Source organism: Mycolicibacterium sp. Y3 (assembly GCF_051188035.1).
In the GTDB taxonomy this organism is placed as follows: Bacteria; Actinomycetota; Actinomycetes; order Mycobacteriales; family Mycobacteriaceae; genus Mycobacterium; species Mycobacterium fluoranthenivorans.
Genome location: NZ_JAVQLT010000001.1, coordinates 3,493,850 through 4,414,389, shown reverse-complemented (window position 1 = coordinate 4,414,389; position 920,540 = coordinate 3,493,850). Strand labels below are relative to the sequence as shown.

Sequence of the window (920,540 nt, the reverse complement as noted above, 5' to 3'; positions counted from 1 at the left end):
GCCGCGTCGATCTTGGCGAAGGCGTCATCGGTCGGCGCGAACACGGTGAGACCGGGGTTGCTGTTCAGCGTGTCGACCAGGTTCACGTTCGGATTGAGCTTGCCCGACAACGCAGAGGTCAGCGTCTTGAGCATGGGGTTGTTCGAGGCGGCCACGGCAACCGGGTCCTGTGCCATACCGGCGACCGAACCGGGCCCGCTGGGTACCTGCTGCGCGTAGGCGGCGCAACCGTTGCCGACCAGACCGGCGGCGGGATCGGCCATCGCCGAGGTCGCCGCAGGCGATGTCATCGGGGCCATGCTCGCCGAGGTGCTGGTTTCCGGTGCGGTACTGGCGTTCGTGGACGAATCCTTCGAACACGCAATACCTCCGAAGAGGGTGACCGCCGAAAGACCGATCACCGCGAGTGTTTTCGATTGAGCTTTGTTCATCACTGTTGTCACTCGAATCTGTTCCGGAGCGGTCTTTTGGGCCGCCCTCACCGATGTATTCGGTGCGGTGTGCGGACCGGATGGGTGACCTGTCGAGCCGGCGTGACACGACGCATCCGGCGTCGATTCCGCCGAGGGTGATCCCACGCGGCACAATGGGACGGTGACGAACGTCGGAGGGCAGGAACGCGTGCGGGTGCTGCTGCTGGGCAGCACCGGTTCCATCGGTACCCAGGCGCTCGAGGTCATCGCGGCCAACCCGGATCGCTTCGAGGTCGTGGGTCTGGCCGCCGGCGGCGGCAACGCCGAGCTGCTGGCCCGGCAGGCCGCCGAGACGGGGGTGCGCAATGTGGCCGTCGCCGACCCCGACGCCACCATCGAGGCCGCCTACCGCGGGCCCGACGCGGCCACCCGCATCGTCGAGGACACCGAGGCCGACGTGGTGCTCAACGCCCTGGTCGGTGCGCTCGGACTGAAGCCGACCCTGGCCGCCCTGCACAGTGGGGCCCGGCTGGCACTGGCGAACAAGGAGTCACTGGTGGCCGGTGGCCCCCTGGTGCTGGCGGCCGCCGCGCCCGGACAGATCGTGCCGGTGGACTCCGAACATTCGGCGCTCGCGCAGTGCCTGCGCGGCGGTAGCGCCGACGAGGTCGCCGCCCTGGTGCTGACCGCTTCGGGCGGGCCGTTCCGCGGCTGGTCGGCGGAGGCGCTGACCAGCGTCACCCCCGAACAGGCCGGTGCGCACCCGACCTGGTCGATGGGACCGATGAACACCCTGAACTCGGCGTCACTGGTCAACAAGGGCCTGGAGCTGATCGAGACGCATCTGCTGTTCGGCATCGATTACGACCGCATCGAGGTCGTGGTGCATCCCCAGTCGATCGTGCACTCGATGGTGACGTTCACCGACGGCTCGACGCTGGCGCAGGCCAGCCCGCCCGATATGAAACTGCCCATCGCGCTGGCTCTGGGCTGGCCGGACCGGGTGGCCGGGGCCGCGCAGCCCTGCGACTGGAGCACCGCGTCGACGTGGACGTTCGAACCGCTGGACGCGCAGGTGTTCCCCGCGGTGGAGCTGGCCAGGGAAGCCGGCCGGCGGGGCGGCTGCCTCACCGCGGTCTACAACGCGGCCAACGAGGAGGCCGCCGAGGCCTTCCTCGCTGGGCGTATCGCTTTCCCCTCGATTGTGCGAACTGTTGCCGACGTGCTGCACGCCGCAGACCAGTGGGCCGCCGCACCCGCTACCGTGGAAGAAGTACTCGACGCGCAGGACTGGGCCAAGGCCGAGGCCAGGCGCCTGATCCGCACCGAATCGACGCAGGAGGTCACCGCAGCCCGATGATGTTCGCTATCGGCATCGCGCTGTTCGCGCTGGCCATCCTGGTCTCGGTGGCCCTGCATGAATGCGGGCACATGTGGGTGGCCCGCGCCACCGGCATGAAGGTGCGTCGCTATTTCGTCGGCTTCGGTCCCACCCTGTGGTCGACCATGCGGCCGAACAAGCTCGGCTACACCGAGTACGGCGTCAAGGCCGTCCCGCTGGGCGGCTTCTGCGATATCGCCGGCATGACCTCGGTCGAAGAGCTCGCCCCCGACGAGCAACGCCACGCGATGTACAAGCAGAAGGTGTGGAAGCGCGTCGCCGTGCTGTTCGCGGGCCCGGGGATGAACTTCGCCATCGGCCTGGCGCTCATCTACGCCATCGCCGTCATCTGGGGCCTGCCCAACCTGCACCCGCCGACCACCGCGATCGTCGGTCAAACCGCTTGTGTGGCACCGCAGATCAGCAAAGGCGGGGACAACCCGTTCGGGCCGTGCCCGGAACCGGGCCCCGGCCCGGCCGCGCTGGCGGGCATCGAGGCCGGCGACACCATCGTCAAGGTCAACGGCACCGATGTGGCGACCTTCGCGGATATGGCCGCCGCCATCCGTAAGCTCTCCGGCCCGGTGCCGATCGTCTACGAACGCGACGGTGAGCGGATCGCGACCGTCGTCGACGTCACCCAGACCCAGCGCTTCGCCGACAAGGATGCCGACAAGACGATCGCCGTCGGCGCCATCGGGGTGAGTGCGGCGCAGCCGCCGGGCCCCACCCGGTACAACCCGCTGACCGCCGTCCCGGCCACCTTCTCCTTCACCGGTGACCTCGCCGTCGAACTCGGCAAGTCGCTGGCCAAGATCCCCACCAAGGTCGGCGCGCTGGTGCACGCCATCGGCGGCGGCGAGCGCGACCCCGAGACCCCGATCAGCGTGGTGGGCGCCAGCATCATCGGCGGCGACACCGTCGACCACGGCCTGTGGGTGGCTTTCTGGTTCTTCCTGGCCCAGATGAACTTCGTGCTCGGCGCGGTGAACCTGATCCCGCTGCTGCCCTTCGATGGCGGTCATATCGCGATCGCGGTGTTCGAGAAGGTCCGCAACATGATCCGCACGGCGCGCGGCAAGGTGGCCGCCGCGCCGGTCAACTACCTCAAACTCATGCCCGCCACCTATGTGGTGCTGGTCTTCGTCGTCGGATACATGTTGTTGACCGTCACCGCCGACCTGGTCAATCCCATCAGACTGTTCCAGTAGTCGGACCCCGAAGTTTGGAGATGAAGTGACTTCCATCGGCTTGGGTATCCCAGCCCCGCCGCCGCCCGTTCTGGCGCCGCGTCGCAAGACCCGCCAGCTCAAGGTGGGCGATGTGGGGGTGGGTAGCGACTCGCCGATCTCGGTGCAGTCGATGTGCACCACCAAGACCCATGACATCAACGCGACGCTGCAGCAGATCGCCGAGCTGACCGCGTCGGGCTGCGATATCGTCCGGGTCGCCTGCCCCCGGCAGGAGGACGCCGACGCGCTGCCGATCATCGCGAAGAAGGCGAACATCCCCGTCATCGCCGATATCCATTTCCAGCCGAAGTACATCTTCGCCGCCATCGACGCGGGCTGCGCGGCGGTGCGGGTGAACCCCGGCAACATCAAAGAGTTCGACGGCCGGGTCAAAGAGGTGGCCAAGGCCGCGGGGGCGGCGGGCATCCCGATCCGGATCGGGGTCAATGCCGGGTCGTTGGACAAGCGGATGCTGGAGAAGTACGGGAAGGCCACCCCGGAGGCTCTCGTCGAATCCGCGCTGTGGGAGGCCTCGCTGTTCGAGGAGCACGGCTTCGGCGATATCAAGATCAGCGTCAAGCACAACGACCCGGTGATCATGGTGGCCGCCTACGAACAGTTGGCCGCCCGGTGCGACTATCCGCTGCACCTGGGTGTCACCGAGGCCGGCCCCGCCTTCCAGGGCACCATCAAGTCCGCCGTCGCCTTCGGTGCGCTGCTGTCGCGCGGTATCGGCGACACGATCCGGGTGTCGCTGTCGGCGCCGCCGGCCGAGGAGATCAAGGTCGGCAACCAGATCCTGGAATCGCTGAACCTGCGTCCGCGCGGCCTGGAGATCGTGTCCTGTCCGTCCTGCGGGCGCGCCCAGGTCGACGTGTACACGTTGGCCAATGCGGTGTCGGCGGGACTGGACGGGCTCGATGTGCCGTTGCGCGTGGCGGTGATGGGTTGTGTGGTGAACGGCCCGGGCGAAGCCCGCGAAGCGGACCTCGGTGTCGCGTCGGGCAACGGCAAGGGTCAGATCTTCGTCAAGGGTGAAGTGGTCAAGACGGTGCCTGAGGCGATGATCGTGGAGACCTTGATCGAAGAGGCCATGCGCATCGCGGCCGAATTGGACCCGGGGGCAAGTGCCAGCGGTTCGCCCGTTGTCACCGTAAGCTGAATCAGGCCCCTGTGAGCGGGGTCACCCTCCGGCTCCGGTAGCTCAGAAAGAACCTTCATGTCGGCTCCGCCCCTCTACCGCCTCACCGATGAGCGCCGTGTCTCGGTGGTGCGTGACCTGGATTCGGTACGTGTGGTTCTGGACGATGACCCGGTCGGCGCCTGTATGGTCGCGTGCCGGGTCCTCGAGTACGGTGTCGACCCGAATGCCATCGGGGGAGAGTTGTGGACGCGGCGCCGCGTCACCGAATCACTGTGTTACGCGGGGGCCAATCTCATTCCGCTGCGCGGCGGTCCGGACGATATTGCCGCGTTCGCCGACAAAGCGCTCAGCGCGCCGCGGCGATGTTCGTCGCTCGTCGGACGGGCCGAAATGGTGTTGCCGCTGTGGCGGCGGCTCGAAGCGGGCTGGGGAGCGGCCCGCGATGTGCGTGACGAGCAACCGCTGATGGCGCTGTCGGCTGCGCCACTGTGCGCCGTCGACACCGCGGTGCGGCCCGTCCGGATGGAGGAGCTCGACGCCTACCTGGTGGCCGCCATCGAGATGTTCATCGGCGAAGTGGGGATCGATCCGCGGACGGGTGACGGCGGACGCGGCTACCGGCGTCGAGTGGCCGGTCTGATCGCGGCGGGCCGGGCGTGGGCCCGTTTCGAGGACGGTCAGGTGGTCTTCAAGGCCGAGATCGGTTCGCAGTCGCCGACGGTGGGCCAGATCCAGGGTGTCTGGGTGCATCCGCAGTGGCGGGGGCGGGGACTGGGCGCCGCGGGCACCGCCACCCTGGCCGATGCGGTGTTGCGCAGCGGCCGCATCGCCAGCCTCTACGTCAACGGTTACAACCACGTCGCCCGCGGCGCGTACGCCAAGATCGGCTTCACCCAGGTGGGCACCTTCGCGACCGTGCTCTTGGACTGACAGATCCGCAGCGCGCGCCTCCATCTCGAACCCATCACGGTCCGGTCTCGGTGCGCCTCCGCCTCCGGCGGTCGCCACAGTTTTAACATTTGCCTCAATGGCAACTATCACCACACCGGTCTCGCGCATTGCGGCGGCCGTCATGGCCGTCGTCGCGACGGCGACGACGCTGAGTGCCTGCACCCCCAAGCCGAATGGTCCCGAGCCCACCGCCGAAGCGTTCTTCGCGGCACTGGCCACCGGGAACACCACCGCCGCGGCAGATCTGGCCGATCACCCGGCGCAAGCCCAGGCCGCGCTGAATGAGGCGTGGTCGGGGCTGCAGGCCAGCCGGCTGGACACCCAGATCCTGGGCTCCAAGTACGCCGAGGACACCGGCACCATCAAATATCGCTACAGCTGGCACCTGCCCAAGGACCGGGTGTGGACCTACGACGGCGAACTGAACATGATCCGCGAAGAGGGGCACTGGCAGGTGCGCTGGAGCGCCACCGGGCTGCATCCCCAACTGGGCGAGAATCAGACCCTGGCGCTGCGGGCCGACCCGCCCCGGCGGGCCTCGGTCAACGAGCGCGGGGGCACCGATGTCCTGGTTCCCGGCTACCTGTACCACTACGCGCTCGATGCCCGGGTGGCCGGCGCCGCGCTGATGCCGACGGCCCGGGCCGTGGTCGATGCGCTGCGACCGTTCGACAACACCTTGGACCCGCAGCGGCTGGCCGAAGAGGCCAGCTCGTCGACCTCCCCGCTGGACCTCATCACGCTGCGCACGGATGACAACGACCGGGTGTCGGCGGCGATCGCCCGGCGCCCAGGGGTGGTCATCACCCCGCAGCCCGAGATGATGCCCACGGATGCGAAGTTCGCACCGGCCATCGTCTCGGAGGTCAAGAAGGCGGTGTCCACCGATCTGGTGGGCCAGGCCGGGTGGCGGGTGGTCAGCGTCAACCAGAACGGCGTCGATGTCGACGTCCTCAACGAAGTGCCCGGCACTCCGGCGCCTTCGGTGACGATCAGCCTGGACCGCGCGGTGCAGAACTCGGCGCAGGACGCGGTGAACATGGTCGGCAAGAAGGCGATGATCGTGGCGATCAAGCCGTCGACGGGCGAGATCCTGGCCGTCGCCCAGAACGCCGCCGCCGACGCCGACGGGCCGACCGCCACCATGGGCCTGTACCCGCCGGGATCAACCTTCAAGATCATCACCGCCGGCGCCGTCGTCGACCGGGATATGGCAACGCCGAACACCTTGCTGGGCTGCCCGGGGTCACTGGATATCGGACACCGGACCATCAACAACTACAACACCTTCGACCTGGGCACGGTGCCCATGTCGCGGGCGTTCGCCAACTCGTGCAACACCACGTTCGCCGAGCTGGCCAGTACGCTGCCACCGCGTGGCCTGAACCAGGCCGCCGCCCAGTACGGCCTCGGTTCGGACTATGTGGTGGACGGCATCCCCACGGTGACCGGTTCGGTGCCCCCGACGGTGGATCTGACCGAGCGCACCGAGGACGGCTTCGGCCAGGGCAAGGTGTTGGCCAGCCCGTTCGGGATGGCCTTGGTCGCGGCCACCGTCGCGGCCGGGAAAACACCTGTGCCACAACTGATCCTGGGGCGCCAGACGCAGGTCAACGGGACGGCGGCGGCGATCTCGCCGAAGATGCTCGACGCGCTGCGGCCGATGATGCGGCTGGTGGTGACCAACGGCACCGCCAAGGAGCTCAACGGGCTGGGCGATGTCCGCGGCAAGACCGGTGAGGCCGAGTTCAACGGCGGGTCGCATGCCTGGTTCGCCGGCTATCGCGGGGATATGGCCTTCGCCGCGCTGATCGTCGGTGGTGGCAGCTCGGAATACGCGGTCCGGATGTGCCGGGACATGCTCAAGGGTCTGCCGCCGGACTACCTGGCCTGATCTCGCGCCGCCCGCGCAGTAGCCTGACTGCTGGAGGATGCAGGGGCGATGACAGGTATTGACGATTACGCGACCATGCGGGTGTCCGATGCGGACCGCAACGGCACGCTGCGGCGGCTGCACAATGCGGTGGCGCTCGGGCTGATCGACATCGGCGAATTCGAGGAGCGCTCGGCGCTGGTCTCCCAGGCCCGCCTGCACACGGATCTGGACGCCCTGGTCGGTGACCTGCCCGGGCCCGGCGCCATCGTCACCTCGGCCGCCGACCGGGTGGAACTGCGCGGTGTGATGGGCTCGCTGAAGCGGCAGGGGGAATGGGTGGTGCCCACCCGGCTGGCCCTGCACCGGCGGATGGGTTCGGTGGACCTGGACCTCACCCGGGCGCGCTTCGCCGGTCCGATGATCGTGGTCGAACTCGACCTCAAGTTCGGCGGACTCGACATCCGGCTGCCCGACGGCGCCAGCGCCTCGATCGACGATGTGGAGGTGGTGGTGGGCAGCGCCAACGACCACCGCCGGGACGCGCCGGCCGAAGGCACGCCGCATATCGTCTTCACCGGCAAGGTGGTCTGCGGTTCGGTGGATATCCGCGGACCGCGGCGCTCGTGGTCGCCGCCGCGGTTGCGGCGCCGCACCTAGCGCGGCTCGAGCACCGCGAACGTCAGGGTGGCCCTGGCCGCCAGCCGGTTCCGGTCGAGATCGGTGACATCCACGGCGGTGACGATGAGCCGTCGGCCCGCCCGCACGATCGTCGCCTCCGCACGCGCCCGGCCCATGACCGGCGCCAGGAAGTGGATGTTCAGGTCGGCGGTGGTGACGTCGTGGCCGACTCCGGTGTGCCGCCCGGCGAGGATGCCCGCGGCGATGTCGATGAGGGTGGCCACCAGGCCGCCCTGCAGCGCGCCGCGCACATTCGCCAGATCGGGACGGTTGTCCATCTCCATCACGAGCCGGTCCCCGGTCGACTCGACCTCGACGTAGTCGAGCCGGTGCAGGATGTGCTCGTCGTTCACCGCCGTACGGTAACACCATTACCGCAGATGGAGAGTCGGGTTCTACCCGGGGTGTCCGGCCTGACCCCGGTGCCGGCCGCGATCTCGGTAGGCTGACCGCCATGCCTGTTCGCGCGCCCCTTCGGTCCGGCGAGTTGTCCCCGACCCTTCCGGTGCCCAAGTCGATCCCGCGCCCGGAGTACGCGTGGAAGCCGACCGCCGTCGAGGGCCACGAACCCTGGGTGCAGACGCCCGAGGTGATCGAGAAGATGCGGGTGGCCGGCCGGATCGCCGCGGGCGCACTCGCCGAGGCAGGGAAGGCGGTCGCCCCCGGCGTCACCACCGATCACCTGGACCGGGTGGCCCACGAGTACATGATCGACCACGGCGCCTATCCGTCCACGCTGGGCTACAAGGGATTCCCGAAGTCCTGCTGCACCTCCCTGAACGAGGTGATCTGCCATGGCATCCCGGATTCCACCGTCATCGAGGACGGTGACATCGTCAATATCGACGTCACCGCCTATATCGACGGGGTGCACGGGGACACCAACGCCACCTTCCTGGCGGGAGAGGTGTCCGAGGAACACCGGCTGCTGGTGGAGCGCACGCACGAGGCGACCATGCGGGCCATCAAGGCGGTCAAACCCGGCCGCCAGCTCTCGGTGGTCGGCCGCGTCATCGAGGCCTACGCGAACCGCTTCGGCTACAACGTCGTTCGCGATTTCACCGGGCACGGTATCGGCACCACATTCCACAACGGTCTGGTGGTGCTGCACTATGACCAGCCCGCCGTCGACACGGTGATCGAACCGGGCATGACGTTCACCATCGAGCCGATGATCAACCTCGGTGCGCTGGACTACGAGATCTGGGATGACGGCTGGACGGTGGCCACCCGGGACCGCAAGTGGACCGCGCAGTTCGAGCACACCCTGGTGGTCACCGCGGACGGCGCCGACATTCTCACCCTGGTGTGAGTGCACTGCTGGTCGCCGGGACCACCTCCGACGCCGGTAAATCGATGGTCGTCGCCGGGCTGTGCCGACTGCTGACCCGCCACGGGATGCGGGTGGCCCCGTTCAAGGCGCAGAACATGAGCAACAACTCCGCCGTCACGATCGAGGGCGGCGAGATCGGCCGGGCTCAGGCGATGCAGGCCCGCGCCGCAGGCCTGGCGCCCAGCATCCGGTTCAACCCGATCCTGCTCAAGCCCGGCAGTGACCGGACCTCGCAACTGGTGGTGCGCGGCCAGGTCGCCGGCACCATGGCCGCCGGCGACTACTTCACCCGCCGCAGCGAGCTCGCCGGTGTGGTCGCCGACGAATTGGCCGCACTGCGAGCCGAATTCGATGCCGTGATCTGCGAGGGTGCGGGTTCGCCCGCCGAGATCAACCTGCGCGCCAGTGATCTGGCGAATATGGGCCTGGCGCGTGCGGCCGGGCTTGCGGTGCTGCTGGTCGGCGATATCGATCGCGGGGGCCTGCTGGCGCACCTGTTCGGTACGGTGGCGGTGCTCGAACCCGAGGACCAGAAACTGATCAGCGGATTCCTGGTCAACAAGTTCCGCGGCGACCCCGCGTTGCTGGCTCCCGGACTGGACCAGCTCGAGGCGCTGACCGGACGGCCCACCTACGGCGTGATCCCGCACCTCGACTCGCTCTGGATGGACACCGAGGATTCGCTGTCGGTGACCGCCGGTGCGACCCTCGGCGAGCCGGCGGCACCGCGCGGGTCCGAATGGCTGCGGGTGGCCGCGGTCCGGTTACCGCGCATCTCCAACTCGACCGATGTCGAAGCGCTGGCCTGTGAACCCGGTGTGCTGGTGCGCTGGGTCGCCGACCCCGGCGATATCGGCGACGCCGACGTGGTGGTCCTGCCGGGCAGCAAGGCCACGGTCTCGGACCTGGCGTGGCTGCGGGAGCGTGGATTGGCGGCCGCGGTGGTGGCGCATGCCGCGGCCGGCCGGCCGGTGCTGGGGGTGTGCGGCGGATTCCAGATGCTGTGCCGCCGGATCGACGACCCCGTCGAGTCGCGGTCCGGGACGGTCGAAGGCCTCGGACTGCTGGACGCCGATATCGTGTTCGACCCTGCGAAGACGTTGCGGCACTGGGAGACTCCGCTACACGGGTACGAGATTCACCACGGTCAGGTGCGCCGGTCCGGTGAACAGGACTGGCTCGGGGTGGGGATCCGCCGCGGCGCCGTGTTCGGTACCCACTGGCATGGCCTGCTGGACAACGACGATGAGCGCCGGGCCTGGCTCACCGAAGCCGCCGCCGCGGCGGGCCGCACCGGATTCGTCGTGGCCGAGGACACCGACGTGCGGGCCCGGCGCGACGCCCAGCTGGACGTGATGGCAGATGCGCTGGCCGCGCATCTCGACCTGCAGGCCGTTCTGGGTCTGCTCGGTGGGCCACCGCGGCGGGCGGTCATCGCCAGCGCGCTCACCAGTGGTTAATGTGGGCCGATGATCGCACGCCTGCTGGTCCCGGCGATGCTGATCGCGCTCATGCAGAGTGGATGCGCCCACGTCGTGGCGGGGAGCGCTACCTGGCCGGGCGCACGGCTGGAGTCGGTACTGCTCACGTCGGCGGACTTCGCGCCCGGAGTGCGCTATGACCGGATCGTCGAACGACCCGGCGAACCTGACGGCACTGGCGGACCGCCGGCGATGCTGTCCACCCCGCAAGGGTGCAGTGACGGTTTCACCCGGGTGATCGCCGCGACGGCCGAACGCGGCCCGGGTAGCGCGGCCAAATACACCGTCAGCTACGACGGTGTCCGCATGCTCGTCACCGTGCTGAGCCGGCAACTGGATCTGGACGCGATCGCGGCGACGGCGCAGCGATGCGCGCACTACGAAACCTTCTTCGACCGGTCGTCCCCGGGAATACCGATGACCACCACCGGTCTGCCCACCGAGCGGCCGGGCGCGCTCGTCTTCGAACAGACCATGCAGCTCGGCGGCGAGCGCACCAGCGTGTACTCCTCGTTCGAAAACGTGGACGGGATGGCGGTTTTCGCGGTCGGCTTTCCGACGCCCGACCCAGCCATCACGGCCAAGGGCACCTTGCCGCAGACCTTCCTGCAGGTGACCGGCAAACAGGCCGCCCGCATCGGGCAACGCTGACAGCCGGTGCCAGACCGGCCAAAACGGCCGCGCCGGACCGGGACATGTCCTAGCGTGACGCAATGCCCTCGACCATGGTGACCGTCGACGGGGTGCCTGTCGCTGTCGAGGTGGCGGGGCCCGACAAGGGCGGGGTGGTGGTGCTGCTCGGCGCCGCTGCGCCCGGTGCCCGCGCCTACGACGCCGTATGCCAGCGCCTGCACACCGCCTCGCTTCGCACGATCGTGATCTATCCCGACCCCCAGTTGACGGCCAAAGCGGTGGTGGGGGTGCTCGATGCCCTCGGGGTGCGCTGGGGTCTGCTGGTGGGCGACCGGTTCGGTGGCGAACTGGCCTGGGAGCTGGCGGCGACGCGGCTGGATCGGTTCATCGGGCTGGTGGTGATCGACCGGGGACATCCACGGGTCGCCGACCAGTCCGGCGTCGTCCGTGACGAACAGTGTCCGCCGGTGGAACTGAACACCACTGTGCTGGTGAGCAATCCGGCCGCGCGTGCGGTGGCACAGGCCAGCCAGCGATACGTCTACGGTGAGTACCGGCAGGTGGAACTGGTCAGCCGGCGCAACGCGGGTGAGTCCACCGCCCAGGTGGCCGCGGAGATCGTGATGCGCACCAGCACGTGGTAGGCGAGCGCAGCGACGGGGCCGGTCAGGCCCCGTCCTCGACCAGCGCATCGCCGCTGAGGTCGACCTGCTTGACCGGTCCGGTGAACCAATGCCGCACCGACAGTTGCCAATAGATCGCGAGCAGCAGCAGGACGACGCCCACCAGAATCGGGGTGTAGTTGACGAACTTCAACTCGAAACTGGGATCCCAGGGTGCGCCGCCGATCGAGGTCGGGAACATCGCGATGATCGAGGTGACGACGATCTCGGCCAGCGCCAGCGGCGCCATCCACTTGTGGTGGCCGCGCAGGTTCCATTTGCCCAGCGGGAAGTCGTCGCCGGCCTTCCAGCGGTAGTAGATCGGCACCGCGAAGCACAGGTAGAGCCCGACCACACCGATGGACACCACGGCGAAGAACGCGACCGGGACCGGTGCGCCGTTGATGTCGACCTTGACCAGCGCGGGCAGCGTGATGATCGCGGCGATCACGGCGGTGACGATGACGGCGTTGGCCGGCACCCGCTTGGCGTTGACCTTGGACCACAGCTGGTGGCCGGGCACCGCACGGTCGCGGCTGAACGCGAACAGCATTCTTGAGCTGCTGGTCTGGCAGGCGGTGGTACAGAACAGCTGGCCCGCCGTCGAGATCAGCAGCACGATGCCGACCCACTTCGAGTCCATGGCCTGGGTGAAGATGGTGGCGACCGCGCCGCCGCCCGCCGTCACCCCGTCGACATCCTGGACCGCGAACAGGAAGGTCAGCAGCAGGATCCAGCCGCCGATGGCGGAGTAGAAGATGGATCGCCAGATGCCTTTGGCGGCACCGTCGGCCGCGCTCTTGGTCTCCTCGGACAGGTGGGCCGACGCGTCGTATCCGGTGATCGTGTACTGCGTGAGGATCGCCGACATCGGCAGCACGAAGAACAGGAACCCCAGCCCCGAGGTCGACCCGCCGAAGAAGCCGGTGTTGTTGACCGTGGTGGCGAACACGGTCGAGAGGCTGGCGTGGCGGGTGGGGATCAGCCACAGGATCGCGATGACGATCACCGCGCCCGCGACATGCCACCACACCGAGATGTTGTTGATCACGGCCAGCAGGTGCGAGGAGAAGATGTTGATGGTCGCGACGATCACCAGGATCACCAGGAACATGACGAAGACCCTGGTCAGGCTGTATCCGGAGGCCCATGTCTCGCTGAAGGTGCTCAAGGTCAGGTCGAGGAAGGTGGCGCTGCCGTACGCCACCGACGCCAGGATGGCGATCAGGCCGACGAGATTGAGCCAGCCGGTGTAGTAACCGGCCTTGGGGCCACCGAGTTTGGCTGCCCACCAATAGATTCCACCGGAGGTCGGGAATGCCGAGACCAACTCGGACATACACAGCCCGATCATCAGGATGAAGACCGAGATGATCGGCCAGCCCCAGGCGATGGCGGCCGGACCGCCGTTGTTCCAGCCGAGCCCGAACGAGGTGAAGCAGCCGGCCAGGATGGAGATGATCGAGAACGAGATGGCGAAGTTGGAGAACCCCGACCAAGACCGGTGCAGTTCCTGGGCGTAACCCAGGCTGGCGAGATGCCTCTCGTCCTCATCGAGTAGTTCGTGGCCTTCTGGCACGGTGTTCTCCTCAACGTCGTCTATCGGGGCAGGCCCCTTGATCTAGGGGGAGAATAGGCCGCTATTGGTCTGCTGTCCTACCTTTGGCGTGACAGATGTGTAAATCTGTAGGTGAATGATGCTGCCCTGCGCTACTCACATGGCGGCAATGGTTGACTTCTCGTCGTAGAGAGGACGTCATGCTGACGCAGATCGAACTCGAACGTCTCGTCGCCGACGGTGAGGTCGACACCGTCATCGTCGCGTTCACCGATATGCAGGGCCGTCTCACCGGCAAACGAGTGTCGGCCCGGTTGTTCGTCGAGGACGTCGCCGCCCACGGCGCCGAATGCTGCAACTACCTGCTGGCCGTCGACGTGGACATGAACACCGTCGACGGGTACGCCATCTCCAGCTGGGAAACCGGCTACGGCGATATGGTCATGACGGCCGATTTCAGCACCCTGCGACTGCTGCCCTGGCTGCCCGGTACCGCCCTGGTGATGGCCGATCTGTCGTGGGGTTCTGGTGGGTCCGACGGTCGTCCCGTGGTCCAGGCGCCGCGCACCATCCTGCGCAGGCAGCTCGACCGGCTCGCCGACCGGGAGCTGGCCGCTTTCGTCGGCACCGAACTGGAATTCATGGTGTTCGACGACAGCTACCGGGCCGCCTGGGCGGCCGACTACCGCGGGCTGACGCCGGCGACTGACTACAACGTCGACTACGCGATGTTGGCCTCGACCCGGATGGAGCCGCTGCTGCGCGATATCCGGCGCGGTATGGAAGGCGCCGGGATGTACTGCGAGGGGGTGAAGGGGGAATGCAATCTCGGCCAGCAGGAGATCGCGTTCCGTTACGCCGACGCGCTGGTCACCTGCGACAACCACACGATCTACAAGAACGGTGCCAAGGAGATCGCCGACCAACATGGCAAGTCGCTGACGTTCATGGCGAAATACGATGAGCGCGAAGGCAACAGCTGCCACATCCACCTGTCGTTCCGGGGTACCGACGGCACCGCGGTATTCGCCGATGACGCCGACGGTGACGGCATGTCGGCGATGTTCCGCAGCTTCGTGGCCGGCCAGCTGGCGACCCTGCGTGAGCTGACGTTGTTCTACGCGCCGAACATCAACTCCTACAAGCGTTTCGTCGACGGCAGCTTCGCGCCCACCGCGGTGGCCTGGGGTATGGACAATCGCACCTGCGCGCTGCGGGTGGTCGGGCACGGCCACGGCATGCGGATGGAATGCCGCGCGCCCGGCGGCGACGTGAATCAATATCTGGCCGTCGCCGCCCTCATCGCGGGCGGCCTGCACGGTATCGAACATGGGCTGGAACTGGAGCCGGCATGTACCGGTAATGCCTACAGCGGTGGGGCCCTTCGCCTGCCCACCACCTTGGCCGAGGCGGCCGATCTGTTCGCGGGATCGGCGGTGGCCCGGTCGGCCTTCGGCGACGACGTCGTCGACCACTACCTCAACAATGCGCGTGTCGAACTGACGGCCTTCAACGGTGCCGTCACGGATTGGGAAAGGAGACGCGGCTTTGAGCGGCTCTGACGCCGGAACGAGACCCGTCATCGGGTTGACCACCTATCTGCAGCAGGCGCAGACCGGGGTGTGGGATGTGCAGGCCAGTTTCCTGCCGGCCATCTACATCGAGGGTGTCAACCTCGGCGGCGGGACGGCGATGCTGCTGCCGCCGCAGCCGGCCGGCACCGCAGTGGCCGAGCGGGTGCTCGACGGTGTCGATGGACTGATCATCACCGGCGGCCGCGACGTCGACCCGCAAAGCTATGGCCAGCAACGGCATCCGGCCACCGACGAGCCGGCCGGCCCGCGCGACGACTGGGAGTTCGCGCTGCTGGCGGTTGCCCTGCGCCGCGGTATGCCGGTGCTCGGCATCTGCCGCGGCGCCCAGGTGCTCAATGTGGCTCTCGGCGGCACCCTGCACCAGCACCTGCCCGATGTGCTCGGCCACAGCCGCCACCAGCAGGGCAACGCGGTGTTCTCCACCTCCGCCGTGCACACCGTTCCCGGAACCCGGCTGGCCGCCCTCATCGGCGAGTCCTCGCACGCCCAGTGCTATCACCACCAGGCCATCGACCGGCTCGGTGACGGATTGATCATCAGCGCCCAGGAGACCGCCGACGGGGTGATCGAAGCGGTCGAGCTGCCGGGCGAGCAGTTCGTCCTCGCGGTGCAGTGGCATCCCGAGGAACGGCTCGATGACCTGCGCCTGTTCGCCGGCCTGGTGCAGGCCGCCACCAGCTATGCGTCGGAAAGGGTTTCATGAGCGTCACCGAGGTCGTCAATCCGGCCACCGAGGAGGTGCTGCGCACCGTCGATCTGCTCGACGGCGCCGCGGTCGATGACGCGGTGGCGCGCGCGGTGTCGGCTCAGCGGCGCTGGGCCCGGCTGGCGCCCGCGGACCGGGCCGCGGGATTGCGCGCTTTCGCCGCGACCGTGGACGCCCATATCGACGAACTCGCGGCGCTGGAGGTGTCCAACTCCGGGCATCCGATCGGCCAGGCCGAGTGGGAGGCCGGCCATGTGCGCGATGTGCTGACCTACTACGCGGCCAGTCCGGAACGCTTGTCCGGCAAGCAGATTCCGGTCGCCGGTGGCCTGGACGTGACCTTCCACGAGCCCCTCGGTGTGGTCGGGGTGATCACCCCGTGGAACTTCCCGATGACCATCGCGGCCTGGGGGTTCGCCCCGGCGCTGGCCGCCGGGAACGCGGTCGTGCTCAAACCGGCCGAATGGACGCCGCTCACCTCGATCCGGCTCGGTCAGCTGGCCCTAGAGTCAGGGCTGGACCCCGACCTGTTCCAGGTGCTGCCCGGGGCGGGCACGGTGGTGGGGGAGCGGTTCGTCACCCACCCCGAGGTGCGCAAGGTGGTGTTCACCGGTTCCACCCGGGTCGGCACCCGGGTGATGGCGGGGGCGGCCGCACAGGTCAAACGCGTCACGCTGGAGCTGGGCGGCAAGAGCGCCAACATCATCTTCGACGACTGCGATCTGGAGCGCGCCGCCGCCACGGCGCCCTACGGGGTGTTCGACAACGCCGGCCAGGACTGCTGCGCCCGCAGCCGGATCCTGGTGCAGCGCAACGTCTACGACCGGTTCATGGAACTCCTCGAACCGGCCGTCAAGGGCGTGGTGGTCGGTGACCCGACCGTCCGCGCCACCGAGATGGGACCGTTGGTGTCCAAACCGCACTGGGAGTCGGTGTCCTCCTACGTCCCCGACGATGCGCCGGTGGCCTTCCGCGGATCGGCCCCTGCGGGCGCCGGGTACTGGTTCGCGCCCACGGTGCTCACCCCGGAGCGCACCCACCGCACGGTGACCGAGGAGATCTTCGGGCCGGTGGTGACGGTGCTGCCGTTCGAGGACGAGGCCGATGCGATCGCCCTCGCCAACGCCACCTCCTACGGGCTTTCCGGGTCGATCTGGACCGACAACGTGTCGCGGGCCCTGCGGGTGTCACGCGCGGTGGAGGCGGGCAACCTCAGCGTCAACTCGCACTCGTCGGTGCGCTACACCACCCCGTTCGGCGGCTTCAAACAGTCCGGCCTGGGCCGCGAGCTGGGCCCCGACGCGCCGCTGTCTTTCACCGAAACCAAGAATGTCTTCTTCGCCGTGAGCGAAGCGGACAGCTGAGCCAGCAGAGGAGTGCCAGATGGATCTGACCCAGCGACTGAAGGACAAGGTCGCCGTCATCACCGGGGGTGCGAGCGGTATCGGATTGGCGACGGCCAAGCGTATGCAGGCCGAAGGCGCCGTCGTCGTCATCGGCGATATCGACCCGGTCACCGGGCAGGCCGTCGCCGATGAACTGAACGTCACGTTCGTGCAGGTCGACGTCTCGGACGAAGCCGCGGTGGATCGACTCTTCGACACTGCCTTCGAGGTGCACGGGGGAGTCGACATCGCCTTCAACAACGCCGGGATCAGCCCACCCGACGACGATCTGATCGAGAACACCGAGCTGCCGGCCTGGCAGCGGGTGCAGGACATCAACCTCAAGAGCGTGTATCTGTGCTGCCGGGCGGCCCTGCGCCATATGGTGCCCGCGCAGAAGGGCTCGATCATCAACACCGCGTCGTTCGTCGCGGTGATGGGTTCGGCCACCTCGCAGATCTCCTACACCGCGTCCAAGGGCGGGGTGCTGGCCATGTCACGCGAGCTCGGGGTGCAGTTCGCCCGCCAGGGCATCCGGGTCAACGCCCTGTGCCCGGGACCGGTGAACACGCCGCTGCTGCAGGAGCTGTTCGCCAAGGATCCCGAGCGTGCCGCGCGCCGGCTGGTGCACGTGCCGGTGGGCAGGTTCGCCGAGCCCGAGGAGCTGGCGGCCGCGGTCGCGTTCCTCGCCAGCGATGACGCATCGTTCATCACCGGATCGACCTTCCTGGTCGACGGTGGCATCAGTGGCCACTACGTCACTCCGCTCTGAGCCGGCACAGTAAGTTTCGACAGATGTCCGAGCCCGATCCGCTGCCCGCCAGTGAGGCCCTCCTGCGCCCGGTCCGGCTGGGCAACGCCTTCGAGGACACCGTCGGGCGGCTCCTGGAGACCATCCGGCTCGGTGTGCTGGCGCCGGGGGAATCCCTGCCGCCGGAACGGGAACTGGCAGCGCGGCTCGGGGTCAGCAGGGACACCGTCCGCGAGGCCATCAAGTCCCTGGCCGACGCCGGCTATCTGGTCTCCAAGCGCGGGCGCTATGGCGGCACCTTCCTGGCCACCGAAATGCCCGTCCTGCCCACCGGCGCCGAGCGGCCGGGGATCACCCGGGAGGAGATCGACGACGCGGTGCGGCTGCGGGAGATCCTGGAGGTCGGCGCGGCGCGGATGGCGGCGGGGCGCAGCCTGACCGCCGTCGACAGGGAGGGACTATGGTCGCGGCTGCGCGACGTGCGCGGCGCCGACCCCGACGACTACCGCAGGCTGGACTCCCGACTGCACCTGGCCATCGCCGAGGCCGCGGGATCACCGTCGCTGGTACCGCTGGTGGCCCAGAACCGGATGCGGATCAATGCCCTGCTGGACCAGATCCCACTGTTGTCGCGCAATATCGCGCACTCCGACGAACAACACGAGTCCATCGTGATGGCGATCCTGGCCGGGGACGCCGAGGGTGCCGCGGCCGCGATGGCGGCCCATATCGCCGGCTCGACCGCGCTGCTGCACGGTTTCCTGGACTGACGTTCACTACGATTCATCGGGTGACCGATACCGGGGACCCCGCCGTCGTGCAGCGCGCATCCGCCGCGCTGTCCGATGTCGACACCGGTGGCTGGGCCCGGCGCTTCGATCTGCTCTCCGATCAGCATCGCCTCGAGATCCTGCTGTCGCTGCACCGGGCTCCCGGCATCTGCGTCAGCGATCTCGCCGCCGCACTGGGGCGTTCGGAGAATGCGGTGTCGCAAGCGCTTCGGGTGTTGCGCGATCAGGGCTGGGTCACCAGCACCCGGGTCGGCCGGATGGTGACCTACCGGCTCGACGACGATGTGGTGCACGACCTGCTGCACTGGATCGGCGCCCGGCACTCCTGATCATCTGTTCATCTGGACAGGTGTCACCGGGCGTCCTACGCTCCGTTGATGGCCTCGCGCTTCGATCGCTCCGACGTGATCTCGATCGCCACCATCGGCGGTGTGGTCCTCGCGCTCCACGTATTCGGCTGGGGCGTGCTCATTTTCGGGGTGGCCCCCCAGCACATCACGTTGGGCTCGGCCGGTGTGTTCGGGGTGGGGCTCGGACTGACGGCGTACCTGCTCGGCGTTCGGCACGCCTTCGACGCCGACCACATCGCGGTGATCGACAACACCACGCGCAAGCTGGTGGGTGAGGGAACCCGGACCTTGTCGTCCGGGTTCTGGTTCTCGCTCGGGCATTCCAGCGTGGTGTTCGGCCTGGCGTTTCTGCTGGCGCTCGGCGTGCGCGCCGTCATCGGCCCGGTACAGGACGAGGGCTCGGCGATGCTGCAGACCTTGGGCCTGATCGGCTCGGTGGTCGCGGGCACCTTCCTCATCCTGATCGGCCTGACCAACCTGGCGGCGGTGGTCGGTATCACCAAGGTGTTCCGGGCCATGCGCAACGGTGAGCTGGACGAGACCGAACTCGAGCGGCAGTTGCACCGCCGCGGCTTCCTGGCGCGGTTGCTCGGCAGGGTGATGGACCGGGTCAGCAAGCCGTGGCACCTGTACCCGGTCGGCCTGTTGATGGGTCTGGGATTCGACACGGCCACCCAGGTGGCGCTGCTGGTGCTGGCGGCCGGGGCGGCAGCGTTCACCCTGCCCTGGTACGCCGTCCTGGTGCTGCCGGTGCTGTTCGCCGCGGGGATGAGTCTGTTCGACAGCCTGGACGGGATCTTCATGGCCCGCGCCTACGGCTGGGCGCTGCTCAAGCCGATCCGCAAGGTGTACTACAACCTCACCGTCACGGTGCTCTCGGTGTTCGTCGCCCTGGTCATCGGCGTGATCGTGCTGACCGGTCTGCTCGTCGACCGGCTGGGCATCACGTCGGGCCCGCTGGCCGTCGTCGGTTCGGCCGACCTGGAATTCGTCGGCTTCGTCATCGTCGGGCTGTTCGTGGTGACCTGGCTGGTCTCCCTGGCGATCTGGCGTTTCGGCCGGATCGAGGAACGCTGGGAGGCCGTGCCGGGAGCCTGACCACTCCGGTCCGGGTCAGAGCAGGCCCAGCAGCGCGTTCTCGATCACCTCCGGCAGGGCCGGATGGATCCAATACTGCTTGGTGGCAACCTCTTCGGCGGTCTGGCCCAGGCTCATCGCCTGGATCAAGGGCTGGATGATCGAGGAGGCCTGGTACCCCAGGATGTGCGCACCCAGGATTCGGCCGGTGCCACGCTCGCCGATCAGTTTGGCGACACCGACGGTGTCCTCCATTGCCCAGCCGTACGCGGTGTCCCCGTAGTTCTGCACCTTGACCACGATGTCCAGACCGGCGTCTCGCGCCTCGGATTCGGTGAGGCCGACCATCGCCATCTGCGGCTCGGTGAACACCGCCGAGGGCACGAACCGGTGATCGCTGGCCACCATCGCGGCGGTGTCATCCCAGTCCTGGAGCAGGTTGTGCCGAGTCACGCGCATTTCGTGATTGGCCACATGTTTGAGCTGAAACGGCGAGGACACGTCGCCCAGCGCGAAAACGCCGCGCGCCGTGGTGCGCTGGTACTCGTCGACCACCACGCTGCCGTCCTCGACGGCCACCCCGGCCGTCTGCGCGTCCAGTAGGTCCCCGTTCGGGATCCGGCCGGTGGCGACCAGCAGCACATCGGTGTCGATCTCGGACCCGTCGTCGAGTTCGAGCACCGTGCGTCCCGCCTCGGTCCGCGCGCCGGTCACGTTGACGTGGGTGCGCAGATCCCACTTCTGCTTCGCCAGCTCGGTGAAGCGATGGCAGATCGTCTCATCGCAGTGGGTGAGCATCCCCGGCCCGCGCACCACGACGGTCACCCGCACCCCGAGCGCGGAGAACACGTGCGCGAACTCCGCGGCCACGAAACCACCGCCCACGATCACCAGATGCTCGGGCAGTTCCTCGATCCGCATGATGGTGTCGCTGGTGTGGTACGCCACGCCGCAGTCGTGGATCGCCGGCGGCACCGTGGCGCGCGAACCCGCCGCGATGACCACCCGATCCGAGCTGAACTCGTCACCGGCCTCGGTGCGCAACAGATAGCGGCCGTCCCGCACGCCGGTGAACCGGGTGTGGCTGCCGTACACGTCGATATTGGACAGCCCGCGTTTGTAGGCCTCGCCGCCGGCCGCGATCGGGTCGATACGGCCGAAGACCCGGTCGACGATATCGGGCCAGCGGACCCCGTCGATATGCGCATCGATGCCGTAACGTGCCGACGTCCGCACCGTGTGGGCGACCTCGGCCGCGTAGACGAACATCTTCGTCGGAATGCAGCCGACATTGAGGCAGGTGCCACCGAAGGTGCCCTGCTCGCAGAGGGCGATGCGCATATCGCCGTAGCGGGCGTCGAAGCCGGGGTCGGGGATGCTGTTGCCCGAGCCGGTACCGATGATGGTCAGGTCGTAATGCTGCACGCGGTTGCGCCCTATCCGGATTGTGTTGTGAATGAACGATTCTGGTTACTCAAGTACCAATCCAACCAGGCGTCGAGCTCCCGGTAGGCGGCGGCCCGCGGCCCGGCCAGGGACAGGAACACGTCGTGCTTGGCGTCGGTGATCGGCACCACGGTGACGCGGTTGCCGACACAGCCGGCCCACCGCGCGATCTGGGCGACATCGAGCACCGCGTCCCCGCGCTGGATGAGGTCCGGGTCGGAGGACTCCGCGACGCTGTGCCCCGACCGCAGGATCAGCGAGGGCACCCCGACATCCAGGCCGCGGTGCAAGCGCGCCTGCGCACGCCGGATGGCGTTGATCCAGCCGAACGTCACCGGGAACCCGCCCAGCGGTTTCCATTCCAGGTCGTAGTCGAATTCCCCCGCGTGGTCGCGGTGCAGGGTACTGCCGTAGCCGCCTTCGGCGACGGGCCTGCGGATCACCTGCATCTTGCGCAGCCGGGCCAGGGCGATCAGTGCCGCCGAGGTCGGCGCGCTGCGCAGGATCGCCGGTCCGTGCAGATCGAACCACGGGCTGTTGAGCACCAGACCCGTGATGCGCCCGGCCGCGCCGCGGCGGCGCAGCCGGTCCAGCCACAGCGTCACGATGAGCCCACCGGCCGAATGGCCGTACACCAGCACCTCGGCGGCATCGATATGCCCCAGCGCGGCCTGCAACGCGGAGTCGTAGCGGGCCAGGTCGGTGGTGAAGTGCGGGGTCTGCCCCTCCAGCCGGGACCGGCCGCACTTGGGCAGATCCAGGGCGTAGACGTCGAACCCGCGGGCGGCGAAGCGGTCGGCGAGCTCGGTGTGGAAGAAGTAGTCGGTGAACCCGTGCACTACCAGCACGGCCCGGGCGCGCGGGTTGTCCCGCTCCCGGTGCACCAGGGTGGCCACCAGGTCGCCCTCGCCATCCGGGTCGGCTCCCAGCGCCAGGGTGAGTGCCCGGTAGCCGGGCAGGACGTCGGGCTTCCATTGCGCATGCGAATGGCCCTGCGATGCCGTCACGGCTTCACCCTATCCGCACGCCTATCCGCACAGGTGACCGAAAGCACCCGACACGGCCCGTTACCCGGTGGACCCGTCGCGATAACCTGAGAACCAGAAGAACCGTCGCGTACCACCTGCGGCGGGCCATGCGACACGAAGGACCAGCCAACGGTGTCTGACCCCAAGGTAGCCAAGACCGACGTCGTGCTCGTCGGTGCGGGAATCATGAGCGCCACCCTCGGCGCGCTGCTGCGACTGGTCGAGCCCAGTTGGTCGATCACGCTGATCGAACGCCTCGACGGCGCCGCTGCCGAGAGCAGCGACCCGTGGAACAACGCCGGCACCGGGCATTCGGCGCTCTGCGAGCTGAACTACACGCCGCAGAAGGCCGACGGCACCATCGATATCGCCAAGGCCGTCACCGTCAACGAGCAGTTCCAGGTCTCCCGCCAGTTCTGGGCCTACGCCGTGGAGAACGGCATGCTGCCCGACGTGCGCAACTTCCTCAACCCGATCCCGCATGTCAGCTTCGTGCACGGCGCGGCCAACGTCGCCTACCTCAAGGCCCGCCGCGAGGCCCTGGTCGGCAACCCGCTGTTCGCCTCCATGGAGTTCATCGACGACGCCGACGAGTTCGCCCGCCGGTTGCCGTTGATGGCGGCCAAGCGGGACTTCTCCGAACCGGTCGCGCTGAACTGGACCCAGTCCGGCACCGACGTCGATTTCGGCTCGCTCTCGCGCCAGCTCATCGGGTACGGCGCCGCCCAGGGCATGACGACGCTGTTCGGCCACCAGGTGCGCAACCTGCGCAAGGAGTCCGACGGCACCTGGACCATCAGCTATGTCAACCGGCGTACCCGCGAGAAGTACAAGATCAACGCCAAGTTCGTCTTCGTCGGCGCCGGTGGCGGCGCGCTGCCCCTGCTGCAGAAGGCCGGTATCCCGGAGGCCAAGGGGTTCGGCGGGTTCCCCGTCGGCGGCCAGTGGCTGCGCACCGACAATCCCGAGCTCGCGGCGGCGCACCAGGCCAAGGTGTACGGCGCGCCCCCGCTCGGCGCACCGCCCATGTCGGTGCCGCACCTGGACACCCGGGTGATCAACGGCCGGTCCTATCTGTTGTTCGGTCCGTTCGCGGGCTGGTCGCCGAAGTTCCTCAAGCAGGGCAAGGTCACCGATCTGCCGCTGTCGGTCAAGCCGAACAACCTGACCTCGATGCTCGGCGTCGGCTTGACCGAGACGAGTCTGCTCAAGTACCTGATCGGCCAGCTGCTCTTGAGCGAGGCCGACCGGGTCGAGACATTGCGCGAATTCGCGCCCAGCGCACGCGATTCCGACTGGGAACTCGATATCGCGGGCCAGCGTGTGCAGGTGATCAGGCGCCAGGGTGCCGGTGGGGTGCTGGAGTTCGGCACCACCGTGCTCTCGGCGGCGGACGGCTCCATCGCCGGTCTGCTCGGGGCCTCGCCCGGAGCGTCGACCGCGGTGCCCGCCATGCTGGAAGTGCTGGAGCGCTGCTTCGGGGACCGGTACCCGTCCTGGCAGCCCAAACTCAAGGAGATGGTGCCGTCGCTGGGAACCAAGCTGTCCGGCGAACCCGGCCTGTACCGCGAGGTATGGGATTGGGGCACCAAGGTGCTGCAGCTCGACACTCCGGCAGCCGTGTGACGACGGTGCGCCGATGACGGTCGCGCTGCGCCGGAGCTGGGCGCAGGATCTCGACGCCGCCACCCTCTATGAGCTTCTCAAGCTGCGCGTCGAGGTGTTCGTGGTCGAGCAGGCCTGCCCCTACCCGGAGCTCGACGGCCGTGATCTGCTCGCCGAGACCCGGCACTTCTGGCTGGAAAGCCCTGACGGACAGGTGATTTCGACGTTGCGGTTGATGGAGGAGCACCCCCGCGGGGAGAAGGTGTTCCGAATCGGGCGGGTGTGCACCAAACGCAGCGAACGCGGGAACGGGCACACCGCCCGGCTGATGCAGGCCGCCATCGCGGAGGTCGGCGACTATCCGTGCCGGATCGACGCGCAGACCTACCTGCAGGAGATGTACAGCGCGCACGGTTTCGTCCGCGACGGTGACGAATTCCTGGAGGACGGCATTCCCCACGTGCCGATGATCCGGCCGGGCTTGGGAGCGGGACAGCAATAGTGACCTCGACAGTGAGCTCTACGATGGCGAACTACCCGTTCAGCGCGCTGGTGGGCCACGACCGGCTCCGTCTTGCGCTCATCTTGTGCGCGGTGCGCCCCGATATCGGTGGGGTGCTGATCCGCGGCGAGAAGGGCACCGCCAAATCGACCGCGGTACGCGGCCTGGCGACCGTGCTGTCCCAGGTCGACGACGAGGCGCGGTTGGTGGAGCTGCCGATCGGTGCCACCGAGGACCGGGTGGTCGGATCGCTGGATCTGCAACGGGTGCTGCGTGACGGCGAGCAGGCCTTCCAACCGGGTCTGCTGGCCCGGGCCCACGGCGGGGTGCTCTACGTCGACGAGGTCAATCTGCTGCACGACCATCTTGTCGACGTACTGCTGGACGCCGCCGCGATGGGCCGCGTGCACATCGAGCGGGACGGTATCTCGCACAGCCACGACGCCCGGTTCGTCCTGGTGGGCACCATGAATCCCGAGGAGGGGGAGCTGCGCCCGCAGCTGCTGGACCGGTTCGGGCTCACCGTCGACGTGGCCGCCTCGCGTGACGTCGATGTGCGCGTCGAGGTGATCCGGCAGCGGCTGGCCTATGAAGCCGACCCGCGGGGGTTCGCCGACCGCTACGCCGACGAGGACGCCGCACTGGCGGCCCGGATCACCGCCGCCCGGGCAGCGCTGGTCGATGTCGTGTTGCCGGACAACGAGTTACGGCGGATCGCCGCCCTGTGCGCGGCCTTCGACGTGGACGGGATGCGCGCGGATCTGGTGGTGGCCCGCACGGCGGTGGCACACGCGGCCTGGCGGGGGAATGTGACCGTGGCCGAAGAAGACATCCGGATCGCCGCGGAACTGGCGCTGCCGCACCGCCGCCGCCGTGACCCGTTCGACGATCCGGGACTGGATCAGGACCGCCTCGACGAGGCGTTGGCCGCGGCCGATCAATCGGAGCCGGAACCGGATCCCGACCCGCCGGGTGGCGGAGGGGCCGAGGCATCCGATGGCGCCGAGGCGTCCGATGGCGCCCAGAGTCCTGCGCCGCAGAAGAATTCGGGCAACGGTGCGAGCCGTCCCAGCGCGCCGCCCGCGGCGACCTTTCGGACCAAGGCGCTGCTCGTCCCGGGTGTCGGTGAGGGCGCCCCGGGCCGCCGTTCGCGGGCGCGCAACCGCACCGGCGCCACCGTGGCGGCCACCGACGTGCCGGGCGACGGTCACGGGGTGCATGTCTTCGCCTCGGTGCTGGCGGCCGCGGGCAATCAGCGCCGGGCCGGCCGGCCGCGCATCGGGCCCGAGGACGTCCGGCGCGCGGTGCGTGAAGGCCGGGAGGCCAACTTGGTGATCTTCGTGGTCGACGCCTCCGGGTCGATGGCCGCGAGGGACCGGATGTCGGCGGTCAGCGGTGCCACGCTGTCGCTGCTGCGGGACGCTTACCAGCGTCGCGACAAGGTTGCGGTGGTGACCTTCCGTCAGGACCGGGCGCAGGTGCTGCTGCCCCCGACCTCCTCGGTATACATCGCCGGACGACGACTGGCGCGCTTCGACACCGGGGGCAAAACCCCGTTGGCGCAGGGCCTGCTGGCCGCACGCGACGTCGTGCTGCGGGAGAAGGCCCGGGACCGGTCCCGGCGCCCGCTGGTGGTCGTGCTCACCGACGGGCGGGCCACCGGCGGTGCCGATCCGCTGGGCCGCACCGAGACGGCCGCCCGGTTACTGGTGGCCGAGGGTGTCGCCGCCGTGGTGGTGGACTGCGAGACGTCCTACGTGCGACTGGGGTTGGCCACCCGGCTGGCTCAGCAGCTCGATGCCCCCGCGGTCCGTCTGAGTCAGTTGCAGGCCGGCGAGCTGACCTCGCTGGTCAAATCAGCAGCCTAGGAGATGTCTCATGCCACAAGGGCAACCGCTCACGGTTCCGAATGACGGGCTGACCACCAAGGCGCGCCGCAATGCTCCCTTGCTCGCGGTGCACACCGGTCCCGGCAAGGGGAAGTCGACCGCAGCCTTCGGTATGGCGCTGCGCGCCTGGAACCAGGGTTTCGATATCGCGGTGTTCCAATTCGTCAAGAGTGCCAAGTGGAAAGTGGGCGAGGAGAGCGCCTTCACCGCCCTGGGCCGGATGCACGACGAGCACGGTGTCGGCGGGCCGGTGCAGTGGCACAAGATGGGGTCGGGCTGGTCGTGGACGCGTAAGCACGGGTCCGAGGTGGACCACGCCGAGGCGGCCCGGGACGGCTGGGCCGAGATCCGCAGCCGGCTCGCGGATGCGCGCCACGACTTCTACGTCCTCGACGAGTTCACCTATCCGCTCAAGTGGGGCTGGATCTCCGTGGAAGAGGTAGTCGAAGTGATCCGTTCGCGCCCCGGTAACCAGCACGTGGTGATCACCGGCCGCGACGCTCCGCAGCGACTGCTGGAGGCCGCCGATCTGGTGACCGAGATGACCAAGATCAAGCACCCGATGGACGCCGGCCGCAAGGGCCAGCGGGGTATTGAATGGTAGGCGTGGTGGGCGTTCCCGCCGTCATCATCGCCGCCCCCGCCTCGGGCAGCGGTAAGACCACGGTGGCGACGGGCCTGATGGGCGCGCTGCGCCGCGCCGGACACCGGGTCGCCCCGTTCAAGGTGGGCCCCGACTTCATCGACCCGGGCTATCACGCCCTGGCCACCGGGCTGCCGGGCCGGAATCTGGATCCCGTGCTCGTCGGGGAGGACCTGATCGGCCCGCTGTACCGGCATGGCAGCGCGCACGCCGATATCGCGGTCGTCGAGGGCGTGATGGGCCTGTTCGACGGCCGTATTGCACCCGACCCCGGGCCGGCCCGCGGATCCACCGCCCAGGTCGCGGGCCTGCTCGGTGCGCCGGTGGTGCTGGTGGTCGACGCGCGGGGCCAGAGTCAGAGCATCGCCGCACTGCTGCACGGCTTCTCGACCTTCGACAGCGGCCTGCGCTTCGCCGGGGTGATCCTCAACCGGGTCGGCTCGCCGCGCCATGAGCAGGTGCTGCGGCAGGCCTGCGAACAGGTCGGCGTACCGGTGCTGGGCGCCATCCCGCGCGCGGGTGAACTCGAGGTGCCGTCCCGCCATCTCGGCCTGGTGACCGCCGTCGAGTACGGCCGGCACGCCGAACGGGCCGTGGCGGCGATGGCCGATCTGGTGGCCCGCCACGTCGACCTGGCCGCCGTGGTCGCCGCCGCCGGGTCCGGGGTCACCGCCGCGCCGTGGAGTCCCGCGGTGGCCGAACCGGCGCGCGGGGTGACCGTCGCCCTGGCCGCCGGGCGGGCCTTCAGCTTCGGCTACGCCGAACACCGGGAACTGCTCGTGGCGGCCGGCGCCGATGTCGTCGACTTCGACCCGCTGGCCGACGAACTGCCTGCCGCGGCGACCGCCGTCGTCATCCCGGGCGGTTTCCCGGAGCAGTTCACCGCCGAACTCTCGGCCAACGAGACGGTACGGGCCCAGATCCGGGAGCTGGCCGCCGCGGGCGCCCCGGTGCACGCCGAGTGCGCCGGGCTGACCTATCTGGTCGACGATCTCGACGGGGTACCGATGTGCGGTGTGCTGGCGGGCACGGCGCGGTTCACCGAACGCCTCACCCTGGGTTACCGGGACGCGGTGGCGGTCACCGACTCGTCGCTGCACCGGGTCGGCGAGCGGGTCTCCGGGCACGAATTCCATCGCACCGCAGTCACTTTCGCCACCGACTATGAGCAGGCCTGGGCCTATCGGGGCGGGCTGGGCCGCGACGGCGCCGTGCACCGCGGCATCCATGCCGGCTACCTGCACACCCACCCGGCCGCACACCCGCAGGCCATCACCCGGTTCGTGGCCGCCGGTGCAACCTTTAAGCTCGCCGGGTGAGTTCAGAGAACGCCTACCTCGTCGGTCTGCGCCTGCAAGGGCGCAAAGTTGTCGTCGTGGGCGGTGGCAGCGTGGCCCAGCGCCGGTTACCGCTGCTGATCTCGGTCGGGGCGGATGTGCATGTCGTCACCCGATCCGCCACCCCGGCGGTCGAGGCCATGCACCCGATCACCCTGACCCTGCGCGACTTCCGCGATGAGGATCTGGACGGCGCCTGGTACGTGCTGGCCGCCACCGACGATCCGGACGTCAACGCCGCCATCGTCGACGGGGCCGAGCGGCGCCGCATCTTCTGCGTGCGCGCCGACGCCGCGCGGGACGGCACCGCGGTCACCCCGGCCTCCTTCGAGTTCGACGGCCTGTCGGTCGGCGTGCTCGCCGGCGGGCAGCACCGGCGGTCGGCGGCCATCCGCACCGCGATCCACGAAGCGCTGCTGCGCGGCCTGATCTCCGGGCAGGCGCCCGACACCGTGCACGAGGGGGTCGCGCTGGTCGGCGGGGGACCGGGTGACCCCGAACTCATCACCGTGCGGGGACGGCGGCTGCTGGCCCACGCCGATGTCGTCGTCGCCGACCGGTTGGCCCCGCCGGAACTTCTCGCCGAACTGGCCCCGCACGTCGAGGTGATCGATGCCGCCAAGATCCCGTACGGGCGGGCCATGGCACAGGAGGCCATCAACGAGGTCCTCATCGACCGCGCCAAGGCCGGCAAGTTCGTGGTGCGGCTCAAGGGCGGTGACCCGTTCGTCTTCGCCCGCGGCTACGAAGAGGTGCTCGCGTGCGCCGAGGCCGGAATCCCGGTCACCGTGGTACCGGGTGTGACCAGTGCCATAGCGGTTCCCGCGCTGGCCGGTACGCCGGTCACGCACCGCGCCGTCAACCACGAGTTCGTGGTGGTCAGCGGCCATGTTGCGCCCGAGCATCCCGAATCGTTAGTGAATTGGAATGCGCTGGCCCAGATGACGGGGACCATCGTGTTGCTGATGGCCGTCGAACGCATCGAACTGTTCGCCGATGTCCTGCTGGCGGGCGGCCGACCTGCGGATACGCCGGTCCTGGTGGTGCAGCACGGATCGACGGCCGCCCAGCGGACGGTGCGCGCCCGGCTTTCCGACGTTGCCGAAACGGTCCGCAGCGAGGGAATCAGGCCGCCGGCGATCATCGTGATCGGGCCTGTGGCCGGTTTCGGGAGTTAAAGGATTCTTAAGATTACTGTAAGGTAACCCGTATGACGGCTCTCAACGACGCAGAGCGAGCGCGCGGGAACAACCGCGCGCTGCCTGTTCGCATCGAGCATGACGGGGCGCAGCGCGGCGGTCGGCTTCCGGCCTGGTTGCCGTCCTGGAACTTCATCGCCGCGGTCATCGCCATCGGCGGCATGCAGCTGCTGGCCACGATGGACAGCACCGTCGCGATCGTCGCTCTGCCCAAGATCCAGGACGAACTCGGGCTCTCGGATGCCGGCCGCAGCTGGGTGATCACCGCCTATGTGCTGACCTTCGGTGGACTGATGCTCCTCGGCGGCCGCCTCGGCGACACCATCGGGCGCAAGCGCACCTTCATCGTCGGTGTCGCGCTGTTCACCATCGCCTCGGTGCTGTGCGGTGTGGCCTGGGACGAGGCCACCCTGGTCATCGCCCGCCTGCTGCAGGGTGTCGGCTCGGCCATCGCCTCACCGACCGGGCTCGCGCTGGTCGCCACCACGTTCCCCAAGGGCCCGGCCCGCAACGCCGCGACCGCGGTGTTCGCCGCCATGACGGGCGTCGGCTCGGTGATGGGTCTGGTGGTCGGCGGAGCACTCACCGAGGTGTCCTGGCGGCTGGCGTTCCTGGTCAACATCCCCATCGGCCTGGTGATGCTCTACCTGGCGCACACCACCCTCAAGGAGACCGACCGCGCCCGGATGAAGCTCGATGCTGCCGGTGCGATCCTGGCCACCCTGGCGTGCACCGCCGCGGTCTTCGGCTTCTCGATGGGCCCGGAGCAGGGCTGGCTGTCGCCGCTCACTCTGGCCTCCGGCGCCGGCGCGGTGCTGTTCGGGTCCGCCTTCTTCTACGTGGAGCGCTCCGCGGAGAACCCCGTCGTGCCGTTCTCGCTGTTCCGGGACCGCAACCGTGTCGCGACCCTGGCCGCGGTGTTCCTGGCCGGCGGTGTGATGTTCACGCTGACCGTGCTGATCGGCCTGTATGTGCAGGACATCATGGGCTACAGCGCGCTCAAGGCGGGTATCGGTTTCATCCCGTTCGTCATCGCCCTCGGTATCGGACTCGGCGTCTCCTCGGTGCTGGTGTCCAAGTTCGCGCCGCGCTGGCTGGTCATCTCCGGTGGTGTGCTGGTGCTCGGTGCCATGATCTACGGCTCGACGCTCAATGCCGGTATCCCGTACTTCCCGAACCTGGTGCTGCCCATCACGGTCGGCGGTTTCGGGATCGGCATGATCGTCGTCCCGCTGACCGTCTCGGCCATCGCCGGTGTCGGTTTCGACGAGATCGGTCCGGTCTCGGCCATCGCCCTGATGCTGCAGAACCTCGGCGGGCCGGTCGTGCTCGCGATCATCCAGGCCGTGATCACCTCGCGTACCCTCTACCTGGGCGGTACCACCGGCCCGGTCAAGAACATGGATGCCGCCCAACACCACGCGCTGGACCAGGGTTACACCTACGGCCTGTTGTGGGTGGCCGCGGTGGCCGTCCTGGTGGGCGCCGTCGCGCTGTTCATCCGCTACACGGCCGAAGAGGTCGCGCACGCGCAGGAAGTCAAGGACGCGCTGGACGCCGGAGAGCTTCAGCTCGACAATTGAGCACCGGAGAGCTCGACGGTTGAGCGGTCAGTTGCCTCACAGGCAGCCGTTCTAGCCTGACGCCGTGACCCGTATGCCCGCGCCCGCCGTCTGACGGTGTGGCACTTCCTCGGCACCGTCTCGCTGACACACGGTTTTCTGCCCCCTCTGATCGAGATCGCCACGCTGGCCCTGGTGGTGCCGGCCGCGGTGCGTCGGGGACGTCGGCGCGTGCTCGCGCTCGCCGCGGTCTGTGGGGTGGCGCTGGCGGGCGGTGCGCACTCCTATATCGCGGCCATCGGCATCGCCGGTGATCCAGCGCCACGGCCGTTGTGGCTGTGGATCGCGCTGACCGGATTCTGTGCTGTCGTCGCCGTGCTCGGCTGGGTTCGGAGCCGGTGGTGGCGGCGCATGGTGTCGGTTGCCGCGGTGCCGGCCTGCGGGCTGTGCGCGGTGCTGATGATCAATGTCTGGGTGGGGTACTTCCCGACGGTGAACAGTGCGTGGACCAGGCTGGCAGCCCCCGCGGTACCGGATCAAGCCGACCGGATGACGGTCACCGAACTGCAGTTGGCGCACGCACATCCAGCGCACGGGGTGGTCCTGCCGGTGACGATCAGCGCGGCAGCCTCCCGTTTCGCCCATCGTGACGAGTTGGTCTACCTGCCGCCCGCCTGGTTTGCCAGCAATCCGCCGCCCAAGCTGCCGACGGTCATGATGATCGGCGCGCAGTTGAACACCCCGGCGGACTGGCTGCGGGCCGGCGACGCGGCCGCCACGATCGATGCCTTCGCGGCCGCCCACGGCGGGACCGCACCGGTGTTCGTCTTCGTCGACCCCACCGGAAGCTTCGACAACGACACCGAATGCGTCAACGGGACGCGGGGAAACGCTTCGCTGCATCTGACCAAAGACGTGGTGCCCTACATGATCTCGAACTTCGGGGTGAGCCCCGACCGGAGCAGGTGGGGCATCATGGGCTGGTCGATGGGCGGTACCTGCGCGGTCGAGCTGAGTGTGCGGCGCCCCGAGATGTTCAGCGCTTTCGTCGATATCGCCGGTGACCTCGGCCCCAACTCGGGCACCAAGGAGCAATCCATCGACCGCCTGTTCGGTGGCGACTCCACCGCGTGGGCCGAATTCGATCCGGCGACGGTGATGGCCCGCCACGGTCGGTACACCAACCTGTCGGCACTGTTCGTGGTGCCCAGCGGGGGACCGGGGCATGACCCGTTGGCCAACCCCGAGGGGCAGGATGTCGCGGCGAACACGCTGAACGCCCTCGCCCACACCCACGGGATCGACGGCGCCGTGCAGACCTGGCCGGGCCGGCATGACTGGGCGTTCGCATCGCGGGCATTCGCGGCGACGTTGCCGTGGCTGGCGGACCGGCTCGGCATCCCCGGGACGCCCAATCCCGCCACCCACGCCGCCTGACCATCGTCCCGGTAGCCGGTGCGCGCCGAAGGTAGGGTCGGGTGGCATGTCAGCGTCAGACCGTGGCATCGCGCGCCTGTCGGACAAGGTGATGGGTGTCGCCATCGTCGCCATCACCGGCATGCAGCTGATGTCGACCCTGGACGGCACCATCGTCATCGTCGCGCTGCCCCACATGCAGGCCGAACTCGGCATGACCGATGCGGCCAAGAGCTGGGTCATCACCGCCTATGTGCTCACCTTCGGTGGTCTGCTGCTGCTCGGCGGACGGGTCGGCGACGCGATCGGGCACAAGCGGGCGTTCATCTCCGGCGTGGGGGTCTTCACCATCGCGTCGCTGGTCTGCGGGCTGGCCACCGAGCCGTACACCCTGATCGCCGCCCGCGCGGTGCAGGGTGTGGGTGCCGCCGTCGCGGCGCCGACCGGACTGGCGCTGATCGCCACCACCTTCGCCGTCGGCCATGCCCGCAATCAGGCGCTGGCGGTGTCGGCGGCCATGCAGGGCCTCGGTTCGGTGCTGGGGCTGGTGCTCGGCGGTGCCTTGACCGGGTTGTCGTGGCGGCTGGCCTTCCTGGTCAACGTGCCGATCGGCATCGTCATCGTCTGGATCGCGGTGACCAGGCTCGCCGAGACCAGGCAGGAGCGGCTCAAACTGGACGTCACCGGCGCCCTGCTGGCGACCATGGCCTGCACCTGCGCCGTGCTGGTGTTCACCCAGGGGCCGCCGCTGGGCTGGACCGACCCCTGGGTGATCGGCGCCGGGGTGGCGGCCGCGGTGTTCTTCCTGGCATTCCTGATCGACGAGCGGGGTGCCGACAATCCGCTGGTACCGCTGTCGATGTTCGACGACCGGAACCGGGTGGCCTCCTTCGCCGCCTATTTCCTGGCCGGCGGCGTGATGCTGACGCTGAGCGTGATGATCGGCCTGCTGGTCCAGGACGTGCTCGGCTACTCGCCGCTGCGGGCCGGGATCTGCTTCATGCCGTTCGCCCTCGCGTTCGTGGCCGGGAATGTCGTCGCGACCCGGCTGGCGCCCCGGGTGGCGCCGCGGTGGGTCATCGTCGGCGGCGGCCTGCTGGTGCTGGCCGCGATGCTCTTCGGCTCCACCTTGGACAGGTCGATCCCGTACTTCCCGGACCTGTTCGTCCCGGTGGTGGTCGGTGGCGCCGGGATCGGCGTCATCTCGGTGATACTGCCGCTGTGCACGCTGGCCAAGGTCGGACCGCGCGATATCGGGCCGGTGTCCTCGGTGACGTTGATGGTCTACAACCTGGGCGGCCCGCTGGTCCTGGTGGTCATCCAGGCGGTGCAGACCTCGCGCACCCTCTATCTCGGCGGCACCACCGGGCCGGTCGGGGCCATGACACCGGCCCAGCTGGACGCGCTCGGCCACGGTTACACGTACTCGTTGCTGTGGGTGGCGGCCATCGCCGTACTGGTCGGGGTGGCCGCCCTGTTCATCGGATTCTCGGCCCGCGATATCGCCCAGGCACAGCACACCAAGGAAGCCGTGGACGCGGGGGAGCTATGACCGACGCAGCACTGCCCAGCCGTCAGCAGATCTCCGATGCGGTCGGCGCGCTGGGCTGGCGATTGGTACTCGGGGCCCTCCACACCGAGGTGCGGGTGCCCTCGCTGACGGATGCCGCCGCCGTCGCGGTGACCGCGGCGTCGGCCGACGGCGCACAGGACCGCCTCGGCGTCGACATCAGGGCCGACCGGGCGGTGCTCCGCGTGCGCTCGGCGCGCGGGGTCACCACCGAGGACATCCGGCTGGTACAGGCGATCTCGGCCGCCGTGGCCGCGGGTGGCCGGGCCACGACGGTGGGTGCGGTGTCGATTCAGGCCCTGGAGATCGCCATCGACGCGCTGGACATCCCGGCGGTGCGGCCGTTCTGGAAGGCGGTCACCGGGTACATCGACGAGTCCGGTGCGTCCGACCTGACCGCCGGGCTGGTCGACCCCGCCGGTCGCGGTCCGGCGATCTGGTTCCAGCAGATGGACGCGCCGCGGGTGCCGGGCGGGCAGCAGCCGCGGAATCGCCTCCACCTCGATGTGGACGTCCCGCACGACGAGGCGCCGGCCCGTATCGGGGCGGCGCTGGCGGCGGGCGGCGTGCTGCTCAGCGACCGCAGCGCGCCGGCGTTCACGGTGCTCGCAGACGCCGAAGGCAACGAGGTGTGTGTCTGCACGTGGCAGGGCCGCGATTAAGCTGGCCCGCTGTGATCACCCGGATGTCCGAACTGTTCCTGCGAACCCTGCGCGAAGACCCCGCCGATGCCGAGGTGCCCAGCCACAAGCTGCTCATCCGCGCCGGCTATGTCCGCCCGATCGGGCCCGGGCTGTACAGCTGGCTGCCGCTGGGCCTGCGCGTGCTGCGCAAGATCGAGGGCATCGTCCGTGAGGAGATGAACGCGATCGGCGGCCAGGAGATCCTGTTCCCGGCGCTGTTGCCGCGCGCCCCGTACGAGGCCACGAATCGGTGGACGGAGTACGGCGACAACCTCTTTCGCCTGCAGGACCGTCGTGGCAACGACTATCTGCTCGGCCCCACCCACGAGGAACTGTTCACCTTGACGGTCAAGGGCGAGTACTCGTCCTACAAGGATTTCCCGTTGCGGCTCTACCAGATTCAGACCAAGTACCGGGATGAGGCCCGCCCCCGGGCGGGCATCCTGCGTGGCCGCGAATTCGTCATGAAGGACTCGTACTCCTTCGATGTCGACGACGAGGGACTCAAGAACGCCTACCACGCGCACCGCGAGGCCTATCAGCGCATCTTCGGCCGCCTCGACATCAAGTACGTGATCGTGTCGGCGGTGTCGGGGGCGATGGGCGGCAGCGCCTCGGAGGAATTCCTGGCCGAGAGCCCGATCGGCGAGGACACCTTTGTGCGCTGCCTGGAATCGGGGTACGCCGCCAACGTGGAGGCGGTGATCACCGCGGTCCCTGAATCCCGGCCGATCGACGGGCAGCCCGAGCCCGTCGTGCACGAGACCCCGGACACCGCGACCATTGCCGCGCTCGTGGACTGGGCCAACCAGGCGCTGCCCGGTGCGACCACCGCGGCCGACACGCTCAAGAACGTGCTGCTCAAGGTTCGTGAGCCCGGCGGTGACTGGGAACTGCTGGCCATCGGCATCCCCGGTGACCGGGAGATCGACGACAAGCGCCTCGGCGCGGCGCTGGAGCCCGCCGAGTACGCGCTGCTCGACGATGCCGACTTCGCCAAGAACCCGTTCCTGGTGAAGGGCTACATCGGGCCAAAATCGCTGCAGGCCAACGGTGTTCGCTATCTGGTGGACCCGCGGGTGGTGGACGGCACGGCCTGGATCACCGGTGCCGACGAACAGGGCAAGCATGTGGTGGGTCTGGTCGCCGGCCGCGATTTCGTCGCCGACGGCACCATCGAGGCCGCCGATGTGCGCGACGGTGACCCGTCGCCGGATGGCGCCGGCCTGCTGACCTCGGCGCGCGGCATCGAGATCGGCCACATCTTCCAGCTCGGCCGCAAGTACACCGACGCGTTCGCCGCGGACGTGCTCGGCGAGAACGGCAAGCCGGTACGGCTGACCATGGGCTCCTACGGTGTCGGGGTGTCGCGACTGGTGGCGGTGATCGCCGAGCAGAACCACGACGAGATCGGTCTGCGCTGGCCGGCCTCGGTGTCGCCGTTCGACGCCCACGTGGTGATCGCCAACAAGGATGCCGCCGCCCGGACCGGTGCGATCGAGCTGGCCGGCGAGCTCGATCGCCTCGGTGTCGAGATTCTGCTCGATGACCGCACCGCCTCGCCCGGGGTGAAGTTCAAGGACGCCGAACTGCTCGGCGTCCCGTGGATCGTGGTGGTGGGCCGCGGTTGGTCCGACGGCGTGGTCGAGCTGCGCAACCGCTTCACCGGCGAGACCCGGGAGATCGCGGTGGACGGCGCGACGGCCGAGATCGCGGCCGCGCTCACCGGATAGGCCCTACTCGGTGCCGCCCGGGAACGCGAGCGTGACCGGGGCGGTGCCGAGCACCTGGCTCCAGCGTGCGGCCAGCACCGCGCATTGGGTCAGGGCGGTCACCGCGAACGTGCGGTCCGCACCGGTGGTGGCCTGTTCGAGCACCGCTCGCCAGGCCACCGCCGCGTCCTCTTCCATCCGGACGGCGAGCTGGGCGGCCTGGGTGGGATCGGAGACCTCCAGCGGTAGCTGATAGCCCACGGCGGGCTGCGGCGCCGGCACCGACCGCGCGGCGAGCAGGGCGATCGCCTGCTCGCGCCGCTCCCGGTGCTGGGCCATGGACTCGGCCACCAGGTCGTTGTCGTCGGGGGTGGAGTGCGCGGATACCACGCCGTAGCCGTAGATCACGCCGTGCTCGGTGGCGACCGCGTCGAACAACGCGCCCTGGGCCGCGTCGGTGGGCCGATTCGGGTCCGGGGTGGGTGTCGAGCTGCTCCGGGCCGTGGTGGTGGTGGCCGGTGTGGTGGTGCTGGGCGGCGGCGGCGTCGGTTGCGGGGAGGTCATCGGGCCTGTCCTGGGTCGGCGAGGGCCACCTGGTAGGACGCCGTGCACGCCGCGGCGATCGAGCCGAGGAGTCCGGCGCGGTAGCCGGAGAGCTTCACCGCCAAGCGTGCGGCGTCCTCGGCCGAGGCCTGCAGGGCTGCGGTGACGTCGGCCACCGTGGGCGCCGGGACGGCTCCGGATGCGGTGGACGTCGGGGCCGCCGATGTCGGTGCCGACTGCGTGGTGGGGGTCTGGCCGCCGGTGAGCCGGGTGATCTCGTCGCCGAGTGCCCTGGCGTGTGCGGCGCGCTCGGAGGCGACGGTGGTCAGGATGGGGGCGATCCGGGGTCGTGCGGTGGTGGCGGCCAGCCCCGCGAGCCGGCTGTCGGCGTGCGCGCGTTCGAATTGCCCTACCAGATCGGCGAGTTCGGGTGGCGGCGGCGGGGGCGCGCACGCGGCTGCCGAACCGAGCACGGTCAGGGCCATCCCTGCGGGCAGTGCCGTGGCCAACAGCCGCCGGCGGGTGATCGTGGGCAAGGCGCTCGGCACGCCCACATCCTGCCATGGTGGGTGGGGCGGTTCGCTGCACTGCGGTTCGTTTGGCCAAAGCGCAGCCGCGCCTGGCGTATCGTTTGGTAACCGATTACTCGGTCACACCCAGCCTGGAATGTGTCCGCACAACTCAAGATGAGGAGCTCGCCGTGGCACCGGACGTCCCGCTGCTGCCGACGCAGAAGCAAGTGCTCGAGCTACTCGACGGTGAGTTCGCGCGCGCGGGTTACGAAATCGAGGACGTCGTGGTCAACTCGTCGACCCGGCCGCCGCGCATCACGGTGATCGCCGACAGCGATGACGGTCTGGACCTGGAAGCCATCGCCGCCCTGTCGCGGATCGCTTCGCCGCTGCTGGACGCACTCGACAGTGCCGACACCGCACCCTACGTGCTGGAGATCACATCGCGCGGCGTCGATCGTCCGCTGACCGAGGAAAAACACTTCCGGCGGGCCCGCACGCGCAAGGTCGAGGTGGTGCTCGAGGACGGGTCCGCCGTCACCGGGCGAATCGGCCCTGTCGGCGATGGCGCCGTACGCCTCGTGATCGCCGATCGGGGCAAGCTCTCGGTCCGGGAATTGAAATTGTCTGAGATCGCCAAAGCTGTTGTACAAGTTGAATTTTCGCCACCCAATCAACGTGAATTGGATCTGGTGGAGCAGTCTGGAAAGGGGGGCGACGCGTGAATATCGACATGGCGGCGCTGCATGCCATCGAAGCCGACAAGGGCATCTCGGTAGATGTGGTCGTCGAGACCATCAAGTCGGCTTTGTTGACGGCCTATCGGCATACCGAGGGCCACGAGGCGGACGCACGGATCGACGTCGACCGAAAATCCGGTGTGGTCAAGGTGATGGCCCGGGAGACCGACGATGACGGCAATCTCATCAACGAATGGGACGACACCCCAGAGGGATTCGGGCGTATCGCGGCGACCACCGCGCGTCAGGTGATCCTGCAGCGGTTGCGCGACGCCGAGAACGAGCAGATGTACGGCGAGTTCGCCGCGCACGAAGGCGATATCGTCGCCGGCGTCGTACAGCGCGACGCCCGGGAGAACGCCCGCGGCAACGTGGTGGTGCGCGTGGGCACCGAGGCCAAGGGATCCGACGGCATGATCCGTCCGGCCGAGCAGGTGCCGGGGGAGCGCTACGAGCACGGCGACCGCTTGCGCTGCTATGTCATCGGCGTCAGCCGCGGCGTGCGCGAACCCAAGATCGAGCTGTCCCGTACCCACCCGAATCTGGTGCGTAAACTCTTCGCGCTCGAGGTTCCCGAGATCGCCGACGGATCGGTGGAGATCGTCGCGGTGGCCCGGGAAGCCGGCCACCGCTCCAAGATCGCCGTGGCGTCGAAGGTGTCCGGGCTGAACGCCAAGGGGGCGTGTATCGGCCCCATGGGGCAGCGGGTGCGCAATGTGATGAGCGAGCTGTCCGGCGAGAAGATCGACATCATCGATTTCGACCCCGACCCGGCACGGTTCGTGGCCCATGCACTGTCCCCGGCCAAGGTGGTGTCGGTGAGCGTCATCGACGAGGCCACCCGCGCCGCCCGGGTGGTGGTGCCGGACTTCCAGCTGTCGCTGGCGATCGGTAAGGAAGGGCAGAACGCCCGGCTCGCGGCGCGGCTGACCGGCTGGCGGATCGATATCCGCAGCGACGCCGCCGAGCCCGGAACGGGCTGAGCGCGAGCCACCCCGACACGCGATTCTGTCTGGGCGAACGGTGACGGTAGACTGAGCCGTGATCCAGCGCGAGACTCCGACTTCCCAGCCTCGTGCGCACCGAAGCCCTGATGGGCCGGTGCGAACGTGTGTGGGGTGCCGGAAGCGAGAGTTGGCCGTCGATCTGCTTCGGCTGGCCGCTGTCCTCGACGGGACCGGTCATTGCGCCGTAACCGTCGACTCAGCGGGTAGCCTGCCGGGGCGGGGTGCATGGTTGCATCCCGACCGGCAATGCCTCGAAGCGGCGATCCGGCGGCGGGCATTCGTCCGAGCGTTACGGATCACCGGTTCACCGGAAGTTTCCGGGGTGGTCGAGTATGTCGAAGGAATTCGGCCGCCCGATCATCACGGTCAAGAGAACAGGTAGCGAAGAACATGAGCACACCGTGAAGTCCCGATGACCATGCGTCATAGCTAAACCCGAGGCGCGGCCCCACCACCGCTGTCGCCTCCAGATGAGGAGATGTAGTGGCAGCCCCAGGTAAGGCCCGTGTACACGAGTTGGCTAAGGAACTCGGTGTTACCAGCAAGGAAGTGCTCGCCCGACTGAGCGATCAGGGCGAATTCGTCAAATCGGCATCATCGACGGTCGAGGCCCCCGTGGCCCGCCGTCTGCGGGAATCGTTCGGCGGCGGCAAACCCGCCAAGTCCGCGAGCCCCGCCGCTCGGCCGTCGTCGCCCACCGGTGGCACGCCGACCCCCGGACCCCGTCCCGGCCCCAAACCGCCGGTCCCGGCCGCCCCGGCCCCGGCAGCTCCGCCGCCGGCACCCGCGGCTCCGCCCGCAGCTCCCGTCGAGGCCCCAGTGGCCGACGCGGCGCCTGCCCAGCGTCCGGGCCCCCGGCCCGGCCCTGCACCGGCCGCCCCCGAGGCGCCGGCCGCACCGGCCCCCGCTGCCCCGGCGGCGGCTGCCGCCTCGGCCGCCCCGTCTGATGCCCGTCCGGGTCCGCGTCCCGGTCCCAAGCCGGCTCCGCGGGCACCCCGCGTCGGCAACAACCCCTTCTCGTCCCAGCAGCCGGTCGAGCGTCCGGCCCCGCGTCCGCAGGCCGGCCCGGGCGGTCCGCGCCCCGGCCCCGGTGCCGGTGGCCCGCGTCCCGGCGCACCTCGTCCGGGCGGTGCCTCGCCCGGCAACATGCCCCCTCGCCCGCCCGGCGCCCGACCCGGCGCAACGGGTCGCCCCGGCGGTCCCCGTCCCGGTCCCGGCGGCGGTCCCCGCCCCGGTCAGGGCGCGCGTCCCGGTGGTGGCGGCGGCGGTAACTACCGCGGCGGCGGCGCCGGCGGTGGTGCCGGCGCGGGTGCCGGTGCGGCCGGTGGATTCCGCGGTCGTCCCGGTGGTGGCGGTGCGCCCGGTGCCGGTGGTGGCGGCGGCGGTGGCCGTCCCGGTCAGCGCGGCGGTGCCGCGGGTGCCTTCGGCCGTCCCGGTGGTGCGCCCCGTCGTGGCCGCAAGTCGAAGCGCGCAAAACGCGCCGAGTACGAGAACATGCAGGCCCCGGTCGTCGGTGGGGTGCGGTTGCCGCACGGCAACGGCGAGACCATCCGGCTGGCCCGCGGCGCGTCGCTCTCCGATTTCGCCGACAAGATCAACGCCAACCCGGCCTCGCTGGTGCAGGCGCTGTTCAACCTCGGTGAGATGGTCACCGCGACGCAGTCGGTGGGTGACGAGACCCTGGAACTGCTCGGCAGCGAGATGAACTACGTCGTGCAGGTCGTGTCCCCGGAGGACGAGGACCGCGAACTGCTCGAATCCTTCGACCTCACCTACGGCGAGGACGAGGGCGGCGAAGAGGACCTCGAACAGCGTCCGCCGGTGGTCACCGTCATGGGTCACGTCGACCACGGCAAGACCCGCCTGCTCGACACCATCCGTAAGGCCAACGTCCGTGAGGGCGAGGCCGGTGGCATCACCCAGCACATCGGCGCCTACCAGGTCGCCGTCGAGCATGACGGTGCCGAGCGGCTCATCACCTTCATCGACACCCCCGGTCACGAGGCGTTCACCGCCATGCGTGCCCGTGGTGCCAAGGCCACCGATATCGCGATCCTGGTGGTCGCCGCCGACGACGGTGTCATGCCGCAGACGGTGGAGGCCATCAACCACGCGCAGGCCGCCGATGTGCCGATCGTGGTCGCGGTCAACAAGATCGACAAGGAGGGTGCGGATCCGCAGAAGATCCGGGCCCAGCTGACCGAGTACGGGCTGGTCGCCGAGGACTTCGGTGGCGACACCATGTTCGTCGACATCTCGGCCAAGAACGGCACCAATATCCAGGCGCTGGAGGAAGCGGTGCTGTTGACCGCCGACGCGGCGCTGGATCTGCGGGCCAACCCCGATATGGAAGCCCAGGGTGTGGCCATCGAAGCGCACCTGGACCGCGGTCGCGGCCCGGTCGCCACGGTGCTCATCCAGCGCGGCACCCTGCGGGTCGGTGACTCGGTCGTGGCCGGCGACGCCTACGGACGTGTCCGCCGCATGGTCGACGAGCACGGCGAGGACGTCGTGGAGGCGCTGCCGTCGCGGCCGGTCCAGGTGATCGGTTTCACCTCGGTGCCGGGTGCCGGCGACAACCTGCTCGTCGTCGACGAGGACCGGATCGCCCGGCAGATCGCCGATCGGCGCAGTGCGCGCAAGCGCAATGCGCTGGCCGCCCGTAGCCGCAAGCGCATCAGCCTCGACGATCTCGATGCCGCGCTGAAGGAGACCAGCCAGCTGAACCTGATCCTCAAGGGCGACAACTCCGGCACCGTGGAGGCGCTGGAGGAAGCCCTGCTGGGGATCGACATCGGCGACGAGGTCGAGCTGCGCGTTATCGACCGTGGTGTCGGTGGCGTCACGGAGACCAACGTCAACCTGGCGTCGGCCTCGAATGCGATCATCATCGGCTTCAACGTCCGGGCGGAGGGCAAGGCCACTGAGCTGGCCAACCGTGAGGGCGTCGACATCCGGTACTACTCGGTGATCTACCAGGCCATCGACGAGATCCAGGCCGCGCTCAAGGGCATGCTCAAGCCGGTCTACGAGGAGAAGGAGCTCGGCCGCGCCGAGATCCGGGCGATCTTCCGGTCGTCGAAGGTCGGCAATATCGCCGGCTGCCTCGTCACCTCGGGCATCATGCGGCGCAACGCCAAGGCGCGCCTCATCCGCGACAACGTCGTGGTGGCCGAGACGGTCACCATCTCGTCGCTGAAGCGGGAGAAGGACGATGCCACCGAGGTCCGCGACGGTTACGAGTGCGGTCTGACGCTGACGTACAGCGACATCAAAGAAGGCGATGTCATCGAGGCGTACGAACTGGTCGAAAAAGCGCGCGTCTGATGAGCGGAGCGAAGAAGACAGATAAGGCGGACGTCTAGTGGCTGATCCCGCACGCGCCAAACGGCTCGCCAAGCGGATCTCCACGATCGTCGCCTCGGCCATCGAGTACGAGATCAAGGATCCGCGACTGGCGGGTGTGACGATCACCGACGCCAAGGTGACCGCGGACCTGCACGACGCCACGCTGTACTACACGGTGCTGGGGTCGACACTGGAGGACGAGCCGGATTATGCCGGCGCGGCCGCGGCGCTGGAGAGCGCCAAAGGTGTGCTCCGGTCCAAGGTGGGCGCCGGCACCGGGGTGCGATTCACCCCGACGCTGGCGTTCGCCCGGGACACCGTGCCCGATGCCGCCAACCGGATGGCGGAGCTGCTGTCGCGGGTCCGGGAGGCAGACGCCGACTTGGCCCGGGCCAGGGAGGGTGCCGTGCCGGCAGGTGACCCCGACCCGTACCGTGTGACTGGGGTGGAGGGTGACCGTACGACCAGCACGGCTGAGGACACCAGTGACGACGACCGATCCGAGGGCTGAGGTAGCGCTCACCGGTGCGCGGGTCGACGCGCACGGCGCGGCAGAGCTGTGCGCTGCAGCCCGCTCCATCGTGGTGGTCTGTCACGTCTATCCCGATGCCGACACGATCGGCGCCGGGCTGGCGCTGGCTCAGGTCGCGGCCGGGTCGGGGATCGACGTCCAGGTCGTCTTCGCGACCCCGGCCGAGCTCCCGCAATCGTTGCGCAGCCTGCCCGGCGTGGACCTGCTGGTCGCGCCGGACCGGGTGCGCCGCGATGCCGATCTCGTCGTCACGGTCGACATCCCCAGCGTGAACCGGCTCGGCAGCCTGTCCGAACTCGTCGACGGTGAGCGCGGTGTGCTGGTGATCGATCACCACGCATCCAACGCGCTGTTCGGCACCGCCAACTACGTCGATTCGTCGGCCGATTCGACCACCATGATGGTGGCCGAGCTGTTGGACGCCTGGGGTAAACCGATCGACGGTGCGGTCGCGCACTGCCTGTACGCCGGGCTGACCACCGATACCGGCTCGTTCCGGTGGGCCACCGGGAGGGCGCATCGGCTGGCCGAGCGGCTGCTGGACCTGGGCGTCGACAATGCCGGGATCAGCCGCACCCTGATGGACACCCATCCCTTCGCGTGGCTGCCGATGCTCTCGCGTGTGCTCGGTTCGGCTCAGCTGATCGCCGACGCCGCCGACGGCAGCGGACTCGTGTATGTCGTGGTGTCACACGACGAATGGTCCAAGGCGCAGTCGGAGGAAGTGGAGAGCATCGTCGATATCGTGCGCACCACCGCCGAGGCCGAGGTGGCTGCGGTGTTCAAGGAGATCGAGCCCGGGACGTGGTCGGTGTCGATGCGCTCGAAATCGCTCGACATCTCCCTGGTGGCCAGTGAGTTCGGCGGCGGCGGCCATCGTCGCGCGGCCGGCTACACGGCCACCGGCACCGCCGACGAAGTGGCCGCGGGGCTGCGCCGCGTCCTCGGCTGAGCGATTTGTCCGACCAGCCGGTCACCGCACGGCGCATCGCCGGTCTGGCGCTGCCCGCCCTCGGGGTGCTCGCCGCCGAACCGGTCTACCTGCTCTTCGATATCGCCGTGGTCGGGCGGCTCGGTGCGCTGAGCCTGGCCGGCCTCGCGATCGGCGGTCTGGTGCTCTCGCTGGTCAGCTCCCAGCTGACCTTCCTGTCATACGGCACCACGGCACGCTCGGCCCGCTTCTTCGGTGCCGCCGACCGCCGCGCCGCGGTGGGTGAGGGCGTACAGGCCACCTGGCTGGCGCTGGGGCTGGGGCTGCTGGTGGTGCTCATCGTGCAGATCTTCGCCGTGCCGCTGTGCAATGCCATCTCCGGCGGCGGCGAGATCGCCGCCGCGGCGCTGCCCTGGTTGCGGATCGCGATCCTGGGCGCCCCCGCGATCATGGTGTCGATGGCCGGTAACGGCTGGCTGCGCGGTGTGCAGGACACCGCCCGCCCGCTGCGCTATGTGCTTGTCGGCTTTGGTGTTTCAGCGCTGCTGTGCCCGACCTTGGTGTACGGCCTCCTCGGGGCTCCGCGGCTCGGGCTGGCCGGATCGGCGGTGGCCAACCTGGTGGGGCAGTGGCTGGCCGCCTGCTTGTTCGTGCGGGCCCTGCTGGTGGAGCGGGTACCGCTGGGCATCCGGCCACCGCTGCTCAAGGCCCAGCTGGTGATGGGCCGCGATCTGGCGCTGCGGACGCTGGCGTTCCAGGCTTGTTTCGTCTCGGCGGGGGCGGTCGCGGCTCGCTTCGGCGCGGCCGCGGTGGCTGCCCATCAGGTGGTCCTGCAGTTGTGGAACTTCCTTGCGCTGGTACTGGATTCGCTGGCCATCGCGGCGCAGTCGTTGGTGGGTGCGGCGCTGGGGGCGGGCCGGCTGGGCCACGCCAAAGGGGTGGCGTGGCGGGTGACGGTGTACTCGACGGTGGCCGCCGCGGTGCTGGCGCTGGTGTTCGCGCTCGGGGCGCCGATGCTGCCCGGGTTGTTCACCTCCGATGCGGCGGTGCTCGACGAGATCGTCGCACCCTGGTGGTTCATGGTGGGGCAGTTGACGGTTGCCGGGGTGGTGTTCGCCCTCGACGGTGTGCTGCTCGGCGCCGGGGACGCGAAGTTCATGCGCAACGCCACCCTGATCAGTGCGCTGGTCGGGTTTCTGCCGCTGATCTGGTTGTCGCTGGCGTTCGGTTGGGGTTTGGTGGGGATCTGGTCCGGGCTGAGCACGTTCATGGTGCTGCGCCTGGTTTTCGTCGGCTGGCGCGCGTTCTCGGGACGCTGGCTGGTGGCGGGCACCGGCTAGGGGCGTCAGTACGTGGTGTCCCCGCTGCCGGCGCTGGTCAGCAGCGCACGCGAGCCGGACACCCCCAGCCGGGTGGCCCCGGCGGCCATCATCGCCACCGCCTGTTCCATGGTGCGCACCCCGCCCGAAGCCTTCACCTGCAACCCGGCGTCGCGCACGGTGCGGTGCATCAACTCCACCGCGTGCACGCTCGCCCCGCCGGCGGGATGAAAACCGGTGGAGGTCTTGACGAAATCGGCGTCGGTGGCCACCGCGGCGCGGCACACCTCGACGATCTCGTGGTCGGTCAACGCCGCGGATTCGATGATCACCTTCAGGACGGTCGGTGCCGGAGCGGCCGCGCGCACGGCGGCGATATCGGCCTGCACCCGGTCGAATGCCCCCTCCTTGGCGGCGCCGACGTCGATGACCATGTCGATCTCGTCAGCCCCGTTGCGCACGGCCTCGGCCGCTTCGGCAGCCTTGACGGCCGAGGTGTGCTTCCCGCTGGGAAACCCGCATACCGCGGCCACTTTCAGGCGTGCGGGCACCGTGATCGGGAGCATCGACGGTGACACGCACACGGAGTAGGTGCCCAGTTCCTCGGCTTCGGCGACCAGTGCGGCGACGTCGGCGGCCGTGGCTTCCGGCTTGAGCAGGGTGTGGTCGATGACGGCCGCGACGGCGGGGGCGGTGGGCGTAGGGGAGATGCTCATCGGGTTCCTTCGGGGTGTGGTCGTGAGGTGCGGTCAGGCCGCGCTCTTGGACTGGCGGTCGAGCAGGTAGTTCATGATCAGTGCCGCGATCAGGATCAGGCCGGTGACCAGCATCTGGAAGAACGAGCTGAGCCCCAGCAGATTGAACAGGTTACGCAGCACCGACAGCAACAACACGGCGATGAAAGTGCCCATCACCCCGCCTTTTCCGCCGAACAGGCTGGTGCCGCCGAGAACCACCGCGGCGATCGCGTCGAGTTCCAGGCCGGTGTTCGCGGTGGGCTGGCCGATGGTCAGGCGTGCGGTGAGCAGCACGCCGGTCAGCGCCGCCAGGCCACCGGAGATGACATAGGCCGAGGTGGTGATGCGTTGCACGGGCAATCCGGACAGGCGGGCCGCCTGCGGATTGCTGCCGACGGCGTAGAGGTGTTCACCGAAGGTGGTCCGCCGCAGCACGAGCCCGACGATCACCGTGGTGAGCACGAAGATCACCCCGACCACCGGGATGCCGGCAATGGACCCCGCGCCCAGGAACCGCAGCCCCATCGGGATCTCTGCGGTGGTGGGGGTGCCGTTGGTGGTCAGGTAGGTCAGGCCACGGATGCTCTGCATGCCGGCCAGGGTCACCATGAATGCCGGGAGTGCCAGGTAGGCGCTCAGGCCGCCCATCACGCCGCCGAGCACGAGCCCGGCGCCGATCGCGAGCGCCATGGCCACCGGCCACGGGATACCCGCGCCGATGAAGATCGCCACCAGCATGCCCGACAGCGCGGCGACACTGCCGACCGACAAATCGATACCGGAGGTCAGGATCACCACCGTCATCCCGATCGCGACGATGCCGGTGAGGCTGGACTGCTGGAGCAGGTTGGCCATGTTCTGGCTGGTGAGGAACTGCGGCGCGGACACCGAGGCCACCACGAACAGTGCGATGAAGATGAACAGCAGGTTGAACCGCATGATGATGTTGCGGCGCTGAGCTTTTGCGACGGCGAGGGGGCCGGGGGTTCCGGATCGATCCATCAGGTCAGTCATGGGTGGGCTTCGTTCCTGTGACGATGCAGCGGGCGATATCCGCTGCCGGGGTGGTCGCTGGTTGGTACTGGGCGATGTTGCGGCCTTCGTGCATGACCCAGATCCGATTGCAGTTCTCGGTCAGCTCACTGAGCTCACTGGATGCCATCACGACACCGACACCGGTATCGGCGAGCGCGTGAACCTGTTCGAAGAGGTCGTCTTTCGCTCCGATGTCCAGGCCGCGGGTGGGTTCGTCGAGCAGCAGCATGTCCACCCCGCGGGCCATCCACTTCGCGAGCACCACCTTCTGCTGATTGCCGCCGGAGAGCTGGCCGACCGGTTGGCCGATATCGGCGAACTTGACGCCGAGACGCTGCAAAGGCGGTACGCACACCTGGCGGGCATGCGCCAGCGGATTGAGCCGCAGCGGGTGCAAGGTGGCGATCGCCGCATTGCGCAGGATCGACTGCTCCAGGAAGAGGCCTTGGCGTTTGCGGTCTTCGGGCACCAGGCCCATGCCCATGCCGACGGCGCCCCGCGGGGTGAGTGCGGTGACGTGCCGGCCCGCGAAGGTCATGTCGAGATCGGCTCGCCGATCGCCGAACAGGGCGGCGAGCAGGGTGGACCGGCCAGATCCGCCGAGACCGGCCAGGCCGACGATCTCGCCACGGCCGACGGTGATGTCGCGGACGTCGATGAGGTTCGGCACCACCGCGCGGCGCACGCGCAACAACGGATCTGCCACGGTGTCGTGAACGCGGCGCGGAGGCCGCACCGCCACCGCGCGGCCGATCATCGCCTCCACGAGTTGCTCTTTGGACACCGAGGCGACGTCGAACACGCCGACGGTGGCGCCGTCACGCATGACGGTCGCCCGGTCGCCGATCTCCTTGACCTCGTCCAGTCGGTGCGAGATGTAGATGACCGATTTCCCGGCCGCCGTGAGTTCGCGGATCACCCGGAACACCGCGGCCAGGTCGTGTTCGGTGAGGGTCGCGCTGGGTTCGTCCATCACCACGATGCGGGCATCGGTGGTCAGCGCCTTGGCGATCGCCGTGAGCTGTTGGTCGGACACCGAGAGCTGACCGACGATGCTCGACGGGGCGAACGTGCCCCCGACCCGGGCAATCGCCTTGGTGGCCAGCCGGTCTCGCTGTCTGCGGGCGACGAAGGGTCCGCGCCGGGGCTCGTGGCACAGGAACAGGTTCTGCGCCACGGTCATATCCGGTACCAGATCGAGTTCCTGGTAGATCGTGTTGATGCCGGCGCGCACCCCGTCCAGCGGTGAGCCGAACACCATCGTCCGGTCGCCGAGTGTGATGGTTCCGGCATCGGGTGTGTACGAGCCGGACAGGATTTTCATCAGGGTGCTCTTGCCTGCGCCGTTCTCGCCGAGCAGACAGTGCACCTCACCCTCGGTGACCTCCAGATCGGCACCCTTGCAGGCCCTGGTGCCCGGGAAGGTCTTGACGATGCCCGTCATCTTCAGGGCGGTCGGGCGTACCGCCGAGACGACCGGCGGCCTGGGATGCAGCGATGTCATGTCATGCCTCCAACACCGCGCTCTGTTCGAGAACGGTGGTCGCGGTGGGTTCGTCGGTGATCAGCACGGTGCACAGCCCGTTGCGTAGCGCGGCGCGGACCACGGGCACCTTGTCCGGGCCCGCCGCCACGGCGATCGCGCAGTGGGCGTTCTTGACGTCGTCGAGGCCGAGCCCGACTGTCCTGCGGTCGATCCCGGGATGAGCGATCTCGCCCGCGGCGGTGATGTAGTGGGCCAGCACGTCCCCGCACGCGCCGAGGGACTCCAGCTCACGCAGCTCGCCGGCGGTCACCGCGCCGGATTCGACGAGTACCGAGCTGGGCCCCAGCGCTCCGAGGGAGAACAGCAGCGCGTCGGCCCGGCGGGCGACGCTGAGCACGTCGACGACGAATCCCTCGGTGTAGAGCGCGTCGCGCGTCTCGATCCGCTCGACGATGGCCGGCACCGGTAGCAGGGTGGCCCGGCCGTTGCCGCTGTGCGCGATGCTCGTGGCGATATTGGCTGCGGTGGTGGGCCGTACCGAACGGCTGACCCCGCCGTTGGCCTGGATCACCTCGATCCCGCTGGTCCAGCCGGCCGGCAGCACGGCAGCGATGTGCTGCAGGGTGTTACCCCATGAGACGGCCAACGTGGTGATCCACGATGCGTTGGCCTTGAGGTAGCCGACCGCCGCGGCGGCGATATGCCCGTCGGAGCCCGGCGTTTCGGGGCCGGGCACCACGATGCATTCCCGAAGCCCGAACTCGCTGCGCAGTGCCACCTCGAGGTGGGCGCGGCGGGCCTGCGGATGCACGATCTTGATCTGGACGATGCCGACCTCACGCGCCTCGTCCAACAGGCGACCCACCTTCCAGCGGGTCAGGTGCAGTTCGTGCCCGATGTCCTCCTGGGTGCGCCCGTGCTCGTAGTAGCACTGGGCGACGTGCAGGAGCAGTTCGATGTGGCTGCGGTCGGCCGGATGGACCATCAGCGGATCAGCTCGATGGGCCGTGCCGGCGTGGCAGCGCCGGGAGCCGGCCGATGGGCGCCGTCCCTCGTGAACTGCGCGACCATGGCGGTCAGGCGCTGATAGTCCCGGTAAGTGTCCTGGTAGACGGGAATTCGTTGCGAATCCGGTTCGAGGGTCCGCACCTGAGGCGCGAACAGCCGGGATCCTTCCATGAGGGAGGCGGTCACCCCGGCGCCGGTGGCGGCGATCGCCGCGCACGCCCGCAGCGTCAGGTTCGCGCCGACGACGAATTCGGCCGGTCGGCCCAGTACATCGACGGTGACCTGCTGCCACAATGGGTTTCGTTCGATACCGCCGGAGAACACCAGGCGCCGGCAGGACACCCCGGCGCGTTCGAACGAGTCGATGACCGCGCGGGTGCCGCAGGCGACCGCCTCGACCATGGCTCGGTAGAGCTCCGCCTTGGTGGTGCCCAGCGACAGGCCGAGGACGGCGCCGCGCAGCGTCGGGTCACGATGCGGTGTGCGGTTGCCCATGAAGTAGTCCAGTGCGCGCAGGCCGTGCTGTGCGGGATCGACCGCGGTGGCTTGCGCGATCAGTCCCGGCAGGTCGGCCCTGGGCACTCCCATGATCGACTCGCCGGTCCACTTGAGGACGGAGCCGCTGGTGACCTGACCACCCTCGACCAGCCACTTGCCCTGGCGCAGGGCGTGCGGGTACGGGCCCCAGATCTCGTGGGTGTCGGTGGGCACGTCGACCTCGGCGATGATCGCCGAGGAGGTGCCCGACACCAGGGAGACCAGCCCGTCGAGGTCATCGCCACAGGACAGCAACGACACGTGCGCGTCGATACCACCGACCGCCACGACGGGACTGCCGGAGATGCCGAGATCGGCTGCGGCGGTGGGGGACAACGTACCGGCGACCCCGCCCACCTCGACGATCCGATCGGGCAGTTTGGCGGCCAGATCCTCGACTCCGAGCGCGGCGTACAACTCGGTGGGGAACCGCCCGGCGATGGTGTCGTAGTTGTACTTGCACACCGCGTTCATCTGCGAGCCGACCCACTGGCCGGTGAGGCGGAACGTGAGGTAGTCCACCGCCTCCACGATCCGGTCCGCCCGGCGATAGTTCTCCGCGTCGTGTGAACGTAACCACATCGCTTTGGGTACAAGCCATTCCGCGGCATCGGAGCCCCCGGACCAGTCCAGGATCGGGAACTCGGCAGAGATCTTCGCGGTGCGTTCGGATTCCGCGCTGCTACGGCAGTCCATCCACAGGATGGCCGGTCGCAGTGGCACGCCCGCGGCGTCGACCACGGCCACGGTGGACGCCGTGGTGGCCGCCGCGATCGCCACCACGTCACCCGAAGCCCGGCACTCGGCGGTGCTCAGCAGTTCGCGCGTGGCTCCGGTGAGGGCTTCCCACCAGTCCCGCGGATCCTGTTCCGCCCAGCCCGGTTTGGGGAACTGGGTCGGATAGGTCCGGTGCGCCTCACCCAGCGCGCGTCCGTCCTCGGTGAACGCTCCCACCCGGGCGCCTTCGGTGCCCAGGTCGATCGACAGCAGGATTCCCATGATCAGTCCTCGTTGGGCAAGAACAGAACCTTCGACGAGAAGATCGATCGTTCGCCGAGTTGGTGCATGGTCTGCGGCAGGGCCGACAACGGCAGCTCGTGGGTGATCATGAAATCCCATCTCAGTTGCCCGGTGGACATCAACTCGGCCGAGGTGCGCCATTCATCGCCGGGGAACGGCGCGGAGAACGAGTTCCACGATCCGTGCAGGCTGGCTTCCAGACGCATGAACCGGTTGAAGGTGTCCTTACCCAGCGGCACCGGGGCGTGCGGGATGCCGATGAACACCGCGTGCCCGTGCGGCCCGGTCAGGTTGGCCGCCATATCGGCCGTCACGGGCACGCCCGCGGATTCCAGCACGATGTCGAATCCGCGCCCGCCCAGGGCGCGGGCTTCCTCGGCGCTCTGCACCGCCGCCGTGGCGCCGGCTTCCCGTGCCATGGCGGCCTTCTCCTCGCTCAGGTCGACGGTGACGACTTCGGTCGCGCCGTGCAGTCGGGCCCACTGGACGGCGAACAGGCCGATCGGGCCCGCGCCGATGACCAGCACGCGGTGCCCGGCGCGCAGCCCCGTCTTCCACAACCCGTGCAACGCGATCGCTGCGGGATCGATCATGGCTGCGGCCCGCGGGTCGATACCCGCGGGCATCTTGAGCAGATTGCCCACCGGCGACACCACGTACTGGGCGTAGGCGCCGTCGCAGCGGCTACCGAAGTAGTCGTAGTTCTCGCACAGCCCGAACGCGCCCTTGAGGCAGAAATCGCAACTGCGGCAGGGGATCAGCGGCGGCACCGAGACGAGTTCGCCGAGTTCGAAACCGGTGACGTCCTCGCCCAATTCGACGACCCAGCCGGAGAATTCGTGGCCACAGATGATCGGCATGATGTAGCCGCCGTTGTGCAGCATCCGCGGGATGTCCGAGCCGCAGACGCCGCAGGCGGCGACTTTGAGCAGGACCTGCCCGCGCCCCGGCCTGGGCACCGCGACATCCTCCACCCTGATATCGCCCGGAGCGTGCATGACGGCGGCGGTCATGGTCTGCGGGATGACGTCATCGTCGGCCAGATCACGGGTGGGTGCTTCGGTGGTCATCGGTGTGAATCTCCTGGAGTCGAGGTGGCAGTGTCGGTGCGGATCAGGCCGGTGGCGCCGGCGCCTTGGCGAAGGTGGTGTCGCCGACCAGCGATGCGGCGTTCGTCTTGTCGACCAAACCCGTACCGGCGTCGATGAATTCGGGGACCGATTCACCCCTGGCCACCTTGACGGCGGTCTCGACGGCGAGCTGCCCTTCGATATTGGGGTCGTTGAGCGCGGTGGCCACGTATTGCTTGCCGTCGGCGATGGCGCGGACGGCTTCCATGAGCCCGTCGACGCCGAACACCAAGACGTCACGGCGGTTGTTCTCGGCGAGCACCTGCATCGCCCCGAGCGCCATGTCGTCGTTCTGGGCGTAGACGGCCTTGACGTCCGGGTGCGCCTGCAGCAGGTCCTGCATGGCGGTGACGGCCTTGGACCGGATGTAGTCGCTGTACGGTCCGTCGACCACGGTGACGTTGGGGTGGCCGTTGACCGCGGCGGCGAACCCGTCGTGGCGGTCGCGGGCGACCGCGCCGCCGGCGTCGCCCTGGATCTCGATGATGGTCCCGCCGGCGGGTCCGAGTGCGGTCACGGCCGCCTCGCCGACGGTCTGACCCATGGCCTTGTTGTCCCGCCCGACGAAGGCGGCCGCGCCGCTCTGGACGGGGCGGTCGACGGTGACGACCTTGATGCCCGCCGCCGATGCGGCGGCGATCGACGGAGCGACGCCCTTGGGGTCGACGGGGTTGATCACCAGGACGTTGATCCCGCGGGTGATGAGATCTTGGACGTCGTTGTTCTGCTTGGTGACGTCACCGTTGGCATCGGCGAAGAAGAGCTCGTTGCCATCCCGCTGGGCGGTCTGCTTGGCGGCGTCGGTCAGGGCGACGTAGAACGGGCTCTGTTGGGTCGCCTGGCTGAACCCGATCTTGACCGCGCCGTCGCCGGCCGTGTTGCCGCCGGTGGCGCCCTTGTCCCCGGGCATGGTGCAGGCGGTGGAACCGATGGCCACCGTGGCCGAGATTGCCAACCCCGCCGCAACTCTTGCCAGTCTCATCGCTACTCCTAACTTGTGCCTCGGCGTCGAGGCGCGTGACGGCCATCACGTTAGGAAGGGCAAAGAGACCGCGTCAACACATGCGCATATTTTTGCTCATATGAGCAACGGCTAGGGGCGCACCTGCTCGCGGCCGCGCTCGAACACCGAGGCCCGGCTGGCGGCGATATCGTCACCGGAGGTGTCCGCCATCCAGGCCCGCGCCGACTCGGCCTCGATCCACAGACCGGCCTGGGTCTGCTCGGCATCGATTCGGTGATACGAATCCAGAAGGGCGCGAACGGCTTTCTGGTTGTTGCCGACGATCGAGGCGGCGACCTTGCGCGCCGCGGGCAGCAACTCGTCGTGGGCGACGACCTCGGTGACCAGCCCGGCGCGTAGCGCGTCGGCGGCGGACAGGTAGTCCCCGGTCAGGCTCATCCGCCGGGCCAGCCCGACGCCGACCTTCTGCGGCAGCCGCACCGACAGGCCCCAGGTGGGCAGCAATCCGACCCGGGCGTGGGTGTCGGCGAAGCGGGCCTGTTCGGAGGCGATGAGGATGTCGCAGTACAGCGCGAGCTCGAGTCCGCCGGTGACCGCGGCACCGTTGATCGCGCCGATGACCGGTTTCGTCATCGGCGGCCACTTGGGGGAGATATCGGGCAACTCGGTGGTGTCGCCGAGCTCCTTGAGGTCCAACCCTGCGCAGAACACCGGGTCGGCGCCGGTGAGGATCACCACGTCGACAGCGTCATCGGCATGGGCGGCGCGCAGCGCTGCGTAGAACGCGGTGCGCAGCTGCGCCGAGAGCGCGTTGCGCGCCTGCGGCCGGTTCAACGTCAGCGTGCGGACACGGTCGGTCGTCTCGATGAGAAGGACGTCAGCAGAGGTCATCGCATGAACATATCGTGGGGGTATGTGCCGAAACATCACCGAGTTGCGCGGTCTGGAACCGGCCGCCACCGCTGAGGAGATCGAAGCCGCCTCCCGGCAGTTCATCCGCAAGGTCAGCGGTATCATCCGACCCACCGCCGCCAACGAAGCGGCATTCGAGACGGCGGTCGCCGAGGTCACCGAGATCACCACCAGGCTGCTGCGGCAACTGCCGCCCCGCCGTCAACCGCCCAAGACGGTGCCGCCGCTGCGCCGTCCCGAGGTGCGGGCTCGCCTGGCGGCCAAGTGAATTCACCTGCTCTCAAGGAGTGGAGCGCCGCGGTGCGAGCCCTGCTCGACGGCCGCCAGACGGTGCTGCTGCGCAAGGGCGGTATCCACGAGAAACGCTTCTCCCTCGATCCGGCGGCGGCCGCGGCACCGTTTCTGCTGTTTCCCACGGTGGCGCACAGCCATGCGCAGCGGGTACGCCCGGAGCATCGGGACCTGCTGGCCCCCGGCGGTCAAGAGGCCGACAGCACCGAGGAGGCGGTGGTGCTGCGGGCCGGGGCGAAGGTGGTGGCCGCGGTGCAGGTGAATCGGCCCGAGGCCATCGAAGAGATTGCCGACCTGCACATCTGGACCGCCGGGTCGGTGCGGGCCGATCGGCTGGATTTCCGCCCCAGACATCGCCTGACGGTGCTGGTGGTGCAGGCCCACCCGCTGGCGGTGCCGATCCGGCTGCCCCGCACACCCGAATACGCAGGCTGCGCCAGTTGGGTACAACTCGCCGTATCGCAGGATTTCGGCGCGCCGGTGCACGATGCGCAGACCCTGGCGGCGATCGCCGGACGGGTCCGCGATTCAGTCGGCTGACGGGGTCGGGCGACCCGCCGGCAGGATCAGCCGCGACCGGTCGTCGTGGGTGATGGTGTGGGTCGCCGGGCGCAGAGTCTGACCGGTCTCGGTGGGCTCGCCGGTGCCCAGATTGCGGGCGAACCGCGGATGCGAACCGCCCGCCACCACGACCCGGATGCGGGTACCGGCGGCGAAGCGGTGGGCGATCGCGTCGAGTTCGATCCGTACGACGTCCTCGGAGCGGCCGGTGTACCGCCGGAATCCATCGGTGACGTTTCGCGACCGCCCCCGTGCATCGACCTCGCTGACCCGGATGGACAGGTCGTGATGCGGATTGTCGGTGTGGTGGGCCAGTTCGATCGCCGGAACTCCCACCGCGTACAGATCCGCCGGCAGCGGGGCTCCGGTGAAGGTCAGGACGTCGGCGCGGGTGCCCAGCGCGGTGTCGTCACGGTAGCCGCCCTTGGCGGAGAGCAGCCGTCCGCCGATGGTGGGGGTGGGGTCGGCGGGATGGTAGGTGAAGCTCGAGGTGAGACCACCCCGTCCGGGTCCGTCCGAGAGCCCGCCCGCGGCCTGCAGATAGAGCGTGTGGTCCGTCGAGGCAGGCGGCCAGTCCGGCAGATCGACCCAGCCGTCCCCAGGGGCACCGCCGTTGATGTGTATCCGCACCGGACTGCGAGGGGTGCTGGGCCGGCCCGCCAGATGGGTGCCCAGCCAGTCCAGCGTCTCGCGCAGGACAACCGAGGCGCCCCGCTGCATCAACTGGGTGTGCGTCCAGGACCCGACGGTCAGCGCGGTGTCGACGCCGCGCTCGCGCAGACGCCGGTACTGCGCCAGGGTCTGGTCCAGAAACAGATCCTGCCAGCCGCTGATCAACAACACCGGGACGGCCACCCGGTCCAGCGCCTCGGTCACCGCCAGGCGGGCCCACAGCTCGGGGTCTTCGTCCGGCGGCTGCAGCCAGGACTCGTACCAGGGTGCACCGTCGCCCAGGAGCCGCCGCCCGGCCGCGCCCACCGGCAGATCCATCGTCGCGGCGCCGACGCGCTGGCCGGCCTGGGCCTGCCGCATGACCGCCCGCACCAGGTTCGGGTCCTCCTGGTGGGACATCATGTGGCTCCAGCCGAGGAAGTCGTTGAGCGAGAACGATCCGGTGCCCCAGGAGGATTGCGCGAAGTCATGCGGACCGACGCTGATCACCGCGGTGACCAGTTCCGGTGGGGGATCGGTGAGCAGCGCCCACTGGGTGAAGCCCAGGTAGGACAACCCGATGGTGGCGAATGTCCCCGTGAACCAGGGCTGTTCGCGCAACCAGGCGGCGGTGTCGATCCCGTCGGAGACCTCGTTGACCATCGGCGTGAACGTGCCACCGGACCCGAACGTTCCACGCACGCTTTGGAATACGACGTGGTAGCCGCGGGCGGCGTAGATGCTGCCGAAAAAGATGGTGAACGGGAATCGGCGTCCGTACGGGGCCCGAACCAGCAGGGTGCCCGCGGGGGTGGGGGTCAGCGGACGGTAATGGTCGGCCAGCAGCTCCACCCCGTCGCGCATCGGTACCGGCAGCGCCCGGTGCACGGCGTAGTCACAGATCGGAGGAGGGAGGTGAAGGGCGCGGCCGAGGGCGTGCCGGGACAGCTGCGAGAGTCTGGAGCTCACCTAACGAACATTACCCACGCCCGCCGGCTCAGAACTTGTAGTACGGAACCAGTTCGTTGGCGCGCTGCAGGTTGGTCTGCAGGCAGTCCGGGCGATCCGGTGAATCGACCGGCGAGTAGAACACCGATTGCTGCAGGACGCCGTAACTGGTCTTGAAGGCGATCATGCAGGTGATCCACCAGCGGTCGTTCCAGTCGGTGGGCTTCATGATCCAGAACTGCGCCGCGCGGTGGCCGCCGATGTTCAGTTCGACCGCATCGGCGGGCAGGGACTGCTCATAGGTCCGCCAGACGAAGGCTTCGATGGCCATCTGGTAGTTGCCGGCGTCGTAGTGGCAGCGCAGTCCGTCCTCCGGGGTGGGCGGGGTGAAGGCCAGCCCGATGCGCTGCACCACATCCAGCGGAATGTCCCGGCAGGGGTCGAACGGGGACGGATCGGTGGTCTCGATGACCGGCCACTTGATGGTCGTGGAGACGTTGGTCAGCGGCAGGTCTGCGGCGCGGACCTGCACGGGAGCGCCGGCCGGGTTGGCCTGCCACACCACGATCACCGCGGCCACCAGCGCGCACAGCGCCGACAGCAGACGCAGTTTGGCAGCCATCACACCCCCTCGAACTTCGCAGTGCGTCCCAATCGAGCACTGCGGGGGAGTGTACAAGGGTGGATCGGGCGTCCGGACGGGAAATGAGAACAGGTTCTAGTTGCTCGGCGCGTGCTCGCCCGGAGGGCCGCGGGTGGCGCAAGTAGGCTGATCCGTTGTGTCCGCGACGTCACGAGATCAGCGCCGGCCGGTGCTGTGGGCCATCAGCGACCTGCACACCGGTCACACGGGGAACAAGCCCGTCACCGAATCGCTCTACCCGTCCTCGCCCGAGGACTGGCTGATCGTTGCCGGTGACGTCGGTGAGCGCACCGACGAGATCCGCTGGGCGCTGGATCTGCTGCGCCGGCGGTTTGCCAAGGTGATCTGGGTGCCGGGCAACCACGAGTTGTGGACCACCAACAAGGACCCCATGCAGATCTTCGGGCAGTCCCGGTACGACTACCTCGTCACCATGTGCGACGAGATGGGCATCGTGACCCCGGAGCACCCGTTCCCGGTGTGGAACGAGGAGGGCGGTCCGGCCACCATCGTGCCGATGTTCCTGCTCTACGACTACTCGTTCCTGCCCGAGGGCACGGCGACCAAGGCCGAGGGACTGGCGGTGGCCCGGGAACGCAACGTGGTGGGTACCGACGAGTTCCTGCTGTCCGCCGAACCGTTCGCCACCCGCGATGCCTGGTGCCGGGACCGGGTGGCCCAGACCCGCAAGCGCCTGGAGGATCTGGACTGGATGAACCCGACGGTGCTGGTCAACCATTTCCCGCTGGTGCGCGAACCCTGCGACGCCATGTTCTACCCCGAGTTCGCGCTGTGGTGTGGCACCACGGCGACCAAGGACTGGCATACCCGATACAACGCCATCTGTTCGGTGTACGGGCATCTGCACATCCCGCGCACCACGTGGTACGACGGCGTGCGGTTCGAGGAGGTCTCGGTCGGCTATCCGCGGGAATGGCGGCGCCGCAAGCCATATCGCTGGTTGCGACAGATCCTGCCGGATCCGAATTACGCGCCCGGCTACCTGAACGAATTCGGCGGGCACTTCGAGATCACCACCGAGATGCGCGAGAACGCCCAGAAGATGCAGGATCGCATCAAGACCCGGCGGGGGTACTGACCGTGAGTTTATTGCGTGCGGTGGTACCGGAGGTCGTGGTGTCCGCCGAAATCTATGACGATCCCCCCGGCCTGGCACCGTTACCGGAAGAGGAGCCGTTGGTGGCGCGTTCGGTGGCCAAGCGGCGCAACGAATTCGTCACGGTGCGGCACTGTGCCCGTCAAGCCCTCGGTGAACTCGGGCTGGCGCCCGTGCCGATCCTCAAGGGAGACAAGGGTGAACCGTGCTGGCCCGACGGGGTGGTCGGGAGTTTGACGCACTGCGACGGGTTCCGTGGCGCGGTGGTGGGCCGCAGCGCCGAGGTGCGCGCGCTGGGGATCGACGCCGAACCGCACGACACGCTGCCCAAGGGTGTGCTCGACGCGATCAGTCTGCCCGTGGAACGCCTCGAACTCGGCGGCCTGCCGGGGGGACTGCACTGGGACCGGATCCTGTTCTGCGCCAAGGAAGCCACCTACAAGGCGTGGTTTCCCCTGACACATCGCTGGCTGGGATTCGAGGATGCGCACATCAGGTTCAGCACCGACTCCTCGGGTTCGGCCGGCACCTTCGAGTCGAGGATCCTCATCGATCCCGCCGCCGAGTCCGGGCCGCCGCTGAACGTGCTGGCCGGGCGGTGGACTGTGCGAGACGGTTTGGCGCTGACGGCGATCACACTGTGACCGGCGCAGCGGGCCGCAGCGTGATCCCGCCGGGCCTGGTGATCGTCGACAAGCCGGCCGGGCTGACGAGCCATGACGTGGTGGGCCGCTGCCGAAGACTCTTCGGTACCCGCAAAGTGGGACATGCGGGGACACTGGATCCGATGGCCACCGGCGTGCTGGTGGTCGGCATCGAACGGGCCACCAAGATCCTCGGGCTGCTCACCGCCACCGACAAGTCCTATGCCGCGACCATTCGGCTCGGCCGGACGACATCCACCGAGGACGCTGAAGGCGAAGTGCTCCAAGACATCTCCGCGACGCATATCACCGATGAGCAGATCGAGTCGGCGGTCGCGGTCCTGCGCGGAGACATCTCCCAGGTGCCCTCGTCGGTCAGCGCCATCAAGGTCGACGGCCAGCGGGCCTACAAGCTGGCCCGGGAAGGGCAGACGGTCGAACTGCCCGCGCGGCCGGTGCGCATCGACCGGTTCGAGGTGCTCGCCGTGCGCAGATCGGACGCTCAGGCCGCGGGGCCGGCGGCCGGCGAATTCGTCGATGTCGACGTCGAGGTGGACTGCTCGTCGGGTACCTATATCCGGGCGCTGGCCCGCGATGTCGGCGCCACCCTGGGGGTCGGCGGGCACCTGACCGCGCTGCGGCGCACCAGGGTCGGACGCTACGGCCTGGACGAGGCCCGCACGCTCGACGAGTTGGCCGACGCCGCGCGGTTGTCCTACGGGCTGGACGAGGCCTGCCTGCTCGGGTTCCCGAGACGTGATCTCACCGACGCCGAGACCGAGGACGCCCGGCACGGCCGGGCGCTCGCGCCCGCGGGTATCGACGGGGTGTACGCGGCCACCGCGCCGGACGGCCGGGTGATCGCGCTGCTGCAGGACGGTTCCGTTCGTACCAAATCGGTCGTCGTGCTGCGGCCGGCCACGCTGTAGCGCGCCGCGCCAGGCCTCCACAGCCCCAGGAGCCACATCCGAAACACGTGTCCAGCGTGTTGTGGTTCATCCCGGGGTCGTGACCAATTCGAGATCAGCACCACAAGAATTCACGGGAACCGCGGTCGTTCGGCTTGCGTTGTTACAGATATGACGATGCAGCTGCCCGCTCATCCCTCCGAGTGGTTCGGATACGCCGCAGACCACACCGACGGACGGCGCCTTGTGTCGCGACGAGACCGCGCACGGATCTTCCCGCACCGCGAACGTGAAGCGCCCGTCGGCTATATCGATGCTTCGCAACATCTGTCCGCTTCCCCTGCAGCGGTGTGGCAGGTACTCACGGACCCCCGCACCTGGGGGCAGTGGTTCACCGTCCACGACAGCTGGGTCACCCAGCCGCCCTCCAGCGTAGCCGCGGGTACCCGGCTCAGCGCCAAGCTGCGCATGCTGGGCGTCACCAACACCCTGGACTGGGTTGTCGAGTCGGTCGACGAGGGCACCCGAATCGAATTGGCCGCCACCGGCGCTGAAGGTCTGTCGGTGCGGTTGATGTTCCGCGTGTCGCCCGCGGGCTCGGGATCGTGGATCACCGCCAGCGGACAGTTCAGCGGCGCGTTGCTGAGTCCGGCGCTGCTGGAGGCCGTCGAGGCCGACGGCGTCTGCCGGCTGGTGGACAGCCTGGCCGGGCTGGATATGCGCGCCCGCGAAGTGCAGGCCCGCGAGGCGTCGGCACGCCCGCAGTTGCGCCTGGTGCGTTAGCCGGCCGGGTCACCGAAATCGCTAGGGAACAACCCAAATTGCCTGTGCCGCAGGGCTTCCCAGATCCACCGTAGCCTGACTGCCGTCCTCGGTGCCGTCGCCTTCGATACCCACCGAGATCATGCCGGCGAAGTCGCGCCGGGCCAGTACGCGTAACCGCGAGTCCAGGCTGATGCCCACACTGTCGAAGTAGCGCAGCATCTCCGGGTCGGCATCGGAGATTCGTGCCACGGTCCCCGTATCGCCGTCGTTGCATGCCGACAACTGGCGGGCCGGCGGCGTGGGCACCCTGCCGTCGGCGGCCGGGATCGGATCTCCGTGTGGATCACGAGTGGGGAAGCCCAGCTTCGCGTCGATGCGGTCCAGCATGCGGTCGGATACCGCGTGCTCGAGGATCTCGGCCTCGTCGTGCACCTCGTCCCAGCCGTAGCCGAGCTCGCGCACCAAGAACGTCTCCATCAATCGGTGTCGGCGCACCATCGCCAGCGCGGCACGCCGGCCGGCGTCGGTCAGTGTCACCGCGCCGTACTTCTCGTGATCGACGAGGCCCTGATCGGCGAGCTTGCGGATCGATTCGGACGCCGTGCTCGCCGACACACCGATCCGTTCGGCGAGCAGCTTGGTGCTCACCTTTTCCCTGGACCACTCCTGCGCGGTCCAGATGACTTTCAGGTAGTCCTGAGCAACCGTCGTCAGGTCGTGCGGGTTGCCGTTGGGACTCACGTGGACCTCACACCGAGAAAGTTTAGGCAATCATCACCTGATCCGGGGATCCGGAGCAGACGGCGAGGCGTGCGCGCCGTAGGCTTGCGTTGTGCAACGGTGGCGGGGCCGGGAAGACATCCCCACAGACTGGGGACGATGTGTCGTGACCATCGGGGTGTTCGACGGTGTTCACCGCGGACACGCCGAATTGATCAATCATGCGGTGAAATCCGGCCGCTCGCGCGGTGTGCCGACCGTGCTCATGACCTTCGACCCGCATCCGATGGAAGTGGTCTTTCCCGGTAGCCATCCGGCGCAGCTGACCACGTTGACCCGGCGCGCCGAACTGGTCGAGGAGACCGGAATCGACGTCTTCCTGGTGATGCCGTTCACCGCGGATTTCATGAAACTGACCCCGGAGCGCTACATCCACGAACTGCTCGTGGAAAGCCTGCATGCCGTCGAGGTGGTGGTGGGGGAGAACTTCACCTTCGGCAAGAAGGCGGCGGGCAATGTGAACCTGCTGCGCAAGGCGGGTGAGCGGTTCGGCTTCGCCGTCGAAGGGATGACCCTGGTGTCCGAAGTGGCCGAACCCGGTCTGGGTGAGCGCAGCGACGGGGTGTTGCTCCGGGACGAGACCGTGACGTTCTCGTCGACCTACATTCGGTCCTGCGTCGACGCCGGTGACGTGGTCGCCGCCGCCGAGGCGCTGGGCCGGCCGCACCGGGTGGAAGGTGTGGTGGTGCGCGGTGACGGGCGCGGCCGCGTGCTCGGCTTTCCGACCGCCAATGTCGCCCCACCCATGCATTCGGCCATCCCCGCCGACGGGGTCTACGCGGCGTGGTTCACCGTGCTCGGGCACGGCCCGGTGGTCGGCACCGTCACACCCGGACAGCGCTACCAGGCGGCGGTGTCGGTGGGCACCAACCCAACCTTCTCCGGGCGCACCCGCACGGTCGAGGCCTTCGTGCTGGACACCGAGGCAGACCTGTACGGCCAGCACGTCGCCGTCGATTTCGTGGCGCGCATCCGTGGCCAGGAGAAGTTCGACTCGGTCGACGACCTGGTGGTCGCCATGCAGGGCGATACCGCCAAGGCGCGCACGATTCTCGCTGCGCAGTGAGGTGCTGCTAGACTTCGCGGCGACCCAGCGCGTGCTGCAGTTCGCGGCGGCCGTGCCTCAGATAATCCTCGCGGACCTTTTTGATGGAGTTGTTTCGTGGCGCTCACTGCCGAACAGAAGAAGGAAATCCTCGGCCAGTACGGCCTGCATGACACCGACACCGGTTCGCCGGAGGCTCAGGTGGCCCTGCTGACCAAGCGGATCTCCGATCTGACCGAACACCTGAAGATGCACAAGCACGACCACCACTCGCGGCGGGGGCTGCTGCTGCTGGTGGGTCGTCGGCGCCGGTTGCTCAAGTACGTCGCACAGGTCGACGTCGAGCGCTACCGGTCGCTGATCGAGCGCCTCGGTCTGCGTCGCTGACGCGGCGGGCCGCGGCCGTGCTGGCCGCGTTCTGTTTTCTCGCGGGGGGACTCACCACCGGTTGTTCGTCGGCTGCGGCCGCGGATCTGGAGCCCGGGGACTGCCTGAAAGTGGGCGGTCCGCCGGACCGCCCGGAGGCCATCAAGGCGCAGTGCGGAAGCCCCGAGTCGAACTACAAGGTCATCGCCACCGTCGCCACCGGCGACGAGTGTCCGACCGATGCCGACTCGTACTACTCCATGCACAGCACCTTCGGTGATGGTGGCGGCACCACCTGCATGGATATCGACTGGGTGCCCGGCGGTTGCATGAGCATCGATCCGGAGCACGGCCGCGACCCCATCCGGGTGGATTGTGGTGATATCACCCAGCCGCATCGCCAGCGCGCCACGCAGATCCTGCAAGGGGTGGCCAACGTCGATCAGTGCGGGAGTGGCCTGGGCTACCCGTACGACCAGCGCAAGTTCACCGTGTGCGTCGAGGACGTCTCGTGACACTGCTTGCCAGTGGCAGTTTCGTCCCGGTGTAACATGGGGGTGTTTTAGGCCACTGGGCCCTGACACTTGGTGCGGTTCGCGTGTTTCCGCGCGCACCGTTCCTGTGCGTCACCGCACCGTTCGAGGTATCGGGCGGTCTTCGGTAGTGGCTGCCGGGAGTTCATCCCGGCCGCTTCGATCGACGGCCGTAGCCGTATCCGGGACGGGTCTCACGTTCGCTGACGCGCGAAACAGTTGAATACCCGATCAAGAGAGGCTGTACGGACACCTATGTCTGCAGTTGAAACCGACGAAGGCGTGTTTGAATCCACCGCCGTCATCGACAACGGGAGCTTCGGCACCCGCACCATCCGCTTCGAGACCGGCCGGCTGGCCCGTCAGGCCGCCGGCTCCGTCGTCGCCTACCTCGACGACGACACGATGCTGCTGAGCGCGACCACCGCCAGCAAGTCCCCGAAGGACCATTTCGACTTCTTCCCGCTGACCATCGACGTCGAAGAGCGGATGTACGCCGCGGGCCGCATCCCCGGGTCGTTCTTCCGTCGTGAGGGCCGCCCGTCGACCGACGCGATCCTGACCTGTCGCCTGATCGACCGCCCGCTGCGCCCGACGTTCGTGTCCGGCCTGCGCAACGAGATCCAGGTCGTCGTCACCATCCTGAGCCTGGATCCCAAGGATCTGTACGACGTGCTCGCCATCAATGCCGCCTCGGCGTCCACCCAGATCTCCGGCCTGCCGTTCGCCGGCCCGGTCGGCGGCGTCCGCGTGGCGTTGATCGACGGCCAGTGGGTCGCTTTCCCGACCGTCGAGCAGCTCGAGGGTGCGGTGTTCGACATGGTCGTCGCGGGCCGTAAGGCCGGCGACGATGTCGCGATCATGATGGTCGAGGCCGAGGCCACCGACCGGGTCATCGAGCTGGTCGCCGGTGGCGCGGGTGCGCCGACCGAGGCCGTGGTGGCCGAGGGCCTGGAGGCCGCCAAGCCGTTCATCGCCGCGCTGTGCACCGCGCAGGAGGAACTGCACGCGGCCGCCGGCAAGGAAACCGCGGAGTACCCGCTGTTCCCCGAATACCAGGAGGACGTCTACGGCCAGGTCGCCGCGGTGGCCACCGAGGCGCTGTCGCAGGCACTGACCATCGCCGGCAAGGCCGAGCGCGATGAGCGCACCGATGAGATCAAGGGTGAGGTGCTCGAGCGCCTGGCCGGCCAGTTCGAGGGCCGCGAGAAGGAGATCGGTGCCGCCTACCGATCGCTGACGAAGAAGCTTGTCCGCCAGCGCATCCTGACCGATCACTTCCGCATCGACGGTCGCGGTGTCACCGATATCCGCGCCCTGAGCGCCGAGGTCGCCATCATCCCGCGGGCGCACGGCAGCGCGTTGTTCGAGCGCGGCGAGACCCAGATCATGGGTGTGACCACACTCGATATGGTCAAGATGGCCCAGCAGATCGACTCGCTGGGACCGGAGACCTCCAAGCGCTACATGCACCACTACAACTTCCCGCCGTATTCGACCGGTGAGACCGGTCGCGTCGGTTCGCCCAAGCGCCGCGAGATCGGCCACGGCGCGCTGGCCGAGCGGGCCCTGATGCCCGTGCTGCCCTCGGTCGAGGAGTTCCCCTACGCCATCCGCCAGGTGTCAGAAGCCTTGGGCTCCAACGGTTCCACCTCGATGGGCTCGGTGTGTGCCTCGACCATGTCGCTGCTCAACGCCGGTGTGCCGCTGAAAGCGCCGGTAGCAGGCATTGCTATGGGTCTGGTCTCTGACGACGTGGAGAATGAGGCCGGGGAGTCCGAACGTCGTTACGTCACCCTCACCGATATCCTCGGCGCCGAAGATGCGTTCGGCGACATGGACTTCAAGTGCGCAGGCACCAAGGACTTCGTCACCGCGCTGCAGCTCGACACCAAGCTCGACGGCATCCCGTCCAAGGTGCTGGCCGGTGCGCTGGCCCAGGCCAAGGACGCGCGCCTGACCATCCTCGACGTGATGGCCGAGGCCATCGACGAGCCCGATGAGATGAGCCCGTACGCACCGCGGATCACCACGATCAAGGTGCCGGTCGACAAGATCGGCGAGGTCATCGGGCCCAAGGGCAAGATGATCAACTCGATCACCGAGCAGACGGGTGCGTCGATCTCCATCGAGGACGACGGCACCGTGTTCGTCGGCGCCTCCAACGGCGAGGCGGCCCAGGCCGCGATCGACATGATCAACGCGATCGCCAACCCGCAGCTGCCCAAGACCGGCGAGCGCTTCCTCGGCACGGTCGTCAAGACCACCGATTTCGGTGCGTTCGTGTCGCTGCTGCCGGGTCGCGACGGGCTGGTGCACATCAGCAAGCTGGGCCGCGGCAAGCGCATCGCCAAAGTCGAGGATGTCGTCAAGGTCGGTGACAAGCTCCGGGTGGAGATCGCCGATATCGACAACCGCGGCAAGATCTCGCTGGTGCTGGTCGCCGAAGAGGGCGAGGCCACCGGAGATGATTCGGCGGAGCCCGCAGTCACAGATGCCGCGACCGCTGACGCCTAAACCCGCATTACGCCGCGGAACTCGCGGCGAAGACACCTCCGAGGCAGTGCGGGTCACCGCACTGCCCGGAGGGTTGCGGGTGGTCACCGAGTACATCCCGTCGGTGCATTCCGCGTCGGTGGGGGTGTGGGTCAACGTCGGATCGCGTGACGAAGGCCCGTCGGTGGCCGGCGCCGCGCATTTCCTCGAACATCTGTTGTTCAAGTCGACACCCACGCGCTCGGCGGTCCATATCGCCCAGTCGATGGACGCGGTGGGCGGCGAGCTCAACGCGTTCACCGCGCGCGAGCACACCTGCTACTACGCGCACGTGCTGGACGCCGATCTGGAACTCGCCGTCGACCTGGTTGCCGACGTCGTGCTGCGCGGCCGTTGTGCCGCCGAGGATGTCGAAGTCGAACGCGATGTCGTGCTCGAAGAGATCGCCATGCGCGACGACGACCCCGAGGACACCCTCGGTGACGTGTTCCTGACCGCGATGTTCGGTGATCACCCCGTCGGGCGCCCGGTGATCGGCAGCGCGGAGTCCATCGAGGCGATGACCCGCGCGCAGCTGCACTCGTTCCATGTGCGCCGCTACACCCCGGAGCGCATGGTGCTCGCGGTGGCCGGCAATGTCGACCACAAGCGGGTCGTCGCCCTGGCGCGCGAGTATTTCGGCCCGCATCTGGTCCGTGGGCGCACCGCGCTCCCGCCCCGCAAGGGTGCCGGGCGGGTGCCCGGACGGCCGGGTCTGCTGGTGGTCAACCGCGACGGTGAACAGAGCCACGTGCTTGCCGGTGTGCGTACCCCCGGCCGGTACTGGGAACACCGCTGGGCGATGTCGGTACTCAACACCGCACTCGGTGGTGGTCTGAGTTCCCGTCTGTTCCAGCAGATCCGGGAGTCCCGGGGACTGGCCTACTCGGTGTATTCGACCATCGACATGTTCTCCGACGCCGGTGCGCTGTCGGTGTACGCGGCCTGCCTGCCGGAGCGCTTCGATGAGGTGGTGCGGCTGGCCACCGATGTGCTCGACGAGGTGGCCCGCGACGGTCTCACCGAAGCCGAGTGCCGGATCGCCAAGGGCTCGTTGCGTGGTGGCCTGGTGCTGGGCCTGGAGGACTCGGGGTCGCGGATGCACCGGATGGGCCGCAGCGAGCTCAACTACGGCGCACACCGCACCATCGCCCAGACCCTGGAACAGATCGATGCCGTCACCCTCGACGAGGTGAACGCGGTGGCACGCAAACTGCTGAGCAAACCGCTCGGCGCCGCGGTCTTGGGGCCTTACAAATCGAAACGCTCACTACCGCAACGTCTTCGTCATATCGCGGGCTGATGGGTACAGTCGGAACATGCGGTTGTCCCGGCGAACTGTCCTGATCGGCGGCTTCACCTTCGCGGTGGCCGCGTGCAGTGCCGAACGCGTGCACGCCGACCCCGCCGAACCGCTGCCGCCGCTCGACCAGCAGATCGGTGCGTTGGAGCGCAGGCACAATGCCGTGGTCGGTCTGTCGGCTGTGAACCTGAATTCCGCGGGGGCGGTGGCGCATCGGGCCGACCAGATGTTCGCGATGTGCTCGACCTTCAAGGCCTATGCCGCGGGTCGGGTGCTTGAGCAGGTCGGCAGCGGCGAATTGGCGCTGGAGGCAACGGAGTTCGTCGACCCGAGCGCGGTGGTCGCGAACTCGCCGGTGACCGGACCCAGGGCGGGCAGCCAGATGACGCTGGCCGAGTTGTGTCAGGCGGCGTTGCAGCGCAGCGACAATACGGCCGCCAACCTGTTGCTGAGGCGCCTCGGCGGCCCGCCCGCGATCACGGCGTTCGCCCGCAGCATCGGCGACGACCGCACCCGGCTGGACCGTTGGGAGACGGAGCTGAATTCGGCGATCCCGGGCGACCCCCGTGATACCAGCACGCCGGCGGCCCTGGCCGGCGGGTATCGCGCACTGCTGACCGGGGATGTGCTGGCTCCACCGCAACGGCTGCTGCTGGAGCAGTGGATGCGGGCCAATCAGACATCCAGCATGCGGGCCGGTCTGCCGGCGGGCTGGGCGACGGCGGACAAGACGGGCAGCGGCGACTACGGCAGCACCAACGACGTCGGTATCGCGTTCGGACCCGAGGGGCAGCGCGTGCTGTTGGCGATCATGACGCGCTCAGCGGTCGACGATCCCAAGGCCGACGCCCTGCGGCCGCTGATCGGTGAGCTCGCCACCCTGGTGTTGCCCTACCTGCTGGATCCGAATCACCCGTGACATACACATCGCCCGGCCGGAGAATTCCAGCCGGGCGACGGTGGGGGTGAGGTATCAGATCAGGACGGTCGACGGGTCGGTGAACGGCAGGTCGAGGTCGTTGGCGACGTGCTCGTTGAGCAGCGCGCCCTCGTGCGTCGAGAGTCCCTTGGCCAGTGCGGCATCCGCGGCGCACGCGGCCTGCCAACCCTTGTCGGCGAGCTTGAGCACGTACGGCATGGTGGCGTTGGTCAGCGCGTAGGTCGACGTCCGCGGCACCGCACCCGGCATGTTGGCCACGCAGTAGAACACCGTGTCGTGCACCGCGAAGGTCGGGTCGTCGTGGGTGGTGGGCCGGGAATCCTCGAAGCAGCCACCCTGGTCGATCGCGATGTCGACCAGGACCGCACCGGACTTCATCTGGGCGACAGTCGAGTTGGTGACCAGCTTGGGCGCCTTCGCGCCGGGCACCAGGACCGCGCCGATCACCAGATCGGCCTGCTTGACCGCATCTTCGAGATCGAGGCTCGAGGAGTAGCGGGTCTCGATGGCGCCGCCGTACTCGGCATCGATCTTGCGCAGGGTGTTGACGTTGAGGTCGAACACGGTGACGTGCGCGCCCATACCCCAGGCGACGGCGGCCGCGTTGTCACCGGCCATACCGCCGCCGATGACGACGACCTTGGCGGGGGCGACACCGGGGACGCCGCCCATCAGGACACCGCGGCCGCCCTGGGTGCGCATCAGGTGGTAGGCGCCGACCTGGGCGGACAGCCGGCCCGCGACCTCGCTCATGGGGGCCAGCAGGGGCAGCGCGTTGTCGGCAGTCTGCACGGTCTCGTACGCGATCGAGGTGGTACCCGAGGCCAGCAGGGCATCGGTGCACGGCCTGGACGCGGCCAGGTGCAGGTAGGTGAACAGGGTCTGGCCCTTGCGCAGGCGCGAGTATTCCGCCTCGATGGGCTCCTTGACCTTCAGCAGCAGGTCGGCCTCGGCCCACACCTCATCGGCGGTGGCGACGATCTGGGCGCCGACGGCCTTGTAGTCGCTGTCGGACAGTGCCGAACCCTCACCCGCGCCGGCCTGGATGAGGACCTCGTGGCCACGGCGGGTCAGTTCGGCCACGCCGGCCGGGGTGATGGCGACGCGGAACTCGTTGTTCTTGATCTCAGTCGGGATGCCGACGCGCATTTCATGCTCCTGTGTGAACCGGTAGATACGGTGGATGCTGCGTCCAATTGTGAAGAACCTTCGACCCAACAGCAATCACTATGATGTTAATTCGCTAAGATGCCGTCATGCGTGAACAATCGACGTCACCGCGAGCGCGTCTGGCGCCCGCGCCGAAGGATGTTCGGCCGGCGGAGCTCGATGATATCGACCGGCGCATGCTGCTGGCCCTGCACGCCGACGCCCGCATCTCCAACAGCGCGCTGGCCGATATCGTCGGCATCGCCCCGTCGACCTGTCACGGCCGCTTACGCCGCCTGCAGGACATCGGGGTGATCCGCGGGTTCTATACCGATATCGATCCGGCGGCAGTGGGGTTGACGATGCAGGCCATGATCTCGGTGAGCCTGCAGTCCAACGCGCGTGGGCGAATCCGGGACTTCATCGCCAACATCCGCAAGCGCCCTCAGGTGATGGACGTGTACTTCCTCGCCGGTGGGGACGATTTCATCCTGCACGTGGCCGCGCGTGACACCGATGACCTGCGCGCGTTCGTGGTGGAGAACCTCAATGCCGATGCCGATGTGGCCGGTACGCAGACCTCGTTGATCTTCGAGCATCTGCGGGGCGCGTCACCGCTGTAGGTGGACCGGGGGCGCGAGGGTGGGTTCGGCGGCGTGGCAGGCGAATTCGCGCAGCCAGTCGAACCACGCCGACATGCCCGCCCCGGTGCGCGCGCTCAGCGGAAGCACCAATGCGTGCGGGTTCACCTGATGCACGTGGTCGACGTAGGTCGCGACATCGGCATCCAGATGCGGTTCGAGGTCGATCTTGTTGAGCAGTACCACGTCCACCGAGCGGAACATGACCGGGTACTTCAGCGGCTTGTCCTCACCTTCGGTGAGCGAGTACACCATCACCTTGGCATGCTCGCCGACGTCGAATTCGGCCGGGCAGACCAGGTTTCCGACATTCTCGACGATCACGAGGTCGAGGGCGGCCAGATCGAGTCCGGCCAACGCCCGGTTCACCATGGGCGCATCCAGATGGCATTCGCCGCCAAAACCGTTGCTGGTGTTCAGAAGTGACACCTGTGCTCCGCGGCCTGCAAGTTTGGCGGCGTCGAGGTCGGTGGCGATATCGCCCTCGATCACACCGACTGAGATATCGCCGCGGAGCTCGTCGAGCGTGGCGGCGAGCACCGTGGTCTTGCCCGAGCCCGGTGAACTCATCAGGTTGAGCGCGCGGACGCCGTTGGTCTCGAAGGCGGCCCGATTGATGTCGGCCCGCACATCGTTCTCGGCGAAGATCGACTCCAGCACGTCGATACGCTGCGACCCGGTGTCGTACCCGCTGTGGTCACCGTGGTCGTGGCCGGCCTCGTGGCTGTGCACCGTGCCGTCGTCGTGACGGTGGAATCTACCCATTTTGAACACCTTCCGTTGATCTGACCGCAGGCAGATCGCCGATCTCGATCGATGTGACCAGAAACTCGTGGCCGTGCACGACGTCGACGTCGGCGCTGCCGCACTGCGGGCATGCGACAGAGAACCGTGATTCGATCTGCGAACCCGCCCCACACGCTCGGCACGACACCTCGGCGACCACCAGATCCAGTTCGAGCTCGGCCTCGGCCAGGTCCTCGAAGTCGCGCAGCAGCGTCCAGCAGAACGCCAGCGCATCGGGTACGACTTGGCGGAGGGCACCGACTTGAACCCGCACGACGCTCACGCGCCGCCCGGCGGCGTGGGAGTTCACGACACCGGCTATTGCTTGGCACAGCGACAGCTCATGCACAGCGAGGCGCTATCGGTCTGGGTTCGTCGTTGATACTGCGCACTTTAATCCTCATGCGGATGGACCGATAGCCGAACCGGCATCAGGAAACGGGTCTAGCCTTGGGAGGCCGGTGCGCGCCGACAGCCCAATGGCGCGATCGGCGTGCTCTGTTCGGGAGGCCCATGAAGCGTGTTCTACCGTCGCCTGGCACGACGGTGCGGACGAGGGTCGACATCACCGGCGTAGTCCAAGGTGTCGGGTTCCGTCCCGCTGTGGCGCGGATCGCCGACGCGCGCGGTGTGACCGGATTCGTGTACAACGACTCCGGCTCGGTGCACTGCGAATTCGAGGGTGTCGACGTCGACGTCGACGGCGCCGTGGAGGATATCCGCCGCGCGCCGCCACCGATGGCGCGCATCGACAGCTTCGTGCTGACAGTCCTCGCGCCGACCGGTGCCGGTGACTTCCGCATCATCGACAGCACTCCGACGGGGTCGGGCCGCACCCTCGTGCCCCCCGATATCGCCAGCTGCGCCGATTGTCTGCGCGAGATGCGCGACCCCACCGACCGGCGCTACCGGCACCCCTTCATCACCTGCACCAACTGCGGCCCGCGCTACACCGTCATCACCGACCTGCCCTACGACCGGCCCGCCACCACGATGGCGCAGTTCGCGATGTGCGCCCAGTGTGCCGCTGAGTACCGAGATCCCAGGGATCGCCGATTCCATGCTCAGACCATCGCATGTCCCGACTGCGGCCCGGTATTGCAGTGGTCGGGGCCGGGTGGCGATGCGGACCCCATCGGCGCGGCCGCCGCGATGATCGAGACCGGCGGGATCGTCGCGGTGAAGGGGATCGGCGGCTACCACCTGGCGTGCCGGGCCGACTCGACTACGGCCATCGCCGAGCTGCGACGGCGAAAATCGCGGCCGGCCAAGCCGTTCGCGGTGATGGCACCCGATCTCCAAGCCGCCCGTGGCATCGCGGAGATCTCCGATGCCTCGGCGCGGCTGTTGTCGTCCGCTGCGGCGCCGATCGTGCTGGTGCCCCGATCCGGTGCCGGCGTCTGTTCGCTGGTGGCGCCCGGCCTGCGCGATATCGGGGTGATGCTGGCCTACTCGCCGATCCATCACCTGCTCTTCGAGCGATTGGGCACGACCGCACTGGTGATGACCTCTGCCAACGCGGGTGGGTCACCGATCGTCTTCCGGGACGGCGACCTGAGTTGGATCGCGGGGCTTGCCGACGCCGTGCTGTCCCACGACCGGCCCATCCACGTTGCGTGTGAGGACTCGGTGCTGACCGTCGACGATCGGGGCGCCACGCTGCCCTTGCGCCGGTCCCGGGGATACGCGCCATTGCCGGTGTCCGTTCCGGTTGCCGACGGACCCGTCCTCCTGGCGACGGGCGGTGATCTCAAGACGACCTTCTGTCTGCTGGGGTCCGACGGACATGCGCACCTGTCATCTCACCTGGGGGATATGGCGGACCCGCGCACGCAGTCCTGCTTCTCCGCGACGCTCGAGCATCTGGCGCGCATGACGGACCGGCGCTACGGGCGCATCGTCTGCGATATGCACCCCGGATATGCGACCACTCGCTGGGCGCAACGCCGGGGTGGACCCATCAGCTATGTGCAGCATCATCATGCCCACGCGATGTCGCTGCTGGCCGAGCACGCCCGCCTCGGCAGCCCGTTGCTTGCGGTCACCTACGACGGAACCGGCTACGGCCCCGACGGCACCATCTGGGGCGGTGAAGTTCTGTTGCTCTCGGGTGCATGCGGATTCACCCGGGTGGGACATCTGGCACCCTTCGCGTTGCCCGGCGGTGACGGTGCCGTACACCAGCCCGCCCGGATCGCACTCGACCTCCTGCACCGGGCGGGTGTCCGGTGGGATACGGACCTGCCTCCGGTCTCGGCCGTGGGCGAGACCGGCCGACACGTACTGGCCCAGCAGATTCCGCGCGGGATCGGGTGCGTCGCGACGACCAGTATGGGGCGGCTGTTCGACGGCGTGGCCAGCCTGCTGGGCGTCTGCCAGCAGGTCACCTACGAAGGCCAGGCCGCCATCGAGCTGGAGCAATTGGCGCGCGCGGGCGGGCCGGGAGCGCGGGCCGTGGATTTCGAGATCGGCGACGGTGTCATGGACCCGACGCCGGCGATCATCGGATTGGTCGACGGTTTACGTGCGGGTGCGGCTGTGCCGGAGCTGGCGTGGGCGTTCCATCAGGCCGTGATCAGGGCCACCGTCGGAGTGGCCGCTGAGAGTGCGCTGGCCGCCGCGATCCCCACCATCGGGCTGACGGGTGGGGTCTTCGCCAATCGTCTTTTGCTCGAAGGCATTCGAAACGATCTGGCCGATCGTGGCTTCGAAGTGCTCACCCACAGTGTCGTGCCGTGTAATGACGGCGGCCTGGCCCTGGGCCAGGCCGCCGTCGCGGCCGCAGACAGGCGATCCTCGACAGAAGGAAGTGGCATATGTGCCTCGGAATCCCCGGCAAGATAGTCGACATCTGGGAGGAGTCGGGTACCAGGATGGCCACGGTGGATTTCGGTGGTACCACCAAGAAGGTCTGCCTCGCTTACCTGCCCGACCTGCAGATCGGGGAGTACACCATCGTGCACGCCGGATTCGCCCTGAACCGGCTCGATGAGGAATCCGCCAACAACACCCTGAACATGTTCGCCGAACTCGGCATCCTCGAAGAAGAACTCGCGGGTGTCCAGCCGTCGGCGCACACCGGAGAACGTCGGGAGCCGGCGTGAAGTACCTCGATGAATTCCGTGACCCCGTTGCGGCCCGGGCGCTCGTCGACCACATCAAGCGGCGAGCCAGCCGTACCTGGACGATCATGGAAGTCTGCGGTGGACAGACTCATTCGATCATCCGTAACGGTATCGACCAACTACTGGGCGACGCCGTCGAGTTCATCCACGGCCCGGGTTGCCCGGTGTGCGTGACGCCGCTGGAATTGATCGACAGGGCCCTCGAGATCGCCGGGCGCGAGAACGTCATCTTCTGCTCATTCGGCGATATGTTGCGCGTACCGGGCAGTCACGAGGACCTGTTCAGCGTGCGTGCCCGCGGCGGGGATGTGCGGATCGTGTACTCGCCGTTGGACGCCACGCAGATCGCGGCGGAGAACCCGGATAAGGATGTGGTGTTCTTCGGGGTGGGCTTCGAGACCACCGCCCCGGCCAACGCCATGTCGGTGGTGCATGCCCAACGGCTGGGCCTGAAGAACTTCTCTCTGCTGGTATCGCATGTGCTGGTGCCGCCGGCGATGACGGCCATCTTGTCCTCGCCGACCAATCGGGTCCAGGGTTTCCTCGGCGCGGGCCACGTGTGCACCGTGATGGGCACCTCCGAGTACGGGCCGCTCGTTGCGAAGTTCGGCATCCCCATCGTGGTGTCGGGTTTCGAGCCGCTCGACCTGCTCGAAGGAGTCCGCCAGCTCGTCGAACTGCTCGAAGACGGTAAGGCCGAACTGCGTAACGCCTACCCCCGGGCGGTCACCGCGGCCGGGAATCTGGTGGCCCAGCAGACGTTGAACGACGTCTTTGTGGTCACCGACCGATCGTGGCGGGGTATCGGCATGATCGAAAAATCGGGCTGGACGCTGTCACCGCGCTACGCGGAGTTCGACGCCGAGAAGAAGTTCGGGGTCGGCCACCTACAGGTCGCAGAATCCGCCGAATGCCACAGTGGTGAGGTGTTGCAGGGCCTCCTGAAACCCAATGAGTGCCCGGCTTTCGGGAAATCCTGCACTCCTCGCACGCCGCTGGGCGCGACGATGGTGTCCAGTGAAGGGGCGTGCGCGGCGTACTACCAGTTCCGCAGGCTGGATCTTGCCCATGTCTGAGGTGACCGCGATCGATCCGGCGGACTGGGTGTGCCCACTTCCCCTGCGGGAGACCAAACGCATCGTGATGGGCCACGGTGGCGGCGGCATTTTGTCCGAGGAGCTGATCGAGAACCTCTTCCTGCGCGCGTTCGGCGCCCGGGGACCGTCGCGCGATTCGGCGGTGCTGACCGTGCCCGCCGGCCGGATCGCGGTCTCCACGGACTCATATGTGGTGCAGCCGTTGTTCTTTCCCGGAGGCAACATCGGCGACCTGGCCGTCAACGGAACCATCAACGACCTCGCCATGAGCGGTGCCCAGCCGCTGGGTCTGACGGCCGGCTTCATCCTCGAAGAGGGTCTCGAACTCGAAGTGCTCGGCCGGATCGCCCAGTCGATGGGCAAGGCGGCCGACCATGCCGGGGTCGGGATCGTCACGGGCGACACCAAGGTGGTCGGCAAGGGCAGCGCGGACCAGCTCTTCGTGAACACGGCCGGAGTGGGGGTGATCCCGGCCGGGGTGGACATCGGACCCGAGCGGGCATGCGTCGGTGACGACATCATTGTTTCCGGCGCCGTCGGTGAGCACGGCGTGGCGATCATGAGTGTGCGCGCGGGTATTGATTTCGGCACCGTCGTCACCACTGACAGCGCACCGCTGCACCGGTTGGTCGCCGCAATGCTGGCCGCGGATGCGCCCACCGGCGGTATCCATGCCCTGCGGGATCCGACCCGCGGCGGCCTGGTGGCCGCGGTGGTCGAGATCGCCAAGGCGGCGGGGGTCGGGATCGCGCTCGACGAAGCAGCGATCCCGGTGCCGGAGGCGGTGGCGTCGGCATGCGGATTCTTGGGCCTGGATCCGCTTCAGGTGGCCAATGAGGGCAAGTTGGTGGCGTTCGTGGACCCGGCGGTCACCGAGGCAGTGTTGGCGGCGATGAGAGCCCGGCCGGACGGGGTCGGCGCCGCTGTCATCGGCCGGGTCGTCGCCGAACATCCGGGCATGGCGGTTGGGCGCACGTCGTTCGGCACCACCCGGGTCATCGAACGTGAACTGGGCGAACAACTACCGCGCATCTGCTGACCCGACGCAGTCAGCGTCGCAGGGTTTGCGATGGTGACTCGCCCCAGCGCTTGCGGTACTCGACACCGAAACTGCCGAGGTGGTGAAACCCCCATCGTTCGGCGACCGATGTCACCGTGATGCCGTCGGCCGGTGTGGCATCCATGAGTTCCTCATGGACCCGCTCCAGGCGTCGCTCTCGCAGATAGGTCATCGGCGTCATACCGAGCTGCTCGTGGAAACCCTGTTGGACTGCCCGCACACTCATGTGCACGGCTTCGGCGACCGAATTCATCGTGACGTGCTCGGCGAGATGGTCGTCCAGGTACTCGACAGCTGCCTGAACCACCGCTTTGCGTTTGGCCGTGCGCCCCGGTGACGTGAATTCGGTGTGGTAGTTCGACGGTTGCAGGTGCAGCAGACTGCTCATCACCAGATCCTCGACGGCGCCGATACCCTGCCCACGCCCGACCAGCGAACCAGGGTGGAACACCTCGGTGTGAATAAGCTGTACGGCAGCATGCCAACGCATCGCGGCCTCGCTGGTGAGGTCGAATTGGGGTTCAAAAGCCAGGGGCTGTGCAAGGCTGCGTCCGATGATCCGGGTCAGGTAGGCCGTCATCGCCGGCTCCTCGATCCGGATGACCAGCTGTGGGGAGTCCAGATCGAGGCGCATGGTCAGCGGGTCGCCTGGGCTGCATACCGCCGAGCAGATGCTGTTCGCCTCGAAGGTGTTGCCGCGGTGGCTGACCAGTGCGCTGCCGTTCATCGGCATGTGCACGGCGACATAGTTGCCCAGTCTCGGGATGTCGATCGTGGCGGGCACGTGCAGGTCGAAGTACAGCATGCTGACATTGCGCAGGCGTACCCCGTGCATGCCTGCGGCGAATCCGTCGGTGTGCTCGTCGGCAACGTGCAGTGCCAACGGCGACAACGCCTGGCCCAGCAACGTGGTGGCCTCGTGGATGTTCTCGGTGTAGAAGATCTCGTTGCCGGTCAAGGCGGGAGGCACGCCGCGCGACCGGACTTTTCGCCGAACCGGGTCTTCGGTGTGGCGGACGTCGATGAATCCGAGGCGCTTCAGGCGTGACATCGTGGCCACCCGGCAGGCGTTGACTGCATAAGCAGAGGCTCACCTAAACGATCGACGGCTTCACGCAAGTGTGCACCAATCCCGCTGCGCACCAGCGTATTGAAGTGTGCGCAATCCTGACAATAACTGCGCGATAGCGATAGGCGCAGCCCGTTCGGAGAGCTAGCTTGTGAACGAGGCCATATCTTCAGGCACGGAGGCACACATGACAGCGAACGGCCAGGTTCTGTACGTGTCGCCCGCCGATCAAGTCCGCGCCAAGCTGGACGATCCCCGGGTGGCCGCAGCGCTCAACGATCTCCTCGAACACGCCGATCTCCTGGCAATTCTGGTGTCCGGCCTCGACGGACTGGTGCGCCGCAGCGATGAGATCAGCGATTCCGTGACTTCGGCGATCGGTGAGTTCAAGGGTGAGGTGAACACGCCGCTGAAATCGGTGGACCTGGCGGGCTTGGCGGGTACTTTCGCGACGCTCTCGGGAAAGGTGATCGAGGCGACGCCCGCGCTGAATTCTCTTCTCGGGTCAAGCCTGGTCGATCCGCGGGCGGCCGAGGTGCTCGGGCAACTCGGTGCGGCACTTGTCGAGGCGAAGTCTGCCACCGCGCGCAATCCCCAGGGCCCGAAGGGATTCTTCGGAATCCTCAAATCGGCCAAGGACCCCGATGCGGTCCGCGGCCTCGGCTTCCTGCTGCAGGTGGCCAAGGCATTCGGCAGACAACTGGCCACCAGATGACACCCGCATGACCAGACCCCGGTGCGCCGGGGGCCATCAGGAGAGGAGTGTGCATGGCTTCGGTGCTGTGGTTTCAAGGAGGTGCGTGCAGTGGTAACACCATGTCGTTCCTCAACGCCGACGAGCCCAATGTCGTCGACCTGATCGTGGATTTCGGGCTCGATCTGCTCTGGCATCCATCGCTGGGTCTTGAATTGGGTAAGAACGCGCAGAAGGTCTTCAACGACTGCGCGAGCGGCGAACGCCCACTTGACATCTTCGTCTTCGAGGGCAGCGTCATCGAAGCGCATGGCGGACGGATGGACATGTTCGCCGACCGGCCGATGAAGGACTGGGTCACCGACCTCGCCGGCGCTGCACAGATCGTCGTCGCGATCGGTGACTGCGCCTGCTGGGGTGGTATACCCGCGATGGAGCCCAACCCGTCACAGTCCACCGGACTGCAATTCCACAAGCGCGGCAAGGGCGGCTTTCTCGGCCCGGACTTCAAGTCGAAGATGGGTTTGCCCGTCATCAACATTCCCGGTTGTCCGGCCCATCCGGACTGGATCACCCAGATCCTTGTCGCCTTGGCCACCGGCCGTGCCGGCGACCTGACGCTGGACGAACTGCACCGGCCCGAGACGTTCTTCAAGACCTTCACCCAAACCGGTTGCACCCGTGTGCAATTCTTCGAGTACAAGCAGTCGACGATGTCGTTCGGCGAAGGAACCCGCACCGGGTGCCTGTTCTACGAGTTCGGCTGCCGCGGGCCGATGACTCATTCGCCGTGCAACCGGATCCTGTGGAACCGCCAGTCCTCCAAGACGCGGGCCGGGATGCCGTGCCTGGGCTGCACCGAGCCGGAGTTCCCGCACTTCGATCTGGCGCCGGGCACCGTGTTCAAGACGCAGAAGGTCAGCGGGGTCATTCCCAAGGAGGTGCCCGAGGGCACCGATCACCTGACGTACATGGCGCACGCCGCGGCGGCCCGCATCGCCGCACCGCAGTGGTCCAAGGAAGACATGTTCGTGGTCTAGCGGCGGCGCAAGGCCGCGCAGTCCATCACCACCGGAGTTCATGGAAGGACCACAGCAAAAAATGACCGCACTCGACCTCTACGTCAGCCCACTCGGGAGAGTCGAGGGTGACCTCGACGTCCGGGTCACCGTCGAAGACGGCGTCGTCACCTCCGCCTGGACCGAAGCCGCGATGTTCCGTGGCTTCGAGATCATCCTGCGCGGCAAGGACCCTCAGGCCGGGCTCGTTGTCTGCCCGCGCATCTGCGGGATCTGCGGTGGCAGCCATCTGTACAAATCGGCGTATGCACTCGACACGGCGTGGAAGACGCACATGCCGAACAATGCGACCCTGGTGCGCAATATCTGTCAGGCCGCCGAGACGCTGCAGTCGATCCCGCGGTACTTCTATGCGCTGTTCGCGATCGACCTGACCAACAAGAACTATGCGAAATCGCCGCTGTACGCCGAGGCGGTGCGGCGCTTCGCCCCCTACGTGGGGACGAGCTATCAACCGGGCGTTGTGCTTTCGGGTAAGCCGGTCGAGGTTTACGCGATATTCGGTGGGCAGTGGCCGCATTCGAGCTTCATGGTGCCCGGTGGCGTGATGTGCGCGCCGACACTATCGGACGTGACCCGCTCGATCGCGATCCTCGAACACTGGAAAGACGCGTGGCTCGAAGGACAGTGGCTGGGCTGCAGCGTCGACCGCTGGCTGGAGATCAAGACCTGGGAGGACATGCTCGCCTGGGTCGACGAGAACGAGTCCCAGCACAACAGCGACTGCGGGTTCTTCATCCGGTACTGCCTCGACGTCGGCCTCGACAAGTACGGGCAAGGAGTGGGCAACTACCTCGCCACGGGGACCTACTTCGATCCGGTGCGCTATGAGAACCCGACGATCGAGGGGCGCAATGACGCCCTCATCGGCCGTTCCGGCATCTATGCAGGAGGTGACTGGCACCAATTCGATCAGGCCAAGGTCCGGGAGGATGTGACGCATTCCTTCTACGAGGGCAGTCGGCCCTTGCATCCGTTCGAGGGAGAGACCATCCCGATCGATCCCGAGGCAGGCCGAGGTCTTGGCAAGTACAGCTGGGCCAAGTCGCCGCGCTACGACATCGGCGGCGGACTTGGCAACATCCCGTTGGAGGCGGGCCCACTGGCCCGTCGGATGGCCGCGGGCGGTCCGAATGCGCTGCCGCACCAGGACAACGACCCGCTGTTCCCCAACCTGTACAACTCGATCGGCCCTAGCGTGTTCGTCCGCCAGATGGCGCGCATGCATGAAGCACCCAAGTACTACAAGTGGGCTCGTCAGTGGCTCGACGATATCGATCTGAAGGAGAGTTTCTACACCAAGCCCACCGAGTACGCCGAGGGTAAAGGCTTCGGCGCCACCGAGGCGGCTCGGGGAGCGCTGGCGGACTGGATCGTCATCGAGGACTCCAAGATCAAGAACTATCAGGTGGTGACTCCGACAGCGTGGAATATCGGCCCTCGAGACGGTGCAGATGTCCTTGGCCCGATCGAGCAGGCGTTGGTCGGTTCACCGATCGTGGATGTCGAAGACCCGGTTGAACTCGGGCACGTGGCCCGCAGTTTCGACTCGTGTCTGGTGTGTACCGTGCACGCCTACGACGGTAAGACGGGCAAAGAGATGTCGAAGTTCGTGATCAACGGGATGGTGTGATCCTGACGGCGAATGAACCGGACACCGGGGTCATCGATCTCGAGCCGCCGGGCTGCGAGGTGCTCGTGGTCGGCTGTGGCAACCTGTTGCGCGGTGACGATGGCGTGGGCCCCGTGCTGGTGCGCCATCTCTGGGAATTCGGCGTGCCCGACGGCGCACAGATGGTCGATGGCGGAACCGCCGGCATGGATACCGCATTCCGGATGCGGGGCGCGCAGCGGGTTGTCATCGTCGATGCCGCGGCCACCGGAGCGAAGCCCGGCACGGTGTATCGGGTGCCTGGCGAGGAGTTCGCCGAACTGCCGCCGCTGCAAGGGTTGCACACCCATTCGTTCCGGTGGGATCATGCCATCGCCTTTGCCCGCTGGGCGTTGGGAGATGCGTGCCCGGCCGATATCACGGTGTTCCTCATCGAGGTGGCCGGCGTCGAGTACGGGGCCGACCTGTCCGAGCCGGTGCGGGCCGGGATGCAGACCGTCATGGACATCATCGAGCGGGAGTTCCTTTCCGCGCTGCGGCCGGCGACGGCCGCCGAGGTGACCGTCGAGTTCACCGAGGACGGGTATATCCGGCTCGATGCGGCACTGGCCGCGAGTAGGTTCGCCTCCGACGCGGTCGCGGCCGTCGTGCGCGATGACGACTTCTGGCTGATTCCGTTGCGCGGCCCGCGCAGCGGCGGCCTGCTGCTCAAGCAGCGCAACCCGGCGGGGGACCGCAGTGCACTCATTCACGAAGTGCTCCACGGTCGCATTCCGATCGGCACTCGCTGTGCCTTCTGGGATGACGAGCGCGGCGCGCTGCGGGTTCCCCTCGAACCGGCCACGTGATGGTGGTCATGAGTTCCGCTGAGGAGGCGCACGCCGTCTACACCCTGGTGGTCGAGGAGCGCGGGCAGTTCGCCGTCGACATCGCGGTGGTATTCGCCGACGGCGTGGTACGCAAGCGCATCAACACCTACCGCACCCGCCGGCGGGCCGAACTGGCGGCCGGGCTGATCAAGCGTGCCGCCGAGCGTGACCTCAACGAGCCCAGAAGAGGGTGATATCGATGGGAGGGCCGTGACCGATACTGCGATCGCCGAGACTTCGGCGAAGCTCGCCGTCCGTCCACAACCGCTCGGTGCGTTCGGCCTTCCCCTGGGCTATCTGTTGATCCCCGCCGGTGCGGACACCGAACCGGCCCGCGAGGCGCTGCTGGCGGGTTGTGTGCCCGAGGATTGGCCGTCCCGTCTCGCCGCGCACCGGCACGCGTTGGCCGGCGACCGCGACGCTGCCTTGGCCGCGCTGGACGGAACCGATCCGGTGACCCGGTACAACCGTTTCGTGCTCGACCCAGACCTCGAGGACGTCGACAGCCTGCGGTCGGTGCTCGGCGAGTTCGCACCACTTGTCGACGTGGTCTCGTTCGCGCTGGGCCGTGTCGACGAACCGCCCGACGTCGGTGCCGCTGATGGCGAGTTGGCCGCCGTCGTTCTCGCGGCCCGCGCCAGCCACCTGTTGACAGACGATCCGCCGGCGGCCATCGCCACCCTCGACTCGGCCATCGAGATCGCGCGCAGCGTCTCCCGGCCGCTGACAGGGATCCTGCTTGGTGCGTCGGCTTCGGTCTGCATGACAACCGATGACCCGGGCGAGGCGCATGAGCGCATGGAGAAGGCCCTGCGGCTGCTCGACGATGCTGACGGCCTGCGCGTCGAACGCGCCGAGTTGCATCTCACCGCCGCGGGTCTGCTGCACGAGCAGGCCCAGGAGAATCCGGGCCTGATCGCGCAGGCCGTGCCGCACTACCACGCGGCTCTGCAACTGGTACGGCGCGAGGACGCACCGTTGCTGTGGGCGTCGGCACATGCCAATCTTGCGACCGCCTACCTCACCATGCCGATGGTCGAGGCTTCCAGCCGGCTGCGACTCGGTGTGGCATCGCAGTCGCTGCGGTCGGCGCTGACGGTGTACACCCGCGAGGAATATCCGGAGCAGTGGGCGAGTGTCCAACTCAACCTTGCCAATTCGTTGGTCTACTCACCGTCGAAGCATCAGGCCGACAACCTCGTCGAGGCTGTGGAGCTCTACGAGGCGGTCCTCGAGGCCAGGGACCGCCATACCGACCCACTCGGCAGGGCGCGGGTCCTGGCCAACCAGGGCAATGTGCTCGCTCATCTCGGTGCGTTCACGGAGGCCAAAGCCAAGTTGTACGAGGCGCGGTCGCTGTTCGAGGAGTTGGGTGACGGGGAATCGGTGCGTGCGGTGCGCGGTGTCCTCGACGAGGTGGCCCGCCAGATCACGCTGAATCGAACCGAGGTACCGCCCAGATGACCACCGTGGCCGAACAATCCACTGCAGGCGGTGTCGACGAGCCGGAATTCGAGAAGCTCGCCAAGCGTGTGGACGATGCGATGCGTGCGCTGGCGGGGCTGGACCCGATGGCGCGGGCCATCGCCGAGGAGGTCAAGGCGTCCGTCGAGGCGATTCACCGGGCCGGACTGGTCAGCATCGTACGCAGGCTCAAGGCCGACGAGGCGACTCGTGCGGCATTGTTCGAACTGGTCGACGACCCGGTGGTGCACCTGCTGCTGTCGATTCATGAGATTGTCCGGCCCGATCCGATGACGCTGGCCAATCGTGTGCTGGCGCAGGTGCGGCCGCAGTTGCAAAGTCATGGCGGCGATGTCGCCTTGGTGCGCATCGAGGACGGCACCGCGTTCGTCCGGCTCGAGGGCGCGTGCAATGGCTGCTCGATGTCGTCGGTGACGCTGCGCACCCTGGTCGAGGGTGCGCTCACCGAAGGCGTCCCCGGCGTGCACGTGGTCGAAGTGCTGCCTAACGAACCGTCGCCGACCCTGATATCGGTGGAGTCGTTGACCATCGGGCTGAAACCGGCCAACGAAGGTTGGGTGCGGGTAGGCCCAGTCGCCGATGTGACCGACGGGAACATCACCGCGATGAGCCTGACGGCCGACTCCGGTGCCTACGCAGAGGTCGTGATCGTCAACGTCGGAAACAGAATCACCGCGTACCGAAATGAATGTGCCCATGAGGCACTGCCTTTGGACAATGCGGTGCTTGATGTCAGCAACGGGACACTCACCTGTCCCTGGCACGGTTTCTGTTACGACGCGACATCGGGTGAGTGCCTGACCGCACCGGGTGCCCAGTTGGAGCAGCTGCCGCTACGGGTCGACGACGCCGACGTCTGGGTTCGAGTCGGGCGGGGATGAGCTGACAACATGAGCCGCTACACCGTCCGCATGAATGTCAGCGGACGACCCGACCGGCGCGATATTGCCCCCGAGGTTGATCTGCGTGGCGGCTGGTCACCAGAGGTGTGGCTGGGCGCGCCCGCCCCCGGTGGCCTGGCGCTGCCGTCGGCGACCCCGACGATGGCCTGGATGTACTCGCCTCGGGGAGTTTTCCTCGGCGAGAACCTGGTCGTGGTAGCAGATTCCGGCAACCATCGGGTGCTGATCTGGCACGGCATACCCACCGATGATGAGCAACCTGCCGATGTGGTGCTCGGTCAGCCCGACGGTACGACCGAGGGCCGGGCGGCCAACGGGCGTGGGCCCGAACGCGGGATGAATCTACCGACCGGGGTGCTGGTGCACCGGGGGCGGTTGATCGTCGCGGACGCCTGGCACCACCGCATCCTGGTGTGGGATGAGGTTCCCATGCTCAGCGATAAGGCCCCGGATCACGTTCTCGGGCAGCCTGATTCGTCCAGCGTTGCCCCGAATCGTGCCGGTGAGTGTTCGGCGTCGACATTCTACTGGCCGTTCGGCATCGCCATCGTCGGTACCCGCTTCTGGGTTGCGGATACCGGTAACCGGCGGGTGCTCGGCTGGCATGGGGGCATCCCCGATCCTGGATGTCCGGCCGATATTGTGCTCGGGCAGCCTGACGGCACCCACCGCGAGGAGAACCGCGGTGGCGCGGCGGGCCCGGCCAGTTTCCGCTGGCCGCACGACATCGCCGGCGACGATGACCAGATGCTGGTCGCCGATGCCGGCGACCATCGGATACTCGGCTGGTCCCCACATCCCGAGGCCGATCGCCCGGCGGATATCGTCGTCGGCCAGCCGGACTTCACCAGCGCGGTCGAATGGCCGTACGGACCGCACACCGGCGACCGGTTCCGGTTCCCCTATGCGATCGGCCTGGACGGCGGGCGCCTGGCGATCGCCGACACGGCGAACAACCGGATTCTGTTGTGGGATGACGTGCCAACCGACGGCCGTGCGGCGGATCACGTTCTGGCGCAACCGGACTTCGCGTCCAACGGCGAGAACCGGTGGACGTCAGTACAACCGGACACGTTGTGCTGGCCGTATGGGATCTCGTTGCGGGGCGACCGGTTGGCGGTCGCGGACTCAGGCAACAATCGCGTGATGATCTGGCGCCGCTCGTGAGGCCCCGGATCGTCCAGGACGACGGTCAGTTGGGCTTCTTCTGGGTGACGGCGCGCGGCGCGCCGATATCGCTGCCAGCCCTGGTCGCCGCTGATGACGAGCCGGACCGGCTGGTTGCCACGCACCTCGAGGCGATCGATGACGCGCTGATCATCGCCGCCGGGCGATTCGGTGAGATACTCGGCGGCGGCCGGCGCCCGACCCGCGACGAACGCGATGACCTGCGTAGCCTGCATCGCGCCCTCGATCGGCTGTGCCACGAGTATGCGACTGCACTGCAGGCGACTGTGTGCACCGCCGATCTTCGGGCGGGCAAGATCATCGGCACCGCGGCGCTGTTCTCCATCCTGGCCCGCGAGCCGCTCGGACTGCTCGGGCCCGCACCGTTCGACGGCGAGCTCGACGATCCGGCGGTCGGTGTCGTCGGCGGGTTCGGTGAGTTGGTGCAGGTCGACCCGGACCGGCCGTGGCTGGGAGCTCGTTGGGTTGTGAGAACTGAAGCAGGACAACGCTATCCGTTGACATTATCGATGCTCTTGTTCGACAGCTCGGGGGTGAACAAGGAAGCGTCGCGCAAGGAACACCTGGAAGCGCTGCGGACCGTGGTCAGCGCGGCCACGGCCGCCGGTGCCGAACCGATGACAGTCACCTGTGCGCTGGACTGGCTGCTGTACGACTGGCTGATGGCGCACCGCGACGGCCCGGACAGTGCCGAGATTGTGTTCCCCAAGGGTTACGAGTCGGATGCGGTCCTCATCGTCGCGGCGGCGGCGGCCTCGGCCGCGGCCAGGGCGACATTCGATCCCGGGTTGCTCGGCCTCTAGTTCCCGACCAGCTCGGGGTGGAACTTCGCGACCATTCGGCGGATACCGTCACGCCAGTCCACCGCCGTGCCGCCGACGAGTTCGTGCATCCGCGTCGTGTCGGTCGGACCGCCACGCAAGGCCTGCTCGCTCTCTTCGAACACCGGCTCGCTGCCGACGAGTTCGCCGATGTAGGTGCACCATTCCTGCAGGCTGACCGTCTGATCACCGCACCAGTTGACCGTGGTCGCGGGTACCGACGCCGCGGCGAGCATCTTCGGTAGCGTCGCGATGATGTCGTCCTCGTGAATGGGGTTGTAGCGCGCGGGACCGCCGGGCGGGACGGGGATCGGCATCCCGGCGCGCATCATCTCCATCTGATAGAACGGCCAGCCGCCGTTGTCGCCATAGGGCACGTTGAGTCGGGCGATCACCGTCGGCACACCGAGCGCGCGGGCCATCGTGCGGGCGACCACCTCGCCGGCGATCTTGGAGATCGAGTACGTCGGAAGCAGTGACTTGTGATTGTCGCCGAGTGCTGCCGACTCGGTGCGCGGCTCGTCATCGGGCGGGTCGTACACCGTGGCCGACGAACAGTGCAGGAACGCCTTCGCGTCGGCGCAGTGCGCCATCAGCAGACCCACCGATTCGGCATTGGCCCCCAGGTCCTTGTCCCAGCGTCCGCTCTTGGCGACCGCGAGGTTGAGGACGTAGTCGAAATCGGACGGGATGCCGCTGAAGTCGCCCGCGGCGAGGTTGACCTTCTCGCAGCGAATCCCCGCGCTTTCCAGACTCTCTCGGGCCGCGGTGTCGGTGAATCGGGCGATACCCCACACCTCGTTCTCGGCTGCCAGCGATAACGCCAGGGGTGCCGCGACCTGTCCGGTCGGACCTGTGATGAGGATCTTCGAGCCGCGCATGGCCAGATGCTACTCGGCGCGCAGCACCAATCCGGTGCCTTCGGCGCCGGTCAGTGTCAGGCGATCGCCGTCGATCGACGCCTGGACCGGGCCGTGGAGCACGCGCAGGATCGACCGTTCGAGATCGCCGAGCTCACCGTCGCATACCGGCCCGCTGGTGTTGAGCGGGCCGAACGTGACCGTATCGCCGACGATCTCGGCGCGACCGTAGAAGGTGTGGCAACCCGTCCACCCGGTGACGGTCCGATCGGGGCGGAAGGTCAATCCGGGCTTGGCCTGCTCCAGCGCCATCGACGTCATGGCGGCCTGCCCGGTCACCAGCGTGTCCACCCGCCAACCGGTGCCGACGAGCGGACGGTCGGGGTCCAGGACCGACTTGTCACGCAGCGTGACGGTCGCGGTGGCGGTGCTCAACGTCAGCGTGTCCGCTGAGATCGGCCGGGCCGGACCCGCGGTTGCAGCCGGCGAACGCCGAGAGCCGACCGTCGGCGAAACCCAGCGTCAACGGCCCGTTGCCGGGGATCTGCTCGCCCGTGACCGCCACCGACACGAAGGTGCGGCCTTCGGGTGTGGGGGCCTCATCAGCCGTCGAGGTACAGGCGCTGCCGGCCACGGCCAGCACGGCGACAAGGAACGGGACAAGGCGCATGGCTCCACGGTACGGACCTCGCAGTAGGCTTCCTCCATGCGAGTTGCGGTGCTGGGTGCCAAGGGCAAAGTCGGTGCGACCATGGTCGCCGCCGTGCGGGATGCTGCCGATCTGGAGTTGTCGGCCGAGGTCGATGCGGGTGACGCGCTGTCGACGCTGACCGACAGCGGTACCGAGGTGGTCATCGACTTCACCCATCCCGATGTGGTGATGGACAACCTGAAGTTCCTGATCGACAACGGGATTCATGCCGTCGTCGGGACCACGGGCTTCACCGAGGAACGCATCGCCCAGGTCCGGGCCTGGCTCGATGCCACGCCCGGGTCGTCGGTGCTGATCGCCCCGAACTTCGCCATCGGTGCCGTGCTGAGCATGCACTTCGCCAAGCAGGCCGCGCGGCACTTCGAGTCCGTCGAGGTCATCGAACTGCATCACCCGTACAAGGCCGACGCGCCGTCGGGCACGGCCACGCGCACCGCCAAGCTCATCGCAGAAGCACGAAAAGGTCTGCCGCCCAACCCCGATGCCACCAGTACGGGCCTCGACGGTGCACGCGGTGCCGATGTCGACGGGATCCCGGTGCACTCGATCCGGCTGGCCGGATTGATCGCGCACCAGGAGGTGCTGTTCGGCACCACGGGGGAGACGCTGACCATCCGCCACGACAGCATGGATCGGACGTCGTTCGTCCCGGGGGTACTGCTCGGGGTGCGCAAGGTGGCCCAGCGCCCCGGCCTGACCATCGGCATCGAACCGCTCCTCGACCTGTAATGGCCGGCTCGGACAGACAGTCAGGCGTGCGCAGCCTGCGCATCCAGCTCCTGATCGGCCTGATGTGCGTCGCGATGGTCGTCTACTTCGTCATCCTCGGCAGGATCGCCGTGGCGTTCATCGTCTCCGGCAAGGCTGCGGCCATCGGGCTGGGGGTGGCGTTGCTCTTGCTGCCCATCGTCGGACTGTGGGCGATGGTGAGCACTCTGCGGGCCGGATTCGCACACCAGCGACTGGCCCGCCTGGCCCGCGAGGCAGGGATGGAGCTGGACGTCAGTTCACTGCCGAGGATGCCGTCGGGCCGGATCGACCGCGATGCGGCCGACGGGCTCTTCGAGACGGTCCGAGAGGAACTGGAAACCGACCGGGACAACTGGGTGCGGTGGTACCGGCTGGCCCGGGCCTATGACTACGCCGGCGACCGGAGCCGGGCCCGCGAGACGATGCGCACGGCGGTCGATATGGAACGGGCCGTGGAACGCGCGTGAAGCTGCTGGTCGTGCACCACACCCCGTCGCCGCACTGCCAGGAGATGTTCGAGGCGGTGCTTTCGGGTGCGACGGATCCGGAGATCGAAGGCGTTGAGGTGGTGCGCCGTCCGGCGCTGACGGTGTCGCCGGTGGACATGCTGGAAGCCGATGGGTATCTGCTCGGCAGCCCGGTCAACCTGGGATATCTGAGCGGGGCGCTCAAACATGCCTTCGACGAGTCGTACTACCAGATCCTCGATTCCACCCGGGGCAGGCCGTTCGGACTATGGCTGCACGGCAATGAGGGCACCGAGGGTGCCGAGCGTGCCATCACCGGGATCACTGCGGGACTGGGCTGGGTGAAAGCGGCCGAGTATGTCGTGGTTTCGGGGAAACCCACCAAATCCGACCTCGAGGCGTGCTGGAATCTGGGCGCGACGGTCGCGGCTCAGCTGATCGATGGGAGAACCTGATATGGCGGTGTTGGTCAACGCCGACAACTTTGTTCGTGCCGAGACGCACAGGATGTTCGCCGATATCCAGCGCGACGCGGGCGGGGTCAATGTGTTCCGGCACAACCGCCTACCGGCGTCGATCGACGAGCAGACCGTCATCCGCCTGAACCGGGACACCTTGTACAGCTTTGCCATCCTCGACCTTGCGGAACCGGCCTGGCTCTCCCTACCCGACTCCGGCGGGCGGTACATGTCCGCGATGGTGGTGAACGAGGACCACTACATCAACGTCATCCTGCACGAGCCGGGCCGCCACCTTCTGACACAGGAGCTGAGTGGATCGCGGTACGTCATGGTCGGTGTCCGCACCCTGGTCGATCCGCTCGACCCTGACGATGTCGCTGTGGTAAGCGCCCTGCAGGATCGTATGAAGCTGGAAACGAGCTCTTCGGAAGCTTTCATCGCGCCGGATTACGACCGCGCAAGTCTGGACAAGACACGCGAAGCCCTGCTGAGCCTGGCCAGTGGTCTGACCGCATTCGATCGGACATTCGGACGTCCGGACGAGGTGGATCCGGTCCACCATCTCATCGGCACCGCCGCAGGATGGGGCGGGTTGCCGACGTCGGAGGCTTCCTATGTCGGTGTCGACCCGGCGTTGCCACCGGGCGAGTACGAGCTGACCTTCAAAGATGTTCCGGTGGAGGCATTCTGGTCGGTCTCGGTGTACAACGCTGCGGGTTTCTTCGAGCCGAATCCACGAAACCTATACTCGGTCAACAGTATTACCGGAGTGCCGAACGAGGACGGCTCGATCACCGTGCGCCTGCGGGCCGAGGTCGGCGACGACGCTCCGCCCAATTGCATCGTCACACCGATTGGCTGGAACTACCTGATTCGGCTGTACCGCCCGCGCAGCGAGTTCTTCACCGGCGCCTGGACAGTACCTGCGCTCACCGGCGGATGAATCAGCCGCCGAACACCATCGGCACGACGAGCGGCCCCCGGATGGCCGGCGTGTTCCGCCACCGCACCGCCCCGTGCAGAACGGGTTGGCGGGCAAGGATCTTCGGCAGGGCGATCGAGATCTCGAGGACCGCCAGCGCGCCGCCCAGGCAGTAGTGGGCGCCGTATCCGAAGGACAGGGGCGCCGGTGCCGTTCTGTCCAGCCGGAAGCGGTCGGGTTGCTCGAACACGGCGGGGTCGCGATTGGCGGCAGCGATCACGACCAGGGTGCTCTCGCCGGCCGCGATCTCGACACCGTCGAGTTCGTGGGGCTCGGTGGCGGTGCGGACGGTGGATTGCACCGGCGCGTCGAGGCGGAGCAGTTCGGTGACCATCGCCGGGTCCGCAGCGTCGATGCGGTCGGCGATGCGGGTGCCGTCACCGTCCGGGGTGAGCAGCGTGACCATTGCCGCGCCCAGGAGATTGGCGGTGGTCTCGTGTCCGGCCACGGCGATGAGGATGGCTGTCATGACGACTTCGTCGAGCGACAGGTCGGGATCGCCGGCGAGGAAACTCAACAGATCGTCACCCGGGTGCACCCGTCGGTCGGCCGCGGTGGGCAGGAATCGGGCCATCAGCCTCGCCGAGGCGGTGGCAACCGCGGCCATCTCGGCCGGGTCGGCCAGGGTCCCGAGCATGCGGATGATGACGGGGGAGACCTCGCGCAGCAGTTGGGCGGCCTCGGCATCGAGGTTCAGCCACGCGCTGACCACCGCGATGGGCAGCGGGAGGGCGATATCGGCCATGAAGTCGAATTCGCGTCCGGTGGGCGGATGGCCGATCAGATCGTCGGCGAGGGCCTCCACGCCCGAGTCGAGGTTCTCGATGAAGCTGCGGGTGAAGACGTCCCGGACCGACCCGCGTAGTCGGCGATGGTCGGCGCCGTCGGCGAAAAGCATGGATCTGCGCGAGAACTCACGGCTGACGGCATCCGAGGACGCCTGGGCCAGCGCGTTGGCGAACGGATCGCTGGTCCAGCCGGTGCCACCGAGCACCTGACGGGCCGCGTCATAACTCAGGATCAGCCAGGCTTGGGCGGCCTCGTCCCACACCACACTGCCCTCGGCGCGGCGCGCCTCGTAGAACTCGTACGGATCGGCGGCATCCCACGGCAGGCGGGCACCGGTGATATCAGCGCTGGTCATGGCGATCCAGTCCGAACGGGAGGCCGCGCTCTTTGACCCAGGCGACATGCCTTCGCCCAAGATCGCTCATGGGTTCGGCTATCCCGTCCATATCGTCGACCGAGGCGCGGGCGTGGAAGGTGGCGTGCAAGACGGTGAAGATGGCGTTCATCGACAGGTTGAGCCGGGAGAAGAACACGAAGTCGGGCGGTACCGACATCCGGCGCATCGGGTGATCGGCGGACCGCACGTCGATGAGGTACTCGATGGCGCGTGCGGAGGCCGCTTCGGTGTACGCGGCCGGCTGCGGGCCGAGCAACTCGTGGATGATGCCCGCGTACCACTGGAAGGCGTCGTCGGCGGTGAGCGTGGAATCTTCTGCGAAGAAACCACTTTCGATCATGGAGGCGCGCAGCTCGTCCTTCCTGCACGTCATCGCGGCCTGCAGCATCGTGACGATCATCTGGCGGGTGCGCTCGGTGAGCACCTTCACGCAGCCGAAGTCGAGGAATCCGACGGTGCCGTCGGAGCCGAACCGGTAGTTGCCGGGGTGGGGGTCGGCGTGGAACAGATTGCCGTGTCGGTACGAACCGGTGAGGAACCGGCTGATCACCTCGGCCCAGGTGTTCTTGAGATCCTGGTCGGCCTGTTGGGCTGCGGCCCAATCCAGTCCATCGAGATACGTCATGGTCAGCACACGGTCGGCCGAGGCCTCGGGAATCACCTCGGGCACCCGGATGAACGGATGGCCGCGATACAGCTCACCGAAGGCATCGATGTGGGCGGCTTCCTGCCGGTAGTCGAGTTCTTCGGAGATGCGCGCCGAGATCTCGGCGGCGGCCTCCCCGATATCGGGCATCGCAGCTCCCAGCGTTCCCGCCGCGCCGGCAGCGAACCGGAAGACGGTGGAGAGCAACTCGGTATTGGACAGGTCATCGCGGATGGCCTGCGCCACGCCCGGGTACTGGATCTTGACGGCCACCCGACGGCCGTCATGCAGGACGGCACGGTGTACCTGGCCGATGGAGGCCGCCGCGACCGGCTCGGCGTCGAACTCGGCGAACACGGCATCGACCGGCCTGCCCAGCTCATTCTCCAGTGTGCGCAGCGCCAGCGTGCTGTCCATGGGCGGGGCATCGGCCTGCAGGCTGGTCAGGGCTTTCTGATACGGCGTGAGCTCACCCGCACCTATCGCGCCGGCGTCCACCATCGACACCAACTGGCCGGCCTTCATCAGGACACCTTTGGAGCGGCCGAGCAGTTCCACGTACCGCTCGGCGGTGCGCTCGTGGAACCGTTCCACGGCGCCGGTGTTGCCCGCCTTCTCCCGCAATGTGGCCACCACCCGGCCGCCGGCGGCCCGAGCGGTGAACCCGGCCACCGGCATCGTGCGACGGACCCGGCCGCGCGGGACTGCGCGATCGTCACCGGACATCAGGGTCCTCCTCGGGCGGGCCGCTTGCTATAGTGCAGTCATACCAAATATATGTACTCACTTATGGACGGTCAAGGGTGGACGTATCGACCAAGGAACGACTGGTCAATGAGGGCATGCGGCTGTTCGGCGAGCAGGGTTACCGGGCGACCAGCATCAACCAGATCGAGAAAGCGGCCGGCCTTGTCCCGGGGTGCGGCGCGCTCTACAACCACTTCAAATCCAAGGAAGCCCTGCTCACGGCCGGCATCGACCGCCAGCTCGACAGGCGCCGGGCGATGCGCGACATCAGTGCACTGTTCGCAGGTCTGGGTGATCTGCGCACGGAGCTCACCCTGCTGTGCCGCTACCTGCTGAGCGTCCTGGACCAGGAGAGTGAATTCCTCCAGGTGGCGGCGCGGACCCCCGCCGCAGACTCCGCCCGCGTGCACGATGCCTATGCCGCGCTCGTCGACGGACTGTGCACCGAACTCGCGGACTGGCTCACCGCCTGCGCGCCCAACCTGGCACCGGCCGATGCCCGCCGGATCGCGACCTTCGGTGTGAACGCCCTACTGGGAAAACGGGTCAGCAGCATCGTGTTCCGCACACCGCAGCCCGGTATCGCGGACGAGGACTATGTCGCGGAGTGGACCGTCATGCTGGCCGACCGCATCGAGTCCCTGCGTCAAAACTGACGCGGGCGGTAGGCTCCCCGCTATGCCTGGGATCGCTGAACTCGCACTTGGCGCCGCCCCGATCGCCGGTGGGGCCATGTTGGGCGTGATCGCGGGGAACCTCAAACCGCCGGACATGCGTGGCCTCATCGCCAAGGATCTCGACCTGCTCGAGCGTATTCCGCCGGATCAGGTCGAGCGCAAAGCACGGCTGCAAGCCAGCATCGACATGCGCATCGACGAACTGATCAGCGCGGGTGAGCGCAGCCGTGAGATCCGCGAGGCGGCGTTGTCCTACCGGGGTAACTGGCGCGACATCGTGGTGTTTCTCTGTGCCGTGCTGTTCACCATCGTGTGGTGGAACGTCAGCCATAGTCGCGCCAACTGGCTGGTGATGTTCATCGCGATGATCATCGTGTCGGTGGCCGCCGGCATCTACGCCGGCCGAGGTGTGCTGCGGGCGGTGCGGACCTTCCTGCACCGCGACGACACTCAGTAGTGGAAGGTGTCCGACGGCGCGGGAATGTGATCGGGATCGTCGCCGAAGTCGGACTCGTGGATGCCATAGGCCTTGGCCAGATCCAAGATCTTGTTGGCGCGCGCGATACGCGGCAGATCCGAGCCGTTGCGGATTTCGCCGCCGTCCCGCTGGAACTCGGTGAAAAACTCTCGGGCCCAGCTGATTTCCTCTTGTGAGGGGGACAGCCCCTCGTTCACGGTGGGGCACTGCTCGGGGGTCAGGCAGATCTTGCCCGTCATCCCGAACTCCGCCGACACGGCGGTCGCCTCGCTGAGCTTGCGGGCGCTCGACCCGACCGTGGGCCCGTCGATGGCACTGGGCAGCTGTGCGGCCTTGGCGGCGATGGTGAACCGCGACCTGGCGTAGGCCAGCGTGGCCGGGTTGTCCCCGAATCCGGTGTCGCGGCGGAAGTCGCCGATGCCGAAAGCCAGCCGGAACGTACCCTTGGCCGCCGCGATCTCGGTGATGCGTTCCAGCCCGCGGGCCGTCTCCACCAGTGCCACGATCGGCACGTCGGGCAGGCGCCGCGCGGTCTCGGTGACATGGTCGACGGACTCGACCATGGCCAGCATGACACCGCCGACCGAGGTGCCGCTCAGCATCTCCAGATCGTCGGCCCACCACGGTGTGCCGAATCCGTTGATCCGGACCCAGTCGGTGTTGCCGTCGCCCAGCCAGCGCACCACGTTGCCGCGGGCGTGATCCTTGTCCTTCGGGGCCACCGCGTCTTCGATGTCGAGGATCACGATGTCCGCGCGGGACTGGGCGGCCGCCGCGAAACGGTCGTACTGGGCGCCGTTGACCAGCAGCCAGCTGCGCGCGAGTACCGGGTCGATCCGGAATCCGGGCTCGGCGGGGTCAGGTTCGAAGGTGCTGGGCTGGTCGTACACGCCGTCAATCGTCGCTTACCGGCTACGCCGAGGCGAAAGCGGCCCCGAATACTCGCTCGGTGTTCGCCCAGTGCCGCTGGGCGGCCGCCTCGTCGTACACCGCCGCGTTGTCGGGCACCGCGAAACCGTGCGCGGCGGAATAGAACTCGATGGTGTGTTCGACGGCGGCGCCGGACAGGGCGTCCTCGAGCCGCTTGGCGTCGTCGGTGGTGAAGGAGGCGTCGTTCTCGGCGGCGCCGACATAGACGACCGCGGTGATCTTGTCGGCCAGCAGATGCGGGCTGTCTGGATCGTCCTCAACCGCCAGCCGGCCGCCGTGAAACGACAGCGCCGCCGCGACGCGCTCGGGTACCCGGGTGGCCACGATCAGGGAGGCCCGCCCGCCCATGCAGTAGCCGGTGGTCCCGAACTTGTCGCCGGCGACATCGGGCCGGGCCGCCAGATAGTCGAAGAACGCCTCGGCATCTGCCGCGAACTTCTCGGGGGTGAGCGTGCCCATCAGCTCGAAGAGCTGCTTGCGCTGCTCCTGGTCGGTGAACACGGTGTTGAGGTCGAAGGGGCCCCAGCCCGGGGTGCGGTAGTAGACATCGGGTACCAGCACCACATAGCCGAAGCCGGCCAGTTGGGCCGCCATCTGGTCAAACGTGGGACGCAGGCCGCCGGCGTCGGGGAACATCACGACAGCGGGCCAGGGGCCGGTCCCGTCGGGGGTGGCCACGGTGACGGTGCAGGTGCCGTCGGCAGTGGTGATGGTGTCTTGGGTGATCGGCATGGTGTCCGTTCTACCTCAGGTGTTCGGACGTAAACTGTGCGCGTGCCGATTGCCACCCCGTACGAGGATCTGCTGCGTCTGGTGCTGGAGCGGGGCACGCCGAAGTCCGACCGCACCGGTACCGGAACGCGCAGCCTGTTCGGCCACCAGATGCGTTATGACCTCAACGCGGGCTTCCCGCTGATCACCACCAAGAAGGTGCACACCAAGTCGATCGTCTACGAATTGTTGTGGTTCCTGCGGGGTGACTCCAATGTGCGCTGGCTGCAGGAGCACGGCGTCACCATCTGGGACGAATGGGCTTCCGAAACCGGTGATCTGGGCCCGGTCTACGGCGTGCAGTGGCGGTCCTGGCCGACGCCGTCCGGCGAGCACATCGACCAGATCAGCCAAGCTCTGGAACTGCTCAAGCGCGATCCCGACAGTCGCCGCAACATCGTCTCGGCCTGGAACGTCGGCGAGATCCCGCAGATGGCCCTGCCGCCGTGCCACGCGTTCTTCCAGTTCTATGTCGCGGACGGGCGGCTGAGCTGCCAGCTCTACCAGCGCAGCGCCGACCTGTTCCTCGGCGTGCCGTTCAACATCGCCAGCTACGCGCTGCTCACCCACATGATGGCGGCCCAGGCCGGCTTGGGGGTGGGGGAGTTCGTATGGACGGGCGGGGACTGCCACATCTACGACAACCACGTCGATCAGGTCGCCCTGCAGCTGTCGCGGGATCCGCGACCCTACCCGGAACTCGTTCTGGCCCATCGTGATTCGATCTTCGATTACACCTATGACGATATCGAGATCAAGAACTACGACCCGCACCCGGGGATCAAGGCCCCCGTGGCGGTATGACGACAGCGCTGATCTGGGCGCAGTCCACCTCGGGGGTGATCGGCCGGGACAACGGAATCCCCTGGCGGCTGCCCGAAGACCAGGCCCGATTCAAAGAGTTGACCATCGGTCAGACCGTGATCATGGGCAGGCTGACCTGGGAGTCGCTGCCCGCCAAGGTGCGCCCACTGCCCGGGCGCCGCAACGTGGTGGTGACCCGCGACGCGAGCTATGTGGCCGACGGGGCCGAGGTGGTCACCGCGCTGCCCGATGACCTCGACGGTTGGGTGATCGGCGGGGCCCAGCTGTATGCGCTGGCGTTGCCGTTGGCCGACCGCGTGGAGGTCACCGAGATCGAGGTCGACGTCGACGGTGATGCGTTCGCCCCGGTGCTCGACGACTCCTGGTCGGTGAGCCATGGCCCGTGGTTGACGAGCGGCTCCGGGCTGCGCTACCGGTTCAACGGTTACCGCCGCTTGTCGGTGGCATAGGGCACGATGACCCGGTGCCCTCTCTGACCGTTGCGCAGGCCCGTCGTATCGCCATCGCCGCGCAGGGCTTCCACGAGCCTCGTCCCGCGGGCGCCGTCACCCGTGCGCATCTGAAGCGATTGATCTCCAGAATTCAGGTGCTGCAGCTGGATTCGATATCGGTCGCGGTGCGTGCCCACTATGCGCCGGTGTTCAGCCGGCTCGGCGGCTACGACCGCGATGTGCTGGACCGGGCCGCCTGGAGCCACAGTGCGAAAAGTCCGCGGTTGCTGGTCGAGTACTGGGCGCACGAGGCAGCGCTGATGGCGGTCGAGGACTGGCCGCTGCTGCGCTGGCGCATGCGGGAATACACGCACGGCCGGTGGGGTACCGAGATCGTCCGCAAGAACCAGCAGCTGGTCGAGGACGTCCTCGCCGCCGTGGACGTGCTCGGGCCGTCCACCGCCGGTCAGATCGAGGCGCACCTGGAGTCCGAACCGCGCGGCCGCAAAGGTCCCGCCAAGAAGGAGATGTGGGATCGCAGCGATACCAAGTGGGTGGCTGAGGCGCTGTTCGCCTCCGGCAGGCTGACCACGGCGACCCGGGTGGGTTTTGCGCGGCACTACGACCTGGCTGAGAAGGTGCTGCCGCCGGACGTGGTGGCCCGTGAGGTCGATGATCAGGAAGCCTTGCGGGAGTTGATCTTGCGTGCCGCCGGTGCCCTCGGGGTGGCGACCGAGACGGATCTACGGGACTACTTCCGGCTGAATCCCAAACAGAGCAAGCCCACCGTGGCGGCGCTGGTGGCCGAAGGCGAACTCGAGCCGGTCGAGATCGACGGAACGCCCGCCTACCTGCGGGCCGGGCAGAAGGTGCCGCGCCTCGACCGGGGCACGGCGCTACTGTGCCCGTTCGATCCGCTGATCTTCTTCCGGCCCCGGGTGGAGCGCCTGTTCGGCTTCCACTACCGCATCGAGATCTATGTACCCGCACCGAAGCGCCAATTCGGTTACTACGTATGGCCTTTCCTTCTCGACGGTGAGCTGGTGGGCCGGGTGGACCTCAAACGCACCGACAACGCGCTGCATGTGGTCGGGGCGTTCGCCGAGGACGGTCAGGACCGGTCCCGGGTGGCCGCCGCCCTTTCCGTCGAGCTGCAGGCGATGGCCGGCTGGCTGGGCGTGGGCGGGGTGACCGTGGGGGATCGCGGGGACCTGGCCGTGCCGCTGCGCCGCGTGGTCGGGAGCTAGAGCGTGCATGATGAATGGGGTAGCCGGGGGATGATGGTGCGCAAGTCCGCTGCGGCGCAACGACGAACCCGGAGGCTACCTAGTCGATCCGGAGCCTGTGAATGGCGAGTTGACGAACCAGAGATTATCTTCGCGGAGATCGCTGCTTCGCCATCCCGAGCGGGTTCGGATGAGGGTGTGATGGTAATAGCCGCCGCAGTAGCTCATATCCGGGATCCCGGGGAACTGCATGGGGTTGTAGAACTGCGCGCGCGCATATGCGGTGTCGCCCTTGATCTCGGTGTACACATTTGTGACGTAGTGCATCGTCATCGGTATGACCGACAGCGACTCGCGCAGCCACTCCACGATCTCGTCGCGTGATCCCGCGATTCCGAAAGGGGCCGACGTGTAGTCCAACCGGGCGTCCTCGGTGAACAGCGAGCGATACAGCTCCCAGTTCCTGGTGTCGACAGCGTACGCGTAGCTGGACAGCAGCCTTTCAATCTCGAGGGTGTCGCCAGTATGGCTATCGTCCATCGAAGTTCCTTGTCTCGTAGGGTAATAGAGTCAATTCTGGTGCGTACAGCGTGCTTACGCGTCTGCGGTGAGCACCGCAGACAGGGTTGCCACCAGCTCCTCAGTGGCCCGCTTGCGGCCGCGGGGTGAACCGAGCTCGCCGCGCCGTTCGTAGTCGGCCATCAGCGCGAACATCGTGGTCACCATCATGCGGATTCGGCGTGTCTGTCCTGAGCGATCGATACCGGCCATCCGCGTGTTGAGGCGCTTGGTCAGCGTCATCACCGCAGGCCATCTCTCACCGGTTGGCACGGCCTGGGAGATCACTGGGTGGGTGCGGATCTGCTCGACAAACCGCGCATAGTGTGTGGCGCCCTCGATATACGGAATCTCCAGGGCCGGTTCGACAATGGCGCGCAGCACATCGGTCAAGGTGAAGTCGGAGCGCGAATCGAGTTCCGCCAGCAGGTCTCGCCTGCGCTGTTCCAATCCAACCATGCGCCTTTCCAGGGTTGCCTTGATCAGGCCGTCGTAGTTTCCGAAGTGGTAGATCACCGCCGAGTTATTGCGTTGCCCAGCGGCTGCCGCGATCTCGCGCAAGCTGACCGTCATCCCACGCTCGGCAATGAGGCGCTCAGTGGTGTCCATGAGCAGTTCGCGCGCTGGCGTTGCGGTCAACATCGACCTCGACCTTCCGTTTGTCGATGGCTACCCGGCAATTAAAGCACATGGTATGTTCCCATGGGTAAAGCATGTGCTTTAGGAGGCCGGCGGCATCGGCATCGTCGACAGACCATGAATCGGAGTATTGTCTTGCAGTGCAATGAAATTCCCCTCGATCCAGATGAGTTCGACCCGGCGTTGATGCAGCGACTGATCAACAGCAAGTATCCCGAGGTCACTGTCGACACGATCCGGATCGTCGATGCTGCACTCTCCAGTGAGGGCGAGGAGAAGGTCTCGACGGCACGTCGGATCGGGGTCGAGGTCGGATACGGCACTGATGCCGGATTCGACCTTCCCAGACGTGTGATCGTCAAGGTCGCCCGGCCCGGAATGGGCGCCTTGCCGCTGTACGACAACGAGGTCAACGTCTACTCCAGGCTCGGTGACGAGCTGCCGATCAACACCCCCCGTTGCTTCGGCGCCGTGCGCGATATTCCGAGCACCTCGTTCGGACTCGTCCTGGAGGACCTGCGGCCCCGGGGAATCGAGTTTCCCTCCGTGCTCACACCGACGACACCCGGCGATCTGAAGAAGCTCCTCGACCAGTTCGCCGCACTGCACGCCGCCTATTGGGAATCGCCGCGTTTCGATGAGGACATGTCCTGGGTGCACCCCCATGTCAGCGGGCCCATTCATGAGCTGTTCAACCACGAGGGCGGGGTGCCCATGCTCGTGAACTGGGAGGTACAGACCCAGCAGTTCAAACGGGAGCTGATCCAGTCGGTCGAAGAATCCACCGGCTCACTGTTTGAGAAAGTTGCCGTCGCACAAAGGCATCAGGCCACATTGCCGCGCACGCTGGTCCACGGTGACGCCCACATCGGCAACACCTACCGCATGCCCGACGGCAGTCATGGCCTTCTCGACTACCAGTTGACCGCGCACGGTTTCTGCATGCACGACGTCGCCTACATCATCATCACCGGCCTGTCGGTAACGGACCGTCGCGCTCACGAACACGAACTCATCGCCTACTACCGTGATCGACTGATCCAAGCCGGCGTCACCGACGCTCCTTCGCTTGCTGATCTGGAGCAGGAGTATCGGTATGCGGCCGCCTGGTGCTTCTACATCGGCTGGCTGACGACACCTTTGGAGAACTACGGCTGGGAAATCAACGTCGCCAACCATATTCGTCTGGCTACCGCGTACCGCGACCTTGACAGCAACAAGGCCCTGTCCGGCTTGCGCGGATAGCCCGTCCGCCACGGCCCGCCCGTCACGCAGGCGGAGTCGATGGCGCCAGACCCGGCGTCAAGAATTGTCCAACGAACTGGCTGAGTTCGTCTCGGTTATCAGGGCTGATGTACTGGCTTGGCACAGTGCTCAGGGATAGGACGATTCGCGCTACCCACTCTCCCGCCCAATCCAGCGGCACATCTGATCGCACTTCACCGCGGAGCTGTGCCTCATGTACGTAACGACGCCAGGTGGCATCCAGCCACGGAATGAAGTGCTGCATCCCGATCTCACTGACCGCGGCGAATGCTTCGGGTTCGGTCTCGCGAAGATGGACAAGCAACGGACGTTTCTGCATGGTCCGTGCCAGCAGCACAGACTCCACGACCGTGTCGACGAGGGTGTTCGCCGCTCGCACACGCGCGCCTTCGGCCTCCCAGTGAGCGTTGTCGATGCGCACCATCACTGCACCCAGCAGTCTGGTTTTGTCCTGGTAGAGCCTGTAGAGCCAGGCCCGCGATACCCCGGCCGCCGTTGCGACATCAGACATCGTCGTATTGCGGATGCCGCGGTCGCGTAGACAGACCTCGGCGGCGTCGAGAATGCGGTCGCGGTCGTCGCTGGTGGCCGACCGCGCCGCATCCCGTTTCGTCTTCATTCAGCCATTGTGCCGAGGGGCTCAGGGCTTGACGTACCCGGTCACCGGTGGCAGCTCGGCCAGTGTGACAATCCCAGGACGTGCGGCGACAACGGCGGGCACGGCGTTGGTCACGGGTAAGGCGGTGTAGATCATGCCCATCTCCATCCACTCTTCGGGCTTGTCGTAGCCGCGCGGCGGCAGGCAGTGGATGACGGTGCGCATGTTGGGCATGCCGAACACCTGAATGACATGGCCGTCGGCCAGTGGCTTGGGCGGCACGACGTGGCCCATGGTCCAGTTGAACCCGACGCTGACCACGTTCCGATCACCGACCCAGCCGCGGTGGTAACCGAACACGCTGGCCACACTGCCCTTGGGAATCTTGATGAACCCCAGGTCAGCGTCCTCGGTGGCCGGCGTGAATGTCACGTCGAAGGTGAACCTGTCCAAGGTGACCCCCAGCGCATCGGCCATCATCGCCGCAGACTCAGCGAACACCTCGGATTCGCGCCGGGCCATCTCGGCCAGACCCGGTTCGTCGGGATCGTGAGCGAAGCCCATCGCGGCCATCGTGCCGCCCGACTTGTACGTGGAGCAGTCCACCGACTCGGTGATTCGTATTTCGTCCACACTCTCACAGGCGGCACTGAGCACCATGCCGACGGTGTTGGTGATGCCGGGGTGCGCGCCGCTCCCAAACATCGTCGAATTGCCCTTTTCGCAAGCCTTTTCGATGCGTGCGCGATCGGTGTCGGAGAGCTTGCCGCCGGTGATCCACGCCGCTGTCGACGCCACGTTGACCCCGGCTGACAACAAAGCCTCGAGCTCATCGACGTTCGGCCACAGCGGGTTGTAACAACACGCGTCGGGCTTCAACGCTAACAGTTCACTGATGGTGTTGGTGGCCCGGACGCCGGTGGGTTCGGACCGTCCACACAAATCGGCGGCGTCCACACCGACCTTGTCCGCACCATGCGCGTAGACCCCGACCAGCTCCATGTCCTCACGCTCGATGATCGCGTGCAGCGAACGACGCCCGATGTTGCCGGTCGTCCACTGGATCACCCGAAGCGGGCTCGAACCATTCCACCTCATGCGCTGTTGCTCCCATCTCTCCGCCGCGTCACTGTAGACATCTGGCGGTTATTGTCTACAGTGGAATGGCGTACGTTTCAAGCCCGGGCACTCCCGGTACGCCGGACTGGGCAACGGAAAGGACTCGATGTGACAGCCAATCAGCGCCTCTTCGGATTCATCACAACGAGCTTCGGCACCCGCGTGGAGCACGCGGCCGTCCGCTGGCTGGGCTACTCACCGATGACCCACCTGTACGCCCGCACGAACGGCGTTGCCTACAACCATCCACTGCTATTGACGACGACGGGACGCAAGTCGGGCCGCAAGTTCTCCGTCGTCCTGCCTTGGTTCGGCTTCAACGGCAACATCGTCATCGTGGGTTCTCGCGGCGGCACCTCCCGAGATCCCGACTGGGCCTTAAACCTTCGCTCAAACCATCTGGCCGAAGCCATCATTCGATGCAGGTCGCACATCGTCTCGGCCCGAGAACTCCAGGGGCCGGAGCGTGCCGAATGCTGGGATCAACTGATAACGCGGGTCCCGGACTATGCCACCTACCAGAAGCGAGCAAGTCGACACCGAACGATCCCCGTGTTCGTCCTCACCATGATGGGCGGCAACTCCGGCGTGAAACCGTAGTCGCCACGGAGCCGCCGTCTCGTGCCGCCGGGCGGCGGCGCCGGCCACCCTCCTTGGCTTACATCTGCTCCGTCGCAGTTCGCGGCTTCTGCAGAACGGCGATGAGCTGGCGTGGCGTCTGATTGGTGTGCACGCTCTTCCCGTTTCAAGCCGGATATGTGGACGAACGAGATTATTTGTCTACGGGCGTTGCCTGACAGCACTCCAGGACGACGTCAACGAGCCCTAGTCGGCACTCTCGTGCGAGGTGCTCGTCGACTCGGAGCTGCGGGCCTCGGACGCCTCAGGCTGACGGTGGGTTGCGGCGCCCTGCTCGGTTGACGGTCCGGTGCGCCGCGGCGACGTGGTGGACGCTGTCGAGGATGTCGACTCATCGGCGGTCGCCTTGGTGGGCTTGGTCCGCTTGGTCTTCTTCGGCGGCTTGGGGGTCTTCGTGGGCGTCGACGCCGTCGTGGTGTCGGACGCCGCATCGGTATCGCCCGCCTTGGTGGTCGATGAGGTGTCCGTCGACCCCGAGGTGCCGGAATCCTTCGCGGTATCCGTGGTGGCGGCGGTGTCCGTCGTAGTGTCGGCGGTCGGGGGCGTCTCCGCCGTGGTGGCTGCCTTCTCCTCCGTGGTGGTAGCCGTGACGGTGTCGGTCGACGCCGTCTGAGTCGCCGCGGATGCCGCGACCGTCGCCGAGGTTTCGGATACCGCCGATGTTGCTGATGTCGTGGAGGTTTCGGATATCGCCGTCGTCTCTGCGGCGGTGGTATCCGCCTCGGCGGTGACTGTCGAGGCCACCGTGGCCGATTTTGCCGTCGCCGCCAGGGCGGTGGTGCCGGTGGTCGTCGATGTGGTCGATGCCTTGGCGGCCGACAGTGCCGTCGTGACCGCACTAACCACGCTGTTCAGTGCCGTGGCAACGCTGGTCTGTACGTTGCCCACCGCCGTCGAAAGACTGTTGGCCACCGCGGTGGCGATCACCTTGATGCTCGTCAGCTGCGCCCACGCGGCGCCGAACGTGGTGCCGATCGTGGCTTTGATCGAGACGATGAACTGCTGCAGGTTCTTCACGAATCGGGTGTACGCGTTGCCGCCGTCGGTCTCGGTGGGGAAGACGGGCGTGTACCCGGCTTCGGCCAGGGTGGGGTTGGCTGCCAGCCAGGCGGCCAAGACAGCCGCCGCATCCTTGGCGGTCCAGTCGTCGGTGTACAGGCCCCAGTTGTCCTCGATGTTGCCGTCGCCGGTGTTCTGGTCCACCAGTGAGTAGACGAACATCGGTCCCACGCCGGACAGCGTCGACCACGCCTCGAGGAAATCCTGGAGAAACTCCGATTGCATTGCCTCGGTGTACGAGCCGGAGGTGGGCATGCCGTACTCGGTGGCCCAGATCAGCTTGTCCGTATCGCCATTGGCATCCATCAGGGCGCGGATCGCCTTTACCTGCTCGATGGCCGAATCGACCGTGCCGGTGCCGGCGCTGAATTCACTCGCCAAGCCGTAGGGGTGGATTGACAGCGCGTCGAAGTAGTCGGCCGCACCGGCGGCGTACATCTGCTCGATGAAGTCGACGGCATTGATCGTGTCCGTACCCAGCGAAACTCCGGAGCCCACCACCCCGCCGATAACGGTGGCATCGGGGTCGGCTTTCTTGATGGCGGTGTAGGCCGCTTTGAGAAGTTCGGTGTAGTCCTGCGCCGACGGCGTCGGTGACCATCCCAGATATCCGTTGGGCTCGTTCCAGATCTCGTACGCCGAGATCAGCTGGTTTCCGTCATTGGCACTGGCGCCGTACCGGGTGGCCAGTGCACTGACGAACGACGCATAGTCCGTGTAATCGGACGGTTCCCCGTTGGCGACGGTGTAGCCGTAGTCCGAGGCCCAGGTCGGGGTACTGGTGACACAGGCGGTGACGGCGATCCCGCGTTCGGCGGCAGCGGCGATGACGGTGTCGAGACTCGACCAGTCGTACTCGCCCTCGGTAGCTTCGATGTTGCGCCAGGGCACCAGGATGCGAATCTGAGTGACACCCAGCGAGTCCAGGCTGTCCATGGCGGAGGCGAGGTCGTCAGCGGACATGTAGTAGAAGTCGGATTCGGCGATGCCCGCCGCGGTCGAACTGGTGTCGACCGTGGCGGTCAACACGTAGGGCGACGAGGCTTGCCGGATGGCAGGGGGTTCCGGCGGCGTAGACAGATGCGCGCCTGCGGTCACCACGATCGCGGCCAACAGTGGGGCGCCGAATTTGACCGAATCAGTGCCACAGCGGCCAAGGATCTTCTTCATTGCCATGACTCCAGTCACTCTCTACTAAAAGTGCTCCAGCGAATGCTGCAGACCTTAAGCAGGTTGACAGGAATTGTCAGTATTTCCCAGCGAATTGTGTGCGCAACTATTAACACAGTGCGCACATATATTCCTCATAGGAGGAAACAATTATTCGAATTCCGGCAAACTGTCCGCGCATGCCATTCGCCAATTGAACCGACGGGACCAATGTGCAAGACTGGTATCAATTCACCTGTGATTGAACAGTTTCGGCGATAGATGTCGATACCCTGACTCCTGTATGCGGCAAAGCAAACTTGCGGTTGCAAACGTAGTAAATATCCGCCAGTCATTCGGTACGACCGAACCAGTCCGATTGGCCCGGGTTGCCAGCCCATTTGCTGAGGAATTTCACAGCTGAAGAGGTGAGCGGGGTCGAATGCGGCGGTGCGGCTATGTCTTTCCCGGGTAGCGGCGCGGCGCCGGGCCCGAGCGCTCGAGAGTGGAAAGCGATACCGCCAGCGATCGCCGGCGGTATCACTTTGCGCGGTTGACTGGCGGCGGTTACGCGTCGTGGACGGGGACCGATGCGCGCCGGCCGCGTACGACGTTGACGCCGAAGACGATGGCGCCGATCGCCAGCCACACCAGGCCGCCGATCTTCGCCAGCGGATCGGCATTGAACAGGACGTAGGCGATGATCGTGAAGCCCACCGCGGGCACCACCAGGTGCAGCAGGTAGTTCTTCGACTTCTGGCGCACCAGGTAGTACCAGGCCACTGAGATGTGCAGCAGGCAGAACCCGAACAGGGCGCCGAAGTTCACCAGTGAGGAGATCAGCCCGATCTGGCCCACGAAGAACAGCACCAGCACCAGGCTCAGCGCACTGACCACCAGGATGGCGGCGAACGGCACCCGACGTGAGCTGATGATGGACAGGAATGCCGGCAGCTGACGGTCCCGGCTCATCGAGAACAGCAGCCGGCTGGTCGCGGCTTGAGCCGCCATGGCGTTCGCGAATCCCACGGCCAGCACGTTGACCACGAAGAACGCGTTCATCCAACCGGTGTTCGAGGCGGCCTGCACCAACAGGAAGAAGGCGTTACCGACCTCGTCGTCGCTGAAGGATTCGCGGCCGCCGGCGAGCAGGCTGGCAAGCCAGGTCTGGGCGATGAACAGGCCGGCGACGACGAACAACGCGATGATCATCGCGCGGCCCGCGGGATTGCGCTTGCCCGTGGATTCCTCGGCCAGCGTGGAGATCCCGTCGAAGCCGAGGAAGCTCAGCACGGCGATGGACAGGGCGCCCGCGATCAGCGGGGCGCTGATGGCGCCCGAGTTCCAGATCGGTGTCGTGCTCCACATGACATGGGGCAGGGTCTGGCCGTTGATGGCGCGCACCGCGATGACCACGAACACCACCAGGAACACCAGCTCGATGGCCAAGAACAGTCGGTTCACGATCTTCAGCGACCCGACGCCCAGCAGGTTGATGACGGTGTTGACGACCACGAAGACGACGGCCCACACCCAGCGCGGGGTACCCGGGAAGATGCCGATCATGGATTCTGCCGCGAACACGTACAGCAAGGTGGGGATCAGTAGATAGTCCAGCAGGATGGCCCAGCCTGCGAAGAACCCGAGTCCGGGGTGGATGCCGCGGCCCACGTAGGCGAACACCGAGCCGGCCAGCGGAAAGGACTTGGCCATCTGTGCGTACGCCAGTGCGGTGAACACCATGGCGACCAGGCCGATGAGATAGACCAGCGGCACCATGCCGGAGGCGCTGTTGTACACGGTGCCGAAGATGGTCCACGGCGCGATGGGCACCATGAACACGAGCCCGTAGACGATGAGGTCGACGGTCGACATCGACCGGTTGAGTTCCTGTTTGTACCCGAATGATTCGAGGCTGCGTTGCCCCTCACCGGTGGTGAGGTGGGCAGAGGTGGTGGCCATGGGTGTGTCCTGTCGGATTGGTGGTGGGGATCAGACCCGGGCGTCGGCGGCCAGATCGTGCAGGGCCAAGAAATCCGCGATCACCGCGCGGAATTCCTCGGGTTTCTCCAGGTGCGTGCAGTGACTGCTGTCGGGGAAGACGTGACTGCGGGCGTCGGGGATGTGGTCGACGTAGGGCTGCCACGTCGCCGGGGTGGCTTCGTCGAATTCGCCGGCGACGACGAGCACGGGTGCGGTGATCGAGGGCAGGCGCTCGATCACCGTCCAGTGGCGCATCGTGCCGATGACGTGAAACTCGTTGGGGCCGTTCATGGTGTGGTAGACGGTGGGCTCGTCCAACATCTGTGCCTCGCTGTCGGCGAAGTCCTTGGGCATCGGCACCACCCGGCAGACGTGGCGGCGGTAGAACTCTTCGGTGGCGGCCAGGTATTCGGGATCGGTGACGGTGCCGTCGGCCTCGTGGCGGTGCAGGGCGGCTTGCGTGTCGGCGGGGAGCTGCGCCCGCAGTTCGGCTGCGCCCTCGACCCACAGTTGCATCGACGCCGGGGAGTTGCAGATGGACAGCGACGCCAGCCCGTCGGGTCGCAGGACGGCGATCTCGGCGCCGAGCATGCCGCCCCAGGACTGTCCCAGCACGTGGTAGGACTCGATGCCCAGCGCGGTCCGGACGGCGTGGAATTCCTCGACGAACAGTTCTGGGGTCCAGAAGTCGGTCGGCGCGTCGGGCAGATGGGTGCTGCGGCCGCAGCCGATCTGGTCGTAGTGCACCACGGTGCGGCCGGTCTCGTCGGCGAGCGCGGCGATGTTGGCGACGTAGTCGTGCGCCATCCCGGGTCCGCCGTGCAGGACGATCAGGGGCAGCGCCGCGGGGCGCGGGTTGTCGGGGGTCGTGATCTGGACCCAGGTCTCGTGCTCGCGGAACGGGACCATGCGGGTGAAACGTGGCATGAGGCTCATGCATGGGACGTTAAAGGTCTCGCTGCAAGACCATTAATCAGCTTTTAACATTCGGTATCGATACTGTGGGCAATGAGTGTGGAAGGGAGTGCCGCGATGACCCGGTCGGTCGGCGTGGGCATGCCCGGACTCTTGGAGAGCCGACTTCAGTCGCCTTCGCGGGTGGACGAGATCACCGATCGGCTGGTCACGGCCATTGCCATCGGGGAGTACCTGCCCGGGGCGCGGCTACCGTCCGAACGAGATCTCGCCGCGGCCCTGTGTGTCGGCCGGATGACGGTACGTGCGGCGCTGGCCCGGCTGGTCGAGCGGGGACTGGTCGAAACCAGGCGGGGTCGCGGTGGCGGAAGTTACGTGCTGTTGCAATGGCCGGAATCCTCCACCGACTCGGTGGGGCGCACGCTGACCATCCGGGTCGGGGAGCTAAGTGACCGGTGCGACGCCATCTGCCGGCTGCACGGCGCGGTCTGCCGGGCGGCGGCCGAATCCCGTTCGGAAGGCGATATCGCCATGCTGCGGGACCGGCTGGCCGCGTACGGCGATGCCGAGAGCGGACTGGCGGCACAACAGGCCGACAGTGCGCTGCACCTGGCCATCATGGACGTGGCGCACAACGCCGTCCTCAAACAGGTGCTGCTGGAACTGGAGGCCTCGGTGAGCATCGGCGCGCCCGCGCACGTGTGGGGTGAACCCGAGACCATGCGGCAGATGGAGATTCGGGCCTTGCGTGAGCACGAGCAGCTCATCGACGCCATCGCGGACGGTCGCGGTGACGATGCCGAGGCGCTGGCGCGTGCGCACGTGGCCATCGACTTCGAGAACATCTCCACGGCGATGCGCCGCGCCGGCGTGCTCGTGGAGTGAGTCGGGTCGGGCCGTTCTCGGCCGGGCCCGCTCGCCGCTAACTCAGCGGAATCTCGTTACCGCCTTTAGATTCCTGGTACTGCACCGACAGCACGGCATATCGGTCCTCGATCAACTGGCGCCGGGCCAGCAGCTCGGTTCGCAGCGGTTCCTCTTCGGCGGACACCAAATCGGGGATGGAGTACGCCGTCCAGAACGCATTGGTGCGTCGATAACCGCCGGGCTCCAGACCGAAGACCTCTTTCAGGATCAACAGGTCGTGGGGGATGGCGAAAGCATCCCGGGAGTCCTCGTGGCTGAAGAAGTAATAGAAGTTGTCGAAACCAGCCCAGGTGATCGCCGACATGCACATCGTGCACGGTTCATGGGTGGACACAAAGAGCAGTTCTGCCGTCGGTGGATGCTGGGGGAGCTCGTAGAACTGCTTGAGAGTGTGCACCTCGCCATGCCACAGCGGATTACTTGTCTCGTCATTGGTCCCCGCGATCACGAGGGACAGGTCGTCCTTGCGCAGGATCGCCGCGCCGAACACCTTGTTCCCGGCGCTCACACCTCGCTCGGTGAGCGGAAGCACATCGAGATCGATCACGTCGAGCAGACGGCGGGCAAGGCTCATGCGCGACCCTAACGCCGCGTCGGCGGGCCCGCAGGGCCGGCGTCCGGCTCTGACCACCCCCGGGATGCATAAATGGGACCTACCACCGGGTAATCTTGCCCCCGTGAGCACCACCGGAATCGACGTCAGCGCGCGTTTGGGCACCCTGCTGACTGCCATGGTGACGCCGTTCGGCCCGGACGGCTCGCTTGATCTGGCCGGTGCGAAGAAGGTGGCCAAACATCTGGTCGACTCCGGGTGTGACGGCCTGGTGATCTCCGGAACCACCGGGGAGTCGCCGACCACCACCGACGACGAGAAGGTCGCCCTGCTTGAGGCCGTGCTGGAGGAAGTCGGGGACCGCGCGCGGATCATCGCGGGTGCCGGCACCTACGACACCGCCCACAGCGTTCATCTGGCCCAGGCCAGCGCCGCCGCAGGCGCGCACGGTCTGCTGGTGGTGACGCCGTACTACTCGCGGCCGACCCAGCGCGGTCTGGTGGCGCACTTCACCGCGGTCGCCGACGCCACCGACCTGCCGGTCATTCTCTACGACATCCCGCCGCGCTCGGTGGTCCCCATCGAGTGGGACACCATCCGTACCCTGGCGGCGCACCCGAACATCGTCGCGGTCAAGGACGCCAAGGGCGATCTGCACGGCGGCGGTCAGATCATCGCCGAGACGGGTATCACCTACTATTCCGGCGACGACGCGCTCAACCTGCCGTGGCTGGCGATGGGTGCCACCGGCTTCATCAGCGTCTGGGGCCATGTGGCTGCCGGGCAGCTGCGAGAGTTGCTGTCCGCCTTCAACTCCGGCGATATCGCCACCGCGCGCAAGATCAATGCAGGATTGGGGCCGCTCTGCGAAGCGCAGGCCCGGTTGGGTGGGGTGACGATGTCGAAGGAAGCGTTGCGTCTGCAAGGCATCGAGGTCGGCAATCCACGGCTGCCGCAGGTGCCCGCCGAACCGGCCGAGGTCGAGAAGTTGGCCGCTGATCTGCGCGCCGCCGGCGTGTTGGCATGATGGCTGATCTTGCTCCGCCGGGGCCGTTGGCTCCGGGTGGTCTGCGAGTGACCGCGCTGGGTGGTATCGGCGAAATCGGTCGCAATATGACGGTTTTCGAACATCTCGGCCGGTTGCTGATCATCGACTGCGGGGTGCTGTTCCCCAACCACGACGAACCTGGGGTGGACCTGATCCTGCCGGATATCCGGCACGTCGAGAGCCGTCTCGACGAGATCGATGCCGTCGTGATCACGCATGCACATGAGGATCACATCGGGGCCATCCCGCACCTGTTGAAATTGCGGCGCGACATCCCGATCGTGGGTTCGAAGTTCACGTTGGCGTTGATCGCCGAGAAGTGCCGTGAGCATCGCATCAAACCAGTGTTCATCGAGGTCGCGGAGGGACAGCGCACCACGCACGGGGTCTTCGAATGTCAGTACTTTGCGGTGAATCACTCGATTCCCGGTTGCCTGGCCGTCGCGCTGCACACTGGTGCGGGAACCGTGTTGGCCACCGGTGATATCAAACTCGACCAGATGCCCCTGGACGGGCGTCCCACCGACCTGCCCGGCATGTCACGGCTCGGCGACGCCGGCGTCGACTTGTTCCTGTGTGACTCGACGAATTCCGAGCATCCCGGCGTCAGCCCGTCGGAGAGCGAGATCGGACCGACGCTGCACCGGCTGATCCGCGGCGCCGACGGCCGGGTGATCGTGGCGTGCTTCGCCTCCAACGTGGACCGGGTGCAACAGATCATCGATGCCGCGGTCGCGTTGGGCCGCAGTGTGTCCTTCGTCGGCCGGTCCATGGTGCGCAACATGGGCATCGCCCGTGATCTCGGATTCCTGAAGGTCGACGACTCCAAGGTCATCGACATCGGCGCGGCCGAACTGTTGCCCGCAGATCGGGTCGTGCTGATCACCACCGGTACCCAGGGCGAGCCGATGGCCGCACTGTCGCGGATGTCGCGCGGCGAGCACCGCAGCATCACGCTGACCGCGGGGGACCTGATCATCCTGTCGTCGTCACTGATCCCCGGCAACGAGGAGGCGGTGTACGGCGTGATCGACTCGCTGTCCAAGATCGGTGCCCGCGTCATCACCAATGCTCAAGCGCGCGTGCATGTCACGGGTCACGCCTACGCCGGTGAGCTGATGTTCCTCTACAACGGGGTGCGGCCGCGCAATGTGATGCCGGTGCACGGCACGTGGCGCCACCTTCGCGCGAACTCCAAGCTGGCAGTGCTCAGTGGGGTGCCGGAGGAGAACATCATGCTGGCCGAGAACGGTGTCAGCGTGGACCTGGTCAACGGCGTGGCATCGATCGCCGGTGCCGTGCCGGTGGGCAAGATGTTTGTCGACGGTCTGATCACCGGCGACGTCGGCGAATCTGTTGTCGGCGAACGGCTCACCCTCGCTTCCGGTTTCATCGCCGTAACGGTGGTCGTGCATCGGGGCACCGGCAAGCCGGCAGGCCCCGCCCATCTGCACTCACGCGGCTTCTCCGAGGATCCCAAGGCGCTGGAGCCCGCCGCGTTGAAGGTGCAGCAGGAACTGGAACGCCTTGCCGGCGAGCAGGTTACCGATACCGGGCGCATCGCCCAGGCGGCGCGGCGAGCCGTCGGCAAGTGGGTCGGTGAGGTGTACCGCCGCCAGCCGATGATCGTGCCGACGGTGATCGAGGTCTGATCAGACCCGCACCGCCACCGCGGCCCACTCGATGGGCGAGGCGGCCAGTTTCCGTCCGGTCGGACGGATGTAGGTGTCGCGGTAGTAGCTCGGCCCGGCCTGCTCGATCAACCGCCACCCGTAGCCGGCCAGGATCTCCTCGACCCGTTCCGGCACGAAACCAGATTTCCACACCTGGCGGCGTTCGCGGAACCGGCGGTGCAACGATCGCGCGCCGTACAGGTTGGCGCCGTCGAGGAAGTCCTGCCGGATGTAGGTGAAGATCATCCGGCTGCCGGGTACGACGGCACGCAGCTGCTCGAAGGTCGCGTGCAGGGCTCCCGGAGTGAGGTACTGGGTGACCCCCTCCCAGATGAACAAGGTGTGGCCGGTGTCGTGGAAACCTGCGGCGGCCAGCGCGGCGACCACGTCATCCCGCTCGAAATCGACGCTCACCAGGCGTACCGACGCCGGTACCGAGCCGAGAACCCGTTGTACCGTGGCGGTTTTGCGGTCGATGTTGAGCTGCTGATCGACCTCGAACACCGGGAGATCGCTGTAGCGGGCAATTCGGTAGGGGCGGGTGTCCAGGCCCGCACCGAGGATGACGACGGTGTCGAACTCGGTGACCGGATCGGAGACGCGTTCGTCGATATAGCGTTTGCGGCAGGCGATGCTGGCCCACAGGCCGGGACCGGACCGCTCAGATGCGGCGATCACCGCCCGGCGCAGCACGCCGAGGCGCAGCAACCGGACCACCGTGCGCATGCCACCGGGCAGAAAAGATTGCGCCAGATCGTCGTCGACCAACCGGCGTTGCGGCGCCTCATGGTGCTCGATCGCCGCGAGCACCATGGGCCCGAAAGCCGTCTGCGCCTCCGGATTCCCTGCCATCGGCCGCCCCCCTTTATTTGTGCTCAGCGTTTGTTGACGTACCCCGCATCCACCGGGAGCGCCACCCCCGTCACATAGCGCGCCGCGTCGGACACCAACCAGTACACCGCATTGGCAATGTCCTCGGGTTCCAGCGTCTGCACCGGCAGGGCATTGGTCATATCCGGTCCGCGAAAGGACTGCTGCGCCATACCCTCAAGCCAGGACCGAGTGAACTCGTTGTCGATCATCGGGGTGTTCACCCCCGCGGGATGCACCGAATTCACCCGGATATTGAACTGCGCCAGGAAATTCGCGTAAACCCGCATCAGGCCGACGACACCGTGTTTGGCCGCGGCGTAGCCCACCGACCCGCCGACCGGCGAGCCCAGACCGACCAGTCCGGCCACCGAGCTGGTGAGCACGATCGCCCCGCCGTTGCCGAACTTGATCATCGGCTTCATCGCGACGTCGACGGTGTGGTAGACGCCGGTGAGGTTCACGTCGAGCACATCCTGCCAGGCGTTCTCGTCGGCCATCGGCGCGATACCCGCGTTGGCGATCACGATATCGAGTCGATCGCCGAGCGCCTCGGTACCTGCCCGCAGCGCGGTCTTGAGGGAATCTCGGTCGCGGACATCGGCTTCGGTGGCGAAGATGCGCGCGCCGGACTCTTCGACGAGCTTGACGGTGGCCGCCATGTCGTCACGGGTGGCCAGCGGGTAGGGGACCGACGCGATCTGATCACACAGATCGACGGCGATGATATCGGCGCCTTCGGACGCCAGTTTCAGCGCGTGCGCGCGACCCTGGCCTCGCGCGGCGCCGGTGATGAAGGCGACTTTGCCGGTCAGGGCGGCCACGGGTGCCCTACCGCAACTTGCCCTTGGCGGGATCGCCGGCGACCACCGGCGCCAGCATCTTGATATCCGGTGCGCCGTCGAGGTGCTCACCGATGGTGCCGAACAACGCGCCGATCGCGGGCGCGGTGCTGTGCGTCTTGAGCGCCTCCTCATCGGCCCACTGCTCGACGAAGACGAAGGTGCCATTGGCCTCATGAAGCGAGTACAGCTCGCAGCCGGGCTCGGAATGGACGGCCTCGATCGCCGTCTTGGCGGCGTCACGAACGAGGTCGATGGACTCAGGCTTGGCGGTCAGGGTGGCGACGACGACAACAGGCATGACTAGGCGGCTCCTCGATGAGTGTGACCAGACAGCTGTCCAGTCTACGTTCATAGCTCACGAGCGCAGCGACCCGGGACATTTCCGCATGTGATGACGCATCGGTAGGCAATCGAGACCCATTTGTGACAGGTGTGGCAGATGTTGAATCTGAGGCTATTGCGACTAGGCTTGAGGCCATGGCCAACAAGACCGCAGCCAGGTCCTCGACCCGTTCGACCAGGTCAAAGGCTGGTTCGGCGAGCAGCACCCGCGGCGCCGCCAAGCCCGCGCGTCCCGCTGCCCCTCGCAGAAAGCCCGCGAAGTCGGGCCGGCCCGCGCCGCGCCGGAACTCGTCGCCGCTGGCGACCGCGGGTGCCGCCGTCGGCCGGGGCACCCGGGCGGGCTGGCTGATGCTGGCCAAGGGCGCCGGCTCGACCGCCCGCTCGGTGGGACGTGCCCGCGAGCTCGAGCCGGGGCATCGCCGGGACGGCATCGCGCTGGCCCTGCTCGGTGTCGCGGTGATCGTCGCGGCGAGCTCGTGGTTCGACGCGGCCCGTCCCGTCGGCGGCTGGGTCGATATCGCGGTACGCACGGTGATCGGTGGGGCCGTGGTGCTGGTGCCGCTCATCCTCGGTGTTGTCGCGGTGGTGCTGATGCGCACCGAACCCGATCTCGATGCCCGCCCGCGCCTGATTCTGGGCTCGGTGATGATCGCGTTGCCGGTGCTGGGTCTGTGGCACATCTGGTCGGGCGGACCCCAGGATCCCGACGCCCGCCGGCATGCCGCGGGTTTCATCGGCTTCGCGATCGGTGGCCCGCTGTCCGACGGGCTCACCGTGTGGATCGCCACCCCGCTGCTGGTCATCGGGGTGCTGTTCGGTCTGCTGTTGGTGACCGGCACGACGATCAGAGAACTGCCCGACACCTTGCGGGATATGTTCCGCACCAGGGCTTTTGACGATGAGTACGACGAATACGACGACGAGTACGACGACAATCGCGCAGCGTCGGACGAGTACGCCGACGACTTCTCCGACGGTTACTACGACGATCCCGCCACCTACGGTGACGGCGATATCCAGACCTGGCCGACCGCCGAGCTGACTCGCCCGGCTGGTACGCCGATGGACAATTACCCGCTGCCGGAACCGATCTCGGATGACGACGGGGCGAGCGCAGCGACGGGATATGGCGGGGCGAGCGCAGCGCCGACCCTGCCGGAGCCACGCGCGATCGAAGCGTCCAAACCGGTCCGCAAGAAGCTGGAGACGCCCAAGAAGAAGCAGGACGACACCCTGGTCGTGGACCGGGTCGTCGAGGGGCCGTACGTGCTGCCGGCGTTGGACCTGCTGATCGCCGGCGAACCGCCCAAGAAGCTCACCGCCGCCAACGAGCACATGACCGATGCGATCACCTCGGTGCTGCAGCAGTTCAAGGTCGATGCCGCGGTCACCGGTTGCACCCGTGGGCCGACGGTCACCCGCTACGAGGTCGAGCTGGGCCCCGGCGTGAAGGTGGAGAAGATCACCGCGCTGCACCGCAACATCGCCTACGCGGTGGCCACCGAGAGTGTGCGCATGCTGGCGCCGATCCCGGGCAAGTCCGCCGTCGGTATCGAGGTGCCCAACACCGACCGGGAAATGGTGCGCCTGGCCGACGTGCTCACCGCGCCGAGCACCCGCCGCGACCATCACCCGCTGGTGATCGGGCTGGGCAAGGACATCGAGGGCGACTTCATCTCGTGCAACCTGGCCAAGATGCCGCACCTGCTGGTGGCCGGGTCGACCGGCTCGGGTAAGTCCAGTTTCGTCAACTCGATGCTGGTGTCGCTGCTGGCCCGGGCCACCCCGGAAGAGGTCAGGATGATCCTGATCGACCCGAAGATGGTGGAGCTCACGCCGTACGAGGGCATCCCGCACCTGATCACGCCGATCATCACCCAACCGAAGAAGGCCGCCGCGGCGCTGGCCTGGCTGGTCGAGGAGATGGAACAGCGCTACCAGGACATGCAGGCGTCCCGCGTGCGCCACATCGACGTCTTCAACGAGAAGGTGCGTTCGGGGGAGATCAGCGCACCCCTGGGCAGCGAGCGGGTGTACAAGCCCTATCCCTACATCCTGGCCATCGTCGATGAGCTCGCCGACCTGATGATGACCGCGCCGCGTGATGTCGAAGAGGCGATCGTGCGGATCACCCAGAAGGCGCGCGCGGCCGGTATCCACCTGGTGCTGGCCACCCAGCGTCCCTCGGTGGACGTGGTGACGGGCCTGATCAAGACGAACGTGCCGTCCCGGCTGGCGTTCGCCACCTCCTCGCTGACCGACTCGCGCGTCATCCTGGACCAGCCCGGAGCAGAGAAGCTGATCGGCATGGGTGACGGGCTGTTCCTGCCGATGGGTGCCAACAAGCCGACCCGTATGCAGGGTGCGTTCATCACCGACGAGGAGATCCACGCCGTCGTCGAGGCCACCAAGGCCCAAGCCGAACCCGAATTCATCGACGGCGTCACCAAGGCCAAGCCGACCGGTGAGCGCACCGATGTCGACCCCGATATCGGCGACGATATGGACGTCTTCCTGCAGGCCGTCGAGCTGGTGGTGTCCTCGCAGTTCGGCTCCACCTCGATGCTGCAGCGCAAGCTGCGGGTCGGCTTCGCCAAGGCGGGCCGGCTGATGGACCTGATGGAGACCCGTCAGATCGTCGGGCCGTCCGAGGGATCCAAAGCCCGCGAGGTGCTGGTCAAGCCCGACGAATTGGCCGGGACGCTGGCACTGATCCGCGGTGGGGCCGACGCCAACGGCGCCGATGCCGACGACGAGGACTTCTAGAGCGGCGGGCTCTCAGAGCGTGAGCAACATCCGGGTGTTGCCCAGGATATTCGGTTTCACGTAGGACAGGTCGAGGAACTCGGCGACACCGGTGTCGTAGGAGCGGCACATCTCCTCGTACACCTCGGCGGTCACCGGGGTGCCCTCGATCTCGGTGAACCCGTGGCGGCCGAAGAAATCGGTCTCGAAGGTCAGCACGAAGATGCGCTGTAGGTGCAGTTCGCGCGCGACATCGAGCAGCTGCGCCACCACCCGGTGCCCGACGCCCGCGCCGCGCACCTTCGGGTGCACCGCGACCGTGCGCACCTCACCCAGATCGGCCCACAGGACGTGCAGGGCACCGCAGCCGACGATCTGGCCATCGAGCTCGCCGACCCAGAACTCCTGGACGGCCTCATAGAGGTTGACCAGGTTCTTCTCCAGCAGGATCTTCCCTGCGTAGATGTCGACGAGCGCTTTGATGGCCGGTACATCGGACGTCCGGGCCCTGCGCACAATCAGGGGATCGACCAGCTGATCAGGCGCCTCATTCACAGCAGCGAGAGTATCGGCATGCGCAACCGATATTCTGATGCCCGTGCCGGGCCAACCAGATATCGATCCAGCGGTACCCCGCGCGTCCGTCGCCAATATCGCCAACCTGCTGACGGGCGTGCGCCTGGTCCTCGTGCCGGTGTTCGTCTACACCCTGTTCATCGGTGACGGCCATGAAACGTTCTGGCGGACAATCGCATTCGTGATCTTCGCGGTGGCGGTCATCACCGATCACTTCGACGGCGCGCTGGCCCGCAGCTACGGCATGGTCACCGAGTTCGGCAAATTGGCCGATCCGATCGCGGACAAGCTGCTGATCGGCGCGGCCCTGGTCGGTCTGTCGATGCTCGGCGATCTGCCCTGGTGGATCACCGTCGTGATCCTGGTCCGCGAGATCGGTGTGACGGTGTTGCGGCTGGCGGTGCTGCGGCACGGGGTCATCCCGGCCAGCCGCGGTGGCAAGCTGAAGACGCTGGTCCAGGCGGTGGCGATCGGCCTTCTGATCCTGCCGTTAACGGCGTGGCCGCCCATCTGGTTCTCGACGGCGACCGTGATCATGTGGGTCGCGGTGGTGCTGACGGTGCTGACGGGCATCGACTATGTGATCTCGGCCATCAAGGATTCCCGGACACGTTCCTGACTTCGGGAACCGACGGCGCACCGGTCGCGTTGATCCGAGTAGGTCAACCCGCCCGACGTTGAAGGAGACCGCGATGACGACGACATTGCTGCGCCAGGTGATCGGCGAGGTGCTGCGGCATGCGCGGACCGCCCAGGGCCGGACCCTGCGCGACGTGTCCGACGCCGCCCGGGTCAGCCTGGGCTACCTGTCCGAGGTGGAGCGTGGCCGCAAGGAGCCGTCCAGCGAGCTGCTCGCCTCGATCTGCGAAGCGCTCGACGTGCCGTTGTCCAGCGTGCTGTTCGACGCCGGTGAACAGATGGCGCGTCAGGAGGCGGGTGCGGGCTACGGCGTCGGACGTATCGACGAGACCACGAAGGTCGTCATTCCTCAGGTTGTGTCCATGGCGGTGGCCTGACGCCCTGGTTAACCGATAGGTTGGCACCAAGCAAAAGCGCAATCTCGACAGATACGAAGGCGGAAACGTTCCCATGGCCAATCCGTTCGTCAAGGCGTGGAAATACCTCACGGCGCTGTTCAACTCCAAGATCGACGAGCACGCCGACCCGAAGATCCAGATCCAGCAGGCCATCGAAGAGGCGCAGCGTCAGCACCAGGCGCTCACCCAGCAGGCTGCCCAGGTCATCGGCAACCAGCGGCAGCTGGAGATGCGCCTGAACCGTCAACTCGCCGATATCGAGAAGCTGCAGGCCAACGTCCGCCAAGCCCTGACGCTGGCCGACCAGGCCACCGCCGCCGGGGACGCCGCCAAGGCCACCGAGTACACCAACGCCGCGGAAGCGTTCGCGGCGCAGCTGGTGACGGGCGAGCAGAGCGTCGAGGACCTCAAGGCCCTGCACGACCAGTCCTTGCAGGCCGCCGGCCAGGCCAAGAAGGCGGTCGAGCAGAACGCGATGGTGCTGCAGCAGAAGATCGCCGAGCGCACCAAGCTGCTCAGCCAGCTCGAGCAGGCCAAGATGCAGGAGCAGGTCAGCAAGTCGCTGCAGTCGATGAGCGAGATCGCCGCGCCCGGCACCACCCCGAACCTCGACGAAGTGCGGGAGAAGATCGAGCGCCGCTACGCCAACGCGATGGGCGCCACCGAGCTGGCCCAGAACTCGGTGCAGGGCCGCATGATGGAAGTGCAGCAGGCCAGCGTGCAGATGGCCGGGCATTCCCGGCTGGAGCAGATCAGGGCGTCGATGCGCGGTGAGGCACTCCCGTCCGGCGGCGCTGCTGCCGCGCCGGCCGGGCCGGCCGTCAACCCGCCGGCGGCTGCTCCCGAAGACCGGCTCTCCCAGTAGGTTTCGCACATGATGGGGAGTTCGCAGTCGGGCCGCCGGGAGACCATCTCGGGCCTGATGCAGCGCGGTATCGACACCGCTGCCGAGTTCTCCGATGTGCTTGCCCAGAAGCTGGCCGCCGCCGCCGACCCGCGCGCCAAACTGCTGCGTAAGCGGCGCTGGGCGCGGCGGCTGGCGTGGTTCTTCGCGGCCACCACCGGATTCTGGATCCTGGTGACCGGCGTGCTGGCGTCCTGGAGCACCCCGGTGTGGGCGCTCATCGTCACCGGTGCGATCGCTGCTGCTGCCGCTTTCCCGACCACTCTGCTGTTCCTGCGGTATCGCTGGTTGCGGCGTGAACCGCTGCCGGAGACCGCCGCGCCGCGACGGCTGCCGCCCCGCGGGTCGGTGTCCCGCGCACCGATGGCGGCGCTGGCTTCCTCCGAACGCGGACTGCTGTCGCTGCTGGGCGTGCTGTCGCGATCGCGGCTGCTACCCGACGGCGAACTGCGCGAGATTTCCATGGTGGCGGCTCAGACGGCGTCGACCATGACCGCGACGGCAACCGAGGTGGTGGCGATGGAGCGGGCCGCCGCCGTGTCACCGCAATCGAGGACCCATCTGGCGCCCACCATCGACGCGTTCACCGTCCAGTTGCACGCCGGCGCTCGACAGTATGGCGAAATGGTCACCGCTGCAGCGCAATTGGTGTCGGCGGTCAACGCGCCGACGACGGCCGCGCGCTACCGCGACGAGCTGACCGGGGCCACCGACCGGCTGCAGGGCTGGGCGCAGGCGTACCACGAGCTGGGCCAGTTGCGCGGCGCCTAGATCGCCTAGATGTCGTGCGTGCCCGTCTCGGCACCGTCCGGGCGTGGCCCGAACCGCTCGATGTAGGACCGGTGCTTGTCGGCGTCTTTTTCCCGCTGGATCTTGTCGATCAGATGCGGGTCCAGACCGTGCACCCGAAGCATGTGCTTGCGCCAGATCTTGTTCAGCGCGTGCGAGAAATAGATGAACGGGATGAGGATCGGGATCGTCATGCTCGCCCGTGTGACCAAGTCTGTGGGGACGAACCAGAACGGGATGAGGATCAGCACCGCCGGAACCAGCACGCGCACCATCACACGCCGGGTCGCGCCCGGTCCGGTCAGGTCGTTGCGGACCCAGTCCAGCATCGAATCGGGCAGTCGCCGGTTGCAGCAGTAGCCGATCAGCTGGAACAGATTGGGTGTGGTGCGTTCGCTCATGTCAGCTGGGGACGCAGGGCGGGGATCACCGCGCCGAGCACGCCGCGCACGATGGCCTTGGCGAAGTCGAACTGGTCGAAGTAGTCGCGCCACAGGGTGATGCGGCCGTCGTGCACCTCGAACACCCCGCACACCCAGAACTGCAGCCGCACGGGGCCGAAGATCAGCACATCGGTGCGTTCGTTGAGCACGGACGCACCGTCGGCGGCCGAGCGGTGGATCGACACGTCGAAGCCGAGGCTGGGCCGTTCCATGGCGCGGAACAGCTTGATGGCACGGCGGCGGCCGTAGACGGTCGGGAAGCCGACATTCTGGTAGACGAGATTCTCGTCGAGAAGTTCGGCGGCGGCATCCAGGTCGGGTGCGCGCAGTGCGTTCAGGAATGCCTCGACGGTGGCGATGTTGTCGGCCCCCGCCCGGTGCTCGGCGGCCACCTGCTGCTCGGTCATGTCTCTCAGGGTAGAGGGTGGCGCGTGTGGCAGGGTGGGCGCGTGCGCGTCGCGGTGGTCGCCGGGCCTGATCCCGGACATGCATTCCCGGCGATCGCACTGTGCCTGCGCTTCCTGGCTGCCGGCGATGCACCGACGCTGCTGACGGGCGCGCAGTGGCTGGAGACCGCCCGGGTCGCCGGAGTCGATGCGGTGCTGCTGGCCGGGCTGGATCCGCAGGACGGCGAGGACGACGGCGACGCCGGCGCGAAGATCCACCACCGTGCGGCCAGGATGGCGCAGCTCAATATGGTGGGATTGCGTTCGCTGGCGCCGGACCTGGTGGTCTCCGATGTCATCACCGTGTGCGGGGGGATGGCGGCCGAACTGCTCGGGCTGCCGTGGGTCGAACTCAACCCACATCCGCTGTACCTGCCGTCGAAAGGCCTGCCGCCGTTGGGCAGCGGCCTCGCCCCGGGTGTGGGATTGCGCGGACGGGCCCGGGACGGGCTGATGCGGGCCCTGACGGCACGGTCGGTCCGAGACGGGGACCGGCAGCGGTCCCTGGCGCGCGCCGGAATCGGGCTGCCGGCAGCAGATCCGGGTCCGTTGCGCCGGCTCATCGCCACCCTTCCGGCCCTGGAGGTGCCCCGCCCGGATTGGCCGGCGGAGGCCGTGGTGGTCGGGCCGCTGCATTTCGAGCCGACCTCGCACGTGCTGCACCCTCCGGCGGGTGACGGGCCACTGGTGGTGGTCGCACCGTCGACGGCGACGACCGGGACCGCCGGCCTGGCGGAGGTCGCGCTGTCGGCGTTGAGGCCCGGGCAGAATCTGCCCGGGGGCACGCGGGTGGCGGTTTCCCGGCTGGCCGGCGCCGATATGGAGATCCCGCCGTGGGCGGTGGTGGGGCTGGGCCGCCAAGACGAACTCCTGGCCCAGGCCGATGTGATGGTGTGTGGTGGTGGGCACGGGATCGTGTCCAAGACCTTGTTGCACGGCGTGCCGCTGGTGACGGTACCCGGCGGCGGCGACCAGTGGGAGATTGCCAATCGTGTTGTGCGGCAAGGTAGCGGGCCGCTGATCCGGCCGTTGTCGGCGGAAGCGTTGGTGACGGCGGTGTCCGGGGTGCTGTCGGGCCCGTCCCATCGCACCGCGGCGCAACGGGCTGCGGCGAGTGCCGGCACGGTGGCGGATCCGGTACGGGTGTGCCATGACGCGCTGTCGGCTGCTGGGTAGGTTGGTGGCGTGCGGCTCACCGAATTCAACGAACGTGTCACCGGGCAGTTCGGCGCGGCCTATGGCGCCTCGGTGCTGGTGGACCACGTGTTGAGTGGGATCGGGCGTACCGCTGCGGAGGCCATCGAGGCCGGCGTCGATCCGCGCGACGTGTGGCGGGCACTCTGTGCGGACTTCGAGGTGCCGCGCGACGTGTGGTGAGCCCGCGCCGCCGCGACCAGTTCCAGTGTCGTGGCGGTGGCGGTGTCCAGTGCGGCGCATTCGGTGTCATCGAGGATCCCGCACACCCAGTCCCAATGCGCGGAGACGGCCTCACCCGGTACCGGCCGGGCCACCAGCGCCACACCGTCGCGGCGCCACCGGACGTGTTCGGGGACAGGCGCTCCCAGCCGGAGATCGCCGTCGGTGAACGTCAGCGGCCGCGACAGCATCAGTACGTGTTCGTCGGTGACCGATACGACCGTTCCCCAGCGGATACGGCAGTTCTGCAAGACGCGCAGCGGTGTCGCCGGGTCGCGATCGAGCAACCGGATCCAGGGATAGACCGCGAACACGTGGAAGCTGTGGTGGGCGAGCACCCCGGCCGGATCCAGCGGGGCCGTCAACATCCCGCTGGCCTGTCGGTGAAACGCGGTGCGCAGCCGCTGCAGCAGCTCCCGGGGGTCGACGTCAGCCAGCAGGGCGCCGCCCACCCAGTAGGCGCGGACCACCTCGGCGTCGAGCGGATCGTCGAGGCCGGCCGCGTCCGCGAGGGCTCGCAGGTACGGCCAGGCGCCGTCGAATTCGACGGCGTGGCCGGCGAGTCCTGAAGGGCCGCGGGCATCCGGATTCACCGGCCCGCAGTAACCCAGCTCGTTGGGCGGATAGGCGTACCGGGCGAACAGCGCGTGGCCCGGCGGTATGTCGTCGTGCGCGGTATCCGGGCCCATTCAGCAGATCCGCGGTAGCTGTTCACCGATGGGCAGGTCCACCACCCGGGTACCGCCGAGTGCGGTCCGTGCCACCACCATGCCCGGATGGTCGGGAACGCAGTGACCGATCACGGCGGCGTGCGCACCCAGCGGATGGGCGCGCATGGCGGCCAGCACCCGGTCGGCGTCGGCAGGGCGCACGAATGCCAGCAGTTTGCCCTCGTTGGCCACCTGCAGCGGGTCCAAGCCGAGCAGTCCGCACGCGTCGCGCACTTCGCCGGGGATGGGGAAGTTGCGTTCGTCCAGCGCCACCCCGACGCCTGCGGCCGTGGCGATCTCGTTCAAGGTGGCGGCCACGCCGCCGCGGGTGGGGTCGCGCAGCACGTGCAGATCGGCACCGGTGTCGAGCATCGCGGACACCAGACCGTGCAGCGGCGCGGTGTCACTGGCGATGGTGGTCGCGAACTCCAGGCCCTCGCGGCAACTGAGCACCGCCACCCCGTGTACCCCGATATCGCCGCTGACGATCACCACATCGTCCGGGACCGCCCGCTGTGGACGGATATCGGCCCGGTCGTCGACGACGCCGATACCGGCGGTGTTGATGAAGACGCCGTCGCCGTGGCCGGCGTCGACCACCTTGGTGTCTCCGGTGACCAGCCGGACCCCGGCGGCCAGCGCGGCGGTGCCCAGGGCGCTCGCCACGTGGGCGATGTCCTGCAGCGCGGTGCCTTCCTCCAGGATGAACGCGGTGGACAAGGCCAGCGGTTGCGCGCCCATCATCGCCAGGTCGTTGACCGTTCCGTTCACCGCGAGATCGCCGATCGTGCCGCCGGGAAAGACCAACGGCCGCACCACGAACGTGTCGGTGGAGAACGCCAGCCGCACACCGCCCAGCCCGATGACCGCGGCATCGCCGAGCTCCGCGTCGGCCGCCGTGCCGTAGGCGGGCAGGAAGAGATGTTCGATCAACTCCGCCGACATCGCACCACCTCCGCCGTGCCCCATCACGATGTTGGGCGCATCGCGCAGCGGTGCGGGGCACACCCACGATTCGAGGTCGATCGATACGTCAGACATGGGTCACCTCCAGTCGTCGGTAGAGGTAGTAGGCGGCGCAGGCGCCCTCCGAGGAGACCATCGTCGCGCCCAGCGGATTGCGGGGGGTGCATTCGCGGCCGAACGCCGCGCACTCATGTGGTGTGATCAGGCCCTGCAACACCTCACCGGACCGGCAGATCGCCGACTCGGCGGTGTGGATGCCGCTCACCGAGAACCGGTGTTCGGCATCGAAGTCGCGGTAGGCGCGCGACAATCGCCAACCGCTGCGCGGGATCATGCCGATGCCACGCCAGGTGCGGTCGGTGACGTCGAAGACGTCGGCCAGCATCGCCTTTGCGGCGACATTGCCCTGTTCCTGCACCGCGCGCGGATAGGCGTTCTCCAGTTCGTGACGGCCGGATTCCAGCTGGATCACTGTGCGCCGGATGCCTTCCAGGATGTCCAGCGGCTCGAACCCGGTGACCACGATCGGGATCCGGTACTTCTCGGTCAGCGGCGGGTACTCGCCGGTGCCCATCACACAGCACACGTGCCCGGCGGCAAGGAAGGCCTGCACCCGGCACGTCGGCGACTCCATGATCGCCGCGATCGCCGGCGGCACCAGCACATGGGACACCAGAAGCGAGAAGTTGCCGATACCTTGGCGTTTGGCCTGGTACACGGTCATGGCGTTGGCGGGTGCGGTCGTCTCGAAGCCGATGCCGAAGAACACCACCTGCCGATCCGGGTTCTCGCGCGCAATGGTCAGCGCATCCAGCGGCGAGTACACCACCCGGACATCGGCGCCCTCGCTCTTGACCCGGAACAGATCCTTCGCGCTGCCCGGTACCCGCAGCATGTCGCCGAACGAGCAGAAGATCACCTCGGGTCGGGCGGCGATGTCCAGGGCCTTGTCGATCATCTCCAGCGGTGTGACGCAGACCGGGCAGCCGGGACCGTGGATCATCTCTATCTCATCGGGCAGCAGCTGGTCGATGCCATGCCGGATGATCGAATGTGTCTGTCCACCGCAGACTTCCATGATCGACCAGCGTCTGCTGGTGGCCACGCGGATTTGTTCGACCAGCTTGCCGGCCAGTGCGGGATCGCTGAACTCATCCAGATATTTCATGGTGTCACCTCGGTGGTTGCCGTGCGCTCCGGCGGGGTCAGCCCCGCCTGTCTTGCCGCGATCTCGAATCCGTCCCCGAATTCCTCGTCGAGCACCCCGAGGTGCTCGAACTCCGCCAACGTCCGCTTGGCCGATTCCTCGTCGAGGCGCTGGATCGCAAATCCCACATGAACCACGACGTAGTCGCCGACCGCCGCGTCGGGGATGTACTGCAGGCAGACTTCTTTCTGGATGCCGCCGAAGTCGACCAGCGACATCAGGGTGCCGTCCCGGTCGGCAAGGTTGAGGATCTTTCCCGGAACTGCCAAACACATGGCTCCTCCTTCTTTCAGCCGACATCTCTCACGACGAGTTCCCCACCAGCAACTGGCCGAGCGCGATACCGCCGTCGTTCGGCGGCACCCGGTGGTGGGTGAGGACCTCGAAACCTCGGGCGTCCAGGCCGTCCACGGCGAGGCCGAGCAGCAGCGCATTCTGGAACACCCCGCCGGACAACGCGATGACCGGTGCAGTGCGGGCGGCGGTCCGGGCGAGTTCGATGATCAGGTCGGCGACCGCCCGGTGAAAGCGCGCCCCGATCACGCCGGTCGGCACACCGAGTCGCGCGTCGGTGAGCACGGCGGCCAACACCGGGCCGGGGTCGATGACCGCCGGGTCGCCCGCTTCGATGGGGAAGACGTACGCCGTTGAGCCGCAGGACCTGTCGCGTGAGTAGCCTTCCAGTTCGATCGCGGCCTGGGCCTCATAGGCGACCACCTGGCGTACTCCGGCCAGTGCCGACACCGCATCGAACAGCCGGCCCATACTGGACGTCGGAACGCATCCGAGTCCGGTCTGCAGCTGGTGGGCCAGTACGCGGCGTTCATCGTCCGGGCAGGCGCGCACGGGGGCCAGGTCGTCATCCCAGGGCAGGCCGGCCGCCCACAGGTGTGCCAGTGCCATCCGGTACGGACGCAGCACGCTGATATCCCCGCCGGGCAGCGGCACGTACTTCAGCTGAGCCAGCCGCCGGTAGCCCTTGTAGTCGGCGAGCAACACCTCACCGCCCCAGATCGCGCCGTCGGGGCCGTAACCCGTTCCATCGAAGGCGAACCCGAGAACCGGCTGCGCACCGTCCAGACCGTGCTCGGCCATCACCGCGGCGATATGGGCATGGTGGTGCTGCACGGACCGGACCGGCCGGCCCGCGGCGTTGCGGCGCGCCCAGGCCGTCGACCGGTAGCCGGGGTGCGCGTCGGCGACGAGGATCTCCGGCGTCACACCGGTCAGCGCCTGCAGATGGTGTCGGGCCGAGTCGAACGCCGACAGGGTGGCCAGATCGTCCATATCGCCGATGTGCTGGCTCAGCCAGGCGTACTTCCCCGCGGCCACGGCCATGGTGTTCTTCAGGTCGGTCCCCACCGCCAAAGTCGGCGGTACCGGTGCCGGGAGCGCGACCGGCAGCGGTGCATATCCGCGGGAGCGGCGGATGGGTATCTGACGCCGCGCACACACCCGGACCACCGAATCGTCGCACGGTGCCAGGATCGCTCGGTCGTGCATCAGCCAGCCGTCGGCGAGTGGCCCGAGCCGGTCCACCGCATCGTCATCGGTGAAGCAGATCGGTTCGCCGCCGAGGTTTCCCGACGTCATCACCAGTGCGGTCGGGCCGGGTTCGTCACCGGGCAGCCCGAACAACAGGAGGTGCAGCGGTGTGTACGCCAGCATGACACCGAGGTCGGGGAGGTGCGGCGCCACGGCGCCGGCCACCGGGCCACCGGGCCGGCGGGGTAGCAGCACAATCGGGCGTTGCGGGCCCGTCAGCACCCGCTCGGCGGGGAGGTTCACCTCGGCGATGGTGTGCGCAGTCGCCAGGTCGGCGACCATCACCGCGAACGGCTTGTCGCCGCGGCGTTTTCGGATCCGCAGTTCGGTGACCGCTGCGCTGTCGGCGGCATCACAGGCCAGGTGATAGCCGCCGATACCCTTGACGGCCAGGATCCCGCCGCGGCGCAACAGGTTTCGCGCCCGCCGCAGCCCGTCCTCGCCGAGGGTGCGGTGCCCGTCGTGATCCTGGAAGGCCGGCGTCGGTCCACAGTCGGGGCAGCAGATGGGTTGTGCGTGGAAGCGCCGGTCGGCGGGGTCGGCGTACTCCCGGGCGCATGCGCCACACATCGGGAAGGCCGCCATGGTGGTGGCGGCGCGGTCATAGGGCAGGGACGCCGTGATGGTGAAACGTGGACCGCAATTGGTGCAGTTGACGAAAGCGTGCCGGTATCGCCGGTCGGTGGGATCGCGCTGTTCGGCGACGCAGTCATCGCAGATCGCCACGTCAGGGGAGGCCAGCGTGCGGCCCGCACCGGAGTGGGTGGTGTCGCCGATGGCGAAACCAGTGCCACCTCGCGGTGGAACATCCTGTGTCTGAACGGCTTCGATCACCGCCAGGGGTGGCGGCCGATCCTGCAACATGGTCAGGAAACCGGCCACGTCGGCGGCGTCGCCTTCGATCTCGATGATCGCGCCGGAGCTGTCGTTGCGCACCGATCCGGCCAGGCCCAGCGCGGCCGCGGTGGTGTACACGAACGGCCGGAAGCCGACGCCCTGGACCACGCCGTGCACCCGGATGTTCAGCCGGCGGCGCCGATCGGTGGCCGTCACGGCCCGGGCCCGTCGGTGCCGCTGCCCATCAGCTTCAACCCGTCCAGTGCGGCGTGCGCACCCGCGGAGTCGGTCTTCTCGACCACGAAGCCCATGTGGATGATCACCCAGTCACCGGGGCCGAACGTCTCCTCGGGCAGCATGCCGACGTTCACCTTGCGCGGTTCGCCCGCCACCTCGACGAGCGCGAGCTGATCGCCGTAGCCGTCGAGCGTCCGGATCACCCGGCCCGGTATCCCCAGACACATGATTCAGCCCTCCCGCGCCGGGATGCGGGCCAGCAGGTCTGCGATGACACGGTCGACGGCACCGACCGCACCCGGGATGGCGGCCGCCACCGGGCCGGACAGGCCGATGCCGTCCTCGACGCTGTCGGCTTCGCAGCCGATGACGACGGTGTGCGGTGGCGTTCCACCGAGTGCTTCCAGGCTGGCGAACACCGCGGCGGGATCCATCGCGTGCGCGTCCAGACCGGTGGTGGTCAAACGTGATTCGTGATCGGCCTCGAAGATGTGCACGGTGCCCGGTTCGCCCCGGCAGGGCAGGGCGTCGACGAGCACCAGCGCGTCCCATTCATCGAGCAGGTCGTAGGCCAGGTGCATACCTCGGATGCCGTAGTCGACCAGGCGCACGCCCGGTTGCGCCGGGTGGGCCTGGCGCAGTACCTCGGGGCCGAACCCGTCGTCTCCGAGGAAGATGTTGCCGATCCCGGCTACCAGAATTCGTGGCGTGATCGCCGCCTCCGTCACATCCGGCGCATGCGCAGGTAGCGCCGCGCATCCGGGATGGAGCGCAATCCGAGGACGACTCCGGCCACCACCACCACCACGGCGACCGTCACGGCCACCCAACCCACTACTTCCATTTCGGTTTCCCTTCGATCATCGGTTCGACACTCGGCGGTTCGACATTCAGTGGTTCGACCTCATCGGGTGCGAAGTAGAGATGGCGGCCGTACCAGTCGTGCAGGTCGGCGCCCGGGTCATCCTCGATGACGACGCCGATCTGCCGGTCACCGTCGACGGTCTCGTGCACGGAGGTGACCCGCGCGATCTTGCCGGCGAAGAAGATGTCCTGTGCGTCGGCCCGCCGTGCGGGCCGCAGCCGGACTCGGCTGTCGCGGCTCACCCGCACCCCGCCGACCAGGACTGCATCGATCTCGGGGTCGACGGCGTTGTCCGCCAGCGGATCCCACCAGTCGACGCCGTCCGGGATCTCCGGTATGAGCGCTGGTGCCGCGCCGGCACCGCGCGGATCGCGCAGTACGCCGTGCAGGTTGAGCAGCGCCTCCGGTGACATCGCGTCGCAGCGGTCGATGATCTGCGCGGCCAGCGGATCGGTGGCCCGGGCCTGTGCCTTCTCGTCATCGGTCATCGTCATCACCCGCAGCGTCAGGATCTCGTCGATCTCGGTCGAGTCGTAGAGTGCTCCTTCGCTCTGTTCGGCGATCTCGGGGTGGTCGTAGAGGATGATCGGCGAGACCAGCATCACGGAGGTGTCGCCGGGCGGGCCCGCCAGCACGGGAAAACACCGGTACTGCCGGCAGCGGCCGGCTGCGTCGACAGCCGATGCCGGCGGCTCCAGCAGTGACACGAAATCGCCGCCGCTCACCCGGGCGATGAGGTGCGTACCGATCAACGAGGCCGCGATCGCGGTGTCCTTGTCCGCCGGTGGCGGCCCGATATTGCGCAGGGACAGACTGATTCGTTGCAGCCCGCCATCGGTTTCGGTACGCACGGTCAGCTCTGCGTGCAGCTCCGTGCGGGTGCGCACCAACCGGCCGCCGTCGATCTGTTCGGTGTCACAGCCGGCGGGGACGACCACCGGGAGGGTCTGCGGGACGGCCAGTGCGGATCGGTCCAACGGCCCGAACGACCGTTCGCATTCGACCGCTTCATCCCAGGTCAGCCACGATCGAGCGGCCGCGGTGAGTTCGGCGACGGGTTCGAATCCGTCGCCGGCTCGACGTTGCACCGCACGGTGCTGCAACTGCAGGAACCGCACGGTGACCGTGAGCGCGACATCGGGTCCGGGTGCCAGGAGCAACTGGGCCGACAACGTGTCGTCCTCGCCGATGCTCCGTTCGGCCGCCCGCGCCGGGCCGAGCACGCCGAACTGCCAGCGGGACTGGTTCTTACCCGAGGTCGCCCGGTAGGGGTAGAGCAGGTAGCCCTCGTAGAGCACTGCATCGGCGACGGTTCTGACCCGATCTGCCGCGGTGCTCATCGGGCGTCCTGCACGGCGGTCTCCAGCAGCGCGGTGATGGCGGCGTCCAGTCCCAGCATGCCGTGCGCGGATTTGTAGGTGACCAGTGCCTTGATGGTGTCATGGTCCAACCGCACCCAGCCGGTGTTCGGGAAGTGCAGATCGATGAGCTCACGCCACACCGAGACCGGCATATCGTAGTGGTCCTCGCGGTCCCACGGGATCTGTTGGACGGCGAAGTTGTGGTGGCCCTTGGTGAATACCGTGCCGCTGAACAGGAATTGCAAAGGGATGACGTCGTCCCGCAGGGCATGGAGGTACTTGGCCGCGGTGACCTCAAGATCGTAGGTGCACACCAGGGGGAGTTCGATCTGCGTGGTGCCGGAGAACCCCGGCACCATCGCGGTGGTGTGTTGCCACAGGAAGCTGTGTTGGGTGGAACTCCACCGGTCTCGGGTGCCGAACAGGTCGAGCAGGCCGGCCGCCTCGTCGTCGGTATAGCCACGGCGCAGCGGTTCGATACGCACCTGACAGCGCAGCGCGATGGCGTGCACGGGTTCATCACCGCCGGCGGCGATCCCGATTCGCGCGGTGAGCAACGGGGTCACCGCGTACGGCTCGGGAGCCACCGCCAGCACCGCGAACGTCACATCGCTCACCGCAGGACCACCTTGCTGCGTGCGGCGACGTGAGCGAAGAACTCGTCGACGAACCGGCGTACCTGTTGGCCGCCGTCGAAGCCGTGCCACAGCATGCGCAGCCGGCCCACGAACTCGTAGCAGGCATCGATGGGCACCAGATAGCTCTCCAGCGGCATCACGGATTCGTCGGGTACCCGCAGGATGAGCGCCTCGGTGTCCTCGGCAAGCAGGTCGACCCGCGGGTCCGCGGTGCGGATCTGATCCCAGATCGTCAGGTCCAGCTCGGACTCGGTCGCTCCCGCCGGGCCCGGATAGAACGCCACCGTGCGCTCCAGCGCGGAATTGTCGAAGAAGAACGCCAATCCCACCGGGATCTGGAGCAGTTCCCACTCGCGGCGTCCGAGCGCGAAGTCGGGGAAGGCCAGATACCGGTCCGGCACCGCGCGGTAGCGCAGCGCCGCGGTGGTGTCGGTGAACAGCAGATAGCAGCCCCGGCAGACGCACATCAGTTGCCGGCCTTCGATATTGACCACGTGCTGGTGTTCGCCGGTGATCTGCTCGGAGCACATCTCGCAGCGTTCACCCGCCGGGACGGGCTCGGCACGGTTGGACCGGATCCGCGCCAGCACATCGTAGGCGCCGGTCATGAGACACCCGCGGCGATGGACAGCACGCCGTCGCGCACCAGTACCGGCATCGGTTCGAGATGAATGGTGGCGCTGTCGGTCCCGTCGATACACGCCCCGGCACGGACGACGTCGAAATGCGCGTGGCAACGCGGACAGCGCAACACCGGGTCGGTGGACGCCATCCGGCGGTGCAGTGCCGCACCGGCCAGGGAACCGCCGCAGTTCGCGCACCGGTCCCGGTAGGCGAACACCTCGTCGCGGACCCGACAGGCCAGCACCGTGGCGTCGGACACCCGGAATCCACCCACCTCGCCGTCGCCGAGGTCGGCGAGTTCCGGCACGGGATACCAGACGGCCTGGGTGCGCGCACTGCGGTGGACCCGGCTCAGCAGCGATTGCGCCGGGATGACACCGGTGGTCGCTGCGCCATCGGCGGGCGCCATCTCGATCGCCGTGACCTCCGGAGCCGCGGCATGGATGGCGTCCTCGACGGCGAGCTCCAGCGTCACCGCCGAGGATGGGCAGCTCTTGCAACTGCCCGCGAACTGTAAGCGGACCACGGCGCCGCCGGGTGTGTCGGTGACGCCGAGCAGGGTGACATCGCCGCCGTGCGAGCCGAGGTAGGGCCGGACCTTGTCGAGGGCGTCCTCGATGCGCCGAGTCATATCGTGGGGATGAAGACCATGGACCAGCAGCAGGCTGGCGATCAGATCGTCGGCGGCGAATTCTTCGGTGAGTGCGGAATGCGCGGCGCCGGTCAGCCGCATGATCCGTTGCAGCGCAGCCCCGTACAGGTCGGTGATCTCACCTGCCAGCTGCTCGGCGCGTTCGCGCGCCAGGGGACCGCCCGTCGCGCTGGCGTCGAGCAGGGTCTGTATCCGATCGCCCGCTGTGCGCCAATAGGCGTCGTCCTGGGTTTCCTCGGGCGCTGACAATCCAGGCGGGCCCATAGGCTATTCCCCGGTGACGGACTGGGTGGGCGAGTGCAGCTTGTCCAGCGTCTTCCCGTCACCCAGATACATGTGCACCCCGCAGGGCAGGCAGGGATCGAAACTCCGGACCGTGCGCATGATGTCGATGCCCTTGAAATTCTCCCGGTCGTTCTCCTCGAAGATCGGTTGTCCCTGCACCGCATCCTCGTAGGGCCCCGGGGTGCCGTAACTGTCCCGGGGGTTGGCGTTCCATGGGGTCGGCGGGTACGGGTGGTAGTTGGCGATCTTGCCGTCCCGGATCACCATGTGGTGGCTCAGCACACCCCGGACGGCCTCGGTGAACCCACAGCCGATCGCCTCGTCGGGAACGTCGAAGCGCTCCCAGGTCTTGGTGCGGCCGGCGCGGATCTCGACGAGTGCCTTCTCCGCGAAATGCAGTGCGCACGCCGCCGCATAGGCCTGGAAGTAGGTGCGGGCACGGTTGCGTTCGATGGTGTTGCTGCCGTGTACGGGGATCTTCCACTCCAGCTCGACCGGCCCCTTCAGGATGGTCTTGGGCAGGTTGATCTGCACGCTGCGCCCGGTCGACTTCACATAGCCGATATCGACGAGCCCGGCCAGTGCGGTGGACCAGAGCCGGGCCAGTGGACCACCGCCGGTGTCCAGTGCGAGGTGGTCTTTGCCGTCGAACCAGCGCGGTGACATCACCCAGCTGTACTTGTCGTCCATATCCCGCTTCTGCGGGTGCGGGTTGGTGTGCTGGTTCCACGGGTGCCGCCGGTCCACCGGATTACCCAGGGGATCGTTGCGTACGAAGGTCTCCTGGTCGGTCCAGTCGTCGTAGTACGAACTGCCCAACAGGATCCGGATCCCGAGATTGATGTCCACCAGCGAGTGCGTGACCAGCTTGCCGTCCACCACCACACCGGGGGTCACGAACATCGCGTCGCCCCAGCGCTCCATGTCCTTGTACGCGAAGTTGCACACCTCGGGATCCTGGAAGGAGCCCCAGCAGCCGAGCAGCGTGCGGCGCAGCCCGACCCGTTCGTAGCCGGGTAGCGCTTCGTAGAAGAAGTCGAACAGGTCGTCGTGCATGGGGACGACTTTCTTCATGAACTCGACATAGCGCATCAGCCGGGTCATGTAGTCGGTCATCAGCTGGATGGTGGCAACGGTGCCGACGCCGCCGGGGTACAGCGTGGACGGATGCACGTGCCGGCCTTCCATCAGGCAGAACATCTCCCGCGTCCAGCGACTGACCTGCAGGGCCTCCCGGTAGAACTCGCCGGTGAACGGATTGAGCGAGCGCATGATGTCGGCGATGGTCCGGTACCCATGGGCCTCGGAGCGCGGCGCCAGGGTGTTCTCGGCCTTGGCCAGCACACTCGGATTGGTCTCGGCGACCATCTTCTCGCAGTAGTCGACGCCGACCAGGTTCTCCTGAAAGATGTTGTGGTCGAACATGTACTCGGCGGCCTCGCCGAGATTGACGATCCACTCGCCCAGATGCGGCGGTTTCACGCCATAGGCCATGTTCTGCGCATAGCAGGAGCAGGTGGCGTGGTTGTCACCGCAGATCCCGCAGATGCGGCTGGTGATGAAGTGCGCGTCGCGCGGATCTTTGCCCTTCATGAAGATCGAGTAGCCGCGGAAGATCGACGACGTGCTGTGGCATTCCACCACCTCGCGGTTCTCGAAGTCGATCTTGGTGTAGATGCCGAGGCTGCCGACGATCCGGGTGATCGGATCCCAGGCCATCTCCACCAGCTGGCCAGGCTCGCGCTTCACCTCTGAGGGCTCCGGAATGATCGTTGTCATGGACTTCGCTCCCTCGATGAACCTCTTCGCAGTGACGGATGCCGAGCCGCAGCCGTCCGCAGTCACCAGGTGCGGGTGGCACCCGATTCGAGCGTGGTGCCCCGGTGCCGCCAGCGTGGTTCCTGGTCCACGGTGTGTCCGGTGATGTGCCGCAGGCTGCGGATGACGGAGCCGTACAGGCCCGACGCCGCGGTGGACACCTTGCCGCCCGGCGGCTCGTCCATGAAGGGCATGAACTTGTCCGGGAACCCCGGCATGGTGCAGCCGATACAGATACCGCCCACATTCGGGCAGCCACCGATCCCGTTGATCCAGCCCCGTTTCGGCACGTTGCATTTCACGACCGGACCCCAACAGCCAAGTTTGACAATGCATTTGGGTGAACCGTACTCACGGGCGAAATCGCCCTGTTCGTAGTATCCGGCCCGATCACAACCCTCGTGCACAGTCGCCCCGAACAGCCACGTCGGCCGCAACGCCTCGTCCAGCGGGATCATCGGTGCTTGGTCGGTCGCCATGTACAACAGGTACGTGAGCGTCTCGGACAGGTTGTCGGGATGGATCGGGCAGCCCGGGACGCAGACGATGGGGATACCCGCCTTGCTCTTCCAGTCCCAGCCGAGGTAGTCGGGCACACCCATCGCGCCGGTCGGGTTTCCGGCCATCGCATGGATGCCGCCGTAGGTCGCACAGGTACCCACGGCCACCACCGCGGTTGCCTTGGGAGTCAACCGATCCAGCCATTCGCTGGTCGTCATCGGTTGTCCGGTGGCGGGGTCGTTGCCGAACCCGCACCAGTAGCCGTCGTCGTGCAGCTGCTCGTTGGGTATCGATCCCTCGACGACCAGCACGAACGGCTCCAATTCGCCGCGGTCGGCTCGGAAGAACCACTCGAGGAAGTCGTCGGCGCCGCCGGCCGGGCCGCATTCGAAGTCGATCAGCGGCCAGTGCACGGCAATCTTGGGCAGGCCGGGAAGGGCGCCGAGCGCGATCTCCTCGATGCTGGGCTGGGTGGCGGCAGTCAACGCCACGGAATCGCCATCGCAACTCAGGCCGGCGTTGATCCAGAGCACGTGGATCAACGTCTCTTCTGCTTTGACTGCTGCCGAAGTGGGCATAGCGCAGTTCTTTCCGGGACGGGCTGGGCCCCTGCGTCGATCTTCCCGGGGATGAGCTGGATCCCCGCCACCGCAGGAGTCGACGTACGGCCCGTTGTGCGGTGCTGTTACTCGGTTTACTCCGAGGGGTTTGCCTTGTCAATGGATCGGGTGGACCCGGACCTCCGCTCGCCCAAAACGTCAGGGCCGGAGTCGATCCAGTCGTACCAGGCTCTCATGCCCTGGCCCGTCGCCGCCGACAGCAGCAGGACGTCCGCAGTCGGGTTCACCGAGCGCACCGCATGCCCGAAGGCGTCGAGATCGAAGTCCACGTAGGGGTGCAGATCGACCTTGTTGACGATGATCAATCCCGCCGCCGCGAACATGTGCGGATACTTCAGCGGCTTGTCCGCGCCTTCGGTGACCGAGATGACGACCACCATCGCGCGCTCGCCCAGGTCGAACAGCGCCGGGCAGACCAGATTGCCCACGTTCTCGATGAACAGCAGTGAATTCGGCTCAGGGGCAAGGGTATTCAATGCACTCTCGATCATCTGCGCATCGAGATGACAGCCCGCCCCGGTATTCACCTGCACGGCCCGCGCACCGGTGGCCCGGATGCGTTCGGCATCGAGCAGGGTTTCCTGATCGCCTTCGATGACGGCGATGGTGCGATGCGGGGTCAGCCCGCTGATGGTGCGTTCGAGAAGGGTGGTCTTGCCGGCCCCCGGTGAACTGGTGATGTTGAGGGCCAGGATATTTCTCTCCGCCAGCCGGGCCCGATTCAGGTGGGCGATGTGGTCGTTCTTCGCGAGAACCTTCTGTTCCAGCGAAATGGTCTCGGTATGGGAGTGGCTGTGTGGGTGGTCGTGGGAATGTGGATGGTCGTGCGAGTGGTGCCCGGGCAGGGTGATGGTCGCCGCGTCCTCGCCGCAGCCACAGGTGGCGCACATCTCAGCTCACTTCCATCGAGAGGATCTTGAGTTCTCGGCCGGTGAGTACCTCGACGTCGGCGCTGCCGCAGCGGCACAGCAGGATCGGGTCGGTCACCGCGAAGCGTGCGCCGCATCCTCGGCAGTGGGCCAAGCCGGGTGGGATGTCCAGGTCCAGCCGTGCGCCGTCGGCGACGGTCCCCGCGGCGGCCAGGTCGAAACAGAACCGCATCGCATCGGGTACCACCGCGCACAGTGCGCCGACCTCGACGCTGACGCTGTGCACCCGGCGGCCCGCGGCATGCTCGCATACCGCATCGACGACGCTCTGGGTGATGGACAACTCGTGCACATGTGCCCCGATTCGGGCTGGATCAATCCACGATAGGTCCAGATCGGCGCAGGCACAACGGAGCCGTCCGCGCCGGGCGGTCACGGGTCCTCCCGCCACGGGTGCGGCGTGTCACCTTGCCTTCGAACACCTGTTCGCTAATGTGGTGGGCAATCGACTGAGCGGACTTGTCGGTGGTTTGTCTTAGTGTCACGCCCAACCGACCGGAACACCGGTCAACCGCACGACTACCGGAGAGGTATCACCATGGCGCCACAGGCACCGGATCGCGAAAAGGCACTCGAACTGGCGATGGCCCAGATCGAGAAGAATTACGGCAAGGGCTCGGTGATGCGCCTCGGTGAGGAGGTGCGTCAGCCCATCTCGGTCATCCCCACCGGGTCGATCGCGCTGGACGTGGCGCTGGGTATCGGTGGCCTGCCGCGAGGCCGGGTCGTCGAGATCTACGGCCCGGAATCCTCGGGTAAGACCACCGTCGCACTGCACGCGGTGGCCAATGCCCAGGCCGCCGGCGGTATCGCCGCCTTCATCGACGCCGAGCACGCGCTGGACCCCGAATACGCCCAGAAGCTCGGCGTGGACACCGACGCACTGCTGGTGTCCCAGCCCGACACCGGTGAGCAGGCCCTGGAGATCGCCGACATGCTGGTGCGTTCCGGCGCGCTGGACATCCTGGTCATCGACTCGGTGGCCGCCCTGGTGCCGCGCGCCGAGATCGAGGGCGAGATGGGCGACAGCCACGTCGGCTTGCAGGCCCGCCTGATGAGCCAGGCGCTGCGGAAGATGACTGGTGCGCTGAACAATTCGAACACCACCGCGATCTTCATCAACCAGCTGCGCGAGAAGATCGGCGTGATGTTCGGTTCGCCCGAGACCACGACCGGCGGTAAAGCGCTCAAGTTCTACGCCTCCGTGCGTCTGGACGTCCGCCGGATCGAGACGCTCAAGGACGGCACCGACGCCGTGGGTAACCGCACCCGGGTCAAGGTCGTCAAGAACAAGGTGTCCCCGCCGTTCAAGCAGGCTGAATTCGACATTCTGTACGGGCACGGCATCAGCCGGGAGGGCTCGCTCATCGACATGGGTGTCGAGCACGGCTTCATCCGCAAGTCCGGCTCATGGTTCACCTATGAGGGCGAACAGCTCGGGCAGGGTAAAGAGAACGCCCGGAAGTTCCTGCTGGAGAATCCTGATGTCGGCAACGAGGTCGAGAAGAAGATCAAGGAAAAGCTCGGCATCGGTGCCGTGGTGACCAGTGATGACGTTCTGCCCGCCCCAGTCGACTTCTGAGACCGGGCCGGCCGAGGGACCCAAGCGCGAGGAGCAGGCGCGGGATGTGTGCCTGCGTCTGCTCACCGTGCGAGCCCGCACCCGGGCCGAACTCGAAGCGCAGCTGACCAAGCGGGGCTACCCGGACGATATCAGCGCCCGGGTGCTGGACCGGCTCACCCAGGTCGGGCTCATCGACGACACCGCCTTCGCGCAGGAGTGGGTGCGCTCCCGGCGCGCCAACTCCGGAAAAGGCAAGCGCGCGTTGGCCGCTGAGCTTCGCACCAAAGGAGTGGACGCCGAGGTGATCGCCGAGACGCTCGACAGTGTCGACGCGGGGGAGTGGCGGGTGCAGGCCGAGCAGCTGGTGGCCGCCAGACTGCGCCGGGAGAATCTCGACGACGAAGCCAAGGTCACCCGCCGGCTGGTCGGCATGCTGGCCCGCCGCGGCTACCACCAGACCATGGCTTTCGATGTGGTCAAGACGCAGCTGGCGCAGGAGCGGGCCCGGCGGGTCGTCTAGCGGACGTCCGTCGTCTAGACCGCGGAGCCGTCCTGTACCAGCGGTCGGGCGGCCAGCGGTTCCGGCCCCTTCTTGGACCGGCGTAAGCGGGCTTCCAGGCGGGTGGCCAGCGCCGACAGGGCGAAGTTGAGGCTGATCATCAGCGCTGCAATCACCATCAGCGCCGGGATCAAGTTGCCGTACGACGTCCCGACGCTGGTGCCCTGGCGGACCATCTCGACAAAGGTGATCTGGTAGCCGATCGCGGTGTCCTTGAGGACCACCACCATCTGCGATACCAGCACCGGCAACATCGAGGTGATGGCCTGCGGCAACAGAATCGAGCGCATGGTCTGCCCCCACGTCAGACCCAGGGCCGAGGCGGCTTCGCCCTGCCCGCGGGGAAGGGCGTGCACACCGGTCCGGACGATCTCGGCGATCACCGCACTGTTGTACAGCGTCAGCCCGGTGACCACGCCCGCCAGTGCCAGCTGTTTCGAGGGGAACACGTCGTACGCCGCGAACAACGCATACGCGAACAGCATCATGATGAGCACCGGCACCGCGCGGAAGAACTCCACGAACGTCGCGCACGCCCAGCTCACCACGGGCACCGGGGATAACCGGCCCACGCCCAGTACACAACCGAGCGCCAGCGCCAGCACGATGGACAGCGCCGCAGCGGTCAAGGTGCCCTGCACACCCTCCAACACGTAGTTCTTCCAGAGGTTTGCGGTCAGGAACGGCTCCCACTTGGCCGCCGTGAACTGTCCCGCGGCGGCGAACTTCCAGATCAGCCAGCCGAAGATCAGGGCGAACACCGCCACCGTCGCCACGGCGAGAATCGCGTGCCGCACCCGGGCCCGGGGGCCGGGGGCGTCATAGAGAACGGACCCGCTCATCGCAGCACCGCCCAGCGTTTGCCGAGCCAGCCGAAGAGCAACCCCATGGGCAAGGTCAGGATCACGAATCCGGCCGCGAAGATCCCACCGACGACCAGCAGCGCCGAGGAGTTCTCGATCATCTCCTTCATCAGCAGCGCGGCCTCGGCCACGCCGATCGCCGAGGCGATGGTGGTGTTCTTGGTCAGCGCGATCAACACCGAGCCCAACGGGATGATGACCGCACGAAACGCCTGCGGCAGCAGGATGATCCGCAGATTCTGGCTGAACGTCAGACCGAGTGATCGGGCCGCTTCGGCCTGCCCGATGGGCACGGTGTTCACCCCGGACCGGATCGCCTCACACACGAACGACGCCGTATAGACCGTCAAACCGAGCACCGCCAGCCGGAAGTTGCTGTCGACGATCGACGTCGGCGACTTCGGATCGGTCAGGGTGATGTGCAGGGTATTCGCCAGCCCCAATGAGCAGAACACCAGGATCAGCGTCAGCGGGGTGTTGCGCACCACGTTGACATAGGTGGTGCCCATCGCGCGCATGATGGGCACCGGCGACAGCCGCATCGCCGCGAGCAGGGTGCCCAGGATCACGGCACCGACCGCGGCGTAGGCGGTCAGTTCGACCGTCGTCGCGAACGCGCCGAGGATGTTGTAGTCGCGCCCGCCGAAATGCAGCACCGGCTGCCCGCCTACTTGTCGACGGTCGGCGGCGTCGGTGTGGCGATACCGGCCGGACCGAGATTCTTGTCGAAGGCCGCCTTCCAGGCGCCGTCGGCTTCCATCTTGGTGATGGCGTCGTTGATCTTGGTGCGCAGTTCGGTATCGCCCTTCTTCAGGCCGATGCCGTAGCGCTCCTCGGAGAATGGCTTGCCCACGATCTTGAAGGTGCCCGGGCTCTGGGCGGCGTAGCCGGCCAGGATCACCTCATCGGTGGTCACCGCGTCGATCGCACCGGTCTTGAGCGCCTCGACGCAGGCCGAGTAGGTGTCGTACTGCTGCAACTGCACGCCGGGGTACTTGTCCTTGATGCGCTGCGCGGGGGTGGAGCCGCTGACCGAGCAGAGCTTCTTGTTGTTCTGCAGCGACTCGGGGCCGGTGATATCGGAGTTGTCGGCCTTGACCAGCAGACTCTGCCCGGTGATCAGGTAGGGCCCGGCGAAATCGACCTTCTCCTTGCGGGCATCGGTGATCGAATAGGTGGCCACGATGTAATCGACCTGATCGTTCTGGATCAGCGTCTCGCGCTGCCCCGACGGGGACTCCTTGAATTCGATGTCCTCCGGCTTGTATCCGAGTTGGCCGGCGACATACGTCGCGACGTCCACGTCGAAACCGCTGTAGGTGCCGTCCGGATTCTTCAGGCCCAGGCCGGGCTGGTCGAACTTGATGCCGACGGTCACCTTCTTGCTGTCGTTGCCCCCGCCACCGCAGGCGGCCAGCGACAACGGCAGGGCGGCGGCCACCAAGAGGGCGGCGGCTACCCGGATTCGCGATGACATGAGCGCTCCTTACTGATTCAGTGGTTCAGGATCTTGCCGAGGAAGTCTTTGGCGCGGTCCGACTGCGGATTGGTGAAGAACTGCTCGGGTTCGGCATCCTCGACCACCGCGCCGTCGGCCATGAACACCACGCGCTGCGACGCCCGCCGGGCGAATCCCATCTCATGGGTGACCACCAGCATGGTCATCCCCTCGGTGGCGAGGTCGGTCATCACGGCCAGCACCTCTTTGATCATCTCCGGATCGAGGGCACTGGTCGGTTCGTCGAACAACATCACCTTGGGGTGCATCGCCAGCGACCGCGCGATGGCCACGCGCTGCTGCTGGCCGCCGGACAACTGCGCCGGATACTTGTCGGCCTGGCTGGCGATCCCGACTCGCTCCAGGAGCGCCTGCGCCTCGGTGCGGGCCTTGTCCTTGTCGGTCTTACGCACCTTGACCGGCGCCAGCATGACGTTTTCCAGAATTGTCTTGTGCGCGAACAGATTGAACGACTGGAACACCATGCCGACGTCGGAACGCAGCTGCGCCAGTTTGCGTCCCTCCTCGGGGAGTACGCTGCCGTCGATCGCAATGGTGCCCGAGTCGATGGGTTCGAGCCGATTGATCGTCCGGCACAGCGTCGACTTGCCAGAACCCGATGGTCCGAGGATCACCACGACCTGCCCGCGCGGCACGTCGAGGTTGATGTCCTTGAGGACATGCAGGGAGCCGAAGTGTTTGTCGACCCCCTGTATCGAGATCATCGGGACCGAGGTCGCGGTGGTCATGGGTTCTGACCCTACCCAGGGAACGCTCAGCTTGGGGCGTATCGACACCCCCGTAACATGATTGTCGTGACTTCCATGGTGGCGCGCGAGGGCAAGGCGTCCGTAGGCGCTGATTCGACCCCACGCACCTACCAGGTGCGCACGTACGGCTGTCAGATGAACGTGCACGATTCCGAACGGCTTGCCGGGCTGCTCGACGCCGCCGGCTATGTTGCGGCCGAGGAGGGCGCCGACGCCGACATCGTGGTGTTCAACACGTGCGCGGTGCGCGAGAACGCCGACAACAAGCTCTACGGCAACCTCAGCCACCTCGCGCCCCGGCGCAGCGCCGACCCCAACATGCAGATCGCTGTCGGTGGCTGCCTGGCGCAGAAGGACCGCGACGCGGTGCTCACCAAGGCCCCGTGGGTCGACGTGGTGTTCGGCACCCACAACATCGGGTCACTGCCGGTGCTGCTGGAACGGGCCAGGCATCAGCGTGCGGCGCAGGTGGAAATCGCGGAGGTGCTGCAGGAATTCCCCTCGGCGCTGCCGGCCTCGCGTGAATCCGCTTATGCGGCATGGGTTTCCATCTCGGTGGGGTGCAACAACACGTGCACGTTCTGCATCGTCCCGTCGTTGCGCGGCAAAGAGGTCGACCGCAGGCCCGGCGATATCCTGGCCGAAGTGCAGACGCTGGTCGACCAGGGAGTGCTCGAGATCACCCTGCTGGGGCAGAACGTCAACGCCTACGGTGTGTCGTTTGCCGACCCAGACGTTCCGCGCAACCGCGGCGCGTTCGCCGATCTGCTGCGCGCGTGCGGGCGTATCGAGGGCCTGGAACGGGTCCGGTTCACCTCCCCGCACCCGGCCGAATTCACCGATGACGTGATCGAGGCCATGGCCACCACCCCGAATGTCTGCCCGACCCTGCACATGCCGTTGCAGTCCGGTTCGGACCGGGTGCTCAAGGCGATGCGCCGGTCCTACCGGGCCGAGCGCTACCTCGGCATCATCGACCGGGTGCGTTCGGCGATCCCGAACGCGGCGATCACCACCGACATCATCGTCGGCTTCCCCGGCGAAACCGAGGAGGACTTCCAGGCGACCCTGGATGTGGTGCGCCAGGCGCGATTCGCCGGCGCGTACACCTTCCAGTACTCCAAGCGGCCCGGCACGCCGGCCGCCGAACTGCCCGATCAGCTGCCCAAAGCCGTTGTCACGGAACGCTATCAGCGCCTGATCGCGCTGCAGGAGGACATCTCCTGGCAGGAGAACAAGGCACAGATCGGCAGCACGGTCGAACTACTGGTCGCGGCCGGCGAAGGGCGTAAGGATGCGGCCACGTCCCGAATGTCCGGCCGGGCCCGCGACGGTCGCCTGGTGCACTTCGCCCCCGGTGCGGCGCAGATCCGGCCGGGTGACATCGTGACGACGGAGATCACCCGGGCAGCGCCCCATCACCTGGTGGCCGACGGTGCCGTCCTGAGTCATCGCCGCACCAGGGCCGGGGACGCGCATGCCGCGGGACAGCGCCCGGTGACCGGGGTCGGCCTCGGTATGCCCGGTATCGGCGAGCCGGCGCAGGCGCCGGCACAAGCGGGGTGCTCGCGATGAGCGACAAGAATTTCGACGCCTACAAGGACGATATCGAGGCCGCCGAGCGCCGCGTGGCCTCCGAGATCGACCCCGGTGCACGAGCTGTCGTGGTCGCCGTGCTGGTGTTCGTGGTGGCACTGTCGTTCGTGCTGCCGCACATGGGCGGCACCCGCGGACTCGATGTGCTGACCGGCGACCAGACGGCCATCAACGACGGCGTGGCACTGCCGTCGCGGGTGTTCGTCTGGCTGGCCCTGGTGTTCGGTGTGGGCTTCTCCATCGCGGCACTGCTGACCCGGCGCTGGACGCTGTCCTGGATCGCGCTGGCCGGCACGGCGGTCGCATGCCCGGCCGGCATGCTGGCCGTGTGGTCGCGCCAGACCGCCACGCACGGACATCCGGGACCGGGTATCGGGCTGATCATCGGCTGGATCGCGATCATCCTGCTGACCTACAACTGGGCGCGGGTGGTTTGGGCGCGCACCGCCGTTCAGCTGGCCGCCGAGGAGCAGCGCCGCCGCGCGGTCGCGCAGCGGCAAAGCAAGGGCCTGCTCGACGATTTCGGCGGCGACGATCCGCCGGCGACGGAATCGGACTGAGTCGACCGCCTAGCGCTTCTTGTGCACGGCCTCGGCGGCGGTCCCCGCCCATTCGCGCCACTGCGCGGCGCTGGCTCGGGCCTGCTCGGCGTCCTTGGTGCGGCCGGCAGCCTCCGCCTTCTCGGCCTGCTTCTCGAACTGTTCGGCGCGCTCGCGGAACTGGTCGGCGCGGGCCTGCGCCTCGGCGTCGACATGGTTCACCGCACTGGCGTCGCGGACCTTCTTCTCGGCCGCCCGCATCCGGCGTTCGAGTTCGGCCGAACGTTCGCGCGGCACCTTGCCGATGGCGTCCCACTTGTCGCCGATCGCGCGAAATGCCGCCCGCGCAGCATCGGGATCGCTGACGTCGAGCGCCTCGGCCTCGACCAGTAGTGCCTCCTTGGCCGCCGCATTCGCCCCGAACTCGGCGTCGCGCTCGGCATTGATGGCGTTACGGGCCGCGAAGAACGTGTCCTGGGCGGCCTTGAACCGGGCCCAGAGCGCGTCGTCGACATCCTTGGCAGCCCGGCCGGCGGCCTTCCACTGGGCCAGCAGATCGCGGAAGGTCGACGCGGTGGCGGCCCAGTCGGTCGAATCGCTGAGTCGCTCGGCCTGCTCGCACAGGGCTTCCTTGGCCTGCCGGACACCGACACGTTCCCGGTCGAGTTCGGCGAAATGCGAACCTCGGCGCCGGTTGAACGCCTCGCGGGCGGCCGAGTACCGCTTCCACAGGGCGTCGTCGGTCTTACGGTCCAGCCCGGTGATGGTGCGCCACTCGTCGAGGATCTCGCGCAGCCGGTCCCCGGCGGCCTTCCACTGGGTGGAGGTGGCGGCAAGCTCCTCGGCTTCGGCGGCCAGCGCCTCCTTGCGGGCGGTTTGCGTGGCGCGGTGTTCGTCGCGCCGCGCGCGTTCGGCGGCCGCGGCGTCGCCGGCATGCTCGACGATGGCGGTCAGCCTGGCGTGCACGGCATCGACGTCGCCGAGCACGGCGGCGTTCGGCAGCCCCTCCAGCAGGCCGGCCGCGGCCGTCTTGATCTTGCGGGCGTCACCGCTGCCCGAGGCAAGTCGCGTCTCGAGCAGGGCGACCTCGGTGTGCAGATCGTCGTAGCGGCGTCCGAAGTGGACGAAAGCGGCCTCGGCATCACCGGCTTGCCAGGAGCCGATGACCCGCTCACCGTCGGAGGTGATCAACACCACGGTGCCGTCGGGGTCGACGCGCCCGAACCGGTGCGGATCGACGGCACTGGTGGCCGGGGCCGGGGCGACCGGGACCGCGGCGGGTGCGGCGCTCGGATGGGGGCCCGGACGTGGGCCCGGCCTCGGCCCGGGGCGCGGCGCCGGCTTGGGAGTATTCGAATCGCTGGTCGTCATCACTGTTCCTCACACCTCCGCGCGGTGTGATCCGCGCACCTGCCGCGCGACGCGGCGCCCAATAGCTTCCGCACGCTATTGAAGCAGGTCACCGGCGGACATGCGCACGCCTTCGCGATGCGTGCCCGTTGTCGGGTTCCCGGACCGCCCGATTCGGCGGAGGCGCGACGCCGATATCGCCGCTCCGCCGGCACTCGCCGCGCTGGTCGTCGCGGTGCCGGCCCGCGGTGGGGCGGGTTGGGCGGCGGAGCCCACCCGCCGCTCGCGCTAACGTGGCTGGCGTGTTGGCCGCCATCGCAGTGATCCCGTCGGCTCCTGTGCTGGTGCCGGAGCTTGCCGGCGCGGCCGCCGCCGAACTGGCCGATATGCGCACGGCTGTCATGACGGCGGCCTCGGCCCTGCCGTCGCGCTGGATCGTGGTCGGGACGGGCCGCGACACCGGGCTGATCGGGCCCGGTGAGCTGGGCACCTTCGCCGGTTACGGGGTCGATCTGCGGGTGCGTCTGTCGCCCGACGCGGCCGGCCCGGTGACCGAGCTGCCGCTGTGCGCGCTGATCGCCGGGTGGGTGCGGGCGCAGGTGGCAGCGCAGGCATGCGCCGAGGTGAGGGTGTACCGCGACGATCTGGATACGCCCGCGGCACTGGCCGCCGGGCGTGAGCTGCGCGCCGCGATCGACCAGACCGGCGACGCCATCGGCGTGCTCGTCGTCGCCGACGGTATGCACACCCTGACCCCGTCGGCCCCCGGTGGGCACGACCCGGATTCGCCTGCCGTCCAGCAGGCGCTCGACGATGCCCTGGCCACGGGTGACACCGCAGCGCTGGCCCGGCTGGACCCGAATGTGGTGGGCCGGGCGGCCTATCAGGTGCTGGCCGGGCTGGGGAAACCCGCCGTCGCCCAGGAGCTCTACCGCGGGGCGCCCTACGGGGTGGGGTACTTCGTGGGGGTGTGGCGTCCATGACCCGACCGGTCGCCGTCATCGGACCTACCGGCACCGGCAAGTCGGCGCTGGCGCTGGACCTGGCCGAACGGCTCGGCGGGGAGATCGTGAACGCCGACGCGATGCAGCTCTACCGGGGCATGGACATCGGCACCGCCAAACTTCCCGTGGCGCAGCGCCGCGGCATCCCGCATCACCAACTCGACGTCATCGACGTCACCGTGAACGCCTCGGTCGCGCGCTACCAGGAGAGCGCCGCCGCCGATATCGAGGCGATCATGAACCGCGGCGCGGTACCGGTGATCGTCGGCGGATCGATGCTCTACATCCAGTCGCTGTTGGATCAGTGGTCGTTCCCGGCCACCGACCCGGTGGTGCGGGCCCGCTGGGAGGCGCGGCTGGCCGAGGTGGGTGTCGCTGCCCTGCACGCCGAACTCACCCGGGTCGATCCGCAGGCCGGTGCTTCCATCCTGGACAGTGACGGCAGGCGCATCGTGCGCGCGCTGGAGGTGGTGGAACTCACCGGCCAGCCGTTCGCCGCCTCGGCGCCCCGGATCGGCACACCGCGCTGGGACACCGCGATCATCGGATTGGACTGGGACACCGCTGTTTTGGACGAGCGGCTACAGGAACGCACCGAGACGATGTTCGATGACGGGCTGGTCGCCGAAGTGACGGGACTGATCGCCGAGGGGCTGCGCACGGGCGTGACGGCGTCGCGGGCGCTGGGTTACGCCCAGGTGCTGGCCGACTTGGACGCCGGCGGCGACGGATCGTCCGCGCGGGAACCCACCTTCGTGGGTACCCGCCGCTATGTGCGCCGGCAACGGTCCTGGTTCCGCCGCGACCACCGGGTGCACTGGCTCGACGGTTCGGCGGCGGACCTGGCCAAGGCCGCAGTGGCTATCCTGGACAAATGAAGTTCGCGAAGGGGCACGGTACGCAGAACGATTTCGTGCTGCTGCCCGACCTCAACGCCGCCCTGGATCTGACACCGGCCGCGGTGTCCGCATTGTGCGACCGGCGCCGCGGACTGGGGGCAGACGGCGTGCTGCGTGTCACCACCGCCGGCGCGGCATTGCGCGCCGGGGTCTTCGATGCGCTGCCCGAAGGGGTGGCCGCGCAGGACTGGTACATGGACTACCGCAATGCCGACGGTTCGATAGCCCAGATGTGCGGGAACGGGGTCCGGGTGTTCACCCACTACCTGCGGGCCTCCGGGCTGGAGCGACGCGACGAGTTCGTCGTGGGATCGCTGGCCGGGCCGCGCCCGGTGGTGGTGCACCACGGCGATGGCGTCAACGCCGAGGTGACCGTCGATATGGGCAAGGCGAACGTGGTGGGAAGCGGATCGGCCGTCGTCGCCGGGCGCAGCTTCGACGGGCTGGCCGTCGACGTCGGCAACCCGCACCTGGCGTGCGTGACCGACCTCAGCACGACGGCGCTGGCGGTGCTCGATGTCGCGGCTCCGGTGTCCTTCGATGCGGCGCAGTTCCCCGAAGGCGTCAACGTCGAGGTGCTGACCGCGCCCCAGAAACTCCCCGAGTCGCGGCGCTCCGGCCCGCCGGTCGACGGGTTCGTCTCGATGCGCGTACACGAACGTGGTGTCGGCGAAACCCGTTCCTGTGGAACGGGAACGGTGGCCGCAGTGGTCGCAGCCCTGCAGCACACCGGGGCGAGCACCGGTTCTCTGCTGGTGCGGATCCCCGGCGGCGAGGTCACCGTCACCGTCACCGAGGCCACCAGCTACCTGCGCGGCCCATCGGTGCTCGTCGCCCACGGCGAGCTCGCCGACACCTGGTGGGATGCACAGATTTGAACCGGGCCCGATCTTCGGCATCGCCGAAAACGGTTCGCCAATCGGCAGCCGGGCGTGCCACCATCGGTATCACTCATGACTGAATCTCCGCATCGCGACCCGACCGTCGGCGAACTCGCCCTCGAAGACCGCGCCGCGCTGCGCCGCGTGGCCGGCCTGTCGACCGAACTGGCCGATGTCACCGAGGTCGAATACCGCCAGTTGCGCCTCGAGCGGGTGGTGCTGGTGGGGGTGTGGACCGAGGGCAGCGCCGCGGATGCCGATGCCAGCCTGGCCGAATTGGCCGCCCTGGCCGAGACCGCCGGCTCGGAAGTGCTCGAAGGGCTGGTCCAGCGCCGCGACAAGCCGGATCCGTCGACCTACATCGGATCGGGCAAGGCACAGGAACTGCGCGAGATGGTGCTGGCCACCGGTGCCGACACCGTCATCTGCGATGGTGAGCTGTCCCCGGCCCAGCTGAACTCGCTGGAAAAGATCGTCAAGGTCAAGGTCATCGACCGCACCGCGTTGATCCTGGACATCTTCGCCCAGCACGCGACCTCCGCCGAGGGCAAGGCTCAGGTGGCCTTCGCGCAGATGGAGTACATGCTGCCCAGGCTGCGGGGCTGGGGCGAGTCGATGTCGCGGCAGGGCGGCGGCGCCGGCGGCAGCAGCGGTGGGGTAGGCACCCGCGGTCCCGGTGAGACGAAGATCGAGACCGACCGGCGCCGCATCCGCGAGCGAATGAGCAAGCTGCGCCGTGAGATTCGCGATATGAAGAAGATTCGCGATACCCAGCGGGGCAAGCGGCGCTCGGCCGACATCCCCGCGGTGGCGATCGTCGGCTACACCAACGCGGGTAAGTCCAGTCTGCTCAACGCGCTGACGGGTGCCGGGGTGCTGGTGGAGAACGCGCTGTTCGCCACCCTGGAACCCACCACGCGGCGTGGGCAACTGGCGGACGGTCGCCCGTTCGTGCTCACCGATACCGTCGGATTCGTGCGGCACCTGCCCACTCAGCTGGTCGAGGCGTTCCGCTCGACGCTGGAGGAGGTCGTCGATGCCGATCTGCTGGTGCACGTGGTCGACGGCTCCGATGTGAATCCGATGGCTCAGATCAGTGCCGTGCGCCAGGTGGTGCGCGATGTGTACGCCGAGCATGACCGGCCCGTGGCGCCCGAACTCGTGGTGGTCAACAAGATCGACGCCGCCGGGGATCTGGCCCTGGCACAACTGCGCCGTGCGCTACCCGACGCGGTGTTCGTGTCCGCACGCACCGGCGAGGGACTCGACCTGCTGCAGCAGAGGTTGACCGCCCTGGTCGAACCGACCGACGCGTTCGTCGACGTGACCATCCCGTACGACCGCGGTGACCTGGTGGCCCGGGTGCACGCCGACGGGCGTATCGACACGACCGAGCACACCGCGGACGGCACCAGAATCACCGCGCGGGTGCCGGTTTCGCTGGCCGCGAGCCTGCGCGAGTACAGCAGCGGATAAACGCGGACGGGTCAGGCCGCCGCCGCGGCGGTCGAGTTGCTGTCCTTGGCGGCCGCCGGTGTGCTGGATTCTGCGGTGGTGCTCGGGGTTTCGGGCTTCGATTCAGGTGTGGTGTCCGGTTTGGTCGCAGGCTGGGTCTGCGCGTCGGTGCCGGTCTTGGTGGTGCCGGAGGTGGTGCCGTGCTTACCGGTCACGGTGTCGTGGAACTGACGTACGAGCTGGGCCAGCGGCCCGGAGCCGATCGGCCCACGCACCTTGGGCCGGGGTGTGACGGGCGTGCTCGGCGGCTCGGTCTTGGTGTCGGTGGCCTCCGGGCTTTCGGTCTTCTTGTTGTCGCCGGGATCGGTGGCCTCGGTCTTGTTGTCCACCATGGTTTTCGGGGCTTGTTGAGCATCCTTCTTGGCGGTCGCCAGGTTGTTTGAGGTGGCATTCGCCGCAGCCAGGTTGGTCGAGGTGACAGGTGCGGGCTTCGGCGGTGCTTTGACGCCGATATCGGCGAGCGCGGCCTTGACGCCTTCGCCGAGGGCCTTGACGACATCGCCGGTGAGCTTGACGGGGTTGATGTTGAGCGGGATCAGCCGGAAGGGGGCCGGCACGCCGGGGCTGAGGCTGCGGTCGTACCCGGTGTCGATGAGCACGCGCAGGACCGGTTCGAGCAGGTCCACGATCGGTTTGACGATGAAGCTGGTGTGGGTGAACCCGCCGAATTCCAGGAACGGCCGCACCAGCGGCAGCGTCTTGGTGGGGATGGTGATGTAGCGGGTGTCGCCGTAGTCGCTCCAGTTGGCCTGGTTGTCGAGTTCAGCTTTCAGCTCGGCTTCGGTGTATCCGTCGGGTAGTTCGTTCGGATCGGTGCGGCCATTGGGTGCCAGGTAGCTGCCGTGGACGTACCAGAAGCCGGCCAGGGCGTTGAGGGTGGCCAGTGCGTTGAGCGGATAGAGCGGGAAGTCGGATACGCCGTCGTACTCGAACGCGATATCGGTGGCGCAGCGCTCGTCACAGGTGTTGGTCGGCGCGGGCAGGCCGAAGGTGGCGTCCAGGATCGGTACGTGCCCCAGGAGGGCGAGCCGTTCGAACAGTCCGCCGTTGGGCCGGTTGGTGTTCCCGATCATCACGAATGAGATGGCGTCCGGATTGGCGCCCAGGTCACCGAGATTGCGCTTCTCGCGGCTGACGATATTGCCGCCTTGCGAGTACCCGAAGATGACGATCGGGGTGTTCGGTGTTCCGGGTGGCGTCGGATGCAGTGTCCCGTCGAGTGTGGATTCGAGAGTGGCCAGGCCCTTACCCGTCGACACATCCCACTTGGCGCCGCTGAGGCCGCCCCACCCGGCCAGCGGGATGGGCCAGAACTGTGCCGGGTAGTCGATGGGTTTCACCGTGCAGTCGGTCGACGTGCTCGAGCACGACGGTGTGTAGGGCGCGACGTAGTAGTCCAGCGCGTGGGCGATGTAGTTGTCCACCTTGGTCGCATCCGGGACACCGGTGCCGGGCACCAGGAGCACGGTCGCGGCCAGGGCGACGGCCATGCTCATCGTCGCACCGATGGCGACGAACACCGCCGTCAGCAGCGCCAGCACGGTCAGTACGGATCGTTTTGCGATATCCATCTGCTCACCTTGTCGTCCGACGGCAGCGTCCCGCACGAATCGTCGCACCGGGGCGCGGTAACGGAGACGTTAATAGCGAAGTTGCCGCGGCGACCCGCGATCCAGGCGGCTTCCTTTGCGGAGGAATTGAAAGTAGAATCTTATTCTACTAATGTCGCCTGGGCTGGAGAAGGGAGCGTCGCATGGGATTGCGGGGCGAGGCCGCCATCGTCGGCTTCCACGAGTTGCCGGCCACCCGGAGGCCGACCGGTGCACCGGAGTTCATCCTCGAACAGTGGGCCCGGTTGGCCGCGGCGGCGATCGCCGACGCGGGACTGTCGGCCGATCAGGTCGACGGCCTGGTGACCTGCGGAGTGATGGAATCGCAGCTGTTCGTTCCGTCGACCGTCGCCGAATATCTGGGGCTGGCGGTGAACTTCGCCGAAATCGTCGACCTGGGCGGCGCCTCCGGTGCGGCGATGGTCTGGCGCGCCGCGGCGGCCATCGAATTGGGGATCTGCCAGGCGGTGCTCTGCGCGATCCCCGCCAACTACCTCACCCCGATGTCGGCGCAGCGGCCGTATGACCCGGGGGACGCCCTGTACTTCGGTGCGTCCAGCTTCCGCTATGGGTCCCCGCAGGCCGAATTCGAGATTCCCTACGGCTACCTGGGGCAGAACGGCCCCTACGCGCAGGTCGCCCAGATGTACGCCGCCGCATACGGTTACGACGAGACGGCGATGGCCAAGATCGTCGTCGACCAACGGGTCAACGCCAACCACACCCCGGGGGCGGTGTTCGAGGACAAACCGCTGACCGTCGCCGATGTGCTCGACAGTCCCATCATCGCGTCCCCGCTGCACATGCTCGAGATCGTGATGCCGTGTATGGGCGGTTCGGCGGTGCTGGTCACCAGCGCGGAACTGGCCCGTAAGAGCCGTCACCGGCCGGTGTGGGTGAAGGGCTTCGGCGAGCGGGTGCCCTACAAGTCACCCGTCTACGCGGCAGACCCGTTGCAGACGCCGATGGTCAAGGTCGCCGGGTCGGCCTTCGGCATGGCGGGACTGACTCCCGCCGATATGGACATGGTGTCGATCTATGACTGCTACACCATCACCGCGCTGCTCACCCTCGAAGACGCCGGCTTCTGCGAGAAGGGCAAGGGGATGCAATTCGTCACCGACCACGACCTCACGTTCCGCGGCGACTTCCCGATGAACACCGCGGGCGGCCAGTTGGGCTACGGCCAGCCGGGCAATGCCGGTGGGATGCACCATATCTGCGATGCCACCCGGCAGTTGATGGGTCGCGCCGGCCAGACCCAGGTGTCCGACTGTCACCGCGCCTTCGTCTCGGGCAACGGCGGTGTGCTGAGCGAACAGGAAGCGCTCGTCTTGGAGGGCGACTAGATGACCATTCCGTTGGGCAGGCCGCTTCCGCTGGCCACGCCGACCTCCGCGCCGTTCTGGGGTGGGTTGCGGCGCCACGAGATCTGGATCCAGTACTCGCCGTCGTCGGACGCGTACGTGTTCTACCCCCGGGTCCTGGCACCCGGCACCCTGGCCGATGACCTGGAATGGCGCCAGATCTCGGGCGCGGGAACGGTCGTCAGCTTCGCTGTCGCGCAGCGGCCCGTCGCGCCGCAGTTCGCCGACGCCGTGCCGCACCTGCTCGGGGTCGTGCAGTGGCGGGAAGGGCCGCGGGTGGCCACCGAGTTCGTCGGCATCGATGCCGACGCCCTGCGGGTGGGGATGCCGGTCACCCCGGTGTTCACCGACATCCCCGGCGACGAACCCGACGCCGGGGTGACACTCTTGCACTACACCGCAGGTTAGGGAGGGCCCACACTGTGGCATTGGCGCTGACCGACGAACAGGTGCAGATCACCGACGCGATGGCAGGTTTCGCGGCCAGGCACGGCGGCCTGGAGCTGACCCGGTCGCAGTTCGACGAGCTCGCGGCCGGCGGGCGGCCGGGGTTCTGGGCTGCGCTGGTGGATCAGGGCCTGCACGCGGTACACCTGCCCGAACACATCGGGGGACAGGGTGGCGGCCTGGCAGAGGCCGCCTGCGTCATCGACGCCGCCGGCTACGGCCTGCTTCCCGGACCGCTGCTACCGACCGTGATCGCCGGGGCGGTGGCTGCGACCGCGGAGCCGGGAACCGCCGCCGAGCGGCTGCTCGGCGATATCGTGGCCGGCCACCCGGCGACGCTGGTCCTGCCGCAGGCCGGGCAGCTGCGTGCGGCGGCCACCGACGGCGGCTGGTTGTTGTCAGGTGCCGTCGGCCCGGAGATCGGCCTGTGCGGGGCCGAACGGGTCATCGTCAGTGCGGGCACCGATTCCGGTGCGCTGCACTGGTTCGTCCTCGACACCGGCACGGCCGGGGTGCACGTGGCGGCGCAGACCCCCACCGACCTGACCCGTGATGTGGGCATGCTGCAGATCGACGGTGTACGCGTCGGCGTCGACGATGTGCTCACCGGTATCGATGCGGTGCGTGCCCGGTGTGTCGCCGTGAGCCTGCTGGCGGCCGAAGCCGCCGGTATCGCCCGCTGGTGCGTGGACAACGTGGTGGCCTACCTGAAGGTCCGGGAACAGTTCGGCCGACCCATCGGGTCGTTTCAGGCCCTCCAGCACAAAGCGGCGATGCTGTTCATCAACAGTGAGCTGGCCGCCGCGTCGGCGTGGGACGCGGTCCGCGCCGCGGACCAGTCCGTACCCCAGCACCACATCGCCGCCGCCGGCGCCGCCATCGTGGCCGTCTGCCGGCTGCCCGAGCTGGTGGTCGACGCGCTGACCATGTTCGGCGCCATCGGCTACACCTGGGAGCACGATCTGCATCTGTACTGGAAGCGCGCGATCAGCCTGGCCGCCGCCGTGGGATCGCGCACCGAATGGGCGCACGTCTTGGGCGATCCGAGCTGGCCCGGACGCGATTTCAGCATCGAGATCGAGGACGTGGAACCGGATTTCCGGGCCATCGTCGCCTCGACGCTGGATCGTGCGGCGCAGTTGAGCAATGACACCCCGGGCCGGCAGAACCCGGAATACGCGGAGTTCTGGACCGGGCCGCAGCGGACCGCCCTGGCGGCCGCGGGCCTGGTCGCGCCGTACCTGTCCGCGCCGTGGGGACTGGATGCCAGCCCCGTCCAACAGTTGATCATCGACGAGGAGTTCGAGAAGCGGCCGAATCTGGTCCGCCCGTCACTGGGCATCGCGCAGTGGATCCTGCCTACCGTGCTGGCCGCCGGATCCGATGCGCAGCGGGCGCAGTTCGCCGATCCGACACTGCGCGGCGAGATCGGCTGGTGCCAGCTGTTCTCCGAGCCCGGCGCGGGTTCCGATCTGGCGTCGCTGTCGACGCGGGCCACCAAGACCGACGGTGGCTGGCTGGTGAACGGGCAGAAGGTCTGGACCTCGTCGGCGCAGCGTGCCGACTGGGGTGCACTGCTGGCCCGCACCGATCCGGATGCCAAGAAGCACAAGGGAATCGGGTACTTCCTGGTGGACATGACGACACCGGGCATCCGGGTGCGGCCGTTGCGCACGGCAAGCGGTGAAGAACACTTCAACGAGGTGTTCTTCGACGACGTCTTCGTGCCCGACGCCATGCTGGTGGGGGAGCCGACCGCCGGCTGGTCGCATGCGCTGGCGACGATGGCCAACGAGCGGGTCGCCATCGGGGCCTATATCAAGCTGGACAAGGAGAGCGAACTGCGCACGTTGGCGAGCAGGTCCGGTGCAGATGCGGTCCGGCAGGCTCTCGGCGAGGTCAGGGCCGGGTCGAATGCCATTGGCGCGCTTGCCGTCCGGGACACCCTCAATCGCCTGGCGGGACACGGCCCGGGGCCGGCCTCCAGCGTCGGCAAGGTGGCGACCGCGCAGATCGTGCGGCGGGTCACCGCCGATGCGCTGGCCTTCAGCGGGCGTGCGGCGATGGTGGGCGGTGGCGAGCACTCGGCTGTGGCGCAGAGTCTGATGATGCCCGCCGAGGTGATCGGAGGTGGCACCGTCGAGATCCAGCTGAATATCATCGCGACGATGATCCTGGGACTGCCGAAGAATTGAGGCCCGATGACCACGAGCACGGACTTGCCGGGCTACAAGCAGGCGCGCCGGTCGCAGATCGTGGCGGCGGCGCTGGCGGCGCTCAAGGTGCACGACTATGAGCAGATCCAGATGCGTGACGTCGCCGTTGCGGCCGATGTCGCGCTGGGCACGCTCTACCGCTACTTCAGTTCCAAGGAGCACGTCTACGCCGCCGTGCTGATGGAGTGGGCGCAGCCGGTGTTCGACGACAATGCCCGGGACAACCGCCCGGCCGAGCGCCGGGTGCGGCAGAAGGTGCGCGACATCATCACCAGCTTCGAGCGCTGGCCCGCCTTCTTCAAGGTGTGCATGCTGTTGCAGAACACCACCGATGCCAACGCCCAGCCGTTGATGCAGCAGTTCGCCGAGACCGCTCAGCGCACCCTGGCCGCGGACTTCGCCGCGCTGGGGCACCAGGAGTCGTTCGACACCGCAATGATGTTGTGGGGCATCATCAGCACCATGCTGTCCGGGGCGATCCACAACGGCTACCCGATCGGGGACGCCTACCGGGTGGCCGACGCGTTCATCGACCTGGTGGCCCCTCGGCTGCCCGCCGATCAGCGCTCGGCGACCACCGGAGGCTGATGAGCCCGCACCGGTGGTAGGGGCCCGGCGAATTTCTCCACCTGCACCAGCACATGCGCGCCGGTGCAGCCCCGCGCCAGGGCGGATGTGCCGACGTCGTCGGTGAGCACGTTCGGGTTGCCGTGCACGCACAGCGCATCCGGGTCCGCCGGGTCCAGCGGGTCGTACCAGGCGCCCGTCGACAGCTGGACCACGCGGGGGCGCACACCGGCGTCGGTCACCACCCCGGCCAGACATGCGCCCCGGTCGTTGTACACCCGCACCACGTCGCCGTCGGCCAACCCGCGTTCGTCGGCATCCTCGGGGTGCATCCGGATCGGTTCGCGCCCAGATACTTTCGATCCCTGGCTGAGGGCGCCGGTATCGAGCTGGCTGTGTAGGCGGGATGCGGGCTGGTTGGCCAGCAGATGCAGGGGGAAGGTGGCGGCCCGCCTGCCGCCGAGCCATTCGGTGGGTTCGAACCAGGCCGGATGGCCCACGCAGTCGGCATAACCGAAACCATCGATATCGGCCGAGAAGATCTCGATGCGCCCGCTCGGGGTGTGCAACCGGTGGGTGTGCGGATCGGCGCGGAAGTCCGACAGCAGGGTCAGCCCGGGCTCGGTGGGCAGCCGGAGCTGACCGTCGGCCCAGAACTGGTCGAAGGTCGGTGCCGCGAAATCGAGCCCGGCCGACCACTTTTCGTACATGTGCTGCAGCCATTGCCGCGCGGTGCGGCCCTGGGTGAATTGGTCGCCCACACCGAGGCGCTCGGCCAGGGCGGCGAAGGTGTCGTAGTCGTCCCGGGACTCGGCGTAGGGCTCGGTCAGCGCGCGCATCGCGACCAGCAGTGGGTCGTTACGCGACCCCGAATAGTCTTCGCGCTCATAGGCGGTGGTCGAGGGCACGACGATATCGGCGTGTTTGGCCATCGCCGTCCAGTACGGGTCGTGCACGACGACGGTGTCCGGCCGGGCCAGGGCCCGCCGCAGCCGCGGGATGTTCTGGTGGTGGTGGAACGGGTTCCCGCCCGCCCAGTAGACCAGCCGGATATCGGGGTAGGTCAGCCGCAGCCCGTTGTAGTCGTACTCTTCCCCCGGGTGCAGCAGCATATCGCTGATCGCGGCGACCGGGATGAACGTCGACACCGGGTTGGGGCCCTGGGGCAGCACGGGCAGCCGGTATCGCAGCGGGGCCAGGCCCGGTTCGTTCATCGACCCGTAGCCGTGCCCGAATCCGCCACCGGGCAAGCCGATCTGGCCGAGCATCGCGGCCAGCGTCAGGCCCATCCACGGGGCCTGTTCGCCGTGCCGGATGCGTTGTAGCGACCAGCTGACGGTGACCAGGGTGCGGGCGGCAGCCATCCGGCGGGCCAGCGCGGTGATGGTCTCGGCGGGCAGTCCGCTGAGGGCCGACGCCCAGGCCGGTGACTTCGGGACGCCGTCGTCGCTGCCGAGCAGGTAGCGCTCGAACCGGTCGTACCCGGTGCAGTAGCTGGCCAGGAACTCCCGGTCCGCGAGATTCTCGGTGGCCAGCACATGGGCCAGCGCCAGCATGATCGCCACATCGGTACCGGGTACCGGCGCGTGCCACTCGTATTCGCCCTCGACATCGTCGTGCAGCGGGGAGAAGGACACGATCTGCCCGCCGCGGTCGCGGAACCGGCGCAGTGCCGCACGGGCCGGATGTGCCGTGGTGCCACCGTGATTGATGCCGGTGTTCTTCAGTGCGATACCGCCGAAGCAGACCAGCAGCTCGGTGTGCTCGACGATGACATCCCATCCGGTGGAACGTTTGAACAGGTCGTCGTGGGTGCCGACCACCCGCGGCATGATGACCCCAGTGGCGCCCAGGCTGTACGAGTGGCGCGACGAGGTGTAGCCGCCGAGCAGTTTGAGGAACCGGTGCACCTGGCTCTGGGCGTGATGGAAGCGCCCGGCGCTGGCCCAGCCGTAGGACCCGCCGTAGATGGCCTCGTTGCCGTGGATGTCGATGACGCGGCGCAGTTCGTCGGCGAGGAGTTCGGTGAGTTCGTCCCACGTGACCGCGACGAACTCGTCGGCACCGCGGGCACCGCTGGGCCCGGGCCCGTCGTCCAGCCAGCCGCGGCGCACGGCCGGCCCCGCCACCCGGGCCCGGTGTCGCAGCGAACCGGGGAGGTTCGCCAACAGTGGTGAGGGGTCGATGTCGGTGGCCATCGGAGTCACGGCCGAGATGTCACCGGCGCTCAGTTCGGCGGTGAAGGCACCCCAATGCGAGTGGCTGGCACGTGACACGCACCAATCCTAGGGTGGTGGGCCCGCCGTCCGACCAACCATCTGGTTGGTATGTTGGGCGCCACACACCCGAAATCCAGTACCGGAGGTCACACCATGGGCGTCGTCAAGTTCGAGCGCACCCTGTTCGAACCGGAGCATGACCTGTTCCGCGAGTCCTACCGCGCATTCCTCGACCGGCATGCCGCACCGTTCCAGGAAGAATGGGAGAAGGCCAAGATCGTCGACCGCGAGGTCTGGCGCGAGGCCGGTAAGCAGGGCTTTCTCGGTATGGCCGTACCCGAGGAGTACGGCGGCGGTGGCAACCCGGACTTCCGCTACAACGTCGTCGTCACCGAGGAGACCAGTGCGGGGCGGCACAGCGGTCTGGGCTTCACCCTGCAGAACGACGTCATCGCGCCCTATTTCCTGGAGCTCGCCGATGAGGAACAGAAGAAGCGCTGGCTGCCCGGGTTCTGCAGCGGCGAATTGATCGCGGCGATCGCAATGACCGAACCGGGCACCGGAAGTGACCTGCAGGGCATCAAGACCCGGGCGGTCAAGCACGGCGACCACTACGTGCTCAACGGTTCGAAGACCTTCATCACCAACGGTATCCACGCCGACCTCGTCATCGTGGTGGCCTGCACGGACCCGGACAAGGGGGCTCAGGGTTTCAGCCTGCTGGTCGTCGAACGGGGGATGGCGGGTTTCGAACGGGGCCGTCATCTCGACAAGATCGGGCTCGACGCGCAGGACACCGCGGAGCTGTCGTTCACCGATGTGAAGGTGCCCGTCGAGAACCTGCTCGGGCAGGAAGGGCTCGGCTTCATCTATCTGATGCAGAACCTGCCGCAGGAGCGGATCAGCATCGCCGTCATGGCGGCCGCCGCGATGGAGGCGACGTTGGAGGCGACACTGCAGTACACCAAGGAGCGCAAGGCGTTCGGCAAGCCGATCGGCAGCTTCCAGAACAACCGATTCGTGCTCGCCGAGCTGGCCACCGAGGCCACCGCGGTGCGGATCATGGTCGACGAGTTCATCCGCCTGCACCTGGACCACAAGCTCACCGTCGACCAGGCGGCGATGGCCAAGTGGTATTCCACCGAGGCTCAGGTCCGGCTGGTCGATCGCTGTCTGCAACTGCACGGTGGCTACGGCTATATGCGTGAGTACCCGATTGCCAAGGCCTTCCTGGACTCCAGGATCCAGACCATCTACGGCGGTACCACCGAAATCATGAAGGAGATCATCGGCCGCGGCCTGGGCGTCTGAGGTCCGATGCCGACGCTCCGCCGGCCCGACACGCGTTCTCTACAGGTCGCGATATCCCACGAGATGGCGCCCGGCTGACGCAAAGTTGACGAAAGCGATACTTTTCTCATGCTTTGCACGAGTTGGGGAGGACTGATGACCAGGCAGCGAACCCGGCTGCGTACCGCCGCCGGGCGAGCGTTGCTAGGGCTGGCGGCGCCGATGATGGTGGCGGCCGGCGTGATGGCAACGGTGCTCGCGGCACCGGCTTTGGCCACGCCCGAGAGCGACGCCGACGCGGCGATCAGCGCCGCGTGGGACGGTGCCGGTGGCGACACCGGACCCCTCGGTGGCAAGGACGGCGACGTGTACACCGTCGGTGCGGGCTTCGGACAGAACTTCGCCGGAGGCAAGATCTTCTTCACTCCGCAGACCGGTGCGCACATCATGGCCGGTGCGATCCTGGACAAATATCAGTCCCTGGGCGGTCCCGCGGACAGCGATCTGGGTTTCCCGACGATCGATGAGGGACCGGGCCGGGCGCCCGGCAGTCGCAACACCACCTTCAGTGCAGCGGACAACCCCGTCATCTTCTGGACACCGGACAACGGCGCCAGGGTGGTACGCGGGGCGATCAACGCCGCGTGGGACAAGCTCGGTGGATCCGCCGCGGTGCTCGGCGTGCCCACCGGGGACGAGACTTCGCGCGGGGATGTGATCTCCCAGCAGTTCACCGGCGGTGAGGTGTCGTGGAACCGTAAGACCAAGGCCTTCACCACGACACCGCCCGAACTCGCCGATCAACTCGCCGGCCTGGAGGTCCCGTCCGACGCCACCTCGGAGATCGCGGCGGCCCGCCGCGCTGCCGGTGGGGCGCTGGGTCCGCTCGGTGCCCCGGACGGCGGTCAGTACGCCATCGGTACCGACGGTGTCGGCGAGAACTACGCCGGCGGCAAGATCTTCTACAGCCCGGCCACCGGCGCCGACGTCGTCACCGGTCAGGTGCTGGCCAAGTACGAGAGCGTCGGTGGACCCACTGGCGATCTCGGCTTCCCGACTGCCAGCGAATCCGACGGCGGGCTGGCCCCGGCCAGCCGGTTCGTGCCCTTCGCCGCCGCGGACAAGCCCGTCATCTTCTGGACTCCCGACTTCGGCGCCGTGATCGTCCGTGGTGCCATGAACGCGGCGTGGGACAAACTCGGCGGTGCGACCGGGGATCTGGGTGCACCGAAGAGTGATCAGACCCAGAACGGTGATGTCATCACCCAGCAGTTCAACGGCGGCAGCATCTCGTGGGACCAGTCGACCCATAAGTTCACGACGGAGCCCGCGAATCTGCAGTCGCAACTGGCCGGTCTCGAGGTGCCCGGTGCCGATGCGCCCAAGGCCCCCGCCGCAGAGCCGAGCAGTGCCGCCGGCAAGAAGTGGTACGCGTGGAGTTGGTGGTGGCTGCTGGGCCTGATCCCGATGCTCGCACTGGTCGGCCTCATCATCACGGCGGTGCTGCGCAACCGGCGGTCACGGGATGACCATTTCGGCGAGCACTACGGTGAGGACGAGTACGCGGCCGGCTACCGGAGCCCACACGATTCGGGCTACGACGGCCGCGCCGACTCACACGAGCCCGACGAGTACGAGAGTGGGCCCGCCGCGTTCGGCCAGGAGCCCGGCGGATACTCGCCGCAGAGTCCCTGGGCGCTGTCGGGGCTCGGCGCCGAAGAGCACGACGAAGCCGGCGAACCGGCCGAACCCGATGCCCACGAATCGCTGGAATTCGACTCCGATGCCGACTCTGTCGACACGGCCCCCACCCGCATCCAGTCCGATGTCCCCGAGGATGACGACGCGCGCGGGGACGACGACGGCCTCGGTGATCACAATGACGTCGGCGATCACGACGAGGTGGACCACGAGGGCGAGGTGGACCATGACGACGAGCCCGAACCGGAGACTGCCGCCGTACCCCTGGTGGCGGGCCTACCGCCGATTCCGCGCTCGACCTACGAACCCGACTTCCCCAGCGGACGCCATGCGGCGATCCATATCGAGGAGCCGGATCCCGCAAATACCTCGATGCGCCTGGCGGGTAGCGACCCGTACCGCGCACCCGAGGGCTACCTGATCAAGGCGCACACCGGTACGGGCCAGTATTGGACGCCCGGCACGCCCGGCTATGACCAGACACCGGCTGAGATCTGGTTCGTCAATGAGGAATTCGCGGTGACGAACGGATTCGTTCGCGCCAACTGATCTCCGTCAGATCTTGCGGATGACGGTGACGACCTTGCCCAGCACCACTGCGTCGTTGCCGGGGATCGGATCGAACACCGGGTTGTGCGGCATCAGCCACACCTGACCCCGGGTGCGCTTGAACGTCTTGACCGTGGCTTCGCCGTCGATCATCGCCGCGACGATATCGCCGTTCTCGGCGACGTTCTGCTGGCGGATGACCACCCAGTCGCCGTCGCAGATCGCTGCGTCGATCATGGATTCGCCGACCACCTTCAACAGGAACAGCGACCCTTCGCCGACGAGTTCGCGGGGCAACGGGAACACGTCCTCCACGGCCTCCTCGGCCAGGATCGGGCCACCGGCGGCGATCCGGCCCAGCACCGGCACGAACGTCGGCTCGGGAAGCGCGTCGGATCCGGCGACGTCGGTGGCGACGATCGGCGTCACCGTATCGTCGGAACCCCGGACGTCCACCGCGCGAGGACGATTGGGATCGCGACGGAGATAGCCCTTCTTCTCCAATGTCCGGAGTTGGTGTGCGACAGACGAGGTCGACGTCAGACCGACCGCGTCGCCGATCTCCCGAATGCTCGGCGGGTAGCCACGGCTGGTCACCGACGCGCGGATGACCTCCAGAATGGTGCGCTGCCGCTCGGTGAGTCCTGAACGCGCCTCAGGGGTGTCGGTGTGCTCGCTCATGGCGCCGAATCTAGTCGCCCCGGCACCATTAATCAAACATGTGTTCGAGGCGTGTCGGCGTGCACCGCCACTTGTCGGTGGGTGCCTTTATCGTTTGCAACAGTTCGATCACATGTTCTATCCATCGAACACATGATCGACTATCTTCGAACACACAAGCGAACGATCGGCAGGCCCACTCGGCGAAAGGCGGAGAAATGACCATTCTGGAGACTCGATTCGACACCCAGTTCGACCGCGAGTTCGATCGCGAGTTCGAATCTCACTTCGACGCGCGCCCCGTGGGCCGCGGCCAGGTCGAGGTCCGGCGGCGCGCCGCCGCCGAGGTATGGCCGTTGCCGCGGGATGTGGTCGTGCGCCGCCGTCGCCCGCAGGTGCGCCGGCCCTCGGGTGCCCCGCTCGGGCACCGCGGCACCGGCGTCCTGATGTCACGGGCCTCGCACCGCCGCCGCCCGATCACCCCGGTCACCACCGTCGTGCTGGCGCTGATCGCCGCCGCGATCACGGTGTGGCTGGGTCTGGTCGCCCAGGTGGGCGGCGACGTCGGCCAGGCTGCGGTGCAGGTACCCACCCGGCTGTCGGTGGTGCAGGTCGAAGCGGGGGAGACGCTGCAACATGTGGCGCAGCGGGTCGCTCCCGACGCACCCGTCGACTCGGTGGTCGACCGGATCAAGGAACTCAACAAGCTCGACTCCGCTGCGGTGGCCGCCGGGCGGACCCTCATCGCGCCGATCGGCTGACTCGTGAGTGGCCAAACGCGCTGCCGCCCAATGTCGGCGGTGCCCGGCCGGCCGCCCGTCCAGCGCCCAATCAGGACAGACGAGCGACGCCTGCGGGTGGTGCAGGTAGGCTCGGAGTCGTTCGAAGTGGTCGACATTCGGTGCGGCGAAGGAGCGGTGATGCACTGTCCGTTCTGCCGTCACCCTGATTCACGGGTCGTCGACTCGCGCGAGACCGATGAGGGGCAGGCCATCAGGCGCCGCCGCTCCTGTCCCGAGTGCGGGCGCCGGTTCACCACCGTGGAGACCGCGGTGCTCGCCGTGGTGAAGCGCAGCGGCGTCACCGAACCGTTCAGTCGTGAGAAGGTCATCAAGGGTGTCCGTCGCGCCTGCCAGGGACGGCAGGTGGACGACGATGCGCTCAACCTGTTGGCCCAGCAGGTCGAGGATGCGGTGCGGGCCGCGGGCTCGCCCGAGATTCCCAGCCACGAGGTCGGGCTCGCCATCCTCGGGCCGCTTCGCGACCTGGACGAGGTCGCCTACCTCAGATTCGCGTCCGTGTACCGGTCGTTCAGCTCGGCCGCCGATTTCGAGCGCGAGATCGAGGCGTTGCGCGCCCATCGCCGCGTGACGAGCACCGGCTGAGCCCGCTCATTCGACCACGGTGTCGCTGTCGCGGGTCACGCGCCCGGCGATCTTGACCCAGCCCTGCGGATCCCACCAGGTGTGTATCTCCGAGCCCTTGCCCTGGGTGATGTGCAGATCCCGGCTGAGATAGTCGGTCATCCGCACCGCGGCAGCGCCGGTCGCCTCGTCCTCGACGATTCCCACGTGTGGGGCGAACACCCTCGACCGCAGCGCCCCGTCTGCGGCGCTGGTCCAGGCCCACACGTAGTGCCCGGTGTCGCCGGGGTAGTCCGACGGGTCGGCGTCGCGCACCTCGGCCACCGAATCCAGCTCGTAGATCGCGAATTCCGGTGCCCACTCGGCACGGGCGCTGACGGCGGTGAGACCGTCCTCGGTGTATTCGACCTGCACCAGGCCGGCGGGTACCGACAGGGTCCGCACCGGGGTGCCGCGGTCACGCAACCACCAGGCCGCACCCACGGTGGGATGCCCGGCGAACGGCAGCTCGGTGGTGGGAGTGAAGATATGGGCGCGTGCAGTCGTCGCACCCGGTTCCGGAATGTCGATGAAAATGGTTTCGCTGTAACCCAATTCGGTAGCCAACCGTTGCCGGTCGGCCGGATCCACGGCTGCGGCGTCCACCACGCCGAGCGGATTGCCGAACTCGCCTTCGGGACTGGTGAACACTCGCAGCACGCTGACCTCGACCGCCATGACGTCGATGGTAGTCAGGTGGCGCTTCGCTCGTCCCCGCCGATCGCATCGAGCACGGCGACTCGGGTGTCAAGTGGCCCGGTGATCGCCTTTTCGCTGATGCCGGCCCGCAACAGGTCCCGGAGGAGTTCCTGGTCGTAGGGGGCCGGCTGGGTGGAGTCGATGAAGCGCTCGACGATCTCGACGAAGCGGTCGGGATCGTCGTGGAACGGGAAATGCCCGGAACCGTCGAAGATCTCCAACTTCGATCCGGGCATCGCGGAGTGTGCAAGGTGGGCGTGACTGACCGGGATGACGGAATCCTTCTTGCCCCAAACGAGCTGAACGGGAACCGATTCCGTCAAATAACATCGGTCCAGCATGGTGACCACCTGGCCGCGCCAGTCGACGACCGCCCGCAGGGTGCGCGCGAACGCCGAGGACGCCGTCGGCTCGGGCAGGTCGTTGAGCACCCGCAGCATATCGGGCAGATCACGCCCGACTCCCGTCGAACCGAACAGTGCGCCGCCGACCCGCCCGGCCATCTGAAGGGCGGGCAGCACCAACGGCAGTCGCAGCAGCGCCAGCGCCTCGCTGCCCATCGGCATCGAGGCGATCCGCAGGGCGACGTTGACATCCTTGGTGACGCCGCCGGAACCGACCAGCACCAGCCGGTCGACCAGCTGGGGGAATTGGTAGGCGAACTGCATGGCCACCCCACCGCCGAGCGAATGGCCGACAACCGTCACATGGTCGATGTCCAGCACGGACAACAGATCGCGCATGCCGTTGGCGTATGCGGCCACCGAGTAATCGGCGCGCGGCTTATCGGACTGGCCGTGACCGAGGAGGTCGGGGGCGATGACGGTGAACCGCTGCGCCAACGCGGTCTGCACGGTGTGCCACGTCGTGGAGTTGTCACCGATCCCGTGGATCAACAGGATCGCCGGCCCCGACCCGCAGATGCGGAAGGCACGCCGGTACCCGTGGATGGTGCGGAACTGCAGGGACGGCGTACTTTCCCGCACCGAGTGCAGCTTGGGTTTCCGTTCGGTCATCTCCGCCACATCCTCCCAAGCCTCGTCATCGAAGCTGTATCGGCTAGCTGTCGCCCTCGTCTTTGTCGTCAGCTTGCTGTGCCAGGAACCGCTCGAATTCTGCGCCCAGTTCCTCGCCGCTGGGCAGGTTCTCGTCATGGGCCAGCAACGAGCGGTTTTCCTGTGCGGCGACGAATGCATCGTACTGTCGCTCGAGTGCCGTCACCACCTGAGCGACTTCGGCGCTCGCCGTCACCTGCTCGTTGATCTTGGTGTGCACCTCTGCCGCGGCTTCGCCCAGCGCGGTGAGCGGGATCTGCAGTGTTGCGGCCCGGGCCACCTCCGCCAGCAACGTCTCGGCCGCCGGTGGGAAGGGCGTTTGCGCGAGGTAGTGCGGGACATGCACGGTGAAGCCCATCGCGTCGTGACCGTGTTGTCCCATCCGGAACTCCAGCAGGTTCGACACACTGGCCGGAACCTGCACCTCGCCGACCCACGGCGTGTACTCCTTGATGAGGTCCTTGTTCGTCGAGTGCGCGGTGAGCGTCACGGGCCGAGTGTGCGGCACAGCCATCGGGATGGTGCCGAGTCCGATCACCTGACGGACCCCGAGCCGCTCCGCCAGCAGGCGCACCGCGGTGATGAACCGCTCCCAGCGCAGATCCGGCTCAAGACCGGCGAGCAGCAGGAACGGAGTGCCCGCGGTGTCACGCAGCGCGTACAGGTTGAGTTCCGGCTGCTCGTAGCTGGTGAAATGGTCGGTCTTGAAGGTCATCAACGGACGCCGGGATCGGTAGTCCAGCAGTTCGTCGACCGCAAACGACGCGACCAACTCGGTGTCCAGGGTGTCCTTCAAGTGTTGCGCGGCCAGCTTGACCGCGTGTCCCGCGTCCGAGAACCCCTCGAGCGCGTGGATGAGCACCGGTCCCCGCCCATCCGACGAGGACAGCTGGGGGGCCGGAAACTCCAGCTCGTACATGCCGGTCTGTTCGGGCTGGTAGCGCGGATCCGGATGACCTGTCTGATCGTCCATGTGCGTCACCTCCTCTTCACCTAGTGTCTCGCATTTTGTCGCCCGGCCGGCGCGGGGCCCCGGCCTACACGCTCCCAGCACTTTCAACAGGTTTCTCGGGCAGGATCATCTCGTGCGCATGACGGTGAGGGTAGTGGTGGTGGCAGTGACGGGTGCGCTGCTCGCCGCGTGCGCCGCCGCGCCCCAGATAGTGCACAGTTCGGCCGTCGCGACCGGCACCCCGGAGGCGGCCCCGGTCGCGCCCGACCGGCGCATCGGCGCGCTGTTCGTCGGCGGGGGCGACCTGCACGCGTGCACCGCGGCGGTGCTGGATTCACCCGCCGGGGACCTGATCCTGACCGCGGCACATTGTCTGGACGGGGGCGCGGACGCGAACTTCGCGGCCGGATTCGCCGGGGTGGCCTCGGCCGACGACCTGTGGCATGTCGACGCCGTCTACCTGGACCCGCGGTGGAGCGCGAACCAGAACCCCCGCGCCGATTTCGCCATCGCGAGGGTCAGCCGGGCCGGTGGCGGATCGTTGGCCGCGTCGGTCGGGGGCGGGCTGCGGCTGGGTACGGCGCCGGCGTCCGGCACTGATGTCGCGGTCACCGGCTATCCGATGGGGGTGGGGGGCGGTCCGATCGGCTGCCGCGGCACCACGACCACCACCAAGGCCGGATTCCCGCTCCTGCGCTGCGGCGGCCTGGTCGACGGCACCAGTGGTTCACCGTGGCTGGTCGGCTCCACCATCACCGGGCTGACGGGTGGGCTCGATGGCGGTGGATGTGCCGAAAACCTCTCGTACTCACCACCTTTCGACGAGGCGCCGGAAGATCTGCTGATCCGTGCCGAGGAGCGTGGGCCGGGGGATCAGACCCCGGCTTCCCCGGAGGTGGACTGCTAGCGCTTGAACTGGCTCAGCGCACGCAGCTTGTTCATCACGTCCAGCGCCGCGACCTTGTAGGCCTCGGAGAAGGTGGGGTAGTTGAAGACCGCATCGACGAGATACTCGACGGTGCCCCCGCAACCCATCACCGCTTGGCCGATATGCACCAATTCGGTGGCCGCACTGCCGAAGATGTGGACGCCGAGGATCTTGAGATCCTCGGTGGACACCAGCAGCTTGAGCATGCCGTAGGAGTCACCGGCGATCTGGCCGCGGGCCAGTTCCCGGTAGCGGGAGACGCCGACCTCATACGGGATCGAGTCCTTGGTCAGGTCGACCTCGGTGAGGCCGACATAGGACACCTCGGGAATCGAGTAGATCCCGATCGGCTGCAGGTCCATCATGCCCTTGGTAGGCTCGCCGAACGCGTGGTAGGCGGCCAGCCGCCCTTGTTCCATCGACGTCGCGGCCAGCGCGGGGAAGCCGATGACATCGCCGACGGCGTAGATGTGGTCGACCTTGGTGGCGAAGTTGTCGTCGACGAAGATCCGGCCACGGGCGTCGGCCTCCAGGCCGGCGTTGGCCAGGTCGAGGTGATCGGTCTGGCCCTGGCGGCCCGCGGAGTACATCACCGTCTCGGCCGGGATCTGCTTACCGCTGGCCAGGGTGGTCACGGTGCCGGCCGCACCGACGTCGACGGCGGTGACCTCCTCGCCGAACCGGAACGTCACGGCCAGATCGCGGAGATGGAACCGCAGCGCCTCGACGATCTCCGGGTCACAGAACTCCAGCATCGCGTCGCGTTTCTCGACGACGGTCACCTTGGTGCCCAGGGCGGCGAACATCGAGGCGTACTCGATGCCGATCACCCCGGCGCCCACCACCACCATGGAGGTCGGGATGGCCTTGAGGTCAAGGATTCCGTCGGAGTCCAGTACCCGGTTCTCGTCGAACTCGACGCCGCTCGGGCGGGCGGGTTTGGTGCCGGTGGCGATGACGAAATACCGGCCGCGCACCGTGATCCGTTCCGCGCGGCCGGGATCGTCGATCGCCACGGTGTGGTCGTCGACGAACCGGCCGTGCCCGACATAGAGCTCGACCCGGTTGCGCATCAGCTGCGAGCGCACCACGTCGATCTCCTTGCCGATCACGTGCTGGGTCCGGGCCAGCAGATCGGCGGGGGTGATCTTCTCCTTGACGCGATAGCTGGCGCCGTACAGTTCGCGCTGGCTCATCCCGGTCAGGTAGACAACGGCTTCGCGCAACGTCTTCGACGGAATGGTGCCGGTGTTGACGCATACGCCACCCAGCATCGCGCCCCGCTCGATGACCGCCACCGACTTGCCGAGCTTGGCGGCGGCGATGGCCGCCCGCTGGCCGCCTGGGCCGGAACCGATGACGACGAGGTCGTACTCCTGCATGGAACCCATGTGTGAAGTCCTACGCCGGTTCCGGCGATCTCGCACGCCGACGGCGGGTAATGGCGTGTGAACAACAGTCGATCAATCCACAGTTACCGATTCATCCACAACCGGTGCCGCCGGGGCCCGTTTAGCGCCTCGGGTGACGGTGTGGCCTGTGACGGTCTGGATATGACCACACAACCTCGCTTCACAGATCTCGACCGCCCTGCCGCCCTGATCGCCGCGCTACCCGCGGTCCTCGGTTTCGTCCCCGTCCACTCGCTGGTCCTGGTCACCCTCGACCGTGGTGACATCGGCCCCGTTCTGCGGGTGGACCTGCGCGCCGCTCTCACCGCGGGCACCGAGCATTTCGCGTCGGTGGTGGCGTCGTCGTGTCCGGACGCGGCGATCGCCGTCATCGTCGACGAGAACATGCCGGACTGCAGCGCCTGCGCCGGTGATCACCTCGACCTCGCCGACCGGCTGGCGGAGTCGCTGGACGGGCACGCGATTACGCTGCTGGCCGCGCTCGTGGTGGACCGGGTCACCCCGGGCGGACGATGGCGCTGCGCCGACGGGTGCGGTGCCGGCGGCGTGATCGACGATCCCGCATCGTCGCCGATGGCGGCGGCAGCGGTGCTCGAGGGACGCAGGCTCTACGGCCGGCGTGAGGAGCTGGAACAGGTCGTCGATATCGTCGACCTGGACCGCTGCGACCGGCTGACCGAGCAGATAGCGCGTCGCGCCACAGGTGACCCGACCCCTGCCGCGGAGGCGGTGCGGTTGGCACTGCGGATGGCCGCACAGATCGGTGCCGGGACCGATCCCGACGATGCCGAGGTGGCGGCGCTGGCGTGCGCGCTCACCAACCCCCTGGTCCGGGACACGCTCTATGCGCTGGCGGTCGGTGAGCGGGCCGCCGAGGCCGAATCGCTGTGGACGCGGCTGGCACGCATCCTGCCGCAACCGTGGCGGACGGAGGCCCTGGTGCTGGTGGCCTTCTCGGCCTACGTGCGCGGCGACGGCCCACTCGCCGGGATATCCCTGGAAGCGGCGCTGAAATGCCAGGCGACCCATCGGATGGCCGGCATGCTGGACCAGGCCCTTCAGTCGGGGATGCACCCTCGGCAGATACGCGAACTGGCGCTCACCGGTTATCGGACCGCAGCGCAACTCGGCGTGCAACTACCCCCGCGGCGCGCGTTCGGTCAGCGCGCCCGATGACCTGGTCAGGCCTTCTCCACCTTGACGGCGTGGGCCATATGGTGCGGTAGCTCGACTTCCTGATGCCCGGGAATCAGGATCAGCACGCCGCCCTGGCCGCCCGGTTCGTCACTCACCTGCACGGTGACCCTGGCGTTGGGGACGACGCCGGCGTCCTTGAGTCGGCCGATCAGCTCGACATCACCCTGCACGTGTTCGGTGAGCTGGCGCACCACCACCGCGACCGGCGATCCGGCCGGCAATTCGGTGAGGCGCACCAGGTTTGCGTCCTCGGGTATGCCCGATTCGCCGTAGCCCAGCTCGGACAGCCCGGGGATGGGGTTGCCGAACGGGGACGTGGTGGGGTTCTTGAGGACCTGCAGGAGGCGGCGCTCCACGTCCTCGCTCATCACGTGTTCCCAGCGGCAGGCCTCGGCGTGCACTTCCTCCCAGGGCAGGCCGATCACGTCGACCAACAGGCGCTCGGCGAGGCGATGCTTGCGCATCACCGAGACGGCCAGGTAGCGGCCCTTCTCGGTGAGTTCCAGATGGCGGTCGCCCGCGACATGCAACAGGCCGTCGCGCTCCATCCTGGACACGGTCTGACTGACGGTCGGCCCGCTCTGCTCAAGGCGTTCGGCGATACGGGCACGCAACGGCACCACGCCCTCTTCCTCGAGGTCGTAGATGGTCCGCAGATACATCTCCGTGGTGTCGATCAGATCATTCATGCGCTACCTTCCAGGCCCTCCGTCAGCTGCCGAGTCTACCGGTCTGGCCGCCTGAACAGGGCTCCAACATCCCCCTTGCGAACAGTGTGATGCCCGCCGCGCGAACGCGACGGGCATCACCTGAGGAGGAAACCTAGCTGGCGTAGGAGCGCAACCGCTCGGCACGCTCGCCATTGCGGAGCTTGGCCATCACTTCACGTTCGATCTGGCGCACCCGCTCACGGGACAGCCCGAACAGCTTGCCGATCTGGTCCAGCGTGCGCGGCTGCCCGTCGTCCAAGCCGAAGCGCAGCCGGATGACCTGCTGTTCGCGCTCGTCCAGCGTCGCGAGCACGTACCGGATATCGGTGTGCAGCAGCTCGGCGATGACCGCGTTCTCCGCCGACATGGCCTCGGCGTCCTCGATGAAGTCGCCCAGCGGGGCCTCTTCGTCGGTTCCGACCGGCATGTCCAGGCTCACCGGGTCGCGGCTGTGCTCCAGCAGGTCGTTGATCTTCTCCACCGGGATGCCCGACTCTTCGGCGAGCTCCTCGTCGGTGGCCTCGCGGCCCAGGTTCTGGTGCATCTCGCGCTTGATCCGGGCCAGCTTGTTCACCTGCTCCACCAGGTGCACGGGCAGCCGGATGGTGCGGCTCTGGTCGGCCATGCCGCGCGTGATGGCCTGACGGATCCACCACGTCGCGTAGGTGGAGAACTTGAACCCCTTGGTGTAGTCGAACTTCTCCATGGCGCGGATGAGCCCGAGGTTGCCTTCCTGGATCAGGTCCAGCAGCGGCATACCGCGACCGGTGTAGCGCTTGGCCAGCGACACCACGAGGCGCAGGTTGGCCTCCAGCAGATGGCGGCGGGCGGCATCGCCGTCACGCACCACCGCGGCCAGATCCTTCTTGCGGGCATCTCCGAGACGTTTGCGGGTGTCGAGTACATGCTGGGCGTACAGGCCCGCCTCGATGCGCTTGGCCAACTCGACCTCGTCTGCGGCGGTCAACAGCGCGGTCTTACCGATGCCGTTGAGATACACCCGGACGAGATCGGCGGCTGGGCTCTGAGCGTCCAGATCGCTGTCGACACGACTGATGCTGGCGATCGCCATTTACAGGCCTCCTGATCGGCTGGAACTTTCACTGCGTTCAACGTCCGTACAGTGCCCAGAGTTCCCGCTGGTTCCCGATGTCACACCTATTGACCTGCGGTTTTTTCGCGGTGACCTGAGAATGTCCTGAGAAGTGCGCAAGAAGGGCGCTCAGGTGGGAACGCAGCGATCAGGAGGGTTCGGTGTCGGGGTCCCGTTCGGTGCGCGGCGCGTGTTCCAGTGCGGGACGCTCGGCGGTGGGGAACAGGGGAGTGCGGCGTGGGCCCCCGGCCGCGTAGCGGCGCGGCTCCGTCGCCTTGCGCGGCGGGCGGTCGTTGGCGATCAGCACGGCCATCCACGGCAAGGGGACGGACAACACGATGATGCCCAGTGAGATGAGCCCGTTGTGCCAGATTCCGTAGGCGGCGGCGGCCAGCACCAGGGCCGGGATCCGGAACGCCATCAGGGTGAAATACTTGCGCATCCTGGCGCGATGCTGCTCTTCATAGGGTAGGGCGGCGCGGGTGATCAGGATCGGTCGACCGTCGTCGTCGAAACCCAGCTCCGGGCCGTGTTTCATAACTTCCACTCTCCCACATCTTCGCAACGCCGGACCCGGCCAGGCACAATGTACGGATGCAGACCCAGACGATCGAACGCCCGGATACCGACGAACGTGTCGATGACGGAACCGACGACGACGCCCCCAAGGTCTTCCATTACGTGAAGAAGGAAAAGATCGCCGAAAGTGCGGTCATGGGTACGCATGTCGTCGCGCTGTGCGGTGAGGTGTTCCCGGTGACCAAGGCCGCCAAACCGGGCTCGCCGGTCTGCCCGGACTGCAAGCGGATCTACGAACAGCTCAAGAAGTAGCCGCGTCGTCGCCGCTGCGGCTGTCGGCCTTCTCCTCGATCCACTCCCGCAGCCGGCGCGCATGGGTGTCCGGGGCCGGCCACTCCTCCTGGATCGCCGCGTTCAGCTCGGCGCCGATCATGATGGCGAACCCCAGCAGGAACGCGAACAGCAGGAACGCGATCGGTGTAGCCAGGGCGCCATACGTATAGCCGGTCGCCGTGATCCAAGTCAGATAGATCCGCAGGCCCACCGTCGCGATCAGGAAGACGGCCGTGGCCAGCACCGCGCCCACCACCAGCCGGTGTGTCGGCAGCGGCGCAGGCAGTGAGACCCGGTACAGGATCGTCACCGCCACGATCAGCACGACCACCAGCACCGGGTAGTAGCCGTACTGCAGCACGTTGTCCCAGCTCTCCGGGATGGACTGGGAGATCTTGCGCGGGCCGAGCGCGATGAACGGCGCGGTCAGCACCGCAGACATCAGCATCACCACGTAAAGGCCCAGGGCGAAGAAACGCTGCCGCACCGGGTGGCGAAGCTCGGTCTGGTCGTGGGCCTCGACCACCGAGTCGACGAACGCGGAGATCGCCGACGACCCGGCCCACAACGAGATGACGAAACCCAGGGACACCACCTCGCCGCGGGCGCCTCGCACGATGTCGTAGATCGTCGGCGCGATGATCTCGCTGACGACGTTCTGCGAGAAGAACCGGCCCGACGTACTGATCAGCTGGTTCTCGATGGTCGGCAAGGTGTCCGGACCGAACAGCGGTGCCAAGTAGGCCAGGCTGCCCAGCATCCCCAGCAGCAACGGCGGCAGCGATAACGCACACCAGAAAGCGGCTTGGGCGGCCTCGGAGAAGATCGAATCGTCCCAGGCCTTGGACAGGGTGCGCCGGGTGATCGGCCAGATGTGGTGGCGCGTCGGTTTTGCGGGGGGCTGGTCGCTCATGACCAGTCCAGCATTCCCTATGCGTCGACCGACTTGACCTCCAGCACCGCGGCCAGCTCGATCAGCTTGGCTTCGTGCTCATTGGCGTGGTGTTGGCAGAACAGAAGTTCGGCGCCCGACGGAAGCGTTGCGCGCACTTGCGCAGCCGCACCGCAGCGGTCGCAGCGATCGGCCCGGGTCAGCTCCGGACTGGTCAGGATTGCGTTCACGGCACGTCCTCCGTTCTGCTTGTTGCGTTGTTCTACTGTGTCAGACGTATGGGGTTCCGGCCTTGTTCCCTTGGGGTTTACCGGTGTGTCGTGTCTCACTGGCCACTCGGATTGCAGGGCGGGCAGGCTGGGCGCATGATTCGCGACCCTGAGGCGTTCGTCCATCTGTGTGCAGCGCAGGAGTGGGAAACCGCGCAGCGGGCGGGTGAACATCGCCCGTCTTCGTTGGCGGAAGTCGGCTTCGTTCATCTTTCCGCACCTGAACAGGTGCATCTGCCCGCCAATCGGCTGTACGCCGGACGCACCGATTTGGTGTTGCTGAGCATCGACCCGGCTAAGTTGGCCGATCCGGTGCGCTGGGAACCGGGCGTACCGACCGATCCGGAATCGATGCTCTTCCCGCATTTGTACGGGCCGCTCCCGGTGACCGCTGTGACGAGTGTCACCCGATACCTGCCCGCTGCCGACGGGCGGTTTGCTGAGTGGCCCGCGCGATGACGGGCGGGCCAGTCGCGGTGGTGACCGGTGCCAGCAGGGGTGCCGGCCGCGGTATCGCGGCGGCGTTGAGCCGCCATGGCTGGCGGGTGTACGCCACCGGCCGGACCATCTCGCAAGCCCCGCCCGGCGGTGTCGCGGTGCGGGTGGACCACGCCGACGACGATGCTGTCGCCGAGTTGTTCGCGCGCGTCGATTCGGCCGAGGGCGGCCTCGATCTGCTGGTGAACAACGCCGCCGTCGTCCACGATGAGCTCACCGGTTCGAAACCCTTCTGGGAGAAGCCCATCGGCTTGGGTGATGTCCTCGATGTGGGCCTGCGGTCGGCGTATGTCGCCTCCTGGCATGCGGCGCCACTGTTGGTGCGCCGTGAGCGTGGGCTGATCGCGTTCACCTCGTCGCCGGGTGCGGTCTGTTACATGCACGGCCCCGCGTACGGCGCACAGAAGGCCGGCATCGACAAGATGGCCGCCGATATGGCCGTGGACTTCCGCGGTACCGGGGTTGCCTGTGTGTCGATCTGGATGGGCATCTTGTTGACCGAGCGATTTCGCGCCGCGTTCGACGGTCATCCCGACGCCCTGGCGAAGACCGCCGCGCACGCGGAGACCCCAGAGTTCACGGGCCACCTGATCGACGCGCTCTACCGCGATCCGGACCTGGCCGATCTCAGCGGGCACACCCTGATCGGTGCCGAGCTCGCGCAGCGCTACGGCCTCACCGACGAGGACGGCAGAAGGCCGCCGTCGCACCGCGAAATGCTCGGTGAGCCGCGAGAACCCAGTGAGGTGGTGATCCGCTGAGGTACCCCGGCGGCCCAGGCACAGGGTGACAAATGCACCCCATTTCGTAAACTGACCCACCGTGGCCATACTGTCGGGTTTCGCGCCGTGGATCGTCTACTGGGTTCTGGTCGGGAATGTCCCGTTCGGGGTCGCCGCACTGGCCGCACTCGCGGTCGCGGTGGCGTCGTCGACGGTGAGCTGGATCAGGGGAGTCGCCTGGCGCACCCTCGAGGTCGGTGCCCTCGCGACGTTCGTGGTTCTGGCGGTGCTGACGTTCACCCTGGACGAGGTATTTCTGGAGCGCTGGATCCAGCCGCTGAGTACCGCCGCCATCCTGGTCGTGGCGCTTGCCGGGCTGCTGGCCGGCCGACCGTTCGTGCGGGAACTCGCCGAGGCCGATCAGGCGCCCGATGTGCGCAAGAGCGATCTGTTCGGGCCGATCACCACCAGGATCACCTGGATCTGGGTCGGTGCCTTCGCCGCCATGACGGTGTCGGCGGCCGTCCCGCCGATCGTGTCAGGCACCGCCGGCATCCTGGACGCCGGGACACCGTTGTCCTACCTCTGCTCCTGGGTGGTGCCGTTCGTCGTGTTCGGTGGCGCCGTGGTGGCCTCGCGTGCCCTGACAGAACAGCTGATCGCCGAGGCGACCAGCCCGCACACCGTGCGCAAGACCACGTTCGTGGCATTCAAGGAATTGGAGATCGATCAGCTGTACTACCTGGCCAGGGAGAAGGCCGATCGTGAGGCGGGCGCCGAGATGGAGGCCTACGACGTGAAGCTGGGTTCCCAGGGTGTGCCACTGACCGGGGACGAGTCCCGCGAGTCGTGGCCCGCCTCATACAAATTGCGGCCACGTAGACACTGACGCGGCACCGCTCCTGTCAGTTTGCTGGGAGTCGGTACGGATGGGCTACCCGCCGACGCCACCGATCTCTGATAATTCAGCGTCAGCACCGTCGATTTGGGTCCTCCCAATTCGTTCTACCGAGTAGAGGATCCATGGCGCGTCGAGCACGGCACCGGTCCCCGCGTCAACGATCCGGCGGGCGCCGGGAACCCTTTGCCTGGCTCGGCGCCGGGGCCGTGACGTTGGGGGTGGGTGCGGCACTGGCCGCCGGCCCGGTCGTCGCGCGCGCCGATGACACGAGTTCCTCGTCGGCCACGTCATCGCCAGCCACGTCAGCCACGTCGGCCGCTTCGACCACGCCGGCGACGTCCGGTGCCACCGAAACGAGCCGGCCCACCTCCGTTCATGTGTGGCACCTGCCCACCCTGAGCGTGCCGAGGAAGCCGCACCATTCCGCGTACTCCGGCAATCCGTCTGCTGGCGCGGCGACTCCGAAGACGTCGACAGGGTCCACCGCCGCGGCGGATACCCCTTCGGCACCACCCGCCCGGCATGGCGAGGCCGCCGCCGAGCAGGACGCGCTCACACCGGCGCGCCCGGTTCCGGCCGCCGCGCCCGCGGAAGTGGCCGCGGTGCGGGTGAATTCGGTGACGCCACACGTCGTCCCGGGGCTGACCCAGACGTTCCGCGCCGTGGTGCGCGCCTTGACGGCGCCGTGGACGGTGAGCGGGTCGGGCCGCGGTACGCCGGCGGAGTCGCCCGCGGTATGGGTGCTCGCCGCTGCCGCTCGCCGCCAGGTCGGGGCGACCGAGGACACCGTCGTCACACCGGTCGCGGCCACCGCGACCTTCAGCGCGCTGGCCGTGGCGACCGCCAATGCCGATCCGGTGTTCGGCACGGCGACGGTGGGCACGCCCAACAGCAGCACCGGGGTGGTGACCGGGAAGGTCGTCGCCACCGACGCCGACAAGGACACGGTGACCTATACCGCCGCCGCGCAGAGCATCGCGGGCGGCACCGTGGTGCTCAACTCGTCCACCGGGACCTTCACCTACACCCCGACCACCGCTGCCCGGCACGCGGCCGCGGCCATCGGTGCGACGACGGCGACCTCCGACACCTTCACCGTCGACGCGTCGGACGGCAACGGCGGCACCGCAACCCAGACGGTGACCGTGAAGGTCGCGCCGCTCAACACCGCGCCGGTGCTCGCCGCGACACAGGTGGCCGGCGCGGTCACCGCCACCGATGCCGACGGTGACACGTTGACCTACAGCGCGACACCGACGAAAGGCAGCATCGCCTTCTCGTCGACGGGTGCGTTCACCTACACCCCGACCGCGGCAGCCCAGCACGCCGCGGCAGCCACCGGAGCGTCGTCCTCGGTGAAGACCGACACCTTCACCGTCACCGTGGCCGACGGCCACGGTGGCACGGTGGCGACCAAGGTGACGGTGACGGTCACCCCGGCCGATACGGCCCCGGTCATCAGCACCGTCCCGACCGCGAGTGCACCGAACGCCGCCACCGGTGTCGTGACCGGCACAGTCGCCGCCACCGACGCCGACAACGACAAGCTGACCTATGCGGCCACCGCGGCCAAAGGCAACGTCAGCATCAACACCGGCACGGGCGCGTTCACCTACACCCCGACCGCCGCCGCCCGGCACGCAGCGGCCTCCGATACCGCCACCGACGCCGACAAGTCCGACACCGTGACGATCACCGTGTCCGACGGCCACGGCGGCACCGTCACCAGCGCCGTCGACGTGACCGTTGCCCCGACGGACAGTGCGCCGAAAGTCTCGACCACCGTGGGCAGTCCGAACTCGGCGACCGGAGTGGTGACCGGCACGATCAAGGCCACCGACGCCGAGAAGGACACCGTCGTCTACAGCGTGACCGCTGCCACCGCAAAAGGCACCCTCACGCTGGACGTGAGTTCCGGGGCGTACACCTACACCCCGACCACCGACGCGCGCCTGGCCGCCGCGGCCAAGGGTGCCAGCACCGCCGCCACGCACGACACCTTCACCGTCGCGGTCGACGACGGCCACGGCGCCACGGTCACCAAGACCGTCACGGTGTCGGTGTCCCCGTTGGGGGATAAGCCGGTCGCGGGCACGCCGAGTGTCGGCTCGGCAGACTCGACCGGAACCGTCACCGGCGCAGTCGAATTCACCGAGCCCTACACACAGCTGCCGCTGACCTACGCGGTCACCACAGCGACCACCAAGGGCACGATCACCCTGGATGCGGCCACCGGTGAATTCACCTACACCCCGAACACGGTCGCCCGCCTGGCCGCGGGAGTCTCGACCACACCGGTCACCGACAAATTCACCGTGAGCGCCGCGAATTCGATCACCTCGACCACCGAGACCGTCACCGTGACGGTCGCCCCCGCCGTGCTCGGGGTCACCGACAGCACCGGCACGGGTGGTACCCCGTTCGTACGGACCGGCACGCTCAGCCCCGACGGTAAGACCGCCTACGTCGCGAACGCGAGCGCGGGCACGGTGTCGGTCACCGATATCGCGAGCAACGCCGTCACCGGAACCATCACGGTCGGAAAGAATCCCGGCGCCATCGCAGTCAGTGCCGACGGTGCCACCGTCTATGTCGCCAATGCGGGTTCGGGCACGGTGTCGGTGATCAACACGGCCACCGACACCGTCATCAAGACCATCAGGGTGGGCAGCACGCCCTCGGGGCTGGCGCTGCGGCTCAACGGCAGCAGGCTCTATGTCGCCAACGCGGGTTCGGGCACGGTGACGGTGATCAACACCGCGACCAGGATCGTCACCAAGACCATCAGGGTGGGCAGTGAACCGGTCGGGCTGGCGATCAGTGCCGACGGCAGCGCGCTGTATGTCACCAACACCGGCGCCGACTCGGTGTCGGTGATCAACGCGGCCACCAACAGGCTGGCCGTCACCACCGGACTCGGTGTCGCGGTGGACACGCTGCTCAGCGGCTCCGGTGCCACCCTCTCCGTCACCAACGGTGTCGACACACCGGTCGCGGGAACCATCACGGTCGGCACGCCCAGAACCACCACCGGTGCGGTCACCGGCACCGTCTCCTATACCGACCCGTCCGGAAAGACGTTGACGTACAAGGTGATCACCGCGCCGGCCGACGGCACGGTGAAGGTGACGTCGACCGGTGCGTTCACCTACACCCCGACCGTCGCCGCCCGCCTGGCCGCCGCATTGACCAGTGGCAGCACCGACACCTTCACCGTGGTGGCCACCAACGGCCTGGCGACGACCGCCCAGACGGTCACCGTGCCGGTCTCGGGTGAGGTCAACGCGTCCGTCGCGCTGAAGATGGTCTACGGCACCGAGCCGGTGATCCACATCTCGGTCAACGGTGGGCCGAGCGTGCCGGTGCTGGTCGACACCGGATCGGTGGGTCTGGTGATCACCTCCAAGTACGTGGGGACACAACAGGACCTGGGTACCTCGACGGGATCAGGAGCCAGCGGATACTCCGGTGGACTGAGTTACACCTTCGACACCTACACGACCACAGTGGATTTCGGCAACGGGATTGTCTCCGGGCCCACCTCGGTCGATATCGTCAGTGCGGCCTCGCAGTCGGCGTTCGCCTCGTTCGCCGCCCGCGACGGGGTGGTCGGCATCCTGGGGATCGGGCCGAATTCGTATGGGCCGGGTCCCAGTTCGGTGATCTCCGCGCTACCCGGTGACCTGAACTACGGCGTGCTGATCGACGAGCAGGACGGTCTGCTGGAATTCGGGCCCAACCCGCGCTCGGCTCTGGTGACGCTCAGTGGGGCACCCTGGACGACGCTGGAGGTGCAGGTCGGCACGGGGGTCGTCACGCAGGTGTTCACGGTGATCGATTCCGGCGGCGTCTACGGCACCATCCCGTCGTCGTTGGTCGGGGGAGGGTCGAGCGTGCCCGTCGGCACGGTCATCAAGGTCTACACGAGCGACGGCACGACGTTGCTGTACTCGTACACGACGACGTCCGGGAACCGTCCGACCGTCACGTCGGATACCTATATGAACTCCGGTACGGCGCCGTTCGCGCTGGGGCCGATTTACATCTCCTACACGGGTTCCAGCGCGGGCCAGACGATCTTCGACGTCTAGACCGACGGTGGCCGGCAAACGGTGTGCGGCGAAGGCCGGTTAGCCCCGCGGCGACCGGCGAATGTTTGCGTGTACATCGAGCGACGGGAGGCTTACATTCGATATGGCGCGTGAAGGGTCTGACTGATCCGAGAGCCGACTTCGCGTGACTTCCCTGAGCGGCTCAGCCCGTCACAGCCGAATATCGGATCGGCGGAAGGAACGGCAATGTCAGAGGAACAGGACAACATCGAACTCGTCACACGGGGCTACCAGGCCTTCGCCAGCGGCGACATGGACACCGTGATGGCGTTGTTCGACGACAACATCGAGTGGGTGCAGCCCGGCAACAGCACGATCAGCGGCACCTACCACGGCAAGGGTGAACTGGGTCAGTACCTGGCCAGGCTGGGCGAGAAGAGCCCGACGGTGACGATGAACAAACTGCTCGCCGACGGAGACACGGTGGTGGCGCTCACCGAGGTCGCCGCCGCAGGTGAAAAGGCGCGCGACGCCGAAGTTTTCACCATTCGCAACGGGAAGACGATCCGGGTGGTGGTACATACCGATACCGCGATGATGGAGCGCGTCTACGGGTCCAAACAGCACGCGGCCCACTAGAACGGCGAATGGCCGCCACCCCAGATGGGTGGCGACCATGTCGTCGTTCTCGCGAACCTAGTCCAGGTAGTCCCGCAGCACCTGCGAGCGGCTCGGGTGCCGCAGCTTCGACATGGTCTTGGACTCGATCTGGCGGATGCGCTCGCGGGTCACCCCGTACACCTGCCCGATCTCGTCGAGGGTCCGCGGCTGACCGTCGGTCAGGCCGAACCGCAGCCGCACCACACCGGCTTCGCGCTCCGAGAGCGTCTCGAGAACCGACTGCAGCTGATCCTGCAGCAGAGTGAACGACACCGCGTCCACCGCCACCACGGCTTCGGAGTCCTCGATGAAGTCACCGAGCTGCGAATCGCCCTCGTCGCCGATGGTCTGGTCCAGGGAGATCGGCTCACGCGCGTACTGCTGGATCTCCAGCACCTTCTCCGGCGTGATGTCCATTTCCTTGGCCAGCTCTTCGGGCGTGGGTTCGCGACCCAGGTCCTGCAGCAGCTCACGCTGGATGCGGCCGAGCTTGTTGATGACCTCGACCATGTGCACCGGGATACGGATGGTGCGGGCCTGGTCGGCCATCGCGCGGGTGATGGCCTGGCGGATCCACCAGGTGGCGTACGTGGAGAACTTGTAGCCCTTGGTGTAGTCGAACTTCTCGACCGCGCGGATCAGACCCAGGTTGCCTTCCTGGATCAGGTCCAGGAATGCCATACCGCGGCCGGTGTAGCGCTTGGCCAGCGACACCACCAGACGCAGGTTGGCCTCCAGCAGGTGGTTCTTGGCGCGGTCACCGTCGCGGCAGATCCACTGGTAGTCGCGGCGCTGCGCGGTGGTGAGCTTCTCGCCCTTCTCGGCGAACTCGACCATCAACTGGGTGCAGTACAGGCCGGCCTCGATACGCTTGGCGAGCTCGACCTCTTCCTCGGCGTTGAGCAGCGCGACCTTGCCGATCTGCTTCAGGTACGCGCGGACCGAGTCGGCCGATGCCGTGAGTTCGGCGTCCTTGCGGGCCTGGCGCAGGGCCTCGGATTCCTCCTCGTCCCAGACGAAGTCACCGGAGGCCTTGTCCTTCTCCGTCGGTTCCGGATGCTCCTCGTCGGCGGCCTTCGCAGCCGGCTTGGCGCCCGGCACGACCACCGCGACGATCTCGACCTCGCCGTCGACCTCGGCGTCTTCACCGTCCTCGTCGCCGTCGGTGCTCTCGTCCGCGTCGTCGGTGTCGAGGTCGTCGTCGATCTCGACCTCCTCGACCTCGAGATCGTCGCCCGGCTCCGCCTCGAGATCGTCGGTCTCCAGATCCTCGGCGAGGTCTACGACGTCGGTATCGGGGTCGGGTGCACCCGCAGCCTTGGCTGCGGCCTTCTTGGCGGGAGCCTTGGTTGCGCGTTTCGCGGGGGCCTTGGCAGCTGCGGCCTTGGCGGGAGCCTTTTTGGCAGGAGTCTTGGCGGCGGTGCGCTTCACCGGCTCGTCGGTTGCCGGGCTTGCTTTTGTCGCTGCCACGTACACCCTTTCGGTCTTGCGGATTCCGGCGCGCACGCATGCGTCACCGGAAAGCGTCGGCTGTGTCGAATATCGGCGATGATCTCTGCTCGGAAACCCGCCGCTATTTCGGTAGGCGGCCGCCGTTGACCATTGTAACGACAGTGTGAGATACGGCTGTGCCGTGCGGCAAATTGGCCGTCTCGCGCGCGTCGCGTCAGGCGGTGCCGTGCGCCGTGTCGGCGGCCAGCGCGGCACCGACGATGCCGGCCTCGTTGAGCAGGGTCGCGGCCACCACCGGGGTGCGGTTCTTCAGCAGCGGGATCCACTTGTCGGCCTTGCGGCTGATGCCTCCACCTGCGATGAACAGGTCCGGCCAGATCGCATTCTCGATGGCCACCAGCACCTTGGTGACCTCTTCGGTCCAGCGCTCGTAGCTCCATTCCTTGCGTTCCTTCACCGAGGACGCGGCCCGGTGCTCGGCCTCCTTGCCGCCGACTTCCAGGTGGCCGAACTCGGTGTTGGGCAGCAGCACGCCGTTGTGAATCACCGCCGAACCGATCCCGGTCCCGAAGGTCAGCAGCACGATCACCCCGGTTTTGTCCTTGCCGGCGCCGAACCGGGCCTCGGCGATTCCGGCCGCGTCGGCGTCGTTGAGCACCGTCACGACCTGCCCGCCCAACTCGTTGCCGATGATCTCGGCGGCGTTGGCGCCGATCCAGCCCTTGTCCACGTTGGCCGCGGTGCGCACGATCCCGTCGGTCACCACACCCGGGTAGGTGACACCGAGCGGGCCGGTCCAGCCGAATTCGCGGACCACGGCGGCCACCGTCTTGGCGACGGCCTCCGGGGTGGAGGGCTGCGGGGTCAGGACCTTCACCCGATCGCCGATGAGGGCGCCGGTGTCGAGGTCGACGATGCCGCCCTTGATCCCGCTGCCGCCCACGTCGACGCCGAATCCGCGGCGGGGGGTGCTGCTACCGGCTTCGGCGGCGGGCGGTTCGGTGGCGGTCATAGAACGCTCCTCGTACAAGGTCCGGCAGGTGCGACGCGCCACACACATTAGTGCCCCGAGACGTGCTGTGTTGCGATGGTCGAGTGGAAACCAACAACTGTGATCCGCTGACTTTGCGCGCCGTGGCCGAGCAATTGGCCACCGAGGCCGCTGCTTTCGTGGTGCGCCGCCGCGATGAGGTGTTCGGCGACGACGCCGGCGCCCCCGGCCCCGACGGTCCGGTCCGTACCAAGAGCACGCCGACCGATCCGGTCACCGTGGTGGATACCGAGACCGAACGGCTGATCCGCGACCGGCTCGCGGTGCTGCGGCCGGGCGATCAGATCCTCGGTGAGGAGGAGGGCGGGTCCACGGACGTCGAACCGGGCCGTCCGGTCTGGGTGATCGACCCCATCGACGGCACGGTGAACTTCGTCTACGGGATCGCCGATTACGCCGTGTCGGTCGGGGTCCAGGTCGACGGCCGGTCCGTCGCGGGCGCGGTCGCCAATGTGGCGACCGGAGAGCTGTACTCGGCAGCACTCGGGCACGGCGCCACCGTGACACGCCACGGTCGGTCAACGGCGTTGCGCTGCAACGCTATCGACGACCTGTCGCTCGCGCTGGTCGGTACCGGTTTCTCCTACGAATCGCAGCGGAGGGCCCGGCAGGCGCAGGTGCTTGCCGGGTTGCTGCCGGATGTACGTGACATCCGCAGGATCGGCTCGTGTGCGCTGGATCTGTGCATGGTGGCGGCCGGCCAGTTGGACGCCTACTACGAGGACGACGTGCACGTCTGGGACTGGGCGGCCGGGGTGCTCATCGCGACCGAAGCCGGTGCCGTCGTCGACTTGCCTGACCCGGACCTGCTGTGCGCGGCCGCCCCTGGGGTGGCCGCCGCGCTCGGCGACGCACTGCGGATCCTGGGCGCCCGCTAGGTCAGCAGGCGGCGCCGTGGATGGTGCGCAGCAGCGCCGGATCGGGCGGCTGGGTGGCGTCCGGGCGCAAGCTGGCCAGCATCGCGTCGATATCGTCGTTGTGGCTCAACTCGCCGAACTCGGTGCCGATCGCCAGGTCGACGGAGTCGTCGGTGCGCTGGTCCTGGAACAGCTCCGTGCACGGCGCCACCAGCCAGACCGCCGCGGCGGCCGCGCGGCCGGCCGGGCCGAACCGGATCTGGCCCTGGCACTCCAGCCGGGTGCCGGCGTAGATGGGGTCGTTGGACGCGGTCGGCTGGGCGAAGCCCAGATCACGCAGGGCGCTGGACACCTCGGCGGCCTGACCGCCCTGGCCGCTGGCGTTGAGCACCTTGGTCTTGGTGTCGGCGAGCTTGGCCGGCACCACCTCGGTCATGGTCTCGCGCGACACCTGCTGGCCGAGTTTCGGCTGATTCGGGTCGGTGGCCGCCGGGGGAGCGTTGCAGACGACGGCTTCGTGGACAGCGGTCGGCCGGTTCAGGGCGATCACCCACACCACGCCGGTCGCTATTGCCAGCGCCAGGAACAGACACAGGACGGGAATATGGTTCCGTTTGCGGAACGGGCGACCGTGTTTGTCGAACGCCGTGCCGTCGGTGATGAGAGCGACCACCCCTGCACCTTAAGGGCACATACCGGCACCGTCCCCTACCTGGGGATTTGGTATGTGATATAAATCACACCCGTTCTGAGGGGATTCGGGGCACGAATCATTTGGTGTAGGCGTTCGACGCTGGTACAAAGCTCTGCTGCAAGGTAACGGAGGGGATGAGATGGCTACCGACTACGACGCTCCGCGGCGTTCAGAGACCGATGACGTGTCCGAGGATTCGCTTGAGGAGCTCAAAGCGCGGCGTAACGAGGCTCAATCGGCGGTCGTTGACGTCGATGAATCCGAGTCCGCGGAATCGTTCGAACTGCCCGGCGCGGATCTGTCGGGTGAAGAGTTGTCGGTGCGTGTCGTGCCGAAGCAGGCCGACGAGTTCACGTGCTCGAGCTGTTTTCTGGTGCATCACCGCAGCCGACTCGCGAGCGAGAAGAACGGCGTGATGATCTGCACCGATTGCGCGGCCTGAACTACGAGCGAAGGGCTGCCAGCACCCGGTCCGGGTGCCGGCAGCTCACCAACCAGTACGGGGTGGGGTCGTCCGGATCATCCAGGACGACCAGAACCATGGGCCCTACCCAGGCCCGGTGTAGGACGTAGGCGGCGGGGTCGAGCTGGCGACCAAGGGCCGCCGATTTCGCCGACTTCGGCACCTCCGCCGACCGGGAGATGACACCCACCGGCAAGTGCGCCTGTCCGGCCCACAATTCGGCTTCGGCCCGGCCGTCGGCGCCGTCGACGACCCGGACCTCCCAGCGGCTCATCCAGAGCAGCGTGGCGGCGGCCACCGGCAGCAGGACCGCGAACGGCACCCAGTCGGGGAGGGCGGCGACGCCCATGTTGACCTCGGTCGCGATCAGGGCCGCCAGGCCCAGGGCCGGCGGCCAGAACCACCACGGCACCCGAAGCCGTTCCCGATAACGGACCGATTGGGTGGCTGCGCGCGTGTCCGACACGTGCCCAAGAGTAATCGCCGCGGTTGTAGAGTAAGCCGTCGTGTCAGCCACTTTGGCGGTCGTGCGTCTGGACCGCGAGCTACCGATGCCCAGCCGGGCCCACGACGGCGACGCAGGCGTGGACCTGTTCAGCGCTGTCGACGTGGATCTGGCACCCGGCCACCGCGCCCTCGTGCCGACCGGGATCGCCGTCGCCATTCCGCACGGGATGGTCGGGTTGGTGCATCCGCGTTCGGGTTTGGCTACGCGCGTGGGGCTTTCGATCGTGAACAGTCCCGGCACCGTCGACGCCGGGTACCGTGGCGAGATCAAGGTGGCGCTGATCAATCTCGACCCGGACCAGCCGATAGCGATCAAGCGCGGTGACCGCATCGCCCAACTGCTGGTGCAACGGGTCGAACTTCCCGAGCTGGTCGAGGTGTCGTCATTCGACGAGGCCGGGCTGGCTGACACTTCCCGTGGCGCTGGTGGCCACGGTTCCTCCGGCGGACATGCGAGTTTGTGATGGCAGATAACGACGAAGATTCCCAAGACGACTTCGAGGGCCCGTTCGATATCGAGGACTTCGACGATCCCGAGGCGGCCACGGTGGCCCGCCTGGACCTCGGCTCCGTGCTGATCCCGATGCCCGAGGCCGGGCAGGTACAGGTCGAGCTGACCGAGCAGGGGGTACCCAGCTCGGTGTGGGTGGTCACCCCCAGCGGCCGGTTCACCATCGCGGCGTACGCGGCGCCGAAGTCGGCCGGGCTCTGGCGTGAGGTCGCCGGCGAGCTGGCCGATTCGCTGCGCAAGGACGGCGCGAAGGTGCGGATCGAGGACGGACGCTGGGGCCGTGAGGTCGTCGGCGTCACCGCGGCTCCACAAGGTCAGGGCACCGGCGTGGTGCGCTTCATCGGCATCGACGGCTACCGGTGGATGATCCGGTGCGTGGTCAACGGCTCACCCGAGACCATCGACGCGCTTGCGGTCGAGGCCCGGGAAGCGTTGGCGGATACCGTGGTTCGGCGCGGCGACACGCCGCTGCCGGTGCGCACCCCGCTGACCGTGCAGCTGCCGGACCCGATGGCCGAACAGCTGCGCGCGGCCCAGGCACAGGCGCAGGCTCAGGCCGGGGAACCGGCAGAGCCGGCGCCGGATGCCCGGCGCACCGCGATGTCGGCGATGCAGCAGCTGCGCAGCACCATCACCGGCGGCTAGAGATCCAGGAGGGCGCCGACACACGCCGCGCCCAGTACGCCCGGGTCGGTGCCCATCTCGTGCAGGGTGACCGTGCGCAGCGCGGCGTGCGGTGCCGCGGCCACCCACTCCAGGGCCACGTCGACCGGGTGGATGGGATCGTCGGTCGCCGCGGCCACGCCCATCGGGACCGTCAAGGTGGCCAGTTCCGCGCTGGTGGGCGAGACATGCCCGGCCGCCGCATCCATCGCATCGGGCAGTGCCGGCCACTGCGCCAGCCAGGACCGGGTGAGTTCCTCGGCCAGCCAGGAGGGGCTGGAGGCGCGCATCGTGGCCACCGTTGCGGCTAGCCCGTCGGTGCGCAGCAGTTGCGCGGTGTGCCGGGCCGACAACGCCGCCGGCGCGTTGTCGGGCGGTCCGGTCCACGCCGGCAGGGCGGCGAGCACCGCGACCGTGTGTGCCGGATGGGCGAGGGCCCAGGACGTCGCGACGGCTGCACCGATCGACACGCCACCGACGGCGATAATGTTGCGTTCGTCACCACGCACCGCCTCGTCCAACGCGGCCAGGTATCCCGCGATGAGCTGTTCGGGTTGCGGCGGCGGGGTCACCAGCACTGCGCCGACCTCGTGCAATGCACCCGAAAACGCCCGGTACACATAGTCGTCGTCGGACCCGGTACCGGCCAGCAGGACCGTCGTCACCCCGCGCAAATTCACTGCCACCACATGATGGTGCACCCATCGGTGCGACGCGCCCGACGCGACGTGGCGATTCGGACCCAAGAGGTCTACCGTGGCGACAGTCAGGAAGTAAATCCACGACGGATTTACGGCAAGGGAGAGGCCATGGCTACGGCCGAAGGGTATCTGCGCCGGCTCACTCGGCGGCTCACAGAAGACCCGGAGCAGCTCGACGTCGAAGAGCTCAGTGGCGAGGCGGCGAGCACCGGCGCGCAGCGCGCAATCGACTGTCGTCGCGGTCAAGAAGTCACGATGGTCGGCACCCTGCGTTGTGTCGAGACCAACGCGAAGGGTTGTGGCAGCGGTGTCCGCGCCGAACTTTTCGACGGCACCGATTCGGTGATGCTGGTCTGGCTGGGGCAGCGCCGTATCCCCGGTATCGAATCCGGCCTCACCCTGCGGGTGCACGGCCGCCTCGGCACGCTGGAGAACGGCGCCAAGGCGATCTATAACCCGCACTACGAGATTCAGAAGTGACCCACCCCGAACAGGGGACAGAACAGAACAACGCACGCGCGGTTCTCGACCAAATGGGCGGCATCAGCGGCCTGATCTACTCGTCGCTGCCGGTGGTCGTCTTCGTCCCGGTATCGACCACAGCGGGCCTCATGCCCGCCATCTTCGCCGCACTCGGCGTGGCGGCCCTCGTTCTCATCTGGCGGCTTGTCCGTCGGGAATCGCTGCAGCCCGCGGTGTCCGGTTTCATGGGCGTCGGAATCAGCGCGCTGATCGCCTACCTGGTGGGCGCCTCGAAAGGCTATTTCCTGCTGGGAATCTGGTCTTCGCTGGTGTGGGCCGCGGTGTTCGCCCTGTCGGTGCTGATCCGGCGGCCCATCGTCGGTTACGTGTGGGGCTGGATCAACGACCACGGGCGGGGTTGGCGCGAAGTGCGCCGCGCCGTACTCGCTTTCGACATCGCCACCCTGGTGTGGGTGGCGGTGTTCGCGTCACGCTTCGTGGTGCAGCACCACCTGTACGACTCGGATCAGACCGGCTGGCTCGGCGTGGCCCGCATCGCGATGGGATGGCCGCTGACGGGAGTCGCCGCGGTGGTCACCTACTTCGCCATCCGGTTCGCCCAGCGTGCCGTGCACGCGCATCACGCCGCACTGAGCGAGTCGGCGGAAAGCTAAGCCCGCTCGGGGCGCAGCAGCAGTTCGCGCAACTCGGTCTCGACTTCGGCGACCGCCACGAAGATCAGCTCATCGCCGCCCTCAAGCGGTTCGTCGCTCTCCGGGACGATCACCCGCGACCCGCGCAGAATCGTCACCAGCGAGGCGTCACGCGGCAACTGGAGGCGTTTGACGGCCTTGCCGCCCCACGGGGTGTCGTCGGGCAGGGTGATCTCGACCAGATTCGCCTGTCCCGTGCGGAAACTCATCAGCCGCACCAGATCACCCACGGCGACCGCCTCTTCGACCAGTGAGGCGAGCATCCGCGGCGTGGACACCGCGACGTCGACGCCCCAGTTGTCGTCGAACAGCCACTCGTTGCGGGGGTCGTTGACCCGGGCCACCACCCGCGGTACCGCGAACTCGGTCTTGGCCAGCAGGCTGAGCACGACGTTGGCCTTGTCGTCGCCGGTCGCGGCGATCACCACGTCGAACTCCTCGAGCTTCACCGATTCCAGCAGGCTCAGTTCGCAGGCGTCGCCGAGCCGCCACTGCGCGGCGGGGATGGCGTCGACGTCGATGTGTTGAGGATCACGTTCCAGCAGGGTGACGTCGTGGCTCTCGACGAGCTCGCGGGCGATGGAGCGGCCGACGGCGCCGGCACCGGCGATGGCTACCTTCATCAGTTCTCGTCCTCGCTCGGCGGCAGTGCGGAGATCGCCATGGCTTCGGCGATATGGCCGGAGATCGCGGCCAAGAACACGTGGTCGCCGGCCTGGATGACGGTCTTGGCGTCCGGGAGCAGTCCCGTCCCCAGGCGGAGCAGGAAGGCGACCCGGCCGCCGGTGGCGGTCTCCAGCGCGGTGATCGGCCGGCCCGCCCACTCCTCGTGCAGCGGCAGTTCTGCCACGCCGACGTTGCCGGACGGGTCGCGCCACTTGGTGGTCTCGGTTTCGCGGGTCAGCACGTTGAGCAGCCGGTCGGTGGTCCACGGCACGGTCGCCACCGTGGGGATGCCGAGGCGCTCGTAGACCGCGGCGCGCTTGGCGTCGTAGATGCGGGCCACCACGCGCTCCACCCGGAACGTCTCCCTGGCCACCCGCGCCGAGATGATGTTGGAGTTGTCGCCCGAGGACACCGCGGCGAACGCGCCGGCCTCCTCGATACCGGCTCGCAGCAGCACGTCCCGGTCGAAACCCATTCCGAGCACGCGCTCCCCGGTGAACTCGGGGCTGAGCCGGTTGAAGGCCGTGCTGTCACGGTCGATCACAGCTACCTCATGGCCGATCCGGGACAACCCGTCGGCCAACGATGCGCCCACTCGGCCGCATCCCATCACCACTACCCGCACCCTGGGTCCTCTCGGCCGTCTGCCAGGAACAGCGTTTCATCCACAGTCCATTCAACCCTGCGCACCCGGAACGCTACAGCCAATCGCCGGTGGGCTTAGTCTTGGCACTCGTGTCCAAGCTCTCGACCGCCGCGCGACGGCTGGTCCTCGGAAGGCCGTTCCGTAGCGACAAGCTCGCGCACACGCTACTGCCGAAGCGGATCGCGCTGCCCGTGTTCGCCTCCGATGCGCTGTCGTCGGTCGCTTACGCACCTGAGGAGATCTTCCTGGTGCTGTCAGTGGCCGGGCTGAGCGCTTACACCATGGCGCCGTGGATCGGGTTGGCCGTCGCCGCCGTGATGCTGGTCGTGATCGCCAGTTACCGGCAGAACGTGCATGCCTACCCGTCCGGCGGTGGTGACTACGAGGTGGTCACCACCAACCTGGGCGGCACCGCGGGCCTGACGGTGGCCAGCGCGCTGCTGGTCGACTACGTGCTCACGGTGGCGGTGTCGATGGCCTCGGCGATGTCGAACATCGGGTCGGCGGTGCCGTTCATCGCCCAGCACAAGGTGCTGTTCGCGGTGGCCGCCATCTTGATATTGGCCTCGCTCAACCTGCGCGGTATCCGCGAATCCGGTACCGCCTTCGCCATTCCCACCTACGCGTTCATGATCGGCATGTATCTCATGCTGGCCTGGGGGTTCATCCAGATCTTCGTGTTGGGCCATGAACTGCGCGCCGAGTCGGCCGGTTTCGATGTGCACTCCGAGCACGGCGACGTGCTCGGGCTGGCGATGGTGTTCCTGGTGGCCCGCGCGTTCTCCTCGGGATGTGCGGCGCTGACCGGCGTGGAGGCCATCAGCAACGGCGTGCCCGCATTCCAGAAACCCAAGTCGCGCAACGCGGCGACCACGCTGCTGCTGCTCGGCGGCATCGCCACGACGCTGTTCCTCGGCATCATCGTGCTGGCCAAGGAGACCGGCGTGAAGATGGCCGAGACCTCCGATCAGCTCATCGGGGCACCGTCGGGGTATCACCAGAAGACGTTGGTGGCGCAGCTGGCCGACGCCGTGTTCCACGATTTCCCGATCGGCCTGTACGCCATCGCCGGTGTCACGGCGCTGATCTTGGTGCTGGCCGCCAATACCGCCTTCAACGGGTTCCCGGTGCTGGGCTCGATCCTGGCCCAGGACCGCTATCTCCCGCGGCAGCTGCACACCCGCGGTGACCGGCTGGCGTTCTCCAACGGCATCCTGTTCCTGGCGTTCGCGGCCATCGCCTTCGTCATCGCGTTCCGCGCCGAAGTGACCGCGCTGATCCAGCTCTACATCGTCGGCGTGTTCGTCTCGTTCACCCTCAGCCAGATCGGCATGGTCAAGCACTGGACCAGACTGCTGCGCATCGAGACCGATTCGGCGGTGCGCAGGCACATGATGCGGTCCCGGGTGATCAACGCCATCGGTCTGGTGTGCACGGGCACCGTTCTGGTCATCGTCGTCATCACGAAATTCCTTGCCGGCGCCTGGATCGCGATCCTGGCGATGTCCTCGCTGTTCGTCATCATGAAGCTCATCCACAAGCACTACGACACGGTGGCCCGTGAACTGGTGGCTCAGGAGGAGTCCGAGGGCGACATCGTGCTGCCCAGCCGCAACCACGCCGTCGTGCTGGTGTCCAAGCTGCATCTGCCGACCCGGCGTGCACTGGCATACGCGCGAGCCACCCGCCCGGACGTGCTGGAAGCCATCACCGTCAGCGTGGACGACGCCGAGACACGGCAGCTGGTGCACGAATGGGAGGACAGCGATGTCACCGTCCCGCTGAAGGTGATCGCGTCGCCCTACCGGGAAATCACCAGGCCGGTACTCGATTACGTCAAGCGGGTCACCAAGGAGTCGCCACGGACGGTGGTGACGGTGTTCATCCCAGAATATGTGGTGGGGCATTGGTGGGAGCAGGTGCTGCACAACCAGAGCGCCCTGCGGCTGAAGGGCCGGCTGTTGTTCGAACCCAACGTGATGGTGACCTCGGTGCCGTGGCAGCTGAGCTCGTCGGAACGGCTCAAGAAGCTGGCTCCGCAGTCGGCGCCCGGTGACGCGCGCAGAGGGTTCCTCGATTGAGCGAGTCGACAACCGAGCTGACCCTGACCACGGGGCCCGCGGCCAACGGTGGTAGCTGCGTGGCGCGCCACGACGGCCGAGTGGTGTTCGTGCGGTACGCGCTGCCCGGTGAAACCGTCCGGGTACGGGTCCGTGCCGAACGCGGATCCTATTGGCACGCAGATGTTGTCGAGGTGCTGGAAGCATCACCCGACCGTGTCGAGGAACTGTGCCCGATCGCCGGGGTGGATGGTGCGGGGTGCTGTGACCTGGCCTTCGCCGCACCGGCGGCCGCTCGCCGGATCAAGGGTGAGGTGGTGGCCAACCAGTTGGGCCGCCTGGGCGGCTACGAATGGTCGGGGGCGGCCGAGCAGGTCGGCGCGGTGGGATCCACCGGTTGGCGCACCCGGGTCCGTCTCGACGTCTCCGCATCCGGGCACGCCGGGTTTCACCGCTACCACAGCACCGAGCTGTATCCCGAACTGAACTGCGGTCAGCTTGCGCCGGGGCTGGTGGACGGTGTGGACGGATCGCGCTGGCCACCCGGTGCGCAGCTGCACATCGCGGTCGACGACGACGGTGTGCGCCACATCGTTCAGACGGGACCAGCCAAGCAGACTCAGGTGGTCGAGGGACAGTACGAGGCGCTGCAGCGGATCGGGGACCGCGAGTGGCATGTGCCGGTGACGGCGTTCTGGCAGGCGCATCGCGATGCGCCTGAGGTCTACAGCGCGTTGATCCGTGATGCCGCGCGGCTGGAGCCCGGCATGACGGCGTGGGATCTGTATGGCGGCGCAGGGGTTTTCGCGGCGGCGCTGGCGACCGAAGTGGGTGAGACCGGGCAGGTGCTGACGGTCGACACCTCGCGCGGCTCGGCACGTGCGGCCCGGACCGCGCTGGCCGATATGCCGTGGGTGTCAGTGGTGACCGACTCCGTGCGCCGGGCGTTGACCGGGCGGCGTGACAGCGCGGATGTCGCGGTGCTCGACCCACCCCGGACTGGTGCCGGCCGGGAGATCATCGACCTGATCGCCGGGGTGCCACGGGTGATCCACATCGGTTGTGAGGCAGCATCATTCGCCCGCGATGTGGGGGAGTACCTGCGGCACGGCTACACCGTGGAGCAGCTGCGGGTGTTCGACGCGTTTCCGTTGACGCATCACGTGGAGTGCGTGGCGGTACTGACCCGCTGAGTCATGCCGCCCTGCGTGGCATGACGATATGGATGTCGCGGGTGAGTACCCGCATACCGCCGGCGATCGGTGGCGCGGTGGACCGGTAGACCGCACCGGTGGGGGTGGTGTATTCGGCGGTATGCCGGCCGGATTCGCCGGGAACCACGCGGACCGCCCAGCCGGACTGTTCTTTGACGTAATTGCACCGTTCGCACAGGCCCTGCCCGTTGACGGCAGTGGTCGGTCCGTCCCGATGGGCTGGGTGAGCGTGGTCGATGTGCCGGATGGGGGTGTTGCAGTACGGGGTGCGGCACGTGTCGTCGCGGAACCGGATGAACTGGGCCAACGCTTTCGGGAACGTGCGCGACTTCGACTCCATGGCGACCAGGGCGCCCCCGGCCGGGCTGGCGTACAGGCGACGCAGGGCGACCTCGCCGTCGTTGTCGAGGCCGTCGGTGATCAGCGAGCGCGCCACATCGGCCGGGACCGGTCCGTAACCCTCCACGGTGGCTGCGTCGTCGCCGCCGTCGACCAGGGTGTCGTCGGAGAGCACCACATTCACCGTCACAGGGACGGGTTCTTCGGCGGGCCGCCCGGTGACGCGTTCGACCAAGGTGTCGGCCATGACCTGCCCGCGGGTGCGGTCATCGGCGTTGGTCTTGACGGCCTTGTCGAGGGTGGCGTACACGGCGACGCCTTGTGGCATCGGCACACACGCCGTCACGTAGGTCATGCCCTCCGGCGCGGGACGGACGGAGACGTACCGATCATTGGGGGCTTTGGCGGCGCGGTCGACCACGGCCTGCGGGTCGAGTCGGTAGGCGATCTTCTTGGCTTCGGCGGTGATTCGAGCGTCCCCGAACCCCTCCAGGGCGTTCGGGTCGGCGCACAGTTCGTTGTCCAGCCGGCGGCGGTCTTCGACGGTCAGGCAGGCCGATTCCCGCACGATCAGAGTGGCGCGCCACTCCGAGAGCAGCCCCGCCGTCAACAGCGCCAAGGTGTGGGGCATCTCGTGGACCAACGCCTTGGCCAACCCGAGCAGTTTGGATCCCTGGTTCGGGGACTCACGGCGGGCGAGCGCGATCTCGCTGCCGAGGCCGCGACCGCGTTTGGACACGGGCACGCCGGCCGTGGCTTCGGCGGTCCGGCGCAGTTTCTCCCACTCCACGCTCAGGCGGGCCTGCTCGGCCGCCGCGGCCGACTTCTGTCGTTCGAGCTCGGCGATGCGGTCCCGCAAGGCTGCCTCGCGGGTGCCTTGATCCACCAATCGATCGAACATACGTTCGATATTACTCGTGATTCTGGTGCGTGTCGAGTAGGCGGTTTAGGCTCGGCCAGCCGCTGACCACCCGTGACCGCGGCTTCAGGCTCTATAGGGAGGACGTCGTCACTCGCCTGCGACTCCGCTCGTGCTTGCCAGTAACTCATCGATGCGCGCGGAATCGAGCCAGTGGGATGCCCAGGTGGCGTATGCCATCAGGGCAGCGACGATGCACCCGTTCCCTTGCCAGCCTTTTGACCGACGCATCACGGTGTCGATGCGCAAGGCCAGCAGGATCGCGATGATTACGGCCAACGCACCCGGGATCGCGCTCCATCGTGGGCTTTTCACCACGTCACCCGAGGTTGCACGATCTGAATGATCTGCGGTCCGATCGGCGGGCTCTCACAGGCTAATCAAGGTTGAATGATTGCTGTCGGAGTCGCTCAAGAGCCCGACCGTCGGCGAGTTCGACCCTGTCGTGTGGGTTCTGCCAGTAGTGGCGCATCATCCAGAACAGTGCCGTCCCGCCGGGCGTATACAGGTCGGCGCTCTCGATGACATCCTCGCCGCCATCGCGAAGCTTCAGCACCAACGCCTTCCGTGTGTGCCTCTTATTGGAAGTAGCCGCTACGCCACCGATGTCATCCCAACTATGGGTTGTTGTAAAAGCGATGTTGGCGTTCACGATCCCGGTCGGCGTCAATTTCAGGTACCCGATGCCGCCGCGCCGCACTGCGCTGAGCACACCCGTGATGGCAGCTATTACGCCGAAACCCATTCCGATAGGGGAGAAGATCTGCCAACCGCGCGACATCGGGATGTCCACCTGGCCTGTCGGTGTGAAGATTACGAAGAGGATCCCAGCTGGAATGAAGAGAGCGATGCCGACAAAGAACAGCGCAGTGGATCGTCGATCGGGACGGATGGTGAATCCTGTCGCGTCACTGGTCACGTTCAGCCTTGTGTGGCCGAACGACACGAGAAGCAACGCGATGACGACGGCTGACGGAAAGGCCATGACGCCAAAGATGATCGCTGAAGTCAGGTAGTGCCCCCGGGTAAAGGTGATGCAGCCCCACGCCAGCGAAAGCCCGACAATGAGGCTAAAGCCGAACAAAACCCATCTCACGGTCCGTTTGCCTTCTCGCCACTCCGCTGGTTCGTGAAGTCCTAGTACGGACAAATGACACCTCCGACGAACTTTCCGAGATCGGCCGCGCCGAAACCCCCGGCAATTCCGCCGATGACGGCGAGGGCTGGTATCGCGATCGGGGCGGCGGGGCCGGTGTAGGCCCCGATGAAGGCACCCAATTCGACGCCTCCCCACCCGCCGGCAAATCCTCCTGCTCCCGAAACTGCTGCGATGCAGGCTTCCTGGCCTGAATCTGCCATTGCCATGTCGAACACGGTCGTCGCGACGCTGAGAGCGGGACCGCCGAACTTGGTTGCCCTATGGACATCTTCAATGGATTCCGCGGTGAGCATCGGCAGCCCGCCACCATTCACGATGTGCTTCTCGAGACCCGAGATTGCGCCACCTGTGTACTGAGAAATATCGTCGATGAGGTCCACGGGAACTGCCTGATGTCTGCCGGAAGGTGTGGTGAACCCCGCGGACCTGAGTCCAGTCGGGTCCCTGGACATGGTGAAGTTCGAACCATCCGGCCAAGTGATTGACGTGTAATCACAGTCCGACCCGAGGTCGTGCCACGAACTCGACTCGGAAACTTCGTTTCCGTTCTTGTCGAATTGTTCGACCGTGATGAAGTTCTGCTTGGTGGGAAAGTCGATCCAGTTGCGCTTAGTGATGACCTGCTTGCTGCCATCTTGCATGGTGACGGCGGTGACTTCCTCCCCGTGTTGGTTCACCGACTCGGCAACCTCGCGTATCGACACCGACTGGTCACCTGCCCGGATTGCCTCTTGGCCAAGCATTCCGACGGTGGTGTGCGGGTTCGGGACCTGATCACCCGGTCTCTGTAACGGTGGCACCAGCAATGAACCAAGGTCAGAAGTCATCGGTCCAGGTTCGACGAACCCGAATTCATGGCCAGCGGCGATCAATGCGTTCGCCGTCGCGTCATCGGCGTCGCCGACTGCACCGAGCATGCCGTTGATTGCTGCCTGCTCCTGCGCTGCCAGCGCCTGAAGCTGAGCGAACTTGTCGGCGGACATCCGGACAGGATCGATGAGGACCACCCATTGGTCGGTGACGGTGAGCTCGCCGCTGTCCACTTGTTCGGCTTTGTTGAGCAAAGCGGATCGGGCGGGACCGATGGTCGCGGCTCCTTCGGTCAAAGCCGTCGATACCGCGTTGGTGTAGCCCGCGAACCTCGTTGCGGTGATGTTCGCGCGCTGAAACATGGCCGCGGCAGCGGCGTGGGATCGCCCCGACCAGGCCTTTGTTTCTGGCATGCGTTGACACGCCGTGTCGATACCCAGGACAGCGCTCGCGACAGAGGTACCACCGGCTCTTATCGACGACGCGGACCCGGCGAGAGCATCCGGGTTCCAGCTCTTCAGGGTTGGTCGGGAAGGGAGCACGAGCTAGAACAGCCCGTCGAAGGAGCCGGCCAAGGATTCGTCCTCGACTTCGAAGCTGTCAGCAGCACCTCGGACGGCTGTGCCCAACTTGGAAACGTCGCCGGCAAGTTGATCCGCAGTCTTTGCAAGATGTTCTCCCACGGCGCGAGTGGCCCATTGGGTGGTCGAGCCGGGTAGTGAGTCGGCGCCGCACACGCACTCTGAACCGATCTTCGTGCCGGTGATAGCTCCAGATGCAGACGCGACCTGCTGTGCAAGGGCGCGAAGGACGTCGGGATCAACGAGCATGGTCAGAACACCCCCGGACCGTGAACAAGGCTCGTCTGAGTCTATGGCGTCGATTGCGGCGGCTTGCGCACCATTTTCGAGAAGCGGCCCGGGCGCATGGTTGACTAAAAAGTGGTCGGAGCGGCTGACGCGCGTCGTCGCTTGCGGTCGAGACACGGCGAGCTGGAGGTGCGCACGATAGCCTTGGGCGCGGGTGTGCCGGGAAGTCTGGTCGGCGTCGCTGACTGCTGACCGAGGAACGAGATGATCACGCGCCGACTGTTCACCCGCAGCTCCTGGCCGGAGACCAAGCGGCTCACCGAAACCCTGCGCAGCGAAACCGTCGGTGGCGTCCTGCTGCTCATCGCGGCGGGAGCGGCGCTCATCTGGGCCAACTCGCCATGGGCGGCGAACTACAAAGAACTGTCGGACTTCGTCCTCGGCCCAGAGAAGCTCCATCTGAATCTGTCCGTCAGCGCGTGGGCGGCCGACGGCCTGCTGGCCATCTTCTTCTTCGTCGTGGGGGTGGAGCTCAAACGGGAGTTCGTGGCCGGCGACCTCCGCGACCCCGCCCGCGCCGCTCTGCCCATCGCGGCCGCCATCGGCGGCATGATCGTTCCGGCCGGCATTTTCCTCGCCGTCAACGCGCATCACCGGGAGAACCTCGGCGGCTGGGCGGTGCCCATCGCCACCGACATCGCGTTCGCACTCGCGGTGCTGGCGGTGCTATCCACCCACCTGCCGACAGCCCTGCGAACCTTCCTGCTCACCTTGGCCGTCGTCGACGATCTTCTGGCGATCACCGTGATCGCCGCCTTCTACACCGACCACCTGGCGCCCGGGCCGCTGCTCGCAGCCTTGATACCCATTGCGCTCTTCGGGCTGGCCGTGCAAAAAGGCATCCGGCATCCGGCACTGCTCGTCCCGCTCGCCGTGACGGCGTGGGCGCTGGTGCACGCCAGTGGTGTGCACGCGACGGTGGCCGGCGTGCTGCTCGGGTTCACGGTGCCTGCACTGGGCCGCCACGCCGCGGCCGAGACAATCGAGCACACGATCAGGCCGCTGTCGGCGGGGGTGGCGGTGCCGGTGTTCGCGTTCTTCGCCGCAGGTGTCACCGTCGGCGGATTTCACGGCTTCGCCGATGCCCTGACGCATCCTGTGACGCTCGGTGTCATCGCGGGTTTGGTGGTGGGTAAGCCGATAGGTGTGTTCGGCACCACATGGTTGTTGGCCCGATTCACCAAGGCGAGCCTCGACGACGAGCTGGCCTGGCGTGATGTGCTCGGCGTCGCGCTACTGGCGGGGATTGGGTTCACCGTGTCGCTGCTCATCGGTGAGCTGGCCTTCGAAGACGGCAGCTTGGCCGATGTCGATGTGAAGATCGCGGTGCTGTCCGGATCTGTGCTGGCCGGGGCGTTGGCGGCCGTCGTGCTGGCCAGCCGCAACGCCGCATACCGGCGGATCCATGTGCTGGAAACCACCGATGCGGACCACGATGGCGTGCCCGACATCTATCAGGCTCGACGGGACTGACACGTGTTGCGTGCGTAAACTGGCGGGATGCTTGAACAGATCCGCGGCCCCGCAGATCTGCAGCACCTTTCCCAGTCGCAGCTCGACGACCTGGCCGGTGAAATCCGTGAATTCCTGATTCACAAGGTTGCTGCAACCGGCGGTCATCTCGGCCCGAACCTGGGCGTGGTCGAACTGACCCTTGCGCTGCACCGGGTCTTCGACTCCCCGCACGATCCCATCATCTTTGACACCGGCCATCAGGCCTACGTGCACAAGATGCTCACCGGACGTTGCGCGGACTTCGTGAATCTGCGGATGAAGGGTGGCCTGTCGGGCTACCCGTCCCGCGCCGAGAGTGAGCACGACTGGGTCGAATCCAGCCACGCCAGCACCGCACTGTCCTACGCCGACGGGCTGGCCAAGGCCTTCGAGCTGTCCGGCCACCGCAATCGCCACGTGGTCGCGGTCGTCGGCGACGGCGCCCTCACCGGCGGTATGTGCTGGGAGGCGCTCAACAACATCGCCGCTGCCAACCGGCCCATCGTGATCGTCGTCAACGACAACGGACGCAGCTACGCGCCGACCATCGGTGGGCTCGCCGACCACCTGGCCACCCTGCGGCTGCAGCCGGGCTACGAGAAACTGCTGGAGAAGGGCCGCGACACCGTGCGCGGTGTGCCGTTGATCGGCGAGCTCTGCTACCAGTGCATGCACAGCGTCAAGGCGGGTATCAAGGATGCGCTGTCGCCGCAGGTGATGTTCACCGACCTCGGCGTGAAGTACGTCGGCCCGATCGACGGGCATGACGAGCGTGCGGTCGAGGCGGCGCTGCGCAGCGCGCGCGGGTTCAACGCCCCGGTGATCGTGCATGTCGTCACCCGCAAGGGCAACGGGTATTCGCACGCCGAGAACGACGAAGCCGAACAGATGCACGCCACCGGCGTCATCGATCCGCACACCGGTCGGCCCACGTCGGTGGCGGCGCCCGGCTGGACGGCGGTGTTCTCCGACGAGCTCATCAAGAAGGCCGCCCGGCGCCGCGATATCGTCGCGATCACCGCGGCCATGCCGGGCCCGACGGGGCTGAGCGCGTTCCGCCAGGAGTACCCGGACCGCTTCTTCGACGTCGGGATCGCCGAACAGCACGCGATGACATCGGCGGCCGGGCTGGCGATGGGTGGTATGCACCCGGTGGTGGCCATCTACTCGACATTCCTGAACCGGGCGTTCGACCAGTTGATGATGGACGTCGCGCTGCACAAGCTGCCGGTCACCATGGTGCTCGACCGCGCCGGTGTCACGGGCAACGACGGTGCCAGCCACAACGGCATGTGGGACCTCTCGATGCTGGGCATCGTGCCCGGTATCCGGGTCGCCGCGCCGCGTGACGCGGCCCGACTGCGCGAGGAGTTCGGCGAGGCGCTGGACGTCAAGGACGGCCCGACCGCCATCAGATTCCCCAAAGGCGCAGTGGGCGAAGACATTCCGGCGCTGGAGCGGCGCGCCGGGGTCGACGTGCTGGCGGTACCGGCCGACGGTCTGTCCACCGACGTGCTGCTCGTCGCGGTCGGTTCGTTCGCGGTGATGGGACTCGCCGTCGCCGAGCGTCTGCAGCGGCAGGGCATCGGTGTCACGGTCGTGGACCCGCGCTGGGTGATCCCGGTTCCCAAAGCGCTGCACGCGCTGGCCTCCGCGCACAAACTCGTGGTCACCCTGGAGGACAACGGCGTCAACGGCGGGATCGGTTCGCTGATCTCGGCTGCGTTGCGCCGCAACGAGATCGACGTTCCATGTCGCGATGTCGGGGTTCCGCAGGAGTTCCTGGAGCACGCGTCGCGTTCAGAGATCCTCACCGAGATCGGACTCACCGATCAGCATCTCGCCCGGCAGATCACCGGCTGGGTGGCGGCGCTGGGCAGCCCGGTGGGCGACCACGTCAGCGAACAGGTCGACTGAGCGACAGTCCCGCGCGCTCAGCTCACGTCGATGGTGAGCGCTGCCGTCAGCGCCGGCCCGGTGAGTTCGCGCTGCCATGGTCGTGCCCCGGCCTGGGCCAGGAACTCGTCGACGGCGGTTGCCACGTCGGGGACCGGCTGCCAGTCCCAGCACAACCGGCGCAGCGTGTCCGGAGTCAACAGGTTCTCGGCGGGAACCGAAACCCGTTGGGACAGTTCGGCCAGTCCGGCGCGCGCCTTCTCCAACCGCTCGGCGGCCTCGGGCTTGCGCCGCGACCACCGCGACGTCGGCGGCGGGCCGTTGACGGGTTCGGTGCCGGTCGGCGGATCGGGATCCTGACGGGCCCGGGCCAGCGCATCCAGCCAGACCTGTGCACTGCGCCGCTGTCGACTTCCGCCGAAAATCGGTAGTGCGGTGAGCTTTTCGATGGTGTCCGGATCGGCGGTGGCGGCGCTGATGATCGCCGAGTCGGGCAGGATCCGGCCGGGCGCGATATCCCGGCGAGCGGCGATGTGATCGCGCGTGGTCCACAATTCCCGCACCGCGGCCAGGGCCCGCGGGTTGCGGACCTTGTGGATACCGGAGGTGCGGCGCCACCGGTCCCGCCGGGTCGGCGTCGACTCGACATTGCGCAGGTACTCGAATTCCTGTGCAGCCCAGTCGGATTTGCCCTGTTCCTCAAGCACCGCGGCGACTGCGTGGCGCAGTTCCACCAGCACCTCGACGTCCAGTGCGGCGTAGTTCAGCCATTCCTGGGGGAGTGGCCGTTTGGACCAGTCGGCCGCGCCGTGCCCCTTCACCAGGCCCAGCCCCAGTAGCCGACGGACTTCCTCGGCAAGGTTCACCCGCTCGAAGCCGGCTAGCCGGCCGCCCAGTTCGGTGTCGTACAGCCGTGGTGGCGTCATCCCGAGCTCGGCCAGGCACGGCAGATCCTGATCGGCGGCGTGCAGTATCCACTCGTCGGTGCCGAGTACCTGGGCGACCGGTGCCATCACGTGCAGGGGGTCCCCGCCGTGGTTGACCGGATCGATCAGCACGGTGCCGGCTCCGGCGCGCCGGATCTGCACCAGGTATGCCCGGTTGGAGTAGCGGAAACCCGACGCCCGTTCGGCGTCGATGGCGAACGGGCCGGTACCGCCGGCCAGCCGTTCGGCAGCACGGGCGATATCGCTCGGATAGATCGACAGCGGTGGCACGCCCTCGGCGGGGGCCAGGAGGGGAATCGCCTCTGGCTCGACGCTGTCAGCGACTGCGCCGTCAGGCTCGGGGTCGGTCTCGGTCATCAGGCGCGGGTGCGGGAGCCCAGGCTGGTGACTCCCGCCGGCGGAAGGCCGGCCGCATGCTCGAGAACCTCACAGAACGCCTGCACATGTGGACCGAGCTCGAGGTTGGTGGCAGTCCACGACGCGCGCAGCTCCAGCTGGTGGGCCCGCGGCGGGCCGGAGATGTCGCCGTAGCGCACCGACGTGGTGGCGGTGACGGTGCCACCCAGCGCGGTGACGGCCTCGGCGTGCGACTCCAGGGCGTCCACCAGCCAGCTCCAGGCCACTTCGGGCAACAGCGGATCGACGGCCTCGGTGGAGTCCAGGTCGGCCTGGATATAGGCGACCAGGCGCATGGTGCCGTCCCAGGCCTCGGCGCCCTCGGGATCGTGCAGCAGGATCAGCCTGCCGAAGGCGTCACCCTCGGAACGCTCGGGGACGATCGTCGTCTCAGGGTGGCGAACCTCGGCGCCCAGCGCGTAGCTGAAGGGGGCCAGCCGTTGCGGCGGCCTGATCGGGCCCAGCTCGATTTCCGGCCGCACCGTCGCAGCATTCATTGCTGCGACCGCGGTACGGAACTGGGCCGGTTCGGCGGACGTCACACCAAATCACGCTAGACCCAACCGGCCCCGGGGGTGCGCAGGCGCGCCGGATTTCTGCGTCGAGGCACGCCAGAGTCCGGTGCAGACCCCCGCGGCTAACATGGGGGTCGATGAATACCCGCCGTGACCTGCCCGAGTCTCCTTTTCTCGCCGCTGCCGCCGGACGTACGCCCTCGCGTATACCCGTGTGGTTCATGCGCCAGGCGGGTCGTTCGCTGCCCGAGTACCGGGAGTTGCGCGCCCACCACAAGATGCTCGATGCGTGTTTCGACCCGGAGTTGGTTGCCGAGATCACCCTGCAGCCGGTGCGACGCCACGGCGTCGACGCGGCCATCCTGTTCTCCGACATCGTGGTGCCACTGCGAGCCGCCGGCGTCGGGCTGGACATCGTGCCCGACGTCGGTCCGGTCATCGATCACCCGATACGCACCCGCGCCGACGTCGACGCCTTGAAACCCCTTGAGCCGCACCAGGTCGCGCCCGTCTCCGACGCGGTCAAGCTGTTGGTGTCCGCCCTGGGCGAGGTGCCGCTGATCGGTTTCGCGGGCGCCCCGTTCACCCTGGCGTCTTATCTGGTGGAGGGCGGGCCCAGCCGCAACCACGAGAAGACCAAGGCCATGATGCTCGGTGACCCGGACACCTGGCATGCGCTGATGACGGCGCTCACCGACCTGACCATCGCCTTCCTGACCGCGCAGCTCGCCGCCGGCGTGGACGCCATCCAGGTGTTCGACTCCTGGGCGGGCACCTTGTCGCTGGCCGATTACCGGGCCTCGGTGCTGCCGCACAGCTCACGGGTGTTCGACGCGCTCAAGGGCGAAGGCGTGCCGATGACGCACTTCGGGGTGGGAACGGCCGAACTGCTCGGCGCCATGGGCGAGGCCGGGGCCACCGTGGTCGGCGTGGACTGGCGGACCTCGCTGGCCGACGCCGCGACGCGGGTGCGACCGGGCACCGTCCTGCAGGGCAACCTGGATCCGGTCGTGCTGCTCGCGGGCTGGCCGGTGGTGGAACGTGCGGCACGCGCCGTCGTGGCCGACGGCCGCCGCGCCCAGGAGGCCGGCGCGGGTGGGCATATCTTCAATCTCGGTCACGGCGTGCTGCCGGCCACCGAGCCCGGGGTGGTGACCGATCTGGTGGAGCTGGTGCATTCATTGTGAAATCGGCGTACTGCGTTGTCGGCGGCGGCATTTCGGGCTTGACCGCCGCGTATCGACTGCGCGTTGCCGCCGGGCCGGATGCGTCGATCACCCTGTTCGACCCGGCCGACCGCCTCGGCGGGGTGTTGCGCACCGAACAGGTCGGCGGTGTGCCGGTGGACCTGGGCGCCGAGGCGTTCATCGCGCGGCGGCCCGAGGTGCCCGCGCTACTCGACGAACTCGGCCTGGCCGGCCGGCAGGTCGCCAGCACCGGGGCGCGGCCGCTGCTGTTCACCCAGGGCCGGTTGCACCCGGTCCCCACCGGAACCTTGCAGGGCATCCCGGCGCAGGCCGCGTCGGTGGCGGGTCTGGTCGACGACGCGACGGTGGCGCGTATCGAGGCCGAACCCGGGCGGCCGTTGCACTGGCGTACCGGCGCGGATCCGTCCGTCGCCGAGCTGATCGGGGACCGATTCGGCGAGCAGGTGGTGACGCGTTCGGTGGAGCCGCTGCTCACCGGGGTGTACGCCGGCTCGGCCGAGACCATCGGGATCCGCTCGGCGGTTCCCACCCTGGCCGCCGCACTGGATCGGGGCGCCCGCAACCTCAGCGACGCGGTGCGCGATGCCTTGCCGCCGCCGCGGGACGGCGCGTTGTTCGGCGCCATCGCGGGCGGCTACGGATTGCTGGTCGACGAACTGGCCCGGCGGGCCGGTGTGCGCTGGGTACAGGTCGGCATCGAACGGGTGATGCGGTCGGCGCGCGGCTGGGATCTGGTGGACGACGAAGGCGGCCACTGGAGTGCGGACGCGGTGGTGCTTGCGGTACCGGCGCCGCGGCTGAGCAGACTGATCGAGCACGTCGCGCCGCGCAGCGCCGCGGCGGCACGGCGGGTGACGGTGGCCTCGTCGGCCGTGGTCGCCCTGGCCCTGCCCGGCGGCACCCCGCTGCCCCCACAGTCCGGTGTGCTGGTCGCCGGCGGAGAAGCCTTGCACACCAAGGCGATCACGCTCACCTCGCAGAAGTGGGGACGGCGCGGCAATATCGAACTGGTGCGGCTGTCGTTCGGCCGCTACGGTGATCAGCTGGCCCGCAGCGTGGGCGACGACCGACTGCTGAGCTGGTCCCTGGAGGACCTGGACCGGCTCTTCGGGATCGTCGCCGACCCGGTTGACTGCCGGGTGCAGCGGTGGATCGACGCGATGCCGCAGTACGGTCCGGGACACGCCGATCTGGTGGCCGAAGTACGGGCCGGGCTGCCGCCGACACTGGCGGTCGCGGGCGCCTACCTGGACGGGATCGGGGTGCCCGCGTGTGTCGCTGCCGCCACCCGGGCGGCCGGGAAACTGGCGGGCCCCGGCGTGGCACGATAGCCCCATGGCCAAGCTCGATTACGACGCGCTCAACTCGATGACCCGATACATGATGATCTCGGTTTTCGCCGTGCAGCCCGACTCGCTGGACGCGGACCGGTCCGCGCTCGTCGATGAGACCGCGACGTTCCTCAAACAGCAGGAGGAGCGGGGTGTCGTGGTGCGCGGGCTCTACGACGTCGCCGGCTTCCGCGCCGACGCCGATTTCATGATCTGGACCCATGCCGAGCGGGTCGAGGACCTGCAGACCACCTACCGGGACTTCCGGCGCACCACCCTGGGACAGGCCAGTGATCCGGTCTGGAGCGTGGTCGCGCTGCACCGCCCGGCCGAGTTCAACAAGAGCCACGTCCCGGCCTTCATCGCGGGCGAAGACCCGGGCGATTACGTCTGCGTCTACCCGTTCGTGCGGTCCCTGGAGTGGTACCTGCTGCCCGACGACGAGCGCCGCAAGATGCTCGTCGAGCACGGGATGGCGGGCCGGGAGTACCCGGATGTGCGGGCCAACACGGTGCCCGCGTTCGCGCTCGGCGACTACGAGTGGATCCTGGCCTTCGAAGGCCCGGATCTGGGGCGCATCGTCGAGCTGATGTGGAAGCTGCGCTACACCGACGCCCGTCGCCATGTCCGGGAGGAAACCCCGTTCTTCACCGGCCCCCGGGTGGCGGTCGAGGATCTGCTGGCCCGTCTGCCCTGATCCCACGCCCAACCTCGGGCGCTGGCGACCACAATTTTGCTAGCCTCACGTCCGATGCCACGGTTCGCATGGGTAGCGAGTGCGGCGACGGTCACCACCGCCGCGTGGTGTGCATGGCTGATGGCGGGCTGGGGCGGACCCGACGTGGTGTCGGCGGCCGATGATCTCGGTTTCGTGGCGGTGTCCGGATTTGCGACGAGCTGCGCCGGTTACACCGCGTGGCGTGCTCTCGGTCGGCAACGGCTGGCGTGGATTTTCATCACGATCGGACTGTTCGGCTGGACCGTGGGGTCGGCCGTATGGGCCTACTACGAATGGTGGTTGGGGACCGCGCCGTTTCCTTCCCTCGCCGACGCCGGCTACCTCATGTTTCCGGTCTTCGTATGTGCCGGGCTGCTGGTCCTGCCCGTGGGTGCGTCGGGGTACACCTATACCCGCCTCGTCCTGGACGGCGTGATCGTCGCGGGCTCACTTTTCGTCGTCGCCTGGTTCGCCGTGGTGCGGCAGATGTTCGCGAACGGCGGGGCAACGACATTCGAAGTCGGGCTGTCGCTGGCCTATCCGCTCACCGATCTGGTGGTGGTGACGGTGGCACTGCTGGTGCTTGCGCGCGCCCGGCCCGGCAACCGTGCCCCGCTGGTGCTGTTGACCGCTGGTGTCGTGCTGATGGCCCTGGCCGACTGCGGCTGGGCGTATCTGATCTCCCACGACGACTACCGCACGGTCAGCGTCGTCGATCTCGGCTGGGCATGGGGGCTGCTGCTGATCGGGGTCGGCGCACTGCTGTCGTCGCACCTTCCGCGCTCCCATGTCGACGGGGCGAGCGCGCCGACAGCCGCTGCACTGTGGGTGCCGTATGTGCCGTTGGCCGTCGCGATGGTGATCGGCGTGGCCAATGTGGTGTGGGTACCGGAGCTGGCGCCGGCGCTGGTGGCCTTCGTCCTGTTGGTGAGTGCCGTGGTGTTCCGGCAGGTCATCGTGGTGGGGGAGAACCGCCGGCTGCTGGCAAATGCCGAGGCGCAGGCCATGCGCGACCCGCTGACCGGGCTGGCCAACCGGGCCCTGTTCCAGGACCGGTTGACTCACGCGTTGTTGCTGCACCGTCGTGACAAGCAGCCGGTCGCGGTGTTGTCGCTCGACCTCGACGATTTCAAGCTCGTCAACGACGGTCTGGGCCATCCGACCGGCGATATCCTGCTGACCAGCGTCGCCGAACGCATCGTGGGTGCCGCACGCAGCAGCGATACGGTCGCCCGGCTGGGCGGTGACGAATTCGCCGTACTGCTCGAAGGTGATGCCGAGCAGTCCATCCAGGTCGCGCAGCGCATCGCGGCCGGTTTCGGCGACCCGTTCGCCATAGAGGGCCACTACCTACCGCTGCGGCCCAGCGCGGGTCTGGCCATCGCGGCGCCTGAGGGTCCGGAACTGTCCGCGGAGGCACTGATGGAGCGTGCCGACGTGGCGATGTACTCGGCGAAGCGGGCCCGAGCGCGCGAGGTGCGGGTGTTCTCGGCGGAGATGCAGCGTGCGGAGGGGTGGTCGGCGACCCGGACTCCCGTGGACGGTGCCGCGACCCTGCAGATGCTCGGCGAGTTGCGCTCGGCGATCGACAACGACGATCTCATCCTGATGTATCAACCGAAGTTCGACCTGCGCGACGAATCCATCGTCGGTGTCGAGGCACTGCTGCGCTGGCCGCACCCCTCGCGCGGGCTGCTCGCACCGGACGAGTTCCTGGCCCTGGTCCGTGAGCACGGGTTGATACGTTCGGTGACCGAACTGGTGGTGACCCAAGCCCTGGATCAAGCGGCGCTGTGGCGCGATCACGGGTTCACGGTGCCAATTGCGGTGAACCTGTTCGCGCCATCGCTGGCCGATCTGACCATGTCCGACCGCATCGTGCGGGCACTCGACGAGCGTGGCCTGGCGTGCGAGACGCTCACGGTCGAGGTCACCGAGGATCTGTTGCTGGACAACGTCGACCGGACCCGCGCGGTGATCGAGACGCTGCGCGGGTCCGGTGTGCGGGTGGCCCTCGACGACTTCGGCAGTGGCTATTCGACGCTGGCCTACCTGCGCGATCTCCCGATCGACGAGATCAAACTGGACCGCGATTTCGTCAGCGCAGTGCGCGGTGATCGGCGGGCCGGGGTGATCGTGCGCACGGTCGTCGCGCTGGCGCACGAACTGGGCATGACAACGGTCGCGGAGGGGATAGAGAACGCCGAAACCGTTGCGCTGCTTCACGAATACGGCTGCCGCTACGCGCAGGGGTACTTCTACAGCGAGCCGCTTTCGGCCGCCGCGATGCTGGAACTGCTCACTGCGCGCCGGCGGGCACGAGGCGCAGTGATATCGAGTTGATGCAGTACCGCTGATCGGTGGGGGTCGGGTAGCCCTCGCCCTCGAAGACATGGCCCAGGTGGCTGTGGCAGTTGGCGCACAGCACCTCGACGCGTGTCATCCCCAAGGTGTCGTCCCTGCGCAGGATCACCGCCTCGGAGTCTTTCGGGTCGAAGAAAGACGGCCAGCCGCAATGGGATTCGAACTTCTCGGTGCTGCGGAACAGTTCTGCCCCGCAGGCCCGGCACTCGTAGACACCGGGGGTCTTGGTGTCGGTGTACTCGCCGGTGAACGGCCGCTCGGTGCCGGCACGGCGGAGCACCGCGAACTCGGCCGCGCTGAGCTTCTCGCGCCACTCGTCGTCGGTGAGCTGGATCTTCGGCTCGGTCATGACGCCACGCTAGCGCGTGGCCGGTCTTCCGTCATCCAGGGTGGATCGATACCGGAATCCAGCCGGCCTTCGGCCTTGGCGTCCAGGTAGCGGTAATACAGCACGCAGAACACCACCACCAGCAGCAGTGACCAGCCGTAGGTGATCTTCATGTACTCCAGGAACCGTCCGGTGGTCGGCCAGCGCCACATCAGCCAGCGGTCCATCGTGAGGAACCCGTACACACCGAGCCAGGCCGGCCAGTTGCGCACCACCGAGTTCGGCAGCACCACCGTCATCAGGAACGGGAACAACATCATCGAGTAGTAGCCCTGCGCCAGGGACAGCACCAGCCACGAGGTGATCAGCAGGACACCGGAGGAGGTCAGCATCCAGAACAGTGGATCGCGCACCCGGTAGTACCGGTACAGCAGCCACAGGCTGGCCGCGGCCAACACCAGCGCGATCACCCGCAACAACAGGATCAGCCACATCGGCAGCCCGTAGTAGATGCCGTTGCCCAGGATCGACGAATTGAAGTAGTCCCGGGTGGACAGGATGTACGGGACGGTGTTGCGGAGGAAACCCATCGGGTCGGCGGACAGGGGCCAGGCGACTGCGTTGAACACCAGCGGCACCGCGAAGGCTGTCACCAGGGCACGCCATTGCCGGTTGAGCAGCGGCAGCAACAACAGCACGGCCAGTAGGGGTTTGAGTACCAGCGTCAGTCCGATGGCCGCACCCGCCCACCACTGATGGCCCACCTTGCCGGACAGCAACCAGTAGAAGAACAGCACCTCGGCCAGCAGCAGGCAGCCGTTGATATTGGTGAAAACCAAGGTGTTGGTCACCGATTCGGTGCAGTACACGGCCAGCAACAGGGCGGGAAATGCCACCGAGGTCAGCGAGAACTTGAACAGCCGTACCAGGATGCCGCACGCGATGATGATCGCGATCGAGTTGAACGCGACGAACCAGAAGCGCGACGCGAACTCCGGCAGGAACCCGAACGGGGCCAACAGCAGGGTGCCGCCCGGGGGGTACAGGTAGTGCGGGTCGACGTAGTTGAAGTGCTCGTTGTAGATGTCCCAGTGCCGGCGGAAATTCGAGACCGCCCGGTACACCGCACCGAAGTCGTCGGTGATGTAGCCGTTGGTGGTGAGCACGTAACTGCGGTGGATGATCGACATGATGGCGATCGGCCACAGCGCGGACCGCACCACATTGGCGGTGGTGGGAGCGGACGTGCGAGGTCGAAAGACGCTCAGGATGGTATCGGTTGGCGCCACCAGCGCACCGTACACCGGAGTGTGGCGGGCTCCGTTCAGGCGGGGCAGAACGTGTCGTTGCCCGGCAGCTTCCCACTGTCCAGATAGCCCAGCACCGGCGCGAGGGCACACGGTGAGTAGATGCTGGCGCCATGGCCGATGCCCTGCCAGATCACCCGCTTGCTGGTGGCGCCGGCGTTGATCATGGTGGCGGCCACCGCGGCCACCCCTTCATTGCCGATGATCGGATCGTTCTGCACGCCGAGCAGCAGCACCGGGATCTTGAGATCCTTGGGGTCCTTCGGTGCGGTGCCGCTCGGCCAGCTCAGGCAGTTGACCATGCGCAGCGCGCCGACAGAACCGAACTGCGGGTACAACTTCGGCCAGGCGACGACGAGTTCCCGGACCCGGTCGGGGGTGGGCCGGTTGAGCGCGTCGCTGCAGCCGTTGACGAACTGACCATCGGTCTGACGCGTGGCGTCGGCCTGGCTGATCAGAGTGTTCAGTGCAGTTGCGTCGCCGCCGCGGGCCGAGGCGAGTGCCCCCGCAAGCGCATTGGTGGCCGCGACGCGGTCGCCGCGCGGAAAGGCCAGCGCGGTGCTGATCGCGTCGGAGACGGCGGCGACCGAGGCACCGCCGGGACCGTTGCCGGCTCGGGCGGAGGACAGGATCGCGTCGATGGCCCCCTTCGGATCCGGGCCGAGCGGGCAGTTCACGGCGGCGCATTGGGCGGCGAACGCATCCAGTGCGGCCTGCTGGCCCTTCACCTTCTGCTCGGCGGTGGCTTCGGCGTTGATCGCCAGCGGCAGCGGTGAATCCAGGACCAGGCGGGACACCTTGTTCGGATGGGATCCGGCGTAGGCGAGCGCCACCTGCGCGCCGTTGCCGACGCCCAGCAGTGCGATGGTGTCGGCGTCCCAGGTGCTGCGCAGCCGCTCGATGTCCTCGGCGGCGTGTGCGTTGTCGTAGGCGGAGTCGCCGGGGGCGATGGTGTCGGTGCAGCTGGTGGTGGCGGTCTGGGCGATGGCGCTCAGGTTGGCCACCGGGTCGTCACCGGACTCGAACTGGGCCTGGTCGATCATCTCCTGGCGGTCGAAGCCGTCGCGGCAGTTGATGGCCGCCGACAGGCCGATACCGCGGCGGTCGATGGCGACGACGGGATGTGTCTTGAGCACATCGGTGCCGCCGCGGGTCAGCCAGACCGGCAGCTGACTGGACGACGGCAGGTCGCTACCGGTGGTCATCACCAGCGGGCCGGCGTCGGCGGGGGTGTCGGCCGTGCTGGCCCGGACCACGCCGATGTCGATGCTGCCGTTGGCGCCGCTGATCGGGTCCAGATCGGCGTTGAAGGTGGCGCAGTCCAGTTTGACCCCGGGTACCGGGGCGGTCGACGCGGCGGTGAACGTCTGAGTCGTGCAATCCCGCCACTGCAGAGCCTGATCGTTCTTGGGCGCGGCGATCGGTGGCGGCCCGGCGACCGTGCTGGTGGTTGCGGGCTGGCCCTGTGGGCCGGCGCCGGAGTCGGTGGCATAGCGCGGGTTTGCGGCCAGCAACGGGGCACACGATGTCAGCAGCAACACCGCAGCCGAGATACTCGCGGCCCGAACCAGATGACGCATGCCGACCACAGTAGCGATGGTCACGCAGAGGACTCGTGCGCCGCACGGCTGTAGCGCGTGTAGAGGTAGCCCTCCGAATCGGTGAGCACATGCCGGCGCTGCATCCGGTGCAGCGCCTCGACCGGGCTGTCGGTGACCCGTTTGGCTTTACCGCCGACGACGAATGGCGCGATGGTCAGACACAGCTCGTCGAGCAGGTCGGCGGCGATGAAGGTGCCGAGCAGGCTGGGACCACCCTCGGTGAGCACCCGGGTCAACCCGAGCCCGGCCAGGGTGGCGACCATGGCGTGCGGGTCCACCTCATCGGGGTCACCGGCCGAACAGTCGTGCACCGCGGCCAGCCCGGACAGCCGGGTTCGGGCGTCGATGGCCGCGTTATGCGAGGTCAGCACGAGCGGTGGGATCTCGGTGTGGGTGAACACGAGCAGGTCGTGGTTCAGCTGCGCCGACCGGGTGACGATCGCGATGGGTGGCACCTCGGCCTGGCCACGGTCTTGGCGCGCGGCACGCTCGCCGGCGCCCAGCTGTGCGCCCGAATAGTTCTCGGTGCGGACCGTCCCGGCACCGACCACCACGACATCGGCGAGTTCGCGCATCAGTCCGAACAGTGCCCGGTCCCCGGCGCCCCCGAGCCCGCCCGAGCGTCCGCCGGTGGTGGCCGCGCCGTCCAGGCTGGTGACGAAGTTGGCCCGAACCCAGCAGGTGCTCAGGGCCCTAGAATCGGGCGAGGGGTAGGCATACTGCCTGGCCAGCCCGCCGTCGGTGGCGCCGTCGGCGGGTTGCAGTGTTGTGAGTTCCGTCCCAGCAGCGGCATCCGACATGGGGATCATTGCAGCACGTCGATAGGGTGCACGACATGCAAAGCGGCGCAGGCGTCGAAGCTCTGGTGGATCGGCATCCCAAGGTCACACCGGAACAGCTGGTCGCACGGTTGGTACCGCCGCCGACGTTCGCCGATGTCAGTTTCGACACCTACCGTCCAGATCCGGCCGAGCCGTCGCAGGCCGCCGCGGTGGTCAAGTGCCGCACGTTTACCGAGCAGGCGCTGGAGCGGCGCGCGGGCAAGAAGAAGCTGTTCGGCAAACGGGAGGTGCTACCCGGCGTCGGGGTCTACCTCGACGGTGGGTTCGGTGTCGGCAAGACGCACCTGCTGGCCTCCACCTACTACGCGCTGTCGAACGCCGAGGTGGCGCCGACGGCGTTCGCCACCTTCGGCGAGCTGACCCAGTTGGCCGGGGTGTTCGGTTTCACCGAGTGCATCGATCTGCTCGCCGAGTACGTGGTGGTGTGTATCGACGAGTTCGAACTCGACGACCCGGGCAACACCACGCTGATCTCCCGGTTGCTCTCGGCTCTGGTGGAGCGCGGGGTGTCGATCGCGGCCACCTCCAACACGCTGCCCGAGCAACTCGGTGAGGGCCGGTTCGCCGCGCAGGATTTCCTGCGCGAGATCAACACGCTGGCCTCGATCTTCACCACTGTGCGGGTCGAGGGCCCGGATTACCGGCACCGCGGGCTGCCGCCCGCTCCGGAACCGCTGTCCGACGAGGATGTGCGCGCCCGGGCGGTCGGGGTGTCGGGGGCGACGCTGGACGATTTCGACGCGCTGTGTGCCCACCTGGCGACCATGCACCCGTCCCGGTATCACGCCTTGATCGACGGGGTCGACGAGGTGTTCATCACCGGGGTGCACCCGATCACCGATCAGAGTGTGGCGCTGCGGTTGGTGGCGCTGACCGACCGGCTCTACGACGCGGGCGTGCCGATTCTGGCGTCGGGCACCAAGCTGGACACCATCTTCAGCGAGGAGATGCTGGCCGGTGGGTTCCGCAAGAAGTATCTGCGTGCCACGTCGCGCCTGCTGGCGCTGACCGCGGCCGCCCAGGTTTCGTAGCGGAGGGCAGGAGCGCAGCGACCCGGGAATGTTGCGGAGGGCAGGAGCGCAGCGACCCGGGAATCGTTACAGCGGGCGCACCATCACGTAGTCGTTCTCGACGTGGCCGCCCAGCCGGAACGTCTTGGTGCCGCTGACGGTGAATCCCGACTTGGCGTAGAAGCGTTGGGCCCGTTGGTTTTCCTGGTTGACGCCCAGCCACACGCACGCTGCCCCGAGCGCCGCGCTGCGGGCCAGCACCTCGACCATCAGCGCCGTGGAGACCCCGGCGCCGTGCACATCGGGCAGGGCGTACATCTTGGACAGTTCCACCGCCGGCCGCAGCGTGACCGCGCCGGCCACCTCGGGATCGTCGGGTACGCCCCGAATCAGCATGGCGTAGCCCAGGATTCGGGTGTCATCGCGTGCGACCAGCACCACCCGGGTGGGGTCGTCGAGATATTTCGCGAAGTGCTGCACCGCGAGGTGGTCCGCGACGAAGGCCGCGACATTGTCGGGGGACACCGCGGGTGGGCAGGCCAGCGGGAAGGTGGTCGCGGCAACCTCGGCCAGTTGGGGAAGATCCGCAGGGGTGGCCGACTCGACGCGCATGCGCCTTACGGTAGCGGGGTGCCGGGCTGCCAGATGTTCCACTGCGCCAGGTGCGTTCCCGTCTGCGGATTGAGCATCACCACGTTGGTCACCAGGCCGCGGTACACATCCCAGTAGATCGCGCCGTTGACGGTCGACCCCGGAGCGGCGTTGAGCAGCGCGGTCTCCAGTGAGTCCGGTGCGTCGGTGTGCTTGGCGGTGTAGGCGTCGGCGTAGGGGGTGACTCCGCTGAACGTGGTGGCGATCGCCAGCTTGTACGGGTTGGGCGCCGAGAGGACGTGCACGGTGATCGGTGCCTTCCACGGTCCGCCGGTGGCCCGCCAGCGCGGCGAGCCGTTCCAGGTCCAGCCCGGCGGCACATCCGTGGGGATGACGTCGTGCACGGTGACGTCGGCGGCGAAATCGTCGAACTGCACGTGCAGGGTGTCACCCAGATTGCCGATCGGGGTGATGGGAGCGGCGGCCGGCGGTGCGGCCGGGGCTGCAGGAGCCAGCCCCACGGCCATCACCGCCGTCAAACCAGCAAGCACCACCGACATCATCCGAAGCATGTCTGGCATCTTGGCACATGGTTTGCCGCCCGTCGGAGCTTTACTCCACCCAGGGGCCGTGGCCGCCGATCGAGTCGATGCGGATCCGGGTCAGGAAACCTTCGGGGGCGTTGGGCGGGGGGAAGTGTTCGTCGGAGCCCAGCAGCGCGATGGCCAGGTCCTTGAGCAGTTCCGGCGCCCCGCCCTCGACGATCCGGGCGGTTCCGTTCACCGACAGGTACTCGCGCTGCTGCCCGGGCTTGGGCGAGCCCAGGATGGTCACCGCGACGTTCGGCTCCCGGCGCACGTTACGCACCTTCTTGTAGCTGTCGGACAGGTGCGCGGCCACCAGTTCGTCACCGTCGGCGGTGGACTGAAGGGCCACCCAGACCACCGATACCTGCGGACTGCCGTCGGGGTTGATGGTGACGAGCGTGGCGTCGGCGCCCGCTCCGATCAGGGCACGTGCCGCGTCGTTGAGTGTCATGGCATCTTCTACTCCGTGGTGGCCTGATTCATTCCCGGTAGTGCGGAAAGCAACGCGACCACATCGGTCTCGGTGCGGACCTTGTCGATGCCGACGCTGTGCAGGGGACCGGTGCCGTCTTCGGATTCCAGCAATGCCAACAGCAGGTGCTCGGTCCCGATGTAGTTGTGGCCCAGCCGAAGTGCCTCGCGGAAGGTCAGTTCAAGGACTTTCTTGGCGGGACCGTTGAACGGGACCAGATGGAGTCTCTCGCCGGTGTCGGAAGGCAACTGCACCGCATCGCGGATCGTGGCGGTGTCGATGCCCTGGGCTTTGACGGCGGCGACACCCAGCGATCCCTCATCGGCGAGCAGTCCGAGGATGAGGTGCTCGGGGGTGATCTCGGTGTTGCCGGCGTCGCGGGCGGCATCCTGGGCGGCGACGACGGCAGCGCGGGCCCGCGGGGTGAATCGGGCGAAGCCCTCATTGGGGTCGATGGTGTCGCCCTTGGGTACGAAGCGCTTCTGTGCGGCCTGTTTGGTGACGCCCATCCGGGCGCCGATGTCGGTCCAGGAGGCGCCGGAGCGCCGGGCCTGATCGACGAAGTGGCCGATGAGGTGATCGGCCACGTCGCTGAGGTGTTCGGCGGCCAGCATGGCGTCGGCGAGTTGGTCGAGGGCGTCGCCGTGGACCGACTTGATGGCGCGGATGAGGGTGTCGAGGCTGACGGATGAGGTGGTGTCGCTCATGCGTCAACCGTAGGTTGACTCCCGCGGATCGTCAACTGGTGGTTGACGATTTCGGGTAGCCGCGTCGGACGGCGCGCTCCAGGATCCCCAGGGTGGCGCGTAGCGCGCTCTCCGAGATCACCGGAAAGATGCCGGCCTCACGCCATTTCGGGTCGATCTGTGACCAGTCGTAGAACGACGTGACGACCGTGCCGTCGGCGCCGGGCTCCAGACGGTAGCCGTAGACATGGCCGATCTGCGGTTTGAGCTGGCCCAGAATGGTCCAGGCGATCAGTCGGTCCTGCTCGAATTCGGTGATGCGGACGGTGACGTCGTAGCGGCCCAAGGGGAAATCGTTGAGTGACTCGCGATCCATGTGCACAGTGAAGGTGTCGTCGACCGCCATTACCCGCGGGCCATCGGCGTCCTGCAGCATCCCGGACGAGTCGATCGCCACGTGACCCTGCGGATCGGTCAGCACCGCGAAGATCGCGGCAGCGGGTTCGGCGATGGTGCGACTCACTTCGATGCGTTCTGTCATCGCTGCAGTCTGGCACCCGGCCCTCTCTTTTCGGGCCTACTGTGGAGGCGTGCGTTATCTGGTGATCGGTATCGGCGTGGTGCTGGCGTTCTTCGGAACGGTGTGGGCACTGCAGGGCTTCGGCGCGTTGCAGGGCAGTCCGATGAGCAACACGACCACGTGGTCGATCATCGGTCCCATCACGGCTCTGATCGGGGTGGGCATCGCGGTCTACGCGTTCCGATTGCGTCGTTAGCGTCGCGCCAGCGCGCTCTCGATTTCGCGCACCCGGGTGGCGTCCACGCCCCACGGGTGCGCTACACCGACGCGGCGATCCAGGTCCCACAGCACGCATTGCTCGCCCGGTTCGGCGACCAGCGACCACGCAATGACGGTGCGGCGCAGTTGTTCTGACATCGAGTCGCCGCCGGCGGGTGCGTCCCCGTCCGGGTGATGGTGCAGGAAGCGGCCGTAGGCCCGGTCGCAGAACGTCGCGTAGCGGGCGGTGCAGAGGATGAGCCCGTGCCAGGCCTCGTCGACCGCGTGTGACGGCATGCCGATCACCTGGCCGTCGCGCAGCGCGGCGCCACAACACCTGAGCCATTGCCGCAGACCGGTCTCGACCAGTTCCCGCGGCTGCCACGGACACGTTTTGAAGACGGCGTCGGGCAGGGACAACTCGGCCACCGCCGCACTGGTGTGCCCGAGGTGGGGTGGGCGCCGCTTTCGCACCGTCTCACGATAGTGCTCACACGGTGCCTCGGGCCGCCGTGAAGAAATGGTGACACCGTGGTGAATCGATTGCTGCGTCTGGGCAATATCGGGCTGAGACTGTGCACGGATGCTGAACACCGCCGCGCATGCCCTGCAGCCGGTTGCCGCCCACCGCGGTGACGTGCGCCAGGCCGAGTATTACGTGGATTTGCTCGATGAGCTGCGGGCGGCGGTCACCGAGGATCTCGCGCATCAGCGGGCCTCGCTGGCCAAACGGGAACTCAACCGCGTCGAGTTCGGCGTGAGCCGGCTACAGCGGGCCATCAAGATGAAGGAGGCCGAGCTCGCAACACTCAATCGGCTGGCCGACGCGATCGGTTCGAGGTTTCCGATGGTCTAGAGACCGTCGGAATTCATGCGTTCAGCGGGTAGGCCGACGGAACATCCGCGCGTAGCGTTCGTCCATGGGCGTCATTCTGGTGAGCGTCGTGCTGCTGGTGTGTGTGGCGGCAGCAGTGATGACGGTTCGGCGTCGACGTGCCGACCAACGGGCTCGGGAGACGCCGTTGGAGCGGTACCGCCGTGAGGCCCGCAATCTGCGGAGCACATCCCGTTATGGACGTGGTGCGGCCGGTGGCGCTGCCGGGTTCTGGGGCGCCGGTGGCGCGGGCGGGTCCGACAATGGGCATGGGCATGGGCACGGGCACGGGCACGGCGGATGCGGGGGTCACGGCGGGTGCGGTGGGGGTGGATGCGGTGGTGGCGGAGGTTGCGGTGGCGGCGGAAACTGAAGGCGCGCACAGCTGGTGACCATCGGGAAACGGGTCAGCGCGTTCGACTTCTGAGCTCAGGCGATGGCGCGGTCGTCGGCGCGTGCATGTCGCACGGTCCAGCCGGCTGAACGCAGGCGGTGGCTCAGGCGTTTCGATTCTCGCCGAACATCGCCTGCGTGGCCGAGGCTGGTGGGTTGGACGCTGATGGTGAACGGCCAGTACTCGAGGGCGTCGAAATGCGCCACCGCAAAGACTGTCCGGTGCTCGAGCCACAGGCTTGCAATGTGGCCTAACGGGCGCGGTTGGCCGGGGGCGAGGGCAGACACCAGCGCAGCCAGCGACGAGGGGCCGCTCACCTCGAGGAGATCTGTCATGGGCTCATTTTCTCGTGAAGACGCATGCGGACTCAACCGGTTTTCACTCTGCAATGCGCTGAGCCGCGCTGGAACCCTGGTCGGTGATCAGGAATGCACCTGCCCGGGCATGTAGGTGGGCTTTTCCGGGGGCTTGACGTGCCGACTTTGCGTCGGGTGCGGGGTTGTCGTCGACGGGGTGGTCGTCGCTGGCTCCTGGGAGGTCGGCGTCCACGGAGCCTCTGATGTCCAGGGCTCTTCGGTTGCCGGCGGTGCGGTCGTCGTCGGTGCAACCGTGGTGGCGGGTTCAACGGTGGTCACGGGTGCTTCGGTAGTCGATGGCGAGAGTGTGGTGGATGTCGGCTCCGTTGATTTCGGAACGTACGGAGGGGCGCTGGGTGAATGGAGGAGGACCAGCGCCACACCTCCCGCGACGACCGCGGCCGCTGCCGCGACCATCAGCCCACGAGCAGATACACGCCGTTTCAGCCAGTGACTCACGTTCCGAAGCACGGGCCTGAACTCTACTTCGTTGCGGTGATAATTGACTGGGTAGATGATTGCGACTCGGCCACCCTTTTTGGGCTTCAGCGGCCATCTGTGTGAGTGGTTTATCTATCTGATCAGCACGCGAATGAGGGCACCCACCAGGCCGGCGATCATGACCGCCCCGCTTGCCAGCCAGATGAGAAACGCGGCGAATCCGACTATTTCGCGAACGGGGTTTTCTCGATCAAAGAAGAACTGCATGGTCAGGAAGGAGAGCGCTCGGGCCTGCTGCGCCCCTCGGCATTCCGGGCCATCGACCTGACTCCATACCCCGGTGTTCGGTGATGATCGCGAGTACTGACATGTGTGGTCTCGGAGTGCGCGCGGCGGATGAACATCACGCCGGCCAAGGTGCGCGAGCTGGTACGCCGTCGTGTCCTGAGAGCCGTCGACACCGGGGTGGGTATCTGGGTTGAACCGGCGATCGTCACCGGCTCGGTGTAGTCCTCCCATGATGTCCGGACCGGGTTTGGGAGTCCGGTCCGGACACCTGCCGCGCCCCCGGCTGGCCTGTGCCCACCGCCCACTCCGCGATGTGGATGGCGGCGGGGGAGTCCCATCCGGTTTCTACGAGGCGGATGAATTTGTGACCGACATGGGCCGAGGATTCTGCATGTGACTGGCCACCTCTGGTAGCGCCATCAGTTCCTCGCAAATATCTGTCAGATGCGTCGCGACGCCATAGCAGTAGCTCAAGGCATCGGGTCCCTCGCCCCGAATGTTGTCGAACTTGGCGTGGCTCTTAGCCTCTGGGTTGGTCGGTAGGGGGACTCGCACCCCCCATCGACCGTCGAACCGATTCAGGTAGCACCCCCCACCGCCGTCAGCGAATGGGTCGTAGTGCATCACGCAGTCGCGGTAGTCCGTGAGTTTGGTTCCATGCTCCCTCCAACTTTGTTGCAGTGAGGCGGCGTAGTCGGCGGGCACGGAGTCCGACGTGAGCGCGGACTTTATCGATCGCCATCGACCCGTGTCTCCGCGCGGGGCTGCGTAGTGCTTCCAGAGCACTTTGCGGATCGATTCGTAGATCCGTCTCGCCGCGCCAAGGAACGCATCTAGCTCGTAGTAGATGCGTAACTCGGTGGTTGAACCGCTAATCGCGTCAGAACTGTGGTGCTCCTCAAACCGCGCTCGCACATTCACATACAGCTCTATCAGGCGGTTGAGATGGTAAAGCGCGGTCCGTAGGCAATAGGCCACGTCCTTCTCTTCGTAGAAGTGCCAGGCGCAATGGGACCCGTTCACCATGGACAGTTTCATTGCCCGGTAGTTGGGAAACGTGCCGGCCTGGTCGACAACCTCAAAGACGAAACCCGTATGCACTTTGCGCTGATTCGTCGCCAGCCGCAACAGACCGACAGGCGGCTCTGCGAGACCCTTCTGGGCCTCGATCCCGTGCTCGAATAGATCTGTGTACCGCACGATCCAATTGTGACCTCCTATGAACCGTCCCGGGTTCGATGCCGGCTTCATATTTGAGACATCGCCGGCTGGGACGTCGGTAGGTGAGCGTAGTAGACGCTCTCGAATTCCTCGGGTGGGACGTAGTCCAGGATGCTGTGCAGGCGGCGGTTGTTGTACCAGTCGACCCATTCCATCGTCGCGTACTCGACGTCGTCGAGGGTCCGCAACGGCCCGGACCGGAACGGGCTTCCTGCGCTAATGGCCTCGGTCTTGAACAACCCGATGGTGGTCTCGGCCAGCGCATTGTCGTAGGCATCACCGATACTGCCGATCGAGGCGGCAATTCCCTCCAGGACAAGGGTTCCGCGAATGCGATCGATGTGTACTGCGACCCGGCATCGCTGTGGTGGATCAAACCGTCCGCGACTTGGCGACCGTGATGGTCACGGCGCCACAGGGCCATCTTCAGCGCGGTGGTGACCATCGCGGTGTCCTTGACCTTGGACACCTGCCAGCCCACGATCGCCCGAGAGAAACAGTCGATCACCAACGCGACGTAGACGAACCCCACCCAGGTCGGCACGTAGGTGAAGTCGGTGACCCATTTGCGGTTCGGTGCGGTGGCGCTGAAGTCGCGATCCAGCAGATCGACCGGCCGAGCCGCGCCCTTGTCGGCGACGGTGGTGCGGTGTTTGCGGCCGCGGGTGATCCCCGACAGGCCTTCATCGCCCATCAGCCGTTCTACCGTGCATCGGGCGACCTGGTGGCCCTCTCGGCGCAGGTGGGCGGTCATCTTGCGCCGCCCGTACATCCCCTCGGGCGTGCCGACGGTAGCCAGCAGCGCGTCAGTGAGCTGCGCGTCAGAACGTGTCCGGGCCGAGGGGCCGGCGGTCTTCCAGTTGCGGTAGGTCCGTGGGGCAACCTGCACACCCTGCTCACACAGGATTGCGCAGATCCACTCGACCCGGTATCCAGCCGCCCGCATCTGGTCGATGAAACCGCAGATCAGCTGTGGCGCGGGTCGAGCTCCCGCGCGAAGAAAATCGAGGCCGATTTCAGAATCTCATTGGCCTCCTTGAGATCCCGGACTTCCCGCTCGAGCTCCCGGATGCGCTGCGCCTCAGCCGTCGTGACACCGGGCCGCTCGGCGGCATCAACCTGGGCCTGCAACACCCACCGGCGCAGCGATTCAACACCCACACCAACCTTCGGGCCGATCACCTGGCAGGCGGCATACACAGACCGATACTCACCGAGATGGTCGAGCACCATCCTCACCGCACGCTCACGCTGCTCGACCGGGTAATGCTTGGCCATACTCGCCATCCTTCTCACAGAAGGAAGCGGCATCAAACCCGGGACGGTTCAAACTTGGTCGGGGATCTGTTCAAGGTGACGATTATTTGCAAACGCACCACCGCGTAGCACGCTCAGTAGATTGGATCGTCATCCAAATTGGATTGATTCACACGCCAATGCCGCTGATATCGTTTCAGGATTTGACGGACCAAATCGCCGAACCAGGCCGGAGCTTGCGGGCTTACATAGACCGCTTCGATAAGAGTATTTAGGTCTACAGAGATTTTTATACCAGGCGGGTAGTCATACGTTTCAAAGTCGTTTCCACCGGCACCCGCATTGGTGCAGACGGCCCGTAGCTCCCTCTCGTGCTCAAAGCTCTTCCTCTTGCACATCACAGGATCGAATAGATTCGAGTTCGGGACGATGTCTGTTTCATAGTTGATGTAGGACACGGTACCCACAAATATCGAGGTCTCAGCCTTAAAACACTGGGTGAGGCGTTTGTACGTAGATTTGATTGCAAGGCCTTGTGGTTGGCCGCTTTGATACAGGGACCACATCGCCGCCGACTCATGTTCGTTCATGTGCCAACAGTTGAGGTATGTCCATCTGCGCCACAATGTTCGAACTTGCAACCTCTGGTCCCGCGACTGCTTTAGAAGGTGCTCCCGTATCTCGTCGGTAATATCGGGAATCTGGTGCATGGACGCCTGTAGGATGAGTTCATTCAACGTGTGTGTTGGCTTTGATATTGATCCCTCAAACTTGTCGGACATTTGAGTTACGGCCGAGAAATAGAGGGCTTCCGACTCAAGAAGCGAAAGAAACTTAGGTAGATCCATATATCGCCAAATTGCGATGTCGGGGTTGGTCGGAGCGTGAAATGACTCATGCGACTCGTGCACAAGTGCGAATTCTACAACTGGCCTCTGTCATATCGTGGCGATGACTTGCCGACCCCGACCGCCCTAGCCGCACGGAGCGCCGGCCGCCGAGGGAATTGAACCCCCCCCTAGTGGCCGGCACCCGCGTTCGGCTAAGCCTGACCCTCAAGTTTCTTGCGGAGCGGCTCTAGCTGCTCCCGCATCTGTTCATTGGTGAAACCAAGATGTCCGCCGTCGGTGACGCTGCCGTCAACGAACCCGGACTGCTCGTCGGTGACCTTGTAGACCCCGGGCTTGCGCTGGGGCCATGTAGGTCGGTTGAACGCCTGAATCGTCTTGTCGGCCTTGATGGCGCGCAACTCGGGGTGCATCAACTCCTGCTGCGCTGGTGACAGCAGTGCTGCGCCCCGCTGTGCGCGTATCCCAAGCTTTTTCGCCGCATCTTGCGCATCTGCGGTCTTCAGACCATGTATCCCGGCGATCTTCGCCATTGATATCCACCCTTGTGGCATGAACCACAACCTCTCAGTAAACGACGGAAAGCGCAGTTCACTGAGGGTGCGGACCATCCGCAGGCGTCACCGGATCACCGGAACCGCTGCGCGGCCCCGGTGAGGGTGTCTAAGCTCTTGGTGGTATCGCCAAATACACGCAGAGCCCTGACGGAGGAACCGCTCCGGCCAGGGCTTTCGCGTTTCCGAGCTGGCAATTTGCCAGCCAAGACAAGCGTAGAGCACACACCGACATTGGACGTGTCAGGTTTGAATTACAATTTTTATCCACAGGTATGTTTCACGGTGTGTTGTCGCAGGTCATAGGCCAAAAATGAGCCTCTGTGAAACATTTTGGCGAAAAGTCGATGTCGGGCACTGGGTGTATAGTGCGCGATTTTGTCGCAAATGCCAAGCATATCCGGCATTTTTAGCCAGCGCTTAGTTTCATCGCTGGTGGGTGCGCTTCTCCGATTTTCAGAGCGCCGGCCGCACGGCATTCCGTGGGCACCACCACGGTCGAGCGGCCGGCAGCTAGCTCAGGCGCCGGTACAGCTCGCGACTGACCTCCGCGATACGGTCAGCCGCCTCATCGAGTAAGCGCTCGCACTCCTCGGGGCTGAGCGTGTCCTTGTCGTCGTCGGTCACGGCTCGAAAGTATCAATGACGTGTCGCCGCGGTCGATGCATTTTGGGACGCAAACAGAACCACCCCCGGCCGTAAGGGCTGCCGGGGGTGGTCTGATCGGTGTTGGCTATGGGAGTTCTGGGTCCAGGCCCGCAAGGTGACGTCTCGCCGCTCTGATTGCGTCCGCTTCGGTGTCTCGACATTGAAGGGGTACCTCGACCCAGTTGTCGGATTGGGTGGGTGGTTCCCGCAAAACCCAACCGCCAAGGATTTCATGCGACGTGGTGGCTTTAAACAGCTCCTGGCGTTGCACCACAGGCGCCCCAGTTGGGTTGTTGGCCTTGGTGTTCCATCCGTCGAAATCGTTGCCGAAACAGACGCGGATCTCGACGTCGCTCACGTCCGCACTCATGCCCAAACCTCCACCGCTGGCGTTTCCAAAATCTGCTGGAAGTATGGCACGAGGCTGACCGCCGCCGGTGCGACAAACACCGACATTGCCCTCACTGGTCTGCCGCCGCGATCAGGGCCTCACCCAACCGTCGTGCGGTCTCCCGGGTGATCACCTCGCCGTTGTGGGTGACGCCCTTGAATGTGGTGCCGTCGTCCCGTGTCCACCCGCAGGTACCGACTGTGGCCGACCAGGACCACGGTTCGGTCTGCTCGATCGTGGTGACCGGACCGTCCCATTCGCAGTCGCGGGTAGTGGAGTCGACGGGATACGCCGTCCATGAGGCGTCGGTGTCGATCAGGGGAGTGGTCAAAGGTGGCCCTCTCGTTAGGGGCTACCCGAACCGCTGTTGCATGAATGTTGCATGCGATCTAGTGAGAAACTCTAACTAGTGCCGCTGACCTGCAAGGATCGTGGTGCGCGATACTGGGATTGAACCAGTGAAATTGCTTTGCTACCGTAGAGTGATTACCAGCGAAAACAGAGGATCTGCCTGCGCCATTGCTGGTCAGTGTAGCGGCAGTGTTCGGAAAGTTGTAGAGGGGTTGTTACAGTTTCTTAGCCCAAGTGTGGCCCACGCTGGCCCACGGCGCACTCGGATCTGTCCCTTCCATGAACGGGGTAGTACGTGACAACTCGCAAGAAGCGTCAGCCCGGCACCTTCGGCGCGGTCGAGACTCTTCCGTCCGGGAGAATCCGAGCGCGTTACCGTGGACCCGACGGACGCCGCTACACGGCCCCCACCCTGTTCCTGTCTGCGAAGGACGCACGCTCCTGGCTTGCCCTGCGCCAAGCCGACATCATCAAAGGCAAGTGGCTGCCACCGGGCGCGGCGGACAGGCCGCAGAAGATGATGACGTTCAGCGCCTACGCCGAGTCGTGGCTAGAGCACCGGGATCTTAAGCAGCGGACGTATGAGCACTACTCGTCGCTGCTCGACAAGCACATCCTCCCGACGTTCGAAGACATGCCGCTGGTGTCGATCACCCCCGACGACGTACGGGCATGGCACTCAGCGTTTGGCACCGCAACACCAACTCTTCGCAGCCACAGTTACGGGCTCTTGCGAACAATCCTTAATTCGGCGGCCAGTGACGGGAAGATCGCCACTAACCCGTGCACCATCCGCGGCGCCTCCAGCGCGAAGCGCGCGCACAAGATCAGGCCGGCCACCCTAGACGAACTTGCGATCATTACGCGGGAGATGCCCGAACACCTCCGCTGCATGGTTCTCCTCGCAGGATGGGGAGCGCTTCGCTTCGGCGAGTTGACAGAGTTGAGGCGCCAAGACTGCATCATCGTGGAGCCGACCGAAAGCGAAGTCGCGGACGCGAAAGCGAAGGGCGAAGATGCTCCCGAGCCCTACGGCATCATCCGCGTGGAACGTGCAGTAGTCCGGACGGAGAACGGTTTTGAGGTCACCACTCCAAAATCCGACGCGGGAATCCGCGACATAGAGCTACCGCCGCACCTCATCCCGGCGCTGAAGGACCACCTCGAACGGCTTACCGCACCTGGGCACGACTCCCTGCTGTTTCCCGCGCAGGGCGGACAACACCTTGCCCCCGCCAGCCTGTATCGACATTTCTATCCAGCACGTGAAGCTGCTGGGCGAAAAGACCTACGCTGGCACGATTTACGTCATTCAGGAGCCGTTCTGGCCGCAGTCGCCGGGGCCACCCTAGCGGAGCTGATGCAACGCCTCGGGCATAGCACCCCAGCAGCAGCGCTGCGGTATCAACATGTTTCAGCCGGACGCGACCGGCAGATTGCCAAGCTGTTGTCGGGGATGGCGGGCAACCCGAAGCAGTAGGCCGTTCGCGGTCAGGCTGCACATTTGTGCACCCTCCACTCGCACCGGCGACACGCTAGGAAACAAAGTGCGGTTTACTACGAACATTCGGCAGATTCTCGTGCTTTACTGAGAGCACGCCAACGTGGAGCGGTCAATCTACGGGCTAGCTCTATCGGGTTCACACCTGGTGCTAGCCATACGCCAACGCGAGCGGTCAATCGTCGGGGAGTGAGGAAAGCTAACCCGCTTTCCAAGCTCAGGGACACGCACCCCATGCGGTAGCTATACCCCCCCAATTGACCTTCTCACCCGTTGGAGTACACGTTTCATGGCAACATCGCCGACCCTAAACCGTCATACCCGACGACACCCGAAACAGCACGAAGACGCTGTCACTCAACGGCGTTGGGCATCTATGCAGCAGTGCGCCGAATACATGGGTGTCACCCTGCGCACAGTCCGCGAATGGATCACCCAGGGCAAAATCCAGGGATACCGAATCAACGCCCGCGTCATACGCGTTGACCTGAACGAAGTTGACGCAGCCTTCCAGCCGTTCGGCGGTGGCATCTGACATGTCCCTAGAGAACAGAAACGGCCTCGCTCCCAACGAGGCCGCCTCCACCGCACACCAGTACCCCAATCCTACGGCACCCGTGCGTTGCCGCCGCTGCAAGCGCGTCCTTCGCTCTGATGTGTCGGTAACCCGCGGATGCGGTTGGCGCTGCGCTGCGCATCTGCGCCACCAGCAGGGCGTGGCAGCATGACGCGCCACTTCGTCCGGCGCTTCGTCGGGTGCGGGATGACTCCGCAAGCACCCCAGGATCGCCTTAGCCAGTCCAAGCGGCGGCAGGAAGCCGCGCGGCGTTTGCCATCGCTCGACTGCGGCTGCGGACCGGACCCATGGCTCTGCCGCTGCACCGAACCCCCGCTGTCCGAACGCGCGATCAATGGATGGCGCGATGCAGCGCAATACGTCCTAGCGCAGGGCAAGACGCCCCTCGTACCGCTTGAGGCGTTGCGCGCGTTACATCGACGTGGCGGCCAGGACCGTGAGCTAGCAGTCCAGCTGTGGGATCTCACCAATGGGGAGGTCGCGTGAACGCGCCCGCAGAAGTAGAGACCTTGCTCTCGGGCTTACTCAATGCGGCGACGCTCGACCGCATGACATTCCCCGCACTCACTGAGCATGTGCCGGGCATCATCGTGGAGGGCTTCACGCTATTCGGTGGTCCACCCAAGGTGGGCAAGAGCTGGATGGTGGGCGCGATCGCGTGCGGGATAGCCAGCGGCGGTGTCGTTCTCGGGAAAATCCCAGTAGAGGGGAGGCCCGTCCTCCTCGCGTCGCTGGAGGATAGCCCACGGCGTTTGCAGTCGAGGTTGCGGAAAATAATGCGGGGCCAACCTCTTCCGGAGCGGCTGGACATACTCACCGATGTCAACCCGCTGGTCCTCCTAGCCACCATCACCGAGTGGTTGCAGCGGTGGGGACATCTGTCTCCGACGGTCATCCTGGACACCCTCGGGAAGGCCCGGCGTGCATCCTCCCCGAACGGAAACCAGTACCAAGAGGACTATGGGTTCGCGGGCAGTATCAAACATGCCATTGACGCCTTCCCTGGGTCCGCGCTCATCGCTGTGCATCACACGAGGAAGCAAGGCGCAGATGACTTCCTGGACACCGTGAGTGGTACGCAAGGCATAGCGGGTGCCGCCGACTCCGTTGTGGTGCTCTCCCGGAAGCGTAAGAGTGACGAAGGCATCTTGTCGGTGACCGGCCGTGACATTGAAGAGAATGAATACGCTGTCCGCACTGAAGCGGGGTTGTGGTCTCTTGATGGTGACGACATCGCAGCCGCGGCAGCGACGATCACGACCCGCAGGGAACAGGCCGCCCAAAACCGTATGGGGGATCGATCGTTTGATGCCTTGAAGTTCGTGAACAGTCGAGTGACTACGAAGCCGGCCGAGCTAGCCGAGCATCTCGGCATAGACAACAAGATCGCCGGGAATCTCTTGGCGAAGCTGTTCGACCGCGAGCAGATCACGAAAACGTCGTGGGGCACCTACGCGCCGATAAGTGGTGAAACGGGTGAAAGCAATGAAACCCCTGCTCGGGGCCTATTTGCCGATTCCAGCAATGTGGTGAAACTCGGAATTCACCACAGCGGTGGTGAAAACGAATCTGCCGATCGACCTGGGGATTCACCACATTCACCCGTTTCACCACCCACCTGTTCTTGCGGCGCAGCTCTCGTCCTAGAAGACTCACTGAAGTCCGGGCAGTGCATGGAGTGCTACATGTCCGGAGGTGCCCAATGAGCGAGCTGCATTACTGGCGAGAGCTCTCATCGGAGGCGCAGGAACAACTACGCCAGATCACCCCGAGGTTCGTTGGACTCGTCCCCGGTATCGGCCCGGACGGCACCGTCAACGACGGTGTAACCGTTGCCGCCCTAGTGGAGTTCCTCAACATGGAGGCCGCCCTCAACGAGGAGTACACCTACTGGCAGAGGCTCTACAACGAGGTGCTGGAGGCATTCGCCGACTGGCAGAGTCGCACCCGCCGCACGTATGTGCGGAATGGATGGCCCTGGACGACGGACGAACTGAATCGACGTTCCCGGCTCTGGGGGCACGAATGAGCAGCGCAGACTGCCCCCGCACACCGGCGGCTTCCGGCATATCCCCGTCACCGAAGTGCACGCGCGAAGGGACATCCCGTGACCACACCTGACCGGCCGCATATGACCGACTACGCACGAGCTGCCCGAATCTGCCTGTGCCTCATGGACCAAGACATCGACCGCTTTAACCGCATCATCACCGAAATCAACACCGAAGGCACCGGAAATCTACTGATCGCAACCTTCGCCGAGCTTCTCTACTCCAACATGCGACAGCCCGCGAAGACCATCGCCGAGATCCGCGCAGCGTGGGAAGGGGTTGTTGCGCTGGAACAGTTGGAGTCCGGTCATGACGGTTGACGGCAAAGAGCCGTGCCAAAACGGCAATCCGGGCGCCCGGTCGCTGGAATCGCGGATCACGCAGCGCATCACCCCCGACGGATCGGCCATCATCTCGCCGCGAATAGCGCGATGGCTTGAGCAGCGCGCCGGCATGACCGAGGACCGACGTATCCGACTGCGCGACACGGACCCGGAGGCATACGTCGCGTTCGCAGCGCTCCACCTCGCCGCCTGCCATTCCGACTGCGGAACAAATCAAGTTGCGGGACAACAGAACGCGGCAGAATCGGAGATGTGGTTAAGCACCAGACAAGCAGCCAAAGCACTGCACGTCACCGACCGTTGCGTCCGCAACTGGTGCAAAACCGGCCGGCTCCATGCCCAATTCGTCGGAGCCCGTTGGCTCGTCAACCGCAACAGCATCGCCCTAATCGCCTGAAAGAGAACACACCATGAGCCTCGAAGACCTCGATACCGAAGTCGCGGGATACCGCGCCCAAGCCGAACAACTCACCGACGAGTTCAAACTCGCACACGCCGAGATCGAATCAGACCCCCGCCTGTCGGCCGACGGCAAGCGGGAACAACTCGAACCGTTACACGCAGATGTCGTCGAACAAATCAACGCCCTCCGCGACCGTGAAAAAGCCGCTATCAGAGGCAAGAAAGCAAACCTAGAACGGCGACTCTTCGGCCTATCATCCACGGCCAGCAACGATCCCGCCAAGCTCGTCAGCTTCCGCGACGCACAATCCCGCGCCCGCCAACTCGAAGACGCCGACGACGCCGCCGAACTGTACGAATCGGCGAAACGCTCCGGCGACACCATCCTCGCCACGGCCGTACTAGAAAAGGCACTCGTACGCGGCTGGTCCAACATCAAAGAGGACTACTTAGCCACCAACACGACGGCGCGTAAAGACCTCGATGACCTCGCCGCCCTCGCCAAGTACACCGACAACAGCCTCATGAATCTGGTCCACTACGTCCCGCCCGCATTGGATCTCCCACACTCCGCGGGCTTCCCCAACGTCCCGGTCTTGCACGCCAGCCGGGCACCACAAGGACCACGCCCACTGCGCCCCGGGTTCGGGACTCGCTAACCCCGTCTCACCCAGACATCCAACGAACCAACGAAAGGTGACACACACATGACCGAGACAACCCGCCCAGACACTCGCCCGCACCGCGGCGGACCGCCACCCTACGACGGCCCCATGGTCCGGCTCCACAACCCACAGACCGGCGTCCAGATCCTCACCAGCGAAGACAAAGCCGCCCGGCTTATCTCCCAAGGAGACTATCGAGAAGGGGCACTACCGACTCTCAAAGCCCCGATCGAACAGCAAGCAGCGCGGTAAACCAAATGAACTACAGCGGCGCGGGCGTCAACCCAGTCAACCTTTCCCGGGAAGGCCGACCAAGACGGATGCGCGCACTAGGAATCCAGAGCCGGACCTGCGCCCCGCCGCTGCACTCACCACCACGCAAGCCTCTGACCTGCGGAAACACCTGGGGGAGGCCCCCTCACCGCCCGACCTGCGCGACCTCTCGGTGGGGTCGCGGTGTGTGTGTGACCCCCCCTACCCCCTACGGACTGAGAGGGCGGCTGAATGCCGAAATATGAGTCTTTGAATGAGGCGATGGCCGCCAGGGACGAGTTGGCGGAGGCTGAGATCCGCTACAGGCTGCTTGCTGAGACGTTCGAGGCGAAGCCGCAGTTGCGGGCGAATTTGAATCCTGCGTTGGAGCGGGCGAAGGCGGAGATTGTTCGGTTGCGGGCTGCTGTGCCGGCAACTGCGGGTGACCCGGATTCCGGCAAGGTTGTTGCGTTCGATGCCAACCGCTTCCGTAAGTCGGATGTGAAGGGAAAGGCGAACAATGGCTGAAGAACTGGGCTACTACACTTTACCGGTCATAGCCAGCTTCGATGGCATCGACAAGCAGGTCAACTCGAAGCTGTCGAAGGCTTTCGGGGTGGCTGGGAAGCAGGCTGGCGCCGAGATGGCCAAGGGTGCCGGCGAGGGCCTGAAGGTGCTTGAGGTTGAGGTTGAGAACGCGACGAAGTCGTATCAGAAGCTGCGCGATAAGGCTGCTGATGCACTGGGCAAGATCACTGTCGAGGAGGCGAAGCTCGCCAAGGCCCGTGATGCCGGTAAGGCCGATCAGATCACCGCGGCTGAGGAGCGGTTGGCGAAGGCTCGCCGTGATTCGGCCCGTGCTACCCGTGATGCTGAGGATGGGCACAAGTCCCTCATAGATGCCCAGAAACGACTCGGTGCAGGTACGGATGATCTGGGTGGCAAGTTCGGGAAGCTATCCGGGTTGGCGGGTGGTGCAGGCACGGCGATGGCCAGTGCTGGCGCTCTCGCTGGTGGTGCCGCCCTGGCTGGGATCGCCGCTCTTGGTGCTGGTGTGCTCACGGCCGGTAACCGCCTGTATGAGTTGGGCGCCCAGTTCGATGACCTGTCGGACACGTTGCAGACCAAGACGGGGTTGTCGGGGAAGGCTCTGGATGATCTGAAGGGGTCGGTCGAGAAGCTCGGCACGACGGATGTGCCGTCTTCGTTCGCGCAGATCGGCGATGTTGCCGCGGAGGTGACCCGGAACCTGCATTTGACGGGTAAGCCGTTGGAGGACATCACGTCCCGGCTGGCGAACTTGCAGCGGATGGGTAAGGACGTTGACATTCGCTCGTTTAGCAAGGCTGTCAAGGGTTTCGGGCTGGATGCGCAGGGGCAGGTGGGTGCGATCAATGCCCTGAACGAGATCAGCGGTAAGACTGGTTTGTCGATCGATGACATGACCGGGTCACTCGTGACTAACGGTGCAGCCCTTCGGACGTTGGGGTTGGATTTCGCGGATGGTGCCGCGCTGGTAACCACTTTCGAGGATGCTGGTCTAGACGCGGACACGATGCTGAAGGGCCTGAAGAAGGGTTCCGTCGAGTTCGCGAAGGACGGCAAGACCGCTTCCCAGGGGATCCACGACACCATCACCGAGTTGCAGAATCTGATTGCGGCTGGCGATGAGGTGGGGGCCCAGAACCTCGCGAACAAGGTGTTTGGGGCGAAGAACGGCCAGAACTTTTTCGACGCCATCAAGAACGGAAAGCTTGACCTTCAGTCGCTTTCGTCATCTTTGAGCCTGACCGGCTTGGATATCAACGATGTCTCGGCCAATACTGCGGATTGGTCGGAGCGTTGGCAGCTTCTGAAGAGTGACGTTGAGCTTGCGTTGGAGCCGTTGGCCGGTGAGGTTTTCGATGGTGTGAACGAGCAACTTACCCAACTGGCGGATTGGGTGAAGGGTCATAAGTCGGAGGTTATCGACTTCTTCACCGGCATTGGTGACGCGGCGATCACTGGTGCTGATTTCGCGCTGGACGCTGTCGGGCAACTGGCTCAGGGGGTCGGGCAGTTCATCGAACCGTTCGGTGACATCGAGGGCGCGATGCTGGACTTCCAGGCTTTCCAGGCGAAGATCCGCGGCGACTTTGACACTGAGCGTGAGTTGAAGGCGCAGGCGCAGGAGGCGTACGGGTGGGGTGAGAGCCTCGATAAGGCCGGGCAGTCGATGCGTGACTTCGATCCGCAGGCGTTGCGCGACAAGTTGCATGACGTTGCCGGTGATGCGAAGGCCGCCGCGGGTGAGAACGACAAGCTGAGTACGTCGATCGGTGGTGTCGGCGATTCGATCAACAAGCTCCCGAAGGAGTTGCCGACCTGGTTCGGGCCATTGGCGACGGGCACCGGTCCGGGGCAGACGACAAACCCGTTGGACGTCATCGGCGGCGGCCCTGGCAGCAGTGTCCTTCCTGGCGGCCCGCTGCTCGCGCCAAACGGAACACCTCTGCGGCCTTCTGGCAGCGGCAATGGCGTCGGACTGAACCTACAACTCGCCGCCGCGAACGCCGCCAACAACGAAGCGCTGTGGGACCGGATCGCAGTGCCCGAGTCGAGCGGCAACTGGCAGGACAACAACAGCGGCAACCATTCAACGAGTTCCGGTGCCCCCCGCGGCGGCCTGCAGATCACCGACGGCACATGGAATGCCTACGGCGGGCCGGAGTTCGCACCTACCGCGAATCAGGCGACCAAGGAACAGCAGATGGAGGTCGCCAACCGGATCGCCTTCACAGGCTACAAGGGGACCAAGCCGCAGGGGTTGGGTGCGTGGGAGACGGTTGCGAAAGGCATGGTGCCCGGGGTCTCGGTGGACACCAAACCTGACCCCGCGACGTCGCTGTCTGCTGCTCTGCCGCCCACCGGGAATCTGCCTGATGTACGTGGTGCGCATGAACAGCTCGCGGACGTCCTCGCCTTAGCGCAGGCACAGTTCCCGGGATTGCAACTGACGGCAGGCCGTGACGATCACTCGAAGGACGGTGGCTACCACCCCCGCGGTGAGGCCATTGACATCGGCGGTGACCCGGCATCAATGAATGCCCTGTCGAACTACCTGACGCAGAACTTCGCACCGTACCTCGCTGAGGTGATCCACAAGGGTGCCGGTGTCACCCAGAACGTTAAGGACGGGAAGCTCACCCCTGCCATCGACATGCCTGGGTCCATCTACTCGACCGCCCAAGCAGGCAACCACGACGACCACGTCCACATCGCAATCAAAGACGATATGGCCGCCGCTTTCGAACAGGCACTCGGTCTGGCCCCGGGCGGATCGACGACGCCGTTAACCCTCGGTTCGGGCAGCGCCTCGGGAGTGAGTCTGCTGAGCGCGGGGACGCCCGGATTCAATGAGTACGGGGAACCTGGCACGTATGTGACTGACCCGAAGGCGATCCGTCAGGCTCAGCAGGCGATCGATGATGCGAATGAGCGGGTTAAGCGCGCCGATCAAGCTGTAGCGGAAGCTGAGGCACGTAAAGCGGAGTTGGATGCCGACGCTTCGGAGTCGCAGAAATTGTCCGCCGAGAACGCGTTGGAGAACGCGAAAGCGGATGCAGCGAGGGCGCGTCGTGAAGCTGAGGACGCGAAGACTGACGCCGCGACGACCGCTCAGGGCAAGTTCACCGCAGCGAAGGAAGCCAAAAAGTCCAGTAGCGGTAAGGGTGGTTTCGATCAATTTGGTGGGCTCGGATCGATCTTCGGGTCCGCGCTGAAGGAGACCCTCGGCATCGACGGCTCATTCTTCCCGGACATCTCGAATTCCATGCCGATGCAGATGCTCAACGCCGGCCTCAACGCCTTCCAAGGCCCCCTGCAGGGCTTGGTGGATGGGCAGTTGGGGATTCAGCAGCCCGGATGGCAGCCGGGAATGCCCGTCAATGGTGTCGCTAACGACACCGGGATCGGCACGTCCAATGCGGCCTTCGGGATGCCTGATGTCGCGGTGCCCCCGATGCCGCCGGGTGACCAGCACATCGGCCCCGGCGGACCCGCCGCGCCAGGACCGGTGCAGAACATCACCGTCGACCAGTCGGTCCACGGGAACGTCGGATCCTCCCCTGAGGAACTGTTCAAGACGCGCGATCAGGGCCTCGCTAGGGCCATGCCGAGAATGCCGAACATCCGATGAGTGATTAGGGCGGATTTGATGTCATATCGAAGCCATTTCGGACTTGCGGGTGGGCGCTTGATGGATAAATTGTCCGGATGGGCGACGGGCAAAGTGAATCATGACCGCGTTCGTAGTCTATGGTCCGCTGATTCCCAGCCCCGGCCGCACAAGAATGACACTGGACGAACTTCGGGGGCTTGCGGGGCTCGACGCGGGCCGAATCGCCTTGCTGGACGAACTCGATCGGTTCACGAATCTCGTCTCAAAAGTGGTGCCCATATGTGCGATATGGGTATCGGGCAGTCTGCTCACAGACAAGCCGAACCCCAGTGATGTTGACGTACTCCTAGTGTTCAATGAAGACCATGTAGCGGCTCTGGCGGGCGTTTCCTCAAAACGCCTGGTCACAACACAGGGCCTGCAGGAATTGGCAACGCGCCGAGGTTTGAACGTGGATGCCTACGCCCTGGTTTGGAGAGCAAGGCCCGAGGTCAGCCCTGGACGAGCTGACGAGCAATACTTGAAGTACCGGGGGTATTGGGATGACTTTTGGATGAGACTGCGCACAGTCCCGAAGACCGAAAATCCAACTAGAGCGTGCGCACTTCCCCGGCGGGGGTATGTGGAGGTGATCCTAAATGGCTACGCCTGACGATGACTCTGCCTGGATGGACAGCTTCATGGAAGATCTCGCCGCGGCGCCGGCTGATCAGTTTCCTGACTGGGAGGATGGTAGCGACCTTGCACGGTTGCACGTGCAGGCATTTGTCCGTGACCACGCGGGAGGCTTTGAGCTTGGCAGTTCGCGAGGGGCCTTACGCCTTAGCGGCGGTGGGGTGCAGGGTCACACGGTCAGCATCAGTGATGCTGGTGTGATCCTGGCTAGTTTTCAGACGTTGGTCACATCTGCGGGAGCCTCGAGCGAGGGGGTAACCCATCCACGCGGCAGGGTGCCAGATGAAGTGCTGGCTCGGACGAAGCTGTTGTTGAACGCCTCTCCGGGGCCGGGATCTGTTGTCCTTGACTTCGAACCAGCGGTGGACGAGGCGGCGGAACGGTACCCCGATGGACAGGCCGCGGTCGAAGAGATCACCCCGTTGATCGAAACGAGCATGGACATCGCTTTCCAAGTATTGGAATTGGCGGGTAACGCAAATGTGGGAGAACTGGCAGACGAGAAGTTCAGGCAATGGGGTCCACGGGTGGCGTCAGCAGCACGCGAATTGGCAGATGCTGCGGCGAAGGCCGATATCGACATCAACGCTGCGTGGGAGAAACCGTCTGTTGGCCGTAGGCGGGTAAATGCAACTGCCGTTCAATTGGCGGCACTCAAAGCCATACTCAAAAGCCGTGGACTCGACAGCCCCGAGGAAGTGCTGGAAGGTGTGCTGCGGACCGTAAGCGATCGGCGGAAGATCGAGTTAGAGGTGCGGAGTTGGGCCGAATCCGACGACGAATCGGAGTCGGATTCGGCTGTAGATTCGACAGTCGACGATCAGGTGCGCGTCGTGCCAATTAAAAGGGGCACAGTGTCTTTCACTGGATTCAGCCTCGGCGACCGTGTGTCGATAAGGGTGAAAGTTAGAGTTTTGCACCGTCCCGGCAGCGCAGATATGAACGAGTACACCGCTGTGGGCGTACAGAGGGTCGGCAAGCCGACACTCCCCAAGTGACACGGTCGAACGTATGATCGAACGGTGGGTGAGCTGCAAGCCATCGGGTACAGCGGCCAACCCGTCCGCCCGGTGTTCCGGAAGGTCGACCCGCCCCACACGGTCCTGATCGACCTGGGTCGACTGTTCCCGCGGGAGCCGCACAGCACGGGTCGGTATCACCCGTTTGGGCTCCAGATGCACGGCATCGTGGAGGGTGAGTTGACGTGCTGGGGTGCCTGCGAGCAGGGCGCCTGGTGGGGCCTGGTGACCTACCCGATCAAGTTCGGGCCCACCTCTCGGCCCGTCACGCATTGGGTGCCGGCCTGGACGCTGAAGCTGAAGCCCTGACAACTAGATTGGCAAATCAATGTCGTTCGTTCGGTGGAATTCTGCGAAGTCTGCGCACAGTAATTAAGGGTTCTGGATAGCCTCCCCGGCTATGACTGCCGCGACATCACCAGGCTGGTATCCCGACCCCACCACAGGCCAGCAGCGCTACTGGGACGGCGCAGCATGGGGACCACCAGCACCACCAGCACGACCAGCAGAACGCCGATTCACCATCCACTACGGTTTCGCGCTACTAGCAATCTTCTCCCTCCTTGGCACCCTGCTATTTGGCCTCCCACTGCTGGCGCAGGCCGGGGACAAGGACACCGGCGGAGTCGCGTCAGGAATGGGCATTCTGTGGATGCTGTGGGGTGGGATGTGGACGGTGATATGGACGGCGTTTGCTATTCAGCACACGCTCCGCGGCCGACGCGGATAGCGCGCCGCTCAGGGGAGGCACTGTTAGTAACTTCGTGTCCGAGAAGTGCGAGCCGTGGCACTTTGTCGGTTGAGTGCAGGGGGCCCGATTTGAAATCGGGGAACCCACCGCGGAAGGGTGAGATTTCGGGATCGGACACCCTTGGGGGCGCACCCCATCCCGGACAGTGGTTGAGGATCGCATCTCAAATGCGACCAAAGTTCGGGGGGGCGCATTTGCGACCCCTACTGAACGACTCGGGCAGGACGGCAAGACCTATAGGGGACCGGGCCCAGGGGGTTGCTGAAAGGCGTTGACCAGTAGTTATGTTTGTTGCTGTTCGATCCTTTCTAGAACTTCGCGTATCGCCCGCAGCTCGGCGATCACGGCGGCGATATCGGCGCGGGTGGCGGGCATAGACTCCGAGCGCGGAATTTCCGCCATCGGTCCCGGTGGCTTGGGCCGAGGTGGTGGGGGTGCCGCTTGCATGTTGTATGGAAACTCGCTCATGCCGTCCAGCGTCGCACCGTCCGCAGTTCGCCCGCAGTGTGTTCGAGAAGTTCGAACCCTGTACCTGCCAACGCTGGTCAAGACTATTTTGTCGACGTCAGCAAGATTGCTTCTTTCCCAGAGCCGGGGAAGTTGTGTTCTATAGAACATATGCTTCGGGTTCTGTAGACACCCAAGCAAGTGACGACTTGTCACTGACCCCGCTTCCTGGGTCGCGTTTGAAACGCGACCCTTGCTCGGATCTGAATTCCGACCAAAATCCCTGGCCGGAACCATTTTGTCGACGTCAGCAAAATGATCCATCAGGGGTCGGGTTTGAGATCGGACCCTTTTTATCTGAACCAGTAAAAAGCCTGGCCAGCCAAAGTTGTCGGCGTCGGCAACTTGGTCCCCGGGCATCCGTGGTCAACCTGACCACGGATGAAGGGTGTCCGTTGTTTCGGACACCCCCGGCGGTCGAGCAGGCTCACGGTCTTGGTCGCGTTTGAAATGCGACCAAGCTGAACAAAGGGTGTCGGCGGCCATGGACACCCTTTGGGGGGTTAGCGGATTAAGACGCAAACAGAAAGCGGGGGCACTCAGTGAATACCCCCGCTACTGTCCGCTACTCCGATCTAGTCCTCTGGCTCCTTTGTCTGTTCGTACAGCTTCGATAGATGCTCCACCAACTCGCCGACGTCCAGGTCGGGAATCGCGCCGGTATTGAGGGCAAAGTGGGTGAGGAACCACTTGAGCCGCTCACGCTCCGCGTCCCAGTGGAGGCGGTTGGACACCCGGCAGCAGTCGACACAGGCCATGTCGAGCCACCACAGGCCGGTCTCCGCGTCCTCGTATTCGGTGTCGCTGAGCTGCTTGGCGACGACGTGTCCCTTCTTCTCGTTCTGGCTCCAGTTCTTGGGCTGATGCGGGTCGAAATCGATCGTGACTTCGGCACCGCACAGGGCAGTGACTTTCTTGTGCCCTTCGTCCCACGCTGTTTTCGCTTCGCTGGGGTAGTACCGGTGACGCAGGTACGGGTTTTGCGGGTGCAGCTGTCGGTACTTCCGTCGAAGCTCTTGAAGGTATTCCCCGGTGTACGGGTACTTGCTCTTGTCTTCGTCCCCCAGGGCGATGCGCTGGCGCTCCTCATCCCAGTCACGGAACTTGTCCTCATCGGCTCGCAGTACCGCATGGCGAGTGCGCTCTCCACACGCAGCGCACTTCAACGACTTCGTTTCACGCCACCCCTCAACCTTCCCCTGCTCGCTGTAAGCGCCGTTGGGATCCTGAGTTGAGGCGTAGTAATTCGCGCTGACCGTCCGCAGGTTGCCGCACGTGCAGCAGAGCGCTTGGACCTGAACGGGCCGGCGGCGATCCTTGGAGGGCTCGCTGCGAGCGATACGACGGGAGTGCGAATAGTCCAGCTCCCGGCCCTGTCCGCGGTTCGCCCGGCACAACTGGCCGGGGTCGGAGCGGCAGAACGGGCAGCGGTACTTGAGTGCCTGTTCTTGGGTTCGTCGCGCCTCCGTGATGTGGGGGGCTTCATACGTGGTCATCGCTGCACCCACCCGTCCAGCTCGGCGACGCAGGCCAATAACGCGGCAGCGAGTTCGCGCGCCTGGTCGATATTCAGCTTCGGTAGGCAATCACGGTCACCCTGGCGGACGTAGATCCCGGGCGACTCCAACGGGGTGTCTTCGATAGTGCCATCTGCCAGTTGAGTGACCGTCGCGTAGACGGTGGCCTCGTGATCGGTGATGTGACGGTCATAGCCGCAGATCAAGCGATAGGGCTGGTGATCCTCGATGTGGTTTTCCCAGTCGCCGATCATTTCGGCGCCGGGCGGGGGAGTGATGGACGGAAGTGTTGCGCCGTTTTCGCGCATAGCGGTACTCTCCTATTGGTTTCAGAGCGAATCCCCCGGCAAGGGGATGAAGTTCCAGAAGGCGGTTCCCCGGCAAGGGATCCGCCTTCAGTCATTTGAGGGGCAGCGGCAACCACCCCGGTCAAACGCGCAGACGACAAAGAGCAGTCAGTGACGAGGTGTCACTGACTGCCGAGGTTGGTGGTGCGCGAGCCCAGGGGAGTGGTGGCCGGGACATCGGGGGCTACCTTCCGCGTCGCCGGTAGCTCCGCAATCGGTTAGCCCATATCTGGCCCATTCGGCTTGTTCTCGTCCGGGGTTATGCGGTCTGAACTGTGCCTATTGTGGTGCGCGATACTGGGATTGAACCAGTGACCTCTTCCGTGTCAGGGAAGCGCTCTCCCGCTGAGCTAATCGCGCCGGGTCCAACTTGGAGGTGGAGACGGGAATCGAACCCGTGTGCACGGCTTTGCAGGCCGTTGCCTCACCACTCGGCCACTCCACCGCTGGGGTTGATGCCATTCGCACCTTCGAGCGGATGACGGGATTCGAACCCGCGACCCTCACCTTGGCAAGGTGATGCGCTACCAACTGCGCTACATCCGCGTGCCTCGGGTGAGATCGTCACCCGGTGCGGGATGGAACATTAGTCCAACCACACGACGAACTACAAATCACTTGGAACGGAACGGCAATCGGCCCTAAAACAGCTGGTAAACCTGGCGTGCGAGGGAGAAGCCATGGCCGGTGCGCGCGTCGCGGCAGGAGATGCCGTTCTCGGAGCTGTCGCAACTGAGTCGCCCGCGGGTGAGTGAGTCGCCGTAGGCAAGCACGTTCTCGCCACCGAGGGTGGTGTCGCCGGCACAGGCGAACGCGGGCCGCTCACCGGGGGCGATGCCGATGCCCTGGCCGTAGTCGAGTTCGCAGTCGGCGGGCCGTGGCGGAGGATTCCAGTCCCGGTCGATGATGTCGCAGCGCGCGTAATCGGTATCCAGGATGCAACCGACGTTGCCGCTCGGTGAGATGAAGGTCACCAGGTCGCCTGGTTCGGCGGCCGCTGTGGGCGCCGTCAGGGTCAGTAGCGACCACGATGCGATGAGGGCGACGGTCCGGCGCTTCATCGGCCAGACGCTACCGGCGGGGCGCCGTCCGGGCTGGGTAACGGCTGTGAAGGTGGGTCGGCCGGTGCGATTCGGTCGCGGCGGGGACCCGTGCTAATGTTCGACGTCGTTCCCCGGTCTCGTAGCTCAGGGGGAGAGCGTCCGCCTCACACGCGGAAGGTCACTGGTTCGATCCCAGTCGGGACCACCACAGAAACCCCAGACTAGCTGGGGTTTTTTTGGTTTCTGGCCGAAGTGTTCGGCACGTCTATCCGGCTTCTGGCGTCCCCGTGGGCCGCCGCCTAATTTCCGCGCTGACCTCGTGAGCGCTCGTAGGCTCGGGACCAGGGTCCAGACCAGCCCCTGGCGACGCATATTCCGAAAAGTGTCGCCATCGTCAGAGCGCGGCGACATTTCCCGGTCAATGTCGGGCGGCTCAAGTGTCGTCGTCCGTGCAAGATAGCGACACTTACTGTATAAAGTGTCGCTATAGTGGGTGCATGGCGACGTTTCCTCCACTCAGCTACGAGACGCTGCAATGGACTCCGATCCTTGACGGCAGCTACTCCAGGTCGTCTCGCCGGAGTGGGCCATACCGGGCGGCGATTCCGCCGACGATCGCCGACCTGCATCTGTCGCTGCCGTCGGATGTGTACGCCGCAGCCGAGGACGCCAGCCTCGCCATCACCCGATTCGATGCTGAACTCGGAGGCGAGATCGCCCCGTTCTCGGCCGTGCTCCTGCGCAGCGAGTCCGCGGCCAGTTCCCGCATCGAGAACCTGACTGCGTCCGCGCGCTCCATCGCCGAGGCCGAACTGCCCGGCGGCAGAGGAAAGGCCAACGCCGAGCAGATAGTCGCCAACACCGCAGCGATGACCGCCGCCGTCGAACTGTCAGATCGCGTCGACGCCGATGCAGTCTTGGCCATGCACGCCGCGCTGATGGCCGGCCAGTCGCGTCACACGCCGGGGCGGTGGCGTACCGAACAGGTGTGGATCGGCGGTGGGAACAGCCCGCACACCGCGATGTTCGTTCCGCCCCGTCACGAGCGCGTCCCCGCTGCGGTCGACGACTTGATCGCCTTCGCCGCCCGCGACGACGTCGCGCTGCTCGCCCAGATCGCCGTGGCCCACGCCCAATTCGAGACCATTCACCCGTTCACCGACGGCAACGGTCGCACGGGGCGGGCTCTGGTGCAGTCGATGTTGCGCAACAAAGGCTTGACCCGGCAGGTGACGGTCCCCGTGTCCGCCGGGTTGCTCTCAGATACCGACGGCTACTTCGCCGCACTCACCGCCTACCGTGCTGGAGATCTCGCGCAGATCGTCGAGCGGTTCGCCGACGCCAGCGAGCGCGCGGTTGTCAACGGACGCCAGCTGGTCGGCCAGTTGCGTGAGATCCGGGCGAGCTGGAATGACCGGATCTCCGCGCGGTCGGATTCGGCTGTATGGCGAGTCGCCGACCTGTTGACCCGCCGGCCCGTCATCAACGGCGTGCTCCTGCGCGAGGAACTAGGCATCTCCACCGACCACCCCCGCCGCTCCATCGGTCCTCTCGTCGAGGCGGGCATCGTCGTCGAGTTCACCGATCGAGCGCGCAACCGTGCGTGGCGCGCACCTGAAATCCTCGATGCACTGGACGATTTCGCCGAGCGGGCCGGACGACGCGGGTGATCGCGCGCGGCTCGATACACCCGCACCCGCCGGCAGTGACCGCAAGCGCGACAACGTCATCGGCGAGAACGACGTGGGCTGTCAGCTGGGCCGACGGCTGCACGATCGCCAGGGCAAGGACGACGCATCGCCGCGGCGCTGACTTGTCGGTGCAAAGTGGCAGATTCGCCACCGGTGTGGTGTGGGCGTGGGGTCTGCTGCACAAATAGGTGACATCTGTGAGTTGCCCTGGGCGGGTGAGCTGGAAGGATGCCCTTGTGCCCAGGCCTCACCCTTGTGAGGTCCGTGACGATGTCGTGCGGGTCGCCCGCAACCGCGACGATGGTGTGACGATCGAGCAGAAGATCGCCACGGATTTCGGTGTGCGCCCGACGGCGTCATCGAAACCCAGGTTGATGCGCGCGTGCGTCGTTTCCTTGGCGGACCGCGGCCGGAACATGATGGTGCTTAACCGGCGTGAACCGGAGATGCCAGGTCATCTTGACGATGGTGGAAACGAGTTGCTCGTAGTTTCTCAAAGCCCGGCCCCGGAAGAGCGCATCGGAACAACCGCCCCAATCACTTTGTCCTTCGCCAATCCTGGCTAAGGTGATGGCCTTTCGACATCTGCGTCATCGAGGACTGGCCGCTTCCCGATCCGGATGAGGACGAGGTGCTGAGCATGTTGTCGCCGCCAGGTGAGATACTGACCCTCTTACCTGAGCAGCCGGGCGAACAGGTCGACGGTGCTGCGGGGTGCGTCAGGACCGAAGAACCGCTGCAGGTTCTCTGCACTGCGCCGGGCGACCTCGGCGCTACGCGGGAAGAGCGCCTTCTCGTAAGCGGTCAATGCCCCCTCGATATCGGCGGGGTGCGTGGCGATCTGAAGGGCCAGCGCAGCCGCGTCGCACATCGCGAGATTGGCGCCCTCGCCTGCGAACGGCGACATGAGGTGGGCAGCATCGCCGATCAGCGTCACACCGGGCACCCGTTTCCAGCGATGTGTCGTGGGTAGGGCGTAGATCGGGCGCAGTAGGGGATCGCTCATATTGTCCAAGACCAGCGTGGTCAGCGCAGGGGCCCAGTGCTCGAAGCGCCGGGCCACCAGTGCCCGCATCGCGGCCGGGCCGGCGGTGTCGACGGAGGCGACCAGTTCGAGTGGGGCGTTGATGGCGACGTACCCGCTGAGTGTGTCGTCGGCGTTGTGGTGGGCCAAGATACCCTGCCCGGGGGCCACCGCCATAAGCGTGCCACGGCCGATGACCTCAGCGCTCTCGAGGGAGAGCAGTTGTCCACCGGCAGAGCCGATCTCGATAAAGCAGGTGCCCGTATAGGCAGGCTCAGCGGTGGAGATGCTGCGGCGCACTCTCGACCAGGCGCCATCAGCGCCTACGACGATCTCCGCCGTGATTGATGAGCCGTCGGCGAAGTGCACCGCAGGGCGGCAGCCGGGGGCGGTGAGTACGCCGACCGCCTTGCGTCCCCAGTGGATGGTGCCTTCAGGAAGCGACGCGATCAGCATGGTGCGCAGCTCGCCGCGGTCCACCTCGGGCCTGGTGCCGAGGTTGCTGCCGGCCCAGTCGAACAGGACGGTGCCGCTGCGGTCGGTGATGCGTTTGGCGTCGTGGCCTGGGCGGATGAGGCTGTGAAACGGCTCGAAAAGACCGGCCTCGCGTAGGGCCGCCTGCCCGGTGGGTGAGTGAATGTCCAGCAGGCCGCCCTGGGCGCGCACCTCGGCCGAGGCTTCGGCATCGTAAATTGCGGCGGGTATGCCATGGCGATGCAGTGTGCGGGCCAGTAATAGGCCTCCCAGTCCGGCCCCAATGATGGCTATCGATAACGACATTCAGCGCTCCTCGGTGACGGCGCGACGGGTGTCGGGCTGTTCGGTCAAAGGGCGCTGGGTTGTCGAGACTGTGGGACTCGGCGACCGTGTCGACGACCGGATGAGCGGTCGCTTTTCGCGTTGACCGCCAAGCTACACGCAGCCGATCGACCCGACAACTCGCGAATGCCTCGTGATGGCGATCCTGCTGTGCGTCGGCACATGCCGTGGCGCACCTATCCGCTGATCGGCCCGGCCAGCGCGGCGATCCTCCAGGCAGCCCACAGTGTGGTTCCCTGTGCGAGGACGCCGATCAGTGGTAGCCAGAACGCGATTCTGTTGCGCCCCAACTGAATGAGGCCAATACCGGAGAACAGACCGGCCGGTGCCATCGATGCGAGCGCGATCCACATGGCGTAGTTGATCCACTTCTCGTCGCCGCACTCTTGGTACGCGCAGTTGTCGATGCTCATCGGTATGGCCATGAAGCTCATGAACGCAAGCAGGGCCCCGCCAATCTGGACCGCGATCAACAGCAGACAGGCGGTGACATCAGCGATCCGGACGCCACGGGAGGGTGCGCGAGCGCGCTCCCTGGCAGCGATCGCGGCGGCGATCTCATCCCACACTTTCCTTGGTTGCTCGCCGTCGGCGCTCATCGCGTCTCATAATATTCGGAGTAGGCGACTGATCGGGCGGCAATCTCGGCGAGGTTCACTCTGTAGATGCGACAAGCAACGGCAACAGTCGGTAGTGCCCTGTTCTTCGTCGGGGTACCGGGCAGTGTTGCGGTCTTGGTGTCATGGTTGATCACCGGCTGGCGCATCGGCGATTCGTCGACAGTGCTCCGCATGGTCGCGGCAGCGATGATCTTCGTCGGTCTCGTGCCTCTGGTCTCGGCGTTCGTTGAATTCGTGAAAGCCGGTGGCACCCCATCGCCTAGCGCTGCGCCGGATCAGTTGGTGGTCAGCGGCTTCAATCGATACGTGCGAAACCCTATGTATGTAGGGGTCCTGCTGATCATCCTCGGTCAGTCTGTGCTGTTCAGCAGTTTGGGGCTGGTGGTGTATGCGGCGGTGTTCTGGGCTGCTGTTGCCGCGTTCGTCCGCTGGTATGAAGAACCCACCCTGAGCCGGCGGTTCGGCGATGCATACGACAGCTATCGGCGAGCGGTGCCGGCCTGGCGTCCCCGACTATGCCCGTGGTTCCCGGCGGCGTAGCCGTCATCAGGGTAGTGCCGCTGCCACTGGTGGCCGGCGTCAGCGGGCAGCCGCCAACGCCGGAACGGGAGCCGTCAGCATCGCGGCGAGCATTTCGATGACCTCGTCCAGACTTCCGGCGCAGGTCGACGGACTGCCTGCCGTTCGTTCGAGTTCCGCGAGCAGCGCGAACATCGCGGTTCCCAGTGCTGCGACCCGACGCCGGCGCGCCGAAGAGTCGGTCGTCGGGATCATGCGGGCCAGGCGGTCGAGAACCTCACTCCACGCCGAATCCTCGGCGCTGTCGGTATCGGTCGGCAAGTAGACCGCAGCCGCCCTGAGAAACTGTGCATAGCAGTCACTTTCGACCGTCGTCAGCGGCAGGACCAGCACTCTCAACAGGGCGTGCACGTCATGGCCGACGGCGGGCCCCAGCGCGTCGAGCATGAGCCGTCGTTCGCGTTCCATCGGCTGGAGTCGACGTTGCACCACGGCATCGATCAGCTCCTGGCGATTGCGGAAGTAGTAGTTGACCGCGGAGTTGTTGCGCTGGCCGGCGGCCTGTGCGATATCGCGCAACGGCACCTGGGCGCCGCGCTCTGCGATCAGCCGTTCGGCTGCGTCCAAGATTGCCGTTCGGGCCTGCTGACCTCGCCTCATGGGCAGAATTATAATCGCACCTGACAAAATAAGCATTTGTGCTTAAAGTGTGAGTTGCGGAAAGAGGAGGCGCCATCGTGGCTGCAGGCAACAACGACATCCGGGATGACGTCCGGGAGATCGACACGGGCGCGCCCATGGAACGCTTCGCGCGGGGCTGGCACTGCGTCGGATTGGCCGACGACTTCCGGGACGGAAACCCTCATGCCGTCAATGCATTCGGGACGCGTCTGGTGGTCTTCGCCGATTCGCGCGGCGACCTCCAGGTGCTGGATGCCTACTGCCGGCACATGGGTGGCGATCTCTCGCGGGGTTCGGTGAAGGGCGACTCGGTGGCGTGCCCGTTCCATGATTGGCGCTGGCAAGGCTCGACCGGCAAGTGCTCCCTGGTGCCGTACGCCAAGCGCACACCGCGGCTGGCCCGCACCCGGCGATGGCCCACCGGCGAGGTCAACGGCCAGTTGTTGGTGTGGCACGATCCCGAAGGTGCCGCGCCGCCGCCCGAATTGTTCCCCCCGACCATCGAGGGATACGACGAGGGGCAGTGGTCGCCGTGGTCGTGGAACTCGATCCTGATCGAGGGCTCGCACTGCCGCGAGATCGTCGACAACAACGTCGACATGGCGCACTTCTTCTACATTCACCACGCGTACCCGACGTACTTCAAGAACGTTATCGAGGGGCACACCGCCTCGCAGTTCATGGAGTCCAAGGCCCGTCCGGACACCACCAAGAATTACGAGAAGCTCTGGGAGGGAACGAAGCTGCGCTCGGAGGCCACCTACTTCGGCCCCGCCTACATGATCAACTGGCTGCACAACGATGTCGCCCCCGATTTCACGATCGAGGTCGCCCTGATCAACTGCCACTACCCGGTGTCGCACGATTCATTCGTGCTGCAGTGGGGCGTCGCGGTGCAACTCATCCCGGGCATGCCCGCCGAGAACGCCGCGAAGCTCGCTACGGCGATGAACAAATCGTTCGGCGAGGGCTTCCTGGAGGATGTCGAGATCTGGAAACACAAGAGCCGCATCGAGAATCCGTTGCTCACCGAAGAGGACGGTGCGGTGTATCAGCACCGGCGCTGGTATGAGCAGTTCTACGTCGACGCCGCCGACGTCACCAGCGATATGACCGACCGCTTCGAGTTGGAAGTGGACACCCAGCACGCCAACGAATTCTGGCACCAGGAGGTCGCGGAGAACCTGCAACAGGCAGAGGGCGTGAAGGCGGATGCCCACTGATGCCGGCGCTGAAAGACAAGGTCGCCTTCGTGACGGGCGCCTCGTCAGGTCTTGGGGCCGAGACCGCCCGCCTGTTGTCACGCCAGGGGGCAACGGTTTTCGGGATCGCGCGCGATGCCGCGCGGCTGGTGGAGGTCTTCGCGGACGTGGAGCGCGGCTCGCACGCGGTGGTCGACGTGACATCCGCTCAGGCCTGTCGCGACGCCATCGAGCAGTGCGTCACGCAATGGGGCGGTCTGGACATCTTGGTCAACGTCGCGGGGCGTCACCAGATGCGCCGAACGGAAACGCTCACCGACGAGGACTGGGCCGACGACCTCGCCGTCAATCTCAGTGGACCGTCCTATCTGTGTCGGGCGGCGTTGCCGCACCTGCTCGCTCGCGGCGGCAACATCGTCAACGTCGCCTCCATCGCCGGTGTCGAAGGCCAGGCGTACTCGGCCGGCTACTGTGCGGCCAAGCACGGACTGATCGGGCTCACCCGTGCGCTGGCAGTGGAGTACACCGCGGAACGCCTGCGGGTCAATGCCGTATGCCCAGGTGGCATGCTGACCCCGCAGATCGAGCAGTTCAGTCCGCCCGAGGATCCCAACTACGACCTGATCATGCGTACGGCGGCCCCGCGCGGCATGATGGCACCACTCGACGTGGCCAACGTGATCGCCTTCCTCGCCAGCGACGCCGCCGCTGCCGTCCATGGCGCGGTCTACCGCGTCGACAACGGCAAGGGCGCCGGATAGTCGGCACCGGCTGATGCGCTACTGAGGGTGCGCCGTGAGGTATTCGCCCACCGGGATCGGCGCGTCGGCGGCGTAGCCGATCGGTAGCAGTACGTCACCGGCGGTCGTCACGTAGTAGACGTCCCAACGGTAGAAGGTGGGGAACGCCGCCGGGTCGGCCGCCATGGCCGTGGCGTAGTCGTCGACCGCGCGGACGTACTCGTCGGCGTGGTTGTAGCGGAACAGCGCGCGAGCACGGTCGTCGGCAAAACCATTGGCGGCCAGGTATCGACCTGCCGCCATGATGCTGTCGCGCGGGGACCGGATATCACCGTCGCCGTAGGAGGCGAAGGTGGACGGCATGAACTGCATCGGTCCCTGCGCGCCCGCCACACTGTCCCCGGCGATGCTGCCGAACCGGGTCTCCACTAGGTTGATCGCGGCCAGGTAGTTCCACCCGACGCCGGAGGCGGCCTCGGATTCGCGGTAGTAATTCATCAGCTCGTCGGCCGGGGCGGGCGGGACGATGCGCCACGCGGGCACGGTGTCCTTGGGATGCGCCATCGCGGCGAGTTGCCGGCGGGCATCGATATTGCGGTCGTAGTCCTCCAGAAGGTCGGCCGGGATCCGCGGCCGGATGATCCCGTCCCATTCGGGGTGGCGGCCGATGGCCCGGTAGGCCACCTGCTGGCGCCGGGCGGCTTGCCTTAGCGCCGGTTCGGCCGTGGCCGGGTTGCGCAGCGCCCGTTCATCGGTGACCAGGTCGTCGGCCAGCTGCGCGGGATCGGCAGCCAACGGTGGTTGGGCCCCGGGTGCCGTCGTCGTCTCGTCCAGCATGGCGGCGCGTGGTGGGGAAGCCGCCGGCGTGGCCGGCGTCGGGACGGATTGCTGTGCGGGAGAAGCGCATCCGACGAAAGTGAAGGTGGCGAGCAGCAGCGGCGCAATGACTACCTGGCAGCGGCGCACAGCAGCAGTCTAGGTGCCGCCGAGAGACTTGAGCGCCGATTCCAGCAGCGCCACGGTCTGCGGTGGTGTCGAGGCGTGTGGCGAAAGCCTGACGTGTTCGCGCCGGATGGTCGCCGCGATGCCCGCCGCCGAGAGCGCGGCACCGACGTCGGGCGCCGAATGGCCGGGCATCGTGAACGCGAGGATTCCGGCGCGCCGCTGCGTCTCGGAGACGATCTGTGCGCCCAGGGACCGCAGCATCTGCTCCAATGCGGTCACTCGTTCGGCGATGCGCGCGGCGATCGCGGACACGCCGGTCCGCTCGACGAGTTCGAGGGCGGCCGCGAACGCACCGGAGGTCACCGGGCTGAGGTGGGTGATCGCCCACCCGGCTGCGGTGGGTTCCGGTGGGTGGACCGTGTCGTCGAAGACATCGGCGTCACGGGCACCCGTCCATCCCGACAGGATGGGTTCCATGATGTCGAGGGCACGATCGGAGAGCACCGCGAACCCGGTGCCCCATCCGGCGCGCAGCCACTTCTGGCCGCCGACGACGAGCACATCGGCCACTTCCCACGGCTCGTCGGTGATGCCGAAGCCCTGAATCCCGTCGATGACGAGCAGGCGGTCGCCGACGACATCGCGCAGCGCGGCGAGATCTGCCCGATAGCCGGTCCGGAAGTCCACGGCGCTCAGCGCGACGAGCGAGGTGCTCGGTGTCAGTGACCCGGCCACCAGCTCGGGGGTCGCAGGCCCGGAGTCCATCTGCCGTATCGCGAGTCGGCCTGCCTGTTCGGCTCGGCGCCACGGGTAGGTGTTGGCGGGGAACTCGCTCGGCGAGATGAGCACCTCGCTGCCCGCCGGTGCGTGAAACGCGGTCTGGAACAAGCCGAGGCTGGTGTTCGGCACCAGCACGACGTGGCCGACGTCGGTCCCGGTCAGCCGGGCGACGGCTGCTTTGGCCCGATTCTCCTGCCGCATCAGGTCATCGACGGTGTCCACGCCTGCGGTGGCCGCCCGCTGCAGCAGCTCTGTGGTGGTCTCCCTTACCGCGCGCGAGGGTGGCCCGACCCGCGCGAAGTCGAGGTAGCCGGCGGGTTCGTCGAACTGGCGCAGGTAGTCGTCGAGGATGCCGTCACTCTTCCACACGCTGGGGTGCAAGCTTCGGTAGCCGCCGTTTCAGGCCGGCGCTCTTGAGCATCCGGATGCCCAGATTGGTCGAGGTGAACATCGGGATGACGCCGAGGAACGTGCGTTCGGAAGGCCGTAGGCCGTGCAGATGTTCGAGGCTGCCGAACACGTAGAAGCAGCCGATGCTGAAGATGGTCAGGGGGATGCACAGCGCCAGGAACGACCCGCGATCGGTCACCGCCTGTCGTGCCAGCGTCACCTCCTCATCGGTCATCGGCTCACGTTTGCGCAGTTTGCGCAGCACCTCGGCGACCCCTCCGACGTCCTCGCTCAGCGGCAGGGTGGGCCGTCGCACCAGACGCGCCACGAAGATCGACGCCAGGATGGCGAAGACCATCAAGGCCCCGAAGGAGACGATCGTCAGGGTCGCCCATACGCTCATCGCCGCACCCCCGCGAAATCGGACGGGGCTCGCAGTGGCCGTGTGCGTACCAGCGTCGGCCACCAGAACCAGGGGCCCAGAATCCGGATCATGCACGGCACGATGAAGGACCGCACGATCAAGGTGTCCAGCAGCAGGCCGATGCACACCGTCGTACCGACCTGCCCGATGGTGCGCAGATCGCTGGTGAGCATCGCCAGCATGGTGAAGGCGAACACCAGCCCCGCCGAGGTCACCACGCCGCCGGTGCTGCCGAGCGCCCGGATGAGTCCGGTGTGCAACCCCGCGTGCACCTCCTCTTTGACGCGGGCGATCAGCAGCAGGTTGTAGTCGGATCCGACCGCGACCAGGATGATGAACGTGATCGGCAGCACCAGCCAGTGCAGGTGCAGCCCGATCAGGTGTTGCCACACCAGCACCGAGAGCCCGAATGCGCCGGCGAACGAGAAGGCCACCGTGCCGGGAATCACCAAGGCGGCGATCAGACTTCGCGTGATGAACAACATGATCAAGAAGATCAGGATGAATGCGGCGATCGCCACGATCAGCAGATCTGACGCGCCGTACTGCTTGATGTCCTTGTTGTTCGATCCCGCGCCACCGATATAGATGCGCGACCCGGCCAGCGACGTCTCCTTCAGCGCCGCCTTGATGGCGTCGGGGAACTGTTCGACGTGCTCGACACCCTCGGGCCCCATGGCGTTGCCCTCATGCGTGACGATGAACCGCGCGGCCTTGCCGTCGGGTGAGATCATCAGCTTCATCCCGGTCTTGACGTCTTCGTTGTCGAAGGCCTCCCTGGGCATGTAGAAGAAGTCGTCGCTGCGGGATGCGTCGAAATCGTTGCCCACGTTGATCATGTCGTCGAAGGTCTGATCGGTCTGGGTGGACTGCAGGTGTGAGGGGCCGTAGGAGTTCACGATGACGGCCTGCAGGGCCTGGGTCTGGTCTCGCTGGATTTTCAGCTGGGTGATCATCTGCGGCATCAGTGCATCGATGGCCTGGAAGTCGGCGGTCGCGTTGGCGATCTGGGCGTTGAGTGCGTCGATGCCGTCGAGCCCGTCGAACAGCGACTTGAAGGCGTAGCACACCGGAATGTCGAAACAGTGTGGCTCCCAGTAGAAGTAGTTCTTCAGCGGTCGCATGAAATCGTCGAGGTTGGCAACATCGGAGTTGACCTCGTCGGTGACCTGCTGCAGATTCTCGAAGGTGAGCACGGTGCTGTGCAGATCGTCGGCCATCTTCTGGGTGAGGTCGATCGTCTTGCCCAGCGTCGCGACGGTGTCCGCCTGGATCTGAGCCTGTTTATCGGTATCGCCGTTGGCCTGCTGGTTGAACGGCAACTGCTGGCCACTGCCGCTGCCCTGGGTGGTGAACAGGTACGGGATGCTGGCATGGTCCAGCGGCCGGCCCAGGGGCCGGGTGATGCTCTGCACCATCGCCACACCGGGCAGCCGGATCAGCGCCTTGGCCACCCGGTCCAGCGAGATGAAATCGGCGGAGTTGCGCAGGTCGTGGTCGGACTCGACCATCAGCATCTCGGTGAACAGCTTGCTCGGGGCGAAGTGCCGGTCGGAGGCGGCGAACCCCTGGTTGGCGGGTGCGTCGGCGGGTTGGTACGTGCGGTCGTCATAGCTGACCCGATAGGTCGGCACGAAGACCGCTCCCAGCATGACGACGGCGCAACTTGCGGCCAGAATCGGCACCGGCCAGCGCACGACACTGGCCGCGATCCGGCGGTAAAGATGGCCTCGGACAACCCGTTTCGGGTCGAACAAGCCGAAGAGGCTGCCGACGGTCAGGATGGCCGGGCCGAGAGTCAGCGCCGCCGAGATCGTCAGCAACATGGCGATGGCGACCGCCGGGCCCATGGTGTGGAAGTAGTCCAGTCGCGCGAAGCTCAGACAGAAGCCGGCGCCGGCGATGGTCAGGCCCGAACCGATGATGATGGGGGACACGCCCTTGTATGCGGTGTAGTACGCCTGCTCACGGGTCTCGCCGGCCTGGCGGGCCTCGTGATAGCGGCCCAACAGGAAGATGCCGTAGTCCGTTCCGGCGCCGAGCGTCAGCGATACCACCATGTTCACCGCGAAGGAGGACAACGGGATGACACCGAAGTGCCCGAGCGTGGACACCACGCCCTTGGCGATCAGCATCTCGAACAGCACGCTGGCCAGCGGCACCAACACGGTGCTCGGGGAGCGGTAGACGATCAGCAGCATCGCGATGATCAGGAAGATCGTCACGATGGTGATGTTGTTGAGGCTGGAGTTGGCGATCGACAAGGTGTCCGAGGCCAAGGGTGCCGCGCCGCTGACGTAGACCTTGAGCCCCGGCGGCGGGGTGTCCTCGGCGACGATGTGCCGCACGGCGTCCACCGATTGGTTCGCCTGGATCTGGCCGATATCGCCGGCCAGTCGCAGCAGCACATACGTCGCTTTACCGTCGACGCTCTGAGCGCCGGCCGCGGTGATCGGCTTGCCCCACAGGTCCATGACGTACTGCACGTGCCGGGTGTCGTGCTGCAGGCGCTGCACCAAGTCGTCGTAGTACCGGTGATCCTGCTCGCCCAACGGATGGTCAGCCTCCAACACCACCATGGTCAGGCTGGTGGACGTGGATTCCTGGAACTTCTCGCCGATGTGCAACATCGCCACCTGCGACGGTGCGTAGGTCGGGATCATCGGACCGGCCAGTTCGGCGGCCACATCCTCCACCTTGGGGATGAAGGTGTTGGTGGTGACCGCGACCAGTCCCCAGAAGACGATGATCGGGATGGCCAGCAGGCGGACCGTCCGCGCGAAGAACGGGCGCTTGGCCTGATGTGCACTCACGCGGACTTCACCCGGCAGGTGACATCCGCGTTCTCCCGGGTGGCCGACTGCTCATCACGGACCACACCGTTCACCAGCATGCGGCAGCCGACCTGGCCGCCCTTCACCTGAGCCGAGATGCTGCCGGACACGACGGTCAGCGTCGTGGTCTCGGTGTGTGACCATGGCAGTTCGGCGATGTCGACCCGGTGTGGGTGGGCGTCCAGGTCGACGTAGACCAGCATGCCGCCGCTGCCGAGGTCCCCGAACAACTCATAGGTGAGTTGTTTGGGGGTGAACTCCTCAGGAGCCTGCGGACCGTTGACCGCGATCACCGGTCCGGGGGCGGAGCTCTGGTGCACCTTCCACATGCAGACGGCGCCGACACTGACGGCGATGACGGCGACCAACGGTAACCAGGCCCGCTCCAAGACAACCCTGCCGACCGAACGCTGGCTCACTCGCACACCCCGATCCATGCCGCGGCCTATCCGCGCGCATCGAAATCTACATCGCATATGGGATCTAAAATTGTTCCGTGGGGCAACGCGTGCGGCGGGATTCACAGGCCATTGCCAGGAAAATTGGGATGTCTGCGTTTCCGTACCGTAAATTAAATCCCCATCATGATATAAATGCCAGGTGGCGGCCACTCCGATCGGCGATGACGCGGCAGCAGTGTCGGCGATGATCGAGACGAGTACCGACCTGATGTGGCGGTACCTGGTGGACCGCGACAGTCTGAGCGCCAGTGCGACCCTGGTACTCAACCGGCTGGACCGCGAGGGCCCGATGCGGCTCACGGCACTGGCCGAGGCCGAGGGATCCAGCCAATCGGGAATGACCCAGCTGGTGCAACGCATGGAGCGTCAGGGTCTGGTGGAACGCTGGAGTGATCCCGAGGACGGCCGAGTCTCGTTGGTGATGGTCGGCGCCGCCGGCCGGGAATTATGGGCCGGGCGCAAGGAGGTGCGCCTTGAGCGAATCGCCGATCTGCTGGACGGCCTGTCCGAGGACGACCGGGCGGCGTTGTGGCTGGCCGCCCGGGTCGCGTCACGGCTGCTGGGGGAGATGCGTGAGCTCGCCGACATCCGGTTGGAGCGCCACGCGGGCGGGCGCTAAGCCCGCTGCGCTATTCGGCAGCCCACTGCTTGGCCTGGTCTAATTCGTCCAACCCGAAGATCGGAAGCTCACCGGGGATCATCCACGCCAGGGCGTGCAGGGTGTGTTTGACCCACTCCTTGTCGGACACCACCGCGATCCGCTTGAACGCCGAATGATGCTGCAGCAGCGTGCCGAAACCCAACTTCAGATCCGCGGCCAGGCCACCCGGGCCGAACCCCGCATAGTCCGCTGCGATGACCTCGACAATCCGGATCTCGCCGGCGTTGCCGAGTTGTGCCATGGTCGGCTGGAAGGCGCGTAAATCGTCTCCGCTGATCCGGCCGGATACCCGGATCCCCGTCACGCCGTCGGGCATATCCTGCAATACCTCAATCATGTGAACTCCCTATGTATTTCACCGTGTGTTTCACCGTGCCAGATCCCACTGACCGAAATCGGGCGCCAGCACCTGGTCCTCGTCGACGTGCGTGCCGTAGCAGACCGCCCCGGGATCGGAACCGGCGAAGATGACCGACTGATACAACACCGCCGCCGGGACCCGTTCGCCGCGCGACCAGGCTCGGGTCTGCCAGGCCCAGCGATGGCCGACGGTGCTGGAGTACCCGATCACGCCGTCGGCAATCGCCCATGTGCATGCCCGGGCGTGACCATAGATGCCGGTGCGGGCCACGCCCAGCACCGCGTTGATACCGTGGAACCATTGCAGTGCAGTGCATTTCCAGGTAGCCGCGTCGATGTCCTCGTCGACACTGAAGAAGATCGGCGCCGAGTCGGGGCCGCCGGCGGCCGCATGCAGGCGTAACGCGGTCTGGGCGTCGGCCACGCCACCGTCGTAGCCGCGGGTGTAGTCCGACGGGTCGGGCCAACCAGGCTTGCCGTACTGAAAATTGCTCACGACGTGTAGACCGGCCGCGCGGAGGGAATCGGCATAGGGTCGCGTGACGGGCTTGAAATCGAAGTTCGCGCCCGGCCGGGACTCGGACACGAAGACCACGGCGCCGGCGTATCCGGCGGCGGCGATCTGGTCGGCCGGGACCAAGCGCTGTGCAAAGTCTATGAGCGTGGCGGCATCTGCCTGTGCGAGCGCGGCGGGCGTAACAGCGAGGGCCGGCGCAGCGAGTAAGTACCGGAGGATTTCACGGCGAGCGGGGTACCGCACGCCTCGCATCTTACGGACGCCTCCGGGGGCGGGCGTCCGGTTATAACGATTCCCACGCCCATTGGTTGCTATTCGGTAAGCGAGGCGGATTACAGAGTGTTGGCAAACTATGGTCGCCAAGTGGATCGTCGTACCGCCCTCAAATTGCCCCTGTTCCTGGCTGCCGGCGCTGCGCTGACCCAAATACCCCTTGCCTCGGCAGATTCCGCGCGGTGGACCGCTGATCGCGCCAATGCCTGGTACAAAGCTCAAGATTGGCTGGTAGGCGCCAACTACATCCCGGCAAACGCGATCAACCAGATCGAGATGTGGCAGTCAGGCACGTACGACCCGCGCCGCATCGACGGCGAACTTCGCGTCGCCCAGCAGATCGGCTTCAACACCATGCGGGTGTTCCTGCACGATCAGCTGTGGGTGCAGGACCGTCCCGGCTTCGCGCGCAAGCTCGCGCAGTTCGTCAGCATCGCGGCCAGCCACGGCATCAAACCGCTGTTCGTGTTGTTCGATTCCTGCTGGGACCCGCACCCCAAGCTGGGACCCCAGCACGCGCCCGTTGTCGGCGTGCACAATTCCGGCTGGGTGCAGAGCCCGGGTGCAGCGCTGCTGGGGGATCAGCAATACCGGAAAGTGTTGGTGGACTATGTCACCGGCGTGATCGGCCTGTTCCGCAACGACACCAGGGTCTTGGGCTGGGACCTGTGGAACGAGCCCGACAATCCGGCCAAGGTCTACCGCACATCGGAGCGGTCCGACAAGGTCGCGCTGGTGACGGCGCTGCTGCCGCAGGTGTTTCAATGGGCGCGGGCGGCCAACCCGGTCCAGCCCTTGACAAGTGGTGTCTGGCAGGGGAGTTGGGCGCCGGGCAAGCTCAGCGATATGGCACGCGTCCAGCTGGACAACTCCGATGTCATCAGCTTCCACTCGTATGGAAAGCCGGCAGACTTCGAGGATCGCGTCAACGAGCTGGTACCGCTGGGGCGTCCCCTACTGTGCACCGAGTACCTGGCCCGACCGGAGGGCAGCACCATCGAGGCCATCCTGCCGATCGCCAAAAGCCGCAATATCGGCATGTACAACTGGGGCCTGGTGGCGGGAAAGACGCAGACCTACTTCCCGTGGGATTCCTGGGACCGCCCGGACGCGGCCGAGCCCAAGCTGTGGTTCCACGACCTGCTGTACCCCGATGGCCGCGCCTACCGAGCCAGCGAGATCCAGACCATCCAGTCACTCACCGGGCGGGTCGGCCAGGCCTAGCTGGGCCAGGTAGTCCAGGATCGCCGCCGTCACGGCTTCGGGCTTGTCCACCTGCAGGAAATGTCCTGCGCCCGGGATGATCTGGACCTTGCTGCCGTTCGGTAGTTGCTTCTGCGCGTGCTCCAGATAACCGACCTGCATGCACCCGTCCTGGTCGCCGTGGAGCAATAACATCCCTACGCGGGGCAGGTCCAGTCGGTAACGGTGCAGGTGCCGGTAGGGTGCCGTGGCGGGCGTAAAGCGGGCGTTCGCCCGGTAGTACGCGACGGCGGCCCGGCGGTGCGCGGGCGTGGGCAGCGCGGCCAGCGTCGTGGCCACATCGCCGGCGACATCGGCGTGCCGCGGCGACCAGTCCCTCCACAACCGCGGGATCACCCGGCCCAGCACCCGCTCCGGCAGGAACGGAAGCTGGAAGAACAGGATGTACCAGCTGTTGCGCAGCTGGATCGCTGCCATCTTCGCCGTCCGGGCCAGGCCGAACGAGGAGCTGGCGATGACGCGGATCGGCGGCAGCGCCATCGAGATATGCGCGGCGAACGGCGAGTCGGGGTACGCGGCCAGCGCGTTGGCGGTCCAGCCTCCCCAGTCGTGGCCGATCAGCACGGCGTCCGGGGGAGCCCCGAGCGCGGTGTGCAGATCGATCAGGTCGGACATGAGTGCGCCCAAGTGATAGTCCCCGTCGGGCGCAGGGCCGGTCGGGGCGTAACCCCGAGCGAACGGTGCGATGACGTGAAACCCCTTGTCGGCCAGTGTCGGTGCCACAAGGCGCCAGCTGTGCGCGCTATCGGGGAAGCCGTGCACACACAAGACCAGCCTGCCGTCTGACGGGCCCCACTCCAATGCCGTCATGCGCAGGTGCGGCAGGTCGAGTTCCAGGACACGAGGGTCGGCCATTTGCTGACCATACAAGATCTGTGATGTGTGTTGTCGCGGTCTTGCTGCACAGTAGTGGCGCGCCGATCGGCATCGTCGTCGGTGCCGCGACGCGGCTCAGCCCTGACGTGTCGTCGCGATGAATATCGGCCCCTCCTAGCTGGGGTGATGTCCGTGCGTTGGCCGTAGGCCTGCCGTTGCGGTGGGTTGATGCGCCACGCGATCCACGTGCCGTTGTTCGACGCGTTGGCGATCGCGGGCATCGCTGCTGCAGCCGAGCAGTCTGGATCGACGGGCTGTTCGTGTGGGATCACGTGTTGAGCGCGGTCGAGGGCCGGTGGGAGATCGCTGATCCGTGGATCGCGCTGGCAGCGGCGGGATGCTCGATGACGGTACCGCTGTGGTTTGGCGCCGCATGCGCCGCCGGTAGACCGATCGACCGGGCCGCCCGCAACGACGGAATCTTCCCGTTCGGTGCAGATGCTGCGAAAGTCGCCCGTATTGCGGAGTCCGTCGGGCAGGCGCTGCATGCCTTTTGGCCCGGTCATCGACCGGATCAGGTGCTGCGGGTCATTGGCAGGGGGGCGCCGGGCTGAGGTGGCGTTTGCGCTCGGCGGCGAATTGCGGGTCGAGTTCTGAGGTGGTCTGCGGTGCGGGCACAATCCGGGCGCAGGCGGGGCAGGTGCCATCGAGGGCGAGTTCAGTGCCGCACTCGGTGTGGCGTAGGTGGATCGCAACAGGCTCATCGGCATCCTTACACCAGGTTTCGCCCCATGCGCGCAGTGCCAGCATGACCGGCAGAAAGTCTCGACCTTTCTCGGTGAGCCTGTAGTCGTAGCGTCGGGGCCGTTCACTATAGGCGTGACGGTCGACGATGCCGTCTGTCTGTAGTTGCTTCAGCCGTGCCGTCAACAGCTGGGCGGTGGCGCCGCTAAGGCGCTGAAGATCGTCAAAGCGCGTTGTGCCCAAGGTGAGTTCGCGCAGAATCAGCAGTGTCCAACGGTCACCTATCTCCGGAACGGAGCGCGCGACCGGGCACAACGTGTAAGGCATGGATCTGACCTTCGGCATCGCACCTCACATTCCTATCGACGGAGCATTCATACTATGATAATCATATCTGCGCTGGTGGTTGTTGGAACTCGCCACATCGCCCCGAGGAGGCTCCATGTCCGTTCTCCAGGTCGACCCTGCGCACACGGCGCTGCTGGTCGTGGATCCCTACAACGACTGGCTGGCCCTCGAAGGCAAGCTATGGCCCCGTATCAGTGAGATTGCGCAACAGATTGATTTGCTGAAAAATCTTTCGGCGTTGATAGGCGCGGCCAGATCCGTCGGCGCCCCGGTCGTGTACGTTCCGCATCGTCGTTGGGAGCCAGGCGATTACGAGGACTGGGTCTATCCCAACCCGACGCAGAATCTGATGCGGGCTGTACAGGCGTTCACCCGGGGAAGCTGGGGCGGACAGTGGCACCCTGATCTCGCCCCGTGCGACGGTGAGGTGGTTGCCAAGGAGCACTGGGCGCAAAACGGTTTCGCCAATACCGATTTGGACTTCCAGCTGCGCCAGCGCAGCATCGGCCGGGTCCTTGTGACGGGACTGTTGGCCAACACCTGTGTGGAGGCCACCGCGCGGGCAGCCATGGAACTCGGTTACCACGTCACCCTGATCACCGATGCCACCGCGACCTTCGCGGTAGAGATGATGGACGCGGCGCACGCCCTCAACGGCCCTACGTACGCCCATCAGATCACCACCACGGCCGACGCGCTCGCCGGAGCGGCCGCGCCCGTGCAGGCGCGGTAGGCATCCTCATCCGGCACGAGTGCGCGAGGCCGACAAACTGATGGTGAATTCACGTCAACGGTGTCTTAAGTGTGGCGGCTTTTCTTTACGGACGACGGTCACCGCGTTCGCTGCATGTGGCAGCATTGAGTGTATTGCCCACATCGGTATGCATGAGGACTCTGACGTTGGCCGACTCGCGACACGTGCCGATGATTCGCTACGACCAGACCGGAACAACGTACTCGGCAACTCGTCGCCCTGATCCGCGCATCGTCGAAGTCATCGACCGGACCCTGTGTGGCATGGTCTCGGTGGCGAATATCGGCGCGGGCACCGGTTCTTACGAGCCTCCGCAAACCCTGTTGGCAGTGGAACCCAGTCGCGTGATGATCGACCAACGGCCCACCGTGGCCGCCCCCGCAGTTCAAGCCGCCGCCGAACGCCTGCCGATCCGCAGCGACGCCGTCGACGCCGCGCTGGCGGTCCTGACGGTTCACCACTGGACCGACATCAGGGCGGGCGTGTCCGAGTTGCTACGTATCGCCCGCCGGCGAGTGGCCATCTTTACGTGGGATCACAGTGTCATCCGAGAATTCTGGTTGCTGCGTGACTATGTCCCGGCCGCTGCGGAAACTGATGCGCGGCTTGCTGTCCCGATAGGCACTCTGATCTCGCTGCTCGGTCAGGAGCGCGTGTCCGTGGTGAGGGTCCCCGTGCCGCACGACTGTCTTGATGGCTTTGGCGGAGCATACTGGCGCCGCCCGCACGCCTACCTCGATGACACAGTTCGAAACGGCATGTCGTTGTTCGCAATGACGCCGATGAATCAGGTCGAGGAGGGGCTCTCGCGCCTGAGCTCAGATTTGCAGACAGGAGTCTGGCAGCGTCGGCACTCCCACCTTCTCCAAATGCCGGAACTAGACCTCGGGTACCGATTGCTGATAGCCGAACTGAGTTGACGGCTCACGAGACCGTTGGTGGTGGCCCAGGTTCGGCGTTCGCCTGTCGGGATTTCATGCCGGGCCAGTGCCTTCTCCCCGGTCAGGACTAGGTCGCTGGCGACGTGAGGAGAGTTCGGATGAGGATCGCCGAATGCGGCGCCGCCCTCATCAGCGGGATTCAGAAAGCCTCTTGGACCGGTAACGACTGCCGCCCTCATCGACCAGTCGCGGAAAAAGAGGTGCTCCCCGCAGTGGGCGGTAGTCGGCGGCGGCGAAGGCTGCAGCGGCTGCCGATATCAACGCCAGGATGAGGGCCGGCTGGCGGCTGGCGTCGGCAGGGAAGTCGTAGAACAGCAGCCAGGCCAGTGTCACTGTCGTGATTACGCCAAGACCATCAGTCGCGCCGATGATCGAAACATCCGGCCTGTTCAGGCCGATCTGTCCGCCGGTGATCGCGGTGGTCAACGCACACCCGGCCAGGACCACGCAGAGCGGAAAAGTGAGCTTCCATAACCCCCACGCGACGCGATCGGCGTCCTGAACCTGGGCCCACGGCAGGAATAATGCGACGACCATCAAGGCGCCAGCTACGCCGCAGACCACCCGTCGAAGCAATGTAGTCATTTCGTCCTCCTCACGGTTCCTTCAGTGATCGTTGAGATCAAAGGTCGTGCTGTCGATTACCTAGACGTAATGGAGCCGCGAACCCGATGCGGCTACAGTCAGTGCGAATGGCAACGTTTGGCTCCGCTCCGCAGGTGGGGCCGCTACTGCGGGAGTGGCGGCAACGGCGTCGGCTGACTCAGCTAGAGCTTGCCCTCGATGCGGGCGTGTCGGCGCGGCATCTGAGTTTCATCGAGACCGGCCGCTCCAAGCCCGGGCGAGACATGCTGCTGCGCCTTGGAGAGCGGCTCGAAGTCCCGTTCCGTGAACGTAACCTGCTACTGCTCGCCGCTGGGCATGCTCCAGCATTCCCCGAGCATCCGTTCGGTGCACCCGAACTCGCTCCAATCCGCGAAGCGCTGGAGCGGATTCTGAAAAGTCACGAGCCCTATCCGGCTGTCGTTTTCGACCGTCACTGGAATCTGGTCGCCGCGAACGCGGCCATACAACCGCTCATAGCGACTATCGATCCTGCGTTGCTCAACCCGCCTGTCAACGTACTTCGCGTCGGTCTGGAGTTGATTCCGCAGATCATCAACGCCCACGATGTCATGACCTACTTTCGTGATCGCATTGAGCGCCAGCTTGCCGCCACCGCCGACAAGCAGCTCGCACAGCTTCTGGACGAGTTTGACAACTACCTGTCCGGCGAAGGCCGTGGTGCAGCAGGTGAATCCGACTTCGCGCAGAATCTAGGTCCGGTCAGAGTCCGGGCCCCTGGCGGCGGCGAGTGGTCGTTCTTCGGCGTATTCGGCACATTCGACATGCCGTTCGAAGTCACGATTTCCGAGTTGGCCATCGAGTTGCTCTTTCCCGCCGATCGTGCGACTGCCGATGCGTTTGAATCGCTTTTTCGAGATCGCGACGGAAGCTAGACGGACCCCGCTCGTGCGCCGGTCTGTTGAAATGGTTGCGGATAGCTTCGAGGCCTGTTCAGACTGCCGACCGAAGGTCTCGGAAGACTTCGCCGAGTCTGGTGAGAGCATCGCCAACGGTGGCCTCCGCGGCGGACCCGTAGCCGATGATCAGTGCGGGTGGGGCGACCGCCGGGCTGTGGAAGTGCCAACTGGCCCCTTCGATCACGATGCCACGCTCGCGTGCTGCGGTGAGCAGAGCAGCTTCGTCGCACCACTGCGGTAACTCCACGTAGAGGTGCAGTCCGGCGTCGATTCCCTTCACCGCGGCACCGGGCAATGCGGTCGCGGTCGCCTGAACGGCTGCGTCGCGCCGGTGGCGGTAGATGGGTCGCACTCGTCGCAGATGGCGTGTGAGGCCGCCGGTTTCGATGAACCGTGCGAGCGCACGCTGTTCCAAGACGCTGTTGCCGGTGTCGTCGAGCAGTTTCTGATGGACCACCGCGCCGGTCAACCATCGTGGTAGCACCATCCACCCGAGCCGAAGCGCAGGGCTGAGGGTCTTGCTCACGCAGCCGGTGTAGACGACGTGTTCGGGTGCGAGTCCCTGTAAGGCCCCCAGGGGCGCACTGTCGTAACGGAATTCGGCGTCATAGTCGTCTTCGATGATCACCATGTTGCGCTGTCGCGCCCAGCGAAGTAGTGCGGTGCGCCGCGGTGTGCTCAATACCGCACCAGTGGGGTAGGAGTGGGCCGGCGCGGTGAGGAGTGCGCCGACGTCGAGACTATCAAGGGCGTTCACGTGGAGTCCGTCATCGTCGACCGGCACGCCGGCGACGTTCAATCCGGCGTTGATGATGGCCTGGCGGTGTAGTCCGAAGCCAGGATCTTCCATGGCGATCGTTCGGACGCCGCGTGCGTGTAGTGCCCGGCAGATGAGAGTGATCGCCTGCGTGATCCCACTGCAGACGAGGATGTTCTCTGGTGCAGCGGCGACGCCGCGGATGCGGGACAGATAGTCGGCAAGTGCGTCACGCAGTTCTTGTACGCCGGCGGGCCCGGGATAGCCGAGGCGACCGTCGGGAAGCGCCTGGAGGGCGGTGCGGTAGTGGCGCAGCCACTCGGCGCGGGGGAATAGTCCTGGATCGGGAAGTCCGGCGAAAAGACTTATGGCAGAGGTGACTTCAGCTGATCGGGAGTCCACAGCGGGGCGGTCTAAGGATACGGGAAGCACACGAGTGCCGGATCCTTGGCGAGCGGAGAGGTATCCGTCGGCGATGAGCTGTTGGTAGGCGTCGACGACGACACTGCGGGCCACGTCGAGGTCGCGGGCCATGACGCGGGTCGGCGGAAGACGCGCACCGGCCGGTAGTCGACCGTCGCGGATCATGGCGCGCAGTTGTTGAGCGAGTTGTTCGCGCACGACACGCTGGGAGCGGTTCAGATGAATGAGTAGTTCGGGCGAGAAACCAGCCGATAAATTGGTCCGTTGGGATACATCCTGATTGGACCGTGACATAGACCAATTGTAGGCGTGATGCTATAGCGGTGGAAGAACCGAACATCGCAGCACGGCTGCTTGCGACACCGGTGATCGTGCCGTGGATACCGGGACCGAGCGCATCGACAACAGGCCCGGTAGTGTTAAGCGTCACCGAGTTTCGTGCAGCACACCGTCGCGATGTGCCGGGTGTCGCTGCCAGAGGTTGCCGGATGAGGATGGGCTGGTACGGCATGTCCGGCGCCGTGGGTCTATGGCTGTGGTCCCTTCCTGCCGCGTTGCGTGGCGGCTCGATATCGGTCTGGGAGGACGAGCAGAGCCTGCAGCGGTTCATCGACTTGCCTCATCACGTCGACATCATGAACAGCTACCGCACGCGCGGAACGGTTCGCGCCGACAGCTGGCCGGCTGAGTGCTTCGAGTCCGGTGCTGTTCTGGAGAGGGCGCGCGAGTGGATCGTCGAGGTGGCCCCGTGCGCGGGGTGACGGCTTATGCCTGTGCCCGGATTGGGTTCGGGATGGCCGCCCTCGTGGCGCCGGCAATCGTCGGAAAATCGATGACGGGCCTCAGCGGCGCAACCCCGGCGGCCGGCGTGTTTGTGCGTGGAATGGGCGCCCGCGAAGTCGGTATCGGGCTGAGTGTGCTTGGTGCCGAGCGCAATCGTGCGTCGATCAGACCGAACCTGCTTGCGGGCCTGATCACTGATGGCTGTGACTTGGCGGCGATCGTCATCGCGTGGCGTCAGCTACCGCCTGTCGAAAGGGCGTTGGGCCTGGCGCTTGCCGTCGGCGCCGGAACTGTCGGCGTCGCGCTGCTGGCCGTCACACCTGGATCGGAACATCGCCAGTAAGGCGCCACCTGGGCTGTTGCGGTGGCCGACCGGTGTGCGAAAGTACCCGTTCAATGGACATGTTGATTCGACGCGGAGCCGCAGTCGCCGCCGTGCTCGTCACGGTCGGCTGTTCAGCGGAGCCTGCTCATCACGCGTCCATCATGGACGTGCTCGCCAATCCGAGTTCGAGCGCCAAACCCACACCGACGGCTGCGGCGCCGGTGGCCGCACCTCTGGGCACCGCCGAATCCGCGCGGGGGATGACCGTGACACCGCGAGCGGACAATCTCGCGTTGACCCACCAAAGTCAAAGTGGCGACCTGGAACTCGGCATCGAGATCTCGATCCGGGGAGCTACCGCACCACTGGAGACCACCGGTTTCAACGCCGGGCTGCGTCTGGACACCAGCAACGGCGAGGAACTGCGCCCTGTGCCGCCGACCGTGCTGACGATGCCACCGTTGCCATCCCCGGTCAGCGGTGACGCTGACGGTTGGGTGTTCTTCCACGTCAAGCCCGACGCGCAGCCGACGCAGCTGCGGTTGATGGCCGCCGCGGCGGCCAGCTACTACGGCCCGTCCGGACAGCCGATCGGCATCTGGACCATGCCGGCCACGCTACCGAGCGCGGCGCCGGCGCCCGAGCCGGTTGCGCCCGAGCCTGCCGCCACCGACCCGGGCAACGCGCCCAGAACTGGCCCCCACCCGCGCCACAATTCCCCGTTCTGTCGCCTCACACACCTGTGCTGACCGATCAGTCGTGAGACACGCTGTCAGGTAAAGGGTTTGAGGACCTCTGAGCACAGGTGCGGCAGTCGGCCGATAGGAATCCAGGACACCAGAAGCCGACATGTGCTCACTGCCTGCGCCACCGGCCCACCGCACACCGGCCACGCCCCGATGCCTTGGGTTTGCAGCACATTTCGGGCCACTCTGATCTGTTCGCCCCGGCTTGCCGCAGACGGCGAACCGACACCGCCGTTCGACGCCCACGTGGACGGCGTGAACTGCAGACCGCCGTAGAAGCCGTTTCCGGTATTGGCGGACCAGTTACCGCCCGATTCGCACTGCGCCATGGCATCCCAATTGGGTTCTGCATCGGCGACCGGTACGGCCACGTTCAACGGAACGACACCGATCGCACCACCCACTGCGCCCGCCACGAGGGCCGTTCGCACGCTCATCCGAGTCTTCCCCTTAGACCTTCTGATCGATAACGGTGTGGTCGAGAAATATTCATTACTGCTCGCGTGTGTGGAGTTTACGGATGAGGCGAAAGATAAACAGACTGGCGGCTGATACTTAGTGTGCTCTATGGGTTGTATTACTTCTTGTGGGGCTGGTGAGTATGGAACTCGGGGTCGGGTGGTCCCGTCCACGCGCCGCGATCAGCCCAGTTCGGCGGGGTGATCACCCGTGCGGTGGCAGCTCTTCGTTCCGCCGAGACGGTCCGCGCGCAGAATCAATTTCCTCATGATTGGCCGCTTCGGCGAAATTGTGATGAATGAGGCTCGTGTGATTAATCGTGCCTGTGTGATCAATGTGGCCAATGTGGTTTGGACTGATTTCGGTTCGGCAACTCACCGATCACGATCGCGAATGCAGCACGGCCCCAGCGTCGTCACAGGGCTGCTCGGTACCGTCGGCCACATGCCGCCGTCCACCCGCCTGTTCACCGATCGTCGACGCGCCAATTCGTTCGGCGGGGCCGCGCAGCGTTACGACGCGCACCGGCCCGGCTACCCCGCACCGTTGGTCGACGATCTACTCGCCACCGGCGCGAAGACTGCACTCGACGCCGGTGCCGGCACCGGCAGGGTCGCGCGCCAACTGGCCGACCAGGGGCTGCAGGTCCTCGCCGTCGAACCCGACGAGCGGATGGCCGAACTCGCCCGGGCCAAGGGAATCGAGACCGAGATCGCGACCTTCGAGAGCTGGGAGCCGGCCGGCCGGCGATTCGATCTGGTCACCTTCGCGGCGTCGTTTCACTGGGTGGACCCGGCCGTCGCCCTACCGAAGGTGACCGAGATCCTCGGCGAGCGAGGCAGATTGGCGCTGCTGTGGAACCGGCTGCGCGCCGAGCGCCCCGTCGGCATCGAGATGGACGACATCTACCGGGACTACCTGGAGGTCTCCGCCTACTCCCGCACGAACGACACCGACGGTGTCACCGGCGCACTCAAGGCGGCCGGCTTCGCCGTCGCGCTCACGGAGTATCCGCGCACCTTGGCGTTCTCCGGTGAACAGTGGATCGAGCTGCTGTTCACCTACTCGAGCTTCCTGACCCTCGAGGAGGAAGCGGGCGTGGAACTGCGTCGCCGACTGGCCGAGCGGATCGGCTCGCGCGAACTGACCGTTGTCGGTGATTCGCTGGCGATCGTCGCGACGCCGCTCGGTCTCAGGTAGCGATTCCGGTGATCCGGTCGATGACCGCAAGGAGTTCGTCGTCGCCGGCGGACGGGTCCGGACGCCCGTCGACCGAGCGGTACAGCGCGTTGTAGTACAGGCCGTCGCCGATCAGTTTGACGGCCCGGGCCATGGCGAGATCGCCCAGTGTGACGTGCAGCAGGGCCAACCAGTTGTTCGATGCCTCTTCGATCGCGGCGCGGGCACGCGGATTGCCCGCCTGCTGTAGTCGCGAGACGGCGACGAGCACCCGATCCAGGGCGGTTCCCTCATAGCGTGACGTGCGCACGTAGTAGCGCGCCGGCCCCTCGGCCGCGCTGCGCATCTCATCGAGGTCCTCGGCGGCCAGCGCGACCAGCCGTTCGCACAATGCGTTGCTGAGTTCGTCCTTCGCCGGAAAGTGGTAGAGCAGGCCGCCTTTGGACACGTTCGCCTTGGCCGCGACGGCATCGAGCGTCGCGTAACGCTCACCCTCGAGTGCCAGTAACTCCTCATACGCGTCGAGGATGCGGTCACGTGCCGAACTCATCGCCAGAGCCTAACGGTAAATCGATTCCGTACTGTACCGTCTGGACGGTACAGTGCCGCAGGTGAAGGTGTACGCAGGTCTGTTCCGGACGCCGGCCGTGCTGGCCGTGGTGGCATCGCAGACGTTCGCGCGGTTGCCCATGGGCATGCTGTCGCTGGCGGTGCTGCTGCACATCCAGGCGAAGACCGGGTCGTATGCCCTGGCCGGAGGCGTGGTGGCCACCGTGAGTGTCGCCGAGGCGATCGCCATGCCGCTGATCGCGCGACTCGCCGGCAAGGCGAGCAGAACGGCGACCTTGATGATTGCGGCCGCGGTGAACGGTGTCTCGCTGGTCGCCCTCGCGGTGGCGGGGACGTCACCGGTGGCGCTCGTGGTGCTGGGGATGCTGATCGGCGCGTCGGTACCCCCGCTGGCGCCGGTCGTCCGGTCGCTGTACCCGTACATGGTGTCCGGGCCCGGCCTGCGCGCATTGTTCGCACTGGACACCACCGCCCAGGAAGTGTGTTGGGTCGTGGGGCCGCTTGCCGTGACGGTCCTGGCCTCGACGCTCTCGACCGCGCTGCCGCTGGTCGTGGCGGCGGTCATCACGGTGGTCGGGACGGTGTGGTTTCTGTTCAGCGCCCGCCGGGTGGGATCGGTTGCCGGAGGTGGCGGCACGCGCTTCGGCGCGATCCTGCGAAATCGGGCGGTCGTGCTCGCCATCGCCGCCAGCCTGCCGTTGATCGCGTCGTTCACCGCGCTCGAAGTGGGTGTCGTCGCCCGCTACGGCGTCGGGAGCCCCATGACCGGCGCGGCGATCGCGGTGGCCAGCTTCGGCTCGCTGGTGGGTGGTATCACGTTGGGGCACCGCACAATCGGCCTACGCGGCCTGTCCGCGGCACTCGCCACGGTCGCCGTCGGGACCGCACTGTTCGGTGTCATCGAGCAGCACGGGCTCGCGCTCGCGGTGCTGTTCGCGTCGGGTCTCGGATTCGCGCCCGCGCTCTCGGCGCTCTATCTCATGGTGTCGCGCGGGGTCGTTGAGCACGCGACGACGGAGGCCTTCGGGTGGCTCAACAGCGGAACGCTGATCGGCGGCGCGGTCGGTACAGCCAGCGCGGGCCTGGCCGCCGATGCGCATGGTTTCGTCGGGGCCATCGTGGTGTCGGTGGCACTGGCGGCGCTGGCCGCACTCAGTCCGGTGATCGCCCGCGTGGGTGGCCCGTTGGTGGGGTTGGGCGAGGAGCCCGCGGCCGACCTCGTGCAGTCCTCGATATGATCGCCGCGAGCCGCCGGTAGCGGCTCGCAGGCTGGGGGACTGTTGAACACTGAGCTCGACCCGGATGAGGCAGGCTCGGGCGTCGAACCGCCCGTCGAGCCGAGAGTGCGCCGGGCATTCGGGCTGCTGGAACGGTTCGCGCCGGGCTGGGGCGCCCGATGGGCGATCGAGCTGTGGTGCACTCCGCCGGAGGTCGACCTGAGCCAGCGCATGCCCCCCGGGGTGCCGCCGAGTCGGCCGATCGAAGCCGAGTGGGACGGCCACCGGATCGCCGGGGAGGCGTGGGGTGACGGTCCGCCGGTGTACCTGGTGCACGGCTGGGGCGGTTGCCGGGCGCATATGGGTGTCTTCGTCAAACCGCTTGTCGCGGCCGGATATCGCGTCATCGCCTTCGACCTGCCCAGCCACAACGACTCCGAACCCGGAGCGCTCGCAGCGGGTCGGACCACCATCCTGGAGTGCGCCGAGGCCGTCGGCGCCGTGGTGCGCGAACACGGTGCCGCCCGCGCGATCGTCGCCCACTCCCTGGGCGCCAAGGCCGCCGCACTGGCCGTAGCCCGGGGGACATCGGCCGAACGCCTGGTGTTCCTGGCGCCGATGGGGACTTCTCGCTCTACCTCGACCTGTTCGCCGACCGGCACGGCTTCGGCCCACGCATCCGCAGCCGGCTGCACCGTGGTCTGGACCGCCGTCTCGGCATGCCGCTGTTCGACACCGACATCTCGGCGATGGCGGCCCGGGCGGACAACCCGCCGCTGCTCCTGGTGCACGACCCGGACGACCGCGACAGCCCCTACGACACAAGCCGCCACATCGCAGCGATATGGCCGTCGGCGAACCTGATCACCACGCGGGGACTCGGGCGCCTGGCGCATTACCGCATCCTGCGCCACCGCCCCGCGCTGAACGCCGCAGTCGAGTTCCTCACCGAGGGGTGAGGGCTGGGGTGAGACTCAGTCCTCCTTGCGGATCAACCTGCCCAGCGCCACCCCGTCGGAGTTCAGCAGTTCGTCGATGCGGGACTGATTGACATCGGCGACGATGATCTCGCCGACCTCCTGATAGACGTTGCTGAAGATGCCGTGCTTCTTCATCTTCTCGGTCTGATAGATGTTGTCCTCGGTGGGCGTCACGTAGTAGACGATCTCCGGCTTGAACCGGTGGACGAGCCACAGGTGGATGACATCCATCAGGCGCTTCTTGCGCAGCTTCTCGGCGTAGGTGTTCTGGTCCCGCACGGTCAGGATGTTGCGGCCGTGCCGGTCCTTGATCGGGTCGACGACGACATCGGCCAGCTTCTCCTCACCGTCGCCGTAGATGCCGAGCTCCAGCACATCCGAACCGGCGCGGCGCGGGCGCAGTTGCACACGGAGTTTCTCGCCGAGCTGGTAGTGCTCGCTCCACACCGCCAGCCAGTCCTCCAGCAGCTTCTTGGGCACCTCGGTCTGCACCAGATGCTGATGCTGGGTGGAGCCCTTGCCCATGGACTTGGTGGTGGCGGTACGCCCCGACGACGCGGCCAGCGCGGCATCGCTGCGCGGCCCGCCGACCAGGGTTTGCGGTGTGCGGTAAGGAGATTCGACCAAACGCATCTTGCGTTGCAGCCGGGCCAGCGCCAGCATGCCGTCCTGGCGCAATGCCGTCGCGAACTCCTCGGCGGCCACGCCGTCGATCTGGTGACCGCCGTAGGTCATGAAGTTGAAGACGAACCCGAGCTTGCCGATCTCCTCGGGGAAGGCCCGCATTTCGTCATCGCTCATCCCGGTGGTATCCCAGTTGAACGACGGCGACAGGTTGTAGGCCAGCATCTTGTCCGGATACACCGCGTGGATGGCGGTGGCGAACTCACGGGCATCGGCCAGGTCGGCGGTCTTGGTCTCCATCCACAGGATGTCGGCGAATGGCGCGGCGGCCAACGACTTGGCGATCGCGTACGGGATGCCGCCACGGATCTGGTAGTAGCCCTCCGGCGTCTTCACCCGCTCCGGATCCCACGCCACATCGGCGCCGATTTCCTTGGCCTTCTCCTTGGCCACATACAACGGAGCGGTCTTGGCGAACTTGCGCCATTCCTTGGCGCTCATGGCGGGCTGATCGCCTTCGCGTTCCCGGAACTCCAGCAGGTCGGCGACCGCGTCGCCGTAGGTCTGCAGCCCGGCATCGTCCTGCCAGGCATCGACGAACGCCGACTCGACCTTGTCGAACAGCTTGTCCAGGGATTGGCGCGGGTTGTCCTTCCACGACGCGGCAGCGTCGGCGACTAGGCGCAGGATGCCCCGCTGGTCCAGCCAGGCCTCGGCGGTGGCGTACTCACCGTCGGGCAGCGCGTACAGCTTGTGCCCGTTGATCTCGGTGACACCCAGGTCGTAGAAGCGCCGCGTCAGCGCCAGGAAGCAGGACTTGTACGACGGGATCTTGACGTTGGTGACGCCCAGCAGGAACGGCTGATCACGCTCATCGGAACGGCCGTCGATGAGGTTGGCTGCCTCGGCATCGGTGCGGGCCACGATGATGCCGGGCACCCGCATGATGTCGAGCTGGAAGCGGGCGGTGTTGAGTCGCTTGATCTGCTCGTCGGACGGCACCAGCACCTTGCCGCCCTGATGGCCGCACTTCTTGGTGCCGGGACGCTGGTCCTCGATGTGGTAGCCCGGTACGCCCGATTCGACGAAGCGGCGAATGAGGTTGCGCACGTGGGGATCACCACCGTGGCCGGTGTCCGCGTCGGCGATGATGAATGGCCGGTAGTCCACCGGCGGCGGCGCTGCCGCAAGCTGTTCGGGGGTCATCTGCAGCCGCAGGTAGTGCTGGTTGCGGTCGGCGGTCAGCAGGGCGCGCACCAGTCCGGCGGCTTCGTCGGGCACCTGGCTGAGGGGATAGCTGGCGAGGTCGGGCCCCGGGTCCTCGCTGATCGACCCCTTCGCCGAGGTGGCCCAGCCACCGAGGTAGATGCCCTTGATGCCCATCCGTTTCATCACCACGGCCTGGCCGGGCGAGTAGGGGCCGAAGGTGGTGATGCTCTTCTTCTGGGCGAACAGTTCACGCAGGTACGGGAAGAAGGCCGTGGCGGCCTCCCGCGCGACCGGGTAGTCCGACGGGATGGTGCCGCGTTGCTCGACGACTTGGCGCGCCGAGTAGAGCCGGGTGATGCCCTCGAAGCGCTCGCTGTCGAAATAGGCCTGGGTGGCTGCGACGTCATCGTCGAATGCCGAGGTGAAAGTCACGTTGTTTTCGATCGCGGTCATATCAAGCGCTCCTCGTCGAGCTCGGGTCTGGATCCATCATTGCCGCCCGCGCGGGCCGTCGGACCCAGTTCGCTGAATTCATCTGCTCAGCCGACACGCAACACCGCCGCACCGGCGATCCGCCCTGCACTCAGATCGTCCAGTGCGGCGTCGGCCCGATCCAGCGGATACTCCGGACCGCTCACCTCGATGCGGTGCCGGCCGGCGAACGCCAGGAACTCGCGTGCGTCGGTGCGGGTATTCGACGTCACCGAACGTACCTGGCGTTCCTGGAAAAGATGCCGCTCGTAGTTCAACACCGGGATGTCGGTGAGGTGGATCCCGGCGATGGACAGCGTGCCGCCCCGGTCGAGCGCCTCCAGCGCCGGCAACACCAATTCACCCACCGGCGCAAAGAGAATCGCCGAATCCAGGGGCACGGGCGGGCGGTCCGCGGGGCCTTGTGCCGACGCGGCACCCAGTGCCATCGCGAGTTCCTGGGCTTGGTCACCCCGGGTCATCACATGCACCTCGGCGCCCTGGGCCAGGGCCACCTGGGCGGTGATATGCGCGCTGCCGCCGAACCCATAGATACCCAGACGTCCGCCCGGTGGCAGGTCGGCGCGCAGCAGTGACCGGTAGCCGATGATGCCCGCGCACAGCAGCGGGGCGAGCTCGGCGTCGGTGTAGCCCGACGGCAATTGGTGCACATATGGCGCTGGTGCGGTGACGAATTCGGCGTACCCACCGTCGGCATCCCAGCCGGTGTAGCGGGATTGCGTGCACAGGTTCTCCCGGTCTGCCAGGCAGTACCGGCAGGAACCGCAGGTGTGCCGCAGCCAGGCCACGCCCACCCGGTCGCCGACGCCGAGGTCGGTGACCGCAGGTCCGATGGCCACCACCTCACCTACCACTTCGTGCCCGGGGGTGACCCGGGGCCGGTGCACCGGCAGGTCACCCTCGGTGACGTGCAGGTCGGTGCGGCAGACGCCGCAGGTGCGCACGGCGATCAGAACCTCATCACCCGCCGGCTCGGTGACGGGGGTGGTGACGAATTCCAGAGGTCGGGTGCTCAGCGGTCCGGGCTTGCGGACCTGCCAGGCCTGCATGGTCTGTACAGCCATGGTGTCAAGCATGCCCCGGACCGCGGGCGAAGCGCCACAGGTAGCCCGGCAGCCGGCGCAGCGGCAGCGTCCGCGGCCAATCGTCGGTGCGGAAGAAGGCATCCGTGCCACCGTCGACGAAAATGATGCTGCCGCAGAGGAAATCGGCGGAATCCGACAGCATGAAGCAGATCCAGTCGGCCAGCTGGCCGGGGTCGCCGAAGCCACCGACGGGAATCGGGAACCTGCGCACCGCCGCACCTTCCCTGGGCGAGGCGAGCTGCGTTTCCAACAGCGGGGTCATGATCGCGCCCGGCGCCAGCGCGTTGAGCCGAATCCCCGCACCGGCCCATGCCGGTGTCACCGCCTGCCGGCGCACCCACCGGCTGACGGCGGTCTTGCTGGCCGAGTACATCAGCGCCGAACCGCTGCTGCCGAGCAGCCGGATGCTGCGCACCGCTTTGTCGGTGTCGTGCGCGAGCAGTGCATCGACGGTGCGACGGGGCACCGCAGGCACCGTGGTGGTCGAGTTGCTGGCCAGCACCACGACTTTGGCGCGGTCCGCCGCGGCCAACGCCGGACGCCAGGCGGTGAGCGGCTCGACCACGCCCAGGAAGTTCACCTCGGCGATCAGCCGGTTGCCGGCGCCCGGGCCCAGTCCGGCGGCCAACACGGCACCGTCCAACACGCCGCCGGCCGCGGCCAGCACCTCGGCGGCCGCGGCTTGCCGGCCTTGCGGTGTGGACAGGTCGGCGATCACCTCGGCGTCGTGTAGATCGACGCCGATCACGGTGTGCCCGCGGGCCCTGAGCTTCTGGGCGGTGTGATATCCCATCCCGGATGCCGACCCGGTGATCGCGTAGGTACCCATCACCGGGCCAGGAACGCCAGCACGGTGCTCTCGAATGCGGCCTTGGCTTCGATCATCGCCCAGTGCCCGCAGTGCGGGAAGACGTGTAGTTCGGCGTGCGGGATGGTGCGCATGGGGAGCAGAGCCATGTCCAGGGGGCTGACCCGGTCGTCACGGCCCCAGGTCAGCAAGGTCGGCGCGGAGACTTTGTGCATCTGTGCCCACGGCATCGGCGCGTCGGCGGCCCGCATGGCCGCCATCATCCCGGCGAAGGCGGCCTTGCCGTACATCCGCCGTGCCGCGGCAAGGGTGTCGGGATCGGTGGCCAATTGCCAGCGCTCCTCGATCAACTCCTCGGTCACCAGCCGCTCGTCGTACACCATCGAGCGCAGCCAATCGACCAGCCGCTGGCGGGTCGGATCCTCGGTGAACTCTTGCAGCAGGCGGATACCCTCGCTGGGGCCTGGGGAGAAGATATTGGTGCCGATACCGCCGATGGTCACCAACTTGCCGACCCGCTCCGGGTGGTGGATGGCGAAGTTGATGCCGACGCCGCCGCCCATCGAGTTGCCGATGATGTCGGCCCGATCCACCCCGAGCGCATCGAGGAACGGGGCCACCGCCGCCTGCGCCGTCACCATCGGGTGCCCGCGCACGTCGGGGCTCACACCGAAGCCGGGAAACTCCAGGATCAGGCAACGATGGTGCGCCGCGAACGCCGGGAGGACCCCACGAAAGTTGCGCCAGCCGGTGACGCCCGGGCCGGAACCGTGCAGAAACAGCAGTGCTGGCCCGCTGCCGCTGTCGTAGTAGCGCAGCACACCCTGCGGTGTCTGAATCTCCCGTAGCTCGGTCATACCCCCAACATAGGAGGTGGCTAGCTGGCCCGGGACTGCCGGGCGGGTTCGGCCAGACCCAGGTGATCGCGCAGCGTGGTGCCCGTGTAGTCGGCGCGGAACACGCCGCGCTCCTGAAGCAACGGCACCACCGTGTCGACGAACGGGTCGAGTCCGCCCGGGGTCACGTGTGGGACGAGGATGAACCCGTCGCTCGCGTCGGACTGCACCAGGTGGTTGATCGACTCGGCTACAGTGGCAGGCGATCCGATGAAGCTCTGTCGCCCGGTCACCTCGACGATGAGCTCACGGGTGGTGAGGTTCTCGGCTTCGGCCTTGGCGCGCCATTCGTTGGCGACGGCGACGGGGTCCCGGTGCATCCGCACACTGGCCCGGCCCTTGGCGATGGTGTTCTCGCCGACGAGCGGGTCCACCGAGGGCAGCGGGCCGTCCGGGTCGTGGTCGGACAGATCGCGATTCCACAGCTGCTCAAGGAACTTGATGGCCGTGGCGGGGCTGACCTGGGCCAGCCGCACCTCGTGGGCGATCTCGGCGGCCTCGGCATCGGTATCGCCGAGGATGAACGTGGCCGCGGGCAGGATGAGCAGCTGTTCGTGGCTGCGGCCGTATTTCGCCAGCCGGCCCTTCACATCGGTGTAGAACGCCTGACCGTCCTCCAAGGTGCCGTGGCGCGAGAAGATGGCATCCGCCGACGACGCGGCGAACTCGCGGCCGTGATCGGAGTCGCCGGCCTGGAAGATGACCGGCCTGCCCTGCGGGCTGCGCGGCACGTTGAACCGGCCGCTGATATCGAAATGCTGGTCGGCGTAGGAGAATGCGCCGGCCTGCGGATCGGCGAGGAATACCCCGCGCTCCTTGTCGGCGACCACCTCGCCGCCGTGCCAGGAGTCGAACAGGGTGTGCGCCGCGCGCAGGAAGCTCTCGGCCCGGGAGTACCGTTGATCCTCGGCGAGATAGCCGCCGCGGCGGAAGTTCTCCCCGGTGAAGGCGTCCCAGGATGTCACGACGTTCCAGGCGGCGCGGCCGTCGGACAGGTGGTCCAACGACGCGAATTGCCGCGCCACCTCATAGGGTTCGTTGAACGTCGAGTTGATGGTGCCGGTCAGGCCGAGCCGGTCGGTCACCGCGGCGAGCGCGGCCAGCACCGTGAAGGTGTCCGGCCGGCCCACCACGTCGAGGTCGTAGATCAACCCGTTCTGTTCGCGCAGCCGCAGCCCCTCGGCCAGGAACAGGAAGTCGAACTTGCCGCGCTCGGCGGTCTGGGCGAAATGCACGAATGAGCTGAACTCGATGTGGCTGCCGGAGGCGGGGTCGCTCCAGACGGTGGTGTTGTTGACACCGGGGAAGTGGGCGGCCAGGTGAATCTGCTTGACGGGCTTGCTCATCTAGACTCCTGCGTACCGGTTGGCGGGGCGGGACAAGCCGAGCAGGTCGCGCAGCGTGGAACCCTGGTAGTGGTCCCGGAACAGGCCACGGCGGCGCAGTTCTGGGACCAGAGTGTCGGTGATCTGCGTCAGGTCGTGCGGCAGGGTGGCCGGCCGCAGCCGGAATCCGGCCGCGCCGGCGGCATGCCACTGCTGCAGAAGATCTGCCAATTCGGCTGCAGTGCCGACGAATATCTCGGCTTCACTGCGGTATTCGGCACCGAGCCGCTCATCGAGGCGCGCTTTGCGGGCGTGGGCCGCTGCGGAGGTGTCGGCGAGGAACACCACCAGATCGGCGAACACCCGGACGGGGGCAAGCCCGGCGGGTCGCTGCGCGGCGATGGTGTCCACCAGGGCGGCGGTCTCATCGGTGCTGTGCGGGGTGACGAACCCCAGATCGGTACCGCCGGCGATCAACTGATACACGGGGTCGACATGCCCCAGCGCGGCCACGATCGGTTGACCCTGCGGTGGGCGGGGGGTGATGGACGGCCCCTTGACCGAGAAGTGCGCGCCTTCGAAATCGATGTAGTGCAGCTTGTTCCGGTCGATGAACCGTCCGGTGCGGACATCGCGGATCTCGGCGTCGTCCTCCCAGCTGTCCCAGAGCCGGCGTAGCACCTCGATGTAGTCGGCGGCCTCGCCGATCAGATCGTCGGTGAGGGCGGGGGAGCGTTCACCTATCTCGCGCCGCCCGAAATGCCCGGCGGCCTCGGGGCTCGCCGAGATCTGCACCCGGACACCGGCCCGGCCGGAACTCACGTAGTCCAGCGTGGCGATGGCCTTGGACAGGTGGAACGGCTCGGTGTGGGTGGTGATCGCGGTGGGGATCAGGCCGATATGCCGGGTGGTGGGCGCCACCCGGGAGGCGATCAGGACCGCGTCGAGTCGGCCGCGCACCCGGTCGGTGCGTTCGTCGGACCGCCAGGGATGGTCGGACTGCAGGGCCAGACCGTCCTCGAAGGTGACCAGGTCCAGCAGCCCCTGTTCGGCAGTGCCGACCAGATCGGCCCAGTACCCGGCGGTAAGCAGGTCATGGGGGCGGGCGTCGGGCTCACGCCAGGCCGCCGGATGCCATCCCGTGCCGTCCAGGGCGACGGCGAGATGGATGAGGTCTGGATCGGGCACAGTGTCTCGCTTTCCTATCCGGTTCTCACCGACAACGCGCACACCGGGAAGGCCATTCCACGCCGCTGTTGTCAGCCCGTCCAGTCTCCGGCGCTGTCCTGGGGGTTCAAGGGATCGGCGCACGCTGATGCCAATGGCCCGGAGGTGGTGCTGAGCCGGCCGGACGGTGCCGCGAGCGATGCGATCGCCGCGCACCACCTGCGCGACGTCAGTGCGCCAGCATCAGGATCAGCTGAGACTGGATCTCACCGCAGATGAAGCCGAGCGCAGCGCCCAGGACGACGATGATCCACTCGTCGTCCTTGAACGCCGGGCGCAGCAGGTTCTCATATGACTGGGAGTCCAGCACCATCATCTTCTCGACCATGACGTTCTCCAGGTCGAGTCGTTCGGCCGCGTATTGCTCGATATACGAGGAGGTTTCGGGAAGCTTCTCGATGATGGAGCCGGCGATCTGCAGCTTCATGTCCTGATACTGGCGACCGCCCACGGCGCTGATCACCCGGCCGGCGAAGCCCATCTGGCTGTCGATGGTGCGGCCGATCTCGGTTTGGATGATGTCGAAGAACTTGTCCGACATCGGGCCGGTGAGAAGGCTCTCCATGATGGCCTTCGGGGTGAAGATCTCGCGGGCCATCAGCGCCGCATAGCCGTGGATGACCTGTTCGCGTTCGGCCTGAAACACGCCCTGCCACTTGATCCCGGGGAACACGGTCCTGCGCTCCAGCGGCCGGAAGATCATCTGCAACGCGACGTAGTCGGTCAGACCACCAGTGAGCAGACCGAACAGCGGCAACGCCAGGTGCCAGCCGGTGACACCGAACACCAGCATCTGCACCAGGCCGATGATGAACCCGAAGTACAGACCCGACTTGATCAGGAACTTGAACGCCGGCTTGCCGATGTCCTGGAAGACGTTGTTGAGCGTGGCCTTGTCCCGTACCAGATTGGTGATGACCATGTGCTTGATATCGAAGATCTGGTCGACCTGACCGCGGAACTCGCCGAACATGCCGCGGGCGGCCGACGGGATGCGACTCTCCACGTTCTTGACGATGATGTCTTTGACCTGGTCGGGCATCGCGCGCCACACCTGCGGCTGGAACGACATCATCATGGTGTCGACGAGTTCCCTGGCGGCGTCGCGCAACGGCTCGCCCAGCTCGGCGACCAGTTCGTCGGGATCGATCTTGTCGAACAGTTCCTCAGGTTTGAGGATGCCCGAGGTGAGCGAATCCACCGCCACGGCAGCCATTTTCGGTGCACGCTTGGGAATCTGGCCCTGCCAGCCGAAATACGGCTTGATGCCGACGAACTCGACCTGATAGAACATCATCTTCAGCGCCAGGATCTTGGTGACCCAACCGACGAAGGCCGCCCCTAGCGGAATGGTGACGTACACCCACCACGGGTAGGTGAAGGCGTGCTCGAACCAGTCGCTCATTTGGCTGCCTCCCAGAGTTCCTGGCCCAGATCGCTGATGAATATGGTTCTGCGGATCACCCGGGCGGCCCGCATCCCGCGACGGGCCCGGCCCAGCGCGGTGGCCACCGTGTGGTCGGTCTGCAGCATCTCGTACTCGTCATACATCGATGACGCCTCCGGACCCAGACGCACCAGACCGAGGGCGAGCATCCGGGTCAGATACAGCGGGGTGTGCATGGGCAGCGACACACCTGACTGCCGGCCGACGGTCGACGCGTTCTTCAACACGAACGACGGGGTGTTGCCGACCCCGGGTTCGGCGATGTGGATCACCGGGTAGGCGGAGCCGTCGGACAATGCGGCGAGTATGCGCGCCTCGTCCGGAACCAGCGCCTGCAGCAAATTCAGATATAGCACGTCTCGGCTGCTGTCGGGGCTGGTGTACATGGACCGGTCGAGCAACGAGCGCAGCAGCAGCGTGGGTGTGGTGGGTGCCTCGTCCTCGGTCTGCTCGGTGAGGGCGGCGGCGGGCGGATCGAGTTCCTCCAGATGTTGACGGACCGCCCGCACCACCGACCGCTCGACGTCCGCGAGCAGCGGTAACACCTCGTCCGCCCGCGGCATCTGGTTCACGGTGCGTCCGACGAGCTGCAGGCCGCCGCCGATGAACTGCAGCCCGTCGCCGACGAGCTGTCGGCCGCCTGAGAACAGGCCTCCCAGGCTCATGCTGCGCACCCCTCCCACGTTTGCCGCGCCTCGCGCCCGGCCCGCGTGGGCGCAACTTTGCCAGCAGCCACGCGCGAAAGCCTAATTGGCCGCAGGTGCCCGAGCGGGCGAATACGCGCAGTAAGCACTGTGCTCAGCCGCAGGTCAGCGGCTCAAGGTGTGCGCGTGCTTGGATTGGGTATGGGTTACCGATGCGGGTAGGCACTTTCAACATCCTGCACGGGCGAAGACCCGGCGGCGGGGTGGACGTGGATACCTTTGCCGATTGCATCCGAGCCCTGGATGTCGACCTGCTGGCGCTGCAAGAGGTCGACGTCGACCAGGCCCGCTCGGGCCGGGCCGATCTGACGGCGGTGGCCGCCGACGCGATGGGGGCGGTGGCGCATCGGTTCGCGGCCACGATCTCCGGTACTCCCGGGGCCGTGTGGGCGGCGGCGACCGGGGCCGAGCAACCCGGCGCGAGCGCCTACGGCGTCGCTCTGCTGTCGCGCTATCCGGTGCGGGACTGGCATGTCGTGTACCCGCCCCGGATCCCGTTCCGCTTTCCCGCGTACCTGCCGGGCACGCGCCGGGTGATGCTGATGGATGAGGAGCCGCGGGTCGCCATCGCCGGATGTTTTGACACCCCGCTGGGGGAGGTCACCGCGGCCAGCACCCATCTCAGCTTCGTCCCGGGCTGGAATCGCTTTCAGCTGCGCCGGCTGTGCCGTGAGCTGTCCGCGTTACCGGGCCCGCGCCTGCTGCTCGGCGATCTGAATCAGCCCGTGGCGGCGGCCGCCCGATGGTCCGGCATGCGGTCACTGGCCGCGGCTCGCACCTTCCCGGCGCATCGGCCCACCCGCCAGCTTGATCATCTGCTGACCGACCATCCGCGGCTGCGAGCGCGACGGTGCAGCACACCGGAGTTGCCGATCTCCGATCACCGGCCGATGGTGGTCGAACTGGAGCTCGCGGAGAACGTGCCGGCGCAGAGTCAAGCGCTGGTAAACGAAGGAGAATGAGATGGCCAAGCACCGGGCGGACGCGAAATCCGAAGAAGACGTGACCGCCGATCCGCATGTGGCATCGAGCCGGGCGAGCGAGGGCGGCGACGGCGCCTACGTGGGTCGCACGACGCCCGAGGACGCGCTCGACGCCGAGGAGTCTGGAGCCGAGGCGCGCGGCGCGCAATCCGACTGAGCACCAACGAAATTCATCGCAGCGGTCAGTGCGGGAAGGTGAAGACCAACACGATGACGGCGACCACGATGACCATCCAGGCCGCCAGCGGTACCAGCACGCCGCCGCGCCGGCGCGCGGTGACGAACGACGCCACCACGGCCAGTCCGGCGACGGCCGGTACCCCGTACTGAATGAGGCTGAACCCGAGGGTGTTCAGCCGCGAGCAGTCGGGCTCACTGCAGCCCGCGGTGCCGAGTACCTGCATGTAGGCGAACCCGACCACCGCGGCCGCAGCGGGGATGGTGGCCAGGGCGAGCACCCAGTTGAGCACAGGTGACCTATCGGTCGACTTCGTCGATGAACTGGGTGACGCCATGATTCCTCCGGTGATAGCCCGAAATTACTTCCAGATCAACAGGTCCTGGCCACCATTGCTGTAGACCACGCTCTCTGGCGCCGGACCGGTGACGTCGAAGTAGATCTTGCCGGTATTGCTGGTACCGGCCTGCAGCGGAGCCGGGCTGACACCCGTTGCCGTCGGCGCGGGCACGGCGTGGTAGCTGGCACCGGTGGCGGTGCGTGCGTTGAAGTCGGTCACCACGGGTGTCGCGGTGCCCTCGACGGCCTGCACGGTCGCGGTGGCCTCATACAGGGTTCCGTTCACCGGCACCGGCAGGGTGTCGGTGCTCGGGTGCAGCTCATCGACCGTCCAGGCGGTCACGGTGCCGCCGGCGTCATCGAGTTTCTGCTGGTTGCCGTAACTTTCGCTGACCGGCGCGGCACCTGCCGCCGCTGCTGTCAGTACTGCGAGCGACAGGGTGGCGAAGGTGGTACCGGCGGCACCGGCGATCGTTTTGGCATGCATGACTTTTCCTCTCCTTGGGGGTTCGGACTCCCGAGGACTACCCGGGTCCGTGGAGAGGGAAACGTCAGATCTTGCGCTGCCAGGTCCAGCCGGTGATCGCGGGGTCGTCCTCGCCGTGTTCGCGGGTGTAGTGCTTGGCGGCCAGACGTGCGTCGACCATCTCCTGGCGCAGACCGGCGGCTGCGCTGCCCAATCCGGGTACCCGGTCGATGACATCCATCACGAGATGAAACCGGTCGAGGTCGTTGAGCATCACCATGTCGAACGGCGTCGTGGTGGTACCGCGCTCCTTGAACCCGCGCACATGCAGCTGAGCATGGTTGGTGTGCCGGTAGGTCAGCCGGTGAATCAACCACGGATAGCCGTGGTAGGCGAAGATGATCGGCTTGTCGGTGGTGAACAGAGCGTCGAACTCGTGATCGGGCAGCCCGTGCGGATGCTCGGACTCGGGTTGCAGCCGCATGATGTCGACGACGTTGACCACCCGCACGCCGAGGTCGGGCAGCCGGCGGCGCAGGATGTCGGCGGCCGCCAGGGTCTCCAGGGTGGGGACGTCACCCGCGCACGCCAGCACCACATCGGGCTCGCCCAAGCCATTCCCCGGGGTGGAGGAACTGGCCCACTCCCAGATCCCCGCGCCGCGGGTGCAATGCGCGACAGCCTCATCCATCGTCAGGTAGGTCAAGGCGGGCTGTTTGCCCGCCACGATGACGTTCACGTACTGGCGGCTGCGCAGGCAGTGGTCCCCGACCGCGAGCAGGGTGTTGGCGTCCGGCGGCAGGTACACCCGGACCACCTCGGGGCGTTTGTTGGCGACATGGTCGATGAAACCGGGATCCTGGTGTGAGGCACCGTTGTGGTCCTGGCGCCAGACATGAGATGTCAGAAGGTAATTCAGCGATGCCACCGGGCGCCGCCAGTCCAGATGTGCGCTGCTGGTCAGCCATTTGGCGTGCTGGTTGACCATGGAATCGACGATGTGGACGAAAGCCTCGTAGCAGTTGAACAATCCATGCCGCCCGGTGAGCAGGTAGCCCTCCAGCCAACCCTGGCACAGGTGTTCGGACAGCACCTCCATCACCCGTCCGCTCGACGCGAGATGCTCGTCGTCTTCGGAGATATCCGCCAGCCAGACCTTGTCGGTGGTCTCGAACACCGCCGACAGCCGGTTGGACGCGGTCTCGTCGGGTCCCATCAGGCGGAAGTTGTCCGGGTTACGCGCGATCACATCGCGCAGGAAGGTGCCCAGTACCCGGGTGGCCTCCGCCGACCCGTTGGCGGGCGAGCTCACCTCGACCGCGTAGTCGTGCATCGGCGGCAGGTCGAGATCGCGCAGCAGCACACCGCCGTTGGCATGCGGGTTGGCCCCCATCCGGCGGGTGCCCACCGGCGCCAGCGCCCGCAGTTCGGGCAGCAGCGCACCGGTGTCGTCGAACAGTTCTTCGGGACGGTAACTGCGCAACCACGTTTCCAGCGCCGCCCGGTGCGCGGGATTGGTGCGGGTTTCGGCCAGCGGCACCTGATGGGATCGCCAGGTGCCCTCCACCTTCACGCCGTCGACCTCGGCCGGGCCGGTCCAGCCCTTCGGTGTGCGCAGGATGATCATCGGCCACAGCGGCCGGCCCACCTCACCGTCTTCGCGCGACGCCCGCTGAATGGCGCCGATCTGGTCGAAGGCCTCGTCCAGCGCCGCCGCCAACTGCTGGTGCACGTCTGCGGGATCATCACCGGCCACGGTGATCGGGATGTAGCCGTAGCCGGTGAACAACGATTCCAGCTCTTGCTGCGGAATCCGCGACAGCACTGTGGGATTGGCGATCTTGTAGCCGTTGAGATGCAGGATCGGCAGCACCGCCCCGTCGCGGACCGGGTCGAGGAACTTGTTGGAATGCCAACTCGCCGCCAGCGGTCCGGTCTCGGCCTCGCCGTCGCCCACGACGGCCGCCACCACCAGGTCGGGATTGTCGAAAGCGGCGCCGAAGGCATGTACGAGCGCATAGCCGAGCTCGCCGCCCTCGTGGATGGATCCGGGCGTCTCTGCCGCGACGTGACTGGGGATGCCACCGGGAAACGAGAACTGCCGGAACAGCTTCCGCAACCCCTCGGCGTCCTGGCCGATGCCGGTGTACACCTCGCTGTAGGTGCCCTCGAGGTAGGTGTTGGCCACCAGCCCCGGGCCGCCGTGCCCGGGACCGGTGACGAACACCACATCGGAGTCGCGGTGCCGGATCACCCGGTTCAGGTGCGCGTAGAGCAGGTTGAGCCCGGGGGTGGTGCCCCAGTGCCCCAGCAGCCGAGGTTTGACGTGCTCGGGCTGCAGTGGTTCGCGCAGCAGCGGATTGTCCAGCAGGTAGATCTGACCCACCGACAGATAGTTGGCAGCCCGCCAGTACGCATCCAGCTGGGTGAGCTCGGCATCAGAGAGCGGTGCAGTGGTGGTGGTCATAACTACCGGCTTACCAGTTGTCTACGAGTGCTCGACAGGGGATTAGGTCCCGATGTTGACCGGCCCGACCCCCCAGATGTCGTCGCAGTACTCCTCGATCGCCCGGTCGGAAGAGAACTTGCCGCTGCGGGCCGTGTTCAGGATCGACATGCGCGACCACGCATCGCGGTCCTGCCACGCGGCACTCACGCGGTCCTGGCACTCGACATAGGAGGCGTAGTCCGCGAGCACGAGGAAGGGGTCGTCGTAGCGCAGGTTGTCGATCAGTGGGCGGAACACCTCGGTGTCACCGTGCGAGAAGTGGCCGCCGGCAATGAGATCGAGGACGGCCGCCAGTTCGGGGTTGGCCGCGACATAATCCGACGGCCGGTAGCCGTCGCGCTTGAGTGCCTCGACCTCGTCCACGGTGAGCCCGAACAGGAAGAAGTTCTCGGCACCGGCCTCTTCGCGGATCTCGACGTTGGCACCGTCGAGAGTGCCGATGGTCAGTGCCCCGTTCATCATGAACTTCATGTTGCCGGTGCCCGAGGCTTCCTTACCTGCGGTCGAGATCTGCTCGGACAGGTTGGCGGCCGGGTAGATCAGGTGAGCGTTCTGCACGTTGAAGTTGGGCAGGAACACCACTTTCATGAAGCGGTTGACCTCGGGATCGAAGTTGACCATGTCGCCGACGGCGGTGATCAGCTTGATGATGCGCTTGGCCAGGAAGTAGCCGGGGGCGGCCTTGCCGCCGAAGATGTAGGCCCGGGGCGCCATCTCGATGCCGGGGTTCTTCTTGATCCGCAGGTACTGGGTGACGATGTTCAGCACGTTGAGGTGCTGACGCTTGTACTCATGGATGCGCTTGACCTGGATGTCGAACAGCCAGGACGGATCCAGTTCGACGCCCGTCTCGGCGAGCACCAGTTCCGCGAGCCGTGACTTGTTGGCCCGCTTCACATCTCGCCATTCCGCCCGGAACCCGTCGTCCTCGATGAACGGTTCCAGCCCGCGCAACCGGTCCAGATGTGTCAGCCACCCGTCACCGATGGTGCGATCCAGCAGCTGGCGCAGTCCTGGGTTCGACAGCGCCACGAAACGACGTGGTGTCACACCGTTGGTCTTGTTCGAGAAGCGTTCCGGCCACAGCTCGTAGAAGTCCTTGAGGACGCTTTCCTTGAGCAGTTCGGAGTGCAGCGCGGCGACACCGTTGATCGCGTGGCTGCCGACGGTGGCCAGGTAGGCCATCCGCACGGTCTTGCCGCCCTCTTCGCCGATCAGCGACATCCGGCGCACCCGGTCCTCGTCACCGGGGAACTTGGCGCGCACCTCGTCCAGGAACCGGCTGTTGATCTCGTAGATGATCTCCAGGTGCCGGGGCAGGCTCTCACCGAAGATCTCCAGCGACCACTTCTCCAGGGCCTCGGGCAGCAGCGTGTGGTTGGTGTACCCGAAGGTGGCCACGGTGATGTCCCAGGCCGTGTTCCAGTCCAGCCGGCGTTCGTCGACCAGCAGGCGCATGAGCTCGGCGACACCGATCGAGGGGTGAGTGTCGTTGAGCTGGATGGCAAAACGCTCGGGCAGCTCCAAAATCGACAGATCAGCCAGATCATCGACGATGTGCAGAACGTGCTGCAGTGAGCAGGACACGAAGAAGTACTGCTGCAGCAGCCGCAGTCGCTTGCCCGCCTCGGGTTCGTCGTTCGGATAGAGCACCTTGGTGACGGTCTCGGAGGTGACCTCCTCCTCGACGGCCTTGTAGTAGTCGCCGGTGTTGAACGCCTCCAGCGCGAACTCGTGCACCGCCCGCGCGCTCCACAGGGTGAGCACATTGCACGTCTTGACCCCGTAGCCCTGGATCGGGGTGTCGTAGGCGACACCCTTGATGACTCGGGCGGGCACCCAGCGGATCCGGGACACGCCGGCGTCGTCGGTGTAGTGCTCGGTGTGGCCTTCCCAGTTGACCAGGTAGTTCACATCGGGCTTGGCGATCTCCCAGGGATTTCCGTTGTCCAGCCAATTGTCGGTCTTCTCGACCTGCCAGCCGTCCTGGATCTCCTGGTCGAAGATGCCGAACTCATAGCGGATGCCGTACCCGATCGCGGGGCGTGCCAGCGTCGCCAGTGAATCCAGATAGCAGGCCGCCAGTCGGCCGAGGCCGCCGTTGCCCAGGCCGGGTTCCTCCTCGCACGCCAGCACCTCGTCGAGGTCCTGGCCGAGTTCGCTCAGTGCGGCCCGGGCGGCCTGCTCGATGCCGAGGTTGAGCAGGTTGGCACCCAGCTGCGGCCCCATCAGGAATTCCGCGGACAGGTAGCAGGTGAGCTTGCTGCCGAGGTCCAGTGATGTCTGGGTGGAAGCGACGCGGTTGTCCTGCATGCGGTCCCGGACGGCCAGCGCCAGCGCCCGGTAGTAGTGCTCGGGGCGCAGGGCGGCGGCGGGACGACCGATCGAGTACCGCACGTGGTCGATGATGGCGCGGCGCAGGGCGTCGGAGGACAGGCCGGTGCGGGCACGCTCGGCGTTCGGGGAAGGCACATCGAGATCGGTCATGGGGAAAGTCTGGCAGGGGTGCGTGCACATCGCGCGCGCAATGAGCGTCGGACGGGTGAACGGATATGAGACGCTGCGGGCATGTCCGGTGTACCCGAGCTGGTCGACGTGTTGCCGCAGCACCGCATCGATGAGGCCGCACTGGGCCGGTACCTGCGTGGACACGGGATCGACGGGCCGCTGGAAATCCGCCAGTTCCAGGGCGGTCAGAGTAATCCCACCTTCCATTTGCGCACGGGCGCAGGAGAATTCGTGCTTCGTAAGAAGCCGCCTGGGGTGCTGTTGCCGCGTGCCCACGACGTCGGCCGTGAGCATCGGGTGATGGCGGCACTGGCCGGCTCCGGCGTGCCGGTACCGGTGATGCGGCTGATGTGTGAGGACGCAGAGGTCATCGGCACGCCGTTCTTCGTGATGGACCACGTGCCCGGTCGGGTGTTCCCGGACCGGGTGTTGCGCGACGGCACCCCGGCCGAACGGGCCGCGGTCTACGAGGACCTGGCCCGCGTGCTGGCTCGGTTGCACAGCGTGGACTGGCGCGAGGCGGGACTGGGAGACTTCGGCAGACCCGACGGCTACCTGGCGCGTCAGGTGGCGCTGTGGACGCGGTCGTGGGCGGCGGTCAAGGTCGAGGAATGCCAGGACATGGAGCGGCTGGCGGGCTGGCTGCCCGAGCATCTGCCGGCCGACGACCGGGCCACCATCGCGCACGGGGATTACCGGCTGGGCAATGTGCTGATCCATCCGAGCGAGCCGCGCATCGTGGCGGTGCTGGACTGGGAGCTGGCCACCATCGGCCACCCGCTGGCCGATCTGGGCTATGCCGCCATGACCTATCACCTGCCCGGTGACGCCGACCCGTTGATGGGGGTGGCCGGCGAGGACCTCGCCGGGACCGGTATCCCCACCCAGGACGAGTTCGTGGCGAGCTACTGCCGGCACGCCGGTGTGGAGGTGCCCGCGGACCTGGACAGCTATGTCGTCTTCTCGATGTTCCGGCTGGCGTCGATCGTGGCCGGAGTGTGGAAACGCGGGCTGGACGGTAACGCGTCCGACTCCCGGGCCGGTACCGACCTGTTTCGGGACCGGTATCGGGGCCTGGCCCGACGAGCGTGGGCGCTGGCCGGCGGACTGTGAAATCGACCCGTCGGGTAGTAAAGTTCTGGCCGGATGAGAATTGCATTCTTCAAAACGGATAGGGTCCTCTCATGGATGTTCGGCTCACCGGTGAGCAGCAACAGCTCCGGGACGCGGCCGCCAAACTCGCCGACGATCTCGGTCCGGGTGCGGTCGGCGAGTTGGATGACACCGAGCGGGTGGCGCGGTTGGAGAAGACCGTCGCCGCCACCGGGTGGCGCTCGCTGCGCTCCGACGGCGCCTCGGGTGTGGAGGTCGCGCTGGTCGCCGAGGAGTTCGGCCGCCGGCTGGTCGATGTGCCTTTTCTCGGGCCGCTGCTCGCCGACGATCTCGGGCAGGACGCGGCGACGATCGTCTTCGGTGCGCATGCGCCCGATGCGCGCGGCCTGAACCGCGGTGTGGTGCTCGACGGTGTCGCGCTCGGCGCCGTCACGCTGGGCGAACCCGCCCCCGGGGTGGACCTGACCCGTTGGCAGGCGCCGGCCGGCGAGGTCACCCCGGCCGGTGCCCTCGATACCGCGTCGGCGCAGCGCGCCCAAGCGCTGGCGCTGGTGGTGACCGCGGCGGACATCCTCGGCGCGGCGCGCGGTGCCTTCGACCTCGCTTGCGACTACGCCAAGGTGCGCGAGCAGTACGGCAAGGCCATCGGCTCCTATCAGGCCGTTGCGCACCTGCTCGCCGAAAGCCTGGTCCTCATCGAGGGCTCGACCAGCATCCTGCGCTACGCGGCCTGGGCGGTCGACGAGGAGGATCCGGACGTCGCGCTGCAGGCCGCCCGGGTGGCCAAGGTGTACTGCGCGAAATCCGCACACACCGTGTGCGAAACCGCCATCCAGGTCCACGGCGGTATCGGCAACACCTGGGAATGCCTGGCGCACGTGTACCTGCGCCGGGTGCTGGTGTCCACCGGTCTGTGGCCGGTGTCGTTGAAGGAGATCTCCGTTGGACTTTCGTGACTCCGAATCCGAAGCCGCCTTCCGTGGGCGTCTGCGGGCCTGGCTCGCCGAACAGGCCCCGACCTTCCCCAAATCGACCGAGGAGTACTGGGCCCGGCAGGGGGAGTGGCACCAATCCCTGCACGCCGCAGGGTTTTTCGGGGCAACCTGGCCCAAGGAGTTCGGCGGCCTGGAACTACCCCCGGTGTACGACGTCATCGTGGACGAAGAACTGGCCCGGGCGGGGGCCCCGCCCCGGCCCAGTCTCGGCTACCTGGTGACCGGGTTGGGCCGGCATGCGAGTAAGGAAGTGCAGCAGCGTTTCCTGCCCGGCATGATCGACGGCACGCAGCGTTGGTGCCAGGGCTTCTCCGAGCCCGGCGCCGGTTCCGACCTCGCCTCGCTGACCACCGCGGCCACCCTGGACGGCGATGAGTACGTCATCAACGGGCACAAGATCTGGACCAGCTACTCCGACGTCGCAGACTGGTGCCTGCTGCTGGCCCGGACCGACAAGTCCGTGCCGCGGCACAAAGGCATCTCGGCGTTCCTGGTCTCCATGCACCAACCCGGTATCGAGCAACGGCCGCTGAAGATGATCAACGGGGTCAGCAACGAATTCGGCCAGGTGCTGTTCGACGGTGCGCGGGTGCCCGCCAGTCAGATGGTCGGCAACCCGGGTGACGGCTGGGCTTTGGCGATGACCGTCGTCGGCCACGAGCGTGAGCCGTCCACGCTGGGTTACGCCGCGCGCTACGAGAAGACGGTGAACCAGCTGGCCCGCCGCGGCGCGCCGAGTGACGAATTGGCTTGGGCCACAGTGCAGGTGCAGGTGCTGCGGCAGCACGTGCGCCGGCGACTGTCCGAGCAGCTCGACGGGATCTCGCACGGTCCCGAAGGATCCATCGACAAACTGTTGATGACATGGGTCGAGCAGTCCGTCGGGCATGCGGTGCTGGCCCAGACCGGCACCGCCGACCCCGACCTGTTCAGCACCTACCTCTACAGCCGGTCCCAGAGCGTCATGGGCGGCACCTCACAGATCCAGAAGAACATCATCGCTGGCCGAATCCTGAGAATGGCGGTTTGACATGTACGACATGCCCGAGGAGATCCAGGTCGAGGCCGACGGCCCACTGCGCATCATCACGCTGAACCGGCCCGAGGAGCTCAACGCCGTCAACGACGATCTGCACGTCGGCCTGGCGCGGATCTGGAATCGGCTGAGTCTGGACCCCACCGCTCGAGTCGCCGTGATCACCGGTGCGGGCAAGGCGTTCTCCGCCGGTGGTGACTTCGCCTATATCAAAGAGCTCAGCGAGGATGTCGAGCTGCGCACCAAGACCATCATCGACGGCCGCGAGATCGTGATGGGCATGGTGCGCTGCCGCATCCCGGTGATCGCTGCCGTGAACGGCCCGGCCGTCGGCCTGGGCTGCAGCGTGGTGGCGTTGAGCGACATCGTCTACATGGGGGAGAAGGCGTTCCTGGCCGACCCGCACGTGCAGGTGGGTCTGGTGGCCGCCGACGGCGGACCGCTCGTGTGGCCGATGCAGATGAGCATTCTGCAGGCCAAGGAGTACGCGTTGACCGGTGCCCGGATCCCGGCGCAGAAGGCGGTCGAGCTCGGTCTGGCCAACCATGTGGTCGTCGATCCGCTGGCCGAGGCGCTGGGTGCGGCCAAGCGCATCCTGGAATTGCCGCAGAAGGCGGTGGAGAGCACCAAGCGCATCCTGAACATGCAGCTGGAACATCAGGTCCAGATCACCCTGGACTATGCGACCACGGCCGAGGAACTCACCTTCGACACCCCGGAGCTCAAGGCGAATATCGAGCGACTGCTGCAAAGCAAGTAGCAGATCACGGCTTTCACGCGCTCTATACTCACGCGATGAGCATCAGGGCGTGGCTGGCGGTCGCCGCCGGTGTCGTGGGGTTGACCGTCGCTCCGATGGTGGTGGCGATACCGGCGCACGCCGACGTCTGTGGCAGCGTCGGTGGCCGGCGCGGACACGTCAGCGTCGGCGGCTGCACCGATATCGCCGGCGTCATCGCGGACTGGGCGCCGCCACCGTCGATGTATGCGCCGCTGCCGGAGGACTTCGAGACGGCCCCGCCGCCTCCGCCTCCGCCACCGCCGATCGGGTCGAATGTCAGCGTGTGCGGCAATGTCGGCGGGCCCCGTGGACACGTCAGCGTGAGCGGCTGTACCTAGAGCTCACACCGCCGACAGGTACCGCTTGGTGATGATCCGTTGCGCCACAGCGGTGATCGGTGCGCCGAGCCGGCTCCACCAGGTGCCGTGCCGCGAGAACGCGATGACCTCCGCGAACACGGTGTCGGTGGTGGGGTCATAGCGCACGGTGAACAGTTCCTCGCCGGATTCCGGATGCCCGGGCAGGGTGCCGTAGGCGAACCCGCGGCGGTGGTCTTCCGCCAGCACGTACACCACCCGGCACGATGCGCGCAGCGGGCCGAATCCGACCACCACCTCGCTGCCCACCGCCGCGATATCGCCGTCGGCCCGCACCAGCACCCCGGCGCCGCGCTGCATACCCCAGTGCATGACCGCGTCGGCGGCGGCCTCGAAGCGCGCGCGCCCGTTCCCGATCGGCGCCACCGCGTGCACATGGTGATACCCGGCGGGCAGCGGGCCGTTGGTCGCGCCGACTTCGGGATAGGTCAGGTCCACCGGTTCACTATCGCAGTCAGGACGGCTGGTCGGGGGAAACCTGAGCCGTGCGGAACCTGTCGCGATATGCCTTCGGGGACAACCCCAACTGGGTGACGAACACCCGGCGCAGCGTTTCGGCGCTGCCGAAGCCGGCGATCTGCGCCGCGTCGGCCACGCTGTGCCCCGCGTCGAGCGCGCCCCGCGCGGTGTCGATGCGGACCTTCTCCACGTACCGGGCCGGCGTGGTGCCCAGCTCGGTGTGAAACAGCCGGGTCAGCTGGCGGGTGCTCAACGCCGCCACCGCGGCAAGGCGTTTCACGCTGTGGTCGGCACCCGGATCGGCGGCGATGGCGGCGGTGACCGCCCGCAACGCCGATTCCTGCGGCGGGTCGGCCTCCACCAGTGCGGAGAACTGCGACTGGCCGCCCGCGCGTTTGAGGTACACCACCAGGGAGCGCGCCACCGAACGCACCAGCTCGGCACCGTGGTCCTGCTCGACAAGCGCCAGCGCCAGATCGATACCCGCCGTGACACCTGCCGACGTGTAGACGTCCCCGTCGCGTACGAAGATCGCATCCGGTTCCACGCCGATCTGCGGGAACGCGTGGGCGAGCAGGGTGACGTGGCGCCAGTGTGTGGTGGCTCGCCGGCCGTCCAGCAGTCCCGCGGTGGCCAGGATGAACGCGCCGGTGCAGATGGACGCCAGCCGGCCGGTGCGTGGCGGCACCTCGCGCACCGCGTCGACGAGCGCGGGATCGATCGCGTGGGCGGTGAGGTTGTCGCCACCGGCGACCAGCACCGTGTCGGCGGATTCGATGTCCGCGAGCCGGTCGGTGACGGCGAACGGGGTCCCGATGGACGTGGTGACATCACGCCCGTCGGGTGAGGCGATCCGGAGCCGATACCGCGCCCCGAACCTGTTGGCTTCGGCGAAGACCTCGGCCGGGCCCGCGACGTCGAGCAGTTTCACGCCGTCGAAGACGACGATGACCATCTCCCGCGTTGTCACCTGCCCATTGTGTCGCATTCTGTGGGAAAGACGGCCGCTGCGCCATACGCGGTGCCCGGCTCCCGGATCGAGACTGGTGTCAGCAAGCCAAAAGGAGCTGCAGAACAAGGAGATTCGATCGTGAGCACTTCCACCGCCGAGACCATCGCGGACATCGTCATCCCGGACACCGCCTTGGTGCGCGATGTCACCGCCTATATCCGCGACACCGAGGACGACCTGCTGTACCACCACTCACGCCGGGTGTATCTGTTCGGCGCTCTGCATGCGCGCCGCCGTGGGTTGCGGCCCGACCTGGAACTGCTCTACACCGGCGCCATGTTCCACGACATCGGGCTGACCGACGGCTACCGCGACTCACAGCTGCGCTTCGAGGTCGACGGTGCGAATGCCGCCCGGGATTTCCTGCTGCAGCGGGGCATCGACGAGAACTCGGCCAAACTGGTGTGGTTGGGCATCGCGCTGCACACCACGCCCGGTGTGCCCGAATTCCTGGACCCGGAGGTGGCCTCGGTCATCGCGGGTGTCGAGACCGATGTGGTGGGCATCGGCCGTGACCTGCTGTCGGAGGAGCAGATCGCCGCCGTGACCGCGGCGCATCCGCGGCCGGATTTCAAGAACCGCATCCTGCAGGCCTTCGCCGACGGCAACGTGCACCGGCCGGCGAGCACATTCGGGAACATGAACGCCGATGTGCTGGCGCACTACGACCCGTCTTACGTGCGGGCCGATTTCGTCGAGATCATCCGGAACAACAGCTGGCCCGAGTAGGGCTCTTGACGTGAGAGCGGCCACAGACGTACTGTTGCCGCCATCACAAATTGAAACGTTTCAAAACGGGATGGGTGATGACGGAGCGAGTGTGCTTCCTGCTGAAACTGCGCCAAGACCGGGTGACCGAGTATCTGGACGCCCATCAGGTGGTGTGGCCCGAGATGCTGGCAGCGCTCAGCACGGCGGGCTGGCGTAACTACTCGCTGTTCGTCCGTCCCGAGGACGGTCTGGTGGTCGGATACCTCGAGACGGATGACTTCGACGCGGCCCAGGAACGGATGGCCCGCACCGATATCAACACACGCTGGCAGGCCGGCATGGCCGAGTACTTCGAGGCCGGCGCACCTGACGCCGGTATTCGCCCGCTCACGCACTACTTTCATCTCGTCTGACCCAGGAGCACTGCATGAAAATCGGAGCACGGTCCACCACCGGCTGGCGGGCGACCATCGCGGTCGCCATGTCCAACTACATCGAAGCCGGGTCGATCATCGCCATCGCGACGAGTCTGGGCTTCTGGCAGACCGCCTTCGGGATCAGCAATTTCGCCGTCGGCCTGCTGGCGGCGTTGAGCGCCAACGCTTTCGGCGCGGCCATCGGCGCCATCCTGGGCGGACCGCTGTGCGACCGATTCGGTCGCAAGGCGATCTACACCTATGACCTGCTGGTGTACATGGCCGGTGTACTGCTGGCAGCTTTCGCGGTGAACTTCGCGATGCTGCTGACCGCCTTCATCATCACCGGTATCGCGGTGGGCGCCGGTGTGCCGGCGTCGTGGACCTATATCGCCGAACAGGCGCCCTCAGCCGACCGTGCCAAACACGTCGGCACTGCGCAGCTCGCGTGGTCGGTGGGTCCGCTCATCGGCTTCGCGCTGGCGGCGGCGCTCGCACCAATGGGGCTGCTCGGTTCGCGGCTGATCTTCGTGCATCTGTTCGTGGTCGCCGCGGTGGTGTGGTGGGTACGCCAAGGCCTGGCCGAATCGCAGATCTGGACGGACGAGGGCCGCAACGAATCCGCTTCGCTGGCAACAACTGTCGGCAACCGTGGGCTGCGCGGCCTGTTCTCCCGCAAGGTCAACATCGCCGCGCTGTTGTTCCTCGGTGGCATCTACCTGTTCTGGAACACCGTGGCCGGACAGGCCGGTATCTTCATGCCCCGCGTCTACGACACCGCCGGCCTGCACAGCCCGGTCGCGCAGAACCTGTTGCAGGTGCTGGTCTGGGGCTGCACCGTGGCCGCGACGTACTTCGGTTTCATGCGCTACGCCGACCGGATGAGCCAGCGTCTGCTGTATGTGATCGGCGCAGCCCTGGGCATCATCGGCTGGATCGTACTGGTGGCGTTCACCGATGGCGGCGTGCCGACGATGCTCGTGTTCGCCGTGCTGTGGGGTGTCTCGGCCGGTATCGGTGCGCAGGCCTTCTACAGTTTGTGGGCCAGTGAACTGTTCGCCACCCCGTACCGGGCCAGCGCCCAGGGCGTGATGTTCTTCGTGGTGCGAACCGCCACCGGGCTGTTGAGCTACTTCTTCCCGACCCTGCTGGCCGCCACCGGTCTGACCACCGTCGGCATCCTGCTGGTCGCCCTGCTCACCGTCGCCCTGGTGATCGGCGCCGTCTGGGCGCCCGCCACCCGCGGAAAGACGTTGCAGGAGATCGAGGTCGAACGCTACGGCGCTTGCGTCTCCCCGTCCACCCCTGTCGAGAGGACCGCGGCATGATCCTGCACCCGCTGCTGGACAACCTGGCCATCGAACTGCCGTCCTGGGCATTCGGCAATTCCGGCACCCGCTTCAAGGTGTTCGGCACCCCGGGCACCCCGCGCACCATCGAAGAGAAGATCGCCGACGCCGCCACCGTGCACCGGCTCACCGGCCTGGCACCCGCGGTGGCCCTGCACATTCCGTGGGACACCGTCGACGACTACGCCGCGCTGGGTGCCTACGCCGCCGCGCAGGGCGTGCGGCTGGGGACCGTCAACTCCAACACCTTCCAGGACGACGACTACAAGTTCGGCAGCCTCACCCACATCGACAAGACGGTGCGGCAGAAGGCCATCGACCACCACCTGGCATGCATCGAGATCATGAACGCCACCGGGTCGCGCGATCTGAAGATCTGGCTGGCCGACGGCACCAACTACCCGGGCCAGGGCGATATCCGGGGCAGGCAGGACCGGTTGGCCGAATCGCTGGCGACGATCTACCAGCACATCGGCGAAAGTCAGCGAATGGTGTTGGAGTACAAGTTCTTCGAACCGGCCATGTACATGACCGACGTGCCGGACTGGGGTACCTCCTACGCCCAGGTCAGCGCACTGGGGGAGCGGGCGATGGTCTGCCTGGATACCGGCCACCACGCCCCGGGCACCAATATCGAGTTCATCGTCGCCCAGCTGCTGCGGCTGGGGAAGCTCGGCTCCTTTGATTTCAACTCCCGCTTCTACGCCGACGACGACCTGATCGTCGGCGCGGCCGACCCGTTCCAGTTGTTCCGCATCATGTTCGAGGTGATCCGCGGTGGCGGGCTGGATGCCGGAGGGACGGGGGAAAATGGTGGGTCGCCGGTGGCGCTCATGCTCGACCAGTGCCACAACGTGGAGGCCAAGATCCCCGGCCAGCTCCGGTCGGTGCTCAACGTGCAGGAGATGACCGCCCGGGCCCTGTTGGTCGATACCGAGGCGCTCACCGTCGCCCAGGAGGACGGCGATGTGCTGGGCGCCAATGCGATCGTCATGGACGCCTTCTACACCGATGTGCGTCCCGCGCTGGCACAGTGGCGGGTCGACCGCGGGCTGCCCGGCGACCCGATGGCCGCCTTCGCCGCCTCCGGCTACCAGGACACCATCAACGCCGCTCGCATCGGCGGAACCCAATCCTCGTGGGGAGCATGAGAGATGACAGACTCATCACAGAACAACACCGTTGCCGAGCTGATCGCCCGGTCCAACCGGCTCGGATCCGATCCGAAGAACACCAACTACGCCGGCGGTAACACCTCGGCCAAAGGCACCGATATCGACCCCGTCACCGGCGCCCCGGTGGACCTGTTGTGGGTCAAGGGTTCTGGCGGCGACCTCGGCACCCTCACCGAGAACGGGCTCGCCGTGCTGCGGCTGGACAGGATGCGGGCGCTGGTGGACGTCTACCCCGGTGTCGACCGCGAGGACGAGATGGTCGCGGCATTCGACTACTGCCTGCACGGGCGCGGCGGGGCCGCGCCGTCCATCGACACCGCCATGCATGGCCTCGTCGAGGCCGACCACGTCGACCACCTGCACCCCGACTCCGGGATCGCCCTGGCCACTGCCGCCGAAGGGGAGGCCCTGACCAAGCAGATCTTCGGTGACCGGGTGGTGTGGGTGCCATGGCGCCGTCCCGGGTTCCAGCTCGGCCTGGACATCGCCGAGATCAAGAAGCGCAACCCGCAGGCGATCGGCACCATCCTGGGCGGGCACGGCATCACCGCCTGGGGTGCGACATCGGCGCAGGCGCAGGCGCATTCGCTGGAGATCATCGAGACCGCAGAACGGTACATCGCAGAGAACGGCCGGTCCGCGCCGTTCGGCCGGGAGTTGCCGGGCTTCGGTGCCCTGCCCTGCGACGAGCGTCGGGCCAGGGCGGTCGCCTTGGCCCCGTTCCTGCGCGGGCTGGCGTCCACCGATCGAGCCCAGGTCGGGCACTTCACCGATGACCCGCGGGTGCTGGAATTCCTTGCCGGTGACGAACATCCGCGGCTGGCCGCGCTGGGCACCAGCTGTCCGGACCACTTCCTGCGCACCAAGGTCAGGCCGATGCTGCTGGACCTGCCCACCGATGCGCCTCTGCAGGATTGCAGGTCCCGGCTGGCCGAGTTGCACGAAACCTACCGCGCCGACTACCGGGCCTACTACGAGCGGCACGCCGGCCCGGACAGCCCGGCGATGCGAGGTGCCGATCCGGCCATCGTGCTGATCCCCGGGGTGGGCATGTTCAGCTACGGCAAGGACAAGCAGACCGCCCGAGTGGGCGGCGAGTTCTATCTCAACGCCATCAACGTGATGCGCGGCGCCGAGGCGATCTCCAGCTATGCGCCGATCGACGAGTCGGAGAAGTTCCGCATCGAATACTGGGCGCTGGAAGAGGCCAAACTGGCCCGGATGCCGAAGCCCAAGCCCCTGGCCACCCGCATCGCGCTGGTCACCGGAGCGGCCTCGGGTATCGGGAAGGCCATCGCCACCCGGCTCGCGGCCGAAGGGGCCTGCGTGGTGATCGCCGATCTGGACGCGGAAAAGGCCGAGGCCGCCGCGGCAGAGCTCGGTGGTACCGACGTGGCGATCGGGATCGCGGCCGATGTCACCGACGAGGCCGCCGTGCAGGCGGCCGTCGACGCCACGGTACTGGCGTTCGGCGGTATCGACCTCGTCGTCAACAACGCCGGACTGTCGCTGTCCAAATCGCTGTTGGACACCACCGTCGCCGACTGGGACCTGCAACACAACGTGATGGCCCGCGGGTCGTTCCTGGTGTCGCGCGCCGCGGCGCGCGCCCTGATCGAGCAGAAGCTCGGCGGCGACATCATCTACATCTCGTCGAAGAACTCGGTGTTCGCCGGGCCCAACAACATCGCGTACTCGGCGACCAAGGCCGACCAGGCGCACCAAGTGCGCCTGCTGGCCGCCGAACTCGGCGAGCACGGTGTCAAGGTCAACGGCATCAACCCCGACGGTGTGGTGCGCGGGTCGGGCATCTTCGCCGGCGGCTGGGGCGCCAAACGCGCCGCGGTGTACGGGGTGGCCGAGGAGGACCTGGGCCAGTTCTACGCGCAGCGCACCCTACTCAAACGGGAAGTGTTGCCGGAGAACATCGCCAATGCGGCGTTCGCGCTGTGCACCTCGGACTTCTCGCACACCACCGGCCTGCATGTGCCCGTCGACGCCGGTGTGGCCGCGGCGTTTCTACGATGAGCGTGCAGGTCGCCGCGGTCGATCTCGGCGCCACCAGCGGCCGGGTGATCGTCGCCGACCTGGACCGGTTTCAGATGCGCACCGTGGCCCGGTTCGCCAACGAACCGGTGACCATCTGGAACGGTGAGCGCCACGCCTTGCACTGGGATCTACCCGGAATCTACGGTCACGTGCTGGGCGGTTTGGCCCGCGCTGGGCACGAATGCGACCGGCTGGCCGGCATCGGGGTGGACTCGTGGGCGGTGGACTACGGACTACTGCGCGACGGCCGACTGCTGTCGGTACCGCACCACTACCGCGATACCCGCACGGAGCGGGGTGTGGCGCTGGTGCATGCGCAGATCGAGCATTCGGAGTTGTACGCCCGCAACGGTTTACAGTTCCTGCCCTTCAACACGGTGTATCAGTTGGCGGTAGAGTCGCTGCTGAACCAGGCCGACACCGTGCTGCTGATCCCCGACCTGGTGACGTACTGGCTCACCGGGCAACGGGTGGCCGAACGCACCAACGCGTCGACCACCGGGCTGCTCGGCCTCGATGGCCGCTGGGACACCGGCCTGATGACCCGGCTCGGGTTGTCGCCCAGCCTGTTCCCGGATGTCGTCGACGCGGGGTCATCCCGCGGCCGGGTGCTACCGGGACTCGGTTTCGACGCCGACGTGGTGTCGGTGGCCTCCCATGACACCGCATCGGCGGTCGCCGCGATCCCGATGGATGCGTCGGAGTCCGCGTACATCTCCTGTGGCACCTGGGGTCTGGTCGGGCTGGAGCTGTCGGGGCCCGTGGTCACCGAGGCCGGCCGGGCCGCCAACTTCACCAACGAGGCAGGTGCGGACGGCAGGAACCGGTTCCTGCACAACGTGATGGGACTGTGGCTGCTGACCGAGACGGTGCGACAGTACGAACGCGACGGCCAGAGTGCCGACCTGGCCACGCTGTTGGCCGCCGCCGCGCAGGCGCCAGCGCCCACGCAGGTGTTCGACACCAACGATCCGCGGTTCCTGCCGCCGGGCGATATGCCGGCCCGCATCGCCGACTGGTACCGCGAGCGTGGTCTGCGGGTGCCGGACGGCCCCGCCGGCACGGTGCGCGCGATTCTCGAAAGCCTGGCGGCTGCCTTCGCTTCCGCGGTGCGCGCGGCAGGGCAGCTGGCCGGCGTCGACGTGCGCACCGTGCATATCGTCGGTGGCGGGTCGCAGAACGACCTGCTGTGCCAGCTCACCGCCGACCGGTTGGGCCTGCCGCTGCTGGCCGGGCCGGTCGAGGCGACCGCACTCGGGAACATTCTGCTCACCGCGCGGTCGCAGGGGCTGGTCAGCGGCGATCTCGACGAGTTGCGGCGGCGGGTCGCGGAGTGGCTTCCGCCGCGCCGGTATGTCCCGCGCACCGATCGGGCCGCCGTGATGGTGTGATGTCCTGGTGGTGAGCATGCGGGAAGTCGCTGCCGCGGCCTCGGTGTCGGTCGGCACGGTCTCCAACGTGCTCAATGCCCCGGACAAGGTGGCCCCCGCGACCGTGGCGCGCGTGCAGGCGGCGATCGACTACCTAGGATTCGTGCGTAACGACGCGGCGCGGCAACTCAAGGCCGGCCGGTCCCGCAGCATCGGGTTGGTGGTGCTCGACATCGGCAACCCGTTCTTCACCGATATCGCCAGAGCGGCTGAACGCCGCGCCGGTGAACACAATCTCACCGTGCTCCTGGGCACCTCCGACGACGATGACGGCCGGGAACGCGCCTATATCGATGCCTTCGACGAACAGCGGGTGTACGGACTGTTGGTGTCGCCGGTCGGTGAGGACCTGCGCCGCTTGACTGCACTGCACGAGCGGGGCACCCCGGTGGTGCTCGTCGACCGTGACGGCAGCGGAACGCCTTTCGATTCGGTCGCGGTCGACGATGTGGCCGGCGCTGCGCTGGCGGTGGCCCACCTGTGCGCGACGGGCCGGCGCCGGATCGCCTTTGTGGGTGGCCCGGCCACGCTGCGCCAGATCCGAGACCGTCGGCTGGGGGCGGCCAAGGCGGTGGCGGAAACCCCTGGGGCGCAACTGGAGAGCATCGACACCCCGGCCCTGAGTGTGCTGGCCGGGCGGGCGGTGGGGGAGCAGCTGCGGGACCGGCCGGCGGCCCAGCGTCCCGATGCGGTGTTCTGTGCCAACGATCTGGTGGCCATCGGGGTGCTGCAGGCGCTCACCCTGATGGGTGATCTCCGGGTGCCCGACGACATCGCGCTCGTCGGCTACGACGACATCGATTTCGCTGCCTCGGCAGTGGTGCCGCTGAGTTCCGTGCGGCAGCCCACCGCCGACATCGGCGCCACGGCGGTGGACCTGTTGGTCGCCGCATCCGAGGGGAGTAGCAGTCGGGAGCCCAAACATGTGGTTTTCCAACCAGAGTTGGTGATTCGGGCCTCTACCGGTTAGGGCGTCACCGCGGGCAGAACGGCCCGAGAATCTGCGCGCAGTTCTCGCGGGTGATAAGCCCCGGTGGCGGTGGCGTATCGCCCTCGAAGATGTTCTGCGCGACATTACCCTGCCCGTGGTACAGGTACCAGTAGGTCTGCCAGATCTTGGCGTCCCAGACCACCGGAGCAGCGGGCCGGGCCTCGGCGCTACCCGCGGTCAAGCCCAGATCGGCCGCGGCCATGCCGCCGGCGATCAAAGCAGTCGTCGCAATCCGGATCAGGTTCATGGCACGACAATGCGGCGAACCCCTTGGGGAAGTCTCGGAACGCTAGGACACGATCAGAACGTCCAGCGTGCGTGGTCCGTGCACACCTTCGACCCGCTGCAACTCGATATCGCTGGTGGCGCTCGGTCCCGAGATGAACGTCAACGGCCGGGTGGGGTCCAGCGCCGCGAACCCCTGCGGCACCGTGTCCACGATCTGGTCGGCTCGCACCACACAGATGTGGTGGTCGGGCACCAGTGTCAGCGCGCGCCGGCCCTGGGCGAACCCGGCGTCCAGCACGATGGTTCCGGTGGCGGCGATGCCCACCGCGCAGCCGGTCAGTACCGCATCGGCGCGGTCGAGGGTGTCGATACCGAGTGCAGGTGCGTCACCGACGGTCCGCACACCCACCACCCATTCGGCGGGCAGATCGGCCGGGATCACCACGGTGGCGTCCGGCCCGACGAGTTCGGCCACGGTGGCCGAAATCTCGGAGACATCGGACACCAGGTGCACCCTGGCCCGGTACTCGGCCACCGCCTCGGCGAAGCGCTGTACATCGGCCGGACCGGTGAGCGGCTCGCGCGCGTAATCACGTGGCACCACGACGGGTTCCGGCGGGGCTGCGGCCAGCGCCGACCGGATCCGGCCCAGCACCGCCGATCTGGCATCACTCACTTCGCACCCCCGCGGGTCCGTTCCCACCATTGCCGGAAGGTCTCCTTCGGCGGCTCCGGAATATCGCGGCTGCTGGTCCATTTCGATGCCGGCCAGGGTAGCGCGCCGATGCGGTGATCCTTGCCCGCGATCAGCCGGCCCACCCCGAGTGCCTTCTCGGCCAGTGCGAAACGGTCAGGGGACGACATGGCCCAGCCCGCGGCCTTCATGGCCAGATCCTGCCCCGAAGGAAGGACACCTCTTACCCGCCCTTCTGCATCCACCTGTTCGGCCCGCAGATGCACCAGGATGGACGGGATGTCGATCTTCACCGGGCAGGCCTCGAAGCAGGCGCCGCACAGTGAGGACGCGTACGGCAGGCTGGCGTTCGGGTCGTCGTGTCCGGTGGTCCCCGTCAGCTGCGGGGACAGGATGGCCCCGATCGGACCGGGATACACCGATCCGTAGGCGTGCCCGCCGGTGCGCTCGTAGACGGGGCACACATTGAGGCAGGCGCTACACCGGATGCAGTGCAGCGCAGCACGTCCCACCTCGTCGGCGAGCACCCGGGTGCGGCCGTTGTCCAGCAGTACCAGATGGAACTGCTGCGGGCCGTCCCCGGGATGCACGCCGGTCCACATGGACGTGTAGGGGTTCATCCGCTCCGCGGTCGAGGACCGGGGGAGCAGTTGCATGAACACTTCCAGGTCCGCGAAAGTGGGGATGATCTTCTCGATCCCCATCACGGTGATCAAGGTTTCGGGCAGGGTCAGGCACATCCGGCCGTTGCCCTCGGATTCCACCACCGCAAGCGTGCCCGTCTCGGCCACACCGAAATTCGCGCCACTGACGGCCACGCGGGCGGTGAGGAACTTGCGGCGCAGATGTGAGCGGGCGGCCATCGCGAGCACCCGGGGCTCGTCGGTCAGCTCGCCGGCGTCGGGCATCTCCCGGCTGAAGATCTCGCGGATCTCGGCCCGGTTGCGGTGGATGGCGGGCACCAGGATGTGGCTGGGCTTGTCGTGGCCGAGCTGAACGATGAGTTCGGCCAGGTCGGTCTCGAATGCGGCTATGCCCTCGGCCTCGAGGTGTTCGTTGAGTCCGATCTCCTGAGTGGCCATCGATTTGACCTTGACCACTTCGTCGGAGCCGGTAGCCCGGATCAGTGCCGTGACGATCCGGTTGGCCTCGTCACCGTCGCGCGCCCAGTGCACCACTCCACCGCGTTCGGTGACGTTGCGCTCCAACTGTTCCAGCAGCTCGGGAAGGCGGGCCATGACGTCCTGTTTGAGGGCGCTGCCCGCGGCGCGCAACTGCTCCCAGTCTTCGCATTCGGCCACTGCGGCAAGGCGTTTGGCGCGGATGGTGTGTGTCGCGTGGCCGATGTTGCGGCGCAGCTGTGCATTGCCCAGGGCCTCGCGGGCGGCGTGCGGGAACGACACCTCGCCGCGCAGATTGCCCACCCCGGGCGTGCCGAGGAAGGTCATCCGTGGGCCGCCAGGATCTCGGCCAGGTGCACGGTGCGCACACCGACCCGCAACCGGCTCAGCCCGCCGCCGATGTGCATGAGACACGACGAATCTCCGGCGCTGCACACCTCGGCGCCGGTGTCGAGGATGTTGGTCATCTTGTCGGCCAGCATCGCGGTGGAGGTGTCGGAATTCTTCAGGGCGAAGGTGCCGCCGAAACCGCAACACGAGTCGGCGGATGGCAGTTCCACCAGGGTGAGGCCACGGACATTGCGCAGCAGACGCAATGGCTTGTCCCCGACGCCGAGCATGCGCAGTGAGTGGCACGTCGGGTGGTAGGTGACGTGGTGCGGGTAGTACGCGCCGACGTCATCCACCCCGAGGACGTCGACGAGGAACTCGGACAGCTCGTAGGTGTGGGCCGCGACGGCCTCGGCGCGGGCGGCCAGGGCGTCATCGCCGGCGCGGCGGGCCACCATGGCGTGCTGATGGCGCACCGAGCCCACGCATGACCCCGACGGGGCGACGATGGCGTCGCAACCGGCCGCCTCGAACACCTCGACATGATGACGCACCACGGCGGTGGCTTCCTTGAGATAACCGGTGTTGATATGCATTTGGCCGCAACAGGTCTGGCCGGCAGGAAACGTCACTTCGTGGCCGAGCCGCTCCAGCAGCGCGACAGTGGCGATCGCAGCGGGCGGGAACAGGGCGTCCGCCAAGCAGGTCGCGAACAGGGCGATTCGCATAGGTTCCTCAGGTTACCGCCGGCGCTGCCGCGGTGGCGGGGATCGTGCATTCAATAATTGAAACGTTTCAATAAACCGTAGTGTGACGGCAGTCATAAGTCAACGTGTACCGGCCTGGCAGCCAATTTCTGTGCACGGGAACCCGTTTGGCTGTCTGGGTTGTCAGCGGAGGGTGGTGTCGGGCCGACGAGCGCAACAGTGGTGCAGCAACCGGCGCATCCGACCGGCGCGCCCTGGGAACCTCCTGTGCAATAACGTGGCCGGTGTGGCCGACCCAGCAGCGCACTCCGGCGGTGGTTTCAACCCGCCCGAACCCACCGACAAGGGTGGGCCGGACTATGGCCGGTTCATCGAAGCGGTGCGCACGCTGCAGGACCACGCCCGCGCCGCCGACGCTCCCGACGAGGTGATCGCCGAGGCGGCTGACCTCGTCGAAAAGGTGTCCACGCTGCTGGCCCCCTACGAGGCCGACGAATGGCATTCCCCGTCCGGCCGGCGGATGGATCTGCCCAACCGGGGCAACATCATGTCGGTGCCGGTGGACCTGGTCGTCACCGAGGAGGGGCGGATCGGCGGGACCGCCCGGTTCCGGCGCTACCACCTCGGCCGCAACGGAGCCGTGCACGGCGGCGTCCTCGGGCTGCTCTTCGACTCGCTGCTCGGCTTCACCACCGCCAAACTGACCAAGAGCCCCTACCAGCGCACCGCGCACCTGGGCATCGACTACCGCAAGATCGTGCCGATCGGGAGGGAACTGCAGGTGGACGCCGGGATCGACCGGATCGACGGACGCAAGCTCTTCGTCAGCGGCCGGCTGCTCGACGGTGATGAGGTACTCACCGAGGGCGACGCCCTGTTCGTCAGGCTCAAGCCGGGGCAGCCGTGAGGTTCTCCGATATCAAGCGGCGCTGGGCACGCGGGCGCGACCGCCTGCGGGAACGTCCCGTCGCGGACTTCGTCTACCGGGTCGTGGTCGCGGTGGTCGGGACCGTGGTGCTGGCCGTCGGGATCGTCGCCATCCCGTACCCCGGTCCGGGTTGGGCGATCGTCTTCCTCGGCCTGGCGATCCTGGCCACCGAGTTCCGGGCGGCGCAGGTGGCGCTGCACTGGGTGAAGTTGCGTTACGAGGCGGTGATGGCGTGGTTCGCCCGTCAGCACATCGCCGTGAAGGCTCTCAGCGCGGCCTTCACCGGCCTGGTGGTGGTGGCCAGTCTGTGGGGTCTGGGCGCGCTTTACTGGGCCGGTGGTCTGATCGGCTTCGAACCGGCCTGGCTGCAGAGCCCGATCGGTATCGGATCGTAGGAACCCGCCCCGATAGCATGGTCGCGACCGCACTCGACCAGTAGGAGAAGTCCCGATGACTGCCGCCGCCAGCACCGCCCCCGCAGCCCCGATCCGGGTCGCTGCCGGGACCACCGCTGGGGCGGCCGTCCGCGCCGCCGGTCTTCCCGAACGCGGCGCCTCCGACGCCATCGTGGTCGTACGCGATGCCGACGGCCGGTTGCGCGACCTGTCCTGGACGCCGGACACCGATGTCGAGGTGGTGCCGGTGGCCGCCGATACCGAGGACGGCCGCAGCGTCATCCGGCACTCGGCGGCGCATGTGCTCGCACAAGCCGTGCAGGAGCTCTTCCCGCAGGCCAAGCTGGGTATCGGCCCGCCGATCACCGACGGCTTCTACTACGACTTCGACGTCGCCGAGCCCTTCACCCCGGAGGATCTGGCGAAGCTGGAGAAGCGGATGGCCAAGATCGTCAAGGACGGTCAGCTGTTCTCCCGCCGGGTGTACGAATCCAAGGACCAAGCCCGCGAGGAACTCGCGAATGAGCCGTACAAGCTGGAACTCGTCGACGACAAATCCGGTGACCCCGATGTGATGGAAGTCGGTGGTGACGAGCTGACCGCCTACGACAATCTCAACGCCCGCACCAAGGAACGCATCTGGGGTGACCTGTGCCGCGGCCCGCACATCCCCACCACGAAGTACATCCCGGCCTTCAAGCTGACCCGAAGCAGCGCCGCCTACTGGCGCGGCAACCAGAACAACGCCAGCCTGCAGCGCGTGTACGGCACCGCATGGGAGTCGCAGGAGGCGCTCGACCGGCACCTCGAGTTGATCGAGGAGGCTCAGCGCCGCGACCACCGCAAGCTCGGGGTGGAGCTCGACCTGTTCAGCTTCCCCGACGAGCTCGGGTCCGGGCTGCCGGTGTTCCACCCCAAGGGCGGGATCATCCGCAAGGAGTTGGAGGACTACTCGCGGCGCAAGCACGAGCAGGCCGGGTACCAGTTCGTCAACACTCCGCACATCACCAAGGAGAACCTGTACATCACGTCGGGTCACCTGGAGTGGTACGCCGACGGCATGTTCCCGCCGATGCAGATCGATGCCGAGTTCAACGAAGACGGCACCGTGCGCAAGCCCGGCCAGGACTACTACCTGAAGCCGATGAACTGCCCGATGCACCACCTGATCTACCGCTCGCGTGGCCGGTCCTATCGCGAATTGCCCTTGCGGCTCTTCGAATTCGGCTCGGTGTATCGGTACGAGAAGTCCGGTGTCATCCACGGCCTGACCCGGGTGCGCGGTATGACGCAGGACGACGCGCACATCTACACCACCCGCGAGCAGATGCGCGATGAACTGACCTCGCTGCTGGGTTTCGTGCTCGACCTGCTGTCGGACTACGGCCTCGACGATTTCTATCTGGAGCTGTCCACCCGCGACCCGGAGAAGTCCGTCGGCTCCGACGAGCTCTGGGAGGAGGCGACCGCCACGCTGCGTGAGGTGGCCGAGGCGTCCGGGCTGGATCTGGTGCCCGATCCCGGTGGCGCCGCGTTTTACGGCCCGAAGATCTCGGTGCAGGTCAAGGACGCGCTGGGCCGGCACTGGCAGATGTCGACCATCCAGCTCGACTTCAACATGCCCGACCGCTTCGAGTTGGAGTACACCTCCGCGGACGGCAGCCGGCAGCGGCCGGTGCTGATCCACCGGGCCCTGTTCGGGTCGATCGAGCGGTTCTTCGGGGTGCTCACCGAGCACTACGCGGGCGCGTTCCCGGTCTGGCTCGCGCCGGTACAGGCGGTCGGGGTGCCCGTCGCGGACAAGCACATCCCGTACCTGGAAGCGCTTGCGGCAGAACTCAAATCGCACGGCGTCCGGGTCGAGGTGGATGCCAGCGACGACCGGATGGCCAAGAAGATCGTCAACCACACCAACCAGCGGGTGCCGTTCATGCTGCTGGCCGGGGACACCGACGTGGAGGCGGACGCGGTGTCCTTCAGGTTCGGCGACCGCAGCCAGCTCAACGGGGTACCCCGGAAGGCGGCAGTGGCGGCGATCGTGGACTGGATCGCCCGGCGGGAGAACGCGACTCCCGATGCCGATCTGTTCAAGGTGGACTCGTGACCGACGGCATCGTCGACCGGGGTGTCGGCGATCCCGACCATCTGCAGCGGCTGTGGACCCCGCACCGGATGAGCTACATCGCCGAATCCCCGTTGAAGAAGGGGGCCGGTTCGGCGCTGTCGACGGAACCGTTCACCGATATCCCGCAGATGTCCGACGAGGACGGCCTGATGGTCGCGCGCGGCAAGTTGGTGTACGCCGTGCTCAACCTGTACCCGTACAACCCCGGCCACCTCATGGTGGTGCCCTACCGGCGGGTGTCCGAACTGGAGGACCTCACCGCGGAGGAGAGCGCCGAGCTGATGGCGTTCACGCAGAACGCGATTCGGGTCATCAAGGCGGTCTCCCGCCCGCACGGGTTCAACGTGGGACTCAACCTCGGGACATCGGCGGGCGGATCGCTCGCCGAGCATCTGCACATGCACGTCGTGCCGCGGTGGGGTGGTGATGCCAACTTCATCACGATCATCGGCGACTCCAAGGTGATCCCACAGTTGCTGCGCGACACGCGCCAGTTGCTGGCCGCGGAATGGGCCGCGCAGGACGGGGCGAGCGGAGCGACGGGGGATCAGACGGGGGCGAGCGGAGCGACGGGGGATCAGACGGGGGCGAGCGGAGCGACGGGGGATCAGGCCGGGGCGGGAGCTACGACGGGGCAGCCGGGCACATGAGCGACTTCTACCTGATGACCCGGGCGGCTTACACCAAGCTGTCCCAACCGGTCGCCAGGGCGGCGCTGCGCGTCGGCTTCACCCCGGACACCATCACCGTTCTCGGCACCGCCGGATCGGTGCTGGCGGCGTTGATCCTGTACCCGGTCGGCCAGCTGTGGTGGGGCTCGGTGGCGGTCTTCTTCTTCGTACTGGCCGATATGCTCGACGGCGCCATGGCCAGGGAGCGCGGTGGCGGTACCCGGTTCGGTGCGGTGCTCGATGCCACGTGTGACCGGATCGCCGACGGCGCGGTGTTCTGCGGCCTGGCCTGGTGGATCGCGTTCGGGATGCACAACGCTCAGCTGTTGGTGGCCACGCTGGTCTGCCTGGTCACCTCGCAGGTCATCTCGTACATCAAGGCCCGCGCCGAAGCCAGTGGTCTGCGGGGTGACGGTGGCATCATCGAACGGCCCGAGCGGCTGGTCATCGTGCTGGCCGGCGCCGGGCTGTCGGGGCTGTTCGGCCTCCCGCTGATCCTGGACGTCGCGATGTGGGGGCTGGCGGTGGCCAGCGTGGTGACCGTCGCCCAGCGGCTGCACGCGGTGCGGACCTCGCCCGGGGCCATGGACGCCATGCCGGCCGCCGATACCGCGCCGCCGGTGGGAGATGAGCAGTGAGCACACCGTCGGCAGGTCTGCCGCGGGTCCGCGGATTGCGCGTGCCACTGGGCGGCGAGCTGACCGATCTGGGCTACGCGGCGGGCTGGCGGCTGGTGCGCGCGATGCCGGAGTTCGCCGCCCGCAACATGTTCGACGCGGGTGCGCGGTACGCCGCCCGCGGTGGCGGGCCCGAGCAGTTGCGCAAGAATCTGGCCCGGGTCCTGGGCGTGCCGCCGGCGGCGGTGCCCGCCGACCTGATCCGGGCGTCGCTGGCGTCCTATGCGCGGTACTGGCGGGAGGCCTTCCGGCTACCGTCGATGGATCACGAGAAGCTCGCGGACCGGTTGCGGGCATTGGCCTTTGGCGAAGAGAACGTCGTCGACGCGCTGGCCGCCGGCCGCGGTGCGATCCTGGCGCTGCCGCACAGCGGCAACTGGGATATGGCGGGGGTGTGGCTGACCAACACCCACGGCAAGTTCGCCACGGTGGCCGAACGGCTCAAGCCGGAGTCGTTGTACCAGCGGTTCGTCGACTACCGCGAGAGCCTCGGCTTCGAGGTGCTGCCCCTGACCGGCGGGGCCCGCCCGCCTTCAGAGGTGCTCGCCGACCGGCTGCGCGGCAACGGTCTGGTGTGCCTGATGTCGGATCGCGATCTGACCCGCTCCGGGGTGCAGGTGGATCTGTTCGGTGAGCCCACCCGGCTGCCCGGCGGTCCGGCGCGACTGGCGCTGGAGACCGGGGCGGCGTTGCTGCCCACCTACTGCTGGTACGAAGGTGACAGCGCGGCCATCCGTATCCACCCGCCCCTGGACACGTCCTCCGGTGACGTGCAGGTGATCACCCAGGCACTGGCCGACCAGTTCACCGTCGATATCGCCACCCATCCCGCAGACTGGCACATGCTGCAGCCGCAGTGGCTGGCCGACCTGTCGGACGAGCGTCGCGCGCGGCTCGGCGGGCTGGAGCGCAGCGACCCGGGGTCTGAGCTCGGCGGGCTGGAGCGCAGCGACCCGGGGTCTGAGCTCGGCGGGCTGGAGCGCAGCGACCCGGGGTCAGACGTGGGGCAATGATGCGCATCGGGATGGTGTGCCCGTACTCCTTCGACGTACCCGGCGGGGTGCAGGCCCATGTCCTGCAACTGGCCGAGGTGTACCAGGCGCAGGGCCATCACGTGAGCGTGTTGGCGCCGTCAAGCCCACACGTCGCGATGCCGGACTACGTGGTGTCGGGCGGCAAGGCCGTGCCGATCCCGTACAACGGCTCGGTGGCCCGGCTGCGGTTCGGTCCGGCCACCCACCGCACCGTCAAGAAATGGCTCGGCCAGGGTGATTTCGACGTGTTGCATCTGCACGAGCCCAACGCACCCAGCCTGTCGATGCTGGCGCTGATGATCGCCGAGGGGCCGATCGTCGCGACGTTCCACACCTCGACGACGAAATCGTTGACGCTCAGTGTGTTTCAGGGACTTCTGCGGCCGTGGCACGAGAAGATCGTCGGCCGCATCGCCGTGTCCGATCTGGCCCGCCGCTGGCAGATGGAGGCGCTCGGTTCGGACGCCGTCGAAATCCCCAACGGGGTGACCGTGTCGGCGTTCGCGGACGCACCGCTGCTGGAGGGTTACCCGCGGCCGGGTCGCTGCGTACTGTTCCTCGGCCGCTTCGACGAACCGCGAAAGGGTATGGCGGTGCTGCTGGCGGCGCTGCCCCGGCTGGTGGCGGCCTTTCCCGATGTCGAGGTGCTGGTGGTGGGCCGCGGCGACGAGCAGGCACTGGCCGCCGAAGCCGGCGAACTGGCCTCTCATCTGCGATTCCTGGGCCAGGTCGACGATGCCACCAAAGCCTCGGCACTGCGCAGCGCCGACGTGTACTGCGCACCCAACACCGGCGGCGAGAGCTTCGGGATCGTGCTGGTGGAGGCGATGGCCGCGGGCACGGCGGTGGTCGCCAGCGATCTGGATGCGTTCCGCCGCGTGCTCGACAACGGCGCGGCCGGGCGGCTGGTGGCCCTCGACGACGCCGCCGCGCTGGGGGATGCACTGGTCGAGGTGCTCGGGGATGACGCGCTGCGCCGGCGTTACGTCGACACCGCCACCGTCGCGGTGCAGCGGTACGACTGGTCGGTGGTGGCCGCCGACATCATGAGGGTCTACGAGACCGTGGCGATGGCGGGGGTCAAGGTCCGGGTGACCGACTAGTGCTTGCTCTGTTGATCATCCTCGCGGTGCTGATCGGCGCCGCCATCCTGTTGACCGGGTCGTGGGCCTATCTGACCGCCAACCGGCTTGATCGCCTGCACGTGCGGTACGACCTGTCCTGGCAGGCGCTCGATGCCGCGCTGGCCCGCCGCGCGGTGGTGGCCAGAGCTGTCGCCGTCGACGCGTACGGAGGGGCGCCCGAGGGGCAGCGGCTCGCCGCGTTGGCCGATGCCGCCGAACGCGCGCCCCGCACGTCCCGCGAGGCCGCCGAGAACGAACTGTCGGCGGCGTTGGAGGCTGTCGCCCCGTCGGCGCTGCCGGTGGCGCTGGTCGCCGAGCTCGCCGATGCCGAGGCGCGCGTATTGCTCGCCCGCCGGTTCCACAACGATGCCGTCCGCGACACCCTGGCGCTGCGGGATCGCCCGATGGTGCGGTTGCTGCATCTCGGGGGGACGGCGGCGCTGCCCAACTACTTCGAGATCGCCGAGCGCGCAGGGCCGGCGGCGCGCGATGTCGGGTTGGTCAGCCGGCGGATCTCGGCCCGTGTCGTGCTGCTCGACGAGGCCGGCCGGGTACTGCTTTTCCGCGGATCGGACCCGGCGCGTGACGGCGAGGTTGTGCGGTTCTGGTGGTTCACCATCGGTGGCGCGGTGGAGCCCGGCGAAGAGCTCGCCGAGACGGCGGTGCGCGAGCTGGCCGAGGAGACCGGTCTGCAGGTGACCGCCGCCGAGCTGGTCGGCCCGGTGTGGCGCCGCGACGCCATCATCGACTTCAACGGGGCCGTGGTGCGCAGCGAAGAGCTGTATTTCCTGCACCGAACCCGCAGCTTCGAACCGGGCGCGAGCGGTCGCACACCGCTGGAACGGCGCTACATTCACGGCCACTCCTGGTGCGATGAGACAATGATCGCCGAGCTGGTCGCCGAGGGGGAGTCCGTGTATCCGCTGCAGCTCGGTGAGCTTCTGGCCCAGGCCGGTGAGCTCGTGGATGTGCGCGGCGCGGGACCGGGTACGCAGCCTCAACAGATTCGTTGAGCCTGCGGATCCAATTGATTTGGCACCACCTTTAGACTGAATCAGTAGTGAACTGGAGGAGATAGCGATGAATACCGCAGCGAATGGCAACCAGACCGGCACAGCCCGGGTGAAGCGCGGTATGGCCGAGATGCTCAAGGGTGGCGTCATCATGGACGTGGTCACCCCTGAGCAGGCCCGGATCGCCGAGGCTGCCGGTGCGGTCGCGGTGATGGCGCTGGAGCGCGTCCCGGCCGATATCCGCGCCCAGGGCGGAGTGTCGCGGATGAGCGACCCCGACATGATCGAGGGCATCATCGATGCGGTCACCATCCCGGTGATGGCCAAGGCACGGATCGGGCATTTCGTGGAGGCCCAGATCCTGCAGGCCCTCGGAGTGGACTACATCGACGAGTCCGAGGTGCTCACCCCGGCCGACTACGCCAACCACATCGACAAGTGGCGCTTCACCGTGCCCTTCGTGTGTGGCGCCACCAATCTGGGCGAGGCCCTGCGCCGGATCACCGAAGGCGCGGCGATGATCCGCTCCAAGGGCGAAGCCGGCACCGGTGACGTGTCGAATGCCACCACGCACATGCGCACCATCGGTGCCGAGATCCGCCGGTTGACCTCGCTGAGCGAGGACGAGTTGTTCGTCGCGGCAAAGGAACTGCAGGCGCCGTATGACCTGGTAGTCGAGGTGGCCCGGGCCGGCAAGCTGCCGGTGACGATGTTCACCGCCGGCGGTATCGCCACCCCGGCCGATGCCGCGATGATGATGCAGCTCGGTGCCGAGGGTGTGTTCGTGGGCTCGGGCATCTTCAAGTCCGGCGACCCCGCCGCCCGCGCCGCGGCCATCGTGAAGGCCACCACCTTCTACGACGATCCCGATGTGCTGGCCAAGGTGTCGCGCGGGCTCGGCGAGGCGATGGTCGGCATCAACGTCGATGACATCCCGGTGCCGCACCGGCTCGCCGAACGCGGCTGGTAAACACAACCTGTGGCGATTGAAGAGATCCTCGACCTGGAACAGCTCGAGGTCAACATCTATCGCGGTGGGGTGTTCAGTCCGGAGTCGGGCTTCCTGCAGCGCACGTTCGGGGGGCATGTCGCCGGCCAGTCGCTGGTGTCCGCCGTCCGCACCGTGGATCCGAAATTCCAGGTGCACTCGCTGCACGGGTACTTCCTGCGGCCCGGTGACGCCCGCGCGCCGTCGGTGTACCTGGTGGAGCGGTTGCGCGACGGCGGATCGTTCTGCACCCGGCGGGTGAGCGCCATCCAGCACGGTCAGACCATCTTCAGCATGTCCGCGTCGTTCCAGGCCGACCAGAGCGGTATCGAGCATCAGGATGAGATGCCCGCCGCACCCGGTCCCGAGGACCTGCCCGGATTCCGGTCCGGGGGAGCCTTCGACGACGCGGGGTTCGCCCAGTTCGCCGAGTGGGATGTGCGCATCGTGCCGCGCTCGCAGGTGGTGAAGGTGCCGGGCAAGGCCTCCCAGCAGCAGGTGTGGTTCCGCCACCGCGATCCGTTGCCCGACGACTCGGTGCTGCACATCTGCGCGTTGGCCTATCTGAGCGATCTGACGCTGCTCGGTTCGGCGCAGGTGAACCACCCGGACGAGCGTAAGCACCTGAACATCGCGTCACTGGATCACGCGATGTGGTTCATGCGGCCGTTCCGCGCCGACGAATGGTTGCTCTACGACCAGTCCTCGCCGTCGGCGTGCGGTGGCCGGGCGCTGACCCAGGGCAAGCTGTTCAACCAGTACGGGGAGATGGTCGCCGCCGTCATGCAAGAGGGGCTGACCCGCTACCAGCGGGACTTCACCCCGCCCGCCAAGTGAGTGTCCGGGTCGGGGTGCTCGCCCTGCAGGGCGACACCCGTGAGCATCTGGGCGCGCTGCGCGAAGCGGGTGCCGAAGCGCTGACGGTGCGTCGGCTGGCGGAGCTGGAATCCGTGGACGCGCTGGTGATCCCGGGTGGTGAGTCCACCGCGATCAGCCATCTGCTGCGCGAATTCGACCTGCTGGAGCCGTTGCGCTCGCGGCTTGCCGACGGGATGCCCGCGTACGGGTCGTGCGCCGGAATGATCCTGCTGGCCACCGAGATCCTGGATGCCGGCGTCGAAGGGCGGCGGGCCGAGCCGCTACGAGGCATCGATATGTCGGTGCGGCGCAATGCTTTCGGACGTCAAGTGGACTCCTTCGAGGAGGACATCGCATTCGAGGGTCTGGACACCGGCGTGCACGCGGTGTTCATCCGCGCGCCGTGGGTGGAGCGAGTGGGCCCCGGTGTCGAGGTGCTGGCACGCGCCGGCGGGCATCCCGTGGCGGTACGGCAGGGCCGAATGCTGGCGACGGCGTTCCACCCCGAGGTGACCGGTGACCGCCGGGTGCACAAGCTCTTCGTCGACTCGCTTGGGTGAACGTTCGCCCAACGCCGGCATGGAGTTTGCTGTCACAGCGGAGCCCGGTGGCACGCACAGCTTGTTCACATGTCACGCGTCCTCAATGGCTATGTGACAGCGACGACCCATGAGACGGCGACGACCCACAAGACGGCGACGTTCTTCGTACCGCCGACCCACACCGGACCGCAGCTGCCGCAGCCGGGCGATCTGCAACGCTGGGCGCTGCCGCTGCTGCTGATCGGCACCGCCGTGCTCTATATGTGGAATATCACCGTCAACGGGATGGGCAATCAGTTCTATGCTGCGGCCGCGCAGGCTGGGTCGGTGAACTGGGAGGCGTTGTTGTTCGGGTCGTTGGATCCGCACAACTTCATCACGGTGGACAAGCCGCCGGTGTCGCAGTGGGTGATGGGTCTGTCGGGTCAGCTGTTCGGGTTCAGCAGTGCGAGCATGCTGGTGCCCGAGGCGCTGATGGCGGTCGGCTCGGTGTGGCTGCTCTATGGGGCGGTGCGCCGGATCGGTGGGCGGTGGGCCGGGCTGCTGGCCGGTGCGGGGTTGGCGTTGACGCCGGTGGCGGCGTTGATGTTCCGGTTCAACAATCCCGATGCGGTGATGGTGTTGTTGATGACCGCGGCGGCGTATTGCACGGTGCGGGCCTTGGAGCGGAATGGCTTGCGGTGGATGGCCTTGGCCGGTGTCGCGCTGGGCTTCGCGTTCCTGGCCAAGATGCTCGAAGGGCTCATGTCGATGCCCGCGGTGGGGCTGGTCTACCTGATCGCGGCTCCGGTGGCAATGCGGTCGCGGTTGGTGCACCTGCTCGGGGCGCTGACCGCGTTCCTGGTCTCGGCGGGCTGGTACGTGCTGCTGACGCTGGCGTGGCCGGCGTCGTCGCGGCCGTATCTCGCCGGTTCCACCGATGACAACTTCATGAACCTGGTGCTGGGCTACAACGGGTTCGGCCGGTTGCTCGGGCACAACAACTACGGATTCCAGAACGAGGCACAGATCGGCGCCTCGGCCGGTCAGGCCGTGGCACAACCGCATCGCGGTATGGGCGGCTGGGGTGACCAAAAGCAGGGGCTGCCGCGGCTGTTCACCGGCGAGTTCGGTTATGAGATCGGCTGGCTGCTGGTGGGTGCGCTGCTGGCGACGGTGCTGGTGCTCGTGTCCCGTGGGCGTGCACCGCGCACCGACGTGGTGCGGGCCGGCACCATCCTGTTCGGCGGCTGGCTGCTGATCGACGGCCTGGTACTGAGCTTCATGAAAACCAATGTGCACCCGTACTACTGCATGTCCCTGGCACCAGCGGTGGCTGCGATGTTCGCCATCGGGCTGCAGGAGATGTGGCGGCGCCGCGCCGGCTGGTTCGGTCGCATCGGCCTGGCCGTGCTGCTGCTGAGCACCGGTGGCTGGAGTTGGTGGATCCTGGGCCGCAACGCGAGCTGGCTGCCACCCCTGCGCTGGGTCATCCTCGGGGTGAGCGTTCTCGCCACGGCCGCCCTGCTGTGGGCGCTGGCGTCGTCGCGGCGCGGACGGGTCGCGACGGTCGCGGTGACGGTGGCCGTGCTGGGCGGGCTCGCGGGTTCGGCGGCCTACTCGGTGGCCACCATCGGCCAACCGCACACCGGCGGGGGACCGTTGGTGGGTCCGGCTCAGGCCGGTGACCGGCACGGCGGCTGGGGCCAGGACATCGACAGCCCGCAACTGGATGCCATGCTCAAGGGCACCACGACGACGTGGTCGGCGGCGATCAACCGATCTTCGGCCGCGTCTTCGCTCGAATTGTCCAGCGGCACAGCGGTCATGGCGATCGGCGGATTCATCGGCAGCGACCCGGTGCCCACCCTGAGTCAGTTCAAGGACGATGTGGCGGGCCGCCAGATCACCTATTACATCCTGCCGGCCGCCAACGGTCACGGCGCCTTCGGTCGCAACGTGCACACCGATATCTCCGACTGGGTCCAGGCGCATTTCACGCCGGTCAAGGTGGGCACCGACACGGTCTATGACCTCACCGCACCGAAGGCCGGCGAGCGCTCAGACCACGGGCAGTAGCAGTCGTGACGACGAGGCGACGGTGTTCAGACTGCTGGTGCCCACACTCGCGTGCCGGAAGTTCATGATCGCGGGCACGTCCGGATCCTGATCGTCGCCGGCCAGCACCAGCTGGATACGGTGCCCCTTGCCGAAGCGCCGGGCGTTGGGTACCAACGGAATTCGATATTCGACGGGCTCGCCGATCGGGACCGCGATGGGTCGGCGGCAGGGTAGCACCGGGGCTCCGGGCGCACTCGCGGCCGGGTCCACCTCGCGCAGGCCGGCCCGTAACCAGCCGGCCGTCACATCGGTCACCTCGCCGTCGGGTGCCACATCCTGCAGGGTGGCCAGCCACGCCGTGTCGGCGGCGGTGGCCGACGCGGTGAGCCGCAGCTCGATCTCCCCGACGACATCCAGGTCGGCCGGCAGCTCCGGCGATGTCCAGGTGAGCAACGCCGGCGGGTCGAGCTCGCCGGCCTTGACCCGACCGGTCCCGGCGCCCAAGGTCATGTACTCCCTTGTGCCGGGCTGCCCTTCGTCCGCGCCGAGAACGCCGTCGGCGCGCAGCGCGAATTCGGTGGCCGTCGCTGCCGGCGGCCAGGACGTGCTGGTGTGCCATTCCGCAGGCTCGCCACCGGGAAGGGCGTACCGGACGCGGTCGCCGTCGAGGATCCCGGTGTCGCGACCTTTGAGCCAGTGGTCGTACCAGGCCAGCGCCTCGGTGTGCATGCTTTCCCACGGCCATGTCAAGCCGTACCGGTCGAGCATGCCCAGTTGCACATTCGGGTTGTGCGCCAGCGCTTTCCACGTGATGAACGTCGAGGGTAGGTGCAGCGGTACGTTCTCCCAGTCGCAGCCCAGATAGACGGGGATGTCGATATTGCCCAGCAGCGGTGTGAGATCCCGGTCGTCCCACCATTCGTCGCGCACGGGGTGGGTGACGAACACATCAAGCCAGAGGTCATCCCACGGGTGCGGGTCGTGCGGCAGCTTGAGCAGTTGGTGCATCAGCGTCACCGCGGCCTCGCCGTTCATGGTGCCGAACTTGCGGTGCAGCGGCGGCAGATTGAGCACCTTGCGGGCGATCTGGAGTGGCAGGCTGCGCCAGAAGTCGTCGCTGCGGGCGGCGGTCAACCCCATCATCGACAGGAACGGCGTGATGAAGGCCGAACTCACCAGGCCGTGGTGCGAGGCCGCCTCGAACAGGTCCGAGGTGACGGCCAGCGGGAAGATGGCCTTGAGGTGCGGAGGTCGCTCGACCGCGGCTTCCAGTTGGGTCATCGCGAAGTAGCTGATGCCGATCATCCCCACGTTGCCGTCACACCACGGTTGGGCCGCGGCCCATTCGACGAGGTCGTGCATATCGCGACGTTCCTGCCCGTCGAAGAAACCGAATTCGCCACCCGATCCGCCCGTCCCGCGGACGTTGGCGATCACGTGTACGTAGCCGCGCGATACCCAGAACGGGGTGTTGCCGGCCTCGATGAAGCCCATCGGTGCGCCGAGGTCCTGGATCTGACGCGGGTAGGGCGACGCGGCGATCAGGGCGGGGAAGCGGCCGTCGGCGTCGGGCCGGTGTACGTCGGCCATCAAGGAGGTGCCGCCGCGGACCGGCACGCCGACGTTGATGTCGTGCCGGATGCCGTACTGCGGCTCGCTGAGATTGCGGAACGTGCGGCCGGTGGTCTGCGGCCCGTTCAATGGAGCTTTAGTCATAGTCTCACGGTACGTTGAAATTAGTCTCAACGCAACGTGAAAATATTGATAGGGTGTCGCCATGGCGAAGAAGGCGGTGCCCCCGGGGCCGCGAGACGAACGTGGCGTCCTGCAGGCGCGCATCCTCGCCGCTGCCCGCGATGCGTTCGCGGACACCGGATACGCCGGGACGACGATCCGGTCGGTGGCGCGGGCGGCCGATGTCGATCCGGCGCTGGTCTACCACTACTTCGGGTCCAAGGATCGGCTGCTGGATGCGGCGACGACACCGCCCCCGCGCTGGTTGGAGAACGTCGCCAAGACCTGGGCGACACCGCTGCCCGAGCTCGGTGCCGCACTGCTACGGCTGATGCTCGGCGCGTGGGCCGATGACGAGATCGGGCCCGTACTGCGCTCGGTGCTGCAGACCGCGGCCCACGAGCAGAGCACCCGGGAGAAGTTGCGTCGCGTGGTCGAAGGTCAGCTGATGGGGGTGGCGCAGCTGGGTGCCGACGAGCGCGATCGCAAGGTGCGCAGCGGCCTGGTGTCCTCGCAGATCATGGGCTTGGCGATGATGCGCTACATCTGGCAGATCGAGCCGGTGGCGACCATGACCGAGGAGGAACTGGTCGCCGCCGTCGCGCCGAACCTCCAGCGCTATATCGAAGGGGACCTGTCCAAGTAGAGTGGACAGCCGGAGTTAGACCAGAAAGAGGGCGTACCTGCATGAGCGGCCATTCCAAGTGGGCCACCACAAAGCACAAGAAGGCGATCATCGACGCCCGTCGAGGCAAGAACTTCGCCAAACTGATCAAGAACATCGAGGTCGCCGCGCGGACCGGTGGTGGTGATCCGGGTGGCAACCCGACCCTCTACGACGCCATCCAGAAGGCCAAGAAGTCCTCGGTCCCCAATGACAACATCGAGCGGGCCCGCAAGCGGGGCGCCGGCGAAGAGGCCGGCGGCGCCGACTGGCAGACCATCACCTACGAGGGCTACGGACCCAACGGAGTCGCGGTCCTGGTGGAGTGCCTGACCGACAACAAGAACCGGGCGGCCGGCGAGGTCCGGGTGGCGATGACCCGCAACGGCGGCAATATGGCCGATCCGGGTTCGGTGTCCTACCTGTTCTCCCGTAAAGGCGTGGTGACGCTGGAGAAGAACGGGCTGTCCGAGGATGACGTGCTGGCCGCGGTCCTGGAGGCCGGCGCCGAGGAGATCAACGACCTGGGCGAGAGCTTCGAGATCATCTCCGAGCCCACCGACCTGGTCGCGGTGCGCACCGCGCTGCAGGACGCCGGGATCGACTACGACTCGGCCGAGTCCGGCTTCCAGCCGTCGGTGAGCGTCCAGGTCGACCTGGAGGCCGCCCGCAAGGTGCTCAAGCTCGTCGACGCGCTGGAGGACAGCGACGATGTGCAAGAGGTCTACACCAACGTCGACATCCCCGAGGATGTCGCGGCCGCGCTCGACGAGGACTAGAGCGCCTCGCTGATCGGGGTGCTGCCGCCGATCAGCTCGAACGTGCGCCCGGCAGTGCCCGGTGTGTCCAGCACCGCCAGCAGCACGGCGGCCACGTCGTCGCGGGGGACCGCGCCCCGCCCGGTCGACTCGGCGATGTGCACCAGGCCGGTGCCGGGTTCGTCGGTGAGCCGGCCGGGCCGCACGATCGTGGTCTGCAACCCGGCGCGGGCCCGCACGTTCGCATCCGCCTCGGACTTGGCCCGGATGTAAGCGCGGAACACCTCGTCATAGCCGGCGTCGAGGCTGCGGTCATCGGCGGACATCGCCGACACCATCACGTACCGCGCCACCCCCGCCGCTTCCGCGGCATCGGCGAGCAGCGCCGCGGCATCACGATCGACGGTCTCCTTGCGCGCGGCCCCGCTGCCCGGCCCGGCGCCGGCGGCGAACACCACCGCGTCGGCGCCGCGGACCACCTCGGCGACCTGATCGACCGACGCCTGCTCCAGATCGAGCACGACCGGCACGGCGCCGGCGGCCTCCAGATCGGCGGCCTGGCCCGGATTGCGGATGATGCCGGTGACCGCGTCACCGCGTTCGGCCAGCAGGCGTTCCAGGATGAGGGCGATCTTGCCGTGTCCACCGGCGATGACGACGCGCATGCCCTCCACTGTGCCATTCGCTGACACGACGGCCGACGCACAGCAAGATGTCTCCATGGCAGTGGTCACGGACCCCAATGGGGCGCAGTGGTCGGTGCATCGACGGTGGTGGCCGTTCCCGGACATGTCCGATGTACTGGATCTGGACTGGTTCACCTGGTTGCTGGCCGCGCCGTTCGTGCTGCTGTGGCCGTTCTGGTTGTTGTCCAAGGGGTTGGGTGCGCGATGGCGCATCGTCATCGAACGCAGTGGGCACGAAGTGGAGACCGAACTGGTGCGCGGCTGGCGACGGTCCGGCGCGCGCATCGACGAACGTGCCCGGGAACTGGCGCAGGGCTGGCGGTCCGGGCACTACACGATCTGATCCGTGCGTGTCCCTGCCCGGCGGTGACGGACCGGGCCGCTACGCTAATCGAACACGTGTTCTGTTCGGAGAAGGGGTTGGCGTGCGGGTAATGGGAGTTGATCCCGGGCTGACGCGCTGCGGTCTGTCGGTCATCGAGACCGGGCGGGGCAGGCATGTCATCGCCCTCGATGTCGATGTGGTGCGCACGCCTGCCGACAGTCCGCTGCACAAGCGACTGCTCACCATCAGCGACACCGTCGAGTACTGGATGGACACCCATCGCCCCGATGTCATCGCCATCGAGCGGGTGTTCGCCAACCAGAACGCCAACACCGCGATGGGCACCGCCCAGGCCGGCGGGGTCATCGCACTGGCCGCGGCCAAACGCGATATCGACGTGCACTTCCACACGCCCAGCGAGGTCAAAGCCGCCGTCACCGGAAACGGCCGGGCGGATAAGGCGCAGGTCACCACGATGGTCACCAAAATCCTTGCCCTGCAGCAGAAACCGACCCCCGCCGACGCCGCAGATGCCCTCGCGCTGGCCATCTGCCACTGCTGGCGGGCGCCGATGATCGCCCGGATGGCCGAAGCCGAGGCCAAGGCCGCCGAAGCCCGGCGTACCTACCAGGCCCGACTGAAGGCGGCCCGCGCATGATCGCATCGGTGCGTGGCGAGGTGGTCGACATCGCCCTGGATCACGCGGTGATCGAGGCGGCGGGGGTGGGCTACAAGGTGATGGCCACCCCGTCCACACTGGCGACTCTGCGCCGTGGCGACGAGACCAGACTGATCACCGCGATGATCGTGCGCGAGGATTCGATGACGCTGTACGGGTTCGTCGACGGCGAGGCCCGGGACCTGTTCGCCACGCTACTCGGGGTATCCGGAGTGGGTCCCAAGATCGCGCTGGCGACCCTTGCGGTCTACGACGCCCATGCGCTGCGCCAGGCGCTCGCCGACGGTGATGTCACCGCGCTCACCCGGGTCCCCGGTATCGGAAAGCGGGGCGCCGAACGCCTGGTCCTCGAACTGCGCGACAAGATCGGCGCGGTCGCCGGGGCGGGCCCGGCCGCGGTGGGCGGGTTCGGTGTTCGCGGCCCCGTCGTGGAAGCCCTTGTCGGGCTTGGCTTTGCGGCCAAGCAGGCCGAGGAGGCCACCGACAAGGTGCTCGCCGGTGACCCGGAGGCCACCACCTCCAGCGCGCTGCGCGCCGCATTGTCCATGCTCGGTAAGAAGTAGACATGGGTCGGTTCGGTGAAGACGCCGAGGATCCCGACGAGCGGGAGGTCTCACCCGCGCTGACGGTCGGCGAGGGCGATGTCGACGCGAGCCTGCGGCCGCGCTCGCTGGCGGAGTTCATCGGCCAGCATCGGGTCCGCGAACAGCTTCAGCTCGTCCTCGAGGGCGCCAAGAACCGCGGCGGCACACCGGATCACATCCTGCTGTCGGGGCCGCCTGGCCTGGGCAAGACCTCGCTGGCGATGATCATCGCCGCCGAGCTCGGTGCGGCGCTTCGGGTCACGTCCGGGCCCGCCCTGGAACGCGCGGGCGACCTGGCGGCGATGCTGTCCAATCTGGTCGAAGGCGATGTGCTCTTCATAGACGAGATCCACCGGATCGCCCGGCCCGCCGAGGAGATGCTCTATCTCGCGATGGAGGACTTCCGGGTGGATGTCGTCGTGGGCAAAGGTCCTGGCGCCACCTCGATTCCGCTCGACGTCGCGCCCTTCACCCTGGTCGGTGCCACCACCCGGTCCGGCGCACTGACCGGTCCGCTACGTGACCGGTTCGGCTTCACCGCCCACATGGACTTCTACGAGCCCGCGGACTTGGAACGGGTGCTGGCCCGCTCCGCCGGAATCCTCGGCATCGAACTCGGCGCCGAGGCCGGTGCCGAGGTGGCCCGGCGCTCCCGCGGCACACCCCGGATCGCCAACCGGCTGTTGCGCCGGGTGCGTGACTACGCCGAGGTCCGGGCCGACGGCGTCATCACCCGCGATATCGCCAAGGCGGCGCTGGAGGTCTACGACGTCGACGAGCTGGGTCTGGACCGGCTGGACCGTGCGGTGCTGTCCGCACTGACCCGCAGTTTCGGCGGTGGGCCGGTCGGGGTGTCGACGCTGGCCGTCGCGGTCGGGGAGGAACCCACCACCGTGGAGGAGGTCTGCGAGCCGTTCCTGGTGCGAGCCGGGATGATCGCCCGCACCCCGCGCGGCCGGGTGGCGACCCCGCAAGCCTGGACACACCTCGGTCTCCAACCGCCAGTCACCGGTCTGGGCGGGGTCGGACTGTTTGAATAGGCGACATGCTGACTGCCGGTGTGATCGTCGCGGGCCTCGCCGCGTTACTGCACGTCTACATCTTCGTGATGGAGTCGCTGACCTGGACCTCGGTCCGCACCAGGGCGACCTTCGGTCTCACGGCCGAAGAAGCCGCCGCCACCAAGGAACTCGCGTTCAACCAGGGGTTCTACAACCTGTTCCTGGCCATCGTGTCCGGCATCGGGATCGGCGCACTGCTGACGGGACACACCGCCGTCGGTGCGGCGCTGATCTTCGCCGGCGTCGGATCGATGTTGGCCGCCGCGCTGGTGCTGCTGTTGTCGTCGCCCGAGAAGGCGCGTGCCGCGGTCACCCAGGGTGTGTTCCCGCTGATCGCGGTGGTGTTGCTGGCGGCGGGGCTGGTTTAGGCGGCGGCGGGGCGTCCAGTTCGCGATATTCGATCCGGTTGCCACCGGCCCGTTTCGCGGTGTACATCGCCTCGTCGGCCAATTCGACGAGCTGATCCAGCAGTGATCGGATGTCACCGTCGGTGGCCGACGGGGTGCACGCTGCGCCGACGCTGATGGTGACGCGGTGCGGGAGGTGGTCCACCTCGGCGCGGACCCGCTCGGCCAGTGCCCGCAGACCGCCGCCGCCGACTGCCGTGGCGATCAGGAATTCCTCGCCGCCCACCCTGGCGGTGACGGCCGACTTACCCGCGACCCGGCGAAGAGTGGCAGCCACCGCGATCAGCACCCGGTCACCGGCCGCGTGCCCCTCGGTGTCGTTGATCCGCTTGAAGTCGTCGATGTCGACGAGCACGACACCGACACGAGAGGCGCGGTAATTGCGCGCACGGGTGATCTGCTCTGCGGCGCTCCGGTAGAAACCGCGCCGGTTGTGCAGGCCGGTCAGCGCGTCGACATCGGACTGCACCGCGCCCGTGCCCAGCATCTGCACCATGATCTGTCCTACCCCGGGCACGGTGACGATGCCCACCAGCACGATGATCGCCTTGCTCATTCCGCCCAGCGGGTCACCGAGCATGGCGATTTTGGCTGCGCAACCGGTGACGGTCGCCAGCGCGATCCCGCAGATGAGCGCCAGGTAGGGACTGGTGTGGGTGAAGGCGACCAGACCGGCGATGGCCGCGAAGATGCTGCACCCGATCAGACCGGCTTGGGGATCGGGCTCACCCAGACAGGCGGCGCCGACGCAGAGCGCCGAGCCGATCGCGAACACCCGGGACTGGGTGCGGGTGGGCCATCGGCGTAGCCACATCGCCGCCATGGCGAGACACAGCCCGGTCGCGGTGATCGTCACGATGACGGCGAGTACGCCCGACGGTCCAGGGCGACCGAGCTGTATCAATACCGGGATGGCACTGAGCACCGCGAGCGTCACGGCGAGGAAGATGCGAATCGGCCGTTGCTGGCCCTGTGACTCCAGATAGTCCGACAGCCAGTCGTAGTGGTCGGGTTGCCGCCACCACCTGCGTATCCAGTCCACCGTTAGCTCTTCGTTTGCGATTGGGGCATTCGGATTCGATAGTACGCAGCCGTTTGGGAGTTTGCTGCGACTTGCCCGATTGAGTGGCGCCAAGGGTGGGTATCCCGGTTCTGGACCGAGGAGGAGACATGACCGAAACGGTGGTGGCAGCCCGTCGCGGACGGCTGGCGATTCCGCGCAGCCGCGGCGCGGCGAGCGGATTTCTGGTGGTGCTGCTGGGGGCCTGGGGCGCGCTGGCGCCGTTCGTCGGTCCTTATCTGGATTTTGCGTACACCCCGGCCCAGGCCTGGACCTGGACCGCGGCCCGCGGCTGGCTGGAGGTGCTCCCGGGGGTGGTCGCGGTGGTGGGTGGCCTGCTGCTGCTGATGTCGGGTAACCGGGCGACGGCCATGCTCGGGGGGTGGCTGGGCGTGGCAGCCGGGGTCTGGTTCGTGGTGGGCAGGTCGTTCACCGCCACGCTGGCGATCGGTGACCTCGGCACCCCGACAGCCACGCTCAATGCCCAGGGCGTGCTGCTGCTGGAATTGGCGTTCTTCACGGGGCTGGGAACGCTGATCGCGGTGCTGGCGGCGATGGCGGTGGGCCGGCTGTCGGTACGCAGCGTTCGCGACGCCAGTTACGCGCGGCGGCCGGTCGCGACCGATGTCGACGAACCGCAGGACATGCGGGAGCCGCGGCCCCGTCGCCACTTCTGGCATCGGCGCACGCCGGTGCCGCACTGATCCGCGCTACCGAGGCATGTGGACCCGGTTGCCACCGGCTCGTTTGGCGCTGTACATGGCGTCTCAGAGTGCGGCGAGCGCCGCGGCCAACACGTCGAGTCCTTCGTGGAGCAGGTCATCCGAGATGGCCAGCGGGGGCAGGAAACGCAGCACATTTCCGTATGTCCCACAAGACAATACGATGACGCCCTGGGCGTGCGCGGCGGCGCACAGCGACTTGGTGAGCTCCGCGTCGGGCTCTGTCGTGCCGGCCTTGACCAGTTCGACGGCGATCATCGCGCCGCGGCCACGGACATCGCCGATGCGGTCGTCGTCGGCCTGGATCCGCCCCAGCCGCTCCTTCATCAGCGTCTCGATCTCGGCGGCGCGGGCCACCAATCCGTCGGCCTCGATGGTCGTGATGGTCGCCAGGGCCGCTGCGCATGCCACCGGATTACCGCCGTAGGTGCCGCCCAGCCCGGATACGTGCGGGGCATCCATGATCTCTGCGCGGCCGGTGACCGCCGACAGCGGCAGGCCGTCGGCGATGCCCTTGGCGGTGACGATCAGGTCGGGGTCGATGCCCTCGTGCTCGCAGGCGAACATCTTGCCGGTGCGGGCGAACCCGGTCTGCACCTCGTCGGCGATGAAGACGACATCGTTCTTGCGGCACCAGTCCAGCAGGGTGGGCAGGAAACCCTCGGCGGGCACGATGAAGCCACCCTCGCCCTGGATCGGCTCGATGATCAGCGCGGCCAGGTTGTCCGCGCCCACCTGCTTGTCGATCACACTGAGGGCACGCTTGGCGGCGAGCTCGCCGTCGGTGGCCAGTTCCTTGCCGAACTCCGCGTCGCGGAACGGGTAGGACAGGGGAGCGCGGTACACCTCGGGGGCGAACGGGCCGAAGCCGTGCTTGTAGGGCATCGACTTCGCCGTCAGCGCCATCGTCAGGTTGGTGCGACCGTGATAGGCGTGGTCGAACGAGACGACCGCCTGCTTACGGGTGTAGGACCGGGCGATCTTGATCGCGTTCTCGACCGCTTCGGAACCGGAGTTGAACAATGCCGAGCGCTTGTCCCCGGCCACCGGTGTCAGCCGGTTGAGCTGCTCGCAGACGGCCACATACTCCTCGTACGGGGTGACCATGAAGCAGGTGTGGGTGAACCGCGCGGCCTGGGCCGCCACCGCGTCGACCACGCGCGGTGACGCGTTGCCGATGGTCGTGACGGCGATGCCGGAGCCGAGGTCGATGAGCCTGTTGCCGTCGATGTCCTCGACGATGCCGCCGGCGGCGCGCGCGGCGTAGACCGGCATGGTGGTGCCGATTCCGCGGGACACCGCAGCATTCTTGCGGTCGGCCAGGGCAGATGACTTCGGCCCGGGGATGGTGGTGGCGAGATGGCGGGTCTGCTCGACGGCAGTCACGGTTGACTCCTGCTCGGTGTGCACGGCGGGGATGACACGCAATCGGAAGCCTAATCCGCCAACCGCTCACGCGGGTGAAAACAGAAGTTGAACAGCTGTGTGACTTCGGATCGAGTGTTGCGTGGTCTATCTTGCCACGATTTCCGTCGTGTTGAACGCATCCGGCAGTCGGTTTGCCGCGTCGGGCGGCCGCGGTGGCGCAGGCAGGGCGTCGCGGTTCCCGTCGGCGATGATGGCACACTGGGTGCGACGAGGCGCCGCGACCGAGCTCGCACAGCCATGCCCGCGCAACAATCACGAAAGACAGCCGTTTCATGGACTTGGTCGTATTCCTGCCGCTCATCCTCATCATGGGCGCCTTCATGTTCTTCGCTTCGCGTAAGCAGAAGAAAGCCATGCAGGCCACCATCGACCTGCACGAATCGCTGAGTGTCGGCGACCGGATCCACACCACGTCGGGCCTGCAGGGCACCATCACCGGCATCTCCGACGACAACATCGAGCTGGAGATCGCGCCCGGTGTGATCACCACGTGGATGAAGCTCGCGGTGCGTGACCGCATCGAGGACTCCGCCGATGACGAGGAGTTCGACCATGTCGACGAGGAGTCAGGTGCCGTGGAGCTCACGGACCGTCCGGCTCCCAAGGCCGACGGCAACTGACCGCAACCGGCTCAGGCTCACCGCGTACCCTCCCCGTAACACTCGCCCCGCGTAGACCGCATTCCAAGGAGACCCAACAACCGTGGCATCGACTTCGGCGCCGGTGCATCCTGCCCGCTATCTGGCGCTCTTTCTGATCCTCCTGGTCGGCGTCTACCTACTCGTCTTTCTCACCGGCGACAAGCAGGCCGAGCCCAAGTTGGGCATCGACCTGCAGGGCGGCACCCGCGTCACCCTGACTGCGCGTACCCCGGACGGCTCCGAGCCGTCCCGGGAATCCCTGATGCAGGCGCAGGAGATCATCAGCTCGCGTGTGAACGGTCTCGGTGTGTCGGGCTCAGAGGTCGTCATCGACGGCAACAACCTCGTCATCACCGTCCCGGGTAACGACGGCAGCGAGGCTCGCAACCTGGGGCAGACCGCACGGCTCTACATCCGCCCGGTGATCCACGCGATCCCGGCCCAGGGCAAGGGACAGCAGCCGCCCCAGGGCGCTCCGGGTGCTCCGCCGGGAGTGCCGCCCGGTATGCCGCCCGGTGGTGGCTTGCCGGCGTTGGCACCGGCCGAGCCTGAAGCCCCGGTCACCGCGCCCGGCCAGGCGGGTACGCCGGCCCCGGCCTCCCCACCGGCTCAGCCGCGCCCGTATCCGCAGGAACCCGCGCCGACGCCGGCGCCACCCGCACCCGGTACGCCCGCACCCGGCGCACCAGCGCCGGGTGCGCCGCCCGCGCCGGGCGCACCGGCCCCCGCGCCGCCGGGATCCAAAGCCGATCTGGCCCAACGCATCTCCGATGAGAAGCAGCTGCGACAGAGCACCGACCAGAGCATCCAGTTGCTGGCCCTGCAGTTTCAGGCCACCCGCTGCAATGACGAGGACGTGCTGGCGGGTAACGACGATCCGAACCTGCCGCTGGTGACCTGTTCCTCGGACCACACCACGGTGTACCTGCTCGACAAGTCGATCATGAGCGGCGAGCAGATCGAGAGCGCCAGCTCGGGGCTGGATCAGCAGCGCGGCGACTATGTGGTCGACGTGCAGTTCAAGCCGGAGGGCGCCAAGATCTGGGCGGACTTCACCGCCGCCAACGTCGGCACCCAGACCGCGTTCACGCTCGACTCCCAGGTGGTCAGCGCGCCGGAGATCCAGGAGGCGATCCCCGGTGGGCGCACCCAGATCACCGGCCGGTTCACCCAGGACTCGGCCCGGGAGCTGGCCAACGTGCTGAAGTACGGCTCACTGCCGCTGTCGTTCGAGTCGTCGGAGGCCGAAACCGTCTCCGCCACACTCGGTTTGACGTCACTGCGGGCCGGTCTCATCGCCGGCGCCGTGGGTCTGGCGCTGGTTCTGGTGTACGCGTTGCTGTACTACCGGGTACTCGGTCTGCTGACAGCTCTGTCCTTGGTCGCCTCCGGGGCCATGGTTTTCGCACTACTGGTGCTGCTGGGCAGATATATCAACTACACCCTTGATCTGGCCGGCATCGCCGGTTTGATCATCGGTATCGGTACCACCGCCGACTCGTTCGTGGTGTTCTTCGAACGCATCAAGGACGAGATCCGGGAGGGCCGCTCCTACCGGTCGGCGGTGCCGCGCGGTTGGGCCCGCGCCCGCAAGACGATCCTGTCGGGTAACGCGGTCACCTTCCTGGCCGCGGCCGTGCTCTACGTGCTGGCGGTCGGCCAGGTCAAGGGATTCGCGTTCACCCTCGGCCTGACGACCATCCTGGACGTGCTCGTGGTCTTCCTGGTCACGTGGCCGCTGGTGTACCTGACGACCAAATCGGCGACGCTGTCCAAGCCCGCATTCAACGGTCTCGGCGCGGTGCAGCAGATCGCTCGCGAGCGGCGTGCCGCGCACACCACGGGACGGGGATGACACATGTCGGCCAAGCACAGCACTGACAGCACCGACCTGGAAGACTCCGGCGCCGTCGAGGCACCGGCTCTGGATTCGGCCGAGTCGTCGAACCTGCCGCAGCACGGTTTCTTCGTCCGGCTCTACACCGGCACGGGTGCGTTCGAGGTCATCGGCAAGCGCAAGATGTGGTTCATCATCAGCGGTGTCATCGTGGCGGTGGCGATCGCCGCGATGCTGCTGCGCGGCTTCACCTTCGGTATCGACTTCGAGGGCGGCACCAAGGTGTCCATGCCCGTCGACGGGGTCAAGGCCCAGGCCACCTCGGAGCAGGTCGAGACCGTCTTCAGCAAGGCCCTCGGTACCGCACCGGAGTCGGTGGTGATCGTCGGCAACGGCGCCTCGGCCACGGTGCAGATCCGCACCGAGACGCTGAGCAATGCCGATACCGAGAAACTGCGCGTGGCACTGTTCGACGCGTTCGAGCCCAAGGGCTCGGACGGCAAGCCCAGCAAGCAGGCCATCAGCGACTCGGCGGTGTCGTCGACCTGGGGTGGCCAGATCACCAAGAAGGCGCTCATCGCGCTGGTGGTGTTCCTGGTGATCGTCTCGATCTACATCACCGTGCGCTACGAGCGGTACATGGCCATCGCGGCGCTGGCGGCCATGTTCTTCGACATCATCGTGACCGCCGGGGTGTACGCGCTGGTCGGATTCGAGGTCACCCCCGCCACCGTCATCGGTCTGCTCACGATTCTCGGCTTCTCCATCTATGACACCGTCATCGTGTTCGACAAGGTGGAGGAGAACACCCACGGGTTCGAGCACACCACGCGGCGCACCTTCGCCGAACAGGCCAACCTCGCGGTGAACCAGACGTTCATGCGGTCGATCAACACCAGCCTCATCTCGCTGCTGCCGATCCTCGCGCTCATCGTGGTGGCGGTCTGGCTGCTCGGCGTCGGCACGCTCAAGGACCTCGCGCTGGTGCAGCTGGTCGGCATCATCGTGGGTACCTACTCGTCCATCTACTTCGCGACCCCGCTGCTGGTCACGATGCGGGAGCGCACCGAGCTGGTGAGCGCACACACCAAGCGGGTGCTGCGCCGGCGCAACGCGGCGGCCAAGGCCGGCGCGGTCGCCGACGGCGCGACCGCCACGGAGATCGAGGATGCCGTCGCGGCGGATGTCGTCACCACGCCGGCCCCGGACAAGCCGGTTCCCGGTGCGCGCCCGGTCCGGCCGACCCGACCGTCGGGCAAGCGGCGTCGCTAGTGCGCGGACGGTCGATCGCACGAATCGGTGCGGCGGTTGCCGCGCTGACGTTGGTGGTCGGTACCTCGGTTGCCTGTTCGTCGGCCGACGACCACGTCATCGACTACGCCGTCGACGGCACGCTGATCACCTACAACACCAACACGGTGGTGGGTGCCGCATCGGGCGGGCCGCAGGCGTTCGCGCGCGTGCAGACCGGATTCACCTACCGCGGCCCCGACGGCCAGATCATCGGTGACCGCGACTACGGCAGTGTCGCGGTGGTCGGCCGCTCGCCGCTGATCCTGGACTACGAGATCAACTCCAACGCCGTGTATTCCGACGGGAAACCGATCACCTGCGACGACATGGTGCTGGCCTGGGCCGCGCAGTCGGGGCGTAACCCGGGCTTCGACGCGGCCAGCACCGCCGGGTACCGCGATGTCGCCACCGTCGACTGCGCCCCGGGTGCGAAGAAGGCCAGGGTCACGTTCGCCCCGGACCGTGGCGTCGTGGACTACGGCCAACTGTTCGGGGCCACCTCGCTGATGCCGTCCCATGTGATCGCCGACGAGCTCGGCCTCGGCGATGGCGCGGTGACCACGGCCCTGCAGAGCGGTGACGCCCCGGCCATCGACCGCATCGCCAAAGCCTGGAACACGCTGTGGAACCTCGGCCCCGATATCGACCTCAAGAAGTTCCCGTCATCGGGTCCCTACAAGATCGCGTCGGTGGCCAAGGATGGCGCGGTGGTCCTGACCGCGAACGACAAATGGTGGGGCGCCAAGCCCGTCGCCCAGCGGGTCACGGTGTGGCCCAGGGGAGCTGATATCCAGGACCGGGTGAACCGCGGCGCGTTCGACGTGGTGGACATCGCCACCGGTTCGTCGGGCACGCTGAACCTGCCCGCGGGTTACACCCGTACCGATACCCCGTCGGCCGGGATCGAGCAGCTGATCTTCTCCGCACAGGGTCCACTGGCGGCGCCGCCGGCCCGGCGTGCGCTGGCGTTGTGCACGCCGCGCGACACCATCGCCCGCAACGCCGGGGTCCCGATCGCCAACGTGCGGCTCAGCCCGACCGTCGACGACGCGCTGGCGGCCGCCGAAAGTGCGGGCGAGGCAGGACAGTTCAGCGTGGCCAACCCGGATGCCGCCCGCGCGGCCCTGAACAATCAGCCGCTGACGGTGCGCATCGGTTACCAGACCCCCAACGCCCGGATCGCCGCGACGGTCGGGGCGATCGCGCAGTCGTGCGCGCCGGCGGGGATCACCGTCACCGACGAGTCCGGTGACTCCGTCGGCCCGCAGAGCTTGCGCGACAACAGCATCGACGTCCTCATCGGCAGCACGGGTGGCGCGGTCGGCAGCGGATCCACGGGATCCTCCGCGCTGGACGCCTACGATCTGCGATACGGCAACGGCAACAATCTGTCCGGGTACGCCAACGAGCGTATCGACGGCATCATCGACGCGCTCGCGGCGACCGCGGACCCCAAGGAGCTGAGCAGGCTGCTCGGCGAGGCCGGGCCGATCCTGTGGGGCGATATTCCGACCCTGCCGCTGTACCGTCAGCAGCGCACCCTGCTCACCTCGAAGCGGGTGTCGGCGGTGCAGGCCAACCCGACCCGCTGGGGTGCGGGATGGAATATGGACCGATGGGTCTTGGAATAGTGAGCAGGTTGAGTCATGTCTAGTGCCGCCGCCGTGATCGCCGAACTGACCCGCAACGTCGCCGATTTCCCACAGCCGGGTGTCCAGTTCAAGGACCTCACCCCGGTGCTGGCCGACGCCCGCGGGCTGGCCATCGTCACCGACGCGCTGGCCGAGGCGGCCGACGGTGCCGATCTGATCGCCGGGATCGACGCCCGGGGTTTCCTGCTGGGCGCGGCCGTCGCCCTGAAGCTGGGCACCGGGGTGCTGGCCGTGCGCAAGGGCGGCAAGCTGCCGCCGCCCGTGCACGCCGAGCGGTATGAGCTCGAGTACGGGTCGGCGACGCTGGAGATCCCGGCCGACGGTATCGACATGGTCGGCCGGCGCGTTCTGGTGATCGATGATGTGCTGGCCACCGGAGGAACGCTGGCGGCGGCGGCCCGGCTGTTGGAACGCAGCGGTGCGCACGTCACCGGAGCGGCGGTGGTCCTCGAACTGACCGCCCTGCCCGGGCGTGCGGCGGTGCAGCCGTTGCGCGTCACCAGCCTGACCACGGTGTGAACGGCGTGGGGGATATCCTTTAATTTCAGGAGGTGATCATGCCCGACGAACCCGTCACAGGGCAGGCCGTCGCGGTCCCGCCACAGCCGGGGGATACCGCCGCGCTGGACACCTCCAAGACCAGCGCCTCGCGCCGGGTGCGGGCCCGGCTGGCCCGCCGGATGACGGCGCAGCGCAGCCTGGTCAACCCGGTGCTCGAGCCGCTGGTCGCGGTGCATCGCGAGTTCCATCCGAAGGCCGATCTGGCGATTCTGCAGCGGGCCTACGATGTGGCCGAGGAGCGGCATGCCGATCAGCTGCGCCGCTCCGGTGACCCGTACATCACCCACCCGCTGGCGGTGGCGAACATCCTGGCCGAGCTCGGTATGGACACCACCACCCTGGTGGCCGCGCTGCTGCACGACACCGTCGAGGACACCGGCTACTCGCTGGAGGCGCTGACCACCGACTTCGGCAGCGAGGTGGGACATCTGGTCGACGGGGTGACCAAGCTGGACAAGGTGGCACTGGGCACCGCCGCCGAGGGCGAGACCATCCGCAAGATGATCATCGCCATGGCCCGGGATCCCCGGGTCCTGGTCATCAAGGTCGCCGACCGGCTGCACAACATGCGCACGATGCGCTTCCTGCCGCCGGAGAAGCAGGCCCGCAAGGCCCGTGAGACGCTGGAAGTCATTGCCCCCCTTGCTCATCGACTCGGTATGGCGACGGTGAAGTGGGAGTTGGAGGATCTGTCCTTCGCGATCCTGCACCCGAAGCGCTACGAGGAGATCGTGCGCCTGGTGGCCGACCGGGCCCCGTCCCGGGACACGTACCTGGCCAAGGTGCGGGCCGAGATCGGTACGGCGCTGTCGGCGATGAAGATCAGCGCGAAGGTGGAGGGCCGGCCCAAGCACTACTGGTCGATCTATCAGAAGATGATCGTCAAGGGCCGCGATTTCGACGATATCCACGACCTGGTCGGCGTCCGCATCCTGTGTGACGACATGCGCGACTGCTACGCCGCGGTGGGCGTGGTGCATTCGCTCTGGCAGCCGATGGCGGGCCGGTTCAAGGACTACATCGCGCAGCCGCGCTACGGCGTGTATCAGTCCCTGCACACCACGGTGGTCGGGCCGGAAGGCAAGCCGCTGGAGGTGCAGATCCGCACCAACGAGATGCACAACACCGCCGAGTTCGGCATCGCCGCGCACTGGCGCTACAAGGAAGCCAAGGGCCGCAACGGTTTACCCGCCGGTCACACGGCCAACGAGATCGACGAGATGGCCTGGATGCGCCAGCTCCTGGACTGGCAGCGGGAAGCCGCCGACCCGGGGGAGTTCCTGGAGTCGCTGCGTTACGACCTTGCCGTGCAGGAGATCTTCGTGTTCACCCCGAAGGGCGACGTCGTCACGCTGCCCACCGGGTCGACACCGGTGGACTTCGCGTACGCGGTGCACACCGAGGTCGGGCACCGCTGTATCGGCGCACGGGTCAACGGCCGACTGGTGGCGTTGGAGCGCAAGCTCGAAAACGGGGACCAGGTCGAGGTTTTCACCTCCAAGGCCACCACGGCGGGACCGTCGCGGGACTGGCAGACGTTCGTGGTGTCACCGCGGGCCAAGGCCAAGATCCGGCAGTGGTTCGCCAAGGAGCGTCGCGAAGAGGCGCTGGAGGCCGGCAAAGACGGGATCGCCCGTGAGGTGAGGCGCAGCGGACTTCCGTTGCAGCGCTTGCTCAATGCCGAGTCGATGTCGTCGCTGGCCCGGGAGCTGCACTACGCCGACGTCTCGGCGCTGTACACCGCCGTCGGTGAGGGGCACATCTCGGCACGGCATGTGGTGCAGCGCTTGGTGGCCCAACTCGGTGGTGACGAAGAGGCCGAGGACGAGATCGCCGAGCGCGCCACACCGACCACCATGCAGGTGCGGCAACGCACCAGCGATGACGTCGGGGTGTCGGTGCCCGGGGCGGTCGGTGTGCTGACCAAGCTCGCGAAATGCTGTACTCCGGTGCCCGGCGACAACATCCTCGGCTTCGTCACCCGTGGCGGTGGGGTCAGCGTGCACCGCACCGACTGCACCAACGCGACGTCCCTGCAACAGCAGTCCGAACGCATCATCGAGGTGCACTGGGCGCCGTCGCCGTCCTCGGTGTTCCTGGTGGCGATCCAGGTGGAGGCCCTGGACCGGCACCGGTTGCTCTCCGATGTCACCCGGGTGCTGGCCGACGAGAAGGTGAACATCCTGTCGGCGTCGGTGACGACGTCCAATGACCGGGTGGCGATCAGCCGGTTCACCTTCGAGATGGGCGATCCCAAGCATCTGGGCCACGTGCTCAACGTGGTGCGCAATGTCGAGGGTGTGTACGACGTCTACCGGGTGACTTCCGCGGCGTGAGCCGCAGTTAGACCTGAGCGGCGTGAGCCGCGCGGCGGGTGGTCAGCGCGCCGACGCCCGCCGCGCCCAGGCAGGCGAGCGCCACCGCACCGGCGAACCACGGGAACACCGCGTGTAACTGCCACTGCGTGGCTGCCCAGCCGGCGACGATGGTGGGCACCGCCATCGCGGTGTAGGCCAGCAGATAGAACGCCGACATGGTCTCGCCGCGACGGTCGGCGGGCACCACCTCGGACAGGTGGCGCAGTGAACCGCCGAACCCGAGCCCGAAGGTGGCGCCCAGCAGCGCGGCCGCGGCGAAGACCAGCCACTGATTCCCGGTGGCGAGCACCGGAATGGTGATGACCAGCGCCACCGCCATCCCGATATCGCCGTAGATCGCGGCCCTGTGGGCCGGCACCCGGGCAGAGCATAACTGGGCCAAGGCGGCCGCGAAGGCGGTGGTACCCACCACGACGCCGCCGAACACCACGTTGTGCACGTGGGTCTGCTGGGCGGCCAGGGAGGGATACAACGACAGCAGCACGCCGAGCACCGACCAGGAGGCGGCCGCCCCCAGCGCGGCGAACCAGAAGTCGCTGCGGATGTGCGCGGGCACGGACGGGCGGGCGAGCCGGATGGGCCCACGGGTGCGGGCCAGGTGTGGTTCGCGCAGGGCGATCACCCCGATACCGACGAGGGCGACGACCGCCGCCACCACCGCGTACGGCGTGCGCATCGGGTGCGGTGCGTATTGCGCGAGGACCGACGACCCGACGATGGCGACGGTCATCCCGATGTTGAACGCGACACCGGACAACTGGCCCGAGCGCACCCGGTGGTGTGGTCGCAGATCCAGCAGAGCGGCGGCACCGGCGACCACGATGGAACCGACGGCGGCGCCGTGGATGACACGGGCAAGTAGGAGCATCGCCATGTTGTCGGCGATCAGGAACACGACGAGCCCGACGATCATCGCCACCAGCGCGCCCAGCAGCACCGGTTTGCGTCCGATCGCGTCGGAGATGCGGCCCGACACCAGCACCGCGCCCAGTGCGGCCACCGCGTAGACGGCGAAGATGACCGTGGTGGCCAGCGGGGTGAGGTGCCAGACCTCTTCGTACATCCCGTACAACGGGGCGGGCACCCCGGACACGCCCAGCGCCACGCCGCTGAGTACCAGCAGCAGGGTGTAGGCACCCCGCTGCACTTCGACGGGTGTGGCCGCGTCCGCCGTCACGATGTCTCCTCGGGGTGGGGGTCGACACAAGTTTCTCGTGCAACACGCGTGCCGCCGAACATCATCTCAACCAGCCGGGTGACACGGATCTCACAGGCTGCGATACTGCGACGATGCGCGCAGCCATGGCCGTACTCCTTGCTTCGCTGGCCCTCTTGGCGGCCGGCTGTGGTTCCACCATCAAGCCCGAGGGTGCCGCCGAACAGGTCGTCAAGGTGGTGTCCAAGACCGGGTTCAAGCCGACCGACGTGACATGCCCGTCGGGAGTGAAGGCCGAGGTCGGCACCCAGTTCGACTGCCACTTCACCGGCCCGGACGGCAACTACACCGCGCATATGAAGATCACCAAGGTCAGCGGCGACGATGTCGAGTTCTACATCCAGTCCAAGCGGGATTGAGCCCGCGGCTCAGATGAGCTCGATGGCCTCGGCGATCGACGGCAGCACGAGGCCCGGCCGGAACGGGTAGCGGGTGATATCGGCCTCGGTGGTCGAGCCGGTGAGCACCAGGATGGTCTCCAGGCCCGCTTCGATACCGGCAACCACGTCGGTGTCCATCCGATCGCCGACCATGACGGTGGTCTCCGAATGCGCGGCGATGCGATTGAGTGCGCTGCGGAACATCATCGGGTTCGGCTTGCCGACGAAGTACGGTTCGCGTCCGGTGGCCTTGGTGATCATGGCCGCCACCGAACCGGTCGCCGGGAGCGGCCCCTGCGCGGAGGGGCCGGTCACATCCGGATTTGTGGCGATGAACCGGGCGCCGTCCCCGATCAGCCGGACTGCTTTGGTGATGGCCTCGAACGAATACGTCCGTGTCTCGCCGAGGACGACGAAATCGGGGTCGGTGTCGGTCAGGGTGTAGCCGACTTCGTGCAGCGCGGTGGTGAGGCCGGCTTCGCCGATGACATACGCCGACCCGCCGGCGAGCTGATCATCGAGGAAGGTGGCGGTGGCCAGCGCCGAGGTCCAGATCGACTCCTCGGGCACGGTCAGCCCCGACCGGCTCAGCCGCGCAGCCAGATCGCGGGGGGTGAAGATCGAATTGTTCGTGAGGACCAGGAAGGGGCGCTCCTTCTCGGTCAGCCGCGCCAGGAACTCGGCGGCACCGGGAAGGGCGTGCTCTTCCCGTACCAGGACGCCGTCCATGTCGGTCAGCCAACACTGCGCCGGTACGCGCATTCGTGCCGTGGAGTCCCCAACGCCGGCAACGGCAGCCGTGCTGCGCATGAATTTCGTTCTCCTGGTTGATATTTCCCATGCCGCCAGCTGGCGGTACAGGTATCTTCACCCCAGCCTAGCCGTCGGTCGGCTACTGCACCCGCACCGTCGTGATGTTCACCGGATCGGCCGGCTTCCCGTCGTCACCTCCGCCGGCGACACCGCTCGCGGCGATCCGGTCGAGCACCGCCAGCCCGGGGGCCGCGATGGTCCCGAACGCGGTGTACGTCGGCGGCAGTTCGGAGTCCTTGTAGACCAGGAAGAACTGGCTGCCGTTGGTGCCCGGCCCGGCATTGGCCATGGCCAGGGTGCCGCGCGGATAGACCACCGGAGTCTTGGCGGCCGGATCGGTCAGCCGGTACTGGTTGGTCGGGTACTCGTTGGGGAACTGGTAGCCGGGTCCGCCCTTGCCGGTTCCGGACGGGTCACCGCACTGCAGCACGCCGAGGTCTGCGCCGACGGTCAGCCGATGGCAGGGTGTGCCGTTGAAATAGGCCTGTGCGGCCAGGCTGGCGAAGTTGTTGACCGTGCACGGCGCCTTGGCGTTGTCGAGCACCAGCGGGATCACCCCGCGGTCGGTGGTGATGACCGCGTCGACCGTCGCCGGGGTGGTCGGCACCTTGCCGACGCGGGGCGGGCGCACCGGCCGCACGGCAGCCTCGGTGGTGGCCGGATACTGGCAGTTGGCGCCGAGGTTGACCGGCGGCTGGAACGGGGGCAGCGGCTGACCGGCGGCGGGGGCGGCGGTGATGGTCGGATTCCACTCGTACCGGTCGAGCCCGTTGCGGAAATCCTGGAGCAGCAGCCGGGTCACCAGGATGGTGAAGACCAGCACCAGCGTGCCGAGCACGGTCACCACATACCCGATCACCAGGCCGGCGATCGCCATGCCGCGGCCCTCTTCGCCGCTGCGCTTGATCTGCGACAGCGAGATGTGGCCGAACACGATGCCCAGCGGCGCGATCAGGAACGCACAGATCAGCGAGGCGACCGCGAGGGCGTTGGTCGGGCGCGGCGGCGGTGGATAGCCGGGCGGCGGTGGTGGCGGTGCGTACCCGTACGGCGGGGGATAGCCGCCGTACAGCGGGGGGACCGTCACCGACTCAGTCCAGCTGAATGGACTTCACCGTGACTTCTTGCGCGGGCTTGCCGTCTTGGCCTCCGCCCGCCACGCCGGCCTTGGCGATCTTGTCCAGCGTCTCCAGGCCGGTCTGATCGATGGTGCCGAACACGGTGTAGTTCGGCGGCAGCTGAGAGTCCTGGTACACCAGGAAGAACTGGCTGCCGTTGGTGCCCGGACCGGCGTTGGCCATGGCCAGGGTGCCGCGCGGGTACAGCACGGGCTGCTGCAGCGCCGGGTTGTCCGGCTGGTACTGGTTGGTCGGGTACTCGTTGGCGAACTGGTAGCCGGGGCCGCCGGTGCCCTGACCGGTCGGGTCGCCGCACTGCAGGACCGCCAGCCCGCCGGTGGTCAGCCGGTGGCACGGGGTGTCGTTGAAGTACCCCTGCTGGGCCAGGCTGGCGAAGCTGTTCACCGTGCACGGGGCCTTGGCATTGTCCAGCTGCAGGCCGATATTGCCCTGATTGGTAGCCATGCTCGTGCTGATCTGCGCCGGGTCCGTCGGCACCTTGCCGGTACGCGGCGGGTTCACCTTCTTGGCGGCCGCCTCGGTGGTGGCGGGGTACTGGCAGTTGGCGCCCAGGTCCGCGGGGGCCACGAAGGCGGGCAGCTTGCCGTCGGCGGCCGGCTGCGGCGCGGTGGTGGCACTGGGTGAGGCCGACGCCGTCGCGCTCCCGGAGTCCTTGTTGGTGTAGATGACGGTGAACACCGCGGCGGCCACGACCGCGATGACGCCCGCCACCGAGGCGATGATCGTCAACAGACGCCGCCGGCGGGCCTGCGCGGCCCGGCGTTCGAGCTGCCTGTCGAGCTTGCGCTGGGCCGTTTCGCGTCGCTGTTTGTTCGTCGGCACCGCCGCTGTCCTCCTACGTCTGGGTCACACTCGGCAACGAGTCTGCCAGGCGTAACTGAGTGCGTGTGGCGCGACCCGCGGTCGCGTAACCCCGCATGGGAAAATGGGGGCATGTTCATCACCGGGTTCCCGACCGGAGCGCTGGCGTGCAATTGCTACGTCATCGCTCCGCACGAAGGTGCCGATGCGGTGATCATCGACCCCGGACAGCGGGCCTCGCGGTCTCTACAGCAGATTCTGGACCGGCACCGGCTCACCCCGGCGGCGGTGCTGCTCACCCACGGCCACATCGATCACATGTGGTCGGCGCAGAAGGTGGCCGACACCTACGGTTGCCCGGTCTACATCCATCCGGACGACCGCGCGATGCTCACCGATCCGATCATGGATCTGGGCGTGGCGGGCAAGGCGCAATCGCTGCTGTTGGGCTTCGGCAAGCGGGCGGTGGCCGCGTTCTTCACCGAGCCCCGGCAGGTCGTCGAACTCACCGGCGACGGCGAGCTGCTGGATCTCGGTGGTATCCCGGTCACGGTGGACCACACCCCGGGGCACACCCCGGGATCGGTCGTCTTCCGTGTCGGCGCCCACGAGCGTGGCGACGGGGGGATCAGCCCGGCCAGTGCCTTCACCGGTGACACCCTGTTCAAAGGTGCGATCGGCCGTAGCGACCTGCTCGGCAGCAGCGGACGTCAACTGCTCACCTCGATCGTGACAAAACTGTTGGTGCTCGACGATGACACCGTGGTACTACCGGGACACGGTGAGAAGTCCACGATCGGGCTCGAGCGCCGCACCAACCCGTTCCTCGAAGGTTTGCGATTGTGACTGATTACTGTGACTGATTACTGTGGCTGACTACTGTGGCTGATTTCAGAGCGCCCAAGGGCGTACCGGACTACCTTCCTCCCGACTCCGCGCAGTTCGTGGCGGTGCGTGACGGCCTGCTCGGGGCCGCCCGGCGGGCCGGGTACGGCGATATCGAGTTGCCGATCTTCGAGGACACCGCGTTGTTCGCCCGCGGTGTCGGCGAGTCCACCGATGTGGTGAGCAAGGAGATGTACACCTTCGCCGACCGCGGAGAGCGTTCGGTGACCCTGCGTCCCGAGGGCACCGCCGGGGTGATGCGGGCGGTCATCGAACACGGTCTGGATCGTGGCCAGCTACCCGTCAAGCTCTGCTACGCCGGACCGTTCTTCCGCTACGAGCGTCCGCAGGCCGGCCGCTACCGGCAGTTGCAGCAAGTGGGTGTCGAGGCCATCGGTGTGGACGATCCCGCCCTGGATGCCGAGGTGATCGCCATCGCCGACGGCGGTTTCCGGTCCCTCGGACTGGAGGGGTTCCGCCTCGAGATCACCTCGCTGGGTGATGACAGCTGCCGCCCGCAGTACCGGGAGTTGCTGCAGGAGTTCCTGTTCCGGCTCGACCTCGACGAAGAGACCCGCCGCCGCGCGGAGATCAACCCGCTGCGCGTGCTCGACGACAAGCGCCCGGCGGTGCGTGAGATGACCGCCAGCGCGCCGCTGATGCTCGATCACCTCTCCGATGTCGCCAAGGCGCATTTCGAGACGGTGCTGGGGCACCTGGACGCCCTCGGCGTGCCCTATGTGGTCAACCCGCGGATGGTGCGCGGGCTGGACTACTACACCAAGACGACGTTCGAGTTCGTGCACGACGGCCTGGGCGCCCAGTCCGGTATCGGTGGCGGCGGCCGCTACGACGGGCTGATGCGTCAGCTCGGTGGCCAGGACTTGTCCGGAATCGGGTTCGGCCTCGGGGTGGATCGCACCATGCTGGCTCTGAAGGCGGAAGGCAAGTCCGTCGGTGCGGTGGGACGCGTCGATGTCTACGGGGTCCCGCTCGGTGAGACGGCCAAACTGGAACTGGCCAAGATCGCGGCGGCGCTGCGGAACGCGGGGGCGCGCGTCGACCTGGCCTACGGTGACCGCAGCCTCAAGGGCGCGATGAAGGGCGCCGACCGTTCCGGGGCGCGCATCGCCCTGGTGGCCGGTGACCGCGATATCGAGGCCGGCACCATCGGCGTGAAGGATCTGTCCAACGGTGAGCAGACCGATATCGCCGCCGGTGACGTGGTGGCCGAGGTGCTGTCCCGGTTGGGCTAGGTGTGAGCGCTAGGGCCCGAACACCGCCGCGGTGAGCACGCGGTCCAGGTTACCGACGCTGCCGCCGAATGGGTTGCCGCGCTTGAGAATCCGCGTTCCCGTGGGGGTGACCGCCACCAGCATCGCCGAGCTGGAGGTGAGTTGTGCCCGGCACTCGAACCGCACCTGGTCCAACGGTGCCACCGGCCGGCCCGCACCGTCGCGGTAGACGCGGCGGGCTCGGTCGAACACCGCGACCGGGGTGAAGGCGCTGACCGGGGCCCGTCTGCGTCTGCGGATCGCCCCGGCCGTGCCGAGCGCTCCCACGCCGGCGGTCAGGCCCACGATCAGCAGCACTGCGCTGACGGCGAGCGGGACCTCCGTGGTGAACAGTGCGATCAACCCGAAGCCGCCACACACCAGAGTCAGGATCGCCAGGACGAACGTCGCGATCTGCCACCCGCCGCCACCGCGGTCGATCACCAGGATGTCGGGTCCGTTCTGCGCGATCACCAGCCCGCCCCGGTCGGCCAGGATGTGCGGCTGCGATGGTGCGCTCACCTCCACACCATAAGGTCAGGGCATGCGAGTTCTGGTGCAACGGGTGACCTCGGCCCGCGTGGTGGTCGAAGGCGAGATCGTCGGACGGATCGACCCGGAGGGGCAGGGACTGCTGGCACTGGTCGGCGTCACACATACCGACGACGCCGCACTCGCCGCGAAGATGGCCGAAAAGCTGTGGCGATTAAGGATTCTCGATGGGGAACAGGCTGCCGCCGACATCGCCGCGCCGATCCTGGTCGTCAGTCAGTTCACCCTGTACGCCAACACCGTGAAGGGGCGCCGGCCGTCCTGGAACGCCGCGGCACCCCGGCCCGTCGCCGAACCGCTGATCCACGCGTTCGCGGATGCGTTGCGGGGCCTGGGCGCCGAGGTGAGCACCGGGGTGTTCGGTGCGGATATGGCGGTCGAGTTGGTCAACGACGGTCCGGTGACGGTGCTGCTGGAGTTGTAGCCCCGCCTGCCGGGTAGTCGGTGCCGTCAGATGGCCATCGCGGCGCGGACCTCTGCTTCGGAGGCCGAGCCGCCGGTGCCCGACGAGGTGACCCGCCCGGACTCCAGGATGTAGTACTGCTGTGCGGATTCCAGCGCGAACCCGATGTGCTGCTCGACCAGCAGCACGCCGAGGTCACCGCGCGCGGTGAGTGCGGTGATCGCGGCCTCGATCTCCGCCACCACCGAGGGCTGGATGCCTTCGGTGGGCTCGTCGAGAATCAGGCACTTGGGGCCGGTGATCAGCGCGCGCGCGATGGCCAGCTGCTGGCGCTGCCCGCCGGAGAGCAGCCCGGCCCGCCGGGTGAGCAGTTCCTTGAGCGCGGGAAACAGATCGAGCTGCTCATCGATGAGTGCCTTGCCGTTCTTCCGGCCGTCGGCCACGACCTGCAGGTTCTCCGCGGTGGTGAGTTGGCCGAAGGACTGCTGGCCCTGCGGCACATAGGCCAGGCCTTTGGTGACGCGGGCACTGGGCCTCAGTTTGGTGATATCGGCGCCGTCGAAGCGCACCTTGCCCGCCGTGCATTTCAGCAGTCCGACCGCGGCCCGCAACAGGGTGGTCTTGCCCGCGCCGTTGTGCCCCATCACCGCGGCCACCCCGGCCGACGGCACCTCGATGCTGACCCCGTGGATGACCTCGGAACGGCCGTAACCGCTATGTACGTCGATCAATTCGAGCATCAGGCGTCCTCCTCGGAGAGGCCGGCCGCGGCGGTACCGAGGTAGACCTCCTGCACCTTCGGATTGGCCTGCACCTCGGCGACCGAGCCTTCGGCGATCACCTGGCCGCGGGCCAGCACGGTCACCGACGTGGCGAAGGCACGCATGAAATCCATATCGTGTTCGACGACCACCACGGTGCGTTCACTGCCGATGCGGCGCAAGAGATTTCCGGTCTCTTCCCGTTCCTCATGGCTCATGCCCGCCACCGGCTCGTCGAGCAACAGCACATCGGCGTTCTGCACCAGCAGCATGCCGATCTCCAGCCACTGTTTCTGTCCGTGTGCCAGCACCCCGGCCGGCTTGTCGGCCAGGGCCGTGAGGCCCGTCGTCTCCAGGGCCTCCTCGATCGAGGGCAGGATGCCCGACCGGCGCCGCAGCAACGTCCACGGGGACCGGCCCGCCCCGGCGGCGATATCGAGGTTCTGCAGCACGGTGAGCTGCTCGAAGACCGTGGCGGTCTGGAACGTGCGTCCCACCCCGAGCCGGGCGATCTGATGGACCTTGCGGCCCAGCAGTTCCTTCCCGGACTTGCTGACTGAACCGGTGGCGGCGACGAGGCCGGTGATGGCGTCGATCACCGTGGTCTTGCCGGCGCCGTTGGGCCCGATCAGGAAACGCAGGTCACCTTGGAACAGGGTCAGATCGACATCGCTGACGGCCTTGAATCCGTCGAAATCGACGGTCAGGCCCCGTACCTCAAGGTACTGCGTGCCCATGCCCACGTTGCCGCCGGCCACCGGCTCGGTGGCGGTCTCGGCCTTGGTGTCGGTCATGTGGCGGCACCCACCTTCTCGGGTTCTGGATCCGGGCTGGGATCGGGTGTCGGTGCGGCGCGCCGGCGCTTGAGGAACACCCCGAGCCCGGCCAGACCGGCCGGGAAGAATCCGACGACGACGATGAACAGCAGCCCCTGGGCGTAGGTCCAGGCCGACGGAAACTGTTCGGAGAACGCGGTTTGCGCCCAGGCGACGCCGATGGCGCCGAGCACCGGGCCCAACAGCGTGGTGCGTCCGCCGATCGCGACACCGATCAGGAACGCGATGGAGGGCACGATGCCGACCTGCGCCGGGGTGATGAATCCGATGATCGGTGCGAAGAGGGCGCCGGCGATGCCGGCGAACAGTGCCGCCGTGGTGTACGCCACCACCTTGATATTGGCTGGGTCATAGCCCAGGAACCGGACCCGCTCCTCGCCGTCGCGGACCGCGACCAGCAGTTCGCCGTAGCGGCTCTGCATCAGCTGGCGTACCACGGCGACGACGATCAGCAGTACCGCCGCGGCGATGAAGTACAGCATTTGCCGGTTCACCGGATCGGACAGCCGGAAGCCGAAGAAGGTCCGGAAGCCGTTGAGCCCGTTGCTGCCCCCGAGGGTGGCTTGTCCGACGAGCAGGATCGCCAGGGCGGCGGCCAGGGCCTGCGAGAGGATCGCGAAGTAGGCACCCTTGACCCGGCGCTTGAACACGCCCAGACCGAGCAGTGCGGCGATGGCCGTGGGCACGATGAGGATCGCCAGCATCGTGAATGCGGGGGAGGCGAACGGTTCCCAGTAGGCGGGCAGCGTGGGGATACCGGCGATCTGCATGAAGTCCGGCACCGTCTGCTTGCGGATCTCGGCGTCGGCGATCTTGAGATGCATACCCATCATGTAGGCGCCGAGACCGAAGAAGACACCCTGTCCCAGGGTCAGCATTCCGCCACGGCCCCAGGCCAATCCGCTACCGGCAGCAACGATCGCATAGCACAGGTACTGGCCGAGCAGGCCCAGCCGGAAGCTGGACAGCACCGCCGGTGCGACGCCGAACAGCAGTGCCGCGGCCACGGCGAACCCGGCCCAGGTCTGCCAGCGGCCGATCAGTGTCCTCATACGAGACTCCTTGTCCGCACGGTGAACAGACCCTGGGGCCTGGCCTGCAGGAAGATCACGATCACCACGAACACGATGACCTTGGCCAGCGACGCGGTGGTGCTGTACTCGATGAACGAATTCAGCAGACCGAGGCTGAAGGCCGCGATGACGGTGCCCTTGATCTGGCCGAGTCCGCCGACGACCACCACCAGGAACGCATCGATCAGGTAGCTCTGCCCGGTGGTGGGACTGGTGGACCCGATCAGGGTCAGTGCCACACCGGCCACCCCGGCCAGACCGGAGCCGATGAAGAAGGTGGTGATATCGGTTCTGCGCGAGGAGATTCCACTGGTCTCGGCGAGGTCGCGGTTCTGCACGACGGCGCGGATACGCCGTCCCATCGGGCTGGCCTTGAGCACCACGGCCAGCACGGTCACGCACAGGACGGCCAGCACCAGGATGAAGATCCGGGTTCTGGGCACCACGGCGCCGAGGATCTCGACGCCGCCGGACAGCCAGGTGGGTGCGCCGACGTTGACCGCGGGTGCACCGAAGATGTCGCGCGCCACCTGCTGCAGGATCAGGCCCACGCCGAAGGTCACCAACAAGGTGTCCAGCGGACGGTGATACATCCGCTGGATCAGGGTGGTCTCCAACAGGACTCCGAGCAGGCCGCCGACGACGAACCCGACCAAGAGCGAGATGAGCAGTGAGGCACCGGCATTGGAAACCAGTTGCTGTACCAGATAGGCGGTGTAGCAGCCGGCCATGATGAACTCGCCGTGCGCCATATTGATGACGCCCATCTGCCCGAAGGTGAGTGACAGGCCCAGTGCAGCCAGCAACAGGATCGAGCCGAGGCTCAATCCCGTTGCCAGCTGTCCGATCAGGACATCCACGGGTTTATCCGGACAGACCGGCAGCCCAGGGGTAGGACTTGAGGTAAGGATCCGGCTTGATCGGACCCTTGGATTCCCAGATGGTGTAGATCAGGCCGTCGGGGTGGATCTCGCCGATCCGGGCGGTCTTGGTGATGTGGTGGTTCTCGCCGTCGATGGTGACCAGCCCTTCGGGGGCGTCGAAGGTCACGCCACCCGCATTGTCCTGAATGGCCTTGGTGTCGAAGGCCTTCGCCTTCTCCACCGTGTTCTTCCACAGATACACCGAGACGTAGGCCGCCTCCATGGGGTCCGACGTCGGCTTGTTCTCGCCGTAGGCCTTCTTGTAGGCCGCGACGAACGCCTTGTTCACCGGGGTGTCGATGGTCTGGTAGTAGTTCCAGGCGGTGAGCTGTCCCTCGATGTTCTTGGCGCCGATTCCGGTGACCTCTTCCTCGGCGATGGACACCGACACCACGGGCATCTTCTGCGGGGTCAATCCGGCGTTGGTGTACTCCTTGAAGAAGGCCACGTTGGAGTCACCGTTGAGGGTGTTGAACACCGCACCGGCATTGGACGCCCGCACCTTGTTGACGATCGTGGAGAAGTCGGTCGAGCCCAGGGGGGTGTAGTCCTCGCCCTTGATCTCGATCCCGTTGGCGCCGGCGTAGGCCTTGATGATCCGGTTAGCGGTCTGCGGGAAGACGTAGTCGCTGCCCACCAGGTAGAGCGACTTGACGCCCTTCTCCTTGAGGTAGTCCAGCGCCGGCACGATCTGCTGATTGGTGGTGGCGCCCGTATAGAAGATGTTCTTGCTGGATTCCAGACCCTCGTACTGCACCGGGTAGTACAGCAGCGAGTTGTTGCTCTCGAAGACCGGCAGCATGGCCTTGCGGCTCGACGACGTCCAACCGCCGAAGACGGCCGCGACACAGTCGTCCTTGATCAGCTTCTCGGCCTTCTGGGCGAAGACCGCGGGATCGGAGGCGCCGTCCTCGCCGACGATCTGGATCTGCTTGCCCTGCACGCCGCCCTTGGCATTGATCTCCTCGACGGCCAGTTTGATGGCGTCGCGCACCGTCACCTCGGAGATGGCCATGGTGCCCGACAGCGAGTTCAGTGAGCCGACCTTGATGGTCGAACCGGAGGTGTCCACGCAGGACGCGGCCGCTGCGGTGCTGTCGCTCTCGCTGGCCTTGCTGCCACATCCCGACAGCACGAGGGCGGCCGCTGCGACCACACTTCCGGCTGCCAGGACCGACCTGTTGAGTCGCATCTATTGCCTTTCCATCGATTTCGCGTATCGCGAGGGAATCGCGGGCTCACGTGCACACGCAGGAGGCGTGTCGAATCGGGACGTTAGAGCTGGCAGGTTTCTGTGGAATTTCTGTATGTGACGAACAAATTAACCTGTTGGTCGATCGGTATTGGTCCGTCGTTAGCCGGGGGCGCCGAGGTGCTGATGTGGCAGTTGTAACGATCGGGTAGCGTCCGGCGATGTGACGGACATGCGAAAAGGTATGAGCAAGGTCGGAGCGGTGTTGATCTCGGGCGCGGCCCTCGTGGCGACCACCGGCGTGGCACACGCCGAGCCGGCGGCGGGGCACCAAGTGCGCTACACCCTCACCTCAACTGCCCCGTATGACTTCCAGGTGCTGTATCTGACGGCCCAGCCGGCCGACAAGGCCGCCTACAACGCCGATGCCTACTCCTATGTGAAGCGCGAGACCATCAACGTCGCGCCGGACCGGCCGTTCGTTTTCGAGACCACGCTGGCCGATCCGCAGTGGGCGATCTTGCAGGTGAGTAGCACCACCAAGGGTGGGGTCGGTGCGCCGAACCCGCATTGCGATGTCGCCGTCGACGGTCAGGTCATCGTGGCCCAGGATGCGCCGTACAGCGTGGTGTGCCAGGGCACGCAGTGGTGACTGCGCGCTGATCGGATCTTTGCTCGAACGGTTCCGTCGGGGTACGGACGCGAGTAGCTTCGACGTCGTCCATACCTATGGGCGAAGGAGCCCGCGATGGCCATCGACGAAGACAAGCTCCAGGCGTTTCTCGGTCGCGCAATAGGCGATCTCGGCGCGGCGATGAGCGCCATGCTGGTGCTGATCGGCGATGAGCTCGGGCTGTACTCGGCACTTGCCGAGGGGGCCTGGTCCTCTGCCGGACTGGCCGAACGGACCGGTACCGACGAACGCTACGTACGGGAGTGGCTGGCCAATCAGGCCGCGGGTGGGTACGTCGAGTACGACAGCGCGGCGGACACCTACCACCTCACCGAGGAACAGGCGCTGTGCCTGGCGAATCCGGACGGGCCGGTGGATCTGCCGGGCGGTTATGCGGTGGTGGAGGACCTGTTTCATGTCAAGGCGCGCGCCGTCGAGAACTTCCGCACCGGTGCGGGCATGGAGTGGGGTGAACACCATCCGTGTCTGTTCCGCGGGACTGAGCGGTTCTTCCGGGCGGGCTACCACGCCCACCTGCTGTCCTCCTGGCTGCCCGCGCTCGACGGTGTTGTGGAGAAGCTCAGGGCCGGCGCCCGGGTGGCCGATATCGGCTGCGGGCACGGCGTGACGACGATCCTGATGGCGCAGGCGTTTCCGGACTCCCGGTTCGTCGGTGTCGACTACCACGAGGCGTCGATCGCGACGGCGCGCGAGCATGCGGCGCAGGCGGGTGTCCCCAACGCGACGTTCGAGGTGGCCGACGCGACCACCTACGGTGGCGGGGAGTTCGACCTGATCGCGTTCTTCGACTGCCTGCACGATATGGCCGACCCCTCCGGCGTTGCCCGTCACGCACGGCGGTTGCTCAAGCCCGACGGCCACTGTCTGCTGGTCGAACCCTTCGCGGGGGATGTCCTGTCGGACAACCTGAATCCCGTCGGCCGGGTGTTCTACGGCGCGTCCACGCTGATCTGCGTGCCCGTCTCACTGGCGCAGCGGGGCCCGGCGCTGGGCGCCCAGGCGGGGGAGCGCCGACTGGCCGAGGTGATGGTCCGCGACGGAGGATTCACCCGGTTCCGTCGCGCCGCCGAGACGCCGTTCAACCTGGTGTTCGAGGCGCGCCCTTGACAACTGCCATCGAACAATTGTTCGATATACCGCATGCGGTGGGACGGACAGAGCGTACGCGTCGATGACGGTGCCCTGCCCGGCCTGCAGCGTATGGGCCTGGTCCGTAGCGTGTGCACCCCGCAGTTCGACGGGATCACCTTCCACGAGGTGTTGTGCAAGTCGGCGCTGAACAAGGTGCCCGGCGCATCCATGCTTCCCTTCCGGTACACCGTCAACGGCTACCGAGGTTGCTCCCACGCCTGCCGGTACTGCTTCGCCCGGCCCACTCACGAATACCTGGAGTTCGACTCCGGAGCCGACTTCGACACCCAGGTCGTCGTCAAGACCAACGTGGTCGCCGTGCTGCAACGTGAGCTGTCCCGGCCGTCCTGGACCCGGGAGACGGTGGCACTGGGCACCAATACCGATCCGTATCAGCGGGCCGAGGGCCGGTACGCCCTGATGCCGGGCATCCTGCGAGCGCTCGCCACCTCCGGCACCCCGTTCTCGATCCTGACCAAAGGCACCCTGCTGCGCCGCGATCTGCCGTTGATCGCCGAAGCCGCCCAACTGGTTTCGGTCAACGTGTCCCTCTCGCTGGCCATCGGGGACCCCGAGTTGCACCGGGCAGTCGAGCCGGGCACCCCGTCGCCGCAGGCGCGGCTGGGCTTGATCTCCGCGGTGCGCGAGGCCGGGCTGGACTGTCATGTGATGGTGGCGCCGGTGTTGCCGCGGCTGACCGATTCACCCGAGCAACTGGACGATCTGCTGCGCCGGATCGCCGAGGCCGGCGCCACCGGGGTGACGGTCTTCGGCCTGCATCTGCGCGGTTCGACACGGGGCTGGTTCATGCAGTGGCTGCAACGCAGCCACCCGGAGCTGGTGTCCGATTACCGCCAGCTCTACCGTCGCGGCGCGTACCTCCCGCAGGACTATCGCGACATGCTTCGTACCCGGGTCGCACCGTTGGTGGCCCGGTACGGGTTGACTGGGCGAGCGCCCATGGCGAGCGCCGGTGCCGTTTCCTCCGAAGTCGCGGCACCGGCGCACCCCACCCTGTTCTAGGTGCGCCCGCGTTTGACCTGATTGAACGGCACCCCGCGGTCGGCGGCGGCCTCGCGCGGGAAGCCGAGCACCCGTTCACCGATGACGTTGCGCGCCATCTCCGAACTGCCCCCGCCCAGTGAGCCGGTCTGCCGGGACAAGTAGCGCACCCCGATATCCAGCAGGCCCGATCCCTCATCCACGACACCGGCCGTCCCGGAGATCGCCAGCGCGGTATCGATCTCGAGTTCGGTGGTCTCCGCGTGGAACAGCCGGATCAGCGTGCCCGCGTTCGGGGGCAGCGAGCCGTTGGCGATGGACGCCGAAACATGATCGATCAGTTGACTTTTCACGGTGCGTCGGACCAATGCCCGGCCCGCGAGGTTCTGCACCATCGGGTCGTCGAGCTGTCCGGTGGCCGCCGCCAGGCCCACATGGTCGGGCGGCATCTCGTTGGCGTTCTCGGCGCCGGTGCCACTGGCGAACTCGGATCCGCCGCCGACCGCCCGGCGCTCGTGATGCAACTGGCGCGTTGCCACGGTCCAGCCGTCGTTGACCGCACCCACCACGGCGTCGTCGCCGAGCTCCAGACCGTCGAAGAATTCCTCGCAGAACTCCTCGTTGCCGTTGACCTCGGTGATCCGGCGCATCGTGATACCCGGTGCATTCAGTGGGACCAGGAACATGGTGAGGCCCTCATGCTTGGGCACCGTCCAGTCGGTGCGGGCCAGCATCAGTCCGTAGTCGGCGGCGAACGCGCTGGTGCTCCAGGTCTTGGCGCCGTTGATGATCCACTTGTCGCCGACGCGGTCGGCCCGGGTGAGGACCCCGGCCAGATCGGATCCGCCGCTGGGCTCGGAGAGCAACTGGCACAGCACCTCGTCGCCGCGGATGGCGGCCGAGATGCGCGCGCGCTTCTGCTCCTCGCTGCCCATGTCGAGAATGGTGGCGCCGCAGATGGTGAACGAGGGGGTGTTCAGGATCAGCGGCATCTCGTAGCAGCGGCACTCGGCGTTGAAGGCCTTCTGATAGGCGTCGTCCAGACCGAGGCCGCCGTACGCGCGCGGGAAGCAGATGCCGGCGAAACCGCCCTCATAGAGCCGCTTCTGCAGGTGCCGGGCGCGTTCCCAGGACTTCTCCTCGGCGCGTACGGAGAACGGCGGGTTGTCGGGATCGATGCGCGGCATGTTCTCGGCCAGCCATGCCCTGGCGCGCATGGTGAAGTCCGCCACCGACTCGTCGGTGCCCGTCGAGATCGCCGTGTCTGTCATGCGAACGCCTCCTCGGGCTGTGTGCGGCTGAGTTCGAACACGGCGCGGTGATGGTCTTCGGGGGAGCCGTACATTGCCCGGTTCAGCACCGTGCGCCGCAGATACAGATGCAGGTCGTGTTCCCAGGTCACCCCGATACCGCCGTGTAGCTGCACGCAGTCCTGCAACATCATCGGCGCGCGATCGGCGACATAGGCTTTCGCGACACTCACCAACATCGGTGCCTCCGGTGAGCGCGCGCCGACGGCTTCCACCGCGCCCGCGGTGGTGGCCCGGCACGCTTCGAACCACATCTTCATATCGGCGAAGCGGTGTTTGAGCGCCTGGTAGGAAGCCAGCGGCCGACCGAAACTGTGCCGGTCCAACAACCACTGATTGGTCATCGCCAGAACGGCATCCAGGATGCCGACGATCTCGGCGCACTGCAGTATCAGGGCCACCTGGCGCTGCCGCTCGATCACCGCGCCGGTCTGCTCGGCGCTGCCGAGCACCGCGGATGCGTCGATGTCGACGCCGTCGAATTGCACTCTGGCATAGGTCTTCACCAGGTCGACGGACTTCTGCGTCGTGACGCTCACCCCGGGTGCGTCGGCGGGAACCACGAATTGGCGCAGCGCACCGTCGGATTCGGCGACGACCAGGAACATGTCGGCCTGCGTCCCGGCCTCGACGCGGTCCTTGACGCCGTCGATGCGATACCCGCTCTCGGTGCGGCTTGCGGTGGTGTGCGCGGACGCCGGTTCGAACGGGCGGTGCGGCTCATAGACGGCCCAGGAGGCGACCGTTTCCCCGGACACCAGCGCCTCGATGAGGTCGGTATGGCCGTCCGGTGCCTCGACCAGGCCGCTGAGCACCACGCTGACCGGGTGCAGCGGACCGGGTGCGACGGTGCGTCCGGCTTGTTCGGCGACCAGGGCAAGGTCGGCCACCCCGGCGCCGGACACACTTCCGCCACCGAGTTCTTCGGGTACCAGCAGGCTGGTCCAGCCGAGCTCCGCGGCTCGCTGCCACCAGCCGGGTTCGAAGGAGACGCCCCGCGCATGCAGATCGCGGACCGTGCCAAGGGATGCCTCTTTGTCCAGGAATGCCCGCGCCGTCGAGGCGAACAGCAGCTGTTCGGGGTTCGTCATCAGCCGGCGCGGAAGACCGGGTAGTCGAGGATGCGTGAGGGCATGTCCGCCTCCGGGAAGTCTAGTTATCCTATATTGGTAATGAAGTTACCATTTGGGTGTGGCGAGAGACACCAGCGTGGGCGCCATTGCTGAACCGGGACGCGACGGTGTCGAGGATGGCCAGCACCGACTTCGTGAACCGTATTGTGCGATCAGCGAGAATGGCGTTACCGTTTTTGTAGAGCGAGTATGCGGGCCTGCCGCTGCCAGGAAGGACACATGACGAACTCGGACACCACAGCGGAGCGGGCGACCGACGAGGTGCAGTGGACCCTGGAAGGTCTGCTCGACCTCTTCGAGCCGGCCGCCGACGGGCCGAACCGGTTCCTGGCCCAGACCGGTCTGGCCGGCGCCGACGACCGCCAGGTCGTGGAGGGCACCCAGGTGCTGGCACAGGCGATCGTTGCGGCGGCCGCACGCTTTCCCGACAAGTCGGTGCGCTCGGTGCACGCGGTGTTCGCCCGGGTGGTGCTGGTCGGGCCGCCGGTGGAACTCGATATCGACGTGGTGGCGGAAGGGCGCTCGACGGCGACGGCGGTGATCTCCGCCTCCCAGCACGGAAAACGGTGTATCACCGTCACCGTGCTGCTGGATGTGCCGTCCGGCGACGTCATCCGGCACCACCTGCCCAAACCGGACGTGGCGGCCCCGGCCGACGCCCACGTCGGGCATATGCCGATGACCGGCCGGGAACTGCGGCTGGTCGATATCGTCGACGTCAACAGCCCCGACGAGGTCGGACCGCCGGAGCTGTATGCCTGGCTGCGCTACGATCCGGTTCCGCCGCGGGCCGACCTGGCCAAGGCGCTCATCGCGTATTTCACCGGACACCTGGGGATTTCGACAACCATGCGGGCACATGAGGGGATCGGCACGGCCCAGGCGCACCTGACGGTGTCCACCGCGCCGATGACCGTCTCGGTCAGCTTCCACGAACCCGTGGAGTGGAAGGGCTGGTTGTTGTACGGCCACGAGAGCACCCAGGTCGGCGCCGGGATGTCCTATGTGCGCGGCACCGTGCACACCGAGGAGGGGGAGCTGCTGGCCTCCTTCACCCAGGACGCGCTGATCCGGCCACTGCGCACCACAGATACCGACATCACCCACCAGTCGCGGTTGTAGCTCCGATCTTGCGGTGGCCCTGTGATCAGTCACCCGACTGATGGCAAAGGCCGTGCCGGCTTGAAGACTGCCACCATGACCCGATCCGCCAAACGCAGCGCCGACCGGGTGGTCGACGTCCTGACCGACCACGGTGTCCAGTACGTCTTCGGCGTCCCGGGCGCCAAGATCGACGCCGTGTTCGATGCCCTGCTGGACGGCGGACCCGAGGTGGTGGTGTGCCGGCACGAGCAGAACGCGGTCTTCATGGCCGGTGCGATCGGCCGGCTCACCGGACGCCCCGGGGTGGTGCTGGTGACCTCCGGTCCAGGCACCGCGAACCTCGCGACCGGACTGCTGACCGCGAACACCGAGCAGGATCCGGTGGTGGCGCTGTGCGGCGCCGTCAGCCGCGGCGCCCGGCTCAAGCGCACCCATCAGTCGATGAACGCCGCCGCCATGCTGCGGACCGTGACCAAGTACACCGGCGAGGTCGATGATCCCGACGATGTCGTCGAGGCGGTCGTCACCGCATTCCGCGCCGCCACGACCGAGCCCTACGGGGCGGCCGCGGTGGTACTTCCGTCGGACGTGCTCGCGGCCGTGACGGCGTCCACGCTCGCCGGAGCCCGCCCGGTACCGGAGCTGGGCAGCGCACCCGACGGCGCGACGGGCGCTGCGGCCGAACTCATTCGCCGGGCTCGGCGCCCGGTGGTGCTGGTGGGTATCCGCGCCGCCGACCCCGGCAGTTGTGCGGCGGTACGCGCCCTGATCTCGGCCACCGGACTTCCCGTCGTCGAGACCTTCCAGGCGGCCGGGGTGATGTCGCGGGACCTCGAGGAGCACTACTTCGGAAGGGTCGGCCTGTTCCGCAATCAGCCGGGGGACGTTCTGCTCGCGCACGCCGATCTCGTCCTCGCCATCGGCTACGACGCCGTCGAGTACGACCCGGCACTGTGGAACTCCGATCCCGGCCGCGCGATCATCCACATCGACACGGTCGGCGCAGAGATCGACGAGCACTACGAACCCGTCGCCGAGCTGCGCGGATCGGTGGCCGCCACCCTGGGTCGGTTGGTACCGAAGTTGTCCGGAGTGGCGCCGTCGGAGGAGTTCACCGCCGAGTTGGCCGGGTACCGCGCCGATCTCGGGGCAGCCGACGACGCCGCCCGCGCGACACCGGCGACCCCGGCGGGGATCGATCCCGCCAGGCTCGTCCTCGCGCTGCGCGACGGACTGGACGACGACGCCACCGTCGCATGCGATATCGGCTCGGTCTACATCCACATGGCCCGGCACTTCCGCGTCTACCAACCGCGGCACCTGCTGTTCTCCAACGGTCAGCAGACCCTCGGCGTCGGCCTGCCGTGGGCCATGGCCGCCAGCCTGGTTCGGCCCGGCACCCAGGTGGTCTCGATCTCCGGGGACGGCGGCTTCCTGTTCTCGGCCCAGGAGCTGGAGACCGCCAAGCGCCTCGGCCTGACGTTCACCCATGTGGTGATGCGCGACAACTCCTACGACATGGTGGGCTTCCAGGAGGTGCTGAAGTACGGGCGCAGGTCAGGGGTTCAGCTGGCCGATTACGATATCGTGGCCTACGCCAAGGCATTCGGTGCTCGGGGTTACCGCGTGCACACGCTAGAGGAGTTCACCGCCGTGCTCGCCGACGCCCTGAACCAGGACGGACCTACGCTGATAGACGTGCCCGTCGACTACAGCCGCAACATCGAACTGGCCGCCCACCTGCACGACGACGTCTTCGAATGACCGACGCCCGTTCCGGATTCTGGGACTGGGCCCGGTCGGTGGTCGAGCACCGCCGCGCCCAGTCGCCGGCGGCCCTACCCGGGCAGCTGTATCAGACCTCGACGATGGACGCCCTGCTCGCCGGCGTCTACGACGGCGATGTCACGGTCGCAGAACTGTTGCGCCACGGCGATTTCGGCCTCGGCACGTTCAACGGGCTCGATGGTGAGATGGTCGTCCTCGACGGGACGTGCCATCACCTGCGCGCCGACGGGACCGCGGTGTCGGCCGCGCCCGACGAGCGCACACCCTTTGCCGCCGTCACCCGTTTCGTACCCGGCCGCACCGTCTCGCTCACCGAGCCCGCGAACTGGGCCGAGGTCACCGCGCGGATCGACGATCTGGTCGGCAGCGACAACGTGATGTGCGCGGTCCGGATCCGCGGCGACTTCGCGGCACTGGAAACCCGCACCGTGGCCGCCCAGCACCACCCCTACCCGCCGCTGGTGGAGGCCACCGCGAGCCAGGCGAAAGCGCGGTTCACCGATGTCTCCGGCACGCTGGCCGGGTTCCGGATGCCCGAGTTCGAGGAGGGTATCTCGGTGGCCGGGTATCACCTGCATTTCCTGACCGCCGACCAGTGCCGGGGCGGGCACTGCCTGGACTTCCAGATGTCCCGCGGGACCATCGAGGTCGCTCAGCTCAGCGAGTTGCACCTGTCCGTGCCGCAGACCGAGGCGTTTCGCGGCGCGGCGCTCAACGCCGCGGACACCTCCGACCAGATCCGCCGCACCGAGGGCGGCCATTGACGCCGGCGGCGATCAGGGTCAGAAGAGTTCGCCGGTGACGTCCCAGGCGTGGTGCGCGATATCGTGCAGGTGATAGAGGGCGATGGTGGCGATGGTGAATTCGCTTCCGTTGCTGCGTAACCCGCGCCGCGACCAGGCATCGTCGGGGACGGAGCGATAGGTATCCGACACCGTGCTGGCGGCATCGAACAGCTCGAGCGCGACCACCGCGGGATCCTGGGCGCCGTAGTCGTCGGCCAGCGCGGTGGCATCCTGATCCCAGTTCGGGAATCGGGGTACGTCCTCGGTGAGCATCAGCCGGACCCGGTGGGCGAAGATGCGGTGCACGTCGCGGATGTGGCAGCCGTATTCCAGGATCGACCACACACCGGGCGCCTGGCGCTGCCGCACACCGGAGCGGGTCAACCGGTCGACCCAGTGGGTGGCATCGGTGGCGATGCGCTCGGCTACTTCGGTGGGGGCCACCCGCGCCGGGTCGAATCCGCAGTCCGGACAACGGCGGTCCAGCACCCAGGTCCAGTCTTTGGTGTCCGGTGTGATCGGATCGGTGCTCATCCCAGGTCGCGGGCGGCGAAGGTGTCGCACTTCTTCGGATCGCCGGTCTGATAGCCGGTGGTGAACCACTTCTGTCGTTCGGCAGAGGATCCGTGCGTCCACTGTTCGGGGTTGATCTGGCCCGTCGACGCCTTCTGGATGCGGTCGTCGCCGACGGACGACGCCGCCGACAGTGCGTCGGCAATATCCTTGTCGCTCAACGGCTCCAGGAACGGAACGCCGGTGCTCTCCTGTTTGGTGACCGACGCGTAGTGCGCCCAGATGCCGGCGTAGCAGTCGGCCTGCAGCTCGGTGCGCACCCCATTGCCCTCGGCACCGCCCGGGCCCTGCTGGGCGCGGCCCAGGTTGCCGAGCAGGTCCTGCACGTGGTGGCCGAATTCGTGGGCCACCACATACTCCTGGGCCAGCGGGCCGCCGCTGGAACCGAATTGGTCGACCAGCACCTGGAAGAAGTCGGTGTCGAAATAGGCAGTCTTGTCCGCCGGGCAGTAGAACGGGCCGACGTCGGTGGTGGCCGGCCCGCAACCGGTGTCCACGCTGCCGGTGAACAACCGGACGTGGGGCCGGGTGTAGCCCTTCAGCAGTTGTGACCAGACCCCGTCCACCGAGTTACCGGTGGCGATGATGCGGCAGCCCAGGATGTCGTTCGCGTCGGCGCCGGTCTTGCACTGGGACACGTCGAACCCGGGGGTGACCGACTGCTGGTTCTGGGTGACCTCGTTCTGCCCGAGCACGCTGTTGGGGTCGACTCCCAGGAACATCGCCACCACCACGATCAGCAGACCGCCCAGGCCGCCGCCGATCGCGATGCCGCGGCCCGGACCGCGGCCGCCACCGCTGCTGGAGGTGGTGCTCGTATCGATCTGCATGCCTTCGTTGAAGGTCATTTCCCCCACCAACTCCCTCTGCATCGTCGGCAACCGGCTGGGCTCAGCTTCCCACACTACGATTGCGGTGTGTCTCTCGTCGCTGAACTCCCGACGATCGTGGCGACCTCGCACGGCAAGCTGCGCGGCAGCACCGAAGGCGGTGTCGGGGTGTGGCGCGGGGTCGGCTACGCCGAACAGCCGTTGGGGGAGCTGCGTTTCCGGGGGCCTGCGCCCCTGCAGCCGTGGTCGGGGGTGCGCGACGCTCTCGAGCACGGTCCGCTGCCGCCGCAGGGCCGGTCCTTCGTGGGGGGTGGCCGGGACGACCCCAAGATGCGGGACGAGGCCTGTCTCACGGTGACCGTGTGGTCGCCGGACGTGTCGGGCTCGTTGCCGGTGATGGTGTGGATCCCCGGTGGCGCGTTCGTCTACGGTGCCGGGCAGCTGCAGTTGTACAACGGGTCCAGGCTGGCCCGTAACGGCGATGTGGTGGTGGTCAACGTCACCTACCGGCTCGGGGTGTTCGGTGGCTTCGAGCTGGGCGACCTGGGCGACGGCTTCGACGACAACCTGTGCCTGCGTGACCAGATCGCTGCGCTGCAGTGGGTGCGCGACAATATCGCGGCGTTCGGCGGTGACCCGCAGCGTGTCACCGTTTTCGGCGAATCTGCCGGTGCCACATCGGTATTGGCGCTGCTGGCCAGTCCGGCCGCCGAGGGATTGTTCACCAGGGCGATCGCGCAGAGTCCCGCGCTGCCGCTGATCGCCGACCGGCAGACCAGGGCGCGGCAGGCGCAGACCTTTCTCGAGGAGCTCGGCGCCGACGTCGACCATCTCAAACAGCTGCCGCAGCGCCGGTTGCGCCGCGCCGCCGGTGTGGTGCAGGCGGCCAGCGCCGCCGACACGCCGACGCTGGCCTTCGGGCTCACCCACGGTGTCGACCTGCTGCCACGGCATCCCATCGAGGCGGCCCGGGCCGGCGCGGTGCACGCCATCCCGCTGATCATCGGCACCAACAGTCATGAGGCGTCGATGTTCGCGTGGGGCAAACCCCCGATGCTGCCGACCACGCTGGAGTCGATCGACGGATTCTTCGCGCGCAGGGCGCCGCAGGCACGCAATCGGGTGCTCGGCGCGTACCCGGCCTATCCGCGCCGCCGGGCACTGGTGGATTTCGGGTCCGATGCCATGTTCGGCGCCCCGACCTGGGCGTTCGCCGACGCCTACAGTGCCCATGCGCCGGTGCACATGTACCGGTTCGACCACACCACCTGGACGTTGCGTGCCCTGGGCCTGGGCGCCACGCACGGCAGCGAGATCGTGCACATTCAGCACAGCTACGGCTCCTATCTGGGCCGTAAGCTGCACCCACTGGGCCGGCGGGTGCAGCCCGCGGTCGGCCGGCGGATGCAGCGTTCGTGGCTGGAGTTCGCCAGGGGCGGGCTGGACGAGTGGCCGTTCTACGACGCGCAGCGCCGGGCCACCCGGCTGATCGGCAGCGCACGGGACGTGACGGTGGAGGACCCCGACGAACGCCGGCGTGCGGCCTGGGCCGGCGTGTACTAGCGGGCGTAACGCCGGTCGGTGTACCGGCGCAGGTTGTGCAGGAATCGCTGGAACAGCCAACCCATCACCGGGCGGCCCGCGGTCATGCCGAGACGGGCAGCGGTGCCGTTGGGCTTCATCGCCATCACCCAGGTCAGGTTGCAGCCGCCTTCGGTGGGCACCACCCAGTAGTCCTCGGCGAACGCCGCGATGCTGTTGGTCGAGGCCTGATTGAACCGGAAAGCCATATGGCTGTGCGGTTCCCAGGACAGGAACTCCTCATCGCCGATGATGCCGCCACGCATGTGGACGGTGCGGGTGGTGCCGACGCCGTACGGCTGCGGGCTGGTCCAGGTCACCTTGGTGATCACGGAGGCCCAGTGCGGCCAGGATTCGGCGTCGGAGAGCACCTCGAACACCTGCTCCGGTGTGATGGCGAGGTCGACGGTGCTGACGAAACGGAACGGTGCCTCGGAGATGAAGTCCAGATCCACGGGTTCGCACGGATACATTTTCGGCACCCGTCGACCCTATCCGGGGTGGTCCGGGGAATGCTCATCGTGTAGCGGTGTCGGGACGAGCCGATCGCACTCTCTAGACTGGCTCAGTCGTCCCACCCGTCTTCATGAGGAGTTTTAGTGCTGCGCAGCCATGCCGCCGGTTCGTTGCGGTCCACCGATGCCGGTCAGACGGTGACGCTGGCGGGCTGGGTGGCGCGCCGACGCGACCACGGCGGCGTCATCTTCATCGACCTGCGTGACGCATCCGGGGTGTCCCAGGTGGTCTTCCGTGATGCGGCGGTGCTGGAGCAGGCGCACCGGCTGCGCGCCGAATACTGCGTCGCGGTGACCGGCACCGTCGAGGTGCGGCCCGAAGGTAATGCCAACACCGAGATCCCCACCGGCGAGATCGAGGTCAACACCACCTCGCTGACCGTGCTCGGCGAAAGCGCACCGCTGCCGTTCCAGCTGGACGAGACCGCCGGCGAGGAAGCCCGGCTGAAGTACCGGTACCTGGACCTGCGCCGGGAGGGCCCCGGCAACGCAATCCGGTTGCGCTCCAAGGTCAATGCCGCAGCCCGCAATGTGCTGGCCGAGCACGATTTCGTCGAGATCGAGACCCCGACGCTGACCCGGTCCACCCCGGAGGGCGCGCGCGATTTCCTGGTGCCGGCCCGGCTGCAGCCGGGTTCCTTCTACGCGCTGCCGCAGAGCCCGCAGCTGTTCAAGCAGTTGCTCATGGTCGCCGGGATGGAGCGTTACTACCAGATCGCCCGGTGTTACCGCGATGAGGATTTCCGCGCCGACCGTCAGCCGGAGTTCACCCAGCTGGACATGGAGCTCAGCTTCGTCGAGGCCGACGATGTGATCGCGGTCTCCGAGCAGGTGCTCAAGGCGATCTGGGCGCTGATCGGCTACGACCTGCCGTTGCCGCTGCCGCGGATCGGCTACGACGAGGCGATGCGCCGCTTCGGCTCCGACAAGCCCGACCTGCGGTTCGCCGTCGAACTCGTCGAGTGCACCGACTATTTCAAGGAGACGCCGTTCCGGGTGTTCCAGGCGCCCTACGTGGGTGCGGTGGTCATGCCGGGCGGGGCGTCGCAGCCGCGGCGCACGCTGGACGGCTGGCAGGAGTTCGCCAAGCAGCGTGGCCACAAGGGCCTGGCCTATGTGCTGATCGGCGAGGACGGCACGCTGAGCGGCCCGGTGGCCAAGAACCTGACCGACGCCGAGCGTGCGGGACTGGCCGCGCACGTCGGGGCGAAGCCGGGGGACTGCGTCTTCTTCGCCGCCGGCACCCCCAAGGCGGGACGCGCCCTGCTCGGTGCCACCCGGATCGAGATCGCCAAGCGGCTGGACCTGATCGACCCGACGGCGTGGGCGTTCACCTGGGTGGTGGACTGGCCGCTGTTCGAGCCCGCCGACGATGCCACCGCCTCCGGTGACGTGGCGGTCGGTTCCGGTGCCTGGACGGCGGTGCACCACGCCTTCACCGCACCGCAGGCCCAGTCGGTGGACACCTTCGACACCGATCCCGGTACCGCGCTGGCCGACGCCTACGACATCGTGTGCAACGGCAACGAGATCGGTGGCGGCTCGATCCGTATCCACCGCCGCGACGTCCAGGAGCGGGTGTTCGCGATGATGGGCATCGATCACGCCGAGGCCCAGGACAAGTTCGGATTCCTGTTGGACGCCTTCACTTTCGGCGCGCCGCCGCACGGCGGTATCGCGTTCGGCTGGGACCGCATCACCGCGCTGCTGGCCGGGGTGGACTCCATCCGCGAGGTCATTGCGTTCCCGAAGTCCGGCGGCGGCGTGGACCCGTTGACCGATGCGCCGGCCCCGATCACCGCGGCCCAGCGCAAGGAGTCGGGAATAGATGCCAAGCCCAAGACGGCTGACTCCACACATGAGTGACATCGACAAGGAAAAGCTCGTCGCCGACCCCGCGGCCCTCGGCGAGTTCAACCGCAACATCATCGAAGAATTCCGCGCGAACGCCGGCAAGGTGGCCGCGTTCGAGGGTGGCAACCTGTTGCTGCTGCACAGCATCGGCGCCAGGACCGGCCATCCCCGGGTGACGCCACTGGCCTACCTGACCATCGACGGCCGGATGTACATCGTGGGTTCGTATGCGGGTGCGCCGAAGGATCCCGCGTGGGTGCACAACCTGCGGGCCGATCCGCACGCCAGGATCGAGGTCGGCACCGACGCGTATGACGTGGCGGTGCGCGAGCTGCCGCTGCCCGAGCGTGACGAGATCTATCCGAAGATCGCCGCCGCGGCGCCCGCGTTCGCCGAGTATCAGGCCAACACCAGCCGGGTCATCCCGCTGTTCGAGCTGCAGCGGGTCTGACTCCACGCCCGAGCAGGGGCGATGGTCGCGAACGTGATTGCGACGGTCACCGCATCACCCCGAAATCAAAGTTCGGGGCTCGAAACCGGCAATTGTCACGTTTGCCGTTTCCGTTCGCGCATTCCCAGTTTTCCCTTAGGGTGGCAGTAACAGTGCTGCATACGACGCCGACGAAGTAGTTGGCGGCCGACTCCCGGAATGTCCTGCTGGGTCGCTGACTACCGGGCTCGACTCACCACTTCCCATGGGGGGATTTTGGAGACTCTGTCAGAACGCGTTTTCTCTGATCGTGCGCCACGGCGCGCCGACAACACGGTGGCCTATATCGACCAGGCGTCCTACGTGGGCCTGCGCGCACTGGGTCGCGGCCCGGTCATCCAGTTCACCTGGATCTACGAGCGCGGTGTCGATCTCGACGGGTTGCGCCGGCTCTGCCGCAATCTCGGGCAGACGATCCTCGGTCGCCGGTTGGAGCGGTCCCCGCTGCCGTTCGGCAGGCACCGCTGGGTGGCGGCGCCGCCTCCCGGCGATATCGAGGTGATGGCCGTCGAACGCACCCGTGAGTCCATCTGGGAATGGGTGAGCGCGCGTGCCGACAAACCGGTGGACCCGGAGACGGGACCCGCATGGCATCTCGCGGTGCAACCACTGACCGGTGGTGGCGATGCGGTGTCGCTTGCGGTGTCACACACCGTGTCCGATGCCGGCGGGATCATCATGTCGATTGCGGAGGCACTCGACGGCACCGCGCGCGATCTCGGCTATCCGCTGCCGCGGTCGCGCTCGTTGCCCACCGCGCTGCGTCAGGATCTCGGCACGACGCTGAGCACGCTGCGCCGAGTCCCGTCGGCGGTGATCGGCGCGGCGCGGATAGCCCGCGAACAGAAAGACGAGCTGGCCGATTCGGCGAAGGCGGCTCAGCCGGTGCGCCCCCACGTCGCAGACTCGGTCACCGTGCCGACGCTTGCGGTCAATGTCGACCTCGCCGAATTCGATGCGGTGGCCTCGGCGCTCGGTGGCACCCGCAACGTCCTGTTCGCCGCGGTGGCCGCGCGGCTGGGCCAGCTCATCGGACGGGTGGACGGTGCGGGCCGGGCGATGTTGTCCTTCCCGGTGAGTGAGCGCTCCGAGGGTGACACCACGGGTAACGCTCTGAACACCATCACGGTGCTCGTCGACCCGGCCACCGTCCTCGACGATCTCCGCGGGCTGCGTGCCGAGATGAAGCGGGCGTTGGTCACGATGGGCGAGCGGCGCGACGCCCTGATGGCCCCGCTGCCGTTGACGCCGTTCATCCCGAAGTTCGCGGTGCGGCGCCTGGAGAAGATGGTGCTCAAGGTCGGGGGACCGATCGGCTGCTCGAATCTCGGCGATCTGCCGGATCAGCTGAACCGCCCGGACGGCAACCACGCGGACTACTTCGATGCCAGGCTGGTCGAACCCGGTGTCACCGCAGCCGATTTCGCGGGTCGTGGCGGCCTGCTCTGGCTTGCGGTGGCCTTCCTGCACGGCAGGATGTCGCTGAACATCAGGTCGTGGTCGGTCGACGGCCCGAATTCCGTTGCGGGACTGTCCGAAGCGGTGATCGGAGCGTTCGCGGAATTCGGGCTGTCGGCCGTGATCGAGCACTGAGGGCGGCCGAGTACTAGAGCCGTTCGATGATGGTGGCGTTGGCCATGCCCCCACCCTCACACATCGTCTGCAGCCCGTAGCGGCCGCCGCGTTGCTGCAGGGCATTGACCAGGGTGGTCATGATCCGCGCGCCACTGGCGCCCAGCGGGTGGCCGAGGGCGATGGCGCCGCCGTTGACGTTGACCTTGGAAAGAAGATCGACGCCGGTGCCTGATCCGACCTCCGAAGCCCAGCTCAGCACGACCGGCGCGAAGGCTTCGTTCACCTCGAACAGGTCGATGTCCGACAGTGCCAGTCCGGCCTTGCGCAGCACCTTTTCGGTGGCCGGGATGACGCCGGTCAGCATGTACAGCGGATCGGAACCCACGACGGTGGTGGTGTGGATCCGGGCCAGCGGTGTCAACCCCAGCCGCGCGGCGGTCGCACCGCTGGTGATCATCACCGCGGCACTGCCGTCGGACAGCGGTGACGAGTTGCCGGGGGTGATCTCCCAGGCGATCTGCGGGAAGCGCGCGGCGTAGGCCTCGTTGTAGAACGCGGGCCGCAGACCGGCCAGGGTTTCCACGGTGGTGCCCGGCCGGACGATCTCGTCGGTGCTCAGCCCGGCGAGTGGGGCCAACTCGTTGTCGAACAGGCCGGCCTTCGTCGCGGCCGCCGCCTTCTCATGGCTGCCCGCCGAGAACTCGTCCAGCTGGGCGCGCGAGAGCTGCCACTTCGCCGCGATCAGCTCCGCGCTGATGCCCTGCGGGACAAGGCCGTCCGGGTAGCGGGCCGCCATATCGAGGCCGAAGGGGTCGCTTCCGGGTAGCACCGACGAGCCCATCGGCACCCGCGACATGGACTCCACGCCCGCGGCGATGACGATGTCGTAGGCGCCTGCCAGCACGCCCTGGGCGGCGAAGCTGATGGCCTGCTGGCTGCTGCCGCACTGGCGGTCCACCGTGGTACCGGGCACCGTCTCCGGGAACCCCGCGCCCAGCAGGGCGTTGCGGGCGATGTTCACCGCCTGGTCCCCGACCTGGGTGACCGCGCCGGCGATGACGTCGTCGACCTGAGCCGGGTCGACGCCGGTGCGGGCGATCAGCTCGCGCAGGCTGTGCGCCAGCAGATCGGCGGGCAGCACGTCGTGCAAGGCGCCGTTGGCCTTGCCCTTGCCGATCGGGGTGCGTACCGCACCGACGATCACCGCATCGCGACCTGAGTATCCGGACATGTTCGCTCTCCTCGCCACTGAGTATTGCTTTCTATACTCAGATGTAACACCTGGGTATATCTACATCAACCCAGCGGTAGAGTGATGTGCATGACAGTTCTGCAGGGAGTGCTCGCAGACCGCGATGCCTGGTCGGCGGTGGGGCATTGCCCCATCGAGAAGGCGATGGGGCTGATCGGCACCAAGTCGGCGATGTTGATCATGCGTGAGGCCTTCTACGGCACGACCCGGTTCGACGACTTCGCCCGCCGGGTCGGGATCACCAAGGCCGCCGCGTCGGCGCGGCTGTCCGAACTGGTCGACGCCGGGCTGCTGACCAAGCAGCCCTATCAGGAACCCGGTCAGCGCAGCCGGGACGAATACGTGCTCACCGAGGCGGGCACCGACCTGATGCCCGTGGTGTGGGCGATGTTCGAGTGGGGTCGAAAACACCTCAAGGACAGCGGCCTGCGGCTCACCCATCTGGACTGCGGGGCCGACGCGGGGGTGGAGGTGCGGTGCGCGGAGGGGCACCCGGTGCCGCCGGGCGAACTCGGTATGCGGCTGGCCAGAAGGGGCACAAGCCGCACATAGCAAACGCTCACGCCATCCACCGGGATGTCATATGCTCCTCGCGGAATTCGAGATCACGTGAGCCAGGGGGGCCCAGCCGCGTGCCGATCGAGCAGCCACGGCGAGAAAGGCCCCCACACCGGTATGACGCTCCCGCCTGACAACACGCTGGCCTATATGGACCAGGGCTCCTATCTCGCCCTGCGGGCGCTGGGGCGCGCGCCGGTCATCCAATACGTCTGGATCTACGACCGCGGTGTCGACCTGGCAGGCCTGCGGACCTTCCACGCCAACCTGCACGACGGTTTGCTGGGCCGCCGGCTGGAGCGGTCGGTGGTCCCGTTCGGCAGGCATCACTGGGTCCGGTCGGACAACCCGGAGAGCCTCGACATCGCAACCGTCGAGCGCAGCCGCGAAGAGGTCTGGGACTACGTCGAGGAACGGGTGAACGTGCCCGTCGACCCCGAACACGGGCCGCCCTGGCATCTCGGGGTGCAACCGCTGATCGGGGGCGGCGCGGTCGTCACGCTGGTGGTGTCGCACACCGTGGCCGACGCCGGTGCGCTGATCGACTCGATCGTCGGCGCGGTCTCGGGCACCAGCCGGAACCTGAACTATCCGGCGCCGGGCGCGCGGACGCGTCGGCAGGCGTTCGGGGCCGACCTGCGCACCGCGTGTCGCGCGCTCCGGGAGGTTTCCGGCGCCCTGGCCGGGGCCGCACGGCTGGCCCGCGAGCAGTCGGGTGAGCTGTCGGCCTCGGCGCGTTCGGCGCCGACGGTCCGGACCCGGCGGTCGGACCGCCCGATCGGGCTGCCCATGGTGGCGGCGGCGGTCGACCAGACCACCTGGGACGAGCGGGCCAAAGCGCTTGGCGGAACCAGCAACGTGCTGCTGACCGGTCTGGGTATCCGGGTCGGGGTGCTGATGGGGCGCGTCGCCGCCGACGGGCAGGCGATGTTGTCGTTGCCGGTCAGCGAGCGGGTCGAGGGGGATACCCGGGGAAACGCCCTCAACTCGATCACCGTCCACACCGGCGCCGCCGCGGTCACCTCCGATCTCGGGGAGGTGCGGCGCGGGATCAAGACCGAACTCACCGAGTTGGCCGGGAAGCGGGAGTTGTTGCTGGCGCCCCTGCCGCTGGTGCCCTACACCCCGAAATTCCTGCTGCGCCGCCTGGAGATGGTGGCGCTCAAGGTCGGTAAGCCCATCGGGGTGTCGAACATGGCCGACCTGCCCAAGGAGGTCAACCGTCCGGACGGCTCGGAGGCGGACTTCTTCACCTCGCGGTTGGCCGAGCCCGGTCTGACCGAGGCCGATCTGGACCGGATGGGTGGCCGCATGATGCTCGCCTCGGGCAACGTGGCGGGCAAGGTGTGCCTTTCCGTGGTGGCGTGGGAGCCCGGTGCCGCGAATACCAAAGCGGCACTCGTGGAATCGGTGCGGCAGGCGCTGACGGACTTGGGTCTGAGCGCCGACGTGGAGTAGCGCCGGCGGGCGCCGGATAGCCTTCAGGCGTGCTGCAGATACGGGTGATCGCGCCGGCGGAACTGACCGAGTCGGTGCTTGAGCTCTGCCGGCACACTCCGGGCGTCGCGCATGTCGTCGTGCACCGCGGTGCCGCCGTCGAACCGGCCGGCGACCTCGTCGCCGTCGACGTGGCGCGGGAGTCGGCCGACAGGATGGTCGGCCGGCTCAAGGCGCTCGGCTTGACCGACGACGGCGCCATCACCCTGGAGGCCCTCGGCACGGTGCTGTCCAAGGCCGGGTTCAGGGCCGACGACGAGGCCGAGGGCGACGGGGCCGACGCGGTGTTGTGGGACGAGTTGCTGGCGCGCACCCGCGAGGAGTCCAGTCTGTCGGTGACCTTCCTAGCTTTTCTGTGCATCGCCTGCTTGCTGGCCGCGGTGGGTGTGCTGACAGATTCGGCCGTCACGGTCGTCGGCGCCATGGTGGTGGGTCCGGAATTCGGTCCGCTGGCCGCGTTGGCGGTGGCGCTGGTGCGGCGCCGCGCAGCCCTGGCGCGGCGGGCGGCCGCGGCGCTGTTGATCGGCTTTCCGCTGGCGATGGTCCTGACGGGTGTCGCCACCCTCGGTTTCGAGGCGCTCGGCTGGGTGGCACTGACCAGCACCCGGAACCTCGAGCAGGTCGACTTCATCTTCCAGGTGGGCCCGTTCTCCTTCGTGGTGGCGCTGCTGGCTGGAGCTGCCGGAATGCTGTCGCTGGTGTCTGCCAAATCGGCTGCCCTGGTAGGGGTTTTCATCTCGGTCACCACGGTGCCCGCCGCGGGCTTCGCGGTGGTTGCTGCCACCGTCGGCGATTGGGACATCGCGGCGTACTCGGTCTTGCAGCTGATGGTCAATCTGATCGGCATCGTGGCGGCCGGCGTCGTGGTGCTGGCAGCACACCGGAGGCTGCACGACGCGTAACCGTGCTGCGCGGGTCCCTGTGGTGTGGTGGGATTCCCGTCATGGGAATCAAGGTGGCGCTGGAGCACCGCACCAGCTACACGTTCGACAGACTCGTGGAGTTGTATCCGCATGTGGTGCGGCTGCGCCCCGCCCCGCACTCCCGCACCCCGATCGAGGCCTACTCGTTACAGGTCGAGCCGGCCGACCACTTCATCAACTGGCAGCAGGACGCCTTCGGAAACTTCCTGGCCAGGCTGGTGTTCCCGAACCGGGCCAGCAGCCTCACCATCACCGTCGGCCTGATCGCCGACCTGAAGGTGATCAACCCCTTCGACTTCTTCATCGAGGAATGGGCCGAAACGGTCCCGTTCACCTACTCGCGGGCGCTGGCCGAGGATCTCAAGCCCTACCTGCGCCCGGTCGACGAGGCCGGCGCCGGCACCGGCCCCGGTGAGCTGGTCGAAGCCTGGGTGAAGAACTTCCACGTCCCCGACGGCACGCGCACCATCGATTTTCTGGTGGCGCTCAACCGCGCCGTGAACGCCGACGTCGGCTACAGCGTCCGGATGGAACCGGGTGTGCAGACCCCGGACCACACGCTGCGCACCGCGATCGGTTCCTGCCGCGATTCGGCGTGGCTGCTGGTGTCGATCCTGCGCCAGTTGGGCTACGCCGCGCGGTTCGTCTCCGGCTACCTGGTCCAGCTGACCTCCGATGTCGAGGCGCTCGACGGTCCGTCCGGCCCGGCCGCCGACTTCACCGATCTGCACGCCTGGACCGAGGTGTACGTGCCCGGCGCCGGGTGGATCGGCCTGGATCCCACCTCGGGTCTGTTCGCCGGGGAAGGTCACATCCCGCTGTCGGCCACCCCGCACCCGGAGTCCGCCGCGCCGATCACCGGCTCGACCGGGAAGTGCGAGACCACGCTGGAATTCTCCAACGTCGTCACCCGGGTACACGAGGATCCGCGCGTCACGCTGCCCTACACCCCGGCCGCCTGGGCCTCGATCATCGATTTGGGGGAGAAGGTGGACGCCCGGCTGTCGGCGGGCGATGTCCGCCTGACCGTGGGCGGCGAACCGACCTTCGTCTCCATCGACAACCAGACCGATCCCGAATGGACCACCGAGGCCGACGGCCCGCACAAACGCCAGCGGGCCTCGGCGCTGGCTGCCCGGCTGAAGAAGGTGTGGGCACCGCAGGGACTGGTGCAGCGCAGCCAGGGCAAGTGGTATCCGGGAGAACCGTTGCCGCGCTGGCAGATCGGGTTGTTCTGGCGGGTCGACGGTGCGCCGCTGTGGAGCGACCCGTCGCTGCTCGCCGACCCCTGGGGCCAGACCAATCCCGAGCCGGCCCCCGACGGGGCCGACGCCGCGTTGCTGGGAGCGGTCGCCGACGGGCTGACGCTGCCGGCCAGCCAGGTCCGGCCGGCCTTCGAGGATGCGCTGAGCCGGTTGGCGGGTGCGGTGCGGCTGCCCGCCGGTGACCCGGTCGACACGGCCGACGACCTGAGTGCCGACGATGCGGCGTCCCGCGCCGCGTTGCTGGCCCGCCTCGACGAATCCGTCGTCGAACCCGCCGCGCACGTGCTGCCGCTGCACCGCCGCGACGACGACTCGGGCTGGGCCAGTGCGGACTGGCAGCTGCGGCGCGGCCGCATCGTCCTGCTCGAGGGGGATTCACCCGCCGGTCTGCGCCTGCCGCTGAACGCCATCAGCTGGCATGCGCCGCGACGGACCTTCGAGGCCGACCCGCTGACCCAGGACGGCACCCTGCTACGGGGCCCGGCCCAGCAGGCCGAGGCACCCGTCGAGCCGACCGAGGATGCACCCCCCACCGCACTGGTGGCCGAGATCCGGGACGGTTTCCTCTACGTCTTCCTGCCGCCCACCGACACCCTGGAGGACTTCGTCGACCTGGTGTCACGGGTGGAAGCCGCGGCGGCGGCGATCGCGTGCCCCGTGGTCATCGAGGGGTACGGGCCACCCCACGACGGCCGGCTGACGTCCATGACGATCACCCCGGACCCGGGCGTCATCGAGGTCAACGTGGCGCCCACGGCCAGCTTCGCCGACCAGCGAGCACAGCTGGAGACGTTGTACGAAGAGGCCCGGCTGGCGCGCCTTTCCACCGAGTCGTTCGACGTGGACGGCACCCACGGCGGCACCGGCGGTGGCAACCACATCACCCTGGGCGGCATCACCCCGGCGGACTCGCCGCTGCTGCGCCGTCCCGATCTGCTGGTGTCGCTGTTGACCTATTGGCAGCGCCACCCCGCGTTGTCCTACCTGTTCGCGGGGCGCTTCATCGGCACCACCTCGCAGGCGCCGCGGGTCGACGAGGGCCGCTCGGAATCCCTGTACGAATTGGAGATCGCGTTCGCCGAGATCGCCCGGCTGGCCGAGATCGGTGCCGCCAAACCGTGGGTGACCGACCGCGCGCTGCGGCATCTGCTCACCGATATCACCGGCAACACGCACCGGGCCGAGTTCTGCATCGACAAGCTCTACAGCCCCGACAGCCCGCGTGGCCGGCTCGGCCTGCTGGAGCTGCGCGGGTTCGAGATGCCACCGCACCACCAGATGGCCATGGTGCAGTCGCTGCTGGTGCGCTCGTTGGTGGCGTGGTTCTGGGATGAGCCGCTGCGCGCCCCGTTGATCCGGCACGGGGAGAATCTGCACGGCCGATACCTGTTGCCGCACTTCCTGATTCAGGATATCGCCGATGTCGCCGGTGATCTGCGCGCGCACGGGGTCGACTTCGACACCAGCTGGCTGGACCCGTTCACCGAGTTCCGCTTCCCGCGGATCGGCACCGCGGTGTTCGACGGCGTCGAGATCGAACTGCGGGGCGCCATCGAGCCGTGGAACGTGCTGGGGGAGGAGTCCACCGCCGGGGGCACCGCACGGTATGTCGACTCGTCGGTGGAGCGCGTGCAGGTGCGCCTGATCGGCGCGGACCGGCACAGGTACATCGTCACCGTCAACGACCAGCCGATCCCGCTGCTGGCCACCGACAAGGCCGACGTCCAGGTCGGGGGTGTGCGGTTCCGCGCCTGGCAGCCGCCCAGCGCGCTGCACCCGACCATCACCGTCGACGGCCCGCTCCGCTTCGAGCTCATCGACACCCTCACCGGTTCGTCGAAGGGTGGCTGCACCTACCACGTGGCCCATCCCGGCGGCCGCGCCTACGACAGCCCGCCGGTGAACGCCGTCGAGGCCGAATCGCGCCGCGGACGCCGGTTCGAGGTGGCCGGATTCACTCCGGGCCGGCTGGATCTGTCCGATCTCCGGGAGAAGCAGGCGCGCCAGTCCACCGATATGGGTGCGCCGGGGATTCTTGACTTGCGCCGGGTGCGTACCGTTCTGCGGTAATGGTCCTTCGCGCAAACGGCTCACCGGAGCCGAATATCGGTGTGTCCGGCACCACCTCGGTTTCGACCGACGATGTGCTGGTGGGGTACCGCGCTGCCCGCGCCCAGCAGGCGTTGTTCGATGTCCGGGGCATGGCGGGCAGCGGATACGACGAGTTCGTCGACCCCGCGGGCGGCGTTCGGCCCACCTGGCGTGAACTGGCCGAGTGCGTCGGCGAGCGCGGTCGCGACGGGCTGGATCAGCTGCGCGGTATCGTCCGCGGGCTGGTCGACGACGACGGCATCACCTACGTGCACGTGGATCCGTCCTCGCCGGCGAGTGACGGCGTCTCGGTGCCGTGGCACCTGGACGCGCTGCCCCTGCTGGTGTCGGCCGCGGACTGGAACCTGCTGGAGGCGGGCCTGGTGCAGCGCTCCCGGCTGCTGGACGCCGTACTGACCGATCTGTACGGCGAACGCCGGTCCATCACCAGCGGCGTGCTGCCGCCCCAGTTGCTGTTCGCCCACCCCGGCTATGTGCGTGCGGCACACGGTATCGAGGTGCCGGGCCGCCACCAGTTGTTCCTGCACGGCTGTGATGTCAGCCGCGCCGCCGACGGCAGCTTCCGGGTGAACGCCGACTGGACCCAGGCGCCCTCGGGCGCCGGATACGCGATGGCCGGGCGGCGCGTCATCGCGCACGCCGTTCCCGATCTGTACGAGCGGGTCGGTCCGCGCCCCGCATCGCCCTGGGCGCAGGCGTTGCGACTGGCACTGATCGACGCGGCTCCCGAGACCGCCGAAGAACCGGTCGTGGTGGTGCTCAGTCCGGGTGCGCATTCCGAGACCGCCTTCGACCAGGCGTACCTGGCCACCGTGCTCGGTTTCCCGCTGGTCGAGAGTGCCGACCTGGTGGTGCGCGACGGCCGGTTGTGGATGCGTTCACTGGGCACCCTCAAACGGGTCGACGTGGTGTTGCGCCGGGTCGACGCCGAGTACGTCGACCCACTCGACCTGCGTGCCGACTCGCGCCTGGGGGTGGTCGGTCTCGTCGAGGTGCTGCGCCGCGGGGCCGTGACGGTGGTCAACACGCTGGGCAGCGGTATCCTGGAAAGCCCTGCGCTGCTTCGCTTTCTGCCCGAGCTGGCCGAACTGCTGGTCGGCGAGGTGCCCCAGTTGCACAGCGGTGGGGTGTATTGGGCCGGCTATGCCAACGAGCTCTCACACATCCGGGCGAACCTGGCCACGCTGCTGATCAAACCGGTCGACGGCGGTCGCACCATCGTCGGCCCGACCCTGCCGCCGGCTCGTCGCGACGAGCTCGCTGACCGGATCGCCGCCACGCCGTGGCGATGGGTGGCGCAGGAACTGCCCGAGTTCTCGTCCGCGCCCACCGATTACTACAAGGGTGGGCTGTCGGCGGCCAGTGTGGGTATGCGGCTGTTCACCGTGGCCCAGCGCGGCGGCTATGCACCGATGATCGGTGGACTGGGATTCCTTCCGGCGCAGGGAAGTTCGGCGTACACGATGAACACCGTGGCCGCCAAGGACATCTGGGTGCGCACCCCGGACCGGGTCAGGGCGGTGCCGGCGCCGTCGATCGAGCTGGCTCCGGCGTATGTCGCCGCCGGAGCGGCTCCGGTGATGACACCGAGCCCGACCCGCGCGGTGAGTTCGCCGCGCGTGCTGTCGGATCTGTTCTGGATGGGTCGCTACGCCGAGCGCGCGGAGAACATGGCGCGTCTGCTGACGGTCACGCGCGAGCGGTATCACGAATACCGCTACCGCCAGGACATGGACGGCAGCCAGTGTGTGCCGGTGTTGCTGTCCGCGATCGGTGCCATCACCGGAACCGATATCGGCGCGGGCAGTGACGATCACGAGATGATCGCCATCGCGCCGAGCACGCTGTGGGCGGTGACCGCCGACCGGCGGCGCTCCGGGTCGCTGGCGCAGGCGGTGGAACGGCTGGGCCTGGCCGCCCGCGGTGTGCGCGACCAGATGTCCAACGACACCTGGATGGTGCTGGCCTCGGTGGAGCGGGCCGTGGGACACCGGGCGGCCACCCCGCCCGAATCACAGACCGAGGGTGACGCCTACCTGGCCGCCGCGCACAGCAAGACCCTGGCCGGCATGCTGGCGCTCTCCGGGATGGCCGCCGAGTCGATGGTGCAGGACATCGGCTGGACGATGATGGACATCGGTAAGCGCATCGAGCGCGGCCTGGGCCTCACCGCGTTGCTGCGGGCCACCCTCACCGAGGTGCGCAGCCGGGACGCCGAGCAGACGGTCACCGAATCCACGCTGGTGGCCTGCGAATCGTCGGTGATCTACCGGCGCCGGATGCTGGGCCAGGTCAGCCTTGCCGCGCTGACCGAACTGGTGCTCTTCGACGGCGAGAACCCGCGGTCGTTGGCCTATCAGTTCGAGCGGTTGCGCGCCGGCCTGAAACGGTTGCCGTCCGCGTCGGGTGCCTCGCGACCGGAACGGCTGGTCGAGGAGATCGCCACCCGGTTGCGTCGTATCGACCCCCTGGATCTGGAGGTGGTCGCTGCCGACGGTACCCGCGCCGAACTGGCCGAACTGCTCGACGGGATACACGCCAGCCTGCGTGATCTGTCCAACCTGATCACCGCGTCGCATCTGTCCCTGCCCGGCGGTATGCAACCGCTGTGGGGACCCGACGAGAGGCGGGAATTACCGTGAGCTCCAGGGGCTACGAGATCACCCACCGCACCACCTATCGGTACTCCGACGTGGTGACCAGCTCCTACGGCCGGGGTTTCCTCATCCCGCGCAGTTCGTCACGGCAGCGCTGCCTGGCCCACGAACTGCTCATCGACCCGGATCCCGCCGACAGCTCCACCAGCCGGGACGCCTACGGCAATATCAGCTCCTACTTCCACGTCACCGAACGCCATCGCACGTTGACGGTGACCAGTCGCGCGGTCGTCGAGGTCGACGCGCCACCGCCGGACTATTACACCGATGCCGACCTACGGGTGCCGTGGGAGCAGGCGCGCCCGGTCGGGTTGGCCTGCGAATTCGCCATGGATCTGGTGCCGCCGGAGATCACCGATGAGATACGTGCTTATGCGGCACCGAGTTTCACGCCGGAGCGGCCGCTCATCGAGGTGGTGCGGGAGCTCACTTCGCGGATCTACCACGATTTCACCTACCTGCCCGGGTCCACCACGGTGTCCACCGGTGTCGCCGAGGTGCTCGCCGAGCGCGAGGGCGTGTGCCAGGATTTCGCCCGGTTGGCCATCGCCTGCCTGCGCGCCAACGGGTTGGCGGCGAGTTACGTCTCGGGCTATCTGGCCACCGACCCGCCGCCGGGCAAGGAGCGGATGGTCGGGGTCGACGCCACCCACGCCTGGGCCTCGGTGTGGACACCGGGGGATCGGTGGGTCGCCTTCGATCCCACGAACAACCAATTGATCGACGAACGCTACGTCGTCGTCGGCTTCGGCCGCGATTACGCCGATGTTCCCCCGTTGCGCGGCATCATCTACACCGACTCGGAGAGTAGCGTGATAGACGTCGCGGTCGACGTCGCGCCGTACTAGGGGGAGGGTTCATGCGGGATTTCACGTGCCCGAACTGTGGTCAGCACCTGGCTTTCGAAAACTCGGTCTGTTTGTCCTGCGGTGCCGCGCTGGGATTTTCGCTCGAGGACAAGGCGCTGCTGGTGATCGCGTCCGCCGAACACAGCGGGCACGCCGGCGCGGTGGCCAGCAGCGAGTATCAGCTGTGCGCCAATCTCCATGTGGCCGAATGTAACTGGTTGGTCCGAACGGCCGGGCCGCCGCAGCTCTGTGCCTCGTGCATGCTCACCCGGACCCGGCCCAGTGACGGCGACGAAAAGGCGTTGGCGTCGTTCGCGGGCGCGGAACGGGCCAAACGCCGACTGTTCGTCGAACTGTACGAGTTGCACCTGCCGGTGGTCGGGCGCGATGCCGACCCGCAGTACGGCTTGGCGTTCGATCTGCTCTCCAGCGAGCAGGAGAAGGTGCTCACCGGTCACGTCAACGGCGTCATCACCCTGGACCTGGCCGAGGGCGACGATGTGCACCGCGAGCAGTTGCGTATCGAGATGTCCGAGCCGTACCGCACCCTGCTCGGGCACTTCCGCCACGAGATCGGGCACTACTACTTCTACCGGTTGGTGGGACCGTCACCCGACTACCGGACGCGGTTCGAGGCGCTGTTCGGCGATCCCGACGCCGACTATCAGGCCGCGCTGAACCGGCATTACACCAACGGAGCGCCGCAGGGCTGGGAGGAGACCTACGTGTCCTCCTATGCCACCATGCACCCGGCCGAGGACTGGGCCGAGACCTTCGCCCACTATCTGCACATCCGCGACACCCTGGACACCTCTGCGGCGTTCGGGTTCGCTCCGGCCAGCGCCACCTTCGATCGTAAGATGTTGGGCCCCAGTGGCTTCGACACCATCATCGAGATGTGGCTGCCGCTGGCCTGGGCGCTGAACATGGAGAACCGGTCGATGGGCAAGGACGATCTGTATCCGTTCGTGCTGCCCCCGGCCGTGCTGGAGAAGATGCGGTTCATCCACACCGTGGTCGACGAGTCGACCTCGGCCAAGCCGGCCGAGCTCAGCGCCTCGACGCGCTGAGCTCGAGCAGACTCTGGGCAGTCGCGGTGACCGCATCGGCCGCCGAACGTGGCTGCCAGCCCAGCATTTCGGTGGCCTTGGCGTGCGACACCTGTTTCGGCTCGCCGAGCAGACCGGCGAAGAGCGCCAGCTCCGGGCGGGTGGCGGCGACGGCACGGAAGTCGGCATCGTCGACGACGAGTTCGGGCACCTGCGCCGCGCGATCACCCAGCCGGGAGCGCAGCGTCGCGGCGATCTCGGGCAGCGTCACCGCGGCACCGGCACTGGCCAGGTAGCGCTGTCCGGCCGCCACCGGGCTGGTCATGGCCCGCAGGTGCAGGTCGGCCACGTCGCGGACGTCGACCACGGCGAAGGATGCCCGCGGCAGCGGTGCCGGTCGACCGCTCAGCAGCATGGCGATGATGCCGACCGAACTGGACAGCTTCGACCCGAGAACCGGCCCGAACACGCCCACCGGATTGATCACCGTCAGCTCGGGTGCCCCCGGCGTGGCCGCGACGAAGTCCCACGCGGCCCGTTCGGCGAGGGTCTTCGACAGCACATACGGGCTGTTGTCGTCGGACGGGTCGGTCCAGTCGGATTCGTCGTAGACCCATCCCGCCGGTCGGGGGCTGTACCCGACGGCGGCGAAGGATGAGGTCAGCACCACGCGCCGGACACCGCCCGCCGTCGCGGCGCGCAGCACCCGCAGGGTTCCTTCCCGGGCCGGCACGATGAGATCGTCGGGATCGTCGGGCTGCTGCGGGGGAAAGGGCGACGCCATGTGCAGCACATGGCCGGCACCGGCCACCGCCTCGGCCCAGCCGGTGTCCTCGGTGAGGTCGGCCGCGACGAAGCTCAGCTCGGTGGTGTCCGCGCCCGCCCTGGTCAGGGTGTCGCGCACCTCGGCTTCGCGGGCGGCCGATCGCGCCGTGGTGCGCACCCGGTGTCCGGCCGCGAGCAGTTGCGCAATGGTGTGTCCGGCAAGGAATCCCGATCCGCCGGTGACCAGGGTCAGCGCCGTGGGTTCAGTCATGGTGTGTCGCCTCTTCCTCAAGTAGCCGGTTGCCCAGCGCGATGATCTCCGGGATCAGGCGTTGTTCGGCGTCGTCGTCACCGCGTTGGCGGGCCGCCCACATATCGGCCTTGGCCGCGACATAGCGCCGGCGCACCTGCAGTCGGCTGATCTCGTCGCCCAGGCGCTGTGCGTGTGCGGCGAACAGCCGCTGCTGGTCGGCCGCCGAGTCGGGGCCGCCGCGCATGTTGTCGACGTAGTTCCGCATATCCCGCACCGACATCCCGGTGCCGCGCAGGCAGGCCAGTGATTCGATCGCCGTGACCAGCTCCGGCGGGTACCGGCGGTGCCCGCTGCTCGGGTCGCGGGGAACCGGGTCGAGCAGCCCGATGCGCTCGTAGTAACGCAGCGCCGACTCACTCAACCCGGTGCGCCGGGCCACCTGTTGGATGGTCAGGTCGGCGAGGACGGTGACGGACAGGTCGATGGGCATGCCTGCACTCTGCCGAACTTGAACCGCTTCAAGTCAAGTGTGGTTCGCCTCACTGGTCACGGTCCGGTGACGCGGGCATGTCGCAGCGGCGCTGCGGTGCCCGCCGTTCCTAGCATCGCGCGGGTGAGTGATCGTTACGGTTCCGACATCCTGGCCCGAAACCCGCACACCCCGAAGCGGGTTCGCTCGGTGGAACATCCCGCGGACAAGGGCCTGGTGGTCGAGGAACCGACCAGTGGGTTCGTCGGCGCGGTGGTGCGGGTCGGGAACAACCGGGTGGAGCTGGAGGACCGCAACGGCCGGGTCCGGTCCTTTCCGATGGGCCCGGGATTCCTGGTCGAGGGCAAACCCGTCATCCTGACGGTGCCGAAGGTGGTCAAGGCCCCGGTGCGCACGGCATCCGGCTCGGTCGCGGTGTCCGGGGCGAAAGCCAAGGTGGCGCTGGCCAGCCGGATCTACGTCGAGGGCCGCCACGATGCCGAGCTCGTCGAGCAGGTGTGGGGCGCGGACCTGCGGATCGAGGGTGTGGTCGTCGAGTATCTGGGTGGTGTGGACGATCTGGCCGGGATCGTGGCGGAGTTCCGGCCCGGGCCCGGCCGCAAGCTCGGGGTGTTGGTCGACCACCTGGTGCAGGGATCCAAGGAGTCCAGGATCGCCGACGCCGTGCGCCGTGGGGCCTGGGCGAGCGAAGCGACGGGGAAAGGTTCCGCTGGTGAGCATGCCCTGGTGGTCGGGCATCCGTTCATCGACATCTGGCAGGCCGTCAAACCCGAACGACTGGGCATGACGCAGTGGCCGGTGATCCCCCGGGGCACCGACTGGAAGCACGGGATCTGCGAGGCGCTGGGCTGGCCGCACGCGACGCAGGCCGATATCGCCGGGGCCTGGCAGCGCATCCGCGGCCGCGTGCGGGACTGGAACGACCTGGAACCTGCACTGATCGGCCGGGTGGAGGAACTCATCGACTTCGTCACAGTGCAGCCCTGAGCTGCGGTCGGTGCGGCGTGGTAAGCAGAAGGCGTGTCTGACAGCCTGTTCGACGTACCGGGTGGGGAGCAGTCGTCCTCGGCCGGCATCGACGCGCCGTCGGCCGCCAGCCCGCTCGCGGTGCGGATGCGTCCCGCCACTCTCGACGATGTCGTCGGCCAGCAGCACCTGCTCAAACCGGGTTCACCGCTGCGCCGCCTGGTCGAGGGCTCCGGTGCCGCGTCGGTCATCCTGTACGGGCCGCCCGGCACCGGCAAGACCACGCTGGCGTCCCTGATCTCCGGTGCCACCGGCCGCCGGTTCGAGGCGCTCTCGGCGCTGTCGGCCGGCGTCAAAGAGGTCCGCGCCGTCATCGACAAGGCGCGCCACGCCCTCATCAGGGGCGAGCAGACGGTGTTGTTCATCGACGAGGTGCACCGGTTCTCCAAGACCCAGCAGGACGCGCTGCTGGCGGCCGTCGAGAACCGGGTGGTGCTGCTGGTCGCCGCCACCACCGAGAATCCGTCGTTCTCCGTCGTCGCGCCGTTGTTGAGCCGGTCGCTGATCCTGCAGTTGCAGCCGCTGGGCGCGGCGGACATCCGCACCGTGATCCGCCGGGCCGTCGCCGACCCGCGCGGCCTAGGCGGCGCGGTCGGGATCGACGACGACGCGGTGGAACTGCTGGTGAAGCTGTCGGCCGGCGACGCGCGCCGGGCGCTGACCGCCCTCGAGGTGGCGTCCGAGGCGGGCGAACAGATCACCGTCGCGGTGGTCGAGCAGTCGCTGGACCAGGCCGCGGTGCGCTACGACCGCGACGGGGACCAGCACTACGACGTCATCAGCGCCTTCATCAAATCGGTGCGCGGCTCCGATGTGGATGCCGCGCTGCACTACCTGGCCCGGATGCTGACGGCCGGAGAGGATCCGCGGTTCATCGCACGCCGGCTGATGATCCTGGCCAGCGAGGACATCGGGATGGCCGATCCGACCGCCCTACCGACCGCGGTGGCCGCGGCGCAGACCGTGGCGCTGATCGGGCTGCCCGAGGCTCAGCTGACGCTCGCACACGCCACCGTGCACCTGGCCACCGCGCCGAAATCGAACGCCGTCACCACCGCGCTCGGGCAGGCGATGGGCGATATCCGGGCGGGCAAGGCCGGCCTGGTGCCGCCGCACCTGCGTGACGGGCACTACTCCGGGGCGTCGAAGCTGGGCAATGCGGTCGGCTACAAGTACGCCCATGACGCGCCGGGTGGTGTTGCGGCCCAACAGTATCCACCGGATGAACTGGTGGGAACCGACTACTACCGGCCCACCACGCACGGCGCCGAGCGCGAGATCACCACCCGGCTGGACAAGTTGCGCGCCATCGTGCGGCGCACCCGCTGACGGGCCGGTCAGACCAGTTCGGGCACCCTCAGGTGGGCGACGGCCAGTTCGAACTCGGCCTCGTCGACCTCGGACGCCCCGGCCGCGCGCATCGACGCCATCTTCAGCGCGGTGGCCTGGTCGCGGTTGTCCACCATGGCGTCGTGGCTGCTGAACGACACCGACGAGACCCCGCGCCCGGTGGCCCGGTCGATCATCAGGCTGGCACTACAGAACCCGGGCAGATGCTCCACCTGCGGCAGGACCGCGCCGCGGAAATAGTCGATCCCGGCGTCGATCAGATCCAACGGCACCGACACCCAGGTGGCCCGCACACATGCCCGCCGGCTGTCGGAACTGTGCGTGCGGTGCAGGACGGCGATCTCCCAGTTCTCCGTCCACGCGGTGCCGCCGAACTCGTTGGCAACCTGGTTCCGCATCTGCGCCGTCTCCTCGAAACTGGAGCGCATCGCCTCCTCGGATTCCCAGGCGGTGGTGACGATGCACCGGCCGGACTCGCGGTCGACCATCAGAGACAATCCGACCCAGCCGGGCAGTTCCGGCAATGCGGTCATGACCTCGTCTCGGACGTGAGCGATGCCGGCGTCGATCTTGTCCAGGCGCGCCATCACCGTGGTAGAACGTGCGAACACGGTCCACCCCCTCTTGGTTCGGGGCAGCGCCCCGGCGGCGCCACCGGTCACCCACCACTGTCCTCCCGCGCTGCGCCACGCACAATAGTCATTGGCTGCGCACCGCGCAGGCGGTCAACACGGTTCCCGGTAGTGTTATGCGGTCGACCACCGGCCCAGCGAATGAAGGACAGCAGCACGTGCAAACACACGAGATCAGGAAACGTTTCCTCGATCATTTCGTGAAGGCGGGACACACGGAGGTGCCCAGCGCCTCGGTGATCCTCGATGACCCCAACCTGCTGTTCGTCAACGCCGGCATGGTCCAGTTCGTCCCGTACTTCCTGGGTGCCCGCACCCCGCCGTACGAGACCGCCACCAGCGTGCAGAAATGCATCCGGACCCCCGATATCGAAGAAGTCGGTATCACCACCCGGCACAACACCTTCTTCCAGATGGCGGGCAACTTCTCGTTCGGCGCCTACTTCAAGAGGGGTGCCATCGAGTTGGCCTGGTCGCTGCTGACCAACCCGGTGTCCGAAGGCGGCTACGGGTTCGACCCCGAAAAGCTTTGGGCGACAGTTTATCTCGATGACGACGAGGCGATCGGCCTGTGGCAGGAGGTCGCCGGCCTGCCGGCCGAGCGTATCCAGCGCCGCGGGATGGCCGACAACTACTGGTCGATGGGCATCCCCGGGCCGTGCGGACCCTGTTCGGAGATCTACTACGACCGTGGGCCCGAGTACGGCATCGACGGCGGTCCCGAGGCCAACGAGGACCGCTATATCGAGATCTGGAATCTCGTGTTCATGCAGAACGAGCGGGGTGAGGGCACCTCGAAGGAGAACTTCGAGATCCTCGGGCCGCTGCCGCGCAAGAACATCGACACCGGTATGGGTATCGAGCGCATCGCCTGCCTGCTGCAGAACGTGGACAACGTCTACGAGACCGACCTGGTCCGTCCCGTCATCGACGTCGTCGCCGATATCGCGCCCCGCGGATACGGGCAGGGCAACCACGACGACGATGTGCGCTACCGGATCATCGGCGACCACAGCCGCACCGCGGCCATCATCATCGGCGACGGGGTCACCCCCGGTAACGAGGGCCGCGGCTACGTGCTGCGCCGGCTGCTGCGCCGCATCATCCGGGCGGCCAAACTGCTCGGCGTGGAACGCCCGATCATGGCCGAGCTGATGGCCACGGTGCGCGACGAGATGGGGCCGTCCTACCCGGAACTGGTGACCGATTTCGAGCGCATCAACCGCATCGCGGTGGCTGAGGAGACGGCGTTCAACCGCACCCTGGCCGCTGGGTCCCGACTGTTCGACGACGCCGCGGCGGCCACCCGGGCCGCCGGGAAGTCCACGCTGTCCGGTGATGACGCCTTCACCCTGCACGACACCTACGGCTTCCCGATCGACCTCACCCTCGAGATGGCCGCCGAGGCCGGCCTGACCGTCGACGAGGAGGGTTTCCGCGGCCTGATGGCACAGCAGCGCCAACGCGCCAAGGCCGACGCCGCTTCGCGCAAACAGGCCCATGCCGATCTGTCCGCCTACCGCGAGCTGGTGGACGCCGGTCCCACCGAGTTCACCGGATTTGACGAATTGTCCTCGCAGGCAAAGATTCTCGGCATCTTTGTGGAGGGTAAGCGGGTTCCCGTGGTGGATCACGAGAGCGCGCGGGGCCATCGGGTCGAGCTGATCCTGGACCGCACCCCGTTCTACGCCGAATCCGGCGGGCAGATCGCCGACGAGGGCGCCATCAGCGGAACCGGCTCCTCGAGCACCGCCAAAGCGGCCGTCACCGATGTGCAGAAGATCGCCAAGACCCTGTGGGCGCACCGGGTCACGGTGGAGTCCGGCGAGTTCGTCGAGGGCGACACCGTCACCGCCGAGGTCGACCCGCAGTGGCGCCACGGCGCCACCCAGGGCCACTCGGGCACGCATATGGTGCATGCCGCACTGCGGCAGATCCTGGGGCCCAACGCCGTTCAGGCCGGCTCGCTGAATCGGCCGGGCTACCTGCGGTTCGACTTCAACTGGCAGGGTGCGCTCTCCGAGGACCAGCGCACCGAGATCGAGACGGTGGCCAATGAGGCGGTGCAGGCCGACTTCGCGGTGAACACCTTCAACACCGGACTCGAGCAGGCCAAGGCCATGGGCGCGATGGCGTTGTTCGGCGAGAACTACCCCGACGAGGTGCGGGTGGTCGAGATCGGTGGACCGTTCTCGCTGGAACTGTGCGGCGGCACCCATGTGCGCAGCTCCGCCCAGATCGGTCCGGTCACGCTGCTCGGCGAATCCTCCGTCGGGTCGGGTGTGCGCCGCGTCGAGGCCTATGTGGGGCTGGAATCGTTCCGGCACCTGTCCAAGGAACGCGCCCTGATGGCCGGGCTGGCGTCCTCGCTGAAGGTGCCGTCGGAGGAGGTGCCGGCCCGCGTCGCCAATCTGGTGGAGCGGCTCAAGGTGGCCGAGAAGGAACTCGACCGGGTCCGGCTGGCCAATGCCAGGGCGGCCGCGGTGAACGCGGCCGCGGGCGCCGAGACCGTCGGCAGGGTGCGCTTGGTGGCCCAGCGGATGGCCGGCGGGATCTCCGCCGGTGACCTGCGCAGCCTGGTCGGCGATATCAAGGGCAAGCTGGGCACCGAACCCGGTGTCGTCGCCCTGATTGCCGAGGGCGAGGACGACACGGTGCCGTTCGTGGTGGCGGTCAACGCGGGTGCTCAGGACCTCGGGTTGAGCGCCAACGACCTGGTGAAGCAGTTGAGTGCGGCGGTCAACGGCCGTGGGGGCGGCAAGGCCGATCTGGCACAGGGTTCCGGCAAGGGGGCGGCGGGTATCGACGCGGCATTGGCCGCGCTACGCGCAGAGATCGCCCGGAGCTGAGCCGGGTGGGAGAAGGTACCGAGCGTCTGCCGGACCGGCCGGGTCCCGATGATCCCGGCCGCGGTCGCCGGCTCGGTATCGATGTCGGCACCGTCCGCATCGGTGTCGCCGTCTGTGATCCCGACGGCATCCTGGCCACTCCGCTGGAGACCGTCCGCCGCGAGCGCGACGGACGTCACCTGCGCCGGCTGGTCAAACTCGCCACCGAACACGAGGCCGTCGAGGTCGTGGTCGGACTGCCGCGTACGCTCGCCGACCGGGCCGGCTCCTCGGCGCACGACGCCGTCGAGCTGGCCGACACCATCGCCGCACGAATCGCCCCGACACCGGTGCGCCTCGTCGATGAGCGACTGACTACGGTGAGCGCACAACGTTCACTGCGGGATGCAGGTATCCGAGCCAAGAACCAGCGGACCATGGTCGATCAGGTTGCCGCAGTAGCAATTCTGCAGACCTGGTTGGACCAGCGCCGGTCCGGACTAGGGGTTGCCGATGACTGACGACTGGGGTACCGACCGTCACGAGCCCGTCGCCGTGGGACCGCCGCGACGGCGGATGAGCCGCGCCTCGCGGGCCCGCGCGCGCCGCATGCAGCGGCGCCGGCGGTTCTACAGCGGTATGGCGGTGGTGGTGCTCGTCGCCGTCGTGCTCGTCGTGGTGTTCCTGGGCTCACGGATGTGGCACGGCATGTTCGGTTCGAGCAGCGATTTCGCGGGTGACGGCACCGCCGACGTCGTCGTCGAGGTGCACAGCGGGGACTCGACCACCGCGATCGGCCAGACGCTGCAGCAGCAGAACGTGGTGTCCTCGGCCAAGGCGTTCGTCGAGGCCGCGTCGGGTAATCAGGCCATCGCGGCGATTCAGCCCGGCTTCTACAAGCTCCGCACCGAGATTCCCGCATCCGGGGCGGTCACCCGGCTGGCGGACCCGAAGAACCGGGTGGGTCAGCTGGTGATCCCCGAGGGCCGGCAGCTCGACGATGTCGCCGATGTGAAGACCAATGCGGTCACCGACGGCATCTTCACGCTGATCTCGAAAGCCTCCTGCGTGGATATCGACGGTGACCACAAGTGTGTGCCGGCCGCGGATCTCAAGAACGTCGCCGCCACCGGGAATCTGGCGGCGCTGGCGGTGCCGAACTGGGCCACCGCCCCGGTGACGGCGATGGGAGCCGACCACCGCCGGCTGGAGGGACTGATCGCGCCGGGCAGTTGGAACGTCAACCCCTCCGGCACGCCGCAGGACATCCTCACCAGCCTGATCAAGGCGAGTACCGCGCAGTACGAGGCCAACGGCCTGCTCGACGCCGCGGCCGCCACCCATCTGACGCCGTACCAGATCCTGGTGGTCGCGTCGCTGGTGCAGCGCGAGGCCAAACCGCAGGACTTCGCCAAGGTGGCCCGGGTGATCTACAACCGGCTGGCCGAACACCGCAAGCTGGAGTTCGACTCCACGGTCAACTACTCGCTGGACCGCCAGGAGGTGGCCACCACCGACGCCGATCGCGAACGCGTCACACCGTGGAACACCTATGCCTCCGAGGGGCTTCCAGCCACTCCGATCTGCTCGCCGGGACAACCCGCCCTGGCCGCGGCCGAGAACCCGGCACCGGGGGACTGGCTGTACTTCGTGACCATCGATATGCAGGGCACCACGCTGTTCACCCGCGACTACGAGCAGCACCTGGCGAATATCGAGCTGGCCAAGCACAACGGTGTCCTCGACAGTGCACGGTAGCCGGGCCGGCCGAAAAGCAGCGGTTCTCGGCTCACCCATCTCGCATTCGCGTTCGCCAGATCTGCACCTGGCGGCCTACCGTGCGCTGGGGCTGACCGACTGGACCTACGAGCGCATCGAGTGCACCGCCGAGCAGCTGCCCGCCCTGGTCGCCGGTCTGGGCCCGGAGTGGGTCGGGCTGTCGGTCACCATGCCCGGCAAGTTCGCGGCGCTGCGGTTCGCCGCCGAACACACCGCGCGCGCCGCGCTCGTCGGCTCGGCCAACACCCTGGTGCGCACACCCTCGGGATGGCGGGCCGACAACACCGATATCGACGGGGTGGTCGGCGCGCTCGAGGGTGTGGGCGAGCGAAGCGACGGGGGATATGCCCTGCCCGGCGCGCGTGCGGCGGTGCTCGGCTCCGGTGGCACGGCCCCGGCCGCGGTGGTGGGCCTGGCCTCCCTCGGGGTCCGCGATATCGCCGTCGTCGCCCGCAACGCGGACAAGGCGGCGCCGCTGGTGGCGCTGTCCGAACCCCTCGGTGTGACCGTGCACTGGGTCGAACTGGGCACGCCGATCAGGGCAGATGTGGTGGTCAATACGCTGCCGGCAGAGGTCGCCGCCGCCTACGCGCCCAGCGTCGCGGGGGTACCCGTGCTGCTGGACGCGATCTACGATCCGTGGCCCACCCCGCTGGCCGGCGCGGTGTCGGCAGCAGGCGGCCGGGTGATCAGCGGGCTGCACATGCTGCTGAACCAGGCTTTCGCCCAGGTGGAGCAGTTCACCGGGCAGCCGGCCCCGAAAGAGGTGATGAGGCAGGCGCTGGCCGGCCTTTAGCCTCGAGAGGTGGCGGCGCTGGTGGCGGGGTGGCTGATCGCCTTGAGCGCCTTCGATATCCGGCAGCGCCGGTTGCCCAATGTGCTGACACTGCCCGGGGCCGTCGTGGTGCTGGGTGGCGCTGCCACGGCGGGCCGGGGCTGGCCTGCACTCGCCGGTGCGGCGGCGCTGACGGCGGTGTACCTGCTGGTGCACCTCGCCGCGCCGGCCGGCCTGGGCGCCGGCGACGTCAAGCTGGCGATCGGGGTGGGCGGGTTGACGGGGGCGTTCGGCCCCGACGTGTGGATGCTGGCCGCCGCGGGGGCCCCGATGCTGACCGGACTCGTGGCGCTGACCGCTCTGGCCACGGGCCGGCGTGATCCGGTGCCCCACGGGCCGTCGATGTGCGCGGCCACCGCAGCATCGGTCGCCCTGGTGTGGGTGTAGCCCTGGAGGCGCGCCTGTGCCGGCCGGGTTAACGGATTGGGTCGCGCGGATACCCGCATGGGAGAATGACACCTGTGTTGCGTTGGACTACCGCTGGTGAATCCCATGGCCGTGCCCTGGTCGCGATGGTTGAAGGCATGGTTGCGGGACTGTCCGTCACCTCCGACGATATCGGGACCCAACTGCAGCGCCGCCGCCTCGGCTACGGCCGCGGCGCGCGGATGAAGTTCGAGAAGGACCAGGTGACGGTGCTCGCCGGGGTCCGACACGGGGTCACGCTCGGCGGTCCCATCGCCATCGAGATCGGCAACACCGAATGGCCCAAATGGGAGACGGTGATGGCCGCCGACCCCGTCGACGCGGACCGGTTGGACGGTGACGCGGCGCGCAACGCCCCGCTGACCCGCCCCCGCCCCGGCCACGCGGATTACGCGGGCATGCTCAAGTACGGCTTCGACGACGCCCGCCCGGTGCTGGAACGGGCCAGCGCCCGCGAGACCGCCGCCCGGGTGGCGGCGGGCACCGTGGCCCGCGCGTTCCTGCGCCAGGCCCTCGGCGTCGAGGTCATCTCCCATGTCATCGCCATCGGCGCCGCCAAGCCGTACGACGGCCCCTCGCCGTTGCCGCAGGATCTGGATCGGATCGACGCGAGCCCGGTCCGCGCCTTCGACGAGCAGTCCGAAGCGCTCATGATCGCCGAGATCGAGGCGGCCAAGAAGGACGGCGACACCCTCGGCGGTGTGGTCGAGGTGGTGGTCACCGGTCTGCCGATCGGGCTGGGTTCGTTCACCAGCGGCGACAACCGCCTCGACAGCCAGTTGGCTGCCGCGGTGATGGGTATCCAGGCCATCAAGGGCGTCGAGATCGGCGACGGTTTCGAGACCGCGCGCCGGCGCGGCAGTGTCGCCCATGACGAGATGTACCCCGGTCCCGACGGCGTGCTGCGGTCCACCAACCGCGCGGGCGGTCTGGAGGGTGGCATGACCAACGGTCAGCCGCTGCGGGTACGCGCCGCGATGAAACCGATCTCGACGGTGCCGCGCGCGCTGGCCACCGTCGATATGGCCACCGGCCAGGAGGCGGTGGCCATCCACCAGCGCTCCGATGTGTGCGCGGTGCCCGCCGCGGGTGTCGTGGTGGAGACCATGGTCGCGCTGGTGCTGGCCCGGGCCGCGCTGGAGAAGTTCGGCGGCGACTCGCTGGACGAGACGAAGGCCAATATCGAGAGCTACCTGGCGGCGGTCCGCGAACGCGAACCTCAGGCGGGATAGCCCATGGCGCCCAAGGCTGTGTTGGTGGGGATGCCGGGTTCCGGCAAGTCCACCATCGGGCGGCGGCTGGCCAAGGCACTGCAGGTGCCGCTGCTGGACACCGATGCCAAGATCGTGGAGACCACGGGCCGCAGCATCGCCGAGATCTTCACCGAGGGCGAGCAGGAGTTCCGCCGGATCGAAGCCGACGTGGTGCGTGCGGCACTGGCCGAACACGAGGGTGTGGTCTCGCTCGGCGGTGGCGCCATCACCACCCCGGCGGTCCGCGAAGCGCTGGCCGGGCACACCGTCATCTATCTGGAAATCAGTGCGGCAGAAGGCATTCGCCGCACCAGCGGCAGCGGGCGACCGCTGTTGGCCGGTGATGATCCGGGGGAGCGGTACCGCACGCTGATCGCTGAGCGGGTCCCGCTGTATCGCGAGGTGGCCACCATGCGGGTCAACACCAATCGGCGCAACCCCGGTGCCGTGGTCCGCCACATCGTCACCAGGCTGGACGGCTGCGGCCAGAATCACCGTTCACGCCGGCGCCGGCGCCCCGCGTGGCGGCGGCCCACCATCCTCAACCCGGCACCCACCACAGATGCGCCGCCCACCCCCGCGGCGCTGGCCAAACGAGCAGAGGCGCGCAATGAGTGAATCCGTGACAGACCCGGTGACCGTGGATGTCCTCGTGGACCGGCCGTACCCGGTGATCATCGGCACCGGCCTGCTCGAGGATCTGGGCCGGGTGCTGGCGGGTCGGCACAAGGTGGCGATACTGCACCAGCCCACGCTCACCCAGACCGCCGAAGCGATTCGTAAGCACCTGGAAGACAAGGGAATCGATGCGCACCGCGTCGAGATCCCGGATGCCGAAGCCGGTAAGGAACTGCCCGTCGTCGGCTATATCTGGGAGGTGCTCGGCCGCATCGGGGTGGGCCGCAAGGACGCCCTGGTGAGCCTCGGCGGCGGGGCGGCCACCGATGTCGCGGGCTTCGCGGCGGCCACCTGGCTGCGTGGGGTGGACATCGTGCACGTGCCCACCACGCTGCTCGGCATGGTCGACGCGGCCGTCGGTGGCAAGACCGGTATCAACACCGACGCGGGCAAGAACCTCGTCGGCGCCTTCCACCAGCCGCTGGCGGTGTTGGTGGATCTGGCGACCCTGCAGACGTTGCCCCGCAACGAGATCGTCGCCGGTATGGCGGAGATCGTGAAGGCCGGGTTCATCGCCGACCCGGTCATCCTGGACCTCATCGAGGCCGACCCCGAAGCCGCGATCGATCCGTCCGGATCCGTGCTGCCCGAGTTGATCCGGCGCGCGATCGCGGTCAAGGCCGAGGTGGTCGCCGCCGACGAGAAGGAATCGGCGCTACGCGAGATCCTCAACTACGGACACACCTTGGCACACGCCATCGAACGCCGCGAGCGCTACAAGTGGCGTCACGGTGCCGCGGTGTCGGTGGGACTGATCTTCGCCGCCGAACTCGGCCGGCTCGCGGGGCGTCTCGACGACGACACCGCCGACCGTCATCGCCGGGTGCTCACCGCCCTCGGGCTCCCGGTGAGCTACGACCCCGACGCGCTGCCTCAACTGCTGGAGTACATGGCGGGGGACAAGAAGAACCGGTCCGGCATCCTGCGGTTCGTCGTGCTCGACGGCCTGGCCAAGCCGGGACGTCTGGAAGGACCCGATCCCAGCCTGCTGGTCGCGGCGTACTCGGTGGTCGGAAGCTAGTTCTTCTCGATGGCGGTGGTGGGCTCTTCGCCCGTCTCGGATAGTCTTCCCGTCGCTTCGCTCGCCCCGACGGGCGCGGGTGCCACCGCGGCGAACACGTCGGTGTCCGCGCGGTCATCACCTTCGCGGCGGCGCTCGTACGGCGGCGCCTTGCGGTCGACGTTCCACCGGCCGATGGTCACCGCGACGACACCGGCCAGGAAGACCAGCAGGGCGGTGAACGCGGCGAACGAGGTCAACTCACTGATCAGATTGCCCGTGTAGACCGCCGGGTAGATCAGCCCGATGAACCAGGTGACCAGGTCGCCCAGCAGGCCGGCCACCAGACCGGCCAGCAACCAGACCATCGCCAGATCGGCGCGGCGGTCCGGGTCGGACTGCGCGTTCGCGTCGGCGCGGCCGTCGAAATATGCCCAGACCAGAGCGGGGACCGCCAGGAACAAACCGAGCGCGGGGCTGATCAGACCGGCGTGCGTCGGGAAGGCGTCGACCAGCGCACCCTGGATCAATCGCAGGACAACCACCAACGCCGCGAACACGAGTCCACGCAGCAACCACTTACTCATGAGGGCACAGCGTAGCGAGTACCGTCAGCGGTCGTGACGATTTCGCAGCGCAGGGATCGGTTGAGGCAGCGGCTGGCCATCGCGAAGCTGGACGCGATACTGGTAACAGACCTGGTCAACGTGCGCTATCTGTCGGGTTTCACCGGTTCCAACGCCGCGCTGCTGATCCGTGCCGACGACGACACGCCGCTGCTGGCCACCGATGGCCGCTACGTCACGCAGGCCGCGGCGCAGGCTCCCGACGCGGAATTGGTGATCGAACGCGCCTGCGGACCGCATCTGGCCGGCCGCGCCGCCGCCACCGGTATCCGCCGCCTCGGTTTCGAAAGCCATGTGGTGACCGTCGACGGGTTCGGTCTGCTGGAACGGGCCGCCGAGGGCATCGAGTTCGTCCGGGCGGCCGGCATGGTGGAACGGCTGCGCGAGATCAAGGACGCGGGGGAGATCGCGATGCTGCGGCTCGCGTGCGAGGCCGCCGACGCCGCGCTGCGCGAGCTCGTCGAGGACGGCGGGCTGCGCGCCGGGCGCACCGAGAAGGAGGTGGGCCGTGAGCTGGAGTCGCTGATGCTCGACCACGGCGCCGACGGGGTGTCCTTCGAGACGATCGTGGCCGCAGGGGCGAATTCGGCGATCCCGCACCACCGCCCGACCGATACGGTGCTGGCGCCGGGTGACTTCGTGAAGATCGACTTCGGCGCGCTGGTGGCCGGCTACCACTCGGATATGACGCGCACCTTCGTGCTGGCCCCCCTGGCCACCTGGCAGCGCGAGATCTACGACCTGGTCGCCACCGCCCAACGGGCCGGCCGCGAGGCACTGGTGCCCGGCGCCGCACTCAAGGATGTCGACACGGCATCGCGGCAGGTCATCGCAGATGCCGGGTACGCGGAGAACTTCGGGCACGGGCTCGGACACGGGGTCGGGCTGCAGATCCACGAAGCGCCGGGAATCAGCGCGTCATCCGTCGGTACACTGCTTGCTGGCGCTGCGGTGACCGTGGAGCCCGGCGTCTACCTGCCCGGCCGGGGCGGTGTCCGCATCGAGGACACCCTGGTCGTGGGCAGCCAGGACGCACCCACACCCGAGTTGCTCACCCGGTTCCCCAAGGAACTGGTCGTCGTTAACTGATCTAGGAGCTGTACAGACCGTGGCATCAACCGCCGACTTCAAGAATGGACTCGTCCTCAACCTCGAGGGCCAGTTGTGGCAGATCACCGAGTTCCAGCACGTCAAGCCAGGTAAGGGCCCGGCCTTCGTGCGTACCAAGCTCAAGAACGTGCTGACCGGCAAGGTCGTCGACAAGACGTTCAACGCCGGGGTGAAGGTCGAGACCGCGACCGTCGACCGCCGCGATGCCACCTACCTGTACCGCGACGGTGCCGACTTCGTCTTCATGGATTCGGAAGACTACGAGCAGCACCCGCTGCCCGAGGCGCTGGTCGGTCGGCTGGCCGGCTTCCTGCTCGAGGGCATGGTGGTGCAGATCGCCTTCCACGAGGGCGTACCGCTGTACCTGGAACTGCCGGTCACCGTCGAACTGATCGTCACCCACACCGAGCCCGGTCTGCAGGGTGACCGGTCCAGCGCCGGCACCAAGCCCGCCACCGTCGAGACCGGCGCCGAACTTCAGGTTCCGCTGTTCATCAACACCGGCGACAAGCTGAAGGTCGATTCGCGTGACGGCAGCTACCTGGGAAGGGTCAATGCCTGACGTCCTGGGAACGGGTGTCCTGGGCGGGCGGAGCGACGGGAATGTCTGACCGCAAGGGCGACCGCGGTCGGCATCAGGCCCGCAAGCGCGCCGTCGACCTGCTCTTCGAAGCCGAGGCCCGTCACCTGACGGCCGCCGAGGTGGCCGACGGGCGCAACGCCTTGTCCCACTCTCAGGCCGATATGAATCCGCTGAACCCGTACACGGTCACGGTGGCGCGTGGCGTCACCGACAACGCCGAGCACGTCGACGAACTCATCTCGGCCCACCTGCAGGGCTGGACGCTGGACCGGCTGCCCGCCGTGGACCGCGCCATCCTGCGGGTGGCGGTGTGGGAGCTGTTGCATGCGCAGGATGTGCCGGAGCCGGTCGCGGTGGATGAGGCCGTCGAGCTGGCCAAGGAGCTGTCCACCGACGACTCACCCGGATTCGTCAACGGGGTGCTGGGCCAGGTGATGCTGGTGACGCCGCAGATCCGGGCCGCAGCCGCGGCGCTGCGCGGGCCCCAGGAGCACTAGACGCGATGAATGCACCTCAGGACTGGGCGCCCTATATGAGCGTGCAGGACGCTGCGATGGTGTATCTGCGAGACCCCGAGCTGGCCCTGGAACAGCTGAAGTCAGTCGTCGAATTCCCCGGTATCGCGTCGTTCATCATGTCGCGCGGCGAGAGCGAGGAGTCCTGGGGCAGCGCCCTGTGGCAGGAAGTGGTCGCCACCGACGGCCGTCGGCTGATCATGTGGCGCGCCGATGACGAGTACCGCGACGATCGCCGGCAGCTGGCGTCCTCGGTGCGGACCATCCTGTTGTCGACGATCACCGACCACATCCTGAGCACCGAGTTCGACGTGCTCGACGACGGGACCCGCAGGCTCTCGGAGGTCCGGCTGCGGATGTACACCCAACTGGTCACCCGGGCCCGCCAGACGTCGGCGACCGAGAGCGATCTGTACTGCGAGTCGTTCCGCTATACCAAGTCGGTCGGAAACGGCGGGCTGGCGCAGATGGAGCGGCTGCTGCAATTCGGCCGGGTGCTGTCGCGGTCGATGTGAGCGCCCAGCGTTAGGCTCAGCACGATCCGAACTGCCGGTGGCGCCGCGCAGGTGGCGCAATAGCACCATCGCCGAGATTTAGGGCTGGTACGTGGCAGGTATCCGTCCCGGTACAGGCGGCGCAATCGGTTCTCGCGCGCATCGCAGCCGCTCAGCGCCCCGAAACCGGCCCCGCGGCACCCTTACGGTGGGTGGGTGCCACCAGCCCCCGAGCCCACTCCGATCCGCCGGTCCCGCGCCGACCAGGCCCGGTTGGTCGCCGATGTGCTCCGCCACCACATCCACGCCGGCGGCTATCCGGACGGATTGCCCGCCGAGGGCGAACTCGCCGCGGATTTCTCGGTGTCGCGCAACGCCATCCGCGAAGCGCTCACCGTGCTCAAAGACGAGGGGCTGATCGACCGCGGCACCAAGGTCGGCACCCACGTCGCGGTGCGCAAATACGACCACGGACTGGACGCACTGGTCGGGCTCAAGGAGACCTTCAAGGACTACGGCGAGGTGCGCAACGAGGTACGCGCCGTGCTGCGGATGGCCGCACCGCCGGCGGTGGCGCGCAAGCTCGCCCTGGCGCCGGGCACCCAGGTGGTCTACATCGAGCGGTTGCGCTACCTCGGCGATCTGCCACTGTCCCTGGACCTGACCTATCTGGTGCCCGATATCGGCGATCTGGTGGTCGAACACCCCCTGGAAAGCAACGACGTCTTCACGCTCATCGAGCAGGTCAGCGGCCAGCGATTGGGCTCGGCAACCCTTGCCCTGGAGGCGATTTCGGCTGACCCGCATTCCGCGGCGACCCTGGCGGTACCCGACGGCGCGGCGCTGCTGATGCTGGAGCGGCTCACCAGCCTGAGTGACGGGCGTCCCGTCGACCTCGAGTACATCCGCATGCGTGGTGACCGGATCACCATGCGCGGCAATCTTTTCCGAAACTAGCCGATCAGGAGCTGACATGGCTTTGGTGAACACCCGCGTCGATGTGCCGGTGACCATCGATGAATCCCTCTGCATCGAGGGCTGCACGCTGTGCGTCGAGATCTGTCCGATGGATTCGCTGGCGATCAACCCGGACAACGGTAAGGCCTACATGCACGTCGACGAGTGCTGGTACTGCGGGCCGTGTGCGGCCCGCTGTCCCACCGGTGCCGTCACCGTCAACATGCCCTACCTCATCCGTTAGCCGCCAAAGGACCTGCCATGAAGAAATCTCTCGCGGTGCTGCTTGCTGCCCTGACGTTGTCGGGGTGCTCGCTCGACTCGACCGCCAAATCCGATGATGTCGTCGACGTCGTCATCGGCTACCAGTCCAAGACCATCAACACCGTCACCGCCGGGACGCTGCTCAAGGCGCAGGGCTACCTGGAGCACCGGCTGGCCGACATCACCACCCGCACCGGCACCAAGTACCAGGTGACCTGGCAGGATTACGACACCGGAGCGCCGATCACCGCGCAGATGGTCGCCGAGAAGATCGATATCGGATCAATGGGCGACTACCCGATGCTGATCAACGGGTCCAAGACCCAGGCCAACGAGCGCGCCCGCACCGAAATCGTCTCGGTCACCGGATACAACCCCAAGGGTGCGCTGAACATGGTTGTGGTGCCACCTGATTCGACCGCCCGCACCCTGACCGATCTGGCCGGGAAGAAGGTCTCCGCCAGCGTCGGCTCGGCCGGGCACGGCACGCTGGTGCGGGCACTCGCGCAGGCCGGTCTGGACCCCAAGACCGGTGTCGAGGTGCTCAACCAGCAGCCACAGGTCGGGGCCTCGGCGTTGGAATCCGGTCAAGTTCAGGGACTTTCACAGTTCGTGGCGTGGCCGGGCCTGTTGGTGTTCCAGAACAAGGCCAGGTTGCTCTACGACGGCGCACAGCTGAACTACCCGACGCTGCACGGAGTGGTGGTCCGGCGGGACTACGCGGGCAAGCACCCCGAGGTGCTCGACGCCTTCCTGCAGGCCCAGCTCGACGCCACCGACTTCCTCAACACCAAACCGCTGGAGGCGGCGCGGATCGTCGCCGAGGGCAGCGGATTGCCGCAGGAGGTGGTGTACCTCTACAACGGTCCGGGCGGCACCTCCTTCGACACCACGCTGAAGCCGTCCCTGATCGAGGCGCTCAAAGGTGATGTGCCGTATCTGAAATCGATCGGCGACTTCGCCGAACTCGATGTCCCCGGATTCGTCGAGGACGGACCGTTGCGGGCCGCGTTCGCCGAACGCAAGCTCGACTACGACACGGCGATCAAGGCGACGAGTACCCCGGCGACCGGCGAACTCTGGCTGCAGGGCGCCGACACGACCCAGTCCGTGGCCGGCCCGACACAGCTATTGCGCGCGGTGCGTGAGGCGCAGGCACGTGGGGCCACGGTGCGGGCCGCCTATGTGCCCGACACCGAATTGGGCACCCGCTGGTTCGCGGACAGGTCCACCTGGGTGCGCGACGGGCAGAACTACCTGCCCTTCGACACCCCGGCCGGTGCCGAGCGCTACACCGCGGCCCACCCCGGCAGCAGCACCGTGGACTACCAGCAGGCGCTCGCAGGGGCGATATGACAGACCTGCTGACGCGGCCGAAGGCACCCGTCGCGGCGCCGCGCGGCACCGGTGGAGGTCGGGTCTGGCGGCACCGGGTGATCCAGGCGCTGTCCGTGCTGGCTGCGATCGGCCTCTGGCAGGTGTTGACCGCCAACGGGGTTCGGCTCTGGCTGCGCTTCGACACGCTGCCGACCGTCACCGAGATCGGGTCGGCGCTGGCGCACCGACTCGGCACCGGTGAGTACTGGCTGGATCTGGGGCAGTCGCTGATCCGCATCCTCACGGGGTTCGGGCTGGCCGCGGTGGCCGGTGTCATCACCGGAATCCTGCTCGGCCGTTCGGCGCTGTTCGCCGATGTCTTCGGCCCGATCACCGAACTGCTGCGCCCGATCCCGGCGATCGCCATCGTGCCGGTGGCGATCCTGCTCTTCCCGAGCGACGAGACAGGCATCGTGGCCATCACCTTCCTGGCCGCCTACTTCCCGATCATGGTCAGCACCCGGCACGCCGTACGGGCCTTGTCGACCATCTGGGAGGACTCGGTGCGCACGTTGGGCGGCGGTCGCTGGGACGTGCTGCGCCAGGTGGTGCTGCCCGGCATCCTGCCCGGACTGTTCGGCGGCCTCTCGGTCGGGATCGGGGTGGCGTGGATCTGCGTCATCTCCGCGGAGATGATCTCCGGCAGGCTCGGTGTGGGCTACCGCACCTGGCAGGCCTATACCGTGCTGGACTACCCGGGCGTGTTCGTCGGGATCATCACCATCGGTGCACTGGGTTTCGGCACGGCGGCGGCGATCGAGCTGATCGGGCGCCGCGCCACCCGCTGGCTGCCGCGCGGTGAGGAGAGTTCGCGATGACCACCGCCTCGGCCACCGGCCTGCTGCTCGAGCTGGACGAGGTCACGTTGTCCTACACCGGGGCGCCGGTGCTGAGTGGACTGACGCTCGCCGTGCGGCCGGGGGAGATCCTGGTGCTGACGGGCTCGTCGGGCTGCGGTAAGTCCACGGTGCTGCGGGCGCTGGCCGGCCTGCTGGTGCCGGACGCCGGCCGGGTGCGTGCCGATGGCGCGCAGATCACCGGGACGTCACGTGACCGCGGCATGGTGTTCCAGGACAGCGCCCTGCTGCCGTGGCGCAGTGTGCGCTCGAATATCGAACTGGCCCTTCAACTCCGGGGCGAGCCCCGGTCGACGCGGCGGGCCCGGGCCGAGCGCTGGATCGACGAGGTCGGACTGACCGGTTTCGCCGACTACCTGCCCAAGAGCCTGTCCGGCGGCATGCGACAGCGGGTGCAACTGGCCCGCGGGTTGGCCGGCGCGCCGCGCGCGGTGATGATGGACGAACCGTTCGGGGCACTCGACGCCCAGACCCGCGCCGCCATGCAGCGGCTGCTGATCGCCACCTGGCGGGCGCATCCGACCACCATCGTGTTCGTCACCCACGATGTCGACGAGGCGCTGATCCTCGGCGACCGGGTGGCGGTGTTGGGTGGCGGCGGCCTGCGTGTGCTGCAGGACATCCCCCAGCCCCGCACCGAGAACGTCGACCGCAGCGCGTTGCGCACCGAGATCATTGAGGCATTGGACAATTCATGACCGAGATTCCCGACCTTGCTGTGCCCGATTTATCTGCCACCGTGCGTCTGAATTGCGATGTACTGGTGATCGGTGGTGGCACCGCGGGCACCATGGCCGCGCTGACCGCCGCCGAGAACGGAGCCCGGGTCCTGTTGCTGGAGAAGGCGCACGTGCGCCATTCGGGCGCGCTGGCGATGGGCATGGACGGGGTGAACAACGCCGTCATCCCGGGCAAGGCGGAGCCGGAGGACTACGTCGCCGAGATCACCAGGGCCAACGACGGAATCGTCAACCAGCGCACCATCTATCAGACGGCGACCCGTGGTTTCGCGATGGTGCAGCGGCTGGAACGCTACGGCGTCAAGTTCGAGAAGGACGAACACGGCGAATACGCCGTGCGCCGGGTGCATCGGTCGGGGTCCTACGTGCTGCCGATGCCGGAGGGCAAGGACGTCAAGAAGGCGCTCTACCGGGTGTTGCGGCAACGCTCGATGCGGGAGAAGATCCAGATCGAGAACAGGCTGATGCCGGTGCGGGTGCTGGTTTCGGAGGGGAGAGCAGTCGGGGCGGCCGCCCTGAATACCCGCACCGGCGAGTTCGTCGCCGTTGCAGCCAAAGCCGTCATCCTGGCCACCGGTGCCTGCGGGCGGCTCGGCCTGCCCGCCTCGGGCTATCTGTATGGCACCTACGAGAATCCGACCAACGCAGGCGACGGATACGCGATGGCGTATCACGCCGGGGCAGAGCTGTCCGGTATCGAATGCTTCCAGGTGAACCCGCTGATCAAGGATTACAACGGGCCGGCGTGCGCGTATGTGGCCAACCCGTTCGGCGGCTATCAGGTCAACGCGGCGGGCGAGCGGTTCGTGGATTCGGACTACTGGTCCGGGCAGATGATGAGCGAGGTCCGCAGCGAGATCGAATCTGCCCGCGGTCCCATCTATCTCAAGGTGACGCACCTGCCGGACGAGACGCTGTCCGCGCTGGAGAACATCCTGCACACCACAGAGCGGCCGACCCGCGGCACCTTCCACGCCAACCGTGGGCACGACTACCGTACCCACGACATCGAGATGCACATCTCCGAAATCGGCTTGTGCAGTGGGCATTCCGCGTCCGGGGTCTGGGTCGACGAGCATGCCCGCACCACCGTGCCCGGCCTGTACGCCGCCGGCGACCTGGCGTGCGTGCCGCACAACTACATGATCGGTGCGTTCGTCTACGGCGATCTGGCCGGTGAGCACGCCGCGTCGACCCTGGCCGACACCGACGCGCCCGCCGAGCTGCCTGCCGATCAGCTGGCCGATGCCCACGAATTGATCTACCGCCCGCTGCGACAGCCCGACGGCCCACCGCAACCGCAGGTCGAGTACAAGTTGCGGCGCTTCGTCAACGACTATGTGGCACCACCGAAGACGGCCCCCAAACTGTCCATCGCGGTGCAGACCTTCGACCGGATGCGCGATGAGGTGGCCGGGATCGGTGCGCGCACCCCGCACGAGCTGATGCGCGCGGCGGAGGTCTCGTTCATCCGGGACTGCGCGGAGATGGCGGCCCGGTCCTCGCTGACCCGTACCGAATCGCGCTGGGGGCTCTATCACGAGCGCTCGGATGTGCCGGAGCGTGACGACCAGCAGTGGAACTACCACCTGAACCTGCGTAAGGGTGCCTCCGGGGAGATGGAGTTCCTCAAACGCCCGGTCGCCGAATACTTCGTTCCGGTGCCCGGTCTGGAGCATGTGCCGTCGGACAAGCCCGTCGTACCCGTCGAACAACCCCCGTTGTTCGGTGGGAGGGCGCCGGCATCGGTGGTGTCCCGGGTGGCGGCGGCTCCCGCGCCACCACCGTCGCCACGGATCGCTGCGGTGCTGGCCCTGCAGGAGCCGACGGTCGCGGATCTGGCCGAGTTCCTCTCGGACACCGACGCCGGGGTGCGGCGTACCGCGGTCGCGACACTGGTCGAGAACCTGCCCGAAGGCTACGGTGGTGCTTTGCTGACGGCGCTGGCCGACTCCGACGCCGGCGTGCGCCACGAGGCGGCCGATGCGGCCAGGGAACTGGTGGAGGTGCTGCCTTCACCGGAAGCCATTGCCGGACAGCTTAATTCGCCGGATGCGGTGGTACGGGCAGTGGCGTTGTATGTGACCAGCTCACGCCGGGTGCCGGCGGACTTCCGGGCCGCACTGGGCGATGGCGACCATAGGGTGCGGATCGAAGCGGTGCGGGCCCTGGTGTCCGTCGATGACGCCGACGGGGTGGCACTGGCGGCCGCCGACGACAACCGCGAGGTCCGGATCACCGCGCTGAAGGGGCTCGCCACCCTCGGTGCCGGTGTCGAGACGGTGCGGGCCGGCCTGATGGATGACGATCCGCTGGTCCGTGCCGCCGCCCTGAGCGCGTTGGGCAGTCTCGGCGGAGACGCCGGTGACGTCGCGTTGATCGAGCGGGCGCTGGGGGAGTCGGCCTGGCAGGTCCGCGAGGGCGCGGCGCGGGCGCTGTCCGGGGTGACGCCCGATATCGCCGTGCCGTCGCTGTCACGCACCCTGGCCGATTCGCATCTGGATGTGCGCAAGGCCGCGGTGCTCAGCCTCACCCGGTGGGCGACCTCGGAGTCTGCGGCCCGGGAGGCACTGGGGTTGGCGCTGGCGGATGCCGACGCCGATGTCCGGGCCTATGCGCGCCGGGCGCTGGATGCGGTGGGTGTCTGAGAGTGGATCGCGGCCATCCAATGGTGTTGCGGGCGTGGGGTTGTGGATAGTTTCGAGCCTGTGGATAACTTCCGTCTGGTGTCGGCGGGTCGTTGTAGTGTGAACATATGTTCGATCTGGCCGGTGCGGATGACGCGGCACTGATCGAGGCGCTACGAGCAGCGACCCGGGCTGAGGCGGTGGCCGCGGCGCAGCGGTGGGCGATCATCGCCGCCCTGGTCGACTGGCACTGCAAGGACGAAGACCAGGCGCAGGCCTCTGCCGCGCTGGATGGGTGGGAGTACGCCGCCGCCGAAGTGTCGGCGGCCTGTGGGTTGTCCCGGGAGAGCGCGGCCGGGCAGATGCGCATCGCCCTCGCGTTGCGGGATCGGCTCCCGAAAGTGGGGGCGCTACTGGAGCACGGGGAGATTTCGGCCAAAACCGCGGCCGCGATCACCTGGCGGACCCGGCTGGTCACCGACCTCGAGGCGTTGGCGTTGATCGACGCCGCCCTGGCTGGGGTCGCCCCGACGTTGGGGGTGCTCTCCCAGAAGAACACCGAGGCTGCCATCGATGTGTGGATCGAGAAGTTCGATCCGGTCGCGGTGCACTGCGCCCGCACCGCGGCCCGGTCCCGGTGTATCGAATTCGGTTCCCAGGAGGATCCCGCCGGCACCGTCGCGGTGTGGGGGCGGCTGTTGGCCACCGACGCCGCGGTGTTGCGGGCCCGGCTCACCGCCCTCGCCGACACGGTGTGCGACGCCGATCCGCGGACTGTGGGGCAACGCCGCGCCGATGCCATGGGGTTACTGGCCGTCGATCCGAACGCCGACCGGCTGGCGTGTTTGTGCGGGGAGCCTGACTGCCCGGCCGCCGGGGTGGATCCCCGCTCGGCCGCGGTGACGGTCTATGTCCTCACGGAGACTGTGCCTCACTCCACCGACGAGGGCACACCAGCTGCCCCTGATCCTGAACCCGGGCCGCCGCCGCGGGACCCCGGTGTGCACGGTGACGACCTGCAGGGCCTGCGCGCCCCGGCCGCGGTGACCGGTTCACCGGCGGTCATTGCCGGTGGCGGTGTCCTGCCCGCCCCGCTGGTCGCCGAACTCGTCGCCACCGGCGCCCGCGTCAACACCCTCACCGACACCGCGGCACTGACCGCTGAGCCGCGGTACCGGCCCTCAGCGAAGCTGGCCGCCTGGGTCCGCACCCGCGACTTGACCTGTATCTTCCCCGGCTGCCACCGCGGCGCCCAGCACTGCGACCTCGACCACAGCGTGCCGTGGCCGGGCGGGGCCACCCACCCCGGAAACCTCTGCGCGCTGAGGGTGTCGCACGAATTGGTGGTGTGAGTCGGTGGTGGCGTGCGGCTGCGGGTCCGCTGTGCGGTTTGTACTCAGGCGGGGATTGCGCGCTGAAGTTTGAGCATGTTGTGGACCGTGCAGATCAGGCGCCACTCACTGTGCACTCCGGCGTGTCCGCGGAGGGAGAACCTGCGGAATCCGAGGTTGGCTTTTATGTTGCCGAAGACGGGTTCGATGCTGACGCCGCGCCTGCGGTAAAGCGCGGCGTTATCAGGATGGGATAGCTTGTCGTTCATCATGTTTCGAGCAATCGTTGGGTCGATGCCTTCGCCTCGGACATGTGCGAGCATCGATTTGACACGCGTGACCGAGACGTCGAGTTGGTCACGGGCGGCGCGCATCGAGATCTCGCCGGCTGCGACGCGTTCGATGACCGGAATCCACTGCGCGGGTTCGGGTTCGGCGCTGCGCGTGATGCGCTGTCCATCACGGCCGAAGTAGCGCTTGGTCATGTCCCGCACCCAGGTGTAGGAGACGCCGAGAATCGCACCGGCCTGACGTTGAGACAGCTCACCGCGATTGACCCTTGCCAGCACCGCCAACTTGTCATCGCCGGGTTTGTCGGCCTTGCGCCACGAGGGCTTTCGCGTCGCGATCAGCACGTCGGCACCGACGTCGGTGGTGCCGTTGGCACTGGTCCAGTAACCCGCATCGGCCACGATGGTGCCCGCACCATCGCGGTGCCCGGCCTTGATGAGATTATCGATCGCCGCAGTGGCCATCGGCACGAAGTGAGGCTGATCGTTGGTGGTGTTGCTGATCTCGGCGGCCACCACAATGTGTCCCGTCGTCGCAGCTGCTTGCGCGTTATAGCCCTGCAGCACGCCTCTGGAGGCGTGCGGGATGATCCGCGAATCCGGATCAGTCGTGTTCGCCCGCCGCGGGCGCGATCGCCGCGCCGCTTCAGCGCTGGGTTTGGGCCCGGTCAGCGAGCGGCCCAGCTCGGCTTCCTTGCGCGAACGATCAGCCATCCGAGCCTCGAAATCCCGCGCCTTCTGCGATTGGAGTTCCTCAAGAGCAGCCCGGATCCGCGAACGTCGATCCCGACCGCCAGCCCATCCCGCCGGCATCCGCCTGAGCTGGTCATTATCGCCGCGCTCGTCTTCGGCGGCATCGACCTGCTCGGCTTCGGCCAAGATTTGTTCGGCCACACGACCAGCCGCCACGGCAGCGTCCTGCGCCACAGATCCGCCAAGTTCGGCGGTGAGAGCGTCCTGATCACGATTGGCGAAGAACGAGGCATTGGCAGCGATCTTCGTCCCGTCGATCGCCACCACGCCGGCATCGACGAGACCAGCGTTCACGCACAGGCCCAGGACCTGCCCGAACAGAGCCGCTATAGCGTCCTGGTGGCGCCGGCGGAACCGCGCCAACGTGGCGTGATCAGGCCGCTGATTGGCCGCGACAACCCGCACAGCGACATCCTCGACCAGTCGGCGCTCAATCCGACGCGAAGACCGTTCCCCGGTGCAATAGGCATACAACAGGACCGACAGCATCATCGCCGGGTCATACACCGACCCGCCCCTACCATCGACGCGATACGCCGCATAAAACGCGCTCAGATCCAGCTCAGCGACGACGTCGAGGACGAAAAACGCCAGATGATCCTCAGGAAGCCACTCCCGCACCGAGGGCGGCATCATCAACAACTGATCGACATCGCCGGCACGCACATTGACAGACACCTCGAATCATCGCACGCAGCAGTAACTTTCACCCGAAATGACACGAACAAAAGCGCCTCACACCACCAATTCGTGCGACACCCTCCGCTGTGCCGCACCCATCACCTACTCAAAACCTTCGGCGGGTGGACCACCCTCCAGCACCCCGACGGGACACACACCTGGACCAACCCCACCGGGCACACCTACACCACCGTGCCGCTGACCCGGATCCTGTTCCCCGACAAACGCCTTCACACCCCGCCACCACCACCGACACCAGTCCCCACCGGCATCGGGGATCGAGGGCTGGCCATGCCCCGACGCCGGCGCACCCGCGCCCACACCCAAGCCGCCCGCATCAACGCCGAACGCCGCCTCAACCAACACACCCTCGAACAGAACGCGAAACCACCACCGTTCTGAACGGCGCTCAGTATTCCGGCAGCGCAATCGAATCGGCGGTGGTGAACCACTTCCGCTCGGCGATGGGTCGCAGCGGCCAGCGTTGCATCCACTTCATCACCGCGGCGGTCACCGCGATATCGCTGTTCGATTTCGGCAGGTAGCCGTCGATACCGTTGGCCAGTGTCTGGCAGCGGTCGATATACGGACGCATCACCGTCTCGTAGCGTGCCAACGCCGCCGGAAGTGTCTCAGCGGCAAACAGATCCGCCGGACCCAGCTCGCCGGCCAGCACATACGCACCGACCAGGGCCAAGCTGGTACCCATCCCGGACAGGGGTGAGGCGCAATACCCGGCGTCGCCGACCAGTGCGACGCGCCCCCGGGTGAACGAGTCCATGTGAACCTGCAGGAACGCGTCGAAGTGGAAGTCATCGGCTTCGGCCGCGGCCGCCAGCAGTTGCGGACAATGCCATCGCGCCTCCGCGAAATGGCTTCGCAGCAGGTCGATCTGGGCTTCGGTATCGCGGCGGTCGTAGTCGAGTGGACCGGACCGGAAGGCCAGCCCGGCCTTGGCCACCGCGGGATCGTGGGAGGGTCGCATCGAGGCGTTCAGGCCGGGCTCCTGGTACAGCAGGTACCAGCCATCGAGCCCCACCGTATCCGGGGCGCTGAACCATGCGTTGTAGCCACCGAGCGGCGTGGTGAACCGGTCTTCGGGACCGAATACCAGGCGGCGCACGGCCGAATGCGGTCCGTCGGCCCCGACGATCACATCCGCGGTGACGGTGCTGCCGTCACTGAGTGTGGCGGTGGTGTCGTCGATCTCGGTGATGCGGGTGCCGAACCGGTAGTCGGTGCGCGCCCTGGTGGCCTGGTAGAGCACGTCCACCAGGTCCCCGCGCAGGATCTCCAGCTTGGAGACCAGGCCGTTGCCGTGAAAGGCCGTCACCGGCATCTCGGCGCGGCGGGAGCCGTCGGTGCGGACCCAGGCGGCCCCGCGCTGTTCCAGCGCCTTCGCCGATACCGCCTCGAGCAATCCCATCCGCTCGGCGACATCGTGACCGGCGCCGCGCAGGTCGACGGTCTGCCCGCCGGAACGTACCTCGGGCGCGACCTCCACCACCACGACGCGGTAGCCGGCGCCGGTCAACCAATGCGCGAGCGCAGGACCGGCGATCCCGGCGCCACTGATCAACACGGTGGGCATGGGCGGCTACAGGCCCAGTCCCTGGTACGTCCGGCGCACGAACTTCGGTTGTGCCGACTGAAGTTTCGCCATCGAGGTGTTGCCGCGCACCGCCGCGACGTCCGCGCTCAGGTCGGGGAAATTCTGGATCAGATACAGCAGGACGACATCGTTCGCCGGGTCGGCCTGCCACCAGGTTCCGTAGGCGCCCGGCCAGCCGAAGGTGCCCAGCCCGCCGGGCCCGAAGAATTGCCGGGACTGATCGGGGTCGGTCACCACGGACATGCTCAAGCCGAAACCGCGGCCGATCCAGAACGGGCCGCCGAGGAAGTTCTGCTGTTTCTGCTCATCGGTCAACCGGTCCGTGCGCATCAGGCGCACCGACTCCGGTGAGAGCACCCGCACGCCGTCGACGGAGCCGTCGCCCAACAGCATCCGGGCGAACTGCAGATAGTCATCGGCGGTCGACATCAGCCCGGCGCCGCCGGCGCAGAAGTCCGGCGGGGTCAGCGGGGGCGGACCCATCACATCATCGCGCAGCCGAGCACCCTCACCGAGGGCGTACATGGTGGCCAACCGGCGCCGCTGCACCAGCGTGAGCGCAAAACCGGTGTCCGCCATGCCCAATGGTGCGAAGACCCGCTCGGCGAGCAGCTCGTGCAGCGGTTTGCCCGCGATCCGTGCCAGCGCGATACCCAGCACGTCGGTGCCGTGACTGTAGGTGACCCGTTCGCCGGGCTGGTGCGCCAGCGGCAGCTGCGCCAGCTCGGCCAGCCACCGGTCCTCGTTCTGCCGGTACGACAGCCGTGCATACGACCGCGCCAGCGGGCCGGTCACCGAGAACGGGTAGGCCAGCCCGGACCGGTGGGTCATCAGGTCCTCGAACGTGATCGGCCGGCGCAGCGGCACTGTGGCCTCCACCGGCCCGTGGGGCTGGGCCAGCACCCGCACCCCGGCGAGCTCAGGCACCCAGTGCGCGATCTCGTCGCGAAGGGCGAAACGGCCCTCTTCGACCAAGGTCATCGCCGCGGCCACCGTCACCGGTTTGGTCATCGACGCGATCCGGAACACCGTGTCGCGTTGCATGGGTAACCCGGCCGCGATGTCCCGATGGCCCAGTTCGTTGACCTGGACCACCTCGCCGGCGTGCCACACCAGGGTGACCGCACCGGCCAGCAGCCCGGCCTCGATCGCCTCGGTGATGGAGGCGCCGTTCGCGTCGAGATTCATCCGCGTCACGATACTGGGCGGACCCGGTGGGTTTGCTGTGCGGGCGATTCGAGTAGCCCGATACTTATCACTGTGCGGCGTGCCGCCGACACAGTGGAGGCATGACCGGTCATATGAGCCTCCGGGAGCGTGCCCTGCGCACCCTGTCAGCGCCGTACTCACTGGGTTTGCGTTTGCGTGAGGCAGGGGTGGCCCCAGAGGTGATCTGCGACTACCTGGACGTGGAGCTGGACAACCTGGATGCTTTCTACCGGCTGGCCGACGCCAAACTCGCTGCGGCGGAGAGCCGGATCGCCGTCCCGAAGTCGGCGAAGACCCCACTGTCCGATCGCACCAACCGGTGATCAGTCGGCGGCGTTGGCAGCCGCCGCGGCCCGGGCCAGTTCGGCCAGCAGCGGCGGCACGTCATCGCGATCGACGACCACTTCGATGACGGCCATCCGGTCTCGGTGCTGCGCGGCCGCCGCCAGGGCGGCCTCCAGTTCGCCCACGGTGTGGGCGCGCACCGCCAGCGCGTCGGGTACACCGAGCGCGGCGGGCAGCTCCTGCCAGCGCCAGCCCACGATGTCGTTGTAGTACGCCTGCGGGCCGTGAATGGCCCGCTCCACGGTGTAGCCGTCGTTGTTCACGACGATGATCACCGGCGCGATGCCCTCACGGGCCATCACCCCGATCTCCTGCACCGTCAGCTGGGCCGCCCCGTCGCCGATCAGCAGCACGATCCGGCGCTCGGGGTGCGCCAACGCCGCTCCGAGCGCGGCCGGCAGGGTGTAGCCGATCGATCCCCACAACGGCTGTCCGATGAACGTCACCCCGGCCGGCAGCCGGTGCCCGGCCATCCCGTAGAACGAGGTGCCCTGGTCTGCCAGCACCACATTGCCCGGGGTCAGGGCCTCACACACCTTGTCCCACAGCACCTTCTGCGTGAGTGCGGTGTCTGGCGGCGGGGCCGCGGTGGGCGCTGGTACGACGGCGGCCGGTACGGCAGGCGAGGTGATACCCCGGTCGGTGAGGATGCCCGTCAGGGCCTTCAACGCGGCGTCAATATCGATCGGGGCGTACACCTGCCCGGCGACCGTCGACTGCACCGCGCCCACGTCGATGGTGCGGGCCGAATCGATCTGCTGGGAGAAGAAGCCGCTGACCATATCGGTGAACTGCACGCCGGCGGTCACCAGCACGGGCGCGTCCTCGACGGCGCGGCGCACCGGTTCGGCGCTGGCCGCTCCCGCGTAGATGCCCAGATAGCTGGGGGAGCTCTCGTCGAGCAGGCTCTTACCCCACATCAGCGTCGCGTACGGCACGGTGTCGGCGGCCAGCAGGCCGTCGAGCGCGTCGACCGCATTGAGCCGGTGCACCAGCAGATCGGCCAGCACCGTCACCTGATGGGTGCCGATGAGCCGGCGCGCCGCCTCGGTGAACAGCGCCAGGGCCCGCGGGCTGGTGCCGTTGCCGTAATGCGCCAGCGGTGCCGACGGCGGGTCGACGGGGAAGCGGGCCACATCGGTGGCCAGCAGCAGGTACCCGGGGCGCTTGTGTTCGCGGACCTCCAGCAGCACCCGGTCGATCTCCCTGGTGGCCGTGGCCGGAATGAGATTGGCCTGGGCGCAGGTGATCTCGCGAGCCATCCGCAAGAAGTGCTCGAAATCGCCGTCGCCGAGCGAGTGATGCACCACGCGGCGGGCCCCCTGCGCGTCCTTGGAGGGCGCACCCACGATGTGCACCACCGGTACATGTTCGGCGTAGCTGCCGGCGACGGCGTTGGCCGCCGACAGCTCACCGACACCGAAGGTGGTGACCAGAGCCGAGATTCCGCGCAGTCGCCCGTACCCGTCGGCGGTGTAGCCGGCGTTGAGTTCATTGGCCCCGCCCACCCAGCGCACGGTGTCGTGCGCGAGCACGTGGTCGAGGAACTCAAGGTTGAAATCGCCTGGCACACCGAATACCTCGGTCACTCCGAGCTCAGCCAGCCGGTCCAGGAGATAGTCGCCCACGGTGTACTCGGTATCGGCCATCACCCGAGCCTACGCAGGAGGGCATACTGCCCGGGTGACGACTGCACACCAGGAGCCGGTGGCCGCCCCGATGAAGAAGGTGGCCTTCGCCAGCTTCGTCGGGACCGCCATCGAGTTCTACGATTTCTACCTCTACGGCACCGCCGCGGCGCTGGTGTTCCCGAAGATCTTCTTTCCCAACCTCAGTCCGACGATGGGCACCGTGTCCTCGCTGGCCACCTTCGCCGCGGCGTTCCTCTCCCGCCCGGTGGGTGCGGCGGTGTTCGGGCACTTCGGGGATCGGCTGGGCCGCAAGAAGACCCTGATCGCCACCCTGCTGATCATGGGGATCTCCACCTTCGCCGTCGGGCTGGTACCCGCGGCGGCCTCCATCGGTGTGCTGGCCCCGATCCTCCTGCTCACGCTGCGGCTCTGTCAGGGTTTCGCCGTCGGCGGGGAATGGGCCGGATCGGCGCTGCTGTCCGCGGAATACGCCCCGGCCGACCAGCGCGGCAAGTACGGCATGTTCACCCAGCTCGGCGCGGGCGCCGGGCTGGCGGTGAGCAATCTGGTGTTCCTGCTCGCCAACGTCACCATCGGTGAGAAGAGCCCGGTGTTCCTGGAGTGGGGCTGGCGGGTGCCGTTCCTGTTCAGCGGGCTCCTGGTGATCGTCGCGCTCTACGTCCGGCTGAGCATCGACGAGACGCCGGTGTTCGCCGCCGAGAAAGAGAAACAGCGCGGCGGCGTCGTGCAGGCGCCGCTGAAAGAGCTGCTGCGGACCCAGAGCGCGCAGGTGCTGCTGGCGGCGGGCTGCATGGTCGGCATCTTCACCATGAGTTTCCTGGGCGGCACCTATCTGCTGAACTACGCCGCCACCAAGATCGGGCATCCGCGCAGTCTGGTGCTGACCGTCGGGGTGCTGGCCGGGGTGGCGTTGATGACCTTCACCGCCATCTCGGCCGTGCTGTGCGACCGGTACGGCCGGCGACGGATCATCCTGGCCGGCTTCCTCGTCGCGCTGCCGTGGGCATTCCTGGTGATGCCGATGATCGACACCGGCTCACCGTGGCTGTTCGCGCTGGCGATCGGCGGCATGTTCGCCATCTTCGGGACGTCCTACGGTCCCATCGCCTCGTTCCTGCCCGAGATCTTCGCCACACGGTACCGCTACACGGGCGCCGGGCTGGCCTTCAACCTGGCCGGCATCGTCGGTGGCGCGGTGCCGCCGCTGATCGCCGGGTTGCTGGTCAGCGCCTTCGGTCCCTGGTCGGTGGGAGCGCTGATGGCGGTCTTCGTGGTGGTCAGCATCGCCTCGACGGTGCTGTTGCCGGAGACGAAAGGCGCGGCGCTCATCGACGACGCGGCCTGCTAAGCTCTCCGGCAGTTCGACGTCCTTTAACGATCCGTCCCGAGAGGCGGAGAAGGAGGTCCAGGTTAACTGTGGGCAATCCTGATGCCGCACACGCAGACCGGGAATTGATGTCCGCCGCTGATGTGAGCCGGACCATATCCCGCATCGCGCACCAGATCATCGAGAAGACCGCGCTGGACGCGGCGGACGCCCCGCGCGTCATCCTGCTCGGCATCCCCACCCGCGGGGTCATCCTGGCCCGCCGGATCGCCGAGAAGGTCAACGAGTTCGCCGGCGTGGAACTGGCCCACGGCGCGCTGGACATCACGCTCTATCGGGACGACCTGAACTCCAAACCGCCGCGCCCGCTGGAGGTCACCTCCATCCCGGTCGGCGGTATCGACGGCGCCCTGGTGATCCTGGTCGACGACGTGCTCTACTCCGGGCGCTCGGTCCGCTCCGCGCTGGATGCGCTGCGCGATATCGGCCGTCCGCGGGCGGTGCAGCTGGCCGTGCTGGTCGACCGTGGCCATCGGGAACTGCCCGTCCGGGCCGACTACGTCGGAAAGAACGTCCCGACCTCCCGCAGCGAGAACGTCAAGGTTCGCCTGCAGGAGAACGACGGCTACGACGGTGTCAAGATCGCCCCCTACGGAGGACCGGCTCGGTAATGAAACACCTTCTCTCCGCCTCCGATCTGTCCCGGGACGAGGCGACCGCCATCCTCGACGACGCCGACCGGTTCCGCGAGGCGCTGCTGGGCCGTGAGGTGAAGAAGCTGCCGACGTTGCGCGGACGCACCGTCATCACCATGTTCTACGAGAACTCCACCCGCACCCGGGTGTCGTTCGAGGTGGCCGGTAAGTGGATGAGTGCCGATGTCATCAACGTCAGCGCCTCGGGCTCCTCGGTGTCCAAAGGTGAGTCGTTGCGCGACACCGCGCTGACGCTACGCGCCGCCGGTGCCGATGCGCTGATCATCCGCCATCCGGCTTCAGGTGCGGCACAACAACTCTCGAAGTGGACAGTGGAACCCGACGGGACCGGTCCGAGCGTCATCAACGCCGGCGACGGCACCCACCAGCACCCCACCCAGGCGTTGTTGGACGCACTGACCATCCGGCAGCGGCTCGGTTCCATCGAGGGCAAGCGCGTGGTGATCGTCGGCGACATCCTGCACAGCCGGGTCGCCCGGTCCAATGTCGAACTGCTGGCCACCCTCGGTGCCGAGGTGGTGCTGGTCGCCCCGCCGACGCTGCTTCCGGTGGGCGTGACGGGCTGGCCGGTCAGCATCTCCCACGAACTGGACGCCGAACTGCCCGCCGCCGACGCGGTGCTGATGCTGCGGGTACAGGCCGAACGGATGAACGGCGGGTTCTTCCCGTCCACCCGGGAGTACTCGGTGCGTTACGGGCTGTCGGAGAAGCGGCTGGCCACGCTTGCCTCCGACGTCGTGGTGCTGCACCCCGGCCCGATGCTGCGCGGTATGGAGATCGCGCACTCGGTGGCCGACGCCCCGCAATCGGCGGTGCTGCAACAGGTTTCCAACGGTGTGCATGTCCGGATGGCGGTGCTGTTCCACCTGCTGGTGGGGGCGGAATCCGACGAGGCGGGGGTGGTTTCATGACGGTTCTGATCAAGGGTGTGCGGCTTTACGGTGAGGGTGAGCCGGTCGACGTGCTGGTGGCCGACGGTCAGATCGCGCAGATCGGCGCAGGCCTGACGGCGGACGGTGCCGAGATCGTCGACGCCACCGGACAGATCCTGCTGCCCGGTTTCGTGGACCTGCACACCCATCTGCGTGAACCGGGTCGCGAATACGCCGAGGACATCGAAACCGGTTCGGCCGCAGCTGCACTGGGTGGCTACACCGCAGTCTTCGCGATGGCCAACACCGATCCGGTCGCCGACAGCGCGGTGGTCACCGACCACGTGTGGCACCGTGGCCAGCAGGTCGGCCTGGTCGACGTGCACCCCGTCGGCGCGATCACCGTCGGGCTGGCGGGCAAGCAGCTCACCGAGATGGGCCTGATGGCCGCCGGTGCCGGGCAGGTACGGATGTTCTCCGATGACGGCATCTGCGTGGATGATCCGCTGGTGATGCGCCGGGCCCTGGAATACGCCAGCGGACTGGGCGTGCTGATCGCCCAGCACGCCGAGGAACCGCGGCTGACGGTGGGCGCTGTCGCCCATGAAGGTCCCCACGCCGCCAAGCTGGGTCTGGCAGGCTGGCCGCGCTCGGCCGAGGAGGCGATCGTCGCCCGCGACGCCATCCTGGCCCGCGACGCCGGCGCCCGGGTGCACATCTGCCACGCATCCACCGCCGGCACTGTCGAACTGCTGAAATGGGCCAAACAGCAAGGTATCTCGATCACCGCCGAGGTGACCCCGCATCACCTGCTGCTCGATGACGGGGTGCTGGCCGACTATGACGGCCGTAACCGGGTGAACCCGCCGCTGCGCGAGGCCAGCGATGTGGCCGCGCTGCGGCAGGCGCTGGCCGACGGCGTCATCGACTGTGTGGCCACCGATCACGCACCGCACGCCGAACACGAGAAGTGCTGTGAGTTCTCGCACGCCCGCCCGGGCATGCTCGGGCTGCAGACCGCGCTGTCGGTCGTGGCGCAGACCATGGTCGAGCCGGGCCTGCTGACCTGGCGCGATGTCGCCCGGGTGATGAGCGAGGCGCCCGCGGCGATCGTCGGCTTGCCCGATCAGGGCCGCCCGCTGGAGGTCGGCGAGCCCGCCAACCTCACCGTCGTCGACCCCGACGCCACGTGGACGGTCAGCGGACCCGCGCTGGCCAGCCGCTCGGACAACACGCCGTACGAGTCGATGACGCTGCCCGCCACGGTGACGCTGACCCTGCTGCGCGGCAAGATCACCGCGCGGGATGGGGCTGTCTCTTGAACACTCCCACACTGATCGCGTCACTGATCATGGCCGCGCTGCTCGCGGTGCTGATCGGTTTCCTGATCCGGCAGATGCTGCGCGGCTGGCTGCACCGCGCCCAACGCCAGGCCGACCTGATCGGGGTGCTGCCGTCGCTGCCGGACACCGTGGGACCGGCGCTGATCGGGCCCACCAAGGGGCTCTATGTCGGCAGCACCCTGGTGCCGGACTGGAACGACCGGATCGCGGCAGGCATGCTCGGCTTCCGTGCCAAGGGTGCGCTGACCCGCTATCCGGAGGGAATCATGGTGCAGCGCAGCGGCACCGGACCCATCTGGATCCCCGACGAGTCCATCGTGGCCATCCGCACGGAGCGGGCCATCACGGGCAAGGCGCTCACCCACGACGGGATCCTGGCGATCCGCTGGCGGCTGCCGTCGGGTACCGAGATCGACACCGGCTTCCGGGCCGACGACCGCAACGAGAACCTGAAATGGGTCAAGGAGGAAGCAGCGTGAGCAAAGCTCTGCTGGTACTGGAGGACGGCCGGGTGTTCACCGGCACGCCGTTCGGCGCGATCGGCGAGACGCTCGGCGAGGCGGTGTTCTCCACCGGGATGTCCGGCTATCAGGAGACGCTGACCGACCCGAGCTACCACCGACAGATCGTGGTGGCCACCGCCCCCCAGATCGGCAACACCGGCTGGAACGGCGAGGACGGCGAGAGCCGCGGCGACAAGATCTGGGTGGCCGGGTACGCCGTGCGCGACCCCTCGCCGCGGGCCTCCAACTGGCGCGCCACCGGCACCCTCGACGAGGAACTGGTGCGCCAGGGCATCGTCGGCATCGCCGGTATCGACACCCGCGCGGTGGTCCGGCATCTGCGCACCGCTGGTTCGATGAAGGCGGGCGTGTTCAGCGGAGCCGCTTTGGCGGCGACATCAGGCTTGAGTGAGGCGTCCGTCGAGTCCCTCGTGGACCGGGTGCGCAGCCAGCCCTCCATGCTGGGCGCCGACCTGGCCGGCGAGGTCAGCACCCAAAGCCGTTATACGGTCGAACCCGTCGGGCAGCACCGCTTCACGGTCGCGGCCATCGATCTGGGTATCAAGACCAACACCCCGCGCAACTTCGCCCGCCGCGGAGTGCGCAGCCACGTGCTGCCGTCTGCGGTCAGCTTCGACGAGATCGCCGACCTGCGCCCGGACGGGGTGTTCCTGTCCAACGGGCCCGGCGACCCGGCCACCGCCGATCACATCGTCGAGGTCACCCGGGCCGTGCTCGGCGCCGGTATCCCGTTGTTCGGCATCTGCTTCGGCAACCAGATCCTGGGCCGGGCGCTGGGCCGCTCCACCTACAAGATGACCTTCGGACACCGCGGCATCAACATCCCGGTGATGGATCACGCGACCGGCCGGGTCGCGGTCACCGCCCAGAATCACGGGTTCGCGCTGGAGGGTGAAGCGGGCGAGGAGTTCGACACGCCGTTCGGCCGCGGCATCGTCAGCCACACCTGCGCCAACGACGGTGTCGTCGAAGGCATCAAACTCGTTGACGGCCGGGCGTTCTCGGTGCAGTACCACCCGGAGGCCGCCGCCGGGCCGCATGACGCGGAATACCTGTTCGACCAGTTCATCGACTTGATGGCTTCGGGGGAGAAGTAATGCCACGCCGTTCCGACCTCAACCACGTCCTGGTGATCGGGTCCGGCCCGATCGTCATCGGCCAGGCCTGTGAATTCGACTATTCGGGCACTCAGGCCTGCCGCGTGCTGCGCGCCGAAGGCCTGCAGGTCAGCCTCATCAACTCCAACCCGGCCACCATCATGACCGACCCGGAGTACGCGGATCACACCTATGTCGAGCCCATCACGGCGGCATTCGTGGAGAAGATCTTCGCCCAGCAGGCCGAGCGCGGTAACAAGATCGACGCCGTGCTGGCCACCCTGGGCGGGCAGACCGCGCTGAACACCGCCGTGGCGCTGTACAACGAGGGCATCCTGGAGAAGTACGGCGTCGAGATGATCGGTGCCGACTTCGACGCCATCCAGCGTGGCGAGGACCGCCAGAAGTTCAAGGACATCGTCGCCAAGGTGGGCGGGGAGTCGGCGAAGTCCAAAGTGTGTTTCACCATGGACGAGGTCCGCGAGACCGTCGCCGAGCTGGGTCTGCCCGTCGTCGTGCGGCCGTCCTTCACCATGGGTGGGCTGGGCTCCGGTATGGCGTATTCGGCCGAGGACGTCGAGCGGATGGCCGGCGACGGCCTGGCCGCCTCGCCGAGCGCGAACGTGCTCATCGAGGAATCCATCTACGGCTGGAAGGAATTCGAGCTCGAGCTGATGCGCGACCACCACGACAACGTGGTGGTGGTGTGCTCGATCGAGAACTTCGACCCGATGGGCGTGCACACCGGTGACTCGGTGACCGTCGCCCCGGCGATGACGCTGACCGACCGCGAATACCAGGTCATGCGTGACCTGGGAATCGCGATCCTGCGCGAGGTCGGCGTGGACACCGGCGGCTGCAACATCCAGTTCGCGATCAACCCGAAAGACGGCCGGCTCATCGTCATCGAGATGAACCCCCGGGTGTCGCGGTCGAGCGCGCTGGCGTCGAAGGCCACCGGATTCCCGATCGCCAAGATCGCCGCCAAGCTGGCCATCGGCTACACCCTGGACGAGATCGTCAACGACATCACCAAGGAAACCCCGGCCTGTTTCGAGCCGACCCTGGACTACGTCGTGGTGAAGGCCCCGCGGTTCGCGTTCGAGAAGTTCCCGGGCGCCGACCCGACGCTGACCACCACGATGAAGTCCGTGGGTGAGGCGATGTCGCTGGGCCGCAACTTCATCGAGGCGCTCGGCAAGGTGATGCGCTCGCTGGAGACCAAGCGCGCCGGCTTCTGGACCGCACCCGACCGCGACGCCACCCTGGACGAGCTTCTGACCGACCTGCGTGTCGCGACCGACGGCCGGATCTACGTCATCGAACAGGCCCTGCGCCTGGGTGGCAGCGTCGAGCAGGTCGCCGAGGCCTCCGGGGTGGACCCCTGGTTCGTCGACCAGATCGCCACCCTGGTGGCGCTGCGCGCCGAACTGGTCGATGCGCCCGTGCTGGACGAGACGCTGCTGCGCCGGGCCAAGCACAGCGGCCTGTCCGACGGCCAGATCGCCGCGCTGCGGCCGGAACTGGCCGGCGAGACCGGGGTGCGCTCACTGCGTGAACGCCTGCGCATCCACCCGGTGTACAAGACCGTCGACACCTGTGCCGCGGAGTTCGAGGCCCGCACGCCGTACCACTACAGCAGTTATGAGCTGGACCCCGCGGCCGAGACCGAGGTGGCCCCGCAGACGGAGAAGCCCAAGGTGCTGATCCTGGGCTCCGGGCCCAACCGGATCGGCCAGGGCATCGAATTCGACTACAGCTGTGTGCATGCGGCCACCACGCTGAGTGCGGCCGGTTTCGAGACCGTCATGGTCAACTGCAACCCCGAGACGGTGTCCACCGACTACGACACCGCCGACCGGCTGTACTTCGAACCGTTGACCTTCGAGGACGTCCTGGAGGTCTACTACGCCGAACAGGCCTCCGGCGCAGGTGGTCCCGGTGTGGTCGGCGTGATCGTGCAGCTCGGCGGGCAGACCCCGCTGGGGCTGGCCGAACGGCTGGAGCGCGCCGGGGTGCCGATCGTGGGCACCAGCCCCAAGGCCATCGACCTGGCCGAGGACCGCGGCGAATTCGGCGAGGTGCTCACCAAGGCCGGGCTGCCCGCACCGCGCTTCGGCACCGCCACCAGCTTCGACCAGGCCCGCCGGATCGCCGCCGATATCGGCTACCCGGTGCTGGTGCGACCGTCCTACGTCCTCGGCGGCCGCGGGATGGAGATCGTCTACGACGAGGAGACCCTGCAGGGTTACATCGCTCGGGCCACCGAGCTGTCGCCCGAGCACCCGGTCCTGGTGGACCGATTCCTGGAGGACGCCATCGAGATCGACGTCGACGCCCTGTGCGACGGTGCCGAGGTCTACATCGGTGGCGTAATGGAGCACATCGAGGAGGCCGGTATCCACTCCGGTGACTCGGCGTGCGCGCTGCCCCCGGTGACGCTGGGCCGCCAGGACATCGAGTCGGTGCGCCGCGCCACCGAGGCGATCGCGCACGGTATCGGCGTCGTCGGGCTGCTCAACGTGCAGTACGCCCTCAAGGACGATGTGCTCTACGTCCTGGAAGCCAATCCGAGGGCGAGCCGTACCGTTCCCTTCGTCTCCAAGGCCACCGCGGTCCCGCTGGCCAAGGCGTGCGCGCGGATCATGCTCGGTGCCACCATCGCCCAGCTGCGGGAGGAAGGGGTGCTGGCCGCCACCGGTGACGGTGCCACCGTGTCCCCGCATGCGCCGATCGCGGTGAAGGAGGCCGTGCTGCCGTTCCACCGGTTCCGCAAGGCCGACGGTTCGCAGGTGGACTCCCTGCTCGGGCCGGAGATGAAGTCCACCGGCGAGGTGATGGGTATCGACCGCGATTTCGGCACCGCGTTCGCCAAGAGCCAGACCGCCGCCTACGGCTCGCTGCCCGCCACCGGCACGGTGTTCGTCTCGGTGGCCAACCGGGACAAGCGCTCGCTGGTGTTCCCGGTGAAGCGACTGGCCGACCTCGGCTTCCGGGTGCTGGCCACCGAGGGCACCGCGGAGATGTTGCGCCGCAACGGGATTCCCTGCGAAGTGGTCCGCAAGAACTTCGAGGAGCCGGGGGAGGGCCGGCCCGCCCTGTCCGCGGTCGACGCGATCCGCGCCGGCCAGGTGGACATGGTGATCAACACCCCCTACGGCAATTCGGGGCCGCGTATCGACGGCTACGAGATCCGGTCGGCGGCGGTATCGGTCAACATCCCGTGCGTCACGACGGTGCAGGGCGCCTCGGCCGCCGTGCAGGGCATCGAGGCCGGCATCCGCGGTGATATCGGGGTGCGGTCGCTGCAGGAGCTGCACAGCCAGCTGGCCGAGAAATGAGGCCCTTCGGGGTGCGGCTGGCCGAGGCCGTCGCGGCGCGGGGCCCACTGTGCCCGGGCATCGACCCGCATCCCGAACTGCTCACCGCGTGGGGCCTACCCGTGAACGTGAGCGGCATCCGGGCGTTCAGTGACATCTGTGTCGAGGCGTTCGCGGGATTCGCCATCGTCAAACCACAGGTCGCGTTCTTCGAGGCCTACGGCGCGGCGGGGTTCTCGGTGCTGGAGGACACCATCGCCGGCCTGCGGGCCGCGGGAGTGCTGGTGCTCGCCGATGCCAAACGCGGTGACATCGGCTCCACCATGGCCGCCTACGCGCAGGCCTGGGCCGGCGACTCGCCGCTGGCGGCGGACGCGGTGACGGCATCGCCGTATCTCGGGTTCGAGTCGCTGCGTCCCCTGCTGGACACCGCCGCGGCCCATGGCCGGGGCGTGTTCGTGCTCGCCGCGACCTCCAACCCGGAGGGGGCCGGCGTGCAGCGCGCGACCGTGGCCGGGCGCACCGTCGCCCAGTCCATCGTCGACGCGGCCGGCGCCGAGAATCGGGCGACGGGCACCGGTTCGGTCGGGGTGGTGATCGGCGCAACACTGACCGAGCTGCCCGACCTGACCGGGCTCGACGGTCCGGTGCTGGCGCCCGGGCTGGGGGCTCAGGGCGGCCGTCCGGAGGATCTCGGCAGGCTGGGTGCCAAGGTGCTGCCCGCGGTGTCGCGTGAGGTCCTGCGTGCGGGCCCGGGCGTGGCGGCGGTGCGTGCGAGCGCGGAGCGGCTGCGCGACAGCGTGGCCCATCTGCGCTACTTGGCCTGACGGCGGCGCCGGCGGACCGCCGGTAACGGTTCGCGCACCGGCCGATCGCGGCACGGTCACGGCGGCTGGAATCCCGTCGGACCGCTCCGACACGCCGACACGCCATGACCAGCAAGAATTTCTTATCTGACCGCCAGAAACGCCGGACCGGCGACGGCGTCGCCCGCCCCTGGTGAACAGGAAAAGGCCCACCCGTAACGCAATAAGCCCTGGATATGCAGGTAGATCGCGTGCAGTGACGGTGGTCGCACCGTTGCGGGAGGCAGCTGCGGCGAACGCCGGGATCAGCCCGCGCGCGCCCTACACGCTGGTCTTTTGGCCCCATCAGCCGGGGGTGGGGTTAGCTTTCGTCAGGATGCGTGGGTACGGTCGTCGTCGCTGGCTGGTTACGTAATCCAGCCGTGATGAAACAACAGATGGCGAGAGACGGAGGAACCCCGTGGCCCTTCCCCAGTTGACCGACGAACAGCGCGCGGCAGCGTTGGAGAAGGCTGCTGCCGCACGTCGAGCGCGAGCCGAGTTGAAAGACCGGCTCAAGCGCGGCGGCACCAACCTCAAGCAGGTGCTTACCGACGCCGAGACCGATGAGGTCTTGGGCAAGATGAAGGTCTCCGCGTTGCTGGAGGCTTTGCCGAAGGTGGGCAAGGTCAAGGCTCAGGAGATCATGACCGAACTGGAGATCGCCCCGACGCGCCGCCTGCGCGGCCTCGGCGATCGTCAGCGCAAGGCCCTTCTGGAGAAGTTCGACTTCTCCTGAACACGGACCTGACGAACAAATGAAGAATGGTGGGGGGTCGGGCAGCGCCGCTGTCGTGGTGCTGTCCGGCCCATCCGCCGTCGGGAAGTCCACGGTGGTGCGCTGTCTGCGCGACCGGATTCCCGACCTGTATTTCAGTGTGTCGGTCACGACACGCGCGCCGCGACCCGGTGAGGTCGACGGCGTTGACTACCGCTTTGTCTCGACCGAGCAATTCCAGAATCTGATCGACGACGGCGAGCTGCTTGAGTGGGCCGAAATCCACGGCGGATTGCACCGCTCGGGGACACCCGCAGCACCCGTGCGTGAGGCGACCAGGGCTGGTGTGCCGGTGCTGATCGAGGTCGATCTGGCCGGTGCCCGCGCCGTGAAGGCCGCGATGCCCGAGGTCACCACCGTGTTCCTCGCGCCGCCCAGCTGGGAGGCGCTGGAGGAACGGCTGATCGGCCGGGGCACCGAGAGTCCCGAGGTGCAAGCCAGGCGGTTGGCCACGGCACGAGCCGAACTGGCCGCCCAGAAGGACTTCGATGTGGTGGTCGTCAACAGTCAATTGGAGTCGGCCTGCGCGGAATTGGTATCCTTGCTGGTGGCCCACTAACCGGACCGTGCCCAGACACGTTCCCAGGTCGTCACACAGACACCAACTGCATCTTCTCTAGCACTTAAATCTCAGGACTCCGTCCTGAAAACACTCCGGGAGAACCTTCGTGAGCACGCCTGTCGAGAACATCGACGCCGCCAATGCCTATGACACACCGCTGGGCATCACCAACCCGCCCATCGACGAGCTGCTCGACCGCGCGTCGAGCAAGTACGCCCTGGTGATCTACGCCGCCAAGCGGGCCCGCCAGATCAACGACTACTACAACCAGCTCGGCGACGGCATCCTGGAGTACGTCGGCCCGCTGGTGGAGCCGGGTCTGCAGGAGAAGCCGCTGTCGATCGCCATGCGTGAGATCCACGGCGACCTGCTCGAGCACACCGAGGGCGGCGAGTAACTCACGGCGGCGGCGCGAGACATGACCGACCGCAAGCGCATCGTCGTCGGCGTCGCCGGCGGTATCGCCGCCTATAAGGCGTGCACGGTCGTCCGCCAGCTGACCGAGGCCGGGCACTCCGTCCGCGTCGTCCCCACCGAGTCGGCTCTCAAATTCGTCGGCGCCGCCACCTTCGAGGCACTGTCGGGCAACCCGGTGCACACCGGCGTGTTCGAGAACGTCGACGAGGTGCCGCACGTCCGGATCGGCCAGGAGGCCGATCTGGTGGTGGTGGCCCCGGCCACCGCCGACCTGCTGGCTCGCGCGGTCGCCGGCCGCGCGGATGACCTGCTCACCGCGACCCTGCTGACCGCGCGCTGTCCGGTGCTGTTCGCCCCGGCCATGCACACCGAGATGTGGTTCCACCCCGCCACCGTGGACAACGTGGCCACGCTGCGCAGGCGGGGCAACGTCGTGCTCGAGCCCGCCTCCGGCCGGCTCACCGGCGCCGACACCGGTCCGGGCCGGCTGCCCGAGGCCGAAGAGATCACCACCCTGGCCGGCCTGCTGCTGGAGCGCGCGGATGCCCTGCCCTACGACCTGGCCGGGGTCAAGGCACTGGTGACTGCCGGCGGCACCCGTGAACCGCTGGACCCGGTCCGGTTCATCGGCAACCGCAGCTCCGGGAAACAGGGTTATGCGATGGCCCGGGTGTTGGCCCAGCGGGGCGCCGAGGTGACCCTCATCGCCGGTAACACCACGGGCCTCATCGATCCGGCCGGTGTGCACGTGGTGCACATCGGCTCGGCCAGTCAACTGCGTGACGCAGTGTCCAAACACGCCCCGGACGCCGGTGTGCTGGTGATGGCTGCGGCCGTCGCGGATTTCCGGCCGGCGCAGGTGGCGACCGCCAAGATCAAGAAGGGTGGCGCCGGCGAGCCCAGCTCCATCGACCTGGTGCGCAACGATGACGTCCTGGCCGGTGCGGTGGCGGCCCGCACCGAAGGCCAATTGCCGAATATGCGGGCCATCGTCGGGTTCGCGGCCGAGACCGGCGATGCCAACGGCGACGTGCTGTTCCATGCGCGTACCAAACTGAAGCGCAAGGGCTGCGATCTGCTCGTGGTCAACGCCGTCGGCGACGGTAAGGCCTTCGAGGTGGACGACAACACCGGCTGGCTGCTGGCCGCCGACGGCACCGAGTCGGCTCTGCCACACGGGTCGAAGACTTTGATGGCCAGCCGTATCGTGGACGCGATCGGTGCGTTCCTGAGGACGGAGTGATCCCGCTGGCATCAACCTGCGGGTAAGGCTTGCGTCGGCCCGGGGGGTGCGGGTTGGCTGCCAGTGAGCGTGTATACGATTCGACTACCTAACTACTTGGAGGATGACACTGTGAGCGCAGGTCGGCTGTTTACCAGCGAGTCGGTCACCGAAGGACACCCCGACAAGATCTGTGACGCCATCAGCGATTCGATCCTCGACGCGTTGCTGGCCGTCGATCCCAAGTCGCGCGTGGCGGTCGAGACAGCCGTCACCACCGGCCAGGTGCATGTCATCGGTGAGGTGACCACCTCGGCCAAAGAGGCGTTCGCCGATATCAACAACATCGTGCGCGAACGCATCCTGGAGATCGGCTACGACTCCTCGGAGAAGGGCTTCGACGGCGCGACCGCCGGCGTCAACATCGGTATCGGCCGCCAGTCGCCCGATATCGCCCAGGGCGTCGACACCGCACACGAGACCCGCGTCGAGGGTGCCGGCGATCCGTTGGACCTGCAGGGTGCCGGCGATCAGGGCCTGATGTTCGGCTACGCCATCAAGGACACCCCGGAGCTCATGCCGCTGCCCATCGCGCTGGCGCACCGGTTGGCCCGCCGGCTCACCGAGGTCCGCAAGAGCGGAGTGCTGGACTACCTGCGCCCGGACGGCAAGACCCAGGTCACCGTGCAGTACGACGGCACCACCCCGGTGCGACTGGACACGGTCGTACTGTCCACCCAGCACGCCGCCGGTATCGACCTGGACAGCACCCTGGCCCCCGATATCCTGGAAAAGGTCGTCAACACCGTGCTGGCAGACCTCGATCACGCCACGCTGGACACCTCCGATTTCCGGCTGCTGGTCAACCCGACCGGCAAGTTCGTGCTCGGCGGCCCGATGGGCGACGCCGGCCTGACCGGCCGCAAGATCATCGTCGACACCTACGGCGGCTGGGCCCGTCACGGCGGTGGCGCGTTCTCGGGCAAGGATCCGTCGAAGGTGGACCGCTCGGCCGCGTACGCGATGCGCTGGGTGGCCAAGAACGTCGTCGCGGCCGGCCTCGCCGAGCGCGTCGAGGTGCAGGTCGCCTATGCGATCGGCAAGGCGGCCCCGGTCGGTCTGTTCGTCGAGACGTTCGGGTCCGAGACCGTCGACCCGGCCCGGATCGAGAAGGCCATCACCGCGGTGTTCGACCTGCGGCCCGGTGCCATCGTCCGCGACCTGGATCTGCTGCGTCCCATCTACGCACCGACCGCCGCGTACGGCCACTTCGGCCGCACCGATATCGAGCTGCCGTGGGAGCAACTCAACAAGGTCGAGGAACTGCAGGCTTCCGTCTAGCCGTCACAGCGCTCGGGCCGCCACGAGTGCAGGGACGGCAACAGGGCCGTCTTCTTGTAGTGATGGTCCGCCATGCGTTTGAGGATGTCGTCGAGGACGCCGACGGCGTCCTCGATGTGCGGTCCCTTGTTCAACATCACGCACTCCGCGCGTTCGCTCATCGCGGCGTCGCTGATCTCGGCTCGTGACGGATTGCCGGTCCTGGCGAGTTGTTCGAGTACCTGGGTCGCCCAGATCACGGGCAGGTGCGCCGCTTCGCACAGCCACATGATCTCCTCCTGCAATTCGGCGAGGCGTTCGTAGCCACACTCCACGGCCAGATCGCCCCGCGCGATCATCACTCCGACGCGTGGGTGCCGCATGAGGGTGAGCAGCAGTTGCGGAAGGTGCTCGAACGCCTGGCGCGTCTCGACCTTGAGCACCACTCCCAGTGATCGGCCACCGAGGCGCGCCAGCTCATCGAGTAGCCGTGCGATATCGGAAGGTTCACGCACGAAGGACATCTCGACCAGATCGGCCAGCTCCACCACGGCCGCCAGGTCCGCGACATCCTTGTCGGTCAGTGCGGGGATTGCGAGTTCGATGCCGGGTACGTTCACCCCCTTGCCGGCGCGCAGACGCGACCCGCCGTCGGCGGCGTGCTCGATATGCAGACGCAGTACCGCAGGCCCGGCGCCGACGATCGTGCCCCGTATCCGGCCGTCGTCGAGGTGCACCGTGTGTCCGACGCGCGCGCGGTCGAACAGTTCGGGCAGGGTGCAGCCGATCCGGGGAACCCCGCCGTCCAGGACGGGCGCGGGCGAGCAATCCTTGGTCAGTTCGAGGATGTCACCGCGATGCAGGACCAGGCTCTGCTCGATAGGGGGGATATCAGCCAGCGGCGCGGCATCCTGGTCACCCTCGACCTGCAGCATCGTCGCGGCGCCGAGGTAGGTGGTCCGCTCGAAGGTGGCGACGAATCCCTCAGGTGCGCTTGGCGATCGGCCCGCGGAGCTCAGCACCATCCGGCGCTTGGCGCCGCGGGTGTCAATCAGATGCACGACGTCCCCGTCGTGGCGGCGGGTGAGCCACTGTTCGCTCACCGGTAGTGACACCATGCCCGGTTCCGTTGGTGCGGTGGGGGATTCGGCTGCGGTCAACCATGCCCTCGCTACGCCGACGACCTGACCGAGGGCGTTCTTGGGGGGTTTCAGCTTCACCACCCGCGGTCCCGGCTCAAGCGGGCCGGTCCGCAACTTGGGGCCACCCAGGTCCATGGCGATCATGCATGTCCGGCCGGTACTCGCGGCCGCCTGAGCGACGTGCTGCGCCATGGCACGCCACGCCGTCGCCTCGTCGTGCGCGCAGTTGATGCGTGCCACATTCATGCCCTGCTCGACCAACCTGCGCACCAGGGGGGCGTCGGTCGCCGCCGCCGGCGGCAGCGTGACCATGATGCGGGTTGCGCGATCGGCTGGGTCGGGTCCGAGCAACTCCCGCGTTCGCTGCTGCAACAGTTCCGGGCCCTGGTTGACCGGCACTCCAGCCACGATCGGCTGATGCCACACGTCGTCGAGCGTGGCGCAGATCGCCGCCCTGACCAAGTGCAGGGTGGCCTCGACATGTGGTTCGCTACGGCCCAGCGACGACAGTCCGAACGCCGACAGCCGGGCCTGCAGGTCGCGCAGATCGCATTGCCGTATCGCCCAGTAATGCACCATGTTTCGAGCGCTGGACTGGTACTGCGGCGCCACGTCCGCGAGCCAGTGCGACCATGTCGACTCGGCCTCCGGTAATCGTCGCAGCAGGGCGTCCACGTCGTCGCGGATCTCAAGCAACTGCAGCCGGACGTTCTCGCCGTCGCTCCGCGTCTGCGGCACGGGGTCATCACCGACCATGGTGGCCACTACCGGCTGCCTGGTACGTGTGCGGGGTGTGGCGGTAGGCATGCTTCGGCGTCATTCTTGATCTGCTGCAGCGTGGCCCGCAGGATGTGGGCCACGAATGGCCGGATGAACCACCAGTACCGCAAGAATCGGCGGCGCGAGCCGGGGTCGGTGGTCGACGTGCGGCACTCGTAACTCAACAACGAGGCCGACTCGCCGTACGGGCGCACCGACAGGTTCGCCGCGATCTTCCCCCAACCCGATTCGGCGAAGCTGCGGAACTCCTCCGGGGCAACCGGATGCCATTCGATGACGGGTTGCCAGAATCTTCCCACCGCACCGAAGGCAAACTCGCGGTCCGGCTGCACGCCGAGCACCGTCCATCCCGGTAGCGCCATGTCCTCAAGTACCAAGCGGGGCAAGGGCGCAGGGCTGCGCCCCGTCAATCGGGCGGGCAGCCCGCGAATCCAGAACGACAGTGTGAGCAGCGGCGTGCGCACGGTGAGCAGGTCCAACTTCCGAACGGCGGTGAAGGTGGTTCCCGGATCCGCCTCGACCACCGTGTGTTCGGCGATCACGACGTCATAGGTGGGCATCGCCGATTCGATCAACATTCGATGGATGTCGGCAGCGGCCACGCCCTAATCATCGACCGAGCCTGCGGGGCGTACCTAGGGTCCAAAGTCCCGATGTCGGGTGTTCTGCGTCACGTATCGGAGCCCTGCGCTTTGCTGATTCCGGGTCCCCGGGAAGCGGGCTATCTATTGGCGAAAAATGTTCAGGGACAGGTTGTTTGCCGTTCATCTGTAGTTCGGGTAAGGGTGTGGGAGAACGGCCGCATTAGGGACTTTGGACCATAGACCCGGCGAAACCGCTCACGCATGCTGGGCACATGAATGACACCTTGTCTCGGTTACGGCTGACGGGAAGACGAGCTCCGTCCGAGCACATCGACGGCGCGTGGTGGCCGACGTCGAAACGATTGGCAGACGAACTTCCCGCCCTGATGGCCGCGGTGAGTGACGCCATGCCGCACATCGCCATGGTGGGTTACCGTCGCGATGGCTGGATCGCCCCGCCGAGTCTCACGCTCGACGGCGCACACCCGGTGGAGCTGTTGGAGTTCGTCAGCAGCGAGCCGCCCACGCTGATCCTGATCGGCGAGGACGGCCACCACCTGACTTTGCGCGTCATCGATCCCGACACCGACGAGGGCCAGGCGCAGCGGTCGCTGGCCGAGATCCCCCGACGGACCGCGGATATCGCGTCGGCGGGCGGAGTACATGCCCGCTCGGTCCACGAGGTGGCGAAGAAACTAGCCGAACACGAGGGCCGCAACGACCCCGCACGCGACGCCCAGATCCTGCAATGGTGCGAGGATGCCGCCGTCCAGTTCGACGAGGCCCGCATCCAGACGTTCGTGCCCATTCTGGTCGAGCACATCGTCAACAATCGGATCCACGAGGAACATCACTCAGCGGTACCCCACCCGTCTGCCGAGGTGGACAAGACCCCGTCGATGTCGGGCGGCGCGGGTGATCCGCCTACCTGTGCAGCGCCGCCCGCAGGGCGGTGAGCCCGCGCTCGGTGGCCTCGGTCGCCGCGGGGGAGGCCAACGCCAGGCTGACGTACCCGTGCACCATCGTCGGTTCATTGCTGTACTGCACGGGAACCCCAGCGGCGGTGAGCAGTTCGGCGTATCTGCCGCCGTCGTCGCGCAGCGGGTCATGCCCGGCGGTGCCGATGAACGCCGGTGCCAGGCCGGCCAGCGATGCGGCGTTGGCCGGCGCCACATCGGTGGGCAGCGCGGCCGGATCGTCGAGATCGACCCCCGGCAGATACCAACTCAGGAACGCGTCGCTGACCGCCTGGTTGAGGATGTAGGCGTCGGCGTTCTCATGGAAGGACGGGGCGTTGCGGTCACCGACGGCGACCGGGTACCACAGCAGCTGGAACACCAGAGCCGGCCCGCCGGCGTCGCGGGCCCGCAGCGCCATCACGGCCGAGAAGTTGCCACCCGCGGAGTCGCCGGCCACCGCGATGCGCGCCGGGTCGCCGCCCAGCTCGGCGGCATGCTCGCTCACCCACCGCAGCGCCGCCCAGGCATCCTCGACACCCGCCGGGAACGGATGCTCCGGTGCCAGCCGGTAGTCGACCGAGACGACGATGGCCTCGGCACCGACCGCATGGGCCCTGGCCACGTGGTCGTGGGTATCCAGGTCGCCGATCGCCCAGCCGCCGCCGTGGTAGTACACGACCACCGGCAGATCGTCGTGCTGCTCCACCGGCGGCCAGTAGATCCGCACCGGGATATCGGTGAGCTCCCCGTATCCGACGGTGCGTTCCTCGATCCGCAGCTGCGGGAGCAGTGCCGACGGCGGTTTCACCGCCCGCAGTCGCTCGCGGGCCAGCTCCACCCCGTCCTCCTGGGTGAACTCCAGGGGCACGGCATCGAGCAGGGCCTTCAGGTTCGGATCGACATCGGGCCTCGTCGTGGACGTCATACGTCAGGCTAACGCGGCCCGCAGCGCGGCCAACCCGCGGTCGACGGCGTCGGTCGCGGCCGGCACCACCCCGTGATAGCCGAGGTAACCGTGCACCAGGGTCTGGGCGAGGTGGACCTCGGCGGGCACACCCGCGGACTCCAGCAACTCGCCGTAGCGCACACCGTCGTCGCGCAGCGGGTCGTAGCCCGCGACCGCGATATAGGCGGGTGCCACCCCGGTCAGGGATTCGGCGCGGGCCGGGACCAGCGTGGCCGGTGGGTTGCGCAGGTCGGTGTCGCCGGCGTACAGCAGGGAGAACCCGCCGATATCCCCCCGGCCCAGGATCGGGGCGTTTGCGTTCTCGCGGAACGAGGGGAGTGAGGTGTCCCAGGTGGTGGCCGGGTACCACAGCAGCTGCAACCGCAACGGGATGCCGGCATCGCGGGCCAGCAGCGCCACCACGGCCGCCAGGTTGCCGCCGGCCGAATCACCGGCCACGGCAAGGCGTTCCGGATCGGCCCCGAGCTCACCGGCGTGGGCGGCCACCCATTGCGTCACCGCCCAGACATCGTCGACGGCGGCCGGATACGGATGCTCGGGGGCCAGCCGGTAGTCCACCGACACCACCACCGCGCCGGTGGCGACGGCGTGTTCGCGTGCGGTGCCGTCATAGCTGTCCAGGTCGCCGACCACCCAGCCGCCGCCGTGGAAGAAGAGGGTCACCGGCGGGCGGGAGCGGAGCGACTCGGACTCTGGTGTGTCGGGCCAGTAGATCCGGACCGGCACGTCCGCGATGGTGCGGTCCTCGGTCTGCAGGTCCGGGTGCACCGGGCGGCGCGGCAACGCGCGGAACCGTTCCCGGGCCGCCTCCGGACCACCGTCCATGGTCAATTGGAACGGCACCGCTTCCAGTACCTTTTCCAGAATGGCGTCCAGGGCGGGTCTGTCGGTACCGGATTCAGGCATGGCAACACCGTACGCAGCGCGCGCGACCCGGCTGCTGTGGGTGCTGGCGCTGGTCGCGGGTGCGGGCTACGGCGTCTTTCTGGTGACGGTGGCGGCCCGGGTCCCCGCCGGCGCCGAACTGACCGGGCAGTTCGCGCTGCAACCCGCGGTCAAGGCCAGTGCGGCCGTGCTGCTCGCGGCGGCGGCACTGTGGCACCCGGTCGCCCGGGAGCGGCGCTGGCTGGTGCCGGCGCTGGGCTTCTCCGCGGCCGGGGACTTCCTGTTGGCCCTGCCGTGGTGGCCGCCGTCGTTCGTGCTGGGCCTGGCGGCCTTCCTGCTGGCCCACCTGTGCTTCCTGACCGCGTTGTACCCCTTGGCGCGGCGCAGTCCGGCGCGCCTGGCGGCCGCCGCGGCGGTGCTCGTCGCATGCGTGGCGCTGCTGGTGTGGTTCTGGCCGAGTCTGCTCGCGCAGGGGATGGCGGTACCCGTGGTGGTCTATATCGGTGTGCTGGGCGCGATGGTGTGTGCCGCGCTGCTGGCCCGGCTGCCGACGCCGTGGACGGCGCTGGGGGCGGTGTGCTTCGCGGTGTCCGACGGGATGATCGGCATCAGCAAGTTCGTGCTGGGGTCCGAAAAACTGGCGGTGCCGATCTGGTGGGCCTACTGCGCGTCGCTGTTGTTGATCACCGCCGGCTTCTTCTTCGGCCGCGAGCGGTGATACCCGCCGAGCACGAGCCGATCGCCCGGGTGCTGCCGATGCTGTCGGTACCGCACCTGGATCGCGAATTCGACTATCTGGTGTCCGCCGACCAGTCCGATGACGCCCAGCCCGGGGTCCGGGTCCGGGTCCGTTTCCATGGTCGGCTGGTGGACGCCTTCGTTCTCGAAAGACGTTCCGACACCGATCATTCCGGGAAACTCGGTTGGCTGGACCGGGTGGTCTCGGCCGAACCTGTGCTGACCCCTGAGGTGCGGCGGCTGGTCGACGCGGTGGCCGCCCGCTACGCGGGCACCCGGGCCGATGTGCTGCGGCTGGCCGTGCCGCCGCGGCACGCCCGGGCCGAGAAGCAGGTGACCGCCGAGCTGCCGCCGTTGGCCGAGCGGGTCATCGACGAATCCGCCTGGGAGGCGTACGGGCGCGGCGGCCAGTTCCTGGCCGCGATCCGGGAGGGCCGCGCCGCGCGTGCGGTGTGGCAGGCGCTGCCGGGGGAGAAGTGGGCGCAGCGGCTCGCCGAGGCGGCCGCGGCGGCTGTGCAGGGCGGGCGCGGTGCGCTCATCGTGGTACCGGATCAGCGCGATGTCGACGCGGTGCACACCGCTGCCCTCGAACTGCTGGCAGAACCCGAGGTGGTCGCGCTGTCCGCGGGGCTCGGCCCGTCGCAACGGTACCGTCGCTGGCTTTCGGTGCTGCGCGGTCAGGCCCGGCTGGTGATCGGCACCCGCAGTGCGGTGTTCGCCCCGGTCGCCGACCTCGGCCTGGTGGCCATCTGGGACGACGGTGACGACACCCTGTCCGAACCGCGGGCCCCGTACCCGCATGCCCGTGAGGTCGCCATGCTGCGCGCCCATCAACTGCGCTGCGCGGCACTGCTCGGCGGTTACGCCAGAACGGCCGAGGCGCACGCCCTGGTACGCAGCCGCTGGGCCCATGACCTGGTGGCCACCCGGGCGGTGGTGCGGGCCCGGGCCCCGCGGGTGGTCGCGGTCGACGACAGTGCATTCGACCAGGAGCGCGACCCCGCGGCGCGCACCGCGCGGGTCCCGTCGATGGCACTGCGGGCGGCCCGCACGGCGCTTGCGGCCGGGCATCCGGTACTGGTGCAGGTGCCGCGCCGCGGGTACATCCCGGCACTCGCGTGCGCCCGGTGCCGCACCGTGGCCCGCTGCCGGCACTGCACCGGGCCGATGTCACTGCCCGACCGCGACGCCCACGGTGCGGTGTGTCGCTGGTGTGCCCGCACCGAACTGTCGCTGCGGTGCGTCAGTTGCGGATCGGATGCGGTGCGCGCCGTCGTGGTCGGGGCTCGCCGCACCGCCGAGGAACTGGGCCGTGCGTTGCCCGGGTCGGTGGTCGTCACCTCAGGTGGCGATTCGGTGCTGTCCACGGTGCGCGAGGGCCCGGCCGTCGTCGTCGCCACACCGGGTGCCGAGCCCATCGCCCCGGGTGGTTACGGGGCCGCGCTGCTGCTGGACGGCTGGGCGCTGCTGGGCCGCCAGGATCTGCGCGCGGCCGAGGACGCCCTGCGCCGCTGGATGGCCGCGTCCGCCCTGGTGCGCAGCCGCGCCGACGGCGGCATGGTGGCCGTCATCGCCGAGTCGGTGATTCCCACTGTGCAATCACTGATCCGCTGGGATCCCTTGGGCCATGCCGAAACCGAGCTCGAGGCCCGCACCGAGGTGGGGCTGCCGCCGGCCGTGCACCTCGCGGTGCTCGACGGGACCCCCGACGCCGTCGCCGCCCTGCTGGACGCCACCACGCTGCCCGCCGGCGCCGAACCGCTCGGACCGGTGGACCTGCCGCCGGGCGCCCGTCGGCCGCCCGGTGTCGCGGTGGACAGTCCGATCAGCCGGATGCTGGTGCGGGTGCCCCGTGACACCGGCCTGGAACTCGCCGCCGCCCTGCGCAAGGCGATCAACACGATGTCCGCCCGCCACGATCAGCAGCCGGTACGTGTGCAAATCGACCCTTTGCACATAGGGTAGGGCACAGCCAATGCACAGGAGGTGGGTATGGGGCGACTGTTCCGATGGTCGATCCTGTTGGTGCTCATCATGTTTGGCTTCCTGTGGCCGGTGATCTTCAGCGGCGGCGCTGGCTCCGCGAGCACTGTCGACGACCCGGTGGAGATCGCCGACTACACCGCCTCTTACACGGTGGATGCTGCCGGCCGGCTCGAAGCGGTGGAGACCATCACCGGCGAGTTCCCCAGTGGCCGGCATGGCATCTTCCGCTACTGGGACGTCGCCAACCCCAACAGCCCCCGGGTACGCCAGGTGCCGCAGATCGAGTCGATCCTGATGGACGGCGAGCCCGCGCCGTACCGGATGCTGTGGGAGGACGGCGAGCGGTTCCGGGTGGCCAAGATCGGCTCGCCGGACGTCACCCTGGACTGGGGCAGGCATGTCTTCGAGATCCGCTACCACATCGACGGGGTACTGGACCCGGGAAAGGTGGGCGCGGACAAGCATTTCGCGTCGACGACCGGCCGGCCGCCGGCCGAGACCGCCTTCTACTGGAACGTGATCGCGCCGTCCTGGAACAACATCATCCACCGGGTGAACATCACGGTGACGCTGCCGGCGAAGGTCGTCGGTGCCCAGTGCTCGGTGGGTTACGGCACCGGGCGCGAGTGCACCGATCTGACGGTGCGCGGTGACACGGTCACGCTGCGGGCCACCGGATTGCAGCCCCGCACCCCGGTCACCCTGCGTGCCGGTATCGACATGCCCACCCCGGCGCGCACCGAACTGCTGTGGCCCTACCAGTACGACCGGGTGCTCGGGCAGTCGCCGGTCCGCGTGGTCGTGCTGATCGGGTTGGCGGTGCTCGCCGGTGCGGCCGCGGTGTGGGCCCACCGCACCACGGTGGAGCCCGCGCCGGGATTTCCGCTGCAGTACGCGCCCCCGCCCGGCCTGGGGCCGGTGCAGTGCGAATACATCCGCACCGAGGCCGTCCCGAAAGACGGTCTGACGGCGACGCTGTTCTATCTGGCCGAGCGCAAGCTGGTGGATCTGCGCCAGGTCAACCAGAAGCAGTGGAACGTGACCGGTATCGCCAAACCCGCCGACTGGGCGGACGTGGACCAGGTGAGCGTGGCGGTCGGTTCGGCGCTCAAAGTCATCGGGCAGGGCACCGAGTTCCAGGCCAAGAAGACGGCCACGGCGGGTAAGAAGCTCAGCAAGGCCAAGACCGATATGACCGAGGCTGTCCGCGAATGGGCGACCGACGACGGTCTGGTGGTCAAACGCCGGAAGGAACTGTGGGTGCGCGCGGCCAACGCGGTCGCGGCGATCCTGATGGTGTGCGGTTTCTTCCGGTGGGGTTTCCCGATCACGCTGTGGGCGTTGCCGTTCGTGGTGTTCTTCCTGCTGTCGGTGCGTTCGTGGGCCGCCGGTGTCGGCAGCCGGCGCACCGAGGCCGGGCGTCAACTGTGGTCGCAGGCCGGTGGTTTTCACCGCTTGCTGGCCACGGACTCGGCCGAGACGCGTTTCGACTTCGCGGCCCGCAAGGACCTCTACACCGCCTATGTGCCGTTCGCGGTGGCCGCCGGAGTCGCGGCGCTGTGGGCGCAGAAGTATCAGACGGCGACGGGAGTGGTTGCCCCGCAGCCGGATTGGTATCACTCGTCCTCGGATTCGTCGCGTGACTCGGCATCATTCTCCGGCTCGTCGGGACCGAATTTCGACAGTTTCGAATCGGCGTTGTCCTCGTCGATCGGTGCATACACCGCATCGCAGTCATCGTCCTCCTCGAGTGGCAGCAGTAGCAGCAGCTCCAGCGGGGGTGGCGGCGGCGGTGGCGGCGGCGGTGGCGGAGGTTCGTGGTGAGGAAAACATGGTGAGATTCCTGCTGATCTTGGTGCTGCTGCTCGCGGTGGCGGTGCTGATCGGATTCGTGGCGGGTTACAACAAGTTGCGCGGCGCGGATATCCGGGTGGCCGAGGCACTGTCCGGTATCGATGTCGAGTTGACCCGGCGGGCCGCCCTGATCCCCAGCCTGGTGCACACCGTCGGGTCGTTCGCCGCCCATGAGAAGGCGATCCTCGACCACGTGACGGATGCGCGCGCCGAACTGACCGCGGCCACCACCGGAACGTCGGTGACCCAGCGCAGCGCCGCCGAGCGGCACCTGGACGATGCGGTCGGTCAGGTGCTTGCGCTGGGGCAGAGCTACCCGCAGCTCAACTCGTCGAGCAACTTCCTGGATCTGCAGCGCAATCTCACCGACACCGAGAACAAGCTGGCCTTCGCCCGGCAGTACTACAACGATGCGGTGGCCACCGTGAATCGGCTGATCGCCACCATGCCGTGGATGTTCGTCGCGCCGCTGGCCGGGGTGAGCGAGCGGGAGTTCTATCAGGCGCCGCGCTAGCGGGCCCTAGACTGTCTCGGTGCGTCTCGTCTTCGCCGGTACTCCGGAACCCGCGCTACCGTCGCTGCGGAAGCTCATCGACTCACCTCGTCACCAGGTGGTCGCCGTGCTCACCCGCCCGGACGCCGCGGCCGGACGGCGCGGCACCCCGGCGCCGTCGCCGGTGGCGCAGCTGGCGGCCGAACACGGTATTCCCGTCCTCAAACCGGCCAAGCCCAACAGCGGTGAATTCGTATCGGAGCTGGCCGAATTCGGGCCGGAGGCGTGTGCGGTCGTGGCCTACGGTGCCCTGCTGCGCGACGAACTGCTCGCGGTGCCCACCCACGGCTGGATCAATCTGCACTTCTCCCTGCTGCCGGCCTGGCGCGGCGCGGCGCCGGTGCAGGCCGCGATCGCCGCCGGCGACACGGTGACCGGGGCGACCACGTTCCTGATCGAACCGGCACTGGATTCCGGACCCGTGTACGGGGTGGTGACCGAAACCATCCGGCCGACCGATACGGCGGGCGACCTGCTCGACCGTCTCGCCGTCTCCGGCGCCGGTCTGCTGGAAGCCACCATGGACGGGATCGCCGACGCCACGCTGGTGCCCAAGCCGCAGCCGGCTGACGGAATCACCGTGGCGCCCAAGATCACCGTCGAAGAGGCCCGGGTGCGCTGGGAGCTGCCGGCCCACGTCGTGGACCGCCGGATCCGCGCCGTGACACCCAACCCAGGCGCCTGGACCACGATCGGTGACACCCGCCTCAAGGTCGGGCCGGTGACCGTGGACCAGGACCGACAGGGCGAGCCCCTGGCCCCCGGACAGTTCGAGGTGGGCCGCCGCGATGTGTGGGTTGGCAGCGGATCACAGGCGTTGCGGCTCAGCTGGATTCAGCCGCCCGGAAAGAAACCGATGAAGGCTGCGGACTGGGCACGCGGTGCCCGGCTCGACGAGGAGACGCGCGCACAATGAGCCGGTACCACGACCAGAACAAGCCCAAGCAACGCAAGGGGCCGCCGCGCAAGCCGCTGGACCCGGCCCGGCGGGCTGCCTTCGATGTGCTGCGCGCGGTCAGCGAGCGCGACGCGTATGCCAACCTCGCCCTGCCGGCCCTGCTGCGTGAGCGCGGGCTTTCCGGCCGGGACGCGGCGTTCGCCACCGAACTCACCTACGGCACGTGCCGGACCCGCGGTCTGCTCGACGCCGTGATCGCCGCCGCGGCGGGCCGGCCGGTCGACCAGATCGACCCGGTGCTGCTGGATCTGCTGCGCCTGGGTACCTATCAGCTGCTGCGCACCCGGGTTGACGCGCATGCTGCGCTGGACACCACCGTCGATCAGGCCGGCATCGAATTCGACACGGCGCGAGCCGGTTTCGTCAACGGTGTGCTGCGCACCATCTCCGAACGCGATGAGCAGTCCTGGTTGGCCGAGATCGCCCCGCCGGCGGCGTCGGATCCGGTGGGCCACGCCGCCCTGGTGCATGCCCATCCCCGCTGGGTGGCCCAGGCGTTCGTCGATGCGCTCGGCGCCGACGCCGGGGAATTGGACGAGCTGCTGGCCAGTGACGATGCGCGACCCGTCGTGCACCTGGCGGCCCGGCCCGGGGTACTCACCGCCGCCGAGTTGGCGGCTCAGGTGGACGGCACCGTGGGCCGGTACTCGCCGTACGCGGTGTATCTGACCGGCGGCGACCCAGGTGAGCTGACGGCGCTGCGCGACCGCGCCGCCCAGGTCCAGGACGAGGGCTCACAGCTGGTGGCCCGCGCGCTGACCCTGGCCCCGCTGGAGGGCGAGGACGGCGGCCGCTGGCTGGATCTGTGTTCCGGGCCCGGCGGTAAGACGGCACTGCTCGCGGCACTCGCGGGCGACCATGCCACGGTGACGGCGGTCGAACCCACGCCGCACCGGGCCGAGCTGGTCGAGCACAACACCGTCGGCCTGGGCGTGCGCGTGCTGCGCGTCGACGGTCGCGAATCCGGGCTGGAACCGGGCAGCTTCGACCGCGTGCTGGTGGACGCACCGTGCACCGGGCTGGGTGCACTGCGGCGCCGGCCCGAGGCGCGGTGGCGCCGTCAACCCGGGGATGTGCCTGCGTTGGGCAAACTGCAGAAGGAACTGCTGGCCGCGGCGATCACCTTGACCCGTCCGGGCGGGGTGGTGCTGTACGCCACCTGCTCACCGCACCTGGCCGAAACAGTGGGCGTGGTCGCCGACGCACTGCGCCGCCGGCCCGTGCAGGCGCTGGACACCCGCGAACTGTTCGAAGGGGTGGACCGCCTCGGCGACGGGCCGTACGTACAGCTGTGGCCGCACCGGCACGGCACCGACGCGATGTTCGCGGCTGCCTTGCGGGTGAACGAAGCCTGACCAGTACGCTAACCGGCATGGCAGGCCCCTCTCCCGTCGCTTCGCTCGCCCCAGCCCCGCTCATCGCGCCGTCCATTCTGTCCGCCGATTTCGCCCGGCTGGCCGACGAAGTCGCCGCGGTGGCCGGGGCGGACTGGCTGCACGTCGATGTGATGGACAACCATTTCGTCCCGAACCTGACGCTGGGCCTTCCGGTGGTGGAGAGCCTGCTCAAGGTGACCGATATCCCGATGGACTGCCATCTGATGATCGAGAACCCCGAGCGCTGGGCCCCGCCCTACGCCGAGGCGGGTGCCTACAACGTCACCTTCCACGCCGAGGCGACCGACAATCCGGTGGCGGTGGCCCGGGATATCCGCGCGGCGGGCGCCAAGGCCGGACTGAGCGTGAAGCCGGGCACCCCGATCGACCCCTATCTGGAGATCCTGCGCGATTTCGACACGCTGCTGGTGATGTCGGTCGAGCCGGGCTTCGGTGGACAGAGCTTCATCCCCGAGGTACTGGCCAAGGTCGGCATTGTGCGCCGTCTCGTGGATGCCGGGGAGCTGCGGATCGTGGTGGAGATCGACGGCGGGATCAACGCCGACACCATCGAGGCCGCCGCCGAGGCGGGTGTGGACTGTTTCGTGGCCGGTTCGGCGGTGTACAACGCCGACGATCCCGCGGAGGCGGTGCGGCGGTTGCGCGCCCAGGCGGCAGCGGCGTCGGGCCATCTGACCCTATGACGTTCGAGGCCGCCATGCGCCAGGCCATCGAGTGCTCCGAGCAGGTGAAGGGGACCACGTACCCGAATCCTCCTGTGGGCGCGGTGATCCTGGACGCCGACGGGCAGGTGGCCGGTATCGGTGCCACCGAACCGCCAGGCGGTGCGCACGCGGAGGTGGTGGCGCTGCGGGGGGCGGGGGAGCGCGCCCGCGGCGGTACCGCGGTGGTCACCCTCGAGCCGTGCAACCACCACGGGCGAACCCCGCCGTGTGTGGACGCCCTGCTGGCCTCCGGTGTGGCCCGGGTGGTCTATGCGGTCGGCGATCCCAACCCCGAGGCGGCCGGTGGTGCCCAGCGCCTCGGTGCGGCCGGTGTCGAGGTCGTCGGCGGTGTGCTCGAGGCCGAGGTCGCCGCCGGCCCGCTGCGTGAGTGGCTGCACAAGCAGCGCACCGGAATGCCGCACGTCACATGGAAATTCGCGACGAGCGTGGACGGGCGCAGTGCGGCGGCCGACGGCAGCAGCCAATGGATCACCAGTGCTGCTGCGCGACTGGATGTGCACCGGCACCGCGCGGCGGTGGATGCCGTCGTGGTGGGCACCGGCACCGTGTACATCGACGATCCGACCCTCACCGCACGGCTGCCCGACGGCACCCTGGCCGAGAACCAGCCGCTGCGCGTGGTGGTCGGCGAGCGTGAGATCTCACCGGAATCCAATGTGCTCAACGATGATTCGCGCACGATGGTGATCCGGACCCGTGATCCCCACGAGGTCATGCGGGCGCTATCGGACCGGACCGCGGTGCTGGTGGAGGGCGGACCGACGCTGGCCGGGGCGTTCCTGCGGGCCGGGGTGATCGACCGGATCCTGGCCTATGTGGCGCCGATCCTGCTGGGTGGACCGATCACCGCCGTCGACGATGTCGGCGTGCTCAGTATTGCGGGGGCCCAGCGCTGGCGGTTCGACGGCGTCGACACGATCGGCCCCGACGTACGACTGAGCCTGGTTCCCCAGGTTTCCTGACGTTCCCCTTGTGAGCGACGGCACAGTTGCCCGGTCGGGGCCCCCGTGAAAATCGGCACGCCGGTACAATTTTGGCAAAGCACTGTCATCGCCGAGACACGCAGCGTGAACAAGGACGGAGACCATGACTGCCCTGCAGGACTGGCTCGGTATCGCCCCGCTGGCCCAGCGCACCGTGCGGTCATTCGTTTCGGGCGCGCTCCGTGCCACCACGCCGGCAGCACCGCCGCGCCGCGAGCCCAAGGCCATGCGGCGCGGCGTCGAGCGCTGCTGACCTACTTGGCGTGCCGCGGCGTGTCGGCCACGGGTTCGCTTGCTTCCGAATCGGTTTCGTCCTGATCGGCATGCTCGTTGCGGCCACTGACGAACAGTGCGAACGCCGCACCCACCACACACACCACCGCGGTGATCAGGAAAATGCTGGCGTACTGCATGGTGTAGGCCTCTTTGGTCGCCTGTCCCAGGCGCGCGCCCTGCGCGATGAGGATGCCGCCGGGCGTGTCGGCCTTCGGCGCGGGCAACGCGGCCAGTCGCTCCTGCAGATACTGGTTGAACTTGTAGAGGCCCCAGGCGCTCAGCGCGGCGATGCCGATGAGCATGCCGATCATCCGGGCGACAACCACTGCAGCCGAGGCGATCCCGTGTTCGGCGGCGGGCACCACGCGCAGGGTTGCCGAGGTCAGTGGACCGATCACCAGGCCCAGTCCGAGGCCGGCGATGGCCAGGTCGGTGCCGAATGTCGGGAGCGCGACGAAGCCCAGATCGTGATGTGCGGACAGCACATTGGTGTCCCAGTGTGACACCAGCCAATAGGCGAACGCGGCGATCAGCAGACCGACGAACGCCACCGAGCGGTCGCCGATCCGGGTGGCCACCCAGCCGCCTATCAGGGCGCCGATGGGCAGGGCGCCGAGGAACCACAGCAGCAGGAACACCGCTTCGTCCTGGCTCTTGCCCAGCACACCCTGGCCGAACAGTTCGACGTTGACCAGCGTGACCATCAGGGCGGCGCCGGCGCACAACGAGGCGCCGAGGGCGGCCAGGAATGGGCGGAAGTGCACTCCCGCCGGTTCGATCAGCCGGGTCTTGGCGAACTTCTCCCAGACGAAGAAGCCGACGGCCACCACCAGGGCGGCGATCAGGACGGGCGGCCCGTAGCTGGGCAGCACCTGCTTGCCGTCGGGGGACTGGTTGTACATGCCGACGACGGCGAGACCCAGCGCGACGGCCAGCAGCACGCCGCCGACCACGTCGATCTTCTCGGGCTCTTTGCTGCGGTCCCGCGACGGCAGGCTGAACTGGATCAGCACCATTGCGATGAGGACCAGCGGCACGTTGATCCAGAACACGTCGCGCCACGTGCTCAGCGCCCACACCACGGCCAGGCCGTAGAGCGGTCCGAGCACGCTGCCCAGTTCCTGGGCGGCGCCGATTCCGCCGAGCACGGTGGCCCGGTTACGGGCCGACCACAGATCGGCGGCCAGGGCGAGGGTCACCGGCAACAGCGCGCCGCTGGCGGTGCCCTGGATGACACGGCCGATGACCAGCATGGTCAGGTCGGTGGACAGCGCGGTCACCACCGACCCGACGGCGAAGCCGATCAGACTGGCCTGTAGCAGCAGCTTGCGGCCGAACCGGTCCGAGGCCCGGCCCAACAGCGGCATCGCGGCGATATAGCCCAGCAGGTACCCGGTGATGATCGGGGTGACCTGCTGAATCTGGTTCAGCGGGATGCCGATACCCGCGGGTGGGGCCGCCATGATGTCGCGGATCACCGCGATGACGACGTAGGTGTCGAGCGCTCCGAGCAGAACCGCCAGGCCGCCCGCGCCGATCGCGAGGCTGCGGTTGGTGCGGGCCGGCATCAGGCGGCGGGTTTGTCGACGGTGACGGTCTTACCCCAGTCCGACAGCGTCATCTGAATGCTCTTGCCCTCGGCGATGTCGAACTTGACCTGCTGCAGCTGGTGGTCGCCGTCCTCGCGGATCCAGGCGGTGCCGGGGATCGGTCCGGTGACCTTCAGTGCCGGAGCGATCTTGTTCATGGCGTCCGCGGGCACGGTCCCGGTGATCTTCACGGCGTCGGCGCCGTTGACCGACTCGCGGCCCTCGGCCTTGGCATCGGTGAAGCTGCTCAGGATGTTGGCCAGCCCGTTCTCCGGGCTCAGGATCGTCGAGATGTCGTAGATGTCGGCGGCGGGCCCGAAGTTCTCCATCGCGCCACCGGCGGTGATGGCCCCGTACAGGTTTCCGTCGGACACCACGAACTTGACGTCGGACAGCTTCTGGCCGAGGAACATGATGTCGGCCTTGCCCTGCGCGGCGACCGCGGGCTTGAGGGTCATGTCACCGGTGAGGATCGTGATCGGGAGCGACTTGATGTCCCCGGTCGTCGTCAGCACCACGTGCGCGCTCGTCTGGGCGCGGGTGGTGTCGGCGGACTGCTTCAGCAGCGTCGTGGCGTCGGGGAGTGGCGCGTTGTTGGCCTTCGGTGAGGACGAGCACCCGACGAGTCCCAGCGCGGCCAGGAATACGGCCAGGAAGGGGATCAGGAAACGGAAATGGCTGGCACGGCGTTGGCGCGTCTGCATAACCAGCATCGTATAGGTGCGGCCGGGATGGCCTGGTTCTACACCGATCACATCCCACTAACCTGGTAACCATGTTCACCGGAATCGTCGAGGAACTCGGCGAGATCATCGATATCGACAATCTCACCGATTCGGCTCGTCTGGTCATCAAAGGGCCGGTGGTGACCTCCGACGCCGGTCACGGTGACTCGATCGCCGTCAACGGGGTGTGCCTGACGGTGGTGGAGGTGCGGCCCGACGGCGCGTTCACCGCCGATGTGATGGCCGAGACCCTCAACCGGTCGAGCCTGGGCGCCATCGGTGTGGGGAGTCGGGTGAACCTGGAGCGGGCCGCCGCCGTCAACAGCCGCCTCGGTGGCCATATCGTGCAGGGCCATGTCGACGGCACCGGCCGGGTGATCTCGCGGTCGCCGTCGCAACATTGGGAGGTGGTGCGCATCGCACTGCCGTCCGAACTGTCCCGGTATGTGGTGGAGAAGGGTTCCATCACGGTCGACGGAATCTCGCTGACGGTGTCGGGTCTCGCGGGGGACTGGTTCGAGGTGTCGCTCATCCCCACCACGTTGGCATTGACCACGCTCGGCAGAGCGGCAGTGGGCACCCCGGTGAATCTCGAAGTCGACGTCATCGCGAAATATGTTGAACGACTACTCTCTCGGTAAACCGTTCTGAACAGTAGTTTTACTGGCTTGAGTCAAAGATAACAGATAGCACAGAGTTGCAAGTCTAAGTAACCGCTACGCTGTGCTGATGGCGGACTCGTTGCTGGCTGATCTGCTGCCGTCATGGCAGCTACACCTGAAGGCCGAGCGCAAGAGTGCTTCGACAGTGAGCGGCTACACGTGGAGTGTCCGCGTGTTTCTGAAATGGTGTGACGAGACCGGGACTGATGCAGTCCTGGATAAGGTCACCGTGCAGACGTTCCTCGTCTCGCTGGTGGATGGCGGCGCACAGGCAGCGACCGCCCGCACCCGCTATGCGGCGCTGCGGCGTTTCGCCGCGTGGCTTGCCGACGAGGGCGAGATCCCCAATAACCCGCTGGCCGACATGAAGCCCCCGAAACTCGATTCGAAGGTCACCCGGGCGCTCTCCGATGACGAATACGCCGCCCTCGTCAAGGCATGCCAGGGTAAGGACTTCCTCGATCGCCGCGACGAGGCAATCGTGCGGATGATGATGGCGACCGCTGTACGGGCCGGCGAACTGATCGCGATGCAAGTGTCTGACGTCGACCTCGTCAACGGGCTCGCAGTAATCCGCAAGGGCAAGGGAGGCAAGGGGAGGGTGGTGCAGTTCGGCCCGAAGTGCGCGGCTGCCATCGACCGGTACCTACGGTTGCGCCGCGGGCATCGACTAGCGGATAGCGGTGCGCTCTGGTTGGGCGGCGGCGGGCGGGGGTTTGCCTATCACGGCTTGAACATTGCGCTCAAGGGTCGCGCCGCTCAGGCTGGGATCGAAGGGTTCCACCTCCATCTCATGCGCTCAACGGCCGCGACCGCGTGGCTTCGAGGGGGCGGGAGCGAGCAGGGCCTTATGACGGTGGCCGGATGGTCTACCCGATCGATGCTTGACAGGTATACGCAGGCGTCTGCCGCCGAGCGCGCTACCCAGGAGGCCCGAGGATTGGGCATCGGCGAAGTATGACAAAAACTGTGATGACAATCACAAGCAAACCTGGGGGAGAAACGCGGACTAGCACAGAGTAGAGTTGCCGTCAATCCCGGGGAAAAATCCCGGCAGCGTCAACACCTACATCGTGCCGACCGCGCGCGCCCAATCCCCAAGGGGAGGGCGCGTTTTCTATTGCCCAACTACCCCCGAAGGCATTCATGACCATGACCGCAACCGAGCGCACGCTGCGCTCAAGTGAAGCCGCCCACACGTCGTGGGCGCGCACCGAAGACCGCACCGCCCGCACAGCGCCCGCGCGCCGTGGCCTTGATGCGAAGTTCCTACGCGAGGCCGGTGGCGACCGTGCCCGCGCCGAGTCGCTCCGGAAAGCCCACTACGCGCGCATGACTCGACTGTCCATCGCCGCTCGTCGCCGCCGCGCTACCAATGGCGCGAACACGCGACCGGCCGCGTGATGGACACAACCCGAGTAGAGACCAGCTACGGCCACGTGGTGCGGGTGTACGAGTCCACCGGCCCGATCGGGGTGTGCTGGCTGGGGATCTTGAAGGACTCCGACAAGATCGCAGCCCAATTGACCCTTGAGCAGGCCATTGCGGTGCGGGATAAGTTGTCCGCCTTCATCGAAGCGGCGCCGCAGCATGAGTTTAAGCCAACGGATTTGTACCCCTACGCCGGGGGTGGGTGATAAGTTTTTCCCGGTTGGGATTTTCTTATAGATCACCCGAAGTGGGTCGCGATTATGCGGCCCCATTTCAAACCTATGATCTGCAATAGCACGCACTTAGGAAGCGTGTTGTTGCAGGTTATACGTTTATCGTAATCCAATATGTCTGTTTTGATATTCTTATAGTAGAAGGAACTGAATGCCCCCGCCTCGTGTGTGGCATCCCTTTGTGCACGTTTTACCCGGCCGAGAATGGACCGAGCATGGACGTATCAGGGACCGTAGCCGCAATGAACTAGTCGACAGTCATCGGATGTTCCGATGGTTCTCTCGTGCCGATTTTCTGGCCTTTGAATGGTTCGGCGATCCGCCCGTGCATGCCTGCATTTATTGTGGTCACGGGCCAGCCTTTCGGCTTGTCCACCTCAACGGTGATAACCGTGATTGTTCACGCGCCAACTTGCAGTACGAACCCGATCTTATCGGGCTGGCCCACCATGAGACTGAGCACGCCGAAACCATGATTCGGCAAGTGCCGCCCCGACGCCGGCCGCTGTCTACTGACCGAGATATCGACGGGCGTTGGAAGCCACGGCCAGCCGACTATGTGATTGAAGCGCCGCCATCTATTTCCTTCGCCGGCAGCGACGGACCGTGCCATCACGTGCCGAAATGCAGCACTGATTGGTGTTTCCTGTCCGAGCGCGGGAACCCGTTTAAGCGCCGGCACGAGGCCACCATTCCCGAGCAATCACGGGCATCGAGGTTTCTGTCGATGCCGCTCGATAACGAATACTTTGTAAGAGGCGAACAATGAATATCTGCAAGAGCGGTCATCGGATTAATGGGCCGGCCGACCGGCTTACCAATGGACAATGCCGCCATTGTCACCGCGAAGCCTTGTCGCGTCACAGCGCTGCCAAGGTCAAGGGCCTGAAACTCTTGCGCGATATTGAGGGGCGCGCTAACCACATGCTTAGGAGCATCACATGAAAGTTATCCCGCGGGATTTCGATATCCGAATCGATCGGCGCGGCGGTCCGGCCGTCATCCTGACTATCACCGACATCGGCGGCACCGACTATTTCGTTCCGATCGGCCCAGACTATGCGGACGAGTTAGGCCGGCAATTGCTGGCCGGCGCCCTGGCGCTGAATGGCCGGCTGGCGTGACTCGATGGGTTACATGCGGCCTACCACGGTCAAGTTGCTCGGCGAACGACCGAAGCATCACACTCGGCTACCTCACGCGCTGATTCGCGATACCGAGGTCTCGGCCAATGGGTTCCGTGTCGCCGCCTATCTGCTCTCACTGGCGGATGGGTGGGAGGCCAGCCAGCGCCGCATCTGCGCCGCAACCGGCATGACCCGGGATGCGGTCAGCGGCGGAATCAAGAACCTAACCACAACCGGCTGGCTTACGCGGAACGAGTACCGCAATGAGAACGGCTATGTGTACAAGCACGAGTACGTGATGAACCGCTCTCACCGTATGGCCGGGAATCCGGACCACACACCCGACGAGGCTGACCAAGGTCGCCCAGCCGATCTATGGTCCTGAATTCCACCGTCATATGGCGGGAAATCCGGTCCATCTCTAAGAGAAATAGAGAATGAGGCTCCGTCAGGCAAGCCGTCGTGCGGTCTGATGGACGACGGGCCGGTGGACGCTTGGAGCGCATGACAGGTTGCGGTTGGCGTGGGGTGGAGTTCTGGGGGATCTCTGGTTGGCCTCGTGGTCGGCCTACCGCAACAGTTCCGCGGTCGTTAGCACCGCTAATAAATACTTCTAGGGGAACCATGAAACCAACCATTGCCTTCGGCACGGACGTCGTAGAACTGACCGAGGACGCTACGGGCTACATCGCCCGCGTCGACATCGCCGGCCAACCCCACCTCATCCACGTGACAGCAACACCCTGCGGGCCGCGCGTCGTCACGCCGGCCAAGTGGTGTGCCGGATGTTGATTGCAACTATCCCGGCCACCGGCGGTGAGCCGTACGAAATCCACGCGATGGGAAAGCTGCTGCGCCTTGAGCGGCTTTGCCGCCGTGGGCGCGCACGGATGGTGTTCGCGCCGGCCGACGTATACGCCGTGTGCAACGCCCTGACCGATCTTGCCGAAGAACTCAACACCAGATAACAAACTTCCGCTGCCCCGGCACCTCCTTCCCGCCCCGGGCAGCGGACCCCGGGCACCGGGTTGAGCGTCGGCCGCGCTCCCCGGTGCCCTCTGATCCTGCGGCAGCCATGGCACGCGAGAACGCCATCCACCCCGCAGAAAGCCCACTGGGTGCCACCGGTGGGTCCGTGAGCTGGTAGGCGCGCTGAGCCAGCTCACCCCAACTTGAATCTCCGCGCCCACCCAGTCACGCCACCTCAAGCCTTTTCGCCCGCCTATGCCTTGCTGCATCGGCGGCAATTGGCATGCCCGAAAGGGGAACCCATTGGCAAAAACGCCCACAGTCGGTGTTGCCGTCACCGCCAAGGTTGACGAGCGCGCCCTACAGAAGTCCGAACAGCAGGTACTTGCAAGTTCGCAGAAGACCGGTGCCAAGGCCGCGACCTCCCTACAGAAGGCGTTCGACGCCGTGCGGGTGGACCCGGCCAAGATGATGCCGACGCAGGACTACGCGCGTCAGGGCGCCAAGGCTGGCAAGGCCAGCGGCGACAGCGCGGCGGCGGCGATCGGTAAGGGTGATTTCGCAGGCGCGGCCACCACTGCCGCCCGCGAGTTCAGCATGACATTCGAGAAGCGCGCCCGCCCCAAGATCAACGTGGGCGACACACGGCGGACTGGACAGTCCGCGGGCGATGAGTTCGCCGATGGCTTCAGCGGTGCGGCTGGCATCTTGCGTCTGGCGGGCAAGGGCGGGCCTATCGCCACCGCGTTGATCGGCGGTGCGACTGCGGCGATTGCGGTAATCCGACCGATGATCCAGGACGCGATGCAGCTCCAAGCTGACATCAAGTTGAATCAAGCCAAGCTCGGCATCAGCGACGCCCAGATGGCAAGTACTGCAAAGGCAGCCGGTGATGCGTGGTCGGCCAACTTCGGCGAGAGCATCGCCGCGAACATGGACACCGCAACCACCGCGATCCAATCGGGCCTACTCAAGGCGACCGACGGCAGCGGTAAGCAAACCGAGGTCATCGAAGGTCTGCAAACGATCAAATCGATTCTCGGGGAGGATATTCCCGAGGTGTCGCGATCGGCCAGTCAGTTGCTTAGGACCGGCTTAGCGAGCGATGCTAAGCAGGCGTTCGACATCATCACCGCCGGTCAGCGTGAAGGGCTGAATGTCTCGGGCGACTGGCTCGACACCATCGATGAATACAGCACGCAGCTCCGCAAGCTGGGGTTGACCGGTGCTGATGCTATCGGCCTGCTTAGGCAAGGTCTGGAGGGCGGCGCGCGGGATACCGACATCGTCGCGGACTCGATCAAAGAATTCAGTATCCGTGCCGTGGACGGTTCGAAGACCACGCAACAGGCTTTCGAGGCGTTGGGACTCAACGCAACCGACACCGCCGGCAAGCTCGCACAGGGCGGTAGCGTCGCACGTGACGCGTTCGCCGAAGTGCTGGACAGAATCCGCGGAATTCAAGATCCGCTCGTCCAGAGCAAGATTGCGGTAGCACTGATGGGCACGCAAGCCGAGGATCTGGGCGCGGCGTTCAAAAAGATCGATCTGCACACCATCACCCAGTCAATTAAGGACGTTCAAGGCGCTACCCAGGACGCGGCGAACACCGCACTGAAGACTAGCCAGAACGAGTGGGCAACGGCCGGTCGCAACATTGAGTCAATGTGGAACGGCCTTAAGCAGAAGTTGAACCTTGACGGTCTGTTCAGCGGTATTCCCAAGGCGTTCAACGATTTACTTGCAGACACACCGAAGCTCACCCCCGGCGCCCCTGGCATTCCGGCCACGGGTCCGAGGCTACAAGGCCCTGGACTGCCGGGGTCGATCACGTTGCCGATTAACGGCGCGCCCGGGGTGGCCAGCGGCAACCCGTTGGACGCCATCACGGGCGGCGTGACCGGAACGAACTTTTACAAAAGCTGGTATGCGCCTGCGCCAACGCCCCCGCCGCCTACGCAGATCACGCCGAACGCACTCACGGACCCCTCGCTGGCAGACAGCGGCGGTGGTGCGAGCGACAAACTCAAGCTGCCGACCCTGCCCAACACCGGCCCGTCACCACAGGACTTCCTACAGCAGAACGGAATCCCGGTAACTTCGGGAACGTTCAGTGCTGCTCAAACAGTCCTGGAATCTCAGCAGCACATTGCGCAGCTCCAGTCCGACGTGAACACGCTGGAGAAGGCGAACGTTGACGATCAGGGCGACCTAATTTCCAAGCGAAACGAACTGCTGAAAGCAAGTCAGGATCAGACTAAAGCGCTTATGTCACTGCAGGATTCAGCGAAGTCGGCAACGGATTCACTGACCAAGACCGTAGGCGACGCGGCCGGCAACCTCTCCGACATTGGTGCCAGCCTAGACAAAGACCTCGGGCTGTCAAAGGGTCTCCCGGGGCTCGCCGACAACCTAGTCAAGTTCATTGCCTCGCTGGCGGCAGCACCAGTTATGGGCGCGCTTGCTCCCATTGCCGCCCGGGGCGATGGTTCGTACGGATTGCTGGGCATGGCCTTCGGTGGCTCCAGCCAGACGGCCAGCGCCGCAGCGCAGGGGATGAACGTCACCGCGAACGGCATACGGAGCGGATACCCGGGCGATCAAGCGCTGCTGTCCCAGATCCGCCCGGGTGACTACATCTCCCAGCCTGGCGTCGGTGACCTCACTAAGGGGATCGGGGACTGCACCAGCTCGATTGAAGATCTCGTCAACATCTTGGATGGCCGGTCGACCGCCGGCCGTTCAATGTCGACGGGCAATGCGGCTGAGTGGCTGACCGGACGCGGATTCGTCCCCGGCGCGGGTGGCCCTGGCGATTTCCGTGTCGCCTACAGCCCGTCACATATGCAGGCCACCCTCCCGGGCGGCACGCCATGGAACTGGGGCAGCCAGTCGGCTGCAGAAGCCGGCGGCGTGGGTGGTCTGGGTGCTGACGATCCGTCGTTGCCGACGCACTACTACCGGCCCGTGGCGCCGGCAGTGCCGTCTATTCCGCAGACAGGGCCGGCGCCCAGCCCCGTAGACATTTACGGACCGGCAAACACCGACCCGGCGCTGAATAACCCACTGCCGCCGCTGGGATCGCTCCCAGGTGGAGGTGGCCGCGGACCCGGCAACATGCCGCAGGCACTGCCCTTCGGAACCCCATACCAGTCCCAGGGGATCGACTACCAGGACCCGAGTTGGCAACCCAAGGGTGGCGGTGGCCTCGGCATCGGTGGTGGCCTCCTCGGAGGCGCCATTCAGGGTGCTATCGGCGCCGCTGGTTCTGGCGGAAGCATGTTCGGTGGACAGGCCGCTGCGGCGGCTGCGCAGATGGCCATGCAGGCGATCAACCGGACCATCAAGTTCGGTGGCCAGGCTGCGGGCATCTTGACCGAGGGCGCGTTGGACACGTTCTTCCCCACGAATCCGGATACGGGCAAAAACCCGATGAAGGACTCGTGGTTCTGGCGTGCCGCGGGTTCTCTCGCTGGTGCAACTCCTGCTATCGGCAGCGGCGGTGCCGGCCTGATGGACAAGGCCAGCAATAAGAAAGCCGCTGAGAACCAAGGCAACGCGCTGCAGCAGAACGGGCAGCAGTCACCGCAGCAGAGTGGTCCGCTACTGCACATCGAGAATTTCCACGGCGGCGACCAGAGCGCAAAAGCCAATGCCGTTGACCTTGCTGCGAACCTGCAAGCCCAGACCAACGAAGCGCAATTGGCGCGCGCATAACAGTCAAATACGAAGGGCGAGCACTCATCACGGGTGCTCGCCCTTCGCCATTCAAGGAGAACTACCTATGTCTGAGTATAAGCGTGCCCACTGGAAGCGGATAGGCCCTGTTGTTGAAGTCGATTGGCGCAGTCTTTTCGTGGATAGCATCCAACGGCAGTTCGGACGCGAGATCAATTGGCGAATATTCAATTTCGAGCTGGAGAAGGAATGTACGGCGCGACCGGCGGACGTTGTCCGACTTAGCGCATCCGCCGCACGTGACTTCGCCGCTGAGTTGACAGAAATCGCGGACGATTTGGATAGCGATGAAGCGGCCGAGGGTGTCGAGGGCCTTGCGCGCAGGCTCGTCGATGGGTTCGCGAGGCGATCGGATGGCCAATAAGCCATGTCTGCAGCCAGGCTGCCCCAACTGGGCGATGCATGGCCGTCCCCGCTGCGTTGCCCATGATCGGCAATGGCGTAGAGCCCGCTACGAGAATTCTGCATTCCGCGCGTGGGGCGACCCTGCAGGTGTATGTGCGCTACGCATCAAATGCAATGGTGCACTGGCCGATACGTGGGATCACATTGACGGCGATTCCACCAACAATGCGCTCTCGAATCGTCAGCCGGCATGCCGGTCGTGCAACAGTTCCAAGGGAGGCAACCCGTGAGCGACAAAGAGTTGCTGAACGATCTGCGTGCAGCGCTGGCCGAAAACCCAGACCTGCGCGCCAATCTATACGAGATCGCCGACGACGTAGCGCAGTGGGCTAAAGAAATTTCACCGCGCGATGAGGGCACGTTCATTGACTCGATCGAGGCGCGGCGCGTCAATTACAAGAAACTCGGCAAGACGACCCGTGTCGCCAAGATCGTCAGCACCGATGACGCGGCGAAAGTCGCGACCCTAATCCATGGCAGGTCTGCGGATGATCCTCACGGTGCAACGCCCAAGTACGACATCTGGAATCGGGTGGCCGACATGTTCAACTCGCCGCCCGATGACGAGTAGGTGGCAGCGCTTAAAGCCGGCCCGAAGACACGGAACCTCGCACCGCTACCGCCCAAACGCGCTGTGGTGCCGTGGATCGAACACGCCACTGGTCAGAAGCTCTACCCATGGCAGCGTGAGGTTCTCCGCGACCTCACCGGGCCGAAGCGTCCCCGTGTCGCCTACGTGCAGGTGCCACGCAAGAACGGCAAGACTCGGTTAGCGGCTGCGCTCGCAATAGTCGAGATCTGCCTCAAGACAGGTCGGCATGTCTATGCCATCGCAGACAGCGAGCGCAATCTCAACTCGGTCTTGATGCTTGAAATTCGCGAACTGATCCTCGGCAGCGAACACCTGCGGGATTCGATCCACATCTTTAAGGACAGGATCGAAGTACCGGAGACCGGCTCGTTCATCCAGACTCGCGCGTCGAACTTCAAAGCATCGCAGGGCATTAACCCGCATCTGGTCCTGTTCGATGAGGTCCACCTGCAGACGTCAGATTCCATCTGGTCTGGAATGCAGATGGCCGGCGCCGCTCGCACCGATGCCCTACTACTCGGGATCACCACACCAGGCTATGACTTGACGTCAATGGCGCACGGGCTGTACCAGGCCGTTAAGGCCGGCGATCCTACTGTCTACGGCAAGATCTACGAAGGCGAAGCGTCTGCTGCCCTGGACGATCGGGACAACTGGAACCGAGCGAACCCCTGCTATAGCCGGGGTGGCTTCGCCGACACGCTGGCCTTTGATGTCCAACGGCTACCAGCTCATGAGTTCCGCCGTTATCGCTTGGGGGAGTGGACTGCCACAGCATCGGCATGGCTGCCGTACGGGGTATGGGAGAACCTGACCCATCGTCGGGAGCTGCCACCCGCAGGCACCCGCGTGTGGCTCGGCTTTGACGGTTCGTACTCGGGTGACTCAACAGCGCTGGTGGGTTGCACGCATGAGGGTCACATCTTTGTGGTGGGCGCGTGGGAAAAGCCCGGTGCCAAAGAGTGGCGCGTCCCGCGCGACGATGTGATGCAGACCGTAGAGCAGGCGTTCGAGTACTGGGATGTAAGGGAATTGGCATGCGATCCGCCTTATTGGCAGGCGGAGATCGCGCAGTGGTCTGCACGATGGCGTGAGCGTGTTGTTGAGATACCCACCTATAGCCGTGCACGCATGGCGCCAGCCTGCACCGGGTTCTACGCCGCAGTGATGGATGGCGCGCTCACCCACGACGGTGACCCACGGCTGGCGCGCCACCTCGCCAACTGCCACGTCGTGAACAGCCCGCAGGGCGACGTGATCACCAAGGCCGATAAGGATTCGCCGGCCAAGATCGACCTCGCCGTTGCCGCAGTGCTGGCACACTCGCGCGCCAGCATCGACGTAGCAAAGCCGAAGGCAAAGCCCTTCGTCCTCTGGACATAGGCCATTCCCGCAGGTCAGCGACATGACAACGCTCGCAGGGCTCTGACCTGCGAAAAGTCTGCAGCCTGAACGCCCTGGTCGACCCCGGGAGGCGTTTTTTCTCTCTCTCACCCCGCCGGCAACCCCGGCTCAGCAAACAAAGGAAATCGATTGAACCTAATTCCCCGGATGTTCCGCGCGCCCGTTCCGCCGCACGAATCACCTGAGACCCGCAACTGGTCGGCCCCCGACCCAGAGATATTCCATCTGTTGGGTGCGGCACCCAGTCTGGCTGGCGTATCAGTCTCCGAGACGTCAGTGATGGGATTGGCGGCGGTCTACCGAAGCGTGCAGATCATTGCCGGCGGTATCGCCACCTTGCCGTTACGTGCTTTGCATGAGTCGGACGGCATTACCCAGCGGGTGCCCTCGTGGTTGGACAATCCCGGTTTCGGCCTGACCAGGTTCGAACTGATCGAAACGACGCTTGCGCACCTACTGTTGCACGGCAACGCCTACCTGGCGCACGTGTACAACGGTGCGGGACTGTTGCATTCGGTCAGCCCGATTCACCCGCTGTCGGTCGCTGTCGAGGTGGACAGGCAGGGCGTCAAGTCCTACCGGGTGAGTCTTAACGACGGCACGCAGCGGACGTTCACCGACGCGACGCTCACCCACATCAAGAACACCTCCCTGGACGGCATCCATGGACTGTCACCGCTGCAGTTGGCTCGACACGGCGCGTTCGGCACGGCGATCGCTGCCGACAAATCGGCGGCAAGCCTGTTCGGTAGAGGCCCCACAGTATCGGCTATCGCCACTGTGGATGACGATCTGGCCGAAGAGGACGCACCGGCGTTCCTTGAGGGGCTTAACCGTGGACTAACGGGGGAGGCCAACGCCGGGGCTATCGGCCTGATCAACCGCAAGGCCACCATTCACCCGCTGTCGATCAGCAATGAGGACAGTCAGTGGATACAGGCGCGCCAGTTCCAGAAGGCCGAGATTGCAACGATCTTCGGTGTGCCGGATTCGCTCGTTGGGCTAAATGACAAGGATTCGTCGTGGGGTACTGGTATCGCCGAGATGCACCGTGCCATGGTCGCGCACACCTTCAACCACTGGACATCACGTATCGCGGAACGGCTGTCGCTGCTACTCCCCAGCGGTCGCAAGGCCGAGTTCGATTACAAGGGCCTGCTCGCTCCCGATCCGAAAACCGAGATTGAGTTGCTGATCGCGCAGGTTGATGCCGGCCTGCTCTCGCACGCGGAGGCACGCCAGATCCTCAACCGCCCACCGCTTCCCGAAGCGGAACCGCCAGAGGAACCGGTGGCAGCGTGACGCTAGAAACACGATCTATCGAGATCCGTTCAGAGATCAGCGGCAACCGAATCACCGGCTACGCGTCGGTATTCAACGAGCCTGCGCTAATCCGCGGATCGTTCTGGGAGATCATTGCGCCTACGGCTTTCGATGCAGTTCTCAATGATCGGGCCACTGATGTGCGCGCGTTCCTCAACCACGATTCGGCGCAGCTGTTGGGTCGCCAGTCGTCGGGAACGTTGAGGCTCGCCACCGATACCCGGGGATTACATTTCGAGGTCGACCTCCCAGACACGAGCGCAGGCCGAGACGCACGGGAGCTGATCAGCCGGGGAGATCTCACTGGCGCATCGTTCCAGTTCTGGCCGGGTCAGATTCGTTCTGGTTCTCGCGATGGCCGAGAACTGCGTACGCAACTTAGCGTTTCGCGTCTGGTTGAAATCTCGCCGGTGTCATTGCCGGCATACGAGGGCACAACGGTCGCCCTTCGCAGTACCACCACCCCTGCGGAAGATGTCCGCACCCAAGTAGCGCGTATCCGCGCATACCGAAAGGTTAAGTAATTGAAGACCATTGAAGAGATTCAGGCAGAACTGCGCACGATCACCGACGCCGCGAAGGCAGAAAGTCGGGCCATGAGCGACGACGAGGTGGCCCGGTACGCTTCGTTGGAAGATGAGCAGGAGTCGGTGCGGCGTACCGAAGAGATCTTTAAGCGTCAGGCTGCCTACGAGGCTCCCAACGCGTCCCTGGCCGCTGCGGTGAACGTCGGCGCCGCGAGGCAGGAGGATGGCCTGGACGTCGCGTTCCGTTCGTTCCTGCGCACTGGTACGCCGAACGCAGACATCACCGAGCTGCGCGCGCAGAGCGCCGGCACCGATTCGGCCGGCGGCTACCTCGTTCCGCAGGGATTCCGAAACAAACTGGTGGAAGTCCAGAAGTCGTTTGGTGGCTTGGCGTCCCAGGTTGATCAGTACCCGACGGAGACCGGCAACACCGTCGAATACCCGTCGAACGATGACACCGCCAGCAGTGGCCAGATCACCGCAGAAGGCGCGAACTTCGCGGGCGGATCTGACTTCACGCTCGGCACCGTCAATCTTGGCGCATTCAAGTACACCTCTGCCGGCGCATCGAACGCCCCTCTGAAGGTATCGGTAGAGCTGCTGCAGGACAGCGCGTTTCCCCTTGAAGACTTCATTGCTCGCAAGCTGGGTGAGCGCATCGCGCGTAAGCAGGCGGTCGACTGGGTTACCGGTGTCGGCACTACCGCACCGTTTGGTATCGCACGTGCCGGCCTGACCGCGAACGCAACCCTTGCCGCTGGCAACGCGATTACGTATGCGAAGCTGCTGGAAATCGAGGCAGCGCTTGATCCTGCGTATGAGCAGAACGCTAAGTGGGTTATGTCCAAGGCGACTTGGACGGCTATCCGTGCCGTGGTCGACGGTGAGAACCGGCCCCTCATCCAAGAGGCGGCACAGGCTGGCATCGGCGCCGCGCCGGCCCGCAGCTTGCTTGGCTACGAGGTGATCATTGATCAGGCGTTCCCGTCGAACAGCACCCTCTCGGCGAAGTTCGCGGTGCTCGGTGATCTGCGCGAGGCGTATGTGATCCGCAAGGTTGGTTCGCCGGTGATCAGCGTCAACCCGTACAGCTCTGCCGCCAACGGTCAGGTGGAGTTCGTTGTTTGGGAGCGTGCTGACGGCACCGTGCAGAATCGCAGCGCGTACAGCCTCGCGGCAGCGAACGCGGCGTAGTCGTGGGTTGGCAGCCTGCTTACGCGAGCGCTGCCGACCTGGCCGGCTGGTTGGGGGTCCCAATCGACCCCCAACTGGCCATGGCCACAGAGGCAGCCAGTCGCGCCATCGATAAGGCAACCGGCCGGCAGTTCGGTCAGCTTTCCAGTTCCGAATTCCGTTGGTACAAAACCAAGTTCTACAACGGTCGACATGTAGTCGATATCGATGACCTGATGACCACCGCATCATTGAAGGTCGAAACGGTCGATGAGATGGGGATACCCGTCTCTGAAATCACTACCTACCTGCTGACCCCGCGCAACGCGGTGTCGGTCGGCCGGCCGTACACCCGCATCGAGATCCTGCCTAGCAGCTCTGTGAAGCCTGATCAGCATGGCGTGCAGGTGACCGCCCGGTGGGGCTGGTCGGCGGTACCGGAGACGATCAAGATCGCGACGTTGATCCAGGCCGGCCGATTCTGGGAGCGGCGCACCAACCCCGGCGGCGCGTTGGCGTCGGAAAGAGTTGACGATATCCAGCGCGATTGGTCAACAGCGGCCAGCCAAGACCTGGACCCCGAAGTCCTGGCGATGGTGAAGCCGTACCGGAAACCTCCGTGGGCGGCGGCGTGAGACCGTTCGGCCGGCAGACGATCACGTTCGTCAGCGTCACCGAAGACGTGACCGTGTTGGACAGGCTCAAGAAACCGGCCCAGGTGCGCGTCAGTATGGATGTGGCCGGCTGTCACTGGCGACCCCTGGCGGCCACCGACACGATCAGCGAGACCGGCGACGTGGTCACCGACCCATGGAAAGCCACCTGCCCACCGCTGCCTGCGGTACTCGCCGCGAAGGCCAAAGACGAGGTTGTCGTTGGCGGCGTGACCTACCAGATCGTCGGCGGACCAAGGGTGTTCGACAATGCGAACGGACCGTTCAAGTGCACGGTGATCTGCGAGCGGAAGGACGTGTGATTAGTTAATTAGTGCTTTGAAGCGGTGATCTAATAAGCCGTCTAAACCTGTCGCTGTGCCTTTCAACTTCATTTCATTCACCAATTCCTTTAGGTCACCGTCGTCCAGCGCGGTGACGAACCCACGATCATCTTTTGCCGTATCGCGTAGCGATTCAAGAATCTTACTCTTATCCGAGAATGCGCGATATACTAGTAACCCGTATTTACCGCGCGATGGTGAAAACCGCCCTGCGATCTGGTCGAATTCAGGATTCGCTAAGGGGCGGGAATAGTTTTTGCATTCGACAAAGATGTGCCCGCTGGGATGATGATTTGCCAGCCACCTAAAGAAGCCATCAACCGCCATGTTGGTATATGCGATGTCGATCCGCTTTCGGCCCTCATGGATTACAAATTGACGCTTTGGATTCACTAAGCTCGGGTAAAGGAGGGCGTTGAGGAGTGCTTCGACAGCTCGTTCGTACTGGTCAGCAGTGTCTTTGCCGGTCTCAATTGAGAGCACATCCTCGAGTAGGGCGTCGTAGTTCGGTTGCGGAGTTCCGGTTGTATTAGCAATTTCCTCGTGACTTAAGGCGGCAGGAGGGTGAGCGGCTTTGTCTCGCTTGAATTTGTCCAGGAGTTCGGCATTTTGGTCCGTAGCATCGAGGTTTATTCGCTTTAGCACCCCGAGTGCGTCACTTTCGTGCTTTGCCTTATACTTGGCTTCCACGTCTTTCTTGAGAACTCGTGGCTCGCCAGATTTGAGAAGCTGGACCAAAGGCGATCTTTTCCTAATTTCCTCATTTTGAAAAAAGGGCAATACGTAGTATCGATAGTATTCGTCTGGATTGTTATAGAGCCTACGTCGAACGATGCTCTTGGGAACGAGGAGTATTGGTTCGCCCCCCGCAATCGGTAGATCGTAGTACCGAGGCACATCCCACCGACGCTCCTGATTGTTCCAGCAGCTGCGGGTTGCGACATTAGGGGCAAGCGGAATTCTGTAGTAGTCCGCGGCGGATTGAGTGTACTCAATAAGTTGCCGGCGAATGATATTGGTTACGACATCGGATACACGGTCCTCCCGAACGCCTTCAATGAACAGCGCAGTGTCTTCTATATCGCGGATATACCCGGATTCTAGCGCTTGGCTACTTGATAGATCTTTGTAGAATTCTTCCGCCAGTTCGGCCCCGACGCCGCTTCCCTTGTTGCGGCTTGAATAGCCTAACCTAGTCGAATTGTCTTCCCCGAGATGGCTTAAGAGTGCCTTCGCCTTAATTTCGTCGCCGGCCAGAATGAGGTCGATTATGGCCTGGAAAAAGCCCTGTATCGAGCTTGTGCAATCGTCGGCCCATTCGGAGTTGACTGATGCGAGAACGCTCGGGTCGATGAACAGCGGGATGTCTCCGTCCACGTAGACATCTACGAAGTCCAGAGTGCCTTGCGTCTCGCCTAAGTCGAAGTACTCGGACACCCGTTGCGAATCGGCCACAAGGGGAACGATAGGGGAGACAAACCTGGCACGTGGGCATCTAGTTGACGCGTCTCGTGAAAGTCCGCCGAACGTGCGACAGGACCGTCGTACGTGAAGATCCGCGCCGGGCAGCTAGCGAAGCCGCTCAAACAGTTCGCGGCTGACCTCAGCGATACGGTCCGCCGCCTCGTTGAGCAGGCGCTCGCGCTCCTCGGGGCTGAGTGTGTCCTTCTCGTCGTCGGTCACCACTCGAACCTACCCGGCGCCATGCGCCGTGGTCGACGTATTTTGGGGAGCTACCGCACCGGCCGAACCAGCGCGGGAAGTAATACGCTAATGCGGTGTCACATCCCCATCACGAGTGGCTGGCGGATCTAAATCGGAGAGTGGTTGAGCAGTACAACCGCGACGTGGATTTGGCCAGGGAGCGCGGTCGAGCGCAACAGACCGGCCACCGGGTTGAGGGTAGGTGGGCGGCGGTACTGCACGAATGGCTGCCGCGCGGATATCAGGTGGTAACGCGTAAGTACATCTTGCTTGAGCAGCCCGTTGGCGGAAAGACGGTCACCGCAGAGACCGACCTCGTAGTCCTTCATCCGGCGTATCCGGACTCATTGCGAGATAAAGAGGAAGTGCTGGCAGGCGGCGTGGCGGCGGCGTTCAGTGTCAAGCGCACAGTCGCAAGATCTGAGATCGTTGAGGCGTGTGAGGCTGCAACTGAGCTGCACAGCGGCATGAAGATCCGCGGTAACACGGTCCGCGAAGAGCTTGTTCCACCGATCATTTACGGGCTGTTGGGAGAATCTCACGATTGGACATCGCCGGGTTCTGAGCCGTTGGAGAACGTTACGCGCACCTTGTCTGAGTACGACAACACCGTGCTCCGAACCCCACGTGAGGCACTCGATCTCGTCTGCATTGCAGATCTCGGCTGCTGGTCAAGGATGCGAGCCGGCGCCACCGTAGGCACCTATGTCGGGGTCGGCAACCCGGTCAGGCCAGTCAAGGTGCCAGGGGCGATCATGTCGATAATGTCCCAAGTCACGGCCAAAGACTTTGCACCTCTAACGGTTTTCATCACATCGCTGTGGCAGAAACTTGCGCTCAACGACCCGGCATTGAAGCCAATCGCTCAAGGCTTGAACGTGACTCTCGACTCCAGCGCCATGGCGGCGCCTAAGGTCTGGGCGTCAACTGACGTGCTTTCGGCGCAGACGATCCGACGTATTGAAAGAGGCGGACTTTACGGAGACGACTGGCAGAACATCTACGCCTGATTCGTCGATGGGAGAAGTCAGAACCGCCCCGGCCGAAGGGCGACCGAGGCGGTTCTCTGATTGCAAGCCTATCTGCCGAGCGGGTCGGCCTTGAGCGGCTTTTGGGACGTTGGGCGTTACGAGCGGTCGCGCTCCCATTGTTCCGCGCGCTCGGCGGCGTCGGCCTCGGATGCGAACCCGGAGGCTAGCGTTCTGAGCTGGCCATCGGCATCGGCGGAGACTGCGCACCATTTACCGTCAGTGCCTGGACCCGCGTTCACTATCCCGGTCAGGTACACGCGCTCGCCGGGGGCATCGGCTCGTTGGCGGAACGTGATGTTGAGATACCAGCCATGGGGCTTGTCTATCAACAGAGTTTGGTTTTCGTCGCTGGGGACATCTGTCCACCTCAGTTGGCTGCCATCGCTCATACCCATACCCCCATCGTTGACGTTGACGTCAGTAACCATAGTGCGGCGACATCCGCAGCAAGCAGCAGCCCGAACACGGTCCTCACTGTTCTGCCGCCGCGATCAGGGCCTCACCCAACCGTCGCGCGGTCTCCCGGGTGATCACCTCACCGTTGATGGTGACGCCCCTAAATGTGGTGCCGTCGTCCCGTGTCCAGCCACAGGTGCCGACCGTGGCCGACCAGGACCACGGTTGCGTCTGTTCGATCGTGGTGACCGGACCGTCCCATTCGCAGTCGCGGGTGTGGGTGCCGATCCCACCGCAGCATGCGCGGGTGGTGGAGTCGACGGGATACGGGTTGTCATGCTCGATGGGGGTGGCAGTCGTCATGGTTTTGCCTCTCATGCGAGGTTCGCCGAGAGGGTAGGGAAGTCAAACATAATTCGCACAACAAGGGTTCTCACCTGACCTCGTATCCGCTGCAATAGCACAAAGCAAGTGCTAACGCAATCGCGAAGTACGTCGAAAGGCTGATGTCGGCCCGATAGCGGCGGGCACGTCCCATTGCTGGTTTACACACAGTCGTCACTTCAGCAACAAGAACGTGTTGCAGGACGGGGTGTCGCGACGCGGCACATGTTTTTCTCAGGAAAAGCTGTTTTTGTATTGACGCTCGTGTTAACTTTCCCGGCAGTCAATTAAGAACCCGCTGGGTATGCCGCTGTCGAAGCGACCTCACGGTGGGCGGCCGGAAGGAACACGGGTGGCGACACATCGCAAGCGTTCAGCGAAGACGAGGAAGCGTGCTAGCGAGTTCGCAGTCGCTGCATTTCTCGGACTTTCCGTCGCAGCCGCTGCTCCCGCGATCGCCTCGGCCGACGCCGGCGACGCCAAGGCCCCCAGCGGGGATTCCCCGTCGGGCACGACCGGCGCGTCGACCGGCACCGGCTCGACGACCGGCACCACCGGCACAGGTTCGACGACCAGCACCGGCACGGGTTCCGCGACGGAGGAGACCACCGGAAGTACGGGCACCACCGGTGGCAGCACGGGTGGCAGCACGACCACCGGCTCGACCACCACCGGCACCACCAAAGAGGAGACGACCACCAGCGGGTCGACCGGCTCCTCGACCACGACGTCCACCAACGGTGGGCCGACCACCACGGTGAGCAGCTCCGGCGGTGCCCACACCTCGACGTCGGGGACCTCGACCTCCTCGACGTCCACCTCGACCCCCAGCACGGGCACCTCGACCCCCAGCACGGGCACCTCGACCCCCAGCACGGGCACCACCGAGACCCCTGAGGTCCCCGCGACCACGGGAACGACGGGGACGGGGACGGGGACGAGCACGACGGAAACCTCCACCGTCGAGACACCGGTCGTCACCACCCCCGTCGTCGAGACGCCCACCGTTCCCAAGTCGGACACCACACCAGGGGTGGCCGCGCCGGTGGTGGCCGCGACCGAATCCAGCTCCGGCACCTCGGCCGCCAAGACCTCGTTGTTCAGCGCCGCCGCCACGCCGGTCTCGGGTGCGGTGGCCGCCACGTCGCTGGCCGACCTCGTGCCGGCGCCGCCGGACATCCCAGCGTTCCGGCCGTTCGCCGCCTTCATCGAGCAGTTCGCGAAGGCCGTCGACAAGTTCTTCCCGGCCTACCCGGACAACCCGATCCTGGCCCCCTCGCAGGTCGCCGCCGGATATGTGGTCACGCTGCAAACCCTGCTGCAGGCGACCCTGTTCAACGGCGCGCCCACACCGTTGACCGTGCCGGTCTACCTGTTCCTGGCCGCGGCCTACACGCGCTACGAGCGGCTGGCCACCAACCACCTGCCCGGTACCCCGATCATCTCCGCCGGTCCGCTACCGGGCACGTACAAGCTCACCAGCACTGACCCCGACGGCGATCCGCTGATCTACACAGTCGGCCTCAACCAGCAGCCCAGCGAGGGACTCATCGTGATGGGTCTGGACGGCACCTTCACCTACGTGCCGTCACCGAGCGGTCTGGTCAACGGCGCGGACGTCACGTTCAAGGTGACCATCAACGACGGCCTCGGCGCGCTCGCACATCCGATCGCGCCCGACGGTAACGACGTCGAGTACGAAGTGAGTTTCCACTACGACGGCAGCCCGATCCTCGGCAACCAGGCCCCGGTCTTCGACACCGCGCCGAGCATCACCAACACCAACCACACCACCGGTGTGCTCACCGGCACGTTCCAGGCGCACGACCCCGACGGGGACGCGCTCAGCTTCACCGGACTCGGGGTGCTGGGCACCGTCGACGTCGCCGAGACGCCGGACGAGAACGGCTGGTACACGTTCACCTACACGCCGTACCTCCCGCACGCCGCGGCCGGCCTGAACCTCACCGACCTGGTGACCATCACGGCCTGGGACCCGGGTCTGCTCTCGGCGTCGAATACCTTCACGGTCAACCTGGCCAACGATGTGAACCAAGTGCCGGTGGCCAGCTACCAGAACACCGGCAGCAGCACCATTCTGGGCACGGTAACCGGCAAGATCAACGTGGACTCCGACGACGACATCGTGCATGCCTACTCGCCGATAGCGATCACCACGAGCAAGGGCACCGTCGTCGTGAGCGCACTGACCGGTGACTACACCTACTTCGCGAATGCGGACGCGCGCGCCGCGGCCAGCGTGGTGGGCGCCTCGGATGCCGCGAAGACCGATTCCTTCACCATCACCGTCGACGATCTGCACGGCGGGACCACCGACGTGCTGGTCACCGTCACCATCCCGACCACGAACCTGGCCCCGGTGTTCGACAGCACCCCGACCATCACCAACTCCAACACCGACACCGGAGTACTCACCGGCACGTTCAAGGCGCATGATCCCAACGGTGACTCACTGACCTTCACCGGCGTCGGACTTCTCGGTTCGGTGCACGTCGACACGACGCCGGCCGCCGACGGCACCTACACGTTCACCTACACGCCGTACACCCCGCGTCTGTCGTCCGGGTTGACCGATCTGGTCACGCTCACGGCGTCGGATGGCAACGTGCTCTCCTTTGACACCACCACCTTCCAGGTTCACCTGGCAACGGTGGTGAACCATGCGCCGTTCGGTGGGGTGGCGTCCAACATCATCGCCGACAGCAATGGCATCGTCCGCGGAAAGATCACCGGAGTCATCGACGTCGACGGCGACTCGTTCACCTACTCGATCAAGGGTGCGACGGGTGCCGACACGTCCACCTCGTACACCGGCGCGGGCGGCATCGCGCATGTGGACTCCGATGGCAGCTACACCTACATCCCGAAACTCGGTGGGGCGCTGGGCTATTACGACTCGTTCAGCGTCACGGTCAGTGACGGTAACGGTGGCACCACCGATGTGCTGGTGGGCCTGGGCGCGGTCATCGCTCCCACCCCGTCACTGGACAACGTGAACATCACCAAGACCAACGGGGCACCCGGAGTCACCACCGGCACCGTCAGCACAGGGTCGGCGGCCAATGACGCACTGTTCTCCGGCTACAGCGCGACGGGTGCCGGCTACGGCACCGTCACCTTCAACGGCACCGGTTACACCTACACGCGTACCGCGCCCGGACATGTCGGTGGCACCGACGACACCTTCGACGTGATGGGCACCGCCTACGGTCTGCAGATCAAGGTCGGGACCGTCACGGTCACCCCGATCATCGGCAACGCCGCACCCACCGCGGGCACCACCACCATCACCAGCTCCTCGGTGACCAATGTGCTCGGCGTGTACTGGCAGTCCTCCAACGGCAAGGTGACCCCCGCCGACGCCGACGGCGACGCCGTCTCGGTCCTGGGTGGAGTGCTGGGCAGCCAGTTGATCGGCACGAGTAACGGTGGCACGGTGACGTTCCGGGACGACGGCACCTTCACCTACACGATCGGCAAGACCTACGGCTACTACCACGGCGCATCGGCTGACGGGGCGACGGGGAACGCACTCAACGACACCTTCAACGTCACCGTCACCGACAGCTTTGGCGCCCACAGCACCCTCACCATCTCGATCCCGATCGAGCAGCTCAACAGCGCCCCGTCGGCGAGTGTGCCGACCAAGAACAACTCGACCGATGCCCTGGGCGTGGTGCGCGGCACCCTGAACGGTTCCGATGATGACGACGACTCACTGACCTACACCCTGGTCGGTGCGACCAACGGGTCGGTGAAGGGCAGCAACGGCGGCATCATCACCGTGTCGGGCAGCTCCTACACCTACATTCCGACGGCGGGCAAGACGACCGATACGTTCCAGGTGCTCGTCGACGACGGGCACGGCGGGACGTCGACCGCCACGGTCAGCCTCAGTGGCCTGTCCACCCCATCGCCGGTCACCCTCACCAACCCGTCCTCAGGCGTGCAGAACGTCACGCTGAACGTGCCGGGGGCCGACGCCGGCCTGCTGACCTTCAGTGTCGGAAGCCAGGGCACCAAGGGCACCGTGGTCCGCAATGCCGACGGCACCTACACCTACACCCGTACCGCGGGGCTGGGTCATACCGTCACCCCTGCGGACTCGTTCACCATCGTCGGCACCACCGCCGACGGTAAGACGGTGACGATCGCGACCGTCAATGTGGCACCGTCGATTCCGAACAGCGCGCCGGCGGCCAACGGCGTGACGGTCAGCACGTCCTCGCTGAACACGGTGGACATCGGTATCAACCGGCAGCAGACCACCACGGGAACCATCAACGCGACGGATGCCGACGGCGATGCCGTCACCTTCGCGGCGGGCACCTACGGCACCGCCAACGGTGGATCGGTGACCGTCTCCTCCGACGGCACGTTCACCTACACCTCGCCGAAGAAGCTCAAGAACACGATCTTCGGTGGCGAGGACTCCTACTGGCACAACGCGGCGGTGCCGGGTGCCCCCGGTGACACCTTCACGATCGCGGCCAGCGATCAGTTCGGCGGCACGAACACGTTGAGCTTCTCCATCCCGATCGAGAAGCTCAACACCACCCCGGATTCGAGTGTGTCGGTAGGCGGCAAGAGCACCGACGCGCTGGGCGTGGTCCGTGGCACCATCAGCGGTTCCGATGACGACAGCGACTCGCTGACCTACTCGCTGGTCGGTGCGACCAACGGGTCGGTGAAGGGCAGCAACGGCGGCATCGTCCAGATCAACGGCAGCTCGTTCACCTACGTCCCGACGGCGGGTAAGACGACGGATACGTTCCAGGTGCTCGTCGATGACGGCCACGGCGGAACGTCGACGGCGACCGTCAGCCTCAGCGGGCTCAGCACGCCATCGCCGGTGACGGTGACCAACGGTTCGACCGGTGTCACCAACGTGACGCTGAACGTTCCGGCCAACGACGCGTCTCTGCTGACGTTCACGGTCGGCAGCCAGGGCGCGAAGGGGTCGGTGGTCAAGAACGCCGACGGTACGTTCACCTACACCCGTACGGTGACCGGTCATACCCAGACCCCGGATGACTCGTTCACCATCACGGCCACCGACGCGTCGGGCAAGTCGGTGACCATCGCGACGGTCAGCGTCGCGCCGACGGTGTCCAACGCCAACCCGGCGGCCAGCACCACGACCATCACCAGCACGAGCCTCGATGACAACCGGGTGCTGGGGATCGGCACCTTGAAGCAGACCACCACGGGCACGCTGACGGCGACCGACGCCGACAGCGACGCGGTCACCTACACGTCAGGGTCGTACTCGACGACTAACGGTGGCACCGTGGTGATCAACTCCAACGGCACGTTCTCCTACACGATCGACAAGTCGTACTCGTACTACCACGGTGCGGCCAAGATCGGTGCCACGGGCACTGCCGTCGCGGACTCCTTCTCGGCGACGGTCACCGACGCGTTCGGGGGCAGCACCACGTACTCGGTGTCGGTGTCGATCTATGCGGTGAACAGCGCCCCGTCCCAGCCCAGCAGCGGTGTGTTCTGGGGGCTGGGGGCCAATGACTGGACTTCGGTCTCGTCCTCCGACGGTGACAGCGATTCGCTCACCTACACCATCACCAAGGCGCCCCAGCACGGCTCGGCCTCCTACGACAAGAGCTTCTCGACCCTGAACACCACGGGCACGCAATCGGGCGACACCATCACGCTCACCGTGACCGATGGTTACTACGTCGTCGGTGCCAACGGCGTGGTGACCTCCACGCCGGCGAGTAACTCCAGGACGTACACCGTCTGACGTTTCCGCAGGGACGTTTAATGCCCGCCGGTCCCTACGGACCGGCGGGCATTAAACGTCCTAGGGCGGTGGTTCATACTGAGGTGGAAATGCGAACGCTAGAAGGTGGCACCAGATGACGAGGCTCGATTCGATCGAGCGGGCAGTGGCCGACATCGCGGCGGGCAAGGCCGTCGTGGTCATCGACGACGAGGACCGCGAAAACGAGGGCGATCTGATCTTCGCCGCCGAGAAGGCCACCCCGGAGCTGGTGGCGTTCATGGTGCGCTATACCTCGGGTTACCTGTGTGTGCCGCTGGACGGCGCGGTCTGTGACCGCCTCGGCCTGCTGCCGATGTACGCGGTGAACCAGGACAAGCACGGCACGGCCTACACCGTCACCGTGGACGCCAAGCTGGGCGTCGGCACCGGTATCTCGGCATCGGACCGGGCCACCACCATGCGCGCGCTGGCCGACCCGGCCGCCGTCGCCGACGATTTCACCAAACCCGGTCACGTGGTGCCGCTGCGGGCCAAGGACGGTGGCGTGCTGCGCCGCCCCGGACACACCGAGGCCGCCGTGGATCTGGCCCGGTTGGCCGGTCTGCAGCCGGCCGGCGCGATCTGCGAGATCGTCAGCCAGAAGGACGAGGGCGAGATGGCCCAGACCGACGAGCTGCGTATCTTCGCCGACGAACACAACCTGGCCCTGATCTCCATCGCGGACCTCATCGAGTGGCGCCGTAAGCACGAGAAGCACATCGAGCGGATCGCCGAGGCCCGCATCCCGACCCGGCACGGCGAGTTCCGTGCCGTCGGGTACACCAGCATCTACGAGGACGTCGAGCACGTCGCGCTGGTGCTCGGCGATATCGCCGGACCGGAATCCGACGGCCACGACGTGCTGGTCCGGGTGCACTCGGAGTGCCTGACCGGTGACGTGTTCGGCTCCCGGCGCTGCGATTGCGGCCCGCAGCTGGATGCCGCCATGGCGACGGTGGCCCGAGAGGGCCGCGGCATCGTGCTCTACATGCGGGGCCACGAGGGCCGCGGTATCGGCCTGCTGCACAAACTGCAGGCCTACCAGCTGCAGGATGCCGGTGCCGACACCGTGGACGCGAACCTGGAACTCGGCCTGCCCGCCGATTCCCGCGACTACGGCATCGGCGCGCAGATCCTCGTCGACCTCGGGGTGCGCTCCATGCGGCTGCTCACCAACAACCCGGCCAAGCGGGTGGGCCTGGACGGCTACGGCCTGCACATCATCGAGCGGGTGCCGCTTCCGGTGCGCGCCAACGCGGAGAACATCCGCTACCTGATGACCAAACGCGACCGGATGGGCCACGACCTGGTGGGCCTGGAGGACTACGACGAAGTGTCGCCCCCCGGCGAATTCGGTGGCGCCCTGTGAGCGGTCACGGCGTCCCCGATCTGCCCGATATCGACGCCTCGGACATCTCGCTGGCCATCGTGGCCAGCACCTGGCACACCACCATCTGCGATGCGTTGCTGGACGGCGCGGTGCGCGCCGCCGCGCAACTGGGCGCCGTGGATCCCACGATCGTGCGGGTGCTCGGCGCGATCGAGATCCCGGTGGTGGCACAGGCGCTCGCCGCCAAGTACGACGCCGTGGTCGCCCTCGGTGTGGTGATCCGTGGTGAGACACCGCATTTCGACTATGTGTGTGACGCGGTCACCCAGGGCCTGACCCGGGTGTCGCTGGACGAGTCCACCCCGGTGGCCAACGGCGTGCTCACCACCAACACCGAGGCGCAGGCACTGGACCGGGCCGGTCTGCCGAATTCCAGTGAGGACAAGGGTGCGCAGGCCGTGGCCGCCGCGCTGTCGACCGCATTGGTGTTGCGCGACATCCGGTCATGACCGCCGCCAGCGAGCGGCCGGAGGCGGATGGGGCCTGGGACCTGGTCGTCACACCGCACCTGACCCCGTATTTCGTCTACCTGGCCGCATTTCTGATCGCCGCGGCGCACATCACGGTGGGCTTCCTGCTCAAGATCGGCTCCAGCGGGGTGCTGTTCCGCACCTCCGACCAGGTCGCGATGGGCGTGCTCGGCATCCTGCTCGGTGGTGTGGTGCTGTTGTTCGCGCGGCCCCGGCTGCGTGCCGGGGCGTGCGGGATCTCGGTGCGAAACCTGCTCGGGTACAAGCTGATTCCGTGGAGTGACGTGGCGGGAGTCTCGTTCCCGTCCGGGGCCAGGTGGGCCCGGGTGGATCTGGCCGACGACGAGTACACCCCGCTGATGGCGATCCAGGCGGTGGACAAGGAACGTGCCGTGGATGCGATGGATCGGCTGCGGGCACTGCTGGAGCACTACCGGCCCGATCTCAGCTCACGTCCAGCGACATCGTGACCTCGTCGAGCTCCCCGGCACCGCTCACGACGAAGCCCAGACTGTCGTAGACGGCGCGCGCCCGGGCATTGTCGACGTTGACGCGCAGCGTGACGTGGCGCACCCGCTGGGTGCGGGCCCAGCGCACCGCCTCGGCGACCAGGGTCCGGCCCAGGCCCCGGCCGCGCGCCGCCGGGTCCAGCCACAGCGAGTAGAGGTAGACGGCCTCGGAGCCCTGCCGCTGGGCGCCGATGAGACCGACCGGGTGGTGGTCCACCACCACGGCGAACTGGGCGTGTGCGCGCAGGCGCCGCCGCCACTGGGCGGCGGTGAACGTCGACTCCCGGCGGAACTGGGGATCGTCGGAGCCCAGCGAGTCGGTGAGCGCGCGCAGGCGCACACCCGCGAAGGCGCGCCAATCGGTCTCGGTCAACCGGGCCACCCGTGCCTCACCCATGCGTGTGCCTGTCCCGCCGTCGCGCCTCACACCGTCCAGTATCGCCGCTGATCGCTGCGGTAGTATCGGCATGTCGATGACTACTCTGGAGTTCGTATCAACCTCGGCTGACGGCCTATCCGAAAGCGCCACCCCGCTCGTCTCGGCAGCCGCGCTCCTCACGGGTCCGGGAACCCACCCCACGGTCACCCTTCCGGTGGTGCCCGGCCGCGCGCCCGACACCGAAGCCGTCTGGCGCTGGCTCGCCGAACCCGCGGACTTCTTCGGTATCGAGATGCCCACCATCGCGCACTTGCGGCGCGCCCTCACCGATTTCACCGACGAACTGCAGCGCCGGCACGGTCCGCGGACCGCCGTCGTCACCGTAGTGGTCGTGGACGCACACGTCGTCGTCAGTGGCGTGCCCATCAGGCCGGTACGCACCGAGCCCGTGCACCTGGCGCGGTGCGCGATGGCGCCCCCCATGCCCTCCTGGCGACAGATGGCCGCCCGCACCACCAGCCGCGCCGCGCAGCTGCGCACCGAGCGTGAGCTCGCCGACTCCGGTCACGCCGACGCGGTACCCACCGATTCCGGTCACCTCGGAGTGCCGCTGTTGGGCGCGCTGGTGTGCGATACACAGGGCGGTCGCGTAGGTCTCGGCGCCGCCCGGCTGGGCCGACTGCGCGCCGCCGGACTGCTCGGCGCGTCGACGACACTCACCGACGCGCCGCTGGAGCCGGCCGCGGTGACGCGGGCGTGGTGGGTGTCCCCGCGATACGAGACCCACCCTGTCGCCTCGATCGGGGAGCGTCGATGGTGAGCACATTCCGCCCGGAATCCTTCGACGCCCTGGTGATCGAGGGCTACGACGTCGTCGGCGGTGCCGACAATCCGGGCATCGTCGGCGGCGTGCTGAATCTGCACTACACCCTGCGCGGCCCGGATCCGGTCCGCTTCACCGAGGTGATCGACTTCGGCGCCGGTCTGGCGGGCGCGGCACCACATCCGAAGCTGACCGGGCTGCTCGCCTTGACCTGTGCGCTGAGCTATTACAAGGCCGCCGCCCCACCCAGGATCGAGATCGCTTTTCCGACAAGCGAATTCGAGAAGCGCTATCTTCGGACCCTGGTCGAGGGCGGGCTGGGTGAATTCGCCTATCGCAACGAGTTGCCGGGAGCGCTGAGTCCGGAGATCACCGGGCCGGATATCGCGCACACCGGGGACGTGGCGGACGCCTGGGATCCGGCGGGCACACCACTGGTACCGGTGGGCGGCGGCAAGGACTCGGTGGTCAGTATCGAGGCGTTCCGGCGCCACGGGGTGAAGCCGGTCCTGTTCAGCGTCAACAGGTATGACCCCATCGACCGCTGTATCGAGGTCAGCGGGCTGGACAGCGTGCACGTCCGGCGCAGAATCGACCGTGCGCTGATCGAGGCCAACGCCAACGGCGCCCACAACGGCCACGTACCCGTCACGGCCATCAACAGTGTGATCGGTCTGATCGTGGCCGACGCCAACGGTTTCGGGCCGGTGGTGCTGTCCAATGAGCGGTCCTCCAATGTGGGCAACATCGAGTGGCTGGGCCGCGATATCAACCACCAGTGGTCCAAGAGCCTCGCCTACGAGAGGCTGCTGCGGGACACGCTGTCGCATTACGGGCTGAACCCGGACAGGTACTTCTCGCTGCTGCGTGGGCTCTCCGAGTCCGAGATCGCCGACCGGTTCGCCACCTGTACCGAGTATTTCGATGTCTTCACCAGTTGCAACCGGCTGTTCGCCCTCGATCCGGCGCGCCGGGCCACCTCGTGGTGCGGGCACTGCCCGAAATGTCAGTTCGTCTTCGTGCTGCTGGCCCCCCGGCTGGGGCGGGCCCGCCTGGAGGAGATCTTCGGCGCCGACCTGTTCGACGACCCCGCCCAGTACGACGGGTTCGCCGATATCCTCGGTCTCGGCGTGCACAAGCCGTTCGAATGCGTGGGGGAGTACTACGAGGCCGCCGAATCGATGCTGGCCGTGCTCGACGACGACACCTGGGGCGGGTTGACCCTTGTCGACCGGTTCGCCTCGCGCCGTACCGAATTGGAGACCGTCGCGGCCGCCGAGACGGACCCGGCGCCCGTCGAACACCATGTGCCGGCGCGCTATGCGAAGCTGCTCGATGACTGATCTGACGGGTCGCGTCGTCGGTATCTGGGGGCTCGGCAAAGAAGGCCTGTCGATGGCCCGCACCGCCGCCGTGCACGGGGCCGCCCGCATCGTCGCGGTGGACGACCGCGCCGGTGAGCCGGTCGACACCGGTATCGCCGGGCTGTCCGTGCACTACGGTGCGGAGTCCGTACCGCTGCTGGGCGAGACCGATATCGTGTTCGTCAGCCCCGGTGTGCCCTGGCGGAATCCGTTGTTCGAAGAGCTGCGGCGCAGCGGTCCGCCGGTGTCGAGTGCGGCCGACTGGTACCTGGCCGCGCACGGTGCGCGCACCATCGGCGTCACCGGGACCAAGGGCAAGAGCACCACGGCGGCGTTCCTGGCGCATCTGCTCGCCGGACTCGGAGTGCCGGCCGTGGCGGCGGGCAATATCGGCACCCCGCTATCGGATCTGACGGCGCCGGACCGGGCACCGCACGACGGGCAGTGGGTGGTTGCCGAACTGTCCAGCCAGCAGTGCGCGCTGCTGCGCACGTCGCCCGCGGTGGCGGTGATCACCAACCTGTACCAGGACCACCTGGATTTTCACGGCGACATCCCGCGCTATTACGCCGCCAAGGCGCGCATCTTCGAGCACGGGGCCCGGGTGCTGATCACCACACCGGAGGTGGTGGCGGCGCTGGACCGGATCGGGATCACCGACCTGCCGCCGGTGCGGTTGGTAGACCCCAGCGAGGCGCGGGTTCCGCTGTCCGGCGGCGTGATGTCCTATGAACACAATGTCGCCAATGCGGCACTGGCCGCGCTGGCCGCCGCCGAGGTGCTCGGGCGACCGGTCACCGACGCCGAGATCGATCACGCCGCGGGCACCTTCGCCGGCCTTCCGCACCGGCTGCAGACGGTGCGCACCACCGGAGGGATCCGGTGGGTGGACGACACGCTGGCGACCACCGGTGAAAGCGTGGTCGCCGCACTGCGCGCGATGCCGGCCGGGGCGGCGGTGGCCCTCATCGTCGGCGGGATGAACCGCGGGCTCGACTACCAGGGCCTCGATGACTACCTGTGCAGCGGCGCCCGCCGGGTGACGCTGATCCAGGGGCCGTCCAACGGCGCGCTGATCGGGACCCGGTTCGCGCAGGAGCATGCCGATCGCACGCATCGGGTGGACAGCCTGGAGGCGGCCGTCGCCGCTGCCGCCGGGCTCGCCGATATCGACGTCGTGCTGCTGTCACCCGGCGCGGCCAGCTACGACACCTACCGCAACTACGAAGCCAAGGCCGCAGCGTTCTGCGGCTACATCGACACGCTCTAACCTGGACCCGTGCCCGATCCAGCGACGTACCGGCCTGCGCCGGGTTCCATTCCGGTGGAACCCGGTGTCTACCGATTCCGGGATCCGCACGGCCGGGTGATCTACGTCGGCAAGGCCAAGAGCCTGCGCAGCCGGCTGAACTCGTATTTCGCCGATATCGCCGGGCTGGCGCCACGCACCCGGCAGATGGTGATGACGGCGGGCAGCGTCGAGTGGACCGTGGTGTCCACCGAGGTCGAAGCGCTGCAGCTGGAATACAACTGGATCAAGGAGTTCGACCCGCGGTTCAACATCCGCTACCGGGACGACAAGTCCTACCCGGTGCTGGCGGTGACCCTCAACGAGGAGTATCCGCGGTTGTTCGTCTACCGCGGCCCGCGCCGCAAGGGCGTGCGTTACTTCGGCCCGTACTCACATGCGTGGGCCATCCGCGAGACCGTCGATCTGCTCACCCGGGTTTTTCCGGCCCGCACGTGTTCGGCGGGAGTGTTCAAGCGGCACAACCAGATCGACCGGCCGTGCCTGCTGGGCTACATCGACAAATGCTCGGCGCCGTGCGTCGGGCGGGTCAGCGCCGAACAGCACCGGCAGATCGTGCTGGACTTCTGCGACTTCCTGTCCGGTAAGACCGACCGGCTGGTGCGCGATATGGAGCGGCAGATGACCGCCGCGGCAGAGGATCTCGATTTCGAGCGGGCGGCGCGGCTGCGCGATGACATCGGTGCGCTCAAACGGGCGCTGGAGAAGCAGACGGTCGTGTTCGGTGACGGTACCGACGCCGACGTGGTGGCCTTCGCCGCCGACGACCTGGAAGCGGCGGTGCAGGTGTTCCATGTGCGCGGTGGCCGGGTCCGCGGCCAGCGCGGTTGGGTGGTCGAGAAGACGGGTGAACCCGGGCAGTCCGGTGAGGGATACCTCGTCGAGCAGTTCCTCACCCAGTTCTACGGCGATCAGGCCGAGCTCAGCGGTGACGGATCCGGCACTCAGGACGAGACCACCAACCCGGTGCCCAAACAGGTTCTGGTGCCGGTGCTTCCGGACAACGCCGACGAACTCGCCGACTGGCTCTCGGGTCTGCGTGGATCACGGGTGGCGCTGCGGGTCCCGGTGCGCGGTGCCAAGTTGGCGCTCGCGGAGACCGTGGGCCGCAATGCGAGAGAGGCGCTGACCCAACACAAGCTCAAACGTGCCGGCGACTTCAATGCGAGATCGGAAGCCCTGCAGAGCATTCAGGATGCGCTGGAGCTGTCCGACGCGCCGCTGCGCATCGAGTGCGTGGATATCAGCCACGTCCAGGGCACCGATGTGGTGGCCTCGCTGGTGGTGTTCGAAGACGGGCTGCCGCGCAAATCGGATTACCGGCACTACTCGATCCGGGAGGCGGCGGGCGGGGGCCGTTCCGATGATGTGGCCTCCATCGCCGAGGTGACCCGGCGCCGGTTCGCCCGGCACGTCGCCGACGCCGACCGGCCGATGGTGGCCGAGGGCAAGTCGCGCAAATTCGCCTACCCGCCCAACCTCTACGTCGTCGACGGTGGCGCACCCCAGGTCAACGCCGCCGCCACGGTGCTCGACGAGCTCGGTATCACCGATGTCGCCGTAATCGGGCTGGCCAAACGGCTCGAAGAGGTGTGGGTGCCGTTCCAGGACGACCCGGTGATCTTCCCGCGCAGCAGCGAAGGGCTGTATCTGTTGCAGCGCATCCGTGATGAGGCCCACAGGTTCGCCATCACGTTCCACCGCAGCAAACGGTCCAAGCGGATGACGGCGTCGGCACTGGACTCGGTGCCCGGCCTGGGTGAGCACCGGCGCAAAGCACTGGTCACCCACTTCGGGTCCGTGTCGCGGCTGTCGGCGGCCAGCATCGAGGACATCACCGCGGTGCCCGGAATCGGACTGGCCACCGCGCGCGCCGTCCTCGACGCCCTCGGCGAGGGTGCCGCCGGGTCGGGCGAAGCCGATTCCGACGCGCCAGCGGCAGTTTTCGACAATGATCGAACAGACCAAGATCAACAGGCATCGGGGTGACTGAGCAATATATGAGTGACGACCGGCGGGCAGGAGCGCAGCGACCCGGGGAATCAGACGGTCGGCGGGCAGGAGCGCAGCGACCCGGGGAATCAGACGGTCGGCGGGCAGGAGCGCAGCGACCCGGGGAATCAGATACTGGTATCGAGGTCGTCCTCGTCACCGGGCTCTCCGGTGCGGGACGCGGTACCACCGCCAAGGTGCTCGAGGACCTCGGTTGGTATGTGGCCGACAACGTGCCGCCGGAACTGATCGCCAGAATGGTCGATCTGGGGCTGGACGCCGGATCGCGGATCACCCGGCTGGCCGTCGTGATGGATGTCCGGTCGAAGGGTTTCACCGGCGATCTGGACTCGGTGCGTACCGAACTGGGCACCCGGGGTATCGCACCGCGGGTGTTGTTCATGGATGCCTCCGACGAGACGCTGGTGCGCCGCTACGAACAGAACCGGCGCAGTCACCCGCTTCAGGGAAACCAGACCCTGGCCGAGGGCATCACCGCCGAGCGGACGATGCTGGCGTCGGTACGGGCGGTCGCCGACCTGGTGATCGACACCTCGACACTGGCGGTGCCGGCCCTGCGCGAGAGCATCGAACGCGCCTTCGGTGAGGAGACCGTCGCCCACACCAGCATCACCGTGGAGTCGTTCGGCTACAAGTACGGCCTGCCCATGGATGCCGATACCGTGATGGACGTCCGGTTCATCCCGAACCCGCACTGGGTGGACGAATTGCGCCCGCACACCGGCCAGCACCCGGCGGTACGGGACTACGTGCTGGGCCAAGAAGGCGCCGCGGAGTTCCTGGACACCTACCATCGGCTGCTGGGAGTGGTGATCGACGGTTATCGCCGGGAGGGAAAGCGCTATATGACGGTGGCCATCGGCTGTACCGGCGGCAAGCACCGAAGCGTGGCGATCGCCGAGGCCCTGGCCGGCCGGCTGCAGGGCGGTGAGCAGTTGACGGTGCGGGTGCTGCACCGCGATCTGGGGCGCGAATGACGGCGCGCAGGCGAGCGTGCGCGCGGATCGCAGCGAGGAACGAGCGAGGACCGGAACGCGTGGGAGTCACGCGATGACGGCTCGTGTGGTGGCTCTCGGTGGCGGGCACGGTCTGTATGCCACCCTGTCCGCGGCCCGTCGGCTGACCCCGCATGTCACCGCGGTGGTCACCGTCGCCGACGACGGTGGATCCTCGGGCCGGCTGCGCAGCGAGCTGGATGTCGTGCCGCCCGGTGATCTGCGAATGGCGTTGGCGGCGTTGGCTTCTGACAGCCCGCATGGCCGGCTGTGGGCGACCATCCTGCAGCACCGGTTCGGTGGCAGCGGTGCGCTGGCGGGTCATCCGATCGGCAATCTGATGCTGGCGGGCCTCAACGAGGTGCTCACCGATCCGGTGGCCGCCCTCGACGAACTCGGCAAGATCCTCGGCCTCAAGGGCCGGGTCCTGCCGATGTGCCCGATCGCCCTGCAGATCGAGGCCGATGTCGCCGGACTGGAGACCGATCCACGGATGTTCCGGGTGATCAGGGGCCAGGTGGCCGTCGCCACCACGGTGGGCAAGGTGCGCCGGGTGCGGCTGTTGCCGGGTGACCCGCCGGCCACCCATCAGGCGGTGGACGCGATCATGGCCGCCGACCTTGTCGTGCTCGGCCCCGGGTCGTGGTTCACGAGTGTGATCCCGCACGTTCTGGTACCGCAGCTGGTCGCCGCATTGCAGGCCACCACGGCCCGGCGGGCCCTGGTGCTCAACCTGGCGGCCGAACCGGGGGAGACGGCCGGATTCTCGGCCGAGCGGCACATCCATGTGCTGGCCCAGCACGCGCCCGGATTCACCGTGGACGAGATCATCGTCGACGCGGCGAGGGTGCCCAGCGACCGGGAGCGCGAGCAGTTGGTGCGCACGGCGGCCCTGCTCGGTGCGGACGTGGAGTTTGCCGACGTGTCCCGGCCTGGTACACAGTTACATGACCCATCGATGCTGGCCGCCGCATTGGAGCGGGTCCGGCTGCGCGGCAGGGCATCACGTCCTGATGACAGCGATTCCACCGCTCCGCACCTGGCCCGGCCGGTTGGGGGAGCAGAGGGGCAATCGACGGTGAATGTATCGAGGGGTGACGATTCGTGGCGATGACCGCTGAGGTGAAGGACGAACTGAGCCGGCTGGTCGTGAATTCGGTGAGTGCACGCCGGGCTGAGGTCTCGTCGCTGCTGCGGTTCGCCGGTGGGCTGCACATCGTAGCCGGCCGGGTGGTGGTCGAAGCCGAGGTGGATCTGGGCATCATCGCGCGCCGGCTGCGCAAGGACATCTACGACCTGTACGGCTACAACGCGGTGGTGCATGTGTTGTCGGCCAGCGGGATCCGCAAGAGCACCCGTTACGTGGTGCGGGTCGCCAAGGACGGCGAAGCCCTGGCCAGGCAGACCGGTCTGCTCGACCTCCGGGGCCGACCGGTGCGCGGGCTGCCCGCCCAGGTGGTCGGCGGCAGCGTCAACGACGCCGAAGCCGCCTGGCGCGGTGCGTTTCTGGCGCACGGTTCGCTCACCGAGCCGGGCCGGTCCTCGGCGCTGGAGGTCAGCTGCCCGGGTCCGGAGGCTGCGCTGGCGCTCGTCGGTGCGGCGCGGCGACTCGGGGTCAGTGCGAAGGCCCGCGAGGTCCGCGGCAGCGACCGGGTGGTGGTCCGCGACGGCGAGGCGATCGGGGCCCTGCTGACCCGGATGGGCGCCCAGGACACCCGGCTGACGTGGGAGGAGCGCCGGATGCGGCGCGAAGTCCGCGCCACCGCCAACCGGCTGGCCAATTTCGACGATGCCAACCTGCGCCGCTCGGCGCGCGCGGCGGTCGCCGCGGCCGCCAGGGTCGAGCGCGCCCTGCACATCCTGGGCGACACGGTGCCTGATCATCTGGCACAGGCCGGCCGGTTGCGGGTCGAGCACCGGCAGGCGTCGCTGGAAGAGTTGGGCCGGCTGGCCGAGCCGCCGATGACCAAGGATGCGGTCGCGGGCCGGATCCGGCGACTGCTCTCGATGGCCGACCGTAAGGCCAAGCAGGACGGTATCCCCGACACGGAGTCGGCGGTGACGCCGGACCTGCTCGACGACGCCTAGCGGCTAGCTCGACGCTTTCACCGCGGCATGCTTGCCGCGGATGTGCTTGGTGCTCGGCTTCGGCTTGGCTGTCTTGGTCGCCGAGGTGTGAGCTTGGGTGGTGTCCGCCGCCGCCGTGGTGGTGGTGGTGTTCGTGGACTCGGCCGTCTTCGTCGACGATTCCTGGGAGACAGCGTTTTTCGTCGATGTCGATGCCGATGTCGATGCCGTGGATGCCGTCGATGTCGTGGTTGACGCCGGGGCCGATGTGACGGCGGTGGCGGTCGCCGACTTGGCCGTGGTGGTATTGGGTTTGGTGGCGGCCGCGGCATGCGGTGTGAGCATCTTCTTGATGCGTGCGGCCAGAGCCGTGATGGCCTTGTGCAGGGCGCCGGCCAAGGTGGTGACGGTCCGACCGGGCGCGGTGAGGACGGGGGCGGTGATCGGGTGCGCGGCGATCCAGGACTTGATGGTCGCGACGGCGGCCCGCGGTGTCCAGTTGCTGCCGAAGATTCCGTAGTTCCCGCCGGAGTAGGAGGAGTCGATGAGCGAGAAGAGGAACGACGGACCGACGCCGGTCAGGGTGGACCAGGTGGTCAGGAAATCCTGGATCAGCGTCGCCTGATTGGTCTGGCTGGCGGCGCTGCCGGAGGTGGCCGTGCTGCTGGTGGTCACCGGTGCCCCGTATTCGGTCGCCCAGATCAGCTTGAGCGCATCGCCGTTGGAGTTCATCAGTTTGCGCAGAGCTTCCAGTTCCTGCAGCGGCGAGTTCGCGACCGATGCGCCCGCGGAGAACAGGCTGTCGGCGTACGGGTGGAACGCCAGGGCATCGAAGTACCCTGCGGCGCCCGCGGCGTACATCTGCTTGAGGAACGTCACCGGGTTCTCGGTCAGTGATCCGATCGTGACGCCCGCTCCCAGAACGCCTCCCAGGACCGTCGCGGTCGGGTCGACGGACTTGATGGCGGTGTAGGCGGCTTTCAGCAGCGCGGTGTAGGCCGTGGCGTCGGGCTTCGGCGACCACCCGGCGAACCAGTTCGGCTCGTTCCAGACCTCGTAGGCCGAGATCTTGGCGTTCCCGTTGTTGGCGGTGGCGCCGTAGCGACTGGCCAGCGCCTTGACGAAGGTGGCGTAGTCGGCGTCCGAGGTGGGTGCGCCGTTGGGGATGAGGCCACCGTTGGTGGTGGCCCACGGTGGTGTGCTGGTGACGGAAGCGTCCACGGCGATGCCGTAGGACGCCGCCGTGTTGAGGAGCTGGTCGGCCGACGACCAGTTGTAGCTGCCTTTCGCAGGCTCCATCTGACGCCAGGGCAGGTATACCCGGATCTGGGTGACACCGAGCGATTGGAGTTGCTGCATCGCGGTGCCCAGTTGGTCCTTGGACATGAAGTACAGGTCGGATTCGGCGATACCCGTCGTGGTCGAGGACGAGTCGATGGTGGCGGAGAGCTCGACCGCCGCGGCCGCAAGCCTCGGTGCGGTCGGTTGCGGCGCGGGGTGCAGACTCACCGACGCGCCGAGGATGGCGGTCGCGAGCAACGGAACCGAAACTGCGTGGAACCTGGAAACGACGCGGCAGTGATGGTGTGACATGACCGACCCCCGATGTTGGGCGAACAAGGCTGGCCGAGTGGACCGAAATGGACTGTAACGCCGTGTTTTCGCGTCATATCGGTGTCCGTTGCCGCCAGGGGCCAGCGAACTCCTTCTGGTATCACTGACGGTCTCGACAATTGGTGGTCAGGCGTCGTCCTAGCGAATATCAGAAGCGTCCCACAGTATTAATTTATATTTCAAGATCTGTGCGTGAAATCCAGTTCACGACCATTGGTGTGGCCGGAAAGAGATTTGCGGGATATGAGATAAATGTGATGGCAGGCAATCTGATATTGATGGCACGATGGCGCCACCAGAATTTTCTCAGAAATCCGGACAGCGATCATGAAAACTACTCGCAGTTCCGCTATGACGGAAAATCGTGAGCCACCCTTAGGGTGGGTCACGAGCAGCACTTTGTGGACCGTGGTGGCAGTCGTAGCAATGGCGGAGTCGCTGCGCCCAGGTGTCAAGTGACGATGCGATACCGACAGCAGATTATGTGTGAATTCACAGGTGAAGGACAGCAATGACGGTCGCGGCGGCCGCCGCGGCTTGGCGGGTTTCGTGGCCCGCCGCAACGGTGTCGGCGTTGTACTGTGTGGCGACAAACTGGACGTCCACACCATGAAGAGGCGACGGTCGCGATGAGACTGATCCTTGAGCTGATCCGCCCCTACCGGTGGCTGGTGGCCGGCATCTTCGGTGTGCTGCTGATTCAGATCGTGATGGGTCTGGCCGCGCCCTGGCCGCTGAAGGTGGTGCTCGACAGTGTGGTCGGCGACCACCCGCTGCCGGGCTGGCTGCACGGGCTGCTGCAGCCGCTGCTCGGTGGCGAGGGCCGGATGCACATCGCCGGCCTGGCGGCCATCATGGTCATCGTCATCGCGGTCATCGCCGCCCTGGCCACCTACGCCGCGAACTACCTGACCGAGACGGTCGGCCAGCGCATCGGCAACGATCTGCGTACCCGGGCTTACCACCATCTGCAGCAGCTGTCGCTGAACTACTTCGACACCCACCGCGTCGGGCCGATCCTGAGCACGCTCACCGATGACGTCGACACGATCCAGGATTTCGCGTCGGCCTCCACACTCGGTATCGCGACCGATCTGCTGACCATCTTCGGCATGCTGGTCGTGATGCTGTGGCTGCAGTGGGATTTCACCCTCGTCGCGCTCGCGGTGGCGCCACTGCTGCTGCTGTTCGTCTCCCGGATTCGCAAGGCGGTGAAGGCGGCCACCCACGAGGTGCGTCGGCGGGAATCCGACATCGTCGCGGTCGCCGAGGAAGGCCTGCAGTCCATCCGCGTGGTCAAGGCGTTCGACCGGGAGGACCTCCAGGAGCGCCAGCTCGCCCTGGCCGGCCAACAGGCGGTGGACGCGGCCCTGAACGCGCGGCGGGTGAAATCGGTGGTGTCACCGATCGTCGCCGTCGTCGTGTCCGCCTGCACCGCGCTGGTGTTGTGGCGCGGCTCGGCACTCATCCTCGCCGGGGCGATGACGGCGGGCACCCTGACCGTCTTCATCTCCTATCTGGTGTCGTTCTTCAAACCGGTTCAGGATCTCGCCAAACTCACCAACACCATCGCGATGGCCTCGGTCGGGGTCGACCGGGTCAATGAATTGCTGACCGCCGAGACCACGGTCGAGGAGAAGCCGGACGCCGTCGAACCGTCCCGTATCAAGGGCGCCATCGCCTTCGAGCGGGTGGCGTTCAGCTACAACGCCGAAACCCCGGTGCTGCGCGATGTGACCTTCGAGGTGGCGCCGGGCCAGCTGGTGGGCGTTGTCGGACACACCGGCAGCGGGAAGTCCAGTCTGGTCAGCCTGATTCCGCGGTTCTACGACCCGAGCGTGGGTACCGTCCGGATCGACGGGGTGGACCTGCGCGACTACAAACTTCACGAACTGCGCCGCCAGATCGCCTACGTGCTACAGGACACGGTGTTGTTCCGCGGGACGATCCGCGACAACATCGCCTTCGGCCGGCCCGACGCCGATCATGACGAGATCGTCGAGATGGCCAAACTGGCCAATGCCCACGAATTCATCTCCGAGATGCCGCAGGGCTATGACAGTGCGGTGGGGGACCGGGGACTGACCCTGTCCGGTGGTCAACGTCAGCGCATCGGCATCGCCCGCGCGCTGATCCGCGACAGTCCGATCCTCATCCTCGACGAACCGACGGCGGCGCTGGACGCCGAGTCCGAGCATCTGGTGATGTCGGCGCTGCAGCGTTTGATGAAGGATCGTACGGTGATCACGATCGCTCACCGGCTCAGCACCATTCGCGACGCGGACAAGATCGTCGTGCTGGAAGAAGGTCGTGTGGTCGAAGAGGGCACGCACAATGACCTGCTCACCGCCGGTGGCAGATACGCCGACTTGCACCGCATCCAATACGAGGACGACACACCGTGACGCGTTCGCTGATCATCCTGCCCGACGACTCCGCGAAGCCGGTGCTCGACGCGATCCATGCGGCCACCAAGTCGGTGCGCATCAAGATGTTCGCCTTCAGCCACCGGCCGCTGCTGGAGGCGGTGGTGGCCGCGCACCGGCGCGGTGTGGACGTGAAGGTGATGCTCAATCCCGAACGACGCGACGGCGAAACCGATAACGACGCCGCCCGGGAGACGTTGCAGCAGTTCGGGATCGAGGTACGCGAGAGCAATCCCGCCTTCGACCTGACGCACGAGAAGTCGATGGTCGTCGACGATGAGCACGCCTTCGTCGAGTCGCTGAACTGGACCGAGGAGAACTTCACCCTCACCCGCGACTACGCCGTCGTCACGCCCAGCGCCTATGAGGTCGCCGAGATCATCGACTGCTTCGAAGCCGACTGGGCACGCGAGGATTTCGACCCCGGCGCCGGCGCCCACCTGATCTGGTGCCCGTCCAACGGCAGGCACCGGATCGCCGACTTCATCGACCAGGCCAAGCACACCCTGTTCCTGCAGAACGAGCGCTACCAGGACCCGGTGATCATCGAGCGTCTGGTCCGGGCCGCGCACCGCGGGGTGAAGGTGCACGTCATGGCGCGGGCGGCACATCATCTCAAGGACGGCAAGCTCGTCGAGGGGGTCAGCGGTATGCGCATCCTCGACGATGTCGGCATCAAGATCCACCGGCTCAAGCACATGAAACTGCACGCCAAGATGATTCTCGCCGACCACGAGCGGGCTGTCGTCGGCTCGATCAACTTCTCACCGGGCAGCTTCGACCACCGTCGCGAGCTGGCGATCGAGGTGACCGATCACGAGATCACCAAACGGTTGAACGAAGTGGCCCATCACGATTGGAAGCACTCCGAGCGGATGGACCTCTCCGATGCCGGATTGATCGCCGACCTCACCGGCCGGGGCCGGGACCCGCGCGACATCAACCAGCTCGCCCTGCACGACCCGGACACCTGACCGTTCAGGTCAACAGCAACCAACCGACGCCGAAGGCGGCGGCCAGCGACACCACCGTCAGCGGGATGCCGAACCGCACGAACGTCGCCGTCGTGTACCCGCCCGGGCGCATCACCATCAGATTCGACTGGTGGCTGAACGGGTTCAGGAACGTGAACGAGATACAGGTGCCGACCAGGATCAGCAACAGTGCAGGGTCCAGGCCGGTGCTGGCCGCGATCGTCAGCACGACGGGGGTCAGGATCGCCGCGGCGGCGGCATTGGTGACGATATTCGTCACACACGTGGTGCCCAGCGCGACCACCAGCACCACCAGCGCCGTATTGGATCCCGACAGGGCGATGATCGCCGATGAAATATGTTCGCCCAGACCGCTTCTCACCACGATCGTGCCCAGCCCGATGGAGCCGGCGATGATGGCCAGGATGTTCCAGTTGAGCGCACGCACCGCGGAGTGCGGGGTGAGCACCCCGGTGAGCACCATCATCGCCGCGCCCGCGACGGCGGCGATCTCGATGGGTGCCAACCCGAAGGAACCGGACACGATCACCGCGACCAGGATCGCCAGGGCGATCCATGTCTTGCCGGTCTGCGGTGCTTTGTCGGTGGCCTTCTGCCACAGCGCCACCAGTGGATGACGGTCCAGGGTGTGCACCGATGCCGCGGTCACCAGGCACAGTCCGCCCGGCTGCGCGGCGGCCCGGCTGAGCCGCTCGTCGGTCTGGGCGGCGATCACCACGATGGCGCTGCCCTCGCCGACCTCGTCGACATCCTCCTCGAGGTCGCGCACCGTCTTGTGCTCTTCGTTGGTGGCCACCGCGACCCGGTACAGCGGTTGCGGTGACTGGTTGAAGCGCGGGCTGCCCCACAGCATCCGAACCCCGGCCTCGGTGGCCCGATAGAGCATGATGTCGTCGGTCTCCAGGACGGCATCGCCGTCGATGCGCTGCCCCTGGCGCCGGATACCGAGCAGTGCGTACTCCGCCGTGGTGTGGATCCCGAGCGCGGCGGCGGTGCGGCCGACGGCGTTGGCCCCGGCGGCCAGCGGGATCTCGGCGCGCCAGGACAGGTCCGGCGTCTCGGCGGGCGCCTCGCCGCGCAGCATCAGCGGTGCGGTCACCAGCAGGACCGCCCAACCCACCAGCGCCACCGGTACCGCGATCGGCGCGAACGAGAACATCGTCAGGTGCACCCCCGCCGGCTCGGCCAGTGCGGCGATCAGCAGGTTCGAACTGGTGCCGATCAGCGTGGCCGAACCTGCCAGCGTGGTGGCGTGCGCGATCGGCAGCAGTACCCCGCGGGCAGGGACTCCGGATCGCTGCTGCAGTTCGGCGGCGGCCGGGATGAGCATTGCGACGATCGGCGTGGTGTTGATCAGAGCGGAGACGAACCCGACCGGGGGAATGAGCCGGCGTAGCGCCTGACCGGCCGTGCGTACGCCGTCGAGCAGCCGATACGTCACCCGTGACACCACCCCGGTGTGCAGCACACCCTTGGCGATCACCAGCATCGCGGCCACGGTGATGACACCGGCGTTGCTCAGCCCGGCGAACAGCTCAGCGGGAGTGGCGATCCCGATCAGGCCCGCGGCGACCAGCGCGCAGATGAGCGCCAGCACCGCCGGGGCGCGTCCGGTCGTCATCGCCACCAGGGTGAGAACGACGATGACCGCCGCGACGAGTGCCATGTAGGGCATTATCGGGACCAGTCCCGGCCGTGTCCTGACCAGCCCGCACGCGGGCGAAGCAGCACTACTAGGCTGACGTGCGAGCAGTTCACCGCGATTTCCCTCGACGATCTAGGAGAGACACTGTGACCATTCGGGTAGGCGTCAACGGCTTCGGCCGCATCGGGCGCAATTTCTTCCGCGCACTGGACGCGCAGAAGACTGCGGGCAAGAACACCGACATCGAGATCATCGCGGTCAACGACCTGACCTCGAACGCCACCCTGGCGCATCTGCTCAAGTTCGACTCGATCCTGGGCCGACTGCCCTACGACGTCACCCTCGAGGGTGAGGACACCATCGTCGTCGGCGACACCAAGATCAAGGCGCTCGAGGTCAAGGAAGGCCCGGCGGCCCTGCCCTGGGGCGACCTGGGCGTCGACATCGTCGTGGAGTCCACCGGCATCTTCACCAAGCGCGACAAGGCCCAGGGTCACCTGGATGCCGGCGCCAAGAAGGTCATCATCTCCGCGCCCGCCACCGATGAGGACATCACCATCGTGCTCGGCGTCAACGACGACAAGTACGACGGCAGCCAGAACATCATCTCCAACGCCTCGTGCACCACGAACTGCCTGGGCCCGCTGGCCAAGGTGCTCAACGACGAGTTCGGCATCGTCAAGGGCCTGATGACCACCATCCACGCGTACACCCAGGATCAGAACCTGCAGGACGGCCCGCACAGCGATCTGCGCCGCGCCCGTGCCGCCGCGATCAACATCGTGCCGACCTCGACCGGTGCGGCCAAGGCCATCGGCCTGGTGCTCCCGGAGCTCAAGGGCAAGCTGGACGGCTACGCGCTGCGGGTGCCGATCCCCACCGGTTCGGTCACCGACCTCACCGCCGAGCTGGCCAAGCCCGGCACCGTCGCCGAGATCAACGCCGCCATGAAGGCTGCCGCCGACGGCCCGCTCAAGGGCATCCTCAAGTACTACGACGCACCGATCGTCTCCAGTGACATCGTCACCGATCCGCACAGCTCGCTGTTCGACTCGGGTCTGACCAAAGTCATCGACAACCAGGCCAAGGTCGTTTCCTGGTACGACAACGAGTGGGGCTACTCCAACCGCCTCGTGGATCTCGTTGCGCTGGTCGGTAAGTCGCTCTAACGATGGTGGCGACACTCGACGACCTGTTGGCCGAGGGTGTGGAGGGTCGGGGCGTCCTGGTGCGCTCCGACCTGAACGTCCCCCTCGACGACAACGGCGTCATCACCGATCCGGGGCGCATCATCGCCTCGGTGCCGACGCTGAAGGCACTGGCCGACGCCGGCGCCAAGGTCGTCGTGACCGCGCACCTGGGCCGCCCGAAGGGTGCGCCGGAGGCGAAGTTCTCGCTGGCCCCGGTGGCCGCGGCGCTGGGGGAGCGGCTGGGCCGCCACGTCCAGCTCGCCGGTGACGTGGTCGGTTCTGACGCGCTGGCGCGTGCCGAAGGTTTGACCGACGGTGACGTGCTGCTGCTGGAGAACATCCGCTTCGACGCGCGGGAGACCAGCAAGGACGACGCCGAGCGCCTCGCGCTGGCCAAGGCCCTGGCCGGCCTGGTCGAGGGGGCCGACGGCACGCCGGGGGCGTTCGTCTCCGACGGTTTCGGTGTGGTGCACCGCAAGCAGGCCTCGGTGTACGACGTCGCGACCCTGCTGCCGCATTACGCGGGCACGCTGGTGGCCACCGAGGTCAAGGTGCTGCAGCAGCTGACCAGTTCGACCGAGCGGCCGTACGCGGTGGTGCTCGGTGGCTCCAAGGTGTCCGACAAGCTCGCGGTCATCGAGAACCTCGCCACCAAGGCCGACAGCATCGTCATCGGTGGCGGGATGTGCTACACCTTCCTTGCCGCGCAAGGGCTTTCGGTGGGTAACTCGCTGTGCCAGGTCGAGATGATCGACACCTGTAAGAAGCTGCTGGAGACCTACGGTGATGTGATCCACCTGCCGGTGGACATCGAGGTCGCCGACGGGTTCGCCGCGGATTCGCCGCACGAGACGGTGGCGGCCGACCAGATCCCGGACGGCAAGATGGGCCTGGACATCGGCCCGGAGTCGGTGAAGCGGTTCACCGCGCTGCTGTCGAACGCCAAGACGGTGTTCTGGAACGGCCCGATGGGTGTGTTCGAGTTCCCGGAGTTCGCCGCGGGCACCAAGGGGGTCGCCGAGGCGATCATCGGTGCCACCGCCAAGGGCGCGTTCAGCGTCGTCGGCGGCGGTGACTCGGCGGCCGCGGTGCGTCAGCTCGGCCTGCCCGAGGACGGTTTCTCGCACATCTCGACCGGCGGCGGCGCGTCGCTGGAATACCTCGAGGGCAAAACCCTGCCCGGCATCGATATCCTGAAATAGACGTACTGGAGTCGTAGAAATATGGCACGTAAGCCGCTGATCGCCGGCAACTGGAAGATGAACCTCAATCATTTCGAGGCCATCGCGCTGGTGCAGAAGATCGCATTCGCCTTGCCGGACAAGTACTTCGACAAGGTGGATGTGACCGTCATCCCGCCGTTCACGGATCTGCGCAGTGTGCAGACCCTGGTCGACGGGGACAAGCTGCGGCTCACCTACGGTGCCCAAGACGTGTCCCAGCACGATTCCGGTGCCTACACCGGCGAGATCAGCGGTGCGTTCCTAGCCAAGCTGGGGGTCACCTTCGCCGTCGTCGGGCATTCGGAGCGGCGCACCTACCATGCCGAGTCCGACGAGGTGGTGGCCGCCAAGGCCAAGGCCGCACTCAAGCACGGGCTCACCCCGATCGTGTGTATCGGGGAACAGCTCGATGTGCGCGAGGCGGGCAACCACGTCGAATTCAACGTGAACTCATTGCGTGGCTCGCTGTCGGGGCTGTCGGCCGAGCAGATCAGCCAGGTGGTGATCGCCTACGAGCCGGTGTGGGCGATCGGCACCGGGCGGGTCGCCAGTGCCGCCGACGCGCAGGAAGTGTGCAAGGCCATCCGCGACGAGCTGGTGACGCTGGCCTCACCGGAGATCGCCGCCGGGGTGCGGGTGCTCTACGGCGGTTCGGTCAACGCCAAGAACGTCGGTGAGATCGTCGGCCAGCCCGATGTGGACGGTGCGCTGGTCGGTGGTGCGTCGCTGGACGGCGAGCAGTTCGCCACGCTGTCCGCGATTGCGGCGGGCGGGCCCCTGCCGTGATTTCGGGCCCGGTAGGCTGACCGCCATGGAACTCGCTCTGCAGATCACCCTCGTCGTCACCAGCGTTCTGGTGGTGCTGTTGGTGCTCCTGCATCGCGCCAAGGGTGGCGGCCTGTCGACCCTGTTCGGTGGCGGCGTGCAGTCGAGCCTCTCCGGCTCGACGGTGGTGGAGAAGAACCTCGACCGGCTGACCTACTTCATCGTCGGTATCTGGGTGGTGTCCATCATCGGGATGGCGCTGCGCATCAAGTACAACGTCTGACGGCTAGCTCTCCCGGCGTCTAGCTCGCCCCGTCGTCTAGCTCCCAGTCGCCAGGCGCACGCCGAAGCCCACCAGGACCAATCCGGTCAGGGTGTCCAGCCGGCGGCGAATCCGCGGGGTCTGCATCCAATTCGCGATGGTGCCCGACGCGGCCACCAATCCCGCGCAGTAGCAGGCGGTCAGCACGATGAAGAGGCCGCCGAGAGCGAGCGTCGTCCAGCCGACCGGGTAGCCGGCCGGTACGAAGCCGGGCAGGAAGCTCACGAAGAACACCCCGACCTTCGGGTTGAGGATGTCGGTGAGAAATCCGGACATGAATCCGGGCTGCAGCAGGCCGAGCCTGGTGGTGTCCGGCCCGGTCGGCGGGCCCGCAAGCTCCGAGGCGCTCCGCCGCAGCGAGCGCAACGACTGCACGCCCAGCCACACCAGGTAGCAGGCGCCGGCGATCTTGAGCGCTTCGTAACCGACCTCGCTGGCCCGCAGCAGCGCCGCCAGCCCGAACGCCGCCGCGGCGACCCACACCGTGAGGCCGCACAGCACGCCCAGTGCCGTCAGCACCCCGCCCTTGGTGCCCCCGCGCACCATGCCGCGGACCACGACCAGGGTGTCCGGGCCGGGCAACAGCACCACGATCACCGCCGCAGCGGCGAAGGACATCACACTCATCAGCACCGGGTCAGCGTAGAGGAGCGGTACCGCCAGTCTCGTCATGCACAGGCACACGCTGCCGTCGATAATCGAGCACATGGCTGACAACGGACGTGTGGAAACGGTGCTGGAACCGATCGGATCGGTGCGGCGGACCCACGTGGGCCGTGAGGCCACCGAACCGATGCGCGAGGATATTCGACTGCTGGGTGCGATCCTCGGTGACACCGTCCGCGAGCAGCACGGCGATGTGGTGTTCGACCTGGTGGAGCGTGCCCGGGTCGGCGCGTTCCAGGTGCGCCGCTCCGAACTCGACCGGGCCGATCTGGCCGACCTGTTCGCCGGTGTCGACATCCATCTGGCGATTCCCGTCATCCGGGCATTCACCCATTTCGCCCTGCTGGCCAATGTCGCCGAGGACATTCACCGCGAACGGCGCCGGGCCGTGCACGTCGCGGCGGGTGAGCCACCGCAGGACAGCAGTCTGGCCGCCACCTACCTCAAACTGGACGCCGCCGGCCTGGATCCGGAGCACGTCGCCGAGGCGCTGCGCGGTGCGCTGGTCTCCCCGGTGATCACCGCACACCCCACCGAGACACGGCGCAGGACGGTGTTCGACACCCAGCACCGAATCACCGAGCTGATGCGGCTGCGGGCGCAGGGACACACCGCCACCGCGGACGGCCGCGATATCGAGACCGAACTGCGCCGGCATATCCTCACGCTCTGGCAGACCGCGCTGATCCGTCTGTCACGGTTGAAGATCTCCGATGAGATCGAGACGGGTCTGCGCTACTACCAATCGGCGTTCTTCGAGGTCATCCCGCAGGTCAACGCCGAGGTGCGGACCGCGCTGGAAACCCTGTTCCCCGGGGCCGACCTGCCGGCCGACCCCATCCTGCGGCCGGGCTCGTGGATCGGCGGCGACCGCGACGGCAACCCGAACGTCAACGCCGATATCGTGCGGCTGGCGACCGGGCGGGCCGCCTACACCGCGATCGCGCACTATTTCGACGAGCTCACCGCGCTGGAACAGGAACTGTCCATGTCGGCGCGGCTGGTGCACGTCACCGACGGCCTGCTGGGGCTGATCTCGATGTGCACCGAACCGGCCCGCGCGGACGAGCCGTATCGCAGGGCGCTGCGGGTCATTCACGCCCGGCTCACCGCGACCGCGGCGGCCATCCTGGACGAACAGCCGGAGGCGGTGCTCGATCTGGGTCTGGAACCGTATGTGACCCCGGCCGAACTGCTGGCCGATCTGGATATCGTCGACGCGTCGCTGCGGGCCAACGGAAGCGCGGTGCTGGCCGATGACCGATTGAGCCGGTTGCGGGAAGCCGTGCGGGTCTTCGGTTTTCACCTGTCCGGGCTGGACATGCGGCAGAACTCCGAGGTGCACGAGGAGGTCGTCGCCGAACTGCTGGCGTGGGCGGGTGTGCATCCCGATTACGCCTCGCTGCCGGAGGAGGAGCGGGTGGCGTTGCTGGCCGCCGAGATCGCCACGCGCCGGCCACTGATCGGCGAGGGCGCCGAACTGTCCGAGCTGGCACGCAAGGAACTCGGGATCGTCGCGGCCGCGGCGCGGGCGGTCAAGGTGTTCGGGCCGCAGGCGGTCCCCAACTACATCATCTCCATGTGCCAGTCCGTCTCCGATATGCTGGAGGCCGCGGTCCTGCTCAAAGAGGCTGGGCTGCTTGATGTTTCCGGTGATCAGCCGTACGCCCCGGTGGGTGTCGTGCCGCTGTTCGAGACCATCGACGACCTTCAGCGCGGGTCGGCCATCCTGGAGTCGGTGCTCGATCTGCCGGTATACCGCGCCATGGTGGCCGCGCGCGACGAGCATCAGGAGATCATGCTCGGCTACTCGGACTCGAACAAGGACGGCGGTTATCTGGCGGCCAACTGGGCGCTGTACCGGGCCGAACTCGATCTGGTCGAATCGGCCCGTAAGACCGGAATCCGGTTGCGGCTCTTCCATGGTCGTGGCGGCACCGTCGGCCGCGGCGGTGGACCCAGCTACGACGCGATCCTGGCCCAGCCGCCCGGGGCGGTGAAGGGTTCGTTGCGGCTCACCGAGCAGGGCGAGATCATCGCCGCCAAGTACGCCGAGCCCCGCATCGCCCACCGCAACCTGGAGACGCTGCTGGCTGCAACCCTCGAGTCGACACTGCTCGACACCGAAGGGTTGGGCGGCCTGGCCGAAGACGCCTATGCGGTACTCGACGACCTGGCTGCCCGCGCTCAGCGCGCCTACTCCGAATTGGTGCACGAGACACCAGGTTTCGTCGAGTACTTCAAAGCCTCCACACCGGTCAGCGAAATCGGGTCGCTCAACATCGGCAGCAGGCCCACCTCACGCAAGCCCACAACGGCCATCTCCGACCTGCGCGCCATCCCGTGGGTGCTGGCCTGGAGCCAGTCCAGGGTCATGCTGCCCGGCTGGTACGGCACCGGCACGGCGTTCGAGGACTTCATCTCGGCCAACGGCCCGCAGGACGAAGCCGCCCGCCTCGAGGTGCTGCAGGACCTCTACGAGCGGTGGCCGTTCTTCCGGACCGTGCTGTCGAACATGGCACAGGTGCTGGCCAAATCGGATATGGGCCTGGCGGCGCGGTATTCGGAGCTCGTCGGCGACGAGGAGCTGCGGGCCCGGGTGTTCGACAAGATCCTCGCCGAGCACGACCGGACCATCCGGATGCACCGGCTCATCACCGGCCAGGACGACCTGCTGGCCGACAACGCCGCGCTGGCCCGCTCGGTGTTCAACAGGTTCCCCTACCTGGAACCGCTGAATCACCTGCAGGTGGAACTATTGCGGCGCCACCGTGCCGGCGATACCGAGGAACTGGTGCAGCGCGGCATCCTGCTCACCATGAGCGGGCTGGCCACCGCGCTGCGCAACTCCGGGTAGGCCCGGTGGGCCGGGCCCGCGGCTCAGAGCTTGGCGGCGGCCGCCGCATCGAGCAGCCACACGGTCTTCTCCGTACCGATGGCGCCGGCGGCCGGGACGTCCACGGCAGCCGCGCCGCCGAGAGCGGCGGCCACGGCATCGGCCTTCTCGGCACCCGCGACCACCAGCCACACCTCACGGGCCCGGGCGACGGCGGGCAGCGTCAAGGTGATCCGCCGCGGTGGGGGCTTGGGGGAGTCGGTCACCGCGACCACGAGGCGGGTGGTCTCGCGCACCGCGTCGGTATGGGGGAACAACGAGTTGATATGTCCCTCACCGCCCATGCCCAACAGGTGCACGTCGAATTCGGCGGGCAGCAGGGCCTCATAGGCGGCCGCCGCATCCTCGATGGCGTCGCCGAATTCGCCGTCGCTGGCGGCGATCGCATGCACGTTGGCCGACGGGATGTCGATGCTCTCCAGCAACGCCTCGCGGGCCTGCTTGGAATTCCGGTCCTCGTCGGCGGCCGGCACGAAGCGTTCGTCACCCCAGTACAGCGTCACCTTGGACCAGTCGATATCGGTGCCGAACCCGACGACGTGGCGCAGCAGCTTGATCCCGACGGTCCCGCCGGTCAGCACGATCGAGGCCTCGCCGCGGTTGGCGATCGCCGAGGTGATGGCGCCCACCAGCCGGGCGCCGGCCGCCGCGGCCAGCTCGTCCGGGTCGAGGTAGGTCTCGATCACGCGCTCAGACATAGTCCACCTTGTCGATTCCCTGAAGTGCTTCGAAGTAGATCTCATCGGCGTCCAGCCGGCGCATATCCTCGGCCAGGCAGTCGCGGGTCTCCCTGCGGGCCAACGGGATCTGTGCGTCCGGCCGCCCGGTACGGGTCAGGGTCGCGGTGATGCCCTCCTGCGGGCGGCTCAGCACGATGGTCTCGCTCGCCCGGGTCAGTTCGACCTTGAGCTCGCCGACCGCGCGCGATACCGGGCAGTCCAGCCGGCCGGCCAGCCAGCCGGCCAGGATGTCCAGGGCGGGTTCGTCCTTCAGCCCCGACACCAACACCGAGGTGATGGGATCGTACGGCGCCTGATCCAGCGTCGCGGCCAACAGCGCCCGCCAGTAGGTGATGCGGCTCCACGCCAGATCGGTGTCACCCGGGGAGTATCCGGCCAGCCGGCTCTTGATACAGGCCAGCGGATCGGCGCCGTTGGTGGCATCGGTGATCCGGCGGATCGCCAGCTTGCCCAGCGGATCCTCGGCGGGTTTCGCCGGCGCCAGGTCCGGCCACCAGGTCACCACGGGGGTGTCAGGCAGCAGGAACGGCATCACCACGCTGCTGGCGTGATTGGCCAGCGGACCCGAAAGGTGCAGCACGACAACCTCGTTGGCGCCGGCGTCGCGGCCCACTCGCAGCTGGGCGTCCAGCCGGGCCTCGGTGGTCAGCCGGTCGCCGGGGATGACGACGATGACCCGGCAGGGGTGTTCGCGGCTGGCGGCGTTGGCGGCCTCGATCGACTCCTCCAGCAGCGATTCGCTGTCGGGCGCGACCACCAGCGTCAGCACCCGGCCGAGGGTGATCGCGCCACCCTCTTCGCGCAGTTCGACGATCTTCTTGTTGATGGCACCGGTATCGGTGTCCGGCAGATCCAGTATCACGCTAGGGACGCCTCCATTCGCGCCCGGTTCGGCGCAACATCTCGAACGCCGAATCGGGGCCCCACGTTCCGGACTCGTACGGATCCGGTTTGCCGTGGGTGGCCCAGTACTCCAGCGCGGGATCCAATATCTTCCAGGCCAATTCGACCTCGGCATTCACCGGGAACAGCGACGGCTCACCCAGCAGCACGTCCAGGATCAGCCGTTCGTAGGCCTCCGGGGACTCCTCGGCGAAGGCCGAACCGTAGGAGAAGTCCATGCTGACATCGCGGACCTCCATCAGGTGGCCGGGAACCTTGGACCCGAACCGCAGGGTGATGCCCTCGTCGGGCTGGACCCGGATCACCAGGGCGTTCTGGCCCAGCTCATCGGTCATGGTGTTGTCGAACGGCAGATGCGGTGCCCGTTTGAACACCAGCGCGATCTCGGTGACCCTGCGGCCCAACCGCTTTCCGGTGCGCAGATAGAAGGGCACACCGGCCCAGCGCCGGGTGTCGACCTCCAGCGTGATGGCCGCGAACGTCTCGGTGGTGGAGGTCTTCGAGAAACCCTCCTCGTCCAGCAGGCCGACCACCTTCTGGCCACCCTGCCAGCCTGCGGCGTACTGCCCCCGGGAGGTGGTCTCCTCCAACGGTTCCACCAACTTGGTCGCCGAGAGCACCTTGATCTTCTCGGCCTGCAGTTCGGCGGGGGAGAAGCTCACCGGCTCCTCCAGCGCCGTCAGCGCCAGCAACTGCAGCAGGTGGTTCTGGATCACGTCACGGGCCGCGCCGACCCCGTCGTAGTACCCGCCGCGCCCACCGAGGCCGATGTCCTCGGCCATGGTGATCTGCACGCTGTCGACGTAGTGCGAATTCCACACCGGTTCGAACAACTCATTCGCGAAACGCAGCGCCAGGATGTTCTGGACGGTCTCCTTGCCCAGGTAGTGGTCGATGCGGAACACCGACGACTCCGGGAACACGCTGTTGACCACGCCGTTGAGTTCCTCGGCGCTCTTGAGGTCATGCCCGAACGGTTTCTCGATGACGACCCGGCTCCAACTGCCCTCCGGTTTGTCGGCCAACCCGGACTTCGACAGCTGCTCGCAGACCTGGGGGAACGCCTTCGGTGGGATCGACAGATAGAAGGCGTGATTACCGCTGGTACCGCGTTCGACGTCGAGTTGGTGCAGGGTGTCCTTCAGCCGCTCGAAGGAGGCCTCGTCATCGAAGGTGCCCTGGACGAACCGGAAGCCTTCGGCGAGGCGGTCCCACACCTCCTGACGGAACGGGGTGCGGGCGTGTTGTTTGACCGCGTCGTAGACGATCTTGCCGAAATCCTCGTCCGCCCAGTCGCGCCGGGCGAACCCGACCAGCGCGAAACTGGGTGGCAGCAGGCCGCGGTTGGCCAGGTCGTAGATGGCCGGCATCAGCTTTTTGCGGGCCAGGTCGCCCGTGACGCCGAAGATCACCACCGCACACGGCCCCGCGATGCGGGGCATGCGCTTGTCGCGCTTGTCCCGCAACGGGTTACGCCATGCGGCAGCTGTGTCGGTGGCCACCGTCATTTCTTCGCAGCGTCCAGCTGTCCCTGGGTGGCCTCGAGCAACTCGCCCCAGGCCTTCTCGAACTTGTCGACGCCCTCGTCCTCCAGCACCTTGAACACGTCGGCCAGGTCGATGCCGATGGCCGAGAGCTTGTCGAAGACCTCCTGCGCCGCCGCAGCGGTGCCCGAGACGGTGTCCCCGGTGACGACGCCGTGATCGGCGACGGCCTCCAGGGTCTTCTCCGGCATGGTGTTGACGGTGTTGGCGGCCACCAGCTCGGTGACGTAGAGGGTGTCGGAGTAATCCGGGTTCTTCACGCCGGTCGACGCCCATAGCGGACGCTGCACCCGCGCACCGGATTCCTTGAGCGCGGCGAACCGCTCGCCGCCGAACACCTCTTCGTAGGCGGCGTACGCCAACCGGGCGTTGGCCACCCCGGCCTGTCCGCGCAGTGCCAGCGCCTCCTCGGTGCCGATCTTCTCCAGCCGGGCGTCGATCTCGGTGTCCACCCGCGACACGAAGAACGAGGCCACCGAGTGGATCTTGGACAGGTCATGGCCCGCTTCGGCGGCGGCCTCCAGGCCGGCCAGATACGCGTCGATGACCGCCCGGTGGCGCTCCACCGAGAAGATCAAGGTGACGTTGACCGAGATGCCCTCGGCGATCACCGCGGTGATCGCGGGCAGGCCGGCCAACGTCGCGGGGATCTTGATCAGCAGGTTGGGCCGGTCGACGATCTTCCACAGTTCGATGGCCTGCAGGATCGTCTTGTCGGTGTCGTGCGCGAGCCGCGGGTCGACCTCGATCGAGACACGGCCGTCGACGCCGCCGGAGGCCTCGTAGGCCTTGGCCAGCACGTCGCAGGCGTTGCGCACGTCATCGGTGGTCACGGTGCGGATGGTGGCATCCACATCGGCGCCACGCTCGGCGAGTTCTTTGACCTGCGCGTCGTAGGCGGTGCCCTTGGACAGCGCGGCCTGGAAGATCGACGGGTTGGTGGTGACGCCCACAACGCTGCGGGTGTCGATCAGCTGCTGCAGGTTGCCGGTCTGCAGTCGCTCGCGGGACAGGTCGTCGAGCCACACGGAGACGCCTGCGGCGCTCAGCGCCGCGAGATTCGGGTTCTGAGTCATGATTTCGCTCTTTTCTGGATTGTTGTCGGGCGACCGCGGTGCGGTCAGTTGTCCAACGAGCGTTCCGCGGCGGCGACGACGGCCTCTGCGGTGAAGCCGAACTCACGGAACAGCGTCTTGTCGTCTGCGGACTCGCCGTAGTGTTCGATCGAGATGATCTCGCCGGTGTCGCCGACGAGCTTGTGCCATGGCTGGGCGATCCCCGCCTCCACCGCGACACGTGCCGACACGTCCGGTGGGAGCACCGAATCGCGGTACTCCTTGGGCTGCGACTCGAACCATTCCACGCACGGCATCGACACCACGTAGGCGACGATGTCCTTGGCTGCCAACTGTTTCTGCGCCTCCACCGCGAGCTGCAACTCCGAACCCGTCGCGATCAGGAGCACGTCGGCATCGTCGGCGGGGTTGCCACCGCCCAACACATAGCCACCCCTGGCCACACCGTCGGAGTCGGTGCCTTCCAACACTGGGATGCCCTGTCGGGTCAGGATGAAACCCACCGGGCCGCTGCCGTTGCCGCGGGCGATGATGCTGCGCCACGCGTAGGCGGTCTCGTTCGGGTCGCCGGGGCGCACCACCGACAGATTCGGGATGGCGCGCAGGGCGGCCAGGTGCTCGATCGGCTGATGGGTGGGGCCGTCCTCACCGAGACCGATGGAGTCGTGCGTCCAGATGTAGATGGTGTCGATATCCATCAGGGACGCCAGCCGCACCGCGGGCCGCATGTAGTCCGAGAACTGCAGGAACGTGCCGCCGAAGGCGCGGGTCGGCCCGTGCAGCACGATGCCGGACAGGATCGAGCCCATCGCGTGCTCACGGATACCGAAGTGCAGCACCCGGCCGTAGGGGTCCGCGGTGTAGTCCGACGTCGAGATCGACGGCGGCCCGAACGACTTCACCCCGTTGATCGTGGTGTTGTTGGAACCTGCGAGATCGGCTGAGCCACCCCATAATTCGGGGAGCTTGGGGGCGACGTCGTTGAGCACCTTGCCGAATGCGGCGCGGGTGGCGACGGCCTTGGAGCCGGGCTCCCAGTAGGTCAGGTCGGCGTCCCAGCCCTCGGGCAGTTCGTTGGCCAGCAGCCGGTCAAGCAGCTTCTTGCGCTCGGGCTCACGCTGCGCCCAGGCGTCGAAACCGACCTGCCACTTCTCGTGGGCTTCCCGGCCGCGGTCGACCAGCTTGCGGGTGTGCTCGATGACCTCCGGGCGCACCTCGAAGGTCTTGTCCGGGTCGAAGCCCAGCACCTTCTTGGTGGCGGCCACCTCGTCGGCGCCGAGTGCCGAACCGTGCACGCCACCGGTGTTCATCTTGGTGGGGGCGGGGTAGCCGATGATGGTGCGCACCGAGATGAACGACGGCTTGTCGGTGACCTTTTTCGCGGCGGCCACCGCTTCTTCTATGCCGGTGACGTTCTCGCCGCCCTCGACCTCCTGGACATGCCACCCGTACGCGCGGTAGCGGGCCGCGACGTCCTCGCTCAGCGCGATATCGGTGTCGTGCTCGATGGAGATGTGGTTCTTGTCGTAGAAGACGATCAGGTTCCCCAACTGCTGGGTGCCCGCCAACGAGGAGGCCTCGCTGGTGACGCCTTCTTCGATATCGCCGTCGGAGGCGATCACATAGATGAAGTGGTCGAACGGGCTGGTGCCCGGCGCGGCGTCGGGGTCGAACAGGCCGCGTTCGTAGCGGGCGGCCATCGCCATGCCGACCGAGCTGGCCAGCCCCTGGCCCAGCGGGCCGGTGGTGATCTCCACACCCTTGGTGTGGCGGAACTCCGGGTGTCCGGGGGTCTTGGACTTCCAGGTGCGCAGCGCCTCGATGTCCTCCAGTTCCAGGCCGAAGCCGCCCAAGTACAGCTGCAGATACAGCGTCAGGCTGGAGTGTCCGCACGACAGGATGAACCGGTCGCGGCCCAACCAGTGCACATCGCTGGGGTCGTGCCGGAGTTGGCGCTGGAACAGGGTGTAGGCCAGCGGGGCCAGGCTCATCGCGGTGCCAGGATGGCCGTTGCCGACCTTCTGCACCGCGTCAGCCGCCAGAACGCGCACGGTGTCGACGGCGACCGAGTCGAGGTCCGTCCAGTCGTCCGGGTGGTTGGGGCGGGTGAGGGCGGAAATCTCCTCGGTGGTGGTCACTACGCGTGCTCCTAGCGTCTGCGAGATCAGCTCTTCTTTCCTCTAAAACACCCTAGTGGGACGGACTCGTCCGTGGCAGACCGGTTGGCGCACGTTTACTTGTCTGTTCACCCGAATTGACCCTGCGGTGTCGGGCTCACAGACCCGCGGTCTACCATCGTCTGTAGTACAAGCCCGCGTGACGCTGCCCGAGGAGTTATTTGCGTGAGCATTCGCGAGCGCCGGTCAGCTAGCGAAGCGCCCAGTCGGATCCGTACGACGTTTCTGGCATATCTGGCGCTGACCAAACCGCGCGTGATCGAGCTGTTGCTGGTCACGGCGATTCCGGCCATGCTGTTGGCCGACCGTGGCACGGTTGACCCGTTGCTGATCCTGAACACCTTGATCGGCGGCATGATGGCCGCGGCCGGCGCCAACACCCTGAACTGTGTTGCCGACGCCGATATCGACAAGGTCATGAAGCGCACGGCGCTGCGGCCGCTGGCCCGTGCGTCGGTGCCCACCCGGCATGCGCTGATCTTCGGGCTGGTGCTCTCGGCCGGCTCGTTCGCCTGGTTGTGGTGGACCACCAACCTGCTCTCGGGCGTGCTCGGATTGGTGACGATCGCGTTCTACGTGTTCGTCTACACGCTGCTGCTCAAGCGGCGCACCTCCCAGAACGTGGTGTGGGGCGGCGCGGCCGGATGTATGCCGGTGATGATCGGTTGGTCGGCGGTCACCGGGACGGTGCAATGGCCCGCTCTGGTGATGTTCTTGATCATCTTCTTCTGGACGCCCCCGCACACCTGGGCGCTGGCCATGCGGTACAAGGACGACTACAAGGCCGCCGGGGTGCCGATGTTGCCCGCGGTGGCCACCGAGCAGCAGGTCACCCGCCAGATCGTGATCTACACCTGGGCGACGGTGCTCACCACGCTGGCGCTGACCCTGGCCACCGGCTGGTTGTACGCGGCGGTGGCACTGCTGGCCGGGGTCTGGTTCCTGGTGATGGCGCACCAGCTCTACGCCGGGGTGAAGCGCGGCGAACCGGTGAAGCCGCTGCGGTTGTTCCTGCAGTCGAACAACTATCTGGCCGTGGTGTTCTGCGCGCTGGCCATCGACTCCGCCCTGGCTCTGCCGAGGGTGCTGGGCGGCTAGATTTGTCGGTATGAGCCGACTGGTCAGCCCGGACAATTTCGCGCGCGCCGAATCAGATGTCTACTTCTCCGGTATCGCCAAGAGCGGCGGGTTCGGCGAGCTCCTGCATTTCCGCGAGCTGACGCCGATGGACCACCAGGTGGTCATCCGGCAGAATCGCGACACCCTGTACTCGGCGGGCATTTTCGACCTGGACGCGGGAGACGTCACGCTCACCCTGCCCGACAGTGCCGGTCGGTTCATGTCGGTGCAGATCATCAACGAGGACCACTACACCGTCGAAGTGGCCTACGCGCCGGCCACGGTGATCTTGTCCCGCGACATCGTCGGCACCCGGTATGTGCTGGCTGCCGTCCGCACCCTGATCGACCCGAACGATCCGGCCGACCTGACCGCCGTGCACGCCCTGCAGGACGCCATCGAGGTGACCCAGCCGGAGCCGGGCAGCTTCGAGATCCCGGATTGGGATCCCGTCAGCCAGAAGACGGTGCGTGATGCGCTGATCACGCTGTCGACGACATTGACCGACTCGGCCCGGACCTTCGGCGCCGCGGACGAGGTCGATCCGGTGCGTCACCTGATCGGTTCGGCCTTCGCCTGGGGCGGCAACCCGGAGCGCGACGCGCTCTATCTCACCGTGGTGCCGCCGGCCAACGACGGTGCGACGGTGCACCGGCTGGTGGTGAAAGATGTTCCGGTGGATGGTTTCTGGTCCATCACGGTGTACAACAAGGACGGCTATTTCGAGCCGAACCCGCAGAACGCGTATTCGGTGAACAACATCACAGCAGTGCCGGATGCCGACGGCGCGACGACCGTCCAGTTCGGCGGTGCGGGTGCGGCCAATCTGCTGCCGATCACCGAGGGCTGGAACTACATCGTGCGCCTGTACCGTCCGCGGGCCGAGATCCTGAACGGGTCCTGGACGTTTCCGCCGGCGCAGCCGGTCTGACCTCGTCAGTCGACGCCGCTGAGATCCTCGGCCGACCAGCGCACGGCAGTGACGGGCCCCGCGGTGATGACATTGGCCAGCGCGGTCTCGATGGCATGGTCATCGCGTTCTTCGGCGACCACGATCGCGGTGATCCGCACCTCGCCACCGCCCCTCTCTGAGTCGACGTCGACCGCGGAGATGGACTGGATGGTGAAGTGCGGTTGGGTGATCGCCCCGACCACCAGGGCGCGCACCTCTCCTTCGGCTTCGACCTGACAGCGCACCTCGAAGCGGTACTCGGTGGGGCCGGGTTCGGTGCCCAGTGCGCGATGCCGGTCCAGGGCCCGGCTGACCGGACGCAACAGGACGTTGGCGGCGATGACCGCCGCGGTCCCGATTCCGGCCGCGCCGTACATCCCCGCGCCGACCAGCGTGCCCACCGCTGCCGATGCCCACAAGGTCGCGGCGGTGTTCAGCCCGGAAATGCTCGCACCCTGTTTGATGATCACGCCGGCGCCGAGAAACCCGATTCCGGAGGCCACCTGCGCGGCCACCCGGGTCGGATCACCGGCTCCGAACGCGTAGGCGCCCATCAGGACGAACAGCGCCGAACCCAGGCTGACCAGTGCATTGGTCCGCAGGCCCGCCATCTTCGAACGCCACTGCCGTTCCAGGCCGATGGCCGCGCCGAGGCCGGCCCCTGCGGCGATCCGCAGCGCGATATCGAGGGTGTCGATCACGTGAGGTTGGTACCACCCACGGGTGAACGGACCGCGGCGCGGGGGTGAACCGATCGATTCAGGGCACCAGCACGATCGACCCGACCGTCTTGCGGCCCTGCAGGTCGATATGGGCGCGGGCGGCTTCGGCCAGCGGATAACGCTCGCTGACCGTCACGGCGATCGACCCGTCGGCGATGGCGCTGAGCAGTTCACCTGCCCGCCAAGAGAATTCATCGGGTGTGCGGGTGAAGTCGCCCAGTTTGGGCCGGGTCAGGAACACCGATCCGGCCGCGTTGAGCCGCTGCGGATCCACCGGCGGCACCGGACCGCTGGCGGCGCCGAACAGCGCCAGGGTGCCACGCACCGCGAGGCTGGCCAGGCTGGCGTCGAAGGTGGTGGCTCCCACCCCGTCGTATACCGCGGCGACGCCCGCCCCGTTGGTGAGATCGCGGATCGCGGTGCCGAACTCGGTGGGATCGTCGGGATAGTCGAGCACCTCCACCGCGCCGGCCTGCCTGGACAGCGCGGCCTTCTCCGGAGTGGATGCCGTGGTGATCACCCGGGTGCCGATACTGGTCGCCCATTGGGTGAGGATCAGCCCCACCCCGCCCGCGCCGGCGTGTACCAGGATCGTGTCGTTGGGCTGTACCGGATAGACGGACTTGATCAGGTAGTGCGCCGTCATCCCTTTCAGCAGGGCCGAGGCCACCGACTCGGGCGCCACGCCGTCGGGCACATAGGCCACCCGGTCGCTCTGGGCGACGCAGAATTCGGCGTAGGCGCCGTCGGCGTCGGCGGTCACGACGCGGTCACCGACGGCCAGGGCCGCGACATCGTCACCGACGGCCGCCACCGTGCCGCACACCTCGGTTCCCACCACGAACGGGACGTCCCGCTTGTAGAGCCCGGACCTGAAGTAGGTGTCGATGAAGTTGACACCGATGGCCTCGGCCTTGATCAGGACCTGACCCGGCCCCGCAATCGGTTCGGGCTTCTCGACGTAGGTGAGGACCTCGGGCCCTCCGGTCTGGGCGACTTCGATGGCATGCATGACGCCTATCATCCTCTGGTGAAGCTGGCCCGCCCCGACGTGTTCCATCCGCGCCTCGTGTTCGCGAGCTGCCCGGCCCTGCCGGAAGGCGACAGTGACGACGACGGGCTGGTCGCGGCCCTGCGTAACCGGGGTCTGCACGTGCAGTGGAAATCCTGGGACGACCCGGCCACGCTGCAGGCCGATCTCGTGATCCTGCGCGCCACATGGGATTACGCAGACCGCCTCGACGAGTTCCTGACGTGGACCCGGCGGGTGCGGCATCTGCTCAACCCGCCCGAGTTGGTGGCGTGGAGCACCGACAAGCACTACCTGCTGGACCTGCACGCCGACGGCGTGCCGATCGTGCCCACCCGCTACTTCGGTGTGCACGACCCGGTGGCCGTGCCCGCCGGTGAGGTGGTGGTGAAACCCGCGGTCGGCGCCGGCTCGGCCGGGGCCCAGCGGTTCGCCGACGTGCCGGCGGCGCGGGCGCACGCGGCGGCGCTGCAGGCGCAGGGCCGGGCCGTGCTGGTTCAGCCCTACGACCCGCGGGTGGCCGCGGGGGAGACCGCGCTGGTGTTTCTGAACGGCGAACCGTCGCACGCGTTCACCAAGGGCCCGCTGCTGCCGCCGCCGGGCGGTGCGCCGGTCTTCGAGGAGACCGGCACCTTCGCGGCGGAGACGCTGTCCCCGGCCGACCCCGACGAGGAACTCTGGGATGTCGGGCACGCCGCTGTGGTGTCGGTGGCCCGCCGATTCGGGATCGCGCGCACGGACCTGCTCTACGCCCGTGTCGACATCCTCGGCGCCGACGATCCGCGGCTGCTGGAACTGGAACTGGTCGAGCCGTCACTGGGGTTCCGGCAGTTGACCGCCGAGGAGAAGGCGCGGGCCGAACGGGATTTCGCGCTGGGGGTCGAATCAGCCCTGGAGCGGCTGGGTCTCGGGCCCCTGTCGCATCGTGGTATGTCGCATGGAAGCCCATAGCGCCGCGGTGGCCGCGGTGCACGCCGCCGCGAATGCCACGTGCACGGCGACCAGCGCCGCGGGCACACCCGTGTAGAACTGCACGGCGCCGATCATGCCCTGGACGGCGACCAGTACCACCAGGACGACCCACCGGGTGCGCACCACCCGCGGTGCCCGCACCGCCAACAGGCCGAACCCCAGCCCGATCAGCAGCGCCAGGTAGGTCACCAGCAGCGACGAATGCACATGCACCAGGGTGGTGATCTCCACCTGCAGGCGGGGCACCACCCGGTCCAGGCTCTTGTCACCCGCGTGCGGGCCCGCGCCGGTCACCAGCGTGCCCGTCACCAGGACCAGCGACAGTACGACGGCGGACAGAAAAGTCAGCTGGCGCAACGGCTGCACGACCTGCTCGGTGACCCCGCCGGTATCGGGCTCGCCGATCTTGACGTAGAGCAGCACCGCCAGCCACACCATGATCATCGATGCCAGCAGGTGGATCGCCACGGTCCACCAGAGCAGGCCGGTGAGCACGGTGATGCCGCCCATCACGGCCTGCGCGACGGTCGAGGCCGGCATCAGCCAGGCGTACACCAGCACCTCACGCCGGCGCCGGGCCCGGGTGACGGCCAGCACCGCCAGCGCCGCGGTCGCCACCACGCCGAAGGTGAACATCCGGTTGGTGAACTCGACCGCCTGGTGCACCACCGCGACCTCGGCGTGCGGAACCGGGACGAAGCTGCCGGGGAAACACTGCGGCCAGGTGGGGCAGCCCAGCCCCGACGCGGTGACCCGGACGATCGCCCCGGTCACCGAGATGCCGCCCTGGGTGAGGATCACCAGGAAGGCGATCAGCCGCTGCGTACGCAGACCGGGCACGGGCAGCAGGTCGACGACTCTGAGAAACCACCGTCGGAGTGCCACGGCCTGATCGTAGAGCAGCGCTAACTACACGCCGTAGTAGGGGCTGGTCAGCACCAGATCGCGATCCGCCGGCCACGCTCGTCGACCTGCGGCGGGTCGGGCACGCTGTACGCCCGGCCCGCGGCGATCCGGGCGGCGCTCCACGATGCCGCCGCGGCGTCCAGCACGTCGTCGGCCGGCACATGCGCTGCCGCGCCGAGATCCTCCGGCAGCTCGATTCCGTTGTCGGCCAGCACCCGCAGCCGCGCCCGCTGCCCACGCCAGGACTTCTTGGTCCCGTCCTCGAATCCCAGGCCCATCTGCTGGAACGACAACTCCGGGTGCACCTCCCACAGTGGTGCGGCGCCTTCGTCGTACACCGTGTTGGCGTCGAGCAGTTTGGCCCGCAACCCCCAGGACTGGATGCTCATGCCCTTGCCCATCAACTGCCGGCTCAGGGCGCTGGCCGCGGCGTGGTCCGGCTGCTCCCAGCACGGCCCGGGGGCGATCTCGAACACGGTGGAACGCCGGCGACCGAGCAGGGCCCGGGCGGCGGTATCGGTGCCGCGCGTCCCGGCGGCCATCAACCCCAGCGGAATGTCCACCCCGATCGCCGCGGCATCGCCGATATCGCGGACCAGGTCGGCAAGTCGGCCGGCGACGACGATGCCGGCGTAGGCGCCGTCGCGCAACGTCACGCCGACCCAGCCACCGCGGTAGGCGTCGACGCCGGCGACCGTTGTCACGTCAGAGTTGTCACGTCAGGGCCCGGCGCGGCTCAGGTGAAGCGGAACCAGCGCAGCGCGCACAGGGCGGCCACGCCACCCCAGACCGCCAGCACGATCACGCCGAACCAGTCGACCGACAGGGTCATCGCCTGGGCCAGCGCCTCGGTGAGCGCACCCGAGGGGGTGAGGCGGGCGATCCAGGCCACCGCGTGCGGTACCAGCCCGCCCTCCAAGGTCAGCGCGCCGAGTCCGGCGAAGACGAACCACATCAGATTGCCGACGGCCAGCACGATCTCGGCCTTGCACGTCCCGCCCAGCAGCAGGCCCAGCGCGGCGAACGACGCGGTGCCCAGCGCGATGACGACGGCGCCGAGCAACAGTCCCGGCACCGCCGGGCGCCAGCCCAGTGCCACACCGATGGCGCCCAGCAGGATCGACTGCAGGAACACCACCGTCACGACCGCCAGCGATTTGCCCGCGATGATGCCCCACACCGGAAGGGCCGTCGCGCCAAGGCGTTTCAACGCGCCGTACCGGCGGTCGAAGGCCACCGCGATGGCCTGGCCGGTGAACGCGGTCGAGATGACGGCCAGTGCCATGATGGCGGGCGCGAACGTCCCAGCCCGGTCCGGGCCGAACGAGCCCAGCGGCATCAGGGTCAGCCCGACCAGCAGCGTGATGGGGATGAACATGGTCAGCAGCAGCTGTTCGCCATTGCGCAACAGCAACTTCAGCTCCAGCCCGTACTGCGCCGTCAGCATCTGGCGCACACCCGCCGGCCGCGGGTCCGGTGTGAAAGTGCCCGCGGCGAACCGGTTATCGGTCATGACCTCAGCTCCCGGCCGGTCAGATCGAGGAACACGTCCTCCAGGCTGCGTTGTTCGACGCGCATATCGGTGGTCAATACGTTGACCCGGGCGCACCACGCGGTCACGGTGGCCAGCACCTGCGGATCGATATGGCCCTCCACCAGATACTCGCCGGGCGCGGTTTCGGAGCTGCGGTACGTCTCGGGCAGCGCCGCCACCAGCAGCGACAGATCCAGTTTCGGCGGCGCGCTGAACCGCAGCTGGTTCTCGGCGCCGTTGCGGGTCAGTTCGGCGGGCGTGCCCGCGGCCACCGTGGTGCCGTGATCGATGATGACCAACCTGTCGGCCAGTTCCTCGGCCTCGGACAGGTGGTGGGTGGTCAGCACCACGGTCACCCCGTCGCGGCGCAGCGCGTCGATCAACTCCCACACCACGATCCGGGCGTGCGCGTCCATCCCGGCGGTGGGTTCGTCGAGGAAGACCAGCTCGGGGCGGCCGACCACGGCGCAGGCCAGCGCGAGGCGCTGTTGCTGGCCGCCGGAGAGCCTGCGGTAGGTGGTGCGGGCGGCCTCGGTGAGTCCGAGGGTGTCCATCAGCCACCGCGGGTCCAGCGGGTTGGCGGCGTAGGAGGCGACCAGGTTGAGCATCTCGCCGGCCCGCGCGGCCGGATAGCCGCCGCCGCCCTGCAGCATCACCCCGATGCGTTCGCGCACCCGGCTGTTCTCGGCGGCCGGGTCCAGGCCGAGGATCTCGATACTGCCCTCGTCGGGGCGCAGAAAGCCCTCGCACATTTCCACGGTCGTGGTCTTTCCCGCGCCGTTGGGTCCCAGCAGGGCCAGCACCTCTGCGCGCTGGACGTCGAGGTCGAGCCCGGAAACCGCGGTCGTCGACCCAAACCGTTTGGTCACCCCGCGCAGGCGCACGGGCACGGGCAATCCGGTGGTCACGGGGATTCAGCGTAAGCGCCCGCCCTGAGGACTCCGTCGTCGGGCGTTACCCGCCACGGCAGACGCCGCCAGGTCAGCGCGATGAGCAGCACCACGATGACGGCGCTGGCCAGGACGGCGTCCACGATCTGGAACAGGGCGAAGCGATCCCCGTTGGCCGTCGGGCCGAAGATGCCCACCACCAACGTGATCGCGATGGTGGACCCGCGGAATCCCGGCCGGGTGGCCCAGGTGGCCAGCGGGATGATGGCCCACAGCAGGTACCACGGCTGCACCACCGGGAAGAGCAGCACGGTGGCGCCGAGCGCCACGCCGAGGCCGCCCACGGGATGCAGCCGGCCACGGAACACGGCGAGCAGGAGCCACGTCACCAGGATTCCGATGATGATCACACCGATGCCACGGGTGAGCCCCAGCACCGCGGTGGTGTGGTCGCCCAGTCCGAGCAGGATGCCGACCTGTCCGGTGCCCAGGGCGATCAGCGTCGGCGGTGACATCCACGACCGCACCACGTTGGCGGTGCCCAGGGTGGACAACCAGCCGAAGCCCAGGCCGCTGGCCCAGCCGATCACGGCCATCACGAGCAGCGAGAGGGCGCCGAGGGAGAAGGCGGCGGCCAGGAAGGACTTGACGGTGCCGCCCCACCGCCACGCCAGTGCCATCGCGACGAAGCCGATGGCCAGCAGTGAGGGCAGTTTCACCTGGGAGGACAACGCGATGAGCACGGTGCCGAAGATCAGCATGCCCAGTGGTCGCGGCGCCAACCGCCAGCTGCCGTCGCGCACCCCGTCGATACCGCGCAGGGCGAATTCGGTGCCGGCGAGCATCAGCCCCAGCATCGGTGCTTCGTTGTGGATACCGGCGACCAGGTGCATGAACAACAGCGGGTTGCACGGTCCCAGCCACAGGGCGCCGACCTCGGTGACACCGCAGCGCCGGGCCAGCCGGGGGGTGGCCCAGACGATCAGGCCGACGCCGAGCAGCACCACCAGCCGGTGGCACAGCACCGCGGCGACGATGTTCTCGCCGGTCACGGTCGAGATTCCGCGCCCGATCCACAAGAACAGCGGACCGTAGGGCGCCGGGGTCTCGCGCCAGATGGTGGGCACCGACAGGGTGAATACGTGGTCCAGCCCGAGGCCCGGGGCGGGGCCGACCTTGTACGGGTCCAGCCCGATGCGGGCGATCTGGCTCTGCGCGAGGTAGGAGTAGACGTCCCGGCTGTACATCGGTGGGGCGATGAGCAGCGGCAGGGCCCACAGCAGCAGGGTGCGGTCCAGCTGGCTGCGCGACATCCGGTGCGGTCCCAGTGCGAAGCGTCCCAGCATCAGCCAGGCCAGCGTCATCATCACCGCGCCGGTGGTGGTCATGGTCAACGAGACGGTCTGGATGCGGGAGGGCAGATTGAGCAGACGCACCCCGAACGTCGGGTCCTGTACGACGGGGCGGGCACCGGCACCGAGGGCGCCGATCGCCATGAGTACGGTGCCGGTCGCGCCGAATACCCTGGTACGACGGAGCGAGGCGACCTCGGCGTCGTTGAGCGGGGAACCGACCGTTCTCTCGTCGGCATGCCATCGGGCGACCGCCGAGCTGAAGGACCCGAGCGCGGTCATCCCAGCAGCGTAGACGGTGGCCCGGTGAGCCTTTGCACAGTTAGGGTGCCCTTGCTGGAACCGCAGGTCGAATTCCGTCACAATAGTGTTGTGAAATTAAACCCGGAGGTAGGCGGCGCCGTTGCGGCTGCACCTGCGTCCACCGGGTTGGCAAGTCTGTCAGAAGGTCACACCCGGTCGGCCATCGTGCAGTTGCTGCTCGAAGGTCCGGTCACCGCGGGCGATATCGGCGAACGGCTGGGTATCTCGGCCGCCGGTGTCCGTCGTCATCTCGACGCGCTGATCGACGCGGGGGACGCGCAGGCCAGTGCCGCAGAGGCCTGGCAGCACACCGGTCGCGGCCGCCCCGCCAAGCGGTACCGCATCACCGCTGCCGGACGGGCCAAGCTGGCGCACTCCTACGACGACCTGGCCGCCGCCGCCATGCGGCAGCTGCGCGAGATCGGCGGTGACGAGGCGGTGCAGACCTTCGCCCGCCGGCGCATCGACGGCATCCTGGCCGACGTGGTCAACGCGCCGGCCGCCGCCGATGTGGCCGAAACGGCCGACCGGGTGGCCTCCGCACTCACCAAGGCGGGTTATCGGACCACCACCACACCGGTGGCCGGGCCGCTGTCGGGTGTGCAGATATGCCAGCATCATTGCCCGGTCTCACATGTCGCCGAGGAGTTCCCGGAACTCTGCGATGCCGAGCGGCAGGCGTTCGCCGAGATCCTCGGCACCCATGTTCAGCGGCTGGCCACCATCGTCAACGGTGACTGCGCCTGTACCACCCACGTTCCGTTGGGGCCTGACAAGCCCGCACCAGTTCGGCCCGCAGCCCGCGCCGAATCCACCACCACACAAGGAGTGTCGCGATGACCCTCACCCCGGAACAGCTGACTCAGGAGGAGACCATTGCCTCCCTGGGTACTTACGGCTACGGCTGGTCGGACTCCGACGCCGCCGGTGCCAGCGCCCAGCGCGGACTGTCCGAGGCTGTCGTCCGCGACATCTCGGCCAAGAAGAGCGAGCCCGAGTGGATGCTCGAGATGCGGCTGAAGGCGCTGCGCACCTTCGAGAAGAAGCCCATGCCGAACTGGGGCTCCGATCTCGAGGGCATCTTCTTCGACAACATCAAGTACTTCGTGCGCTCCAGCGAGAAGCAGGCCGCGACGTGGGATGACCTGCCCGCCGACATCAAGAACACCTACGACCGGCTCGGCATCCCCGAAGCGGAGAAGCAGCGCCTGGTCTCCGGTGTCGCCGCGCAGTACGAGTCCGAGGTGGTCTACCACTCGATCCGTGAGGATCTGGAGGCCCAGGGCGTCATCTTCCTGGACACCGACACCGCGCTGAAGCAGCACCCGGAGCTGTTCAAGCAGTACTTCGGCACCGTGATCCCGGCCGGTGACAACAAGTTCTCCGCGCTGAACACCGCGGTGTGGTCCGGTGGATCGTTCATCTACGTGCCCAAGGGCGTGCACGTCGACATCCCGCTGCAGGCCTACTTCCGGATCAACACCGAGAACATGGGCCAGTTCGAGCGGACGCTGATCATCGTCGACGAGGACGCCTACGTGCACTACGTCGAGGGCTGCACCGCGCCGATCTACAAGAGCGACTCGCTGCACAGCGCCGTCGTCGAGATCATCGTCAAGCCGGGTGGCCGCTGCCGCTACACCACCATCCAGAACTGGTCGAACAACGTCTACAACCTGGTCACCAAGCGGGCCCGGGCCGAGGCCGGCGCCACCATGGAGTGGGTCGACGGCAACATCGGCTCCAAGGTCACCATGAAGTACCCGGCGGTCTGGATGACCGGTGAACACGCCAAGGGCGAAGTGCTCTCGGTGGCGTTCGCCGGCCCGGGACAGCACCAGGACACCGGCGCCAAGATGCTGCATCTGGCGCCCAACACGTCGTCCAACATCGTGTCCAAGTCGGTCGCCCGCGGCGGTGGCCGCGCGTCCTACCGGGGCCTGGTTCAGGTCAACAAGGGAGCGCACGGGTCGCGCTCATCGGTGAAATGCGATGCGCTGCTGGTTGATTCGATCAGCCGCTCGGACACGTATCCGTATGTCGACATCCGCGAGGACGATGTCACGATGGGTCACGAGGCCACCGTGTCGAAAGTCAGCGAGGATCAGCTGTTCTACCTGATGAGCCGCGGCATGACCGAGGACGAGGCGATGGCCATGGTGGTGCGCGGCTTCGTCGAGCCCATCGCCAAGGAACTGCCGATGGAGTACGCCCTGGAATTGAACCGGCTCATCGAGCTGCAGATGGAAGGCGCGGTGGGATGACCGAGCCCACAATCGCGTTGGCCGACGCCAACAAGGGACAGGCGTTCACCTCGTTCGATGTCGACGCCTTCGAGGTGCCCGCCGGCCGTGACGAGATCTGGCGGTTCACCCCGCTCAAGCGGCTGCGCGGCCTGCACAACGGCACCGCCGGGGTGGACGGGAAGGCCACCGGCAGCGCGCTGATCGAGGTGTCCGAACGTCCCGGCGTCACCGTCGAGACGGTGCAGCGCGGCGACGAGCGGCTCGGCCAGGGTGGCGTGCCCGCCGACCGCGTTGCCGCACAGGCGTTCTCGGGTTTCGGTAACGCCACCGTCGTGACGGTCGGGCGCAACGCGCACGTCGACGAGCCGATCGAGATCACGGTGACCGGGCCCGGCGAGGGCGCCACCGCATACGGCCATCTGCAGATCCGGGTGGAAGAACTCGGCGAAGCGGTGGTGGTCATCGATCATCGCGGCAGCGGAACCTACGCCGACAACGTCGAATTCGTGCTCGGTGACGCCGCCCACCTCAAGGTGGTGTCCATCGCCGACTGGGCCGACGACGCCGTGCACGTCAGCATGCATCACGCCTCCCTCGGCAAGGACGCGGTGTTCCGGCATTTCGCCGTCACCCTCGGCGCCGAGGTGGCTCGCCTGACCGGACGGGTGCAGTACCGCGGCCCGGGCGGCGACGCCGAACTGCTGGGCCTGTACTTCGCCGACGACGGCCAGCACCTGGAGTCCCGGCTGCTGGTCGACCACTCCCAGCCCAACTGTCGCTCGCACGTGACGTACAAGGGTGCGCTGCAGGGGGATCCGTCCTCCGACCGGCCCGACACCCACACCGTCTGGATCGGCGATGTGCTGATCCGTGCCGAGGCCACCGGTACCGACACCTACGAGGTGAACCGCAATCTGGTGCTCACCGACGGCGCCCGCGCCGACTCGGTGCCCAACCTGGAGATCGAGACCGGCGAGATCGTCGGCGCCGGACACGCCAGTGCCACCGGACGTTTCGACGACGAGCAGCTGTTCTATCTGCGCGCCCGCGGTATCCCGGAAGACCAGGCCCGCCGGCTGGTGGTGCGCGGTTTCTTCGGCGAACTCATCGGCAAGATCTCGGTGCCCGCCGTCCGCGACCGTCTCACCGCCGCCATCGAACACGAACTTGAACTGACCGAAGGACATATCCACTCATGACCACACTGGAAATCAAGGACCTGCACGTCAGCGTCGTCTCCAAGGAGGACGGGACGGACATCCCGATCCTCAAGGGTGTCAACCTCACCGTGAGCTCGGGCGAGACACATGCGGTGATGGGCCCCAACGGATCCGGCAAGTCGACGCTGTCCTACGCCATCGCCGGCCACCCCAAGTACACCGTCACGTCGGGGTCGATCACCCTGGACGGCCAGGATGTGTTGGAGATGTCCATCGACGAGCGTGCGCGGGCCGGGCTGTTCCTGGCCATGCAGTACCCGGTCGAGGTGCCCGGCGTGTCGATGTCGAACTTCCTGCGCACTGCGGCCACCGCCGTGCGCGGTGAGGCACCCAAGCTGCGGCACTGGGTCAAAGAGGTCAAGGCCGCGATGACCGACCTCGACATCGACCCCGCGTTCGGCGAGCGCAGCGTCAACGAAGGTTTCTCCGGCGGCGAGAAGAAGCGCCACGAGATCCTGCAGCTCGGCCTGCTCAAGCCCAAGATCGCCATCCTCGACGAGACCGATTCCGGCCTGGACGTCGATGCGCTGCGCATCGTCAGCGAGGGCGTGAACCGCTACAAGGAGACCGAGCACGGCGGCGTGCTGCTGATCACGCACTACACCCGCATCCTGCGCTACATCCAGCCGCAGTTCGTGCACGTGTTCTTCGACGGGCGCATCGTCACCTCGGGCGGTCCGGAACTGGCCGACGAGCTCGAAGAGAACGGTTACGAGCGCTTCACTGCGGCCTCCGATCAGGCACACGCCGGAGCTTAGCGATGACCGCGTCAGTCGATCTGGATGTGACCAGGATCAGATCTGACTTTCCGATCCTGAGCCGGGTGATGCGCGGCGGAAACCAGTTGGCCTATCTGGATTCCGGCGCCACCTCGCAGAAGCCGTTGCAGGTGCTCGACGCCGAACGCGAGTTCCTGACCACCTCGAACGGTGCGGTGCACCGCGGTGCGCATCAGCTGATGGAGGAGTCGACCGACGCCTACGAGCAGGGCCGCGCCGATATCGCGGCGTTCGTCGGCGCCGACGATGACGAGCTGGTGTTCACCAAGAACGCCACCGAGTCGATCAACCTGGTGTCCTACGCGCTGGGTGATCGCCGGTTCGAGAACGCCGTCGGTCCGGGCGATGTCATCGTCACCACCGAGCTGGAACACCACGCCAACCTGATCCCGTGGCAGGAGCTGGCCCAGCGCACCGGGGCGACCCTGCGCTGGTACGGGGTCACCGATGACGGACGTATCGACCTGGACTCGCTGGAACTCGACGAGCGGGTCAAAGTGGTGGCCTTCAGCCATCATTCGAACGTGACGGGCGCCGTGGCCCCGGTTGCCGAGCTGGTCTCGCGGGCCAGGGCCGTCGGTGCGCTGACCGTGCTGGACGCCTGCCAGTCCGTGCCACACCAGCCGGTGGACTTCCACGCGCTCGACGTCGACTACGCGGCGTTTTCCGGGCACAAGATGCTGGGGCCCACCGGTATCGGTGTCCTCTACGGCCGGCGTGAGCTGCTCGGCGCCATGCCCCCGTTTCTCACCGGCGGTTCCATGATCGAGACCGTCACGATGGCGGCCACCACCTATGCCCCGGCCCCGCAGCGGTTCGAGGCCGGCACGCCGATGACCTCGCAGGTCGTCGGATTGGCCGCCGCCGCACGGTATCTCGGCGCGCTGGGGATGTCCGCGGTGGCCGCGCACGAGAACGAACTGGTCGCCGCGGCGCTCGAGGGTCTGGCCACCATCGCAGGGGTGCGCATCATCGGGCCGGCCACCCTGGAACACCGGGGTTCGCCGGTGAGCTTCGTCGTCGACGGTGTGCATGCCCACGATGTCGGGCAGGTGCTCGACGACGAGGGTGTGGCCGTCCGCGTCGGACACCACTGCGCCTGGCCGCTGCACCGGCGGTTCGGCATCGCCGCCACCGCGCGGGCCTCGTTCGCGGTGTACAACACCCACGACGAGGTCGATCGGCTGGTGGCGGGCGTCAAACGGGCGGTGGAGTTCTTCGGGTGAGGCTCGAGCAGATGTACCAGGAAGTGATCCTGGACCACTACAAGCACCCGCACCATCGTGGGCTGCGTGAGCCGTTCGGTGCGCAGGTCCACCACGTCAACCCGACGTGCGGTGACGAGGTGACCCTGCGGGTGGCGCTGTCGCAGGACGGCGAGACCGTCGAGGACATCTCCTACGACGGCCAGGGCTGTTCGATCAGCCAGGCCGCGACGTCGGTGCTCACGGATCAGGTGATCGGCCAGACCGTCGGCGACGCCCTCAAGACGGTCGCCGCGTTCACCGAGATGATCTCGTCCCGCGGCAATATCGAGGGCGATGAGGATGTGCTCGGCGACGGTATCGCGTTCGCGGGCGTGTCCAAGTACCCGGCCCGGGTGAAATGCGCCCTGCTGGGCTGGATGGCTTTCAAGGCGGCGCTGGCGGAGGCCAGGCCAGGGGTTGACGCTCTGGCATTCGATGAGGTGGAGGACAAACGATGAGTGAAGCCCAGAGCGAAGAGCTGTTGCTGGCCGACGTCGAGGAGGCCATGCGCGATGTGGTCGACCCCGAGCTGGGTATCAACGTCGTGGACCTCGGCCTGGTCTACGGGCTGAACCTGGAAGAGGGGGAGACCGGCAAGGTCGCGCTCATCGACATGACGCTGACCTCTGCGGCCTGTCCGCTCACCGACGTGATCGAGGATCAGACCCGCACCGCACTGATCGGCGCCGGACTGGTCAACGACATCAAGCTGAACTGGGTGTGGAACCCGCCGTGGGGCCCGGACAAGATCACCGACGACGGCCGCGAGCAACTGCGGGCGCTCGGCTTCACCGTCTGACGGACCCCGGTCCCGCAGGTCCTCCACCGGATCCGAACCGTTGTTTGCTGGCGCTCGATGAGCGCGTAGCGCACCGTCTTGCGCGGCGTGGTGCCCGACACGGATGGGGTGGGGAATGCGGTCCGAGCGGCCGGTGCCGGCCAGGGGCGCGTACGGGGCCGGCGCGGCAGGTGTTCACGTTGTCGAAACAATCACGTTGAACGACACCACGATTCGGCATTTTCGCGCGATCGGTCGGTGGTGGTGGCGGCGCCGTCTCGGCGTGCGCATTGTCGGTGACGTCAATTTGTCCGCCGACCGGATGACACGCGCTGTCCGCTGAAGATACAACAAACCAATTATTTGCCACTTTTGTCATGCCGCGGCACACCGGCTCGGCTTAACATCCGACCACGCCCCGGCCTGCCCGGTAGCGGTTCCGGCCCGAAGGCGGTCGGAGCAGGATCGGCCGGAGAGGAACCCGGGTGGTCGTCGAACCGAAGGACTTCGGCCGGTCGGTGGCCGCGCCTGCTCGGGACACGGCAACGCCACGCCTGGCGCCGCAGATCGGTACCAAGGTGCCGAGTGGTTTCCGTCCCGACATCGAGGGACTGCGCGCCGTTGCCGTGCTGGCCGTCGTCCTGTTCCATGCGGGCATCCCCGGATTCCGGGGCGGCTTCGTCGGGGTCGACGTCTTCTTCGTCATCTCGGGATTCCTGATCTCCGGGATGCTGTGGCGCGAGGTCGGCACGTCGGGCAGGGTCAGCCTGCGCCGATTCTGGGGTGCCCGCGCTCGCCGGCTGCTGCCGGCCTCCGCCTTGGTGGGCGTCGTCACCATCGCCGCGTCGGCGTTCATCCTGTCGCCCCTGCAGGTGAAGACCGTCGCCGTCGATGCCATCACCAGCGCGCTCTATGTGAGCAACTACTGGTTCATCTTCTCGGGGGTCAACTACTTCGGCAAAGACAGCCTGACCACCCCGACACCGTTTCAGCACTACTGGTCGCTGGGCGTGGAGGAGCAGTTCTACCTGGTGTGGCCGGTACTGATCATCGCGACGGCCTGGTTCCTGCGACGGGTACGACGGCGCGGTGGCCGCGACGCGTCCACGCCCGCACCGGGCCCGTACGTCACGGTGCTCGCCCTGGTCGCGGTGATGTCGTTCGCGATATCGCTGGTGCTGACCTACATCATGCCGCCGGCCGCCTATCTGTCGCTGCCCACCCGCGCCTGGCAATTGGCCACCGGCGGACTGGTGGCGCTGACCGTGGTGCACTGGCAGCGACTCGGGCGCGTGCCGGCCGCGGTGATCGGCTGGGCCGGACTGGGGACACTGTTGTTCGCCTGCGTCTGGGTGAAAGGCTCCTCCTCCGACTATCCCGGTGTGCTGGCGCTCCTTCCCACCCTGGGCACGGCGCTGGTCATCGGCGCCGGGTGCGCGAACGCCGAGCGGGGCTGCGGTCGCCTGCTGGGGCTGGCCCCGATGCGCTCGATCGGCCGTATCTCGTATTCGTGGTATCTGTGGCACTGGCCGGTGCTGGTGCTGATCCCGGCGCTGCTCGGGCACCCGGTGGGTCTGGTCATGAGACTGGCCGCGATGGCCTTCTCGGCAGTTCTGGCCGTGCTGACGTGGAAGTTCATCGAGAATCCGCTGCGGTTCTCCGCGCGCTTCCGCGGCTCTCCGCGCAACAGCCTCGTCCTGGGCGCCGCGGTCACCGCCATAGCGGTGGCTGCGGGAGCGATCACCTTGGTGGGGGCACCCGCGCCGGTCGGTCCCGGACCGGCCGCGCGGCCGCTGGTCATCGCCGCGGAGCCGACGCCGCCCGGCCTGCCGTTGCAGGTGTACGACACCGCGGTGCGCAACGTGTTCGCCCAAGTGAACGAGCAGGTCACCGCCTCGGTGGGGATGACCGCCGTGCCGTCGAATCTGAGTCCGCCGCTCACCGGCACCGCCGCCGAGGTCAAGTCGATCGTCGCCAACGGGTGCCTGCGCTCGCTGCCGTTCGACGGCAGCCAGCCCGAGTGCCTCAGCGGAAACCGGTCGTCGGAGACGACGATCGCCCTGATCGGCGACTCCCACGCCGCGATGTGGAACCCGGCATTCCGGCGGGCGGTCGATGACCGGAACTGGCGGATGCTTCTGATGGCGAAGGCCTCCTGTCCGATTGTCGACCTGCCGCTGACGGATCACCTCAACGAGATGTCGGAGGGGTTGCAACGCTGTGCGCAGTGGCGTTCCGGAATCATGGCCAGGCTGCGCGCCGACCCTCCGCAACTGGTGGTCGTGTCCGCGGTGCGAAGCTACGGCGCGGACGGCACCGCGGTGTGGGGTAAACCCGGATTCGACCCGTTCAACCCGGCCTGGATCGACGGATTGGGCGACCTGGTGCACGAGCTCCGCAGTTACGGCTCGAAGGTGCTGGTGCTGGGGCCCGAGCCGAAGCTCTCGTCCGTGGCAACCAACTGCCTGTCGGCGCACCTGGAGGACGCGAAGGCCTGCGAGGTCCCGTGGCGTGCCACCAACAACGCAGGTATCGAGGCCGAATCCTCGATGGTCCGCGGCAACGGGGGAGACTACGCGAACACCGTCGACTTGTTCTGCTCCGGCGACCGCTGCCCTCCCGTGGTCGGCAACACCATGGTGTTCTACGACGCGAGCCATCTGACGAAGGAATACTCCCAGGCCCTGGGGCCGGCCGTCGGGGCCTTGATCGACCGGTCGCTGGCCCACGATTGATCTGGGTGCGACCTCGCCCTCGGATCAATACCGGGCGCAGCTGCCCGCGATCTGCAGGATCAGCGACGTCTCCTGCTGCACCTCCGGGATGCCCTGCACGGACGCGATCATCTGCCGCCGCTTGGCCGGTGAGGCGGCGACCAGCTGCCGGATGAATCCGGTCGCCGGGGTGCCCGCGATGTCCTTGGCGACATCGGGCGCCTGGGCGTTGAGCGCCGCCATCACCTGTTCGTAGCTGCACGTCGAGTTGATGATCGCGCTGAGGTCCGGGGCTGCCGTTGCTGATGCCGCGGTGCCCACGCCCACCGTGAGCAATGCCGCCGCGAAGACGGCCGATCGACTGAGACGACGCATCCAGATGTTTTCCTTTCGGTGCCCGACCCGGTCCCCGACCACTGTCGCAGGGTACGGACGCCCGCTGAGAGGTTGCTGTTGCGGCGGCAGCTTTTGTCGGGGACCCGGAATCTGCCGGCCGCCGGTGCTGTTGGATCACGGCATGGCCGACCTCTTCAGTCCGCTGCGCATCCAGAACCTGACGCTGCGCAACCGTTTCGCCATGGCTCCGATGACCCGCCGGGCCTCGCCCGGCGGCGTCCCCGGCGCCGATGTGGCCGACTACTACGCACGCCGGGCCGCCGGCGGGGTGGGGCTGATCATCACCGAGGGCGTGCGCATCCCGCACCCGACGGCGGGCTATCCGTCGAGCATCCCCACCCTCGACGGCGCGGACAGCCTGGCCGGCTGGCAGGCGGTCACCGGCGCGGTGCGTGCGCAGGGCGCGGCGATCGCCGCGCAGCTGTGGCATCAGGGCGCCGAGCGTGATGACAGCGACGGTGTCGTCCCGGTCAGCCCGTCCGGTCTCAACAGCGTGGGGCAGGCCAGGGGTGTCGCGCTGGATGACGACGGACTGGACGCCATCCGGCAGGCCTACGCCGCGGCCGCACGCAGCGCACGTGCGGTGGGCTTCGACGCGGTGGAACTCCACGGCGCACACGGCTACCTGCTCGACGAATTCCTCTGGGACAAGACGAATATCCGCGCGGACGCCTACGGGGCGGACCGCACCCGGTTCCCGGCCGAGGTGATCGCCGCGGTGCGTGACGCCGTCGGTCCGGACTTCCCGATCATCCTGCGGTTCTCGCAGTGGAAGGCCAACGCGTACGGCGCCAGCCTGGCCGACAGCCCCGCCGAGTTGGAGCGGATCCTGGCCCCGTTGGTCGATGCCGGCGTCGATGTCCTGCATCCGTCCACCCGCCGCCACTACCTTCCGGCGTTCGAAGGGGAGTCACCGACCCTGGCCGGCTGGACCAAGAAACTCACCGGCCTGCCCGTGATCGGCGTCGGATCGGTTGGCCTGGCCACCGAATTCAAACCCGGATCGACGAGCAGGGCCCGCATCGAACCGGCCCCGGTGGACCGCCTGCGCGAACTGTTCGACGCCGGCGAGTTCGACGTGATCGCCATCGGGCGCGCCCTGCTGGCCGACCCCGGGTGGGTGAACCGGTTGCGTGACAACACCCTTGGCGAATTCACCGGATACGACGCCGAGAGCGCACTGGCCCGGTTGCACTAGCACGCCGCGCACCAGGCGGCAAAGATGGTCGTGAGAAGTCGAGAACGGAACAACCGGACTCAGGAAAACGTTAGGACAAACGTGGGTACACGAGACATCACCGCAGCCGAATTCAAGGGCATCCTCGACGAGAACGAGATCGTCATCGTCGACTTCTGGGCATCGTGGTGTGGTCCGTGCCGCGCCTTCGCTCCGACGTACGGCGCCTCCGCCGACAAACATCCCGATGTGGTGCACGCCAAGGTCGACACCGAAGCCGAGCCTGAACTGGCCCAGGCCGCCGAGATCCAGGCGATCCCGACGCTGATGGCGTTCAAGAAGGGCCACCAGGTGTTCCGCCAGTCCGGTGCGCTGGGCCCGGCCCAACTCGACGAGCTGATCACCAAGATCAAAGAGTTCGACATCGACGAGGCCATCGCGTCGCAGTAGCACCGACGAGGCGATCAGCCGCCAGGGGTGAGCCGGGCACGCGCTAGCGTGCACGTGTGACCGAGCCCACCGATTTCGTCCTCGTCGACCGACCGCAGCCCGGGGTGGCCGTGGTCACCCTGAACCGGCCCGAGCGGATGAACTCGATGGCCTTCGACGTGATGGTGCCGTTGCGCGCCGTCCTGGAGGAGCTCCGCCACGACAACGATGTCCGAGTGGTGGTGCTCACCGGCGCCGGACGCGGCTTCTCCTCCGGTGCGGACCACAAATCGGCCGGCTCGGTGCCGCATGTGCAGGGCCTGACCCGGCCGACGTTCGCGCTGCGGTCCATGGAGGTACTCGACGAGGTGATCCTGGCGCTGCGGCGGCTGCACCAGCCGGTGATCGCCGCCGTCAACGGCGCCGCGATCGGCGGGGGCCTGTGCCTGGCCCTGGCCTGCGATATCCGGGTGGCCGCGTCCGGGGCCTACTTCCGGGCCGCCGGGATCAACAACGGGCTGACTGCCAGCGAGCTGGGGCTGTCTTATCTGTTACCGCGGGCCATCGGTGCGTCGCGCGCCTTCGAGATCATGCTCACCGGGCGTGACGTCGACGCCGCCGAAGCCGAGCGGATCGGCCTGGTCTCGCAAGTGGTGGCCGAGGACGAGTTGCTGGCATACTGCTACGGCATCGCCCAGCGCATCGCGGCGTTTTCCCGGCCCGGAACCGAGTTGACCAAGCGAACGCTGTGGAGTGGACTGGACGCCGGCAGCCTCGAGGGGCACATGCAGGCCGAAGGGCTGGGCCAGTTGTTCGTGCGCCTGCTCACCGCCAACTTCGAGGAAGCGGTCACCGCGCGCGCCGAAAAGCGGCCGGCCGTGTTCACCGACGACAAGTAAGAACCGACGACAAGTAAGACAAGTACGAGGAGGCAGCAGCGTGATCACCGCAACGGACCTGGAGGTCCGCGCCGGGGCGCGCACGCTGCTGTCCATCGAGGGCGCGGCCCTGCGGATCCAGCCCGGCGACCGGATCGGTCTGGTGGGGCGCAACGGTGCGGGCAAGACCACCACCATGCGCATCCTGGCCGGCGAGGGTGAGCCCTACGCGGGCAAGATCGAATCCACCGGTGAGATCGGCTACCTCCCGCAGGATCCGCGCGAGGGCGACCTGGACGTGCTGGCCCGCGACCGGGTGCTCTCGGCCCGCGGCCTGGACACCCTGCTGTCGGATCTGGAGAAGCAGCAGACGTTGATGGCCGAGGTGGCCGACGACGACGCCCGGGACAAGGCCGTGCGCCGCTACGGTCAGCTCGAGGAGCGGTTCGCCGCGCTCGGCGGATACGCCGCCGAGAGCGAAGCCGGCCGCATCTGCGCCAGCCTCGGCCTGCCCGACCGCGTGCTGACCCAGCCGCTGCGCACCCTGTCCGGCGGCCAGCGCCGCCGGGTGGAGCTGGCCCGCATCCTGTTCGCCGCTTCGGAAGGAGGGGCCACCGGTGCGAATTCGTCCATGACCCTGCTACTCGACGAGCCCACCAACCACCTCGACGCCGACTCGATCGGCTGGTTGCGCACCTTCCTGCAGAACCACACCGGCGGCCTGGTGGTGATCAGCCACGATGTGGACCTGCTCGCCGATGTGGTGAACCGGGTGTGGTTCCTGGACGCCGTACGCGGTGAGGCCGATGTCTACAACATGGGCTGGCAGAAGTACCTCGATGCCCGCTCCACCGACGAGCAGCGTCGCCGCCGCGAACGTGCCAATGCCGAGAAGAAGGCCGGCGCCTTGCGGGTCCAGGCCGCGAAGATGGGCGCCAAGGCCACCAAAGCCGTTGCCGCGCAGAATATGTTGCGCCGCGCCGAGCGGATGATCGCCGAGCTCGATGCCGAGCGGGTGGCCGACAAGGTGGCCCGCATCAAATTCCCCACCCCCGCACCGTGCGGTAAGACACCGCTGGTAGCCAAGGGGCTGACCAAGACCTACGGTTCGCTGGAGATCTTTACCGGTGTCGACCTGGCCATCGATCGTGGTTCCCGCGTCGTGGTTCTGGGCCTCAACGGTGCCGGGAAGACGACGCTGTTGCGTTTGCTGGCGGGCACCGAGTCCGCCGACGCCGGCGCCCTGGAACCGGGACACGGTCTCAAGATCGGCTACTTCGCCCAGGAGCACGACACCCTGGACAACGAGGCGACGGTCTGGGAGAACATCCGGCATGCCGCCCCGGACACCGGGGACCAGGACCTGCGAGGTCTGTTGGGCGCCTTCATGTTCACCGGGCCGCAGCTCGAACAACCGGCGGGCACGCTGTCCGGTGGCGAGAAGACCCGGCTGGCACTGGCCGGGCTGGTCGCCTCCACCGCCAATGTGCTGCTGCTCGACGAGCCCACCAACAACCTCGATCCCGCCTCCCGCGAGCAGGTGCTCGACGCACTGCGCAGCTACCAGGGTGCGGTGGTGCTGGTGACGCACGACCCGGGTGCCGCCGAGGCGCTGGACCCCCAGCGGGTGGTGCTGCTGCCCGACGGCACCGAGGACTTCTGGTCCACCGAATACCGGGATCTCATCGAACTCGCCTGAGTTCGCTTCGGCTCCGAACTCGCCTGATATCGCGGCACTTTGCCCGAAATTCATACATCAGGTTTCACCGGTTCCTAGGCTGTGTACCCGCGGGATGCATTCGCTTAAGTGGGGAGACATCTGATGAACGAAAGCAGTAAGTCCCGAGACCAGGTACTCGACGACCTGCGCACCGCCTACGAGCGGGGTGCGAGTATCCGCTCACTGGTGGCGATCACCGGCCGCTCGTACGGGTCCGTACACAGCATGTTGCGGGAGTCCGGCACCACCATGCGCAGTCGTGGCGGGCCGAACCACCGGCGTGCCATGGGCTGACCGGATCAGCCGCGCTGGCGCACCGACTCCTCGACGAGGTCCAGTACCGCGCTGAGGTTTTCGGTGGTGTCGCCGGATGCCAGCCGGGCCACCAGCCCGTCGAGCACCAGATCCAGGTAGTTCTGCAGCACCGAACCCGGCACGTCGTCGCGCAGCCGACCCGCCTTCTTCTGCTGCCGCAACCGCTCCGAGGTCGCGGCGGACAACTCCGCCGACCGTTCCGCCCAGCCGGCATGGAAAGCCGGGTCGTTGCGCAACTTACGGGCGATCTCCAACCGGGTGGCCAGCCAATCGAACTGCTCCGGCGCGGCGATCAACTCACGCATCACCTGGATGAGACCCTCGCGGGAGGCCACCTCGGCCATCCGCTCGGCGTCCTCCCGGGCCAGCTCGAAGAACAGGGTGTCCTTGTCGCGGAAGTGGTGGAAGATGGCGCCGCGCGACAGCCCGATGGTGTGTTCGAGCCGCCGCACGGTCGCCTTCTCGTACCCGTATTCCGCGAAGCACCTGCGGGCACCGTCGAGTATCTGGCGCCGGCGTGCCGTCAGATGGTCGTCGGTGACCCGCGGCATGGTGTGCGCCGCTACCTAGTTCGACTTGAGCATGTTGCGCAGCACGTACTGCAGGATGCCGCCGTTGCGGTAGTAGTCGGCCTCACCGGGGGTGTCGATCCGGACCACCGCGTCGAATTCGACCGTCTCCCCGTTTTCCTTGGTGGCCGTGACCTTGACGGTCTTCGGGGTCTTGCCCTCGTTGAGCGCGGTGATACCCGTGATGTCGAAGGTCTCGGTGCCGTCCAGCTTCAGGCTCGCCGCCGACTCACCCGCCGGGAACTGCAGCGGGATGACGCCCATGCCGATCAGGTTCGACCGGTGGATGCGCTCGAAGGACTCGGTGATCACCGCGCGCACACCCAGCAGCGTGGTGCCCTTGGCCGCCCAGTCCCGCGAGGAACCCGATCCGTACTCCTTGCCGCCCAGCACCACCAGCGGGATGCCGGCCGCCTGGTAGTTCACCGAGGCGTCGTAGATGAACGCCTGCGGACCGCCTGGCTGGGTGAAGTCGCGGGTGTAGCCACCGGAGACGTCATCGAGCAGCTGGTTCTTGAGCCGGATGTTGGCGAAGGTGCCGCGGATCATCACCTCGTGGTTGCCGCGGCGGCTCCCCAGCGAGTTGTAGTCCTTGCGGTCCACACCGTGCGCGTCCAGGTACTGCGCGGCCGGGGTGCCCGGCTTGATCGCGCCGGCCGGGCTGATGTGGTCGGTGGTCACCGAATCACCCAGCAGGGCAAGAACTCTCGCACCGGTGATGTCCTTCACCGGCACCGGCTCGGCGGGCATGCCATCGAAGTACGGCGCCTTGCGCACGTAGGTGGAGCTGTCGACCCACTCGAAGGTGCTGCCCTCCGGCGTCGGCAGTGCGCGCCAGCGCTCGTCGCCCTTGAACACGTCGGCGTAGGAGTCGGTGAACATATCCCGGTTGATCGAGCTGGCGATGGTCTCCTGGATCTCGGCGGCCGTCGGCCAGATGTCCTTCAAGAAGACGTCGTTGCCGTCGTGGTCCTGGCCCAGCGGATCGGTCTCGAAGTCGAAGTCCATGGTGCCCGCGATGCCGTAGGCGATCACCAGCGGCGGTGAGGCCAGGTAGTTCATCTTCACGTCGGGGGAGATGCGGCCCTCGAAGTTGCGGTTGCCCGAGAGCACCGCCGTCACCGACAGGTCGTTGTCGTTGATGGCCTTGGAGATCTCGTCGGGCAGCGGCCCGGTGTTGCCGATACACGTGGTGCAGCCGTAGCCGCCCAGGTAGTAGCCCAGCTTCTCCAGGTACGGCCACAGGCCGGCCTTGTTGTAGTAGTCGGTGACGACCTGCGAGCCCGGCGCCATGTTGGTCTTGACCCACGGCTTGGAGGTCAGGCCCTTCTCGACGGCCTTCTTGGCCAGCAGGGCGGCACCGAGCATGACCGACGGGTTGGAGGTGTTGGTGCAGGAGGTGATGCCCGCGACCACGACCGCGCCGTGATCGAGCACGAACTCGCCGCGCTCCTCGGAGCGCACCGTGACCGGCTTGGACGGGCGGCCCGAGGCGCCGTTGGCCGCCGACGGGCGCGCGTCGACCGCCCCGTCGTCGGCGAAGGACAGCGATACGGAATCGCTGGCCGGGAAGGACTCCTCGACCGCCTCGTCCAGCTTGGTCTCCGGAGTCGGGTGGTTCTCCTCGACGTAGTTGTGGATGTCCTTGCGGAAGGCGTTCTTGGCGTCGGTCAGTTCGATACGGTCCTGCGGGCGCTTGGGGCCCGAGATGGACGGCACCACGGTCGACAGGTCCAACTCGATGTACTCGGAGAAGGCGGGCTCGTGATCGGGGTCGTGCCACATGCCCTGTGTCTTGGCGTAGGCCTCCACCAGGGCCAGCTGCTCCTCGGTGCGCCCGGTCAGGCGCAGGTAGTTGATCGTCTCTTCGTCGATCGGGAAAATCGCTGCGGTGGAACCGAATTCGGGGCTCATATTGCCCAGGGTGGCGCGGTTGGCCAGTGGCACCTCGGCCACACCCTTGCCGTAGAACTCGACGAACTTGCCGACCACGCCGTGCTTGCGCAGCATGTCGGTGGCGGTCAGCACCACGTCGGTGGCGGTCACGCCGGGCTTGATCTCACCGGTCAGCTTGAAACCGACGACGCGCGGGATGAGCATCGACACGGGCTGGCCCAGCATGGCCGCCTCGGCCTCGATGCCGCCGACGCCCCAGCCCAGCACGCCCAGGCCGTTCTCCATCGTGGTGTGGCTGTCGGTGCCCACACAGGTGTCGGGGTAGGCCACCCCGTCGCGAACCATGGTCACGCGGGCGAGGTACTCGATGTTGACCTGGTGCACGATGCCGGTGCCCGGGGGGACGACCTTGAAGTCGTCGAACGCGCCCTGGCCCCAGCGCAGGAACTGGTAGCGCTCGCCGTTGCGTTCGTATTCGAGTTCGACGTTGCGCTCGAAGGCGCCGGCGTTGCCGAAGACGTCGAGGATGACGGAATGGTCGATGACCATCTCGGCGGGGGAGAGTGGGTTGACCTTGTTCGGGTCGCCACCGAGGGTCGCGACGGCCTCACGCATGGTGGCCAGGTCGACGATGCAGGGCACCCCGGTGAAGTCCTGCATCAGCACGCGGGCGGGGGTGAACTGGATCTCGATGCTGGGCTCGGCCGACGGATCCCAGTTCGCGATGGCCTCGATGTGTTCCTTGGTGATGTTGGCGCCGTCTTCGGTGCGCAGCAGGTTCTCGGCAAGCACCTTGAGGCTGTAGGGAAGTTTCTCGGTCCCGGGTACCGCGTCCAGGCGGTAGATCTCGTAACTGTTGTCGCCCACGGTGAGGGTGTCGCGGGCCCCGAAAGAGTTCAAAGATGAATTGGCCGACGAATTGGCCGTATTTTCGTTACTCACATCAACTCCCGGCTAGTCTCGCCGCGACGGGCTGTGTCGACGGCGCCGATAATCCTAACAGTACGCTTGTCCTGGTAATCGACCCAGGGGCCCTCCCAGTCTTGTCTTCTCGCGCGCGTGCTGCCAGTCGGTTGGGTGAATTTCGCGTACCGTCTGGCACGTGACATCACCGCTCGTGCCTGCCTACATCCCGCCCGACGTCTGTTCCACCGTCGGTCTCGGCTTGGCGACCCCGGTCGACCAGTGCATGACGCAGGTGCTGACCGATGTGCGCGAGGACGGGGTGAGCGCACCCGCGTCGGCGGATCCCGCGGCACTGGCACAGGTGGTGGCCGACGCCAAGGCGCAGGGCATCGACCTCAAGCTGGTGGTGCTGCCGACCAGTCCGCCGATCGATACGCCGCTGCGCGATATCGCCACCCAGGTGGGTAAGGCCTACCCGGGATCGACGGTGCTCGCGATCAGTCCGGGGTTCGCCGGTACCTACAGTCCTGTTTATGACCGGGTCACCTTGGAAGCCGGTCAGGATCTGGCGAAAACCGGGGATGCTGTCCAATCTTCAAAGAATTTCGTGACGCAGTTGTCGACACCGGACTTTCCCTGGACACCGTTTACCGTCGCGCTGGTGCTGGGAGTAGCTGTGGCGGCGGTTGGCGTTCGTGTCCTGCAGGTTCGCAGCCGTCGCGGCGTTGCTGACGAGAAGGTCGCCGGTACCTCGCAGTAATGGCGCCTTTGACCTCGGTGAATTCGAATATCACCGTTCGGTCACGGCGCATTCAATTACATTCATGTAATTTGTTACTAAAGTTTCTTTAGCGTGAGCTGTGACGTACGGTGCAAACAGTGCTGCTGTTGCAACTGTGGTCCAAGTGGCAAATGTGACTACTGAGGTGACCGCAGAAGCGAGTGCACGCACTGCGTGATGTGCCGTGACGTTCGCGTCGAGCCCTAGGAGACTTGAGTCCAATGAGACGCACCCCTGGCGCCTCCCGACTGTGCGGGCGAGCGTGCGCCATTCCCCTTACCCTGGGCGTGCTGCTGGCCGGGACGATGCCCCACGGGGCCATCGCCGGCGCCGAGCCGAGCAGCCCGGAAGGGACCGCCGCGCTGGTTGCCGCGGTCGCCGACGCCGACCAGAAGTTGCAGGATCTCGGTGCGGCCGTGCAGACCCAACAGGAGAGCGTCAACAAGGCCCTCGTCGACGTCGCGAACGCGCGGGACAACGTCACCCTCGCCCAGCAGAAGCTCGACGAGACCCGCCGCGGTGTCACCGACGCCGACGCGCGAATCGCCGACGCCCAGAAGCGGTTCGACACATTCGCCGCGGCGACCTACGTGAACGGGCCATCCGCGTCCTACCTGACCGCCGCCGACCCGGCGGAGGCGCTGCGCACCGCCGCGGCCGGCCAGGCGCTGGCCGTCAGCTCCGAGCAGGTGATGGCGGATCTGCAGCGGGCCCGCACCGAGCAGATCAACCGCGAGTCGGCCGCCAGGTTGGCGAAGGAGGCCGCCGACAAGGCCGCGGCCGACGCGCAATCCAGCCAGGACGCCGCGGTCGCGAGCCTGACCCAGGCCAAGCAGACCTTCGGCACCCAGCAGCAGGAACTGGACAAGCTGACCGCCGAACGCGCTGCGGCGCAAGCGAAGCTGGCTGCGGCACGACCCCAGGCGGTATCCGCCGTGCCGTCCGCCGTCGCCTCGGGCCCGCCGGCGCCGTCGGCCGGTTCCTCGCCGGACTGGGACCGGGCACCGGGCAAGACCCCCGCCGTCGCGGATAGCAGCCAGTGGGACACCACGCTGCCGATGATCCCCAGCGCGTTCGTCAGTGGTGATCCGATCCAGATCATCAACGCGGTCCTCGGCATCATGAACTCCTCGGCCCAGATGACCGCGAACATGGGCCGCACGTTCCTGCAGAAGCTGGGCCTGATCCCGACGCCCAGCGGCTACACCAACAACGGCGCCATCCCGCGGGTGTACGGCCGGCAGGCCTCCGAATACGTGATCAAACGGGCCATGTCCCAGATGGGCGTGCCCTACTCGTGGGGTGGCGGGACCGCCGCCGGGCCGAGCCGCGGTATCGACTCCGGGGCCGGCACCACCGGATTCGACTGCTCCGGCCTGATCCTCTACGCCTTCGCCGGCGTGGGCATCAAGCTGCCGCACTACTCGGGTTCGCAGTACGACATGGGCCGCAAGATCCCGTCGGCGGAGATGCGGCGCGGCGATGTCATCTTCTACGGTCCCGGTGGCAGCCAGCACGTCACCCTCTACCTCGGCAACGGGCAGATGCTCGAGGCCCCCTACACCGGCTCCACCGTCAAGGTCTCGCCGGTGCGAACCGGCGGTATGACCCCGTACGTCATCCGCTACATCGAATACTGATCTAGGGATCTCTGTGATCTTCAAGCGCTCCAAAGCAATTCGACTCAAGCTGGCCGTCGCCTCGGTACTCGCCGGGACGGCGCTGGCGGTCGGCAGCGTGCTCTCCGGGGCGTCTGCGACGGCCGCGCCCGACGACGGCGGATGGGATCCCACCCTGCCCAAGATCGTCAGTTCCGGCGCCCCCGGTGACCCGGTGGCCATGGCCAACGCCGGCTTCCAGGTCAGCAAGATCGCGTTGGAGACCACCTCCAATCTGGGCCAGCAGTTCCTCCAGACGATCGGGCTGGCACCCAAATCCGCGGCGGCCCTGCCGGGCGGCCGGGTGCGCGGCCCCGCCGCCATCGAATACGTCATCCGCCGCGGTGGCTCCCAGATGGGCGTGCCGTACTCCTGGGGTGGTGGCACCCTGACCGGTCCCGGCCCGGGTGTCGACTACGACGCCGGCAAGATGGGTTTCGACTGCTCGGGATTCACCCGGTACGCGTTCGCCGGGGTCGGGGTACAGATCCCCAAGTACTCCGGCGACCAGTACAACTTCGGCCGGCCCATCGCACCGTCGCAGGCCAAGCGCGGCGACCTGATCTTCTACGGGCCCGGCGGCAGCCAGCATGTGACGATCTACCTGGGCGGCGGCAAGATGCTCGAAGCCTCCGGCAGTGCCGGCCGGGTGACCGTCAGCCCGGTCCGGATGGCCGGTATGTCACCGCACCTGGTGCGCATCATCGAATCCTGATCGCGGCCCACCCAACCTGAGGACAGCCTGAGCAGGGCACCCGGGGCGTCGACGGATCAGGAAGTGCCTGGAATAGTTGACGGCGGGCGTGTCGCCATACCGGCGGCCGCCCTCGTAGTCCAGGGTTAACCAGCATGACAACGACTGTGGGAGGAAGCTAGATGACGTCACCGAGTGGGCCGCCGCAGGGCGCCGGAGGCTACCCAGGCCCGGCCCCGACGCAGGGCTACCCGCCCGGAGCGCCAGCCCAAACGGCCCCGCAGGCTTCCGCGAACGCCTCGAACAATCCGGGGCTGCAGAGCGAGGTGCACACGCTCGAGCGCGCCATCTTCGAGGTCAAGCGCATCATCGTCGGCCAGGACCAGCTGGTCGAGCGCATGCTCGTCGGGTTGCTGGCCAAGGGCCACGTGCTGCTCGAAGGTGTGCCCGGTGTCGCCAAGACGCTGGCCGTCGAGACGTTCGCCAAGGTGGTCGGCGGCACCTTCGCCCGTATCCAGTTCACCCCCGACCTGGTGCCCACCGATATCGTCGGTACCCGGATCTACCGCCAGGGCAAGGAAGAGTTCGATATCGAGCTCGGCCCGGTCGTGGTCAACTTCCTGCTCGCCGACGAGATCAACCGCGCGCCGGCCAAGGTGCAGTCGGCCCTGCTCGAGGTGATGGCCGAGCGCAAGATCTCCGTCGGCGGCAAGACCTTCCCGCTGCCCAACCCGTTCCTCGTGATGGCCACCCAGAACCCGATCGAGCAGGAGGGCGTCTACCAGCTGCCCGAGGCGCAGCGCGACCGTTTCCTGTTCAAGCTCAACGTCGACTACCCGTCGCCGGAGGAAGAGCGCGAGATCATCTACCGGATGGGCGTGAAGCCCCCGGAGCCCAAGCAGATCCTCAACACCGGCGACCTGCTGCGCCTGCAGGAGGTGGCGGCCAACAACTTCGTGCACCACGCGCTGGTCGATTATGTGGTGCGCATCGTCACCGCCACCCGCGAGCCGGAGAAGTTCGGCATGCCGGATGCCAAGGCGTGGATCGCCTACGGCGCCTCCCCGCGTGCCTCGCTGGGCATCATCGCGGCCTCCCGGGCCCTGGCGCTGGTGCGTGGCCGTGATTACGTCGTCCCGCAGGATGTCGTCGAGGTCATCCCGGATGTGCTGCGCCACCGTCTGGTGCTCACCTACGACGCGCTCGCCGACGAGGTCTCGGCGGAGACGGTGATCAACCGCATCATGCAGACCGTCGGGCTGCCGCAGGTGAATGCGCTTCCGCAGCAAGGGCATTCGGCACCTCCCGGAGTTCCTGCCGCGGCGGCGGCCAGCGGTCGGTGACCGACACAGTGCCGGATCGTTCGGCTCAGCCGAAGGCTGGCCACAACGTCGATCTGCCGTCGCTGCGACGCGGCGAGATCCGTGACCCGCAGCTCTCGGCCGCGCTGCGCAAACTCGAGCTCACGGTGCGCCGCAAGCTCGACGGGGTGCTGCACGGGGACCATCTCGGGTTGATCCCCGGCCCCGGCTCGGAAGCCGGTGAGTCACGGATGTACCAACCCGGTGACGACGTGCGCCGGATGGACTGGTCGGTGACCGCCCGCACCACCCATCCGCACGTCCGGCAGATGATCGCCGACCGAGAGCTGGAGACCTGGCTGGTGGTCGACGTCTCGGCCAGCCTGGACTTCGGCACCGCGGGCTGCGAGAAGCGCGATCTCGCGGTGGCCGCGGCCGCCGCGATCGCCTTCCTCAACAGTGGCGGCGGCAACCGGCTCGGCGCGCTGATCTCCAACGGTGACACGCTGCGGCGCGTCCCGGCCCTGTCCGGGCGGCTGCACGAACAGGAACTGCTGCGGGCCATCGCGACCACACCCCAGGCGCCGCCCGGGGTGCGCGGTGACCTGGCCGCCACCATCGACGCGTTGCGCCGTCCGGAACGCCGGCGCGGGATGGCGGTCATCATCAGCGATTTCCTCGGACCCATCGACTGGATGCGGCCACTGCGGGCCATCGCCGGCCGGCACGAGGTGCTGGGGATCGAGATCATCGATCCCCGCGACGTCGAGCTGCCCGATATCGGCGATGTGATCCTGCAGGACACCGAAACCGGGGTGACCCGCGAATTCACCATCGACGCCAAGCTGCGCGACGACTTCGCCGCGGCGGCGGCCGCACACCGCGCCGAGGTGGCCCGCACCCTGCGCCGTTGTGACGCTCCGCTGCTGACCCTGCGCACCGACCGGGACTGGATCGCCGATGTGGTCCGGTTCGTCGCCAATCGACGCCGCGGCGCACTGGCTGCGCGATGAGCGCCCGCGCTAGATAGAAGGAAATGGCAAGCCGCACATGAATTTACCGCTGCTCGGACCGATGTCGCTGACAGGTTTCGAACACAAGTGGTTCTTCCTGTTCCTGCTGGTGATCGCGGGCCTGGTCGGGCTGTACATCGTGGTGCAGAGGGCCCGCAAGAAGCGCATCCTGCGCTTCGCCAACATGGAACTGCTGGAGAAGGTGGCGCCCAAGCAGCCCACCCGCTGGCGTCATCTGCCCGCGCTGCTGCTGGTGGCGTCGCTGCTGCTGTTCACCGTCGCGATGGCCGGGCCCACCCACGACGTCCGGATCCCGCGCAACCGCGCGGTGGTGATGCTGGTGATCGACGTCTCGCAGTCGATGCGCGCCACCGATGTGGCCCCCAGCCGGCTGGTCGCCGCACAGGAGGCGGCCAAGCAGTTCGCCGATCAGCTGACACCCGGTATCAACCTCGGGTTGATCGCCTACGCCGGTACCGCCACCGTGCTGGTCTCGCCGACCACCAATCGGGACGCCACCAAGAACGGCATCGACAAACTGCAGCTGGCCGACCGCACCGCCACCGGTGAGGGCATCTTCACCGCGTTGCAGGCCATCGCCACGGTCGGGGCCGTCATCGGCGGCGGTGACGAGCCGCCGCCGGCGCGCATCGTGCTGATGTCCGACGGCAAGGAGACGGTGCCGTCGAACCCGGACAACCCGAAGGGCGCCTACACCGCGGCGCGCACGGCCAAGGACCAGGGTGTGCCGATCTCGACGGTGTCGTTCGGCACGCCGTACGGCTACGTCGAGATCAACGACCAGCGCCAGCCGGTGCCGGTGGACGACGAGATGCTCAAGAAGATCGCCGACCTGTCCGGGGGAGAGGCGTTCACCGCGTCCAGCCTGGAACAGCTCAAGGCGGTGTTCACCTCGCTGCAGCAGCAGATCGGCTACGAGACCATCAAGGGTGAGGCCAGCATGGGCTGGTTGCGCCTCGGTGCGCTGGTGCTGGCGCTGTCCGCGCTGGCGGCGCTGTTGATCAACCGCAGGTTGCCCGGCTGAGCGCGAGCACCGCGATTTCTACGAACAACCGGCAGGACGATAGGTTTGTCGCCATGAGTGACGCCGTGATTTCAGAAGCCGCCACCCACCGCCCGGCTTTCGTGTCCCGTTCCGTGCTGGTCACCGGAGGAAACCGGGGTATCGGCCTGGCGATCGCCCAGCGGCTCGCCGAGGACGGTCACAAGGTCGCCGTCACCCACCGTGGATCCGGTGCACCGGAGGGGTTGTTCGGCGTGGTGTGCGATGTCACCGACAGCGACGCCGTCGACCGTGCCTTCAAGGAGGTCGAGGAGCACCAGGGTCCGGTAGAGGTGCTGGTGTCCAACGCCGGCATCTCCCAGGATGCCTTCCTCATGCGGATGACCGAGGAGCGCTTCGAGAACGTCATCAACGCGAACCTCACCGGGGCGTTCCGGGTGGCCCAGCGGGCCTCGCGCAGCATGCAGCGCAAACGCTTCGGCCGGATCATCTTCATCGGATCGGTCTCGGGCATGTGGGGTATCGGCAATCAGGCCAACTACGCGGCCGCCAAAGCCGGCCTGATCGGGATGGCCCGATCGATCTCGCGTGAGCTCGCCAAGGCCGGTGTCACCGCGAACGTCGTCGCCCCCGGCTATATCGACACCGAGATGACCCGGGCGCTGGACGAGCGGATCCAGGCCGGTGCCCTGGAGTTCATCCCGGCCAAGCGGGTCGGCACCGCCGAAGAGGTCGCCGGTGCGGTCAGCTTCCTGGCGTCGGAGGATGCGAGCTACATCGCCGGTGCGGTGATCCCCGTCGACGGCGGCATGGGCATGGGCCACTAGTAAGGCCACCGGAACTTCTCGAATTCGCGCGAACAGTAAGGACTTTCACATGTCAGGCATTCTCGAAGGCAAGCGGATCCTCGTCACGGGGATCATCACCGACAGCTCGATCGCGTTCCACATCGCCAAGGTCGCCCAGGAGGCCGGCGCCGAACTGGTGTTGACCGGGTTCGACCGGCTGAAGCTGATCCAGCGCATCGCGGACCGGTTGCCGAACCCGGCGCCACTGCTGGAGCTGGACGTGCAGAACCAAGAGCACCTGGACTCGCTGGCCGGGCGGATCACCGAGGTCATCGGCGAGGGCAACAAGCTCGACGGTGTGGTGCACTCGATCGGCTTCATGCCGCAGACCGGTATGGGCATCAACCCGTTCTTCGATGCCCCCTACGAGGATGTCGCCAAGGGCATCCACATCTCGGCCTACTCGTACGCCTCGCTGGCCAAGGCCACCCTGCCGGTCATCAATTCCGGCGGTTCCATCGTCGGTATGGACTTCGACCCGACCCGCGCCATGCCGGCCTACAACTGGATGACGGTCGCCAAGAGTGCACTCGAATCGGTCAACCGGTTCGTCGCGCGGGAGGCCGGCCCGTTCGGGGTGCGGTCCAATCTCGTTGCGGCCGGACCGATCCGGACCCTGGCGATGGCCGCCATCGTCGGCGGCGCGCTGGGCGCCGAGGCCGGTGACCAGATGCGGCTGCTCGAAGAGGGCTGGGATCAGCGCGCGCCGATCGGCTGGAACATGAAGGACCCGACGCCGGTGGCCAAGACGGTCGTCGCGCTGCTGTCGGACTGGCTGCCCGCCACCACCGGCAGCATCATCTACGCCGACGGCGGCGCCAGCACCCAGCTGCTGTAAGAACAGAATGGACTGCTCCCTTGTTTGACGCGCTGCTGCTGCTCTCCTTCGGCGGACCCGAAGGACCGGAGCAGGTCATGCCGTTCCTGGAGAACGTCACCCGAGGGCGCGGAATCCCGCGTGAGCGGCTGGCGTCGGTCGCCGAGCACTACCTGCATTTCGGGGGAGTGTCGCCGATCAACGGCATCAACCGCGCGCTGATCGAACAGCTGCGGCTCCAATTACCGGGCCTGCCCGTGTATTTCGGCAACCGCAACTGGGAGCCCTACGTCGAGGACACGGTCGCGGCCATGCGCGATGACGGGGTGAGCCGGGCCGCGGTGTTCACCACCTCGGCCTGGGGCGGCTACTCCAGCTGCCGGCAGTATGTCGAGGACATCGCCCGGGGTCGGGCCGCGGCGGGGGAGCGCGCGCCGGAACTGGTGAAGCTGCGGCAGTACTTCGACCACCCGCTGTTCATCGAGATGTACGCCGAATACGTCGGGGCGGCACTGGCATCCGCGTCGCCGGGGTCGCGGCTGGTCTTCACCGCGCACTCGATTCCGATCGCCGCCGACGAACGGTACGGCCCGCTGCTCTACAGCCGTCAGGTCGCCTATGCGGCGGGCCTGGTGGCGGCCGCGGCCGGCGTCGCCGACTACGACCTGGTGTGGCAGTCGCGGTCCGGGCCGCCGCAGGTGCCGTGGTTGGAACCCGATGTCGCCGACCATGTCCGGGCGCTGGCTCAGCGTGGGGTCACCGCGGTCACGGTATGCCCGATCGGCTTCGTCGCCGACCATATCGAGGTGGTGTGGGATCTGGACTCCGAGCTGCGCGAGGTGACCGACGAGCTGGGCGTCGAACTGACCAGGGCGGCCACCCCCAACGCCGATCCCCGGTACGCCCGGCTGGCCGTCGAGCTGATGGCAGAGCTGCGCGACGGCCGCGAGCCGGTGCGCGTCGTGGGCCCGGATCCGGCCCCGGGCCACGGATTCAGCGTCAACGGGATCCCGTGTGCGCTGACCTGCCCGCGGGATCTCTGAGTCTCAGCCCTGCCAGGCCGAGTCCAGGATCGTGCGTACGGCTGACAGCCGTGCCGTGCGCACCACCGAGGCCAGCGGCCGCAGGGTGTCACTGGCGATCTGCATCTCCGAGGACGTCTGCAGCCCGATGGGCATCAGCCCGGAGCTGACGGTGATGATGGCGTCGACATGCGCGGCGTTCTCCAGCACGCGCAGAGCACGTTCGGGGGCGTGTGCGGGTGCGCGGTGCAGACGGGTGGCCTCGAGCAGTTGTTCCACCATGCCCCTCGGGTCGTCCACATCGGCGGCGGTCGCGCCGGCGCGCAACGCACCGAGCGCATCGGCGGCCGAGCGCACCGCCGAGCGCAGGGAGTACTCGGCCTCGCCCAGGTCGGCGTGGTCGCTCTGGGCGGCCGCGGGCACCGAGTACACCGTCCAGGCAAGGGAAATGGGATCGGGTTCGAAGTCCGGGTCGTCGAGGTCCTCGTAGTCGAACTCGGGCACCAGCCCGACTCCGTTGGCCGGATCGCGGCCGACGATGATCGCCTCCCCGACGGTGATGGCGTCGCGCTGGAACTGGGTGCCCGCGGGCAGCCCGCGGACATCACCGGGGACGGGCAGCACCAGCGTCAGCGCCGGACTTCCGGCCGGCGGGCCGGCCGCGGTGCGCATCGTCTGCAGCAGCGACATGGTGCCGGAGTGGAACAGGTCCGGCCAGGGCAGGCCGGTGGACCCGGCGGCGACCGAGTCGTATGCGGTCACCGAATGCTTTGGCGCCCACTGGGATAACGCATCCAAGACGTCATCGGGCGCGGCGACCCCGGCAAGCCAGGAGTTCACCCAGACGGACAGCGAAGCACTCGGACACCACATGATGCTCGCAGTGTAATTGCCCATCGGGCATACGGTCGGATTGCCCGCGCCCGGGTCGGAAAACGCTAGGCTTCGGGGCATGCCCGCATTGATCTGGCTGGTCGCGGCACTGGCCCTTGCCGGCGCGGAAGCGTTGACGGGTGACTTCTTCCTGCTCATGCTCAGCGGCGGTGCGCTGGCCGCGACGGGTACCAGCTATCTCTTCGATTGGCCCATCTGGGCCGATGGTGCGGTCTTCCTGGTGGTGTCGGTGCTGCTGGTCGTGCTGGTGCGGCCCGCTCTTCGGCGCCGGTTCACCGCGGGGACCGGGCTGCCCGAGCCGGTGAAGGCGCTCGAAGGCAAGAGCGCACTCGTACTCGACACGGTGGCTCGTCACGAAGGCCAGATCAAACTCGACGGCGAGGTCTGGACGGCCAGGCCGCTGAACGACAACGATGTCTTCGAACCCGGCGAGCACGTCACCGTCATGCACATCGACGGCGCGACCGCCGTCGTCTACAAGTCCATCTGAGCTCGGGAAGGGATCTGCCATGGAGGGTGCTGTTGCCGGCCTCGTGCTGTTGGCCGTGCTGGTGCTGTTCGCCATCGTCGTGGTGGCCAAATCGGTGGCGTTGATACCGCAGGCCGAGGCCGCGGTGATCGAGCGACTGGGCCGTTACAGCAAGACGGTGTCCGGTCAGCTGACCCTGCTGCTGCCGTTCGTCGACAAGATCCGGGCCAGGGTGGACCTGCGTGAGCGGGTGGTGTCCTTCCCGCCGCAGCCGGTGATCACCGAGGACAACCTCACGGTGAACATCGACACCGTCGTGTACTTCCAGGTGACCAATCCGCAGGCCGCGGTCTACCAGATCAGCAACTACATCGTCGGTGTCGAGCAGCTCACCACCACCACACTGCGCAACGTGGTCGGCGGTATGACGCTGGAGCAGACCCTGACGTCGCGCGACTCCATCAACGGGCAGCTGCGCGGGGTGCTCGACGAGGCCACCGGCCGCTGGGGTCTGCGGGTCGCCCGCGTCGAACTGCGCAGCATCGATCCGCCGCCGTCGATCCAGGAGTCGATGGAAAAGCAGATGCGCGCCGACCGCGAGAAGCGCGCCATGATCCTGATGGCCGAAGGCAGCCGGGAATCGGCGATCAAGGCGGCCGAGGGTCAGAAGCAGGCCCAGATCCTGTCGGCCGAAGGTGCCAAACAGGCCGCGATCCTGGCGGCCGAGGCGGACCGGCAGTCCCGGATGCTGCGGGCCCAAGGTGAGCGTGCCGCGGCCTACCTGCAAGCGCAGGGCCAGGCCAAGGCCATCGAGAAGACGTTCGCGGCGATCAAGAACGGCCGTCCCACCCCGGAGATGCTGGCCTACCAGTACCTGCAGACCCTGCCGCAGATGGCCAAGGGCGAAGCGAACAAGGTGTGGCTGGTGCCCAGCGACTTCGGTGCGGCGCTGCAGGGATTCACCAAACTGCTGGGCGCCCCGGGCGAGGACGGCGTGTTCCGCTACACGCCATCGCCGGTGGACGACCGCCCGGCCAAGTCGGACGAGGACGATGCGGCCGAGGTGGCCGACTGGTTCGACACCCAGACCGATCCGGAGATCGCCCGGGCCGTCGCCAAGGCTGAGGCCGAGGCCCGGTCGAGCACCCCGCCGCTGGGCAGCAACCCGGCTCCGGCGTCGTTGCCGCCCACCCCGCCGGCCGCCGCGGTCGACGGTCCCACCCAGCAGTTCCCCGACCAGTTCCCCGGCGGGTCACACCGCGCGTAGCGGCGTACCCGGATCGGCTGGGCGGCCGGGCAAAGGCCACGCACGGCGGTTCGGTGGTCGGAGCTGGGGCTCGCGCGGCCGGTCCCGGCCGGGTCACGGAGGGGTGACCGATCTATGTGGGTTCACCGAGATTTTGCTGAACGCATCGATAATTTGCCCGCGGTGACATATCTTATGATTGCTGTTTAGGGTCAAGCAGATAGTGGCCGGTATTCGGCGACCGGCGAAACAGGGGTGGCATGTCATGACGCGTGTGCGCGGTGTTGTGGGCGTGTGTGCGGTGTCGGCCACTCTTTTTCTCAACGGTGCGGCACTGGCGGTCGCCGATACCGGCAGTGACGGCGGCACGTCCTCGCAGACCGGCACGAGCACCGGTGCCGCGCAGACCGGCGCCGGTGCCGGTTCGACGAACTCGACCACCAAGACCCCGCGGCCGGTCGGCGGTATTGCCGGCGCCCTGCAGGACAGGGTGCGGACCACGGTCCGTGACTTCACTGGCGCCCTGGGCGGGGCGGGCGGTATGCAGCCGGGTCCGAAGGTCACCATCTTCCCGAAGCCGCGCTCGCCACAGCAGTCCAGCGAATCCGGTACGGCTGGTTCGACGGTGAGCACGGCGACACCGTCAACGGCACCCACCGCGGCGGCCGAGCCTGCCCCGACCACGTCGGAGCCGACCGCGGCCACCACGCCCGCCGCCTCCGACACCACCGTGTCGCCGTCCGCCACGTCGTCGTCCACCACGTCGACGACCACCCCGACGACCGCGGCATCCACGGCGGCGGCTCTGGCCATCCCGAAACTTAAGCCGCCGCCGGTGATCCCGATCGCGGAGTCGGTATCCGGATCCGTGTACTCCGCGGCCAACTCGGTCAAGGACGCCGTCGATGCGCTGCCCGCGCTGCTCGCCGCGCTTCCCAAGTCCACCGACCCGGTCGGCGAGGTGTTGAAGACGGTGCAGTCCGTGTTGACGTCATTGGGGAATTCGGTCACCACCATCACCGAGATCCCCAGCGATCTCACGACGCTGCTCGGCTTCCCGACCCCGACGGACCCGGTCACCACCACTGTCGCCGGCGGCGTCCGGCTGCCCGCGGTCACCGCACCTGCCGCGGTCTCGCCCATCGACCTGCTGCCCGCCCTGCTGGCACCGGCGCCCGCCGATGCCACGGTCGCGGCCCCCGCCGGACCCGCCGCACCGGCGCCCACTTTCGCGGGTACCGTCTCGGCCGGGCTCAGCCAGGACCTGGCTCCGGCCACGCCGGTGTCGCTGCAAGGCGCCACCTCGGCCGGCTCGATGGCCTCGGTCCTGGAGCGTGCCGTCAGCAAGCTGCTCGTGCCGGTGTCCATCGCCGCACTCGCCGCGCTGGCGCTACCCGGTGTGGGTGGTCTGCTGGTGGTGAGCGTGCTCGGCGTACGGATCGGCTACCGGCAGGCTAAGGCGAACTTCGTGCTTCAGACCTCGGGGATCTCGCGGTTCGCGGGTCCGGGCCCGCTCGGGGTCGTCCGTTCGGGCTCGTTCATCGCCCTGCACACGCGCACCGCGCGTACCCGCACGGCCGCGGCCGTGCCGCTGCGGTCGGTTTCGACCGCCTTCGACCGCGCCGCCTAGTTCTGCTGCGCCTCGGCCGGATGGCTGTCGGGATCCTGTGATCGGTGGTGGTGCCGATGCGCCCGGATCTCGTAGACCAGGCCGCCGATACCGAGGCTCGCGGTACACAGTGACACCAGGAACAGCAGCGGGCTGATGTTTCCGGTCAAGGCGTCACCGAGGATCACGATGGCGGCGGTTCCGGGCGCCAGCCCGACGATGGTGGCCAGCGTGTACGGCACCAGTCGCACGGCGGAGACGCCGGCTGCGTAGTTGAGCACCGAGAACGGCACGGCCGGGATCATCCGCATCGACAGCACCGACACCCAGCCGCGTTCGCGCAACCTGGCGTCCAGGGTGGCCACCCGGGGATGCGCGACCAACCGGTTCAGCTGCCATCCCACCGCGCGTACCAGCACCACGGCCAGCACCGCGCTCAGCGTGCTCGCCACCACGGCGATGGCCACGCCCAGCCACGGGCCGAAGAGCAGGCCGGCCGCGAGCGTGAACGCGGTGCGCGGAAAGGGGAACACCGTCACCACCACATGTGCGGCGAAGAACGCCAACGGGAACCACGGACCGGCCGAGGTCGCCCAGTCGCGGAGCTGAACGGCAGTCGGCAGCGGGACCAGCACGGCCAGTGCGACGAGAATCACAATCGCGGCCGCGATGACCAGCACCCGCCGGCGGGGTAGCTGCGTCGCTGCCGACGTCACTGCGGCCCAGACCGTACGGAACGGGCTGCCTGCGGGTTTCACGTCTGCCAAGCCTACGGGGCGCCGCCCGGTGCTGCCGATGACGCTACTGATCAGTAGCCTTTGCCCGCCGTACCCTCCCGTGATACCGATCATTTAGCCTCAGGTGAAAGCGGCCCGTCACAGCTGGCTAGTCTCACTAAGTCAGACAGGCTGCCCCGAGCTTCATCCCAACCCGCGATAACCCCAGGAGCCGCGAGTGTCCTCGAGCGTCATTGAATCGGATCGCGCGCGCTGGCGCTCCGGAGTGGCCGGTGTGCTGGCGAAGAGCAGCCGCAAGGATCCTGCGGAGCTGCCCGCCGAGCCCGAACGTCTGCTCGACTCACCCACCTACGAGGGATTCCCGGTCCGTCCGCTCTACACCAGCCTGGACGGCCGTGCCGAGGCTCCGCTGCCGGGCCGGTGGCCGTTCACCCGGGGCGGCGACGCGCTGCGCGATGTGCGGGCCGGCTGGAAGGTCGCCGAGGTGTTCCCGCTGCCCGGACAGGCCACCGCGGCCGAAGGTAACGGTGCGGTACTGGGAGCGCTCACCGACGGCGTGAGCGCGCTGGTGCTGCGGGTCGGTGCCGCCGAACTGGATCGCCTGCTCGAAGGCGTGTTCCTGGATCTGGTGCCGGTGATCCTGGACGCCGGTGCTGAGTACGTCGCCGCCGGCGACGCGGTGCTGGCCCTCGTATCGGGCTTCGACGACGAGCAGCGCGCCAGATTGTCGATCGACTTCGGCGCCGACCCGTTGACTGCAGCATTGACCGGTGCCCCGTCGGCCACCCTCGACGAGGTCATCGCGACGGCGGCCAAGGCCGCCGAGTACCGGGGCGGGGTCCGGGCGATCACCGTCGACGGACCGGCCCAGCACAACCTGGGCGCCAGCGCGTCCTTGGAGCTGGCCGGCGCCATCGCGGCCGGTGTGGCCTACCTGCGCGCCCTCACCGAGGCCGGGATGCCGGCGACCGAGGCCGTCGCGCAGCTCAGTTTCCGGTTCGCCGCGGACGACGACCAGTTCCTGACGATCGCGAAACTGCGGGCCGCGCGGACCCTGTGGGCCCGCGTCGCCGAGGTGGTCGGGGCGGCCGACTCCGGTGATGCCACGATCCACGCGGTCACCTCGTCGCCGATGATGTCCCAGCGCGACCCGTGGACGAATATGCTGCGCACCACGGTCGCCGCGTTCGCCGCCGGTGTCGGAGGTGCGGACACCGTGCTGGTGCAGACGTTCGACTCCGCGATCCCCGGCGGACTCGCCGGCACCAAGACCAGCTTCTCCCGCCGGATGGCGCGCAACACCCAGCTGCTGCTGCTGGAGGAGTCGCACCTGGGCCGGGTGCTCGATCCCGCCGGTGGGTCCTGGTTCGTCGAAGACCTCACCGCGAGCCTGGCCGAACAGGCCTGGGCGCATTTCCAGGACATCGAGAGCCGGGGCGGATTCGTCGCGGCCCGGGATCACCTGGTCGGCCAGATCGCCGACGTCCGGGACCGCAGGGCCGCCGACATCGCGCACCGCCGCAAGGCCCTCACCGGCGTCAACGAATTCCCGAATCTCGCGGAAGCTCCTCTGCCCGAACATGATCCGGATGATTCGGTGGTGCGCTACGCCGCCGGCTTCGAGGCGCTGCGCGATCGCTCGGATGCCTACCTGCGTGCGCACGGCGCCCGCCCACAGGTGCTGCTCCTCCCGCTGGGCCCACTGGCCGAGCACAACATCCGCACCACCTTCGCCGCCAACCTGCTGGCCTCCGGTGGCATCGAGGCGGTCAACCCCGGCACCGTCGACGCCGCCGGAGTGGCTGCCGTGGCAGCCGGACTCACCACCGCCGTGCTCTGCGGTACCGATGCCCGGTACGGCACCGATGCCTCCGACGTGGTGGCGGCCGCACGCGCGGCCGGTCTGACCCGGATCTATCTCGCCGGGCCGGAGAAGGCGGTCGCCGAGGCGGCGGCCAAGCCGGACGATTATCTGACCGCGAAAATCGATGCGGTCGAAGCCCTTTCGAACCTGCTCACCGGATTGGGGGCCTGACATGACTGCCACGACAGGAATCGGGAGTTTCGCCGACGTACCGCTGCACAGCACGAACACGCCGGCCGCGCCCACCGCGGAAGCGGTCTCCGAGCTCACAGCGAACGCGGCCGCCGCACATGGTTACACCGCTGAGCAGCTCGTCTGGGCGACACCGGAGGGTATCGAGGTCAAGCCGGTGTACACCGCCGAGGACCGGGCCGCGGCGACCGCCGCCGGCTACCCGCTGGACAGTTTCCCGGGTGAGCCGCCGTTCATCCGTGGCCCGTACCCGACCATGTACGTCAACCAGCCGTGGACCGTCCGGCAGTACGCGGGATTCTCCACCGCCGCCGAATCCAACGCGTTCTACCGCCGCAACCTGGCCGCCGGCCAGAAGGGCCTGTCGGTGGCCTTCGACCTGGCCACGCACCGCGGGTACGACTCCGACCATCCCCGGGTTGCCGGCGATGTCGGTATGGCCGGGGTGGCGATCGACTCGATCCTGGACATGCGCCAGCTCTTCGACGGCATCGATCTGGGCACCGTGTCGGTGTCGATGACGATGAATGGTGCCGTGCTGCCGATCCTGGCGCTGTACGTGGTGGCGGCCGAGGAACAGGGGGTGCCGCCGGAGAAGCTGGCCGGGACCATCCAGAACGACATCCTCAAAGAGTTCATGGTCCGCAACACCTACATCTATCCGCCCAAGCCGTCCATGCGGATCATCTCCGACATCTTCGGCTACACCAGCGCCAAGATGCCGAAGTTCAACAGCATCTCGATCTCGGGCTATCACATCCAGGAGGCTGGGGCGACGGCCGACCTGGAGCTGGCCTACACGCTGGCCGACGGTGTGGAGTACCTCAAGGCGGGCCTGGACGCCGGCCTGGACATCGACAAGTTCGCGCCCCGGCTGTCGTTCTTCTGGGGTATCGGGATGAACTTCTTCATGGAGGTCGCCAAGCTGCGCGCGGGCCGGCTGCTGTGGAGCGAGCTGGTCTCGGAATTCGGATCGAAAGCCGCAAAATCCAGGTCCCTGCGCACCCATTCGCAGACCTCGGGTTGGTCGTTGACGGCGCAGGACGCGTTCAACAACGTCGCCCGCACGTGTATCGAGGCGATGGCCGCGACCCAGGGGCACACGCAGTCGCTGCACACCAACGCCCTCGACGAGGCGCTGGCATTGCCGACGGACTTCTCGGCCCGCATCGCCCGCAACACCCAGCTGCTGCTGCAGCAGGAATCCGGCACCACCCGGCCGATCGACCCGTGGGGCGGCTCGTACTACGTCGAGTGGCTCACCCACCAGCTGGCTGAGAAGGCGCGCGCGCATATCGCCGAGGTCGCCGAGCACGGCGGCATGGCGCAGGCGATCGGTGAGGGCATCCCGAAGCTGCGCATCGAGGAGGCCGCCGCGCGCACCCAGGCCCGGATCGACTCCGGCGCACAGCCCCTGATCGGGGTGAACAAGTACCAGGTCGCCGAGGATCAGGAGATCGAGGTCCTCAAGGTGGAGAACAGCCGGGTGCGGGCCGAGCAGCTGGCCAAATTGGAGCGACTCCGCGCGGAAAGAGATGAGCGCGCGACACAATCCGCACTGGCCGAACTGACCCGTGCGGCTTCGGCTCAGGGGCCGGCCGGCGAGGACGGGCTGGGCAACAACCTGCTGGCCCTGGCCATCAACGCGGCCCGGGCGCAGGCCACTCTCGGCGAGATCTCCGATGCGCTGGAGCAGGTGTACGGCCGGCACCAGGCCGAGATCCGGACCATCGCCGGGGTGTACCGCGATGAGGTGGGAAACGGTGGCAACGTGAGCACGGCAACGGAATTGGTCGAGAAGTTCGCCGAGGCCGATGGCCGCCGGCCGCGCATTCTGGTCGCCAAGATGGGCCAGGACGGTCACGACCGCGGCCAGAAGGTGATCGCCACCGCGTTCGCCGACATCGGCTTCGACGTGGACGTCGGCTCGTTGTTCTCCACCCCGGAGGAGGTGGCCCAGCAGGCCGCCGACAACGACGTGCACGTCGTCGGGGTGTCGTCGCTGGCGGCCGGGCATCTGACGCTGGTGCCTGCGCTGCGCGACGCGCTGGCCGCGGTGGGCCGGCCCGACATCATGATCGTGGTCGGTGGAGTCATCCCGCCCGGGGACTTCGACGAGCTCTACGCCGCGGGCGCGACGGCCATCTTCCCGCCCGGCACCGTCATCGCCGAGGCGGCGATCGGGCTGCTCGGCAAGCTCGCCGAGCGGTTGGGTTACCAGCTGAGCTAGTGGTAGCCGACACCGAAGCACTCGCAGCGGCCATCCGCAGGGGCGATCGCGCCGCCCTCGCGCGGGCGATCACCCTGGTCGAATCGACCCGTACCGATCACCGCGAACAGGCCCAGCAGCTGTTGCTGGAGCTGATGCCGGAGGCCGGTAAGGCGTTGCACGTGGGCATCACCGGTGTGCCCGGGGTGGGGAAGTCGACCACCATCGAGGCGCTGGGCATGCACCTCATCGAGCGCGGGCACCGGGTCGCCGTGCTGGCCGTAGACCCGTCGTCCACCCGCACCGGCGGATCGATTCTCGGGGACAAGACGCGGATGGCCCGGCTGGCCGTGCACCCCGATGCCTATATCCGGCCTTCGCCGACATCGGGCACGCTGGGCGGGGTGGCCCGGGCCACCCGGGAGACCATCGTGCTGCTGGAGGCGGCCGGGTTCGACGTGATCCTGGTCGAGACGGTCGGGGTGGGCCAGTCCGAGGTGACGGTGGCCAATATGGTCGACACCTTCGTCTTCCTCACGCTGGCGCGCACCGGCGATCAGCTGCAGGGCATCAAGAAGGGCGTCCTTGAGCTCGCCGACGTGGTGGTGGTGAACAAGGCGGACGGCAAGCACGCCGTGGAGGCCGCCGCGGCCGCGCGCGAGCTGACCGCCGCGCTGCGCCTCATCTATCCGCGCGAAACGCTCTGGCGCCCGCCGGTTCTCACCATGAGTGCGCTGACCGGGGACGGCCTGGCGCAGCTGTGGGACACCGTGGAGGCACACGGCAGAGCGCTCAGGCAGGCGGGGGAGTTCGAGGCCCGCCGCCGCGCCCAGCAGGTCGACTGGACCTGGGCGATGGTGCGCGACGCCGTCCTGGACCGCGTGCTGTCCCACCCGGCGGTCCGCCGATCGCGTGCCGAGATCGAGCGCCGGGTACGCGACGGCGAGCTGACACCGACGCTGGCGGCGCAGGAGATCCTGGACGCGGCCGACGGGCCGCGGGCCTGATTCGGGTTCGCCGCCAAGGCTTCTCGGTCGGCGCCATCGGCTACTGCGGGTATAGGATTCGGTTGCCGGTGATGAGGAATTTGTGCCTGTCCCGGCAAATGAGCCATCAGGTGCAGGGATAGCAAACTGAGAGCCGCCGAGATCCACGTCCCCACACCGCCAGAACTACCGACGCCAGCAACGATTTCTTTCTTTGGCTAAGCGCATGCGAATGTTTGACGTCCACGGCAATATGGTGACCCGCAGCTGTCCACGGTCGTTATCCCTCGGAGGTTCCAGGCGTTGACCCAAATCTTCCTTTCCACCTGGGGACAGAACGACAACATCGGGGATTCCATCCTGCGGCGCGGTCTGTTGCGCAGTTTTCAGGAGATGGACGGGGTTGAGCTGCACGTCCACGTGGGGCGGCGCGAACCCGGCGAGTCGAATGACGAGGGATATCTGAGCGCACTGGGCCTGCGCGGGGACGAGGTCCTCTACGACCGGACGATCGACTGGCTCAGGGGGGCCTCGACCCGGGTCTTCGCCAAACGCACCATCATCGTGCTGCCGGCCGGCGAGATCGTCTATCCCAAGTTCGGTAAGCGCATGGTGGCGGCGGGCAATCTGTTGATGGCGCTGGCACCGCGAGTCCGGGGTGGCACCGCGCTGCAGGTCGGTGCCGGGGTGCGGATGTCCTCGGTGGGTGAGCAGGCGAAAGCCGGTACTCGGCGGGTCAGCGATGTGGTGGCCGTCCCGATGCTGGAACGGGTTTCGCGCCGTGCGATGGCCATGGTGGCGTGGCGGGACTCCGCCACCCGACGTTCCTTCGGAGTCGGTGACGTGCTGCCGGACTGGGCGTTCGGGGAGGGCGCCGATCCGCGACTCGGCGGCCTCGGGCCCGCCCCGGCGCAGCGCAAACTCCTGGCCGTCACCACCCGGTGGGACCGGGGGGAGTTGACCGGCGACAAGATCGCGCAGTTGCACCGCTTGGCGGATCGTCACGATCTCACGCTCCAGGTGTACAGCCAGGTGCGCCGCGATCGCGAGCACACGGTGCGGCTGGCCCAGATGCTGCACCCGGGTACCGAACCCGTGCTGTTCGAGGCCCAGAGCCACGCCGAGTGGGAGCATCAGGTGCGCGCGCTGCATCGCCAGTCCGCCATCGTCGCCAGTGATCGTGCGCACGCGCTGATCATCGGCGCCACCGAGGGCGCCGTCCCGGTGGCGATCTCGAATTGGACCACGGAAAAGCCGGTGCGCACCGTGCGGGCAGGCGGTATCTCGGTGCCGCTGGATTCGGATTCCTCTGTCGAATCGGTCGAGACATATGTGGCTGCTCAGCTAGCGGAGCAGACCTCGATCGAGCGCCCGATCGTCAATGCGCGCGAGCAAATCGCGGAAGCCCGTATCCGAATGCGGGCGATTGTGAACAAGGCCGAATCCGCGTTGTGAGTTCGCCCGTCACCGGTGTTCGCCGTCGGCGGGCCGGGGGCGTGGCCGACCTTCGGTGCGGCCACGGGTGTTCGCTTGGGAAATGAAAGATGTTGTGCCCAAATTCTTTTCGCGCCATACGAGATGTCGCGACGGGGCGACCCGGCCCGGGCCGGGACTGGCCCGAAACCGCAGGCGGGTGCGGAATCTGCACGACCTCACGGATAGGTAACACCTCTCGATAGTTAGCTATGCATGCGAGTAAATTAGTTAGCTGTGACGTATGCAACAGACAGCGGGCGCAGTGTGGCGCCCCTGCGCGATGGCGATGGCGCCCTGCTGCCGGACCGGGTGCACGGGGCCGCCGACCCCAGCTTCGCCTGCGTGGTGCGGGCCTTCGGCCAATTGTTCGGACACCGCCACTTCGGTGGTGGCGCACTGTCGGTCTACCTGGACGGGGTCCCGGTCGTCGATGTGTGGACCGGCTGGTCCGACCGTCGGGGTCACCACGCCTGGACGGCCGACACCGGTGCGATGGTGTTCTCGGCCACCAAAGGCCTGGCCTCGACCGTCATCCACCGGCTCGTCGATCGCGGTCTCATCGACTACGACGCACCCGTCGCCGAATACTGGCCGGAGTTCGCGGCCAACGGTAAGGCGGCGATCACCGTCCGGGACGTCATGCGGCACCGGGCCGGGCTGTCCCAGCTGGGCTCCGTCACCAAGGCTGAACTTCTCGACCACGAACTGATGGAGGCGCGCGTCGCGGCCGCACGGCCGGGCCTGTTCCACGGGCGACCGGCCTATCACGCGCTCACCTACGGCTGGCTGCTGGCCGGTTTGGCCCGCGGGGTCACCGGCAGCGGCCTGCGTGAGCTGTTCCGCTCCGAGCTGGCCGCCCCGCTGGGCGTCGACGGTGTGTATCTGGGCCGTCCGCCCGCCGCGGCGCCGACGCAGCCGGCGCGGATCATCGGGCCCCAGGGTGTGTGGGAGAACCCGATCTTCAATGCGGTGGCGCCACATATCGCCGCTCTGCCCCTGTCCGGTGGCTTCGGCGCCATGTACTTCCCCGGGATGCGGTCGATGGTTCAGGGGGACATGCCACTGCTGGACAGTGAGATGGCGTCGGCCAACGGGGTGGTCACCGCACGTGCGCTCGCCCGCGTGTACGGAGCCATCGCCAATGGCGGTGAGCTCGACGGGACGCGGTTTCTGTCGCCCGCGTTGGTGGAGTGCCTCACCGGGCCGCCCAGCCTGCATCCCGACGGCGCCATGCTCATGCCGATGTCCTTTCATCTGGGCTACCACGGCCTGCCCTTTCCCGGAGTGCTCCCCGGATTCGGCCATGTCGGTCTGGGCGGCTCACTGGGCTGGGCCGATCCCACTTCCGGGCTCGCCATCGGGTACGTCCACAACCGCCTGCTGACACCGATGCTGGTCGCCGATCAGGCCGGATTCGTGGCTACCGCTGCGTTGATCCGGCGGGCGGCCGCGCAGGCACGCAAACGGGGTTTTGCCGCGATTCCGCAGTTCGGCACGCCTTTCGCGTGGCCCGCCTCGGCGGTCGGCTAGACCGTCTGCACAGCCGCTTCAAATTTTGCCTGGGCGTGAAACTAACTGTTCAGTAAGATCGCGGCCGAGTATTGCTGGGGCCCTGCGGGGCACCTGGTGGCGCATGTGTGCCGAGGCATCGGTGGCCGACGTCACTTCCGGACCTCACGAGGTTTCCTGGGCGTCGTCACCCTTCGATATTCGTTACCTACTGGTGAGTTGCCATCGACCGTGATCGAGGTAACCATGAGGCCGGCACGGTCCGCGGCGTGACGCGCACTTGGGGCGGATGTTACTCGTGTTTCTGCTGCTAGGTGCCATCTGCGGCAGCGTTTCGCGATGGGTGAACACTCGTTCGTGGCCGGCCCGTAATGTTGCGGCAAATAATTTACGTTAGCTGTTATTATTAGCTATAGTATGTCGTGGCTAATGTCGATCCCAGCTAAGTGACGTGCGCCACATTTACTGAAACGTCAATTTCTGCGTCTCCGCGCAGGTTACGGGCGTATCCGGAAGTAGCTAGGCGATCTTGATATTGCTCGTGTAGCCTGCGCGTCGCGGCGTTTGAAACTGTAGAGTCCTTAGAGGATTTGCTCGGTTTTTAACGTCATCGTCAACGGAGACGGCTACGCTACCGACTCACCGACACGTTTCGGCACTGGGGCGGAGAAAGGATCTGGGCAGCGCAGTGCGGCGCACATGAGGCACACATGGGTCCAAGAGCCGTATCTGATGCTCGCTCGTCTTTGAGAATTACCGTCCGAAAGAGGTTGTAACCACGTGGTTGAGACACCTGTCACAGCTGTCGCCGTCATCGGTATGGCGGTCCGGTTGCCTGGCGGAATCGACTCACCCGAGCAGATGTGGCAGGCGCTGCTGCGCGGCGACGATTACGTCACCACTGTTCCGCTCGAACGCTGGGATGCCGAAGAGCACTACGACCCCGAGGTCGGGGTCCCCGGGCGCTCGGTTTCCAAGTGGGGCGCGTTCCTCGACGATGTCGCGGGCTTCGATGCCGACTTCTTCGGCATCGGCGACCGGGAAGCAACCGCAGCCGATCCGCAGCATCGCCTCCTGCTGGAAACCGCATGGGAGGCGGTGGAACACGCCGGTATCGATCCCACGACCCTGGACGGATCGCTGACCGGTGTGTTCATGGGTCTGACGACCAACGACTACCAACTGATCGCCGCCGATGCGCACGCCATCGAGGGGCCGTACGGCTTCACCCACAACAACTACTCCATGGCCTCCGGCCGGGTGGCCTACCACATGGGGTTGCGCGGACCGGCGTTCACCGTCGACTCGGCATGCTCATCGGGTCTGCTGGCATTGCACATGGCCACTCGCAGTCTGCACTTCGGCGAGAGCGACCTGGTGCTGGCCGGCGGCGCCCACATCATCCTCGACCCGCGCAAGTACGCCTCGGCGTCCGCGCAGGGCATGCTGTCCGGTACCGGGCAGTGCCGGGCCTTCGACGAGAACGCCGACGGCTTCGTCTTCGCCGAAGCGAGCGCCGTCCTGCTGCTGAAGCGGCTGTCGGACGCCGAACGCGACGGGGACCGCATCCTGGCCGTCGTCCGGGGCACCGCCGCCAATCAGGACGGTCACACCGTCAACATCATGACGCCCTCCAACGAATCCCAGACGGCCGTGTACCGGGCGGCACTGGACTCGGGCGCGATCGACCCGGGCACCGTGGGCTTCGTCGAGGCACACGGCACCGGGACGCCGGTGGGCGACCCGATCGAGTTCAAGAGCCTGGCCGACGTCTACGGCGGCACCGGACCCATCGCGATCGGCTCGTTGAAGACGAACTTCGGCCACAGCCAGTCCGCGTCGGGCGTGGTGGGTGTGATCAAGAGCGTGCTGGCGCTGCAGCACGGCGTCATTCCGCCCAACCTGCACTTCACCCGCATGCCCGAGGAGATGGAACGCCTCGGCACCGAATTCTTCGTCCCCACCGAGACCACCCCGTTCCCTGACAAGGGCGGCCGTCCGCGCCGGGCGGCGGTGTCGGCGTACGGGATCTCCGGATCCAACGCGCACGCCGTGCTGGAGCAGGCGCCGCAGGCCGCCGACGTGCCCGCCGCCGACGGCGAACCGCGTTCCCTTCTCTTCGCGCTGTCGTCCACCTCTGCCGACGAACTGCGGCGAACCGCGGGCCGGCTGGCCGACTGGGTCGCCGCCCACCCGGATGTGGATCTGCACGATCTCGGCTACACCCTGGCCCGTCGGCGCTCGCACCGGTCGGTGCGCGCGACGGTGGTGGCCGATTCCACCGAATCGCTGATCACGGCGCTGCGCGAGGTCGCCGAAGGCGGAGCGCCCTACGAGGCCGCCGTCGGGGCCGATGACCGCGGCCCGGTCTGGGTGTTCTCCGGACAGGGTTCGCAGTGGGCCGGCATGGGCGCCGGCCTGCTGGCCACCGAACCGGTGTTCGCGGCCACCATCGCCGCTTTGGAGCCCTTGATCGCCGAAGAGTCCGGCTTCTCGGTCACCGAGGCGATGTCCGCGCCCGAGACCGTCACCGGGATCGGCAAGGTCCAGCCCACCGTCTTCGCGGTACAGGTCGCCCTGGTGGCCACCCTGAAGGCCTACGGGGTGACCCCCGGTGCGGTGATCGGGCACTCGATGGGTGAGATCGCCGCCGCGGTCGCGGCCGACGTGCTGTCCCTGGAAGACGCCGTCAAGGTCATCTGCCGCCGCTCGCAGCTGATGAGCCGGGTGGCCGGCACCGGGGCGATGGCTTCGGTGGAGCTGCCCGCCAAGCAGGTGCTCTCCGAACTGCAGGCCCGCGGTGTCAACGATGTCGTCCTGGCCGTGGTGGCCTCGCCGACGTCGACCGTCGTCGGCGGTGCCAAGGAGTCCGTCCTCGAGCTGGTGGCCGAGTGGGAACGCCGCGAGATCATGGCACGTGAGGTGGCCGTGGACGTCGCCTCGCACACCCCGCAGGTGGACCCGATCCTCGACGACCTCGCCGATGCCCTCGCGGACCTGGACCCGGGTGACCCGAGCGTCCCGTACTACTCGGCAACCATGTACGACCCGCGCGACCTGGTGGACTGGGATGCCGACTACTGGGTGGACAACCTGCGCCACACCGTGCGCTTCGCCGCGGCGGTGCAGGCCGCGCTGGAGGACGGCTACCGGGTGTTCAACGAGCTGTCCCCGCATCCGCTGCTGACCCACGCGGTCGAGCAGACGGCCCGTTCGCTGGACATCACCTTTGCGGCCCTGGCCAGCGTCCGCCGTCAACAGGAGCTCCCGCACGGGTTGCTGGGTGTGGTGGCCGATCTGCACAACGCCGGGGCCGAGGTCGACTTCTCGGTGCTGTACCCGACCGGTCGCCTCGTCGATGCTCCGCTACCGACGTGGACCCGGCGTCCGCTGATGCTGGTGCGCGATCCGAACGAGCTGCCCCCGGGTGGTGCCACGCTGTCGGTGCACCCCCTGCTGGGCGCCCACGTGCGGCTGCCGGAAGAGCCGGAGCGGCACGCCTGGCAGTCCGATGTGGGCACCGACACCCAGCCGTGGTTGGGCGACCACCAGGTGCACAACGTCGCCGCACTCCCGGGTGCCGCCTACTGCGAGATGGCCCTGGCAGCCGCCGCGACGGTGCTCGGCGACGGCGCCGAGGTGCACGACATCAGCTTCGACGAAATGCTGCTGCTGGAAGATCACACCGTGGTGTCGGCGGCTTCCACCGTCTCCGCGCCGGGTGCGGCCGACTTCCAGGTCGAGACCTACCACCAGGGTGAGAAGGTGCAGCGGGCGGCCGCCGTGCTGCGCGCCGGTGACGCCGAGGTGCCTGCCGGCCGTGATATCGACGCGCTGCTGGCCGCTCACCCGAAGCGTCTGGACGGGGCCGAGCTGCGGGTCTGGTACAGCCAGCGCGGTATCCAGTACGGACCTGCGTTCGCGGGCCTGGTGGCGGTCAACGTCAACGACGGGGAGAGCGGGCCGGACGACTCGGTGCTCGCGGAGGTGTCGCTGCCCGGGTCGATCCGGTCCCAGCAGGCCGCCTACGGTGTGCATCCCGCGCTGCTGGACGCCTGCTTCCAGGCGGTCGGCGCCCATCCCGCCATCTTCGGTGACGCCTTCGGTTCGCTGCTGCTGCCGATGGGTGTGGCCAAGCTCCGAAGCTACGGTTCGACGCGCAATGTGCACTACTGCCATGCCCGGCTGACCAGTGTCACGGCCGCGACGGTCGAGGTGGATCTGGATCTGCTCGACGAAGACGGCAACGTCCTGCTCGCGGTCACCGGACTGCGGCTGGGTAGCGGTGTGTCGGACACAGGTCGGCTGGAGCGCACCTTCAACGACCGCCTGCTGACCATCGAGTGGGGTCAGCAGGAGCTGCCCGAGGTGGAATACGCGAATCCGGGCAGCTGGCTGCTGATCAGCACCTCGGATGCCGCGGACCTGCTGGCCACCAAACTGGCGGACGCCATCAAGGCGCACGGTGTGGACGTCACCACGATGGTGTGGCCGCAGCATTCCGACCATGACGCCCAGGCCGGGCGACTGCGTGAACTGCTGGCCTCCAACGTCTTCGGCGATGTGCTGGTGGTGACCCCGCCGCGGCGGGGCGTCACCGATCAGCAGTCCGGGGTACGCGGCGGGGACACCGTCCGGCACCTGGTGCACATCGCCAGGGAGCTGCCCGAGGTGCCTGGTCAGGCGCCGCGCCTGCACGTCGTCACGCGTAACGCGCAGACGGTGCTGCCCGACGACTCCGCCAACCTGGACGAGGCCGGGCTGCGTGGCCTGGTGCGGGTGATCGGTACCGAGCACCCGCAGCTGCGGGTCACCCAGATCGACGTCGACGACTACACCGATGCCACCCCGGTGGCGGCGCAGCTGGTGTCGGGCTCGGACGAGGACGAGACGGCGTGGCGCGGCGGAAAGTGGTTCGTGGCCCGTCTGGTGTCGGGGCCGCTGCGTCCCGAGGAGCGTCGCACCACGGTGGTGAACCCGGCCCGCGACGGACTCCGGCTGCAGATCCGGACCCCCGGCGATATCGAGACCCTCGAGTTGGCCGCCTTCGAGCGCGTCGCTCCCGGGCCCGGTCAGATCGAGGTCGCGGTGACGGCGTCGAACCTGAACTTCGCCGACGTGCTGATCGCCTTCGGCCGGTACCCGAGCTTCGAGGGCCGCCAGCCCAAGCTCGGCGGTGACTTCGCGGGTGTCGTCACCGCGGTCGGCCCGGGCGTGGTCGGTCACAAGGTGGGCGACCGGGTCGGTGGCGTCTCCGCCGTCGGCACATGGGCGACCTTTGTCACCTGCGACGCCAACCTGGCCGTGACACTGCCGCCCGGCCTGCCGACGAATCGGGCCGCGGCGGTGCCGAGTGCACACGCGACCGCCTGGTACGGCCTGCACGACCTGGCCCGGATCGCCGCCGGTGACAAGGTGCTGATCCACTCCGGCACCGGTGGTGTCGGCCAGGCCGCCATCGCCATCGCGCGCGCCGCCGGTGCGGAGATCTATGCCACCGCGGGCAGCGAGGCGCGTCGGGAACTGTTGCGCGGCATGGGAATCGAGCATGTCTACGACTCGCGCAGCACGGAATTCGCCGCACAGATCCGCCGCGACACCGATGGCTACGGCGTGGATATCGTGCTGAACTCGCTGACCGGCGCGGCTCAGCGGGCCGGGCTGGAGCTGCTGTCGTTCGGCGGCCGGTTCGTCGAGATCGGCAAGCGCGACATTTACGGCGACACCCGGTTGGGTCTCTTCCCGTTCCGGCGCAACCTGTCGTTCTACGCCGTCGACCTCGCGTTGCTGTCGCTGACCAACCCGGACACGGTGCATCGCCTGCTCGAGGTCTGCTATCAGCAGATCGCCGACGGTGTCCTGCCGCTGCCGGAGACCACGCACTACCCGCTGGAGGACGGCGCCACCGCGATCCGCGTCATGGGTGCGGCCGAGCACACCGGCAAGCTCGTGCTCGACATGCCCCATGGCGGGCAGATCCAGGCGGTGGTCCCGCCGGAGGAGGCTCAGGTCCTGCGCGGCGACGGCGCCTACATCGTGACCGGCGGTCTGGGCGGGCTCGGCCTGTTCCTGGCCGAGAAGCTGGGTGCCGCGGGAGCGGGGAGGATCGTGCTCAACGGCCGGTCCGCGCCGTCGCAGCACGCCCAGGAGGTCATCGACCGGATCCGGCGCGGCGGTACCGAGGTGGAGGTGTCACTCGGTGACATCGCCGAGCAGGAGACCGCCGACCGTCTGGTGGTGGCGGCCTGCGCCACCGGCCTGCCGCTGCGCGGGGTGCTGCACGGCGCGGCGGTCGTCGAGGACGCCGCTCTGCTGAACATCTCCGACGAGCTCGTCGAACGCGACTGGGCGCCGAAGGTGTACGGCGCGTGGAATCTGCACACCGCGACGGCCAAGCAGCAACTCGACTGGTTCTGCATGTTCTCGTCGGCTGCGGCACTGGTCGGGTCACCCGGTCAGGGCGCGTACGCGGCGGCCAACAGCTGGCTGGACGCTTTCGCACACTGGCGGCGCAGCGAAGGCCTGCCCGCCACGGCCATCGCGTGGGGGCCGTGGGCGGAGATCGGCGCCGGCACCGGCCTGGCATCCGAGAGCGGCGAGGCCGCCATCGGGCCCGACGAAGGTGCGTACGCCTTTGACCGGCTGCTGCGGCACGACCGGGCCTACACCGGCTACGCTTCGTTGTCAGGGACGTCGTGGATCACCGCGTTTGCACAGAACACGCGGTTCGCCGAGGCGTTCCGGTCCACCGGGCCGCGAAGCGGCGGTACCAGCAGTGCGTTCCTGGCAGAGCTGCACGATCTGCCGCGCGAAGAGTGGCCGACCAGGATGCGCAAGATGGTCGTCGAGCAGGTCAGTTTGATTCTGCGGCGTGCGGTGGATCCCGACCGCCCGCTGACTGAATATGGTCTCGATTCCCTGGGGACTCTCGAGGTACGCACCCGCATCGAGGCGGAAACAGGTATTCGTATTGGTTCAGCAGATATCAGCACCGTTCGGGCGCTGACGGAGCGTCTCGTCGGCGCTTTGGCGCCCGACTCGCCAGTATCGGTCCCGTCGTGAGGACGGAGAGCGCATCGATGCGCACCCCGTCCGACGACGTCGTCCAGGTAGGAGACCAATAAGTGGTTGCGATGAAGCCGATACAAGAGTGGATCGGTGAACCAGGTGTGGTGATCTCTTGGCATCCGTCGCGCGCGTCGCTGGCGAAGGTGCGAGAGGCACCGGTCAGTGATGTGCCCACCAGCTATCAGCAGGAACAGCATCTGCTTGCCTATCGCAAGCATCTGGCCGAGGGCACCGATATGGCCCGGCTCATCATCCCGGGCTGGGATGTGCCCGGGCAGTGCGATGTGCGCGCGATGACGCATGTGATCAACGCCTATCTGCGCAGGCATGACACGTTCCACAGCTGGTTCGAGTTCGCCGGCGAGGGCGAGACCGGCGAGATCATCCGGCACACCGTGACCAACCCGCGCGATATCAAGTTCGTGGCGACCGAGCACGGCGAGATGGCGGCCGCGGAATGGCGCGACCACGTGATGTCGACCCCGGACCCCTGGCAGTGGGACTGCTTCCACTTCGGTGTCATCCAGCGGGCCGACCATTTCACCATCTACATCAGCGTCGACCACGTGCACACCGATGCGATGTTCATCGGGTTGGCGTTCGTCGAGATCCACATGATGTACGACGCGCTGGTGCGCGGCGAGGCGCCGTTGCAGCTTCCCGAGGCGGGCAGCTACGCCGAGTACTGCATCGCGCAGCGCCAGTACACCGCCGATCTGACCACCGATTCCGACGAGGTACGCGGCTGGATCGACTTCCTCGAACTCAACGGCGGCACGCTGCCCGGGTTCTCGCTGCCGCTGGGCGACGCGTCGGTCACGCACTCCGGTGACGTCATCACCCTGCAGCTGCTCGATCAGGACCAGACCGACAAGTTCGAGAAGGCGTGCACCGCGGCCGGTGCGCGGTTCAGCGGCGGCGTCTTCGCCTGCGGTGCCCTGGCACACGCGGCCCTGACCGGTGAGGACACCTACTCGGTGATCACACCGACCACGACGCGGCGCACCCAGCTCGACTTCATGACCACGGGCTGGTTCACCGGCCTGGTGCCGATCGCGGTCCCGGTGGACATCACCTCGTTCGCGGATACCGCGCTGGCGGCCCAGGCATCGTTCGACGGCGGGATGGACCTGGCGCACGTTCCGTTCGAACGCGTCCTGGAACTGGCGGCCGACGAGGGGGTTCGTCCGCCGGATCCCGGTACCCCGATGTTGTCGTTCATCGACGTCGGCATGCTGCTGCCGGGCGTCATCGAGCACTTCCAGAGCCTGGGCGGCCGGATCTACAGTGATCCCCGGTCCGCGTACCAGGTCGGCATGTGGGTGAACCGGGGGGGAGAAGGAGACGACGGTGACGGTCGCCTTCCCGAACAACTCGATCGCCCGGGAGTCGGTGCTGCGCTACGTCGAGTCGATGCGCGAGGTCTACCTGCGGGTGATCGACGGACTGGTTCCGGTGGAATCCTTCACCGACACCGATGCGGCCGACCTCGATCTCAAGACCGCCTGACCGCATTTCTTCATGGAGGTGACGGTGCGATGACGCGTGCCACCACAACGCCGGGCGCCACGAGCAATCCGGACGCCGCACGACAAGACGATGTGCTCTCGTTCACCGATCAGGTGATGTTCCTGGCCCTGCGCGCCACCGGCGCGGAGTCGGTGGTCCAGGCCAACTGGATCTACGAGCATCCCATCGACTACGACGGCCTGCGTAAGTTCTTCGACGGCATGGGCTACGGCCTGATGGGCCGATGCATCGAGCCGTCCCCGCTGCCGTTCGGGCGGCACCGCTGGGTGACGGTGCACGGACCTCAGCAGGAGCTGGAGATCGCCGAGCCACGTCCGCGTTCCGAACTCAGCGACTGGGTCGACGAGCGGACGGCGAGGCCGCTGGATCCCGAGCACGGTCCGAGTTGGCATATCGGCGTGCTGCCGATGACCGACGGTTCCACCGCGGTATCGCTGACCGCCTCGCACTGCACCGGTGACGGCAGCGCCGGGGTGCTGGCCCTGCTGGAGGCGGCGCACCAGGCCCGGCTGCATCACGGCTGGAACCCGCCGAAGAGCCGGACCCGGCGACAGGCCGTCATCGAGGATCTGCGCGTCACGGTGCGTGGACTGCCCGAACTGGGCCGCACCCTGGTCGCGGCCGTCAAACTCGCCTACGCCCGGCGCCACGAGATCTCCCGCTCCGGCGCGGTGCGGGTCGCGAAGCCGACAGGTCCCGATCACCTGGTGAAGGTGCCTGCGCTTTCGGTGTTCATCCCGACTGCGGAGTGGGACGCGCGCGCGGAAAGCCTTGGTGGAAACAGCTATTCGCTGGTGGCCGGGTTCGCCGCCAAGTTGTCCGAACGCCTGGGCCGGCACCGCGCCGAGGACGGTCTGGTGACGCTCAACGTGCCGCAGGCCGACCGGCAGTTCGGCGACACCCGCGCCAACGCGGTGAAACTGGCCGATATCGTCGTCGACCCGACCAAGGTGACCACCGACCTGTCCCACGCCCGTGCGGCACTGAAGGCGGGCATCACCGCGGCCCGCGAGGTGCCGGACGAGACGTTGCAGCTGCTGCCGCTGGTCCCGTGGGTGCCCAAACGCGCCGTGCACGCGGTGGCCGATGTGGTGTTCGGGTTCTCCGCGGATATGCCGGTGTCGTGCTCGAACATGGGCGAACTGCCCCCCGACGTCGCCCTGGCCGACGGTACCCCGGCCGAATACCTGTTCTTCCGCGGCGTGGACCGCACCATCACCCGGCACTCGCTGGAAAAGCGCGGTGGCCTGCTCACCGTGGTGGCCCTGCGACTCAACGGCACGATCGCGCTCAGCGTCGTCGCCTACAAACCCGGCGCGGAGAACTCCAAGCCGTGGTTGCGTGAGGTGATCCTCAGCACGCTCGCGGAATTCGGCCTGTCCGGCCCGGTCGAGTAACGGCAGATCTCAGGAGTGCAGATGGACAACCGCCTGGCCCTGTTCGACGAGGGCATGGTCCGGTCGTTGAACGCCACCGGCCGGATGCAGACGATCCAGTGTGTCTGGGTCTACGAGCGCCCTATCGACATGGAAGGCGTGCGGCGCTTCCACCGCAATTTCGGTTATGGCATGGCCGGCCGGCGCATCGAGCGTTCGCCGCTGCCGTTCGGCCGGTATCGATGGGTGGCCACACCGGGACCGGCGTCCCCGCTGGAGGTCAACGAGACGCCGATCCCGCGCGAAGACCTCAACGACTGGATCGATTTCCGGTCCCAGATTCACGTCGACGCCGAAGAGGGCCCGGGTTGGCATATTGCCGTCCAGCCGCTCGACGACGGCTCGACGGCGGTCTGTGTGGTGGGCACGCACTGCCTGGGTGACGGCGTCGGCGCCGCACTCGCGGTGTGGGCGGCCGTGATCGGCAACAAGATCGACATCGGTTATCCCGCGCCGTATTCCCGCCGCACCGGGCGCGCCATCGTGGCGGACCTGCGCGATACCGTGCGCGAGTTGCCGCAGGCGGCGCGGGCGGCGGCCAAACTGGTCAAGCTCGTCCGCGAAGGTGCCAAGAACGCCCCCGCGAATGTGGACGGGAGCGCCCCCGCGCCGAGGAAGAAGCCCACCGGCCCGGACGAGCCCGTCCTGGTGCCGTGGACGTCGGTCTGGATCGACCCCGCGCTTTGGGAGGAGCGGGCCCGCGCCCTGGGCGGTAACACCTACGCGCTGCTGGCCGGTTTCGCGGCCCGGCTGGGCGAGCGGCTGGACCGCCGCGGCCCCGACGGCAATGTGACGTTGATGATCGCCAAGGCCGACCGCGGTGACAAGGACTATCGCGCCAACGCGATGTCGCTGACCAACGTGAAGGTCGACCCGACCCCGGTGACCAAGGATCTGAGCGCCGTGCGGGCTGCCGTACGTGAGGCGCTCAAGACCAACGAGGAGACGCCCAATCCGCTCCTGGACGTGCTGCCGCTGGTGCCTCTGCTGCCGCGCAAGGCCGTCCGACTGTTGGCCGACAGCATCGTGGGTGCCAATGACCTGCCCGTGACCTGCTCGAATATCGGTATCATGCCCGAGGAGCTGGGATCGGTGGACGGCACGCCGGCGGATTGGTCCGTGTTCCGCGGCGTCGATCAGGGACTCACCCGGCACTTTCTCGAACTCAGCGGCGGCCAGTTGGTTGTGGTTTCCGTGCTGGTAGGTGGCAAAATCAACATCGGCGTCGAGGCGTACAAGCCCGGTGCCGAAAACTCCAAGGCGCTCCTTCGGGAGCTGGTCGCCGACACCCTGGCCGAATTCGAACTCACCGGCGAGATTCGATAGCACCGCGGCCGTGCTGACTGATAGAGCGTGATGACTGATAGAGGTTTATGCCCATGACACAGAGTTCTCTCGTCGGTGTGCTGCGCGAACGCGCGAGTCTGCAGCCCGATGACCTGGCATATACCTACCTGAACTACGAGATCGATCCCGACGGTGTCGCCGTCAGCCTCACCTGGGCGCAGCTCTACCGTCGCGTGCACAGCCTGGCCTGGGAGCTTCGACAGATTGCCGAGATCGGCGAACGTGCTGTCATCGTCGCGCCCCAAGGCCTCGAATACGTCATCGCCTTCCTGTCCACCCTGCAAGCCGGCTTGATCGGCGTTCCGCTATCGGTGCCGCAGGCAGGTAAGGGTGGCCGACACGACGAGCGCATCGCCGCCGTCATCGAGGACTCCGCACCGGCCATCCTGCTCACCACGTCGGCGGTCACCGAATCGCTGACCGAATACGCGGTCGCCAGCGAGGACCGCCCGGCACCGGTGATCGTCGAGGTCGACAAGCTGGACCTGGACGAGCGGCGCAAGAACCTCAAGTCCCGGGAGGAGTTCCCGGAGACGGCATACCTCCAGTACACCTCCGGCTCCACCCGCACGCCGGCCGGTGTGATGGTCACCAACGCCAACGTATCGGCGAACTTCGAGCAGTTCGTGCACGACCAGTTCGGGGCGTTCGGCCACATTGCGCCCGCGGGCACGACCGTGGCGATCTGGCTGCCCTTCTACCACGATATGGGCCTGCTCTTCGGGATCGGCTATCCCATCCTGGGCGGCTGGCACACCGTGTTCACCACCCCGATGGCGTTCACGGCCAAGCCGGCCCGGTGGGTGCAGATGATGGCGAGCTACCCGAATGTGCTGACCGCCGGCCCCAACTTCGCCTTCGAGCTGGCCGCGGGCCGCACCACCGACGAGGATATGGCCGGGCTCGACCTCGGCAGGGTGGCCGCCCTGGTCAGCGGTGCCGAGCGCGTGCACGAGGCCACGCTGCGCCGCTTCGCAAAGCGGTTCGCCAAGTTCAACTTCCATCCTGAGGTGCTCAAGCCGTCCTACGGCCTGGCCGAGGCCACCCTTTATGTCGCCACCCGTGCGGCCGGCAGTCCGCCGAACGTCGCCGCTTTCGACGCGGACAAGCTGGCCGCTGGGCACGCCGAGCGCTGTGCGCTGGAAGACGGCACCGCGCTGGTCAGCTACGGCACGGAGACCTCACCGCTGGTGCGCATCGTCGATCCGGAGACCGGCGTGGAATGCCCGGCCGGGATCATCGGTGAGATCTGGACCTACGGCGAGAACAACTGCCTCGGCTACTGGCGCAAGCCGGAGCAGACCGAGCGGGTCTTCAAGGCCGAGATCGTCGGCCCGACCGCGGGTACGCCCGCAGGTCCGTGGCTGCGCACCGGCGACCTCGGCGTCATCTCCGAGGGCGAGCTGTTCATCGTCGGCCGGATCAAGGATCTGCTGATCGTGCGGGGCCGCAACCACTACCCGGACGACATCGAGTCCACCATCACCGAGATCACCGGGGGCCGGGTGGCCGCCTTCGGGGTCGAGGAGGACAACACCGAGCAGCTGGTCGCGATCATCGAGATCAAGAAGCGCGAACAGATCGCCGAGGACGAGCTGGCGTCGATCAAACGCGATGTGGCGACCGCGGTGTCGGAGACACACGGGATCAGCGCCGCCGATCTGGTCTTCGTGCCGAGCGGTTCGATCCCGCTGACCACCAGCGGTAAGGTGCGTCGGTCGTCGTCGGCGGAGTTGTACCGTAATCGCCAGTTCGACCGGCTGGACGACAAAGTGCAGTCGGCCTGAGACCGTCGGGTTTCGTGACAGGGACAGACAACACCCTCGCCTATATCGATCAGACGTCGTTCCACGGACTGCAGGCCCTCGGCCGCGGACCCATCATGCAGTACACGTGGATCTACCGGCGGCCGATCGACATGGCCGGCGTGCAGCGTTTCCACCGCAATCTGGTGGGCACGCTGCTGGGCCGGCGCATCGAGTGCTCGCCACTGCCGATCGGCAGGCATCGCTGGGTGGCCCAACCGGAACCGCCCGGGATCGACACCTACGCCGAGCCGCGGACCCGCGAGCACGTGTGGGACTTCGCCGATGAGCACGTGGCCCTGCCGATCGACCCGGCGAGCGGGCCGGGGTGGCGACTCGGGGTCCAACCCCTGACCGACGGCGGCGCCGCGCTGAGCCTGACGGCGTCGCATTCGGTGGCCGACGGTCAGGGCTTCTCGATGGCTGTCGCGGACGCCGTCAAGGGGGTCGTACTGGATCTCGGGTATCCGCCCCCGGGGTCGCGCCCGCGCGGCAAGGCGCTGCGTGAGGACGGCGTGCAGGTGTTACGGGCGGTGCCGTCGATGGGACGTGCGATCGCGGCCGCCGTCGCGGTCGCACGCAGTGAGCGCGCGGACCTGGCGACCTCGTTCCGGACCGCGGCGCAGCCACCGCGCGACGGTGACGACCGCCCGGTGGTGGCGCCGAACGTCACGGCCTTCGTCGATATCGATGACTGGGATCGGACCGCGAAAGCCCTTGGCGGAACCAGTAATTCACTGTTCGCCGGGCTCGCGGCGCGGCTCGGTGCCCGGCGCGGCCGGGTGGCCGCCGACGGGCTGGTCAAACTCTCCTGGCCGGTCAGTGAGCGGCAGCCGGGGGATACCCGCGCCAACGCGCTCATCGCCACACATATGACCGCCGATCCGGCCGTGGTCACCGCCGAGCTCGCGGGCGTCCGCGCGGCCATGAAACAGGCGCTGTCGGAATCCGCCGAGATGTCGGCCCGGCTGATGGGGCCGCTGCCGCTGACGCCGCTCACCCCGAAGGCGTTGGTGCGCCGCCTCGAAGCCATGGTGGTGTCGGTGAACAGCCCGATCGGCTGCTCGAACATGGGGGAGCTCGACCCCGCGGTGAACCGGCCCGACGGCACCGACGCGGACTACGTCTCGCTGCGGCTGCTGGAACCGCGGATCACCTCACGCGACCTCAATCAGATGAACGGATACCTGGGGCTGGTGTCGGGCCGGCTGCACGGCCGGGTCTTCGTCGCGGCGGGCGGCTGGACCGTCGGCGGCGACAACTCGCGCGCCGCGATCCGGGCCGCCCTGGCCGGCGCCTTGGACGATTTCGGGCTCGCGGCGACCTTCTAGCTCTAGCCGGTCCGGACGGGGCGTGCCGCGTGCTCGATCAGATCGGCTGCCGAGGCCACGCTCTGCGCCGGCGTCGCCAGACCGGCGGCGAACTCCTGGGCCCGCCGGGCGACGGCCGGATCCAGCACGGTCCGCAGCGCGGCGGTGAGCGACTTCTTGTTCATCGAGGTGAACCGTTGTGAGGTACCGATTTTCAGCTTGCGCACGGCCCTCGCCCACACCGGCTGATCGGCGGACACCCACAACACCAGGGTGGGCACACCGGCTCGGGCGCCTGCGGCGGTGGTTCCGGCGCCACCGTGGTGCACGACGGCCCGGCAGGCCGGGAACACCGCGGAGTGGTTCACCGCGCCGACCAGCTTGACGTGCTCGGCGGCCGCGATATCGTCGAGATCCCAGACGCCGGCGCTGATCAGCGCGCGTTCACCCAGTTCGGCGCAGACCTGGGTGATCATGGCGACCGCGTCGGCGGGGGATTCCACCGGCATACTGCCGAAGCCGAAGTAGATCGGCGGGGTGCCGGCGTTGATCCAGGAGGTCACCTCCTCGTCGATGGCCGTCTCCAATCCGAGGGTGATCGCGCCGACCAGGGGACGCGTGCCGCCCCACTCCTGCGCCAGGCCGGGGAAGAAGGTCGGGTCGTAGGCCTGGATCTCCAGCGCCCCCGCCTCGACGATGCGCCGCGCCGACCGGATGTTGGTGGCCGGTAAGCCCAGGGTGCGGCGCTGGGCGTCCTCGGCGGACTTGCCGAGTCGCCACAGGGCCCACTCGCCGACCGCGAAGCTGGGTTTGATGGCCCACGACGGTAGCGGTACTGCCAGCAGGTGGCTGTTGGGCCGGGCCGGGAAGTAGTGCAGGGCCGCCATCGGGATGTCGTAGCGCTCGGCGACGTTGGCGGCCACCTCCTGATAGGTGGTCCCGGTCAGGATGAGGTCGGCGTCGGCGGCCAGCTCGGTGAGGGTGGCGTTCATATCCGCCCACCCGTCGGTGTAGTAGGCGATGCCCTCCTTGATGGCGGCCACCGGGTTCTTCAGCTTCCAATAGTTCTGGAACGCGTCGCTTTCCACCTGCTTCTGGGAGTCGACACCGTAGGCGACGGCGGGTCCCAGGCCGACCGACTCCACGAAGCCGATGAGATTGGGCGGCACGGCGATCCTGACCTCGTGACCCCGGTTGCGCAGTTCGCGCGCCACCGCGGCGCAGGGTTCGACGTCGCCGCGCGTGCCGTGGACTGCCACAACGATTCTCATGAGCGGGAAGTCTATTCGGTACCGGCGTAGGCCGGGTGGGCCGATCGGGCGGTCAGCGACTGGCTCTGCTGAACCACTTCGTCTTGATCCGCCAGGAGTGCGCCGAGGTCAGGGCGAAGCCGGCGGCGCACCCACAGGCGAAGATCCAGACCAGCGTGCCGCCGTCCCAGATCTGCAAGGGGACGACGTAGGCGGTGACGATCCGGATGGCACAGGCCAGGATGCCGCTCGCCGAGGCGACCAGATAGACATTGGCGATGGCCCGTGACTTGGGGTCTTTGCGCAGCACCAGCAGGGCGCGCACCCCATAGCCGAGCAGGTAGATCAGCATGCCGCAGACCATCAGCCAGTACAGGCTGAGCCAGAAGTCGGTGGGCACCTCGAAGAAGTCGGCGCGGTACACCGTGGCGCCGTTGCTCAGCGAGAAGGCGGCCAGCATCAGCGGGATGCACAGCGTGGCCGGACGCTCGATGTACTGCTTGAACGAGCTCTGCATGGCGTGGTCGTCCTGCAACCTGCCGACGGCGTTGTAGACGATGGCCGACGCCGCGACGATGTAACAGTCGTGGCCGATGTAGTCCTCGAGGTTCCACATACCGGTCATCGCGTGCAGCAGTTTGCCCAGGGTTTCCGAGGCCAGCGGCGACATCAGCAGAACAGCCAGGCCCTGTAACGCGATGTTGAGGGTCGCGGCAACTTCCCAGCGGCACGACCAGGTGACGCGACGGATCCACAGGCTCCACGCGATACACGCCAAGGTGATCGCGATGAGGATGGTCAGTTGCATCTGTGTCGCCTTCGAGCTGAATTATTGTCAGCAAATACTACTGGTTAGAGCGGGGGCGCGTCGCTACGCGGTGAGAGTTGGGACAGTCGTGGCGGGCGGGTCTGCCGCCGGGTGCCGACCTCCTCACGGACCGCTTCCTTCACCGCGGTGACAGTGAACGGCGTCGACTCGATGTAATTCCACACCTCTTGGCGGCTCATGAGGCCGAAACGCACCTGAAGGTCGGGATAACTCAAGGTGAAGCGATCGGCGACGCGGCGAAGTTCCTCGGCGTCGGGGTAGCTGGCCTCTTTGATCCGCCGGTAGTACGTGCTGCTGGAGATACCGAGGGCGTCGTAGATGTCCTTGGCCTCGACATCACCGTCGAGCAGGTAATCGAGCAGCGCTTTGAGTTGTCGACCGTTCTCATCGGTACGTGGCACCCACCCACAATAACGGCATCCCGCTATTGGGCGCCAGCAACCAAAAAACGGACATGAATTCCTTAATTGACACTGGCGTCACAGTTTCGGGAGTTGTGTCCCAATTTTGGGACACGGGCCGTAATGTGGTGCCCATGGTTGCTCCGCTATTCCGGAACAGAGTCGAAACCGGCGAATTTTCTCCCTCCGGCGTCGGGCGTGCACCCGATGACGTTGCCGCCGATCTGGGTGCCACCGTCATGATCACCGACTACGACGTCGACGACGCGCCGAAGCCCGATGATCTGCAGCGGGTGCAGGCGCCGTTGTCGGAGGTGCTCAGCGAAGAGCTCGAAGGCGCCGGCCGGCACCTGCGCGTGCCGGCCGAGCAGATCCTGCTGGCCGCGCTGGCCCGCACCGTCCACCGCACGATCGGCAGCGGCGTGGTTGCCGTCGACCTCGTGCGCCAGTCGACGGTCGAGACCACCGTGCACGCCGTCGGGCTGAGCTGCGCGTCGCCTTCCGAGGTCGACGCGACCGAGATGCTGACCGAGGTCCGAGCCGCGATCGAGGGCGCGACCGCCCGCCACGGCGCACACCCCGAGGCCGAGGTGGCGTTCAGTTACGCCGATCCGGCACCGGCGTGTGAGGTCATCCCCGGCCTCGGCCACGCGCTGAAGCTGCGGGCGTACCGCAGCGGCGACGTGCTCAACCTGGACTGGTGGTATGACACCCGCCGGTTCGAGGAGTACACCATCGTCGAGCTCACCGAGCAGTTCCCGCTGGCGCTCATCGAGATCGCGTCGGAGGCCGTGCCGACGGCGGTCGACGCCGCCTGACGTAAACTTCTCCCATCGGCATCGATCCGGCCATCACCGGGGAGCCTTCGGAAGAAAAGCCGGTAAGCGGCTCGGTAGAACCGAACGGGTGGGCCCGTCATCGCCCGCAACTGAGCGGCACATGTGTGTGGTGTGCAAGCGGGGTGGTACCGCGGCGCTCGCGCACCGGCGCGACGTTCGTCCCCGTGCCTGACACGCCTGGCACAGGAGACGACACCATATGTCCGCCAACGTGGACACCTACCCGAAGCTCACGGGCGGATCGCCGAACTTCCCGGCACTGGAAACCGATGTGCTGGCGTACTGGGCTGCCGACGGCACCTTCCGCGCCAGCCTGGACGGGCGCGCCGACGCACCCGAATACGTCTTTTATGACGGCCCGCCGTTCGCCAACGGCCTGCCGCACTACGGCCACCTGCTCACCGGCTACGTCAAGGACATCGTCCCGCGCTACCGGACCATGCGCGGGTACAAGGTGGAACGCCGCTTCGGCTGGGACACCCACGGTCTGCCCGCCGAGCTCGAGGTGCAGCGCCAACTCGGCATCGCCGACAAGGCCCAGATCGAGGCCATGGGTATCGGCGCCTTCAACGACGCCTGCCGCGCTTCGGTGCTCAAGTACACCGACGAGTGGCGGGCCTACGTCACCCGCCAGGCCCGCTGGGTCGACTTCGACAACGATTACAAGACCCTCGATCCCGGCTTCATGGAGTCGGTGATCTGGGCGTTCAAACAGCTGTGGGACAACGGCCTGGCCTACGAGGGCAACCGGGTGTTGCCGTACTGCTGGAACGACGAGACCCCGCTGTCCAACCACGAGCTGCGGATGGACGATGACGTCTACCAGAGCAGGCAGGACCCGGCGCTGACGGTCGGGTTCCGGATCGACGACAGCGCCGGGCCCGATCTGGGCGGGTGCTACCTGCTGATCTGGACCACGACACCGTGGACACTGCCGTCCAACCAGGCCGTCGCCGTCAACCCCGAGGTCACCTACGTCGTCGTCGAGGGACCCGACGGACACCGGTACGTACTGGCCGAGGCGCGGTTGGGCGCCTACGCGCGCGAACTCGGCGAGGAGCCGGTGGTGGTGGCGACCTACACCGGTGAACAGCTGCTGGGCCTGCGTTACGCGCCGCCGTTCCCGTACTTCCCCGATGCGGTCAATTCGTTCCAGGTACTCGGGGCGGACTTCGTCAGCACCGAGGACGGCACCGGCCTGGTGCACATGGCGCCCGCCTACGGTGAGGACGACAAGGCCACCGCCGACACCGCCGATATCGTCGCCGTCACCCCGGTGGATTCCAAAGGCCGATTCGACACGACGGTGCCCGACTACGCGGGCCTGCACGTCTTCGAGGCCAACGCGCAGATCATCCGCGACCTCAAGAACGGCACCGGCGCGGCAGCGGTCAACGGCGCGGTGCTGCTGCGCCAGGAGACCTACGACCACTCCTACCCGCACTGCTGGCGCTGCCGCAATCCGCTGATCTACCGGGCGGTGTCGTCCTGGTTCATCAAGGTGACCGAGTTCCGCGACCGCATGGTCGAGCTCAACCAGCAGATCACCTGGTATCCCGAACACGTCAAGGACGGCCAGTTCGGCAAGTGGCTCTCGAACGCCAGGGACTGGTCGGTCTCGCGGAACCGGTACTGGGGCAGCCCGATTCCGGTGTGGAAGTCCGACGATCCGGCGTATCCGCGTATCGATGTGTACGGCAGCCTGGACGAGCTGGAGCGTGATTTCGGAGTGCGGCCCGACAATCTGCACCGGCCCTTCATCGATGAGCTGACCCGGCCCAACCCCGACGATCCGACCGGCCGCTCGACGATGCGCCGCATCGAGGATGTCTTCGACGTGTGGTTCGACTCCGGATCGATGCCGTACGCCCAGGTGCACTACCCGTTCGAGAACGAAGAGTGGTTCAGCACGCATTTCCCCGGCGATTTCATCGTCGAGTACATCGGTCAGACCCGCGGCTGGTTCTACACGATGCACGTGCTGGCCACCGCGCTGTTCGACAAGCCGGCGTTCAAAACCTGTGTGGCACACGGCATCGTGCTGGGCAATGACGGCCAGAAGATGAGCAAGTCGCTGCGCAACTACCCGGACGTGTCCGAGGTGTTCGACCGCGACGGTTCCGATGCCATGCGCTGGTTCCTGATGGCCTCGCCGATCCTGCGCGGTGGCAACCTGATCGTCACCGAACAGGGCATCCGCGAAGGGGTGCGTCAGGTGCAGCTGCCGTTCTGGAACGCCTACTCGTTCCTGACGTTGTACGCACCGCGCCGCGGCACCTGGCGCACGGATTCCACCCATGTGCTGGACCGCTACATCCTGGCCAAGCTGGCCGCACTGCGCGATGACCTCACCGCGTCGTTGGATGGCTGCGATATCTCGGGTGCGTGCGAGCAGCTGCGCCAGTTCACCGAGGCGCTGACGAACTGGTATGTGCGGCGGTCACGTCAGAGGTTCTGGGCGGAAGATCCCGCCGCGATCGACACTCTGCACACCGTCCTCGAAGTGACGGGGCGGCTGGCGGCGCCGCTGCTGCCGCTGGTGTCCGAGGTCATCTGGCGGGGCTTGACGGGGGAGCGGTCGGTGCACCTGACCGACTGGCCCGAGGAAGGGCTGCTGCCCGCCGATCCGGAACTGGTGGCCGCCATGGATCAGGTCCGCGAGGTGTGTTCGACGGGATCCTCGCTGCGCAAGGCCAAGAAGTTGCGGGTGCGGCTGCCGCTGACGAAACTGACTGTGGCAGTGGAGAATCCGTCTGCTCTGGAGCCCTTCAAAGATCTGATCGCCGATGAGCTGAATGTGAAGGCGGTCGAGCTCACCGACGATATCGACGCTTACGGCCGGTTCGAGCTCGCGGTCAACGCGCGGGTGGCCGGACCGCGGATCGGCAAGGACGTGCAGGCCGCCATCAAGGCCGTCAAGGCAGGTCAGGGTGTGGTCAACGCCGACGGCACGCTCAGCGCCGGCCCCACCACGCTGCTGGAAGGCGAGTACACCGCCAAACTGGTTGCCGCCGAACCGGAATGGACCGCGGCGCTGCCCGACGGTGCGGGACTGGTGGTGCTCGACGGCACCGTCACCCCCGAGCTGGAGGCCGAGGGCTGGGCCAAGGACCGGATCCGGGAGCTGCAGGAGCTGCGCAAGTCCACCGGCCTGGAGGTATCCGACCGGATCGTGGTGGTGATGGCCGTGCCCGAGCAGTTCGCCGACTGGGCGGCCACCCATCGCGATCTGATCGCCGGGGAGATCCTGGCCACCAGCTTCGAGTTCGGTACGCCGGTCGACGGTACCGAGATCGGCGACGGCGTCACGGTCGCCCTCACCAAGGCCTGATCAGTACCGCTCGGTTCAGGGCTGGGCCACGCGGGCGCTGTGCCCGGCGAAACTCACCACATCGCCGGGCCGCAGTTGCCTGCCGCGGCGGGTGTCGACCTCGTCGTTGACGGTGACGAGCCCGTCGGCGATGACCGATTTGGCGTCGGCGCCGGTGTCGATCAGTCCGGAGAGTTTGAGGAACTGCCCCAGGCGAATCGTCTCGTCGCGGATGGGCACGTCGTTCATGGGTTGTCAGCGTAACGACGTCGGAGGCTGCACCTAGCATCGACAACTGTGGAGCGCTGGGTCCTGCATCTGGACATGGACGCGTTCTTCGCGTCCGTCGAGCAGCTGACCCGGCCCACCCTGCGTGGGCGCCCGGTACTGGTGGGCGGGCTGGGTGGGCGCGGTGTGGTGGCCGGCGCGAGTTATGAGGCCCGGGTGTTCGGCGCGCGCTCGGCGATGCCGATGCACCAGGCGCGCCGGCTGGTCGGCGCGCCGGCGGTGGTGCTGCCGCCGCGTGGTGCGGTGTACGGAGTCGCCAGCGGCCGGGTGTTCGACACCGTGCGGTCGGTGGTGCCGGTGCTGGAACAGCTGTCCTTCGACGAGGCGTTCGGTGAACCGGCCGAACTGGTCGGCGCGGCGGCGAGCGAGGTCGAACGATTCTGCGAAGCACTGCGCGCCAAGGTGTTGGACCAGACCGGGCTGGTCGCCTCGGTCGGCGCGGGCTCGGGTAAGCAGGTCGCCAAGATCGCCTCCGGTCTGGCCAAACCGGACGGTATCCGGGTCGTCGACCGCAGTGCCGAGCGGCTGCTGCTGGACGGCCTGCCGGTGCGCCGGCTGTGGGGTATCGGCCCGGTCGCCGAGGAGCGGCTCAACCGGCTCGGCATCGAGACCATCGGTGCCTTCGCCGCTCTCAGCGATGGGGAGGTCGCCGACATCCTGGGCGGTACGGTCGGCCCGGCGCTGCACCGGCTGGCCCGCGGGATCGACGATCGCCCCGTCGCCGAACGGGCCGAGGCCAAACAGATCAGCGCCGAGTCGACGTTCGCCGAGGACCTGCGGACGCTGGAGCAGTTACGCGATGCGACGGTGCCGATCGGTGAACACGCGCATCGGCGGCTGACCAAGGACGGCAGGGGTGCGCGCACCGTCACCGTGAAGCTCAAGAAGTCGGATATGAGCACCTTGACCCGCTCGGCGACGCTGCCGTACGCCACCACCGACGCGGCCACCCTGATCTCGACCGCCCGCCGGCTGCTGCTCGATCCGGTGGAGGTCGGTCCCATTCGGCTGGTCGGGGTGGGCTTTTCCGGGCTGTCCCTGGTGCAGCAGGAATCGTTGTTCCCGGACCTCGACCAGGTTCGCGACGAGGTCGCCGAACACCCGGCAACCCCGGCCACCGTCGCCGCGGCGCCGACCCCCTGGCGGATCGGCGACGATGTGTCGCACCGCCGGTACGGGCACGGCTGGTTGCAGGGGGCGGGCCACGGTGTGATGACGGTCCGGTTCGAGACGCGGGCCAGCGGCCCCGGCGTCGCCCGCACCTTCGCCGAGGATGACGACGAGATCACCCGGGCCGACCCGATCGACAGCCTGGACTGGCAGCCCTACCTGACGAGCCTGCAACAGAGCGCCGAATAGGCGGCCTGGCCGCATTGGACGGGCGCGTTCCCCGCCTCCGCGGCGCCGTTTGGGATGATGGACACGTGACTGACGAAAAAGCGGCTGCACCGGTGGCCCCAGACGGCGGGGCCGGCGCCGACGACACCGCCGGACCGCGCCCACGGCGGCGTCTGCGTCTGCTGTTCGTGGTCGCCGGCGTGGTGCTGGCACTGGACATCGTCAGCAAGGTGCTCGCCGTGCACCTGCTGACGCCGGGACAGCCGGTGTCCATCATCGGGGACACCGTGACGTGGACCCTGGTGCGCAACTCCGGTGCGGCGTTCTCCATGGCCACCGGCTACACCTGGGTGCTGACCCTCGTCGCGACGGGTGTGGTGATCGGCATCGTCTGGATGGGCCGCCGGCTGGTCTCGCCCTGGTGGGCCCTGGGCCTGGGGATGATCCTCGGCGGGGCCCTGGGCAATCTGATGGACCGGTTCTTCCGCTCGCCCGGTCCGCTGCGCGGGCACGTCGTGGATTTCCTGTCCATCGGTTGGTGGCCGGTGTTCAATGTCGCCGATCCCGCGGTGGTGGGTGGGGCGATCCTGCTGGTGGTGCTGTCGCTGTTCGGCTTCGACTTCGATACCGACGGCCGGCGCCAGCCGGACGGCGCCTCCGATACCGACGGCCGGCGCCGGCCGGAGGAACCTGCGAAGGAGTCGGCGCCCGTTGCGGGCGACGACGCGGACTCGCCGGAGTGACGACCCGATCAATGCCGGTGCCCGAGGGCTTGGCGGGAATGCGGGTCGACGCCGGACTGGCGCGGCTGCTCGGGCTGTCCCGCACGGCGGCCGCCGCGATCGCCGAAGAGGGCGGTGTCGAACTCGACGGGGTCGCCGCGGGGAAGTCGGACAAACTGACCGCCGGTGCCTGGCTGGAGGTGCACATACCGGATGCGCCCGCGCCGATCGAGAACACGCCCGTCGACATCGAGGGCATGACCATTCTGTACTCCGACGCCGACATCGTCGCCGTCGACAAGCCCGCGGGGGTGGCCGCGCACGCGTCGGTGGGCTGGACCGGACCGACGGTGCTCGGTGGGCTGGCGGCGGCGGGTTACCGGATCACCACCTCGGGTGTGCACGAACGCCAGGGCATCGTGCACCGGCTGGACGCCGGTACCTCCGGCGTCATGGTGGTGGCCATCTCGGAGCGGGCGTACACCCTGCTCAAACGTGCATTCAAGGAACGCACCGTGGACAAGCGCTACCACGCCCTGGTCCAGGGACATCCAGATCCGTCCAGCGGAACCATCGACGCGCCGATCGGCAGGCACCGCGGCCACGACTGGAAGTTCGCGGTCACCGAACAGGGACGGCACAGCGTCACCCATTACGACACGGTGGAGGCTCATGTCGCGGCGAGCCTGCTGGATGTCCACCTGGAGACCGGCCGCACGCACCAGATCCGGGTGCATTTCTCGGCGCTGCACCATCCGTGCTGCGGCGACCTGACCTATGGGGCCGACCCGAAGCTGGCCAAGAAACTGGGCCTGGAGCGTCAGTGGCTGCACGCGCGGTCGCTGGCCTTCGCCCACCCCGCCGACGGCAGGTGGATAGAGATCACCAGCCCTTATCCGGCTGATCTGCAGCACGCACTGGACGTGTTGCGTCATCACGAGCACTGAGGTGGCCGGGAGGCGATCCGGAGGGCAGGAGCGAAGCGACCCGGGGAATCGATCCGGAGGGCAGGAGCGAAGCGACCCGGGGAATCGATCCGGGTTGTTGTTCGGCGCGGGGGCTTACGGAATGTGGGGACTGTTCCCCGCCTTCTTCCCGCTGCTCAAGCCCGCGGGCGCGGGTGAGATCCTTGCGCATCGCATCGTGTGGAGCCTCATCCTGCTGGCCGTGGTGATCGTGCTGGTCGGGCGACTCGGCGAGTTGCGCACGATGTCCCGACGCACCTGGTTGTTACTGACCTGCGCGTCGGCGCTGATCGCGGCGAACTGGGCCATCTACGTGTACGCGGTGAACAACGGTCACGTCGTCGACGCGGCCCTGGGTTACTTCATCAACCCGCTGGTGACGGTGGCGCTCGGAGTGCTGATCTTTCGGGAACGGCTCAACCGCGCGCAGCTGGTGGCTCTGGCGATCACGGTGGTCGCGGTCGTGGTGCTCACCATGGAGATCGGATCCCTGCCCTATATCGGGCTGGGTCTGGCGCTGTCCTTCGCGTTGTACGGTGCGGTGAAGAAGACGGTCGACGTCGATCCCAGGATCAGCGTCGGTGTGGAGGCGGGGTTGGCCGCCCCGTTTGCTGTGGGCTATCTGCTGATGCTTCAGTCGGCCGGTACGAGCACCTTCCTCGGGCACGGAGCGACGCACGTCGCGCTGTTGATGTGCTCCGGTGCCCTCACCGCAATCCCACTGCTGTTGTTCGCTGCTGCCGCCCAGCGCCTGCCGATGGTGACGATGGGACTGCTGTTCTACCTGACGCCCGTCATGCAAATGTCGTGGGGTGTGCTGGTCGGACACGAGGCGATGCCGCCGGCACGCTGGCTCGGATTTGCACTCATCTGGGTCGCGCTGGCGGTGTTCAGCGTCGATGCTGTACTCCGTACGCGGTCAGCGCGTCGGTCGCTTGCTTCGGAGGGCAATGTATAAACAACCTGAGAAGATTGCTAGACGGCGCTCGGATTCGTACCGGCGTCGTCGACTCAGCTGCGGAAACCTGTAGCCTGGTCCGCAATGTTCAAACGTCCCAAGGTGAGCGCGCACGCCTTTTTGGCGGCTAGTGGCCGGCTGATCGTCCGTCACCCGCTGCTCGTGATCGCCACGTGGGTGGTCATCGCCGGCGCGTTGTTCGCTGCGCTGCCCCCTCTGGCGACCGTTGCCGCTCAGCATCCGCCGGATTTCTGGCCCAAGGATGCCCCCGTCCTGGTCGCCGGCAAACAGATGAAGGACGCGTTCAACGAGGCCGGCGCGAGCAACATGGTGGCCGTCGTGCTCGTCGACGAGAACGGGTTGTCCGCCGAGGACGAGGCCACCTACCGCCAGCTGGTCGAGAGACTGCGGGCGAAGACCGACATCGTGATCGGCACCCAGGATTTCGTCCACATCCCCGAGCTGAAGCCGGCGATGACCAGTAAGGACGGCAAGGCGTGGAACCTGCCGGTCAGCCTGAACGGCACCATGGGTACCGGCAAGGGGCAGCAGGCGTACCGGGACGCCATGAAGATCGTCAACGAGACCACGGCGGGCACCACGCTGACCCCGAGTGTCGTCGGCGCCGCGGCGACCATGCAGGACGTCACCGGGATCGCGATACGCGACCAGCACATCATCGAGCTGTCCACCGTCATCACGGTGCTGCTCATCCTGATCATCGTCTACCGCAACATCGTCGCGATGATCATCCCGCTGCTGACCATCGGCATCTCGCTGGCCACCGCGCAGCAGGTGGTCGCCGGGCTGGGTTTGATCGGCCTCGGCCTGGGCCCGCAGACCATCATGCTCATCACCGGCATGATGATCGGTGCCGGTATCGACTATGCCGTCTTCCTGTTCAGTCGCTATCAGGAGTATCTGCGCGGGGGAATGGAGTCGGACAAGGCGGTCGTCGCCGCGCTGGTGTCCATCGGGGAGGTGATCGCCGGCTCGGCGGGCACGGTCGCGCTCACCTTCATGTCGCTGATGTTCACCCAGCTGGCCGTCTTCTCGACGATCGGGCCGGCGCTCGCGGTGACCATCTTCGTCGGGTTCCTGGCGTCGGTGACGTTGCTACCGGCGTTCATCGTGCTGGCGGGCCGGCGTGGCTGGGTCAACCCGCGCAAGGACATCACCGGCCGTTTCTGGCGGCTGTCCGGCGTGAACATCGTGCGGCGACCCTGGCTCAACCTGATCTGCAGCCTCACCGTGCTGTTCGCGTTGGCCAGCTGTGCGCTGCTGGTCAACTTCAACTTCGACGACCGCAAGAACCTGCCGGTGAAGTCGGCGAGCAACGACGCCTACGAGACGATGAACGCGCACTTCCCGGTCAGCAACTCGATGCAGCAGTTCATCGTCATCCACTCCGATACACAGGATCTGCGGTCACCACGCGCGCTGGCCGATATGGAACAGATGGCTGCGCGGGTGGCTCAGCTGCCGAATATCGCGGCCGTCCGCGGGATCACCCGGCCCAACGGCGAGATGCTGACCGAGGCGCGGGCCACCCATCAGGCCGGCGAGGTCGGCGAGAAGATGGAAGAGGCCACCAATCTCATCTCGCAGAACGACAGCAATCTGACCGCCCTGACCGATGGCTCGCGTCAGCTCGCCGACGCGCTCGCCAAGCTCAGGGACCAGGTGCTGCAGTCGGCCGGCCCGCTGACCACGCTGTTGAACGCGCTGGTCGAGATCGACAAGAACTACGGTGGCACCGGGACGATCAAGCGGGCCAGCGCCAGCGCCCAGGTGGTGGACGGGCTGCACAACCTCGGCAAGACGCTCGGCGTCGGCATGGAGGGCGTGATCACCAACGTGGTCTGGCTGCAGCCGACCTTGCAGGTGCTCAACTCGGTGCCGTGGTGCTCGATCGACCCGGCCTGCCGCGCCGTGCGCACCGACCTGACCAGCCTGCTCAACTCGTACCAAGACGGCACCATGGACCAGATCAGGCTGGCGGCCAGGCAGCTGGAGACCACGGACGAAGCCTCCCTGCACGATCAGTTGGCCGGTATCGATTCCAGTCTGAACACCGCGCTGACCGCGGCCGACGAGTTGAAGGCCAGCGATCCGGCGGCGCTGAAGGTCCAGCTGGAGACGCTGGTCAAGGGCGCGAACCTGCTCGCCGAGTCCAGCGACAAGCTGGCCCAGGGCGTGAAGGTGCTGGTGGATCAGACCCGGCAGATGGGCGGCGGTCTGGGACAGGCGTCGGACTTCCTGCTGGCGATGAAGCGCGACGCGGCGGACCCGTCGATGTCGGGCTTCTACATCCCGCCGCAGATCCTCACCCGGCCGGAGTTCGAGAAGGCCGCGAAGCTGTTCATCTCACCGGACGGACACACGGCGCGCTACCTGGTGCAGACCGCGCTCGACCCGTTCGGCACGCAGGCCATGGATCAGATCGAGGACATCATCGGGGCGGCCGAAAGTGCTCGCCCCAACACGACTTTGGCCGATGCGAAAGTCACGATGGTCGGGTTCACCCGGGGCCAGAACGATATCCGCAATTACTACAACTCCGATATCCGCTACATCGTCCTGGTGACGCTGATCGTGGTGTTCTTCATCCTGGTGGTACTGCTGCGGGCCATCCTGGCGCCGCTCTACCTGGTCGTCACCGTGGTGTTGTCGTACATGTCGGCCCTGGGCATCACCGTCATCGTCTTCCAATTCATCTTGAAACAGCCGATTTTCTGGAACACCCCCGGCGTGACGTTCTTGGTGCTGGTGGCGGTGGGTGCCGACTACAACCTGTTGTTGATCTCCCGGATCCGGGAGGAGGCGCATCGAGGAATCCGGGCGGCTGTCATCCGTACGGTCGGTGCCACCGGCGGTGTCATCACCTCGGCGGGCCTGATCTTCGCGGCATCGATGCTGGCGCTGACCGTCAGCAGTATCGCGGCCATCGTGCAGACCGGTTTCATCATCGGTATCGGCCTGTTGCTCGACACCTTCCTGGTGCGCACCATCACCGTGCCCGCGATCGCGGTCCTCTTGGGTGACAAGAACTGGTGGCCGTCGGCGCCGCCCACCAAGAAGGTTTCGCTGAAGCGGAGGGCAGCCGCACCGGTGCCCGCCTACGCGGGCGCGGGCGGTCCGGGCAGTCGCGATGGGGATTGGCTCGACGACTTCGACGGGGATGACGCCGACACCGACTTCGGTCAGGCCACCGCCAATGCCTCGATGGTGACCAGGGCCTGGCGTATCCAGTAATTCTGGTAATTCACAGGTTCGGCAGTTTCGCTTGCAGAGGTGCTGAGTGCATGAGATTGTGGTGCCGTCGGTCGCCGACGAGCTGTCATATCTCGTAGCGGAGCGCTGTGATTGCCGTCTGCATGAGGGGACGGGGACGGTGACATTCTCGCTTCTGTGGATCGGCGCCGCCGTGCTCTGGGGACGGAATTACATTTCCGATTTCTCCAGATCTCCACGCACCGTGGTGTTTTCGTCGCTTTAGGGGTCGGGGTCGGTGCGATCTTGGCCGTCCGCGGCCTGCACTCGAGTTTCCTGTCCCACGACGACGGCATCACCATGCTCGGCGTCACGTGCAATCAGGGTCGCTATGCCGGTGGCACTCCCGCCCAGCAATGGGGGCCGGCCGGGGTGTGGCAGGACTACTGGCGACTCCGATTTCCGGGTTGCTTTGACCAGATCCGTTCGGACATGGCCAATTTCGACATCCATCCGCCGCTCTACTTCTGGGCGTTGCACGTTTGGTTCATCGCGTTCGGTGTCTCGCTTTCCAGCGCGCTGACGCTGAACCTGGTGTTCATCGGGGTGACGGCCGTCCTCATCATCGCCACCTGCCGCGTGCTGTCGGTGCCGGCGCCGGTGATCTACGCCGTGGTGCTGACTTGGGCGCTGACCATGGCGACCCGTGCGGCGGACGTGGCCGTCCGCCAGTACGCGCTGCTCGGGCTGTTCACCGCGCTGCTGTTGTTTCTGACGGTACTGTGGTTGCAGCACAATCGATTTGGCTACCTGGCTGCGATGGCGCCGGTGGTGGCGGCGGGCATCCTGACGCAGTTCTTGTTCGTGGTGCCCGCCGGGATGGTGTTCCTGGCGATCGGCACCACGGTGGTCACCGGTCGCAGGTACGGGGAACTGGCAGCGCTGGTCGCGTCCTATGCGGCGGCCGGGGCCGCGTTCATGGCCGCCGCCCCGGACTTCATCGAGTCGGTGCACCGAGGTGGTGCGCAGGCCCAGCCGTTCAGCTGGGGCGCCCTGCCGCTGCGCGCTGCCGCATCGGTAGCCGCCCTCGTCGAGACGTTCCTGCCGCTGGATCCGACGTATCACGCCGATGCGATGTCGGTGGCCGGATGGTTGATGACGGCCGCGGTGGTGATCCCGATCCTGGTCATGGTCGCGCGGTGGTGGTGGCGAAACCGGCACGACCACCACAGCATCGCGCTCACCAGCGGGTCTGTTCCGCTCCTCGTGTTCCTCGGTTCCTGGCTCACGATGGTCGCCTTGTTCCTGACCTTCATCGACCCGCAGCACACCATGCGTCCCCTCTATCTGTACTTCCTCACCCCGTTCCTGGCCGTCGGCCTGGCCGTCGCTGCGCAGCGGTCCGACGCCGCCATCCGCACGATCTCGGCATTGTTCGTCTTTCAGCTCGTCGGAGTGACGATCGCCACCGCAGCGTTCGTCTATCTGCAGAACCGTGGCGAGCGTCTGGTCCCGGGCGCCAATGCCGCGATCGTCCTCGACTCGGACCGGCGCGGGGTCGTTCCGGCCACCCTCTGGCCGGTGGCGTCGACGGCGCAGATCTACGCGGCGAGCCAGGACCAGTTGCTCGCCCGCTTCCCGGACCTGTCCGGTGCCGCGACACGCGAGCTCTACTACGTCAGCAAAGTGATGCTCGGCGATACGTACGGCAATACCGTGGGCAAGCGCAAGACCCTCCTGAAGGAATTCGCCGATCGTGGCTACGTCGTCCACTTCCTGGGGACCAGTGCCGCCATGGGCGACACGGAGGTGTACCGGCTCACCCGAGGCTGACCGGTCGGTCGCCTACCCCGACCGGGCGAACACGAAGAAGTCGCAGAAGCTCGTGTTGTCCGGGTCGTCCTCGGAGTACGGATAGGGATTCTGCACCCGTTCGACGAAGTCGAAATCGGGCTGATGTTCCTTGACCCATTGGGTGAAGTTGCGGTGTCGAACATGGGGTGACGACCAGGCCCGGTCTTCGTCGCTCGCGTACACCACGACGAAACGTGTTGCTGCACTGAAAAGCCGAGACATGTAGGTGTCGAAGACGGCGTCTTCGACCAAGTGGTAGATGACGTCCAGGGACAACGACAGTTCGGCCCGGTCCCGGTCGGTGACTTCACTGGTGTGCAGGAAACGGATCGACGGGTTGTCGGCGAACCTGCGTCTGGTGGCCGCCAGTGCCGTCTCGGACACATCGACACCGACGTATTCGGGATACGTCGCCAGGGCCAGTTGTGAGCCGTCTCCGGAGCCGAACTCGATCACCGACGAAATGTGGTTGACGGCTACGAAATCGTTCAGGAATGTCGCCTTGAAGCGGGCGAGCCGGTCGTATGACCCCGCGCCTGAATTTCCGCCGTGGCGATAACGCATCTCCCAGTAGTCCTGTGAGGTGCGGAAGTGCCGCGCTCCCCATAGATTCCATTTCAGTTGATCGATTCGCTGAGCGATTCCGGGCATGCCGTGCTCCTCACTGGTGTCTGGACATTCGGTGCGTCATTGCCCACCCGTGGTGATCAATCTCACTGACGATGCGCGGACCCTAGCAACCAAAAGTTGGTTCTACCAGGAGGTTCTTGGCTCAGCGGGGGTCTGATCGCCGTCCAGCCAACGCGTGCGGCTTTGCCGTGCAGACGCCGCTACGGCAATGCCCGGCGGTGAGCGTGCGTAATGTGGCTGATGTCACATTTGCGGTAATTACCTCCGCATCGGGAGATATCCGCACGCGGTGTGCGGTGCCGTCGTGTGATGTACTGAGCGGCGAACCAGCGCGCTGCGCGTGCTGCGAAATAGTCGACCGATGGCCCCTTCTAGAGCCTGGAGTTCAGCAAATGAGAATGAGCGTGATTGGGACGGGCTACCTGGGCGCCGTTCACGCCGCGTGCATGGCACAAATCGGACATGAGGTCGTCGCCTACGACACCGATGCGTCGAAGATCGCTGCGCTGGCGACCGGCAAGTCGCCGTTCTACGAACCCGGATTCGACGAGCTGCTCACGGAAGTGCTCGGCACCGGCCGGTTGCGGTTCAGTCAATCGGTGCAGGAAGCGGTCTCGGGCGCTTCGGTGCACTTCGTCTGTGTCGGGACTCCGCAGCTGGCCGGCTCTGACGCGGCCAACATCGCCTACGTCGACAGCGCTTTCCGGTCCGTCGCCGCCAGCGCCGACTGCGATGGCCTGATCGTCGGCAAGTCGACCGTCCCGGTGGGCACGGCCCAGCGCCTTGCTGCCGAGGTGGCCGATGCAGCGTCGGCCCACCACCTCGAAGTTGCGTGGAACCCGGAGTTCCTCCGGGAAGGAAAGGCGATCGAGGACACCCTGGCGCCGGATCGCCTGGTCTTCGGCGTCACGTCCGAATATGCGGAGAAGACCCTGCAGGAGGTGTACGCCTCCATCATCGAAGCGGGCACGCCGCACCTGACCGCAGACCTCCCGACCTCGGAATTGGTGAAGGTGGCCGCCAATGCCTTTCTTGCCACCAAGATCTCGTTCATCAACGCGATGGCCGAGGTGTGCGAGATCGTCGACGCCGATGTGGTGATGCTCAGTCGCGCGCTCGGGTACGACGACCGGATCGGTAAACGTTTCCTCAACGCGGGGTTGGGCTTCGGCGGCGGATGCCTGCCCAAGGACATCCGCGCGTTCAGCGCCCGGGCCGGTGAGCTCGGCGCCTCGGACGCGCTGCGATTCCTGCACGAGGTCGACAAGATCAACCTGCGCCGCCGCGAGAAGGCCGTCTCGGTGGCGCGCGCGGTCGTCGGTGGGGAGTTCCTCGGTAAGAGCATCGCCGTGCTGGGTGCCGCGTTCAAGCCGAACAGCGATGACGTCCGCGATTCGCCGGCACTGAACGTGGCGGCCGCGATGCACCTCAAGGGCGCCGACGTGCGCGTCCACGACCCGAAGGCCATCGCGAACGCCAAGGCGCGGTTCCCGACGCTGGGCTACTTCGACAGCGCCGAGGATGCTTGCCGCAACGCGGATCTGATCGTGCTGGCAACCGAGTGGGACGAATACTGCAATATCGATCCCGTCTCCTTCCGGTCGGTCGTCAAAGAACCGCGCCTGCTCGACACGCGGAACGCGATCGACCGCGAGTACTGGTCCAGCGCCGGGTGGCAGGTGTACTCGCTAGGCCGCGGCGGGTTGAACGGCTGATCCATGGCGGGGCAGACCATCGAGGTGATCATCCCTGTCCGGGATATGGCCGACCATCTACCGAAGCTGCTTCGGCCGCTGCTCGATCAGCTCGCCGAAGGTGATCGGGTCACCGTCGTCAACGACGCCTCGACCGATGACACCGAGGCGGTGGCACGTTCGCTGGGCGCCCACGTCGTGACGGTGACCGACAGTCGCGGCCCGTACTACGCGCGGCAGCTGGCCGCGAGCAGATCGGTCGCCGACATCCTGCTGTTCATCGACGGGCGCTGCCGTCCGCTGCCCGGTCTGCTCGACGCGCACCGCGAACTCCAGAGCCGGCCGGGAGTCGTGTTGTCGTGCACCAATGTGCGCACCGTGTCCGGGCCCACGCTGGCCGCCCGCATGGCGGCCAAGATGCAACCCTTCATGCTTCCTCGCGGCGGCGGTGCGATGAAAGCCACCATCGGGATGGTGCCGCCCAAACCCGACTACTACCCGACCGCCAATCTCGGTATCGACAGGATCGCGTTCACGAAGGTGGGCGGCTTCAGGGCGATGCGCGGCGGTGGCGACCTCGATATCTGCTGGCGGATCCAGGAACAGCCGCTGGGCACGATAGCGACCGACACCAGGGTCCTGATGGAGTGGGAACCGCGCACCGCGATGCGGGATCTGGGGAGCCAGTGGAAGCGCTACGGGCACAGCAACGCCTACCTGCGTTGGGTGCACCACAACGAACGCGGGCGCCACGGCGAGCACCCGGCGCCGCAGCACTCGGCGACCGAGGCGTGGACGACGCTGCGCGCGGAGTTGCGCCGGCCGTTCGGCGAACTCGCGGCCAACGCAGTGGTCGGCCTGGCGTTCCAGTACGGCTTCGTCTCGGCGTGGCTCAAACGGTCGGAGTTCGAGATGCCGGCCACCTTCGAGGTCACGCCCTGACGGCGGTTCAGCCGTTGACTTTGCCGCCCTCGACCGCGGCTTTGTACCCGCGCACGGTGGCGGGCACGAACAGCGCCGCGATCACCACGGCCCACAGCACGGTGAACAGCATCGGCTGCCACACGTTGCCGCCGGAGGACAGCGCGCGCATCGCCGCCGCCGCCGGTGCCACCGGCTGATACTGCGCCAGGGGGCGCAGCAGTGCCGGAAGCCGGTCGAGTGGGACGATCGTCGCGAAGGCCAGGCCCGTGCACAGCGTCTGCGTCCAGGTGAGGATGACCCGGCCCTGTGGCCGCAGGGCCAGCGTGATGACGATGGTGGCGAAGACGACCACGACGATGACCGGGACCAACAGGTAGACGATCAACTCCAGCCAGCCGCCGGAGAACCGGAAGCCCATCACGTATCCGGTGGCCACCACGACCGCCGACCCGGCGAAGGTGCGCACCGCCTCGGCCAGCAGCGCGCCGGTCAACGGCGCCGTCCGGTGCACCGGCATGATCCACAGCCGGGTCAGCAGACCGCTGTCGCGGTCATAGGGCACCACCAGTCCGGCGCCGATGGCGCCGGACATGGCGCCGGCCAGCGTGCAGACCGGGATCAGGACGTCCAGCCCACTGTTGCCGGTGAGGCGCACCATCGACTTGCCGACGAGTGCCCCGTAGATGATGAGCAGCAGGGTGGGGAACAGCAGCGCCTGCAGCGGCACCATCGGGTAGCGGCGCCACTGGATGAAGAGCCGACCGGCGAAGACCCAACTCTCCGTGAGCAGGGAATGCCGGTGCGCTGAATCGGAAGTCATGATGTTCGCCCCTGAAGTCGCACGGCAATGGGCCCGAAGACGACCAGCAGGCCGATGCACCAGGCCAGGCTGGTGGCGAGATTGCCGGTCGTGACGTGGCCGCTGGTGAAGCCGCGCAGGGTCTCGGTGATCTGCGAGATGGGCTGGTACCGCACGAAAGTCTGCAGCCATGACGGAAAGGCGTCGACCGGTGCGAGCCCGGTCGACAGCATCACCAAGAGCAACTGCGGGACCAGCAACAGCTGGCTGGCCACCTCGGTGCGGCCGGCCTTGCTGCCGGTCGCGTCCGCGCCCAGGGACAGCGCCAGGGTCAACGTCAGCGACATCAGCACAAAGGCTGCGGCGTAACCGAATCCGCTGTTCAGCCGAAACCCGAACAGATACGCGCCCAGGAGCGCGGCGGTCAGGGCCAGCACCCCGCGGATCAGGCAGTAGGCCATCCGGGCCAACAACGGCGCATAGGGCGAGATGGGCAGCGTGCGCATGCGGGAGCTGAGCCCGCTGGCCTTCTCCGAGGCGGCCCGGTCGGTCGTGGTGAGCGCACCGAACAGCATCGCCTGCACGACCACCGCGGGCAGGATGTACTGCGCGTAGCTCATCTGGCCGGTGGCGATGACATCACGGAGCAGGAACGTCAGGCCGATCAGCCCGGACATCGGCACCAGAACGGCGAAGACGAGATCCATCCGGCTCTTCCCGAGGATGCGGGCCGTCAGGAGTGCGAACGGCGTCACTTCGAGGTGACCGGGGAGGTGAGGTGCAGGAACACCTCGTCGAGGGAGGGCCTGCGCAGGGAGATGTCGATGAGCTCGACGCCGATCTCGTCCATCCGCCGGAACACCTCGGTCAGCGTGGCCACACCCTTGGGCGCCGGGACCGCCACCGTGGTCGCATCGGTGTCGACCTCGACCTCGTCGAAGTCGGCGAGCGCCGTGGCGATCCGCGACAGGTCGTCGGGATTGAGCGGGGTCATCTCGCAGTAGCTGGAACCGGTCTGGCGCTTGAGCTCGTCGGCGGTGCCGCTGGCGACGATCTGTCCGGCGTTGAGGATGACGATGGAGTCACTGAGGATATCGGCCTCTTCGAGGTACTGGGTGGTCAGCAGGACGGTGATGTCCTGCGCCTTCATCGAGGCCACCAGGTTCCACACATCGCGCCGACTCCGGGGGTCCAGGCCGGTGGTCGGCTCGTCGAGAAAGAGCACCTTGGGCAGGATCACGAGTGACACCGCGATGTCGATGCGCCGCCGCATACCTCCGGAGTAGCCGCTGACCTGACGGTCGGCCGCATGGCCCATGTCGAACTGGGTGATGAGCTCTTCGGCCCGGGCGCGGGCCTCGGCGCGGCGCAGGCCGCGCAGACGCCCGAACAAGATCAGGTTCTCCCGGCCGGTCAGCCGCGGATCGAGGGCGGCGTCCTGACCGGTGACCCCGATGCTGCGGCGCACCTGGGCGGGCTCGGTGGCCACGTCGTAGCCCGCGACGATGGCCCGGCCCGAACTCGGCTTGAGCAAGGTGGAGAGGATCTTGACGGTGGTCGTCTTGCCGGCGCCGTTGTGGCCCAGCAACGCGCACACGGACCCGGTGGGGACCGAAAAGCTCACGTCGCGCAGGGCGGGAACGCCACCGCCGAAAGTCTTGGCGACATTATTGAGCTCGATCACGGAGTCATACGATACAGCGGACCCGCGGTCCGCGAGTTCCGTGCCTGTGGGCCGAGCCGGGGCCCGGGAATCGGGTGAACCGACACCCGCGAAGACACGGATGCCGACACGCCGAGAAGTGTCGGTCGGCACCAATAGACTGGCGTCCCTATGAGCTCCTCCTTCGTGCACCTGCACAACCACACCGAATACTCGATGCTCGACGGTGCGGCGAAGGTCAAACCGATGATCGCCGAGGCGCAGCGCCTCGAGATGCCCGCGATCGGGATGACCGACCACGGAAACATGTTCGGTGCCAGTGAGTTCTACAACAAGGCCACCGACGCGGGTATCAAGCCGATCATCGGCATCGAGGCGTACATCGCTCCCGGGTCCCGGTTCAACACCAAGCGCATCACCTGGGGCGACCCGGGACAGAAGGGTGACGACGTCTCGGGTAGCGGTTCCTACACCCATATGACGATGGTCGCCGAGAACGCGACCGGGCTGCGCAACCTGTTCAAGCTGTCGTCGTTGGCCTCCTTCGAGGGGCAGCTCGGCAAATGGTCGCGGATGGACGCCGAGCTGATCGCCGAGAATGCCGAGGGCATCATCGCGACCACCGGTTGCCCGTCCGGCGAGGTGCAGACCCGGCTGCGGCTCGGCCACCAGAAAGAGGCGGTCGAAGCGGCGGCCAAGTGGCAGGACATCTTCGGCAAGGACAACTTCTTCCTGGAGCTGATGGACCACGGCATCGAGATCGAGCGCCGGGTCCGCGAAGGGCTGCTCGAGATCGGCCGCAAGCTGGGTATCCCGCCGCTGGCCACCAACGACTGCCACTACGTGACGCGCGAGGCCTCGCACAACCACGAGGCCCTGCTGTGCATCCAGACCGGCAAGACGCTCTCGGATCCGGCCCGGTTCAAGTTCGACGGCGACGGTTACTACCTGAAGTCCGCCGCCGATATGCGGGCGTTATGGGACCCGCAGGTCCCGGGAGCCTGTGATTCCACCCTGCTCATCGCCGAGCGGGTGCAGTCCTACGCCGATGTATGGACCCCCCGCGACCGTATGCCGGTGTTCCCGGTGCCGGACGGTCACGACCAGGCCAGCTGGCTGCGCCACGAGGTTCTGGCCGGTCTGAACCGCAGGTTCCCCGACGGCGTGCCGCCGGAGTACCTCGAGCGGGCCGACTACGAGATCAAGGTCATCTGCGACAAGGGCTTCCCGTCCTACTTCCTGATCGTGGCCGACCTCATCAGCTACGCCCAGTCGGTCAACATCCGGGTCGGGCCGGGCCGTGGTTCGGCGGCCGGGTCGCTGGTGGCCTACGCCATGGGCATCACCAATATCGACCCGATACCGCACGGTCTGCTGTTCGAGCGCTTCCTGAACCCGGAACGCCCGTCGGCCCCCGATATCGATATCGACTTCGACGACCGCCGCCGCGGTGAGATGGTGCGCTACGCCTCGGAGCGGTGGGGCAGCGACCGGGTGGCCCAGGTCATCACCTTCGGTACCATCAAAACCAAAGCGGCACTGAAGGACTCGGCTCGTGTGCACTATGGGCAGCCCGGGTTCGCGATCGCCGACCGGATCACCAAGGCGCTGCCCCCGCCGATCATGGCCAAGGACATCTCGGTGGCCGGGATCACCGATCCCACCCATGAGCGCTACAAAGAGGCCGCCGAGGTCCGCGCCCTGATCGACACCGATCCGGACGTCCGCACCATCTACGAGACGGCGCGCGGACTTGAAGGGCTGGTCCGCAACGCCGGCGTGCACGCCTGCGCCGTCGTCATGAGTTCCGAGCCGCTCGTCGACGCCATCCCGATGTGGAAGCGGGCGCAGGACGGCGCGATCATCACCGGGTGGGACTACCCGTCGTGTGAGGCCATCGGCCTGCTGAAGATGGACTTCCTGGGCTTGCGCAACCTCACCGTCATCGGTGATGCCCTGGAGAACATCAAGGCCAACCGCGGGATCGATCTGGACATGGATCACCTTCCGCTCGATGATCCGGCCACCTACGAATTGCTTTCCCGCGGAGACACTCTGGGTGTGTTCCAGCTCGACGGCGGACCCATGCGGGACCTGCTGCGCCGGATGCAGCCCACCGGGTTCAACGATATCGTCGCGGTGCTGGCGCTCTACCGGCCCGGCCCGATGGGCATGAATGCGCACAACGACTATGCCGACCGTAAGAACGGCCGTCAGCCGATCAAGCCCATCCATCCCGAATTGGAGGAGCCGCTCAAGGAGATCCTGGCCGAGACCTACGGCCTGATCGTCTACCAGGAGCAGATCATGTTCATCGCCCAGAAGGTGGCCTCGTACACCATGGGCAAGGCCGATGCGCTGCGGAAGGCCATGGGCAAGAAGAAGCTTGAGGTGCTCGAGGCCGAGTACAAGGGTTTCAAGGAGGGGATGACGGCCAACGGCTTCTCCGAGGCCGCGGTGAAGGCGTTGTGGGACACCATCCTTCCCTTCGCCGGCTACGCGTTCAACAAGTCGCACGCCGCGGGCTACGGGCTGGTGTCGTTCTGGACGGCCTACCTGAAGGCGAATTTCCAGGCCGAGTACATGGCCGGCCTGCTGACCTCCGTCGGCGATGACAAGGACAAGGCCGCGGTATACCTGTCGGATTGCCGCCGGCTCGGGATCACGGTGCTACCACCGGACGTCAACGAATCGGTGCACAACTTCGCCTCGGTCGGCCAGGACATCCGTTACGGCCTCGGGGGTGTGCGCAACGTCGGCGGCAACGTGGTGCAGTCGATCATCAACGGGCGCAAGGAGAAGGGGAAGTACACCGACTTCTCCGACTACCTGAACAAGATCGACATCACCGCGTGCAACAAGAAGGTGACGGAATCCCTGATCAAGGCGGGGGCGTTCGACTCACTCGGTCATCCGCGCAAGGGCCTGTTCCTGGTACATGCCGATGCCGTGGACTCGGTGCTGGGCACCAAGAAGGCCGAGGCGATCGGCCAGTTCGATCTGTTCGGCGGCGGCGACGCCGACACCGGGATCGAGTCGGTGTTCGCCATCCCGGTGCCCGACGGCGAGTGGGAGGACAAGCACAAGCTCGCCCTGGAGCGCGAGATGCTGGGTCTCTACGTGTCCGGTCATCCGCTCGACGGGGTGGCGCATCTGCTGAGCGCCCAGGTGGACACCCAGATCCCGGCGATCCTGGAAGGCGATATCGCCAACGACACCCAGGTGCGCATCGGTGGCATCCTGGCCTCGGTCAACCGTCGGGTCAACAAGAACGGATTGCCCTGGGCCTCGGCGCAATTGGAAGATCTCACCGGCGGTATCGAGGTGCTGTTCTTCCCGCAGACCTATTCGGCGTTCGGTGCCGATATCGCCGACGACGCCGTGGTGCTGGTCGGTGCCAAGGTGGCCATTCGCGATGACCGGATCTCGTTGATCGCCAATGACCTTGTGGTGCCGGACTTCTCGAATGCGCAGGCCGACCGGCCGCTGGCGCTCAGCTTGCCGACCCGGCAGTGCACGGTGGACAAGGTGACCGCGCTCAAGCAGGTGCTGGCTCGCCATCCCGGTGTGGCACAGGTTCATCTGCGCCTGATCAGCGGGGAACGCATCACCACTCTGGAGCTGGACCAATCGCTGCGGGTGACACCCTCCTCGGCATTGATGGGGGATCTGAAGGCCCTGCTCGGACCGGGCTGCCTGGGCGGCTGACGGCTTCCTGGGGGAGCCGGTCTTTGCGGTGCGAAAAATTAGACGGCGTAATGTTTGCTGTCGCAAGCAATATGCAGATATTGCCGTGGTGTCGGGGTACTGCTAAGTTCACTCGCCATAGCTGGTGTCACTGACTGGGGAGAGTCAGGGGCGGCATGCGCCTATCGGCACGGGGGGAGCTGCAATGTCCGTACGCACCGTGCGCATCATTTTCGTTGTCACCGTGCTGTGGGTTGTGATGCTGCAGTACGTCCTGTTCGGGCTCTGGTGCGGGGAAATATATCCCGCGCTGGCTTTGCCCGGCTTTCCGGCGAAATGCCCGGGCTGTCCGCTCGAAACCGGGGAGCCGACCGGCAAAGAACCCACACTGCGGGTTCTGTTCGCGGACGGGCACACTCAAGAGGTTCCGGTGCAGAATCTCATGCCGCCCGGACCGAAAGTGCGCCTCATGGTCGTCTTCTCCGCCTTCGAGGATGATTCGGTGCGGAAAGATCCGAACGCGGTGAACTGGTTCCGGTCGAGAATTGCCGAGCTGTTCCCCGGCGAACCGGCGGTCGGCGCGGATATCCTGTGGCGCAAGGCAACCTATAAAGCGGCCGACCCCTCGAAAACCGAATACCAACCGCTACACACGACGCGGATCGTGTTCGGGCCTTCGACATGAGAATCGCCGAGAGATTCGATCGATGGGTCGAGACCGGTCCGTTCACCTCGGCAGACCTGGGCATCTATCGCATCGTCTATGCGCTGTGCGCATTGTTCACCGCACCCGATATCACCTGGCTCGGCCGGCAGCCGGACTTCCTGTTCCACGCACCGCCCGGCCCGCTGCGCCTCCTTTCCGGATTTCCCTCACCCACCGCGCTTCTCGCCCTGGAAGTGCTCCGCTCGGCTGCGCTGATCCTGCTGGGGCTGGGTCTGTGGACGAAATTCGCCTCGATCTTCACGTGGCTGATGCTCTCCATCACGTACGGATTGACCTACTGCATGGGCAATATCGACCACAACATCTTGGTGGTCATCGCCCCGCTGGTGCTCGTGTTCGCCCATTGGGGAGATCGTTTCTCCCTCGATGCCCTGCGGTGTCGTAGAGAGCCTCTGCCGCAACGGCAATGGCCGCTGCGGCTACTGGCGATCCTGGTGGGGTGGGCCTGGTTCGCGGCCGCGGCCACCAAACTCCTGACGGGGTGGCTGTCCCTGTCGAGCGAAGCGGCGCGGGGTTATTTCGTCATCAAGTACCTGACCGTCGGCCGGCAGGTCGGATTGTCGGACTGGGTCGCCGTCCACGATTCGCGTGTCGCTTGGGAACTTCTCGACTGGGTGACGGTGATCTTCGAGTTCTCGATCCTGCTGGCGGTGCCGTGGTGGCGTGCGTTTCGCATCACCCTGGCCATCGCGACGATCTTTCATCTGAGCGTCCTGCTGATCATGAACATCGATTTCAATGCCGCCGTGGTGGCCTACGGCGCCTTCGTGTCGTGGACCGCGGTGGCGCGCAGGACGGGCGCGACCCGGCTGTTCGCCTCGGCGTGGGCGAGGGAGCTGGGCCGCGTGCTGGGTTCCGGCCGGCGCGCGTACCCGGTGCTGGCCCTGGCCGGGGTCACCGTCGGTGCGGTGGCGTGGTTTCTCATGGTCGACCCGGTGGGCAGCATCTCGACCGGGCTCATCGGCGGCACCGTGGTCATCGTGCTCGGAGCGGTGATCGGCGCGTCCTATCTGGCGATCGAGGTGAAATCGATGCTCGGCATCGGGGCGCGGGAACTCACTTCAGCACATTGACCGCGCGGGCGATGACCAGGGCGATCGTCGACATCGCGACCGAGGCCTGCACGGTCATCATCAACTTGGCCCAACGCGCCAGCGGCATGGTGTCGGTGGGGGAGAAGGCCACCACGTTGGTGAAGCTGACGTACATATAGTCGACGAAGGTCGGGCGCCAGTCGGGTTTGGCCTTGTCGGGGTCCGTCATCTGCGGGAACAGGAAATCCGGGTAGGGCTGCTCGACGGCGTGCCGGGCGAACGGCCCACCGCGGTCCAGCTCCCAGTACCACAACGCGAAGGCCAGGATGTTGGTGACGAAGATGGCCCCGCCACTGCCCAGCAGGACGGCCGCGTCGTTGCTGACGTCGCCCCGCAGGATCCAGTAGTCCAGCATCACGGCGGAGGCCGTGTTGTCGACGGTGATGGCGGCGGTCAGGGCAAGGCTGCCCCAGCGGGCGGCGGTGGTGCGCCGGGACAGCCGCAGCGGGTTGATCGCCACCAGGAGGACCACCAGCATCAGTTCCATCGCCAGCAGCGGCCAGCGCGGCACCACGGTGTAGCGGTCGGGCACGGCGCGCTGCAGCACGACGGCCAGCAGGATCGCCACGAGCACCGGCAGCCGGCTCTCCGGCTCACCGGGGCGCAACCACGACGGCACATGGTGCTCGGCGCCCGAGGCGATGCGCTCCGCCCGCTTGACGAACGCTTCGGCCGGCGTCGGCGGTGTCGGTTCCATCGGATCAGTGTGGCGGCTGATCCTGGGGATCAGTGCGTAACGGCGCCGAGCACGATCCAGGTGAACGCGGCGACGGCCGCCGCGGTCAGCACCGCGGGAGCCGCGCTCGCCGAGAGTGCGCCGACGACCACCAGTGCCAGCACGCCCAGCAGCAGCGCGATCAGCTTGTACGTGGGCCAGGGCACCCCGGCGATACGTACTTCGGGTGGTGCGGTCATACGTCAACGATAGCTCGCAACCCAGAGTTCGGGCAACCGAAACCTTGGATCGGGGGCCTCGTGTCGCGTGCCGTCCTGGCGCGACCCTGCGCAAACCGGTCCCGGTGGGTGATTTCCGCTGTCCGAGCTGCAGTGGCACCATGAAGCGGTGTCTGCCGAACTGAGCCAGGATTCCCGTCGAACGCCGCTGACCGTGTCAGCGGCGGATATCGATGACGCGGCTCAGCGAATTTCCGGCGTGGTCACCAAGAGCCCGCTGCAATTCAGCGATCGGCTGTCGGGCATCACCGGCGCGCAGGTGTATCTCAAACGCGAAGATCTGCAGGCCGTGCGCTCCTACAAGCTGCGCGGTGCCTACAACCTGCTGATGCAGCTGACCCCCGAAGAACTGGCCGCCGGCGTGGTCTGCGCATCGGCGGGCAATCATGCCCAAGGTTTCGCCCTGGCCTGCCGGTCCATGGGCGTACATGGCCGGGTGTACGTGCCGGCCAAGACCCCGAAGCAGAAGCGCGACCGGATCCGCTATCACGGCGGTGAGTTCATCGAACTGATCGTCGGCGGCAAGACCTTCGATCTGGCGGCAGCGGCGGCGGCCGACGACGTGGCTCGCACCGGGGCCACCCTCGTCCCGCCGTATGACGACCCGCGCACCATCGCCGGGCAGGGCACCATCGGCGCGGAGATACTGGCCCAGCTGCCCGACGAACCCGACCTGGTCATCGTGCCGGTCGGCGGTGGCGGCTGTATCTCCGGCATCACCACCTACCTGTCCGAGCGGACCACCGCCACGGCGGTGCTCGGCGCGGAGCCGGCCGGCGCCGCGTCGATGATGGCGGCGCTGGCGGCGGGTGAACCGGTGACGCTCGAGGATGTGGACCAGTTCGTCGACGGTGCGGCCGTGGCGCGCGCCGGCACCCATACCTATGCCGCGCTGGCCGCGGCGGGGGACATGGTGTCGATCACCTCGGTGGATGAGGGCGCGGTGTGTACCGCGATGCTGGATCTCTATCAGAACGAGGGCATCATCGCCGAGCCGGCGGGCGCCCTGTCGGTCGCGGCGCTGCTGGAGGCGGGCATCGAGCCGGGGTCGACGGTGGTGTGCATCATCTCCGGCGGCAACAACGACGTGTCCCGTTACGGCGAGATCCTGGAGCGTTCGCTCGTGCATCTCGGCCTGAAGCACTACTTCCTGGTCGACTTCCCACAGGAGCCCGGGGCGCTGCGCAACTTCCTCGACGGCGTCCTCGGTCCCAATGACGACATCACGTTGTTCGAGTACGTCAAGCGCAACAACCGGGAGACGGGTGAGGCGCTGGTGGGCATCGAGATGGGGTCGGCCACCGATCTCGACGGCCTGCTGCTGCGAATGCGCGAATCAGACTGCCACATCGAGCGTCTGGAGCCCGGTTCGCCGACCTACCGCTACCTGACCTAGTCGGTGCTGCGCAGCACCGCGAACGACTGTCCCGGCAGGCGGGTGCCGGTGCCGTCCGGCGTGGGATCCTCGGATGCCAGCACGGTGGCGCCGGCCACCGGAACCGTCACCGCGTCGGTGCCGAGGTTGCAGGCCACCGCCAGCGCGCCGCGGTACATGACGATCCAGCGGGCATCCTCGTCGTAGTCGACGCGCAGATGGGTCAGCCACGGGTCGGCGAAGTCGGGTTCGTGGTGCCGCAAGGCGATCAGGCCGCGGTAGAGCTCCAGCAGGCGGGCGTGCTCGCCGGTGGTCAGCTCGTCCCAGTTCAGCTTGGACCGCTCGAAGGTGGCCGGGTCCTGGGGGTCGGGGATCTCGTCGGCATCCCACCCGTGCGCGGCGAACTCGGCCTTGCGGCCCTCGGCGGTGGCCCGGCCCAACTCGGGCTCCGGGTGCGAGCTGAAGAACTGGAACGGGCTCGTCGATCCCCATTCCTCACCCATGAACAGCATCGCCGTGTAGGGCGAGCCAAGTGCCAGAGCAGCTTTCACCGCGAGCTGGCCGAAGGTCAGATTCTGCGACGGCCGGTCCCCGACGGCCCGGTTGCCCACCTGGTCATGGGTGAGGGTGTAGGCCAGCAGCCGGGTGGCGGGGATCGTGGTGACATCCAGCGGCCGGCCGTGCCGACGATGCCGGAACGACGAGTAGGTGCCGGCGTGGAAGTAGCCGTGCGTCAGGGTCTGGGCCAGGGTCTGCAGGGAGCCGAAATCGCCGTAGTAGCCTTGCCGTTCACCCGAGACCGCGGTGTGGATGGCGTGGTGGATATCGTCGTCCCACTGCGCGGTCATCCCGAGCCCGCCCCGGTCGCGGGGGGTGATCAGCCGCGGATCGTTGCGGTCGCTCTCGGCGATCAGCGACAGCGGACGGCCCAGTTCTTTTGCCAGCGCCTCGGTTTCGCCGGCCAGCTCTTCGAGGATGTGGATCGCGGTGGTGTCCACCAGTGCGTGCACCGCGTCCAGCCGCAGGCCGTCCGCACCGAAGACACGCATCCAGCGCAGCGCGCAGTCCAGGATGTAGCGGCGCACCTCGTCGGCGTCGGCGTCGGCGATGTTGATCGATTCGCCCCACGGGTTGCTGCCCGTCGACAGGTAGGGCCCGAACCGCGGCAGGTAGTTGCCGGACGGTCCGAGATGGTTGAACACGGCGTCGATCAGCACGCCGAGGCCGCGGGCGTGGCAGGCATCCACGAAGCGCAGCAGTCCATCCGGCCCGCCGTAGGGTTCGTGCACGGCGTACCACAGCACACCGTCGTAACCCCAGCCGTGGGTGCCGCCGAAGGCGTTGACCGGCATCACCTCGACGAAGTCGACGCCGAGCCGGACCAGATGGTCCAGCTTCTCGATGGCCGCGTCGAACGTGCCCGCGGGGGTGAACGTGCCCAGATGCAGTTCGTAGATCACCGCACCTTCGACGGACCGGCCGGCCCACGGGGCTGGAGCGGCCTGCGGTTCCCACCGGGCCGACGGCGCATGCACGCCGTCGGGTTGGCGTGCCGAGCGCGGATCCGGCAGCACCGTCTCGTCGTCGTCGAGGACGAAACCGTACCGGCTTGTGGGCCGGGCCGGCACGTCCGCACGCCACCAGCCGTCCGCACCGCGGGTCATCGGGTGCACTACCCCGTCGACATCGAGGCGGACCAGTTCGGGGCGCGGCGCCCACACGGCGAAGGCGGTCATGCGGCCCGCTCCAGCAGCGACACCGGCAGTTCGCCGAACAGTTCGGCCGCCGGCACCGTGCCGGTGAACGTCCGGCCACCGATCCGGTCGGTCCAGGTCCCCGGCGGCAGCGTGAGAGTGGTCTCACCCCAACCGGTTTCGCCAAGCCGGAGGGTCCACCTGGTCACCGCCACCAGGACATCGTCACCGCGCAGGTAGGCCACCACGTGATCGGCGGCCGTTCCCTGCGCCTGGAGCGGATGGTGGCCACCGGCCAGGAAGGTGTCCGGTTTGTCGCGGCGCAGCCGCAACGCGGCGTGCACCACCCGGATCTTGGGATCGCTCCCGTCGGCCAGTGCGGCCCGGCGGGCTTCGTAATCGACGGGGCGCCGGTTGTCCGGGTCGACCAGGCTGTCATCGGGCAGTTCGGTGCCCTGGTAGACATCGGGGATACCGGGCACCGTCAGGGCCAGCAGCTTCTGACCGATCGCGTCGCTGATTCCGTGTGGGCCCAGCTGCCCGACCAGCGCGGTCAACTCGGTGGCGACGGGGCCGTCGATGATCGAGTCCAGCCAGGCGTGCACCGCCGATTCGAACTCGGCGTCGGGGTCGTTCCACGTGGTGTGCGTGCCTGCCTCGCGGATCGCCTTTTCGGCGTAGGCGTGCAGCCGGTTGCGCAGCGCGTCGGTGACGTCTCCGTCGGCCGGCCACACCCCGAAGATGTTCTGCCACAGGAATACCGCAGTCTGCTCATCGGGTGCGAGTACCACGTGCGACCACCGCCGGATCCGCTCGGACCACACCTCGGCCGCCTGGGACAGTACGCCGATGCGGGCCCTGACGTCCTCGCTGCGCTTGGTGTCGTGCGTGGAGGTGGTGACCATGGCACGCGGCCACAGCCGGGCCCGGGTGGCGGACCGCAGATGGAATTCGGCTGCGCTCACCCCGAAGTCCTCGGGCTCACCACCGACCTCGTTCAGCGATACCAAGCGGGCGTCCCGGTAGAACAGGCAGTCCTCGACGGCTTTTGCGGTCACGGCGCCACACAGCTGCTGGATCCGTTTGTCCGCCTCGGCGCCTGCCGCCAGGGCTGCGGCGATGATCTGTAGTGGCTCCGCGAGTTCGGTTCGGGTGGCGGCGGTTTCGGCGATCGCGACCGGGCCGACCGCGGCCAGGCTCGGATAGTCGAACCGATACACCCCGATGTGGGTGAGCAGCGCGGTGATCGCCTCGGCCAGCAGCGGGTGATCGCTGCCCACCTCGGCGACGATCACCCGGCGCAATCGGGCCAGTTCGCTGGCCAGGGTGGTGGTGGCGGCCGACGTCTTGAGCAGTCGGGTCTGTGCGGCGTTGTCGGCCGCGTACAACGCGGTCAGTGCCGGTTCGCCCGTGGGATCGATGAACACCCCACCCACCTCGCGCAGGGCGTCGTACCCGGTGCCCCCGTCGACCGGCAGCGCGGTGTCCAGGGGTTCGTCGGGCGCCAGGATCTTCTCGATGACGATCCACGCCCGCGGGCCGACCAGCTCGCGCAACCGCACCAGATAGCCGGCCGGGTCGGTGAGGCCGTCCGGATGATCGATGCGCAGCCCGTCGACCAGCTCATCGGTGAACCAGCGCCGTACCTCGGCATGCGAGGCGGCGAACACCTGCGCATCTTCCTGCCGCAACCCGGCCAGTGAGGTGATCGAGAAGAACCGTCGGTAGCCGCAGAGGTTGTTGCGCCAGCCGATCAGCTTGTAGTGCTGCCGCGCATACACTTCGGCGGGGCTGCCCTCGGCGGTGCCCGGCGCGATCGGCCACACCCGCTCGCCCAGTCGCAGCAGCCCGCCGTCGATCTGCAGGCCGTCGACATCGTCATCGGAGCCCAGCACCGGCAGCACGACGCGGCCATCGGCCAGGTCCCAGTCGATATCGAAGTAGGATGCGAACGCCGACTTCCGGCCGTGCGTCAGTACATCCCACCACCACGGATTGTCCCGCGGTGACTCCACCCCGACGTGGTTGGGCACGATATCGACGACGAGGCCGAGCCCACGCGCCCGGGCCGCCGCCGAAAGTCGTTGCAGGCCTTCGCCTCCGCCCAGCTCAGCGGACACGGTGGTCGGGTCGGTGACATCATAGCCGTGCGTCGAACCGGCGTTGGCGGTCAGGATGGGGGACAGGTACAGGTGTGAGACCCCGAGCTCGGCAAGGTAGTCCAGCAGGTTCTCGGCGTCGGCGAAGGTGAACGAATCGCCGCGCAGCTGAAGGCGATACGTCGAAAGGACGGCTGCCACGGGCCCGCTCAGCTCGTCTTCTGCAGTACCAACAGGGACCGCGGCCGGAGCGAGATCTTCTCACCCGCGGCCGCGACGAGATCGTTGTGACCGCCGGGATCGGCGGTGTCCAGTGCGGTGGCCCACTGTTCGGCATATCCCTCGGCGGGCAGCACGAAGTCGAGCTCCTCGTCGTGGGCGTTGAAGCACAACAGGAATGAGTCGTCGGTGACGCGTTCGCCGCGGGAGTTCGGTTCGGGGATGGCGTCGCCGTTGAGGAACACCGCGATGCTCTTGCCGAAGCCCGAACCCCAGTCCTCCGGCGTCATCTCGGTACCGGCCGGCGTCAGCCAGGCGATATCGCGTTCCTGCTCGGCGGTGCGGATCGGCGTCCCGTCGAAGAACCGGCGCCGGCGGAACACCGGGTGGTTCTTGCGTAGTGCGACCACCTTGCGGGTGAAGTTGAGCAGGTCGGCGTTGGTCTCGCACATCGACCAGTCGATCCAGGCGATCTCGGAGTCCTGGCAGTACGCGTTGTTGTTACCGCCCTGGGTGCGGCCGATCTCGTCGCCGTGACTGATCATCGGTGTGCCCTGCGACAGCATCAGGGTGCCCAGGATGTTGCGCATCTGACGGTGCCGCAGGTCGAGGATGTCGGGGTCGTCGGTGGGACCTTCCACACCGCAGTTCCACGACCGGTTGTGGCTCTCGCCGTCGCGGTTGTCCTCGCCGTTGGCGTCGTTGTGCTTCTCGTTGTAGGACACCAGGTCGTTCAGCGTGAAGCCGTCATGGCACGTGACGAAGTTGATACTCGCACTCGGACGGCGGCCGGTCGCCTCGTAGAGATCCGAGGAACCGGTCAGCCGCGAGGCGAACTCACCGAGGGTTGCGGGTTCGCCCCGCCAGTAATCGCGCACAGTGTCCCGGTATTTCCCGTTCCACTCGGTCCACAAACCTGGGAAGTTCCCGACCTGGTAGCCGCCCTCGCCGACATCCCATGGTTCGGCGATCAGCTTGACCTGACTGATCACCGGGTCCTGCTGGACCAGGTCGAAGAACGCGCTCAATCGGTCGACGTCGTAGAACTCGCGGGCCAGCGTGGACGCCAGATCGAACCGGAAGCCGTCCACGTGCATGTCCAGTACCCAGTACCGCAGGGAATCCATGATGAGCTGCAGGGTGTGCGGGTGCCGGGCGTTGAGGCTGTTCCCGGTACCCGTGAAATCCTTGTAGAACTGCGGCTGTCCGTCGAGCAGGCGGTAGTACGCCGCGTTGTCGATACCGCGGAAATTGATGGTCGGACCGAGGTGGTTGCCTTCGGCGGTGTGGTTGTAGACGACATCGAGGATGACCTCGATGCCGGCGTCGTGGAATGACCGCACCATCGCCTTGAACTCGGCCACGGCACCGCCGGCGTGTTGGTTGGCGGCGTACTGGTAGTGCGGCGCCAGGAAACCGAAAGTGTTGTAACCCCAGTAGTTTCGCAGTCCGAGGTCGAGCAGCCGGTGATCGTGCAGGAACTGGTGCACGGGCATGAGCTCGATGGCGGTGACGTTCAGCGATTTGAGGTGGTCGATGATCACCGGGTGGGCTAGGCCGGCGTAGGTGCCGCGCTGCTCCTCGGGGATGCCCGGATGCAACTCGGTCATGCCCTTCACGTGGGCCTCGTAGATGACGGTCTCATGGTAGGGCGTGTGGGGTGCGCGGTCGGATCCCCAGTTGAAGAACGGGTTGATCACCACGCTGGTCATGGTGTGGCCCAGCGAGTCGACTCCCGGCGGGTGCCCGGGGATCTCCGGGTCCTCGGCGTTCAGGTCATAGGAGAACAACGCCTGGCTGAAATCGAAGTCGCCGTGAAATGACTTGCCGTAGGGGTCGAGCAGCAGCTTGCTCGGATCGCAGCGGTGCCCGGACGCCGGGTCCCACGGCCCGTGCACCCGGAATCCGTATCGCTGGCCCGGGGTGACAGTGGGCAGATAGGCGTGCCACACATATCCGTCGACCTCGTCGAGCGTGATGCGTTCCTCACTGCCGTCCTTGGCGATCAGGCAGAGTTCCACCTTCTCGGCGACTTCGGAGAATAGCGAGAAGTTGGTACCCGCACCGTCGTACGTCGCTCCGAGGGGGTAGGCGGTTCCCGGCCACACTGCGTTGACCATGTCACCACCAACCGGTCGCGGCGGCCATCTGACGCCCCAGCTCGTTGGTCATGGTGCGCATATAGGTCGTCGATATGTGGTGAGAATCGTGGTACATCAACACATTTCCCTCCACAACTCGGCAGATGTCTGGTCGGCACACCGCGTCACTCATGTCGAGTGGTTTGAGGTTCGGAAACTGCTGGACGAAATCGAGGGTCGGGTTGTGGTCGGACAGTACCTCAGAGCGCTTCATGCCGCACGAGATGGAATCGCCCCCGTCGGCGAGGCAATCCGCGGCGAAATAGGGCTTTCCGTCGCGCACCAACCACGGGGTGTCGCGCATCGCGAGCACGTTGATCCCGGCGTCGGCGAAGGCCTTCCAGATGCCGATATAGAAGCCCGGCATCACGTCACCGTCCTTGATGTTCCACGGGCGCGTCGAGGTGGTGAACACATAGTCGGGATGGTCGGCGAGCAGCTTGGGCATCACCTTCTCGTTCCACTCCCGGCAGTTCGGGTACGCCCGGTTGTCGCCCATGACAAGAGGATGCTCCTCTGTGGTCAACGGGCAACCCATCTTGAGATAGGTGACGATCTTGAAGTGGTGGATCCGGCCGAGCAGATCGAGCGCGGTGATCCAATGTTCGGCATGTGAGCCCCCCGCCAGGGCGATGGTCCGCGACGCATCCTTGTCGCCGTAGGTGCAGTTGAGAATGTCGACACTGTCGAAATCGCTGATACAGCCGTCATCGGTGGTTTCGGGCAGATCGTTCTTGGCTTCCAGCACGGTGGGGCGCATCGGCAACTTGGGCACTTTGGCGTTGTTGATCAGCGCCCGCGCGCCGGGATAGTCGCGCGACGAGAGCCCGGAAAGCTCCTTACCGTTGGCCCGCTGCACGGTGACGTGCTCGCGCCAGGTGAACGACGTCGCCGTCAGCGCCACCCCGAGCAGGGTCACCACCGAGCCCAGCGCGATGGTCGGCCGGCGCAGCCGGGTCCGCCAGGACAGGGCTATCACCGGGGCCGTGCGCGCCGCGGGAGCGCGGTAGCGCAGGGGTGTCTCCACATACCGCGTCGTCAGCCAGGCCAGCACGCCGGAGATCAAGAGCACGACGGACCCGTCGAGCAGACCGGCATGTGAGCCTCCGCTGTAGGCCAGCCAGAAGATCAACAGTGGCCAATGCCACAGATACAGCGCGTACGCCATCGAGCCCAGCGAGACGAAGGGCTTGGTGGCCAGCAGCCGGTTGGGTGCGGGCAGCGGTGCGTCGCCGCGGTTGGCCGCCGAGAGGATGAACAGCACGGTGGCGCCGACGGGGACCAGCGCCCACGGCCCGGGGAACTCGCGCACCCCGTCGATGAGAGCGCCGCAGCCCACGATCGCGGCCAGTGCGAGGGTGGCGATCGCCGTGCGCAGCCACATCGGCCAGCGCACCCGCGGCACCAGCGCGCCGGCCAGCACGCCCGCCGTCATCTCCCAACCGCGGGCGAAGCTGTTGTAGTACGCCGTGGCCTGATCGGCGTTGTGCGCGATGATCGCGTACACGAACGACGCGATGGTGAGTGCCCCGATGAGCACGATGAACGCCGTTCTCAGGTGCCGGCCCATGCGGTTGCGGAACAGGTACGCGAACCCGAAAACCAGCACCAGGAACGTGAGGTAGAACTGGCCCTGGACCGACATCGACCAGATGTGTTGCAGCGGGCTGACGGCCTCGCCGGCCCGAAGGTAGTTCGAGGCCGAGTCGGCCAGCTCCCAGTTCTGGTAGTAGCCCAGGCTCGCCAGGCTCTGGTCGGCAAACGTCTCCCAGCGCGTCTCGGGCTGCACCAGGATGGTGAGCACTGCGGCCGCTGCGAGCACCACGACCAGGGCCGGGAGCAGTCGCCGCACCAGTCGGATGACTTCGGGCGCCGGCCGCAACGAGGCACCCGGGCGCAGCGCGGTACGCAGCAGACGGCCGCCGAAGAAGAACCCCGACAGAGCCAGGAAAACGTCGACACCACCGGAAACACGGCCGAACCAGACATGGAACACGGCGACCAGGGCGATGGCGACCCCACGCAGCCCGTCCAGGTCGTGCCGATAGAAACCCGATGTGCGGGTGCCCATTTCGGCGCGCTTGGGAGCACCGGATGTGGAACCGACATGGGAAACGGAATCAGGCCGGTGGATGGCGGGGGTCTTCATGGTCGGTGACTTAATCTACCTAAGAACCCTGCAGAGCTCAGGTCGCGGGCGCCGAGTCACAGTCGCTGAGCAAAGCGATAGTGTCGGATCTCATGCCCGCGTTGACACCGTCCGAGATCAGCGCAATCGATACCGCACATGTGTGGCACCCCTACAGCACCATCGGTGCCGGGGCGCCGGCACCGGTGGTCGCCCTGGCCGCCAAGGGCGCCTGGCTGACGCTGGTGCACAACGGGAAGCCCGTCCAGGCGCTGGATGCGATGAGTTCGTGGTGGACGGCGGTGCACGGGCACGGCCACCCGGTGCTCGATGCGGCCATCACCGACCAGCTGGCCACGATGAACCACGTGATGTTCGGCGGGTTGACCCACGAGCCCGCGGCCCGGCTGGCTCAGCTGCTGGTCCACATCACCCCGGCCGGGCTGGAGACGGTGTTCTTCAGCGATTCCGGGTCGGTCGCGGTGGAGGTGGCCGCCAAGATGGCGCTGCAGTACTGGCGCAGTCTGGGCCGGCCCGCCAAACACCGGCTGATGACGTGGCGGGGTGGCTACCACGGCGACACCTTCACACCCATGAGCGTGTGCGACCCGGACGGCGGCATGCACGACCTGTGGACCGATGTGCTCACACCGCAGGTCTTCGCCCCGCGGGTGCCCACCGAATACGACGTCGCCTACAGCGCGGCCTTCGAGGCGCAACTGGCCGAACACGCCGATGAACTGGCGGCGGTGATCGTCGAGCCGGTGGTGCAGGGCGCCGGCGGCATGCGCTTTCACGACCCGCGGTACCTGACCGACCTGCGTGCGGCGTGCGATCGGCACGGCGTGCTGCTGATCTTCGATGAGATCGCCACCGGTTTCGGGCGGACCGGCGCCTTGTTCGCCGCCGACCACGTCGGCGTGACACCCGACATCATGTGTGTGGGTAAAGCGCTGACCGGGGGATACGTCACACTGGCCGCCACCCTGTGCACATCGGCGCTGGCGCGGACCATCAGCTCCGGTGAACCGGGCGCGTTGATGCACGGTCCGACGTTCATGGCCAACGCCCTGGCCTGTGCGGTCTCGGTGGCCTCGGTGGAGCTGCTGTTGGGCGGTGACTGGCAGGCCCGGGTGGCTGAGATCGAGACCGGATTGCGCAGCGGTCTGGAGCCGGCACGGGAGCTGGCCGGGGTCGCCGATGTCCGGGTGCTCGGTGCGATCGGCGTCGTCGAGATGGTCGACCCCGTCGACATGGCGGTGGCGACCGAGACGGCGCTGCGCCACGGGGTGTGGCTGCGCCCGTTCGGCCGGCTCGTCTACGCCATGCCGCCGTTCATCTGCACGCCCGCCGAGGTCGCCCAGATCGGTTCGGCGATGGTGGCCGTCGCGCATGCATTAACCTGAACGGTGTTCAATTGTCGGCTCCGCCGATGGTGTTCAAGTCGCGAAAGGAACCGCAGTGACGCGCACCGGACTCTCACCGCTGGCCTGGCTGGCCGACGTGGAACAGCAGCGCCGCGAGGCCGGTCTGCGGCGTGCGCTGCGGGTGCGACCGCCGGTCGGCGCCGAACTGGACCTGGCCTCCAACGACTACCTCGGGCTGTCGCAGCACCCCGCCGTCCTCGACGGTGGGGTCGAGGCGCTGCGCACCTGGGGTGCCGGTGCGGGCGGATCGCGGCTGGTCACCGGCAACACCGAACTGCACGAGGAGTTCGAGGCCGAGCTGGCCCGGTTCACCGGCGCGGAGTCGGCGCTGGTGTTCTCCTCCGGCTACACCGCCAACCTCGGCGCGCTGGTGGCGCTGTCCGGCCCCGGGTCGCTGATCGTCTCCGATGCGCTGTCCCACGCCTCACTCGTGGACGCCTGCCGGCTGTCGCGGGCCCGGGTGAGCGTCGCCCCGCACTGCGATGTCGCCGCCGTGGAGCGGACCCTCGCCGACCGCGCGGAAGACCGCGCCGTGGTGGTCACCGAGTCGGTGTTCTCCACCGACGGCGCGCTGGCCCCGCTGCGTGAACTGCATGGCGTCTGCCGCAGGCACGGCGCGTTGCTGCTGGTCGACGAGGCACACGGGATCGGCGTGCGCGGTACCGGCGGACAGGGTCTGCTGTACGAATCCGGCCTGGCCGGTGCCCCCGATGTGGTCATGACGACGACGCTGTCCAAGGCCCTCGGTGCGCAGGGCGGGGTGGTCCTCGGACCGGAGGCGGTGCGCGGGCACCTGATCGACGCGGCTCGTCCGTTCATCTTCGATACCGGGTTGGCGCCGGCCGCGGTGGGCGCGGCGCTGGCCGCCCTGCGGGTGCTCATCGCCGAGCCGTTTCGCGCCGCCACGGTGTTGCGCCGCGCCGCCGAACTCACCCGGATCTGCGGGGTGTCCGAGGAGCCCACCTCCGCGGTGGTGTCGGTCATCCTCGGCGAACCCGACGTGGCGGTGGCGGCCGCGGCGGCCTGCCTGGACCGCGGCGTTCGCGTGGGCTGTTTCCGGCCCCCATCGGTGCCCGCGGGCACGTCCCGGCTGCGGCTGACCGCGCGGGCCTCGCTCACCGATGACGAGATGGACCTGGCGCGCGCCGTGCTCACCGAGGTCCTGGCTTCGGCTCGATGAGGACCCGGTGAGCGTGCTGCTGGTGACCGGCACCGATACCGGTGTCGGCAAGACGGTGACCACCGCGGCGCTGGCGGCAGCCGCCCGACTGGCCGGCATCGACGTCGCGGTGTGCAAGCCGGTACAGACCGGCACGATCGAGGGGGATGACGACCTCGGCGAGGTGCGCCGGCTGTCCGGGGTCGCGGAGTTGCACGGCGGGTGGCGTTATCCCGAGCCGCTGGCCCCGGTCGCCGCGGCGCACCGGGCGGGTATGGACTTGCCGACCCGGGCCGAGCTGGTGGCGTCGGTGCGGGCCGCGGATCGGCCCGGGCGTCTCACCTTCGTCGAGGGCGCGGGTGGGCTGCTCGTCGAGCTCGGCGCCGACGGTGTGACGCTGCGCGAGTTGGCCGTCGATCTGGGCGCCCCGGTGCTGCTTGTCGTCGCGCCGGGTCTGGGCACCCTCAACCACACCGCGCTCACTCTGGAATCGCTTGCCGTTCATGATGTTCCGTGTGCGGGCCTGGTGATCGGCTCGTGGCCGCACGCCCCGGGGGTCGCCGAATCGGGGAATCGGGAAGCGCTGGCGGCTCTCGCGCCGGTGCGCGCCGTGCTACCTGCGGGGGCCGCCACCGCCCGCGATTTCGGGGAGATCAGCGCGGCGGCGTTCGACGCGGACTGGCTCGCGAGCCTGGTCTAGCGATGGCCCATTCGGTCGAGTTGCTGCTGGATCCCGAGACCGACGCTGCGATCCGCGGTATCTGGGAGGCCCTGGCCGAGGCGGGGATCCGCAGTCAGGCCGCGCACCGCGGGCCGAGTAACCGGCCGCACGTGACGATGACGGTGTCGGCCGGGATCGCCGGAGACGTCGACGCCGAGTTGTCGGCAGCGGCAACCGCGCTGCCGCTGTCCTGCCGGATCGGTGCCCCGGTGCTGTTCGGGCGTGGACCGTTCACCCTGGCGCGGCTGGTCGTGCCGTGCGTGGAGCTGCTCGAGCTGCACGCCGATATCTACCGGATCTGCCAGCCGCACATGCCTTCCGGTGCGTTCGCGCACGCGGCGCCGGGGCACTGGACGCCACATGTCACGCTGGCCAGGCGCGTCGACGCCGCGCAGCTGGACCGCGCGATGCCGTTGGCGGGGGCGGATATCGACGGGGCCTTGGTGCGTCTCAGGCTGGGACGGCGACGCCAGGAGTGAGTACCCGATCGGCTGACGGCTAGGGCTGCGGCTCGGTGAGCCGTCCCGACACGATCGCGTTCAACGCAGCGATATGGCCCAGGTAGGCGTGCCGTCCGGCGTCGGTCAACCGGGCCCGCACCCTGTGCCGGCTGCCCTCGAGCCGACGCTCGGTGTGCAGGTATCCGGCCTCTTCGAGGATGGTGAGCTGTTTGGACAATGCGGAATCGGACAGTCCGGCGCGTTCCTTCAGATATCCGAACTCGGCCCAGTCGGCCGCGGCCAGCGTGGCCACCAGGGTGAGCCGGGTGCTGGGATGGATCAGTTCGTCGAACCGCGCCGGTTCAGGCATGTGCCCACCGGCGCGTGACCCGCAGGATCTCCGGGCCGCCGAACCCGACGACGGCGGCGGCCACTATCGCCGCCCAGGTGCCGGCGTGCCGGACGCCGTCGGCGTGCAGCGCTAATCCCGTGACGACGGTCAGCACGACCAGGCCCAGCAGGATGCCGATCATCACGAGCGGTATTCGCGATCCCGCGGTGGCGGCGCTGACCTGCACCCGCCGGGACCGGTGCCGGCCGCTGAGCAGGCGCGACGTCACGGTGCTGTGGCAGACCGCGAACCCGGCCGTGGCCACCGTGGCCAGCCAACCCGGGCCGAGATCGCCCAGGAGTCCGAGCCCCACCCAGGCGGCGGCCATCGCCCACCAGTAACCGCGGGGCAGCCCGACCTCCGCGGCCACCTGCCGCCGTGCTCGCTCGGCGGTCTCGAGGGCGTTGCGCGCCCCCTCCGGTGTGATCTCGTCCATGATGCCTCCCCACTTTCCTTCCTGGAAACAAGGCTCCACTTTCCTGGTTGGAAAGTCAAGTGCCTCTGGAATGCTGGGGAGATGGACCGCGCTGCGATCATCCGTACCGAATCCGAGCGGCTGGCCGTCGTTCTCGCCACCGCCGAACCCGAGGCGACCTGTCCGACGTGGGTGACCGCGCCCGCACAGGATCTGGCGCTGTGGGCGTGGACGCGCGGCGGTTCGGTGTCGGTGACGGGGGAGAGCTCAGCCGAGGCGGCGTTGCGTGAGGTCGTCGCGAACGGTATGCAATAGCCCTGAATCGCCATGCGCGGCAAGGCCTTCGATCAGCACGGTGAGTCCGAAGGCGAAGCGGCGTGACGGTTCGGCGGTGAGCACGGACTGGCCGTCGGGCAACGTGGCCCCAGCGGCATCCCACTGCAGCCGGGACTGTTCGTCGGCGGTGAAGCCGAGCACGTAGTAGACGACGGTGCGGGCGGCCAGTTCTGCGTCCGAGCCCGCGACGCCGGCATCCGCGGCCGCCGCCGCGAGCCGGGTGACGATCTCGGTCATCGCCGCGGATTGGCCCGCGGCGAAGCTGGCCGACACCAACTCGGCACCGTCGGTGTGCGACAGCAGGGCATCCCGCAGCCGGTGGCAGCCCTCGGCGATCTGGTCGCGCCAGCCGGGTGGGACGTGCGGCTCCAGGGCCGGTTGCAGAATGCGGTCGGCAACCGCCCCGAGCAGCTCCTGCTTGTTGGCGAAGTGCCAGTACAGCGCGCCCGGGCTGACGGCGAGCTCGCGGGCGAGCCTGCGCATGGTGAGGTCGGCCATCCCGAAGCTGTCCAGGATCGCCGTCGCGGCATCGATCACGTCACGTTTGTGCAGCTGCACACCGTTACTCTAACCTGAACGGTGTTCAAGAGGCTGATGGAGGCGATTCGGTGAGCGACATTCTGGTTCAGGCACGCGAGCAGGTACTCGAACGCGGCGTGGGCCTCGATCAGGACCAGACACTGCAGGTGCTCCAGCTGCCCGACGACCAACTCGACGAGCTGCTGGCGCTTGCGCACGAGGTGCGCATGAAGTGGTGCGGACCCGAGGTCGAGGTCGAGGGCATCATCAGCCTCAAGACCGGCGGTTGCCCCGAGGACTGCCACTTCTGTTCGCAGTCGGGCCTTTTCGCCTCGCCGGTGCGCAGCGCGTGGCTGGACATCCCGAGCCTGGTGGAGGCGGCCAAGCAGACCGCCAAGACCGGCGCCACCGAGTTCTGCATCGTGGCCGCGGTTCGCGGCCCGGACGAGCGGCTGCTGGCCCAGGTGGCCGCGGGTATCGAAGCCATCCGCAACGAGGTCGACATCCAGATCGCCTGCTCGCTGGGCATGTTGACCCAGGATCAGGTGGATCGTCTCAAGGACATGGGTGTACATCGGTACAACCACAACCTGGAGACCGCGCAGTCGTACTTCCCCAATGTCGTCACCACCCACTCCTGGGAAGAGCGCTGGGGCACGCTGGAGATGGTGCGCGAGGCCGGTATGGAGGTCTGCTGCGGCGGCATCCTCGGTATGGGCGAAACGCTGGAGCAGCGCGCTGAGTTCGCCGCCAACCTGGCCGAGCTCAACCCGCACGAAGTGCCGTTGAACTTCCTGAACCCGCGACCCGGCACTCCGTTCGGCGATCTGGAGGTGCTGCCGGCGGCCGATGCGCTGCGGGCCGTCGCCGCGTTCCGGCTGGCGCTGCCGCGCACCATGCTGCGGTTCGCCGGTGGCCGCGAGATCACCCTCGGTGACCTGGGCGCCAAGCAGGGCATCCTCGGCGGTATCAACGCCGTGATCGTCGGCAACTACCTCACCACGCTGGGCCGCCCGGCCGAATCCGATCTCGAACTGCTCGAAGATCTGCAGATGCCGATCAAAGCCCTCAACGCCACCCTGTAGAACGGGTGGTGATGATCAGCGATTCGCCCGCCCTGCCCGCGCCCGTGGGTGCCGGCAATTTCAACGTCTACACCGGCGGTCCGGCGGGCAGCGTCAGCCCGACGACGGCGCAGCTCGGGCTGGAGCCACCGCGGTTCTGCGCCGAATGCGGGCGCAGGATGATCGTGCAGGTGCGCCCTGACGGGTGGTGGGCCAAGTGTTCGAGGCACGGGCAGGTCGACTCCAAGGACCTGGACACCCGCCGATGAGCCTCTCGGATGCGAATCCTGGTGATGCGCCCAAGGTTTCGCGGGCTGCCGCCGCGATCCGGGTCGGCGCGGGGATCGCACTGGCCGGGGTGCCGGCCGGTGCCCTGTGGGCATGGCTGACACCCCCGATCGGCGGCGTGGTCGCGCTGACCAAGAGCGGCAACCGGGTGACGGCCTATCTGGGCAACGAATCCGACAACTTCTTCCTGGGCGAGTTCCTGTTCGTCGGCATTCTGACCGTGCTCACCGTGGTGGCGTCGGTGCTGGTCTGGCAGTGGCGTGCGCACCGCGGGCCGGTGCTGCTGGCGGCGCTCACCGTCGGCGCGGCCCTCGCGGCCGGTGCGGCCGCCGGGGTCGGCGCGGTGCTGGTGCGGTGGCGTTACGGCGTGATCGATATCGCCGCGGCGCCGGTGACTCCGGAGCACCGGATCCACTACGTCACCGAGGCGCCCGCCGTGTTCTTCGGGCATGGTCCGCTGCAGATCGCCGCGACCATTCTGTTGCCGGCGGCGGTGGCGGCGCTGGTCTACACCCTGCTCGCGTTGTCGACCCCGCGCGACGACCTGGGGGCGTGGCCACCGGTCGAGTACGCCGGGGTGTACCCGCCGATTCCCGTATCGGTCACCCCCGGACAGGCCCCGTAACAGCACTTACGGCCGGTGGCTGCAGATCTCGCAAACGTAGCCCCCACAAATCGCGCCTCCATAGATACATTCGACTGGCTCATTGCTGTTTCCCAGCAAATCAGCCGCCGCGAAAATTATCTGGAGTGAGGTTTTGTCATGCGCATCGTGTCCTTCGGATTCCAGACATGGGGAGTGAAGACACTTCAAGCGTTGGTCGATCTGGGACACGAGGTCGCGCTCGCGGTCACCCACCCGGCCAGCGACGACTCCTACAAGGGCATCTTCTCCGACTCGATCGAGGAACTGGCGCAGAGCTTGGGCATCCCCGTCCACCTCACCGAGCGGGTGGACCACGAGACCATCGCGCTGGTCGCGCAGGCCGAACCCGACGTCATCGTGGTCAACAGCTGGTACACCTGGATGCCGCCCGAGCTGTATGAGCTCCCACCGCACGGCACGCTGAACCTGCACGATTCGCTGCTGCCCAAGGGCACCGGATTCTCACCGGTGCTGTGGTCGCTGATCAGCGGTGAATCGCAGATCGGGCTGACCATCCACCGGATGGACGAGAATCTGGACACCGGGGACATCCTGGTGCAGCACGCCTTGCCGATCGGGCCGAAGGACACCGGAACCGAACTGGTGGAACGCGGGATCGCGCTCATCCCGGGGGCCCTCAAAGAAGCGCTGGACGCGCTGCAATCCGGTACCCCGCAGTGGCGCCCGCAGAACAAGGCGGAGCGGACGTACTTCCACAAGCGTTCCGAGCGGGACAGCCTGCTCGACTGGAACTGGCCGGCCGAGGTCCTGGAGCGGCTGGTCCGGGCGCTGTCGGAGCCCTATCCGCCGGCCTATACGTTCTATCGCGGCGAGCGCATCGAGGTCCTGGAGGCGAAGCTCTCCGAGGTCCGCTACGGCGGCACCCCGGGCCGGGTGATCGTCCAGGAGGACGGCGGCGCGGTGGTCGCCGGACCCGAGGCCTACCTCGGTGGCAACCGCGGCCTGGTCATCACCCGGGTACGTTCCTCCGACGGTACCGAACACAGCGGGGACAAGTTCTTCCGCCACGGCGGCTACCTCACCAGCCAGGCGTGACCCGATGCCACTGCTGGAGTACAAGGCGACGCCGCCGTGGCTGCGGGCGGCGCGCCGGTGGCTGATCGCGATGGTGCCCATTCGCCTGATGCGGCACGCTCTCTATCTGATGATGATTCGCCGGCCGGGTGACTTCACCGAGCCGGAAACCTTCAACGAGAAGGTGAATTGGCGGATCTTCAACGACCGGCGGGACCGGATCGTCAAGGCCTGCGACAAGATGTGGATGAAGGAGATGGCCCGGCAGGCCTACCCGGGTGCGGATCTGCGCATCCCGGCCACCTACTGGTCGGGTACCGATCTGCGTGACGCCCCCGACCTGACGACGCTGCCGCCGTGGGTGCTCAAACCCAATCACAGCAGCGGGCAGGCACTGTTCGGGCCCGATCCCGGTACCGATCTGGACGGCCTGCTGGCCCGGACGGCGCAGTGGTTCGACGAGACGCCGCTGGAACTCGGCGAGTGGGGTTACAGCGAAGCCCGTCCGCTCTTCCTGCTCGAGGAACGCATCCCCACTCCCGACGGGCACCCGCCGGTGGACTACAAGTTCTTCGTCTTCGAGGGCCGGATCGAGCTGATCCAGGTGAACCGTGGCCGGTTCGGGACCCGGCAGACCGCGACCTTCCTGGATGCCGATTGGCGCCGGCTGCCGGTGCGCTGGCGGATTCAGCCGGTGGCCGACGAACAGCGGCCGGTGGAGCTGGACAAGATGATGGAGATCGCCGGCGTGCTCGGTGCGGACTGGGATTTCGTCCGGGTCGACCTGTACGCCGTCGACGGTGAGGTGTGGTTCGGCGAGTACACGCCGTACCCGGGCAGCGGTCTGCTGCGCTACAAGCCGATGTCCTTCGATCGCGAACAGGGGCGGCACTGGAAGCTGCCGACGCCGGCCGAGGTGCAGCGCGGCCGACCCTGACCGGTCAGCGGTCGAGCACCGACAGCGGGAGCCGGTGTACCGGTCGCCCGGTCAGCACCTTCGCGGTGATGACCGCCAGCCGCGCCATTCCCCGGTAGGTCGACGGGTTGAACAGCGTGGGCCACTTGGTGCGCAGCAGGTGCTCGCCGAGGGGGCGGCTGGCGAAGCGGTCGGACAGCCAGCGCAGCGCCATGGGCGCCGACATCGGATGCAGCAGCAGGTGCTCGCAGAACATGTCGCGGTGATAGGTGACCTTCGCGCCGCCGGAGGCGTAGGTGTCGGCGAGTTCGTCGATGCCCTCGACCGAGATGATCTCGTCGTGCACGGCCTGGATGATCAGCACCGGCGGGGTGGGCACGGCGACCCCGAGCTTGATGTCGTCGAAGACATACTGCACCTCGGGCGTGGACAAGATCTGCTCGAGGGGCTGGTCCAGCATGTCGCCCATATCGGTGCGCCACAGCCGCACGATGGCTTCGACGGTGGTCATGTGATGCAGCCGGTCGAGCAGGGCGCGGCCCTTCTCGCTGGCGTGCTCGGCGATGATCTTCTGCAGGCCGGGGTACACGTCGGCCAGGGCGGCGACGACGAGCGCGGGCAGTGCCGAGGCGAAGGTGCCGTTGAGCTTGCGGAATGTCCGGCCCAGGTCTCCGACCGGGGAGCCGAGCACGGCGCCGACGATGTTAAGTTCGGGTGCGTAGCTTCCGCTCATCTCGGCGGCCCAGGCGCTGGCCAGACCGCCCCCGGAGTAGCCCCACAACCCGATGGGGGCTTCCGGTGCGAGGCTCAGCTGCTCGGAGCTGATGGCCGCCCGCAGCCCGTCGAGGATGCGGTAGCCGGGTTCATACGGCGTGCCCCAGCTGCCGTTGACACCCTCGTGGTCGGGAACGGAGACCGCCCAGCCCTCGGCAATCGCCGCGGCGACCAGCAGCATCTCGAACTGCGGCACCGCGCCGGGTGCCACGGCGTGGCGGCGCAGCGCGTACGAGGGAAAACACCGCGAGGAGATCGCATCGATGGCGCACTGGTAGGACACCACCGGGCAGACGCGTTCGGGGCCGCGCTCGGCGGGGATCACCACGGTGGTGGCGGCAGCCTCGGGATTGCCGTTCATATCGGTGGTCCGGTAGAGCAGCTGCACGGCGCGCACCTGCTGGGGGATCAGTCCCAGGAAGGCCAGCTCGACCTCGCGGCTGCGCAACACGGTGCCCGGGGCGGCGTGTTGGAAGCCGGCGGGGGCGACGTAGAAGGGGTCGTCCTTCGGCAACTGCGGACGGGCGGAGCGGTCCAGCGCCTCGTGCGGGGCGGCGCCGATCCAGTCGGCGTCCGATACGGCGGCAGAGCTGCCAAAGTCCATTCGGGCATTCTTGCTTAAGAAGCGTCTAAGAAGCCAGTCCGACTCACCCTGGTGGCCGCAAAGCCGCGAATTCGTCGGTGACCCGGTACCGGGCCTCGGTGAAGTGGTACAGCGCCGCCGGACGTCCTCCGCTGCGGCCCGAACGTGCCGTGGTGCCGGTCCTGGTGATGACGTTGCGGCGCTCGAGTACCCGCTGCAGATTGGTGGCGTCCACCGGGTGGCCGAGTGCGGCGCTGTAGATGTCGCGCAGCGTAGACAATGCGAATTCCTTTGGCGCCAAAGCGAAGCCGATATTGGTATAGCTGAGTTTCGCGTTCAGCCGGGCGTGCGCATTGGTGACCATGGGCCCGTGGTCGAAGGCCATCGGCGGCAGGGCGGAGACCGGGTGCCAGCGGGTGTCGGGCGGTAGCTCCGGGGTGGCGGGGGAGGGCACCAGGCCCAGGAAGGTCGACGCGATGGTGCGTTCTCCGGGCACCCGTTGCGGATCGGAGAACACCGCAAGCTGCTCCAGATGGGCGAGTTCGCGCAGGTCGACTTTCTCGGCCAGTTGACGTCGAACTGAACTCGTCATGTCCTCGTCATGTCGCAGCCGTCCGCCCGGGAGCGACCACGCGCCTCGTTGCGGATCCATGGCGCGTTCCCATAAAAGCACGCTGAGCTGCGGTTTCTTGGTGGAAAGCTGGCGCACCTGGAACACGACGGCAAGTACTTCGTGGCCGGTGCTAGTATGTGACATGTTTTCGATTGTAAGTCGAAAACCTCGGTTGGCAAAAAGGAGACTGCCATGACGGTCCTGGATCGCACAGGGGCACGCACAGGGGCGTACAGCAGCGTGCTCGCCTCACGCATCACGGACGGCCCCGGTGGTTACACCGGCGTCGTGGGCGACGGCCAGTGGGCCGCCGAGATCCGCCGGCTTGCCGATCTGCGCAACGCGACGGTGCTGGCCCACAACTACCAGCTACCCGAGATCCAGGATGTGGCCGACCACGTCGGCGACTCGCTGGCCCTGTCCCGGATCGCGGCCGAGGCTCCCGAGGACACCATCGTGTTCTGCGGTGTGCACTTCATGGCCGAGACCGCCAAGATCCTGTCCCCGCAGAAGTCGGTGTTGATTCCGGATCAGCGGGCCGGCTGCTCGCTGGCGGACTCGATCACCGCCGACGAACTGCGCGCCTGGAAGGACGAATTCCCGGATGCGGTGGTGGTCTCGTACGTCAACACCACCGCTGCGGTGAAGGCGCTCACCGATATCTGCTGCACCTCGTCCAACGCGGTCGAGGTGGTGGCCTCCATTCCCGAGGACCGCACCGTGCTGTTCTGCCCCGACCAGTTCCTCGGCGCGCACGTGCGCCGCGTCACCGGGCGCCAGAACCTGCACATCTGGGCCGGCGAATGCCATGTGCACGCCGGCATCAACGGTGACGAGCTGGCCGACCAGGCCCGCAGCCACCCCGACGCCGAGCTGTTCGTGCACCCCGAATGCGGTTGTGCCACATCGGCGTTGTATCTGGCCGGCGAGGGCGCGGTACCCGAAGAGCGGGTCAAGATCCTGTCCACCGGTGGCATGCTCGACGCCGCCCGCGAGACCAAGGCGCGCCAGGTGCTGGTCGCCACCGAGGTCGGCATGCTGCACCAGCTGCGCAGGGCCGCACCGGATGTCGACTTCCTGGCGGTCAACGACCGGGCCTCGTGCACCTATATGAAGATGATCACCCCCGCGGCGCTGCTGCGTTGTCTGGTCGAGGGCGCCGACGAGGTGCATGTCGATCTGGAGACGGCGAAGCTGGCGCAGCGCAGCGTGCAGCGCATGATCGAGATCGGGCAGCCCGGCGGCGGAGAATGAACGCGCCCTCCTGCGGGGGAGTCGGGCACTGGCAACAGCGGGCCGATGTCGTCGTCATCGGGACCGGGGTGGCCGGACTGGCCGCCGCACTGGCAGCGGTGCGGGCGGGCCGCAAGGTCGTCGTGCTCAGCAAGGTGGCCGAGACCGCAACGTTCTACGCCCAGGGCGGGATCGCGGTGGTGCTGCCCGACGGTGATGACTCCGTCGAGGCCCATGTCGCCGACACGCTGGCGGCCGGTGGCGGGCTCTGTGATGTCGACGCGGTCCGTTCCATCGTGGCCGACGGCTATACCGCCGTCGCGGATCTGGTCGACGCGGGCGCGCACTTCGACGAGACCCGGCCCGGCCATTGGGCACTGACCCGCGAGGGCGGCCACACCCGCCGGCGGATCATCCACGCCGGCGGTGATGCCACCGGGGCCGAGGTGCAGCGCACCCTCGACCACGCGGCCACCCATCTGGACATCCGGCGCAATCATGTGGCACTGCAGATCTGCCACGACGGCGATCAGGTGACCGGGGTGCTGGTGCACAGCGCCGAGGGGCCGGGCGTCGTGCATGCGCCGTCGGTCATCCTGGCCACCGGCGGATTGGGTCACCTCTATGCGGCCACCACCAACCCGGACGGCTCCACCGGCGACGGTGTGGCGCTGGCCCTGCAGGCGGGTCTGGCGGTCGCCGACCTGGAGTTCGTCCAGTTCCACCCGACGATGTTGTATTCCGGGTTGTATTCGAGCCCCGGACGGGCCGGCGGGCGCCGCCCGCTGATCACCGAGGCGATCCGTGGCGAGGGCGCGATCCTGGTGGACAGTCGGGGCGAGTCGGTGACCGCCGGTGTCCATCCGATGGGTGACCTGGCGCCACGCGATGTGGTGGCGGCCGCCATCGATGCCCGGCTGCGGGCGACCGGCGATCCCTGCGTGTACCTCGACGCCACCCGGGTTTCCCATGTGGCACAAAGGTTTCCGACGGTCACCGCGGCCTGCCTGGCCGCGGGTATCGACCCGGCCCGTCAGCCCATCCCGGTGGTGCCCGGCGCCCACTACAGCTGCGGCGGCGTCGTCACCGATGTGTACGGGCGTACCGATCTGCCCGGTCTGTTCGCCGCCGGCGAGGTGGCGCGCACCGGAATGCACGGCGCCAATCGGCTTGCGTCCAACAGCCTGCTGGAAGGGCTCGTCGTGGGTGGGCGTGCCGGCGCCGCTGCCGCCGCACACGCCGGTAGTGCCGGGCCGGTACTGGCCCGCGTCTCGCCGTCCTTCCGCGCGCCCGCGCTGGACCGCGCCGAGTTGCAGCGCGCGATGAGCACGGACGCCTCCGTGGTCCGCGATGCCGACGGCCTGCAACGGCTCATCGGCATCCTTGCCACCGCGCGGCCGCGCACCGTCGACAACCGCACGGATTTCGAGGACGTCGCCTTGACCATGACCGCACGTGCGGTGGCCGCGGCCGCCGCCGAACGCACCGAATCGCGGGGTTGTCACCACCGCGCCGATCATCCGGAAACCGATGCGGCACAGGCGAAGAACATCACCGTACGGGTCGACGCCGCCGGACTGCCCACGGTGAGTGCACCGGCAGGTGTGCGGTGAAACCATCGGCCGACGAACTCGCCGAGGCCCGGGCCGTCATCGCCCGTGGTTTGGACGAGGATCTGCGCTACGGCGCCGATGTCACCACGGCTGCGACCGTTGCTGCCGACGCCACCACGGTGGCGTCGATGGCCACCCGGGAACCGGGCGTCGTCGCGGGGGTCGACCTCGCGCTGCTGGTGCTCGACGAGGTGCTGGGGCCCGACGGTTACACCGTGCTGGACCGCGTCGAGGACGGAGCCCGGCTGGCCGCCGGGCAGGCCCTGCTGACCTTGAGCGCACCCACGCGGGGGCTGCTGACCGCCGAACGGACCATGCTCAACCTGGTCTGCCATCTCTCCGGCATCTCGACCGCCACCGCGCAGTGGGTGGACGCGGTCGAGGGCACCCGCGCCAGGATCCGCGATACCCGCAAGACGTTGCCCGGCTTGCGGGCGCTGCAGAAGTACGCCGTGCGGGTCGGCGGGGGAGTCAACCACCGGATGGGCCTCGGTGATGCCGCGCTCATCAAGGACAATCACGTCGCCGCCGCCGGGTCCGTCCTGGCCGCGCTGAATGCGGTCCGGGCCGCCGCGCCCGATCTACCGTGCGAGGTCGAGGTCGACTCGCTGGAGCAGCTCGACGATGTGTTGGGCGCCGATGTCGAGTTGGTGCTGCTGGACAACTTCCCGGTGTGGCAGACCCAGATCGCCGTGCAGCGCCGCGACAGTCGTTCGCCGGCAACGAAACTCGAATCCTCGGGCGGTTTGTCGCTGGAATCGGCGACCGCCTACGCGGCCACCGGGGTGGACTACCTGGCCGTCGGGGCGCTCACCCACTCGGTGCGGGTGCTCGATATCGGCCTGGATACCTGAGCGCACCTAGTCTCGGTCCAGCAGTGCCCGTGTCGCCGCCTTGGCGGCGTGCAGCGCACTGGGCTCGCCGGCCACCCGGGACAGCAGCAGGGCGCCCTCGATCAGCGCGATGATCGTGCGTGCGGTCTGCTCGGCCTGCTCCGAGGGCCAGCCGTCGGCGCGCAGGCGGTCGGCCACCGCGGTGATCCAGCTGCCGAACGCCCTCGCCGACGCCGTCCGCACGGCCGGGCTGGCCGTCACCGATTCGGTGGCGAGCGGTTCGATGGGGCAGCCGTCGCGCTCATCGGTGCTGAGATTGGCGGCCATCACGTCCATCCAGCGGTCCACGATGTCGGCGGCCGGTGCATCGGTCGCCAGCAGTGTGCGCAGCAGGGCGCTGATATCTCCGCCGGCCTTGTCGACGACGGCGGCCGCCAGTTCGGCCTTGCCGTCGGGGAAGTGGTGATACAGCGAACCGGCCCGGACCTCGGCCACCTCAAGGATCTGGTTGATACCGGTGGCCGAGTATCCCTGCCTGCGGAACAACACGGCCGCGGTATCCAGCAGGGCGGCTCGGCTGCGGTCGGGGCGAGGCATGGTCGGTATGCTACCGGCGATCTAGAAAGGTCGATCAAGAACGCTGGGACGACCGCTGAACAAGGCGGTCCCCGCCGGGCGCTAGGCCGTCACACCCCGGCGCACGAACGACAGCACCACCGCCGCGGTGGCGAACAGCCCGGAGAACACCCGGTTCAGGATCGTCTGTTGGCGCGGGGTGTGCAGCCAGTCGACCAACCGCACGGCCAGGCCGGTATAGAGGCCCATCACCACGATGTCGACGATGATCATGGTCGCCCCGATGGCCAGATACTGCGGCAGCAACGCGGCGGTGGGCACGACGAACTGCGGCAGCACCGCGAGGAAGAACACCAGCCCCTTCGGGTTGGTGGCGTTGACCAGGAAGCCTCGGACCGTCAGGGCCAGCCGGCCGCCGTCGAACGACTTTCCGACCTGTTCGCGCAGGTCGGTGGTGGCGGTGCGCCACTGCTTGAACGCCAGGTAGGCCAGATAGGCGACGCCGATCCACTTGATCACCGTGAACGCGATGACCGAGCGGGTGACCACCGCACCCAGACCCGCGGCCACCAGCGCCAACTGCAGCATCAGCCCGATCTCCAGGCCGAAGATGCTCCAGTAGCCGCGACGCAGGCCGTGCGTCATCCCGGTCGCCATCGACTGCACCGCACCCGCTCCGGGGGACAGACTGATCGCGATCGCAGCGCCCAGGAACGCCAGCCATACCTGCCAGGTCATGGCTTCAGTCTCTCAGCCGGGGTCAAGTCGATATCAGCTGGTATCAGCTGGTATCAGCTGATATCAGCGACGAACACACCCGACCGCCGGGCGACCATCCGGGCCATCCGCGGCAGCGACGGGTCGTCGGTGCCCGCGGGGAGCACCCGCGGGTTGGTGATGTGGATGTCACCGCTGAACAGGTGCACATCGGCCTCACCGGCCGCGAGCACGTTCTTCACCCAGTTGGTCTTGCCGTGGATGAGGCCGATGGCCAGCGTGTTGCCCTTGCGGAAGCTGGTGACGGTCGTCTCGTACGGCGTGCCGGATTTGCGGCCCCGATGCTTGACGACGGTGAACCCCGGCAGCCGTTTCGCCAGCGGTGCGATCACCGGATTGATGTAGCGGATCTGGAAGTTCTCCAGCGCGGGCGGCACCAGCATCGGCACACCCGGTGCGTTGTTGGGATGTTCCTCGCGAGACTGCGCAGCGGACATGTCGGCTCCCCGAATTCGATTTGGCCTGCTCTGGGACAATAGACCCGTGAGTGCACCGCAACCCTTCATGGCCCGCATCGATCTGCGGGGCGCCGAGCTGTCGGCAGCCCGGCTGCGGACCGTCCTGCCCCGCGGTGGTGTCGATGTCGATGCCGTGTTGCCCAAGGTGCGGCCCATCGTCTCCGACGTCGCCGAACGCGGTGCCGTCGCGGCCCTGGAGTACGGGGCCTCCTTCGACGGGGTGCGCCCCGAGACCGTCCGGGTGCCCGTCGAGGAGATCGCCGCGGCGCTGTCGACGTTGCCCGCCGATGTTCGCGCCGCCCTCGAGGTGGCCATCGAACGCACCCGGGCCGTGCACGCCGACCAACGCCGTACCGACACCACCACCACACTCGCGCCGGGCGCCACCGTCACCGAACGCTGGGTCCCGGTGGAGCGCGTCGGCCTCTACGTTCCGGGCGGCAACGCCGTCTACCCGTCCAGCGTGGTGATGAACGTGGTGCCGGCACAGGCTGCAGGGGTGGACTCGCTGGTGATCGCCAGCCCGCCCCAGGCGGACTTCGGCGGCCTGCCGCATCCGACCATCCTGGCCGCGGCCGCCCTGCTCGGCGTGGACGAGGTCTGGGCCGTCGGCGGCGCCCAGGCCGTCGCCCTGCTGGCGTACGGGGACGCCGATCACCCTCCGGTGGACATGATCACCGGCCCGGGCAATATCTATGTCACCGCCGCCAAGCGGCTCTGCCGTTCGCAGGTGGGTATCGACGCCGAGGCGGGCCCCACCGAGATCGCCATCCTGGCCGACCACACCGCCGACCCGGTGCACATCGCGGCTGATCTGATCAGCCAGGCCGAACACGACGAGATGGCCGCCAGCGTGCTGGTCACCGACAGCGTCGCGCTGGCCGATGCCGCGGATGCCGAGGTACTCCACCAGTTGGCCACGACCGTGCACCGCGAGCGGGTGACTGCCGCCCTCACCGGCAAGCAGTCGGCGATCGTGCTTGTCGACGATATCGATGCCGGTGTCACGGTGGTCAACGCCTACGCCGCCGAGCACCTGGAGATCCAGACCGTCGACGCATCCGCGGTGGCCGGCCGGATCCGTTCGGCCGGAGCGATCTTCGTCGGCGCATGGTCTCCGGTGAGCCTGGGGGACTACTGCGCCGGCTCCAATCATGTGCTGCCCACCGCGGGTTGCGCCCGGCATTCCAGCGGACTGTCGGTGCAGACCTTCCTGCGCGGGATCCACGTCGTGGAGTACGACGAGGCGGCGCTCAAAGATGTGTCAGGTCATGTGATCACGCTGTCGCAGGCGGAGAATCTGCCCGCGCACGGCGAAGCTGTGCGGCGGAGGTTCGAGAAGTGACCACATCCGGTATCTCCCTTGACGACCTGCCACTGCGGGAGAATCTACGCGGCAAGTCCCCGTACGGGGCACCCCAGTTGCACGTGCCGGTGCGGCTCAACACCAATGAGAACCCGCATCCGCCGAGCCAGGCACTCATCGACGATGTCGCGGCCTCGGTACGCGACGCCGCATCGGATCTGCACCGCTATCCCGACCGCGATGCCGTCGGCCTGCGGACCGAACTGGCGGCCTATCTGACCGATCAGACCGGGGTCCGGGTCGGCGTCGAGAACGTCTGGGCGGCAAATGGTTCCAACGAGATCCTGCAGCAGCTGCTGCAGGCTTTCGGCGGTCCGGGGCGCAGCGCACTGGGATTCGTCCCGTCCTACTCGATGCACCCGATCATCTCCGACGGCACCCAGACCACCTGGCATCAGGCGGCCCGTGCCGACGACTTCGGGCTCGACACCGCCGTCGCGGTCGCCGCGGTCAAGGAATACCGTCCGGACGTGGTGTTCCTGGCCAGCCCGAACAACCCGTCGGGCCAGAGCATCACGCTCGACGAACTGCGCCAGTTGCTCGATGTCGCCCCCGGTGTGGTCATCGTCGACGAGGCGTACGGCGAGTTCTCCAGCCAGCCCAGTGCCATCGGGTTGATCGCGGAGTACCCGGCCAAGCTCATCGTCACCCGCACCATGAGCAAGGCGTTCGCCTTCGCCGGCGGCCGGCTGGGCTATCTGGTCGCCGATCCCGCCGTCATCGAGGCACTGCTGCTGGTCCGGCTGCCGTATCACCTGTCCTCGCTGACCCAGGCCGCCGCCCGCGCCGCGCTGCGCCACGCCGAGGACACCCTGGGCAGCGTCGCGCTGCTCATCGCCGAGCGCGAGCGGGTGTCGAAAGGCCTGTCCGAGATGGGCTTCCGGGTGATCCCCAGCGACGCCAACTTCGTGCTCTACGGCGAGTTCGCCGATGCGCCCGCGGCGTGGCAGCGCTATCTGGACGCGGGGGTGCTCATCCGCGATGTCGGCCTGCCCGGATATCTGCGCGCCACCATCGGCCTCGCCGAGGAGAACGACGTCCTGCTCGATGTGAGCGCCGATCTCGCCGAGTCCGGTACAGCCCTGAAAACCGAAGCCCCACAAGGAGCCTCATGAGCCGCCGCGCGAAGGTCGAACGCAAGACCAAGGAGTCCGATATCACCGTCGAGATCGATCTCGACGGCACCGGACAGGTCGACATCGACACCGGAGTGCCGTTCTTCGACCATATGCTGACCGCGCTGGGCAGCCACGCCAGCTTCGACCTGAAGGTGCACGCCAAGGGCGATATCGAGATCGAAGGTCACCACACCGTCGAGGACACGGCGATCGTGCTCGGCCAGGCACTCGGCCAGGCGCTCGGTGACAAGAAGGGCATCCGCCGCTTCGGGGACGCCTACATCCCGATGGACGAGACGCTGGCGCACGCCGCGGTCGACGTGTCCGGCCGGCCGTACTTCGTGCACACCGGCGAACCGGATTACATGGTCGAATTCACCATCGCCGGGTCCAGCACGCCGTATCACACGGTGATCAACCGGCACGTGTTCGAGTCGCTGGCCTTCAACGCCCGCATCGCCCTGCACGTGCGCACCCTCTACGGCCGCGACCCGCACCACATCACCGAGGCCGAGTACAAGGCGGTCGCCCGCGCGTTGCGCCAGGCCGTCGAATACGACCCCCGCGTCAGCGGGGTGCCGTCCACCAAGGGCACTCTGTGACGGCGATTTGCGAGCGGAGCGACGGGGAGTGACTTCGAAAAAGGTGGTGGTGCTGGACTACGGGTCCGGCAACCTGCGTTCGGCGCAGCGCGCGGTGCAGCGCACCGGCGCCGATGTCGAGGTCACCTCGGACGCCTCCGCGGCCTATGAGGCCGACGGTCTGCTGGTGCCGGGGGTCGGCGCCTACGAGGCCTGCATGGTGGGGCTGCGCGGTATCGGCGGCGAGCAGATCATCGAGAAGCGCCTGGCCGCGGGTCGTCCGGTGCTCGGGGTCTGTGTGGGCATGCAGATCCTGTTCGCCCGCGGCGTCGAGTTCGGGGTGGAGTCCGCCGGATGCGGGCAGTGGCCCGGCTCGGTCACCCGCATCGATGCCCCGGTGGTGCCGCACATGGGCTGGAATGTGGTCGATGCGCCCGCGGGCAGTACCTTGTTCCGGGGCCTGGACGCCGGCACCCGCTTCTACTTCGTGCATTCGTACGCCGCACAGGAGTGGCAGGGCCGGCCCGAGGCGCTGGTCACGTGGGCGACACACCATGTGCCGTTCATCGCGGCCGTCGAGGACGGCCCGTTGTCGGCGACACAATTTCATCCGGAGAAGAGCGGTGACGCGGGTGCGGCGCTGCTGACGAATTGGGTTGAGGGACTGTGAGTTTGATTCTTTTGCCGGCCGTCGACGTGGTCGGGGGCAAAGCGGTGCGCCTGGTGCAGGGCAAGGCCGGCAGTGAAACCGACTACGGGTCGGCGCTGGACGCTGCGCTGGCCTGGCAGCGCGACGGCGCCGAGTGGATCCACCTGGTGGACCTGGACGCCGCCTTCGGCCGTGGCTCCAACCGTGAACTGCTCGCCGAGGTGGTCGGCAAGCTCGATGTCGCCGTGGAGCTGTCCGGCGGTATCCGGGATGACGAATCGTTGAAGGCTGCACTGGCCACCGGCTGCGCTCGGGTCAATATCGGCACCGCCGCGCTGGAGAACCCCACCTGGTGTGCCGCGGCGATCGCCGAGTACGGCGACAAGGTGGCCGTCGGACTGGATGTGCAACTGGAAGGCGGCACCTACCGCCTGCGCGGACGCGGCTGGGAGACGGACGGCGGTGACCTGTGGGAGGTGCTGGAACGGCTTGAGCGTGAAGGCTGCTCACGCTATGTCGTCACCGATGTGACCAAGGACGGCACGCTGGCCGGGCCCAATCTGGAGCTGCTCGGCGAGGTGGCCGACCGCAGCGGCGTCCCGGTGATCGCCTCCGGTGGCGTGTCGAGCATCGAGGATCTGACGGCCATCGCCACCCTGACGGGTCGTGGGGTCGAGGGCGCCATCGTCGGAAAAGCCTTATATGCGGGACGTTTCACGCTGCCCGAGGCGCTGGCCGCGGTCAGCGGATAACGGTCATGGACGCCAACCGGCTGACCGCTCTGGTCGCCACCGCGACCGCCATCCTCGATGCGGCATCGGTTCAGTTCGTCGCGGGCCACCGAGCCGACTCGGCTGTCCGCAAACAGGGCAACGATTTCGCGACCGAGGTGGATCTCGCGATCGAACGCCAGGTCGTCGCGGCGCTGCAGGAGCAGACCGGCATCGGGGTACACGGCGAGGAATTCGGTGGCGAACCGATCGATTCCGAACTGGTGTGGGTACTCGACCCGATCGACGGCACGTTCAACTATGCGGCCGGCTCTCCGATGGCAGCCATCCTGTTGGGATTGCTGCACAACGGTGTGCCGGTCGCCGGGCTGACCTGGCTGCCGTTCATGGGCCAGCGTTACACCGCGCTGGCCGGCGGACCGGTGCGCGACGGTGGCGTGGTGCTGCCCCCGCTCGACGCGCCGACGCTGGCCGATTCGATCGTCGGGATCCAGACCTTCAACATCGACTCCCGTGGCCGGTTTCCCGGCCGGTACCGGGCCGAGGTGCTGGCCAACCTGAGCCGTGAGTGCTCGCGGGTTCGCATGCACGGCGCCACCGGGGTGGACCTGGCCTATGTCGCCGCCGGAATCCTCAGTGCGGCAATCAGCTTCGGCCACCACATCTGGGACCACGCGGCGGGCGTCGCACTGGTCCGGGCCGCCGGTGGTGTCGTCACCGACCTGGCCGGCGCGCCCTGGACGGCCGAGTCGAAATCGGCGCTGGCCGCCGCACCCGGTGTGCACGCCCGCATGCTGGAGATCGTCGCCTCGGCGGGCAACCCGGAGGATTACCTGTGATCAGTGATGTCGCCACCCGTGTCATTCCCTGCCTGGACGTCGACGCCGGCCGGGTGGTCAAGGGGGTCAACTTCGAGAACCTCAGGGATGCGGGCGATCCCGTCGAACTCGCGGCCGCCTACGATGCCGAAGGCGCCGACGAGCTGACCTTCCTGGATGTCACCGCGTCCTCCTCGGGGCGGTCCACCATGCTGGAGGTGGTGCGTCGCACCGCGGAGCAGGTGTTCATCCCGCTCACCGTGGGTGGTGGTGTCCGTTCGGTCGAGGATGTGGATACCCTGCTGCGCGCCGGTGCGGACAAGGTATCGGTGAACACCGCGGCCATCGCCCGCCCGGAGCTGCTGGCCGAGCTGGCGCGCCAGTTCGGGTCGCAGTGCATCGTGCTCAGTGTCGATGCCCGCACGGTGCCGGACGGTTCGGCGCCGACGCCGTCGGGCTGGGAGGTCACCACCCACGGTGGCCGGCGCGGCACCGGCATCGACGCCGTCGAATGGGCCACGCGCGGAGCCGAACTCGGGGTGGGGGAGATCCTGCTGAATTCGATGGACGCCGACGGTACCAAGGCCGGTTTCGACCTGGCGATGCTGCGTGCGGTCCGCGCTGCGGTCACGGTTCCGGTGATCGCCAGCGGTGGGGCCGGGGCGGTGGAGCACTTCGCCCCCGCAGTGGCAGCCGGCGCCGACGCCGTGCTGGCGGCCAGCGTGTTCCATTTCCGGGAGCTGACGATCGGTCAGGTGAAGGCGGCGATGGCGGCCGAGGGGATCACCGTCCGATGAGCGAAGCGAAGAGGACAAGTCGAGGTGGGGTCCGATGAGCGAGCTTGACCCCGATATCGCCGCCCGGCTCAAACGCAACGCCGACGGGCTGTTCGCCGCGGTCGTTCAGGAACACGGCACCGGTGACGTGCTGATGGTCGCCTGGATGGACGACGCCGCGCTGGCCCGCACCCTGGAAACCCGTGAGGCCACCTACTTCTCGCGCTCGCGGGGCGAACAGTGGATCAAAGGCGCCACCTCGGGCCACACGCAGCACGTGCACTCGGTGCGCCTGGACTGCGACGGGGACACCGTGCTGCTGGAGGTCGACCAGGTGGGCGGTGCCTGCCACACCGGCGATCACACCTGCTTCGACGCGGATCTGCTGCTGCCGCCGCAGGGTTAGCGTCTGTTCGAGTACCTGACTACTCGGCCGCCTGATCGGGGCTGCGCCGAGAATCGGGTGATGTACGCGACGAGGAATCCGGCGCCCGCAGCGCTGACGTCACCCGTGCCGCTGGCCGTGTGGTGGGCCACCGCCACGGTGCTGGCGGCTTGGTCGCTGCGGGGCTTTCCGGCCGGCTTCGGCGTGGCGGTGATCGCCGTGGTCGCGGTGGCCGCCGGCGTGTTGGCGGTATTGGTTCGACGATATCCGTTGTCCGGCAACCAGATCAGGGTGACGGCCTACGCGTGTGCCTTCGTGGCCACCCAGGCCGTCGGGGTGTTCAACGCCATCGCGGTGATGACGCCCGGCATCTCCTACACCCCGCAGGGCTTCGGTCCCCGGATCTTGATCGAGGTGTTCGGCGGCCCGGCACTGTCGGTCTGGACCTTCGTGCTGGTGCGCGCCTGGGTGATCGACAGTCGGGGGCTGCTCGCACGTCCCGCCGGCCGGAGCCGGTTCGTCAGGCTGAGCGGCGGCGGCGCCGCGGCCGCCGCTTCGCTGCTGGTGTTGTTCGCGGCGAACATCGGCTACCACACACTGATCGGGCTGGCGGCCGTCCCCGACATCGACTATCCGATGCACGCACACTCGACGGGACAGTGGTTGGTTCTCGCGCTGTCGCTCGCTCTGGCGGGTGTGGCGGAGGAACCGGTGTTCGTCGGCATCGCGGTGCTGTTGTGGCCGCGGCCGACCGGGCGCACCTTCGTTGCGCTGTGGGCGCTCACGGCACTGGCCCGTGCCAGCATTCACCTCTACTACGCCGCCGGTGCCGATGCTGCGACGGCGATGGCCGTGCTTCTCGTCGTCCTGTGGTGCGGGGTGTGGTCGGGTTTCAACCTGTTCCTGGTGTACCGCACCCGCCGGTTGTGGCCGGTGATCCTGGCCCACGGCCTGCAGAACACCATCGGATTCGCCGCGGCGCTGTCGATCTCCACTGCCGGCTCGGCCGACGAATTGCTACTCGTCGGCACCGCGGGTCTGATCCTGGCGACCATGCTCTTCATCGTGGTTGCAGTCGGGTGCTTCCTGGTGATGAGCGTGCGCCGGCTCTGGTTCGGCTACCGGCGGACCGATCAGGTGAAGGGCAGGAACTGCCCGTTGGTCCAGACACCCCAGTGCCCGCCGGAACCCCAGTCCCACCAGACCATCGGGTGACCCTGCCAGGCTTCGGCGGGTTTGCGCGGCGCGTTGGCGGGCGCTTCCAAGGTGGGTCCGCCGGGATCTACCGGCTGGGCGCCGGCCGTGGCCAGCCCGAGGCCCAGAGACGAGCCGATGATCGCGCCTGCGGCCAGTGCTGCCGCCACTGCTGACTTGCTCATGCCGAAAGCTTAGCCAATCGAAGCGATTCCTGGGTGACGACCCCGCCGCGACGGCGTGGTCTGCGCCGACTTGTCGGTGTGGTCGGACAGAATGGCCAGCGTGATCGATTCCGCCGGGGCCCGCAAAGCGCGCGGTGCCTTCTTCACCCCGCCGGAGATCACCCACTATCTGGCCCAGTGGGCGGTCCGCGACTCCGCGGACCGCGTCTTCGAGCCGTCGGCCGGTGAGGCGGCGTTCCTCGTCGCCGCGGCCCGGCGCCTCACCGACCTCGGTGCGGCCGCCCCGCTGCTCGACGGCGTGGAGATCCATCCGGCCAGTGCCCGCGCGGCCCGTAAGCGGGTGACCGCGGCCGGCGGCACGGCACGCATCCGCACCGCCGACTTCTTCGCCGTCGACCCGCAGCCGTCCTACACCGCGGTGATCGGCAACCCGCCCTATATCCGCTATCAGGACTTCCGGGGCCAGGCCCGCGCCCAGTCGCGGCGCGCCGCCCTGGCCGCCGGTGTCAGCCTGTCCGGGCTGGCGTCGAGCTGGGCGGCATTCACCGTGCACGCGGCGCTGTTCCTGCGGCCCGGTGGGCGGCTGGCCCTGGTCCTGCCCGCCGAGCTGCTCAGCGTCAACTACGCCGCGCCGGTGCGCAAGTTCCTGTTCGACCGGTTCGCCACGGTCGAACTGGTGATGTTCGACGAGCAGGTGTTTCCCGAAGCCGAGGCGGATGTGGTGCTGCTGCTGGCCGACGGTTTCGACGGCGGACCCTCGGGACATGCCGTCATTCACCGTGCCCGCAACGCAAAATCCCTGACATCGGAACTGGTGCAACGGCATTGGGCACCCCGCGATCCCGCCGACAAATGGGTCAGCGGCCTGGTGGGCGCCGCGCCGGTGGAGCAGCTGCACGCGCTGCACGACACCGGCAGTCTCGCGACACTGGACCAGTGGGGGGACACCACGCTCGGCATGGTCACCGGCAACAACGGCTATTTCGCGCTGTCGCCGGACCGGGTGCGTGAGCTCGGGCTGCGCCCCGGCGACCTGCTCCCGCTGTCGCCGCCGGGCAGTGCGCACCTGCGCGGTCTCACCCTCACCGGCGCCCAACTGCGCCGGCTGGGGGAGGACGGCAAGTCGATCCACCTGTTCCGGCCCGGCGGCGCCATCTCGGCGGCGGCGCAGCGGTACATCGAGGCCGGGCACGCCGCCGGTGTGCACCTGGCCTACAAGTGCCGGGTCCGCAGCCCCTGGTTCATGGTCCCTCTGCTGGCGCCGGCACACCTGCTGCTCACCTGTATGAACGCCGACACCCCGCGCCTGATCACCAACCGGGCGGCGGCCCATCACCTCAACTCGGTGCACGGTGTCTATCTGCGTGACGAGCTGACCGCGCTGGGGCAGGACCTGCTGCCCCTGGCCTCCTTGAACTCGGCGACGGTGCTGCACGCGGAGATCGTGGGGCGTTCCTACGGTGGCGGCATTCTCAAGCTCGAGCCGCGCGAGGCCGACCGGTGGCTGGTGCCGTCCGCCGAGTTGATCGCCGCCCGTGCCGGGCAGCTCCGCGCGGCACGGCGCGCGGTGGCGGGTCTGCTGGCCAAGGGCAGGTTGCTCGACGCAGTGCAGACCATCGACGGTGCGCTGGGGCTCGATGACGTGGATTCGATTCGCGCAGCGCGTGATTCGCTGGCCACCAGGCGCGCGGTAAGGTCTCGGCGTGCCCGCTGAACCGTCCACGAAAGCCACCGCGTGGGCCATCTTCGACAGAATCGTCGCCGATGCGGCGCCCCACGGAGAGCACACCAGTCCATGGCGGCGCAGCGGGGACACCGTGGTGTACGAACCCGACTTCAGGGTGCTGCGCCGGCTGCTCGGGGTGCCGCTGCATCTGGATGCACCGTCGACCACCGGGGTGCCCGCACTGGCGCTCGATGTCTGGCTGTCCTACGAGCTGCGTCGCGCCGGTTTCGACACCAACGCGGTGTGGCCGCGGGCCGTCGAGCCGCGCATCATGCCCAGTGCCATCGCCAATCTGCTGGAGGCGCTTCCGATCAAGGAACGTCAGCTCATCGAGCACCGGCTGCAGCGCTCGATGAAGGGGGTGGCCGGCTCGAGCGCCAGTGTGCTCGGCAAGCACTACATGAAACAGGTCGACATCGTGATGTCGGACTGGGACACCGGGCCCGAACTGCTGATCAGCACCAAGCGGATGGACTCCAGTTTCGGGAAGAACGCCGCCAACCGTGTGGAGGAGAGCTACGGCGACGCCAAGAATCTGCGGTTGCGTCATCCGCTGGCCGCGCTCGGATTCGTCTACGGTCTGCGGTCGACCATCCTGACCAGCGAGCCGGACAAGGCCGAATGGCTGATCGACCTGTTGGCCAAACTCGGCACCGAGGACGATGCGTACCACGCCGTCGCACTCATCATGATCGACTACGACGCGCCCGCCGCGGACACCACCGGGGACGAGGTCGACAGCCTCGAAAAGGCCGAACCGGATGCACTTTTCGAGATCGTCGATGTCGAGACCGCGGCCGTCGAGGAGGCGCTGACGGCGCTGCCGAACGTCGTGATCCGCCACGACACCGTTCCGCCGGCGCTGCAACCCGCCCGCTTTCTGGCCGTCATGGTGAACCGTGTGCTGGACACGACGCCCGTGACCCGGCACCGCGAGGCGCGCCGCCGCCGCCGCGACGCGTGACTGGGAAATCTTTGCCGCCTGGCTTGTGGAGGGTCGCAGGGCGATCTGGCAACGATGCTTGAGCCCGAACCGGGAGGTATCCCAATAACGCGAATGAGCTGCACGTATCCCGCGTCAGGGGTATATTGACGGCCACGTCAAAGAAGGGCGGCAAAATCATGTCGGTATCACACACTTTATCCCGCGCGTTTGCTGTGGGAATCCTGTGCGCGGCGGGGCTGGTGGCCGGGGCGGGCGTGGCGTCGGCGGATGACACGATTGCCTGCGAGCCGGGGCAGATCGTCATCGACGGGCAGTGCAACGTGCCCCCCAACCCGGCCAGCCACCCGGACGGCACGGCAGGTTCCGGTACGTCCGGTCAGTCCGGCGACAGCGGTCACCACTGAAACCTGGTCAGCGCACCCGCGAGCTCGCCTTGGCACGCGCGGTCCAGCGACCGTCCTGGAAGCCCACGGTGACCGGGTGGTCGAATGCCGCCGTGACGTGTTCGGTGGTGACGGTGTCGCGGGCCGGTCCGGCGGCCACCGTGCGGCCCTGGCCGATCAGCAGGGCATGGGTGGTGGACGTCGGCAACTCCTCGAGGTGATGTGTCACCAGGATCGAGGCCATGTCCGGATGCGAATCATCGAGCGTGTCAAGGGTTTCCAGTAACTGTTCGCGGGCGGCCACGTCCAGTCCGGTGGTCGGTTCGTCGAGCAGCAGCAGGCGGGGATCGGAGATCAGGGCGCGGGCGATCAAGGTGCGTCCCCGTTCGCCTTGAGACAGGGTGGGCCACACCGAATCCGCGCGAGTCGACAGCCCGACGGTGGTGATCAACTCCTCGGCGCGGGCCACCTGCTCGGCGGTGGGCATCCACCGCGCTGCGGTGTCGACGGTGGCGGTGATCCCGGTGAGCACCACCTCGCGCACCGTCAGCGGATACTGCAGCCGGTGCCGTGGGTTCACATGCCCGATATTGCGCCGGAGCACGGACAGGTCGGTCTGGCCCATCTGGGCGCCGAGCACCCGGACCGTTCCGGTGGTCGGAAACGTCACGGCCGCACAGAAACCTAGCAGCGTGCTCTTGCCCGCGCCGTTGGGGCCCAGCAGCGCCCAGTGTTCACCGGCCTGCACTGTCAGCGAGATGCCGTCGATGATCTGTTTGCCCTCGCGGCGGAAGGTGACATCGGTGATCTCCAGGACGGGGGTCATGAGAAGGACTCCATCAGTGCGGTCAGGTGAGTTCGGCTGGCGGCCGCGGCGGCCTCGGGGGAGCGGGTGGTGATGGCCTCGGCGAGTTCCCGATGGCAGGCGTGGTCCGCCGCTTCGGATGACACGGGGGCGATCTTGAGCATGTCGATCATGGCCGTGCGCAATCTCGGCAGGAACGCGTCGAAGAGCTGGATCAGCACCTCGTTGTGGGCCGCGGCGATCACGGCGCGGTGGAACGCCATATCGGCGTCCACGTGATCGGGCACCGATTGGCCCGGCACGCCGCGGGCGGCAAGCGCCCGGCGGATCTCCCTCAGGTCGGCCGGCGTGCGCCGGGTCGCGGCGAGTGCTGCGGCTTCGGCCTCGATGGCGATACGGGCTTCGATGACCGCGGCGATGGTGGAACGCCGCAGCACGGCGTCCCAATCCTCGCCGGCATCCAGTGCGGTGACGAACACACCCGCGCCCTGGCGGCTTTCCAGCACCCCCTTGCCCGCCAGTTCGCGGATGGCTTCGCGCAGGGTGGACCGGCCGACCCCGAGCTGCGCGGCCAGTGTCGTCTCGCCCGGTAGCCGGTGGCCGAGTGGCCATTCGCCGTCGCGGATCCGGGTCAGCAACAGCTGTGCGGCCTGGGCGGCCAAGGGGTGCCGCTGAACCTGGGTGACCATCACAACCTCTCTACTTGTCTGAGGAGTTGTGTACAGTCTAACCATCATGACGCGCCAGCTTCTCCTTAGCCGCCTCGGCAGGGCCTGACCGACCGGCCCCCTGTCGTGGGGCTGCGGTGCGCCGGTCGGATCCCTTCGGCCGAACAGGAACACTCATGATCTGGAATCGTCAACAACCGTCGCCGATGCCCTGGCATCGTTACAAAGATGTCTACGATCGCGTGGAAGTGCCTCTGCAGCAGCGGCATTGGCCCGACGCCCGGCTCACCGAATCGCCGCTGTGGGTACCGGTCGACCTGCGCGACGGCAACCAGGCGCTCGCCGAACCGATGGACCCGGCCCGCAAGAGACGGTTCTTCGAGTTGCTGGTGAGCATGGGCTACAAGGAGATCGAGGTCGGCTATCCGTCCGCCTCGCAGACCGACTACGACTTCGTCCGGCTCATCGCCGAATCGAGCATCGCCCCCGACGACGTGACGATCGTGGTGTTCACCCCCGCCCGGCGCGATCTGATCGCGCGGACGGTGGCATCGATCGACGGCATCGCCGGCGATGTCGTCATCCACATGTACACCGCCACCGCACCGGTATGGCGGGACACCGTGCTCGGTAAGGATCGCGACGAACTCCGAGAGCTGATCCTGGCCGGTGGACGGGACGTGCTGGAGTTGGCCGGCGACCGCCCGAACGTCCGGTTCGAATTCTCGCCGGAGGTGTTCAACCTCACCGAGCCCGACTACGTACTCGAGATCTGCGATGCGATGACGGCACTGTGGCAAGCCTGTCCCGCCCGGCCCGTCATCCTCAATCTGCCGGCCACCGTCGAGGTCGCCACCCCGAATGTGTACGCCGACCAGATCGAGTACATGCACCGCAACCTGGCCCGCCGTGACAGCGTCATCTTGTCGGTGCATCCCCACAACGACCGGGGCACCGGTGTCGCCTGCGCCGAACTGGCGGTGTTGGCCGGGGCGCAGCGCGTGGAGGGCTGTGTGTTCGGCAACGGCGAACGGACCGGCAACGTCGACATCGCCACCTTGGCGCTGAATCTGTACGCCCAGGGTGTCGACCCGAAGATCGACTTCTCCGATATCGACGAGATCGCCCGCACCGTCGCGCACTGCACCCGGATGCCGATCCACGACCGGCATCCGTACGCCGGCGCGCTGGTGCACACCGCATTCTCCGGTACCCATCAGGACGCCATCAAGAAAGGCTTCGCCGAGCACCGGGCCCGGGCGACCGCCGAAGGGCGCTCCGAACGTGAGGTCGATTGGCGGGTGCCGTATCTGCCGATCGACCCGGCCGATATCGGCCGCACCTATGAAGCGGTCATCCGGGTCAACTCACAGTCCGGCAAGGGTGGTATCGCCTATCTGCTGTCCACTGAGTACGGGCTGGATCTGCCGCGCTGGCAGCAGCAGGACTTCGCCCGCCACGTCCAGGCGCGGACGGACGCCAGCGGTGCCGAGATGACCGCGGCCGAGTTGTTCGAACTGTTCACGGCGACCTACGGGCTCACCGTGCCCTGAGCACCTCGAGGGCTTTGTCGGCGTGGGTGTCCATGCTGAACTCGCTGGAGATCACGGCGAGGACGGTGCGATCGGTGTCGATGACGAACGTGGTCCGCTTGACGGGCATCAGCTTGCCGAGCAGACCACGTTTCACCCCGAACCGTTCGGCGACCACACCCTCGGTGTCCGACAGCAGGGGGTAGTCGAAGTTCTGCTGGTCGGCAAAGCGGGCCTGTTTGTCCACCGCGTCGGTGCTGATCCCCACCCGGGACGCGCCGACGGCGGCGAACTCGCCGGCCAGATCGCGGAAGTGACAGGCCTCCTTGGTGCACCCCGGTGTCATGGCCGCCGGGTAGAAGAACAGCACCACCGGACCGTCGGCCAGCAAACCCGTCAAGCTGCGCGGCGTACCCATCTGATCGGGAAGTTCGAACTCCGCGACGGTGTCACCCGTCTTCATGGCAGTCATGGCTGCACACGCTACTGGCCGACAGGAGCGACGGGGGGATGTGCACGCCGAAGCCGTTACCGCCGTCTGGGAGGATTGGCCCGTGCAAGTACACGCCGAAACGCTCGCTTCGACCACCTCACGTGAGGACTTCCGGGCGCTGGCGGCCGAGCACCGGGTGGTCCCGGTGACCCGTAAGGTCCTCGCCGACAGCGAGACCCCGCTGTCGGCGTACAGGAAACTGGCCGCCAACCGACCCGGCACGTTCCTGCTGGAATCCGCGGAGAACGGCCGATCCTGGTCGCGCTGGTCCTTCATCGGCGCGGGCGCGCCGTCGGCGCTGACGGTGCGCGACGGTGAGGCGGTCTGGCTGGGTGCACCCCCGCAGGGCGCCCCGTCCGGCGGGGATCCGCTGCAGGCCCTGCACACCACGCTCGACGTGCTGGCCACCGCCGCGGTCCCCGGTCTGCCCCCGCTGTCCTCGGGGCTGGTCGGTTTCTTCGCCTACGACATGGTGCGCAGGCTGGAACGGCTGCCGGAGCTGACGGTCGACGACCTGCACCTGCCCGACATGCTGCTGCTGCTGGCCACCGATATCGCCGCGGTGGATCACCACGAGGGCACCATCACCCTGATCGCCAACGCGGTGAACTGGAACGGCACCGACGAACGGGTCGACTGGGCCTACGACGATGCGGTGCGGCGTCTGGACATCATGACGGCCGCGCTGGGTGAACCGTTGCCCTCGTCGGTGGCCACCTTCGCCCGGCCCGCGCCACAGCACCGGGCGCAGCGCACGGTCGCCGAGTACACCGCCATCGTCGACGGGCTGGTCGAGGAGATCAAGGCAGGTGAGGCGTTCCAGGTGGTGCCCTCGCAGCGCTTCGAGATGACGACCCAGGCCGATCCCATCGATGTGTACCGGATGCTGCGGGTGACCAACCCGAGCCCGTACATGTACCTGTTCAACGCTCCGAATGCCGAAGGAGGACTGGACTTCTCGATCGTCGGCTCCAGTCCCGAAGCCCTGGTGACGGTGCAGGACGGCAAGGCCACCACCCATCCGATCGCGGGCACCCGCTGGCGCGGGGACACCGAAGAGGAAGACGTCCTGCTGGAAAAGGAGTTGCTCGCGGACGACAAGGAGCGCGCCGAGCACCTCATGCTCGTCGACCTGGGCCGCAACGATCTGGGCCGGGTGTGCGAACCGGGCACCGTGCGGGTCGAGGACTACAGCCATATCGAGCGCTACAGCCACGTCATGCACCTGGTGTCGACGGTGACGGGGCAGCTGGCTCCGGGCAGTACCGCGCTGGATGCAGTGACCGCCTGTTTCCCGGCCGGGACGCTGTCCGGCGCCCCGAAGGTACGGGCCATGGAGCTCATCGAAGAGGTCGAGTTGACCCGCCGCGGCCTGTACGGCGGTGTGCTGGGGTACCTGGACTTCGCCGGCAACGCCGACTTCGCCATCGCCATCCGCACCGCGCTGATGCGTGACGGCACCGTTTATGTGCAGGCCGGCGGCGGTGTGGTGGCCGACTCGAACGGGCCGTACGAATACAACGAGTCCGCCAACAAGGCCAAGGCGGTGCTGGCTGCCGTCGCGGCCGCCGAGACGCTGGCCGTGCCGAATCCCGGGTCACTTAGCTCCGGCCCGCCGGTCCGATGATCCGGATCGCCCAGGCACTGCTGGCACTGGCCGCGCTGGCGCTGTGGGGGGCCTCGCGGCTGACATGGGTGCAGGTGTCGTCGTTCGACGGCCTCGGGCAACCCAAGACGTCGACGTTGACGGGCGGGCAGTGGTCGACCGCGCTGATACCGCTGGCGCTGGTGCTGCTCGCGGCGGCCGTCGCCGCGTTGGCCGTGCGGGGCTGGGCCCTGCGGCTGCTGGCGGTGCTGGTGGCCGTCTCGAGTGCGGCGATGGCTTACCTGGGCATCAGTCTGTGGGTGGTCCGCGATATCGCCGTACGCGGCGCTGACCTCGCGCAGGTGCCCGTCGCGGCGCTCGTCGGTTCCTCGCGGCAGTACCTGGGCGCCGGCATCACCGTGGGCGCCGCGGTGCTCACCCTGGCCGCGGCCGTGCTGCTCATCCGGTCCGCGGCGACCGCGCGTGGCACCGGCACCAAATACGTCGCACCCGCCGTCCGCCGCGAGGCGGTGACCGGTGACAGCGCCGAGGACGGGATGTCGGAACGGATGATCTGGGATGCCCTCGACGAGGGGTCCGATCCCACGGATCCGGACGCCGGTTCTGACACGAAGGGTCGGTGACGGGCCGTGCAGCGTCGGCGACTAGCCTCTAGGCAGACGAATCCGGGTGCGTCCCGGCTGACGGAAATGGACGGTGGCTCATGAGTTCGGGGAACGTGCTCGACTCCATCATCGAAGGAGTTCGCGCCGACGTTGCCGCTCGTGAAGCTGCGGTTCCGTTCGCGGACATCAAACAACGCGCCAAGGATGCGCAGCCGCCGCTGGATGTGATGGCAGCGCTGCGCGCACCGGGTATCGCGGTGATCGCCGAAGTGAAGCGGGCCAGCCCGTCGCGCGGTGAGCTGGCGTCCATCGCCGACCCGGCGCAGCTGGCCGGTGCCTACGAGGCAGGCGGCGCCCGCGTCATCAGCGTGCTGACCGAAGAGCGCCGCTTCCGCGGCTCGCTCGACGACCTGGACGCGGTGCGTGCCGCGGTGTCGATTCCGGTGCTGCGCAAGGACTTCATCGTCGGGCCGTACCAGATTCACGAGGCTCGCGCCCACGGCGCCGACATGCTGTTGCTCATCGTCGCGGCGCTGGAACAGCAGGCGCTCGAGTCGATGCTGGACCGCACCGAGTCGCTGGGAATGACCGCCCTGGTCGAGGTGCACACCGAGGAAGAGGCCGACCGTGCCCTGCAAGCCGGTGCGACCCTGATCGGGGTCAACGCCCGCGACCTCAAGACCCTCGAGGTCGACCGCGACTGCTTCGCCCGGATCGCCCCCGGCCTGCCCAGCAGCGTCATCCGGGTGGCCGAGTCCGGGGTGCGTGGCACCGCCGACCTGCTGGCCTACGCCGGCGCCGGTGCCGATGCGGTGCTGGTCGGCGAAGGCCTGGTCACCAGCGGTGACCCGCGCAGCGCCGTCGCAGACCTGGTCACCGCGGGTGCCCATCCGTCCTGCCCCAAACCTGCCCGGTAGATGGCCGATATCGCCGGCCCGCAACTGCCCCGCATGAGCGCGGCGGTGGCCGAAACCACACGTCATGACCCCGATGCCAAGGGCCATTTCGGCGCCTATGGCGGACGCCTGGTGCCCGAGGCGCTGATGGCCGTCATCGAGGAAGTCACCGCCGCCTACGACAAGGTGCGCCGTGATCAATCCTTCCTCGATGAGCTCGACCGGCTGCAGCGGCACTACACCGGCCGTCCCTCGCCGCTGTACGAGGCGGCCCGCCTCGGTGAGCACGCCGGCGGGGCACGGCTGTTCCTCAAGCGGGAGGACCTCAACCACACCGGGTCGCACAAGATCAACAATGTCCTCGGGCAGGCGCTGCTGGCCAAGCAGATGGGTAAGACCCGCGTCATCGCCGAGACCGGTGCCGGTCAGCACGGGGTCGCCACGGCGACAGCGTGCGCACTGATGGGCCTGGAGTGCGTCATCTACATGGGCGCCGTCGACACCGCGCGCCAGGCCCTCAACGTGGCCCGGATGCGGCTGCTGGGTGCGAAGGTCGTTGCGGTGGAGTCCGGTTCGAAGACGCTCAAGGACGCGATCAACGAGACGTTCCGCGACTGGGTCGCCCACGCCGACGACACCTACTACGCCTTCGGTACCGCGGCGGGGCCGCACCCGTTCCCCCTGATGGTGCGCGATTTCCAGCGGATCATCGGGTTGGAGGCGCGCGCACAGATCCTCGAGCAGGCCGGCCGGCTACCCGACGCGGTGACGGCGTGTGTGGGCGGTGGGTCCAACGCGATCGGTGTCTTCCACGCGTTCATCGACGATCCAGAAGTACGGCTGATCGGTTTCGAAGCCGCCGGTGACGGGGTGGAGACTGGGCGGCATGCCGCCACCTTCACCGGTGGTTCGCCCGGCGCCTTCCAGGGCTCGTTCTCCTACCTGTTGCAGGACGAGGACGGCCAGACCATCGAATCGCATTCGATCTCTGCGGGTTTGGACTATCCCGGGGTGGGTCCGGAGCACGCGTTGCTCAAGGATGTCGGCCGTGCCGAATACCGGCCGATCACCGATACCGAGGCGATGGACGCGTTCTCGCTGCTGTGCCGCACCGAGGGCATCATTCCCGCCATCGAGTCGGCGCACGCTGTGGCCGGCGCTCTGAAACTGGGTGTGGAACTGGGCCCGTCCTCGGTGATCGTGGTGAATCTGTCGGGTCGCGGTGACAAGGATGTCGAGACCGCCGCCAAATGGTTCGGGCTACTGGACGGTGATTCGTGAGCCGATTGGGGCATCTGTTCGACACGTGCCGTGCCGAGGGGCGTTCCGCACTGATCGGATACCTCCCGACCGGCTATCCGGATGTGGACACCTCGATCTCGGCGATGACCGCACTCGTCGAATCGGGTTGTGACATCGTCGAAGTCGGTGTGGCGTACTCCGATCCGGGCATGGACGGGCCGACGATCGCCAAGGCGACCGAGGTCGCGCTGGCCGGTGGCGTCCGGGTGCGTGACGCCTTGCGCGCCGTCGAGGCCATCAGCAGTGCCGGTGGGCGTGCCGTGGTGATGACGTATTGGAATCCGGTGTTGCGTTGGGGTGTGGACGCTTTTGCCCGTGACCTCGCATCGGCCGGCGGGTTGGGTTTGATCACGCCGGATCTGATTCCGGATGAGGCGGGGGACTGGGTGGCGGCGTCCGAGAAACACGATCTGGATCGCATCTTCCTGGTCGCACCCTCGTCCACCCCGGAGCGGCTGGCCGCGACCATCGAGGCCTCGCGCGGGTTCGTCTACGCCGCGTCGACCATGGGCGTGACCGGTGCCCGCGATGCGGTGTCCAACGCGGCGCCCGAGTTGGTGCAGCGGATTCGGGAGATCTCCGATATCCCCGTCGGCGTCGGGTTGGGCGTGCGCTCGCGTGCCCAGGCCGCCGAGATCGGCGCCTACGCCGACGGCGTGATCGTCGGATCGGCGCTGGTGTCCGCGCTCGACGACGGCATTCCCGCGGTGCGGGCCTTGACCGCCGAGCTCGCCGAGGGTGTGCGGCAGAGGATTCCCGCATGACAGAGACGGTTCTCGCGTACTTCCCGACTCCGGCCCAGGGCGTGTGGCATCTGGGCCCCGTGCCGATTCGCGCGTACGCGCTGTGCATCATCGCCGGGATCGTCGCCGCGCTGATCATCGGCGACCGCCGGTGGGTGGCGCGCGGTGGTGAGCAGGGCGTCATCTACGACGTCGCGCTGCTGGCGGTGCCGTTCGGCCTGGTCGGTGGCCGGCTGTATCACGTCATGACCGACTGGAAGACCTACTTCGGTGACGGCGGTGCCGGGCTCGGTGCGGCGTTCCGGATCTGGGACGGCGGTCTCGGTATCTGGGGTGCGGTGGCCCTCGGTGCGGTCGGTGCCTGGATCGCCTGCCGGATGCGCGGGATCCCGTTGCCCGCGTTCGGTGATGCGGTGGCGCCCGGCATCATCCTGGCGCAGGCGATCGGGCGGCTCGGCAATTACTTCAACCAGGAGCTCTACGGTCGCGAGACAACGCTGCCGTGGGGTCTGGAGATCTACGAGCGCCGCGACGCCAGCGGTGCGTTGAACACCTTGAACGGTGTGTCCGACGGACAGCTGGTGGCGGTGGTCCATCCGACGTTCCTGTACGAGCTGTTGTGGAACGTGCTGATCTTCGCGCTGCTGCTGTGGATCGACAAGCGCTTCAACATGGGTCACGGACGGCTGTTCGCGCTGTATGTGGCCGGATACTGCGTGGGCAGGTTCTGGGTCGAGCTGATGCGCAGCGATCCGGCGTCCATGCCCGTCGACGGCATTCGGGTGAACACCTTCACCTCGACGTTCGTCTTCGTCGCGGCGGTCGTCTACGTCATGGTCGCGCCCAAGGGCCGGGAGGACCCGGCATCGCTGCGCGGCAAACAGGATGACGAGTCGCCGGTCGACGACATCGTGGCCAAGGAGCTGGCGGCGGTCGGAGCGACCACCGGTGTGGTGGCGGCCGCGACCGTCGCGGGTGCTGCGGAGGCCGAGGACGCCGCCGCGGTGGGCGATACCGAGGACGCGGACATCGTCGAGGAGGCGGAAGCCGCCGACGAGGCCGAAGAGCCCGTGGATGCGGACACCCTCGAGGTGGCCGAGGAACCGGAGCCGGCCGAGGCCGTCGAGTCCGACGATGAGGCTGCGCAATCTGATCTCGGTGCCGAGTTGGAAGCGGCCGCGGAGTCGCTGGCAGCCGCGACGTCGCTGGTGGCCCTCAGGTTGACGAAATCGGCTGGTGCCGAAGCTGAGCCTGACTCTGAGTCCGAGGCTGAGCTGGCCGAGGGTGATTCGGCTGAGGACGTCGAGGAGCAGACGGCAGCGGGCGCTGCGGTCGAGGACGCCGAGGCCGCAGCCGACCTCCAGGGGGATTCGGCTGAGGCGGAAAGCGAAGCTCAGGAATCTGATCTCGGTGCCGAGCTGGAAGCGGCCGCGGAGTCGCTGGCAGCTGCGACGTCTCGGGCGGCTGCCGGGTCGACGACGTCGGCCGATGGCGGTGCGCCCGAACCGGCAGTCGAGGCCGGGCCCGAGCCCGAGCCCGAACCGCCGGCCACCCCAGCACCTGCGACAGCTGAACCGCGCAAGCCCCGTTGGTGGCGCCGGAACGGTTGAGACCTCGGCCTGCGTCATGGGTCGTCGTCGTCCTCGTTGTTGAGGAGTTCTTCGGGGTGGAAGTGGTGGTTGGTGCGGTCTTGGCCGGTGTCCAGTAGTGGCGGCGGGGTCCATTCGGCGCGGCCCGTGGTGGGGTTGATGCGGGTGCTCCAGCCGCTGGTGTAGGCCAGCCGGTTGTCGGGGCCGCAACCCAGAACGATGGTGTCGGCGTTGGTTTCACCGCCGGCGGACCAGTCGAGACCGGCGTGGTTCGCTTGGCAACGGTCAGCGGGTGCGAAGCAGCCGGGGCGAGTACAGCCACGGTCCCGCGCGATTGCGACCAAGCGCTGGGCTTTGGAAGCCAGACGTTTGGCGCGGCCGAGATAAAGCGGCTCGGCGGTGTGGTGCTTGAACACCAGCAGGTAGTGGTGGGCATGGGCGGCGAGCCGGATGAGGTCGGGGATGGGGATCTTGACTCCGCTGCTGGTGCGGGCGACCCCTGTGCCGTCCTCTAGTTCGGCCAGCGTCGTCGAGACGACCACGGTGACCGGCACCCCGTTGTGCTGGCCGAGCTTCTTGGACATCAGGATCTCCCGGCACACTGTTTTGAACGCATCGTGGCTGCGGCGGGCCGGGGTGCGGGTGTCTCGTTCCGCGGCTTCGACTTGGCGTTGTTCGGCGTCCATCTCCGGCGGCGCGTCGGAATCGAGCGGGTTGGGGCTGGGATTGGCGACGGGTTCGGTATCGGCGGGGTTGTTGACACCGGGTGCGGCCCAGACGGATTCGATGGTTTTGAAGTAGGCGGCGGTCTCGGCGTCGACATACCCAGACATGCGGTGCAGTCCGTCGGCGTCTTGGGGTCCGAGGCGCAGTCCGGGTTGATGGGCGGCGAGGTCGGGACTGGACCCGTCCTGATTGAGCAGGTACAGCATCTGGGCGCCGACGTCTTTGACGGTCTCGGGCGGGTTTGAAGCCGCGATCCGCACCAAGGTGCGTTCCCATTCGGCCCGGTCGGTGGCGGTGGTGTGGCGCTCGGATTTGCGCAGCACGTCGCGAATGTGGCCGGCGTGCTCGAGAGTGATCGCCCCGGAGGCCAGCGCTTCGGCACACACGGGCAGGACCGGCTCCAGCACGTCGCCGCCGATGACAAATCGCGGTCCGAGGTGCTCGGCATCTTTCACCCTGGCTTTGGCCTCGACCTGACTGATACCCAGGCGTAGCGCCAGGATGTCCGGCCAGGATTTTCCGCCCATCTCGCGGGCGGTGGCCTGGTTCTGCAGTGCGGCCAGGATCCGGTGGTCGGCACATGCGGTGATCCGGGCCTGACGTTCTCGGCGTGATTGCAGCTCCAGCAGCTCGGCAACCGAGAACGGAGTGAAGTCCATGCCTGCGAGCTGCTCGGCTGCAGCGTCGAGGGCATAGAAAGCGGCCAACACCGTCTCCCGATCGCCCACCGCATTCGCCAACATGTTCGAATGCTATCCGGGCGCGCCGACGACTGTCAGATGTTATCCACAGGACCAAAAGCTATCCACAACATCATGATTCGGTCTTGCGTCGACGCTCAAAGCGTGATCTGGATCTGCCCGTCCACCTCGGCCACCGGGTAGCTGCGCACCGGGTCGCCGCCGGCTACGTCCACCCCGGTAGACAGATCGAAGGTCGCACCGTGCAGCGGACACACCACCACGCTGTCGTCGGCCAGCCCGTCGGCCAGCGGTCCACCCTTGTGCGGGCAGACCGCTTCCAGTGCCCGCAACGACCCGTCCCGCAGCCGGAACACCGCGATCTGGGTGTCCTCGACAGCGAACGTCCGGCCCTCGCCGACGGGAACCTGAGTGACCGGCCCCAGATCCATCACCGCAGTCCTCGGCTCATCGCACCGGAACCTGGGGGAGCGGCAGCAGCGGAAGCGAACTCCGGAATTGACCCTCGCTCACCGGGTTCCGGCCATCCAGCCACGGATCCCGATATGCGTCAACGGATTTCTGCATACGCGCGTCCAGGCCTTCGGCCAACCCGAGCGTATCGTCGACCACCACCGTACGGATGTGGTCGATACCCACCCGGGGCACCCAGGCGTACGTGCGTTCCAGCCAGTTGGCGTCCTCCCGGTAGAACTGCAGGAAACGTCCGGTCAGCGTCATCACCATCGCCGCGTCGTCGACGGTGGCCAGCAGGTCGCCCTTGCGGATATGCGCACCTGCCGCCCCGCCCACGTAGATCTCCCACCGGCCGCCGTCGACCGCCACCACGCCCAGGTCCTTGCACAGGGCCTCGGCACAGTTGCGCGGGCAGCCCGTCACCGCCAACTTCATCTTCGCCGGGCTGGCCAGCCCCTGGTAGCGCTCCTCCAGCGCGATGCCCAATGCCGTGGAGTCGCCGACACCGTAGCGGCAGAAGTCGCTGCCCACACAGGTTTTCACGGTGCGGAAGCTCTTGCCGTACGCGTACCCCGAGGGCATGTCCAGATCGGCCCATACCGCGGGCAGGTCCTCCTTGCGGACGCCCAGCAGGTCGATACGCTGCCCACCGGTGCACTTGATCATCGGTATCGCGTACTTGTCGGCCACATCGGCGATCTTGCGCAGCTGATCGGAGTTGGTGACGCCGCCCTTCATCTGTGGCACCACCGAGAACGTGCCGTCGCGCTGAATATTGGCGTGCACCCGGTCATTGATGAAACGTGCATCGCGCTCATCCACGAACTCGTCGGCCCACATCATCTCCAGCAGCGAGGCCAGCGCCATCTTCGAACCGGCGTCGACCCGCCCGTCGGGTGCCAGGGCGGCGAACACCGAAGACACCGAATGTAACTGGAGCTCACGCACCAGTGTCATCAACGATGCCTTGTCGTACGGAACGCCCGGTACGTACCAGGACGCCGACGGATCCTCGGTGACCGCGCCGCCGGCCGCCCACTCGACGATCTGGCCGACCAGTTCCTTGCAGGAGCCGCAGCCTTTGCCCGCCTTGGTCTTGGCCATCACACCGGACAGCGATGTCTCGCCGGCCTGGACGCAGGACACCAGCGCGCCCTTGGAGACCCCGTTGCAGTTGCAGACCTGCGCATCGTCGGCCAGCTCCGAAACACCCACGGCCACCTCGGGAGTCCCGATATCGAACATCAGCGACACGCGCTCCTCGGGCAGCGGCAGTCCGCTGTCGAAAGCCTGCGTCAGGAACGACACCTTGGACACATCGCCGACCAGGGTCGCGCCCACCAGCTTGCCGTCCCGGATCACGATGGTCTTGTACACCCCGTGCCGGGGTTCGGAGTACTGCACGAATTCGTCGTCGGGCAGTTCGGGTGCCTTGATGCCCATCGACGCGACGTCGACGCCGGCGACCTTGAGCTTGGTCGCGGTGCGTGAACCGCGGTACGCCGCACTGGTGTCGGTGCCGGTCAGATGGTCGGCCAGCACGGTGGCCTGCTCCCACAGCGGCGCCACCAACCCGTACACCTGACCGCGGTGCTGGGCGCATTCGCCCACGACGTAGACATGGTCGTCGTCGACGGAGCGCATATGGTCATCGACCACGATGGCCCGCTCCACGGTCAATCCGGCGCGTTGAGCCAGGCCGACGTTGGGCCGGATACCCGCGGCGATCACCAGCATGTCGCAGTCGATGACGCTGCCATCGGAGAACACGATCCCGGACAGCTTGCGGTTCTCGTCGACCAGGACCTCGGTGGTGCGCTTGTCGGTGTGCACGGTGATGCCGATACCTTCGACCGACCGGCGCAGGATGGCACCGGCCGCGTCATCGAGTTGCGCATTCATCAGCGTCGGTCCGGCGTGTACGACGTCCACGGCCACACCGCGGTTCTGCAGTCCGCGCGCGGCTTCCAGGCCGAGCAGGCCACCGCCGATCACCACGGCCTTCGTCCGGTTGGCCGCCTCGTTGATCATCCCCATGCAGTCGTCCAGCGTGCGGAATCCGAACACACCGTCGGCCAGGTTCTTGTCGTCGGCCCACAGCCCCTTCATCGGCGGGAAGAACGAGCGGCTGCCGGTGGCCAGGATCAGGTCGTCATAGCGGATCGTCGACCCGTCGTCGGCATGCACCAGCCGGGCGTAGGTATCCAGTCGGACCACCCGCACCCCGGCCCGCAGATCGATCGCATTCTCGGTGTACCAGTCCAGCGCGTTGAGGTAGATCTCCGCCGAGTCATCGCTGCCGGCAAGCACATTGGACAGCAGGATACGGTTGTAATTGCCGTAGGGCTCGTCCCCGAACACGGTGATGTCGAAGATGTCGGCACCGCCGCGGGCCAGGATCTCCTCGATCGCGCGGACGCCGGCCATCCCATTGCCCACGACGACCAGCCGGCGTTTCACGGGATCTCCACCAGGCCCAGGTCCACCACAACCGTCCCGGAGATACCGGCCGGTGCCGCGACATAGAGCTCCAGCACCGTGTCCCCGAGCAGGTCCTCCACCACCCGCAACGCCACATGGGTGGCGCCCTTGGCGGCGATGGGGAAGTACCTCATCGGGGCGCCGTCGCGGAACAGCACCACCGTGATCAGTTCGTCGGTCGAGTTGCCGCCCCGGAAGTACACCGGCTGGGCGATGGCGCCGGCGGGCACCACATACCGCAGCGAGTCGTCGATCAGTTCCGGTTTGTCAAGTCCGGCCCCTTCGAAAGCGAAGGCGCCCTGCAGGAATCGTGGTGTACTGCCATCGCTCATGCTTCAGCGAACGTAGGGGGGCTTTGTTTCGGATTCGTTTCCACGGTGCAACGGCGGTGAATACCGTTGCGCACGAGGGGTGATCCACGCGGTGTGAGTAGGTGTTGACAAGCCCGACACGGTGGTGCAATGGGTGCGGAATGGCGCGGGCCTAGCTTTTGGGCAACCAACTTTTGAGCAACCAATCCGTACTGGGGAAGGACGCCGTGACCATGTTGACCCGCGACCGTGACATCGAGCACTGGGACGCCGAGGACGTCGACGCCTGGGAGGCCGGTGGGAAGCAGGTTGCGCGACGCAACCTCATCTGGTCCATCTTCGCCGAACACGTCGGCTTCTCGGTGTGGTCCATCTGGTCGGTGATGGTGCTCTTCATGCCGCAGAACGTGTACCACATCGACGCCGCCGGAAAGTTCTATCTGGTGGCCATCCCGACGCTGGTGGGCGCCTTCATGCGGATTCCGTACACCGTCGCACCCGCCCGGTTCGGCGGCCGTAACTGGACCGTCGTCAGTGCGCTGCTCCTGCTCATCCCGACCGTGCTCACCTGGTGGGCGATGAAGAATCCCGGGACGACCTACACCGAGTTCCTGATCATCGCGGCATTCGCCGGTTTCGGTGGCGGTAACTTCGCGTCCTCGATGACCAATATCAACGCCTTCTACCCGCAACGGCTCAAGGGCTGGGCGCTGGGCCTGAACGCGGGTGGCGGGAACATCGGTGTGCCGGTGATCCAGCTGCTCGGCCTGCTGGTCATCGCCACCGTCGGCAACACCGCACCCGAAATCGTCTGCGCCACCTACCTTGTGCTGATCGGCCTGGCCGCGATCGGTGCCGCGCTGTTCATGGACAACCTGCGCAACCAGAAGTCGAACCTCGGGGCGATGGTGGAAGCGATGCGGTTCAAGCACTCGTGGGTGATGAGCTTCCTGTACATCGGTACGTTCGGCTCGTTCATCGGCTTCAGCTTCGCGTTCGGGCAGGTGCTGCAGATCAACTTCCTCGCCGGTGGCTCCACCGCCGCGCAGGCCTCGTTGCACGCCGCGCAGATCTCCTTCCTCGGGCCGCTGTTGGGCTCCATCTCGCGACCCATCGGCGGCAAGCTGGCCGACCGTATCGGTGGCGGCAAGATCACGCTCTACGTCTTCATCGCGATGATCTTCGCGGCCGGAATCCTGGTGACCAGCGGCACCCTCGACGACGCGATGAAGGGCGCCCCCACCGGCGGCCAGATGGCTGCCTACGTCATCGGTTTCATCCTGCTGTTCATCCTGTCCGGGTTGGGCAACGGTTCGACCTACAAGATGATCCCGTCGATCTTCGAGGCGAAGGCCGCCGACCACGACGAGTGGAGCCGTGAGGAGAAGGCGTCGTGGGCCCGACGGATGTCGGGTGCCCTGATCGGCTTCGCCGGAGCGATCGGCGCCCTCGGCGGGGTGTTCATCAACATCGTGCTGCGGGCCTCCTATGTCAGCGACGCCAAGTCGGCGACCAACGCCTTCTGGGTGTTCCTCGGCTTCTACGTGATCTGCGCGGTGGTGACCTGGTTCGTCTTCCTGCGCATCGCGCCGGTCCAGCCGAAGATCAACGAGGAGTTGCCGGAATCGGTCGCTACCGCCTGAGCTGCGGAAACTCGGCCTCACAGTGGGCTCACCGAGGGGTGGGGTCGCCTGTGAGGTCGAGTTTTCGTCGCGCTAACGTCGCCTCAAAGGAACCGGAACACTGGCAGCAGACGATGTGCACATGTCGGTGAAAACGCGGACCGCGTGCTCGTACTGCGGGGTCGGCTGCGGCATCGAAGTCACCACCAAGGCCGACCCGTTCATCGGCCTCCCGGTGATCGCCCAGGTCAACGGGGACAAACTGCATCCGACCAACTTCGGCAGGCTGTGCACCAAGGGGGCCACCCACGCCGAGTTGATGGCCGCCACGGACGGCCGGCTGACCGCTGCGCTGGTGCGCGCCGAACGCGGCGCCGAGGCCGTCTCCACCCCGGTCGACGAGGCCGTCGCCGAGGCCGGCCGGCGGCTGCGCGCCATCATCGACGAGCACGGCCCCGACGCGGTGGCGCTCTACGTCTCGGGTCAGATGTCCATCGAAGCCCAGTACCTGGCCACCAAACTGGCCAAGGGCTACCTGCGCACCGTGCACATCGAGTCGAATTCGCGCCTGTGCATGGCCAGCGCGGGCACCGGCTACAAACAGTCCCTGGGAGCCGACGGCCCGCCCGGTTCCTACACCGACTTCGACCACGCCGACCTGTTCTTCGTCATCGGCGCGAACATGGCCGACTGCCATCCCATCTTGTTCCTGCGGATGGCCGACCGGATCAAGGCCGGCGCCAAGCTCATCGTGGTCGACCCCCGGCGCACCGCCACCGCCGATAAGGCCGACCTGTACCTGCAGATCAATCCGGGCACGGATCTCGCGCTGCTCAACGGGTTACTGCACTTGCTCGTAGAAGATGAAGCGAACGGTGCGATCGATCATCGATTCATCGCCGAACACACCCAGGGCTGGGCGGACATGCCGGCGTTCCTCGCCGACTACCCACCCGCCCGGGTCGCCGCGATCACCGGTATCCCGGAGGCCGACATCCGCACGGCCGCAACCATGATCGCCGAGGCCGGCGAGTGGATGACCTGCTGGACCATGGGCCTGAACCAGAGCACACACGGCACCTGGAACACCAACGCGATCTGCAATCTGCACCTGGCCACCGGTGCCATCTGCCGCCCCGGCAGCGGCCCCATGTCGCTCACCGGCCAGCCCAATGCCATGGGCGGTCGCGAAATGGGCTACATGGGACCGGGTCTGCCGGGCCAGCGCTCCGTGCTGTCGGCCGAGGACCGCGCGTTCTGCGAGGAGCAATGGGGACTGGAGCCCGGCACCATCCGCACCGACGTCGGTCCGGGCACGGTCGCGATGTTCGAGCAGGCCGCCGCGGGGGATATCAAGGCCTGCTGGATCATCTGCACCAATCCCATCGCCTCGGTGCCCAACCGCAGCACGGTGATCACCGGCCTGGAGACCGCCGAACTCGTGATCACCCAGGACCCGTATCACGACACCGCCACCAACAGGTACGCCGATATCGTGCTTCCGGCTGCCCTGTGGGCCGAGTCCGATGCCGTGATGATCAACTCCGAGCGCAACCTGACCTTGTTACAGCAGTCGGTCCCGCCGCTGGGCGACGCCCGCCCGGACTGGGAGCTGATATGCGCGGTGGCCGGAGCCCTGGGTTTCGGTGACGATTTCGACTACAAGTCCAGCTCGGACATCTTCGACGAGATCCGCCGGTTCGCCAATCCGCGTACCGGTTATGACCTGCGCGGTGCCAGCTACGAGCGGCTGCGCGAGACGCCGCTGCAGTGGCCGTGCCCGCCGGAGGACGCCGAGGACCGCCATCCCATCCGGTATGTGAACGACGGTGTGTCCCAGACCCTGTTCGTCGACGACGCCGGGAACCGGCCCCGGCTGGCCTTCGCGACGCCGTCGCGCAAGGCGGTGTTCTTCGCGCGGCCGCATATGGACGCCCGCGAGTTGCCCGACGACGACTACCCCATGGTGCTCAACACCGGACGTCTGCAACACCAGTGGCACACCATGACCAAGACCGGCCGGGTCGCCAAACTGAACAAGCTCAACGGCTCGCCCTTCGTGGAGATCCACCCCGATGACGCGGCCGCGCAGGGCATCACCGAGCACTGCCAGGTGGAGTTGACCTCACGTCGCGGGCGGGCGGTGCTGCCGCCGCTGATCACCGACCGGGTGCAGCCGGGCAGCGTGTGGGTGCCGTTCCACTGGAACGACGAGCACGGCGAACATCTGACCATCAACGCCCTCACCAACGACGCGGTGGACGCCGACTCGCTGCAGCCCGAACTCAAGGTGTGTGCGGTGGCGCTGCGCCCCGTCGCGCCGGCGCTGCCCACCGTGACGAGCCACCCACTGGCAGAAGCACTGGGACTGCACGGTGTCGCCGTGGACCTCACCGACGACGAAAAAGTCTACGTCGCAGGCTTTCTCGGCGGTCTGAGTGCCGGCCCCACCGGGACGCCGGTACTGCCCGGGACCGCACCCGTGCGCCCCGCGGCGCGGCTGTGGATCGATGGTCTGCTCGCCGGCATGTACTCCCGGACCGGCGCAGCGGTGGGCGATACCGCTGTGCTGGAGGCCGTGGCACCGGGCCCACTGGTGTTGTGGGCGTCGCAGACCGGCACCGCCGAGGAGTTCGCGGCACAGGTGGCCGGCCGGCTCACCGGTGCACGGTTGGTGACGATGAACGATGTCACGCTCGACGAACTGGCGACGGCCGGCGAAATCCTGATCGTGACAAGTACCTTCGGTGACGGCGGCCCACCGGACAACGGGGCCGACTTCTGGCAGCGCCTGGACTCGGCCGATGCCCCCGCACTGCCGGGGCTGCGCTACGCCGTGCTGGGTATCGGGGACCGGGCCTATGACAACTTCTGCGGGCACGCCAAGACGCTCGATGCCCGACTGGCCGCGCTCGGCGCCACCCGGGTGCTCGACCGCGTCGAATGTGAGGCGTACGACGACGCCCCGATGAAGGCCTGGGCCGAGCAGGTCGCCGGCATCGTCGGGACGGATACGCCCCCGGCGCCGAGCACCCCCGTGCTGACCACGACCACATCCGGCGCCGGGCCGGCGCCGCTCAGCCGGAACGCACCGTTGCTCGCGCCGCTGAGCCGCAATATCCGGCTCACCCCGGAGTCGGCACGAAAAGAGGTGCGCCAGTTCGGCTTCGACATCTCCGAACATGTCGCCGAACACGGTACGAGCTACGCGGCGGGCGACTCCCTGGGCGTGTTCGTCACCAATTCCGATGAGGCGGTGGCGTCCTGGCTCGCCTGCACCGGGCTGACCGGCAGTGAGATCGTGGAGGTCGACGGCGCCGACACCGACCTGCGCAGCGCGCTGGCATCCTCCTACGACATCTGTCGCATCACCCCCAACCTGCTGCGCTTCGTCGCCGAACGCCTGCCCAAGGCAGCCAGGCGGCTGCGCGGGCCCAAGGACGAACTCGACAAGTGGCTCGGCGGATGCAACGGACTCGACATCGTCGAGGAGTTCAGGGTCGACGCCGAGGCGCACGAGTGGCTCGACGCCCTGGTGCGACTCACCCCGCGGCAGTACTCGATCTGTTCGAGCCCCCTGGTCAGCCCTACCGAGGTACAGCTGACGGTGTCCGTCGTGCGATACCAGAGCGCGCGCGGAACACTACGGCACGGTGTCGCGTCGACCTATCTGGCCGACCGCGCGCACGCCGCGCCCGTCTTCATCCAGCGTTCGCCCAACTTCCGACCGCCCGCGGAGTCGCAGACGCCGATGATCATGGTCGGCCCGGGTACCGGGATCGCGCCGTTCCGGGGCTTCCTGCAGGAGCGGCGTGCGCTCGGTCACACCGGCCGCAACTGGTTGTTCTTCGGGGACCAGCACCGCTCCGAAAACTTCTACTACCGTGACGATCTGGAACACATGGTCGCCGACGGCCTGCTCAACCACCTGGACCTGGCGTTCTCCCGGGATCAGGCCGCGCGGATCTATGTGCAGCACAAGATGCTCGACGCTGGCGCCGAACTGTGGCGGTGGATGGAGGACGGCGCCCATTTCTACGTGTGCGGTGACGCCGCACACATGGCCAAGGATGTCGACGCGGCACTGACGACGATCATCAAACGGCACGGCGGGCTGTCCGACGAGCAGGCCCACGACTACAAACGTGAGCTGGTCGCCGACAAGCGCTACGTCCGCGACGTGTACTGAACGGCCCCAACCCAATAGACACCTCACCAGGCGAATAAATCCCGCGCCGTGATTGTTACTTCGACGTAACAGTGATCTATGCCCGAACCGCGAGGGCGGACCGGGGAAGGGGAGATATACCGATGGGTTGGCATCAAGGCGACGTCGTCACCGCTTGCCGGCAGATCGAGGAGATGGATGTGCCGGCCGTGCCCGAAGGCACCGAGGGCACCGTCGAGAAGACAACGGTGTTCGGCCGGCCGAAGAAGGTGTGCTTCACCGTGCGCACGATCTGGGGCAAGAAGCGGGCGTGCGTGAACGTGCACCGCGGAGACGTCGGATAACTGACGTCGGATAACACAAGACCGAGCGGTACCTGGCCGGCAATGATGCCGGTCAGGTACTTCTCTGTGTGAGGGCGGCTTTGCCGCTCGAATCGATTGTGGGTGTCCGAGGGGGGACTTGAACCCCCACGCCCGTTAATAGGGCACTAGCACCTCAAGCTAGCGCGTCTGCCATTCCGCCACTCGGACCAGCCCACCTCATCGTGTGGGGCGCTTAAGGCTAACGGATGCCCCCGGGTTGGCCCAAACCGAGTGCCGCGTCAGGTGGTAGGAAAGGGGACGTGACAAGACCCGAAGACGAAGTGGTCGATCTCGTCAGCAGCCTCATCAGGTTCGACACCTCCAATACCGGTGATCCGGACACCACCAAAGGCGAGGCCGAGTGCGCGCACTGGGTGGCCGCCCAGCTCGAGGAAGTGGGCTACGAGACCGAGTACATCGAAGCGGGCGCACCGGGGCGCGGGAACGTGTTCGCCCGGCTGCCCGGCCGTGACCGCAGCCGCGGGGCGCTGCTGATCCACGGTCATCTCGACGTGGTGCCGGCCGAACCGGCCGACTGGAGCGTGCACCCGTTCTCCGGGGCCGTCGAGAACGGTTACGTGTGGGGCCGCGGCGCGGTCGACATGAAGGACATGGTCGGGATGACGCTGGCCGTCGCCCGGCATCTCAAGCGCGAGGGCATCGTCCCGCCCCGGGATCTGGTGTTCGCGTTCGTCTCCGACGAGGAGCACGGCGGCACCTTCGGCTGCCAGTGGCTGGTCGACCACCGGCCCGATCTGTTCGAGGGCATCAGCGAGGCGATCGGGGAGGTCGGCGGGTTCTCCCTGACGGTGCCCACCCGGGACGGCGGGGAGAAGCGGCTCTACCTCATCGAGACAGCCGAGAAGGGGCTGTCCTGGATGCGTCTGGAAGCCCGCGGGCGCGCCGGGCACGGCTCGATGGTGCACGAGGACAACGCCGTCACCACCATCGCCGAAGCCGTGGCCCGGCTCGGCAAGCACGAGTTCCCGATCGTGCTCGCGCCGTCGGTGGCGGAGTTCCTCACCGCGGTGTCCGAGGAGACCGGCTACGAGTTCGATCTCGACTCCCCGGATCTGGACGGCACCATCGCCAAGCTCGGCGGGATCGCCCGCATCATCGGCGCCACGCTGCGCGACACGGCCAACCCGACCATGCTCAAGGCCGGTTACAAGGCCAATGTCATCCCCGCCACGGCCGAGGCCATGGTGGACTGCAGGGTCCTGCCCGGCCGCAAGGAGGCCTTCGAACGGGAGATCGACGAGCTGATCGGGCCGAACGTCACCCGGACCTGGGAACGCGACCTGCCCTCGGTGGAGACCACCTTCGACGGCGACCTGGTCGACGCGATGAACGCCGCACTGTTGGCGGCCGACCCGGGTGCCCGCACCGTGCCCTACATGATGTCCGGAGGGACCGACGCGAAAGCTTTCTCCCGCTTGGGTATTCGCTGTTTCGGTTTCGCGCCGCTGCGGCTGCCGCCCGATCTGGATTTCGCCGCGCTGTTCCATGGTGTCGATGAACGGGTACCCGTGGACGCACTACAGTTCGGGGCGAGAGTCCTGCACCAGTTTCTTACCAACTGCTGAAAGGCCGTGATGAGCACTTCGCCGTATGACAACCTGCCGAAGCTCCCGACGTTCACCCTGACCTCCGAGTCGGTGACCGACGGGCAGCCACTGAACAATGAGCAGGTCAGCGGAATCATGGGCGCCGGCGGTGCGGATGTGTCGCCGCAGCTGAGCTGGTCCGGTTTCCCCGAGGAGACCCGCAGCTTCGCGGTGACGGTCTATGACCCCGACGCGCCCACCGCATCCGGGTTCTGGCACTGGGCGGTCGCCGACCTGCCGGCCAGCGTCACCTCGCTGCCCGCGGATGCCGGCAACGGCGACCCGCTGCCCGGTGGCGCCGTCACGCTGGCCAACGACGCCGGCCTCAAGCGCTTCATCGGCGCGGCCCCGCCGGCCGGGCACGGCCCGCACCGCTACTACATCGCCGTGCACGCGCTGCCGGTCGAGAGCCTCGAGCTGCCCGACGGGGCCACCCCGGCCTACCTCGGCTTCAACCTGTTCGGCAAGGCCATCGCCCGCGCCGTCATCTACGGCACCTACGAGCAGAACTAGCCGCTACCGGGTCGCCGAGCCCACCGCATCGGACAGGGACGCGAACCCGCCGGCGCGCAGGCGCTCGGCGATCCCGTCGTGGATGTGCTTGGCCCACAGCCCGCCGCCGTAGATGAACCCGGTGTAGCCCTGCAACAGCGAGGCCCCGGACACGATGCGCTCCCAGGCGTCGTCGGCGGTCTCGATGCCGCCGACGCTGATCAGCACCAGGCGATCACCCACCCGGGCGTGCAGCCGGCGCAGCACCTCCAGGGACCGGTCCTTGACCGGCGCACCCGAGACGCCGCCCGCGCCCAGTTCGGCGACGCCGGGGGTGCGCAGCCCGTCCCGGGAGATCGTGGTGTTGGTGGCCACGATGCCCGCCAAACCCAATTCGACTGCCAGATCCGCAATCTCGTCGATATCGGAATCGGACAGGTCGGGGGCGATCTTGACCAGCACCGGTGTCGAGGTGGCGGCCCGGACCGCGGCCAGGATCGGACGCAGGGCCGACACCGCCTGCAGATCGCGCAGACCCGGCGTGTTGGGAGAGCTGACGTTGACCACCAGGTAGGCCGCCAGCGGGCCCACCAGGCGAGCGCTCTCGGCGTAGTCCTCGACCGCGCGCTCGGGCGGGGTCACCTTGGTCTTGCCGATGTTCACCGCGATCGGTACGTCGGGGGTGTGTCGGGCCAACTGAAGCGCCAGCCGGGCGGCCCCGTCGTTGTTGAACCCCATCCTGTTGAGCAGCGCCCGGTCCTCGGGCAGGCGGAACAGCCGGGGCCGCGGATTGCCCGGCTGGGCCTGGGCCGTCACCGTGCCGACCTCGGCGTAGCCGAAGCCCAGCGGGCCCCACACCCGCAGTCCGTGGCCGTCCTTGTCGAACCCGGCGGCCAGGCCCAGCGGCCCGGGGAAATGCACCCCGAGCACCGTGCTGGCCAGGATGGGGTCACTCGGGGTGAGACGGCGGGACAGCGCGTTGCGGCTCACGCCGAAGTAGGTGGCCGCCCGCAGGACGGCGAACACGAAGGTGTGGATACGTTCCGGATCGACGAGAAAGAACATCCGGCGCAATAAGGTGTAGATCACAGCGCCGGCTGATCCCCGAGAGCGGTCTTCTTGCGGCGCAGCAGCACCCGCCTGCTGCCGTCGGTGTAGAGCCGCACGCGGGTCAGCTCCCAGCCGCGGTATTCGGCCTCGATCGACAACCGGATCGAGGCCGACAACCGGGTCACGTCCGGGGGCAGCCGCAGCGGCACCCATTCGTACTCGTCGGAGAGCTCACCGGCCCAGCCCAGGGGCATCCGACCCCGTTGGACGCCGCTCATCGGGTGGCAGCTTTCGCGATCACCTGGACACCGGCTCCCGATCCGGACACCACATACAGGGTGCCGGACGCGTCGTCGTAGGCCAGATGGTCGGGTTGCTGGACGGTTCGATAGCGCACCTTCTCCACAGGTATTCCGGTGGCCAGATCGTAACCAACGACGGTGTTGGTGGCAGTCTGTGACACCCAGGCCAGTGTGCCGGATCCGGCCAGGCCGTACGGGGCGTCGTGCACCGGGTAGGCCTGGCGCAGGATCAGCGGCTCGGTTCCGTAGACCATCAGCGCACCGCCTCGGGTATCGGCGACCAGCACGCGTCCGGCCGGGTCGGCGGCGATGGTGGTGGCGCCCTCCCCGGCGCGTAACGCCTGTTCGGCCTTGGTGCCGTCGTCGTCCACCTCGGTCACCGAGGTCTGGCCGCGATCCAGCACCACCACCGAGTTCCCCTGCGCCACCAACCCGTCAACACGGGCGAAGATCCTCAGGTTCGCGCTGACGGAATCGGCGGAGTTCCCGGCGCCCAGTGTCACCAGCGCGCCGTCCGCGCTGCCCAGGACCACGCGCCCGTCGGCGCGCCGGGTGATGGCGGTGAACTCGGTATCGGCCTGGCCGGCGATGTCCACTCGAGACACCGCGCCGGTGGCGACGTCCACGTCCTGATACCCGCCCTTGGCGGCGAGATAGACATGACCGGCGCCGTCACCGGTCAGCGCGTGCGCCGGAGCGGGAAGCGCCACGGTGCGGGGCGTCGCCCCGAACACCGTCAGCCGGTCGGCCGGGCCGAGCACCGTCAGCGAGGCGGTTCGGGCATCGAACACGGCGGCCAGACCCGGGGTGCCCAGTGGCCGCACGACCCCGTCCGGAGTGCCGCTCACCGGCGGCGAGACCGCCGCGGAGGCCGGCGTGATCGTCGGTGGTGGCGAATCCACGGTGCTCTTCGAGCACCCAGCGGTGACAGCGACAACCAGGGCGAATACGGCACTGATGGAAGAAACGGCAGCGGATTTCGTATGCAACGGCCCGTTCGACTCCTCATTGCGTGGCAGCAGTTGTTTCGTTTTCAATTTTCGGGCAAACATCCGCAAGGCCGGACACGGTCACCGATAGGGCGGTATGGTGCCGCTATGGCTCTCGTGCCGGACTTCCTGATTGACGATGAGTTTGCCATCGAGGACATCTCGACCGGCGTGCACGCAAGCGGTTTCGGCATGCTCGCAGGTGGTCGCAGCTTTTCCTTCCGTGTGCAGGATCGTCAGTCGCTGGTGGTCGAGGTCTACCGGCCCAGGTTGAGCGGCCCCGTCCCGCAGCAGGAGGACGTCGTCGCGACCGCCGTCCGCAGCCTCACCGACATCGACCTCTCGGACGAGCGGAGTCTGACCGCCGCCGTGCGCGACGCCGTGGCGGCCGCGGGGCCCGTCGTTCGCACAGCACGCTGACAGCACTCCCACGGTACGGTCGTCCGCGTGACTGACGTGTCGTGGCTGCAGGTGGTCGTGTTGTCGATAGTCCAGGGGCTGACCGAGTTCCTGCCCGTGTCGTCCTCCGGGCATCTCGCGATCGTCTCCGAGGCCTTCTTCGGAAAGGACGCCGGCGCCTCGTTCACCGCAGTCATCCAGATCGGTACCGAGATCGCGGTCCTCATCTACTTCGCCCGCGATATCGGCCGCATCCTCAAGGCCTGGTTCGGTGGTCTGTTCGACGCCGCCAAACGCACCCCCGACTACTGGCTGGGCTGGTGGGTGATCCTGGGCACCATCCCGATCGGGATCGCCGGCCTGGTGTTCAAGCACTACATCCGCGATGACATCCGCAACCTGTGGATCATCGCGACCGCCCTGGTGGTGTTCTCCGCGGTGATCGCCGCCGCCGAGCACTTCGGCAAGCAGACCCGCGATATCCAGCAGTTCACCTGGAAGGACAGCCTCATCGTGGGCACCTCCCAGGCGCTGGCCCTGATCCCCGGGGTGTCCCGGTCCGGCGTCACCATCAGCGCGGGGCTGTTCCTGGGGCAGAAGCGCGAAGCCGCGGCGCGATTCGGGTTCCTGCTCGCCATTCCCGCGGTGCTGGCCTCGGGGTTGTTCTCGCTGCCCGATGCGTTCCATCCCGAAGGCGCGGGGCAGAGCGCGACGGGGCTCCAGTTGCTGGTCGGCACCGTGATCGCGTTCGTGATCGGCTACGCAGCGATCGCGTGGTTCCTCAGATTCCTGGTCCGGCACAGCATGTACTGGTTCGTCGGGTACCGGATCATCGTGGGCGTGACGGTGCTGATCCTGTTGGGCACCGGTGTGATCGCCGCATGACCGTCATCCTGCTGCGGCACGGACGCTCCACCTCCAACACCGCGCACACCCTGGCCGGCCGGTCCGAGGGCGTCGACCTCGACGACCTGGGCCGGGAGCAGGCCACGGGAGTGGTCGACCGGATTGGCGCCCTGCCGGTCAAGGCGATCGTGCGCTCCCCGTTGCTGCGGTGCGCCAGCACGGTGGCGCCGCTGGCGGCCGCGCTGGATCTGGAGCCGACCGTGGACGAGCGGATATCCGAGGTCGACTACGGCACCTGGACGGGCCGCAAGATCGGCGACCTGTTCAAGGAACCGCTGTGGACGGTGGTGCAACAGCAGCCCAGCGCGGCGGTGTTCCCCGACGGCGAAGGCCTGGCCCAGGTGCAGGCCAGGGCGGTCGCCGCGGTGCGTGAGCACGACCGCCGGCTGGCCACCGAGCATGACGGCGATGTGCTCTGGGTGGCCTGCACACACGGCGACGTGATCAAGGCGGTGCTGGCCGACGCCCTGGGCACCCATCTGGACAGCTTTCAACGCATCACCGCCGACCCGGCCTCGATGAGCGTGATCCGCTACACCGACAGCCGCCCGTTCGTGTTGCACGTGAACCACACGGGCAGCGGACTGACCGCGGCGCTGACCGCCAAGCCGGCCGCCGTCCCCGCCACGGACGCCGTCGTCGGCGGCTCCACCGACTGAGGCCGGGCCGATACCGGTATTTTGAAAGGTGCCATGCCTCGCGCAATTCACGTCTTCCGCACACCCGACCGCTTCGTGGCCGGGACCGTCGGGCATCCCGGAAACCGGACGTTCTACCTGCAGGCGGTGCACGACAAGCGGGTGATCTCGGTGATGCTGGAAAAGCAGCAGGTGGCGGTGCTCGCCGAGCGGATATCGGCCCTGCTGGTCGAGATCAACCGCCGGTTCGGCACCCCGATCCCGCCGGACACCGGCGTGGTGGACGATCTCAATCCGCTGGTCACACCCGTCGACGTCGAGTTCCGGGTGGGCACCATGGGTTTGGGTTGGGACTCCGAGGCGCAGACCGTGGTGGTCGAGCTGCTCGCGGTGTCCGAGACGGAGTTCGACGCCTCGGTGGTCCTCGACGATGCCGAGGAAGGGCCCGATGCCGTGCGGGTGTTCCTCACGCCGGAATCGGCCAGGGAGTTCGCCAATCGGTCCAACCGGGTGATCTCGGCGGGACGCCCGCCGTGTCCGCTGTGCGATGAGCCGCTGGACCCCGAGGGACACATCTGCGTACGGACCAACGGCTACCGGCGTGGCGCGTTCGGCGGAGCCGACGATGACCCCGACACCTGAGGACGAACGCGCGCAGCGGGTTCTCGCGCAGGGGGAACTGACCGTCATCGGACGGATCCGGTCGGCCAGCAACGCGACGTTCCTGTGCGAGGCCCGGCTCGACGACGACCTGGCGCACTGCGTCTACAAGCCGGTCGCCGGGGAGGCCCCGCTCTGGGACTTCCCGGACGGCACCCTGGCCGGCCGAGAGTTCGGCGCCTACCTGGTGTCGGCGGCGCTCGGTTGGAATGTGGTGCCCTACACCATCATTCGTGACGGTCCGGCGGGCCCGGGGATGGTGCAGCGCTGGGTTGACCAACCCGGGGACGCGCTGTCCGAGGAGGACGAACCCGCCCACAGCGATGGCCCCGACCTGGTCGACCTGGTTCCGGCGGGCCGGCTTCCCCAGGGCTACCTGCCGATCCTGCAGGCCTACGACCACACCGGTGACGAGGTGACCCTGGTGCACGCCGATGACGAGCGGTTGCGCCGGATGGCGGTTTTCGACGTGGTGATCAACAATGCCGACCGCAAGGGTGGGCACATCCTGGCCGGCGTGGACGGCGGCGTCTACGGGGTCGACCACGGGGTCAGTCTGCATTCCGAGGACAAGCTTCGCACCGTGCTGTGGGGCTGGGCGGGGAAGCCGGTGGACGACGCCACCCTGGGTGTGCTCGCGCGGTTGGGCGAACAGGTGAGCGAGGAACTCGGTGCACAACTCGGTGAGCACATCACCCGTCGCGAGGTGGCGGCGCTGCGCGCCAGAATCGTTGCCTTACTGGATGATCCGGTGATGCCGACGCCGGATCGGCACCGGCCGATCCCGTGGCCGGCCTTCTAGCCGCACGGTGGCGTCGGTGTCCGTTTCGGCGGCACGACATACTGAGCCGGTGAATCTTGCCGCACAGAGCGACGCCGAGGTGGCCGCCACGGTCGCCGCGGAAGCCGGCCGGCTGCTGCTCGCGGTGCGTGAGGAGATCGGTTTCTACGATCCGTACGATCTCGGCGACGCGGGGGACCGGCGGGCCAACACGCTGATCCTCGAGCGGCTGCGCGAACTGCGCCCCGACGACGCGGTGCTCTCCGAGGAGGCCGCCGACAATCCGGCCCGGGTGCATGCCGACCGGGTGTGGATCGTCGACCCGGTGGACGGCACCCGTGAGTTCTCGATGCCGGGCCACGCCGACTGGGCGGTGCACATCGCGCTCTGGCAGCGCGACAGAACCGCTCCGGCGGCGACATCGGACACCGAGGCCCAGGGGTCCATCACCGACGCGGCGGTGGCACTGCCCGCCGTGGGCGAGGTCTACCGCACCGACACGGTGACGCCGCCGCCCCCGCGCGCGGACGGGCCGATCCGGATCACCGCGAGTGCCTACCGCCCGCCGGCGGTGCTGTGGTGGATACGCGACCACCTCGATGTCGAGCTGGTGCGGATCGGTTCAGCCGGCGCCAAGGCGATGGCGGTGGTACGCGGCGACGTGGACGCCTACATCCACGCCGGAGGTCAGTGGGAGTGGGACTCGGCAGCCCCGGCCGGGGTGGTACAGGCTGCCGGGCTGCACGCGACACGGCTGGGCGGTGCGCCCTTGGTGTACAACCGCCGTGACCCGTACCTGCCCGATCTGCTGATGTGCCGGTCCGAGGTGGCCGGGGTACTGCTGGACACCATCAGATCCGCGACCTGATCCGGGAATGGAATGCCCGCCGATGTTGTCGGTATTCGTTGAGTACGGGCCGACGGGAGAGCACGCTGACCGCACACCTTAGAGTCGACGCCATGCAGTCGTGGCCGGCGCCGACCGTTCCCAAGTTGCCCGGGTCGGGCGTTCCGTTACGGCTCTATGACACCGCCGACCAACAGGTGCGGCCGGTGTCACCGGGGGAGACCGCGACCATGTACGTCTGCGGTATCACCCCGTACGACGCAACCCATCTGGGCCATGCGGCCACCTATCTGACCTTCGATCTCATCCACCGGCTGTGGCTGGATGCCGGTCATGGCGTGCACTACGTGCAGAACATCACCGACGTCGACGATCCGCTGTTCGAGCGCGCCGCCCGGGACGGTATCGGCTGGCGCGAACTCGGCGACCGGGAGACGCAACTGTTCCGCGAGGACATGACCGCGCTGCGGGTGCTGCCGCCGCGCGACTACGTCGCCGCCACCGACACCGTCGGCGAGGTCGTCGAACTGGTGGAGAAGCTCCTGGCCTCCGGCGCGGCGTACATCGTCGACGATCCGCAGCACCGCGACATCTACTTCCGCGCCGACGCCACCGCGCAGTTCGGCTACGAGTCCGGTTACGACCGGGACACCATGCTGCGGTTCTTCACCGAGCGCGGCGGGGATCCCGGCCGCGCGGGCAAGGCCGATCCGCTCGACGCGTTGCTGTGGCGCGCGCAGCGTCCCGACGAGCCGAGTTGGCCCGCCTCGTTCGGGCCGGGGCGCCCCGGATGGCATATCGAATGTGCGGCCATCGCGCTGAACCGCATCGGCAGTGGGATCGACATCCAGGGCGGCGGATCGGACCTGATCTTCCCGCACCATGAGTTCTCCGCCGCGCACGCCGAATCCGTCACGGGGGAGCGTAGATTCGCCCGGCACTACGTGCACACCGGGATGATCGGCTGGGACGGCCACAAGATGAGCAAGAGCCGCGGCAACCTGGTGCTGGTGTCGCGACTGCGCGCCGACGGGGTCGATCCGGCTGCGGTGCGGCTGGGACTGCTGGCCGGGCACTACCGCGCGGACCGGTTCTGGAGCAATGATGTCCTGGACGAGGCCATTGCCCGGCTGGCCCGCTGGCGGGAGGCGGCCGCACTGCCGGCCGGACCCGATGCCACCGATCTGCTCGCCCGGGTGCGCCAGTACCTGGCCGATGATCTTGATACTCCTAAAGCGCTTGCTGCACTTGATGGTTGGGTCACCGACGCGCTGACCTATGGAGGCGCAGACACCGGGGCGCCGCGTCTGGTGGCCGGAATCGCCGACGCCCTGCTCGGTATCGACCTCTAGGAACCGTTACCGGCGGTACGGGGTACGTTGGTCGCATGAGTTCGTTCAGCGGCAAAGTCGTGTTCATCACCGGGGGCGCCCGCGGTATCGGCGCCGAGGTCGCCCGCCGGTTACGGGCCAAGGGCGCCCGACTGGTGCTCACCGACCTCGATCAGGCCCCACTGGCCGAGTTGGCCGCCGAACTCGGCGGCGACGCCCACGTCCTCACCGCCCTGGCCGACGTGCGGGACCTGCCCGCCATGCAACAGGCCGCCGATGCCGCGGTGGCGAAGTTCGGCGGGATCGACATCGTGCTGGCCAATGCCGGCATCGCGAGCTTCGGATCGGTGCTCCAGGTCGATCCGGAGGCCTTCAAGCGGGTCGTCGAGGTCAACGTGGTCGGGGTGTTCAACACCGTCCGGGCCACGCTGCCCGCAGTGATCGATCGACGCGGCTACGTCCTGGTGGTGTCCTCGCTGGCGGCGTTCACGTCGTCACCGGGGCTGTCGGCCTACCACGCGTCCAAAGCCGGCGCCGAGTACTTCGCCAACACCCTGCGTCTGGAGGTCGCGCACCTGGGCGTGGACGTCGGCTCGGCCCACATGAGCTGGATCGACACCCCACTGGTGCAGGACGCCAAGGCGGACCTGTCGGCGTTCCGGGAGATGCTGTCCAAGCTGCCCACCCCGCTGAATCGGACCACCACCGTGGAAGCCTGCGGAGAGGCGTTCGTGAAAGGTATCGAGGGCCGCCGTAAGCGGATCTACTGCCCGGACTGGGTGGGGGTGTTCCGCTGGATCCGGCCGTTCGTCACCACCGCGGTGGTCGAACAGCGGATCGGGGCGCTCACCCCGCAGTTGCTGCCGAGGCTGGATGCCGAGGTCGCCGCACTGGGCCGGTCGCTCAGCGCCCGCACCGAGGCGCTGGAGAAGGACTGACGGCCTCGGCTGGCCTGTCGGCCGCTACCGGCCGCGTCTGCGCAGGTAGCGCTCGAACTCCGCCGCCAGGGCGTCCCCGTCGATCTTGCCGAGCGCCTCGTTCATGTCCACCTCGGCGTCCCCGCGTTCCTCAAGGGACTGGACGTACTCGGCGATCTCTTCGTCCTCGGCCGTCATCTCCGTGACCGCCTGCTCCCACTCCTCGGACTGGGTGATCAGATCGCCCAGCGGCACCTCGATGTCGAGGACGTCCTCCACCCGGCGCAGCAGCGCCACGGTGGCCTTCGGATTGGGCGGCTGGGAGACGTAGTGCGGCACGGCGGCCCAGAACGTGACCGCCGGGATACCGGCCTGTACACACGCGTCCTGGAACACCCCGGCGATACCGGTGGGGCCCTCGTACCGGGTCTCCTCCAGGCCGAAGAACTTCGCCGAATCGGACGAGTACGCGGCACCGGACACCGGCACGGGGCGGGTGTGCGGCGTGTCGGCGAGCAGGGCTCCCAGGATCACGACGGTGTCGACGTTGAGTTTGTCGGCGATCGCCAGCAGCTCGGCGCAGAAGGTGCGCCACCGCATGTTCGGCTCCACCCCGTGCATCAGCACGATATCCCGGTCGCTGCCGGGCGGGCGGCAGTGCGAGATCCGCATCGAGGGCCACACCAGTTCACGGGTGACACCGTCGACCTGACGGATCACCGGGCGATTGACCTGGTAGTCGTAGTAGGCCTCGTCATCGATCTCGACGATGGTCTCGGCTTCCCACATCGCATCCAGGTGTTCCAGGGCATCGCTGGCGGCATCGCCCGCATCGTTCCAGCCCTCGAAGGCCGCGACGATGATGGTGTTGCGCAAATCGGGCAGGCCATCCGACGGGGTCACACCATCAGCGTAAGCCCTGCCAGGTGTGCATGAGCGGCATCGCCCCGCCGTTGAGTTCGGGTAGACCGACTACTCTGTTGATGTGACTGCCCCTGTTGGACACTCCCATGACACCGACCTGGTCGAGGTGCTCGCGCAGCATGTCGTGATGGATGACGGCGCCATGGGTACCCGGTTGCAGGCGGCGGAGCTCAACCCCGATGAGATCGACGATCGCGAGGCCGGCGCCGACGCGAAATACGTTCGGTTGCAGTCTGGTTAACCAAGTGGCGACGATACTGCCGACAAGATCCGCGGGCTGTTGCTGCACGGAGCCGCGATTGCCGGGCGAGTCGAAGTCGGGCTGGGCGTGCAGACGTCGATCAGGTGACGACGTAGACTTTTCTGGTCGAGAGGCGTTGCAACGGCTATCCAGGGGCCCAGGTTCCCCTGGTATCCGCCACGCTCGGCAGAGTCAAGGACGCCTTCCGTTACGGAAGGACTTCACGTGAGCGCTGACGCGAACACCTTTACGCCGAACATCCGCCCGGACTGCACCGACGCGCTGACGGCTGCGCTGCGCGAGCGCATCATGGTGATCGACGGCGCGATGGGCACGGCGATCCAGCGGGACCGGCCCGACGAGGCCGGCTATCGCGGCGAGCGCTTCATCGAGTGGCCGACCGCCCTCCAGGGCAACAACGACCTGCTGAACCTGACGCAGCCGCAGATCATCGAGGGAATCCACCGCGAGTATCTCGAGGCGGGTGCCGACATCCTGGAGACCAACACATTCAACGCGAACGCGGTCTCGCTGGCCGACTACGACATGCACGAGCTGGCCTACGAGCTCAACTATGCCGGTGCCGCCCTGGCCCGTAAGGCCGCCGACGAGTTCAGCACCCCAGACAAGCCGCGCTACGTCGCCGGCGCCATCGGCCCGACGACGCGCACGGCGTCGATCTCGCCGGATGTCAACGATCCGGGCGCCCGCAACGTCTCCTACGACCAGCTGGTCGCCGCCTACCTCGAAGCCGTCAACGGCCTGGTCGACGGCGGTGCCGATCTGCTGATCATCGAGACGATCTTCGACTCGCTCAACGCCAAGGCGGCCGTCTTCGCCGTCGAGACGCTGTTCGAGGAGCGCGGCCGCCGCTGGCCGCTGATCATCTCGGGCACCATCACCGATGCCTCCGGGCGGACGCTGTCCGGTCAGGTCACCGAAGCCTTCTGGAACGCGATCCGGCACGCGAGGCCGCTCGCGGTGGGACTCAACTGCGCCCTCGGCGCGCCGGAGATGCGGCCCTACATCGCCGAGGTGGCGCGCATCGCCGACACCTATGTCTCCTGCTACCCGAACGCCGGGCTGCCCAACGCCTTCGGCGAGTACGACGAGTCCCCGGAGGCCCAGGCCGGCTATATCGCGGAATTCGCCGAGGCCGGCCTGGTCAACCTCGTCGGCGGGTGCTGCGGAACGGCGCCGCCACATATCGCCGAGATCGCCAAGGTCGTCGAGGGCAAGCCGCCTCGGACCCTGCCCGAGATCCCGGTGGCCACCCGGCTGTCGGGCCTGGAGCCGCTCAACATCACCGAGGACTCGCTGTTCGTCAACATCGGTGAGCGCACCAACATCACCGGCTCCGCCCGGTTCCGCAACCTGATCAAGGCCGAGGATTACGACACCGCGCTGTCGGTGGCCCTGCAGCAGGTCGAGGTCGGTGCGCAGGTCATCGACATCAACATGGACGAGGGCATGATCGACGGCGTCGCCGCGATGGACCGGTTCACCAAGCTGATCGCGGCCGAACCAGATATCAGCCGCGTTCCGGTGATGATCGACTCCTCCAAGTGGGAGGTCATCGAGGCCGGCCTGAAGAACGTGCAGGGCAAGCCGATCGTCAACTCGATCTCCATGAAGGAGGGCGAGGAGAAGTTCATCCGCGAGGCGCGGCTGTGCCGCAAGTACGGCGCCGCCGTCGTCGTGATGGCCTTCGACGAGCAGGGCCAGGCCGACAACCTGGAGCGCCGCAAGGAGATCTGCGGGCGCGCCTACCGGATCCTGACCGAAGAGGTCGGCTTCCCGGCCGAGGACATCATCTTCGACCCGAACTGCTTCGCGCTGGCCACCGGTATCGAGGAGCACGCGACGTACGGCATCGACTTCATCGAGGCCTGCGCCTGGATCAAGGAGAACCTGCCCGGGGTGCACATCTCCGGCGGCATCTCCAACGTGTCGTTCTCGTTCCGCGGCAACAACCCCGTCCGCGAGGCCATCCACGCGGTGTTCCTGTTCCACGCCATCAAGGCCGGCCTGGACATGGGCATCGTCAACGCCGGTGCCCTGGTGCCCTACGACTCGATCGACCCCGAGCTGCGGGACCGCATCGAGGACGTGGTGCTCAACCGTCGCGAGGATGCCGCCGAGCGGCTTCTGGAGATCGCCGAGCGGTTCAACTCCTCGGAGAAGACCGAGGACCCGAAAGCCGCCGAGTGGCGCAATCTGCCGGTCCGCGAGCGGATCACGCACGCCCTGGTCAAGGGCATCGACGCCCACGTCGATGCCGACACCGAGGAGTTGCGGGCCGAGATCGCCGGCGCCGGCGGGCGGCCCATCGAGGTGATCGAGGGCCCGTTGATGGACGGGATGAACGTCGTCGGCGACCTGTTCGGGGCGGGCAAGATGTTCCTGCCCCAGGTGGTGAAGTCGGCCCGGGTGATGAAGAAGGCCGTCGCCTATCTGCTGCCGTATATCGAGGCGGAGAAGGCGGGGGCGAGCGAAGCGACGGGGGATGGTCCAGCGTCCGGCGCATCCAGATCCAAGGACACCAACGGCACCATCATCATGGCGACCGTCAAGGGCGACGTGCACGACATCGGCAAGAACATCGTCGGGGTCGTCCTGCAGTGCAACAACTTCGAGGTGATCGACCTCGGGGTGATGGTGCCCGCGGAGAAGATCCTAGCGGCGGCCAAGGAGCACAACGCCGACATCATCGGGCTGTCCGGGCTCATCACCCCGTCGCTGGACGAGATGGTCAACTTCGCCGTCGAGATGGAACGCGAGGGGCTGGCGATCCCGCTGCTGATCGGTGGTGCCACCACCTCGCGCGCCCACACGGCGGTGAAGGTGGCACCGCGCCGCAGCGGTCCGGTGGTCTGGGTCAAGGACGCATCGCGTTCGGTGCCGGTCGCCGCCGCGCTGCTGGACGACAAGCAGCGTCCGGCGCTGCTGGAGGCCACCGAGAAGGACTACGCGTCCCTGCGGGAGCGGCACGCCCAGAAGAACGAGCGGCCGATGCTCACGCTGGAGAAGGCCCGCGCCAATCGCACGCCGATCGAGTGGGACGGCTACACGCCGCCGGTGCCCGCCCAGGGGCTGGGAGTACGAGAATTTCTCGACTACGACCTCGCCGAACTGCGCGAATACATCGACTGGCAGCCGTTCTTCAACGCCTGGGAGATGAAGGGCCGCTTCCCCGACATCCTGAACAACCCGGTCTCGGGTGAGACGGCCCGCAAGCTGTACGACGACGCCCAGGAGATGCTCGACACCCTGATCAAGGAGAAGTGGCTGACAGCCAACGGGGTGATCGGCTTCTTCCCGGCCAACGCCGTCGGCTCAGGTAGCGGGGAAGACGTCGAGGTCTACACCGACGAGACCCGCATCGAGGTGCTGACCACGCTGCACAACCTGCGCCAACAGGGCGAGCACCGCGACGGCATCCCGAACCGGTCCCTGGGCGACTTCATCGCCCCGAAGGACACGGGTCTGGCCGATTACGTCGGTGCGTTCGCCGTCACCACGGGCCTGGGCAGCCACGTCAAGATCGACGAGTTCAAGACGGCCAACGACGACTACAGCGCGATCCTGCTGGAGTCGCTCGCCGACCGGTTGGCAGAGGCGTTCGCCGAACGGATGCATCAGCGGGTCCGCAAGGAGTTCTGGGGATTTCAGCCCGACGAGCAGCTGGACAACGAGGACCTCATCGCCGAGAAGTACCGGGGCATCCGTCCGGCGCCGGGCTACCCGGCCTGCCCGGAGCACACCGAGAAGGCGACGCTCTGGAAGCTGATGGATGTCAGGGAGCGCACCGGTATCGAGCTGACCGAGTCGATGGCGATGTGGCCCGGAGCGGCGGTCAGCGGCTGGTACTTCTCGCATCCGCAGTCGCAGTACTTCGTCGTCGGCCGGCTGGCCCAGGACCAGGTCGCCGACTATGCCAAGCGGAAGGGCTGGACCCTGACCGAAGCTGAACGCTGGCTGGCCCCCAACCTCGGCTACTACCCGGAGGACTGAATGCGTGCGGTGCTGAACGCCGTCCTGTTCGATATGGACGGCACCCTGGTCGACAGCGAGAAGCTGTGGGATGTCGGCATGCATGCGTTCTACGCGCGCCATGGCGGGGTGATGACCGAGGAGTTCCGGGTGTCGACCGTCGGCGGCTCGGCCGAGGCGGTGATGACACTAAGCTATCGAGATCTGGGCCTGGAGCCCGATCCGGCGGCGATCACGATGTCGATCGACTGGCTGCACGCGTATGTGGGCGAACTGTTCGAGGGTGGGCTGCCCTGGTGCGACGGTGCTCGCGAACTCCTGGATGCGCTCCATGCGGACGGGATCCCGATGGCCCTGGTCACCAACACCCGCCGTCACCTCACCGAGAAGGCGCTGGACAGCATTGGCAGGCACTACTTTTCGGTGACTGTCTGCGCCGACGAGGTACCGCGTGGCAAACCCGCACCCGACCCCTACCGGCGGGCCGCGCACCTGCTAGGCCTGCCGGCCGAGCACTGCCTGGCCGTCGAGGACTCGATTACCGGAACGGCTGCCGCCGAAGCTGCGGGCTGTCCGGTGTTGGTGGTGCCCAACGACATTGCGGTGCCGACGAGCCCACGCCGGCATCTGGTCTCGTCGCTCGTCGACGTCGATGTGGCCACCCTGCGCGATATTCACTCAGGACTCGCCACCGAAGTGGCCTGACGCCGGTCCGGTCTGTGCGATGGTGAGGGTTGCACCCATCACGCAATGCCGCGGGGAAGGACTTTTCATGTCTCATGGTCCGGTAGGGGGAGACGGCCCGTCCGTCTTCGGTGACGAGAAGTTCACCTCGGGTACCAGCGCCGTGCGCATCGCCTCGGTGGCGGCCCTGGGCGGTCTGCTGTTCGGCTACGACAGCGCCGTCATCAACGGCGCGGTGGCGTCCATCTCGCAGGACTTCAACATCGAGGGCCTCACACTGGGCAATGCGGTCGCCTCGGCGCTGCTCGGCGCCGCGGTCGGAGCCATGACCGCCGGCCGGATCGCCGACCGCATCGGACGGATCACCGTGATGAAGATCGCCGCGGTGCTGTTCTTCATCAGCGCCATCGGCACCGGGCTGGCGCCGAGCGTCTGGGTCCTGGTCGTCTTCCGCGTCATCGGCGGCATCGCCGTCGGCATCGCCTCCGTCATCGCGCCCGCCTACATCGCGGAGACGTCGCCGCCACGGATTCGAGGCCGACTCGGCTCGCTGCAGCAGCTCGCCATCGTGTCCGGCATCTTCTTGTCGCTGGCCATCGACTACGTGCTGGCACAGATCGCCGGTGGCGCCAACGAGACCTTGTGGCTCGGCCTGGATGCCTGGCGCTGGATGTTCCTGGTCATGATGGTGCCTGCCGTCGTGTACGGGCTGCTGGCGTTCACCATTCCCGAGTCGCCGCGTTATCTCGTTGCCAGCCATAAGATTCCGGAAGCCCGCAAGGTCTTGAGCATGCTGCTGGGCGAGAAGAACCTCGAGATCACCATCGACCGGATCAAGGAGACGCTGGAACGCGAGGACAAGCCGTCCTGGCGCGACCTGCGCAAGCCGGGCGGCGGCTTCCTCGGCCTCTACGGCATCGTATGGGTGGGTCTTGGCCTGTCGATCTTCCAGCAGTTCGTCGGCATCAACGTGATCTTCTACTACTCAAATGTGCTCTGGGAGGCGGTCGGATTCTCCGAAGGCGACTCGTTCGTCATCACGGTGATCACCTCGGTGGTCAACATCGTCACCACCCTCATCGCGATCGCACTGGTCGACAAGATCGGACGCAAACCGCTGCTGTTGATCGGTTCGACGGGCATGGCGGTCTCGTTGATCACGATGTCGGTCATCTTCGGCACCGCGTCACTGGACGCGTCGGGCAAGCCGTTCCTGGGGGACGTGGCCGGACCGGTGGCACTGATCGCCGCCAACGTGTTCGTCATCGCCTTCGGCATGTCATGGGGCCCGGTCGTGTGGGTGCTACTCGGCGAGATGTTCCCGAACCGCATCCGCGCGGCGGCGCTCGGCTTGGCCGCTGCCGGGCAGTGGGCGGCGAACTGGTTGATCACCGTCTCGTTCCCGAAGCTCAGCGACCACCTGGGTGTGGCCTACGGGTTCTACGGCCTGTGCGCGGTGCTGTCGTTCCTGTTCGTCTTCAGGTGGGTGCGGGAGACCAAGGGAGTGTCTCTGGAGGATATGCACGCCGAGGTGTTGCACGAGGCCAAGAGCTGACGACGCCTCACAACAACCGCAGACCGCCGGTGACCGGGTCCAGGCGCTCGGCGGTATCCGGTCCGATGGCCGCGCAGGTGGGGGTGGGCACCCCGCCGAACTCGGTGCGGCCGGAGTCGACGATGCCGCGGGTGATCAGCCCCGCCGCCCGGGCCCTGGCCATCACCTCGGAGAGCTCTTCCGCGCTGCCGACGCCGACGCAGATCTTGGTGAAGTGGCTGTTCAGCCACTCGACAACACGCGGGTCGTTGAGGTTCTCCACCACCGCGGCAACCGCCGCGTGGGCGCCCTGAGCGACCATCTTGCCCTTGCGCATGTTCAGATCGGTGCGCATCACGATGATCTGTTTCACGGTGCCCATCATGGCCACCCCTGCAAATCGGGTGGCGCACGCATGAAAGAATCGCAGGTCGTGAAGACCTTCGACGGCCTGTTCGCCGAGCTCAGTGAGAAAGCGCAGACCCGTCCCGCGGGCAGCGGGACCGTGGCCGCGTTGGACGCCGGCGTGCATGGACTCGGCAAGAAGATCCTCGAAGAAGCCGGTGAGGTCTGGCTGGCCGCCGAGCACGAGAGCGATGCGGCGCTCGCCGAGGAGATCAGCCAGCTGCTGTACTGGACCCAGGTGCTGATGCTGTCCCGCGGTCTCACGCTCGACGACGTGTACCGGAACCTCTGATGACCACACTTCGCGCAAACGGCTCATCGGTGACGGATACGCTTCGCGTCGCCGTCCCCAACAAGGGCGCACTCAGTGAAGCGGCCGCCGAGATCCTGTCGGAGGCGGGCTACCGGCGCCGCACCGATCCCAAGGACCTCACCGTCGTCGACCCGGCGAACAATGTCGAGTTCTTCTTCCTGCGGCCCAAGGACATCGCCATCTACGTCGGGTCGGGACAGCTCGATCTCGGGATCACCGGCCGGGATCTGGCCGCCGAGTCGGACGCGCCGGTGCGCGAACGGCTGGCGCTCGGCTTCGGGTCGTCGACCTTCCGCTACGCCGCGCCCAAGGGCCGGGACTGGGCGGTCGAGGAGCTGGCGGGCAAGCGGATCGCCACCGCCTACCCGAACCTGGTCCGTAAAGACCTCGCCGACAAGGGGATCGAGGCCACGGTCATCCGCCTCGACGGTGCGGTGGAGATCTCCATCCAACTCGGGGTGGCCGATGTCATCGCCGATATCGTCGGTTCCGGGCGCACACTGGGACTGCACAATCTGGTCGCCTTCGGTGCGTCGCTGTGTGATTCCGAGGCGATCCTGATCGAACGCGCCGATACCGAACCGGATCCGGCACGTGATCAGCTGGCCGCTCGCGTGCAGGGCGTGGTGTTCGGACAGCAGTACCTGATGCTGGACTACGACTGCCCGCGCGCTGTGCTGGACCAAGCCACCGAGGTGACGCCCGGTCTCGAGTCACCGACCATCGCGCCACTGGCCGACCCGGGCTGGGTCGCGGTCCGGGCGCTGGTGCCGCGGCGCGAGGTCAACTCGATCATGGACCGGCTGGCGGCCATCGGCGCCAAGGCGATCCTGGCCTCTGATATCCGGTTCTGCCGATTCTGATTCGCCCGGCCACATCGACACCGAGCGTGTTAGCGTCCCGGGTATGACGGTGGTGGTGGTTCTGCTACTCGCGTTGTTGATCGGTATCGTCGCCGGGCTCCGGGCACTCACTCCACCCGCGGTGGTGGCCTGGGCCGGCGCGCTCGGCTGGATCTCACTCGACGGCACCTGGGCGCATTGGCTGACCCACCCGATCACCCTGACGGTGCTGACCATCCTGCTCGTCGTCGAGCTGGTCACCGATCAGCTGCCGTCCACGCCGAGCCGAAAAGTGCCGCCACAGTTCGGCGCCCGCTTGCTCACCGGCGGATTCGCCGCGGCGGTCCTGGTGACCGGAGCGATCTACCACGCCAAGACCGGCACCATCGTCTCCGGAGTCGGCGCAGGCATCATCGGCGCGGTGCTCGGCACGCTCGGCGGAGCCGAGGCCCGCACCCGGCTGGTGGCCCGCATCGGCGGCCGTGACCTGCCGATCGCCCTGACCGAGGACGTGGTGGCCGTGATCGGGGGCTTCGCCGTCGCCGCCGCCGCTTCGCTGCTGTAACGCTGGGACAACGAGATGCCAAGCAGTACCGAGTCTTTCGATGCCATCATCATCGGCGCAGGTCAGGCCGGACCGCCCCTGGCGGCCAGGCTGACCGACGCCGGACAGCGGGTCGCCGTGATCGAACGGAAACTGGTCGGCGGCACCTGCGTCAACAACGGGTGCATCCCCACCAAGACGCTGGTGGCCAGCGCGCACGCCGCGCACTCGGCCCGCCGTGCCGCCGAATACGGGATCGGCACCGGTGACGTCAGCGTCGATATGGCGAAAGTGAAGGCCCGCAAGGACAAGATCATGCTCGACGACCGCGCGGGCGTCGAGAGTTGGCTGGAAGGGATGGACGGCGCCAGCCTGATCCGGGGGCACGCCCGATTCGTCGATCCCCACACCATCGACGTCGACGGACGGTTGTTGCGCGCCGACCGGTTCTACCTCAACGTCGGTGGCCGCGCGTCGGTGCCCGACCTGCCCGGCCTCGACGGCATCGACTACCTGACCAATGTCTCGATCCTGGCGCTCGACACCGTGCCCGCGCACCTGATCGTCATCGGGGGCAGCTATATCGGGCTGGAGTTCGCGCAGATGTACCGCCGCTTCGGCGCGGAGGTGACGGTCGTCGAACGCGGGCCGCGACTGGCCTCCCGGGAAGACGAGGACGTCTCGGCGGCCATCCGCGGGATCCTGGAGGCCGAAGGGATCGCGGTATACACCGATGCCACCGATATCCGGTTCGAGAAGCGGGACAACGCAATTGCGGTGAGCCCGAACGTCGGGACCGAACCCGTCATCGGCAGCCACGTGCTGGTCGCGGTCGGGCGCCGGCCCAACACCGACGACCTCGGCCTCGAGCACGCCGGCGTCGAGACCGACGCCCGGGGCTATGTCGTCGTCGACGATCAGCTGCGCACCACCGCCGAGCACATCTGGGCGATGGGGGATTGCAACGGCAAGGGCGCGTTCACCCACACCTCCTGGAACGACTACGAGATCGTCGCCGCCAACCTGCTCGACAACGATCCGCGCCGGGTCAGCGATCGCATCACCACCTACGGACTGTTCATCGATCCACCGCTGGGACGCGCCGGGCTGACCGTCGAGCAGGTGCGCCGTTCCGGGCGCAAGGCGCTGGTGGGCAAGCGTCCGATGACCCGGGTGGGTCGGGCCGTGGAGAAGGGCGAGACCCAGGGCTTCATGAAGGTCGTCGTCGACGCCGACACCAAGGAGATCCTGGGGGTCGCCATCCTCGGCGTGGGCGGGGACGAGGTGGTGCACCTGGTTCTCGACGTGATGACCGCCAAGCTGCCCTACACCGCGATCTCGCGCACCATGCACATCCACCCCACGGTGAGCGAACTGGTGCCGACGATGCTGCAGGAGCTCACGCCCCTGCAGTAGCCGCCCGGCCGGCGAGCAGCTGCGCGGTGACCATCGTGACTCGGTGTCCGAGATGTTCGCAGGTGCTCACATCGGCCGGGTGCACCTGATCGGCATTCGCGTCGACATCGGTCTGCGCGCCCGCGCCGAGCCAGAAACCGAGCCGGTTCAGGTCGTGTTCGCTGCCGCCGGCACCGTTCCAGCCCGGGCGCAAACCCAAACTGACCCAATGCATATGGTGTTGGGCTGCGAACACCGACAACGAGATGAGGGCGGCTACCTTGTCGCCGCTCTTGGCGCCGGAATTGGTGAACCCCGCGGCGACCTTGTCGCGCCACGTGGCTTCCATGCAGCGCCGGCCGGTCTGCTCGGCGAAGGCTTGGAATCCGGCCGAGACGTTACCCATGTAGGTGGGCGTGCCGAAGATGAGGGCGTCGGCGCCGTCGAGGGTGCCCCAGTCGGCCGGCGTCAACGCGTCGACGTGCAGGAGACTGACCCGGCCGCCGCCCCGCCGGACCCCGTCGGCAACGGCGTGGGCCAGGGTGGCGGTGTGCCCGAAGCCGGAATGGCAGGCGATCGCCACCTGTGGGAAGACGTTGGTGGACATGACCTCTCCTAGCTGTTGATGGTGTCGGCGACTTCGCGGTAGCGCTGCTGCCAGTCGGGCAGTGGTTGTCCGGCCAGGTGAGCGGACAACCGGTCGAGAAAGGCGTGGGTGCCGGGGTGAAAACCCCTGGCGCCGGGCACCGACAGCCCGCGATGACTGAACCGCAGCAGCGTGCCGGCTCCGTCGGGGCTCAACTCGTAGCGGACCACGCCGCCATGGGCACCCAGGATCGGCTGCTCCCACACGTGTTCGAAGACGTGCGGCGGGTCCCAGACCAGGATCCGACCCGACACCCTGGTGCGCTCGGGTGGATACGGCGGGCCGTTCGGGGTCATCTCGATGAACCCGTCGGCGATGGTGGTGGCGCCCAGCCATTGGCCGCGCTGCACCGGGTCGGTGATCGCGGCCCACACGGCCGCGACAGGGTGGGCCAGTCGGCGTTCGAAGCGCAGGGTGGCCAGCTCGCCCTGCACGGTGAGTTCGCCTTCGTGGCAGCTCATTTCGCGCGCCCTTGATCCAGGTGACGCTCAAGGGCATCCAGATGAGCGGTCCAGAACTGGCGGTACTGCTCGATCCATCGATCCATCTCGACCAATCCGTCGGCCCGCAGCGCATAGACCCGGCGCTGGGCGTCGGCGCGGACCTCGACCAGGCCCACCTCACGCAGGACGCGCAGGTGACGAGACACCGTGGGCTGGGTCAGGTTCGGGAGGGTAGCGACGAGCTCACCCGCGGTGCGCTCACCGGCGCGCAGCGCGTCGAGCAGGGTGCGCCGACTGGGTTCGGCGACGGCCTCGAACACATCCATGATTCGAGTATTGCATTGCGTCTATATAGATGCAATGCAATATTCGGCGCCATGCCTTACCGCCGCTGCACCAGCAGCGTCTGGGCCGAGGTGCCGATGAAACCGTGCCGGTCGAAGATCTCGGCGTTGGTCACCCCGATGCCGTCGGGACCGATCGATCCGCGCGAGCGCAACGCGAAATCCGAACCCACCGGTGCGCGGTGCAGGTGCACGGCGGTGTCGGTGTTCATGAACACGAACTCGGTCGGATCCAGCGCGGCGCCCACCCCGTTGGCCGAGTCGACCACCATCGCCAGCCGCTGCAGATCGGTCAACGGCTCGGTATCGACGAGCGGCACGAGGGGGCTCATCCAGGACACCGCCGCCTCGCCGGGGGCGGTGCGCTGGGCGCGCCAACTGACCGTCTCCAGGTACCCCGGTGCACCGGCCCAGCCGTCCGGGTTGTCCACCGCCTCGCCCTCCACCAGCGGCGGATACCGGTCGGTCACCGCATCTCGGGTGTCGCTGGTGGACAGCAGCCAGGCGCTGACGGCGGCCACCGCTCGATCCGTCCCGTCCGGCCGGGTGGCGAGCATCTCGGCGTCGACCTTGGCGATGCGCGCGCCCGGGCGCACCACGCGGGCGCGCACCTTGACCGGCGCCACAGGGATGGCGCCCAAGATGTCCAGCACCAGCCTGCCGACCCGCAGTTCGGGGCGATCGGCGCACAGGTCCTCGATGGCCTTGGTCATCAGCGCCAGCGGTGGTGACCCGTGCTGAATCGCCGAATCCCAGTTGCTCGCCGTGCCGAGGGTGGATTCGAACACCGCGAGGTCGCCGTCCGAACCCGTCCGGCGGTAGTGGCAGTCGATCATGCAGGGGTCTCCGCCGGTCCGGTGTAGGTGGGCCAACCTGGATAGGGCGGAGGCGTGCCACCGAATTCCGGGCACCGCGCCTGATGGCTGCACCAGTCGCACAGCCGCGACGGCTGCGCGCGGAAATCGCCTGTCGCCCCCGCGGATTGGATGGCCCGCCAGATCGCCATCAGCGTCCGTTCGAAACCCGCCAGCTCGTCCATTTCGGGGGTGTAGTCGAGGATCTGACCGTCGGCAAGGTAGATCAGCCGCAGCCGGGCGGGCAGCACGCCACGCGAGCGCAGCAGCGCCAGCGCGTAGAACTTCATCTGGAACAGCGCCTTGGCCTCGGCGAAGGGCACCCGGCCGGTCTTGTAGTCGACCACTCGCAACTCGCCGGTGGATGCGACGTCGATGCGATCGACGAAACCGCGCAGCAGCGTGCCGTCGCTCAGTTCCACCTCGACCCGCTGTTCGCAGCTCTGCGGGTCGAACCGAGTCGGATCCTCCAGCCGGTAGTAACCCGAGAGCAGCTTGCGGGCGTCGGCCAGCAGACCGTCGCGCAGTGCCGGATCCAGCGAGGCGAGATCCGGCGACTCCGACAGCATCCGATCCCAGGCGGGCCCCACCAGTGCCAGCGCGGTGTCGGGGACCCGGTCGGCGGCGGGCAGACCGTAGAGCTGTTCCAGCGCGGCGTGCACCACCGACCCCCGAACCTGGGCGACCGACATGGGCTCGGGCAGGCGGTCGATGGCGCGGAAGCGGTACAGCAACGGGCACTGCTTGAAATCCCCGGCACGCGACGGTGACAGCGCCGGGCGCCGCAACGTCAGTGGCACGCTCATGGCCTCAGCCTAGGTTCGCCCACCGACAACGGTTGGCAGCCGGGACGGCGCGTCTGGCAGTCTGATACTCCGTGTCTATTACCGGTCCGTTCGTCGTCGGCGATCGTGTTCAGCTCACCGACCCCAAGGGGCGGCATTACACGATGGTGCTCGCGCCCGGCGCGGAGTTCCACACCCACCGGGGCGCCCTCGCCCACGACGACGTGATCGGGCAGCCCGAGGGCAGCGTGGTGAAGTCCGCCAACGGTGACGCCTTCCTGGCGCTGCGTCCGCTGCTCATTGACTACGTGCTGTCGATGCCGCGCGGTGCGCAGGTGATCTATCCCAAGGACGCCGCCCAGATCGTGCACGAGGGCGATATCTTTCCCGGCGCGCGGGTGCTGGAGGCCGGCGCCGGTTCGGGCGCCCTGACCTGCTCACTGCTGCGCGCCGTCGGCCCGCAGGGCCAGGTCATCTCCTACGAGGTGCGCGACGACCACGCCGTGCACGCTATTCGCAATGTGGAGACGTTCTTCGGCGAGCGCCCCGCGAACTGGGACCTGCGGATCGCGGATCTCAACGACCACAGCCGGGTACCGGGGGCGACTGAGGTGGACCGGGTGGTGCTGGACATGCTGGCGCCATGGGAGGTGCTCGGCACGGTATCCGAGGCCCTGATCGCCGGTGGCGTGCTCATCGTCTATGTCGCCACGGTGACGCAGCTCTCCCGCACCGTGGAGGCGCTGCGCGAACAGCAGTGCTGGACCGAGCCCCGGTCCTGGGAGTCGCTACAGCGGGGCTGGGACGTGGTGGGCCTGGCGGTCCGACCGCAACACAACATGCGCGGGCACACCGCGTTCCTGATCAGCGCCCGAAAGCTGGCACCGGGCACCGTGACACCGACGCCGCTGCGCCGCAAACGGCAGGCGCAGGTCGCCGCGGAGGTGGAGAAACGAGCTCAGGAAGCCGACGAGTAGTCGGCGCACCTCAGCGCGGCGGGGGTGTCGGTGTCGGCAGCGGGGTTTTCGTGCCCATCTCCAAGAGCTGATTGGCCGTGTCCCGGCTCATCTGCCAGCCGTTGGGTGTCGGGGTGAACCGCATCGGGTAGACGAACGGGCGCGGCTGCGGGTTGGGTGACGCGGCCGAGCTCACGGTCATGGTGGCCACCACGTCACCCGGTGCGTCGGGCGCCCAGGCCAGATCGGTGGCGGTGAAGGTCAGCGGCAACAGTCGGTTGTCGGACAGTGCCCGGCCGAAGTTGTCCAGTGCGGCAGCGTCATCGGGCGTGGCGTACTGCACCAGGGCGACCTTCTGCTCGCCGGGAACCGAAGTGTCGGCGAGCCGGGAGAGGACGTCGGTGAGCGCTTCGGGGGCGGGCAGCGCCGCTTCGCCGGGTGGGGCGGCGACGGAACTGACCGTGGCGGTCGGGGCCGGTGGCACGGGATCGGCACTGCATCCGGACAGCCCGAGTGCCGCCATCGAGATGGCGGCACTCAGCACTGCTACCGGGTGGCGGTACACCGATGACTAGGGGTCAGACGGCCGACAGCAGCGCCAGGGCGGAGTCCTTGGAGATCTGCCAGCCGGTGGGGCTCGGGCCTGCGACGAACGTCACCGGCTGCGAAGCGGACGAGCCGGTCGCCGCGGTGGCGGTGACGTTCGCGGTCGCGAAGCCCTCACCCTCGTCGATGTCGGTGAGGGCGAAGGTCAGCGGGAACTGACCCTTGGCCGCGGCGTTGCGATAGGCGCGATCGGCGGCGATCGTCTCGAAACGCCCCAGACCGCCCTGGATGTAGGCGGCTTTGCCGGAGAACGAACCGGGGCCGGCCAGGCCGTTCAGCGTCTGCACCAGAGGCGCCTCCAGCTGCGGTGCCGGCGTCTGCGGCATCGGGATGTCCCACACCACCGGGGTGATGGCGGGCACCGCTGCGGATGCAAGGGTCGTCACACCGCCCGCGGCCGCACCGGCAACGACAGCAGCGGCGGCAAGACCGGTCACGAGGGGTTTCAGGAACACAGTGGTCCTTTCGATTGGGCCAACTCGATAATGAGGTTAACAAGGGTTGCTGGTGTGTCGAATTCCTAGACCGCACACAAAGGCTGAATCGCCGGTAGCTTTGAAGTTGTTACTGCACCAACATTCGGTGCGGGAGGGAGCGCAACATGAGTGAGTCAGAGCGTTCAGAGGATTTCAGCGACGATCTGAGCACATCCATCTCCAGCGACGATGCTGCCGAACTAGAGCGCCTGCGCCGCGAAGCGGCCGCGCTGCGCGAACAGTTGGAAAACGCCGTAGGAGCGTCCAGCGGCCTGCGAACCGCCCGCGACGTGCACCAGCTCGAGGCGCGCATCGATTCCCTGGCGACCCGCAACGCCAAGCTGATGGACACCCTCAAGGAGGCCCGGCAGCAGCTGCTGGCCCTGCGTGAGGAGGTCGACCGGCTCGGGCAGCCGCCCAGCGGCTACGGCGTGTTGTTGGCCACCCATGACGACGACACCGTCGACGTGTTCACCTCCGGTCGCAAGATGCGGCTCACCTGCTCGCCCAATATCGAGACCAGCACGCTCAAGCAGGGGCAGACCGTACGCCTCAACGAGGCGCTCACCGTGGTCGAGGCCGGCGCCTTCGAGGCCGTCGGTGAGATCAGCACCCTGCGCGAGATCCTGTCCGACGGCCACCGGGCGTTGGTCGTCGGCCACGCCGACGAGGAACGCATCGTCTGGCTGGCCGAGCCGCTGGTCTCCGCGGAATTCCTGCCCGAGGGCGTCGAGGTGCAACTCGACGAGGACGACAAGCCCCGCAAGCTGCGGCCTGGCGACTCGCTGCTGGTCGACACAAAGGCCGGCTATGCCTTCGAACGCATCCCCAAGGCCGAGGTCGAGGACCTGGTCCTGGAAGAGGTGCCCGATGTGGCCTACAGCGATATCGGCGGCCTGACCAGGCAGATCGAGCAGATCCGCGACGCCGTGGAGCTGCCCTTCCTGCACAAGGACCTCTACCGCGAGTACTCGCTGCGCCCGCCCAAGGGTGTGCTGCTGTACGGCCCGCCCGGGTGCGGTAAGACCCTCATCGCCAAGGCGGTGGCCAACTCGCTGGCCAAGAAGATGGCCGAACTGCGCGGGGAGGATTCCCGCGAGGCGAAGTCCTACTTCCTCAACATCAAGGGCCCCGAGCTGCTGAACAAGTTCGTCGGCGAGACCGAGCGGCACATCCGACTGATCTTCCAGCGGGCCCGCGAGAAGGCCTCCGAAGGCACGCCGGTGATCGTGTTCTTCGACGAGATGGACTCCATCTTCCGCACCCGCGGCACCGGGGTGAGCTCCGATGTGGAGACCACCGTCGTCCCGCAGCTGCTCAGCGAGATCGACGGTGTCGAAGGCCTGGAGAACGTCATCGTGATCGGTGCCTCCAACCGGGAGGACATGATCGATCCGGCCATCCTGCGGCCCGGCCGCCTGGATGTGAAGATCAAGATCGAGCGCCCGGATGCCGAAGCGGCACAGGACATCTTCAGCAAGTACCTGACCGAGAATCTGCCGGTGCACGCCGACGACCTCGCCGAGTTCTCCGGTGATCGTGGGCTCACCATCAAGACGATGATCGAGAAGATCGTCGACCGGATGTACGCCGAGATCGACGACAACCGGTTCCTGGAAGTCACCTATGCCAACGGTGACAAAGAAGTCATGTACTTCAAGGACTTCAACTCCGGGGCGATGATCCAGAACGTCGTGGACCGGGCGAAGAAGTACGCGATCAAGTCGGTGCTCGAGACGGGTTCGCGCGGGCTGCGGATCCAGCACCTGCTGGATTCGATCGTCGACGAGTTCGCCGAGAACGAGGACCTGCCCAACACCACCAATCCTGATGACTGGGCCAGGATCTCGGGCAAGAAGGGGGAGCGGATCGTCTACATCCGCACCCTGGTCACCGGCAAGAGCAGTAGCGCCAGCCGTGCTATTGATACCGAGTCCAACCTTGGGCAGTACCTCTAGGGGCGCGGCGTGTCCGGCGACGTCTCGGTGAGCGACGGGGTGTTCGGCCTGCGCTACGGCGAGGTGCTGTTGGTCCACCTGACGGAGTCCGGTCCGGAAGCGACGGTCTACAACACCTTCCCGCTCAACGACTGTCCCGGTGAGCTGTGGGATCAGCTCGACGCCACGGCGATTGCCGCGGAGGCCGGGGCGGTCGCGGCGATCCTGAACGGGCCCCGGTACTGGCTGATGAGCGGTATCGGAAAAGCCGACAGGGAATCGATGCAGCGCAAGACGTTCGATGGCCTCGAGATGAACCGCCAGGCCACGGTGCAACTCGCGTCGATGAACCCGGCGGCCTACACCGAGAACAAGGTGGACCGCAAGGCCGTCTTCACCTTCGACGCGGGCCGCCCGGTGTACCAGCTGGTCGATCCGGACGGCAGGCGGTGGATCATGCAGACCTACAGCCAGACCGTCGATCCGACCCTCGGGCTGGACGATCTCGCCGGCCTCGCCGACCGGTTGTCCGTGCCGCCCGGTTGGCGCTACGAGACACACGTGCCGGCGTCGTCGATCGTCGTGGACACCACCACGCGGCCCGCGAGTGTGCTCCAAGACGACCTCGCGAACACCTACTCACTCATCGACTGACCGGCCACCCCGGCGGCGATCGCGCGAAGCTCCTCGAGCACCAGCGCGATGGCCGGCCGGGCGTCGGCGCCCACGCGGGTCACCGCTTCGACGCGCCGGGCCAGCCGGATGTCACCGATCGGCCGGCGCACCAGGTCACGGGCCAGCGTGACGTACCGCGGCATCAGCGCGATGCCCAACCCGGCCGCCACCAATTCCTCGACCACGCGGAAGTCGTTGACCCGCTGGGTGATCCGCACCGGCACCCCGGTGAGCGTGGCGATCGATTTGAACACGTCATCGACCATCAGCCCGCCCTCGACGCCGATCCAGTCGGCCGCGGCCAGATCGGACAGTTGGATCCGGTGCTGCGTGGCCAACCGATGCCCCGGGGGCAGCAGCACATCGAGCGGTTCGCGCAGCAGCGGGACGGCACTAAGCCGGGGCCCCCACTCGGCGATATCGCGATCATCGCGGTGCACCACCACCACGTCGAACTCGGCGAGTTGTTGCGGCGCCCGTGCGGCCGGGGTGTCGATATCGCGACCGACCACTTCCACGCCTCGTGCCCGGGCCGCAATGATCAACGGCGCCAACAGCATCGCCGCCCCGGACGGGAAGAACGACACGCTGACCTCACCGCGCGCGGTGGTGCGGTAGGCGTCCATATCGGCCGCGGCGCGGTCCAGCGCGGCCAGTACCGTCTCGGCGTGGCCGACGAGCACGCGCCCGGCGTCGGTGAGTCGCACCCGTCGCCCCGCGGGTTCGATGAGTGTCACGCCGGCTTCCCGCGCCAAGATCTTGAGCTGCTGGGACACCGCCGACGGGGTCATCGACAGCACGTCCGCGACGGCCGCCACCGTGCCGTGATCGGCCAGCTCGCGCAGCATCCGCAGCCGATGGGCATCCATGTAGGAATTCTACATGAATAGATAAGAATCATTAGATTGACTGATGTCTTGGCCGAAGCCAAGCTGGGACCCATGCGCCGCGTCGATCTCGCCCTGCTCGCGGTGGCCGTGGTGTGGGGTTCCAGCTACCTCGCCGCCAAGGAAACGGTCACCGCGGACTCCGTATTCGCCTTCCTGGCGGTGCGTTTCGGTATCGCCGTGGTGGTGCTGGCAGTGCTGACCCATCGCCGGCTACGGCGGATCGGCCCGGCCGAGGTGCGCTCTGGCGTGCTGTTCGGCGCCATCCTCACCGCTGTCCTGCTCTGCGAGACCTACGGAGTCACCATGACCTCGGCGTCCAATGCGGGACTGATCGTGGCGCTGACCATCGTCCTCACTCCGCTGTGTCAACGCGCCGCCGTGCCACCCGCCTTCTACGCGGCGGCCGCGTGCGCGGTGCTCGGTTGCGCGCTGCTGACCCAGTCGGGTGGATGGGCCGCCCCGGGCGCCGGTGATCTGCTGGTGGGGGTGGCCGCGGTGCTGCGAGCGGTCCACGTCACCGTCATCGACCGGACCACCGCGCGGCGCGAAAGTGACCCGGCGGCAACGACGTTCGTCCAGCTGGCGACGGTCACGGTGCTGTGTGCCCTGTTCGCCGCGGCGGGCGGCCAACTCGGGTCCCTCACCCGGGTGTCCGCGAGTGGATGGATCCTCACGGTGTACCTGGCGGTCGCGTGCACGGTGTTCGCCTTCTGGGTGCAGATGTGGGCTCTGGGCCGGACTTCACCGGCTCGGGTGAGCCTGCTGCTCGGCACCGAGCCGTTGTGGGCCGTCCTCGTCGGGCTCGGACTCGCCGGTGATCGCCTGTCCGTCGTGGGGGTGCTCGGAGCGCTCCTGCTGCTCGGCGGAACTGGTTGGGGCCGTGCGGTTCTCACTCGATTCCAGCTCCAGGTAGGCGTCCCGGCCGGCGAGGCTGACCGCGACATCGGCGATCAGCGGGTCGAAGAACCGTTGCCGGTACAGGGGGTCGACGCTGGTGCTGACGGTGAAGTACAGCCCGGACAGCACCGCGACGAACAGCGACGTGTGCACGACGGTCTGGGGTATCGGGATGTGCACGCCGAACCAGGTGCCGGCGCACGGCGGGGTTCCGACCGGGCAGCTCTGCTCGGCCGACCACAACACGGTCACGTCATCGGGGATCGCGATGATGCCCAGCGCCAGGAAGAAGGCGAACAGTCCCGCCGTGAACAGCACCACCTGAATCGCCTGTGACACCACCATGATCGCGACCACGTTGATGTTCTCGGCGCGCGACAGCGCGGTGCGTGCCGGTTGGTGCCCCGGGGCCGGTTGTAGTGGGGTCCCGGCGAGCAACCGCGCCGGATCGGTCTGCTCGGCACGGTCGTCGCGCAGTGCCTGGACCTCGTCGCGGATCGTGGTGACGACGAAGACCAGGGCCACCAGGGCCAGGAAACCGATTGTCTGCCAAAGCCGTTGCCGGGTCATCCGGGCCGCCAGCTGCCACAGTTCGCCGGTGAAATAGACGACCACCGTCAACATCAGCAGCGGTAGCGCACGACTCATCAGCGTGCCCAGCGCGCCCAGCTGAATCCAGGCGAACCGAAACGCCCAGGACGCGATGGACCCGAACCCCAGATAGGTGAGCCAGATCGCCAGCAGCGAGATCAGCACGAAAACCGGCGCCTCGGCGGCCGCCTCGCCGGTCCACCCGCTGACCGTCAACGGCATGACGGCCACGAAGATCGCCATCACCACCCAGGCCGCCGAGCGGCGGCCGGTCTCGCCGAGTCGACTGTCCAGCCGGTGCAGGCCCGTCAGCGCGAACGGCGCGGCCAGCAGCACGGCGGCGATCACCCCGAGGCGCAGCGCGTAACCGTGGTCGGGGGTCGCGCCGGTCACCTCGGCCAACAACATCGTCACCGCGGTCAGGGCTCCGACCGCGGAGATCATCGGGGCGGATCGCTCGACGAGCGCGCGGGACCGGACCCGCCGGGTCAGCACCAGCGGCAGGCCCCGGCGCAGAAACCAGTCGTGCACCTGTGCTTTGTCGGTTGCTGCGGCGGAGGACACCGCAACATTGTCGGCGATCTGGTGCAATCTGGGGGAGATGCGACGAGAACTTGTGCGCCCCGCCACCTGGGGGATATCGGCGCGGTCCGCGTTCGTCGCGGCAAGCGTGGTGTTCGTCGCACTGGGAATCGCGGGCCTGATGCTCTCCGCGGTGCTGTACCGCTCCATGCTCAGCAGCGCGGACAACGCCGCGGCCGCACGCGTGGCGCAACTGGTGGCACGGATCGCCGCGGGCGGTCCGCAGGCGGTCGGTGACCAACTGCTGATCACCGACGGACGTATCAACGCGGTGCAGGTCATCGACGACGCCGGAGTGGTGGTCCTGCGGTCTGCCGCGACACCCGCCACCCCGCTGATCCCGCTCGACGACATCGGCTCCGGCACGTCCCAGCACGTATCGCAGTACGGGCAGAGCAGATTCAGCACGCAGACCGTCGCCGATGTGCACGGCCACCGGTACATCGTGCTCGTGGGCGAGGACAGCGCGACGGTGACGGACACGCTGGGCACGGTGGCCATCGCGCTGGCGGTCGCGGCGCCGGTCGTCATCGCGGTCTCGGCGAGCGCCACCTACCTGCTGGTGCGACGTTCACTGCGCTCGGTCGACGATATCCGCTCCCGGGTCGCCGCCATCACCACCTCCGATCTGTCCGGCCGGGTCCCGGTACCCGACAGCAGAGACGAGATCGCCGCGCTCGCGCTCACGATGAACGAGATGCTGGCCCGGATCGAGGCCGGGCACGCGGCCCAGCAGCGGTTCGTCGGCGACGCCTCACACGAACTGCGCAGCCCCCTGGCCACCATCATCTCGGCGCTCGAGGTCGCCCAGGCGCACCCCGACCTGCTGAATTCGGAACTCGCCGACCACACGCTGCTGCCCGAGGCGCACCGGATGGCCGGCCTCATCGACGACCTGCTGCTGCTGGCGCGGGCGGACGAGCGTGGGCCGGCCGCGAGGTTCGGCGATGTCGACCTCGACGATCTGGCCATCGAGGCCGCCCGGACCCTGCGCCGCACCACCTCGTTCGAGGTCCGTTGTGAGGTGGCGCCGACCAGGGTGACCGGCGATGCCGAGGCGCTGGCCCGGGTGCTGCGCAATCTGCTCGACAATGCCGCCCGGCACGCGGCGTCGATGATCGAGATCACCGTCGGCGCCCCGGAGACCGCCGGCGGCGGTGCGGTACTCACGGTCGGCGACGACGGTCCCGGGGTGCCCGAGCCCGATCGGCTACGCGTGTTCGACCGGTTCGTCCGGCTGGACGGGGACCGCTCGCGCAGTGCCGGCGGTTCCGGGCTCGGTCTGGCGATCGTGGCCGAAATCGTTGCCGCGCACCGCGGGCGGGTCTGGATCGAGGAACGCCCCGGCGGCGGTGCCCGGGTGAAGGTTCAGTTGCCGCCGACGACGCGGTAGCCGACACCGCGGACCGTCTCGATGGTGTTGGTGCCGAACGGTGTGTCGATCTTGCGACGCAGGTAGCCGACGTACACCTCGACCACGTTGTCCGGTCCGTCGTAATGGGTGTCCCACACGCTGTGCAGCAACTCGGCCTTGGCCACGGCGACGTCCTTGTGGCGCATCAGATATTCGAGCAGGCCGTATTCCCTGGGGGTGAGCGCGATGGGGGTCTGTCCCCGTGACACCGACCGATGGATCGGGTCCAGTGTCAGATCTCCCGCGGTGATCAACGCCGGTCGCTGCGTCGCGCTGCGGCGCATCAGCGCCCGCAATCGCGCGACCAGCACGATGAACGAGAACGGCTTGGTCAGATAGTCGTCGGCACCGAGTTCGAAGGCGTCCGTCTGGTCGTAGTCACCGTCCTTGGCGGTGAGCATCAGGACGGGTGTCCACACCTCCCGGGTGCGCAGCCGGCGCAGCACCTCGTAACCGCTGAGACCGGGCAGCATGATGTCCAGCACGATGACGTCGAACTGCTGTTCCGAGGCCAGCCGCAGGCCCTGTACTCCGTCGGCGGCTTCGGTCACCGTGGCGCCCTCGGCGCGCAATCCGGCACTCAGGGTGGACCGCAACCGGGCTTCGTCCTCGACGATCAGAAGTTTCATGGCACTTCATGTCTACCTGTCCTTGGGCGGACGGGTTCGCAGCCGATAGCGGTCGCGCGCATCCAGCGTGAGGGTGAGGTCGTCGATCAGGGGATCCAGGAACTGGGTGCGGTAATCGGAGTCACCGGCGGCGCGGGCCGCGATGTACATGAACGTCAGGGCGCCGAGGAACATGCTCGTCTGGATCAGCGCCTGCGGGATGGGCAGCGTCATCCCGAGGATCACGCCGTCGGCGGCGCCGTTGCGCGTCCACTCCGACAGCAGTTTCGGGGTCAGCAGGATCAGCCCGAGCACCCCGAAGACGATCACGGTGACCACCGACACCGCCAGCACCTGCAGCACCTGGGACATCACCAGGACGAACACCACATTGACCCGCTCCAGCCGCGACAGGCGCACCCGCTGATCCGGGGCGGGCAGGCCGTGGAACGGCGTGCCCAGCAGCGCGCCGTCGACCTTCGGCGGGCGGGCCGCGGACAACAGGATGGGCCGCACCCGCTCGATGGTCGCCGTGGTGATGAACGCGACCGCGATCGCGCCGAGGAACCCCAGCGCCAGCCACATCCGGGGACGCGGCACATAGGCGGCCATCAGCCACACGTAGGTGTTGAAGAACACCAGCACCGTCAACAGGATCACCGGGAGCGCCCGGGCCAACAGACCGCCGATCTGCGCGAGGTTGCGCATCATCGCGCTCAGCGCCAGCCCGAGGATGGACCCGATCCCGGTGGCGGTCAGCGCCAGGATCACCGCGATGGCGGCCGCGGTCACCAGCAGGTTGGGCACCATATAGGGCGAGGGCCCGCCGACGATACTGCCGACCAGGCATACCAGCAGCGACACCACCGCCGCGATGGTGCGCCCGCGCAGGGTGGCGATCCGCGACACCCGCCACCCGACCGTCGCGGCCACCGGCAGTACCAGGACCAGCAGCACCAGGATGAACCACTCGTTGCGGCTGGGCCGGCCGTCGATGGTGATGGTGTGCTTGTGCGTGAGGGCGACGACGGCCATCGAGTTGGCCAGGAACACCGCCAGCACCGCGACCGCCGGGGCGCTGCGCTGCCAGAGGTGACGGGCCAGCACACCGGGCCGCAGCACGGTGGGCAGGCCACGTCGCAGAAACCAGGTGTGCGCCTCGACCAGGTCCAAACCCGCCTCCGTCATTCCGTCGCCCGCACGATGCCGGCCAGATAGGTACGTACGTAGCTCTCGAACATCTCATCACCGCTGCGACCTTCGGCGGCGGCCAGCGCCGCCCGCAGGGCCGGGTAGCCGACGCCGGGGGACGGGCCGGGCCCGCTGTCGGCGTAGTCGGCGGCATTCTCGTCGAGGATCGCCGCGCCGATGGTCAACGCGGTCACCCCGTCGACGATCCGGACGTGCAGGTGCGCGGGCACGCCCGAGTCGGCGAGGAACCGGCAGATGTGCTCGTACTCGTCGAACATGTGCTCGCGCGGCATGAATCGGGCCAGTAGCGGGGCGCAGTGCGGGTGCGCGACGATGCGACGACGCAACGCGACCGCCTGGGCCACCAGGTAATCCGTCCAGTCCGCGTCCGGCGCCAAGGCGCCGGGCGGTTCGGGCGTGGCGACCGCCCTGGCGACGGCGGCCAGCAGTGCGTCCCGGTCGGCGAAATAGTGATAGAGCGACGGCGCGCTGACGTGGAGGGCAGCGGCCACCTTGGGCATGCTGAACGCTTCCAGGCCGCCACCGCCGATCAGCTCGATCGCCGCGTCGACGACCATCTCCTTGTTCAGTCGCGCGGATTTGGGGCGCGCCATCGCTCAGGCTTCAAGCCGGGCCCGGACAGTCGAGAGTCGTTGGCGTAGTTCGGATTCGGTGATGATTCCGCGAGCGAGCAGCGAATGCGCCAGCGCGACGAGCTGATTCTCCGGGTAGGGCAGGTCGGCGTACACCGTGGCCGACAGCGCGTCCTCCTCGTCGCGGCGTTCTCGGAAACTCGGGACCGCGGTGTCGCACGACGCCTGGTCCAAGGCGTCGCACAGGCCGTCGAGGCTGGTCTTCCACGGCGGTACCGGGTTCTCGACGCCGTATTTGGCCGCCATGGCGGGCCACACCTGATGGCCTTCGACGATGGCGTTGAGGGTGTCGCTGTGCAGGGGATCAGAAGGGGTATGCACCGTGCTCCGATCAGTTTCCGGTCGGATGCGTGGCCGCGCGGGTCGCCGTGACGACGTTGGTCGTCACCCCGGGCTTGGGCAGCGCCACACCGATCAGGCAGTCGCGGGTGATGATCTCGGTCAGCTGATCCTCGGTCCAGCCGTCGGTGCCGGCCGGGCGCATCGGCATCACCATGAAGCGATGTTTCTGGTTGGAATCCTGCACCCGCACCTCGATGTCGTCGCCCAGGTAGAGGCCGAACTCGGAGAGCACCTGACGCGGCCAGCGCACCAATCGCCGCCGGTAATTGGGGGTGCGGTACCACTCCGGTGAATTGCCGAGGATCGGCCGCGGGTAGCAGGAGCACAGGGCACACACGATCACGTGGTGCACGGTCGGGGTGTCCTCGAGGATCTGGAACGCCGTGAAATCGCTGGGTGTACCGAAACCGGTGGGTTCCAGCCAGTCGACGCCGACCTCCTTGCTCGCCGTCATCGGCTCGCGCAGTGCCAACGCCTTGAAATCCGGGTCGAGCCAGGCCCTGGCCACCAGTCGGGCGGCCGGGGTGGGGCCGATCTGTTCCGCGAATTCGGTGAATCTGCGATGTTCCTCGGCGGTGAAGATGCCCTTCTCGATGCACAGTTCGCGCAGGGCTATCTCGAGCACCTCGAAGTCGGTGACCTCGTCGACCATCGGCTTCACCGTGCGGTCGTGATCGTGATCATGATCGTGGTCTGTCATGTTCATCCGTTCGGTGCGAGGGGACGGGCGATCAGCCGGCGGCTTGCAGCCAGCGCTCGGGGATCTCGGTCCGCAGGCTGTCGGCGGCCGGCCCGTTGAAGTCGTCCCACAGCTCGGACATGGCGAACTTGACCACGTAGAACCATTCCGGCTTGGCATCCGGGATGTCCCAGGTCTCGTCCTCGGCGGCGGGACTCTCGTAGGCGACCGCATCGACGACACCGCGGGCGCCCCGGACGTACTCCGGCGTGCGGGTGTAGAAGAGCACCGGAAGTTCCCGCACGACGACGGGATCGCCCACCGCGAATTTCGCTTCACCGGCCTTGCCCGCGTAGACCTGCGGATCGCCCTTGCCCTGGGCGTGCACGATATGGCTGTTGCGTGCGACGTGCGATCCGTCGCCCTCGAACCTGGGGCGGGCTTCGAGCGTCTTGCCGTCCAGCCCGCCGGCATAGCGCTGCGCCACCTCGGCCATGCGTTCGGTCAGCTCGGTCAGGCCGATGTGGTGCTTCTCCACGAGCACCCGGGCCACCGACAGCAGCCAGCGGCCGTAATAGGGGAACCCGAGATACACCGCACGCTGCACGTCGACATTGCCGATCCGGCGGCGTTCCTCGGACAACCAGATACCCCGCCAGGCAAGCACTTCGCACATGACATACGTCATGTGCTCCCAGTACTCGTAGTCCTTGTTCTCGTATTTCATCGGGGCGTCCGGTTCGCCGCCGACATCGTGGACCGGTTTCATGTACGCCACGAAGCGGGCGTGGTCGAGCAGGTCCGGGGTCGGTGCGTCGGGCAATTCGGGATACGCCGATTTGAGGCGGGCGACTAGGGCGAGTTGGTCGGCACGTTGCGCGGCAGTGCTCATCGGTGCACCCTTCGATGGGAACGAACCCGAACTCTTTATGACCTTTAAATTATCACCGCGGCCAACCGCTCACAATGCTGGATCTGCGGGAGGAGGGGGGCACCCCTCGGCGCGCCGCCGCGGCGGTGAGCCTAGGGTTGCACCTTATGCAACGGATCATCGGAACCGAGGTGGAATACGGCATCTCGTCGCCGTCGGACCCCACCGCGAATCCGATCCTCACGTCCACACAGGCGGTGCTCGCCTACGCCGCCGCCGCCGGTTTACAGCGGGCCAAGCGCACCCGATGGGACTACGAGGTGGAGTCCCCGCTGCGCGACGCGCGCGGCTTCGATCTGTCCCGGGCCTCGGGCCCGCCACCGATCATCGACGCCGACGAGGTGGGTGCGGCGAACATGATCCTCACCAACGGCGCCCGGCTCTACGTCGACCATGCGCATCCTGAGTACTCGGCGCCCGAGTGCACCGACCCGATGGACGCCGTGATCTGGGACAAGGCCGGCGAACGGGTGATGGAAGCCGCGGCCCGGCACGTCGCCAGCGTGCCCGGGGCCGTGAAATTGCAGCTCTACAAGAACAACATCGACAACAAGGGTGCGTCCTACGGGTCGCACGAGAATTATCTGATGAGCCGGCAGACCCCGTTCTCCGCGGTGATCACCGGACTCACACCGTTTTTCGTGTCCCGGCAGGTCGTCACCGGGTCGGGGCGCGTCGGGATCGGCCCCTCGGGTGACGAGCCGGGCTTCCAGCTGTCCCAGCGCGCCGACTACATCGAGGTCGAGGTCGGCTTGGAGACCACCCTCAAGCGCGGCATCATCAACACCCGCGACGAGCCGCACGCCGACGCCGACAAGTACCGGCGCCTGCACGTCATCATCGGCGACGCCAACCTCGCCGAGACGTCCACCTACCTGAAGGTGGGCACCACCTCGCTGGTGCTCGACCTCATCGAATCCGGTGCCGACCTCTCCGATCTGGCGCTGGCCCGCCCGGTACACGCCGTGCACGTCGTCAGCCGGGACCCGTCGTTGCGCGCCACCATCGCGCTGGCTGACGGCCGTGAGCTGACCGCTCTTGCGCTGCAACGCATCTACCTGGACCGGGTGGCCAAGCTGCTGGAGCGCCGCGATCCCGATCCGCGCGCCGACCACGTCGTGCAGACCTGGGCCGAGGTGCTGGATCTGCTGGAACGCGATCCGATGGAATGCGCGGAGATCCTGGACTGGCCGGCCAAGCTGCGCCTGCTGGAGGGTTTCCGGCACCGGGAGAACCTGACCTGGTCGGCCCCGCGGCTGCACCTGGTCGATCTGCAGTATTCGGATGTGCGCCTGGACAAGGGCCTGTACAACCGGCTGGTGGCTCGCGGATCGATGAAACGCCTGGTCACTGAGCAGCAGGTGCTCGACGCGGTGGACAATCCGCCGACCGACACCCGGGCCTACTTCCGCGGTGAATGCCTGCGCCGGTTCGGTGCCGACATCGCCGCCGCCAGCTGGGACTCGGTGATCTTCGATCTGGGCGGAGATTCTCTCGTGCGGATTCCCACCCTGGAGCCGCTGCGGGGCAGCAAGGCCCACGTGGGCGCACTGCTGGATTCGGTGGACAGTGCCGCCGAATTGGTGGAACAGCTCACGACGTAAGTACTTGCTATACCGGGCAGGACGCGTGCCGACCGGTAGTGTGAAAGAACCGATCGTGCAATCAGGAGGCGGCGATGGCTCAGGAACAGACCAAGCGTGGCGGTGGTGGTGGTGACGACGACGAAGTCACCGGTACGACGGCCGCCGGCCAGGAGCGTCGCGAGAAGCTGACCGAAGAGACCGACGATCTGCTCGACGAGATCGACGACGTGCTGGAAGAGAACGCTGAGGACTTCGTGCGTGCGTATGTCCAAAAGGGCGGCCAGTGACGGCCCGGTTCGACAGATCGTTCTCCACCGACCGCCTCGACCTCTCGTCCGCCCACCTCAACTTGTCATCGTTCAGCGAGTTCCTGAGCCGGCAGGCTCCGCAGCTGCTGCCGATGGCCGGTGACCGGGTGTCGGGGCACGGCGGGGACCTGCCGCACGGCACCACGATCGTGGCGCTCAAGTACCCCGGCGGGGTGCTCATCGCGGGCGACCGGCGGGCCACCCAGGGCAACATGATCGCCAGCCGCGATGTGGAGAAGGTGCATATCGCCGACGATTACACCGCCACCGGGATCGCCGGCACCGCGGCCATCGCCGTCGAGTTCGCGCGCCTGTACGCCGTGGAGCTGGAGCACTACGAGAAACTCGAAGGCGTGCCGCTGACGTTCCGCGGCAAGGTCAACCGCCTGGCCATCATGGTGCGCGGCAATCTCGGTGCGGCACTTCAGGGTTTCGTCGCACTGCCGTTGCTGGTCGGTTTCGACGTCGACGATCCCGATCCCGTCAACGCCGGCCGCATCGTGTCGTTCGACGCGGCCGGTGGCTGGAACCTCGAGGAGGAGGGCTACCAGTCCGTGGGGTCGGGATCGCTGTTCGCCAAATCCTCGGTGAAGAAGCTGTATTCACAAGTGACCGACGCTGATTCGGCGTTGAAGGTGGCCATCGAGGCGCTCTACGACGCCGCCGACGACGACTCCGCCACCGGCGGACCGGATCTGGTGCGCGGGATCTATCCGACCGCGGTGCTCATCGGTGCCGACGGCGCCGAGGAGGTCACCGAGGACCGGATCGCCGCGCTGGCCCGCGAGGTCATCGCGCAGCGGACCCGCGCGGGAGGCGACGCCTGATGAGCTTTCCCTATTTCATCTCGCCCGAGCAGGCGATGCGCGAGCGTTCCGAGCTTGCGCGCAAAGGCATTTCGCGGGGCCGCAGCGTCGTGACGCTGGCCTATGACGGTGGTGTGCTCTTCGTGGCCGAGAACCCGTCGCGCTCACTGCAGAAGGTCAGCGAACTGTACGATCGCGTCGGCTTCGCCGCGGTGGGCCGATTCAACGAGTTCGACAATCTGCGCCGTGGCGGTATCCAGTTCGCCGACACCCGCGGTTACGCCTACGACCGGCGCGATGTGACCGGTCGGCAGCTGGCCAACGTGTACGCCCAAACGCTGGGCACCATCTTCACCGAGCAGGCCAAACCCTATGAGGTGGAGCTCTGCGTCGCCGAGGTCGCGCATTTCGGGGAGAACAAGGCGCCCGAGCTCTACCGCATCACCTACGACGGATCCATCGCCGACGAACCGCATTTCGTGGTGATGGGCGGGACCACCGAGCCGATCTCGGCCGCACTCAACGAGTCCTTCACGGAGAACGCCACTCTGGCCGACGCCGTGAAGATCGCCGTCGATGCACTGCACGCCGGCGGCGACGAGAAGCGGATACTCGGACCGTCGTCCCTGGAGGTGGCGATCCTGGACGCCAAGCGTCCGCGCCGCGCTTTCCGGCGGATCACCGGCTCGGCGCTGGAGGCTCTGCTTCCGTCGGCAAGCACTCCCGAGTAGCTGGGGTCATATCGCCAGCAGGCGGCCGGTTTCGAGGTGATAATCACTTCACCGGCAGCGATGTGCTGACGGCCACAGTGACCTCCAAAAGGGGCCCGGCACCCAGATGACCACTTCGCGCCCACAGGCTTCGGTGTCGTGGTTGCGGCGATTCGCCCGCACCACCCCGGGCGCCGTGATCGTGATCGTCATCGTGGTGGTGGCGGGTGCCCTGATCGCCGCCGCCATCTCGGCCGCTCAGCTCAACGGGCGGATCGCCGAGCGGAACGCCATCCTGGAACGGTCGGAGCCGCTGGCGTACGCCGCGCACAATCTGTATGCGGCCCTCTCGGCCGCCGACGCCGCGGCGGTATCGGCATTCCTGTCCAACGAGATCGGCACCGGCCCGATGCGCAAGCGCTACCAGCAGGCGCTGGCCGATGCCTCGTCGGCGCTGGCCGACGCCACCGCCGGTGCCACCGATGTGCAGGCGCGCACCGCGATGGCCGAGATATCGGCCCGGTTGTCGGCCTACACCGGGTTGGTCGAAGCCGCCCGCGCCAACGACCGGCAGGGATTTCCCGTCGGCTCCGGCTACCTGCGTGAGGCGTCGGCCGTGATGCAGACCGAACTGCTGCCCGCCGCCGAACGCATCTACAGCCGCGATGCCGAGACCGTGGACGGGGACCAGCGCGCCGTCGGGTCGCTGCCGGTGCTGGGATTGGTGCTGATGGCCCTGGGTCTGATCGCGATCGTGGTCGGGTCGGTCGTCGTGTACCGCAGGACGAACCGGATGTTCAACATCGGACTGGTCGTCGCGGCGGTCGCGGTGCTGGTGGCCGCGGGATGGTTGGTGATCGCCACCCAGCTGGCCGCGGTGGATATCGGGCAGAGCCGGTCGGCGGGCACCGAACGGTTCGCTGCACTGGCGAAGGCGAGGATCCTGGCGTTGCAGACCAGGACCGTGGAGACCCTGCAACTGGTCGCCCGCGGTGATATCGGCACCAGCAACGCCACCTTCGACAAGAACGTCGCCGACCTGAACGGCCTGCTCGACGACGGACCGGCTGCCGCGGTCGACGGCGTCTCGAAATGGACTGCCAGCCATCGCAAACACACCGATCGCTATTCCTCGGGCGACTACGCCGGCGCGGTGGCCCAGGCGATCGGTGGCGCCCCCGATGCCTCGGCGGCGCAGTTCGAGATCGTGGACAACAGCCTGCGCACCGAGTTGGCGGCCACCCGGGCCACGCTGCGCGGTGAGGTCGCCAGTGCCGGCCACCGGTTGGCCTGGAGTCCGACGGCGGTGTTGGTGCTGCTGGTGATCGCCGCCGCGGCCGCCGTCGCCGGTCTGTGGCCACGTCTCAAGGAGTTCCTGTGAGAGCGCGAACCATCATGGCGCTGGCGGTGATCGGGCTCGCCGCGGGATGTGGATCGGTCAGCGAACCGGTACCGGTCAGCGTCCCGCCGGTCGAGGCCCGGCCGGCGGGGGTGACCGAGGTCAGTACCGCACCCGCGGCGGCCGGTGAGGACTGTGACAAGGAGGCCAGTCTGCGACCCGGGCGTGAGCCCGGTCCAGGCGCCATGCCCCCGGGTTCGACGATGGCGGCCATCGCCGCTCGCGGCCGGCTGATCGCCGGTGTGGACCAGAGCCAGTACCTGTTCGGGTTCCGCAACCCGGCCACCGGAGCGCTCGAGGGTTTCGATGTCGACATCGCCCGGCAGATCGCCGGCGCCATCTTCGGTGACCCGAACCGTGTCGAGTTCCGGGTCGTCGAGGCCGGCCAACGGGAGGCCGTCTTGCAATCCGGCGAGGTCGATGTGGTGGTGCGCACCTTCTCGATCAACTGCGCGCGCAAGCAGAAGGTGGCGTTCTCCACGGTGTACTTCAACGCCGACCAGCGCATCCTGGTACGCAAGGACTCCGGTATCGACTCCGCGGCGGGGCTCGCCGGTAAGCGGGCCTGCGCGGTGTCGGGGACGACGTCGCTGGCCAAGCTCTACGACCTGGATCCGCGCCCGGCCGTGGTCGGGGCGCCCACCTGGACCGACTGTCTGGTCATGCTGCAGCAGGGACAGGTCGACGCCATCGGCACCGATGGCGTGGTGCTCGCCGGCCTGGCCGCACAAGATCCCAATGTCGAGGTGGTCGGCGCCAGCCTCGGCGTCGAACCGTACGGCGTCGGCATCAAAAAGGAGAACGAGGATCTGGTCCGGTTCGTCAACGGCATGCTCGAGCGGATCCGGACGGACGGCACCTGGCAGCGCCTGTACGACGAGCGGCTGCAACCGCTGGGTCCGTCACCGGGCCCGCCTCCGGCGCGATATCAGGACTGAGATGACGGCACTGACCACCGAGGCCATCGACCGCGAACTGGCCACCCGCGCAGACGAGATCGCCGCCATCTCGGCGACGATGGTCGAACTCGACAGCCATCCGGGGTTGTCACATGTGCGGCTGTACCCGCCCACCGGGGTGACGGCGCTGCGCTGGGCGGCGGTGGAGAACGCGGTCGCACTGCTCTGGGAGGAGCTGGGCCGGATGACCTCCATCCTCGACTATGCGCGGGCGGTCCGGGCACGCCGGTCCAAGCCGTCCGATGCCGACCGGGCCGAACTCACCCACTGGCTGTGCGCACGTCCGCTCGAGGTGTCCCGGCACCGGATTCCCTTGGCGAAGCGCTCCCTGACCGGGGCCGGCGAGGCCGTCGAACACGCCGGCCTGGCCGACACCGCCGACCGGATGCGCGCGGCCTACCCGGCGGTGGCCGAATTCCTCGACGAGGTGGACCGGGTCAATTCGCTTGTCGTGCAGCGCCTTGCCCAGGTCCGGGACCGAGTCGAGGCGGTAGGAGCACCCGAGCCCGTCGGTGTCGCCGATCTGCTGGCCGCCGCGGCCACCGATCCACTGTCGCTGACGACGGACATCATCGACGCCCGGGTGCGGGCCATCACCGCCGAGGTCGACAGCCAGGTTGCGGAATGGGCCGCTCTGGCCGAGCTGCGCACCAACTGGGCTGCCGCGGTGGACAAGACGTCTGCGGCACTGGACGGTCTGCGTGACGCGGCCGTCCGGGTCGAGCAGGTGCGCCAGCGCGCCGTTGCGCATGTGCTGTCCGGCCCGTTGCCCGAGCAGCCGAACCCGGAACCCGGCCTGCGCGCGGAACTGGCCGCGCTGACGGCGGCAGACCCGGCCGCGCTTCGTGCGCTGCAGCGCCGGATCACGTTGGCGCAACATGCCGTCGGGGAGCGCGAGCAACTTGCGCAGGGCCTGCTGGATCGCCGTGCCGAACTGGCCGGCCGGCTCGAGGTGTACCAGACGAAAGCCGCCCGGCTCGGTCTGGGGGAGGACCGGGACCTGTTGGCGGCCGGCCGGATCGCCTCTGGTTTGCTCTCCCGGCGCCCGTGCGATCTGCGCGAGGTGACCCGGGCGATCGCCGATTATCAACAGATGCTCGTCCAGAAGCGGGAGGCGACCAGATGAAGTGCGCCGAGCCGGGGTGCGACGGAACGATCGTCGACGGGTACTGCGATCTGTGCGGCACCGCACCCGCGGTCGCACCGGCACCGCAGGAACCGGCCGCCACCGCCGCGGCACCGCGCGGCGGTACGTCATCCGCAACCCGGGGTAGCGCGTCGGTCCGGTCGGCACGCACCGCCCGCACCGGTTCATCGCGCTCGGGCAGTTCGCGTGGCCGTCTCGGCGCCGGTGTCGTCGCCATACCGAGGATTCCCAAAGGGGATCCGGCAGCCGCGATCATGGTCGATCCGACGGTGCCCGAGGGCAGCAGGTTCTGCGGAAACCCGGGCTGCCACAAGCCTGTCGGGCGTGGGCGGGACGGTAGCCCGGGGCGGCCGCAGGGCTTCTGCACCGCGTGTGGCTCCCGATATTCGTTTGTGCCGATGCTGTCGGCCGGCGATATCGTGGGCGGGCAGTACGAGGTCCAGGGCTGCCTGGCGCACGGCGGGCTGGGCTGGATCTACCTGGCGATCGACCGCAATGTGCACAACCGCTGGGTCGTCCTCAAGGGGCTGCTGAACTCCGGCGACAAGGACGCGATGGCCGCCGCGGCCGCCGAGGTACTGGCGCTGGCCGAGGTGGAACATCCGAGCATCGTCCGCATCTACAACTTCGTGCAGCATCCCGACCCCTCCGGGGTGCCCGTGGGATTCATCGTGATGGAGTACGTCGGCGGGACGTCACTGAAACAGATCCGCAAGGCGCGTGGGGGGCCCTTGCCGCCGGACCAGGCGGTGGCCTACATCGTCGAGATCGCACCCGCCCTGGACTTCCTGCACGGCCAGGGGCTGGCCTACTGCGATTTCAAGCCCGACAACGTGATGCAGACCGACGAGCAGCTCAAGCTCATCGACCTGGGCGCGGTCATCGCGATGGACGACCAGGAGAGTGCCATCTACGGCACGGTCGGCTACCAGGCACCCGAGATCGCGCGCACCGGGCCGACGGTGGCCAGCGATGTGTACACGGTGGGCCGGACGCTGGCCGTGCTGGTGATGGACGTGCCACAGGAGAAGGGACACTTCGTCGCCGAGCTACCCGGCCCGGACACCGTGCCGGTGCTGGCCAGGCACGAGTCCCTGCACCTGGCACTGCTGCGCGCCACCGATCCCGACCCGACCCGCCGGTTCTCGTCGATGGCCGAGCTGACCGACCAGCTCACCGGCGTACTGCACGAGATCGCCGCCGCCGACGGACGCGCCGCCCCCAGGGTCTCGCTGAACTTCAGCCAGCAGGGCGGGGCGTACGGAATCGGCAGGGCCACCCCGTCCGACCGCTCCGAGGTGATCGCGGCACTTCCGGTGCCCGCTGTCGATCCCGCCGATCCGGGTGCCGCGCTGCTGGCCACCACCAGCGGCACCCCACCGGCGCAGCTGGAGCAGGCGCTGCAGCTGGCCGGTGACCGGGCGGACTCGGTGGAGATCCCGCTGCGGCTGGCTCGCGCCGACCTGGAGATGCGCTCGCCGGCGGCGGCACGAAAACGCCTGGGCAAGCTGGACGCCCTGGTCCCCGGCGACTGGCGGGTGTCCTGGTATCGCGGCCAGATCGCCGTACTGGAAGGCAACTTCGACAGCGCCGCCGCCGAGTTCGAGACGGTGTTGGCCACCCTGCCCGGTGAGTTGGCGCCCAAGCTGGCGCTGGCGGCGGTCGCCGAACTGAGCGGGGCACTCGACGGCACGGCGGCCCGCTACTACGACATCGTCTGGAGTACCGATCACGGCTACGTGAGTGCGGCCTTCGGCCTGGCGCGGCGGCGGGCACGCGCCGGAGACCGGGCGGGCGCCATCGCGGTCCTCGACGAGGTCCCTCCCGCCTCAGCGTATTTCACCGCGGCGGGGGCCACGGCCATCGAGGTCCTGCTGGACGGTCGCACCGCCGCCGATCTCGACGAGCAGACTTTGGTCGACGCCGGCAGCCGGGCCTCGACCTGTGCGGTGGAATCCTCGTCCCGACGGGCACTGATCGACCTGCAGGTGCTGGGCGCGGCACTGGGCTGGCTGGAGGCCGGTCACACCCCGACCGCCGGGAGGTTGCTCGGGCATTCGTTCGACATCCCCGGAATCCGGTCGGCGATGGAGCGCTGCTATCGCGATCTGGCCCAGGGCACCCGCAGCATGTGGGAGCGCATCGACTGGGTGGAGAAGGCCAACACGATCCGGCCGAGGACGCGGGTATGAACGGCCCCGGGGGCGAGCGACGGGACGGGGGACCAACTCGGTGCCCGCGGTGTGGCCAGCCCGCCCATCCCGCCGACCGGTTCTGTGAAAGCTGCGGCGCCGCCATGGCCACGCTGGCCACCGTCGCGATTCCGCGGGCCGGCCGCACCGGCGGTCCCTGCGCGGATTGCGGCGGCCCGGTGGCCGATGACGGGTACTGTGCGGTATGCGGTCAGTTGCGGGCCGAACCCGACCGCGACGAGGCCACCCTCGGCGGTATCGCGGTGGTCACCGACCGCGGCATCAGTCACGCCCGTAATGAAGATGCCGCGGCCGCAGGCATTCTCACGCCTGTCCCGGACAGTCTCGACGGGCCGCCGCACGCGCTCGCCGTCGTGGTGTGCGACGGGGTGTCCAGTTCGATCAATCCGCAGGTCGCGTCCGCGGCCGCCGCGCAGGCCGGGGTGGCGTCGATCCTGGATTCGCTGTCGGGCTCCGGTGACGCCACGGCGGCCATGTTCGCCGGGCTGGCCGATGCGGCCCGGGCGGCCGCGCAGCCCGATCCGCGCACCGGTATCGCGGGATCGTGCACGTTCACCGCCGTCATCGTGATCCCTGCCGCCGGGGGCACCGCAACGGTCACCATCGGCAACGTGGGGGACAGCCGGTCGTACTGGCTGCCCGATCCGCCGGCGGTTCCGCAGCAACTGACCGTCGACGATTCCCTGGCACAGGAACTGATCAGCGCGGGCGCGGCGGCCCAGTCCGAGGCCGTGCTGCGCGGCGCGCACACGCTGACCCGCTGGTTGGGGGCGGACTCGGAACCGACGCCGTGGGCCGAGACGAGCGTGCGGACTCTCACCGTGACCGGTCCGGGGGTGCTCGTGGTGTGCAGCGACGGATTGTGGAACTACCTACCCGGGGCCGGGGCCATCCGCGAGTTCTGCACCGATGCCGACCTGCTGGCGGTGGCCCGCGCGCTCACCGACTTCGCCTTGCAGTCCGGTGGCCAGGACAACATCACCGTCGCCGTGATCCCGATCGGAGGAACCTCATGAGTTCAGTTGAACCCCAGCCTGTTTCCGTGGAGGTCGATCACAACCACTACATCGCGGAGGGGTCCGGGAACGTGGACGCGATCGTCAGCGTCACGGTACCCGAGGGGGTGACGGTCGGCGTCGACACCGATCGAGTCGAGGCGATCATCATCGACTGCTCGACGTCGATGCGTTCCCCGGCCGCCAAGTTCGACGAGGCCAAACGCGCTACCGCGGCGGCGATCGGCGAACTCGTGGACGGCACCTACTTCACCATCATCGCCGGCACCGAGCGCGCCACCTACGTGTACCCGGCGGACGGCTGGCCGGTTCCGGCCTCCACCGCGACCAGAGCGGAGGCGCTGCGGGCCGTCGATGCGTTGCGGCCCAAGGGCGGCACCGCCATGGGCACCTGGCTGGCGCACGTGCGCGGTGTCGTCGCCGCGCATCCCGGCGCGATCATTCATGCGATCCTGCTCACCGACGGGAAGAACGAGCACGAGACGCCCGAGGCGCTGGGGGAGCAGATCGGACTCGCCGAAGGCGAATTCACGTGTGACTGCCGTGGTGTCGGCACCGACTGGCAGGTCGAGGAATTGCGGGCCATCTCGTCGGCGCTGCTGGGCACCGTCGACATCGTGGCCGAACCGGCGGATCTCGCCGAGGACTTCGCGTCGATGATGCGGACCTCGATGAACAAGTCCATTGCCGGCCTGACGCTGCGGTTGTGGACGCCCGCGGGCGCCAGGGTCGTCTTCGTCAAACAGGTGGCGCCCACCGTCGAGGACCTCACCCACCGCCGGGTGGAGGCCGGCGCCCAGATCGGTGAGTACCCGTTGGGATCCTGGGGCGCCGAGGAGCGCGATTACCACATCCAGGTGGAGGTCGAACCCGCCGACATCGGCCGGGAGAAGCTGGCGGCCCGGGTGAGTGTCGTTGCGGGCGAACAGATCCTGGGCCAAGGACTGGTCAAGGCGGTATGGACCGCGGATACCTCGCTGTCGGCGGTGATCAGCCGCCGGGTGGCGCACTACACCGGGCAGGCCGAACTGGCGCAGGCCGTCCAGGAGGGCTTGAGTGCCCGCAAGGACGGTGACGTCAAGACGGCCACCGCGCGGTTGCAGCGGGCGATGGATCTCGCGGTGGAGTCGGGCAACGCGGGGACGGCCAAACTGTTGCGCGGGGTGGTCGAGGTGGACCAGCGCACCGGCACTGTGGCCCTTCGCCGCCAGGTGGCGGCAGCCGATGAGATGGCGCTGGACGCACGGTCCACCAAGACCGCCCGAGTCCGTAAAGAACAGGGGAAGGGCTGATGCCGACCTGTGTGGACGGGCACACCTCCGTCGCCGAGGACTTCTGCGATGTGTGTGGGTCGCCCATCGGAGAGCCGCCGCCGTCCGCTGCAGGCACGACGGTCCAGGCTCCCCAACACTGCCCGGCGTGCGCGGCACCGATCAGCGGCCGGTTCTGCGAAGCCTGCGGACACGACTCGGCCCTGCCGCCACCTGCGGAGCAGGCGCCGCCGGCGGTCACGGCCTGGACCGCCGTCATCGCCGCCGACCGGGCGTTCTATCAACGGGTGCTGGCCCGCGAGGGGCCCGACACCGTCGACTTCCCGGACTACTTCCCCGAACGGCGGATCCTCCTGGACCAGGAGGTCACCCTGATCGGCCGGCGCAACCCCGACAAGGGGGTGGACCCGCAGGTCGATCTCGCCCTGCACCCGGCCGACCGCGGGGTGTCCACCCAGCACGCGGTGCTGCGCCTGCGCGAGACGGGACTGACCATCACCGATATCGGGTCCACCAACGGCACCAGCCTCAACGGCAGCGACGACCGGCTGCCCGAAGGGCAGGAGACACCGCTGGCCGACGGTGACCGCATCCACGTCGGGGCCTGGACCACGATCACGGTGCTGCGCAGCTGATCCCCCGGGGCCCGATCGCAGGGCGAGTCCGGGGCGTTGACACGCTGCCCGCTGCGCCGCCTTGCCCACCGATACCGAGACCCAACCCGTAAGCTCGATTGTGTGCAGCGACGGATCATGGGTATCGAGACCGAATTCGGCGTGACCTGCACTTTCCACGGTCATCGTCGGCTCAGCCCGGATGAGGTTGCCCGCTATCTCTTCCGGCGGGTGGTGTCGTGGGGGCGCAGCTCCAACGTCTTTCTCCGCAACGGAGCCAGGTTGTACCTCGATGTGGGGTCACATCCCGAGTACGCCACGGCCGAGTGCGACAACCTGGCCCAGCTGGTCACTCATGACCGTGCGGGCGAGCGGGTGCTGGAGGACCTGCTGATCGACGCCGAACAGCGGCTGGCCGACGAAGGCATCGGCGGCGACATCTACCTGTTCAAGAACAACACCGACTCCGCGGGCAACTCCTACGGCTGCCACGAGAACTACCTGATCGTGCGCGCGGGCGAGTTCTCCCGCATCTCCGATGTGCTGCTGCCCTTCCTGGTGACCCGTCAGCTGATCTGCGGCGCCGGCAAGGTGCTGCAGACTCCGAAAGCCGCCACCTTCTGCCTGAGCCAGCGCGCCGAGCACATCTGGGAGGGCGTCTCGAGCGCGACGACGCGGTCCCGCCCCATCATCAACACCCGCGACGAACCGCACGCCGACGCCGAGAAGTACCGCCGCCTGCACGTCATCGTCGGCGACTCGAACATGAGCGAGACCACCACCATGCTCAAGGTGGGCACCGCGTCTCTGGTGCTGGAGATGATCGAGGCCGGGGTGGCGTTCCGGGACTTCTCGCTGGACAACCCGATCCGGGCCATCCGCGAGGTCAGCCACGATCTGACCGGGCGGAGGCCGGTGCGTCTGGCCGGTGGCCGCCAGGCCAGCGCCCTGGACATTCAGCGCGAGTACTACGGCCGTGCCGTGGAATACCTGCAGACCCGCGAATCCAACCCGCAGATCGAGCAGGTCGTGGACCTGTGGGGCCGTCAGCTCGATGCGGTGGAGAGCCAAGATTTCGCGAAGGTCGACACCGAGATCGACTGGGTGATCAAGCGCAAGCTGTTCCAGCGCTATCAGGACCGCTACGACATGGAGCTGTCCGACCCGAAGATCGCCCAGCTGGATCTGGCGTATCACGACATCAAGCGTGGCCGCGGCGTGTTCGATCTGCTGCAGCGCAAGGGCCTGGCCACCCGGATCACCACCGATGAGGAGATCGAGGCTGCGGTGAACACACCCCCGCAGACCACCCGGGCCAAGCTGCGCGGTGAATTCATCAGTGCCGCACAGGAAGCCGGGCGGGACTTCACCGTGGACTGGGTGCACCTCAAGCTCAACGACCAGGCGCAGCGCACCGTGCTGTGCAAGGACCCGTTCCGCTCGGTCGATGAGCGGGTCAAGCGCCTGATCGCGAGCATGTGAGTCCCTCCGGTTCGCCGTGAACCCGCCGGTGCCGGGTTCGGGGGTCGGCACGGCTTAGGATTCTGCGGTGGCGACATCCAAGGTCGAGCGATTGATGAATCTGGTCATCGCGCTGCTGGCCACCCGCAGCTACCTCACTGCGGAGAAGATCCGCAACTCGGTCGCCGGCTACGCCGACAGCGCCAGTGACGAAGCGTTCTCCCGGATGTTTGAGCGGGACAAGAACGAGCTGCGCGACTTGGGTATCCCGTTGGAGACCGGCCGGGTGTCCGCGTTCGATCCGACCGAGGGCTACCGCATCAACCGGGACGCCTACGCGCTGCCGCCGGTGCAGCTGACCGCCGACGAGGCCGCCGCGGTGGCGGTCGCCACCCAACTGTGGCAATCGCCGGAGCTGGTCACCGCCACGCAGAGCGCGGTGCTCAAACTTCGGGCCGCGGGAGTTGACGTCGACGCCGACGCCGACGTGGCGATCACCTCCTCGGCCAACCTGCCCGGGCTGCGCGGATCCGAGGAAGTCCTACGGGTCCTGTTGTCCGCCATCGATTCCGGGCATGCGGTGCAGTTCGACCATCGGCCCGCGCGCAGCGAGCCCTTCCGCACCCGCACCGTCGAGCCGTGGGGGGTGGTGACGCACCGGGGTCGGTGGTATCTGGTGGGGCACGACCGCGACCGCGACGACACCCGGACCTTCCGGCTGTCCCGGATCGCCCATGTGCCCACCCTGGTCGGACCCGCGGGGGCCGTGCACAAGCCGGTCGACGTCAACCTGCGCGAGGTGGTGGCCCGGGTGGTCACCGAGATCCCCACCGGCGAGCGGGCGCGCGTCTGGATCGCCGACGGCCGTGCCACCGCCCTACGACGCCAGGCCACCGACACCGAGCCGCACAGCTTCGGCGGCCGTCCCGGTGAGGTGATCACCGTCGACATCGGCATGTCCGATCGGCTGGCCCGGGAGATCGCCAGTTACGGCGTGGACGCGGTGGCACTGGAACCGGCGGCGTTGCGTGACGATGTGGTGAGCCGGCTGCGGGCGCAGGCGGGAGTCCAGTGACCCAGGTGTCCGAGCGGCTGGTCCGGCTGCTCAACATGGTCCCGTATTTCCAGGCGCATCCCCAGATCAGCCATGAGGAGGCGGCGGCCGAGCTCGGCGTCACCCGCAAGCAGCTGCTCGCCGACCTCAACCAGCTGTGGATGTGTGGGCTGCCTGGCGGCGGCCCGGGTGATCTCATCGACCTCGACTTCGATGGGGACAACATCGAGGTGATCTTCTCTGCCGGTATGGACCGGGCGCTGCGGCTCACCTCACCGGAGGCCACCGGCATCCTGGTCGCCCTGCGCGCACTGCTCGACGTGCCCGGGATGGTGGACCCCGAGGCCGCGCGCAGCGCGATCGCCAAGATCGAATCGGCGGCCGGCTCGACACTCGCGGTCGACGACCCCACGCCGGCCGAGAGCGCGTCGGCGGCCGCGGTGCGGGCCGCGACCCGCACCGGCAAGGCACTCTCCCTCGAGTACCACTCGGCCTCCCACGATGCGGTGTCCACCCGCACCGTGGACCCGATCCGGGTGGTGCTGGTGGGCGACAACAGTTATCTGGAGGCCTGGTGCCGAGCCGCCGAGGGGGTGCGGCTGTTCCGGTTCGACCGGATCGTCAGCGCTCAGGTGCTCGACGAGCCGTCCAACCCGCCCGAACCCGCGGTGGCGGCCGAACCCGATACCTCTCTGTTCGACGCCGATCCGGCCCTGCCGTCGGCGACGCTGCTCATCGACCGCTCGGCGTCCTGGATGTTCGACTACTACCCGTTGCGGGTGGTGCGGGAACTGCCCGGCGGCGCGTTCGAGGCCGCCATGACCTATGCCTCCGACGCATGGATGTCGCGGTTCGTGCTGGGCTTCGGCTCGGCGGTGCGGGTACTGGAACCGGCGGCCCTGGCGGCGCGGGTACGGGAGTCGGCCGCGGCCGCACTGCATGCTTATGAAGACGGGTAGACTCGGGTTCAATCTTTTGGAGGTGACTGAATGGGCGGTCTTCAACCCTGGCATTGGTTGATCGTCATCGCGGTGTTCGTCCTGCTGTTCGGCGCCAAGAAGCTCCCTGACGCGGCGCGTTCGCTGGGCAAGTCGATGCGGATCTTCAAGTCGGAGATCAAGGAAATGCAGGCCGAGTCGCACACCGACTCCACCGAGCCGGCCAAGCCGATCACCTCGGAGCGTGTCGATACTCCCGCGCCCGAGCAGACCTCCGATAAACGGCCGGCCTGACACCATCGCGCCCGTCTCTCGCGGCCTGATGCCGCGGTGCGCAGGCGTGTCCTGACCCATGTCCGGAATCTTCAAGAAGCTCGACCCGCGGAAGCGCCGTGCCCGGGTCAATCCCGACGGCACCATGTCGCTCGTCGATCACCTGGCCGAACTGCGCAACCGCCTGCTCATCGCGATGGCCGCGGTCGTGCTCACCACCACGGTGGGGTTTTTCTGGTACACCAACGGCTTCTTCGGCTTCCACAGCCTCGGTGAGTGGCTGCGCGGACCTTATTGCGCACTGCCGCCGTCGGCACGGGCGTCCATCTCGGCCGACGGCGCCTGCCGACTGCTGGCAACGGCACCGTTCGACCAGTTCATGCTGCGACTCAAGGTCGCGCTGACCGCCGGCATCGTGCTGGCCTGCCCGGTGTGGCTGTACCAGATCTGGGCATTCATCACCCCGGGTCTGTACAAGAAGGAACGCCGCTTCGCGATGTTGTTCGTGGGGTTCGGCGCCGCGTTGTTCATCACCGGTGCGGTGCTGGCCTACGTCGTGTTGGCCAAGGCGCTGAGTTTCCTGCTGACCGTGGGCAGCGACGTCCAGGTGACCGCGCTGTCCGGTGACCAGTACTTCAGCTTCCTGATCAACCTGTTGCTGGTCTTCGGTATCAGCTTCGAGTTCCCCCTGCTGATCATCATGCTGAACATGATCGGGGTGCTCACCTATGAGCGGCTCAAGGCGTGGCGGCGGGGGCTGATCTTCGGGGTGTTCGTCTTCGCGGCGTTCGCCACCCCGGGCTCCGACCCGTTCTCGATGCTGGCGCTGTCCTGCGCCCTGTCGTTGCTGCTGGAGTTCTCCATCCAGATCGCCCGCCTGCACGACAGCCGGAAGGCCAAGCGCAACGCCCTGGAGGAGGTGCCCGACGACCAGGCCGCACCGATCGGCACTGCCGAGCCGATCGAACCGCCGACGGCCGTGTCCTCGGGCTCGACGCAGTCCCCGACGCTTCGCTCGCCCGTGCAGGTCGATGACGACGCCACCTGAGTTGACCGTGCCACCTGAACTGAAGGCGTTCACCGCGCAGCTGCCGTTCCCGCTGGACGGATTCCAGATCAAGGCCTGCACCGCGCTGGAGGCCGGGCACGGGGTGCTGGTGTGTGCGCCGACGGGCGCCGGCAAGACCGTGGTGGGTGAGTTCGCGGTACACCTCGCACTCGCATCGGGCCACAAGTGCTTCTACACCACGCCGATCAAGGCGCTGAGCAACCAGAAACACGCCGACCTGGTGCACCGCTACGGGGCCGACAAGATCGGACTGCTGACCGGAGATCAGTCGATCAACAGCGACGCACCGGTGGTGGTGATGACCACCGAAGTGCTGCGCAACATGCTCTACGCCGATTCCCCGGCACTGCGCGGACTTTCCCATGTCGTGATGGACGAGGTGCACTTCCTGGCCGACCGGATGCGCGGCGCGGTGTGGGAAGAGGTCATCCTGCATCTGCCCGAAGAGGTCCGGTTGGTCAGTCTGTCGGCGACGGTGAGCAACGCCGAGGAGTTCGGCGGCTGGATCAAGACGGTGCGCGGTGACACCACCGTCGTCGTCGACGAGCACCGCCCGGTGCCCCTGTCCCAGCACATGATGGTCGGCAAGCGGTTGTTCGACCTGTTCGAGGGCACCGATCACACCCTCGTGGCACCGGAACTGCTGCGGCATATCGCACATCGCCGCGAAGCGGACCGGCAGGCCGATTGGCAGCCCCGCGGTCGTGGCCGTCAGCAGAACCGGACCAGCCTCAACCGGATGCCTACCCGGCCCGAGGTGATCGGCACCCTCGACGCCGAAGGATTGCTGCCCGCAATCACTTTCGTGTTCTCCCGGGCGGGCTGTGACGCGGCGGTGAAACAGTGCCTGCGCTCGTCGCTGCGCCTCACCGATGACGAACAGCGCGCCCGCATCGCCGAGGTCATCGACCGACGTTGCGTGGATCTCGCGGAATCGGATCTGGTGGTGCTGGGCTATCACGAGTGGCGTGAGGGACTGCTGCGCGGACTGGCCGCCCACCACGCCGGCATGCTGCCGGTGTTCCGGCACACCGTGGAGGAGCTGTTCACCGCGGGTCTGGTGAAGGCGGTATTCGCCACGGAGACACTGGCTCTGGGGATCAACATGCCGGCCCGCACCGTGGTGCTGGAACGGCTGGTCAAGTACAACGGCGAACAGCACGCGCCGCTGACACCGGGGGAGTACACCCAGCTGACCGGCCGGGCGGGGCGCCGCGGGATCGATGTCGAGGGCCACGCGGTGGTGCTGTGGGATCCCCGCGACAGTGCGGCCGAACCCGCTGAGGTGGCCGGGCTGGCCTCCACCAGAACCTTCCCGTTGAAGAGCTCGTTCGCGCCGTCGTACAACATGACGATCAACCTGGTGGGCCAGCTGGGCCCGAACCAGGCCCGCAAGCTGCTGGAACGGTCCTTCGCGCAGTACCAGGCCGACCGTTCGGTGGTCGGGTTGGTACGCGGGATCAGCCGGGGCGAGAAGATGATGGAAGAGATCGCCAAGGAGCTCGGCGATGGGGACAACCCACCCATCCTCGAGTACGCACGGTTGCGGGCGGACATCTCCGCGCGGGAGCGGGCGCAGACGCGGGCCTCGCGGCTGCAGCGCCGCCGCGCCGCCGACGAAGCGCTGGCCGACTTGCGCCGCGGCGACATCATCACCATCAGCCAGGGCCGCCGCGGCGGGCTCGCCGTGGTGCTCGAACCCGCGCGCGAGCGCGACGACCCGAGGCCGCTCGTCCTCACCGAACATCGCTGGGCCGGCCGGATCTCGTCGTCGGACTACTCGGGTGCCTCGGAGCCGCTGGGCTCGATGAGCCTGCCCAAGTTCGTCGAACACCGGCAGCCCCGGGTACGTCGGGACCTCGCGTCGGCGCTGCGTTCGGCCGCTGCCGGGCTGCGGGTGCCGTCCGGAAAGCGGACACCTCCCGGTGAGCGGGATGTCGATCCCGAATTGGCCGGACTGCGCGACCAGCTGCGCCGCCACCCCATGCACTCGGCCCCCGACCGTGAGGAACGGGTCCGGGCCGCCGAGCGCTATCTGCGCATCGAGCGCGACAACGACGCACTGCGGCAGAAGGTCTCGGCCGCAACGAACTCGCTGGCCCGTACCTTCGACCGCATCCTGGTCCTGCTCACCGAGCGCGGCTTCATCAAAGGACGGGACGAGGACACCACCGTCACCGAGGACGGCCGGCTGCTGGCCCGGATCTACAGCGAGAGCGATCTCCTGGTCGCCGAATGTCTGCGCAGCGGAACGTGGTCGGGTCTGGACGCCGCCGAACTCGCCGGCGTGCTCTCGGCGGTGCTCTTCGAATCCCGGGGTGACGGGCCGCCGTCGCACGGCGTCGACCTGCCGACGGCCGCCCTGCGCCGGGCACTGACCGCCACCCGGCGGGTGTCCTCGGACCTGCGTGCCGATGAGACCCGGCACCGCATCGCGCCCAGCCGCGAAACCGACTTCAGGTTCGTCGCCGCGATCTACCGGTGGGCCACCACCGGCAACCTGACCGCCGCTTTGCTGGCCTCGGATGTGAACGGCAATGGCTCACCGTTGTCGGCAGGCGATTTCGTGCGCTGGTGCCGTCAGGTTCTCGACCTGCTCGACCAGGTGCGCAACGCGGCGCCGGATGCGGCGCTGCGCACCACCGCCAAACGTGCCATCGCCGATATCCGCCGCGGTGTGGTGGCCGTGGATTCCGCCTAGATCCGGGCCGGCTCCGGCCAGAATCGGGCGGGCCGCGCTGGCTGCCGGTTACGCCTGCTCAGCAGCCAACAACGGTACTGTGTTGCCAACGGACCTCAACCAAGGAGAGACATGAGCGGACCGCAGGGACCTGACCCGACGCAGCCGTGGCCGGGTCAGCCGCCGCAGTCCGGCGGAGCGCAGCCGCCGAGTGAGCAGACCGCTTGGCAGCCGCCGTCCACGCCCGAACAGCCCACCACGGAGGCACCGGCCTGGCAGCCGCCGGCATATCAGACGCCGCAGTACCCGCAGTACCAGCCGCCCGCGCCGCCGCCGTACAACCCGCAGCAGTACGCGCCGCAGCCGGATCAGTACGGCCAGCAGCCCACCGCGTACGCCCCGCAGGGCTACCCGCAGCAGTACGGGCAGCCCCAGCCGTACGACCCGTCGGCCCAGCAGTACGGGCAGCCTCAGCCCTATGGCCAGCCGGGCCAGTACGACCAGCAGTATTCGCCCTACGGCGCGCCCGGCCCGGCCGAGGAGGGCTCGAAGAAGTCGCTTGCCGTGATCGGCGGTGTCGTCGGCCTGCTCGCCGCGGTCATCGTGGCCGTGGTGCTCGTGCTCGGCTTCTGGAAGCCGGGCTGGTTCGTCACCACCAAGCTCGACGTCGGCGCGGCGCAGACCGGTGTGCAGCAGATTCTCACCGACGAGGCCAACGGCTACGGCGCCAAGAACGTCAAAGATGTCACCTGCAACGACGGCAACAGCCCGACGGTGAAAAAGGGTGACAGCTTCGAGTGCGTCGTCAGCATCGACGGCACCAAACGTCAGGTGACTGTGACCTTCCAGGACGACAAGGGCACCTACGAGGTTGGTCGACCCAAGTAGCTCCGCTGTTCCGGACGGCCCCGAAAACTCCGAGTTTTCGGGGCCGTTCTGTGTTCACAGTCTGTCGAGCGCCTTCTGCAGCCGGGCGATCGCGGACGTCACACCCAATTCCCCGGCCAGTTCGGCCACTCGGCCGGGGTCCGCGGCCACCAGCGGCAAGGTGTCGGTCGCTGTCGACATCGTCACGGCGGCATCGGTGGCGACGCGCACCACCGGCTCGGCGGCGGTGATGTACTCCGTGGCGGCGAGCAGTTTCTTGCGCTGGGCACCAGGCAGTTTCGACGACGGGTCTGCCGCGGCCGCGACGATCGCTTCCAATGAGCCGTATTGGCCCAGCAGGGTGGCCGCGGTCTTCTCGCCGATACCCGCGACGCCGGGTAGCCCGTCGGAGGCGTCACCGCGCAGCAGGGCCAGTTCGGCGTAGGCCGGTCCGGCCCGCTCGATCGGCACGCCGTACGTATCGGCCACCTCGGCGGGGCCGAACAGCGTGGCCTTGGCCAGACCCCGGCCGATATAGAAGACGCGGACGCTCGGCGGCCCGTCGCCGACGAGTTGGAGCAGATCGCGGTCACCGCTGACCACGATCACCGGGTCGCGCTGTTCCCGCGCGGCGAGCGTGCCCAGCACATCGTCGGCCTCGAAACCCGGCGCGCCCGCGGTGGCGATCCCGAACGCGTCCAGCATCGCCATGATCATGTCGACCTGCGGGGTCAGATCGTCGGGCACCTCCTCGATATCCGGCTGCCCGGCCGGTTCCTCGACCGCAACCCGGTGCGCCTTGTAGGACGGGACGAGGTCCACCCGCCACTGCGGCCGCCAGTCCAGGTCGAGGCACACCACCAACCGCCCGGGCCGGTGGGTGGTGACCAGGGCGGCGATGTTGTCCAGGAAGCCGCGCAGCGCATTGACCGGCCGCCCGTCGGGGGCCGTGATCGAGGACGGCACACCGAAGAACGACCGGAACCACATGCTGGCCCCGTCGAGGAGCAGCACCGGCTCGCTCATGACTCGGCCTCGGCGTAGGTGTCGTGCTGGTCAGCCAGTTCACGGATGTCCCTCAGCATGGCCTGACAGTATCGCGAGGTATGACCTTCACCGTCGATCGCATCGATCACGTCGTGCTGAACTGCCGTGACCCCGAAACCACCATCGAGTGGTACGTCCGGGTGCTCGGGATGCGCCGGGAGGAGTTCGGGGGCGAGCGAAGCGACGGGGAGAAAACTGGGCCCGGACGGATCTCCCTCGCCTTCGGCCGACAGAAGCTCAACGTGCGTCCCACCGGTGCACCGAACTGGGTCACCGCGGCGGCCGATGTGCCCGGGTCGCAGGATCTTTGCTTCATCGTCGACGCCGGCGCCGACGAGGTCGGCGACCACCTGCGGGCCTGCGGGATCGAGATCACCGAGGGTCCGGTCACCAAGACCGGCGCGTTGGGTCCGATGTCCTCGCACTACTGCCGGGACCCGGAAGGAAACCTGGTCGAGGTCGCCACCTATCGGACACCCCTATAACCTGGCCACCATGACGGGCCGCTTCAGCACCGACGTATACGCACAACGGCTTCGGGTGGCCGCGGCCAGCGCCGCCGACGCCGGGCTGGCCGGACTGGTCATCACACCGGGATACGACCTGCGCTATCTGGTGGGATCACGGGCGCAGACCTTCGAGCGGCTGACCGCGCTGGTGCTGCCGGCCGACGGGTCGGCGCCGACCGTCGTGGTGCCGCGCCTGGAACTGGCCGCGCTGAAAGAGTCCGCTGTGCCGGATCTCGGTGTGACGGTGCGTGATTGGGTGGACGGGGAGAACCCGTACCAGCTGGTGGCGGACGCGTTGACCGGAAGTGCGGTCGCCGTCACCGATTCGATGCCGGCTCTGCATCTGCTCCCGCTGGCGGATCTTCTCGGCGCCGTGCCGGTGCTGGCCACCGACGTGCTGCGCCGGCTACGGATGATCAAGGACCCCGCCGAGATCGAAGCGTTGCGCAAGGCCGGCGCGGCCATCGACCGGGTGCACGCACGCGTGCCGGAGTTCCTGGTGCCCGGCCGCACCGAGGCCGAGGTTTCCGCCGATATCGCCGAAGCGATTGTCGCCGAAGGACATTCCGAGGTGGCATTCATCATCGTCGGCTCCGGACCCAACGGTGCGGACCCCCACCACGAATGCTCGGACCGGGAGCTTCGCGCCGGGGATATCGTCGTCGTCGATATCGGTGGCCCGTACGAGCCGGGCTACAACTCCGATTCCACCCGCACCTACAGCATCGGCGAACCCCGCCCCGAGGTGGCGCGGCAGTACGCCGTGCTGCAGCAGGCCCAGGCCGACGCGGTGGCGGCGGTGCGTCCGGGAATGAGCGCGGGGGCCGTGGACGCGGTGGCGCGCGATGTGCTGGCGGCCCAGGGCCTGGCCGAGGTGTTCGTGCACCGCACCGGGCACGGGATCGGGCTGTCGGTGCACGAGGAGCCCTACATCGTCGCCGGCAACGACCTGACGCTGGAACCGGGCATGGCCTTCTCGGTGGAGCCGGGGATCTATTTTCCGGGCCAGTGGGGGGCCCGGATCGAGGACATCGTGATCGTCACCGAGGACGGGGCCGAGTCGGTCAACAACCGTCCACACGACCTGATCGTGGTGCCGGTCTGAGCCGCGACACGCCCGTTGGACGCATCGGCGCGCGAAACTCGCCGAAGGTCTAGGTCGGTTCTCCGCGGTCCAGCAGGCTCGACGAACCCAGCACGCGCTGGACGCGAACCTCGATGACGACTCGGCGCGGGTTGACCCGCGGGGTGCGGTAACGCTGGGCATACCGCAGTTCGGCGTCACGCACATCGTCGGGTTCCGAGCTGACGGAGGCGGCGCCTTCCAGCGAGAGCCAGCGGGCCCCGTCGACCTGGCTGAGCACCGCGACCCCGCGTTCGGCGGCGTTGACCGCCTTCTGCGACCCGCCGGTGGTGATCACCCGGGCGATGTGGGTCTTGGGGTCGAACGTGAAGCCGACGGCCACCACGTGCGGCGAGTTGTCGCTGCGCAGGGTGGTCAGCATGGCCAGATGCCGCTCGGTCAGGAACGCCAAGGCATCGTTGGTCAGCCGGGTGGTGGTCTTGCGACCAGGTGTAGCCATCGGGGTCCACGCTAGCGCAGGCCATAATCGCAGCCATGGAGGACACACCGGCGGGCAGGAGCGCAGCGACCGGGGGAGTTGACCCGGCGGGCAGGAGCGCAGCGACCGGGGGAGTTGACCCGGCGGGCAGGAGCGCAGCGACCGGGGGATTGATACCGGCGGGCAGGAGCGCAGCGAGCCCTGTGGTGATTTTCGGTGGGCGAAGCGAGATCGGCCTCGAATTGGCCACCAGGCTGGCACCCGGGAACACCGTGGTCCTCGCGGCCCGGCGGGCCGACGCGCTCACCGACCAGATCGCCGCGCTGCGGGCGGCCGGTGCCGCCGACATCCATGTCCGCGAGTTCGACGCCGATGACATCCCGGCGCATCCGGCGGTGGTGGCCGCGATCGAGTCGGATGTCGGCCCCATCGGGACGGCGGTGCTGGCCTTCGGGATTCTCGGCGACCAGGAGCGCGCCGAAACCGACCCCGCGCACGCCGTCGCCGTCGTGCACACCGATTACGTGGCCCAGGTCAGCCTGCTCACGGTGCTCGCCGCGGGGATGCGGGCCCGCGGCCGCGGGCAGTTGGTGGTGTTCTCCTCGATCGCCGGGGCCCGGGTGCGCCGCGCCAACTACGTCTACGGTTCGGCCAAGGCCGGTCTGGACGGTTTCGCCTGCGGGCTGTCCGATGCGTTGCACGGCACCGGCGTGCGCGTGCTGATCGTGCGGCCGGGCTTCGTCATCGGCCACATGACCGAAGGTATGGAGCCCGCGCCGTTGTCCAGCACGCCCGAGCAGGTGGCCGAGGCGGCCGCCCGGGCGCTGGCCCGCGGCAAGCCGGCGGTGTGGGTGCCGTGGGCGATCCGGCCGCTCATCGTCGCGACGCGGTTGGTGCCGCGGGCGATCTGGCGGAAGATGCCGCGATGATCGTGGTGGTGGGCATCGGCGCCGACGGGATGAACGGGCTGGCGCCCCGCTCTGTGCATGAATTACGTTCGGCTACGGTAATTTACGGTGCGCCGCGGCAGCTCGAGCTGCTCGACGGCAGCATCACCGCGCCCCGGCGGGCGTGGCCTTCGCCGATGCTGCCCGCGCTGCCGACCCTGTTCGAAGGGTTCGACACCGTGCACGTGGTGGCCTCCGGGGACCCGATGCTGCACGGGATCGGCGCCACCCTGATCCGGGTGTTCGGTGCTGCCGCGGTCCGGGTGCTGCCGCATGTGTCCTCCGTGACGCTGGCGTGTGCCCGGCTGGGTTGGTCGGTTCAGGACACCGAGGTGATCAGCCTCGTGACGGCAGATCCCGACACCGCGGTGCGCCGGGGCGGGCAGGCGGTGGTGCTCAGCCGCGATGGTGGCACGCCCGCCACGCTGGCCCGGGCGCTCACCGAAACCGGGCGCGGCGCATCGGAATTCACCGTGCTCGAACAGCTCGGCGGCCCGGGGGAACGGATACACCACACGGTGGCCGAGCACTTCGACACCGTCGTCGATGACCTCAATGTGATCGGCGTGCGCTACCTGCCCGACGACCGACGGTTCCACACGCTGCCCGATGCGGAGTTCGCGCACGACGGGCAGATCACCAAACAGGGTATCCGGGCGGTCACCCTGGCCGCCCTCGGACCGCGACCCGGAGAACTGTTGTGGGACGTGGGATCCGGGTCGGGCAGTATCGCGGTCGAATGGTGCCGCAGTGCGCCCGGCCTGCGGGCGGTGGCCTTCGAGCGGGACCCGCACCGCCGCGACCGCATCGCCGCCAACGCGCGCGCCTTCGGCGTCGCCGTCGACGTCCGCGGCGCGGCACCCGAGGATTTCGCGGGCGCACCGGCGCCGTCGGCGATCTTCGTGGGCGGCGGGATCACCACACCGGGGCTGCTCGACGGCTGTTGGGCGCACCTGGTCTCCGGCGGCCGGCTGGTGGCCAATGTGGTCACGGCAGAATCAGAAGCCGTTGTCATCCAGAGGTATTCGACGATAGGTGGGCAGTTGCACCGATTCCAGCACTACCGCGGCGAACCCGTCGGTGGATTCACCGGGTTCCGCCCGGCGTACCCGGTCACCCAGTGGTCGGTGAGCAAGCCGTGACGGTGTATTTCATCGGTGCCGGGCCGGGGGCCGCCGACCTCATCACCGTGCGGGGCCAGAATCTGCTGCAGCGCTGCCAGGTCTGCCTGTACGCGGGCTCGATCATGCCCAAAGACCTTCTCGCGCTGTGTCCGCCCGAGGCGAAGATCATCGACACCGGCCCGCTGACCCTGGCCCAGATCATCGACGAGCTCGTGGCGGCCGACCGGGCCGGGCTGGATGTCGCGCGACTGCATTCCGGGGATCCGTCGATCTACAGTGCGCTGGCCGAGCAGTGCCGGCATCTGGACGATCAGGGCGTGCACTACGAAATCGTGCCAGGGGTTCCGGCTTTCGCCGCGGCCGCGGCGGTCCTCGGGCGCGAACTGACGGTCCCGGGCGTGGCACAGACGGTCACCTTGACCCGGGTGGCCACGTTGTCGACGGCGATGCCCGAAAAGGAAACCCTGACGGCATTGTCCATGCCCGGTGCAACGCTGGTGCTGCATCTGGCCGCGGCCCAGATCGATTCGATCGTCGAGGACCTGACCGCGGGCGGCTACACGAACGAAACACCCTGCGCGGTAGTGGCTTTCGCCAGCTGGCCGACGCAGCAGGTGCTGCGTGGGACCCTCGGCGACGTGGCCGGCCAGATGAAAGAGGCGGGTATCACCAAGACCGCGGTCATCTTCGTCGGCGATGTCCTGGCGGCCGAAGGTTTCACCGACAGCTACCTGTATTCGTCGGGCCGCCGGCGCGGGAGCAGACACTAGTGCGCGTCCTGCTCCTGGGGGGTACCGGTGAGGCCCGGGCGCTGGCCGCGGCCCTGCATCCGGATGTGGAGGTGATCAGTTCCCTGGCCGGGCGGGTGCCGGACCCGGCACTGCCGGTCGGGCAGGTGCGGATCGGCGGGTTCGGCGGGGTGGCCGGCCTGACCGGCTGGCTGCGGGAGCACCGGATAGCCGCGGTGATCGATGCCACCCATCCGTTCGCCGCGACCATCACCGCCCACGCTGCCGCGGCCTGCGCCGAGACCGGGCTGCCGCATCTGGTGCTGGCGCGCCCCGCGTGGCCGGCCGGGCGTGCCATCGTGGTGGGCTCCGATACCGAGGCGGCCAAGACCGTTACTGCTCAGGGGTTTTCGCGGATATTCCTGACCACCGGGCGCTCGGGCACAGCAGCATTCCGTGATGTCGACGCCTGGTTCCTGATCCGCGCGGTCACCGCACCGGACCCGGGCACGCTGCCGGTCAACCACCAGCTGCTGCTGTCCCGCGGCCCCTACGAATACGAGGCCGAGCTGGCGTTGTTGCGCCAGTATCAGATCGATGCGCTGGTCACCAAGAACAGCGGCGGAGCGATGACCGAGGCCAAGATCAAGGCCGCCGAGGCCGCGGATGTCCCCATCGTCATGGTGGACCGCCCGGCGTTGCCGCCCGGTGTCCGCACGGTGAGCACGGTGGCGTCGGCGGTGGCGTGGTTGTCCGGGCTGACCCCTAAATGAGCGCCAGCGTGTCGAGCTCGCGGATCGCTGCACAGGAGCGCTTGGCCATGGCGAGCATCATATCGTCGCCGCGATCGGTCGAGCTGGCGAACGCGGTGCCGAAGGCGATGATCAGCGGAGCCTGCACCATACCCAGACGATAGTCGCGCCAACAGGTTTCGCGGCTGTAGCCGGTGACGCCCAGGGCCTGGAGTTGCCCGTGGTAGGTGTCGACCAGCTGGTCCTCCGCCTGCGCGCGGATATCCGGATCCAGACTGGTCGCGATGAAGTAGGACAGGTCTCGCGCAGGTAGCCCGGACCCCAGCGTCTGCCAGTCCACGATGGTGATCTCGGTATGGCCGGGATCGAAAAGCATGTTGTCCAGCCGGTAGTCGCCATGCAGCAGCGCGAACCGATCGGGTTCGGCCAGCAGCCACGGCGTCACCACCGACAGCGCGACCTCCATCGTGTCGCGGTCGGCCGCGGTCATCCGGGCGCCGAGCTTTTCCAGGGTGATTGCGCTGGCCATCTTGGCCACCTCGCCCATCCCGAAGGCCATGTCCTCATCGGGTCGCGGCATGGCGATACCGGGGAAGTCGGTCCACTTCGGATCACACCAGCTCGGCGCGTGCAGCCCGGCCAGCGCCCGCACCGCCAGCAGGGCGTCGCCGGCCGAGCAACCGGCGATCTGGTCACCCTGCTCCGCGGGCGCCATGTCGGCGAGCAGCAGGGCGAATTCCGCACCCTCGTCTTCGATTTCGCAGTAGTAGCTGTGCGGAACGGGTATCGACACCAGGTCGGCGACGTCGCGGTAGAAGGCGTGTTCGGAGCGGTAGCCGATCGCGACGCGATCCCGCACCCCGTCGTCCTGGGAGGGCAGTTTGATGGCGAAGCTGGCGGGCAACCCCACCTCATCGGTGTAACCGACCGACAGTCGGTAGGTCGCTCCGGTCTGGCCGGTCCCGATCGGGTTGAGCTCGAGGGTGCGGACCTTGGTGCCGAGAACACCGCTGAGCCAGTCCGCCGTCACGTCATCGGGATTGCGCGGGATCACGAGCGGACAGTAAACCGGCTACTGACGCATGTCAACGATCTTTGACAAGCGTCAGCCCGGGTAGTAGCGGGGCGTGAACACCCGGTCTCCGTGCCACTGTGTTTGCGAGGACCCGATGATCAACATGCAGCGCATGTCCACTTCAGCGGGGTTCAGCTCGCCCAGTGTCACCACCCGCACCTCTTCGCGCGGACCGGCGACATCCCGGCCGATGACGACCGGGGTGACCGGGTCCCGATGGGCGAGCAGCAGCTCTTTCATCGCACCGACCTGCCAGGTGCGGGTCTTGGACGCCGGGTTGTAGACCGCGATGGCCATATCGGCCGCGGCCGCCGCACTGACCCGCTTGGCGATGATGTCCCACGGCTTGAGCCGGTCGGACAGCGAGATGACGGCGTAGTCATGCCCGAGCGGGGCGCCGACCCGGCTGGCCACCGCCTGCGCCGCGGTCATTGCCGGGATCACCCGTACCGGCACGTCCGGCCACGCTTTGGCCTCTTCCAGCACGGCGGTGGCCATGGCGAAGACACCGGGGTCGCCGGAGGACACCACCACCACCGCCTTGCCCTGCTGGGCCAGCTCGCAGGCCAGCCGGGCGCGGGCCGGTTCATCGGTGTTGTCGCTGGGATGCCGGGTCTGGCCGGTACGGACGCCGACCCGATCCAGATAGGGGAAATAGCCGATGAGATCGGTGGCCTGGGCCAGTTCACGGCGGGTTTGCGGAGTGATCCAGTCCAGATCGCCGGGGCCCAGCCCGACCACCGCGACGCTGCCTTTCGGGGCGAGCGGAGCGACGGGGGACCGACCGTTCCGCGGCTGGGCCGCCTCGCCGGGCACCATCACGATGGAGAAATAGGGGACCGATGCCTCGTCGACCTCGCCGGCGTTCAGCACGCGCTGCTGGTCGGTGCTGGCACGTTCCACATAGAAGGCGCGGTCCAGCCGCTTGGTGGCCGAAAGCGCTTCGCGCACTTCGGGATAGGACTTCCCGAGTTTCATGATGACGGCGGCGTCGGTATCGGCCAGCCGTCGGGTCAGCTCGGCGGCCGGGAGCGTGCCGGGCAGGATGGTCAGCACCTCGTCGCCCTGGACCAGCGGCGTGCCAGTAGCGGCCGACGCGGCACTCACCGACGTCACACCGGGCACGATGACGGCGTCGAAGCGCTCGGTCAGCCGGGTGTGCATGTGCATATACGAGCTGTAGAACAGCGGGTCGCCCTCGGCGAGCAGCGCGACATCGCGCCCGGCGTCCAGATGGGTGGCGATCCGCTCGGCGGCCTCGGCGTAGAAGTCCTCCATCGCCCCGGCATAACCGCCGGGGTGTTCGGTGGTCTCGGTGGTCACCGGGTACACCAGGTGCTCCTCGAGCTGGCCGTCGCGCAGATACGGCTCGGCGATCCGGCGGGCGATGCTGCGGCCGTGCCGGGCGCTGTGATACGCCACCACGTCGGCCGACCCGATCAGCCGGGCCGCCTTGACCGTGACCAGTTCGGGGTCACCGGGGCCCAGCCCGACGCCGTAGAGGGTGCCTTTGGTCGTCATTCGTGTTCACTCGCAATCGCATTCACCGCGGCGGCCGCCATCGCACTGCCGCCGCGCCGGCCGGTCACCACTAGATAGGACATCCCGCGCGGGCGGGCGATCAGTTCGTCCTTGGACTGCGCCGAGCCGACGAAGCCGACCGGACCACCCAGCACCGCGGCGGGCACCGGTGCGCCCTCGTCGATCAGCTCGAGCAGCCGGAACAGCGCGGTCGGCGCATTGCCGATCGCCAGCACCGCGCCGTCGAGCCGGTCGGCCCACAGGTCGACCGCGGCGGCCGAGCGGGTGCTGCCCAGCGTGGCCGCCAACTCGGGTGCCCGCGGGTCGGCGACCAGTGACACCACCTCGTTGTCGGCGGGCAGCCGGGACCGGGTGATACCCGCGGCCACCATGGACGAGTCGCAGAGTATCGGTGCACCGGCGGCCAGCGCGGTATGCGCCCGGGCGACGACGTCGTCGCTGAAGGCGACGTGCTCGCCGAGGTCCACCTGTCCGCAGGTGTGGATGAGGCGGACGACGACGCGCGACACGTCATCGGGGAAGCGGGTCAGGTCGGCCTCGGCGCGGATGGTCGCGAACGATTGCCGGTAGATCTCCGCGGCGTCGCGGACGTAATCGAGCACGAGATCACCCTACGGGTGACGGCCCTGGTAGCCGTGTCCGGTGGCGATCAGTACCTCTGCCCCCGAGGGACTGCCGCACGCCCGTGGGCAGCCAACGAAATGACGGTGAACCCCCGGCGCGCCGTCGTTCAGCGCCGCCGCTGCGTCAGCACGCACATCAGAGAGAGATTTGTCACACCCGGGCCGTCCCGTGCAGGCGCTCAGGCTCAGCCAGGGGGACGACTCGTCGAACACCAGACCCAGGGGGGCGAGCACCCGTAGCGCCGTGTCGGCGACACCTTCGTCGAGATCGCCGATGACCACCGAGCGCCACGGCGTGATGATCAGTGGCGCCTCGATGGCGGCCAGGAACTCGGCGACCCGGGCCTGCAGCACGCCCAGCGGCACCGCGGCGCCGAGGCTGACCAACCCGTCACGCTGGGTGATCCAGCCGACCGGCGGGCACGACACGGCGGGGAATGGTGGGCCGGCGTGAGCGCCGTCGAGCAGCACGGTCGCGTCGGCGAGTTCGGCGACGCGCCACGCGGTACCTCTGACCTGGACGAAGCGCTGCGCGACCGAGATCAGTGTCGGGACCGCCGCGCCGAACGGGATGCGCACGCCGCTGTCCCGGCCGGCCAGGATCACGGCGAAGGTGTCCGCACCGACCGCGTGCACCCCGACATCGGGGCGCAGTCCAGACACGTCGCCGCTGCCGTCGTCGAGGGCGAACTGGAACCGCCCCGGCAGGCCGGCCAGTTCCGGTGCGGCGCACAACGCGGCGTCCAGTTCGGTCACCAGTGGCCGGATGTCGACGAGGCCGCCACTGCGCCCGGACAGCGGGGAGGCGACGATGTTGCGCACCCGCTCATGGGTGGGCGACGGCAGCAGCCCGGCGGCCGTAATCGACGAGGCCACCGCGGCGGTATCCGTGATCGCCCTGATCTGGATATTGCCGCGTGAGGTGAGTTCCATTGCCGGTGAGCCGAATTGCTCGGCGGTGTGAGCGAGCGCGGCGAGTTGCGCCGGGGTGATCGCGCCACCGGCCAGCCGAATCCTGATCAGCGCACCATCGGCGGCCCGGTGTACCTGGAGGGCACCGGGGCACGCATCGTCGTCACGGACCCGGGCCACGCCTCTACCGTACGACCTGCGTACCGGCACCGGTATGCGGCCACAAATCGAGTACCGGTCTACGCAATCGTCAATACTGCCGCGCTCCTAGTTTTGGACCATGCCCGCGATTTGGGCAAAGAAGCACGGGAAGTGATCGACATGACCAGCTTGACCAGTCACCTACCTCTCCATCTGCCGCACCCGGACGTGCGCAGGCTCGCCGATGCGGCACATGCCGCGGGAGCAAAAATCCATGCCGCGGTGGAACCGCACGAGCACCACGAATGCAAACGCTACGAATTCCTCGAGGACGCGCTGTTGGCGCGGGAGATGGGCCGGCTCTAGCCGCTCAACCGGCCAGCCGTACCGGGCTGACCACCTCCGAGTACCGCGACGCGTCACCGGCCACCGCCCGGCTGGACTGGCCGTGGACATCGACCGGAATATCACCGGCCAGCGTCACCCGACTCAGGTAGCGGAACTGGTCGTCGTAGTCGGCCACCGCGTAGTGCTGGGTGGCCCGGTTGTCCCAGATCGCCAGGTCGCCGGGCGACCAGGACCACCGAACGGTGTTCTCCAGCTTGATGACTCGGGCCTGCAGCAGATTGAACACGGTTGCCGATTCGGTGGTCCCCAAGCCGATGAAGCGCTTGATGAAGTGCCCGAGCAACAGCACCCGCCGTCCCGTCTCCGGGTGCACCCGCACCACCGGGTGCTCGGTCTCGAAGTACTCGGATACGAACTCCTCGCGGTACTCACGGGTGTTGGCGGACAGTTTCTCCAGGTCGGCGGCGGCATCCGAGGCGTAGTCGTACTGATTGGTGTGGACCGCCCACAGGTTGTCCACCAGCGCGCGCAGCGGCGGCGGCAGCTGCTCGTAGGCGGCCTGGGTGTTGGCCCAGACGGTGGTGCCGCCGTATTCGGGCAGGGTCACCGCGCGCAGCAGCGACGCCTTGGGAATCCGGTCGACGAAGGTGACATCGGTATGCCAGCTGTTGGCCTTGTCGTAGCGCGAATCGATGGGCAGGATGTGCGCGCCCCGGGAGGTCACCGTCGGATGAGCTCCGGTCGGGGTGCCCAGCAGGCCGGCGAACGCGAGCTGGCCGGCGTCGTCGAGATGCTCCTGGTTCCCGAAGAAGATCACCTTGTGGGTGAGCAGGGCGTCGTTGATGGCCTCGACGGTGGGGCCGTCCAGATCGGCGGATAGGCGCACCCCGTCGATTCGGGCGCCGATATTCGCACCGAGTTTTGTGACGCTGATCGAATTGCGAGGACTCATCTCCCCATTGCGCCAGTCGGCGCGCGTCCCGTAAATGGTTTGGCTAGGGCCGATCAGAAAGCCGAACGGTGACGGCAAATACCAGTTCAACGGGTATCCCACGGCCAACATTGTGATGCGGCTCACGTCTGCGTGGCAGCTGTCTCGTCTGGCACAAAAAGCCGGTACCGGTGGTCCCGGGAAGTAGATTTCAGCCAGAAGAAAGGAGTGACCAATGGTTTCACTCATCGCCATCGGAATCGGTGTGGCCCTCGTGTTCGGTGCCCTCGCGACGCCGTATCAGGATTCGTGGTACGGCCGCTGGAGCCGCTCGGAGCGCTGACGGCGCTGACCGGGCAGCGCAGGTCGTCGTGCGGTACGAATAGACGGTGCCGTCTGTCCTGTTGCTGTCCACGTCCGATACCGACCTGATCACCGCCCGCGCCTCGGGCGCGGAGTATCGGTGGGCCAACCCGTCGCGGCTGCTTGAGGATGAGCTCGACGCCGAGCTCGCCACCCTGCTCGACGGTGTCGACGTCGCGATCGTGCGCATTCTCGGCGGATACCGCAGCTGGCAGCAGGGTATCGACGCCATCATCGGCAGCGGCGTCCCGACCATCGTGCTGTCGGGGGAGCAGTCGCCCGACGCCGAATTGATGCGGCATTCCACCGTGCCTGCGGGGGTGGCGCTGCAGGCGCACATCTATCTGGCCCAGGGCGGCACCGAGAACCTGCGTGGTCTGCACGCGTTCCTGTCCGACACCCTGCTGATGACGGGTATCGGTTTCGAACCGCCGGTCAGCATCCCCACCTGGGGTGTGCTGGAACGGGACGGCGCCGCAGTCGGTCCGACCGTGGCAGTGCTGTACTACCGCGCCCAGCATCTGGCCGGCAACACCGGCTATGTCGAGGCGCTGTGCGATGCCATCGACGCGGCCGGGGGCAGGGCGCTGCCGGTCTACTGCGCGTCGCTGCGCACCGCCGAACCCGAACTCCTGCAGCTGCTCGGCACCGCTGATGCGCTCGTCACCACGGTGCTGGCGGCCGGTGGCGCCACACCGGCCATGGCCACCGCCGGTGGTTCCGACGACAGCTGGAACGTCGCGCATCTTGCGGCCCTTGATATTCCGATCCTGCAGGGGCTGTGCCTGACCAGTTCACGGAACCGATGGGCGGACAACGACGACGGCATGTCCCCACTGGACGTCGCCACCCAGGTCGCGGTCCCGGAGTTCGACGGCCGCATCATCACCGTCCCGTTCTCCTTCAAGGAGATCGACGACGAGGGCCTGATCACTTATGCCGCAGACAAGGAACGCTGTGCACGCGTCGCCGGGCTGGCCGTCCGGCACGCGAAACTGCGTCACATCGCGCCCGCCGACAAGCGGGTCGCGCTGGTGTTCTCGGCGTACCCGACCAAGCACGCCCGCATCGGCAACGCCGTCGGGCTGGACACGCCGGCCAGCGCCGTCGCCCTGCTGCGCGCCATGCGCCAGGCAGGCTACGACATCGGCGAAGTGCCCGGTGTCGATGCCGGAGATGGTGACGCGTTGGTGCACGCACTCATCGAACGCGGTGGCCAGGATCCCGACTGGCTGACCCCGGATGCCCTGGAGGCCAACCCGATCCGCGTCTCGGCCAAGGACTACCGGGCCTGGTTCGCCACCCTGCCGCAAGATTTCGCCGAAGCGATCGTGAAGCACTGGGGCCCGCCGCCGGGTGAGCTGTTCGTCGACCGCAGTCGCGATCCGGACGGTGAGATCGTCATCGCCGCAATGCAGTCGGGCAACACCGTGCTGCTGGTGCAGCCGCCGCGCGGGTTCGGCGAAAACCCGGTGGCGATCTATCACGACCCCGATCTGCCGCCCAGTCACCACTACCTGGCGGCCTATCGCTGGGTGGATGACGAATTCGGCGACTCCTTCAAGGCGGATGCCGTCGTGCACCTGGGTAAGCACGGCAACCTGGAATGGTTGCCCGGCAAGACCCTCGGGCTGTCGGCGGGGTGCGGACCCGATGCCGCGCTCGGCGATCTGCCGCTGATCTATCCGTTCCTGGTCAACGATCCGGGTGAGGGCACCCAGGCGAAGCGGCGCGCCCACGCCACTCTGGTCGACCACCTGATCCCGCCGATGGCGCGCGCCGAAACCTACGGCGACATCGCGCGTCTTGAGCAGTTGCTCGACGAGCACTCCAATGTCTCCGCGTTGGACCCGGCCAAGCTGCCGGCCATCCGTCAGCAGATCTGGACCCTGATGCGCGCGGCCAAGATGGACCACGATCTGGGCCTGGAAGACCGCCCGGATGAGGACTCCTTCGACGACATGCTGCTGCACGTCGACGGGTGGCTGTGCGAGATCAAGGATGTCCAGATCCGCGACGGTCTGCACATCCTCGGCCAGGCGCCGGTGCGGGAGGCCGAACTCGATCTGGTCCTGGCCATCCTGCGCGCCCGCCAGCTGTTCGGCGGGGAGCAGACCGTGCCGGGGCTGCGTCAGGCGCTCGGGCTGGCCGAGGACGGCACTGCGGACAAGGCGAGCGTGGACGCCGCCGAGGCCCGGGCCCGGGCACTCGTCGCGGCGCTCCAGGCCAGTGGTTGGGACAGCGCGGCGGTCGACGGGCTGACCGAGGATCCGACGGTGGCCGCCATCCTTCGGTTCGCTGCCGACGAGGTGGTGCCCCGGCTGCGCGGCACCGACGGTGAGATCGACGCGGTGCTGCGCGCACTCGACGGGCACTACATCCCGGCCGGCCCCTCGGGGTCGCCGCTGCGCGGGCTGGTCAACGTCTTGCCCACCGGGCGCAACTTCTACTCGGTGGATCCCAAGGCGGTGCCGTCCCGGCTCGCATGGGACACCGGGGTGGCCATGGCCGAGTCCCTGCTGGAGCGCTACCGCACCGATCACGGCCGGTGGCCGGCCTCGGTCGGCCTGTCGGTGTGGGGTACGTCGGCGATGCGCACGGCCGGCGACGATATCGGCGAAGTGCTTGCGCTGCTGGGTGTCCGGCCGGTGTGGGATGACGCCTCGCGGCGGGTGGTGAGCCTGGAGCCGATCACGCTCACCGAGCTGGGACGGCCCCGGATCGACGTCACCGTCCGCATCTCCGGTTTCTTCCGGGATGCCTTCCCACACGTGGTCACCATGCTCGACGACGCGGTTCGGCTGGTCGCCGGCCTGGATGAGGCTCCCGAGGACAACTACGTCCGGGCGCACAGCCAGGCCGACATCGCCGAGCATCGTGACGAACGCCGGGCCACCACAAGAATTTTCGGGTCCAAGCCGGGCACCTACGGGGCCGGGCTGCTGCAACTCATCGACAGCCGCAACTGGCGCGACGACAACGATCTGGCACAGGTCTACACCGCCTGGGGTGGTTTCGCCTACGGCCGGGACCTGGACGGCGCACCTGCCGCCGACGACATGAACAAGGCCTATCGGCGGATCGCGGTGGCGGCCAAGAACACCGACACCCGTGAGCACGACATCGCCGACTCGGACGACTATTTCCAGTACCACGGCGGCATGATCGCGACGGTGCGGGCGCTCACAGGTGCGGACCCGGCGGCCTATATCGGCGACAACACCCGGCCCGACGCCGTGCGCACCCGCACCCTCAGCGAGGAGACCACCCGGGTGTTCCGGGCCCGCGTGGTGAACCCGCGCTGGATCAACGCGATGCGTCGCCACGGCTACAAGGGTGCCTTCGAGATGGCCGCCACCGTCGACTATCTGTTCGGCTACGACGCGACCGCCCACGTGATGTCGGACTGGATGTACGAACAGTTGAGCGCCTCCTATGTGCTGGACCCGGAGAACCGCAAGTTCATGTCCGAGTCCAATCCGTGGGCCCTGCACGGGATGGCGGAGCGGTTGCTGGAGGCGGCCGGCCGGGGGATGTGGGCGCAGCCGGAAGCGGACACCCTCGACGGGTTGCGCCAGGTGTTGTTGGAGACCGAAGGCGATCTGGAAGGCTGAGTTTCCCGGTGCTTCCGGGTGCCCACTAGATTCACAGTCATGGCACTTACCTTCGCCGACGTCGCCAAGGCCGAATACATCCTGCTGACCACGTTCACCAAGGACGGCCGGGCCAAACCGACAGCCATCTGGGCGGCGCCGGATGGGGACCGGCTGTTGGTCATCACCCAGGGCACGTCCTGGAAGGTCAAGCGGATCCGCAACACCCCGCGGGTCACGGTCGCGATCTGTGATCGCCGCGGCAACGCCAAGAGTGAGGCGGTCGAGGCAACCGCCGCCATCCTGGACCAGTCCCAGATCGGCAAGGTCTACGACGCGATCGGGGCGCGGTACGGACTGCTCGGAAAGACGTTCAACCTGTTCTCCAAGCTGCGCGGCGGCATGAAGAACAATGTCGGTCTCGAACTCCGTGCAGCCGTCTAGTCGAGGCGCCGCGCGGCACGCAGATATCGGAAGGTTGGTGCTGACCTGTCCCGACCGGGCCGGCATCGTCGCCGCGGTATCGACCTTCCTGACCCGTGCGGGCGCCAACATCATCTCGCTGGACCAGCACTCCACCCAGCCCGAGGGCGGAACGTTCCTGCAGCGCACTGTGTTTCATCTGCCCGGACTCACCGCCGCAAGCCCGGAACTGGATCGGGAATTCGCCGAGCTCGCCGCCCGGTTCGATATCGACTACCGCTTCACCGAGGCCGCCAAGCCCAAACGGGTCGCCATCTTCGCCTCCACTGCCGACCACTGCCTGCTCGATCTGCTGTGGCGCAACCGCCGGGGTGAGCTCGATATGACGGTGGTGATGGTGATCGCCAACCATCCGGAATTGGCCGAGCAGGTGCGGGCGTTCAACGTGCCCTTCGTCTACATCCCGGCCACCCGCGACACCCGCGCCGAAGCCGAGCAGCGGCAGCTGGAACTGCTGCGGGGCAACGTGGATCTGGTGATACTCGCGCGCTACATGCAGATCGTCACGCCGGAGTTCCTGGACGAGATCGGGTGCCCGCTGATCAACATCCATCATTCGTTCCTGCCGGCGTTCATCGGCGCCAACACCTACCGTCGCGCTCGGGAGCGCGGGGTCAAGCTGATCGGTGCGACTGCGCACTACGTGACGGCCGACCTCGACGAGGGCCCGATCATCGAACAGGACGTGGTGCGTGTGGACCACACCCACGCCGTCGAGGATCTGGTGCGCCTCGGCGCCGACGTCGAGCGGGCCGTGCTGTCCCGTGCGGTGCTGTGGCATTGCCAGGACCGCATCCTGCGCCATGACAACGAAACGGTGATCTTCTGACCGCATGGCTCGTCCGCGCAGGGCGCAGAATGAGCACATGGCCCCGACCTTCGACGACGTCCACCGCGAGAAGTACCTGCTGCTCACCACGTTCACCAAGGACGGCCGTCCCAAGCCCACGACCGTCTGGGGCGTGCCCCACGAGGGCAAGTTGCTGATCGCCACCGACGACGGGTCCTGGAAGACCAAGCGGATCAACAACACCCCGCGGGTCACCATCCAGAAGTGCGGCGTACTGGGCAAGGTCAAAGGTGAACCGGTCGAGGCCGTCGCCCGCAATCTGCCGAAGACCGAGACCCGTAGGGTGTTCGACATGGTCACCAGGCGCTACTGGTGGCACGCGTGGTGGTGGATCCCGCAGGCCGTCCTGCGCGGCGGTGTCGACAAGGTGCACGCCGCGATCGAGGTTCAGGCCGTCGAGGCTTAGGAACCAGTTCGCGCTCTCGTGCGTTGACCGGATATGGCAATGCGACTGTTCCTCGTCTACGTCCTCGTCGAACTGGCGGTGGTCGTGGGCTTGGTGTCGACCATCGGGTTCGGGTGGACGGTGCTGGCCCTGCTGGCCGTGTTCGGACTGGGGCTGGCGCTGGCCGGCGCGCAGCTGACCCGTCAGCTCGCTCGCCTGCAGGGGGCATTGCGAAGCCGTTCTGATTCCCGCTTCGTTCGCCCCGGCGCGAACGACCCCTCGCTGGCCACCGACAGCGTGCTGATCGCGCTCGGCACGGTGCTGGTGGCCATCCCCGGTCTGGCCAGCTCGCTGGTGGGGGCGCTGCTGCTGCTCCCGCCGACCAGAGTCGCCGCCCGGCCGCTGGCCAACCGCCTGATCAATCGCCAGCTCAGCCGCGCGGTGCCGGTCATGGTCTACAGCAGCACCACCGCGACCACCATGCACGGCGATTACGTCGACGGTGAGGTCATCGACGTGGTCGACGAGGTGATCACCCCGACCCCGCTGGACCGACGCGCCGACTGAGTACCCTGTCACCCTCGTGACCACTCTGCTACTCAACGGGCGCGTGCACAGCCCGGTCGTCCCCGATGCCACCGCCATGGCGGTGCGCGACGGCCTGGTCGTATGGCTGGGTTCCGATGACGCCGCCCGCAGCGAGTTCCCACTCGCCGAGGTGGTCGATCTCGCGGGTGCCTTCGTCGCTCCGGCGTTCGTGGACAGTCATGTTCACGCGACAGCCACCGGGCTGGCGCTGACCGGGTTGGATCTGCGCACCGCGCGGTCGCGTGCGGACTGCCTGCGGCTGGTCGCCGAGTATGCAGCCGCCCATCCCGACGGCATCGTCTGGGGACACGGCTGGGATGAGACGGGCTGGCCGGACGCGGCGCCGCCGACCACAGCCGATCTCGACGTCGTGCTGGGCGGGCGGCCCGCCTATCTGAGCCGGGTTGACGTGCACTCCGCCGTGGCATCGACAGGTTTGCGCAGCGCCGCCGCCGACCTGACGGCCGTACCCGGGTACCACCCGCAGCTCCCGCTGACCGCCGACGCGCACCACGCCGCGCGGGCCGCCGCCCGGGACCTGCTGTCACCCGAGCAGCGCAAAGGTGCCCAGCATGCCGCGCTGGATGCGGCCGCCGCCCTCGGCATCGCCGCCGTGCACGAATGCGCCGGCCCGGATATCGGTGGACTGGACGACTGGGATGCGCTGCGGTCCCTCGATCACGGTGTCGAGGTCATCGGCTATTGGGGTGAGGCGGTGGGAAGCGCCGAAGCGGCCCGAGCCCTTGTCGAACGCACCGGCGCGCGCGGGCTGGCCGGCGACCTGTTCGTCGACGGTGCCCTCGGGTCGCGAACCGCCTGGTTGCACGAGCCCTACGCGGATGCCCCGCACACCTGCGGCAACAGCTACCTGGACGCCGCGGCGGTCACTGCCCATCTGATGGCGTGCACCGAAGCCGGGATCACGGCCGGTTTCCACGTGATCGGCGACGCCGCCGTCACCACGGTAGTCAATGCCCTCCAGGTCGTGGCCGACCGCTTCGGGGGGCCTGCGATCGCCCGCTGCGGGCACCGACTGGAACACCTGGAGATGGTCGATCCGGACCAGGCCGAACGGCTGGGCGCCGTGGGCGTCATCGCGAGCATGCAACCCAACTTCGACGCCCTCTGGGGCGGGCCGGACGGCATGTACGCCCAACGCCTCGGGGTTGACCGAGCCGGCAAACTCAACCCCTTCGCGCTGTTAGCATCCCAAGGCGTGCCACTCGCCTTCGGCTCCGACAGTCCGGTCACCGGGCTTGACCCGTGGCAATCCGTGCGCGCCGCCGCCGAACATCGCACCCCGGGCAGCGCGGTGTCCGCGCGCGCGGCGTTCTCCGCGGCAACACGCGGTGCGTGGCGGGCGTCGGGTGTGCGCGACGGAGTCACCGGCACCCTGGTGCCGGGTGCGCCCGCGTCCTACGCGATCTGGGATGCCGGCGATCTGGAGGTGAGCATCCCGGCCACCGAGGCCGTGCAGCGGTGGTCCACCGATCCGCGATCCCGGGTGCCCGCGTTGCCGAGGCTGACACCGGAACGGTCGCCGCGCTGCCTGCGGACCGTGCACCGGGGTGTGGTCCTGCATGGCTGACACCGAGCCGGAAGTCGAGACGGAACCGGAGACCGAAACCGAGACCGAGACCGAGCCCGAAAGCAGCGGCCCTGGACGGCTGGCCCGACTCGGCGCCCGGTTGCGCCAGATCGCGCTGCCGCGGCTGCCCAGGTTTGCGGTGTCGCTGGTCGCCGGCCTGCTGATGTGTGCGAGTTTCCCGCCGTGGGGCTGGTGGTACTGCGCATTTCTGTCGCTGGCGCTGCTGGGCTGGGTGCTGACCCGGACTCAGACCACCCGCGCCGGCGGGTTCGGCTACGGGCTGGTGTTCGGGCTGGCGTTCTACGTCCCGCTGCTGCCGTGGATCGGCAATCTGGTCGGCACACTGCCGTGGCTGGCGCTGGCGTTGCTCCAGGCGCTGTTCCCCGCACTGTTCGGGCTGCTGGCAGTGGTGGTGCGCCGGCTACCCGGCTGGCCGGTGTGGTTCGCCGCGGAGTGGGCGGTCGGTGAATGGCTCAAATCCGTGGTGCCGTTCGGTGGTTTTCCGTGGGGTGTCGTCGGCTTCGGTCAGGCCGGTGGGCCGCTGCTGCCGCTGGCACAGGTCGGCGGCGCACCGCTGGTGTCGGCCGCCGTGGCGCTGGTCGGGTTCAGTCTCACCGCGATCGCACTGGAGATCGTGCTGTGGTGGCGGCGCAGTCACCCCGATCATGCCGCCGCGTCCTCCGACGCCGCCCGTCCCGAGGTCGTGCTGCCCGGCGTGTGCCTGTCCGTCGTACTCCTGGGCACTGCGCTGGTGTGGCCCGCGGTGCACAAGGCCGGCGCCGGTTCCGGTGAACACCCGTCGGTGACCGTCGCGGCGATCCAGGGCAACGTCCCGCGTCTCGGGCTCGATTTCAACGCCCAGCGGCGGGCGGTGCTGGACAACCACGTCAAGGAGACCCTGCGGCTGGCCGAGGATGTCCAGGCCGGCCGCGCGCCGCAGCCCATGGTCGTGATCTGGCCGGAGAACTCGTCGGATATCGACCCGCTGATCAATGCCGACGCCGGTGCGGAGATCTCCGAAGCAGCCCGGGCCATCCATGCGCCGATCTTGGTCGGCACCGTCCTGCGCGCCCCCGGCTTCACACCGGAAACCCCCGTCGCAACCAATACGGTGCTGGTCTGGGATGGGCTGACCGGGCCCGGGGAACGCCACGACAAGAAGATCGTCCAACCCTTCGGCGAATATCTGCCCTGGCGCAGTCTGTTCCGGCACATCTCGTCCTACGCCGATCGCGCCGGCTACTTCGTCCCCGGTGCGGGCAACGGTGTGGTGACGGCCGCAGGCATCCCGATCGGCATCACCACCTGCTGGGAGGTGATCTTCGACCGGGCCGCCCGCGAATCCGTGCTCAACGGTGCCCAACTGCTCGCCGTTCCCGCCAACAACGCAACGTTCAACGCCGCGATGAGTGCCCAGCAGCTGGCTTTCGCCCGGCTGCGCGCCGTCGAACACGACCGCTACGTGGTGGTGGCCGGCACCGTCGGGATCAGCGCGATCATCGCCCCGGACGGCCACGAACTGGCCAGCACCGAGTTCTTCGAACCGGGTTATCTCGACGCCGCGGTGCGGCTCAAATCCAACCTCACCTTTGCGACGCAGTGGGCCTCGGCCGTCCAGATCGCGCTTCTGGCGATCGGCGTTGCCGCTGTGATCGCGGCCATGCTGCACAATGGGAGCTTCGTGCCAAGGCGCCGGACCGCAGGATCCGGTGAAACAGATTTGCAGCCCGACGGGGGCCATGCAGACGAGCCCGATCCGGGCAGTAAGGACACAGGAAGCACATGACCACTCCTGGGACAGGAGCGGAGCGACCGGGCAACCCGGCGTCGCCGAGCCGGCGCACGCTGGTGATCATTCCGACCTATAACGAGCGGGAGAACCTCCCGCTCATCGTGGGCCGCGTGCACGCCGCCCGGCCCGACGTACATGTGCTGATCGTCGATGACGGAAGCCCGGACGGTACCGGCCAGCTGGCCGACGAACTTGCCCTGGCCGATCCGGACCGCGTGCACGTCATGCACCGGATCAGCAAAGACGGCCTCGGTGCCGCGTACCTCGCCGGGTTCGCCTGGGGGCTGGGCCGCGAGTACACGGTGCTGGTGGAGATGGACGCCGACGGCAGCCATGCCCCCGAAGAGCTGAGCCGGCTGCTCGAGGCGGTCGACGCCGGTGCGGATCTGGCGATCGGTTCGCGCTACGTGCCGGGCGGAACGGTGCGCAACTGGCCCTGGCGCCGGCTTGCGCTGTCGCGGACCGCCAACACGTATTCGCGCGTGCTGCTCGGGGTCGATATCAACGACATCACCGCCGGCTACCGCGCCTACCGGCGCGAGGTGCTGGAGAAGATCGATCTCGGCGCGGTCGACTCGAAGGGCTACTGCTTCCAGATCGATCTGACCTGGCGGGCCATCAATGCCGGGTTCACCGTCGTGGAGGTGCCCATCACGTTCACCGAGCGTGAACTCGGCGTATCGAAGATGAGCGGCTCGAACATCCGCGAGGCGATGTCCAAGGTCGCCGAGTGGGGGATCCGGGGCCGACTCGACCGGGCCCGCGGCATCGCCCGCTGACCACCTCGGAAGTGGCGTGCCCACCCATACCGGATGTGCACGCCACACCGCAGGTCAGGACCCGCGGCGGCGGGTCTTGATGATCTCCAGACGCTCCTTGAGCAGTTCGTCGAGCTCTTCGACGGAGCGACGCTCCAACAGCATGTCCCAGTGCGTGCGGGGCGGCTTCACCTTCTTGGGCTCCGGAACGTCACCTTCGATGAGGGTGCCTTCCATCCCGTTGCGGCACGTCCAGGTGCCAGGAATCTCTGCGTCGTCGGCGAACGGCACATCGAATTCCTCGCCGTTGTCGGTGCGGTAGCGCGCCACCTGACGCGGCGCCAGATCATGGTTGCGGTCGGTCTCGTAGCTCACAGCTCCGAGGCGGCTGCCTCTCAGAACGCGATCGGCCATCGTCAACACTCCTCTTGCCGGCTGTATTTCGTCCGCAGTTTCAACGCAGACGGTGCCCGCGAAGTTCCTGACTCAGCCAAAAAGGATAGCGTGCCGATCCTCAAAGTTGCTTGTCTCGTGTCTGCCTCTCGTGCCTGCCGTGCCAATTCCCGGGTCCGCTTCGCTCCTGCCCGCCGTGCCAATTCCCGGATCCACCGGCCCACGGGTCTACAGTCGGGATTCGTGACCGCAGCAGCGCCTTCTCCGGCATCCAGCCAGCCGCGTCGCCGCACCCGTGCGCAGCCGTGCCGGTGGTGCGGCCGTGAGGTCGCCGACGCCGGGATGGGACGGCGCCGCCAGTACTGCCGCCAGTCCTGCCGACAGCGTGCCTACGAGCAGCGGGCACAGGTCAAGGGCACCTCATTCGCACCGGACGCCGTGGTGCTGACCGCCGACGAGGCCGCCGACCTGTCCGACCGGGTCTACCAGGTGCGGTGTGCGGCCGAGGACATCGCGACCGCCTTGCAAGAGGGCGCAGACGGCGCCGAGCTCCGGGACCTGTGCGAGGTACTGATCCAGGCCGCCAAGGCCGCCGACGGCTGGCGCTGAGACCCAGGTTCCGCGGAGACACCCACGCAGGAGTCTCACAGCTACGATGGCGCGGTGTCCGCCCCCGCACCTGATGGCCCTGCCGGCGTGTGGCGATTCGACGAGTTCGTGCTGGACACCCAGCGTTACGAGCTGCGCCGCGACGGCGAGGTGGTGCGGGTCGAACCGCAGGTCTTCGATGTGATGACCCAGCTGGTGAGCAACCACGACAGGTTCCTCACCAAAGAAGAACTGTTCGACACGGTCTGGGGCGGCCGGTTCGTCGGAGAAGCGGCGCTGACCAGCCGGATCAAAGCGGCTCGCCGGGCACTCGGCGACGACGGCGAATCCCAGCGCTATATCCGTACCGTCCGCGGCCGCGGATACCAGTTCGTCGGCACCCTCACCGTCCCCGAGACACTCGCAGCCCCGGTCAGCGCACCGCCTCCGCGCCAACACATCGCGTTCTGCCGCGCCGCCGACGGCGTGCGGCTGGCGTACGCCGTGGCCGGGGAGGGCCCGCCGCTGGTGCGGGCCGCCAACTGGATGACCCACCTGGGCTACGACATCGAAAGCCCGGTGTGGCGACACTGGGTTCGCGACCTCGCGGCCCGGCACACCTTCATCCGCTACGACGAGCGTGGTTGTGGACTATCGGACTGGGAGGCCGTCGACTTCACCTTCGATGACTGGGTCGCCGACCCGGAGACGGTGGTGGAAGCGCTTGGGCTGGAACGCTTTCCGCTGCTGGGAGTGTCGCAGGGCGGTGCGGTGGCGGTGGCCTACGCCGCCCGGCACCCGGACCGGGTCACCCACCTGATCCTGTGCGGGGCGTACGCCCGCGGCCGCGCCGTCCGCGCGATGAGCGATGATGAGAGACGCGCCGCCGCACTGGATTTGGATCTGGCCCGAGTGGGCTGGGGTCGCGACGACCCGGTCTTCCGGCAGGTCTTCGCCGCCCAATTCCTGCCCGACGGCGCCCGTGCCGACTGGGAGGCCTTCGACGATCTGCAGCGCCGCACCACCTCACCGGAGAACGCGGTGCGCTTCCTCGACGAGTTCGGCCGCATCGACGTTCGCGACCTGGCCCGCGATGTGGCGTGCCCCACGCTGATCATGCATTCCGCCGACGACCGCCGTGTTCCCATGCGCTACGGCGAGGAGTTGGCGGCCCTGATCCCGAACTCCCGGCTGGTGGCGTTGCGGAGCAACAATCACCTACTCACCGAAGCCGAACCCGCGTGGCAGGTCTTCCTGTCTGAACTGACGGGCTTCCTGAGTTCCTGAGTCGGCGTGGGTTCTCCATGCAATCTCCACACAATCTCCATGTACTCCCGGCCGGCGACGACCATGCTGGTGGGCATGAGAAAGTTCTCCCGCACCCTCCTCGCCGGCGCCGCCGCGATGCTCGCCCTGGGCACCGTGGCCTGCTCCGGTGGCACCTCTACTCGGGCGGGGTCCCCATCGGCCACCGCCCCGTCCACCAGCACCGCCACCCCCTTCCCGCAGTCGGCCCGCTATATGGCTGACGCAGAGAAGGACGGCAAGAAGATGGCGATCGGTATCTCGGTCGACGGTGACTCCGTCACCGCCTACGCCTGCAACGGCACCGACGACGAAGCCTGGTTCTTCGGCAATCAATCCGCCGGCAGCATCGACATCACCTCGAAGTTCCGCGACACCCTGGCCGCCAGTTTCACCGGCTCCGATGTCACCGGGGCGCTGACCATGAACGGCGTCACCTACGACTTCACCGCCGCTCCGGTCTCGGCCCCGGCAGGCATGTACACCGCCGCACTCGACGGTGCGCGGGCCTCCTGGATCATTCGGCCCGACGGCTCGGTGACCGGCGTGCAGTTCAACGGCGGCATCAGTGGCCGCGACTTCGAGCAGGCCGAGCTGCAGCAACTCAACGCTGCGCAGTTCCAGGCCCAGGTCCGCAACAAGCGCAAACTGCAGCAGGCCGACCAGACCGTCAAACTGTCGGGCAACACCCTTACCTCGAGGATCAACGGGATCGAGGTCACCGGGCACCTGGTCACCGGTACCACCCGATTCGGCTGATACCCGGCACAGGCGAAAGGCTTCGGTTAACTCCTTGTTACCGAAGCCTTTTCGCGTTCCGCGCCCAAATGCACATTTGGGCGGCTATGTGCGAGAGGGCCCTGGCATTTCGTCGATCTCAGCAGCCTCAGCAGGACAGCCTGATCCCGATATCGGGTGGCGCCTGGACCGGGGCGAGGCAGCCGAACCCGTCCACGCCGGCGGGCCGCATCCGGGTCGCCGTCTGGTGGGCATGGTTGACGCAGATCACCGCGTCACCGTCTGCCCGGCAGGCGAAGTCACCGAACGCCAGCGTCTCGCCGGACGACAGGCCAGGGCCGTTGCCATCCACGAACGGCCCGGGGTCGCCGTGCAGCGAGCCGACGTTCACGCTCGTCCCGTCGAAGTCCACCCAGTTGCCCTTCCACATGATGAAAGCGTCGGGCGGCTTGGGCGGCGGATTGGTCAGTTTCACCAGACAGGCCAGCGCACCATCGTTGTACCGCGCGCTGCTGATGCAGCTGACGGTGTCGGTGCTGAATGCAACCCCGTGTACGTCGGTGGTGGTGCCATCGCGGCTGACCGAACCGAACTTCTCCGCGGGTACCGCCTTGCCGGCGTTCACCCACCGCGTCACCTCGGCGATCGGTGCACCGGGCGCCGGCGGCCGCGGTGAGGCGGAGGTCGGCGCGGTGGGGCTGGGTGCGGGCCTGGATGTGCCCGGCGTGATCGCGGTCAGGGGTGGCGGCGCAGGCACGGCGGCGCCCTTCATATCCTGCGAACACCCCGCCACCAGCGCGGACGCCATGAGCACCACTGCCATCCGCATGCGGCAAGGGTAGCCGTTCGCTACCGTCAGGCCATGCACGAACACACCGTCCGCGTGAAGATCAGCACCGGGACGATCGAGGGTTTCACCCGCAACGGGGTACACCGCTGGCGCTCGATCCCGTATGCGAAACCGCCGGTCGGTGCCCTTCGATACCGTGCACCCCGCCCCGCGTCGCCCTGGCCGGGGGTGCGTTACTGCCACGGATTCACCAACTGCGCCCCACAGCAGCGGATGTACACACTGCTCGGTGTCGGCAAATATCAGCCGATGAGCGAGGACTGTCTGACACTCAATGTGGTGGCTCCGCAGGACCCGGCAGACGACGGGCCCCTTCCGGTGATGTTCTTCATCCACGGCGGCGGCTACCTGATGGGCAGCTCGGCGACACCGATCTATGACGGGGTCGCCCTGGCCAAGGGTGGCTGTGTATACGTCTCGGCCAACTACCGCCTGGGCGCGCTGGGTTGTTTCGATCTGTCCGCATTGTCCACACCCGAGCACGAGATCGACGACAACCTCTACCTGCGCGACCTGATCATGGCACTGCGCTGGGTGCGGGAGAACATCGCGGTGTTCGGCGGTGACCCGGACAACGTGACGATCTTCGGGGAGAGCGCCGGCGCGCATGCCGTCGCCACCCTGATGGCGATACCCGAGGCAGAAGGTCTTTTCGCACAAGCGATTTCGCAGAGTGCTGCCAGCGGTATGGTGCGCAACCCGGACCAGGCCGCCATGTTCGCCGCGCAGTTCGCCGGTTTGCTCGGCGCGTCCGGCAAGGATGGGGCGCGCGCGGCGATGTCCGCGCGCCCGGCTGATCTGCTGGCCGCGCTGGACACCCTGATCGCCCGCGCGGGCAAGGAGATGCCCGGCGCGTTCCCGGTCGGTCCCACCTGCGGTACCGAGCTGTTGCCGGAGGACCCGGTCGTCGCGATGCGCAGCGGCCGTGCGCACCGGATCCCGCTGGTCGTCGGCAGCAATGCCGAGGAAGGCAGGCTGTTCACCCGTTTCATGCAGCTGCTGCCGACCACCGAGCAGAGCATCGAGATGCTCCTCTCGACCACCGGGACCGAAACCCGCGATCGCGTCATCGCCGCCTATCCGGACTATCCCGCCCGAGCCGCGTGTATCAGGCTGGGCGGTGACTTCGCGTTCGGCACCGCCAGTTGGGATATCGCGGAGGCGCACAGCCGCCACCGGCCCACCTACGTCTACCGCTACGACTATGCGCCGCGGATCCTGCACTGGTCGGGAATGGGCGCCACCCACGCGACCGAACTGCTGGCGGTATTCGGTGTCTACCGCACCCGCCTGGGCGGACTGCTCACGGCGGCCGCCGACGGCTCCTCGGCTCGCCGGGTCAGCAGGGAGGTACAGACGCGCTGGGGCACCTTCGGCAGGACCGGCAACCCCGGCGAGGGTTGGCCCCGCTATGACCAGGACATGCGTGCGGTGCTGGTATTCGACCGCAACACCCACCTGGAATACGACCCGGCGGCCGAGCGTCGCCGAGCCTGGGAAGGTTTCACGCTGGCCGTGGGTTGACGGTTCACTTTCCCGCAGGCCTTCCCAATGGCCTGCGCACCACCGCATGGTGTGCTTGCGTAGAGCGATGGCGCACCCTCTTGATCCTCTCGATGCCGACGAATTCACTGCTGTCGCCGCGATCCTCGGTGCCCGGCACGGAGTGCGCGCCCCAGGCTGGCGCTTCGCCTCCATCGAACTCGCGGAGCCGACCAAAGACGAGTTGCGCGCCTTCGCCGGCGGGGGCACGGCCCCGCCCCGCCGGGCGCTGGCAGTCTGCCTGGATCGCGCCCGTAACGCGACCTACAAGGCACTGGTATCGCTGCACGCTCAGACGGTGGAGTCCTTCGACCATGTTCCCGGCGTGCAGGCCAACTTCACCGTCGACGAATTCGTCGAATGCGACCAGGTGTTGCGCGCACACCCCGAGGTGATCGCGGCGCTGGCGCGCCGCGGCATCACCGACCTGGACAGCGTGTTCATGGATACCTGGACCTACGGGGACGCCGTCGCCCCGCCCGAGTTCCGGGACCGGAGGCTGGGTTGGTCGGACACGTGGCGTCGGGATGCACCAGGGGCGAACCCGTACGCCCACCTCGTCAGCGGTCTGCACTGTGTGGTCGACCTGAACACCATGGAAGTGCTCCGGGTGGAGGACTCGGGTCCGTTCGCCGAGGGGGCCGAACCCCCGGTGGTGATGGGCGAGTACGTTCCCCGCCACATCCCGGATCGGATATCGGCTGTGTCCCAGCGTGATCCGCTCACACCACTTCATATCACCCAGCCCGAAGGGCCGTCGTTCACGCTGGACGGTCACCTGTTGACATGGCAGAACTGGTCACTGCGAGTCGGTTTCAACTACCGGGAAGGGATGACGCTGCACGCGCTGACCTATCGGGACGGCGGCCGGATCCGTTCCGTCGCGCACCGGATGTCGTTTGCCGAGATGGTGGTGCCGTATCGGGACCCCTCGGTGGACCACTACCGTCGCACCGCCTTCGACATCGGCGAGTGGGGCCTGGGTTTCATGACGACCTCGCTGACCCTGGGATGCGACTGCCTAGGGGAGATCCGTTACCTGGATGCGGTGCTGCACAACAGCAAAGGCGAGCCCTACACCATCGCCAACGCCATCTGCATTCACGAGGAAGACGCTGCGGTGCTGTGGAAGCATGTGGATCACGACGCCGGCGCCGAGGTGCGCCGGATGCGCAGACTCACGTTGAGCTTCCATGTCACCGTCGCCAACTACGAGTACCTGGTCTACTGGCGGCTGTATCAGGACGGCAATATCGAGTGCGAGGTCCGGGCCACCGGCATCATGGTCACCACTCCGCTACCGCCGGGCGCTCCGAATCCCAACGGCACCCTGGTCGACGAGCGCACCTACGCACCGTTCCATCAGCACTTCCTGGTGGCTCGCCTGGACCTCGACATCGACGGCCCGGACAACACCGTCTACATGTCGGAATCCTTTGCCGAACCGATCTCGGAGGAGAACCCGCACGGTCTGTCGGTGGTGACCCGAAACATCCCGCTGCGCACCGAGAGTGAGGGCAAGCAGGACCTCAACTTCGCCACCCAGCGCACCTGGAAGGTGGTCAACACCAACGTCGTCAACGGCCTGGGCACTCATCCGTCGTACAAGCTGGTACCCACCGGGGCGCTGCCGGCGATGTTCGATCCCGACGCCCCGGTCCTGCAACGCGCCAACGTCATCGGGCACACCCTGTGGGTCACCCCGAACCGCGCCGATGAGCGCTGGCCGGCAGGCGAATTCGTCAACCAGTCGGTCTCCGACACCGGCCTGGGGGAGTGGACCAAGGCAGACCGCCCCATCCTCGACACCGATGTGGTCCTCTGGTACGTCTTCGGTCTGCACCACATCACCCGTCCCGAGGACTGGCCGGTCATGCCCGTCGACGTGGTGTCGTTCTGGTTGAAACCGTTCGGCTTCTTCGACCGTAATCCGGCCCTGGACGTCCCCCGTGACGAAAAACTTGACACCTGTCACATGTGATCGGCGCCACTGCTAAGTTCACTGGCGTGCACAGTGAACTCATCGAGCGTCCCACCGACCTGACCGACGACTGGCTCACCGCGGCGCTCGGCGCCGGTCGGGTCGAGGGCCACGATGTCGAGCGCATCGGCACAGGTCAGATGAGTGAGTGCTACCGGGTCACGCTGCGCTACGCAGACGGCGACAGCGGCCCCGCCAGCGTCGTCCTCAAGGTGGCCGCCGCCGATCCGAACAGCCGGACGACCGGCCTCGCCATGGGGCTCTATGAACGCGAGGTGCGGTTCTACGCCGAGATCGCACCGGCCCTGGGCGACAGGGGAACGGCGAGCCCGTTCGCCCCGTGCCTGCACCATGCCTACGATCCGGAGACCGGCGCCTTCGACCTCCTGCTCGCAGATGCCACGCCCGCGGTCGTCGGGGACGAGATCCGCGGCGCCACACCGCAGCAGGCGGCGCTGGCGCTGCATCAGCTGGGGCTGGTGCACGGTCCGCTGCTCGGCAACCCCGACCTGGCCGGTGCGGCCTGGCTGAACGGGGACGCGCCGATCAACCAGGCGCTGATCGCCGGACTGTACGCCGCGTTCTCCGAACGCTACGCCGACCGGATCGAGCCGCGACACCGCGAGGTGTGCGAGCGTCTGGTCGGGTCATTCGACGCCTACCTGGCTCAGGAAGCCGGGGCCGCAAAGGGATTGGTGCACGGCGACTACCGCCTGGACAACATGCTGTTCGGCGCTCCCGGCGCCGACCGGCCGCTGACGGTGGTGGACTGGCAGACCGTGACCTGGGGTCCGGCCCTGACCGACGTCGCCTACTTCCTCGGCTGCGCCCTCGAGCCGGAGGTACGCCGGTCTCACTACGACGAGCTGCTGGCGGCCTATCAGGGCGCTGTGGGGGACGGGCTGTCCCTGGACGCCGTGCGCGACGGGGTGCGCAGGCAGAGCTTCTTCGGGGTGATGATGGCCATCGTGTCCTCGATGCTCGTCGAGCGGACCGACCGCGGCGACCTGATGTTCATGACGATGCTGCAACGGCACTGCGAACACGTGCTGGACACCGATGCCCTCGCGGTGCTGCCGGATGCTGAGGTGCCGGCACCGCTGGCCCCGGAGGCAGGGGATGAGGCACCGCACGCGGCGGGCGTTGAGCCGCTGTGGAATGAGAGCTGGTACTTCGATTTCGCCGACGCCGCCCAGGGCATCGGCGGATGGGTGCGGCTGGGTCTGTATCCCAACCAGCAGAAGGCATGGGTCAACGCCCTGCTGTGCGGACCGGGCCTGCCGACGGTGGCGATCAACGACTTCGAGGTGGCCCTGCCCGCCGATCCCGCGCACATCGGTACCGATGACCTCGAGCTGTCGCTGGTGGCGACCGACCCGCTGCGCTCGTACCGCGTCACCGTACGGGGACGCGGCCAGGCCTACGACGATCCCGCCGGCCTGCTGCACGGTGCGACGGGCCAGTCGGTCGACGTCGCGCTGGATCTGGAATTCGCCACCGCGGGAACGCCGTACCAGTACCGGATCACGCCGCGTTACGAGATTCCGTGCACGGTCACCGGCACCACCACGGTGGGCGGCACGGCGTACGCGCTCACGGCCGTCCCCGGCCAGCGTGACCACTCGTGGGGTGTGCGGGACTGGTGGAGCATGGACTGGGTGTGGAGCGCCCTTCACCTGGACGACGGCACTCATCTGCACGGCGTCGACATCAGGATTCCCGGGCTCCCTCCCGTCGGTATCGGTTACGTCCAGAACGGCGGCCAACTCGTCGAACTGGAGTCGGTGACCGCGGAGAAGGCGTTCGGCGACAACGGATTACCGGTATCGACGACCATCAGCCTGAGTCCCGGCGATATCGAGGTCAGCCTCGACGTGCAGGGCCATGCGCCCGTTCTGCTCACCTCGCCTGACGGGCGGATCAGCCAGTTCCCGCGGGCCTGGGTGACTGTCACCGCCCGCGACGGCCGCCATGGCGTCGGCTGGGTGGAGTGGAACCGCAACCTCTGAGAAGGGCAAGCTGGTCTCATGCTCGCGCTGAAATCGGTGGCCTTGTTCGTGCTCGCGGCGGTACTCGAGATCGGCGGGGCGTGGCTGGTGTGGCAGGGCGTGCGCGAGCACCGCGGAGCGTGGCTGGTGGGTGCCGGTGTGATCGCCTTGGGCGCCTACGGATTCGTTGCGGCGTTCCAGCCCGATGCGCATTTCGGCCGAGTACTGGCCGCCTACGGCGGAGTGTTCGTGGCTGGCTCGCTGCTGTGGGGCGTGGTGGCCGACGGCTTCCGGCCCGACCGGTGGGATGTCGCCGGGGCGCTGGTCTGTCTGGCCGGGGTCGGGCTCATCATGTACGCCCCGCGCTAGGCCGACTACAGGGCGTCGTCGTCGAGCTCGTCTCGGTTCAGGCCCATCGGCGTGTCGGCGGGGACATCGCCGCCGGCCACCACCAGGCGGGTCAGGGGTGTCAGCGCCGCGAACAAGGTGCCCAGCTGCCGGTCGTCGAGGGCGTCGAAGGCGCGCAGCGCCAGCCGGTCCGTGCTGTCCTCGATCTGCGCCTTGAGGTCGGCACCGGCTGAGGTCAACGACCCACCGGCGTCGACCAGTCCGCGCGCGGCCAGCCCGTCCAACTGTTCCTGCCAATCGTCTTCGTCGTAGTCACGGCTGGGGGCGATCATCTCGCGTGGCACCCGGCCGGCCACGGCGTGCAGCACGTTGGATTCGCGCCCGCCGATACCGTGCGCGGCGAGCACGGCGACATGGCCGTCGCCGCGCTGCTCCCGCAGCAGGGTGGTGGCGTGCCACAGCTTGGCCACCGGCTCCTCGGGCCACGGTAGCGCCGCGTTGGCGGCGAACAGCGCTCGCCCGTGTATCGGGGCCGAGCGGGCGGCGATCTCGGCCAGATCGGCTGCGGTCCGCACCGTCTCGTCGTCGGTCATCCCGTAGCGCCGCAACGTGGCCACCGCCGCATCCTGGCGGGCGGCCAGCACAGCGGCCGGGGTGGCGATCTCCCACGCCGCGGGCAGCGCCTTGTGCACCTGACGCGAGGAGAAGTTGTAGAACAGCGCCGTGACCACCTCGGGTGGCACCGGCCCCAGGGGCGCCGACCGGGCGGCGAAGTAGCCCGACCAGAATCCGCGGTAGCCGAGCTCGCCGAGCGCGGCGCGGGATTCCGGCGCGAAGTAGGTGACGGCGTGTACCGGCTCCAGCCGGTCGAACAGGCGACGGGCAACCCTGGGCTGTCTCACCGGGACAGTCAAGCATCACGGGGTCGGCCGCGTGCGAGCACGGCCCCGGTATGGTTTTGTCCATGAGCGACGCGGCGGGATTCGGTTCTTCCGCACCGGCCGAAGCGACAAACCCGCAGCGGATACGCGATATCGCGATGGTCTGCTTTGCCGAGCGCGGGGTGTCGGGCACGTCCCTGCGGACCATCGCCGACGCGGCCGAGGTGAGCGTGGGTCTCATCCAGCACTACTTCGGCAGCAAAGCGGCTTTGATCGAGGCGATCGACGAGCACGTGCTGCGGGTGTGCGGCCGGATACTCGATGACAGTCCGGCCTCGCCAGAGACGGGGAACACCCCTGACGTCTATCGCGGCGGCACCGCGCAGTTGTTCATCGAGCATCCGGACGTGATGGACTACGTCGCTCGTGTTCTCACCGAAGGCGGAGCGACCGGTGCCGCGATCTTCGACGGTCTGGTCAAGATCAGCGAAACGCAGGGCGAGACGTTCATCGCGCGCGGTCTGGCCAGGTCCGACCTCGACCCACTGTGGTCGGTGCTGAACCCGGTGCTGGTGCGCGTCGCGGCCAGCGTGTTCCGCAGACATATCGAGCGGCACATCCCCGGACCGCTCTACAGCCGGGAACAGACACTGCGATGGGACGAGGCCACCACCAACCTCATCCGGCACGGTCAGCTCCGGGAAGCCGCGCGCGACGGATCCGGCGGGCGGGACACGTCCCGGCCCTGAACCTGGCGGCTTACCCTCAGGCGTCCTCGGCCACCGCTCTGGCGGCCTCGTCGATGATGGCCCGCATGGCATGTTCGGCACCCGACTCGTCGCGCAGCCGTATCGCCCGGGCCACCTCGTCGTGCAGTTCGATGGCGGCGGGGTTGGGCAGTTCGGGCATCATCCCGTGGTGAGTGCGTCCGGTGAGTACCTCGGCGACCACCGCGTTGAGCGCACGGAACATCTCGTTACCGCTGGCTTCCAGCAGCGTTTGGTGAAAGATCTTGTCGGCCTGCAGGTATGCGTCCAGGTCACCGGAGCGGCCGTGCATCACCATGTCGGACACCGCGGCGGCCATGATCCGGCAATGGTGTGGATTCGCCCGCCGGGCGGCCAGTGCGGCGGCGGCCGGCTCGAATCCGCGGCGTAACTCCGACAGCGAGATCAGCTGGGCGGCCCGGTCGCCGGATTCCAGACGCCACCGAATCACGCTGGGGTCGAACACATTCCAGTTGGATGAGGGCTGAATGGTGATACCGACGCGGCGTCGCGAGGACACCAGGCCCATCGACTCGAGTACCCGGATCGCCTCGCGGGCAACGCTGCGCGACACCCCGTGTTCGGCGCTGACCCCTTCGAGGGTGATCACCTCGCCCGGTGGGTATCTGCCGGACACCACGGCGGCGCCCAGGGCGGTCAGCACGTTGTCGTGCAGTGCGCTGACGTTTGACGACGGACCCACGCGTACATCGTGTCATAGCCGGCTTCGATTGGACTTAAAGCAGACGTATTTGTGATCCTCTTGCAATAGTATGACGTTTAAGTCATTCTGTGTGAGGTCAACCACAGTCAGGGAGGTGTAGCGATGCCATCACCGATCGTCGTGATGGGCGTCTCGGGGAGCGGGAAGTCCACCGTCGGCGCCGCGCTGGCGCAGCGGCTGCGCGTCCCGTTCGCGGATGCCGATGACTTCCATCCACCCGCCAACATCGAGAAGATGAAGGCCGGCCACCCGCTCGACGACGAGGACCGCAAGCCGTGGCTGGCGACCCTGGGCGACTGGCTGGGGGAGCACTGTGGCGACGGTGGCGTGATGAGCTGCTCGGCGCTCAAACGGCGCTACCGCGACCAGCTGCGTGCACACTGCCCCGGCATCCAATTCCTGCACCTGAGCGGGACACCCGAGATCATCGGGGCGCGCCAGGCCAGCAGACCCGGGCACTTCATGCCGGCCTCGCTGCTGGCATCTCAGTTCGACACCCTCGAACCTCTCGAGGAAGACGAGGCGGGCGTCGTCATCGACGTCGGTCAGAGCATCGACGCCATCGTCGACACCTACATCTCACTCACCGGAGGGGAACACCGATGAACGCCGCCGTGACACTGTTGGCCGACGCGCCCAAACTCGTCGAGCCGGTGGCCTCAGCCCCGCAGCTGATTCTGTCGTTCCTGGCCGGCATCGCCGTCATCGTCGTCCTGATCACCGTGGTGAAACTGCACCCGTTCCTGGCGCTCATCTTCGGCGGCCTCACCGTCGGCCTGGTCGCGGGGGAGAACCTGACCAAGGTGCTCAAGTCGTTCACCGACGGGTTCGGGTCGACGGCCGCCAGCGTGGGCATCCTCATCGCACTCGGCGCGATGTTCGCCAAACTGCTCGCCGATTCCGGCGGCGCCGACGAAATCGTGGACACCATCGTCGGTGCAGCCTCGCCGCGCATGCTGCCGTGGGCGATGGCATTGGTCGGCGCCATCATCGGCCTCCCGATGTTCTTCGAAATCGGTCTCGTACTGCTGATGCCGGTCATCTATCTCGTGTCCCGCCGGTCGCAGCAGTCCCTGATCACCATCGGTATCCCGGCGCTGGCGGGCCTGTCGGCCATGCACGGTTTCGTGCCCCCGCATCCCGGACCACTGACGGCGGTCGGCCTGCTCAACGCCGATCTCGGCGTCACGTTGGGTCTCGGGGTGCTGGTGGCGATCCCGACGGTCATCCTGGCCGGGCCGTTGTTCGGCAAGCTCGCCGGCAAGTGGGTGGTGGTGGACGCTCCCGACACCTTCGATGCCGACGAGACCAGGACACAGGACAAGCGCCCGTCGTTCGGGATCACGCTGTTCTCGGTGCTGCTGCCGGTCGCGCTGATGCTCGGCAAGGCCCTTGCCGATATCTTCATCGACAACGAAAAGCAATGGTTCCGAACCATCTTCGATGCCCTGGGCACTCCGCTCGTCGCGCTTCTGCTCGCGGTGATCGTGGGCATGTTCACCCTGGGCCGGGGGGCGGGCATGGACCGGGCCACGCTCACCAAGTGCATCGAATCGGGTCTGCCGCCGATCGCCGGCATCATTTTGATCGTCGCCGCCGGTGGTGGCTTCAAACAGGTTCTGGTGGACAGCGGTATCGGCACCATGCTCGCGCGGTGGGCCGAAGGTGTGCACATCTCGGTACTGGTGCTGGCCTGGGTGCTCGCCGTGCTCATCCGGCTGGCCACCGGCTCGGCTACGGTCGCCACCATCACCGCTTCATCGCTGATCCTCGGCTTGGTGGAGGGGATGAGCACCGGCCAGGTATCGCTGGTGGTACTGGCAGTCGGCGCCGGCTCGCTGTTCTTCTCCCATGTCAACGACGCGGGGTTCTGGTTGGTCAATCAGTACTTCCGGCTCAGCGTCGGGCAGACCATCAAGACCTGGTCGATCATGGAGACGGTGCTGTCGGTGAGCGGTTTGGCCTTCGTCCTGATCCTGGACATCTTCGTCTAGCTGCGCACACCCGCGAAACCCCTTGAACCCGTGGGGATTCCAGGGGAGGGCCGTTACGGGCTCTGCCGCGGCCGCGTGTCGACCTGGGGCACCTTCACCCAGCCGGGGTTGTTGACGAAATCCGACAAGCAGCCCGTGATGCCACGGCAGGCGATGATCGCGCCCGCGCTGGGCGCCGCACCGATGGCAGGTGGCGGGGTCACGACCAGATCGCAATTGTCGGTGTACGCACCCACCTGTTGCTTGCCGACCAGAATCCCTTGGTTGGGGCAGGTCGCCATCACGTCCGGTTGATGTGTTGCGGCCGGCGCGAGCAGCGACGTACCCACGGCGGCGACGAAGGCGCTCGCGGTGATCCACCGGGTCAGCGTGCCCATGTTGCTGAGAATACGCTGCGAACGTCAGCCTGGGTACAAGCCCGGAAACGGGCGCAGCCAGTCACGTGTGGGCAGTGGTCCCGACGGGGGTCGCAGGCGTTCCAGCACTGCCCGCAGCGGGGGCCAGTCCGCCCGCCCGCGTCGGGTGACCGCGTAGGTGGTCAGGACGACGCTGGGATCGGCGAGATCCAGCACCGTGACGCCCGCCATGGTGGGCCGGCCCAGCGGAAGCAGGCCCACGCCGTAGCCGCCGACGATGAGATCCTCGACGAGGTCCAGACTGTCGATCTGGTGTGAGATGCGCGGGGTGAAGCCCGCCAGTGCAGCCAGGGCCCGCAATGCCACCTCGTCGGCGCTGTTGCGCGAGTTCACAATCCACGGCTGGCCGGCATACGCGGAGATATCTGCCTGCCCACCGACCTCAGGTGCGCCCTGCGCCGGTACCCCGAGTCCCCATGGGATCTTCCACAGCGGGACGGCCTCCAGGACGGGGCTCAGCGCCGCAGGCGCGAGGTTGTAGTCGTAGGTCAGGGCGAGGTCCAGATCGTCATCGACGAGCAGCCGGAACGCCTCGACCGGTTCGTACTCGCTCACCACGACGTCGATCCCGGGATACCGCGCCGTGAGCTCGGGCACGACCGGCAGCAGCGATACCCGGATGCCGGTCGCGAAGCCACCGACTCGAAGCGTCCCGGCGGGTTCGGCGTGCGGATCCAGGTCGAGTCGGGCCGAGTCGAGGGCGGCCAGGATGGTGACGGCGTGATCGGCGAGCCGGCGGCCGGCGGGGGTGAGGCGTACCCGGCGGCCGTCCGGTTCGATCAGCGTCACCTTGGCTTCTCTGGCAAGTGCGGCCAGCTGCTGGGAGACCGTCGATGTCGTGAGGTGATGGGCATCGGCGACTGCCCGCATCGAGCCGAGCCGGGACAGGGTCAGCAGCAGCTGCAGTCGGCGGGGATCCATCCATCCATTCTGCGTCGGTACCCGTGAATCATGATTAGGTGGAAGCTCGCGTCTGGGGTCTCCGCTGATCCGCAGTGTCGTCACTACAGTTTCGCAGCCTCGGCCATCAACCGCGCGCCGATCTCGTTGATCTCGCCGATCAGCAAGGTACGCAACGGGTGTGCGGCCACGATCAACGCGACACGGCCGTGCTGGTCGAACACCGGCGCGGCGATGGTGGCCACCGGCCGGGTCTCGCTGCTCTCCAGCAGGCCGATCGCGGTGAACTCGACCAGCAATCGCTCCATCAGCTGCCGCACCGAGTCGGGCAGATCGGTGGCGGTACCCATCAGTTGCGCGGCCTGCGCCAGCGCCGGGGTCGTCCAATCGATGTCGAATCCGCGCTCACGCGTGTGGGCCAGCACCTGCTCCAGTCGCTGGGCCAGTTCGATATTCGAGGATGCCGCCCGCGCGATCCACTCCTGCCGAGCTTGCGGGGTGTCCCACGCCGCGAACGCCACCCCGAACGGTGGAGCGTAAGGGATGCGGTCACCGGGCGCACTGGCCGTGCCCCCTTCGAAGGCCGTGACGACCAAATCTTCGCCTACCCGCTCCAATACTGTTGCTGGATAACCACTATCGGACGAGATCCGCTGTATAGCGAGTCGCGCCGCGACCACGACGGGACGGGCCGCGTCCAGCCGGGCCGCCACCAGAGCCAGGGTAGGTCCCAGTGCGAACGTCTTGTCGACCGGATCTCGGCTGACCCAGCCGCGATCCCACAACGTCTTCAGGATCGCATGGGCGGTGGCTTGGGTCAGTTCGAGTTCGCGGACGATATCGGAGAATCGCAGCGTCTCGTTGCCTGGCCTGGCCAGCAGTTCGATCACGTCGAGCGCCCGACCGGTCGGCGCTGAGCTGGATCCGCGAATGTCTTGACTCCTCACTTCCGGCACGTTTAGCGTGTGGTCATATATTCGAGAGTATGTCTCGAATAGTCGAGAAGAGCAAGGGGCTGCGATGCGTGCGGTGCTCCTGCGTCACGGTGAACTCACCGTCGGTGACACACCGGATCCGGTTCCCGGGCCGGGCGAGCTGCTGCTTCGCACCCTCAGTACCGCGATCTGTGCCTCCGACGTGCACTTCATGGATCACCCGGCGCTCGCTGACGACCCCACCGGCCGCACTCTTTACGATGCCGAGCGCGATATCGTGCTCGGTCATGAATTCGTCGGTGAGGTCATCGGGCACGGACCGGGCTGCACCGACAAGTTCCCGGTCGGCACCCGCGTCACCTCGATTCCGATCAGGCTGGTCGCCCGGGGCGAGCGGAGCGACGGGGAAGAACCCCGCGGCGCAGACGGCGCCCACATCATCGGTCAGCATCCCGAGGCGCAGGGCAGCTTCGCCGAGAAACTGATCGTCAACGAGATGCTCGCGAAACCGGTGCCCGGCGACGTGTCCGACGACGCCGCCGCCTTGACGGATGCGTTCGCCGTCGGCGAGTTCTATGTGCGCTCGGCGGCGATAAAGCCCGGAGAGATCGCCATCGTCCTCGGGGCGGGCGCCATCGGCCTGTCTGCAGTGGCGGCCTTGCGGGCCAGGGATATTGAACCCATCGTGGTATCCGACTTTCAGGCCGATCGCCGTGCCCTCGCCGAGACCTTCGGTGCACACGTCGCCGTCGACCCCGCCGAGCAGTCACCGATCGAGGTCTTCCGGCAGCTCCGAGCTGAGCGCCATCTGCCGGGTCCGGCAATCGTTTTCGAGTGTGTCGGCGCCGGCGGGCTGATCCAACACATCGTGGAATCGGTGGAGATGGGCACCCGCATCTACTGTGCCGGGGGCTGGTACACGGGCGACACCCTCAGCATCACCGATGCCACTCGCCAGGGTGTCACCATTCAGTTCGGCGGTGGACCCATGCCGCAGGACTGGTACGGCACGCTTGACGCCATCGCCGGGGGACGGCTCGATCCACTGCCCGCTGTTGGGAAGATCATCGGCCTCGACGAGATTCCGCACGCCCTGGATCTCGCCCGCCGATCGGAAGGCCCACCCCGAATCCTGGTACACCCGAACGGAGATGTGCAGTGACCGATCATGCCCAGATAACCAATGTCCTGATCCGGTACGCCACCGGTATCGACCGCCGCGACTGGCCGCTGTTCCGCACCGTCTTCACCGCGGACTGTGCACTGGACTATGGCGAGATCGGCGCCTGGAACGGAGTCGACGCCGTCACGGAATTCATGGTGCTCGCGCATGCCGGCGCGGGACATACCCTGCACCGGCTGAGCAATATGGCCATCACGGTCACCGGCGACACCGCCACCGCCCGCACGTACCTCGACGCACTGATCCTGGCCGCCGACAACGCTTCCGGGGTGAACGCCATCGGGTTCTACGATGATGAACTCGTCCGCACGGGCGATGGCTGGTGTATTGCGCGGCGTCGATTCACCTCCGTGCGGATCGCGGTGATCGGGTCATGAGCTTCGCCGACAGGTACGGACCGTGGGCGGTGGTGGCCGGCGCATCCGACGGGGTCGGCGCATTGTTCGCCGAGGGGCTGGCCGAGCGGGGCGTCAACGTGGTGCTGGTGGCGCGCAGGCAGCACATCCTCGAACAGGTCGCCGAAGGGATCGAGGCCCGGACCGGCGCCCGAACCCGCACGTTGGCAGTCGATCTCAGTGACGATGCGGCCACCGCGGCGATCGCCGCGGCGACCGCCGACTTGGAGATCGGCTTCCTGGTGTACTGCGCGGGCGCCGATCCGAACTTCCGGCAGTTCCTCGACCAGCCCGTCGCAGCCGCCGAATCGATGGTGCAACGCAATTGCCTGGCACCACTTCGCTTGTGCCATCACTTCGCCGCACCGATGGTGGCCCGCGGCCGTGGTGGCATCGTGCTCTTCGGATCCGGCGCGGGCTTCGCCGGCGGGCCGAACATGGTCGCCTACGGCGCGAGCAAGGCTTTCGACATGGTGTTCGCCGAAGCACTGTGGGCCGAGCTGCACGACAAGGGTGTCGACGTGGTCGGCCTGATCCTCGGTAAGACCGACACCCCGGCATTGCGCAGTCTCGAACACAGCCGAGGACTACTGCCCGACGCCGATACCGCGCCCCCGGATGCCACCTCCGCCGCCGACGTCGTGGCGGAGGCCTTCGCCAGCCTCACCACCGGCCCCACCGTGCTGGTCGGCGAACAGATGAAAGCGGCCGCGCCGCTGCTGGCATCGTTGACCCGCAATGAGGCCGTCGCGTTGATCACGGCGGCCAGCGCGGCATCCATGGGCTGAGTCCGCGCTATGGTGCCCGTCATGGCGAGTACGAGCAGCGACGTCTGGGAAGTGCTGTCCACCGCGCGCACCATCCGCCGGTTCACCGACGACCCCGTCGACGACGCCACCCTGACCCGCTGTCTGCGGGCCGCCACCTGGGCGCCGTCGGGGGCCAACGCCCAAGCGTGGCGTTTCGTGGTGCTGCGCTCACCCGAACTGCGGGCGGCGGTGGCCCGAGCGGCCGCGGATGCACTGGCGGTCATCGAGCCGGTCTACGGGATGACCCGGCCGAGCACCGACGACACCGGCCCGGTGGCGCGCAACAATCGGGCCACCTACGAATTGCATGACCGGGCCGCAGAATTCACCTCCGTCCTGTTCACTCAAAAGAAGTTCCCGACGGCATCCGAACTGCTGCTGGGCGGGTCGATCTTCCCCGCCATGCAGAACTTCCTACTCGCCGCTCGGGCTCAGGGCCTGGGCGCCTGTCTGACCAGCTGGGCCTCCTACGGGGGCGAGGCCATCCTGCGGGAGGCCGTCGGTGTCCCCGACGACTATCTGCTGGGCGGGCACATCGTGCTCGGCTGGCCTAAGGGCCGGCACGGTCCGCTGCGGCGGCGGCCGCTGCGCGACGCGGTCTACCTCGACCGCTGGGGCACGCCGGCCGATTCGGTGCTCAAGGCGGACTGACGGCCTCCAGCTCGATGAGACTGATCGGCCCATCACCACCAGGCCACCGGGGCAGGGGCTGCGCTCCTGCGCAGAACCTGCCCTGTGCGACGATGCGGAAATGGCACGTCCATTTCATTTCGCCCAGACCGAGCAGGACACCTTCCTGCCCACCGCGTACGCGCAGAGCCATTGGGGTCCGGATCACCTCAACGGTCCGGCGCTCGTCGGCCTGGTCGCGCGCACGCTGGAAACCGCGTTCGGACGTCCCGAATTCCTGCCGGCCCGGCTGACGGTCGATCTTTTCAAGGCCGCCCGTGGTGTGCCGACCACGGCCAAACTCGCGCTGGTGCGCGACGGGCGCCGGGTGCGCAATGCCGAGTGCGAGCTGGTCCAGGACGGGGTGACGGTGGTCCGCGCCACGTTGGTGCAATACCGGCTCTCGGAACCACCGCGCGGCCGGGAATGGGTAGCCCCAATGACTTTCACCGGTCCCGTCGATCGCGATGACGCCCGCGGTATCGGCATCGGCAGCGATGACGCCGGCTGGACGGGTGCCATCGCCGATCACCAGAACACCTCACGTAAGCGGTTCGTCAACCGCACCATCGATGTGGTCGAGGGCGACGCGAACTCGCCGTTCGTGCGGGCCGCCATGGCCGCCGAGGGAACCAGCCTGGTCACCAACCTCGGCACAGCGGGCGTCGGCTACATCAACGGGGATCTGACCGTGGCACTTTCCCGGCTACCCGGTGACGAGTGGGTCGGGGTGCAGGCCGACTCGCACTGGGCTGCCGACGGGATCTCAGTGGGCGCCTCGACGTTGTTCGACAGTGCGGGCGCCTTCGGGACCGGAATGGTGACGGCGGTGGCCAACCCGGCCGCACAGATCGATTTCGCCAACGACCCGTTCCCCGAGCGCACCCGTTGATGCACCCCGCACGACGATCGAGTCACACCGGACATCACGATGGGTTAAGGAAAAGGCCTCGAAGATAAGGAAGATCGGCCATCCTGCGCACCGTCGCGCCACGGAACGCAAAACTGAGACCGAACTCACCGGAGTTTGCTGTAACGGCCGAAATACTGCTCGACGGCGCCGTTCGCGGTGTTTAGGAGTTTCCGTATGGTGGAAATCGGGTCGGGTCCCCAACAATTGACGACTCGAAGGAATCTCCACTCATCATGAAACTGAAGTTCTGCAATCGAATCGCTCTCTCCGTGCTGGCGGCGGGCGGTGCGCTCAGCGCCGTCGTGCTGGCACCGATCGCCTCCGCCGATCCGGTGGACTGCAGCCGGCAGTCGATCGACGCCACCGTGCAGCAGACCACCGGTGCGGCCCAGGGTTACCTGGGCGCCCACCCGGGCGCCAAGCAAGCCGTGTCCGTCATCTACACCCAGCCGCGGGATGTCGCGTCGGCGAGCATCCGGACGTACTTCACTGCCAACCCGCAGGAGTACCTGGAATTGAGGAGCATCTTGGCGCCGATCGGCGACAAGCAACGCGCCTGCAACACGACGGCCCTCTCACCCGAAATGGCCTCTGCTTACAGCGAGTTCATGGCCGGCTGACGGGGTTCGACTCTCGACGCTCAACCCTTGACGACCTGCGTCCCACCGGCCAGGTCGTCATGGGTGCCCTGTCGCCACGGGCTGTTCCTGATCGACACGGCGATCACCACGTAGGCGACGAAGGCGAGCAGGCCGCCGACGTAGGGCACGGCCGCCAAGAGCGTGAACGAGTTGCGGATCGCCGACTGTTTCAGATCTGGGTGCGGACGGCCGTGGGGTCCGCGCACATGCAGCCCCAACAGCTTCTTACCTGGTGTCCATCCGACGGACACTTCGAACGCCACGAAGTAGATGAACGTCAGCAGGCCCGAAAACAGGCCGGTGACAAGAATATTCGAGAAGGAATCAAGGGACACGACCGCGACGAGGCTTGCGGCGTTGACGATGACGCCGTCGATCACCCGAGCGAAGAACCGGGGACCGAGATTGCCGGGCACCGCGGACTTCGGCGCTTGGGACTGCCATGGTTGCGACACGTGGTCACCGCTGCTCATCACCTGAATCTACGCATACCCCGGGAGTCGGTCGCCATCACGACCTCTTCGAGCGGTCACAACCGGCACCAGACTGTTTGATAGATACGAACAATATGTCAGTCAAAATCACGTGGACATGAACGTTCTGGCTGCCGTTCAATGCAGAGATGACTTCCGCGACCGCCCGCAACGGTGCTTTCATGGCGATCGCCGCGATGTGCGCGGTGCAGCTCGGCGCCGCGATCGCGGTACAGCTGATCGACGATATCGGCGCCACGGGCACCGCCTGGCTGCGGTTGGCCTGGGCCGGACTGCTGATGCTGGCGCTGGTGCGTCCGCGCCGTGCGGCGTTCACCCGGTCGGCCTTCCGCACATGTGTGGTGCTCGGTGTGGTCACGGCCGGGATCACCCTGCTGTTCATGATGGCGGTGGCGCGGATCCCGTTGGGCACCGCCAGTGCGCTGGAATTCCTCGGGCCCCTCGGTGTTGCGGTGGCCAAAGGTTCGGGCCGTTATCGGCTGCTGTGGCCGGGGTTGGCGACGGTGGGCGTGCTGCTGCTGACCGAACCGTGGGCCGGATCCGTCGACCCCGTCGGGGTGCTCTACGCGCTGGGGTCGGCGGTGTGCTGGGGGATGTACATCCTGCTGACGCAACGGGTGGGGGATGAGGTCGCCGGGATCGCCGGCCTGGCCGTATCGATGCCCGTCGCCGGTCTCGTCGCGACGGCGGTGGCCGGGCCCGCGGTGTTCGGCCGTCTGACGCCGGAGATCCTGGTGATCGGGGCGGGGCTGGCGATCCTGCTGCCCATCATCCCGTTCGCGCTGGAACTGCTGGCGCTCCGCCGGCTCACCGCGGCGGCGTTCGGGACGCTGATGAGTCTGGAGCCAGGTTTCGCGATGCTGATGGGGCTTCTCGTGCTGCATCAGGTGCCGGCACCGCTCGCCGTCGTCGGCATCGTCGCGGTGGTGGGTGCCGGGATCGGGGCGGCCCGCAGCGGTGCCCGCGGCGAGACGCACGGTGCGCCGCCGGAGGTTAGCCTCGGTACATGTCGAACGGAATCTTCGCCCACCCAGTGACGCGTGCCGTCAACAAACTGGCCGTGGCCCTCACCGCCGTCCCCGCCATCGGCGACCTGGTCGGTCGCAGCCTGGTCGAAATCCGCTATACCGGCCGCAAGTCCGGGCGGATCTTCCAGACGCCGGTCAACTACCGACTGTCCGGTGATCAGGTCACCATCGCCGTCATGGCGCCCGATGCCAAGAGCTGGTGGCGCAACTTTCTCGGCGACGGCGGGCCCATCACCTTGCTGAACTTCCGCGGCGCGGACCGCACCGGCCTTGCCGTCGCCACCCGCGACGACAAGGGCCGGGTCAAGGTGCGCGTTCGGCTCGACTAGACCTCGATGCGCTTGCGCCGGTAGAGCGTTCCCACCCCGAGCAAGATCAGGCTGATCACCAGGATCGCCGTGGCCAGCACGTTGATCTGTGGTGGCACAGCCGCTTTCACCGCCGCATTCACATACAGCGGGTAGGTGACGGTGGATCCGCTGACGAAGTAGGTGATGATGAAATCGTCCAGGGACAGCGCGAAGGACAACATGCCCGCCGCGATGATCCCCGGCACGATCAGCGGCAGGGTCACGCGGAAGAAGGTGCGGGTCGGGCTGGCGCCCAGATCCATCGAAGCGTCTTCCAGTGTCCAGTCGAAACCGCGCACCCGGGCCCGCACCGTCATCGCGATGAAACTCACCTCGAACGCGACATGCGCGATCACGATGGTGGTGTAGCCCGCCGCCCAGTGCAGATCCAGAAACAGCGTCAGCAACGAGGCACCCATCACCACTTCGGGAGCGGTGAGCGGCAGCACCATGAAGGTGTCGACGGCCTTGCTGCCGCGGAAACGCTGACGCACCAAGGCGATCGCGAGCAGCGTGCCGAGCACCAGCGCGATCAAGGTGGACACCAACGCCACATTGAGACTGAGCTTGAGTGCGTCCACCAGTGCGGGGTATTTGAACGGGTGCAGCCAGTTGTCCAGGGTGAAGCCCTGCCAGCTGTAGTTGAACTTGCCCGCCGGGTGGTTGAACGAGAAGAGGATGATCACGAAGATCGGCAGGAAGAGGTACAGCAGCACCAGGCCGCCGACGATCCGCAGGACCAGATCACCCCATTTGGGCCTGGCCCGAACCTTTTTCACCACAGACTGCTCCACGGTGGCCGTCATACCAGGTCCTCGGTACCCAGGGCGCGGGTGTAGAGCAGCACGCCGATGACGATCAGGATCATCAGTCCCAGGCTCAGCGCCGCGGCGACGGGGTAGTCCTTGACCACCAGGAACTGTTTCTGGATGACGTTGCCGATCATCGTCGTCTGGGTGCTGCCCAGGTAGTCCGCGTTGATGAAATCACCTACCGCGGGGATGAATACCAGCATGCTGCCGGCGAGCACGCCGGGCAGTGACAGGGGCAGGATGACCTTGCCGAAAGTGCGCGGACTCGACGAGTACAGATCGCGGGATGCCTCCAACAGACGCGGATCGATCTTCTCCAGACTGACGTACAGCGGCAGGATCATGAAGATGATCCAGTTGTAGATCAGGCCGCCGATCACCGCCCAGCCGGTCGAGAGCAGCCGTCCCTCGCTGGGGATCAGGCCGATGGTGTTGAGGACGCTGACCACCCAGCCGTCGTCGGCCAGGATGGTCTTCCACGCCAGGGTGCGGATGAGGAACGTCACGAAGAACGGCAGGATCACCAAGCCCAGGATCAGATTCTTGAACCTGCCCGCCTTGAACGCGATCATGTAGGCCAGCGGGAAAGCCAACAGCAGGCACACCACCGTCGCCACGGCCGCGTAGCCGAACGACCGCAGGATCTGATCCTGATATTGGTGGAACGCCGCCGTGAAGTTGCCGACGTTCCAGTCGAAGGTCAGGGTCGGCAGGTACACCGACCCGCCCGCGGTGGACAGCGATGTGCGGGCCAGTGAAAACAGCGGCACCACAAAGAAAATCGCGAGATAGGCCAGCGCGGGCAAGATCATCAGGTAGGGCGCGATCTTGCTGCGCTGCCTGCTGCTGGAGGCGACTCCTGCCATGCGATCAGCCGCCGGTGACCGCGGCGTACAGGTTGTTGAACTGCTGGGTCTGCTCGTCGGTCAAGGCAGCCCAGTTCTTCAGCCGGCCGATGGTCTCGGGAGTCGGGTTGATCAACGGATTCTTGGACAACTTCGGATCGATCTTGTCCAACTCTTCTGCCATGTCGGACAGCACCGGCACGTACTGGGTGTGGGCGACCAACTTGGCATAGTTCGGACGGTCGTACACGTAGTTGATCCAGGCCTCGGCGGCTTTTTGGTTCTGGGTGGTGTAGGGGATCACCTGGGTGTCGATGAACCAGTCGCCACCGGACTCGGGCACGACGAACTTCAGGTCGGGATTGTCTGCCTGCAGCTGCACCACGTCACCCGAATACGCCTGAGCGATCGCGACATTGCCGGCGGCAAGGTCATCGGAGTAGTCGTTGCCGGTGAACCGGCGGATCTGGCCCTTGTCCTTCTGCTCACGCACCAGGTCGACGGCTTTGGTGATGGATTCGGTGGTCGGATTCTCCGGTGAATTGCCCTGGGACTGCATGATCATGCCCAGCCCATCCTGGACATCGGAGAACAGGCTGACTTTGCCCTTGAACGCGGGGTCCCAGAGATCGTCGATCTTGGTGATATCGCGGCCGGTGGCCGCCCTGTTGTAGGCCAGACCGACCATGCCGGTCATGTAGGGGGCCGTGTACTTACGTCCGGGATCGACCGACGAGTTCAGCAGATCGGGCCGCAGGTTCTTGCGATTGGGGACACCGGCCTCGCTGATCTCATTGAGCCAGCCGAGTCCCTTGATCCGGGCGGCCATGAACTGGGTGGGCACCACCAGGTCGGCGCCGATGTCCTGTTTGCGCGACAGCGGCTCCTTGACCTTGGCGAACCACTGCTCGTTGTCGTTGAAGTCTTCCTTGTAGTCGACGGTGATACCGCTCGCCTTCTGGAAGGCGGCGACGAATCCGTCGGCCATGTACAGCGGCCAGTTCGAGATCCGCAGGGTGCCCGATGCGGGACCACTGTCCTGCGTGCTGCTGCTCGACGACGAGCTCCCGCCGTTCGACCCGCAGGCCGCCAGGAAGGAGGGACCCAGGATCGCCGCTGCGGCCGCCGCCGCACCACCGCCGATGAAGCGCCGCCGGCTGGTCCGGTTGGATGCCAGGCGGGTGAGCAGGCGGGGATCGATCTCGTTGGACATGCGGGACCTTTCGTGAATTCTTGAACCGTTGGGGGTGGGGAGGAGCCGGCGACAGCTAGGAGTCGTCGAGCATCTCCTCGAGGTCCTCGGTGGTGGGGATATCGGCGGCGGGCAGCACGAGGGAGGCATCCGGGGTCCAGTTGACGTACACCTCGTCACCGGGTCGCAGCAGCGGCAGGTCCTGTTCCGCGCCGACGTGGGCAACCACGGTGGACTCGTCGGGCGCCACCAACGACAACCGCACCACAGGACCCTGGAAGGTCAGGTCGCGCACGGTCGTGCGCACCGCGACCACGTCTCCGGTGGGTGCTTCCACGCTCACCCGGACGCGCTCCGGTCGGATCATCAGGGTCGCCTGCCCGCCGGCCTCGATGGCGGTATCGCCTGGGCGGGATTTCAGTGTCGAGCCCAGCACTTCGATCTCCACGTAGTCGCGGTTGGCTCGCCCGGTCTGCTTACCGGCCCACAGGTTGGCCTGACCGATGAAGCCGGCGACGAACACCGTGGCCGGCCGGTCGTAGATATCGGTGGGTGTGCCGATCTGCTCGACATTGCCGACGTTCATGACCGCGATGCGATCACTCATCGTCAGCGCCTCCTCCTGGTCGTGGGTCACGTAGATGAACGTGATCCCGACCTCGCGTTGGATGCGCTTGAGTTCGAATTGCATGGCATGGCGCAGTTTGAGATCCAGCGCGCCCAGTGGTTCGTCGAGCAGCAGGGCGCTGGGGTAGTTGACCAGCGCGCGCGCCAAAGCCACCCGCTGCTGCTGGCCGCCGGAGAGTTGGCCGGGCTTGCGCTTGGCGAAATCCGTGAGTCGGACGATCTCGAGGATCTCATCGACGGCACGTTTGACTTCGGCTTTGTCCTTCTTGGCGCTGCGCGGTCCGTACGCGACGTTGTCCCACACTGTCATGTGCGGGAACAGCGCGTAGTGCTGGAAGACGGTGTTCACGTTGCGCTTGTGCGGGGGAACCCGGGAGACGTCGACACCCTCGAGGCGGATCGCCCCCGAGGTCGGTGTCTCGAAGCCCGCGATCATGCGCAGCGTGGTGGTCTTACCGCAGCCCGACGGGCCGAGCATGGAGAAGAACTCACCGGAGGCGATGGTGAAGTCCGCTTCCGCCACGGCGACGTAGTCATCGAAGCGTTTCGTCACATGGTCGATCTCGATGACCGGGGCCGCCGTCTTGATGGTGGTCCCGTCCTCACCCGTCGTGTGATCGGCGGCGGTGGTGTTTGTGCCGGTCAGAACCAGACCTCCTCGGCATTGTGGGCGTTGCGCGTTTAACCATTGCCCATCGGAAGGGCCTTCGCAAGCGATTCCGCAACGAATTTACATTTTGACAATGGAATCCATAGGAAAGATCGGAAAAATAGGCAGAATCCGGTGCGCCGACGGTGCCCATCCCGCCATCGGCGGTCAGGGGCGACGCCGATCGAGTCGATCGTGATCGAATGGTCGCATGACAGGTGGGGCAGTAGGCACGTTCCGAGGACTCAATGCAGAACCGTTCTCGGGGCGTACGCCCCGCGGAGCCGGCGATCTGTCGGTCGAGACGCACGGCATCGCCCCGGTCACCGCGGAGCAGCGCTACGGCACGCCCGCCCGGCTGTTCACCGTGTGGTTCGCCCCTCAGGTCAACATGACGGGCGTATTCACCGGAACCCTGGCCATCACGCTGGGGCTGGGATTCTGGCTGGGCCTGGTCGCCATGGTCATCGGCACGGTGCTCGGCGGGCTGGCGGTCGGCTATCTGTCGACCTGGGGCCCGCGCACCGGCACCGCACAGTTGCCGGCGGCGCGGCTGGCATTCGGGCCGAGCGTCCTGCTGCCCGCCGCGCTGCAGTGGCTGTCCTCGATAGCCTGGGACGCACTTGTCGGGCTGTTCGGCGGCGAGGCGCTGTCGGTGCTGCTGGGCATCCCGTTCTGGGCGGCGGTGCTGATCGTGCTCGCCGTGCAGGGTGCGGTCGGGTTCTTCGGCTACGAGCTGATCCACCGACTGCAGGCCGTGCTCACGGTGGTGTTGTTCGTGACGTTCGTCGTGTTCGCGGTGAAGCTGGTCAGCGGCCACCCCACCGATGCCGTGATCACACAAGCCACCGTGGCCGGCCCCGACCTGGTCGGGGCGTTCGTACTGGAGGTGACCATCGCCCTGAGCCTGTCGATCTCATGGGCCAGTTACGCCGCCGATTTCAGCCGTTACCTACCCGCTCGGTCGTCAGGGGCGAAGGTCTTCGGCTACACCTTCGGCGGAATGGTGCTCGCCTACGTCTTCGTCCAAGCCATCGGGATCGCCGCCGCCGGGGTGATCGGGGATCACACCGCCGCCGGAGTGCGCGACGTGATGGGCGGCGGGATCCTCGGCGCGGTGGCCCTGCTGGTCATCGCGCTGGCCTCGATCGGGTCGGGCGTGATGAACGACTACAGCGGCTCACTGGCCTTGCAGACCATGGGGGTGCGGGTCCGCCGGCCCTTCTCAGCGGCCCTGGTCACCGCGGTGGCTTTTTTCCTGATCCTGTGGCTGCACGGCGCCGATACCGCCACCCGCTTCCAGGACGTCCTGCTGCTCATCGGCTACTGGATCCCGGCATTCGTCGCGCTGGTGGCCATCGACTGGGTGCTGCGGACCAGGGGCCGGCTCGATCCCGCCGTGGACGTCACCTCGGAGCCCACCCGCCGCGGAGACGGGATCGCCGCACTGCTGGTGTTCCTCGCGTCCTACGCCGCGGCGATCCCGTTCATGAACACCACATTGATCCAGGGGCCGGTCGCCGTGGCCTGGCACGGCGCCGATATCGCCTACTTCGTCAACTTCGTGGTCGCTGCGGTGCTCTACGGCGGGTACCGGCTCCTCAGCAGCTCCGGGAGTTCCCGCCGGATCAGCGCACCGTCGAGAAGAACGTCCTGACATCGTCGACGAACAACTCGGGTTGTTCGAACGCGGCGAAATGCCCGCCGCGCGGCATGTTCGTCCAGTGCGTGATGTTGTAGGCGTTCTCGCACCAGCTGCGCGGGGTGCGCAGAATCTCCTTCGGGAACGCTGCGACACCCGTGGGAAGCTCGACCCGTTCACCCGCGCCGAAACTGGTGAAGCTCTCCCAGTACAGCCGCGCCGCTGACGCGCCCGAGCGCGTGATCCAGTACAGCATCACGTTGTCGAGCAGTTCGTCGCGCGTCAGGACGTTCTCCGGGTGGCCGTCGCAGTCGGACCACGCCCAGAACTTCTCCACGATCCAGGCCAGCTGTGCCACAGGCGAATCCACCAATCCGTAGCCCAGCGTCTGGGGCCGGGTGGATTGTTGCTTTGAATAGCCGGTACCCCACTTGCGGTGGTCTTTCATGGCCGCGAATGCCTCGAGGTCCTCGGCGGTGGGGGATTCCAGGCTGGCCGCGGGCGGGCGGCCGATCGGCATATTTGTGTGGATGGCCACGCATCCACTGATGTCGCCGCCGGAACGGCTCCGGGCACCGGCATTGCGGCCGATCTGCGTCGTCACGGCCGCGCCCCAGTCCCCGCCCTGGGCTCCGTAGCGCGCATAGCCAAGCCGGCCCATCAACGTGTCCCACGCCTGCGCGATCCGCTGCACACCCCAGCCGGTGGACGCCGGCTTACCGGAGAAGCCATACCCGGGCAGGGACGGGCACACCACGTGAAACGCATCCTCGGGCCGGCCGCCGTGTGCGGTGGGATCGGTGAGCGGACCGATCACCTTCGCGAACTCGACGACGGAGCCGGGCCAGCCGTGCGTGATCAGCAACGGCAGCGCATCCTCATGCGGTGAGCGTTGATGGATGAAGTGGATGTCCACACCATCAACCGCGGTGGTGAACTGCGAGAAGCCGTTCAATGCGGCTTCGCGCGCACGCCAGTCGTAGTCCTGCGCCCAGTACCGGGCCAGCTCGCGGGTGTACTCCAGCGGCATGCCCTGGCTCCAGTCCTCGACGCATTCCGGCTCGGGCCAGCGGGTACCGGACAGCCTGCGCGCGAGATCGGCCAGGTCGTCGTCGGTCACCGAGATGTGGAAGGGCGCAATCTCACTCATCACGCCATCGTGGCACGAACACCTTCGTCGGTTCGGGCCGCCCGCGCAGAACTTCCTCATGATGCGGGCACCAGTTGCGGCGTTCCGCATCGTCGGCGCGGTCGACGGCCGCACCCGAGCACGCGATACGCCCCGGGGTGGTTTTCGCCGCATCCGCCAACCGCGCGGCCTCGTTCACCGGATCACCGATGACGGTGTACTCGTAGCGGTTCTCCGCCCCGATATTGCCCGCGAACGCGGGCCCCGCCGAGACCCCGATGCCGTAGTCGAGTTCCTGGCGTCCGAGGGCGGCGGCCAGTGTGCGGGCGGCCGCGAGCGCCGAGGTGGCCGCCGTCTCCGAGGCGATCGGCGCACCGAAGACAGCCAGCGCAGCATCACCCTGGAACTTGTTGATCAGTCCGTCATGGGCGTCGACCGCCGCCACCACGATTCGGAAGAAGTCGTTGAAGACAGCGGCAACCTCGGCCGGGGTGCGGGTCATCGCCAGCGCGGTGGAGCCCGTCACGTCGACGAACAACACGGCCACCTCTCGGACATCGCCGGAAAGCACGTCATCGCCCACAACGCCTGCATGGCCCGTCATTTCGACGGCCAGACGCGCCACATCAGGTCCGACGTGGCGGCCGAACAGGTCGCGCAACCGGTCACGTTCCTGCAACCCTGTCACCATGCGGTTGAAACCACGCTGCAGCCGCCCGATCTCCGATTGCTCGTAGACAGCGACCTGCGTGCCGATGTGGCCCTGCTCGACCTCGGCCATCGCATCGATGATCTCGCGCAGCGGATCGGAAATGGACAGGGAAACCAGCATCAGGGTGCGCAGCCCGAGGAACACCGACACCATCGACAACAGCACCACCGGGACATCCACCGAGGCCGTGTCGGGGATCAGCCAGCCGTTGGCCCGACAGACCACCATGATCGCGATGGTCGCGCTCGGTAGGGCGGTGCTCAGCGTCCACATCAGCACCAGCCGCGCCTGGACGCCGGGAGCGGTGGCGCGGTTCTCGAAATCCCTTGTCGCCGCGGCGACCACGGGCCGCGTGACGCGTTGGGTGAACAGCAGACTGCTGCTCGCGGTGGAGATGCCGCCGAACAGCACCGACACCTCGATCAGCAGGATCGGCAGCCAACCGGTGACTCCGTTGGCGATGACGAAGACCACGCCGCTGAGCAACCAGATCGACATCAGCAGCACTGATTGGTTCCGGATGATGTTGATCGCCGCACGACGCTGGTCCGGATCGGGATCAAGACCGGCGTCGAACCACCGAAGCGCAGGCGCGATGATCCGGTAGCCGCCCGCGGTCGCCAGGACCGTGCCGAGCACCACCACGGCCAGCAGGGGCATCAGGTTGGCCTTCGGAACCAACGACTGCGCATCACCGGAACTCTGGTGACCCAGGGACAGCAGGACGATCACGACCTCGGCGGAGGTCAGCAGGTGAGCGAAGACCAGGCCCGAGACGAACCGGACCGCCCTATTGAGGGACATCTGTGTAGATCGCCGTGTAGCCGTCCGTCGAGAACGTGAAACCCTTACCGCTGGCCTCGCTGCCGCACGACACACCGCTGGCTTCCTGGACGTTGCAGCGGAAGCCGGCCACGGCCAGGACCGTCCCGAACGGCAGCGTGGCCGCCGGACCCGGTTGCAGCACGAACGGATCATCCTCTGCGGCAACGAATTGCGCATCGTCATCACGGTCGATCACCAGCGCGTTCGGCGTGACCTGGCTGCCGTCGGCGCGGGTCACCGCCGTCGGGGCGCCGGTGATGGGCAGGGCCGCGGCGCCGGCCGCCTGGCAGCCGGCCTGGGTGTGCGGGATGATCGCGCAGCGCCACCGGCCGCTGGGGGTGGTGAAGTAGTACGCCTGTTGGTCACTGGAGGTGGCATGGAACTCATCGGCCGTGGCCAGGTGGGCGTTGGTGGCGTACGAGGGCAGAGCGGGCCGCGGCGCCGACGTGGCGATGGGGGTGTGGGGTTCGCCGGTGTTGATGACGGTGGGGCCACTGCATGCCGATACCGCGAGCACTGCGCCCACCGGTAACAGCCAGGGCCGACGTGCGGCGTCTTTGCGGCGTGCCATGCGCCCAGCGTAGGGGATCGGCGGTCGTGGCCATTAACGCACGCTGAACGCAACCGGTGACGAGTCCGCCGGCGCCGGGAAGGCTGCTCGGGTGACCCGCGTAATCCGCTTCAACGCCTTCGACATGAACTGTGTCGCCCACCAGTCGCCTGGTCTGTGGAAACATCCCGACGACCAGTCCGCGCAGTACAAGGACCTCGAATACTGGACCGAGCTCGCCAAGCTGCTGGAGCGTGGAAGGTTCGACGGACTGTTCATCGCCGACGTGCTGGGCACCTATGACATCTACGGTGCCAGCGATGAGGCGGCCATCCGTCAGGCTGCGCAGATCCCGGTGAACGACCCTCTGCTGCTCGTGTCGGCCATGGCTCTGGTGACCCGAGACCTGGGCTTCGGTATCACCACCGGCACCGGCTTCGAGCATCCGTACCCGTTCGCCCGCCGGCTGTCGACGCTGGATCACCTCACCAAGGGCCGCATCGGCTGGAATGTCGTCACCGGCTACCTGCCCGCGGCCGCCCGCAACATGGGGCAGACCGATCAGCCCGCGCACGATGCCCGTTACGATCACGCCGACGAGTACCTCGAGGTGCTCTACAAGTTGTGGGAGGGGTCGTGGGAGGACGACGCCGTCGTCCGCGACAAGGACCGCGGCGTGTTCACCGATCCGAGCAAGGTGCACCATATCGGCCATGAGGGAACGCATTTCAGTGTTCCCGGGGTGCATCTCTCAGAACCCTCGCCGCAGCGCACGCCGGTCATCTATCAGGCCGGTTCTTCGCCACGCGGGGTCCGGTTCGCCGCCGAGAACGCCGAGGCCATCTTCACCGCGGCGCCGACGAAGGCCATCCTGCGCGAGACCGTGACGACCATCCGGCGCGAGCTCGAGATCGCCGGCCGCGATCCGTACGCGGTGAAGATCTTCAACCTGTCGACCGTGGTCACCGCGGCCACCGACGAGGAGGCACACGCCAAACACGCCGAGTACCTGTCCTACGGCGACCCGGAGGGCGCGCTGACGTTCATGTCCGGCTGGATGGGGGTCGACCTGGCGCGTTACGGGTTCGACGAGCCGGTGGGCAACGTCGACTCGAACGCCATCCTGTCGGCGGTGGCGGCGTTCCAGTCCGCCGATCCCGACGGCCGGGAGTGGCAGATCAAAGATATCGCCGAGTGGGGCAAGATCGGTGGACTGGGCCCACGGTTCGTGGGATCCGGTGCGCACGTGGCGGATTCGTTGCAGGAGTGGGTTGACGAGACCGACGTGGACGGTTTCAACTTCGCCTACGCGATCACGCCGGGATCGTTCGCCGATATCGTCGATCACGTGATCCCCGAGCTCACCGCGCGCGGCGCTTACCAGGCCGAATACGCGCCAGGAACGCTGCGCCACAAGCTGCTCGGTAGGGGAGACCGGCTGCCGCAGGAGCACCGCGGCGCCAGTTACCGGGTCGGCGGGAAGAATTCGACGATCATCGAACGGCCGTCGACCCTGCCGTCGTCGTCGGCATCGGTGGCCTCGCAGCCGACTCGCGGCCGCTAGTCGCACAGTGGCGCCGTAGGCTGGCCCGGTGGACGCTGCACGCCTCCGCCGGGCCACCGGCGCCGATCATGCCGCGGTGCACCGCCTGATCGCGGTGGCATTCGCCCCGTACGTCGACCGGATGGGCCGCCGCCCCGCGCCGATGGATGCGGATTTTACTGCGGCACTGAATGATTCATTGGTATGGGCGATCGAGGACGACGGCCGCCTGGACGCGGTACTGGTGCTCGAACACCATACCGACCATGTGTTGGTCGACACCATCGCCGTGGACCCAGCCGCGCGGGGACGCGGTCACGGTGCCCGGTTGCTCGATCGGGCCGAGTCGGATGCCCGTGAACTCGGGCTCCGCGAGGTGCGGCTCTATACCAATGAGGCCATGTCGGAGAACCTGACGTACTACCCCCGGCGGGGCTATCAGGAAACGGGGCGCCGCACCGAGGACGGCTATCACCGCGTCTACTTCCGCAAGAAGATTTCCCCTGCCCCTTTCAAGATATAGCTCACCCCGGGGCTTGCCGCAAGGCCCGGGGTATGCCGCACAATCGTCCATCCAAGGCTGTGAGCAGACCGATTGGATTGGGGGATTTGATGTTTGACGTGATCATCGCCGGTGCCGGGCCGACCGGACTGATGTTGGCCGCCGAGCTGCGCCGACATGGTGTGCAGGTTCTGATGCTGGACAAGGCGACCGAACCCACCTCGGTGGTGCGTGCCTTGGGGCTGCACGTGCGCAGCAGCGAGATCCTGGATCAACGGGGCATGCTGGAACCCTTTCTGGAGCACGGGCGCACACACCCGGTGGGCGGTTTCTTCGCCGCCATGGACAAGCCGGCACCCGGCGGGTTGGACACCGCGCACCCCTACACCCTGGGCATACCGCAGCCGCTCGTCGAACGGCTGCTGGCCGCGCACGCGCTGTACCTCGGCGCGGACTTGCGCCGAGGTGCCGAACTCGTCGGCCTGCACCAGGATGCCGACGGGGTGACGGTCGATCTGGCCGGTGGTGAGCAACTGCGCGCCCGGTTCCTCGTCGGCTGCGACGGTGGCCGTAGCACGGTGCGCTCGCTGACAGGGATCGACTTTCCCGGCGAACCCGCGACAGCCGAGACACTGTTGGGTGAGATGCGGCTGTCGGCCGACCCGGAGAGCGTCCTCGCCACGGTCGACCGGATCCGGCAGACCCAGAAGCGTTTCGGCACCGGCCCGCTGGGAGACGGTTTCTACCGGGTGGTGGTGCCCGCCGACGGTCTGACCGATGACCGCGCCGTCCCGCCCACGTTCGATGAGTTCCGGCAGCAGTTACGGGTCACCGCCGGAACCGATTTCGGCGCGAATTCACCGCGGTGGCTGTCGCGCTTCGGAGACGCCACCCGGCTGGCCGAACGCTACCGGTCGGCGCGTGTCTTCCTCGCCGGCGATGCCGCCCACATCCACCCGCCGGCCGGCGGTCAGGGCCTCAACCTCGGCCTGCAGGATGCCTTCAACCTGGGCTGGAAGCTCGCCGCGGAGATCAACGGGTGGGCGCCGGCCGGGTTGCTCGACAGCTACCACGACGAACGGCACCCGGTGGCCGCCGATGTGCTGAATAATTCTCGCGCCCAGATGGAGTTGATGGCCACCGCACCCGGGCCGCAGGCGGTGCGCCGGCTCATCTCGGAGCTGATGGATTTCGACCAGGTGAATCGCCACCTCGTCGAGAAGATCACCGCCATCGGCATCCGGTACGACGTCGGGCACGCTCGCTGGGGTCGCCGGCTGCGCGATATGCCGGTGGGCCGCTCCCGCCTGTACGCCTTGATGCACGCCGGTCGCGGACTGCTGTTGGACCAGACCGGCCGACTGTCGATGGCCGGATGGGGCGACCGGGTCGATCACGTCAGCGCCGATTGCCCGGAGTTGGACACCGCAGCGGTGCTGCTCCGACCGGACGGCCACATCGTGTGGTCCGGTGCGGATCAGCAGAGCCTCGCGGACCGGTTGTCGGCCTGGTTCGGCGCACCTACAGCGGCAGCAGGATGTTCTTGACGCTCGGATCGGTGGCCAGGAACTGTTGCACCGCCGGATCTTTGAACGTCTCGACCAGCTTCTTGATGTTCTCGGTGTCTGCCCACTTGGTACCGATGGTGAGCTGCCCGGCGAATTCGTCCGGCGCCGGGGGAGCGAAGATCTGCTGTGTGAGCGGCACCTTCGCGGCCAGGTAGTACTCGGTGTAGCCGACCGCGGCGTCCAGGTCGGGTAGCGAGCGAGACTGTGCGGCGAAGTCGAGGAGGGTGAACTTCAGGTGCTTCGGGTTGCCCTCGATGTCCTTCTGCGTCGCCTGCCATTTGTCCACACCGGGTTTCAGCGTGATCAGCCCGGCCCGTTCCAGCAGCCACAGGCCCTGGGCTTCGTTGGCCGGATCGGAGTAAAGCGAGACGTTGGCTCCGTCGGGCAGCTGGGTCACGTCGCTGTATTTGTCCGACCAGATGCCGAAGCCCCACCGGAACACCGGGGTGGCCGCGGTTTCCCGGAAGTCCGGGTTGGCTTCGAGCACCTGGCCCAGCCAGAGCTTGTGCTGATACACCGTGCCCGCGACCTCACCGTCGTTGACCGCCCGGTTGATGGTGTTGCTGTCGGACAGTCCACGGAACGCGACCTTGATCCCGTGCCGCGGCGCGACCTCCTTACCGATGTACTCGATCAGTGCCTGCTCGGCCGCGTTGCCCTCGTTGGTGGCGACCACCAGGGTCGCACCGGGAATTTCGTTGGCGGACTTCGTCTCGTTGAAGAACGCATAGCGCACGATGACGGCGCCGACGATGACGATCGCCAGGGCGAGCGCGATCCAGACCCACTTCGAGTTGCGTTTGAGTTCGAATCCGTGGTCGTCCTGGTCCGGCGCGGTGTCGGAGGTGGGTGTGGTGGTCATGCGGGGACCTTTCGGCGCAGGGGCGCAGCGCTGTGCGCCCGGCGGTGTGGGGTGGTGAAACGGACCAGGGCGTCGCCGGTCAGCTGAACCAGCGCGACGGTGATGACGAGGATGACGATGGTGGCCAGCATGACGCCCTGGTCGAAGCGCTGGTAACCGTATGTGACTGCGACATAGCCGATTCCGCCCGCACCGATGGTGCCGGCGATGGCCGAGTATTCGATCATCGCGATGACGTTGATGGTCAGGCCGCCGATGATGGACGGCACCGCCTCGCTGAGCTGCGCGGTGCGGATGATCTGCAGGCGGGATCCGCCCGAGGCTCTGGCGACCTGCACCACGGCGGGCGGCACCGAACGAAGCGAGTTCTCCACGATCCTGGTGAAGAACGCGATGCCGGCAAGCGACATGGGCACCACCGCCGCGGCGATGCCGATGTTCGTCCCGGTGATGAAGCGAGTGAACGGCATGATGGCCGCCATCAGGATGAGGAACGGCAGGGACCGTCCGATACTGATGACCCAGCCCAACGTGGTGTGCAGCGCCGGGTTCTCGAACAATCCGCCCGGCGCCAGATTGTGGATCAGCGCGCCCAGCGGGACTCCCACCAGCACCACGATCGACATCACGATCCCGACCATGATGAGGGTGTCCAGCAGGGCGGGGAAGAGCAGGCCGGGCAGCTCGTCGAACGGGACTTTCGTATTGGCCAGCAGGGTCTCGGTCACGCCACCACCTCCAGCTCGCGATCGGTACCGGCATCGGTGCTGACTGCCAGTCCGAAACGGGCCAGCACGCCGGGGACCCGCGCCCCGAGGTCGGCCGGGATGCCGAGCGTGGCGCCGCCGATCGTGACGCCGGCGACCACCTGGACCGACGCGCCGAGCACGGCCACCGGCACGCCCAATTCGCTCGAGGCACGCCCGATCCAATCCGCGGGCACATCGGGTGCGTCGTACACCACGTGCCACACCTGTTGTCCGGCAGCCGGTGTGGCGTCGACGCGGTGTGGTCGCAGTTCGGCTCCCAACGCAGATTGCGGATCGGTGAGCAGATCGATCAACCGACCTGATTCGGCGATGGTTCCGTGCTCCAGCCGGGCCACCGAGTCGGCGATCTTGAGCACCGTGTCCATCTCGTGGGTGATGAACACGATCGACAGATTCAGGTCGTCGCGCAGTTCCCGCAACAGTTCGACCACTGACGTCGTGGTGGTGGGGTCCAGGCCGGCGGTGGCCTCATCGGAGAGCAGCACCGAGGGTCGTAACGCGAGGGCCCGCGCGATGCCCACCCGTTGACGCTGACCGCCGGACAGCTGGAACGGATAGTGCTGGGCGCGCTGCGACAGGCCCACCCGGTCGAGCAGTTCGGCGACGCGCTTCTGTGCCTCGGCTGTGGTGACCCCGAGGTATTCCAAGGGCAGGGCGACGTTCTCGGCTGCGGTGCGCCGTTCCAGTAGACCCGAGGACTGGAAGACGGTGCCGATCCTGCGGCGGGCGACGCGCAGCTTACGATCTGACAGGGTGGTGAGGTCTTCGCCGTTGACCACCACAGCGCCGGAACTCGGCGGTGTCAGCAGGTTGATACATTGCGCCAAGGTGCTTTTACCGGCCCCGCTGGGACCCACCACGGCGAGGATCTCGCCGGCGTCCACACGGAAGTTGATCCGATCCAGCACCACCGTGCGCTGCTCACCACGGCCGTAGACCTTGGTGACGTCGGTGAGTTCGATCATGAGCGTCGACCCTGTCAGAACGGAATACGCTGGGACACCCTTGCACTCACGGTGAGCCCAGCTCAACCCGATTGGCGCCAGGCTGAGCGGAATCATTGAAGCTGAACCGCCACCCCGTGACACTCGGTGCGTTATGAGCATCGACGAATCTGAAGCCGGCACCGACACCTCGCACGGGTTCACCCTGCAGAAGCGCCGGAAGTGGCCCCTCATCGCCCTTGCCGTCGCGGTGGTGCTGGCCGTCGCCGGATACTTCGTGCTGTTCCGCCACAACGGAACTCAGTCGCCCAACCACACCGCCGGTGCCACGCTGCAGGTGGTGTACCTCGACTCCAACCCCGCCGAGAAGGCGATCATCGACTACATCGGCGAGCATGTCGCCCCCGATTACGACGTGAAAGTTGCCTCCGTCGGTCTCGGGGACAGCACCCAGATCAACAGCGCCATCAATGACGGCAGATACGCCGGCACGATATTCCAGCATCGGCACTGGCTGCAGCAGGTACTCGACGCCAATCCCGGGTTCAAGGAGCAGGCCGCGACCGGTCCGTTCTTCCACTGGGTGTTCGGGATCTGGTCCGACAAGTACAAGAACGTGCAGGATCTGCCGGACGGTGCGACGGTCTCGCTGCTGGCCGACCCCGCCAACAACGCGCAGGGCATCTGGTATCTGGCGCAAGCCGGGTTGATCACCTTGCGGCCCGGTGCGGATGTCACGGCGCTGACGCAGAAGGACATCGCCGCCAACCCCAAGAACCTGAAGTTCACCCTGCTCGACTTCGGTGCTCAGCCCCGGGCGTTGCCCGACCTCGATGCCATCGTCGGCTACGCCGAATCGTTTCTCGCGGCCGGTGTCTCGGAAGACAAGCTGATCTTCGCCCCGAAGTCCCCTGATGAGTTCGCCTCGGTGCTGACGGTCGGCAGCGACTACATCGGCACCGCCAACATCCAGAATCTGATCAAGGCGTTCAAGGACCCGCGGGTGCAGACCTTCATCGCGAACGATCCTGAGGTGAAGAAGCTGGCGCTGCCCGGCAATCCGGCATGACGACCCGTCAACTCCACTTCGGGCTGAATGTGTTGTCGGACGGGATGCATCCGGCAGCGTGGCAGCACCCGACCGCGGACCCACACTGGTTCACCGACCCGGCGTACTGGATCAACCTGGCGCGCATCGCCGAGCGCGGCACGCTGGATGCGCTGTTCCTGGCCGACAGTCCATCGCTGTTCCAACCGCCCGGTGAACCTCTGGTGGCTCCGCCGCTCGCACTCGACCCGATTGTGCTGCTGTCGACGCTGGCCTCGGTGACGACGCACCTGGGCCTGATCGGCACCGTGTCGACCTCGTTCGAAGAGCCCTACAATCTGGCACGCCGTTTCGCCTCGCTGGATCATCTGAGCCGCGGCCGGGTGGCCTGGAATGTGGTCACCAGCAGCGATCCCTACGCCTGGAACAACTTCGGCCGCGCCGGCAGCACGTCGGCCCAGCCGCCTCGGGACCAGAGATACCGTCGCGCAGCGGAGTTCGTCGACATCGTGCGGGCACTCTGGGATTCCTGGGATGACGATGCCGTGCTCGCCGACAAGCGCACCGGCGCCTTCAGCCGGATCGGGTCGATCAACACCATCGACCACCGCGGGGAGTTCTTCTCCGTGGACGGGCCGCTGACCTTGCCACGCTCCCCGCAGGGACACCCGGTGCTGTTCCAGGCCGGGGGCTCTGCGGGCGGGTTGGATCTCGCCGCCCGCTACGCCGACGGCGTGTTCGCCGCGCAGGCCTCATTACCGGACGCGCTGCGCAATGCCGAGGAACTGCGGACCCGCAGCGTTGCCTACGGACGCCCGCGCGACGCCATCAGGATCATGCCGGGATTGTCCTTCGTGCTGGGCAGTACCGAGGAGGAAGCACACCGGCGCCACCGTGAGCTCAACGAGCTGGCCGGGGAGCGCCGGTTGGCGCACCTGGCTGGTCAGCTCAGCGTGGATGCGGCCGAGCTGGAATGGGACAAGCCGTTGCCGCAGTGGCTGGTCGACGGCGCCGAGACGACCGTCGGCTCCCAGGGGGCCCGCGATATCGTGGTGAACCTGGCCCGCCAAGAGAATCTGACGGTGCGGCAACTCCTCGACCGGGTGATCACCTGGCACCGGCTGGTGGTCGGATCCCCCGAACAGATCGCCGATGCCATCGAGGAGTGGTTCGTCGCAGGTGCGGTGGACGGTTTCAACCTGATGCCCGACGTCTTCCCGTCCGGCCTCGAACTTTTCGTCGATCACGTCATCCCGATCCTGCGTGATCGGGGATTGTTCCGCCGGGAGTATCGCCACACCACCTTGCGCGGCCATCTCGGGCTGGAACGGGTGCCTGATCGCCGCGCCACGCCGACCCGGCAGGCTAGCGGTCTGTGACCCCGTCCTTGACGAACTGTTCGATGAGGTCGGCGATCATCCCGGCGCCGCGGCTGTTCTGGTGCACGTGGTCGGTGGTCAGCAGCAGGCCACGTCGTTCGGAGATGCGGTCGTAGGATCGGCGCAGCAGAACGTGTTGCAGCACTGCCGAATACCACTCGCGCTCGCCTGTCCGCAGCGGTACCGGGTCGGCGTCGCTGTTGCGCAGCTGCTCACACTGGCGCTCGAACAACGGCAGATACGCGACACCGTACTCTCGGGCGGTGTCCGCGACGATCGCGGCGAACTCACGGCCGGTGCGTACCGCGGCGGAGTCCAGTTGCTGCCCGAGGACAGGTGGTGAGAGCACCGCGATGCGTGCATCGGTGGCCGACTGCAGACGCGCCACGATCGACGAGAGATGCTCCCGAAAGTGCGGTGCGCTGGGCGCATACGGCAACTCCCACCGTTTCACGACCTGACGGGCGTTGGCGTCGCTCAGGGTTCCCCAGGCGTCATTGGTACCGATCAGCACCGTGATCACCGTGGGCTGTTGGTCGATCACCGGATCGAGGCGTTGCAACAGCCCGTAGGACAGCTCACCGTTCACGCCCGATCCGGTCACCGTGACATCGGCGCCCGCCAGGCGTTGTGCCAGCATCCCCACGTAGCTCACCCCGTAGTCGCCGGTGGTGTTGCTGTCGCCGAGGCACATCAGCCGGGTGGTCATGCGGCGCCGGCGCTCACTTGGTTCCGAAGATGCGGTCCCCGGCATCGCCGACGCCCGGCACGATGTAGCCGTGCTCATCGAGTGCGCGGTCGACGGCGGCGGTGAAGATCTGCACATCGGGATGCGCTTCGTGCAGGGCGGCGATGCCCTCCGGGCAGGTGAGCAGGCAGACGAATTTGATGGACTTGGGGGAGTGTTCCTTGAGTCGCTCCACCGCCGCCACCGCCGAGTTACCGGTGGCCAGCATCGGATCGACCAACACCACGTCGCGCTCGTGGAGGTCGCTGGGCATCTTGAAGTAATACTCGACGGCGATATGCGTTTTCGGATCGCGGTACAGACCGATGTGACCCACGCGGGCGCCGGGCACCACCTCCAGCATGCCGTCCAGAATGCCGCTGCCGGCACGCAGGATCGACACGAACACCAGCTTCTTACCGTCGATGACCCGCCCGGTCGTCATCTCCAGAGGTGTCTCGACGTCGACCTCTTGAGTCGGGATGTCGCGCAGCACGTCGTAGGTCATGAGCATCGAGATCTCGTGCAACAGAGTGCGGAAGCTGTTGGTGGACGCGTCTTTTCTCCGAAGCAGCGTCAGCTTGTGCTGCACCAGGGGATGGTCGACCACGTGTACATCGGTCATTTCTTCAGAACACCGTCCCGTCGCTGGTGATGGTCAGTGGTGGCAGGCCGTTTCGTAGCCGGCCCGCGGTGGCGCGGCCCGCTTGCCAGGTACCGCCCTCCAACACGCAGGCCAGCGGAACATCGACACCCAGTTCCGTGCGCACCAGCGGCGCCAGTTCGTCCAGCAGGGCTACGGTCAGCGCACGCCATTCCACCACCAGTTCGTCATCGACCGCCCATTCGCGTTGCGCCGCATCCGGATCACGCAGCCGGAGCACTCCGGTGTCCAGCAGCAGGCCGCCGTTGCGGTATTCGGGGAGACCGGTCAGCTCGTCGATCCCGGTGACGGTGACGCCGGCCCATCCGAACGGCTCCAGCAGCGAGTAGGTCAGCCATTGTGACAACTTGTGAAACGGCATCCACCCGGCACTGGGTCCGGCACCGGGCACCGCCGGGTGCGGCCACACGTCGCCGAGTGGCTGCCCGCCGATCATGTTGCCGGTCAACCAGATACCCGAAAGGGACGACAACAACAGGGACAAGATGGCGTGTGCGGACACCGCATCATCCGGGCCGACGAGCACATCGAACATGCCGCCCGGGCGGCCGTCGGGCCCGAACACCGCCGGATCTGCGGCCAGCGTGTCACCGAGCCGACGCAGCAGCTGGGCCCTGCCCTCGAGCCCGACCAGCGGATTGGCGCTGGTGACCTGGAAGGCATCCGCGAGCAATTCGGGTGTCACCGCACGCAGTCCGGCGGCGTCGACGCGCAACGGCTGCTCGGGGTCGGTGGAGAACAGGCCGTCGGTGAACGCGTGCCAGCTGGCCACACCCAAGCCCTCGGATCGGGCGAACGACAGCCCGCTGGCATCTTCGGCATAGCGCCACCGCGGTCCGGCTCCGGCATCGAGCAGCACGCTGACCACCGTCAGATCGATCATCGCGCGCGCATCCAGATCGGCGCGGCGGTCCACCCCGCCGGCCTCGAAATGGCGCCACCGGCTGTGGAAGGGCACATCCAGTTCGGGGTAACGGCTGCGGGTGACCGCGGCGACGTCGGTGGCGGTGGCGGGCAGCGCATCGTCGTCGACGTCGAACCACGCCGAGTCGCCCACACGTGCGCGCTCCAGCAGGAAACGCGCACGGGCCCGGATCGCCGCGGTGGTGCGCAGTTCGGCAACGGGATCGGTGCTACTCACGATGGTTCGCTCGCAAGCTTCGCTCACGCCTCGAGGCCCCGGCCCTTGACGTTCTTCAGCGCGTCGGCGTCGGGGACATCGCCGGGGGTGAAGTAGCCGGCCGCCATCTTCGCGTCGATCTCCACCCTGGCGTCCGCGGGCACCAGTTCGTCGGGGATGTTGACGCGTTCGCCGACCTCGATACCGGAGCCGGTGATCGCGTCGTACTTCATATTGCTCATGGACACCAGACGGTGGATCTTGCGGACACCAAACCAGTGCAGCACATCGGGCATCAGTTCCTGAAACCGCATGTCCTGCACGCCGGCAACGCATTCGGTGCGAGCGAAGTACTGGTCGGCGGTGTCACCGCCCTCCTGACGTTTGCGCGCGTTGTAGACGAGGAACTTGGTGACCTCGCCGAGTGCGCGGCCCTCCTTGCGCGAATAGGCGACCAGTCCGACGCCCCCGCGCTGTGCGCCCAGGATGCACTCCTCGATGGCGTGCGTGAGATAGGGCCGGCAGGTGCAGATGTCGGAACCGAACACATCGGAACCGTTGCACTCATCGTGCACACGGGCGGTCAGTTCCACCGAGGGATCGGCCAGATCCTGTGCAGCGCCGAAGATGTACACGGTCTGCCCGCCGATGGGCGGCAGGAAGACCTCGAGATCGCTGCGGGTGACCAACTCGGGATACATCCCGCCGGTCTCCTCGAAGAGCACTCTGCGCAGATCGGTTTCGCTACAGCCGAATCGGGCTGCCACGCCCGGCAGGTGCCACACCGGTTCCAGGGCCGCCTTGGTCACCAAGGCCGCTCCGCCGTCCAGGAGGTACCGGCCGTCCGGGCGCAACCTGCCCTTGGCGATGGCCTCGGCGATCTCCGGCAGGATCACGTGCGCCTTGGTCACGGCGATCGTGGGCCGGATGTCGACGCCCGCGGCCAGCTCGGTCGCGAAGGCATCGGCCACGGTGGCGCCCCACGGGTCGAGGCTGACGATCTTGTCCGGGTCACCCCACTGCGGATACGGGCCGATCGCATCGGTGGGCGACGTGTTGGTCAGGTCGGCGCGATGGGCCCGCGAGAGTGCACCGGCAGCCACGGCCAGGGCACGGTAGACGCTGTAGGAGCCGCTGTGTGTACCGACGACATTGCGGTGTGCTCGGGTGCTGGTGGTGCCCACGACGGGTCCGCGCTGCGCGGCGGTGGGTGCGCCCCAGCGGATCGGCATCGCACCGGAACCGCCACTGTGCGAGGTCAGGCGGATGTGACCGGGCTTGGGTGTGACGGTGTCGGCCATCCTCGCTCCTTTGCTCGCCCCGGTGCGCACGGCTGGGAAGGCGCCAGCTTAGCGACTCGGCGTGAGCAGCGCCGGGCGATAAGGGGTGATACGGCTGACAGTGCGCCCGACCTGCGGCACAGTTGCCCTATGAGCAGTCAGAAGATACCGACACCGGGCGATCTGCGGGCCGCGGCACAGGCTGCGGTCGACTCCGCTCAGTCCGCGGTCGAGGCGGCGCAAGCGGTGGCCAGCGGGGCGATGCGCATCCCGCCCGCTTCGGTCCAGCTTGCCGCACAACTTCCCGATCTCATCGAGAATCTGGCCGTCGCGACCGAGCGGCTGAACACCACGATCGACCGCACCGAGCGCTATCTGGCGATGGCCGATCCGATGTTCCGAACCCTCGATCGTCTACTTCCGCAGTTGGAGGCCCTGGTTGCCACGGGTAATGAGGTGTTCCGGATGTTGTCCAACATCCCCGGGGTGTCCCGGCTCGGCAAGCTCACCGGCCGGTCTTCCGAGGGCCGGACCTGACGGCGCCCTCACCGCAGCGAGTACCGGATGGGTAGATGCTTGAGGCCCCCGACGAAGGTGGTGGCCGACAGCTCGGGTGTGCCGGCCAACTCGATCGAATCCAGTCGGGGGAGTAGCTCGCCGAACAGGCTGGTCATCTCCATCCGGGCCAGCGCAGCGCCCAGGCAGTAGTGCACTCCGTAGCCGAAGGACACGTGCTTGTTCGGTTCGCGGCCGATGTCGAACCGGAACGGATCGGCGAAGACTTCCTCATCGCGATTGCCCGACGCGTAGGCCAGGTACACCGATTCGCCGGCGGCGATCGGGACGCCGCGGACCTCGGTGTCGGCTGTGGCGGTCCGCATGAACTCCTTGACCGGGGTGGTCCAGCGGATCATCTCTTCGATCGCGGTCGGCAGGAGGCCGGGGTCTGCCTTCAGCCGGGCCAGTTCGGCGGGGTGGTCGATCAACGCGCGCAGGCCCCCGGAGATCGCGTCCTTGGTGGTGTCGTGGCCGGCGCTGGCCACGATCACGTAATACGAGACGGTGTCCATGTCCGACAGCGGCTGGCCGTCGATGGTGCCGTTGGCGATGGCCGAGGCGAGATCGCCGGTGGGGTTTTCCCGCCGGGAGGCGGTCAGTGCCGCGAAGTAGGTGAAGAAATCCATGAGCACCGCGAGGATGTCTTCACTTCCGCCGGCGCCGCGCTTGTGCTCGGCATCGTCGCCGCCGAATAGTTCCTGAGTGAGTTTGAGCATGCGCGGAAAGTCCTCTTCGGGCAGTCCGAGCAAGGACAGGATCACATACAGCGGGTAGTTGACCGCGACCTCGGTGACGAAATCGCATTCCGGCCCGTTGTCGCGCATCAGGTCGACGTACCGCTTGGCCAGCTCGTCGACGCGAATCTTCAGGTCGCGCATGGCTTTCGGCCGGAACCAATCCGCACCGATCTTGCGGATGTCGCGGTGGTGCGGGTCGTCCATGTGCACCAGGGTGCGCAATCCGATTCCCGCCTCCTGCTGGGCCCTGAGCGCGTCGTCGCTGCCCGCCGGCATCAGTAGTGGCCGGGGTCCGCTGACGAACAGCGTGTTGTCGCGCTCGATGGCCATGATGTCGGCGTGCTTGGTGATCGCCCAGAACGGGCGGTAGGGCGGGTTGTCCACCCACGCCACCGGTTCGTTGGCGCGCAACCAGGCCAGATTGGCGTGCAGTCGTTCGTCATCGGCGTAGGCCGACGGATCGGCCAACACCTTCCCATGCTCACTGGCGCTGTGACCGGTCAACGTCGTCATGGCGCCCATGGTGCCATGCGCCGCCGGCGCCTGCGCTCCCCGATGGCCTCGAAGCGCGCTCCGAGCCCGTCGATGAAGGAGGTGAGCGCCAATTCAAAGCTGGCCGTGTCGATTTCATCGGCCTTACCGCGCAGCAGGTGGGCCTGGTTCATATGCGGGTAGCGATCGCGATAAACCTGCACATCATCGGCGAATCCGCGGGAGAAGGAGCCGACCGTGGAGCCCAGTACCAGCGAGCGGGTGGCCGCACCGATCAGGGTCGCATCCCGCGGAGGCCAACCCGCATGTACCAATCCACCGTGTACGACGTCGGCGATCCGAAGGCTTGCGTCGCGTTGACCGATACCGCCGGCGAGATAGGGCACCAGATTGGGGTGCGCGGCCAAGGCGGCCCGGTAGGAGCGCGCCCAGTCGGCCAGCCCCACGGCCCAGTCGGCACCCTCGTCGAATGCGCTGGTCCGGACCTCGCCGACCACTCGGCTGGCGACATCGTCGAGCACGTCGTCTTTGGTGGGGTAGTGCTTGTACAGCGACGCGGCCTGCACCCCGAGGACTGTGGCCAGCTTTCGCATCGACAAGCCGTCCAGGCCGTCCAGATCGATCATCTCGAGTGCGGCGTCGCGGATTCGATCGCGGCTGAGCAGGGGCACGCGGGGCCGGCCCATGGCGCACCTCGCTTCCCGGAAACTTGCCTAAGCTAACGATGTTAGCTTATTATGGCTCGCATAAGCTAACACTGTTCGCTACTGGGCGCCACACCCTGAGGAGATACCGATGCGCAGGACCGTTTTCAGCTCTGAACACGAGGACTTCCGCGCCATGATCCGGGCGTTCATCGAATCCGAGGTCACGCCGGTCTACGACAAATGGTTCGAAGAGGGCATCGCGCCCCGCGACTTCTACTACAAGCTCGGCGAGCTGGGGATCTTCGGTATCGAGATCCCGGCCGAATACGGCGGCGCCGGGCTGGACTCGTACAAGTTCCAGGCCATCATCACCGAGGAATGCGCCCGCGCCGGGGTGTCCTTCGGCGGCTCCAGTGTGCACATCGGCCTCTGCCTGCCCTACCTGAAGGCCCTGGCGACCGAAGAGCAGAAGCAGCGCTGGTACCCCGGCATGCTGAGCGGCGAGACCATGTTCGCCATCGCGATGACCGAACCGGGTACCGGATCAGATCTGGCCGGAATGCGCACCACCGCAAAGCCTTCCGGTGACGGCACCCACTACGTGCTGAACGGGTCGAAAACGTTCATCACCGGCGGCGTACATGCCGACCGCGTGATCGTCTGTGCGCGCACCGCGCCGCCGCGCGAGGACGACCGCCGCTTCGGCATCACCCTGCTGGTCGTGGATACCAAGTCCGCCGGTTATCAGGTCGGACGCAAGCTCGACAAGCTCGGCCTCCGGGTGTCCGATACGGCCGAACTCAACTTCACCGATGTGATCGTCCCCGCCGAGGACGTGCTCGGCGAGGTCGACATGGGCTTCTCCTACCTGGGCCAGAACCTGCCGCGCGAACGCCTCGGCATCGCCGTCGGCGCCTACGCTCAGGCCAAGGCGGCGGTGCGGTTCGCCACCCAGTACACCAAGGACCGCACCGTCTTCGGCAAGCCGGTCGCCGCGTTCCAGAACACCAAGTTCGAACTGGCGGCCTGCCAGGCTGACGTCGACGCCCTCGAGGCGGTGGTCGACCGGGCCATGGAGGCGCACGACCTCGATGAACTGACCCCGGCCGACGCAGCCTCTGCCAAGTTGTTCTGCACCGATGTCGCCGCCCGCGTCATCGATCGTTGTCTGCAGCTGCACGGCGGCTACGGGTATATCAACGAGTATCCGATCGCCCGCCTGTACGCCGACAACCGTGTCAGCCGTATCTACGGCGGCACCAGCGAGGTCATGAAGATGATCATCGCGAAGAACATGGGCCTGTGACCTCATCAACCCTAAGGGGTCCAGGTGCCGTACGGGACAAGCGGATTGGTCCCGTACGGGATGTGCGGATTCGCACCACCGGTCGCCTGATCGCGTGGGATCACGATGGTCGGCACATGCTGGTTGGGGCTGCCGGCCGCGGGCCGAGGCCCGAGTTCGGCCGGCACGTGGGGTGGTAGCACCACGGCGCCACCGGGGCCGGCGGCCTCGGAGGTCGCGACATGGGTATGCGGATTGCTCGGATCATTGAGTGGCACCATGTCTGCACCCATGAACGTGCCAACTCCCACAAGGACTTTCGCCGCTCCAGCGGTCAATATCTCGATCATGTCCTCCACGATGCCGCAGATCTCCCGAGCCGGCCGCTTTCTCTAAGCGACCTCATATCTATCGGCCAGGGGTCAGTGCGCCACCGGCGGCACGCCAGTGAACCAGGCCACCGCTCATGTTCACCGCATCGAAACCGTTCTCCACCAACAGGTTCGCCGCGCCGGCAGACCGAAGCCCGCCCGTGCAGAACGCGATGATCAACCGGTCCTCGGGCAGTTCGAGGCATCGGTCCGGCAGCGCTTCCAAGGGAATGTGCACCGCGTCGGGAATGTGGACGCGGTTCCATTCGAAATCCCGCCGGACGTCGACCACGAGTGCGCCCTCGGCGACCAGCCGGACCGCGTCCGCCGCGGTGACAGATGGCGGCCGGCGCAGGAAGTGCCGAAAACTCATGCGGTGCGCACCTCCCGCCGGACGTTGACCATGGTGAGGGGACCGCTGAGCACCGGCACCAGCGCCCCTATTCGGGTCCGCATTGCCAGTCCGCGGCCGAGCACCGCCGTGACGACGACGGTGAGGTAGAGCGCTCCGTGGAGCGGTCCCAGAATCCTGGTCACGGCGGGGTCGTGCACGGTGGCGAGATTGCCCAGCAGCACGAGCACACTGATGAGCTCCAGCGCTGACAATGCGCTGAGGGCGCGCAGCAAGGGGCTCATGCGAGGTGCGATCCGGGGCGCACGACCATCAGGACGACGACCACCGTCCATAGCAGATTGAAGATGCCGGCGAGCATGCCGAGTCGCCGCAGGGCGGCGCCGTCGACGGGGGAGCCCAGCGCTTCCCGTTGGCGCGGTGCAATCTGCAAAGCCAGCAGTCCGCCCGCGATGACGGTCACCACCATCGCGACGATGATCCACACCTCGGTGGCGCGACCTTGCACGGCAGCGAGGATGAATCCGAGGAGCGGCACCGCGAGAGCCAGTGCGCCGTAGACGCGGGTGATGCGGTAGAGCGCACCGGCCACGTCGGAACTGCCGCGCTCGGGGTCGCCAACGACGGCTGCATAGCGCGGAAACAAGCTGGTGGACACGGCGATCGGCCCCACGAACAAGATGCCCGCCACGACGTGCGCGGACAGCAAGACGGATTCCATAACCTTCAGCTTAGCTGAAGGTTATGGCGAAGGTGGGAACAGTCCCGCCACGTACGCCCGCAACGCGTCGGTCAGCCTGGGGTGCTGCGTGGCGAAGTCCGTGTCGAGCCGGGCCACCACCTCGGCGGCCCGGGCCAACAGTGCGTCACCCGCTGCGGTCGTGTGTAGCGTCGAGGCGGCACCCGCATGCGCCGTGCCGTCGTCGACCAACCCCGCTTCGACGAAGGCTGCGACCGCGGTGTGTGCGCTCTGCACGGTGATCCGTGAGCGCCGGGCGAGCTCGCTGAACGAGATGCCCGGCATCCCCCGGATGTGGCCCAGGAGTCCGTACTTGCGGGTGGTGAGTCCGAGCGGCTTCAGTGCTTCGGTCAGTCCGGCCTCCCAGACCCTGCTGACGGTGAGGAGACCGATCGTCGGGCTGAAGGGAGGCGGGTCTGCCATGGGGGCAGGTTACCGGGGCGAGCGAAGCGACGGGGGAAGCTACCGGGGCGAGCGAAGCGACGGGGAAAGACCGCGCACCGGTCGCGTCAGCGTCATGAGACCGAGTGCCACCACCACGACCTCCGCGACCACGCTGACCACCGCATACGGCTGGGGCTGCCAGCCGTGTTCGGCGAAGCCGAAGAAGCCGATGGTCCGGGACAGCAGAAACGCCACGAGCGCCCCCGCCGACACGATCGCCGCCACGACCCGGATCCAGGTCGGCCCGCCGGCCAGAATCAGGGCCGCCAGGGCGCCGAGAACTGCGGTCAACACCAGGAAGCCGGGACCGACCAGCGGGATGAACCGGTAGCCGTGCAGGTACAGCCGGGCATGCGCGATCGCACTGGCGGCCATGGCCGCCACCAGACCGAGATCGATGAGCTGGGGCCGCTTCACAGCAGCTTCTCCTCTTTGAGTGCCAGCACCCGGTCGCCCAGGGTGTAGGTGACTTCGCGGATGCCCAGCGCATCCTGGAGTTGACCGGCCGGCAGGGTGAGTGGCTTGGGCGCGGGGCCATCGCCGGGGTGGGGTAGCGGGTAGGCGGTGGTGGTACCGCTGTAGAAGGTCACTTTACCTTCGGTCTTGGAAAACAGCTGGTGCACATGGCCGTTCAAGCACGTCACCGAGGCGAAGCGGCTCATATAGCTCAGCGCTTGCGCGGAATCATCGGTGCCCCAACCCCAGTCGGGGTACATCGCGAACAGCGGAATATGGCTGAACACGATGATCGGGGTGTCCGAGGACAGCGGTGCAAGGTCTTTCTCGATGAACTCCAGTTGATCGGTCCCGAGATGGCCGAGCTTCTTGAGATTGAGCGTGTTCACCAGACCCAACACGTGTACGCCCGCGATGTCGAAGCTGTACCAGCCGTCACCCCGGCTGCCCGCACCGAACGCGGCCCGGTACTTCTGGCCGGCGTCGTCGACCGAATCGTGTTCCCCGGGCACGGTGAAGATATGCGGGGTGTTGATCCCCGCCATCATCTGCTTCACCTGATCGAACTGCGCCGGTGTGGCCAGATGCGTGAGGTCCCCGGTGTGGATGACGAAATCGGGTGGGTAGCCGAGGTTGTTGATCTGGGTGATCGCACGGCCGAAGGAGCCGACGACGTCGGGGTTGGCCGTCCCGTTGAAGCCGATGTGACTGTCGCTGATCTGCGCGAACCGCAGGCCGGGCCGGGTGACCTTGGCATCCGCGGGGGCGCCGGCCACATGGGAGAGCACTTCGCCACCGACGACGGCCAGGCCGACGGCCGCACCGAACCAGGCACTGTGCCTCATGAGCTGGCGACGGGTCATACCGCTTGGATCGACGTCGGTCACGGTGCCACCACCACGGTGCCGTGCATGAACGGGTGGATGCTGCAGATGTATTCGAACGTGCCGGCGTTGGTGAACGTGAACGTGTAGGTCCCGTTGGCGTCCAAACCGGGAGAATGAAACGAGTTGTCCTGGGCAACAACGGTATGCGGCTCCTCGTCCTGGTTCGTCCAGACCACCGTCTCACCCGGCTTGACCTTCAGGGTGGCGGGTGTGAACGCGAAATTGGTGATGGTGACCTTGGTGCCGGCCACGGGCGCGGCCGACGTGGCCGTGCCGGGTTGCGGTCGTGGAGCTGCGGCACTCATACCCGGCATTCCGGGCATACCCACCGACGTCCCGCCGTTGGGGGCGAAGTCGACGGTGGGATCTGAGGGCGCCGCCGGGGCGGAACACCCGGCCAGTGCGATCGCCGTGATCATGACGCCGACGTGGCGTCGGGGTGCAAACATGGGTCAGTACCTCCGGGCTGACGGATTTCCGCGGTGCGGAGCGGTCACCGGTAGATAGGCCACGCGGTTACACCGGGCCCGTGTAACCCCGCCCCCTATCTATCGGTGCGCGGTCTCACCGACCGGGCAGGACGGAAGGTGGAAGCGATGCGGGTGGAGACTCCCGGTGACGCGACCTGAGCATGGGCGGCAGCAACCGAACCTGCGGCTGGTGTCTGAGTCCTGCTACCCGAATTGGGAAGCCCTCTACGAAGACAATGCCACGTGGGTCTACCGCACCATCTTCGCCAAGGTGGGAAACCGGGCCGACGCCGAGGACCTCACCTCGGAGGTGTTTCTGGCTGTGATGCGACCGTTGCGGCTGACAGCCAGCGTCGCCGAGGTGCGCGCATATCTGCGGAGCACCGCCCGGACCGTCCTGGCCGCGCACTGGCGAGCCACCTTGGGTCGGGAGATCACCTCCATCGAGGACGTGGCGGCGCCGCCGGAGAGCGAAGCGGCGATCAGCACGGCCCCGCAACGGGTGGCCGCGGTGCTCGAGGCGCTGCCGGACAAGTACCGGAAGGTCCTGGAGTTGCGATTCCTGCACGGCCGCGCCGTGCGAGAGGTGGCCACCGAGATGGGGATCAGCCTGGCGAATGCCAAGGTGTTGCAACACCGCGCGCTGCGGTTGGCGGCTCAACTCAACGAGGGAGGCGCCCGATGAACCGGCGAGGTACCCGCAAGTACATCGACGATCTGCTCGCCGGACGCCGTCCGAAACCTTTCAACCCCGACGATTTCGAAGCCGAGCAGATCCGCACCGCGATCGAATTGAGCGCCGGCCGCCCGGGCGCGGACGCCCCTCGCCCGGAGTTCCTCGACCGCCTGAAGGCGCGACTGGCAGCCGAGATGTCGGGATCCGACCCGGTCGCGGGAACCACTGCTGCGAAAGCTCCCTCAGCGACGCGCCGGCAGGTCATCGTCGGCACCACCGCTGCGGCGACGGCCGCGGTCGCCGCGGTATCGGTGGACCGGCTGCTGCTCCAGCCCGACGCGCCGCCGAACCCCGATGGGGGCGAGGTGGTGCCCACCGACGGACAGTGGCGGCAGGTCGCGGCGAGCGCCGACGTCGCCGACGGTGCCGTGTACCCGTTCGACCTGGGCGTGGTCAGTGGATTCGTGCGGCGGACACAAGGCCGAGTGGAAGCCGTGTCCGGTGTGTGCACGCATCAGGGTTGCAAGCTGTGGTTCGACCGGCCCGCCGATCAGTTGCGCTGCCCGTGCCATCTCACGTCGTTCTCGCCGGCCGGTCAGGTGCTGACCCATGCCTTGCCGATGGCGCCGAAGCCTCTCCCGCACTTCGATATTCGTGAGCGGGACGGGGTCATCGAGGTGTTGGCGCCTCCGCCGAGCCAACCGGTATAGCCCGGCGGCTCAGCTCACGAGGCTCAATGCATGAGCACGCCGCAGCTTGCCCGACGGAGTCTTCGGGATCGTGCCGGGCTCGAGCACCACCACATTGCGCGGTCGGACATCGACCTCGGCGACCACCTCGTGTGCCACCAGCCGCTCGATACGGCGCACGTCGTCGAGCTGATCATATTTCGTGGATTCCACTGCGACCGCGAATGTCTCACGGGACAGCCCGGCGTCGAGGCGTACGGCAACCGCACATCCCGGCCGAACCCCCGGCACCCGGCAGGCGGCACGTTCGATATCGGTGGGGTAGATGTTGCGCCCGGCCATGATGATGACGTCCTTGAGCCGACCGCACACCACGACGTCGCCGGACTCGGTGAGGTAGCCCAGATCGCCGGTGTCGTACCAGCCCCGGGCGTCCTGTGCCGCCAGGAACCCCGCTTCCGTGGTGTAACCCTTGGTCACCGGCCCACCGCGCACCTCGATGACCCCGACTCCGCGGGGCGCGAGCACACTGCCGTCCTCATCGATGACGCGCAGTTCCAGGCCACTCAGCGGCCGGCCCAGGTTGACCAGTCGCCGGGTGCGTCCATGTGTGGCGGGAACCGCTCGGTGCAGCAGGGTCAACAGATCCGCGTCGACCTCGTCGACGAGCATGCCGCCACCGCACGGCGAGAAGGACACCGCCACAGTCGTCTCGGCCATTCCGTAGGCGGGAATGATCGCCTCGGGCCGCAATCCGAACGGAGCCCCCGCATCGCAGAGGTCCTCGACGTCGAACGGATCGACCTGTTCGGCACCGGAGAGGGCCCAGCGCAACGAGGACAGGTCGAAATCACCGGGAGTGGCCTGCCCGCGCAACCGCTTGGCGAACACCTTGTAGGCGAAGTTCGGGGCGGCGGTCATCGTGCCCTTGTACTTGTCGATGAGCCTGGCCCACAGCAACGTATCGCGCAGGAAGTCCACCGGCGTGACCTTGACCAATTCGGCACCGACGTACATCGGCACGGTCAGGTAACCCGTCATGCCCATGTCGTGAAAACACGGCAGCCAGCTGACGATGACGTCGGTGTCGAGATCGAACCGGCAGCCGATCATCATCGCCTCGGCATTGGCGACGATATTCGCGTGGCTGATCTGAACGGCCTTGGGGGACCCCGTCGAGCCCGAAGTCAGCTGCATCAGCGCGATATCGTCCTCACCCGTCGTGGTTGGCCCGGTCGGGCTATGGGCCAGCAGCGCCTCGACGGTCAGCACCGTCAGACCCCGCTCGGCCAGCACCGGCGCGGCAGCCATGAACGGATCGGAGACGATGACTGCTTTCGCCGAGATCATGTCGATCACACCGACGGTCTCCTCGGCCCAGCGCAGGAGATCGGTGCGAGGCGTGGGCTGGTGCAGCATGGTCAGGCTGGCGCCGCGCATCCACACCGCTTGCGCGGTGGGAGCGATCTCGACCGGCGCGCCCGCCAGTACCGCCACGGCGTCGGCGTGCCCGATACCTGCCGCAGCGAGGCCTCCGGCGACCCGACAGGCCCGCTCATGCACGTCGGCCCAGGTGTGCCGCACGGGTGCGTCCGGTTCCCCGGTCACCATCCCGTGTGGGCTGGTGCGGGCGTTGTGGAACATGGTTTCGGTGAATCGGCTCACGGCAGTCCTTTTTCGGCTCACCCGCACGGTGCGGTGTGCCTTCATCGGAGGGCTCGCCACGCCCGTGTCATCGGGCGCCAACAGATCAGAGCCGTGGGGCTCGGCCGTCATCGAAGCGCTTCTTACTTCGACGAGCGGCGGAAGTGCACCTGCCCTTTTCTGTTCTCGCTCATCTGTCACCCCGGCCGGAGTGACATGGCGGTGCACTTCAGGTGCGTCGACTATAGCGACCCGCCCACGCCGAAGCGCGCCAACGCGCCACAGACCGCGACGTTCATGGCACAACCGGCACTGACCGTTTCGGTGCGGCGTGATGTAGTGACTCGGTGACTGCGGATAGTTCTCGTGACGCGGGCAAGCCGTGAGTGCACGCGGTTGGCTGCTGTTCGCTGCCATGAGCGTGATCTGGGGTATTCCCTACCTGCTGATCAAGATTGCACTGGAGGGGCTTCCGGTTCCCGTACTCGTCTTGGCCCGCACCTTGATCGGTGCCGTTGTGCTGCTGCCGCTGGCGCTGTCGCGGGCCAACATTCGATGTGTGCTTGCCCATTGGAAACCAGTGCTGGCCTTCGCGTTCTTCGAGATCATTGCCGCGTGGTTGTTGTTGTCGAATGCCGAGCGACACCTCACCAGCTCCACGACCGGCCTGCTCATCGCGGCGTCGCCGATCATCGCGGCGGTGCTGGACCGGGTCAGCGGTGGCACCCACCGCCTCGGCGCGATCCGGTCAACCGGCCTGGCAGTCGGGCTCACCGGTGTGGCGGTGCTGGCAGGCCCCGGTCTTTCCGGCGGGGGTGCTTGGCCTGTCGCCCAGGTGCTGCTGGTGGCCACCTGCTATGCCATTGCCCCGATCATCGCCGCCCGCTGTCTCGCCGACGTTCCGGCGCTTCCACTGACCGCAAGTTGCCTTGCGTTCGCGGCACTGGTGTATGCCGTGCCCGCAGCCCTGTCGTGGCCCACCGAAGTCCCCGGCACGCGCGTGCTGGTGGCCACCGCCCTGCTCGCCGTGGTGTGCACTGCGCTGGCCTTCGTCGTGTTCTTCGCGTTGATACGTGAAGTGGGACCGACCCGCGCAGTGGTGTTCACCTACGTGAATCCCGCAGTGGCCTTGGCGGCCGGCGTGATCGTCCTTGCCGAGCCGCTGACGCTGTTCAACGTCGCCGGCCTGGCACTGGTCCTCATCGGCTCGGTGCTGGCCACCCGTCAGTCCGCTGCGGAACCGGCACGGTAGCGCGTCACGCGAGGCGGCTGGCCAGTCCGCTGAGCAGAATGTCGAGTCCGCGGTTCAGCTCTGCCAGTCCGTCGTAGGAGGCCCACGCGGGCGCGAGGTCACGGATGTTGGGGAACTCGCCGATCGGCAGCCGGTGCAGCCCGAGCCGCAGGACGTGATCGGTTTCCTCGGGCCGTTCCACGATCTCCTGCAATTCGGTCAGTACATGGCCGTAGAGGAAGCCGAACAAAGCCCGGTAGATGTGCAAAGCGTCGGCTCCGGTGAACCCTGCCGCGGTCAACAGCGCCAGGACCTCTTCGAGGTGACGCAGGATCCCCGGTGGCCGCATCCCCAATGGTGTCGCAAGTGGGCGGGTGACCAGCAGGGGCACCACGTGGGGATGGCGGTGGGCCAGATCGCGAAAGTCGTGGCCGAGACGGCGAAGCGCCGCAACCCAATCCGATGCCGAGGTGTCCAGCGATAGCTGCTCGAAGACCAGCTCGACGACCCCGTCCAGCACGGCAGCCTTGTTCGGAACGTGTCGGTAGAGCGCCATCGGGTCGCGCCCGACCGCCTCACCGAGTCGGCGCATCGACAGCGCGTCGACACCTTCCCGGTCGATGATCTCCAGGGCCTTGGCCAGAACTGCGACGCGGGTGATCGGCCCACCTGCGCCGTCCTCGGACAGGCCCGGACCGGGCGGACCCGTCGGTGTTTGCGTCATGGATGACACGCCCCCTCCGATATCTGACTCACAGGCACGCTGGGACCGAAGACCTCACGGGTAGAAGCGTGCTGAACAGGGAATATCCGATCAATACACCGCAAGTCTACGTTGTAGACATACAACGTTGACAATGCCTTCGATGAAGCGTTGACTGGACTTCTAGTGCGGATAGAGGCGTTGCCATGATCGTCATCGTTGGATTGGTCGTCCTGCTCGCCGCGGTGATCGTGGGGTTCACCGGCGTACTGACGAATTCAGGGCCGGATCACCCCCTACCCGACCACTTCAACGCGCTCGGCTACCACGTCACCGGGTCCACCGGCACGCTCTTCCTGTTCGGGATGATGGTCGGCGCGATCGCCATGTTGGGGTTGAGCGTGTTGCTGGCCGGCACGCGGCACACCGCGGCTCGCGGACGCGACGCTCGCCACAAACTCGAGAGATCCCGTCGCGAGACGGCGTTCTTGAATCGGGAACGCGACCAACGCCTCGCACATGACCAGAACGACGCGGATGTGGATGCCACCGGACCAATTGTCACCCGGAGGCGACCGACCCTGTTCGGCCGCAGGCCGGCCGGTCGGCACCAGGGGAGCGCCGAGGTCGACGCCTCCGACAGGACGTCCACCGTGGCCACCGTCGCCCAGTCGCGGGCGACGGACAACGACAGGCAAGGAGTCCGCAATGAGGGTCGGTAAAAGGATCGCCCACAAGGTCGACGCTGCCACGGGCAACGTGAAGAAGGTCTTCCGCTGCTCTCCGTCCGTTCATATCGAAACCAGGTAAGCACCATGATCGTTCTCGGCATCATCCTCATCGTCCTGGGCCTGCTGCTGCCCAGCCTTGTTCCCACCTTCGCTTTCGCCCACATCGTTTTGGTGATCGGGGTCATCCTGCTGGTCGTCGGCCTACTGCTGATGCTCATGGGGCGGATGGGGCATGCGGTCGGCGGCCGTCGCCACTACTACTAGACCCGATACCGGGGCGAGCAGGCTCACGGGTACACCCGCGTAGCCGAGGAGCTCGACGCTCAAATAACCACTCGCGCAATGGCATCCATTGGCTCGCGGCGGGTGCTGGCGGCTCCGACACGACCTGATTCACCGATTGACCAACCTAAGGAGCCGATATGGCCACCCCCAGCATCCTCTTGATCGTCCTCGTGGTGTGCGTGGCGATTCTTCTCATCGTCGCCATTGCCTGGGTGGCGCGCGACAGACGCAACGCCCATCGCCATATCGCCGCCGAAGAGATTCGTGAGTCCGCGAAGGACGAGGCGCGCGACGTGCGACAGCGCGAAGCGTGGGCGGACGAGACCGCCGCCCGCGCCCGCGCCGCTCAGGCCGAATCCGATGTCAAGGCCGCACAAGCCGCCGGTCTGCAACAGCAGGCCGAAACGCACCGGAGCGAAGCGGTGGACTCGCGCGAGAAGCTCAATCAGCAATGGGAGCGCGCGGACAGCGTTGATCCGGCCGTCCACACACCCGAGAAATCCAGCGGTGCGCGCAAGGAGCATCAAGACCGATGACGAGGCCAGGACCTGCCCCCGGAAGAGAGGGGAGCGTCACGGTGACACCGCAGGAGACGAGGCCGCCCATCGGCAGTGCGCGCGAACGGGATCGGCGCGCACAGGCTCTCAGCGCTCAAGAACGCTGGGAATCAGAGGGCGGCACCACAGACCACCAGGACCAGCGCTGATCAGCGGATGAAGATGTCTGCGCCCCAAGGTATTTCGTCGCCACCACGAAGCAACGCGGGGGAGTGCGTGACGCTCAGCCGGCTTTTCCGTCAGTCGCCGATCCGGGCATCGCGGTGAAACGCTGGACCAGATCGGCGGCCACCGTACGCAGGGGGACATTCGAGTTCTGGCTCTCCCGACGGAGCCGATCGAAGGCCTCGCCCGCATCGATGCCGTGAATGGCCATCAACATGCCTTTGGCCTGTTCGATGGGCGCACGCGTCTCCAGCGCGCGCTGCAGTCCGACTGCGACGTCACGTACCGAACGGAACCGGGCGAAATCACCTATCGCTCGCGAGACCGCCGTGGTCAGCAGCTCAAGGATCTCGGCATCGAAGCTGTCGAACGCCGAACGCGCCCGCCCGTAGAGATTCAACGACCCGAGCGACTGGTCGACGGTGACCAAAGGTGCCGCCAGAAAGCTGAGGATGCCTTCGGCACGTGCCGCGGCCGCGAACTCCGGCCAGGTGGACACCGCTTCCTCGGAATCCACGAGCACGATCTCACCGAGGCGGGCAGCCTGCAGGCAGGGCCCGTCTCCGGCGTCGTACTGTTCGGTATCGACGCGCAGCGTGCGCTCGTCGGTGTGCACCGCGGTGTAGGTCCGCCCGGCCAGATCGATCGTGACGCCCGTACTGTCGGCTCCGGCGATCGCCTTCTGCGCGATCTGAGCGAGGTTCTGCAGCAGGCTGAGGAGTTCATCCTCGTCGGCCACGGTGTGACTGACCGAAAGCAACATCCTGGCGAGCTCGGTGGCGCTGATCTGCTGCTCACCCGAGGCTGCCGCAATCACCAGGTCAGCGGCCTCGTCCGCGTCCTGGTCCGCGGCCCTTGCAGGCAGCGAGTCCTCGGTGCGCGGGTCGGGAGAAATCATCCGCATAGTCTGACACAGCCGGAGACCGCAGAAACAGAATACTCACGCAGGTATATCCACGGAGCGAACCGGTCCGGCGACCGACTGAATTCGTCACAGTGACGCCGGTGACCTAGCCGACCCGAACGCCGGTGGCTTTGTCGAAGAGGTGGATGGCGTGGGGATCAGCGGTGACGTACACGGTATCGCCCATCCGAATCTGGTCGCGACCGCTGGTCCGGACGATGACATCGGCGCCGACGGGACCGGCGGTGCCGTACAGGTAGGCATCCGCCCCCAGGATCTCGACCATCGCGACAGTGACGGGGATACCGGCACCCGCCTGCGTCAGGCGCCACCCTTCGGGCCGCACACCGACGATGACCGGCCCGTTGGTGGCCCCGTTGCGTTCGACAGCCATGCTGTGTCCCGCCGCGGTGACGCCTGCCTCGTCGAGATCGCCGTCGAGGAACTTCATCGCGGGTGATCCGATGAATCCCGCGACGAACACGTTGACCGGCCGGGCGTAGAGCTCCATCGGGGCGCCGACCTGTTGCAGTTCACCGTCTTTCATGACCGCGACGCGGTCACCCATGGTCATGGCCTCGGTCTGGTCGTGGGTGACGTAGACGGTGGTGACACCGAGGTCGCGCTGCAGCTTGGCGATATCGGTGCGGGTCTGCACGCGCATCTTCGCGTCGAGGTTGGACAGCGGCTCATCCATGCAGAACACCTGGGGATTGCGGACGATCGCACGGCCCATCGCGACCCGCTGGCGCTGCCCGCCCGAGAGCGCCTTGGGTTTGCGGTCGAGATAGTCGGTGAGGCCGAGGGTCTTGGCGGCCTCGGCGATCCGACGTTCGCGCTCGTGTTTGGGCAGGCCGGCGTTCTTGAGACAGAATCCCATGTTGCCTGCGACGGTCATGTGCGGGTACAGCGCATAGTTCTGGAACACCATGGCGATGTCCCGGTCCTTGGGGGCGGCCGTGGTGACATCGCGTCCGCCCAGGTGTATCGAGCCGGCGGTCACTTCCTCCAGGCCGGCCAGCATGCGCAGAGTGGTCGACTTGCCACAGCCCGAGGGGCCGACGAGCACCATGAATTCACCGTCGGCGATCTCGAGGTCGATGCCGGCCACTGCCGGTGCGGGCGCTTTCGGGTACCAGCGCTGGGCCTGGTCGAATCGAATGGTGGCCATGGGATGTACTCCTGTGATCGAGGGGGGTGCGCGGACGGGGAGTCGGTGTCAGCGGGACGAGATGCCACCGACCATTCCGTTGATGAATCGCTTCTGCAGTGCGAAGAAGAGCACTGCGATCGGTAGGGCGACCATCACACCGGCGGCGGCCAGCAGCGAATAGTCGGTGAGGTGTTGACCCTGGAACAGTGCCAAGCCGAGAGGGGCGGTACGTCGGCTGTCGGAGACGACGAGGACCAGCGGCAGCAGGAACTCATTCCATGTCCACATCGTGACGATGACGGCCATGGTCATCATCGGCGCCAGGCTCGGCGGCACGACAATGCGCCAGAGCAGCCGGAAGTCACTCGATCCGTCCAACCGGGCGGCCTCGATGATCTCGCCGGGGAAAGCCCGAAACTGGTTGCGCATCCAGAACACCGCGAAGCCCAGGGACTGGGCGGTTTGCGGCAGGATCAGTGCCCAATAGGTGTCGGTGAGTCCGATGGTGCGCAGGTTGAAATACAGCGGGATGATGAAGGCCTCGGCCGGCAGGGTGAGGCCGAGGAGCAAGGTGTAGAACAGGATCGAGGAGCCGGGAAACCGCATCCGGGCGAACGCGTAACCGGCCAACGTCGCCAGCGTCACGGTGAGCAGCACGACGGCGGCGGTCACCACCACGCTGGACAGTAGGTAGCTGCTGAAGTTCCCGCGGTTCCACGCCGCACCGTAGTTGTGCAGGTCGATGCTCGTCGGGACGTTGAACCCACCCGAGTTCTGCTTGGCGGGCGTGATCGAGGACAGCACGACACCGAGCAACGGGACAACGGCGAACACGGCGAAGAGCACGAGAATGATCTGGTTGACCGTCTTCTCGGTCCGGCTCAGGTTCATTCGGCCTCCCTCGGGGTGATCCTGCTGATCAGGAAGGTCAGTGCCACGATCGCCACGGTCAGCACCACCGCGATGGCGGACGCCAAACCCACCTGCCCGGTGTTGAAGGCGCGGTTGTAGGCCTCAAAGGCCGGGACGGTGGTGGCGGTTCCGGGGCCGCCGCGGGTGGTGATGTAAACCAGGTCAAAGGTTTTCAGCGCCGACACCACGGTCAGGGTCAGCGCCACCGCGATCTGGCCGCGCAGGGACGGCAGCGTGATGGCGAAGAACTCCCGGACCCGCCCGGCGCCGTCGAGGCGGGCGGCTTCGAACAGTTCCGGTGCGATGTTGCCGATGCCGGACAAGAACAGCACCAGGCACAATCCGATGTTGAGCCATGTGCCGATCAGCCCGATCGCGATCAGGGCGAAGGTGTGGTCGCCCAGCCACACCCGCGCCAGCGAGCCCAGCCCGATGGCGCGCAGCGTCTGGTTGAGCAGGCCGTTCTGCGAGTAGACGGAGATCCAGATCGTGCCGATGACGACGGTGGTGATCACCTGCGGCAGGAACAGCACCGTGCGGAAGAACGACATCGACTTCATCGCGTGCGCCCGGGAGATCACCGCGCTGAGCAACAGCGCGATGGTGACGGGTACCACGGCGTAGAACACCATCAGGATCCCGGCATGCAGGAATGATCCTCGCAACTGCTCGTCGTCGAACACGGTGAGGTAGTTGGAGATTCCGGCGACGGTGGCCGTCCCGATGCCGTTCCAGTTGTAGAACGAGTACTGGACGGTCTGTACCAGCGGGGCGCCGAGAAACGCCGCGAAGACCACGAACGCCGGCAGCACATAGAGATAGCCGCGTAGCGCTCTGCGGGCCCTACGACGCCGCGCCCGCGGAGGCCGGCTGAGCCGGTCACCGGGACTGTCCGGCGTGTTCGTTCGTCGTGGTGGGCGCAGCGTCACGGTCATTTCTGGTTCTTGAGGAAGGCGGCGTAGTCGGTCTGCAACGCATCCACGAATTGCTGCGGATCAGACTGCCCACCAAGGAGTTCCTGCATTCCCGCGGTGAGGGTGTCATAGAAGGTCGGCGTGGTGTAGTCGAGATAGGGGACCACGCCGTCGGCCGCCTGGACATCCCGGTACCGCGTCGCGATATCACCGGCCAACGTGCCCGCCTTGGGCTCGTAGCCTGACGGCAGTACCGTCGGCAGATTGCCGGAATCCAGCAGCAGCTGTGCGGCTTTGGCGTTGGTGATGAAATCGATGTAGGCCGCAGCGACATCCGGGTGGGCGGACTTCGAGGTGATGGCCCAGGCCAGTCCCTGCCCGCCGGTGGTGGCCGGCTTGCCGTCCGTGGAGGTCAGTGTGGTGAAGCCGACGTCGTCACCCAGGGCGTCGTGCAAGGGCTGCTGCATCCAGGTTCCGGTGAGGGTGAACAGTGCACCGCCCTTTCCGAATGCGGCAACGGCGTCGTCGCGGGAGACACCGTTGGTGCCCGGAGTCAGATAGCCCTTGGTGGACCATTCGGCGATCTGCTGGGCGGCCTTCAGTGAGGCCGGATCGGTCCATGCGCCACTGTGGCCGCTCACGAGATCCTTGACCGCCGGTGCGCCCGCCAGTGCGGCCTGGACGACGCCGAACAGGTGGATGCCGGGCGATTTGTCGAGATTGCCGAACGACATCGGCAACATCCCCTTGGTTTTCGCGGCGTCCATCGCCGAATCCAGCTCGCCCAGTGTGGTGGGCGCGGACAGCCCGAGCGACGCGAGCTTCTGGCGGTTGTAGTAGATGCCCACGACCTCGCCGGTCTGCGAGACGCCGAACAGCGTGTCGCCCTGCCAGGTCTTGCCGTCGCTGCTGAAGCTGTTCTGCTTGAGCAGGCCTTGGGGGTAGTAGCCGTCCCAGCCGTAGAGCTTGGCGTAGTCGTTCATCGGGCGCAGCATTCCTGCCGAGACGAACGCGCCCATGTCGGGGTAGCCCTGGTTGGCCTGGACGACGTCCGGGGGAGTGTTACTGGACAGCGCCAGCTTCAGGGTCGTCTTGAGATCACTGAACGACTCGACGGTCCGGTTGATCGTGACGTTGGGGTACTTCTGGTGGAACTCGGCGTTGAGCTGCTCCTGTGCCCTGGCGATACCGCCGTCGGTGTTCTGGTCCCACACGGTCAATGTGACCGGGCCGGCCGACGAAATGTCTTTGGACACCGGGCTGGTGGGCGCTGCCGGTGCGCCACCACCCGACGGGCCAGGTGCACACGCGGTCGCTGTCAGCAGGGTGATGGTCGCGGCCAGGGCGCCGCCGAATCGAAACAGTCGGGTTCTTGTCATGAGGTCAGGGCTCCTCGGGTTGCAGGGATGGCGGACTGGCGGTGTTGTTCGGCCCAATTCCGGACCGGTGCCCACTCCGGGTCATTGCGGTGCTCGTCGAGCAGATCGGCGATATCGGCGGGACGGGGCGCGCTGCGGGCGCCACCGGCGCCGCGCACCGAACAGGTGGCGCTGATGCTGGCCAGCCGCAGCCGCTGGGAGATCTCCCAGTCCCATGCGGTGGCGGCCATGAACGCGGCGGTGAAAGCATCTCCGGCCCCGGTGGGGTCCACCGCGCGGACGGCGATGGCGGGGACGCGCAGCCGGATCGGTCCCTGCGCCGCCATCGCCCCACCCGGCCCCAGCGTGATGACCGCGAGATCGACGCGCTCGGCAAGGACATCCAATGCCGCGTCGGCGGTCTGCGCGCGGGTGTAGCCGAGCGCCTCGACCTCGTTGACGATGAGGACGTCCACATTGTCGAGCTGCTCGAGCATCGCCTCGGACCACTGACCCGACGGGTCCCAGCCGACGCCGCTCACCAGGGTGGTGCCCCGTGCGCGCAGCCGAGTGGCCTCGGTGTGGACGGGACCGCGGCCCAGACCGACATGGGCGACGCGGACCGGCGTGGACTCCGGCCAGGACGGAAGGTGCGGGGGCTGCTGTTCGTAGGTCACAAAGGATCGGTCGTGCCCGTCGGTGATCGCCACCGAGATGGGGTTCTGATATCCCTGGTGTTGAACGGCGAAGCGCAGATCCATATTCGGCTCATCGCGCAGGGTGCGCGCGATGATGCAGCCGATGGGGTCATCGCCCAACTCGGTGACCAGTGCGGTGTGCGCGCCGAGCCGGGCGGCCGCGACCGCGCGGTTGGCGGCACCGCCGGGCGAGATCGCGAAGCCCTGGGCGTACACCTCGGCTCCGGGGGCCGGTGCCTGAACGCCGGTGAAAACCAGGTCGCTGTACACCTGACCCGCGATCAGCACGTCGATTTCACGATCGGTCACTCGTGGGCACCTCCACAGTTTTGACTGAGTTTGACGTTGTTTGCGCGCTTAGCGTGGCTGTCTTGCGTGACGATTATGTTGCTTGGACGTCTCTCGCGGGTAATTTCGCTGAAATTTGTCGAAAATCGTTCAAAGTCGCGCAAAGTCGGTCATTCAGTGGGTACGATTCCGGACATGTTCCTTGCCCGACGCCATGAGCGCATCCTCGCCGCGCTGGCCGGTGGCGGCCAGTCAGTGGTCCAACTCGCCGAGTCCTTGGGGGTCAGCGAGTCCACCATCCGTCGCGATCTGGACATCCTGGCCAAGGGTGGACGGCTTGAGCGACTCTATGGCGGGGCCATGCTGACGCAGGGGAGCCGGGCCACCATCACCGATTCCGGCGCCGTGGAGGACCCCTTCACCTCCGATGGCCGTGGCGATCTCGAGCTGCGCCAGAAGATGGCGGTCGAGGCCGCACGGTTGGTGTCCGACGGGGACGTCGTGGTGCTCGACATCGGGTCGACGACTCAGCTGGTCGCTCGGGAGTTGCGGGGCCGCCCCGTCACCATCATCACGTCGAACCTGGCAGTCCTCGACGAAGTTCGCGACGATGACGCCGTCGAGCTCGTACTTCTGGGCGGGGTGCTACGACGCAATCAGCAGTCACTGGTCGGCCCACTGGCCGAGCAGGTCATCGGCCAGCTCAGCGCCGACATGATGTTCTTGAGCTGCACCGGCGTTCGCGGTGGCCGGGTGTTGGACAACATGGCTGTCGAGGCGCCGATCAAACAGGCCCTCATCGCCGCCTCCCAGTCGATCGTCCTGCTGGCCAGCGAACTGAAATTTCCAGGCTCGGGCGCCCTGCGCCTGTGCTCACTCGACGATGTCGATGTGCTCATCACGACGGCGGGCACGCCCCAAGACGAACTTGTTCATCGCCGGGAGACCGGCAGAAAGGTCATCGTTGCATGAAACTCACGATCCTCGGTGGGGGCGGATTCCGCACCCCGTATGTCTGGCAAGCCCTGATCCGCGACGAGGGGTCGCCGCGGGTGACCGAGGTCGCTCTCTACGACGTCGACCAGGGTCGGTTGGCCACGATTACCACCATCCTCGAGCAGCTCGCCGTCGGGTTCACCGACGTGCCGACCGTGCGGACCTACACCCAACTGGAGCCTGCGCTGGAAGGTGCGGACTTCGTCTTCGCCGCCATCCGCGTCGGTGGCGTCGAACAACGCTGCTGTGACGAACATGTCGCGTTGGACCTCAACGTGATCGGGCAGGAGACGACAGGCCCCGGCGGTATCGCCTACGCGTTGCGCACCGTGCCGGTGATGCTCGATATCGCCCACACGATCCGCAGGGTTGCCCCTGACGCCTACTTCCTGAACTTCACCAATCCAGCCGGCATCATCACCGAGGCACTGCAGAGCGTGCTGGGGGACCGGGCCCTCGGCATCTGCGATACCCCATCCGGTTTGGGCCGCAGGGTCGCCGCAGCGCTGGGCTACGACCACACCCGCATACACATGGACTACGTCGGTCTCAACCACCTCGGCTGGATGCGCCGGGTGCTCGTCGACGGCCACGACGTGCTGCCGGACCTGCTCGCCGACGAGCAGAGGCTGAACCGGATGGAGGAGACGCAGGTCTTCGGACTCGATTGGATCCGCGCGCTACAAGTCATTCCCAACGAGTATCTCTACTACTACTACTTTCACCGTGACGCCGTCCGGCACATCCTCGAATCCCCGCAGACCCGTGGCGATTTCCTCCTGGAGACGCAAGGCCGGTTCTTCACCGAGGCCGCCGCGCAGCCTGAGCATGCGGCCAAGTTGTGGACCGCCGCGGTCGATGAGCGTGGCGCCAGCTATATGGCCGAGGCCAAGGGCGGTGTCCAGGGAGCCCCGGCTGTCGAACGGGATCGCGAGACCGACCCGGCGCATCTGGGCTACGCCGGGGTAGCCCTCGGGGTGATGGCGGCAATCAGCCGCAACGAGCGCCGCACGATGATCCTCAACGTGCGCAACCGTGGCACGATCCAAGGATTGCCCGCCGATGCGGTGGTCGAGGTATCGACGATGGTGGATGCCAACGGTGTGCATCCGCTGACGTTGGAGACCCAGCCGGATCTGCATCAGCTCGGTTTGATGCAGCAGGTGAAAGCCGTTGAGCGGCAGACGATCAGCGCAGCGTTGACCGGGTCGAGTACCGACGCCCTCAAAGCGTTCGCGCTGCACCCCCTGGTCGATTCGGTGAGCGTGGCGCGCGAACTGTTGTCGCGCTACGTCGATTCCAATCCCGATATCGCCCGGGTGCTGGCCAAGCGGTCGAAGGCGGCGTGACACTGGACATCGAGATCTGCTCCGGTACCGAGGTGGCGGGGCAACGGGTTGCGGCGCGGATCGCGGCGCTGATTCGCGACAAACCGGACGCGGTGATCGGCGTGGCCACCGGGTCGTCGCCCGAGCCGGTATACCGTGCCCTGGCACGGTATGTCGACGACGGCCTCGACGCGTTTGGGGTGCGCTGGTTCGCCCTCGATGAGTACATCGGTCTGCCACCTGGCCATCCGCAGTCGTATCGGGCAGTCCTCGAACGTGTCCTCATCGGACCGCTGGGTCTGCACCCGACGTCGCTGCACGTTCCCGACGGTGCCTCCGCGGATCCCGATGGGGCCGCCGAGGCCTACGAAGCTGCCATTGCCGTTGCGGGGGTGGATCTGCAAATCTTGGGCATCGGAGGAAACGGACACATCGGCTTCAACGAGCCGGGCACGCCGTTCTCCGCCACCACGCATCGCGCGACACTCACCGAGTCCACCCGCCGAGCCAACGCACGGTTCTTTCCCTCCGCCGACGCGGTTCCCGTTGAATGCCTGACCCAGGGCCTAGCCACGATCATGCGTGCCGGCCGCATCGAACTCGTCGCCTCCGGTAGCCACAAGGCCGATGCCGTGGCCGCGGCTGTGCGCGGCCCGGTCACCGAGCAATGCCCGGCCAGCATCCTGCAGCGGCATCCGGATGTCTGCGTCAACCTCGACACCGACGCGGCCGCAGCGGTTTACGAGTCGTCTTAGTTCCTGCTGCCGCACAGATAGTTACCGAAGCCCGCACACGCCACCGCACCGTCTACAGTCGTGCTGCGCCCGGGACATTGTCCCGCGGCAATACGCTGTTGCGATGGGACGGGGATCGGCGGTGACAGGTGCGTAATGTCGTGACTGCTTTGGATGTACTCGAGGGCGTTGCGCGCAACCAGCCGGTCGGATTGAGCGCCTTGGCTCGTAAATTGAACCTGCCAAAGACCACCGTGCACCGGTGCCTCGCGACGTTGGCGGCGGCGGGTTGGGTCGAGGCTGCCTCCGACGCTCACGCCCAATGGATGTTGACCTCAAGGGTTTTCACGGTGGCGTTCGCCGCAGCGAACCGCGTGGATCTGGCAAACAACGTCGTGCCTCATCTGCATCGATTGGCACGTGAGGTACGGGCAAGCGCGCGCGCACGGATACGCGACGGCGATGAATTGATCGTCATCGAACACGCCGGCGTCGGCGGCTACACCGAATCGTTGGCCGTCGGAACTCGCGACCTGTTGCATGTCGGCGGGGCCGAAGGAACGGTCATCCTGGCCTATGCACCGCCGGACGAACTCGACGAGTACGTCAAGCGGCACCACCTCGGCACAGCGGACCGGCATGAATACGCAAACATCCGCTCTCGGGGGTTTGCCGTCGACACCCAGGATCAGGGTTCCGTCACCACGTTCGCAGCCGCGATCCGGTTCGGACCGGGCTGGCCGCTGGGAACGGTGTCAGCTCAGATTCCTGGTGCCGTTGACGCCGCGGCCGTACGCGACAAACTGGGCGCGATCGTCGCCGCAACGGCCGGCGACATTGCCGCCGATCTCGCTGCATCCAGCGGAAATGTCAGCTCGCCTTGACCTATCCCGGGCGCTGACGATCAACTGACGCCATCACCCGGAACCTCCAGACGATCTGCGGTCCGCGTGGCGGACCGACGACCCCGCGGCGTCGCCCGCGCTGAGACACTCGTCGGTATGAGCCCTTCGGCACCGCGATCGGGCGCATATCCACGGGAAGGAACCGGAAGATGAACACGCTGCCGCTGAGGTTGGCCCACTCTCCGCAGGACTATCAGGCGCTGGGGTTGCGGCCCGGTCAGATCACAGCCGACGAGCAGCGGACGCATGTCGACGGTAGCCCCGGAACGATGGAATGGTGGTTCATGAAAGCAGATTTGGACGACTGCATGGTGGCGATCGGCATTCTGACCTGCCCCCTTTTCATGGCCGAACTCGGGCTGAAACCAGCGGTGAGCTTGTTCCTGACGCTGCCCGACGGCACCGTTATTGACTCGGATGCGATCTTTTCTGCCGATGATTGGTCATCGGCACCCGGTGATGACTGCGATATCCAAGTGGGTAAGAATCGGTTCCGGCGTATCGATGCCAATACTTACCACGCTCATTTCGAGAACAACGGATACACCGTCGACCTCGAACTCACCCCCACGGCACCTGAATGGCGACCGGAGGCCGGGCACATCATCTTCGGCGAGAATGACGCGAATTTTTTCGGTTGGTCCATCCCGGTACCCGCAGGCGACACCCACGTCGTCATCCGTGGCAACGGGCTCGACATCGACAGCCGCGGCACCGGATACATCGACCGCGGCTGGATGAACAAGCCGCTCGGTGAGTTCCTGCACGACTGGAACTGGTTCCACTGGGAATTCAACGACTACACCGTTCTCGCGGTGTACATGACGTTCGAGCAGGAATACGGTTACCCCGATATTCCATTCTTCATGGTGTTCCGCGGTAGCCAACTGCTCGCCGGCGGACCGGGCACCCAGAACAGCGAACACATCACCTACAGCACCGAGAGTTCCCAGGTGGACCCTGTCACGGGCAAGCCGGCACCGGACGCATTCGCCTACTACTATCGCGACGGCGCCACTCGCTTCACTCTGTCCGTAACAAACGAGACCGCCACTGCCCAAATCAATTTCGCAGACGTTCTGCCTGGAACAGACGAGGAGAAGTCACGGGCATCGATCTACGGTGGCGCCATGCTGCGATTCACCGGGCCTGCCGAGCTCACCCACTACGAAAACGACCAGGTTGTCGAGCGAGTCAAGGTCCGGACCGGCCCGTTCTATGAACTCATGTACATGGGCGCCGCACCTGTGGCGTCTGGCGACACCGGGGTGTAGAGCGGGGTAGTGGAGGCGTATGTGTGCCCGAACCTGCTACTGGTCGGATGGGATTATCTTGACGCCCACAGCATCTCACCCGACTAGCCGACGACGATCATCACGGCGGGGACAGGGAACCCTTCGAAGGTCAGGTGTCCGCTCTCATCGAATCTGGGGCACAACGCCGCCTCTGACCTGCGTTGCCCCAGATCGAATGAGAATCGGGCCGCGGGGCTTTCTCATCCAAGCTGAGGCAAGTCGTGTTCGCTTCGCAAGTGGAGCTACTACCGATTAGTAGTGCGGCGGCGGTCGCTGCGAGCGGTGGTTTGAACCGCCGGCCTGGTAATGCCGCGACGCCTACGGCCTGGTAGGCGGCGATCTGCACGCCAACATGAGGCGAATGGTCCGGGGTCAAGTCCTGGGACATGGTGTACGTCGTCGTCGTGTGATTCTTCGTGGTGATGGTTCAAGCGTCACCGGCATCGGGGGATTAAGCGAGCCCCCGTAGCTTCACTCAACGCCTGTGGCGATGGGGAGGTGAGGGCCGAAAGACCTTGGATAGCAGGACCATGCTGCCGCGTCGAACCGGGGTGGTGTCGGTTGCGGCGCTCTTGGCCGGACGCGAAGGCACAAAGTCCTTAGTTGCGCCGAGTGTGCTGACGTGTTGCGTCGCTGCACGTACGTTTGCGTATGGGAGTAGAAATGACTGAATTCATGCGGAGCAGCGACGCATTCACCTGGGCAATGGAGAGCGATCCACGACTGCGATCCACTGTTGTGACGGTGTTGACACTGGACAAGACGCCGGACTGGGATGACGTGTGCGAGCGGTTCGACCGCATCACCCGCAAACTGCCGATGTTCCGGCAACGAGTGGTGGAGTCGCTCGCTCCCGCCCCGCCGCGGTGGGAAAACGCCCCGGATTTCGATCTGCGCTTCCATATCCGGCGAGCAGGAGCACCCCGTCCTGGTGACCTCGACTCGGTGCTCGAGATGGCCCGCTTGGCCGCGATGGAGAACTTCGACCGGGCTCGTCCGTTGTGGAGCGTCACGCTGATCGACGGCCTCGACGACGGGGGAGCGGCGATGCTCTGCAAGTTTCACCACAGCCTCACCGACGGTGTCGGCGGGGTACAGATCGCCATGACCTTATTTGACCTCTCCGAACTGCCTGAACTGCGCGGCAGGTTACTCGCTCCGCCGGCGGTGGCCCCGCAGCCCTGGTTGCGCGGATACCGCGATGTGCTGGGCTACGACGCGGGACTGGTTGCGACTGCGCTGTCGAGAACAATCACCTCGGCCCCGAAATTCTTCGTCAACAGCATCCGGCAGCCGCTGGGGACCATCGAGTCAATAGCGGCCACAACGGCTTCGATCTACCGGACCGTCCGGCCGGTGAACCGCACCGGGTCCCCGCTGATGAAGAACCGGACCCTGGCCCGTCATCTCGGCGTCTATGACGTGCCGAAGACTCGGTTGCGGCGAGCGGCGCACAGGTGCGGCGGGGCGTTGAACGACGCCTTCGTGGCAGGCCTGGCCGGCGGGTTGCGGCTGTACCACGAAAGGCACGGTGTCGTAGTCGGCGACCTACACCTGAACATGCCCATCAACCTGCGCGCCGAGGGTGACGAGATGGGCGGCAACCGGATCACGCTGATGCGGTTCGACGTACCGGTCGGCACGGTCGACCCGGCAGAGCGGATCAGCGCCATCAAAGAGCAGACCGCCAGAATTCGAGGTGAGCGGTCCTTGCCCTACACCGAGTGGATCGCGGGCGTGCTCAACCTGATGCCCCGCTGGTACATCGGCTCGATCCTGCGCCACGTCGACTTCCTGGCCAGCGATGTTCCGGGTATCCCGGTTCCGGTGTTCCTCGGTGGGGCCAGCGTGCTACGGCAGTATGCGTTCGGTCCAACTATCGGCTCGGCGGTCAATGTCACACTGCTGACCTACGTCGACACCTGTGCACTCGGCATCGACGTCGATACCGGCGCGATCCCCGATTTCGACGTCTTCCACGAGTGCCTGGTCCAGGGCTTCGACGAGGTCCTTGCCTGCGGCGACTGACACATCACCACGGCTCGAAGTCACTGCTGTTGGCCCTCCGCAGCGCGCTGACGTAGTCCCCGCGTTCACGACTGGCCTCGTCGACGCCGATGGGGACGGCGAGCAGCCCACGAAAATCGCCGACAGCACTGTATCCCTTGCGTGTCATCCAATCACGCAACCCATCGAGCAGTTTGGCCGCATACTCCGGGCCGTGGCGCAGCAATGCTGATGCGGTCATCACCACGTCGGCGCCGGCAAGCAGGTACTTGAGCAGCTCTGTTGAGCTCTCGACACCCGTAGTTGCGCCCAGCGAAGCGCCAATCCGACCGTGCAGCAACGTGATCCAAGTCAGAGGCAGGCGAGCCTCCGTTGCGGTAGACAACGACATCCCAGGCACCGCCGCCAAGGTCTCGGGGTCGATGTCAGGTTGCAGGAATCGGTTGAACAGCACCAGCCCGTCGGCACCGGCCAGGTCCAGGCGCCGGGCCATCTCAGCGGTCGCGCTGAAGTATGGGCTGAGTTTCACCGCCACCGGCACACTCACGGCATCCTTGACGCCCGCGAGAACGTCGACGTGACGCTGCTCGACATCGCGGCCGCTGATATGCGCATCGCCGGGCAGGTAATAGATGTTCAATTCGATTGCGGCCGCACCACACTCCTGCATCGATCGCGCGTAGCGGGCCCAACTGCCGGGGCTGCTGGCGTTGAGGCTGCCGATCACCGGAACCGATGCTGTCTTCGCCGCCCGCTCGAGCAGGCTCAGGTACTGGCGTGGACCGTGGTCCTCGGCGGCTCCAGCCGGAAAGTAGGACAGCGCTTCGGCGAAGCTTTCGGACCCCGCCTCAGCCAGCCGCGCGTTGCGCTCGGCTGTGCGGTTCAATTGCTCTTCGAACAGCGAATACAGCACCACCGCGCCTACACCTGCGTCGGCGAGACGCCGGACTCCGTCGACTGTCTTCGACAGCGGGGACGCGGACGCGACCAGCGGATTGCGCAAGTCCAGGCCGAGGTAGCGACTCGACAGGTCCATCAGGGCTCCCTGCGGGCGTCAGGGTGGAAGTGTTCGGGACCGCGGGAAGCCATCTCCTCGTATGTATTCCAGCGTTGTTCGATCGCCTGCTCCGCAAGTCCGAGTAGCCGCTCGGCTTCGACCGGATCCGAGCTGGCCAGGGTGCGGTAACGCAGCTCGCGGTAGACGTAGTCGGACAGTGGAATCCGCGGTCGGTGCGAATCGAGCAGGAACGGGTTCTTCCCCGCGGCACGCAGTGCCGGGTCATACCGAAGAAGCGGCCAGTGTCCGCTGGCGACGGCCCGGTATTGCTGATCCATCCCCAGACGCATGTCGATGCCGTGCGCAATGCACTGGCTGTATCCGATTATCAGCGATGGCCCGTCGTAGGCCTCCGCCTCACGGAACGCTTGCAGCGTCTGCTGTGAATCGGCACCCATGGCAACCTTTGCGACGTAGACGTTTCCGTAGGCGATGGCCTGGAGGGCAAGGTCTTTCTTCGGCACCGTCTTCCCGGCGGTGGCGAACTTCGCGACCGCGCCCAGCGGTGTCGACTTGGACATCTGGCCGCCGGTGTTGGAATAGACCTCGGTGTCGAGCACCAGTACGTTGACATTGCGCCCGGTGGCAAGGACATGGTCGAGGCCGCCGGAGCCGATGTCGTACGCCCAGCCGTCACCTCCGACGATCCACACGCTGCGCCGGACCAGGTTGTCCACAACGCTGAGCAGGTCAGCGGTCAAGGTGGGATCGAGCCCGTCGAGACGGGTCCTGAGCTCGGCGACCCGCTGACGCTGGGCCGCCAACTCCGACTCGCGCAGCTGCGGCGCCGACAGAATGTCGTCGACAAGTCCGCTACCCAACGTGTCGCGCAACTCGGCGAGGCGTCGCCGAGCCAGCGTGACGTGCCCGTCGTTGGCCAACCGCAGGCCGAGCCCGAACTCAGCATTGTCCTCGAACAGTGAATTCGACCAGGCTGGGCCTCGCCCGTCGGCATTGGTGGCCCACGGAGTGGTGGGCAGGTTGCCGCCGTAGATCGACGAGCAACCGGTCGCGTTGGCGATCATCAGCCGGTCGCCGAACAGCTGTGAGAGGAGCTTGAGGTACGGCGTTTCACCGCAACCAGCGCAGGCGCCGGAGAACTCGAACAGCGGCTGCAGAAACTGGGTGCCACGTACGGTGCCGAAATCCACTCTGGACCTGTCATTGGTCGGCAGTGTCTCGAAGAAACCGATGTTCTCGCGCTCGGTGACCAACCGCGGCTCGGCGGGAGCAAGGTTGATCGCCTTGGTCACGCCTGCGCCGGGTATGACGACTGGGCAGGCCTCGACACACAGGCCGCATCCGGTGCAGTCTTCCACGTATACCTGCAACGAGTATCTGGCGTTCGGCAGGCCGACGGCGTCGAGCTGCGCGGAGGCGAATGCTGCGGGCGCCCCGGCAAGTTGGGATTCGTCGTAGAACTTTGAACGGATCACGCTGTGCGGGCAGACGAAGCTACAGTTGCCGCACTGGATGCAGCTCTCGGAATCCCATACCGCGACCAACTCGGAGATGTTGCGCTTCTCGTAAGCAGTCGTAGCGCTCGGGTAGGTGCCGTCCACCGGAAGTGCGCTGACCGGCAGCAGGTTTCCGCGTCCGGCCATCATCTCCGCGGTCACAGTGCGGACGAACGCCGGGGCCGACGTGGGCACTGTCGGTACCGAAGCGCGGGCGGAAGTGGCCCCGGAAATGCCGGCGGGTACCTCGATCCGTTGCAGCCCGGCCACGGCGCCGTCCACCGCGGCCAACTCCTTGGACAGCATCTCGGCGCCGCGGTTGCCATACGTCTTCTGCACCGATTCCTTGATCCGGGCGATGGCCCGGTCGTGGGGCAGCACGTCTGAGATCGCGAAGAAGCAGGTCTGCAGCACGATGTTGATGCGGCCGGTCAGTCCGGCTTCGCGGGCGATCCGGTCGGCGTCGACGGTGTAGAGCGTGATCCGCGTGTCCAAGATCTGCTGCTGTACCCGCCGGGGCAGCGCATCCCAGACCTTGTGCGCCGGAAGCCGGCAATTCAGAAGCAGCCTCGCGCCGCGGCCGGCGCGAGCGAGTACGTCGACCTTGTCGAGGAACCGGAACTGATGACACCCGACGAAATTGGCGCCGTTGACGAGGTAAGGCGCACGGATGGGATCTGGCCCGAAACGCAGATGCGACTCGGTCTGCGAACCCGATTTCTTTGAGTCGTAGACGAAGTACGCCTGGGCGTACAGGCCTTCTTCCGACCCCATGATCTTGATCGTGTTCTTGTTGGCGCTGACGGTACCGTCCGAACCGAGCCCGAAGAAGACCGCCCGGAACGTGTTTGGTGACTCGATGTCGAAGGACGGGTCGTAGTCGACGCTGGTGCCCGACACATCGTCGTCGATACCGATGGTGAACCGTCGCCGCGGCTGCTCGCGGGCGAGTTCAGCGAACACGCCCGCGACCATGGCGGGCGTGAACTCCTTCGAGGACAGCCCGTAGCGTCCACCGCTGACTCGCGGCATGACCGGACGTGTCCCGTCGCCGAAGGCCTCGGCAAGCGCAGCGACCACGTCCAGATAGAGCGGCTCGCCGATCGACCCTGGTTCCTTGGTGCGGTCCAGGACACCGACCGTGCGGACCGTCGCCGGCAGTGCAGCCAGCAGCGCCGCGGCGGGAAACGGCCGGTACAGCCGCATCTGCACGACGCCGACCCGCTCGCCCCGGTCGACGAGCGCGGCGACCGTTTGCACCACAGTCTCGGCACCCGAGCCCATCAGTACCATTACTCGATCCGCCTGCGGGTGCCCGGCGTAGTCGACGATGCCCATCGTGCGGCCGGTGCGCTCGCCAAGCCGCGCCATCAGTTCCGCGACGACGCCGGGCACCCGCGCGTAGAACGGGTTCACCGTCTCCCGCGCCTGGAAGTAGACGTCCGGATTCTGTGCGGTGCCGCGGATGAACGGTCGCTCGGGCGACAGTGCGCGTTCGCGATGTGCGCGCACCAACTCCTCGGGTACAAGCGCCCGCAGGTCCTCATCGGTAAGCGTGTCAATCGTGTTGATTTCGTGCGAGGTTCGGAACCCGTCGAAGAAGTGCACGAACGGTACCCGGGTCGCCAGGGTGGCCGCCTGCGCGATGAGCGCCAGATCGTGGGACTCCTGGACCGAGGCCGACGAAAGCATTGCGAACCCCGTTTGCCGCACTGCCATCACGTCGGAGTGGTCACCGAAGATCGACAGCGCCTGCGTGGCCACCGATCTGGCTGCTACGTTGATGACGGCTGAAGTCAGTTCACCGGCGATCTTGTACATGTTCGGGATCATCAGCAGCAGGCCCTGCGACGAGGTGAAGGTCGTGGCCAACGCGCCGCTTTGCAGGGCGCCGTGCAAAGCACCCGCCGCTCCGCCCTCGCTCTGCATCTCGACCACGGTCGGGACGGTGCCCCACACGTTGGGCCGCCCGGCGCTGGACCAGACGTCGGCCCACTCGGCCATCGGCGACGACGGGGTGATCGGGTAGATGCAGCACACCTCGTTGAGCCGGTAGGCGACCGAAACGGCGGCCTCGTTGCCGTCGACCGTGGCACGGGTCATTTCGGCTCCGGAAACATGTCGATGGCGTGGACCGGGCACTGGTCGGCGCAGATACCGCAGCCGGTGCACCTGGCGTAGTCGAACTGGTAGCGGTGCCCGCGCCCGAGTTTGATGACAGCGTTCTCCGGGCACGCGCCCAGGCAGCCGTCGCATTCGAAGCAGTTACCGCATGACAGGCAACGCCCTGCTTCGTAGGTCGCCTCGTCCGCGGACAAGCCGCCGACGACCTCCTCGAAACTCGTGACGCGCTCCGCCGGTTCGAGTTCGGGTTCCCGGCGCTGTGCGGCGTCGCCGAAGTACCACAGGTGCAGCGAATCGTAGGTCGCCGTGGGGTGTTTTGCCGGGCGGGCGGGCGGCGCGTGATGCAGCCACGCGTCGATGCGGTGCGCCGCCTTCTTCCCGTGCCCGACACCCACGGTCACGGTGCGTTCGCTGGGCACCATATCGCCGCCGGCGAACACCCCCGGACAGCCGGTCATCAGTGATTCCGAGACGCGCACGCTGCCGTCGGCGTCGAACTCGACTCCCGGCAGTGTCCGCATGAACGCCGACTCCGTCTCCTGACCCAGCGCCATGATCAGGGTGTCGGCGGCCAGCGTCTCGAAGCGTCCGGTCGGTCGCGGGTAACCCGACGCGTCGAGTTCCATCACCTCGACCTGCAATTCGGGGCCTTCGAAGGCGGTGATGGTGCGAAGCCAGTTGATCCGCACGCCCTCGCGTTCGGCGTCCTCGGCTTCCTGCTCGTGGGCGGGCATCTGCTCACGGGTGCGGCGGTAAACGATCACCGCGTCGTCGGCACCGAGGCGCCGCGCCACCCGGGCGGCGTCCATTGCGGTGTTGCCGCCGCCGTAGACGGCGACATGTCGCCCGATCGCCGGCTTGTCACCCGCGGCGACGCTGTGCAGAAACGACACCGCGTCCAGCACGGCGGCCGCGTCGCCGGCCGGTATGTCGACATATTTGGCCAGGTGTGCGCCGACGGCGACGAACACCGCGTCAAACCCGCCTTCGTCTCGCTCGGCCGCCAGGTCATCGACCCGATGATTGCTGGTCAGCTGAACGCCCATTGCGGCGATCCGGTCAAGCTCCGCATCCAGCACATCGCGGGGAAGTCGATAATTCGGAATGCCGTAGCGCATCATGCCACCGGGCGTGGCGCCCGCGTCGCGGACCTCGACCTCGTGGCCGAGTCGCGCCAAATGATAGGCGGCGGACAGTCCACTCGGGCCCGCGCCGATGACCAGGACTCGCTTGCCGCTGCGGCTTGGCGGTCGATCGAAGCGCCAGCCGTGTTCCCGCGCGAGGTCGCCGAGGAACCGTTCCACCGAATGAATCGAAACAGCGCTGTCGAGATTCGCTCGGTTGCATACGGTTTCGCAAGGGTGATAGCACACCCGTCCATGGATTGCGGCGAATGGATTGTCGGCGACGAGCTGTCGCCATGCGGCTTCGTGTCGGCCCGCGGTGGCGTGCGCCAGCCAGGCTTGAATGTTCTCCCCGGCCGGGCAGCCCGCATTGCAGGGTGGCAACAGATCGACATAGACGGGCCGATGTTGGCGCACCGGTCCGCCAAAGGAATGTCCCTGGCTGAGGTCCGCGAGCGGCGTGACGTCATTGGAATCAGTCATCAGCCGGGAAACCGAACGGTAGTTCCGGGCATCAGGCGAACGACACGGCCGTGGCATTCCACGTCGATCCCGGCGGCGTCGCGTGGATCCACACTGATGATGACGCCCTTTCCGCTGACTCGCAGATGCAGGTGCAGTCCACGGTAGTGGATCGGTATTGCCAGCACACCAAGCGATTTCGGCCAGTGCGGCGAGAGAATCAGACGATCGGATCGGGTCTCCAGCCCGGTGAAGCACCGCTGCATGAGGTCGACGGTTCCGGCCATAGCGGCCAGATGAATACCCTCGGATGTGGTTCCACCCTGGATATCAGACACATCGGATTTTAGCGCCTCGGTGAAGAACTCCATGGCGCGGTCGCGATTGGCCCTGGCCAGCACCCAGGTGTGCACGACACCACTGAGGGTCGAACCGTGTGAGGTGCGGGCCAGGTAGTAGTCCACCATCTCCGGAACCTGTTCGGGCGAAAGATGATAACCGAGCCGTGCGAGGAGCTCCCGTAACTCCGTCGCCGACAGGAGGTAGAGCAACATCAGCGCGTCGGCCTGCTTCGATGCCTTGTAGCGATTGACGTCGTCGTGCTCCGCCTCCAGGATACGGTCCAGTCGTTGGATGTTGCCGTACTGCCGACGAAGGCGGTCCCAATCCAGTTCCGCGAGCTCGCCGTATCCCTGGAACTGACTGATGACGCCGTCGTGGAACGGGACGAACATCCGGCGGCTGACGTCGTCCCAGTGCACCAGTTCGGCACTGTTGAGTCCGAGCTTTTCCAGCAGGTCCAGCCTGTTCGGCAGCGGCAACAGGTCCAGTGCATCGATGGCCCGCATGATCACCCATACCGCCATCACGTTGGTGTAGGCGTTGTTGTCGATACCGTCGTACGGCGCATCGGGATAACCCGAGTGGAACTCGTCGGGCCCGATGACGCCGCGGATGGCGTATCGGGCAAGCTCGTCGTCGTAGGTCGCCAAGCTGACGAAGAAACGGGCCACCTCGGCCAGCAACTCTGCGCCGTAATCGATCAGGTAGGCCAGGTCTCCGGTGACCTGATAGAACTTCCAGGCACTGTAGGCGACGGCGATGCCGATGTGGTGCGCACGAGCGCTTGCGTCGGGGTTCCAGCGGCCGCTGCGCGGATTGAGATGTAGGCGTTGACTTTCCTCGCGTCCGTCACTGCCGGACTGCCATGGGAACATCGCACCCGCGTAGCCGGCGGCCGCGGCGGCATGCCGGGCTTCCGGCAGCCGCCGGTACCGATAGCTGAGCAGCGAGCGGGTGATCATCGGCAGCCGCAGATTCAGCACCGGGAAGATGAACAGTTCGTCCCAGAAGATGTGACCGCGGTATGCCTCACCATGCAATCCCCGGGCTGGTACCCCGGCATCCAGGTCGGACGTGTTGAGCGAAACCGTCTGCAACAAGTGCAGAATATGTAACCGTAGGATCCGCAATTCGTCGGCAAAGTCATCGAATTCGATGGAGAGCCGCTCCCATAGATGCGCCCAGTCGGTCAGATGCCCGTCCAGAATCTCGGCGAACCGGCCGAGTCGGGCGAGCAGGCGTTGGGCGTCGACGCCAGGCTCGGATGTGGCGACATCCCGGCCCGTGTAGACGGTAACGACCTTTTCGACCGTGACGGCTTCTCCGACCGACAACCGGACGGTGATGTCGTGACCAATCCTGGCAGCCTCGTCGAAGAGCCGATAGGAGGCAGGGACGGGTTCGCCGTCGCGCCACACGGAGGTTCGTGCCGCCATCGCGATGGGGATCCGAGATTGCGTCGTCTGGGTGCAGTGCAGCACCGAATCATGAGAGATCTCGCGCTTCTCTGCCGGGCCGAGGTGTTGGTTGGCCAGATCTCGGTACCGTTCGACCAGTGAGTTGGTCACGCCGCCGTCCAGTGCGGAACGTATCTCGACGCTTCCCGACCAGTCCTCGGCCAGGATCGTGGTCTGCAGCGCGCCGACGTGAGGTAGGTGCATGGCGACGAAGCGTTGTTGCCTGAGCGTGGTCGTCCGGCCGGCATCATCGCGGAACCGGACATCCCGGGTCACCACGGCGCCGCGAAGGTCGAGTGTCTGTTGGTAGGACAGGATCGTGACCTCGTCGAGGTCGAGCCAGCTGCCGCCGTCGCACCGGAACGTCAGCGCAAGCCAGTTGGGCAGGTTCACCAGGCTTTCGTTGTCGATCTCGGTGCCGGAGACGTCGTCGACGAGGCGGTTGTACACGCCGGCAGCGTAGGTGCCGGGGTAGTGCACCTGGCCTGCTGTCGACTCCGGTGCGGCGCCCCGGGTGGCGAAGTAGCCGTTTCCCAGCGTGCACAACGCTTCCCGAAGTTTCTCGGTCTGCGGGTCGTATCCGTCAAAGGTGTACTCCCACGACGTGCCCGAGGCCTGGTGCTTGTAGGCCAACCATTTTGATCCACGCTGCAAGAACTCACGTACCTCCTCGGGACTCTGCAGGCTGAAACGTGCGGCAGTCTTACGATCTCCGTCTTCGTCATGTCCGACGACGATCCCGACTCCGTCGAAGTGCACCGCGTCGAAGGCGTCTTCGTCGGTCAGGTCGTCGCCGATGTAGATCGGCAGCAGGGCAACGGCCGGGTCGATGCGATCACGGATCCAGGCCAGCGTGGTGCCCTTGTCCCAGTCGATATCCGGCCGTAACTCGACGATCTTGCGTCCGCTGGTCACCCGCAGGCCGTCCCGATGGCCGATTTGGTGGGTCAGTGCCACGATCTGATCGACGTGTTCCGGTGCGACCTCGCGGTAGTGCACCGCGACCGCAAAGCGCTTGTGCTCGACGCGAACACCCGCGATCTTCGCCAGGGTGCTGGTCAACTCGGCTGCGGCGTGCTTTAGCAGGGGGACCGACGTCTCTGCCGCTTCGTTGCAGTGGTACGTGCCGTCCGGTCCGGTCAGCTCGAAGCCGTGACTGCCGGCGTACCAGATGCCGGGTGCGCCGACCCGGGAGCGGATGTCCGCAAGATCCCGGCCGCTGAGGATGGCAACGGGGCACACTGCCGCAACGAGCCCCAGTGCCTCGGCTGCGCCGTCGACAAGCGCGGCCGCATCGGGATCGGACACGATGGGTGCCAATGTCCCGTCATAGTCGAGGAACACCATCGACTCTCGGGCACTGGTGATCCCGATCAGCTGACCGTAGGACGTCAGCGCATTCGGCAGTGTGGAGATGCGCCTGTCGCCGCTCCGGACGGTGACTTCCGCCAAGTCGGCGACGACGGCGTCGGCACCGCAACCCAACAAGTTCCCTTGTCCGGCGCGATCGACGCCGATGACGACCGCGAACCCGCCTTCGCGGCCCGCCGTCACCCCGGCGCAGGTGTCCTCGATGACAACGCACCGTTGCGGCCGCACACCAAGTCGCTGCGCCGCATCGGCCAGCACGGCAGTCCCGCGCGAGCCGCCGATTCCGTCGATGCACACGTCGAACAGGACATCCACCCCGGCGTCCTTCAAGGCGTTCTGACAGTTCGGGTTCGACGAATGGGCCGCGGTGGCGACGTCGATGCCGCGTAGTTTCCTGGCCAGGTCGACGGTCGCCTCGAAGAGCGGTGCGTCGCTGGTCAGTGCACTGTCGAGGTTGAGCAACACCGCGCCGTGGTAGCGCGGGTCGATGGTCACCGGCGGTGTCATCGAACCGGTACGGGTTGGGCCTCCAACTGCAGGACCTGGCGGGTGGTCTTCACCACCGTGTCGGGATTCAGGCTCATCGACTCGATACCGATCCGGACCAGGAACTCGGCCATGTCCGGGTAGTCCGAGGGGGCCTGCCCGCACAGACCCGAGTGAATCCCGTTGCGTCGGCAGCCTTCAACAGCCAGGCGAATCATCTCCTTGACGCCCTCGTCGCGTTCGTCGTAGTCAAAGGCCACGATCTCACTGTCCCGATCGACGCCGAGGGTGAGCTGAGTCAGGTCGTTGGAGCCGATGGAGAAGCCGTCGAAGCGCTTGGCGAATTCGTCGATGAGGATCACATTGTTCGGGATCTCGCACATCGCGTACACCTTGAGCCCGTTCTCACCACGCCGCAGCCCGAGGTCGGCCATTGTTGCCAGGACTAGGTCCGCCTCGGCGACGCGACGCACGAACGGGAGCATCAGGATCACGTTCGTCAGGCCCATCTCTTCGCGCACCCGTCGCATCGCGCGGCACTCGAGCGCGAAGCCCTCGGCGTAGGCGGGGTGTGCGTAACGGGAGGCGCCCCGGAACCCGAGCATCGGGTTGCTCTCGGACGGCTCGAAACCTGCGCCGCCCAGGAGGCTGGCGTACTCATTGGTCTTGAAGTCCGACATCCGCACCACGACCGGCTTGGGCCAGAAGGCGGCGGCGATGGTGCCGATTCCTTCGGAAAGACGTTCCACGAAGAAGGCGCTGCGGTCTGGGTAGTCCTGCGTGAGCTGATCTATCGTCCGACGGGCCTCGGGATCGTCGACTTTCTCGGGGTGCAGCAGGGCAAGAGGGTGAACCCGGATGTACTCGCTGATGATGAACTCCATCCGAGCGAGGCCGACACCGTCGTTCGGCAAGAACGAGGTCTTGAAGGCGAGGTCGGGGTTGCCGAGGTTGATCATGATCTGGGTTCGTGGCCGTGCCAGGTCCGCCACCTCGGTGCCGTCCACATGGAAGGGCAGTTCGCCCTGGTACACACGACCCGAGTCGCCCTCGGCACAGGACACCGTCACCACCTGACCGTCAGGTAAGCGGGTGGTCGCGTTCCCGGTGCCCACCACGGCGGGGATGCCGAGTTCCCTGGCGATTATCGAAGCGTGGCAGGTGCGGCCACCGCGGTTGGTGACGATCGCAGCGGCGGTCTTCATCACCGGCTCCCAGTCCGGCGTTGTGGTGTCTGCAACTAGCACCTCGCCCGGCTTGAATTCGTTCAGCTGCGCGAGGTTCTCGATTCGTCGGACCGGACCCGAGGCGATTCTCTCGCCGACTGAGCGACCCTCGACGAGTATCTCGCCTCTCCCATCCAGTACGTAAGCCTCCAGGGCCGTCACGCTGTGCTGGGAGGCAACCGTCTCGGGACGGGCTTGCACGATGTAGAGCTTTCCGTCGATACCGTCCTTGGCCCACTCCATGTCCATGGGCCGCCCGTAGTGCGCTTCGATCGTGCACGCGTAGCCGGCGAGCTCCAGGACGTCGGCATCGGTAAGGCAGAACCGGGTACGGTCGGCCTTGGGCGTCGGGATGTTTCGCGTGGTGTTCTTCGTCTCCCCGTCGACCAGGATCATCTTCACCGCTTTGTCGCCAAGGAGGCGGCGCAATACGGCGCGGTGGCCGGCGAGGTAGGTCGGCTTGTGGACGTAGAATTCGTCGGGGTCGACCGCGCCCTGGACCACGTTCTCGCCGAGACCGTAGGCGCCGGTGATGAAGACGGCGTCGCGAAAGCCCGACTCGGTGTCGATGGAGAACATCACTCCCGACGAAGAGATGTCGGAGCGCACCATCTTCATCACGCCGATCGACAGCGAGACCTTGAAGTGGTCAAAGCCCTGGTCGACTCGGTAGTGAATGGCGCGATCGGTGAACAAGCTGGCAAAACAGCGGCGGCAGGTGTCGAGGAGACTCGCTTCACCTTTGATGTTGAGATAGGAGTCCTGTTGGCCGGCGAAGCTGGCGGTCGGCAGGTCCTCGGCGGTCGCCGAGCTTCGCACGGCGAGACTGACCTCCTCGCCGTACTCCTGCTGGAGTGCGCGGTAGGCATCCCGAATCTGGGTGGCCAGATCCTCGGGAAGTCCTGCGCCGTAGACGATCTCGCGGGCGCGCTTGGCCTTTCGCGCCAGCGCCGCGACGTCGGCGGGGTCGAGGCCGTCGAGTTCGGCGTGCAGGCGGTCCCAGGCGCCGGCTTGGTCCAGCATGTAGCGGTAAGCCGCAGCCGTGATGGCGAAGCCGTGTGGGACACGGACGCCGTGGCTGGACAGCTTCTGGAACATCTCGCCCAGTGAGGCGTTCTTGCCGCCGACCAGCGGGACGTCGTCGATGCCGATTTCCTCAAAGAAGCGGACGTACTCGGATGTACTCATGACCTGTCCCTCTCGTCGCGCGTCACGCCACGTCGCAACTGCCAACCTCTCACTCCGGCTCGGGCGATGACAGGGTCGAAGGTCACTGGAATGGGTCGCAGCGACGGGATCGCCCAGCACTTCGGTGGGGCCAGCGCGGATTTCGACACTCCGGAAGTTGATCTGGGAACAAGGACGGATAGTCAACCGAGGCCCTTGTCCTCTGGTGCACGACCGCAATCGTCATCAGAATCTGGGTTGCGTGCAGTTGAAGTCGATGCGCTGACCAGACCCAAGATCTGACGAGGAGATCACGATGTCGATGCGATTGGCAGCGAAAACGACTATTCGGCAACGCAAGAGCAGTTCAGTCATGGTAACTTTGCGGCCTGGCTTACTGCTCAAGTAGGGCGGCGCATGACTACCGATATCGCGACGATTATCGACCGGTACGCGCGAGACCGCACCAGGCTCATCGACATCCTGTGGGATGTACATCGCGAGGCCGGCTACGTTTCTGCTGAAGCCGCTGCCCGGATAGCCGATTGGCTCGGGCTGACAGTCGGAGACGTTCTGGAGACGGTGACGTTTTACCATTTCTTCCACACCACACCGACGGGCCGCCATCGCATCTATCTGAGTAACAACGTCATCGCCAAGACGCGCGGCTACCGCGAGGTGTATGCCGCCTTGGAAGACGCGACCAGAACACGGTTCGGAGGGTCTGGCTCGGCTGATTTCGGATTGTTCGAAACCGCGTGCATCGGGTTGAGCGACCATGAACCGGCGATGCTGGTCGACGAGGTCGTATTCACCGATCTGACACCTGCCACTATCGCCAAGGTCATCGATCGCATGCAAAACGGTGAGTCCGCGGCGAACATCGCGAATCCGGCCGGCCTGCCGTGCGACGAGGTGGCGTACATCGAAGCGCTGGTCCCCAGCGCCGTGCATACGACGGGGCCGGTGTTCTTCGGTATCGACACCGATTACCGAGCGCTACTGGACCGCTGCCTCGGCATGACGCCGGAAGCCGTGATCGCGACCATCTCGGAATCCGGCCTGCGGGGACGGGGCGGTGCGGGTTTCCCTACGGGCAATAAGTGGAAGTTGTGCCGCGCGGCTGCCGGCGCCGAGAAATACATCATCTGCAATGCCGATGAGGGCGAACCAGGGACGTTCAAGGACCGGGCTCTGCTGACCAACTCGCCCAAGCAGGTGTTCGCAGGTATGGCGATCGCGGCCCACGCCGTCGGCGCCCGTCGCGGCATCTTCTACCTTCGCGCCGAATACGTGTATCTGCAGGCCTACCTCGCCAGGCAGTTGGCCGAGTTACGCGACGATGGGGTACTCGGCGACGGCTTCGACATCCGCATCCAGCTCGGCGCCGGTGCCTATGTCTGTGGTGACGAATCCGCGCTGATCGAATCCTGCGAGGGAAAGCGGGGTACGCCGCGGCTCAAGCCGCCGTTCCCGGTCGAGCACGGTTTCCTGGGCCAGCCGACGGTGGTGAACAATGTCGAAACATTCGCCGCGGCGAGCCGCGTCATGCAGGAGGGCGCCGGGTGGTTCACGGCGATGGGGGTGCCGGGGTCAACCGGTACCCGGCTGCTCAGCGTCTCCGGTGACTGCGCCGCGCCAGGGATATACGAGGTGGAGTGGGGGGTGAGGTTGCTTGAGGTACTCGACATGATCGGCGCAGACGACGCCCGGGCCGTCCAAATCGGTGGACCGTCCGGCGAGATGCTCTCAGTGGCGGCCGACGGCGACCGCATACTGGCCTACGACGATCTGTCCTGCAACGGTTCGTTCATGGTGTTCAACCACGACCGTGACCTGATCGACGTCGTCGCGGACTTCACGCAGTTTTTCGTCGACGAATCCTGTGGCATCTGCGTGCCGTGCCGAGCCGGTAACGTGCTACTCCGGCAGAAGGTCGGCTTGGTGGCCGCCGGGGAGGCGATGCCGTCCGATCTCGACGACATGGTTGCCTGGGGTGGGATCGTTTCTCGCACCAGCCGATGCGGATTGGGCGTTACCTCACCCAATCCAATCCTGACAACGCTGAACAAGTTCCCGGAGATTTATTTGGCCGGGCTTCGTGAGCCCAACGACAGTGTACTGCCGTCCTTCGACGTGGAGGCCGAGCTTTCCGGCTATGCGCGGGCCGTTGCCGAACTCGCACCGCGGGAGTCGTCGTGACCGTCCGGATCGAGATCGACGGTAATGCCGTGACCACCGGGAAGGGCAGGACACTCGTCGACGTGGCCGCAGAGGCGGGCGTCTACATCCCGACGTTGTGCTATCTGACCGAACACCCCGCACTGGGGACGTGCCGGGTGTGTTCGGTCAGAGTCGACGGCACGGTCACGGCGGCGTGTGCGGTCAAGGTCAGCGAGGGGATGCGCGTTGAGGTCAACACCCCCGAACTCGCCGACGTCCGCAAGGCTTTGGTGGAGATGTTGTTCTCCGAGGGCAATCACAACTGTCCCAGCTGTGAGAAATCCGGTCGGTGCACACTGCAGGCGGTCGGCTACGAGGTGGACATGGTGGTCTCGCGCTTTCCGTACCAGTTCCCCGAGCGGGTCGCCGACCATGCCTCGGAGAGGATCTGGCTGGACCGAGACCGCTGCATTTTCTGCCAACGATGCGTGGAGTTCGTTCGGGATCTCAACACTGGCAAAAAGATCTTCAGCATCAGTGGCCGCGGGGGAGATGCTCGTATCGAGATCGACATCGAACTGGCCAACGCCATGCCCCCCGAGCAGGTCCGTGAGGCTGTCGACATCTGCCCCGTGGGAACGATCCTCCAGAAAGGGGTGGGTTATGACCAGCCCATCGGCGAGCGGAGCTACGACCTCGAATCGGTGAAGGACCGGGCGCTGGAACCGTCGCGGAGGGGTGAGAATGACCACATCGGACACCAATGAGTTTGCGTCGCACGAACTTCCAGCCACACCGCTTGACCCCGAACTCGCCGCCACGCGCGCGGCCAAAATCAAGATCTCGATGATCAGCCTCTGTGGCTGCTGGGGATGCAACCTGTCGTTGCTCGACATCGATGAGCGGATGATCACCCTGTTGGACAAGATCACGATACTGCGATCGTCGTTCACCGATATCAAGCGCATTCCGGAGCGATGCGCGATCGGATTCATCGAGGGTGGGGTCGCCAACGAGGAGAACATCGAGACGCTGCGGCACTTCAGGGAAAACTGCGATGTGCTGATCTCGGTCGGCGCCTGTGCGATCTGGGGTGGCGTACCGTCCCTGCGTAACCCGGTCGGGCTCAAGGATTGTCTTGCCGAGGCCTACACGGAGTCTCTGACGAGGCCGCCCGGCTCACGTCCGGTGGTGCCCTTCGACCGGCGGATCCCGGTCCTCACAAATAGCGTGTACCCGTGCCACGAGGTCGTGCACATGGACTATTTCCTCCCTGGCTGCCCGCCGAGCGCCGACGCGATCCTCGACGTGCTCGAGGATCTGATCAACGGGCGCCCGGTGAATCTGCCCAAAACACTGAACCATTTCGACTGATCGGGGACAGCGGGCATGGCGAAGACGATCGTGATTGATCCGATCACCCGCATCGAGGGACACGGGAAGGTGGTCATCGAACTCGATGACCACCACCACGTCACCGATGCCAAGCTGCATGTGGTCGAGTTCCGCGGCTACGAGAGGTTCATCCAGGGCCACCCCTACTGGGAGGCGCCGGTCCTCATGCAGCGGATCTGCGGCATCTGTTGTGTCAGCCATCATCTGGCCGGGGCTAAGGTGCTCGACGACATGATCGGGGTGGGCCCGGCGTCGGGGACTCGTCTCACCTCCACCGCAGTCAAGATGCGCCGCCTTGGTCACTATGCGCAGATGCTGCAGTCGCATGTCACGGCCTACTTCTATCTGGTCGTGCCGGAGATGTTGTTCGGCATGGATGCCGCACCCGAACAACGCAATTTCATCGGGCTGATCGAGGCCAATCCTGATCTGATGAAACGTGTTGTCCGGCTGCGTAAATGGGGCCAGGAGGTCATCGAGGCCGTCTTCGGTAAGCGCATGCACGGTATCTCCTCAGTGCCCGGCGGCGTGAACAAGAACCTCTCAGCCTCCGACGTGGATCGATTCCTACGGGGCGAGGACGGACTGTCGTCCGTCGACGAGGTCATCGAGGACGCCCAGCTGGGTCTGCAGATGTTCTACGACTTCCACGAGCAGCACCGTGTCGAGGTGGACGGCTTCGCAAAGGTGTCTGCGCTGAACATGTGCCTGGTGGATGATGACGGGAACATCGACTATTACGACGGCAGGCTCAAGGTGGTCGACGAGCAGAAGAAGCTCGTACGCGAATTTGATTACCGCGACTATCTCGAACACATCTCCGAGGGAGTCGAAAAGTGGAGCTACATGAAGTTCCCTTACCTCACCGACCTCGGCCGCGATGCCGGGTCGGTGCGGGTAGGTCCGCTGGCGCGGCTCAACGTCACACGATCCTTGTCGACCCCGATTGCCGCGGAGGCGCTGGACAAGTTCCACGCCTACACCGGCGGAAGCGCCAATAATATGACGCTGCATACGAATTGGGCGCGCACCATCGAGATCATCCACGCAGCCGAGGTGGTCAGGGACCTATTGAACGACCCAGACCTGCAGAAGGACCACCTGGTAGTCACACCGGGTGCGGATGCCTGGGTCGGGGAGGGGGTCGGTGTCGTGGAAGCACCTCGGGGCACCCTACTGCACCACTACCGTGCCGATCGCGAAGGGAACGTCACCTTCGCCAACCTGATCGTCGCCACCACACAGAACAACCAGGTAATCAACCGGACGGTGCGCAGCGTGGCCGAGGACTATCTCGACGGCCAGCCGGAGATAACGGAGGGCATGATGAACGCTATCGAGGTGGGGATCCGGGCCTATGATCCGTGCCTGAGCTGCGCCACCCACGCGCTGGGTCAGATGCCGTTGATGGTCACGGTGGTAGATGCGAAGGGCCACGTGCTGGATGAACGTCAACGCTGAGCCGCCTTGCTTGTCGCGCGATATCTTCACCAATTCGACCTCGTTGATCTACGGCATCGGAAACGTGGGACGACAGGACGACGGACTGGGCTGGGCCTTCGTCGACAGGCTCGAACAGTGCATTCCTGCACTACCCGCGCACCTACGCCGTACCTATCAGCTCGGCTTCGAAGACGCGGATTTGATCAGTCGGTATGCGCGGGTCCTGTTCATCGACGCGACCAAAGATCCAGCGGTCGAATCGTTCACGCTCAGCCGGCCCGAGCCCAGACTGGACCTTAGCTTTACCTCCCATGCGATTTCGGTGCGGGCGATCCTGGCCACCACCCTGCAGTGTTTCGGGCAGATCCCCGACGCTTACCTGTTGGCGATCCGCGGCTACGAATGGGAACTCCAGGAGGGATTGACGGGCCCCGCCGAAAGCAACCTCGAGGAGTCACTGGACCCGATCTTGAGGCTGGCTAGCAGTTCCGAGATCCGTCGAGTTTGATATGGCCCTGCGCATCGCCCTCGAACTCCAGCAGTTCGTTCGCCAAATAGATTCCCGCACTTGCTGATTCACGCCCAATTCATCACAGTGACAAAATGATCCGACAGGGTAGCGACATCGACCGAGGGGATGGCCAAGCCGTCTCATTGGTGAACTCGGCCGATCGGGCTGGATCGGGCCGTGATGGTGCTCGTCGCGATTACCCAGGGCCCGCAATACAATTCGTCACTGTGACGAATTGACGGCGAAACCTCGGGGACGCGTAGGGGGCGGCAACGGCCGATCGCATCGTCGACCTGACGCGGCCAGTGGCCGGCGACGGGATTGCCACCCTCGGTCGACTGAACTCACCGCGACGGAACGCCGCTTTCATGGATATCTGGCGACCGAATCAATCACTAACTGATGAAACATACGACGACCTCGGCGTACTGATCGCAGATGCGCCACTCGGCCAGGCTGCCGGTGCGAGCACCTTCATTGGGCGCAACCAGCCATGGTTTTGTGCCGATAAGCCACATTATGTCAAGTTATGTGCGCCATGTTCCTCGATGAGTTACGGGCGTTCACCCCCTCACCTGAGCGCCGGGTCGAGTTGGCCAAAGCGCCTCGACGCCAACGGTCTATGACGGTTTGACTGGTGACACAACGATGCATGGGATGAGACTCCTCGGGAGTCTCATTGCCCGTCGACTTGACCGACGCGGACCGGTGCGGTCAAGCGCCGGCTGGGCCGGCACAGCCGAGCACGTCGGCGATTCGTGCCCCGGCATCGCGCCACGTGCCGTAGCGTGCGACCCAATCCCTCAGTTGTTCTTGGTCGCCGTCCTGCGCGGAATCCCGGGCGGCGGCGAAACCTGCCGCAAGGTCATCGACGGTCTGCTCAGCCGCATACAGGCGGGGCGGGCCGGAGAGATCGGCCAGATGATGGAGCGCCGGGCCCACCACCGGGCACCCCATGCTCAGCGCAAGGACGGCACTGCCGGAGGTGAAGAACGCTCGGTGCGCGATCACGGCGGCATCGGCCGCTCCGTAGTAAAGGGGAACCTCGCTGTCCGGAATTTTCTTGGCGCGCACAATGATTCGTGGATCGTTTTGCGCCGCTTGTAATTCCGCCGATATATCGCCCTGCCGGGATCCGGCGATGACGAGACGGTCGTGTTCGCGGGCGATGCGCTGGAAGGCCTCGATTGCGACACTCAGGCCTTTGTAGGGCCGGATTCGCCCGAACGCCAAGGCGACGAATCCGTCTATCGGCAGACCGAGCTGGGCGCGAGCTTCGGCCCGCGGCGGTGGAGCCGGGTAGTCCTGGATGTAGTGCGGATGGTGCACCGTGGTGCACGGTCCGTGGTACCCGAAGGCATCGGCCAGTTCGGCACGGGCTCCGTCGAAGTGGACGAAGACGTGGTCGGTGATGGACAGGAGTTCTCGCCGGGCCTGGCGACCCAGATCAGGGTGCGGGTCATCATGCGGAACCAGGTTGTGCGCAGTCCAGGCAATCCGCACCCCGCGCCGCTTGAGCGCGTGCAGTTGAATCCGGACCGATACCGCGTGCAGTCGGTACAGCAGTCGGGACCGGTGCAGGTGTGCCTCACCCGGCCAATGCAGATGTATCCAGTCGCCGGCGCGCAGGCGACAAGCGCCGAGGTAGAGCGGGGTCGAGGAGCTGGCCTCGACCCCGGACATGCGCAGTGACGCGATCAGGTTGGGCAGGTAGGGGTTGTCGAACCAGCGTGGCCACAGGTGCACACGCAGTGCCCGCGTCGCAGGGGCCGCCGAGGACTCCGTTGCTGCGCGCCGCGGTACATGTGCATTCGATGATGTGTTCATTGATGATCGGCCTCCGGCCGACTCCCCCTCGAGCATGGGGCACAGTAGCAAAGCTGAATGCCAGCCAGCTGTCAGTTTCTTGACTGTCGGCGGTGAACTTGCTGGGTGCTGGTCAATCTGGAGATATAGGTACGTACGTATTAGAATTCCACGCCAATCCCCCAGAAGATTTCTATGCTATTGCGGCCCGCGCGCAGTGACCCTCGCCGTGGCGGCACCCCCTGCTGAATCCGCCGAGACTTCGGGGCTGGGTGGACATGCCATCACCACTACGCGATTGCCAAATCGGCAAGTCTCATTGCCATTCGCGCGACGGTGAAGGGATGCTGGGGACATGAGTGAACGACCGAGTGGCTTCGGAGTCGCATCCCTGGTATCCACGTACGCTGAACAGGCCCCGCAGGCCGTGCCCGGCTACCACGACATCCACACCATGGCATCGGTGTTGCTCGCCGAGGAAACACCCGCAGACGCCCATCTCCTAGTGTTGGGCGCCGGAGGCGGCCTGGAGATTAAGGCCTTCGCCACAGCGCACCCTCGGTGGAGGTTCCTGGCCGTCGACCCGTCTGCACCGATGATCGACCTCGCCAAGGCCACCCTCGGGCCGCTCGCCGCACGTATGGACGTGCACGAGGGATACGTCGACGACGCCCCCGAAGGGCCGTTCGACGCCGCGACGGCGCTGCTGCTACTGCACTTGATCGAACCGGAGGATCGATTACGCACCGTCACCGAGGTCCACCGCCGGTTACGGCCTGGCGCACCGTTTCTCGTCATGCACGTCAGCTATCCGCAGAAAGACGATGCCGAACGTCAACGGTGGCTTGACAGACACGTCGCCTATCTTCTCGCCGCAGGCAACCAGCCCGCCTACGTCGAGAAGGCCAGCGAGATGATCAACCAGTACATGCCGGCGGCGAGCCCGGACGAAGACCGTGCCATCCTCGAACGCGCCGGATTCACCAACGTCACCGAGTTCTTCTCGGCGTTCACCTTCCGCGGCTGGGTCGGCTACGCCTGACCGGACGTGATCCGTGCGATTCGGGTCCTCGGGCGACTTTCGATGGAGCCGAGGCGGCCGCTCTTCCCCTGCACGATTCCGCAGTGCCAGGACCCGAATCATCAACGGGGCCGAGTTCGCTTCGGCCTCAGCCCTAAACGCAATACGATTGACCATTGAGGACACAGTTCACCGGTGGCGAGTAAGTGCCGCTGAGCACCCCCCGGAAGCCCCCTGTTGCCGAACCACCCGGCGGGATGATGCGATTCCAGTTGGCCGGCGCGAACACGTAGTGACTGCCGTATTGGGTGAAGACGCTGTTCCAGCTGTGCCAGACGGACTCCCCCATCGGTAAGTCGAATTCAAGTTTCCAGTCCGTCAGTGGCACTGCGGTCGGGTTGGTGATGATGAAGCGCGCGATGAAGCCGGTCTGCCATGTGGATGTCACCGATAGTCTCGCTATCGCCGCATCAGCGCGAGCGATTGGGGCGAGAGGCAACCAGAGTGCCACAACCACCACAGCCGATGCCGCCGCGTGAAGCGCTGCACGCCAGCGCTTCACATTCGCATCCGATGTGGCCATGGTTGCCAACCCTAAATCGCCATGAGCGGAGTCGAACCCCACGCCACCGCGCAGCTAACCAACCTTTGCACAACTGAGACCTCGTGAGATCTCCGGTGAGGTTGGTCGGTCGGTCGGTCGGTCATCGGGCGCACGACTTGTCATGCCGGTGCCGGATGTGCGGCAAACCGGTCAACGAGCAGTCGCACCCGGTCAGCAATGCGGTCGCGCGGCAGACGCCCGGTAGCGCCGAGGGTGGCCATGCCGTGCAGTGCCGCCCAGAAGACCTCCGTCAGCGTGTCCAGAGCCTGGCCGTCAGCAACGCCTGCCACGCCGGCGACCGCCTCACTTAGCGCTGCGAACGCAGCCGACAATTGCGGGGGCGTGTCCTCGTCGGCATAGCGCAGCAGGGTCGAACGCGTGAACATCACGTCGTAGACAGCGGGATTGTCGCGCGCGAAATTCAAATATACGTAGGCGATTTGGGACAGGACCGTTGCAGCGGTCCCGTCGGTGGCGCCCACGGCCCGGATGGCCCCGGCAAGTTCGGCGTAGCCGTCCAGGGCAACCGCGTCGGCGACCTGCTCCATGCCCGAAAAGTGCTTGTAGAGCACGGGCTGGCTGTATTCGATCTCGGTGGACAGTCGCCGGGTGGTCACCGCATCCCAGCCCTCGGCCTCGGCCACCGCGCGCGCGGTCGCGACGATCAGTTGCCGTCGCGCGGCGCGTTCCCGCTCGCGGCGCTCCTCGATGCTCACGACTCCAAGATAGCAGTGCTATCAGGAATAGCGTTGCTATTGACCGCAATGATTCATGAGGTTAGCGTTGCTAGCACTTGACGCGGACAGAGGGGAAGACATGGCGCTCTGGCCCGACTCGACCCAAGGAGAACACCCCGATGTTGGAACTTCGGATCTACACCCTGCGATCACCCGAGGCGCTGCGCCGGTATGCGGAGGTGCACTGGGCCCGCCACCTACCCACCCTTGCCGGGTTCGGCATCACCACCCACGGCGTGTGGACCGAACACGGTGATGACAGCGAGCGACTGATCGCCCTGGTCGGCTACCCGCCCAAAAGCGACCCCGGCGAAGTCACCCACCGCATCATGACCAGCCCGGAATTCGCCGCCGACATGGCTGGATTCGACGTCGACGACATCCTCGACGTCCAGACGACGCTGCTCGATCCGACCGCCTTCTCCCCCATCCGATAACCAGATTTCCAAGGAGTGTTGGACATGACCATCACCACGACCATCGGCTACGTCCTGGCCGGCGTCCTGGCCGCCGCCATCATCTTCATCGGCGCCCGATTCCTCCTCGCGCCGCGCACCGCCGCCGCCGGCTACGGCGTGGTGCCCGCCCTCGATCAACCGGGAGTCCGTGCCTACTTGAGCGTCAAGGGCATCCGCGACATCACCACCGGTCTGTTCGTGATCATCCTGATGCTCGCCCATGCCACCGACCTCGTCGGCTGGGTGATGCTGGCTGCGACTCTCATCCCGATCGTCGACGCCACCATCGTGCTGCGGAACGGCGGTGCCAAGTCCATCGCCTACGGCGTACACGGCAGCACCGCTGCGGTCATGCTCATCACCACCGCATTGCTTCTGGCCGGGTGAGCCCATGCCGCGACAGACTGAACGTCTCTTCACGCGCGGCAGTCAAAGGTGATTCGTCGCGCTTGGCTATCCGTCAGGCATGCTGCGGTCGATGGCCCACGACGCCAACAGGGCCAGATTGTCAGCGGTTGGCCCTCCCGCAGGCGCGGTGTAGACGTTCAAGTGCAGGCCAGGTTCGGTGGGTAGATCCATGGACTCGAAGTTCAAGTCGAGCCGGCCTACCACCGGATGGTTCACCCGCTTGCTCCCGTATCCCTTCAGCCGGACGTCCCGAGATGCCCACTGCTGACGGAATAGCTCACTGCACGTTGATAATTCGCTCACCAAGGCGATGAGATCCGCGTCGCGGGGATTGCGGCCCAGTTCCATCCGCAACATCGCGGCCAAATTCCGCGCCACCTGCTCATAGTCGACGAAGAACCTCTCGGCCTCGCTGGAATTCAAATACACGAACCGCGCTGTGTTGGCGGGTCGTCGCGGGTCGGCCAGCACCGGTGAATACAACGCGCGACCAAGGTGATTCATCGCGAGCACGTCGTAGCGCCCATTACGGATCAACGCCGGTGCACCGCTCATGGCGTCGAGCACCTCTTGCAGCGCCGGACGCACCGTCTCAGCAGTCTTGCCGTCCCGTCGCCAGTCGGGCGCCCCGGACTGGCGTGCGAGATGGAACAGGTGATCACGCTCGGCTTCGTCGAGCTGTAAGGCCGTGGCTAGCGCGTCGAGTACGCCCTCCGAGGTGCCGGCCAGGCTGCCGCGCTCAATGCGCACGTAGTACTCGACCGATACCCCAGCGAGTAGCGCTACCTCCTCTCGACGCAGACCCTTGACCCGACGATTGGCGCCGTAGGCGGGCAGGCCAGCCATCTCCGGCGCGATGCGGGCGCGGCGCGACCTCAGAAACTCCCGGATCTCGGTGCGCAGATCAAACGTGCCGTCCATCCACTCACCGTAGGCCCGCACCGCAAGCGAAGGATCACGCGGTCGTGGCGATCCCTCCGTCGACGGGGACGATGGTGCCCGTGAGATAGGCGCCTGCCCGGCTGGCGAGGAACACGGCGACACCCGCCATGTCGTCGTCGCGACCGATTCGGCGTAGCGGGGCCGACGCGGCGATCGCCTCGCCGAACTCGTCGAGGGTCGCGGCCATCATCGTCGAGGGGAACGGTCCGGGCGCCACCGCGTTCACTGTGATGTGCTGGGGGCCCAGTTCCTTGGCGAGCACTCTGGTGAGTTGATGCAGCGCAGCCTTGCTGCTCGAATACGAGTAATTGGGCCGGGCCGGGATGTGTATCGCGGCGATGCTGCCGATGTTGATGATCCGCGCGGGATCGTCGGCGGTCCCAGCGCGGCGGAGTGCCGGCAGCAGCGCCTGCACCAGCCAGAACGGCGCCTTCAAGTTGAGGTCGATGACCGTGTCCCACGCTGCGTCCGGGAAGGTCGCCAACGGCTCGTCCCACATGGCGCCCGCATTGTTGACGAGGATGTCGAGGCTCCCAGAGTCGGCCGAGACGAGGTCGGCGAGACGCTCACATTCCTCGTGCCGGGACAGATCGGCGGGGACCGTCCAGACGTCGCCGAATTCGGACAGCTGTTCCTGCGCCCGAGCGCAGGCTTCTGCGCTGCGTGAACTGATGACCACGCGGGCACCCGCCTGGAGAAGCCCGCGCGCGATCATCAACCCGATGCCCCTGGTGCCACCGGTGACGAGGCCGTGCTTACCACTCAGATCGAAAAGTTCTGTATGCGTGGCGAATTGACTGTCTACCACTGGGTGACCTTTCTGGTTGATCGAACAGGACCGTGAGTTGACACCGTCGCGCCCTGCAGGTGCTCTCGGCATGGGGCGGCGTCACTTTTCATATCCGCATCCGTAGCAAGCTAGGCGGTAATCCGGACGCCGAGGAGACCCCCGCGGTACGGGTACTGCCAGAGTCCCCCTTGAGCGACCTCCGCGATTGGCCACGGCCGTATCGCACGAGATGGATGATCACCGCGCTGCACCGACCACGGCTCCGGAATAAAACGCGTCCCCGGTGAACTTGGCTCAAGAGAAGCCCCCTCCCCGAACCAGGAGCATTCATGACCCGTCCCGTCCGCGTAGCCGTGCAGATCCAGCCCGGCGGCACGCCCGGCTACGCCACGTGGCGCGAAGCCGTCCTGGCCGCTGACGACCTCGGCGTCGACGTGATCTTCGGCTACGACCACTTCCACCGCCCGGCGATGGAAGCCATCGTTGACGGCAAGCCCATCCTGTCGGACGAGCAGCCCGACGTCGCCAACTTCGAGGGCTGGACCGCGCTCGCGTCGTGGGGCGAGATCACCTCACACGCCGAGATCGGGCTCCTCGTCACCGGCGTCGGATACCGCAACGCGGACCTCCTCGCTGACATGGCGCGCACCGTCGACCACATCAGCGGCGGCCGGCTCATCCTGGGCCTCGGCGCGGGATGGTACGAAAAGGATTACACCACCTACGGTTACGACTTCGGCACCTTCGGCTCTCGCTTCGATCTGTTCGACGAGAGCCTCATCCGCATCGAGAATCGGCTCGCCGCACTGATTCCGCCGCCCGTGCGAAAGCTACCGATCCTCATCGGCGGCACCGGACCCAAGCGCTCGCTGCCGGCCGTCGCCCGGCACGCCGATATCTGGCACGCGTTCCAGGATCTGGACGCGTTCCGCAGGTCCAGCGACCGTGTCGATGAGTTGGCAGCGACGTTCGGCCGCAACGGTGCCGATATCGAACGCTCCACGCTGTGGGAGAACCCCGACAGCGCCGATGCCTTCCGCGACGCAGGAGTGACGCTTTTTCAGACCGAGCTCACCGCCGACAACGGTTACGACCTGACGTCGCTCAAGCAGGTGGTCGCATGGCGGGACAACGGGTGAGATCGGTACCTACAAGCTCCGGCCGCCGGACGCCTCGATGCGTTGAGCGGTGATCCCACCGGCGGACTCGGGCGTTCGACCGTCGAACCCAGCTTGTTGACCAAGATCTCGAATCTCGCCTATGACTCAGCGCCATGAGCAGGTTGTCGAAGAACTCGCCAAACATGTTGCGCTGGGCCGCGTCCAAGCGCAGAGCGGTCGAGTTGTAACCGCGTTTCCGTAAGCCATGCACGACCGCCATCGCCTCTTCGGGATCACTGTGTCAGGTGAGGATCACGTCGGCGCCGTTGCCGGCGAGTGCCTCTGCCGCCGCTCGACCGATGCCGCGGTTACTTCCCGTGATGAGTGCAGTTCGCCTCATAGTGTCCTCCACTTCTCGGGTGAGCGCCCGCCGATTGCGTTCCTGCCATAATTGTCGGCATAGGCATTCAGCACACCCGGGAGAATCTCAACGATACTGAAATAGCGGTCCCACAGCGGTGTTTCGCGGAGTTCCTCCACCACGAGCTCGTACTCGTGGGCATCGGACACCTCCCACATCCACGTGTCGGTCACCCGTGCGCTGTAGAACTCCGTGTCATACCAACGTAACTGGACGGAAGGGTGCCGGTCGAGTGCCGGCTGCAGATACTTGAGCATCTCGGCGTAACGCTGTTCCACCGGCAGCGCCAACCACTCCGGGTTGGTTTTCACCAACATGAACACCGTCAATGCCGACTTTGCCTCGGCTAGTTTCTCAGACATGGTCTCTCTCTTCATCGACTGTTCCGACATCGAAGAGAAACGAGAACAGGCCAACGAATCTCTTCGCTGACCTGTGAGGTTGTCACCACCGCACGCACTATTGCATGCACGGTCAAGGTAACTCGTGGGCTTGGCGGCCGTCAACCCCGACAGTGCGGTGCTAGACGGTGCGGGGATCGTTCCGATGATCAGGGCGCCCCACCGTCACGCGATACGTTAATCGACGTTCGCATATTGGAACGATTACGACTCCCGGTGGAGGTCAACTGGTAAGCGTTCGCAGGACACCGGTAACGGGAAGACCTGTTACGCACGCGCACTTCTAGCCACATACCGTGCTCGCAACCATCGTTGTCGGCGACAATCTGTTGACAAGATCACATCACAGCCATAAGTTAATGCCGAGTCACATTTGGAAAGGGCCATCCTTGGCAGGGCGATTTCCCAACGACTCGACGCCGGCTCTGCCACTTCGCGGTCCGCGGGCTGGCATTGCCTCGTCGGCCACGGCACCGGTACCGGTGACATTTGAAGGTCGTCGCGCGGAGTGGGCTCTTCGTCGCACACCCGGGTTATCTGTTCATCACCGAGGGAGGAACAGCTCTATGTCCCTACGCGATTCCCGTGTCTCGGGTGTTGCACCCGCCGACCAACGCGCACGCGCGGGTGCAATTCTTACCGCGGTGATTTCATGCGTCGCCGCGTTCAAGGGCCTGAACGAATCAGTGACGCCGCCTGCACTTCCGATCTTGCAGGAGCAATTCCACGTCCCCGGATCGACGATCTCCTGGGTCCTCACGGGCATGCTCCTCACTGGCACCATCGCGACGCCCATTGCGAGCCGGCTGGGTGAGGTATGGGACAAACGCCGTACTCTGCTATGCATACTCGCCATCGTGGCGACCGGAACTCTGATGTCGGCGCTATCGATGTCCATCGAGATGCTGATCATCGGGCAACTGCTGCAAGGTGTAGGTCTGAGCACCGTCCCACTGGCCATCGGCATCATCAGGGACACCCAAAGCGAGGCCCGGACGAAATCGGCGAACGGCATTCTGGTCGGCGCCATCTACGGCAGCACCGCGGTCGGAACAATGGTCGCCGGACCGATCGCAGACCACCTCTCGTACCGATGGTTGTTCTGGGTGCCGTTCATCGCGCTGGCCGGCTGCATGGCGGCGGTGTGGTGCTTCGTGCCCCGCTCCTTGCGCACCAGCGGCGATAGACCGAGTATCGATGTCGCCGGCAGCGTCCTGCTGGCCATCGCTCTGGCATGCATTCTGCTGGCGCTGACGTTCGCGCCCGGATGGGAGTGGCGGTCACCGCAATTGCTGCTGCTGTTCGCAACTGGACTGGTGGCCATCATCGCCTTCGTACGCGTCGAACTCACCGTCAACGAACCCCTGGTCGATCTACGGCTCATGCGCAGTTTCACCGTCGTCGCGTCGTCAGGCCTGATGTTCCTCGCCGGATACTGCATCAACGCCACACTCATCAACGTCCCCATTCAGACGCAGTTGCCTGCCTCCACCGGTTACGGCCTTGGTGGATCAGCGACCGTCACCTCCGTCATCCTGGTGACCACCACCTTGATCGGGCTCACCGCACCGTTGATTTCGGTGCTGGACAGATTGATCGGGTCCAGGTTCGCCTCGTCGATCGGACCGATCTCGATCCTGGGCGGCGCGGTACTGATGCTGGCAGCCGGACACCGGGGCAGTATCGCGATCGTCTTCCTGGCGACATTGTTCGTCATTTTCGGCCTGACGGTGTCCATGACACAATCACTGAACCTTGTGGTCACCGGTGTTCCGGCGAATAAGGTGACCGAGTTCAATGGTCTCAACTTCGCGATCCAGGCGGTGGCGGGAACGATCGGCGCCCAGGTGTCCGGCGCCGCCCTCACCGTCGACGGAGGTGATGCCGGCGCGCCACCTCCGTGGAGCGGATTCGCCATCTCCTGGGGACTGTCCGGTGTAATCGCCCTTGCCGCCCTCGTCCTCGTGCTGGCTGTCCGAACCTCGAAAGTGTCTGCAGCGTAGTGAGGTCCGCCGGATCGGGGGCGGTCCTATCCGCTGATGCCACATCTCTTCCCGCACCGTCAGGTGATGGTGAGACCACCGTCCACCAGATCCAGACCACGAGAACGGGTCGGCGACATCGGCCCCGCTTCGGCGAATGCCTGCGCGAGGGCCTCCCCGAGACCCGATGACGCACCGGTGACGATGACAACCCTGTCGTCGTGTCGAAACAGATCGAGAACGCTCATCATGGCTCTTGCAGTTGGTGAAGGCCGGGCTTCCAGTTTGTCCGTGTCGGACAGTCAGCCCGCCGGCCCGGTGGACCTGAGGCAGGTCAGGGCTTGCATGGCCGCGGTCGACATCGTCGCGACGATCTCTTCTTGGTCCAGCCCCTTGTTGAGCGTGGCCACGGAGTTGAGCATCGAGAACACCGCCTGTGTCAGCAGGCGGACCTGTGGTTCTGCTAGATCCGGACGGAGCTGGAGGACAACCAGAATCCATTCCTGCGCATACTGATTCATCTCACGGCGAATGCGGCGCCGATCGGATTCCGGAAGTGCGTGCTCGTTCTTCAGGAAGATGAGAGTCCTCGGCGGATCGGCGATCACGGATCTCACGTGGAAGTCGATCATTGCCGTCAGCGCGGCACGTGGATCGGGTTCGGAGTCGACGGTGGCCCGAGCGAACTGATGGAGCTCCTGCAGCCCTTCTTCGACGACCGCGATCAGCAGCGCCTGCTTGTTCTGAAAGTGGCGGTACAGGCCAGGACCAGAGATCCCCGCTTCGGTGGCGACCATGCCGACCGTCACCGAGTCGTACGGGTGGTGCAGGAACAGATCGGCGGCGGCATCCAGGAGCAGTTTCCGTCGCGAGCCACGGGGCTGTGGTTCACTCTTCCACCCGACCGCGACCTCTGCCCCGATAGACGCTGTCCCCGACGATGCCATAAGGGTTCACCATACCCCGCATCGGATTCACATCTGCGGCAACGGACGACGTCGCGCCGAGAAGCCCGTACCGTCGCCTTCACACAGGTGACGACACCATTGCGGGCACCCCACCATGCGACACAGCCGTTAGCGATGATTCACCATCTCGGGTCAGCACCACCGTCTCCGGCCCATCTACACCGAGAACTGCTGGGTGCACCGCCATTCCGACTGCAGCATCTCTTTACGGAACAGCGGTAGTGATTAACATCTTTACACGGCCACAAATCGCCGAGTTGATGTACGCGTTGAACTTTATATGCCGGTCTACCAGTGTATTCAGTGACATCTGGCGATTGCGTCTTGACAGTGCGACCCTCTGACCATACGTTAATGCTGATTCACATTGGAAGGAGATGGAGAAGAGCATGAGATTCATATTCATGAGCGAGGGCGAGACTGCCCCCGGCGCCTCGTACGAGCACCGCTATCGCGAACTCATTGATGAGGTGCTCCTGGCCGAAGAGGTGGGTTTCGATGCGTTCGGCACCTCGGAACAGCATCTGGCCATCGGTACCGCCACGACGTCCGCGCCCGAGGTGCTCTACCCGTACCTGATGGCCCTGACCAACAGGATTCGATTCGTTCACTTGGTCACCTTGCTTCCCACCCGGATCAACCACGCCCTCCGCGTCGCCGAGCGGTTGGCCACCGAGGATCTGCTGTCTCACGGTCGGGTCGAACTCGGCGTCGGGCGTGGCAACACCACGCTCGCGTTGCGTGCTTTCGAGGTCTCACCCTCGGAGAACAAGTCCCAGCAGCTCGAGGGAATCGAAGTCATCCGCCGCGCTCTGCACAACGACGTGTTCTCCTTCGTCGGCGAGCACTACAAGATCCCACCCCGCAGCCTGGTTCCCAGAAGCATCCAAACGCCCTACCCCCCTATCCACATGGCGACCGGGAGTCCGGAATCTGTCCGGGCAGCCGCCGGGCTCGGCATCGGCGCCATCGTGGGTGGCTTCTACCTCGGCTTCGATTTCGTCGAGAACATGATCCGTCTCTACGACGATGCTCTGGCCTCGGCAACGCACACCTATCCGGTACAGGCCGAGCGACTCGTGGCGATCGGCGGAGGCATGCACTGTGCGGAGACCCGCGAGGAGGCCCGCACCTGGGCCCGCGGTCTCAAGGAGACGGTCGGCCTGTCCACCGATGCCTATGAGCGACTGTCGAAGCTGTCCAGCGACTACCAGTACATGGGCGCGGTGAAACATCTGGACTTCGACGACGAGCGTTACATGTTCGAAGACTCGTCCGGATTCATCGTCGGCGATCCCGACGATTGCATCGCCCAGGTTCAGCGTTTCGCCGATCTCGGAGTCGATTCACTGGTCATGCGTATCGACGGCCTACCGCACAAAGAGCTCATGAAGTCGATCGAACTCTTCGGAAAGTACGTCATCCCGAAGTTCAAGAACCCGCGTGGCGTGGCACGCACCCCGGAGGCTGTCCTGGCCGATATCCGCGCCGCGCGTCCCGCGCACTATGCCGAACGAGAAGCCTTTGAGGAGAACATGAACCAGAAGCAACCAGCAGTCAGTGGCGTGGGCGCGGGTGAGGCGTGATGAGCACCCTCAACGGCGACGACATCTTCGCACGCTATCCGGAAGAGATCCTCATCGAACGCAAACCCAACGGCGTTGTCCTGATCACCCTGAACAGGCCAGAACACCTCAACGCGCTCACCATGCCGATGTTCCAGATGATGGGTAGCCTGCTGCTCGACATCGACCGCGACCCGCAGACCCGGGTCGCCGTCATCACCGGCGCGGGCCGCGGCTTCTGCACGGGTATGGATGTCGCCCAACCCGATCCATCGCTGGAAGACGCGATCGCGCTCATGGAGACCGAACGCAAGCGCATCCTGGCGACGCTGAACATGGACAAGCCGATCATCACGGCGATCAACGGACCGGCCGTCGGTTGGGGTCTGTCGCTGGGACTGCTCGCCGACATCAGCATCGCCGCCGAGGACGCTGTTCTCATGGACGGGCACACCCGTGTCGGCGTGGTCGCCGGAGACCACTCATCGCTGATCTGGCCGCTGCTCGTCGGCATGGCCAAGGCCAAGTACTACCAGCTCACGTCCGCACGTTTGACGGGAATCGAAGCCGAACGGATCGGGCTGGTCAGCCTGGTGGAGCCCAGAGACAAGGTGCTCGAACGTGCACTGGCGATCGCCGACGATCTCGCGCTCGGCTCGCAACGCGCCATCCAGTGGACCAAACGGTCGCTGAACACCGGTTGGTTGACCAACGCGATTCCGCAGCAGGAGCTCTCGGCCGCTTTGGAAACACTCAATTTCGCCGGTGCCGATTACCTCGAGGCGCGGCAAGCCTTCCGGGAGAAGCGCCCCACGCGTTTTCCCTCTGCGCACGGCGATCACGCCGCACCATCACCGGAGACGGTCAGCCAGGCATGAGTGATATCGCCAACGCTGCGCTCCCCGGGCTGACGTGGGCCGACCACTCCGGTGTCCTCGTGGTCACCATGGACCGACCGCCGGCAAATGCGTTGAACCACAGCCTGGTGGCCAGTCTTCGCACGTTCTTCGCCGAGTTGGCTCCCCAAGCCGCACCGGCACCGGTGGTCCTCACCGGTGCCGGTGCGCGCTTCTTCACCGCCGGGGGCGACATCAAGGAGCTCGAGGGCACTGGGCCGGCGGAGATCGAGGGACGGATGCGGGACTTCCACGCACTGCTCGTCGCACTGGATCGGTTTCCCCGGCCTCTCATCGCGGCAGTCAACGGGCACTGTGTCGGGGGCGGAATGGAACTGGTGCTCTTCGCCGATACCGTCTTTGCGACCCCGAACGCGAAGTTCGGATTCCCGGAGATCAATCACGGTCTGCTGCCGGCGGACAAGGGCATCCAGCGCGCCGAGCGCATCATCGGGGCCCGCGCGGTCCGGTCGATGGTGTTGTCCGGGGACCTGTTCTCGGCTGAGAAGGCCGTCAGGATCGGATTGGTCGAACGCCTCGAAGAGCCCGACACCCTGCTTGGTTCGGCCATCGAGGCGGCGCGCACCGCCGGCACAAAGGCTCCGGTTCTATACGGCGCGCTCAAGCGCAGCGTCAACGATCCCGACGACGCCCGGGATGAACGGTCGTTGGCGAACACGATCGCCGCCGCGAACGCTTACTTCGAGGATCCCGTGGCCGCGGGACTGCGCGCCGGCTGGAATCGGGACAAGGTGTCCACGAGCCGCCAATCGACAGACCGATAGCACGAACGTGCTCGCCGAGGACGAGGGCAGACAATGGTCGTAGAGAGAGCTTTCCGGACAGCCACGTCGATGCCGGCGCCGGCGTGGCATGCGGCCCTGAGCGCGTGGGATGAACGAAGCACGCGATCAGGATCAAATCGCCGGCCGAGCTTGCCTGTCGGGGCGGGGCAATGAGTGAGTGGGCGCCCGTCGGCGCCGACAAGGAAGTCCGTATCGAGCGGATGACCAGCGGCGAGGTGGCGGCTGCGGTTGCACAGGGCGCACGCACCGCAATCCTCCCCCTGGCCGCCGTGGAGCAACACGGTCCGCATCTGCCGCTGTCGATGGACGCCGATCATGCCGACGAGCTCGCGATACGCGTGGCGCGCAAGCTCGGGGATGCACTGGTCCTGCCGACGGTGCGGGTCGGGTACTCACCGCACCACCTCGGTTTCCCGGGAACCCTGTCGCTACGCGCCTCCACGCTGGAAGCAATCTGCGAGGACTACGGCGCGAACTTGGCAGATTCGGGCTTCAACACCCTGGTGCTGTTCTCCGGGCACATTGGGAACTATCCGGTGATGCGCGAATTCGAGGCCCGGCTCGCCGCCACACTGGCACCTCTGTCGGTGATCGTCTTCACCGGCAGTCAGGCGATCCTCGACGCGTGGCGTGCCGCAGCGGAACCGTCCGGGCACCGCGACAGCGTCGGCGGGCACGCCGATATCGCCGAAACGTCGATCATGCTCGCGCTGGATCCCGAACGCGTGCGGGTCGATCGACTGGTTCCCGGCTACCAGGTGAGCACCTACGATGCCTTTCTCACCCGTGTGCTCGACGAAGGTCTCAAAGCCTTCTCCCCCAATGGCATTCTGGGCAATCCCATCGGAGCCGCTCCCGCGATCGGTCGCGCTTGCCTGGACGCGGTCACCGGGCTGATCACCGACTACGTCCGCAGCCGGGAAGCGCCGGTCCGTCCATCGAGCCAATCCCCCGCAGCGCCGCACGCTGCGTCCACCGAGGAAGACGAAACATGAACACTTTCACCGAGATCGGCTCCGGTGACACCGCCCACGACATGTCGCGGCTTCGCAGGCTGTACGGTCGGTATCCGACCGGCGTGGCCGCCATCTGCGCTGTGCGCGACAGTCAACCGGTAGGGATCGTGGCCACGTCATTCACCCCGGTGTCCATGGAACCCGCCTTGGTATCGATCTGCGTACAGCACACATCGACGACGTGGCCCCAGCTGTCGCGAGAAGACCATGTCGGGATCTCGGTGCTCGCCGAGGGACACGCGCAGCTGTCCCGTCAATTGGCGGCCAAGAACGCCGACCGCTTTGCCGGGCTGACCTGGTTCACCAGCGCTTCCTCCGCCGTCTTCCTCGCCGACGCCGCGGCCTGGCTCGACTGTCGGATCAGCACATCGATCACCGCAGGCGATCACGATGTCGTGCTGATGGAGGTGGTCAGTGCCGCCGACGATGAAACCGTATCGCCACTGATCTTCCACGACAGCCGTTTCCGGACGATAGTCACCGATGACAACCCCCAGTAAGGTCCGACCGCACGACGAGTTCCTGCCCCGCGCGGACCAACCGGCCTGGAAGATCGCGCAACTCGCCGCGGATCCCGCCACGGTGCCGGCCGAGACCAGGGCCATGGTGATCAACCGCATCATCGACAACGCTGCGGTTGCCGCCGCAGTCGCGCGCCGGCATTCCATCACCCTGGCGCGCGCCCAGGCCCGGGTACACCGGACCACGCCAGGCGCCGCGATCTTCGGCATCGAAGGCACCTACTCCGCCGAGTGGGCCGCCTTCGCCAATGGTGTCGCGGTCCACGAGCTTGAGCTGCACGACGCGTTCCCGGCCGCCGATGACGCGCACCCCGGCACCACCATTGCGGCGCTGACGGCCGTGGCACAGCAGACGGGGCTTCGCGGCACCGCTCTGGTCAACGGCATCGCGACCGCCTACGAGGTGTACATCGCCCTGATTAAGCGAACTCACCCGGCGCAGAGGGCGGTCGGTCATCCCGGACATGTGAGCACCGCGGTGGCGGCTGGCCTGGGCACCATGCTCCGGCTCTCCCCGGAGACCATCTACAGCGCCATCGCCGACACGGTCCAGTTGACTGCCTCCGGCCGCTGCCGCCGGCGGACTCTGGAGTCCGGCCGCAACGACTACGCACCCGCCTACGCAGGCAAGGTGGCGATCGAAGCTGTGGACCGCGCCATGCGCGGCGAACGCCACCCGCACCAACAAGAGGTCACCGGCGACAGCGGGTACGACTGGCTGCTGACCGAATACGACTCCGGGGCACGATTACCCGCGCCGGGTGGACCGAGGACGGCCATTCTCGACAGCTGCCCCCGAAAGCACTCTGCCGCCTACCACTGCCAAGCCTGGATCGATCTGGCCCTGGCGATGCGGGACCGGATCGGCCGGGTCGAGACGATCGAGTCCATCGTTTTGCACACCCGACAAGACGCTCACGTGACAGCCGACGCCGGAGATCCGCGTGTGTTCAACTCCCAGCCGGCGCGGGATGCACTCGCCCACTCGGTGCCGTACGTGTTCGCCGTTGCACTGCAAGACGGTGCCTGGCATCACGAACAGTCCTACACACCCGAGCGGTCGCAGCGGGCGGACACGATGGCCCTGTGCCAACAGATCTCCACCATCGGGAGTCCGGCAGAAATGGTCCTGGGTGCACGGGCCACGATCACGATGAAGTCCGGTGCGGTGATCACCGATGAACTCGCCGCCCCCGACGCACACCCGTCGGGCGCCCGCCCCTTCCAGCGCAGCGACTACATCGCCAAGTTCACCGAACTTGCCGAGGGGGTCATCGACAGGCGAGAGCAACAGCGCTTCCTGGACGTGGTCACCTGCCTGAGCGACCTGAAACGGGGAATGCTGGGCATGCTGAATCCTGTTATCAGCCAACATATCCTGGATGAAGCACCCGTCACGCACGGAATCTTCCCCTGAGCGCACGTGCCGCCGACACGTGACCTACCGTCTCCGGTTCGGCCCTACATAACGCGCCTCGCGCGCGATGGCGTCGAGATCTCCGGCGTCATACATCTCCTCGACGAGATCGCCGAACGCCGCCAAGATGGCGGCCCGCCGAATGGTGCCTTTGGCCGTGAGTTCGCCGGCTGACACCGACAGCTCCCGCGGAAGAACCCGGTACTTCTTCAGCTGATAGGGGCGTGCGAACTCGGCGTTCACCTCGTCGAGCCACGCGCTCAACGCGTCGTCGCGGTCCCGCGCCGTCAGCTTCTCGGCCTCTTGGCTCATGCTCAACAACACCGAGAGGTACTTTCGTCCGTCGCCCACGACGAAGGCCTCGTCGATGAGCGGGCTGGCCTTGAGACGCAGTTCGATCGGTTGCGGGTTCACCATCTTGCCGCCGCTGGTTTTCAGGACATCCTTCAACCGGCCGATGATCTTCACTTCGCCGTCGAGTGCGAGCTCCACCAGATCCCCGGTGCGGTACCAGCCGTCCGACATCGCCGACGCGGAGGCCTCGGGATTCTCCCAGTAGCCGACGAACAGGGAGGGACTGCGTAACTGCAATTCCCCTTCCGCGGAAACCCGTAGCTGCCAGCGCGGGTCCGGCAGGCACTTGCCGATGGTGCCGGGTGCCGGAAAGGACCGGTCCCATTGTGCCAGTACCGATCCGCAGGTTTCGGTGGTGCCGAACAGCTCTCGGAGGTCAAGGCCCCACATGTGCCAGAGCGCGGCCACATCGGGGGTCATGCTTCCCGACGCCGTCCAGGTCACCTGGATGCGATCCATACCCACCTTGGCGAGCAGCGGGACGAACACCAACTTGCGGGCTACCGAGTCGGCGGCACGCAAGTACCAGGGCAGTCCGCGTTGCTGCCAGCGCCGCGCACTGACCCGCCGGGCCACCGTCATCGCCAGGCGGTAGCGGAATCGGAACACCCTGCCCGATCCGGCTAGTGCCTGCAGAGCCTCGGCGGCCAGCTTCTCGTGCATCCGCGGGGGCCACAGCACCGCGGTGGGTCGGACTCCGATCAGCGCCGCGAGCCGCTCCTCGATGCTGCAGTGGGTGATGACCAGTCGGGTCATGATCGGTGCGTACACCGCGATGAGAGCCGGGGCGACGTGCGACAGGCCGAGGAAGCCGACGAGATCGTGACGTGTGCGCCCGAGTTCGGGATAGGACATCGCGAAACCGAGGACGGAATACTGGATCGTTCGGTGGGTGTGCGTCACCCCCTTGGGCGCACCCGTGGAGCCCGAGGTGTAGAACAGTCCCGCCGGTTGATCGACATCACCCGCCTCGACCAGCTTCTCGAAAAGCGCGGGGTCTGCGGCGGCCAGCCGGCGGCCATCGGCGCACATTTGCTGCCAGGTCTGCACCTCGACACCGCCGGCCAGACCCGACGGGCGGATGTCGAGCCCGACCGCGATCCGCAGCCGATCGAGGTCAGCACTCAGCGCGGCCACCTTCTCCGCATCGTCCTCGGTTTCGACGAAAATCGCGGTGGCCCCGCTGTTTTCCAACACGTGCCGAACCTCCGGGCCGGAACTGGTCTGGTGCACACCGACCGGGATACCTCCGACGCTCAGAATCGCCAGACCCGCGACCACCCATTCGGGGCGGGGCCCGGCCAGGATCGCCACGCGGTCACCCGCCGCGATGCCCGATCCGTGCAGGGCGAGCGCAATTGCGCGGACTTCATCGAGATAGGCACGCCAGGTGGTCGGGCGTATCGCGTCGACAGACCAGCTCTGGAATGCGACGGTGTCCGGCTCTGACCGCTCCCGGTCGCAGAGCATCTGTGGAAATGTCCGATCGACGGCCTCGAAGGCCGTCAGGGCCGAAAGCACCGGCCCGCTGCCACTTTTACCGGCACCCAACGGCGTCATAGCGGAATTCTCACCTATCAGCTCAGTTCCTCATTGAGGTTTTGACAGTTTGCGGCACAAGCCTCGGACTCGTCCCAGCGCCGAGGCGGGCAGCGGCGAAAACCGGCGGGGACCCCACCGCGTCGACCATGGCACCCCGAACCGCTAGAACGATCCCTATGTGAACAATGATTAACGTAATCGCGATGCATACTTCTTGTCAATGATGACCCGGCTGCGATCCGGGACACCTCCCCACTGCCATACATATGCCCACGTCCTCATCACTTTTCACGGTAAGGACGGCCGGCACGGGCCCGATCCGGCGGCTCCCGCAGCCGACGATGGCCTGAGGTTAATGTTCGATAACTGTGCGCGGGTCATCCGCGCGTCCGAGCGGCGCCGATCCTCACACCGCCCAATAGAGCGGGCGAGCGGGATATCGTGACGGGCATGACTGAAGGCCGCCCATCCGCCAGAGGTTCTCGGCGCGAGCTCTTGTTGAAGGTCGCCGCGGACCTCTTCATGGAGCATCCCTACGATTCCGTGACCGTCGGAATGGTGTGTGCGAAAGCAGGTATCTCCGCACCAGGTCTCTACCGTCACTTCCAGAACAAGCAGGCACTGCTGATCGCCGTCGTGGAGAATCCGATCGGCTCACTGCACGAGTTCGCCCGCAAGGTTGCCGAGGAGCAGGATGATCCGCACGCAGCGCTGACGACCATGGTGGACTTCCATATTCGAAGTGTCGTGGAAGGACCGCCGACTCCTCTGATCTTTCTCAAGAACGAACATGCATTTCCCGAAGCCGACCGACGACGGATTCGACGTGCGATGAATCTCTATGCTGAAGAATGGATCTCGGTCGTGGCGATCCTCCGCCCCGATCTATCGGATCCAGCCGTGCGCCTGCTGACCCAGACCGTCTTCTCGATGCTCAACGCCGCCGCAACGCTGCACAAGGGACTCGACCACGAGACGATCGTCACCACCATGTCCACCGCCGCCTACCACGCACTGACGGCCTCTTCCCGGCCACACGTCTGATCCGGGCTACTTCAGGAGCGCCCGGCTCATCACCACCCGCTGGATCTGATTCGTACCCTCGTAGATCTGCGTGATCTTGGCATCACGCATCATTCGCTCGACCGGAAAGTCGACCGTGTAACCGGCACCGCCGAACAGTTGGACCGCATCGGTGGTGACCTCCATCGCAATGTCGGAGGCAAAGCACTTCGATGCCGCCGAGATGAAGCCCAGGTTGCCCTCGCCCCGCTCGGCGCGGGCCGCGGCGTTGTACACCATCAACCGTGCTGCCTCGACCTTCATCGCCATGTCAGCGAGCATGAACTGCACGCCTTGAAAATCACTGATCGCCCGCCCGAACTGTCTGCGGCCCCTTGCGTATTCGATCGCCGCATCCAAAGCACCTTGAGCGATACCGACCGCTTGTGCTCCGATGGTCGGACGAGTGTGGTCCAACGTCGCCAACGCCGTCTTGAAACCGGTGCCCGGCTCGCCGATGATCCGGTCCCCCGGAATCCGGCAGTGCTCGAAGTACAACTCGACGGTCGGCGAACCCTTGATGCCGAGCTTGCGTTCCGCGGCGCCGACGGTGAAACCTTCGTCCTCGATATGGACCACGAATGCCGAGATCCCGTTGGTGCCCTTGTCGGGGTCGGTCACCGCCATCACGGTGTACCAGGTTGATTTGCCGCCGTTGGTGATCCACGCTTTGGTGCCGTCGAGAATCCAGTCTTCACCGTCTGCTCTTGCGCGCGTTCGCATGCCGGCTGCGTCGCTGCCCGCCTCACGTTCGGACAGCGCGTACGAGGCCAGCTGCCCACGCACGAGATCCGGTAGCACCCGCTTTTTGAGGTCTTCCGAGCCGTGCAGGATCAACCCCATGGTGCCCAGCTTGTTGACGGCCGGGATCAGCGACGCCGATGCGTCGACCCGGGCCACCTCTTCGATCACGATGCAGGTGGCCACCGAATCGGCGCCCTGACCGCCGTACAGCTCGGGCACGTGGACCGCGTTGAAGCTCGAGGCGGTCAGCGCCTCCAGCGCCTCTTGCGGGAATCGCGACTTCTCGTCGACATCCGCTGCGTGCGGTGCGATCTCCTTCTCGGCGAGCGCACGGATTGCAGCACGCAGTTCCTGGTGTTCCTCCGGCAGACAGAAGAGGTCGAACGACGATTGCACCATGGGTTCTCCTCTCAGCGATGGGTGGCTGTGCTGGCTTCCGATGGGGAAATGCCGGCGTCGGCCGGCGCTCCCCTGGACCACGACTCCAATCGGGTCCGGACCGAGGTCAGGTAGCGGGCCGCATCGGCCCCGTCGATGAGCCGATGGTCGTAGGTCAGCGACAGGTACACCATGGGCCGGGTGCGGATGAGCAGTGAACCATCGGTGTCACGTTCGGGCACAAGCCGTTCCGTCGCGGCACCGATGCCCAGGATGGCGGATTGGGGCTGGTTGATGATCGGAGTGTCGAACAGCGCCCCTCGACTTCCGGTATTGGTGATTGTGAACGTGCCGCCGCTCAGGTCGTCGGGTCGTATCGAGCCGTCGCGTACGGCCGCGGCCGCCGTTGCGATGGCCGTACCCGTCGCAACGACATCTCGGTGCTGCGCGTCACGGATCACCGGCACCATGAGGCCCTTCGGACCGTCCACGGCCACCCCCAGGTGCACTGAGCCGTGGTAGGTCACCTCAGAACAGTCGCTGTCGACCGTCGCGTTGATGATGGGGTGCTCGGCCAACGCATCGACCGCGGCCACCGCGATGAAGGGCAGATAGGACAGCCGGAAACCGGTTCGGTCGTGAAACTGCTGTTTCATCTGCGCACGCCGAGTCGCGACGGACGTGAGGTCGGCTTCGACGACAGTGGTGAGTTGTGCTGCGGTGTGCAGAGATTCGACCATCCGGCGCGCGATGGTCCGGCGGATGCGCGGGAGCTTCTCCACCCGGTCGATTCCGGCATCAGGGTCCGGCTGCGCAGCCGGCGGCGGCGCGCATTCGGGCGTGGGGTTGACCGCGGCCGCGGCGAGCGGTGCCGGCGCGGGTTCGGGTTCCGGTAGTGGTGGCGTCGGCAGGTCCGGGGCTTTGCTCGACGGTGCAGCGATGCTGAGCCTCGCGACGACGGCACCCACCATCACCAGGGCGTCCTCAGGTTCTGTGATCTGCACCAGGATGCCGGCTGCGGGAGCCGGAATCTCGGTGTCGACCTTGTCGGTGGACACCTCGAGCAGCGCTTCGTCTTGTTCGACCGGATCACCCACCGCCTTGAGCCACCGGGTGATGGTCGCCTCGGTGACACCTTCGCCGAGACTGGGCAGCGTCACCGAGATCTCATTTTCGGCAGTGGTCATGTCACACCGTCCCGACGAGATCGAGCGCCGCACCGACGATACTGTCGGTGTCGATGCCGTGATACCGGTACACGTCCTCCAACGAGCCGACCTGACCGAACCGGCTGACACCGAGCTGAATTCCCGGGACACCGTTGACTGCCGGGAGAAAGGCCAGGGTGTGCGGATGGCCGTCGAGGACGGTCACCATCGGTGCGACGCGGCCCGCCGGGAAGAGCTGATCCAGAATCCACGTCGGTCCGTCGCCGCGTCCCCGCCGGGCTTGCAATGCCTCGAACAGCAGTCCCGCACTGGTAACACAGACGACGTCGGCGTCGACGCCGTGGCGGGCGAGCTGGTCTGCTGCGGCCACAATCTCGGTCATCAGGGCGCCCATCCCGACCAGAGTCAGCGACGGGTGTGCGGCCCTGCGCAGCACGTATCCCCCGGCCAGAACATGCCGACGGCGGCGCTCCCGTCCCGCAGCATCCTCCGGAACTGCCGCCAGCAACTGGTCCACCGGTCGCGTGGACAACCGGATGTAGGCCGATGTTCCGTCGGGACGGCCGAGACGGCCGATGCACGACAGCAGTGTCCATTCGACATCGATGGCGAAAGCCGGCTCGTAGCTGACGCACCCCGGCTGTTCCAGACCGATGGACGGTGTCTTGATGGACTGGTGGGCACCGCCTTCCGCGGCCAAGGTGACACCGGACGGGGTGCCGACCAGGATCGACTGTCCACCGGCATAGATCCCGTACGACCACGGTTCCAGCGCGCGCTCGACGAACGGGTCGTACAGCACGCCGATGGGTAGCAGCGGTTGTCCCCACCGACTCCACGTCGCGCCGAGCTCCCCCATCAGCCCGACCAGATTGGTCTCGGCGATCCCCAGTTCCATGTGTTGACCGCTCGGCCGTTCACGCCAGTGCATGATGGTTTCCGGATCATCGTCGAACCAGTTGCGCCGCTCGCTCGGGGACCACACACCGACCTTGTTCAGCCAACCGGCCAGGTTCGTCGTCGAGCTCACGTCGGGGCTGACGGTCACCACCCGTTTGGCAGCCTCCGGCGCCTGTCGGCTGAGATCGAGCAGCGCGCGGCCCAGCGCGGCTTGAGTGGTCGCCGTACCCGAGGGGGTACGTCCGAGATCTGCCGGTATCGGCGGAGGGGTCATCATTTGCACCGGTTCGCGTTCGAGGCGTTGCGCCGTCTGCGCGCAGAGTCGGCCCGCCGCGGTATCAGGCTCGAATCGTGGCCAGGGATCGTCGACGTTCATGCCGAGTTCCGTAGCCAGCTGCTCGTACTGCTCCGTGGTGAGCAACGACGAGTGATTCTGCGGATGTCCCTGGGTCGGTAGCCCCCGGCCCTTGATCGTGTAGGCGATGATGACCGTCGGGCGCGTGTCGTCGATCTGCCCGTACGCCGCGCGCAGCGCAGAAAGATCGTGGCCACCGAGATTACGGATCGCTTGGAGCAGTTCCGCATCCTCCAACTCGGCCACCAGAGCGGCGATGGCCGACGTCTCCGGGCCGGATCCGGGTAGTCGTTGACGGAGTTCCTCTGCGGGGCAACGCAAGAGGCGCTGATACTCCGGATTGGGCATATCGAGAATCCTGTTGCGAAGCGCGGAACCACCCGGACGGGCGAACAGCGATTCCAACAGGGCGCCGAACTTGACAGTGATGACCTGCCAGCCCGCCGCAGTGAACATGGCCTCCAACCGCCCAGCGGCGATGTTCGGCACCACTCGGTCCAGCGACTGCCTGTTCAGGTCGATGATCCAGACGATCTCACCCAAGTCGGCCACCGAAGGGTCCAGGATCGCCTCCCATACCGCGCCTTCATCCAACTCTGCGTCGCCGACCAGCGAATACTGCCTGCCCTTGCCGATTGCACAGATCTGAGTGTCGACGTATCGGCGCGCGATCGCGCCCCAGATCGGCGCAGTGGCACCGATTCCCACCGATCCGGTCGAGTAGTCGACCGGATCGGGGTCCTTGGTGCGGCTCGGGTAGGACTGCAGACCGCCGAACTCGCGCAGCCTGGGCAGATAGGACGCGTCGAGTTCACCGATGAGGTAGTTGATGGCGTGGAGGACCGGTGAAGCGTGCGGCTTGACCGAGACCTGGTCGCCGGGCTGCAACTGCTCGAACCACAGGGACGTCATGATCGACACCATGGAGGCGCTGGAAGCCTGGTGACCGCCGACCTTCAGGCCACTGGTGTTCGGTCGAATTCGGTTGGCATGGTGAATGATCGCGGTCGACAACCATAGGACCCGCTGTTCGATCTCGTGAAGCGGCGTCGTGGTCGTGTCGATTTCGTGGGCAGTGTCGCGCACTGCGGCGTGGCCAGGCATCGAGCATCCTTGTCGGTGAGCGAGGTGTGGAAGCGGCGCCTCTGCACTGGACTCAGATCATGAGTCTGCGACCCTCCTCGTGCAGGACCCCTCGATAAGGGGACCCGACATCGCCGTGACGCATCGTCAGCCGAGGTACGGTTCGCTCGTGCAAAAAGTCATCTTCAGTGGACCAGCGCCTCAATGTCTGCGCAATACGCACCCATGTTCGTGTGCAATCTGCTCATCTGGTTCGACTCGAATCTTCTCAGGATGGGCATTGTGACAAACAAACCGCGCGTCGACGCGATCGATGCCAGGATCATCAAGGCGCTCAGTGATGATCCGCGGGCCACCGTGATCGCGCTCGCCGACGCCACCAGACTGTCCCGCAATACCGTCCAGGCACGCCTGGGCAAGTTGGAAAGCCATGGCGTACTTCGATCACTCGAACGCCGGATCGATCCCGCCGCAATCGGATACCCGATCACTGCGTTCATCCTGACCCGAGTGACACAGCGCAAACTTGCACAGATCGCCGCTTCTCTCGAGCAGATTCCCGAGGTGATCGAAGTCCACGGATTGGGCGGGGTCACCGACTTGATGATCCATGTGGTGGCGCGCGAAGCCGACGACCTCTACCGGATCGCCGGACAAATTCTGGACATCGACGGTGTCGAACAGACAACCACGTCGCTGGTGATGCGCAAGCTGGTCGACTACCGGATCACCCCGCTGCTCGACGACCTCATTCACCAGACCAGAGATTGATCGATCTGCCCACGAAGACACGTCCGATACGCAGTTGTCTTGGCAGAATGCGCGATATCGCCGATACGCGTTGTGCGACGGACCACCACAGTGTTCACTCAGTGGCACTCTCCCGACACGAACGGTGCTCCTCGTCCGAGGCGGCGCAAGGTCATGGAAGGTCACCGAGCCGGCCCACCGCTGGCCGGTTCCAACACAATCGACCCGAGGAGGGACGCCTCGATGAACACCAACGGGCAATCAGCGCAACGCACGTCGATGAGTTACGAACCGTTGACCCCCGTGGCATACCTCGACCGGGCGGCCAGTTGTCATGGGGACCGACGGGCCGTGGTCGATGGTGAGAACGAATGGACCTACCAAGAACTGCACCAACGGTCTGGGCAGCTCGCTGGGGCGTTGGCACAGGTGTCGTCGGGCCGGCCCGTAGCGGTGCTGGCTCCGAACTCGCACGTTCTGCTGGAGTCCCATTTCGGCGTACCGTGGTCCGGGTCGCCGTTGATCGCACTCAACACACGCCTCTCAGCAACCGAGATTTGCTACATGCTCAGTCATTCGGAGGCCTCCGTACTCATCTACGACGCGGATTATGCGGAGGTCGTCGAACGCGTGCGCACACAGATGAGCGCTCCGCCCCTCCTAGTGCAGGCAGGCGATGACCAGCAGGGCGACTATGAGCAGATGTTGACGGCAGCCTCGCCGGTACGGCGCACGCCGAAGGACGAACTGGGTTTGCTGTCCGTCAATTACACCTCGGGGACCACGGGAAAACCCAAGGGCGTGATGTACTCTCATCGCGGCGCCTATCTGCAGGCACTGGCCATGGTCGGTCACACAGGCTTGTCACCGTCGGCCGTCTACCTCTGGACACTTCCGATGTTCCACTGCAACGGGTGGTGTTTCCCGTGGGCGATCACAGCCGCAGCGGGCACACATGTGTGCTTGCGCAAAGTCGACCCCTCGGATGTCTGGCGACTGATCCGCACGCACGGCGTCACGCACCTCAACGGCGCTCCGACCGTGCTGTCGATGATCGCGTACGCAGATGAGGCGGACACCATCGAAGGCACGCCTGTGCGAGTCACCACCGGGGGCGCACCGCCCTCGCCGGCCATCCTGCGCCGTATGACGGCACTTGGATTCGACGTCACCCATCTGTACGGATTGACCGAAACCTATGGGCCCGCCGCGATCTGCGATTGGCGTCCAGAGTGGGACGAACTCGACCTTGACTCGCGTGCAAAGAGGAAAGCCCGGCAGGGCGTCGCGAACATGATCTCCTGCGATATTCGCGTACTCGCTGACAGCGGCGCCGACGTGCCTTCGGACGGCATGAGCACCGGTGAGATCGCTCTGCGCGGCAACAACGTGATGCTTGGGTATCTCCATGACCCGGAAGCCACCGCATCGGCGGCACCGGACGGCTGGTTCAGAACCGGCGACCTGGGTGTGCGCCATCCCGACGGGTACATCGAATTACGCGACCGCAGTACAGACGTGATCATCTCGGGTGGAGAGAACATCGCCTCGGTAGAGATCGAGCAAGCGATCATGGAGCACCCTGCCGTTCTCGACGTTGCGGTCATCGCCGTACCCGACGCTCAGTGGGGTGAAGTTCCGGCCGCCCACGTCGCGCTCAAGCCTGGCTGCGTCGCGACTGCCGACGACATCATCGATCACGTGCGTTCGACCATCGCGCGATTCAAGGCGCCCAAACACGTCATTTTTGGTGACCTACCAAAGACATCCACGGGCAAGACTCAGAAGTACCTTTTACGAGAAGGCGCCTGGCAAGGCCGGGAGAATCGCGTTCAGTAACGTCGTGAGGATGCCGGCGGTGCGAACGCGTCACGCTGCGATCTTCAGGGACCGGCGATATAGGACCCGGCGCGGGCAGCAATCCTCAATAGGAGCCCGGGAGACCGACCCGCGCGACCTATGACGGCAGGATCAGCGTGCCGATGGCGCCAGTGGTCCGCCGCCGCATGGCGAACATTCTGCGAAGGGTGCGGCTCTCGACACCGAGTCACGTGCGCAATCTGCGTAGCGGCAGCACGTCCGGTTGCTTTCATTGCGCGAAAGATGATGCGCTAGAGGATATTCTGCACGCGGGGCGGAGCCATTCCACCGCTGAGCCCATGTCGCCTGGTGCACCGCCGGGAAGGATTCGAGATGACAAACTGGACCAATCCGACCGGAAGCACCACGGTGACCGCCGATGACCTGGCTTGGCGGCTGGCCGACCTGCTGCCGGCCGCGTTGCCTGACATGGACCGGCACGCGATCTACGTCGCGCTGGGGTGTCGGCACTTCCGTTCCGCGATCGCCCTATCTCTGCGTGCATTGATCGAGCAGCGCCTCCGGTTGTCCGACGTTGTGATCGACGATCTGCGCACATGGTTGGCCGCGCTGCACGAGGATCGCGAACGCGGTTCCCTCGAGGCGCTGTTGCAGACGGTGATCCACCGCGAAGCCGCGCGCACCATACCCCCGTTGGGACCCGGCCGGCGCCCACAGCTCGGCACGTCACACGTTGGTGCACGCGCGGCGCGGCGCGCCGACCGGTAGTCGGTGATCGCCGCGTACCGCGCGGCACCCCGTTCATCGTCGGGACGCCGAACCCCGGTGGCGGCAGTGCAAAGCCTCGACTTACCTCGCTAAAGGTAATGCCGCACAAACTAGTTCGCGCACAGGTGTCGCGCCGAAGGTAAGCAAGGCCACACCACGGACCGCACAGCATTCATCCCATGTTTGAGACAATCATGCGGTGGACCGATGTTGAGCAGGTATCCCCCGGCGTCCGCATTCGATTGATTGAACCCCATCGACCCGCACTCGATGGCGCAGCAGAGCAAGGAATGACGATGCCCCCGAAAGACGTCGCAGTGGCGACCCCCGGTGCGACCGAGAACCCCTCTGCTGCAAGCACATCAGAGTGTTTCACACGTGAGGTGATGCCCTACGCGTATGCCCTGCTGCGAAAGGCGCGCCAGCTGACGCGCAACGACGCCGATGCCGAGGACTTGACACAGGAGACCCTGCTGCGGGCCTATGCCGGTTTTGGGCAACTGCGCCCCGACAGCAACGTCCGCGCCTGGCTCTATCGCATCCAAACCAACACGTGGATCAGCACCTACCGTGCCCGCAACTGCCGTCCGGCAGAAAGCCTGACCGGGTGCATCACCGATGCTCAGCTGGCACACGACATTGGCTGTGGCGTAGCGGCATCGGCCTCGGCCGAGGTCGCTGCGCTAGAACATCTACCTCACGATCAGATCACAGCCGCGCTGCACCACATCGCCGAAGCGCAGCGTACTGTCGTCTACCTTGCCGACGTAGAAGGCTTGCCCTACAAAATGATTGCCGAGATGACCGGGATGCCACTGGGTACGGTGATGTCGCGAATCCACCGCGGCCGCCGCGCTCTGCGCGGCCTGCTCACCGATTACGCCCACCGCTGCGGCTACCTACATTCGGCAGCGGCCACCGGCGGTGGCGCGGGCACCGCGTCATGACAGGCGGCTTCCCCTGGACGCTGCACTGCGACCCGACGTCCGGCCATCCGCCGCGGCAGCCTCCCCTGTGCGCGAACGGGGCTCGGCTACTTCGCGACCGCCCCGAAGATGTTGCTCATGCGCAGGATCGTCGCAACCGCGTCCTGCGGGTGGACTCCTGGAGTCAGAACTTCTTGCAGAAGCAGGCCACGAAGCGCGGCGATGACGACGGTGGAAATGCTCAGGGCTTCCGTCGAGTCGTGCCCTTCGCTTTCCGCCAGCGCGGCCAGCATTCTCGTCAGGTCGTCGAGCGAGTCGATGAACTCACGAAAGTCCCCTGGGCTGTACGCGGCGAGTCCTACAACGTGAAAGAAGCCGCGGACACGCGACCGTTGCGCTGGGCTGCTGTAGGTCCGCCAGATCGCCATGACGAAGTCGTCAAAGGTGCCCCGCTGGGCGGTCTTCAACAGCGCCTCGTTGTCACGTGACCGCTGCACCGTGAGCATGGCCGCCAGGACGCCCGCGAGTGACCCGAAGTGGTACCGCAGCAAGGCGTGGCTGGTCTCGGCCCGGGTGGCGACCTCGCGCAGCGACATCTCCGGCGAGGGAAGGCCGTCCCCAAAGGCGTCGAGAAGCCGAGTCAGCAGGCGGTCCCGGGCATCGCCTTTACGTTCCGCGCTTGACAGGATCACGCGAACAGTTTATCCATTGGATAAGAGTTTTCCAATGGATAAAAACTGCTGAGGGCGCCGCGCGGCCGGGCCGCCAAGTTGTGAAGGATCTTCGATGAGCTCCATGTGGCAGGGCTGCCTCGCCGACACCGACTATTTCGAGATGCGTTCCAGCGCTGGGCAGGACTACGGCATCTGGGTCACCACCCCTCCGGGCTATGACCCCGCCACGACGCAAGCACCCGTCGTATATGTGCTCGACGGCAACTTCGCGGTGGGCCTGACAGCTCCCCTCATCGTCACCCAGATGGACCCCATGCAACGGATCCAGCCTTATATCCAAGTCAGCGTCGGCTACGCGGGTGAGGAGGCACAGGACTGGGATCGGCTGCGCAACAGAGACTTCGTGCCACCCGGCGAGCCCATCGCCAAGGAACTCGTCGATGCCGTCGAGATGGGATTGGAGGCGGGCGTGAGGACACGCGAGGAAGCCGACGCCTATCTCGCCGAGTTGAGCGATACCCACGCCGACGAATTTCTGAATTTTCTTACCGTGGAACTACATCCGCGGATCGAACACGACTTCGGCACGGCCGCCGGCGGTCACGGCCTCTTCGGCTACTCCTACGGCGGACTTTTCAGCCTCTACACCTGGCTCACCGGCACCACCCTCTTCGAGAGCATCGGAGCGGGTAGTCCCGGCGTCATCGCCGAGGACAGTCTGATCTTCGCCCAGCTTGACGAGTTGGGCGACAGCCGACATGCCACCAAACTTCACGTGACCTTCAACGACCGCGAGCTCCTCGGAGACCTGGCGGTCTACCAGAGCCTCGCGCAGAACACGGCTACCGTCCTTCACCGACTCACCTCACGCGGCGAAGCGGTCACCAGCGAGCTCCTGCACGAAACGCACGTCACCGGTCTTCAGGCCTCGTTCCTCAGCTACCTCAGGACTTGCCGTCCGCTCTGAGCGCGAACGTCGCCGCCCTTGCCGGCCACGGGTCCGTCACCCCAGTCGCCGGGTGCGCCACCGCGACAGATCCGCGTCGAGCACCTCAGGATCGCGTTCGGGAAACACCTCTCCAGTGATCTCCAGGTGCCGGATACGGCCGAGGTGAAATCCACGGATGCCCTCACGCAGCCGACACCATCCCACGAACATCCACGAATCACCTCCGTGCAGCAGACCCATCGCCTCCACGTCACGGGTGGTGTGGGTCTCGCCGTCGTCTGAGGTGTAGTCCAGCCGTATGACCCGGCGCGCGGCGATCGCCTCGGGAATCAGAGGGATGGCCGCTTCGGACGGCGGGTGGGCGTCGATGACGAACATCGACGCCAACGCCTCGTCGACTGGCGCGAGCTGATCCTCGCGGCTGATCGCGAGGATCTTGGCCCGAGCCCGACGCGCCGCCGAACCATATGGCGAGTTCTCCAGCAAACCAAGCCCCGCGAGCACCGCCAGCGACTCCGCTACCGAGAGATTCAGCGGCGGCAGGGAGTGTTCCCGCAGGATCGAATACCCGCCCGTCATCCCATAGTCGGCGTAGATCGGGACCCCCGCGAGCTGCAGCGACTGGATGTCACGCTCGATCGTCCGCTTGGACACCTCGAACTCCTCGGAGAGCCGAGCGGCCGACAACGGCCGGCGTGATCCCCGCAGCAGATCGACCAGCGCGTACAACCGCTCGGCTCTCCTCATGAAGGTGAGTCTCCCCCGGTCTCAGGTGAGGTGTGCGCGCGTCCCGGTCACCGACCACACCTCGCGGATCAGTCCATCCTCGGTGAAGTCGAAGATATCGATCCCGCCCGCAGCGTGGTCCCCGTCTCGCACGTTCCACAGCATCCGCCCGTGTGGGCCGTCCACGGCTCGCGCGACCTCAGTGAACACCACGTCCGGATGCTGCTCGCGATACCGATCCAGGAACCGAGCGAAACTCTGCGCGCCCAGCACGTCATCACCGGGGTTGGATCCGTCGGCCTCCGAGATCAAGAAGTGAATCCGGAAGTCCGCACTGCAGATCCGAACAGCGATCTCACTGTTCGTGTTCCACATCTCCAACCACACCGCGAGCGCCGCGTCCGCAGCCACCGAGTTTGTCTCCGCCATGTTCGTGTTCTTGTTCATGACACCAGCATCTGAGGATGCCGCGACAACGGTGTGTCGGTGTTCCCGCGCTGTGTCGACGGGCACGACGCGTCGCGTCTTGCGACCACGAGGGTCCACGAAGTTCTAGTCTCTCTCGATGCCGGAAATGAGCCCCTTCCCAGACTTCGATGCCGAGTTCGACTTCATCATCGTGGGAGCGGGTAGCGCGGGCTGCCTGCTCGCCAACCGACTCAGCGCCAACCCGGATCACCGTGTGCTCTTGGTCGAGGCAGGCGGCCAAGACAACTGGTTCTGGATCAAGGTGCCGGTGGGCTACCTGTATACGATTGCCAATCCCCGCACCGACTGGTGCTTCACGACCGAGGCTGACCCAGGTCTGGCCGGCCGCAGCATTCACTACGCGCGAGGCCGCGTGATCGGTGGCAGCTCGTCTATCAACGCCATGATCCACATGCGCGGACAGGCCAGCGATTACGACCTATGGGCCCAGGCCACCGGTGACGAGCGATGGCGCTGGGGTGGGCAGGACCGTGCCGGCGAGACTCTGGCGATCTACAAAGAGTTGGAGGACTACTTCGGCGGCGCCGACGAATGGCACGGAGCCGGTGGCGAGATCCCCGTCGAGCGGCCGCGGGTGCGCTGGAAGATCCTGGACGCCTGGCAGGCCGCCGCCGCCCAGGTCGGCATCTCCCCCATCGACGAATTCAACCGCGGCGACAACGCCGGCAGCGCGTACTTCCATGTCAACCAACGGCGTGGCCGTCGCTGGTCGATGGCCGATGCCTTCCTGCACCCCGTCGCCCACCGGCCCAATCTCACCATCTACACCCAGACCCAGGCCTTGAAGCTGCTGATGGACGACCAGGTCCACCAGCACCAGCGTCGCGGCGCCTGGACCACCGCTGCGCACCGCGCCACCGGTGTGCGGCTGCTCAAAGACGGCCAGAGCATCGACGTCCAAGCCCGCCGGGAGGTGATCCTGAGCGCCGGGGCGATCGGGTCGCCGCATCTCATGCAGGCTTCGGGGCTGGGTCCAGCCGGACTGCTCACTCATCATCAGGTACCCGTAGCCGTTGACCTGCCCGGCGTGGGTGAGAACCTCCAGGACCACCTGCAGCTGCGAACGGTCTACCGCGTGCGGGGCGCCCGGACAGTCAACACGCTGTACCGCAACTGGATCACCCGGGCCGGCATGGGACTTCAGTACCTGGTGATGCGTTCGGGTCCCATGACCATGCCGCCCTCTACGTTGGGCGCATTCGCCAAGAGTGACCCCACACTGGCCAGTCCCGATCTGGAGTGGCACGTGCAGCCGTTGTCGTTGGCCAAGTTCGGCGAACCGCTGCACCGCTTCGCAGCGATCACACCCTCGGTGTGCAATCTGCGCCCCAGCTCGCGTGGCCACGTACGCCTCGCCAGTGCTGACCCGCTGACCTACCCGAAGATCTCCTGCAACTACCTGTCCGCCGAAGCCGATCATCTGGCTGCGGTACGCGGCCTCCGGATGACCAGGAAGATCATGGCAGCACCGGCTTTGGCCCGCTACTGCCCCGACGAGTTGCTGCCCGGCCCCCAACTGGTGAGCGACGACGATCTGCAGCGGGCAGCGGGCGAACTCGGTACGACGATCTTCCATCCGGTAGGCACCTGCACGATGGGCGCCTTCGACCCCCGCGGTATGCCGCGTTCGGCCGGTACGGTGCTCGACACGGACTGTCGCGTCTACCGCGTCGCCGGCCTCAGGGTGGTCGATGCTTCGGCGATGCCCACCATCACTTCCGGGAACACCAACGCGCCGGTCATGCTGATTGCAGAGCGCGCAGCGCGGGCGATCCTGGGATGAGTCGCGACATCATGGACGTTCGGCGCGTCACCCCGTGACCTGCATTCAGACCGTTGTAAGGAACGATCGAGCCATCAGCGTTGGGGCGCGTGCTCTTTCACGAGCACCTCCTCATGGTGCTCACCGGCCCCTGGCACCGCGGACGTGTGGTCGACCCTGCTGAGTTCGAACGCCAGCAGGTCGAGGCGGCCGTCACCGCCCTCAGCGGACTTCGCGCATTCGGATTCGCCACCGTCATCGACTTGAGTCCCTACGGAGACGCCGGCCGCGACCCACGACCTCGTCGGAGCACAGGTCGCCCTCAATCCCGAAACCCAATGAGCAACCCAGCCCGTCTATTGCAAGCTGCCACGCGGCCTTAGCTGACTCGCCACCAGGTGAATTCCCCGTTCGACGGCGGCTTCGCCGGTTCAACGAACTTCTTCCCATTCTCGGCTTACAGACTTCCGGAACAAGTACACGGAAACGGAATTCGTGAACCATTGCCACAGGAGCTTGGGCCACCCCACCTCATGCGCTCTTCTACCGGTATGAAAGATGGTGAGGCCGTTGACGAACCGGGTTCTGCCGATTCGCGACAGCCTCCGAAATAGATCCATGTCCTCCGCGGCGACCAACTTTTCGTCGAATCCGCCAACTTCTCGAAATGCATCTGCGGCGATCATTTGAAACTCGCCGCCGGCCGCGCCAATCCTGAACACGTTATTCTGAAGAAAGAACTGAAGTCCCAACATCATAAAGACGGCGCGATCGGCGATCGTACTGATCTCGGGGGTGACCCGGTACTTGCCCGTGAGGGCCACTAGTTCCGGCCGCGAACGGAATTCGCCGAGCGCCGTTTCGAAAAAGATGTCGACATCGGGAATGACCACATCGGCATCAAGGAAGACAATGTAATCGCCTCGCGCCACTGACGCGCCAATATTCCGCGCCATCGCGATGGTCTGTCTCGTCTGCTCGTCATGGACCACGATCTGGGTGGCGTGGTCCCGACACAATGCAACGGTTTCGTCCCGACTGTTCCCGTCAGAGATGATGATTTCATGGTCACCGGAAAATGGGGTGATCGAGTTCAGCGTATTCATGATGGTCTTCGATTCATTCAACGTTGGAATGATGAACGAGATCATGCCGTCAAACTCCTGTTTCGTGAGCTCACGGGTGTCCGTGGCCGAGCGGGGAAAATTGCGAGGCTTGTGGAAAATCAGGACTCAAGAGGGGCCCGAGATCTCGGTAAACCGCAGCCGCCATTCGTGCGCCGTCAGCATCACCGACCGAGTGGTGGCCGCCGGATTCACGTCATCCGTAACCGGCGCGCCTTCAATCGCTGACGGAGCTGAAGTAGGCCACCTAGGTCCTTATCCGCGTCGAACTGGTCGTCCAATACGTCACTGATGAATCTCCGAGTCCACTCGTCAGACTGTCCATTCGCCTGCCGGCAAAGTCGCGGCGTCACGGATAGGCGATGGTCTGACGGGATCCCGGGGAGGCTACGCAACGTTTCCTCTGGTCTGGCCACCAGACACTCGTACGTGAGGTCTCGGTACGGCACACGACGCTCGGCCAGAAAGCTCTGGATTACGGTGTTTTGATTCTGGATTACTTCCAGCATTCTCAACGTCCGCCGGAATGAATACTTCGCCTGCGCTTTGGAGTCGAACTGATTCGACCATTTTCGACTTTGCATCGCGATCTCGAACGACACCGCTTGGGCTATCTGGTCTTCTCGTCGAAGACGTACATAATGAACGCGAAGGTCACCGAGATATCGCTCAATGCTGGAGAAGTAAGGCAGGTGATTGCCGTGCAAATTTATCCCGAGCCAGCCATTCTTGTGCGTTCGGTGTCGCCGCAGTGCACGAATGTATGCGGCACCGTCGATCGTGCCGTCCCTGTGGCAGTTCCACCGATCGGCCAATAGCGGCATATATTGAAACGGTTGAAAGTACTCATGCGCGGTATAGCCGTGATTCTCGCGTATCAACTCACAAAGCAGTGTGCTTCCGCTACGGGGGGTACTCAACAGAATCATCACGTCCGTCGACTGAGTCTCTTCGGGCTCGTCATATCGCGCGTCCGCGAAGTCCTCGGCTGGGATCATCTTCGCTGCGGCTGCGACTTTGAGACGATGCAGATAGGCGTCAGGTCTCGCCAAGGTGTAAGTCCCTCCAAATGGCATGGCTACGCGCCGTCGTCGGATCGAATTCTGCCCAGTTCGTTTAATTGCTTAATACGAACTGGGCGCTGTATCGATGGTGAAAAGTGGGAGTCAACAAATTGATGAAGCAAGGTGTCGGCGCGCCGGGAGGTTACGCTAACAGCAGAGTGAAACAGCGTCGAGTTCGAACGTGCAACCTATGAATATTGACAGCCGGTAGGACGCGTTAACTCATATGTGCTTAGTCGGGCAGTTTTCCCTCGGCCCCGCCCCTGCGCCGGCGTGGCCGAGACCGTCGGATCCAATGCCCTTGCCACCAAGTCGAATTGGCGGCGTAGGCGTTGCGGTGACCGGTGTATGCGGTGCCGCGCTCGCCCTTCCTGCTGCCCAATACATCGGCCTCTACCCGCGTGAATATGAAGCAAACGAATGCGCACCGTCACCAGTACGCCGAAGACAGCCATTCCATTCCAGGTTCGTGTCAGCGAAGCGGCGAGAACGAGGCCGGGTCGAGCAGCGTCGCTTCGATCTCGACGATGTCATCGAAGTCGAAGCCGCCATACCGGCGGCGAATTCCGGCTGGTCATGATCTGGCCGGTGAGGTCTTCGGGGGCGACGCCCGGTAGGTATCGGACCAGCGCGACGAGACGATTGGCACCGTCGCCCTGCTCAGTCCACGCGCCGTGGATGACGATCCCGAACTATGGGAAGGTCGCCAGGTGCCGGGCCCAATGTACCGTCGCGTACCGCTGCAGAGCTTCCGGCGAACGCAGGGTGTAGCTCCTGAGCTGGAACATCGAAATCGACTTCCCTAGAGTACAATTCGCCTGAGATTCCACAACGGGAAACACAGCTCACCTTCTGCCACCGATGCCGATCACAAGGCCTCCGCCCCAGTAGGGCCAACCCAGGCTGGGAGTGGCCACGGTGCCGGGTGTCGTGACGATCTGTACATTTCCCGGACTCTGACACATGGTCGTCGTTGAACTCACATTCGTACACGAAGGGCTTGCGAGCGCGCCTGCCGGCCACGCCGCACAGACCAGGCCGATGCCGAGCATGAACGACCCGAACAGCCTCCGCAGCTTTCGGCCAACCATGTGACCGATATTCGCGTTCACGAGCATCCCCGTTCGTCGAGTGCAACCATGTGCGGATCCGAAGCTGCCTGCAACCCCATCATTCAGAGCGAAAGCCCCTGACCCTGAACCGCGTAAGCGCTCAGCGTGGCGGCTGAGGGCCCGGTCACCGCGCCCTCGGCGACTGCGCCACCCGCTCGCGCAGTTGCGTCGCGAAAGCCGCTGCCCGGTCGAGGTCGGCTTTGTTGGGCCGGCCCTTGTTGACACCGCCGACCCACCGCAGCGGTCCGACCGTGTCCAGACCGCGGCACGAGAACGAATCAAGCACCTCAAAACCCTTCGAGGTGAGCCGACGATGCACCGCTCGGCGGTAGCCCAGGAGCGGAAGTTCGGGTCCACCGCTGGTGAAGAACGTGAATGCGTGGATGCCGTTGCCGCGCGGCAACCGTCGGATCAACCTCCACAGCCTGGGATGCACCGCCATGAAGTAGATGCCAGACCCGAATCCGACGAGGTCGTAGTCTCGGAGGGTCTCAACGTCAACGGCTTCGGGTTCAAGGACTTCAGCACCGAGTACCTCGGCCATTCGGTCTGCCACCCGCCGAGTGCTGCCGTTCGAGACCGAAACGCAGATGACTAGCGATTTCATCAGCCGCCCTCCCGATAGGTTGCCACGTCGACACCGTGCCGGCGTGCGATATGCCGATGGTGCGCCGACGACCGGGCGTACCGAAAGGGCGTAAGGCACCATGGCCGAAGGGCATTTGGTCACCATTCGACGTGTGGGACTGCCCCGGAGGCACCCCGCATATACGGAGCGGTGCTTGCCGAGCTGTCGGGGCATCTTCTCGAACGCGGCGTCCGGCAGAATGTGAATCGTGCCGACCCCATCTCCCGCAACCACATGGGCAGCCCTTCGAGCGGGTAACGAACGGTTCGTCCTCGGCAAGGCGGCACACCCCGGCCAGAGCAGCGACGATCGTGCGCGGTTGACCCACGCGCAGAAGCCCCATGTGGTGTTATTCGGCTGCGCCGACAGCCGCGTGGCCGCCGAGATCATTCTCGACCAGGGTCTGGGCGATATGTTCGTGGTGCGTACCGCCGGCCATGTCATCGACGCCGCGGTGCTTGGCTCCATCGAATACGCCATCACCGTGCTCGATGTTCCGCTGATCGTCGTACTCGGTCATGACAACTGCGGCGCGGTCAAGGCGGCGCTTTCGGCTATCGAGGACGGCGTGGTGCCCGGCGGGTATGTCCGCGAGATCGTCGACCGAGTGACCCCCTCCATCCTGCCGGGATATCACTCCGGAGTGACGCAGGTCGACGCACTGGGTGCCCGGCACGTCGTCGAAACCGCCACACAACTGCGCATCCGCTCCGTCGTGACCGCCCAGCGGATCTTGGCCGGGACTCTGGCCATCGCCGCCGCCACCTACCATCTCGCAGACGGAAGAATGGTGTTGCGAGCGCACCTGGGCGACATCGGCGAAGACTGATGTCGCGGGTACTCGTCGGCCTTCAGTAACGCCAACCGTGCTGATCTGATGAAGCCAAGTGTCTTGTCGGAAATCCGCCAGCGTTTTCCGCTGTCTCAGAACAACATCGACGAATGCCATCTCCGTCGTTTCTCATCCATCCCATCGCGGGTGCCCACCTCGATCACGTCCGTGAATCCGCTCGCGACGCGTGGGGTACTCCTGTCGAAGAACTGACCGACGTGCCGGACAGCCCGCTTCGCTGTTGCCTGCGCAACTCGCGGCGGGGTGAACGACTGATCCTGTTCGGTTACGCGCCCCCCATACCGGGAGGGCCAAGCCCCTATCAGGAAGTCGGTGCGGTATTCGCCCACGCCGAGCCGTGCGACGGCCCACCGCAGTGGACCACCTATCCCGACGAATGGCTGCACCGTCCGAAGATCCTCCGCGCATACGACTCTCATGGCTGGATCCACCCCGCCACCACCATGCATGACGGCAACGAAGCAGAAACAGCGCTTCGCGAGGTTCTGTCAGCACCCGGGGTTGTCGAGGTACACAGCCGAAACATCACCTATGGCTGCTTCATGTTCGCCGCTTCACTTGCGGGGCTCGACGAGTGAAAACCAGTCCATTCAGCCTCCGGCCGGGCCGTCATATCGCGTCGAGCAGGATGCGGATCGCGATCTCATCAACGGCGACAGCGGTGTTGGCCAGGATGACCACCGCCGCCGCGCGGTTCCGATCGAGAGCCAGCATGCTCGTGAAGCCACCCGTTCTGCCGTTGTGCCAGGTGACGTCCACGCCGCCGATGCGATTGGTGAACCACGCGTAGCCCACCCGGCTCCCGTTATCGGCGTCCCAACGCGGTTCGAGCGCGTCGGGGCCCGGCACTCTGCGGTCGAGCAGGGCTTGTGCGTACCGACACATATCGGCCGGGGTTGAGCGCACTCCCCCGGCGGGCGCGTACGCATTCAACGTCCACGCCTGCTCACTCTTGCCGCCGGCGCTCCACCCCGTCGGTGCGCCAGGCGGCAGGTCGCGAGCAGACAGGGGTGTGCTCGACTGTCTCATCCCGAGGCGTCCGAACAGTTGACGGTCCAACAATTCGGGGTACCCGGTGCCGGCCCGGACCGCGAGCGCCTCGCCCAGTAGCGCGGTACCCAGGTTGGAATACGAAAAAGAGCCTCTCCCAGCGATTCTTGCCGTGCGCGCTTGTGCGAGCAGCGTCGCGGCATCGGCCGTATACGGGTTGCGGTGTCGCAGGACGGCGAGAAGGGCGGCCACCCGATCCCTCGGGCCCGCGGCGATCCGCGGCAGCCCTGACCGGTGACTGGCCAGTTCCTCGAGTGTCACGTCGGCGATGTGATTGCTGCCGAGATCGAGCAGGCTTCCGAGGGTGCTCTCGGCTGTCAGCTCACCGGATTCGACGGCCTCGGCGAAGAGCAACGAGGTCATGGTTTTCGCAAGAGATCCGATTTCGTAGACCGTGTCGGGCCCCGCGCCGAAATGTGCCTCGGTCGACAGGTGGTCCTTGACATGGACGACACTGACGCGATCACGAAGGCCGGCTTCCCGTAGGAGCGGTTCGACCCGCGCGATCACATCGGGGTCGCCGCCGGCCGGCCCGAGTCCTGGTGCCCGCGACGCTGAGGCGCTCATCTCACCTCCGCCAGGTTTCTTACCTCCGCCTCATCGCCACACCAGCCGTCCCCGTGCAAAGGTACTGGCATGACAACGTTCGTCATCGATGCACAGGTGGCTGTCGACCTCGCCGTTGGCGGCGCGACCATTCCACCAGAGCACAGCCTGGCGGCTCCCACGCTACTGCGCTCGCAGGTGCTGGCCCTCGTGTACCACTCGGTGCAGCGCGCCGAGATCGATGAGCGGACCGGCCGAAAGGTTCTCGACGATATCCGGGCAATGCGGATCCGGCTCCTTGGTGACCGATCACTGCAGGACCAGGCCTGGCGCATCGCCGCCACGCTGAACTGGCCGGACACCTACCGAGCCGAGTACATCGCACTGACCCGGTTGCAGGCGGACGCACTGGCCACCGCCGACCCCGAACTCGCGGCCGCGGCACGCGCTTTCGTCACCACCGTGTCCCCTGCCGACATCCTCCAGCCTTAGATGTACTGACCACGGAGCAACCGCACTTGTCCATCGTGCATCGGGCGGCTCACCACGTATGCGCGTATCGCCCACCGTCGGCAAACCCTGCGATCGCATGCTCGATCGCCTCTTTCATCGCGGGGCTGCCGGTGTGCCCGGAGTCCTCGATCACCACCAGCTCTGCCTCCGGCCACGCTTGGGCGACTTCCCACGCGGTGCGCAGCGGCGCGGACAGATCGAGGCGCCCGTGGATGAGGACACCGGGAATGCCGGCCAGCCTGCCGGCATCGCGCAGCAGCTGGCCCTCATCGAGCCAGCCATGGTGGGCGAAGAAGTGGGTGCAGATCCGTACGAAGGCGAGCTTGTCATCATCGGGTCGTGCGCTGTATTGCCCGGGTCTGCCGCGTACCTCGTGAGCGATCGCTGCGTCCTCCCAGGCGCACCATTCGTATGCTGCGCGCTGCCGCACGTCAGGGTCGGCGTGTTCCATCAGTTGGCGGTAGCCTTCGACCAGATTCTCGTCGCGCACATGCGCCGGGACGACGGCGCGGAACCGTTCCCACTCCTGCGGCAGAAATCGGCGCAGACCGCCATAGAGCCAGTCGATTTCACTCGGTCGTGTCATGGTGACACCGATGAGGATGACACCGGCCACCCGCTGCGGGTGGCGCTGGGCGTAGGCCAGGATCAGAGTGGAAGCCCACGATCCGCCGTAGAGCAGCCACCGATCCACACCGAGGTGTTCCCGTAGTTGCTCCATGTCGGCCAGCAGATGACCGGTGGTGTTGACGCTGATATCGGTCGCCGGATCGGCGGCGTGGGGCAAGCTGTCACCGCACCCGCGTTGGTCGTAGGACACGATCTGAAATGCGTTGTGGTCAAACGATCTGTGCGCGGTGCGAGACCTGCCGCCACCCGGACCGCCATGCACAATCAGCACCGTACGCCCGAGGACGTTTCCCCGAGCCTCCCAGAAAATCTGGTTCCCGTCGCCGACATCGAGCCACCCCTGACGGACCACTGCGCCGGATGCCTGATCCCCCATCAGTGGAGCAGAGCTCAGCGCCCGTGGCCACCACCACCGCCACCGGCGTGGCCGGCCCCAGCGTTGTACCCGGGTGACGCGACTTCGGCCTCGGTCAGCTGGTACGGAGGATCGAACAGACTGGGATTGTTCAGCGACGACACCACGTCACCGACGTTGCCTTGCGGGAGCCCGAGCGCAGAAGAGCTGTTGTCCGTCGGGGGAACGCAGGTGCCGTCCATCGCCACTTCACCGTCGGAACACGTCAGATCATCGGCATGCGCGACTGCGATCGGCAGGCCGATCACTGCGAGCGCTACTGACAACGCCGCAGCCGCCGCAGACCGCCGAAGGTTTGGTGAGATCGCTGCGCACATGGCACACCCGCTTTCTGGTCCTATAATCCACCGCCTAGATTATCCCCACCAGCTCCGATTCGGCGGCGACTTGAACTCAATTCCGTGCCAGCCACCGGCGCCTCTCCCCGCCGCGCCACTCGAGATCGCACCCGTACAATTAATACTGTTGTTGCACAGTAGTTTTCGTATAAAGCCTCGCTACCGTACCGAGAGGATCACCATGGTCGCCATTCCCGAGGGTTACGAGTCACTTCTGGAACGTCCACTGTACGGACACCTCGCCACCGTTCGTCCCGACGGCGCGCCCCAGGTCAACGCGATGTGGTTCAGTTGGGACGGCGAACTGTTGCGTTTCACCCACACCACCAAACGGCAGAAATATCGCAACATCACCGCCAATCCCGCGGTGGCGATGTCGATCATCGACCCCGACAACCCCTACCGTTACCTCGAGGTTCGTGGCGTCGTCGAAGAGATCGTGCCCGACCCGACCGGTTATTTCTACCTCGAACTCAACGACCGGTATGACGGGCCGTTGACCGAACCGCCAGCCGACAAGGCCGACCGCGTGATCCTGGTGGTGCGCCCGACCGCCTTCAGCAAGCAGTAGACGACCATGCTGGTGGCATTCAGTGTCAGTCCGGCGGGCGGCGACGAGGACGGCAGTGTCGGCGCGGCCGTCGCCGAAGCGGTCAGGGTGGTCCGGGCCTCGGGCCTACCCAACGAGACCAACGCCATGTTCACCAACCTCGAAGGTGAATGGGACGAGGTGATGGCGGTGGTCAAGCAAGCCGTAGATGCCGTCGCGGTGGCCTCCCCCAGGGTGAGTCTGGTGTTGAAAGCGGACATCCGGCCCGGTCACGTGGGCCAGCTCACGGCAAAAGTACAACGCATCGAGGATGCCCTGCGCGAGTGAGCACATGACACAACCGGGATACGACGCACTTGCCGCACGCTATGCGGCAATGTTTCCCGGCCCCTATCAGGCACCGATCGAGCAACACGCGGTGGCGGCCTTTGTGGACGATATTCGCACCGCGGGCGTCGTCATCGACGTGGGATGCGGGATCGGACATGTCACCGACGACCTCACGCGGCGCGGCCTCGACGTGATCGGGTGCGATCCCAGCCCCGCGATGCTGGACATCGCCCGCCGGACCTACCCTCATCTCAGATTCGTCGAGGACGACGCGGCCATCACCCGGGTGCAGGGACCTGTCGCGGCGATCATCGCTCGGTTCAGTCTGATCCACATTCCCCCCGATCTGCTGCCCGGGATCCTACGGCTGTGGGCCCGCCGACTCAGTCCCGGCGCACCCGTGCTGATCGCATCCCAGTCTTCCGACATACCCGGTCCGGCAACATCTTTCGACCATGCCGTGGCCCCGGCGTGGCGCTGGCATCCAGCTGAACTCAGCGGCGTGCTCACCGAGGGGGGTTTCGACGAACAGTGGCGGATGGTCAGTCGACCCGACGGTGTGCACCGCTTCCCGGAAGTTCACCTGCTTGCCCGCCGCAATGGGGGCTAGCGGTACCGCTGCAGGTCACGCCAGCGTCATTGTTCCCCACGGCATGGGCCGACATGCTTGTCGGCATCCCCCGGCCACACCGGCCGACGGGGCGACGACAGGAGCGGTCAATGGGTAACGCGGTTCGCGACGATCTGGTTCTTTCACATGCAGTGGTCACTGCCGAGGTGGAGGCGCGCTTCGATCGTGTCGATATTGCGCAATGGCTGAAAACCCTTCCCACACATGAGTATCAGCGTTGCGCGCCTGGTGATCACAAGGCTGCGGGCTACACCGTCGATGACGACGGTACGCCGATGTCGATCAACGTCGAAATGATCGGGACCGGCCTGGTGATCCAGCAATACCGTTTCGAGGTGGCCGAGGCGCACTATTGCAAGATGGTGTCGCTGTCGGACATTCTCACCCCGGCGGGATGGACGACGACGCAGGTCATCTGGGAGCTCCGGATGGAGCAGATCGACGGCGACCGCTGCCGCTACACCAACACGGTGACCTCGCATCCCACCGAGGATTTCTTGACGTTCATCGCCGAGAACGGGCAGACATTCGACGAGGCGGCACAAGCCCGGCAAGAGGCCTCGGGCAGGCATTGCCGGGTCGAGACACCGTTGTACGCCGAGAGCATCGCACGACGGGCCGCCACACGATGAGCTCCGCCATCGTCTTCGACCAGCCCGGCCCGCCCGCTGTCCTGCGGTGGCGCGATGTGCAGCCCTTGCTTCCGCGCCCCCACGAAGTGGCGATCGGTGTCGAGGCGGCGGGGGTCAACAACGCCGACCTCATGCAGCGCCGTGGGCACTATCCCGTCCCGGCATGGGCGCCGCGCCCGCTGGGGCTGGAATGCGCCGGCACGATCACCGCCGTCGGAACCGACGTCGCCAGGTGGTCGGTCGGAGATCGCGTGTGCGCGCTCCTGGACGGCGGCGGTTACGCGGACGAGGTCGCGGTCCCGGCCACTCAGGTCATGCCGATCCCGCGCGGTCTGACCGTGGTGCAAGCCGCGGCCGTGCCCGAAGTCGCCGCCACCGTCTACTCCAACCTCGCGATGACCGCAGGACTCGCCGAAGGCCAGACCGTGTTGATCCACGGAGCAGGCGGCGGTATCGGCACCTTCGCCATCCAATGGGCCACCGCGATCGGGGCACACGTCATCACGACTGCCGGCACCGATGCCAAGGTGCGTATCGGTCTGGAGCTCGGCGCACATACGGCGATCAACTACCGCGACCACGACTTCGTATCCGCCACTCTGGAAGCGACCAAGGGCCGCGGGGTCGACGCGATCCTCGACGTGGTGGGTTCGGACTACCTCACCCGCAATCTCGAATGTCTGGCCGCGGACGGGCATCTGGTGATCATCGGCGGCTCGACCACACCGACGCCGCTGGACATCGGACTGCTGATGTCCAAACGTGCCAGTGTCACCGCCACCATGCTGCGAGCTCGCCCGATTCATCAGAAGGCCGACATCATCGCCGGGGTGACCCGCGATGTCCTCCCCCTGTTCGAGAGCGGCGCCGTCCGGGTGGTCGTCGACACCGTCGTTCCCATGGCCGAGGCAGCGCGGGCGCACCAACTCCTCGAGTCCAAGCAGACGGTGGGCAAGGTCATCCTCGACAACCGGGGCCGTCGAGAGCTGTGAGCGGGCGGCAAGCAGGTCCCGTCGGCGGTTCCGCGCCGGCGCACGCGAGCTCGGGATGAATCCCCGCCGCGGAGGGCGATCAATGCAGAGGACAGGTCATTACCACCGTGCCTTCGGGTACAGCCCTCAGGAGAACAGCAGCATGAGCTTGGACAACATTTCCCGCACCGGCGTTATCGGCGAGTTGGTCCCGTCGCGCTACGCGGTAGGCGTCGGCGATATCGAGGTGCTGGTGATCAGCGATGGCGTACTGCCGATCACTGCCTCGACGTTGGCCACCAATGTGGAATCAACAGAACTCGCCACCTGGCTGGACGACAATTTCCTGCCGCCCGAGGTGGTCGACTGGCCGCTGAACGTCGTCGTGGTGCGCAGCGGCGACCGGACCATCCTCGTCGACGCCGGGCTGGGACTGGAGTTCCCGGACTTCCCCCGGGCTGGGCAGACAGTCCAACGACTGGAAGCCGCCGGTGTCGATCTCGCCTCCGTGACCGACGTGGTACTCACCCACCTGCACATGGACCATGTCGGCGGGTTGCTCACCCAGGGACTGAAAGAACGGTTGCGTCCGGACCTGCGCGTGCACACCGCTACCGCCGAGGCCGAGTTCTGGGCGGCGCCCGACTTCTCACACACCGTCATGCCTGCGCCCATACCGGACGTGCTTCGCCGGGTCGCCACGCAGTTCCTCGACGAATACCACGGCCGGCTGCGCACCTTCGAGACGGAATACGAAGTGGCACCGGGAGTGCTCATCAGCCGCACCGGCGGCCACACCCCTGGACACAGCGTGGTCCGTCTGGAGTCGCGCGGGGACAAGCTCACGTTCGCCGGCGATGCCGTGTTCGCGCCCGGGTTCGACAACCCGGAGTGGCAGAACGGTTTTGAGCACGATCCGCAAGAGGCGGCCCGCGTTCGAATCCAGCTTCTACGGGAGTTGGCGGCGACCGGCGAGTCGCTGGTCGCCACCCACCTTCCCTTTCCCTCGGTCTGCCACGTCGCCGTCGCCGGCGACGCCTTCCGCTGCGTACCGGCAACCTGGGACTTCTGACCGGCGCATCACCGGATATCGCCGACGGCGCGGACGACCTGGTCGACACTCCCGGTGGCCATCTCGTGAGCGAAGTGCGGATCGCCGTACTCGTGGGGACGACTCAGGAAGACGGTGCCCAACCCGAGCGACGCCGCCGCGTCCAAGTCATAGGGGTGACAGGCGACCATCGCCGTTTCGTGGGGCTGCACGCCGAGGTACCGCACCGCCCGCAGATAGGTTCTGGGGTCGGGTTTGAACGCGCCGACCAGCTCAGCGGTGAAGACCGCATCGATGTCGATCGCCAGGTTCTTGAACAGCGAGACCATGGTGCTCATATCGGTATTCGACAACGTCGCGGTGAGCGCATCCCGGCGCAGACGCGCCATTCCGGCCCGCACGTCGGGCCAGGGCTCAAGCCGCTGCCAGCTCGACGCGACCGATTCCGCAGCGGCCCAGGTCGGCTCGGCCAGTCCGTAGCTGACGCAGACCTCGCCGAACCCGGCGGCGTACTCGCGTTGCACCGGATGCCACTGGTCGACGGACTGCGACAGTGTTCTCACCCGGTGGAAGTAGTTTGTCCGCCAGTCCCGGGTGAACTCACCCGCATCCACCGTGGTGATCTGATTCGCGTCCAGGAAGTCCTTGACGGCACGGCTCACGGGCCCGAAGAAATCCAGAAGGGTGCCCTGTACATCGAAAAGGTAAGCGCGGAAACGCACACCGCGACCCTACCGACCCGGGCCGCAGTCGGAGTGGTTCACAGCAACCACGGCTAGGATCCGGCTTCGACAAGCTCAGCACCGGGAGACGGAGTGTGGCCGATGGAACGTGCGCGCCGAAGTACTGCGCTGCTTGCGCTGACCGGCACGGTGCTCGCCGCCGTGCTGTACGGACCGGCAGGGCTTTCTCGCGCCGATGATCCGCTGCCCGCCGTGTCGCTGGCCTCCACCTCGGGTGCCCCGGTGCAGAACGGCGGCACTTACGGAATCGGCATGGTCGTGGTGGCACATTTCGCCGCGCCCGTGACCGATCGTGGCGCGGCCGAACAACAACTCGCGGTGACCACCGAACCTCCGGTCACCGGCGCCTGGCACTGGGTCAATGACACGACCGCACATTGGCGACCGCCGCAGTACTACGCCCCCGGCACCGTCGTCACGGTCGGCAGGGACGCTCCGGTCACGTTCACCATCGGCGCGTCGCACGTATCGATCGCCGATGACAAGACCAAACAGGTCACCGTGTACGACGGTGGAACGCTGGTGCGCACCATGCCGACGTCGATGGGACGGGGCGGCACCGAAACCGTCGGCAACACGACATTGAGCTTCTGGACGCAACCGGGCGTCTACACCGTGATGGACAAGAGCAATCCGGTGATCATGGATTCGTCCACCTACGGTCTGCCGATCAACTCCCACCTCGGATACAAGGAGTCGATCCCCTATGCGGTGCGCGTCAGCACCGACGGTGTGTACCTGCATGAGCTGGATGCCACAGTGTGGGCGCAGGGCAAGACCGACACCAGCCACGGCTGCCTGAACCTCAACCACGACAATGCGCAGTGGTTCTACAACTTCTCCGTGCCCGGCGATGTCGTCGAGGTGCGCAACACCGGCGGTAAACCGTTGCAGCTCTGGCAGAACGGCGACTGGAGTGTGCCGTGGGAGCAGTGGGCCTGAGCCTCAACGCAGTTCGGCGAGGTTCTGCACCGACCGGCGGACATCGGACTTCAACACCGCGGCGACCAGTGAGCCGACCGGCCCACCGAGAAGCCCACCTGACAGGTCGGCCACCAGATGGAACGCCGATCCAGGCTGCTCGTCGGCCACCGTCATCGCCAGCGCGATCTGTACCCCGCCACGTCCCCGACCGACAAGCCGAATTCTCTGCGGTTCTTCGTAATCGGTGACCCGCCAATGAATGGTGTTTCGGAAACCCTTCACCTTGATCAGCGACGACACCTCGGTACCCGCGTCGATGGAAGCCGGCGGCGGACTGCGCCAGCCGGCAAAGATCGTCAGCCACTCCTCGAATCGCTGTAGGTCTGAGGCCAGTTTCCAGGCCTGATCCGGTGTCAGATCCGAGGACACCGACACGTCGACTTTTGCCATGGCAGGTCGGTACTTTCTGTTCTGTGTGCGGACACGACACGGTGCCCCGCGGCTAGGTCACGGGGCACCGATGATCGGTCGGGTCAGCTGATCCCGACAACCTCTTGTGCGATTGTGGCCAGCCTGGTTTGCGCCGCCGAGACGACGCGCTGACGGTTCTTGTGCGCTTCCTCCCACGCCACGATGACCCGGATGTCGCTGGGATCGGTCAGTTCCTTCACGGCCGAGATTGCCTCGGCCACAGGGAGTTCGTCGTAGTCGGCGATGGGCAGCTCGGAGGGATCCAGCGCCCCGGACGCGCTGCGCAGCGCGTGCAGCGCATCGGCGGCCTGGTCGGCACCGTCACCCCGGGTGATGTCCTCGGCAGCGGCCAGTGCGGCATCACGCGAACCGGACAACACGCGGCCGGCCAGTTCGCCGGCGTGCGCGCCGCGGTCGATCAGCTGATCGACATTCGGGCGGATGTTGCGAATGACCTCCAGCGCGCGGTCCACGCCGCGCGCGGTCCACAGCCCCGGCAGATTGGCCAACTTCACCGCCGCGCCGGTAGCCGCCTGCAGCGGCGTGCGACGAAGGGCGGCCGGGCCACCCAGCGCATCCTCGGCCAGCACGGTCGTCAACCACTCCACCGTCGCGGCGTGCGCGGTGATCAGCCGGTCGGCCAGCGCGATGATCTCGGGCTGTTTGGCCGCCACCGCCAGCGCCTTGATGTAACGCGCACGGTCGAGCAGTTGGTCCTCCAGCGCCAGGTCGCCGAGCAGCGCCTCGTCGAACGGCTCGGCCTGCTCGGTCAGCGCCTTGACCGCAGCCGCGGCGCGGCCGAGGAACGGGCCGATGACATCGGGATAGCCGCCCAGGTCACGGATGGCCTGTTCGATGGCTGCGGCGCGATCGCGGCCGTTGGCGGCGTTCTGGGTCAGCTCACGCTTGACGGCCTCGGTGCGGGCCTGGACAACCCTGGTCTCGGCGATCTGGACCTCGGTGTTGGTCAGGTCCAATACGGTGCGCAGCTGTGCAAGCAGTGCGGTGGTGTCAGCGATAGACATGGAGTTCGCCCCTTTACGTTGGCGGATGTGTCGGCGCAAGTGCACCTTGATCTCCGGGTACCCGGACGTATCGGGCCGCTACGCGCCCAACCGGAAATTGACCCCATGACATGGGTCACACAACGCGGACACCTCCGCCGATCGGGAACGGCCGGTACCCGAGGATCTGGTCGGCAAACCCCACCGGATCAGTGGTGCAGCACGTCACCGCGGCCGACCTCGACCTGAAAGTGCTTGTCACCCCAGGCGTCGGCCACCACGAACTGCACGCGCTTGGGCCGCCCGAAGACTGAGGTCGACACGACCGTACCCGTGGAACCGGCCGGCACGGCCGGAACATCCATGCCCTCGATCCGCCTGCGGGCAGTCACCACATCACCTTTTCGGCACGCCATTTTTGCAGTCCCCCCGGTTTCCCCTGACCGACACGGAAGCGGAGCATCCCCATGCTTCACCCGACTCCCGACTGCATCATGACCGATCGCTCACCGGGAGCGCAACCAATATTGTTGCGGCGCTTCGCTTCGCGCGGGCCATGTCCGAACCGAGGTCAGGACGAAAACCGGCCCACCAGAAGTTCTTTGAGCTCGGGACGACTTGCCGCGACCACAGTGAAGGTGGCGTTCCTGGCCAGCAGCTGCGCGGGTGAGGAGATCGTCAGCGCCGGTCCGCCGGTGGCGGCCACCAGAGCTCCGGCCGCCCGTACCGCCAACTCGGCCCCTTCGGCCCTCGCCGCCAGCAGCTCAGCCGAGTCCGACATACCGGCATCCAGACGCGCGCGGACGGCGTCGGCTTTGGCCTGCAACGCCATTGCGGCATCACCATGGCCCAGCGCGTCGATCAGCCGGATGCACCGCCCGGCGATGCCCAGCGGTAACGTGCCGTTCAGGCGTGAGCCGAAGTTCTGATTCGCCATGAAATCTGGGCGACTGACCCGGCTCACGACGCGATCATCCGGAATCAGCAGGCCGTCGATGTCCAGCGACACCGTCCGCGTCGCGTCGGCGACGAACAGCGGCACGGCGCTCACGTTGGTGATTCCGGCTTGCGGTTTCGCTGGAATCACCCCCGCGACGATATCGCCGGTGGTGATATCGCCCGCGGATATCTGAAGCAGATCGATGATGCCCCAGCCACTCACGAACGGCGCATGACCCGAGAGCCGCCATCCGCCGTCGACGCGCTCGGCGCGCACCCGCGGAGGAACGGGGACCGCACCGGCGTAGGCCACGCCACCCCGGATCCGCCCGGCCACGACCTCCGGCAGCACCTCGTCGCGCAGCGCGGTGTTCGGGGAGGCGGCCAGCGCCGCAACCATGCCGTGATGCTGCACCCAGGTGAACGTGGTGGCCAGGCATGCCCCGGCCAGCGTCTCGAGGATCTCCACCAGCTGTGGCAGCCCCAGGCCCGGTCCGCCCAGCTGGGCGGGCGCCGCGATGCCGTACAACCCGGACTCGGCAAGCCGCTGCCAGTGGCCCGTCGGCACGGTTCCCGTCCGGTCCACCTCCACCGACGCGGGAAACAACACGCCATCGGCGATATCGTGGGCCGCCGCGACCAGACGTGCCGTGTCGGTATCGGTCACGACGCCGACGGTAACCCAGCGGTGCCCGCGATGGTGGTCCACGCTCCGCGGCCGGGGCTCGCAGCAGAGCCCGTGTCGCGCGGTTGTAGCGTGGCGGTCGTGAACTCTTCCCGTGTCTCTGCCTCTGTCGCACTCCTGGCCGGTGCCGCTTCCCTGGTCATGACGCTTTCCGCATGCGGCTCGGACTCGGATAAGTCGTCGAAACCATCGGCGAGCTCGCCGTCGATCGCTCAGGTCGGGTCCTCGATTCCCGAGGCACCCCCGGCGACCCCCGGCTGCCCCACCGCGGCGCCTGCCAGCGTCGGGACACCCGAGTGGACGTTGGCAGGCACGACCGGCAACGTCGAGGTCATCGGCTCCACCGATACGACGGCGCCGTATGTGAAGGTCGGCGGACCGTTCAGCGTCACCGAGACCCAGGTACACACCCTCAAAGCCGGCGACGGACCCGTCGTGTCCCCGACGGCGACCGTCCTGGTCTGCTACATGGGCGTCAACGGCCGCGACGGCTCGGTGTTCGACAGCAGCTACGAGCGCGGCACCCCGGCCGATTTTCCGCTGAACGGCGTCGTGCCCGGCTTCCAGAAGGCCATCGCGGGCCAGAAGGTCGGATCCACCGTCGCGGTCGCGATGAACTCGGCCGACGGCTACCCCAACGGCCAGCCGGCCGCCGGAATCCAGGCCGGTGACAGCCTCGTGTTCGCGATCAAGATCCTGGACGCGACCGCCTGATCACAGGTCGATGACCACGTCGTTCCGGGGCGTGGACACACACAACAGCACGTTTCCCGCCGCCGGTGGATCCAGCGGCTCGAGGGTGTAGTCGACGTCACCGGCGAGCAGGGCTGTTTCACAGTTGTGGCAGACGCCGGTGCGGCATGACCAACGGGTCGGCACCTCACATGCCTCCGCGAACTCGAGCATGCTGCCGTACCCGGGACCCCACGGCGCCGACAGCGCACTGCGTGCGAATTGCACCACGGGTCCCGTACCGATGGGGCCGCGCGGCGGATGCGGTGCAATGGCGGCGGTTGGCATCACGCCCGGCGTGAGTGCGGTATGGGCGCCGAAAATCTCGGTGTTGATCTTGGTGGCGTCGATACCGCACTCGACAAGCGCCTCGCCGACATCCCGCATGAACGCCTCCGGACCACACACAAACACGGATGGGTCAACCGGAAGATCGAGCCGGCGCAGCGCATCCACCGATATCCGGCCCGTCTCGTCATAGTCGACGCCGATTCGGTCGGACTCCGACGGCGCACTGAAGTAGACCCGAGATACGCTGTGCGGCAGCATCTTCAACAGGTCACGCACTTCCGCGGCGAACGCCTGCCGGGCACCGTCGCGCGTCCCGTGCAGCCACCACACCGAACGATCCCGGTGGGCGGCGGCGAGGGCGTGCAACATCGACAGCATCGGGGTCACTCCCACCCCGGCCGAGATCAGGATCACCGGGCCGGTATCGGTCCCGAGAACGAAAGTCCCACGCGGCGCGGCGATATCGAGTGCTGCGCCGACGGCGACATGCTCGTGTATCCACCGGCTGACCGCACCCTGCGATTCGCGTTTGACGCCGATGCGATATCTGCCCGAGGTGGGATCGTTCGACAGCGAATAATTCCGAATGAGACTGCCCGCGCCACCGTCGTCGGGTACCCGCACCGCAATCGACTGCCCCGCCTGCCATTCGGGCAGCGGCTGCGCGTCGGCCAGCGTGAACGAGGTCACCTCCAAGCCCTCGCGTTCGACCTCGACCACCCGCAGCGTGCGCCACCCGGACCACGCCGGCGGGCCCGCGGATGTCCCCGTCAACCCGCGATTCCCGGCTGGGGCAACGCTTTCCCCGGCATCGTCGAGCAGGGCCAGCAGCGAGGTCTTCCATCCCGGGCTCAACGCGTCGATACGCAGTGCGCGTTGCAGACCTGCGCGGGGATGGCCCGGCAGATAGAGCAACGCGTCGATCTCGGCGACGGTCACACCTTCCGGGCCGTCGGCGACCTTCACGATGTCATCGCCGGCCTGGACGTGCCCTTCACGCAATACCCGGCAATAGAATCCGGGCCGACGGTGCGAGACCAGGAGGGCGGCCATACGCGGCTCGTCAAGGCGCAGACCCAGGCGGTAGCACGTGACTCTGGGCTGCGTCACCTCGAGAAGGGTCTCGCCGATCTGGTACCGGTCACCGATACACACCTCGTCATCGGGCAGTCCGTCGACGGTGAAGTTCTCCCCGAAGTCACCAGGGCGCAGGTCGCGACCGAGTTCGCGCATCCAATGCCGGTACGAGTCGAGTTGATAAACCAGCACCGCGCGATTCTCTCCGCCGTGGCCACCCAGATCGCCCTGGCCGTCGCCGTCGATATTGAGCCGGCGAACCATCCGCGGGCCCTCGACCGGCGTTTTCCAGGCGCCCGTATAGACGATGCGGTCCTTCCAGGACACCTCTGCCGGCAAGCCGACATTCACCGATGCGAGTGTCGCCATGGCCGTTGAGCCTAGTTCCACCAGACACTTTGCGGCAGGTGTCGGCCACCGAACCCCGGGCAGCGTATCCAGCCGGGCTGCGGCCGCTGGCGGAACCCCACCCAGCGCTGTAGCATATTGCTACATATCGTTGCACTCTGCTACAGGAGCCTATCGTGACTGACGTCGCCGACAAGCCGACCCGCATTGCCGCCGACCTTTTCGACAGCGCGGCAGCTGAAGGCCGCCGGCAGAGCCGCTCAGCCAAGCAGCAGCTCGACCACTGGGCCCGCGTGGGGCGGGCGGTGTCCGCACAGCAGACCGCCCCCCGCCGCCGGGTCGAGGCCGCCCTGTCCGGAACCCTGCCCCTGGCCGACCTCTCCGAAGAAGAAGGCGTGGTGTTCAACGCCGAGATCAGCGCCGCCATCGAAGAGAAATTGGCGCGCGCCGACTACGGTGCCGCCCTGGCGGCGCGCGGCATCACCACGGTGGCCATCGACGAGGAGGGCCGGCTGGTCGAGTACCACCCCGACGGCACCTCCGTGGCGCTGGGCCCGGCGTCCTGACCTGAGCGGCGGTGAAACGTCTCGACCTCGTCGTCGGCCCCAACGGAGCGGGTAAATCCACCTTCGTCGAACTGACCCTCGCTCCCCTGCTGCCCGGCAGTGCCTTCGTCAACGCCGATGAGATCGCCAAGCGGCGCCGGCCCGACGATCCTGCGGCGCATTCCTACGAGGCGGCGCGGATCGCCGCATCCACCCGCTCCGCGTTGATCGCGCGGGGCGACTCGTTCATCGCCGAAACCGTCTTCTCCCACCCGTCGAAACTCGATCTGATCGCCGAAGCCGCGACTGCCGGATACGTTGTCGCGCTTCATATCCTGATCATCCCCGAGGAGTTGGCGGTTCATCGGGTGCGGCTGCGCGTGTCGGCCGGCGGGCACAGCGTTCCCGAGGACAAGATCCGCGAACGCCACCGGCGGCTGTGGACCCTGGTCGCGCGGGCCGCCCGAATCGCCGACACCACCACCGTGTACGACAATTCGGCCGTCCGGGGACCACGTGTCGTGGCACAGATCAGTTCCGGCTTGCTAATCGGACAACCCGGTTGGCCGGACTGGGCCGCCGACGAGTTGACACGCCAGTGGCCGCAGTGATCGCGGGGCGGCTATGCCACCCGCCTCACGCATACGGCGGATTCGCCGATGGCCACCTCGCCGTCACCGATCATCGTCCGCAGCAACGCGAGCTGTTCCCGCTGTCCACGCAGGGCGGCGCGCTCCATCCCGCCGGGAGCCGCCATGGCGATGACGCTGCGAATCACATTGACCGGCAACCGCATCAGCGGGTACCACGGCGGCACGTGGGCGGGCAGCCCCAGCATTCTCATCCCGCGCGGGCCGAGGAACGCACTGGTCACCGACAGGTGCTGGAGTCGTGCCAGCCGCCGCCGTAGCCCACGCAGGCTGTCGTAGTGCCACCCCAGCGGGTCGTCCGCCATGGGCACGGCCAGCTGGCGGGTCGACTCGTCGGGGGTCGACAACGCCGTGAGCGTGTGGAACAGGATCCGGATGGCGTCACGGAAACTGTTCGGCAACCATTCATCCTCGACACCGATGAGCCACCCCACGTAGCGCGTCAGGTGGGCGATGGCCTCCAGATCCTCTGGTGCGTTGAGGATTCCCATCCCGAGTCCACCCACCGGTGGCGCGATGAGCGCACCGACCAGCGTCGCGGCCATATCGGTCTGGTTGACCGGCACACCCCAGGCCTCGGCCTGCCAATCCGGCATCTGTCCGACATGTCTGCGTACGAAGGAGTGGATGAGCCGCACGCGGATCGTGGACCGGTACCCGATTCCCCGCGGTTGTAGCCCGTCCTCGGAGATGACGTCCATGGCCCACTGCATGGTCTCGGCGAAGCGCTTGTTGGAACCCTTCTCCAGCGCCCCGGTACGTAACAGCGTCTTGTTGAAACCGGAGAACTGATACCCGCCCAGCAGGGATACATCCCGCGCGACATACATGCCGTCCGCACCGCCCCGGCACAACGCCCGCTGGCCGCGCCGCAGCACCGCGGGATCCACCCAGGCGGGTACCGCCTCAACCGTGCGGAAGAAATCGCGCAGCGGTTGCGGCGCCTCGGGAACGCTCGCGATGCCCTCGGCGAGAGCCCGGTCGAACAAAGGTCGGGTCTGCGCCAGGCCGGTGTCGAACATCCAGTCCAGCAGCCGATCCATGGGCTCGTCACCGACGGTGAGACGCTCCCCCAGCCTGCGCCACTGGTCCGCGGATGGGGTGCGGATCCCGAGTGCGAGCGCCAGCAGCTTGATCATCCCGGGTACTGGACGGGGTGACTCGGGATGGCGAGTCGGAATATGCGCGGACATCGGTGCTCCCCTTTGAGCCTTTTGGACTACGTCTGTGATCAAAAATAGGTCCGGGGGTAAGGTGCTGTCAATGAAACGCGCGGAAGTGGTGCGCGACTACGGCGGCATCTCGGCAGTGGACCGTCGCGCCGAACGTCGCCGCAAGCTGATATCCGCCGGCCGGCGGATCTGGGGCGAATCCGGCCTCAACGAGGTCACCGTGCGCGGCGTCTGCGCGTCAGCGGGCTTGATCACCCGCTATTTCTACGAACAGTTCGACAGCCGCGAGGCCCTCCTCTTCGCGATCGTCGACGAGGTGCGCGTGCAGCTGCTCGAAGCCATGCTCGTGGCGGGCATCGGCGAGAGCGGGGACCTGCGGGACAAACTCCGCGCGGCGCTGACGGCGTTCCTGAACATCGTCGCCGCGGACCCGCACCTGCACCGGATCGTCTCCGGCGACGTGACGGGTGTGCCCGGTCTACTCGAACACCGGATGCAGCTGCTCGACATGATCGTCGCCTCGATCATCGAACAGGCGCCCTCGGTACTAGGCGCGCGGCTGCCCGAACCGGCGATCCTGCGCCGCGGCGCCGTGTTCATGGTCGGCGGCGTCAACCAGATCATCGCGGAGTGGTTACGCGAACCCTCCGGACCCGGAACCGAGACGGTCGATGAGTTGGCGTCTGCCTGTGCCGACCTCTGCGTCGCCGTCGTGCGCGACACCGTCGAGAAGTAGCGAGACGGCAGTTGTACTGTGCTCGCTTATGCGTAGGCACCGCAATCCCGACGGCGACTTCGGACCGTTGAAGCGGGCCATCTTCGAGCTCAAGAGATTCGTCAGCTGCCGGACCGCGCCCAAGGGCACCGCCGTGACCCCTGCGGCGCAGCCGTACCTGATCGTGCCGATCCTCGGCCAGTCCAACGCACATGGTATGGGGCTGCCGCCGGACGCAGCGGAGACGCCCCACCCGCTGGTACACCAGTGGGCCAACAGCGGCCCTTCGAAGGGCATGACGATCCTCGGCGTCGACCCGTTGATGCACGAAACCCCTTCACGGCGTGTGGGTTTCGGTGTCACATTCGGGAAGGCGCTGGCCGAGGCTACCGACCGGGCAGTCCTGCTGGTGCCGTGCGCACGCGGCGACACGTCCTTTCACCCGAAGAACGGCTACACGTGGGATATCGCCGACACCAGCACCCGGCGCAACCTGTACCGAAAAGCGGTGACGTCGATCGACGCGGCGCTGAGCCGGTATCCGGGAAGCACGGTGGCCGTGGTGCTGTGGCACCAGGGTGAGTCCGACGTCCCACTCACCCCGGCCCCGGTCTACCAACGCAAGCTCGATGCCCTGTTCGCCGATCTGCGCACCCGATACGGCAGCGAGACTCCCATCATCCTGGGTGGCATGGTGCCCGAGGAGATGGAACTCAGCGGCAAGGACTACACGGCGATCAACGCCGTTCACGAGGACACCCCCCGCCGAATTCCGCTGACCGCCTTCGTTCCCGGCAGACGCACCATGTGCAATGACCGTGTCGATCGGCACTACAGCGCCGCCGGCTCTCGAGCCCTCGGCAACGACATGTGGGTGGCCTACCGCCGCGTCGCCGCCGGGGCGATCGACGGGTACCGGCGCTGAGACGTCAAGCGTCAGCCGCTATGGCCGCGCATTTTTCTGAGAAGCGACCCGTTCTCTAAAAAGATGTTGTGGCTTCGGTGATAGGACTCTGGCGGGCGTGAGCAAACGACGTCGCCCTGTGTCAGCATGAGTCCGTGACCTCCTGGCGCAACGTTGCTGCGGTCGGTGTCGCCGCCGCAGCAACAGCGATTTTGCAGAATGCGGCAATCCCGGCCGCCCACGCGGTGGGCTGCCCGGACGCCGAGGTGATCTTCGCCCGAGGGACCACCGAGGACCCCGGTCCCGGTCCCACCGGTGCCGACTTCATCGCCGCGCTCCGTGACCGGCTTCCGGGTAAGTCCGTGGGGACCTACGCGGTGGACTATCCGGCCACCCTCGATTTCGCCACCGCCGTGAACGGTATCTCCGACGCGCGGGCGCGCATCCTGTCGACCGCAGCCACCTGCCCGGACACCAAGATGGTGTTGGGCGGGTTCTCCCAGGGCGCCGCGGTGATGGGATTCGTCACCTCCAGCACCATTCCCGATGGCGTGGACCCCGCCACCGTGCCCGCACCGATGCCACCCGAGATCGCCAATCACGTTGCCGCAGTTACCCTTTTCGGAAAGCCTTCGGCCCGTTTCATGCGCGCCATCAACGATCCCACCGTCAACGTCGGCCCCAACTACCTGACCAAGACCGTCGATCTGTGCGTCGACAACGATCTGGTGTGCGATCCGGCCGGGCGCAGTTTCTCCGCTCACAACACCTACTTCGACGCCGGGATGGTCGACCAGGCGGCGGCTTTCGCCGCCAATGCCCTGCAGGCGAGTTGGGCCGCCACGGCCCCCACGGCGCCGTCCACCGGGCCGGCCCCCGCGGCGCCGATTCCCGTGACCGCACACCTGGGTGGCACACCGCCCCCAGTCACCCTCACCCCTGCCGCCCCGCTCGGGCCGCCTCCCGGTCCCGTGATGGCGGCGGCGCCGGCGCCGGGTATCGCCCCGGGGCCGGGCGCACCCACCGCACCGGTCCTCTAGTCCGAGTCGCACTGCGACACCGGCGGGTCATGATGGACCCATGGAGTCGACGCGCGTAGATCGCTGGCTGTGGGCCGTGCGATTGACCAAGACCCGACCGGACGCCGCGGAAGCCTGCCGCGCGGGACACGTGCGGGTCAACGACCGGACGGCGAAACCCGCCACCACGGTGGTCCCCGGTGACATGGTCCGCGCCCGCGTAGGCGACACCACCCGGATCGTCGAAGTGGTACGCGTGATCCAGAAGCGGGTCGGCGCCGCCGATGCCGTCACCTGCTACCTCGACCGGACACCTGCCGCGCCACCAGCCATCGCCGCACCGGTGGCCATCCGCGACCGCGGTGCCGGCCGTCCGACCAAACGGGATCGGCGCGTCCTGGACAAATGGCGGGCCGGCCGGCTGTGACACCGTGGATTCAGGCCGCCCTGGTCCGGGTGCCGGCCTGCGCACCGGCGGAACCGGCGAGCGGCAGCACGGCGGCCTTCCTCCGAACCTCCCAGCGGTGCAGGGCCATTCGGCAGGGTTCCTCGATGAGGGCGTAGCTCACCGCCGCCATCGCCAGGCCGAAGAACAAGGTCAGCACGAGAACCCCGACGAACCCCCCGTCCGACGGATGCCGGTCCAGCATCGGAAACACCAGGCTCAACGCCGCCAGATGCCAGATGAACAAGCCGTAGGACCATTCACCCAAGGTGACCATCACCGGGCTGGCCAGCACCCGGTGCGACGCCGACGGCCGGTCCAGTACCAGCGGTGCCAGCAGTGCCCAGGCGATGATGGCACCCATCGTCGTTCTGAAGACGAACTGCTCGACACTGGCATGTACCCCCACCGCCGGAATCGCCAGCGGCGACGCCGACAGCACATAGGCGACGAGTGCGAGGCCCGCCATCGGCACCGGGCGCCGGGCCAGCCGGTGCACGCGGCCCTCGGGACGGCAGGTCAACTCGGCGAGCAGCATGCCGACGGCGAACCACGAGGCGTACGCAGGCGCCCAATTGAGCGGGTTCGCCTCATAGGGAGCCGGGATGGGCAGGTAACCCCAGCCGAGGCTGGCCACCGCGACCGCCACGATGGCGGGCACCCGCATCCTGACCGGAAGTTTCGCCGCAGCCAACGCCAGCAGCGGCAGCGCCAGATAGAACGTCACCTCGACCGACAGGCTCCACATCTGGGTCAGTCCGGCGACGAGCGTCTGCGGGACGTAGACCTGGGTGAGGGTCAGGTTGGCCAGCCACACCGAAAAGTCGGCGAAATGGACGTCGGGCAGCAACGCCAGGATGAGGACCACCGCGACCAGATAGGCGGGCATGATCCGCACCAGCCGCGAGCGCAGGTACGGTCCGGTGGCAGGCGCCGGCCGCAACCCGTGGGCCGCGGCGGCATGGCCGCGCCAGAGCAGGAACCCCGACAACGCGAAGAACACCGCCACCGCGAGATCCAGCCGGATCAGCAGGCGCCCGTGCAGCCCGTGGAACTCTCCGGTCTGCACCGCGACATGGGTGACCACGACCGCAAGGGCAGCGGCCGCGCGCAGGCCCTGCAGCGCCGGCAGGAACGTACGCGTCCCGCCGGCGGGTTCCGGTAGCGAATCCCCCACAACTCCTCAGTGTGCCCGACGGGCACTACCCGTGGTGCGCAGCGATCTGAATCCGATCCCCGCGGGCGTCGTCGACAGCCATGGTCACAGCGATGTGCGCGCGAATTCCTCTTCGATGACGGTGACGAAGTGGTCGACATCGGCTTCGGTGGTGTCCCATGCGGCCATCCACCGCACCTCGCCTCGAGCCCGGTCCCAGTCGTAGAACCGCACCCGCTCACGGATCCGATCGGCGATCGCGACGGGCAAGGTCGCGAACACCGCGTTCGCCGATGTCTGCTGGGTGAACGCCAGCCCCGGCAAAGTGCCCTCGTCGACGCCGGCCGCCAGTGCCGCCCGCAGCCTGGCCGCCATGGCGTTGGCATGGCCGGCACTGCGGACACCCAATCCGCCATCAAACAGCGCCAGCAATTGCGCCGAGGCGAAACGCATCTTGCTCGCCAGTTGCATCGTCAGCTTGCGCAAATACACCAGGCCGACGGCACGGTCGGGGTTGAGCACCACCACCGCTTCCGCACCGAGCAGGCCGTTCTTCGTACCGCCGAGGCTCACGATGTCGATACCCGCGTCGGTGGTGAACGCACGCAACGGCACGTCGAGCGCCGCAGCCGCGTTCCACAACCGGGAACCGTCCATGTGCACCGTCATCCCGCGTGCGTGGGCGAAGTCGGTGAGGGCCCGCGCCTCGTCCACGGTGTACACGGTGCCCATCTCGGTGGCCTGGGTGATGCTCACGGCCAACGGCTGGGCCCGGTGCTCGTCGCCCCAGCCCCACGCCTCACGGGCGGCCAGCTCGGGGTTGAGCTTGCCGTCCGCCGTCGGCACCGTCAGTAGCTTGATGCCGGTCATGCGCTCGGGGGCGCCGGCTTCGTCGGTGTTGATGTGAGCGGTGGACGCCGTGACCACCGCGCCCCAGCGCGGCAGCACACTGGTCAACGCGACCACGTTCGCGCCGGTGCCGTTGAAGATCGGGAACACCTCGGCCTGTGCACCGAAATGCTCCCGGATCACCTCTTGCAGGCGTGCGGTGTACGCATCGCCTCCGTAGGCGACCTGATGACCGCCGTTGGCGACGGCGATGGCTTCGAGCACCTCCGGGTGCACCCCGGCATAGTTGTCGCTTGCGAACCCGCGCCAGGACGGGTCGTGCAGACGCGTTACCGGCACACCGGTTACGGCGTCGGCGGGCCGGGCGGAACGATCGGCGGTGCGGCCGGATCGGCCGGTGCTGCGGGGGCGGCCCCCGGTGCCGGATCGGTCACCCACGCCGGCGGGTGGGGATCGCTGAGCGCGACGTATCCCGGCGGCAGCGCCGGGCCGCCGCCCGGGGTCCCGGCCGGCGGAAGAGCGACCGGCAGTGCGGGCGTCGACGAACTCGGATCGGTCAGCGACGTGTAGCCGGGCGGCAGCTTGGGCGCGGGGCCCGCGCCGGGGGGCGCTCCGGTCCCGACTCCTGCGTCTTCGGGCGCCATCGTCAGCTCGTCGATGGGATTCGCACTGTGGAAGGTGTGCCAGATATCGCGGAGATAGCCGAGCTGTCCGGGCGTCTGGCCCTGGCCGTACTGCTGATTGGAGACCTCGGGCACCGGCGGAGCACCGGCCGGCGGTGGGGGCTGGGCACCGGCGGGTTCGCCGGCCACCAATACCGGTTGACCGGGGGCGGGCGCAGCGACCGCGTCGGGTGCCCCGGGAGCCGGGGTTGGAATCAGTGGCTCGGGATCGGCGCAGGCCTGACCGGCACCGGCCAGCGCGCCGCCCACGAGGAAACCGCCGACGAGCGCGGCCTTCACCGCAGTGGAGATCCGCTCAAACATCACTACAGGTTGTCCTCTCCTAGACACGTGCCCGTAATCCTCCACGCCCGCCCGCTCCCGCGTCAACGCGAACGCACAGGGTGGGCCGGTCGGCGCACCCTGGTGAGCACCTCAGTTCTGCCGCGGAAGCAACTCCTCGGCGAATCTGTCCAGGAACTTCGCGTCGCCGGAGGCATCGAGTGGCCGGACCACGAACTTCGTCAGCCCGGCGGCGATGTACTCGTCGAGACGCCGGTGCAGGGTGGGCCAGTCGGGTGCGATCAGCTCGGAGGGATCGAGGTCGGGTCGTCGCGACCGGATCGCGTCGGCGATCGTATGCGGCAGTTCGCCGTCACCGACCGCCAGGTTGATCCCGTAGTGGTCCGGTTCGATCACTCGCCCGGCCCGGTCGGCGGCTTCGATGATGGCCACCCGCGCCCGGCCGGCTTCCTGCGGCGTCAGAAAGCTGCCCAGCCAACCGTCGGCCAGCGTGCCGATCCGCCGAAACGCCGCCGGCGATGATCCACCCACCCAGATGTCCAGCGGGACATTCGGTTTCGGGACGATTACGGCGTCGCGAACTCGGTGATAGTCCCCGGTGAACGTCACGTCATCCTCGCGCAGCACCCTCCGCAGCAGCCGCAGAGCTTCGTCGAACACCGCGGCGCGGCGACCGTCGGGCACCGGAAAGAGATCCCGTTCGGCCGGCGACGCCGAGCGCAGACCGAACACCGGAAGAACCCGTTTGGGCGCAAGCGCCGCCAGCGATACCAGGTCCTTGGCCACCAGCACCGGATGCCGGCCCGGCAGCACGGCCACGGAGGTGCCGACCTTGAGCCGCTTCGTCCGAGCCAGCGCGAACGCCATCCCCACGACCGGGTCGACGGCAGGCGAGTACACCAGCTCGGAGAACCAGAGCGAATCGATGCCCGCACTCTCGAGATGGTCGACGATCGCCGGCAACCGCTCCGGGCCGACATCTGCTCCCAGCCCCACGCCGAATCGGATCTTCACAGGCACCACCCTTCGGCTGTCACAACACCACGTCGCGCGGTTTTGTGCCGGTCTTCGTCGCCGCCTGCGCGATTTGGGCGTGCTTACCCGCGCTGAGCGCGGGTAAGCACGCCCAAATCACAGGCGGGCTCCGGTGGTCGCGTCGAAGAGATGCTCGCGGCCGGGCCGCACCTGCACCCGCACCCGCTCACCGGGCTGCGGCACGGCCGGCCAGGCGGCCACCACCGACGCCTCGATGACCGCGGTGAGCCTGCGCTCGCCCACCTTCACGATCACCACGTAACGCGGACCGAGCAGCTCGACCAGATCCACCCGGGCGTGCCCATCGGCATCGGGAGCCACGAGCAGATCCTCCGGCCGCACCCCGAAGGTCACGGCGCCACCGACCGCCGCCGGCACAGACCACGACAGCCCATCGGCTTCGAAGACCCCGTCGCGGGCTGTTCCGTCGACGAGATTGGTACCCGGTGAGCCGATGAAGCCGGCGACGAACGTGTCGGCCGGCGTGCGGTAGAGCTCCTCGGGTGTCCCCCGCTGCGCGATTCTGCCGGCATTGAGCACCACCAACTGGTCGGCGATCGTCATCGCTTCCTCTTGGTCATGCGTCACATACAACGCGGTGATGCCGAGTTCCTGCTGTAGCCGCCGGATTTCGGAGCGCAGCTCGACGCGCAGTTTCGCGTCCAGGTTGCTCAGCGGTTCGTCGAACAGGAACACCGAAGGGGTGCGCACCAGCGCTCTGGCGATGGCCACCCGCTGCTGCTGGCCTCCGGACAGCTGTCGCGGCTTGCGCGTCAACAGATCCTCGATCCCGACGCGGACGGCTGCGGCCCGGGCCCGCTGCGCGGCTTCGGCCTTACCGACGCCGGCATTGCGCAACGGGAACGCGATATTGCCTGCCACGCTCAGCTGTGGGTACAGCGCATAGTTCTGGAAGACCATGGCCACATCGCGCTCCCGCGGCGCCGCACCGGTGACGTCGCGACCGTCGATACGGACCGTCCCGCCGTCGGCGGTCTCCAAACCGGCCGTGATGCGCAGGGTGGTGGACTTACCGCAGCCGGAGGGCCCGACGAGCACGGTCAGCGATCCGTCCGGCAGCGTGAGATCGAGCCCGTCGACGACCGCCGTGCCGCCGTAGGTCTTGGTGATCCCGCTGAGCTCGACCGTGGTCATTTGGTGGCCCCGGCGGTGAGACCGCCCACCAGGAATCGCTGCGCGACCAGAGCCAGCACGTACACCGGCACGATACCCAGCAGACCAGCGGCGGCCTGCTGGCCGAACTGGACGTTGCGGTCCCCTTGGAACAGTGACAAACCGACGGTCAACGTCTGACTCTCCTTGGTGACGGCGAGATATACGGCGAACAGAAAGTCGTTGTAGCTCAGGAAGAACACCACCAGCAGCGCGGCGATGATGCCCGGCCACAGCAGCGGCAGCACCGCCTTGCGGAAGGCCCCCGCAACGGTCAGCCCGTCGATCACCGCGGCCTCGTCGATCTCGACCGGGATCCGCCGCACGAATCCGTCGAGCAGCCAGGCCGCCACGGGCACGTTCGCCACCCCGTTGACGACGACCAATCCCAGCACGTGGTTGGTCAGGCCGAAGTCGCGCAGCAGGAAGAACAGCGGGATGATCGCCACCACCGGCGGCGCGCAGTAGCTCGCCAACAGCGCGGTCAGCAGGCGTTCGCCGTTGAACCGGCGCGCCGTGAAATACGCTGCAGGCGTGGCGATCGACACCGCGAGGAGCGCAGCACCCACGGCCGAGATCCAGGAGTTCTGCAGCATCGACCCCAACGCAATGGTGTCGAACACCGAGGTGAAGTTCGCCGACGTCCACTGGCTCGGTAACAGGCTGGAGTTCAGCACATCCCCGGGTGGCCGCAGTGACAGTGACACCAGATACCCGATCGGCACCAGGGCGACGATGACCGCGGCAACCACAGCGGCCGAAGCGATCCAGCGCGTTCTCATGTCTGCTCAACCTTCACCACTCGGGCACGCGCCTTGGTGAGCACGGTCGCCACCGCTCCCACGACGACCGCGAACACGAGGGTCTGCGCGGCTGCGGCGCCCATGTCGAAACTGCCCCGCAGACCTGTCTGATAGATGACATACGGCGTGAGCGTGGTCGCGAAACCCGGTCCCCCCGAAGTGATCACGACGATCAGATCGAACACCTTGTAGCCGATGACGAGTTCGAGGGTCGACACCGCCAATGCGGTCGGGGCGATGGCCGGCCAGGTCACCGTCGTGAAGGTGCGCCACCCACCGGCACCGTCGACGCGTGCGGACTCGAGCAGGTCTTGGCGTACCACGCCGAGCGCGGCGAACAGAATCAATACGGCGAACGGCGTCCATTGCCACACATGGATGGCGAGCAGCACCGCGAACGCTCCGGGTCCGGAACCCAGTGGGTTGAATCCTCCCAACCCGACCGCGGCGAACGCACCGGCCAGCCCGCCACCGACGGGTGCCAGTAACAGTTTCCATGACACGCCGATCAAGACCGGCGCCGTCACCAGGGGTAGCAGCAACAGCGCACCCACCGCGCCGAAACGGGCGCCCCTGGCACGAAGCGCCAGCGCCAGAGCCAGGCCCAGACCGGTGGTCAGTACCGTCGCGACCGCGGCGAACAGGGTCGACCGCCACAGCGACGGCGTGAATGACGGTGCGGCAAAAGCGGTCTGAAAGTTGTCGATGCCGGTGAACGCACGCAACGGGTGCGCCAGCGAGGAATCCGTGAGTGCCAGCGCCAGCAGATACCCGGTCGGATAGACCAGGAACAACACCAGTCCGGCGATGGCGGGCAGCGCCAGCCAGAGCGGGACACGTCGCGTCATGCCGCGGCGCTCTCCCAGCTCTTCTGTGCATTCTCCAGTGACTGCTCCACGGTCTGCGTGCCCGCGATGGCCAAGGCCAGCTGGTCGACCAGGTCCTGCAGCAGCTTGGGTGCGCCTTTCTCCTTGGGCCACACCAGCGGGTTGCCACCCAGTCCTTCGCGAATGGGGGCAATGGCCTTGGTCACCACCTTGGCGTAACCATCCGAATTCAGGACATCGCCGCGCACCGGGTCGATACCCGCACCCGCCGTTGAGGACACTTTGAGGTTCTGGGCCGCCGCGGTGGCCCAATTCAGGAATGCGGCGGCAGCATCCTGGTGCTGGGAAGCCGTCGAGATGCCCAGGCCGAAGCCGGCGTCCAACGCGGCCCGCGGCGTGGTGTTGGCACCGCCGACGGGCAGCGAGACCGCGCCCCATCGGCCGGCGATCTTGGACGCCGACGGATCTTCGGCACGCAACGCCATATCGGTCCAGGTGTCCAGCAGCGCGCCCTGTCCGCTGAGGAACGCCGTGTTCGCCTGGTCGAAGCCGACCTGCAACGGCGTCGGTAAGGCCACCGGTGCGACGTCGACGAGATGCGTGAGTGCGGCCACCGACGCGTCGGAGGTCAGCGCGGGTTTACCACTGCCATCGACCAATTCGCCGCCGTACCCGGTCAGTCGGTTGATATACGAGCAGCCGAGGATCATCGGGACCTGCTGGCCGGACACGATGGCGCCGTAGGCGGCACCGTGGGAATCCCTGGTGATCTTGGCAGCGATCGTGTCGTACTCGTCCCAGGTCTTGGGCGGTTCGAGTCTGTACCGCTCGAGCAGTTCGGCGTTGTAGAACAGGATGTGCACGTCGCCGTCGTAGGGCAGTCCGTAGCGTTTTCCGCCCAGCAGCGTGTACGGGTCGTAGATGGATTTCAGGTAGCCGTCCACGCCGATCGCGGATTTGTTGGTGTTGATCCAGTCCGTCAGATCGACCAGGGCGCCGGCATCCACCAGGTCGCCCAGACCGAAGTAGAAGTAGTCGAATACATCGAATTCGCCGGTGCCGCTTTGCACGTCGAGGATCTGCTTGCTGGTCAGCTGGTCGTACGGCGCCGCCGTCACCTCCAGCGTGCCACCGGTCTGCTGCTTCCACGCCGGGGCCAGCACATCCCGGAAGGAAGTCACATGCGGCTGGTTGACCAACAACTTCAGCGTCACACCGTCGAACTTGCCCGACACCGCGGTGTTGGCGGCCAGTGCATTTCCGCCGCTGGAGGAACCACAGGCGGCGAGTGCGGGGGCCAGCAGTGCCGCTCCCCCGGCGAGTCCGAACAGTTGCAGCGCACGGCGGCGCGAGAGGGCAGAAGACATCACGCGGTGTGACGGTACGAAGAGGACCGGGGTCCGCGCGAGGGAAAAACTCACGGCGATCTTGAACGAGCACCTACCGGCACCCGGCTACGCTGACGTGTCGTGCCGGACTACATCGACGAACAGCGCCGCGAACTCGGCTTCAGCGTGCTCGGCGGGCCGACGACCGTCGTCGACATCGCCGGGCAGCGCATCGTCATCGACCCGACGTTCGATCCACCCGGTGCGCACGCCTACCTCACCAAGACCGCCGGTCCCGCCGTGCCGGCCGAGGCCCTCGGCCGGATCGATATCGTGCTGGTCAGCCACGACGAACATCCGGACAATCTGGACACCACAGGCCGGCAGCTGGCCCGCGACGCTTCCCTGGTGCTGAGTCACCCGCGTGCTGCGCCGCGCCTTGGACCGTCCGCCCGTGGCCTGGCAGCCTGGGAGTCCCTGGAGTCGAAGGGCCTCACCATCCAGGCGGTGCCCGCGGTACACGGCCCGGCCGACGGGCAGCGCGACGAGCATGGATTCGTCAATTGTGAGGTGACCGGATTCGTGCTCAGCGGTCCAGAGGTCCCCACCGTGTACCTCAGTGGCGACAACGCCTCACTCGACGCGGTACGAGCGATCAGGGACCGGGTCGGAGCGATCGACATCGCCGTGTTGTTCGCCGGCGCAGCCCGGGTGCCGACCAAGGAACGCAACCGCCCGCTGACGCTGACCGGCCAGCGTGCCGCGGCCGCCGCGGAGGTGCTGGGGGCCAAGGTCGTCATTCCCGCCCATCTGGACAGCTGGGCGCATTTCAGTGAAGGGCTGGACGAGTTCGTGGCGGCATTCGACGAAGCCGGACTGGGTCATCTGGTGGCCACCGCCCCGCACGGCCAGTGGATCGTGCCCGGCTCAGCGGCTGTGTGAGTCGAAGAACTGCCATGACTCCTCCGAGGCGTCGAACCCGCGGCTGGCCAAGCCCACGGCGTGCGCGGGCAACACCTCGGGTGCGCCGGGCCAGGTGTGCCCGCCGCCGTTGACCCGCATGAACACCACCTCGCCGCCGGGTGCGCAGGGCGCGAAGTCGATCCGATCGGTCTGCGTTCCGTCGCCGCTGGGTGCGAGCGGCTGCTGCGCAGGCGTACCGGCACAGCCGTTGAGTTGGCCCCACCGTTGCACCATCGCCGGCGCCGACACGATGTCGCTGGCACCGCCGCGGCCCATCATCGGGCCGCCACCGAACGGGACGATCGGGTCGGCCGTGCCGTAGGTCGCCATCACCGCGACGGGGCGTGACGGCGCGCAACCCACATTCGAGCCGAGGGTGCCCGCGACGGGCGCGATGGCGGCGAACAGGTCGGCGCGGTCACAGGCCAGCCGATTCGCCATGAACGCGCCGGCCGACAGCCCGGTGAGGAACACACGACCGGGGCTGATCCCATAGTCGGACACCAGCTTTGATACCAATGTGGTGATGAATCCGACGTCGTCGACACCCTGGCGGTCCGGTACGGAGGCACCGCGACCGTCGGCCCAGCTCATATCGATGCCGTCGGGATAGACGACGGCGAAGCCGTGTGCGTCCGCCACGGCGTTGTAGTGGGTGAGCGCGGCCTGTTCGCGCCCGGACACACCCGCGGCGTGCAGATTCACCACCAATGCCGACGGATGAGTCACCCCGGCCGGCACGTGTATCTCATACGTCCGAGACAGTCCCCCGACCTCGATTGCCGCCGCTCGTGCCGGCACCGCTGAGACCGTCGCGGCACCGAACATCACGGTCGCGGCGGCGCACATCGCGCCGGCCCGTTTCAGGACGCTATGCATGGGCGCACCGTAGAGCGGTCCGGCGAACGTTTGCCGAACAGCAGGTGACCGGGGCCGGCCACAGCGTGCACACAATGGGATCCAATATCGTGCTCAGAATTCGCGACACCTTTCCTGTTTAGCAAAATTCACAGCTTTTCGTTGCGCAATTTGCCGATACCGCGGAGGTTATTAACGCGTACGTCAGACGTTTTGACTTCACATGCACATTCGCCATCGATCGGCAGCGTTCGTCGAGGCACGGCGAATTAACCCTGATTTGCGGGATAATTCGCGCCGCGCGGCGGGCGCTCGAACGTGCGGACCCGGGGCCGCCGCGGTGTGCACGGCCCTGAGCGCGGATCGTATGATGGTTTCGCACAACATTTTTCAGTACTTCACCGGCAGTGCGCCGGCGACGTCTGTGCCGACAGAGAAGGGTTCGAGATTGAGTCGGTCACGACGCCGAGGGGATACTTGGCACGACCAATTCGCCGGCGGTATCAGGCTTCGCATTTCGGATATCACAGCCCGTCTGCTCAATTCACCGCCGTTCAATTCCATGGTGACGCGGAATTATGAATCGCGTCTGGCGCAATACCGTTCGGCACTTCCGCCGGTCAGTGCCGCCGATGCCGCGGTCGCCGCCGCGCTGAAATCGGGTCATATCGCCGGCCGCCGGGTTCGCCTGGACACCCACACCCAGGCCGCCGCCCAGCGCGCCGTCGACTGGCTGCGCGAACGCAACCGAGCCGAGGCCGTCGAATACCTGCCGCTGCGCCTGCTCGAGGACGACCCGTCCCTGTTTCTGTGGGGCCTGAGCGAGGAGAACCTCGACATCGCCGAGCGGCACATCGGACTCCCGGTGCGCTATCACGGGTTGGAGGTGCGAGCCGAACGGGCCGCGTCCACCGATCCCCGACACCTGGTCCGCCACTGGCACTTCGATCTCGAAGACCGCCGGATGCTCAAGATCATCGTGTATCTGAGCGACGTCGATGAGAGCACCGGACCGTTCGAGTTCCTTCCGCTGGCCGCCAGCGACCAGGCCCGGCAGACCCTGCGGGTGCGTCCCGGCCTCACCTTTCTGCCGGACGCGGATGTCACGGCGGCGGTGCCCTCATCGCTCTGGCAACGGGTGACCGGTCCGGCCGGGACGGCGGTGTACGCCGACACGGCCCGGCTGTTGCACCGGGTCAAAGCCCCGACGGGCGGCGACCGATATTCGGCCACCTTCGTCTACTCCAGTGATCGGCCCCGTCACGCGCTGGCCCGGTTCATGCCGCCCGCGCTCATCGTCGAGTCCATGCTGGAGGATCTGACACCACGCCAGCGGCGGGCCCTGGCAGTACCCGATCGCGCGAGCGGAGAATTCGGCCGAAAGACGTTGCAGCCCTGATCGGTCAGGGATCACCGGACCGACCCGTCGAGCAGATCGCGGAACCGCGACGCCGGGTACACCCGCGCACCGGTCGCGTGCACACGTTCGGCCAGGACGCGATCCGAGGTGACGACCGTGATCGCAGCCGGGGCGGGATCGGCATGCAACAGCCGGACGATCTCGTCATCGGCCGAGTTCGGCGCGGCCGCCGGCGCGTGCGCGATCTCGATCAGCGTGGAACGGATCGGCGGTGAGGGCCGCCGTTCCAGAACGACGGTCACCCGATGTCCGTCGGCCGCCCAGCCCTCGAGCTTGGTCACCAGCGCGACCATGGCCGCATGGCGGTCCTTCCACCAGCCGTCCGGGCGCGCGCCGATGACGTTCATCGCGTCGATGATCCAGCGCACGGATGCGACGTTAGTAGAGTCCGGATATGGACTCCTCGGAGCAGCGGCTACGTGATCTCAAGCTGCTGCGCCGGGTCCGGGACCGGATGGACCGTGAGTATTTCCAGCCGTTGGACGTCGAGGCGCTGGCCAGGGGTGTGAACATGTCGGCCGGGCATCTCTCGCGGAAGTTCAAGCTCGCGTTCGGCGAGGCGCCGTATTCGTATCTGATGACCCGCCGGATCGAGCGGGCGATGGCGCTGCTGCGCCGTGGCGATCTGACGGTCACCGAAGTCTGTTTCGCGGTGGGCTGCTCATCGCTGGGGACCTTCAGCACCCGGTTCACCGAGTTGGTCGGCATGCCACCGAGCGCCTACCGCGAGCAGACGGCTGCGGCGGCGACGGGTTCGGTGGGACTGCCGTCGTGTATGGAGAAGAACGTGACCAAACCGATCAGGAATCGAGAAGCCCCGGCTGTAGGCCTGCACCTAGCGTGAATCGCATGGCGAACATCGATATCACCATCCACAACACCTTCCTGCCCCATGACGACCCCGAGGAATCGCTGGCGTTCTACCGGGACACGCTGGGTTTCGAGGTCCGCCTCGACGTCGGCTCCGGCAAGATGCGCTGGATCACCGTCGGACCGCCCAACCAGCCCGCCACCTCGATCGTGCTGCACCCACCGGCCGTCGGCCCCGGCACCACCGACCAGGAGCGGCGCACCATCGCCGAGATGATGGCCAAGGGCACCTACGCGATCGTCGTGCTCGCGACCAGCGACCTCGACGCCACCTTCGAGCGACTGCAGGGCACCGACGCGGACATCGTGCAGGAACCGACCGAGCAGCCCTACGGCGTGCGTGACTTCGCCGTTCGTGACCCCGCGGGCACCATGGTCCGCATCCAGGAAGTGCGATGAAGACCGGAGAAGGAAAGGACTCTCACCGATGACCGCGAAATCCGGCAACGACTCCCCCACCGCCCTGATCGATGCCCGCATCCGCGAACTCGCCGACTGGCGCGGCGACACCCTGGCCCGGGTCCGTGACGTGATCCGCAAGGCCGACCCCGAGGTGGTCGAGGAATGGAAATGGCGCGGGGTGCCGGTGTGGTCGCGTGACGGCATGATCTGCACCGGCGAGACTTACAAGGATTACGTCAAGCTGACCTTTGCCAAGGGCGCCGAACTGTCCGACCCACATGGGCTGTTCAACTCCAGCCTGGACGGAAACACCCGGCGCGCCATCGATATTCGCGAGGACGACACGATCGACGAGTCGGCGCTGACCGCCCTGGTGCGCGAGGCGATCGAGCTGAACACCGCGCGATGACCCCGGTTGCCGACAGCCACGACCGGATCCGGGTGACCGGCGCGCGGGAGAACAACCTCAAGGACATCAGTCTCGAACTGCCCAAGCGCCGCCTGACGGTGTTCACCGGGGTGTCCGGTTCCGGCAAGAGCTCGCTGGTGTTCGACACGATAGCCGCCGAATCCCAGCGCCTGATCAACGAGACGTACAGCGCTTTCGTCCAGGGTTTCATGCCGACGCTGGCGCGCCCGGACGTCGACGTGCTCGACGGACTGACCACCGCGATCATCGTCGACCAGCAACGTCTGGGCACCGACCCTCGGTCGACGGTCGGTACCGTCACCGATACCGGGGCGATGCTGCGCATTCTGTTCAGCAGGCTGGGCGCCCCGCATATCGGTTCACCACAGGCATTTTCGTTCAATGTGGCCTCGATCAGCGGTGCCGGGGCGGTGACGATGGAACGGGGCGGCAAAACCGTCAAGGAGCGCCGCGAGTTCAGCATCACCGGCGGGATGTGCCCGCGCTGCGAGGGCCGCGGCACGGTCAACGACATCGACCTGAGCGCACTGTACGACGACACCAAGTCCCTCAATGAGGGGGCACTGTCCATTCCCGGCTACAGCATGGACGGCTGGTACGGCCGGATCTTCCGGGGCTGTGGGTTCTTCGATCCGGACAAGCCGATCCGCAAGTACACCAAGAAGGAACTGGACGCGCTGCTGCACAAGGAGCCCACCAAGATCCAGGTGGACGGGATCAATCTGACCTACGCCGGTCTGATCCCGACCATCGGAAAGTCCTTCCTGTCCAAGGATATCGACGCGATGCAGCCGCATATCCGGGCATTCGTCGAGCGCGCGGTCACCTTCACGGTCTGCCCGGAGTGCGACGGCACCAGGCTCTCGGAGCTGGCCCGCTCGTCGAAGATCCAGGGCCGCAACATCGCCGAGGTCAGCGCGATGCAGATCACTGACCTCGCCGACTGGATCGCCGGGGTCGACGACCCCACCGTCGCCCCCTTGCTGACTGCGTTGCGCGCGACCCTGGATTCCTTCGTCGAGATCGGGCTGGGCTACCTTTCCCTGGACCGGCCGTCGGCTACCTTGTCGGGCGGGGAAGCGCAGCGGGTCAAGATGATTCGCCAGCTCGGCTCGTCACTGACCGATGTCACCTACGTGTTCGACGAACCCACCGTGGGCCTGCATCCGCACGATATCGCGCGGATGAACGACCTGCTGCTTCGACTGCGCGACAAGGGCAACACCGTGCTGGTGGTCGAACACAAGCCGGAGACGATCGCGGTGGCCGACCACATCGTCGACCTGGGCCCGGGCGCAGGCGCCGCGGGTGGCGAGGTGGTGTTCGAGGGCACTGTCGCCAAGCTCCGCAAGAGCGGCACGCTGACCGGACGCCATCTCGATGACCGGGCCGCGTTGAAGGACACCGTGCGTGAATCCACCGGGGCCATGGAGATCCGCGGCGCCGACACGCATAACCTCGCGGGGGTGGATGTCGACATCCCACTCGGCGTGCTGGTGGTGGTGACCGGGGTCGCGGGCTCAGGGAAGAGTTCGCTGATCCACGGCTCGGTCGCCGGACGCGAGGGTGTGGTGGCCGTCGACCAGTCCCCCATCCGCGGTTCCCGGCGCAGCAATCCCGCCACCTACACCGGTCTGCTCGAGCCGATCCGCAAGGCCTTCGCCAAGGCCAACGGGGTGAAACCGGCGCTGTTCAGCGCCAATTCGGACGGCGCCTGCCCTGCCTGTAAGGGCGCGGGGATCATCTACACCGATCTGGCGATCATGGCGGGGGTGTCGACGACGTGCGAGGAGTGCGAGGGCAGGCGGTTCGATTCGTCCGTACTGGCGTACACCTTCGGTGGCCGCAACATCAGCGAGGTGCTGGCCATGCCGGTGACCGAGGCGTGGGAGTTCTTCGGTGCCGGCGGCGGGCAGGAGCGCAGCGACTCGGGGAGTCTGACGGGGCAGGAGATCCCCGCAGCGCAGAAGATCCTGCAGCGGCTGGCCGATGTGGGGTTGGGTTACGTGACGCTGGGCCAGCCGTTGACCACCCTGTCCGGCGGTGAGCGGCAACGGTTGAAACTGGCCTCCCAGCTGGCGGAGAAGGCCGACGTCTACGTGCTGGACGAGCCGACGTCGGGACTGCATCTGGCCGATGTCGACCAGCTCCTGGCCCTGCTGGACCACATCGTCGACTCGGGCAAATCGGTCATCGTCATCGAGCACCACCAGGCCGTGATGGCGCACGCGGACTGGATCATCGATCTGGGCCCCGGCGCGGGGCACGACGGCGGCCGGGTGGTCTTCGAGGGCCCACCCCGCACGCTGGTCGATGATCGCGGCACACTGACCGGCGATCATCTGGCCGCCTATGTCGGCGCGTGATCAGGTCAGGGCCGAGTACATCAACCCGGACGGGTCGTACCGGCGGCGCACCGCTGCCCACCGATCCAGGTTGGTGCCGAAGTAGCGTGCCGGCGCCACCCCTGGCTCCACGTAATTGACATAGGCTCCAACCGAATCCTGGTGGACCGCCGCGTGTGCGTCGGCCAGCCAGGCCGTCGCCGCGGCGATGTCCGGCGCCTCGGTGTACCACTGCACACACGCCGCCTGGCGGCGCCACGGGAACGCGGTGTCGCCGGGCTGCTGATCGCCGATCGCCCCGTCCAGTGACTCCACGACGGCGGTCGCGGCACCCGAGGTCACCGGCCAGGCCGACATGGCGGACACCAGCTTTTCCGCCGTGGCCGGTGTCAGCGCCCCGAGGATGTCGGATCCGGCCACGAAGGCCCGCGGCCTGGTGGCGTCCGATCCGCCCGCGAAATAGTGCGCCAGGTCCAGATGGCCGAAGGTCTTGACGGTGCTGCGCTGCGGCGCCACCCCGATCGCCGCACGCACGTCGGCGGCCGCGGCCGGGCCGGCACCCGCGGGTGTCGCCAGCACCACCGAGCAGCGCAGCCCGGGGTCCGGGCCCGCGGTGAGGTTCACCATGCCCCAGGTCGATCGCCCGGCAGCACCCAGCCAGCTGCGCCAGCCGGAGATCATCTGCACCGCAGCGGATGCCGGGAATGCCATGGTGACGACATCGCGATCGGCGGTGGCGAAGGTCCGGAAGTGCAACGAGGTCACGACACCGCAACTGCCCCCACCGCCGCCGCGTAACGCCCAGTACAGGTCGGCCTCCCGGTCGGGTGATGCGGTGACCATGTCCCCGCCCGGCAACGCCACCACCGCGGAGACCAGCGCATCGCAGCTCAGACCGAAGCGCCGCGCGTCGGACCCGAGACCACCACCCAGGGTGAGACCGGAGACCCCGACGCTCGGACAGCTGCCGGTCGGGATGGCGCGCCCGAAGGCAGCCAAGGCGGTCTGGACCGACGCCAGATCGGCCCCGGCGGCAATGGTCGCCACGCCGGTTACCGGGTCATAGCTCACCCCGCCGGGCAGTCCACGCAGATCGAGCACGAGCGCATTGTCGGCCGCAGACGCGCCGATATAGGAGTGCCCGCCGCACCGCGGTGTCACTTTGAGCGCGTGGTCGGCGGCGAAGCGCATCGCCTTCTGTACGTCGCCTGTCGAGGAGACCGAGACGACGGCCGCCGGCGTGGAGTCGTCGTACCGGGCGTTGAAGATGCGCTTGGCCGAACCGTAAGCACCGTCGGCCGGGAGGACGACAGCTCCGTCGATACCCTCGGCCAGCGTGCGCCAGTCCGGGCGGCCGGCGGCGGTCGGTGCGGAGCTCGCGCCCGGCTGCGATGTCGCGGGCGCACAGGCACCCAGTGCCGCACCGGCGATCAACCCGAGCGCACCGCGCACGAACGTCTGCCGTGCCAGCTCGACCATGGGATCAGGATGCCAGAGACCGAACCCCACATTGCCGAACTTGACACCTGTCAAGTATGGTTTCGGGCATGCTCGCCCAGGACGTGCTCACCACCGTGCCCACCACCACCGCCGAGGCACTTGAGGTGTTCGATGCCGCCCCGGCAGTGGAACCGGAGTTCATGCTCGGCACCTGGCGCGGCGCGGAGGTGCCCACCGGGCATCCGCTGGACGGTCTGCTGGCCGTCAGCGGATGGTGGGGCAAGCAGTTCCTGAGTGCGGAGAAGGTGCATCCGTTGCTCTTCCCCACCAGGGACGGCAATGCGCTGTGGGCGATGAACCCCGTGTTGGCGTTCGGCGGCCTCGGTCTCGCCACCAAACTGCCTTTCATCAAGCATATTTCGCTCACACGGCCCGTCACCGCCCTGCGGCCGGTGTTGCGGACCTCAGCACCGAAGGCGAGGCTGCGCACCACCCGCTACCGCGGGGTCGACACCGCGACGATGATCTACGACCAATTACCCATCAACGACGTCTTCCGCAAGCTGTCCGAGGACGAGGTGATCGGGGCGATGGATCTGCGCGGCGTGCCACGCCCCTATTTCTTCGTGCTGCGCCGCGACACCTCACCGCCCGTCCTGTGATTTGACCGCCTCGACGAAGTAGCCGCGCGGCACACCCGGCACCTCCATCGGCACGACGGGCGCGAACCATCGCTTCCACACGTTGCCCGGGACCGCGATGTCGGTGACGACCGCCGTCCAGCCATGGCGCTCGGCCAACTCGCCCGGGGTGTCGGAACCGAACAACCACGGCGAGCCTTGTGCGGCCATCGATTCCAGCAGGCCGGCCATCGTCGGTGAATCCAGCAGGGCCTGCCCCACCACCTCGTACAGCAACACCGAAGCGGGTGCCGACAGCGCATCGATGCGAGCGAACAGCGCCCGGACCTCGGCCGCCTCCAGGTACTGCAGCAGCCCCTCGATCAGCCACACCGACGGCGCGCCCGTATCGAAGCCCGACGACGTCAGCGCGGCCGGCCAGTCGTCGGCCAGGTCGACCCCGACTGCCACCCGGTGGCAACGCGGGGTATCACCGGACAGCAACCGGTCCTTGGCCTCGATGACCGCCGGCTGGTCGAGTTCGTAGACGCGCACTCCGTCCGGCCAGTCCAGGCGGTACGCCCGGGCATCCATCCCGGCGGCCAGGATCACCACCTGGCCCACGGTCGCCGTGGCGCGCAGCAGCGCCTCGTCCCAGAACCGCGTCCGCACCACGATCTGAGCGCCTGCCTGCTCACCGGCTGCGGCGATCGCCGCGTCCAGGTTACGACGACCGGTCTCGCCGGCAAGCTTCTCCGCGAACGGATCCGTGAACAGCCGGTCCTCCCGCACCGATTCTCTGGCCCGGATGGCCGCTACCAGCAGAGCTGTGCCGGCCACCGCTTCTCGCGTCTTGTGCATGGAGTCATCCTTGCCCGTGCCGGCCCGCGTGACTTGGATATTTCTGCCCGAGCTCGACATGGCTTGGCAGCCAGGACCGGCGGTCGGCGTACTGCGACGGCGTCATGCCGGTGAACTCCCGGAATTCACGGACGAAATGTGACTGGTCGAAATACCCCAGATCGGCCGCGATATCCGCGCCCCGGCCGGCGTTTCCGTCGAGTCTGCGCAGCGCGCCCTGCAACCGCCGCACCCGCTGATAGGCCTTGGGCGTCAGTCCCACTTCCGCCCGAAACCGGTCGGCCAGCCGCCGCGCTGACCAGTCCACCTCGGCGCGGACCTGCGAGATCCGCACCGAGGGGTCCGATTCCACCGATCGCAGCACCGCCATGATCTCGGCGCTCGGACGGTGTTGGTGCAGCCGGCGGCGTTCCAGCAGAAATGCCTCGACGAGGGCGATCCGGTCGCGGGCAGCGCGCGCATCCAGGAGTTGTTCGTGCAACTGCGCGGCCGGCCGGCCCCAGACATCGACCAGGCCCGCGCACACATTCTCCAGCGCACCCATCCCGGTGCCCAGGAATCCCAGCGCGCCGGCGGGTTTGAAGTGGACGGTCATCACGGTCTGTGCCGAGTCGATACCGATGACGTACGAGTTGGTTCCGGCGCCGGCGATGAACGCGGACGGCACCTCGAGCCGGGTGCGCCCGTCGCCGGTATAGAAGTCCAGCTGTGCCCGCCCGCTCACGTCGATGACGACCGTCGCCGCGCCGCGTGGCAGTGCGCGGCTGCGATGCGGTCCGCCCGCCGCACGCTCCCAGTAGCCGTAGTAGTCGACGACCTCGGCGAGCGCCCGACCCGGCCGGTACAACCGCGGACCCGTCACCGGTCCCCACCGCGGTGCTGCCGCCACTGGGAGATCCTGCGGCCCACCGCATCCGCCGCGGTCGTCGCCGCCTGACCGACACCGTCGGCGATGCCGCCGAGACCGTCTCGAATACCGCGGATCAGCGGATCGTCGGACTGGTCGAAGCCATCCTTGTAATGCCGGGCCGTCTCGGTCACGTCATCGACCCAGCCGGACGTGTCCTCGGACCGCCGCGGGTAGTCGCCCGCCAGCACCGCGCCGTAGCCGCCGGTGTCCACCCACGCCGTCAGCGCCGCGGCCCGCAGCACCGAGAACGGGTGGGTCTGCAACTCGAGATTGAGCAACTTGAGCAGTCCGTCGCGCATATCGCCGGTGCGTTCGTACTCCTGCGCCTGCGCCAGGAAGGCCTGCGAATCCAGCTTGTCCAGGTGCCCGCCGCCGGCGAGTTTGAGTTCTACCCGGATGGCCACGTCGACATCCTGGGCGCACAGCAGTCCGGCGCGGTCCCCCGAAAGTTCAGATTTGCGTTGCCATTCCAGCAAGGCGGCCACAATGGCGCGCAGGGCCCAGCCGCCGATGGGGATGAAACCGAACGACGAGGCCAGCCGCATCAGATGCATGACCATCGTGCGGTACACCGCGTGCCCGGATAGTGCATGGCCGAGCTCGTGGCCGATCACGAAACGCATCTCGTCGTGCGACATCAGGTCGTAGAGCCCCGAGGTGATCACGATGAACGGGGTGTCCATACCGATCGTGTAGGCGTTGGCCAGCGGTGACTGCGTGACGAACAGCTCCGGTTTGGCCGGCGCATCGAGCACCTGCACGCATTCGTCGAGCAGGGCATCGAGATCGGCGAACTGCTGCGGCCCCACCCGCGCTGCGGAGGCCAGGTACAGCAGCCGGTGCTGACGCTCGCGCAGCGCGCCGGACAGTACCTTGAGCACCTGGTCGAAACCCTTGAGGCGGCGCAGCGCCGTCAGCGCCGTGCGGTCGGCCGGGTGCTCCCACGCGCGCGAGCTGATATCAGGAAAGACGGTTCGTGCCGTCGCCGGTGTGTGCTCCATACAGCTGCCTCCCTCGGTCGGCAGCTCAACCCTACGTAATCAGCGATTTGTGCACGCCTACCGGCGCTTACCGCCGGAGAACGTGCACAAATCGCGAGGGGGGGACGTCAGGCGATGATGCGTCCCAGATACGGCGTCATGGTGTCGGTGCGCACCGGCGAGACCGCGACGCCCTGGCTGGTGGTCTCCACCATCTGGCCGTTGCCGATGAACAGCGCCACGCTCTGGGTGCCGTCCGGGCCGTAGAAGATCAGGTCGCCCGGCAGCGCCTGCGCAGGCAGCACCTTCTGGGCCACCTTGTACTGCTCACCGGAGGACCTGGGCAGTTTGAGGCCGACGCCGGCGAACGCGTAGACCATGAGGCCGGAGGCGTCGAACCCGACGACGTTGGCGGACGGGTCGGCGACAGGAGATGCCGCCGTGGGCGCGGCCAGCCCCGGGAAGTTCAGCCCGGGCACCAGGCCAGGGGTGCCGGCGGCCACCTGCGGGGTGCCGAATCCGGTCGCGGGGTCGGCGGACAGTGGTGTGACCGCTTGCGGCACACCGACACTCGGGCCGTTGGCGTTTCCGCCGCCGTAGGTGAAGGGAACCCCGCGCTGGGACAGCGCGCGCTGGATCACGAAATCGATCGCCTGCTGGTTGCGTGCGGGCCGGCCGAACGGGTCCGCCGCGGCGATACCGGGGGTGGCCAGCAGCACTGCCAAGCCGATCAACAAGGCACAGATGCGCTTCATCCGAACCTCAACTCTCTGCAACTCACGCGGGATTCACGGTGTGACGTCGAAATTGACGGCCACTGAAGACAGTTCTACCGGCTTTTAGGGCAACAGCCCAAACTCAGTGCGGCACAACGCTGATGAGATGCAATACCGTGACACAAAAGTGACCGTGACACGAAAAAGCACCGGCCCGCCGCGCGAATCCGCGCGACCGGCCGGTGCCGTCGAACTGGGCGATCTACTGAGCGGCGGACAATGCGGCGTCGTAGTCCGGCTCGCTGCCGATCTCCGGGACCAGCTGGGTGTAGGCGACGTTACCGTCGGCACCGATCACCACGATGGCGCGTCCGAGCAGGCCGGCCATCGGACCGTCGACGATGGTGATGCCGTAGTCCTCGCCGAAGCTGTCGCGGAAGGCCGACGCGGTGGTGACGTTCTCGATACCTTCCGCCCCGCAGAAGCGCTTCTGCGCGAACGGCAGGTCCTTGGATACGTTGACCACGGTGGCACCGCCCGCGGCGGCCCGCTCGTTGAAGGTCCGGACGCTGACCGCACACACCGGCGTGTCCACCGACGGGAAGATGTTCAGCACGACGGGCTTGCCGCTGAACTGCTCATTGCTGACGACACCGAGGTCGGTGCCGGTCAGAGCGAAGCCGGGAGCCGGAGCGCCCACAGCAGGAAGCTCGCCAATGGTGTTGATGGGGTTCCCACGCAAGGTTATCTGTGCCATGGCGACCAGTCTGTCAAAGACCGGGTCCGGCGTGCAGGCCAGGGGCGCGATTGCGGGCACGGGCCGGACAAGCTGGCAGGATGGCACGGTGTTCGTCCTTCCCGACGCGGTGGCCGCCATGGCGGCGCGGGGCCCGCAGTGGCGGGCGTGGGTGGACCGGCTGCCCGCGATCGTGACCGGACAGCTGAGGGACTGGAGCCTGACCCCCGACGGCGTCCCGGCGCACGGATTCTGCTCGGTCGTGCTGCCGGTGCGCGCCGATGACGGCAGTGCCGCGGTGCTGAAGGTGGCCTTTCCCGACGACGAGTCCGAACACGAACACCTGGCGCTGCGACGGTGGGGCGGCGCGGGTGCCGTACGGCTGCTGCGTGCGGACCCGCACCGGCGGGCCATGTTGCTCGAACGGCTGCACGCACGAAACCTCAACGAGCTCTGGGATATCGAGGCATGCGAGGTGGTCGCCGGGCTCTACGCCCGCATACACGTCGCCGCGCTACCGCAACTGCGGCCACTGGCCGGATTCATCCGGGAATGGACGGCCGAACTGCGGAAGCTTCCCCGCAGCGCCGCGGTGCCGCGCCGGTTGGTGGAGCAGGCGATCAGTCTGGGCACCGACCTCGCCGGGGACCCCGCCAGCGGGGGCACACTGATCCACGGCGACCTGCACTACGAGAACGTGCTCGCCGCCGACCGGGAACCGTGGCTGGTGATCGATCCGAAACCGATGAGCGGCGATCCGCATTACGAGATCGCGCCCATGCTGTTCGACCGCTTCGACGAGTTGGAGGGGTACGTCCGGGAAGGGGTGCGCCGCCGGTTCCACACGATGGTCGACGCCGCCGGGTTCGACGCCGACCGGGCCCGGGCGTGGGTGATCGTGCGGATGATGCACGACGCGATGTGGGAGCTCACCGAGAACGGCGTACCCGACGCGCACTATCTGACCACCTGCGTGGCGATCGCCAAGGCGGTTCAGGACTGATCCGCTGGCCTCAGATTCGCACCGGCAGCGACGAGATGCCACGCAGCGTCACATTGGGCTTGTAGACGGGCTCGCCGCCGAGGCGGGCGTCCGGGAACCGGGCGGTGACCGCCGACAAGGCGATCGATGCCTCCAACCGCACCAGTGCGGCGCCCAGGCAGAAATGAGTGCCGTGGCCGAAACCCAAGTGCCGGATGACTTTTCGGTCCGGATCGAACTCGTCGGGTCGCTCGTTGGCGGCAGGGTCGCGGTGCCCGGCGGCCAGCAGCACGATCATCGTGTCGCCCTTGGGCACCGTGACGTCCGGTAAGACGATGTCCTCGGCGGCGATGCGGCCGAGCAGCTGGGCCGGCGGATCGAAACGCAGCGTCTCCTCCACCACGCGCCCGGCCCGGTGCCGGTCGGCGCCGAGTGCGGTCCATTGCTCCCGGTCGCGAAGCATCACCAGGATCGCCGTCGTGATGAGGCTGACCGTGGACTCGTGTCCCGCGATCAGCAGCAGGTTGCAGGTGGAGATGATCTCGTCCTCGGTGAGCTGATCGCCGGACTCCTCGACAGCGATCAGCGCCGAGATCAGGTCATCGCCCGGATCGCGACGTCGGCGCTGGATCAAGTCCCGGAAATACGAGCGCAGCCACTTGCCCGCCTCGATCCGTTCGTGGAAGCCCTCGGGTTTTCCGGTGGCGGCCAGAAACGGGTCCACGGTCTGCCCGAGCAGCGTCGAGGCGTGGCCGAACTGCGGCTCGTCCTCGACGGGCACTCCGAGCAGACGGCAGATCACCGCAACCGCGAGCGGGTACGCCAGGCCGGTGACGGCATCGAATTCACCGTTGCGCTGCGCGGTGTCGAGCAGCCCGTCCACCACCGCAGTGATATCGGCCTGCATCGCGCTGATCACCCGCGGCGCGAAGGCCTTGACCACCAGTTTGCGCAGCCGGGTGTGGTCGGGCGGGTCCAGGAACAGGAACGCCGGGGTGCGCCGCTGGTCGACCAGGCCGGCCAGACCGAACGGCCGGGGCTGCTTGCCCTCGGCGATCTGGCGCTGCGCGATGGTCGATTTGTCGCGGTCGCTGGCCGAGGCCGGGTGCCGCAGTACGGCGTCGCAATGGGCGAACGACGTGAGAACCATGAGGTTGACTTCGGGCAGGTGCAAGGGTCCATGCTCGCGCAGCTGCTGGTACACCGGATACGGGTCCACGCGGTCCGCCGGTGCCAGCGCCTGCGCCAGCAGAAGGTGCGGGTCCGACCCCGATTGCGATGCCGTCATTTGCTCATTCTGCAATCGCCGCCCGCAGCCGTTCACGCCACCTTTGTGTTCGGTCCCGATCGGTCACCGTGTACTGCGCCAGAAACTCGGCTGCCGGAGCGGCCGGCATGGGTGCCACCGGCAAGAAGCCGTCGACGGGAATCAACGACCGGACCGGTGCGACCAGGTCCCCGGCGAACAGCAGGCGGGTGCCCAGCGCGCAGGCGAACGGCAGCTCCGGCAATGCTCCGGCCAGGGCGACGCCCGCCGCGACACCGATACTGCTGACGGCGTCGGAGACCACCACACACGGCAGACCGGACAACTCGGCGATGCGCAGCGCCCGGCGCGCCCCGCCCAGCCGACCACAGCGCAGCACGGCGATATCGGCGGCCCCCCGCACTTCCTCCAGGTTGGCTGCGTCGTCGGTGTCGGCCGCAATCGGGACGGCCACCCGGGCCCGGACCCAGGCCGTCTGCTCCAGGTCGGCGCAGGGTTGCGCGACGAATTCGAGGGCCCCGGCCGCCTGTTCGAGCGCGGCGATCGCATTCACCGCGGACGCCGGATCCCAGCTGCCCTTGGCGTCGCAGCGGATGACACCTGAGGGGCCCAGCGCGTCCCGCACCGCCGCCACCCGCGCGATATCGTCGGCGAGCATCCCCGCGGGACCACCGACAGTCACGTCTGCGGTGCCACAGCCGGCGGCCTGCACGATCGCGCGGGCCCGCGCCGCCCCGACGGCCGGCACGCTGACCGCGACGGGCACCCGCCCGCGCACCGGATCGGGCCAGCCGATGGTGCCCGGCTCCGTGGCCGCGGTCAGCCAGCGGCCCAGTACGGCGGCGTCGGCATCCGGTGGCGGGCTGAACTCCCCCCAGCCTTGCGGTCCTTCGATGAGCATGCCCTCGGCCACTGCCGCATCCACCGGGTCGAGGACCGGGAGCGCGAAGACGGGCGCGTCATCGAAGTCGATCAGAGTCTGCACAATCAAGCGACGCTAGCGGACCACGTATAGCGGGACCAGCATCTCGGCCGCGGTCAGCGACCCGTGATGGCCGACCAGAGTCGACTGCAGTGGTTCGGCACCCGACCGGATGACGGCCCGGTTTCCGGTCGGCACCGCGATGACATCACCGATGCGGGGCGCCACCTGCGCGGCGACCTCGGGTCCGAACCAGCCTTCACCGATCACCTCCCGCCGGGTGAGCACCGTGAAGTCGTCGCTCAGCAGTTCCCGCCAGGCCGCGGCGACATCGGACGCCGCCCCCGCCTCGGTGTAGACGTGGCGCGCCCGGGGCTCACCGCCGAGTCCACGCACCCCGGCCTGCAAGAGCGGCTCGCGGTCGAAGTCCACCGGTGAATCGACCGCCACCATGCCGTGGTCCGCGGTGACGATCAGGGCGGCGTCCGCGGGCAGCCGCTCGGCGATGGCCCGGATGGTGAGGTCGACATGGGCCAGCTCTAGCGCCCAGGCCTCCGAATCCGGCCCCCGCACGTGCCCGGTCATGTCCAGGTCGCCGTGATACGCATAGACCAGCGCGCGGTCGCTGCCGCCGAGAGCGGTGAGCACGCCGTCGACCAGATCACCGCAGGAGAAGTTCGGCCGAAACTCGCCACCTCGCAACGCTGCGCGCGTCAATCCAGAACCGGCCTGGTACATCGGCGCCACCTGAGTGACGACGACACCGTCGGCGACAGCCCGCTCGAACATCGTCGTCACCGGTTGAAATTGTTCCGGCACAATCTCTTTCAACAGGTCGACCTTGGGCCCCTGGCCCATCAGTCGCCATTTCAGCGGGTTCATCATGCGCTCGTGACCGGGCACGGCCAGCAGGTAGCCGACGATGCCGTGCTCACCGGAGGGCACCCCGGTACCCAGCGATGCCAGGCTCGCGGCGGTGGTGCTGGGGAAGCCCGCGGTCAGTGTCCTGCCGGTCATCCCGTCGAGGAACGGTGCGGCATCGCGGCGGGCGGCCACCAGTTCGGCTCCCATCCCGTCGACCAGCAGGACCGCGACGCGGCGGACACGGTCCAGACCCAGCCCGACCCGGTCGCGCTCCCCCGCCACGCCCAGCGCACCCAGGACGGACGGCAGAAGATCGGCCAGGGCGCCGTCGCCGTAGCGGGGAGTGATGAACATGAGGTCAGGGTAGGCGGCGGGCAGCCTGCCCACGGGAGACACATCCGCGCCACTACCATGACCGCTGAGCGAGGATTTGGGAGCAACGGTATGAGCACCAGCGCCAGAGCGCGGCGGTTATCGACGGGAATCGGGGCATTGCTGGGCATCGCGGCTGCGGTGTTCACGCTGTGTGCGGGTGCACCCACCGCCACGGCCGAACCCTGCGCCGACGTGGATGTCACCTTCGCTCGCGGGACAACCGAACCGCCCGGACTCGGGGCCGTCGGGCAAGCCTTCGTCGATGAGGTGCGGGCCCGCGCGGGTACCCGGACGGTCAGCGACTACGCGGTCAACTATCCGGCGAGCAATGACTTCCCCACCGCCTCCGACGGTGTCGTCGACGCCATCAGCCACATCAACACCATGGCCGCGAACTGCCCCAAGACCAAGCTGGTGTTGGGCGGCAGCTCACAGGGTGCGGCCGTCATCGGATATGTGACCGGGCCGGCGATCCCGCCCGGCTACATCGTGCCCGCGGGGATCAACGGACCGATGTCGGCACAAACGGCCGAGCACATCGCCGCGGTGGCCCTGTTCGGCACGCCGTCGGACGGCGTGGTCGCCACGCTGGGCGCGCCGCCGGTGGTGATCGGCCCGCTGGTGGCGGACAAGACCATCGACATCTGTCTGCCCGGCGACGTGATCTGCGCGGGTGGCGGCGGTATCAGTCTCGTACACGGCAACTACGCGCACACCCAGGCACCGGCCGAAGCGGCCGACTTCGTCGCGCAGCGCGTCTTCTAGAGCCTCACCAGAATCCCCAGCCGCCGGGCTCATCGCCGGGTGTGGACGAATTGCGACCCGTCGTCGGGGGTGCCGGTGGGACGGCGCTGATCGGCTTGCGGGTCACTGGGGTCCGGGTAACCCCGATCTCCGGTTTGCGACGCTGCGTCGGCTCGGTGTGCCGCGGCACGTGATAGGTGGGTTGCTCGGTCTGGGTGGGGAGCTCCTGCGCCGGATCCGGGTCCGGCGGCGGTGGTACCGGTGCGGCGCTGGGTGCCAGGGGCGAGCTCGTCGCGGCGGTGGTGACCGGAACCGGCACCGGCTCCGGTCGATCCGGTGCCGGTTCCGGTGCGCGCATCGCCATCAGGGTGACCGGAATGGCGACGGCGAGCGCCGCCGCTGCGGGGATGACCGCGCGGGTGCGATACCAGAGGTCCGGATGGCGTGGCTGAAAGAGCCATCCCACGGCGACCGGGGTCTCGGGCGCGGCGTGCCGGGGGCCGGTGGATGCCGGTGCGATATCGAATGTCGGGGCCGCCCCCTCCGCACGGGCGTGCCTGGCGACGCGTTCCGGCGCGATCGTCGGCGCAGAAGCCGGCGCAACTGCGGGCGGCGCGATACCAGCTGCCCCGAACCAGCCGTCGTCGACGTGGTCCGGCGGGTTGCCGAAATCCGCATTACGGCGAGCGGTCCGCTCGATCATCGGCTAATGCTAGGTGACCGGGGGAACGGCTGGGAAACCCCTAGTCGGGGAACGCCGGCCCGACCGCGGTACGAGCGCCGAGCGAACGTCCGCCGCCCCAACCCAGTTCACGCCGGTAGGTACCGAGCAGCTCGTGGTCGGCCAGATAGCCGATGTCGCGGAACCGGGAGTCGGCCGGTTCCGGGGTCGCGCGAGGGGCCACGAACAGCGCATCGACGGGGCAGTATGCCTCGCACTGGAAGCAGGTCTGGCAGCTGTCCTGGCGGACGATCACAGGGATTCCCTCCCGGCCCCGGTCGAAGACGCGGGTCGGGCACACGTCGATGCAACGGTCGCAGGCGATGCATCGCTCGGCGGCCACGACCTCGATCATGCGACCCGGCCCCTCGAGGTCAGTTCTGGCTTGCTCCATACGTCATCGAGGCCACCCGTCAGCAGACGGTGGTGCTGAGCCGGATCCAGCCCGGGGCGGTCCCGGCGCTTGTGCATGCCACGGCTCTCCGTACGCGCCAGCGCGGCATGGAACATCCACCGGCCGTGTGCGACCATCGCCGCCGCCTCGCGGGCCCGGAAGATGTCCTCTCCGGTACCCCCAAGGCCCTGCCGGACGGCGGCCCACGCGTGATCCAGTGAGTCGAGGGCCGGCCGCAACCGGTCCCCGTGCCGTAGATAGTTCACGTCGTAGGGCAGCACCTGGCGTTGTACCTCCGCGACGACGGCGCGGTAGTCGAGGGCAATCGGCCCGTGCGGCCGCCGCCCGGCCGTTCCAGCGGGTCGAAGCCCGGCGGGTCCCGGTGCCCGGGCCGTTCTGCGACCGATGGCGAACGCGGCCGCACCGTGGCCGGCCCAGCTACCCGACGACGCCGCCCACGCCGCGTTGTGGCTGCCCCCGCCGCTGAATCCACCACAGATCAATTCCCGGGTTGCGGTATCGCCCGCCACGTAGAGCCCCGGTACGTCGCTGGCGCAGTCGTATCCGGCCACCCGCACTCCCCCGGTACCGCGGACCGTGCCCTCAGCCAGCAGAGTGATCTCGAAGAATTCGGTGAACGGGTCGATGCCAAGCCTGTCGAAGACCAGGAAGAAGTTGGGCTGTCCCTTGCGCATAGCTGTCTGTTCGGCCGGGCTCGCGCGGTCGATCCGCGCGTAAACCGGTTCCGTCATCAGAGTTTTGGCGATCACGGACCGGCCGCCGTAGCTGGCCGCACCCTCGAGCACTGTCTTGTCGGCGCGGTAGAAGGTGGCCCAGGAGTAGTAGGCGGTCTTGGTCAGCGAGGTGCCCTTGACCGCGATGGCGTAGGCGCTGGAGAACTCCATCCCCGACAGCACGGCTCCGACCTCCACCGCCATCAGGGCCCCATCGCCGGTATCGACGTCGCACCCGAGGGTCTTGGACTGGAATGCGCAGCCACCCGTCGCGAGCACCACCGCGCCGGCCTGGATGTGCACCGTGGCGCCGGTGCGCCGATCGAGTGCGACCGCGCCGGAGACCACACCGTCGTCGTCCAGGAGCAGTTCCAGCGCCGGCGTGTGATCGAGGATCCGCACACCGAGTCGGGACACCCGGGAGCGTTGGCGTCGCATGTACTCCGGGCCCTGTAGGTCGCCGCGGATGGGCTTGCCGTCGTCGTCCACCGGAAAGGGGTAGCGCTGGATCCGGGCGAGTTCGTCGACCCTGTAATAGGTTTCGTCGAGTACCCGCGCCATCCAGTCCCGGTCGGCGAGATGCCCGCCGAGCGCCTCGCGACTGACCATCGCCGCCTCGCGCAGTTCCGGGACGTCGTCGACATACCAGATGCCCGTTCCGACCGATGCCGTCGCACCGCTGGCACCGGTATAGCCCTTGTCCGCGAGGACAACATCCGCGCCGGCCTGCGCCGCCTTGATGGCGGCCCATGTGCCTGCCGGTCCACCACCGACCACCAGCACGTCGGTGCGAATCTGCTCTTGATGTTCAGACATCCAACCTCCGTGAGGATTTCAGGCGCTCGGCCCCGAAGATCGCGGCCGGGACATCACCCATTTCTGCGGAACTGATTGTCCGGGACGGCAAGACCGTAATGATCGCGCAGCGTCTCGCCGCGGTACTCCTCCCGGAACAGTCCCTTGCGCTGCAGGATCGGCAGCACGTGTTCGACGAAGGTCTCCAGGCCTGACGGCAGCGCAGGTGCCATGATGTTGAACCCGTCGGCCGCGCCGCCCTCGAACCAGGCGACGATGGTGTCGGCGGCCTGCTCGGGTGTCCCGACAAAGGTGAAGTGTCCCCGCCCACCGCCCAGGCGCGACAGGATCTCCCGCACCGTCAGGTTCTCGCGCTGCGCCAGTTCGATGATCAGATCCGTCCGGCTCTGCGAGCCTTGCAGTTTGGGTCGGGCGAGGATGAAGTCGGGCAGCGGACCGTCGAGCTCGAACACCGACGGATCCGTCTCGAAGTTCCAGGCCAGCTGTGTCAACCCGTATTCAGGGACCCGCAGATCATCGAAGCGCTGAGCCAGGTCGCGCGCCTCCACCTCGGTCGAGCCGAGGAACGGCACGATCCCGGGCAGCACGAGGACACCGTCCGGGTCCCTGCCTGCCGAACGCGCCCGGGCCTTGATGTCGGAGTAGAAGTCTGCGGCCCGCTCGTAGGTCTGGTGCGCAGTGAAGATGGCCTCGGCGTGCCGGGCCGCGAAACTCCGCCCGTCCTCCGACGACCCGGCCTGCACCAGCACCGGATGGCCCTGCGGCGGGCGTACGACGTTCAGCGGACCGGCTACCCGGAAATGGTCACCTCGATAGTCGATCTGGTGCAGCCGGGTCGGGTCGGCGTACCGGCCGGCCGCCTTGTCACCCAGGATCGCGTCACTCTCCCAGCTGTCCCAGAGTGCCTTGGCAGCCTGCAGGAACTCGTCGGCCCTGGCGTAACGCTGCGCGTGGGTGGGACGGTCGGCGAGCCCGAAGTTGGCCGCCTCGTCGGCACCGGCCGAGGTGACGATGTTCCAGCCCGCGCGGCCCGCGCTCACATGGTCGACCGAGGCCAGCCGTCGGGCCAGGTTGTAAGGCTCGTTGTAGGTGGACGAGACGGTGGCGATCAACCCGATCCGGCTGGTGTGCTGGGCGAGCGCGGTCAGCAGGGTGAGCGGTTCGAGCTGCCCGGGCGGGCGGAACTCACCGGTTCCGGTGAGCGCTGGTCCGTCGGCCAGGAACACCGCGTCGAGTTTGGCGTCCTCGGCGATCTTGGCCAGCGAAATCCAGTGCGCCAGATCGAAATCGGCACGCGGGTTGCTCTCCGGCAGTCGCCACGCGGCTTCATGGTGGCCCGCCTCCATGACGAACGCGTTGAGATGCAGCTCCCTTCTACCCGTGTCTGTCATGACACCTTGGTGCTGTCGAAGTCGGCCGGGAGCAGATTATCGGTGAGCTGGGTGACGTCAACCTTTTTGGTGATCTCACCCGCCTCGAAGAATGCGTCGCCGAGGTCTTGTTCGGCCTTGATGTCCGCGGGCTGCACCGCAGTGATCTTGAAGGGATAGGAATCGACGGTGGTACGCGCATCGTCCAGGGACACGCCGGTCTCCTTTGCGATGGCCTTGGCGTACTCATCGGGATGCTGCTGGGCCCAGGTGAAGATCTTCGCGACCCGGGTGAGCACGTCGGCAAGTGCTGCCCGCCGACCGGGGTCGTTGAGCGATTTCTCGGTGGCCACGTAGTAGTTGTTCACCTGGTCGATCGGCGGGAGGCCCTTGGCGATGATGCGGGCACCGTCCTTGACGGCAATCGCGGACGGGGGATTCCAGATGGACCAGGCGTCCACCTTGCCGGTGTTGAAGGCGGTCGCCCCGGCGGCCGGGCTCAGGTAGACGAGTTCGACGTCCTTGGGGGTCAGGCCCACGCTCTTGAGGGCGAGCAGGGCCAAGCCGTGCGCCGAGCTGCCCTGCGGGATCGCGATCTTCTTGCCCTTGAGATCGGCCAAGGTCTGGATCGGTGAATCCTTGGGCACGATGATGTTCTCGGCGGCCTTGGTGAGGTCGGCACCGTGCTGGGTCGCGACGATCTTGAAGCCGAACTGTTTCGCTGCGCCGGTGATCGGCGGGACCGTACCGACATAGCCGAGATCGATGTCACCGGTGGCGGTGGCCTGGACCAGCGGCGGTCCATAGTCGAACCGGGCGAACTTGACCTTGTACGGCGCGTCATCGAAAGCGCCGGTGACCTTGGCCAGTTCCTCGCTGCCGTCACCGCCGTTGTCGCCGAGCGTGAACGTGTACTGGCTCCACTCCGGATGATTTGCACTGCCCGACTTGCTCAACGGCGCCTCGCTGCCCTTCGACGACGATCCGCAAGCGGTGGCCGCACTCGCGAGCGCGAGGATCACCGCGGCAGCCGCGAATCGGAAAGTCCTGCTGGGCATCAATTCTCCTGTTGTTGTCGTGATTCGGGGTTCACTGCTGGCTGGCCAGGCCGAGTTCGGTCAGCAGGGCTGCGCGCAGTTCTTCACGGGCGATGCCGGCTTCGCGTTCGTCGGCGGACAAGTGCACCCGGTGCTCGGCGCCGATGCGGCCGCCGCTCATCACCAGGATGCGGTCCGCGAGCGCGATGGCCTCGTCGACGTCATGGGTGACCAGCAGCATCGACGCCTCGTGCACGCGGCGTAGTTCGCGAACCAGGTCGTGCATCCGCACCCGGGTGATGGCGTCCAACGCGGCAAAAGGCTCGTCGAGCAGCACCAGCTCCGGTTCGGAGACCAGTGCCCTGGCCAGCGCGACGCGTTGCGCCTCGCCGCCGGAAAGTTCTTTGGGCCAAGCTTTTTCGCGGCCTGCGAGGTTCACCTCGCGCAGCGCACGCCGAGCTCGCTCATCCGCATCGGGGCCGCGCAGCCCGAGGGTCACATTGCGGAGGACACGTTGCCAGGGCAGCAACCGGTCGGCCTGAAACACGACAGCACGTGTGGCTGGTACCTCGATGCGGCCGCCGTCCGGCTTGTCCAAACCGGCGAGCAGACGCAACAGTGTGCTCTTGCCGCACCCGGACGGGCCGAGCAGCGCAACCAGTTCCTGACTGCCGATCTGCAGGTCGAGACGGTCCAGGACCACGCGATCGCCGAACGCACGGACCACCTGTTCGACCAGGACGCCGGTCTGCTGCCGCGGTGCGGTCAGCGCGGGGCCGCTCACACCGCCTCGAAACTGGGCCGCCAGCGCAGCAGCACCCGTTCGAGCGTGCGGACCACCTGATCGGCGGCCAGACCGAGCAGCGAGTAGATCACCAGGCCCACAAAGACCTTGTTGGTCTGCAGATAGGTCTGCGCCTGGGTGATCAGGAAACCCAGTCCGGCATCGGCGTTGACTGTTTCCGCGGCGACCAGCCCCAGGATGCTATAGGCAAGTGAGAAGCGCAGCCCCACAAGGAAACCCGGGAGCGATCCGGGAAGGAGCACTCGGATGACCAGCCGCCACAGGCTGGCACCGGTGGTTTGGGTCATCTCGATCAGGCGCTGGTCGACACCCCGGATGGCCGCGAAGAGATTGAGGTACATGGGCACACCCGCGCCGAACGCGATCAGCAGCACCTTCGTCAGCTCGTCGATGCCGAACCACACGACGAACAAGGGCAGCACCGCGAGCAGTGGGACCGTGTTGAGGATCTGCGCCACACCGTTGAACACGTACTCACCGCTGCGTAACAACCCGCCCAAGACCCCCGCGACGATGCCGACCGCCAGCCCGATCGCCAACCCGAGACCGGCCCGCTGCAACGAGATCACCAGATCGGGGCCAAGGATTCCATCACGCCAGAGTTCGACGGTGGTGCGCACGATATCGCTGGGCGCGGGCGCATAGGCCGGCGCAAGAACCCCTGTCCTGGCCAGGATCTCCCACGCGACGAGGATGAGCACCGGAGTGGTGTAGATGCCGAGGGGCCAGTGCAGCGCCCGTCGCAGCCGGCCCAGTCTGGTGCGGGGCCCACCATCGACGGGGACGAAGACATCCCGCCGGCGCGCAGGGTTGATGGCCGCGGAAGGCAATTCTGCGGCAGCCGGCGCGCCGATCGCACTGATGGTGCTCATGCCTTGTCACGATGACGGCTCGGGTGTCATTGCGGGACCCATCAAATCGGTCCGATTCTTTCCAGCCCACTAATCTGGGTCCATGTCCCATGTGCTCACGGTCAACATCGCCGAACCCCGGACGAGCCCCGACGACGACCGGCTGCAGACCGGCATCGACAAGCGGCCGACAGCGCTGCGGGTCGAGGTGCGCTCCCCCGGGCCGATGCAGGGCGGGCTGGGCAGCGGGTTGGTGGGCGATCTGATCGGCAATCAGGCCTTCCACGGTGGTGACGATCAAGCGGTGTACGCCTACGCGCGAGAGGATCTCGATGCCTGGGAGGGCAGGCTGGAACGCGAGATCGCCAACGGAGTGTTCGGCGAGAACCTCACCACCAGCGGTGTGGATGTGACGAATGCCTTGGTCGGTGAACGGTGGCGGGTCGGTTCCGAAGGCCTGGAACTGGAAGTGTCGCGCCCGCGGATTCCCTGCCGCACGTTCGCGCTCTGGCTGGAGATCAACGGCTGGGTCAAGTCTTTCACCACGACCGCGGTCCCGGGTGCGTATCTGCGCGTGGTGACACCCGGCGCGGTGCGCGCCGGCGACCGCATCGAGGTCATCGAGCGCCCCGACCACGACATCACCGTCGGCGTGGTGTTCCGCGCCCTCACCCTTGAAGCCGGCATGCTGCCGTCGGTACTCGCCGCCGACGCGCTACCCGAGGACATCAAGCAGAAGGCACGCCGCCGCGCGGACCGGGCCGGATAACCACCACCGCGGGCACGTGCGGCTCAGGGTGTGAGGGGCAGCTGGTCGCCGACCAGCGAGGCGATCCGGTCGGCCATGTAGGTGTGTCCGGCGTCGTTGGGATGCACGCCGTCCGGCGCGATCAGGTCCGGACGCCCGACGAACCACCGCTCGGCGATCGGGTCGATGAAGACCGCTCCGGCGGCACGGGCGGCGTTGCCCAGCGCGTCGCGGTTCTGCAGCACCTTGTCGGGTACGTCGGCGGTGGGCCATGGCGGGCCGATCACGAGCAGCTTGGCCGCCGGCGCGGTCCGGCGGGCGGAATCGAAGGCACTCCAGGCCATCCCGGCCAGCGCCAGCGGATCGACGGGTTCGTCGTTGCGGGATCCGAAGAACACCACCAGGACGTCGTCGGGCCGTACCGCCCGCGCCGTGAGGTCTCCGAAGACGCTGCCGTGATCGCCGCGTACCCCGTATCCGGCTCGCCCCTCGGACGCCACGTCCGCGGTCACCGGCTTCCCCTGTCGGGCCAGCACCTGCCAGGCCCGAGCCGGCCATCCCTTGCCGCCCAGACCGCCGAAGTTGGTCCCGGTGGTGTACGAGTCGCCGATCACCGCGATATGACTGAGCGGCGCCTCCCGGCTGACGGTCATCACCTCGACCGGACGGGTGCTGACAAGTCCGGCCGTTACAGCCAGCGACATCACGAGCACGGCAAGGCGGTGCAACGGATTCCCCCTCCGGTGGTGCAGGATCGATACCGCCGACAGCCTACTGGTTGGCTTCAGATAGTTTGCCGCGCAGGGTGATTCGATACACCGAATGCACAGCGAACCCTCAGGCGGACAGCTTCCGGTCATCGCGGCCCAGCGACTGAACGGACGGGGTCGCGTCCTTGACGTCGACCATTCTGCGCATCCACCGGCGGGCGGGTTCCTCGACGAAGTGATACAGCGCGGCCGCTGCGGCGAATGCGACGGCGAACACGCCCAGCAGCATCCACGTGCCGGCGGGGCCGGCGAGGGTGAGCTCGAATTGCAGCACCGCCCAGTTCCATGCGGTGTGCACGATCTCGTGCACCATGTACAGGCTGAACGAGATCTGCCCGCCATAGGTGAGTACCCGTAGCGACAACAGACTCGGCAACGTGCCGGTGCCGATCGCCAGCGTCACCACCAGCGGGACGAACAACAGGTCGAGCACACCGCCGCTGTCGATCACATCTGGAATCGGGTGTGCGTCGAACCAGTAGAGAGCGCCGACCATCGCCACGACCAGCACGACGCCCGCGATACCGGCCAGGGTGCGGGTCCGATCGGACGGGTTCAGTCGGCGGACCGCGGCGCATGCGATGGCGCCGGCGGTGAACTGCAGCAGAATGCGCGGGAGCCAGCTCCACGGTGTGTAGAAGTGCCCGGTGGCCAGCAGGAACATGACCGGCGGCAAAGTCACCGCGAACGCCAGCCACAGCAGGGTGCGGGCCCGGGTGGCCCTGGCCATCCGGAAGATGATCAGCACCAGGCCGCCGAACAGCAGATAAGCCAGCCATTCCGCGCTGATCGACCAGGCCGGTCCGTCCCAGCTGGAGCCGTCGAAGAACGGCTGGAACCACAGCTGCACCAGGAACAACTGGCGGATGTAGCTGATGGCGTTGAGGGTGCCGATGTTCTCCGAAGGAACGTGGCCGACGTAGAGCGTGAAGACGATCCAGAGCGCGGCCAGATGCAGGGTCACCAGGTAGACCGGCCACACTCGGGCCAGCCGCATCCACAGGAAGTGCAACGTGGCCCGGGTGGACCAGTTCTTACCCATCTTGTCGATGTAGGTCCAGGTCAGGACGAATCCGCTGAGGATGAAGAACAGATCGACGCCTTGTGCGCCGACATTGAGAATCGGGGCCAGCGCCTCGCTGAAATTCGGGGCGGCCTCATGCAGCAACGGCCGGAAGTGGAAGAGCACCACCCAGACGGCGGCAAAGATACGAAGACCCGTGAGGGCCTTGATCTCTCCGCTGCGCACAACACTCTTTCCGTGGCCGTATCCGTTGGGAGAATATCAGCGCAACGGGTCAGTGGCCGCGAAGCGAACGCTGAGCGATTCCTGTCAACGAAGGATGAACGCGATCAGGGCGTGGGGGTGGGAGCCGGTCCCGGTGCAGGTCCGGTTCCTTGCGGAGGCGAAACGGGCGCAGTAGGTGCATCGGGATTCGCCGCGTTGTACTGCGCCGCGTTGCGGTTGAGCGTGTCGAGGTAGGCCTTGAGTTTCAGGCCCTGCAGCACCGGCGGCAGTCCCGGCCCGGGCGGCGCCTGGTCGGTCAGCTGCCAGGTCTGGCAACCGGTGGTCTTGAAGGTGCCGTCGGAGGGGTCGATTTGCACCACCTGCGCCTCGTGGGTGAATGCGCGGTCGATGGTGTCACCGGTCTGGCCGGCCGGCGCGGCGGCCATCCGGCGCCAGGAGCACGTGCCGTTGCCGACCGGACCTGCCGAGGCGTACACCCCCGGTGCGATATCGGTGCCCACCACGAAGGCGCCGTCGTGGTCGATCACGGTCTTGGGTGTCGCCGGCGGCGCCGGGGCCGGCGCGGGCGCGGGGTCGGCGCCGGCCGGGGACGCTACCGCCCAGGCCATGGCTGCGAAGGTGGCGAAGGCGGCAGGCAGTGCCCACAAGTTCGACCTCATGGGTATCAGGGTAGGCCCGTGCCGGCGGTGCACAGTAACCCTTAAGGCTGCCTGAGCGACTCCCGACGCCTCGGAACGCGGCCGGTGCGCACATCCGGCGACTCCGCTCTAGACTGCGATCTCAGCTACTAACATGCAGGTAGAAGGCGTCGACACGGGCCCAGCGGCCATTGGCGGAGCAGTGCGTCGGCGTTGCAAAATATGTACGACACGTCACTCTGTTATATGGGCTAAGCTCTCAGTTACATAAGCTAACCTGTGGCGATCATAAGACGCCTGGTAGCGGCGGCGAATCAAGCTGACGGGGGAAATCGATACTCGATGAACGTGCTCAAGCGCATCTGGATTCCGCTGGTCATCGTGGTCGTGGTCGCCGTGGCCACGTTCACCGTGATGCGGGTCCGCACGTTCTTCGGCACCGGTCCCGGCTATATCGCCACCGAGAACAGCGCCGGCGACGACACCAAGCCGTTCAACCCCAAAGTGGTCAAGTACGAGATCTGGGGCACCGGCGCCACCGCCAACATCAACTACATGGACCTGGACGCCAAACCGCAGCGCGCCGACAACGCGCCGCTGCCCTGGACGCTCACGTTGAGCACCACCGCGCCGTCGGTGTTCCCCACCATCTCCGCGCAGGGCGACGGCAACAGCCTGTCCTGCCGTATCACCGTCGATGACGAGGTCAAGGACGAGCGGACCGTGGACGGCGTGGGAGCCCACACCTATTGCCTGGTGAAATCGGCATGACCCGAAGGCGAGCGCGAGTGAGGATCGCAGCGCAGCGAGGACCGGAGCGAGCGGGAGCCGAGGAATGAGTAGCGCCCCCCGCAACGACGATCCACCCACCGACACCATTCCGGCGGTCGTAACACCGAGGAGATCGGTCATCCCGCGGACCATCCGCATCCTCGCCTTGCCGATCATCCTCGGCTGGATCGCCATCATGGTGGTGCTCAACGCGGTTGTCCCCCAGCTCGAAGAAGTGGGGAAACTGCGATCGGTCTCGATGAGCCCGGACAACGCCCCGTCGATGATCGCCATGAAGCGGGTCGGCAAGGTCTTCGACGAGTTCAAGTCGAACAGTTCGGCGATGGTGGTGCTGGAGAGCGATCACCAGCTCGATGACGCCGCGCACAAGTTCTACGACGAGATGATCAAGAAGCTGGAAGCCGACACCAAGCATGTCGAGCACATCCAGGATTTCTGGGGTGATCCGCTGACGGCGGCCGGGGCCCAGAGCGCGGACGGCAAGTCCACCTATGTCCAGGTGTATCTCGCTGGCAACCAGGGCGAGTCACTGGCCAACGAGTCGGTCGAGGCCGCTCAGCAGATCATCGACAGCATGACCCCACCACCGGGGTTGAAGGTGTTCGTCACCGGACCGTCCGCCCTGGCGGCCGATCAGCACATCGCCGGTGACCGCAGCATGAAGATCATCACCGGGCTGACGTTCGGCGTGATCATCGTGATGCTGCTGATCATCTACCGCTCGCTCGTGACGGTGTTGCTGGTGCTGACGATGGTCGCCGTCGAGTTGGGCATCACCCGCGGGTTCATCGCTTTCCTGGGCTATCACAACATCATCGGGCTCTCGACGTTCGCGACGAACCTGTTGGTGACGCTGGCCATCGCCGCGTCGACGGACTATGCGATCTTCCTCATCGGCCGATACCAGGAAGCGCGCAGTGTCGGCGAGGACCGGGAAACCGCGTATTACACGATGTATCACGGCACCGCCCACGTGATCCTGGGGTCGGGCCTGACCATCGCCGGCGCGACGTTCTGCCTGCACTTCACCAAACTCCCCTACTTCGTGTCCCTCGGTATCCCGTTGGCCATCGGCATGGTGGTCGCGGTGTTCGCGGCCCTCACGCTGGGGCCCGCCGTCGTCACGGTGGCGTCCCGGTTCGGCAAGACGCTGGAGCCCAAGCGGGCGATGCGTACCCGCGGCTGGCGCAAGATCGGCGCGATCATCGTGCGCTGGCCGGGACCCGTGCTGGTGGGTACCCTCGCGCTGTCGATGGTCGGTCTGCTGACGTTGCCGGGGTACCGCACGAGTTACAACGACCGCGACTACCTGCCGGCCGACATCCCGGCCAATATCGGCTACGCGGCGGCGGATCGGCATTTCAACCAGGCCCGGATGAACCCGGAACTGCTGCTCATCGAGAGCGATCACGATCTGCGTAACTCGGCGGACTTCCTGGTGATCGACAAGATCGCCAAGGCCATCTTCAAGGTGCCCGGCATCGGGCGGGTGCAGGCCATCACCCGGCCGCAGGGAACCCCGATCGAGCACACCTCGATCCCGTTCCAGATCAGCATGCAGGGCACCACGCAGAAGATGAACGAGAAATACCAGCAGGACATGATGGCCAACATGCTCAAGCAGGCCGATGACATGCAGGTCACGATCGACAACATGACCAAGATGTCCAATATCACGGCCCAGATGGCGGCCACCACGCATTCGATGGTCACCAAGATGAAGAACATGACCGTCGATATCGCCGAATTGCGGGACCATATCGCCGATTTCGACGATTTCTTCCGGCCCATCCGCAATTACCTGTACTGGGAACCGCACTGCTACGACATCCCGTCGTGCTGGGCCATCAGGTCGATCTTCGACACCCTCGACGGTATCGACACCATGACCGACGACATCCAGAACCTGATGCCCGATATGGAGCGTCTGGACACGCTGATGCCGCAGATGGTGGCGCTCATGCCGTCGATGATCGCGACGATGAAGAACATGAAGACCTACATGCTGACCATGTATCAGACCCAGAAGGGCATACAGGATCAGATGTCGGCGATGCAGGACAACTCGTCGGCGATGGGCGAAGCGTTCGACGCGGCCCGCAACGACGACTCCTTCTATCTGCCGCCCGAGACGTTCAACAACGCCGAGTTCAAACGCGGTATGAAGAACTTCATCTCCCCCGACGGCAAGTCGGTGCGCTTCATCATCAGCCATGACGGCGATCCGATGAGCCCGGAAGGCATCTCGCACATCGAGCCCATCAAGCAGGCCGCCAAGGAAGCCATCAAGGGCACCCCGATGGAGGGCTCCAAGATCTACCTCGGCGGCACCGCCTCGGTGTTCAAAGACATGGCCGACGGCTCCAAATTCGACCTGATGATCGCCGGGATCGCCTCGCTGTGCCTGATCTTCATCATCATGTTGATCATCACCCGCGCCGTGGTCGCCGCTGCCGTCATCGTCGGCACCGTGCTGCTCTCGCTGGGCACCTCGTTCGGCTTGTCCGTACTGATCTGGCAACACATCATCGGTCAGCCGCTGCACTGGATGGTCCTGGCCATGTCGGTGATCATCCTGTTGGCCGTCGGTTCCGACTACAACCTGCTCTTGGTCTCCCGGTTCAAGGAGGAGATCCACGCCGGCCTGAACACCGGGATCATCCGGTCGATGGGTGGTACCGGATCGGTGGTCACCTCGGCCGGTCTGGTGTTCGCCTTCACGATGATGTCGATGGCGGTCAGCGACCTGATCGTGATCGGGCAGGTCGGAACGACCATCGGCCTGGGTCTGCTGTTCGACACGTTGATCATCCGGTCGTTCATGACGCCGTCGATCGCGGCGTTGCTGGGCAAGTGGTTCTGGTGGCCGCAGCGGGTGCGTCAGCGTCCGCTGCCCGCGCCGTGGCCCCAGCCCGCATCGGCGCCGGTCGGCGCCGGCACTTCGGAGTCAGTCAAGTGAAGGTGAGGGGTCAGGTAGTGAAGAAGACCAAACCGATGGCACTGGCGGCCATCGCGATCGCGGCGGGCCTCACCGTGGCGTCCCCGGCGGCCGCGGACCCGGCCTATGACCGCGATCCCGACACCAACTTCGCCCACGAGTTGCACACCTACGGCATCTACGGGCCCAAGGACTACAACGCCTGGATCGGCAAACTGGTCTGCAAACGCCTCTACAACAACGTCGACCACAACGCCTTCGACTCAGCCAAGTTCATCGGCGCCAACCTCGACCGCCACAACACCACCGAGCAGAACTGGCAGTTCCTGGGCTCGGCACTGAACTACTACTGCCCCGACCAACGCGTCATCCTCGACCAGGTCGCGGCCGCCCAGCACTAGGAAGGAACACCATCATGCACACCACACTTCGCCTCGCCGCCGCCACCGCAGCCCTCGTCGGCGCCCTCACCACAGGCATCGCCACCTCCGGTATCGCCTCCGCCGACGCCACCGACGACTACCCCATCCCCAACCGCATCCTGCGCACCCCCTGCACCGCCGAACAGATCATGGCCGCCGCCCGCGACGTCGAACCCGTCTACTACGAGCGCTACATGATCGACTACAACAACAAACCCGCCGCCGACCAACAAGGCACCCAAGACCGCATCCACTGGTTCTTCTCCATGGACTACGCCGGACGGCGCCAATACTCCGAAGACACCGCCACCAACGCCTTCTACGAACAAATGTCCTGGCGCTGGCCCAACTGGGCAAAACTGTTCTTCAACAACAAAGGCGTCGCCGCCCACACCACCGACATCTGCCAGAACTACCCGGCCAACGACATGTCCGTCTGGGACTGGCACTAGTCACGATCCGAAAGCCCGTGAATTCCATGGGAATTCACGGGCTTTCGCGTGTTCCGATGCGCTCAGCGCACCGCCGTCGCCACCTCGTGCTCAGGCATGTCGGCCGGTTCCGGCCGATGCCCGCGGGTGAAGACCATCAGCGCGACCGCGGCCAGCACGGCCGCACCGAACATGGCGATGCCCATGGGTACCGCACTGTGCTCACCGGCCAGGCCCACCAGAGGCGACGCACCGGCACCGAGGGCGTACTGCAGAAATCCCAGCACGGCCGAACCGGTCCCCGCCGCATAGCGGACCTCGGCGGTGGCCAGCGCCATGGCGTTGGCCACGATGAAACCCATACTGGCCATGAAGCAGGCCATGAGTGCGATCGTCGGCACCGGCGCCACGCCGCCGGCGGTGACGGTGATCAACAGCAGTCCGGTGACGACGACCATTGCCGCCACGCCGGCCGCAAGGAGCGTGCGGGGCTCGACACGCGTCACCAACCTGGCCGACAGCGCGCTCATCACGGCCATCACCACCGCGCAGCCCCCAAAGGTCAGCGAGTACACCCGAGGGGACAGCCCGACGATGTTCTGCAGTACGAACGGTGAAGCAGATATATAGGAGAACAGCGCGGTGAACACGAAGGCCAATGCCAGCGTGTAGCCGAGATATCGGCGGTTGGACAGCACGCTTCGGGCGCTCGACCGCAGCGCCGCAAGTCCGCCGGGCCGCCGCCGGTCACGAGGAAGCGATTCCGGGGTGAAGAAGACGACCCCGAGCAACATCAACGCGTTCAAGACAGCCAGCGCGGCGAACACCGCGCGCCAACCCAGGTCGGCGACGATGAATCCGCCGAGAACCGGCGCGATGACCGGTGCCAGCGCGCCGATGACCATCAGTACGCCGAACAGCCGGGCAGCCGCCGCCCCGGTGGCTCGGTCCGCCACGATGGCGCGCGAGATCACCACCCCGGCGGCGCCGCCGAAACCCTGCGCAAACCGCAACGCGATGAGCACCGGCGCCGTCGGGCTGACGATGCAGAGCAGACTGGCGACAAGGCAGACGAGGCTGCCGACCAGCAGCGGTATGCGCCTGCCGTAGCGGTCGGACAACGGGCCGATCACCAGCTGACCGACCGCCAGGCCGATCAGCAACGCGGTCAGCGTGAGCTGGATCATCGACGCCGACGTACCGAATTCGGCCGCCATCTCCGGAAACGCCGACAGATACATGTCGATGGACAACGGCGTGACAGCGGACAGCAGTGCCAGGACAGCGATCAACATCGCCGGTGTGGAACCACGAGTCGATGTGGTCAAGGAGGCACCTCAATCCCAAGTTGAATATCTATCAATATATATTGGAACATATGTATTGAAGAATATGTAATCTGACGTGATGGAGACCACTCCGATGACTGGCACCCGCACCCGAGAACTCGCCCTCGCGCTGCACGAGCTGTCGTGGCGGTTGACACGTTTTGGTCCGCACCGCGCCGGCCTCGATCCCCTGCCGGCTTCCGAGCTCGCGGTGCTGCGCGCCGTCGTGCACGAACCCGGCCTGAGCATCTCCGAGGTCGCGAGCATCGTGGCCATGCAGTCGAGCAATGTCAGCGCCGCCGTCCGGGCCCTGATCAACCGCGGATTGGTCTCGAAATCGCCACACGAAGATGACCGGCGCGTATCGGTATTGCACCCAACGCCCAAGGCCCGCACCGATAAACGCGCCATCGACGATGCGCTTGCCGACGGCATCGCAGAGGTCCTGGCGGAATTACCGACCGAAGCCGTCACGGCGCTGCTGTCTGCCACACCCGCCATGCACGCCCTGGCGGTCGCACTGGCCAAGTCCGGCGGATCCGCCAGAACTTCGGTTGCCAGAATCGACAGCCACGGCGCAGATTTGTGAATCTTGTTTTCCGGCAATCAATTTGGATGCGATCACGGACTACGCTCCAAGCCAACATGATTCACGGCATCGGCCCATGCCTCGCACCGCAGAGCAGGCAGCAGCCATGGCCGACAACATCTTTGCGAAAACTCCATGCCACCTCCGCTAACAAGGTGAATTACGGCCCCCGCCAACACCGTTCACCAGCCGTTTTGTGAGTTTTCCAATAGGCTTGTTGAATTGTGAAGGGAGTCACAGAATTTTGCTCCCTTACAAAATGCTCTGTTACTGTCCGTCCGCATGTTTGCTCTTGCGTCGCTACTGGCGCTCGTCAACCAGGTTTCGGGAACGCCGTACATTCCGGGTGGGGACAGCCCAGCAGGAACGGATTGCTCGGGTCTGGCATCCTGGGTCAGCAACGCCGCGACCAACCGCCCGGTCTTCGGGGACCGCTTCCACACCGGGAACGAAGAACGTGCACTGCTGGCCCGCGGCTTCAAGTACGGCACCGCGCCCGGCACCCTGGTCATCGGCTGGAACGGTGGTCACACCGCGGTGACGCTGCCCGACGGCACGCCGGTCTCCTCCGGCGAAGGCGGCGGTGGAGTGCGGATCGGTGGCGGTGGCGCCTACCAGCCGCAGTTCACCCACCACATGTACCTGCCCATGCCCGCGGATGCGGCGCCGACCGACCCGAACGCTCCGGTCGACGCGCCGCCGATCCCGGTTGAATTCCTACCGCCCGCTCCGGCGGATATCCCGGCGGTGCCCGTCGACTTCGCCCCGCCGGCGCCGCAGGATGCCGCACCACCGGTGCCGGCCGATATGCCGCCGGCACCGGTGACCCCGCCGGCTCCGGACACCATCCCGGTCTGACCGGCGCGGGCTACACGTACCGGTTCCGGCCCGCCAGCGCGCCCGTCACCATCTGAACGGCATAAACCACCAGCACCACGGCCCAGGACACCGTCCAGCCGCCCGTCAGATCGTGCAGCAGGCCGAACAGGAACGGTCCGACCCCAGCCAGCAGATAGCCGATCCCCTGCACCATGCCGGACAGCGCGGCGGTGTCCGCGGCATCGCGGGAGCGCAGTGCGATGACCGTGAGGGCCAGCGAGAACACGCTCATCCCGAGGCCGAGCAGCACACTCCACAACAACGGCGCCACGTCCGGCGCCACGGCCAATCCGGTAACGCCGACAAAGCCCAGCGCACCCAGACCGACGATCCAGCCGCTCTGGCTGGGCCCGCGGGCCGCAGCGGGTGCGATCACGATGCTCGCCGGGACTGCCAGCACCGAGATCAGCCCGAGCAGTAACCCGGCGGTCGTCTTGCTCATCCCGCTGTCGATGAACACCGCCGGCAGCCAGCCCATGACCACATAGGCCAGGAAGGCCTGGCAGCCGAAGAACAGCGTGATGATCCACGCCAACGGACTGCGCAGCATCGATCGGCGCGGCCGCGGGCCCTCGTGGCCCGCCACCCGCGGCGCCACCGCGTGCGGGACCCCGCGTCGTCCGGTGGCGGCGAGCCACAGCGCCAACGCGAGCGCCGCCAGCGCTGCCCAGGCGCCGAGGGCGGTACGCCAGCCCGAGACCGCATCGAGCGCCGGCGTGACGGCCGAACCGAGGGCGCCGCCGCCCTGCAGCGCCGCGGTGTAGATACCCGTCATCGCACCGATCCGCGCCGCGAAGGATCGTTTGATGACGACGGGGATGAGCACATTGATCAATGCGATACCAGCGGTCGCGACGAGCGTGCCGCCGATGACCACCGCCGGCCCGTCGACGACCCGCACCAGCAGACCCACGCTGAGGATCCCCAGCGCCACCGTGATCGCGCGGTCGACGCCGATCCTGGCCGCCAATCGCGGCGCTGCCAGGCCCGCGGCGGCGAAACACAGACCGGGCAGGGTCGTCAGCAGTCCGGCCCACGTCCCGGAAGCGCCCAGCCCATCACGCATATCGCCCAACAACGGACCCACACTGGTGATCGCGGGGCGAAGATTGAGGGCAGTGAGTACGACAGCCACCGTCAGCAGCAGCCCACCGGCTGCCGGTTTCATCTCCAGGACACCGGCCGCCGGCGGCCGGTCGATCGTGTTGCGGTGGCGAGAGTCGATCACCGGAATTAGCATGCCATACATCCCATGATTGGATGAAAGGGGCTTTGAGTGCCACTAGCCACCACACGCCGAACCGGGTTGGTCGACCAGGTCATCGATCAACTGCGCGCTTCGGTGACCGCCGGCGAATACCCCATCGGCACCAAGATCCCCACCGAACCGGCGCTTTCCGAAACGCTCGGGGTGGGACGTAACACCGTGCGGGAAGCCGTCCGGGCGTTGGCGCACGGCGGCATCCTGGAGGTCCGGCAAGGCGACGGCACCTATGTGCGGGCCACCAGCGAGGTATCGGGGGCACTGCGCCGACTGTGCGGATCCGAGCTGCGGGAAGTACTGCAGGTCCGCCGATGCCTGGAAGTCGAGGGCGCCCGGCTGGCGGCGTCCGCCCGGACCGCGGACGATCTCGCCGAACTCTGGCAGTTGTTGCACCGCCGCGATGAACTACAGCGGGAGAACGCCATCGAAGACTTCGTCCGTGCCGACGCCGAGCTGCACTTCGCCGTGGTGCGCAGCGCCCACAACACCGTGCTCACCGAGCTCTACCGTGGCCTCACCGAGGTGGTACTCGCCAGCGTCGCCACCACTACCCACGACACCGCAGCCGCCGCGCACATCAGGCACCGCGGGCTGGTCGAGGCGATCGACGCAGGGGACGTCGACCGCGCGGCGCAGGAAGCAGGCGGTTTCCTCGACGAATTGCTCGGCGACTTACCCGACCAGGCCTGACCTCTACTCGGGACGCAGCGCGTCGCTGTTGACGAAGGTCAGCGAGCCACTGTCGAGCTGGACCGCCCAGCGGCGGGCCGGGTCGGCAATCACGTCATCGCCGACGGAAACCGCATAACCAGCTGCATCGCCGAAGTCGTCGACGATGATCCCGCGCGCCTCTTCGTCGGTATCCGGGTGGACCACCACCCGCACATTGACGCCGAGACCTCCTTCACGACCATCGTCCTCGGTATCGGCATCCACGAGTTCCTGAGCGGTCACCGGAGTTCCCCTGTCGTCCTGGGGCTGACCAGAGCCAGCCGCGTTCTATAGCCTTTTCCGGAATCGAAGATTGCGGCACTTGCAATGCTAAACGATCAGGTATGTGAAGCGGTTAACGATCGAGATACCCGAGTACCGGTCGACAGACAACGCACCGCACCGATTTTCGTGCGATTCCACCCGCCGCCCGGTTCGGTGCCCGTAGCCGTTCGACTGCGTCCAGGAAATCGCAGGTCCGGACAGTTTCATGGGGCGCGGCGGAAAATCGGCCGAACGGTCGATTGCACACCGATGTGTGCATTCTCAGCAAAACCGCGCGGCGGTCGATTCGGAAATCGGTCACACGCCGCGAACATTCGGAAAATCATCCCGCAGCAACGCATGCTCGACCATTCCCATGCTCACCGACACGGCTGTCGGCCCGTCACAATTCGACGCACAAATACGACCGCGCCGGACCGTCGCGCCCCCGAAACCCCCACCCGGTGCCCCACCGGCACCGAAGTCGGCTCGGCTACCCTCTCTGCGGTGATCGTGCTGTTACCTCCGTCGGAGACCAAACGTGCGGGGGGCGACGGCCCATCGCTGACCATCGACGCACTCAGCTCCCCCGCGCTACATCCACTGCGCGCCGCGCTGGTCGACGAACTCGTCGCACTGTCCGCCGATCGCGAGACCTGCCGCCGCGCGCTGGGCATCACGGCGGCACAGGACAGCGAGATCGACCGCAATGCCGCACTTTTGACATCAGCGACGCTTCCGGCGATCAATCGCTACACCGGAGTCCTCTACGACGCACTGGATGTCGACTCCCTGCGAGGCGCCACCGCGGCCCGCGCCCGGGCGCGGCTGGCGGTCGGTTCGGCACTGTTCGGGCTGCTGCGGGCCGACGACCCGATACCCGCATATCGCCTCTCGGCGGGGTCCAAACTTCCCGGGCAACCGACGCTGGCCGCCCGCTGGCGACCTGCGCTCGAACCCGTACTGGCCGATATCGCCGCCGGCGAACTGGTGGTGGATCTGCGATCCGGATCGTACGCGGCGCTGGGTCGGCTGCCCGGTGCGGTCACGGTTGATGTGTTGTCGGAGAACAGTTCTGGCAAGCGGACCGTGGTGAGCCATTTCAACAAGGCCCACAAGGGCAGGCTGGCCCGGGCCCTGGTGTCCAGCCGGTC

900 protein-coding genes, 5 tRNA genes and 11 pseudogenes (2 of these 916 running past the window's edge) are annotated in these 920,540 nt (G+C 67.1%); 543 read left to right on the top strand and 373 right to left on the bottom strand.

Annotated features, from left to right (window positions below; all coding sequences use genetic code 11):
• Positions 1–431 carry the 5' portion of a fasciclin domain-containing protein gene (locus tag QN239_RS21565; RefSeq protein ID WP_499013366.1) on the bottom strand. The gene continues 247 nt to the left of window position 1, outside the view, so only the first 431 of its 678 coding nucleotides appear in the window; the start codon lies at positions 429–431; its stop codon lies off the left edge, out of view.
• Between the two features lie 163 nt (positions 432–594).
• Here QN239_RS21565 and dxr point away from each other — a divergent pair, with 163 nt between their 5' ends.
• The 6 genes from dxr (at position 595) to QN239_RS21535 (ending at position 7,654) form a co-directional block, all read left to right on the top strand.
• Positions 595–1,773: a 1-deoxy-D-xylulose-5-phosphate reductoisomerase gene (gene dxr / locus QN239_RS21560; protein WP_499013363.1), complete on the top strand. Its 1,179-nt coding sequence runs from the start codon at positions 595–597 to the stop codon at positions 1,771–1,773.
• Positions 1,770–3,005 carry a M50 family metallopeptidase gene (locus QN239_RS21555; RefSeq protein ID WP_499013360.1) on the top strand — a complete coding sequence of 412 codons (1,236 nt, stop codon included), beginning with the start codon at positions 1,770–1,772 and terminating at the stop codon, positions 3,003–3,005. Before dxr ends, QN239_RS21555 begins: the two co-directional genes overlap by 4 nt.
• A 25-nt stretch (positions 3,006–3,030) precedes the next feature.
• Positions 3,031–4,188 (top strand): flavodoxin-dependent (E)-4-hydroxy-3-methylbut-2-enyl-diphosphate synthase, encoded by a 1,158-nt coding sequence (gene ispG / locus QN239_RS21550; RefSeq protein WP_090356734.1) that lies wholly within the window; start codon positions 3,031–3,033, stop codon positions 4,186–4,188.
• 57 nt (positions 4,189–4,245) lie between these two features.
• The gene (locus tag QN239_RS21545) at positions 4,246–5,100 is read left to right on the top strand and encodes a GNAT family N-acetyltransferase (protein ID WP_499013357.1); all 855 of its coding nucleotides are present in this window, start codon (positions 4,246–4,248) and stop codon (positions 5,098–5,100) included.
• Positions 5,101–5,197: 97 nt separating this feature from the next.
• The gene (locus tag QN239_RS21540; protein ID WP_499013352.1) at positions 5,198–7,015 is read left to right on the top strand and encodes a penicillin-binding transpeptidase domain-containing protein; all 1,818 of its coding nucleotides are present in this window, start codon (positions 5,198–5,200) and stop codon (positions 7,013–7,015) included.
• A 48-nt stretch (positions 7,016–7,063) separates the two neighbouring features.
• Positions 7,064–7,654 carry a DUF1707 SHOCT-like domain-containing protein gene (locus QN239_RS21535; RefSeq protein ID WP_090356727.1) on the top strand — a complete coding sequence of 197 codons (591 nt, stop codon included), beginning with the start codon at positions 7,064–7,066 and terminating at the stop codon, positions 7,652–7,654.
• Here the strand turns inward: QN239_RS21535 and QN239_RS21530 are convergent.
• Positions 7,651–8,028, bottom strand: a complete 378-nt coding sequence (locus tag QN239_RS21530) for a PaaI family thioesterase (protein ID WP_090356725.1) — start codon at positions 8,026–8,028, stop codon at positions 7,651–7,653. The genes QN239_RS21535 and QN239_RS21530 overlap by 4 nt on opposite strands.
• Positions 8,029–8,129: 101 nt before the next feature.
• Here QN239_RS21530 and map point away from each other — a divergent pair, with 101 nt between their 5' ends.
• The 4 genes from map to QN239_RS21510 all read left to right on the top strand — a co-directional run bounded on the left by map (position 8,130) and on the right by QN239_RS21510 (position 11,766).
• Positions 8,130–8,987 carry a type I methionyl aminopeptidase gene (gene map, locus QN239_RS21525; protein WP_499013350.1) on the top strand — a complete coding sequence of 286 codons (858 nt, stop codon included), beginning with the start codon at positions 8,130–8,132 and terminating at the stop codon, positions 8,985–8,987.
• Complete coding sequence (locus tag QN239_RS21520; protein ID WP_499013348.1) at positions 8,984–10,468, top strand: cobyric acid synthase; 1,485 nt, start codon at positions 8,984–8,986, stop codon at positions 10,466–10,468. The genes map and QN239_RS21520 overlap by 4 nt, the downstream gene beginning before the upstream one ends.
• Positions 10,469–10,477: 9 nt before the next feature.
• The gene (locus QN239_RS21515; RefSeq protein ID WP_499013346.1) at positions 10,478–11,140 is read left to right on the top strand and encodes a hypothetical protein; all 663 of its coding nucleotides are present in this window, start codon (positions 10,478–10,480) and stop codon (positions 11,138–11,140) included.
• A gap of 62 nt (positions 11,141–11,202) precedes the next feature.
• Entirely contained in the window at positions 11,203–11,766 is a 564-nt protein-coding gene (locus QN239_RS21510) for an alpha/beta fold hydrolase (protein ID WP_499013343.1), read from the top strand.
• 22 nt (positions 11,767–11,788) lie between these two features.
• Here the strand turns inward: QN239_RS21510 and QN239_RS21505 are convergent, their stop codons facing one another.
• The gene (locus tag QN239_RS21505; RefSeq protein ID WP_499013339.1) at positions 11,789–13,363 is read right to left on the bottom strand and encodes an amino acid permease; all 1,575 of its coding nucleotides are present in this window, start codon (positions 13,361–13,363) and stop codon (positions 11,789–11,791) included.
• A 179-nt stretch (positions 13,364–13,542) separates the two neighbouring features.
• On the opposite strand from QN239_RS21505, the gene QN239_RS21500 reads away from it, so the two are divergent.
• From QN239_RS21500 to nicT, 7 genes are read left to right on the top strand one after another with little or no spacing between them, the layout of a single operon-like run.
• Positions 13,543–14,904, top strand: a complete 1,362-nt coding sequence (locus QN239_RS21500; RefSeq protein WP_499013336.1) for a glutamine synthetase family protein — start codon at positions 13,543–13,545, stop codon at positions 14,902–14,904.
• A complete protein-coding gene (locus QN239_RS21495) occupies positions 14,891–15,640 on the top strand; it encodes a gamma-glutamyl-gamma-aminobutyrate hydrolase family protein (protein WP_187099007.1) in 750 nt (249 codons plus the stop codon). Before QN239_RS21500 ends, QN239_RS21495 begins: the two co-directional genes overlap by 14 nt.
• A complete protein-coding gene (locus QN239_RS21490; RefSeq protein ID WP_499013334.1) occupies positions 15,637–17,007 on the top strand; it encodes an aldehyde dehydrogenase family protein in 1,371 nt (456 codons plus the stop codon). The genes QN239_RS21495 and QN239_RS21490 overlap by 4 nt, the downstream gene beginning before the upstream one ends.
• Positions 17,008–17,026: 19 nt before the next feature.
• Entirely contained in the window at positions 17,027–17,800 is a 774-nt protein-coding gene (locus QN239_RS21485) for a 3-oxoacyl-ACP reductase (protein WP_090356707.1), read from the top strand.
• A 23-nt stretch (positions 17,801–17,823) separates the two neighbouring features.
• The gene (locus QN239_RS21480) at positions 17,824–18,549 is read left to right on the top strand and encodes a FadR/GntR family transcriptional regulator (protein WP_499013331.1); all 726 of its coding nucleotides are present in this window, start codon (positions 17,824–17,826) and stop codon (positions 18,547–18,549) included.
• A gap of 20 nt (positions 18,550–18,569) precedes the next feature.
• On the top strand, positions 18,570–18,899 hold the full coding sequence (locus QN239_RS21475; RefSeq protein WP_090356706.1) for an ArsR/SmtB family transcription factor: 330 nt from the start codon (positions 18,570–18,572) through the stop codon (positions 18,897–18,899).
• A gap of 48 nt (positions 18,900–18,947) precedes the next feature.
• Complete coding sequence (nicT, locus tag QN239_RS21470) at positions 18,948–20,018, top strand: Nickel transporter NicT (RefSeq protein ID WP_499013326.1); 1,071 nt, start codon at positions 18,948–18,950, stop codon at positions 20,016–20,018.
• 15 nt (positions 20,019–20,033) lie between these two features.
• On the opposite strand, the gene mtr is transcribed toward nicT, so the two are convergent.
• Together mtr and QN239_RS21460 are read right to left on the bottom strand one after the other, a co-directional pair.
• The gene (gene mtr, locus QN239_RS21465) at positions 20,034–21,422 is read right to left on the bottom strand and encodes a mycothione reductase (protein ID WP_499013321.1); all 1,389 of its coding nucleotides are present in this window, start codon (positions 21,420–21,422) and stop codon (positions 20,034–20,036) included.
• Positions 21,423–21,433: 11 nt separating this feature from the next.
• Positions 21,434–22,450: an alpha/beta hydrolase gene (locus QN239_RS21460; RefSeq protein WP_499013319.1), complete on the bottom strand. Its 1,017-nt coding sequence runs from the start codon at positions 22,448–22,450 to the stop codon at positions 21,434–21,436.
• 207 nt (positions 22,451–22,657) lie between these two features.
• On the opposite strand from QN239_RS21460, the gene mqo reads away from it, so the two are divergent.
• The 11 genes from mqo to QN239_RS21405 all read left to right on the top strand — a co-directional run bounded on the left by mqo (position 22,658) and on the right by QN239_RS21405 (position 36,610).
• The gene (gene mqo, locus QN239_RS21455) at positions 22,658–24,097 is read left to right on the top strand and encodes a malate dehydrogenase (quinone) (RefSeq protein WP_499016910.1); all 1,440 of its coding nucleotides are present in this window, start codon (positions 22,658–22,660) and stop codon (positions 24,095–24,097) included.
• Between the two features lie 13 nt (positions 24,098–24,110).
• Positions 24,111–24,578 (top strand): GNAT family N-acetyltransferase, encoded by a 468-nt coding sequence (locus QN239_RS21450; protein WP_499013316.1) that lies wholly within the window; start codon positions 24,111–24,113, stop codon positions 24,576–24,578.
• Between the two features lie 23 nt (positions 24,579–24,601).
• Entirely contained in the window at positions 24,602–26,446 is a 1,845-nt protein-coding gene (locus QN239_RS21445; RefSeq protein ID WP_499013313.1) for a magnesium chelatase subunit D family protein, read from the top strand.
• A 10-nt stretch (positions 26,447–26,456) separates the two neighbouring features.
• On the top strand, positions 26,457–27,071 hold the full coding sequence (gene cobO / locus QN239_RS21440; protein ID WP_499013311.1) for a cob(I)yrinic acid a,c-diamide adenosyltransferase: 615 nt from the start codon (positions 26,457–26,459) through the stop codon (positions 27,069–27,071).
• A 5-nt stretch (positions 27,072–27,076) separates the two neighbouring features.
• Positions 27,077–28,429 carry a cobyrinic acid a,c-diamide synthase CobB gene (locus QN239_RS21435; protein WP_499013308.1) on the top strand — a complete coding sequence of 451 codons (1,353 nt, stop codon included), beginning with the start codon at positions 27,077–27,079 and terminating at the stop codon, positions 28,427–28,429.
• Positions 28,426–29,625, top strand: a complete 1,200-nt coding sequence (cobA, locus tag QN239_RS21430; RefSeq protein WP_499013306.1) for a uroporphyrinogen-III C-methyltransferase — start codon at positions 28,426–28,428, stop codon at positions 29,623–29,625. Before QN239_RS21435 ends, cobA begins: the two co-directional genes overlap by 4 nt.
• 32 nt (positions 29,626–29,657) lie before the next feature.
• A complete protein-coding gene (locus QN239_RS21425) occupies positions 29,658–31,229 on the top strand; it encodes an MFS transporter (RefSeq protein ID WP_499013303.1) in 1,572 nt (523 codons plus the stop codon).
• Between the two features lie 96 nt (positions 31,230–31,325).
• Positions 31,326–32,645: an alpha/beta hydrolase gene (locus tag QN239_RS21420; RefSeq protein ID WP_499013301.1), complete on the top strand. Its 1,320-nt coding sequence runs from the start codon at positions 31,326–31,328 to the stop codon at positions 32,643–32,645.
• Positions 32,542–34,176, top strand: a complete 1,635-nt coding sequence (locus QN239_RS21415) for an MFS transporter (RefSeq protein WP_499013298.1) — start codon at positions 32,542–32,544, stop codon at positions 34,174–34,176. Before QN239_RS21420 ends, QN239_RS21415 begins: the two co-directional genes overlap by 104 nt.
• On the top strand, positions 34,173–34,856 hold the full coding sequence (locus QN239_RS21410) for a VOC family protein (protein WP_499013295.1): 684 nt from the start codon (positions 34,173–34,175) through the stop codon (positions 34,854–34,856). The genes QN239_RS21415 and QN239_RS21410 overlap by 4 nt, the downstream gene beginning before the upstream one ends.
• 11 nt (positions 34,857–34,867) lie before the next feature.
• Positions 34,868–36,610 (top strand): proline--tRNA ligase, encoded by a 1,743-nt coding sequence (locus QN239_RS21405; protein WP_499013293.1) that lies wholly within the window; start codon positions 34,868–34,870, stop codon positions 36,608–36,610.
• A gap of 3 nt (positions 36,611–36,613) precedes the next feature.
• Here the strand turns inward: QN239_RS21405 and QN239_RS21400 are convergent, their stop codons facing one another.
• On the bottom strand, positions 36,614–37,153 hold the full coding sequence (locus tag QN239_RS21400; protein ID WP_499013292.1) for a ferritin-like domain-containing protein: 540 nt from the start codon (positions 37,151–37,153) through the stop codon (positions 36,614–36,616).
• Positions 37,150–37,680 carry a hypothetical protein gene (locus tag QN239_RS21395; protein ID WP_499013290.1) on the bottom strand — a complete coding sequence of 177 codons (531 nt, stop codon included), beginning with the start codon at positions 37,678–37,680 and terminating at the stop codon, positions 37,150–37,152. The genes QN239_RS21400 and QN239_RS21395 overlap by 4 nt, the downstream gene beginning before the upstream one ends.
• Positions 37,681–37,832: 152 nt before the next feature.
• Here QN239_RS21395 and rimP point away from each other — a divergent pair, with 152 nt between their 5' ends.
• The 7 genes from rimP to QN239_RS21360 all read left to right on the top strand — a co-directional run bounded on the left by rimP (position 37,833) and on the right by QN239_RS21360 (position 45,542).
• Complete coding sequence (gene rimP, locus QN239_RS21390; RefSeq protein WP_499013287.1) at positions 37,833–38,369, top strand: ribosome maturation factor RimP; 537 nt, start codon at positions 37,833–37,835, stop codon at positions 38,367–38,369.
• Complete coding sequence (nusA, locus tag QN239_RS21385) at positions 38,366–39,367, top strand: transcription termination factor NusA (RefSeq protein ID WP_090356678.1); 1,002 nt, start codon at positions 38,366–38,368, stop codon at positions 39,365–39,367. The genes rimP and nusA overlap by 4 nt, the downstream gene beginning before the upstream one ends.
• Positions 39,368–39,425: 58 nt before the next feature.
• Positions 39,426–39,773, top strand: a complete 348-nt coding sequence (locus QN239_RS21380) for a YlxR family protein (RefSeq protein ID WP_499013284.1) — start codon at positions 39,426–39,428, stop codon at positions 39,771–39,773.
• Positions 39,774–39,874: 101 nt separating this feature from the next.
• On the top strand, positions 39,875–42,718 hold the full coding sequence (gene infB, locus QN239_RS21375) for a translation initiation factor IF-2 (RefSeq protein WP_499013282.1): 2,844 nt from the start codon (positions 39,875–39,877) through the stop codon (positions 42,716–42,718).
• Between the two features lie 37 nt (positions 42,719–42,755).
• Positions 42,756–43,250, top strand: coding sequence for a 30S ribosome-binding factor RbfA (gene rbfA, locus QN239_RS21370; protein WP_499013279.1), 495 nt, complete (start codon positions 42,756–42,758; stop codon positions 43,248–43,250).
• Positions 43,225–44,223, top strand: coding sequence for a DHH family phosphoesterase (locus tag QN239_RS21365; RefSeq protein ID WP_499013277.1), 999 nt, complete (start codon positions 43,225–43,227; stop codon positions 44,221–44,223). The genes rbfA and QN239_RS21365 overlap by 26 nt, the downstream gene beginning before the upstream one ends.
• Positions 44,224–44,228: 5 nt before the next feature.
• Positions 44,229–45,542, top strand: coding sequence for an MATE family efflux transporter (locus QN239_RS21360; protein WP_499013275.1), 1,314 nt, complete (start codon positions 44,229–44,231; stop codon positions 45,540–45,542).
• Between the two features lie 5 nt (positions 45,543–45,547).
• On the opposite strand, the gene deoC is transcribed toward QN239_RS21360, so the two are convergent.
• The 8 genes from deoC to QN239_RS21320 all read right to left on the bottom strand — a co-directional run bounded on the left by deoC (position 45,548) and on the right by QN239_RS21320 (position 54,329).
• A complete protein-coding gene (gene deoC, locus QN239_RS21355; protein ID WP_499016909.1) occupies positions 45,548–46,231 on the bottom strand; it encodes a deoxyribose-phosphate aldolase in 684 nt (227 codons plus the stop codon).
• Positions 46,232–46,270: 39 nt separating this feature from the next.
• Positions 46,271–47,272, bottom strand: a complete 1,002-nt coding sequence (locus tag QN239_RS21350; RefSeq protein ID WP_499013273.1) for an ABC transporter permease — start codon at positions 47,270–47,272, stop codon at positions 46,271–46,273.
• On the bottom strand, positions 47,265–48,797 hold the full coding sequence (locus QN239_RS21345; protein WP_499013270.1) for a sugar ABC transporter ATP-binding protein: 1,533 nt from the start codon (positions 48,795–48,797) through the stop codon (positions 47,265–47,267). The genes QN239_RS21350 and QN239_RS21345 overlap by 8 nt, the downstream gene beginning before the upstream one ends.
• A 1-nt stretch (position 48,798) precedes the next feature.
• Positions 48,799–49,764, bottom strand: a complete 966-nt coding sequence (locus QN239_RS21340; protein WP_499013267.1) for a sugar-binding transcriptional regulator — start codon at positions 49,762–49,764, stop codon at positions 48,799–48,801.
• The gene (locus QN239_RS21335; protein ID WP_499013264.1) at positions 49,764–51,323 is read right to left on the bottom strand and encodes an FGGY family carbohydrate kinase; all 1,560 of its coding nucleotides are present in this window, start codon (positions 51,321–51,323) and stop codon (positions 49,764–49,766) included. Before QN239_RS21335 ends, QN239_RS21340 begins: the two co-directional genes overlap by 1 nt.
• A 2-nt stretch (positions 51,324–51,325) precedes the next feature.
• Positions 51,326–52,414 (bottom strand): galactitol-1-phosphate 5-dehydrogenase, encoded by a 1,089-nt coding sequence (locus QN239_RS21330; protein ID WP_499013262.1) that lies wholly within the window; start codon positions 52,412–52,414, stop codon positions 51,326–51,328.
• A 43-nt stretch (positions 52,415–52,457) separates the two neighbouring features.
• Entirely contained in the window at positions 52,458–53,456 is a 999-nt protein-coding gene (locus tag QN239_RS21325) for a substrate-binding domain-containing protein (protein WP_499013260.1), read from the bottom strand.
• Positions 53,457–53,567: 111 nt separating this feature from the next.
• Complete coding sequence (locus QN239_RS21320) at positions 53,568–54,329, bottom strand: enoyl-CoA hydratase (protein ID WP_499013258.1); 762 nt, start codon at positions 54,327–54,329, stop codon at positions 53,568–53,570.
• A gap of 22 nt (positions 54,330–54,351) precedes the next feature.
• Between QN239_RS21320 and QN239_RS21315 the strand changes: the two genes are divergently transcribed.
• On the top strand, positions 54,352–54,618 hold the full coding sequence (locus QN239_RS21315; protein ID WP_499013255.1) for a DUF2277 domain-containing protein: 267 nt from the start codon (positions 54,352–54,354) through the stop codon (positions 54,616–54,618).
• A complete protein-coding gene (locus tag QN239_RS21310) occupies positions 54,615–55,181 on the top strand; it encodes a DUF1802 family protein (RefSeq protein ID WP_499013252.1) in 567 nt (188 codons plus the stop codon). The genes QN239_RS21315 and QN239_RS21310 overlap by 4 nt, the downstream gene beginning before the upstream one ends.
• Here QN239_RS21310 and QN239_RS21305 read toward each other — a convergent pair.
• Positions 55,170–56,822 carry a CocE/NonD family hydrolase gene (locus tag QN239_RS21305; RefSeq protein ID WP_499013251.1) on the bottom strand — a complete coding sequence of 551 codons (1,653 nt, stop codon included), beginning with the start codon at positions 56,820–56,822 and terminating at the stop codon, positions 55,170–55,172. The genes QN239_RS21310 and QN239_RS21305 overlap by 12 nt on opposite strands.
• Positions 56,823–56,850: 28 nt before the next feature.
• Positions 56,851–57,423 carry a DUF3558 domain-containing protein gene (locus QN239_RS21300; RefSeq protein WP_499013250.1) on the bottom strand — a complete coding sequence of 191 codons (573 nt, stop codon included), beginning with the start codon at positions 57,421–57,423 and terminating at the stop codon, positions 56,851–56,853.
• Between the two features lie 157 nt (positions 57,424–57,580).
• Between QN239_RS21300 and pptH the strand changes: the two genes are divergently transcribed.
• The 4 genes from pptH to QN239_RS21280 all read left to right on the top strand — a co-directional run bounded on the left by pptH (position 57,581) and on the right by QN239_RS21280 (position 60,896).
• Entirely contained in the window at positions 57,581–58,543 is a 963-nt protein-coding gene (gene pptH, locus QN239_RS21295) for an ACP phosphodiesterase PptH (protein ID WP_499013247.1), read from the top strand.
• On the top strand, positions 58,540–59,205 hold the full coding sequence (gene pptT, locus QN239_RS21290; RefSeq protein WP_499016907.1) for a 4'-phosphopantetheinyl transferase PptT: 666 nt from the start codon (positions 58,540–58,542) through the stop codon (positions 59,203–59,205). Before pptH ends, pptT begins: the two co-directional genes overlap by 4 nt.
• A 20-nt stretch (positions 59,206–59,225) precedes the next feature.
• Positions 59,226–60,134: a tRNA pseudouridine(55) synthase TruB gene (gene truB, locus QN239_RS21285; protein WP_499016905.1), complete on the top strand. Its 909-nt coding sequence runs from the start codon at positions 59,226–59,228 to the stop codon at positions 60,132–60,134.
• Between the two features lie 156 nt (positions 60,135–60,290).
• Positions 60,291–60,896, top strand: coding sequence for a type II toxin-antitoxin system Rv0910 family toxin (locus QN239_RS21280; protein WP_499013246.1), 606 nt, complete (start codon positions 60,291–60,293; stop codon positions 60,894–60,896).
• A 21-nt stretch (positions 60,897–60,917) separates the two neighbouring features.
• On the opposite strand, the gene mntR is transcribed toward QN239_RS21280, so the two are convergent.
• The gene (mntR, locus tag QN239_RS21275) at positions 60,918–61,619 is read right to left on the bottom strand and encodes a manganese-binding transcriptional regulator MntR (protein WP_499013243.1); all 702 of its coding nucleotides are present in this window, start codon (positions 61,617–61,619) and stop codon (positions 60,918–60,920) included.
• A gap of 91 nt (positions 61,620–61,710) precedes the next feature.
• On the opposite strand from mntR, the gene QN239_RS21270 reads away from it, so the two are divergent.
• The 6 genes from QN239_RS21270 (at position 61,711) to bla (ending at position 68,359) form a co-directional block, all read left to right on the top strand.
• Positions 61,711–62,724 carry a bifunctional riboflavin kinase/FAD synthetase gene (locus tag QN239_RS21270; protein WP_090356650.1) on the top strand — a complete coding sequence of 338 codons (1,014 nt, stop codon included), beginning with the start codon at positions 61,711–61,713 and terminating at the stop codon, positions 62,722–62,724.
• A 96-nt stretch (positions 62,725–62,820) separates the two neighbouring features.
• On the top strand, positions 62,821–63,090 hold the full coding sequence (rpsO, locus tag QN239_RS21265) for a 30S ribosomal protein S15 (protein WP_090356648.1): 270 nt from the start codon (positions 62,821–62,823) through the stop codon (positions 63,088–63,090).
• Positions 63,087–63,584, top strand: a complete 498-nt coding sequence (lppU, locus tag QN239_RS21260; RefSeq protein ID WP_499016903.1) for an LppU family putative lipoprotein — start codon at positions 63,087–63,089, stop codon at positions 63,582–63,584. The genes rpsO and lppU overlap by 4 nt, the downstream gene beginning before the upstream one ends.
• A gap of 273 nt (positions 63,585–63,857) precedes the next feature.
• Positions 63,858–66,119, top strand: a complete 2,262-nt coding sequence (locus QN239_RS21255; protein WP_499013239.1) for a polyribonucleotide nucleotidyltransferase — start codon at positions 63,858–63,860, stop codon at positions 66,117–66,119.
• Entirely contained in the window at positions 66,097–67,440 is a 1,344-nt protein-coding gene (locus QN239_RS21250; protein WP_499013237.1) for a M16 family metallopeptidase, read from the top strand. The genes QN239_RS21255 and QN239_RS21250 overlap by 23 nt, the downstream gene beginning before the upstream one ends.
• 16 nt (positions 67,441–67,456) lie before the next feature.
• Complete coding sequence (bla, locus tag QN239_RS21245; protein ID WP_499013235.1) at positions 67,457–68,359, top strand: class A beta-lactamase; 903 nt, start codon at positions 67,457–67,459, stop codon at positions 68,357–68,359.
• Positions 68,360–68,413: 54 nt separating this feature from the next.
• Here bla and ald read toward each other — a convergent pair whose 3' ends face one another.
• Entirely contained in the window at positions 68,414–69,529 is a 1,116-nt protein-coding gene (ald, locus tag QN239_RS21240) for an alanine dehydrogenase (protein WP_499013234.1), read from the bottom strand.
• A 107-nt stretch (positions 69,530–69,636) separates the two neighbouring features.
• Between ald and aldR the strand changes: the two genes are divergently transcribed.
• Positions 69,637–70,152: an HTH-type transcriptional regulator AldR gene (aldR, locus tag QN239_RS21235; protein WP_499013231.1), complete on the top strand. Its 516-nt coding sequence runs from the start codon at positions 69,637–69,639 to the stop codon at positions 70,150–70,152.
• On the opposite strand, the gene hypB (QN239_RS21230) is transcribed toward aldR, so the two are convergent.
• Both hypB (QN239_RS21230) and QN239_RS21225 read right to left on the bottom strand, forming a co-directional pair.
• Entirely contained in the window at positions 70,141–70,935 is a 795-nt protein-coding gene (gene hypB / locus QN239_RS21230) for a hydrogenase nickel incorporation protein HypB (RefSeq protein ID WP_499013228.1), read from the bottom strand. The two genes, aldR and hypB (QN239_RS21230), sit on opposite strands and share 12 nt — an antisense overlap.
• Positions 70,928–71,305: a hydrogenase maturation nickel metallochaperone HypA gene (locus QN239_RS21225; RefSeq protein ID WP_499013226.1), complete on the bottom strand. Its 378-nt coding sequence runs from the start codon at positions 71,303–71,305 to the stop codon at positions 70,928–70,930. Before QN239_RS21225 ends, hypB (QN239_RS21230) begins: the two co-directional genes overlap by 8 nt.
• A gap of 164 nt (positions 71,306–71,469) precedes the next feature.
• Between QN239_RS21225 and hypF (QN239_RS21220) the strand changes: the two genes are divergently transcribed.
• Genes hypF (QN239_RS21220) through hypE (QN239_RS21205) form a run of 4 tightly spaced genes read left to right on the top strand, consistent with a single transcriptional unit; the run spans position 71,470 to position 76,217 of the window.
• Positions 71,470–73,800: a carbamoyltransferase HypF gene (hypF, locus tag QN239_RS21220; protein ID WP_499013224.1), complete on the top strand. Its 2,331-nt coding sequence runs from the start codon at positions 71,470–71,472 to the stop codon at positions 73,798–73,800.
• The gene (locus QN239_RS21215; RefSeq protein ID WP_499013222.1) at positions 73,773–74,060 is read left to right on the top strand and encodes a HypC/HybG/HupF family hydrogenase formation chaperone; all 288 of its coding nucleotides are present in this window, start codon (positions 73,773–73,775) and stop codon (positions 74,058–74,060) included. Before hypF (QN239_RS21220) ends, QN239_RS21215 begins: the two co-directional genes overlap by 28 nt.
• Positions 74,057–75,157: a hydrogenase formation protein HypD gene (hypD, locus tag QN239_RS21210; protein WP_499013220.1), complete on the top strand. Its 1,101-nt coding sequence runs from the start codon at positions 74,057–74,059 to the stop codon at positions 75,155–75,157. Before QN239_RS21215 ends, hypD (QN239_RS21210) begins: the two co-directional genes overlap by 4 nt.
• Positions 75,150–76,217: a hydrogenase expression/formation protein HypE gene (gene hypE / locus QN239_RS21205; protein ID WP_499013217.1), complete on the top strand. Its 1,068-nt coding sequence runs from the start codon at positions 75,150–75,152 to the stop codon at positions 76,215–76,217. Before hypD (QN239_RS21210) ends, hypE (QN239_RS21205) begins: the two co-directional genes overlap by 8 nt.
• Positions 76,218–76,227: 10 nt before the next feature.
• Here hypE (QN239_RS21205) and QN239_RS21200 read toward each other — a convergent pair whose 3' ends face one another.
• Complete coding sequence (locus QN239_RS21200) at positions 76,228–77,289, bottom strand: AraC family transcriptional regulator (RefSeq protein WP_499013215.1); 1,062 nt, start codon at positions 77,287–77,289, stop codon at positions 76,228–76,230.
• A 205-nt stretch (positions 77,290–77,494) separates the two neighbouring features.
• Between QN239_RS21200 and QN239_RS21195 the strand changes: the two genes are divergently transcribed.
• The 9 genes from QN239_RS21195 (at position 77,495) to QN239_RS21155 (ending at position 85,939) form a co-directional block, all read left to right on the top strand.
• Complete coding sequence (locus tag QN239_RS21195) at positions 77,495–78,022, top strand: DUF1641 domain-containing protein (RefSeq protein WP_499013214.1); 528 nt, start codon at positions 77,495–77,497, stop codon at positions 78,020–78,022.
• A 53-nt stretch (positions 78,023–78,075) separates the two neighbouring features.
• The gene (locus QN239_RS21190; RefSeq protein WP_167158670.1) at positions 78,076–79,041 is read left to right on the top strand and encodes an NADH-quinone oxidoreductase subunit B family protein; all 966 of its coding nucleotides are present in this window, start codon (positions 78,076–78,078) and stop codon (positions 79,039–79,041) included.
• Between the two features lie 61 nt (positions 79,042–79,102).
• Positions 79,103–80,713, top strand: a complete 1,611-nt coding sequence (locus tag QN239_RS21185) for a nickel-dependent hydrogenase large subunit (RefSeq protein ID WP_499013212.1) — start codon at positions 79,103–79,105, stop codon at positions 80,711–80,713.
• 65 nt (positions 80,714–80,778) lie between these two features.
• Positions 80,779–81,540, top strand: a complete 762-nt coding sequence (locus QN239_RS21180) for a hydrogenase maturation protease (RefSeq protein WP_499016902.1) — start codon at positions 80,779–80,781, stop codon at positions 81,538–81,540.
• An 8-nt stretch (positions 81,541–81,548) separates the two neighbouring features.
• Complete coding sequence (locus QN239_RS21175; protein ID WP_499013210.1) at positions 81,549–81,755, top strand: hypothetical protein; 207 nt, start codon at positions 81,549–81,551, stop codon at positions 81,753–81,755.
• A 16-nt stretch (positions 81,756–81,771) separates the two neighbouring features.
• Complete coding sequence (locus QN239_RS21170) at positions 81,772–83,025, top strand: tetratricopeptide repeat protein (RefSeq protein ID WP_499013209.1); 1,254 nt, start codon at positions 81,772–81,774, stop codon at positions 83,023–83,025.
• Positions 83,022–83,927, top strand: a complete 906-nt coding sequence (locus tag QN239_RS21165) for a NifU family protein (RefSeq protein WP_499013208.1) — start codon at positions 83,022–83,024, stop codon at positions 83,925–83,927. The genes QN239_RS21170 and QN239_RS21165 overlap by 4 nt, the downstream gene beginning before the upstream one ends.
• A 9-nt stretch (positions 83,928–83,936) precedes the next feature.
• Positions 83,937–85,115 carry an NHL repeat-containing protein gene (locus QN239_RS21160; protein WP_499013206.1) on the top strand — a complete coding sequence of 393 codons (1,179 nt, stop codon included), beginning with the start codon at positions 83,937–83,939 and terminating at the stop codon, positions 85,113–85,115.
• Complete coding sequence (locus QN239_RS21155; RefSeq protein ID WP_499013205.1) at positions 85,112–85,939, top strand: hypothetical protein; 828 nt, start codon at positions 85,112–85,114, stop codon at positions 85,937–85,939. Before QN239_RS21160 ends, QN239_RS21155 begins: the two co-directional genes overlap by 4 nt.
• Here the strand turns inward: QN239_RS21155 and QN239_RS21150 are convergent.
• From QN239_RS21150 to QN239_RS21140, 3 genes are read right to left on the bottom strand one after another with little or no spacing between them, the layout of a single operon-like run.
• Positions 85,936–86,838, bottom strand: a complete 903-nt coding sequence (locus QN239_RS21150; protein WP_499013203.1) for an NAD-dependent epimerase/dehydratase family protein — start codon at positions 86,836–86,838, stop codon at positions 85,936–85,938. The two genes, QN239_RS21155 and QN239_RS21150, sit on opposite strands and share 4 nt — an antisense overlap.
• A gap of 9 nt (positions 86,839–86,847) precedes the next feature.
• Positions 86,848–87,252 (bottom strand): META domain-containing protein, encoded by a 405-nt coding sequence (locus tag QN239_RS21145; protein ID WP_499013201.1) that lies wholly within the window; start codon positions 87,250–87,252, stop codon positions 86,848–86,850.
• Complete coding sequence (locus QN239_RS21140) at positions 87,218–87,487, bottom strand: META domain-containing protein (protein WP_499013199.1); 270 nt, start codon at positions 87,485–87,487, stop codon at positions 87,218–87,220. The genes QN239_RS21145 and QN239_RS21140 overlap by 35 nt, the downstream gene beginning before the upstream one ends.
• A gap of 36 nt (positions 87,488–87,523) precedes the next feature.
• On the opposite strand from QN239_RS21140, the gene dapB reads away from it, so the two are divergent.
• From dapB to QN239_RS21120, 4 genes are read left to right on the top strand one after another with little or no spacing between them, the layout of a single operon-like run.
• A complete protein-coding gene (dapB, locus tag QN239_RS21135) occupies positions 87,524–88,258 on the top strand; it encodes a 4-hydroxy-tetrahydrodipicolinate reductase (protein ID WP_499013197.1) in 735 nt (244 codons plus the stop codon).
• The gene (locus QN239_RS21130; protein WP_499013196.1) at positions 88,258–88,746 is read left to right on the top strand and encodes a hypothetical protein; all 489 of its coding nucleotides are present in this window, start codon (positions 88,258–88,260) and stop codon (positions 88,744–88,746) included. The genes dapB and QN239_RS21130 overlap by 1 nt, the downstream gene beginning before the upstream one ends.
• A gap of 44 nt (positions 88,747–88,790) precedes the next feature.
• On the top strand, positions 88,791–89,201 hold the full coding sequence (locus QN239_RS21125; protein ID WP_499016900.1) for a flavodoxin family protein: 411 nt from the start codon (positions 88,791–88,793) through the stop codon (positions 89,199–89,201).
• Between the two features lies 1 nt (position 89,202).
• Positions 89,203–90,150, top strand: a complete 948-nt coding sequence (locus QN239_RS21120; RefSeq protein ID WP_267289487.1) for a DUF1214 domain-containing protein — start codon at positions 89,203–89,205, stop codon at positions 90,148–90,150.
• A gap of 1 nt (position 90,151) precedes the next feature.
• Here the strand turns inward: QN239_RS21120 and QN239_RS21115 are convergent, their stop codons facing one another.
• Together QN239_RS21115 and QN239_RS21110 are read right to left on the bottom strand one after the other, a co-directional pair.
• Positions 90,152–91,333, bottom strand: coding sequence for a cytochrome P450 (locus QN239_RS21115; RefSeq protein WP_499013194.1), 1,182 nt, complete (start codon positions 91,331–91,333; stop codon positions 90,152–90,154).
• Positions 91,320–92,747 (bottom strand): ABC1 kinase family protein, encoded by a 1,428-nt coding sequence (locus tag QN239_RS21110; RefSeq protein ID WP_499013193.1) that lies wholly within the window; start codon positions 92,745–92,747, stop codon positions 91,320–91,322. Before QN239_RS21110 ends, QN239_RS21115 begins: the two co-directional genes overlap by 14 nt.
• 116 nt (positions 92,748–92,863) lie before the next feature.
• On the opposite strand from QN239_RS21110, the gene QN239_RS21105 reads away from it, so the two are divergent.
• Both QN239_RS21105 and QN239_RS21100 read left to right on the top strand, forming a co-directional pair.
• Positions 92,864–93,424 (top strand): TetR/AcrR family transcriptional regulator, encoded by a 561-nt coding sequence (locus tag QN239_RS21105; RefSeq protein ID WP_499016898.1) that lies wholly within the window; start codon positions 92,864–92,866, stop codon positions 93,422–93,424.
• Positions 93,425–93,446: 22 nt separating this feature from the next.
• On the top strand, positions 93,447–93,902 hold the full coding sequence (locus QN239_RS21100) for a hypothetical protein (RefSeq protein ID WP_090356619.1): 456 nt from the start codon (positions 93,447–93,449) through the stop codon (positions 93,900–93,902).
• Here QN239_RS21100 and QN239_RS21095 read toward each other — a convergent pair.
• The gene (locus QN239_RS21095) at positions 93,896–94,813 is read right to left on the bottom strand and encodes an HpcH/HpaI aldolase/citrate lyase family protein (protein ID WP_167158717.1); all 918 of its coding nucleotides are present in this window, start codon (positions 94,811–94,813) and stop codon (positions 93,896–93,898) included. The two genes, QN239_RS21100 and QN239_RS21095, sit on opposite strands and share 7 nt — an antisense overlap.
• Before the next feature lie 22 nt (positions 94,814–94,835).
• Complete coding sequence (locus QN239_RS21090) at positions 94,836–95,585, bottom strand: dienelactone hydrolase family protein (RefSeq protein WP_499013192.1); 750 nt, start codon at positions 95,583–95,585, stop codon at positions 94,836–94,838.
• 42 nt (positions 95,586–95,627) lie between these two features.
• Here QN239_RS21090 and QN239_RS21085 point away from each other — a divergent pair, with 42 nt between their 5' ends.
• Genes QN239_RS21085 through QN239_RS21075 form a run of 3 tightly spaced genes read left to right on the top strand, consistent with a single transcriptional unit; the run spans position 95,628 to position 98,127 of the window.
• Positions 95,628–96,428: a thymidylate synthase gene (locus QN239_RS21085; protein WP_499013191.1), complete on the top strand. Its 801-nt coding sequence runs from the start codon at positions 95,628–95,630 to the stop codon at positions 96,426–96,428.
• Positions 96,425–96,898, top strand: coding sequence for a dihydrofolate reductase (locus QN239_RS21080; protein ID WP_499013189.1), 474 nt, complete (start codon positions 96,425–96,427; stop codon positions 96,896–96,898). Before QN239_RS21085 ends, QN239_RS21080 begins: the two co-directional genes overlap by 4 nt.
• 14 nt (positions 96,899–96,912) lie before the next feature.
• Positions 96,913–98,127, top strand: coding sequence for a winged helix-turn-helix domain-containing protein (locus QN239_RS21075; protein ID WP_499013187.1), 1,215 nt, complete (start codon positions 96,913–96,915; stop codon positions 98,125–98,127).
• 75 nt (positions 98,128–98,202) lie between these two features.
• On the opposite strand, the gene QN239_RS21070 is transcribed toward QN239_RS21075, so the two are convergent.
• Positions 98,203–98,646, bottom strand: coding sequence for a nuclear transport factor 2 family protein (locus QN239_RS21070; RefSeq protein WP_499013186.1), 444 nt, complete (start codon positions 98,644–98,646; stop codon positions 98,203–98,205).
• Between the two features lie 54 nt (positions 98,647–98,700).
• Positions 98,701–99,273 (bottom strand): TetR/AcrR family transcriptional regulator, encoded by a 573-nt coding sequence (locus QN239_RS21065; RefSeq protein WP_499016897.1) that lies wholly within the window; start codon positions 99,271–99,273, stop codon positions 98,701–98,703.
• 93 nt (positions 99,274–99,366) lie between these two features.
• On the opposite strand from QN239_RS21065, the gene QN239_RS21060 reads away from it, so the two are divergent.
• Positions 99,367–100,548, top strand: coding sequence for a phosphotransferase (locus QN239_RS21060; RefSeq protein WP_499013185.1), 1,182 nt, complete (start codon positions 99,367–99,369; stop codon positions 100,546–100,548).
• Between the two features lie 22 nt (positions 100,549–100,570).
• Here the strand turns inward: QN239_RS21060 and QN239_RS21055 are convergent, their stop codons facing one another.
• Positions 100,571–101,188, bottom strand: coding sequence for a TetR/AcrR family transcriptional regulator (locus QN239_RS21055; protein WP_499013184.1), 618 nt, complete (start codon positions 101,186–101,188; stop codon positions 100,571–100,573).
• Positions 101,189–101,209: 21 nt separating this feature from the next.
• Complete coding sequence (locus tag QN239_RS21050; RefSeq protein ID WP_499013183.1) at positions 101,210–102,265, bottom strand: NAD(P)H-dependent amine dehydrogenase family protein; 1,056 nt, start codon at positions 102,263–102,265, stop codon at positions 101,210–101,212.
• Between the two features lie 129 nt (positions 102,266–102,394).
• On the opposite strand from QN239_RS21050, the gene QN239_RS21045 reads away from it, so the two are divergent.
• Positions 102,395–102,886, top strand: coding sequence for a nitroreductase/quinone reductase family protein (locus QN239_RS21045; RefSeq protein WP_499013182.1), 492 nt, complete (start codon positions 102,395–102,397; stop codon positions 102,884–102,886).
• Between the two features lie 225 nt (positions 102,887–103,111).
• On the opposite strand, the gene QN239_RS21040 is transcribed toward QN239_RS21045, so the two are convergent.
• The 3 genes from QN239_RS21040 to QN239_RS21030 form a co-directional block, all read right to left on the bottom strand.
• A complete protein-coding gene (locus tag QN239_RS21040) occupies positions 103,112–105,154 on the bottom strand; it encodes a beta-galactosidase (RefSeq protein WP_499013181.1) in 2,043 nt (680 codons plus the stop codon).
• Positions 105,155–105,700: 546 nt separating this feature from the next.
• Positions 105,701–107,095, bottom strand: coding sequence for an APC family permease (locus QN239_RS21035; protein ID WP_499013180.1), 1,395 nt, complete (start codon positions 107,093–107,095; stop codon positions 105,701–105,703).
• 30 nt (positions 107,096–107,125) lie between these two features.
• On the bottom strand, positions 107,126–108,052 hold the full coding sequence (locus QN239_RS21030) for a proline iminopeptidase-family hydrolase (RefSeq protein ID WP_499013179.1): 927 nt from the start codon (positions 108,050–108,052) through the stop codon (positions 107,126–107,128).
• 96 nt (positions 108,053–108,148) lie between these two features.
• Here QN239_RS21030 and QN239_RS21025 point away from each other — a divergent pair, with 96 nt between their 5' ends.
• Positions 108,149–108,916: a FadR/GntR family transcriptional regulator gene (locus QN239_RS21025; protein ID WP_499013177.1), complete on the top strand. Its 768-nt coding sequence runs from the start codon at positions 108,149–108,151 to the stop codon at positions 108,914–108,916.
• Positions 108,917–108,953: 37 nt separating this feature from the next.
• Here the strand turns inward: QN239_RS21025 and QN239_RS21020 are convergent, their stop codons facing one another.
• A complete protein-coding gene (locus QN239_RS21020; protein ID WP_499013176.1) occupies positions 108,954–109,532 on the bottom strand; it encodes a tRNA-specific adenosine deaminase in 579 nt (192 codons plus the stop codon).
• 64 nt (positions 109,533–109,596) lie between these two features.
• On the opposite strand from QN239_RS21020, the gene dapA reads away from it, so the two are divergent.
• Together dapA and QN239_RS21010 are read left to right on the top strand one after the other, a co-directional pair.
• The gene (gene dapA / locus QN239_RS21015; RefSeq protein ID WP_499016896.1) at positions 109,597–110,538 is read left to right on the top strand and encodes a 4-hydroxy-tetrahydrodipicolinate synthase; all 942 of its coding nucleotides are present in this window, start codon (positions 109,597–109,599) and stop codon (positions 110,536–110,538) included.
• Positions 110,535–112,211, top strand: a complete 1,677-nt coding sequence (locus tag QN239_RS21010; RefSeq protein WP_499013175.1) for a ribonuclease J — start codon at positions 110,535–110,537, stop codon at positions 112,209–112,211. Before dapA ends, QN239_RS21010 begins: the two co-directional genes overlap by 4 nt.
• Here QN239_RS21010 and QN239_RS21005 read toward each other — a convergent pair whose 3' ends face one another.
• From QN239_RS21005 to QN239_RS20995, 3 genes are read right to left on the bottom strand one after another with little or no spacing between them, the layout of a single operon-like run.
• On the bottom strand, positions 112,212–113,084 hold the full coding sequence (locus QN239_RS21005) for an SAM-dependent methyltransferase (RefSeq protein WP_499013173.1): 873 nt from the start codon (positions 113,082–113,084) through the stop codon (positions 112,212–112,214).
• A gap of 23 nt (positions 113,085–113,107) precedes the next feature.
• A complete protein-coding gene (locus tag QN239_RS21000; protein ID WP_090356593.1) occupies positions 113,108–113,926 on the bottom strand; it encodes a mycofactocin-coupled SDR family oxidoreductase in 819 nt (272 codons plus the stop codon).
• A gap of 7 nt (positions 113,927–113,933) precedes the next feature.
• Positions 113,934–114,245 carry a putative quinol monooxygenase gene (locus QN239_RS20995; protein ID WP_090356591.1) on the bottom strand — a complete coding sequence of 104 codons (312 nt, stop codon included), beginning with the start codon at positions 114,243–114,245 and terminating at the stop codon, positions 113,934–113,936.
• Between the two features lie 179 nt (positions 114,246–114,424).
• Here QN239_RS20995 and QN239_RS20990 point away from each other — a divergent pair, with 179 nt between their 5' ends.
• Positions 114,425–117,055, top strand: a complete 2,631-nt coding sequence (locus tag QN239_RS20990) for an FtsK/SpoIIIE family DNA translocase (RefSeq protein WP_499013172.1) — start codon at positions 114,425–114,427, stop codon at positions 117,053–117,055.
• A 12-nt stretch (positions 117,056–117,067) separates the two neighbouring features.
• Here the strand turns inward: QN239_RS20990 and QN239_RS20985 are convergent, their stop codons facing one another.
• Entirely contained in the window at positions 117,068–117,550 is a 483-nt protein-coding gene (locus QN239_RS20985) for an amino-acid N-acetyltransferase (protein ID WP_090357247.1), read from the bottom strand.
• 76 nt (positions 117,551–117,626) lie between these two features.
• On the opposite strand from QN239_RS20985, the gene pgsA (QN239_RS20980) reads away from it, so the two are divergent.
• The 4 genes from pgsA (QN239_RS20980) (at position 117,627) to pspM (ending at position 120,322) form a co-directional block, all read left to right on the top strand.
• A complete protein-coding gene (gene pgsA, locus QN239_RS20980) occupies positions 117,627–118,229 on the top strand; it encodes a CDP-diacylglycerol--glycerol-3-phosphate 3-phosphatidyltransferase (protein WP_499013171.1) in 603 nt (200 codons plus the stop codon).
• Positions 118,230–118,302: 73 nt separating this feature from the next.
• Positions 118,303–118,626, top strand: a complete 324-nt coding sequence (gene clgR / locus QN239_RS20975) for a transcriptional regulator ClgR (RefSeq protein WP_090357243.1) — start codon at positions 118,303–118,305, stop codon at positions 118,624–118,626.
• A gap of 73 nt (positions 118,627–118,699) precedes the next feature.
• Positions 118,700–119,512 (top strand): phage shock protein PspA, encoded by an 813-nt coding sequence (gene pspA / locus QN239_RS20970; protein WP_090356587.1) that lies wholly within the window; start codon positions 118,700–118,702, stop codon positions 119,510–119,512.
• Between the two features lie 9 nt (positions 119,513–119,521).
• Entirely contained in the window at positions 119,522–120,322 is an 801-nt protein-coding gene (pspM, locus tag QN239_RS20965) for a phage shock envelope stress response protein PspM (RefSeq protein ID WP_499013169.1), read from the top strand.
• Between the two features lie 5 nt (positions 120,323–120,327).
• Here pspM and QN239_RS20960 read toward each other — a convergent pair whose 3' ends face one another.
• Complete coding sequence (locus tag QN239_RS20960; RefSeq protein WP_167158752.1) at positions 120,328–120,741, bottom strand: DUF5313 domain-containing protein; 414 nt, start codon at positions 120,739–120,741, stop codon at positions 120,328–120,330.
• A complete protein-coding gene (locus tag QN239_RS20955; protein WP_499013167.1) occupies positions 120,738–121,190 on the bottom strand; it encodes a limonene-1,2-epoxide hydrolase family protein in 453 nt (150 codons plus the stop codon). Before QN239_RS20955 ends, QN239_RS20960 begins: the two co-directional genes overlap by 4 nt.
• A 42-nt stretch (positions 121,191–121,232) precedes the next feature.
• Between QN239_RS20955 and QN239_RS20950 the strand changes: the two genes are divergently transcribed.
• Together QN239_RS20950 and QN239_RS20945 are read left to right on the top strand one after the other, a co-directional pair.
• Entirely contained in the window at positions 121,233–122,405 is a 1,173-nt protein-coding gene (locus QN239_RS20950; protein ID WP_499013166.1) for a glycosyltransferase, read from the top strand.
• 9 nt (positions 122,406–122,414) lie between these two features.
• Positions 122,415–122,606, top strand: coding sequence for a DUF3046 domain-containing protein (locus QN239_RS20945; protein WP_090356579.1), 192 nt, complete (start codon positions 122,415–122,417; stop codon positions 122,604–122,606).
• Positions 122,607–122,617: 11 nt separating this feature from the next.
• On the opposite strand, the pseudogene QN239_RS20940 reads toward QN239_RS20945, so the two are convergent.
• The 16 genes and pseudogenes from QN239_RS20940 to QN239_RS20865 form a co-directional block, all read right to left on the bottom strand.
• Positions 122,618–123,334, bottom strand: a pseudogene (locus tag QN239_RS20940) (DUF6390 family protein); the annotation flags it as partial.
• On the bottom strand, positions 123,335–124,396 hold the full coding sequence (gene hypE, locus QN239_RS20935; RefSeq protein WP_499013165.1) for a hydrogenase expression/formation protein HypE: 1,062 nt from the start codon (positions 124,394–124,396) through the stop codon (positions 123,335–123,337).
• Positions 124,389–125,489 (bottom strand): hydrogenase formation protein HypD, encoded by a 1,101-nt coding sequence (gene hypD, locus QN239_RS20930; protein ID WP_499013163.1) that lies wholly within the window; start codon positions 125,487–125,489, stop codon positions 124,389–124,391. Before hypD (QN239_RS20930) ends, hypE (QN239_RS20935) begins: the two co-directional genes overlap by 8 nt.
• The gene (locus QN239_RS20925) at positions 125,486–125,803 is read right to left on the bottom strand and encodes a HypC/HybG/HupF family hydrogenase formation chaperone (protein ID WP_090356574.1); all 318 of its coding nucleotides are present in this window, start codon (positions 125,801–125,803) and stop codon (positions 125,486–125,488) included. The genes hypD (QN239_RS20930) and QN239_RS20925 overlap by 4 nt, the downstream gene beginning before the upstream one ends.
• A gap of 28 nt (positions 125,804–125,831) precedes the next feature.
• Positions 125,832–128,126 carry a carbamoyltransferase HypF gene (gene hypF, locus QN239_RS20920; RefSeq protein ID WP_499013161.1) on the bottom strand — a complete coding sequence of 765 codons (2,295 nt, stop codon included), beginning with the start codon at positions 128,124–128,126 and terminating at the stop codon, positions 125,832–125,834.
• On the bottom strand, positions 128,123–128,374 hold the full coding sequence (locus QN239_RS20915; protein ID WP_499013160.1) for a HypC/HybG/HupF family hydrogenase formation chaperone: 252 nt from the start codon (positions 128,372–128,374) through the stop codon (positions 128,123–128,125). The genes hypF (QN239_RS20920) and QN239_RS20915 overlap by 4 nt, the downstream gene beginning before the upstream one ends.
• A 3-nt stretch (positions 128,375–128,377) precedes the next feature.
• Complete coding sequence (locus QN239_RS20910; RefSeq protein ID WP_499016895.1) at positions 128,378–128,860, bottom strand: hydrogenase maturation protease; 483 nt, start codon at positions 128,858–128,860, stop codon at positions 128,378–128,380.
• Between the two features lie 11 nt (positions 128,861–128,871).
• The gene (locus tag QN239_RS20905; protein WP_409371242.1) at positions 128,872–128,991 is read right to left on the bottom strand and encodes a DUF6893 family small protein; all 120 of its coding nucleotides are present in this window, start codon (positions 128,989–128,991) and stop codon (positions 128,872–128,874) included.
• On the bottom strand, positions 128,982–130,352 hold the full coding sequence (locus tag QN239_RS20900; RefSeq protein WP_499013158.1) for a hypothetical protein: 1,371 nt from the start codon (positions 130,350–130,352) through the stop codon (positions 128,982–128,984). The genes QN239_RS20905 and QN239_RS20900 overlap by 10 nt, the downstream gene beginning before the upstream one ends.
• On the bottom strand, positions 130,349–130,990 hold the full coding sequence (locus tag QN239_RS20895) for a DUF6084 family protein (protein ID WP_499013156.1): 642 nt from the start codon (positions 130,988–130,990) through the stop codon (positions 130,349–130,351). The genes QN239_RS20900 and QN239_RS20895 overlap by 4 nt, the downstream gene beginning before the upstream one ends.
• Entirely contained in the window at positions 130,987–131,619 is a 633-nt protein-coding gene (locus tag QN239_RS20890; RefSeq protein ID WP_499013154.1) for a DUF5947 family protein, read from the bottom strand. Before QN239_RS20890 ends, QN239_RS20895 begins: the two co-directional genes overlap by 4 nt.
• Positions 131,616–132,551 (bottom strand): NifU family protein, encoded by a 936-nt coding sequence (locus QN239_RS20885; protein WP_499013153.1) that lies wholly within the window; start codon positions 132,549–132,551, stop codon positions 131,616–131,618. Before QN239_RS20885 ends, QN239_RS20890 begins: the two co-directional genes overlap by 4 nt.
• Before the next feature lie 3 nt (positions 132,552–132,554).
• Complete coding sequence (locus QN239_RS20880; protein ID WP_499013151.1) at positions 132,555–134,351, bottom strand: nickel-dependent hydrogenase large subunit; 1,797 nt, start codon at positions 134,349–134,351, stop codon at positions 132,555–132,557.
• A gap of 62 nt (positions 134,352–134,413) precedes the next feature.
• A complete protein-coding gene (locus QN239_RS20875; RefSeq protein ID WP_499013150.1) occupies positions 134,414–135,469 on the bottom strand; it encodes an NADH-quinone oxidoreductase subunit B family protein in 1,056 nt (351 codons plus the stop codon).
• Positions 135,470–135,585: 116 nt separating this feature from the next.
• Positions 135,586–136,401: a hydrogenase nickel incorporation protein HypB gene (gene hypB / locus QN239_RS20870; protein ID WP_499013148.1), complete on the bottom strand. Its 816-nt coding sequence runs from the start codon at positions 136,399–136,401 to the stop codon at positions 135,586–135,588.
• A 1-nt stretch (position 136,402) separates the two neighbouring features.
• Positions 136,403–136,732 (bottom strand): hydrogenase maturation nickel metallochaperone HypA/HybF, encoded by a 330-nt coding sequence (locus QN239_RS20865; RefSeq protein WP_499016894.1) that lies wholly within the window; start codon positions 136,730–136,732, stop codon positions 136,403–136,405.
• A gap of 246 nt (positions 136,733–136,978) precedes the next feature.
• Here QN239_RS20865 and recA point away from each other — a divergent pair, with 246 nt between their 5' ends.
• Positions 136,979–138,022 (top strand): recombinase RecA, encoded by a 1,044-nt coding sequence (gene recA, locus QN239_RS20860; RefSeq protein ID WP_090357238.1) that lies wholly within the window; start codon positions 136,979–136,981, stop codon positions 138,020–138,022.
• Positions 137,991–138,524 (top strand): recombination regulator RecX, encoded by a 534-nt coding sequence (recX, locus tag QN239_RS20855; protein ID WP_090356548.1) that lies wholly within the window; start codon positions 137,991–137,993, stop codon positions 138,522–138,524. The genes recA and recX overlap by 32 nt, the downstream gene beginning before the upstream one ends.
• 14 nt (positions 138,525–138,538) lie before the next feature.
• Here recX and QN239_RS20850 read toward each other — a convergent pair whose 3' ends face one another.
• Genes QN239_RS20850 through QN239_RS20835 form a run of 4 tightly spaced genes read right to left on the bottom strand, consistent with a single transcriptional unit; the run spans position 138,539 to position 141,649 of the window.
• Positions 138,539–139,405, bottom strand: coding sequence for an amino acid ABC transporter permease (locus tag QN239_RS20850; protein WP_090356546.1), 867 nt, complete (start codon positions 139,403–139,405; stop codon positions 138,539–138,541).
• The gene (locus QN239_RS20845) at positions 139,402–140,082 is read right to left on the bottom strand and encodes an amino acid ABC transporter permease (RefSeq protein ID WP_090356545.1); all 681 of its coding nucleotides are present in this window, start codon (positions 140,080–140,082) and stop codon (positions 139,402–139,404) included. The genes QN239_RS20850 and QN239_RS20845 overlap by 4 nt, the downstream gene beginning before the upstream one ends.
• A gap of 11 nt (positions 140,083–140,093) precedes the next feature.
• Positions 140,094–140,903, bottom strand: coding sequence for a glutamate ABC transporter substrate-binding protein (locus QN239_RS20840; protein WP_187099052.1), 810 nt, complete (start codon positions 140,901–140,903; stop codon positions 140,094–140,096).
• 17 nt (positions 140,904–140,920) lie between these two features.
• Positions 140,921–141,649 (bottom strand): amino acid ABC transporter ATP-binding protein, encoded by a 729-nt coding sequence (locus tag QN239_RS20835; RefSeq protein WP_499016893.1) that lies wholly within the window; start codon positions 141,647–141,649, stop codon positions 140,921–140,923.
• 99 nt (positions 141,650–141,748) lie between these two features.
• Here QN239_RS20835 and miaB point away from each other — a divergent pair, with 99 nt between their 5' ends.
• Both miaB and QN239_RS20825 read left to right on the top strand, forming a co-directional pair.
• Entirely contained in the window at positions 141,749–143,269 is a 1,521-nt protein-coding gene (gene miaB / locus QN239_RS20830) for a tRNA (N6-isopentenyl adenosine(37)-C2)-methylthiotransferase MiaB (RefSeq protein ID WP_499016891.1), read from the top strand.
• Positions 143,266–143,850: an Rv2732c family membrane protein gene (locus tag QN239_RS20825; RefSeq protein ID WP_499013146.1), complete on the top strand. Its 585-nt coding sequence runs from the start codon at positions 143,266–143,268 to the stop codon at positions 143,848–143,850. Before miaB ends, QN239_RS20825 begins: the two co-directional genes overlap by 4 nt.
• A 9-nt stretch (positions 143,851–143,859) precedes the next feature.
• On the opposite strand, the gene QN239_RS20820 is transcribed toward QN239_RS20825, so the two are convergent.
• On the bottom strand, positions 143,860–145,200 hold the full coding sequence (locus tag QN239_RS20820; RefSeq protein ID WP_499013144.1) for a DUF349 domain-containing protein: 1,341 nt from the start codon (positions 145,198–145,200) through the stop codon (positions 143,860–143,862).
• A 100-nt stretch (positions 145,201–145,300) separates the two neighbouring features.
• Between QN239_RS20820 and QN239_RS20815 the strand changes: the two genes are divergently transcribed.
• The 5 genes from QN239_RS20815 to hflX all read left to right on the top strand — a co-directional run bounded on the left by QN239_RS20815 (position 145,301) and on the right by hflX (position 149,439).
• Positions 145,301–145,471: a hypothetical protein gene (locus tag QN239_RS20815; protein WP_187099055.1), complete on the top strand. Its 171-nt coding sequence runs from the start codon at positions 145,301–145,303 to the stop codon at positions 145,469–145,471.
• Between the two features lie 10 nt (positions 145,472–145,481).
• Positions 145,482–146,162 carry a class III extradiol ring-cleavage dioxygenase family protein gene (locus tag QN239_RS20810; RefSeq protein ID WP_499013142.1) on the top strand — a complete coding sequence of 227 codons (681 nt, stop codon included), beginning with the start codon at positions 145,482–145,484 and terminating at the stop codon, positions 146,160–146,162.
• A complete protein-coding gene (gene miaA, locus QN239_RS20805) occupies positions 146,159–147,061 on the top strand; it encodes a tRNA (adenosine(37)-N6)-dimethylallyltransferase MiaA (RefSeq protein ID WP_499013140.1) in 903 nt (300 codons plus the stop codon). The genes QN239_RS20810 and miaA overlap by 4 nt, the downstream gene beginning before the upstream one ends.
• Positions 147,058–147,960, top strand: a complete 903-nt coding sequence (dapF, locus tag QN239_RS20800) for a diaminopimelate epimerase (protein WP_090356533.1) — start codon at positions 147,058–147,060, stop codon at positions 147,958–147,960. The genes miaA and dapF overlap by 4 nt, the downstream gene beginning before the upstream one ends.
• A 75-nt stretch (positions 147,961–148,035) precedes the next feature.
• A complete protein-coding gene (hflX, locus tag QN239_RS20795; RefSeq protein ID WP_499013137.1) occupies positions 148,036–149,439 on the top strand; it encodes a GTPase HflX in 1,404 nt (467 codons plus the stop codon).
• Positions 149,440–149,450: 11 nt separating this feature from the next.
• Here the strand turns inward: hflX and QN239_RS20790 are convergent, their stop codons facing one another.
• Complete coding sequence (locus tag QN239_RS20790) at positions 149,451–151,049, bottom strand: PE-PPE domain-containing protein (protein WP_499013136.1); 1,599 nt, start codon at positions 151,047–151,049, stop codon at positions 149,451–149,453.
• Positions 151,050–151,231: 182 nt separating this feature from the next.
• Here QN239_RS20790 and QN239_RS20785 point away from each other — a divergent pair, with 182 nt between their 5' ends.
• The 4 genes from QN239_RS20785 to QN239_RS20770 are packed head-to-tail and all read left to right on the top strand — an operon-like array spanning position 151,232 to position 155,706.
• Entirely contained in the window at positions 151,232–152,437 is a 1,206-nt protein-coding gene (locus QN239_RS20785) for a thiolase family protein (protein WP_499013135.1), read from the top strand.
• Complete coding sequence (locus QN239_RS20780; protein ID WP_499013133.1) at positions 152,438–152,863, top strand: Zn-ribbon domain-containing OB-fold protein; 426 nt, start codon at positions 152,438–152,440, stop codon at positions 152,861–152,863. It abuts the gene before it with no gap.
• Between the two features lie 14 nt (positions 152,864–152,877).
• Complete coding sequence (locus QN239_RS20775; RefSeq protein ID WP_499013132.1) at positions 152,878–155,097, top strand: acyl-CoA dehydrogenase family protein; 2,220 nt, start codon at positions 152,878–152,880, stop codon at positions 155,095–155,097.
• 6 nt (positions 155,098–155,103) lie between these two features.
• Complete coding sequence (locus QN239_RS20770) at positions 155,104–155,706, top strand: TetR/AcrR family transcriptional regulator (RefSeq protein WP_499013130.1); 603 nt, start codon at positions 155,104–155,106, stop codon at positions 155,704–155,706.
• Here the strand turns inward: QN239_RS20770 and QN239_RS20765 are convergent.
• Positions 155,679–157,961 carry a molybdopterin guanine dinucleotide-containing S/N-oxide reductase gene (locus QN239_RS20765; RefSeq protein ID WP_499013129.1) on the bottom strand — a complete coding sequence of 761 codons (2,283 nt, stop codon included), beginning with the start codon at positions 157,959–157,961 and terminating at the stop codon, positions 155,679–155,681. The two genes, QN239_RS20770 and QN239_RS20765, sit on opposite strands and share 28 nt — an antisense overlap.
• Before the next feature lie 96 nt (positions 157,962–158,057).
• On the opposite strand from QN239_RS20765, the gene QN239_RS20760 reads away from it, so the two are divergent.
• The gene (locus QN239_RS20760) at positions 158,058–159,215 is read left to right on the top strand and encodes an acyl-CoA dehydrogenase family protein (protein WP_090356518.1); all 1,158 of its coding nucleotides are present in this window, start codon (positions 158,058–158,060) and stop codon (positions 159,213–159,215) included.
• A gap of 135 nt (positions 159,216–159,350) precedes the next feature.
• Positions 159,351–161,444, top strand: a complete 2,094-nt coding sequence (locus QN239_RS20755; protein WP_499013127.1) for an LGFP repeat-containing protein — start codon at positions 159,351–159,353, stop codon at positions 161,442–161,444.
• Positions 161,445–161,450: 6 nt separating this feature from the next.
• Here the strand turns inward: QN239_RS20755 and lexA are convergent, their stop codons facing one another.
• Entirely contained in the window at positions 161,451–162,125 is a 675-nt protein-coding gene (lexA, locus tag QN239_RS20750; protein WP_090356515.1) for a transcriptional repressor LexA, read from the bottom strand.
• Between the two features lie 197 nt (positions 162,126–162,322).
• Between lexA and QN239_RS20745 the strand changes: the two genes are divergently transcribed.
• Together QN239_RS20745 and nrdR are read left to right on the top strand one after the other, a co-directional pair.
• Positions 162,323–162,865: a LysM peptidoglycan-binding domain-containing protein gene (locus QN239_RS20745; protein ID WP_499013126.1), complete on the top strand. Its 543-nt coding sequence runs from the start codon at positions 162,323–162,325 to the stop codon at positions 162,863–162,865.
• Between the two features lie 159 nt (positions 162,866–163,024).
• On the top strand, positions 163,025–163,489 hold the full coding sequence (nrdR, locus tag QN239_RS20740; RefSeq protein WP_090357234.1) for a transcriptional regulator NrdR: 465 nt from the start codon (positions 163,025–163,027) through the stop codon (positions 163,487–163,489).
• 6 nt (positions 163,490–163,495) lie between these two features.
• Here the strand turns inward: nrdR and QN239_RS20735 are convergent, their stop codons facing one another.
• The 3 genes from QN239_RS20735 to QN239_RS20725 are packed head-to-tail and all read right to left on the bottom strand — an operon-like array spanning position 163,496 to position 166,234.
• Positions 163,496–164,185, bottom strand: a complete 690-nt coding sequence (locus QN239_RS20735; RefSeq protein WP_499013124.1) for a PhzF family protein — start codon at positions 164,183–164,185, stop codon at positions 163,496–163,498.
• Between the two features lie 14 nt (positions 164,186–164,199).
• Entirely contained in the window at positions 164,200–165,222 is a 1,023-nt protein-coding gene (locus tag QN239_RS20730) for an alpha/beta fold hydrolase (RefSeq protein WP_090357232.1), read from the bottom strand.
• A 43-nt stretch (positions 165,223–165,265) separates the two neighbouring features.
• The gene (locus tag QN239_RS20725; protein WP_187099067.1) at positions 165,266–166,234 is read right to left on the bottom strand and encodes a proteasome assembly chaperone family protein; all 969 of its coding nucleotides are present in this window, start codon (positions 166,232–166,234) and stop codon (positions 165,266–165,268) included.
• A 118-nt stretch (positions 166,235–166,352) separates the two neighbouring features.
• Between QN239_RS20725 and QN239_RS20720 the strand changes: the two genes are divergently transcribed.
• Positions 166,353–167,120 carry a trypsin-like serine peptidase gene (locus QN239_RS20720; RefSeq protein WP_499013122.1) on the top strand — a complete coding sequence of 256 codons (768 nt, stop codon included), beginning with the start codon at positions 166,353–166,355 and terminating at the stop codon, positions 167,118–167,120.
• Here QN239_RS20720 and sthA read toward each other — a convergent pair.
• The gene (gene sthA, locus QN239_RS20715) at positions 167,117–168,532 is read right to left on the bottom strand and encodes a Si-specific NAD(P)(+) transhydrogenase (protein ID WP_090356505.1); all 1,416 of its coding nucleotides are present in this window, start codon (positions 168,530–168,532) and stop codon (positions 167,117–167,119) included. The genes QN239_RS20720 and sthA overlap by 4 nt on opposite strands.
• 162 nt (positions 168,533–168,694) lie before the next feature.
• Here sthA and QN239_RS20710 point away from each other — a divergent pair, with 162 nt between their 5' ends.
• Positions 168,695–169,729: a DUF4192 domain-containing protein gene (locus QN239_RS20710; RefSeq protein ID WP_499013120.1), complete on the top strand. Its 1,035-nt coding sequence runs from the start codon at positions 168,695–168,697 to the stop codon at positions 169,727–169,729.
• A gap of 5 nt (positions 169,730–169,734) precedes the next feature.
• Here the strand turns inward: QN239_RS20710 and QN239_RS20705 are convergent, their stop codons facing one another.
• The 3 genes from QN239_RS20705 to QN239_RS20695 form a co-directional block, all read right to left on the bottom strand.
• Positions 169,735–170,439 carry an iron-dependent transcriptional repressor DtxR gene (locus QN239_RS20705; protein WP_499013118.1) on the bottom strand — a complete coding sequence of 235 codons (705 nt, stop codon included), beginning with the start codon at positions 170,437–170,439 and terminating at the stop codon, positions 169,735–169,737.
• 133 nt (positions 170,440–170,572) lie between these two features.
• The gene (locus QN239_RS20700; RefSeq protein WP_090356502.1) at positions 170,573–171,532 is read right to left on the bottom strand and encodes a sigma-70 family RNA polymerase sigma factor; all 960 of its coding nucleotides are present in this window, start codon (positions 171,530–171,532) and stop codon (positions 170,573–170,575) included.
• 169 nt (positions 171,533–171,701) lie between these two features.
• The gene (locus QN239_RS20695; protein WP_499013116.1) at positions 171,702–172,091 is read right to left on the bottom strand and encodes a DUF3099 domain-containing protein; all 390 of its coding nucleotides are present in this window, start codon (positions 172,089–172,091) and stop codon (positions 171,702–171,704) included.
• Positions 172,092–172,147: 56 nt separating this feature from the next.
• On the opposite strand from QN239_RS20695, the gene QN239_RS20690 reads away from it, so the two are divergent.
• On the top strand, positions 172,148–172,384 hold the full coding sequence (locus QN239_RS20690; protein WP_090356499.1) for a DUF3039 domain-containing protein: 237 nt from the start codon (positions 172,148–172,150) through the stop codon (positions 172,382–172,384).
• Here the strand turns inward: QN239_RS20690 and QN239_RS20685 are convergent.
• Positions 172,374–173,318, bottom strand: a complete 945-nt coding sequence (locus QN239_RS20685) for a YihY/virulence factor BrkB family protein (protein ID WP_499013114.1) — start codon at positions 173,316–173,318, stop codon at positions 172,374–172,376. The genes QN239_RS20690 and QN239_RS20685 overlap by 11 nt on opposite strands.
• A 17-nt stretch (positions 173,319–173,335) precedes the next feature.
• Positions 173,336–173,527, bottom strand: a complete 192-nt coding sequence (locus QN239_RS20680) for a DUF7455 domain-containing protein (protein ID WP_090356496.1) — start codon at positions 173,525–173,527, stop codon at positions 173,336–173,338.
• Between the two features lie 135 nt (positions 173,528–173,662).
• On the opposite strand from QN239_RS20680, the gene QN239_RS20675 reads away from it, so the two are divergent.
• The 3 genes from QN239_RS20675 to QN239_RS20665 all read left to right on the top strand — a co-directional run bounded on the left by QN239_RS20675 (position 173,663) and on the right by QN239_RS20665 (position 175,675).
• Entirely contained in the window at positions 173,663–174,025 is a 363-nt protein-coding gene (locus tag QN239_RS20675) for a DUF952 domain-containing protein (protein WP_499013112.1), read from the top strand.
• Positions 174,022–174,825: an SDR family NAD(P)-dependent oxidoreductase gene (locus tag QN239_RS20670; protein WP_499013111.1), complete on the top strand. Its 804-nt coding sequence runs from the start codon at positions 174,022–174,024 to the stop codon at positions 174,823–174,825. The genes QN239_RS20675 and QN239_RS20670 overlap by 4 nt, the downstream gene beginning before the upstream one ends.
• A gap of 61 nt (positions 174,826–174,886) precedes the next feature.
• Positions 174,887–175,675, top strand: coding sequence for a hypothetical protein (locus QN239_RS20665; protein WP_499013109.1), 789 nt, complete (start codon positions 174,887–174,889; stop codon positions 175,673–175,675).
• 166 nt (positions 175,676–175,841) lie between these two features.
• Here the strand turns inward: QN239_RS20665 and QN239_RS20660 are convergent, their stop codons facing one another.
• Positions 175,842–176,054 (bottom strand): hypothetical protein, encoded by a 213-nt coding sequence (locus QN239_RS20660; protein ID WP_499013107.1) that lies wholly within the window; start codon positions 176,052–176,054, stop codon positions 175,842–175,844.
• A 34-nt stretch (positions 176,055–176,088) separates the two neighbouring features.
• Here QN239_RS20660 and QN239_RS20655 point away from each other — a divergent pair, with 34 nt between their 5' ends.
• The gene (locus tag QN239_RS20655) at positions 176,089–179,778 is read left to right on the top strand and encodes a PecA family PE domain-processing aspartic protease (RefSeq protein WP_499013106.1); all 3,690 of its coding nucleotides are present in this window, start codon (positions 176,089–176,091) and stop codon (positions 179,776–179,778) included.
• A 207-nt stretch (positions 179,779–179,985) separates the two neighbouring features.
• Entirely contained in the window at positions 179,986–180,378 is a 393-nt protein-coding gene (locus tag QN239_RS20650; RefSeq protein ID WP_499013104.1) for a nuclear transport factor 2 family protein, read from the top strand.
• Between the two features lie 57 nt (positions 180,379–180,435).
• Here QN239_RS20650 and QN239_RS20645 read toward each other — a convergent pair whose 3' ends face one another.
• Positions 180,436–181,869 carry an RNA polymerase sigma factor gene (locus tag QN239_RS20645; RefSeq protein ID WP_499016889.1) on the bottom strand — a complete coding sequence of 478 codons (1,434 nt, stop codon included), beginning with the start codon at positions 181,867–181,869 and terminating at the stop codon, positions 180,436–180,438.
• A 196-nt stretch (positions 181,870–182,065) separates the two neighbouring features.
• The gene (gene ppgK, locus QN239_RS20640; protein ID WP_499013103.1) at positions 182,066–182,863 is read right to left on the bottom strand and encodes a polyphosphate--glucose phosphotransferase; all 798 of its coding nucleotides are present in this window, start codon (positions 182,861–182,863) and stop codon (positions 182,066–182,068) included.
• A gap of 83 nt (positions 182,864–182,946) precedes the next feature.
• On the opposite strand from ppgK, the gene QN239_RS20635 reads away from it, so the two are divergent.
• Positions 182,947–183,780 (top strand): inositol monophosphatase family protein, encoded by an 834-nt coding sequence (locus QN239_RS20635; protein ID WP_499013101.1) that lies wholly within the window; start codon positions 182,947–182,949, stop codon positions 183,778–183,780.
• A 1-nt stretch (position 183,781) separates the two neighbouring features.
• Here QN239_RS20635 and cei read toward each other — a convergent pair whose 3' ends face one another.
• Positions 183,782–184,432: an envelope integrity protein Cei gene (cei, locus tag QN239_RS20630; RefSeq protein ID WP_499013099.1), complete on the bottom strand. Its 651-nt coding sequence runs from the start codon at positions 184,430–184,432 to the stop codon at positions 183,782–183,784.
• Between the two features lie 160 nt (positions 184,433–184,592).
• Between cei and QN239_RS20625 the strand changes: the two genes are divergently transcribed.
• The gene (locus QN239_RS20625; RefSeq protein ID WP_090356478.1) at positions 184,593–184,895 is read left to right on the top strand and encodes a DUF4193 domain-containing protein; all 303 of its coding nucleotides are present in this window, start codon (positions 184,593–184,595) and stop codon (positions 184,893–184,895) included.
• Position 184,896: 1 nt separating this feature from the next.
• On the opposite strand, the gene QN239_RS20620 is transcribed toward QN239_RS20625, so the two are convergent.
• Entirely contained in the window at positions 184,897–185,382 is a 486-nt protein-coding gene (locus QN239_RS20620) for a DUF3093 domain-containing protein (protein WP_090356476.1), read from the bottom strand.
• 40 nt (positions 185,383–185,422) lie between these two features.
• Here QN239_RS20620 and dut point away from each other — a divergent pair, with 40 nt between their 5' ends.
• A complete protein-coding gene (dut, locus tag QN239_RS20615; protein WP_090356474.1) occupies positions 185,423–185,887 on the top strand; it encodes a dUTP diphosphatase in 465 nt (154 codons plus the stop codon).
• Positions 185,887–186,579, top strand: coding sequence for a DUF3710 domain-containing protein (locus QN239_RS20610; RefSeq protein WP_499013097.1), 693 nt, complete (start codon positions 185,887–185,889; stop codon positions 186,577–186,579). The genes dut and QN239_RS20610 overlap by 1 nt, the downstream gene beginning before the upstream one ends.
• On the opposite strand, the gene QN239_RS20605 is transcribed toward QN239_RS20610, so the two are convergent.
• Complete coding sequence (locus tag QN239_RS20605) at positions 186,576–187,283, bottom strand: alpha/beta hydrolase (RefSeq protein WP_499013095.1); 708 nt, start codon at positions 187,281–187,283, stop codon at positions 186,576–186,578. The genes QN239_RS20610 and QN239_RS20605 overlap by 4 nt on opposite strands.
• Before the next feature lie 123 nt (positions 187,284–187,406).
• On the opposite strand from QN239_RS20605, the gene QN239_RS20600 reads away from it, so the two are divergent.
• Both QN239_RS20600 and QN239_RS20595 read left to right on the top strand, forming a co-directional pair.
• On the top strand, positions 187,407–187,778 hold the full coding sequence (locus QN239_RS20600) for an OB-fold nucleic acid binding domain-containing protein (RefSeq protein ID WP_499013094.1): 372 nt from the start codon (positions 187,407–187,409) through the stop codon (positions 187,776–187,778).
• 53 nt (positions 187,779–187,831) lie between these two features.
• A complete protein-coding gene (locus tag QN239_RS20595) occupies positions 187,832–188,434 on the top strand; it encodes a DUF3159 domain-containing protein (RefSeq protein WP_499016887.1) in 603 nt (200 codons plus the stop codon).
• On the opposite strand, the gene QN239_RS20590 is transcribed toward QN239_RS20595, so the two are convergent.
• Both QN239_RS20590 and QN239_RS20585 read right to left on the bottom strand, forming a co-directional pair.
• Positions 188,431–189,096: a potassium channel family protein gene (locus QN239_RS20590; protein ID WP_090356466.1), complete on the bottom strand. Its 666-nt coding sequence runs from the start codon at positions 189,094–189,096 to the stop codon at positions 188,431–188,433. The genes QN239_RS20595 and QN239_RS20590 overlap by 4 nt on opposite strands.
• Entirely contained in the window at positions 189,096–189,764 is a 669-nt protein-coding gene (locus QN239_RS20585) for a potassium channel family protein (RefSeq protein ID WP_090356464.1), read from the bottom strand. The genes QN239_RS20590 and QN239_RS20585 overlap by 1 nt, the downstream gene beginning before the upstream one ends.
• Before the next feature lie 110 nt (positions 189,765–189,874).
• On the opposite strand from QN239_RS20585, the gene QN239_RS20580 reads away from it, so the two are divergent.
• Together QN239_RS20580 and QN239_RS20575 are read left to right on the top strand one after the other, a co-directional pair.
• Positions 189,875–191,866 carry an APC family permease gene (locus QN239_RS20580; RefSeq protein ID WP_499013092.1) on the top strand — a complete coding sequence of 664 codons (1,992 nt, stop codon included), beginning with the start codon at positions 189,875–189,877 and terminating at the stop codon, positions 191,864–191,866.
• Positions 191,863–193,038: a class I SAM-dependent RNA methyltransferase gene (locus QN239_RS20575; protein WP_499013091.1), complete on the top strand. Its 1,176-nt coding sequence runs from the start codon at positions 191,863–191,865 to the stop codon at positions 193,036–193,038. The genes QN239_RS20580 and QN239_RS20575 overlap by 4 nt, the downstream gene beginning before the upstream one ends.
• A 1-nt stretch (position 193,039) precedes the next feature.
• Here QN239_RS20575 and QN239_RS20570 read toward each other — a convergent pair whose 3' ends face one another.
• From QN239_RS20570 to QN239_RS20550, 5 genes are all read right to left on the bottom strand, one after another.
• Positions 193,040–194,299, bottom strand: coding sequence for an HNH endonuclease (locus QN239_RS20570; RefSeq protein ID WP_499013089.1), 1,260 nt, complete (start codon positions 194,297–194,299; stop codon positions 193,040–193,042).
• A 108-nt stretch (positions 194,300–194,407) separates the two neighbouring features.
• Complete coding sequence (locus QN239_RS20565) at positions 194,408–194,596, bottom strand: hypothetical protein (RefSeq protein WP_499013088.1); 189 nt, start codon at positions 194,594–194,596, stop codon at positions 194,408–194,410.
• Positions 194,597–194,693: 97 nt separating this feature from the next.
• On the bottom strand, positions 194,694–195,413 hold the full coding sequence (locus QN239_RS20560; protein ID WP_499013087.1) for a hypothetical protein: 720 nt from the start codon (positions 195,411–195,413) through the stop codon (positions 194,694–194,696).
• A gap of 41 nt (positions 195,414–195,454) precedes the next feature.
• Positions 195,455–196,699: a hypothetical protein gene (locus tag QN239_RS20555; protein WP_499013086.1), complete on the bottom strand. Its 1,245-nt coding sequence runs from the start codon at positions 196,697–196,699 to the stop codon at positions 195,455–195,457.
• A gap of 132 nt (positions 196,700–196,831) precedes the next feature.
• Positions 196,832–197,116, bottom strand: coding sequence for a type VII secretion target (locus QN239_RS20550; RefSeq protein ID WP_499013085.1), 285 nt, complete (start codon positions 197,114–197,116; stop codon positions 196,832–196,834).
• Positions 197,117–197,359: 243 nt separating this feature from the next.
• On the opposite strand from QN239_RS20550, the gene nhaA reads away from it, so the two are divergent.
• Positions 197,360–198,628 (top strand): Na+/H+ antiporter NhaA, encoded by a 1,269-nt coding sequence (nhaA, locus tag QN239_RS20545; RefSeq protein WP_499013083.1) that lies wholly within the window; start codon positions 197,360–197,362, stop codon positions 198,626–198,628.
• Positions 198,629–198,655: 27 nt separating this feature from the next.
• The gene (gene dxs, locus QN239_RS20540) at positions 198,656–200,566 is read left to right on the top strand and encodes a 1-deoxy-D-xylulose-5-phosphate synthase (RefSeq protein WP_499013082.1); all 1,911 of its coding nucleotides are present in this window, start codon (positions 198,656–198,658) and stop codon (positions 200,564–200,566) included.
• Positions 200,567–200,583: 17 nt separating this feature from the next.
• Here the strand turns inward: dxs and QN239_RS20535 are convergent, their stop codons facing one another.
• Together QN239_RS20535 and QN239_RS20530 are read right to left on the bottom strand one after the other, a co-directional pair.
• The gene (locus QN239_RS20535) at positions 200,584–201,849 is read right to left on the bottom strand and encodes an HRDC domain-containing protein (protein WP_499013080.1); all 1,266 of its coding nucleotides are present in this window, start codon (positions 201,847–201,849) and stop codon (positions 200,584–200,586) included.
• Positions 201,849–202,430, bottom strand: a complete 582-nt coding sequence (locus QN239_RS20530; RefSeq protein ID WP_090356439.1) for a DUF3000 domain-containing protein — start codon at positions 202,428–202,430, stop codon at positions 201,849–201,851. The genes QN239_RS20535 and QN239_RS20530 overlap by 1 nt, the downstream gene beginning before the upstream one ends.
• Positions 202,431–202,540: 110 nt before the next feature.
• On the opposite strand from QN239_RS20530, the gene hemE reads away from it, so the two are divergent.
• From hemE to QN239_RS20510, 4 genes are read left to right on the top strand one after another with little or no spacing between them, the layout of a single operon-like run.
• Positions 202,541–203,590: a uroporphyrinogen decarboxylase gene (hemE, locus tag QN239_RS20525; protein ID WP_499013078.1), complete on the top strand. Its 1,050-nt coding sequence runs from the start codon at positions 202,541–202,543 to the stop codon at positions 203,588–203,590.
• Complete coding sequence (locus QN239_RS20520) at positions 203,587–204,942, top strand: protoporphyrinogen oxidase (RefSeq protein WP_499013077.1); 1,356 nt, start codon at positions 203,587–203,589, stop codon at positions 204,940–204,942. The genes hemE and QN239_RS20520 overlap by 4 nt, the downstream gene beginning before the upstream one ends.
• Positions 204,943–204,946: 4 nt before the next feature.
• The gene (gene hemQ, locus QN239_RS20515) at positions 204,947–205,639 is read left to right on the top strand and encodes a hydrogen peroxide-dependent heme synthase (protein ID WP_499013075.1); all 693 of its coding nucleotides are present in this window, start codon (positions 204,947–204,949) and stop codon (positions 205,637–205,639) included.
• Positions 205,640–205,693: 54 nt separating this feature from the next.
• Positions 205,694–208,003 (top strand): putative bifunctional diguanylate cyclase/phosphodiesterase, encoded by a 2,310-nt coding sequence (locus tag QN239_RS20510; RefSeq protein WP_499013074.1) that lies wholly within the window; start codon positions 205,694–205,696, stop codon positions 208,001–208,003.
• On the opposite strand, the gene msrB is transcribed toward QN239_RS20510, so the two are convergent.
• From msrB to QN239_RS20490, 4 genes are read right to left on the bottom strand one after another with little or no spacing between them, the layout of a single operon-like run.
• The gene (gene msrB, locus QN239_RS20505) at positions 207,960–208,373 is read right to left on the bottom strand and encodes a peptide-methionine (R)-S-oxide reductase MsrB (protein ID WP_090356430.1); all 414 of its coding nucleotides are present in this window, start codon (positions 208,371–208,373) and stop codon (positions 207,960–207,962) included. The genes QN239_RS20510 and msrB overlap by 44 nt on opposite strands.
• Positions 208,370–209,656, bottom strand: coding sequence for an arabinofuranan 3-O-arabinosyltransferase (gene aftC / locus QN239_RS20500; protein ID WP_187099087.1), 1,287 nt, complete (start codon positions 209,654–209,656; stop codon positions 208,370–208,372). The genes msrB and aftC overlap by 4 nt, the downstream gene beginning before the upstream one ends.
• Positions 209,657–209,676: 20 nt before the next feature.
• The gene (locus tag QN239_RS20495; RefSeq protein WP_499013072.1) at positions 209,677–211,239 is read right to left on the bottom strand and encodes an alpha/beta hydrolase; all 1,563 of its coding nucleotides are present in this window, start codon (positions 211,237–211,239) and stop codon (positions 209,677–209,679) included.
• A 20-nt stretch (positions 211,240–211,259) separates the two neighbouring features.
• Positions 211,260–212,060, bottom strand: coding sequence for a pyrimidine reductase family protein (locus QN239_RS20490; protein WP_499013070.1), 801 nt, complete (start codon positions 212,058–212,060; stop codon positions 211,260–211,262).
• Between the two features lie 35 nt (positions 212,061–212,095).
• On the opposite strand from QN239_RS20490, the gene zapE reads away from it, so the two are divergent.
• On the top strand, positions 212,096–213,133 hold the full coding sequence (gene zapE / locus QN239_RS20485) for a cell division protein ZapE (protein ID WP_090357215.1): 1,038 nt from the start codon (positions 212,096–212,098) through the stop codon (positions 213,131–213,133).
• Positions 213,134–213,199: 66 nt separating this feature from the next.
• Here the strand turns inward: zapE and QN239_RS20480 are convergent, their stop codons facing one another.
• Genes QN239_RS20480 through QN239_RS20460 form a run of 5 tightly spaced genes read right to left on the bottom strand, consistent with a single transcriptional unit; the run spans position 213,200 to position 215,989 of the window.
• Entirely contained in the window at positions 213,200–213,724 is a 525-nt protein-coding gene (locus QN239_RS20480; RefSeq protein ID WP_499013069.1) for a GNAT family N-acetyltransferase, read from the bottom strand.
• 5 nt (positions 213,725–213,729) lie between these two features.
• Positions 213,730–214,284, bottom strand: coding sequence for a hypothetical protein (locus QN239_RS20475; protein WP_499013067.1), 555 nt, complete (start codon positions 214,282–214,284; stop codon positions 213,730–213,732).
• Positions 214,285–214,315: 31 nt separating this feature from the next.
• Complete coding sequence (locus tag QN239_RS20470) at positions 214,316–214,741, bottom strand: PPOX class F420-dependent oxidoreductase (RefSeq protein WP_499013065.1); 426 nt, start codon at positions 214,739–214,741, stop codon at positions 214,316–214,318.
• Between the two features lie 8 nt (positions 214,742–214,749).
• Entirely contained in the window at positions 214,750–215,469 is a 720-nt protein-coding gene (locus QN239_RS20465) for a Clp protease N-terminal domain-containing protein (protein WP_499013063.1), read from the bottom strand.
• Between the two features lie 31 nt (positions 215,470–215,500).
• A complete protein-coding gene (locus QN239_RS20460) occupies positions 215,501–215,989 on the bottom strand; it encodes an SRPBCC family protein (RefSeq protein ID WP_499013062.1) in 489 nt (162 codons plus the stop codon).
• A gap of 49 nt (positions 215,990–216,038) precedes the next feature.
• On the opposite strand from QN239_RS20460, the gene QN239_RS20455 reads away from it, so the two are divergent.
• Positions 216,039–216,224: a hypothetical protein gene (locus QN239_RS20455; RefSeq protein WP_167158898.1), complete on the top strand. Its 186-nt coding sequence runs from the start codon at positions 216,039–216,041 to the stop codon at positions 216,222–216,224.
• Here QN239_RS20455 and QN239_RS20450 read toward each other — a convergent pair.
• Complete coding sequence (locus QN239_RS20450) at positions 216,221–216,700, bottom strand: UCP032817 domain-containing protein (RefSeq protein ID WP_499013061.1); 480 nt, start codon at positions 216,698–216,700, stop codon at positions 216,221–216,223. The two genes, QN239_RS20455 and QN239_RS20450, sit on opposite strands and share 4 nt — an antisense overlap.
• Positions 216,701–216,809: 109 nt before the next feature.
• On the opposite strand from QN239_RS20450, the gene QN239_RS20445 reads away from it, so the two are divergent.
• Entirely contained in the window at positions 216,810–217,082 is a 273-nt protein-coding gene (locus QN239_RS20445) for a hypothetical protein (protein WP_499013059.1), read from the top strand.
• Between the two features lie 182 nt (positions 217,083–217,264).
• Entirely contained in the window at positions 217,265–217,492 is a 228-nt protein-coding gene (locus tag QN239_RS20440) for a hypothetical protein (protein WP_499013058.1), read from the top strand.
• Between the two features lie 37 nt (positions 217,493–217,529).
• Here QN239_RS20440 and QN239_RS20435 read toward each other — a convergent pair whose 3' ends face one another.
• Together QN239_RS20435 and QN239_RS20430 are read right to left on the bottom strand one after the other, a co-directional pair.
• Positions 217,530–217,829 carry a hypothetical protein gene (locus tag QN239_RS20435; protein ID WP_499013056.1) on the bottom strand — a complete coding sequence of 100 codons (300 nt, stop codon included), beginning with the start codon at positions 217,827–217,829 and terminating at the stop codon, positions 217,530–217,532.
• 87 nt (positions 217,830–217,916) lie between these two features.
• A complete protein-coding gene (locus tag QN239_RS20430) occupies positions 217,917–218,129 on the bottom strand; it encodes a hypothetical protein (protein WP_499013055.1) in 213 nt (70 codons plus the stop codon).
• A 285-nt stretch (positions 218,130–218,414) separates the two neighbouring features.
• On the opposite strand from QN239_RS20430, the gene QN239_RS20425 reads away from it, so the two are divergent.
• The gene (locus QN239_RS20425) at positions 218,415–218,642 is read left to right on the top strand and encodes a hypothetical protein (protein ID WP_499013053.1); all 228 of its coding nucleotides are present in this window, start codon (positions 218,415–218,417) and stop codon (positions 218,640–218,642) included.
• 282 nt (positions 218,643–218,924) lie between these two features.
• Here the strand turns inward: QN239_RS20425 and QN239_RS20420 are convergent, their stop codons facing one another.
• The 6 genes and pseudogenes from QN239_RS20420 to QN239_RS20395 form a co-directional block, all read right to left on the bottom strand.
• Complete coding sequence (locus tag QN239_RS20420) at positions 218,925–219,779, bottom strand: hypothetical protein (RefSeq protein ID WP_499013052.1); 855 nt, start codon at positions 219,777–219,779, stop codon at positions 218,925–218,927.
• A gap of 47 nt (positions 219,780–219,826) precedes the next feature.
• Positions 219,827–221,078 (bottom strand): annotated as a pseudogene (locus tag QN239_RS20415) (IS3 family transposase).
• A gap of 113 nt (positions 221,079–221,191) precedes the next feature.
• Complete coding sequence (locus QN239_RS20410) at positions 221,192–221,647, bottom strand: hypothetical protein (RefSeq protein WP_499013050.1); 456 nt, start codon at positions 221,645–221,647, stop codon at positions 221,192–221,194.
• Between the two features lie 452 nt (positions 221,648–222,099).
• Positions 222,100–222,438: a hypothetical protein gene (locus tag QN239_RS20405; RefSeq protein WP_499013048.1), complete on the bottom strand. Its 339-nt coding sequence runs from the start codon at positions 222,436–222,438 to the stop codon at positions 222,100–222,102.
• 754 nt (positions 222,439–223,192) lie between these two features.
• On the bottom strand, positions 223,193–223,477 hold the full coding sequence (locus QN239_RS20400) for a hypothetical protein (protein WP_499013047.1): 285 nt from the start codon (positions 223,475–223,477) through the stop codon (positions 223,193–223,195).
• 91 nt (positions 223,478–223,568) lie between these two features.
• Positions 223,569–223,829 carry a hypothetical protein gene (locus QN239_RS20395; RefSeq protein ID WP_499013046.1) on the bottom strand — a complete coding sequence of 87 codons (261 nt, stop codon included), beginning with the start codon at positions 223,827–223,829 and terminating at the stop codon, positions 223,569–223,571.
• A 315-nt stretch (positions 223,830–224,144) separates the two neighbouring features.
• Between QN239_RS20395 and QN239_RS20390 the strand changes: the two genes are divergently transcribed.
• The 13 genes from QN239_RS20390 to QN239_RS20330 all read left to right on the top strand — a co-directional run bounded on the left by QN239_RS20390 (position 224,145) and on the right by QN239_RS20330 (position 236,224).
• A complete protein-coding gene (locus tag QN239_RS20390) occupies positions 224,145–225,329 on the top strand; it encodes a tyrosine-type recombinase/integrase (RefSeq protein WP_499013044.1) in 1,185 nt (394 codons plus the stop codon).
• Positions 225,330–225,726: 397 nt separating this feature from the next.
• A complete protein-coding gene (locus tag QN239_RS20385; protein WP_499016885.1) occupies positions 225,727–225,885 on the top strand; it encodes an excisionase family DNA-binding protein in 159 nt (52 codons plus the stop codon).
• Positions 225,886–226,409: 524 nt separating this feature from the next.
• A complete protein-coding gene (locus tag QN239_RS20380) occupies positions 226,410–227,633 on the top strand; it encodes an AAA family ATPase (protein ID WP_499013043.1) in 1,224 nt (407 codons plus the stop codon).
• Entirely contained in the window at positions 227,630–227,956 is a 327-nt protein-coding gene (locus QN239_RS20375; RefSeq protein WP_499013042.1) for a hypothetical protein, read from the top strand. The genes QN239_RS20380 and QN239_RS20375 overlap by 4 nt, the downstream gene beginning before the upstream one ends.
• A gap of 78 nt (positions 227,957–228,034) precedes the next feature.
• Complete coding sequence (locus QN239_RS20370; protein WP_499013040.1) at positions 228,035–228,298, top strand: hypothetical protein; 264 nt, start codon at positions 228,035–228,037, stop codon at positions 228,296–228,298.
• A complete protein-coding gene (locus QN239_RS20365; protein ID WP_499013038.1) occupies positions 228,288–228,719 on the top strand; it encodes a helix-turn-helix domain-containing protein in 432 nt (143 codons plus the stop codon). Before QN239_RS20370 ends, QN239_RS20365 begins: the two co-directional genes overlap by 11 nt.
• A gap of 13 nt (positions 228,720–228,732) precedes the next feature.
• On the top strand, positions 228,733–229,383 hold the full coding sequence (locus QN239_RS20360; RefSeq protein ID WP_499013036.1) for a hypothetical protein: 651 nt from the start codon (positions 228,733–228,735) through the stop codon (positions 229,381–229,383).
• 510 nt (positions 229,384–229,893) lie between these two features.
• The gene (locus QN239_RS20355) at positions 229,894–230,169 is read left to right on the top strand and encodes a hypothetical protein (RefSeq protein ID WP_499013035.1); all 276 of its coding nucleotides are present in this window, start codon (positions 229,894–229,896) and stop codon (positions 230,167–230,169) included.
• The gene (locus tag QN239_RS20350) at positions 230,162–233,818 is read left to right on the top strand and encodes a transglycosylase family protein (RefSeq protein WP_499013033.1); all 3,657 of its coding nucleotides are present in this window, start codon (positions 230,162–230,164) and stop codon (positions 233,816–233,818) included. The genes QN239_RS20355 and QN239_RS20350 overlap by 8 nt, the downstream gene beginning before the upstream one ends.
• Positions 233,819–233,918: 100 nt before the next feature.
• A complete protein-coding gene (locus tag QN239_RS20345) occupies positions 233,919–234,452 on the top strand; it encodes a DUF6932 family protein (RefSeq protein ID WP_499013032.1) in 534 nt (177 codons plus the stop codon).
• Between the two features lie 16 nt (positions 234,453–234,468).
• Positions 234,469–235,473 (top strand): hypothetical protein, encoded by a 1,005-nt coding sequence (locus QN239_RS20340; protein WP_499013030.1) that lies wholly within the window; start codon positions 234,469–234,471, stop codon positions 235,471–235,473.
• Positions 235,474–235,497: 24 nt separating this feature from the next.
• Positions 235,498–235,803, top strand: a complete 306-nt coding sequence (locus QN239_RS20335; protein WP_499013028.1) for a hypothetical protein — start codon at positions 235,498–235,500, stop codon at positions 235,801–235,803.
• Between the two features lie 91 nt (positions 235,804–235,894).
• Positions 235,895–236,224: a DUF2510 domain-containing protein gene (locus tag QN239_RS20330; RefSeq protein ID WP_499013027.1), complete on the top strand. Its 330-nt coding sequence runs from the start codon at positions 235,895–235,897 to the stop codon at positions 236,222–236,224.
• 1,103 nt (positions 236,225–237,327) lie between these two features.
• Here the strand turns inward: QN239_RS20330 and QN239_RS20325 are convergent.
• From QN239_RS20325 to QN239_RS20300, 6 genes are all read right to left on the bottom strand, one after another.
• Positions 237,328–238,248 (bottom strand): DUF6315 family protein, encoded by a 921-nt coding sequence (locus QN239_RS20325; RefSeq protein WP_499013025.1) that lies wholly within the window; start codon positions 238,246–238,248, stop codon positions 237,328–237,330.
• Entirely contained in the window at positions 238,245–238,577 is a 333-nt protein-coding gene (locus tag QN239_RS20320; RefSeq protein ID WP_499013024.1) for a hypothetical protein, read from the bottom strand. The genes QN239_RS20325 and QN239_RS20320 overlap by 4 nt, the downstream gene beginning before the upstream one ends.
• Positions 238,578–238,901: 324 nt before the next feature.
• Positions 238,902–238,976, bottom strand: a tRNA-Val gene (locus tag QN239_RS20315).
• An 11-nt stretch (positions 238,977–238,987) separates the two neighbouring features.
• A tRNA-Cys gene (locus QN239_RS20310) sits at positions 238,988–239,061 on the bottom strand.
• Between the two features lie 28 nt (positions 239,062–239,089).
• Positions 239,090–239,162: transfer RNA gene (locus QN239_RS20305), tRNA-Gly, on the bottom strand.
• A gap of 95 nt (positions 239,163–239,257) precedes the next feature.
• On the bottom strand, positions 239,258–239,677 hold the full coding sequence (locus QN239_RS20300) for a DUF6636 domain-containing protein (RefSeq protein ID WP_499013022.1): 420 nt from the start codon (positions 239,675–239,677) through the stop codon (positions 239,258–239,260).
• A gap of 115 nt (positions 239,678–239,792) precedes the next feature.
• On the opposite strand from QN239_RS20300, the gene QN239_RS20295 reads away from it, so the two are divergent.
• The 3 genes from QN239_RS20295 (at position 239,793) to QN239_RS20285 (ending at position 241,916) form a co-directional block, all read left to right on the top strand.
• A tRNA-Val gene (locus tag QN239_RS20295) sits at positions 239,793–239,867 on the top strand.
• A gap of 289 nt (positions 239,868–240,156) precedes the next feature.
• Positions 240,157–241,329 carry a Fic family protein gene (locus QN239_RS20290; RefSeq protein WP_499013020.1) on the top strand — a complete coding sequence of 391 codons (1,173 nt, stop codon included), beginning with the start codon at positions 240,157–240,159 and terminating at the stop codon, positions 241,327–241,329.
• A 236-nt stretch (positions 241,330–241,565) separates the two neighbouring features.
• Positions 241,566–241,916, top strand: a complete 351-nt coding sequence (locus tag QN239_RS20285; protein ID WP_499013019.1) for a hypothetical protein — start codon at positions 241,566–241,568, stop codon at positions 241,914–241,916.
• Positions 241,917–242,023: 107 nt separating this feature from the next.
• On the opposite strand, the gene QN239_RS20280 is transcribed toward QN239_RS20285, so the two are convergent.
• Together QN239_RS20280 and QN239_RS20275 are read right to left on the bottom strand one after the other, a co-directional pair.
• A complete protein-coding gene (locus QN239_RS20280; RefSeq protein ID WP_499013018.1) occupies positions 242,024–243,154 on the bottom strand; it encodes an FAD-dependent oxidoreductase in 1,131 nt (376 codons plus the stop codon).
• 215 nt (positions 243,155–243,369) lie between these two features.
• Positions 243,370–243,792 (bottom strand): hypothetical protein, encoded by a 423-nt coding sequence (locus QN239_RS20275; RefSeq protein WP_499013016.1) that lies wholly within the window; start codon positions 243,790–243,792, stop codon positions 243,370–243,372.
• A gap of 138 nt (positions 243,793–243,930) precedes the next feature.
• Between QN239_RS20275 and QN239_RS20270 the strand changes: the two genes are divergently transcribed.
• A complete protein-coding gene (locus QN239_RS20270; protein WP_499016884.1) occupies positions 243,931–244,353 on the top strand; it encodes a methyltransferase family protein in 423 nt (140 codons plus the stop codon).
• Positions 244,354–244,392: 39 nt separating this feature from the next.
• Here QN239_RS20270 and QN239_RS20265 read toward each other — a convergent pair whose 3' ends face one another.
• The gene (locus QN239_RS20265) at positions 244,393–244,992 is read right to left on the bottom strand and encodes a TetR family transcriptional regulator (RefSeq protein WP_499013014.1); all 600 of its coding nucleotides are present in this window, start codon (positions 244,990–244,992) and stop codon (positions 244,393–244,395) included.
• A 137-nt stretch (positions 244,993–245,129) separates the two neighbouring features.
• Here QN239_RS20265 and QN239_RS20260 point away from each other — a divergent pair, with 137 nt between their 5' ends.
• Positions 245,130–246,236 (top strand): 3-ketosteroid-9-alpha-monooxygenase, oxygenase component, encoded by a 1,107-nt coding sequence (locus QN239_RS20260; protein WP_499016881.1) that lies wholly within the window; start codon positions 245,130–245,132, stop codon positions 246,234–246,236.
• On the top strand, positions 246,236–246,976 hold the full coding sequence (locus QN239_RS20255; protein WP_499013013.1) for an SDR family NAD(P)-dependent oxidoreductase: 741 nt from the start codon (positions 246,236–246,238) through the stop codon (positions 246,974–246,976). The genes QN239_RS20260 and QN239_RS20255 overlap by 1 nt, the downstream gene beginning before the upstream one ends.
• An 18-nt stretch (positions 246,977–246,994) precedes the next feature.
• Here QN239_RS20255 and QN239_RS20250 read toward each other — a convergent pair whose 3' ends face one another.
• The 5 genes from QN239_RS20250 to QN239_RS20230 form a co-directional block, all read right to left on the bottom strand.
• The gene (locus QN239_RS20250) at positions 246,995–247,792 is read right to left on the bottom strand and encodes a lytic transglycosylase domain-containing protein (RefSeq protein ID WP_499016879.1); all 798 of its coding nucleotides are present in this window, start codon (positions 247,790–247,792) and stop codon (positions 246,995–246,997) included.
• Positions 247,793–247,930: 138 nt separating this feature from the next.
• Positions 247,931–249,049, bottom strand: a complete 1,119-nt coding sequence (locus QN239_RS20245; RefSeq protein WP_499013011.1) for an aminotransferase class V-fold PLP-dependent enzyme — start codon at positions 249,047–249,049, stop codon at positions 247,931–247,933.
• Positions 249,036–249,473: a hypothetical protein gene (locus tag QN239_RS20240; RefSeq protein ID WP_499013010.1), complete on the bottom strand. Its 438-nt coding sequence runs from the start codon at positions 249,471–249,473 to the stop codon at positions 249,036–249,038. The genes QN239_RS20245 and QN239_RS20240 overlap by 14 nt, the downstream gene beginning before the upstream one ends.
• Positions 249,470–252,307: an MMPL/RND family transporter gene (locus tag QN239_RS20235; protein ID WP_499013008.1), complete on the bottom strand. Its 2,838-nt coding sequence runs from the start codon at positions 252,305–252,307 to the stop codon at positions 249,470–249,472. The genes QN239_RS20240 and QN239_RS20235 overlap by 4 nt, the downstream gene beginning before the upstream one ends.
• The gene (locus QN239_RS20230; protein WP_090357201.1) at positions 252,304–252,747 is read right to left on the bottom strand and encodes an MmpS family transport accessory protein; all 444 of its coding nucleotides are present in this window, start codon (positions 252,745–252,747) and stop codon (positions 252,304–252,306) included. The genes QN239_RS20235 and QN239_RS20230 overlap by 4 nt, the downstream gene beginning before the upstream one ends.
• A gap of 181 nt (positions 252,748–252,928) precedes the next feature.
• On the opposite strand from QN239_RS20230, the gene QN239_RS20225 reads away from it, so the two are divergent.
• Entirely contained in the window at positions 252,929–253,408 is a 480-nt protein-coding gene (locus QN239_RS20225) for a MarR family winged helix-turn-helix transcriptional regulator (protein ID WP_499013007.1), read from the top strand.
• Between the two features lie 10 nt (positions 253,409–253,418).
• Here the strand turns inward: QN239_RS20225 and QN239_RS20220 are convergent, their stop codons facing one another.
• Positions 253,419–253,787: a SpoIIAA family protein gene (locus QN239_RS20220; RefSeq protein ID WP_499013005.1), complete on the bottom strand. Its 369-nt coding sequence runs from the start codon at positions 253,785–253,787 to the stop codon at positions 253,419–253,421.
• Between the two features lie 30 nt (positions 253,788–253,817).
• Positions 253,818–254,579: a DUF1906 domain-containing protein gene (locus QN239_RS20215; RefSeq protein ID WP_499013004.1), complete on the bottom strand. Its 762-nt coding sequence runs from the start codon at positions 254,577–254,579 to the stop codon at positions 253,818–253,820.
• A gap of 111 nt (positions 254,580–254,690) precedes the next feature.
• Between QN239_RS20215 and QN239_RS20210 the strand changes: the two genes are divergently transcribed.
• Positions 254,691–255,824 (top strand): glycoside hydrolase 5 family protein, encoded by a 1,134-nt coding sequence (locus tag QN239_RS20210; protein WP_499013002.1) that lies wholly within the window; start codon positions 254,691–254,693, stop codon positions 255,822–255,824.
• Here QN239_RS20210 and QN239_RS20205 read toward each other — a convergent pair.
• Positions 255,795–256,718 carry an alpha/beta fold hydrolase gene (locus QN239_RS20205; protein WP_499013001.1) on the bottom strand — a complete coding sequence of 308 codons (924 nt, stop codon included), beginning with the start codon at positions 256,716–256,718 and terminating at the stop codon, positions 255,795–255,797. The genes QN239_RS20210 and QN239_RS20205 overlap by 30 nt on opposite strands.
• A gap of 296 nt (positions 256,719–257,014) precedes the next feature.
• Between QN239_RS20205 and QN239_RS20200 the strand changes: the two genes are divergently transcribed.
• A complete protein-coding gene (locus tag QN239_RS20200; protein WP_499012999.1) occupies positions 257,015–257,293 on the top strand; it encodes a hypothetical protein in 279 nt (92 codons plus the stop codon).
• Here QN239_RS20200 and QN239_RS20195 read toward each other — a convergent pair.
• A complete protein-coding gene (locus tag QN239_RS20195) occupies positions 257,268–257,750 on the bottom strand; it encodes a winged helix-turn-helix transcriptional regulator (protein ID WP_499012998.1) in 483 nt (160 codons plus the stop codon). The two genes, QN239_RS20200 and QN239_RS20195, sit on opposite strands and share 26 nt — an antisense overlap.
• 115 nt (positions 257,751–257,865) lie before the next feature.
• On the opposite strand from QN239_RS20195, the gene QN239_RS20190 reads away from it, so the two are divergent.
• Positions 257,866–258,504 (top strand): cysteine hydrolase family protein, encoded by a 639-nt coding sequence (locus QN239_RS20190; RefSeq protein WP_499012996.1) that lies wholly within the window; start codon positions 257,866–257,868, stop codon positions 258,502–258,504.
• Positions 258,505–258,671: 167 nt separating this feature from the next.
• Entirely contained in the window at positions 258,672–259,445 is a 774-nt protein-coding gene (locus QN239_RS20185; RefSeq protein ID WP_499012994.1) for a class I SAM-dependent methyltransferase, read from the top strand.
• Positions 259,446–259,595: 150 nt separating this feature from the next.
• On the opposite strand, the gene QN239_RS20180 is transcribed toward QN239_RS20185, so the two are convergent.
• Positions 259,596–260,006, bottom strand: coding sequence for a hypothetical protein (locus tag QN239_RS20180; RefSeq protein ID WP_499012993.1), 411 nt, complete (start codon positions 260,004–260,006; stop codon positions 259,596–259,598).
• A 152-nt stretch (positions 260,007–260,158) separates the two neighbouring features.
• On the opposite strand from QN239_RS20180, the gene QN239_RS20175 reads away from it, so the two are divergent.
• Positions 260,159–260,965, top strand: a complete 807-nt coding sequence (locus QN239_RS20175) for a helix-turn-helix domain-containing protein (RefSeq protein WP_499012991.1) — start codon at positions 260,159–260,161, stop codon at positions 260,963–260,965.
• A gap of 58 nt (positions 260,966–261,023) precedes the next feature.
• On the opposite strand, the gene pdxR is transcribed toward QN239_RS20175, so the two are convergent.
• Positions 261,024–262,367, bottom strand: a complete 1,344-nt coding sequence (pdxR, locus tag QN239_RS20170) for a MocR-like pyridoxine biosynthesis transcription factor PdxR (protein ID WP_499012989.1) — start codon at positions 262,365–262,367, stop codon at positions 261,024–261,026.
• A gap of 125 nt (positions 262,368–262,492) precedes the next feature.
• Here pdxR and QN239_RS20165 point away from each other — a divergent pair, with 125 nt between their 5' ends.
• Genes QN239_RS20165 through QN239_RS20155 form a run of 3 tightly spaced genes read left to right on the top strand, consistent with a single transcriptional unit; the run spans position 262,493 to position 264,026 of the window.
• Positions 262,493–262,930, top strand: coding sequence for a hypothetical protein (locus tag QN239_RS20165; RefSeq protein ID WP_499012987.1), 438 nt, complete (start codon positions 262,493–262,495; stop codon positions 262,928–262,930).
• Entirely contained in the window at positions 262,918–263,295 is a 378-nt protein-coding gene (locus tag QN239_RS20160; protein ID WP_499012985.1) for a hypothetical protein, read from the top strand. Before QN239_RS20165 ends, QN239_RS20160 begins: the two co-directional genes overlap by 13 nt.
• Before the next feature lie 59 nt (positions 263,296–263,354).
• Positions 263,355–264,026 carry a hypothetical protein gene (locus QN239_RS20155; RefSeq protein ID WP_499012984.1) on the top strand — a complete coding sequence of 224 codons (672 nt, stop codon included), beginning with the start codon at positions 263,355–263,357 and terminating at the stop codon, positions 264,024–264,026.
• Between the two features lie 23 nt (positions 264,027–264,049).
• Here QN239_RS20155 and QN239_RS20150 read toward each other — a convergent pair whose 3' ends face one another.
• Complete coding sequence (locus QN239_RS20150) at positions 264,050–264,460, bottom strand: transglycosylase family protein (protein WP_499012982.1); 411 nt, start codon at positions 264,458–264,460, stop codon at positions 264,050–264,052.
• A gap of 466 nt (positions 264,461–264,926) precedes the next feature.
• Between QN239_RS20150 and QN239_RS20145 the strand changes: the two genes are divergently transcribed.
• Positions 264,927–265,682, top strand: coding sequence for a class I SAM-dependent methyltransferase (locus tag QN239_RS20145; RefSeq protein WP_499012980.1), 756 nt, complete (start codon positions 264,927–264,929; stop codon positions 265,680–265,682).
• Here QN239_RS20145 and QN239_RS20140 read toward each other — a convergent pair.
• Positions 265,675–266,211 (bottom strand): TetR/AcrR family transcriptional regulator, encoded by a 537-nt coding sequence (locus tag QN239_RS20140; RefSeq protein WP_499012978.1) that lies wholly within the window; start codon positions 266,209–266,211, stop codon positions 265,675–265,677. The two genes, QN239_RS20145 and QN239_RS20140, sit on opposite strands and share 8 nt — an antisense overlap.
• A gap of 61 nt (positions 266,212–266,272) precedes the next feature.
• On the opposite strand from QN239_RS20140, the gene QN239_RS20135 reads away from it, so the two are divergent.
• Both QN239_RS20135 and QN239_RS20130 read left to right on the top strand, forming a co-directional pair.
• Positions 266,273–267,469 (top strand): MFS transporter, encoded by a 1,197-nt coding sequence (locus QN239_RS20135; protein ID WP_499012976.1) that lies wholly within the window; start codon positions 266,273–266,275, stop codon positions 267,467–267,469.
• Positions 267,470–267,508: 39 nt separating this feature from the next.
• Positions 267,509–268,407: pseudogene (locus QN239_RS20130) on the top strand (alpha/beta fold hydrolase).
• 15 nt (positions 268,408–268,422) lie between these two features.
• Here QN239_RS20130 and aceA read toward each other — a convergent pair.
• The 8 genes from aceA to QN239_RS20090 all read right to left on the bottom strand — a co-directional run bounded on the left by aceA (position 268,423) and on the right by QN239_RS20090 (position 278,206).
• Positions 268,423–270,714 carry an isocitrate lyase ICL2 gene (aceA, locus tag QN239_RS20125; RefSeq protein ID WP_499012974.1) on the bottom strand — a complete coding sequence of 764 codons (2,292 nt, stop codon included), beginning with the start codon at positions 270,712–270,714 and terminating at the stop codon, positions 268,423–268,425.
• A gap of 86 nt (positions 270,715–270,800) precedes the next feature.
• Complete coding sequence (locus tag QN239_RS20120) at positions 270,801–271,829, bottom strand: zinc-binding alcohol dehydrogenase family protein (protein WP_499012973.1); 1,029 nt, start codon at positions 271,827–271,829, stop codon at positions 270,801–270,803.
• Complete coding sequence (locus QN239_RS20115) at positions 271,822–272,667, bottom strand: SDR family oxidoreductase (protein WP_499016878.1); 846 nt, start codon at positions 272,665–272,667, stop codon at positions 271,822–271,824. The genes QN239_RS20120 and QN239_RS20115 overlap by 8 nt, the downstream gene beginning before the upstream one ends.
• Positions 272,667–273,503: an alpha/beta fold hydrolase gene (locus QN239_RS20110; RefSeq protein ID WP_499012971.1), complete on the bottom strand. Its 837-nt coding sequence runs from the start codon at positions 273,501–273,503 to the stop codon at positions 272,667–272,669. Before QN239_RS20110 ends, QN239_RS20115 begins: the two co-directional genes overlap by 1 nt.
• A gap of 20 nt (positions 273,504–273,523) precedes the next feature.
• Positions 273,524–274,888 carry an NtaA/DmoA family FMN-dependent monooxygenase gene (locus QN239_RS20105; RefSeq protein ID WP_499012969.1) on the bottom strand — a complete coding sequence of 455 codons (1,365 nt, stop codon included), beginning with the start codon at positions 274,886–274,888 and terminating at the stop codon, positions 273,524–273,526.
• Positions 274,889–276,055, bottom strand: coding sequence for an LLM class flavin-dependent oxidoreductase (locus QN239_RS20100; protein WP_499012968.1), 1,167 nt, complete (start codon positions 276,053–276,055; stop codon positions 274,889–274,891).
• A 208-nt stretch (positions 276,056–276,263) separates the two neighbouring features.
• Positions 276,264–277,499 (bottom strand): DUF445 domain-containing protein, encoded by a 1,236-nt coding sequence (locus tag QN239_RS20095; protein WP_499012966.1) that lies wholly within the window; start codon positions 277,497–277,499, stop codon positions 276,264–276,266.
• Positions 277,496–278,206: an Abi-alpha family protein gene (locus tag QN239_RS20090; protein ID WP_499012965.1), complete on the bottom strand. Its 711-nt coding sequence runs from the start codon at positions 278,204–278,206 to the stop codon at positions 277,496–277,498. Before QN239_RS20090 ends, QN239_RS20095 begins: the two co-directional genes overlap by 4 nt.
• A gap of 191 nt (positions 278,207–278,397) precedes the next feature.
• On the opposite strand from QN239_RS20090, the gene QN239_RS20085 reads away from it, so the two are divergent.
• Together QN239_RS20085 and QN239_RS20080 are read left to right on the top strand one after the other, a co-directional pair.
• Positions 278,398–279,207: an endonuclease/exonuclease/phosphatase family protein gene (locus QN239_RS20085; protein WP_499012964.1), complete on the top strand. Its 810-nt coding sequence runs from the start codon at positions 278,398–278,400 to the stop codon at positions 279,205–279,207.
• 1 nt (position 279,208) lies between these two features.
• Entirely contained in the window at positions 279,209–279,385 is a 177-nt protein-coding gene (locus QN239_RS20080; protein ID WP_499012962.1) for a hypothetical protein, read from the top strand.
• A gap of 25 nt (positions 279,386–279,410) precedes the next feature.
• On the opposite strand, the gene QN239_RS20075 is transcribed toward QN239_RS20080, so the two are convergent.
• The 4 genes from QN239_RS20075 to QN239_RS20060 form a co-directional block, all read right to left on the bottom strand.
• Positions 279,411–279,743 carry a hypothetical protein gene (locus QN239_RS20075; RefSeq protein ID WP_499012960.1) on the bottom strand — a complete coding sequence of 111 codons (333 nt, stop codon included), beginning with the start codon at positions 279,741–279,743 and terminating at the stop codon, positions 279,411–279,413.
• Between the two features lie 24 nt (positions 279,744–279,767).
• The gene (locus tag QN239_RS20070; protein ID WP_499012959.1) at positions 279,768–280,232 is read right to left on the bottom strand and encodes a DUF1942 domain-containing protein; all 465 of its coding nucleotides are present in this window, start codon (positions 280,230–280,232) and stop codon (positions 279,768–279,770) included.
• A 64-nt stretch (positions 280,233–280,296) separates the two neighbouring features.
• Positions 280,297–282,678 (bottom strand): phosphoketolase family protein, encoded by a 2,382-nt coding sequence (locus QN239_RS20065; RefSeq protein ID WP_499012957.1) that lies wholly within the window; start codon positions 282,676–282,678, stop codon positions 280,297–280,299.
• Positions 282,679–282,720: 42 nt separating this feature from the next.
• The gene (locus QN239_RS20060) at positions 282,721–285,207 is read right to left on the bottom strand and encodes a glycogen/starch/alpha-glucan phosphorylase (RefSeq protein WP_499012955.1); all 2,487 of its coding nucleotides are present in this window, start codon (positions 285,205–285,207) and stop codon (positions 282,721–282,723) included.
• An 81-nt stretch (positions 285,208–285,288) separates the two neighbouring features.
• On the opposite strand from QN239_RS20060, the gene QN239_RS20055 reads away from it, so the two are divergent.
• The 5 genes from QN239_RS20055 to QN239_RS20035 all read left to right on the top strand — a co-directional run bounded on the left by QN239_RS20055 (position 285,289) and on the right by QN239_RS20035 (position 289,491).
• Positions 285,289–286,341 carry a phosphotransferase family protein gene (locus QN239_RS20055; RefSeq protein WP_499012954.1) on the top strand — a complete coding sequence of 351 codons (1,053 nt, stop codon included), beginning with the start codon at positions 285,289–285,291 and terminating at the stop codon, positions 286,339–286,341.
• Positions 286,342–286,412: 71 nt separating this feature from the next.
• Positions 286,413–287,297, top strand: a complete 885-nt coding sequence (locus QN239_RS20050) for an acyl-CoA dehydrogenase family protein (RefSeq protein ID WP_499012952.1) — start codon at positions 286,413–286,415, stop codon at positions 287,295–287,297.
• Entirely contained in the window at positions 287,284–288,366 is a 1,083-nt protein-coding gene (locus QN239_RS20045) for an acyl-CoA dehydrogenase family protein (RefSeq protein WP_499012951.1), read from the top strand. Before QN239_RS20050 ends, QN239_RS20045 begins: the two co-directional genes overlap by 14 nt.
• Position 288,367: 1 nt before the next feature.
• On the top strand, positions 288,368–289,132 hold the full coding sequence (locus QN239_RS20040) for an enoyl-CoA hydratase/isomerase family protein (protein ID WP_499012949.1): 765 nt from the start codon (positions 288,368–288,370) through the stop codon (positions 289,130–289,132).
• A 35-nt stretch (positions 289,133–289,167) separates the two neighbouring features.
• Entirely contained in the window at positions 289,168–289,491 is a 324-nt protein-coding gene (locus tag QN239_RS20035; RefSeq protein ID WP_499012947.1) for a hypothetical protein, read from the top strand.
• A 3-nt stretch (positions 289,492–289,494) separates the two neighbouring features.
• On the opposite strand, the gene QN239_RS20030 is transcribed toward QN239_RS20035, so the two are convergent.
• Together QN239_RS20030 and QN239_RS20025 are read right to left on the bottom strand one after the other, a co-directional pair.
• Positions 289,495–289,968: a DUF1990 domain-containing protein gene (locus QN239_RS20030; RefSeq protein WP_499012945.1), complete on the bottom strand. Its 474-nt coding sequence runs from the start codon at positions 289,966–289,968 to the stop codon at positions 289,495–289,497.
• A gap of 16 nt (positions 289,969–289,984) precedes the next feature.
• Complete coding sequence (locus tag QN239_RS20025) at positions 289,985–290,977, bottom strand: GlxA family transcriptional regulator (protein ID WP_499012944.1); 993 nt, start codon at positions 290,975–290,977, stop codon at positions 289,985–289,987.
• Positions 290,978–291,079: 102 nt separating this feature from the next.
• On the opposite strand from QN239_RS20025, the gene QN239_RS20020 reads away from it, so the two are divergent.
• From QN239_RS20020 to QN239_RS19990, 7 genes are all read left to right on the top strand, one after another.
• On the top strand, positions 291,080–291,730 hold the full coding sequence (locus QN239_RS20020; RefSeq protein ID WP_499012942.1) for an HD domain-containing protein: 651 nt from the start codon (positions 291,080–291,082) through the stop codon (positions 291,728–291,730).
• Positions 291,731–291,807: 77 nt separating this feature from the next.
• Complete coding sequence (locus tag QN239_RS20015) at positions 291,808–292,125, top strand: L-rhamnose mutarotase (RefSeq protein ID WP_499012940.1); 318 nt, start codon at positions 291,808–291,810, stop codon at positions 292,123–292,125.
• A 14-nt stretch (positions 292,126–292,139) separates the two neighbouring features.
• Positions 292,140–293,456: an MFS transporter gene (locus tag QN239_RS20010; RefSeq protein ID WP_499012939.1), complete on the top strand. Its 1,317-nt coding sequence runs from the start codon at positions 292,140–292,142 to the stop codon at positions 293,454–293,456.
• Entirely contained in the window at positions 293,453–294,628 is a 1,176-nt protein-coding gene (gene rhaI, locus QN239_RS20005) for an L-rhamnose isomerase (RefSeq protein WP_499012937.1), read from the top strand. Before QN239_RS20010 ends, rhaI begins: the two co-directional genes overlap by 4 nt.
• A gap of 3 nt (positions 294,629–294,631) precedes the next feature.
• Positions 294,632–296,680, top strand: a complete 2,049-nt coding sequence (locus QN239_RS20000; RefSeq protein ID WP_499012935.1) for a bifunctional aldolase/short-chain dehydrogenase — start codon at positions 294,632–294,634, stop codon at positions 296,678–296,680.
• The gene (locus QN239_RS19995) at positions 296,677–298,092 is read left to right on the top strand and encodes a rhamnulokinase (protein ID WP_499012934.1); all 1,416 of its coding nucleotides are present in this window, start codon (positions 296,677–296,679) and stop codon (positions 298,090–298,092) included. Before QN239_RS20000 ends, QN239_RS19995 begins: the two co-directional genes overlap by 4 nt.
• A gap of 16 nt (positions 298,093–298,108) precedes the next feature.
• Positions 298,109–299,101, top strand: coding sequence for a LacI family DNA-binding transcriptional regulator (locus QN239_RS19990; RefSeq protein ID WP_499012933.1), 993 nt, complete (start codon positions 298,109–298,111; stop codon positions 299,099–299,101).
• A 4-nt stretch (positions 299,102–299,105) separates the two neighbouring features.
• On the opposite strand, the gene QN239_RS19985 is transcribed toward QN239_RS19990, so the two are convergent.
• The 4 genes from QN239_RS19985 to QN239_RS19970 are packed head-to-tail and all read right to left on the bottom strand — an operon-like array spanning position 299,106 to position 302,223.
• Positions 299,106–299,369 carry a hypothetical protein gene (locus QN239_RS19985; protein ID WP_499012931.1) on the bottom strand — a complete coding sequence of 88 codons (264 nt, stop codon included), beginning with the start codon at positions 299,367–299,369 and terminating at the stop codon, positions 299,106–299,108.
• A gap of 42 nt (positions 299,370–299,411) precedes the next feature.
• Positions 299,412–300,056 carry a LutC/YkgG family protein gene (locus tag QN239_RS19980; RefSeq protein ID WP_499012930.1) on the bottom strand — a complete coding sequence of 215 codons (645 nt, stop codon included), beginning with the start codon at positions 300,054–300,056 and terminating at the stop codon, positions 299,412–299,414.
• Positions 300,023–301,492 carry a LutB/LldF family L-lactate oxidation iron-sulfur protein gene (locus QN239_RS19975; protein ID WP_499012929.1) on the bottom strand — a complete coding sequence of 490 codons (1,470 nt, stop codon included), beginning with the start codon at positions 301,490–301,492 and terminating at the stop codon, positions 300,023–300,025. Before QN239_RS19975 ends, QN239_RS19980 begins: the two co-directional genes overlap by 34 nt.
• Entirely contained in the window at positions 301,489–302,223 is a 735-nt protein-coding gene (locus QN239_RS19970) for a (Fe-S)-binding protein (RefSeq protein ID WP_499012927.1), read from the bottom strand. Before QN239_RS19970 ends, QN239_RS19975 begins: the two co-directional genes overlap by 4 nt.
• 256 nt (positions 302,224–302,479) lie before the next feature.
• Here QN239_RS19970 and QN239_RS19965 point away from each other — a divergent pair, with 256 nt between their 5' ends.
• The 12 genes and pseudogenes from QN239_RS19965 (at position 302,480) to QN239_RS19910 (ending at position 314,615) form a co-directional block, all read left to right on the top strand.
• Complete coding sequence (locus QN239_RS19965; RefSeq protein WP_499012925.1) at positions 302,480–303,109, top strand: PaaI family thioesterase; 630 nt, start codon at positions 302,480–302,482, stop codon at positions 303,107–303,109.
• Positions 303,106–303,525, top strand: a complete 420-nt coding sequence (locus QN239_RS19960) for a TIGR02611 family protein (protein WP_499012923.1) — start codon at positions 303,106–303,108, stop codon at positions 303,523–303,525. The genes QN239_RS19965 and QN239_RS19960 overlap by 4 nt, the downstream gene beginning before the upstream one ends.
• Positions 303,526–303,580: 55 nt before the next feature.
• Positions 303,581–305,629, top strand: a complete 2,049-nt coding sequence (thrS, locus tag QN239_RS19955; RefSeq protein WP_499012922.1) for a threonine--tRNA ligase — start codon at positions 303,581–303,583, stop codon at positions 305,627–305,629.
• A pseudogene (locus tag QN239_RS19950) lies at positions 305,626–306,171 on the top strand (ATP adenylyltransferase); the annotation flags it as partial. The gene thrS and the pseudogene QN239_RS19950, both read left to right, overlap by 4 nt.
• Before the next feature lie 125 nt (positions 306,172–306,296).
• A complete protein-coding gene (gene pgsA, locus QN239_RS19945) occupies positions 306,297–306,959 on the top strand; it encodes a phosphatidylinositol phosphate synthase (protein WP_499012920.1) in 663 nt (220 codons plus the stop codon).
• Between the two features lie 104 nt (positions 306,960–307,063).
• Positions 307,064–308,011, top strand: a complete 948-nt coding sequence (locus QN239_RS19940; protein WP_499016877.1) for a phosphatidylinositol mannoside acyltransferase — start codon at positions 307,064–307,066, stop codon at positions 308,009–308,011.
• Positions 308,011–309,135, top strand: a complete 1,125-nt coding sequence (locus QN239_RS19935; protein WP_499016875.1) for a glycosyltransferase family 4 protein — start codon at positions 308,011–308,013, stop codon at positions 309,133–309,135. Before QN239_RS19940 ends, QN239_RS19935 begins: the two co-directional genes overlap by 1 nt.
• Complete coding sequence (locus QN239_RS19930) at positions 309,135–310,169, top strand: NUDIX hydrolase (RefSeq protein WP_499012919.1); 1,035 nt, start codon at positions 309,135–309,137, stop codon at positions 310,167–310,169. The genes QN239_RS19935 and QN239_RS19930 overlap by 1 nt, the downstream gene beginning before the upstream one ends.
• Before the next feature lie 67 nt (positions 310,170–310,236).
• A complete protein-coding gene (gene pdxS / locus QN239_RS19925; RefSeq protein ID WP_167159060.1) occupies positions 310,237–311,139 on the top strand; it encodes a pyridoxal 5'-phosphate synthase lyase subunit PdxS in 903 nt (300 codons plus the stop codon).
• A 9-nt stretch (positions 311,140–311,148) separates the two neighbouring features.
• The gene (gene tesB / locus QN239_RS19920) at positions 311,149–311,994 is read left to right on the top strand and encodes an acyl-CoA thioesterase II (RefSeq protein WP_090364575.1); all 846 of its coding nucleotides are present in this window, start codon (positions 311,149–311,151) and stop codon (positions 311,992–311,994) included.
• Complete coding sequence (gene pdxT, locus QN239_RS19915; RefSeq protein ID WP_167159064.1) at positions 311,991–312,575, top strand: pyridoxal 5'-phosphate synthase glutaminase subunit PdxT; 585 nt, start codon at positions 311,991–311,993, stop codon at positions 312,573–312,575. The genes tesB and pdxT overlap by 4 nt, the downstream gene beginning before the upstream one ends.
• A gap of 69 nt (positions 312,576–312,644) precedes the next feature.
• Complete coding sequence (locus QN239_RS19910; RefSeq protein ID WP_499012918.1) at positions 312,645–314,615, top strand: ArnT family glycosyltransferase; 1,971 nt, start codon at positions 312,645–312,647, stop codon at positions 314,613–314,615.
• On the opposite strand, the gene QN239_RS19905 is transcribed toward QN239_RS19910, so the two are convergent.
• Complete coding sequence (locus QN239_RS19905) at positions 314,598–316,313, bottom strand: CocE/NonD family hydrolase (RefSeq protein ID WP_499012916.1); 1,716 nt, start codon at positions 316,311–316,313, stop codon at positions 314,598–314,600. The genes QN239_RS19910 and QN239_RS19905 overlap by 18 nt on opposite strands.
• Positions 316,314–316,374: 61 nt before the next feature.
• Here QN239_RS19905 and QN239_RS19900 point away from each other — a divergent pair, with 61 nt between their 5' ends.
• Complete coding sequence (locus QN239_RS19900; RefSeq protein WP_499012915.1) at positions 316,375–316,977, top strand: TetR/AcrR family transcriptional regulator; 603 nt, start codon at positions 316,375–316,377, stop codon at positions 316,975–316,977.
• 41 nt (positions 316,978–317,018) lie between these two features.
• Positions 317,019–317,774: a YebC/PmpR family DNA-binding transcriptional regulator gene (locus tag QN239_RS19895; RefSeq protein ID WP_090364358.1), complete on the top strand. Its 756-nt coding sequence runs from the start codon at positions 317,019–317,021 to the stop codon at positions 317,772–317,774.
• Here QN239_RS19895 and QN239_RS19890 read toward each other — a convergent pair.
• Positions 317,771–318,418, bottom strand: coding sequence for an NAD(P)H-binding protein (locus tag QN239_RS19890; protein WP_499012913.1), 648 nt, complete (start codon positions 318,416–318,418; stop codon positions 317,771–317,773). The two genes, QN239_RS19895 and QN239_RS19890, sit on opposite strands and share 4 nt — an antisense overlap.
• Positions 318,419–318,473: 55 nt before the next feature.
• Here QN239_RS19890 and QN239_RS19885 point away from each other — a divergent pair, with 55 nt between their 5' ends.
• The 5 genes from QN239_RS19885 to QN239_RS19865 all read left to right on the top strand — a co-directional run bounded on the left by QN239_RS19885 (position 318,474) and on the right by QN239_RS19865 (position 321,456).
• Positions 318,474–318,782, top strand: a complete 309-nt coding sequence (locus QN239_RS19885) for a hypothetical protein (protein WP_499012912.1) — start codon at positions 318,474–318,476, stop codon at positions 318,780–318,782.
• 82 nt (positions 318,783–318,864) lie between these two features.
• Positions 318,865–319,422 (top strand): crossover junction endodeoxyribonuclease RuvC, encoded by a 558-nt coding sequence (ruvC, locus tag QN239_RS19880; RefSeq protein ID WP_090364361.1) that lies wholly within the window; start codon positions 318,865–318,867, stop codon positions 319,420–319,422.
• Positions 319,419–320,006, top strand: a complete 588-nt coding sequence (gene ruvA, locus QN239_RS19875; RefSeq protein ID WP_499012910.1) for a Holliday junction branch migration protein RuvA — start codon at positions 319,419–319,421, stop codon at positions 320,004–320,006. Before ruvC ends, ruvA begins: the two co-directional genes overlap by 4 nt.
• Positions 320,007–320,008: 2 nt before the next feature.
• Positions 320,009–321,067 carry a Holliday junction branch migration DNA helicase RuvB gene (gene ruvB / locus QN239_RS19870; protein WP_499012908.1) on the top strand — a complete coding sequence of 353 codons (1,059 nt, stop codon included), beginning with the start codon at positions 320,009–320,011 and terminating at the stop codon, positions 321,065–321,067.
• Positions 321,068–321,072: 5 nt separating this feature from the next.
• Positions 321,073–321,456 carry a DUF1304 domain-containing protein gene (locus QN239_RS19865; RefSeq protein WP_499012906.1) on the top strand — a complete coding sequence of 128 codons (384 nt, stop codon included), beginning with the start codon at positions 321,073–321,075 and terminating at the stop codon, positions 321,454–321,456.
• On the opposite strand, the gene QN239_RS19860 is transcribed toward QN239_RS19865, so the two are convergent.
• Complete coding sequence (locus QN239_RS19860) at positions 321,398–322,537, bottom strand: GGDEF domain-containing protein (RefSeq protein ID WP_499012905.1); 1,140 nt, start codon at positions 322,535–322,537, stop codon at positions 321,398–321,400. The genes QN239_RS19865 and QN239_RS19860 overlap by 59 nt on opposite strands.
• A gap of 128 nt (positions 322,538–322,665) precedes the next feature.
• Between QN239_RS19860 and QN239_RS19855 the strand changes: the two genes are divergently transcribed.
• Positions 322,666–323,259, top strand: coding sequence for a hypothetical protein (locus tag QN239_RS19855; RefSeq protein ID WP_499012903.1), 594 nt, complete (start codon positions 322,666–322,668; stop codon positions 323,257–323,259).
• 63 nt (positions 323,260–323,322) lie between these two features.
• On the opposite strand, the gene gabT is transcribed toward QN239_RS19855, so the two are convergent.
• The gene (gabT, locus tag QN239_RS19850; RefSeq protein ID WP_499012902.1) at positions 323,323–324,663 is read right to left on the bottom strand and encodes a 4-aminobutyrate--2-oxoglutarate transaminase; all 1,341 of its coding nucleotides are present in this window, start codon (positions 324,661–324,663) and stop codon (positions 323,323–323,325) included.
• Positions 324,664–324,977: 314 nt separating this feature from the next.
• Between gabT and yajC the strand changes: the two genes are divergently transcribed.
• The 6 genes from yajC to QN239_RS19820 all read left to right on the top strand — a co-directional run bounded on the left by yajC (position 324,978) and on the right by QN239_RS19820 (position 333,025).
• The gene (gene yajC, locus QN239_RS19845; protein ID WP_267295739.1) at positions 324,978–325,325 is read left to right on the top strand and encodes a preprotein translocase subunit YajC; all 348 of its coding nucleotides are present in this window, start codon (positions 324,978–324,980) and stop codon (positions 325,323–325,325) included.
• Positions 325,326–325,407: 82 nt separating this feature from the next.
• On the top strand, positions 325,408–327,201 hold the full coding sequence (secD, locus tag QN239_RS19840; RefSeq protein ID WP_499012900.1) for a protein translocase subunit SecD: 1,794 nt from the start codon (positions 325,408–325,410) through the stop codon (positions 327,199–327,201).
• Positions 327,202–327,204: 3 nt separating this feature from the next.
• Positions 327,205–328,455 carry a protein translocase subunit SecF gene (gene secF / locus QN239_RS19835; protein ID WP_499012899.1) on the top strand — a complete coding sequence of 417 codons (1,251 nt, stop codon included), beginning with the start codon at positions 327,205–327,207 and terminating at the stop codon, positions 328,453–328,455.
• Positions 328,455–330,107 carry an ABC transporter substrate-binding protein gene (locus tag QN239_RS19830; RefSeq protein WP_499012897.1) on the top strand — a complete coding sequence of 551 codons (1,653 nt, stop codon included), beginning with the start codon at positions 328,455–328,457 and terminating at the stop codon, positions 330,105–330,107. Before secF ends, QN239_RS19830 begins: the two co-directional genes overlap by 1 nt.
• A 15-nt stretch (positions 330,108–330,122) precedes the next feature.
• On the top strand, positions 330,123–330,647 hold the full coding sequence (locus tag QN239_RS19825) for an adenine phosphoribosyltransferase (protein ID WP_499012895.1): 525 nt from the start codon (positions 330,123–330,125) through the stop codon (positions 330,645–330,647).
• Between the two features lie 38 nt (positions 330,648–330,685).
• Entirely contained in the window at positions 330,686–333,025 is a 2,340-nt protein-coding gene (locus QN239_RS19820; protein WP_090364477.1) for a RelA/SpoT family protein, read from the top strand.
• A gap of 7 nt (positions 333,026–333,032) precedes the next feature.
• Here QN239_RS19820 and QN239_RS19815 read toward each other — a convergent pair whose 3' ends face one another.
• Positions 333,033–334,244, bottom strand: a complete 1,212-nt coding sequence (locus tag QN239_RS19815; protein ID WP_499012893.1) for an MFS transporter — start codon at positions 334,242–334,244, stop codon at positions 333,033–333,035.
• Positions 334,245–334,357: 113 nt separating this feature from the next.
• On the opposite strand from QN239_RS19815, the gene QN239_RS19810 reads away from it, so the two are divergent.
• Positions 334,358–334,642: a DUF4333 domain-containing protein gene (locus QN239_RS19810; RefSeq protein ID WP_499012891.1), complete on the top strand. Its 285-nt coding sequence runs from the start codon at positions 334,358–334,360 to the stop codon at positions 334,640–334,642.
• Between the two features lie 9 nt (positions 334,643–334,651).
• Here the strand turns inward: QN239_RS19810 and QN239_RS19805 are convergent, their stop codons facing one another.
• The 3 genes from QN239_RS19805 to QN239_RS19795 all read right to left on the bottom strand — a co-directional run bounded on the left by QN239_RS19805 (position 334,652) and on the right by QN239_RS19795 (position 337,437).
• The gene (locus tag QN239_RS19805; protein ID WP_090364377.1) at positions 334,652–335,425 is read right to left on the bottom strand and encodes an HAD-IIA family hydrolase; all 774 of its coding nucleotides are present in this window, start codon (positions 335,423–335,425) and stop codon (positions 334,652–334,654) included.
• A 130-nt stretch (positions 335,426–335,555) separates the two neighbouring features.
• Positions 335,556–336,563 (bottom strand): peptidylprolyl isomerase, encoded by a 1,008-nt coding sequence (locus tag QN239_RS19800; RefSeq protein WP_499012890.1) that lies wholly within the window; start codon positions 336,561–336,563, stop codon positions 335,556–335,558.
• A 4-nt stretch (positions 336,564–336,567) separates the two neighbouring features.
• Positions 336,568–337,437: a peptidylprolyl isomerase gene (locus QN239_RS19795; RefSeq protein ID WP_499012889.1), complete on the bottom strand. Its 870-nt coding sequence runs from the start codon at positions 337,435–337,437 to the stop codon at positions 336,568–336,570.
• Positions 337,438–337,548: 111 nt separating this feature from the next.
• On the opposite strand from QN239_RS19795, the gene QN239_RS19790 reads away from it, so the two are divergent.
• Together QN239_RS19790 and hisS are read left to right on the top strand one after the other, a co-directional pair.
• Positions 337,549–338,262, top strand: coding sequence for an MBL fold metallo-hydrolase (locus QN239_RS19790; RefSeq protein ID WP_499012887.1), 714 nt, complete (start codon positions 337,549–337,551; stop codon positions 338,260–338,262).
• A 35-nt stretch (positions 338,263–338,297) separates the two neighbouring features.
• Positions 338,298–339,557 (top strand): histidine--tRNA ligase, encoded by a 1,260-nt coding sequence (gene hisS / locus QN239_RS19785; RefSeq protein WP_499012886.1) that lies wholly within the window; start codon positions 338,298–338,300, stop codon positions 339,555–339,557.
• A gap of 9 nt (positions 339,558–339,566) precedes the next feature.
• Here hisS and QN239_RS19780 read toward each other — a convergent pair whose 3' ends face one another.
• Positions 339,567–340,097 carry a hypothetical protein gene (locus QN239_RS19780; RefSeq protein ID WP_499012884.1) on the bottom strand — a complete coding sequence of 177 codons (531 nt, stop codon included), beginning with the start codon at positions 340,095–340,097 and terminating at the stop codon, positions 339,567–339,569.
• Between the two features lie 22 nt (positions 340,098–340,119).
• On the opposite strand from QN239_RS19780, the gene dtd reads away from it, so the two are divergent.
• On the top strand, positions 340,120–340,551 hold the full coding sequence (gene dtd, locus QN239_RS19775) for a D-aminoacyl-tRNA deacylase (RefSeq protein ID WP_499012882.1): 432 nt from the start codon (positions 340,120–340,122) through the stop codon (positions 340,549–340,551).
• A gap of 26 nt (positions 340,552–340,577) precedes the next feature.
• Here the strand turns inward: dtd and urtE are convergent, their stop codons facing one another.
• Genes urtE through urtA form a run of 5 tightly spaced genes read right to left on the bottom strand, consistent with a single transcriptional unit; the run spans position 340,578 to position 345,315 of the window.
• Positions 340,578–341,270, bottom strand: coding sequence for an urea ABC transporter ATP-binding subunit UrtE (gene urtE, locus QN239_RS19770; protein ID WP_499012880.1), 693 nt, complete (start codon positions 341,268–341,270; stop codon positions 340,578–340,580).
• Positions 341,270–342,085 carry an urea ABC transporter ATP-binding protein UrtD gene (gene urtD, locus QN239_RS19765; protein ID WP_267295727.1) on the bottom strand — a complete coding sequence of 272 codons (816 nt, stop codon included), beginning with the start codon at positions 342,083–342,085 and terminating at the stop codon, positions 341,270–341,272. Before urtD ends, urtE begins: the two co-directional genes overlap by 1 nt.
• Positions 342,082–343,179, bottom strand: coding sequence for an urea ABC transporter permease subunit UrtC (gene urtC / locus QN239_RS19760; protein ID WP_499012878.1), 1,098 nt, complete (start codon positions 343,177–343,179; stop codon positions 342,082–342,084). Before urtC ends, urtD begins: the two co-directional genes overlap by 4 nt.
• A complete protein-coding gene (gene urtB / locus QN239_RS19755) occupies positions 343,176–344,060 on the bottom strand; it encodes an urea ABC transporter permease subunit UrtB (RefSeq protein WP_499012876.1) in 885 nt (294 codons plus the stop codon). The genes urtC and urtB overlap by 4 nt, the downstream gene beginning before the upstream one ends.
• A 4-nt stretch (positions 344,061–344,064) precedes the next feature.
• On the bottom strand, positions 344,065–345,315 hold the full coding sequence (gene urtA / locus QN239_RS19750; RefSeq protein ID WP_499012875.1) for an urea ABC transporter substrate-binding protein: 1,251 nt from the start codon (positions 345,313–345,315) through the stop codon (positions 344,065–344,067).
• 232 nt (positions 345,316–345,547) lie between these two features.
• Here urtA and QN239_RS19745 point away from each other — a divergent pair, with 232 nt between their 5' ends.
• From QN239_RS19745 to QN239_RS19735, 3 genes are all read left to right on the top strand, one after another.
• A complete protein-coding gene (locus QN239_RS19745) occupies positions 345,548–345,967 on the top strand; it encodes an Rv2576c family protein (RefSeq protein ID WP_499016874.1) in 420 nt (139 codons plus the stop codon).
• A gap of 96 nt (positions 345,968–346,063) precedes the next feature.
• On the top strand, positions 346,064–347,116 hold the full coding sequence (locus QN239_RS19740) for a class I SAM-dependent methyltransferase (protein ID WP_499012873.1): 1,053 nt from the start codon (positions 346,064–346,066) through the stop codon (positions 347,114–347,116).
• Between the two features lie 33 nt (positions 347,117–347,149).
• A complete protein-coding gene (locus QN239_RS19735; RefSeq protein WP_090364482.1) occupies positions 347,150–348,163 on the top strand; it encodes an Rv2578c family radical SAM protein in 1,014 nt (337 codons plus the stop codon).
• Here QN239_RS19735 and QN239_RS19730 read toward each other — a convergent pair.
• Complete coding sequence (locus QN239_RS19730; protein ID WP_499012871.1) at positions 348,160–349,413, bottom strand: acyl-CoA dehydrogenase family protein; 1,254 nt, start codon at positions 349,411–349,413, stop codon at positions 348,160–348,162. The genes QN239_RS19735 and QN239_RS19730 overlap by 4 nt on opposite strands.
• Entirely contained in the window at positions 349,410–350,543 is a 1,134-nt protein-coding gene (locus QN239_RS19725) for an acyl-CoA dehydrogenase family protein (protein ID WP_499012869.1), read from the bottom strand. Before QN239_RS19725 ends, QN239_RS19730 begins: the two co-directional genes overlap by 4 nt.
• Positions 350,544–350,804: 261 nt before the next feature.
• Between QN239_RS19725 and QN239_RS19720 the strand changes: the two genes are divergently transcribed.
• The 3 genes from QN239_RS19720 (at position 350,805) to budA (ending at position 354,241) form a co-directional block, all read left to right on the top strand.
• Positions 350,805–351,707, top strand: coding sequence for an acyl-CoA thioesterase (locus QN239_RS19720; protein ID WP_499012868.1), 903 nt, complete (start codon positions 350,805–350,807; stop codon positions 351,705–351,707).
• Between the two features lie 75 nt (positions 351,708–351,782).
• Positions 351,783–353,453, top strand: a complete 1,671-nt coding sequence (gene alsS, locus QN239_RS19715; protein WP_499012866.1) for an acetolactate synthase AlsS — start codon at positions 351,783–351,785, stop codon at positions 353,451–353,453.
• On the top strand, positions 353,450–354,241 hold the full coding sequence (budA, locus tag QN239_RS19710) for an acetolactate decarboxylase (protein ID WP_499012865.1): 792 nt from the start codon (positions 353,450–353,452) through the stop codon (positions 354,239–354,241). The genes alsS and budA overlap by 4 nt, the downstream gene beginning before the upstream one ends.
• A gap of 18 nt (positions 354,242–354,259) precedes the next feature.
• On the opposite strand, the gene QN239_RS19705 is transcribed toward budA, so the two are convergent.
• The gene (locus QN239_RS19705) at positions 354,260–354,796 is read right to left on the bottom strand and encodes a DinB family protein (RefSeq protein ID WP_499012863.1); all 537 of its coding nucleotides are present in this window, start codon (positions 354,794–354,796) and stop codon (positions 354,260–354,262) included.
• Positions 354,793–355,683, bottom strand: a complete 891-nt coding sequence (ypfJ, locus tag QN239_RS19700; protein WP_499012862.1) for a KPN_02809 family neutral zinc metallopeptidase — start codon at positions 355,681–355,683, stop codon at positions 354,793–354,795. The genes QN239_RS19705 and ypfJ overlap by 4 nt, the downstream gene beginning before the upstream one ends.
• Before the next feature lie 69 nt (positions 355,684–355,752).
• Between ypfJ and QN239_RS19695 the strand changes: the two genes are divergently transcribed.
• The gene (locus QN239_RS19695; RefSeq protein ID WP_499012861.1) at positions 355,753–357,228 is read left to right on the top strand and encodes a carboxylesterase/lipase family protein; all 1,476 of its coding nucleotides are present in this window, start codon (positions 355,753–355,755) and stop codon (positions 357,226–357,228) included.
• Here QN239_RS19695 and QN239_RS19690 read toward each other — a convergent pair.
• The gene (locus QN239_RS19690) at positions 357,225–357,719 is read right to left on the bottom strand and encodes an SRPBCC family protein (protein WP_499016872.1); all 495 of its coding nucleotides are present in this window, start codon (positions 357,717–357,719) and stop codon (positions 357,225–357,227) included. The two genes, QN239_RS19695 and QN239_RS19690, sit on opposite strands and share 4 nt — an antisense overlap.
• Before the next feature lie 126 nt (positions 357,720–357,845).
• On the opposite strand from QN239_RS19690, the gene aspS reads away from it, so the two are divergent.
• The 3 genes from aspS (at position 357,846) to QN239_RS19675 (ending at position 361,698) form a co-directional block, all read left to right on the top strand.
• Positions 357,846–359,627, top strand: coding sequence for an aspartate--tRNA ligase (aspS, locus tag QN239_RS19685; protein ID WP_499012860.1), 1,782 nt, complete (start codon positions 357,846–357,848; stop codon positions 359,625–359,627).
• Positions 359,620–360,066, top strand: coding sequence for a nitroreductase/quinone reductase family protein (locus QN239_RS19680; RefSeq protein WP_499012858.1), 447 nt, complete (start codon positions 359,620–359,622; stop codon positions 360,064–360,066). The genes aspS and QN239_RS19680 overlap by 8 nt, the downstream gene beginning before the upstream one ends.
• 255 nt (positions 360,067–360,321) lie before the next feature.
• Positions 360,322–361,698, top strand: a complete 1,377-nt coding sequence (locus QN239_RS19675; protein WP_499012857.1) for a hypothetical protein — start codon at positions 360,322–360,324, stop codon at positions 361,696–361,698.
• A gap of 13 nt (positions 361,699–361,711) precedes the next feature.
• On the opposite strand, the gene QN239_RS19670 is transcribed toward QN239_RS19675, so the two are convergent.
• Positions 361,712–362,911, bottom strand: a complete 1,200-nt coding sequence (locus tag QN239_RS19670; RefSeq protein ID WP_499012855.1) for a thiolase family protein — start codon at positions 362,909–362,911, stop codon at positions 361,712–361,714.
• A 90-nt stretch (positions 362,912–363,001) separates the two neighbouring features.
• Between QN239_RS19670 and QN239_RS19665 the strand changes: the two genes are divergently transcribed.
• From QN239_RS19665 to QN239_RS19635, 7 genes are all read left to right on the top strand, one after another.
• Entirely contained in the window at positions 363,002–363,484 is a 483-nt protein-coding gene (locus QN239_RS19665; protein ID WP_499012854.1) for a winged helix-turn-helix transcriptional regulator, read from the top strand.
• 123 nt (positions 363,485–363,607) lie between these two features.
• A complete protein-coding gene (locus QN239_RS19660; protein WP_499012852.1) occupies positions 363,608–364,948 on the top strand; it encodes a hypothetical protein in 1,341 nt (446 codons plus the stop codon).
• A gap of 29 nt (positions 364,949–364,977) precedes the next feature.
• Complete coding sequence (locus QN239_RS19655) at positions 364,978–365,889, top strand: DUF389 domain-containing protein (RefSeq protein ID WP_090364430.1); 912 nt, start codon at positions 364,978–364,980, stop codon at positions 365,887–365,889.
• A gap of 41 nt (positions 365,890–365,930) precedes the next feature.
• Positions 365,931–369,245, top strand: a complete 3,315-nt coding sequence (locus tag QN239_RS19650; protein WP_499012850.1) for a transglutaminase family protein — start codon at positions 365,931–365,933, stop codon at positions 369,243–369,245.
• Complete coding sequence (locus tag QN239_RS19645) at positions 369,245–371,929, top strand: circularly permuted type 2 ATP-grasp protein (protein WP_499012849.1); 2,685 nt, start codon at positions 369,245–369,247, stop codon at positions 371,927–371,929. Before QN239_RS19650 ends, QN239_RS19645 begins: the two co-directional genes overlap by 1 nt.
• Positions 371,926–372,792 carry a transglutaminase family protein gene (locus QN239_RS19640; protein WP_499012847.1) on the top strand — a complete coding sequence of 289 codons (867 nt, stop codon included), beginning with the start codon at positions 371,926–371,928 and terminating at the stop codon, positions 372,790–372,792. Before QN239_RS19645 ends, QN239_RS19640 begins: the two co-directional genes overlap by 4 nt.
• Positions 372,793–372,803: 11 nt before the next feature.
• Positions 372,804–373,862, top strand: a complete 1,059-nt coding sequence (locus QN239_RS19635; RefSeq protein WP_499012846.1) for a zinc-binding metallopeptidase family protein — start codon at positions 372,804–372,806, stop codon at positions 373,860–373,862.
• Here the strand turns inward: QN239_RS19635 and QN239_RS19630 are convergent.
• On the bottom strand, positions 373,843–374,877 hold the full coding sequence (locus tag QN239_RS19630) for an NAD-dependent epimerase/dehydratase family protein (protein ID WP_499012844.1): 1,035 nt from the start codon (positions 374,875–374,877) through the stop codon (positions 373,843–373,845). The genes QN239_RS19635 and QN239_RS19630 overlap by 20 nt on opposite strands.
• Complete coding sequence (locus QN239_RS19625) at positions 374,870–375,349, bottom strand: MerR family transcriptional regulator (RefSeq protein ID WP_499012842.1); 480 nt, start codon at positions 375,347–375,349, stop codon at positions 374,870–374,872. Before QN239_RS19625 ends, QN239_RS19630 begins: the two co-directional genes overlap by 8 nt.
• A 123-nt stretch (positions 375,350–375,472) precedes the next feature.
• Here QN239_RS19625 and QN239_RS19620 point away from each other — a divergent pair, with 123 nt between their 5' ends.
• Complete coding sequence (locus QN239_RS19620; RefSeq protein WP_499012840.1) at positions 375,473–376,336, top strand: DUF3097 domain-containing protein; 864 nt, start codon at positions 375,473–375,475, stop codon at positions 376,334–376,336.
• Between the two features lie 33 nt (positions 376,337–376,369).
• Positions 376,370–377,704 carry a replication-associated recombination protein A gene (locus QN239_RS19615; RefSeq protein WP_499012838.1) on the top strand — a complete coding sequence of 445 codons (1,335 nt, stop codon included), beginning with the start codon at positions 376,370–376,372 and terminating at the stop codon, positions 377,702–377,704.
• Positions 377,705–377,712: 8 nt separating this feature from the next.
• On the opposite strand, the gene QN239_RS19610 is transcribed toward QN239_RS19615, so the two are convergent.
• Complete coding sequence (locus QN239_RS19610; protein WP_499012836.1) at positions 377,713–378,336, bottom strand: hypothetical protein; 624 nt, start codon at positions 378,334–378,336, stop codon at positions 377,713–377,715.
• A gap of 179 nt (positions 378,337–378,515) precedes the next feature.
• Here QN239_RS19610 and alaS point away from each other — a divergent pair, with 179 nt between their 5' ends.
• The 8 genes from alaS to aroB all read left to right on the top strand — a co-directional run bounded on the left by alaS (position 378,516) and on the right by aroB (position 387,177).
• Positions 378,516–381,206 (top strand): alanine--tRNA ligase, encoded by a 2,691-nt coding sequence (alaS, locus tag QN239_RS19605; RefSeq protein WP_499012834.1) that lies wholly within the window; start codon positions 378,516–378,518, stop codon positions 381,204–381,206.
• 5 nt (positions 381,207–381,211) lie between these two features.
• Entirely contained in the window at positions 381,212–381,706 is a 495-nt protein-coding gene (gene ruvX, locus QN239_RS19600; protein ID WP_167159171.1) for a Holliday junction resolvase RuvX, read from the top strand.
• Entirely contained in the window at positions 381,699–382,943 is a 1,245-nt protein-coding gene (gene mltG / locus QN239_RS19595; protein ID WP_499012832.1) for an endolytic transglycosylase MltG, read from the top strand. The genes ruvX and mltG overlap by 8 nt, the downstream gene beginning before the upstream one ends.
• On the top strand, positions 382,921–383,760 hold the full coding sequence (locus QN239_RS19590; RefSeq protein ID WP_499012830.1) for a shikimate dehydrogenase: 840 nt from the start codon (positions 382,921–382,923) through the stop codon (positions 383,758–383,760). The genes mltG and QN239_RS19590 overlap by 23 nt, the downstream gene beginning before the upstream one ends.
• Positions 383,761–383,769: 9 nt before the next feature.
• Positions 383,770–384,186, top strand: coding sequence for a prepilin peptidase (locus tag QN239_RS19585; RefSeq protein WP_499012829.1), 417 nt, complete (start codon positions 383,770–383,772; stop codon positions 384,184–384,186).
• A 74-nt stretch (positions 384,187–384,260) separates the two neighbouring features.
• Positions 384,261–385,457: a chorismate synthase gene (aroC, locus tag QN239_RS19580; RefSeq protein WP_499012827.1), complete on the top strand. Its 1,197-nt coding sequence runs from the start codon at positions 384,261–384,263 to the stop codon at positions 385,455–385,457.
• A gap of 3 nt (positions 385,458–385,460) precedes the next feature.
• Positions 385,461–386,096 carry a shikimate kinase gene (locus tag QN239_RS19575; RefSeq protein ID WP_090364453.1) on the top strand — a complete coding sequence of 212 codons (636 nt, stop codon included), beginning with the start codon at positions 385,461–385,463 and terminating at the stop codon, positions 386,094–386,096.
• A gap of 4 nt (positions 386,097–386,100) precedes the next feature.
• Positions 386,101–387,177, top strand: a complete 1,077-nt coding sequence (aroB, locus tag QN239_RS19570; RefSeq protein ID WP_167159178.1) for a 3-dehydroquinate synthase — start codon at positions 386,101–386,103, stop codon at positions 387,175–387,177.
• On the opposite strand, the gene QN239_RS19565 is transcribed toward aroB, so the two are convergent.
• Entirely contained in the window at positions 387,174–387,743 is a 570-nt protein-coding gene (locus tag QN239_RS19565; RefSeq protein WP_499012824.1) for a B-4DMT family transporter, read from the bottom strand. The genes aroB and QN239_RS19565 overlap by 4 nt on opposite strands.
• A 33-nt stretch (positions 387,744–387,776) precedes the next feature.
• Between QN239_RS19565 and QN239_RS19560 the strand changes: the two genes are divergently transcribed.
• From QN239_RS19560 to QN239_RS19510, 11 genes are all read left to right on the top strand, one after another.
• Complete coding sequence (locus QN239_RS19560) at positions 387,777–388,871, top strand: M24 family metallopeptidase (protein ID WP_499012823.1); 1,095 nt, start codon at positions 387,777–387,779, stop codon at positions 388,869–388,871.
• 19 nt (positions 388,872–388,890) lie between these two features.
• Entirely contained in the window at positions 388,891–389,454 is a 564-nt protein-coding gene (gene efp, locus QN239_RS19555; protein WP_499012821.1) for an elongation factor P, read from the top strand.
• Between the two features lie 41 nt (positions 389,455–389,495).
• On the top strand, positions 389,496–389,972 hold the full coding sequence (gene nusB, locus QN239_RS19550) for a transcription antitermination factor NusB (protein WP_499012820.1): 477 nt from the start codon (positions 389,496–389,498) through the stop codon (positions 389,970–389,972).
• A 5-nt stretch (positions 389,973–389,977) separates the two neighbouring features.
• A complete protein-coding gene (locus tag QN239_RS19545; RefSeq protein ID WP_499012818.1) occupies positions 389,978–390,505 on the top strand; it encodes a hypothetical protein in 528 nt (175 codons plus the stop codon).
• A gap of 195 nt (positions 390,506–390,700) precedes the next feature.
• The gene (locus tag QN239_RS19540; protein WP_499012817.1) at positions 390,701–391,441 is read left to right on the top strand and encodes a GntR family transcriptional regulator; all 741 of its coding nucleotides are present in this window, start codon (positions 390,701–390,703) and stop codon (positions 391,439–391,441) included.
• Between the two features lie 16 nt (positions 391,442–391,457).
• The gene (locus tag QN239_RS19535; protein ID WP_024452855.1) at positions 391,458–391,685 is read left to right on the top strand and encodes a 4Fe-4S dicluster domain-containing protein; all 228 of its coding nucleotides are present in this window, start codon (positions 391,458–391,460) and stop codon (positions 391,683–391,685) included.
• A 17-nt stretch (positions 391,686–391,702) separates the two neighbouring features.
• Positions 391,703–393,061 carry an ABC transporter substrate-binding protein gene (locus QN239_RS19530; RefSeq protein ID WP_499012815.1) on the top strand — a complete coding sequence of 453 codons (1,359 nt, stop codon included), beginning with the start codon at positions 391,703–391,705 and terminating at the stop codon, positions 393,059–393,061.
• Positions 393,058–393,900, top strand: a complete 843-nt coding sequence (locus tag QN239_RS19525; RefSeq protein ID WP_499012813.1) for an ABC transporter permease — start codon at positions 393,058–393,060, stop codon at positions 393,898–393,900. Before QN239_RS19530 ends, QN239_RS19525 begins: the two co-directional genes overlap by 4 nt.
• Positions 393,897–394,637, top strand: coding sequence for an ABC transporter ATP-binding protein (locus QN239_RS19520; protein ID WP_499012812.1), 741 nt, complete (start codon positions 393,897–393,899; stop codon positions 394,635–394,637). The genes QN239_RS19525 and QN239_RS19520 overlap by 4 nt, the downstream gene beginning before the upstream one ends.
• Positions 394,634–397,327 (top strand): fumarate reductase/succinate dehydrogenase flavoprotein subunit, encoded by a 2,694-nt coding sequence (locus tag QN239_RS19515; RefSeq protein WP_499012810.1) that lies wholly within the window; start codon positions 394,634–394,636, stop codon positions 397,325–397,327. Before QN239_RS19520 ends, QN239_RS19515 begins: the two co-directional genes overlap by 4 nt.
• Positions 397,328–397,434: 107 nt before the next feature.
• Positions 397,435–398,658, top strand: coding sequence for an HNH endonuclease signature motif containing protein (locus QN239_RS19510; RefSeq protein WP_499012809.1), 1,224 nt, complete (start codon positions 397,435–397,437; stop codon positions 398,656–398,658).
• 44 nt (positions 398,659–398,702) lie between these two features.
• Here QN239_RS19510 and QN239_RS19505 read toward each other — a convergent pair whose 3' ends face one another.
• Together QN239_RS19505 and QN239_RS19500 are read right to left on the bottom strand one after the other, a co-directional pair.
• Positions 398,703–399,947, bottom strand: coding sequence for a transposase (locus QN239_RS19505; protein WP_499016870.1), 1,245 nt, complete (start codon positions 399,945–399,947; stop codon positions 398,703–398,705).
• An 87-nt stretch (positions 399,948–400,034) separates the two neighbouring features.
• Positions 400,035–400,313, bottom strand: a pseudogene (locus QN239_RS19500) (transposase); the annotation flags it as partial.
• 117 nt (positions 400,314–400,430) lie between these two features.
• On the opposite strand from QN239_RS19500, the gene QN239_RS19495 reads away from it, so the two are divergent.
• Complete coding sequence (locus tag QN239_RS19495; RefSeq protein WP_499012807.1) at positions 400,431–400,763, top strand: hypothetical protein; 333 nt, start codon at positions 400,431–400,433, stop codon at positions 400,761–400,763.
• A gap of 7 nt (positions 400,764–400,770) precedes the next feature.
• On the opposite strand, the gene QN239_RS19490 is transcribed toward QN239_RS19495, so the two are convergent.
• A complete protein-coding gene (locus QN239_RS19490; protein WP_499012806.1) occupies positions 400,771–401,952 on the bottom strand; it encodes an FAD-dependent monooxygenase in 1,182 nt (393 codons plus the stop codon).
• Positions 401,953–401,958: 6 nt separating this feature from the next.
• Positions 401,959–403,161 carry a serine hydrolase domain-containing protein gene (locus QN239_RS19485; RefSeq protein WP_499012804.1) on the bottom strand — a complete coding sequence of 401 codons (1,203 nt, stop codon included), beginning with the start codon at positions 403,159–403,161 and terminating at the stop codon, positions 401,959–401,961.
• 101 nt (positions 403,162–403,262) lie between these two features.
• Here QN239_RS19485 and QN239_RS19480 point away from each other — a divergent pair, with 101 nt between their 5' ends.
• The gene (locus QN239_RS19480; protein WP_499012803.1) at positions 403,263–403,505 is read left to right on the top strand and encodes a hypothetical protein; all 243 of its coding nucleotides are present in this window, start codon (positions 403,263–403,265) and stop codon (positions 403,503–403,505) included.
• Here QN239_RS19480 and QN239_RS19475 read toward each other — a convergent pair whose 3' ends face one another.
• On the bottom strand, positions 403,506–405,176 hold the full coding sequence (locus tag QN239_RS19475) for an alpha-keto acid decarboxylase family protein (RefSeq protein WP_499012801.1): 1,671 nt from the start codon (positions 405,174–405,176) through the stop codon (positions 403,506–403,508). It abuts the gene before it with no gap.
• A 70-nt stretch (positions 405,177–405,246) separates the two neighbouring features.
• Between QN239_RS19475 and QN239_RS19470 the strand changes: the two genes are divergently transcribed.
• From QN239_RS19470 to metK, 13 genes are all read left to right on the top strand, one after another.
• Positions 405,247–406,527: an MFS transporter gene (locus tag QN239_RS19470; RefSeq protein ID WP_499016869.1), complete on the top strand. Its 1,281-nt coding sequence runs from the start codon at positions 405,247–405,249 to the stop codon at positions 406,525–406,527.
• A gap of 68 nt (positions 406,528–406,595) precedes the next feature.
• Entirely contained in the window at positions 406,596–407,177 is a 582-nt protein-coding gene (pyrR, locus tag QN239_RS19465) for a bifunctional pyr operon transcriptional regulator/uracil phosphoribosyltransferase PyrR (protein ID WP_499012800.1), read from the top strand.
• Complete coding sequence (locus QN239_RS19460) at positions 407,177–408,133, top strand: aspartate carbamoyltransferase catalytic subunit (protein ID WP_499012798.1); 957 nt, start codon at positions 407,177–407,179, stop codon at positions 408,131–408,133. Before pyrR ends, QN239_RS19460 begins: the two co-directional genes overlap by 1 nt.
• A complete protein-coding gene (locus tag QN239_RS19455) occupies positions 408,130–409,416 on the top strand; it encodes a dihydroorotase (RefSeq protein WP_499012797.1) in 1,287 nt (428 codons plus the stop codon). The genes QN239_RS19460 and QN239_RS19455 overlap by 4 nt, the downstream gene beginning before the upstream one ends.
• On the top strand, positions 409,413–409,916 hold the full coding sequence (locus QN239_RS19450; RefSeq protein WP_499012795.1) for a PH-like domain-containing protein: 504 nt from the start codon (positions 409,413–409,415) through the stop codon (positions 409,914–409,916). The genes QN239_RS19455 and QN239_RS19450 overlap by 4 nt, the downstream gene beginning before the upstream one ends.
• The gene (carA, locus tag QN239_RS19445) at positions 409,913–411,058 is read left to right on the top strand and encodes a glutamine-hydrolyzing carbamoyl-phosphate synthase small subunit (RefSeq protein ID WP_499012793.1); all 1,146 of its coding nucleotides are present in this window, start codon (positions 409,913–409,915) and stop codon (positions 411,056–411,058) included. Before QN239_RS19450 ends, carA begins: the two co-directional genes overlap by 4 nt.
• Positions 411,058–414,399, top strand: a complete 3,342-nt coding sequence (carB, locus tag QN239_RS19440) for a carbamoyl-phosphate synthase large subunit (protein ID WP_499012792.1) — start codon at positions 411,058–411,060, stop codon at positions 414,397–414,399. Before carA ends, carB begins: the two co-directional genes overlap by 1 nt.
• Positions 414,396–415,205 (top strand): orotidine-5'-phosphate decarboxylase, encoded by an 810-nt coding sequence (pyrF, locus tag QN239_RS19435; protein ID WP_499012790.1) that lies wholly within the window; start codon positions 414,396–414,398, stop codon positions 415,203–415,205. The genes carB and pyrF overlap by 4 nt, the downstream gene beginning before the upstream one ends.
• A 439-nt stretch (positions 415,206–415,644) precedes the next feature.
• Positions 415,645–415,962: an integration host factor, actinobacterial type gene (gene mihF, locus QN239_RS19430; RefSeq protein WP_011894593.1), complete on the top strand. Its 318-nt coding sequence runs from the start codon at positions 415,645–415,647 to the stop codon at positions 415,960–415,962.
• 19 nt (positions 415,963–415,981) lie between these two features.
• Positions 415,982–416,560, top strand: coding sequence for a guanylate kinase (gene gmk, locus QN239_RS19425; RefSeq protein ID WP_090358113.1), 579 nt, complete (start codon positions 415,982–415,984; stop codon positions 416,558–416,560).
• A 109-nt stretch (positions 416,561–416,669) separates the two neighbouring features.
• Complete coding sequence (gene rpoZ / locus QN239_RS19420; protein ID WP_090358111.1) at positions 416,670–416,960, top strand: DNA-directed RNA polymerase subunit omega; 291 nt, start codon at positions 416,670–416,672, stop codon at positions 416,958–416,960.
• Positions 416,961–416,981: 21 nt separating this feature from the next.
• Positions 416,982–418,223, top strand: coding sequence for a bifunctional phosphopantothenoylcysteine decarboxylase/phosphopantothenate--cysteine ligase CoaBC (gene coaBC, locus QN239_RS19415; protein ID WP_499012788.1), 1,242 nt, complete (start codon positions 416,982–416,984; stop codon positions 418,221–418,223).
• A gap of 111 nt (positions 418,224–418,334) precedes the next feature.
• The gene (gene metK, locus QN239_RS19410) at positions 418,335–419,543 is read left to right on the top strand and encodes a methionine adenosyltransferase (RefSeq protein WP_499012786.1); all 1,209 of its coding nucleotides are present in this window, start codon (positions 418,335–418,337) and stop codon (positions 419,541–419,543) included.
• On the opposite strand, the gene QN239_RS19405 is transcribed toward metK, so the two are convergent.
• Positions 419,540–421,420, bottom strand: a complete 1,881-nt coding sequence (locus QN239_RS19405; RefSeq protein ID WP_499016868.1) for a pyruvate kinase — start codon at positions 421,418–421,420, stop codon at positions 419,540–419,542. The two genes, metK and QN239_RS19405, sit on opposite strands and share 4 nt — an antisense overlap.
• A gap of 8 nt (positions 421,421–421,428) precedes the next feature.
• Positions 421,429–422,046: a hypothetical protein gene (locus QN239_RS19400; RefSeq protein ID WP_499012784.1), complete on the bottom strand. Its 618-nt coding sequence runs from the start codon at positions 422,044–422,046 to the stop codon at positions 421,429–421,431.
• A gap of 254 nt (positions 422,047–422,300) precedes the next feature.
• On the opposite strand from QN239_RS19400, the gene QN239_RS19395 reads away from it, so the two are divergent.
• Positions 422,301–422,984 (top strand): DUF5994 family protein, encoded by a 684-nt coding sequence (locus tag QN239_RS19395; RefSeq protein ID WP_499012783.1) that lies wholly within the window; start codon positions 422,301–422,303, stop codon positions 422,982–422,984.
• Here the strand turns inward: QN239_RS19395 and QN239_RS19390 are convergent.
• A complete protein-coding gene (locus QN239_RS19390) occupies positions 422,953–423,912 on the bottom strand; it encodes an alpha/beta hydrolase (RefSeq protein WP_499012782.1) in 960 nt (319 codons plus the stop codon). The genes QN239_RS19395 and QN239_RS19390 overlap by 32 nt on opposite strands.
• A gap of 3 nt (positions 423,913–423,915) precedes the next feature.
• On the bottom strand, positions 423,916–424,860 hold the full coding sequence (locus QN239_RS19385) for an alpha/beta hydrolase (protein ID WP_499012780.1): 945 nt from the start codon (positions 424,858–424,860) through the stop codon (positions 423,916–423,918).
• On the opposite strand from QN239_RS19385, the gene QN239_RS19380 reads away from it, so the two are divergent.
• The 9 genes from QN239_RS19380 (at position 424,859) to QN239_RS19340 (ending at position 434,286) form a co-directional block, all read left to right on the top strand.
• Entirely contained in the window at positions 424,859–425,557 is a 699-nt protein-coding gene (locus QN239_RS19380; RefSeq protein WP_499012778.1) for a lysoplasmalogenase, read from the top strand. The two genes, QN239_RS19385 and QN239_RS19380, sit on opposite strands and share 2 nt — an antisense overlap.
• Positions 425,558–425,595: 38 nt before the next feature.
• Entirely contained in the window at positions 425,596–427,542 is a 1,947-nt protein-coding gene (locus QN239_RS19375; RefSeq protein WP_499016867.1) for a primosomal protein N', read from the top strand.
• A 27-nt stretch (positions 427,543–427,569) separates the two neighbouring features.
• Positions 427,570–429,387, top strand: coding sequence for a DUF2207 domain-containing protein (locus QN239_RS19370; protein WP_499012776.1), 1,818 nt, complete (start codon positions 427,570–427,572; stop codon positions 429,385–429,387).
• A gap of 7 nt (positions 429,388–429,394) precedes the next feature.
• A complete protein-coding gene (locus QN239_RS19365; RefSeq protein ID WP_499012775.1) occupies positions 429,395–429,931 on the top strand; it encodes a LemA family protein in 537 nt (178 codons plus the stop codon).
• A gap of 19 nt (positions 429,932–429,950) precedes the next feature.
• Positions 429,951–430,886 (top strand): methionyl-tRNA formyltransferase, encoded by a 936-nt coding sequence (gene fmt, locus QN239_RS19360; RefSeq protein WP_499012774.1) that lies wholly within the window; start codon positions 429,951–429,953, stop codon positions 430,884–430,886.
• A complete protein-coding gene (locus QN239_RS19355; RefSeq protein ID WP_499016865.1) occupies positions 430,841–432,283 on the top strand; it encodes an RsmB/NOP family class I SAM-dependent RNA methyltransferase in 1,443 nt (480 codons plus the stop codon). The genes fmt and QN239_RS19355 overlap by 46 nt, the downstream gene beginning before the upstream one ends.
• A gap of 17 nt (positions 432,284–432,300) precedes the next feature.
• Positions 432,301–433,008 carry a ribulose-phosphate 3-epimerase gene (rpe, locus tag QN239_RS19350; RefSeq protein ID WP_090358087.1) on the top strand — a complete coding sequence of 236 codons (708 nt, stop codon included), beginning with the start codon at positions 432,301–432,303 and terminating at the stop codon, positions 433,006–433,008.
• Positions 433,005–434,012: a bifunctional diaminohydroxyphosphoribosylaminopyrimidine deaminase/5-amino-6-(5-phosphoribosylamino)uracil reductase RibD gene (gene ribD, locus QN239_RS19345; protein ID WP_499012772.1), complete on the top strand. Its 1,008-nt coding sequence runs from the start codon at positions 433,005–433,007 to the stop codon at positions 434,010–434,012. Before rpe ends, ribD begins: the two co-directional genes overlap by 4 nt.
• 124 nt (positions 434,013–434,136) lie before the next feature.
• Positions 434,137–434,286 carry a hypothetical protein gene (locus tag QN239_RS19340; RefSeq protein ID WP_170847259.1) on the top strand — a complete coding sequence of 50 codons (150 nt, stop codon included), beginning with the start codon at positions 434,137–434,139 and terminating at the stop codon, positions 434,284–434,286.
• Position 434,287: 1 nt separating this feature from the next.
• Here QN239_RS19340 and QN239_RS19335 read toward each other — a convergent pair whose 3' ends face one another.
• Entirely contained in the window at positions 434,288–435,877 is a 1,590-nt protein-coding gene (locus QN239_RS19335; RefSeq protein ID WP_499012771.1) for an MFS transporter, read from the bottom strand.
• Complete coding sequence (locus tag QN239_RS19330; RefSeq protein WP_187095362.1) at positions 435,877–436,602, bottom strand: LppX_LprAFG lipoprotein; 726 nt, start codon at positions 436,600–436,602, stop codon at positions 435,877–435,879. Before QN239_RS19330 ends, QN239_RS19335 begins: the two co-directional genes overlap by 1 nt.
• A gap of 71 nt (positions 436,603–436,673) precedes the next feature.
• Between QN239_RS19330 and QN239_RS19325 the strand changes: the two genes are divergently transcribed.
• The 18 genes from QN239_RS19325 (at position 436,674) to QN239_RS19240 (ending at position 451,183) form a co-directional block, all read left to right on the top strand.
• Positions 436,674–437,264, top strand: a complete 591-nt coding sequence (locus QN239_RS19325; protein ID WP_499012769.1) for a riboflavin synthase — start codon at positions 436,674–436,676, stop codon at positions 437,262–437,264.
• Between the two features lie 88 nt (positions 437,265–437,352).
• Positions 437,353–438,246 (top strand): tyrosine-type recombinase/integrase, encoded by an 894-nt coding sequence (locus tag QN239_RS19320; protein WP_499012767.1) that lies wholly within the window; start codon positions 437,353–437,355, stop codon positions 438,244–438,246.
• Positions 438,247–438,431: 185 nt separating this feature from the next.
• Positions 438,432–438,689 carry a hypothetical protein gene (locus QN239_RS19315; RefSeq protein WP_499012766.1) on the top strand — a complete coding sequence of 86 codons (258 nt, stop codon included), beginning with the start codon at positions 438,432–438,434 and terminating at the stop codon, positions 438,687–438,689.
• On the top strand, positions 438,689–438,922 hold the full coding sequence (locus QN239_RS19310; RefSeq protein ID WP_499012764.1) for a hypothetical protein: 234 nt from the start codon (positions 438,689–438,691) through the stop codon (positions 438,920–438,922). The genes QN239_RS19315 and QN239_RS19310 overlap by 1 nt, the downstream gene beginning before the upstream one ends.
• 292 nt (positions 438,923–439,214) lie before the next feature.
• Positions 439,215–439,718 carry a hypothetical protein gene (locus tag QN239_RS19305; protein ID WP_499012762.1) on the top strand — a complete coding sequence of 168 codons (504 nt, stop codon included), beginning with the start codon at positions 439,215–439,217 and terminating at the stop codon, positions 439,716–439,718.
• A 172-nt stretch (positions 439,719–439,890) separates the two neighbouring features.
• Positions 439,891–440,073 (top strand): hypothetical protein, encoded by a 183-nt coding sequence (locus QN239_RS19300; protein WP_499012760.1) that lies wholly within the window; start codon positions 439,891–439,893, stop codon positions 440,071–440,073.
• A gap of 4 nt (positions 440,074–440,077) precedes the next feature.
• On the top strand, positions 440,078–440,461 hold the full coding sequence (locus QN239_RS19295; RefSeq protein WP_499012759.1) for a helix-turn-helix domain-containing protein: 384 nt from the start codon (positions 440,078–440,080) through the stop codon (positions 440,459–440,461).
• Between the two features lie 239 nt (positions 440,462–440,700).
• Positions 440,701–440,868 (top strand): hypothetical protein, encoded by a 168-nt coding sequence (locus tag QN239_RS19290; protein ID WP_499012757.1) that lies wholly within the window; start codon positions 440,701–440,703, stop codon positions 440,866–440,868.
• A complete protein-coding gene (locus QN239_RS19285; RefSeq protein WP_499012756.1) occupies positions 440,862–441,044 on the top strand; it encodes a hypothetical protein in 183 nt (60 codons plus the stop codon). Before QN239_RS19290 ends, QN239_RS19285 begins: the two co-directional genes overlap by 7 nt.
• 304 nt (positions 441,045–441,348) lie before the next feature.
• The gene (locus tag QN239_RS19280; RefSeq protein WP_499012755.1) at positions 441,349–444,762 is read left to right on the top strand and encodes a phage tail tape measure protein; all 3,414 of its coding nucleotides are present in this window, start codon (positions 441,349–441,351) and stop codon (positions 444,760–444,762) included.
• Positions 444,763–444,829: 67 nt separating this feature from the next.
• Complete coding sequence (locus tag QN239_RS19275) at positions 444,830–445,147, top strand: hypothetical protein (RefSeq protein ID WP_499012753.1); 318 nt, start codon at positions 444,830–444,832, stop codon at positions 445,145–445,147.
• Positions 445,148–445,414: 267 nt separating this feature from the next.
• Entirely contained in the window at positions 445,415–445,759 is a 345-nt protein-coding gene (locus QN239_RS19270) for a hypothetical protein (RefSeq protein WP_499012752.1), read from the top strand.
• Positions 445,760–447,163 carry a terminase large subunit domain-containing protein gene (locus QN239_RS19265; RefSeq protein ID WP_499012751.1) on the top strand — a complete coding sequence of 468 codons (1,404 nt, stop codon included), beginning with the start codon at positions 445,760–445,762 and terminating at the stop codon, positions 447,161–447,163.
• A gap of 168 nt (positions 447,164–447,331) precedes the next feature.
• A complete protein-coding gene (locus tag QN239_RS19260) occupies positions 447,332–448,486 on the top strand; it encodes a phage portal protein (RefSeq protein WP_499012750.1) in 1,155 nt (384 codons plus the stop codon).
• Positions 448,483–449,031 carry an HK97 family phage prohead protease gene (locus QN239_RS19255; RefSeq protein ID WP_499012749.1) on the top strand — a complete coding sequence of 183 codons (549 nt, stop codon included), beginning with the start codon at positions 448,483–448,485 and terminating at the stop codon, positions 449,029–449,031. Before QN239_RS19260 ends, QN239_RS19255 begins: the two co-directional genes overlap by 4 nt.
• Positions 449,032–450,228 carry a phage major capsid protein gene (locus tag QN239_RS19250; protein WP_499012747.1) on the top strand — a complete coding sequence of 399 codons (1,197 nt, stop codon included), beginning with the start codon at positions 449,032–449,034 and terminating at the stop codon, positions 450,226–450,228. It abuts the gene before it with no gap.
• Positions 450,229–450,443: 215 nt separating this feature from the next.
• Positions 450,444–450,842 (top strand): hypothetical protein, encoded by a 399-nt coding sequence (locus QN239_RS19245; protein WP_499012745.1) that lies wholly within the window; start codon positions 450,444–450,446, stop codon positions 450,840–450,842.
• Positions 450,839–451,183: a hypothetical protein gene (locus tag QN239_RS19240; protein ID WP_499012743.1), complete on the top strand. Its 345-nt coding sequence runs from the start codon at positions 450,839–450,841 to the stop codon at positions 451,181–451,183. The genes QN239_RS19245 and QN239_RS19240 overlap by 4 nt, the downstream gene beginning before the upstream one ends.
• Here QN239_RS19240 and QN239_RS19235 read toward each other — a convergent pair whose 3' ends face one another.
• Positions 451,184–452,659, bottom strand: a complete 1,476-nt coding sequence (locus QN239_RS19235) for a DUF8370 family protein (protein ID WP_499012741.1) — start codon at positions 452,657–452,659, stop codon at positions 451,184–451,186.
• A gap of 368 nt (positions 452,660–453,027) precedes the next feature.
• Between QN239_RS19235 and QN239_RS19230 the strand changes: the two genes are divergently transcribed.
• Positions 453,028–453,918 carry a DUF6602 domain-containing protein gene (locus QN239_RS19230; RefSeq protein WP_499012740.1) on the top strand — a complete coding sequence of 297 codons (891 nt, stop codon included), beginning with the start codon at positions 453,028–453,030 and terminating at the stop codon, positions 453,916–453,918.
• Positions 453,919–454,034: 116 nt separating this feature from the next.
• On the opposite strand, the gene QN239_RS19225 is transcribed toward QN239_RS19230, so the two are convergent.
• The 3 genes from QN239_RS19225 to QN239_RS19215 form a co-directional block, all read right to left on the bottom strand.
• On the bottom strand, positions 454,035–454,328 hold the full coding sequence (locus tag QN239_RS19225) for a hypothetical protein (protein WP_499012738.1): 294 nt from the start codon (positions 454,326–454,328) through the stop codon (positions 454,035–454,037).
• 82 nt (positions 454,329–454,410) lie between these two features.
• Positions 454,411–454,698: a hypothetical protein gene (locus tag QN239_RS19220; protein WP_499012736.1), complete on the bottom strand. Its 288-nt coding sequence runs from the start codon at positions 454,696–454,698 to the stop codon at positions 454,411–454,413.
• Positions 454,699–455,043: 345 nt separating this feature from the next.
• Entirely contained in the window at positions 455,044–455,862 is an 819-nt protein-coding gene (locus QN239_RS19215; protein WP_499012735.1) for a hypothetical protein, read from the bottom strand.
• On the opposite strand from QN239_RS19215, the gene QN239_RS19210 reads away from it, so the two are divergent.
• The 4 genes from QN239_RS19210 to QN239_RS19195 all read left to right on the top strand — a co-directional run bounded on the left by QN239_RS19210 (position 455,768) and on the right by QN239_RS19195 (position 462,852).
• The gene (locus QN239_RS19210) at positions 455,768–460,501 is read left to right on the top strand and encodes an Ig-like domain-containing protein (protein ID WP_499012734.1); all 4,734 of its coding nucleotides are present in this window, start codon (positions 455,768–455,770) and stop codon (positions 460,499–460,501) included. The two genes, QN239_RS19215 and QN239_RS19210, sit on opposite strands and share 95 nt — an antisense overlap.
• A 115-nt stretch (positions 460,502–460,616) precedes the next feature.
• Entirely contained in the window at positions 460,617–461,891 is a 1,275-nt protein-coding gene (locus QN239_RS19205; protein WP_090358074.1) for a bifunctional 3,4-dihydroxy-2-butanone-4-phosphate synthase/GTP cyclohydrolase II, read from the top strand.
• Complete coding sequence (ribH, locus tag QN239_RS19200; protein ID WP_499012732.1) at positions 461,888–462,361, top strand: 6,7-dimethyl-8-ribityllumazine synthase; 474 nt, start codon at positions 461,888–461,890, stop codon at positions 462,359–462,361. Before QN239_RS19205 ends, ribH begins: the two co-directional genes overlap by 4 nt.
• On the top strand, positions 462,358–462,852 hold the full coding sequence (locus QN239_RS19195) for a PH domain-containing protein (protein WP_499012730.1): 495 nt from the start codon (positions 462,358–462,360) through the stop codon (positions 462,850–462,852). Before ribH ends, QN239_RS19195 begins: the two co-directional genes overlap by 4 nt.
• On the opposite strand, the gene QN239_RS19190 is transcribed toward QN239_RS19195, so the two are convergent.
• On the bottom strand, positions 462,827–463,288 hold the full coding sequence (locus QN239_RS19190) for a GNAT family N-acetyltransferase (protein ID WP_499012729.1): 462 nt from the start codon (positions 463,286–463,288) through the stop codon (positions 462,827–462,829). The two genes, QN239_RS19195 and QN239_RS19190, sit on opposite strands and share 26 nt — an antisense overlap.
• A 76-nt stretch (positions 463,289–463,364) precedes the next feature.
• Between QN239_RS19190 and QN239_RS19185 the strand changes: the two genes are divergently transcribed.
• The 7 genes from QN239_RS19185 to whiA all read left to right on the top strand — a co-directional run bounded on the left by QN239_RS19185 (position 463,365) and on the right by whiA (position 471,862).
• The gene (locus QN239_RS19185) at positions 463,365–464,090 is read left to right on the top strand and encodes a hypothetical protein (RefSeq protein ID WP_499012727.1); all 726 of its coding nucleotides are present in this window, start codon (positions 463,365–463,367) and stop codon (positions 464,088–464,090) included.
• Positions 464,084–465,436 carry a MurL-like N-terminal domain-containing gene (locus tag QN239_RS19180; RefSeq protein WP_499012726.1) on the top strand — a complete coding sequence of 451 codons (1,353 nt, stop codon included), beginning with the start codon at positions 464,084–464,086 and terminating at the stop codon, positions 465,434–465,436. The genes QN239_RS19185 and QN239_RS19180 overlap by 7 nt, the downstream gene beginning before the upstream one ends.
• Positions 465,429–466,727, top strand: a complete 1,299-nt coding sequence (locus QN239_RS19175; protein ID WP_499012724.1) for a Mur ligase family protein — start codon at positions 465,429–465,431, stop codon at positions 466,725–466,727. Before QN239_RS19180 ends, QN239_RS19175 begins: the two co-directional genes overlap by 8 nt.
• A gap of 9 nt (positions 466,728–466,736) precedes the next feature.
• Entirely contained in the window at positions 466,737–468,755 is a 2,019-nt protein-coding gene (gene uvrC, locus QN239_RS19170; RefSeq protein WP_499012722.1) for an excinuclease ABC subunit UvrC, read from the top strand.
• Between the two features lie 11 nt (positions 468,756–468,766).
• Entirely contained in the window at positions 468,767–469,756 is a 990-nt protein-coding gene (gene rapZ / locus QN239_RS19165; protein WP_499012720.1) for an RNase adapter RapZ, read from the top strand.
• A 73-nt stretch (positions 469,757–469,829) separates the two neighbouring features.
• Positions 469,830–470,888 carry a gluconeogenesis factor YvcK family protein gene (locus QN239_RS19160; RefSeq protein ID WP_499012718.1) on the top strand — a complete coding sequence of 353 codons (1,059 nt, stop codon included), beginning with the start codon at positions 469,830–469,832 and terminating at the stop codon, positions 470,886–470,888.
• Positions 470,885–471,862, top strand: coding sequence for a DNA-binding protein WhiA (whiA, locus tag QN239_RS19155; protein WP_090358257.1), 978 nt, complete (start codon positions 470,885–470,887; stop codon positions 471,860–471,862). The genes QN239_RS19160 and whiA overlap by 4 nt, the downstream gene beginning before the upstream one ends.
• 3 nt (positions 471,863–471,865) lie before the next feature.
• Here the strand turns inward: whiA and QN239_RS19150 are convergent, their stop codons facing one another.
• A complete protein-coding gene (locus QN239_RS19150; protein ID WP_499012716.1) occupies positions 471,866–473,380 on the bottom strand; it encodes a cellulase family glycosylhydrolase in 1,515 nt (504 codons plus the stop codon).
• Between the two features lie 263 nt (positions 473,381–473,643).
• On the opposite strand from QN239_RS19150, the gene QN239_RS19145 reads away from it, so the two are divergent.
• From QN239_RS19145 to QN239_RS19135, 3 genes are all read left to right on the top strand, one after another.
• On the top strand, positions 473,644–473,823 hold the full coding sequence (locus QN239_RS19145; protein WP_499012714.1) for a hypothetical protein: 180 nt from the start codon (positions 473,644–473,646) through the stop codon (positions 473,821–473,823).
• A 261-nt stretch (positions 473,824–474,084) separates the two neighbouring features.
• Positions 474,085–475,860: an ABC transporter ATP-binding protein gene (locus tag QN239_RS19140; RefSeq protein ID WP_499012713.1), complete on the top strand. Its 1,776-nt coding sequence runs from the start codon at positions 474,085–474,087 to the stop codon at positions 475,858–475,860.
• Positions 475,857–476,855 (top strand): phospholipase D-like domain-containing protein, encoded by a 999-nt coding sequence (locus tag QN239_RS19135; protein WP_499012711.1) that lies wholly within the window; start codon positions 475,857–475,859, stop codon positions 476,853–476,855. Before QN239_RS19140 ends, QN239_RS19135 begins: the two co-directional genes overlap by 4 nt.
• 4 nt (positions 476,856–476,859) lie before the next feature.
• Here the strand turns inward: QN239_RS19135 and QN239_RS19130 are convergent, their stop codons facing one another.
• Positions 476,860–478,542 (bottom strand): SLC13 family permease, encoded by a 1,683-nt coding sequence (locus tag QN239_RS19130; RefSeq protein WP_499012710.1) that lies wholly within the window; start codon positions 478,540–478,542, stop codon positions 476,860–476,862.
• Positions 478,543–478,667: 125 nt separating this feature from the next.
• On the opposite strand from QN239_RS19130, the gene gap reads away from it, so the two are divergent.
• Genes gap through secG form a run of 4 tightly spaced genes read left to right on the top strand, consistent with a single transcriptional unit; the run spans position 478,668 to position 481,982 of the window.
• On the top strand, positions 478,668–479,690 hold the full coding sequence (gene gap, locus QN239_RS19125; protein WP_499012708.1) for a type I glyceraldehyde-3-phosphate dehydrogenase: 1,023 nt from the start codon (positions 478,668–478,670) through the stop codon (positions 479,688–479,690).
• A 2-nt stretch (positions 479,691–479,692) separates the two neighbouring features.
• Complete coding sequence (locus QN239_RS19120; protein ID WP_499012707.1) at positions 479,693–480,913, top strand: phosphoglycerate kinase; 1,221 nt, start codon at positions 479,693–479,695, stop codon at positions 480,911–480,913.
• Between the two features lie 21 nt (positions 480,914–480,934).
• On the top strand, positions 480,935–481,720 hold the full coding sequence (tpiA, locus tag QN239_RS19115; RefSeq protein ID WP_499012705.1) for a triose-phosphate isomerase: 786 nt from the start codon (positions 480,935–480,937) through the stop codon (positions 481,718–481,720).
• Positions 481,721–481,745: 25 nt separating this feature from the next.
• Entirely contained in the window at positions 481,746–481,982 is a 237-nt protein-coding gene (gene secG / locus QN239_RS19110; protein WP_090358042.1) for a preprotein translocase subunit SecG, read from the top strand.
• Between the two features lie 36 nt (positions 481,983–482,018).
• On the opposite strand, the gene QN239_RS19105 is transcribed toward secG, so the two are convergent.
• Positions 482,019–482,693 carry a LysE family translocator gene (locus tag QN239_RS19105; RefSeq protein ID WP_499012703.1) on the bottom strand — a complete coding sequence of 225 codons (675 nt, stop codon included), beginning with the start codon at positions 482,691–482,693 and terminating at the stop codon, positions 482,019–482,021.
• A 34-nt stretch (positions 482,694–482,727) separates the two neighbouring features.
• Here QN239_RS19105 and ppc point away from each other — a divergent pair, with 34 nt between their 5' ends.
• Complete coding sequence (gene ppc, locus QN239_RS19100; RefSeq protein ID WP_499012701.1) at positions 482,728–485,544, top strand: phosphoenolpyruvate carboxylase; 2,817 nt, start codon at positions 482,728–482,730, stop codon at positions 485,542–485,544.
• Positions 485,545–485,567: 23 nt separating this feature from the next.
• On the opposite strand, the gene pgl is transcribed toward ppc, so the two are convergent.
• From pgl to tkt, 5 genes are read right to left on the bottom strand one after another with little or no spacing between them, the layout of a single operon-like run.
• A complete protein-coding gene (gene pgl, locus QN239_RS19095; protein ID WP_499012700.1) occupies positions 485,568–486,281 on the bottom strand; it encodes a 6-phosphogluconolactonase in 714 nt (237 codons plus the stop codon).
• Complete coding sequence (opcA, locus tag QN239_RS19090) at positions 486,274–487,185, bottom strand: glucose-6-phosphate dehydrogenase assembly protein OpcA (protein ID WP_499012699.1); 912 nt, start codon at positions 487,183–487,185, stop codon at positions 486,274–486,276. The genes pgl and opcA overlap by 8 nt, the downstream gene beginning before the upstream one ends.
• A 1-nt stretch (position 487,186) precedes the next feature.
• Entirely contained in the window at positions 487,187–488,734 is a 1,548-nt protein-coding gene (zwf, locus tag QN239_RS19085) for a glucose-6-phosphate dehydrogenase (RefSeq protein ID WP_499012697.1), read from the bottom strand.
• Positions 488,731–489,846 carry a transaldolase gene (gene tal, locus QN239_RS19080; RefSeq protein ID WP_499012695.1) on the bottom strand — a complete coding sequence of 372 codons (1,116 nt, stop codon included), beginning with the start codon at positions 489,844–489,846 and terminating at the stop codon, positions 488,731–488,733. Before tal ends, zwf begins: the two co-directional genes overlap by 4 nt.
• 44 nt (positions 489,847–489,890) lie before the next feature.
• Complete coding sequence (gene tkt / locus QN239_RS19075; protein ID WP_499012693.1) at positions 489,891–491,984, bottom strand: transketolase; 2,094 nt, start codon at positions 491,982–491,984, stop codon at positions 489,891–489,893.
• 204 nt (positions 491,985–492,188) lie between these two features.
• Here tkt and QN239_RS19070 point away from each other — a divergent pair, with 204 nt between their 5' ends.
• Positions 492,189–493,121 (top strand): heme o synthase, encoded by a 933-nt coding sequence (locus QN239_RS19070; protein ID WP_167159305.1) that lies wholly within the window; start codon positions 492,189–492,191, stop codon positions 493,119–493,121.
• A 10-nt stretch (positions 493,122–493,131) separates the two neighbouring features.
• A complete protein-coding gene (locus QN239_RS19065; protein ID WP_499012691.1) occupies positions 493,132–494,073 on the top strand; it encodes a DUF1254 domain-containing protein in 942 nt (313 codons plus the stop codon).
• Positions 494,074–494,078: 5 nt separating this feature from the next.
• Here the strand turns inward: QN239_RS19065 and QN239_RS19060 are convergent, their stop codons facing one another.
• Together QN239_RS19060 and QN239_RS19055 are read right to left on the bottom strand one after the other, a co-directional pair.
• Positions 494,079–494,792 carry an MgtC/SapB family protein gene (locus QN239_RS19060; protein ID WP_499016863.1) on the bottom strand — a complete coding sequence of 238 codons (714 nt, stop codon included), beginning with the start codon at positions 494,790–494,792 and terminating at the stop codon, positions 494,079–494,081.
• Positions 494,793–494,853: 61 nt separating this feature from the next.
• Positions 494,854–495,828, bottom strand: a complete 975-nt coding sequence (locus QN239_RS19055; RefSeq protein ID WP_499012690.1) for a quinone oxidoreductase family protein — start codon at positions 495,826–495,828, stop codon at positions 494,854–494,856.
• Positions 495,829–495,846: 18 nt separating this feature from the next.
• On the opposite strand from QN239_RS19055, the gene QN239_RS19050 reads away from it, so the two are divergent.
• Complete coding sequence (locus QN239_RS19050; RefSeq protein ID WP_499012689.1) at positions 495,847–496,797, top strand: ATP-grasp domain-containing protein; 951 nt, start codon at positions 495,847–495,849, stop codon at positions 496,795–496,797.
• Here QN239_RS19050 and QN239_RS19045 read toward each other — a convergent pair.
• The 5 genes from QN239_RS19045 to mptB are packed head-to-tail and all read right to left on the bottom strand — an operon-like array spanning position 496,732 to position 501,782.
• On the bottom strand, positions 496,732–497,703 hold the full coding sequence (locus tag QN239_RS19045; RefSeq protein ID WP_499012687.1) for a COX15/CtaA family protein: 972 nt from the start codon (positions 497,701–497,703) through the stop codon (positions 496,732–496,734). The two genes, QN239_RS19050 and QN239_RS19045, sit on opposite strands and share 66 nt — an antisense overlap.
• Positions 497,704–497,750: 47 nt before the next feature.
• Positions 497,751–498,428, bottom strand: a complete 678-nt coding sequence (locus tag QN239_RS19040) for a DUF429 domain-containing protein (protein WP_499012686.1) — start codon at positions 498,426–498,428, stop codon at positions 497,751–497,753.
• A gap of 32 nt (positions 498,429–498,460) precedes the next feature.
• On the bottom strand, positions 498,461–499,237 hold the full coding sequence (locus QN239_RS19035) for an ABC transporter permease (protein ID WP_499012685.1): 777 nt from the start codon (positions 499,235–499,237) through the stop codon (positions 498,461–498,463).
• The gene (locus QN239_RS19030; RefSeq protein ID WP_499012684.1) at positions 499,234–500,166 is read right to left on the bottom strand and encodes an ABC transporter ATP-binding protein; all 933 of its coding nucleotides are present in this window, start codon (positions 500,164–500,166) and stop codon (positions 499,234–499,236) included. The genes QN239_RS19035 and QN239_RS19030 overlap by 4 nt, the downstream gene beginning before the upstream one ends.
• The gene (gene mptB / locus QN239_RS19025; protein ID WP_499012682.1) at positions 500,163–501,782 is read right to left on the bottom strand and encodes a polyprenol phosphomannose-dependent alpha 1,6 mannosyltransferase MptB; all 1,620 of its coding nucleotides are present in this window, start codon (positions 501,780–501,782) and stop codon (positions 500,163–500,165) included. Before mptB ends, QN239_RS19030 begins: the two co-directional genes overlap by 4 nt.
• 90 nt (positions 501,783–501,872) lie before the next feature.
• Between mptB and QN239_RS19020 the strand changes: the two genes are divergently transcribed.
• The 8 genes from QN239_RS19020 to QN239_RS18985 all read left to right on the top strand — a co-directional run bounded on the left by QN239_RS19020 (position 501,873) and on the right by QN239_RS18985 (position 510,808).
• The gene (locus tag QN239_RS19020) at positions 501,873–502,643 is read left to right on the top strand and encodes a helix-turn-helix transcriptional regulator (RefSeq protein WP_372517357.1); all 771 of its coding nucleotides are present in this window, start codon (positions 501,873–501,875) and stop codon (positions 502,641–502,643) included.
• Positions 502,640–504,067 carry a Fe-S cluster assembly protein SufB gene (gene sufB, locus QN239_RS19015; protein ID WP_090358018.1) on the top strand — a complete coding sequence of 476 codons (1,428 nt, stop codon included), beginning with the start codon at positions 502,640–502,642 and terminating at the stop codon, positions 504,065–504,067. The genes QN239_RS19020 and sufB overlap by 4 nt, the downstream gene beginning before the upstream one ends.
• Positions 504,064–505,248, top strand: a complete 1,185-nt coding sequence (sufD, locus tag QN239_RS19010) for a Fe-S cluster assembly protein SufD (RefSeq protein WP_499012681.1) — start codon at positions 504,064–504,066, stop codon at positions 505,246–505,248. Before sufB ends, sufD begins: the two co-directional genes overlap by 4 nt.
• Entirely contained in the window at positions 505,245–506,027 is a 783-nt protein-coding gene (gene sufC, locus QN239_RS19005) for a Fe-S cluster assembly ATPase SufC (protein WP_499012679.1), read from the top strand. Before sufD ends, sufC begins: the two co-directional genes overlap by 4 nt.
• A gap of 2 nt (positions 506,028–506,029) precedes the next feature.
• Entirely contained in the window at positions 506,030–507,274 is a 1,245-nt protein-coding gene (locus QN239_RS19000; RefSeq protein ID WP_499012678.1) for a cysteine desulfurase, read from the top strand.
• Positions 507,271–507,753, top strand: a complete 483-nt coding sequence (gene sufU, locus QN239_RS18995; RefSeq protein WP_499012676.1) for a Fe-S cluster assembly sulfur transfer protein SufU — start codon at positions 507,271–507,273, stop codon at positions 507,751–507,753. Before QN239_RS19000 ends, sufU begins: the two co-directional genes overlap by 4 nt.
• Positions 507,750–508,094 carry a metal-sulfur cluster assembly factor gene (locus QN239_RS18990; protein WP_499012674.1) on the top strand — a complete coding sequence of 115 codons (345 nt, stop codon included), beginning with the start codon at positions 507,750–507,752 and terminating at the stop codon, positions 508,092–508,094. Before sufU ends, QN239_RS18990 begins: the two co-directional genes overlap by 4 nt.
• 464 nt (positions 508,095–508,558) lie before the next feature.
• The gene (locus tag QN239_RS18985; RefSeq protein ID WP_499012672.1) at positions 508,559–510,808 is read left to right on the top strand and encodes an acyltransferase family protein; all 2,250 of its coding nucleotides are present in this window, start codon (positions 508,559–508,561) and stop codon (positions 510,806–510,808) included.
• A gap of 24 nt (positions 510,809–510,832) precedes the next feature.
• Here QN239_RS18985 and QN239_RS18980 read toward each other — a convergent pair whose 3' ends face one another.
• On the bottom strand, positions 510,833–511,162 hold the full coding sequence (locus QN239_RS18980; protein ID WP_499012670.1) for a hemophore-related protein: 330 nt from the start codon (positions 511,160–511,162) through the stop codon (positions 510,833–510,835).
• Between the two features lie 142 nt (positions 511,163–511,304).
• On the opposite strand from QN239_RS18980, the gene QN239_RS18975 reads away from it, so the two are divergent.
• The 5 genes from QN239_RS18975 to QN239_RS18955 all read left to right on the top strand — a co-directional run bounded on the left by QN239_RS18975 (position 511,305) and on the right by QN239_RS18955 (position 515,681).
• A complete protein-coding gene (locus QN239_RS18975) occupies positions 511,305–512,381 on the top strand; it encodes an oxidoreductase (RefSeq protein WP_499012668.1) in 1,077 nt (358 codons plus the stop codon).
• Positions 512,382–512,462: 81 nt separating this feature from the next.
• Complete coding sequence (gene trxA, locus QN239_RS18970) at positions 512,463–512,810, top strand: thioredoxin (RefSeq protein WP_499012666.1); 348 nt, start codon at positions 512,463–512,465, stop codon at positions 512,808–512,810.
• 56 nt (positions 512,811–512,866) lie between these two features.
• Entirely contained in the window at positions 512,867–513,688 is an 822-nt protein-coding gene (locus tag QN239_RS18965) for an enoyl-CoA hydratase (protein ID WP_499012665.1), read from the top strand.
• 40 nt (positions 513,689–513,728) lie between these two features.
• On the top strand, positions 513,729–515,366 hold the full coding sequence (locus QN239_RS18960) for an ABC-F family ATP-binding cassette domain-containing protein (RefSeq protein WP_499012663.1): 1,638 nt from the start codon (positions 513,729–513,731) through the stop codon (positions 515,364–515,366).
• A gap of 123 nt (positions 515,367–515,489) precedes the next feature.
• Entirely contained in the window at positions 515,490–515,681 is a 192-nt protein-coding gene (locus QN239_RS18955) for a helix-turn-helix domain-containing protein (protein WP_090358000.1), read from the top strand.
• Positions 515,682–515,686: 5 nt separating this feature from the next.
• Here QN239_RS18955 and QN239_RS18950 read toward each other — a convergent pair whose 3' ends face one another.
• On the bottom strand, positions 515,687–516,253 hold the full coding sequence (locus tag QN239_RS18950) for a TetR/AcrR family transcriptional regulator (protein ID WP_090357998.1): 567 nt from the start codon (positions 516,251–516,253) through the stop codon (positions 515,687–515,689).
• Positions 516,254–516,268: 15 nt separating this feature from the next.
• Positions 516,269–519,109 (bottom strand): aconitate hydratase, encoded by a 2,841-nt coding sequence (locus QN239_RS18945; protein ID WP_499012661.1) that lies wholly within the window; start codon positions 519,107–519,109, stop codon positions 516,269–516,271.
• 160 nt (positions 519,110–519,269) lie between these two features.
• Between QN239_RS18945 and QN239_RS18940 the strand changes: the two genes are divergently transcribed.
• The 9 genes from QN239_RS18940 to QN239_RS18900 all read left to right on the top strand — a co-directional run bounded on the left by QN239_RS18940 (position 519,270) and on the right by QN239_RS18900 (position 528,252).
• The gene (locus tag QN239_RS18940; RefSeq protein WP_499012659.1) at positions 519,270–519,833 is read left to right on the top strand and encodes an Rv1476 family membrane protein; all 564 of its coding nucleotides are present in this window, start codon (positions 519,270–519,272) and stop codon (positions 519,831–519,833) included.
• Between the two features lie 242 nt (positions 519,834–520,075).
• Positions 520,076–521,494: an NlpC/P60 family peptidoglycan endopeptidase RipA gene (ripA, locus tag QN239_RS18935; protein WP_499012657.1), complete on the top strand. Its 1,419-nt coding sequence runs from the start codon at positions 520,076–520,078 to the stop codon at positions 521,492–521,494.
• Between the two features lie 13 nt (positions 521,495–521,507).
• The gene (gene ripB, locus QN239_RS18930; protein WP_499012655.1) at positions 521,508–522,227 is read left to right on the top strand and encodes an NlpC/P60 family peptidoglycan endopeptidase RipB; all 720 of its coding nucleotides are present in this window, start codon (positions 521,508–521,510) and stop codon (positions 522,225–522,227) included.
• A 161-nt stretch (positions 522,228–522,388) separates the two neighbouring features.
• The gene (moxR1, locus tag QN239_RS18925) at positions 522,389–523,549 is read left to right on the top strand and encodes a chaperone MoxR1 (protein ID WP_499012654.1); all 1,161 of its coding nucleotides are present in this window, start codon (positions 522,389–522,391) and stop codon (positions 523,547–523,549) included.
• The gene (locus QN239_RS18920; protein WP_499012652.1) at positions 523,546–524,520 is read left to right on the top strand and encodes a DUF58 domain-containing protein; all 975 of its coding nucleotides are present in this window, start codon (positions 523,546–523,548) and stop codon (positions 524,518–524,520) included. Before moxR1 ends, QN239_RS18920 begins: the two co-directional genes overlap by 4 nt.
• Before the next feature lie 37 nt (positions 524,521–524,557).
• On the top strand, positions 524,558–525,565 hold the full coding sequence (locus QN239_RS18915; RefSeq protein ID WP_187095387.1) for a VWA domain-containing protein: 1,008 nt from the start codon (positions 524,558–524,560) through the stop codon (positions 525,563–525,565).
• A 53-nt stretch (positions 525,566–525,618) separates the two neighbouring features.
• Positions 525,619–526,371 (top strand): 3-oxoacyl-ACP reductase FabG1, encoded by a 753-nt coding sequence (gene fabG1, locus QN239_RS18910; RefSeq protein ID WP_090357985.1) that lies wholly within the window; start codon positions 525,619–525,621, stop codon positions 526,369–526,371.
• Between the two features lie 49 nt (positions 526,372–526,420).
• A complete protein-coding gene (gene inhA / locus QN239_RS18905) occupies positions 526,421–527,230 on the top strand; it encodes an NADH-dependent enoyl-ACP reductase InhA (protein ID WP_090357983.1) in 810 nt (269 codons plus the stop codon).
• A 20-nt stretch (positions 527,231–527,250) separates the two neighbouring features.
• Positions 527,251–528,252 (top strand): ferrochelatase, encoded by a 1,002-nt coding sequence (locus QN239_RS18900; RefSeq protein WP_499012649.1) that lies wholly within the window; start codon positions 527,251–527,253, stop codon positions 528,250–528,252.
• Positions 528,253–528,255: 3 nt separating this feature from the next.
• Here the strand turns inward: QN239_RS18900 and QN239_RS18895 are convergent, their stop codons facing one another.
• The gene (locus QN239_RS18895) at positions 528,256–529,104 is read right to left on the bottom strand and encodes an Rv1486c family protein (protein ID WP_499016859.1); all 849 of its coding nucleotides are present in this window, start codon (positions 529,102–529,104) and stop codon (positions 528,256–528,258) included.
• A gap of 79 nt (positions 529,105–529,183) precedes the next feature.
• On the opposite strand from QN239_RS18895, the gene QN239_RS18890 reads away from it, so the two are divergent.
• From QN239_RS18890 to QN239_RS18880, 3 genes are all read left to right on the top strand, one after another.
• Positions 529,184–529,615, top strand: coding sequence for an NfeD family protein (locus QN239_RS18890; protein WP_167159358.1), 432 nt, complete (start codon positions 529,184–529,186; stop codon positions 529,613–529,615).
• Between the two features lie 19 nt (positions 529,616–529,634).
• Complete coding sequence (locus tag QN239_RS18885) at positions 529,635–530,861, top strand: SPFH domain-containing protein (RefSeq protein ID WP_499012647.1); 1,227 nt, start codon at positions 529,635–529,637, stop codon at positions 530,859–530,861.
• A gap of 244 nt (positions 530,862–531,105) precedes the next feature.
• Entirely contained in the window at positions 531,106–532,470 is a 1,365-nt protein-coding gene (locus tag QN239_RS18880; protein WP_499012646.1) for a hypothetical protein, read from the top strand.
• Here QN239_RS18880 and QN239_RS18875 read toward each other — a convergent pair.
• The gene (locus QN239_RS18875) at positions 532,467–533,207 is read right to left on the bottom strand and encodes a TVP38/TMEM64 family protein (RefSeq protein WP_499012644.1); all 741 of its coding nucleotides are present in this window, start codon (positions 533,205–533,207) and stop codon (positions 532,467–532,469) included. The genes QN239_RS18880 and QN239_RS18875 overlap by 4 nt on opposite strands.
• Before the next feature lie 196 nt (positions 533,208–533,403).
• Here QN239_RS18875 and mutA point away from each other — a divergent pair, with 196 nt between their 5' ends.
• The 11 genes and pseudogenes from mutA to QN239_RS18820 all read left to right on the top strand — a co-directional run bounded on the left by mutA (position 533,404) and on the right by QN239_RS18820 (position 555,939).
• Entirely contained in the window at positions 533,404–535,221 is a 1,818-nt protein-coding gene (mutA, locus tag QN239_RS18870) for a methylmalonyl-CoA mutase small subunit (protein ID WP_499012643.1), read from the top strand.
• Position 535,222: 1 nt separating this feature from the next.
• Positions 535,223–537,472, top strand: a complete 2,250-nt coding sequence (scpA, locus tag QN239_RS18865) for a methylmalonyl-CoA mutase (RefSeq protein WP_499012642.1) — start codon at positions 535,223–535,225, stop codon at positions 537,470–537,472.
• On the top strand, positions 537,472–538,458 hold the full coding sequence (gene meaB, locus QN239_RS18860) for a methylmalonyl Co-A mutase-associated GTPase MeaB (protein WP_499012640.1): 987 nt from the start codon (positions 537,472–537,474) through the stop codon (positions 538,456–538,458). Before scpA ends, meaB begins: the two co-directional genes overlap by 1 nt.
• Positions 538,459–538,740: 282 nt before the next feature.
• Positions 538,741–539,892 carry a polysaccharide pyruvyl transferase family protein gene (locus QN239_RS18855; protein WP_499012639.1) on the top strand — a complete coding sequence of 384 codons (1,152 nt, stop codon included), beginning with the start codon at positions 538,741–538,743 and terminating at the stop codon, positions 539,890–539,892.
• 255 nt (positions 539,893–540,147) lie between these two features.
• Positions 540,148–541,443 (top strand): esterase/beta-lactamase LipL, encoded by a 1,296-nt coding sequence (lipL, locus tag QN239_RS18850; protein ID WP_499012638.1) that lies wholly within the window; start codon positions 540,148–540,150, stop codon positions 541,441–541,443.
• 759 nt (positions 541,444–542,202) lie between these two features.
• Positions 542,203–548,484, top strand: coding sequence for a sulfolipid-1 biosynthesis phthioceranic/hydroxyphthioceranic acid synthase (pks2, locus tag QN239_RS18845; RefSeq protein ID WP_499012636.1), 6,282 nt, complete (start codon positions 542,203–542,205; stop codon positions 548,482–548,484).
• Between the two features lie 62 nt (positions 548,485–548,546).
• Positions 548,547–549,999, top strand: a pseudogene (locus QN239_RS18840) (condensation domain-containing protein).
• 29 nt (positions 550,000–550,028) lie between these two features.
• On the top strand, positions 550,029–551,417 hold the full coding sequence (locus tag QN239_RS18835) for a hypothetical protein (protein WP_499012634.1): 1,389 nt from the start codon (positions 550,029–550,031) through the stop codon (positions 551,415–551,417).
• Positions 551,418–551,438: 21 nt separating this feature from the next.
• Positions 551,439–552,782, top strand: coding sequence for a hypothetical protein (locus QN239_RS18830; RefSeq protein WP_499012632.1), 1,344 nt, complete (start codon positions 551,439–551,441; stop codon positions 552,780–552,782).
• Positions 552,783–552,835: 53 nt separating this feature from the next.
• On the top strand, positions 552,836–554,590 hold the full coding sequence (locus QN239_RS18825) for an AMP-binding protein (protein WP_499012630.1): 1,755 nt from the start codon (positions 552,836–552,838) through the stop codon (positions 554,588–554,590).
• Between the two features lie 14 nt (positions 554,591–554,604).
• The gene (locus QN239_RS18820; protein WP_499012628.1) at positions 554,605–555,939 is read left to right on the top strand and encodes a condensation domain-containing protein; all 1,335 of its coding nucleotides are present in this window, start codon (positions 554,605–554,607) and stop codon (positions 555,937–555,939) included.
• Positions 555,940–555,941: 2 nt separating this feature from the next.
• Here QN239_RS18820 and QN239_RS18815 read toward each other — a convergent pair whose 3' ends face one another.
• From QN239_RS18815 to QN239_RS18805, 3 genes are read right to left on the bottom strand one after another with little or no spacing between them, the layout of a single operon-like run.
• Entirely contained in the window at positions 555,942–557,189 is a 1,248-nt protein-coding gene (locus QN239_RS18815; RefSeq protein WP_499012627.1) for a glycosyltransferase, read from the bottom strand.
• A 52-nt stretch (positions 557,190–557,241) separates the two neighbouring features.
• Positions 557,242–557,976 carry a hypothetical protein gene (locus QN239_RS18810; protein ID WP_499012625.1) on the bottom strand — a complete coding sequence of 245 codons (735 nt, stop codon included), beginning with the start codon at positions 557,974–557,976 and terminating at the stop codon, positions 557,242–557,244.
• A 44-nt stretch (positions 557,977–558,020) separates the two neighbouring features.
• Complete coding sequence (locus QN239_RS18805) at positions 558,021–558,398, bottom strand: XRE family transcriptional regulator (RefSeq protein WP_499012624.1); 378 nt, start codon at positions 558,396–558,398, stop codon at positions 558,021–558,023.
• Positions 558,399–558,532: 134 nt separating this feature from the next.
• Between QN239_RS18805 and QN239_RS18800 the strand changes: the two genes are divergently transcribed.
• Entirely contained in the window at positions 558,533–559,216 is a 684-nt protein-coding gene (locus QN239_RS18800) for a hypothetical protein (protein WP_499012622.1), read from the top strand.
• A 232-nt stretch (positions 559,217–559,448) separates the two neighbouring features.
• Positions 559,449–562,568 (top strand): isoleucine--tRNA ligase, encoded by a 3,120-nt coding sequence (gene ileS, locus QN239_RS18795; RefSeq protein ID WP_499016857.1) that lies wholly within the window; start codon positions 559,449–559,451, stop codon positions 562,566–562,568.
• A 15-nt stretch (positions 562,569–562,583) separates the two neighbouring features.
• Here ileS and QN239_RS18790 read toward each other — a convergent pair whose 3' ends face one another.
• The gene (locus tag QN239_RS18790; protein WP_499012620.1) at positions 562,584–562,796 is read right to left on the bottom strand and encodes an RNA-binding S4 domain-containing protein; all 213 of its coding nucleotides are present in this window, start codon (positions 562,794–562,796) and stop codon (positions 562,584–562,586) included.
• Between the two features lie 48 nt (positions 562,797–562,844).
• Here QN239_RS18790 and QN239_RS18785 point away from each other — a divergent pair, with 48 nt between their 5' ends.
• The 6 genes from QN239_RS18785 to QN239_RS18760 all read left to right on the top strand — a co-directional run bounded on the left by QN239_RS18785 (position 562,845) and on the right by QN239_RS18760 (position 571,864).
• A complete protein-coding gene (locus QN239_RS18785; protein ID WP_499012619.1) occupies positions 562,845–564,194 on the top strand; it encodes a DNA polymerase IV in 1,350 nt (449 codons plus the stop codon).
• Positions 564,195–564,286: 92 nt separating this feature from the next.
• Positions 564,287–564,916 carry a signal peptidase II gene (lspA, locus tag QN239_RS18780; RefSeq protein WP_499016856.1) on the top strand — a complete coding sequence of 210 codons (630 nt, stop codon included), beginning with the start codon at positions 564,287–564,289 and terminating at the stop codon, positions 564,914–564,916.
• The gene (locus QN239_RS18775; protein WP_499012618.1) at positions 564,913–565,842 is read left to right on the top strand and encodes an RluA family pseudouridine synthase; all 930 of its coding nucleotides are present in this window, start codon (positions 564,913–564,915) and stop codon (positions 565,840–565,842) included. The genes lspA and QN239_RS18775 overlap by 4 nt, the downstream gene beginning before the upstream one ends.
• 94 nt (positions 565,843–565,936) lie before the next feature.
• Entirely contained in the window at positions 565,937–566,818 is an 882-nt protein-coding gene (rarD, locus tag QN239_RS18770; protein ID WP_499012616.1) for an EamA family transporter RarD, read from the top strand.
• An 84-nt stretch (positions 566,819–566,902) separates the two neighbouring features.
• Positions 566,903–570,073: an MMPL/RND family transporter gene (locus tag QN239_RS18765; RefSeq protein WP_499012615.1), complete on the top strand. Its 3,171-nt coding sequence runs from the start codon at positions 566,903–566,905 to the stop codon at positions 570,071–570,073.
• Between the two features lie 264 nt (positions 570,074–570,337).
• A complete protein-coding gene (locus QN239_RS18760; RefSeq protein ID WP_499012613.1) occupies positions 570,338–571,864 on the top strand; it encodes a glycosyltransferase family protein in 1,527 nt (508 codons plus the stop codon).
• Between the two features lie 12 nt (positions 571,865–571,876).
• Here QN239_RS18760 and QN239_RS18755 read toward each other — a convergent pair whose 3' ends face one another.
• Positions 571,877–572,536: a class I SAM-dependent methyltransferase gene (locus tag QN239_RS18755; RefSeq protein ID WP_499012612.1), complete on the bottom strand. Its 660-nt coding sequence runs from the start codon at positions 572,534–572,536 to the stop codon at positions 571,877–571,879.
• 371 nt (positions 572,537–572,907) lie between these two features.
• Here QN239_RS18755 and QN239_RS18750 point away from each other — a divergent pair, with 371 nt between their 5' ends.
• Both QN239_RS18750 and QN239_RS18745 read left to right on the top strand, forming a co-directional pair.
• Positions 572,908–574,230, top strand: coding sequence for a UDP-glucose dehydrogenase family protein (locus QN239_RS18750; protein WP_499012611.1), 1,323 nt, complete (start codon positions 572,908–572,910; stop codon positions 574,228–574,230).
• Positions 574,231–574,233: 3 nt separating this feature from the next.
• Positions 574,234–575,151, top strand: a complete 918-nt coding sequence (locus tag QN239_RS18745) for a glycosyltransferase family 2 protein (protein ID WP_499012610.1) — start codon at positions 574,234–574,236, stop codon at positions 575,149–575,151.
• A gap of 7 nt (positions 575,152–575,158) precedes the next feature.
• Here the strand turns inward: QN239_RS18745 and QN239_RS18740 are convergent, their stop codons facing one another.
• From QN239_RS18740 to QN239_RS18730, 3 genes are read right to left on the bottom strand one after another with little or no spacing between them, the layout of a single operon-like run.
• Positions 575,159–575,953, bottom strand: coding sequence for an ABC-2 transporter permease (locus QN239_RS18740; RefSeq protein WP_499012608.1), 795 nt, complete (start codon positions 575,951–575,953; stop codon positions 575,159–575,161).
• Complete coding sequence (locus QN239_RS18735; protein ID WP_263988076.1) at positions 575,950–576,687, bottom strand: ABC transporter permease; 738 nt, start codon at positions 576,685–576,687, stop codon at positions 575,950–575,952. Before QN239_RS18735 ends, QN239_RS18740 begins: the two co-directional genes overlap by 4 nt.
• Positions 576,684–577,616 carry an efflux ABC transporter ATPase subunit, DrrA-related gene (locus tag QN239_RS18730; RefSeq protein WP_090357921.1) on the bottom strand — a complete coding sequence of 311 codons (933 nt, stop codon included), beginning with the start codon at positions 577,614–577,616 and terminating at the stop codon, positions 576,684–576,686. Before QN239_RS18730 ends, QN239_RS18735 begins: the two co-directional genes overlap by 4 nt.
• Positions 577,617–577,766: 150 nt before the next feature.
• Between QN239_RS18730 and dnaE the strand changes: the two genes are divergently transcribed.
• From dnaE to QN239_RS18715, 3 genes are all read left to right on the top strand, one after another.
• Positions 577,767–581,303: a DNA polymerase III subunit alpha gene (dnaE, locus tag QN239_RS18725; RefSeq protein ID WP_499012606.1), complete on the top strand. Its 3,537-nt coding sequence runs from the start codon at positions 577,767–577,769 to the stop codon at positions 581,301–581,303.
• Positions 581,304–581,487: 184 nt separating this feature from the next.
• Entirely contained in the window at positions 581,488–581,967 is a 480-nt protein-coding gene (locus tag QN239_RS18720; protein WP_499012604.1) for a hypothetical protein, read from the top strand.
• Positions 581,964–583,082 carry an HTTM domain-containing protein gene (locus QN239_RS18715; protein ID WP_499012602.1) on the top strand — a complete coding sequence of 373 codons (1,119 nt, stop codon included), beginning with the start codon at positions 581,964–581,966 and terminating at the stop codon, positions 583,080–583,082. Before QN239_RS18720 ends, QN239_RS18715 begins: the two co-directional genes overlap by 4 nt.
• Here the strand turns inward: QN239_RS18715 and QN239_RS18710 are convergent.
• Complete coding sequence (locus QN239_RS18710) at positions 583,066–583,800, bottom strand: hypothetical protein (RefSeq protein ID WP_267295546.1); 735 nt, start codon at positions 583,798–583,800, stop codon at positions 583,066–583,068. The genes QN239_RS18715 and QN239_RS18710 overlap by 17 nt on opposite strands.
• A 29-nt stretch (positions 583,801–583,829) precedes the next feature.
• Positions 583,830–584,018 (bottom strand): hypothetical protein, encoded by a 189-nt coding sequence (locus QN239_RS18705; protein WP_267295544.1) that lies wholly within the window; start codon positions 584,016–584,018, stop codon positions 583,830–583,832.
• Positions 584,019–584,166: 148 nt separating this feature from the next.
• On the opposite strand from QN239_RS18705, the gene ilvA reads away from it, so the two are divergent.
• The gene (ilvA, locus tag QN239_RS18700) at positions 584,167–585,453 is read left to right on the top strand and encodes a threonine ammonia-lyase IlvA (protein WP_499012600.1); all 1,287 of its coding nucleotides are present in this window, start codon (positions 584,167–584,169) and stop codon (positions 585,451–585,453) included.
• Here the strand turns inward: ilvA and treZ are convergent.
• Genes treZ through sucT form a run of 4 tightly spaced genes read right to left on the bottom strand, consistent with a single transcriptional unit; the run spans position 585,450 to position 593,734 of the window.
• Positions 585,450–587,168 carry a malto-oligosyltrehalose trehalohydrolase gene (treZ, locus tag QN239_RS18695; RefSeq protein WP_499012598.1) on the bottom strand — a complete coding sequence of 573 codons (1,719 nt, stop codon included), beginning with the start codon at positions 587,166–587,168 and terminating at the stop codon, positions 585,450–585,452. The two genes, ilvA and treZ, sit on opposite strands and share 4 nt — an antisense overlap.
• Positions 587,165–589,426: a malto-oligosyltrehalose synthase gene (treY, locus tag QN239_RS18690; protein ID WP_499012596.1), complete on the bottom strand. Its 2,262-nt coding sequence runs from the start codon at positions 589,424–589,426 to the stop codon at positions 587,165–587,167. The genes treZ and treY overlap by 4 nt, the downstream gene beginning before the upstream one ends.
• Before the next feature lie 8 nt (positions 589,427–589,434).
• Complete coding sequence (glgX, locus tag QN239_RS18685; protein WP_499012594.1) at positions 589,435–591,564, bottom strand: glycogen debranching protein GlgX; 2,130 nt, start codon at positions 591,562–591,564, stop codon at positions 589,435–589,437.
• Between the two features lies 1 nt (position 591,565).
• Positions 591,566–593,734: an acetyltransferase SucT gene (gene sucT, locus QN239_RS18680; RefSeq protein WP_499012592.1), complete on the bottom strand. Its 2,169-nt coding sequence runs from the start codon at positions 593,732–593,734 to the stop codon at positions 591,566–591,568.
• A 92-nt stretch (positions 593,735–593,826) separates the two neighbouring features.
• Here sucT and QN239_RS18675 point away from each other — a divergent pair, with 92 nt between their 5' ends.
• The 4 genes and pseudogenes from QN239_RS18675 to QN239_RS18660 all read left to right on the top strand — a co-directional run bounded on the left by QN239_RS18675 (position 593,827) and on the right by QN239_RS18660 (position 597,515).
• Entirely contained in the window at positions 593,827–595,119 is a 1,293-nt protein-coding gene (locus tag QN239_RS18675; RefSeq protein ID WP_499012590.1) for an adenosylmethionine--8-amino-7-oxononanoate transaminase, read from the top strand.
• 55 nt (positions 595,120–595,174) lie between these two features.
• Positions 595,175–596,320 (top strand): 8-amino-7-oxononanoate synthase, encoded by a 1,146-nt coding sequence (locus QN239_RS18670; protein WP_499012589.1) that lies wholly within the window; start codon positions 595,175–595,177, stop codon positions 596,318–596,320.
• Between the two features lie 7 nt (positions 596,321–596,327).
• Entirely contained in the window at positions 596,328–596,999 is a 672-nt protein-coding gene (bioD, locus tag QN239_RS18665; RefSeq protein ID WP_499012587.1) for a dethiobiotin synthase, read from the top strand.
• Between the two features lie 2 nt (positions 597,000–597,001).
• A pseudogene (locus tag QN239_RS18660) lies at positions 597,002–597,515 on the top strand (2'-5' RNA ligase family protein).
• Positions 597,516–597,518: 3 nt separating this feature from the next.
• Here QN239_RS18660 and QN239_RS18655 read toward each other — a convergent pair.
• Together QN239_RS18655 and QN239_RS18650 are read right to left on the bottom strand one after the other, a co-directional pair.
• The gene (locus QN239_RS18655) at positions 597,519–597,830 is read right to left on the bottom strand and encodes a transcriptional regulator (protein ID WP_090357896.1); all 312 of its coding nucleotides are present in this window, start codon (positions 597,828–597,830) and stop codon (positions 597,519–597,521) included.
• Positions 597,823–598,287, bottom strand: coding sequence for a hypothetical protein (locus QN239_RS18650; protein WP_499012585.1), 465 nt, complete (start codon positions 598,285–598,287; stop codon positions 597,823–597,825). The genes QN239_RS18655 and QN239_RS18650 overlap by 8 nt, the downstream gene beginning before the upstream one ends.
• Positions 598,288–598,368: 81 nt before the next feature.
• On the opposite strand from QN239_RS18650, the gene QN239_RS18645 reads away from it, so the two are divergent.
• Entirely contained in the window at positions 598,369–598,581 is a 213-nt protein-coding gene (locus tag QN239_RS18645; RefSeq protein WP_499012584.1) for a hypothetical protein, read from the top strand.
• Here QN239_RS18645 and QN239_RS18640 read toward each other — a convergent pair.
• Positions 598,534–599,160 carry a TetR family transcriptional regulator gene (locus QN239_RS18640; RefSeq protein ID WP_499012582.1) on the bottom strand — a complete coding sequence of 209 codons (627 nt, stop codon included), beginning with the start codon at positions 599,158–599,160 and terminating at the stop codon, positions 598,534–598,536. The two genes, QN239_RS18645 and QN239_RS18640, sit on opposite strands and share 48 nt — an antisense overlap.
• A gap of 50 nt (positions 599,161–599,210) precedes the next feature.
• Between QN239_RS18640 and bioB the strand changes: the two genes are divergently transcribed.
• From bioB to QN239_RS18615, 5 genes are all read left to right on the top strand, one after another.
• Positions 599,211–600,206 (top strand): biotin synthase BioB, encoded by a 996-nt coding sequence (gene bioB / locus QN239_RS18635; protein ID WP_187095420.1) that lies wholly within the window; start codon positions 599,211–599,213, stop codon positions 600,204–600,206.
• Positions 600,207–600,217: 11 nt separating this feature from the next.
• A complete protein-coding gene (bsaP, locus tag QN239_RS18630) occupies positions 600,218–600,454 on the top strand; it encodes a biotin synthase auxiliary protein BsaP (RefSeq protein WP_167159439.1) in 237 nt (78 codons plus the stop codon).
• Positions 600,451–601,098: a DUF2567 domain-containing protein gene (locus tag QN239_RS18625; RefSeq protein ID WP_499012580.1), complete on the top strand. Its 648-nt coding sequence runs from the start codon at positions 600,451–600,453 to the stop codon at positions 601,096–601,098. The genes bsaP and QN239_RS18625 overlap by 4 nt, the downstream gene beginning before the upstream one ends.
• Before the next feature lie 138 nt (positions 601,099–601,236).
• The gene (locus QN239_RS18620; RefSeq protein ID WP_499012578.1) at positions 601,237–602,175 is read left to right on the top strand and encodes a methionyl-tRNA formyltransferase; all 939 of its coding nucleotides are present in this window, start codon (positions 601,237–601,239) and stop codon (positions 602,173–602,175) included.
• A 4-nt stretch (positions 602,176–602,179) separates the two neighbouring features.
• A complete protein-coding gene (locus QN239_RS18615) occupies positions 602,180–603,091 on the top strand; it encodes an ATP-grasp fold amidoligase family protein (RefSeq protein ID WP_499012576.1) in 912 nt (303 codons plus the stop codon).
• Between the two features lie 4 nt (positions 603,092–603,095).
• Here the strand turns inward: QN239_RS18615 and QN239_RS18610 are convergent, their stop codons facing one another.
• Complete coding sequence (locus tag QN239_RS18610) at positions 603,096–604,448, bottom strand: lipase family protein (RefSeq protein WP_499012575.1); 1,353 nt, start codon at positions 604,446–604,448, stop codon at positions 603,096–603,098.
• A 43-nt stretch (positions 604,449–604,491) separates the two neighbouring features.
• Positions 604,492–605,184 (bottom strand): NUDIX hydrolase, encoded by a 693-nt coding sequence (locus tag QN239_RS18605; protein ID WP_499012573.1) that lies wholly within the window; start codon positions 605,182–605,184, stop codon positions 604,492–604,494.
• 48 nt (positions 605,185–605,232) lie between these two features.
• Here QN239_RS18605 and nadA point away from each other — a divergent pair, with 48 nt between their 5' ends.
• The 3 genes from nadA to nadC are packed head-to-tail and all read left to right on the top strand — an operon-like array spanning position 605,233 to position 608,740.
• Positions 605,233–606,294, top strand: a complete 1,062-nt coding sequence (gene nadA, locus QN239_RS18600; RefSeq protein ID WP_499012572.1) for a quinolinate synthase NadA — start codon at positions 605,233–605,235, stop codon at positions 606,292–606,294.
• The gene (locus QN239_RS18595; protein WP_499012571.1) at positions 606,291–607,886 is read left to right on the top strand and encodes an L-aspartate oxidase; all 1,596 of its coding nucleotides are present in this window, start codon (positions 606,291–606,293) and stop codon (positions 607,884–607,886) included. Before nadA ends, QN239_RS18595 begins: the two co-directional genes overlap by 4 nt.
• Complete coding sequence (gene nadC, locus QN239_RS18590) at positions 607,883–608,740, top strand: carboxylating nicotinate-nucleotide diphosphorylase (RefSeq protein WP_499012569.1); 858 nt, start codon at positions 607,883–607,885, stop codon at positions 608,738–608,740. The genes QN239_RS18595 and nadC overlap by 4 nt, the downstream gene beginning before the upstream one ends.
• Positions 608,741–608,746: 6 nt before the next feature.
• Here nadC and QN239_RS18585 read toward each other — a convergent pair whose 3' ends face one another.
• The 3 genes from QN239_RS18585 to QN239_RS18575 form a co-directional block, all read right to left on the bottom strand.
• Entirely contained in the window at positions 608,747–609,316 is a 570-nt protein-coding gene (locus tag QN239_RS18585) for a TetR/AcrR family transcriptional regulator (protein WP_499012568.1), read from the bottom strand.
• An 81-nt stretch (positions 609,317–609,397) separates the two neighbouring features.
• Positions 609,398–610,033, bottom strand: coding sequence for a LysE family transporter (locus QN239_RS18580; protein WP_499012566.1), 636 nt, complete (start codon positions 610,031–610,033; stop codon positions 609,398–609,400).
• Between the two features lie 53 nt (positions 610,034–610,086).
• Positions 610,087–610,509, bottom strand: coding sequence for a nitroreductase family deazaflavin-dependent oxidoreductase (locus QN239_RS18575; protein ID WP_090357866.1), 423 nt, complete (start codon positions 610,507–610,509; stop codon positions 610,087–610,089).
• A gap of 67 nt (positions 610,510–610,576) precedes the next feature.
• Here QN239_RS18575 and hisD point away from each other — a divergent pair, with 67 nt between their 5' ends.
• From hisD to QN239_RS18530, 9 genes are read left to right on the top strand one after another with little or no spacing between them, the layout of a single operon-like run.
• A complete protein-coding gene (gene hisD / locus QN239_RS18570) occupies positions 610,577–611,875 on the top strand; it encodes a histidinol dehydrogenase (RefSeq protein ID WP_499016855.1) in 1,299 nt (432 codons plus the stop codon).
• Positions 611,872–613,011 carry a histidinol-phosphate transaminase gene (locus QN239_RS18565; protein WP_499012565.1) on the top strand — a complete coding sequence of 380 codons (1,140 nt, stop codon included), beginning with the start codon at positions 611,872–611,874 and terminating at the stop codon, positions 613,009–613,011. Before hisD ends, QN239_RS18565 begins: the two co-directional genes overlap by 4 nt.
• Complete coding sequence (gene hisB / locus QN239_RS18560) at positions 613,008–613,616, top strand: imidazoleglycerol-phosphate dehydratase HisB (protein ID WP_499012563.1); 609 nt, start codon at positions 613,008–613,010, stop codon at positions 613,614–613,616. Before QN239_RS18565 ends, hisB begins: the two co-directional genes overlap by 4 nt.
• A 28-nt stretch (positions 613,617–613,644) precedes the next feature.
• Positions 613,645–614,265, top strand: coding sequence for an imidazole glycerol phosphate synthase subunit HisH (gene hisH, locus QN239_RS18555; RefSeq protein ID WP_499012561.1), 621 nt, complete (start codon positions 613,645–613,647; stop codon positions 614,263–614,265).
• Positions 614,262–614,996, top strand: a complete 735-nt coding sequence (gene priA / locus QN239_RS18550; RefSeq protein ID WP_090357859.1) for a bifunctional 1-(5-phosphoribosyl)-5-((5-phosphoribosylamino)methylideneamino)imidazole-4-carboxamide isomerase/phosphoribosylanthranilate isomerase PriA — start codon at positions 614,262–614,264, stop codon at positions 614,994–614,996. The genes hisH and priA overlap by 4 nt, the downstream gene beginning before the upstream one ends.
• 5 nt (positions 614,997–615,001) lie before the next feature.
• The gene (locus QN239_RS18545) at positions 615,002–615,814 is read left to right on the top strand and encodes an inositol monophosphatase family protein (RefSeq protein ID WP_276065902.1); all 813 of its coding nucleotides are present in this window, start codon (positions 615,002–615,004) and stop codon (positions 615,812–615,814) included.
• Entirely contained in the window at positions 615,811–616,590 is a 780-nt protein-coding gene (gene hisF, locus QN239_RS18540) for an imidazole glycerol phosphate synthase subunit HisF (RefSeq protein ID WP_499012558.1), read from the top strand. Before QN239_RS18545 ends, hisF begins: the two co-directional genes overlap by 4 nt.
• 34 nt (positions 616,591–616,624) lie before the next feature.
• Complete coding sequence (gene hisI, locus QN239_RS18535) at positions 616,625–616,975, top strand: phosphoribosyl-AMP cyclohydrolase (protein ID WP_267295492.1); 351 nt, start codon at positions 616,625–616,627, stop codon at positions 616,973–616,975.
• A 60-nt stretch (positions 616,976–617,035) separates the two neighbouring features.
• A complete protein-coding gene (locus QN239_RS18530; protein WP_499012556.1) occupies positions 617,036–618,169 on the top strand; it encodes a CPBP family glutamic-type intramembrane protease in 1,134 nt (377 codons plus the stop codon).
• On the opposite strand, the gene QN239_RS18525 is transcribed toward QN239_RS18530, so the two are convergent.
• Complete coding sequence (locus tag QN239_RS18525; protein ID WP_090357849.1) at positions 618,088–618,333, bottom strand: hypothetical protein; 246 nt, start codon at positions 618,331–618,333, stop codon at positions 618,088–618,090. The two genes, QN239_RS18530 and QN239_RS18525, sit on opposite strands and share 82 nt — an antisense overlap.
• A 100-nt stretch (positions 618,334–618,433) precedes the next feature.
• Between QN239_RS18525 and QN239_RS18520 the strand changes: the two genes are divergently transcribed.
• The 3 genes from QN239_RS18520 (at position 618,434) to QN239_RS18510 (ending at position 621,409) form a co-directional block, all read left to right on the top strand.
• A complete protein-coding gene (locus QN239_RS18520; protein WP_499012553.1) occupies positions 618,434–620,047 on the top strand; it encodes an N-6 DNA methylase in 1,614 nt (537 codons plus the stop codon).
• Positions 620,037–621,023 carry a hypothetical protein gene (locus QN239_RS18515; RefSeq protein WP_499012552.1) on the top strand — a complete coding sequence of 329 codons (987 nt, stop codon included), beginning with the start codon at positions 620,037–620,039 and terminating at the stop codon, positions 621,021–621,023. The genes QN239_RS18520 and QN239_RS18515 overlap by 11 nt, the downstream gene beginning before the upstream one ends.
• Before the next feature lie 194 nt (positions 621,024–621,217).
• Complete coding sequence (locus QN239_RS18510; protein ID WP_499012551.1) at positions 621,218–621,409, top strand: hypothetical protein; 192 nt, start codon at positions 621,218–621,220, stop codon at positions 621,407–621,409.
• 7 nt (positions 621,410–621,416) lie between these two features.
• On the opposite strand, the gene QN239_RS18505 is transcribed toward QN239_RS18510, so the two are convergent.
• Positions 621,417–622,214 (bottom strand): ABC transporter ATP-binding protein, encoded by a 798-nt coding sequence (locus QN239_RS18505; RefSeq protein WP_499012549.1) that lies wholly within the window; start codon positions 622,212–622,214, stop codon positions 621,417–621,419.
• Positions 622,211–622,882, bottom strand: coding sequence for a FadR/GntR family transcriptional regulator (locus QN239_RS18500; RefSeq protein WP_499012547.1), 672 nt, complete (start codon positions 622,880–622,882; stop codon positions 622,211–622,213). The genes QN239_RS18505 and QN239_RS18500 overlap by 4 nt, the downstream gene beginning before the upstream one ends.
• A gap of 185 nt (positions 622,883–623,067) precedes the next feature.
• On the opposite strand from QN239_RS18500, the pseudogene QN239_RS18495 reads away from it, so the two are divergent.
• Positions 623,068–624,396, top strand: a pseudogene (locus tag QN239_RS18495) (2-isopropylmalate synthase); the annotation flags it as partial.
• Between the two features lie 4 nt (positions 624,397–624,400).
• Here the strand turns inward: QN239_RS18495 and QN239_RS18490 are convergent.
• Positions 624,401–624,865, bottom strand: coding sequence for a peroxiredoxin (locus QN239_RS18490; RefSeq protein WP_499012546.1), 465 nt, complete (start codon positions 624,863–624,865; stop codon positions 624,401–624,403).
• Positions 624,866–624,947: 82 nt separating this feature from the next.
• On the opposite strand from QN239_RS18490, the gene QN239_RS18485 reads away from it, so the two are divergent.
• From QN239_RS18485 to lgt, 6 genes are all read left to right on the top strand, one after another.
• Positions 624,948–626,513 (top strand): anthranilate synthase component I, encoded by a 1,566-nt coding sequence (locus QN239_RS18485; RefSeq protein ID WP_499012545.1) that lies wholly within the window; start codon positions 624,948–624,950, stop codon positions 626,511–626,513.
• Positions 626,510–627,115, top strand: a complete 606-nt coding sequence (locus tag QN239_RS18480) for a TIGR02234 family membrane protein (RefSeq protein ID WP_499012544.1) — start codon at positions 626,510–626,512, stop codon at positions 627,113–627,115. The genes QN239_RS18485 and QN239_RS18480 overlap by 4 nt, the downstream gene beginning before the upstream one ends.
• An 80-nt stretch (positions 627,116–627,195) precedes the next feature.
• Positions 627,196–628,014 (top strand): indole-3-glycerol phosphate synthase TrpC, encoded by an 819-nt coding sequence (trpC, locus tag QN239_RS18475; protein ID WP_167159489.1) that lies wholly within the window; start codon positions 627,196–627,198, stop codon positions 628,012–628,014.
• Positions 628,015–629,274 (top strand): tryptophan synthase subunit beta, encoded by a 1,260-nt coding sequence (gene trpB, locus QN239_RS18470; RefSeq protein WP_499012543.1) that lies wholly within the window; start codon positions 628,015–628,017, stop codon positions 629,272–629,274.
• Positions 629,271–630,059 carry a tryptophan synthase subunit alpha gene (gene trpA, locus QN239_RS18465; RefSeq protein ID WP_090357835.1) on the top strand — a complete coding sequence of 263 codons (789 nt, stop codon included), beginning with the start codon at positions 629,271–629,273 and terminating at the stop codon, positions 630,057–630,059. Before trpB ends, trpA begins: the two co-directional genes overlap by 4 nt.
• Positions 630,056–631,648, top strand: coding sequence for a prolipoprotein diacylglyceryl transferase (gene lgt, locus QN239_RS18460; protein WP_499012542.1), 1,593 nt, complete (start codon positions 630,056–630,058; stop codon positions 631,646–631,648). The genes trpA and lgt overlap by 4 nt, the downstream gene beginning before the upstream one ends.
• Before the next feature lie 14 nt (positions 631,649–631,662).
• Here lgt and QN239_RS18455 read toward each other — a convergent pair whose 3' ends face one another.
• From QN239_RS18455 to QN239_RS18440, 4 genes are all read right to left on the bottom strand, one after another.
• Positions 631,663–633,096: a DUF222 domain-containing protein gene (locus tag QN239_RS18455; protein ID WP_499012541.1), complete on the bottom strand. Its 1,434-nt coding sequence runs from the start codon at positions 633,094–633,096 to the stop codon at positions 631,663–631,665.
• Positions 633,097–633,191: 95 nt separating this feature from the next.
• The gene (locus QN239_RS18450) at positions 633,192–633,485 is read right to left on the bottom strand and encodes a Rieske (2Fe-2S) protein (protein WP_499012540.1); all 294 of its coding nucleotides are present in this window, start codon (positions 633,483–633,485) and stop codon (positions 633,192–633,194) included.
• Between the two features lie 16 nt (positions 633,486–633,501).
• A complete protein-coding gene (gene nirB, locus QN239_RS18445; protein WP_499012539.1) occupies positions 633,502–635,970 on the bottom strand; it encodes a nitrite reductase large subunit NirB in 2,469 nt (822 codons plus the stop codon).
• Positions 635,967–636,323: a molybdopterin oxidoreductase gene (locus tag QN239_RS18440; RefSeq protein WP_499012538.1), complete on the bottom strand. Its 357-nt coding sequence runs from the start codon at positions 636,321–636,323 to the stop codon at positions 635,967–635,969. Before QN239_RS18440 ends, nirB begins: the two co-directional genes overlap by 4 nt.
• A 212-nt stretch (positions 636,324–636,535) precedes the next feature.
• Here QN239_RS18440 and QN239_RS18435 point away from each other — a divergent pair, with 212 nt between their 5' ends.
• The 3 genes from QN239_RS18435 to QN239_RS18425 all read left to right on the top strand — a co-directional run bounded on the left by QN239_RS18435 (position 636,536) and on the right by QN239_RS18425 (position 642,436).
• Complete coding sequence (locus tag QN239_RS18435) at positions 636,536–637,945, top strand: nitrate/nitrite transporter (protein ID WP_499012537.1); 1,410 nt, start codon at positions 636,536–636,538, stop codon at positions 637,943–637,945.
• A gap of 121 nt (positions 637,946–638,066) precedes the next feature.
• Positions 638,067–642,113 (top strand): bifunctional nitrate reductase/sulfite reductase flavoprotein subunit alpha, encoded by a 4,047-nt coding sequence (locus QN239_RS18430; RefSeq protein WP_499012536.1) that lies wholly within the window; start codon positions 638,067–638,069, stop codon positions 642,111–642,113.
• A 122-nt stretch (positions 642,114–642,235) separates the two neighbouring features.
• Entirely contained in the window at positions 642,236–642,436 is a 201-nt protein-coding gene (locus QN239_RS18425; RefSeq protein WP_499012535.1) for a hypothetical protein, read from the top strand.
• A gap of 103 nt (positions 642,437–642,539) precedes the next feature.
• On the opposite strand, the gene QN239_RS18420 is transcribed toward QN239_RS18425, so the two are convergent.
• A tRNA-Leu gene (locus QN239_RS18420) sits at positions 642,540–642,625 on the bottom strand.
• Between the two features lie 38 nt (positions 642,626–642,663).
• Between QN239_RS18420 and QN239_RS18415 the strand changes: the two genes are divergently transcribed.
• Positions 642,664–644,043 (top strand): M20/M25/M40 family metallo-hydrolase, encoded by a 1,380-nt coding sequence (locus QN239_RS18415; RefSeq protein ID WP_499012534.1) that lies wholly within the window; start codon positions 642,664–642,666, stop codon positions 644,041–644,043.
• A 9-nt stretch (positions 644,044–644,052) separates the two neighbouring features.
• Positions 644,053–644,577: a YbhB/YbcL family Raf kinase inhibitor-like protein gene (locus QN239_RS18410; RefSeq protein WP_499012533.1), complete on the top strand. Its 525-nt coding sequence runs from the start codon at positions 644,053–644,055 to the stop codon at positions 644,575–644,577.
• Between the two features lie 3 nt (positions 644,578–644,580).
• Here QN239_RS18410 and QN239_RS18405 read toward each other — a convergent pair whose 3' ends face one another.
• Genes QN239_RS18405 through QN239_RS18395 form a run of 3 tightly spaced genes read right to left on the bottom strand, consistent with a single transcriptional unit; the run spans position 644,581 to position 646,960 of the window.
• On the bottom strand, positions 644,581–645,642 hold the full coding sequence (locus QN239_RS18405; protein ID WP_499016854.1) for a quinone-dependent dihydroorotate dehydrogenase: 1,062 nt from the start codon (positions 645,640–645,642) through the stop codon (positions 644,581–644,583).
• Positions 645,642–645,884 (bottom strand): DUF5703 family protein, encoded by a 243-nt coding sequence (locus QN239_RS18400; protein WP_090357815.1) that lies wholly within the window; start codon positions 645,882–645,884, stop codon positions 645,642–645,644. The genes QN239_RS18405 and QN239_RS18400 overlap by 1 nt, the downstream gene beginning before the upstream one ends.
• Positions 645,881–646,960: a YncE family protein gene (locus QN239_RS18395; protein WP_499012532.1), complete on the bottom strand. Its 1,080-nt coding sequence runs from the start codon at positions 646,958–646,960 to the stop codon at positions 645,881–645,883. The genes QN239_RS18400 and QN239_RS18395 overlap by 4 nt, the downstream gene beginning before the upstream one ends.
• 45 nt (positions 646,961–647,005) lie before the next feature.
• Between QN239_RS18395 and QN239_RS18390 the strand changes: the two genes are divergently transcribed.
• The 8 genes from QN239_RS18390 (at position 647,006) to QN239_RS18355 (ending at position 653,397) form a co-directional block, all read left to right on the top strand.
• Entirely contained in the window at positions 647,006–647,317 is a 312-nt protein-coding gene (locus QN239_RS18390) for a hypothetical protein (protein ID WP_499012531.1), read from the top strand.
• 36 nt (positions 647,318–647,353) lie between these two features.
• Positions 647,354–648,181, top strand: coding sequence for an undecaprenyl-diphosphate phosphatase (locus QN239_RS18385; RefSeq protein ID WP_187099371.1), 828 nt, complete (start codon positions 647,354–647,356; stop codon positions 648,179–648,181).
• Positions 648,178–648,861, top strand: a complete 684-nt coding sequence (locus QN239_RS18380) for a histidine phosphatase family protein (protein ID WP_499012530.1) — start codon at positions 648,178–648,180, stop codon at positions 648,859–648,861. The genes QN239_RS18385 and QN239_RS18380 overlap by 4 nt, the downstream gene beginning before the upstream one ends.
• Before the next feature lie 33 nt (positions 648,862–648,894).
• On the top strand, positions 648,895–649,482 hold the full coding sequence (locus QN239_RS18375) for an Rv2134c family protein (protein ID WP_167159525.1): 588 nt from the start codon (positions 648,895–648,897) through the stop codon (positions 649,480–649,482).
• The gene (locus QN239_RS18370) at positions 649,466–650,302 is read left to right on the top strand and encodes an Rv2133c family protein (protein WP_499012529.1); all 837 of its coding nucleotides are present in this window, start codon (positions 649,466–649,468) and stop codon (positions 650,300–650,302) included. The genes QN239_RS18375 and QN239_RS18370 overlap by 17 nt, the downstream gene beginning before the upstream one ends.
• A 49-nt stretch (positions 650,303–650,351) precedes the next feature.
• Complete coding sequence (locus tag QN239_RS18365; protein WP_499012528.1) at positions 650,352–651,149, top strand: 3'(2'),5'-bisphosphate nucleotidase CysQ; 798 nt, start codon at positions 650,352–650,354, stop codon at positions 651,147–651,149.
• 92 nt (positions 651,150–651,241) lie between these two features.
• Entirely contained in the window at positions 651,242–652,480 is a 1,239-nt protein-coding gene (mshC, locus tag QN239_RS18360) for a cysteine--1-D-myo-inosityl 2-amino-2-deoxy-alpha-D-glucopyranoside ligase (protein ID WP_499012527.1), read from the top strand.
• A 35-nt stretch (positions 652,481–652,515) separates the two neighbouring features.
• Positions 652,516–653,397 (top strand): SDR family oxidoreductase, encoded by an 882-nt coding sequence (locus QN239_RS18355; protein ID WP_499012526.1) that lies wholly within the window; start codon positions 652,516–652,518, stop codon positions 653,395–653,397.
• Positions 653,398–653,421: 24 nt separating this feature from the next.
• On the opposite strand, the gene QN239_RS18350 is transcribed toward QN239_RS18355, so the two are convergent.
• On the bottom strand, positions 653,422–654,279 hold the full coding sequence (locus tag QN239_RS18350) for a PAC2 family protein (protein ID WP_090357800.1): 858 nt from the start codon (positions 654,277–654,279) through the stop codon (positions 653,422–653,424).
• 82 nt (positions 654,280–654,361) lie between these two features.
• On the opposite strand from QN239_RS18350, the gene QN239_RS18345 reads away from it, so the two are divergent.
• From QN239_RS18345 to QN239_RS18330, 4 genes are all read left to right on the top strand, one after another.
• Positions 654,362–654,541, top strand: coding sequence for a hypothetical protein (locus tag QN239_RS18345; RefSeq protein WP_499012525.1), 180 nt, complete (start codon positions 654,362–654,364; stop codon positions 654,539–654,541).
• 309 nt (positions 654,542–654,850) lie between these two features.
• Positions 654,851–658,555 carry a methionine synthase gene (metH, locus tag QN239_RS18340; protein WP_499016853.1) on the top strand — a complete coding sequence of 1,235 codons (3,705 nt, stop codon included), beginning with the start codon at positions 654,851–654,853 and terminating at the stop codon, positions 658,553–658,555.
• Positions 658,556–658,567: 12 nt separating this feature from the next.
• Positions 658,568–659,239: an HAD family hydrolase gene (locus tag QN239_RS18335; protein ID WP_499016851.1), complete on the top strand. Its 672-nt coding sequence runs from the start codon at positions 658,568–658,570 to the stop codon at positions 659,237–659,239.
• A 67-nt stretch (positions 659,240–659,306) separates the two neighbouring features.
• Entirely contained in the window at positions 659,307–660,773 is a 1,467-nt protein-coding gene (locus tag QN239_RS18330; RefSeq protein ID WP_499012524.1) for a sugar porter family MFS transporter, read from the top strand.
• A 7-nt stretch (positions 660,774–660,780) separates the two neighbouring features.
• On the opposite strand, the gene pth2 is transcribed toward QN239_RS18330, so the two are convergent.
• Positions 660,781–661,125 (bottom strand): aminoacyl-tRNA hydrolase, encoded by a 345-nt coding sequence (gene pth2, locus QN239_RS18325; RefSeq protein WP_499012523.1) that lies wholly within the window; start codon positions 661,123–661,125, stop codon positions 660,781–660,783.
• 42 nt (positions 661,126–661,167) lie between these two features.
• On the opposite strand from pth2, the gene QN239_RS18320 reads away from it, so the two are divergent.
• Genes QN239_RS18320 through QN239_RS18305 form a run of 4 tightly spaced genes read left to right on the top strand, consistent with a single transcriptional unit; the run spans position 661,168 to position 664,272 of the window.
• Positions 661,168–661,449 carry a phosphoribosyl-ATP diphosphatase gene (locus QN239_RS18320; protein WP_090357793.1) on the top strand — a complete coding sequence of 94 codons (282 nt, stop codon included), beginning with the start codon at positions 661,168–661,170 and terminating at the stop codon, positions 661,447–661,449.
• Complete coding sequence (hisG, locus tag QN239_RS18315) at positions 661,449–662,333, top strand: ATP phosphoribosyltransferase (protein ID WP_499012521.1); 885 nt, start codon at positions 661,449–661,451, stop codon at positions 662,331–662,333. The genes QN239_RS18320 and hisG overlap by 1 nt, the downstream gene beginning before the upstream one ends.
• A 43-nt stretch (positions 662,334–662,376) precedes the next feature.
• Entirely contained in the window at positions 662,377–662,877 is a 501-nt protein-coding gene (locus QN239_RS18310; protein WP_090357788.1) for a DUF4126 family protein, read from the top strand.
• A gap of 15 nt (positions 662,878–662,892) precedes the next feature.
• Entirely contained in the window at positions 662,893–664,272 is a 1,380-nt protein-coding gene (locus QN239_RS18305; protein ID WP_499012519.1) for an FAD-containing oxidoreductase, read from the top strand.
• Here the strand turns inward: QN239_RS18305 and QN239_RS18300 are convergent.
• From QN239_RS18300 to QN239_RS18280, 5 genes are read right to left on the bottom strand one after another with little or no spacing between them, the layout of a single operon-like run.
• A complete protein-coding gene (locus QN239_RS18300) occupies positions 664,256–664,858 on the bottom strand; it encodes a flavodoxin family protein (protein WP_499012517.1) in 603 nt (200 codons plus the stop codon). The genes QN239_RS18305 and QN239_RS18300 overlap by 17 nt on opposite strands.
• Positions 664,859–664,866: 8 nt before the next feature.
• Positions 664,867–665,358, bottom strand: coding sequence for an SRPBCC family protein (locus QN239_RS18295; RefSeq protein WP_499012515.1), 492 nt, complete (start codon positions 665,356–665,358; stop codon positions 664,867–664,869).
• A complete protein-coding gene (locus QN239_RS18290) occupies positions 665,355–665,666 on the bottom strand; it encodes an ArsR/SmtB family transcription factor (RefSeq protein WP_499012513.1) in 312 nt (103 codons plus the stop codon). The genes QN239_RS18295 and QN239_RS18290 overlap by 4 nt, the downstream gene beginning before the upstream one ends.
• 56 nt (positions 665,667–665,722) lie before the next feature.
• Complete coding sequence (locus tag QN239_RS18285; RefSeq protein WP_499012511.1) at positions 665,723–666,520, bottom strand: thioesterase family protein; 798 nt, start codon at positions 666,518–666,520, stop codon at positions 665,723–665,725.
• Entirely contained in the window at positions 666,517–667,344 is an 828-nt protein-coding gene (locus QN239_RS18280) for a RecB family exonuclease (RefSeq protein WP_499012510.1), read from the bottom strand. The genes QN239_RS18285 and QN239_RS18280 overlap by 4 nt, the downstream gene beginning before the upstream one ends.
• A 71-nt stretch (positions 667,345–667,415) precedes the next feature.
• On the opposite strand from QN239_RS18280, the gene QN239_RS18275 reads away from it, so the two are divergent.
• A complete protein-coding gene (locus QN239_RS18275) occupies positions 667,416–668,300 on the top strand; it encodes a tRNA (adenine-N1)-methyltransferase (RefSeq protein ID WP_499012509.1) in 885 nt (294 codons plus the stop codon).
• A 10-nt stretch (positions 668,301–668,310) separates the two neighbouring features.
• Here QN239_RS18275 and lppK read toward each other — a convergent pair whose 3' ends face one another.
• Together lppK and QN239_RS18265 are read right to left on the bottom strand one after the other, a co-directional pair.
• The gene (gene lppK, locus QN239_RS18270) at positions 668,311–668,844 is read right to left on the bottom strand and encodes a lipoprotein LppK (RefSeq protein ID WP_187095462.1); all 534 of its coding nucleotides are present in this window, start codon (positions 668,842–668,844) and stop codon (positions 668,311–668,313) included.
• Between the two features lie 13 nt (positions 668,845–668,857).
• Positions 668,858–669,340 (bottom strand): MTB12 family secreted protein, encoded by a 483-nt coding sequence (locus QN239_RS18265; RefSeq protein WP_499012507.1) that lies wholly within the window; start codon positions 669,338–669,340, stop codon positions 668,858–668,860.
• A gap of 146 nt (positions 669,341–669,486) precedes the next feature.
• Here QN239_RS18265 and arc point away from each other — a divergent pair, with 146 nt between their 5' ends.
• Both arc and QN239_RS18255 read left to right on the top strand, forming a co-directional pair.
• Entirely contained in the window at positions 669,487–671,319 is a 1,833-nt protein-coding gene (gene arc / locus QN239_RS18260) for a proteasome ATPase (protein WP_499012506.1), read from the top strand.
• 9 nt (positions 671,320–671,328) lie between these two features.
• Positions 671,329–671,952 carry a hypothetical protein gene (locus QN239_RS18255; protein WP_499012504.1) on the top strand — a complete coding sequence of 208 codons (624 nt, stop codon included), beginning with the start codon at positions 671,329–671,331 and terminating at the stop codon, positions 671,950–671,952.
• On the opposite strand, the gene QN239_RS18250 is transcribed toward QN239_RS18255, so the two are convergent.
• The gene (locus QN239_RS18250) at positions 671,934–672,842 is read right to left on the bottom strand and encodes a LysR family transcriptional regulator (protein ID WP_499012503.1); all 909 of its coding nucleotides are present in this window, start codon (positions 672,840–672,842) and stop codon (positions 671,934–671,936) included. The two genes, QN239_RS18255 and QN239_RS18250, sit on opposite strands and share 19 nt — an antisense overlap.
• A 72-nt stretch (positions 672,843–672,914) precedes the next feature.
• Between QN239_RS18250 and QN239_RS18245 the strand changes: the two are divergent.
• Positions 672,915–673,673: pseudogene (locus tag QN239_RS18245) on the top strand (DMT family transporter); the annotation flags it as partial.
• On the opposite strand, the gene QN239_RS18240 reads toward QN239_RS18245, so the two are convergent.
• Positions 673,605–674,915 carry a hypothetical protein gene (locus QN239_RS18240; protein ID WP_499012501.1) on the bottom strand — a complete coding sequence of 437 codons (1,311 nt, stop codon included), beginning with the start codon at positions 674,913–674,915 and terminating at the stop codon, positions 673,605–673,607. The pseudogene QN239_RS18245 and the gene QN239_RS18240 sit on opposite strands and share 69 nt — an antisense overlap.
• Positions 674,916–674,952: 37 nt before the next feature.
• Here QN239_RS18240 and QN239_RS18235 point away from each other — a divergent pair, with 37 nt between their 5' ends.
• Positions 674,953–676,326 (top strand): sensor histidine kinase, encoded by a 1,374-nt coding sequence (locus QN239_RS18235; protein WP_499012500.1) that lies wholly within the window; start codon positions 674,953–674,955, stop codon positions 676,324–676,326.
• On the opposite strand, the gene QN239_RS18230 is transcribed toward QN239_RS18235, so the two are convergent.
• From QN239_RS18230 to QN239_RS18205, 6 genes are all read right to left on the bottom strand, one after another.
• Positions 676,302–676,976, bottom strand: a complete 675-nt coding sequence (locus tag QN239_RS18230) for a response regulator transcription factor (RefSeq protein WP_499012498.1) — start codon at positions 676,974–676,976, stop codon at positions 676,302–676,304. The two genes, QN239_RS18235 and QN239_RS18230, sit on opposite strands and share 25 nt — an antisense overlap.
• Before the next feature lie 12 nt (positions 676,977–676,988).
• Complete coding sequence (locus QN239_RS18225; RefSeq protein ID WP_499012497.1) at positions 676,989–678,143, bottom strand: hypothetical protein; 1,155 nt, start codon at positions 678,141–678,143, stop codon at positions 676,989–676,991.
• Positions 678,140–678,760, bottom strand: a complete 621-nt coding sequence (locus QN239_RS18220; RefSeq protein WP_499012496.1) for a TetR family transcriptional regulator — start codon at positions 678,758–678,760, stop codon at positions 678,140–678,142. The genes QN239_RS18225 and QN239_RS18220 overlap by 4 nt, the downstream gene beginning before the upstream one ends.
• Positions 678,761–678,763: 3 nt before the next feature.
• Positions 678,764–679,045: a thiocyanate hydrolase gene (locus tag QN239_RS18215; RefSeq protein WP_235632874.1), complete on the bottom strand. Its 282-nt coding sequence runs from the start codon at positions 679,043–679,045 to the stop codon at positions 678,764–678,766.
• An 85-nt stretch (positions 679,046–679,130) separates the two neighbouring features.
• A complete protein-coding gene (scnC, locus tag QN239_RS18210) occupies positions 679,131–679,841 on the bottom strand; it encodes a thiocyanate hydrolase subunit gamma (RefSeq protein ID WP_499012494.1) in 711 nt (236 codons plus the stop codon).
• A gap of 31 nt (positions 679,842–679,872) precedes the next feature.
• Complete coding sequence (locus QN239_RS18205) at positions 679,873–680,712, bottom strand: SH3-like domain-containing protein (RefSeq protein WP_499012492.1); 840 nt, start codon at positions 680,710–680,712, stop codon at positions 679,873–679,875.
• Positions 680,713–680,858: 146 nt separating this feature from the next.
• On the opposite strand from QN239_RS18205, the gene dop reads away from it, so the two are divergent.
• The 18 genes from dop to QN239_RS18115 all read left to right on the top strand — a co-directional run bounded on the left by dop (position 680,859) and on the right by QN239_RS18115 (position 701,143).
• Positions 680,859–682,355, top strand: coding sequence for a depupylase/deamidase Dop (gene dop, locus QN239_RS18200; RefSeq protein WP_167159584.1), 1,497 nt, complete (start codon positions 680,859–680,861; stop codon positions 682,353–682,355).
• Between the two features lie 74 nt (positions 682,356–682,429).
• Entirely contained in the window at positions 682,430–682,624 is a 195-nt protein-coding gene (locus QN239_RS18195) for a ubiquitin-like protein Pup (protein ID WP_090357729.1), read from the top strand.
• Positions 682,621–683,472, top strand: a complete 852-nt coding sequence (gene prcB, locus QN239_RS18190) for a proteasome subunit beta (RefSeq protein ID WP_499012490.1) — start codon at positions 682,621–682,623, stop codon at positions 683,470–683,472. The genes QN239_RS18195 and prcB overlap by 4 nt, the downstream gene beginning before the upstream one ends.
• Positions 683,472–684,182, top strand: a complete 711-nt coding sequence (gene prcA / locus QN239_RS18185) for a proteasome subunit alpha (protein WP_090357727.1) — start codon at positions 683,472–683,474, stop codon at positions 684,180–684,182. The genes prcB and prcA overlap by 1 nt, the downstream gene beginning before the upstream one ends.
• Before the next feature lie 106 nt (positions 684,183–684,288).
• Positions 684,289–685,542: a GlnX family signal transduction membrane protein gene (locus QN239_RS18180; protein WP_499012488.1), complete on the top strand. Its 1,254-nt coding sequence runs from the start codon at positions 684,289–684,291 to the stop codon at positions 685,540–685,542.
• Positions 685,539–686,498, top strand: a complete 960-nt coding sequence (locus tag QN239_RS18175) for a glutamate ABC transporter substrate-binding protein (RefSeq protein WP_499012487.1) — start codon at positions 685,539–685,541, stop codon at positions 686,496–686,498. The genes QN239_RS18180 and QN239_RS18175 overlap by 4 nt, the downstream gene beginning before the upstream one ends.
• 1 nt (position 686,499) lies before the next feature.
• Positions 686,500–687,645 carry a hypothetical protein gene (locus QN239_RS18170; protein WP_499012485.1) on the top strand — a complete coding sequence of 382 codons (1,146 nt, stop codon included), beginning with the start codon at positions 686,500–686,502 and terminating at the stop codon, positions 687,643–687,645.
• Positions 687,642–689,858: a serine/threonine-protein kinase gene (locus QN239_RS18165; protein ID WP_499012483.1), complete on the top strand. Its 2,217-nt coding sequence runs from the start codon at positions 687,642–687,644 to the stop codon at positions 689,856–689,858. The genes QN239_RS18170 and QN239_RS18165 overlap by 4 nt, the downstream gene beginning before the upstream one ends.
• A complete protein-coding gene (locus tag QN239_RS18160) occupies positions 689,855–690,895 on the top strand; it encodes a PP2C family protein-serine/threonine phosphatase (protein ID WP_499012481.1) in 1,041 nt (346 codons plus the stop codon). Before QN239_RS18165 ends, QN239_RS18160 begins: the two co-directional genes overlap by 4 nt.
• 26 nt (positions 690,896–690,921) lie before the next feature.
• The gene (locus tag QN239_RS18155) at positions 690,922–692,187 is read left to right on the top strand and encodes a vWA domain-containing protein (protein ID WP_499012480.1); all 1,266 of its coding nucleotides are present in this window, start codon (positions 690,922–690,924) and stop codon (positions 692,185–692,187) included.
• Complete coding sequence (locus tag QN239_RS18150) at positions 692,187–692,801, top strand: FHA domain-containing protein (RefSeq protein WP_499012479.1); 615 nt, start codon at positions 692,187–692,189, stop codon at positions 692,799–692,801. Before QN239_RS18155 ends, QN239_RS18150 begins: the two co-directional genes overlap by 1 nt.
• A 102-nt stretch (positions 692,802–692,903) precedes the next feature.
• Positions 692,904–694,262 carry a Pup--protein ligase gene (gene pafA, locus QN239_RS18145; RefSeq protein WP_187095477.1) on the top strand — a complete coding sequence of 453 codons (1,359 nt, stop codon included), beginning with the start codon at positions 692,904–692,906 and terminating at the stop codon, positions 694,260–694,262.
• Positions 694,263–694,329: 67 nt separating this feature from the next.
• Positions 694,330–695,316, top strand: a complete 987-nt coding sequence (locus tag QN239_RS18140) for a helix-turn-helix transcriptional regulator (protein ID WP_499012477.1) — start codon at positions 694,330–694,332, stop codon at positions 695,314–695,316.
• Positions 695,313–696,254: a helix-turn-helix transcriptional regulator gene (locus QN239_RS18135; RefSeq protein WP_499012475.1), complete on the top strand. Its 942-nt coding sequence runs from the start codon at positions 695,313–695,315 to the stop codon at positions 696,252–696,254. The genes QN239_RS18140 and QN239_RS18135 overlap by 4 nt, the downstream gene beginning before the upstream one ends.
• Positions 696,255–696,284: 30 nt before the next feature.
• Positions 696,285–696,527 carry a Sec-independent protein translocase subunit TatA gene (gene tatA / locus QN239_RS18130; protein ID WP_090357709.1) on the top strand — a complete coding sequence of 81 codons (243 nt, stop codon included), beginning with the start codon at positions 696,285–696,287 and terminating at the stop codon, positions 696,525–696,527.
• Positions 696,528–696,585: 58 nt separating this feature from the next.
• Positions 696,586–697,554, top strand: a complete 969-nt coding sequence (gene tatC, locus QN239_RS18125) for a twin-arginine translocase subunit TatC (protein ID WP_499012473.1) — start codon at positions 696,586–696,588, stop codon at positions 697,552–697,554.
• Positions 697,538–700,276, top strand: coding sequence for a DEAD/DEAH box helicase (locus QN239_RS18120; RefSeq protein ID WP_499012471.1), 2,739 nt, complete (start codon positions 697,538–697,540; stop codon positions 700,274–700,276). The genes tatC and QN239_RS18120 overlap by 17 nt, the downstream gene beginning before the upstream one ends.
• A gap of 111 nt (positions 700,277–700,387) precedes the next feature.
• Positions 700,388–701,143: a DUF4333 domain-containing protein gene (locus QN239_RS18115; RefSeq protein ID WP_090357703.1), complete on the top strand. Its 756-nt coding sequence runs from the start codon at positions 700,388–700,390 to the stop codon at positions 701,141–701,143.
• Between the two features lie 54 nt (positions 701,144–701,197).
• On the opposite strand, the gene QN239_RS18110 is transcribed toward QN239_RS18115, so the two are convergent.
• On the bottom strand, positions 701,198–702,148 hold the full coding sequence (locus QN239_RS18110; protein WP_499012469.1) for a 5'-3' exonuclease: 951 nt from the start codon (positions 702,146–702,148) through the stop codon (positions 701,198–701,200).
• An 80-nt stretch (positions 702,149–702,228) separates the two neighbouring features.
• Here QN239_RS18110 and QN239_RS18105 point away from each other — a divergent pair, with 80 nt between their 5' ends.
• Positions 702,229–702,654 carry a VOC family protein gene (locus tag QN239_RS18105; RefSeq protein WP_499012467.1) on the top strand — a complete coding sequence of 142 codons (426 nt, stop codon included), beginning with the start codon at positions 702,229–702,231 and terminating at the stop codon, positions 702,652–702,654.
• A 10-nt stretch (positions 702,655–702,664) separates the two neighbouring features.
• Entirely contained in the window at positions 702,665–703,783 is a 1,119-nt protein-coding gene (locus QN239_RS18100) for a M24 family metallopeptidase (protein WP_499012466.1), read from the top strand.
• 49 nt (positions 703,784–703,832) lie between these two features.
• On the opposite strand, the gene QN239_RS18095 is transcribed toward QN239_RS18100, so the two are convergent.
• The gene (locus tag QN239_RS18095) at positions 703,833–704,261 is read right to left on the bottom strand and encodes a F420-dependent biliverdin reductase (RefSeq protein ID WP_499012464.1); all 429 of its coding nucleotides are present in this window, start codon (positions 704,259–704,261) and stop codon (positions 703,833–703,835) included.
• Between the two features lie 152 nt (positions 704,262–704,413).
• Between QN239_RS18095 and dprE2 the strand changes: the two genes are divergently transcribed.
• The 4 genes from dprE2 to QN239_RS18075 are packed head-to-tail and all read left to right on the top strand — an operon-like array spanning position 704,414 to position 707,812.
• Entirely contained in the window at positions 704,414–705,169 is a 756-nt protein-coding gene (dprE2, locus tag QN239_RS18090) for a decaprenylphospho-beta-D-erythro-pentofuranosid-2-ulose 2-reductase (RefSeq protein WP_499016850.1), read from the top strand.
• Positions 705,166–706,329, top strand: a complete 1,164-nt coding sequence (gene cbiE, locus QN239_RS18085) for a precorrin-6y C5,15-methyltransferase (decarboxylating) subunit CbiE (RefSeq protein WP_499016849.1) — start codon at positions 705,166–705,168, stop codon at positions 706,327–706,329. Before dprE2 ends, cbiE begins: the two co-directional genes overlap by 4 nt.
• The gene (gene cobM, locus QN239_RS18080; protein ID WP_187095486.1) at positions 706,326–707,081 is read left to right on the top strand and encodes a precorrin-4 C(11)-methyltransferase; all 756 of its coding nucleotides are present in this window, start codon (positions 706,326–706,328) and stop codon (positions 707,079–707,081) included. Before cbiE ends, cobM begins: the two co-directional genes overlap by 4 nt.
• A complete protein-coding gene (locus QN239_RS18075; RefSeq protein ID WP_499012462.1) occupies positions 707,081–707,812 on the top strand; it encodes a cobalt-precorrin-6A reductase in 732 nt (243 codons plus the stop codon). Before cobM ends, QN239_RS18075 begins: the two co-directional genes overlap by 1 nt.
• Here QN239_RS18075 and QN239_RS18070 read toward each other — a convergent pair.
• From QN239_RS18070 to cobG, 4 genes are read right to left on the bottom strand one after another with little or no spacing between them, the layout of a single operon-like run.
• Positions 707,805–708,845: a phosphotransferase family protein gene (locus QN239_RS18070; protein ID WP_499012460.1), complete on the bottom strand. Its 1,041-nt coding sequence runs from the start codon at positions 708,843–708,845 to the stop codon at positions 707,805–707,807. The two genes, QN239_RS18075 and QN239_RS18070, sit on opposite strands and share 8 nt — an antisense overlap.
• Positions 708,846–708,896: 51 nt before the next feature.
• The gene (locus QN239_RS18065; RefSeq protein WP_499012459.1) at positions 708,897–710,387 is read right to left on the bottom strand and encodes a precorrin-2 C(20)-methyltransferase; all 1,491 of its coding nucleotides are present in this window, start codon (positions 710,385–710,387) and stop codon (positions 708,897–708,899) included.
• Complete coding sequence (locus tag QN239_RS18060; RefSeq protein ID WP_090357674.1) at positions 710,384–711,010, bottom strand: precorrin-8X methylmutase; 627 nt, start codon at positions 711,008–711,010, stop codon at positions 710,384–710,386. Before QN239_RS18060 ends, QN239_RS18065 begins: the two co-directional genes overlap by 4 nt.
• A gap of 9 nt (positions 711,011–711,019) precedes the next feature.
• The gene (cobG, locus tag QN239_RS18055) at positions 711,020–712,123 is read right to left on the bottom strand and encodes a precorrin-3B synthase (RefSeq protein WP_499012457.1); all 1,104 of its coding nucleotides are present in this window, start codon (positions 712,121–712,123) and stop codon (positions 711,020–711,022) included.
• Positions 712,124–712,264: 141 nt separating this feature from the next.
• Between cobG and QN239_RS18050 the strand changes: the two genes are divergently transcribed.
• Entirely contained in the window at positions 712,265–712,450 is a 186-nt protein-coding gene (locus tag QN239_RS18050; RefSeq protein ID WP_499012455.1) for a hypothetical protein, read from the top strand.
• A 4-nt stretch (positions 712,451–712,454) separates the two neighbouring features.
• On the opposite strand, the gene QN239_RS18045 is transcribed toward QN239_RS18050, so the two are convergent.
• Positions 712,455–713,384 (bottom strand): TauD/TfdA dioxygenase family protein, encoded by a 930-nt coding sequence (locus QN239_RS18045; RefSeq protein ID WP_499012454.1) that lies wholly within the window; start codon positions 713,382–713,384, stop codon positions 712,455–712,457.
• A 368-nt stretch (positions 713,385–713,752) separates the two neighbouring features.
• Between QN239_RS18045 and cobN the strand changes: the two genes are divergently transcribed.
• From cobN to QN239_RS18005, 8 genes are read left to right on the top strand one after another with little or no spacing between them, the layout of a single operon-like run.
• Positions 713,753–717,340 carry a cobaltochelatase subunit CobN gene (cobN, locus tag QN239_RS18040; RefSeq protein WP_499012452.1) on the top strand — a complete coding sequence of 1,196 codons (3,588 nt, stop codon included), beginning with the start codon at positions 713,753–713,755 and terminating at the stop codon, positions 717,338–717,340.
• Positions 717,341–717,379: 39 nt separating this feature from the next.
• Positions 717,380–717,763: a PPOX class F420-dependent oxidoreductase gene (locus tag QN239_RS18035; protein WP_499012450.1), complete on the top strand. Its 384-nt coding sequence runs from the start codon at positions 717,380–717,382 to the stop codon at positions 717,761–717,763.
• Positions 717,732–718,631, top strand: a complete 900-nt coding sequence (purU, locus tag QN239_RS18030) for a formyltetrahydrofolate deformylase (RefSeq protein WP_499012448.1) — start codon at positions 717,732–717,734, stop codon at positions 718,629–718,631. The genes QN239_RS18035 and purU overlap by 32 nt, the downstream gene beginning before the upstream one ends.
• A 37-nt stretch (positions 718,632–718,668) precedes the next feature.
• A complete protein-coding gene (locus QN239_RS18025) occupies positions 718,669–719,058 on the top strand; it encodes a PPOX class F420-dependent oxidoreductase (protein ID WP_167159637.1) in 390 nt (129 codons plus the stop codon).
• Between the two features lie 33 nt (positions 719,059–719,091).
• Positions 719,092–719,604, top strand: a complete 513-nt coding sequence (locus QN239_RS18020; RefSeq protein ID WP_499012447.1) for an FxsA family protein — start codon at positions 719,092–719,094, stop codon at positions 719,602–719,604.
• A 16-nt stretch (positions 719,605–719,620) separates the two neighbouring features.
• Positions 719,621–721,213, top strand: a complete 1,593-nt coding sequence (locus tag QN239_RS18015; RefSeq protein ID WP_499012445.1) for an amidohydrolase — start codon at positions 719,621–719,623, stop codon at positions 721,211–721,213.
• Complete coding sequence (gene lnt / locus QN239_RS18010; protein WP_499012443.1) at positions 721,206–722,999, top strand: apolipoprotein N-acyltransferase; 1,794 nt, start codon at positions 721,206–721,208, stop codon at positions 722,997–722,999. Before QN239_RS18015 ends, lnt begins: the two co-directional genes overlap by 8 nt.
• Positions 722,996–723,784, top strand: a complete 789-nt coding sequence (locus tag QN239_RS18005; protein ID WP_090357653.1) for a polyprenol monophosphomannose synthase — start codon at positions 722,996–722,998, stop codon at positions 723,782–723,784. Before lnt ends, QN239_RS18005 begins: the two co-directional genes overlap by 4 nt.
• A gap of 54 nt (positions 723,785–723,838) precedes the next feature.
• On the opposite strand, the gene QN239_RS18000 is transcribed toward QN239_RS18005, so the two are convergent.
• The gene (locus QN239_RS18000; protein WP_090358198.1) at positions 723,839–724,177 is read right to left on the bottom strand and encodes an RNA polymerase-binding protein RbpA; all 339 of its coding nucleotides are present in this window, start codon (positions 724,175–724,177) and stop codon (positions 723,839–723,841) included.
• A 222-nt stretch (positions 724,178–724,399) separates the two neighbouring features.
• Between QN239_RS18000 and QN239_RS17995 the strand changes: the two genes are divergently transcribed.
• From QN239_RS17995 to QN239_RS17985, 3 genes are all read left to right on the top strand, one after another.
• Positions 724,400–724,765 carry a transcriptional regulator gene (locus tag QN239_RS17995; RefSeq protein WP_499012441.1) on the top strand — a complete coding sequence of 122 codons (366 nt, stop codon included), beginning with the start codon at positions 724,400–724,402 and terminating at the stop codon, positions 724,763–724,765.
• A gap of 54 nt (positions 724,766–724,819) precedes the next feature.
• Positions 724,820–726,031 carry an alpha/beta hydrolase gene (locus tag QN239_RS17990; RefSeq protein ID WP_499012439.1) on the top strand — a complete coding sequence of 404 codons (1,212 nt, stop codon included), beginning with the start codon at positions 724,820–724,822 and terminating at the stop codon, positions 726,029–726,031.
• A 75-nt stretch (positions 726,032–726,106) separates the two neighbouring features.
• Positions 726,107–726,808 carry a hypothetical protein gene (locus tag QN239_RS17985; protein ID WP_499016848.1) on the top strand — a complete coding sequence of 234 codons (702 nt, stop codon included), beginning with the start codon at positions 726,107–726,109 and terminating at the stop codon, positions 726,806–726,808.
• Positions 726,809–726,935: 127 nt separating this feature from the next.
• Here the strand turns inward: QN239_RS17985 and QN239_RS17980 are convergent, their stop codons facing one another.
• The gene (locus QN239_RS17980) at positions 726,936–727,616 is read right to left on the bottom strand and encodes a hypothetical protein (protein WP_499012438.1); all 681 of its coding nucleotides are present in this window, start codon (positions 727,614–727,616) and stop codon (positions 726,936–726,938) included.
• Positions 727,617–727,649: 33 nt separating this feature from the next.
• On the opposite strand from QN239_RS17980, the gene QN239_RS17975 reads away from it, so the two are divergent.
• The 4 genes from QN239_RS17975 to QN239_RS17960 all read left to right on the top strand — a co-directional run bounded on the left by QN239_RS17975 (position 727,650) and on the right by QN239_RS17960 (position 733,517).
• Positions 727,650–729,161 (top strand): carboxylesterase/lipase family protein, encoded by a 1,512-nt coding sequence (locus QN239_RS17975; protein ID WP_499012436.1) that lies wholly within the window; start codon positions 727,650–727,652, stop codon positions 729,159–729,161.
• Positions 729,162–729,228: 67 nt separating this feature from the next.
• Positions 729,229–731,160, top strand: coding sequence for a primary-amine oxidase (locus tag QN239_RS17970; protein WP_499012434.1), 1,932 nt, complete (start codon positions 729,229–729,231; stop codon positions 731,158–731,160).
• 26 nt (positions 731,161–731,186) lie between these two features.
• Entirely contained in the window at positions 731,187–733,169 is a 1,983-nt protein-coding gene (locus QN239_RS17965; RefSeq protein ID WP_499012432.1) for a DUF7064 domain-containing protein, read from the top strand.
• Positions 733,170–733,187: 18 nt separating this feature from the next.
• Positions 733,188–733,517 (top strand): YnfA family protein, encoded by a 330-nt coding sequence (locus QN239_RS17960; RefSeq protein ID WP_499012431.1) that lies wholly within the window; start codon positions 733,188–733,190, stop codon positions 733,515–733,517.
• Between the two features lie 5 nt (positions 733,518–733,522).
• Here QN239_RS17960 and QN239_RS17955 read toward each other — a convergent pair whose 3' ends face one another.
• Positions 733,523–734,398, bottom strand: a complete 876-nt coding sequence (locus tag QN239_RS17955) for an SCO6745 family protein (protein ID WP_499012430.1) — start codon at positions 734,396–734,398, stop codon at positions 733,523–733,525.
• A gap of 62 nt (positions 734,399–734,460) precedes the next feature.
• Here QN239_RS17955 and QN239_RS17950 point away from each other — a divergent pair, with 62 nt between their 5' ends.
• Complete coding sequence (locus tag QN239_RS17950; protein WP_499012428.1) at positions 734,461–735,126, top strand: TetR/AcrR family transcriptional regulator; 666 nt, start codon at positions 734,461–734,463, stop codon at positions 735,124–735,126.
• Positions 735,127–735,142: 16 nt separating this feature from the next.
• On the opposite strand, the gene QN239_RS17945 is transcribed toward QN239_RS17950, so the two are convergent.
• Positions 735,143–735,847, bottom strand: a complete 705-nt coding sequence (locus tag QN239_RS17945; RefSeq protein ID WP_499012426.1) for a FadR/GntR family transcriptional regulator — start codon at positions 735,845–735,847, stop codon at positions 735,143–735,145.
• 123 nt (positions 735,848–735,970) lie between these two features.
• On the opposite strand from QN239_RS17945, the gene QN239_RS17940 reads away from it, so the two are divergent.
• Positions 735,971–736,474, top strand: a complete 504-nt coding sequence (locus tag QN239_RS17940) for a gluconokinase (RefSeq protein WP_499012424.1) — start codon at positions 735,971–735,973, stop codon at positions 736,472–736,474.
• A complete protein-coding gene (locus QN239_RS17935; protein ID WP_499012423.1) occupies positions 736,471–737,862 on the top strand; it encodes a GntP family permease in 1,392 nt (463 codons plus the stop codon). Before QN239_RS17940 ends, QN239_RS17935 begins: the two co-directional genes overlap by 4 nt.
• Before the next feature lie 53 nt (positions 737,863–737,915).
• On the opposite strand, the gene QN239_RS17930 is transcribed toward QN239_RS17935, so the two are convergent.
• The 3 genes from QN239_RS17930 to QN239_RS17920 form a co-directional block, all read right to left on the bottom strand.
• Positions 737,916–738,239: a hypothetical protein gene (locus QN239_RS17930; protein ID WP_499012422.1), complete on the bottom strand. Its 324-nt coding sequence runs from the start codon at positions 738,237–738,239 to the stop codon at positions 737,916–737,918.
• Positions 738,240–738,263: 24 nt separating this feature from the next.
• Complete coding sequence (locus tag QN239_RS17925; protein WP_499012420.1) at positions 738,264–739,199, bottom strand: LysR family transcriptional regulator; 936 nt, start codon at positions 739,197–739,199, stop codon at positions 738,264–738,266.
• An 83-nt stretch (positions 739,200–739,282) separates the two neighbouring features.
• Entirely contained in the window at positions 739,283–740,125 is an 843-nt protein-coding gene (locus QN239_RS17920; RefSeq protein ID WP_499012419.1) for a helix-turn-helix domain-containing protein, read from the bottom strand.
• A gap of 82 nt (positions 740,126–740,207) precedes the next feature.
• Here QN239_RS17920 and QN239_RS17915 point away from each other — a divergent pair, with 82 nt between their 5' ends.
• The 6 genes from QN239_RS17915 (at position 740,208) to QN239_RS17890 (ending at position 744,702) form a co-directional block, all read left to right on the top strand.
• Positions 740,208–741,275, top strand: a complete 1,068-nt coding sequence (locus tag QN239_RS17915) for a zinc-binding dehydrogenase (RefSeq protein WP_499016847.1) — start codon at positions 740,208–740,210, stop codon at positions 741,273–741,275.
• The gene (locus QN239_RS17910; RefSeq protein ID WP_499012418.1) at positions 741,272–741,673 is read left to right on the top strand and encodes a nuclear transport factor 2 family protein; all 402 of its coding nucleotides are present in this window, start codon (positions 741,272–741,274) and stop codon (positions 741,671–741,673) included. Before QN239_RS17915 ends, QN239_RS17910 begins: the two co-directional genes overlap by 4 nt.
• Entirely contained in the window at positions 741,670–742,479 is an 810-nt protein-coding gene (locus tag QN239_RS17905; protein WP_499012417.1) for an SDR family NAD(P)-dependent oxidoreductase, read from the top strand. The genes QN239_RS17910 and QN239_RS17905 overlap by 4 nt, the downstream gene beginning before the upstream one ends.
• Positions 742,480–742,500: 21 nt before the next feature.
• Positions 742,501–743,151, top strand: a complete 651-nt coding sequence (locus QN239_RS17900) for a nitroreductase family protein (protein WP_499012415.1) — start codon at positions 742,501–742,503, stop codon at positions 743,149–743,151.
• Between the two features lie 100 nt (positions 743,152–743,251).
• Positions 743,252–744,061 (top strand): acyl-CoA thioesterase domain-containing protein, encoded by an 810-nt coding sequence (locus QN239_RS17895; protein WP_187095513.1) that lies wholly within the window; start codon positions 743,252–743,254, stop codon positions 744,059–744,061.
• 254 nt (positions 744,062–744,315) lie between these two features.
• Positions 744,316–744,702, top strand: coding sequence for a hemophore-related protein (locus QN239_RS17890; RefSeq protein WP_499012412.1), 387 nt, complete (start codon positions 744,316–744,318; stop codon positions 744,700–744,702).
• A gap of 20 nt (positions 744,703–744,722) precedes the next feature.
• Here QN239_RS17890 and QN239_RS17885 read toward each other — a convergent pair whose 3' ends face one another.
• On the bottom strand, positions 744,723–745,196 hold the full coding sequence (locus tag QN239_RS17885) for an RDD family protein (protein WP_499012410.1): 474 nt from the start codon (positions 745,194–745,196) through the stop codon (positions 744,723–744,725).
• Positions 745,197–745,345: 149 nt separating this feature from the next.
• Between QN239_RS17885 and QN239_RS17880 the strand changes: the two genes are divergently transcribed.
• Both QN239_RS17880 and QN239_RS17875 read left to right on the top strand, forming a co-directional pair.
• A complete protein-coding gene (locus tag QN239_RS17880) occupies positions 745,346–746,254 on the top strand; it encodes an EamA family transporter (RefSeq protein ID WP_499012408.1) in 909 nt (302 codons plus the stop codon).
• Positions 746,224–746,574, top strand: a complete 351-nt coding sequence (locus tag QN239_RS17875; RefSeq protein WP_499012406.1) for a PNPOx family protein — start codon at positions 746,224–746,226, stop codon at positions 746,572–746,574. The genes QN239_RS17880 and QN239_RS17875 overlap by 31 nt, the downstream gene beginning before the upstream one ends.
• On the opposite strand, the gene QN239_RS17870 is transcribed toward QN239_RS17875, so the two are convergent.
• Genes QN239_RS17870 through QN239_RS17855 form a run of 4 tightly spaced genes read right to left on the bottom strand, consistent with a single transcriptional unit; the run spans position 746,571 to position 750,624 of the window.
• Positions 746,571–747,401 (bottom strand): ABC transporter permease, encoded by an 831-nt coding sequence (locus tag QN239_RS17870; RefSeq protein ID WP_499012404.1) that lies wholly within the window; start codon positions 747,399–747,401, stop codon positions 746,571–746,573. The two genes, QN239_RS17875 and QN239_RS17870, sit on opposite strands and share 4 nt — an antisense overlap.
• Positions 747,398–748,273 carry an ABC transporter permease gene (locus QN239_RS17865; protein WP_499012402.1) on the bottom strand — a complete coding sequence of 292 codons (876 nt, stop codon included), beginning with the start codon at positions 748,271–748,273 and terminating at the stop codon, positions 747,398–747,400. The genes QN239_RS17870 and QN239_RS17865 overlap by 4 nt, the downstream gene beginning before the upstream one ends.
• A 4-nt stretch (positions 748,274–748,277) precedes the next feature.
• Entirely contained in the window at positions 748,278–749,465 is a 1,188-nt protein-coding gene (locus tag QN239_RS17860; protein WP_167159697.1) for a polyamine ABC transporter substrate-binding protein, read from the bottom strand.
• Between the two features lie 55 nt (positions 749,466–749,520).
• Entirely contained in the window at positions 749,521–750,624 is a 1,104-nt protein-coding gene (locus QN239_RS17855) for an ABC transporter ATP-binding protein (protein ID WP_499012400.1), read from the bottom strand.
• A gap of 307 nt (positions 750,625–750,931) precedes the next feature.
• On the opposite strand from QN239_RS17855, the gene QN239_RS17850 reads away from it, so the two are divergent.
• Positions 750,932–752,377: a purine-cytosine permease family protein gene (locus QN239_RS17850; RefSeq protein WP_499012399.1), complete on the top strand. Its 1,446-nt coding sequence runs from the start codon at positions 750,932–750,934 to the stop codon at positions 752,375–752,377.
• Here the strand turns inward: QN239_RS17850 and QN239_RS17845 are convergent.
• Genes QN239_RS17845 through QN239_RS17835 form a run of 3 tightly spaced genes read right to left on the bottom strand, consistent with a single transcriptional unit; the run spans position 752,349 to position 755,599 of the window.
• A complete protein-coding gene (locus QN239_RS17845; RefSeq protein WP_499016846.1) occupies positions 752,349–753,503 on the bottom strand; it encodes an epoxide hydrolase family protein in 1,155 nt (384 codons plus the stop codon). The two genes, QN239_RS17850 and QN239_RS17845, sit on opposite strands and share 29 nt — an antisense overlap.
• A gap of 1 nt (position 753,504) precedes the next feature.
• Positions 753,505–755,007 carry an adenylate/guanylate cyclase domain-containing protein gene (locus QN239_RS17840; RefSeq protein WP_499012397.1) on the bottom strand — a complete coding sequence of 501 codons (1,503 nt, stop codon included), beginning with the start codon at positions 755,005–755,007 and terminating at the stop codon, positions 753,505–753,507.
• Positions 754,994–755,599 (bottom strand): hypothetical protein, encoded by a 606-nt coding sequence (locus QN239_RS17835; protein ID WP_499012395.1) that lies wholly within the window; start codon positions 755,597–755,599, stop codon positions 754,994–754,996. The genes QN239_RS17840 and QN239_RS17835 overlap by 14 nt, the downstream gene beginning before the upstream one ends.
• Before the next feature lie 91 nt (positions 755,600–755,690).
• Here QN239_RS17835 and QN239_RS17830 point away from each other — a divergent pair, with 91 nt between their 5' ends.
• The 3 genes from QN239_RS17830 (at position 755,691) to rox (ending at position 759,170) form a co-directional block, all read left to right on the top strand.
• Positions 755,691–757,142 carry an LLM class flavin-dependent oxidoreductase gene (locus QN239_RS17830; RefSeq protein WP_499012394.1) on the top strand — a complete coding sequence of 484 codons (1,452 nt, stop codon included), beginning with the start codon at positions 755,691–755,693 and terminating at the stop codon, positions 757,140–757,142.
• A gap of 28 nt (positions 757,143–757,170) precedes the next feature.
• Positions 757,171–757,644, top strand: coding sequence for a GNAT family N-acetyltransferase (locus QN239_RS17825; protein WP_499012392.1), 474 nt, complete (start codon positions 757,171–757,173; stop codon positions 757,642–757,644).
• A gap of 89 nt (positions 757,645–757,733) precedes the next feature.
• Positions 757,734–759,170: a rifampin monooxygenase gene (rox, locus tag QN239_RS17820; protein WP_499012390.1), complete on the top strand. Its 1,437-nt coding sequence runs from the start codon at positions 757,734–757,736 to the stop codon at positions 759,168–759,170.
• Here rox and QN239_RS17815 read toward each other — a convergent pair.
• Genes QN239_RS17815 through QN239_RS17805 form a run of 3 tightly spaced genes read right to left on the bottom strand, consistent with a single transcriptional unit; the run spans position 759,145 to position 761,788 of the window.
• On the bottom strand, positions 759,145–760,053 hold the full coding sequence (locus tag QN239_RS17815) for a MetQ/NlpA family ABC transporter substrate-binding protein (protein WP_499012389.1): 909 nt from the start codon (positions 760,051–760,053) through the stop codon (positions 759,145–759,147). The two genes, rox and QN239_RS17815, sit on opposite strands and share 26 nt — an antisense overlap.
• Positions 760,050–760,781, bottom strand: coding sequence for a methionine ABC transporter permease (locus QN239_RS17810; RefSeq protein WP_499012388.1), 732 nt, complete (start codon positions 760,779–760,781; stop codon positions 760,050–760,052). Before QN239_RS17810 ends, QN239_RS17815 begins: the two co-directional genes overlap by 4 nt.
• Positions 760,778–761,788 carry a methionine ABC transporter ATP-binding protein gene (locus QN239_RS17805; protein WP_499012387.1) on the bottom strand — a complete coding sequence of 337 codons (1,011 nt, stop codon included), beginning with the start codon at positions 761,786–761,788 and terminating at the stop codon, positions 760,778–760,780. Before QN239_RS17805 ends, QN239_RS17810 begins: the two co-directional genes overlap by 4 nt.
• A gap of 133 nt (positions 761,789–761,921) precedes the next feature.
• Between QN239_RS17805 and QN239_RS17800 the strand changes: the two genes are divergently transcribed.
• Both QN239_RS17800 and QN239_RS17795 read left to right on the top strand, forming a co-directional pair.
• Complete coding sequence (locus tag QN239_RS17800; protein WP_499012385.1) at positions 761,922–762,836, top strand: MetQ/NlpA family ABC transporter substrate-binding protein; 915 nt, start codon at positions 761,922–761,924, stop codon at positions 762,834–762,836.
• A complete protein-coding gene (locus QN239_RS17795; protein ID WP_499012383.1) occupies positions 762,833–764,194 on the top strand; it encodes an LLM class flavin-dependent oxidoreductase in 1,362 nt (453 codons plus the stop codon). Before QN239_RS17800 ends, QN239_RS17795 begins: the two co-directional genes overlap by 4 nt.
• On the opposite strand, the gene QN239_RS17790 is transcribed toward QN239_RS17795, so the two are convergent.
• The 4 genes from QN239_RS17790 to QN239_RS17775 are packed head-to-tail and all read right to left on the bottom strand — an operon-like array spanning position 764,181 to position 768,006.
• Positions 764,181–764,903 (bottom strand): SGNH/GDSL hydrolase family protein, encoded by a 723-nt coding sequence (locus QN239_RS17790; RefSeq protein WP_499012382.1) that lies wholly within the window; start codon positions 764,901–764,903, stop codon positions 764,181–764,183. The genes QN239_RS17795 and QN239_RS17790 overlap by 14 nt on opposite strands.
• Positions 764,904–764,916: 13 nt before the next feature.
• A complete protein-coding gene (gene upp / locus QN239_RS17785; RefSeq protein WP_090357588.1) occupies positions 764,917–765,546 on the bottom strand; it encodes a uracil phosphoribosyltransferase in 630 nt (209 codons plus the stop codon).
• A gap of 4 nt (positions 765,547–765,550) precedes the next feature.
• On the bottom strand, positions 765,551–766,729 hold the full coding sequence (locus QN239_RS17780) for a URC4/urg3 family protein (RefSeq protein ID WP_499016845.1): 1,179 nt from the start codon (positions 766,727–766,729) through the stop codon (positions 765,551–765,553).
• A gap of 20 nt (positions 766,730–766,749) precedes the next feature.
• Positions 766,750–768,006 (bottom strand): GTP cyclohydrolase II, encoded by a 1,257-nt coding sequence (locus QN239_RS17775; protein WP_499012380.1) that lies wholly within the window; start codon positions 768,004–768,006, stop codon positions 766,750–766,752.
• A 129-nt stretch (positions 768,007–768,135) separates the two neighbouring features.
• On the opposite strand from QN239_RS17775, the gene QN239_RS17770 reads away from it, so the two are divergent.
• The gene (locus QN239_RS17770) at positions 768,136–768,522 is read left to right on the top strand and encodes a hypothetical protein (protein WP_499012379.1); all 387 of its coding nucleotides are present in this window, start codon (positions 768,136–768,138) and stop codon (positions 768,520–768,522) included.
• Positions 768,523–768,530: 8 nt separating this feature from the next.
• On the opposite strand, the gene QN239_RS17765 is transcribed toward QN239_RS17770, so the two are convergent.
• Together QN239_RS17765 and QN239_RS17760 are read right to left on the bottom strand one after the other, a co-directional pair.
• Positions 768,531–769,793, bottom strand: a complete 1,263-nt coding sequence (locus QN239_RS17765; RefSeq protein ID WP_499012378.1) for a cytochrome P450 — start codon at positions 769,791–769,793, stop codon at positions 768,531–768,533.
• On the bottom strand, positions 769,790–770,458 hold the full coding sequence (locus QN239_RS17760) for a TetR/AcrR family transcriptional regulator (protein ID WP_499012376.1): 669 nt from the start codon (positions 770,456–770,458) through the stop codon (positions 769,790–769,792). The genes QN239_RS17765 and QN239_RS17760 overlap by 4 nt, the downstream gene beginning before the upstream one ends.
• A gap of 109 nt (positions 770,459–770,567) precedes the next feature.
• On the opposite strand from QN239_RS17760, the gene QN239_RS17755 reads away from it, so the two are divergent.
• Positions 770,568–771,725 carry an acyl-CoA dehydrogenase family protein gene (locus tag QN239_RS17755; RefSeq protein ID WP_499012375.1) on the top strand — a complete coding sequence of 386 codons (1,158 nt, stop codon included), beginning with the start codon at positions 770,568–770,570 and terminating at the stop codon, positions 771,723–771,725.
• 11 nt (positions 771,726–771,736) lie between these two features.
• On the opposite strand, the gene QN239_RS17750 is transcribed toward QN239_RS17755, so the two are convergent.
• From QN239_RS17750 to QN239_RS17715, 8 genes are read right to left on the bottom strand one after another with little or no spacing between them, the layout of a single operon-like run.
• Positions 771,737–772,054, bottom strand: coding sequence for a hypothetical protein (locus QN239_RS17750; RefSeq protein ID WP_499012373.1), 318 nt, complete (start codon positions 772,052–772,054; stop codon positions 771,737–771,739).
• A 58-nt stretch (positions 772,055–772,112) separates the two neighbouring features.
• Positions 772,113–772,448, bottom strand: a complete 336-nt coding sequence (locus QN239_RS17745) for a rhodanese-like domain-containing protein (protein WP_499012372.1) — start codon at positions 772,446–772,448, stop codon at positions 772,113–772,115.
• A complete protein-coding gene (locus tag QN239_RS17740) occupies positions 772,445–772,711 on the bottom strand; it encodes a hypothetical protein (protein ID WP_499012370.1) in 267 nt (88 codons plus the stop codon). Before QN239_RS17740 ends, QN239_RS17745 begins: the two co-directional genes overlap by 4 nt.
• Entirely contained in the window at positions 772,708–773,148 is a 441-nt protein-coding gene (locus QN239_RS17735) for a hypothetical protein (RefSeq protein WP_499012369.1), read from the bottom strand. The genes QN239_RS17740 and QN239_RS17735 overlap by 4 nt, the downstream gene beginning before the upstream one ends.
• Positions 773,149–773,169: 21 nt before the next feature.
• Positions 773,170–773,589 (bottom strand): MarR family winged helix-turn-helix transcriptional regulator, encoded by a 420-nt coding sequence (locus QN239_RS17730; RefSeq protein WP_499012367.1) that lies wholly within the window; start codon positions 773,587–773,589, stop codon positions 773,170–773,172.
• A gap of 39 nt (positions 773,590–773,628) precedes the next feature.
• A complete protein-coding gene (locus QN239_RS17725) occupies positions 773,629–774,027 on the bottom strand; it encodes a hypothetical protein (protein ID WP_499012366.1) in 399 nt (132 codons plus the stop codon).
• Positions 774,024–774,929 carry a metallophosphoesterase family protein gene (locus tag QN239_RS17720; protein WP_499016843.1) on the bottom strand — a complete coding sequence of 302 codons (906 nt, stop codon included), beginning with the start codon at positions 774,927–774,929 and terminating at the stop codon, positions 774,024–774,026. Before QN239_RS17720 ends, QN239_RS17725 begins: the two co-directional genes overlap by 4 nt.
• Before the next feature lie 20 nt (positions 774,930–774,949).
• Positions 774,950–775,402, bottom strand: a complete 453-nt coding sequence (locus tag QN239_RS17715) for a cupredoxin domain-containing protein (RefSeq protein ID WP_499012365.1) — start codon at positions 775,400–775,402, stop codon at positions 774,950–774,952.
• A 166-nt stretch (positions 775,403–775,568) separates the two neighbouring features.
• On the opposite strand from QN239_RS17715, the gene QN239_RS17710 reads away from it, so the two are divergent.
• Both QN239_RS17710 and QN239_RS17705 read left to right on the top strand, forming a co-directional pair.
• Positions 775,569–776,108, top strand: coding sequence for an RNA polymerase sigma factor (locus tag QN239_RS17710; protein WP_499012363.1), 540 nt, complete (start codon positions 775,569–775,571; stop codon positions 776,106–776,108).
• Positions 776,105–776,809, top strand: a complete 705-nt coding sequence (locus QN239_RS17705) for a Rieske (2Fe-2S) protein (RefSeq protein WP_499012362.1) — start codon at positions 776,105–776,107, stop codon at positions 776,807–776,809. Before QN239_RS17710 ends, QN239_RS17705 begins: the two co-directional genes overlap by 4 nt.
• Before the next feature lie 9 nt (positions 776,810–776,818).
• Here the strand turns inward: QN239_RS17705 and QN239_RS17700 are convergent, their stop codons facing one another.
• Positions 776,819–778,453, bottom strand: coding sequence for a fatty acyl-AMP ligase (locus QN239_RS17700; protein WP_499016841.1), 1,635 nt, complete (start codon positions 778,451–778,453; stop codon positions 776,819–776,821).
• 361 nt (positions 778,454–778,814) lie between these two features.
• On the opposite strand from QN239_RS17700, the gene QN239_RS17695 reads away from it, so the two are divergent.
• Positions 778,815–779,684 carry a DMT family transporter gene (locus QN239_RS17695; RefSeq protein WP_499012360.1) on the top strand — a complete coding sequence of 290 codons (870 nt, stop codon included), beginning with the start codon at positions 778,815–778,817 and terminating at the stop codon, positions 779,682–779,684.
• Between the two features lie 4 nt (positions 779,685–779,688).
• Here QN239_RS17695 and QN239_RS17690 read toward each other — a convergent pair whose 3' ends face one another.
• A complete protein-coding gene (locus QN239_RS17690) occupies positions 779,689–780,387 on the bottom strand; it encodes a TetR/AcrR family transcriptional regulator (RefSeq protein ID WP_499012358.1) in 699 nt (232 codons plus the stop codon).
• 185 nt (positions 780,388–780,572) lie between these two features.
• Between QN239_RS17690 and QN239_RS17685 the strand changes: the two genes are divergently transcribed.
• The 3 genes from QN239_RS17685 to QN239_RS17675 all read left to right on the top strand — a co-directional run bounded on the left by QN239_RS17685 (position 780,573) and on the right by QN239_RS17675 (position 781,918).
• On the top strand, positions 780,573–781,088 hold the full coding sequence (locus tag QN239_RS17685) for a hypothetical protein (RefSeq protein WP_499012356.1): 516 nt from the start codon (positions 780,573–780,575) through the stop codon (positions 781,086–781,088).
• Between the two features lie 93 nt (positions 781,089–781,181).
• Positions 781,182–781,361: a DUF6131 family protein gene (locus QN239_RS17680; RefSeq protein WP_036339683.1), complete on the top strand. Its 180-nt coding sequence runs from the start codon at positions 781,182–781,184 to the stop codon at positions 781,359–781,361.
• Positions 781,362–781,519: 158 nt separating this feature from the next.
• On the top strand, positions 781,520–781,918 hold the full coding sequence (locus tag QN239_RS17675; protein ID WP_167159744.1) for a hypothetical protein: 399 nt from the start codon (positions 781,520–781,522) through the stop codon (positions 781,916–781,918).
• A gap of 244 nt (positions 781,919–782,162) precedes the next feature.
• On the opposite strand, the gene QN239_RS17670 is transcribed toward QN239_RS17675, so the two are convergent.
• The 6 genes from QN239_RS17670 to QN239_RS17645 all read right to left on the bottom strand — a co-directional run bounded on the left by QN239_RS17670 (position 782,163) and on the right by QN239_RS17645 (position 788,352).
• Positions 782,163–783,002, bottom strand: a complete 840-nt coding sequence (locus tag QN239_RS17670; protein WP_499012353.1) for an ANTAR domain-containing protein — start codon at positions 783,000–783,002, stop codon at positions 782,163–782,165.
• Between the two features lie 112 nt (positions 783,003–783,114).
• Complete coding sequence (locus tag QN239_RS17665) at positions 783,115–784,179, bottom strand: ABC transporter ATP-binding protein (protein ID WP_499012351.1); 1,065 nt, start codon at positions 784,177–784,179, stop codon at positions 783,115–783,117.
• A 48-nt stretch (positions 784,180–784,227) separates the two neighbouring features.
• On the bottom strand, positions 784,228–785,052 hold the full coding sequence (locus QN239_RS17660; protein ID WP_499012350.1) for a carbohydrate ABC transporter permease: 825 nt from the start codon (positions 785,050–785,052) through the stop codon (positions 784,228–784,230).
• Positions 785,049–786,008, bottom strand: a complete 960-nt coding sequence (locus tag QN239_RS17655; RefSeq protein WP_499012349.1) for a carbohydrate ABC transporter permease — start codon at positions 786,006–786,008, stop codon at positions 785,049–785,051. The genes QN239_RS17660 and QN239_RS17655 overlap by 4 nt, the downstream gene beginning before the upstream one ends.
• Complete coding sequence (locus QN239_RS17650) at positions 786,005–787,366, bottom strand: extracellular solute-binding protein (protein ID WP_499012348.1); 1,362 nt, start codon at positions 787,364–787,366, stop codon at positions 786,005–786,007. Before QN239_RS17650 ends, QN239_RS17655 begins: the two co-directional genes overlap by 4 nt.
• The gene (locus QN239_RS17645) at positions 787,363–788,352 is read right to left on the bottom strand and encodes a carbohydrate kinase family protein (RefSeq protein ID WP_499012346.1); all 990 of its coding nucleotides are present in this window, start codon (positions 788,350–788,352) and stop codon (positions 787,363–787,365) included. The genes QN239_RS17650 and QN239_RS17645 overlap by 4 nt, the downstream gene beginning before the upstream one ends.
• A gap of 174 nt (positions 788,353–788,526) precedes the next feature.
• Between QN239_RS17645 and QN239_RS17640 the strand changes: the two genes are divergently transcribed.
• The 6 genes from QN239_RS17640 to QN239_RS17615 all read left to right on the top strand — a co-directional run bounded on the left by QN239_RS17640 (position 788,527) and on the right by QN239_RS17615 (position 795,617).
• Positions 788,527–789,303 (top strand): DeoR/GlpR family DNA-binding transcription regulator, encoded by a 777-nt coding sequence (locus tag QN239_RS17640; RefSeq protein ID WP_090358175.1) that lies wholly within the window; start codon positions 788,527–788,529, stop codon positions 789,301–789,303.
• Positions 789,300–790,676: a 6-phospho-beta-glucosidase gene (locus QN239_RS17635; protein WP_499012344.1), complete on the top strand. Its 1,377-nt coding sequence runs from the start codon at positions 789,300–789,302 to the stop codon at positions 790,674–790,676. Before QN239_RS17640 ends, QN239_RS17635 begins: the two co-directional genes overlap by 4 nt.
• A complete protein-coding gene (locus QN239_RS17630; RefSeq protein WP_499012342.1) occupies positions 790,673–791,410 on the top strand; it encodes a glucosamine-6-phosphate deaminase in 738 nt (245 codons plus the stop codon). Before QN239_RS17635 ends, QN239_RS17630 begins: the two co-directional genes overlap by 4 nt.
• Positions 791,411–791,550: 140 nt before the next feature.
• Positions 791,551–792,273, top strand: coding sequence for an IclR family transcriptional regulator (locus tag QN239_RS17625; RefSeq protein WP_499012340.1), 723 nt, complete (start codon positions 791,551–791,553; stop codon positions 792,271–792,273).
• A 170-nt stretch (positions 792,274–792,443) separates the two neighbouring features.
• A complete protein-coding gene (locus QN239_RS17620) occupies positions 792,444–793,568 on the top strand; it encodes a hypothetical protein (RefSeq protein WP_499012338.1) in 1,125 nt (374 codons plus the stop codon).
• A 684-nt stretch (positions 793,569–794,252) separates the two neighbouring features.
• Positions 794,253–795,617 carry a wax ester/triacylglycerol synthase domain-containing protein gene (locus tag QN239_RS17615; RefSeq protein ID WP_499012336.1) on the top strand — a complete coding sequence of 455 codons (1,365 nt, stop codon included), beginning with the start codon at positions 794,253–794,255 and terminating at the stop codon, positions 795,615–795,617.
• Between the two features lie 4 nt (positions 795,618–795,621).
• Here QN239_RS17615 and QN239_RS17610 read toward each other — a convergent pair whose 3' ends face one another.
• Genes QN239_RS17610 through ppsA form a run of 5 tightly spaced genes read right to left on the bottom strand, consistent with a single transcriptional unit; the run spans position 795,622 to position 807,890 of the window.
• Positions 795,622–796,632 (bottom strand): dihydroorotate dehydrogenase-like protein, encoded by a 1,011-nt coding sequence (locus QN239_RS17610; RefSeq protein WP_499012335.1) that lies wholly within the window; start codon positions 796,630–796,632, stop codon positions 795,622–795,624.
• Positions 796,632–800,213, bottom strand: a complete 3,582-nt coding sequence (gene nifJ / locus QN239_RS17605; protein ID WP_499012333.1) for a pyruvate:ferredoxin (flavodoxin) oxidoreductase — start codon at positions 800,211–800,213, stop codon at positions 796,632–796,634. Before nifJ ends, QN239_RS17610 begins: the two co-directional genes overlap by 1 nt.
• Entirely contained in the window at positions 800,210–801,841 is a 1,632-nt protein-coding gene (locus QN239_RS17600; protein WP_499012331.1) for an NAD(P)-binding protein, read from the bottom strand. The genes nifJ and QN239_RS17600 overlap by 4 nt, the downstream gene beginning before the upstream one ends.
• Positions 801,841–805,497 carry a trehalose-phosphatase gene (gene otsB, locus QN239_RS17595; RefSeq protein ID WP_499012330.1) on the bottom strand — a complete coding sequence of 1,219 codons (3,657 nt, stop codon included), beginning with the start codon at positions 805,495–805,497 and terminating at the stop codon, positions 801,841–801,843. Before otsB ends, QN239_RS17600 begins: the two co-directional genes overlap by 1 nt.
• On the bottom strand, positions 805,494–807,890 hold the full coding sequence (ppsA, locus tag QN239_RS17590; RefSeq protein WP_499012328.1) for a phosphoenolpyruvate synthase: 2,397 nt from the start codon (positions 807,888–807,890) through the stop codon (positions 805,494–805,496). The genes otsB and ppsA overlap by 4 nt, the downstream gene beginning before the upstream one ends.
• Positions 807,891–808,286: 396 nt before the next feature.
• Here ppsA and QN239_RS17585 point away from each other — a divergent pair, with 396 nt between their 5' ends.
• Genes QN239_RS17585 through QN239_RS17565 form a run of 5 tightly spaced genes read left to right on the top strand, consistent with a single transcriptional unit; the run spans position 808,287 to position 813,378 of the window.
• Positions 808,287–810,071, top strand: coding sequence for an NAD(P)H-dependent oxidoreductase subunit E (locus tag QN239_RS17585; RefSeq protein WP_499012327.1), 1,785 nt, complete (start codon positions 808,287–808,289; stop codon positions 810,069–810,071).
• Entirely contained in the window at positions 810,068–810,799 is a 732-nt protein-coding gene (locus QN239_RS17580) for a 2Fe-2S iron-sulfur cluster-binding protein (RefSeq protein WP_499012325.1), read from the top strand. Before QN239_RS17585 ends, QN239_RS17580 begins: the two co-directional genes overlap by 4 nt.
• Entirely contained in the window at positions 810,777–811,406 is a 630-nt protein-coding gene (locus QN239_RS17575) for an NADH-quinone oxidoreductase subunit B family protein (RefSeq protein ID WP_499012324.1), read from the top strand. Before QN239_RS17580 ends, QN239_RS17575 begins: the two co-directional genes overlap by 23 nt.
• Before the next feature lie 15 nt (positions 811,407–811,421).
• On the top strand, positions 811,422–812,888 hold the full coding sequence (locus QN239_RS17570; RefSeq protein ID WP_499012322.1) for a Ni/Fe hydrogenase subunit alpha: 1,467 nt from the start codon (positions 811,422–811,424) through the stop codon (positions 812,886–812,888).
• A 10-nt stretch (positions 812,889–812,898) separates the two neighbouring features.
• Positions 812,899–813,378, top strand: a complete 480-nt coding sequence (locus tag QN239_RS17565; protein WP_499012320.1) for a hydrogenase maturation protease — start codon at positions 812,899–812,901, stop codon at positions 813,376–813,378.
• 717 nt (positions 813,379–814,095) lie between these two features.
• On the opposite strand, the gene QN239_RS17560 is transcribed toward QN239_RS17565, so the two are convergent.
• Positions 814,096–815,208: a glycosyltransferase family 4 protein gene (locus QN239_RS17560; protein WP_499012318.1), complete on the bottom strand. Its 1,113-nt coding sequence runs from the start codon at positions 815,206–815,208 to the stop codon at positions 814,096–814,098.
• Positions 815,209–815,542: 334 nt separating this feature from the next.
• Between QN239_RS17560 and QN239_RS17555 the strand changes: the two genes are divergently transcribed.
• Positions 815,543–816,229, top strand: a complete 687-nt coding sequence (locus tag QN239_RS17555; protein ID WP_499012317.1) for a class I SAM-dependent methyltransferase — start codon at positions 815,543–815,545, stop codon at positions 816,227–816,229.
• A 133-nt stretch (positions 816,230–816,362) separates the two neighbouring features.
• Here the strand turns inward: QN239_RS17555 and QN239_RS17550 are convergent, their stop codons facing one another.
• Together QN239_RS17550 and QN239_RS17545 are read right to left on the bottom strand one after the other, a co-directional pair.
• Positions 816,363–816,791: a cellulose-binding domain-containing protein gene (locus QN239_RS17550; protein ID WP_499012315.1), complete on the bottom strand. Its 429-nt coding sequence runs from the start codon at positions 816,789–816,791 to the stop codon at positions 816,363–816,365.
• Positions 816,792–816,931: 140 nt separating this feature from the next.
• Complete coding sequence (locus QN239_RS17545; protein WP_499012312.1) at positions 816,932–817,528, bottom strand: TetR/AcrR family transcriptional regulator; 597 nt, start codon at positions 817,526–817,528, stop codon at positions 816,932–816,934.
• Positions 817,529–817,668: 140 nt separating this feature from the next.
• Here QN239_RS17545 and QN239_RS17540 point away from each other — a divergent pair, with 140 nt between their 5' ends.
• On the top strand, positions 817,669–817,986 hold the full coding sequence (locus QN239_RS17540; protein WP_499012310.1) for an NIPSNAP family protein: 318 nt from the start codon (positions 817,669–817,671) through the stop codon (positions 817,984–817,986).
• 24 nt (positions 817,987–818,010) lie between these two features.
• Positions 818,011–818,394 carry a DUF4267 domain-containing protein gene (locus QN239_RS17535; RefSeq protein ID WP_499012309.1) on the top strand — a complete coding sequence of 128 codons (384 nt, stop codon included), beginning with the start codon at positions 818,011–818,013 and terminating at the stop codon, positions 818,392–818,394.
• Positions 818,395–818,460: 66 nt separating this feature from the next.
• On the opposite strand, the gene QN239_RS17530 is transcribed toward QN239_RS17535, so the two are convergent.
• Positions 818,461–819,336 (bottom strand): helix-turn-helix transcriptional regulator, encoded by an 876-nt coding sequence (locus QN239_RS17530; RefSeq protein ID WP_499012307.1) that lies wholly within the window; start codon positions 819,334–819,336, stop codon positions 818,461–818,463.
• A 34-nt stretch (positions 819,337–819,370) separates the two neighbouring features.
• The gene (locus tag QN239_RS17525; RefSeq protein ID WP_499012304.1) at positions 819,371–820,165 is read right to left on the bottom strand and encodes an SDR family oxidoreductase; all 795 of its coding nucleotides are present in this window, start codon (positions 820,163–820,165) and stop codon (positions 819,371–819,373) included.
• A 311-nt stretch (positions 820,166–820,476) separates the two neighbouring features.
• On the opposite strand from QN239_RS17525, the gene QN239_RS17520 reads away from it, so the two are divergent.
• Positions 820,477–821,286 carry an LLM class F420-dependent oxidoreductase gene (locus QN239_RS17520; RefSeq protein ID WP_499012302.1) on the top strand — a complete coding sequence of 270 codons (810 nt, stop codon included), beginning with the start codon at positions 820,477–820,479 and terminating at the stop codon, positions 821,284–821,286.
• Positions 821,287–821,548: 262 nt separating this feature from the next.
• On the opposite strand, the gene QN239_RS17515 is transcribed toward QN239_RS17520, so the two are convergent.
• Together QN239_RS17515 and QN239_RS17510 are read right to left on the bottom strand one after the other, a co-directional pair.
• Entirely contained in the window at positions 821,549–821,647 is a 99-nt protein-coding gene (locus QN239_RS17515) for an SDR family NAD(P)-dependent oxidoreductase (RefSeq protein ID WP_499012300.1), read from the bottom strand.
• Positions 821,644–822,030 carry a darcynin family protein gene (locus QN239_RS17510; RefSeq protein WP_499012297.1) on the bottom strand — a complete coding sequence of 129 codons (387 nt, stop codon included), beginning with the start codon at positions 822,028–822,030 and terminating at the stop codon, positions 821,644–821,646. Before QN239_RS17510 ends, QN239_RS17515 begins: the two co-directional genes overlap by 4 nt.
• Before the next feature lie 605 nt (positions 822,031–822,635).
• Between QN239_RS17510 and QN239_RS17505 the strand changes: the two genes are divergently transcribed.
• The gene (locus QN239_RS17505) at positions 822,636–824,072 is read left to right on the top strand and encodes an MFS transporter (RefSeq protein WP_499012295.1); all 1,437 of its coding nucleotides are present in this window, start codon (positions 822,636–822,638) and stop codon (positions 824,070–824,072) included.
• 122 nt (positions 824,073–824,194) lie between these two features.
• Here QN239_RS17505 and QN239_RS17500 read toward each other — a convergent pair.
• Together QN239_RS17500 and QN239_RS17495 are read right to left on the bottom strand one after the other, a co-directional pair.
• Positions 824,195–824,299 (bottom strand): annotated as a pseudogene (locus QN239_RS17500) (short-chain dehydrogenase); the annotation flags it as partial.
• A 54-nt stretch (positions 824,300–824,353) separates the two neighbouring features.
• Positions 824,354–824,998, bottom strand: a complete 645-nt coding sequence (locus tag QN239_RS17495; protein ID WP_499012293.1) for a TetR/AcrR family transcriptional regulator — start codon at positions 824,996–824,998, stop codon at positions 824,354–824,356.
• A gap of 410 nt (positions 824,999–825,408) precedes the next feature.
• On the opposite strand from QN239_RS17495, the gene QN239_RS17490 reads away from it, so the two are divergent.
• From QN239_RS17490 to QN239_RS17465, 6 genes are all read left to right on the top strand, one after another.
• Positions 825,409–826,605, top strand: coding sequence for an LLM class flavin-dependent oxidoreductase (locus QN239_RS17490; RefSeq protein ID WP_090358160.1), 1,197 nt, complete (start codon positions 825,409–825,411; stop codon positions 826,603–826,605).
• Complete coding sequence (locus QN239_RS17485; protein ID WP_499012290.1) at positions 826,605–827,462, top strand: enoyl-CoA hydratase-related protein; 858 nt, start codon at positions 826,605–826,607, stop codon at positions 827,460–827,462. Before QN239_RS17490 ends, QN239_RS17485 begins: the two co-directional genes overlap by 1 nt.
• Positions 827,459–828,265, top strand: coding sequence for an enoyl-CoA hydratase/isomerase family protein (locus tag QN239_RS17480; protein ID WP_499012287.1), 807 nt, complete (start codon positions 827,459–827,461; stop codon positions 828,263–828,265). The genes QN239_RS17485 and QN239_RS17480 overlap by 4 nt, the downstream gene beginning before the upstream one ends.
• Before the next feature lie 170 nt (positions 828,266–828,435).
• Entirely contained in the window at positions 828,436–829,281 is an 846-nt protein-coding gene (locus QN239_RS17475) for a creatininase family protein (RefSeq protein WP_499012284.1), read from the top strand.
• The gene (locus QN239_RS17470; RefSeq protein ID WP_499012282.1) at positions 829,278–829,802 is read left to right on the top strand and encodes a flavin reductase family protein; all 525 of its coding nucleotides are present in this window, start codon (positions 829,278–829,280) and stop codon (positions 829,800–829,802) included. The genes QN239_RS17475 and QN239_RS17470 overlap by 4 nt, the downstream gene beginning before the upstream one ends.
• A complete protein-coding gene (locus QN239_RS17465; protein ID WP_499012280.1) occupies positions 829,786–831,240 on the top strand; it encodes an MmgE/PrpD family protein in 1,455 nt (484 codons plus the stop codon). The genes QN239_RS17470 and QN239_RS17465 overlap by 17 nt, the downstream gene beginning before the upstream one ends.
• Positions 831,241–831,264: 24 nt before the next feature.
• Here QN239_RS17465 and QN239_RS17460 read toward each other — a convergent pair whose 3' ends face one another.
• Positions 831,265–833,154 carry an AMP-dependent synthetase/ligase gene (locus QN239_RS17460; protein WP_499012277.1) on the bottom strand — a complete coding sequence of 630 codons (1,890 nt, stop codon included), beginning with the start codon at positions 833,152–833,154 and terminating at the stop codon, positions 831,265–831,267.
• Between the two features lie 432 nt (positions 833,155–833,586).
• Between QN239_RS17460 and QN239_RS17455 the strand changes: the two genes are divergently transcribed.
• The gene (locus QN239_RS17455; protein WP_499012275.1) at positions 833,587–834,180 is read left to right on the top strand and encodes a TetR/AcrR family transcriptional regulator; all 594 of its coding nucleotides are present in this window, start codon (positions 833,587–833,589) and stop codon (positions 834,178–834,180) included.
• 6 nt (positions 834,181–834,186) lie between these two features.
• Here QN239_RS17455 and QN239_RS17450 read toward each other — a convergent pair whose 3' ends face one another.
• Genes QN239_RS17450 through QN239_RS17440 form a run of 3 tightly spaced genes read right to left on the bottom strand, consistent with a single transcriptional unit; the run spans position 834,187 to position 838,848 of the window.
• Complete coding sequence (locus QN239_RS17450) at positions 834,187–835,341, bottom strand: acyl-CoA dehydrogenase (RefSeq protein WP_499012273.1); 1,155 nt, start codon at positions 835,339–835,341, stop codon at positions 834,187–834,189.
• A gap of 11 nt (positions 835,342–835,352) precedes the next feature.
• Positions 835,353–836,507 carry a 2-oxo acid dehydrogenase subunit E2 gene (locus QN239_RS17445; RefSeq protein WP_499012271.1) on the bottom strand — a complete coding sequence of 385 codons (1,155 nt, stop codon included), beginning with the start codon at positions 836,505–836,507 and terminating at the stop codon, positions 835,353–835,355.
• A gap of 1 nt (position 836,508) precedes the next feature.
• Positions 836,509–838,848, bottom strand: a complete 2,340-nt coding sequence (locus QN239_RS17440) for a thiamine pyrophosphate-binding protein (protein ID WP_499012267.1) — start codon at positions 838,846–838,848, stop codon at positions 836,509–836,511.
• A gap of 252 nt (positions 838,849–839,100) precedes the next feature.
• On the opposite strand from QN239_RS17440, the gene QN239_RS17435 reads away from it, so the two are divergent.
• From QN239_RS17435 to QN239_RS17420, 4 genes are all read left to right on the top strand, one after another.
• Positions 839,101–839,598, top strand: coding sequence for an Lrp/AsnC family transcriptional regulator (locus QN239_RS17435; protein ID WP_499012265.1), 498 nt, complete (start codon positions 839,101–839,103; stop codon positions 839,596–839,598).
• Between the two features lie 222 nt (positions 839,599–839,820).
• Entirely contained in the window at positions 839,821–841,416 is a 1,596-nt protein-coding gene (locus QN239_RS17430; protein ID WP_499012263.1) for an AMP-binding protein, read from the top strand.
• A 354-nt stretch (positions 841,417–841,770) separates the two neighbouring features.
• A complete protein-coding gene (locus QN239_RS17425) occupies positions 841,771–842,166 on the top strand; it encodes a hypothetical protein (RefSeq protein ID WP_499012262.1) in 396 nt (131 codons plus the stop codon).
• Between the two features lie 179 nt (positions 842,167–842,345).
• Positions 842,346–843,113 carry a sigma-70 family RNA polymerase sigma factor gene (locus tag QN239_RS17420; RefSeq protein WP_499012261.1) on the top strand — a complete coding sequence of 256 codons (768 nt, stop codon included), beginning with the start codon at positions 842,346–842,348 and terminating at the stop codon, positions 843,111–843,113.
• An 86-nt stretch (positions 843,114–843,199) separates the two neighbouring features.
• Here QN239_RS17420 and QN239_RS17415 read toward each other — a convergent pair whose 3' ends face one another.
• Positions 843,200–843,784 (bottom strand): TetR/AcrR family transcriptional regulator, encoded by a 585-nt coding sequence (locus tag QN239_RS17415; protein WP_499012259.1) that lies wholly within the window; start codon positions 843,782–843,784, stop codon positions 843,200–843,202.
• Positions 843,785–843,878: 94 nt separating this feature from the next.
• Here QN239_RS17415 and QN239_RS17410 point away from each other — a divergent pair, with 94 nt between their 5' ends.
• Entirely contained in the window at positions 843,879–844,733 is an 855-nt protein-coding gene (locus QN239_RS17410) for an alpha/beta hydrolase (RefSeq protein ID WP_499012257.1), read from the top strand.
• Positions 844,734–844,769: 36 nt separating this feature from the next.
• Here the strand turns inward: QN239_RS17410 and QN239_RS17405 are convergent, their stop codons facing one another.
• Both QN239_RS17405 and QN239_RS17400 read right to left on the bottom strand, forming a co-directional pair.
• Entirely contained in the window at positions 844,770–845,462 is a 693-nt protein-coding gene (locus tag QN239_RS17405; RefSeq protein WP_499012256.1) for a helix-turn-helix transcriptional regulator, read from the bottom strand.
• 21 nt (positions 845,463–845,483) lie between these two features.
• A complete protein-coding gene (locus tag QN239_RS17400) occupies positions 845,484–845,888 on the bottom strand; it encodes a nuclear transport factor 2 family protein (protein WP_499012254.1) in 405 nt (134 codons plus the stop codon).
• 127 nt (positions 845,889–846,015) lie between these two features.
• Between QN239_RS17400 and QN239_RS17395 the strand changes: the two genes are divergently transcribed.
• Together QN239_RS17395 and QN239_RS17390 are read left to right on the top strand one after the other, a co-directional pair.
• Positions 846,016–847,713, top strand: a complete 1,698-nt coding sequence (locus QN239_RS17395) for a GMC family oxidoreductase (RefSeq protein WP_499012252.1) — start codon at positions 846,016–846,018, stop codon at positions 847,711–847,713.
• A gap of 65 nt (positions 847,714–847,778) precedes the next feature.
• Positions 847,779–848,075: an amidohydrolase family protein gene (locus QN239_RS17390; RefSeq protein WP_499016839.1), complete on the top strand. Its 297-nt coding sequence runs from the start codon at positions 847,779–847,781 to the stop codon at positions 848,073–848,075.
• A gap of 48 nt (positions 848,076–848,123) precedes the next feature.
• Here QN239_RS17390 and QN239_RS17385 read toward each other — a convergent pair whose 3' ends face one another.
• The 3 genes from QN239_RS17385 to QN239_RS17375 form a co-directional block, all read right to left on the bottom strand.
• Entirely contained in the window at positions 848,124–848,843 is a 720-nt protein-coding gene (locus QN239_RS17385; protein ID WP_499012250.1) for a glycosyltransferase, read from the bottom strand.
• A 164-nt stretch (positions 848,844–849,007) separates the two neighbouring features.
• Positions 849,008–849,868: a Stf0 family sulfotransferase gene (locus QN239_RS17380; RefSeq protein WP_499012248.1), complete on the bottom strand. Its 861-nt coding sequence runs from the start codon at positions 849,866–849,868 to the stop codon at positions 849,008–849,010.
• A 1,248-nt stretch (positions 849,869–851,116) separates the two neighbouring features.
• On the bottom strand, positions 851,117–851,599 hold the full coding sequence (locus QN239_RS17375; RefSeq protein WP_499012246.1) for a flavodoxin family protein: 483 nt from the start codon (positions 851,597–851,599) through the stop codon (positions 851,117–851,119).
• Between the two features lie 229 nt (positions 851,600–851,828).
• On the opposite strand from QN239_RS17375, the gene QN239_RS17370 reads away from it, so the two are divergent.
• Together QN239_RS17370 and QN239_RS17365 are read left to right on the top strand one after the other, a co-directional pair.
• Positions 851,829–852,449 (top strand): carbonic anhydrase, encoded by a 621-nt coding sequence (locus QN239_RS17370; protein ID WP_499012244.1) that lies wholly within the window; start codon positions 851,829–851,831, stop codon positions 852,447–852,449.
• A 113-nt stretch (positions 852,450–852,562) separates the two neighbouring features.
• Entirely contained in the window at positions 852,563–853,051 is a 489-nt protein-coding gene (locus QN239_RS17365; protein ID WP_499012243.1) for a DUF1203 domain-containing protein, read from the top strand.
• A 31-nt stretch (positions 853,052–853,082) separates the two neighbouring features.
• Here the strand turns inward: QN239_RS17365 and QN239_RS17360 are convergent, their stop codons facing one another.
• Complete coding sequence (locus QN239_RS17360) at positions 853,083–854,090, bottom strand: serine hydrolase domain-containing protein (protein ID WP_499012240.1); 1,008 nt, start codon at positions 854,088–854,090, stop codon at positions 853,083–853,085.
• A gap of 69 nt (positions 854,091–854,159) precedes the next feature.
• Between QN239_RS17360 and QN239_RS17355 the strand changes: the two genes are divergently transcribed.
• A complete protein-coding gene (locus tag QN239_RS17355) occupies positions 854,160–854,561 on the top strand; it encodes a type II toxin-antitoxin system VapC family toxin (RefSeq protein WP_499012238.1) in 402 nt (133 codons plus the stop codon).
• Between the two features lie 49 nt (positions 854,562–854,610).
• Here QN239_RS17355 and pip read toward each other — a convergent pair whose 3' ends face one another.
• Together pip and QN239_RS17345 are read right to left on the bottom strand one after the other, a co-directional pair.
• A complete protein-coding gene (gene pip, locus QN239_RS17350; RefSeq protein ID WP_499012236.1) occupies positions 854,611–855,588 on the bottom strand; it encodes a prolyl aminopeptidase in 978 nt (325 codons plus the stop codon).
• Positions 855,589–855,602: 14 nt separating this feature from the next.
• Positions 855,603–855,893: a hypothetical protein gene (locus QN239_RS17345; RefSeq protein WP_499012234.1), complete on the bottom strand. Its 291-nt coding sequence runs from the start codon at positions 855,891–855,893 to the stop codon at positions 855,603–855,605.
• A 253-nt stretch (positions 855,894–856,146) separates the two neighbouring features.
• Between QN239_RS17345 and QN239_RS17340 the strand changes: the two genes are divergently transcribed.
• The 6 genes from QN239_RS17340 (at position 856,147) to QN239_RS17315 (ending at position 860,151) form a co-directional block, all read left to right on the top strand.
• On the top strand, positions 856,147–856,536 hold the full coding sequence (locus tag QN239_RS17340; protein ID WP_499012232.1) for a PPOX class F420-dependent oxidoreductase: 390 nt from the start codon (positions 856,147–856,149) through the stop codon (positions 856,534–856,536).
• Between the two features lie 6 nt (positions 856,537–856,542).
• Positions 856,543–856,842, top strand: coding sequence for a thiamine-binding protein (locus tag QN239_RS17335; RefSeq protein ID WP_499012230.1), 300 nt, complete (start codon positions 856,543–856,545; stop codon positions 856,840–856,842).
• Positions 856,843–856,846: 4 nt separating this feature from the next.
• A complete protein-coding gene (locus QN239_RS17330) occupies positions 856,847–857,455 on the top strand; it encodes a class I SAM-dependent methyltransferase (RefSeq protein ID WP_499012227.1) in 609 nt (202 codons plus the stop codon).
• 110 nt (positions 857,456–857,565) lie between these two features.
• Entirely contained in the window at positions 857,566–858,108 is a 543-nt protein-coding gene (locus QN239_RS17325) for a hypothetical protein (protein WP_499012225.1), read from the top strand.
• Entirely contained in the window at positions 858,105–859,100 is a 996-nt protein-coding gene (locus QN239_RS17320) for an NAD(P)H-quinone oxidoreductase (protein ID WP_499012222.1), read from the top strand. Before QN239_RS17325 ends, QN239_RS17320 begins: the two co-directional genes overlap by 4 nt.
• A gap of 142 nt (positions 859,101–859,242) precedes the next feature.
• Positions 859,243–860,151, top strand: coding sequence for an MBL fold metallo-hydrolase (locus QN239_RS17315; RefSeq protein ID WP_090357425.1), 909 nt, complete (start codon positions 859,243–859,245; stop codon positions 860,149–860,151).
• An 8-nt stretch (positions 860,152–860,159) separates the two neighbouring features.
• Here QN239_RS17315 and QN239_RS17310 read toward each other — a convergent pair whose 3' ends face one another.
• Positions 860,160–860,852, bottom strand: coding sequence for a haloacid dehalogenase type II (locus tag QN239_RS17310; RefSeq protein WP_499012220.1), 693 nt, complete (start codon positions 860,850–860,852; stop codon positions 860,160–860,162).
• 213 nt (positions 860,853–861,065) lie between these two features.
• On the opposite strand from QN239_RS17310, the pseudogene QN239_RS17305 reads away from it, so the two are divergent.
• Positions 861,066–861,815: pseudogene (locus QN239_RS17305) on the top strand (L,D-transpeptidase); the annotation flags it as partial.
• 3 nt (positions 861,816–861,818) lie between these two features.
• Here QN239_RS17305 and QN239_RS17300 read toward each other — a convergent pair.
• The 4 genes from QN239_RS17300 to QN239_RS17285 all read right to left on the bottom strand — a co-directional run bounded on the left by QN239_RS17300 (position 861,819) and on the right by QN239_RS17285 (position 864,878).
• Entirely contained in the window at positions 861,819–862,247 is a 429-nt protein-coding gene (locus QN239_RS17300; RefSeq protein WP_499012218.1) for a type II toxin-antitoxin system Rv0910 family toxin, read from the bottom strand.
• 83 nt (positions 862,248–862,330) lie between these two features.
• Positions 862,331–863,293, bottom strand: coding sequence for a ferritin-like domain-containing protein (locus QN239_RS17295; protein ID WP_499012217.1), 963 nt, complete (start codon positions 863,291–863,293; stop codon positions 862,331–862,333).
• 188 nt (positions 863,294–863,481) lie between these two features.
• Complete coding sequence (locus QN239_RS17290) at positions 863,482–863,664, bottom strand: hypothetical protein (protein ID WP_139169945.1); 183 nt, start codon at positions 863,662–863,664, stop codon at positions 863,482–863,484.
• A 179-nt stretch (positions 863,665–863,843) separates the two neighbouring features.
• A complete protein-coding gene (locus QN239_RS17285; RefSeq protein WP_499012215.1) occupies positions 863,844–864,878 on the bottom strand; it encodes an acyl-CoA dehydrogenase family protein in 1,035 nt (344 codons plus the stop codon).
• Between the two features lie 99 nt (positions 864,879–864,977).
• Here QN239_RS17285 and QN239_RS17280 point away from each other — a divergent pair, with 99 nt between their 5' ends.
• On the top strand, positions 864,978–865,610 hold the full coding sequence (locus QN239_RS17280) for an FKBP-type peptidyl-prolyl cis-trans isomerase (RefSeq protein ID WP_499012213.1): 633 nt from the start codon (positions 864,978–864,980) through the stop codon (positions 865,608–865,610).
• Here the strand turns inward: QN239_RS17280 and QN239_RS17275 are convergent, their stop codons facing one another.
• On the bottom strand, positions 865,611–867,365 hold the full coding sequence (locus tag QN239_RS17275) for an MOSC domain-containing protein (protein ID WP_499012211.1): 1,755 nt from the start codon (positions 867,363–867,365) through the stop codon (positions 865,611–865,613).
• 155 nt (positions 867,366–867,520) lie between these two features.
• Here QN239_RS17275 and QN239_RS17270 point away from each other — a divergent pair, with 155 nt between their 5' ends.
• Positions 867,521–867,910, top strand: a complete 390-nt coding sequence (locus QN239_RS17270) for a TA system antitoxin ParD family protein (protein ID WP_499012208.1) — start codon at positions 867,521–867,523, stop codon at positions 867,908–867,910.
• 11 nt (positions 867,911–867,921) lie between these two features.
• The gene (locus tag QN239_RS17265) at positions 867,922–868,500 is read left to right on the top strand and encodes an ATPase (protein ID WP_499012205.1); all 579 of its coding nucleotides are present in this window, start codon (positions 867,922–867,924) and stop codon (positions 868,498–868,500) included.
• Between the two features lie 11 nt (positions 868,501–868,511).
• On the opposite strand, the gene QN239_RS17260 is transcribed toward QN239_RS17265, so the two are convergent.
• On the bottom strand, positions 868,512–869,732 hold the full coding sequence (locus QN239_RS17260) for an oxygenase MpaB family protein (RefSeq protein WP_499012204.1): 1,221 nt from the start codon (positions 869,730–869,732) through the stop codon (positions 868,512–868,514).
• Positions 869,733–869,802: 70 nt separating this feature from the next.
• Here QN239_RS17260 and QN239_RS17255 point away from each other — a divergent pair, with 70 nt between their 5' ends.
• From QN239_RS17255 to QN239_RS17240, 4 genes are all read left to right on the top strand, one after another.
• Entirely contained in the window at positions 869,803–870,447 is a 645-nt protein-coding gene (locus QN239_RS17255) for a TetR/AcrR family transcriptional regulator (protein WP_499012202.1), read from the top strand.
• 28 nt (positions 870,448–870,475) lie between these two features.
• Positions 870,476–871,351: a sialate O-acetylesterase gene (locus QN239_RS17250; RefSeq protein WP_499012201.1), complete on the top strand. Its 876-nt coding sequence runs from the start codon at positions 870,476–870,478 to the stop codon at positions 871,349–871,351.
• Between the two features lie 134 nt (positions 871,352–871,485).
• The gene (locus QN239_RS17245) at positions 871,486–872,370 is read left to right on the top strand and encodes a cutinase family protein (protein ID WP_499012198.1); all 885 of its coding nucleotides are present in this window, start codon (positions 871,486–871,488) and stop codon (positions 872,368–872,370) included.
• 40 nt (positions 872,371–872,410) lie between these two features.
• Complete coding sequence (locus QN239_RS17240) at positions 872,411–872,776, top strand: Hsp15 family ribosome-associated heat shock protein (protein ID WP_499012197.1); 366 nt, start codon at positions 872,411–872,413, stop codon at positions 872,774–872,776.
• A 10-nt stretch (positions 872,777–872,786) separates the two neighbouring features.
• Here the strand turns inward: QN239_RS17240 and QN239_RS17235 are convergent, their stop codons facing one another.
• From QN239_RS17235 to QN239_RS17200, 8 genes are all read right to left on the bottom strand, one after another.
• Complete coding sequence (locus tag QN239_RS17235) at positions 872,787–873,971, bottom strand: acyltransferase family protein (RefSeq protein ID WP_499012195.1); 1,185 nt, start codon at positions 873,969–873,971, stop codon at positions 872,787–872,789.
• Between the two features lie 84 nt (positions 873,972–874,055).
• Entirely contained in the window at positions 874,056–875,138 is a 1,083-nt protein-coding gene (locus QN239_RS17230) for a threonine aldolase family protein (protein ID WP_499012192.1), read from the bottom strand.
• Positions 875,139–875,143: 5 nt separating this feature from the next.
• Entirely contained in the window at positions 875,144–875,785 is a 642-nt protein-coding gene (locus QN239_RS17225; protein WP_499012190.1) for a hypothetical protein, read from the bottom strand.
• Between the two features lie 111 nt (positions 875,786–875,896).
• The gene (locus QN239_RS17220) at positions 875,897–876,778 is read right to left on the bottom strand and encodes a TIGR03854 family LLM class F420-dependent oxidoreductase (protein ID WP_499012189.1); all 882 of its coding nucleotides are present in this window, start codon (positions 876,776–876,778) and stop codon (positions 875,897–875,899) included.
• A 117-nt stretch (positions 876,779–876,895) separates the two neighbouring features.
• Complete coding sequence (locus QN239_RS17215) at positions 876,896–877,954, bottom strand: ABC transporter ATP-binding protein (RefSeq protein ID WP_499012187.1); 1,059 nt, start codon at positions 877,952–877,954, stop codon at positions 876,896–876,898.
• Complete coding sequence (locus QN239_RS17210; protein WP_499012185.1) at positions 877,951–878,754, bottom strand: carbohydrate ABC transporter permease; 804 nt, start codon at positions 878,752–878,754, stop codon at positions 877,951–877,953. Before QN239_RS17210 ends, QN239_RS17215 begins: the two co-directional genes overlap by 4 nt.
• A complete protein-coding gene (locus tag QN239_RS17205; RefSeq protein ID WP_499012183.1) occupies positions 878,751–879,623 on the bottom strand; it encodes a carbohydrate ABC transporter permease in 873 nt (290 codons plus the stop codon). The genes QN239_RS17210 and QN239_RS17205 overlap by 4 nt, the downstream gene beginning before the upstream one ends.
• Complete coding sequence (locus QN239_RS17200) at positions 879,620–880,969, bottom strand: ABC transporter substrate-binding protein (protein ID WP_499016838.1); 1,350 nt, start codon at positions 880,967–880,969, stop codon at positions 879,620–879,622. Before QN239_RS17200 ends, QN239_RS17205 begins: the two co-directional genes overlap by 4 nt.
• A 114-nt stretch (positions 880,970–881,083) precedes the next feature.
• Here QN239_RS17200 and QN239_RS17195 point away from each other — a divergent pair, with 114 nt between their 5' ends.
• Positions 881,084–881,872, top strand: a complete 789-nt coding sequence (locus tag QN239_RS17195) for an MBL fold metallo-hydrolase (RefSeq protein WP_499016836.1) — start codon at positions 881,084–881,086, stop codon at positions 881,870–881,872.
• Here QN239_RS17195 and QN239_RS17190 read toward each other — a convergent pair.
• Positions 881,858–882,772 carry an extracellular catalytic domain type 1 short-chain-length polyhydroxyalkanoate depolymerase gene (locus QN239_RS17190; RefSeq protein ID WP_499012181.1) on the bottom strand — a complete coding sequence of 305 codons (915 nt, stop codon included), beginning with the start codon at positions 882,770–882,772 and terminating at the stop codon, positions 881,858–881,860. The two genes, QN239_RS17195 and QN239_RS17190, sit on opposite strands and share 15 nt — an antisense overlap.
• 544 nt (positions 882,773–883,316) lie before the next feature.
• On the opposite strand from QN239_RS17190, the gene QN239_RS17185 reads away from it, so the two are divergent.
• Positions 883,317–884,150, top strand: coding sequence for a phytanoyl-CoA dioxygenase family protein (locus QN239_RS17185; protein WP_499012179.1), 834 nt, complete (start codon positions 883,317–883,319; stop codon positions 884,148–884,150).
• A gap of 11 nt (positions 884,151–884,161) precedes the next feature.
• Here the strand turns inward: QN239_RS17185 and QN239_RS17180 are convergent, their stop codons facing one another.
• The gene (locus tag QN239_RS17180) at positions 884,162–884,539 is read right to left on the bottom strand and encodes an NYN domain-containing protein (RefSeq protein WP_499012177.1); all 378 of its coding nucleotides are present in this window, start codon (positions 884,537–884,539) and stop codon (positions 884,162–884,164) included.
• A 26-nt stretch (positions 884,540–884,565) separates the two neighbouring features.
• Between QN239_RS17180 and QN239_RS17175 the strand changes: the two genes are divergently transcribed.
• The 4 genes from QN239_RS17175 to QN239_RS17160 are packed head-to-tail and all read left to right on the top strand — an operon-like array spanning position 884,566 to position 888,239.
• Complete coding sequence (locus QN239_RS17175) at positions 884,566–885,015, top strand: helix-turn-helix transcriptional regulator (RefSeq protein WP_499012175.1); 450 nt, start codon at positions 884,566–884,568, stop codon at positions 885,013–885,015.
• 14 nt (positions 885,016–885,029) lie between these two features.
• A complete protein-coding gene (locus tag QN239_RS17170; RefSeq protein ID WP_220388632.1) occupies positions 885,030–885,440 on the top strand; it encodes a VOC family protein in 411 nt (136 codons plus the stop codon).
• A 28-nt stretch (positions 885,441–885,468) separates the two neighbouring features.
• Complete coding sequence (locus QN239_RS17165; RefSeq protein ID WP_499012173.1) at positions 885,469–885,852, top strand: DUF1801 domain-containing protein; 384 nt, start codon at positions 885,469–885,471, stop codon at positions 885,850–885,852.
• Positions 885,849–888,239: an ATP-binding cassette domain-containing protein gene (locus QN239_RS17160; RefSeq protein WP_499012171.1), complete on the top strand. Its 2,391-nt coding sequence runs from the start codon at positions 885,849–885,851 to the stop codon at positions 888,237–888,239. Before QN239_RS17165 ends, QN239_RS17160 begins: the two co-directional genes overlap by 4 nt.
• Here the strand turns inward: QN239_RS17160 and QN239_RS17155 are convergent, their stop codons facing one another.
• On the bottom strand, positions 888,240–889,697 hold the full coding sequence (locus tag QN239_RS17155) for an FAD-dependent oxidoreductase (protein WP_499012168.1): 1,458 nt from the start codon (positions 889,695–889,697) through the stop codon (positions 888,240–888,242).
• A gap of 68 nt (positions 889,698–889,765) precedes the next feature.
• Between QN239_RS17155 and QN239_RS17150 the strand changes: the two genes are divergently transcribed.
• Positions 889,766–890,320 carry a DUF4334 domain-containing protein gene (locus tag QN239_RS17150; RefSeq protein ID WP_499012166.1) on the top strand — a complete coding sequence of 185 codons (555 nt, stop codon included), beginning with the start codon at positions 889,766–889,768 and terminating at the stop codon, positions 890,318–890,320.
• On the opposite strand, the gene QN239_RS17145 is transcribed toward QN239_RS17150, so the two are convergent.
• From QN239_RS17145 to tpx, 5 genes are all read right to left on the bottom strand, one after another.
• Positions 890,303–891,139, bottom strand: a complete 837-nt coding sequence (locus QN239_RS17145; protein ID WP_499012164.1) for an SAM-dependent methyltransferase — start codon at positions 891,137–891,139, stop codon at positions 890,303–890,305. The two genes, QN239_RS17150 and QN239_RS17145, sit on opposite strands and share 18 nt — an antisense overlap.
• A 4-nt stretch (positions 891,140–891,143) precedes the next feature.
• A complete protein-coding gene (locus QN239_RS17140; protein WP_499016834.1) occupies positions 891,144–892,001 on the bottom strand; it encodes a helix-turn-helix domain-containing protein in 858 nt (285 codons plus the stop codon).
• Positions 891,998–893,050, bottom strand: coding sequence for a M48 family metallopeptidase (locus QN239_RS17135; protein WP_499012161.1), 1,053 nt, complete (start codon positions 893,048–893,050; stop codon positions 891,998–892,000). The genes QN239_RS17140 and QN239_RS17135 overlap by 4 nt, the downstream gene beginning before the upstream one ends.
• Before the next feature lie 107 nt (positions 893,051–893,157).
• Entirely contained in the window at positions 893,158–893,784 is a 627-nt protein-coding gene (gene ripD / locus QN239_RS17130; protein WP_499012159.1) for an NlpC/P60 family peptidoglycan-binding protein RipD, read from the bottom strand.
• A gap of 223 nt (positions 893,785–894,007) precedes the next feature.
• Entirely contained in the window at positions 894,008–894,502 is a 495-nt protein-coding gene (tpx, locus tag QN239_RS17125) for a thiol peroxidase (protein WP_090357370.1), read from the bottom strand.
• Between the two features lie 88 nt (positions 894,503–894,590).
• On the opposite strand from tpx, the gene QN239_RS17120 reads away from it, so the two are divergent.
• On the top strand, positions 894,591–895,484 hold the full coding sequence (locus QN239_RS17120) for an aminoglycoside phosphotransferase family protein (protein WP_499016833.1): 894 nt from the start codon (positions 894,591–894,593) through the stop codon (positions 895,482–895,484).
• Between the two features lie 10 nt (positions 895,485–895,494).
• Here QN239_RS17120 and QN239_RS17115 read toward each other — a convergent pair whose 3' ends face one another.
• Genes QN239_RS17115 through QN239_RS17105 form a run of 3 tightly spaced genes read right to left on the bottom strand, consistent with a single transcriptional unit; the run spans position 895,495 to position 898,870 of the window.
• Positions 895,495–896,751 carry a cytochrome P450 gene (locus QN239_RS17115; RefSeq protein ID WP_499012157.1) on the bottom strand — a complete coding sequence of 419 codons (1,257 nt, stop codon included), beginning with the start codon at positions 896,749–896,751 and terminating at the stop codon, positions 895,495–895,497.
• Between the two features lie 4 nt (positions 896,752–896,755).
• Positions 896,756–897,715 (bottom strand): enolase C-terminal domain-like protein, encoded by a 960-nt coding sequence (locus tag QN239_RS17110; RefSeq protein ID WP_499012154.1) that lies wholly within the window; start codon positions 897,713–897,715, stop codon positions 896,756–896,758.
• Between the two features lie 12 nt (positions 897,716–897,727).
• Positions 897,728–898,870, bottom strand: coding sequence for an alkaline phosphatase family protein (locus tag QN239_RS17105; protein ID WP_499012151.1), 1,143 nt, complete (start codon positions 898,868–898,870; stop codon positions 897,728–897,730).
• Between the two features lie 90 nt (positions 898,871–898,960).
• On the opposite strand from QN239_RS17105, the gene QN239_RS17100 reads away from it, so the two are divergent.
• Entirely contained in the window at positions 898,961–899,656 is a 696-nt protein-coding gene (locus QN239_RS17100; protein ID WP_499012148.1) for a cutinase family protein, read from the top strand.
• Between the two features lie 4 nt (positions 899,657–899,660).
• Here QN239_RS17100 and QN239_RS17095 read toward each other — a convergent pair whose 3' ends face one another.
• Genes QN239_RS17095 through QN239_RS17065 form a run of 7 tightly spaced genes read right to left on the bottom strand, consistent with a single transcriptional unit; the run spans position 899,661 to position 906,384 of the window.
• Positions 899,661–900,338, bottom strand: a complete 678-nt coding sequence (locus tag QN239_RS17095; protein ID WP_499012146.1) for a hypothetical protein — start codon at positions 900,336–900,338, stop codon at positions 899,661–899,663.
• 40 nt (positions 900,339–900,378) lie between these two features.
• A complete protein-coding gene (locus QN239_RS17090; protein WP_499012145.1) occupies positions 900,379–900,711 on the bottom strand; it encodes a 4Fe-4S dicluster domain-containing protein in 333 nt (110 codons plus the stop codon).
• Positions 900,708–902,300, bottom strand: a complete 1,593-nt coding sequence (locus tag QN239_RS17085) for an FAD-dependent oxidoreductase (RefSeq protein WP_499012143.1) — start codon at positions 902,298–902,300, stop codon at positions 900,708–900,710. Before QN239_RS17085 ends, QN239_RS17090 begins: the two co-directional genes overlap by 4 nt.
• A 53-nt stretch (positions 902,301–902,353) precedes the next feature.
• Positions 902,354–903,691: an LLM class flavin-dependent oxidoreductase gene (locus tag QN239_RS17080; protein WP_499012142.1), complete on the bottom strand. Its 1,338-nt coding sequence runs from the start codon at positions 903,689–903,691 to the stop codon at positions 902,354–902,356.
• Entirely contained in the window at positions 903,688–904,728 is a 1,041-nt protein-coding gene (locus QN239_RS17075) for an ABC transporter substrate-binding protein (protein ID WP_499012140.1), read from the bottom strand. The genes QN239_RS17080 and QN239_RS17075 overlap by 4 nt, the downstream gene beginning before the upstream one ends.
• 31 nt (positions 904,729–904,759) lie before the next feature.
• Complete coding sequence (locus tag QN239_RS17070) at positions 904,760–905,491, bottom strand: ABC transporter ATP-binding protein (RefSeq protein ID WP_499012139.1); 732 nt, start codon at positions 905,489–905,491, stop codon at positions 904,760–904,762.
• Positions 905,488–906,384 carry an ABC transporter permease gene (locus tag QN239_RS17065; protein ID WP_499012135.1) on the bottom strand — a complete coding sequence of 299 codons (897 nt, stop codon included), beginning with the start codon at positions 906,382–906,384 and terminating at the stop codon, positions 905,488–905,490. Before QN239_RS17065 ends, QN239_RS17070 begins: the two co-directional genes overlap by 4 nt.
• A gap of 82 nt (positions 906,385–906,466) precedes the next feature.
• Between QN239_RS17065 and QN239_RS17060 the strand changes: the two genes are divergently transcribed.
• The gene (locus QN239_RS17060; protein ID WP_187095623.1) at positions 906,467–907,132 is read left to right on the top strand and encodes an MOSC domain-containing protein; all 666 of its coding nucleotides are present in this window, start codon (positions 906,467–906,469) and stop codon (positions 907,130–907,132) included.
• Between the two features lie 23 nt (positions 907,133–907,155).
• On the opposite strand, the gene QN239_RS17055 is transcribed toward QN239_RS17060, so the two are convergent.
• The 3 genes from QN239_RS17055 to QN239_RS17045 form a co-directional block, all read right to left on the bottom strand.
• Positions 907,156–907,839, bottom strand: coding sequence for an Rv0518 family GDSL lipase (locus QN239_RS17055; RefSeq protein WP_499012132.1), 684 nt, complete (start codon positions 907,837–907,839; stop codon positions 907,156–907,158).
• A 109-nt stretch (positions 907,840–907,948) separates the two neighbouring features.
• The gene (locus QN239_RS17050) at positions 907,949–909,130 is read right to left on the bottom strand and encodes an acyltransferase family protein (protein WP_499012130.1); all 1,182 of its coding nucleotides are present in this window, start codon (positions 909,128–909,130) and stop codon (positions 907,949–907,951) included.
• Between the two features lie 104 nt (positions 909,131–909,234).
• Positions 909,235–909,789: an Rv1352/Rv1906c domain-containing protein gene (locus QN239_RS17045; RefSeq protein ID WP_499012129.1), complete on the bottom strand. Its 555-nt coding sequence runs from the start codon at positions 909,787–909,789 to the stop codon at positions 909,235–909,237.
• A 321-nt stretch (positions 909,790–910,110) separates the two neighbouring features.
• On the opposite strand from QN239_RS17045, the gene QN239_RS17040 reads away from it, so the two are divergent.
• The 4 genes from QN239_RS17040 (at position 910,111) to QN239_RS17025 (ending at position 914,372) form a co-directional block, all read left to right on the top strand.
• Positions 910,111–910,539 carry an MmpS family transport accessory protein gene (locus QN239_RS17040; RefSeq protein ID WP_090357346.1) on the top strand — a complete coding sequence of 143 codons (429 nt, stop codon included), beginning with the start codon at positions 910,111–910,113 and terminating at the stop codon, positions 910,537–910,539.
• Positions 910,540–910,603: 64 nt separating this feature from the next.
• Entirely contained in the window at positions 910,604–913,519 is a 2,916-nt protein-coding gene (locus tag QN239_RS17035; protein WP_499012126.1) for an MMPL/RND family transporter, read from the top strand.
• A 35-nt stretch (positions 913,520–913,554) separates the two neighbouring features.
• Complete coding sequence (locus QN239_RS17030; protein WP_499016832.1) at positions 913,555–913,899, top strand: DUF732 domain-containing protein; 345 nt, start codon at positions 913,555–913,557, stop codon at positions 913,897–913,899.
• Positions 913,900–913,913: 14 nt separating this feature from the next.
• Positions 913,914–914,372, top strand: a complete 459-nt coding sequence (locus QN239_RS17025; protein WP_499012124.1) for a DUF5078 domain-containing protein — start codon at positions 913,914–913,916, stop codon at positions 914,370–914,372.
• A gap of 62 nt (positions 914,373–914,434) precedes the next feature.
• Here the strand turns inward: QN239_RS17025 and QN239_RS17020 are convergent, their stop codons facing one another.
• Positions 914,435–915,646: a multidrug effflux MFS transporter gene (locus QN239_RS17020; protein WP_499016829.1), complete on the bottom strand. Its 1,212-nt coding sequence runs from the start codon at positions 915,644–915,646 to the stop codon at positions 914,435–914,437.
• Between the two features lie 127 nt (positions 915,647–915,773).
• Here QN239_RS17020 and QN239_RS17015 point away from each other — a divergent pair, with 127 nt between their 5' ends.
• Complete coding sequence (locus QN239_RS17015) at positions 915,774–916,268, top strand: MarR family winged helix-turn-helix transcriptional regulator (RefSeq protein WP_499012122.1); 495 nt, start codon at positions 915,774–915,776, stop codon at positions 916,266–916,268.
• 282 nt (positions 916,269–916,550) lie between these two features.
• Complete coding sequence (locus QN239_RS17010; protein ID WP_499012120.1) at positions 916,551–917,126, top strand: peptidoglycan endopeptidase; 576 nt, start codon at positions 916,551–916,553, stop codon at positions 917,124–917,126.
• A 10-nt stretch (positions 917,127–917,136) separates the two neighbouring features.
• On the opposite strand, the gene QN239_RS17005 is transcribed toward QN239_RS17010, so the two are convergent.
• Positions 917,137–918,315 (bottom strand): CynX/NimT family MFS transporter, encoded by a 1,179-nt coding sequence (locus tag QN239_RS17005; RefSeq protein WP_499016828.1) that lies wholly within the window; start codon positions 918,313–918,315, stop codon positions 917,137–917,139.
• A gap of 108 nt (positions 918,316–918,423) precedes the next feature.
• Between QN239_RS17005 and QN239_RS17000 the strand changes: the two genes are divergently transcribed.
• A complete protein-coding gene (locus tag QN239_RS17000; protein WP_499012118.1) occupies positions 918,424–919,101 on the top strand; it encodes a FadR/GntR family transcriptional regulator in 678 nt (225 codons plus the stop codon).
• Between the two features lie 3 nt (positions 919,102–919,104).
• Here QN239_RS17000 and QN239_RS16995 read toward each other — a convergent pair whose 3' ends face one another.
• A complete protein-coding gene (locus QN239_RS16995) occupies positions 919,105–919,365 on the bottom strand; it encodes a hypothetical protein (RefSeq protein ID WP_499012116.1) in 261 nt (86 codons plus the stop codon).
• A gap of 528 nt (positions 919,366–919,893) precedes the next feature.
• On the opposite strand from QN239_RS16995, the gene yaaA reads away from it, so the two are divergent.
• Positions 919,894–920,540: the 5' portion of a peroxide stress protein YaaA gene (gene yaaA, locus QN239_RS16990; RefSeq protein WP_499012114.1), read on the top strand. 100 nt of this gene lie beyond the right edge of the window; only the first 647 of its 747 coding nucleotides appear in the window; it begins with the start codon at positions 919,894–919,896; the stop codon falls past the right edge of the window.

Coding starts and splice junctions, on each gene's coding strand:
- QN239_RS17750 (WP_499012373.1), bottom strand. CDS start 772,054: ATGATCGAGATATTGACCGCTGGAGCGGCGAAAGTCCTTGTGGGAGTT.
- QN239_RS20955 (WP_499013167.1), bottom strand. CDS start 121,190: ATGACCGAGCAGCAGGTGGCCGCCGAGCACCGGGCGGGGGCCGACAAC.
- pdxS (WP_167159060.1), top strand. CDS start 310,237: ATGAATACCGCAGCGAATGGCAACCAGACCGGCACAGCCCGGGTGAAG.
- QN239_RS20995 (WP_090356591.1), bottom strand. CDS start 114,245: ATGCCTGTTGTCGTCGTCGCCACCCTGACCGCCAAGCCTGAGTCCATC.
- pgsA (WP_499012920.1), top strand. CDS start 306,297: ATGAGCGACTTCTACCTGATGACCCGGGCGGCTTACACCAAGCTGTCC.
- QN239_RS18895 (WP_499016859.1), bottom strand. CDS start 529,104: ATGTGGTGTCCGAGTGCTTCGCTGTCCGTCTGGGTGAACTCCTGGCTT.
- QN239_RS17480 (WP_499012287.1), top strand. CDS start 827,459: ATGAGTGATATCGCCAACGCTGCGCTCCCCGGGCTGACGTGGGCCGAC.
- QN239_RS20320 (WP_499013024.1), bottom strand. CDS start 238,577: ATGCGCGAAAACGGCGCAACACTTCCGTCCATCACTCCCCCGCCCGGC.
- QN239_RS20535 (WP_499013080.1), bottom strand. CDS start 201,849: ATGACCGAGACCGACCCCGAGCCTGACGGCGCAGTCGCTGACAGCGTC.
- QN239_RS17320 (WP_499012222.1), top strand. CDS start 858,105: ATGAGCTCCGCCATCGTCTTCGACCAGCCCGGCCCGCCCGCTGTCCTG.
- QN239_RS17735 (WP_499012369.1), bottom strand. CDS start 773,148: ATGGAATCCGTCTTGCTGTCCGCGCACGTCGTGGCGGGCATCTTGTTC.
- cbiE (WP_499016849.1), top strand. CDS start 705,166: ATGATCGTGGTGGTGGGCATCGGCGCCGACGGGATGAACGGGCTGGCG.
- QN239_RS18790 (WP_499012620.1), bottom strand. CDS start 562,796: ATGAACGACGTGCCCATCCGCGACGAGACGATTCGCCTGGGGCAGTTC.
- pspM (WP_499013169.1), top strand. CDS start 119,522: ATGATGGGGAGTTCGCAGTCGGGCCGCCGGGAGACCATCTCGGGCCTG.
- nifJ (WP_499012333.1), bottom strand. CDS start 800,213: ATGACCCGTGCCACGGTCGACGGCAACGAGGCCGCCGTTTCGGTCGCC.
- QN239_RS20770 (WP_499013130.1), top strand. CDS start 155,104: ATGACCACGAGCACGGACTTGCCGGGCTACAAGCAGGCGCGCCGGTCG.
- QN239_RS21540 (WP_499013352.1), top strand. CDS start 5,198: ATGGCAACTATCACCACACCGGTCTCGCGCATTGCGGCGGCCGTCATG.
- QN239_RS20290 (WP_499013020.1), top strand. CDS start 240,157: ATGGCGACGTTTCCTCCACTCAGCTACGAGACGCTGCAATGGACTCCG.
- QN239_RS20375 (WP_499013042.1), top strand. CDS start 227,630: ATGAGCGAGCTGCATTACTGGCGAGAGCTCTCATCGGAGGCGCAGGAA.
- QN239_RS18755 (WP_499012612.1), bottom strand. CDS start 572,536: ATGCCCGGAATCGCTCAGCGAATCGATCAACTGAAATGGAATCTATGG.
- urtA (WP_499012875.1), bottom strand. CDS start 345,315: ATGCGACTCAACAGGTCGGTCCTGGCAGCCGGAAGTGTGGTCGCAGCG.
- QN239_RS18750 (WP_499012611.1), top strand. CDS start 572,908: ATGAGAATGAGCGTGATTGGGACGGGCTACCTGGGCGCCGTTCACGCC.
- QN239_RS21545 (WP_499013357.1), top strand. CDS start 4,246: ATGTCGGCTCCGCCCCTCTACCGCCTCACCGATGAGCGCCGTGTCTCG.
- QN239_RS17060 (WP_187095623.1), top strand. CDS start 906,467: ATGTCCCATGTGCTCACGGTCAACATCGCCGAACCCCGGACGAGCCCC.
- QN239_RS17015 (WP_499012122.1), top strand. CDS start 915,774: ATGACTGGCACCCGCACCCGAGAACTCGCCCTCGCGCTGCACGAGCTG.
- QN239_RS17095 (WP_499012146.1), bottom strand. CDS start 900,338: ATGATCGAGCGGACCGCTCGCCGTAATGCGGATTTCGGCAACCCGCCG.
- QN239_RS19390 (WP_499012782.1), bottom strand. CDS start 423,912: ATGACGTCCACGACGAGGCCCGATGTCGATCCGAACCTGAAGGCCCTG.
- lgt (WP_499012542.1), top strand. CDS start 630,056: ATGACAGAGACGGTTCTCGCGTACTTCCCGACTCCGGCCCAGGGCGTG.
- QN239_RS18720 (WP_499012604.1), top strand. CDS start 581,488: ATGTCCGTACGCACCGTGCGCATCATTTTCGTTGTCACCGTGCTGTGG.
- recX (WP_090356548.1), top strand. CDS start 137,991: ATGACGTTCTGCCCGCCCCAGTCGACTTCTGAGACCGGGCCGGCCGAG.
- mshC (WP_499012527.1), top strand. CDS start 651,242: ATGCAGTCGTGGCCGGCGCCGACCGTTCCCAAGTTGCCCGGGTCGGGC.
- QN239_RS18430 (WP_499012536.1), top strand. CDS start 638,067: ATGTCGGTGAAAACGCGGACCGCGTGCTCGTACTGCGGGGTCGGCTGC.
- QN239_RS17135 (WP_499012161.1), bottom strand. CDS start 893,050: ATGGAGCACACACCGGCGACGGCACGAACCGTCTTTCCTGATATCAGC.
- QN239_RS19885 (WP_499012912.1), top strand. CDS start 318,474: ATGGCAGTGGTCACGGACCCCAATGGGGCGCAGTGGTCGGTGCATCGA.
- QN239_RS20075 (WP_499012960.1), bottom strand. CDS start 279,743: ATGGCGTCACCCAGTTCATCGACGAAGTCGACCGATAGGTCACCTGTG.
- QN239_RS19530 (WP_499012815.1), top strand. CDS start 391,703: ATGAAGAAATCTCTCGCGGTGCTGCTTGCTGCCCTGACGTTGTCGGGG.
- QN239_RS19650 (WP_499012850.1), top strand. CDS start 365,931: ATGGGAATCAAGGTGGCGCTGGAGCACCGCACCAGCTACACGTTCGAC.
- QN239_RS19940 (WP_499016877.1), top strand. CDS start 307,064: ATGCCGGAGTTCGCCGCCCGCAACATGTTCGACGCGGGTGCGCGGTAC.
- QN239_RS18980 (WP_499012670.1), bottom strand. CDS start 511,162: ATGCGTCGTCTCAGTCGATCGGCCGTCTTCGCGGCGGCATTGCTCACG.
- nusB (WP_499012820.1), top strand. CDS start 389,496: ATGTCTGACCGCAAGGGCGACCGCGGTCGGCATCAGGCCCGCAAGCGC.
- moxR1 (WP_499012654.1), top strand. CDS start 522,389: ATGACGTCACCGAGTGGGCCGCCGCAGGGCGCCGGAGGCTACCCAGGC.
- QN239_RS20495 (WP_499013072.1), bottom strand. CDS start 211,239: ATGCGTCATCTGGTTCGGGCCGCGAGTATCTCGGCTGCGGTGTTGCTG.
- QN239_RS20720 (WP_499013122.1), top strand. CDS start 166,353: ATGACGGTGAGGGTAGTGGTGGTGGCAGTGACGGGTGCGCTGCTCGCC.
- QN239_RS20730 (WP_090357232.1), bottom strand. CDS start 165,222: ATGACCGAACGGAAACCCAAGCTGCACTCGGTGCGGGAAAGTACGCCG.
- QN239_RS19625 (WP_499012842.1), bottom strand. CDS start 375,349: ATGCCCATCGACCTGTCCGTCACCGTCCTCGCCGACCTGACCATCCAA.
- QN239_RS17215 (WP_499012187.1), bottom strand. CDS start 877,954: ATGACCACGGTCGAGCTCAGCGGGATCACCAAGACCTACGGCGGCACG.
- QN239_RS17720 (WP_499016843.1), bottom strand. CDS start 774,929: ATGACCCGTCGCCAGCTCATGAGGCACAGTGCCTGGTTCGGTGCGGCC.
- QN239_RS19205 (WP_090358074.1), top strand. CDS start 460,617: ATGACGAGGCTCGATTCGATCGAGCGGGCAGTGGCCGACATCGCGGCG.
- QN239_RS21090 (WP_499013192.1), bottom strand. CDS start 95,585: ATGCCGATCACCCAAGACACCATCACCACTGCCGACGGCACCTGCACC.
- QN239_RS17505 (WP_499012295.1), top strand. CDS start 822,636: ATGTCCCTACGCGATTCCCGTGTCTCGGGTGTTGCACCCGCCGACCAA.
- QN239_RS20385 (WP_499016885.1), top strand. CDS start 225,727: ATGCAGCAGTGCGCCGAATACATGGGTGTCACCCTGCGCACAGTCCGC.
- QN239_RS21535 (WP_090356727.1), top strand. CDS start 7,064: ATGACAGGTATTGACGATTACGCGACCATGCGGGTGTCCGATGCGGAC.
- bsaP (WP_167159439.1), top strand. CDS start 600,218: ATGATCAGCGATTCGCCCGCCCTGCCCGCGCCCGTGGGTGCCGGCAAT.
- QN239_RS18025 (WP_167159637.1), top strand. CDS start 718,669: ATGGCCCCGACCTTCGACGACGTCCACCGCGAGAAGTACCTGCTGCTC.
- QN239_RS20875 (WP_499013150.1), bottom strand. CDS start 135,469: ATGCCCACTTCGGCAGCAGTCAAAGCAGAAGAGACGTTGATCCACGTG.
- QN239_RS20675 (WP_499013112.1), top strand. CDS start 173,663: ATGATTCGCGACCCTGAGGCGTTCGTCCATCTGTGTGCAGCGCAGGAG.
- QN239_RS21200 (WP_499013215.1), bottom strand. CDS start 77,289: ATGTCACGCCTGAAGCGCCTCGGATTCATCGACGTCCGCCACACCGAA.
- tpiA (WP_499012705.1), top strand. CDS start 480,935: ATGGCACGTAAGCCGCTGATCGCCGGCAACTGGAAGATGAACCTCAAT.
- QN239_RS20055 (WP_499012954.1), top strand. CDS start 285,289: ATGTCCGGTGTACCCGAGCTGGTCGACGTGTTGCCGCAGCACCGCATC.
- dapB (WP_499013197.1), top strand. CDS start 87,524: ATGCGAGTTGCGGTGCTGGGTGCCAAGGGCAAAGTCGGTGCGACCATG.
- QN239_RS18295 (WP_499012515.1), bottom strand. CDS start 665,358: ATGAGCTGCCACGAAGGCGAACTCACCGTGCAGGGCGAGCTGGCCACC.
- QN239_RS17815 (WP_499012389.1), bottom strand. CDS start 760,053: ATGACCACCACACCCACCTCCGACACCGCGCCGGACCAGGACGACCAC.
- QN239_RS17770 (WP_499012379.1), top strand. CDS start 768,136: ATGAGCAGTCAGAAGATACCGACACCGGGCGATCTGCGGGCCGCGGCA.
- QN239_RS17495 (WP_499012293.1), bottom strand. CDS start 824,998: ATGGCATCGTCGGGGACAGCGTCTATCGGGGCAGAGGTCGCGGTCGGG.
- ald (WP_499013234.1), bottom strand. CDS start 69,529: ATGCGCGTCGGCATCCCGACTGAGATCAAGAACAACGAGTTCCGCGTC.
- secG (WP_090358042.1), top strand. CDS start 481,746: ATGGAACTCGCTCTGCAGATCACCCTCGTCGTCACCAGCGTTCTGGTG.
- QN239_RS21150 (WP_499013203.1), bottom strand. CDS start 86,838: ATGCGCGGCTCGAAGATCCTCATCACAGGTCCGACCGGACAGGTCGCG.
- QN239_RS18950 (WP_090357998.1), bottom strand. CDS start 516,253: ATGCCGCGGGTCACCGACGACCATCTGACGGCACGCCGGCGCCAGATA.
- nrdR (WP_090357234.1), top strand. CDS start 163,025: ATGCACTGTCCGTTCTGCCGTCACCCTGATTCACGGGTCGTCGACTCG.
- QN239_RS21515 (WP_499013346.1), top strand. CDS start 10,478: ATGATCGCACGCCTGCTGGTCCCGGCGATGCTGATCGCGCTCATGCAG.
- purU (WP_499012448.1), top strand. CDS start 717,732: ATGTCGGTCTCGAACTCCGTGCAGCCGTCTAGTCGAGGCGCCGCGCGG.
- hypD (WP_499013163.1), bottom strand. CDS start 125,489: ATGAAATATCTGGATGAGTTCAGCGATCCCGCACTGGCCGGCAAGCTG.
- QN239_RS17615 (WP_499012336.1), top strand. CDS start 794,253: ATGACTGAATTCATGCGGAGCAGCGACGCATTCACCTGGGCAATGGAG.
- QN239_RS21255 (WP_499013239.1), top strand. CDS start 63,858: ATGTCTGCAGTTGAAACCGACGAAGGCGTGTTTGAATCCACCGCCGTC.
- QN239_RS17385 (WP_499012250.1), bottom strand. CDS start 848,843: ATGATCTCGTTCATCATTCCAACGTTGAATGAATCGAAGACCATCATG.
- QN239_RS20900 (WP_499013158.1), bottom strand. CDS start 130,352: ATGAGCACCGCGGCAGATCGGGTCAGAACCGTCGCCGATGCAGTGCTC.
- QN239_RS19865 (WP_499012906.1), top strand. CDS start 321,073: ATGCTGACTGCCGGTGTGATCGTCGCGGGCCTCGCCGCGTTACTGCAC.
- QN239_RS17895 (WP_187095513.1), top strand. CDS start 743,252: ATGGCACGTCCATTTCATTTCGCCCAGACCGAGCAGGACACCTTCCTG.
- cobO (WP_499013311.1), top strand. CDS start 26,457: ATGCCACAAGGGCAACCGCTCACGGTTCCGAATGACGGGCTGACCACC.
- QN239_RS18355 (WP_499012526.1), top strand. CDS start 652,516: ATGAGTTCGTTCAGCGGCAAAGTCGTGTTCATCACCGGGGGCGCCCGC.
- QN239_RS17740 (WP_499012370.1), bottom strand. CDS start 772,711: ATGAGCCCCTTGCTGCGCGCCCTCAGCGCATTGTCAGCGCTGGAGCTC.
- QN239_RS21315 (WP_499013255.1), top strand. CDS start 54,352: ATGTGCCGAAACATCACCGAGTTGCGCGGTCTGGAACCGGCCGCCACC.
- QN239_RS21250 (WP_499013237.1), top strand. CDS start 66,097: ATGCCGCGACCGCTGACGCCTAAACCCGCATTACGCCGCGGAACTCGC.
- hypB (WP_499013228.1), bottom strand. CDS start 70,935: ATGGGTAGATTCCACCGTCACGACGACGGCACGGTGCACAGCCACGAG.
- QN239_RS17090 (WP_499012145.1), bottom strand. CDS start 900,711: ATGATCGAGGTCGTGGCCGCCGAGCGATGCATCGCCTGCGACCGTTGC.
- QN239_RS21130 (WP_499013196.1), top strand. CDS start 88,258: ATGGCCGGCTCGGACAGACAGTCAGGCGTGCGCAGCCTGCGCATCCAG.
- QN239_RS17900 (WP_499012415.1), top strand. CDS start 742,501: ATGGCGAGTACGAGCAGCGACGTCTGGGAAGTGCTGTCCACCGCGCGC.
- QN239_RS20300 (WP_499013022.1), bottom strand. CDS start 239,677: ATGAAGCGCCGGACCGTCGCCCTCATCGCATCGTGGTCGCTACTGACC.
- QN239_RS17465 (WP_499012280.1), top strand. CDS start 829,786: ATGACAACCCCCAGTAAGGTCCGACCGCACGACGAGTTCCTGCCCCGC.
- QN239_RS21415 (WP_499013298.1), top strand. CDS start 32,542: ATGACTGGGCGTTCGCATCGCGGGCATTCGCGGCGACGTTGCCGTGGC.
- ruvB (WP_499012908.1), top strand. CDS start 320,009: ATGGGTCGGTTCGGTGAAGACGCCGAGGATCCCGACGAGCGGGAGGTC.
- QN239_RS19330 (WP_187095362.1), bottom strand. CDS start 436,602: ATGCAGACGCGCCAACGCCGTGCCAGCCATTTCCGTTTCCTGATCCCC.
- QN239_RS19970 (WP_499012927.1), bottom strand. CDS start 302,223: ATGCGAATCGCCCTGTTCGCGACCTGCTTGGCGGACGCCCTGTTCCCG.
- QN239_RS21140 (WP_499013199.1), bottom strand. CDS start 87,487: ATGCGCCTTGTCCCGTTCCTTGTCGCCGTGCTGGCCGTGGCCGGCAGC.
- QN239_RS17240 (WP_499012197.1), top strand. CDS start 872,411: ATGGAGTCGACGCGCGTAGATCGCTGGCTGTGGGCCGTGCGATTGACC.
- QN239_RS20510 (WP_499013074.1), top strand. CDS start 205,694: ATGCCACGGTTCGCATGGGTAGCGAGTGCGGCGACGGTCACCACCGCC.
- QN239_RS18215 (WP_235632874.1), bottom strand. CDS start 679,045: ATGGCGGCCAAATACGGCGTCGAGAACCCGGTACCGCCGTGGAAGACC.
- QN239_RS18005 (WP_090357653.1), top strand. CDS start 722,996: ATGACCACTCCTGGGACAGGAGCGGAGCGACCGGGCAACCCGGCGTCG.
- nicT (WP_499013326.1), top strand. CDS start 18,948: ATGGCCTCGCGCTTCGATCGCTCCGACGTGATCTCGATCGCCACCATC.
- zwf (WP_499012697.1), bottom strand. CDS start 488,734: ATGACGGTGGCCACCGACACAGCTGCCGCATGGCGTAACCCGTTGCGG.
- QN239_RS21020 (WP_499013176.1), bottom strand. CDS start 109,532: ATGAGCCTTGCCCGCCGTCTGCTCGACGTGATCGATCTCGATGTGCTT.
- map (WP_499013350.1), top strand. CDS start 8,130: ATGCCTGTTCGCGCGCCCCTTCGGTCCGGCGAGTTGTCCCCGACCCTT.
- QN239_RS17080 (WP_499012142.1), bottom strand. CDS start 903,691: ATGACAGACACGGGTAGAAGGGAGCTGCATCTCAACGCGTTCGTCATG.
- QN239_RS17375 (WP_499012246.1), bottom strand. CDS start 851,599: ATGAAATCGCTAGTCATCTGCGTTTCGGTCTCGAACGGCAGCACTCGG.
- QN239_RS17875 (WP_499012406.1), top strand. CDS start 746,224: ATGTCGAACGGAATCTTCGCCCACCCAGTGACGCGTGCCGTCAACAAA.
- QN239_RS20695 (WP_499013116.1), bottom strand. CDS start 172,091: ATGAAACACGGCCCGGAGCTGGGTTTCGACGACGACGGTCGACCGATC.
- QN239_RS21160 (WP_499013206.1), top strand. CDS start 83,937: ATGAGCCGCTACACCGTCCGCATGAATGTCAGCGGACGACCCGACCGG.
- QN239_RS17260 (WP_499012204.1), bottom strand. CDS start 869,732: ATGTCCGCGCATATTCCGACTCGCCATCCCGAGTCACCCCGTCCAGTA.
- dnaE (WP_499012606.1), top strand. CDS start 577,767: ATGAGCTCCTCCTTCGTGCACCTGCACAACCACACCGAATACTCGATG.
- QN239_RS17395 (WP_499012252.1), top strand. CDS start 846,016: ATGAGCCCCTTCCCAGACTTCGATGCCGAGTTCGACTTCATCATCGTG.
- QN239_RS17515 (WP_499012300.1), bottom strand. CDS start 821,647: ATGAGGCGAACTGCACTCATCACGGGAAGTAACCGCGGCATCGGTCGA.
- QN239_RS17460 (WP_499012277.1), bottom strand. CDS start 833,154: ATGACGCCGTTGGGTGCCGGTAAAAGTGGCAGCGGGCCGGTGCTTTCG.
- QN239_RS21040 (WP_499013181.1), bottom strand. CDS start 105,154: ATGAAGAAGATCCTTGGCCGCTGTGGCACTGATTCGGTCAAATTCGGC.
- QN239_RS18375 (WP_167159525.1), top strand. CDS start 648,895: ATGCCTCGCGCAATTCACGTCTTCCGCACACCCGACCGCTTCGTGGCC.
- QN239_RS20205 (WP_499013001.1), bottom strand. CDS start 256,718: ATGGCCGACCCTCGTGTCCTGGAACTCGACCTGCCGCACCTGCGCATG.
- QN239_RS17660 (WP_499012350.1), bottom strand. CDS start 785,052: ATGAACCTGAGCCGGACCGAGAAGACGGTCAACCAGATCATTCTCGTG.
- QN239_RS20475 (WP_499013067.1), bottom strand. CDS start 214,284: ATGCCAGACATGCTTCGGATGATGTCGGTGGTGCTTGCTGGTTTGACG.
- QN239_RS17905 (WP_499012417.1), top strand. CDS start 741,670: ATGAGCTTCGCCGACAGGTACGGACCGTGGGCGGTGGTGGCCGGCGCA.
- QN239_RS20065 (WP_499012957.1), bottom strand. CDS start 282,678: ATGACCACCACCACTGCACCGCTCTCTGATGCCGAGCTCACCCAGCTG.
- QN239_RS20725 (WP_187099067.1), bottom strand. CDS start 166,234: ATGGACGATCAGACAGGTCATCCGGATCCGCGCTACCAGCCCGAACAG.
- QN239_RS17160 (WP_499012171.1), top strand. CDS start 885,849: ATGACCCCGGTTGCCGACAGCCACGACCGGATCCGGGTGACCGGCGCG.
- QN239_RS18810 (WP_499012625.1), bottom strand. CDS start 557,976: ATGCAACTGACCATCCTCATCGCGATCACCTTGGCGTGTATCGCGTGG.
- QN239_RS21175 (WP_499013210.1), top strand. CDS start 81,549: ATGAGTTCCGCTGAGGAGGCGCACGCCGTCTACACCCTGGTGGTCGAG.
- QN239_RS20470 (WP_499013065.1), bottom strand. CDS start 214,741: ATGACACTCAACGACGCGGCACGTGCCCTGATCGGAGCGGGCGCCGAC.
- QN239_RS18990 (WP_499012674.1), top strand. CDS start 507,750: ATGAGTGAAGCCCAGAGCGAAGAGCTGTTGCTGGCCGACGTCGAGGAG.
- QN239_RS17715 (WP_499012365.1), bottom strand. CDS start 775,402: ATGTTTGCACCCCGACGCCACGTCGGCGTCATGATCACGGCGATCGCA.
- QN239_RS20105 (WP_499012969.1), bottom strand. CDS start 274,888: ATGAGCAAGCCCGTCAAGCAGATTCACCTGGCCGCCCACTTCCCCGGT.
- QN239_RS17490 (WP_090358160.1), top strand. CDS start 825,409: ATGAGATTCATATTCATGAGCGAGGGCGAGACTGCCCCCGGCGCCTCG.
- QN239_RS19905 (WP_499012916.1), bottom strand. CDS start 316,313: ATGACTAAAGCTCCATTGAACGGGCCGCAGACCACCGGCCGCACGTTC.
- QN239_RS20265 (WP_499013014.1), bottom strand. CDS start 244,992: ATGAGGCGAGGTCAGCAGGCCCGAACGGCAATCTTGGACGCAGCCGAA.
- QN239_RS20835 (WP_499016893.1), bottom strand. CDS start 141,649: ATGATCTCGATACAGGGGGTCGACAAACACTTCGGCTCCCTGCATGTC.
- QN239_RS19745 (WP_499016874.1), top strand. CDS start 345,548: ATGCGAAAAGGTATGAGCAAGGTCGGAGCGGTGTTGATCTCGGGCGCG.
- QN239_RS20355 (WP_499013035.1), top strand. CDS start 229,894: ATGCCGAAATATGAGTCTTTGAATGAGGCGATGGCCGCCAGGGACGAG.
- QN239_RS18170 (WP_499012485.1), top strand. CDS start 686,500: ATGACGGCACTGACCACCGAGGCCATCGACCGCGAACTGGCCACCCGC.
- QN239_RS18505 (WP_499012549.1), bottom strand. CDS start 622,214: ATGACCCCCGTCCTGGAGATCACCGATGTCACCTTCCGCCGCGAGGGC.
- QN239_RS19630 (WP_499012844.1), bottom strand. CDS start 374,877: ATGACTGAACCCACGGCGCTGACCCTGGTCACCGGCGGATCGGGATTC.
- QN239_RS20010 (WP_499012939.1), top strand. CDS start 292,140: ATGAAAATCGGAGCACGGTCCACCACCGGCTGGCGGGCGACCATCGCG.
- QN239_RS18415 (WP_499012534.1), top strand. CDS start 642,664: ATGCCCCCGGGTTGGCCCAAACCGAGTGCCGCGTCAGGTGGTAGGAAA.
- QN239_RS18160 (WP_499012481.1), top strand. CDS start 689,855: ATGAACGGCCCCGGGGGCGAGCGACGGGACGGGGGACCAACTCGGTGC.
- QN239_RS19315 (WP_499012766.1), top strand. CDS start 438,432: ATGACCATGACCGCAACCGAGCGCACGCTGCGCTCAAGTGAAGCCGCC.
- QN239_RS17145 (WP_499012164.1), bottom strand. CDS start 891,139: ATGCACAAGACGCGAGAAGCGGTGGCCGGCACAGCTCTGCTGGTAGCG.
- QN239_RS19225 (WP_499012738.1), bottom strand. CDS start 454,328: ATGAGCGATGGCAGCCAACTGAGGTGGACAGATGTCCCCAGCGACGAA.
- QN239_RS20325 (WP_499013025.1), bottom strand. CDS start 238,248: ATGACCACGTATGAAGCCCCCCACATCACGGAGGCGCGACGAACCCAA.
- ppgK (WP_499013103.1), bottom strand. CDS start 182,863: ATGACCGCCACCGAACCGCCCGCCGCCGAAGCCGGTAGCAGCACCCCC.
- dop (WP_167159584.1), top strand. CDS start 680,859: ATGCAACGGATCATCGGAACCGAGGTGGAATACGGCATCTCGTCGCCG.
- hypE (WP_499013217.1), top strand. CDS start 75,150: ATGTCTGAGGTGACCGCGATCGATCCGGCGGACTGGGTGTGCCCACTT.
- QN239_RS17755 (WP_499012375.1), top strand. CDS start 770,568: ATGCGCAGGACCGTTTTCAGCTCTGAACACGAGGACTTCCGCGCCATG.
- QN239_RS20190 (WP_499012996.1), top strand. CDS start 257,866: ATGTCCGTTCTCCAGGTCGACCCTGCGCACACGGCGCTGCTGGTCGTG.
- QN239_RS20460 (WP_499013062.1), bottom strand. CDS start 215,989: ATGACAGAACGCATCGAAGTGAGTCGCACCATCGCCGAACCCGCTGCC.
- pyrF (WP_499012790.1), top strand. CDS start 414,396: ATGAGGCCCTTCGGGGTGCGGCTGGCCGAGGCCGTCGCGGCGCGGGGC.
- QN239_RS18545 (WP_276065902.1), top strand. CDS start 615,002: ATGGACGCCAACCGGCTGACCGCTCTGGTCGCCACCGCGACCGCCATC.
- QN239_RS21350 (WP_499013273.1), bottom strand. CDS start 47,272: ATGACTGACCTGATGGATCGATCCGGAACCCCCGGCCCCCTCGCCGTC.
- QN239_RS21320 (WP_499013258.1), bottom strand. CDS start 54,329: ATGACCTCTGCTGACGTCCTTCTCATCGAGACGACCGACCGTGTCCGC.
- QN239_RS19065 (WP_499012691.1), top strand. CDS start 493,132: ATGAGCCGACTGGTCAGCCCGGACAATTTCGCGCGCGCCGAATCAGAT.
- QN239_RS20360 (WP_499013036.1), top strand. CDS start 228,733: ATGAGCCTCGAAGACCTCGATACCGAAGTCGCGGGATACCGCGCCCAA.
- QN239_RS20570 (WP_499013089.1), bottom strand. CDS start 194,299: ATGTTCGATCGATTGGTGGATCAAGGCACCCGCGAGGCAGCCTTGCGG.
- QN239_RS17010 (WP_499012120.1), top strand. CDS start 916,551: ATGTTTGCTCTTGCGTCGCTACTGGCGCTCGTCAACCAGGTTTCGGGA.
- QN239_RS17360 (WP_499012240.1), bottom strand. CDS start 854,090: ATGAGCGCCTCAGCGTCGCGGGCACCAGGACTCGGGCCGGCCGGCGGC.
- QN239_RS17475 (WP_499012284.1), top strand. CDS start 828,436: ATGAGTGAGTGGGCGCCCGTCGGCGCCGACAAGGAAGTCCGTATCGAG.
- QN239_RS18715 (WP_499012602.1), top strand. CDS start 581,964: ATGAGAATCGCCGAGAGATTCGATCGATGGGTCGAGACCGGTCCGTTC.
- QN239_RS17335 (WP_499012230.1), top strand. CDS start 856,543: ATGCTGGTGGCATTCAGTGTCAGTCCGGCGGGCGGCGACGAGGACGGC.
- prcA (WP_090357727.1), top strand. CDS start 683,472: ATGAGCTTTCCCTATTTCATCTCGCCCGAGCAGGCGATGCGCGAGCGT.
- QN239_RS21510 (WP_499013343.1), top strand. CDS start 11,203: ATGCCCTCGACCATGGTGACCGTCGACGGGGTGCCTGTCGCTGTCGAG.
- QN239_RS18180 (WP_499012488.1), top strand. CDS start 684,289: ATGACCACTTCGCGCCCACAGGCTTCGGTGTCGTGGTTGCGGCGATTC.
- QN239_RS17425 (WP_499012262.1), top strand. CDS start 841,771: ATGACAAACTGGACCAATCCGACCGGAAGCACCACGGTGACCGCCGAT.
- pip (WP_499012236.1), bottom strand. CDS start 855,588: ATGGGGGATCAGGCATCCGGCGCAGTGGTCCGTCAGGGGTGGCTCGAT.
- QN239_RS21400 (WP_499013292.1), bottom strand. CDS start 37,153: ATGACCTCCCCGCAACCGACGCCGCCGCCGCCCAGCACCACCACACCG.
- QN239_RS21345 (WP_499013270.1), bottom strand. CDS start 48,797: ATGACATCGCTGCATCCCAGGCCGCCGGTCGTCTCGGCGGTACGCCCG.
- zapE (WP_090357215.1), top strand. CDS start 212,096: ATGCAAAGCGGCGCAGGCGTCGAAGCTCTGGTGGATCGGCATCCCAAG.
- QN239_RS17805 (WP_499012387.1), bottom strand. CDS start 761,788: ATGATCGAACTCACCGACGTCACCAAGGTCTACGGCCGTGGTGAGCAG.
- QN239_RS20280 (WP_499013018.1), bottom strand. CDS start 243,154: ATGTCGTTATCGATAGCCATCATTGGGGCCGGACTGGGAGGCCTATTA.
- QN239_RS21300 (WP_499013250.1), bottom strand. CDS start 57,423: ATGGCTGCCAAACTGCGTCTGCTGTCGGCGCTGTGCGCGCTGGTGGCC.
- lexA (WP_090356515.1), bottom strand. CDS start 162,125: ATGAGCGAGCACACCGACACCCCTGAGGCGCGTTCAGGACTCACCGAG.
- ppsA (WP_499012328.1), bottom strand. CDS start 807,890: ATGAGTACATCCGAGTACGTCCGCTTCTTTGAGGAAATCGGCATCGAC.
- QN239_RS19510 (WP_499012809.1), top strand. CDS start 397,435: ATGTTCGATCTGGCCGGTGCGGATGACGCGGCACTGATCGAGGCGCTA.
- QN239_RS17035 (WP_499012126.1), top strand. CDS start 910,604: ATGAGTAGCGCCCCCCGCAACGACGATCCACCCACCGACACCATTCCG.
- QN239_RS18050 (WP_499012455.1), top strand. CDS start 712,265: ATGACCAGCTTGACCAGTCACCTACCTCTCCATCTGCCGCACCCGGAC.
- QN239_RS20140 (WP_499012978.1), bottom strand. CDS start 266,211: ATGAGTTCGGCACGTGACCGCATCCTCGACGCGTATGAGGAGTTACTG.
- QN239_RS18280 (WP_499012510.1), bottom strand. CDS start 667,344: ATGAGCGTGCCACTGACGTTGCGGCGCCCGGCGCTGTCACCGTCGCGT.
- QN239_RS19120 (WP_499012707.1), top strand. CDS start 479,693: ATGGTGGCGACACTCGACGACCTGTTGGCCGAGGGTGTGGAGGGTCGG.
- QN239_RS19195 (WP_499012730.1), top strand. CDS start 462,358: ATGACCGCCGCCAGCGAGCGGCCGGAGGCGGATGGGGCCTGGGACCTG.
- sufB (WP_090358018.1), top strand. CDS start 502,640: ATGACCCTCACCCCGGAACAGCTGACTCAGGAGGAGACCATTGCCTCC.
- QN239_RS19260 (WP_499012750.1), top strand. CDS start 447,332: ATGTTCCGCGCGCCCGTTCCGCCGCACGAATCACCTGAGACCCGCAAC.
- QN239_RS18615 (WP_499012576.1), top strand. CDS start 602,180: ATGCCACTGCTGGAGTACAAGGCGACGCCGCCGTGGCTGCGGGCGGCG.
- fabG1 (WP_090357985.1), top strand. CDS start 525,619: ATGAGTGACGCCGTGATTTCAGAAGCCGCCACCCACCGCCCGGCTTTC.
- QN239_RS19890 (WP_499012913.1), bottom strand. CDS start 318,418: ATGCGCGTCGTCATCGCCGGTGGACACGGCAAGATCGCCCTCATCCTG.
- QN239_RS20115 (WP_499016878.1), bottom strand. CDS start 272,667: ATGGGTACCTACGCGATCACCGGGTCGGCATCCGGGATGGGATATCAC.
- dapA (WP_499016896.1), top strand. CDS start 109,597: ATGCATAAATGGGACCTACCACCGGGTAATCTTGCCCCCGTGAGCACC.
- QN239_RS17680 (WP_036339683.1), top strand. CDS start 781,182: ATGATCGTTCTCGGCATCATCCTCATCGTCCTGGGCCTGCTGCTGCCC.
- urtE (WP_499012880.1), bottom strand. CDS start 341,270: ATGCTCGAATTGATCGACGTACATAGCGGTTACGGCCGTTCCGAGGTC.
- QN239_RS20790 (WP_499013136.1), bottom strand. CDS start 151,049: ATGGATATCGCAAAACGATCCGTACTGACCGTGCTGGCGCTGCTGACG.
- QN239_RS17980 (WP_499012438.1), bottom strand. CDS start 727,616: ATGCGGATGGCAGTGGTGCTCATGGCGTCCGCGCTGGTGGCGGGGTGT.
- QN239_RS17970 (WP_499012434.1), top strand. CDS start 729,229: ATGGCGCACCCTCTTGATCCTCTCGATGCCGACGAATTCACTGCTGTC.
- QN239_RS18655 (WP_090357896.1), bottom strand. CDS start 597,830: ATGCCTGAACCGGCGCGGTTCGACGAACTGATCCATCCCAGCACCCGG.
- QN239_RS19245 (WP_499012745.1), top strand. CDS start 450,444: ATGACCACCGCATCATTGAAGGTCGAAACGGTCGATGAGATGGGGATA.
- dxs (WP_499013082.1), top strand. CDS start 198,656: ATGCTTGAACAGATCCGCGGCCCCGCAGATCTGCAGCACCTTTCCCAG.
- QN239_RS20735 (WP_499013124.1), bottom strand. CDS start 164,185: ATGGCGGTCGAGGTCAGCGTGCTGCGAGTGTTCACCAGTCCCGAAGGC.
- QN239_RS20090 (WP_499012965.1), bottom strand. CDS start 278,206: ATGAGCCTGGGAGGCCTGTTCTCAGGCGGCCGACAGCTCGTCGGCGAC.
- hypF (WP_499013224.1), top strand. CDS start 71,470: ATGAAGCGTGTTCTACCGTCGCCTGGCACGACGGTGCGGACGAGGGTC.
- mqo (WP_499016910.1), top strand. CDS start 22,658: ATGAGCGCCACCCTCGGCGCGCTGCTGCGACTGGTCGAGCCCAGTTGG.
- QN239_RS19515 (WP_499012810.1), top strand. CDS start 394,634: ATGACCGAGATTCCCGACCTTGCTGTGCCCGATTTATCTGCCACCGTG.
- QN239_RS19720 (WP_499012868.1), top strand. CDS start 350,805: ATGACGAACTCGGACACCACAGCGGAGCGGGCGACCGACGAGGTGCAG.
- mltG (WP_499012832.1), top strand. CDS start 381,699: ATGACTGACGACTGGGGTACCGACCGTCACGAGCCCGTCGCCGTGGGA.
- QN239_RS19295 (WP_499012759.1), top strand. CDS start 440,078: ATGGGTTACATGCGGCCTACCACGGTCAAGTTGCTCGGCGAACGACCG.
- QN239_RS17745 (WP_499012372.1), bottom strand. CDS start 772,448: ATGAGTTTTCGGCACTTCCTGCGCCGGCCGCCATCTGTCACCGCGGCG.
- inhA (WP_090357983.1), top strand. CDS start 526,421: ATGTCAGGCATTCTCGAAGGCAAGCGGATCCTCGTCACGGGGATCATC.
- QN239_RS19395 (WP_499012783.1), top strand. CDS start 422,301: ATGAATGACACCTTGTCTCGGTTACGGCTGACGGGAAGACGAGCTCCG.
- QN239_RS20595 (WP_499016887.1), top strand. CDS start 187,832: ATGGGCGGCATCAGCGGCCTGATCTACTCGTCGCTGCCGGTGGTCGTC.
- QN239_RS21485 (WP_090356707.1), top strand. CDS start 17,027: ATGGATCTGACCCAGCGACTGAAGGACAAGGTCGCCGTCATCACCGGG.
- QN239_RS17890 (WP_499012412.1), top strand. CDS start 744,316: ATGAAACTGAAGTTCTGCAATCGAATCGCTCTCTCCGTGCTGGCGGCG.
- QN239_RS20260 (WP_499016881.1), top strand. CDS start 245,130: ATGGAACGCTTCGCGCGGGGCTGGCACTGCGTCGGATTGGCCGACGAC.
- QN239_RS17255 (WP_499012202.1), top strand. CDS start 869,803: ATGAAACGCGCGGAAGTGGTGCGCGACTACGGCGGCATCTCGGCAGTG.
- QN239_RS19180 (WP_499012726.1), top strand. CDS start 464,084: ATGGTGAGCACATTCCGCCCGGAATCCTTCGACGCCCTGGTGATCGAG.
- QN239_RS20650 (WP_499013104.1), top strand. CDS start 179,986: ATGTCAGAGGAACAGGACAACATCGAACTCGTCACACGGGGCTACCAG.
- QN239_RS19855 (WP_499012903.1), top strand. CDS start 322,666: ATGACCGAAACGGTGGTGGCAGCCCGTCGCGGACGGCTGGCGATTCCG.
- QN239_RS17210 (WP_499012185.1), bottom strand. CDS start 878,754: ATGAGAACGCGCTGGATCGCTTCGGCCGCTGTGGTTGCCGCGGTCATC.
- QN239_RS18585 (WP_499012568.1), bottom strand. CDS start 609,316: ATGCCTCGCCCCGACCGCAGCCGAGCCGCCCTGCTGGATACCGCGGCC.
- QN239_RS18575 (WP_090357866.1), bottom strand. CDS start 610,509: ATGTCCGCTGCGCAGTCTCGCGAGGAACATCCCAACAACGCACCGGGT.
- hisG (WP_499012521.1), top strand. CDS start 661,449: ATGACCACACTTCGCGCAAACGGCTCATCGGTGACGGATACGCTTCGC.
- QN239_RS17190 (WP_499012181.1), bottom strand. CDS start 882,772: ATGCATAGCGTCCTGAAACGGGCCGGCGCGATGTGCGCCGCCGCGACC.
- QN239_RS19285 (WP_499012756.1), top strand. CDS start 440,862: ATGTTGATTGCAACTATCCCGGCCACCGGCGGTGAGCCGTACGAAATC.
- QN239_RS19990 (WP_499012933.1), top strand. CDS start 298,109: ATGCGGGAAGTCGCTGCCGCGGCCTCGGTGTCGGTCGGCACGGTCTCC.
- QN239_RS18480 (WP_499012544.1), top strand. CDS start 626,510: ATGATCCGGATCGCCCAGGCACTGCTGGCACTGGCCGCGCTGGCGCTG.
- QN239_RS17075 (WP_499012140.1), bottom strand. CDS start 904,728: ATGCCCAGCAGGACTTTCCGATTCGCGGCTGCCGCGGTGATCCTCGCG.
- QN239_RS18705 (WP_267295544.1), bottom strand. CDS start 584,018: ATGACCGCACCACCCGAAGTACGTATCGCCGGGGTGCCCTGGCCCACG.
- QN239_RS20330 (WP_499013027.1), top strand. CDS start 235,895: ATGACTGCCGCGACATCACCAGGCTGGTATCCCGACCCCACCACAGGC.
- QN239_RS20555 (WP_499013086.1), bottom strand. CDS start 196,699: ATGCCAGAAACAAAGGCCTGGTCGGGGCGATCCCACGCCGCTGCCGCG.
- QN239_RS18625 (WP_499012580.1), top strand. CDS start 600,451: ATGAGCCTCTCGGATGCGAATCCTGGTGATGCGCCCAAGGTTTCGCGG.
- QN239_RS19140 (WP_499012713.1), top strand. CDS start 474,085: ATGAGACTGATCCTTGAGCTGATCCGCCCCTACCGGTGGCTGGTGGCC.
- QN239_RS21005 (WP_499013173.1), bottom strand. CDS start 113,084: ATGGCAGGGAATCCGGAGGCGCAGACGGCTTTCGGGCCCATGGTGCTC.
- QN239_RS18290 (WP_499012513.1), bottom strand. CDS start 665,666: ATGGATGTGTTCGAGGCCGTCGCCGAACCCAGTCGGCGCACCCTGCTC.
- lnt (WP_499012443.1), top strand. CDS start 721,206: ATGGCTGACACCGAGCCGGAAGTCGAGACGGAACCGGAGACCGAAACC.
- QN239_RS20490 (WP_499013070.1), bottom strand. CDS start 212,060: ATGTCGGATGCCGCTGCTGGGACGGAACTCACAACACTGCAACCCGCC.
- QN239_RS19320 (WP_499012767.1), top strand. CDS start 437,353: ATGGCGGACTCGTTGCTGGCTGATCTGCTGCCGTCATGGCAGCTACAC.
- QN239_RS19730 (WP_499012871.1), bottom strand. CDS start 349,413: ATGACAGACACGGCGATCTCGACGGGCACCGACGAGTCGGTGGCGGAC.
- QN239_RS20905 (WP_409371242.1), bottom strand. CDS start 128,991: ATGGAAGTAGTGGGTTGGGTGGCCGTGACGGTCGCCGTGGTGGTGGTG.
- QN239_RS17365 (WP_499012243.1), top strand. CDS start 852,563: ATGCCATCTCCGTCGTTTCTCATCCATCCCATCGCGGGTGCCCACCTC.
- QN239_RS19935 (WP_499016875.1), top strand. CDS start 308,011: ATGCGCATCGGGATGGTGTGCCCGTACTCCTTCGACGTACCCGGCGGG.
- hisI (WP_267295492.1), top strand. CDS start 616,625: ATGAGCGAGCTTGACCCCGATATCGCCGCCCGGCTCAAACGCAACGCC.
- QN239_RS19175 (WP_499012724.1), top strand. CDS start 465,429: ATGACTGATCTGACGGGTCGCGTCGTCGGTATCTGGGGGCTCGGCAAA.
- QN239_RS18235 (WP_499012500.1), top strand. CDS start 674,953: ATGCGACGAGAACTTGTGCGCCCCGCCACCTGGGGGATATCGGCGCGG.
- QN239_RS20915 (WP_499013160.1), bottom strand. CDS start 128,374: ATGTGTCTGGGGATACCGGGCCGGGTGATCCGGACGCTCGACGGCTAC.
- nadA (WP_499012572.1), top strand. CDS start 605,233: ATGACGGTCCTGGATCGCACAGGGGCACGCACAGGGGCGTACAGCAGC.
- QN239_RS20960 (WP_167158752.1), bottom strand. CDS start 120,741: ATGAGCGAACGCACCACACCCAATCTGTTCCAGCTGATCGGCTACTGC.
- coaBC (WP_499012788.1), top strand. CDS start 416,982: ATGACCGACCGCAAGCGCATCGTCGTCGGCGTCGCCGGCGGTATCGCC.
- QN239_RS19635 (WP_499012846.1), top strand. CDS start 372,804: ATGCGGGATTTCACGTGCCCGAACTGTGGTCAGCACCTGGCTTTCGAA.
- QN239_RS17040 (WP_090357346.1), top strand. CDS start 910,111: ATGAACGTGCTCAAGCGCATCTGGATTCCGCTGGTCATCGTGGTCGTG.
- QN239_RS17860 (WP_167159697.1), bottom strand. CDS start 749,465: ATGTCCAACGAGATCGATCCCCGCCTGCTCACCCGCCTGGCATCCAAC.
- QN239_RS20145 (WP_499012980.1), top strand. CDS start 264,927: ATGCCGCCGTCCACCCGCCTGTTCACCGATCGTCGACGCGCCAATTCG.
- QN239_RS20040 (WP_499012949.1), top strand. CDS start 288,368: ATGTACGACATGCCCGAGGAGATCCAGGTCGAGGCCGACGGCCCACTG.
- QN239_RS19460 (WP_499012798.1), top strand. CDS start 407,177: ATGAAACACCTTCTCTCCGCCTCCGATCTGTCCCGGGACGAGGCGACC.
- QN239_RS21185 (WP_499013212.1), top strand. CDS start 79,103: ATGACCGCACTCGACCTCTACGTCAGCCCACTCGGGAGAGTCGAGGGT.
- QN239_RS17450 (WP_499012273.1), bottom strand. CDS start 835,341: ATGGTGCAATCGTCGTTCGACCTCTTCTGTCTGCCGGAGGAACACCAG.
- QN239_RS20365 (WP_499013038.1), top strand. CDS start 228,288: ATGACGGTTGACGGCAAAGAGCCGTGCCAAAACGGCAATCCGGGCGCC.
- QN239_RS20600 (WP_499013094.1), top strand. CDS start 187,407: ATGGCTACGGCCGAAGGGTATCTGCGCCGGCTCACTCGGCGGCTCACA.
- QN239_RS18975 (WP_499012668.1), top strand. CDS start 511,305: ATGGCCGACCTCTTCAGTCCGCTGCGCATCCAGAACCTGACGCTGCGC.
- QN239_RS18955 (WP_090358000.1), top strand. CDS start 515,490: ATGAACGAAAGCAGTAAGTCCCGAGACCAGGTACTCGACGACCTGCGC.
- QN239_RS19810 (WP_499012891.1), top strand. CDS start 334,358: ATGCGCGCAGCCATGGCCGTACTCCTTGCTTCGCTGGCCCTCTTGGCG.
- QN239_RS19220 (WP_499012736.1), bottom strand. CDS start 454,698: ATGACGACTGCCACCCCCATCGAGCATGACAACCCGTATCCCGTCGAC.
- QN239_RS18410 (WP_499012533.1), top strand. CDS start 644,053: ATGAGCACTTCGCCGTATGACAACCTGCCGAAGCTCCCGACGTTCACC.
- QN239_RS20155 (WP_499012984.1), top strand. CDS start 263,355: ATGTTGATTCGACGCGGAGCCGCAGTCGCCGCCGTGCTCGTCACGGTC.
- QN239_RS18890 (WP_167159358.1), top strand. CDS start 529,184: ATGCCCGCATTGATCTGGCTGGTCGCGGCACTGGCCCTTGCCGGCGCG.
- QN239_RS18310 (WP_090357788.1), top strand. CDS start 662,377: ATGACGGTGGTGGTGGTTCTGCTACTCGCGTTGTTGATCGGTATCGTC.
- ribD (WP_499012772.1), top strand. CDS start 433,005: ATGACGTTCGAGGCCGCCATGCGCCAGGCCATCGAGTGCTCCGAGCAG.
- QN239_RS19370 (WP_499012776.1), top strand. CDS start 427,570: ATGGGGCGACTGTTCCGATGGTCGATCCTGTTGGTGCTCATCATGTTT.
- QN239_RS20110 (WP_499012971.1), bottom strand. CDS start 273,503: ATGACCGAGCTACGGGAGATTCAGACACCGCAGGGTGTGCTGCGCTAC.
- QN239_RS20700 (WP_090356502.1), bottom strand. CDS start 171,532: ATGGCGATCGCCAGCATCAGTCGTGTCGACAGCGATCTGGACGCTCAG.
- QN239_RS19055 (WP_499012690.1), bottom strand. CDS start 495,828: ATGCATGCCATCGAAGTCGCCCAGACCGGAGGGCCCGAGGTCCTCACC.
- QN239_RS17675 (WP_167159744.1), top strand. CDS start 781,520: ATGGCCACCCCCAGCATCCTCTTGATCGTCCTCGTGGTGTGCGTGGCG.
- QN239_RS20410 (WP_499013050.1), bottom strand. CDS start 221,647: ATGAACGAACATGAGTCGGCGGCGATGTGGTCCCTGTATCAAAGCGGC.
- QN239_RS19185 (WP_499012727.1), top strand. CDS start 463,365: ATGACTACTCTGGAGTTCGTATCAACCTCGGCTGACGGCCTATCCGAA.
- QN239_RS19405 (WP_499016868.1), bottom strand. CDS start 421,420: ATGGTCGGTGATGACCCCGTGCCGCAGACGCGGAGCGACGGCGAGAAC.
- ruvA (WP_499012910.1), top strand. CDS start 319,419: ATGATCGCATCGGTGCGTGGCGAGGTGGTCGACATCGCCCTGGATCAC.
- nhaA (WP_499013083.1), top strand. CDS start 197,360: ATGATCACGCGCCGACTGTTCACCCGCAGCTCCTGGCCGGAGACCAAG.
- sufC (WP_499012679.1), top strand. CDS start 505,245: ATGACCACACTGGAAATCAAGGACCTGCACGTCAGCGTCGTCTCCAAG.
- QN239_RS19365 (WP_499012775.1), top strand. CDS start 429,395: ATGGTGAGATTCCTGCTGATCTTGGTGCTGCTGCTCGCGGTGGCGGTG.
- QN239_RS21280 (WP_499013246.1), top strand. CDS start 60,291: ATGCAGCTGCCCGCTCATCCCTCCGAGTGGTTCGGATACGCCGCAGAC.
- QN239_RS20350 (WP_499013033.1), top strand. CDS start 230,162: ATGGCTGAAGAACTGGGCTACTACACTTTACCGGTCATAGCCAGCTTC.
- pgsA (WP_499013171.1), top strand. CDS start 117,627: ATGCCCGTGCCGGGCCAACCAGATATCGATCCAGCGGTACCCCGCGCG.
- QN239_RS17200 (WP_499016838.1), bottom strand. CDS start 880,969: ATGTCTTCTGCCCTCTCGCGCCGCCGTGCGCTGCAACTGTTCGGACTC.
- hisD (WP_499016855.1), top strand. CDS start 610,577: ATGGCCCGCATCGATCTGCGGGGCGCCGAGCTGTCGGCAGCCCGGCTG.
- QN239_RS17155 (WP_499012168.1), bottom strand. CDS start 889,697: ATGGTCGAGCTGGCACGGCAGACGTTCGTGCGCGGTGCGCTCGGGTTG.
- QN239_RS18765 (WP_499012615.1), top strand. CDS start 566,903: ATGTTCAAACGTCCCAAGGTGAGCGCGCACGCCTTTTTGGCGGCTAGT.
- hemQ (WP_499013075.1), top strand. CDS start 204,947: ATGGCCAAGCTCGATTACGACGCGCTCAACTCGATGACCCGATACATG.
- QN239_RS19680 (WP_499012858.1), top strand. CDS start 359,620: ATGAGTGACATCGACAAGGAAAAGCTCGTCGCCGACCCCGCGGCCCTC.
- QN239_RS20095 (WP_499012966.1), bottom strand. CDS start 277,499: ATGAGCGACTGGTTCGAGCACGCCTTCACCTACCCGTGGTGGGTGTAC.
- QN239_RS18380 (WP_499012530.1), top strand. CDS start 648,178: ATGACCGTCATCCTGCTGCGGCACGGACGCTCCACCTCCAACACCGCG.
- sufD (WP_499012681.1), top strand. CDS start 504,064: ATGACCGAGCCCACAATCGCGTTGGCCGACGCCAACAAGGGACAGGCG.
- QN239_RS17870 (WP_499012404.1), bottom strand. CDS start 747,401: ATGACGGCCACCGTGGAGCAGTCTGTGGTGAAAAAGGTTCGGGCCAGG.
- QN239_RS17550 (WP_499012315.1), bottom strand. CDS start 816,791: ATGGCCACATCGGATGCGAATGTGAAGCGCTGGCGTGCAGCGCTTCAC.
- QN239_RS21025 (WP_499013177.1), top strand. CDS start 108,149: ATGACCCGGTCGGTCGGCGTGGGCATGCCCGGACTCTTGGAGAGCCGA.
- QN239_RS17795 (WP_499012383.1), top strand. CDS start 762,833: ATGACGACCCGTCAACTCCACTTCGGGCTGAATGTGTTGTCGGACGGG.
- QN239_RS20480 (WP_499013069.1), bottom strand. CDS start 213,724: ATGCGCGTCGAGTCGGCCACCCCTGCGGATCTTCCCCAACTGGCCGAG.
- QN239_RS17530 (WP_499012307.1), bottom strand. CDS start 819,336: ATGGACGGCACGTTTGATCTGCGCACCGAGATCCGGGAGTTTCTGAGG.
- QN239_RS17850 (WP_499012399.1), top strand. CDS start 750,932: ATGACAGGTGGGGCAGTAGGCACGTTCCGAGGACTCAATGCAGAACCG.
- QN239_RS19480 (WP_499012803.1), top strand. CDS start 403,263: ATGACCGGTCATATGAGCCTCCGGGAGCGTGCCCTGCGCACCCTGTCA.
- QN239_RS17950 (WP_499012428.1), top strand. CDS start 734,461: ATGAGCGACGCGGCGGGATTCGGTTCTTCCGCACCGGCCGAAGCGACA.
- QN239_RS18530 (WP_499012556.1), top strand. CDS start 617,036: ATGTACGCGACGAGGAATCCGGCGCCCGCAGCGCTGACGTCACCCGTG.
- QN239_RS18740 (WP_499012608.1), bottom strand. CDS start 575,953: ATGACTTCCGATTCAGCGCACCGGCATTCCCTGCTCACGGAGAGTTGG.
- pspA (WP_090356587.1), top strand. CDS start 118,700: ATGGCCAATCCGTTCGTCAAGGCGTGGAAATACCTCACGGCGCTGTTC.
- QN239_RS19275 (WP_499012753.1), top strand. CDS start 444,830: ATGTCTGAGTATAAGCGTGCCCACTGGAAGCGGATAGGCCCTGTTGTT.
- QN239_RS20590 (WP_090356466.1), bottom strand. CDS start 189,096: ATGAAGGTAGCCATCGCCGGTGCCGGCGCCGTCGGCCGCTCCATCGCC.
- QN239_RS17435 (WP_499012265.1), top strand. CDS start 839,101: ATGGGCATTGTGACAAACAAACCGCGCGTCGACGCGATCGATGCCAGG.
- QN239_RS19665 (WP_499012854.1), top strand. CDS start 363,002: ATGACAGTTCTGCAGGGAGTGCTCGCAGACCGCGATGCCTGGTCGGCG.
- hisB (WP_499012563.1), top strand. CDS start 613,008: ATGAGCCGCCGCGCGAAGGTCGAACGCAAGACCAAGGAGTCCGATATC.
- QN239_RS20755 (WP_499013127.1), top strand. CDS start 159,351: ATGACCAGGCAGCGAACCCGGCTGCGTACCGCCGCCGGGCGAGCGTTG.
- QN239_RS17165 (WP_499012173.1), top strand. CDS start 885,469: ATGACCGCGAAATCCGGCAACGACTCCCCCACCGCCCTGATCGATGCC.
- QN239_RS17440 (WP_499012267.1), bottom strand. CDS start 838,848: ATGCCTGGCCACGCCGCAGTGCGCGACACTGCCCACGAAATCGACACG.
- QN239_RS18390 (WP_499012531.1), top strand. CDS start 647,006: ATGGCTCTCGTGCCGGACTTCCTGATTGACGATGAGTTTGCCATCGAG.
- QN239_RS18230 (WP_499012498.1), bottom strand. CDS start 676,976: ATGAAACTTCTGATCGTCGAGGACGAAGCCCGGTTGCGGTCCACCCTG.
- QN239_RS18035 (WP_499012450.1), top strand. CDS start 717,380: ATGGCACTTACCTTCGCCGACGTCGCCAAGGCCGAATACATCCTGCTG.
- QN239_RS17835 (WP_499012395.1), bottom strand. CDS start 755,599: ATGGCACGCCGCAAAGACGCCGCACGTCGGCCCTGGCTGTTACCGGTG.
- QN239_RS17765 (WP_499012378.1), bottom strand. CDS start 769,793: ATGACGACGTTGACCGGTCACAGCGCCAGTGAGCATGGGAAGGTGTTG.
- QN239_RS17670 (WP_499012353.1), bottom strand. CDS start 783,002: ATGATTTCTCCCGACCCGCGCACCGAGGACTCGCTGCCTGCAAGGGCC.
- QN239_RS21500 (WP_499013336.1), top strand. CDS start 13,543: ATGCTGACGCAGATCGAACTCGAACGTCTCGTCGCCGACGGTGAGGTC.
- QN239_RS18835 (WP_499012634.1), top strand. CDS start 550,029: ATGACGCGTGCCACCACAACGCCGGGCGCCACGAGCAATCCGGACGCC.
- QN239_RS19380 (WP_499012778.1), top strand. CDS start 424,859: ATGGCAACACCGTACGCAGCGCGCGCGACCCGGCTGCTGTGGGTGCTG.
- bla (WP_499013235.1), top strand. CDS start 67,457: ATGCGGTTGTCCCGGCGAACTGTCCTGATCGGCGGCTTCACCTTCGCG.
- QN239_RS19375 (WP_499016867.1), top strand. CDS start 425,596: ATGCTGTCGGTACCGCACCTGGATCGCGAATTCGACTATCTGGTGTCC.
- QN239_RS20825 (WP_499013146.1), top strand. CDS start 143,266: ATGAGCGACAAGAATTTCGACGCCTACAAGGACGATATCGAGGCCGCC.
- QN239_RS20405 (WP_499013048.1), bottom strand. CDS start 222,438: ATGGCGAAGATCGCCGGGATACATGGTCTGAAGACCGCAGATGCGCAA.
- QN239_RS19310 (WP_499012764.1), top strand. CDS start 438,689: ATGGACACAACCCGAGTAGAGACCAGCTACGGCCACGTGGTGCGGGTG.
- QN239_RS20015 (WP_499012940.1), top strand. CDS start 291,808: ATGACGGAGCGAGTGTGCTTCCTGCTGAAACTGCGCCAAGACCGGGTG.
- QN239_RS20345 (WP_499013032.1), top strand. CDS start 233,919: ATGACCGCGTTCGTAGTCTATGGTCCGCTGATTCCCAGCCCCGGCCGC.
- QN239_RS20670 (WP_499013111.1), top strand. CDS start 174,022: ATGACGGGCGGGCCAGTCGCGGTGGTGACCGGTGCCAGCAGGGGTGCC.
- QN239_RS20880 (WP_499013151.1), bottom strand. CDS start 134,351: ATGACAACGATCATTCCGGAGCCCTCAGAGGTGAAGCGCGAGCCTGGC.
- QN239_RS21165 (WP_499013208.1), top strand. CDS start 83,022: ATGACCACCGTGGCCGAACAATCCACTGCAGGCGGTGTCGACGAGCCG.
- QN239_RS19490 (WP_499012806.1), bottom strand. CDS start 401,952: ATGCCCACCGTGTTGATCAGTGGCGCCGGGATCGCCGGTCCTGCGCTC.
- QN239_RS17705 (WP_499012362.1), top strand. CDS start 776,105: ATGAACCGGCGAGGTACCCGCAAGTACATCGACGATCTGCTCGCCGGA.
- QN239_RS20710 (WP_499013120.1), top strand. CDS start 168,695: ATGACCACACAACCTCGCTTCACAGATCTCGACCGCCCTGCCGCCCTG.
- dtd (WP_499012882.1), top strand. CDS start 340,120: ATGCGAGTTCTGGTGCAACGGGTGACCTCGGCCCGCGTGGTGGTCGAA.
- QN239_RS18205 (WP_499012492.1), bottom strand. CDS start 680,712: ATGAGCACTGCCGCGCAACGTGCCGACCAACTCGCCCTAGTCGCCCGC.
- QN239_RS18165 (WP_499012483.1), top strand. CDS start 687,642: ATGAAGTGCGCCGAGCCGGGGTGCGACGGAACGATCGTCGACGGGTAC.
- QN239_RS19340 (WP_170847259.1), top strand. CDS start 434,137: ATGACTGCCCTGCAGGACTGGCTCGGTATCGCCCCGCTGGCCCAGCGC.
- QN239_RS20840 (WP_187099052.1), bottom strand. CDS start 140,903: ATGTCATCGCGAATCCGGGTAGCCGCCGCCCTCTTGGTGGCCGCCGCC.
- tpx (WP_090357370.1), bottom strand. CDS start 894,502: ATGGCACAGATAACCTTGCGTGGGAACCCCATCAACACCATTGGCGAG.
- QN239_RS17410 (WP_499012257.1), top strand. CDS start 843,879: ATGAGCTCCATGTGGCAGGGCTGCCTCGCCGACACCGACTATTTCGAG.
- QN239_RS19995 (WP_499012934.1), top strand. CDS start 296,677: ATGAGCGTGCAGGTCGCCGCGGTCGATCTCGGCGCCACCAGCGGCCGG.
- QN239_RS17025 (WP_499012124.1), top strand. CDS start 913,914: ATGCACACCACACTTCGCCTCGCCGCCGCCACCGCAGCCCTCGTCGGC.
- QN239_RS19305 (WP_499012762.1), top strand. CDS start 439,215: ATGTTCCGATGGTTCTCTCGTGCCGATTTTCTGGCCTTTGAATGGTTC.
- QN239_RS17600 (WP_499012331.1), bottom strand. CDS start 801,841: ATGACTGATTCCAATGACGTCACGCCGCTCGCGGACCTCAGCCAGGGA.
- QN239_RS20215 (WP_499013004.1), bottom strand. CDS start 254,579: ATGCGAGGCGTGCGGTACCCCGCTCGCCGTGAAATCCTCCGGTACTTA.
- msrB (WP_090356430.1), bottom strand. CDS start 208,373: ATGACCGAGCCGAAGATCCAGCTCACCGACGACGAGTGGCGCGAGAAG.
- QN239_RS19645 (WP_499012849.1), top strand. CDS start 369,245: ATGGTCCTTCGCGCAAACGGCTCACCGGAGCCGAATATCGGTGTGTCC.
- QN239_RS18610 (WP_499012575.1), bottom strand. CDS start 604,448: ATGGACTTTGGCAGCTCTGCCGCCGTATCGGACGCCGACTGGATCGGC.
- QN239_RS17325 (WP_499012225.1), top strand. CDS start 857,566: ATGGGTAACGCGGTTCGCGACGATCTGGTTCTTTCACATGCAGTGGTC.
- QN239_RS21335 (WP_499013264.1), bottom strand. CDS start 51,323: ATGGGAATCCTGCTGTCGATCGACCTGGGCACCGAAGGCGCCCGGGTG.
- QN239_RS18490 (WP_499012546.1), bottom strand. CDS start 624,865: ATGACTGCCATGAAGACGGGTGACACCGTCGCGGAGTTCGAACTTCCC.
- QN239_RS21490 (WP_499013334.1), top strand. CDS start 15,637: ATGAGCGTCACCGAGGTCGTCAATCCGGCCACCGAGGAGGTGCTGCGC.
- QN239_RS20080 (WP_499012962.1), top strand. CDS start 279,209: ATGGCCAAGCACCGGGCGGACGCGAAATCCGAAGAAGACGTGACCGCC.
- QN239_RS20220 (WP_499013005.1), bottom strand. CDS start 253,787: ATGATTGAGGTATTGCAGGATATGCCCGACGGCGTGACGGGGATCCGG.
- QN239_RS20035 (WP_499012947.1), top strand. CDS start 289,168: ATGAGCATCAGGGCGTGGCTGGCGGTCGCCGCCGGTGTCGTGGGGTTG.
- QN239_RS19900 (WP_499012915.1), top strand. CDS start 316,375: ATGGCGAAGAAGGCGGTGCCCCCGGGGCCGCGAGACGAACGTGGCGTC.
- QN239_RS17510 (WP_499012297.1), bottom strand. CDS start 822,030: ATGTCTGAGAAACTAGCCGAGGCAAAGTCGGCATTGACGGTGTTCATG.
- QN239_RS18110 (WP_499012469.1), bottom strand. CDS start 702,148: ATGAGCGAGCCGGTGCTGCTCCTCGACGGGGCCAGCATGTGGTTCCGG.
- QN239_RS21425 (WP_499013303.1), top strand. CDS start 29,658: ATGACGGCTCTCAACGACGCAGAGCGAGCGCGCGGGAACAACCGCGCG.
- QN239_RS17640 (WP_090358175.1), top strand. CDS start 788,527: ATGTTCCTTGCCCGACGCCATGAGCGCATCCTCGCCGCGCTGGCCGGT.
- QN239_RS21340 (WP_499013267.1), bottom strand. CDS start 49,764: ATGGTCCATCCGGCCGACCGCAGCCACATCGAACTGCTCCTGCACGTC.
- rox (WP_499012390.1), top strand. CDS start 757,734: ATGTTTGACGTGATCATCGCCGGTGCCGGGCCGACCGGACTGATGTTG.
- QN239_RS18100 (WP_499012466.1), top strand. CDS start 702,665: ATGACGGGCCGCTTCAGCACCGACGTATACGCACAACGGCTTCGGGTG.
- QN239_RS17340 (WP_499012232.1), top strand. CDS start 856,147: ATGGTCGCCATTCCCGAGGGTTACGAGTCACTTCTGGAACGTCCACTG.
- QN239_RS17800 (WP_499012385.1), top strand. CDS start 761,922: ATGAGCATCGACGAATCTGAAGCCGGCACCGACACCTCGCACGGGTTC.
- QN239_RS17330 (WP_499012227.1), top strand. CDS start 856,847: ATGACACAACCGGGATACGACGCACTTGCCGCACGCTATGCGGCAATG.
- QN239_RS19690 (WP_499016872.1), bottom strand. CDS start 357,719: ATGTATCCGTGCGAACCCGTGGATCTGGACTTCATCTCCGAGGCACCG.
- QN239_RS17690 (WP_499012358.1), bottom strand. CDS start 780,387: ATGACGCAAACACCGACGGGTCCGCCCGGTCCGGGCCTGTCCGAGGAC.
- QN239_RS17430 (WP_499012263.1), top strand. CDS start 839,821: ATGAACACCAACGGGCAATCAGCGCAACGCACGTCGATGAGTTACGAA.
- QN239_RS20195 (WP_499012998.1), bottom strand. CDS start 257,750: ATGCCTTACACGTTGTGCCCGGTCGCGCGCTCCGTTCCGGAGATAGGT.
- QN239_RS19910 (WP_499012918.1), top strand. CDS start 312,645: ATGTCACGCGTCCTCAATGGCTATGTGACAGCGACGACCCATGAGACG.
- QN239_RS20175 (WP_499012991.1), top strand. CDS start 260,159: ATGGCAACGTTTGGCTCCGCTCCGCAGGTGGGGCCGCTACTGCGGGAG.
- QN239_RS20445 (WP_499013059.1), top strand. CDS start 216,810: ATGCTGAACACCGCCGCGCATGCCCTGCAGCCGGTTGCCGCCCACCGC.
- QN239_RS18800 (WP_499012622.1), top strand. CDS start 558,533: ATGGTTGCTCCGCTATTCCGGAACAGAGTCGAAACCGGCGAATTTTCT.
- QN239_RS17570 (WP_499012322.1), top strand. CDS start 811,422: ATGGCGAAGACGATCGTGATTGATCCGATCACCCGCATCGAGGGACAC.
- QN239_RS21115 (WP_499013194.1), bottom strand. CDS start 91,333: ATGACCAGCGCTGATATCACCGGTGCCCGCCTGCCGTGGGATGCCGCC.
- QN239_RS18595 (WP_499012571.1), top strand. CDS start 606,291: ATGAACGCGCCCTCCTGCGGGGGAGTCGGGCACTGGCAACAGCGGGCC.
- QN239_RS18440 (WP_499012538.1), bottom strand. CDS start 636,323: ATGAGCGATGGCAGTACACCACGATTCCTGCAGGGCGCCTTCGCTTTC.
- QN239_RS17300 (WP_499012218.1), bottom strand. CDS start 862,247: ATGGCAAAAGTCGACGTGTCGGTGTCCTCGGATCTGACACCGGATCAG.
- QN239_RS20760 (WP_090356518.1), top strand. CDS start 158,058: ATGGGCGTCGTCAAGTTCGAGCGCACCCTGTTCGAACCGGAGCATGAC.
- QN239_RS19670 (WP_499012855.1), bottom strand. CDS start 362,911: ATGTCCGGATACTCAGGTCGCGATGCGGTGATCGTCGGTGCGGTACGC.
- QN239_RS17635 (WP_499012344.1), top strand. CDS start 789,300: ATGAAACTCACGATCCTCGGTGGGGGCGGATTCCGCACCCCGTATGTC.
- QN239_RS19825 (WP_499012895.1), top strand. CDS start 330,123: ATGTCTAGTGCCGCCGCCGTGATCGCCGAACTGACCCGCAACGTCGCC.
- QN239_RS19105 (WP_499012703.1), bottom strand. CDS start 482,693: ATGACGAGACTGGCGGTACCGCTCCTCTACGCTGACCCGGTGCTGATG.
- QN239_RS18605 (WP_499012573.1), bottom strand. CDS start 605,184: ATGTCACATACTAGCACCGGCCACGAAGTACTTGCCGTCGTGTTCCAG.
- QN239_RS17840 (WP_499012397.1), bottom strand. CDS start 755,007: ATGTCCCTCAATAGGGCGGTCCGGTTCGTCTCGGGCCTGGTCTTCGCT.
- QN239_RS20340 (WP_499013030.1), top strand. CDS start 234,469: ATGGACAGCTTCATGGAAGATCTCGCCGCGGCGCCGGCTGATCAGTTT.
- treZ (WP_499012598.1), bottom strand. CDS start 587,168: ATGACCGCCTTCGCCGTGTGGGCGCCGCGCCCCGAACTGGTCCGCCTC.
- QN239_RS19735 (WP_090364482.1), top strand. CDS start 347,150: ATGCGGTGGGACGGACAGAGCGTACGCGTCGATGACGGTGCCCTGCCC.
- QN239_RS21060 (WP_499013185.1), top strand. CDS start 99,367: ATGGGTAAAGCATGTGCTTTAGGAGGCCGGCGGCATCGGCATCGTCGA.
- QN239_RS18220 (WP_499012496.1), bottom strand. CDS start 678,760: ATGGCGCGCCCCAAATCCGCGCGACTGAACAAGGAGATGGTCGTCGAC.
- QN239_RS18455 (WP_499012541.1), bottom strand. CDS start 633,096: ATGTTGGCGAATGCGGTGGGCGATCGGGAGACGGTGTTGGCCGCTTTC.
- carB (WP_499012792.1), top strand. CDS start 411,058: ATGCCACGCCGTTCCGACCTCAACCACGTCCTGGTGATCGGGTCCGGC.
- QN239_RS19290 (WP_499012757.1), top strand. CDS start 440,701: ATGAAACCAACCATTGCCTTCGGCACGGACGTCGTAGAACTGACCGAG.
- mptB (WP_499012682.1), bottom strand. CDS start 501,782: ATGACCGCGCTCGGGTCCTTCAGCTCGGCGGTCGCCCGATGGCATGCC.
- QN239_RS20685 (WP_499013114.1), bottom strand. CDS start 173,318: ATGAGCGACCAGCCCCCCGCAAAACCGACGCGCCACCACATCTGGCCG.
- QN239_RS19535 (WP_024452855.1), top strand. CDS start 391,458: ATGGCTTTGGTGAACACCCGCGTCGATGTGCCGGTGACCATCGATGAA.
- glgX (WP_499012594.1), bottom strand. CDS start 591,564: ATGGTCAACGCAGTGTGGCCGGGAACCGCCTACCCCCTCGGAGCGACG.
- QN239_RS20820 (WP_499013144.1), bottom strand. CDS start 145,200: ATGACGACCAGCGATTCGAATACTCCCAAGCCGGCGCCGCGCCCCGGG.
- QN239_RS20435 (WP_499013056.1), bottom strand. CDS start 217,829: ATGACAGATCTCCTCGAGGTGAGCGGCCCCTCGTCGCTGGCTGCGCTG.
- QN239_RS20780 (WP_499013133.1), top strand. CDS start 152,438: ATGACCATTCCGTTGGGCAGGCCGCTTCCGCTGGCCACGCCGACCTCC.
- QN239_RS19520 (WP_499012812.1), top strand. CDS start 393,897: ATGACCACCGCCTCGGCCACCGGCCTGCTGCTCGAGCTGGACGAGGTC.
- QN239_RS21050 (WP_499013183.1), bottom strand. CDS start 102,265: ATGAGGTGGAATGGTTCGAGCCCGCTTCGGGTGATCCAGTGGACGACC.
- tatA (WP_090357709.1), top strand. CDS start 696,285: ATGGGCGGTCTTCAACCCTGGCATTGGTTGATCGTCATCGCGGTGTTC.
- ripD (WP_499012159.1), bottom strand. CDS start 893,784: ATGAAGCGCATCTGTGCCTTGTTGATCGGCTTGGCAGTGCTGCTGGCC.
- QN239_RS17730 (WP_499012367.1), bottom strand. CDS start 773,589: ATGGCAGACCCGCCTCCCTTCAGCCCGACGATCGGTCTCCTCACCGTC.
- QN239_RS18915 (WP_187095387.1), top strand. CDS start 524,558: ATGAATTTACCGCTGCTCGGACCGATGTCGCTGACAGGTTTCGAACAC.
- QN239_RS21190 (WP_167158670.1), top strand. CDS start 78,076: ATGGCTTCGGTGCTGTGGTTTCAAGGAGGTGCGTGCAGTGGTAACACC.
- pgl (WP_499012700.1), bottom strand. CDS start 486,281: ATGTCTGAGCGCGTGATCGAGACCTACCTCGACCCGGACGAGCTGGCC.
- rpe (WP_090358087.1), top strand. CDS start 432,301: ATGGCAGGCCCCTCTCCCGTCGCTTCGCTCGCCCCAGCCCCGCTCATC.
- QN239_RS18250 (WP_499012503.1), bottom strand. CDS start 672,842: ATGGATGCCCATCGGCTGCGGATGCTGCGCGAGCTGGCCGATCACGGC.
- scnC (WP_499012494.1), bottom strand. CDS start 679,841: ATGACAGACCACGATCATGATCACGATCACGACCGCACGGTGAAGCCG.
- QN239_RS20625 (WP_090356478.1), top strand. CDS start 184,593: ATGGCTACCGACTACGACGCTCCGCGGCGTTCAGAGACCGATGACGTG.
- QN239_RS17665 (WP_499012351.1), bottom strand. CDS start 784,179: ATGGCCACCATTCGATTCGACCAGGCCCAGCGCTGGTACCCGAAAGCG.
- QN239_RS17405 (WP_499012256.1), bottom strand. CDS start 845,462: ATGAGGAGAGCCGAGCGGTTGTACGCGCTGGTCGATCTGCTGCGGGGA.
- QN239_RS19725 (WP_499012869.1), bottom strand. CDS start 350,543: ATGACGAACCCCGAACAGCTGCTGTTCGCCTCGACGGCGCGGGCATTC.
- QN239_RS20050 (WP_499012952.1), top strand. CDS start 286,413: ATGGATGTTCGGCTCACCGGTGAGCAGCAACAGCTCCGGGACGCGGCC.
- QN239_RS17760 (WP_499012376.1), bottom strand. CDS start 770,458: ATGGGCCGGCCCCGCGTGCCCCTGCTCAGCCGCGATCGAATCCGCGAC.
- QN239_RS18645 (WP_499012584.1), top strand. CDS start 598,369: ATGGACCGCGCTGCGATCATCCGTACCGAATCCGAGCGGCTGGCCGTC.
- QN239_RS18525 (WP_090357849.1), bottom strand. CDS start 618,333: ATGAGCAAGTCAGCAGTGGCGGCAGCACTGGCCGCAGGCGCGATCATC.
- QN239_RS19160 (WP_499012718.1), top strand. CDS start 469,830: ATGACGGCTCGTGTGGTGGCTCTCGGTGGCGGGCACGGTCTGTATGCC.
- QN239_RS18885 (WP_499012647.1), top strand. CDS start 529,635: ATGGAGGGTGCTGTTGCCGGCCTCGTGCTGTTGGCCGTGCTGGTGCTG.
- QN239_RS19790 (WP_499012887.1), top strand. CDS start 337,549: ATGTTCATCACCGGGTTCCCGACCGGAGCGCTGGCGTGCAATTGCTAC.
- QN239_RS18435 (WP_499012537.1), top strand. CDS start 636,536: ATGTTGACCCGCGACCGTGACATCGAGCACTGGGACGCCGAGGACGTC.
- QN239_RS17175 (WP_499012175.1), top strand. CDS start 884,566: ATGGACTCCTCGGAGCAGCGGCTACGTGATCTCAAGCTGCTGCGCCGG.
- QN239_RS21105 (WP_499016898.1), top strand. CDS start 92,864: ATGCGGCTGTTCGGCGAGCAGGGTTACCGGGCGACCAGCATCAACCAG.
- QN239_RS18650 (WP_499012585.1), bottom strand. CDS start 598,287: ATGGACGAGATCACACCGGAGGGGGCGCGCAACGCCCTCGAGACCGCC.
- QN239_RS19895 (WP_090364358.1), top strand. CDS start 317,019: ATGAGCGGCCATTCCAAGTGGGCCACCACAAAGCACAAGAAGGCGATC.
- ppc (WP_499012701.1), top strand. CDS start 482,728: ATGGCTGACAACGGACGTGTGGAAACGGTGCTGGAACCGATCGGATCG.
- QN239_RS20815 (WP_187099055.1), top strand. CDS start 145,301: ATGCGCACGCCTTCGCGATGCGTGCCCGTTGTCGGGTTCCCGGACCGC.
- QN239_RS17275 (WP_499012211.1), bottom strand. CDS start 867,365: ATGGCGACACTCGCATCGGTGAATGTCGGCTTGCCGGCAGAGGTGTCC.
- clgR (WP_090357243.1), top strand. CDS start 118,303: ATGACGACGACATTGCTGCGCCAGGTGATCGGCGAGGTGCTGCGGCAT.
- QN239_RS18370 (WP_499012529.1), top strand. CDS start 649,466: ATGACCCCGACACCTGAGGACGAACGCGCGCAGCGGGTTCTCGCGCAG.
- QN239_RS17020 (WP_499016829.1), bottom strand. CDS start 915,646: ATGTTGATCGCTGTCCTGGCACTGCTGTCCGCTGTCACGCCGTTGTCC.
- QN239_RS17975 (WP_499012436.1), top strand. CDS start 727,650: ATGCACGAACACACCGTCCGCGTGAAGATCAGCACCGGGACGATCGAG.
- rhaI (WP_499012937.1), top strand. CDS start 293,453: ATGATCCTGCACCCGCTGCTGGACAACCTGGCCATCGAACTGCCGTCC.
- QN239_RS17295 (WP_499012217.1), bottom strand. CDS start 863,293: ATGTCTATCGCTGACACCACCGCACTGCTTGCACAGCTGCGCACCGTA.
- QN239_RS20240 (WP_499013010.1), bottom strand. CDS start 249,473: ATGAGCGTATGGGCGACCCTGACGATCGTCTCCTTCGGGGCCTTGATG.
- QN239_RS18195 (WP_090357729.1), top strand. CDS start 682,430: ATGGCTCAGGAACAGACCAAGCGTGGCGGTGGTGGTGGTGACGACGAC.
- QN239_RS17935 (WP_499012423.1), top strand. CDS start 736,471: ATGAACGCCGCCGTGACACTGTTGGCCGACGCGCCCAAACTCGTCGAG.
- QN239_RS20025 (WP_499012944.1), bottom strand. CDS start 290,977: ATGCGACACAATGGGCAGGTGACAACGCGGGAGATGGTCATCGTCGTC.
- dapF (WP_090356533.1), top strand. CDS start 147,058: ATGAAGTTCGCGAAGGGGCACGGTACGCAGAACGATTTCGTGCTGCTG.
- gmk (WP_090358113.1), top strand. CDS start 415,982: ATGAAGAATGGTGGGGGGTCGGGCAGCGCCGCTGTCGTGGTGCTGTCC.
- QN239_RS19325 (WP_499012769.1), top strand. CDS start 436,674: ATGTTCACCGGAATCGTCGAGGAACTCGGCGAGATCATCGATATCGAC.
- QN239_RS20850 (WP_090356546.1), bottom strand. CDS start 139,405: ATGAGCGGGTCCGTTCTCTATGACGCCCCCGGCCCCCGGGCCCGGGTG.
- QN239_RS17355 (WP_499012238.1), top strand. CDS start 854,160: ATGACAACGTTCGTCATCGATGCACAGGTGGCTGTCGACCTCGCCGTT.
- QN239_RS19475 (WP_499012801.1), bottom strand. CDS start 405,176: ATGGCCGATACCGAGTACACCGTGGGCGACTATCTCCTGGACCGGCTG.
- QN239_RS17455 (WP_499012275.1), top strand. CDS start 833,587: ATGACTGAAGGCCGCCCATCCGCCAGAGGTTCTCGGCGCGAGCTCTTG.
- QN239_RS21120 (WP_267289487.1), top strand. CDS start 89,203: ATGGCGGTGTTGGTCAACGCCGACAACTTTGTTCGTGCCGAGACGCAC.
- secF (WP_499012899.1), top strand. CDS start 327,205: ATGTCGGCCAAGCACAGCACTGACAGCACCGACCTGGAAGACTCCGGC.
- QN239_RS18120 (WP_499012471.1), top strand. CDS start 697,538: ATGACGACGCCACCTGAGTTGACCGTGCCACCTGAACTGAAGGCGTTC.
- QN239_RS17985 (WP_499016848.1), top strand. CDS start 726,107: ATGAGAAAGTTCTCCCGCACCCTCCTCGCCGGCGCCGCCGCGATGCTC.
- QN239_RS18330 (WP_499012524.1), top strand. CDS start 659,307: ATGTCTCATGGTCCGGTAGGGGGAGACGGCCCGTCCGTCTTCGGTGAC.
- QN239_RS17575 (WP_499012324.1), top strand. CDS start 810,777: ATGACCACATCGGACACCAATGAGTTTGCGTCGCACGAACTTCCAGCC.
- QN239_RS18450 (WP_499012540.1), bottom strand. CDS start 633,485: ATGGATCTGGGGCCGGTCACTCAGGTTCCCGTCGGCGAGGGCCGGACG.
- QN239_RS20255 (WP_499013013.1), top strand. CDS start 246,236: ATGCCGGCGCTGAAAGACAAGGTCGCCTTCGTGACGGGCGCCTCGTCA.
- QN239_RS18300 (WP_499012517.1), bottom strand. CDS start 664,858: ATGTCCACCAACGTCTTCCCACAGGTGGCGATCGCCTGCCATTCCGGC.
- QN239_RS21195 (WP_499013214.1), top strand. CDS start 77,495: ATGACAGCGAACGGCCAGGTTCTGTACGTGTCGCCCGCCGATCAAGTC.
- QN239_RS18020 (WP_499012447.1), top strand. CDS start 719,092: ATGGCAATGCGACTGTTCCTCGTCTACGTCCTCGTCGAACTGGCGGTG.
- QN239_RS20885 (WP_499013153.1), bottom strand. CDS start 132,551: ATGGGCCCGCCTGGATTGTCAGCGCCCGAGGAAACCCAGGACGACGCC.
- QN239_RS20890 (WP_499013154.1), bottom strand. CDS start 131,619: ATGACCGGCGCCTACGATGTGCTGGCGCGGATCCGGTCCAACCGTGCC.
- QN239_RS21325 (WP_499013260.1), bottom strand. CDS start 53,456: ATGAGACTGGCAAGAGTTGCGGCGGGGTTGGCAATCTCGGCCACGGTG.
- sthA (WP_090356505.1), bottom strand. CDS start 168,532: ATGGGTTCCATGCAGGAGTACGACCTCGTCGTCATCGGTTCCGGCCCA.
- QN239_RS20060 (WP_499012955.1), bottom strand. CDS start 285,207: ATGACCGATCTCGATGTGCCTTCCCCGAACGCCGAGCGTGCCCGCACC.
- QN239_RS17065 (WP_499012135.1), bottom strand. CDS start 906,384: ATGAGCACCATCAGTGCGATCGGCGCGCCGGCTGCCGCAGAATTGCCT.
- QN239_RS17655 (WP_499012349.1), bottom strand. CDS start 786,008: ATGACCGTGACGCTGCGCCCACCACGACGAACGAACACGCCGGACAGT.
- arc (WP_499012506.1), top strand. CDS start 669,487: ATGAGTGAGTCAGAGCGTTCAGAGGATTTCAGCGACGATCTGAGCACA.
- QN239_RS17540 (WP_499012310.1), top strand. CDS start 817,669: ATGTTGGAACTTCGGATCTACACCCTGCGATCACCCGAGGCGCTGCGC.
- QN239_RS18880 (WP_499012646.1), top strand. CDS start 531,106: ATGACGCGTGTGCGCGGTGTTGTGGGCGTGTGTGCGGTGTCGGCCACT.
- QN239_RS21450 (WP_499013316.1), top strand. CDS start 24,111: ATGACGGTCGCGCTGCGCCGGAGCTGGGCGCAGGATCTCGACGCCGCC.
- QN239_RS20990 (WP_499013172.1), top strand. CDS start 114,425: ATGGCCAACAAGACCGCAGCCAGGTCCTCGACCCGTTCGACCAGGTCA.
- QN239_RS19980 (WP_499012930.1), bottom strand. CDS start 300,056: ATGGTGGGAACGGACCCGCGGGGGTGCGAAGTGAGTGATGCCAGATCG.
- QN239_RS17865 (WP_499012402.1), bottom strand. CDS start 748,273: ATGGCAGGAGTCGCCTCCAGCAGCAGGCAGCGCAGCAAGATCGCGCCC.
- QN239_RS17115 (WP_499012157.1), bottom strand. CDS start 896,751: ATGACGGCATCGCAATCGGGGTCGGACCCGCACCTTCTGCTGGCGCAG.
- QN239_RS17535 (WP_499012309.1), top strand. CDS start 818,011: ATGACCATCACCACGACCATCGGCTACGTCCTGGCCGGCGTCCTGGCC.
- QN239_RS20610 (WP_499013097.1), top strand. CDS start 185,887: ATGGCAGATAACGACGAAGATTCCCAAGACGACTTCGAGGGCCCGTTC.
- rapZ (WP_499012720.1), top strand. CDS start 468,767: ATGAGTGACGACCGGCGGGCAGGAGCGCAGCGACCCGGGGAATCAGAC.
- QN239_RS20550 (WP_499013085.1), bottom strand. CDS start 197,116: ATGCTCGTTGATCCCGACGTCCTTCGCGCCCTTGCACAGCAGGTCGCG.
- QN239_RS21110 (WP_499013193.1), bottom strand. CDS start 92,747: ATGTCCGGTGACGATCGCGCAGTCCCGCGCGGCCGGGTCCGTCGCACG.
- QN239_RS21480 (WP_499013331.1), top strand. CDS start 17,824: ATGTCCGAGCCCGATCCGCTGCCCGCCAGTGAGGCCCTCCTGCGCCCG.
- QN239_RS21065 (WP_499016897.1), bottom strand. CDS start 99,273: ATGGACACCACTGAGCGCCTCATTGCCGAGCGTGGGATGACGGTCAGC.
- QN239_RS18745 (WP_499012610.1), top strand. CDS start 574,234: ATGGCGGGGCAGACCATCGAGGTGATCATCCCTGTCCGGGATATGGCC.
- QN239_RS21410 (WP_499013295.1), top strand. CDS start 34,173: ATGACCGACGCAGCACTGCCCAGCCGTCAGCAGATCTCCGATGCGGTC.
- QN239_RS17315 (WP_090357425.1), top strand. CDS start 859,243: ATGAGCTTGGACAACATTTCCCGCACCGGCGTTATCGGCGAGTTGGTC.
- QN239_RS19035 (WP_499012685.1), bottom strand. CDS start 499,237: ATGACCGATAACCGGTTCGCCGCGGGCACTTTCACACCGGACCCGCGG.
- QN239_RS21070 (WP_499013186.1), bottom strand. CDS start 98,646: ATGGACGATAGCCATACTGGCGACACCCTCGAGATTGAAAGGCTGCTG.
- QN239_RS17250 (WP_499012201.1), top strand. CDS start 870,476: ATGCGTAGGCACCGCAATCCCGACGGCGACTTCGGACCGTTGAAGCGG.
- recA (WP_090357238.1), top strand. CDS start 136,979: ATGGCGCCACAGGCACCGGATCGCGAAAAGGCACTCGAACTGGCGATG.
- QN239_RS18225 (WP_499012497.1), bottom strand. CDS start 678,143: ATGACGGAGGCGGGTTTGGACCTGGTCGAGGCGCACACCTGGTTTCTG.
- QN239_RS18400 (WP_090357815.1), bottom strand. CDS start 645,884: ATGAGCGGCGTCCAACGGGGTCGGATGCCCCTGGGCTGGGCCGGTGAG.
- QN239_RS18150 (WP_499012479.1), top strand. CDS start 692,187: ATGCCGACCTGTGTGGACGGGCACACCTCCGTCGCCGAGGACTTCTGC.
- QN239_RS18620 (WP_499012578.1), top strand. CDS start 601,237: ATGCGCATCGTGTCCTTCGGATTCCAGACATGGGGAGTGAAGACACTT.
- QN239_RS19575 (WP_090364453.1), top strand. CDS start 385,461: ATGGCGCCCAAGGCTGTGTTGGTGGGGATGCCGGGTTCCGGCAAGTCC.
- QN239_RS21035 (WP_499013180.1), bottom strand. CDS start 107,095: ATGGCCACCACCTCTGCCCACCTCACCACCGGTGAGGGGCAACGCAGC.
- QN239_RS17520 (WP_499012302.1), top strand. CDS start 820,477: ATGACCCGTCCCGTCCGCGTAGCCGTGCAGATCCAGCCCGGCGGCACG.
- QN239_RS18000 (WP_090358198.1), bottom strand. CDS start 724,177: ATGGCCGATCGCGTTCTGAGAGGCAGCCGCCTCGGAGCTGTGAGCTAC.
- QN239_RS18825 (WP_499012630.1), top strand. CDS start 552,836: ATGACACAGAGTTCTCTCGTCGGTGTGCTGCGCGAACGCGCGAGTCTG.
- QN239_RS18675 (WP_499012590.1), top strand. CDS start 593,827: ATGCCCGCGTTGACACCGTCCGAGATCAGCGCAATCGATACCGCACAT.
- QN239_RS20120 (WP_499012973.1), bottom strand. CDS start 271,829: ATGCTTGACACCATGGCTGTACAGACCATGCAGGCCTGGCAGGTCCGC.
- metH (WP_499016853.1), top strand. CDS start 654,851: ATGGTGATCGACGGCGCGATGGGCACGGCGATCCAGCGGGACCGGCCC.
- QN239_RS17560 (WP_499012318.1), bottom strand. CDS start 815,208: ATGAACACATCATCGAATGCACATGTACCGCGGCGCGCAGCAACGGAG.
- QN239_RS17030 (WP_499016832.1), top strand. CDS start 913,555: ATGGCACTGGCGGCCATCGCGATCGCGGCGGGCCTCACCGTGGCGTCC.
- ypfJ (WP_499012862.1), bottom strand. CDS start 355,683: ATGACCTTCAACGAAGGCATGCAGATCGATACGAGCACCACCTCCAGC.
- tal (WP_499012695.1), bottom strand. CDS start 489,846: ATGACTCAGAACCCGAATCTCGCGGCGCTGAGCGCCGCAGGCGTCTCC.
- QN239_RS19470 (WP_499016869.1), top strand. CDS start 405,247: ATGAAGAAGGTGGCCTTCGCCAGCTTCGTCGGGACCGCCATCGAGTTC.
- QN239_RS21100 (WP_090356619.1), top strand. CDS start 93,447: ATGCCTGGGATCGCTGAACTCGCACTTGGCGCCGCCCCGATCGCCGGT.
- QN239_RS17775 (WP_499012380.1), bottom strand. CDS start 768,006: ATGGCCGACACCGTCACACCCAAGCCCGGTCACATCCGCCTGACCTCG.
- QN239_RS18815 (WP_499012627.1), bottom strand. CDS start 557,189: ATGAGAATCGTTGTGGCAGTCCACGGCACGCGCGGCGACGTCGAACCC.
- QN239_RS19545 (WP_499012818.1), top strand. CDS start 389,978: ATGAATGCACCTCAGGACTGGGCGCCCTATATGAGCGTGCAGGACGCT.
- QN239_RS17925 (WP_499012420.1), bottom strand. CDS start 739,199: ATGGATCCCCGCCGACTGCAGCTGCTGCTGACCCTGTCCCGGCTCGGC.
- QN239_RS20785 (WP_499013135.1), top strand. CDS start 151,232: ATGGGATTGCGGGGCGAGGCCGCCATCGTCGGCTTCCACGAGTTGCCG.
- QN239_RS20465 (WP_499013063.1), bottom strand. CDS start 215,469: ATGAGCGACACCACCTCATCCGTCAGCCTCGACACCCTCATCCGCGCC.
- QN239_RS17555 (WP_499012317.1), top strand. CDS start 815,543: ATGAGTGAACGACCGAGTGGCTTCGGAGTCGCATCCCTGGTATCCACG.
- QN239_RS17470 (WP_499012282.1), top strand. CDS start 829,278: ATGAACACTTTCACCGAGATCGGCTCCGGTGACACCGCCCACGACATG.
- QN239_RS20085 (WP_499012964.1), top strand. CDS start 278,398: ATGCGGGTAGGCACTTTCAACATCCTGCACGGGCGAAGACCCGGCGGC.
- budA (WP_499012865.1), top strand. CDS start 353,450: ATGACCGACGCCCGTTCCGGATTCTGGGACTGGGCCCGGTCGGTGGTC.
- QN239_RS21080 (WP_499013189.1), top strand. CDS start 96,425: ATGACGACAGCGCTGATCTGGGCGCAGTCCACCTCGGGGGTGATCGGC.
- QN239_RS20150 (WP_499012982.1), bottom strand. CDS start 264,460: ATGAGCGTGCGAACGGCCCTCGTGGCGGGCGCAGTGGGTGGTGCGATC.
- QN239_RS19660 (WP_499012852.1), top strand. CDS start 363,608: ATGACGCTCCCGCCTGACAACACGCTGGCCTATATGGACCAGGGCTCC.
- QN239_RS17085 (WP_499012143.1), bottom strand. CDS start 902,300: ATGTCTGAACATCAAGAGCAGATTCGCACCGACGTGCTGGTGGTCGGT.
- QN239_RS18425 (WP_499012535.1), top strand. CDS start 642,236: ATGGGTTGGCATCAAGGCGACGTCGTCACCGCTTGCCGGCAGATCGAG.
- QN239_RS18320 (WP_090357793.1), top strand. CDS start 661,168: ATGAAAGAATCGCAGGTCGTGAAGACCTTCGACGGCCTGTTCGCCGAG.
- QN239_RS19485 (WP_499012804.1), bottom strand. CDS start 403,161: ATGAATCTCGACGCGAACGGCGCCTCCATCACCGAGGCGATCGAGGCC.
- QN239_RS17930 (WP_499012422.1), bottom strand. CDS start 738,239: ATGGGCACGCTGACCCGGTGGATCACCGCGAGCGCCTTCGTCGCCGCC.
- QN239_RS20000 (WP_499012935.1), top strand. CDS start 294,632: ATGACAGACTCATCACAGAACAACACCGTTGCCGAGCTGATCGCCCGG.
- QN239_RS18045 (WP_499012454.1), bottom strand. CDS start 713,384: ATGAGTCCTCGCAATTCGATCAGCGTCACAAAACTCGGTGCGAATATC.
- trpB (WP_499012543.1), top strand. CDS start 628,015: ATGGCCGATATCGCCGGCCCGCAACTGCCCCGCATGAGCGCGGCGGTG.
- QN239_RS17880 (WP_499012408.1), top strand. CDS start 745,346: ATGACTTCCGCGACCGCCCGCAACGGTGCTTTCATGGCGATCGCCGCG.
- upp (WP_090357588.1), bottom strand. CDS start 765,546: ATGACCGATGTACACGTGGTCGACCATCCCCTGGTGCAGCACAAGCTG.
- miaA (WP_499013140.1), top strand. CDS start 146,159: ATGACCCGACCGGTCGCCGTCATCGGACCTACCGGCACCGGCAAGTCG.
- QN239_RS19985 (WP_499012931.1), bottom strand. CDS start 299,369: ATGAACCTGATCCGGATTGCGACGACTGCTTTGATCGCCGGCGGCATG.
- QN239_RS17445 (WP_499012271.1), bottom strand. CDS start 836,507: ATGACCACTGCCGAAAATGAGATCTCGGTGACGCTGCCCAGTCTCGGC.
- QN239_RS19975 (WP_499012929.1), bottom strand. CDS start 301,492: ATGACCTTCCTCGGCACGCCCGGGGTGGGCAATCTGCGCGGCGAGGTG.
- alsS (WP_499012866.1), top strand. CDS start 351,783: ATGACCCGATCCGCCAAACGCAGCGCCGACCGGGTGGTCGACGTCCTG.
- QN239_RS18305 (WP_499012519.1), top strand. CDS start 662,893: ATGCCAAGCAGTACCGAGTCTTTCGATGCCATCATCATCGGCGCAGGT.
- QN239_RS21445 (WP_499013313.1), top strand. CDS start 24,602: ATGGCGAACTACCCGTTCAGCGCGCTGGTGGGCCACGACCGGCTCCGT.
- QN239_RS20705 (WP_499013118.1), bottom strand. CDS start 170,439: ATGAATGATCTGATCGACACCACGGAGATGTATCTGCGGACCATCTAC.
- QN239_RS17100 (WP_499012148.1), top strand. CDS start 898,961: ATGAGCACCAGCGCCAGAGCGCGGCGGTTATCGACGGGAATCGGGGCA.
- QN239_RS18500 (WP_499012547.1), bottom strand. CDS start 622,882: ATGGTCACCCAGGTTCAGCGGCACCCCTTGGCCGCCCAGGCCGCACAG.
- QN239_RS17650 (WP_499012348.1), bottom strand. CDS start 787,366: ATGACAAGAACCCGACTGTTTCGATTCGGCGGCGCCCTGGCCGCGACC.
- hflX (WP_499013137.1), top strand. CDS start 148,036: ATGACTGAATCTCCGCATCGCGACCCGACCGTCGGCGAACTCGCCCTC.
- QN239_RS18065 (WP_499012459.1), bottom strand. CDS start 710,387: ATGACGACCAAAGGCACCCTCTACGGCGTCGGGCTGGGCCCCGGTGAC.
- QN239_RS17940 (WP_499012424.1), top strand. CDS start 735,971: ATGCCATCACCGATCGTCGTGATGGGCGTCTCGGGGAGCGGGAAGTCC.
- hypB (WP_499013148.1), bottom strand. CDS start 136,401: ATGTGCGCCACCTGTGGCTGCGGCGAGGACGCGGCGACCATCACCCTG.
- thrS (WP_499012922.1), top strand. CDS start 303,581: ATGACTGCCGCCGCCAGCACCGCCCCCGCAGCCCCGATCCGGGTCGCT.
- urtC (WP_499012878.1), bottom strand. CDS start 343,179: ATGAGGACACTGATCGGCCGCTGGCAGACCTGGGCCGGGTTCGCCGTG.
- QN239_RS21055 (WP_499013184.1), bottom strand. CDS start 101,188: ATGAAGACGAAACGGGATGCGGCGCGGTCGGCCACCAGCGACGACCGC.
- QN239_RS19130 (WP_499012710.1), bottom strand. CDS start 478,542: ATGGCACTCGTCGCGGCGGTCATCGTCGTTCTCACCCTGGTGGCGATG.
- aceA (WP_499012974.1), bottom strand. CDS start 270,714: ATGACCGCGATCGAAAACAACGTGACTTTCACCTCGGCATTCGACGAT.
- QN239_RS17585 (WP_499012327.1), top strand. CDS start 808,287: ATGACTACCGATATCGCGACGATTATCGACCGGTACGCGCGAGACCGC.
- QN239_RS19190 (WP_499012729.1), bottom strand. CDS start 463,288: ATGGGTGAGGCACGGGTGGCCCGGTTGACCGAGACCGATTGGCGCGCC.
- QN239_RS17005 (WP_499016828.1), bottom strand. CDS start 918,315: ATGAAACCGGCAGCCGGTGGGCTGCTGCTGACGGTGGCTGTCGTACTC.
- QN239_RS17045 (WP_499012129.1), bottom strand. CDS start 909,789: ATGAGGTCGAACTTGTGGGCACTGCCTGCCGCCTTCGCCACCTTCGCA.
- QN239_RS18395 (WP_499012532.1), bottom strand. CDS start 646,960: ATGTTTGCCCGAAAATTGAAAACGAAACAACTGCTGCCACGCAATGAG.
- QN239_RS19335 (WP_499012771.1), bottom strand. CDS start 435,877: ATGCCGGCCCGCACCAACCGCAGCCTCGCGATCGGCGCGGGCGGCCTG.
- aldR (WP_499013231.1), top strand. CDS start 69,637: ATGCGTGAACAATCGACGTCACCGCGAGCGCGTCTGGCGCCCGCGCCG.
- whiA (WP_090358257.1), top strand. CDS start 470,885: ATGACCGCTGAGGTGAAGGACGAACTGAGCCGGCTGGTCGTGAATTCG.
- QN239_RS19820 (WP_090364477.1), top strand. CDS start 330,686: ATGCCCGACGAACCCGTCACAGGGCAGGCCGTCGCGGTCCCGCCACAG.
- QN239_RS19740 (WP_499012873.1), top strand. CDS start 346,064: ATGGCCATCGACGAAGACAAGCTCCAGGCGTTTCTCGGTCGCGCAATA.
- QN239_RS19525 (WP_499012813.1), top strand. CDS start 393,058: ATGACAGACCTGCTGACGCGGCCGAAGGCACCCGTCGCGGCGCCGCGC.
- tatC (WP_499012473.1), top strand. CDS start 696,586: ATGTCCGGAATCTTCAAGAAGCTCGACCCGCGGAAGCGCCGTGCCCGG.
- QN239_RS17150 (WP_499012166.1), top strand. CDS start 889,766: ATGCTCGCCCAGGACGTGCTCACCACCGTGCCCACCACCACCGCCGAG.
- QN239_RS17790 (WP_499012382.1), bottom strand. CDS start 764,903: ATGACCACCCGGCTGATGTGCCTCGGCGACAGCAACACCACCGGCGAC.
- trpC (WP_167159489.1), top strand. CDS start 627,196: ATGAGTTCGGGGAACGTGCTCGACTCCATCATCGAAGGAGTTCGCGCC.
- QN239_RS19385 (WP_499012780.1), bottom strand. CDS start 424,860: ATGCCTGAATCCGGTACCGACAGACCCGCCCTGGACGCCATTCTGGAA.
- QN239_RS18580 (WP_499012566.1), bottom strand. CDS start 610,033: ATGACCTGGCAGGTATGGCTGGCGTTCCTGGGCGCTGCGATCGCGATC.
- QN239_RS19565 (WP_499012824.1), bottom strand. CDS start 387,743: ATGAGTAAGTGGTTGCTGCGTGGACTCGTGTTCGCGGCGTTGGTGGTT.
- QN239_RS17420 (WP_499012261.1), top strand. CDS start 842,346: ATGTTTGAGACAATCATGCGGTGGACCGATGTTGAGCAGGTATCCCCC.
- QN239_RS20745 (WP_499013126.1), top strand. CDS start 162,323: ATGACCATTCTGGAGACTCGATTCGACACCCAGTTCGACCGCGAGTTC.
- ripA (WP_499012657.1), top strand. CDS start 520,076: ATGAGACGCACCCCTGGCGCCTCCCGACTGTGCGGGCGAGCGTGCGCC.
- miaB (WP_499016891.1), top strand. CDS start 141,749: ATGGTGGCGCGCGAGGGCAAGGCGTCCGTAGGCGCTGATTCGACCCCA.
- urtD (WP_267295727.1), bottom strand. CDS start 342,085: ATGACCGACACCAAGGCCGAGACCGCCACCGAGCCGGTGGCCGGCGGC.
- QN239_RS21125 (WP_499016900.1), top strand. CDS start 88,791: ATGTTCGAGGCGGTGCTTTCGGGTGCGACGGATCCGGAGATCGAAGGC.
- hypE (WP_499013165.1), bottom strand. CDS start 124,396: ATGTCTGACGTATCGATCGACCTCGAATCGTGGGTGTGCCCCGCACCG.
- QN239_RS21030 (WP_499013179.1), bottom strand. CDS start 108,052: ATGAGCCTCATGCCACGTTTCACCCGCATGGTCCCGTTCCGCGAGCAC.
- QN239_RS20925 (WP_090356574.1), bottom strand. CDS start 125,803: ATGTGTTTGGCAGTTCCGGGAAAGATCCTCAACCTTGCCGACCGGGAC.
- QN239_RS17205 (WP_499012183.1), bottom strand. CDS start 879,623: ATGACGCGACGTGTCCCGCTCTGGCTGGCGCTGCCCGCCATCGCCGGA.
- QN239_RS20275 (WP_499013016.1), bottom strand. CDS start 243,792: ATGAGCGCCGACGGCGAGCAACCAAGGAAAGTGTGGGATGAGATCGCC.
- QN239_RS20070 (WP_499012959.1), bottom strand. CDS start 280,232: ATGCATGCCAAAACGATCGCCGGTGCCGCCGGTACCACCTTCGCCACC.
- QN239_RS17485 (WP_499012290.1), top strand. CDS start 826,605: ATGAGCACCCTCAACGGCGACGACATCTTCGCACGCTATCCGGAAGAG.
- QN239_RS18830 (WP_499012632.1), top strand. CDS start 551,439: ATGGACAACCGCCTGGCCCTGTTCGACGAGGGCATGGTCCGGTCGTTG.
- scpA (WP_499012642.1), top strand. CDS start 535,223: ATGACTGCCACGACAGGAATCGGGAGTTTCGCCGACGTACCGCTGCAC.
- QN239_RS18710 (WP_267295546.1), bottom strand. CDS start 583,800: ATGGAACCGACACCGCCGACGCCGGCCGAAGCGTTCGTCAAGCGGGCG.
- QN239_RS20690 (WP_090356499.1), top strand. CDS start 172,148: ATGCAGACCCAGACGATCGAACGCCCGGATACCGACGAACGTGTCGAT.
- QN239_RS18285 (WP_499012511.1), bottom strand. CDS start 666,520: ATGATCGACTGCCACTACCGCCGGACGGGTTCGGACGGCGACCTCGCG.
- QN239_RS21010 (WP_499013175.1), top strand. CDS start 110,535: ATGATGGCTGATCTTGCTCCGCCGGGGCCGTTGGCTCCGGGTGGTCTG.
- QN239_RS17400 (WP_499012254.1), bottom strand. CDS start 845,888: ATGAACAAGAACACGAACATGGCGGAGACAAACTCGGTGGCTGCGGAC.
- QN239_RS19705 (WP_499012863.1), bottom strand. CDS start 354,796: ATGAGCACCGATCCGATCACACCGGACACCAAAGACTGGACCTGGGTG.
- QN239_RS17885 (WP_499012410.1), bottom strand. CDS start 745,196: ATGAGCAGCGGTGACCACGTGTCGCAACCATGGCAGTCCCAAGCGCCG.
- QN239_RS17685 (WP_499012356.1), top strand. CDS start 780,573: ATGATCGTCATCGTTGGATTGGTCGTCCTGCTCGCCGCGGTGATCGTG.
- QN239_RS17105 (WP_499012151.1), bottom strand. CDS start 898,870: ATGTTCATCACTCCCCGCTACGGCGACGGCGCCCTGGCCGATCTTCTG.
- QN239_RS17620 (WP_499012338.1), top strand. CDS start 792,444: ATGAACACGCTGCCGCTGAGGTTGGCCCACTCTCCGCAGGACTATCAG.
- QN239_RS17610 (WP_499012335.1), bottom strand. CDS start 796,632: ATGGACCTGTCGAGTCGCTACCTCGGCCTGGACTTGCGCAATCCGCTG.
- yajC (WP_267295739.1), top strand. CDS start 324,978: ATGGACTTGGTCGTATTCCTGCCGCTCATCCTCATCATGGGCGCCTTC.
- QN239_RS18115 (WP_090357703.1), top strand. CDS start 700,388: ATGAGCGGACCGCAGGGACCTGACCCGACGCAGCCGTGGCCGGGTCAG.
- QN239_RS20250 (WP_499016879.1), bottom strand. CDS start 247,792: ATGCTGGACGAGACGACGACGGCACCCGGGGCCCAACCACCGTTGGCT.
- QN239_RS21555 (WP_499013360.1), top strand. CDS start 1,770: ATGATGTTCGCTATCGGCATCGCGCTGTTCGCGCTGGCCATCCTGGTC.
- otsB (WP_499012330.1), bottom strand. CDS start 805,497: ATGACACCGCCGGTGACCATCGACCCGCGCTACCACGGCGCGGTGTTG.
- QN239_RS19455 (WP_499012797.1), top strand. CDS start 408,130: ATGACGGTTCTGATCAAGGGTGTGCGGCTTTACGGTGAGGGTGAGCCG.
- QN239_RS19000 (WP_499012678.1), top strand. CDS start 506,030: ATGACCGCGTCAGTCGATCTGGATGTGACCAGGATCAGATCTGACTTT.
- QN239_RS17225 (WP_499012190.1), bottom strand. CDS start 875,785: ATGTTTGAGCGGATCTCCACTGCGGTGAAGGCCGCGCTCGTCGGCGGT.
- QN239_RS21215 (WP_499013222.1), top strand. CDS start 73,773: ATGTGCCTCGGAATCCCCGGCAAGATAGTCGACATCTGGGAGGAGTCG.
- QN239_RS17960 (WP_499012431.1), top strand. CDS start 733,188: ATGCTCGCGCTGAAATCGGTGGCCTTGTTCGTGCTCGCGGCGGTACTC.
- hemE (WP_499013078.1), top strand. CDS start 202,541: ATGAATACCCGCCGTGACCTGCCCGAGTCTCCTTTTCTCGCCGCTGCC.
- QN239_RS19805 (WP_090364377.1), bottom strand. CDS start 335,425: ATGCGCGTACCGGCGCAGTGTTGGCTGACCGACATGGACGGCGTCCTG.
- sucT (WP_499012592.1), bottom strand. CDS start 593,734: ATGAAGACCCCCGCCATCCACCGGCCTGATTCCGTTTCCCATGTCGGT.
- QN239_RS21330 (WP_499013262.1), bottom strand. CDS start 52,414: ATGACCACCGAAGCACCCACCCGTGATCTGGCCGACGATGACGTCATC.
- QN239_RS18095 (WP_499012464.1), bottom strand. CDS start 704,261: ATGGCTACACCTGGTCGCAAGACCACCACCCGGCTGACCAACGATGCC.
- QN239_RS18105 (WP_499012467.1), top strand. CDS start 702,229: ATGACCTTCACCGTCGATCGCATCGATCACGTCGTGCTGAACTGCCGT.
- QN239_RS20400 (WP_499013047.1), bottom strand. CDS start 223,477: ATGAGTGCGGACGTGAGCGACGTCGAGATCCGCGTCTGTTTCGGCAAC.
- QN239_RS19300 (WP_499012760.1), top strand. CDS start 439,891: ATGAAAGTTATCCCGCGGGATTTCGATATCCGAATCGATCGGCGCGGC.